Annotated in this window: 915 protein-coding genes, 19 tRNA genes, 6 pseudogenes and 1 riboswitch (1 of these 941 only partly in view); of the genes and pseudogenes, 395 read left to right on the forward strand and 545 right to left on the reverse strand. The window is 60.9% G+C overall.

What is annotated here, in order from left to right; translation table 11 throughout:
- A protein-coding gene (locus ACE3O2_RS00745) for an exonuclease domain-containing protein (RefSeq protein ID WP_374334390.1) crosses the window boundary here: on the forward strand, nt 1-131 show its final stretch. The gene continues 466 nt to the left of window position 1, outside the view; 131 of the gene's 597 nt are visible here — the last part of the coding sequence; the start codon falls outside the window, past its left edge; its stop codon occupies nt 129-131.
- Between the two features lie 48 nt (nt 132-179).
- Here ACE3O2_RS00745 and ACE3O2_RS00750 read toward each other — a convergent pair whose 3' ends face one another.
- Complete coding sequence (locus ACE3O2_RS00750; protein WP_374334391.1) at nt 180-1,247, reverse strand: haloacid dehalogenase-like hydrolase; 1,068 nt, start codon at nt 1,245-1,247, stop codon at nt 180-182.
- A gap of 227 nt (nt 1,248-1,474) precedes the next feature.
- Here ACE3O2_RS00750 and ACE3O2_RS00755 point away from each other — a divergent pair, with 227 nt between their 5' ends.
- The 4 genes from ACE3O2_RS00755 (at nt 1,475) to ACE3O2_RS00770 (ending at nt 4,745) form a co-directional block, all read left to right on the forward strand.
- Nucleotides 1,475-2,242, forward strand: coding sequence for a DeoR/GlpR family DNA-binding transcription regulator (locus ACE3O2_RS00755; RefSeq protein ID WP_374334392.1), 768 nt, complete (start codon nt 1,475-1,477; stop codon nt 2,240-2,242).
- A 430-nt stretch (nt 2,243-2,672) separates the two neighbouring features.
- Nucleotides 2,673-2,912, forward strand: coding sequence for a hypothetical protein (locus ACE3O2_RS00760; RefSeq protein ID WP_374334393.1), 240 nt, complete (start codon nt 2,673-2,675; stop codon nt 2,910-2,912).
- A 382-nt stretch (nt 2,913-3,294) separates the two neighbouring features.
- Entirely contained in the window at nt 3,295-3,531 is a 237-nt protein-coding gene (locus ACE3O2_RS00765; protein ID WP_374334394.1) for a hypothetical protein, read from the forward strand.
- Between the two features lie 62 nt (nt 3,532-3,593).
- Nucleotides 3,594-4,745: a RimK family alpha-L-glutamate ligase gene (locus ACE3O2_RS00770; RefSeq protein WP_374334395.1), complete on the forward strand. Its 1,152-nt coding sequence runs from the start codon at nt 3,594-3,596 to the stop codon at nt 4,743-4,745.
- A 43-nt stretch (nt 4,746-4,788) separates the two neighbouring features.
- On the opposite strand, the gene ACE3O2_RS00775 is transcribed toward ACE3O2_RS00770, so the two are convergent.
- Both ACE3O2_RS00775 and ACE3O2_RS00780 read right to left on the reverse strand, forming a co-directional pair.
- Entirely contained in the window at nt 4,789-5,151 is a 363-nt protein-coding gene (locus ACE3O2_RS00775; protein WP_374334396.1) for a PLP-dependent transferase, read from the reverse strand.
- 32 nt (nt 5,152-5,183) lie between these two features.
- A pseudogene (locus ACE3O2_RS00780) lies at nt 5,184-6,017 on the reverse strand (PLP-dependent aspartate aminotransferase family protein); the annotation flags it as partial.
- A 52-nt stretch (nt 6,018-6,069) separates the two neighbouring features.
- Between ACE3O2_RS00780 and ACE3O2_RS00785 the strand changes: the two are divergent.
- Entirely contained in the window at nt 6,070-6,849 is a 780-nt protein-coding gene (locus ACE3O2_RS00785) for a helix-turn-helix domain-containing protein (RefSeq protein ID WP_374334397.1), read from the forward strand.
- Between the two features lie 268 nt (nt 6,850-7,117).
- Here ACE3O2_RS00785 and ACE3O2_RS00790 read toward each other — a convergent pair whose 3' ends face one another.
- The 4 genes from ACE3O2_RS00790 to ACE3O2_RS00805 form a co-directional block, all read right to left on the reverse strand.
- Nucleotides 7,118-7,681: a hypothetical protein gene (locus ACE3O2_RS00790; protein WP_374334398.1), complete on the reverse strand. Its 564-nt coding sequence runs from the start codon at nt 7,679-7,681 to the stop codon at nt 7,118-7,120.
- Nucleotides 7,682-7,856: 175 nt separating this feature from the next.
- Nucleotides 7,857-8,591, reverse strand: a complete 735-nt coding sequence (locus ACE3O2_RS00795) for a sulfite exporter TauE/SafE family protein (protein WP_374334399.1) — start codon at nt 8,589-8,591, stop codon at nt 7,857-7,859.
- A 35-nt stretch (nt 8,592-8,626) separates the two neighbouring features.
- The gene (locus ACE3O2_RS00800; protein WP_374334400.1) at nt 8,627-9,055 is read right to left on the reverse strand and encodes a hypothetical protein; all 429 of its coding nucleotides are present in this window, start codon (nt 9,053-9,055) and stop codon (nt 8,627-8,629) included.
- A gap of 125 nt (nt 9,056-9,180) precedes the next feature.
- Nucleotides 9,181-10,884, reverse strand: a complete 1,704-nt coding sequence (locus tag ACE3O2_RS00805) for a serine hydrolase domain-containing protein (RefSeq protein WP_374334401.1) — start codon at nt 10,882-10,884, stop codon at nt 9,181-9,183.
- 265 nt (nt 10,885-11,149) lie between these two features.
- On the opposite strand from ACE3O2_RS00805, the gene ACE3O2_RS00810 reads away from it, so the two are divergent.
- The 3 genes from ACE3O2_RS00810 to ACE3O2_RS00820 all read left to right on the forward strand — a co-directional run bounded on the left by ACE3O2_RS00810 (nt 11,150) and on the right by ACE3O2_RS00820 (nt 14,331).
- Nucleotides 11,150-11,908, forward strand: coding sequence for a YoaK family protein (locus tag ACE3O2_RS00810; protein ID WP_374334402.1), 759 nt, complete (start codon nt 11,150-11,152; stop codon nt 11,906-11,908).
- A complete protein-coding gene (locus ACE3O2_RS00815) occupies nt 11,905-12,264 on the forward strand; it encodes an ankyrin repeat domain-containing protein (protein ID WP_374334403.1) in 360 nt (119 codons plus the stop codon). The genes ACE3O2_RS00810 and ACE3O2_RS00815 overlap by 4 nt, the downstream gene beginning before the upstream one ends.
- Before the next feature lie 888 nt (nt 12,265-13,152).
- Complete coding sequence (locus ACE3O2_RS00820; protein WP_374334404.1) at nt 13,153-14,331, forward strand: hypothetical protein; 1,179 nt, start codon at nt 13,153-13,155, stop codon at nt 14,329-14,331.
- 79 nt (nt 14,332-14,410) lie between these two features.
- Here ACE3O2_RS00820 and ACE3O2_RS00825 read toward each other — a convergent pair whose 3' ends face one another.
- From ACE3O2_RS00825 to ACE3O2_RS00845, 5 genes are read right to left on the reverse strand one after another with little or no spacing between them, the layout of a single operon-like run.
- Nucleotides 14,411-15,382: a dipeptidase gene (locus ACE3O2_RS00825; RefSeq protein ID WP_168875989.1), complete on the reverse strand. Its 972-nt coding sequence runs from the start codon at nt 15,380-15,382 to the stop codon at nt 14,411-14,413.
- A gap of 59 nt (nt 15,383-15,441) precedes the next feature.
- Entirely contained in the window at nt 15,442-16,077 is a 636-nt protein-coding gene (locus ACE3O2_RS00830; RefSeq protein WP_168875990.1) for a sarcosine oxidase subunit gamma, read from the reverse strand.
- On the reverse strand, nt 16,070-19,114 hold the full coding sequence (locus tag ACE3O2_RS00835; RefSeq protein WP_374334405.1) for a sarcosine oxidase subunit alpha family protein: 3,045 nt from the start codon (nt 19,112-19,114) through the stop codon (nt 16,070-16,072). The genes ACE3O2_RS00830 and ACE3O2_RS00835 overlap by 8 nt, the downstream gene beginning before the upstream one ends.
- Nucleotides 19,111-19,407, reverse strand: a complete 297-nt coding sequence (locus ACE3O2_RS00840; RefSeq protein WP_168875992.1) for a sarcosine oxidase subunit delta — start codon at nt 19,405-19,407, stop codon at nt 19,111-19,113. Before ACE3O2_RS00840 ends, ACE3O2_RS00835 begins: the two co-directional genes overlap by 4 nt.
- Before the next feature lie 11 nt (nt 19,408-19,418).
- Nucleotides 19,419-20,675 carry a sarcosine oxidase subunit beta family protein gene (locus tag ACE3O2_RS00845; RefSeq protein ID WP_168876903.1) on the reverse strand — a complete coding sequence of 419 codons (1,257 nt, stop codon included), beginning with the start codon at nt 20,673-20,675 and terminating at the stop codon, nt 19,419-19,421.
- A 454-nt stretch (nt 20,676-21,129) separates the two neighbouring features.
- Between ACE3O2_RS00845 and ACE3O2_RS00850 the strand changes: the two genes are divergently transcribed.
- Together ACE3O2_RS00850 and ACE3O2_RS00855 are read left to right on the forward strand one after the other, a co-directional pair.
- A complete protein-coding gene (locus ACE3O2_RS00850) occupies nt 21,130-21,642 on the forward strand; it encodes a hypothetical protein (RefSeq protein ID WP_374334406.1) in 513 nt (170 codons plus the stop codon).
- 80 nt (nt 21,643-21,722) lie between these two features.
- Nucleotides 21,723-22,478, forward strand: a complete 756-nt coding sequence (locus tag ACE3O2_RS00855) for a substrate-binding periplasmic protein (protein WP_374334407.1) — start codon at nt 21,723-21,725, stop codon at nt 22,476-22,478.
- A 2-nt stretch (nt 22,479-22,480) separates the two neighbouring features.
- Here the strand turns inward: ACE3O2_RS00855 and ACE3O2_RS00860 are convergent, their stop codons facing one another.
- Nucleotides 22,481-23,575 carry an HD-GYP domain-containing protein gene (locus ACE3O2_RS00860; RefSeq protein WP_374334408.1) on the reverse strand — a complete coding sequence of 365 codons (1,095 nt, stop codon included), beginning with the start codon at nt 23,573-23,575 and terminating at the stop codon, nt 22,481-22,483.
- A 28-nt stretch (nt 23,576-23,603) separates the two neighbouring features.
- Nucleotides 23,604-27,761 carry a PAS domain S-box protein gene (locus ACE3O2_RS00865; RefSeq protein ID WP_374334409.1) on the reverse strand — a complete coding sequence of 1,386 codons (4,158 nt, stop codon included), beginning with the start codon at nt 27,759-27,761 and terminating at the stop codon, nt 23,604-23,606.
- 158 nt (nt 27,762-27,919) lie between these two features.
- Here ACE3O2_RS00865 and ACE3O2_RS00870 point away from each other — a divergent pair, with 158 nt between their 5' ends.
- Complete coding sequence (locus tag ACE3O2_RS00870) at nt 27,920-28,411, forward strand: murein L,D-transpeptidase family protein (RefSeq protein ID WP_374334410.1); 492 nt, start codon at nt 27,920-27,922, stop codon at nt 28,409-28,411.
- Nucleotides 28,412-28,424: 13 nt separating this feature from the next.
- Here the strand turns inward: ACE3O2_RS00870 and ACE3O2_RS00875 are convergent, their stop codons facing one another.
- From ACE3O2_RS00875 to ACE3O2_RS00890, 4 genes are all read right to left on the reverse strand, one after another.
- Entirely contained in the window at nt 28,425-29,612 is a 1,188-nt protein-coding gene (locus ACE3O2_RS00875) for a hypothetical protein (RefSeq protein ID WP_374334411.1), read from the reverse strand.
- Nucleotides 29,613-29,709: 97 nt separating this feature from the next.
- Complete coding sequence (locus ACE3O2_RS00880) at nt 29,710-30,624, reverse strand: 2Fe-2S iron-sulfur cluster-binding protein (RefSeq protein WP_374334412.1); 915 nt, start codon at nt 30,622-30,624, stop codon at nt 29,710-29,712.
- Nucleotides 30,625-30,626: 2 nt separating this feature from the next.
- The gene (locus tag ACE3O2_RS00885; protein WP_374334413.1) at nt 30,627-31,520 is read right to left on the reverse strand and encodes a pyridoxamine 5'-phosphate oxidase family protein; all 894 of its coding nucleotides are present in this window, start codon (nt 31,518-31,520) and stop codon (nt 30,627-30,629) included.
- Nucleotides 31,521-31,565: 45 nt separating this feature from the next.
- Entirely contained in the window at nt 31,566-31,943 is a 378-nt protein-coding gene (locus ACE3O2_RS00890; protein ID WP_374334414.1) for a DsrE family protein, read from the reverse strand.
- Between the two features lie 150 nt (nt 31,944-32,093).
- Between ACE3O2_RS00890 and ACE3O2_RS00895 the strand changes: the two genes are divergently transcribed.
- Complete coding sequence (locus ACE3O2_RS00895; RefSeq protein ID WP_374334415.1) at nt 32,094-32,663, forward strand: TetR/AcrR family transcriptional regulator; 570 nt, start codon at nt 32,094-32,096, stop codon at nt 32,661-32,663.
- Here the strand turns inward: ACE3O2_RS00895 and ACE3O2_RS00900 are convergent.
- Nucleotides 32,660-33,640: a GlxA family transcriptional regulator gene (locus ACE3O2_RS00900; RefSeq protein ID WP_374334416.1), complete on the reverse strand. Its 981-nt coding sequence runs from the start codon at nt 33,638-33,640 to the stop codon at nt 32,660-32,662. The two genes, ACE3O2_RS00895 and ACE3O2_RS00900, sit on opposite strands and share 4 nt — an antisense overlap.
- A gap of 133 nt (nt 33,641-33,773) precedes the next feature.
- Here ACE3O2_RS00900 and ACE3O2_RS00905 point away from each other — a divergent pair, with 133 nt between their 5' ends.
- Nucleotides 33,774-34,397 (forward strand): cysteine hydrolase family protein, encoded by a 624-nt coding sequence (locus tag ACE3O2_RS00905; RefSeq protein WP_374334417.1) that lies wholly within the window; start codon nt 33,774-33,776, stop codon nt 34,395-34,397.
- Nucleotides 34,398-34,549: 152 nt separating this feature from the next.
- Here ACE3O2_RS00905 and ACE3O2_RS00910 read toward each other — a convergent pair whose 3' ends face one another.
- The 9 genes from ACE3O2_RS00910 to apaG all read right to left on the reverse strand — a co-directional run bounded on the left by ACE3O2_RS00910 (nt 34,550) and on the right by apaG (nt 41,395).
- Nucleotides 34,550-35,353: a MipA/OmpV family protein gene (locus ACE3O2_RS00910; RefSeq protein WP_374334418.1), complete on the reverse strand. Its 804-nt coding sequence runs from the start codon at nt 35,351-35,353 to the stop codon at nt 34,550-34,552.
- A gap of 241 nt (nt 35,354-35,594) precedes the next feature.
- Nucleotides 35,595-36,437 (reverse strand): phosphate/phosphite/phosphonate ABC transporter substrate-binding protein, encoded by an 843-nt coding sequence (locus tag ACE3O2_RS00915; RefSeq protein ID WP_374334419.1) that lies wholly within the window; start codon nt 36,435-36,437, stop codon nt 35,595-35,597.
- A 241-nt stretch (nt 36,438-36,678) separates the two neighbouring features.
- Nucleotides 36,679-36,754 (reverse strand) — tRNA-Thr (locus ACE3O2_RS00920).
- Between the two features lie 100 nt (nt 36,755-36,854).
- Entirely contained in the window at nt 36,855-37,490 is a 636-nt protein-coding gene (locus ACE3O2_RS00925) for a LysE family translocator (RefSeq protein WP_374334420.1), read from the reverse strand.
- Nucleotides 37,491-37,587: 97 nt separating this feature from the next.
- The gene (locus tag ACE3O2_RS00930) at nt 37,588-37,752 is read right to left on the reverse strand and encodes a hypothetical protein (protein ID WP_374334421.1); all 165 of its coding nucleotides are present in this window, start codon (nt 37,750-37,752) and stop codon (nt 37,588-37,590) included.
- An 18-nt stretch (nt 37,753-37,770) separates the two neighbouring features.
- Nucleotides 37,771-38,277, reverse strand: coding sequence for a hypothetical protein (locus tag ACE3O2_RS00935; protein ID WP_374334422.1), 507 nt, complete (start codon nt 38,275-38,277; stop codon nt 37,771-37,773).
- A complete protein-coding gene (locus tag ACE3O2_RS00940; RefSeq protein WP_374334423.1) occupies nt 38,274-38,924 on the reverse strand; it encodes a hypothetical protein in 651 nt (216 codons plus the stop codon). The genes ACE3O2_RS00935 and ACE3O2_RS00940 overlap by 4 nt, the downstream gene beginning before the upstream one ends.
- A 26-nt stretch (nt 38,925-38,950) precedes the next feature.
- Nucleotides 38,951-40,195 (reverse strand): hypothetical protein, encoded by a 1,245-nt coding sequence (locus ACE3O2_RS00945; RefSeq protein WP_374334424.1) that lies wholly within the window; start codon nt 40,193-40,195, stop codon nt 38,951-38,953.
- 816 nt (nt 40,196-41,011) lie between these two features.
- Nucleotides 41,012-41,395 carry a Co2+/Mg2+ efflux protein ApaG gene (apaG, locus tag ACE3O2_RS00950; RefSeq protein ID WP_374334425.1) on the reverse strand — a complete coding sequence of 128 codons (384 nt, stop codon included), beginning with the start codon at nt 41,393-41,395 and terminating at the stop codon, nt 41,012-41,014.
- A gap of 95 nt (nt 41,396-41,490) precedes the next feature.
- Here apaG and rpe point away from each other — a divergent pair, with 95 nt between their 5' ends.
- The 6 genes from rpe to ACE3O2_RS00980 all read left to right on the forward strand — a co-directional run bounded on the left by rpe (nt 41,491) and on the right by ACE3O2_RS00980 (nt 45,224).
- Entirely contained in the window at nt 41,491-42,174 is a 684-nt protein-coding gene (gene rpe / locus ACE3O2_RS00955; protein WP_374334426.1) for a ribulose-phosphate 3-epimerase, read from the forward strand.
- On the forward strand, nt 42,171-42,920 hold the full coding sequence (locus tag ACE3O2_RS00960) for an SDR family NAD(P)-dependent oxidoreductase (protein ID WP_168876012.1): 750 nt from the start codon (nt 42,171-42,173) through the stop codon (nt 42,918-42,920). Before rpe ends, ACE3O2_RS00960 begins: the two co-directional genes overlap by 4 nt.
- Complete coding sequence (locus ACE3O2_RS00965) at nt 42,917-43,591, forward strand: phosphoglycolate phosphatase (protein WP_374334427.1); 675 nt, start codon at nt 42,917-42,919, stop codon at nt 43,589-43,591. The genes ACE3O2_RS00960 and ACE3O2_RS00965 overlap by 4 nt, the downstream gene beginning before the upstream one ends.
- 91 nt (nt 43,592-43,682) lie before the next feature.
- Entirely contained in the window at nt 43,683-44,138 is a 456-nt protein-coding gene (locus tag ACE3O2_RS00970) for a contact-dependent growth inhibition system immunity protein (RefSeq protein ID WP_374334428.1), read from the forward strand.
- A 148-nt stretch (nt 44,139-44,286) separates the two neighbouring features.
- Nucleotides 44,287-44,736: a hypothetical protein gene (locus ACE3O2_RS00975; protein ID WP_374334429.1), complete on the forward strand. Its 450-nt coding sequence runs from the start codon at nt 44,287-44,289 to the stop codon at nt 44,734-44,736.
- Nucleotides 44,733-45,224, forward strand: a complete 492-nt coding sequence (locus ACE3O2_RS00980; protein WP_374334430.1) for a hypothetical protein — start codon at nt 44,733-44,735, stop codon at nt 45,222-45,224. Before ACE3O2_RS00975 ends, ACE3O2_RS00980 begins: the two co-directional genes overlap by 4 nt.
- A gap of 10 nt (nt 45,225-45,234) precedes the next feature.
- Here the strand turns inward: ACE3O2_RS00980 and ACE3O2_RS00985 are convergent, their stop codons facing one another.
- On the reverse strand, nt 45,235-45,528 hold the full coding sequence (locus tag ACE3O2_RS00985; RefSeq protein ID WP_374334431.1) for a hypothetical protein: 294 nt from the start codon (nt 45,526-45,528) through the stop codon (nt 45,235-45,237).
- Between the two features lie 149 nt (nt 45,529-45,677).
- On the opposite strand from ACE3O2_RS00985, the gene ACE3O2_RS00990 reads away from it, so the two are divergent.
- A complete protein-coding gene (locus ACE3O2_RS00990; RefSeq protein ID WP_374334432.1) occupies nt 45,678-46,442 on the forward strand; it encodes an SDR family NAD(P)-dependent oxidoreductase in 765 nt (254 codons plus the stop codon).
- 22 nt (nt 46,443-46,464) lie between these two features.
- On the forward strand, nt 46,465-46,782 hold the full coding sequence (locus ACE3O2_RS00995) for a YciI family protein (RefSeq protein WP_168876020.1): 318 nt from the start codon (nt 46,465-46,467) through the stop codon (nt 46,780-46,782).
- Nucleotides 46,783-46,871: 89 nt separating this feature from the next.
- Here ACE3O2_RS00995 and ACE3O2_RS01000 read toward each other — a convergent pair whose 3' ends face one another.
- Both ACE3O2_RS01000 and ACE3O2_RS01005 read right to left on the reverse strand, forming a co-directional pair.
- Complete coding sequence (locus ACE3O2_RS01000; RefSeq protein WP_374334433.1) at nt 46,872-47,819, reverse strand: porin; 948 nt, start codon at nt 47,817-47,819, stop codon at nt 46,872-46,874.
- Nucleotides 47,820-48,174: 355 nt separating this feature from the next.
- Nucleotides 48,175-48,648 (reverse strand): GNAT family N-acetyltransferase, encoded by a 474-nt coding sequence (locus tag ACE3O2_RS01005; RefSeq protein ID WP_374334434.1) that lies wholly within the window; start codon nt 48,646-48,648, stop codon nt 48,175-48,177.
- Nucleotides 48,649-48,750: 102 nt separating this feature from the next.
- Here ACE3O2_RS01005 and ACE3O2_RS01010 point away from each other — a divergent pair, with 102 nt between their 5' ends.
- Nucleotides 48,751-49,440, forward strand: a complete 690-nt coding sequence (locus ACE3O2_RS01010) for a hypothetical protein (RefSeq protein WP_374334435.1) — start codon at nt 48,751-48,753, stop codon at nt 49,438-49,440.
- Here the strand turns inward: ACE3O2_RS01010 and ACE3O2_RS01015 are convergent.
- The 25 genes from ACE3O2_RS01015 to ACE3O2_RS01135 form a co-directional block, all read right to left on the reverse strand.
- Nucleotides 49,437-49,886, reverse strand: a complete 450-nt coding sequence (locus tag ACE3O2_RS01015; RefSeq protein ID WP_374334436.1) for a MepB family protein — start codon at nt 49,884-49,886, stop codon at nt 49,437-49,439. The two genes, ACE3O2_RS01010 and ACE3O2_RS01015, sit on opposite strands and share 4 nt — an antisense overlap.
- A 519-nt stretch (nt 49,887-50,405) precedes the next feature.
- Nucleotides 50,406-50,630 (reverse strand): hypothetical protein, encoded by a 225-nt coding sequence (locus ACE3O2_RS01020; protein ID WP_374334437.1) that lies wholly within the window; start codon nt 50,628-50,630, stop codon nt 50,406-50,408.
- The gene (locus ACE3O2_RS01025) at nt 50,627-50,830 is read right to left on the reverse strand and encodes a hypothetical protein (RefSeq protein ID WP_374334438.1); all 204 of its coding nucleotides are present in this window, start codon (nt 50,828-50,830) and stop codon (nt 50,627-50,629) included. Before ACE3O2_RS01025 ends, ACE3O2_RS01020 begins: the two co-directional genes overlap by 4 nt.
- Before the next feature lie 34 nt (nt 50,831-50,864).
- A complete protein-coding gene (locus ACE3O2_RS01030; RefSeq protein WP_374334439.1) occupies nt 50,865-51,344 on the reverse strand; it encodes a transglycosylase SLT domain-containing protein in 480 nt (159 codons plus the stop codon).
- A complete protein-coding gene (locus ACE3O2_RS01035; RefSeq protein ID WP_374334440.1) occupies nt 51,341-51,850 on the reverse strand; it encodes a D-Ala-D-Ala carboxypeptidase family metallohydrolase in 510 nt (169 codons plus the stop codon). The genes ACE3O2_RS01030 and ACE3O2_RS01035 overlap by 4 nt, the downstream gene beginning before the upstream one ends.
- Nucleotides 51,847-52,287 carry a DUF1353 domain-containing protein gene (locus ACE3O2_RS01040; RefSeq protein ID WP_374334441.1) on the reverse strand — a complete coding sequence of 147 codons (441 nt, stop codon included), beginning with the start codon at nt 52,285-52,287 and terminating at the stop codon, nt 51,847-51,849. The genes ACE3O2_RS01035 and ACE3O2_RS01040 overlap by 4 nt, the downstream gene beginning before the upstream one ends.
- An 11-nt stretch (nt 52,288-52,298) precedes the next feature.
- Nucleotides 52,299-52,823, reverse strand: coding sequence for a DUF4376 domain-containing protein (locus tag ACE3O2_RS01045; protein WP_374334442.1), 525 nt, complete (start codon nt 52,821-52,823; stop codon nt 52,299-52,301).
- Between the two features lie 7 nt (nt 52,824-52,830).
- Complete coding sequence (locus tag ACE3O2_RS01050; RefSeq protein ID WP_374334443.1) at nt 52,831-54,264, reverse strand: hypothetical protein; 1,434 nt, start codon at nt 54,262-54,264, stop codon at nt 52,831-52,833.
- Nucleotides 54,264-54,635, reverse strand: coding sequence for a hypothetical protein (locus ACE3O2_RS01055; protein WP_374334444.1), 372 nt, complete (start codon nt 54,633-54,635; stop codon nt 54,264-54,266). The genes ACE3O2_RS01050 and ACE3O2_RS01055 overlap by 1 nt, the downstream gene beginning before the upstream one ends.
- 2 nt (nt 54,636-54,637) lie before the next feature.
- Entirely contained in the window at nt 54,638-55,030 is a 393-nt protein-coding gene (locus ACE3O2_RS01060; protein ID WP_374334445.1) for a hypothetical protein, read from the reverse strand.
- Nucleotides 55,027-55,422 (reverse strand): hypothetical protein, encoded by a 396-nt coding sequence (locus tag ACE3O2_RS01065; RefSeq protein ID WP_374334446.1) that lies wholly within the window; start codon nt 55,420-55,422, stop codon nt 55,027-55,029. The genes ACE3O2_RS01060 and ACE3O2_RS01065 overlap by 4 nt, the downstream gene beginning before the upstream one ends.
- 59 nt (nt 55,423-55,481) lie before the next feature.
- Nucleotides 55,482-56,129: a hypothetical protein gene (locus tag ACE3O2_RS01070; RefSeq protein ID WP_374334447.1), complete on the reverse strand. Its 648-nt coding sequence runs from the start codon at nt 56,127-56,129 to the stop codon at nt 55,482-55,484.
- 53 nt (nt 56,130-56,182) lie between these two features.
- Nucleotides 56,183-56,785, reverse strand: coding sequence for a hypothetical protein (locus tag ACE3O2_RS01075; RefSeq protein WP_374334448.1), 603 nt, complete (start codon nt 56,783-56,785; stop codon nt 56,183-56,185).
- 3 nt (nt 56,786-56,788) lie between these two features.
- Nucleotides 56,789-57,235 (reverse strand): hypothetical protein, encoded by a 447-nt coding sequence (locus ACE3O2_RS01080; protein ID WP_374334449.1) that lies wholly within the window; start codon nt 57,233-57,235, stop codon nt 56,789-56,791.
- Nucleotides 57,236-57,244: 9 nt separating this feature from the next.
- Nucleotides 57,245-57,943 (reverse strand): hypothetical protein, encoded by a 699-nt coding sequence (locus ACE3O2_RS01085; protein WP_374334450.1) that lies wholly within the window; start codon nt 57,941-57,943, stop codon nt 57,245-57,247.
- Complete coding sequence (locus tag ACE3O2_RS01090) at nt 57,940-58,674, reverse strand: hypothetical protein (protein WP_374334451.1); 735 nt, start codon at nt 58,672-58,674, stop codon at nt 57,940-57,942. The genes ACE3O2_RS01085 and ACE3O2_RS01090 overlap by 4 nt, the downstream gene beginning before the upstream one ends.
- A gap of 239 nt (nt 58,675-58,913) precedes the next feature.
- A complete protein-coding gene (locus ACE3O2_RS01095) occupies nt 58,914-59,315 on the reverse strand; it encodes a hypothetical protein (RefSeq protein WP_374334452.1) in 402 nt (133 codons plus the stop codon).
- A gap of 69 nt (nt 59,316-59,384) precedes the next feature.
- Nucleotides 59,385-59,744 (reverse strand): transglutaminase family protein, encoded by a 360-nt coding sequence (locus tag ACE3O2_RS01100; RefSeq protein ID WP_374334453.1) that lies wholly within the window; start codon nt 59,742-59,744, stop codon nt 59,385-59,387.
- Entirely contained in the window at nt 59,728-60,924 is a 1,197-nt protein-coding gene (locus tag ACE3O2_RS01105) for a hypothetical protein (protein ID WP_374334454.1), read from the reverse strand. The genes ACE3O2_RS01100 and ACE3O2_RS01105 overlap by 17 nt, the downstream gene beginning before the upstream one ends.
- A 170-nt stretch (nt 60,925-61,094) precedes the next feature.
- Complete coding sequence (locus ACE3O2_RS01110) at nt 61,095-63,089, reverse strand: replication endonuclease (protein ID WP_374334455.1); 1,995 nt, start codon at nt 63,087-63,089, stop codon at nt 61,095-61,097.
- A 60-nt stretch (nt 63,090-63,149) separates the two neighbouring features.
- On the reverse strand, nt 63,150-63,488 hold the full coding sequence (locus ACE3O2_RS01115) for a hypothetical protein (protein WP_374334456.1): 339 nt from the start codon (nt 63,486-63,488) through the stop codon (nt 63,150-63,152).
- A 293-nt stretch (nt 63,489-63,781) separates the two neighbouring features.
- Complete coding sequence (locus ACE3O2_RS01120; protein ID WP_374334457.1) at nt 63,782-63,970, reverse strand: hypothetical protein; 189 nt, start codon at nt 63,968-63,970, stop codon at nt 63,782-63,784.
- 1 nt (nt 63,971) lies between these two features.
- Nucleotides 63,972-64,328 carry a hypothetical protein gene (locus ACE3O2_RS01125; protein ID WP_374334458.1) on the reverse strand — a complete coding sequence of 119 codons (357 nt, stop codon included), beginning with the start codon at nt 64,326-64,328 and terminating at the stop codon, nt 63,972-63,974.
- A 9-nt stretch (nt 64,329-64,337) separates the two neighbouring features.
- Entirely contained in the window at nt 64,338-64,643 is a 306-nt protein-coding gene (locus ACE3O2_RS01130; RefSeq protein WP_374334459.1) for a hypothetical protein, read from the reverse strand.
- Nucleotides 64,621-64,932 carry a hypothetical protein gene (locus ACE3O2_RS01135; RefSeq protein WP_374334460.1) on the reverse strand — a complete coding sequence of 104 codons (312 nt, stop codon included), beginning with the start codon at nt 64,930-64,932 and terminating at the stop codon, nt 64,621-64,623. The genes ACE3O2_RS01130 and ACE3O2_RS01135 overlap by 23 nt, the downstream gene beginning before the upstream one ends.
- Before the next feature lie 28 nt (nt 64,933-64,960).
- Between ACE3O2_RS01135 and ACE3O2_RS01140 the strand changes: the two genes are divergently transcribed.
- From ACE3O2_RS01140 to ACE3O2_RS01160, 5 genes are all read left to right on the forward strand, one after another.
- On the forward strand, nt 64,961-65,320 hold the full coding sequence (locus ACE3O2_RS01140; RefSeq protein WP_374334461.1) for a helix-turn-helix domain-containing protein: 360 nt from the start codon (nt 64,961-64,963) through the stop codon (nt 65,318-65,320).
- Nucleotides 65,321-65,406: 86 nt separating this feature from the next.
- Entirely contained in the window at nt 65,407-65,724 is a 318-nt protein-coding gene (locus ACE3O2_RS01145; protein ID WP_374334462.1) for a hypothetical protein, read from the forward strand.
- A 24-nt stretch (nt 65,725-65,748) separates the two neighbouring features.
- Complete coding sequence (locus ACE3O2_RS01150) at nt 65,749-66,273, forward strand: hypothetical protein (protein WP_374334463.1); 525 nt, start codon at nt 65,749-65,751, stop codon at nt 66,271-66,273.
- A gap of 106 nt (nt 66,274-66,379) precedes the next feature.
- Nucleotides 66,380-67,054 carry a hypothetical protein gene (locus ACE3O2_RS01155; protein WP_374334464.1) on the forward strand — a complete coding sequence of 225 codons (675 nt, stop codon included), beginning with the start codon at nt 66,380-66,382 and terminating at the stop codon, nt 67,052-67,054.
- Between the two features lie 7 nt (nt 67,055-67,061).
- On the forward strand, nt 67,062-68,060 hold the full coding sequence (locus tag ACE3O2_RS01160) for a tyrosine-type recombinase/integrase (RefSeq protein ID WP_374334465.1): 999 nt from the start codon (nt 67,062-67,064) through the stop codon (nt 68,058-68,060).
- 69 nt (nt 68,061-68,129) lie between these two features.
- Here ACE3O2_RS01160 and ACE3O2_RS01165 read toward each other — a convergent pair.
- From ACE3O2_RS01165 to ACE3O2_RS01185, 5 genes are all read right to left on the reverse strand, one after another.
- A tRNA-Cys gene (locus ACE3O2_RS01165) sits at nt 68,130-68,203 on the reverse strand.
- A gap of 51 nt (nt 68,204-68,254) precedes the next feature.
- Nucleotides 68,255-68,330 (reverse strand) — tRNA-Gly (locus ACE3O2_RS01170).
- Nucleotides 68,331-68,348: 18 nt separating this feature from the next.
- A tRNA-Gly gene (locus tag ACE3O2_RS01175) sits at nt 68,349-68,424 on the reverse strand.
- A 27-nt stretch (nt 68,425-68,451) separates the two neighbouring features.
- Nucleotides 68,452-68,527: transfer RNA gene (locus ACE3O2_RS01180), tRNA-Gly, on the reverse strand.
- An 83-nt stretch (nt 68,528-68,610) separates the two neighbouring features.
- Nucleotides 68,611-69,840 carry an aminotransferase class I/II-fold pyridoxal phosphate-dependent enzyme gene (locus ACE3O2_RS01185; RefSeq protein ID WP_374334466.1) on the reverse strand — a complete coding sequence of 410 codons (1,230 nt, stop codon included), beginning with the start codon at nt 69,838-69,840 and terminating at the stop codon, nt 68,611-68,613.
- Nucleotides 69,841-69,926: 86 nt separating this feature from the next.
- Here ACE3O2_RS01185 and ACE3O2_RS01190 point away from each other — a divergent pair, with 86 nt between their 5' ends.
- The 5 genes from ACE3O2_RS01190 (at nt 69,927) to ACE3O2_RS01210 (ending at nt 75,204) form a co-directional block, all read left to right on the forward strand.
- Entirely contained in the window at nt 69,927-70,832 is a 906-nt protein-coding gene (locus ACE3O2_RS01190; RefSeq protein WP_374334467.1) for a LysR substrate-binding domain-containing protein, read from the forward strand.
- Nucleotides 70,833-70,990: 158 nt separating this feature from the next.
- Nucleotides 70,991-72,235 (forward strand): ABC transporter substrate-binding protein, encoded by a 1,245-nt coding sequence (locus tag ACE3O2_RS01195; RefSeq protein ID WP_374334468.1) that lies wholly within the window; start codon nt 70,991-70,993, stop codon nt 72,233-72,235.
- 73 nt (nt 72,236-72,308) lie between these two features.
- Nucleotides 72,309-73,250, forward strand: coding sequence for a carbohydrate ABC transporter permease (locus tag ACE3O2_RS01200; RefSeq protein ID WP_374334469.1), 942 nt, complete (start codon nt 72,309-72,311; stop codon nt 73,248-73,250).
- Nucleotides 73,243-74,103, forward strand: a complete 861-nt coding sequence (locus tag ACE3O2_RS01205; RefSeq protein WP_374334470.1) for a carbohydrate ABC transporter permease — start codon at nt 73,243-73,245, stop codon at nt 74,101-74,103. The genes ACE3O2_RS01200 and ACE3O2_RS01205 overlap by 8 nt, the downstream gene beginning before the upstream one ends.
- Before the next feature lie 6 nt (nt 74,104-74,109).
- Entirely contained in the window at nt 74,110-75,204 is a 1,095-nt protein-coding gene (locus ACE3O2_RS01210) for an ABC transporter ATP-binding protein (RefSeq protein ID WP_374334471.1), read from the forward strand.
- A 73-nt stretch (nt 75,205-75,277) separates the two neighbouring features.
- On the opposite strand, the gene pgsA is transcribed toward ACE3O2_RS01210, so the two are convergent.
- Together pgsA and uvrC are read right to left on the reverse strand one after the other, a co-directional pair.
- Nucleotides 75,278-75,856: a CDP-diacylglycerol--glycerol-3-phosphate 3-phosphatidyltransferase gene (pgsA, locus tag ACE3O2_RS01215; protein ID WP_374334472.1), complete on the reverse strand. Its 579-nt coding sequence runs from the start codon at nt 75,854-75,856 to the stop codon at nt 75,278-75,280.
- Nucleotides 75,853-77,679 carry an excinuclease ABC subunit UvrC gene (gene uvrC / locus ACE3O2_RS01220; RefSeq protein WP_374334473.1) on the reverse strand — a complete coding sequence of 609 codons (1,827 nt, stop codon included), beginning with the start codon at nt 77,677-77,679 and terminating at the stop codon, nt 75,853-75,855. Before uvrC ends, pgsA begins: the two co-directional genes overlap by 4 nt.
- A 120-nt stretch (nt 77,680-77,799) precedes the next feature.
- On the opposite strand from uvrC, the gene ACE3O2_RS01225 reads away from it, so the two are divergent.
- From ACE3O2_RS01225 to ACE3O2_RS01235, 3 genes are read left to right on the forward strand one after another with little or no spacing between them, the layout of a single operon-like run.
- A complete protein-coding gene (locus ACE3O2_RS01225) occupies nt 77,800-78,438 on the forward strand; it encodes a hypothetical protein (protein WP_374334474.1) in 639 nt (212 codons plus the stop codon).
- Between the two features lie 60 nt (nt 78,439-78,498).
- A complete protein-coding gene (locus tag ACE3O2_RS01230) occupies nt 78,499-79,422 on the forward strand; it encodes a recombination-associated protein RdgC (protein ID WP_374334475.1) in 924 nt (307 codons plus the stop codon).
- A 20-nt stretch (nt 79,423-79,442) separates the two neighbouring features.
- Nucleotides 79,443-80,219, forward strand: a complete 777-nt coding sequence (locus ACE3O2_RS01235) for a substrate-binding periplasmic protein (RefSeq protein ID WP_374334476.1) — start codon at nt 79,443-79,445, stop codon at nt 80,217-80,219.
- Between the two features lie 79 nt (nt 80,220-80,298).
- Here ACE3O2_RS01235 and ACE3O2_RS01240 read toward each other — a convergent pair whose 3' ends face one another.
- Nucleotides 80,299-80,637: a P-II family nitrogen regulator gene (locus ACE3O2_RS01240; protein WP_168876034.1), complete on the reverse strand. Its 339-nt coding sequence runs from the start codon at nt 80,635-80,637 to the stop codon at nt 80,299-80,301.
- Between the two features lie 33 nt (nt 80,638-80,670).
- A complete protein-coding gene (locus tag ACE3O2_RS01245; protein ID WP_374334477.1) occupies nt 80,671-80,979 on the reverse strand; it encodes a hypothetical protein in 309 nt (102 codons plus the stop codon).
- A gap of 67 nt (nt 80,980-81,046) precedes the next feature.
- On the opposite strand from ACE3O2_RS01245, the gene ACE3O2_RS01250 reads away from it, so the two are divergent.
- The 3 genes from ACE3O2_RS01250 to ACE3O2_RS01260 are packed head-to-tail and all read left to right on the forward strand — an operon-like array spanning nt 81,047 to nt 84,924.
- Complete coding sequence (locus tag ACE3O2_RS01250) at nt 81,047-81,994, forward strand: AAA family ATPase (protein WP_374334478.1); 948 nt, start codon at nt 81,047-81,049, stop codon at nt 81,992-81,994.
- A gap of 6 nt (nt 81,995-82,000) precedes the next feature.
- On the forward strand, nt 82,001-82,975 hold the full coding sequence (locus ACE3O2_RS01255; RefSeq protein WP_374334479.1) for a DUF58 domain-containing protein: 975 nt from the start codon (nt 82,001-82,003) through the stop codon (nt 82,973-82,975).
- On the forward strand, nt 82,972-84,924 hold the full coding sequence (locus ACE3O2_RS01260) for a DUF3488 and DUF4129 domain-containing transglutaminase family protein (protein ID WP_374334480.1): 1,953 nt from the start codon (nt 82,972-82,974) through the stop codon (nt 84,922-84,924). Before ACE3O2_RS01255 ends, ACE3O2_RS01260 begins: the two co-directional genes overlap by 4 nt.
- Before the next feature lie 177 nt (nt 84,925-85,101).
- Here ACE3O2_RS01260 and ACE3O2_RS01265 read toward each other — a convergent pair whose 3' ends face one another.
- Together ACE3O2_RS01265 and ACE3O2_RS01270 are read right to left on the reverse strand one after the other, a co-directional pair.
- Complete coding sequence (locus tag ACE3O2_RS01265; protein ID WP_374334481.1) at nt 85,102-86,028, reverse strand: DUF3800 domain-containing protein; 927 nt, start codon at nt 86,026-86,028, stop codon at nt 85,102-85,104.
- Between the two features lie 290 nt (nt 86,029-86,318).
- Nucleotides 86,319-87,533: a glycoside hydrolase family 18 protein gene (locus tag ACE3O2_RS01270; protein ID WP_374334482.1), complete on the reverse strand. Its 1,215-nt coding sequence runs from the start codon at nt 87,531-87,533 to the stop codon at nt 86,319-86,321.
- A 383-nt stretch (nt 87,534-87,916) separates the two neighbouring features.
- Here ACE3O2_RS01270 and ACE3O2_RS01275 point away from each other — a divergent pair, with 383 nt between their 5' ends.
- Complete coding sequence (locus ACE3O2_RS01275) at nt 87,917-88,834, forward strand: LysR family transcriptional regulator (RefSeq protein WP_374334483.1); 918 nt, start codon at nt 87,917-87,919, stop codon at nt 88,832-88,834.
- Between the two features lie 77 nt (nt 88,835-88,911).
- Nucleotides 88,912-90,153 carry an MFS transporter gene (locus ACE3O2_RS01280; RefSeq protein ID WP_374334484.1) on the forward strand — a complete coding sequence of 414 codons (1,242 nt, stop codon included), beginning with the start codon at nt 88,912-88,914 and terminating at the stop codon, nt 90,151-90,153.
- Here the strand turns inward: ACE3O2_RS01280 and ACE3O2_RS01285 are convergent.
- Nucleotides 90,127-90,612, reverse strand: a complete 486-nt coding sequence (locus tag ACE3O2_RS01285) for an Lrp/AsnC family transcriptional regulator (RefSeq protein WP_168876045.1) — start codon at nt 90,610-90,612, stop codon at nt 90,127-90,129. The genes ACE3O2_RS01280 and ACE3O2_RS01285 overlap by 27 nt on opposite strands.
- Nucleotides 90,613-90,740: 128 nt before the next feature.
- Between ACE3O2_RS01285 and kynB the strand changes: the two genes are divergently transcribed.
- Genes kynB through ACE3O2_RS01305 form a run of 4 tightly spaced genes read left to right on the forward strand, consistent with a single transcriptional unit; the run spans nt 90,741 to nt 94,164 of the window.
- Complete coding sequence (kynB, locus tag ACE3O2_RS01290; RefSeq protein ID WP_374334485.1) at nt 90,741-91,367, forward strand: arylformamidase; 627 nt, start codon at nt 90,741-90,743, stop codon at nt 91,365-91,367.
- Between the two features lie 20 nt (nt 91,368-91,387).
- On the forward strand, nt 91,388-92,653 hold the full coding sequence (kynU, locus tag ACE3O2_RS01295) for a kynureninase (protein ID WP_374334486.1): 1,266 nt from the start codon (nt 91,388-91,390) through the stop codon (nt 92,651-92,653).
- 13 nt (nt 92,654-92,666) lie between these two features.
- On the forward strand, nt 92,667-93,506 hold the full coding sequence (gene kynA / locus ACE3O2_RS01300) for a tryptophan 2,3-dioxygenase (protein ID WP_374334487.1): 840 nt from the start codon (nt 92,667-92,669) through the stop codon (nt 93,504-93,506).
- A gap of 25 nt (nt 93,507-93,531) precedes the next feature.
- Nucleotides 93,532-94,164 carry a glutathione S-transferase family protein gene (locus ACE3O2_RS01305; RefSeq protein ID WP_374334488.1) on the forward strand — a complete coding sequence of 211 codons (633 nt, stop codon included), beginning with the start codon at nt 93,532-93,534 and terminating at the stop codon, nt 94,162-94,164.
- A 38-nt stretch (nt 94,165-94,202) separates the two neighbouring features.
- On the opposite strand, the gene ACE3O2_RS01310 is transcribed toward ACE3O2_RS01305, so the two are convergent.
- From ACE3O2_RS01310 to ACE3O2_RS01380, 15 genes are all read right to left on the reverse strand, one after another.
- On the reverse strand, nt 94,203-94,976 hold the full coding sequence (locus ACE3O2_RS01310) for an enoyl-CoA hydratase/isomerase family protein (protein WP_374334489.1): 774 nt from the start codon (nt 94,974-94,976) through the stop codon (nt 94,203-94,205).
- Nucleotides 94,977-95,064: 88 nt separating this feature from the next.
- Nucleotides 95,065-95,973: a diiron oxygenase gene (locus ACE3O2_RS01315; protein WP_374334490.1), complete on the reverse strand. Its 909-nt coding sequence runs from the start codon at nt 95,971-95,973 to the stop codon at nt 95,065-95,067.
- Nucleotides 95,974-96,158: 185 nt separating this feature from the next.
- Nucleotides 96,159-97,862: a long-chain-fatty-acid--CoA ligase gene (locus ACE3O2_RS01320; RefSeq protein ID WP_374334491.1), complete on the reverse strand. Its 1,704-nt coding sequence runs from the start codon at nt 97,860-97,862 to the stop codon at nt 96,159-96,161.
- Nucleotides 97,863-98,048: 186 nt separating this feature from the next.
- On the reverse strand, nt 98,049-98,543 hold the full coding sequence (locus ACE3O2_RS01325; protein ID WP_374334492.1) for a winged helix-turn-helix transcriptional regulator: 495 nt from the start codon (nt 98,541-98,543) through the stop codon (nt 98,049-98,051).
- A 168-nt stretch (nt 98,544-98,711) separates the two neighbouring features.
- Complete coding sequence (gene pabC, locus ACE3O2_RS01330; protein ID WP_374334493.1) at nt 98,712-99,521, reverse strand: aminodeoxychorismate lyase; 810 nt, start codon at nt 99,519-99,521, stop codon at nt 98,712-98,714.
- Nucleotides 99,518-100,870 (reverse strand): aminodeoxychorismate synthase component I, encoded by a 1,353-nt coding sequence (locus ACE3O2_RS01335; RefSeq protein WP_374334494.1) that lies wholly within the window; start codon nt 100,868-100,870, stop codon nt 99,518-99,520. Before ACE3O2_RS01335 ends, pabC begins: the two co-directional genes overlap by 4 nt.
- Before the next feature lie 104 nt (nt 100,871-100,974).
- Nucleotides 100,975-102,213, reverse strand: coding sequence for a beta-ketoacyl-ACP synthase II (fabF, locus tag ACE3O2_RS01340; protein WP_374334495.1), 1,239 nt, complete (start codon nt 102,211-102,213; stop codon nt 100,975-100,977).
- Nucleotides 102,214-102,322: 109 nt separating this feature from the next.
- Nucleotides 102,323-102,562 (reverse strand): acyl carrier protein, encoded by a 240-nt coding sequence (gene acpP, locus ACE3O2_RS01345; RefSeq protein ID WP_168876057.1) that lies wholly within the window; start codon nt 102,560-102,562, stop codon nt 102,323-102,325.
- Between the two features lie 189 nt (nt 102,563-102,751).
- Nucleotides 102,752-103,492 carry a 3-oxoacyl-ACP reductase FabG gene (fabG, locus tag ACE3O2_RS01350; protein ID WP_168876058.1) on the reverse strand — a complete coding sequence of 247 codons (741 nt, stop codon included), beginning with the start codon at nt 103,490-103,492 and terminating at the stop codon, nt 102,752-102,754.
- Nucleotides 103,493-103,526: 34 nt separating this feature from the next.
- Nucleotides 103,527-104,444 carry an ACP S-malonyltransferase gene (fabD, locus tag ACE3O2_RS01355; RefSeq protein WP_374334496.1) on the reverse strand — a complete coding sequence of 306 codons (918 nt, stop codon included), beginning with the start codon at nt 104,442-104,444 and terminating at the stop codon, nt 103,527-103,529.
- 19 nt (nt 104,445-104,463) lie between these two features.
- Nucleotides 104,464-104,901 (reverse strand): DUF3617 domain-containing protein, encoded by a 438-nt coding sequence (locus tag ACE3O2_RS01360; RefSeq protein WP_374334497.1) that lies wholly within the window; start codon nt 104,899-104,901, stop codon nt 104,464-104,466.
- A 17-nt stretch (nt 104,902-104,918) separates the two neighbouring features.
- Nucleotides 104,919-105,878 carry a beta-ketoacyl-ACP synthase III gene (locus ACE3O2_RS01365; protein ID WP_374335505.1) on the reverse strand — a complete coding sequence of 320 codons (960 nt, stop codon included), beginning with the start codon at nt 105,876-105,878 and terminating at the stop codon, nt 104,919-104,921.
- Nucleotides 105,875-106,918, reverse strand: a complete 1,044-nt coding sequence (gene plsX, locus ACE3O2_RS01370) for a phosphate acyltransferase PlsX (protein WP_374334498.1) — start codon at nt 106,916-106,918, stop codon at nt 105,875-105,877. The genes ACE3O2_RS01365 and plsX overlap by 4 nt, the downstream gene beginning before the upstream one ends.
- A gap of 126 nt (nt 106,919-107,044) precedes the next feature.
- The gene (gene rpmF, locus ACE3O2_RS01375; protein WP_168876063.1) at nt 107,045-107,224 is read right to left on the reverse strand and encodes a 50S ribosomal protein L32; all 180 of its coding nucleotides are present in this window, start codon (nt 107,222-107,224) and stop codon (nt 107,045-107,047) included.
- Between the two features lie 66 nt (nt 107,225-107,290).
- Entirely contained in the window at nt 107,291-107,788 is a 498-nt protein-coding gene (locus ACE3O2_RS01380; protein ID WP_168876064.1) for a DUF177 domain-containing protein, read from the reverse strand.
- A 58-nt stretch (nt 107,789-107,846) separates the two neighbouring features.
- Here ACE3O2_RS01380 and ACE3O2_RS01385 point away from each other — a divergent pair, with 58 nt between their 5' ends.
- Together ACE3O2_RS01385 and ACE3O2_RS01390 are read left to right on the forward strand one after the other, a co-directional pair.
- The gene (locus ACE3O2_RS01385) at nt 107,847-108,437 is read left to right on the forward strand and encodes a Maf family nucleotide pyrophosphatase (protein ID WP_374334499.1); all 591 of its coding nucleotides are present in this window, start codon (nt 107,847-107,849) and stop codon (nt 108,435-108,437) included.
- Nucleotides 108,434-109,147: an SAM-dependent methyltransferase gene (locus tag ACE3O2_RS01390; RefSeq protein WP_374334500.1), complete on the forward strand. Its 714-nt coding sequence runs from the start codon at nt 108,434-108,436 to the stop codon at nt 109,145-109,147. Before ACE3O2_RS01385 ends, ACE3O2_RS01390 begins: the two co-directional genes overlap by 4 nt.
- A 13-nt stretch (nt 109,148-109,160) precedes the next feature.
- Here ACE3O2_RS01390 and ACE3O2_RS01395 read toward each other — a convergent pair whose 3' ends face one another.
- From ACE3O2_RS01395 to ACE3O2_RS01405, 3 genes are read right to left on the reverse strand one after another with little or no spacing between them, the layout of a single operon-like run.
- Nucleotides 109,161-109,907, reverse strand: coding sequence for a hypothetical protein (locus ACE3O2_RS01395; protein WP_374334501.1), 747 nt, complete (start codon nt 109,905-109,907; stop codon nt 109,161-109,163).
- A gap of 52 nt (nt 109,908-109,959) precedes the next feature.
- A complete protein-coding gene (locus ACE3O2_RS01400) occupies nt 109,960-110,349 on the reverse strand; it encodes a group II truncated hemoglobin (protein ID WP_374334502.1) in 390 nt (129 codons plus the stop codon).
- 15 nt (nt 110,350-110,364) lie between these two features.
- The gene (locus ACE3O2_RS01405) at nt 110,365-110,757 is read right to left on the reverse strand and encodes a SirB2 family protein (RefSeq protein WP_168876069.1); all 393 of its coding nucleotides are present in this window, start codon (nt 110,755-110,757) and stop codon (nt 110,365-110,367) included.
- Between the two features lie 219 nt (nt 110,758-110,976).
- Here ACE3O2_RS01405 and ACE3O2_RS01410 point away from each other — a divergent pair, with 219 nt between their 5' ends.
- The 3 genes from ACE3O2_RS01410 to ACE3O2_RS01420 all read left to right on the forward strand — a co-directional run bounded on the left by ACE3O2_RS01410 (nt 110,977) and on the right by ACE3O2_RS01420 (nt 116,090).
- The gene (locus tag ACE3O2_RS01410) at nt 110,977-112,260 is read left to right on the forward strand and encodes an HD-GYP domain-containing protein (RefSeq protein ID WP_374334503.1); all 1,284 of its coding nucleotides are present in this window, start codon (nt 110,977-110,979) and stop codon (nt 112,258-112,260) included.
- Nucleotides 112,257-114,662, forward strand: coding sequence for an EAL domain-containing protein (locus ACE3O2_RS01415; protein WP_374334504.1), 2,406 nt, complete (start codon nt 112,257-112,259; stop codon nt 114,660-114,662). The genes ACE3O2_RS01410 and ACE3O2_RS01415 overlap by 4 nt, the downstream gene beginning before the upstream one ends.
- 123 nt (nt 114,663-114,785) lie before the next feature.
- Nucleotides 114,786-116,090, forward strand: coding sequence for a DUF3422 family protein (locus tag ACE3O2_RS01420; protein WP_374334505.1), 1,305 nt, complete (start codon nt 114,786-114,788; stop codon nt 116,088-116,090).
- A gap of 6 nt (nt 116,091-116,096) precedes the next feature.
- Here the strand turns inward: ACE3O2_RS01420 and ACE3O2_RS01425 are convergent, their stop codons facing one another.
- The 4 genes from ACE3O2_RS01425 to ACE3O2_RS01440 form a co-directional block, all read right to left on the reverse strand.
- On the reverse strand, nt 116,097-116,696 hold the full coding sequence (locus ACE3O2_RS01425; RefSeq protein WP_374334506.1) for a DUF4189 domain-containing protein: 600 nt from the start codon (nt 116,694-116,696) through the stop codon (nt 116,097-116,099).
- A gap of 48 nt (nt 116,697-116,744) precedes the next feature.
- Entirely contained in the window at nt 116,745-117,626 is an 882-nt protein-coding gene (gene rarD, locus ACE3O2_RS01430) for an EamA family transporter RarD (RefSeq protein ID WP_374334507.1), read from the reverse strand.
- Nucleotides 117,627-117,805: 179 nt separating this feature from the next.
- Nucleotides 117,806-119,062: an MFS transporter gene (locus tag ACE3O2_RS01435; protein ID WP_374334508.1), complete on the reverse strand. Its 1,257-nt coding sequence runs from the start codon at nt 119,060-119,062 to the stop codon at nt 117,806-117,808.
- The gene (locus tag ACE3O2_RS01440) at nt 119,059-120,321 is read right to left on the reverse strand and encodes an MFS transporter (RefSeq protein ID WP_168876077.1); all 1,263 of its coding nucleotides are present in this window, start codon (nt 120,319-120,321) and stop codon (nt 119,059-119,061) included. Before ACE3O2_RS01440 ends, ACE3O2_RS01435 begins: the two co-directional genes overlap by 4 nt.
- A gap of 330 nt (nt 120,322-120,651) precedes the next feature.
- On the opposite strand from ACE3O2_RS01440, the gene ACE3O2_RS01445 reads away from it, so the two are divergent.
- Both ACE3O2_RS01445 and ACE3O2_RS01450 read left to right on the forward strand, forming a co-directional pair.
- Nucleotides 120,652-121,353 (forward strand): hypothetical protein, encoded by a 702-nt coding sequence (locus tag ACE3O2_RS01445; RefSeq protein WP_374334509.1) that lies wholly within the window; start codon nt 120,652-120,654, stop codon nt 121,351-121,353.
- Between the two features lie 282 nt (nt 121,354-121,635).
- Nucleotides 121,636-122,520 (forward strand): OmpA family protein, encoded by an 885-nt coding sequence (locus ACE3O2_RS01450; RefSeq protein WP_374334510.1) that lies wholly within the window; start codon nt 121,636-121,638, stop codon nt 122,518-122,520.
- Nucleotides 122,521-122,575: 55 nt separating this feature from the next.
- Here ACE3O2_RS01450 and ACE3O2_RS01455 read toward each other — a convergent pair whose 3' ends face one another.
- The gene (locus tag ACE3O2_RS01455; protein ID WP_374334511.1) at nt 122,576-123,418 is read right to left on the reverse strand and encodes a 2OG-Fe(II) oxygenase family protein; all 843 of its coding nucleotides are present in this window, start codon (nt 123,416-123,418) and stop codon (nt 122,576-122,578) included.
- A 188-nt stretch (nt 123,419-123,606) separates the two neighbouring features.
- Between ACE3O2_RS01455 and ACE3O2_RS01460 the strand changes: the two genes are divergently transcribed.
- Nucleotides 123,607-124,404 (forward strand): MOSC domain-containing protein, encoded by a 798-nt coding sequence (locus ACE3O2_RS01460; RefSeq protein ID WP_374334512.1) that lies wholly within the window; start codon nt 123,607-123,609, stop codon nt 124,402-124,404.
- Between the two features lie 6 nt (nt 124,405-124,410).
- Here the strand turns inward: ACE3O2_RS01460 and ACE3O2_RS01465 are convergent, their stop codons facing one another.
- Nucleotides 124,411-125,313 carry a DMT family transporter gene (locus ACE3O2_RS01465; protein WP_374334513.1) on the reverse strand — a complete coding sequence of 301 codons (903 nt, stop codon included), beginning with the start codon at nt 125,311-125,313 and terminating at the stop codon, nt 124,411-124,413.
- A 93-nt stretch (nt 125,314-125,406) separates the two neighbouring features.
- Here ACE3O2_RS01465 and ACE3O2_RS01470 point away from each other — a divergent pair, with 93 nt between their 5' ends.
- Complete coding sequence (locus ACE3O2_RS01470) at nt 125,407-126,306, forward strand: LysR family transcriptional regulator (RefSeq protein ID WP_374334514.1); 900 nt, start codon at nt 125,407-125,409, stop codon at nt 126,304-126,306.
- Here the strand turns inward: ACE3O2_RS01470 and ACE3O2_RS01475 are convergent.
- Entirely contained in the window at nt 126,303-127,568 is a 1,266-nt protein-coding gene (locus tag ACE3O2_RS01475; protein ID WP_374334515.1) for a diguanylate cyclase, read from the reverse strand. The two genes, ACE3O2_RS01470 and ACE3O2_RS01475, sit on opposite strands and share 4 nt — an antisense overlap.
- 226 nt (nt 127,569-127,794) lie before the next feature.
- Between ACE3O2_RS01475 and ACE3O2_RS01480 the strand changes: the two genes are divergently transcribed.
- Nucleotides 127,795-129,666: a methyl-accepting chemotaxis protein gene (locus ACE3O2_RS01480; RefSeq protein ID WP_374334516.1), complete on the forward strand. Its 1,872-nt coding sequence runs from the start codon at nt 127,795-127,797 to the stop codon at nt 129,664-129,666.
- Between the two features lie 66 nt (nt 129,667-129,732).
- On the opposite strand, the gene ACE3O2_RS01485 is transcribed toward ACE3O2_RS01480, so the two are convergent.
- Nucleotides 129,733-130,602, reverse strand: coding sequence for a DUF4743 domain-containing protein (locus ACE3O2_RS01485; RefSeq protein WP_374334517.1), 870 nt, complete (start codon nt 130,600-130,602; stop codon nt 129,733-129,735).
- A 90-nt stretch (nt 130,603-130,692) separates the two neighbouring features.
- Between ACE3O2_RS01485 and ACE3O2_RS01490 the strand changes: the two genes are divergently transcribed.
- From ACE3O2_RS01490 to ACE3O2_RS01500, 3 genes are all read left to right on the forward strand, one after another.
- Complete coding sequence (locus ACE3O2_RS01490) at nt 130,693-132,069, forward strand: sigma-54 interaction domain-containing protein (protein ID WP_374334518.1); 1,377 nt, start codon at nt 130,693-130,695, stop codon at nt 132,067-132,069.
- Nucleotides 132,070-132,146: 77 nt separating this feature from the next.
- Nucleotides 132,147-132,605: a GyrI-like domain-containing protein gene (locus ACE3O2_RS01495; RefSeq protein WP_374334519.1), complete on the forward strand. Its 459-nt coding sequence runs from the start codon at nt 132,147-132,149 to the stop codon at nt 132,603-132,605.
- Nucleotides 132,589-133,500 carry a GyrI-like domain-containing protein gene (locus ACE3O2_RS01500; protein WP_374334520.1) on the forward strand — a complete coding sequence of 304 codons (912 nt, stop codon included), beginning with the start codon at nt 132,589-132,591 and terminating at the stop codon, nt 133,498-133,500. Before ACE3O2_RS01495 ends, ACE3O2_RS01500 begins: the two co-directional genes overlap by 17 nt.
- A 16-nt stretch (nt 133,501-133,516) precedes the next feature.
- Here the strand turns inward: ACE3O2_RS01500 and ACE3O2_RS01505 are convergent, their stop codons facing one another.
- Nucleotides 133,517-134,563, reverse strand: a complete 1,047-nt coding sequence (locus tag ACE3O2_RS01505) for a P63C domain-containing protein (RefSeq protein WP_374334521.1) — start codon at nt 134,561-134,563, stop codon at nt 133,517-133,519.
- A 241-nt stretch (nt 134,564-134,804) separates the two neighbouring features.
- On the opposite strand from ACE3O2_RS01505, the gene ACE3O2_RS01510 reads away from it, so the two are divergent.
- Both ACE3O2_RS01510 and ACE3O2_RS01515 read left to right on the forward strand, forming a co-directional pair.
- Nucleotides 134,805-135,392 (forward strand): hypothetical protein, encoded by a 588-nt coding sequence (locus tag ACE3O2_RS01510; protein ID WP_374334522.1) that lies wholly within the window; start codon nt 134,805-134,807, stop codon nt 135,390-135,392.
- Entirely contained in the window at nt 135,376-136,272 is an 897-nt protein-coding gene (locus ACE3O2_RS01515; protein WP_374334523.1) for a sigma-70 family RNA polymerase sigma factor, read from the forward strand. Before ACE3O2_RS01510 ends, ACE3O2_RS01515 begins: the two co-directional genes overlap by 17 nt.
- An 85-nt stretch (nt 136,273-136,357) precedes the next feature.
- On the opposite strand, the gene ACE3O2_RS01520 is transcribed toward ACE3O2_RS01515, so the two are convergent.
- The 3 genes from ACE3O2_RS01520 to nth form a co-directional block, all read right to left on the reverse strand.
- A complete protein-coding gene (locus tag ACE3O2_RS01520; RefSeq protein ID WP_374334524.1) occupies nt 136,358-137,983 on the reverse strand; it encodes an acyl-CoA synthetase in 1,626 nt (541 codons plus the stop codon).
- Between the two features lie 287 nt (nt 137,984-138,270).
- Entirely contained in the window at nt 138,271-138,693 is a 423-nt protein-coding gene (locus ACE3O2_RS01525; RefSeq protein ID WP_168876097.1) for a DUF1841 family protein, read from the reverse strand.
- A 2-nt stretch (nt 138,694-138,695) separates the two neighbouring features.
- Nucleotides 138,696-139,340: an endonuclease III gene (gene nth, locus ACE3O2_RS01530; protein ID WP_168876098.1), complete on the reverse strand. Its 645-nt coding sequence runs from the start codon at nt 139,338-139,340 to the stop codon at nt 138,696-138,698.
- Nucleotides 139,341-139,615: 275 nt separating this feature from the next.
- Between nth and ACE3O2_RS01535 the strand changes: the two genes are divergently transcribed.
- Complete coding sequence (locus ACE3O2_RS01535; RefSeq protein ID WP_374334525.1) at nt 139,616-140,032, forward strand: GNAT family N-acetyltransferase; 417 nt, start codon at nt 139,616-139,618, stop codon at nt 140,030-140,032.
- Here ACE3O2_RS01535 and ACE3O2_RS01540 read toward each other — a convergent pair.
- From ACE3O2_RS01540 to ACE3O2_RS01605, 14 genes are all read right to left on the reverse strand, one after another.
- Entirely contained in the window at nt 140,029-140,355 is a 327-nt protein-coding gene (locus ACE3O2_RS01540; RefSeq protein ID WP_374334526.1) for a hypothetical protein, read from the reverse strand. The two genes, ACE3O2_RS01535 and ACE3O2_RS01540, sit on opposite strands and share 4 nt — an antisense overlap.
- Nucleotides 140,356-140,357: 2 nt before the next feature.
- Nucleotides 140,358-141,050: a hypothetical protein gene (locus tag ACE3O2_RS01545; protein ID WP_374334527.1), complete on the reverse strand. Its 693-nt coding sequence runs from the start codon at nt 141,048-141,050 to the stop codon at nt 140,358-140,360.
- A 147-nt stretch (nt 141,051-141,197) separates the two neighbouring features.
- Complete coding sequence (locus ACE3O2_RS01550) at nt 141,198-141,890, reverse strand: hypothetical protein (protein WP_374334528.1); 693 nt, start codon at nt 141,888-141,890, stop codon at nt 141,198-141,200.
- A gap of 62 nt (nt 141,891-141,952) precedes the next feature.
- Nucleotides 141,953-142,399 (reverse strand): hypothetical protein, encoded by a 447-nt coding sequence (locus ACE3O2_RS01555; protein ID WP_374334529.1) that lies wholly within the window; start codon nt 142,397-142,399, stop codon nt 141,953-141,955.
- Between the two features lie 104 nt (nt 142,400-142,503).
- Nucleotides 142,504-142,839, reverse strand: a complete 336-nt coding sequence (locus ACE3O2_RS01560; protein WP_374334530.1) for a hypothetical protein — start codon at nt 142,837-142,839, stop codon at nt 142,504-142,506.
- A 138-nt stretch (nt 142,840-142,977) separates the two neighbouring features.
- Nucleotides 142,978-143,445 carry a thiol-disulfide oxidoreductase DCC family protein gene (locus ACE3O2_RS01565; protein ID WP_374334531.1) on the reverse strand — a complete coding sequence of 156 codons (468 nt, stop codon included), beginning with the start codon at nt 143,443-143,445 and terminating at the stop codon, nt 142,978-142,980.
- 23 nt (nt 143,446-143,468) lie between these two features.
- The gene (locus ACE3O2_RS01570; RefSeq protein WP_374334532.1) at nt 143,469-143,798 is read right to left on the reverse strand and encodes a peptidyl-tRNA hydrolase; all 330 of its coding nucleotides are present in this window, start codon (nt 143,796-143,798) and stop codon (nt 143,469-143,471) included.
- Nucleotides 143,799-143,866: 68 nt separating this feature from the next.
- Entirely contained in the window at nt 143,867-145,216 is a 1,350-nt protein-coding gene (locus ACE3O2_RS01575) for an NAD(P)/FAD-dependent oxidoreductase (protein WP_374334533.1), read from the reverse strand.
- Between the two features lie 153 nt (nt 145,217-145,369).
- Nucleotides 145,370-145,954, reverse strand: coding sequence for an Imm42 family immunity protein (locus ACE3O2_RS01580; RefSeq protein ID WP_374334534.1), 585 nt, complete (start codon nt 145,952-145,954; stop codon nt 145,370-145,372).
- A 160-nt stretch (nt 145,955-146,114) separates the two neighbouring features.
- Nucleotides 146,115-146,432, reverse strand: coding sequence for a hypothetical protein (locus ACE3O2_RS01585; protein WP_374334535.1), 318 nt, complete (start codon nt 146,430-146,432; stop codon nt 146,115-146,117).
- 248 nt (nt 146,433-146,680) lie between these two features.
- Entirely contained in the window at nt 146,681-147,265 is a 585-nt protein-coding gene (locus ACE3O2_RS01590; RefSeq protein WP_374334536.1) for a hypothetical protein, read from the reverse strand.
- A gap of 96 nt (nt 147,266-147,361) precedes the next feature.
- On the reverse strand, nt 147,362-148,321 hold the full coding sequence (locus ACE3O2_RS01595) for a hypothetical protein (RefSeq protein ID WP_374334537.1): 960 nt from the start codon (nt 148,319-148,321) through the stop codon (nt 147,362-147,364).
- Nucleotides 148,322-148,427: 106 nt separating this feature from the next.
- The gene (locus tag ACE3O2_RS01600; protein ID WP_374334538.1) at nt 148,428-148,904 is read right to left on the reverse strand and encodes an N-acetyltransferase family protein; all 477 of its coding nucleotides are present in this window, start codon (nt 148,902-148,904) and stop codon (nt 148,428-148,430) included.
- Between the two features lie 12 nt (nt 148,905-148,916).
- Nucleotides 148,917-149,222, reverse strand: coding sequence for a hypothetical protein (locus tag ACE3O2_RS01605; protein ID WP_374334539.1), 306 nt, complete (start codon nt 149,220-149,222; stop codon nt 148,917-148,919).
- A gap of 117 nt (nt 149,223-149,339) precedes the next feature.
- Between ACE3O2_RS01605 and ACE3O2_RS01610 the strand changes: the two genes are divergently transcribed.
- Both ACE3O2_RS01610 and ACE3O2_RS01615 read left to right on the forward strand, forming a co-directional pair.
- Nucleotides 149,340-149,729 carry a hypothetical protein gene (locus ACE3O2_RS01610; RefSeq protein WP_374334540.1) on the forward strand — a complete coding sequence of 130 codons (390 nt, stop codon included), beginning with the start codon at nt 149,340-149,342 and terminating at the stop codon, nt 149,727-149,729.
- 48 nt (nt 149,730-149,777) lie between these two features.
- Entirely contained in the window at nt 149,778-150,443 is a 666-nt protein-coding gene (locus ACE3O2_RS01615; protein ID WP_374334541.1) for an SOS response-associated peptidase, read from the forward strand.
- Nucleotides 150,444-150,511: 68 nt separating this feature from the next.
- Here the strand turns inward: ACE3O2_RS01615 and ACE3O2_RS01620 are convergent, their stop codons facing one another.
- Nucleotides 150,512-151,102: a tetratricopeptide repeat protein gene (locus tag ACE3O2_RS01620; protein ID WP_374334542.1), complete on the reverse strand. Its 591-nt coding sequence runs from the start codon at nt 151,100-151,102 to the stop codon at nt 150,512-150,514.
- A 400-nt stretch (nt 151,103-151,502) separates the two neighbouring features.
- Complete coding sequence (locus ACE3O2_RS01625; RefSeq protein WP_374334543.1) at nt 151,503-152,603, reverse strand: agmatine/peptidylarginine deiminase; 1,101 nt, start codon at nt 152,601-152,603, stop codon at nt 151,503-151,505.
- Between the two features lie 247 nt (nt 152,604-152,850).
- Here ACE3O2_RS01625 and ACE3O2_RS01630 point away from each other — a divergent pair, with 247 nt between their 5' ends.
- Together ACE3O2_RS01630 and ACE3O2_RS01635 are read left to right on the forward strand one after the other, a co-directional pair.
- Nucleotides 152,851-153,330, forward strand: coding sequence for a hypothetical protein (locus ACE3O2_RS01630; RefSeq protein WP_374334544.1), 480 nt, complete (start codon nt 152,851-152,853; stop codon nt 153,328-153,330).
- 18 nt (nt 153,331-153,348) lie between these two features.
- The gene (locus ACE3O2_RS01635) at nt 153,349-153,825 is read left to right on the forward strand and encodes a GNAT family N-acetyltransferase (protein WP_374334545.1); all 477 of its coding nucleotides are present in this window, start codon (nt 153,349-153,351) and stop codon (nt 153,823-153,825) included.
- 67 nt (nt 153,826-153,892) lie between these two features.
- Here the strand turns inward: ACE3O2_RS01635 and ACE3O2_RS01640 are convergent, their stop codons facing one another.
- Nucleotides 153,893-154,495, reverse strand: coding sequence for a metal-dependent hydrolase (locus tag ACE3O2_RS01640; protein ID WP_374335553.1), 603 nt, complete (start codon nt 154,493-154,495; stop codon nt 153,893-153,895).
- Nucleotides 154,377-155,996 carry a 2OG-Fe(II) oxygenase gene (locus ACE3O2_RS01645; protein WP_374334546.1) on the reverse strand — a complete coding sequence of 540 codons (1,620 nt, stop codon included), beginning with the start codon at nt 155,994-155,996 and terminating at the stop codon, nt 154,377-154,379. The genes ACE3O2_RS01640 and ACE3O2_RS01645 overlap by 119 nt, the downstream gene beginning before the upstream one ends.
- Nucleotides 155,997-156,055: 59 nt before the next feature.
- Here ACE3O2_RS01645 and ACE3O2_RS01650 point away from each other — a divergent pair, with 59 nt between their 5' ends.
- The 3 genes from ACE3O2_RS01650 (at nt 156,056) to ACE3O2_RS01660 (ending at nt 157,705) form a co-directional block, all read left to right on the forward strand.
- Complete coding sequence (locus ACE3O2_RS01650; protein ID WP_374334547.1) at nt 156,056-156,685, forward strand: TetR/AcrR family transcriptional regulator; 630 nt, start codon at nt 156,056-156,058, stop codon at nt 156,683-156,685.
- A 90-nt stretch (nt 156,686-156,775) separates the two neighbouring features.
- Nucleotides 156,776-157,084: a hypothetical protein gene (locus ACE3O2_RS01655; protein WP_374334548.1), complete on the forward strand. Its 309-nt coding sequence runs from the start codon at nt 156,776-156,778 to the stop codon at nt 157,082-157,084.
- 114 nt (nt 157,085-157,198) lie between these two features.
- The gene (locus ACE3O2_RS01660; RefSeq protein ID WP_374334549.1) at nt 157,199-157,705 is read left to right on the forward strand and encodes a hypothetical protein; all 507 of its coding nucleotides are present in this window, start codon (nt 157,199-157,201) and stop codon (nt 157,703-157,705) included.
- 7 nt (nt 157,706-157,712) lie between these two features.
- Here ACE3O2_RS01660 and ACE3O2_RS01665 read toward each other — a convergent pair whose 3' ends face one another.
- From ACE3O2_RS01665 to modA, 5 genes are all read right to left on the reverse strand, one after another.
- Nucleotides 157,713-158,465 (reverse strand): substrate-binding periplasmic protein, encoded by a 753-nt coding sequence (locus ACE3O2_RS01665; protein WP_374334550.1) that lies wholly within the window; start codon nt 158,463-158,465, stop codon nt 157,713-157,715.
- Between the two features lie 83 nt (nt 158,466-158,548).
- Nucleotides 158,549-159,352, reverse strand: a complete 804-nt coding sequence (locus tag ACE3O2_RS01670) for a TOBE domain-containing protein (protein ID WP_374334551.1) — start codon at nt 159,350-159,352, stop codon at nt 158,549-158,551.
- A complete protein-coding gene (locus ACE3O2_RS01675; RefSeq protein WP_374334552.1) occupies nt 159,342-160,031 on the reverse strand; it encodes an ATP-binding cassette domain-containing protein in 690 nt (229 codons plus the stop codon). Before ACE3O2_RS01675 ends, ACE3O2_RS01670 begins: the two co-directional genes overlap by 11 nt.
- A complete protein-coding gene (modB, locus tag ACE3O2_RS01680) occupies nt 160,028-160,699 on the reverse strand; it encodes a molybdate ABC transporter permease subunit (RefSeq protein WP_374334553.1) in 672 nt (223 codons plus the stop codon). Before modB ends, ACE3O2_RS01675 begins: the two co-directional genes overlap by 4 nt.
- A gap of 6 nt (nt 160,700-160,705) precedes the next feature.
- Nucleotides 160,706-161,446, reverse strand: coding sequence for a molybdate ABC transporter substrate-binding protein (gene modA / locus ACE3O2_RS01685; RefSeq protein WP_374334554.1), 741 nt, complete (start codon nt 161,444-161,446; stop codon nt 160,706-160,708).
- 114 nt (nt 161,447-161,560) lie between these two features.
- Here modA and ACE3O2_RS01690 point away from each other — a divergent pair, with 114 nt between their 5' ends.
- The 3 genes from ACE3O2_RS01690 to ACE3O2_RS01700 all read left to right on the forward strand — a co-directional run bounded on the left by ACE3O2_RS01690 (nt 161,561) and on the right by ACE3O2_RS01700 (nt 163,572).
- Nucleotides 161,561-162,169 (forward strand): MarR family winged helix-turn-helix transcriptional regulator, encoded by a 609-nt coding sequence (locus ACE3O2_RS01690; RefSeq protein ID WP_374334555.1) that lies wholly within the window; start codon nt 161,561-161,563, stop codon nt 162,167-162,169.
- Between the two features lie 77 nt (nt 162,170-162,246).
- On the forward strand, nt 162,247-162,981 hold the full coding sequence (locus tag ACE3O2_RS01695; protein ID WP_374334556.1) for a hypothetical protein: 735 nt from the start codon (nt 162,247-162,249) through the stop codon (nt 162,979-162,981).
- A 42-nt stretch (nt 162,982-163,023) separates the two neighbouring features.
- Nucleotides 163,024-163,572 carry a redoxin family protein gene (locus ACE3O2_RS01700; protein WP_374334557.1) on the forward strand — a complete coding sequence of 183 codons (549 nt, stop codon included), beginning with the start codon at nt 163,024-163,026 and terminating at the stop codon, nt 163,570-163,572.
- A gap of 48 nt (nt 163,573-163,620) precedes the next feature.
- Here ACE3O2_RS01700 and ppk2 read toward each other — a convergent pair whose 3' ends face one another.
- Nucleotides 163,621-164,751 carry a polyphosphate kinase 2 gene (ppk2, locus tag ACE3O2_RS01705; protein WP_374334558.1) on the reverse strand — a complete coding sequence of 377 codons (1,131 nt, stop codon included), beginning with the start codon at nt 164,749-164,751 and terminating at the stop codon, nt 163,621-163,623.
- 138 nt (nt 164,752-164,889) lie between these two features.
- Between ppk2 and ACE3O2_RS01710 the strand changes: the two genes are divergently transcribed.
- The 5 genes from ACE3O2_RS01710 (at nt 164,890) to ACE3O2_RS01730 (ending at nt 167,750) form a co-directional block, all read left to right on the forward strand.
- Nucleotides 164,890-165,336 (forward strand): zinc-ribbon domain containing protein, encoded by a 447-nt coding sequence (locus ACE3O2_RS01710; RefSeq protein WP_374334559.1) that lies wholly within the window; start codon nt 164,890-164,892, stop codon nt 165,334-165,336.
- 390 nt (nt 165,337-165,726) lie between these two features.
- The gene (locus tag ACE3O2_RS01715) at nt 165,727-166,092 is read left to right on the forward strand and encodes a VOC family protein (protein WP_374334560.1); all 366 of its coding nucleotides are present in this window, start codon (nt 165,727-165,729) and stop codon (nt 166,090-166,092) included.
- 100 nt (nt 166,093-166,192) lie between these two features.
- Complete coding sequence (locus ACE3O2_RS01720; RefSeq protein ID WP_374334561.1) at nt 166,193-166,726, forward strand: YcxB family protein; 534 nt, start codon at nt 166,193-166,195, stop codon at nt 166,724-166,726.
- Entirely contained in the window at nt 166,726-167,151 is a 426-nt protein-coding gene (locus ACE3O2_RS01725) for a hypothetical protein (protein WP_374334562.1), read from the forward strand. Before ACE3O2_RS01720 ends, ACE3O2_RS01725 begins: the two co-directional genes overlap by 1 nt.
- Nucleotides 167,152-167,156: 5 nt before the next feature.
- The gene (locus ACE3O2_RS01730) at nt 167,157-167,750 is read left to right on the forward strand and encodes a hypothetical protein (protein ID WP_374334563.1); all 594 of its coding nucleotides are present in this window, start codon (nt 167,157-167,159) and stop codon (nt 167,748-167,750) included.
- Nucleotides 167,751-167,836: 86 nt separating this feature from the next.
- Here ACE3O2_RS01730 and trpE read toward each other — a convergent pair whose 3' ends face one another.
- Nucleotides 167,837-169,330 (reverse strand): anthranilate synthase component I, encoded by a 1,494-nt coding sequence (gene trpE, locus ACE3O2_RS01735; RefSeq protein ID WP_374334564.1) that lies wholly within the window; start codon nt 169,328-169,330, stop codon nt 167,837-167,839.
- A 378-nt stretch (nt 169,331-169,708) separates the two neighbouring features.
- On the opposite strand from trpE, the gene ACE3O2_RS01740 reads away from it, so the two are divergent.
- The 4 genes from ACE3O2_RS01740 (at nt 169,709) to ACE3O2_RS01755 (ending at nt 174,963) form a co-directional block, all read left to right on the forward strand.
- A complete protein-coding gene (locus ACE3O2_RS01740) occupies nt 169,709-170,452 on the forward strand; it encodes a hypothetical protein (RefSeq protein ID WP_374334565.1) in 744 nt (247 codons plus the stop codon).
- 56 nt (nt 170,453-170,508) lie between these two features.
- Entirely contained in the window at nt 170,509-172,050 is a 1,542-nt protein-coding gene (locus tag ACE3O2_RS01745) for a DUF945 family protein (RefSeq protein ID WP_374334566.1), read from the forward strand.
- Nucleotides 172,051-172,218: 168 nt separating this feature from the next.
- Complete coding sequence (locus ACE3O2_RS01750) at nt 172,219-172,977, forward strand: EI24 domain-containing protein (RefSeq protein WP_374334567.1); 759 nt, start codon at nt 172,219-172,221, stop codon at nt 172,975-172,977.
- 276 nt (nt 172,978-173,253) lie between these two features.
- Nucleotides 173,254-174,963 (forward strand): ATP-binding cassette domain-containing protein, encoded by a 1,710-nt coding sequence (locus ACE3O2_RS01755; protein WP_374334568.1) that lies wholly within the window; start codon nt 173,254-173,256, stop codon nt 174,961-174,963.
- Nucleotides 174,964-174,999: 36 nt separating this feature from the next.
- Here ACE3O2_RS01755 and ACE3O2_RS01760 read toward each other — a convergent pair whose 3' ends face one another.
- From ACE3O2_RS01760 to ACE3O2_RS01855, 20 genes are all read right to left on the reverse strand, one after another.
- Nucleotides 175,000-175,428 (reverse strand): organic hydroperoxide resistance protein, encoded by a 429-nt coding sequence (locus ACE3O2_RS01760; protein ID WP_374334569.1) that lies wholly within the window; start codon nt 175,426-175,428, stop codon nt 175,000-175,002.
- An 87-nt stretch (nt 175,429-175,515) separates the two neighbouring features.
- The gene (locus ACE3O2_RS01765; RefSeq protein WP_374334570.1) at nt 175,516-175,968 is read right to left on the reverse strand and encodes a MarR family winged helix-turn-helix transcriptional regulator; all 453 of its coding nucleotides are present in this window, start codon (nt 175,966-175,968) and stop codon (nt 175,516-175,518) included.
- Nucleotides 175,969-176,136: 168 nt separating this feature from the next.
- Complete coding sequence (locus ACE3O2_RS01770; protein ID WP_374334571.1) at nt 176,137-176,643, reverse strand: hypothetical protein; 507 nt, start codon at nt 176,641-176,643, stop codon at nt 176,137-176,139.
- Nucleotides 176,644-176,772: 129 nt separating this feature from the next.
- Nucleotides 176,773-177,258, reverse strand: a complete 486-nt coding sequence (locus ACE3O2_RS01775) for a GNAT family N-acetyltransferase (protein ID WP_374334572.1) — start codon at nt 177,256-177,258, stop codon at nt 176,773-176,775.
- A gap of 14 nt (nt 177,259-177,272) precedes the next feature.
- Nucleotides 177,273-178,889, reverse strand: a complete 1,617-nt coding sequence (locus tag ACE3O2_RS01780) for a methyl-accepting chemotaxis protein (protein ID WP_374334573.1) — start codon at nt 178,887-178,889, stop codon at nt 177,273-177,275.
- 200 nt (nt 178,890-179,089) lie between these two features.
- Entirely contained in the window at nt 179,090-179,575 is a 486-nt protein-coding gene (locus tag ACE3O2_RS01785; RefSeq protein ID WP_374334574.1) for a hypothetical protein, read from the reverse strand.
- A 330-nt stretch (nt 179,576-179,905) separates the two neighbouring features.
- Nucleotides 179,906-181,822 carry a bifunctional 2',3'-cyclic-nucleotide 2'-phosphodiesterase/3'-nucleotidase gene (locus ACE3O2_RS01790; protein ID WP_374334575.1) on the reverse strand — a complete coding sequence of 639 codons (1,917 nt, stop codon included), beginning with the start codon at nt 181,820-181,822 and terminating at the stop codon, nt 179,906-179,908.
- A 143-nt stretch (nt 181,823-181,965) separates the two neighbouring features.
- A complete protein-coding gene (gene recX, locus ACE3O2_RS01795) occupies nt 181,966-182,430 on the reverse strand; it encodes a recombination regulator RecX (RefSeq protein WP_374334576.1) in 465 nt (154 codons plus the stop codon).
- 15 nt (nt 182,431-182,445) lie between these two features.
- Nucleotides 182,446-183,501, reverse strand: a complete 1,056-nt coding sequence (gene recA / locus ACE3O2_RS01800) for a recombinase RecA (RefSeq protein ID WP_374334577.1) — start codon at nt 183,499-183,501, stop codon at nt 182,446-182,448.
- A gap of 100 nt (nt 183,502-183,601) precedes the next feature.
- Entirely contained in the window at nt 183,602-184,945 is a 1,344-nt protein-coding gene (gene astB / locus ACE3O2_RS01805) for an N-succinylarginine dihydrolase (RefSeq protein ID WP_374334578.1), read from the reverse strand.
- 18 nt (nt 184,946-184,963) lie between these two features.
- On the reverse strand, nt 184,964-186,439 hold the full coding sequence (astD, locus tag ACE3O2_RS01810) for a succinylglutamate-semialdehyde dehydrogenase (RefSeq protein ID WP_374334579.1): 1,476 nt from the start codon (nt 186,437-186,439) through the stop codon (nt 184,964-184,966).
- Nucleotides 186,439-187,467, reverse strand: a complete 1,029-nt coding sequence (gene astA, locus ACE3O2_RS01815; protein ID WP_374334580.1) for an arginine N-succinyltransferase — start codon at nt 187,465-187,467, stop codon at nt 186,439-186,441. The genes astD and astA overlap by 1 nt, the downstream gene beginning before the upstream one ends.
- A gap of 28 nt (nt 187,468-187,495) precedes the next feature.
- Nucleotides 187,496-188,512: an arginine N-succinyltransferase gene (locus ACE3O2_RS01820; RefSeq protein ID WP_168876147.1), complete on the reverse strand. Its 1,017-nt coding sequence runs from the start codon at nt 188,510-188,512 to the stop codon at nt 187,496-187,498.
- Between the two features lie 4 nt (nt 188,513-188,516).
- Nucleotides 188,517-189,731 (reverse strand): aspartate aminotransferase family protein, encoded by a 1,215-nt coding sequence (locus ACE3O2_RS01825; RefSeq protein ID WP_374334581.1) that lies wholly within the window; start codon nt 189,729-189,731, stop codon nt 188,517-188,519.
- A 106-nt stretch (nt 189,732-189,837) separates the two neighbouring features.
- Nucleotides 189,838-190,854, reverse strand: coding sequence for a GlxA family transcriptional regulator (locus ACE3O2_RS01830; RefSeq protein ID WP_374334582.1), 1,017 nt, complete (start codon nt 190,852-190,854; stop codon nt 189,838-189,840).
- 44 nt (nt 190,855-190,898) lie between these two features.
- Complete coding sequence (locus ACE3O2_RS01835) at nt 190,899-191,663, reverse strand: ABC transporter ATP-binding protein (protein ID WP_168876150.1); 765 nt, start codon at nt 191,661-191,663, stop codon at nt 190,899-190,901.
- 43 nt (nt 191,664-191,706) lie between these two features.
- Complete coding sequence (locus tag ACE3O2_RS01840) at nt 191,707-192,825, reverse strand: succinylglutamate desuccinylase/aspartoacylase family protein (protein WP_374334583.1); 1,119 nt, start codon at nt 192,823-192,825, stop codon at nt 191,707-191,709.
- 2 nt (nt 192,826-192,827) lie between these two features.
- Complete coding sequence (locus ACE3O2_RS01845; RefSeq protein ID WP_374334584.1) at nt 192,828-193,544, reverse strand: ABC transporter permease; 717 nt, start codon at nt 193,542-193,544, stop codon at nt 192,828-192,830.
- The gene (locus tag ACE3O2_RS01850; RefSeq protein ID WP_374334585.1) at nt 193,541-194,227 is read right to left on the reverse strand and encodes an ABC transporter permease; all 687 of its coding nucleotides are present in this window, start codon (nt 194,225-194,227) and stop codon (nt 193,541-193,543) included. The genes ACE3O2_RS01845 and ACE3O2_RS01850 overlap by 4 nt, the downstream gene beginning before the upstream one ends.
- 223 nt (nt 194,228-194,450) lie before the next feature.
- Nucleotides 194,451-195,248, reverse strand: coding sequence for an ABC transporter substrate-binding protein (locus ACE3O2_RS01855; protein ID WP_374334586.1), 798 nt, complete (start codon nt 195,246-195,248; stop codon nt 194,451-194,453).
- 489 nt (nt 195,249-195,737) lie between these two features.
- Between ACE3O2_RS01855 and ACE3O2_RS01860 the strand changes: the two genes are divergently transcribed.
- Nucleotides 195,738-200,558: an NAD-glutamate dehydrogenase gene (locus tag ACE3O2_RS01860; RefSeq protein WP_374334587.1), complete on the forward strand. Its 4,821-nt coding sequence runs from the start codon at nt 195,738-195,740 to the stop codon at nt 200,556-200,558.
- A 102-nt stretch (nt 200,559-200,660) separates the two neighbouring features.
- Here the strand turns inward: ACE3O2_RS01860 and ACE3O2_RS01865 are convergent, their stop codons facing one another.
- The 3 genes from ACE3O2_RS01865 to ACE3O2_RS01875 form a co-directional block, all read right to left on the reverse strand.
- A complete protein-coding gene (locus ACE3O2_RS01865) occupies nt 200,661-201,473 on the reverse strand; it encodes a hypothetical protein (RefSeq protein ID WP_374334588.1) in 813 nt (270 codons plus the stop codon).
- 112 nt (nt 201,474-201,585) lie between these two features.
- Nucleotides 201,586-202,551 (reverse strand): LysR family transcriptional regulator, encoded by a 966-nt coding sequence (locus ACE3O2_RS01870; RefSeq protein ID WP_374334589.1) that lies wholly within the window; start codon nt 202,549-202,551, stop codon nt 201,586-201,588.
- A 69-nt stretch (nt 202,552-202,620) separates the two neighbouring features.
- On the reverse strand, nt 202,621-203,544 hold the full coding sequence (locus tag ACE3O2_RS01875; protein WP_168876158.1) for a LysR substrate-binding domain-containing protein: 924 nt from the start codon (nt 203,542-203,544) through the stop codon (nt 202,621-202,623).
- Nucleotides 203,545-203,633: 89 nt separating this feature from the next.
- Here ACE3O2_RS01875 and ACE3O2_RS01880 point away from each other — a divergent pair, with 89 nt between their 5' ends.
- From ACE3O2_RS01880 to ACE3O2_RS01900, 5 genes are all read left to right on the forward strand, one after another.
- Complete coding sequence (locus ACE3O2_RS01880) at nt 203,634-204,566, forward strand: DMT family transporter (RefSeq protein ID WP_374334590.1); 933 nt, start codon at nt 203,634-203,636, stop codon at nt 204,564-204,566.
- A gap of 52 nt (nt 204,567-204,618) precedes the next feature.
- A complete protein-coding gene (locus tag ACE3O2_RS01885; RefSeq protein WP_374334591.1) occupies nt 204,619-205,104 on the forward strand; it encodes a hypothetical protein in 486 nt (161 codons plus the stop codon).
- 14 nt (nt 205,105-205,118) lie between these two features.
- Complete coding sequence (locus ACE3O2_RS01890) at nt 205,119-205,574, forward strand: hypothetical protein (RefSeq protein WP_374334592.1); 456 nt, start codon at nt 205,119-205,121, stop codon at nt 205,572-205,574.
- Between the two features lie 88 nt (nt 205,575-205,662).
- Entirely contained in the window at nt 205,663-205,953 is a 291-nt protein-coding gene (locus ACE3O2_RS01895) for a hypothetical protein (RefSeq protein ID WP_374334593.1), read from the forward strand.
- 3 nt (nt 205,954-205,956) lie between these two features.
- Nucleotides 205,957-206,202, forward strand: coding sequence for a recombinase RecA (locus ACE3O2_RS01900; protein ID WP_374334594.1), 246 nt, complete (start codon nt 205,957-205,959; stop codon nt 206,200-206,202).
- A 14-nt stretch (nt 206,203-206,216) separates the two neighbouring features.
- Here ACE3O2_RS01900 and ACE3O2_RS01905 read toward each other — a convergent pair whose 3' ends face one another.
- The 3 genes from ACE3O2_RS01905 to ACE3O2_RS01915 form a co-directional block, all read right to left on the reverse strand.
- Entirely contained in the window at nt 206,217-206,831 is a 615-nt protein-coding gene (locus tag ACE3O2_RS01905; RefSeq protein ID WP_374334595.1) for a hypothetical protein, read from the reverse strand.
- 171 nt (nt 206,832-207,002) lie between these two features.
- Nucleotides 207,003-207,473: a 2TM domain-containing protein gene (locus ACE3O2_RS01910; RefSeq protein ID WP_374334596.1), complete on the reverse strand. Its 471-nt coding sequence runs from the start codon at nt 207,471-207,473 to the stop codon at nt 207,003-207,005.
- A gap of 119 nt (nt 207,474-207,592) precedes the next feature.
- Nucleotides 207,593-207,979 (reverse strand): hypothetical protein, encoded by a 387-nt coding sequence (locus ACE3O2_RS01915; RefSeq protein WP_374334597.1) that lies wholly within the window; start codon nt 207,977-207,979, stop codon nt 207,593-207,595.
- Nucleotides 207,980-208,167: 188 nt separating this feature from the next.
- On the opposite strand from ACE3O2_RS01915, the gene ACE3O2_RS01920 reads away from it, so the two are divergent.
- The 4 genes from ACE3O2_RS01920 to ACE3O2_RS01935 all read left to right on the forward strand — a co-directional run bounded on the left by ACE3O2_RS01920 (nt 208,168) and on the right by ACE3O2_RS01935 (nt 211,716).
- Nucleotides 208,168-208,887: a (Fe-S)-binding protein gene (locus tag ACE3O2_RS01920; RefSeq protein WP_374334598.1), complete on the forward strand. Its 720-nt coding sequence runs from the start codon at nt 208,168-208,170 to the stop codon at nt 208,885-208,887.
- Nucleotides 208,887-210,314: a LutB/LldF family L-lactate oxidation iron-sulfur protein gene (locus tag ACE3O2_RS01925; protein ID WP_374334599.1), complete on the forward strand. Its 1,428-nt coding sequence runs from the start codon at nt 208,887-208,889 to the stop codon at nt 210,312-210,314. The genes ACE3O2_RS01920 and ACE3O2_RS01925 overlap by 1 nt, the downstream gene beginning before the upstream one ends.
- Entirely contained in the window at nt 210,311-210,952 is a 642-nt protein-coding gene (locus ACE3O2_RS01930; protein ID WP_374334600.1) for a lactate utilization protein C, read from the forward strand. Before ACE3O2_RS01925 ends, ACE3O2_RS01930 begins: the two co-directional genes overlap by 4 nt.
- 74 nt (nt 210,953-211,026) lie before the next feature.
- A complete protein-coding gene (locus ACE3O2_RS01935) occupies nt 211,027-211,716 on the forward strand; it encodes a lysozyme inhibitor LprI family protein (RefSeq protein WP_374334601.1) in 690 nt (229 codons plus the stop codon).
- Between the two features lie 8 nt (nt 211,717-211,724).
- Here the strand turns inward: ACE3O2_RS01935 and bla are convergent, their stop codons facing one another.
- Nucleotides 211,725-212,612: a class A beta-lactamase gene (gene bla, locus ACE3O2_RS01940; RefSeq protein WP_374334602.1), complete on the reverse strand. Its 888-nt coding sequence runs from the start codon at nt 212,610-212,612 to the stop codon at nt 211,725-211,727.
- Between the two features lie 130 nt (nt 212,613-212,742).
- Here bla and ACE3O2_RS01945 point away from each other — a divergent pair, with 130 nt between their 5' ends.
- From ACE3O2_RS01945 to ACE3O2_RS01965, 5 genes are all read left to right on the forward strand, one after another.
- Nucleotides 212,743-213,618, forward strand: coding sequence for a LysR family transcriptional regulator (locus ACE3O2_RS01945; RefSeq protein ID WP_374334603.1), 876 nt, complete (start codon nt 212,743-212,745; stop codon nt 213,616-213,618).
- 92 nt (nt 213,619-213,710) lie between these two features.
- Entirely contained in the window at nt 213,711-214,415 is a 705-nt protein-coding gene (locus ACE3O2_RS01950; protein WP_374334604.1) for a BPL-N domain-containing protein, read from the forward strand.
- A gap of 92 nt (nt 214,416-214,507) precedes the next feature.
- On the forward strand, nt 214,508-215,197 hold the full coding sequence (locus ACE3O2_RS01955) for a helix-turn-helix transcriptional regulator (RefSeq protein ID WP_374334605.1): 690 nt from the start codon (nt 214,508-214,510) through the stop codon (nt 215,195-215,197).
- Between the two features lie 174 nt (nt 215,198-215,371).
- Nucleotides 215,372-216,790, forward strand: coding sequence for an AAA family ATPase (locus ACE3O2_RS01960; protein WP_374334606.1), 1,419 nt, complete (start codon nt 215,372-215,374; stop codon nt 216,788-216,790).
- The gene (locus ACE3O2_RS01965; protein WP_374334607.1) at nt 216,790-217,389 is read left to right on the forward strand and encodes a hypothetical protein; all 600 of its coding nucleotides are present in this window, start codon (nt 216,790-216,792) and stop codon (nt 217,387-217,389) included. The genes ACE3O2_RS01960 and ACE3O2_RS01965 overlap by 1 nt, the downstream gene beginning before the upstream one ends.
- Here ACE3O2_RS01965 and ACE3O2_RS01970 read toward each other — a convergent pair.
- The 10 genes from ACE3O2_RS01970 to betB form a co-directional block, all read right to left on the reverse strand.
- Nucleotides 217,371-218,282: an SPFH domain-containing protein gene (locus tag ACE3O2_RS01970; RefSeq protein ID WP_374334608.1), complete on the reverse strand. Its 912-nt coding sequence runs from the start codon at nt 218,280-218,282 to the stop codon at nt 217,371-217,373. The genes ACE3O2_RS01965 and ACE3O2_RS01970 overlap by 19 nt on opposite strands.
- A gap of 71 nt (nt 218,283-218,353) precedes the next feature.
- Nucleotides 218,354-218,566, reverse strand: coding sequence for a formate dehydrogenase subunit delta (locus ACE3O2_RS01975; RefSeq protein ID WP_168876175.1), 213 nt, complete (start codon nt 218,564-218,566; stop codon nt 218,354-218,356).
- A 4-nt stretch (nt 218,567-218,570) separates the two neighbouring features.
- Nucleotides 218,571-219,374, reverse strand: a complete 804-nt coding sequence (fdhD, locus tag ACE3O2_RS01980; protein WP_374334609.1) for a formate dehydrogenase accessory sulfurtransferase FdhD — start codon at nt 219,372-219,374, stop codon at nt 218,571-218,573.
- A 22-nt stretch (nt 219,375-219,396) separates the two neighbouring features.
- On the reverse strand, nt 219,397-222,258 hold the full coding sequence (gene fdhF / locus ACE3O2_RS01985; RefSeq protein ID WP_374334610.1) for a formate dehydrogenase subunit alpha: 2,862 nt from the start codon (nt 222,256-222,258) through the stop codon (nt 219,397-219,399).
- A complete protein-coding gene (locus tag ACE3O2_RS01990) occupies nt 222,255-223,808 on the reverse strand; it encodes an NADH-ubiquinone oxidoreductase-F iron-sulfur binding region domain-containing protein (RefSeq protein ID WP_374334611.1) in 1,554 nt (517 codons plus the stop codon). The genes fdhF and ACE3O2_RS01990 overlap by 4 nt, the downstream gene beginning before the upstream one ends.
- Complete coding sequence (locus ACE3O2_RS01995) at nt 223,805-224,272, reverse strand: NAD(P)H-dependent oxidoreductase subunit E (RefSeq protein ID WP_374334612.1); 468 nt, start codon at nt 224,270-224,272, stop codon at nt 223,805-223,807. The genes ACE3O2_RS01990 and ACE3O2_RS01995 overlap by 4 nt, the downstream gene beginning before the upstream one ends.
- Nucleotides 224,273-224,483: 211 nt before the next feature.
- Nucleotides 224,484-225,008: a hypothetical protein gene (locus tag ACE3O2_RS02000; RefSeq protein WP_374334613.1), complete on the reverse strand. Its 525-nt coding sequence runs from the start codon at nt 225,006-225,008 to the stop codon at nt 224,484-224,486.
- Between the two features lie 93 nt (nt 225,009-225,101).
- Nucleotides 225,102-225,437, reverse strand: a complete 336-nt coding sequence (locus tag ACE3O2_RS02005) for a cupin domain-containing protein (RefSeq protein WP_374334614.1) — start codon at nt 225,435-225,437, stop codon at nt 225,102-225,104.
- Between the two features lie 137 nt (nt 225,438-225,574).
- The gene (gene betA, locus ACE3O2_RS02010) at nt 225,575-227,236 is read right to left on the reverse strand and encodes a choline dehydrogenase (protein WP_374334615.1); all 1,662 of its coding nucleotides are present in this window, start codon (nt 227,234-227,236) and stop codon (nt 225,575-225,577) included.
- A 62-nt stretch (nt 227,237-227,298) separates the two neighbouring features.
- Nucleotides 227,299-228,759, reverse strand: a complete 1,461-nt coding sequence (betB, locus tag ACE3O2_RS02015; protein WP_374334616.1) for a betaine-aldehyde dehydrogenase — start codon at nt 228,757-228,759, stop codon at nt 227,299-227,301.
- Nucleotides 228,760-228,986: 227 nt separating this feature from the next.
- Here betB and ACE3O2_RS02020 point away from each other — a divergent pair.
- Nucleotides 228,987-229,073, forward strand: a tRNA-Leu gene (locus tag ACE3O2_RS02020).
- A 67-nt stretch (nt 229,074-229,140) separates the two neighbouring features.
- Nucleotides 229,141-229,902 carry a metallophosphoesterase gene (locus ACE3O2_RS02025; RefSeq protein ID WP_374334617.1) on the forward strand — a complete coding sequence of 254 codons (762 nt, stop codon included), beginning with the start codon at nt 229,141-229,143 and terminating at the stop codon, nt 229,900-229,902.
- 77 nt (nt 229,903-229,979) lie between these two features.
- Here ACE3O2_RS02025 and ACE3O2_RS02030 read toward each other — a convergent pair whose 3' ends face one another.
- Together ACE3O2_RS02030 and ACE3O2_RS02035 are read right to left on the reverse strand one after the other, a co-directional pair.
- Complete coding sequence (locus ACE3O2_RS02030; RefSeq protein WP_374334618.1) at nt 229,980-230,627, reverse strand: hypothetical protein; 648 nt, start codon at nt 230,625-230,627, stop codon at nt 229,980-229,982.
- Between the two features lie 79 nt (nt 230,628-230,706).
- Entirely contained in the window at nt 230,707-231,537 is an 831-nt protein-coding gene (locus tag ACE3O2_RS02035) for a DMT family transporter (protein ID WP_374335507.1), read from the reverse strand.
- Nucleotides 231,538-231,801: 264 nt separating this feature from the next.
- On the opposite strand from ACE3O2_RS02035, the gene dapD reads away from it, so the two are divergent.
- The 7 genes from dapD (at nt 231,802) to ACE3O2_RS02070 (ending at nt 236,168) form a co-directional block, all read left to right on the forward strand.
- Nucleotides 231,802-232,656 carry a 2,3,4,5-tetrahydropyridine-2,6-dicarboxylate N-succinyltransferase gene (dapD, locus tag ACE3O2_RS02040; RefSeq protein ID WP_374334619.1) on the forward strand — a complete coding sequence of 285 codons (855 nt, stop codon included), beginning with the start codon at nt 231,802-231,804 and terminating at the stop codon, nt 232,654-232,656.
- A 15-nt stretch (nt 232,657-232,671) separates the two neighbouring features.
- Complete coding sequence (locus ACE3O2_RS02045; RefSeq protein ID WP_374334620.1) at nt 232,672-233,304, forward strand: glutathione S-transferase family protein; 633 nt, start codon at nt 232,672-232,674, stop codon at nt 233,302-233,304.
- Nucleotides 233,305-233,317: 13 nt separating this feature from the next.
- Complete coding sequence (locus tag ACE3O2_RS02050; RefSeq protein ID WP_168876216.1) at nt 233,318-233,878, forward strand: septation protein A; 561 nt, start codon at nt 233,318-233,320, stop codon at nt 233,876-233,878.
- Nucleotides 233,879-233,882: 4 nt separating this feature from the next.
- Nucleotides 233,883-234,182, forward strand: coding sequence for a YciI family protein (locus ACE3O2_RS02055; protein WP_374334621.1), 300 nt, complete (start codon nt 233,883-233,885; stop codon nt 234,180-234,182).
- On the forward strand, nt 234,179-234,442 hold the full coding sequence (locus ACE3O2_RS02060) for a BolA family protein (RefSeq protein WP_374334622.1): 264 nt from the start codon (nt 234,179-234,181) through the stop codon (nt 234,440-234,442). The genes ACE3O2_RS02055 and ACE3O2_RS02060 overlap by 4 nt, the downstream gene beginning before the upstream one ends.
- Nucleotides 234,443-234,520: 78 nt before the next feature.
- Complete coding sequence (locus ACE3O2_RS02065; RefSeq protein ID WP_374334623.1) at nt 234,521-235,309, forward strand: peptidylprolyl isomerase; 789 nt, start codon at nt 234,521-234,523, stop codon at nt 235,307-235,309.
- A gap of 64 nt (nt 235,310-235,373) precedes the next feature.
- Complete coding sequence (locus tag ACE3O2_RS02070; protein WP_374334624.1) at nt 235,374-236,168, forward strand: peptidylprolyl isomerase; 795 nt, start codon at nt 235,374-235,376, stop codon at nt 236,166-236,168.
- Nucleotides 236,169-236,227: 59 nt separating this feature from the next.
- On the opposite strand, the gene ACE3O2_RS02075 is transcribed toward ACE3O2_RS02070, so the two are convergent.
- Nucleotides 236,228-236,716 (reverse strand): winged helix-turn-helix transcriptional regulator, encoded by a 489-nt coding sequence (locus ACE3O2_RS02075; RefSeq protein ID WP_374334625.1) that lies wholly within the window; start codon nt 236,714-236,716, stop codon nt 236,228-236,230.
- 149 nt (nt 236,717-236,865) lie between these two features.
- On the opposite strand from ACE3O2_RS02075, the pseudogene ACE3O2_RS02080 reads away from it, so the two are divergent.
- The 3 genes and pseudogenes from ACE3O2_RS02080 to ACE3O2_RS02090 form a co-directional block, all read left to right on the forward strand.
- Nucleotides 236,866-238,176: pseudogene (locus tag ACE3O2_RS02080) on the forward strand (D-amino acid dehydrogenase); the annotation flags it as partial.
- 67 nt (nt 238,177-238,243) lie between these two features.
- Complete coding sequence (alr, locus tag ACE3O2_RS02085; RefSeq protein WP_374334626.1) at nt 238,244-239,326, forward strand: alanine racemase; 1,083 nt, start codon at nt 238,244-238,246, stop codon at nt 239,324-239,326.
- Nucleotides 239,327-239,452: 126 nt separating this feature from the next.
- Nucleotides 239,453-240,214, forward strand: coding sequence for a transporter substrate-binding domain-containing protein (locus ACE3O2_RS02090; protein ID WP_168876222.1), 762 nt, complete (start codon nt 239,453-239,455; stop codon nt 240,212-240,214).
- A 79-nt stretch (nt 240,215-240,293) separates the two neighbouring features.
- Here ACE3O2_RS02090 and rpsT read toward each other — a convergent pair whose 3' ends face one another.
- Nucleotides 240,294-240,566, reverse strand: coding sequence for a 30S ribosomal protein S20 (rpsT, locus tag ACE3O2_RS02095; protein WP_168876223.1), 273 nt, complete (start codon nt 240,564-240,566; stop codon nt 240,294-240,296).
- 212 nt (nt 240,567-240,778) lie between these two features.
- Between rpsT and murJ the strand changes: the two genes are divergently transcribed.
- Nucleotides 240,779-242,326, forward strand: coding sequence for a murein biosynthesis integral membrane protein MurJ (murJ, locus tag ACE3O2_RS02100; RefSeq protein ID WP_374335509.1), 1,548 nt, complete (start codon nt 240,779-240,781; stop codon nt 242,324-242,326).
- Nucleotides 242,327-242,383: 57 nt separating this feature from the next.
- Here murJ and ACE3O2_RS02105 read toward each other — a convergent pair whose 3' ends face one another.
- From ACE3O2_RS02105 to ACE3O2_RS02115, 3 genes are all read right to left on the reverse strand, one after another.
- Nucleotides 242,384-244,069, reverse strand: a complete 1,686-nt coding sequence (locus ACE3O2_RS02105) for a hypothetical protein (RefSeq protein WP_374334627.1) — start codon at nt 244,067-244,069, stop codon at nt 242,384-242,386.
- Between the two features lie 18 nt (nt 244,070-244,087).
- Complete coding sequence (locus tag ACE3O2_RS02110) at nt 244,088-244,450, reverse strand: STAS/SEC14 domain-containing protein (RefSeq protein WP_168876225.1); 363 nt, start codon at nt 244,448-244,450, stop codon at nt 244,088-244,090.
- 131 nt (nt 244,451-244,581) lie between these two features.
- Nucleotides 244,582-245,463, reverse strand: a complete 882-nt coding sequence (locus ACE3O2_RS02115) for a DMT family transporter (protein WP_374334628.1) — start codon at nt 245,461-245,463, stop codon at nt 244,582-244,584.
- 201 nt (nt 245,464-245,664) lie between these two features.
- Between ACE3O2_RS02115 and ACE3O2_RS02120 the strand changes: the two genes are divergently transcribed.
- Nucleotides 245,665-245,925, forward strand: coding sequence for a hypothetical protein (locus ACE3O2_RS02120; protein WP_374334629.1), 261 nt, complete (start codon nt 245,665-245,667; stop codon nt 245,923-245,925).
- A gap of 148 nt (nt 245,926-246,073) precedes the next feature.
- On the opposite strand, the gene ACE3O2_RS02125 is transcribed toward ACE3O2_RS02120, so the two are convergent.
- Nucleotides 246,074-246,694 carry a hypothetical protein gene (locus tag ACE3O2_RS02125; protein WP_374334630.1) on the reverse strand — a complete coding sequence of 207 codons (621 nt, stop codon included), beginning with the start codon at nt 246,692-246,694 and terminating at the stop codon, nt 246,074-246,076.
- Nucleotides 246,695-247,016: 322 nt separating this feature from the next.
- On the opposite strand from ACE3O2_RS02125, the gene ACE3O2_RS02130 reads away from it, so the two are divergent.
- The gene (locus ACE3O2_RS02130) at nt 247,017-247,460 is read left to right on the forward strand and encodes a hypothetical protein (RefSeq protein ID WP_374334631.1); all 444 of its coding nucleotides are present in this window, start codon (nt 247,017-247,019) and stop codon (nt 247,458-247,460) included.
- A 33-nt stretch (nt 247,461-247,493) separates the two neighbouring features.
- Here the strand turns inward: ACE3O2_RS02130 and ACE3O2_RS02135 are convergent, their stop codons facing one another.
- The 14 genes from ACE3O2_RS02135 to ald form a co-directional block, all read right to left on the reverse strand.
- Entirely contained in the window at nt 247,494-247,898 is a 405-nt protein-coding gene (locus ACE3O2_RS02135) for a DoxX family protein (RefSeq protein ID WP_374334632.1), read from the reverse strand.
- Between the two features lie 20 nt (nt 247,899-247,918).
- On the reverse strand, nt 247,919-249,682 hold the full coding sequence (locus ACE3O2_RS02140) for an amidohydrolase (protein WP_374334633.1): 1,764 nt from the start codon (nt 249,680-249,682) through the stop codon (nt 247,919-247,921).
- Between the two features lie 44 nt (nt 249,683-249,726).
- A complete protein-coding gene (locus ACE3O2_RS02145) occupies nt 249,727-250,605 on the reverse strand; it encodes a GyrI-like domain-containing protein (protein ID WP_374334634.1) in 879 nt (292 codons plus the stop codon).
- Nucleotides 250,606-250,754: 149 nt separating this feature from the next.
- Nucleotides 250,755-251,858, reverse strand: a complete 1,104-nt coding sequence (locus ACE3O2_RS02150) for an aromatic ring-hydroxylating dioxygenase subunit alpha (protein ID WP_374334635.1) — start codon at nt 251,856-251,858, stop codon at nt 250,755-250,757.
- A gap of 230 nt (nt 251,859-252,088) precedes the next feature.
- The gene (locus ACE3O2_RS02155; RefSeq protein WP_374334636.1) at nt 252,089-253,390 is read right to left on the reverse strand and encodes an NAD(P)/FAD-dependent oxidoreductase; all 1,302 of its coding nucleotides are present in this window, start codon (nt 253,388-253,390) and stop codon (nt 252,089-252,091) included.
- Between the two features lie 86 nt (nt 253,391-253,476).
- Nucleotides 253,477-254,334 (reverse strand): ABC transporter permease subunit, encoded by an 858-nt coding sequence (locus tag ACE3O2_RS02160; RefSeq protein WP_374334637.1) that lies wholly within the window; start codon nt 254,332-254,334, stop codon nt 253,477-253,479.
- Nucleotides 254,334-255,287 (reverse strand): ABC transporter permease, encoded by a 954-nt coding sequence (locus ACE3O2_RS02165; RefSeq protein ID WP_374334638.1) that lies wholly within the window; start codon nt 255,285-255,287, stop codon nt 254,334-254,336. Before ACE3O2_RS02165 ends, ACE3O2_RS02160 begins: the two co-directional genes overlap by 1 nt.
- Complete coding sequence (locus tag ACE3O2_RS02170; RefSeq protein ID WP_374334639.1) at nt 255,284-256,402, reverse strand: ABC transporter ATP-binding protein; 1,119 nt, start codon at nt 256,400-256,402, stop codon at nt 255,284-255,286. The genes ACE3O2_RS02165 and ACE3O2_RS02170 overlap by 4 nt, the downstream gene beginning before the upstream one ends.
- A gap of 100 nt (nt 256,403-256,502) precedes the next feature.
- Nucleotides 256,503-257,597 carry a polyamine ABC transporter substrate-binding protein gene (locus tag ACE3O2_RS02175; protein ID WP_374334640.1) on the reverse strand — a complete coding sequence of 365 codons (1,095 nt, stop codon included), beginning with the start codon at nt 257,595-257,597 and terminating at the stop codon, nt 256,503-256,505.
- Nucleotides 257,598-257,694: 97 nt separating this feature from the next.
- Entirely contained in the window at nt 257,695-258,795 is a 1,101-nt protein-coding gene (locus ACE3O2_RS02180) for a polyamine ABC transporter substrate-binding protein (RefSeq protein ID WP_374334641.1), read from the reverse strand.
- A 194-nt stretch (nt 258,796-258,989) separates the two neighbouring features.
- Nucleotides 258,990-260,411, reverse strand: a complete 1,422-nt coding sequence (locus ACE3O2_RS02185; protein WP_374334642.1) for an aspartate aminotransferase family protein — start codon at nt 260,409-260,411, stop codon at nt 258,990-258,992.
- Nucleotides 260,412-260,470: 59 nt separating this feature from the next.
- Complete coding sequence (locus ACE3O2_RS02190; RefSeq protein ID WP_374334643.1) at nt 260,471-261,799, reverse strand: glutamine synthetase family protein; 1,329 nt, start codon at nt 261,797-261,799, stop codon at nt 260,471-260,473.
- 137 nt (nt 261,800-261,936) lie between these two features.
- Nucleotides 261,937-262,689, reverse strand: coding sequence for a gamma-glutamyl-gamma-aminobutyrate hydrolase family protein (locus tag ACE3O2_RS02195; RefSeq protein ID WP_168876236.1), 753 nt, complete (start codon nt 262,687-262,689; stop codon nt 261,937-261,939).
- Between the two features lie 134 nt (nt 262,690-262,823).
- Complete coding sequence (gene ald / locus ACE3O2_RS02200; RefSeq protein ID WP_374334644.1) at nt 262,824-263,939, reverse strand: alanine dehydrogenase; 1,116 nt, start codon at nt 263,937-263,939, stop codon at nt 262,824-262,826.
- Between the two features lie 488 nt (nt 263,940-264,427).
- On the opposite strand from ald, the gene ACE3O2_RS02205 reads away from it, so the two are divergent.
- From ACE3O2_RS02205 to ACE3O2_RS02245, 9 genes are all read left to right on the forward strand, one after another.
- The gene (locus ACE3O2_RS02205) at nt 264,428-264,973 is read left to right on the forward strand and encodes a cupin domain-containing protein (RefSeq protein WP_374335511.1); all 546 of its coding nucleotides are present in this window, start codon (nt 264,428-264,430) and stop codon (nt 264,971-264,973) included.
- Nucleotides 264,974-265,026: 53 nt separating this feature from the next.
- A complete protein-coding gene (locus tag ACE3O2_RS02210) occupies nt 265,027-266,520 on the forward strand; it encodes an aldehyde dehydrogenase (protein WP_374334645.1) in 1,494 nt (497 codons plus the stop codon).
- A 153-nt stretch (nt 266,521-266,673) separates the two neighbouring features.
- Nucleotides 266,674-267,318 (forward strand): FMN-binding negative transcriptional regulator, encoded by a 645-nt coding sequence (locus ACE3O2_RS02215; protein ID WP_374334646.1) that lies wholly within the window; start codon nt 266,674-266,676, stop codon nt 267,316-267,318.
- Between the two features lie 39 nt (nt 267,319-267,357).
- Nucleotides 267,358-268,563: a VWA domain-containing protein gene (locus ACE3O2_RS02220; RefSeq protein ID WP_374334647.1), complete on the forward strand. Its 1,206-nt coding sequence runs from the start codon at nt 267,358-267,360 to the stop codon at nt 268,561-268,563.
- A 65-nt stretch (nt 268,564-268,628) separates the two neighbouring features.
- Nucleotides 268,629-269,066 carry a type II toxin-antitoxin system RatA family toxin gene (locus tag ACE3O2_RS02225; protein ID WP_374334648.1) on the forward strand — a complete coding sequence of 146 codons (438 nt, stop codon included), beginning with the start codon at nt 268,629-268,631 and terminating at the stop codon, nt 269,064-269,066.
- Complete coding sequence (locus ACE3O2_RS02230; RefSeq protein WP_374334649.1) at nt 269,053-269,367, forward strand: RnfH family protein; 315 nt, start codon at nt 269,053-269,055, stop codon at nt 269,365-269,367. The genes ACE3O2_RS02225 and ACE3O2_RS02230 overlap by 14 nt, the downstream gene beginning before the upstream one ends.
- Nucleotides 269,364-270,044, forward strand: coding sequence for a flagellar basal body P-ring formation chaperone FlgA (flgA, locus tag ACE3O2_RS02235; protein ID WP_374334650.1), 681 nt, complete (start codon nt 269,364-269,366; stop codon nt 270,042-270,044). The genes ACE3O2_RS02230 and flgA overlap by 4 nt, the downstream gene beginning before the upstream one ends.
- Nucleotides 270,045-270,171: 127 nt before the next feature.
- The gene (gene flgM, locus ACE3O2_RS02240) at nt 270,172-270,480 is read left to right on the forward strand and encodes a flagellar biosynthesis anti-sigma factor FlgM (RefSeq protein ID WP_374334651.1); all 309 of its coding nucleotides are present in this window, start codon (nt 270,172-270,174) and stop codon (nt 270,478-270,480) included.
- The gene (locus ACE3O2_RS02245; protein ID WP_374334652.1) at nt 270,480-270,953 is read left to right on the forward strand and encodes a flagella synthesis protein FlgN; all 474 of its coding nucleotides are present in this window, start codon (nt 270,480-270,482) and stop codon (nt 270,951-270,953) included. The genes flgM and ACE3O2_RS02245 overlap by 1 nt, the downstream gene beginning before the upstream one ends.
- Nucleotides 270,954-270,959: 6 nt before the next feature.
- On the opposite strand, the gene motD is transcribed toward ACE3O2_RS02245, so the two are convergent.
- The gene (motD, locus tag ACE3O2_RS02250) at nt 270,960-271,736 is read right to left on the reverse strand and encodes a flagellar motor protein MotD (protein WP_374334653.1); all 777 of its coding nucleotides are present in this window, start codon (nt 271,734-271,736) and stop codon (nt 270,960-270,962) included.
- A 230-nt stretch (nt 271,737-271,966) separates the two neighbouring features.
- Between motD and trxB the strand changes: the two genes are divergently transcribed.
- A complete protein-coding gene (trxB, locus tag ACE3O2_RS02255) occupies nt 271,967-272,920 on the forward strand; it encodes a thioredoxin-disulfide reductase (RefSeq protein ID WP_374334654.1) in 954 nt (317 codons plus the stop codon).
- Nucleotides 272,921-272,925: 5 nt separating this feature from the next.
- Nucleotides 272,926-273,489, forward strand: coding sequence for a Smr/MutS family protein (locus ACE3O2_RS02260; protein WP_168876249.1), 564 nt, complete (start codon nt 272,926-272,928; stop codon nt 273,487-273,489).
- Here the strand turns inward: ACE3O2_RS02260 and ACE3O2_RS02265 are convergent.
- The gene (locus ACE3O2_RS02265) at nt 273,464-273,916 is read right to left on the reverse strand and encodes a protein YgfX (RefSeq protein WP_374334655.1); all 453 of its coding nucleotides are present in this window, start codon (nt 273,914-273,916) and stop codon (nt 273,464-273,466) included. The two genes, ACE3O2_RS02260 and ACE3O2_RS02265, sit on opposite strands and share 26 nt — an antisense overlap.
- A gap of 70 nt (nt 273,917-273,986) precedes the next feature.
- Between ACE3O2_RS02265 and ACE3O2_RS02270 the strand changes: the two genes are divergently transcribed.
- Complete coding sequence (locus tag ACE3O2_RS02270; RefSeq protein WP_374334656.1) at nt 273,987-274,985, forward strand: folate-binding protein YgfZ; 999 nt, start codon at nt 273,987-273,989, stop codon at nt 274,983-274,985.
- Entirely contained in the window at nt 274,982-275,266 is a 285-nt protein-coding gene (locus tag ACE3O2_RS02275) for a DUF4936 family protein (protein WP_374334657.1), read from the forward strand. Before ACE3O2_RS02270 ends, ACE3O2_RS02275 begins: the two co-directional genes overlap by 4 nt.
- Here the strand turns inward: ACE3O2_RS02275 and ACE3O2_RS02280 are convergent.
- The 6 genes from ACE3O2_RS02280 to rluC all read right to left on the reverse strand — a co-directional run bounded on the left by ACE3O2_RS02280 (nt 275,254) and on the right by rluC (nt 279,908).
- Nucleotides 275,254-276,456, reverse strand: coding sequence for an MFS transporter (locus ACE3O2_RS02280; protein WP_374334658.1), 1,203 nt, complete (start codon nt 276,454-276,456; stop codon nt 275,254-275,256). The genes ACE3O2_RS02275 and ACE3O2_RS02280 overlap by 13 nt on opposite strands.
- A gap of 151 nt (nt 276,457-276,607) precedes the next feature.
- Nucleotides 276,608-276,787: a YjfB family protein gene (locus ACE3O2_RS02285; protein WP_168876254.1), complete on the reverse strand. Its 180-nt coding sequence runs from the start codon at nt 276,785-276,787 to the stop codon at nt 276,608-276,610.
- A 125-nt stretch (nt 276,788-276,912) separates the two neighbouring features.
- Nucleotides 276,913-277,884: a S49 family peptidase gene (locus tag ACE3O2_RS02290; RefSeq protein WP_168876255.1), complete on the reverse strand. Its 972-nt coding sequence runs from the start codon at nt 277,882-277,884 to the stop codon at nt 276,913-276,915.
- A gap of 33 nt (nt 277,885-277,917) precedes the next feature.
- Nucleotides 277,918-278,283 (reverse strand): Rieske (2Fe-2S) protein, encoded by a 366-nt coding sequence (locus ACE3O2_RS02295; RefSeq protein WP_374334659.1) that lies wholly within the window; start codon nt 278,281-278,283, stop codon nt 277,918-277,920.
- Between the two features lies 1 nt (nt 278,284).
- A complete protein-coding gene (locus tag ACE3O2_RS02300; RefSeq protein ID WP_374334660.1) occupies nt 278,285-278,947 on the reverse strand; it encodes an HAD-IA family hydrolase in 663 nt (220 codons plus the stop codon).
- Nucleotides 278,934-279,908 carry a 23S rRNA pseudouridine(955/2504/2580) synthase RluC gene (gene rluC, locus ACE3O2_RS02305; protein WP_374334661.1) on the reverse strand — a complete coding sequence of 325 codons (975 nt, stop codon included), beginning with the start codon at nt 279,906-279,908 and terminating at the stop codon, nt 278,934-278,936. Before rluC ends, ACE3O2_RS02300 begins: the two co-directional genes overlap by 14 nt.
- 848 nt (nt 279,909-280,756) lie before the next feature.
- Here rluC and ACE3O2_RS02310 point away from each other — a divergent pair.
- Entirely contained in the window at nt 280,757-283,699 is a 2,943-nt protein-coding gene (locus ACE3O2_RS02310) for an Rne/Rng family ribonuclease (RefSeq protein ID WP_374334662.1), read from the forward strand.
- 96 nt (nt 283,700-283,795) lie between these two features.
- Here the strand turns inward: ACE3O2_RS02310 and ACE3O2_RS02315 are convergent, their stop codons facing one another.
- The 28 genes from ACE3O2_RS02315 to ACE3O2_RS02450 form a co-directional block, all read right to left on the reverse strand.
- A complete protein-coding gene (locus tag ACE3O2_RS02315) occupies nt 283,796-284,581 on the reverse strand; it encodes a TrmH family RNA methyltransferase (protein ID WP_374334663.1) in 786 nt (261 codons plus the stop codon).
- Nucleotides 284,582-284,600: 19 nt separating this feature from the next.
- Nucleotides 284,601-286,055 carry an HDOD domain-containing protein gene (locus ACE3O2_RS02320; RefSeq protein ID WP_374334664.1) on the reverse strand — a complete coding sequence of 485 codons (1,455 nt, stop codon included), beginning with the start codon at nt 286,053-286,055 and terminating at the stop codon, nt 284,601-284,603.
- 24 nt (nt 286,056-286,079) lie between these two features.
- Nucleotides 286,080-286,883 carry a trans-aconitate 2-methyltransferase gene (locus tag ACE3O2_RS02325; protein ID WP_374334665.1) on the reverse strand — a complete coding sequence of 268 codons (804 nt, stop codon included), beginning with the start codon at nt 286,881-286,883 and terminating at the stop codon, nt 286,080-286,082.
- A complete protein-coding gene (motB, locus tag ACE3O2_RS02330; RefSeq protein ID WP_374334666.1) occupies nt 286,864-287,775 on the reverse strand; it encodes a flagellar motor protein MotB in 912 nt (303 codons plus the stop codon). The genes ACE3O2_RS02325 and motB overlap by 20 nt, the downstream gene beginning before the upstream one ends.
- Nucleotides 287,776-287,802: 27 nt before the next feature.
- The gene (gene motA / locus ACE3O2_RS02335) at nt 287,803-288,657 is read right to left on the reverse strand and encodes a flagellar motor stator protein MotA (RefSeq protein WP_168876262.1); all 855 of its coding nucleotides are present in this window, start codon (nt 288,655-288,657) and stop codon (nt 287,803-287,805) included.
- A 187-nt stretch (nt 288,658-288,844) separates the two neighbouring features.
- Nucleotides 288,845-289,441, reverse strand: a complete 597-nt coding sequence (gene rnhB, locus ACE3O2_RS02340; RefSeq protein ID WP_374334667.1) for a ribonuclease HII — start codon at nt 289,439-289,441, stop codon at nt 288,845-288,847.
- A complete protein-coding gene (gene lpxB / locus ACE3O2_RS02345; protein WP_374334668.1) occupies nt 289,438-290,598 on the reverse strand; it encodes a lipid-A-disaccharide synthase in 1,161 nt (386 codons plus the stop codon). Before lpxB ends, rnhB begins: the two co-directional genes overlap by 4 nt.
- A 54-nt stretch (nt 290,599-290,652) precedes the next feature.
- Nucleotides 290,653-291,429, reverse strand: a complete 777-nt coding sequence (gene lpxA / locus ACE3O2_RS02350; RefSeq protein WP_374334669.1) for an acyl-ACP--UDP-N-acetylglucosamine O-acyltransferase — start codon at nt 291,427-291,429, stop codon at nt 290,653-290,655.
- Between the two features lie 2 nt (nt 291,430-291,431).
- Nucleotides 291,432-291,884 carry a 3-hydroxyacyl-ACP dehydratase FabZ gene (gene fabZ / locus ACE3O2_RS02355; protein WP_374335513.1) on the reverse strand — a complete coding sequence of 151 codons (453 nt, stop codon included), beginning with the start codon at nt 291,882-291,884 and terminating at the stop codon, nt 291,432-291,434.
- A gap of 5 nt (nt 291,885-291,889) precedes the next feature.
- Nucleotides 291,890-292,912: a UDP-3-O-(3-hydroxymyristoyl)glucosamine N-acyltransferase gene (gene lpxD / locus ACE3O2_RS02360; RefSeq protein WP_374334670.1), complete on the reverse strand. Its 1,023-nt coding sequence runs from the start codon at nt 292,910-292,912 to the stop codon at nt 291,890-291,892.
- Nucleotides 292,913-293,002: 90 nt separating this feature from the next.
- Nucleotides 293,003-293,503, reverse strand: coding sequence for an OmpH family outer membrane protein (locus ACE3O2_RS02365; protein WP_374334671.1), 501 nt, complete (start codon nt 293,501-293,503; stop codon nt 293,003-293,005).
- Between the two features lie 47 nt (nt 293,504-293,550).
- A complete protein-coding gene (bamA, locus tag ACE3O2_RS02370) occupies nt 293,551-295,851 on the reverse strand; it encodes an outer membrane protein assembly factor BamA (protein ID WP_374334672.1) in 2,301 nt (766 codons plus the stop codon).
- Nucleotides 295,848-297,194 (reverse strand): RIP metalloprotease RseP, encoded by a 1,347-nt coding sequence (rseP, locus tag ACE3O2_RS02375; RefSeq protein ID WP_374334673.1) that lies wholly within the window; start codon nt 297,192-297,194, stop codon nt 295,848-295,850. The genes bamA and rseP overlap by 4 nt, the downstream gene beginning before the upstream one ends.
- Complete coding sequence (ispC, locus tag ACE3O2_RS02380; RefSeq protein ID WP_374334674.1) at nt 297,188-298,384, reverse strand: 1-deoxy-D-xylulose-5-phosphate reductoisomerase; 1,197 nt, start codon at nt 298,382-298,384, stop codon at nt 297,188-297,190. The genes rseP and ispC overlap by 7 nt, the downstream gene beginning before the upstream one ends.
- Entirely contained in the window at nt 298,384-299,244 is an 861-nt protein-coding gene (locus tag ACE3O2_RS02385; RefSeq protein WP_374334675.1) for a phosphatidate cytidylyltransferase, read from the reverse strand. The genes ispC and ACE3O2_RS02385 overlap by 1 nt, the downstream gene beginning before the upstream one ends.
- Nucleotides 299,238-299,996 (reverse strand): polyprenyl diphosphate synthase, encoded by a 759-nt coding sequence (gene uppS, locus ACE3O2_RS02390; protein WP_374334676.1) that lies wholly within the window; start codon nt 299,994-299,996, stop codon nt 299,238-299,240. The genes ACE3O2_RS02385 and uppS overlap by 7 nt, the downstream gene beginning before the upstream one ends.
- Before the next feature lie 111 nt (nt 299,997-300,107).
- Nucleotides 300,108-300,665 (reverse strand): ribosome recycling factor, encoded by a 558-nt coding sequence (frr, locus tag ACE3O2_RS02395; protein WP_374334677.1) that lies wholly within the window; start codon nt 300,663-300,665, stop codon nt 300,108-300,110.
- A gap of 35 nt (nt 300,666-300,700) precedes the next feature.
- Nucleotides 300,701-301,420 carry a UMP kinase gene (gene pyrH, locus ACE3O2_RS02400; protein ID WP_168876273.1) on the reverse strand — a complete coding sequence of 240 codons (720 nt, stop codon included), beginning with the start codon at nt 301,418-301,420 and terminating at the stop codon, nt 300,701-300,703.
- A 92-nt stretch (nt 301,421-301,512) separates the two neighbouring features.
- Nucleotides 301,513-302,391, reverse strand: a complete 879-nt coding sequence (gene tsf / locus ACE3O2_RS02405) for a translation elongation factor Ts (RefSeq protein ID WP_168876274.1) — start codon at nt 302,389-302,391, stop codon at nt 301,513-301,515.
- A 148-nt stretch (nt 302,392-302,539) separates the two neighbouring features.
- Nucleotides 302,540-303,280, reverse strand: coding sequence for a 30S ribosomal protein S2 (rpsB, locus tag ACE3O2_RS02410; RefSeq protein ID WP_168876275.1), 741 nt, complete (start codon nt 303,278-303,280; stop codon nt 302,540-302,542).
- Nucleotides 303,281-303,489: 209 nt separating this feature from the next.
- Nucleotides 303,490-304,374, reverse strand: coding sequence for an NAD(P)-dependent oxidoreductase (locus tag ACE3O2_RS02415; protein ID WP_374334678.1), 885 nt, complete (start codon nt 304,372-304,374; stop codon nt 303,490-303,492).
- Nucleotides 304,375-304,419: 45 nt separating this feature from the next.
- On the reverse strand, nt 304,420-305,214 hold the full coding sequence (locus ACE3O2_RS02420; protein ID WP_374334679.1) for a transporter substrate-binding domain-containing protein: 795 nt from the start codon (nt 305,212-305,214) through the stop codon (nt 304,420-304,422).
- A 73-nt stretch (nt 305,215-305,287) separates the two neighbouring features.
- Nucleotides 305,288-305,872 carry a D-sedoheptulose 7-phosphate isomerase gene (gene lpcA, locus ACE3O2_RS02425; protein WP_374334680.1) on the reverse strand — a complete coding sequence of 195 codons (585 nt, stop codon included), beginning with the start codon at nt 305,870-305,872 and terminating at the stop codon, nt 305,288-305,290.
- 27 nt (nt 305,873-305,899) lie between these two features.
- Nucleotides 305,900-306,949, reverse strand: a complete 1,050-nt coding sequence (ltaE, locus tag ACE3O2_RS02430) for a low-specificity L-threonine aldolase (protein ID WP_374334681.1) — start codon at nt 306,947-306,949, stop codon at nt 305,900-305,902.
- Between the two features lie 65 nt (nt 306,950-307,014).
- Nucleotides 307,015-307,461, reverse strand: a complete 447-nt coding sequence (locus ACE3O2_RS02435) for a GNAT family N-acetyltransferase (RefSeq protein ID WP_168876279.1) — start codon at nt 307,459-307,461, stop codon at nt 307,015-307,017.
- A gap of 7 nt (nt 307,462-307,468) precedes the next feature.
- A complete protein-coding gene (locus tag ACE3O2_RS02440; RefSeq protein WP_374334682.1) occupies nt 307,469-307,798 on the reverse strand; it encodes a DHCW motif cupin fold protein in 330 nt (109 codons plus the stop codon).
- 40 nt (nt 307,799-307,838) lie between these two features.
- Nucleotides 307,839-308,726 (reverse strand): DMT family transporter, encoded by an 888-nt coding sequence (locus ACE3O2_RS02445; RefSeq protein ID WP_374334683.1) that lies wholly within the window; start codon nt 308,724-308,726, stop codon nt 307,839-307,841.
- A complete protein-coding gene (locus ACE3O2_RS02450; RefSeq protein WP_374334684.1) occupies nt 308,723-309,637 on the reverse strand; it encodes a PhzF family phenazine biosynthesis protein in 915 nt (304 codons plus the stop codon). Before ACE3O2_RS02450 ends, ACE3O2_RS02445 begins: the two co-directional genes overlap by 4 nt.
- 113 nt (nt 309,638-309,750) lie before the next feature.
- Here ACE3O2_RS02450 and ACE3O2_RS02455 point away from each other — a divergent pair, with 113 nt between their 5' ends.
- Together ACE3O2_RS02455 and ACE3O2_RS02460 are read left to right on the forward strand one after the other, a co-directional pair.
- Entirely contained in the window at nt 309,751-311,208 is a 1,458-nt protein-coding gene (locus ACE3O2_RS02455) for a PLP-dependent aminotransferase family protein (protein ID WP_168876283.1), read from the forward strand.
- Nucleotides 311,209-311,219: 11 nt separating this feature from the next.
- On the forward strand, nt 311,220-311,690 hold the full coding sequence (locus tag ACE3O2_RS02460; protein WP_374334685.1) for a hypothetical protein: 471 nt from the start codon (nt 311,220-311,222) through the stop codon (nt 311,688-311,690).
- Nucleotides 311,691-311,711: 21 nt separating this feature from the next.
- Here ACE3O2_RS02460 and alr (ACE3O2_RS02465) read toward each other — a convergent pair whose 3' ends face one another.
- A complete protein-coding gene (gene alr / locus ACE3O2_RS02465) occupies nt 311,712-312,776 on the reverse strand; it encodes an alanine racemase (protein ID WP_374334686.1) in 1,065 nt (354 codons plus the stop codon).
- Between the two features lie 99 nt (nt 312,777-312,875).
- Between alr (ACE3O2_RS02465) and ACE3O2_RS02470 the strand changes: the two genes are divergently transcribed.
- On the forward strand, nt 312,876-313,535 hold the full coding sequence (locus ACE3O2_RS02470; RefSeq protein ID WP_374334687.1) for a DedA family protein: 660 nt from the start codon (nt 312,876-312,878) through the stop codon (nt 313,533-313,535).
- Nucleotides 313,536-313,741: 206 nt separating this feature from the next.
- On the opposite strand, the gene ACE3O2_RS02475 is transcribed toward ACE3O2_RS02470, so the two are convergent.
- The 6 genes from ACE3O2_RS02475 to ACE3O2_RS02500 all read right to left on the reverse strand — a co-directional run bounded on the left by ACE3O2_RS02475 (nt 313,742) and on the right by ACE3O2_RS02500 (nt 319,201).
- Entirely contained in the window at nt 313,742-314,155 is a 414-nt protein-coding gene (locus ACE3O2_RS02475; RefSeq protein WP_374334688.1) for a hypothetical protein, read from the reverse strand.
- 5 nt (nt 314,156-314,160) lie between these two features.
- Nucleotides 314,161-315,591: a DNA recombination protein RmuC gene (gene rmuC, locus ACE3O2_RS02480; protein ID WP_374334689.1), complete on the reverse strand. Its 1,431-nt coding sequence runs from the start codon at nt 315,589-315,591 to the stop codon at nt 314,161-314,163.
- A 60-nt stretch (nt 315,592-315,651) separates the two neighbouring features.
- Nucleotides 315,652-317,247: a hypothetical protein gene (locus tag ACE3O2_RS02485; RefSeq protein ID WP_374334690.1), complete on the reverse strand. Its 1,596-nt coding sequence runs from the start codon at nt 317,245-317,247 to the stop codon at nt 315,652-315,654.
- Between the two features lie 227 nt (nt 317,248-317,474).
- Nucleotides 317,475-318,044: a YceI family protein gene (locus ACE3O2_RS02490; protein ID WP_240947060.1), complete on the reverse strand. Its 570-nt coding sequence runs from the start codon at nt 318,042-318,044 to the stop codon at nt 317,475-317,477.
- A 65-nt stretch (nt 318,045-318,109) separates the two neighbouring features.
- Nucleotides 318,110-318,658 (reverse strand): YceI family protein, encoded by a 549-nt coding sequence (locus tag ACE3O2_RS02495; protein ID WP_374334691.1) that lies wholly within the window; start codon nt 318,656-318,658, stop codon nt 318,110-318,112.
- 3 nt (nt 318,659-318,661) lie between these two features.
- On the reverse strand, nt 318,662-319,201 hold the full coding sequence (locus tag ACE3O2_RS02500; RefSeq protein ID WP_374334692.1) for a cytochrome b: 540 nt from the start codon (nt 319,199-319,201) through the stop codon (nt 318,662-318,664).
- 383 nt (nt 319,202-319,584) lie between these two features.
- Here ACE3O2_RS02500 and astE point away from each other — a divergent pair, with 383 nt between their 5' ends.
- Nucleotides 319,585-320,610, forward strand: a complete 1,026-nt coding sequence (gene astE / locus ACE3O2_RS02505; protein ID WP_374334693.1) for a succinylglutamate desuccinylase — start codon at nt 319,585-319,587, stop codon at nt 320,608-320,610.
- 15 nt (nt 320,611-320,625) lie between these two features.
- Here astE and fliR read toward each other — a convergent pair whose 3' ends face one another.
- The 7 genes from fliR to fliL are packed head-to-tail and all read right to left on the reverse strand — an operon-like array spanning nt 320,626 to nt 324,919.
- On the reverse strand, nt 320,626-321,414 hold the full coding sequence (fliR, locus tag ACE3O2_RS02510; protein ID WP_374334694.1) for a flagellar biosynthetic protein FliR: 789 nt from the start codon (nt 321,412-321,414) through the stop codon (nt 320,626-320,628).
- 10 nt (nt 321,415-321,424) lie between these two features.
- Nucleotides 321,425-321,694, reverse strand: coding sequence for a flagellar biosynthesis protein FliQ (gene fliQ / locus ACE3O2_RS02515; RefSeq protein WP_374334695.1), 270 nt, complete (start codon nt 321,692-321,694; stop codon nt 321,425-321,427).
- A gap of 9 nt (nt 321,695-321,703) precedes the next feature.
- Nucleotides 321,704-322,471: a flagellar type III secretion system pore protein FliP gene (gene fliP / locus ACE3O2_RS02520; protein WP_168876295.1), complete on the reverse strand. Its 768-nt coding sequence runs from the start codon at nt 322,469-322,471 to the stop codon at nt 321,704-321,706.
- Complete coding sequence (gene fliO, locus ACE3O2_RS02525) at nt 322,452-322,889, reverse strand: flagellar biosynthetic protein FliO (RefSeq protein ID WP_374334696.1); 438 nt, start codon at nt 322,887-322,889, stop codon at nt 322,452-322,454. The genes fliP and fliO overlap by 20 nt, the downstream gene beginning before the upstream one ends.
- On the reverse strand, nt 322,886-323,332 hold the full coding sequence (gene fliN / locus ACE3O2_RS02530) for a flagellar motor switch protein FliN (RefSeq protein WP_168876297.1): 447 nt from the start codon (nt 323,330-323,332) through the stop codon (nt 322,886-322,888). The genes fliO and fliN overlap by 4 nt, the downstream gene beginning before the upstream one ends.
- Entirely contained in the window at nt 323,325-324,326 is a 1,002-nt protein-coding gene (gene fliM, locus ACE3O2_RS02535) for a flagellar motor switch protein FliM (protein ID WP_374334697.1), read from the reverse strand. The genes fliN and fliM overlap by 8 nt, the downstream gene beginning before the upstream one ends.
- Nucleotides 324,327-324,361: 35 nt before the next feature.
- Nucleotides 324,362-324,919 carry a flagellar basal body-associated protein FliL gene (fliL, locus tag ACE3O2_RS02540; RefSeq protein WP_168876299.1) on the reverse strand — a complete coding sequence of 186 codons (558 nt, stop codon included), beginning with the start codon at nt 324,917-324,919 and terminating at the stop codon, nt 324,362-324,364.
- 285 nt (nt 324,920-325,204) lie between these two features.
- Here fliL and ACE3O2_RS02545 point away from each other — a divergent pair, with 285 nt between their 5' ends.
- From ACE3O2_RS02545 to ispH, 4 genes are all read left to right on the forward strand, one after another.
- A complete protein-coding gene (locus ACE3O2_RS02545; protein WP_374334698.1) occupies nt 325,205-326,179 on the forward strand; it encodes a bifunctional riboflavin kinase/FAD synthetase in 975 nt (324 codons plus the stop codon).
- A 77-nt stretch (nt 326,180-326,256) separates the two neighbouring features.
- On the forward strand, nt 326,257-329,070 hold the full coding sequence (ileS, locus tag ACE3O2_RS02550) for an isoleucine--tRNA ligase (RefSeq protein ID WP_374334699.1): 2,814 nt from the start codon (nt 326,257-326,259) through the stop codon (nt 329,068-329,070).
- Nucleotides 329,063-329,560, forward strand: a complete 498-nt coding sequence (lspA, locus tag ACE3O2_RS02555) for a signal peptidase II (protein ID WP_374335515.1) — start codon at nt 329,063-329,065, stop codon at nt 329,558-329,560. The genes ileS and lspA overlap by 8 nt, the downstream gene beginning before the upstream one ends.
- The gene (gene ispH, locus ACE3O2_RS02560; protein ID WP_374334700.1) at nt 329,557-330,486 is read left to right on the forward strand and encodes a 4-hydroxy-3-methylbut-2-enyl diphosphate reductase; all 930 of its coding nucleotides are present in this window, start codon (nt 329,557-329,559) and stop codon (nt 330,484-330,486) included. Before lspA ends, ispH begins: the two co-directional genes overlap by 4 nt.
- 67 nt (nt 330,487-330,553) lie before the next feature.
- Here ispH and ACE3O2_RS02565 read toward each other — a convergent pair whose 3' ends face one another.
- The 7 genes from ACE3O2_RS02565 to acs form a co-directional block, all read right to left on the reverse strand.
- Entirely contained in the window at nt 330,554-330,952 is a 399-nt protein-coding gene (locus tag ACE3O2_RS02565) for a type IV pilin protein (RefSeq protein WP_374334701.1), read from the reverse strand.
- A 22-nt stretch (nt 330,953-330,974) separates the two neighbouring features.
- A complete protein-coding gene (locus tag ACE3O2_RS02570) occupies nt 330,975-331,454 on the reverse strand; it encodes a hypothetical protein (RefSeq protein ID WP_374334702.1) in 480 nt (159 codons plus the stop codon).
- 47 nt (nt 331,455-331,501) lie between these two features.
- Nucleotides 331,502-332,272: a PilW family protein gene (locus ACE3O2_RS02575; RefSeq protein WP_374334703.1), complete on the reverse strand. Its 771-nt coding sequence runs from the start codon at nt 332,270-332,272 to the stop codon at nt 331,502-331,504.
- 11 nt (nt 332,273-332,283) lie between these two features.
- Nucleotides 332,284-332,748, reverse strand: a complete 465-nt coding sequence (pilV, locus tag ACE3O2_RS02580; RefSeq protein WP_374334704.1) for a type IV pilus modification protein PilV — start codon at nt 332,746-332,748, stop codon at nt 332,284-332,286.
- Nucleotides 332,742-333,221: a GspH/FimT family pseudopilin gene (locus tag ACE3O2_RS02585; RefSeq protein ID WP_374334705.1), complete on the reverse strand. Its 480-nt coding sequence runs from the start codon at nt 333,219-333,221 to the stop codon at nt 332,742-332,744. Before ACE3O2_RS02585 ends, pilV begins: the two co-directional genes overlap by 7 nt.
- Nucleotides 333,222-333,232: 11 nt before the next feature.
- Nucleotides 333,233-336,490, reverse strand: a complete 3,258-nt coding sequence (locus tag ACE3O2_RS02590; protein WP_374334706.1) for a pilus assembly protein — start codon at nt 336,488-336,490, stop codon at nt 333,233-333,235.
- 225 nt (nt 336,491-336,715) lie between these two features.
- A complete protein-coding gene (gene acs, locus ACE3O2_RS02595) occupies nt 336,716-338,683 on the reverse strand; it encodes an acetate--CoA ligase (RefSeq protein ID WP_374334707.1) in 1,968 nt (655 codons plus the stop codon).
- Between the two features lie 241 nt (nt 338,684-338,924).
- Here acs and ACE3O2_RS02600 point away from each other — a divergent pair, with 241 nt between their 5' ends.
- A complete protein-coding gene (locus tag ACE3O2_RS02600) occupies nt 338,925-339,806 on the forward strand; it encodes a LysR family transcriptional regulator (protein ID WP_374334708.1) in 882 nt (293 codons plus the stop codon).
- Between the two features lie 20 nt (nt 339,807-339,826).
- Here ACE3O2_RS02600 and ACE3O2_RS02605 read toward each other — a convergent pair whose 3' ends face one another.
- Nucleotides 339,827-341,821: a methyl-accepting chemotaxis protein gene (locus ACE3O2_RS02605; RefSeq protein ID WP_374334709.1), complete on the reverse strand. Its 1,995-nt coding sequence runs from the start codon at nt 341,819-341,821 to the stop codon at nt 339,827-339,829.
- Nucleotides 341,822-342,053: 232 nt separating this feature from the next.
- Here ACE3O2_RS02605 and ACE3O2_RS02610 point away from each other — a divergent pair, with 232 nt between their 5' ends.
- From ACE3O2_RS02610 to ACE3O2_RS02630, 5 genes are all read left to right on the forward strand, one after another.
- Complete coding sequence (locus ACE3O2_RS02610) at nt 342,054-342,893, forward strand: alpha/beta hydrolase (protein ID WP_374334710.1); 840 nt, start codon at nt 342,054-342,056, stop codon at nt 342,891-342,893.
- Nucleotides 342,894-342,960: 67 nt separating this feature from the next.
- Nucleotides 342,961-343,227 carry a PepSY domain-containing protein gene (locus tag ACE3O2_RS02615; RefSeq protein WP_168876311.1) on the forward strand — a complete coding sequence of 89 codons (267 nt, stop codon included), beginning with the start codon at nt 342,961-342,963 and terminating at the stop codon, nt 343,225-343,227.
- Nucleotides 343,228-343,270: 43 nt separating this feature from the next.
- Nucleotides 343,271-343,792, forward strand: a complete 522-nt coding sequence (locus tag ACE3O2_RS02620; RefSeq protein ID WP_374334711.1) for a cytochrome b/b6 domain-containing protein — start codon at nt 343,271-343,273, stop codon at nt 343,790-343,792.
- A gap of 28 nt (nt 343,793-343,820) precedes the next feature.
- Nucleotides 343,821-344,483, forward strand: coding sequence for a response regulator (locus ACE3O2_RS02625; protein WP_374334712.1), 663 nt, complete (start codon nt 343,821-343,823; stop codon nt 344,481-344,483).
- Complete coding sequence (locus ACE3O2_RS02630; RefSeq protein ID WP_374334713.1) at nt 344,480-345,811, forward strand: ATP-binding protein; 1,332 nt, start codon at nt 344,480-344,482, stop codon at nt 345,809-345,811. The genes ACE3O2_RS02625 and ACE3O2_RS02630 overlap by 4 nt, the downstream gene beginning before the upstream one ends.
- A 9-nt stretch (nt 345,812-345,820) precedes the next feature.
- Here the strand turns inward: ACE3O2_RS02630 and ACE3O2_RS02635 are convergent, their stop codons facing one another.
- Both ACE3O2_RS02635 and ACE3O2_RS02640 read right to left on the reverse strand, forming a co-directional pair.
- Nucleotides 345,821-346,261: a PaaI family thioesterase gene (locus ACE3O2_RS02635; RefSeq protein WP_374334714.1), complete on the reverse strand. Its 441-nt coding sequence runs from the start codon at nt 346,259-346,261 to the stop codon at nt 345,821-345,823.
- A gap of 19 nt (nt 346,262-346,280) precedes the next feature.
- Nucleotides 346,281-346,730, reverse strand: coding sequence for a PaaI family thioesterase (locus tag ACE3O2_RS02640; protein ID WP_374334715.1), 450 nt, complete (start codon nt 346,728-346,730; stop codon nt 346,281-346,283).
- 231 nt (nt 346,731-346,961) lie between these two features.
- On the opposite strand from ACE3O2_RS02640, the gene ACE3O2_RS02645 reads away from it, so the two are divergent.
- The 11 genes from ACE3O2_RS02645 to ACE3O2_RS02695 all read left to right on the forward strand — a co-directional run bounded on the left by ACE3O2_RS02645 (nt 346,962) and on the right by ACE3O2_RS02695 (nt 359,317).
- The gene (locus ACE3O2_RS02645; RefSeq protein WP_374334716.1) at nt 346,962-347,825 is read left to right on the forward strand and encodes a BadF/BadG/BcrA/BcrD ATPase family protein; all 864 of its coding nucleotides are present in this window, start codon (nt 346,962-346,964) and stop codon (nt 347,823-347,825) included.
- Complete coding sequence (locus tag ACE3O2_RS02650; protein ID WP_168876317.1) at nt 347,825-348,565, forward strand: GntR family transcriptional regulator; 741 nt, start codon at nt 347,825-347,827, stop codon at nt 348,563-348,565. Before ACE3O2_RS02645 ends, ACE3O2_RS02650 begins: the two co-directional genes overlap by 1 nt.
- Nucleotides 348,566-348,572: 7 nt before the next feature.
- On the forward strand, nt 348,573-349,676 hold the full coding sequence (nagA, locus tag ACE3O2_RS02655) for an N-acetylglucosamine-6-phosphate deacetylase (RefSeq protein ID WP_374334717.1): 1,104 nt from the start codon (nt 348,573-348,575) through the stop codon (nt 349,674-349,676).
- Nucleotides 349,657-350,679, forward strand: coding sequence for an SIS domain-containing protein (locus ACE3O2_RS02660; RefSeq protein WP_240947064.1), 1,023 nt, complete (start codon nt 349,657-349,659; stop codon nt 350,677-350,679). The genes nagA and ACE3O2_RS02660 overlap by 20 nt, the downstream gene beginning before the upstream one ends.
- 205 nt (nt 350,680-350,884) lie before the next feature.
- Nucleotides 350,885-352,150: an ABC transporter substrate-binding protein gene (locus ACE3O2_RS02665; protein ID WP_374334718.1), complete on the forward strand. Its 1,266-nt coding sequence runs from the start codon at nt 350,885-350,887 to the stop codon at nt 352,148-352,150.
- 91 nt (nt 352,151-352,241) lie between these two features.
- Nucleotides 352,242-353,504, forward strand: coding sequence for an extracellular solute-binding protein (locus ACE3O2_RS02670; protein WP_374334719.1), 1,263 nt, complete (start codon nt 352,242-352,244; stop codon nt 353,502-353,504).
- Nucleotides 353,505-353,563: 59 nt separating this feature from the next.
- Entirely contained in the window at nt 353,564-354,433 is an 870-nt protein-coding gene (locus ACE3O2_RS02675; protein ID WP_168876321.1) for a carbohydrate ABC transporter permease, read from the forward strand.
- Between the two features lie 21 nt (nt 354,434-354,454).
- Complete coding sequence (locus ACE3O2_RS02680; protein WP_374334720.1) at nt 354,455-355,351, forward strand: carbohydrate ABC transporter permease; 897 nt, start codon at nt 354,455-354,457, stop codon at nt 355,349-355,351.
- 132 nt (nt 355,352-355,483) lie between these two features.
- The gene (gene nagZ / locus ACE3O2_RS02685) at nt 355,484-356,971 is read left to right on the forward strand and encodes a beta-N-acetylhexosaminidase (RefSeq protein WP_374334721.1); all 1,488 of its coding nucleotides are present in this window, start codon (nt 355,484-355,486) and stop codon (nt 356,969-356,971) included.
- A gap of 25 nt (nt 356,972-356,996) precedes the next feature.
- A complete protein-coding gene (locus tag ACE3O2_RS02690; RefSeq protein ID WP_374334722.1) occupies nt 356,997-358,091 on the forward strand; it encodes an ABC transporter ATP-binding protein in 1,095 nt (364 codons plus the stop codon).
- A 197-nt stretch (nt 358,092-358,288) separates the two neighbouring features.
- Nucleotides 358,289-359,317 (forward strand): porin, encoded by a 1,029-nt coding sequence (locus tag ACE3O2_RS02695; RefSeq protein ID WP_374334723.1) that lies wholly within the window; start codon nt 358,289-358,291, stop codon nt 359,315-359,317.
- 149 nt (nt 359,318-359,466) lie between these two features.
- Here ACE3O2_RS02695 and metE read toward each other — a convergent pair whose 3' ends face one another.
- On the reverse strand, nt 359,467-361,737 hold the full coding sequence (gene metE, locus ACE3O2_RS02700) for a 5-methyltetrahydropteroyltriglutamate--homocysteine S-methyltransferase (protein ID WP_374334724.1): 2,271 nt from the start codon (nt 361,735-361,737) through the stop codon (nt 359,467-359,469).
- A 171-nt stretch (nt 361,738-361,908) separates the two neighbouring features.
- Here metE and ACE3O2_RS02705 point away from each other — a divergent pair, with 171 nt between their 5' ends.
- The 3 genes from ACE3O2_RS02705 (at nt 361,909) to ACE3O2_RS02715 (ending at nt 364,045) form a co-directional block, all read left to right on the forward strand.
- The gene (locus tag ACE3O2_RS02705; protein ID WP_374334725.1) at nt 361,909-362,826 is read left to right on the forward strand and encodes a LysR family transcriptional regulator; all 918 of its coding nucleotides are present in this window, start codon (nt 361,909-361,911) and stop codon (nt 362,824-362,826) included.
- A 154-nt stretch (nt 362,827-362,980) separates the two neighbouring features.
- On the forward strand, nt 362,981-363,481 hold the full coding sequence (locus tag ACE3O2_RS02710; protein WP_374334726.1) for a dihydrofolate reductase: 501 nt from the start codon (nt 362,981-362,983) through the stop codon (nt 363,479-363,481).
- Nucleotides 363,482-363,484: 3 nt separating this feature from the next.
- The gene (locus ACE3O2_RS02715; RefSeq protein WP_374334727.1) at nt 363,485-364,045 is read left to right on the forward strand and encodes a hypothetical protein; all 561 of its coding nucleotides are present in this window, start codon (nt 363,485-363,487) and stop codon (nt 364,043-364,045) included.
- Here the strand turns inward: ACE3O2_RS02715 and ACE3O2_RS02720 are convergent.
- The 4 genes from ACE3O2_RS02720 to ACE3O2_RS02735 all read right to left on the reverse strand — a co-directional run bounded on the left by ACE3O2_RS02720 (nt 364,010) and on the right by ACE3O2_RS02735 (nt 368,064).
- On the reverse strand, nt 364,010-364,720 hold the full coding sequence (locus ACE3O2_RS02720) for a phosphatase PAP2 family protein (protein WP_374334728.1): 711 nt from the start codon (nt 364,718-364,720) through the stop codon (nt 364,010-364,012). The genes ACE3O2_RS02715 and ACE3O2_RS02720 overlap by 36 nt on opposite strands.
- Complete coding sequence (locus ACE3O2_RS02725; protein ID WP_374334729.1) at nt 364,717-366,657, reverse strand: LTA synthase family protein; 1,941 nt, start codon at nt 366,655-366,657, stop codon at nt 364,717-364,719. Before ACE3O2_RS02725 ends, ACE3O2_RS02720 begins: the two co-directional genes overlap by 4 nt.
- 349 nt (nt 366,658-367,006) lie before the next feature.
- Nucleotides 367,007-367,435: a hypothetical protein gene (locus tag ACE3O2_RS02730; protein ID WP_374334730.1), complete on the reverse strand. Its 429-nt coding sequence runs from the start codon at nt 367,433-367,435 to the stop codon at nt 367,007-367,009.
- A complete protein-coding gene (locus ACE3O2_RS02735; RefSeq protein WP_374334731.1) occupies nt 367,432-368,064 on the reverse strand; it encodes a TetR/AcrR family transcriptional regulator in 633 nt (210 codons plus the stop codon). The genes ACE3O2_RS02730 and ACE3O2_RS02735 overlap by 4 nt, the downstream gene beginning before the upstream one ends.
- Before the next feature lie 115 nt (nt 368,065-368,179).
- Between ACE3O2_RS02735 and mnmC the strand changes: the two genes are divergently transcribed.
- Nucleotides 368,180-370,150 (forward strand): bifunctional tRNA (5-methylaminomethyl-2-thiouridine)(34)-methyltransferase MnmD/FAD-dependent 5-carboxymethylaminomethyl-2-thiouridine(34) oxidoreductase MnmC, encoded by a 1,971-nt coding sequence (mnmC, locus tag ACE3O2_RS02740; RefSeq protein ID WP_374334732.1) that lies wholly within the window; start codon nt 368,180-368,182, stop codon nt 370,148-370,150.
- Between the two features lie 3 nt (nt 370,151-370,153).
- Nucleotides 370,154-370,729, forward strand: a complete 576-nt coding sequence (locus tag ACE3O2_RS02745) for a GNAT family N-acetyltransferase (RefSeq protein ID WP_374334733.1) — start codon at nt 370,154-370,156, stop codon at nt 370,727-370,729.
- Between the two features lie 44 nt (nt 370,730-370,773).
- On the opposite strand, the gene ACE3O2_RS02750 is transcribed toward ACE3O2_RS02745, so the two are convergent.
- From ACE3O2_RS02750 to ACE3O2_RS02770, 5 genes are all read right to left on the reverse strand, one after another.
- Nucleotides 370,774-372,045: an O-acetylhomoserine aminocarboxypropyltransferase/cysteine synthase family protein gene (locus ACE3O2_RS02750; RefSeq protein WP_374334734.1), complete on the reverse strand. Its 1,272-nt coding sequence runs from the start codon at nt 372,043-372,045 to the stop codon at nt 370,774-370,776.
- Between the two features lie 240 nt (nt 372,046-372,285).
- Nucleotides 372,286-372,465, reverse strand: coding sequence for a hypothetical protein (locus tag ACE3O2_RS02755; RefSeq protein WP_168876338.1), 180 nt, complete (start codon nt 372,463-372,465; stop codon nt 372,286-372,288).
- Nucleotides 372,466-372,568: 103 nt separating this feature from the next.
- Complete coding sequence (locus ACE3O2_RS02760) at nt 372,569-372,883, reverse strand: metal-sensitive transcriptional regulator (protein WP_374334735.1); 315 nt, start codon at nt 372,881-372,883, stop codon at nt 372,569-372,571.
- Nucleotides 372,870-373,076: a heavy-metal-associated domain-containing protein gene (locus tag ACE3O2_RS02765; RefSeq protein WP_168876340.1), complete on the reverse strand. Its 207-nt coding sequence runs from the start codon at nt 373,074-373,076 to the stop codon at nt 372,870-372,872. The genes ACE3O2_RS02760 and ACE3O2_RS02765 overlap by 14 nt, the downstream gene beginning before the upstream one ends.
- Before the next feature lie 24 nt (nt 373,077-373,100).
- Nucleotides 373,101-375,464, reverse strand: a complete 2,364-nt coding sequence (locus ACE3O2_RS02770; RefSeq protein ID WP_374334736.1) for a heavy metal translocating P-type ATPase — start codon at nt 375,462-375,464, stop codon at nt 373,101-373,103.
- 261 nt (nt 375,465-375,725) lie between these two features.
- On the opposite strand from ACE3O2_RS02770, the gene ACE3O2_RS02775 reads away from it, so the two are divergent.
- From ACE3O2_RS02775 to ACE3O2_RS02790, 4 genes are all read left to right on the forward strand, one after another.
- Nucleotides 375,726-377,648 carry a PrkA family serine protein kinase gene (locus ACE3O2_RS02775; protein ID WP_168876342.1) on the forward strand — a complete coding sequence of 641 codons (1,923 nt, stop codon included), beginning with the start codon at nt 375,726-375,728 and terminating at the stop codon, nt 377,646-377,648.
- Between the two features lie 72 nt (nt 377,649-377,720).
- Nucleotides 377,721-379,007, forward strand: coding sequence for a YeaH/YhbH family protein (locus ACE3O2_RS02780; protein WP_168876343.1), 1,287 nt, complete (start codon nt 377,721-377,723; stop codon nt 379,005-379,007).
- A 12-nt stretch (nt 379,008-379,019) separates the two neighbouring features.
- On the forward strand, nt 379,020-380,525 hold the full coding sequence (locus ACE3O2_RS02785; RefSeq protein ID WP_374334737.1) for a SpoVR family protein: 1,506 nt from the start codon (nt 379,020-379,022) through the stop codon (nt 380,523-380,525).
- A gap of 58 nt (nt 380,526-380,583) precedes the next feature.
- The gene (locus ACE3O2_RS02790) at nt 380,584-381,204 is read left to right on the forward strand and encodes a tetratricopeptide repeat protein (protein WP_374334738.1); all 621 of its coding nucleotides are present in this window, start codon (nt 380,584-380,586) and stop codon (nt 381,202-381,204) included.
- A 6-nt stretch (nt 381,205-381,210) separates the two neighbouring features.
- On the opposite strand, the gene ACE3O2_RS02795 is transcribed toward ACE3O2_RS02790, so the two are convergent.
- From ACE3O2_RS02795 to ACE3O2_RS02810, 4 genes are all read right to left on the reverse strand, one after another.
- Nucleotides 381,211-382,200: a TIGR01777 family oxidoreductase gene (locus tag ACE3O2_RS02795; protein WP_374334739.1), complete on the reverse strand. Its 990-nt coding sequence runs from the start codon at nt 382,198-382,200 to the stop codon at nt 381,211-381,213.
- 79 nt (nt 382,201-382,279) lie between these two features.
- Nucleotides 382,280-383,560: a TRAP transporter large permease gene (locus ACE3O2_RS02800; protein ID WP_168876347.1), complete on the reverse strand. Its 1,281-nt coding sequence runs from the start codon at nt 383,558-383,560 to the stop codon at nt 382,280-382,282.
- Nucleotides 383,557-384,180, reverse strand: coding sequence for a TRAP transporter small permease (locus tag ACE3O2_RS02805; RefSeq protein ID WP_374334740.1), 624 nt, complete (start codon nt 384,178-384,180; stop codon nt 383,557-383,559). Before ACE3O2_RS02805 ends, ACE3O2_RS02800 begins: the two co-directional genes overlap by 4 nt.
- A gap of 115 nt (nt 384,181-384,295) precedes the next feature.
- Complete coding sequence (locus ACE3O2_RS02810) at nt 384,296-385,303, reverse strand: TRAP transporter substrate-binding protein (RefSeq protein WP_374334741.1); 1,008 nt, start codon at nt 385,301-385,303, stop codon at nt 384,296-384,298.
- Between the two features lie 180 nt (nt 385,304-385,483).
- On the opposite strand from ACE3O2_RS02810, the gene ACE3O2_RS02815 reads away from it, so the two are divergent.
- The 3 genes from ACE3O2_RS02815 (at nt 385,484) to ACE3O2_RS02825 (ending at nt 389,598) form a co-directional block, all read left to right on the forward strand.
- Nucleotides 385,484-387,775 (forward strand): ATP-binding protein, encoded by a 2,292-nt coding sequence (locus ACE3O2_RS02815; RefSeq protein ID WP_374334742.1) that lies wholly within the window; start codon nt 385,484-385,486, stop codon nt 387,773-387,775.
- Nucleotides 387,759-388,370 carry a response regulator transcription factor gene (locus tag ACE3O2_RS02820; RefSeq protein WP_374334743.1) on the forward strand — a complete coding sequence of 204 codons (612 nt, stop codon included), beginning with the start codon at nt 387,759-387,761 and terminating at the stop codon, nt 388,368-388,370. Before ACE3O2_RS02815 ends, ACE3O2_RS02820 begins: the two co-directional genes overlap by 17 nt.
- Nucleotides 388,371-388,440: 70 nt before the next feature.
- Nucleotides 388,441-389,598, forward strand: a complete 1,158-nt coding sequence (locus tag ACE3O2_RS02825) for an ROK family protein (protein ID WP_168876351.1) — start codon at nt 388,441-388,443, stop codon at nt 389,596-389,598.
- Between the two features lie 183 nt (nt 389,599-389,781).
- Here the strand turns inward: ACE3O2_RS02825 and oppF are convergent, their stop codons facing one another.
- The 14 genes and pseudogenes from oppF to ACE3O2_RS02895 all read right to left on the reverse strand — a co-directional run.
- The gene (gene oppF, locus ACE3O2_RS02830) at nt 389,782-390,786 is read right to left on the reverse strand and encodes a murein tripeptide/oligopeptide ABC transporter ATP binding protein OppF (protein WP_168876352.1); all 1,005 of its coding nucleotides are present in this window, start codon (nt 390,784-390,786) and stop codon (nt 389,782-389,784) included.
- The gene (locus ACE3O2_RS02835; protein WP_205881918.1) at nt 390,779-391,783 is read right to left on the reverse strand and encodes an oligopeptide/dipeptide ABC transporter ATP-binding protein; all 1,005 of its coding nucleotides are present in this window, start codon (nt 391,781-391,783) and stop codon (nt 390,779-390,781) included. Before ACE3O2_RS02835 ends, oppF begins: the two co-directional genes overlap by 8 nt.
- Nucleotides 391,784-391,793: 10 nt before the next feature.
- Entirely contained in the window at nt 391,794-392,732 is a 939-nt protein-coding gene (locus ACE3O2_RS02840; RefSeq protein ID WP_168876354.1) for an ABC transporter permease, read from the reverse strand.
- A gap of 8 nt (nt 392,733-392,740) precedes the next feature.
- Nucleotides 392,741-393,661: an oligopeptide ABC transporter permease OppB gene (gene oppB, locus ACE3O2_RS02845; protein WP_168876355.1), complete on the reverse strand. Its 921-nt coding sequence runs from the start codon at nt 393,659-393,661 to the stop codon at nt 392,741-392,743.
- A 208-nt stretch (nt 393,662-393,869) separates the two neighbouring features.
- Nucleotides 393,870-395,483 (reverse strand): peptide ABC transporter substrate-binding protein, encoded by a 1,614-nt coding sequence (locus ACE3O2_RS02850; RefSeq protein WP_168876356.1) that lies wholly within the window; start codon nt 395,481-395,483, stop codon nt 393,870-393,872.
- Nucleotides 395,484-395,775: 292 nt separating this feature from the next.
- The gene (tsaA, locus tag ACE3O2_RS02855; protein ID WP_374334744.1) at nt 395,776-396,489 is read right to left on the reverse strand and encodes a tRNA (N6-threonylcarbamoyladenosine(37)-N6)-methyltransferase TrmO; all 714 of its coding nucleotides are present in this window, start codon (nt 396,487-396,489) and stop codon (nt 395,776-395,778) included.
- On the reverse strand, nt 396,489-396,839 hold the full coding sequence (locus tag ACE3O2_RS02860; RefSeq protein WP_374334745.1) for a YggL family protein: 351 nt from the start codon (nt 396,837-396,839) through the stop codon (nt 396,489-396,491). Before ACE3O2_RS02860 ends, tsaA begins: the two co-directional genes overlap by 1 nt.
- 88 nt (nt 396,840-396,927) lie before the next feature.
- Nucleotides 396,928-397,659, reverse strand: coding sequence for a UPF0149 family protein (locus ACE3O2_RS02865; RefSeq protein ID WP_168876940.1), 732 nt, complete (start codon nt 397,657-397,659; stop codon nt 396,928-396,930).
- Nucleotides 397,656-399,437, reverse strand: a complete 1,782-nt coding sequence (gene aceK / locus ACE3O2_RS02870) for a bifunctional isocitrate dehydrogenase kinase/phosphatase (RefSeq protein ID WP_374334746.1) — start codon at nt 399,435-399,437, stop codon at nt 397,656-397,658. The genes ACE3O2_RS02865 and aceK overlap by 4 nt, the downstream gene beginning before the upstream one ends.
- A gap of 69 nt (nt 399,438-399,506) precedes the next feature.
- On the reverse strand, nt 399,507-399,929 hold the full coding sequence (locus tag ACE3O2_RS02875) for a hypothetical protein (RefSeq protein ID WP_374334747.1): 423 nt from the start codon (nt 399,927-399,929) through the stop codon (nt 399,507-399,509).
- A 61-nt stretch (nt 399,930-399,990) separates the two neighbouring features.
- The gene (gene mnmA, locus ACE3O2_RS02880; RefSeq protein ID WP_374334748.1) at nt 399,991-401,064 is read right to left on the reverse strand and encodes a tRNA 2-thiouridine(34) synthase MnmA; all 1,074 of its coding nucleotides are present in this window, start codon (nt 401,062-401,064) and stop codon (nt 399,991-399,993) included.
- A gap of 55 nt (nt 401,065-401,119) precedes the next feature.
- Nucleotides 401,120-401,869: a hypothetical protein gene (locus ACE3O2_RS02885; RefSeq protein ID WP_374334749.1), complete on the reverse strand. Its 750-nt coding sequence runs from the start codon at nt 401,867-401,869 to the stop codon at nt 401,120-401,122.
- A complete protein-coding gene (locus tag ACE3O2_RS02890; protein ID WP_374334750.1) occupies nt 401,869-402,291 on the reverse strand; it encodes an NUDIX hydrolase in 423 nt (140 codons plus the stop codon). The genes ACE3O2_RS02885 and ACE3O2_RS02890 overlap by 1 nt, the downstream gene beginning before the upstream one ends.
- A gap of 91 nt (nt 402,292-402,382) precedes the next feature.
- A pseudogene (locus ACE3O2_RS02895) lies at nt 402,383-402,907 on the reverse strand (pseudouridine synthase); the annotation flags it as partial.
- A gap of 254 nt (nt 402,908-403,161) precedes the next feature.
- Between ACE3O2_RS02895 and icd the strand changes: the two are divergent.
- On the forward strand, nt 403,162-404,409 hold the full coding sequence (icd, locus tag ACE3O2_RS02900) for an NADP-dependent isocitrate dehydrogenase (protein ID WP_168876364.1): 1,248 nt from the start codon (nt 403,162-403,164) through the stop codon (nt 404,407-404,409).
- 61 nt (nt 404,410-404,470) lie between these two features.
- Here the strand turns inward: icd and ACE3O2_RS02905 are convergent, their stop codons facing one another.
- From ACE3O2_RS02905 to ACE3O2_RS02920, 4 genes are all read right to left on the reverse strand, one after another.
- Entirely contained in the window at nt 404,471-405,586 is a 1,116-nt protein-coding gene (locus ACE3O2_RS02905; RefSeq protein ID WP_374334751.1) for a PA0069 family radical SAM protein, read from the reverse strand.
- Nucleotides 405,587-405,664: 78 nt separating this feature from the next.
- The gene (locus ACE3O2_RS02910) at nt 405,665-407,254 is read right to left on the reverse strand and encodes a DUF3369 domain-containing protein (RefSeq protein WP_374334752.1); all 1,590 of its coding nucleotides are present in this window, start codon (nt 407,252-407,254) and stop codon (nt 405,665-405,667) included.
- A gap of 1 nt (nt 407,255) precedes the next feature.
- Nucleotides 407,256-409,304: a sensor histidine kinase gene (locus tag ACE3O2_RS02915; protein ID WP_374334753.1), complete on the reverse strand. Its 2,049-nt coding sequence runs from the start codon at nt 409,302-409,304 to the stop codon at nt 407,256-407,258.
- A 63-nt stretch (nt 409,305-409,367) separates the two neighbouring features.
- Entirely contained in the window at nt 409,368-410,141 is a 774-nt protein-coding gene (locus ACE3O2_RS02920; RefSeq protein WP_374334754.1) for a class I SAM-dependent methyltransferase, read from the reverse strand.
- A 25-nt stretch (nt 410,142-410,166) separates the two neighbouring features.
- Between ACE3O2_RS02920 and ACE3O2_RS02925 the strand changes: the two genes are divergently transcribed.
- Nucleotides 410,167-412,449, forward strand: coding sequence for a DNA internalization-related competence protein ComEC/Rec2 (locus tag ACE3O2_RS02925; RefSeq protein WP_374334755.1), 2,283 nt, complete (start codon nt 410,167-410,169; stop codon nt 412,447-412,449).
- On the opposite strand, the gene ACE3O2_RS02930 is transcribed toward ACE3O2_RS02925, so the two are convergent.
- Both ACE3O2_RS02930 and ACE3O2_RS02935 read right to left on the reverse strand, forming a co-directional pair.
- On the reverse strand, nt 412,414-413,373 hold the full coding sequence (locus ACE3O2_RS02930) for a hypothetical protein (RefSeq protein WP_374334756.1): 960 nt from the start codon (nt 413,371-413,373) through the stop codon (nt 412,414-412,416). The genes ACE3O2_RS02925 and ACE3O2_RS02930 overlap by 36 nt on opposite strands.
- Nucleotides 413,374-413,597: 224 nt before the next feature.
- The gene (locus ACE3O2_RS02935; RefSeq protein WP_374334757.1) at nt 413,598-414,374 is read right to left on the reverse strand and encodes a ParA family protein; all 777 of its coding nucleotides are present in this window, start codon (nt 414,372-414,374) and stop codon (nt 413,598-413,600) included.
- A 125-nt stretch (nt 414,375-414,499) separates the two neighbouring features.
- On the opposite strand from ACE3O2_RS02935, the gene ACE3O2_RS02940 reads away from it, so the two are divergent.
- Both ACE3O2_RS02940 and ACE3O2_RS02945 read left to right on the forward strand, forming a co-directional pair.
- Nucleotides 414,500-415,408, forward strand: a complete 909-nt coding sequence (locus ACE3O2_RS02940) for a cation diffusion facilitator family transporter (RefSeq protein WP_168876371.1) — start codon at nt 414,500-414,502, stop codon at nt 415,406-415,408.
- Between the two features lie 24 nt (nt 415,409-415,432).
- Nucleotides 415,433-417,664 (forward strand): bifunctional (p)ppGpp synthetase/guanosine-3',5'-bis(diphosphate) 3'-pyrophosphohydrolase, encoded by a 2,232-nt coding sequence (locus ACE3O2_RS02945; RefSeq protein WP_374334758.1) that lies wholly within the window; start codon nt 415,433-415,435, stop codon nt 417,662-417,664.
- Between the two features lie 33 nt (nt 417,665-417,697).
- On the opposite strand, the gene ACE3O2_RS02950 is transcribed toward ACE3O2_RS02945, so the two are convergent.
- From ACE3O2_RS02950 to ACE3O2_RS02960, 3 genes are all read right to left on the reverse strand, one after another.
- Nucleotides 417,698-418,450, reverse strand: a complete 753-nt coding sequence (locus tag ACE3O2_RS02950; protein ID WP_374334759.1) for a copper homeostasis protein CutC — start codon at nt 418,448-418,450, stop codon at nt 417,698-417,700.
- A gap of 177 nt (nt 418,451-418,627) precedes the next feature.
- Complete coding sequence (locus ACE3O2_RS02955) at nt 418,628-419,761, reverse strand: branched-chain amino acid ABC transporter substrate-binding protein (protein ID WP_374334760.1); 1,134 nt, start codon at nt 419,759-419,761, stop codon at nt 418,628-418,630.
- Nucleotides 419,762-419,803: 42 nt separating this feature from the next.
- Nucleotides 419,804-420,574, reverse strand: coding sequence for a gamma-glutamyl-gamma-aminobutyrate hydrolase family protein (locus ACE3O2_RS02960; RefSeq protein ID WP_374334761.1), 771 nt, complete (start codon nt 420,572-420,574; stop codon nt 419,804-419,806).
- A gap of 102 nt (nt 420,575-420,676) precedes the next feature.
- Between ACE3O2_RS02960 and ACE3O2_RS02965 the strand changes: the two genes are divergently transcribed.
- The 9 genes from ACE3O2_RS02965 (at nt 420,677) to ACE3O2_RS03005 (ending at nt 430,540) form a co-directional block, all read left to right on the forward strand.
- Nucleotides 420,677-421,582, forward strand: coding sequence for a LysR family transcriptional regulator (locus ACE3O2_RS02965; RefSeq protein WP_374334762.1), 906 nt, complete (start codon nt 420,677-420,679; stop codon nt 421,580-421,582).
- 158 nt (nt 421,583-421,740) lie between these two features.
- The gene (locus ACE3O2_RS02970; protein WP_374334763.1) at nt 421,741-423,030 is read left to right on the forward strand and encodes a DEAD/DEAH box helicase; all 1,290 of its coding nucleotides are present in this window, start codon (nt 421,741-421,743) and stop codon (nt 423,028-423,030) included.
- A gap of 5 nt (nt 423,031-423,035) precedes the next feature.
- Nucleotides 423,036-423,353 carry a YiiD C-terminal domain-containing protein gene (locus tag ACE3O2_RS02975; RefSeq protein ID WP_374334764.1) on the forward strand — a complete coding sequence of 106 codons (318 nt, stop codon included), beginning with the start codon at nt 423,036-423,038 and terminating at the stop codon, nt 423,351-423,353.
- Nucleotides 423,354-423,623: 270 nt separating this feature from the next.
- Nucleotides 423,624-425,519 carry an ATP-binding protein gene (locus tag ACE3O2_RS02980; RefSeq protein WP_374334765.1) on the forward strand — a complete coding sequence of 632 codons (1,896 nt, stop codon included), beginning with the start codon at nt 423,624-423,626 and terminating at the stop codon, nt 425,517-425,519.
- 11 nt (nt 425,520-425,530) lie between these two features.
- Nucleotides 425,531-425,980 carry a response regulator gene (locus ACE3O2_RS02985; RefSeq protein WP_374334766.1) on the forward strand — a complete coding sequence of 150 codons (450 nt, stop codon included), beginning with the start codon at nt 425,531-425,533 and terminating at the stop codon, nt 425,978-425,980.
- The gene (locus tag ACE3O2_RS02990; RefSeq protein ID WP_374334767.1) at nt 425,977-427,683 is read left to right on the forward strand and encodes a putative bifunctional diguanylate cyclase/phosphodiesterase; all 1,707 of its coding nucleotides are present in this window, start codon (nt 425,977-425,979) and stop codon (nt 427,681-427,683) included. Before ACE3O2_RS02985 ends, ACE3O2_RS02990 begins: the two co-directional genes overlap by 4 nt.
- 55 nt (nt 427,684-427,738) lie before the next feature.
- Nucleotides 427,739-428,737, forward strand: coding sequence for an NAD(P)H-quinone oxidoreductase (locus ACE3O2_RS02995; protein WP_374334768.1), 999 nt, complete (start codon nt 427,739-427,741; stop codon nt 428,735-428,737).
- Nucleotides 428,738-428,773: 36 nt separating this feature from the next.
- Nucleotides 428,774-429,661, forward strand: coding sequence for an HDOD domain-containing protein (locus tag ACE3O2_RS03000; protein ID WP_374334769.1), 888 nt, complete (start codon nt 428,774-428,776; stop codon nt 429,659-429,661).
- Between the two features lie 102 nt (nt 429,662-429,763).
- A complete protein-coding gene (locus tag ACE3O2_RS03005; RefSeq protein ID WP_374334770.1) occupies nt 429,764-430,540 on the forward strand; it encodes an MBL fold metallo-hydrolase in 777 nt (258 codons plus the stop codon).
- A gap of 79 nt (nt 430,541-430,619) precedes the next feature.
- On the opposite strand, the gene rplQ is transcribed toward ACE3O2_RS03005, so the two are convergent.
- The 46 genes from rplQ to ACE3O2_RS03235 all read right to left on the reverse strand — a co-directional run bounded on the left by rplQ (nt 430,620) and on the right by ACE3O2_RS03235 (nt 462,412).
- Nucleotides 430,620-431,015, reverse strand: coding sequence for a 50S ribosomal protein L17 (gene rplQ, locus ACE3O2_RS03010; RefSeq protein ID WP_168876385.1), 396 nt, complete (start codon nt 431,013-431,015; stop codon nt 430,620-430,622).
- 12 nt (nt 431,016-431,027) lie between these two features.
- Nucleotides 431,028-432,011, reverse strand: coding sequence for a DNA-directed RNA polymerase subunit alpha (locus tag ACE3O2_RS03015; RefSeq protein ID WP_168876386.1), 984 nt, complete (start codon nt 432,009-432,011; stop codon nt 431,028-431,030).
- Nucleotides 432,012-432,038: 27 nt separating this feature from the next.
- Nucleotides 432,039-432,662, reverse strand: a complete 624-nt coding sequence (gene rpsD / locus ACE3O2_RS03020; RefSeq protein WP_168876387.1) for a 30S ribosomal protein S4 — start codon at nt 432,660-432,662, stop codon at nt 432,039-432,041.
- Nucleotides 432,663-432,686: 24 nt separating this feature from the next.
- A complete protein-coding gene (gene rpsK, locus ACE3O2_RS03025) occupies nt 432,687-433,079 on the reverse strand; it encodes a 30S ribosomal protein S11 (RefSeq protein ID WP_168876388.1) in 393 nt (130 codons plus the stop codon).
- 14 nt (nt 433,080-433,093) lie between these two features.
- Nucleotides 433,094-433,456: a 30S ribosomal protein S13 gene (gene rpsM / locus ACE3O2_RS03030; RefSeq protein WP_168876389.1), complete on the reverse strand. Its 363-nt coding sequence runs from the start codon at nt 433,454-433,456 to the stop codon at nt 433,094-433,096.
- Nucleotides 433,457-433,510: 54 nt separating this feature from the next.
- Complete coding sequence (gene rpmJ, locus ACE3O2_RS03035; RefSeq protein ID WP_168876390.1) at nt 433,511-433,624, reverse strand: 50S ribosomal protein L36; 114 nt, start codon at nt 433,622-433,624, stop codon at nt 433,511-433,513.
- A 27-nt stretch (nt 433,625-433,651) separates the two neighbouring features.
- On the reverse strand, nt 433,652-433,870 hold the full coding sequence (gene infA, locus ACE3O2_RS03040) for a translation initiation factor IF-1 (RefSeq protein ID WP_168876391.1): 219 nt from the start codon (nt 433,868-433,870) through the stop codon (nt 433,652-433,654).
- 14 nt (nt 433,871-433,884) lie between these two features.
- Entirely contained in the window at nt 433,885-435,201 is a 1,317-nt protein-coding gene (secY, locus tag ACE3O2_RS03045) for a preprotein translocase subunit SecY (RefSeq protein ID WP_168876392.1), read from the reverse strand.
- Between the two features lie 8 nt (nt 435,202-435,209).
- The gene (gene rplO / locus ACE3O2_RS03050; RefSeq protein WP_168876393.1) at nt 435,210-435,644 is read right to left on the reverse strand and encodes a 50S ribosomal protein L15; all 435 of its coding nucleotides are present in this window, start codon (nt 435,642-435,644) and stop codon (nt 435,210-435,212) included.
- Nucleotide 435,645: 1 nt separating this feature from the next.
- A complete protein-coding gene (gene rpmD / locus ACE3O2_RS03055) occupies nt 435,646-435,831 on the reverse strand; it encodes a 50S ribosomal protein L30 (protein ID WP_168876394.1) in 186 nt (61 codons plus the stop codon).
- A 4-nt stretch (nt 435,832-435,835) separates the two neighbouring features.
- A complete protein-coding gene (gene rpsE, locus ACE3O2_RS03060) occupies nt 435,836-436,342 on the reverse strand; it encodes a 30S ribosomal protein S5 (protein ID WP_168876395.1) in 507 nt (168 codons plus the stop codon).
- An 11-nt stretch (nt 436,343-436,353) separates the two neighbouring features.
- The gene (rplR, locus tag ACE3O2_RS03065) at nt 436,354-436,707 is read right to left on the reverse strand and encodes a 50S ribosomal protein L18 (RefSeq protein WP_168876396.1); all 354 of its coding nucleotides are present in this window, start codon (nt 436,705-436,707) and stop codon (nt 436,354-436,356) included.
- Nucleotides 436,708-436,720: 13 nt separating this feature from the next.
- Nucleotides 436,721-437,254, reverse strand: coding sequence for a 50S ribosomal protein L6 (rplF, locus tag ACE3O2_RS03070; RefSeq protein ID WP_168876397.1), 534 nt, complete (start codon nt 437,252-437,254; stop codon nt 436,721-436,723).
- Between the two features lie 12 nt (nt 437,255-437,266).
- Nucleotides 437,267-437,665 carry a 30S ribosomal protein S8 gene (gene rpsH, locus ACE3O2_RS03075; protein ID WP_168876398.1) on the reverse strand — a complete coding sequence of 133 codons (399 nt, stop codon included), beginning with the start codon at nt 437,663-437,665 and terminating at the stop codon, nt 437,267-437,269.
- Nucleotides 437,666-437,680: 15 nt separating this feature from the next.
- Nucleotides 437,681-437,986, reverse strand: a complete 306-nt coding sequence (gene rpsN / locus ACE3O2_RS03080; RefSeq protein ID WP_168876399.1) for a 30S ribosomal protein S14 — start codon at nt 437,984-437,986, stop codon at nt 437,681-437,683.
- Nucleotides 437,987-437,993: 7 nt separating this feature from the next.
- Nucleotides 437,994-438,533: a 50S ribosomal protein L5 gene (rplE, locus tag ACE3O2_RS03085; protein ID WP_168876400.1), complete on the reverse strand. Its 540-nt coding sequence runs from the start codon at nt 438,531-438,533 to the stop codon at nt 437,994-437,996.
- A 2-nt stretch (nt 438,534-438,535) separates the two neighbouring features.
- Nucleotides 438,536-438,853 carry a 50S ribosomal protein L24 gene (gene rplX, locus ACE3O2_RS03090; protein ID WP_374334773.1) on the reverse strand — a complete coding sequence of 106 codons (318 nt, stop codon included), beginning with the start codon at nt 438,851-438,853 and terminating at the stop codon, nt 438,536-438,538.
- A gap of 9 nt (nt 438,854-438,862) precedes the next feature.
- Entirely contained in the window at nt 438,863-439,231 is a 369-nt protein-coding gene (gene rplN, locus ACE3O2_RS03095; RefSeq protein ID WP_168876402.1) for a 50S ribosomal protein L14, read from the reverse strand.
- Nucleotides 439,232-439,373: 142 nt separating this feature from the next.
- A complete protein-coding gene (rpsQ, locus tag ACE3O2_RS03100) occupies nt 439,374-439,631 on the reverse strand; it encodes a 30S ribosomal protein S17 (RefSeq protein WP_168876403.1) in 258 nt (85 codons plus the stop codon).
- Between the two features lies 1 nt (nt 439,632).
- Nucleotides 439,633-439,821, reverse strand: coding sequence for a 50S ribosomal protein L29 (rpmC, locus tag ACE3O2_RS03105; RefSeq protein WP_168876404.1), 189 nt, complete (start codon nt 439,819-439,821; stop codon nt 439,633-439,635).
- On the reverse strand, nt 439,818-440,237 hold the full coding sequence (gene rplP, locus ACE3O2_RS03110; RefSeq protein WP_168876405.1) for a 50S ribosomal protein L16: 420 nt from the start codon (nt 440,235-440,237) through the stop codon (nt 439,818-439,820). Before rplP ends, rpmC begins: the two co-directional genes overlap by 4 nt.
- Nucleotides 440,221-440,928: a 30S ribosomal protein S3 gene (rpsC, locus tag ACE3O2_RS03115; protein ID WP_168876406.1), complete on the reverse strand. Its 708-nt coding sequence runs from the start codon at nt 440,926-440,928 to the stop codon at nt 440,221-440,223. Before rpsC ends, rplP begins: the two co-directional genes overlap by 17 nt.
- A 9-nt stretch (nt 440,929-440,937) precedes the next feature.
- Nucleotides 440,938-441,267: a 50S ribosomal protein L22 gene (gene rplV / locus ACE3O2_RS03120; protein WP_168876407.1), complete on the reverse strand. Its 330-nt coding sequence runs from the start codon at nt 441,265-441,267 to the stop codon at nt 440,938-440,940.
- A gap of 9 nt (nt 441,268-441,276) precedes the next feature.
- Complete coding sequence (rpsS, locus tag ACE3O2_RS03125; RefSeq protein WP_168876408.1) at nt 441,277-441,552, reverse strand: 30S ribosomal protein S19; 276 nt, start codon at nt 441,550-441,552, stop codon at nt 441,277-441,279.
- 5 nt (nt 441,553-441,557) lie between these two features.
- Nucleotides 441,558-442,391, reverse strand: coding sequence for a 50S ribosomal protein L2 (rplB, locus tag ACE3O2_RS03130; RefSeq protein WP_374334774.1), 834 nt, complete (start codon nt 442,389-442,391; stop codon nt 441,558-441,560).
- A 10-nt stretch (nt 442,392-442,401) separates the two neighbouring features.
- Nucleotides 442,402-442,704 carry a 50S ribosomal protein L23 gene (gene rplW / locus ACE3O2_RS03135; RefSeq protein ID WP_168876410.1) on the reverse strand — a complete coding sequence of 101 codons (303 nt, stop codon included), beginning with the start codon at nt 442,702-442,704 and terminating at the stop codon, nt 442,402-442,404.
- On the reverse strand, nt 442,701-443,321 hold the full coding sequence (gene rplD / locus ACE3O2_RS03140; protein ID WP_168876411.1) for a 50S ribosomal protein L4: 621 nt from the start codon (nt 443,319-443,321) through the stop codon (nt 442,701-442,703). Before rplD ends, rplW begins: the two co-directional genes overlap by 4 nt.
- The gene (rplC, locus tag ACE3O2_RS03145) at nt 443,321-443,965 is read right to left on the reverse strand and encodes a 50S ribosomal protein L3 (RefSeq protein WP_374334775.1); all 645 of its coding nucleotides are present in this window, start codon (nt 443,963-443,965) and stop codon (nt 443,321-443,323) included. Before rplC ends, rplD begins: the two co-directional genes overlap by 1 nt.
- Nucleotides 443,966-444,059: 94 nt before the next feature.
- Nucleotides 444,060-444,371 carry a 30S ribosomal protein S10 gene (rpsJ, locus tag ACE3O2_RS03150; protein WP_168876413.1) on the reverse strand — a complete coding sequence of 104 codons (312 nt, stop codon included), beginning with the start codon at nt 444,369-444,371 and terminating at the stop codon, nt 444,060-444,062.
- Nucleotides 444,372-444,386: 15 nt separating this feature from the next.
- Nucleotides 444,387-445,577, reverse strand: coding sequence for an elongation factor Tu (gene tuf / locus ACE3O2_RS03155; protein ID WP_168876414.1), 1,191 nt, complete (start codon nt 445,575-445,577; stop codon nt 444,387-444,389).
- A gap of 35 nt (nt 445,578-445,612) precedes the next feature.
- On the reverse strand, nt 445,613-447,709 hold the full coding sequence (gene fusA / locus ACE3O2_RS03160; RefSeq protein ID WP_168876415.1) for an elongation factor G: 2,097 nt from the start codon (nt 447,707-447,709) through the stop codon (nt 445,613-445,615).
- Nucleotides 447,710-447,765: 56 nt separating this feature from the next.
- Nucleotides 447,766-448,236 carry a 30S ribosomal protein S7 gene (gene rpsG / locus ACE3O2_RS03165; RefSeq protein WP_374334776.1) on the reverse strand — a complete coding sequence of 157 codons (471 nt, stop codon included), beginning with the start codon at nt 448,234-448,236 and terminating at the stop codon, nt 447,766-447,768.
- A gap of 102 nt (nt 448,237-448,338) precedes the next feature.
- Complete coding sequence (gene rpsL / locus ACE3O2_RS03170; RefSeq protein ID WP_168876942.1) at nt 448,339-448,713, reverse strand: 30S ribosomal protein S12; 375 nt, start codon at nt 448,711-448,713, stop codon at nt 448,339-448,341.
- A gap of 116 nt (nt 448,714-448,829) precedes the next feature.
- Nucleotides 448,830-453,029 carry a DNA-directed RNA polymerase subunit beta' gene (gene rpoC, locus ACE3O2_RS03175; protein WP_168876417.1) on the reverse strand — a complete coding sequence of 1,400 codons (4,200 nt, stop codon included), beginning with the start codon at nt 453,027-453,029 and terminating at the stop codon, nt 448,830-448,832.
- 48 nt (nt 453,030-453,077) lie between these two features.
- Nucleotides 453,078-457,187, reverse strand: a complete 4,110-nt coding sequence (gene rpoB, locus ACE3O2_RS03180; protein WP_374334777.1) for a DNA-directed RNA polymerase subunit beta — start codon at nt 457,185-457,187, stop codon at nt 453,078-453,080.
- A gap of 177 nt (nt 457,188-457,364) precedes the next feature.
- Nucleotides 457,365-457,739: a 50S ribosomal protein L7/L12 gene (gene rplL, locus ACE3O2_RS03185; protein WP_168876419.1), complete on the reverse strand. Its 375-nt coding sequence runs from the start codon at nt 457,737-457,739 to the stop codon at nt 457,365-457,367.
- Between the two features lie 60 nt (nt 457,740-457,799).
- A complete protein-coding gene (gene rplJ / locus ACE3O2_RS03190) occupies nt 457,800-458,300 on the reverse strand; it encodes a 50S ribosomal protein L10 (protein WP_168876420.1) in 501 nt (166 codons plus the stop codon).
- 248 nt (nt 458,301-458,548) lie between these two features.
- Entirely contained in the window at nt 458,549-459,247 is a 699-nt protein-coding gene (rplA, locus tag ACE3O2_RS03195) for a 50S ribosomal protein L1 (RefSeq protein WP_374334778.1), read from the reverse strand.
- A 2-nt stretch (nt 459,248-459,249) separates the two neighbouring features.
- On the reverse strand, nt 459,250-459,678 hold the full coding sequence (gene rplK, locus ACE3O2_RS03200; protein WP_168876422.1) for a 50S ribosomal protein L11: 429 nt from the start codon (nt 459,676-459,678) through the stop codon (nt 459,250-459,252).
- A 105-nt stretch (nt 459,679-459,783) separates the two neighbouring features.
- Nucleotides 459,784-460,317, reverse strand: a complete 534-nt coding sequence (gene nusG / locus ACE3O2_RS03205; protein ID WP_168876423.1) for a transcription termination/antitermination protein NusG — start codon at nt 460,315-460,317, stop codon at nt 459,784-459,786.
- A gap of 9 nt (nt 460,318-460,326) precedes the next feature.
- Complete coding sequence (secE, locus tag ACE3O2_RS03210; protein ID WP_374334779.1) at nt 460,327-460,752, reverse strand: preprotein translocase subunit SecE; 426 nt, start codon at nt 460,750-460,752, stop codon at nt 460,327-460,329.
- Nucleotides 460,723-460,798, reverse strand: a tRNA-Trp gene (locus tag ACE3O2_RS03215). The genes secE and ACE3O2_RS03215 overlap by 30 nt, the downstream gene beginning before the upstream one ends.
- A gap of 45 nt (nt 460,799-460,843) precedes the next feature.
- The gene (gene tuf / locus ACE3O2_RS03220) at nt 460,844-462,034 is read right to left on the reverse strand and encodes an elongation factor Tu (protein ID WP_168876414.1); all 1,191 of its coding nucleotides are present in this window, start codon (nt 462,032-462,034) and stop codon (nt 460,844-460,846) included.
- 54 nt (nt 462,035-462,088) lie between these two features.
- Nucleotides 462,089-462,163, reverse strand: a tRNA-Thr gene (locus ACE3O2_RS03225).
- 15 nt (nt 462,164-462,178) lie between these two features.
- Nucleotides 462,179-462,252 (reverse strand) — tRNA-Gly (locus ACE3O2_RS03230).
- Between the two features lie 74 nt (nt 462,253-462,326).
- Nucleotides 462,327-462,412: transfer RNA gene (locus ACE3O2_RS03235), tRNA-Tyr, on the reverse strand.
- 327 nt (nt 462,413-462,739) lie between these two features.
- Between ACE3O2_RS03235 and ACE3O2_RS03240 the strand changes: the two genes are divergently transcribed.
- The 4 genes from ACE3O2_RS03240 (at nt 462,740) to ACE3O2_RS03255 (ending at nt 464,900) form a co-directional block, all read left to right on the forward strand.
- A tRNA-Phe gene (locus tag ACE3O2_RS03240) sits at nt 462,740-462,815 on the forward strand.
- Between the two features lie 43 nt (nt 462,816-462,858).
- Nucleotides 462,859-462,935: transfer RNA gene (locus tag ACE3O2_RS03245), tRNA-Pro, on the forward strand.
- A 120-nt stretch (nt 462,936-463,055) separates the two neighbouring features.
- A complete protein-coding gene (locus ACE3O2_RS03250) occupies nt 463,056-464,270 on the forward strand; it encodes a diguanylate cyclase domain-containing protein (protein WP_374334780.1) in 1,215 nt (404 codons plus the stop codon).
- Nucleotides 464,271-464,321: 51 nt separating this feature from the next.
- Nucleotides 464,322-464,900, forward strand: coding sequence for a flavin reductase family protein (locus tag ACE3O2_RS03255; RefSeq protein ID WP_374334781.1), 579 nt, complete (start codon nt 464,322-464,324; stop codon nt 464,898-464,900).
- 394 nt (nt 464,901-465,294) lie between these two features.
- Here ACE3O2_RS03255 and ACE3O2_RS03260 read toward each other — a convergent pair whose 3' ends face one another.
- Nucleotides 465,295-465,567 (reverse strand): hypothetical protein, encoded by a 273-nt coding sequence (locus ACE3O2_RS03260; RefSeq protein WP_374334782.1) that lies wholly within the window; start codon nt 465,565-465,567, stop codon nt 465,295-465,297.
- On the opposite strand from ACE3O2_RS03260, the gene ACE3O2_RS03265 reads away from it, so the two are divergent.
- The 5 genes from ACE3O2_RS03265 (at nt 465,551) to ACE3O2_RS03285 (ending at nt 470,233) form a co-directional block, all read left to right on the forward strand.
- Nucleotides 465,551-466,648: an ABC transporter substrate-binding protein gene (locus ACE3O2_RS03265; RefSeq protein ID WP_168876428.1), complete on the forward strand. Its 1,098-nt coding sequence runs from the start codon at nt 465,551-465,553 to the stop codon at nt 466,646-466,648. The genes ACE3O2_RS03260 and ACE3O2_RS03265 overlap by 17 nt on opposite strands.
- Nucleotides 466,649-466,735: 87 nt before the next feature.
- Complete coding sequence (locus ACE3O2_RS03270) at nt 466,736-467,626, forward strand: ABC transporter permease subunit (RefSeq protein WP_168876429.1); 891 nt, start codon at nt 466,736-466,738, stop codon at nt 467,624-467,626.
- A complete protein-coding gene (locus tag ACE3O2_RS03275; RefSeq protein WP_168876430.1) occupies nt 467,623-468,423 on the forward strand; it encodes an ABC transporter permease in 801 nt (266 codons plus the stop codon). Before ACE3O2_RS03270 ends, ACE3O2_RS03275 begins: the two co-directional genes overlap by 4 nt.
- A gap of 30 nt (nt 468,424-468,453) precedes the next feature.
- Nucleotides 468,454-469,521 carry an ABC transporter ATP-binding protein gene (locus ACE3O2_RS03280; RefSeq protein ID WP_168876431.1) on the forward strand — a complete coding sequence of 356 codons (1,068 nt, stop codon included), beginning with the start codon at nt 468,454-468,456 and terminating at the stop codon, nt 469,519-469,521.
- A 37-nt stretch (nt 469,522-469,558) separates the two neighbouring features.
- Nucleotides 469,559-470,233, forward strand: a complete 675-nt coding sequence (locus ACE3O2_RS03285) for an HAD family hydrolase (RefSeq protein WP_374334783.1) — start codon at nt 469,559-469,561, stop codon at nt 470,231-470,233.
- Nucleotides 470,234-470,245: 12 nt separating this feature from the next.
- On the opposite strand, the gene ACE3O2_RS03290 is transcribed toward ACE3O2_RS03285, so the two are convergent.
- Together ACE3O2_RS03290 and ACE3O2_RS03295 are read right to left on the reverse strand one after the other, a co-directional pair.
- On the reverse strand, nt 470,246-470,929 hold the full coding sequence (locus ACE3O2_RS03290; RefSeq protein ID WP_168876433.1) for a hypothetical protein: 684 nt from the start codon (nt 470,927-470,929) through the stop codon (nt 470,246-470,248).
- On the reverse strand, nt 470,920-471,843 hold the full coding sequence (locus ACE3O2_RS03295; RefSeq protein WP_374334784.1) for a LysR substrate-binding domain-containing protein: 924 nt from the start codon (nt 471,841-471,843) through the stop codon (nt 470,920-470,922). The genes ACE3O2_RS03290 and ACE3O2_RS03295 overlap by 10 nt, the downstream gene beginning before the upstream one ends.
- A 105-nt stretch (nt 471,844-471,948) precedes the next feature.
- Here ACE3O2_RS03295 and ACE3O2_RS03300 point away from each other — a divergent pair, with 105 nt between their 5' ends.
- The 3 genes from ACE3O2_RS03300 to ACE3O2_RS03310 all read left to right on the forward strand — a co-directional run bounded on the left by ACE3O2_RS03300 (nt 471,949) and on the right by ACE3O2_RS03310 (nt 475,311).
- A complete protein-coding gene (locus ACE3O2_RS03300) occupies nt 471,949-472,833 on the forward strand; it encodes a DMT family transporter (RefSeq protein ID WP_374334785.1) in 885 nt (294 codons plus the stop codon).
- 29 nt (nt 472,834-472,862) lie between these two features.
- Nucleotides 472,863-473,492, forward strand: coding sequence for a hypothetical protein (locus tag ACE3O2_RS03305; protein WP_374334786.1), 630 nt, complete (start codon nt 472,863-472,865; stop codon nt 473,490-473,492).
- A gap of 148 nt (nt 473,493-473,640) precedes the next feature.
- Complete coding sequence (locus ACE3O2_RS03310) at nt 473,641-475,311, forward strand: electron transfer flavoprotein-ubiquinone oxidoreductase (protein ID WP_374334787.1); 1,671 nt, start codon at nt 473,641-473,643, stop codon at nt 475,309-475,311.
- Between the two features lie 50 nt (nt 475,312-475,361).
- Here the strand turns inward: ACE3O2_RS03310 and ACE3O2_RS03315 are convergent, their stop codons facing one another.
- The 7 genes from ACE3O2_RS03315 to ACE3O2_RS03345 form a co-directional block, all read right to left on the reverse strand.
- Nucleotides 475,362-476,399 (reverse strand): histone deacetylase family protein, encoded by a 1,038-nt coding sequence (locus ACE3O2_RS03315; RefSeq protein WP_374334788.1) that lies wholly within the window; start codon nt 476,397-476,399, stop codon nt 475,362-475,364.
- Nucleotides 476,400-476,486: 87 nt separating this feature from the next.
- Entirely contained in the window at nt 476,487-477,521 is a 1,035-nt protein-coding gene (locus ACE3O2_RS03320; protein ID WP_168876439.1) for an extracellular solute-binding protein, read from the reverse strand.
- Between the two features lie 29 nt (nt 477,522-477,550).
- Nucleotides 477,551-478,339: an ABC transporter permease gene (locus ACE3O2_RS03325; protein ID WP_374334789.1), complete on the reverse strand. Its 789-nt coding sequence runs from the start codon at nt 478,337-478,339 to the stop codon at nt 477,551-477,553.
- Nucleotides 478,336-479,220, reverse strand: a complete 885-nt coding sequence (locus tag ACE3O2_RS03330) for an ABC transporter permease (RefSeq protein WP_374334790.1) — start codon at nt 479,218-479,220, stop codon at nt 478,336-478,338. Before ACE3O2_RS03330 ends, ACE3O2_RS03325 begins: the two co-directional genes overlap by 4 nt.
- 2 nt (nt 479,221-479,222) lie before the next feature.
- Nucleotides 479,223-480,281 carry an ABC transporter ATP-binding protein gene (locus ACE3O2_RS03335; RefSeq protein ID WP_374334791.1) on the reverse strand — a complete coding sequence of 353 codons (1,059 nt, stop codon included), beginning with the start codon at nt 480,279-480,281 and terminating at the stop codon, nt 479,223-479,225.
- A 46-nt stretch (nt 480,282-480,327) separates the two neighbouring features.
- A complete protein-coding gene (gene aguB, locus ACE3O2_RS03340) occupies nt 480,328-481,215 on the reverse strand; it encodes an N-carbamoylputrescine amidase (protein WP_374334792.1) in 888 nt (295 codons plus the stop codon).
- Nucleotides 481,216-481,312: 97 nt separating this feature from the next.
- Entirely contained in the window at nt 481,313-482,365 is a 1,053-nt protein-coding gene (locus ACE3O2_RS03345) for an AraC family transcriptional regulator (RefSeq protein WP_374334793.1), read from the reverse strand.
- A gap of 118 nt (nt 482,366-482,483) precedes the next feature.
- On the opposite strand from ACE3O2_RS03345, the gene rdgB reads away from it, so the two are divergent.
- From rdgB to ACE3O2_RS03390, 9 genes are all read left to right on the forward strand, one after another.
- A complete protein-coding gene (gene rdgB / locus ACE3O2_RS03350; protein ID WP_374335518.1) occupies nt 482,484-483,071 on the forward strand; it encodes an RdgB/HAM1 family non-canonical purine NTP pyrophosphatase in 588 nt (195 codons plus the stop codon).
- Nucleotides 483,065-483,289 carry a hypothetical protein gene (locus ACE3O2_RS03355; RefSeq protein ID WP_374334794.1) on the forward strand — a complete coding sequence of 75 codons (225 nt, stop codon included), beginning with the start codon at nt 483,065-483,067 and terminating at the stop codon, nt 483,287-483,289. The genes rdgB and ACE3O2_RS03355 overlap by 7 nt, the downstream gene beginning before the upstream one ends.
- 8 nt (nt 483,290-483,297) lie before the next feature.
- Nucleotides 483,298-484,482: a radical SAM family heme chaperone HemW gene (gene hemW / locus ACE3O2_RS03360; RefSeq protein WP_374335520.1), complete on the forward strand. Its 1,185-nt coding sequence runs from the start codon at nt 483,298-483,300 to the stop codon at nt 484,480-484,482.
- On the forward strand, nt 484,479-485,654 hold the full coding sequence (locus ACE3O2_RS03365) for an NYN domain-containing protein (protein WP_374334795.1): 1,176 nt from the start codon (nt 484,479-484,481) through the stop codon (nt 485,652-485,654). The genes hemW and ACE3O2_RS03365 overlap by 4 nt, the downstream gene beginning before the upstream one ends.
- A gap of 25 nt (nt 485,655-485,679) precedes the next feature.
- Nucleotides 485,680-486,060, forward strand: coding sequence for a RidA family protein (locus ACE3O2_RS03370; RefSeq protein ID WP_168876448.1), 381 nt, complete (start codon nt 485,680-485,682; stop codon nt 486,058-486,060).
- A gap of 191 nt (nt 486,061-486,251) precedes the next feature.
- Nucleotides 486,252-486,758, forward strand: coding sequence for a DUF2147 domain-containing protein (locus ACE3O2_RS03375; protein WP_374335522.1), 507 nt, complete (start codon nt 486,252-486,254; stop codon nt 486,756-486,758).
- Nucleotides 486,759-486,821: 63 nt separating this feature from the next.
- Entirely contained in the window at nt 486,822-487,256 is a 435-nt protein-coding gene (locus ACE3O2_RS03380) for a hotdog fold thioesterase (protein WP_374334796.1), read from the forward strand.
- Nucleotides 487,257-487,260: 4 nt separating this feature from the next.
- A complete protein-coding gene (gene recG, locus ACE3O2_RS03385; RefSeq protein WP_374334797.1) occupies nt 487,261-489,321 on the forward strand; it encodes an ATP-dependent DNA helicase RecG in 2,061 nt (686 codons plus the stop codon).
- A 67-nt stretch (nt 489,322-489,388) separates the two neighbouring features.
- A complete protein-coding gene (locus tag ACE3O2_RS03390) occupies nt 489,389-489,994 on the forward strand; it encodes a YiiX family permuted papain-like enzyme (RefSeq protein WP_374334798.1) in 606 nt (201 codons plus the stop codon).
- A 22-nt stretch (nt 489,995-490,016) separates the two neighbouring features.
- Here the strand turns inward: ACE3O2_RS03390 and ACE3O2_RS03395 are convergent, their stop codons facing one another.
- The 6 genes from ACE3O2_RS03395 to ACE3O2_RS03420 all read right to left on the reverse strand — a co-directional run bounded on the left by ACE3O2_RS03395 (nt 490,017) and on the right by ACE3O2_RS03420 (nt 498,268).
- Nucleotides 490,017-491,090 carry a glycosyltransferase family 4 protein gene (locus ACE3O2_RS03395; RefSeq protein WP_374334799.1) on the reverse strand — a complete coding sequence of 358 codons (1,074 nt, stop codon included), beginning with the start codon at nt 491,088-491,090 and terminating at the stop codon, nt 490,017-490,019.
- The gene (locus tag ACE3O2_RS03400) at nt 491,078-491,941 is read right to left on the reverse strand and encodes a UDP-2,3-diacylglucosamine diphosphatase (protein ID WP_308418705.1); all 864 of its coding nucleotides are present in this window, start codon (nt 491,939-491,941) and stop codon (nt 491,078-491,080) included. Before ACE3O2_RS03400 ends, ACE3O2_RS03395 begins: the two co-directional genes overlap by 13 nt.
- An 85-nt stretch (nt 491,942-492,026) precedes the next feature.
- The gene (locus ACE3O2_RS03405) at nt 492,027-495,524 is read right to left on the reverse strand and encodes a GMC oxidoreductase (RefSeq protein WP_374334800.1); all 3,498 of its coding nucleotides are present in this window, start codon (nt 495,522-495,524) and stop codon (nt 492,027-492,029) included.
- 21 nt (nt 495,525-495,545) lie between these two features.
- Complete coding sequence (locus ACE3O2_RS03410) at nt 495,546-496,655, reverse strand: DUF6765 family protein (RefSeq protein WP_374334801.1); 1,110 nt, start codon at nt 496,653-496,655, stop codon at nt 495,546-495,548.
- A gap of 117 nt (nt 496,656-496,772) precedes the next feature.
- Nucleotides 496,773-497,312 (reverse strand): CNP1-like family protein, encoded by a 540-nt coding sequence (locus ACE3O2_RS03415; protein ID WP_374334802.1) that lies wholly within the window; start codon nt 497,310-497,312, stop codon nt 496,773-496,775.
- 17 nt (nt 497,313-497,329) lie between these two features.
- Nucleotides 497,330-498,268: a threonine/serine dehydratase gene (locus ACE3O2_RS03420; protein WP_374334803.1), complete on the reverse strand. Its 939-nt coding sequence runs from the start codon at nt 498,266-498,268 to the stop codon at nt 497,330-497,332.
- A 113-nt stretch (nt 498,269-498,381) separates the two neighbouring features.
- Between ACE3O2_RS03420 and ACE3O2_RS03425 the strand changes: the two genes are divergently transcribed.
- Entirely contained in the window at nt 498,382-499,035 is a 654-nt protein-coding gene (locus ACE3O2_RS03425; protein WP_374334804.1) for a DUF2238 domain-containing protein, read from the forward strand.
- On the opposite strand, the gene ACE3O2_RS03430 is transcribed toward ACE3O2_RS03425, so the two are convergent.
- Together ACE3O2_RS03430 and ACE3O2_RS03435 are read right to left on the reverse strand one after the other, a co-directional pair.
- Nucleotides 498,990-499,370: an antibiotic biosynthesis monooxygenase gene (locus tag ACE3O2_RS03430; protein ID WP_374334805.1), complete on the reverse strand. Its 381-nt coding sequence runs from the start codon at nt 499,368-499,370 to the stop codon at nt 498,990-498,992. The two genes, ACE3O2_RS03425 and ACE3O2_RS03430, sit on opposite strands and share 46 nt — an antisense overlap.
- A complete protein-coding gene (locus ACE3O2_RS03435) occupies nt 499,367-500,527 on the reverse strand; it encodes a cytochrome P450 (RefSeq protein ID WP_374334806.1) in 1,161 nt (386 codons plus the stop codon). Before ACE3O2_RS03435 ends, ACE3O2_RS03430 begins: the two co-directional genes overlap by 4 nt.
- Before the next feature lie 72 nt (nt 500,528-500,599).
- On the opposite strand from ACE3O2_RS03435, the gene ACE3O2_RS03440 reads away from it, so the two are divergent.
- On the forward strand, nt 500,600-501,289 hold the full coding sequence (locus ACE3O2_RS03440; protein ID WP_374334807.1) for an ArsR/SmtB family transcription factor: 690 nt from the start codon (nt 500,600-500,602) through the stop codon (nt 501,287-501,289).
- Between the two features lie 6 nt (nt 501,290-501,295).
- On the opposite strand, the gene ACE3O2_RS03445 is transcribed toward ACE3O2_RS03440, so the two are convergent.
- Nucleotides 501,296-501,880, reverse strand: a complete 585-nt coding sequence (locus ACE3O2_RS03445) for a hypothetical protein (RefSeq protein WP_374334808.1) — start codon at nt 501,878-501,880, stop codon at nt 501,296-501,298.
- A 111-nt stretch (nt 501,881-501,991) separates the two neighbouring features.
- Between ACE3O2_RS03445 and ACE3O2_RS03450 the strand changes: the two genes are divergently transcribed.
- A complete protein-coding gene (locus ACE3O2_RS03450) occupies nt 501,992-502,489 on the forward strand; it encodes a DUF1003 domain-containing protein (RefSeq protein WP_374334809.1) in 498 nt (165 codons plus the stop codon).
- A 5-nt stretch (nt 502,490-502,494) separates the two neighbouring features.
- On the opposite strand, the gene ACE3O2_RS03455 is transcribed toward ACE3O2_RS03450, so the two are convergent.
- The 9 genes from ACE3O2_RS03455 to ACE3O2_RS03495 form a co-directional block, all read right to left on the reverse strand.
- The gene (locus ACE3O2_RS03455) at nt 502,495-503,145 is read right to left on the reverse strand and encodes an aquaporin (protein WP_374334810.1); all 651 of its coding nucleotides are present in this window, start codon (nt 503,143-503,145) and stop codon (nt 502,495-502,497) included.
- Between the two features lie 17 nt (nt 503,146-503,162).
- Nucleotides 503,163-503,663 carry an arsenate reductase ArsC gene (locus ACE3O2_RS03460; protein WP_374334811.1) on the reverse strand — a complete coding sequence of 167 codons (501 nt, stop codon included), beginning with the start codon at nt 503,661-503,663 and terminating at the stop codon, nt 503,163-503,165.
- 37 nt (nt 503,664-503,700) lie between these two features.
- Nucleotides 503,701-504,036, reverse strand: a complete 336-nt coding sequence (locus ACE3O2_RS03465; protein ID WP_374334812.1) for an ArsR/SmtB family transcription factor — start codon at nt 504,034-504,036, stop codon at nt 503,701-503,703.
- A 143-nt stretch (nt 504,037-504,179) separates the two neighbouring features.
- Nucleotides 504,180-504,255 (reverse strand) — tRNA-Lys (locus ACE3O2_RS03470).
- 48 nt (nt 504,256-504,303) lie between these two features.
- A tRNA-Lys gene (locus tag ACE3O2_RS03475) sits at nt 504,304-504,379 on the reverse strand.
- Nucleotides 504,380-504,455: 76 nt separating this feature from the next.
- The gene (locus ACE3O2_RS03480) at nt 504,456-505,067 is read right to left on the reverse strand and encodes a hypothetical protein (protein WP_374334813.1); all 612 of its coding nucleotides are present in this window, start codon (nt 505,065-505,067) and stop codon (nt 504,456-504,458) included.
- A 2-nt stretch (nt 505,068-505,069) separates the two neighbouring features.
- Entirely contained in the window at nt 505,070-506,656 is a 1,587-nt protein-coding gene (locus tag ACE3O2_RS03485; protein ID WP_374335524.1) for a substrate-binding domain-containing protein, read from the reverse strand.
- A complete protein-coding gene (locus ACE3O2_RS03490; protein ID WP_374334814.1) occupies nt 506,656-507,876 on the reverse strand; it encodes a toxic anion resistance protein in 1,221 nt (406 codons plus the stop codon). Before ACE3O2_RS03490 ends, ACE3O2_RS03485 begins: the two co-directional genes overlap by 1 nt.
- Nucleotides 507,877-507,905: 29 nt before the next feature.
- Nucleotides 507,906-509,057 (reverse strand): hypothetical protein, encoded by a 1,152-nt coding sequence (locus ACE3O2_RS03495; protein ID WP_374334815.1) that lies wholly within the window; start codon nt 509,055-509,057, stop codon nt 507,906-507,908.
- A 46-nt stretch (nt 509,058-509,103) separates the two neighbouring features.
- On the opposite strand from ACE3O2_RS03495, the gene ACE3O2_RS03500 reads away from it, so the two are divergent.
- Entirely contained in the window at nt 509,104-509,934 is an 831-nt protein-coding gene (locus tag ACE3O2_RS03500; protein ID WP_374334816.1) for a hypothetical protein, read from the forward strand.
- Between the two features lie 6 nt (nt 509,935-509,940).
- Here the strand turns inward: ACE3O2_RS03500 and ACE3O2_RS03505 are convergent, their stop codons facing one another.
- Nucleotides 509,941-510,831 (reverse strand): LysR family transcriptional regulator, encoded by an 891-nt coding sequence (locus ACE3O2_RS03505; RefSeq protein ID WP_374334817.1) that lies wholly within the window; start codon nt 510,829-510,831, stop codon nt 509,941-509,943.
- A gap of 116 nt (nt 510,832-510,947) precedes the next feature.
- On the opposite strand from ACE3O2_RS03505, the gene ACE3O2_RS03510 reads away from it, so the two are divergent.
- Both ACE3O2_RS03510 and ACE3O2_RS03515 read left to right on the forward strand, forming a co-directional pair.
- On the forward strand, nt 510,948-511,808 hold the full coding sequence (locus ACE3O2_RS03510) for an MBL fold metallo-hydrolase (protein ID WP_374334818.1): 861 nt from the start codon (nt 510,948-510,950) through the stop codon (nt 511,806-511,808).
- A 47-nt stretch (nt 511,809-511,855) separates the two neighbouring features.
- Nucleotides 511,856-512,539: a DsbA family protein gene (locus ACE3O2_RS03515; RefSeq protein WP_374334819.1), complete on the forward strand. Its 684-nt coding sequence runs from the start codon at nt 511,856-511,858 to the stop codon at nt 512,537-512,539.
- A gap of 13 nt (nt 512,540-512,552) precedes the next feature.
- On the opposite strand, the gene ACE3O2_RS03520 is transcribed toward ACE3O2_RS03515, so the two are convergent.
- The 6 genes and pseudogenes from ACE3O2_RS03520 to gltB all read right to left on the reverse strand — a co-directional run bounded on the left by ACE3O2_RS03520 (nt 512,553) and on the right by gltB (nt 520,899).
- On the reverse strand, nt 512,553-512,969 hold the full coding sequence (locus tag ACE3O2_RS03520; protein WP_168876472.1) for a hypothetical protein: 417 nt from the start codon (nt 512,967-512,969) through the stop codon (nt 512,553-512,555).
- 83 nt (nt 512,970-513,052) lie between these two features.
- Nucleotides 513,053-513,334, reverse strand: a pseudogene (locus ACE3O2_RS03525) (MarR family winged helix-turn-helix transcriptional regulator); the annotation flags it as partial.
- A gap of 36 nt (nt 513,335-513,370) precedes the next feature.
- On the reverse strand, nt 513,371-514,087 hold the full coding sequence (locus ACE3O2_RS03530; protein WP_374334820.1) for an SDR family oxidoreductase: 717 nt from the start codon (nt 514,085-514,087) through the stop codon (nt 513,371-513,373).
- A gap of 302 nt (nt 514,088-514,389) precedes the next feature.
- Nucleotides 514,390-514,815 (reverse strand): hypothetical protein, encoded by a 426-nt coding sequence (locus ACE3O2_RS03535; RefSeq protein WP_374334821.1) that lies wholly within the window; start codon nt 514,813-514,815, stop codon nt 514,390-514,392.
- Between the two features lie 126 nt (nt 514,816-514,941).
- Nucleotides 514,942-516,351, reverse strand: coding sequence for an FAD-dependent oxidoreductase (locus tag ACE3O2_RS03540; protein WP_374334822.1), 1,410 nt, complete (start codon nt 516,349-516,351; stop codon nt 514,942-514,944).
- A 99-nt stretch (nt 516,352-516,450) separates the two neighbouring features.
- A complete protein-coding gene (gene gltB / locus ACE3O2_RS03545; RefSeq protein WP_374334823.1) occupies nt 516,451-520,899 on the reverse strand; it encodes a glutamate synthase large subunit in 4,449 nt (1,482 codons plus the stop codon).
- A gap of 458 nt (nt 520,900-521,357) precedes the next feature.
- Here gltB and ACE3O2_RS03550 point away from each other — a divergent pair, with 458 nt between their 5' ends.
- The 8 genes from ACE3O2_RS03550 to ACE3O2_RS03585 all read left to right on the forward strand — a co-directional run bounded on the left by ACE3O2_RS03550 (nt 521,358) and on the right by ACE3O2_RS03585 (nt 528,451).
- A complete protein-coding gene (locus ACE3O2_RS03550; protein WP_374334824.1) occupies nt 521,358-521,744 on the forward strand; it encodes a hypothetical protein in 387 nt (128 codons plus the stop codon).
- Nucleotides 521,745-521,858: 114 nt separating this feature from the next.
- Entirely contained in the window at nt 521,859-522,473 is a 615-nt protein-coding gene (gene gmk / locus ACE3O2_RS03555) for a guanylate kinase (RefSeq protein ID WP_374335526.1), read from the forward strand.
- A gap of 92 nt (nt 522,474-522,565) precedes the next feature.
- Nucleotides 522,566-522,772 carry a DNA-directed RNA polymerase subunit omega gene (rpoZ, locus tag ACE3O2_RS03560; RefSeq protein ID WP_168876479.1) on the forward strand — a complete coding sequence of 69 codons (207 nt, stop codon included), beginning with the start codon at nt 522,566-522,568 and terminating at the stop codon, nt 522,770-522,772.
- Nucleotides 522,773-522,847: 75 nt separating this feature from the next.
- Nucleotides 522,848-524,989 carry a bifunctional (p)ppGpp synthetase/guanosine-3',5'-bis(diphosphate) 3'-pyrophosphohydrolase gene (locus ACE3O2_RS03565; protein ID WP_168876948.1) on the forward strand — a complete coding sequence of 714 codons (2,142 nt, stop codon included), beginning with the start codon at nt 522,848-522,850 and terminating at the stop codon, nt 524,987-524,989.
- Nucleotides 524,990-524,996: 7 nt separating this feature from the next.
- Nucleotides 524,997-525,761 (forward strand): TatD family hydrolase, encoded by a 765-nt coding sequence (locus ACE3O2_RS03570; RefSeq protein WP_374334825.1) that lies wholly within the window; start codon nt 524,997-524,999, stop codon nt 525,759-525,761.
- 69 nt (nt 525,762-525,830) lie between these two features.
- Entirely contained in the window at nt 525,831-526,736 is a 906-nt protein-coding gene (hemF, locus tag ACE3O2_RS03575) for an oxygen-dependent coproporphyrinogen oxidase (protein ID WP_374335528.1), read from the forward strand.
- Nucleotides 526,737-526,820: 84 nt separating this feature from the next.
- Entirely contained in the window at nt 526,821-527,702 is an 882-nt protein-coding gene (locus tag ACE3O2_RS03580) for a DUF2167 domain-containing protein (protein WP_374334826.1), read from the forward strand.
- Complete coding sequence (locus ACE3O2_RS03585) at nt 527,699-528,451, forward strand: hypothetical protein (protein ID WP_374334827.1); 753 nt, start codon at nt 527,699-527,701, stop codon at nt 528,449-528,451. Before ACE3O2_RS03580 ends, ACE3O2_RS03585 begins: the two co-directional genes overlap by 4 nt.
- Before the next feature lie 9 nt (nt 528,452-528,460).
- Here ACE3O2_RS03585 and ACE3O2_RS03590 read toward each other — a convergent pair whose 3' ends face one another.
- The 3 genes from ACE3O2_RS03590 to ychF form a co-directional block, all read right to left on the reverse strand.
- Nucleotides 528,461-528,955, reverse strand: coding sequence for a hypothetical protein (locus tag ACE3O2_RS03590; RefSeq protein ID WP_374334828.1), 495 nt, complete (start codon nt 528,953-528,955; stop codon nt 528,461-528,463).
- A 53-nt stretch (nt 528,956-529,008) separates the two neighbouring features.
- Nucleotides 529,009-529,464: a MarR family winged helix-turn-helix transcriptional regulator gene (locus ACE3O2_RS03595; RefSeq protein ID WP_374334829.1), complete on the reverse strand. Its 456-nt coding sequence runs from the start codon at nt 529,462-529,464 to the stop codon at nt 529,009-529,011.
- A gap of 128 nt (nt 529,465-529,592) precedes the next feature.
- Nucleotides 529,593-530,684 (reverse strand): redox-regulated ATPase YchF, encoded by a 1,092-nt coding sequence (gene ychF, locus ACE3O2_RS03600; RefSeq protein ID WP_168876485.1) that lies wholly within the window; start codon nt 530,682-530,684, stop codon nt 529,593-529,595.
- Between the two features lie 151 nt (nt 530,685-530,835).
- Here ychF and ACE3O2_RS03605 point away from each other — a divergent pair, with 151 nt between their 5' ends.
- Nucleotides 530,836-531,867, forward strand: a complete 1,032-nt coding sequence (locus tag ACE3O2_RS03605) for an oxidoreductase (protein ID WP_374334830.1) — start codon at nt 530,836-530,838, stop codon at nt 531,865-531,867.
- Here ACE3O2_RS03605 and ACE3O2_RS03610 read toward each other — a convergent pair.
- From ACE3O2_RS03610 to ACE3O2_RS03705, 20 genes are all read right to left on the reverse strand, one after another.
- Complete coding sequence (locus ACE3O2_RS03610; RefSeq protein ID WP_374335530.1) at nt 531,864-533,129, reverse strand: DUF3365 domain-containing protein; 1,266 nt, start codon at nt 533,127-533,129, stop codon at nt 531,864-531,866. The two genes, ACE3O2_RS03605 and ACE3O2_RS03610, sit on opposite strands and share 4 nt — an antisense overlap.
- 184 nt (nt 533,130-533,313) lie before the next feature.
- On the reverse strand, nt 533,314-533,517 hold the full coding sequence (locus ACE3O2_RS03615; RefSeq protein WP_168876488.1) for a cold-shock protein: 204 nt from the start codon (nt 533,515-533,517) through the stop codon (nt 533,314-533,316).
- A gap of 236 nt (nt 533,518-533,753) precedes the next feature.
- Nucleotides 533,754-533,948 carry a Fe-S cluster assembly protein IscX gene (gene iscX / locus ACE3O2_RS03620; RefSeq protein ID WP_168876489.1) on the reverse strand — a complete coding sequence of 65 codons (195 nt, stop codon included), beginning with the start codon at nt 533,946-533,948 and terminating at the stop codon, nt 533,754-533,756.
- Between the two features lie 10 nt (nt 533,949-533,958).
- A complete protein-coding gene (gene fdx / locus ACE3O2_RS03625; protein WP_168876490.1) occupies nt 533,959-534,297 on the reverse strand; it encodes an ISC system 2Fe-2S type ferredoxin in 339 nt (112 codons plus the stop codon).
- Between the two features lie 13 nt (nt 534,298-534,310).
- Nucleotides 534,311-536,182: a Fe-S protein assembly chaperone HscA gene (hscA, locus tag ACE3O2_RS03630; protein WP_374335532.1), complete on the reverse strand. Its 1,872-nt coding sequence runs from the start codon at nt 536,180-536,182 to the stop codon at nt 534,311-534,313.
- A gap of 43 nt (nt 536,183-536,225) precedes the next feature.
- Complete coding sequence (gene hscB / locus ACE3O2_RS03635) at nt 536,226-536,747, reverse strand: Fe-S protein assembly co-chaperone HscB (RefSeq protein ID WP_374334831.1); 522 nt, start codon at nt 536,745-536,747, stop codon at nt 536,226-536,228.
- A gap of 18 nt (nt 536,748-536,765) precedes the next feature.
- Nucleotides 536,766-537,089, reverse strand: a complete 324-nt coding sequence (gene iscA, locus ACE3O2_RS03640) for an iron-sulfur cluster assembly protein IscA (RefSeq protein ID WP_168876492.1) — start codon at nt 537,087-537,089, stop codon at nt 536,766-536,768.
- 13 nt (nt 537,090-537,102) lie between these two features.
- Complete coding sequence (iscU, locus tag ACE3O2_RS03645; protein WP_168876493.1) at nt 537,103-537,486, reverse strand: Fe-S cluster assembly scaffold IscU; 384 nt, start codon at nt 537,484-537,486, stop codon at nt 537,103-537,105.
- A 45-nt stretch (nt 537,487-537,531) separates the two neighbouring features.
- The gene (locus ACE3O2_RS03650) at nt 537,532-538,743 is read right to left on the reverse strand and encodes an IscS subfamily cysteine desulfurase (protein WP_374334832.1); all 1,212 of its coding nucleotides are present in this window, start codon (nt 538,741-538,743) and stop codon (nt 537,532-537,534) included.
- A gap of 23 nt (nt 538,744-538,766) precedes the next feature.
- Nucleotides 538,767-539,237 carry a Fe-S cluster assembly transcriptional regulator IscR gene (gene iscR / locus ACE3O2_RS03655; protein WP_374334833.1) on the reverse strand — a complete coding sequence of 157 codons (471 nt, stop codon included), beginning with the start codon at nt 539,235-539,237 and terminating at the stop codon, nt 538,767-538,769.
- 92 nt (nt 539,238-539,329) lie between these two features.
- Nucleotides 539,330-539,971 carry a DedA family protein gene (locus tag ACE3O2_RS03660; protein WP_374334834.1) on the reverse strand — a complete coding sequence of 214 codons (642 nt, stop codon included), beginning with the start codon at nt 539,969-539,971 and terminating at the stop codon, nt 539,330-539,332.
- An 8-nt stretch (nt 539,972-539,979) separates the two neighbouring features.
- Nucleotides 539,980-540,984, reverse strand: coding sequence for a protein translocase subunit SecF (gene secF, locus ACE3O2_RS03665; RefSeq protein ID WP_374334835.1), 1,005 nt, complete (start codon nt 540,982-540,984; stop codon nt 539,980-539,982).
- A 24-nt stretch (nt 540,985-541,008) separates the two neighbouring features.
- The gene (gene secD / locus ACE3O2_RS03670) at nt 541,009-542,841 is read right to left on the reverse strand and encodes a protein translocase subunit SecD (protein WP_374334836.1); all 1,833 of its coding nucleotides are present in this window, start codon (nt 542,839-542,841) and stop codon (nt 541,009-541,011) included.
- A gap of 56 nt (nt 542,842-542,897) precedes the next feature.
- Nucleotides 542,898-543,218, reverse strand: coding sequence for a preprotein translocase subunit YajC (yajC, locus tag ACE3O2_RS03675; RefSeq protein WP_168876499.1), 321 nt, complete (start codon nt 543,216-543,218; stop codon nt 542,898-542,900).
- A gap of 118 nt (nt 543,219-543,336) precedes the next feature.
- Nucleotides 543,337-545,337, reverse strand: a complete 2,001-nt coding sequence (locus tag ACE3O2_RS03680) for a site-specific recombinase (protein ID WP_374334837.1) — start codon at nt 545,335-545,337, stop codon at nt 543,337-543,339.
- Between the two features lie 85 nt (nt 545,338-545,422).
- On the reverse strand, nt 545,423-548,227 hold the full coding sequence (locus ACE3O2_RS03685) for a M16 family metallopeptidase (RefSeq protein WP_374335534.1): 2,805 nt from the start codon (nt 548,225-548,227) through the stop codon (nt 545,423-545,425).
- Nucleotides 548,228-548,253: 26 nt separating this feature from the next.
- Complete coding sequence (tgt, locus tag ACE3O2_RS03690) at nt 548,254-549,372, reverse strand: tRNA guanosine(34) transglycosylase Tgt (protein ID WP_205881924.1); 1,119 nt, start codon at nt 549,370-549,372, stop codon at nt 548,254-548,256.
- Between the two features lie 129 nt (nt 549,373-549,501).
- The gene (locus ACE3O2_RS03695; protein ID WP_374334838.1) at nt 549,502-550,236 is read right to left on the reverse strand and encodes a helix-turn-helix domain-containing protein; all 735 of its coding nucleotides are present in this window, start codon (nt 550,234-550,236) and stop codon (nt 549,502-549,504) included.
- A gap of 62 nt (nt 550,237-550,298) precedes the next feature.
- Nucleotides 550,299-550,940: a 2OG-Fe(II) oxygenase gene (locus tag ACE3O2_RS03700; protein WP_374334839.1), complete on the reverse strand. Its 642-nt coding sequence runs from the start codon at nt 550,938-550,940 to the stop codon at nt 550,299-550,301.
- Nucleotides 550,937-551,668 carry a pseudouridine synthase gene (locus ACE3O2_RS03705; RefSeq protein ID WP_374334840.1) on the reverse strand — a complete coding sequence of 244 codons (732 nt, stop codon included), beginning with the start codon at nt 551,666-551,668 and terminating at the stop codon, nt 550,937-550,939. Before ACE3O2_RS03705 ends, ACE3O2_RS03700 begins: the two co-directional genes overlap by 4 nt.
- A 153-nt stretch (nt 551,669-551,821) precedes the next feature.
- Between ACE3O2_RS03705 and ACE3O2_RS03710 the strand changes: the two genes are divergently transcribed.
- Nucleotides 551,822-552,574, forward strand: coding sequence for a DJ-1/PfpI family protein (locus ACE3O2_RS03710; RefSeq protein WP_374334841.1), 753 nt, complete (start codon nt 551,822-551,824; stop codon nt 552,572-552,574).
- On the opposite strand, the gene ACE3O2_RS03715 is transcribed toward ACE3O2_RS03710, so the two are convergent.
- The 3 genes from ACE3O2_RS03715 to ACE3O2_RS03725 form a co-directional block, all read right to left on the reverse strand.
- On the reverse strand, nt 552,575-552,937 hold the full coding sequence (locus tag ACE3O2_RS03715) for a cupin domain-containing protein (RefSeq protein WP_168876505.1): 363 nt from the start codon (nt 552,935-552,937) through the stop codon (nt 552,575-552,577).
- A 29-nt stretch (nt 552,938-552,966) separates the two neighbouring features.
- Nucleotides 552,967-553,581: a MarC family protein gene (locus tag ACE3O2_RS03720; protein WP_168876506.1), complete on the reverse strand. Its 615-nt coding sequence runs from the start codon at nt 553,579-553,581 to the stop codon at nt 552,967-552,969.
- A gap of 101 nt (nt 553,582-553,682) precedes the next feature.
- Nucleotides 553,683-554,297 (reverse strand): NUDIX domain-containing protein, encoded by a 615-nt coding sequence (locus ACE3O2_RS03725; protein ID WP_374334842.1) that lies wholly within the window; start codon nt 554,295-554,297, stop codon nt 553,683-553,685.
- Nucleotides 554,298-554,368: 71 nt separating this feature from the next.
- Between ACE3O2_RS03725 and ACE3O2_RS03730 the strand changes: the two genes are divergently transcribed.
- Nucleotides 554,369-555,157, forward strand: a complete 789-nt coding sequence (locus ACE3O2_RS03730; protein WP_374334843.1) for a DeoR/GlpR family DNA-binding transcription regulator — start codon at nt 554,369-554,371, stop codon at nt 555,155-555,157.
- 70 nt (nt 555,158-555,227) lie between these two features.
- Here the strand turns inward: ACE3O2_RS03730 and ribB are convergent, their stop codons facing one another.
- The 5 genes from ribB to ACE3O2_RS03755 all read right to left on the reverse strand — a co-directional run bounded on the left by ribB (nt 555,228) and on the right by ACE3O2_RS03755 (nt 561,304).
- On the reverse strand, nt 555,228-555,872 hold the full coding sequence (gene ribB, locus ACE3O2_RS03735; protein ID WP_374334844.1) for a 3,4-dihydroxy-2-butanone-4-phosphate synthase: 645 nt from the start codon (nt 555,870-555,872) through the stop codon (nt 555,228-555,230).
- Between the two features lie 110 nt (nt 555,873-555,982).
- Nucleotides 555,983-556,126, reverse strand: a riboswitch (FMN riboswitch).
- Between the two features lie 69 nt (nt 556,127-556,195).
- Complete coding sequence (locus ACE3O2_RS03740) at nt 556,196-558,547, reverse strand: HDOD domain-containing protein (RefSeq protein ID WP_374334845.1); 2,352 nt, start codon at nt 558,545-558,547, stop codon at nt 556,196-556,198.
- A 63-nt stretch (nt 558,548-558,610) separates the two neighbouring features.
- Nucleotides 558,611-559,297 (reverse strand): lipoprotein-releasing ABC transporter ATP-binding protein LolD, encoded by a 687-nt coding sequence (gene lolD, locus ACE3O2_RS03745; RefSeq protein ID WP_374334846.1) that lies wholly within the window; start codon nt 559,295-559,297, stop codon nt 558,611-558,613.
- Complete coding sequence (locus tag ACE3O2_RS03750) at nt 559,290-560,531, reverse strand: lipoprotein-releasing ABC transporter permease subunit (RefSeq protein ID WP_374334847.1); 1,242 nt, start codon at nt 560,529-560,531, stop codon at nt 559,290-559,292. Before ACE3O2_RS03750 ends, lolD begins: the two co-directional genes overlap by 8 nt.
- 53 nt (nt 560,532-560,584) lie before the next feature.
- Complete coding sequence (locus tag ACE3O2_RS03755) at nt 560,585-561,304, reverse strand: DUF1223 domain-containing protein (RefSeq protein WP_374334848.1); 720 nt, start codon at nt 561,302-561,304, stop codon at nt 560,585-560,587.
- Between the two features lie 81 nt (nt 561,305-561,385).
- Here ACE3O2_RS03755 and ACE3O2_RS03760 point away from each other — a divergent pair, with 81 nt between their 5' ends.
- Nucleotides 561,386-562,453 carry a hypothetical protein gene (locus ACE3O2_RS03760; RefSeq protein ID WP_374334849.1) on the forward strand — a complete coding sequence of 356 codons (1,068 nt, stop codon included), beginning with the start codon at nt 561,386-561,388 and terminating at the stop codon, nt 562,451-562,453.
- Between the two features lie 72 nt (nt 562,454-562,525).
- The gene (locus tag ACE3O2_RS03765) at nt 562,526-563,230 is read left to right on the forward strand and encodes a GNAT family N-acetyltransferase (protein ID WP_374334850.1); all 705 of its coding nucleotides are present in this window, start codon (nt 562,526-562,528) and stop codon (nt 563,228-563,230) included.
- On the opposite strand, the gene ACE3O2_RS03770 is transcribed toward ACE3O2_RS03765, so the two are convergent.
- The 5 genes from ACE3O2_RS03770 to ACE3O2_RS03790 form a co-directional block, all read right to left on the reverse strand.
- On the reverse strand, nt 563,219-565,063 hold the full coding sequence (locus ACE3O2_RS03770; protein ID WP_374334851.1) for a GGDEF domain-containing protein: 1,845 nt from the start codon (nt 565,061-565,063) through the stop codon (nt 563,219-563,221). The genes ACE3O2_RS03765 and ACE3O2_RS03770 overlap by 12 nt on opposite strands.
- A gap of 465 nt (nt 565,064-565,528) precedes the next feature.
- A complete protein-coding gene (locus tag ACE3O2_RS03775; protein WP_374334852.1) occupies nt 565,529-565,993 on the reverse strand; it encodes a DoxX family protein in 465 nt (154 codons plus the stop codon).
- Nucleotides 565,990-566,757 (reverse strand): putative DNA-binding domain-containing protein, encoded by a 768-nt coding sequence (locus ACE3O2_RS03780; protein ID WP_374334853.1) that lies wholly within the window; start codon nt 566,755-566,757, stop codon nt 565,990-565,992. The genes ACE3O2_RS03775 and ACE3O2_RS03780 overlap by 4 nt, the downstream gene beginning before the upstream one ends.
- Nucleotides 566,744-567,601, reverse strand: a complete 858-nt coding sequence (locus tag ACE3O2_RS03785; RefSeq protein WP_374334854.1) for a DUF692 domain-containing protein — start codon at nt 567,599-567,601, stop codon at nt 566,744-566,746. Before ACE3O2_RS03785 ends, ACE3O2_RS03780 begins: the two co-directional genes overlap by 14 nt.
- 102 nt (nt 567,602-567,703) lie before the next feature.
- Complete coding sequence (locus ACE3O2_RS03790) at nt 567,704-567,964, reverse strand: DUF2282 domain-containing protein (RefSeq protein WP_374334855.1); 261 nt, start codon at nt 567,962-567,964, stop codon at nt 567,704-567,706.
- A gap of 238 nt (nt 567,965-568,202) precedes the next feature.
- Here ACE3O2_RS03790 and greB point away from each other — a divergent pair, with 238 nt between their 5' ends.
- Both greB and nudC read left to right on the forward strand, forming a co-directional pair.
- The gene (greB, locus tag ACE3O2_RS03795; protein ID WP_168876524.1) at nt 568,203-568,757 is read left to right on the forward strand and encodes a transcription elongation factor GreB; all 555 of its coding nucleotides are present in this window, start codon (nt 568,203-568,205) and stop codon (nt 568,755-568,757) included.
- Nucleotides 568,758-569,567: an NAD(+) diphosphatase gene (gene nudC, locus ACE3O2_RS03800; RefSeq protein ID WP_374334856.1), complete on the forward strand. Its 810-nt coding sequence runs from the start codon at nt 568,758-568,760 to the stop codon at nt 569,565-569,567. It abuts the gene before it with no gap.
- Nucleotides 569,568-569,571: 4 nt separating this feature from the next.
- Here nudC and ACE3O2_RS03805 read toward each other — a convergent pair whose 3' ends face one another.
- On the reverse strand, nt 569,572-569,877 hold the full coding sequence (locus ACE3O2_RS03805) for a hypothetical protein (protein ID WP_374334857.1): 306 nt from the start codon (nt 569,875-569,877) through the stop codon (nt 569,572-569,574).
- Between the two features lie 46 nt (nt 569,878-569,923).
- Nucleotides 569,924-570,514, reverse strand: a complete 591-nt coding sequence (locus tag ACE3O2_RS03810) for an arylesterase (RefSeq protein ID WP_374334858.1) — start codon at nt 570,512-570,514, stop codon at nt 569,924-569,926.
- A gap of 15 nt (nt 570,515-570,529) precedes the next feature.
- Here ACE3O2_RS03810 and ACE3O2_RS03815 point away from each other — a divergent pair, with 15 nt between their 5' ends.
- Nucleotides 570,530-571,231 (forward strand): ABC transporter ATP-binding protein, encoded by a 702-nt coding sequence (locus ACE3O2_RS03815; protein WP_374334859.1) that lies wholly within the window; start codon nt 570,530-570,532, stop codon nt 571,229-571,231.
- Here ACE3O2_RS03815 and dusA read toward each other — a convergent pair.
- On the reverse strand, nt 571,195-572,193 hold the full coding sequence (gene dusA, locus ACE3O2_RS03820) for a tRNA dihydrouridine(20/20a) synthase DusA (protein WP_374334860.1): 999 nt from the start codon (nt 572,191-572,193) through the stop codon (nt 571,195-571,197). The genes ACE3O2_RS03815 and dusA overlap by 37 nt on opposite strands.
- A 130-nt stretch (nt 572,194-572,323) precedes the next feature.
- Between dusA and ACE3O2_RS03825 the strand changes: the two genes are divergently transcribed.
- Nucleotides 572,324-573,007 (forward strand): DUF4336 domain-containing protein, encoded by a 684-nt coding sequence (locus ACE3O2_RS03825; protein WP_374334861.1) that lies wholly within the window; start codon nt 572,324-572,326, stop codon nt 573,005-573,007.
- 41 nt (nt 573,008-573,048) lie between these two features.
- Nucleotides 573,049-573,276 carry a sulfurtransferase TusA family protein gene (locus ACE3O2_RS03830; RefSeq protein WP_374334862.1) on the forward strand — a complete coding sequence of 76 codons (228 nt, stop codon included), beginning with the start codon at nt 573,049-573,051 and terminating at the stop codon, nt 573,274-573,276.
- 3 nt (nt 573,277-573,279) lie between these two features.
- Here the strand turns inward: ACE3O2_RS03830 and ACE3O2_RS03835 are convergent, their stop codons facing one another.
- Nucleotides 573,280-574,200, reverse strand: a complete 921-nt coding sequence (locus tag ACE3O2_RS03835) for an NAD-dependent epimerase/dehydratase family protein (protein ID WP_374334864.1) — start codon at nt 574,198-574,200, stop codon at nt 573,280-573,282.
- A gap of 54 nt (nt 574,201-574,254) precedes the next feature.
- Here ACE3O2_RS03835 and ACE3O2_RS03840 point away from each other — a divergent pair, with 54 nt between their 5' ends.
- The 4 genes from ACE3O2_RS03840 to ACE3O2_RS03855 all read left to right on the forward strand — a co-directional run bounded on the left by ACE3O2_RS03840 (nt 574,255) and on the right by ACE3O2_RS03855 (nt 577,410).
- Complete coding sequence (locus ACE3O2_RS03840) at nt 574,255-575,286, forward strand: CDP-6-deoxy-delta-3,4-glucoseen reductase (RefSeq protein ID WP_168876532.1); 1,032 nt, start codon at nt 574,255-574,257, stop codon at nt 575,284-575,286.
- Between the two features lie 133 nt (nt 575,287-575,419).
- Nucleotides 575,420-576,127 carry a substrate-binding periplasmic protein gene (locus ACE3O2_RS03845; RefSeq protein ID WP_374334866.1) on the forward strand — a complete coding sequence of 236 codons (708 nt, stop codon included), beginning with the start codon at nt 575,420-575,422 and terminating at the stop codon, nt 576,125-576,127.
- 88 nt (nt 576,128-576,215) lie between these two features.
- Nucleotides 576,216-577,013 (forward strand): substrate-binding periplasmic protein, encoded by a 798-nt coding sequence (locus ACE3O2_RS03850; RefSeq protein WP_374334868.1) that lies wholly within the window; start codon nt 576,216-576,218, stop codon nt 577,011-577,013.
- 124 nt (nt 577,014-577,137) lie between these two features.
- Nucleotides 577,138-577,410 carry a hypothetical protein gene (locus ACE3O2_RS03855; RefSeq protein ID WP_168876535.1) on the forward strand — a complete coding sequence of 91 codons (273 nt, stop codon included), beginning with the start codon at nt 577,138-577,140 and terminating at the stop codon, nt 577,408-577,410.
- A gap of 62 nt (nt 577,411-577,472) precedes the next feature.
- Here the strand turns inward: ACE3O2_RS03855 and ACE3O2_RS03860 are convergent, their stop codons facing one another.
- Genes ACE3O2_RS03860 through ACE3O2_RS03880 form a run of 5 tightly spaced genes read right to left on the reverse strand, consistent with a single transcriptional unit; the run spans nt 577,473 to nt 581,254 of the window.
- Complete coding sequence (locus tag ACE3O2_RS03860; RefSeq protein WP_374334870.1) at nt 577,473-578,051, reverse strand: SCO family protein; 579 nt, start codon at nt 578,049-578,051, stop codon at nt 577,473-577,475.
- A 9-nt stretch (nt 578,052-578,060) separates the two neighbouring features.
- The gene (cyoE, locus tag ACE3O2_RS03865; protein WP_374334872.1) at nt 578,061-578,966 is read right to left on the reverse strand and encodes a heme o synthase; all 906 of its coding nucleotides are present in this window, start codon (nt 578,964-578,966) and stop codon (nt 578,061-578,063) included.
- 16 nt (nt 578,967-578,982) lie between these two features.
- Nucleotides 578,983-579,978 (reverse strand): heme A synthase, encoded by a 996-nt coding sequence (locus ACE3O2_RS03870; RefSeq protein ID WP_374334874.1) that lies wholly within the window; start codon nt 579,976-579,978, stop codon nt 578,983-578,985.
- A gap of 4 nt (nt 579,979-579,982) precedes the next feature.
- A complete protein-coding gene (locus ACE3O2_RS03875) occupies nt 579,983-580,552 on the reverse strand; it encodes an SCO family protein (protein WP_374334876.1) in 570 nt (189 codons plus the stop codon).
- Nucleotides 580,553-581,254 carry an SURF1 family protein gene (locus tag ACE3O2_RS03880; RefSeq protein ID WP_374334878.1) on the reverse strand — a complete coding sequence of 234 codons (702 nt, stop codon included), beginning with the start codon at nt 581,252-581,254 and terminating at the stop codon, nt 580,553-580,555.
- A gap of 78 nt (nt 581,255-581,332) precedes the next feature.
- Between ACE3O2_RS03880 and ACE3O2_RS03885 the strand changes: the two genes are divergently transcribed.
- A complete protein-coding gene (locus ACE3O2_RS03885) occupies nt 581,333-581,533 on the forward strand; it encodes a twin transmembrane helix small protein (protein WP_168876540.1) in 201 nt (66 codons plus the stop codon).
- Between the two features lie 40 nt (nt 581,534-581,573).
- Here ACE3O2_RS03885 and ACE3O2_RS03890 read toward each other — a convergent pair whose 3' ends face one another.
- From ACE3O2_RS03890 to bioB, 11 genes are all read right to left on the reverse strand, one after another.
- On the reverse strand, nt 581,574-582,431 hold the full coding sequence (locus tag ACE3O2_RS03890) for a cytochrome c oxidase subunit 3 (protein WP_374334880.1): 858 nt from the start codon (nt 582,429-582,431) through the stop codon (nt 581,574-581,576).
- Nucleotides 582,432-582,450: 19 nt separating this feature from the next.
- Nucleotides 582,451-582,660 (reverse strand): DUF2970 domain-containing protein, encoded by a 210-nt coding sequence (locus tag ACE3O2_RS03895; protein WP_374334882.1) that lies wholly within the window; start codon nt 582,658-582,660, stop codon nt 582,451-582,453.
- Nucleotides 582,657-583,187 (reverse strand): cytochrome c oxidase assembly protein, encoded by a 531-nt coding sequence (locus ACE3O2_RS03900; protein WP_374334884.1) that lies wholly within the window; start codon nt 583,185-583,187, stop codon nt 582,657-582,659. Before ACE3O2_RS03900 ends, ACE3O2_RS03895 begins: the two co-directional genes overlap by 4 nt.
- A 12-nt stretch (nt 583,188-583,199) precedes the next feature.
- A complete protein-coding gene (locus tag ACE3O2_RS03905; protein WP_374334886.1) occupies nt 583,200-583,319 on the reverse strand; it encodes a cytochrome oxidase small assembly protein in 120 nt (39 codons plus the stop codon).
- Between the two features lie 42 nt (nt 583,320-583,361).
- On the reverse strand, nt 583,362-584,972 hold the full coding sequence (ctaD, locus tag ACE3O2_RS03910) for a cytochrome c oxidase subunit I (RefSeq protein ID WP_374334888.1): 1,611 nt from the start codon (nt 584,970-584,972) through the stop codon (nt 583,362-583,364).
- Nucleotides 584,973-585,005: 33 nt separating this feature from the next.
- Entirely contained in the window at nt 585,006-586,175 is a 1,170-nt protein-coding gene (gene coxB / locus ACE3O2_RS03915) for a cytochrome c oxidase subunit II (protein ID WP_240947077.1), read from the reverse strand.
- A 430-nt stretch (nt 586,176-586,605) separates the two neighbouring features.
- Nucleotides 586,606-587,289, reverse strand: a complete 684-nt coding sequence (bioD, locus tag ACE3O2_RS03920) for a dethiobiotin synthase (protein ID WP_374334891.1) — start codon at nt 587,287-587,289, stop codon at nt 586,606-586,608.
- A complete protein-coding gene (gene bioC / locus ACE3O2_RS03925; RefSeq protein ID WP_374334893.1) occupies nt 587,286-588,170 on the reverse strand; it encodes a malonyl-ACP O-methyltransferase BioC in 885 nt (294 codons plus the stop codon). Before bioC ends, bioD begins: the two co-directional genes overlap by 4 nt.
- Entirely contained in the window at nt 588,163-588,924 is a 762-nt protein-coding gene (gene bioH / locus ACE3O2_RS03930) for a pimeloyl-ACP methyl ester esterase BioH (protein WP_374334895.1), read from the reverse strand. Before bioH ends, bioC begins: the two co-directional genes overlap by 8 nt.
- Nucleotides 588,924-590,099 carry an 8-amino-7-oxononanoate synthase gene (gene bioF / locus ACE3O2_RS03935; protein ID WP_374334897.1) on the reverse strand — a complete coding sequence of 392 codons (1,176 nt, stop codon included), beginning with the start codon at nt 590,097-590,099 and terminating at the stop codon, nt 588,924-588,926. Before bioF ends, bioH begins: the two co-directional genes overlap by 1 nt.
- Nucleotides 590,086-591,159, reverse strand: a complete 1,074-nt coding sequence (gene bioB / locus ACE3O2_RS03940) for a biotin synthase BioB (RefSeq protein WP_374334899.1) — start codon at nt 591,157-591,159, stop codon at nt 590,086-590,088. Before bioB ends, bioF begins: the two co-directional genes overlap by 14 nt.
- Nucleotides 591,160-591,195: 36 nt before the next feature.
- Here bioB and ACE3O2_RS03945 point away from each other — a divergent pair.
- From ACE3O2_RS03945 to ACE3O2_RS03960, 4 genes and pseudogenes are all read left to right on the forward strand, one after another.
- Nucleotides 591,196-591,402, forward strand: a pseudogene (locus ACE3O2_RS03945) (double zinc ribbon domain-containing protein); the annotation flags it as partial.
- Between the two features lie 75 nt (nt 591,403-591,477).
- Nucleotides 591,478-591,918, forward strand: coding sequence for a ComF family protein (locus ACE3O2_RS03950; RefSeq protein WP_374335536.1), 441 nt, complete (start codon nt 591,478-591,480; stop codon nt 591,916-591,918).
- A 74-nt stretch (nt 591,919-591,992) separates the two neighbouring features.
- On the forward strand, nt 591,993-592,493 hold the full coding sequence (locus tag ACE3O2_RS03955; RefSeq protein WP_374334901.1) for a cupin domain-containing protein: 501 nt from the start codon (nt 591,993-591,995) through the stop codon (nt 592,491-592,493).
- 3 nt (nt 592,494-592,496) lie between these two features.
- On the forward strand, nt 592,497-592,961 hold the full coding sequence (locus ACE3O2_RS03960) for a tRNA (cytidine(34)-2'-O)-methyltransferase (protein WP_374334903.1): 465 nt from the start codon (nt 592,497-592,499) through the stop codon (nt 592,959-592,961).
- A gap of 69 nt (nt 592,962-593,030) precedes the next feature.
- Here the strand turns inward: ACE3O2_RS03960 and ushA are convergent, their stop codons facing one another.
- The 6 genes from ushA to grxC all read right to left on the reverse strand — a co-directional run bounded on the left by ushA (nt 593,031) and on the right by grxC (nt 597,561).
- Complete coding sequence (ushA, locus tag ACE3O2_RS03965; RefSeq protein ID WP_374334905.1) at nt 593,031-594,656, reverse strand: bifunctional UDP-sugar hydrolase/5'-nucleotidase UshA; 1,626 nt, start codon at nt 594,654-594,656, stop codon at nt 593,031-593,033.
- 158 nt (nt 594,657-594,814) lie between these two features.
- On the reverse strand, nt 594,815-595,222 hold the full coding sequence (gene cdd, locus ACE3O2_RS03970; protein WP_374334907.1) for a cytidine deaminase: 408 nt from the start codon (nt 595,220-595,222) through the stop codon (nt 594,815-594,817).
- A gap of 75 nt (nt 595,223-595,297) precedes the next feature.
- Nucleotides 595,298-596,311, reverse strand: coding sequence for an NAD(P)H-dependent glycerol-3-phosphate dehydrogenase (locus ACE3O2_RS03975; protein ID WP_374334910.1), 1,014 nt, complete (start codon nt 596,309-596,311; stop codon nt 595,298-595,300).
- On the reverse strand, nt 596,311-596,760 hold the full coding sequence (locus ACE3O2_RS03980) for an SH3 domain-containing protein (protein ID WP_374334912.1): 450 nt from the start codon (nt 596,758-596,760) through the stop codon (nt 596,311-596,313). Before ACE3O2_RS03980 ends, ACE3O2_RS03975 begins: the two co-directional genes overlap by 1 nt.
- Complete coding sequence (secB, locus tag ACE3O2_RS03985; RefSeq protein ID WP_374334914.1) at nt 596,753-597,214, reverse strand: protein-export chaperone SecB; 462 nt, start codon at nt 597,212-597,214, stop codon at nt 596,753-596,755. Before secB ends, ACE3O2_RS03980 begins: the two co-directional genes overlap by 8 nt.
- Nucleotides 597,215-597,306: 92 nt before the next feature.
- On the reverse strand, nt 597,307-597,561 hold the full coding sequence (gene grxC / locus ACE3O2_RS03990; protein ID WP_168876555.1) for a glutaredoxin 3: 255 nt from the start codon (nt 597,559-597,561) through the stop codon (nt 597,307-597,309).
- A 243-nt stretch (nt 597,562-597,804) separates the two neighbouring features.
- On the opposite strand from grxC, the gene gpmI reads away from it, so the two are divergent.
- The 6 genes from gpmI to ACE3O2_RS04020 all read left to right on the forward strand — a co-directional run bounded on the left by gpmI (nt 597,805) and on the right by ACE3O2_RS04020 (nt 604,499).
- Nucleotides 597,805-599,349 (forward strand): 2,3-bisphosphoglycerate-independent phosphoglycerate mutase, encoded by a 1,545-nt coding sequence (gene gpmI, locus ACE3O2_RS03995; protein ID WP_374334917.1) that lies wholly within the window; start codon nt 597,805-597,807, stop codon nt 599,347-599,349.
- The gene (locus ACE3O2_RS04000; RefSeq protein WP_374334919.1) at nt 599,340-600,692 is read left to right on the forward strand and encodes a murein hydrolase activator EnvC; all 1,353 of its coding nucleotides are present in this window, start codon (nt 599,340-599,342) and stop codon (nt 600,690-600,692) included. The genes gpmI and ACE3O2_RS04000 overlap by 10 nt, the downstream gene beginning before the upstream one ends.
- Nucleotides 600,693-600,818: 126 nt before the next feature.
- Complete coding sequence (locus tag ACE3O2_RS04005; protein WP_374334921.1) at nt 600,819-602,222, forward strand: S41 family peptidase; 1,404 nt, start codon at nt 600,819-600,821, stop codon at nt 602,220-602,222.
- 94 nt (nt 602,223-602,316) lie between these two features.
- Nucleotides 602,317-603,090 (forward strand): type IV pili methyl-accepting chemotaxis transducer N-terminal domain-containing protein, encoded by a 774-nt coding sequence (locus tag ACE3O2_RS04010; RefSeq protein WP_374334923.1) that lies wholly within the window; start codon nt 602,317-602,319, stop codon nt 603,088-603,090.
- Nucleotides 603,091-603,153: 63 nt separating this feature from the next.
- Complete coding sequence (gene ampD / locus ACE3O2_RS04015) at nt 603,154-603,708, forward strand: 1,6-anhydro-N-acetylmuramyl-L-alanine amidase AmpD (protein ID WP_374334925.1); 555 nt, start codon at nt 603,154-603,156, stop codon at nt 603,706-603,708.
- Complete coding sequence (locus tag ACE3O2_RS04020) at nt 603,705-604,499, forward strand: ThiF family adenylyltransferase (protein ID WP_374334927.1); 795 nt, start codon at nt 603,705-603,707, stop codon at nt 604,497-604,499. Before ampD ends, ACE3O2_RS04020 begins: the two co-directional genes overlap by 4 nt.
- Before the next feature lie 147 nt (nt 604,500-604,646).
- Here ACE3O2_RS04020 and queC read toward each other — a convergent pair whose 3' ends face one another.
- The 12 genes from queC to queA all read right to left on the reverse strand — a co-directional run bounded on the left by queC (nt 604,647) and on the right by queA (nt 613,927).
- Nucleotides 604,647-605,342 carry a 7-cyano-7-deazaguanine synthase QueC gene (gene queC / locus ACE3O2_RS04025; RefSeq protein ID WP_374334930.1) on the reverse strand — a complete coding sequence of 232 codons (696 nt, stop codon included), beginning with the start codon at nt 605,340-605,342 and terminating at the stop codon, nt 604,647-604,649.
- Between the two features lie 27 nt (nt 605,343-605,369).
- Entirely contained in the window at nt 605,370-606,020 is a 651-nt protein-coding gene (queE, locus tag ACE3O2_RS04030) for a 7-carboxy-7-deazaguanine synthase QueE (RefSeq protein ID WP_374334932.1), read from the reverse strand.
- 150 nt (nt 606,021-606,170) lie between these two features.
- Nucleotides 606,171-606,965 carry a tol-pal system protein YbgF gene (ybgF, locus tag ACE3O2_RS04035; protein WP_374334934.1) on the reverse strand — a complete coding sequence of 265 codons (795 nt, stop codon included), beginning with the start codon at nt 606,963-606,965 and terminating at the stop codon, nt 606,171-606,173.
- Nucleotides 606,966-606,968: 3 nt separating this feature from the next.
- Complete coding sequence (pal, locus tag ACE3O2_RS04040; protein ID WP_374334936.1) at nt 606,969-607,499, reverse strand: peptidoglycan-associated lipoprotein Pal; 531 nt, start codon at nt 607,497-607,499, stop codon at nt 606,969-606,971.
- A 54-nt stretch (nt 607,500-607,553) separates the two neighbouring features.
- The gene (tolB, locus tag ACE3O2_RS04045; RefSeq protein ID WP_374334938.1) at nt 607,554-608,837 is read right to left on the reverse strand and encodes a Tol-Pal system beta propeller repeat protein TolB; all 1,284 of its coding nucleotides are present in this window, start codon (nt 608,835-608,837) and stop codon (nt 607,554-607,556) included.
- A 28-nt stretch (nt 608,838-608,865) separates the two neighbouring features.
- Nucleotides 608,866-609,660 carry a TonB C-terminal domain-containing protein gene (locus ACE3O2_RS04050; RefSeq protein ID WP_374334940.1) on the reverse strand — a complete coding sequence of 265 codons (795 nt, stop codon included), beginning with the start codon at nt 609,658-609,660 and terminating at the stop codon, nt 608,866-608,868.
- Nucleotides 609,657-610,100: a biopolymer transporter ExbD gene (locus ACE3O2_RS04055; protein ID WP_374334942.1), complete on the reverse strand. Its 444-nt coding sequence runs from the start codon at nt 610,098-610,100 to the stop codon at nt 609,657-609,659. The genes ACE3O2_RS04050 and ACE3O2_RS04055 overlap by 4 nt, the downstream gene beginning before the upstream one ends.
- On the reverse strand, nt 610,100-610,762 hold the full coding sequence (tolQ, locus tag ACE3O2_RS04060; RefSeq protein ID WP_374335539.1) for a protein TolQ: 663 nt from the start codon (nt 610,760-610,762) through the stop codon (nt 610,100-610,102). Before tolQ ends, ACE3O2_RS04055 begins: the two co-directional genes overlap by 1 nt.
- A 14-nt stretch (nt 610,763-610,776) precedes the next feature.
- Nucleotides 610,777-611,205 carry a tol-pal system-associated acyl-CoA thioesterase gene (ybgC, locus tag ACE3O2_RS04065; RefSeq protein WP_168876566.1) on the reverse strand — a complete coding sequence of 143 codons (429 nt, stop codon included), beginning with the start codon at nt 611,203-611,205 and terminating at the stop codon, nt 610,777-610,779.
- An 85-nt stretch (nt 611,206-611,290) separates the two neighbouring features.
- Complete coding sequence (locus tag ACE3O2_RS04070; RefSeq protein WP_168876567.1) at nt 611,291-611,818, reverse strand: DUF2569 domain-containing protein; 528 nt, start codon at nt 611,816-611,818, stop codon at nt 611,291-611,293.
- Nucleotides 611,819-611,824: 6 nt separating this feature from the next.
- A complete protein-coding gene (gene ruvB, locus ACE3O2_RS04075; RefSeq protein ID WP_374334945.1) occupies nt 611,825-612,862 on the reverse strand; it encodes a Holliday junction branch migration DNA helicase RuvB in 1,038 nt (345 codons plus the stop codon).
- A gap of 30 nt (nt 612,863-612,892) precedes the next feature.
- Nucleotides 612,893-613,927 carry a tRNA preQ1(34) S-adenosylmethionine ribosyltransferase-isomerase QueA gene (queA, locus tag ACE3O2_RS04080; RefSeq protein ID WP_374334947.1) on the reverse strand — a complete coding sequence of 345 codons (1,035 nt, stop codon included), beginning with the start codon at nt 613,925-613,927 and terminating at the stop codon, nt 612,893-612,895.
- 123 nt (nt 613,928-614,050) lie between these two features.
- Between queA and ACE3O2_RS04085 the strand changes: the two genes are divergently transcribed.
- The 22 genes from ACE3O2_RS04085 (at nt 614,051) to wecB (ending at nt 636,431) form a co-directional block, all read left to right on the forward strand.
- Nucleotides 614,051-614,126 (forward strand) — tRNA-Ala (locus tag ACE3O2_RS04085).
- Between the two features lie 197 nt (nt 614,127-614,323).
- On the forward strand, nt 614,324-614,596 hold the full coding sequence (locus ACE3O2_RS04090; protein WP_374334949.1) for a hypothetical protein: 273 nt from the start codon (nt 614,324-614,326) through the stop codon (nt 614,594-614,596).
- Nucleotides 614,593-616,041 (forward strand): mannose-1-phosphate guanylyltransferase/mannose-6-phosphate isomerase, encoded by a 1,449-nt coding sequence (locus ACE3O2_RS04095; protein ID WP_374334951.1) that lies wholly within the window; start codon nt 614,593-614,595, stop codon nt 616,039-616,041. The genes ACE3O2_RS04090 and ACE3O2_RS04095 overlap by 4 nt, the downstream gene beginning before the upstream one ends.
- On the forward strand, nt 616,038-617,120 hold the full coding sequence (gene gmd / locus ACE3O2_RS04100) for a GDP-mannose 4,6-dehydratase (protein WP_374334953.1): 1,083 nt from the start codon (nt 616,038-616,040) through the stop codon (nt 617,118-617,120). Before ACE3O2_RS04095 ends, gmd begins: the two co-directional genes overlap by 4 nt.
- A 12-nt stretch (nt 617,121-617,132) precedes the next feature.
- Entirely contained in the window at nt 617,133-618,065 is a 933-nt protein-coding gene (locus ACE3O2_RS04105) for a GDP-L-fucose synthase family protein (protein ID WP_374334955.1), read from the forward strand.
- Nucleotides 618,062-619,228 (forward strand): DegT/DnrJ/EryC1/StrS family aminotransferase, encoded by a 1,167-nt coding sequence (locus tag ACE3O2_RS04110; protein WP_374334957.1) that lies wholly within the window; start codon nt 618,062-618,064, stop codon nt 619,226-619,228. Before ACE3O2_RS04105 ends, ACE3O2_RS04110 begins: the two co-directional genes overlap by 4 nt.
- Nucleotides 619,229-619,238: 10 nt before the next feature.
- A complete protein-coding gene (gene rfbF / locus ACE3O2_RS04115) occupies nt 619,239-620,009 on the forward strand; it encodes a glucose-1-phosphate cytidylyltransferase (protein ID WP_374334959.1) in 771 nt (256 codons plus the stop codon).
- Nucleotides 620,009-621,088, forward strand: coding sequence for a CDP-glucose 4,6-dehydratase (gene rfbG, locus ACE3O2_RS04120; protein ID WP_374334962.1), 1,080 nt, complete (start codon nt 620,009-620,011; stop codon nt 621,086-621,088). The genes rfbF and rfbG overlap by 1 nt, the downstream gene beginning before the upstream one ends.
- A 7-nt stretch (nt 621,089-621,095) precedes the next feature.
- Complete coding sequence (rfbH, locus tag ACE3O2_RS04125; protein ID WP_374334964.1) at nt 621,096-622,418, forward strand: lipopolysaccharide biosynthesis protein RfbH; 1,323 nt, start codon at nt 621,096-621,098, stop codon at nt 622,416-622,418.
- Between the two features lie 10 nt (nt 622,419-622,428).
- Nucleotides 622,429-623,250: a transketolase gene (locus tag ACE3O2_RS04130; protein WP_374334966.1), complete on the forward strand. Its 822-nt coding sequence runs from the start codon at nt 622,429-622,431 to the stop codon at nt 623,248-623,250.
- Entirely contained in the window at nt 623,250-624,170 is a 921-nt protein-coding gene (locus ACE3O2_RS04135) for a transketolase family protein (RefSeq protein WP_374334968.1), read from the forward strand. The genes ACE3O2_RS04130 and ACE3O2_RS04135 overlap by 1 nt, the downstream gene beginning before the upstream one ends.
- Before the next feature lie 5 nt (nt 624,171-624,175).
- A complete protein-coding gene (locus ACE3O2_RS04140; protein ID WP_374334970.1) occupies nt 624,176-625,105 on the forward strand; it encodes an NAD-dependent epimerase/dehydratase family protein in 930 nt (309 codons plus the stop codon).
- Nucleotides 625,106-625,122: 17 nt separating this feature from the next.
- Nucleotides 625,123-626,556 (forward strand): lipopolysaccharide biosynthesis protein, encoded by a 1,434-nt coding sequence (locus tag ACE3O2_RS04145; protein WP_374334972.1) that lies wholly within the window; start codon nt 625,123-625,125, stop codon nt 626,554-626,556.
- A 51-nt stretch (nt 626,557-626,607) separates the two neighbouring features.
- Complete coding sequence (locus ACE3O2_RS04150; protein WP_374334974.1) at nt 626,608-627,585, forward strand: glycosyltransferase; 978 nt, start codon at nt 626,608-626,610, stop codon at nt 627,583-627,585.
- The gene (locus tag ACE3O2_RS04155) at nt 627,578-628,621 is read left to right on the forward strand and encodes a glycosyltransferase family 2 protein (protein ID WP_374334976.1); all 1,044 of its coding nucleotides are present in this window, start codon (nt 627,578-627,580) and stop codon (nt 628,619-628,621) included. The genes ACE3O2_RS04150 and ACE3O2_RS04155 overlap by 8 nt, the downstream gene beginning before the upstream one ends.
- 10 nt (nt 628,622-628,631) lie before the next feature.
- Nucleotides 628,632-629,654: a glycosyltransferase family 10 domain-containing protein gene (locus ACE3O2_RS04160; RefSeq protein WP_374334978.1), complete on the forward strand. Its 1,023-nt coding sequence runs from the start codon at nt 628,632-628,634 to the stop codon at nt 629,652-629,654.
- Between the two features lie 47 nt (nt 629,655-629,701).
- Nucleotides 629,702-631,162, forward strand: a complete 1,461-nt coding sequence (locus ACE3O2_RS04165) for a hypothetical protein (protein ID WP_374334980.1) — start codon at nt 629,702-629,704, stop codon at nt 631,160-631,162.
- Nucleotides 631,163-631,165: 3 nt separating this feature from the next.
- Nucleotides 631,166-632,230 carry a glycosyltransferase gene (locus ACE3O2_RS04170; RefSeq protein ID WP_374334982.1) on the forward strand — a complete coding sequence of 355 codons (1,065 nt, stop codon included), beginning with the start codon at nt 631,166-631,168 and terminating at the stop codon, nt 632,228-632,230.
- Nucleotides 632,187-633,437, forward strand: a complete 1,251-nt coding sequence (locus ACE3O2_RS04175; protein WP_374334984.1) for a glycosyltransferase family 4 protein — start codon at nt 632,187-632,189, stop codon at nt 633,435-633,437. The genes ACE3O2_RS04170 and ACE3O2_RS04175 overlap by 44 nt, the downstream gene beginning before the upstream one ends.
- A complete protein-coding gene (locus ACE3O2_RS04180; protein ID WP_374334986.1) occupies nt 633,434-634,297 on the forward strand; it encodes a dTDP-4-dehydrorhamnose reductase family protein in 864 nt (287 codons plus the stop codon). Before ACE3O2_RS04175 ends, ACE3O2_RS04180 begins: the two co-directional genes overlap by 4 nt.
- A complete protein-coding gene (locus ACE3O2_RS04185) occupies nt 634,298-635,308 on the forward strand; it encodes a polysaccharide biosynthesis protein (protein ID WP_374334988.1) in 1,011 nt (336 codons plus the stop codon).
- The gene (gene wecB, locus ACE3O2_RS04190; protein ID WP_374334990.1) at nt 635,301-636,431 is read left to right on the forward strand and encodes a non-hydrolyzing UDP-N-acetylglucosamine 2-epimerase; all 1,131 of its coding nucleotides are present in this window, start codon (nt 635,301-635,303) and stop codon (nt 636,429-636,431) included. Before ACE3O2_RS04185 ends, wecB begins: the two co-directional genes overlap by 8 nt.
- Nucleotides 636,432-636,554: 123 nt before the next feature.
- On the opposite strand, the gene ACE3O2_RS04195 is transcribed toward wecB, so the two are convergent.
- The 3 genes from ACE3O2_RS04195 to tal all read right to left on the reverse strand — a co-directional run bounded on the left by ACE3O2_RS04195 (nt 636,555) and on the right by tal (nt 639,147).
- Nucleotides 636,555-637,079 carry an NADH-quinone oxidoreductase subunit B family protein gene (locus ACE3O2_RS04195; RefSeq protein WP_374334992.1) on the reverse strand — a complete coding sequence of 175 codons (525 nt, stop codon included), beginning with the start codon at nt 637,077-637,079 and terminating at the stop codon, nt 636,555-636,557.
- An 80-nt stretch (nt 637,080-637,159) separates the two neighbouring features.
- On the reverse strand, nt 637,160-638,080 hold the full coding sequence (locus ACE3O2_RS04200) for a helix-turn-helix domain-containing protein (RefSeq protein ID WP_374334994.1): 921 nt from the start codon (nt 638,078-638,080) through the stop codon (nt 637,160-637,162).
- Nucleotides 638,080-639,147: a transaldolase gene (gene tal, locus ACE3O2_RS04205; protein WP_374334996.1), complete on the reverse strand. Its 1,068-nt coding sequence runs from the start codon at nt 639,145-639,147 to the stop codon at nt 638,080-638,082. The genes ACE3O2_RS04200 and tal overlap by 1 nt, the downstream gene beginning before the upstream one ends.
- A 124-nt stretch (nt 639,148-639,271) precedes the next feature.
- Here tal and ACE3O2_RS04210 point away from each other — a divergent pair, with 124 nt between their 5' ends.
- Entirely contained in the window at nt 639,272-640,711 is a 1,440-nt protein-coding gene (locus ACE3O2_RS04210) for a M48 family metalloprotease (RefSeq protein WP_374334998.1), read from the forward strand.
- Nucleotides 640,712-640,717: 6 nt separating this feature from the next.
- Here ACE3O2_RS04210 and ACE3O2_RS04215 read toward each other — a convergent pair whose 3' ends face one another.
- Genes ACE3O2_RS04215 through tsaE form a run of 6 tightly spaced genes read right to left on the reverse strand, consistent with a single transcriptional unit; the run spans nt 640,718 to nt 646,414 of the window.
- Entirely contained in the window at nt 640,718-641,482 is a 765-nt protein-coding gene (locus ACE3O2_RS04215; protein WP_374335000.1) for a ThiF family adenylyltransferase, read from the reverse strand.
- The gene (locus ACE3O2_RS04220) at nt 641,469-642,836 is read right to left on the reverse strand and encodes a sigma-54-dependent transcriptional regulator (protein WP_374335002.1); all 1,368 of its coding nucleotides are present in this window, start codon (nt 642,834-642,836) and stop codon (nt 641,469-641,471) included. Before ACE3O2_RS04220 ends, ACE3O2_RS04215 begins: the two co-directional genes overlap by 14 nt.
- A gap of 6 nt (nt 642,837-642,842) precedes the next feature.
- Nucleotides 642,843-644,393 (reverse strand): nitrogen regulation protein NR(II), encoded by a 1,551-nt coding sequence (locus ACE3O2_RS04225; protein WP_374335004.1) that lies wholly within the window; start codon nt 644,391-644,393, stop codon nt 642,843-642,845.
- A gap of 3 nt (nt 644,394-644,396) precedes the next feature.
- Nucleotides 644,397-644,633: a PP0621 family protein gene (locus ACE3O2_RS04230; RefSeq protein WP_374335006.1), complete on the reverse strand. Its 237-nt coding sequence runs from the start codon at nt 644,631-644,633 to the stop codon at nt 644,397-644,399.
- A 24-nt stretch (nt 644,634-644,657) separates the two neighbouring features.
- Nucleotides 644,658-645,968, reverse strand: a complete 1,311-nt coding sequence (locus ACE3O2_RS04235) for an N-acetylmuramoyl-L-alanine amidase (protein WP_374335008.1) — start codon at nt 645,966-645,968, stop codon at nt 644,658-644,660.
- Nucleotides 645,938-646,414 carry a tRNA (adenosine(37)-N6)-threonylcarbamoyltransferase complex ATPase subunit type 1 TsaE gene (tsaE, locus tag ACE3O2_RS04240; protein ID WP_374335542.1) on the reverse strand — a complete coding sequence of 159 codons (477 nt, stop codon included), beginning with the start codon at nt 646,412-646,414 and terminating at the stop codon, nt 645,938-645,940. The genes ACE3O2_RS04235 and tsaE overlap by 31 nt, the downstream gene beginning before the upstream one ends.
- Here tsaE and queG point away from each other — a divergent pair, their 5' ends adjacent.
- Nucleotides 646,415-647,518 carry a tRNA epoxyqueuosine(34) reductase QueG gene (gene queG, locus ACE3O2_RS04245; RefSeq protein ID WP_374335010.1) on the forward strand — a complete coding sequence of 368 codons (1,104 nt, stop codon included), beginning with the start codon at nt 646,415-646,417 and terminating at the stop codon, nt 647,516-647,518. It begins immediately after the preceding gene.
- Nucleotides 647,519-647,550: 32 nt separating this feature from the next.
- On the opposite strand, the gene ACE3O2_RS04250 is transcribed toward queG, so the two are convergent.
- From ACE3O2_RS04250 to ACE3O2_RS04260, 3 genes are all read right to left on the reverse strand, one after another.
- Complete coding sequence (locus ACE3O2_RS04250) at nt 647,551-647,907, reverse strand: DUF4870 domain-containing protein (protein WP_374335012.1); 357 nt, start codon at nt 647,905-647,907, stop codon at nt 647,551-647,553.
- A 151-nt stretch (nt 647,908-648,058) separates the two neighbouring features.
- Nucleotides 648,059-650,791 carry a preprotein translocase subunit SecA gene (secA, locus tag ACE3O2_RS04255; RefSeq protein WP_374335014.1) on the reverse strand — a complete coding sequence of 911 codons (2,733 nt, stop codon included), beginning with the start codon at nt 650,789-650,791 and terminating at the stop codon, nt 648,059-648,061.
- Between the two features lie 137 nt (nt 650,792-650,928).
- The gene (locus ACE3O2_RS04260) at nt 650,929-651,825 is read right to left on the reverse strand and encodes a M23 family metallopeptidase (RefSeq protein ID WP_374335016.1); all 897 of its coding nucleotides are present in this window, start codon (nt 651,823-651,825) and stop codon (nt 650,929-650,931) included.
- A gap of 64 nt (nt 651,826-651,889) precedes the next feature.
- On the opposite strand from ACE3O2_RS04260, the gene ACE3O2_RS04265 reads away from it, so the two are divergent.
- Complete coding sequence (locus tag ACE3O2_RS04265; protein WP_374335018.1) at nt 651,890-652,336, forward strand: DciA family protein; 447 nt, start codon at nt 651,890-651,892, stop codon at nt 652,334-652,336.
- 12 nt (nt 652,337-652,348) lie between these two features.
- On the opposite strand, the gene lpxC is transcribed toward ACE3O2_RS04265, so the two are convergent.
- The 15 genes from lpxC to mraZ all read right to left on the reverse strand — a co-directional run bounded on the left by lpxC (nt 652,349) and on the right by mraZ (nt 670,116).
- Nucleotides 652,349-653,269, reverse strand: a complete 921-nt coding sequence (gene lpxC / locus ACE3O2_RS04270) for a UDP-3-O-acyl-N-acetylglucosamine deacetylase (protein WP_374335020.1) — start codon at nt 653,267-653,269, stop codon at nt 652,349-652,351.
- A 91-nt stretch (nt 653,270-653,360) separates the two neighbouring features.
- On the reverse strand, nt 653,361-654,518 hold the full coding sequence (gene ftsZ, locus ACE3O2_RS04275; RefSeq protein WP_168876965.1) for a cell division protein FtsZ: 1,158 nt from the start codon (nt 654,516-654,518) through the stop codon (nt 653,361-653,363).
- A 79-nt stretch (nt 654,519-654,597) separates the two neighbouring features.
- Nucleotides 654,598-655,830, reverse strand: coding sequence for a cell division protein FtsA (gene ftsA / locus ACE3O2_RS04280; RefSeq protein WP_168876603.1), 1,233 nt, complete (start codon nt 655,828-655,830; stop codon nt 654,598-654,600).
- A 16-nt stretch (nt 655,831-655,846) separates the two neighbouring features.
- The gene (locus tag ACE3O2_RS04285) at nt 655,847-656,710 is read right to left on the reverse strand and encodes a cell division protein FtsQ/DivIB (RefSeq protein ID WP_374335023.1); all 864 of its coding nucleotides are present in this window, start codon (nt 656,708-656,710) and stop codon (nt 655,847-655,849) included.
- A 43-nt stretch (nt 656,711-656,753) separates the two neighbouring features.
- Nucleotides 656,754-657,686 carry a D-alanine--D-alanine ligase gene (locus ACE3O2_RS04290; protein ID WP_374335025.1) on the reverse strand — a complete coding sequence of 311 codons (933 nt, stop codon included), beginning with the start codon at nt 657,684-657,686 and terminating at the stop codon, nt 656,754-656,756.
- A gap of 8 nt (nt 657,687-657,694) precedes the next feature.
- The gene (gene murC, locus ACE3O2_RS04295) at nt 657,695-659,086 is read right to left on the reverse strand and encodes a UDP-N-acetylmuramate--L-alanine ligase (RefSeq protein WP_374335027.1); all 1,392 of its coding nucleotides are present in this window, start codon (nt 659,084-659,086) and stop codon (nt 657,695-657,697) included.
- Entirely contained in the window at nt 659,083-660,153 is a 1,071-nt protein-coding gene (gene murG / locus ACE3O2_RS04300) for an undecaprenyldiphospho-muramoylpentapeptide beta-N-acetylglucosaminyltransferase (RefSeq protein WP_374335029.1), read from the reverse strand. The genes murC and murG overlap by 4 nt, the downstream gene beginning before the upstream one ends.
- Nucleotides 660,150-661,319 carry a putative lipid II flippase FtsW gene (gene ftsW / locus ACE3O2_RS04305; protein WP_374335031.1) on the reverse strand — a complete coding sequence of 390 codons (1,170 nt, stop codon included), beginning with the start codon at nt 661,317-661,319 and terminating at the stop codon, nt 660,150-660,152. Before ftsW ends, murG begins: the two co-directional genes overlap by 4 nt.
- On the reverse strand, nt 661,312-662,706 hold the full coding sequence (murD, locus tag ACE3O2_RS04310) for a UDP-N-acetylmuramoyl-L-alanine--D-glutamate ligase (RefSeq protein ID WP_374335033.1): 1,395 nt from the start codon (nt 662,704-662,706) through the stop codon (nt 661,312-661,314). Before murD ends, ftsW begins: the two co-directional genes overlap by 8 nt.
- 8 nt (nt 662,707-662,714) lie before the next feature.
- Nucleotides 662,715-663,833, reverse strand: a complete 1,119-nt coding sequence (gene mraY, locus ACE3O2_RS04315) for a phospho-N-acetylmuramoyl-pentapeptide-transferase (protein WP_374335035.1) — start codon at nt 663,831-663,833, stop codon at nt 662,715-662,717.
- Between the two features lie 2 nt (nt 663,834-663,835).
- A complete protein-coding gene (murF, locus tag ACE3O2_RS04320) occupies nt 663,836-666,643 on the reverse strand; it encodes a bifunctional UDP-N-acetylmuramoyl-L-alanyl-D-glutamate--2,6-diaminopimelate ligase MurE/UDP-N-acetylmuramoyl-tripeptide--D-alanyl-D-alanine ligase MurF (RefSeq protein WP_374335037.1) in 2,808 nt (935 codons plus the stop codon).
- A complete protein-coding gene (locus tag ACE3O2_RS04325) occupies nt 666,640-668,382 on the reverse strand; it encodes a penicillin-binding protein 2 (RefSeq protein WP_308418708.1) in 1,743 nt (580 codons plus the stop codon). Before ACE3O2_RS04325 ends, murF begins: the two co-directional genes overlap by 4 nt.
- Nucleotides 668,383-668,385: 3 nt before the next feature.
- Nucleotides 668,386-668,685, reverse strand: a complete 300-nt coding sequence (gene ftsL / locus ACE3O2_RS04330) for a cell division protein FtsL (protein ID WP_168876610.1) — start codon at nt 668,683-668,685, stop codon at nt 668,386-668,388.
- Nucleotides 668,678-669,619 (reverse strand): 16S rRNA (cytosine(1402)-N(4))-methyltransferase RsmH, encoded by a 942-nt coding sequence (rsmH, locus tag ACE3O2_RS04335; protein ID WP_374335039.1) that lies wholly within the window; start codon nt 669,617-669,619, stop codon nt 668,678-668,680. The genes ftsL and rsmH overlap by 8 nt, the downstream gene beginning before the upstream one ends.
- Nucleotides 669,619-670,116 (reverse strand): division/cell wall cluster transcriptional repressor MraZ, encoded by a 498-nt coding sequence (gene mraZ / locus ACE3O2_RS04340; protein ID WP_374335041.1) that lies wholly within the window; start codon nt 670,114-670,116, stop codon nt 669,619-669,621. Before mraZ ends, rsmH begins: the two co-directional genes overlap by 1 nt.
- 277 nt (nt 670,117-670,393) lie before the next feature.
- Here mraZ and ACE3O2_RS04345 point away from each other — a divergent pair, with 277 nt between their 5' ends.
- The 3 genes from ACE3O2_RS04345 to ACE3O2_RS04355 all read left to right on the forward strand — a co-directional run bounded on the left by ACE3O2_RS04345 (nt 670,394) and on the right by ACE3O2_RS04355 (nt 672,598).
- A complete protein-coding gene (locus ACE3O2_RS04345) occupies nt 670,394-670,744 on the forward strand; it encodes a hypothetical protein (RefSeq protein WP_374335043.1) in 351 nt (116 codons plus the stop codon).
- Nucleotides 670,745-670,859: 115 nt separating this feature from the next.
- Entirely contained in the window at nt 670,860-672,143 is a 1,284-nt protein-coding gene (locus tag ACE3O2_RS04350; RefSeq protein WP_374335045.1) for an HD-GYP domain-containing protein, read from the forward strand.
- Nucleotides 672,140-672,598 (forward strand): flavodoxin family protein, encoded by a 459-nt coding sequence (locus ACE3O2_RS04355; RefSeq protein WP_374335047.1) that lies wholly within the window; start codon nt 672,140-672,142, stop codon nt 672,596-672,598. Before ACE3O2_RS04350 ends, ACE3O2_RS04355 begins: the two co-directional genes overlap by 4 nt.
- A gap of 22 nt (nt 672,599-672,620) precedes the next feature.
- On the opposite strand, the gene cysS is transcribed toward ACE3O2_RS04355, so the two are convergent.
- The 3 genes from cysS to ACE3O2_RS04370 all read right to left on the reverse strand — a co-directional run bounded on the left by cysS (nt 672,621) and on the right by ACE3O2_RS04370 (nt 676,275).
- The gene (gene cysS / locus ACE3O2_RS04360) at nt 672,621-673,994 is read right to left on the reverse strand and encodes a cysteine--tRNA ligase (RefSeq protein ID WP_374335049.1); all 1,374 of its coding nucleotides are present in this window, start codon (nt 673,992-673,994) and stop codon (nt 672,621-672,623) included.
- Nucleotides 673,995-674,115: 121 nt separating this feature from the next.
- Entirely contained in the window at nt 674,116-674,565 is a 450-nt protein-coding gene (locus tag ACE3O2_RS04365; protein ID WP_374335051.1) for a DUF4124 domain-containing protein, read from the reverse strand.
- 15 nt (nt 674,566-674,580) lie between these two features.
- Nucleotides 674,581-676,275 carry a glutamine--tRNA ligase/YqeY domain fusion protein gene (locus tag ACE3O2_RS04370; RefSeq protein ID WP_374335053.1) on the reverse strand — a complete coding sequence of 565 codons (1,695 nt, stop codon included), beginning with the start codon at nt 676,273-676,275 and terminating at the stop codon, nt 674,581-674,583.
- A gap of 357 nt (nt 676,276-676,632) precedes the next feature.
- Between ACE3O2_RS04370 and ACE3O2_RS04375 the strand changes: the two genes are divergently transcribed.
- The 6 genes from ACE3O2_RS04375 (at nt 676,633) to ACE3O2_RS04400 (ending at nt 681,667) form a co-directional block, all read left to right on the forward strand.
- Entirely contained in the window at nt 676,633-677,721 is a 1,089-nt protein-coding gene (locus tag ACE3O2_RS04375; RefSeq protein WP_374335055.1) for a tetratricopeptide repeat protein, read from the forward strand.
- 23 nt (nt 677,722-677,744) lie between these two features.
- Nucleotides 677,745-679,001 (forward strand): murein L,D-transpeptidase family protein, encoded by a 1,257-nt coding sequence (locus ACE3O2_RS04380; protein ID WP_374335057.1) that lies wholly within the window; start codon nt 677,745-677,747, stop codon nt 678,999-679,001.
- A gap of 11 nt (nt 679,002-679,012) precedes the next feature.
- Entirely contained in the window at nt 679,013-679,642 is a 630-nt protein-coding gene (locus tag ACE3O2_RS04385) for a peptidylprolyl isomerase (protein ID WP_374335059.1), read from the forward strand.
- Nucleotides 679,643-679,673: 31 nt separating this feature from the next.
- Nucleotides 679,674-680,183: a peptidylprolyl isomerase gene (locus tag ACE3O2_RS04390; protein WP_374335061.1), complete on the forward strand. Its 510-nt coding sequence runs from the start codon at nt 679,674-679,676 to the stop codon at nt 680,181-680,183.
- A gap of 32 nt (nt 680,184-680,215) precedes the next feature.
- Nucleotides 680,216-680,950, forward strand: coding sequence for a UDP-2,3-diacylglucosamine diphosphatase (locus ACE3O2_RS04395; protein ID WP_374335063.1), 735 nt, complete (start codon nt 680,216-680,218; stop codon nt 680,948-680,950).
- Between the two features lie 195 nt (nt 680,951-681,145).
- The gene (locus ACE3O2_RS04400) at nt 681,146-681,667 is read left to right on the forward strand and encodes a hypothetical protein (RefSeq protein ID WP_374335065.1); all 522 of its coding nucleotides are present in this window, start codon (nt 681,146-681,148) and stop codon (nt 681,665-681,667) included.
- A gap of 43 nt (nt 681,668-681,710) precedes the next feature.
- Here ACE3O2_RS04400 and ACE3O2_RS04405 read toward each other — a convergent pair whose 3' ends face one another.
- Both ACE3O2_RS04405 and ACE3O2_RS04410 read right to left on the reverse strand, forming a co-directional pair.
- Entirely contained in the window at nt 681,711-682,556 is an 846-nt protein-coding gene (locus tag ACE3O2_RS04405; RefSeq protein ID WP_374335067.1) for a sulfurtransferase, read from the reverse strand.
- A complete protein-coding gene (locus tag ACE3O2_RS04410; protein WP_374335069.1) occupies nt 682,537-683,739 on the reverse strand; it encodes a class I SAM-dependent RNA methyltransferase in 1,203 nt (400 codons plus the stop codon). Before ACE3O2_RS04410 ends, ACE3O2_RS04405 begins: the two co-directional genes overlap by 20 nt.
- Nucleotides 683,740-683,890: 151 nt before the next feature.
- On the opposite strand from ACE3O2_RS04410, the gene hemB reads away from it, so the two are divergent.
- Complete coding sequence (gene hemB, locus ACE3O2_RS04415) at nt 683,891-684,898, forward strand: porphobilinogen synthase (protein ID WP_374335071.1); 1,008 nt, start codon at nt 683,891-683,893, stop codon at nt 684,896-684,898.
- A 5-nt stretch (nt 684,899-684,903) separates the two neighbouring features.
- Here hemB and ACE3O2_RS04420 read toward each other — a convergent pair whose 3' ends face one another.
- The gene (locus ACE3O2_RS04420) at nt 684,904-685,491 is read right to left on the reverse strand and encodes a hypothetical protein (protein WP_374335073.1); all 588 of its coding nucleotides are present in this window, start codon (nt 685,489-685,491) and stop codon (nt 684,904-684,906) included.
- Between the two features lie 73 nt (nt 685,492-685,564).
- Nucleotides 685,565-687,910 (reverse strand): penicillin-binding protein 1A, encoded by a 2,346-nt coding sequence (locus tag ACE3O2_RS04425; RefSeq protein WP_374335075.1) that lies wholly within the window; start codon nt 687,908-687,910, stop codon nt 685,565-685,567.
- Between the two features lie 177 nt (nt 687,911-688,087).
- Between ACE3O2_RS04425 and ACE3O2_RS04430 the strand changes: the two genes are divergently transcribed.
- Genes ACE3O2_RS04430 through aroB form a run of 7 tightly spaced genes read left to right on the forward strand, consistent with a single transcriptional unit; the run spans nt 688,088 to nt 694,580 of the window.
- Nucleotides 688,088-689,170, forward strand: a complete 1,083-nt coding sequence (locus ACE3O2_RS04430) for a pilus assembly protein PilM (RefSeq protein ID WP_240947082.1) — start codon at nt 688,088-688,090, stop codon at nt 689,168-689,170.
- Nucleotides 689,167-689,742, forward strand: coding sequence for a PilN domain-containing protein (locus tag ACE3O2_RS04435; protein WP_168876629.1), 576 nt, complete (start codon nt 689,167-689,169; stop codon nt 689,740-689,742). Before ACE3O2_RS04430 ends, ACE3O2_RS04435 begins: the two co-directional genes overlap by 4 nt.
- A 3-nt stretch (nt 689,743-689,745) precedes the next feature.
- Nucleotides 689,746-690,375, forward strand: coding sequence for a type 4a pilus biogenesis protein PilO (locus ACE3O2_RS04440; RefSeq protein ID WP_168876630.1), 630 nt, complete (start codon nt 689,746-689,748; stop codon nt 690,373-690,375).
- Nucleotides 690,372-690,890, forward strand: coding sequence for a pilus assembly protein PilP (locus tag ACE3O2_RS04445; RefSeq protein ID WP_374335079.1), 519 nt, complete (start codon nt 690,372-690,374; stop codon nt 690,888-690,890). The genes ACE3O2_RS04440 and ACE3O2_RS04445 overlap by 4 nt, the downstream gene beginning before the upstream one ends.
- An 8-nt stretch (nt 690,891-690,898) precedes the next feature.
- A complete protein-coding gene (gene pilQ, locus ACE3O2_RS04450; RefSeq protein ID WP_374335082.1) occupies nt 690,899-692,941 on the forward strand; it encodes a type IV pilus secretin PilQ in 2,043 nt (680 codons plus the stop codon).
- A gap of 21 nt (nt 692,942-692,962) precedes the next feature.
- A complete protein-coding gene (locus tag ACE3O2_RS04455) occupies nt 692,963-693,505 on the forward strand; it encodes a shikimate kinase (protein ID WP_374335085.1) in 543 nt (180 codons plus the stop codon).
- Nucleotides 693,498-694,580: a 3-dehydroquinate synthase gene (gene aroB, locus ACE3O2_RS04460; RefSeq protein ID WP_374335087.1), complete on the forward strand. Its 1,083-nt coding sequence runs from the start codon at nt 693,498-693,500 to the stop codon at nt 694,578-694,580. Before ACE3O2_RS04455 ends, aroB begins: the two co-directional genes overlap by 8 nt.
- A 63-nt stretch (nt 694,581-694,643) precedes the next feature.
- Here the strand turns inward: aroB and ACE3O2_RS04465 are convergent, their stop codons facing one another.
- Both ACE3O2_RS04465 and ACE3O2_RS04470 read right to left on the reverse strand, forming a co-directional pair.
- Nucleotides 694,644-695,837 (reverse strand): fatty acid desaturase, encoded by a 1,194-nt coding sequence (locus ACE3O2_RS04465; RefSeq protein WP_374335089.1) that lies wholly within the window; start codon nt 695,835-695,837, stop codon nt 694,644-694,646.
- A 107-nt stretch (nt 695,838-695,944) separates the two neighbouring features.
- Complete coding sequence (locus ACE3O2_RS04470) at nt 695,945-697,189, reverse strand: mechanosensitive ion channel family protein (protein WP_374335092.1); 1,245 nt, start codon at nt 697,187-697,189, stop codon at nt 695,945-695,947.
- A 158-nt stretch (nt 697,190-697,347) separates the two neighbouring features.
- Here ACE3O2_RS04470 and ACE3O2_RS04475 point away from each other — a divergent pair, with 158 nt between their 5' ends.
- Nucleotides 697,348-698,841: a YdgA family protein gene (locus ACE3O2_RS04475; RefSeq protein ID WP_374335094.1), complete on the forward strand. Its 1,494-nt coding sequence runs from the start codon at nt 697,348-697,350 to the stop codon at nt 698,839-698,841.
- Nucleotides 698,842-698,935: 94 nt separating this feature from the next.
- Here ACE3O2_RS04475 and ACE3O2_RS04480 read toward each other — a convergent pair whose 3' ends face one another.
- Genes ACE3O2_RS04480 through purM form a run of 4 tightly spaced genes read right to left on the reverse strand, consistent with a single transcriptional unit; the run spans nt 698,936 to nt 703,016 of the window.
- A complete protein-coding gene (locus ACE3O2_RS04480; protein ID WP_374335096.1) occupies nt 698,936-700,177 on the reverse strand; it encodes an RsmB/NOP family class I SAM-dependent RNA methyltransferase in 1,242 nt (413 codons plus the stop codon).
- Nucleotides 700,178-700,214: 37 nt separating this feature from the next.
- Nucleotides 700,215-701,378 carry a DUF3108 domain-containing protein gene (locus ACE3O2_RS04485; RefSeq protein ID WP_374335098.1) on the reverse strand — a complete coding sequence of 388 codons (1,164 nt, stop codon included), beginning with the start codon at nt 701,376-701,378 and terminating at the stop codon, nt 700,215-700,217.
- 4 nt (nt 701,379-701,382) lie between these two features.
- Nucleotides 701,383-701,979, reverse strand: coding sequence for a phosphoribosylglycinamide formyltransferase (gene purN / locus ACE3O2_RS04490; RefSeq protein WP_374335100.1), 597 nt, complete (start codon nt 701,977-701,979; stop codon nt 701,383-701,385).
- Nucleotides 701,980-701,984: 5 nt separating this feature from the next.
- Nucleotides 701,985-703,016: a phosphoribosylformylglycinamidine cyclo-ligase gene (purM, locus tag ACE3O2_RS04495; RefSeq protein ID WP_168876641.1), complete on the reverse strand. Its 1,032-nt coding sequence runs from the start codon at nt 703,014-703,016 to the stop codon at nt 701,985-701,987.
- Nucleotides 703,017-703,195: 179 nt separating this feature from the next.
- Between purM and ACE3O2_RS04500 the strand changes: the two genes are divergently transcribed.
- From ACE3O2_RS04500 to ACE3O2_RS04510, 3 genes are read left to right on the forward strand one after another with little or no spacing between them, the layout of a single operon-like run.
- The gene (locus ACE3O2_RS04500) at nt 703,196-704,263 is read left to right on the forward strand and encodes an AI-2E family transporter (protein WP_205881937.1); all 1,068 of its coding nucleotides are present in this window, start codon (nt 703,196-703,198) and stop codon (nt 704,261-704,263) included.
- A 3-nt stretch (nt 704,264-704,266) separates the two neighbouring features.
- Complete coding sequence (gene hda, locus ACE3O2_RS04505; protein ID WP_374335102.1) at nt 704,267-704,959, forward strand: DnaA regulatory inactivator Hda; 693 nt, start codon at nt 704,267-704,269, stop codon at nt 704,957-704,959.
- A 17-nt stretch (nt 704,960-704,976) separates the two neighbouring features.
- The gene (locus ACE3O2_RS04510) at nt 704,977-705,639 is read left to right on the forward strand and encodes an HAD family phosphatase (RefSeq protein WP_168876643.1); all 663 of its coding nucleotides are present in this window, start codon (nt 704,977-704,979) and stop codon (nt 705,637-705,639) included.
- A 31-nt stretch (nt 705,640-705,670) separates the two neighbouring features.
- On the opposite strand, the gene ACE3O2_RS04515 is transcribed toward ACE3O2_RS04510, so the two are convergent.
- From ACE3O2_RS04515 to ACE3O2_RS04560, 10 genes are all read right to left on the reverse strand, one after another.
- On the reverse strand, nt 705,671-707,287 hold the full coding sequence (locus ACE3O2_RS04515; protein ID WP_374335105.1) for a hypothetical protein: 1,617 nt from the start codon (nt 707,285-707,287) through the stop codon (nt 705,671-705,673).
- 4 nt (nt 707,288-707,291) lie between these two features.
- Nucleotides 707,292-707,732 (reverse strand): HIT family protein, encoded by a 441-nt coding sequence (locus ACE3O2_RS04520; protein ID WP_374335107.1) that lies wholly within the window; start codon nt 707,730-707,732, stop codon nt 707,292-707,294.
- A 110-nt stretch (nt 707,733-707,842) separates the two neighbouring features.
- Nucleotides 707,843-711,694, reverse strand: a complete 3,852-nt coding sequence (locus tag ACE3O2_RS04525) for a DUF3683 domain-containing protein (RefSeq protein ID WP_374335109.1) — start codon at nt 711,692-711,694, stop codon at nt 707,843-707,845.
- A 130-nt stretch (nt 711,695-711,824) separates the two neighbouring features.
- Nucleotides 711,825-712,250, reverse strand: coding sequence for a YqaA family protein (locus ACE3O2_RS04530; RefSeq protein WP_374335111.1), 426 nt, complete (start codon nt 712,248-712,250; stop codon nt 711,825-711,827).
- A gap of 75 nt (nt 712,251-712,325) precedes the next feature.
- Nucleotides 712,326-712,931 carry a peroxiredoxin gene (locus tag ACE3O2_RS04535; protein WP_374335113.1) on the reverse strand — a complete coding sequence of 202 codons (606 nt, stop codon included), beginning with the start codon at nt 712,929-712,931 and terminating at the stop codon, nt 712,326-712,328.
- A gap of 206 nt (nt 712,932-713,137) precedes the next feature.
- Nucleotides 713,138-713,650 (reverse strand): RNA pyrophosphohydrolase, encoded by a 513-nt coding sequence (locus tag ACE3O2_RS04540; RefSeq protein ID WP_168876648.1) that lies wholly within the window; start codon nt 713,648-713,650, stop codon nt 713,138-713,140.
- A gap of 78 nt (nt 713,651-713,728) precedes the next feature.
- Nucleotides 713,729-714,511: a hypothetical protein gene (locus ACE3O2_RS04545; RefSeq protein ID WP_374335116.1), complete on the reverse strand. Its 783-nt coding sequence runs from the start codon at nt 714,509-714,511 to the stop codon at nt 713,729-713,731.
- Nucleotides 714,508-714,876 (reverse strand): dihydroneopterin aldolase, encoded by a 369-nt coding sequence (locus tag ACE3O2_RS04550; RefSeq protein WP_374335118.1) that lies wholly within the window; start codon nt 714,874-714,876, stop codon nt 714,508-714,510. The genes ACE3O2_RS04545 and ACE3O2_RS04550 overlap by 4 nt, the downstream gene beginning before the upstream one ends.
- 48 nt (nt 714,877-714,924) lie before the next feature.
- Nucleotides 714,925-715,683 (reverse strand): pteridine reductase, encoded by a 759-nt coding sequence (locus tag ACE3O2_RS04555; protein ID WP_374335120.1) that lies wholly within the window; start codon nt 715,681-715,683, stop codon nt 714,925-714,927.
- Nucleotides 715,673-716,392, reverse strand: a complete 720-nt coding sequence (locus tag ACE3O2_RS04560; RefSeq protein ID WP_374335122.1) for an SDR family oxidoreductase — start codon at nt 716,390-716,392, stop codon at nt 715,673-715,675. Before ACE3O2_RS04560 ends, ACE3O2_RS04555 begins: the two co-directional genes overlap by 11 nt.
- An 86-nt stretch (nt 716,393-716,478) precedes the next feature.
- Between ACE3O2_RS04560 and ACE3O2_RS04565 the strand changes: the two genes are divergently transcribed.
- From ACE3O2_RS04565 to ACE3O2_RS04630, 14 genes are all read left to right on the forward strand, one after another.
- Nucleotides 716,479-717,648 carry a class I SAM-dependent methyltransferase gene (locus ACE3O2_RS04565; protein ID WP_374335124.1) on the forward strand — a complete coding sequence of 390 codons (1,170 nt, stop codon included), beginning with the start codon at nt 716,479-716,481 and terminating at the stop codon, nt 717,646-717,648.
- Between the two features lie 53 nt (nt 717,649-717,701).
- Nucleotides 717,702-717,905, forward strand: coding sequence for a DUF1737 domain-containing protein (locus ACE3O2_RS04570; protein ID WP_374335126.1), 204 nt, complete (start codon nt 717,702-717,704; stop codon nt 717,903-717,905).
- Complete coding sequence (locus ACE3O2_RS04575) at nt 717,898-718,200, forward strand: DUF1330 domain-containing protein (RefSeq protein WP_374335128.1); 303 nt, start codon at nt 717,898-717,900, stop codon at nt 718,198-718,200. The genes ACE3O2_RS04570 and ACE3O2_RS04575 overlap by 8 nt, the downstream gene beginning before the upstream one ends.
- 40 nt (nt 718,201-718,240) lie before the next feature.
- Nucleotides 718,241-718,317 (forward strand) — tRNA-Met (locus ACE3O2_RS04580).
- 195 nt (nt 718,318-718,512) lie between these two features.
- Nucleotides 718,513-719,241 (forward strand): phosphonate metabolism transcriptional regulator PhnF, encoded by a 729-nt coding sequence (gene phnF / locus ACE3O2_RS04585; protein WP_374335130.1) that lies wholly within the window; start codon nt 718,513-718,515, stop codon nt 719,239-719,241.
- Between the two features lie 100 nt (nt 719,242-719,341).
- Nucleotides 719,342-720,355 carry a putative 2-aminoethylphosphonate ABC transporter substrate-binding protein gene (locus tag ACE3O2_RS04590; protein WP_374335132.1) on the forward strand — a complete coding sequence of 338 codons (1,014 nt, stop codon included), beginning with the start codon at nt 719,342-719,344 and terminating at the stop codon, nt 720,353-720,355.
- 52 nt (nt 720,356-720,407) lie between these two features.
- Nucleotides 720,408-720,974, forward strand: coding sequence for a phosphonate degradation HD-domain oxygenase (locus tag ACE3O2_RS04595; RefSeq protein ID WP_374335134.1), 567 nt, complete (start codon nt 720,408-720,410; stop codon nt 720,972-720,974).
- Nucleotides 720,971-722,086, forward strand: coding sequence for a putative 2-aminoethylphosphonate ABC transporter ATP-binding protein (locus ACE3O2_RS04600; RefSeq protein ID WP_374335136.1), 1,116 nt, complete (start codon nt 720,971-720,973; stop codon nt 722,084-722,086). The genes ACE3O2_RS04595 and ACE3O2_RS04600 overlap by 4 nt, the downstream gene beginning before the upstream one ends.
- Nucleotides 722,080-723,780 (forward strand): putative 2-aminoethylphosphonate ABC transporter permease subunit, encoded by a 1,701-nt coding sequence (locus tag ACE3O2_RS04605; protein WP_374335138.1) that lies wholly within the window; start codon nt 722,080-722,082, stop codon nt 723,778-723,780. Before ACE3O2_RS04600 ends, ACE3O2_RS04605 begins: the two co-directional genes overlap by 7 nt.
- A gap of 71 nt (nt 723,781-723,851) precedes the next feature.
- Nucleotides 723,852-724,952, forward strand: a complete 1,101-nt coding sequence (locus ACE3O2_RS04610) for a 2-aminoethylphosphonate--pyruvate transaminase (protein WP_374335140.1) — start codon at nt 723,852-723,854, stop codon at nt 724,950-724,952.
- A gap of 11 nt (nt 724,953-724,963) precedes the next feature.
- Complete coding sequence (gene phnX, locus ACE3O2_RS04615; RefSeq protein ID WP_374335142.1) at nt 724,964-725,776, forward strand: phosphonoacetaldehyde hydrolase; 813 nt, start codon at nt 724,964-724,966, stop codon at nt 725,774-725,776.
- Nucleotides 725,773-727,173: an FAD-dependent oxidoreductase gene (locus ACE3O2_RS04620; protein ID WP_374335144.1), complete on the forward strand. Its 1,401-nt coding sequence runs from the start codon at nt 725,773-725,775 to the stop codon at nt 727,171-727,173. Before phnX ends, ACE3O2_RS04620 begins: the two co-directional genes overlap by 4 nt.
- A 72-nt stretch (nt 727,174-727,245) precedes the next feature.
- Entirely contained in the window at nt 727,246-727,800 is a 555-nt protein-coding gene (locus ACE3O2_RS04625; RefSeq protein WP_374335146.1) for a hypothetical protein, read from the forward strand.
- 98 nt (nt 727,801-727,898) lie between these two features.
- Nucleotides 727,899-728,357 (forward strand): N-acetyltransferase family protein, encoded by a 459-nt coding sequence (locus tag ACE3O2_RS04630; protein WP_374335148.1) that lies wholly within the window; start codon nt 727,899-727,901, stop codon nt 728,355-728,357.
- A gap of 30 nt (nt 728,358-728,387) precedes the next feature.
- Here the strand turns inward: ACE3O2_RS04630 and mutS are convergent, their stop codons facing one another.
- Nucleotides 728,388-730,958, reverse strand: coding sequence for a DNA mismatch repair protein MutS (mutS, locus tag ACE3O2_RS04635; RefSeq protein WP_374335150.1), 2,571 nt, complete (start codon nt 730,956-730,958; stop codon nt 728,388-728,390).
- 226 nt (nt 730,959-731,184) lie between these two features.
- On the opposite strand from mutS, the gene ACE3O2_RS04640 reads away from it, so the two are divergent.
- The 4 genes from ACE3O2_RS04640 (at nt 731,185) to ACE3O2_RS04655 (ending at nt 734,488) form a co-directional block, all read left to right on the forward strand.
- A complete protein-coding gene (locus ACE3O2_RS04640; protein ID WP_374335152.1) occupies nt 731,185-732,327 on the forward strand; it encodes a hypothetical protein in 1,143 nt (380 codons plus the stop codon).
- A gap of 109 nt (nt 732,328-732,436) precedes the next feature.
- A complete protein-coding gene (locus ACE3O2_RS04645; protein WP_374335154.1) occupies nt 732,437-733,282 on the forward strand; it encodes a 23S rRNA (adenine(2030)-N(6))-methyltransferase RlmJ in 846 nt (281 codons plus the stop codon).
- A gap of 88 nt (nt 733,283-733,370) precedes the next feature.
- Nucleotides 733,371-734,231, forward strand: coding sequence for a M949_RS01915 family surface polysaccharide biosynthesis protein (locus tag ACE3O2_RS04650; protein WP_374335156.1), 861 nt, complete (start codon nt 733,371-733,373; stop codon nt 734,229-734,231).
- Between the two features lie 5 nt (nt 734,232-734,236).
- Complete coding sequence (locus ACE3O2_RS04655) at nt 734,237-734,488, forward strand: DUF3820 family protein (protein WP_374335158.1); 252 nt, start codon at nt 734,237-734,239, stop codon at nt 734,486-734,488.
- Here the strand turns inward: ACE3O2_RS04655 and guaD are convergent.
- From guaD to ACE3O2_RS04725, 14 genes are all read right to left on the reverse strand, one after another.
- A complete protein-coding gene (guaD, locus tag ACE3O2_RS04660) occupies nt 734,452-735,753 on the reverse strand; it encodes a guanine deaminase (RefSeq protein ID WP_374335160.1) in 1,302 nt (433 codons plus the stop codon). The two genes, ACE3O2_RS04655 and guaD, sit on opposite strands and share 37 nt — an antisense overlap.
- A 197-nt stretch (nt 735,754-735,950) precedes the next feature.
- Entirely contained in the window at nt 735,951-736,874 is a 924-nt protein-coding gene (locus ACE3O2_RS04665; RefSeq protein WP_374335162.1) for an ABC transporter permease, read from the reverse strand.
- 1 nt (nt 736,875) lies between these two features.
- Nucleotides 736,876-737,979, reverse strand: a complete 1,104-nt coding sequence (locus ACE3O2_RS04670; protein WP_374335165.1) for an ABC transporter permease — start codon at nt 737,977-737,979, stop codon at nt 736,876-736,878.
- Complete coding sequence (locus ACE3O2_RS04675) at nt 737,976-738,470, reverse strand: hypothetical protein (protein WP_374335167.1); 495 nt, start codon at nt 738,468-738,470, stop codon at nt 737,976-737,978. Before ACE3O2_RS04675 ends, ACE3O2_RS04670 begins: the two co-directional genes overlap by 4 nt.
- A gap of 101 nt (nt 738,471-738,571) precedes the next feature.
- Nucleotides 738,572-740,113 (reverse strand): ABC transporter ATP-binding protein, encoded by a 1,542-nt coding sequence (locus ACE3O2_RS04680; protein ID WP_374335169.1) that lies wholly within the window; start codon nt 740,111-740,113, stop codon nt 738,572-738,574.
- Nucleotides 740,110-741,138, reverse strand: coding sequence for an adenosine deaminase (locus ACE3O2_RS04685; RefSeq protein WP_374335171.1), 1,029 nt, complete (start codon nt 741,136-741,138; stop codon nt 740,110-740,112). The genes ACE3O2_RS04680 and ACE3O2_RS04685 overlap by 4 nt, the downstream gene beginning before the upstream one ends.
- 55 nt (nt 741,139-741,193) lie before the next feature.
- Nucleotides 741,194-742,201, reverse strand: coding sequence for a xanthine dehydrogenase accessory protein XdhC (xdhC, locus tag ACE3O2_RS04690; protein WP_374335173.1), 1,008 nt, complete (start codon nt 742,199-742,201; stop codon nt 741,194-741,196).
- Nucleotides 742,202-742,203: 2 nt separating this feature from the next.
- Entirely contained in the window at nt 742,204-744,519 is a 2,316-nt protein-coding gene (gene xdhB / locus ACE3O2_RS04695; RefSeq protein ID WP_374335175.1) for a xanthine dehydrogenase molybdopterin binding subunit, read from the reverse strand.
- On the reverse strand, nt 744,516-745,973 hold the full coding sequence (xdhA, locus tag ACE3O2_RS04700; RefSeq protein WP_374335177.1) for a xanthine dehydrogenase small subunit: 1,458 nt from the start codon (nt 745,971-745,973) through the stop codon (nt 744,516-744,518). Before xdhA ends, xdhB begins: the two co-directional genes overlap by 4 nt.
- 287 nt (nt 745,974-746,260) lie before the next feature.
- A complete protein-coding gene (locus tag ACE3O2_RS04705) occupies nt 746,261-746,791 on the reverse strand; it encodes an ureidoglycolate lyase (protein WP_374335545.1) in 531 nt (176 codons plus the stop codon).
- 8 nt (nt 746,792-746,799) lie between these two features.
- Nucleotides 746,800-747,813 carry an allantoicase gene (gene alc, locus ACE3O2_RS04710; protein WP_374335179.1) on the reverse strand — a complete coding sequence of 338 codons (1,014 nt, stop codon included), beginning with the start codon at nt 747,811-747,813 and terminating at the stop codon, nt 746,800-746,802.
- 2 nt (nt 747,814-747,815) lie between these two features.
- Nucleotides 747,816-748,334 (reverse strand): 2-oxo-4-hydroxy-4-carboxy-5-ureidoimidazoline decarboxylase, encoded by a 519-nt coding sequence (gene uraD / locus ACE3O2_RS04715; RefSeq protein ID WP_374335181.1) that lies wholly within the window; start codon nt 748,332-748,334, stop codon nt 747,816-747,818.
- On the reverse strand, nt 748,331-749,251 hold the full coding sequence (gene puuE / locus ACE3O2_RS04720; protein WP_374335183.1) for an allantoinase PuuE: 921 nt from the start codon (nt 749,249-749,251) through the stop codon (nt 748,331-748,333). Before puuE ends, uraD begins: the two co-directional genes overlap by 4 nt.
- Before the next feature lie 19 nt (nt 749,252-749,270).
- On the reverse strand, nt 749,271-749,954 hold the full coding sequence (locus ACE3O2_RS04725) for a GntR family transcriptional regulator (RefSeq protein ID WP_374335185.1): 684 nt from the start codon (nt 749,952-749,954) through the stop codon (nt 749,271-749,273).
- A 211-nt stretch (nt 749,955-750,165) separates the two neighbouring features.
- Here ACE3O2_RS04725 and uraH point away from each other — a divergent pair, with 211 nt between their 5' ends.
- The 5 genes from uraH to ACE3O2_RS04750 all read left to right on the forward strand — a co-directional run bounded on the left by uraH (nt 750,166) and on the right by ACE3O2_RS04750 (nt 754,484).
- On the forward strand, nt 750,166-750,519 hold the full coding sequence (uraH, locus tag ACE3O2_RS04730; RefSeq protein ID WP_374335187.1) for a hydroxyisourate hydrolase: 354 nt from the start codon (nt 750,166-750,168) through the stop codon (nt 750,517-750,519).
- Nucleotides 750,519-751,727: a urate hydroxylase PuuD gene (locus tag ACE3O2_RS04735; RefSeq protein WP_374335189.1), complete on the forward strand. Its 1,209-nt coding sequence runs from the start codon at nt 750,519-750,521 to the stop codon at nt 751,725-751,727. The genes uraH and ACE3O2_RS04735 overlap by 1 nt, the downstream gene beginning before the upstream one ends.
- A gap of 116 nt (nt 751,728-751,843) precedes the next feature.
- The gene (locus ACE3O2_RS04740) at nt 751,844-752,938 is read left to right on the forward strand and encodes a carbohydrate kinase (RefSeq protein ID WP_374335191.1); all 1,095 of its coding nucleotides are present in this window, start codon (nt 751,844-751,846) and stop codon (nt 752,936-752,938) included.
- Nucleotides 752,939-752,968: 30 nt separating this feature from the next.
- Nucleotides 752,969-753,880: a pseudouridine-5'-phosphate glycosidase gene (locus tag ACE3O2_RS04745; protein ID WP_374335193.1), complete on the forward strand. Its 912-nt coding sequence runs from the start codon at nt 752,969-752,971 to the stop codon at nt 753,878-753,880.
- 82 nt (nt 753,881-753,962) lie between these two features.
- On the forward strand, nt 753,963-754,484 hold the full coding sequence (locus ACE3O2_RS04750; protein ID WP_168876687.1) for a hypothetical protein: 522 nt from the start codon (nt 753,963-753,965) through the stop codon (nt 754,482-754,484).
- A gap of 61 nt (nt 754,485-754,545) precedes the next feature.
- Here the strand turns inward: ACE3O2_RS04750 and ACE3O2_RS04755 are convergent, their stop codons facing one another.
- Nucleotides 754,546-755,370, reverse strand: coding sequence for an inositol monophosphatase family protein (locus ACE3O2_RS04755; protein ID WP_374335195.1), 825 nt, complete (start codon nt 755,368-755,370; stop codon nt 754,546-754,548).
- 235 nt (nt 755,371-755,605) lie between these two features.
- Between ACE3O2_RS04755 and ACE3O2_RS04760 the strand changes: the two genes are divergently transcribed.
- Nucleotides 755,606-756,382, forward strand: a complete 777-nt coding sequence (locus ACE3O2_RS04760; protein WP_374335197.1) for an RNA methyltransferase — start codon at nt 755,606-755,608, stop codon at nt 756,380-756,382.
- Nucleotides 756,366-758,150 carry an ABC transporter ATP-binding protein/permease gene (locus ACE3O2_RS04765; protein WP_374335199.1) on the forward strand — a complete coding sequence of 595 codons (1,785 nt, stop codon included), beginning with the start codon at nt 756,366-756,368 and terminating at the stop codon, nt 758,148-758,150. Before ACE3O2_RS04760 ends, ACE3O2_RS04765 begins: the two co-directional genes overlap by 17 nt.
- Nucleotides 758,151-758,195: 45 nt before the next feature.
- Here the strand turns inward: ACE3O2_RS04765 and ACE3O2_RS04770 are convergent, their stop codons facing one another.
- Both ACE3O2_RS04770 and putA read right to left on the reverse strand, forming a co-directional pair.
- A complete protein-coding gene (locus tag ACE3O2_RS04770; protein ID WP_374335201.1) occupies nt 758,196-758,735 on the reverse strand; it encodes a hypothetical protein in 540 nt (179 codons plus the stop codon).
- Between the two features lie 130 nt (nt 758,736-758,865).
- Nucleotides 758,866-762,000 carry a bifunctional proline dehydrogenase/L-glutamate gamma-semialdehyde dehydrogenase PutA gene (gene putA / locus ACE3O2_RS04775; RefSeq protein ID WP_374335203.1) on the reverse strand — a complete coding sequence of 1,045 codons (3,135 nt, stop codon included), beginning with the start codon at nt 761,998-762,000 and terminating at the stop codon, nt 758,866-758,868.
- Nucleotides 762,001-762,331: 331 nt separating this feature from the next.
- On the opposite strand from putA, the gene ACE3O2_RS04780 reads away from it, so the two are divergent.
- From ACE3O2_RS04780 to ACE3O2_RS04805, 6 genes are all read left to right on the forward strand, one after another.
- Nucleotides 762,332-762,793, forward strand: a complete 462-nt coding sequence (locus tag ACE3O2_RS04780; RefSeq protein ID WP_168876693.1) for an Lrp/AsnC ligand binding domain-containing protein — start codon at nt 762,332-762,334, stop codon at nt 762,791-762,793.
- A gap of 88 nt (nt 762,794-762,881) precedes the next feature.
- Nucleotides 762,882-764,504 carry a methyl-accepting chemotaxis protein gene (locus tag ACE3O2_RS04785; RefSeq protein WP_374335206.1) on the forward strand — a complete coding sequence of 541 codons (1,623 nt, stop codon included), beginning with the start codon at nt 762,882-762,884 and terminating at the stop codon, nt 764,502-764,504.
- Between the two features lie 188 nt (nt 764,505-764,692).
- Entirely contained in the window at nt 764,693-765,946 is a 1,254-nt protein-coding gene (gene glyA / locus ACE3O2_RS04790; protein WP_374335208.1) for a serine hydroxymethyltransferase, read from the forward strand.
- An 18-nt stretch (nt 765,947-765,964) separates the two neighbouring features.
- A complete protein-coding gene (locus ACE3O2_RS04795; RefSeq protein WP_374335211.1) occupies nt 765,965-767,365 on the forward strand; it encodes an L-serine ammonia-lyase in 1,401 nt (466 codons plus the stop codon).
- Nucleotides 767,366-767,392: 27 nt separating this feature from the next.
- Complete coding sequence (gcvT, locus tag ACE3O2_RS04800; RefSeq protein WP_374335213.1) at nt 767,393-768,517, forward strand: glycine cleavage system aminomethyltransferase GcvT; 1,125 nt, start codon at nt 767,393-767,395, stop codon at nt 768,515-768,517.
- A 99-nt stretch (nt 768,518-768,616) separates the two neighbouring features.
- Nucleotides 768,617-769,900, forward strand: coding sequence for a tol-pal system YbgF family protein (locus tag ACE3O2_RS04805; protein WP_374335215.1), 1,284 nt, complete (start codon nt 768,617-768,619; stop codon nt 769,898-769,900).
- Between the two features lie 10 nt (nt 769,901-769,910).
- Here ACE3O2_RS04805 and rtcA read toward each other — a convergent pair whose 3' ends face one another.
- The 3 genes from rtcA to ACE3O2_RS04820 all read right to left on the reverse strand — a co-directional run bounded on the left by rtcA (nt 769,911) and on the right by ACE3O2_RS04820 (nt 772,794).
- Nucleotides 769,911-770,954, reverse strand: coding sequence for an RNA 3'-terminal phosphate cyclase (gene rtcA, locus ACE3O2_RS04810; protein ID WP_374335217.1), 1,044 nt, complete (start codon nt 770,952-770,954; stop codon nt 769,911-769,913).
- Between the two features lie 271 nt (nt 770,955-771,225).
- Nucleotides 771,226-771,528 (reverse strand): hypothetical protein, encoded by a 303-nt coding sequence (locus ACE3O2_RS04815; protein WP_374335220.1) that lies wholly within the window; start codon nt 771,526-771,528, stop codon nt 771,226-771,228.
- A 42-nt stretch (nt 771,529-771,570) separates the two neighbouring features.
- On the reverse strand, nt 771,571-772,794 hold the full coding sequence (locus ACE3O2_RS04820; protein ID WP_374335222.1) for an RtcB family protein: 1,224 nt from the start codon (nt 772,792-772,794) through the stop codon (nt 771,571-771,573).
- Between the two features lie 275 nt (nt 772,795-773,069).
- On the opposite strand from ACE3O2_RS04820, the gene rtcR reads away from it, so the two are divergent.
- The gene (rtcR, locus tag ACE3O2_RS04825; protein WP_374335224.1) at nt 773,070-774,677 is read left to right on the forward strand and encodes an RNA repair transcriptional activator RtcR; all 1,608 of its coding nucleotides are present in this window, start codon (nt 773,070-773,072) and stop codon (nt 774,675-774,677) included.
- 420 nt (nt 774,678-775,097) lie between these two features.
- Entirely contained in the window at nt 775,098-776,531 is a 1,434-nt protein-coding gene (locus ACE3O2_RS04830) for a M1 family aminopeptidase (protein WP_374335226.1), read from the forward strand.
- A 130-nt stretch (nt 776,532-776,661) separates the two neighbouring features.
- Here the strand turns inward: ACE3O2_RS04830 and ACE3O2_RS04835 are convergent, their stop codons facing one another.
- Entirely contained in the window at nt 776,662-777,414 is a 753-nt protein-coding gene (locus ACE3O2_RS04835; RefSeq protein WP_374335228.1) for a hypothetical protein, read from the reverse strand.
- Between the two features lie 214 nt (nt 777,415-777,628).
- Complete coding sequence (locus tag ACE3O2_RS04840; RefSeq protein WP_374335230.1) at nt 777,629-778,489, reverse strand: MBL fold metallo-hydrolase; 861 nt, start codon at nt 778,487-778,489, stop codon at nt 777,629-777,631.
- Between the two features lie 73 nt (nt 778,490-778,562).
- Between ACE3O2_RS04840 and ACE3O2_RS04845 the strand changes: the two genes are divergently transcribed.
- From ACE3O2_RS04845 to ACE3O2_RS04900, 12 genes are all read left to right on the forward strand, one after another.
- Complete coding sequence (locus tag ACE3O2_RS04845) at nt 778,563-778,877, forward strand: ArsR/SmtB family transcription factor (RefSeq protein WP_374335232.1); 315 nt, start codon at nt 778,563-778,565, stop codon at nt 778,875-778,877.
- The gene (locus ACE3O2_RS04850; RefSeq protein WP_374335234.1) at nt 778,874-779,302 is read left to right on the forward strand and encodes a YeeE/YedE family protein; all 429 of its coding nucleotides are present in this window, start codon (nt 778,874-778,876) and stop codon (nt 779,300-779,302) included. The genes ACE3O2_RS04845 and ACE3O2_RS04850 overlap by 4 nt, the downstream gene beginning before the upstream one ends.
- Nucleotides 779,303-779,311: 9 nt before the next feature.
- A complete protein-coding gene (locus ACE3O2_RS04855) occupies nt 779,312-779,728 on the forward strand; it encodes a DUF6691 family protein (protein WP_374335236.1) in 417 nt (138 codons plus the stop codon).
- Nucleotides 779,725-780,522: a sulfite exporter TauE/SafE family protein gene (locus ACE3O2_RS04860; protein WP_374335238.1), complete on the forward strand. Its 798-nt coding sequence runs from the start codon at nt 779,725-779,727 to the stop codon at nt 780,520-780,522. Before ACE3O2_RS04855 ends, ACE3O2_RS04860 begins: the two co-directional genes overlap by 4 nt.
- Before the next feature lie 378 nt (nt 780,523-780,900).
- Nucleotides 780,901-782,025 (forward strand): Re/Si-specific NAD(P)(+) transhydrogenase subunit alpha, encoded by a 1,125-nt coding sequence (locus ACE3O2_RS04865; protein ID WP_374335240.1) that lies wholly within the window; start codon nt 780,901-780,903, stop codon nt 782,023-782,025.
- Between the two features lie 10 nt (nt 782,026-782,035).
- Nucleotides 782,036-782,347: a proton-translocating transhydrogenase family protein gene (locus ACE3O2_RS04870; RefSeq protein ID WP_168876710.1), complete on the forward strand. Its 312-nt coding sequence runs from the start codon at nt 782,036-782,038 to the stop codon at nt 782,345-782,347.
- Nucleotides 782,344-783,714: an NAD(P)(+) transhydrogenase (Re/Si-specific) subunit beta gene (locus ACE3O2_RS04875; RefSeq protein ID WP_374335243.1), complete on the forward strand. Its 1,371-nt coding sequence runs from the start codon at nt 782,344-782,346 to the stop codon at nt 783,712-783,714. The genes ACE3O2_RS04870 and ACE3O2_RS04875 overlap by 4 nt, the downstream gene beginning before the upstream one ends.
- 93 nt (nt 783,715-783,807) lie before the next feature.
- Nucleotides 783,808-784,803 carry an AI-2E family transporter gene (locus tag ACE3O2_RS04880; RefSeq protein ID WP_168876711.1) on the forward strand — a complete coding sequence of 332 codons (996 nt, stop codon included), beginning with the start codon at nt 783,808-783,810 and terminating at the stop codon, nt 784,801-784,803.
- A gap of 61 nt (nt 784,804-784,864) precedes the next feature.
- Nucleotides 784,865-785,485, forward strand: coding sequence for a LysE family translocator (locus ACE3O2_RS04885; protein WP_374335246.1), 621 nt, complete (start codon nt 784,865-784,867; stop codon nt 785,483-785,485).
- Nucleotides 785,486-785,497: 12 nt separating this feature from the next.
- Nucleotides 785,498-786,118: a LysE family translocator gene (locus tag ACE3O2_RS04890; protein WP_374335248.1), complete on the forward strand. Its 621-nt coding sequence runs from the start codon at nt 785,498-785,500 to the stop codon at nt 786,116-786,118.
- Nucleotides 786,115-787,377, forward strand: a complete 1,263-nt coding sequence (locus ACE3O2_RS04895; protein ID WP_374335250.1) for a surface-adhesin E family protein — start codon at nt 786,115-786,117, stop codon at nt 787,375-787,377. The genes ACE3O2_RS04890 and ACE3O2_RS04895 overlap by 4 nt, the downstream gene beginning before the upstream one ends.
- Nucleotides 787,378-787,491: 114 nt before the next feature.
- The gene (locus ACE3O2_RS04900) at nt 787,492-788,391 is read left to right on the forward strand and encodes a DMT family transporter (RefSeq protein ID WP_374335252.1); all 900 of its coding nucleotides are present in this window, start codon (nt 787,492-787,494) and stop codon (nt 788,389-788,391) included.
- Nucleotides 788,392-788,448: 57 nt separating this feature from the next.
- Here the strand turns inward: ACE3O2_RS04900 and ACE3O2_RS04905 are convergent, their stop codons facing one another.
- The 3 genes from ACE3O2_RS04905 to ACE3O2_RS04915 all read right to left on the reverse strand — a co-directional run bounded on the left by ACE3O2_RS04905 (nt 788,449) and on the right by ACE3O2_RS04915 (nt 790,489).
- Nucleotides 788,449-789,450: an inorganic phosphate transporter gene (locus tag ACE3O2_RS04905; RefSeq protein WP_168876716.1), complete on the reverse strand. Its 1,002-nt coding sequence runs from the start codon at nt 789,448-789,450 to the stop codon at nt 788,449-788,451.
- Nucleotides 789,451-789,460: 10 nt separating this feature from the next.
- Entirely contained in the window at nt 789,461-790,111 is a 651-nt protein-coding gene (locus tag ACE3O2_RS04910; RefSeq protein ID WP_168876717.1) for a DUF47 domain-containing protein, read from the reverse strand.
- A gap of 293 nt (nt 790,112-790,404) precedes the next feature.
- Nucleotides 790,405-790,489, reverse strand: a tRNA-Leu gene (locus tag ACE3O2_RS04915).
- 116 nt (nt 790,490-790,605) lie between these two features.
- On the opposite strand from ACE3O2_RS04915, the gene ACE3O2_RS04920 reads away from it, so the two are divergent.
- The 16 genes from ACE3O2_RS04920 to ACE3O2_RS04995 all read left to right on the forward strand — a co-directional run bounded on the left by ACE3O2_RS04920 (nt 790,606) and on the right by ACE3O2_RS04995 (nt 805,924).
- Nucleotides 790,606-791,868, forward strand: coding sequence for a glutamate-5-semialdehyde dehydrogenase (locus ACE3O2_RS04920; protein WP_374335255.1), 1,263 nt, complete (start codon nt 790,606-790,608; stop codon nt 791,866-791,868).
- Nucleotides 791,869-791,876: 8 nt separating this feature from the next.
- Nucleotides 791,877-792,548, forward strand: coding sequence for a nicotinate-nucleotide adenylyltransferase (nadD, locus tag ACE3O2_RS04925; protein ID WP_374335257.1), 672 nt, complete (start codon nt 791,877-791,879; stop codon nt 792,546-792,548).
- Nucleotide 792,549: 1 nt separating this feature from the next.
- The gene (gene rsfS / locus ACE3O2_RS04930) at nt 792,550-792,903 is read left to right on the forward strand and encodes a ribosome silencing factor (RefSeq protein ID WP_168876720.1); all 354 of its coding nucleotides are present in this window, start codon (nt 792,550-792,552) and stop codon (nt 792,901-792,903) included.
- A 31-nt stretch (nt 792,904-792,934) separates the two neighbouring features.
- Nucleotides 792,935-793,444: a phosphoribosyltransferase gene (locus ACE3O2_RS04935; RefSeq protein WP_168876721.1), complete on the forward strand. Its 510-nt coding sequence runs from the start codon at nt 792,935-792,937 to the stop codon at nt 793,442-793,444.
- Nucleotides 793,445-793,456: 12 nt separating this feature from the next.
- Nucleotides 793,457-793,927, forward strand: a complete 471-nt coding sequence (gene rlmH / locus ACE3O2_RS04940) for a 23S rRNA (pseudouridine(1915)-N(3))-methyltransferase RlmH (protein WP_168876722.1) — start codon at nt 793,457-793,459, stop codon at nt 793,925-793,927.
- Between the two features lie 49 nt (nt 793,928-793,976).
- On the forward strand, nt 793,977-794,582 hold the full coding sequence (locus ACE3O2_RS04945; protein ID WP_374335260.1) for a nucleoside triphosphate pyrophosphatase: 606 nt from the start codon (nt 793,977-793,979) through the stop codon (nt 794,580-794,582).
- Between the two features lie 12 nt (nt 794,583-794,594).
- Nucleotides 794,595-796,049: a ribonuclease G gene (rng, locus tag ACE3O2_RS04950; protein ID WP_168876724.1), complete on the forward strand. Its 1,455-nt coding sequence runs from the start codon at nt 794,595-794,597 to the stop codon at nt 796,047-796,049.
- Entirely contained in the window at nt 796,046-796,420 is a 375-nt protein-coding gene (locus ACE3O2_RS04955) for a diacylglycerol kinase (protein ID WP_374335263.1), read from the forward strand. The genes rng and ACE3O2_RS04955 overlap by 4 nt, the downstream gene beginning before the upstream one ends.
- A 111-nt stretch (nt 796,421-796,531) precedes the next feature.
- Nucleotides 796,532-796,996 (forward strand): glycine zipper 2TM domain-containing protein, encoded by a 465-nt coding sequence (locus ACE3O2_RS04960; protein ID WP_374335265.1) that lies wholly within the window; start codon nt 796,532-796,534, stop codon nt 796,994-796,996.
- 186 nt (nt 796,997-797,182) lie between these two features.
- Complete coding sequence (locus ACE3O2_RS04965) at nt 797,183-797,677, forward strand: ANTAR domain-containing response regulator (protein WP_374335547.1); 495 nt, start codon at nt 797,183-797,185, stop codon at nt 797,675-797,677.
- Nucleotides 797,678-797,966: 289 nt separating this feature from the next.
- A complete protein-coding gene (locus tag ACE3O2_RS04970) occupies nt 797,967-799,169 on the forward strand; it encodes a nitrate/nitrite transporter (protein WP_374335267.1) in 1,203 nt (400 codons plus the stop codon).
- A 17-nt stretch (nt 799,170-799,186) separates the two neighbouring features.
- Nucleotides 799,187-801,637, forward strand: a complete 2,451-nt coding sequence (gene nirB, locus ACE3O2_RS04975; protein ID WP_374335269.1) for a nitrite reductase large subunit NirB — start codon at nt 799,187-799,189, stop codon at nt 801,635-801,637.
- 7 nt (nt 801,638-801,644) lie between these two features.
- Nucleotides 801,645-801,968, forward strand: coding sequence for a nitrite reductase small subunit NirD (gene nirD / locus ACE3O2_RS04980; protein ID WP_374335271.1), 324 nt, complete (start codon nt 801,645-801,647; stop codon nt 801,966-801,968).
- Nucleotides 801,969-801,993: 25 nt separating this feature from the next.
- Complete coding sequence (locus ACE3O2_RS04985; protein ID WP_374335273.1) at nt 801,994-804,699, forward strand: molybdopterin-dependent oxidoreductase; 2,706 nt, start codon at nt 801,994-801,996, stop codon at nt 804,697-804,699.
- Between the two features lie 18 nt (nt 804,700-804,717).
- Entirely contained in the window at nt 804,718-805,500 is a 783-nt protein-coding gene (gene cobA, locus ACE3O2_RS04990; RefSeq protein ID WP_374335275.1) for a uroporphyrinogen-III C-methyltransferase, read from the forward strand.
- 133 nt (nt 805,501-805,633) lie between these two features.
- Entirely contained in the window at nt 805,634-805,924 is a 291-nt protein-coding gene (locus tag ACE3O2_RS04995) for a YciI family protein (RefSeq protein WP_374335277.1), read from the forward strand.
- A gap of 67 nt (nt 805,925-805,991) precedes the next feature.
- On the opposite strand, the gene ACE3O2_RS05000 is transcribed toward ACE3O2_RS04995, so the two are convergent.
- From ACE3O2_RS05000 to arsC, 3 genes are all read right to left on the reverse strand, one after another.
- Nucleotides 805,992-806,219, reverse strand: a complete 228-nt coding sequence (locus ACE3O2_RS05000; RefSeq protein WP_168876728.1) for a hypothetical protein — start codon at nt 806,217-806,219, stop codon at nt 805,992-805,994.
- 102 nt (nt 806,220-806,321) lie between these two features.
- A complete protein-coding gene (locus tag ACE3O2_RS05005) occupies nt 806,322-807,026 on the reverse strand; it encodes a pseudouridine synthase (protein WP_374335279.1) in 705 nt (234 codons plus the stop codon).
- A complete protein-coding gene (arsC, locus tag ACE3O2_RS05010; RefSeq protein ID WP_374335281.1) occupies nt 807,023-807,400 on the reverse strand; it encodes an arsenate reductase (glutaredoxin) in 378 nt (125 codons plus the stop codon). The genes ACE3O2_RS05005 and arsC overlap by 4 nt, the downstream gene beginning before the upstream one ends.
- Before the next feature lie 74 nt (nt 807,401-807,474).
- Between arsC and ACE3O2_RS05015 the strand changes: the two genes are divergently transcribed.
- Entirely contained in the window at nt 807,475-807,675 is a 201-nt protein-coding gene (locus ACE3O2_RS05015; protein ID WP_168876731.1) for a SlyX family protein, read from the forward strand.
- 6 nt (nt 807,676-807,681) lie between these two features.
- Here ACE3O2_RS05015 and ACE3O2_RS05020 read toward each other — a convergent pair whose 3' ends face one another.
- From ACE3O2_RS05020 to ACE3O2_RS05040, 5 genes are all read right to left on the reverse strand, one after another.
- Nucleotides 807,682-808,977: a sugar ABC transporter substrate-binding protein gene (locus tag ACE3O2_RS05020; protein WP_374335284.1), complete on the reverse strand. Its 1,296-nt coding sequence runs from the start codon at nt 808,975-808,977 to the stop codon at nt 807,682-807,684.
- Between the two features lie 51 nt (nt 808,978-809,028).
- Nucleotides 809,029-809,856, reverse strand: coding sequence for a carbohydrate ABC transporter permease (locus ACE3O2_RS05025; protein ID WP_374335286.1), 828 nt, complete (start codon nt 809,854-809,856; stop codon nt 809,029-809,031).
- 3 nt (nt 809,857-809,859) lie between these two features.
- Complete coding sequence (locus ACE3O2_RS05030; RefSeq protein ID WP_374335288.1) at nt 809,860-810,777, reverse strand: carbohydrate ABC transporter permease; 918 nt, start codon at nt 810,775-810,777, stop codon at nt 809,860-809,862.
- Nucleotides 810,778-810,961: 184 nt separating this feature from the next.
- Nucleotides 810,962-812,764 (reverse strand): GspE/PulE family protein, encoded by a 1,803-nt coding sequence (locus tag ACE3O2_RS05035; protein ID WP_374335290.1) that lies wholly within the window; start codon nt 812,762-812,764, stop codon nt 810,962-810,964.
- Nucleotides 812,765-812,843: 79 nt separating this feature from the next.
- The gene (locus ACE3O2_RS05040) at nt 812,844-813,752 is read right to left on the reverse strand and encodes a LysR substrate-binding domain-containing protein (RefSeq protein WP_374335293.1); all 909 of its coding nucleotides are present in this window, start codon (nt 813,750-813,752) and stop codon (nt 812,844-812,846) included.
- Between the two features lie 102 nt (nt 813,753-813,854).
- Between ACE3O2_RS05040 and yfcF the strand changes: the two genes are divergently transcribed.
- From yfcF to ACE3O2_RS05125, 17 genes are all read left to right on the forward strand, one after another.
- Entirely contained in the window at nt 813,855-814,493 is a 639-nt protein-coding gene (yfcF, locus tag ACE3O2_RS05045; RefSeq protein WP_374335295.1) for a glutathione transferase, read from the forward strand.
- A 74-nt stretch (nt 814,494-814,567) separates the two neighbouring features.
- Entirely contained in the window at nt 814,568-815,005 is a 438-nt protein-coding gene (locus ACE3O2_RS05050) for a hemerythrin domain-containing protein (RefSeq protein WP_168876735.1), read from the forward strand.
- Complete coding sequence (locus tag ACE3O2_RS05055; protein WP_168876736.1) at nt 814,992-815,207, forward strand: DUF2249 domain-containing protein; 216 nt, start codon at nt 814,992-814,994, stop codon at nt 815,205-815,207. The genes ACE3O2_RS05050 and ACE3O2_RS05055 overlap by 14 nt, the downstream gene beginning before the upstream one ends.
- Nucleotides 815,204-816,472 carry a hypothetical protein gene (locus tag ACE3O2_RS05060; RefSeq protein ID WP_374335298.1) on the forward strand — a complete coding sequence of 423 codons (1,269 nt, stop codon included), beginning with the start codon at nt 815,204-815,206 and terminating at the stop codon, nt 816,470-816,472. Before ACE3O2_RS05055 ends, ACE3O2_RS05060 begins: the two co-directional genes overlap by 4 nt.
- A 129-nt stretch (nt 816,473-816,601) precedes the next feature.
- Nucleotides 816,602-817,027, forward strand: a complete 426-nt coding sequence (locus ACE3O2_RS05065; RefSeq protein ID WP_374335300.1) for a cytochrome c — start codon at nt 816,602-816,604, stop codon at nt 817,025-817,027.
- 46 nt (nt 817,028-817,073) lie between these two features.
- The gene (locus ACE3O2_RS05070; protein WP_374335302.1) at nt 817,074-818,513 is read left to right on the forward strand and encodes a cbb3-type cytochrome c oxidase subunit I; all 1,440 of its coding nucleotides are present in this window, start codon (nt 817,074-817,076) and stop codon (nt 818,511-818,513) included.
- Nucleotides 818,514-818,658: 145 nt separating this feature from the next.
- Nucleotides 818,659-819,462, forward strand: coding sequence for a CbbQ/NirQ/NorQ/GpvN family protein (locus tag ACE3O2_RS05075; protein ID WP_374335304.1), 804 nt, complete (start codon nt 818,659-818,661; stop codon nt 819,460-819,462).
- A gap of 1 nt (nt 819,463) precedes the next feature.
- A complete protein-coding gene (locus ACE3O2_RS05080) occupies nt 819,464-821,293 on the forward strand; it encodes a nitric oxide reductase activation protein NorD (protein ID WP_374335306.1) in 1,830 nt (609 codons plus the stop codon).
- Between the two features lie 142 nt (nt 821,294-821,435).
- Nucleotides 821,436-823,166, forward strand: a complete 1,731-nt coding sequence (locus ACE3O2_RS05085; protein WP_374335308.1) for a cytochrome D1 domain-containing protein — start codon at nt 821,436-821,438, stop codon at nt 823,164-823,166.
- Between the two features lie 48 nt (nt 823,167-823,214).
- Nucleotides 823,215-823,517 carry a c-type cytochrome gene (locus ACE3O2_RS05090; RefSeq protein WP_374335310.1) on the forward strand — a complete coding sequence of 101 codons (303 nt, stop codon included), beginning with the start codon at nt 823,215-823,217 and terminating at the stop codon, nt 823,515-823,517.
- A gap of 214 nt (nt 823,518-823,731) precedes the next feature.
- Nucleotides 823,732-824,043 carry a cytochrome c gene (locus ACE3O2_RS05095; protein ID WP_168876744.1) on the forward strand — a complete coding sequence of 104 codons (312 nt, stop codon included), beginning with the start codon at nt 823,732-823,734 and terminating at the stop codon, nt 824,041-824,043.
- On the forward strand, nt 824,040-825,224 hold the full coding sequence (locus ACE3O2_RS05100) for a cytochrome D1 domain-containing protein (RefSeq protein ID WP_374335313.1): 1,185 nt from the start codon (nt 824,040-824,042) through the stop codon (nt 825,222-825,224). Before ACE3O2_RS05095 ends, ACE3O2_RS05100 begins: the two co-directional genes overlap by 4 nt.
- Entirely contained in the window at nt 825,224-826,195 is a 972-nt protein-coding gene (locus ACE3O2_RS05105) for an Lrp/AsnC family transcriptional regulator (protein ID WP_374335315.1), read from the forward strand. Before ACE3O2_RS05100 ends, ACE3O2_RS05105 begins: the two co-directional genes overlap by 1 nt.
- Nucleotides 826,192-827,187: an Lrp/AsnC family transcriptional regulator gene (locus ACE3O2_RS05110; RefSeq protein WP_374335317.1), complete on the forward strand. Its 996-nt coding sequence runs from the start codon at nt 826,192-826,194 to the stop codon at nt 827,185-827,187. Before ACE3O2_RS05105 ends, ACE3O2_RS05110 begins: the two co-directional genes overlap by 4 nt.
- A 112-nt stretch (nt 827,188-827,299) precedes the next feature.
- Nucleotides 827,300-828,514, forward strand: a complete 1,215-nt coding sequence (gene nirJ / locus ACE3O2_RS05115; RefSeq protein WP_374335319.1) for a heme d1 biosynthesis radical SAM protein NirJ — start codon at nt 827,300-827,302, stop codon at nt 828,512-828,514.
- Nucleotides 828,511-830,052, forward strand: a complete 1,542-nt coding sequence (locus ACE3O2_RS05120; RefSeq protein ID WP_374335321.1) for a cytochrome D1 domain-containing protein — start codon at nt 828,511-828,513, stop codon at nt 830,050-830,052. The genes nirJ and ACE3O2_RS05120 overlap by 4 nt, the downstream gene beginning before the upstream one ends.
- Before the next feature lie 85 nt (nt 830,053-830,137).
- The gene (locus ACE3O2_RS05125; RefSeq protein WP_374335323.1) at nt 830,138-830,818 is read left to right on the forward strand and encodes a Crp/Fnr family transcriptional regulator; all 681 of its coding nucleotides are present in this window, start codon (nt 830,138-830,140) and stop codon (nt 830,816-830,818) included.
- Here ACE3O2_RS05125 and msrB read toward each other — a convergent pair.
- Nucleotides 830,806-831,213 carry a peptide-methionine (R)-S-oxide reductase MsrB gene (gene msrB / locus ACE3O2_RS05130; RefSeq protein WP_168876749.1) on the reverse strand — a complete coding sequence of 136 codons (408 nt, stop codon included), beginning with the start codon at nt 831,211-831,213 and terminating at the stop codon, nt 830,806-830,808. The two genes, ACE3O2_RS05125 and msrB, sit on opposite strands and share 13 nt — an antisense overlap.
- A gap of 144 nt (nt 831,214-831,357) precedes the next feature.
- Here msrB and ACE3O2_RS05135 point away from each other — a divergent pair, with 144 nt between their 5' ends.
- Entirely contained in the window at nt 831,358-831,687 is a 330-nt protein-coding gene (locus ACE3O2_RS05135; protein ID WP_374335326.1) for a hypothetical protein, read from the forward strand.
- 10 nt (nt 831,688-831,697) lie between these two features.
- Here ACE3O2_RS05135 and ACE3O2_RS05140 read toward each other — a convergent pair whose 3' ends face one another.
- Both ACE3O2_RS05140 and ACE3O2_RS05145 read right to left on the reverse strand, forming a co-directional pair.
- Nucleotides 831,698-833,044, reverse strand: a complete 1,347-nt coding sequence (locus tag ACE3O2_RS05140) for a deoxyguanosinetriphosphate triphosphohydrolase (protein ID WP_374335549.1) — start codon at nt 833,042-833,044, stop codon at nt 831,698-831,700.
- 81 nt (nt 833,045-833,125) lie between these two features.
- Nucleotides 833,126-833,779, reverse strand: coding sequence for a histidine phosphatase family protein (locus ACE3O2_RS05145; RefSeq protein ID WP_374335328.1), 654 nt, complete (start codon nt 833,777-833,779; stop codon nt 833,126-833,128).
- Between the two features lie 120 nt (nt 833,780-833,899).
- On the opposite strand from ACE3O2_RS05145, the gene ACE3O2_RS05150 reads away from it, so the two are divergent.
- Nucleotides 833,900-835,111, forward strand: coding sequence for an MFS transporter (locus tag ACE3O2_RS05150; RefSeq protein WP_374335330.1), 1,212 nt, complete (start codon nt 833,900-833,902; stop codon nt 835,109-835,111).
- Nucleotides 835,112-835,114: 3 nt separating this feature from the next.
- Entirely contained in the window at nt 835,115-835,744 is a 630-nt protein-coding gene (locus ACE3O2_RS05155; RefSeq protein ID WP_374335332.1) for a helix-turn-helix transcriptional regulator, read from the forward strand.
- Nucleotides 835,745-835,759: 15 nt separating this feature from the next.
- Here the strand turns inward: ACE3O2_RS05155 and ACE3O2_RS05160 are convergent, their stop codons facing one another.
- Both ACE3O2_RS05160 and ACE3O2_RS05165 read right to left on the reverse strand, forming a co-directional pair.
- Nucleotides 835,760-836,878 carry a type III PLP-dependent enzyme gene (locus tag ACE3O2_RS05160; protein WP_374335334.1) on the reverse strand — a complete coding sequence of 373 codons (1,119 nt, stop codon included), beginning with the start codon at nt 836,876-836,878 and terminating at the stop codon, nt 835,760-835,762.
- A 9-nt stretch (nt 836,879-836,887) separates the two neighbouring features.
- Nucleotides 836,888-838,177, reverse strand: a complete 1,290-nt coding sequence (locus ACE3O2_RS05165; protein WP_374335336.1) for an NAD(P)/FAD-dependent oxidoreductase — start codon at nt 838,175-838,177, stop codon at nt 836,888-836,890.
- 452 nt (nt 838,178-838,629) lie between these two features.
- On the opposite strand from ACE3O2_RS05165, the gene ACE3O2_RS05170 reads away from it, so the two are divergent.
- Together ACE3O2_RS05170 and ACE3O2_RS05175 are read left to right on the forward strand one after the other, a co-directional pair.
- A complete protein-coding gene (locus tag ACE3O2_RS05170; protein WP_374335338.1) occupies nt 838,630-839,121 on the forward strand; it encodes an SRPBCC family protein in 492 nt (163 codons plus the stop codon).
- 75 nt (nt 839,122-839,196) lie between these two features.
- A complete protein-coding gene (locus tag ACE3O2_RS05175) occupies nt 839,197-840,423 on the forward strand; it encodes a winged helix-turn-helix domain-containing protein (RefSeq protein WP_374335340.1) in 1,227 nt (408 codons plus the stop codon).
- Here the strand turns inward: ACE3O2_RS05175 and ACE3O2_RS05180 are convergent.
- Genes ACE3O2_RS05180 through ACE3O2_RS05190 form a run of 3 tightly spaced genes read right to left on the reverse strand, consistent with a single transcriptional unit; the run spans nt 840,420 to nt 841,986 of the window.
- Nucleotides 840,420-840,761 (reverse strand): FKBP-type peptidyl-prolyl cis-trans isomerase, encoded by a 342-nt coding sequence (locus ACE3O2_RS05180; protein ID WP_374335342.1) that lies wholly within the window; start codon nt 840,759-840,761, stop codon nt 840,420-840,422. The two genes, ACE3O2_RS05175 and ACE3O2_RS05180, sit on opposite strands and share 4 nt — an antisense overlap.
- A complete protein-coding gene (locus tag ACE3O2_RS05185; protein ID WP_374335344.1) occupies nt 840,754-841,167 on the reverse strand; it encodes a GFA family protein in 414 nt (137 codons plus the stop codon). The genes ACE3O2_RS05180 and ACE3O2_RS05185 overlap by 8 nt, the downstream gene beginning before the upstream one ends.
- A gap of 48 nt (nt 841,168-841,215) precedes the next feature.
- Nucleotides 841,216-841,986, reverse strand: coding sequence for an enoyl-CoA hydratase (locus ACE3O2_RS05190; RefSeq protein WP_374335346.1), 771 nt, complete (start codon nt 841,984-841,986; stop codon nt 841,216-841,218).
- Between the two features lie 156 nt (nt 841,987-842,142).
- Between ACE3O2_RS05190 and ACE3O2_RS05195 the strand changes: the two genes are divergently transcribed.
- The 13 genes from ACE3O2_RS05195 to ACE3O2_RS05255 all read left to right on the forward strand — a co-directional run bounded on the left by ACE3O2_RS05195 (nt 842,143) and on the right by ACE3O2_RS05255 (nt 861,395).
- The gene (locus ACE3O2_RS05195) at nt 842,143-842,685 is read left to right on the forward strand and encodes a hydrolase (RefSeq protein WP_374335348.1); all 543 of its coding nucleotides are present in this window, start codon (nt 842,143-842,145) and stop codon (nt 842,683-842,685) included.
- A gap of 174 nt (nt 842,686-842,859) precedes the next feature.
- Nucleotides 842,860-843,531, forward strand: a complete 672-nt coding sequence (locus ACE3O2_RS05200) for a TetR/AcrR family transcriptional regulator (protein WP_374335351.1) — start codon at nt 842,860-842,862, stop codon at nt 843,529-843,531.
- A complete protein-coding gene (locus tag ACE3O2_RS05205; protein ID WP_374335353.1) occupies nt 843,524-844,618 on the forward strand; it encodes an efflux RND transporter periplasmic adaptor subunit in 1,095 nt (364 codons plus the stop codon). Before ACE3O2_RS05200 ends, ACE3O2_RS05205 begins: the two co-directional genes overlap by 8 nt.
- Nucleotides 844,619-844,621: 3 nt before the next feature.
- Nucleotides 844,622-847,681, forward strand: coding sequence for an efflux RND transporter permease subunit (locus ACE3O2_RS05210; RefSeq protein ID WP_374335355.1), 3,060 nt, complete (start codon nt 844,622-844,624; stop codon nt 847,679-847,681).
- A 45-nt stretch (nt 847,682-847,726) separates the two neighbouring features.
- On the forward strand, nt 847,727-849,034 hold the full coding sequence (locus tag ACE3O2_RS05215; protein WP_168876765.1) for a TolC family outer membrane protein: 1,308 nt from the start codon (nt 847,727-847,729) through the stop codon (nt 849,032-849,034).
- Nucleotides 849,035-849,231: 197 nt separating this feature from the next.
- Nucleotides 849,232-851,811, forward strand: coding sequence for a CHASE2 domain-containing serine/threonine-protein kinase (locus tag ACE3O2_RS05220; RefSeq protein ID WP_374335358.1), 2,580 nt, complete (start codon nt 849,232-849,234; stop codon nt 851,809-851,811).
- Entirely contained in the window at nt 851,804-852,634 is an 831-nt protein-coding gene (locus ACE3O2_RS05225) for a Stp1/IreP family PP2C-type Ser/Thr phosphatase (protein ID WP_374335360.1), read from the forward strand. Before ACE3O2_RS05220 ends, ACE3O2_RS05225 begins: the two co-directional genes overlap by 8 nt.
- 51 nt (nt 852,635-852,685) lie before the next feature.
- Complete coding sequence (locus ACE3O2_RS05230) at nt 852,686-853,360, forward strand: FHA domain-containing protein (protein ID WP_374335362.1); 675 nt, start codon at nt 852,686-852,688, stop codon at nt 853,358-853,360.
- An 8-nt stretch (nt 853,361-853,368) separates the two neighbouring features.
- Entirely contained in the window at nt 853,369-855,600 is a 2,232-nt protein-coding gene (locus tag ACE3O2_RS05235) for a CHASE2 domain-containing protein (protein ID WP_374335364.1), read from the forward strand.
- Nucleotides 855,597-856,367 (forward strand): MBL fold metallo-hydrolase, encoded by a 771-nt coding sequence (locus ACE3O2_RS05240; RefSeq protein ID WP_374335366.1) that lies wholly within the window; start codon nt 855,597-855,599, stop codon nt 856,365-856,367. The genes ACE3O2_RS05235 and ACE3O2_RS05240 overlap by 4 nt, the downstream gene beginning before the upstream one ends.
- 12 nt (nt 856,368-856,379) lie before the next feature.
- Nucleotides 856,380-857,417, forward strand: coding sequence for a cyclic nucleotide-binding domain-containing protein (locus tag ACE3O2_RS05245; protein WP_374335368.1), 1,038 nt, complete (start codon nt 856,380-856,382; stop codon nt 857,415-857,417).
- Nucleotides 857,414-859,780 carry an ATPase, T2SS/T4P/T4SS family gene (locus ACE3O2_RS05250; RefSeq protein ID WP_374335370.1) on the forward strand — a complete coding sequence of 789 codons (2,367 nt, stop codon included), beginning with the start codon at nt 857,414-857,416 and terminating at the stop codon, nt 859,778-859,780. Before ACE3O2_RS05245 ends, ACE3O2_RS05250 begins: the two co-directional genes overlap by 4 nt.
- A 25-nt stretch (nt 859,781-859,805) precedes the next feature.
- Nucleotides 859,806-861,395, forward strand: a complete 1,590-nt coding sequence (locus ACE3O2_RS05255) for an HD domain-containing phosphohydrolase (protein ID WP_374335373.1) — start codon at nt 859,806-859,808, stop codon at nt 861,393-861,395.
- Between the two features lie 19 nt (nt 861,396-861,414).
- Here ACE3O2_RS05255 and pth read toward each other — a convergent pair whose 3' ends face one another.
- The 7 genes from pth to ACE3O2_RS05290 form a co-directional block, all read right to left on the reverse strand.
- Nucleotides 861,415-861,990: an aminoacyl-tRNA hydrolase gene (pth, locus tag ACE3O2_RS05260; protein WP_374335376.1), complete on the reverse strand. Its 576-nt coding sequence runs from the start codon at nt 861,988-861,990 to the stop codon at nt 861,415-861,417.
- Nucleotides 861,991-862,071: 81 nt separating this feature from the next.
- Nucleotides 862,072-862,659 (reverse strand): 50S ribosomal protein L25/general stress protein Ctc, encoded by a 588-nt coding sequence (locus ACE3O2_RS05265; protein ID WP_374335378.1) that lies wholly within the window; start codon nt 862,657-862,659, stop codon nt 862,072-862,074.
- A gap of 97 nt (nt 862,660-862,756) precedes the next feature.
- Nucleotides 862,757-863,707: a ribose-phosphate pyrophosphokinase gene (locus ACE3O2_RS05270; RefSeq protein ID WP_168876775.1), complete on the reverse strand. Its 951-nt coding sequence runs from the start codon at nt 863,705-863,707 to the stop codon at nt 862,757-862,759.
- A gap of 96 nt (nt 863,708-863,803) precedes the next feature.
- Nucleotides 863,804-863,880, reverse strand: a tRNA-Gln gene (locus tag ACE3O2_RS05275).
- A gap of 20 nt (nt 863,881-863,900) precedes the next feature.
- Entirely contained in the window at nt 863,901-864,785 is an 885-nt protein-coding gene (ispE, locus tag ACE3O2_RS05280; protein WP_374335380.1) for a 4-(cytidine 5'-diphospho)-2-C-methyl-D-erythritol kinase, read from the reverse strand.
- Entirely contained in the window at nt 864,749-865,336 is a 588-nt protein-coding gene (gene lolB, locus ACE3O2_RS05285; RefSeq protein WP_374335382.1) for a lipoprotein insertase outer membrane protein LolB, read from the reverse strand. The genes ispE and lolB overlap by 37 nt, the downstream gene beginning before the upstream one ends.
- A 4-nt stretch (nt 865,337-865,340) precedes the next feature.
- Nucleotides 865,341-867,008, reverse strand: coding sequence for a tetratricopeptide repeat protein (locus ACE3O2_RS05290; protein ID WP_374335384.1), 1,668 nt, complete (start codon nt 867,006-867,008; stop codon nt 865,341-865,343).
- Between the two features lie 183 nt (nt 867,009-867,191).
- On the opposite strand from ACE3O2_RS05290, the gene mutM reads away from it, so the two are divergent.
- The 4 genes from mutM (at nt 867,192) to ACE3O2_RS05310 (ending at nt 871,903) form a co-directional block, all read left to right on the forward strand.
- Nucleotides 867,192-868,049 carry a bifunctional DNA-formamidopyrimidine glycosylase/DNA-(apurinic or apyrimidinic site) lyase gene (gene mutM / locus ACE3O2_RS05295; RefSeq protein ID WP_374335386.1) on the forward strand — a complete coding sequence of 286 codons (858 nt, stop codon included), beginning with the start codon at nt 867,192-867,194 and terminating at the stop codon, nt 868,047-868,049.
- Between the two features lie 77 nt (nt 868,050-868,126).
- Nucleotides 868,127-870,085 (forward strand): dynamin family protein, encoded by a 1,959-nt coding sequence (locus ACE3O2_RS05300; RefSeq protein WP_374335389.1) that lies wholly within the window; start codon nt 868,127-868,129, stop codon nt 870,083-870,085.
- Nucleotides 870,086-870,282: 197 nt separating this feature from the next.
- On the forward strand, nt 870,283-871,047 hold the full coding sequence (locus ACE3O2_RS05305; RefSeq protein WP_374335391.1) for a GNAT family N-acetyltransferase: 765 nt from the start codon (nt 870,283-870,285) through the stop codon (nt 871,045-871,047).
- A 163-nt stretch (nt 871,048-871,210) separates the two neighbouring features.
- Entirely contained in the window at nt 871,211-871,903 is a 693-nt protein-coding gene (locus tag ACE3O2_RS05310) for a lysophospholipid acyltransferase family protein (protein ID WP_374335393.1), read from the forward strand.
- 24 nt (nt 871,904-871,927) lie between these two features.
- On the opposite strand, the gene ACE3O2_RS05315 is transcribed toward ACE3O2_RS05310, so the two are convergent.
- A complete protein-coding gene (locus ACE3O2_RS05315; RefSeq protein WP_374335395.1) occupies nt 871,928-872,761 on the reverse strand; it encodes a symmetrical bis(5'-nucleosyl)-tetraphosphatase in 834 nt (277 codons plus the stop codon).
- 92 nt (nt 872,762-872,853) lie between these two features.
- On the opposite strand from ACE3O2_RS05315, the gene ACE3O2_RS05320 reads away from it, so the two are divergent.
- The gene (locus ACE3O2_RS05320) at nt 872,854-874,869 is read left to right on the forward strand and encodes a UvrD-helicase domain-containing protein (RefSeq protein WP_374335398.1); all 2,016 of its coding nucleotides are present in this window, start codon (nt 872,854-872,856) and stop codon (nt 874,867-874,869) included.
- A 9-nt stretch (nt 874,870-874,878) separates the two neighbouring features.
- On the opposite strand, the gene ACE3O2_RS05325 is transcribed toward ACE3O2_RS05320, so the two are convergent.
- Together ACE3O2_RS05325 and ACE3O2_RS05330 are read right to left on the reverse strand one after the other, a co-directional pair.
- The gene (locus ACE3O2_RS05325; RefSeq protein ID WP_374335400.1) at nt 874,879-875,295 is read right to left on the reverse strand and encodes a hypothetical protein; all 417 of its coding nucleotides are present in this window, start codon (nt 875,293-875,295) and stop codon (nt 874,879-874,881) included.
- 56 nt (nt 875,296-875,351) lie between these two features.
- Nucleotides 875,352-876,143, reverse strand: a complete 792-nt coding sequence (locus ACE3O2_RS05330; protein WP_374335402.1) for a cytochrome c5 family protein — start codon at nt 876,141-876,143, stop codon at nt 875,352-875,354.
- Between the two features lie 144 nt (nt 876,144-876,287).
- Here ACE3O2_RS05330 and ACE3O2_RS05335 point away from each other — a divergent pair.
- The 3 genes from ACE3O2_RS05335 (at nt 876,288) to ACE3O2_RS05345 (ending at nt 878,919) form a co-directional block, all read left to right on the forward strand.
- A tRNA-Arg gene (locus tag ACE3O2_RS05335) sits at nt 876,288-876,364 on the forward strand.
- A 157-nt stretch (nt 876,365-876,521) separates the two neighbouring features.
- The gene (locus tag ACE3O2_RS05340; RefSeq protein WP_374335404.1) at nt 876,522-878,141 is read left to right on the forward strand and encodes a methyl-accepting chemotaxis protein; all 1,620 of its coding nucleotides are present in this window, start codon (nt 876,522-876,524) and stop codon (nt 878,139-878,141) included.
- Nucleotide 878,142: 1 nt separating this feature from the next.
- Complete coding sequence (locus ACE3O2_RS05345) at nt 878,143-878,919, forward strand: substrate-binding periplasmic protein (protein WP_374335406.1); 777 nt, start codon at nt 878,143-878,145, stop codon at nt 878,917-878,919.
- A 209-nt stretch (nt 878,920-879,128) separates the two neighbouring features.
- On the opposite strand, the gene ACE3O2_RS05350 is transcribed toward ACE3O2_RS05345, so the two are convergent.
- From ACE3O2_RS05350 to wrbA, 3 genes are all read right to left on the reverse strand, one after another.
- The gene (locus ACE3O2_RS05350) at nt 879,129-879,914 is read right to left on the reverse strand and encodes a serine hydrolase domain-containing protein (RefSeq protein WP_374335551.1); all 786 of its coding nucleotides are present in this window, start codon (nt 879,912-879,914) and stop codon (nt 879,129-879,131) included.
- Nucleotides 879,915-880,303: 389 nt separating this feature from the next.
- Entirely contained in the window at nt 880,304-880,657 is a 354-nt protein-coding gene (locus tag ACE3O2_RS05355) for a DUF2069 domain-containing protein (protein WP_374335408.1), read from the reverse strand.
- A gap of 1 nt (nt 880,658) precedes the next feature.
- Nucleotides 880,659-881,252: an NAD(P)H:quinone oxidoreductase gene (gene wrbA, locus ACE3O2_RS05360; RefSeq protein ID WP_374335410.1), complete on the reverse strand. Its 594-nt coding sequence runs from the start codon at nt 881,250-881,252 to the stop codon at nt 880,659-880,661.
- Nucleotides 881,253-881,319: 67 nt separating this feature from the next.
- Between wrbA and ACE3O2_RS05365 the strand changes: the two genes are divergently transcribed.
- Nucleotides 881,320-882,597, forward strand: coding sequence for a YihY family inner membrane protein (locus tag ACE3O2_RS05365; RefSeq protein WP_168876791.1), 1,278 nt, complete (start codon nt 881,320-881,322; stop codon nt 882,595-882,597).
- Nucleotides 882,598-882,683: 86 nt separating this feature from the next.
- Here ACE3O2_RS05365 and ACE3O2_RS05370 read toward each other — a convergent pair whose 3' ends face one another.
- The 5 genes from ACE3O2_RS05370 to ACE3O2_RS05390 all read right to left on the reverse strand — a co-directional run bounded on the left by ACE3O2_RS05370 (nt 882,684) and on the right by ACE3O2_RS05390 (nt 888,920).
- Complete coding sequence (locus ACE3O2_RS05370) at nt 882,684-885,494, reverse strand: valine--tRNA ligase (RefSeq protein ID WP_374335413.1); 2,811 nt, start codon at nt 885,492-885,494, stop codon at nt 882,684-882,686.
- Between the two features lie 89 nt (nt 885,495-885,583).
- Complete coding sequence (locus tag ACE3O2_RS05375) at nt 885,584-886,729, reverse strand: hypothetical protein (protein WP_374335415.1); 1,146 nt, start codon at nt 886,727-886,729, stop codon at nt 885,584-885,586.
- On the reverse strand, nt 886,726-887,163 hold the full coding sequence (locus tag ACE3O2_RS05380; RefSeq protein WP_374335417.1) for a DNA polymerase III subunit chi: 438 nt from the start codon (nt 887,161-887,163) through the stop codon (nt 886,726-886,728). The genes ACE3O2_RS05375 and ACE3O2_RS05380 overlap by 4 nt, the downstream gene beginning before the upstream one ends.
- Complete coding sequence (locus tag ACE3O2_RS05385) at nt 887,160-887,423, reverse strand: hypothetical protein (protein ID WP_168876795.1); 264 nt, start codon at nt 887,421-887,423, stop codon at nt 887,160-887,162. Before ACE3O2_RS05385 ends, ACE3O2_RS05380 begins: the two co-directional genes overlap by 4 nt.
- Nucleotides 887,424-888,920, reverse strand: a complete 1,497-nt coding sequence (locus tag ACE3O2_RS05390; protein ID WP_168876796.1) for a leucyl aminopeptidase — start codon at nt 888,918-888,920, stop codon at nt 887,424-887,426. It lies immediately after the preceding gene.
- A 184-nt stretch (nt 888,921-889,104) separates the two neighbouring features.
- Between ACE3O2_RS05390 and lptF the strand changes: the two genes are divergently transcribed.
- Together lptF and lptG are read left to right on the forward strand one after the other, a co-directional pair.
- Entirely contained in the window at nt 889,105-890,199 is a 1,095-nt protein-coding gene (lptF, locus tag ACE3O2_RS05395; RefSeq protein WP_374335420.1) for an LPS export ABC transporter permease LptF, read from the forward strand.
- Nucleotides 890,196-891,287, forward strand: coding sequence for an LPS export ABC transporter permease LptG (gene lptG / locus ACE3O2_RS05400; protein ID WP_374335422.1), 1,092 nt, complete (start codon nt 890,196-890,198; stop codon nt 891,285-891,287). The genes lptF and lptG overlap by 4 nt, the downstream gene beginning before the upstream one ends.
- 22 nt (nt 891,288-891,309) lie before the next feature.
- On the opposite strand, the gene ACE3O2_RS05405 is transcribed toward lptG, so the two are convergent.
- Nucleotides 891,310-891,762 (reverse strand): RDD family protein, encoded by a 453-nt coding sequence (locus ACE3O2_RS05405; protein ID WP_374335425.1) that lies wholly within the window; start codon nt 891,760-891,762, stop codon nt 891,310-891,312.
- Between the two features lie 406 nt (nt 891,763-892,168).
- Here ACE3O2_RS05405 and ACE3O2_RS05410 point away from each other — a divergent pair, with 406 nt between their 5' ends.
- The 7 genes and pseudogenes from ACE3O2_RS05410 (at nt 892,169) to ACE3O2_RS05440 (ending at nt 898,827) form a co-directional block, all read left to right on the forward strand.
- On the forward strand, nt 892,169-893,923 hold the full coding sequence (locus ACE3O2_RS05410) for an acetolactate synthase 3 catalytic subunit (protein WP_374335427.1): 1,755 nt from the start codon (nt 892,169-892,171) through the stop codon (nt 893,921-893,923).
- A 15-nt stretch (nt 893,924-893,938) separates the two neighbouring features.
- The gene (gene ilvN / locus ACE3O2_RS05415; protein ID WP_168876801.1) at nt 893,939-894,430 is read left to right on the forward strand and encodes an acetolactate synthase small subunit; all 492 of its coding nucleotides are present in this window, start codon (nt 893,939-893,941) and stop codon (nt 894,428-894,430) included.
- Nucleotides 894,431-894,509: 79 nt separating this feature from the next.
- Nucleotides 894,510-895,526: a ketol-acid reductoisomerase gene (gene ilvC, locus ACE3O2_RS05420; protein ID WP_374335430.1), complete on the forward strand. Its 1,017-nt coding sequence runs from the start codon at nt 894,510-894,512 to the stop codon at nt 895,524-895,526.
- Between the two features lie 114 nt (nt 895,527-895,640).
- Nucleotides 895,641-896,279 (forward strand): annotated as a pseudogene (locus ACE3O2_RS05425) (phosphatidylserine decarboxylase); the annotation flags it as partial.
- Between the two features lie 30 nt (nt 896,280-896,309).
- On the forward strand, nt 896,310-897,080 hold the full coding sequence (gene pssA / locus ACE3O2_RS05430; RefSeq protein WP_374335432.1) for a CDP-diacylglycerol--serine O-phosphatidyltransferase: 771 nt from the start codon (nt 896,310-896,312) through the stop codon (nt 897,078-897,080).
- Nucleotides 897,055-898,200, forward strand: a complete 1,146-nt coding sequence (locus tag ACE3O2_RS05435) for a cation diffusion facilitator family transporter (protein ID WP_374335434.1) — start codon at nt 897,055-897,057, stop codon at nt 898,198-898,200. Before pssA ends, ACE3O2_RS05435 begins: the two co-directional genes overlap by 26 nt.
- Before the next feature lie 12 nt (nt 898,201-898,212).
- Nucleotides 898,213-898,827 carry a LysE family translocator gene (locus tag ACE3O2_RS05440; RefSeq protein WP_374335437.1) on the forward strand — a complete coding sequence of 205 codons (615 nt, stop codon included), beginning with the start codon at nt 898,213-898,215 and terminating at the stop codon, nt 898,825-898,827.
- Nucleotides 898,828-898,862 lie beyond the last annotated feature (35 nt).

The raw sequence follows: 898,862 nt of genomic DNA on the forward strand, positions 1-898,862 counted from the left end.
TAGAACTAGCCGGGCTGACCTTCATTGGCACCCACCACCGCGGCATCGACGATGCCCGCAACATCGCCCAGCTGCTGCCGTATATCTTTGGTGCGGCACGGGTACCACAGCAAGGTGGTCAGTCCAGATAAACAACGGCGGGCCGCAGCCCGCCGTTCTACCTTGACTGCCACACCGGCTTACTGAATCTCTTCCGGTTTCACCACCACCCAGTTCTTGTCTGCCGTCACGGCCTGGCCCAGGGCTTGCTGGCGCTTGGCGGATTCTTCCCACCATTTCTGCATTTGCGGCATGTATTTGGCCTTGCGATTCACCCACACGCGCATGCCGCCCTTTTCCACGTCCACGCCGTTGAGCAGCATGTAGCCGTCGGAGATGGGGGTATCGCCGCCCACCAGGATCGGCTTCTTCCACTGGTCGATCCAGCCGAGGATGGTGCCCATCTTGCCTTCGTACCAGGTCATCGGATTCATCAGGTAGGGGGTCAGGGTCAGGTCGAGGTTACGCGCCTGATCGTACTTGCCTTTCTTGATCTGCAGGCGGGAGGTGGTGAGCTCGCCGGTCTTGTTGTCCTTCAGCAGCAGGTTCACGCCGATCACGTTTTGCGGCTTGGCGTTGTAGCCATACTTCGGGTCGGCCACCACCATGCGTACCAGCTCTTCGCTGGCGGCGGTCATCACGTAGACCTCAATGCCGTTTTCCTGCAGCTTGTTGTACAGCTCCTGCATGCCACTGTAGATTTTGGGCGGGTTGACTGTGCCTTCCACCACCTTGCCTTCGCTGTAGTACTTGATGGGGATGGGCTTGTTGTAGGCCATCAGCTCATCCACATAGCCTTTGAGTTCTTTCAGCGTCAGGCCGGAGAACACTTGCGCCACCCAGGGATAGCACACCAGATCGTCCACCTCGCACATGCGGTAGTAGTAGGAATTGAGGCTTTCCTTGAACTCCGGCGTGTCCTTGAAGGGCAGCAGCTTCAGCGAGGGGTCCAGCTTGTCGCGGGTGAGCACGCCCTTCATCTCCAGAAAGGGCAGTAGCGATTCTTCCAGGTCGTAGCGGTAGCTGGTGTTGTCCATGTCGAACACCGCATAGGCCCCTTTGTTGGCATTGCTCGCAATCAGGGCATTCAGCTTGGCCGCCGCTTCCGGTGGCCAGTGTTTCAGTTCGGTGGCTCCAGCCAGGCCGGTGGCTCCGGTGGTGAGCGCGGCCAGTACGGCAGCCTGCATCCAGCGTTTGATCCCCTTCATTGCGGCACTCCTTGTAGTGTCGACCTTCACACAGGTCGGTTCAGCGGCGGTGTCCTTGTGCATTTGCATTTCATAAAATACACAAAAATACAATATTGCACATATAAGCACAAAAACAACACCAAAGCGACGCTTACCCTATCCAAACCCGACCTCGCTTGCACCACGATACCACCCGCCCCACAATGGATCTGCACACAGAACACCGCAGGCACGAGGAGAGGCTTATGTGGCATCAGGAACGGCACCAGCGCATCCGCGCGCTGCTGGCAACCCAGCAGCGGGTGAGTACCGACCGTATCGTGGCGGAGCTGGGGGTCTCGCGTGAAACCGTGCGGCGCGATCTGCTGGAGATGGAGGCGGCAGGCAGCTTGAAACGGGTACACGGTGGCGCCATCCGGGTAGAGGACGAGGCCCCGATTGCCGAGCGCGCACAGAGCAAGGTGCAAGCCAAGCGGGCGCTGGCGCGCGCTGCCGTCGGCCTGCTCAGCGAGGGACAAACTGTGTTCATCGACGCGGGCACCACCACCGCGCTGCTGGCAGAAGAGCTGGCACGGCTGGCTAACCTCACCATCATCACCAATGCCATCGACGTGGCGCTGGCGCTACGGGGCAGTGAAGGCCAGCTGCCCCGCCATGAGGTGATCCTGCTCGGCGGCCAGCCCAACCCGCGCGCCCCGGCCACCATTGGTGCGCAGACGGTGGCTGAGATCGCCCGCTACCGTGCCGACCTCGCCCTGCTCTCCCCGGTGGGTATCGAAGTCGAATTCGGTGCCAGCAGCTATGACGCACAAGAGGCCGCCGTCGCCCGCGCCATGGCCGAGCACGCCCAGCAGCGCATCCTGCTTGCCGACTACAGCAAGATCGGCCTGCGCAGCCGCATCAGCTGGTGCCGCAGTGCCGACATCCACTGCCTGATCACCAACCAGCGCGCCGAGCTGGAGACCAGCTTCAGCCAGCTGCAGCAGGCGGTACAGCGGGTGATCCGGGTCTAGCGACAGCGTACCTTTCGTGTAGAGTGGAAGGCAATATAAACCGCCCCGATTCCGTCATGTCGCACGGATGGCCTCACAAGAGCGGGTCGCCCCCCCCCTCTACCCCAGCACACCCTGCCTTAGTCCCTTCCTTCGCATGGGTTATCCAGTGCGCTATTCACATGTAACAGCGTGACCTATCACGCTGTCTTTTGTCTTGTTTTTACCACAGCAAAAAGAATGTGGGCATGCCTTTATTGCCGCATCAATACACGATTTCATAAATTGATATCTTTTGTTTAACAAATTTTAATAATTTAGTCAGTGAAATTGCTTGAATAGCAAAGACGCGCGCATGACGATAGACACGGGACCACCCGGCTGAGGCTATCCAAAGCCGGATATGGTCCTGTCGTACAAAGCCCATTACTACAAAACCTGGAGGCAACACATGACTGCATCAACAAGCCGTACGCTGGCCCATCAACTCGCACAGAACCTGAGCGCGCAAGAACTGGAACAAGTCGCAGGTGGCTTCAACCCCAACGGGCATTACTTCTCGCCAGGCTGGAACGAGCGCACGCTGACCAATCCATTTGAGTTCAGCTGGCAGTGGAACGAAACCACCCACAGTTATCAGGCACAGGTTACTTCCGTTCCAAGCAGCATCGACAATATTGTGCATGGCTAAAGGACACTGCCCCCTCGCAGGAGGGGGCAGTTTTTCAAGAAACAATACTAAACAAACCGCACCCAGGCAGGGTGGCACGCATCCGGAGCCGGGCTCGCCTCTTGTCAGGCTTGAGCCCTTTTCTGACACCGCCAGGGGCAACGCAGGTGCAAGCGCAAGCCGCCTGCAGGCGGCCAGTCGGCCGGGAAATCAGTCAGCGATTCATTCAGCACTGAGGCGCACAGATTCTGGCTACTGTATTCAATATTTTTCAATACCCTGACGTCCGCAGCAGCTTGCCAAGGGGGTAGTCGAAAGGCAGGATCAGCACGGGTCATTTTTTGGTTATACCAAAACAACATGAACCCGATTTGTTTTTTACTAAACAATAAAGGAAACACACATGACTGAACTGCAAAGTCGCACCCTCGCCCATCGGCTCTCACAAGAGTTGAGCATGGAAGAAACCCACCAGGTAGCGGGAGGGCTAAAGCCAAACCCTCCTGCTCAGCCTTGGCAGGAACCCACCATGACCAGCCCCTACGAGCAAGGCTGGCGTTGGAATTCGGAAGATCATTACTACGAGTCCTACACCACCATCATCGCTAGCCGCCAGGACGCCATCTTTCACAATGCGTAAGCCCTGACGTTAGTCCCCCTCTTCGGAGGGGGCTTCTTTCCCCCGGACACAGGACACCAGATATGGGTTTACTCATCATCGCCCCGCTGCGCGACGACCATGCCCTTGCCGTAATGTGGTCGCTACGCCGGGCCGGGCTGGATAGCTGGTTGTGGGATCCCACAGCCTTCCCCAGCCAGGGCACCATCAGCCTCAACCCCACCGAGCTGCAGACACACCGGCTGGAAGTCCACACCCTGAAAGGGGAGCGTGTGGATTTGCCGCTGCAGCATGTCAAGGCCGTCTGGTGTCGCCGCATGATGCGCGCAGCCCCGTATCTGGACTTCAGCCACATCCACCCTGCCGACCTGGGATTTGTGATCGAGCAAGCCAGCGGCATGATCCGCAATGTCTGGGACTGGCTGGCAACCGTACTGGCCGATGTCCCCTGGGTGAACCCGCTGAATGCACACGTCGAGAGCAACAGCAAAGGCAAGCAACTACTGATGGCACAGCGTGCCGGGTTTGCCATCCCGCCGACCCTGATCAGCAATCATCCGCAGCAGGTGCGCGCTTTCTGCGAGCAACATCAGGACGACCTGATCTACAAGACCTTCACCCCCGCCAGCTGGCAGGACGAACCTGCCCGCAGCCTGCCCACCAGCCGGGTCTGCCTCAAGGACCTGCAGGACGATCAAGCCATCCAGTCCAGCCCCGGCATCTATCAGGCACGCATCGAGAAAGCGCATGAGCTGCGGGTGCTGGTTTGCGGCACCCATATCCTGGCGGCCCGCATCCACTCGCAAGAGCAAGCAGCCTCCAGCACGGACTGGCGAACCCAGCAGGGCCAGTTAAGGATGGAGCCCTGCGAGCTCAAGGCGGATGATCGCGCCCGCATCCGCAGCTTCATGCAAGGCATGGGTCTGGCTTTTGGCAGCCTGGATCTGGTGGTCACCCCGCAGGACGAGCTGGTTTTTCTCGAAGTCAACGAGCAAGGCCAGTTCCTGTTTCTGGAAAGCCACTGCCCAGCGCTACCGGCACTGGCCACCGTCAGCAGCTTCTTTGCCGAACAGCTCGGCCTGCGTCGGCCACACCCTTGGCCGGATTTCGCCAGCTGCAAAGCCGATGCCCAACTGGCCGAGTGGCGCAACCAGCACCACCGGCACCGCCCGACCCCGACACGCAGCATCGCCTACCGCTTTATCGAACCACCCCAGCCATCGGGTCAGGGCTGAAACCATCCACCAGCGCGGAGCGCAGCAAGCATGCCCGCGCTGGTTAGCCCGCACCGCCCTGCAAGAGCGGCAGAGCCGCGGCCAGGTCCCGGCACAAATCGTCCGGCGATTCCAGCCCGATATGCAAGCGCAGCAGCCGCCCGGCATCCGGCTGCACCGGCAAGCCGCGCAGGTGGTGCGGGATGGCAGGCATGACCAGGCTCTCGAAGCCGCCCCAGCTGGTGCCGAGGCCAAACCACTGCAGCGACTCGATGAAGCGGGTAAACGCCGGTTCGCTGCAGGGGGCCAGCTCCACAGTAAACGGCCCCGGTGCGCCGGTGAAATAACGCTGCCACAAGGCATGGCCGGGGTCGGTGGGCAGCGCCGGGAACAGCACCCCTCGATCTGCGGCTGTTGCGCCAGCCACTGTGCCACCTGCAAGGCGCTGGCATGGTGGCGCGGCATGCGCAGATGCAAGGTGCGCAGGCCGCGCAGGGCCAGCCAGCAGGCATCTGCAGACACGTGGCTTCCCGTGCGGTCGCACCCGTTGCGGGTCGCCTCCAGCGCGGCATACGACCCGGTGATCAAGCCGAGCATCACGTCCGAGTGCCCGTTGAGGTATTTGGTGGCGGCATGAATGGCGATATCGACACCATGTCGGTGGGCATCAAAGAACAGCGGTGTACCCCAAGTGGCATCACAGGCCACCGGCACCCCTTGCGCCGCTGCTAGCGCACACACCGCGCCCACGTCGACCATCTGCATGGTGAGCGAACCGGGCACTTCGATGAACACCAGGGAGCTGGCAGCCGTCAGCTTGCCTGCCAGCTCTTCCGCACTGCAGAAGGTTTCCACCCGGCACTGCAGCGGTGCCAGCACCTGATCACACAGCGTGCGTGTGGGCCCATATACGCCTTCTTGCAGCAGAATCAGCCCGCCGGGCCGCGCATGCGCACCGAGCACGGCAGAGATCGCGCTCAAACCGGAAGGGGTGGCGATGCAGCTTTCCGCCCCGCTCAACCGGGCCATTGCCTGCTGCAATTCAAACTGAGTGCTGGTGCCGGAGCGGCCATAGCGAGGCGACTCAAACACACAGCCGCCGTTGCTGGCCTTGAAATCAGCCAACGTCGGGAACAATAAAGTCGAGGCGCGCACCAGCGGGGGATTCACCGCGTGGCTGGCGGCTGCCGAGTCACGGCCCAGGTGGACGAGCGCGGTTTCCAGCGAAGCGGGTTGATCAGGTCGGGCGGTCAGGGTGCAGGCAGGTGTCGTCATGCCACCCAGTGTAGGCATGCTACACTCGTCTGTATCACGTCAATCAGACAGAATATGTCGCCAATCGGCCATGCCTACCGCTACCCCACGCAAACGGCTGGACTTCCAGCACCTCACCTCGCCACTGATTGCGCTGGACAACCACTGGCCCAGCGGCAGCAGCACCGGGTGGCACACCCATCCACGCGGGCAGCTGCTCTACGCCATCCACGGGGTAATGAAAGTGGAAACCGAAGCCGGCAGCTATGTCATCCCCCCCAGCCGGGCGCTGTGGATGCGGCCTGGATTGCGGCATAACGTCACCATGGCGGGTACCGTCGAGATGCGCACAGTCTATCTGGACACCACGCTGATGCCCGAGCTGCCCGCCCGCAGCGGGGTGGTGCATGTCTCCCCCTTGCTGCGTGAATTGCTGCTGGCTGCGGTGCAGCTGCCGCACGCGACCCCGGAGACCGACCGCGCACGCTGCATCCGGCAACTGCTGGTCGACGAACTGCACAGCGCCAGCACCCTGCCCTTGCACCTGCCCCTGCCACACCACCCCGTCTTGCAGCGGCTATGCCAGACGCTGTGCGACCACCCCGCCGACCCACGCAACGCCACCGCCTGGGCCCGCGAACTGGACATGAGCGAACGCAGCCTGCATCGCCTGTTCACGCGGGAGACCGGTCTACCTTTCACCCGCTGGCGGGACCAGGCCCGCCTGTTTGCGGCACTAACCGCCTTGGCCGAGGGCCGGAAAGGGCTGGATGCCGCGTTTCATTGTGGCTTTAGCAGCCAGAGCGCCTTCGTCGCCTGGTTCCGCCGCCAGACCGGCGACACCCCTGCAGCATACTATCGGGAAGGGTGAGGGCCTTATAAGGTTTTGCGAGTGCCTGCTTGACCAAGCGACACGACGGAGAGAGCGGCGTTTACTCAGTGCGAATGCTCATCCCGAGGCTGGCTTAACCCCGCATCGCCTGCTGCAATACCCTGCCAAGAGCAGGTGTCAGGTAGCGGTCTTCCGTGCACCGTACAGCCTCACTCGCCCGCCCCATGTAAAGGCATCGACACCGAGCGGAGCCATATACCCCCTCTCAGTACTCACTCCAGACTAAGACTCTACACCATGCCCCCTATCAAGGATTTGGCGTGGCCTGCGTCCGACACTGCGGAGGCCGGATTTTCACTTTCTCTGCAACGGTGAGGCCGCCTTCGCCTTCCTTGATTTTCAACACATGATACCAACAGTACTTCTCGTCCCTGCTGAATGTCGTCTCATAGCTGGCATTCGGCTCAGCATCAAATGTCAGGCTAAGAAAGCAATAACCAGGCGAGAGATAATGCAAGGTCATGGGCTTGCCAGCAGGTATATAGACTTCACCCTCCGCATAACTACCTTCGCTGCGGAACTTCTGCGTTGGCATTGATGGTGCGGGCATGGGCAATGGTGTGAATTTTGGATCGGCAAAGCCACCGTGGGTAATCGCAATCACTCCAGAACCTGCCTGATCCCAATCCAGACAGTCTCTTCCCGGCACGCCCCGCACCATGCCCTCTCGTACTGAAACCCGCAACTGCGCCCGCTCGCCCACCGCCGGCCCCTGATACTCCCGACTGAAAGACCTGACATTTTTGAGGGTTCCACATCCTGACAAAAGCACTGCCCAAGTCAGTGCCCCGATGAGTGACATCCAACGCATGATTTCTAAACAATCCATTCATAAAGAAGACCTAGACTATATCAAAAAGGCATATGACGCATCACTGTACCGAGGTACAACCCCACTACCCCCACTACCCCCACTACCCCCACTACCCCCACTACCCCCACTACCCCCACTACCCCCACTACCCCCACTACCCCCACGCCCGCCACTACCCCCACGCCCGCCACAAGGTCAGCCCGCCTGCGGCGATGACCAGTAGCAGCACGATGGACTGGAACTGCTGCTCGGAGAGGATGCCGACGATTTTCTTGCCAAGCCAGGTGCCGACGACACTCACCCCCAGCAGCAGCGGGATCAGGTAGAGGTCGTCGCGGTGTACGAAGCCGCTGGCGGCGTACACCACGCTGCGGCTGGCGTCGATGCCGAAGTCGATGATGGCAGAAGTCGCGATGAACACCTGCGCGGGCAAACCATACGCCGCCAGTACCACCCCGCGCACCGCGCCACCGGTGCCGAGCAGGCCGGAGAGGAAGCCGGACACCAGCCCGCCCAGCACCGCATTGGCGGCAACCGGGCGCAGGCGAAACTGACGAAACAGCAGCAACAGCCCACCCAGCCCGATCAGGAAGCCTGCCAGCAGCAGGGTCAGCAGTGCAGACGGCAGCAGCCCGCTCATCAGCGCCCCGGCGATGGCCGCCAGCACCGAAGGCAGGCCCATCTGCAGGATCAGCTTGCGGTCAAACCCTGCGCGGAAGAAATAAATTTTGGCGGCATTGCTGCTCAGGTGATACAGCGCCGCCACCCCCAGCACCGAGTGGTAATCCAGAAAATACCCGGCCAGCGGCACAAACAGCAAAGACGAACCGAAGCCGCCCACGGTACCGACCACCTCGGCCAGCAGGGCCAGCAGCATGAAGTACAGCAGCAGGTCGGGCGGGAGCATGGCTTAGCCACCTGCCTTAGCCAAGACGGGCATGCTCAATCAAAAAGCAGCTTGATATTGTCGTTCCAGGAGAAGCTGTTGAGCACCCAGCCACTTGGCGACCTGTAGAAGATAAAGCGCCAGGGCAAGGCATGCTCCTCGGTTTTCTCGATGTATATATACTGCATCACCGATTCGCCCGCCTTTTTGAGGCTGATGAATTCAAAACCGACCGGCTTGCCATACCGTCCACCAACTTGATCACGCAAGGCCTTGGTTTGCAACTCCAGACTCTGCAGCTCCGCAACCGGCACCACCGCGTAGGGTTTCACGCTGGCAAAGGCGCCGGGCAAGTCCCCCTTGCCGACTTGCGCCATCACCTTGTCCGCAAACGCCCGCACTTCGGCATCTGATTTCAAGGTCGCTGCCGTGGCAGCAGCGCTGAGAAACAACATCAGCAGGGAAGCAAACAGTTTTTGCAGCATGATGGGGCGGGTTCCTTTGGCCGGTGTGAGAAGGCCATTGTGCCACACCCTGGCCGCATACGACCTCAGCCCACATCAACATCAGGGCCAAACCACGCCGAGGCAGCAGCCTTGCCGCTCTGGCATCACGGTGCCACGACGGCTGCCGAGAGGTTCACCTTGTTGAACTGCACATTGCTGGCGCGGTCTTCATTGATGGTAAAGCCGCTGCAGCCTTTGGCGGGGGTGCAGGCAAACTGGACCATCCCGAATGGCCACGGGCCGACCAGGCGATCCCCTTCCAGCGGTACCAAGGCCACTTCTCCGCGTGGGTGGCGCAGCAGTGGCTGGCCATTCTGGATGCGCACGGTGTAGAGCACCTGCAGCTCCTTGCTGTAATACTCACCGGCCAAGCGGCTCAACTCCTGCTCTGGGACAGTGGCCATGCGCTTGCCGCGCACCGAGCGCGTATTGCGCAGCCAGGTGCCACTCTCCACCACACCCGCTGCATTGGGTGGATCAAAGCGGAAGCTGGCGTTGACCAGCTTGGAGAAGAACTCGCGCTCGCTCTTGGGGTAGAACGGCATCGGGTCATCGCCCACCGTCCAGCCCACCAGATGGCCGTTCTCCTTGCGGAAGGTAATGGCCGAGCCGTTTTCCAGCCGGTAGCTGCCCAGCAGGGCATCCAGCCGCGCCGGGTCCAGCGCTACACGGGTACTGCCGGAGTAATCCGGCACCGGCTGTGGCAAAGGCTTAAGCTGGCCCTCCAGCACAATATCGGCAATCCGCTGGCCCAGCCGCGCCGCCTGCACGTCCGCACCGTTGCCCAGCACGATGATGCTCAGCTTCTGCTCCGGAAAGCGCGCGATATTGCTGCGGAAACCCGCATCCGAGCCGCTATGGCCGATCTTGCGCACCCCACGGTAGGCATCCAGTTCCAGGCCACCGCCATAATCGGTGGCATTGCCGTCGTTCAGGGTCGCAGAGGTCTGCATCTGGGCGATCAGCGCCTTGCCGCCCACGCGAGCATCGTCGAAATTACGGTTCCACAAGGCCAGACCGTCAATGGTGGTCAGCAGATTGGTCGGGCCCACCGTGGAAAACGACAGCGGCACCCCCTCATAACCCTGATCCGGCGCAGGCTGGTAAGACAGCGCACGCCCGGCCACCAAGGCGCTGTATTGCTCGCGAAAGGACGTATTGCGCATGCCGAGCGGATCGAAAATGCGCGCCTTGGCAAACGCGGCCAGCGATTGGCCGGAGACCTTCTGCACAATCGCCCCCAGCAGCAGATAGCCGGTATTGTTGTAGGCAAAATCACTGCCCGGCGCGAAATTCAGTGCCTGCTGGTGCCGCACCAGCTGCATCACGTCGTCCGCCGTGATGACATCTTCCATGCGCCAGCCCGCCAGCGCCAGCAGGTTCAGGTCATCACGCAGGCCGCTGCTATGGGTCAGCAGATGGCGGATGCGAATGGGCTGGCCAAAGTGGGGCACCTCAGGCAGATACTGCCGCACATCATCATCCAGCGACAGCTTGCCCTCCTGCGCCAGCAGCAAGACCGAAAACGCAGTGAACTGCTTGGCGAGCGAAGCCACATGGAAGCGGGTAGTCGGCGTAATGGCCCGCCCCTGCTCAATATCCGCCATGCCGAAGGCTTTGCGGTAGACCACCTGCCCGTCTCTCAGCACCGCCACCGCCGCACCGGGCGTATCCGCATGGTTCCAGGCCGCAAACAAACCATCCAGCTGCTGCTCGGTTGCCGCAGGCAGTGCCGCGCCATCCTGCGCGAAGGAAGCCAAGGGGAACGCCGTCAGCATCAGTGCCAGCATCAAAGAAGGTATACGCATGCCTGCCCGTCTCTCCAGTAGATGAAAGGCATGCGACATACCCCGGTATGCCATGCGGCCCCAAGCCCCATTACGCCCGAAGCGCATGGTAGGCAGATGCCGTGCGTCGTGACAAGTGGCCGAGTAGTCAGTTTAATCTACCCATCCTCTTGCTCTCTCATTATCCCCACAGGCTGCCTAGACGCCCTTTGCGCCAAGCATCAAGCCCACCACGATGCTACACTGCACTCAGTGACTGCATGATGGCTGCTGGGGCTTTCTGAACATGCCAATAAATTATTCAAGGCGGCTGGCCGGGAAAGACCGTAGTACCCCATACAATCGGCAGCTGGGCACCATTCTGGCGTTTGTAGCGGGCGCCACAAATGCAGGCGGCTTTCTGGCTGTTCACCAGTATGTATCGCACATGACGGGCATTGTCTCGTCGATCGCTGACCAGCTTGCCCTAGGCTGGTTTGGCGCCGCACTATCTGGCCTGGGCATACTCTGCTCATTCCTGCTCGGCGCGATCTGCTCCAGCCTGATGATCAACTATTCACGGCGGCATGCCCTGCATGGCGAATATGCACTCCCATTACTGCTGGAAGCCCTATTGCTGTTATGCTTTGGTCTGGCAGGTGCCCGGCTGAATCATGTGGATGGCGAGTTTGTCTCATTCACCATTCTGCTGCTCAGCTTCATCATGGGGCTGCAAAATGCGGTCATCACCAAGCTGTCCATGTCTGAAATACGCACCACGCATGTCACCGGCATTGTGACCGACATCGGCATCGAAATCAGCCGCATGCTGTACTGGAACAAAGCTCACCTTGAGCATATGCCGGATGTCGCAGCAAACCTGCCCAGGCTAAAGGTACTCACCTCTCTATTACTGTCATTTACCGTCGGCGGCATCATAGGCGCCCTGGGTTTCAAGCATGTCGGCTACTTCTCGACTGTGCCGCTGGCCCTCACTTTGATGCTCCTCGTCATCGCCCCTATTGCTGACGACTTCCAGCGCTTGCTTGGAAAGCGGACCTCATGAAAGCAAAGGCCATCCTGGAGCAATACCAAAATCACCCCGATTTTCTGGGCATCGAGCTTACGCACGTCAATCAAAAAGGGGCCGTAGACGATACACCCTTGCATATCGCCAGCCGGTGTGGCTCGGAACAGGATGTCCTGGACTTGCTCGACCTCGGTGCAGACATCCATTCTGTGGGGGACCTGGGCTATACATCGCTGCACTTTGCCACTCTGGCAAACAGAAGCCCCATCGTGGCACTTTTGCTGCGCAAAGGGGCGAACCCATCGATTCCAAATGAATTTGGCGATACCGCAAAAGACACCGCTGAACGACACGGCTATACCGACATCGCAAGAATGCTAAAGCGTGTTTAATCGACAGCGCACAGCATAGTAGGGCGCAATAACCGCAGGGCATTGCACCACGCTCACCATGACGCCATCACGCATTCCCATGTCACCATGCACGGATGGTTCCAGAGTGACAGCGCACGCAGGGAAAACGGCCTGGGTAGTGCGGCGCAATGCCCTGCAGTTATTGCGCCCTACGCGGGCCACTTCTCAGCGGGCTGGTTTTGGGGAGGATTACCGGGGCTTCTGCAAATTAATCGACCACCCTCAGAGTCAGAAAATAACAAGCCGCCCTTTTGGGAAATTACCATCCCAGCCACAAGGAAAATGGCCTTTAGCGTACCAATAGGCTTGACTTGCAAAAAATCCAGGAGGGTAGACATCGGAAAACTCTGCTTCCAAGCAAAGATGCAATACATCCCACTGAACAACATCCACAAAAATTGTAGGAAGGTTATTATCTTTAACAACCTTCGCTGTTTTTTTATAACAAAAGGAATTGCCACCTTCTTCACTTCTTTAGCTATTGCATTCCAATACAAAAATCTATCTTTATTTCTTTCGGCGAGCCTTGAAGCGTATTGATTCGCAGCTTCTTGACATAGCCTCTCCCAACCCTCACTGGAACAACTCTCCACTGCACTATCCCATGTCTCAAGAATCAATGGGTAGTCAGAGTCTTTTTTTCCTACATTGCAAAACCATTCGACTGCATCAAGTTCTTGCAATGTTATTATCGATCTACTTAACATTATCCCTTACCCGCTTGGTAAATTCTACGAGGAATCCTAGCCCGTGCAGGCACCCGCAACACCACCGGAGGGCACGCTCAACCAGATGATGGATTTCAGTAGCCCCCAGCCCGCCCCTCAGCACAGCCGCACCGAGCGTATTCGGGTGCTATGATACGGCATGGCTACCACACACACTATTGGCCCTCTGCACTTCGAAGACTTGGACCCAAAGAGGTTCGAAGATCTTGTACGACAGCTTGTGTACGATTTCAAACCATGGAGGAAACTCGAAGCAACTGGGCGTGCTGGTAGCGACGATGGATTTGATGCACGTGGCTATGAGATTGTCAAAATGGAGGCTCAGGATGCCGTCGAGCATGACAGCGATGCTTCCGATGAACTGTCCACTCTGGACGAGGGTATTGATGACAGACTCTGGCTTATTCAATGCAAGCGTGAACGGGAAATTGGCCCAAAACCGCTAATCAACTACTTGAACGACACAGTGCTGGGCCCGGCTGAAAAGCTTCATGGCCTCGTGTTTGCGGCGGCTTGTGACTTTTCCAAGAAGTCTCGCGATGCTTTCGCCCAAAAATGTATAGCAATGGGCTTGGCCGAGTGGCACTTATGGGGCAGAGCAGAGCTTGAGGACCGACTATTTCGTCCCGAAAATGACCATTTGCTATTCGCTTACTTCGGTATTTCGCTGACCATACGCCGCCGCACCCAGCGGGCCAACCTGCGAGCCAAGCTCGCTATGAAGCGGAAGGTCCACCGAATCCTGCAATCACAATCTCATCCATCCGTATTGCTGCGATCGCCCAATGCTACCGAGTACCCTCATATTCGAGACCTTGCCGAGTTCAAGAGCAATCCGCAGTGGGGGGTAAGGCAGTACCTAGGTATGTCTCACGCTGGACTTGAATTCAGCCTAAAACGCTACAAGGCTTACCTATCAGATGATGGCCAATCGTGGGATGCTGCGATGGTCATTGATTATGCCAAGTTTGACATGGAAAACACTCCTTGGCGAGACATCGAACAGCGAACTGCGCTGGAAAGAGAAGTCACTAAGTTCTGGCTTGATATCCCGGATAGAAACAAAGCATGGCTCGAGAAAGTTGGCGTGATTTTGTTCGAGGATATCATGGACATTGACGAGCTTGGTGACGAGTATGTACAAGCCCCGCACATATATACAATCTCAGCCTCGGGCAAACCATACACACATTTATACGACGTCATACGATCCATCGATCTTTGGGAAAAGCGCGTCTATCGCCCCACCGCTGCAACCGATGGCCGTACCATTTACTTTCCTGCCGAGTTCCGTGAATCTCCCAACGATAGCAAATAGTCGCAATCCATTTATGCGATAAAAAAACCGCCCTTTCGGGCGGTTTTTCTCATGCAGGAGCGTGCTCATCAGCAGCGGCTCAACTCCCCCACACGTCCTTGAACACGCGCAGCCAGTTGTCGCCCAGCACTTTGCGGATGCGGCTCTCGGACCAGCCGGCTTTTTCCATGGCGGCGGTGAGGTTGGGGGTTTCGCCGATGGTGCGGATGCCCAGCGGGTTGAGCACGGTGCCGAAGTTGGTGAGGCGGCGGTGGCGGCCTTTGTCGTGGGTGATCCAGTCGAAGAAGCCTTTGTCGTAGCCTTGGGTGAAATCAGTGCCGAAGCCCACGCAGTCTTCACCGGCGATGTTGATCACGTAGTCAATGGCTTCCACGTAGTCGTCCACCGTGGCTTCGATGCCGCGCTTGAGGAAGGGCGGGAACATGGTCACGCCGATGAAGCCGCCGTGGTCGGCGATGAATTTCAGCTCTTCGTCGCTCTTGTTGCGCGGGTGTTCCTTGAGGCCGGAGGGCAGGCAGTGCGAGTAGCACACCGGCTTTTTCGATTCGAGGATGGCTTCCATCGAGGTGTTGCCGCCCACGTGGGAGAGGTCCACCATGATGCCGACGCGGTTCATCTCGTTGATCACTTCGCGGCCAAAGCCGGAGAGGCCGCCATCGCGCTCGTAGCAGCCGGTGCCGATCAGGTTTTGCGTGTTGTAGCAGAGCTGCACCACGCGCACGCCCATGTCCCAGAAGGCTTCGATGTAGCCGAGGTTGTCTTCAAAGGCGTGGGCGTTCTGGAAGCCGAGGATGATGCCGGTTTTGTTGCTGTGCTTGGATTCGCGGATGTCGTCGGTACTGCGCACCAGGGTGAGTAGGTCGGCGTTGTCGCGGATCAGCTTTTTCATGTCGGCGATATTGGCCACGGTGTCCTGGAAGCCTTCCCAGACCGACACGGTACAGTTGGCCGCAGTGAGGCCGCCCTTGCGCATGTCTTCAAACACGGCGCGTTCCCACTTGGCGATGATGAGACCGTCGATGACGATCGAGCTTTCATGAATTCCGGACATGCTGTTTCCCCTGTGCGGCAGCGGCGCCCGCCGCTGCGGATATCAACGTGATGATGTGCTCAACCGGCAAGGCCAAACCCGGCGGGCAGACTGCAGATGCCCAGGCCGTAAGGCGTGGCGGCGCGTTCGATCAGTCGCCACACGTAGTCGGCAAAGCTACGGCGGAACACCAGGTGCAGGCCGCCCTCTTCCAGCCGGTAGACGGTGACATTGGCCTTGGTCAGCATGGTGCTCACCGCGCGGCCTACTGTGACCTGCTCAAAGTCGTATACACCGAGGTGGCGCAGCAGCGTCACTGCGTGGCGACCGGTGAGGTAGACCTGGGTATAGCCACCGGAATTGTCCACCACCTGAACGTGCTGGCCCTTGAGCGCGCTCTCCAGCGCCGGGATCAGCGATTTGACGGTGCTGCGCTCGCCGCTGAGCAGCCATTCGTCCGGCGAGATCCACAGCAGGGTGCCGCTGGGGCCGTGGCTGTAGCTGCTGGGCTGGGTGGGCAGGGGCTGGCCGAGTACGTTGGCCACTGCATCGCGGAAGGCGGCATCGCTGCCCTGCCCGCGCAGGGTGAGGTAGCCGCGCAGCGGCAGCTCATTGGTCCAGACCCCGTGGCGATCATCCTGCGCGACCGCCCGCGAGGGCAGGTCGAACGCGTGCAGCGGGGACTGCATATAAGGCTGGAAGCGGAGATCAGACACTTTGACGTTCTCCTTGCGGATCAACAAACACGCTGGATGCAATCTTGGCGGCGTGTACCTTGCCCCCGGCCCAGACATGAACGGTATCGCCCTCGCGGTGCGCCCCGCCCTTGACCAGGGCCATGGCAATGGAGCGGCCCATGAAGGCACTGTGGTAGCTGGAGGTGACATGGCCCAGCATCGGCACCGGCGGCATGCCCTCGCCCGGCGCGCTGGCAGGCTGATTCAGCACTTGCGCGCCTTCCACCAGCACCACACTCGGGTCTTCGGTGAGCAGACCCACCAGCTGCTTGCGGTCCTTGCGCGCGGTGTCGCTGCGGGTGAGCGAGCGGCGGCCAAGGAAGCTGAACGGCTTTTTCATGCCCACGGCCCAGCCCATGCCGAGGTCGATGGGGCTGACCGAGCCGTCGGTATCCTGCCCGACGATGATGAAGCCCTTTTCGGCCCGCAGTACGTGCATGGTTTCCGTACCGTAGGGGGTGATGTCGAATTCGGCACCCGCCTTCATCACTTCTTCCCACAGGTAGTGGCCGTAGCTGGCGTCCACGTTGATTTCATAGGCCAGCTCGCCGGAGAAGCTGATGCGGAACACCCGCGCCGGCAGCCCGGCCATGGTACCTTCGCGGCCATCCATGAACTTGAAGGCGTCCTTGTCGAAGTCGATGTCGCCACACAGCTTTTGCAGTACCTTGCGGCTGTTGGGGCCGACCACGGCAACGGTGCTCCAGTGGTCGGTGACCGAGCTGAACCAGACTTTCAGCTCCGGCCATTCGGTCTGGTGCCAGCGTTCCAGCCAGTTCATCACCCGTGCGGCGCCACCGGTGGTGGTGGTCATGTGGAAGTGATCATCAGCCAGGCAGGCGGTCACACCGTCGTCCATCACCATGCCGTTTTCGTCCAGCATCAGGCCGTAGCGGCACTTGCCGGGGTCGAGCCTGCTCCAGGCATTGGAGTAGACGCGGTTGAGGAATTCACGCGCATCCGGGCCGCGCACGTCGATCTTGCCCAGCGTCGAGGCATCCATCACCCCCACACTGAGGCGGGTGGCTTTGTCCTCACGGTTCACCGCCGCATGGATGTCCTCGCCGCCCTTGGGGAAGTACCACGGCCGCATCCACTGCCCCACCACTTCAAACTCGGCACCGCGTGCCACGTGGGCGCTGTGGATCGGCGTATAGCGGCGCGGCTCCCAGGTATCGCCCTGCACATGGCCCGCCAGCGCGCCAAACGTCACTGGAGTGTAGGCCGGGCGGTAGGTGGTGGTGCCAACCTCAGCCACCGATTTGCCCAGCGCCTCAGCGGCGATGGCAAAGCCGTTGACGTTGGAGAGCTTGCCCTGGTCGGTACCGAAGCCCAGTGCGGTGTAGCGCTTGATGTGCTCGATATTGCGGTAATTTTCCTTCACCGCGGTGTAGATCGATGCTGAATCGACGTCGTTCTGGAAGTCGATGAAGGCCTTGGCACCCTTGCCTTCCGGCTTGCCATCCGGCACGCGGAAGATACGGCGCGAGCGCACCAGCCCCGGGTCGTCCACCTGCGGCAGCTCGCTGCTCACGCTGCGGTCAAACGCGGCCAGCACGCCCGCCATCGCGGTCTGCGTCTGAGTCAGCGCGGCGCCCAGCTGAAATTGCCCGGTGATAGAGCCGACGCAGGCAATGCCGCTGCGCCCGGTTTCCGGCACCACAAAGGCCAGCCGCGATTCGTCCCACAGCGGACGGCCGCCGTTATGGCAGAACAGGTGCACGGTCGGCGACAGGCCGCCGCTGGACAGCAGCGCGTCGCACGACAAGGTGGGGCCGCTGCCGTTCACCTGATTGCTGTGTGCATCCAGCCGCACCAGCCGTGCGCCAGTGACCTGACGGCCCCCCAGTGCCTTGGCAATGCCATAGCCCTTGTACAGCTGCACCCCGGCAGCTTCCACCGCCTGCTGGCGATGGCGCGCCGCGCCCTGGGCACGGGTGTCGATCAGGTGGACACGCGCCCCGGCTTCGGCCAGGTCACGCGCGGCATCGTAGCTGTAGTCGTTGTTGGTCATCAACGCCACCTCGTGCCCCACGCGCACGGCGTAGCGGTTGAGGTAGCTGTGGCCTGCGGCGGCGGTCAGCGTGCCCGGCAGGTCGTTGTAGCCAAACACCAGCGGGCGCTCGATGGCACCACAGGCCAGCACCAGCTGGTGCGCGCGAATCTTGTGCAGACGCTGGCGCGGCTGGGTGGCGATGCGGGCGGCAATCGGCATATGGTCTTGCTGCTGTTCCAGCGCCTGTACCAGATTGCCATCGTGTACGGCAAAGGCGGTGGTACGCGGCAGCAGCTGCACATTCGGCAGGCTGGCCAGCTCGGCCTGTACCGACTGCAGCCAGGCAGCAGCGGCCTGACCGCCAATCTGCTGCGCCGGATCGGACAGCAACCAGCCACCCAGTTCAGGCTGTTCGTCCACCAGGATGGTCTTCAGCCCGGCGCGACCCGCCAGCAGTGCGGACCACAGCCCGGCGGCACCACCACCGACCACCAGCACGTCCACGTGGTGGTGCAGGTGATCGTAGAATTCCGGGTCGGCCTCGCGCGGGGCCTCGGCATAGCCCGCTGCATTGCGGATGATGCGCTCGAACATCGGCCACAGGCTGGGGAAGCCCATGAAGGTCTTGTAGTAGAAGCCTGGCGGCATGAAGCGGCCCAGCTTGCCCATCATGCCCTTGAGGTCAAAGCCCAGCGTCGGCCAGCCGGTGGTGCTGCCTGCAATCAGGCCCTGATACAACTCGATCTGCGTGGCCTTGGCATCCGGTACGGTATACGCCCCGGTTTCCAGCTGGAACAGCGCATTCGGCTCTTCGGCACCCACGCCATAGATGCCGCGCGGACGGCCCAGCTTGAAGCTGCGGCCAATCATGCGCACGCCATTGGCCAGCAGGGCGGAGGCCAGCGTATCGCCGGCATAGCCGTGCATCTGCTGACCGTCAAAACGGAATTCGAGCGGCTGCGACCGGTCAATGCGGGCGCTGCTGCGTTCGACGCGATGGGTATTACGAACCGTACTCACGCCTCATTCTCCTGCAGGTAAAGCGGCTTGGCTTCCGCGAGGGTCCAGCAACCGGCGATTTCATGGGTGATGGTGCTGCGCTTGACGGCAAACACCTTGCGGCAGCCGCCGGTGTGCTGCCACTGCTCCCAGTGCCAGCCTTTCGGGTTCTTGCGCATGAACACGTAATCGCCCCAGGTGGCATCGTCCACCGCTTCCGGCTCGGCCGGGCGCACGATGTAGGCTTCACCGGCGTAGCTGAACTCTTCTTCCTCGCGCACTTCTTCGCAGAACGGACAACGAAATTGCAGCATGGGTCTGCTCCTCAGTGGGCCACGGCAGCGGCGCCGTGCTCGTCAATCAGGTGGCCGCTGTGGAAGCGGTCCAGCGCGAAGGCGGCGTTCAGCGGGTGCGGTGCGTCGTAGGCGATGGTATGGGCAAACACATGGCCGGAACCCGGCGTGGCCTTGAAGCCACCGGTACCCCAGCCACAGTTGAAGTACAGGCCCTTGACCGGCGTTTTCGAGATGATCGGGCAGGCATCGGGCGACACATCCACAATCCCGCCCCACTGCCGGTTCAGCCGCACGCGGGAGAACATCGGGAACAGCTCGATGATGGCAGCGGCGGTATGTTCGATCACATGCGGGCTGCCGCGCTGGGCATAGCTCAGGTAGCTGTCGATCCCAGCACCGATCACCAGCTCGCCCTTGTCGGACTGGCTGACGTAACCGTGCACCGCGCCAGACATCACCACCGTGTCCAGACAGGGCTTCATGGATTCAGACACAAACGCCTGCAGTGGGTGGCTCTCCAGCGGCAGACGGATACCGGCCAGCTTGGCCAGCACCGAGCTGTGACCGGCGGCTACGCAGCCCACCCGCTCGGTACGGATATAGCCCTGCGAGGTCTGCAAGCCCTTGATGCGGCCATTGTCGATGTCCATGCCGGTGACTTCGCACTGCTGGATGATGTCCACGCCAAGATCACTGGCAGCACGGGCAAAGCCCCAGGCCACCGCATCATGCCGCGCCACCCCGCCACGCGGCTGGAAGCTGGCCCCCAGCACCGGGTAGCGGGCACGCTTGCTGCAATCCAGCAGCGGGATGCGAGCCTGTACTTCGTCGGCGGTGAGCACCATGGCGTCCACCCCGTTCAGCACGTTGGCGTTCACCCGGCGCTCGATGTCGCGCATGTCCTGCAGGGTATGGCCGAGGTTGAACACCCCGCGCTGGCTGAACATGGTGTTGTAGTTCAGATCCTGCGACAGCCCTTCCCACAGCTTGAGCGCATGCTCATACAGCTGGGCGGCTTCGTCCCACAGGTAGTTGGAGCGCACGATGGTGGTGTTGCGCGCGGTATTGCCGCCGCCCAGATAGCCCCGCTCCAGCACGGCAATATTCTTCACACCGTGGTTCTTGGCCAAGTAATAGGCAGTGGCCAGCCCGTGGCCGCCGCCACCGACAATCACCACATCGTAAGAAGACTTCAGCTGCGGGCTACGCCACGCCGGGTCCCACTGCTGATTGTGCTTGAGCCCGTGCTTGAACAGGCTCCACAGCGAATAACGGTTGGATGGCATCATCTATCCTGTCTGGTGCGCTGCGCGAACATGGAAAAGCCCTGAAAACGAGGCTTCCCGGATGGCGTTCATTGTTCAAATTCGCCACTCTGTGCGATTGACCGGATCGGACGATGATTTGTTGATTTACGACAAGCCCCCTACCCGGCCTTTATGCCAGCCCGGCTTGACGCCCCCGGCCAGCCCGCACACAGTAGCACAGACTCCCCACCCGCAACGGCGACCAGCACCTCCTCCTGCGCCGCCGGACCACCCCCGGTCAGCCGGTGGGGAGTCGCCAGTGGCGGGCTACAGCGGGTAGACTCGCGGTATAATCTGCCGCAACGTCACCTTGTGTTCATACCAGACAACCCGGCCCCGCACTGTACAGTAGCTGCGCTGTGCATGGACAATGGGTACGACCCTTGACGTACCTCACCACCTGACAACCGAACCTTACCGGTTCCAGCCAACCATGCAACTCTTGCACCGCCATTACGCCCTGTACTTCACTGCTGAGGAGAATGAACACGGCGCCGTGCTGACCTGCCACGCCCAGCACTTCCTGAGCAAAGCTCATCAGCACATCACGCTGAGTGCCACCATCAGCCTGCCAGCAGCCATGGCTGCCTTGACTCGTCAAATGGAGGCAATAGAAGTCACCCAGTCCATCAGCATCAGGCAAAGCATTGCCTGGCACTATGAGGTCAATGCCAATGTCTGCTATGGCTATACGGCAGATTGCGACTTTGCCCATACCACGTGGACTCAGGGCATGGCAAAAGCCTACAGCACCCGCTTCAACATCGAGATGCTGGCCTTGCTGGACGCCCTGTCGCCTGAGGACCAGCATTTTATCCTGCACTTTTCCGAGCAGGACTGTAGCGACCCATTCTACGACTGTTACTACAGCGAGCTTAGCCATGCCCGCGACGGCTACCAGACTTTTCGGGCCCTGCGTGCGCAGTGGCAAACGTACCGCCATTAGCTGCCTGACTCCCGCTTGAATTGGGAGGTGGGTTTGCTATACCGAAGTCAGACCATAACACACTGAACAAGGGTAAGCGGATGCGGACCGTGCTGCTGGTGGCGTGCCTGCTGTTTTCGGCGATTCACGCCTGGGCGGGCGAGACATTGAAAATCGCTGCGGGGCTGTGGCTGGAGCCTTACGTGATTCAGGGTAAGCCACCCCGGGGCATGGAGCTGGATATCGTGCGTGAGGCTCTGCAGCATGCTGGCTTTCAGGTGACATTCATCCTGCAGCCTTTCCACCGGAGCAAGCTGCTGTTTACCACGGGTGAGGTGGATGGCGTGATGACCATTCAGGAAAGCTTCCCGGAGGCCAAGGCGGCCTATCTTTCCGAGCGGTATATCGCTTACCGGAATCAGGCCATTTCCTTGCAAACCCGACAGCTCCAGATCTACAGCATGGCAGACTTGCAGGGGTTTTCTGTTGAGGCCTTCCAGCAGGCCCAGTTTGCACTGGGAGAGGAATTTGCGGCAGTAGTACGCAAGCATCCGTCTTACAGTGAGACTGCGGATCAGCGTACGCAGGTCTTGAAACTGCTGGCAGGCCGGACGGATGTGGCGGTGATGGACGAACGGATTTTCCGCTATCAGCAGGCCCGCCTGCAAAAACAGCCCCCTGTCAACGTGCCCCCTTACCTGTTGCGGGGTACCGTTGAGATGCATAACCTGTTTCCCGCCACCTGGTATCGCATCGCGTTCAGAAAGCCCGCGCTGCGGGATGCATTCGACCGGGGCCTGGCCTTCCTGCGTACCAGCCACCGCTATCAGCAGATCGTGGATCAATACTTGCAGTAAGCCTACTCCTCATCCCGATAGCGCTCGGCAATCTCGCGGAATTCGGCTTCGATCTGCAGGAAGGCATCGAGAATGTCGGGGTCGAAGTGGCGAGCGCGGCCTTCGCGCAGGATGCGCACCGCTTCTTCGTGCGGGAAGGGGGGCTTGTAGACGCGGCGGGAGATGAGGGCATCGTAGACGTCGGCCACCGCCATCAGCCGGGCGGAGAGCGGGATGGCGTCGCCCGCCAGCCCTTCCGGGTAGCCGCTGCCGTCCCATTTTTCCTGATGGTAGTGCGCAATCTCGCGGGCAAAGGTGAGGAAGCTGTTGCTGCCGCCCAGCTCGCGCTCAACACTGAGGATGGTGTCCCGCCCGTAGAGGGTGTGCTTTTTCATTTCTTCAAATTCTTCTGCATCCAGCCGCCCCGGCTTGAGAAGAATACGATCGGGCACCCCCACCTTGCCGATGTCGTGCAATGGGGCGGATTTGTACAGCAGGGTAATGTTTTCCTCGGTGAGGGTATCGGCAAAGCGCGGGTGCTGGCGCAGGGTGCGGGCGAGCGCGGCGACGTAGTGTTGGGTGCGGCGGATGTGGTTGCCGGTCTCGTTGTCGCGGGTTTCTGCCATCGAGGCCATGGCGGTGATCAACGCATCCTGCAGGCGGCTGAGTTCGGCGGTGCGCTGCTGCACCAGGTGTTCCAGCAGCTGATTCTCCCCCTTCAGCCAGCGGCTGGCCTGACGCAGGCGCAGGTGGGTAGCGACACGGGCATAAAGGATGGGCGGGCTGATCGGCTTGGTGAGGTAATCCACCGCGCCGAGGCTGAGACCATACTCTTCGTCTTCATCCTGGCTGCGGGCGGTGAGGAAAATCACCGGAATGTCGGCGGTATCCGGGTTGGCCTTGAGCTGGCGGCAAACGCTGTAGCCGTCCATCTCCGGCATCATCACGTCGAGCAGGATCAGGTCGCAGCTGGGGGCCAGCTGCAGGGCCAGCGCGCCATTGACGGCAAGCCTGGTCCGGTAGTGGTCTTTCAGCAACCCGGCCATCAGGCTGAGGTTGTCTGGCGTGTCGTCCACCACCAGCAGGGTTAGCGGGCTGTTGCTCAGCGGCTCGGCCATGGGTGTGCTCCGCAATGATCCGACGGATTCAGGTCTTCCCTTCTTCCTTCAGTATTGCGGATGCCGCCGGGAAATCAAACCGGGACAGGGCCTGATTCAGCTTTAGCAGACCAGCGGCACCTAAACGGGCGCGGAGGAGGTCTTGCATGCCGGCGGCCATCTCACAGGCCTGTGCATCACACTCCCCCAGCAAGGTCAGTAACTGCTGTAGCGCCGTCTCCGGAGGTACGTCTGTGGCTTCGGCCTCATCGCCCTGCTGCGCCAGCCATGCGGCGGCATGGTGCAGGATGGATTTCAGCTCGGCGGCCAGCGTGTGCAGGGCGTCGGCAACACGCGCTTGCTGGTCGGCATGCAGGGCCTGCTCCAGTGTATTGGCGGCTTCGGCCAGCGCGTCTGCACCGAGGGTGGCGGCCACGCCACGCAAGGTGTGGGCACGACGTTCCGCATCGGCCATCTGGCCCGATTCCAGTTCGGACTGCAGCGCAAACAGGCAGTCGCGCTGGCCTTCGACAAAGCGAGCCAGCATGCGACGGAAAAAGGCGATGTCCCCTCGCATGCGGTGAACGGCGGCGTCCATGTCCAGCCCGGGAATGGGAATCCCCACCTGTGGCACCGGTGCGGGTGGCGGGGATGTGGCCGGACGGGCGATCTGACCGCGCCCCGCCCACTGTGACAGGGTGGTGTAGAACGCCGCCGGATCAATCGGTTTGGTGATGTGGTCGTTCATCCCCGCGCGCAGGCAGCGCTCGCGCTCGCTTTTCATAGCATGTGCGGTCATGGCCAGCACTGGCAAGCGAGCCAGCGCGGGGTCTTCACGCAGCAGCCGGGTGGCGGTCAGGCCATCCATATCCGGCATCTGGATATCCATCAAGACCAGGTCTACCGGGTGGTCGCCATGCAAGGCGGCTTGCAGCAGCTGCAGCGCCTCTTCGCCATTGTTGGCGACGCTAACCTGCGCCCCGGTGCCTTGCAGCAGCTCCAGTGCAATCTGCTGGTTGACATCGTTATCCTCGGCCAGCAGGACATGCAAGCCGGAGAAATCCGGCGGTACATCCACCGGGCGGGTCGGGATCAGGGCGGTGGGTTGATACAGGGCCATCACCCGCTGCTGCAAGGTGGAGAGGAGCAAAGGCACCGGCAGCGTTCCCTCCACCGAGCTGCCCTCGACCTCACGGCGTGCGGGCTCGTCACTGGCCGGGTAGAGCAGCAAGACCTTGGGCGGGGGCTCCGGTAGCAGGGACAGTAATGAAACCCCTACCCCATCCGCCGGGTCCAGCAGCAGCAACTGGCATGCATGCTGTTGCAAGGCATGCTGCGCCTGCGCCCCATCCGCGACCGCTTCAACGGTCAATGGCATGGTACGCAATGCAGACAGCAACCACTCACGCCAGGGGTCATCTCGTGCAACCAGCAAACAGCGCTGCCCGGTCAATGCGGCAGGCCAGTGGGTGGCCGGGGCGGGGCGTAACCTCAGCTGTGCCGTGAAATATACACGGGTCCCCTCGCCTTCCGTGCTGTCGATGCCGATATGACCTTGCATCAGCTCTACGATCGCCTTGGCGATGCTGAGCCCCAGCCCGGAGCCGCCAAAGCGGCGGGTAGTCGAATCATCCGCCTGGCTGAAGGCATGGAACAGCCGCTCAACCTGGGCTGCGCTGAGCCCGATGCCGGTATCCCGTACCTCAAAGGTCAACTCATGACATTCATCATCCAGCACCCGCGTACTGCAGGTCAGCGTCACCTCGCCAGCCTCGGTGAACTTGATGGCGTTGTTCAGCAGATTGATCAGCACTTGCCCCAGCCGCAGTGCATCGCCCAGCCAAAAGCGTGGCACTGCAGGGGGCACCAGCACCTGGTAGCGCAAGCCCTTCTCATGGGCTTTGCCACAGGTGACCGAGATCACATGCTCCAGCACCCGGTCCAGATCAAATTCCACCGGCTCCAGGTGCAGTTTGCCCGCCTCGATACGGGAGAAATCCAGAATGTCATTGATGATGCCCAGCAGCGCCACCCCGGCACGGTGGATTTTCTCGACATAATCGCGCTGTTGTGGCGACAGGGCCGTGCGCAAGGCCAGGTGCGCCATGCCGATGATGGCATTCATCGGCGTGCGGATCTCGTGGCTCATGTTGGCGAGGAACATGGATTTGGCGTGGGTGGTTTCCTCTGCCAGCTGGCGGGCCAGCTCGGCCTCCTGCAGCTCCAGCTGGAACTGGCGTAGCTGCAGCTGCTCCCGCTCTGCCGTGCTTTGCAGCAAACGCTCTTCGAGCTGCTTGCGCTCAGTGATGTCAGAGATGAAGGACAGGGTGGCGGGCTCGCCATTCCAGTCGATGCTCACTGCCGACAACTCGACCCATTGCACCCGGTCCTCCACGAGGTTGACGGTGCGGAAGCAGTAGTGAGGGGGAACGGGCTCACCACGCAAACGCCGCAAGTGATTCTCCAGTACCAGTGGCCGGTCCTCCGGATGCACCGCCGTCAGGAAAGGCTGGCTGAACAGAGTTTCCCGATCCAGCCCGGTCAGGGTCAACACGCGTGGATTGGCATACACAATATGCCCGTTGGCCACCGCCAGAATGCCTTCGGTGACATTGTCCAGCACCAGCCGGTGCTGCTCTTCCGAGCGGTTGAGCGCAGCCTGCAGCTGATGGCGTCGGTCCACATCCAGAATGGCCCACACCGAGCCACACAAGGGGTCCAGCCGATCAATCAGCTGCCCCGACAGCAGCGCCCAGAACACCGTGCCATCAGCACGGCGCAGAGGCCGTTCTTCCTCATGGGCACTGCCCGCCTGCATCTGCTGCATGGCTGCGGCCATCCACGGTGAAAAAACCGTGTCTTCGGCAAAGTAATCCACCAGCCGACAGCCTGCCAGACTATCGGCAGACACCCCCAGCAAATGCCCCAATGCCGGGTTACCCCACTGCACCCGGCCATCGCCCGTCAATTGCAGCATGCCAATCAGGGTATTGCCGAGAATGGTCTCCCGCTCCTGCAAGGAGCGCTGCAGCTGGGCCTCCATCTGCTGCCGCTCGCGCACCATCTGCTCGGCATGATGCTGGCGCAGTTCGGCGTCTTTCAGTGCTTGCTTCATGTGTAGCGATTGCAGCCGTACCCGGGTCGCAATGCCCTGAGCCTTTTGTGCCACCTGCTGGTGCTGGCGCAAGGTGGCGCAGGCCTGTTGCCACTGTCCCAGCTTGCCCTGAACCTCAGCCAGCTCGTTGAGTGCACTCAGGGTCATCAGCACGTAACCCATGTCGCCGACATCCGACAGCGCATGCTGGAATGCCCGCACCGCCTCCTCCAGTCGTCCCCGCCGGTGGTGGATATGCCCCACCGCCCACCAGCCATAGGGCTTCAACTGGCGATCTTCGAAATCGTGCACCCGATCCGCCGCCATCTTGGCATACAGTTCGGCTTCATCCAGCCGCCCTAGCTGTGCCCAGACATAGGATGCCACGGAGAGGCAGAAATACCAGGTCGACAAGTCCATGCCGTCTTCCTGCGCCGTATCCTTCATGGCCGGCCCCAGGACCTTCGCTGCCTGCTCAAAATCCTGCTTGGAGACATGGCACAAGGCCAATACCGTGCGAACAAAATACCCCAGCCAATGCTCGCGCACGGTGGGCAACAACTGCAATGCCTCATTCAGCACGATACTGGCGTCATCGGTGTTGCCACTGGTGTAAAACAACTCGCCGATATTGGTGAGGATATGCACCGTACGCTCGGGCATCTGCAAAGTACGCGCCATCTCCAGTGCAGTCTGGAAGTGGGTGATGGCTTCATCCGACAGGCCCCGGTCCTGCTCGGAAATGGCACAAGCATTCAGTGCAAACACACCGGCCGGGCTGGGGGTAGACATGAGCAGCGGTAGCACTTGCTCCCGAGCACAACGCAAGGCCTCATCCAGCTTTCCGATCCGGCGCAGCCGCGCTTGCGCCGCTGCACGCACCCATAGCAGCAACTCGGCATCCGGCACCCGCGTCAGGTCACCCTCCAGCTGACCTAGCGCGACCTGCAGCCGATCGAAATCTCCGCTGAAGTAGTACTGAAACGCCAGCGCCACCCTCGCACCGAGTTCAGCCCGAACGTCCCCCGCACTGGCCGCCTGTTGCAGCAAAGTCTGCGCCTGCTGCACCCCCGCCGTTGGATTATCGCGCATGCGGTCAATGGCTTCTGCCATGCAAGACCGCCAACGCGTCAGCTCCACCTCTTCCCCCATACCGACTCCATCCAGTCAGTTCAGATTGATTATATGCCGTGAATGGTGGCTTTGCTGGCAAGCGGGGAACCCATGACAAGGGAATGCGTCTGAGCCACATCGTTTGTGGAGAAACCGTCATGTACCCACGCTGCCTGGCAGCGCTTTGCGCATTGCTGCTCTGCCTCCCGCTCGCCGCAGCGCCGCTGCAAGCCGACCGGGTGGTGGTGGACAAATCTGCCCGGCAACTGACCCTCTATCGGCAGGGAAAAATCCTGTTGCAGCTACCCATGGTGCTGGGCGGCGTTCCCCGTGGCCACAAGCAGCAGCAGGGTGACCGGCGAACGCCGGAAGGGCGCTATCTGCTGGACTGGAAAAACCCGGACAGCCGCTACTTCCGTTCCATCCGCATCAGCTACCCCAATGCGGAGGACCGAGCGCGGGCAGCGTCTCGTGGCGTGAATCCCGGTGGCGACATTTTCATCCACGGGCAGCCTAACCAGAGCCGCTGGCCGGAAAGTGTGCTGCAGGAAGTCGATTGGACCGATGGCTGCATCGCACTACGCAATGCAGACATGCAAGCGGTGTGGGATCGGATCACCGTGCCGGTGAGTATCGAGATCCGCCCGTAGCCAAGGGGCAAGATCAGGCGGCGACCGCCAGAGCAGGTACACTGCGCCCGGCACTGAGCGCCTGCTTGCAGCGGCGCATCAAGGCCTTGTCCCCTTTGGCCTTCAGCCAGTCGCGGATGGCAGACAAATGCTGCTTGGCCAGCTTGCGCTCACCCAGCGCCAGCAAGGCCAGTGCATAATGCGCCCGCATGTCCAGCAGCAGCCCGCACATGGGGGGCGAATCCAGCTGGCGACAGGCCTGCTGCATGGCCAGCTCCAGGTGCGGCAACGCCAGCCTCGGATGCCCTGTATTGAGGGCAATCAGACCTCGGCTGTAATGCAGGCACAGGCTGGCCATGCCTTCCAGCCGGGATTCATCCACCTCGTCCAGCAACTTGCGCGCCGCCTGCGGGTTCTGTCCCCAGCGGACCTGCACCAGTGCCAGATCCAGCCGGCTGTGCGATGTGGGTGCCAGAATATGGGCCTCATGCAGGCGCAGCAACATGCCGCGGTAGTCGCCCGCAGCATGATGAATGGTCGCCACCCGCGCCAGATAACGGGCCGGGCCCAGCGCTGCATCGCGGGCATAGTGGTCGATCTGGTCCAGCGCCTGTTGCAGTCGCCCCTGCCCGGCTTCCGCCATGGCCAGCCGGAAATCCAGCTCCTGCCGGGGCAATGGGGTACTCAGCCAGCCGCGCGGCAGGCGCATCAGCCGTCGCAGCCAGCGACCCGATGCGCTCCAGTCGCCCCACTCCGCCGAGAACAAGGCCAGACGATACAGCGCCTCTGGCAAGGACGACCACAGAAACCACACGGCGTAGCCCAGCAAGGCGATGGCGGGTACGCCATGCGCCCAATCCAGTGGATGGCGAAACAGCAAAGCCAGCAGCAACCACCCTGCCAGCGGCCCCCACCAGGCCACCTGCCGCAGGCTTACACGGCCCAGCTGCATCCACAGACCGGAGGCGGGGTGCAAGCGGGCCTCTTCGGTAGCGGTCAGGTTAAACTGCGGGCGGCTGAAACGCTCGTGCACCACAGGGGCCGTATCGGTGGACTCATGCAGCTCAATCTCCAGATAACCACGCTGTGCCAGCGTCGCCCGTGCCGCCGCATCGTCACTGGCGGTCACTTGACCGCTCAATGCACGCCCTTCCGGCGTCCGCGCCCGATAGGTGAAATGAAACACCGCCCGTACCCACCCCATGATGAATGTCGAGAGCATGCGCGGGCCGGGCCAGGCTGGTCAAGCCACGGCGGCGTGGACGGCAGCACGGGCCGGATGAGCGGTGCAACATGGCGATTCTCGCCGGGCAGGACAGCTACAGGTCCAGCTGCAATGCCGTGCCTGTGGCCCAGGACACGCAAGGGCACATGCCTTTGGCGCGTTGCGCCGGGGTCAGGCACACGTCGCGGTGGTCAACCTCGCCGCCGGTCACTTCGGCGTAGCAGGCACCACATTCGCCCCGCAGGCATTCATACGATGTCCAGGCTCCCGCCCGTTGTGCCACTTCCAGCAGCGTCTCTCCCGGTTGTGCCAGCACCGTGACGCCGGTACGGGTCAAGGTCAGCGCTACGGGCTGGTCCTGCGGGCGACGTACCGCACCGAAGCTTTCCATATGCAACGCGGCAGCAGGCAAGCCCAGTTGCGCGGCTCGGGCCTTCACCGCCTCCAGCATGCGGTGGGGGCCGCATACATAAAAGGCGCTCCCAGCGGGCGCTTGCTGTAGCAGCGACTCCAAATCCAGCCGTTCACCGTGTGCTTTGACATAGGTGTGCCGATGCGGCCCCAGCTGATCCGGCAACAGCAATCGGTCGACAGACTGTACGGCGTAATGCACCTCAAACGAGCGTCCGGCCTGGCTGAGCGCATCCACCATGCCGAAGAACGGCGTCACCCCGATGCCGCCCGCCAGCAAGACGGTATGGGGCGCATCCGGTTGCAAGGGGAAGGCGTTGTAGGGGCCGCTGGCAGTGACCTCATCGCCCACCTGCAGTTGCGTGTGTATCCAGTCCGAGCCGCCCCGGCCCGGCTGGGCACGCTGGACACAAATCTGGTAGTGCTCGCGTGTTGTCGGCAAGGAAGTCAGGCTGTAGCGGCGCTCGCCAACCGGCGAGTGCAGGGTCAGGTGTGCCCCGGCGGTAAAGCCGGGCAAGGGGCTGGCATCCGCAGCCACCAGGGTCAGCTGCACCACATCGGTGGCGAGTAGGGTTTTACGCTGTACGATGAGTTTCATGATCAAGGATTAAACGGTGAGTAATCAACAAAGTCCCAGTTAACGCGGCTATCCAGCGGGGCAATGCGCCACTGCTCGGGCTGCACCCGCCACCAGCGATTGGTGCCCCCGGTGGCCTGCTCGGTACCCGGCACCGCCAGCTCGATCGCGGCGGGGCCGCTCAACAGCAGTTGCTGGTGACGGCTAAAATTGAGCAAGCACAAGCCCGCCTGCGGATACACCTGGATATTGCCCAGGGTGCCAAACATGGCATTGCCGGCGTAGTCCGGTATGCGCAAGGTGTCCCCCTCGCGCAGCACAAAGCCTGCCGGGCCACCCCGATGCGAGCAGTCCAGCCCATGCGCCGGGTGGACACTGGCCACAAACAGCGTATCCGTTTCCGCCAGCCACGCATCCAGGGTGTCCGGCACGCCCTGCCCTGTCATGACATCAGACGTTGGCGCAGGCGCGGCCTCGCCCCATTGAGGAATACGGCGCTGGATGTACTTCGGGCAATTGGGGTAGGCCTGCTCTACCGCCACCCGCAACAGCGGTCCCTCCTGCTGACTGACCCGTCCATTCGCCCGCAAGCGGCGACGGCTGCTGAGCTCAATGAACAGCAGGCCAAGCGCTTGCCCCAGCTGCAGGTCTACGGCCGCATCATCCGGTAAACGGAGCTCGACTTCGTCGCCCCCTGATGAAACCTGGGCAAAGCCTGCCTGCCCCTCCAGCCAGCGCACCCAAGGCTTCCCGGCGGGGTCTTGCCAGGCCAGCGCAAACCCCGTTTGCAATGCGACGAAGGGCCGCGCCAGCACCGGTACCAGCCGGGTGATGGCGTGGCCATTCAGCAACGCCTTGTGTCGCTCGCCGGTGGCTTCCTGGATGGCCACTTCACCTTCATGAAACAGATCGTCCATGCGGATTCTCCGGTCAGGCAGCCCGTTGCCGGGCTGCCAGCATGATCAGAACGTCAACAGGCGGTAACCATCGTCCAGATACTTGGACAGGTCGATGATGCCGGAGGTACCCGGGATGGCCTTTTCACGGATCAGCTGGGCACCGGCTTCCGTCGCTTCCTCAGTGGCGCCGAATACATCAGCACAACCACCGCAGACCCCGACCACGCTGGGCTGGATGGCCTTGTACAGGGTATTGGCCGGATGCTCGGGCTTGATTAGCTCGCTGGCCCAGCGCACGCCTGCGCCCTGAAAGATCACCGCGACGGTTTGCTTCTTTTCCTGCAACTCGTAGGCGACGAACAGCGCGTTGAACAAGCGGCCCAGCGCTTCTTCCGAACCCGATTTGGCATCTGCAAAAATCACAATGGCGGTCTTGGACATGTTGAACTCCTGAGGGTGTTGATATGGTTAAAATTTATTACCGATCGTTCGGTAAATAAATGCTACAGATAAACTCGTCGACATGTCAATAGATATTTTACTGATCGTTCGGTATACTATCTGAACTGTAACCATGCCAATGAGTACACCGTGGGAAGAAAAAGCACCGTGCAGGATGCTGACCTGCTCCAGCGCATCTGTGATGCCTTTCGCGCCGCAGGCTATGAAGGCGCTACGCTCGCCACCCTGTCACTGGCCACCGGCCTGCAGAAGGCCAGCCTTTACCACCGTTTTCCGGGTGGCAAAGAACAAATGGCCGCCGAAGTACTGAACATGACCGGAGAATGGCTGGGCAAGGAAGTGCTGCAGCCGCTACAAGGCAGTGGTACGCCACGCGCCCGGCTGGAGGGCATGGTGGCCCGGCTGGACCAGTTCTATGAAGGTGGCCGCAAGGCGTGCCTGCTGAACCTGATGTCGCTGGGCCAGCCGTGTGGAGGCCCGTTTGATGCCACCATCCACAGCCTGATGACCGCCTGGGTGGATGCCCTCTCCCGGCTGCTGATCGAGACCGGGATTGAGCCCGACCTCGCCCGAGGTCGCGCCGAGCAGGCCTTGATCAGCCTGCAGGGCAGCCTGATTGTGTCACGCGGCATGGGCACGCAGCGGCCGTTTCAGGACTTTCTGGCCAATCTGCCGGATACCATGCTCGGCACGCCTTAACCCCCGTCACGCAGACTAACGGGGCGGTACAGCTTGCGCCAGGCGGCGGGGGTGATGCCGAGGTGGCGCTGGAAGTGCTGTCGCAGCGAGAGCGCCGTCGCAAAACCCACTGCCTGGGCCACCCGTTCCACCGGCCAGTCACCGCCTTCGAGCAACTGGCAAGCGACACGCACCCGCTCTTGCGCCAGCCATTGCTGCACGGTCTGGCCGGTGGCGTCGACAAAGCGGCGCTGGAAGGTGCGGCGGCTCATCAGGGCACGCGCTGCCAGTTGATCCACCTCCAGCGGGTGGTCCAGCCGTTCGCGCGCCCAGTCCAGCGTAGCGGCAATGCGCTCGTCGCCAGCCCGAACCGGCACCGGCTGCTCGATATACTGCGCCTGCCCGCCTTGCCGCTGCGGTGGCATCACCAGCCGCCGTGCCACCCGGTTGGCCGCCTGTACGCCTTGCTGCTGCCGCAGCAGGTGCAGGCAGCCGTCGATGGCGGCCACCGTTCCGGCGGAGGTCATTACCGCGCCGTCATCCAGATACAGCACATCGGCGTGCACCCGCGCCTGCGGGAAGCGCCCGGCCAGCTGCGCGCACCAGCCCCAGTGGGTGGTGACATCGCGACCGTCCAGCAAACCGGCATCGCCCAGCACAAACGCCCCCAGGCATAGCCCCACCATGCGCGCGCCCCGCTGCGCGGCCTGCTGCAGGGCATCAACCAGCACCGGGCTGGCGGGTATTGCCGGATCCCCCCAGGACGGGATGATGATCAGGTCGGCCTCCGCCAGCACCGCAAGATCATGCGCGACCTGCACCGGCAGGCCATTGGCGGTGGGCAGCAGGCCCGGCTGCTCGGCGCAGACCTGATAGTGCAAGCGGGGCAAGCCAAGTCGGCTCCAGTCCTCGCCAAACAGCAGGTCCGGCACCGAGAGGTGGAACAGGCTGATGCCGGGAAAGGCCAGTACGGCGACACGGGGTTGGATGGGCGACATGGGGCAGCACCAGGCCAATGCGGTTGGCACAATCATAATCATTTATGTCATTCATGCCAATGTTGGCGATGCGCCCTGCCCGGCACAATGCCGACATGCCTGCACGACAGGTGTCTATTTCAAGGAGAACCGCATGTCCCGCCGCGCCCTGTTGGTCATCGACGTCCAGAACGACTATATCGACGGCCCTTTTCGCATCACGTACCCCGCCGTCAATGATTCGCTGCCGAAGATCGCCGCCGCGATGGATGCCGCCACCGCGCACGGTATCCCGGTGGTGGTGGTGCAGCACAGCAGCAGTGCCGACTCACCGATTTTCCGGCCTGGTAGCCATGGCTGGGAGAACCACCCGACGGTGGCGTCACGCCCCGCCCAGTTGCAGATCGAGAAGAAGCTGGCTAGCGCGCTGGCCGGTACCGGACTGGATGACTGGCTGCGGGAACGCGAGATCGACACGCTGACCCTGGTCGGCTACATGACGCACAACTGCATCGACAGCACCGCCCGTGACGCGGCCCACCGTGGCTATCAGGTAGAAGTGCTGAGCGATGCCACCGGCTCGCTGCCCTACGCGCATGAGCGGGGTCAGGCCGATGGCCAGACCCTGCACCAGACCACGCTGACCGTGCTGCACACCGCTTTTGCGCTGGTGTTGCCACAGGCCGAGTGGCAAGCGGCGCTGGAAGGTGCGCCGCTGCCGGCCCGCAGCAATGTGTTCAGCGCCAACCAAGCGGCGCTGGCGCTACAGCTGGCCTGAGAACCTGTTTATAGCCTGCTGCGCGACGGCGATACGGCGTTGAAAACCACTTCGGAATGCTCATTTACACCCAGTAAACTCCGCTTCCTCAGTCGTTTTCGCCTTGTCTCACCCTCGCTCGCGAGACCATAAGCAGGTTCTGAGGCTCAAGATCAGAAGGTGTAAGCCGCACCAAAGAAGGCGCTGACACTGCGGGATTTCTGGGTGATCGGACTGCGCGCTGCATCACCGCGCAGCTTCGATACCCCGACCCGCCCCAGCAGGGACCAGTGCTTGTCCAGCTGGTGCTTGCCTTCGATGAACAGCTCTACGTCACGCAACCCGCCCTTGGCCTCAAAGCTGCGCAAGCCGGACTGGCTGGCCTGCCGGGCATTCACGCCAAAGAAGGTTTCGGCGTAAGCCTTGTTCATGTGGGTGGCCGACAGCCCCACGCTGACTTCGGTCTGCTGAGTCTGCACCACGGCGTAGCTGCCTTCGATGCTGGTGAGCATGCCGCCCTTGCGCCCGGTTTGCCCTGGCAAATCATCCTTGCCCATGCGGCGGCTCAGCGACACCCCCAGCTTCCAGCGGTCTTTTTCCCATTCGGCGCCCAGATTGAAAGTGGCACGCGCCTTGATGTCCCCCAGTCCTTTGAGGCGGTTATCGTCCTTTTCTTTGCGTTCGTCCCCGGCGGCGATCGACGCATATGCACTCCAATGTTCACTCACCGGGTACTGCACGCCCAGCCCGCGCATGCTGTCCAGAAAGAACATGTCCCGGTACGTCACATTGACGATCGGCATCAAGCCCGTTTCGCGCTTGCTGGCGCCCGGATACTTGGGCCCACTCACCACGCCCGCTCCCAGGGTGACCGACCAGTTGCTGTCCTTGTTATCCGGGGCGGTTGCCTCCTCGGCACGCACCTGCGCCCCGGCTGCCAGCACCATCATCCCGACCCACCATCCCAGCTGTTTCATGACTTCACTCCTGCGGTTGCACAAGCCGCACGGGGCGGCGACCGGTGCACTGTAAAGTCGGCGACCCTCAGGCACGCCAAAGGTAGGGCCACTGAAACCTAATACTGGCCGAAGTCCAATGCGGGTGCGGTTTACAGCGGTATACTGGCTTCAATGCGGAGAAACACACGGCATGAAAAACGGGGGCACCTGGCCCCCGTTGTTCATGCAACCCGGTGACACCGGGTGTGATCTGCAACGCTTACGCGCCGCCGTAGCGGTTGTAGGTGTCCAGATAGGGTTTGGCATCAATCTCGCGGATATTGGTCACCCGCAAGCCTTGCCACAGGGCTTTCTGCTCCGGGTTGGACATCATGGCCAGCAGTGCCTGGCGCAGTTGTGCCAGCTTTTCCGGCCCCAGCTGCTTGCTGCCCAGAATCACCCACGGCGGCAAGGCCTCGCTCTCCAGCACCGGCACCATGGCCGCGTTGCCCTTCATCTTGGCAAACACCGAGGCATCGCTCTTCACCGCGGCCAGATCGGCCATCTTGTTTTCCAGCGCGAACGGCATGGTGCCTTGCTGGCGCACCGAGTACACCGTGACCTCGTCCAGATTCACGCGTTGCGCCTTGAGCATGCTGGTGGCCACCTGATAGGTTTCACCACCGGTAATCGGCAAGGCCAGCTTCAGGCCGCGCAGGCCGGCCGGGGTCTTCAGCCGTTCACGCATGGTCGGGCTGCCCATCAACACCACCTTGCGCGGTGCCGGGCCATTGTCCAGTGCCACCAGCGGGGTGTAATCCAGCTTCTGGATCGCCCAGCCTGCCACCGTGCCCGGGCGTACCAGCACCACCTGATAGCGCTTGAAGCTTTCTGCATCAAACTGCCGATACGGCGACAAGCCATTTGCATTGACAGGCTGCTTCAGCACCTCGCTGAGCGCGGCGGCCAGCGGCTGATACTTGTTGCTGCTGTAATCGGCTTCCCCGCTGCTGCCGGAGCCTTCCTGAATACCGAAGGTCAGCGCCTGTGCGGGCATCGCCAGCCATGCCAGCCCGGCCACCACGCCGGAAACCAGGGAACGCCACCGTTTGATCTGCTGCATATCCATCACCTAACTTAGTACACACAAATGAATGTGCTAATAATTTTTAACCGATTTGTAACAATCGAAACAAAATGACTAAATAGTCATGTCAATGTTTTATGACAATGAATCAGACAAAAAAACAAGCCCAAACGGGCTCAAACATCCAGACTGCCAGAGGGAGAATACGGTCAACCACGCACACAGCGCAGAAAACAGACAGGCTGCCAAACAGCCTCATTCGACACAGCAGGGGATGTGGTGCCGGTAATAGGAGTCGAACCTACGACCTTCGCATTACGAATGCGCTGCTCTACCAACTGAGCTATACCGGCGTCCACGATTGGCGGGTCTGCCAATCAGAGGGCGCGATTCTAGCAGCATTTGGCCGTTTGGGGAAGCCCGCAGCGACTTCCCCACCCTGCCCTCACACCATCAGGGCTTGATGGCGCTGCTGACCAGGCGCACGCCAAGCGCCATCATCACGGCACCCGCAGCCCGATCCAGCGCCGTCTTGAAGCGCAGATAGGTGCGGCGCGGGGCCGGAGCCGACAGCAGCAAGGCCACCGTGGCATACCAGCCAACTTCAATCATCCAGCCCCCCAGCAGCACCAGCAAGGCGAGCAGCAGGGACACCTTCCCGGGCAGGAAGGTGGCGAACACACTGGCGTAAACGATGGCGGTTTTGGGGTTGCTGATCTGGGTCGTAAACGCCATCCAGAAGGAACGGGATGCCGAGTGGGCCTGCAGGGCACCACCCCCAGCATCCGCCAGTGCGGCAGAAGCACCGTGAAAGATACGGTAGCCCAGATAACACAGATACAAGCCACCGACCACTTTCAGCACCAGATAGAGCAGCGGCACCGCCAGCAACACCATCGTCAAACCCAGCATGGCCGCAGAGGACATGAGCAGCCCGCCCAAGCCCATCCCGAAGGCGGCGGCCAGGCCATTACCGCGTGATACGGAGACAGACTCGCGTGCCACCATCACAAAGCTGGGGCCGGGGCTGACGGCGCCAATCGCCAAAGCAGCCAGAATACCCGCCAATACGTACAGGTCTTGCATCATGGAGACACTCCAGTCGGTCGAGGAAAGGATGCCGCATCGTGCACGCCATCCCGCCCCGTCGACAAGGGCCGATACGGACAGATTCACGGACCGCCGATCAACGGTCAAAGGGCACGCCCCGCTCCGCGTAGCGGACCACCATCCCGCGGGCTACATAGCCGCCTGACGACAGGCCCACCGCCACACTGCGCGCCGGCAAATCTGTGGCAATCTGCTGAGCGATGGCTGGGGTGAACTCACCGCCCGTCAAGGCGGCATGCACGCACGGTCATGCGCGGGATCAGAGGCCCGCCCCTTCATTGACGCAGCGCAAGCCCTGAACGGGAATGGACTCAAACCGGCCTGTGGTCAGGTTAGCCCGGTACGCCACACGCACCCGCGTGTACCACTCTTTGCTGGTGGCCTGAACCACTGCAACGGTAGTCTCCGCGACCTGGCCATCCCGCTGGCAAGGTACGATCACCACCTGATAGCCCTTGGGCGCGGGTGGAGAGGCCATCTGGTCGCTGACTTGCCATTGGGGCTTGTCGGCCTGGGGGCCCGCCACGGCCCGCCCTATGTACAACCAACGCTGATTGCCCTTCCACAAGGTGCCCAGGCTGAATGCGCACACTTGTTCGACGCCCAGACTGCTGGCAATGCACATGCCACCATCCTTACGCCAGCCAGCTGGCAGCGGTGGAATGGTGGTCCCGATCAACTCGCGGCTGTCTCCCGCGCTCAGCACGGGCGAGGACAACAGCAGCGCCAGCAGGGCAAGTGCGCCGATACGTGGCATGGGCTTCATTTGATGGTTTTATCCTTCAGCGGGTTCTTGTCATAGAAGGGCTTGCCCGCCAGACACTTCTTCAGCTCCTCGCGAGCCTTGATCGCGGAATGCCACTCGATATCCCCCAGGGTTTTGCCTTCGTACTCCAGATGAAAGCTGAGCTTGTCATCCATACCCGCCATGGCCGCGTCAATACTGGGCACGGCAAAGGTGATCACCGGCGTCTCGCCTATTTGCTGGCTAAAGGCATTCAGGGTGGCGGGCGCTTCATCACCCTGCTTCAAGGTCACCCGGATCTTGCCGGAGGCAGAATAAGGAAACGGCGCGCTGGCATCCAGCGAGGCAAACATCATCAGTGCGCCTTTGTAGTTCCCGCCCGGCCCCATGATGGAGACCTGCAATTGCTCCCGCGAGAACATGGCGGTGCAATACTCGCCCTTGGCGGCGTTGGACTTGCCTTGAAAGTACTGCCAGTACCCTTCCTTGTACAGCCTGCCGTACTTGGATTTCGCAAAATCCTGCTTGCCCTTCTCCACCGCCTGCTTCGCGTTCAGCTCCTTCTTGCTGCCATCCATCACGCTGGCCAGCACGTCAAAGCTCTCCTCGCCAGCGGCAAAGGCCGTACCCTTGCACAGCAGCAACATCACGATCGCCATCTTTTTCATATGCATCCTATGCGTCCCTCATCCCTTTAGCGCGTTGCCTGAGCGGCAAGGTCCTGGCACATCCGCTTGCCACCTTCTGCGCCTACGTTTCCTTCTTCATCCGCCCGCACCAGAATATCCGCCACGCGCCACTCACCGTCCTCACCCTGCCGGGTGGTGAACTCCACAAAGCAAGAGGCATAGCCCCCCATGCTGGAGGAGATCGGCTGGCCGTATACGTTGTAGGACGTCGAGCCGGGTTGCTCCCACCACTTGGTGTAGCGCAAGTACCGGCTGCCGCCCGCCTGATCAAACTCCGGGTTACCCATCGTCGCCACCACTTCGCCCTCGCTCCGCCCCTTCCACAGGGTCAGCAAGTTGGCTTCAATCTGCGGGCGCTTTTTACCATCCGCACTCACCCCCGCATCTGCCCGGCTCGCCATCGCAGCCTGACTTTTCTTGATGCCCTCCAGCAGGTTCTTGCGGGCGGCGTCGATTTCAGGCTGAGCCTGCTTGCGTATGGCCTCCAGCTTTTTGATGGCGGCTTCCTTTTCGGCCTTGGTCAGCCGCCGCGCCCATTTACCACTGGGGTCCGGGCGTTCACCGGCAAAATACCGCTCCCACCACAGGAATTGCCAGGCAAAATCCAGAAATTCGGAAGGCAGCACCTGCCCGATCAACATCGTATCGGCAGGCAGGCCAAGCTGGCTGAGCTGCTTGCCAAAGCCCTCAAAGTCGAAATCGTTACCCCGGATCGCCGTATGCAGGGCCCTGTCGACCTCAATATGATTACAGGCGATGGCACCCGCCTTGGAGAGCATGGGCGTACTGGCGGTTTTCCAGTCGCTGACGGCAATCGGCTCCGACTGCAAATCGGACCGGCGCAGCTTGTAGCTGCCCGGCCCAATGCGGAACCTGACCGCATCCCCGGCCCTGACCTTCTTGTTGCTCGCCACCAGCGTCAGCCTGGCCATGTCCATCGAAAAAGCCGAGGGGCATTCAAACTGCAGCTTCATGTGCACGAACTCGGGCTTGCCCGGATTCTCGTAAACGGCCGTGGTGTCGATCTCCAGAATCTCAGAAGGCCCCAGCACCTGAGTAGGCGGAGTACGATTGCTGATGGTCCGGATGTCAGCAAAATACGCCTCACGATCCCCCTCTTCACCCTGATAGTGCAGGATAAGCCCAAACCCGAATGTCTCTACGGGCAGCACGGTGGCCGCCGCCACTGCAAGCAACAAACGACGAACCTTCATGGTTTCCTTCCAGAACAGCAGGCGAACACGGGTCATCCCGGCCCATCGCGCCGCTCAACAAAGCGTGCTCAGGCGCACGGGCAAGCCATCAGGACGCACCGCGCCGGATGCTGGCACACGCGCACGGTATCAAAGGTAGCCACTGTAAAAGCCACCCACCGCCGCAGCAAGGGATGTGAAGCATGTTGAACAGGTGTGAGGGAGTCTTCCGGGGGGATTTAACCGGGGCAATGCGCTACGCCCCTTCATGTGGCCGGACATTACGCAAACCAGCAGCCAGAGCAGCAGCTACGTTGCCAACTTTCGCAACAACGTCTGGTGAAGTACGTTGTCGGGGGAATCGATGCGCATCGCATCAAGATCACCAAGGCGTTTATTCGCCATCACCTTTTGTAGGCGCTTATGAGGTTATTCTCTAAAGCCACACACCAGCTGGACTCATACTGAACTCAGGGAGAGGTCACATCTCTTTATTCTTTGTGACCCTGACAAGCCCCTCTCCGACTCTCTTAAAACCTTCCTGAATGAAGAAAGTTTCCCCCACACACACCATATTGCTGTAATGCTCCCACCCTAAGATTTTGATATGGACTAAGGTCTTTGTCCCTGGGGTGGCCTTCCCTGTTTCTGGATATACATGAACCCCGCCAATCAGATGCTCTGAGCAAGCGAATCTATGCAAGGGGAAGTACCCACTCGCCACGCCATGCTGTGCAGCAGACTCTACTTCTCCGTAAAATTCAATCACGGCCTCAATATCATAGTCCGCACTCAAACACATGCTTGTCATCCAGGTTCAAATTGACCGGTCTCCTGAAGGCATTGAAGAGCCTCACAACGATATATGAAACCTCAATGCAAAGTACGCGGAATACTCACGGTGAAGCTGGCGATTTCGGCTTCGAAGTGGGTGCCGTCGTCGGCGAGCATCTGGTAGCTGCCGTGCATGGTGCCGACCGGGGTGGCCAGCGCGCAGCCGCTGTTGTATTCAAAGCTCTGGCCGGGGTCGAGGTGGGGTTGCTCGCCCACCACGCCTGCACCGCGCACTTCTTCCACCTTCATGTGGCCGTCTGTGATTACCCAGTGGCGGGAGATCAGCTTGGCGCCGACGCTGCCGACATTGCGGATGGTGATGTAGTAGGCGAAGAGGTAGCGGTCCTGCGCGGGGTCGGACTGGTCTTCCAGGTATTCCGGGCGGACTGTGACTTCGATGGCGTAGCTGGAATCGTCGGCCATGGACGGTTTCCTCGTGACGAAGCGGTCATTATGCCACAGCACCGCGGGACGGGATAAAATAGACTTCATCCTGTTGACCGTCTGCCGAGCACACCATGACCGACTTCCGCATCGCCCCCAGCATCCTCTCTGCCAACCTGGCCCGTCTGGGCGAGGAAGTGGTCAACGTGGTGGAGGCAGGCGCCGACCTGATCCACTTTGATGTGATGGATCATCACTATGTGCCGAACCTGACCTTCGGCCCGGTGGTGTGTGAGGCCATCCGCCCGCTGACCACGGCGCTGATCGACGTGCACCTGATGGTGAAGCCGGTGGATGCAATGATCCCGGCCTTTGCCAAAGCGGGGGCCAACATCATTACCTTTCACCCGGAGGCGAGCGAGCATATCGACCGCACGCTGGCGCTGATCCGCGATCACGGCTGTCAGGCCGGGCTGGTGTTCAACCCGGCCACCCCGCTGCACTATCTGGATCATGTGATGGACCGGCTGGACATGGTGCTGCTGATGAGCGTGAACCCCGGCTTTGGCGGGCAATCCTTCATTCCGGAAACGCTGAACAAGCTGCGGCAGGCGCGCGCCCGCATTGACCGCTGGCGCGAGCAGACCGGCCGCAATATCTGGCTGGAGATCGACGGCGGCGTGAAGATCGACAATATCGCCGAGATTGCCGCCGCCGGGGCCGATACCTTTGTGGCCGGGTCGGCCATCTATGGCACCAGCGATTACCGCGCCACCATTGCCGCCATGCGGGCCGAGCTGGCCAAGGTGGCGGCATGAAGCGCTTTATCATCACCGGCCACAGCAGCGGGCTGGGCGAGGCGCTGGCCCGCCGCCTGCTGGCCCCGGAGCATGAGGTGATTGGCCTCGCCCGGCGGCGCAATGCGGCGCTGGACGATGTCTCCCGTGCCGCGGCGCTACCCCTGCAGCAGCATGAGCTGGACCTGAGCGAGGTGAGCACGCTGGACGAGTGCTTTACCGACCTGCTGGCCGGGCTGGAGTGGGACGGCATCACCGATGTCTATCTGGTCAACAACGCCGGCACCGTACAGCCGATTGCCGTACCGGGCCGTCAGGACCCGGATGAGGTGGTGGCCGCGCTGCAGCTGAACCTGATCGCCCCGGTGCTGCTGAGCAATGCCCTGCTGCGCCATACCGAAGCGCTGCCGGTACAGCGCCACATCCTGCACATCTCGTCTGGCGCCGGGCGCAAGCCCTACTCCGGCTGGAGTGTCTACTGCGCAGGCAAAAGCGGGCTGGACCACTACACCCGCAGCGTGGGGCAGGACCAGCCCGCGCGGCTGCAGATGGCTTCGCTCGCCCCCGGCATCATCGACACTGACATGCAGCAACAGATTCGGGATAGCGACCCGGACGACTTTCCGCTGCGCCCGCAATTCCTGCACTACTACCACCACGGCGAGCTGAGCAGTGCCGACAGCGTGGCGGTGCGCATTGCCGATTTTCTGCTCTCCGGCAGCATGGGCTGTGGCGACATCCTCGACCTGCGGGACATGGAGCCATGATACGTGCCGTAGCCTTTGATCTGGACGGCACGCTGATCGACTCCCTGCAAGACCTCGCTGCGGCTGCCAACCAGATGCGCAGCCAGCTGGGCCTGCCCGCCCTGCCCGCCGAGCGGGTAGGCAGCTATGTGGGCGACGGTGCCGCCGTGCTGGTGGCCCGCACCCTACAGGACAACCCCGCAGCCCAGCCAGACGACAGCCCACGGCAAGCCACCGCCCGCGCTGCCTTTCACCAGGCCTATCTGGCGGGGCTCAGCCAGCACACCCGTTGCTACCCCGGCATCCGCGCGCTGCTGGACCACCTGCAGCAACAAGGCCACCCGCTGGCACTGGTCACCAACAAACCACTCGCCTTCACCACCCCGCTGCTGCACGTGCTGGATCTCCACTGCTACTTCACGCTGGTGCTGGGGGGCGACTCGCTGCCCGAGAAAAAGCCCTCTGCGCTGCCGCTGCTGCACGTCGCCCAAGCACTGGACTGCCCACCCGCCCAACTGCTGATGGTCGGCGACTCCCGCAACGACCTGCTGGCCGCCCGCGCCGCCAGCTGCCCCATGCTCTGGGTCGACTGGGGCTACGGCGACCCGGCAGACGCGGCAGAGGCCAGTGGCGTGGTGTCGACGGCGGAGGAGATTGGGGCGTGGGTGGCGGAGCGGGTTGGTTTGGCGTGATATAAGCTGAAACTCGCACCACAGAAAACCTTTCGGCATGTGGCTGCTGAGTTGCCCTCTGTCGTTTATCCAGCCCTTGAGAGACACTGATTTGCCTAACCCCAATCACAAGCGGCAGAAACGACTTACGCAGACCCTGACCCAGCTCGAGAAGCAGGACTGGGGGACGGCTCAGTCAGGCTCCAATCTGGCCGTCGCCTGCCATCAGCTACGCCACAAGCCAGTGGGGCAGATGACGGTGGAAGACCTGCGGATATTGATCGGGCAGGACATCGGGCTGCCTTACCTGATGCCGCTGGCGCTGGACATCCTCCAGCATGACCCAATGGCCAAAGGGCAGCACTACCCGGGCGACCTGCTGTGTGCGGCACTCCGTGCATCCTCAGCGTTTTACCATCACTATCCGGCTTATCGCTTCGCGGTACGCGATCTGGCAGCTCTGGCATGTCATGCGGTGCAATGGCTGGAGGAGTGGGAGCAATCCTCCACGCAAAAAGCGCTGAACGAGGCGCTCAGTGCGTTTGATGCCTCCGGCCAAGCGATATGAGGCGTTAACACAGGGGTGGTACCAGCAGTTCACTTGAGCCCCCCCCGGAAGACACCCTCACGCCTCCCCCTCCTTCTTCACATCACTTGCCGTTGCGATCCCCCTGCCGCTACAGTGCGCTATCTTCCTCCTGCTTCGGTGTACCACCATGCGTGTGACCTTCTGCCTGCTGTCCTTGACCAGCCTGTTGCTCAGTCCGTTTGTCCATGCCGGGGAGTGTGCGGCGGGTGGCAAGCTGCTGTTTCAATGCACCACCAGCAAGGGCAAGCAGATTTTGCTGTGCGATAGCGGCAAGACCATTGATTACAGCTTTGGCCCGCGTGGCAAGCCGGAGATTGTGGTGCGGGCCAAGCGTGATGAGGCGTCCACCACCCAGTGGCGAGGCATGGGCCGCTATATGAATTACTCGGTGGATGTGCCGAACCGTGATGTCAGCTACAGCGTATATTGGGGAGTGGATAGGCTGGACGAACAGCATCCGGTGGAGGCCGGGGTGTATGTCATGCAAGGGGAAACCGAGCTGGCCAATGTGAAGTGTGATGGCCGCAAGCCGATTGCGCAGCGCATGGAAGGGGTGGCGCTGCGGGAAGTGGAATGAGTACGTTCCCCCCTCGACTGGGGCGCAGGCTGACGCTGCTTGCGCTGGGCTTGCTGCTGCACGTGGGCAGTGTACTGGCTCATGCCTGGCTGACGTTTGCGGATGTGCTGGCTTCTGGCGAATCGAGCTGGCCTGATGATCCCGCACGGTCCGAAATCATGCTGGGTGGCGCGCTCTGTGCGCTGGTCACTGCGGTGATGTTTGCCCTGCTGCTCTGGCCTGCCCGGCGCTGGCTCTCGCCCAGCTTGGCGCGGTGGCTATTGCCGCCTGCCTATCTGCTGCTGTGGCTGCTCTCCGCCTATTGGGTAACGGATGCTTACGTGGTGTTGCTGGGCAATACCTGGCTGCCGGTTGAAGTGCTGGCACTGATACTCAGTACCGGCCATGCCACCCTGCCCGCACTGCTGATCAATGGCTTGCTGCTCTACCGCTGGCTGTCGCAGCCCAGGAGCGGGGGCCAGCGCGCGAGTGGCGTCCAGACCGGGTAACGCAGCCGCCCTACCGCTGCAGCTTGCGCCGCGCCACCTGAAACAAGCCAGCCAGTATGCACAAGTAGAGGCATTGCAGCGGGATATCCAGAAAGCGGTCGGCCAGCCATGTACCCCAAGGCGTCCAGGACAGCGCCAGTGGCGGGTAGAGCAGCAGCCCGATGGCCCGCTCCGGCATGGCGGAGGCCACCCCATAGCCCAGAGTATCCACTCCCAGCCGCAGCAACAGCGCCACCCCCAGCACCTGAATGGTGCGGGCAATCACGGTGAGCAGTCGGGCGTGTGCGTCTTCTTGAAGCGGCATAACGTTATCCTGGGGAAACCGGCCCATGGGGCCGGTGTACTGATATGTTGCAGTATCGCCCTTGCCACGCCCGGCAGCAAGCCGCTACGCTGGCAATCGCGGAACATGGATGGCTCGGCCACACTTTGATCATGAATGGACAGCATGCAATGACAGCAGTTCTGGCAGGAAAAGTAGCGGTGGTGATGGGCGGTACCTCCGGCATTGGCTTGGCCACCGCGCAGCGCTTGATCGCCGCTGGTGCGCAGGTGGTGATCACCGGGCGGGATGCTGCCAAGGGAGCACAAGCCCAGGCCGGGCTGGGGCCAATGGCCGCTTATTTGCCCTGCGATGTGTCGCAGGCGCAGTCTGTGACCGCCTGTTTTCAGACACTGGCGTCGCGCTATGGTCGACTGGATTGTGCGGTGAATGTGGCGGCCATTCCGTTCAACCCGGCCCTGCTGCACCACACATCAGATGCAGATGCCCGCGCCCTGCTGGCCAACGACGTGCTGGGCCCCTACCTGTGCATGAAGCAGGAAATTGCGCTGATGCTGGCAGGGGGCGGCGGCACCATTGTCAATGTATCTTCTATTAACGGCCTGTCTGGCGTGGCCTCTGCCGCGCTCTACAGCGCGGGGCGGCATGCGATTCTGGGGCTGACCCGCTCGGCAGCGCTGGAATACATCGGCCAGCAGATTCGCATCAACGCGGTCTGCCCCGGTGCGGTGGATACGCCGAGGCGGCAGCAACGGGTGGCGCACCTGTCGCCCGCCGCCCAGGCCGAGGCAGCAGCACAGACGGCGCAAGCCATCCCGATCGGGCGCGTGGCGGAGGCTGCCGAGGTGGCGGAGGCCATTTACTGGCTGTGTTCCCCTGCATCATCCTATGTGGTGGGGCAGGCACTGGCGGTAGATGGTGGCTTGTCCGCCTGATGTGGCGCAAGGAGGAGGCGACATGCCGCAATTTCTCTACCAAGTCCGCCCGACACGGCTGGCGATGCTGACCGAGGGGCCAACCGAGCAAGAGTCCGCCATTCTGGGACGACACTTTGCTTATCTGGAACAGCTGCTGGCGCAAGGCGTGCTGCTGATGGCCGGGCGCACCCTCACCGAAGATGCACGCACCTTTGGCATCGCCATTCTTGAAGCCGAGTCCGAAGCCGCTGCCCTGCGCTGGATGCAGGATGACCCTGCAGTAGCGGAGGGGGTGATGCGGGCGGAGCTGTTCCCCTATCGTGTAGCCCTGTGGGCTGATGCGGGGCCACCGCGCTGACAGGATGAAGTCGGCTGGTAATCCTCAAAAAAAGGCCGACCCCGAGAGGTCGGCCAACCATGAGGAGGACCTACTGCGAAATCAACACGTTAGAAGCTGTGCGACAGACCAATGAACAGGTCACGCGAGGCTTCGCTGTTGGTGTTGATCTTTTCACGCTTGTATTCGGCAAAGAAAGCCGTGCGCTTGGAGAGGTCATAGCTCATGCCCAGCCCCCACACGCGGTTGTTTCTGCCGTCCACATTGCTGTGGTTTTTGGTACGGATCACCAGGCCACGGAAGTGCAGGCGGCCCGTTTGATAGTCGGCATACAGGCCAAAGCTCTTCTGCTTGACGCTGCTGCCCGCCAGGCGGCCCAGGTTGTACTCGGCACCGATGGTGAAGTTGTCCACCGGGGTGATCTTGGCGGCGAGGTTGGTATTGCTGTTGCGGCCTGAGCTGGCGTTCTTCTGGGCGTTGTAGCCGAAATGCACGCCCCAGTTGCTGCCTGCATAGTTGGCGCTCATGGCCCAGGCATCGGTCGCCCGCGCGGTGGAGGTCTTGTCCTCACCTGCCGCCCAGCTCAGGGCGGCGGTGAAGCCCCCCATCGCCGGAAACTCATACTTCACTGCGCCCTTGTTGCTGCCGGAAGACACACTGTCGTAGTCCAGACCACGGTCGTACACATACCAGCCACCCTTGAAGTAACCGTCACCAAAGGCATTGATGCCCTTGCCGATCTTCAGCGCGCCAAAGTTACCGGCCAGCCCGACGAAGGTATCCCCTGAGGCCAGGGTACCAGCGCCGGAGGAGCCATCAATGCGCAGGTCGCTGTTCACCTGCCAGATGGCCTTCATGCCATTGCCCAGGTCTTCGCTGCCGCTGAAGTTGAGCTCGGAGCCGGCATCGTCGATCTTGTTCTGAGTAACACCACCCACAGCATGCTCAATGTGCAAGCCACCTTCTACCTTGCCGGAGATGGTGACATTGCCCGAGTCCGCCAAGGCACCCACCGATGCCAGGCTCATGATCACTGCACTGAGGTACGTATTCTTCATGCTCTCTCTACCCTTTTTCCATTTGTTGTTTGCGTGTTGTTTGACCCCTTTGAGGTCAGGGCCTATTGAACGCGCAAGGGCAGATGTAGCCAATTTGTTGCCAGACTATCGCAGATAAATCATTGAAATCAATGTATTAACTACACCACAGCAACAAAGCCGCCGTGCGGTGCAGCAAGGCATCACCACACCTGTAAGCATGACGAAAGATTGGTGTAACATTGACGTATGGTATTGCGTTGCTGCATGACAACATGCGCTGAACGCAATGAGATGTAGTCGACTGCACGGCAAGTGGTCACATTTTTTGGCAATACCTGTAACAAATGGGCCGCTTGCTGTAGTCAGCCCCCGGTCACTCCGCCAAAGGAAGCGGCAGGCATAACACTGGCAGCTGCCGGGCCTCACCCAACACCGGCCGCGCAACCCGGTGACTGAACCGGGCACCCAGCTTGCGGTAAAACGCCTCAGCATGAGGGTCCGACTCAATCCACAGCTGTGTCACCCCCCGTTGCTGCGCCCGCTGGCACAGGGCCTGCACCAGCCGATGCCCCAAGCCCCGCCCCTGCCAGTCCGGCTCTACCCAGCAATGCTCCAGCGACCATCCCTCTGCCTCAGGCGCAATCCCGCCGCATGCCCGTATTGCACCAGTCTCGTCCTCCAGCACGATATAGTGCCCCTGCTCCAGCATTTCCGCCGTAAAGGTCAGGCCTGCTGCCCATGCGGCCAACCAGGCAGGCGGATACCCCCAGGATGCCTTGGCCCGCATGGCCAGCGCACCCATTGCCTCCCTGTCTGCCAGTTCAGCGCGCCTCAAGGCAAGTGACATGTCCCCTCCGCATAACGGTCCAGAAAGGCTTATGCTAGGTCATGCATCGCCCCCTTTGCTACACTGACGGGCCAGCGACCGCCCCGTACCCGTCCCATACCCATGCTAAAACGATCCATTGTCATTGGGCTAAGCACCCTGCTGCTGGCCCAAACCTCGATCTCCGCCCCCTACCCGGCGCACGACCTTAGCGCGTTACTGCAAGCCCCCAAGGCGGGTCAGCCCGCCCACTTTGACCTTGCCCGCTTTGATGCCATCTTCTCGGACCTGTACCCCCACGCGCAGAACTACCCGCCCAGCTTTGACAGCCCCGAGGATCTGGCCCGTGCCAGACAGGAATACCAGCAGCTGAGCCAGATGCTGGATACCCTGCTGCAACACCCTGCCCGCGATTTACTGCAACGTAGCGCCCTGTTGCACAATATGGGGGCCATCATGGATGTGCCCGGCGCGGCACAACGCGCCCTGCAGCGTTACCCGCAGTGGATCGCCGCAGATGCAGCCAATCCGCTGGCGCACTACAGTTATGGCCGCTTTCTGGCCGACATCGGGCAAGCGGATCAAGCCCGGCCCGTACTGGAGAAGGCCAAAACACTGGGCAGCGAGCATGCCCCCTTCACCCTGGGGCTGGTCTACCAGCAACTGGGCAACACACCACAAGCGCTCACTAACTTAAAAGCCTGGCAAGCTCGTCACCCGAACGACAAGCAGGTAAAGCAGATCATCGACGCCATTGAGAAAGGCACCCTGACCTTTCACTTCAAGCCCAGCGCCTCAGCCACTACCCCCTAAGGCAACGCCAGGCGTAAACGTGTCAGCACCGGGTCTGCTCGTCCATGCGCATCCAGCGGCAAGAAGTGCTGTAATTGCCAGTGCTGGCTGCGCACTGCGGCCCGGGCCTGTGGCTGGCTCCACGGCGGGTACAGCCGGAAGGCCCGCTTGCCTTCCCGACCTGCGCCGGAGAGGATGCCGCGCGCCAGCAGGGTGACCTTGCTGAAAATGAAGTGCCCCTGCCGCCCACCTTCTGCAGCCAGCACGATGGCCACATCCAGCGGATCATGCTCAGCAAAAGGCGCAATCTCCGCCCCCGGATGCGGGCGTTGCCAAAGGGTGACGAACTGCCCGATTTTGGTCGGCGTGGTTTTGGCCACCCGGTAATGAATGGCGAGGCCATTCAGCCCAAAACGACATGCACCATACTCCTCCCCTTCGACCTCCGGCTGCAGCGGACTGCTCATTACAAAGCCGGCAGGTTCATAGACTTGCTGGAGAGCAGCTTCAAGGGCAACGCGGTGGTGGGGTAGCATGGATCATCCGGTTGGCTGTGGGCGCAGTCTAACAACAGACCGCTTAAGCGCCCATGATCCAGCAGGGTGATGACAAGAGGTGTCAGCAGAATGCCAACACTCACGCCGCAGACATATGCACCTTGGGCCATTCGCCCAGGCAGGCGGTCACTATCGTGATAAGCGGCTGATCGCGGTTGGAACAATTTTGCGGAGCACGACAATAATTGCGGAGCAAAGCAAAACGGCCTGCATCGCTGCAGGCCGCTTGTCGATTTGGAGGCGGGTACCGGAGTCGAACCGATCTCAACGGATTTGCAATCCTATTCGACATCCAACATTGCTGCACTATGCTATGAATTTTCAAGCACTGTAGCGGGATTCAGCCGGGTTGCTGATCCTTTGATGCTCATAGTCTGACTATAGCGTTGACACTATGTTGACACTGACAACGCGGGTTGCCCCGCGCTGTCAGCAGTTTGAACCTGCTTGAATTGCTGTGCCGTTCCTGATCCGCAGCTCAGTCTCGATTGCGGCTAAACGGCTTTCGATGCTGCGGAGCAAGCGTTCATCAATCGTGCTGCGATCAATGCTTGTTTCCGCTGCAGTGATGCGGCGCTCCAGCCTTAGAACGTACCACAGGACTGGCAGATAGCCCGCAATGAGCGTGAGCACGGTGGACAGGTTCACTGTCATTGTGCAGCGCCTTTCTCGCGCCGGAAGATAGCGGCGATCCCTGCCAGTGCCGACAGACCAGCCAGAATAGACCCAGTCTTGCTTCCCGCACCAAATACCTGGGCCGCAGTGGCTAGCGTGCCAGAAACCCCCGCCAGAGAGCTGGCTTCGGTGACGCGATCAGTAATCGTGCCGTTTGCATTGCTTTGCAGCTTCTTCATGACTTCCCCCTGTTGTGGTGATGCTTTGCTGACGTTAAACCTTGATTGCCGCCGTGTGGTCCAGACTCTGACCAATTGCCGCCCGCATGTGGCTGAGGTATCCAGCTGTCTCCCGGCTGGCTGGCCTTCCCGTACTCATGAAGATACGGCCACCCCTGTTGCCTCCGTTGTATCCCGCGATCAATTCCGCCCAGGTGGGTTGCCGTCCTACAATGGCCCGCAGCTGGCGCTGGCGCACTGCCAGCATGACAGCTGCCCCGCAGATTGCTTGCACCGGGTCATCAGGATTCACACGCAGCCCGGCTGACTTGCGAATCTCCACCAGTGAAATCGGCATCAACTGCATCAGCCCGCGCGCGCCTGCGGGGCTGGTTTTTCCGGTGTATTGCCCGGTTTCCGGGTTGTAACTGTTTTCCTTGACAGCGATGGCCACAAGGAAACCGTCAGGTGCGCCAAGCCACTGCTCATAGTGGCTGAACACCCCGGCCAGCTTTTTGGGATCAGCTCTCTTCATGGGTTGAATATCCTGCTTCCAGATTTAGGGGCTACGCGCTGCAGGTGGACCCATCCGCGCGTATGGTCCGGGTTTTCCAGCCACAGGCCGCACTCTGCCAAGGCCGATGTATGCAGACGGCACCACTGACCAAGCTTGCCAGTGGGGTCTGCAAGGTCAACCGCGTTGCCGGTGCGATGGTTCGAGTTTGGCGCGCCCCCGGCGCGAGCATTGACCGCTGCCGGACGCCAACCGCTAGTGACGCGGGTACCGATACCCGCTATTGCCAGCAGCTTATTCACCGCTACCACCAAGGCCCGTCCATTGCTGGCAATCACCTGGCTAAACTCTGCCGGGTATTGCTTATCACGGCCCATCAACCACTGTTCAAAGGTAATCACTTTCTTCCCCGGTATCAGTCGCCTGTCCTGTTCAAATCCATCGCTTGCGGGCGCAGGCTTCGATGGTTGCCTCTGCATCCACCACCACACCACAGCCACCCCAGCGACCAACAGCAAGCGCTTCATACATGGGTCCAACCGAACAGGCGGACCCCCAACCAATACAGGCGGGCGAAGGGGAACCTAGCTTCACGCAGCAGGCGATAGAAAATGCCGTCACACTGCGCGCGCGTGTAAGGAAAGTCGCGGTTCTTGATGAACTGGTACAGCGCGTCATGAACGCAGCTTGCGTAGTACGTGATTGGCTTGCCGGTGGCCGGGTCGGTCGCACCGTCCGGCGCACTCGAACAACCGTCCCACGAGTAGCCGGCACGCACAAAGATGGTCCCGCGCACGATGCGCAGCCATTCCCGGCCCCGCTCATCGCAAAAGACGAACACCCCCCCAGCATCCGGCGCACCCGCCCACTCAAAATCATGTGCCAGCGTGTAGCAGTAGTCTTCCGCCCTGGCGCTGACTGCTGGCTTGAATGCTTCATCAATGATGCGGTCCCGATCATTCATTGCTTAACCCCTCAAACCGGCCATCCGGCCTCAATGTTGTATGCCTGAACCGCTTCAGCAGTCGTCAATGCACCAATGGCTTGCTTATGCCCGCGCGCCGCGTTATGAATGGCTGCACCATGCGCGGCCAGTGCTGCATTCATCGCCAGCATGGCATCAGCATTCAGCGGCATTTCGGAGTTATCCGCACACGTCCAGCTGACAGCAAACGGCACCCCGGCAACTTTGGCGGCAATTGCTGCCTGTACTGCCACATTGATGCGCAGCACTGCATTACCGTGGCTGTCTATCCACTTCCCCGAGAACGGGAAGCCTGAGAGCTGCAGCGCGTCACGCTTTGCGTTGACTGCAGCGCATCGGTCATTCTTTACCCCAATCAGCGGATCATGCGCAGCCACCACAGCCAGCACTGCATCACGCTGTACAGGCGTGAGTGCTGACAATTCCAGCTCGCCCTGTGGCGACCATGTGAATGGCAGGCCCAACAAACCCGCTGCCTTTAACTCAGTCGCAAAATTGGAAGAAATCGGCTTCATGGGGCACCTATCCTGAAATTGAACCCGTACCAGAAACGGTCACGGTAACAGTTGCCGCATTGACTGCAATCAACGGCACAATGTAGTGGTACCCTTCACTAGCATCGAAATCTCCAGCAATTGACACAGGTTCCAACCAGCCAACCCCCATTGATGCTGCTTGCACTACATACATTGACGAAGCATTGTCCATACCTACCCCGCAATATGTGGTCGCCGACCCGCTGAAACTGTGCGTTACCTGCCCCACTAGCTGCTGCGATACAACCTCGCCAGCCCAATTCAGAAATTCATTGCGATCTGCGCTACTGGTCTCCACCAAAACAGTGCTCGCTGTACTCCTTGAAACCCCCGGCAAGCCCAACCGCTTGCGGCGACGGTTGAACCAACTAAGCACAAAGCGCTGCTGAAGTGAGTCAACCCACTGTCCCGATGCGTTCCCTCTAGCCATGCCAACCAGCGTGCGGGATGTATCACCTGTTTTGGTGTACACCCCATTGGTGTGCCTGGAGTAGCCTGTAGCGTTTATCTCTAGTGCCAACGTACCTGCGTTGTCATAGAGATATACGTAATAGGTAGTGTTTGCTGTCGGGGCGGTTGTCCATTCAATGCCGCTCGCAGGAATCGTGCGGACCACACCATTGACAATGATGTTGTTTCCGTTAAACGGCAGAAGAATGATGCCGCCTGCCGACTTCTCTAATCGGCACTGCCCATGCGGACTACCCGCCAGCTGACTGGGCAATTGGCTGGCAGACACCTTGCCGCCTGCATCCAGTGTTGCTACGCCATTGGCCGCACCTTTTTCAGCTGCTGCCACGGCCCCCACATCCGCCGCCACCAGTGATAGCTGCGCCTTTGGCACCTTGCCGCTTGCATCCAGCGTCGCCACGCCACTGGCCGCGCCTTTTTCCGCTAAGGCCACTGCGCCAACGTCAGCCGCACTATGGACATGCGCGGATGGCGGAAAAGTAGATGGCTTGCTGGCGATGTTCCCCCACTCAACAGACACAGAAGCACCGGGTAGCTGACTGGCAGGCACTTTGCCGCTTGCATCCAGTGTTGCCACGCCATTGGCCGCGCCTTTCTCAGCTACAGCCACAGCCCCCACATCCGCCGCGACGTGCACATGTGCGGATGGCGGGAAAGTGACGGGCTTCCCCGTCACCTGTGACCATGAGAGGCTAATAGTTGGCAGTTGCGCTGCTGTCAGCTTGCCGCTTGCATCCAGCGTCGCTACGCCATTGCCTACTCCCAGCTCAGCCGTGGAAATGGCACCGACCTCTGCAGCAGTGTGCGAGTGCGGAAACAGGCCTGTCGGAATCGTCGGCAGGTAGCTTGCAGGCAGCTTGCCGCTTGCATCCAAAGGCGCAACGCCGCCCGGCGCACCCTTTTGCGCCGGATTGATCCCACCCCCGCCGCCCCCTGCCGCCTTGAGCATCAGACACCTTCCCCTTCCGTGATATACACATCACCCCCAAGAGGGCAGGTGATACTCATATGCGTTGCGCTGCCACGTCCAATCACCTGTGCGCTGCCTGGCAGTAACGGCATAGCGGTTTCGTCCACCGCCACGCCAGCACCACCCAGCTTGATAAACGCAATGTTTCCGCCTGCATTAGTCAGTAACAGGTGCGAGGCTTCACCCAGCGGTACACGTTTCAGCGTGTTGTTTGCCTGTACTTTCAGCGTACTTTCAGCTGGGCAGAATGCAGCAACCGCCGCCAGTAGCCCTGCACGGCCCCCTACGCTGGTTTGCTGCAACGGCCCTGCATCACCGTGCATGATTGCCCGTATCCATCGAATCAGCATTGCTATACCCACTCACGCAAGATGCGAACAGACGCAACCATAGCCACCGGCAACACGCTGCCGTCCACAGTCTCAGCCACCACCTCAATCAATCCATCTTTGGGCACTTCTATTTCCAGTGCGTCTGCCTGCATGACAGACCCCACGCCTTCAAACTGGACCACATCATTGACGCGCACCCGCAACTTCACCCCACGCGCAGCCTGGCTGGCCGGACTGTCATAGCGCTTTCCATCTTTGGTGATGGATACATGCATGTCTGCGGACTTGATAACAGCCCGCTCGTTTGGCTTCAGGTGCCATGACAGCGCCAGCTTGTCACCAGCCACGGCAGGCGCAGTCTCGCCTTCCAGTAACACCGATTGCCGTGGAGACTGGGTGGCAGCCGGGTTCATTTCTGAACCTTCACACCAATGAACGCCAGATTCAGGCGGTAGGACTCGGTGCCTTGGTTTTGCAGTTCAACCTGCAACGTGCCACCGGCTTGCACCAGCTGCGCAACCGGTAGCTTGCGATGGTTGTTTGCAGTGCCAAACAGCGCGGAGACATGCACCATGCCGTCCGAGAAATTCTTACCGGTGGACCCTTCGCTGATCTGGGCCACACAGTCAGGCACTACCAGCCCCGCATGCGTTGTTCCCGTCGCCCCGCTTACCACTGACGCGAACATGGACAACTCAGACAGCATGAAAATTGCCGATTGGTCCATGTTGATTGCGACAGTCGTTCTTGCACCTGGTGCGAGGTCTACCCGCTTGGTGAAGGTGAAATTTTCATGCTTGTTCATGCTCGCCCTTTGCGTGTTTCAAGTCTGGTCATGGCGGGCCAGATGGCCCGCCAGCGTGCTTACTGCTTAGGCCGCAGCATGTAGCCCTTGAGGCGGCAAATCACGCGGCCACCTTGACCAGACGGCAACGCCACCCGGTCCTTCCAGCTCAGGTCAACCTTGAAGTTGACACCGGGTACCAGCAGGTGCGGAATGCTGAGGCGGCACGGGTCACCAGCGGCGCGCGTCGCGTCAATGACAATTTTGGTGGCGGCTGCGTTTGCCGCTTCCAAGAACGTGGTCGGGGGGAATTCTTTCAGCGGGCCATTCTGCACAAAGACTTTCGCACCAATGGACAGCTCCAGCAGGCCCGACTGATAGAAGCTCGCTACATCATTGGCACGCGCCTTGAATGCGTCTTCGTCGGTTGCAGGCTTGCGGGCAATATCGACACCCGGAATGAAGTCCACCTCAATGCCTTCAATCAGGAAGCGTTGCGGCGCAGGCAACTGACCCGACATGACCATATTGCTGTCATGCTTGGTGCGCCCGTCCTGGGCATTGGTTTTCTGGAAGAAGGTCAGCAGTGCTTCACCCGTCGAGCTGTATGGCAGCGTGTCGAACAGGTCCAGCTCGGTGACTTCCGAATTTGCCAAATCCTGTTGATTGACGCCGAACATCCGGGCCAGACTCAGCATAGTGCGCTGCGCATGAACAATGGTTTTCATCGTGTTTATCCTTGTCTTTCAAATTGATCGCGTGTCCGCTACTGCTCAGCGGATTAAAGGGACGGCATCAGGTTGTGGCCGTAGAGGCCACCCATTCCTTCATCCACCCCGTTGATGTATTCCGTCTCGCCCATGCCGTCATCCCAGCCGTCAACGTCGCCCATGCCATCATCCCAGCCGTCAACGTCGCCAAGGGTCATCCCGGCCTTGGCACCCAGCGCCTTGATGGTTTCATGCAGCTGCACCGTCAGTGCGCCACGAGTGATAGCCACTGCGCTATCAGCCCCCATGAAGCGGTTAGCCAGATAACCGGCACCGACCGCCAAACCTGCCTTCACCAGCCCGCCCAAGGCACCCGATTTCATATTCGACGGCAGCGGCAGCTTTGCAGCCAGCGTGTTGACGGCGGTTGCACCCAGCGCACCCTTGAGCGCATCGGTGCTGATGGTCTTCACGTCGAAGCGACCCGAAGGATTGCGGCGCAGTCGACGCAGTGCGGCACGCGCCTTGTCGAGCGATTGATTGGCCTTCGACAGCGCCACACTACGGCGCTTGCCGCTCTTGCGCGCATGCGAAACGACATGCTTGGCTACTGCTGCAGTCGTCTTGCGCTTGGCCGGCCGCTTGGCCGGATTTACCAACATGAGTTGCCCCATGATTTACCCCTTATCGTTAATCCCGGTTTCACCGACCTTGTACCGCCCGCCCAGCACAAGTAACTGTTTACCGTCGGGTGAAACGCACAGCAGGGGACGGCAGTTCTCTTTGAATTCGTGGTAATACTCTTCGCGTTGTCCGTCGCGGACGGCGGCATATGAAACGCCGATCATTTCGCCCAGCGGCCACACCACATCAGGAATGACCGGCTTTTCCATCTTGCCGATGACCTCAGCTTGATGGCCGGTGAACGCGGTAAACGCCTTCGCTGCCTGGGCCACGCTGGAGCGTGGCACCGGGTTGCGGCGAGGGGCGCGCTTCGCCTTAGGCTTGGCCTGCAAGTCAGCCAATTTGCGTTTCAAGTCAGCCACTTCTGCCCGCAACGCCGCAGCAGTAGGGGCTTTCTTCTTCACTGTGGCACGCTTGCTTGCCCCGGTTTGCTTCGTCATGGTGTAACCTCAGTTCGCTTGGCGAGGGCGGTTGCTCAGCAGTGCATAGACCACCAGCGCGACCCCACCCCAAATTGCTACGGTTTTCAGGTTGCCAAACAGGCCCGAGCTTTCTCGCTCATCTGCCCTGTTTTGCTCCGCCTGCTCACCCCGCTCAATGACCTGGGTGGCTTGTTCGTGCGTCAGCCCCTTGTCCCGCAGCTTGTAGTACGATTCAACACGGGCGTTGAATGAACGCCCCTCTGCCAACCAGTCACGCATCAGATAGAGCGCCGCCAGCACCCCGACAGCAGCGATGCCCGCCACAACTGGAGCAACACCCAACTCACCCAAACCCACGGCATCAGCAATTGCACCCCGTGCTGCAGCCATCAAGTCAGCCGCTTTTTTGCCAGTCCCGCGCACAAAGTCTTTGATGGCTTCGGCCTGAGCCGCAGCCCACCGCGCTCCGTCTGCACCCCACTGCATGACCCGGAGCACCCACTTTTTGACAGTGCCCCCCTTGGCTTCCAGTCGCTGCCACTCAGCCCACAGCTTTGGATCACGCTTGGCCGCTGCCTTGTTCTTTTGCAGCCGTGCAAATTCAGCCTCAAACTGCTTGGCCGCTACCTTGGCCTCTGCAAGCTTCCGCTCAAAGAAACCCGGCCCCTCATTGAGCTTGTGCATTACCACCTTGCGCTGTGGCTTTGCGCTGGCGGCCAGCATCATGCCGCCCTCACTTGGCGACTTGGGCGGGTCATCAGATACAGGCCACCCAGCACCGCACCGCCAATCGCTAAGGCTTTCAGCCCGGAGGACAGGCCGCTGCCAATCGTCTTGCCAGCCGTTTCGATAAGCTCAGGCTCAGCATCGACCCGCACCTTCACTTGCGGAGCCACCATTTCAGGCGGGATCAGCTCTTTACCATTCATGGCAAGGTCTTTTTGCGCGCGCAGCAGGTCGCGCTGCTGCCGGTATGCCAGCAGTGCAGCGGCAACGTCCGGAATCTTGTCTTGCCAGCCCCCCCCCGAGCTAACCGGCTTTGCAGCGGTTGCTGTGCTGGCGGGCTTGACCACTCGCTTGACGGGACGCTTGACCTTGCGCTTTTTGACGGCATCCAGCCCGAACAGGGACTCATCATCAAAACCGGTCGCGTCATCAATGCCTACGGGCTCCCAGTTGCCGGAGCCGTCATCGTAGAAACCGTCATCGACGCTGCTTGTCATTTCTTGCAGCAAGCTCAGGTCAATTGCTCCCGGTTGCCACAGTTGATCCGTACTCCCACCCGAAACCGGGTAAGCAGTCGGCATCAAAGACGGATAGGGCACCGCTTGTTGAGGGTAGGCAGCAGGCATCAAAGACGGGTACGCCGATGGCATGGCTGATGCTGCCGGATAGTCCGGATAGCTCACCGGCAAGGTTTGGGCCGTCAACAGCGGGTAATCCTCCGCTGCAATCATCGGTGAGAACTGCCCCCCTGCAGCAGGTGCAGACCCGTAGTCATGCCCGTTTTCGTCACGCGGAGGGCGTGGGGAACCTGGACCACCCCACCCGGAACCGTCCGGCAATGCTTCACCAATGGCACGTACGGCACCCCATGCCGGACCACCAAACGTGCTGCCAATGACATCAACAATCTTTCCGAACGTGCTATCCCAAAACCCCCCATTGACAGCTATCTGCTTTGCCTGCTGCGGAGTCACTGCCCCGGCCTTAACTTGGTTTTGCAGTTGTTGCTGCTTACTTTGCTTGCTTGCTGCCTTGCCTTTTGTTCCAGCAGCGCGCCCGGACTTTTTCCCAGCAGCGCCACCCGCGCCCCCGGCACGGCCACCACGACCACCGGAGCTACCGCCACGGCCACCGGAGCTACCGCCACGACCACCTGAGCTACCGCCACGGCCACCGGAGCTACCACCACGACCACCGGAGCTACCGCCACGACCACCGGAGCTACCGCCACGACCACCGGAGCTACCGCCACGACCACCGGAGCCGCCGCCACGACCACCGGTGCCGCCACCGCCTTTACCACCACGGCCACCACCGCCGCCACCACCGCCCTTGCCACCACGGCCACCACGGTCGCCACCGCGACCGCCATTCTTCCCGGCCAGTTCGCCCAGCTCTTCCATCCCTGCCAATGCATCCGCCATGTACATAGCGCGTTCCCTCAGTTGTGAATCACCATCCGGCTTTTCACGCCGGGTGGATACCATCCCATGTCAACAGGCTCTGTGGTTTCCATCGGGCACCAGCGCGCGCCGATGCGGGCTTCTGTCAATACGTGGCTTAAGCGCCCTGGCTCAAACCCCACCGCAGCGAACCGGGTTTTATGCCCGATGGATTCCAACAAACACGCTAACAACGTCGCCTTATCGTCACAGTCGCCTTGTCCAAGCTGGAGCAATGCCAGTGGCGTGTGCAACGTCTCAACCCCCCGCACATCCCGTACATAGCGGATGCGATCCCGCACAAAACGGTGCAGCACCCGCGCCTCTTGCACATAGCCCTTATCAGGCAGGCTTGCCACCAGCCCGAGTGCCAGCTGCCTTACGCGGCTTTCCGTCTTGAACGACCGGACCAGATTCCGCATTGCCTTGAGCGTTTGCCTCACCCCCGGCTTTCCTTCCGGCAGTGCTGACAGGCTCGACGGTAGCGGTTGCGGTAGCTGCAGGTACATCGTCGTCTAATTCTTCCTCTGCATTGACCAATAACAGCACTTCAATTCGCAGGCTTTCCAACCATGCGCGATATTGCAGCGCTTCGGGCACCAATCGCCCGATTTCGTCAATCAATTCCCCATGCGTGAAAATTTCTATCATGCGGATAGGTAAATGCGGTAGTAAATTATTAGCCCACATTTGGACGCTTTCGCCATTTCTTGCCGCCTCAATAAGCACCTTGGCATATTGTTTGATTAGGGTCTGTTCGATAAAGTTAAACATAGTGCTTTCAGTTTCATTGGCTTGATGGATAACAGGAAGTGCCGTTTGCACTTGTGCAGGTGCATGCGTTTTTGCAACAGGGACAACCCGCTGCACAGGTTGCTGCTGTGCGAGCGCTGAACCGATAGCCGGTGCCAGACTGCGCACTGTCTCCAGCAGCAGCGACAAGCCATCCGCTTTTGCAGGCTTGGCGTCAGAATCCACAGACCTGGCAAACTCGATGCCCTGCTGAATCAGGCCTAGCGCATCAAGACCTTGTGTCTGAGCAGGGGAAGGCGGGGCGAACAGTTCACGCATGCGCGCCAGCCGCTCAATTGCACGGTCTTCGGCTTCCATCGGGTCAGGCGCAGGCTTTTGCTGCAATGCCTGGGTGACAATCTTGCCCAGCTCGGTAATCTGCTGCTGCATACCCTGCTGCAGGGTGGTGAGCAGTTGCGACACGTCCGGCTGATTGCGGACCTCAGGCATGCTGTGCTTGCGCGGTGGCTCAGCAATATTGACCTGCACTTGCTTGTGATAGCGACCACGCAGCATCACCCGCAGCGTGTACAGACCGCCGCCAAATTCACTTTGGAATTCATTCAGGTCGAAGCCTGCCGCTGCAATTTCCCTTACAAACTGAGGTTTAAGCTCACCCCGAGCATGTCGGTAAACCCGGACGCTGCCGCCCGACAGCGCCATTTCATCCAACCCATCCAGTACATCAAACGCGACATCATCAAATCCCTGCACTGACTGTTGATTCAATTCATCAGCGGTAAACATGTGATTTCCTTTGCTTGCATGTGAATAATCCCGGCAGAAATTCCGCTGGAATTGCGTAAGCAACTCCGCCAGTAATCCCGCCAGAAACCCAGCGTATTACAGCAGCAAAGGAAATGGAGATACAGAAATATATCGGGTCAATTACGAACGCAATTGACTAGAATTGAACGCTATTGAATAAATGGAACGGCACGCGGCTTTGCTGTTCGCCATGCTGAGTCATGCCACCCTTTGAGCCTGCCCACTTCTGGCAGTGCGTCAGGGTCAGCTTCATGGCTTGGCGGTATAGTCGGCTTTATCGGTTTCATCCACCGCACCCGAAGCTCACTCAACCTGGCCTTTCGCCCGCTGGTTTCTGCAGCCTCTTTTACCGCCGTTGCCACAGATTGCTTTGTCACCGTACAGTTATTGATACCAGTCCAAGGGGAAGCGGCGCTATCGCGCCGCTCGATAGCCTCACCAAGCTGCCGCTTGGCTTCGTCTATCATGTCCACATCGCCCAGTGTGGCTGCACGTCTCAACTTGGCACGCTGTCTCTCAACCCCTACCGCTTGCCGGTTGTACTCTGATATTTCCCGCGCAGCCGAAAACCCCGCCCGCAGCACGCGCGATACCCGCTTTGCACGACCACGCGGCATGATTTCCCAGCACCGCGTGCGGGTTTCCAGCGTGCGACCCTCACACTCAACGCCAATAGCCACCCAGCCACGCGGCTCACGGTAGCGGTTTGGCTGGTCTGACCATGCACGCGCCATGCGAGCCTGAAGGTCGCGCCGACCGATGAACGCACCCCCCAGCAACTTGACGAACTGCCACCACTCACCGGCTTGTGATGCCTGGCGCAAGGCTTCGGCACGCTCCACCAGCATCGGACGCTCCACCTTGCGCAGCTCTCGCCACAGTGTCACCGGGTGGCATCCTATCTGCTGGAATTGCCGCACCGACCAGCGCGAAGCCCACGCCGTGACCCGCGCAGCCGCCTCAACGCCAGACAGCCCGGATTCATGGTCCACGTCCACATGCGCGCCGTTGATGTTCTTCCCGATGTACTTTGCGATATACCCCGCCGCGCTACCTTCGGCCATGTTGATAAGCTTCACCACATAGCGGGGCGACTTGAACAGTTCATCCTTTGCAAGATGCTGGTGTGGCAGTCCCCTTAGCTCTTTGCTGTCTTCCCTGTACCAGTAATGCCCGATCACTTCCCACAGGTCCGCTACCCGGCTTGGCTCGCAAAACAGCAGCGCATGCCAGTGAGGGGTGCCATCATGATGCGCTTCCGCGACCCGCAGGCCGTAGCAGTGGATACCGCGGCGGGCGAGTGCAGCGCGAGCAAGCGACCACACCTTGCACAGCCACTTCTGCGCATCGCGCGGGGTAGGCTCCCCTGCCAGTTCATGCTTGATATTGCGCCGCCCGTCATGGTGCCACGCATGAAAGCGGCTGGGGGCGGTCATGGTCAGGAACAGCGCCGCGTGCCCATGTTCACGCGCCACCCACTCATAACCTGCTGCACGGGTCATCATCTCAGCACGCCGCAATTCAGGGTTGCTGACGGTCTTGCTTGCTATCTCTTCCAGCGTCATGCAGTCGCCAATATCTGACACGGCGGCAAGACCCTGCAGCATGGCCGCCAGCCTTCGCTTCTGCCCGATATAGCGGGACATTGAATCGTCCGACAGGTATACCCCGGCCTTTGTGTTGACCATACCCGCCCGTATTTCTTCGGTTTCCAGCAACCTGGAGAATTGTCGCCTCAGGCGCATGCGCCAGAATCGTGCATCAGTCAGGCGAGCGACGATCCCGGCGACCTCTGTTTGCTCATCAAAGGTAATGCCGTAGCGTGCGGCACGCTCCAGCACCTTGCCAAAGGGGGCCGCACTCCTTGACTGCCTTTGACACCATTCCGCTTGCCGCTCAGCGGCGATGCACAATTCATCATCCGTAGCCGCAAGCGACAACGGCAGCGCCCGCACCCTGTCGCCCAGTTGGCGAAGCCATGCGTTTGCATGCGGCAGTGCCTCATGGTGCCGACGACTGCGCGCCACGTACTCAGCCGATATGCGATCCCGCAGACGCCCCGGAAACAGGCCAAGCTGCTGCGATAGCCAGCCTTCATGCTGGCGTGCTGCAAGGTCAGTAAACCGGCTGTAGCGTGGTGTCATAGGGCTGTCATTAGGCGCAAAAAATGGCCGGGCATACCCGGCCAGAAGGGAGTGAAGGGTTTAGCGTCCGCTTCCGGTCATCAGCAAGCTGCTAATATGCACACCGACCACAGTAGTGATTGCGTGCCGGATGGATGCAATAGGCACCGGCCAGCCACTGAATGCCTGCTCGCAATCAGCCAGCGTGCTATCCATGTCTACGAGCATGCCGCGCAGGTCCGCCAAGGCTTCCAGCTGAGCAGGTGACATGTAGCGCCTTTGTGGCTCAACCAGCTGCAATGCTTCCTGCTTTGGCTCAGCGGCCACAGGTTGCCGTCTGGCACGGCTGAGCATGTCATAGCATGCCAGCAGGTTGACGGTAGCGGGCTTTGATAGTGAAGGATCATCGGCCAGATTCATTGACGCCCCCTATGCGGCCCAGCGGTCCGCAAAGTCAAAATCACCAAACTGCCGCGCCGATCCATCGGCGCGATGGTGGCAATACTTCGACCCTTGCCGGTGCGGGAACCAGTAACCACCACACCAGCACCTGATTTGCTTGCGCGTGTTCATCCAGGCATCACGCCGCCAGTTACGGGCACCGCACACCCTGCATTTCGGCTGGCGGATGTAGCGATCCGGTGAACGGCGCAGCACTTGCCGTGCTTCGCATTCCCTGCAACGGCAATGGGTCTTCTGGAAGAAGCCACGCCTCACGCTGCCACCCGCTCAGCAAACTGCATGCGCCGCCGCAGCTTGCGCGCCGACTCTTCCACGATGCTGGCCGCATCCATCACCTCCAGCGCGCGGGACTTGTCCACACCCTGCAGGCTGAACGCCAACTCGCCCAGGCGCATGGCGTTTGCTTCCAGTGCTTCTGCTGCCTTGCGTAGTTCGTCCATGTCAGGCCACCGCCTGCTGTTCAGCTGCAGATGCTGCCTTTTCACGCTTCTTGTCAGCGCTATGGGCAACTGACCACGCGAGCATCGCGTCAATGCCCTTTTTGATGCAGACCGTTGGACACCCATCAGAGTCAATGACAAGGTCAAAGACGAAATCACCGAACGTATAGACCCCATCAGCACCGCCACTCAAAACAGACAGCTGTTCAGCAATCCTCTTCGCTATCAGCCCACGCTCCTTGCGTGTCTCCTCCCACTTTTTGAACGCCTCTTCTCCCTCAGCCTCATTGCATCGTAAATCATGCACCTCATCCCAAAGTGCCAGCGCTGCCCGTTGCCGTTCTTTCAGTTCGTCCATGTCCACCCCTCAGTGTTTGCACACGTCTGCATCCAGCGCGCGCCGATGCAGGACTGCCAGATTGATGAGGCAACGCTTGCCGATTTTCATGGTCGGCACGTAGCCCTTGTTTACCCAACCCAGCACCACGCCCTGTTCAACACCCATGAGCGCCGCGAAGCGTTCAGCCGTGACCAGTGGCACCAGCACTGTCATGCCGGGTAGCAAACTGGCCTCGCCTTCTTGAAAGGCGGACAGCTCAGCCACTTTGCTGTCAGCGCTTGGCATGACCTTGCCTGTACTTTCGTTCAGGCTATGCGAGGTACGCGCCGTCATGGATGACCCCCTCCACAATGCCCAGCCGGATTGCACAGATGCGAGATTTGCCCCGCAGGCACTTGCTGCTGCCATGCAGAACATGCTTCACAACGGATTCCCCCAAACCCAGCTCTTGCGCGACCTGGCGGACTGTGACCCCCTTGCTCGCCATGTCTGCCCGCACCTCTTCCGGCGTGCGGATTGCCCGCTGACTGAACGGCGCATGAATGGGCATATCACCTTGCTGAACCTCTTGCGCGGCCCCCGCTCTTACTCGCGCAACGCTTGCACTTGCTTGCATAGACATATCCCCCAATGACGTGGAATGCCCTAAAATGGTCGAACTTGCCGAGTTACGAACAATTCAGGACTTGAGGGTAATTATTGGTACTAATAGTTACCCCTGTCAAGGGGTATTTGTGGAAGTCAACGAAAGATTTCGCGCTATACGCGAGTTCAAGGGATGGACGCGCGCCGAGTTGGCGCAGCTGTCTGGCTTACCACAAGACAGCTGGCGCAACATGGAGCAAGGGAAGGTCCGCGCGAATGAGGACCATTTTCAAGCCATCGGCAAGCTGTGCCCTGAGTTCGTTTTCTGGCTTGTCACAGGGATGACCGACGCCAAGAACGGCCAGATCAGCCCTGCGCTACTGGAAGAAGCAACAAAGCCGGACACGCAGGCAAAGCGGGCCTAAGAGCAGCCGAACGCTGAATGACCCGGAGTCTAAAGTAGTTCCTTTGCCTGCGTTTTTTACTTTGAGTAAATATGCAAGGGGTTGGCATGCGTAATTTTATCATTGCAATAATTCTGGCTGTTCCACTTGCAGCGATGGCTGCAACCAAGCCTGTTAGCCTTCGTAGCCTTACGCCTGAGCAAGAAGAAGTAGTTCAAGACCTCTTGAAAGCGTTCCGTCACATGGCACTGTGTGCAAGTATTTATTACACAGCTCTTGATTCGGCCACTCTTCCCAGCATGAGTGAAGATCAGCAGAAGGAGTTGCTGATCCGCGCCACAAATAATCGCTTGACGTGTGAAAAGCCAGCCTTTGAAGAGATGGGTAAAATCGAGCGTAGGGCAAAGTCTGTTGGGTTGGAGTGAAGATTCATTCACCCAGCTTTGCAGATGATGCTAGTTTTTATTCTTGCCAAATTAGCAGAGTTTCCTTTAATGCGACTTCTTATTGTTACTTCATTCTTGACAGTCTCGCTTACCGCAATGGCTGCTCAACCTGGTGAAAACGTGGTTTATCTGGATGCGTCCATCAAGCATCCGAAGACCCTCATTCCTATGAGTGAGAGTATGACGGCGGATCAGGCGCAGAAGGTGCAGGCTATCGGGATCTACAACGACACAGGAGAAGACATTGTAGAAGTGTCTCTTGGCCCTGACGGCGCCCCCGATGAGGACTTTTCACCGGACATGCTGCAAGACCGAAAATTCCCGAAGGACACGCAACTGGCCTTTGCCTTTCTGCCAGCCTCACAAAAGCGCTGCAGCTGGACCCTATACATCGAAACAGCAGGTGGTGCGCACCAAAGCTTTCGCAAAGTCATCAATGCATGCGACTATCAAAATGCATCGCTTTTCAGGGTGTCCAAGGATGGTGAGGGCTACTTGATAATTGAGTCCAAAAAGAAACCTCGCTAATGGATTATTAGCCTTTGTTGTCTGGATGGGGATATCAATGCTTTCAAACAACTCAAAACCAACAAGTGAGCAGCTCCTCGAGCAGGTTAACGGATTATTGAGGACCATGCCAACACATGACGAGCTATTTAAGCGCAGGGACCAATTTGATGAATGGTTTGGTAGGGCGCTGGCAATCATTCATGAGTGGAGTCTTGCAGAAAGCCATGGTTTTCGTAGAGCTGTTCATGAAATAATGCATATTGACACTTCTGATGCTACAGGTAGGGGTATGCTGATTGCCAGCTTAAGAAGTGTTAAGTTAATACTTAATAAGGCAAGGCATACGCTCATGCTGTATGTCAACCCATTAAATATCCATATTGATAATGGGGGTGTATTTGAATATTTTGATGAAATTAGAAAAATAATTGAATCAGCTAATACTGACCTGCTTTTTATCGATCCATACATAGATGCGGAATTTGTTTCTTGCTATATGCCGCATATAAATTTAGATGTTACTGTCCGAATTCTGACCAAGAAAAAATTGCAGTCTTTAACTCCTGCTGCCATGATGTTCACGCGACAGCACGGGTTAAAGATTAAGGTGAGGGAAGGCGAAGGCATTCATGATAGATATGTCATTATTGACAATTCAGTTTGCTATCAGTCTGGCTCCTCCTTTAAAGATGGTGCAAAAAAAGCGCCAACCAGCATTATTCAAGTAATAGACATTTTCTCTCAGGTGCATGCAGAATATGAGTCTAGGTGGGATAACTCGGTAGTGCATATAGAGTAGTTTTTATATGTCCATCGAAAAGACCCCATCCGGCTGGCGTGTTGACGCCCAGCCCGGCGGGCGGGGGGCCAAGCGCTATCGCAAGACCTTCAAAACCAAAGCCGATGCACTGGCATGGCTTGCCTGGCTGACAACACAGGTCAACACCGACCCGGATTGGAAGCCAAAGAAGAAGGACGCCCGCAGGCTGTCAGATCTTGTGTCGCTATGGCACACCCACCACGGCATGAACTTGCGGGCAGGCGAAGACACTCACGCCCGTTTGCAGGCCATGTGCATTGCGATGGATGACCCCCCAGCCGATAGCTTCACCGCCGAAATGTTCGCCGAGTATCGCGCCAAGCGGCAGAAGGAAGGCATCAGCGCAGGAGGCGTAAACCGTGAACACGCCTATATGAGAGCGGTGTTCAATGAGCTGCGCAGGCTTGGCCTATGGAAGAAAGAAAACCCGCTGTCCAGCGTGCGCCAGATCAAGCAGGTAGAGAGGGAGCTATCCTTTCTGACGCTTGACCAGATCAACACTTTGCTTGCCCATCTCTCTTGCAGTCATGACGCGCTATTGATTTCCAAGGTTTGCTTAGCTACAGGATCGCGCTGGAGCGAAGCCGAGGGCTTGAGCACCACTCAGGTGCGTAACGGTGCGCTGCACTTCAGCGGCACTAAAAGCGGTCGTAATCGAAGTGTGCCAATCACCCCCGAGTTAGAGACTGCCCTTTTGGCCCACGCCCAGACACGCGGTGAACATCGCCTGTTCGTGGAGAGCTACCACACATTCCGCAAGGCAGTTTCCGCTGCAAACCTTGAATTGCCAGACGGCCAGCTGACGCACGTTCTCCGGCACACCTTTGCCTCACACTTCATGATGAACGGCGGCAATATTCTGACGCTCCAGCGCATCCTTGGGCATGCCTCATTGACCATGACCATGCGCTACGCGCACCTGGCCCCGGAGCACCTACAGGAAGCCCGTGTACTGAATCCGCTTACGCGGCTTGAATCGCGTTGACACTTGGTTGACACCAGAATGAAAAAGGGGTTACGTTTTCACGTAACCCCTTGTTTTTGCTGCATATACTGGAGGCGGGTACCGGAGTCGAACCGATCTCAACGGATTTGCAATCCGCTGCATAACCGCTTTGCTAACCCGCCGTATCTGGTCCGGTGCCACCGGGGGTGCCGCTGTGCGACACCATCAAATTCTGGAGCGGGAAAAGAGTCTCGAACTCTCGACCTCAACCTTGGCAAGGTTGCGCTCTACCAACTGAGCTATTCCCGCATTGTGATGCGCTGTATGTGGAGCGGGCGAAGAGTCTCGAACTCTCGACCTCAACCTTGGCAAGGTTGCGCTCTACCAACTGAGCTACGCCCGCATTCCGGCTTACAGCAGACCTTGTTACTGGAGCGGGCGAAGAGTCTCGAACTCTCGACCTCAACCTTGGCAAGGTTGCGCTCTACCAACTGAGCTACGCCCGCGTCGTTCACAAGAGACGGCAATTATAGGGGCTTCAGGATTTCTGTCAACTGCTTTTGCCCCTGTCTTGCCAAATTTCAGGGTTTTACAATCTGGCCTGCTCAAAGGCTTGAGCCAGATCCTGCCACAGGTCTTCGGCGTGCTCGAGGCCCACGTGAAGGCGTACCAGATTGGTGGGTACATCGAAGTCAATCAGGGCATTGGCCACGCTGGCGGCCTGGGCGAGGCTGACGATGGAGGGGATGACCAGACTCTCGTAGCCGCCCCAGCTGACGCCAAGCTTGAACAGGCGCAAGGCATTGCAAAACTTGCGCGGGTCGATATGGGGCTGCAGGGCAATGGTAAAGGGGCTGCCACCTTCTTCTGCCGGGGTGCGGCTGTCACTGCCGAGCGTGGGGTGCAGCACGCTGGCCACAGCGGGGTGCTCGCGCAGGCGGCGACTGAGCACCCCCACCGAGCGACGCTGGGCAGAGAGGCGTTGCGGCAATGTGCGCATGCCCCGCAGCAGTAGCCAGGCCTCCCACGGTGACAGTTTGGCCCCCAGGTAGGGGTAGGTCAGGTCGTTGATGGCATCAATCCGGGCCTGACTGCCGACCACAATGCCAGCGACGGTATCGCTGTGGCCGGAGAGGTATTTGGAGGCCGAGTGCACCACCAGATCAATCCCGGCTTTCAGCGGTTGCTGATAGAGGGGCGTGGCCCAGCTGTTGTCACACAAGGTGACTACCCCGCGCTGGCGGGCGGCGGTGGCCAGCCGGTGCAGGTCCTGTGTGCGCATGGTCCAGCTGGTGGGGCTTTCCAGGTACAGTACGGCAGCCCCTTCCAGCCGCGCGATCACGGCATCGGTATCGCTGCCATCCACATACTCTACCGTCACATTGAGGCGGCTGAGCAGCTTTTGCATGAAGCGGTAAGCGTCGGGGTAGACATCGCGTACGCAGACCATGCGGTCGCCTGACTTGACCAGCGAGAGGATGGCCGCACTGATGGCCCCCATGCCGCTGGAGAAGGCACGTGCCGCTTCGCCGCCTTCCAGCTCTGCTACTTTCTGTTCAAACAGCTGTACCGTCGGATTGTCACCCCGGCTGTAGATGGGCTGGCTGCCATGACCGGCAAAGCGCTGCTCCATGTCCTCCACCGTGGCGAAGGTGAACAGCGAGGATTGAACAATGGGCGGCGTGACGGACATCCAGGGGTTCGGTTCGTCATGGGCCAGCAGGGTCATCGGGTGCAGGGTCACGGTGCAGGTACTCCGGTGGCTGGAGAGGAAGGTGCCGTCAATGGGCAAACCGGCCCTCTCGCGGCAGGTTGTCATTGGCTGGCATTTCACATTGCCAGCCGCCCCCCCGGCAAGCGACAATATCTATCCATTGGCATTAGTTTTTCTAAACGAGCCCCCGCATGCAAAACCGTCTGCCCCCGCTCAACGCCCTGCGCGCCTTTGAAGTGGCCGCCCGCCACCTCAGCTTTGCTGCCGCGGCACGCGAACTGCATGTCACCAATGCGGCGATCAGCCACCAGATCAAGTCGCTGGAAGAGGCCCTCGGGGTGCAGCTGTTCATGCGGCAGAACAACCACATCCTGCTCACGGTCGCCGGTGAAACCTACCTGCCCAAGGTGCGGGAGGCCTTCCGTACCCTGCGCGAAAGCACCCATCAATTGCTGGGCATCCATTCGGTCACCTTGCGGCTGGCGGTACGCTCTGCGTTTTGCCTGATGTGGCTGTTGCCACGCCTGCCCCGTTTCTATGAGGCCTACCCCGGCATCCACCTCGATATCGAAAACGAAGTGGACCGCAATTACCTGCAATACGACCTGACCATCGACTACCGCCCGACCGGGGTGCCGGATTACAGCGTGCAGCAATTGCTTTCCACCCCGCTCTATCCGGTCTGCAGCCCGCAGTGGCGCGAGCAGTTGCAGCAGCCGGAAGACCTGATGCGGGTACCGGTGCTGCACGATCGCCCCTTGCAGGGCATGCCGGAGTATCCGGACTGGCAGCGCTGGCTGGCCGCCGCTGGCTGCCCGACCAACCTCAACCCGCAAGGGGTGACCTTTGCCACCGCCTTGATGTGCCAGCAAGCCGCAGTCGCGGGTCTGGGTGTCGCGCTGGGGCAACATGCGCTGGTAGAGAGCGAGCTGGAAAGCGGGCGCCTAGTGCGAGCTTTGCCCGAATTGCAAGCCCCCATCCACCTGCCGTATTACCTGATTTCGCCAGTCACGGCAGAGGAGAACCCGGGCATGGCGCCCTTCATGCGCTGGCTGACCGCCGAGGCAGCGCGTAGCCAGACCAGCCTGCCGGGCTGAGTTAGTTTTTCTAACTGATGGTATCTATTTTTCTCGTTTGACGCCCCTCCCCCCTCTACGGTCTGATAGTCCCCAGCCAAACCAAGATTGGCCGCACCAGAGGCAGGTCAGCCGCTACAGCCGACGGCCTCTCCATTCGCAGAAAAAAGGGGACCAAGATGACATTCAAGCCGGGAAAACTGCAGTGCCTGGTTGGGGCCGTGCTGGCCACCATGGCCTGCAGCGCTTTTGCCGAAGACGTGGAAGTGATGCACTGGTGGGTGACCGGCGGGGAAGGCGCAGCCGTTGCCAAGTTCAAAGAAGGCCTGAAAGCCAAAGGCTTTGACTGGAAGGACATGGCAGTAGGGGCTTCGGACGCCCAGCGTCTGTTGCTGAAGACCCGCATCCAGCAAGGCAACCCGCCGGAAGCCGCCCAGGTGCAGGAAGACATCTACGCCCACGCCCGCGAACCGGACAAGCTGGCTAACCTGGATGAGGTCGCCAAAAAGGAAAACTGGGACAAGGTACTGCCGCCGGTGGTACAGCGCTACGCCAAGGCAGGTACTGGCCACTATGTGGTGGTTCCGGCCACCATCCACCGCGAAAACGTGATGTGGATCAGCGTGGCCGCGCTGAAAAAGCTGGGTGCCAGTGCCGCACCGAAGACCTGGGACGAGTACTTTGCGCTGGCCGAGAAAGCCAAGAAGGCAGGCATCATGCCGGTGGCCGGTGCCCGCACCTGGGCGCTGGACCTGACCTTCCACCAGATTGCTTTCGGTACCATGGGTGGCGCGCAGTACAGCAAGGCCTTCTATGATGGCGACGATGCCGCCATGACCAGCCCGCAGATGATCAAGGCCTTCGAGATCTTCCGCAAGCTGAGCACCTACGCCGACAAGGGCACCGAGACCCGCCGCTGGAACGAGGCCACCTCGCTGGTGATTCAGGACAAGGCGCTGATGCTGATCATGGGCGACTGGGCCAAGGGCGAATTTGCCCAGGCCAAGAAGGCTCCGAACAAGGATTACCTGTGTGCCGCCGTGCCGGGTACCGAGAACGGCCACTACTTCCTGACCGACGCCTTCATTTTCTACAAGACCAACAAGAAGGATCTGACTGGCCAGATGGCGCTGGCGCAAACCATCCTGGACAAGAACGTGCAGGTGGGCTTCAGCGCCGCCAAGGGTTCGGTGCCGCCGCGTACCGACGCCGATGTGAGCAGCCTGGATGAGTGCGCACAGGACTCCTACGCCGACTACCTCGCCGGTGCCAAGAGCGGCAAGCTGGTAGGCTCACCCGACCTGTTCGTCCCGGCCGGTCGCTCCAATGCCTGGAACGATGTGATCCGTGCCTTCTGGGCCAACCCGGACATGAGCGCACAAGACGCGGTGAAGAAGATGGCGCAAGCCAGCAAGGCCAGCTGAGCCTGACTCACGCCCGGTGGTCTGCAGGCAGACCCCGGGCGTTTTTGTTTTTGCACTCAGGAGTTTTCCCTACATGTCGCCACCCTTATCCGGTGAGGTGGAAGCGCGTCCGCTGACTGACGCGCCGAATCCATCCGCCTGGAAACACCAGCTGGAAAAGTGGCTGCCGCAGATTGCCATCTCGCCGGCGCTCACCTTGTGCATTATTTTCTTCTACGGCCTGGCCGTCTGGGTCGGGATGATTTCCTTTACCGATTCCGCCGGCATGCCCAGCTACAATTGGGTGGGCTTCGACAAATATGTCGCCCTGTGGAACGACGACTACTGGTGGGAGGCCGTCAAGCACCTGCTGGTGTTTGCGCCGCTGGCCGTGGGGCTGCCGCTGCTGCTCGGTGCCATTCTTGCCATCTTCCTGGATCAGAAGATCCGCTTCGAGGGCGGCTTTCGTACCATCTACCTCTACCCGCTGGCGCTGTCCTCGGTGGTAACCGGCACCATCTGGCGCTGGATGCTGGCACCGGATACCGGCATTGAAGCCTGGCTGCACAGCATCGGCATGCAGAACGCTTCATTCGCCTGGCTGGTTGAATCCGACAAAGTGCTGTTTGCCCTGGCGATTGTGGCCATCTGGCAGTCCACCGGCTTTGTGATGGCGATGTTTGTGGCCGGGCTGCGCGGTATCGATGATTCCATCTTCAAGGCTGCCATGCTCGATGGCGCATCGCTACCTCGTGTGTACTGGCGCATCATTCTGCCTATCCTGCGCCCGACCCTGTTCAGCGCCTTGCTGCTGTTGCTGCCTGCCGCGCTGAAATCCGCCGAGCTGGTGATCGTGATGACCCAGGGTGGACCGGGCCAGTCCAGCACCCTGCCCGCCTACTATATGTATGACCGCTTCTTCACCCGCGCGCAGATGGGGCTGGGCTCAGCTTCCGGCATGATCATCATGATGATCTGCATTTCCATTGCCGTGCCGTATGTGATGATGGAGCTGAAACGGAGCCGCCATGAATAAGCCCCGTCTGACCGTCAGTCGCGTCTGTATCTACGCCTTCCTGGTACTGAGCGCACTGTTCTTTGCGCTGCCCACCTGGTTTGCCTTCATGGCCTCGTTCAAGACCTTGCCGGACCTGCAATCCGGCAATCTGTTCGGACTGCCCAACGGCTGGACCATCGCGCCGTGGAAGCGGGCCTGGCAGGAAGTCTGTACCGGCATCCAGGGCTGTACCGGCATGATGCCGTACTTCAGGAACTCGCTGATCGTGGTGATTCCGTCCACCCTGATTTCTACGGTGTGGGCCGGGTTCAACGGCTATGTGATCAGCAAATGGAAATTCCGTGGCAGTGAGTTCGTGTTCTTCCTGCTGCTGTTCGGCCTGTTCCTGCCGACGGTGATGTTCCTGTTCCCGCTGTCGCTGATTCTGCACAGGCTGGGCATGTCTAGCTCGCTGCTGTCACTGGTGCTGGTTCACATCATCTACAGCCTGCCGCTGGCCCTGTACTTCCGCAACTACTTCAGCAGCTTCCCCGGAGAGCTGATCAAGGCGGCCCGTATTGACGGTGCCGGTCTGTTCACCATCTTCTGGCGCATCCTGCTACCGTCGACCAAACCGATCTTCGTGGTGGTGCTGATCATGCAGTTCACCTCGATCTGGAACGAGTTCCTGTTTGCGCTGATCCTGGCCCCGTATGACCAGCAACTGGTCACCGTCGGCCTGACCAACCTCACCGGCTCGCAAATCGGCACCCCGGAAACCAATGTCTATATGGCCGCTGCACTGATGGTCGCCCTGCCGACCGTGCTGATCTATGTGGTGGCCGGCAAGTATTTTGTCCGCGGCCTTACCGCCGGGGCAGTAAAAGGATAATTCAACATGTCTGGACTGCAAATTCGTGATGTTCGCAAAGCCTACGGCAAAAACGACATCCTCAAGGGCATCAACCTCACCGTCAACCACGGCGAGTTTGTCATCCTGGTCGGCTCCTCCGGCTGCGGCAAGTCCACCCTGCTCAACATGATCGCCGGTCTGGAGGACATCGAGCACGGCGAGATCCACATCGGCAGCCGCCGGGTCAACGACCTGAGCCCGAAAGACCGGGACATCGCCATGGTGTTCCAGTCCTATGCCCTCTACCCCGGCATGACGGTGCAAAAGAACATCGAGTTTGCGCTGGAAATGCGCAAGGTGCCGAAAGAAGAACGGGAAGCGGTGGTCAAACGGGTGGCCAAGACCCTGCAGATTGACCATCTGCTCGACCGCCGCCCCTCGCAACTCTCCGGCGGTCAGCGGCAGCGGGTGGCAATGGGGCGTGCGCTGGCACGTAACCCGGCCATCTTCCTGTTCGACGAGCCACTGTCCAATCTGGACGCCAAGCTACGCGTGGAGATGCGCAGCGAGATCAAGCAGCTGCACCAGCGCGTCGGTGCCACCATCGTCTACGTCACGCACGATCAGGTGGAAGCGATGACACTGGGCGACCGTATTGCGGTGATGCGGGAAGGCCGCGTGCTGCAATACGGTACGCCGGAAGAAATCTACAACCAGCCCAGCACCCTCTACGTAGCCGGTTTCATTGGCTCGCCGTCAATGAACTTCATCCCGGTCACCCTGCAGGAGATTGACGGACAGTGGACCTGCGATTTCGTGACCTCAGTCGGCGACCGCAAGCTGGTGGTCGGCCCGGTGCGGGACCGTCAATGGGACGGCAAGCAGGTGATTCTGGGCATCCGCCCGGAACACTTTCATGAGGCACGCAGCCTCAGCGAAGACCATCTGCCCTTGCCGATTGACCGGGTAGAGCCGACCGGGGCCGACACCTACATTTATGGCAGTGTCAACGGCGCCACCGTTGCCGCTCGCTTGTTGCCGCGCCAGATGAAGCACGGCACATCACGGCTCTCTCTACAGTTCGATTTGCCATCGCTCTCGTTTTTTGATCCGCAAACCGAACTGCGCATCACCCCTTAAGCCCAGGGGGACTTGACAGGCCACCCCTCGGGGTGGCCTTTTTTACATGTAAACCACGACAGCCCGACCCCGCTCAGCGCCCGGCACGCCCCGAGAGCAGCGGCCACGCCTGACGCAGGTAGTAGACCATCGACCACAGGGTAAGCACCACCGCGATCACCAGCAGCCATTCACCGGCCAGGCGGGTTGCCAGCCCCGGGATCAGCGGTAGGTCGTACAGCAAGGCGGTGATGGCGGCCATTTGCGCTGCGGTTTTCAGTTTGCCGACATAGGACACTGCCACGCTCTTGCGGGCACCCAGCTCGGCCATCCACTCGCGCAGGGCGGAGATGGTGATTTCACGGCCAATGATGATGGCAGCCAGTGCCGGGTCGGCGCGGTCCAGCTGCACCAGCATCACCAGTGCCGCAGCCACCATCAGCTTGTCGGCCACCGGGTCGAGGAAAGCGCCAAAGGCGGAGGTCTGGTTCAGCGCTCGCGCCAGGTAGCCATCCAGCCAGTCGGTGACGGCGGCCAGCACGAAGAAACCGGTGGCCAGCAGGTTCTTGTCCGGCATGGAGAGCATGGTCAGCGGCAGGTAGTAGATGCCCATGAACAGCGGGATCAGGATGATGCGCAGCCAGGTCAGCAGGGTAGGCAGGTTCAGGGTCATGGGTGTAGTTGCCGGTAAATGCGTTCAGCCAGTGCGGCACCAATGCCGGGCACGGCGGCGATATCATCCTCGCTGGCGGCCAGCAAACCCTGCAGGCCACCAAACTGGGTCAGTAAACGTTGCCGGCGCTTGGCGCCGACCCCTTCAATCTCTTGCAATGAGGACTGGGTGCGTGCCTTGCCGCGCCGCGCCCGGTGTCCGGTAATGGCAAAACGATGGGCCTCATCACGAATCTGCTGGATCAGGTGCAGCGCCGGTGCATCGGTCGCCAGATTCAAGGTTAGGCCTTGTTGCGGCACAATCAAGGTCTCCAGACCCGGTTTGCGCTCCACTCCCTTGGCGACCCCGACAATATCGAGGTCCGGCAGGCCCACTTCGTTCAGCACTTCCAGCGCCACATTCACCTGCCCCAGCCCGCCATCAATCAGCAGCAAGTCCGGCAGCCGGGCCTCTTCACCCGCCGCCTTGGCTGCTGCCAGTTTGCCATAACGGCGGGTCAGTGCCTGCCGCATGGCGGCGAAATCATCCCCCGGCGTGATGTCGGTGATATTAAAGCGACGGTATTCGCCCGGCTGCATCGCCAGGCGGTCGTATACCACGCAGGACGCCACGGTGGCCTCGCCCTGGGTATGGCTGATGTCAAAGCATTCGATGCGCGCCACCGCCCCCAGGTTCAGCGCCTCGGTCAGGGCGGACAGCCGCTGGTCCTGCGCCGCGCGCGACAGCAACCGTTGCTGCAGCGCCAGGCGGGCGTTCTTTTCCGCCATCTGCAGCCAGACCCGCCGCTCGCCATTCGGGTTGCTGTTGAGTTTGACCTTGCGTCCGGCCTGCTGCGACAGCAGGTCGGCCAGCCCTTCATCTTCCATCGGCTGGCTGAGCACAATCAGCGCCGGAGGGGGCAGCTCCAGATAGTGCTGCAGTACAAAGGCCTCCAGCACTTCGGCCTCGGTGGTGCCGTCGGACAGCGCGCCGGGGAACATCGCCTTGTCGCCCAGTTGCCGCCCACCGCGCACCATCACCAGATTGACGCAGGCCATACCCTGCTCCACCACCACCGCGATGATATCGGTGTCGAGCTGGCTGGCGTTGCTGGAGACAAACTGCTTTTCCTGTACCGCCTGCAGCTGCTGGATCTGGTCACGCAGCACCGCCGCCTGTTCGTATTCAAAGGCTTCGGCGTGTGCCTGCATCTGCTGGGTGAGGCGCTCCACCACATCGCGCTGCTTGCCTTCCAGCAGCAGCCGCGCTGCATTCACATCGGTGGCGTAGTCTTCTTCGCTGATCAGGCCGACACACGGCCCGGAGCAGCGCTTGATCTGATACAGCAGGCAGGGCCGCGAACGGTTGCTGAATACACTGTCCTCACAGGTGCGCAGCCGGAAAATGCGTTGCAACAGGTGCACGCTTTCCCGCACCGCCCAAGCATTGGGGAACGGCCCGAAATACTGGTGCTGCTTGTCCACCCCGCCGCGATAGGACGAGATGCGCGGGTAGGCATGGCCGCTGACCCGGATATACGGGTAGCTTTTGTCATCCCGAAACAGGATGTTGTATTTGGGGCGCAAGCCCTTGATCAGGTTGTTTTCCAGCAGCAGCGCTTCGGCTTCGCTGCGGGTCACCGTCACCTCGATGCGCACCACCTGCGCCACCATCAGCCGGATGCGCGGCGAATGGTCGGTTTTCTGGAAGTACGAGGTCACCCGCCGCCGCAAGGCCTTGGCCTTGCCGACGTACAGCACGCTTCCATCTGCCGCCAGCATGCGGTAGACCCCCGGCAGCAGCGGCAGGGTTTTCAGGAAGGACGGGATGTCAAAAGGTTCCATCAGGGCAGTTTGCGAAGTCGTGGGCGGATTCTATTACAAGATGGCGACGCCGCCTGAACAAGCTGCAACTTTTCCATGCATGATGACGTCTGAATGCCACGTCTGCACCACGGAACCCTCATGCTGCGTTACAGCCTGCTGTTGCTTTGCCTTGCCATGCCACTGCAATCCGCCACCCTGCCCGTACAGCGGCTGGATCAGCATGCGGCCTCTGGCCGGGTGCGTGCCGAAATGGTAGAGACCGCGCAAGGCTGCACTACGGTCACCCTGCGTTACCGCCAACAGGTACTGCACAGCCAGGGCTGCTATGTGCTGTCCGGGCCAGACGCCTACTGGGCTGACCTGGATTTTGACCACCATGCTGATCTGTGGCTGCGGGGCTGCACCGATGGCCAATGCCGCAGCATCCGCTCCGAGGTCTGGCGCTTCCAGCCCAGCCGCCAGCGCTTGCAGTACGACGCCGCCCTTTCCGCCCTGCCCAATCTGCGACTGGCACAGAACGAACATCGGCTGGAGTCCGGTATCGACAATGCCGGTTGCGCCGGGCAGGCTTTCCACTATGAACGTTACTGGCTGCCCAACGGGATATTGCGGCCCCTCTCCCGCCGGATACAGGAATGTCTGGCAGACGGTCGCATCCGCTATCAGGAGCACGCCTGGCAGGATGGCCGCTGGGTCACCACGCTCAGCCGCGAGGGTGCCCCCAGCGAGGCAGAGGAAGCCGCCCGCCGCAGCGGGGGCCTGCACACCCTGCCCTGAGCCCTCCGTCGCAGTGTAAAATGCCAGCCCGGTATCACCCTCATCAGGAAACAACAGCCCATGTGGTTCAAGAATCTGCAGCTCTACCGTCTCTCCACCCCGTTCACCCTCAGCGCGGAAGCCCTGGCCGAACAGATGGCTGCCCGTGCCTTCAGCGGCTGCACCCGGCTGGACCGCAGCCATAGCGGCTGGGCTGAACCTTACGGACTGGATGAGCTGGTGGTGGCTGGCGGTGGCGCGCTGTGGTTCTCGCTGAAGAATGAGGACAAGCTGCTGCCGTCCAGCGTGGTCAATCAGACTTTGGCGGACAAGATGGCGCATATCGAAGCCACCGAGGCACGCCGAGTCGGCCGCAAGGAAAAGCAGACGCTGAAGGAGCAGATCGAGGACGAGCTGCTGCCGCGCGCCTTCAGCCGCTTCAGCCGCACCCACGCGGTGCTGGACCCGGAGAGTGGCTGGCTGCTGGTCGACGCCGCCAACGCGGGCAAGGCTGAAGGGGTGATCAGCGCCCTGTTGCAGGCGGTAGAAGGGGTAAGGCTGGAACGACCGGATGCCGCGCAATCCCCGGCCAGCAAGATGGCCGACCTGCTGCTCACCCCTGCCGAAGAGCAGGAGCTGCAATTATTCCAGCTGGACAGTGATTGCGAGCTGAAAGGCGCGGGGGACACACAGAGCGTGGTGCGCTTTGCCCGCCACAACCTGTCGCTGCCGGAAGTGGCCGCGCACCTGGCCACCGGCAAGCAGCCGGTCAAGCTGGGCTTGCAATGGCAGAACCGGGTGAGCTTTGTACTGACCGAGGATTGGCAGGTGCGCCGCATCAAGTTCCTCGATCTGGTGCAGGATCAGGTGACCGACAGCCATGCCGACGACCAGCGCGCGCTGATCGAGGCCACCCTCACCATCCAGATCGCCGAGCTGCGCGGCCTGCTGACTGACCTGATGGCCTGGCTGGGAGAGGCCGCAGAAACAGCTGCAAGCGCCTGATTCTGGACTATACTGGCCCCATGGAACCACCCACCCTCCCCATCCGGCGAACCCTGCTGTTGCTGGCGGGTTTGCTGCTTGCTGGTATAGCCCATGCTGATCGGCCTGTGCTGAAAGTGCTGTTCGGCGTGCACAAACCGCCTTACATTCATGAGCCCAACCGCTCGGGCCTGGATTACGAGATCGTCAACCAGGCGGTGCAGCTGATGGGCTACCAGCTGCAGGCGGACTTCACCCCGCCTGCGCGAGGCGTGCTGCTGTTCAAAAATGCGGACATTGATGCGCTGGCCACCATGCGGGAGAGCAGCGGGCTGGAGGGGGCGTACTCCGACGCTTACATCAGCTATCAGAATGTCGCCACCGTGTTGGCCAAGCGGGGTATCGTCCTCAACAACATTGAAGATCTGGCGGGCTACAGTGTGGCCGCCTTCCAGAATGCCAAGCTCAATCTGGGCGAGCGCTACCGCAACGCGGTGGACAAATCCCCCTCCTATCAGGAGGTCTCCCCCCAGGTAATCCAGAACAAGCTGCTCTACAGTGGTCGGGTAGACGTGGTGATTGGTGACCGGCTGATCTTCCGTTACTTCAACCAGGAAGCCGCCAGCCTGGTGGATGTCAAACAGCCTATCCAGCAATTTGCCCTGTTTCCGCCCACCGAATACAAGGTCCTGTTCCGCGACCCGGCCATGCGGGACCGCTTCAACAATGCCTTGCGTGCCCTCAAGGCACGCGGCACCTACCGTGAGATCGAGCAAAAATACCTGGATAATCAGAGCAGCGGCACCGCCCCGCAATAAGCAGTGCTGTCGCACCTGAAGCGGGTCTGACGGGCCTTGAGGCTTGGGGTGCGTCAACGCCCCGCCAGCAGTCTGTCCCTTAAACCGCGTCTTCGTTCTGCTCACCGGTGCGGATGCGCACCACCTGCTCCACCGGCATCACGAAAATCTTGCCATCTCCAATCTTGCCGGTGCGTGCCGCCTTGGTGATGGCATCAATGGCAGCGTCCACTAGTTCGTCTGCAATCACCATCTCCAGCTTCACCTTGGGCAGGAAATCCACCACATATTCGGCACCGCGATACAGCTCGGTATGCCCTTTCTGCCGGCCAAAGCCCTTGACCTCGCTCACCGTCATGCCGGTGATGCCGACTTCGGACAGCGCCTCGCGCACTTCGTCCAGTTTGAACGGCTTGATGATGGCGTCAATCTTCTTCATGTGTACTCCCGTTTCAGGTCATTTGCATTCGGTTTACCAGCCGAGGCGGCGACGCCAGGCGGACAGCAAGGGTAACTGCGGCCACGGCACCGGCTCACCCGGCGCACGTTGCTGCAGGCGGCGGCGCTCCAGCCCCAGCCGCAGCATGTTCAGCAAGGCACAGCCCACCAGTGCCAGCGCCGGGATCGCCACCGCATGCGCCAGCCAGGCCGGCAGCCAGCCCTGTTGCCGCAGCCCTTGCGCCAGCCAGGCGCAGAACAGGCCCAGCGTCAACCGCGCCAGCAGTCCGCCAGACACCCGCCGGATCAGTTCTTCGAGCAGGGGCTCCGCCTCACTACGCATGTCATTGCCATGATTTATTTTAGGCATGGTCACCACAGTTTGCCGTGCGGCAGCTAGAATAAACAGCATGTTCACCTCACATCATAGCAAGAGCGCGGCAGTGGCTACAGCCCCCGCGCATCCGGTCCTGCAACAGGCACTCACCCAGCTCGGGCAGCAGCTGCTCGGCAAGCCGCAGCAGATTCGTCTGGCGCTGGCCTGTTTACTGGCGCGCGGCCACCTGCTGCTGGAGGACGTACCCGGTGTCGGCAAGACCACGCTGGCGCACGCGCTGGCACAAACGCTGGGCCTTGGTTATCAGCGGGTGCAATTCACCAGCGACCTGTTGCCCGCCGACCTGATCGGTATTTCCATCTATGTGCGGGAAACCGGCCAGTTCGAGTTTCACCGTGGGCCGCTGTTCAGCCAGCTGGTGCTGGCGGACGAGATCAATCGCGCCAGTCCCAAGGCGCAGAGCGCCTTGCTGGAAGCGATGGCCGAGCGGCAGGTGACGCATGATGGCACCACCTATGCGCTGCCCGACCCCTTCTTCGTGATCGCCACGCAAAACCCGCTGACCCAGATCGGCACCCATCCGCTGCCCGAATCGCAGCTGGACCGCTTCACCCTGCGCCTGTCGCTGGGCTACCCGGACGCCCGCTTCGAGAAGGCCCTCTACCAGGGCCAGCGCATGGCTGAGGTGCAACAGGCGCTGCGCATCGAGCAGGTGCGCGCCTTGCAGGCAGACGCCAGCGCGGTGCATGCCGCCGATCCGTTGATCGACTACGTGATGGCCCTGATACACGCCACCCGTGACCCGCAGCGCTTCCAGTATGGCCTCTCGCCCCGCGCTGGCCTCGCCCTGCTGGCGGTCGCGCGCAGCTGGGCCTTGCTGGCCGGGCGGGACATGGTGTTGCCGGAGGATGTGCAGGCCGTATTCCCGCATGTGGCAGCGCACCGCCTGCAAGCAGCCAGCGGCGCAGGCGCCAGCCTGCAGCAGGTTTCGCAGCTGCTGCTCGACATCCCCTTGCCCTGAGTCGGCATGTCCGCCGTTTCTGCCTCCAGCCTGACCCCGCTGGGCCGTATCCGCCAGTGGCTGAGCCGCCCGCACCTGCCGGTCAACGGGGTGCTGCAGCTGGACCGCCGCCGCCTGTACATCCTGCCCACCCTGCACGGTCTGGCCTTTGCCGTGCTGCTGTTGACCATGCTGCTGACTGCGCTCAACTACATGCTCAACCTCGGCTTGCTGCTTACCTTTGCGCTGACCGGGCTGGGCTTTGCCGTGATGTGGCATGCCTACCGCAATCTGCTGGCGGTAGCGTTGCGCGCCGGGGAAGCCGAGCCGGTATTTCTGGGGCAAACCGCCTGGCTGCCGGTCGAGCTCAGCATCCCGGCAGGGTACGCCCGCTTCGGGCTGGAACTGCACTGCCACGACCAGCACGCCCAGGCAGTGGACCTGCCTACTGGTGGCAGTGTCCACTGCCTGCTGCCGTGGCAACCCGTGCGCCGGGGGTGGATTACCTTGCCCCGGCAGACCATCACCAGCCGCTTTCCACTCGCCCTGTTTCGTTGCTGGAGCTATAGCGACCTGCCGCTACGGGTACTGGTCTATCCACAGCCAGAAGCCGATGCGCCTGCCGCCCCGGCCAGCACCCAGCCCGATGAGCAATCCAGCGCCTCCCGGCTGGACGACGACCACCCGGACCAGTTGCGCCCGTACCGCCCCGGCGACCCGCTGCGCAGCATAGCCTGGAAACACAGCGCGCGGCTGGACAGCTGGCTGACCCGCGTCGGCCAGCAAGGCGAGCGGCTGGAGCGCTGGCTGGACTGGCACACCCTGCCCGCCGGCTTGTCGGACGAAGCCCGCCTGTCGCGGCTGACCCGCTGGGTACTGCGGGCCGAGCAGGAAGAAATCGACTACGGCCTGCGGCTGCCGGGACAGGAAGTACCGCTGGGTCACGGCCCGGCACAGCTGCGGCAGTGTCTGGAAGCGCTGGCCACCTGGGGGCAGCCTTGAGCCGCCCGTTGACCGCGCTAGAGCAGCGGCGTCTGCTCAGCCAGCTGCTGCTGGTGTTGCTGCCGCATGGCTGGAACCTGCCCGTGTGGCTGAGTGCGCTGGTGGGGCTGGCGCTCGGCTGGCAGGCACTGCGCTTGTGGCGGCGCTGGCCACCGCCGCCCCGGCTGCTGCTGTCGGTGATCAGTATTGCTGCCCTGCTGCTGGTGATCGTGCTGAACCTGCGCGACGGCAATGGTTTCAACCGTGAACTGGCGGTATCCATCCTGGTGCTGTTTGGTGCGCTCAAGCTGCTGGAAAGCCGCCAGCTGCGCGATGCACAGTTCTGTTTCCTGCTTGCCTTTTTCCTGCTGCTGACCTTGTTCCTGTATGGACAGCCGTTCTGGCTGGCGGCTTATGTGTTGGTCAGCGCGATCTTTGTCCTGCGCAACGGACTCTACCTCTGCCACCCGTCGATCGAGGGGCAGCTGTCGGCGTGGCGTTTCCTTGGACGGCTGCAACTGTATGGCCTGCCCTGGCTGGTGGTGCTGTTCGTGCTGTTCCCCCGGCTGGACCGCCCGCTCTGGCAATTGCAGCATGACCCGGGCCGAGGCATCACCGGGGTCAGCGACCTGATGAGCCCGGGCAATATCGGCCAACTGATCCGCTCGACCGAGGTCGCCTTCCGCGCTGAGTTCAGCGGGGCTCGACCCTCGCCAGACGAGCTGTACTGGCGAGGGCTGGTGCTGTGGGATTATGACGGCCGCAGCTGGCTCCCGAGCCCGGAGCGCCGAGCATTCGCACGCGACATTCCGGCAGCGTCGATCCGTTACCGCTATCGCGTCACCCTGGAGCCGCACCAGCAACGCTGGCTCTACCTGCTGGACCGCGGTCAGCAGGTGCTCGACAATGATCGGGGCAATTTCACGGTGGATGGCGAGTACTTCCGCCAGAGCACCGTCGACAGCCGCATGATGTACCGGGCAACTGCCGTAGCGGAAGACCCGGAAGTGATGGACACGCCCACCTTGCAGCAAGCCTTGTACCTGCCACCGGGCAACCCGCGAGCCCGGGCGCTGGCTGCACGCTGGGCCAGCCTGCCCACGCCGCAGCAGCGGGTCAACGCTGCACTGGCCTTGTTCCGGCAAGCCCCATTTGGCTATACCCTGGAGCCGCCGCCGCTGGGTGAGCAGGCGGTAGATGACTTCCTGTTCCGCACCCGGCTGGGGTTTTGCGAGCACTACAGCTCCAGCTTTGTGTTCCTGATGCGTGCCTCCGGCGTACCGGCACGGGTAGTAGTGGGTTATCTGGGCGGGGAATACAACACCCTCAGCAATTACTACATCGTTCGCCAGGCCGACGCCCACGCTTGGGCCGAAGTCTGGCTGCCCGGGCGCGGCTGGGTACGGGTGGACCCGACTGCGGCCGTGTCGCCTGACCGGGTTGACCAGGGCATTGCTGCCGCCATCAACGATGCCGGGGCGCAGGATATCCGCGCCTTGCGCACGCCGGACTGGATGCGTTCGCTGCGCTGGGGGGTGGATGGTCTGGTCAACGGCTGGAACAAGTGGATTCTGAGCTACGACAGCCGCGAGCAACTGGGCATGCTGGAACGGCTGGGGCTGGAGAGCAACGCCATGGCGCTGGCGCGCCTGCTGGGGCTGGTACTGGCCAGCCTGCTGTTGCTGGCCACCCTGCCCCTGCTGCGCCAGCGCGGGCCGAAGCTGAGCCCGCTGCAAGCCGCCTATCAGCAGCTGTGCCAGCAGTTGGCCAAGGCAGGCTGCCCGCGTCAGCCGCAGGAGGGGCCGCTGGATTACGCCACCCGACTCAGCCAGGCCTTCCCGCACGCCGCGCGCGAGCTGCAATCCCTGCTGACAAGCTACGCCCGCCTCTATTACGGCGCGGCGGTGAGCGAACAGGCCATGCAAGCCTGGGCACAACGTGCCCGCCGCTACCGCTTGCCGCGGCATTAAGTCCGCCCAGCGCTGGGTAGCATCCGGCACCCCCACAGCCCCGCGCACCTGTGTTGCAGCAGGCTTACCTTGAAGAAGTTGGTAGTGGCCTGAGGCTATTCACGGCAACGCTCCATATTGTGCGTCGGGCGAGTGTGGTCATGTAGAGCAAAAGAAAATAATAATCCAGTTTTAAACTTACTCAAACAATCTTACAGCACGGAAACCATTCAAAGGGTCGGAAAGAGATATACCACCGCCCAATCCTTGATGTCTTTCATACTGATACTGAAGCCGCCGCAATTTTTCGCCATACCTTGTCCGTAAAGTTGCATGTTGCGCGTGACAGTGCGTTGTATCCTGCATGTGTATAAGGCAACAAAGCTCTGCAACGATGGGAAAAAGGAGCGCGGAGCACACCATGTCAGTCAATTGCAAACCCGCGTGGTTATCACTGTGACCGAATGTTGGCGCTTCGACTAATTTGCTGTATGGATTCCCTTGTACTCTATACATCTGCGTAAAAACAGAGTGGGAAATGTTGGCGTTCTTCGCCTTGTTTCTACTATCTGCAATTATTATGCCAAAATCATTCACACCTTCCAGAAAGTGTGAGAAATCAGCACAAATTCTCTGAACACTGCGGCTGTATACAGAAGTTCCATCAAAGTCCCCGCCAATCGGCTTCACAAAAACCCGCCCAACGATTTTTGCTTGATGGTCAGTGAGAATAGATAGCGTTTCTTGAATAACCCCGTAAGCGAATCTTCGGTCGTTTCTGACTGTACTGCGAGCCATCCTCCGAATATCGGCACCCTTAATCTCAAGCTTAATCCAATCAAGGTGCCGACTGGTTTGAGGCAACCTATTGGGAAAGAAGCGCTGCTTTAACGCAATAAACGCTCGTGTGACACTGGATATTTGGTCTGCTGGTAAAAAAATCCCAGCAATAATAAAAACTGGCTGCACCGATGAACTAGCAGACGGCAAGGCCCCGGTACACCCGGCCTCATCCACATAGCAAACGTACATATCCCCTCCAGAAACAACTAAAGCCACCGAGGTGGCTTTAGGATTTGCCGCCAACGGAGCAAACCGTGTTCGGCTTCGGACTTTCATCCGCATGGTGATTATAGCAAAAACATCGAGCTAACGTCTACCACTTCGTTCTACAGTTCGCAACTATCTGCACGGAGGAAATCTATCCTACCGTTGCATAGCACGACTGACACAGCATGCTAGTCGAAATTTCTGAGTGATGAAGTCTTCACCAACTCAACGTCAAATCAAGCGATGCCCCCGTTAAGGGGTACATTGCCTGAACCTATACACCCTCTAGGATGAGCAAAGTTTGCATGTAATCCCCAAACCGTAGAACACTGCGCCTTATCCTTCTCCCTGCAGCTTCAACCCGGCTACGGCGCCAGCCCCTGATTGATGGCTTCAAACAGGCTGCCATCCAGGTTATGGCCGTACTCCCACACCATGATGCCGGCCAGCCCTTGTTGTTTGGCCCACGCGGCCTTGGCGCGGGCGCTTTCGGCGTCTTCGTAGCTGATCATCTCGTCGCCGTTATATAGCCAGGGGGCTTTGGCCACATCGTCCCAGTAGCGGGTATAGCCTTTGGCCAGCAGGTTCTGGATGTCGCCCCAGGAGACTCCATCCGGGTAGGCGGGAGCGGCAAAAGGTTGGAACAGGCCGTGGTTTTCGTTTTTCACGCCCTTCCAGGCCACACCGTAGAAGGCGGTACCCAGCAGCAGCTTGCTGGCCGGAACGCCTGCATTCAGGTACAGCTCCATGCTCTGCTTGGCGCTCCAGCCACCCCAGGCCGGGTCATCCGGGCGCTGGAACAAGTTGGTATGGTGCCCGGTCTGCTTGCTCCAGCCACCGTAGATGTCGTACGCCATCACCTTGAGGTAATCCACGCTGCGGGTGATGCGCGGTACATCATTTTTCTGGGTGTACCAGATGTTGGCGGGCACGGCTACCGAGAGGCCATAACGCTGCCCGGTGCGTTGGCCCAGCTGGTCCAGCGCCGCACGCAGGGCTTCGAGCAGGGCCGGGAAGTTGTCGCGGTCCTGCGGACGGGTTTTGATCGGCAGGCCCCAGTCCGGCCCGACCGGGTATTCCCAGTCGATGTCGACCCCAGCCAGCCGGTGCTGTTCCACCAGCTTCAGCACATTGTTAATGAAGGCCTGCCGCAAGGCTGGGTCTGCGGCCATGTCGGAAAAACCATCCGCGCCCCAGCCGCCAATCGACAGGTTCACCTTGAGATGCGGGTAGCGCTGCTGCAGCGTCGCCACCTCATCCCACAGGGTGTTGAACGGTGCAATGGTGCCTTGTTTGGTCGAGTCCGGGCGGGGTTCAAGGTCCGGCAGGTAGACCTCACTGCCATTGCGCAGCAGGGCAAAGCTGATATTGAGCATGGTCAGCTGGTCGCCGCGTATCTGCAACGCACGCCAGTGCACGCCCTTATCCTGCTCCGCCGCACGGGAGCCTAGCGGCCAGGTGCGCAGGTAAGCCACCACTTGTTTGCCGTGGGCGAGCGGCGCCGGTTCAGCCTGCACAGCGGGCAGGCCGCAGCCCAGTCCGATCGCCAGCGCGATGGACAGACGTTGCAGCAGTTTCATTGACAGGTTCTCCAAGGTAGCGAATCCGGGGATGCGCTGTATTTTTATACCCGTAGCCGGGTTTGTGGGTCGGATCTATGCCCGGACCTCGCCTTCATCTAGCCACAAGCCGGGAGCTGATGCAAGCCATGTCCGGCAAGGATTTTTGCTGCATCGCGGGTGGTGAGGCATCGGTCTGCTCGTGGGCAAAACCACTTGCAAACCATCCGCCCAAACAGCCGCCTCCCCACTGGCCGCCCAGGGCAGCGGGCAGATTTGGTAACGATACCAGTCGCCGCTTCAGCATTTGTTGCATTCTGTGGACAGTTCCCCGTCGTTTCCCGTATTGCGAAAACTGCGGCGTACGGCTAGGCTTGGAGGAGTTTATTGCGATGTGAGCAACAATGCTGACCCTGCAAGCCTTGCAACTGTTTGTCCATGTCGCCGAACATGGCAGTTTTGCCTCTGCCGCCAGCCGCTTTGGTCTGACTCCGTCGACCGTAACCCGCCAGATCCAGCAGCTGGAGCAACAGTTGGACAGCCGCCTGCTGCACCGCTCGACCCGCAGCGTGGCGCTCACCGAGGCCGGACGCCACTTCCTGCCCCATGCACTGGCGATGCTGGACGCCTTTGAGAGCGGCTCCGCCGTGCTCAACCGCTTTGCCCAGCAGCCCAGCGGCATCCTGCGCCTGACGGCACCGCACACCCTGACCAATCTGTATCTGGCCCCGGCCTTGCCCTCCTTTCTGGAGCGTTACCCGCAGGTCAAGCTCGACCTGCAGCAGACCGATGACTACATCAACCTGATCGAAGCCGGGTTTGACCTGGGCATCCGTCAAGGGACGCTGCACGACAGCACGGTGGTGGCCCGCCCACTCTTTCACTTCGAGCGTATTCTGTGTGCCAGCCCACAATACCTGGCCCGACACGGCCAGCCGCGTCAGCCTGCCGATCTCGAGCAGCACAACTGCATCCCCTACAACCGGGGTAACCGCGACATGGTGTGGCAATTTCAGAAAGGGCAACGCCGCGAACGGATCACGCCGAGCGGCAATATGCAGAGCAACTGCACCGAAACCCTGCGCTCCATGACGCTGGCGGGCATGGGTATCTGCCGCTTTGTCGAGCGGCTGGTGGCGGCCGACCTCGGTGCCGGGCGGCTGGTGCGGGTGTTACCAGACTGGCAGTCGGTGGTGGATGACCAACTGGACACCCTGTTTGCGGTTTACCCGCAGCGCCGCATGCTGTCGTCCAAGGTCGCCGCCTTCCTCGACCACCTGCAGCAGTGGCTGCAAACCCATACCACCAGTGGCAGTGCCTGATCTGGCCGGATAGGTCCTGTCGCTGGCGGCCATCCCCCCGTATACTGCAACCATGCCCTGAAAGCCATGGTCCCACCGTGTATCACCCTGCGCGTATCCTGCTGCCGTTTGCCCTTGGTTATTTCTTCTCTTACCTGCTGCGTACCGTCAATGCGGTGATTGCGCCGTGGCTAACCCATGAAATGGGGCTGAGCAAGGCCGAGCTGGGGGCGCTGACCTCGGCTTACTTCTTTACCTTTGCACTGGCGCAGTTGCCGCTGGGTATCCTGATGGACCGGCTGGGTCCGCGCCGTTTGAATGCGGCGCTGTTGCTGGTCGCCGCAGCGGGCTGCGCCGTGTTCGGGCTGGCCAACAGTAGCACGGGACTGATGCTGGGGCGGGCACTGATCGGTCTGGGCGTCTCCGGCTGTCTGATGTGTGCCATCAAGGCCAATACCGAGTGGTTCCCGCTGCACCGCTTGCCAGCGCTGAACAGCTGGATCCTGTTTGCCGGGCTGGCCGGTTCCATCGTCGCCACCCTGCCGGTGGCCTGGCTCCTGAGTCAGCTGGGCTTTCAGGGCCTGTTCATGCTGCTGGTCGGGGTGGGCGTGCTCGCCGCCTTCATCCAGTGGCGGGTGGTGCCGGAACCCGCACAGGCGAGGCCGCAGGAATCGCTGCGCGACAGCATGCAGGCCGTAGGGCAACTGTTCCGCCAGCGCCGTTTCTGGTCGCTGGCCCCGCTCGGGGCGCTGGTGATGGGCCTGCACATGGCGATGCAGGGCTTGTGGCTGGCGCAGTGGCTGCGGGATGTACGGCAGCTGCCGGGGGCGACTGTCGATCATCTGCTGTTCCAGCTGGCGCTGGTGGCCACTTGCGGCGCCTTGCTGTGGGGGCAGGTGGCGTCGCGCCTGCAAAAGCGTGGCATCGCTCCGCTCACCCTGCTGTGCGGCGTGGCTGCCTTGAACGGAAGCGCCTTGCTGCTGCTGGCTTGGAACCCGGACTGGCCTGCCTTGCTGCTGATCGGCAGCTACAGCTTTACCGCCATGGCGGGCAATCTGGCGTACGCGGTGATGACCGCGCGCTTTGACCCGCAACTGGCGGGCCGCGCCAATACTGCCCTCAATCTGGTCAACTTCGTGATCGCCTTCCTCACCCAGTCCGGCTTTGGCTATGCGCTGGAAGCGCTGCAGCCGCGCATGCCACTGCTACAGGCCTATCCGGCCTTGCTCACCACCATGGCGGCGCTGGTGATACTGAGTGTGCTGCTGGCGTGGCGGGGGCGGCGTGCGCATGGGATGCCTCCTCCACCGACCTCAGCGCCGCAGCAAGTCCATCGGTAGGCGCCCCTCACTGTCCTTGATCCGCTGCATCACGATATTGCTGCGAATGTCCATCACCCCCCGGGTCTTGTACAGGCGATTGATGGCGAACTCGGAGTACTCCTGCAGATTGCGTGCTCGCACCCGCAGGATGTAGTTGCTGTCACCGGTCACGATATAGGCTGCCACCACCTCCGGCCACTGCTGCACCGCGTCCAGAAAGGACTCGTGCCAGCCTTCCATGTCCTGCCGCATCGACACCTGCACGATGGCCTCCAGCTCCAGCCCCAGCCGCCTTGCATCGAGGATCGCCTGATAGCCAGCGATCGCGCCCGCTTCTTCCAGCAGACGCACCCGCCGCAAGCAGGCCGAAGGCGACAAGGCCACCCGCTCCGCCAGGGTCTGGTTACTGATGCGCCCGTCCTGCTGCAGCAGGCTCAGAATGCGCAGGTCCAACGCATCCAGCGAAAGACTTTGCATGATCCACCATTAATTCCAATTTTGTTCGCAGGATATTCTACTTTATAAGCTCAACAAGCAATGTTTCGCAAGCACATTGCGCACTGAATTGCCTATGATGAGCAGCAGAAACCGCACAGGAGCACAGCATGCGCATATGGGACATCAGCCCGCCGCTCAGCCGGCACACCCCGGTCTGGCCCGGCGATACCGCTTTTCACAGTGAGCGGGTGTGGCAACTGGATGAGCACTGCCCGGTTAATGTCGGACGGCTGACGCTCTCCCCGCATACCGGCGCGCATGCCGATGCGCCCTTGCACTACAGCCCGGACGGTGCGGCGATCGGTGCGGTTTCGCTGGAGCCTTATCTGGGGCCGTGCCGGGTGATTCACTGTCTGGATCGACGCCCGCTGGTGGAGCCCGCTGATGTCGCCCCCTGGCTGACAGACTGCCCACCGCGCATCTTGCTGCGTACCTACCGGCAGGCCCCGCTGACAGCGTGGGACAGCCAGTTTTGCGCGATTGCGCCAGCCACCCTTGACCTGCTGGCCGCACAAGGGGTGAAGCTGATTGGCATCGACACCCCGTCGCTGGACCCGGAAAGCTCCAAGACGATGGACAGTCACCAGCGGGTGCGCCAGTACGGCATGGCGATTCTGGAAGGCCTGGTACTGGATGAGATTACCGCAGGCGATTACGAGCTGATCGCCCTGCCGCTAAAACTGATGGACCTGGATGCCAGCCCGGTGCGTGCCGTGCTGCGCGAATTAGCGTGACAACGGAAAGGAAGCGAAGCATGGTACAACACCGGGAAGACTGCCTGCGACTGGACGCGAGTGATCCACTGGCGCCGCTGCGGGAGCAGTTTGCATTGCCGGAAGGGGTGATTTACCTCGATGGCAATTCATTGGGCGCCCGCCCCAAGGCCTCACTGGCTCGCGCCCAGCAAGTGGTGAGCCAGGAATGGGGCGAGCAGCTGATCCGCAGCTGGAACGATGCTGGCTGGTTTGCGCTGCCGCGCACGCTGGGAAACCGTGTCGCCCGACTGATTGGCGCCGCAGACGACGAGGTGGTGGTGACCGATTCCACCTCGATCAACCTGTTCAAGGTGCTGGCGGCCGCCCTGCGCCAGCAGCAACAAGACGCACCGGGTCGCCGGGTGATTGTGTCCGAGCGCAGCAATTTTCCCACCGACCTGTATATGGCAGAAGGGCTAACCCGTTTGCTGGGTGACTTCGGCAGTGCGGGCTGGACCCTGCGGCTGATCGACGACCCCGCGCAGCTGGCCAGCGCGCTGGACGATCAGGTGGCGGTGGTGATGCTGACCCATGTGCATTACCAGACCGGCCACCTTTACGACATGCCGGCGGTGACCGCGCAGGTGCACCAGCACGGCGCGCTGATGGTGTGGGATCTGGCGCACTCCGCCGGTGCCGTGCCGGTCGACCTGAACGGGGCCAATGCGGACTATGCGATCGGCTGTACCTACAAATACCTGAATGGCGGCCCGGGCTCACCGGCTTTCCTGTGGGTACCCAAGCGCCTGCAAGGCCGCTTCGAGCAGCCGCTGTCTGGTTGGTGGGGCCATGCCCGGCCGTTTGCCATGGAGCCTGGCTATCAGCCGAGTGGCGATGTCGGCCGCTTCCTGTGCGGTACCCAGGGTATCGTGTCGATGTCGCTGGTGGGCTGCGGTCTGGACATCTTTGAGCAGACCAGCATGGCGGCACTGCGACAAAAGTCGCTGGCACTGACCTCGCTGTTTATCAATCTGGTGGAAACCCGCTGTGCGGGCTACCCGCTACAACTGATCACCCCGCGCGATCCCGCCCGGCGCGGCAGCCAGGTCAGCTTCACTCATCCGCACGGTTTTGCCGTGATGCAGGCACTGATCGAGCGCGGCGTGATTGGTGACTACCGCGAACCGCAGATCATGCGTTTTGGCTTTACCCCGCTGTACACCCGTTACCAGGACGTGTGGGACGCAGTCAGCATCCTGCTCGACCTGCTGCAAACCCAAGGCTGGAATCAGGAACGTTTCCACCGCCGTGGCGCGGTAACTTGACCGGAGAATCCGAATGACGACCCCAAACCAAGCCGATGGCTGGCACGGCGCCCAGCTGGACTTTGCCAAGAGCATGAGCTACGGCGACTATCTGGCGCTGGAGCAGATCCTGAATGCACAGCATCCGCTGTCGCCCGACCATAACGAGATGCTGTTCATCGTACAGCACCAGACCAGCGAGCTGTGGATGAAGCTGATGCTGCACGAGCTCCATGCCGCCCGCAAGGCGGTGCGCGATGAACATCTGCCGGAAGCATTCAAGATGCTGGCGCGGGTATCCCGCATCATGGAGCAGCTGGTACAGGCCTGGAATGTCCTGGCCACCATGACGCCGCCAGAATACACCGCGATGCGCCCCTATCTGGGGCAATCCTCCGGCTTCCAGTCCTACCAGTACCGCGAGATCGAGTTCATCCTCGGCAACAAGAACGCGGCCATGCTCAAGCCGCACGCCCACCGTGCCGAGATTCTGGCTGAGGTCGAAGCCGAACTGAAGGCCCCTTCGCTGTACGACGAGGCCATCCAGTTGCTGGCACGCCACGGTTTCAGCATTGCCCCAGACCGCCTGCAGCGCGACTGGCAGCAACCCACCACCCACGATGAGTCGGTGGAAGCCGCCTGGCTGCAGGTGTACCAGAACCCGCAACAGCACTGGAATTTCTACCAGCTGGCGGAAAAACTGGTCGATCTGGAAGACGCCTTCCGCCTGTGGCGCTTCCGCCACCTGACCACAGTAGAGCGCATCATCGGCTTCAAACGGGGTACCGGCGGCACCGAAGGCGCCAGCTATCTGCGCCGCATGCTGGATGTGGTACTGTTCCCGGAGCTATGGCGTCTGCGTACGGTACTGTAAGCAGCAGCGCCCCGGAGGAGCACGCATGCAGCTGTACATGAACCCCATGTCCACCTACTCACAGAAAGCCCTGATCGCCTTGTACGAGAAAGGGCTGCCGGTGACGCTGCAGGTGCTCAATCTGCGCGACCGGGCGGTACGCCAGCGCTATGAGGCACACTACCCGCTCGGTCGCATCCCGATGCTGGAAACGGACGACGGCCAGCAGATACCGGAATCCAGCATCATCATCGAGTATCTGCAAGATCACTACCCCAGCCACGGCCCCTGCCTGATTCCGGCAGAACGCGAGGCAGCACGGCAGGTCCGCCTGCTGGACCGCCTGTTTGACCAGTGCCTGAATGATGCCGCGCTCACCCTGCTGCACCTACAGCTGGGTATTCGCCAGGCGGATGAGCGTGCAGAACGCAAGGCCCATAAATGGCTGGCAACGGCCTACCCCATGCTGGAGCAGGCCCTGTCTCCCGGCCCGTGGCTGGCAGGCGCCTTCTCCATGGCCGACTGCGCTGCACTGCCCGGTTTGTACTACGCCCGGCAGTTCCTCCCCTTTGACGAGCGGCCATTGATCGCAGACTACTGGCAGCGCGCCAATACACGCCCCTCGGTAGCAGCCACCTTTGCGCTGGCCGACCAAGCCTGGCGCGAGCAAAGCGCTTAAACCCATGCCCGGTTGCTGCAGACCGGGCATGGTGCGGCTCAGGCCGCGACCCGCTTCCCTTGGCTGGACAGGCTCAGCAAAGTTTGCCGCAGCAAAGCCTGGGTAGTTGGGGCCAGGAAACCTTCCACGAATTCGTCCACCGGCAATTGGTTGATGTCCGCAAATGCTTCTCGCAAAGAGGCCCGAGCCGCCTGGCGCATGGTCTGGAAGCTGTGGCTCGGCAGGCGTGACAACTGTTCTAGCTGACGCAGCGCCTGTGCCACCTCCTGCCCCGGAGGCACCAGCTCATCCACCAGACCCAGTTGCAGCGCGCGCGCCGGGTCGCAGCTCTCGCCCCAGGCCAGCAGGCGCTCAGCATGGCGGGCGCCCACCACCCGTTCCACAGCCAAACGGAAACAGGGGGGCAGGCAGACGCCTACGCATACCTCGCTGAAGCCGATGCGCCCCTCGCCCACGCTCATCACGCGATAGTCAGCAAACACGGCCAGCAAAGCCCCGGCGGCCAGCGCATGTCCAGTGAGGGCAGCGCAGACCGGCAATGGGCTGTGCGCCAGCTCCGCCGCCAGCAGAAACACTTGTTGCCAGTAAGCACGCACCTGCTCACGGTCCGCCGTTAGCAAGGAAGGCAGGTCAATCCCTGCCGAAAACACGCCCGGCTGGCCTGACAGCACAATGCCTTGCTGCCCCTGCCGCTCAGCTTCGCTCAGGGCATGCCGCAGCTGCAGCAGCATGGCGCGGTCGATCAGGTTATAGGGTGGGCGCTGCAATCGGATTTCGACCCGCTGCCCCGGGTGTTGAATGATGTCCAGCATGGTATGGCTCCTGCCTGTATCGGCCTGATGCTGCATGAAGGGGGCATCCGCCGCCCTTTAATCAGGCAGCGGCGGATGGTGGACGTACTCAGTCGACGATGCCGTACTGGCGACACCAGTCGGTGATCTCGGCAAAACGCGCCGCATTCAGCTTCTGGTTATGCTCCGAGTAGCGCACCTTGCGGATCGCCTCGTGGTCGCCCGGCTGAATCGGGTAATCAAAGCTGGCGAAGCGGGCGATCTCCGGCATATAGGTGTATTCCTCCAGCAGGAAGACATAGCCCTTGCGGAAAAACTCGCTCAGCCTGGCGGTATCGGCCGCCGGGGCCTGCCGGTAGTAGTTTTCGACCACGTTCTTGGCGAAGGCGATATGCCGCACTTCTTCCAGATGGTGCTCACGGAACATGGTGCGGGTCAGCGGGTCGATCACATCGTGCTGGGTTTGATAGATGGAGTTCATCTCGGCAAACCATTCGATCAGGAAGTTCCACAGAATGCCGTACACCGGGTGCAGGTCCGGCAACTGCCGCTCAAAGCTGGAAAACTGCGGGATGTTTTCCGGATGGCTCCACATCTCCAGATTGGCCGCTTTCAGGTAGCGACGGAACATCAGGGTGTGCATGATTTCTTCCCGCGAGAAGATCATCAGATACTCCCGCACATCCGGCTCCAGCTGGGCATGGAATTTGTTGACATAGCCCACATACAGCTCGGGCAGTGCCTGTTCCAGCCAGATGAAGTAAGACACGTCACGCGCCGTTTCCAGCCAGAGGGATTCCGTGCGCTGTTCGGGCGTCATGCGCTCCCAGTATTCGGTGCCGTACAGCCAGCCGGTTTCTTCCAGCTTGGGCGGCTTGCTGAAATCAATGCCTTGCTCCCAGTCCACCACCTTCTCGAGCTGCAGCAGCTTGCGATGTGACGCATTGATCAGCGTCTGCACCATCTTGTGGCTTTTGTCATCGAGGATGATCGGGTTTTCCAGTGTCGTGCTGTCCATCATTCGCGTCCTTGTGGGGGTCAAAAAAGGGGCTGTCGCCTTAAGGGGTTCCTGCAGAAACCTTCCTCAAACCACGCGGTCCGGCTGAGCACCGCCCTGCCGCCGGTCTGGCAGCATGTCAGGCCCTGCGGGCAGGGTTTCAGGAAGGATTCCGGCGGGCCGGGCTATCGCAGCCCGGCCCGGGCTCAGGCGGCGATCCGCTCCGGTTGAGGTTCCACCGGACGTTCCTCGCGCAGCTTGCGGCGCAGGATCTTGCCCACATTGGTCTTGGGCAATTCGTCCCGGAATTCGATATGCCTTGGTCGTTTGTAGCCGGTGAGCTGCTCCCGGCAATAGGCCATCAGCAGCTCCTCGGTCAGCTCCGGGTCACGCCGCACCACATAGAGTTTGACCGCCTCCCCGGAGTGCGGGTCTGGCACGCCAACGCAGGCGCACTCCAGCACGCCCGGGTGTTGGGCCACCACACCCTCCACTTCATTGGGGTACACATTGAAGCCCGAGACCAGGATCATGTCCTTCTTGCGGTCCACCACGCGGACGAAGCCCTGCTCGTCCATCACCCCGATGTCGCCGGAGCGGAAGAAGCCATCTGCCGTCATCACCAGCGCCGTTTCATCAGGCCGGTTCCAATAGCCCTGCATCACCTGCGGGCCACGGATGGCAATCTCCCCCGGCTCCCCCAGCGGCAAGGTACGACCATCGTCATCCAGGATGCGGACTTCGGTGGAGGGGATCGGCAAGCCAATCGTGCCAGAGAACGTTTTGAGAAACGGTGGATTGAGGGTGACCGTCGGTGCCGTTTCCGACAAGCCATAGCCCTCGAGGATCGGGCAACCGGTGACCTGCTGCCAGCGTTCACTCACTGCCTGCTGCACCGCCATGCCACCGCCGAGGGTAATGCGCAGGCTGGAGAAATCCAGCTTGGCAAAGTCCGGATGGTTGAGCATGGCGTTGAACAGGGTATTCACCCCAGGCAGAAAATGGAAACGATGCTTGCGCAAGGTGGCGATAAAACCGGGAATATCGCGCGGGTTCGGGATCAGGATGTTCATGGCCCCCCAGCGCATGCCCATCAGCAGGCAGGCGGTCAGTGCCAGAATGTGGTACAGCGGTAGCGCGCACACGGTATGCAGCCGCTCCACGCCGGGCGCACGCAGCACCGGGCCGGCCCAGCTGTCGTTCTGCAGCACGTTGGCAATGACATTACGGTGGGTCAGTATTGCGCCCTTGGACAGACCGGTGGTGCCTCCGGTGTACTGCAGGAAGGCAATGTCATCATGACCCAGACTGGGCGCGGCAAAGGGCAAATGCGCCCCTTTCCGGATCGCCTGCATGAACGGGATGGCGCCCGGCAGTGACCACCCCGGCACCATTTTCTTCACATGGCGGACCACCCAGTTGACCACCGGCCCTTTCACCAGACCTTGCATGTCGCCCAGCGTGGCCACCAGCACATGCTTCACCGGGGTCTGTGCCACCACCGCCTGCAGGGTGTGCGCAAAATGCTCCAGCAGAATGATGGCCTCAGCACCGGAATCCTCCAGCTGGTGTGCCAGCTCACGCGGGGTATACAGCGGGTTGACGTTCACCACCGTATAACCAGCGCGCAGGATGGCGGCTACCGCAATCGGGTAATGCAGCAGATTGGGCAGCATCACCGCCACCCGGGATCCACGATGCAGGCCGCGTGACTGTAGCCAGGCCGCCAGCTGGCGGGAATACTGCTCCAGCTCGCGATAGCTGAGGTAGTGGCCCATGCAGACACAGGCGGCCTGGTCGGCATAGCGGGCGAAAGACTCCTCCATCAGGTGAACCAGGGAGGGATAGCAGGAGGGGTCGATGCTTGCCGGAATCCCTTCCGGATAGGACTTGAGCCAGATGTGATCCATGGTCTTCCTCTGTTGCGGCTGCATTATGGTTATGGAAGGCGCGTCATCTCTGGCGGGTAGCCATAAACGACGGCCAGGCATCGGTCGATGCCGCCAGCGGCCCGGTAGGCCACTGTGTGCAGGATGGCCCCGCCGTTGGGCAGGGCAAGCAACAGGGGAGGCTCCCTGGGAAGCCGTGAAGCAGGTTCAGCGGCGCGTGCGGGCCGCTTCAGCCAGCGCCCGTGCAGACGCATCTGCTGCCGGGCCTGGCTCAAAATCCAGTTCAGTGGCCGCCAGCGGCACACCGGCCTGTGAGAAGATCTGCACAGGGCGTACCACTTGGCGGCTCTGCCGCTCAATCAAACGTATCCGGCGACCTGCCGGGTGAGGCATCCATGCCTCTCCCCAGTCCACCATGGCCGCCAGCAAGGGGGCCAGCGCCTGGCCTTTTTCCGTCAAACGGTAGTGCCATGCTCGCCCGTCCTGCGGGTCGGCCTCACGCTGGACGATCTGCAGCGTGGTCAGCCGCTTCAGGCGGGCTGCCAGAATATTGCTGCTGATCCCCAGATGCTGCTGCAGGGCATCAAAGCGACTCATGCCGCAAAACAGGTTGCGAACGATCAGCAGGGACCACCATTCCCCCACCTGCTCCAGCGTCTGGGCGATCGGGCAATGCTGCCCGCCAAGGTCAGCCTTGTGCATGCGGTCCACCGACCGTTTTGTTTAGTAAATGTATATTCACGATCGAGTATAGGGAGATTACTTTCATGATGCAAGCTTTAACCAGAAAACCATAGAACTTCTAAATCCAGCATTCATGCGGGTTACGGGATGGAGAACGGTCATACCTGTCCCTAGGGACAGGGGTGCTCAGGGGTAGTTTAACGCTTCCACCGCAAACTGCTTGACCTGTTGTGTGAGGTGCAATTCCCGTACTGGCATCACCCCGATCAGGCTGTTGCATAGCCACATGCGATCTGCCGCCAGCACCATCTCCAGCGTGAGATCGGCACATTTCAAAGGCTGGCGACTGTTGCGCGACGCCTCAATCCAGCGATCGCGGGTCAGCCCGGCGACCCCGCAGCGTCGCAAGGCCGGGGTCAGCAGTTCACCATCCAGTCGCACAATCAGGTTGCTCTGGATGCCTTCCACCACCCAGCCCTCCTGATCCAGCAGAATGCCCTCAAAAAAACGTTCGGTCGGCAGGGCCTGGCGGGCCAGCACATTGTCCAGCCGGTTCAGGTGTTTGATCCCGGCCAGTTGCGGCTGGTGGCCCAGCCGCAGCGCGCTCAGCTGAACGTCCACACCCTGCTGATAGTGGCTTTCCGGATAGTGGGGCAAGGGGCTGAGCTGCAGCAGGCGGTTGGGCTGAATGCCATCCGGCGGGCGATAGCCACGCGGGCCGCAACCCCGGGTCAGCGTCAGCTTGACCACCGCGTCTGCCTCGCCCCAGGCAGCCAGTGCAGCCTGCAGGTCTGCCTGCCACACACTGGCTTCCGGCATGCTGATGCCGAGCACCTCGGCATCGCGGTGCAGCTTGTCGAGGTGCGCATCCCACAGCGGTACCTCGCCCGTCACCCGCCGCAAGGTGCGGAACACACCATCGCCATAAAGGAAGCCACGGTCATCCAGCGGAATGCTGCTGGCTGTGGCACCATTGAGCCAGCTGAGCGTGGTCATTGCTGGATACCCAGCGCACGCAGCAAACCGCGTACCTTGGCGCGGGTTTCGTTCAGTTCGCGCTCGGGGTCAGAGTCCGCCACAATGCCGCCGCCCGCGCGAAACAATAGCGCCCCATCCGCACGGTGGGGCGCATACATGAAGCTGCGGATCAGGATGTTCATGTCCAGCGAGCCGTCCCGGTTCACAAATCCCATACTGCCGGTATAGGCGTAACGTGGCGAAGTTTCCAGTTCACGCACGATCTGCATGGTACGTACCTTGGGGCAGCCGGTGATGGTGCCACCAGGGAACAGCGCCCGGATGGCCTGCGCCGGGCTGATGTCGTCACGCAGATTGCCATGCACATTGGATTCGATATGGTGCACAAAGGCGTAGCTGGCCACCGCCATCAGCTCATCCACCTTCACGCTGCCCGGCTTGCACACCCGCCCGAGGTCATTGCGCTCCAGATCAACCAGCATGATGTGCTCGGCGCGCTCCTTGCGGCTGGCCAGCAGGCGGGCCTTCAGCGCGGCATCCTCATCCGGATCGGTCGAACGGGGGTGGGTACCGGCAATCGGCCGCGTTTCGGCACGGCGCTCGCCTGCCTGGTGCGAGACGCGCAGCAAACGCTCCGGCGAAGCCGACACCACCCAGGCCTGCCCTTCCCCATCCGGCAGGCAAGCAAGCCCGGAGAACGGGGCCGGGTTCACCTCACGCAACTGACGGTACAAGGCTCGCGGGTCAAAGCTGTCAGTCACCTCAGCGGCCCAGCGGCGTGACAGGTTGACCTGAAAGACATCACCATCATGGATGTATTGCTTCACCCGCTGGATATTGCGCAGATACACCGCCGGGTCTTCCTCGTTCAAGGCGTTCACGCGGGCGGGCGGCCACTGTGGCAAGGGCGATGCATCGTGGCAGGCAGCCAGCAACTGCGGCAGCAGGTGGGCGGCGTCATCCTCCAGCAGCAGCATGGACTGGTTGCGGTCGCGCCGGTGCAGGATGGCGGCGGGCACCCGCAGCAGGCATGCCTGTGGGAAATCCGGCGTGGCGGGGAAGCGTGGCACGGTCGGTTCAATCTCGTGCAGCAGCTCGTAGCCACAGTAGACAAACCAGCCACCACGGAACGGTAACTCGGCCAGGTCCGGGTCCACCGGCAGCTGCTCGGCACGCCACGCTGCATCCAGCGCGGTGAACAGCGCATCCGGGCTGCTCAGTGCAACCGGCTGCGGGCAGGCCAGCAGGATATCCCAGCCTTCCGGGCCGCTGGATTGCAGCAGTACCGGGAACTGCGCCGGATTGCGGGCGGTCAGCTGGAACAGGTCGGGGACGATATCAAGGGGGTGGATGCGTGTGCGGCTCATGGACGCCATTCTGCCTCAAGGCGGGGGTGCTGACGAGCGCCCCACAAAACAAAACCGGCAAGGCGCTGAACGCCTTGCCGGCTGTACGGCTGGACCCTGCAGCGTCAAACGCGGCGGAACACCAGGGTACCGTTGGTACCGCCAAAGCCAAAGGAATTGGACAGTGCCACGTCGATCTTCATCTCACGCGCCTCGTTCGGCACGTAGTCGAGATCACACTCCGGATCCTGATCATGCAGATTGATGGTCGGCGGGCTCACCTGATGATGCAAGGCCAGGGTAGAGTACACCGCTTCAATCCCGCCCGCGCCACCCAGCAGGTGACCGGTCATCGACTTGGTGGAGTTCACCGCCAGCTTGGCCGCATGATCGCCAAAACAGCGCTTGATGGCGATGGTTTCGGCAATGTCACCCAGCGGGGTGGAGGTGCCGTGGGCATTCAGGTAGTTCACTTCATCGATATTGATGCCCGCATCGCGCAGTGCATTCTGCATGCCGCGCGCCGCACCTTCGCCGTCTTCACATGGTGCCGTCATGTGGTGCGCATCCGAGCTCATGCCAAAACCGGCCAGCTCGGCGTAAATACGGGCACCACGCTTCTTGGCGTGCTCGTACTCTTCCAGAATCAGGACACCCGCGCCCTCACCCATCACAAAGCCATCACGGCCGATATCCCATGGGCGGGAAGCCGTTTCCGGATCATCATTGCGGGTGGAGAGTGCACGGGCGGCAGCAAAGCCGGCCATGCCAAGGCGAGTCACCGCTGCTTCGGTCCCACCCGCCACCATCACATCCGCATCGCCATAGGCGATGATGCGTGCCGAATCGCCGATGCAGTGTGCGCCAGTGGTACAGGCCGATACGATGCCGTAGCTCGGGCCTTTGTAACCCTTCATGATCGACACCTGACCAGACACCATATTGATGATGGAGCCGGGGATGAAGAACGGCGATACCTTGCGCGGACCTTGTTCACGCAGCAAGCCATCGGTTTCTTCGATCAGGGTCAGACCGCCGATCCCGGAGCCGATATTGACACCGATACGGGTCGGGTCAATGCCAGCGTCGTCCAGCCCGGCGTCATTCACCGCCTGCAGGGCGGCAGCAATGCCATACTGGATGAACAAGTCCATCCGGCGCGCATCCTTGGCCGAGATGTACTGGGTCGGGTCGAAATTCTTGACTTCACCGGCAATCTGGCAGGCCAGATCACTGGTTTCAAAACGGGAAATACGGGCAATGCCGCTCTTGCCTGCCAGGATATTGGCCCAGCCGGTTGCGACATCATTGCCGTTCGGGGCCAGCAAACCCAGCCCGGTAACTACCACTCTGCGCTTGGACAACGGTTTCTCCGTGCTTGTTTTCAGATCCTGCTACAGATATGCAGCACGATCCCGGAAAGCGGTCCGGTAAAGCAACGGGCGCCCGGGGCGCCCGTTCTTTGAATCCAGCTTACTTGGCCACGTTGGCGTTAACGTAGTCGATCGCCTGTTGCACGGTGGTGATCTTTTCAGCCTGATCGTCCGGGATTTCGCACTCGAACTCTTCTTCGAGGGCCATCACCAGCTCGACGGTGTCCAGCGAGTCCGCGCCGAGATCGTCGACGAAGGAGGATTCGTTCTTGACTTCCGCTTCGCTCACGCCGAGTTGTTCAGCAACGATCTTTTTAACACGCGCTTCGATGTTTTCCATTTTTACTCAACCATTCCTTTCAACAGGATTCAATAAAGCGCAGGCATTGTAGCAAATTTGCGGGAAAACCCAAACCGCCTGCCTGCAACAAAAAAATCATTCAAAAACAAAACGTTAAAACTGAACATGCATTCAAGGTCGCCCCGCGCGCGGCGAGCCCGCCCAGAATATCACGCCCTTGGGCCAGCTTCAGCCCATATACATGCCACCATTCACGTGCAAGGTTTGTCCGGTCACATAGCCTGCTGCCGGGCTGGCCAGGTAGGCCACTGCGGCTGCAATCTCTTCCGGCTGGCCAAGGCGACCCAGCGCGATCTGTCCCAGCAGGGCTTCGCGCTGCGCTTCTGGCAGATCCTTGGTCATGTCGGTTTCAATGAAACCAGGTGCCACACAGTTCACCGTGATGTTGCGGCTGCCCACTTCACGCGCCAGCGACTTGCTGAAGCCCATCAGACCGGCCTTGGCAGCGGAATAGTTGGTCTGCCCCGGGTTGCCGGTGGCACCCACCACCGAGGCGATATTGATGATACGGCCCCAGCGGGCCTTCATCATGCCGCGCATCACCAGCCGCGACAGCTGGAACACCGGCTTGAGGTTGGTGTTCATGATGTCGTCCCACTCGCTGTCCTTCATCCGCATCAGCAGATTGTCGCGGGTGATACCGGCGTTGTTGACCAGAATGGTGATGGCACCATGCTGGCTCTCGATGGCCGCCACAATGGCGTCCAGCTGGGCAGCATCGCTCACGTTCAGCACGCGGCCCTCTCCGGTTACACCGGCTTCTTTCAGATAGTCCGAAATGGCGGCTGCGCCACTTTCGCTGGTCGCGGTGCCGATCACGGTGGCGCCCATGCGCCCCAGTTCCAGTGCAATTGCACGTCCGATCCCGCGTGATGCGCCGGTGACCAGCGCAATCTTGTCTTTCAGCATTGCCACTCCTTGCGGATGGTTAAAGGGTTGAGGCTCAGGCCAGCTCGGCAAAAGCCGCCGGTTCGACCAGCGCCACATGGCGCGCGTCCGGCGCACCCCGTTTGTTGAGACCCACCAGCACCTTGCCGGGGCCACACTCAGCAATCACGCTTACCGGACGGGCGGCCAGCGCCGCCACGGTTTCCACCCAGCGCACCGGGCTGTACAGCTGCGCCACCAGCGCGGCCTTGATGGCGGCCGCATCGCTGTGGCTGCACACGTCGACATTGTGCAGCACCGGAATCGCCGGGGTATTGATCTGAATCTGTTCCAGTGCAGCCGCCAGGCGGTCTGCGGCCGGTTTCATCAGCGCGCAGTGCGAGGGTACCGACACCGGCAGCAGCAGGGCACGCTTGGCCCCCTTGGCCTTGGCCAGCTCGCAGGCACGTTCGACCGCAGCCTTGTTGCCGGCGATCACGGTCTGGCCTGCCGAATTGAAGTTGACCGGGGCCACCACCTCGCCTTGTGCCGCTTCGTCACAGGCGGCTTGCAGCACGGTGTCGTCCAGCCCGAGGATGGCGGCCATCGCGCCGGTGCCTTCCGGCACCGCAGCCTGCATGGCTTCTGCGCGCAGCCGTACCAGTTTCAGCGCGTCGGCAAATGCCAGGCTGCCCGCCGCTACCAGTGCGGCGTATTCGCCCAGACTGTGCCCGGCCACCACGCTGGGTGCCGCGCCGCCTTGGGCCAGCCAAGCGCGGTATACCGCCACATCGGCGGTCAGCATCAGCGGCTGGGTATTGATGGTGGCATCCAGCTGCTCCTTGGGGCCATCGGCCACCAGTTGCCAGACGTCAAAACCGAGCACGGCGGAGGCTTCTGCAAAGGTGTCACGCACCACGGCCACATCAGCAAAGGCATTCATCATGCCCACCGACTGGGAGCCTTGACCGGGAAACACAAACGCCAAAGACATGCTTTACTCCTTGAATACGTCAGGGCGCAGGGCAGTCACCCAGCCGCTGCGCGGTAAATACCGAGAGAAAGGTACCCGGTGGCCAGCCATTGAGGCTCTGCGCCGTGGCTTCACCGTGGTAATGGGTAGGGTCATCAAACACCAGCCAGGCAGCGCCTTTGGCTGGTATCTTGCCCTCGCAGCGCGCCTGCCAGCTGGCACGGTTGCCTTCCTGCTTGAACTGGCTGGTTTCACACTGCTGCTTCTGGTCACCCAGCAAACGATGCAGATCACTGCGCCACTGCTGCAGCTGGGCTTCTTCCAGACAGCGTTGCACCGATTTAGGCCGCTTGCCGATCAGGCTGTGGCTGGTCACGGTCGAGATTTCCCACAGGCCCGCCTGCAGTGGCGCGGCGGTGTCCTCGGCCCAAGCCAGAGCGGGCAACAGCCCGAGCAGGATGAGGAGCGTTCGCAACATGATCCGGCCCGCGCGCTTTACCAGCGCAGCAGAACCGCGCCCCAGGCAAAGCCGCCGCCGATGCCTTCCAGCATCACCAGATCACCGGCTTGCAGGCGACCATCACGCGCGGCTTCGTCCATCGCCAGCGGAATAGACGCTGCCGAGGTGTTGCCATGGCGATCGACTGTAGTCACCACCTGCGACATCGGCAGGCCCAGCTTTTTGGCGGTGGCTTCCAGAATACGGATATTGGCCTGGTGCGGGATCAGCCACTTGAGATCGGCTGCCGTCAGGTTCTGCTCGCGCAGCACCTGGTCGGCCATCTCACCCAGCGACTTCACCGCAAACTTGAACACGCCCTGCCCGTCCATACGGACAAAAGGATGGCCGTTGATCTGACCATTGCTGGCCTGGCCCGGCACTTCCAACAGGTGCTTGTGGCGGCCATCGGCCTTCAGCTGCGAGCTGAGGATGCCCGGCGTCTCGCTGGCTTCCAGCACCACGGCACCAGCACCATCGCCGAACAGCACGCAGGTGGTGCGGTCCGTCCAGTCGATGATGCGGGAAAAGGTATCGGCTCCGACCACCAAAGCTTTTTTCGAGCTGCCACTACGGATGAACTTCTCGGCAGTTGCAACCGCATAGACAAAACCGGCACAGACCGCCTGAATGTCAAAAGCGACCCCGCCAAAAGCACCCAGCCGGTTTTGCAAGATGGTGGCCACACTGGGGAAAATCTGGTCTGGTGTGGTGGTGGCCACCACGATCAGATCAATCTCTTCCGCTGCGACACCCGCCGATTCCAGCGCACGCAGGCAGGCTTCATAGGCCAGATCACTGGTCAGCTCACCTTCGGCGGCAATGTGACGCTGACGGATACCGGAGCGGGTGACAATCCACTCATCGCTGGTATCCACCATCTTTTCCAGATCTGCGTTGTACAGCACTTTGGTCGGCAGATAGCTGCCGGTACCGGTAATCTTGGCGTACATCAGGAGGCCTCACTGGCTGCCGCGTCACCGCTGGCAGTCGGTTGAAATTCTGCCATTTTGCCAGAAATGTGGGCGATGACGTTATGTTCCACTTCCAGCAACGCCTGCTCCAGCGCATAGCGGAACGCCAAAGCGTCTGCACCACCGTGGCTTTTCACCACCGTGCCGCGCAGACCGATCAGGCTGGCGCCGTTGTAACGACGCGGGTCCATACGGCGGCGGAAGGAAGATAGCGCAGGCAGCGCCAAGAGGCCCAGCAGCTTGGTCAGCCAGTTACGGTTGAACGACTCTTTCAAGGCCGCGGCTATCATTTTGGCCACCCCTTCCGACGTCTTCAGCGAGATATTGCCGGCAAAGCCATCGGTGACCACCACATCGGTGGTGCCTTTGAAGATGTCATCACCTTCCACGTAACCATGGAAATTCAGGCCACTGTCACGCAGCAGCGCAGCCGCTTCCTTGATGGTGGCCGTGCCCTTGATGTCCTCGGTGCCCACATTGAGCAGGCCCACCGTCGGCTCGGGCTTGTTCAGCAAGGCGGAGGCCAGCATGGCCCCCATCACGCCGAACTGCAGCAGGTGCAGGGGCTCGGAATCAATATTGGCACCCAGATCCAGCACCACACTGTTGCCCTGCATATTGGGCATCAGCTTGGCGATGGCCGGTCGATCCACCCCCGGCAGCATCTTCAGCACAAAGCGGCTGGTAGCCATCAGCGCGCCGGTATTACCGGCAGAAACACAGGCCTGGGCGCGCCCTTCCTTCACCATATTGATGGCGATGCGCATCGAGGACTGCTTCTTGTTCTTCAGCGCAGACTGTGGCGATTCGTCCATGCCCACCACTTCGGTGGCGGGTTCCAGCATCAGGCGGTCGGTCGGCACATCCTTGTGACGGCGCAATTCAGCCGACATGGCGTCCGGCATGCCTACCAGAATCACGTGGATAGCAGGATGTTGCTGCAGAAAGCGCAGAACTGCGGCGATCGTAACCCGACAACCGTGATCGCCACCCATGGCGTCAACGGCAATGGTGATATTCATCGAGCAGAGGCAGGCGAGAAATGAGAGGGAGGGAACTGCGGGCGGGTCGTGCCTTGGGGACCGTTACCGGTCCGGGCATGACACCGCCGCCACAGCGGGCCGCGCAAAGCGGCAGGACCAGCAGGCTTACTCGCCCTTGGTCTTCAGGACCTTGCGGCCACGGTAGTAGCCGTTCGGGCTGACGTGGTGACGCAGGTGCACTTCACCGGACACCGGCTCAACAGCCAGCGGCGGGGTGGTCAGAAAGTCGTGGGCGCGGTGCATGCCACGCTTGGACGGGGATTTTTTGTTCTGTTGAACGGCCATGATGACTCCTTAGACTAAATCGGCTGCGATTGCAGTTACCGCCCGCAACCGGCGCCAGCGACCGGCTCAGTGCCGGGTTTTCAATTTCGCCAGCACCGCAAACGGATTCGGCTTTTCTTTTTCTGCGACCGCACCCGCTGCCGCAGCAATGTCGACACACTGTTCGTGCCTGGGGGCAAACGAGAGGTTAAGCAGCACCTCATCTTCCACCCAGGTCAATACGTCAAAAGCTGCCTCGACCAGCACAGCATCTTCGTCATCGCTGTCGTACTCTTCCACCTGCTCCTGCGTCTTCACCACCACCAGACGGTTTTGGCTCGACACCGCATGGGTGAACGGTTGCAGACAGCGCTGGCATACCTGGCATACATCGGTTTCCACCGAGATGTCCAGCACCGGCAAGCGCAAGGCGTTGACACCACCCTGCACCACAAACCTGACTTCGCCGTCGGTACGTGACAAACTGGCGGCCAGCCGTGGCAGCTGCTGGAGCGGCACGCGGCCTTCCAGACGTTGCTTGCCCTCGGCAAAGGCGAGGTTATGGATGACGAACTGTTCTGACATAAACGCGGCATGATATAATCAGCGCCCTTGATTGTCAAAGCCTTTCACGCCCCGCCCCATGTCTCCCACGCTGGTTCTGGCCTCTACCTCCACCTACCGCCGCGAGCTGCTGGCACGGCTGCAGTTGCCGTTTGACGTTGCCCGCCCGGATGTCGATGAAACCCCGTTGCCTGGCGAGCGCGCCGAGCAGACGGCACTGCGCCTGGCAGAAGCCAAGGCCCGCGCTGTAGCGCCGCGCTTTCCCGGCAGCCTGATCATCGGCTCCGACCAGGTCGCCTTGCTGGACGGCGAGCAGCTGGGCAAGCCCGGCCACCACGCGGCTGCCGTGGCCCAGCTGCAGAAGATGCGAGGCCGCCGGGTGGTGTTTCATACCGCACTGGCCTTGCTCGACAGTCGCAGCGGCATAGCCGAGGTGGTGGATGTGCCGTATGAGGTGCAGCTGCGCACCTATTCAGATCAGCTGATCGAGCGCTATCTGCGCGCGGAGCAGCCGTATGACTGCGCCGGCAGCGCCAAGACCGAAGGACTGGGTGTCGCCCTGATCGAGTGGATGCGAGGGGACGACCCTTCCGCGCTGGTCGGTCTCCCCTTGATGGCGCTGACCACCCTGCTGCAACGCGCCGGGCTGCCACCGCTGGGGGTGATATGAGCTACGGCACCCTGTATCTGATCCCGACCCCGCTGGGCGAAGGCGCACCACCGGAAGCGGTATTGCCCGCCAGTGCGCTGGCCATCACCCGCCAGCTGCAGCACTTTGTGGTGGAGCATCCGAAAACCGCTCGCGCCTGCCTCAAGCTGATGGGCACCGCCCTGCCCCTGCAGCAACTCAGCATGCAGACGCTGAATGAGCATACTGCTGCCAAGGACGTGGAGCCCTTGCTGGCCCCGCTGCTGGCGGGCCAGGATGTGGGCCTGCTGTCGGAGGCCGGTTGCCCGGCGGTGGCGGACCCCGGTGCGCAACTGGTGGCACTGGCCCATCAGCGGCAGATCCCGGTGCGACCGCTGGTGGGCCCGTCTTCGCTGTTGCTGGCCTTGATGGCCAGCGGCCTGAACGGCCAGCGCTTCTCGTTCCAAGGCTATCTGCCCGCCCAGCCTGCCGAGCGTCAGCAACGCCTGCAACAACTGGAGCAGCACTCGCGCCGTCAGCAGGAAACCATCCTGTTCATCGAGACCCCATACCGCAATGCGGCGATGCTGGAGAGCCTGCTGCAAACCCTGCAGTCGGACACCCGCCTGTGCGTGGCCACCGACCTGACCCTGCCCAGTGAGCAGGTTGTCACCCGCCGGGTGGCCGACTGGCGGTCGCTGCCCCGCCCGGAGCTGAACAAGCGACCCAGCATTTTCCTGTTTTTGGCCTGATGCTGTATTGCTCTTACTGCGCACTGAGCGGCGGCAAGGCACTGTCCAGCTGAGTCATGACCGCATCAGGCACCTGCTTGCTGCACATCAGATAGCGCAGATTGCCTGGTGGCATATCCGAAAAGGTCAGCCGGGCCAATGCCACTTTGGGCGCATTGGCCTGCGGGCTGACACGCAACACGTGTTGATAATAGTCCAGCTCTTCCGGGTTAAGCGGAACCAGCTCTACCCGTTGGAACTGCAGCTTGCGCAAAGCCTGTAGCACATCACTGGAGCGATCCACGTCCGCCCCCATCCCCTGCAGTAGTGCATCCAGCGGCGCACCATAAACAAAGCCATCAACCACCCCGATCCGTGGCGGTGCCGGTCGGGTCAGCAGCTCGCTGACCCGTGTGATGCCCCGCCAGTGCGCCACATGCTCCGGCAGGCTGGCAAACACGATCGGTTGATCCCGATGCAGCGGATGGCTGAAGCGGGCAAAGCCACGCCGTTCATCATTCATGAACCAGCCGATGGAGCAGACCGGGTAAGCATTGACTCGAATTTCTTCGAGCGCACGCCGCGCCGGGCGCGCCACATAAATGGCAGACAGCCCGCCCTTGGATAGCGCTTGCCGCACCCGTTGCAACAAAAAACCCGCAGGCAGGCCACGCTCGTCCGTATAGTAGTAAGGTGGTTTTTCGATGTAGGTAATGGTCAAAGGCTCCGCCGCCCATGCCATCGGGCTGATCGCCAGCAGCAGCAATGCCTGTTTGAACATTTGCACCCTCCTGCCACTGAGTATGGTTCAGAAGGGGGCGTTTTCCCAGTGATCAGACGTCCTGATTGCGCATGAAATCTGCTGTACGGAACAAGGCCTCCTCCAGGTGGCTGCGCAGGGCATCCTCCATCGGTACCTCGTTCATGGCTTTGAGCATGCAGTACATCCACTGATCGCGCCCGCTGCTGTCAATGGCAAACGGCAGGTGGCGGGCGCGCAGCATGGGATGGCCAAAACGCTCAATGTACAAATTCGGCCCGCCCAGCCAGCCCGACAGGAACATGAACAGCTTGTCGGCAGAATGGGTCAGGTCTGCCGGGTGCATGTCACGCACGGTTTTCGCTACCGGATCGGTATCCATGATGGCGTAAAAGCGGTCTACCAGCTGGCGCAGAACGGCTTCGCCACCCAGCAGTTGATAAGGCGATAATTCAGTCGACATCCATCACACCCGGGCCTAAGCCATCAAACGCGAGAAATCCGGTACGGGTGACTTGCTTAACGCTACCAGCACCATGTAGAAGAACACACAGACCGCCAGCACCCAGCACACCAGACGCTGCGCATGCGTCTTGCCACGCTTGAGCGCAAAGGTGCCCAGGCCAATGTAGGCCAGCAGGGCAAAAAACTTGGCGGTCAGCCAGGGCTGCATGAACGGATACATGCCGCTCAGCACCATCAGCGCAATCGCTGCAGACAGCAACACAGTGTCGATCACATGCGGCACAATGCGCACCCAGCGGTAAGCCAGCCGGGGGGATTCCTGCAGCATCCAGACGCCCCGCAGCAGGAACAGGCTGCCGGACAAGGCAACCGCCAGCAGATGAAGATGTTTGATGGCTGAGTACATGGCCCCTCCACTCGGTCGATAAACAGCGGGCACTGTACCATTTTGCATCACATTCCGACCAGCAGATCAGCTATCGCCTGCCGGAGCATTGGACAGCTGCTTACATCTGGCTTTACCATTTCTGACCAGAAAGCCAGCTAATTTTTTGCAAACAGCATAAATGTCTGCTATGACCTTAAAGTACTACCGTGGCCTGTACATGAGGTTCACCTACTGATCATGCCCGACAGCGAAGCACAGTTCGTTGACATTGCCCGACTACGGATCGGCCTGTACATCCACCTCGACCTCGGCTGGATGGCGCACCCGTTTTCGCTCAACAGCTTCAAGATTCGCACCGATGAGCAGATCGAGATCATCCGCAACCTGGGTCTGGAACGTATCCGCTATGACCCGGCCCGCAGTGATGCCGCTCCCTTGACGGCAGCCGAGAGCGAAAACCCACCGCCACCATCAGCAGCGCTCACGCCAGCGGCTGAAAGCCCGGAGATACAGGCCAAACGTGCCCGCCGTGAGCGTCTGGACCAGCAGCGTGCCAGCCTGGCAGCCTGTGAGCGGCAATTTGGTGAAGCCGGCAAACAGTTCAAGCAGATCAGCAAGCAGGCCAATACCTCGCCCGAGCAGGCACGGCAGCTCTCCGAACAGATGATTGGCAGTTTTGTTGATGACCTGACGGGGGATCAGGAGGCGGCCATCCGGTTACTGTCCGAGAAAACCGGTGAAGAGGGCACCTTGCATGCCCTTAACGTGACCATCCTCTCCCTGTTGCTGGGCAAAGCCTGCGGGCTGGAGCGGCAAGCCATGACCGACCTCGGCATGGGCGCCCTGCTGCATGACATCGGCAAGATTGAATTACCCGACCGGGTACGCCATCTGGACGATCACTTTAACCACGCCGAGCGTGAGCTCTACCAGACCCATGTCAGCCAGGGCATTGCGCTGGGGCGCCGCATGGGCCTGTCCGCCCCGGCCTTGCTCACGCTGGCCCAGCATCATGAGCATGCCGATGGCAGCGGCTTTCCGCAGCGGGCGAAGAATGAGAAGATCAGCCCGGCGGCCCGCATCGTGGCGCTGGTCAACCGCTACGACAATCTGTGCAACCCGGCCAACCCGGCACAGGCACTGACCCCGCATGAAGTGTTGCGCAGCCTGTTTGCACAGCAGCGCAATCACTTCGACGCCACCATTCTCAACAGTTTCATCCGCATGATGGGTGTCTACCCGCCAGGCTCGGTGGTGCAGCTGGAAGATGAGCGTTATGCACTGGTGGTATCGGTCAACGCCGCTCGGCCGCTCAAACCCCATATTGTGGTGCATGATCGTGATGTACCACGCGAGGACTGCATTGTGCTGGATCTGGAAAATGAGCCCGACTTGTCGATCAAGCGCAGCTTGAAGCCCACGCAGTTGCCGCGTCCGGTGTTTGATTACCTCTCGCCCCGCAAGCGCATGTGTTACTTCTTTGAGCGCGGTCGTGAGGCGGCCTCAGGGACACCACCATGAAGCTCAATCGCTGGCAACCCCTGATCGACGGCCTGATGGAGGCGGTCTGGCTGGTCGACCCGATCAGTCTGCAAGTGGTCGCCGCCAATGCCGCCACCGAGCGTATGCTGCGCATGCCGGTCACCGCCTTGCTGGGACGTTCGGTCGCCGAGCTGGCGTCCACCCCGGAAGACCTGTACTTCTGGGAAGACGTTGCTGCAGGCCGCAGCCAGCATATCAATTCGGAAACCGTCATGCGCCGTGGCGACGGCGGCCTGATCACGGTGGAGCGCTGTGTCAGCCTGGTCAAGCTCGGCAACGAATCCATGTTCATGGCCAGCTTCATCGACCACAGCGCCCAGCTCCAGGCCGAGCAGGAGCTGGAAACCCTGATCGCCGAGTTACGTGCCACGCTGGAGTCGTGCGCGGATGGCATTCTGGTGGTCAACCGGCATGGCAGCATTCGGGGCTACAATCAGCGATTTGCCCAGCAATGGGGCCTGCCTGAGTCCTTGCAGACCCGTCGCGACGATCCCGCCGTGTTTCAGTGGCTATTGCAAGCCGTGCAACACCCCGATGACTATCAGCGTCGCTTGCAGCAACTGGAGCAATCTCCGCTGCTGGAAGCCACCGACACCCTCTATCTGCGCAGTGGCCTGGTGCTGGAGCGGGTATCGCTGCCCCAGTTTGCGCGGGGCCGCGCCATTGGCCGGGTCTATGCCTTCCGTGACATTACCCGGCGGCTGCAGGATGAGGCCCAGCTGCAAGTAGCGGCCAAGGTGCTGGATGCCAGCCTGGACGCCATTTTCATTACGGATCAGCAAGGGCGGATCGTGACCGCCAACCCGCGCTTTGCCACCCTGACCGGGCAAAGCATCACCAGCCTGCAGGGGACCGATCCCTCCCGCTTCCTGAGCCACCCGGATGGCAAGCGCTTTCTGCATAACCTGCAACTGGAGCTGGCACAGCATCTGTTGTGGGAAGGTGAGATTCAGTTGCAGCAGGCCCATGGTGGAACCATACCCTGCTTGCTGTCACTGGTAAGGATGCTGGATAGCCAGGGCATGCGCAGCCACGATGTCGGCTTCCTGAAAGACCTGACGGAAGCCAAGGCGGCCAAGCGCCGCATTGAAGACCTCGCCTATAACGATACGCTGACCGGCCTGCCCAACCGCCTGCTGCTGGCCGAGCGTGTCCAGATGGCCATTCAGTCCGCCGAACGCAACCGGAGCCAGTTCGCCGTGCTGTTTCTGGACCTGGACCGCTTCAAGCACATCAACGATTCACTGGGACATCTGGCCGGGGATGCCGTGCTGATGGATGTCGCGCAGCGGCTGCAGGATTGCCTGCGGCAGCAGGACACAGCAGCCCGACTGGGCGGCGACGAATTCATCCTGGTGCTCAACGGCGTGAATGAACAGGGGGCGGAAAACTCGGCGCGCCGCATCATTGATGCCCTGTCGCAACCCTTCCACTTTGCCGATCTGACGTTCTCGGTCACCTGCAGCATTGGCATCGCGCTCTACCCCGATGATGGTCGCAGCATGGATGACCTGATCAAGAACGCCGACAGTGCCATGTATCACGTCAAGGAGCGGGGCCGCGCCGACTTCCGCTTCTACCAGCGGCAGATGAACCTGGGCCTGCTGACCCGCATGAAGCTGGATCACGCCATGCGTGAAGGGCTGCGCGAGCAGCGTTTCCATCTGCACTACCAGCCGCAGGTGGACCTCAGCAGTGGTACCCTGCTCGGGGTGGAAGCCCTGATTCGCTGGAGTGATCCTGAACTCGGTGACATCTCCCCTGCCCAGTTCATCCCGATTGCCGAGGAAACCGGGCTGATCATCGCCATTGGCAACTGGGTACTGGACCGCGCCGCAGCCCAGGCCAGCCAGTGGCGTCGCGATGGCTACCGCTTCACCACCGCCGTCAATGTGTCAGCCTACCAGTTTCAGCAGGCCGATTTTGTCGAGCGGGTAGCGGACACCCTGCAGCGTCATCAACTGCCGGGCGAGGCACTGGAGCTGGAGCTCACCGAAACCTTCCTGATCCGCGATGCCACCGAGGCGCTGCGCAAGCTGGATGCCCTGTCTGCGCTCAAGGTGCGGATGGCCATTGATGACTTTGGCACCGGCTACTCCAGCCTCAGCTATCTGAAGCGCTTCCCCATCCACAAGCTGAAGATCGACCGCTCCTTCATCCACGATGTACCGGGCGACGAAGGTGCAGAAGGTATCGTGCAAGCCATCATCAACATGGCACAGGCTCTGCACCTGCAGGTAACGGCTGAAGGGGTAGAGACCGAAGCCCAGCGCGCCTTCCTCAGTCGCGCGGGTTGTACGCAGTACCAGGGATACCTGTTTGCCCGCCCCACCGCCGCTAGCGACCTCGCGCCGATGCTGCCCTCCCCCGCTCAGCGCTAGGCCTTGTCGTCGCGCTGTCATCCTGTGCTGCTATAAGTACATGACCAGATGGTCTGAGGCCCGGCTTTACCCAAAGCCAGGCCTGCCTTAGCATGATGCCCATCGCCTGTGTCTGGAGCCTGCATGACTGCCCCGCTGCTGCAAGAGCACCCGCTGCGCCAATCGCTGAACGACGAAGCCCATGCCCGCCCCTCGGTACCGGTGCACACCGGTAGCCGGCTCAGCGCACTGGTCTTGTTTGGCGGCGATACCACTGAACACCGTGCCGCCTTGCTGGCATTGACGCGACAGCTAGGCCTGCCGGAGCCGGACAGTCACCCGCACTATGTCGGCGAACACGCCGGGCTGACCCTGCGCTGGGACAGCCATACCGAATTTACCCGCTACTCGCTGCTGCTGCCGGATGGTCCGGAAGATCCTTTCGCCGACTCCCCGCTGGACCGTTTGCCTGCGGGCTGGCTGAGTACCTTGCCAGGTCAATTGCTGGTCGCCATTCACGCTGCCGTGGTGCCACGACAGGATGAGCCCGTCGACCTCACCCGGGTGGCTGAACGGCATTTTGCCGGACACGACTTGATCGGCTCCGAGCTGGGCGATGGTCGCGGTCTGGCCCTGACCGACCTGCAGCTGCACCCGGACCGCCACCTGCCCTCCGGCGCCAGCCGCCTGCTGCTGCTCGATGGGGCGATGAGTGAACGCCAGTGCGGCCGCATGCTGCAGCGCCTGCTGGAAATCGAAACCTATCGCATGCTGGCCTTGCTCGGGCTGCCAGTTGCCAAGGCCTTGTTGCCACAGCTGGCCGACATGGAAGCCCGCCTGAGCCGACTGACCCGAGCCATCCGTCAGCCAGAAAGTGACGATCGGCAACTGCTGGACGAAATGACCGAGCTGGCCGCTGAACTGGAAGGCAGCCTGGCCGCCAGCAGCTACCGATTCAGCGCCGCCAGTGCCTACTATGCCATCATCGAGCGACGGATTGCCGAACTGCGCGAAAGCCGCCTGAGCGGCCTGCAGCCCTTTCGTGAATTCGTGGAGCGACGTCTCGCCCCCGCCATTGACACCTGCCAGTCGGTCAGCAGGCGGCAAGAGCAGCTTTCGCTGCGGCTACAACGCAGCACCGCCCTGCTGCGCACCCGGGTTGATGTCAGCAGCGAAGCCCAGCGCCACGTCCTGCTCGCCTCCATGAACCGCCGCGCCGCGCTGCAACTACGCCTGCAACAAACGGTGGAAGGGCTCTCCGTGGCCGTCCTCACCTACTACATCGTCAGCCTGATCGGCTACGCCGCCAAAGCCCTGCACGCCCTCGGCCTGCATGTCACCCCTGAACTGGTCACCGGCGGCGCCATCCCGCTGGTCGCCGCCACCGTCGCATTTGGCCTGCACCGCTTCCAGGCCCGCCAGGAAGAACCCAAACCACCGACCTCATGAAGACAACTATTGCGGCACCCCCGGCACCACCCAGCGGGCTGCGATGCCGCGCAGGAATTCCAGTTTGCAGGGTTGCTGGTATTCCTGCTGGCAGCGTTTGAGGACGTCCTGTTTCACCTCGTGCGCCTCGGCGGCTGAGCCGCCGCTGAGGCCACCGTTGGGTGCGCGGGCGATGGCGACAAAACCGTTGTAGAAGCCAAAGCCAATCCGGCATTCCTTGAGCTGGGCCTCATTGCAGGCCGCCATGGCTTCGCGTTCAGCCTCTTCCTGGCTGGACCAGTCCAGCCCGTAGGCATAGCTGGGTACGCCTTTGGCATCACGCGCCCAGGCAATGGCGCTGTAGCGGCGTTGCCAGTAGCCGGTCGGGCCAGACGGTGGCGCGGCTTGCGGGGCATTGCCTTGCTGCCCTGCCCCGTTGACCCGGGCATTCCATTCTGGCGTGCCGGGCACATTACCTTGCGGATCATAAATCGGGGCGCAGGCAATGAAACCCGCGTTGGGTCCGCCGATGGTGTGTTGGCCCTGCGGGCAAAAAGCCCGGGCGGACGGTATGTATAGCAAGCCCGCCAGAATCAGCAGGGTGGCAGGGGGGAAGAGTCGGGGCATGGCGGCATTCCTCGTGCATCACGGACGCTATGACCCGAGCATGTCAGACTAGTTCCGCCGCTGCCAGAAGCCCTCTGCAGTGAATACCAGCAGCGCCAGCCAGATCAGGCCAAAGCCGATCAGGCGCACCTGATCAAAAGGCTCATGATACAGCAGCGCACCGATCAGCAATTGCAGCGTGGGCGAGAGGTATTGCAGCAGGCCCAGTGTACTGAGCGGCAAGCGCCGTGCACCGGCGCCAAACATCAGCAAGGGGATGACCGTGACAATGCCGGTACCCATCAGCAGCAGGGTTCTGCCGCTGTCGATATGGCCGAAGTGGCCTTGCCCCTGCCACGACAGCCAAAGCAGATAGCCCAGCGCGGGCAGGAACAGCAGGATGGCCTCCATGGACAAGCCTTCCAGTGACCCCAGCGCGGCGGTCTTGCGCAGGAAGCCATAGAAGCCAAAGCTGAAGGCGAGCACCAGCGCCACCCACGGCAAGGTACCCAGTTGCCAGCCTAGCCAGGCCACCCCGGCGGCTGCCAGCGCGACCGATAGCCATTGCCCGGGCCGCAGCCGCTCGTGCAGCAGTACACTGCCCAGCAGCACATTGACCAGCGGGTTGATGAAGTAGCCGAGGCTGGCTTCCAGCACCTTGCCCTGGTTGACTGCCCAGATATACACGCCCCAGTTACAACCCAGCAACAGGGCGGAGCAAAGGAAGAGGCGGCTACTGCGCCATTGACGCAGTGCGGCCAGTACCTGACGCCAGTCTCCTTGCCAGGCCAGCAGTACGATCAGCACCGGTAGCGACCATACCATGCGGTGCGCCAGAATCTCCGTGGCCGGCAGGGCGTGCAGCGGTCGCCAGTACAGCGGGAACAGGCCCCAGCAGAAATAAGCCCCGAGGCCATACCAGATGCCCTGGCGAATCTGTGCCGCGCTCATGGCTGTGCCTCCGGGGCATTGCCGTGTGTGTGATGTGTGTTGTGCTGGCGAGCAGGTTTGACCTGCATAGGATTCCTTGCGTGGCCAGAGTGGCCTGACTTCAAAGTCAGCACTATACGCGGACACACGACACACTGTCCCAGTACAGCCAGAGGGCACTGCACCATGACAGTGCCCGATCAACCTGCCTCAGCAGCAGCACTCCCCGGGCTTTCTTCACGCTGGATGCGCTGGCTGGTTCGCCACAGCAGCGGCATTGCCAGCACACAGCACAGGGCGTTGACATACCACATGCGCTCCGCGCCAAAGTAGCGGATCAGCTGGCTGGAGCAGACGGGTGACAATAGACTAGCCACGCTCCAGGCCACCGTATAGATGCCCAGATAATGCCCGGTGCGCCGCCCTTCTGCCCGCTGCATCACCACGCCAATGACCGTGGGCATGATCACCATCTCCGCCACCGTCCACACCACCGTGGAAAAGGACAGCCACACCACGCCCTGCCCCAGCGGCAGCATGGCACTGGCCAGGCCCATCAGCAGCGCGCCGGCCAGCATCAACACCGGCGGCTGGGCGTTGCGACTGCACCAGCTGGTCAGCGGTATCTGTACGGCGACGATCAGCAGGCCATTGAGCGCAATCTGCCAGCCAAACCCTTCCGGCCCCAGCCGGTAATGCGACACCGTATAGTTGCCCAGCTGCGAATAGATGGCCTCCAGCACCAGCCGCAAGATCAGGCTGCCAAACATGAAGGCAAGCAAAGGCCCATCCTGATAAGGGCCCTGCAGATGGCGCTCGCCCGTGGTATCCCGCGTGACGGCAGCCTGCGCCTGCCCGGCATGCCGCCGCAACGCCCACCATAGCCACAAGGCTGCCAGCGCGGAGGTGAGGCTGTCGAGGATGAACACGATGCGGTAGTCGTGGCTGGCCGCCAGCCCGCCCATGACACCCGCTACCGAGACTGCCAGATTGATCGACACCCGGTTGAGCGACTGCGCCACCACCCGACTTTCTGCCGAGCAGGTTTCCATGATCAGCCGGTGGATCTGCGGCCGAAAACCGGTATCCATGAAGCCACTGGCCATCATCACCAGCGCCAGCAAGATCGGCTGCTCAACACACAGGTAGAGCAAGAAGCAGCCCGCCGAGCCGCACAGCATGATCAACGCCAGCCGGCGGGCAGGCCAGTGGTCATTCATCAGGCCGCCACCGTAGGCCCCGGCCAGCATGCCCAGCCCATTGCAGGCCAGCAGCCAGCCCACCATCTCGATCGGCAAGTGCAAAGCCTGGTGCAGGTACAGCGGCATGAAGATGCGCACCGCACCGCCCATGCGGTTGATCAGCTGCGCCCCCGCCAGCACCCAGGCCATCGTGGGCAAGCTGCGCAGCGACGGTCCCAGCCAGCGCCGCCAGTCCGCAGGGGCCGCTTTACTCATGCACGCCCCCCGGCCTCAGCCGGTTTGGCAGCAGCATGCTGATCCTGCATGACACGCCCAGTGCGCAAAAGCAGCGGCAACACCAGCACACAGGCCAGACCGCTGAGGTACCAGACACTGTCCGCCCCGCCATGGTGAATCAACTGGCTGGACCATACCGGCGCCAGCAGCCCGGCAATACTCCACGCCATGGAGTACACCCCCAGATAATGCCCGGTACGACGCCCCTCCGCCCGCTGCATCACCAGCAGCACCAGGGTTGGCATCCATAGCATCTCGGCCACCGTCCACACCACGGTGGTGAACGACACCCAGCCAAAGCTCTGCCCCAGCGGCACCAATGCCGCACCCAGTGCCATCAGCGCACCGCCACTGAGTACCAGCGCCGTAGGCGGGTAGCGGCGGTTGCCCCAGGCGGTGAGGGGAATTTGTACCACGGTAATCAGCAAGCCATTGATGGCCATCTGCCAGCCAAAGGCTGACGGCCCCAGCCGATAATGCGCCCCCATATAATTGCCCAGCTGGATGTTGATGGTCTCAAACACCATCTGCAGCACCAGCGCACCACCCACAAACCAGAGAAAGGGCGGGTCCTGATACGGGGTTTGCCCCTCCTGCGGTGCTTTGGCAGTACCGGTCTGCGCTGCAGGTGCGGCCTCAGGTGCAAAGCGGCGCAACGCCCACCACAACCAGACACCCGCCAGGGCCGAGGTGAGGCTATCGAACAGGAACACAATCCGGTAATCCATGCTGGCAGCAATCCCGCCCAGCACCCCGGCCAGCGCCACCGCCAGATTGATCGACACCCGGTTGAGCGACTGCGCCGTCGCCCGGGTCTCCGGCGGACAGGCCTCCATGATCAGGCGGTGGATTTGCGGCCGCAGCGCCACATCGGTAAAGCCGGTCACCAAGAGCAGTGGCGCCAGCCACCAGATTGAGTCGAGGAACAAATACAGCAGGAATATCAGCGCCGCGCTGAACAACATACCCACCGCCAGCCGTCGTGCCGGCCAATGGTCGGTCATCACGCCACCCAGCCAGGACCCCGCCAGCATGCCCACCCCATTACAGGCCAGCAACCAGCCCACCTGATCCATCGGCAAGTGCAGCGCCTGATGCAGATACAGTGGCATGAACATGCGCACCGCGCCACCCATGCGATTGATCAACTGTGTCGCCGCCAGCACCCAGGACATCACCGGCAATTGCGACACCGCCTCACCAAACATACGTTTCCACACCGCAGGCGCAGCAGACATCAAACCTCCTGAACGACGGGGCTGCTTGTGGCAGCACACCGAAAGCAGCGCCACCAAACGGCAACGCCAGAGAAAGGGGGGATGCGCTTACTGTACGGTAATGTCATCGGTTTGAAACGATACAGATGATGCAAAAAACAGCAGACAGTGTTACACCCTGTGCAAACGAGCGGGAGAGCTTGACTTGGGTGGGGGGTGCAGCTGGAATGACCGAGGTCTGGGTATGGAGTCAGTTATCTCTCCTTGGACTTACATGCACCTGTTGGCAGCACTTATGCAAATCGACTATTCAGGTGTATATTGTCACACACCCCTTTTCTGGTACGCCCCATGACACGATCACGTGGTTTAGCTTGCGCCCTGTTTCTGTCCGCCATCACGCTGAGCACCCACAGCACGGCGGCTCAACCCGTGTTTGAGCTATCCAGCAAATTTTACGAGGCGGATTTCAACCGCGCCCCCGCCTGGGATGGCACCCATCGCTTCGAGAATGTGTTTTGCCTGAGCTTTCCGCGCAGCCAGGAGGCGCAGGGGCTGGCCTACGCGCTGTACAACAGCAATACCCTGTACTTTAGCCGGGTGGCCTACCCCGACCTGACCGCCCTCTACGTGGTGACGTCAACCGTACCGGCAGGCCGCACCACAGAAGCGGAGATCGACAATCTGGCCGCGCAAAACCAGCGCAGCGTGGAGGCCTACCCCAGCTATTTCAAGCAGACCCGCACCACGGGCGTACTCGGCCCCTCACTGACCCTGACCGTGCGGAATGCGCGAGAAGGCGGCAAAGAAGCGCCCTTCCCTTTTGTACGCAGCGTAGCCAATCGACCGGATGGGCAGCTGGCCTCGCTCTCGGTGCATCGCCTGTTCGTGCACGGGCAAGATCGAATTGAAGTGGCCGGGCTGCGTTACTTCCAAGCCCCCATCAGCGCCGACCGCGAAGCTGAGGCCGTCTCAGGCTTGGCTGCCCTGGTCGAAGCCGCAGCCGACTCCTTGCAAAGCTGCACGGCGAAACTGCCACCCCGTGCGCCATAGCGCCAAGTGAATGCCGGGATAGGCTGGGGTGTCCACCCCGGCCAGGCACCATGCCGCCCGAACGCCTGTAAGCTGATATTCGCTACCCTGTTTCATTCTTCTTTTAACTAAACCATCATGAAAAAAATCAGCCTCGCCTTATGTCTGCTGGTCACACTCAGTGCATGTCACAAGAAAACCGACACCGAACAAACGTCGGCCCCAGCAGAAGCCAGCCCCGCTGCCGCAAACCCTGTCGCAGCCGCAAGTACAGCAACAGCCGCCCCGGCTGCAGACAACAAAGTGGAAGCCTTCGACATCCAGTCTGTACCCGTGTCGAATGTGGCCTTGCCCGAGTATCCCTATCTGGATTACCCGGAAAAGCTGGACCAGGGCTATCGCTCTGATAAAAAGCCTCAGTTCGATGAGGTCTATCTGATTGCGGGTAAGGCGTTACGCCGGGTGGAAGGCAAACTGCTGGTGCGTCATTTTCCGCACACCACGGTGAACATGTCGGCCCTCGAGTCGCAGCGCAATTATGAAAACTTGCTCAAGTCCCTGGGGGCGGTCAAGGTCAATCAGCTGATGCCTGCTGATGCAGCGTTCAAACGCCTCTACCCGGAAAGCGATGAGGTGCTGGAAAAGAAAATGCGCATCATGGGCGTCAACAATGGCGGCAAAAACTACCAGGTTTACCTGCTGCGTACGCCACAGAAAAATATCTGGTTTGGCCTGGGCATCTTCGACAATGACAACAATACCTGGCTACTTACCCTCGAGGAAAAGCCCTTTGAACAGGTGGTGAAGCTGACCAAGGCGGAGGAGATGGCCGCGGGCCTGCAAAAGTCGGGCGAAGTGGCCTTGTACCTGGCCTTTGATACCGACAGCGCGATGATCAAGGAGGAAAGCAAGCCCGAGGTTGCTGAAATCGCCAAGCTGCTCAAAATGGATCAAAGCTTGCGCCTGAAGGTAGAGGGGCATACCGACAATCAAGGCTCGGCGGAACACAACAAAACCTTGTCTGAATCCCGTGCGCAAGCGGTGGTGCAGGCGCTGACGGCGCAAGGTATTGACGCCAAGCGCCTGCAAGCCGCCGGCTATGGCCAGGACAAACCCATCGCCGATAATGGCAATGAGGACGGTCGTGCCAAAAATCGCCGCGTGATGCTGGTTAAGGTGGCTTCCTGAGCCGATACGCCATCAAGTGGTAGCGCACCTATGGCGCGCTACCCTCAGACCAGCATTACATCTTCACGCCCAGTTCTCGCAGGCGCTCTTCGAGGTAGGAGAGCGCGGTGTAGCGCTCAGACAGGACCACTTCGTCGCGCGGGTGCAGGAAGAGCGGCAGCGAGACGCGGGATTTGAAGCGGCCTTCGCCGGTGGGGTTGATCACGCGGTGGGTGGTGGAGGGGAAGTAGCCGCCGGAGGCTTCCTGCAACATGTCACCGATATTGATCACCAGGGTGCCGAAATCACAGGGGACGTCGTACCACGCGTCGTCCATGCCTTTGACCTGCAGGCCAGGTTCGTTGGCGGCGGGCAGCACGGTGAGCAGGTTGATGTCTTCGTGAGCGGCGGCGCGGATGGCGCCGGGCTCTTCGTCACCGGTCAGCGGTGGGTAGCGCAGGACGCGCAGCAGGGTTTTGGCACTGCCTTCGATCATGTCGGGCAGCGGCATGGAGAAGCGGGCGCGCACGTCTGCCGGGCTGTTGTCCTGCACCCAGCCGAGCAGTTCTTGTGCGAGGCGGTTGGCCACATCGTAGTAGCGGCGGGCGGTATCCGGTACTTCAGCCGGGTAGCGGCCCCACGGGTAGAGGTGGTAGTACTCTTTGATGTCTTTCTTGCTGTGACCTTTGGCGGTTTCAGAAATGGCAGTGGAGAAAAAGCCATCCTGTTTGTCGCGGTCAAAGGCGTATCGGGTTTTGGCGTCGGTATCAAAGAAGGCCAGCCATTCGCGGTAGATGGCTTCCACCATGTCTTGCGGGATGGGGTGGTTCTTGAGTACGCCAAAACCGGTCTGGCGCAGCGATTCGGTAAAGCGGGCGGGCGCGTCCGGGTCGCGGTAGTCTACAACCTGTACTTGCATGGTATTGAGTGCCTTTGCGAGTTCGTTCTGTTTCAACACGAACCGGGGGGGATACCTATTGTATGCCCTTACGGTCTGAGGGTCGAGCCAGCGGGTCGACTGTACTGGTGGCCGCCGGAGTAGCTGTACCTGCTGGCTCGCCTGCCCTCGCCCTACAATGAGCTACCTTCCTCGCCGGAGTTTTCTGCATGCACCTCGCTGCCCTACATCATTACCCGGTCAAATCCTGCGCCGGGCAGCCCCTGTCTGAAGCGGATGTGTCCCCCTTGGGCTTGCCGTTTGACCGCCACTGGATGCTGGCGCTGCCGGATGGACAATTCATCACGGGCCGCGATTATCCGCTGCTGGTGCGGGTAACGGTGGTGGCGAATGCGGCAGGTCTGCAGCTCTCCGCGCCCGGCATGCCGCCCTTGCAAGTCAGCCCAGCAGATTGCACCACACCGGTGCAGACCGGGGTGTGGCGTTACCAGTTCTCGGCCTGGGGTGGATGCCAGGTGGCCAACACCTGGTTCAGTGAATATCTGCAGACGGCGTGCCAGTTGTTATACATCGGCGCGGAAACCCAGCGCTGGCACGACCGCATGGAAGCGGTACCGCTGTCGTTTGCCGATGGTTACCCGCTGCTCTTGATCGGGCAAGGCTCGCTGGATGACCTGAACAGCCGACTGGCACAGCCGGTGGGGATGGCAAACTTCCGCCCCAATCTGGTGATTGCGGAAAGCAACGCCTATGAAGAGGATTACTGGCAACGCATTCGCATCGGTGAGGTGGAGTTTTTCAACCCCAAGCCTTGCTCACGCTGCATCTTCACCACGGTGGACCCCGCCACGGGGGAGAAGGCCGCCAGCGGCGAACCGCTGGCCACCCTCAGCCAGTACCGGATGATCGAGCCGCACGGGGTGTGCTTCGGAATAAATCTGGTGGTCAGCAAGCCCGGCACCTTGCGGATTGGCGATCCGCTGGAGGTGCTGGACTGGGATTTCTGACCCGGCTTAGCGCGCCAGGGCCAGCTTGCGTGCGGGCGCTGGCGCCGGGCGGCTGGAGAGCAGCACCCCGCCGATCACCAGCAGCATGCCCAGCCATTGGGCACCGGTGACCACTTGACCCAGTAGCAAGCCCATCAGGCAGGTCAGCACCGGGACCAGATTGATGAAAATGGTGGCGCGTGCCGTCCCCAGGGTTTTGATGCCCTGGTTCCACCAGACGTAGGTCAAGCCTACGCCGAGCACGCCCATCACAACCAGCGCAGCAAACAGGGGGAGCGTGGGCAGATGCAGGCCCTGTGCTGGCATGCTGAAGCCCATCAAGCCCAAGGCCCCAGCGATGATGGTGACAGTGGTCATCTGCAGGGTAGTCATGCCGCGCACAAAACCGCGCCCAATGACTCCGTAACTCACCCAGCCCAGTACAGCAAGCATGATCAGGCCATCGGCAGGGGACAGGTTCAGATGTTGCAACACCTGCCAGCTGCCGCGGCTGACAACAGTAACCACGCCGGCAAACGCCAGCCCTGCACCCAGCCACTGCTGCACATTCAACCGCTCACGCAGCAGGAGTGCCGACATGACCGCCGTCAGGGCTGGGGTGGTCGCCATCAGCAGGGAAGCATTAACCGGTGAACTGCCCCCCAGGCCACCATAGAGTGCCAGATTGAAGCCCACCACCCCCAGCAGCACCATCATCAGCAAGGGGCGCGCATTCTTTCGGATGGCTTGCCAGTCGTAGCCCTCGGACAGCCATACCCAGATACCCAGGGTCAATGCAGCCAGCAGCATCCGCCAGGTGGTCAGGGCCAGCACCGGCAGCTGCTGCAGTACCCATTTGCCAAGGTGGAACATGGCTGCCCAGCACAGCGCGGTAATGATCAACTGGATGACTGCCCTGCGGTAACTCATATTGCCCTCACTTGCTTTGACTCATTGAGCTTGCAGTTTAATTTTCCTAAACTGATAATTGAATAGCGATAAATCGAAATTCATTTTCCACTTATGCAAAATAAGCCTTCACTGGACTGGAACCATCTCAAGTATTTTCTGGCAGTCGCCCGCCACGGTGGGTTGACGCCCGCCGCCCAGCATCTGGGCAGTAGTCCCTCTACCGTGATGCGGCACGTAGATGCCATGGAAGCCGAACTGGGCATCACCTTGTTTCTGCGGCAGCAGCAAGGCTACCGGTTGACCGACCAGGGCGAGAGCCTGCTCTCCCACATGCTGGAAGCCGAGCAGGCCATGCTGGCGCTGGAGCGCCACGGTAGCCAGCTGGCGCAGCGCGATCAGGCCATGGGCACCATCCGGCTGGCGACGGCGGAAACGCTGGGCAGTACGTTGGTGGCCCCCAATCTGCACCGTTTTTTCCAGCAGTATCCACTGGTGCAGGTGGAGTTGATCATTGGCCGCCAGCTGAGCGACCTGTCGCGCCGGGAGGCGGATCTGGCCCTGCGCTCCATGAACCCGGAACACTGGGATTGGTACCAGGACTATGTGCTGCAGGAAGTCGGCCTGCTCAGCTACCGCCTGTATGGCACGCCGGAGCGTTGTGAGCAAGCACGCCGCGAGGGCTGGCAACGCACGCCGCTGATTGGCTGGGACGAGGCCTGGCTGAAGGACGCGCGCGGGCATTGGCTGACCCGGTTTCCAACCGAGAGTACGGTATTCCGCTGCAACAGCCTGCAGGGGCAGTTCGCTGCGGCCTGCAATGGCATCGGGCTGGTGCTGCTACCCGACTTTCTGGGCAAGCAGGATGCACGGTTGCAAGCGGTGGAGGAAGGCGAGATCTATCAACGACAACTGATGCTGGTCTGGCATCGGGATCTGCGCGCCAGCCAGCGGGTGCTGGCGATGCGGGATTTTCTGGTCAAGCTGTTGCGGGAGTACATCCCGCAAGCCTAACCTTCGCCGCACACCTGATTACGCCCGCCCTGCTTGGCGCGGTACAGCGCCTGATCCGCAGCCAGGCTCAGCTCACTGGCCGTCATGCCGGGTTTCCAGGCAGCCACCCCGGCGCTGAAGGTCGAATTGAACACCACCTCCCCTGCCGTGTGCTGTAGCTGCATATACGCTTGCCGCAAGGCGTCGATCCGCTGCATGGCAACTTCCAGCGACGTTTCCGGCAAGAGGACGGCAAACTCCTCGCCCCCGTAGCGGCCCAGCTGGCCAAAGCGGCGCAGCCGCATCTGCAGCATGCGTGAGAGGCTGCGGATCACCCGGTCACCGACCGGGTGCCCGTAGCTGTCATTGATACGCTTGAAATGGTCGATGTCGAGCATTGCCAGCGCCAGCGCCTGCGGTTCGCGCTGGTTACGCGCCACTTCCCGCAGCAGCTGCTCGCCAAAGTGGCTGTGGGTCAGCAGACCGGTCAGGCCATCGTGGCACATCAGGCGGCGCAACGTCCGGTAGCGCTCGGCGGTGATGGTGACCGACTCCACCAGCACCTGCGGCTGGATAGGCTTGGTCAGGAAGTCATCGCCGCCCTTGCGGCGTGCCAGCAATTGCTTGCTGATGTCGGTTTCACCGGACAGAAACACAATGGGCAGGCTCGCCATATTGTCTTGCTGCCGGATGACCTTGGCCGCTTCGTCGCCCGTACACTCCGGCATATACATGTCAACCAGCAGCAGCTCGGGCTCGAACTCTTCAATGGCTTGCAGCAGGATCAAGGGGTCGGTTTCCACCCGCGTCACCATACCCGCCTGCCGCAACACCTTGCCGGTATGCTCGGCAATGCTGTGAGAGTCATCCACAATCAAGACGCGGTAGGGCTCAAACGGCAGGTTGTCGGTCTGTCGGTCCAGCCGATCCACCAGCTGGGTCAGGTCATAGGGGTGAATCAGCAGCTCGGCACAGCCGGCGCGGACGATCTGAACCTGGTCTTCAAAAGGCAGCGGGTCGCAGATGCCCAGAATCGGAATCCGCTCCGGCAGGCTGGCACGCAAACGGGTGACTTCATCTGCCAGCCGCGCCACCTCTTCGCCTCGGCCTTCCAGCAGCACCGCCGACGGCATTTGCACCTTCATGGCCGTTGCCAGCTCTTCGGTCGAGCCGAAATGCAACAGGACATAGCCAAAGTGGGTCAGCTGCAGACCCAATTCATTCAGGTCATGTGCCTGGCTTGAATATGCAAACAGGGTTTCGTATCGCAGGGAGGCATCCATACTGCCAACTACCCATCCGGGAAGGTGTATGCAGTATGGTTTATTCCATGTGGTTTTGCCAAGAAACATGATGATCGCCCGCTTCAGCGCAGCTTGATGGGATAACAGTGTTTCACTTTGCGAAAGCCCATTCCTCATCTATAACCAGTGCAGGGCATGTCTACACGTACCCATTCTTGTGTTGCCCGGTCATTCTTCATGAGTGCCCACTGTCAGGAGGACGATCATGTCGTCATTGCGCAGCAAGCTGGTCAGCTTTGTGCTGATCCTGATCCTGTTCCTGTCCATGTTGTTGTGCGGGGTGGCCTACTGGCAATCCCGCTCTGCGCTGGAAACGGAAATCAAGGCTGAAATCAGCCAGTCGGCCAGCAACAAGGTCAGCTTTGTTACCGAATGGGTCAGCTCCCGCCAGAAGGTGGTAGCAGCCATCCTGCCCCGTTTCGGACAGGGCGAGCTCAAGCTGGTACTGGATCAGGCCAAGGCCTCGGGCGGACTGGATGAAGCCTATGTCGGCCAGCCTGACAAAACCATGACCATGACCACCAATGCGCCGAAGCTGCCGGACGGCTATGACCCGACCGGCCGCCCCTGGTACAAGGCCGCCGCAGCGACCGATGGACCAATCGCCTCCCCACCCTATATTGATGCCGGTACCAATCAGCCCATCATCTCCTTTGCGCAGGCGCGCAAGGATAATGGTCAGGTGGTGGCGGTGGCCGGTGGTGATGTCACCCTCAAGCGCGTGGTAGAGGAAATTGTCGCGACCAAGCTCCCCGGCAATGGCTATGCCTTCCTGATGACACAGGAGGGTGAAATCATTGCCCACCCGAAAAAGGATTCGGGCCTGAAGAAAGTGGCCGAGGTCATCTCGGGTTATAACCTGACCGCGCAAAGCAAGAATGGCCAGATCAGCGAATCCAGCCTCGATGGCAAAACCGTGTGGACCGCACTCTACCCGGTTGGCGATACCGGCTGGCTGCTGGGGGTGGTGGTACCGGTAGCGGAAGCCACCGCACCGGTGAACACCCTGCTCTATCTGATGCTGGGGTTGCTGGTGGTCGGGGTTGCGATTGGCGGAGCCATCACCTATGTCGGTGTCAGCCGCTTGATGCACGGTCTGATCATGATGCGTGACGCCATGCGTAATATCGCCAGCGGTGGCGGAGACCTGACGGTTCACCTGACTGTAGACAGCCAGGACGAGGTCGGCCAGAGCAAGGATGCCTTCAACCGCTTCCTTGGCGCGCTGCGCGGCATGATTGCCGATACCAAGTCCAACGCAGGTGACCTGCTGCAAGGCTTCCACCATGTGGCGGAAGAAACCGACCGCATCAGCAGCAGCTCGCAACAGCAGGCCATGTCCGCCAATGCCACCGCCGCGGCGATTGAAGAGATGTCGGTGAGCGTCAGCCACATTGCCGACTCCGCCAAAACTGCCGAGCAATTGGCCCGCACGGCCGGGCAGGCCTCCCGCGATGTGGCGCAGGATGTACGGGAAACCGCCGCCGAGATCTCGCGGATTGCCGATACCGTGCGCCAGCTGTCCCAGGTACTCAACGGACTGGATGCCCGCTCCAGCCAGATCAGCACCATTGTCGGCGTGATCAAGGAAATTGCCGATCAGACCAACCTGCTGGCCCTGAATGCGGCCATCGAAGCCGCGCGGGCCGGTGAGCAAGGCCGTGGCTTTGCAGTGGTGGCGGATGAAGTCCGCAAGCTGGCAGAGCGCACCGGCAGCTCAACCGTCGAAATTGGCAACATGATCACCCTGATTCAGGAGGAGACCTCCAGGGCGGTACAGAGCATGCAGACGGCGGTGAGCCAGGTGCAAAGCGGGGTAGAGAAATCCAGCTCGGTGGCCGAATCCATCCAGCGTATTGAACACAGCTCGCTGGAAGTGGTAAGCACGCTGGGTGACATTGCAGCGGCCACCGCAGAGCAATCCAGCGCCAGCCAGGACATTGCGCGCAATATCGAGCGCATCAATGAAATGACGGAGAACACCGACTTTGCCATCCAGCAGGCGCAGCAGACAACCAGCCGCTTGCGGCAGGTGGCCGAAGGCTTGCGCGCGATGATGGACAAGTTTCAGGTGTAAATCCGAGGCCACCCACAAAACAAACGGGCTGCCGATGGCAGCCCGTTTGTTTTGTGCCCGCCGTCATCACGGGTGATACAGCGCCCTCGCCAGCAAGGCCCCGGCATCCCCAAAATAGTGCCGCCGCAATAAACCATCCAGGATGACCCGCGCCGAATCAGGCGTAAACGCACCATCGCGTATCCACTCCAGCACCATCGGTACCGAGAGCAACGCATGTTCAGCCACTTCACCGTCCTGGTTTTGCGGTACGAAATCCGCAGGCAGTGTCAGGTCATAGACAAACAGCCATTCGCGATGCAGGCCATCCGGGCGCAGATGGCAGGACAGCACCCGATTGCCGATACGGGCATGCTGCGCACCCTCCGGCGGAATACCCGCCTCCTCCCAGCACTCGCGCAGCATCGCCTGCTGCAGCGATTCACCATGCGCCACGCCGCCGCCCATCAGATTATCCCAGCGACCCGGGTCTATGGCTTTTTGCATGCTGCGCCGCGCAGCCCACAGCCACAGGTCCTCGCCATCGCGCACCCAGCCGTTCAAGTGTACCGCCCGACTGGTCAGACCTAACAAACGGAATGCCCCACGCTCCAGCAGGCCCAGCCCGGCGCTGTCCTGCTCATAGTCCTCGTCCGGCTGGCGCACCGGGTACAGCTCATCACGCCACTCCGGAAAGCCCCCTTGCTGGTGTACCTGCTGCACCCATTGCTGCACAGCAGACGGCTGGCCCTGCAGCAGGGTATCACTGCCCAGCAGCAGCCCCTGCTCCACCGGCTGGAACAAGCCACTGGCCTGCCCCCATTGCAACCACGCGGCCTCCGAGATCCAGCCCATGCCCTGCCCTGCCACCGACCAATGCCGCCCCTGCTGCCAGGGGATGGGGGGCTGGGACTGCAACCAGCGGCACAAACCTTGCACGATATGTGATGGGCTCATTGTGTCCTCCTGGCCTGACGGCCTGACATTCCACCCGCACCCGGCGGCGCTGGCTTGCTACAATGCGGCATCCTGTTCGTGATGCAGACCATGTTGCCTGTTGCTACCGAGCCGCCTCATGCCAGCCTGGCCGCCGCCCTTCTGGAGGCCCTGGGTCACTTGCCCGGCGCCATCGTGGTCGATGCGCAGGCCCGCATCCGCTGGCTGAGCCCCGCTTACGCGCAACTGCTAGGCGTGGCGGACCCGGACTCCGTCATCGGCTGGCCGGTCGAGCAACTGATCCCGCACAGCAAGCTGCGCGACGTCGCCCACAGTGGACACGCCACTCCGCTGGATTTTCTGCAGCACGAGGGGCGGGATTATGTGGTCACCCGTCTGCCCCTGTGGAATCAGGATACACCAGCTGGCGCCATTGGTCTGTTACTGTACGAGGAATGGCAAACCCTCAGCCCACTGGTCGCCCGTTTTCAGCGCCTGCAGCGCGAGCTGGACGATGCCCGCCGCCAGCTCTCCAGCCAGCGTCCGGCCCGCTACCAGCTCAGCGACCTGATCGGACAGGGTAACGCTGCCACCCGGCTGCGGCAACTGGCCGAACGCGCGGCCCAGCTGGACACCACCGTACTGCTGCAAGGCGAAACCGGCACCGGCAAGGAGCTGCTGGCCCAAGCCATCCATCATGCCTCACAACGCCAGCACGCGGCCTTTGTCGGCCTCAACATCGCCGCGCTGCCGGATAGCCTGCTGGAAGCCGAGCTGTTTGGTGCCGCACCCGGCGCCTATACCGGCGCCGACCGCAAAGGCCGCGAGGGTAAATTCCAGCAAGCACAGGGCGGCACCCTGTTTCTCGACGAAATCGGCGATCTGGCGCTGCCGCTGCAGGCCAAGCTGCTACGGGTGCTGCAAGAACAGGAAATCGAACCGCTGGGTGCCAATCGTCTGGTCAAGCTGGATGTACGCATCATCGCAGCCACCAGCCGCGACCTGCCCGCCATGGTGCAGCAAGGTCAGTTCCGCGCCGACCTTTACTATCGGCTCAATATCCTGCCGATCACCCTGCAGCCCTTGCGAGAGCGCAGCGAAGACATCCCCTTGCTGGTGCGCCACCTGCTGTTGCGACAAGCCGAACGTACCGGTCTGTCCTGTCGGCAACTCAGCACCGACGCGCTCTACCGGCTCACCACCCACGCCTGGCCGGGCAATATCCGCGAGCTGCGCAATGTGCTGGAGCAAGCCTGCCTCTACCAGCCCGAAGGCATACTGGATGCCCGTAGCCTGCACATGCTGCCCAACCCTGCCCCCACCGCACGCCCCTGCACGCCGCTGGCCGACCTGCTCGCCGCCACCGAGCGGCAAGCCCTGCTCGACGCACTGGCCGCCTGCCAGCAAAATCGTAGCCAGGCGGCACAGCGCCTGGGCATTAGCCGGGCCACCCTCTATGAAAAACTGGCCCGCCACGGTATCCGCTAAGCCGGAAAGTCCGCAAAAAATGATAAGTCGGTCTCCCTACAATGGGGGTGCGTTTAACCCACCACCCGGAGACAGACATGAACTACCATACGCTGCAACAGCCCCAGCGCATCATCGGCATGGCCTTTCGCACCAGCAATGACACCGCCGACCAGGACATCCCCGCCTACTGGCAACAGGTGATGGGCGGGCAAAAGCTCGATGGCATCCGTGGACGGCTGGACGACGCCGTCTACGCGGTGTATACGGAATTCAGCCACCCCGGTGTCGACAATGTCGGCCCTTACACCTATGTGATCGGCGTGGCGGTGTCGGACGATGCACCGGTGCCGGACGGCCTGCAGGCCTTCACGCTGCCCGCCGCCCGCTATGCCGTGTTTGACGTACCCAGCGGCCGCCCCGAGCATGTCGGCGAACGCTGGCGCGATATCTGGAACTGGAACGATGCCCGCAAAGCCTACCGCTGCGACTTTGAACGCTACCGCCAGCAAGCCGATGGACGCTGCGACATCGCGATCCATGTCGGCCTTCATTGAGGCTCCGGCCAGTGGCCCGGCACAGCGCTATGTGCAGCGCATGTGCCGGGTGATCGACCATGTCTACGACCACCTCGACAGCACGCTGGACCTCGACGTGCTGGCCGAGGTGGCCTGCATGTCACCCCACCACTGGCACCGCATCTACCAGTCCATGTACGGTGAAACCTTGGCCCGCACCGTGCGGCGGCTGCGCCTGCACCGCGCTGCGGCCGAGCTGGCTTACAGCGCGCTGCCACTCACCCGCATCGCCCGCCGTGCCGCCTACCCCAGCCTGCCTTCGTTCAGCCGCACCTTCAAGGCCGCCTACGGTGTGCCCCCGGCCCGTTACCGTGCCCTCGGCCAGCACCGCAGCTTTACCCTACAGCAACCGCAGCCGCCCGGCGAGGCGCTGCAAGTCAGCATCGAGCCCTTGCCCGCCATGCATCTGCTGGGTATCGCTCATCAAGGCAGCTATATGCTGATTGGACGCGCCTTTGACCGCCTGTTTGCCCACACCGCCGCCAGCGGCCTGCTGCAACACGGCCCACGCTGCTTTGGCCTGTATCTGGACGACCCCAGCCGGGTGCCAGAACGCCTGCGCCGTTCCGTCGCCGCCATCGGCCCGTTTGCCACCCCCCCGAGCCTGCCCCACGCCGAGCTGCAGCCCTACACCACCCACGCCGGCCCCTACGCCACCCTGCTGCACCGAGGCCCCTACGATGGCATGCACGCCAGCTACCGCTGGCTGCTGGGCCAATGGCTGCCGCATTCCGACTACGACGCCGCCGACGGCCCGCTGATCGAGGAATACCTCAACAACCCGCGCGACACCGCCCCCTCCGACCTACTGACACGAATACACCTGCCGCTACGGGTAGATGGGGACACCTTACCACTACATGCTTCAGCATAACCCAAACTACTAATCATTAAAAAAGTTGTAATGTGTCACCGAATTTTGGAAGTGCTCGATTCAACAATCTTTCAAACTCGTCAGAAGTTGATGATGCATCCATCAAAGCCATGGCCTTTGACAAATGTTCCCTTAATTCAGGCACACCATGATCATCAGTAAGAAATTGATGATTTTTATACCTCCTATTCCCTTTTTCAGTTCTAGGATTTAATGCCTTTAGGCGTGCCCTTACCCCAGGGGCCAGTCTTTCATAAACAATGTCGTTAACCCAATGGCCAACGAAAGAGGGGCGCTGCAGTCCAATGTAGCTCTCATACCCTTTTACACGGAGAAGCTTAGTCCAGAAAATATCTGGAAATACCTTTGCCCACTTCTTTGCGTAGTCCATCAAATATTTATTAACAATCTTCTGGATTTCATCCTTCTCCCTTACCTCTTGAAAACCAGTTACCTCATCAATCGCCGAGATAATTCCAGCCTTCGCAAAGCTTAAAGTTATCAATTGCGCTTGAAGCGCTAAAGGAATCCACGCCCTACGAAAACCCGGGTTATCTTTTGCCTTTAAGATGGTATGACATAAGTCAATTAGGAGTGTGGCTTCAAATGCAAGGGCAGGTACCCCCCCTCTGCCGGGGCGTATAAATCTAACTGGATTGTTGATTGCCATCGCAAGTTCAGCATCAACATATGGCTTAATGGTTGTCAACGACAAAAACTCTCGAAGCTTACCGCCATGCGTCCTTGCCTCACCACCTAAGCCTATCGCCTGCTGCATGCCCCGACCTGAAAGTACGCGTGTCTTATCATCTAGCACATAGCATTCGACATATATATCCCCAATTTTTAGCATTTTCTCAGGCTCACCCCAAATTGCTTTACGGATGTCTTGAGATTGCTTTTCCTGGTCACCCCAGCGTGTATCTGCCGCCAACTTTGCAATGCGGCTTCTCTCCTCCGGAGGCAGTGCCATGGCACGTGCAACCCCTCCTGCTCGCTTTCCTGTTGCTGACATAACCATCTCCTCGGCCAGATACTTGCATAATGGACTGATAATCGACATATTGCAAGCATGAAGTTATTTTATGCTTGCAAATTTACACAAATAATTAGAGTGTGTCGTCATGCTTTCATCATGCTATGTCCGTAAGGTAACCACCCCGTTCCCAAGCACGCAATCACCAACATGACCACCCATAAGGTGGCCAGCGCTGCTAAGGTAGCGGCAAAGCCATGTTCATGCAGCCTGTCACATTTCGTATCGCTCCGCCGTCATGGTGTGATCAGGTCAAGCAGGAGGCATCATGAGGGGGTGGCATCGTTTCGGGGCGGGGGTGTTGGGGGTGTTTTTGCTGCTGCATCTGGGCAATCACCTGCTGTTGTTCGTGGGCTTTGAGGCGCACCGGGCGGTGATGCACAGCCTGCGGCAGCTGTATCGCTGGCCGCCATTGGAGGCGGTGTTGCTGCTGGCGATCTGCACGCAGCTGATGAGTGGCGTGATGCTGGCGTGGCGTAGCCGACGTGGCAGTTTGCCCGCACTACGCTGGCAGCGCTGGAGTGGTCTGGCCTTGCTGCTCTTTCTGCTGATCCATGTCAGCGCGGTCCTGCTGGGGCGGCTGGCCGGGCTGGATACCGATGTACACTTTGCCGCCGCAGGCTTGCACCACCACCCCGCCTGGCTGTTTTTTGCGCCGTATTACACGCTGGCGGTAGGCGCGCTCGGTCTGCATCTGGGCGCCCGGCTGGCGCGGCGCTGGCCCCAGCAAGCAGGGCGCTGTCTGTGCGGTGGTGCAATGCTGGGCCTGCTGCTGGGAGCGAGCTGGGTGATGGCAATGGCCGGGTGGCTGTACCCGGTGGCGATTCCAGCGGTGTACCATGCAGCTTTCCTGTGATGGCCTGATGATGGCAGATGCTTTTCTCGCGCAACGTGCTCACCTGCAGCGGGTGGCCTACCGCATGCTGGGGGACCGGCATGCGGCGGAGGACGTACTGCAGGAGGCTTGGCTGCGCTGGCAGGCACAAGCCAGCCTGCCGGGGGTCCCCGCAGCCTGGCTGCATACGGTGGTATCCCGCCTGTGCCTGGACCAATTGCGGCTCCGGCGGCAGGCGCAGCACCACTATGCGGGCAGCTGGTTGCCCGCGCCGTGGCAGGACGAGGCTGACGAGCAGGCCGATCCGCTGGCACAGCTGGGGCAGCGTGCCGAACTGGGGCAGGCGCTGATGCTGCTGCTGGAGCGGCTGAGTCCGGACGAGCGGGTGGCCTGGGTGATGTACGACAGTTTTGACCATGACCACCGGCAGATTGCCACGGTGCTGGGCCGCAGTGAGGCCGCCTGCCGCCAACTGGTCAGCCGCGCGCGCAAGCGGCTGCAACAGGGAGAGCGACGCTTTGCCTGTCCGCCGGAGCAGCGGCAACAAGTGCTGTTGCAGTTTCTGACGGCCTTGGGGAGTGGTGACCTGAGCGGCCTGCTGGCGACACTGGCGCCAGCGGTGCAGCTACACTCCGATGGCGGCGGCAAGGTGCTGGCCGCCAGCCGACCGGTGCATGGCCCGCGTGCCGTCAGCCGTTTGCTGTTGGGGGTACGGAAGCTACAGCCGGCAGAGCAGTCCATCCAGCTGGCCAGCCGGGGCGGTGAAACGGTATTGCTGGGTTTTACCGGGGGCACAGTGTACTTCCAGATGAGCTTTGCAGTCGGGGCACAGGGGATTCAGGGTCTCTACCTGCAGTTGAACCCGGACAAGCTGGATCGCCCGGCCCTTTCTCCCGTATAAAAAAACGCGCGATGTTGCCATCGCGCGCCAAGCCCACCTGTGGGCATGGATACCCACGGTTGAAAAAACGGTATGTCAGGCGGGTTCAGGCCACCATCTGGCGAGCCCGATCACGCAGCACAAACTTCTGTACCTTGCCGGTACTGGTCTTGGGCAGCTCGCCCAGCAGCACCCGCTTCGGTACCTTGTAGTGCGCCAGATGCTCGCGGCACCACTGCAGCAGTTCGGCTTCTGCCGGGGCCTCAACCCCGCTGCGCAGGGCGACAAAGGCATAGGGCACCTCGCCCCACTTCTCGTCCGGGCACGCCACCACCGCCGCCTCCAGTACCGCCGGGTGTTGATAAAGCGCGGCCTCTACTTCGATGGAGGCGATGTTCTCGCCACCGGAGATGATGATGTCCTTGGCGCGGTCTTTCAGTTCGATATAGCCATCCGGGTGCAACACGCCGAGGTCACCGGAGTGGAACCAGCCCCCGGCAAACGCTTCCTCGGTTGCACTCGGGTTTTTCAGGTAGCCTTTCATCACGATGTTGCCGCGGAACATCACTTCGCCCAGCGACTGCCCATCGGCGGGCACCGGGGTCATCGTATCCGGGTTCATCACCGTCACCGCTTCCAGCATTGGGTAACGTACCCCCTGCCGCCGCAGGAAATCCGCCTGTCCGGCTTCGTCCATTTGCTCAAAGGAGGGCTGCCACTGGCACAGTGTGGCCGGGCCGTAGGTTTCGGTCAGCCCGTAAAGGTGCAGCACCTTGAAGCCGATGGCTTCCGCCGCACGGATGATCGGCACCGGCACGGGCGCCGCTGCGGCATTGAACTGCACGGTGCGCGGGAAGGTGCGGCGCTGCTCGGGCGGTGCATTGAGGAACAGGCCCAGCACCACCGCTGCCCCGCACATCACGTTGACCTGATGCTCGGCAATCAGCCGGTACATGCTGGCGGCCTCTACCCGCCGCAGGCAGACCGAGGTGGCCCCGAGCGCGGCCAGCGTCCAGATAAAGCACCAGCCATTGCAGTGGAACATCGGCAAGGACCACAGGTAGACGGTATCTTGCGTCATCTGGCTGGAGAGGATGTTGCTCACCGCGTTCAGGTACGCGCCCCGATGGTGGTAGACCACACCTTTCGGGTTACCGGTGGTGCCGGAGGTGTAATTGAGGCTGATCGCCTGCCATTCATCCACCAGCGCGGGCGCCTGCCAGTGCGGATCACCTTCTTCCAGCAGGGTGGTGTAGTCCAGCGCACCAATCCGCTCGCCGCTGTCGTACTCGCTGTCGATGATGTCCACCAGCAGGGGCGGATGGCTGCACAGCGCCACGGCGGCACGAGCCAGCCCGGCAAACTCGCTGTCCACCAGCAGCACTTTGGCCTCGCCGTGGTCCAGCTGAAACGCCAGCGTGCGGGCATCGAGCCGATAGTTGAGGGTATTCAGTACCGCCCCGCATAGCGGCACCGCAAAGTGGGCCTCGAACATTTCCGGAATATTGGGGGCGAGGATGGCGACCGTCTGCCCGGTCTGCACCCCATGCTGAACCAGCGCGGAGGCGAACCGCCGCACCCGCTCGCCCACCTCACGCCAGCGGTAGCGGCGCTGGCCGTGGATCACGGCCAGCTTGTCTGGCCATACCTGCTCGCTACGCTGCAAAAAGGTACACGGCGTCAGCGGCGTGTAGTTGGCCGGGTTGGGTGGCAGATCATCCACAGCGTGCATGCAGCGCTCCCTCTCAGGGTATTTGGGCTCCTGAGTACATAGCAAACGACGTGCCAGCTGGCCTTTCCCGCATGGCGCATCTGCTGGCATGCGGTCTGGCGAGCGATGCCACCCTGGTGGGTGGTCATGGCCGGATGAGGGCAGTGTCTGGAAAAGCAGACAGTACCGACAAAATGTCGTTACCGCTCAGGTGGCATGCAGTTTTCCAGATAACCAGACAACGTCCGGAAATTCAGACAAAGTCACTATGAGATACCATCGCCTTCACGTCCCCACAACAACAAGGCTTATTTACGGCTGAGGCAATCCAGATAGATGGCCGGGTCCGGCATGGTCTGGTAGCGCTGGGCGTGCCACAGCATCTCGCCAAAGCAGTCGAGGAAGGCATGCACCGCCTCATGCTCGCTGCCCAGCTTGAGGCACAGGCGATGAAAGTGGGCGCGCACGCCGGGTGGCTGGTCGATGCTGAGCTGCTCGCGGATCGACAGGTGCATCATCAGATGCAGGAAGGGGTTGGGCTCGCCCTGCTCCGCCGGATAATCCCGCGTCAGGTAACGATCCGGGTCGGACAGGATGGCGTGGTATTCCGGATGCTCACCGATCACGTCCAGCGCCATGGCCTCCAGCGGGGTCAAGGGCAGGCCATCGTGGTGCTTGCGCCAGGTATCAAACAGGAACTGGCGGGCCTGGTCGCGGCTGGGATCGAACATGCTTACTCACTCACCGGAACAGTACGGCCCGGAAATTCACACAGATCGGCAATGATACACGACTCACAATGCGGCTTGCGCGCCGTACAGGTATAGCGGCCATGCAAAATCAGCCAGTGATGGGCGTCCAGCAGGTACTCCGCAGGGATCACCTTCAGCAACTTGTCCTCCACCGCTCGCACGTCCTTGCCTGGAGCCAGCCGCGTGCGATTGGAAAGGCGGAAGATATGGGTGTCCACCGCCATGGTTGGCTGGCGGAAAATGGTGTTGAGGATCACATTGGCTGTCTTGCGGCCCACCCCCGGCAAGGCCTCCAGCGCTGCGCGCTCCGCCGGCACCTCGCCGTCGTGCCGCTCCAGCAACAGCTGACAGGTTTCAATCACATGCTTGGCCTTGCTGCGGTAGAGGCCAATGCGATTGATGAAACCCTCCAGCCTCTCCTGCCCCAGCGCCAGAATCGCCGCCGGGGTATTGGCTACCGGATACAGCTCACGGGTACACAGGTTCACGCTCTTGTCGGTGGCCTGCGCGGAGAGCATCACCGCCACCAGCAGTTCGAACGGCGTGCGGTATTCCAGCTCGGTGGTCGGTTCCGGATTGGCGGCAGCCAGCCGGGCGAAAATCTGTCGGCGCTTGTCGGCGTTCATCGGGGTTGGGCTCCAAAAACGGCATTATGCCTGAGCCGAGGGTGTCCGGCAGCCCCTTGCCCGGCGCTGCGGGCCGCTTGCGATACCTCAATGAATCATGCCAGCATGCGGCCTCAGAACCTGTTTATAGTCTGCTGCGCGACGGCGATACGGCGTTGAAAACAACTTCGGAATGCTCATTTACCACCGAGTAAACTCCGCTTCCTCAGCCGTTTTCGCCTTGTCTCACCCTCGCTCGCGAGACCATAAACAGGTTCTCAGAACAAGGAGGCCACATGCCCGAGATCATTCTGGACGAAAACCCCGCTGACACTGACATCCAGATACTGGAAGACGGCGTCACCCGCTACGGGCGCAGCCTGTCGCAAGGTGATGCGCGACCGCTGGCCTGCTGGATACGGCAGGATGGGCAATTGCGGGGTGGGGTGTGTGGCCGTACCGAGTTGGGCCGCCTGTTCATCCAGTACCTGTGGGTGGATGAGGGACAGCGCGGGCAAGGCTGGGCCAGCGACTTGCTAACCCAGATCGAAGCAGCGGCCCGTGAGCGCGGCTGCCGCGATGCCTTGATCGAGACCCTGCTCGACCCGGTGGCCGAGCTGTACCAGCGACGCGGCTATCAGGTACTGGCTTGCATTCCGGACTGGGTGGGCCGCTTCAGCCGCACCATCCTGTGCAAACCCTTGCAGGATTAATGGCGCTGCGGGATGGCGCTACGGATGCGAATCCGCCTGTACAGCCCATAGAAGGCACCCAGCATAAAGCAGACCCCCACCGCGATAATCGCCCCGACCACTGCCATGCGGCCTTGCTGCATGGTATCAAAGGCCTTGTAGAGCGCAACCAGGGTACGGTCCATGGTCACCGACGCCACATCACCCTGCTCCAGCTCCAGCAACTCCTTGTTCTGGAACCAGGCCCACACCAGAAACACCGCACCAAACAGGTTCAAACCCCAGAAGCCCTTGAAGATGCTGCGATCCGACCGGCCATGGTACATATTGGGAGAAACACTCATGCTCAGGGCCTCCTCGCTTCAGCCACAAAGAAATGCAGTTCTGCTCCGTTTTCATCCGTCCCATTCAGCGAGAAACGCTCCGGTAGCTCGGCACGGCTCAGGCGGAAATGTTGCTGCGTTTGCAGGTCGCTCTCGGGCGGTACTGAGCAGCTATTGGTTTCACAGCCACCGGCATAAGGCATCACGGTCACATCCTTGTCCGTCACCTGCGCCACCTTCAACCAACGGAAACGCGGATGCGGCTGCTCAGTGGTGTTGTAGGCAATCTGCATCCCCAGCATCAGGTCGCCCACCTTGGGATCGCGGCTGACCAGATTGCGGCCTTGCTCTCCGGTGATCGTGCTGTAAATCCATACCCCAATACCGATGAACAGCAACAGCAGCAATGCAAGAAACAGCTTGAATCCCCACTTGAGGCGGAATGTCTTGGGCTGCAATACCGCCTGCTTCTGCTCCGCCAGATAGGCTTCTTCCAGCAGATCATCCCACCCTAGCGGATGCAGCTCGTTATGACAGGAGGGGCAAGACACCAGACCAGCCACCTTCTTGGTCATCTTCATGTAACCACGGGTTTCCATGCGCAGCTGGAAGTAATCCGCCTGCAAGGTACCTTGACCGCAATAGGGGCAGGCCCGCGACAGGCTGGCCTGATGGATCGGGACATAGGTGGTGGTAATGGACTGGACAATGATCATGGGTGAGTCCGCTCAAAAACGGCAGGCCGCTACAGGACCGGGCATTATGCCATCGGGATGGGTCGGGTGCCAGTCCAGCCATGCCAGGCTTTGGCTTTGCTTAAGCTGTTCGATCACCCCCCTGCGTTGATCACCGGCAAAGCGACATCAGGGCCGCTCGAAATCCACAACGAAATAGTGCTGCTCAGCCCCGCGAGCATCCTGCCCATTCAGGTTATTACCGGTCTTGCGGAAATCTTCGCGGCTGGCCTGAAAGCGCAGCCCCGGCTGCAGCGCAGATTCTGACGGTTTGGGGCAATCGTCCCGGGTGGTGCAGCTCCCGGCATAGGGAATCAGGCTGAACTCAAGGTCCCCCACCTGTTCCACCTTCAACCAGAGATAGGTGGACTTGGGCTCCGGGTCAGTATCCGTCGCAATTGGCATGGCCAGCAGCCTATCCCCCGGCTGGGGCTGCAGGCTGATGGCCGTACGCAGTTGATGATCCGTCCAGGCCGAAATCGCCCAGATCAGCAGTGGCACAACCAGCAGCAGCATCGCCATCAGGAGCTTGGCAGGTGTCTTCCAGCGGAAGCTGGTGGGCAGACGCACAGCCTGTTGCTCACCGGCCTGGCAGGCCTCGGTCAGCGCCTTATCCCAAGTGGCGGGAGCGCACTCACGCTGGCAGGCCGTGCAGGACACCCGCCTGCTCAGCTGATCCGTCAGTCTCAGGGTCCATCGGGTTTCCCGCTGCAGCTGAAAGTAGTGCCCGGTGAGCGCCTGTGCACCGCAGTGCGGGCACTGCCCGGGCAGGCTGAGCTGATGAATGTGCCGGTAAGTGGTGCTCATCGACAGAGTTGCCATGCTGTGCTGCGCTCCTTGTGCTCCCGTTCCTGCAGGCCCCCGCCTGCAGCCACCATGCCAGTTTACTGCGGGCACGCCACCGGCTGCGGCTTGCCGCTGCTCACTACCTGCAGCAATTGCGCCGTGTCATAGACATCGGACTGCTCGGTATTGACCACATAGTGGCCGATCCGCAACGTGGCCGTCCCCTTGAAGCCGCACTGGCCTTTGGCAGGCTTGGCGGGCAGCTTCAGCATCGACCGCGCCTTGGTCTGTGGATCAAAGCAGAACCAGGCACTGCGGGTATCCCCCTTTTCACGCGGGATCAGGCCTGCGGTGGCTTTATCCGGGGTGAAACACAGCGTATTCCCCAGCAGCTCATCGCTGCTGTCCTGCAGGTATTGCCCGCTCACCACCACTTCGCCGCTGTAATACACCAGCGCATCCTTCTGGTGGTGACGCTGCAATGCCGGTGCGGCTTGCGCGCCCAGTGCCAGCGCACACAAAGCAGCCCAATACATCCGTTTCATGGTGTTCCTCCTGTTGATCGTGTGGCGATTATATGCATATTGAATGATCTGGACACCCTGCCTGAACGAGCACCACGCCATCGTAGGGTCGCGCCTGGCAAACTTCATTGCCCCATCTGCTGCAACCAGGGAATACTGGCGGCCAGCATCACGGTGGTCAGCCCCTGGCCCAGCACCCGTGCGGTGACCGGCTCAGGGGAGCTTTTCTCGGCGGATTGCAGCAGCGGGGCCAGCAAGGCCAGGCTCAACAGCAACACCGGCACCAGCCAGGCCAGGCGGGGCATGCACGCCAGCGCCAGCACACCCAGCAGCAAGCAGGCCCCGACATACAGCAGCACCAGCTCGGCCTGGCGGCGCAACCTGGCCTCTGCGGTGAGTACCAGATAGCCACACACCCCGATGCCCACCGGCACACACGCCACCCACAGCATGCTGTCCATCCCCAGCCCCCTCGCTCTTGATGGAAGGCATGGTAGCAAGTCACGGATTTTATTGATGAAATGAATGTTTAGTATCAGAAAGCGATACCTGGCAGGTCACCCATGCGGCGCTGATACTACGGCAAGGCGGGCAAACGGCTACACCATACCTTGCCTGTTGCGCTGTACAGGCTCAGCGGCGGTCTGCGCCACCTCTGGCTGCCAAATGTGCTCACCCATTGCAGCTGAGGGCACCATGCAGTAGTCACGCCGTCCAAACCAGTGAAAACGATGGCGAGCCACGGTCCGGTACAGGGCATCGCGCAAAGGGCGCGGTACCAGCCACAGCAGGAGCCCCAGCACTTTCATCGGCAGACTCAAACGCCACAGGATACGGATGCAGGCGGTCGAGTGCGTATAGGCACGTGAGCCTTCCAGCAGCACAAAGCTCTCCGGATCATCTGGCGACATGCCGAGTTGCTGTAACACCTGCTGCCCCGCCAGGCTCTGGATGGTACCCAGCCTGAAACGAGTGCGACGATCCAGCCGCATCAGCAAGTGCGCACTGGCACAACACAGCACGCAAACCCCATCGAACAGGACAACGCGTTGACCAGTGGATGTCATTACCCTGCAGAGCCCGTCTGGAGTTACACCACAGCAGGCACCACCGGTGCCTCTTTGTACAGCCGCAGGAATTTAAACATCTTGGGCCACTCATCCCTTGGCTTGAAGACGATCGCCACCTCCTGCTGCCCCAAGGCCGATTCGGTCAGAATCAGATGATCCGCGACCGCTTTGGCATTCTCGAACTCCTTGGCATTGACCTTGCAAACCGCTTTGTAGAAGGGCCCAGCCAACCAGGCCGCAACCTCGGGGCTATCCTTGAACTTCAGATACCCCGCCAGAGAAGCATGCGCAACCGCCACCATGGCGAACCCCAGCGGGATATCGTCCCGCACCAGAATGTACATCTTCATCCGTTATCGCTTTCATGTTTGCCGGTACCCATTGCTATGGTGCACCACATTTTCCCGCGCTCCCGTCTTCACGCCGAACGGGCATCCAGTCGAGCATAGCGGGCGTAAGCCAGCCGCAGCCCCAGCTTTTGCAGCATGCGCAGCGGTGGCAATCGGCCCGGCAAGCCTGCGTAGACCGGGCAACGCTCGCTGCGGCTCAGCGGCACGCCGGCCAGCTGTCGCGCCAGGGTGCGACCGATCCATGGCATGGTGTTGACGCCATTGCCATAACAACCAAAACCGTAGAATACGCTGGGGTCATCCGGTAGCGCGCCGAACGAAGGCGCCAGCTTGCGGGTGACCGATACCATGCCACGCCAGAAGTAGTCGATCTCCACATCGGCCCAGGCTGGGAACTTGCGGGCAATGGCCATTTGTAACGCCGCTTTCATCTTTACGCCATCGGCCTCACTGCCGCTGAGGTCCCCGCGCGCCCCAAACAGCAACCGACCATCCGGCAGGCGGCGGTAGTAGTTCAGCAAATGGCGGGCATCGCAGGCTGGAGCCAGCGTCTGATACTGGTGCTGCGCCCATTGCGCCTCGCTCAGCGGTGCCGTCACCACAATATTGGAGATCACCGGCAAAAGCCGGTGGCGCAGCACGGCCGGGCCCATCTGCAGCGGGTAGCCATTGGTCGCCACGATCACCCGCCTGGCCCGAACCTCCCCGCCGGGAGTGTGCAGCAGATGATGGCCACCATTCCGCACCCAGCTCAGCACCGGGCTGTGTGCATACAGCTGCGCGCCATGGCGGCTGGCCGCCCCGGCCAGACCTTGCGCGTAAGCCAGCGGGTTCAGCCCGCCACCCGCTTCGATCCACATGGCGCCGTACTGCTCGCTGCCACCGTGCCCGCAGGCCGCAAAAGCCTCCGCATCCAGCATGCGTACCGGCAGCCCTGCCTCGCGCTGCCACAGCAGGGCTTCATCCTGCAGCTCCTGCCAGGCGGCCTTGCTGTGGGCAACGATATAGCTGCCCTCGCCGCACGCCTCCAGCGTAAAACCTTCCTGCTGTGCCAGCTCCGACGCCAGCGCCATGCCTTCGCGCTGCGAGGCGTAGAAATCCACCGTCGCCTCCCGCCCCCAGCGCTGCTGCATGTCCAGCCAGCCCAGCTTGGTGGCCGCCAGCGTATTGAACCCGGCATTGCGGCAAGAAGCGCCCCAGGCCATCTCCCCCGCCTCCAGCACCAGTGGCGCCACACCATAATCCCGCGCCAGATGCAAAGCAGCAGACAGCCCGGTGAAGCCACCACCGATGATCGCCACATCCACCGTATGTCCCCCCGCCAGCACGGGGTAGGCCTGCGGCGTAAGGCGCGTACGCCAATAAGTTGGCGCAGGCTCGGTGAAGCGGTACATGGCAGGGTCGTATAAATGTGGCATGGTCAGCTCCCGGACAGGCAGATGACACCATGCCGCAGTGAGGGAGTCAGGGCAAGGGGGTATGCGTTGCTGTGGCTCAATGCGTAATGAGAGGCAAGCCTATAAGGAGATCATGCACATTTGCATGCAATTCTTGACAACGTCATCGATGGGTCACACCGCCAAATGACGGTTACTCTGGTATGCATCATTGAACCCTGTTACCCATCCACGTAGAACACCATAAAACTCATCTGCGTCGATGACAAGTTCTTCCAAAGAACTTGAAATTACCGCTTCGTCATCAGAATTAACAAACGCAACCAACCTGACCATCTCGCCAACATCAAAAATCAGAACATGCGATCCATCATCAAACGCCCGATCCCCATCCGGAGCCCAAACACATCCAATTTTATATAAATCATCATCAAGTCTCTTCAGAAAATCACCACCCCAATCATTCCTCCCATAAGGAATTGCATATACACTCCAGACAAAGCAACTCACGATATCCGATGAACTCATATCCTCCACATAAGGAACACAGTGTCGACGTCGGTTAGCAACTATTTCTTTTATCACATTGTATGAGCAAGCCAGATAGGTTGCATCTGGCTCATCCACCCCATACTTTCGTCCATTTATATATATCAATAATTTTCCGACCGCCATCAATCCATCGCTAATGCAATAGCAGTCAATTGAAAGTTCAACTCCAAATTTATTTTTATCACCAAATATCATTACAGCTTTCATTCAAGGAAAGGCCAGAAAAAAATTTTCGCGCCCATGTTTCGGAGGCTGGTGCTTACATGCCATAGAAAGACCGACGCAGCGAAAGACAATCCTTTTGATCTGAGCAAGGTAGATGGAAGTGTACGGCCAGCAGCGCGTCCGCGAATAGCGTGGCCATGCCTCAGCTCACGAAGACGCCGACAATAGCAAACGCAACCGTGCCGCCACCGATCACCAGAAGTGTGCCAAGCAGGCCTTTTTTCCAGCCAGGCAATGCTGCCCATGTGGCTTCTAGCATGGTAATAGGCTTTCCGGTAAGCAACTCGGTGACCCCGACGATGGCCAGCATCCCGGGTACGCCAATCAAGATTGCGGCAACGGGACCGGTTGGGTAGTAAGAAAGCGGGTATGCACCAGGATGGGAACTCCAGAATGCCAGTAGCCCGAACACGCACGCGCCGATGACTGCCTCAACAAGACCTCTCAATCTAATGCTCATCCACTGGCTCCTGTCGTCACGCAATACGTTTTTGGCAGAGTAACATTTGCTAGTCTGCATTGCGTCAGAAAGCTAAACGCTTTTTGCCTGTACAACAAGCGCGAAGGAGTGCTGATGCCTGAAGGCACTCCGCAAAAAATAGCTTCCCCAACTCTGCCTGAATTAAATCAAGGTCTTTACACCTCCGCAGAGATGCTTTACTGCCGAGTTCAGCAAATGGTAGCGTGGTTAATTTTCAACAACGTCGCTTACTGCCATTTTTCGAACTTGTGCAGCCTTAACTGCGAGGGTTTAATGGATGCTTCGTAGGTCTCAGCCTCCTTTAATACCCTCTCAACTTCACCACGCTCTGTGTACCAACAGTTATCCGCAGGGTATGCGAAAACGCCATCAGTCAATTCAGCCAGTATCGCCGCGGAAAGCGTTGCCATCCGTAGCTCAAGGGTATCAGCAGAGCCCCAAACGCAAGAAATGACCTTTTTGCAAGAAATAAGGCGCGCATCAATTTCACGTGATGCAAAGTACACAGGCTCCGCTTTTTTCCCTTTCAAGCGATCAAGAATCGACAGTCTTGGCGTGATCGCATCAACTTCCTTTTTCAGGTCAAAATCGCTTAGATAAAATTCGAAGCCAGTAAGATATTCATTGCCAAGCATCTTTTCATGCTTCGGTTTTTTCAATACAACCTTGAAAGGTAAAAAACCCGTATGCGTTGCGAACGAAAATTCAGGATGAATCTCACACGTCATCTCAAGCGAGTTGAGTCGCTCCACCCACTTTTGAATGAGTAAATCATCAACGGTCGGAACAAAGACTTGCATTTCAAGGCTCAAGCTGAACTCCTTACGACCTAAGATAAAACACCACACAACGGCTGAAGCAGCGACATCAAGGCACCGGTCTGCTCTGGCCACACTTGGCCCCCAAAACTACCCACCCACCCCCAGCTGCCGCAAGGTCTCTACCACCTCGTCAACACTGAGCGCGCGTTCCACCGTCAGGTTGGCTGGCAGGACGTCCAGATGCGGGCCGAAGAAGCCGCTGTCCCAGCTGCGCTGGATGGTCATGGGCCAGAGCAGGATCAGGGCTTCGCCGTTCACCTGAGGCAGGTGGCGGGTGAGCCCTTCGCCCCAGATCGGAAACAGGGGCTCGGGCGTGGTGTGTTGCGGCCAGCCGTAGTGCCACCAGCCGTGGTCGGACACTTGCCCGTCACTGCCCAGAGCTGCGGCCAGTACAGCTTCATCCGGCGCCTGGCCGCCCGGCAGCAGGGTGCCGAGGCGGCATTGCAGCAGGCTAAACAGGTGGAAGCAATTGGCAACATTGTGGTAATGCACGCGGTAGCCTTGGCGGCTTTCCACATGCAGCACGGTGAGCGGGGCGCTGTGGCGCTGGATGGCTTCGCGCACCCAGCTGAAGGCGTAGCTGTAGCCTTCCAGCTGTTCCAGCCGGGTCATGCGGGATTCGGTGGTGGCCCAGTCTTCACGCCGGTCCGGCAGGCGTGCCAGATGGCTGACCAGCGCGCGCGCCAGATTGGGGATGGCATCCAGCCAGATTTGCTGTGCTTCATCCAGCGGCGGATAGTCTTCATCGTCGTCGCTGATCTCGGGAAAGCGCGCCAGCAGGTGTTCGAAGAACTCCAGCAGGCACGGTCCACTGGGGTCGGCCGGGTGGCCGTTTTCGACCAGCACACCAAGGCTGACCGCCACCCAGCCCGCACCATGCGGCGGCAGGTTGCCGACTTGGGCGGCGACAGCGCCCATCCAGTCCGGGTGGTCACGCAGGGTGCGTTGCAGGTTCTGAATGCCCAGGCGCACATCCGGGCCGGGCTCAGCTTTGTGGCAGCGCTGGAATGGGGCCAGCAGGATTTCCAGGGTTTCGTAAGGGACCATCGAAAACGATCGTAGTGTAGGTTCAGGACTGTCGCAGTTGCGGCGAGCTGGCGTGCTCCATTTTAGCAGCCTGCATTAGTTTGCGTCCGCACGCGTCATGCAACACTCAGAGCCGCGCCCGCATCAGGTAAAAGCCTTCCCGCATTTCCAACTCTTCGAAACCGCAGCGGGCATAGAGCTGCCGCGCCGGGTTCTGCGGGTGGACGGTGAGGGAGACTTGGCGATAACCCGCCTGGCGGGCCGCTTCCAGCGCGGCGCGCATCATCTTGCTACCATGGCCTTGGTGCTGGTGGGCCGCGTCCAGCGAGATGCCCAGCTGCGGGGTCTGGTTATCCACCCAGGCGAGGCCAACTCGGTCTTTCAGCATCCGCATCCAGCAAGCGCCGATGTCCACACCGTCGAGTACCGCCACCACACCCACATCTCCGGGCCGCCCCCAGTCGTGTGCATAAATGCTGACTTCAGGGTGATCCAGCACGCTGCGCGGGCGCAAGCCCGCGGGTGGCGGATCCCACAGGGCGACGTGCAGCCAGTTCCACAACGCGGGTTGATCTTCCGATAGCAGGGGACGAAAGCTAAGCATAGGCAACCTTTGTCATGGCGCATTGGCCTTCATGGTTTCCAGCTCCTGCTGGCACTGGGCCTTGTTGTGGTAAATGATGTACTCGCTGCGGGACGATGCCTTGCAGCTGGCCACCGGCTTCGGCCCACTGCCAAAACCGGGTGAGGCCTCACACTGGCGCAGCTTGGTGAGCAATGCTGGCGTGACCACCACACAGCGGGCTTGCTCGCCCTTGAGCCAGTCAAAGCCATACTGCCCGGCAGTCGGAACAGGGGACGACGCTTGTGCTACAGGCAACAGCAAGAGGCTTGGCAACCCGAGCCACAGAAAACGCCGCATAATCCCGCTCCATTACACTGAAGGATGGCAGTATAGCGCAACGTCATGACCGGCTGACAAGCGGGAACTGTCCTGCAACCTGCATGCTCCAACCATGCACGACCAAGGAGCACGCACATGAGCGAAACGCCTTTACCAAGCATTGCCGACAAATTTGATACCGATAGCGCCGAGCAACTGGTGGCGCTGGGCTACCCGGCCAATGCGGACGCGCTGGACGAGCTGATTTTCTGGTCCTGCTTTCCCAACGACCCGGTCTGCCACGTGACCCACCCTTATATCCAGAGTCTGCCCAATGAGGCGCTGGTGGCGCCGCTGCTGGATTTTCTGCAATACAACCTGGAAGTGGGTCAAACCGATCTGGTGGTGGATGCCTTCTGGCTGTTCATCAACCCGCGTGGCGAAGCGTTTCGCCAGCAGATCAAGCAGGCCACGGCAGACGAAGCGATCCGCGCGCTGTTTGACGATCCCGAGTACGCACCCGACCCGGACGACACCGCAGACTGAGCTCAATGAGGGTGCTACACTGCCCACCTTGCCTGCTCGCTCACCACCATGTGCGTTAACTACCTGCCCGTCTCTGCCGATCAGCTGACCCGCCACTTTGAAATGGCGCTGGAGGAAGAATGGGCGGACGAAGTGTGGCAGGACCATGCCGCCCCCATCATCCTGCGTGCGCCGCAAGGCATCGTCGCCACCCTGGCAGGCTATGGCATGGTGCCGCGCCGCCACCAGCCAGCCGGTCAGCGCGCCTACAGTACGCAGAACGCCCGGCTGGAAACCGTGGCGGAGCGCCCCAGCTATCGCGGGCCGTGGCAATACGCCCAGTTCTGCCTGGTGCCGATGCTGGGCTTCTTTGAACCGCGCTACGATGCACGCGGCCGCAGTGAGCGCTGGCTGATCCGCCGCACCGACCACGCCCCATTTGCCGTCGCCGGGCTATGGCGCTCCTGGCGCGAAGCGGATGGCCGCACCAGCCACGCCTTCACCCAACTCACCCTGAATGCCGACCAGCACCCGCTGATGCAGCAGTTTCACCCGCCCGAAGATGAAAAGCGCTCTCTGGTGATTGTGCCGCCCAGCCACTACAGTGCCTGGCTGCACTGCCGCCAGCCCGAGGGCGCCCTGCCGCTGCTGCAACCGTTCGACCCCAGCGACTGGACCGCCGAGCCGCGCCCCCGGCCCAATGCCAAGGCGGCGCGGATGCAGAGCCTGTTTTGAGCTAAAACCCTTGCACTGAACTGTACGGCAATGTCAGAAGATGGGGTGAAGCGGACTTTCTGTAGGGACTAATCTTTTCCACTAATGCCATTAATATAATCGCATGCCGGAAAGAAACTCAAAGACGCCGCTCTTTTTATAAAGTCCATCCCCATTTTCTTATCCCCGTCATCACCATCGCAGTATATCAAGCCAACTTCATACAACGCCTCAGGGCAATTATTTTCAGCCGCATTGAAAAGCCATAGCAGCCGCTCATCCTGATTTTTCTTTAGCCCACACCAACCATGTGCATAAAGCCCTGACAAATGATACTGCGCTTTGGCATGGTTATGCTTCACACATGTCACAAGTATTTTTACGGCCTTCTTTTCATCCTTCTTAACACCGTCCCCAAACTGATAGGCAAGCGCAACTCTGAATCCTGCCTCATAATTTCCATTTTTGAAATCAGCTTCCATCGCATGGAAATAAAGGTCGTAATAATATTTTGCCTTTTCAAGGTTGACTTCAACCCCATCCCCTCCGGACTTATATATGTAGCCCAAGTGAAGGAATGACTCACTTACCTTCCTACTTGCAAGCACCTCCAGCATCGGTAAGGCGACAGAAAAGCGTAAATCATCTATAGCCTCCTGCGCTGACTGCAGCAATTCCATCACATCACGACTCCATGCACACATCTTCTGAGGCCCCTCCCTGCAGCCTAATTAACACTCTGTCGAAAGAATAAACCATCATGGCATTTAGAGTAACAGGCCTTTAAGGCACTCGATTACAATCACCTTACCCAGCCATAACACATCCAGTCCACCACAAGCGTCCACAACTTTTAAACCGCTCGCCACCACGCTGTGGCGGCCGACTGATTCCTGTACCGAACGGCAAGATTATTACGGTCTCGCAGGGGTTAGAGATACGCAAGCCGATGTCGTGCGCTACACCCAGCCCCCGCCCCAGTGCCAAGGCGGCGCGGATGCAGAGCCTGTTTTGAGTCGTTACGGGGTATGGTGCACCACGCCAGATACGCCACCACGGCCTGCTTGTCGGCAAGCGAAGTCAGCCTCTGGGTTCTTGCTGCGTTGTGCAGTGAACCCCGCCTCCGCCTGCGGCAATACCGTCAATATTGATCTGGACCACCTTGCGCCCGGGAAACACCTTCTGCAACGCCTGCCTGGCGGCTGCATCAGCTTTGGCATCGCCAAACTCAGGGGCAATCACTGCACCATTGCAGACATAGAAATTGACATACCCCGCAGCGAATGTATCGCTCTCGAACGCCTCCCGCACGCGGGACGGGGCCTCCAGCACCACGACCGACAGCTTGCGCCCTTGCGCATCCTGTGCAGCACGCAGGAGCTCCAGATGCCGCTTTGTCACCGCATGGTCAAATGATGCGGGGTCAGGGTCATACCCCGCAATCACGACTCCCGGTCGGGCAAAGCGTGCATAGAAGTCGGTATGTCCATCGGTAATGTCCCTTCCCCGAATGCCAGGCAACCAGATGATCTTCTCCAGCCCCAGCAAGGATTTCAGTATTTGCTCACAGTGTGACTTGCTCACACCGGGGTTACGGTTTGCATTGAGCACACAGCTCTCGGTGATGATGGCCGTACCGTGTCCATCCACTTCGATGCCACCGCCCTCCAGCGTCAATTCCGTCTGAAGGTGAGGCACCCCCACCCGCTGCGTTACAAACCCGGCGACCTTGGCATCCGCGTCAAAGCGCTGCTTCTCGCCCCAGCCATTGAAATTGAAGTCCAGCGCTGCCTTGCCACCTTTCGAATTCACTACGAAGACCGGGCCAGTATCCCGCATCCAAAGGTCATCGTGTGGACAAACCACCAGTTCAACCGTAGCCCCCATCAATTGCCGCGCCAGCGGCAGATCGGCTTGATTGACCAGCATCGAGACAGGCTCATGGCGGGCGATGGTTAAGGCGATAGTGGCCAGATCACGCTGCACCCTCGGCAGCAACTGTTCTCCCCAAATGTCCTGACCGCCCGCAAACGCCATCCATGTCCGCTGATGGGGCTCACTCTCATCAGGCATGTACCAGCCATCGCGTGCCGATGCCGCCAGCGCCGCCTTCGAACCACCGAGTAAAGCAGCAGCAGACATCAGGCCCATGGCTTGCGTCACCTTACGTCTACTCGGCATGATGCGCACCTCGTGTCACCCAGCCACCATTATGGTGGATTTCCCAACAGTGTGCTGACACCCCGCGCGAAGTACGCCGTGAATATCCCCTGCCCCCTTGCGCTGCCGAAGCACCCACCCCACCACAAGGCTTAATCGCAGCCAAATTCCGCAATTCCTGTACGCATGCTTGCTTGTCATATCACGCTTGCCCGGTAGACTATGGCTGATACCGCAAACCATCATGCCATGACATAGAAGGGTATACATGTTCGGCTTGACCCCTGCCACGCTGGAAGATCCTGCCTTGGGTCTGCTCAAGCGAGACCGCTGGCGCAGCCTGTGGCGTGGCACGGTTACGCTGGACGGGCAGCAGGTGCCTCTGATTCTGGCAGGCAACCGGCGTGCGCCCAGTCCAGCCGCCTTGCGCGCTGCCCACACCATGCAAAGCCAGTACACCAGCTGGCAGCCGTGCATCGCCCAAGCCTTGTACACACACTGCGCGCCTTATGTGGAAGCGATTGCGGCTGGCGAGCTGCCCGCCCCGGCCTCAACTCTGCCCCCGCTCGCACAGCCAGATCAGGTCTGGCCGCATGTGTCTCTGGTATTTGCATCAGTGCTGCCGCTGGGCGTGGCCCTGACTGTGGAGCTGGCCTATGCCACGGCTTGGGATGAGGAACACCTTGTCGCCGCGCGCTTTCTGGAAGGACGCTTCCTTGAGCTGTGTGGTAGTGTCATCGCCCCCTAACCTGCCTATGGAGTCTTGATGTCATTGAAACTGGAACCGCTCGCCCGATACCCGCAACACCACGCTGTAGTGGCCGACTGGTTTAGTACTGAATGGCCAGACTATTATGGCCCTGGCGGAGAGGGCGATGCGCAAGCCGATGTAGCGCGCTACGCCCAGCCTGCAGACACCGCCCCCTACGGACTGCTGGCATTGCAGGATGACCAGCCTTGCGGCTTTGCCGCGCTGAAAACGGAAACCTTCCCCAGCCATCCGGAATTGGGGCCGTGGCTGGGAGCCGCCTACGTACCGCCCCCGTTACGACGAGGTGGCATCGGCGCAGCCCTGATTACCGTACTGGAAGTCGCAGCTCGCCAGATGGGCTACCCGAAACTCTACTGCGCCACGGCCACCGCCGACAGCTTGATGCTGCGCTGCCACTGGACCCTGCTGGACACCGTGCAGCACCAAGGGCACGCGATACGGGTGTATGAAAAACGACTGTTGGACACATAGTCCGCCCCCGTCCAGAGCATGCCCATAAGGCGCACAGGCAGGGTCAGCAACCAGCCATATCGCTTGCCTACTGCCCCCACCAATGCTGAAGGTTACGCCGTGCCGCCTGCTCCAAAGCCCCCGCAGACGGTGTATGGTATATACGGGGAGCCACCAGCCAGCGTTGCATAAGTCCCCTGCGGGTCTGCTGATATACCTCCTCTGCTACCCACGCATATTCTGCGCGAACTTGTCGCTCATACTCGGCAAAAGCTACTGGCTCAGCCCCGAGGATCGCCAAATCCACATCCAGCAGCAAGGCGGTATCACCATTGGCGGGTGCATGCTGGTGGCAGGTGGCCAGAATCAGGTTGGCTACCCGGCTCAACAGGGTGTCATCCAGTCGACCGGCCAGCATGTGTTGTAACAGCTGCACACTCTGCACTTCATTGTCGTGCCGTACAGGGTCGTAGACCGCATCATGAAACCACAAGGCCAATGCCACCTCCTGTGGATGCGTGGCTTCCGCCGACCACCGCCGCAAATCCAGCAGACAGGCTTGCAGATGTCGCTCAGTGTGGTAGTGACGATGCGGCTCTGCATAGGCCTGCAACAGCTGGGGCAGGCCGCCCAGCGGGGGCCTGGCCCCCAGTTGCTGCCACAAGTTTGCCCATTCCGCAGACCAATCCATTATTGCCCCCCTCATGCACCCGCAGGCCACCATCGTACGCGCTGCTGAGCAGCGCGCCTGAGCGGAGCGGCAACAGGTCGGTGGCGAAATTGGGGAGTAACGCCTGATGGCTTGGCACAACCGCCAGCCCTTTCCATACCGCCAGCTGACCATCCTCCCCGACACTCCCCATCCAGCCGGGAGCCAGCGCACGCAGGCGGCGCACCGCTGCCCGATGTGCCTTGTGGCGAAAACAGACACACCAACGGTCCCCTTCCGGCCGCCAGGCCTGAATCTGCCCCATCACATCGCCACTCCATAGCAGTCCATCCGCCCACAGCAGGGTGCGCAATGGTTGATCACCGGCGAGTACCTGCAGGCAAGTTCCATCGGCAGACCATATCCGCAGACTGCCATCTTCCGAGGCACTGGCCAGCCGCCCTGCAGGCAGCACCGCCAGTTGCCATACCCAGCCCTGATGCCCCGTCAAGGTGCGCTGCCGCTGCCCCGTTGCATCAAACAGATGGATCAGCCCATCTGCTCCGGCGGTTGCAATGCACGCTTCAGACAACACCTGAACATCCAGAATCGCAGCAGCATGCGCCTGCACGGTACGCAGACATTCGCCACTCGGCCAGTGCCACCAGCGCAGGCTGCGATCACGCGATACTGAGAGCAGTGTCTGCGCCGTCAGCGCCGCCAGCCCCAGCACAGACTGCGTATGGCCTTGCAAAACCGTGATCGGCGTACCATCGTCCCGCCACACGCGGATATGGCTGTCACGCCCTCCGCTGGCCAGCACACCGGGGGCCAACCGGGCTAATGTCCAGACATAGCCTTGATGCCCCGGCATGAAAGGCGAATGCGCCGCGGTCATGGCTGCTGATGTGCTGCGATAGAGGACATCACTGCGCAGCACATGTTTGCGGCCAGCCACCAGCACCGCCCCGGCGTGCCAGATGGCATGGTCAAACAGGATCAGACTGCCCGCACGGGGCCTGACTCGCCCGATCTCCTGCGCCGGACGACCATCTTCATGCCCGCCGGGACCGGCGGAATAGAACACCGTATCGCCGCCTTCAAAAGCATCACCATCCGTCAGGTAGATCATGAATGTGAGTCCGGAGCGGATAGCCGGTCCGCGCCAGTGGACGCCATCCTGATGCAACTGAAACTGCTGGCCTGGTTCATAGCGGCAGCAGCGAAAGCGCGGATTGATGCCTTCAAACTGCCATGGCTGAACCTGCCCTGCTGCATCCGGCAAGGACAAGCAGGCAGGTGCCAGGGTTTGCAACGCAGCGGCTAACGTCTGTGCGAGTGCTTCGTTGTCCCACACCTGGCGCATATTGTTGCGATAGGACGGCGGGTAGTCATGACCGGCATCGGCGAAAGGCTGCGCCTCTCGCTCGGCGATCAATGCCAGGCAGGCTTCCGCCGTCAAAAACCCGGGAAATACGCGGCAAAACCCGGCGGATGCGGGCAGCGGATCATACGCCGAGAGCGATGTGGCACAGGTGTTCATGCTTCACCCATATAATTTGGTTGACCAACCTATAAATAATATATCCCTGCAGGCTGCCGATGGCAACTACAATATTGGTCAATCAACCTGTTTACCCTGCCATGGCCCGCCCCAGCAATACCGAAACCCGCCGCAGTGAAATTGTCCAGGCCTTGCTCACGGTCATGGCACGCCATGGCTATGAAAAAGCCACCATCCAGCTGATCGCCCGTGAAGCCCGGCTCAGCCCAGGACTGCTGCATTATCACTTCAAGCACAAGCAAGAAATTCTGGTCGCCTTGGTGGAAGCCTTGGCAGACTATGCCGAGCACCGATTCGCTCGCTTATGTGACGGGCAGTCACAGCCCCGGCAGCAACTGGAAGCTTATTTGCATGCCTGGCTCAGCCTGGGAGAAGGTGCCTCGCCCGAGCGAGTCGCGGCTTGGGTCATGATCGGGGCGGAAGCGGTGCGACAACCCGAGGTACGTACAGTCTATCAGCGCGTGATTGAGGCAGAATTGTCACGGCTGCGCGGCCTGATCCAGCAGGTGCAGCCCCACAAGCCCGAGCCCTTCGCCAGCACACTGGCGGCCAGCCTGCTGGCCATGATTACCGGCAGCGCCCAGCTGGCCTGTGCCACCCGTGACATCATGCCGAGCGCTTATGCGGCACAGGCCGCCATCGACTACCTGCGGCAAGCTCTGGCCTGATCCATCCTGTCCTGCAGTAACACTTTGGACATCCCGCTGTCTCATTCCGGGCATGACAGCACATGCCAAGTCACCACCAAGGTACACCACATGTTTGCCCAGAGCCCCTGCCCACGCTGCCATACTCCGGTACGGATTGCTTGGCTGGCCCGTTTGCAGTGCACCGCCTGCCAGAGCAAGCTGGGCTATGACGACTCCATTTACAAGGTGGTGATTGTCGTCGTGATGGCGCTGCTCAGCCCGCTGACGCTGGGGCTCAGTGTCGGATTGACGATGCTGTGGCCAACCATACCACTGGATGGGCCTTTCTGTTTTCTACTGCTCAACCTGCTGATTCATGGCCTGGGCACCGTGGTAGCATTCCGCCGGGGGTGGCTGCGCTTGTATTGCAAGGGATGAGAGCGGATACAGCTCCCTTCCCCACCGCCCGGTAAAGGATACAGCCTCATGATGAGTGCTCATGCGCTAGTCCAGAGATGGTTGCCCGTGTCGCATTTCAGGGAGCGACATTCCGTGGCCATGGCAGGTGATCCGGCGGCCATTCTGGATATTCTGACGCAGCTGGAGGTCGAGGGCGACAGGGTCATCCGTACCCTGCTGCGCCTGCGGGAAGCCCCATCGCGGCTATGGGCCGCCCTTGGGGGACACTCAGGGCTGCGTCAGCGCCCCGGCTTTAGCTTGGCGGATTTCATCTTGCTGGAGCGCAACGAGGCCGGGTTGGCGTATGGTCTGGTGGGGCGCTTCTGGCGGCACGACTTTGGCTTGTATCCAGTGTCATCCCCTGAGGATTTCCGTCACGCAGCGGCACCGGGCTGCGCGCGCCTGGTGATGGTCTATGCCGTGGAACAAGACACGCCAGGCCAGCAAAAGCTGACGACTGAAACCCATGTGTTTTGCCCGGATCGACGCAGCCGGCTGTTGTTCAGTGTGTACTGGGTGATGATCCGGCTGGGCAGTGGTTTCATCCGGCGGCGCATTCTGGCCCGCGTTCGCCGACGCTTGCTCGAAACCCGTGCCTGAGCCGGCCTTACTCAGCCTCCAGATGAGGCTTGAGCAGACGCTTTAACTCACCCTGCTGACGCAGGCGCTGGATGCCACGATCCAGCGTTTGCAGCAAATCCGCCGCATACGGCAGATTCCGGCTGACCAGAAAAGAGGCGCTCAAGGTCGGCAGACCTTGCAACGATGCTTTGCGCAACTGTGGGTCACTCAGTGCCGCATGCAGCAGCTTGCGAAAACCCGAAACGACTTCGGTATTTTCGACGAATACTTCGCAACGGCCAGCGCGCAACTTGGCAATGAGGGACGCGTAATCAGTAGCGCCCGTATCCAGCTGCGCCGGGTCCAGCCCAAGGTGGCTGTAGTTGAACCCCAGCAGACCACACACCTTCACGCCGACCAGATCATCCCGCTCGTGGATACGGGCTCCCGCCGGATAGCGGTCTGCCAGATAATAGACTTGGGGGTTGAGCTCCAGATAGGGCAGGCTGATGGCGTATTGTGCTTCCCGCTCTGGCGAGCGCGTCGCCCCCATTACGATATGCATCCCGGCCCCACTTTTGGCCAAGGCAAGACAACGCGCCCACGGCAGCAAAATCACATTCAGCTGGTAATCACTGCCCTTGAGGGCGGCGCGCAAGACATCGGGCGAGTAGCCCACCACCCGTTCCGGCTGCTGCCGGTCATAATAGGAAGAAGGCGGCCACTCGTTTTCTCCGCCGCACGCCGTGATGCGTTCGGCACGTGCAAGCGTAGACAGTAACCCCAACAGTATGAGCAAGACAGCACGCACCGGGTCAGGCTCCCATGGACATGTCCACAGTATAGGCTAGACTGCCGGGTCAGGTCGTTTAACGTTCCCGCCTACCCCAGTACCCCGATAATCACACTGGACGCCTGAAACAAGGCGGTCACTGCTTGGCCTGGCTGCACAGTCAGCGCATCCATGCTGGCCTGGGCGATCAGGGTATGGCCACTGGCCAGCGTCAGGCTGACTTCGGCGTTGACCGCGCCGGGCCGCACTTGCGCCACCGTGGCGGGCAGCACATTGCGGGTGGCAAAGCGTGCCTGCCCGGCCTCGCTGACCAGCAGCACCGAGCTGGCCTTGATCAGGGCAAAGGCTGTCATGCCGGGCTGTAGTGCCAACGCTTCGCTGCTATCGCGGGTAATGGTGGCCACCAGCTGAAAACCGTTGGCCACGTCCAGCACCACCTCGTCGTTGACCGCACCACGCTGCAGGGTCTGGATGGTGCCGGCAAACTGGTTTCGCGCGCTGGTCCGCATGGTCATTCTCCGCAACAGCTGATAATCCTCCGGCAGGCCATCGGCCAACCCAGCCAGACGTGTCAGGAAACGTTGGTGTTCCAGCTCAATCCGGCGGAAGTTGGCCACCAGTTGCTGTCCGCGTGGGGTCAGCCGGGTCCCCCCGCCGCCCTTGCCCCCTGCCAGCCGCTCGACCAGTGGCGTCTCCGCCAGGCTGTTCATATGATTGATGGCGTCCCACGCCGCCTTGTAACTGAGCCCAACCGTCTGTGCTGCCTTGGTGATGGAGCCACAGTCATCCAGCTGCGCCAGCAGCGCCATATGCAGGCTGCTGCCCAGCTTCTGCGCACCGCTTTGCAGCCAGATGCTGCCCTGTACATCCCACTCGCCCGCCTCAGCCTGCATCACTGCCCTCCGCCACCTGCCCTTGCTGCAACACCAGCCGGGCATCGGCAAAGCGTTCAACGTCTTCCGGATCGTGGCTGATCAGCACCATCGGCAACTGCAGTTGCTGCTGCCAACGGTCCAGCTCATCACGCATCTTTTGCCGCAACAGGGTATCCAGCGCCGCAAACGGCTCATCCAGCAGCAGTACGCTGGGCCGTGCCGCCAGCGTACGCGCCAGCGCCACCCGCTGCCGTTGCCCGCCGGACAGGTCTGCCGGACGCTGCCGTGCCACCTCGTCCAGCTCGAACGCCAGCAACCAGTCGTCCACCTCGCGCCCGCCTGCCTCATGGCGAGGATTGCGCCAGCCTTGGGTCAGCCCAAAGGCAATGTTCTGCCGCACCGTCAGGTGAGGAAACAGCGCATAGTCCTGAAACAAGAGCCCGGCGCGCCGCTGCTCGGGAGGCAGATTGAGGCCACGCTCGGTATCCAGCCAATCACGATCGGCCAGTCGTATCCGCCCCTGCTGCGGGGTGACCAGACCCGCCAGCAAGCGCAGGGTTTGACTCTTGCCGGAACCAGAGGGGCCAAACACCACCAGCCGTTGCCGGGCGGTGGTAAACGCAATATCCAGCGCAAAGCGTCGTCCAGCGGATTGCAAGACGTGGCGAAACGCAAAGGTCAGTTGGGGTGCCGTCATGTTCGCCGTCCTTGGCCGGGTGCCAGCCAGCCGGCCAGCAGCAGGACCACGATACAGACCACCGAGGTGATCAGTACCAAGGTTTGCGCCAGTCCGTCTTGCCCGGCCTGCACCGCATCGTGCACCGCCGTGGCTAGGGTCTGGGTACGGCCCGGAATGCTGCCCGCCAGCATCAAGGTGGCGCCAAACTCGCCCATGGAGCGGGCGAAGGCCAGCAACACCCCTGCCAGCAGCCCGCGCCAGGCCAGCGGCAGGGTCACCCGCCAGAACACCGCCCAAGGCGACAAGCCCAGTACCCGGGCGGCCTGCTCCAGCTGCACGTCCACGGCTTCAAACGCGGCACGGGCCGGCTTGAGTACCAGCGGGAAAGCCACCACCGCAGCCGCCACCGCAGCCCCCTGCCAGCTGAAGACCAAGCGGATGCCAAGGCTGTGTTCCAGCCACTGGCCGAATACACTCTGCCGCCCCAGCAGCACCAGCAGGTAGTAGCCCAGCACGGTGGGGGGCAGCACCATCGGCAAGGTCAGCAGGCTATCCAGCAGCTCGCGCCCCGGAAAGCGGCAGCGTGCCAGCAGGAAACCGGCCAGCCCGCCGCTCAGCAAGGCCAGCAGCGTGGCCCAACTGGCCACCTTCAGCGACAGCAGTAGCGGGGTCCAAGCCTCGCTCATGAGCAATCAGGGCTGCTGAAAACCATGACGGCGCAGGATGGCCTGCCCGTCTGCGGACAGGACAAAGCGGACAAAACGCTGTGCCTCTGCCGGATGGCTACTGGCGGCCAGTGCCGCCAGCGGGTAACGCACCGGCTTCGCCAGCGGCACGGTAAACGCCACCTTCACCTTGTCCTTGAATTGCAGCGCGTCGGTCTGGTAGACAAACCCGGCATCCACCTCGCCCCGCGCCACATAATCCAGCGCCTGCCGTACATTCTGCGCCGGGATCAGCCGTGGCTGCAGTATGGACCACAAATTGGCCTGCTGCAGTGCCTGCTGGGCATAGCGCCCGGCGGGTACGCTATCCGGATTGCCCAGCGCCAGCTTCTGAATGGTGGCCCCGTTCAGGTCTGTCAGCTGCTTCGGCATGACCTTGGCCGCAGGCGGCACCACCAGCACCAGCAGGTTGCTGGCAAAATCCTTGGCTTCGCCCGCCTTGACCAGCCCCTGGCTGATGGCCAGCTGCATGGTCTGCTCGTCCGCCGAGGCAAATACGTCTACCGGCGCGCCCTTGGCCATCTGCTGCAGCAAGGCGCCCGACGCCGCAAAGTTGAGCAACACCTTGTCACCAGGGGTGCGTGCCTCGTAGGCGGTGGCGACTTCCTTGAACGCTTCACTGAGGCTGGATGCGGCCGACACCGTCAGCTCCCCGGCTTGGGCCAGCGGGCATAACAAGGCTAGCACCCATACTGATTTCCGCAACATCCTTCGGCTCCCTGCCAACTGATTGATTAACCGCAATATACCACACTACATAACGAATCAATCAATTAATAAGGACTCCTTTACAAATGAATTGACGGCGGCTAAGATGCCAGCATGAAACCTGAACAGCCTTGGCAGGAAACGCCCCCCCTCAGCGCACGCACCCTCAGTGCGCTGACCCGCATCGCCAGTGTGCTGCGGGCGGGTGAGTGGCAGTTTGCCAGCCGCGCCGGGCTGAACCCGACCCAGCTGGATATCCTGCAGCTGCTCTCGCCTCGCCCGGAGGGCATGCGGCTGAGCTGGCTGGCGGAGCAACTGGGGGTGACGGCAGCCAGCGCCAGTGATTCGGCCTCCTCGCTGGTCAGCAAAGGCTGGCTGGAGAAAACCCGTGCGGTGGATGATGGCCGCGCCATTGCACTGCGCCTGACCCCGGCGGGCCACGACCTGGCCGAGCATATCCCGGAAGCCAGCCAGTTTGCCGAGGACGCACTGAGCCGATTGCCGCCGGGCCAACAGGAAGCCCTGTATGACAGCCTGCTGGCGCTGATCCGCCAGCTGCAGCAGGCCGAGCGCTTTCCGGAATTACGCGCCTGTATCGCTTGCCGTCATTTTCAGGCACAGCGACATACCGATCCGACCGCCCCCCACCACTGTGCCCTGGTGGATGCCCCTTTGCCCGCGGCGCTGCTACGGCTGGATTGCCCCGAGTTCGAATCACGTTGATGGAGGTTTTCCCCTGAAGTGCGCTGTGTTTTTGTTGCGTTATTTTATTTAGGATTCCTAATATTAAGGAGATGAACATGAAAGCCAAATTGATGCTATCCACCTTGACCGCTGCCCTGTTCAGCCTGACTAGCCAGGCGCACGATGGCGGCATCCATACCGCCCCTCAAAGCTCGGTAGCGCCTGCATTCGACATCGTCCACACCCGCATCCGCAGTGAAGGCAATCAGCTGGTGTTCCACATGATGACCCAGGGCAGCCCCGGCAGCCAGACGCCCAGCGTCAACGGCAAGCTGGCAGGCAGTACCGTCTTCTCCTATGTTTGGCCCACCAGCCTTGACCCCGCAACCGTGGGCTTTGCCGCCCAGAGCGGGGTGCTGGCTTTTGCCGTCACCCATCATCCGGACTTCGACGACACCCCGCTGTTTGATGAAAACGCCGATGGCGACCCCGCCAACGACGGCGCACGCTGGCATTCGCACTGGGTGGTACTGGCGCCGGATGCTGCTTGCGGCAAGGATACGCTGAAGGTGGTGGACATTCCGGAGGGTAGCCATCCGCCCTTGCCGAAAACCTGGCCCGGCCTGCCACTGCTGATCGACAGCCCCGGCTGGAGCCCGCAGTTCAAGGGCGATACCGTCGAGGTACGCGTGCCCTTTGAGAACATCGGCGCGGTCAAGCAAGCCAGCTACGATGGCGTAACGGCTGCCTTGCGGGTGAACGAGAGCATTCACGCGCCGCTGCTGTGCGTGAGCAATGTATTCAAAGTAGCCTCGGGCAACCTCAGCCTGCCCGGCAAGGTCGATCAATAAACATCCCGGCCCGCTGCGGCGGGCCACCACCGGAGACTCGCCATGCCCTCCTTCCACCCGATGCTGCCCCCGCTGCAGGTACAGCAATGGTTCAACACCACCCCGCTCACTCTGGCCGACTTGCGTGGCCGTGTGATTTTGCTGCATGTCTTCCAGATACTGTGCCCAGCCTGTGTCAGCCACGGCATTCCGCAGGCCAAACAGGTGCGGCGGTTGTTCCCGGCGGATCAAGTCGCGGTGATCGGCCTGCACAGCGTGTTCGAGCATCACGCCGCCATGCAGCCCGACGCGCTGTCTGCCTTCCTGCACGAATACCGGATCGACTGGCCCGTCGCCGTGGACCAACCCAACCCGCACGGTCCGATCCCGCTCAGCATGCAGGCCCTGCACCTGCAAGGCACCCCCTCCACCCTGCTGATCGACCGTCACGGCCGCCTGCGCCTGCACCATTTCGGCCATCTGGACGACCTGCAACTGGGCGCGCAGCTGGGATACTTGCTGCAGGAAGCCAACATGCAGCAAACCGCCGACGCAACGGATGCACACGGTCATACAGAAGGATGTACGCCCACCGGATGTAAGGCACCATGAAAAAGGCCGCCTCGGTCAGGCGGCCTTTTCAGCACACGGTACAGCCCCCTACAAAATCGCCCCGGGCTTTTCGCCACGCTCGTACACCACGTGGGCGCGGCCGACAATGAGGGGGTCGAGTTTGCCGACTGCCTCTACCGTCTTGGTGTTGTACGGCAGTTTGTGCAGCACATAGCGCATGGCGTTCAGGCGTGCGCGCTTCTTGCAGTCGCTCTTGATCACCGTCCAGGGGGAATCCGCGGTATCGGTCTCGAAGAACATGGCTTCCTTGGCGCGGGTGTAGTCGTCCCACTTGTCCAGCGAGGCGAGGTCGATCGGGCTCAGCTTCCACTGCTTGAGCGGGTGAACCTCCCGCTCCTTGAAGCGGCGGCGCTGCTCGGCGCGACTGACGCTGAACCAGAATTTGATCAGGTAAACCCCGCTGCGGGCCAGATGACGCTCGAACTCCGGCACTTGCCGCATGAATTCGTTGTACTCCGCCGGGGAGCAAAAGCCCATCACCCGCTCTACACCTGCCCGGTTATACCAGCTGCGGTCAAACATGACGATTTCGCCCCGCGTGGGCAGATGCTGGATGTAGCGCTGGAAATACCATTGCCCCTGCTCGGCATCGCTGGGCTTTTCCAGCGCCACCACCCGCGCACCACGCGGGTTAAGGTGTTCCATGAAGCGCTTGATGGTACCGCCCTTGCCAGCGGCGTCGCGCCCTTCAAACAGGATCACCACCCGTTGCCCGGTTTCTTTCACCCAGGCCTGCAGCTTGAGCAGCTCCACCTGCAGGCGAAACTTTTCCTTCTCATAGGTGCTGCGGCGCAGCAGGTTACGGTAGGGGTAGCCGCCATCGCGCCAGTCCTCCGCCAGCTCCAGATCCGGATTGCGGCCGGACTTCTTGTCGCGGCCTTCGTCGTCCCCCATCAGCAGGCGGCGCAGTACGCGCCGGTCGTCCTCGGCAGCGCCTTCCACCAGTGCACGCAGCGCCTGTGCCCGCTCATGCACGGGAGTCTGCTCGTCTTCCAGCAGGTCTGCGGCCACCTCCAGCAAGGGTTGCCGGGCTGCCGCAGCGGCATTGCCCGCCACCCAGTTCTCCAGCTGCTCTGGCTGTGCCACCGGGGCGGTATCTCCGCCAGTTACCGGCCGATTGCGACCCGCACGGCTACTGCGTTTGACTTTGCTGTCCATCACGATCCTCCTGCCACAATGTCATGACAATCTCAAGACAGCATAGCCGGAATCGCGCGGGAGGCATCGGGGTTAGATCAAATAATTGTGCATGCGGCAGGCTTGTCAGCCGGCTTGCCCTGCTGCAACATGTCCGGCATGCCACGCACCAAGCCTCTCTCCACGGTACCTGCCAACCCTGCCAACTGGTGTGAGACCAGTCAGCGCTCGGTCTCCGCCGCCTGGACCCGGCACTACACCGACCGGCCGTACACATGCTGGCGCTGCAAAGTAGCCTGTGTGTTTACCGCTGCAGATCAGCGCTATACCTATGAAGTCAAAAAAGCCAGCATTGACCAGCACCGCCTGCTCTGCCGCCCTTGCTGGCAGCGTCGCAATGCCATTCTTCTGGCGCTGGGTGAGTGTCAGGCCAGGTGGAACGCCCAGCGTACCTCACTGCGGCAAGACCCGGCCTTTCTGAGCACCTGGCTGGCTCTGCTGGATGAGAAAGACCAGTACATCCCCTACCGGCGCGATACCGCCAAAAAAAACATGCTGCGCAAGCTGCTCAACCCGCCTCGCCATACACCTCTCCCACCTGACTAAGCCCCCCGCAGCTCAGGCGGGGTGCCATCGCGGGCGACAGCAGTCATGGTTAATGGTGGGGACCTGGAAGGATGGATTGGTATGCCTGCCATCCAGTGCAAAGTGTTGCCACACTGCGTAATCCCACTCTACCGGCTGCTGAACATTCGGCAAACCCTGCATTGCCCGGCGGGGTAGCCGTGTAACTGGAAGCCTCATCGCATGAGGCGCATCACCGTGAGTGGTAATGAATATTGCTTCTACATTGAGAATGATAACCGTTATTGAAAATATCAAATTGCCTGTGCTACATTCCCCCAATCGCTGGTGCAGCCAATCGGCCCAGCCCACAGCTTGCCGCCAGCGGTCACAACCAACAGACAAAGTCCAATCCTTGACAGGAGTTTATCCATGGCAGACATGATCGCCAGCCGTATTGTATTGGCCGTGCAGGACCTTGAGCGCTCGGTGACGTTCTATCGCGACCGCTTGGGATTTGTGGAGGACTTTGCAACCGGAGGCTGGAGCTTCCTCTCACGCGGCAGCTGCCGCCTGATGATCGGGCATTGCCCGGACACCCCGCCCGCCAGCACCCTGGGCGACCACAACTACATCGCCTACGTGCAGGTGACGGATATTGACGACCTGCACCAGGAATTCAGCCAGCGCGGCCTGACCCCGCTACACATACCGGAAACCAAACCGTGGGGCATCCGTGAAATGGCGGTGGTGACACCTGACGGGCATCGGATGATGTTTGGGGAGGAGATGGCGTAATCGGAGTATCACTAACCAGCAGGTATGCTGCATACCAGTGTGGTGCGCTCAGCTCATTCGAGTCAAAATGCCATCTGCCCACTTTTCTCGAGAATCGCGTATGACGCTACAAACGCCTGTGATCGAACAGCCTGAACAGACTGGGTTTCAGCGTCAGATATCAGGCCACATTACTGCCGACGACTATATCCTGGCCACGCATTTGTTCTACAAACGCCAACGCCAGTCACAGTACTTGTGCTTTTCGCTGATATTGGCAATTGGCTTGGGTCTTTGCCTGCTGGACTTCACCACATTGAGGACTCAAATCGCAACCTTTGGCTTCATCATGACATTCAGCATCATCGCCTATCATCGCCATGTCGTTCCTGACCGCATCCGCCGACTGCATCAGCAGCGGAAAGCCTTTGCCGACTTGATCACTTTTTCTTGGGATACCTCCAGTTTCACGGCAAGTAGCGTGCAAGGGCATGGCAGCATGCCATGGGCAGACTTTGTCCGCTATAAAGAAGACCAGGCTGTCATCTTGCTGTACCACGATGACAGCCTGTACACCCTGGTGCCAAAGCGCTGGTTTCAGGACACCGCCCAGCTGAACGATTTTCGCCAGCAGCTCCAGCAGGTGAGCCGCTGATGGGGCCATTCTCCTCTGGTTGGACCGAAGCCGATGTAGAAGCGGTCATCGCCCGGGGTGACCCGGAAGAGCTGCTGTATGTACCGATCGTCATTGGCATGAATGCGGACGACTGCGATCGGGACTGGGTAGAGCGCATCCTGATCGATTTGTCCTCACACCCGCACTTCAATGTCCGCAGCAATGCCATCCTGGGTTTTGGCCATACCGCCCGTACTTACCGTACGCTGTCGCTAGACAAGGTGCTCCCCATCATCAGCGGGGCCCTCACCGATCCGCATCAGGATGTCCGCGATCAGGCCAATGACACCGCCAATGACCTGCTCATCTATCTGGGCGTGGTCGTGCCTGGCTATGATGTCCGTCACACAGAGGCCTTTTTTGACGCAGTAGCCGCCTTCAAGCGTCAGCACCATCTGGAGTAAACCCCATGCTTCATCGTGTCAGCCTCTTGCTACGCCCCTTGCTATGGCTGGGTTTGCTCATCATTGCGCGCCCCTTGTGGGCGTCCGGCATCCTGTTGGACCCCATCAATCTGAGCATTCCAGAGCAGGTCAGCCACTGGCGCTTTACGGAAGCCTACACCTACCCCAGCCCGGAGCTAGGGATCAGCCTGACCTACAAGCAGGACAACATGGTGTTGACGCTCTACGCATACGATGGCGGCCGCAAGCATGTTACGACTGGCCATCGCAGTGCAGAGGTGCGCCAGCAGGTCGCGCAGGCTCATGGGGACGTACTGGCCCTGTGGGAGCATGGGCAAGTTGACCGGGTGGAGTGGATCAAGACCGCCAAGGCAGAAACTGCAACGGATCAGTGCGGACCTCAGTTCGCTCACCGCCAGTATCACCTCGTGCAAGGGCAAGCCCGGATACTGGACTCCCACCTGTATCTGACCGGCAGCCACAACCACTTCATCAAGCTGCGCATCAGCTATCCACTGGGTACGGATCAGGCGGAAGCCGAGGTGGATGCCTTTGTGACCATGCTGAGCAAGTTACTGGGCGGCTGCAGCAGTGTCTGAGCGGTCGCTGTGGTCAACAGGCGCATGACAAAGGGGCGGTTACACCGCCCCTTCATGATTCACACGACTGCAGATTTCAGCAGGGCTTAGCCTCGCCCCCACAGGTTCACCCGTTCCTTGTCCAGCCCTTGCTGCACCATTTCGGCGGCGCGCAGGACGGCGCGGGCCTTGTTGTGGGTTTCTTGCCATTCGGCCTGCGGGTCGGAATCGGCAACGATGCCGGCACCGGCCTGTACATAGAGGGTCTGGTCCTTGATCACGGCGGTACGCAACGCAATCGCCAGGTCCATGTCGCCGGAGAAGCCGAGGTAGCCCACCGCGCCGGAGTAGATGCCGCGTGCAGTGGGTTCCAGCTCATTGATGATTTCCAGCGCGCGCACTTTCGGCGCGCCGGAGACGGTACCCGCCGGGAAGGTGGCGCGCAGCACGTCCATATTGCCTACACCGGGCTTGAGCGTGCCTTCTACGCTGGAGACGATGTGCATCACGTGGGAGTAGCGCTCGATCACCATCTTGTCGGTCAGCTTCACGCTGCCGGTATCGGCAATGCGGCCCACATCGTTGCGGCCCAGGTCGATCAGCATCAGGTGTTCGGCGCATTCCTTCGGGTCGGCCAGCAGTTCCTGCTCCAGCTGCACATCTTCTTCGTGGTTGGCGCCGCGTGGGCGGGTGCCGGCAATCGGCCGTACCAGCACACTGTCGCCCTCACGGCGCACCAGAATCTCCGGTGAGGCACCCACGATGTGGAAGTCGCCCATATCGTAGTAGAACATATAGGGCGAGGGGTTCACCGAGCGCAGGGCACGGTAGAGGCTGAGCGGGTTTTCGGCAAACGGCATGCGCATGCGCTGGCTGAGTACCACCTGCATGGCGTCGCCATCAAAGATGTAGCGCTTGGCAGCGTCCACCGCCTGCTTGAACGGGGCCTCGCCAAACTCGGACACGGCAGCCTGCACGCTGGTGGCCGGTTGCAGCGGCAGCTTGCCGGTTTCCCGCAATTGCAGGCACAGCTCGGTGAGGCGCACCAGCGCCATATCGTAGCTGTTAGGGATATTCGGGTCGGCATACACCACCAGATGCAACTTGCCGGTGAGGTTATCCACCACCGCCAGCTGCTCGCTTTGCAGCAGCAGGATGTCCGGCGTACCCAAGTGGCCGGGCTTGTCGACATTGGCCAGCCGCTTTTCGCAGTAGCGGATGGTTTCGTAGCCAAAGTACCCTACCAGCCCGCCGTTGAAGCGGGGCAGCTCCGGCAGCGGTGCGGGTTTGAAGCGGGCCTGATAGCTCTGGATGAAGTCGAGCGGGTCGCCTTCATGCGATTCGATCACGTCCACACCACGCCGCACCTGCACCTGCTGGCCGCGTACTTCCAGCCGGGTTTCGCACGGCAGGCCAATGAAGGAGTAACGGCCAAACCGTTCGCCACCCACCACCGACTCCAGCAGATAGGAAAACGGCTTGTTGGCCAGCTTGAGGTAAACGGACAGCGGGGTATCGAGGTCGGCCAGCAGTTCTACGGTGACCGGAATGCGGTTATAGCCTTGGCGGGCGAGCGCTTGGAATGCGTCACGGGACAACATGGGTATCTACTCCAGACAAAATGGGGGCAAAAAGAGGGCTAAAAGGAATCGCTTAACCGCGACGCCATCGCCACATCCGCCACGCCTTGCCGGAGAACCACACCATGATGCAGGCACACCCTGTCGAATTCAATGAATGGCTGCCATTCTTGCCGATTTTGCTGCCAGGCACAAGAGCCCGCTGCCGAGAGGCTGATGCGGATCAAGCCCATCGCGGCTTCCGCCACCCTGTCTGGCTGGACAGTTGCCAGGTCAGGTTGAACGCGGCAACGTGCCCTGCGGCCCACTCAACAAATCCCCAATATTCATTTAGAATAGTCCATTTGAATCAAGTGCATGCAGCCGTGTTTGGCATGTACAGCAAAAACTGGAAGACATATGTCAGGAAACAGCAAGTGGCTCGCAGTGGTGCTGGTCGCCGTGATCAGCGCAGGGGGCTCCGGCTATTACAGCTACCACAAACAACAGGAACGGCGACAAGCCGAGCAGCGCCTGATGCAAGACATGCAGCGCGCGCAGCAGCAAATGGATCAGGCCAATTCGGGCCAGGCCGTCGTCCAGAAGCTGGACGAAACCACCCAGGCCACCGGCCAGACCGGGCGCACCGAGCTGGCCATGCGACAGATCATCAACCAGGTGATCGAGGTGCGTAATGGCTACACCCAGGAAATTGCAGCCTTGCAGCTGGACAAACTGCTGGAAGCCAGCAACCTGCAAGCCGATCCTGATCTGAGCCAGTCGCTGGCACGGCTGGACAAGGCAGCTGCCGTGGTCGAACGCTACCGGCTGAAAAGCAAGGATCTACTGGATCATGCCCACGACCAGCTGGCCGCCAAAGGCGTCGGTGCGGCCGACTTGAACAGCTTTGATGCCGGTTTACGCAAAAACCGCAGCGCCAGCGATGAAACCTGGACGCTGGAAGCCAGGATTGTGGTGGAAATGCGTAGCGTGATGGAGCTGCTGCGGCAACACCCCAAGCATTGGACCTTGCAAGGCGGGCAGTTAACGTTCAACAATCCGTCCAGCCTGAATCAATATCAGCAACATATTCGCACGATTCAGGAACTGGTGGCACGTGAGCAGAGTCTGCAACAGCAGATGAGCCTCAATCACCAGTCATAATAAGCAATAGCGACACGCGAACCTTCTACCTGACCCGCTTTTTCATTGGACCTTTGATGAACAAACTCAAACTCAGCCTGATCACTGTCGGCGTGCTGGCTGTTGCCGCAGGCGGTACCACCTTCTATGCCGCGCACAAGGCAGAAACCGACCTGCGTGCCGCCTACGTCTGGTTCAACAAGGAGATCGGTGAGGGCTGGCTGGACCAGAAGCTGCAGCTGAAGAATGCCCAGTACCACAAGGGCGTGTTCAATTCTGAAGCACAGTTTGATCTGACCATTCCGGGCACCCCGGACAAGCTGACCATCCTGCAGCACATCCACAATGGCCCCCTGCTGAAGACGGCAGATGGCTGGAAGCTGGGCTGGTATGCCGTGGATTTTGAGGTGGACCCCAAGATACTGGCCAAACTGGATGCCAAGACCAAAGCCTGGCTGGAGCAGCACAAGAATCTGCTGGCGGTGGGTTACCATGTCGGCCTCGACAATACCCGCCATGCCTTCTTCAAACAAGGCGAGGTCCGCTTTGAGGACAATGGCGAGCAGTTTGTCTCAGCCGCCACCACCCACACGCTGGATTTTGATTCTGCACTGAGCCACATCCGCTACCGCTTTGCCCTGCCGCAGCTATCCTTTACCGGCAAAGACAAAAAAACCGGTGGTGCGCTGAAAGACATGGTGCTGGAAGGCGAGATCCGCGCCACTGACGGCAAGCTGGACATCAACAATGCACAGCACCAGTTCAGCCTGGGCAGTATGTCATTTACGGAACAGAAACGGGACTATGCCGCCGAGGAGCTGGCCGCAGAGATGCCCGCCAGCGAGGCCAGCGCTGGAGAGGCCGCCGCCAGCGACGCGGTAGCCGAGCCCCCGGTGAAGATGAAAACGCAGCAGGTCACGATCAAGGACATCCAGGTCAGCGGCAACGGCGAGCTGAAGGATGGTTTCTACAATCAAAGTGTGTCCTACAAGCTGGGCGACATTCAGGGTAATGCGGATGGTCTGGCACTGGGCAAGGATCCGATCCGCAGTCTGGAGTTCGGTTTCAGCCTGAAGCATATCCATGCTGAATCCTTGCGCGGCCTGACGGATAGCATGGTGGTCATGTATCGTAATCTGCTCCGGCAGAACCTGAATGGTAATTACCAGGACATGGAGAAGCAGCTGGGTTCTGCGGCCTTTGGCATGGGTGCAGTGATGATTGCCAACTGGACCACCATCGCCAAGCATGACCCGACCATCAGCATCGACAAATTTGTCATGAAAACGGCGGCGAACCGCAGCATACAGGGTGATCTGAGCGTCACCCTGAAGGGTCTGACCGATGCCGACATTGGCGGCTTCAACTGGGCCGCCATCCAGAACAAGCTGCTCATTGAAGGCAAGGGCAGTGTGTCCGAAGCCCTGCTCAAGGCGATGGAGTCCAATTACCAGGCAGACAGAATGGAGCGTTTGGTCAAGGCTCAGCTGATCCGCCGTGACGGTGATACCCTGTCCACGGAGTTCAAGGTGGCAGCCGGCCAGATCACGGTGCTGAAGCGGGTGTTCCCGAGCTTGCAAGCATTCGAAGCCGAAACCCGCAAACTGACGGACGAGTAATCCCTTCGCAAGATCAGTGAACCGTCGCCATCCGCTGGGGCGGTTCACGCAGACCAGAGGGAGACCCCCTCCGTCCTTGAACCATGACGAATGGTCCGGGCCTTCGGCATGCACGCTGTTCAGACGGCCCGGCCATCTCACCCGCACAGACCGGAGCCGCACTCCACCATGAGCAATCCACCGCCCGCCTATGTCGGCCGCAGCTTCCTGCTGGGGCTGCGTGATGGTTTCAATCCCCTGCTGGCCTTGATCTCCCTCTGCATCACCGTGTTCAGCAGCGTACTGTGGCTGTTCATTTTTGTGTTCTGGGGCCATGAAATCATGCAGGCGCTGCTGCAGGGCTCAGCCTGGCTGGCGCATACCGTGATGGGCTGGTTCGGGGTGAACTACACCCTGACACCCGATATCGCCGACCCGCGCTGGTGGGTCCGCCTCGGCAGCTGGATGCTGGGTTGGGCACTGACCTCCCTGTGCTACACACTGGCCGTTCTGCTTACCATCCGGCTGGTGGTGGAGTTGTTTTTCATTCGCCTGGTGCAGCAGCATTGCCTCAAGCGATACCCGCATCTGCGCACCGACGTGAAGCGCTCGCTGCCCAGTGTGATCCTCACCATCATCCGGGGCTGGAGCCTCTTCCTGCTGCTGGCGCTGGTCTGCCTGGCCTTGCCGGTGATCGGCGGCGCCTTGCTGTTTGTGCTGGTGAGCTATTTCAATGTGCGCAGCCTGGCCAATGATGCCATGGACGGGCTGGCCGATGAACCGACGGTACGGCAGCTGCTGCGCCGCAACCGGCTGCGCATGACCGGGCTCGGTATCCTGCTCTCGCTGTTTGCGCTGGTACCCTTGATCGGCCTGTTCCTGCCGGCCATCATTGCCGCCGCCAGCTGCCATCTGTTCATGCAACAATTGCCCGCAGCAGAGACTTGACCACCCCGAGGACGGATTGGCAATATACTCGCCTGTTTCCACACCTCAGACCAGAAAGGAGGTAAATCGGATGTTTCAGACCAACGTGTTCAAGCTCAATAACGCACAGTTGCGCTACTTTGGTATAGCTGTCTGCGCTTTCCCGCTTCCCGTCGCACTGCGATGAGCGGGTCGGAGCGCCCTCAATTCCCCTTTCATTGAGCCATTCCGGCTACCGTCATCGCCAGTGCATCTGTCGAAACGGGCGAGTTCGCCCTTTATTCTGGCAAAAGCACGATGACTACCCTACTTTCTGCACTTGATCTTCATCTGGACACGGTGGATGGCCCCCTGTTCAGCAACCTGAACTTTACCCTGCGCCTCGGCGACCGTATTGGCTTGATCGGCCACAATGGCTGCGGCAAAAGCACCCTGCTCGCCTTGCTGGCGGGCGAACTCAGCCCGGATCGCGGCCAGTTGCAACGCGCCCATCAGTGCCGCCTGCAGCGGGTGGAGCAATACTTGCCTGAGCACCTGGCACCACGCAGCTGCTGGGCGGTGCTGCTCGATGCCCTGCCGGACCCCGATGCCCACTGGCTGGCGGAGCAGCAACTGGCCCGGCTGGGGCTGCAGGACCAGCGGGATGTCCCGGCCATGGACCTCAGCGGTGGACAGCATACCCGGCTGCTGCTGGGCCGCGCGCTGCTGCAGGAGCCCAATCTGTTGCTACTGGATGAACCCAGCAACCATCTCGACCTGCCCGCCCAGCTCTGGCTGGAGCAATGCCTGTTGGATTGGAAAGGTGCCCTGCTGCTGGTCTCGCACGATGCCCGTCTGCTGGATAACGTCACCCGGCAGAGCTGGATCCTGCGTGATCAGCAGTTGTACAGCTTTGAGCTGCCCTGCAGCGCCGCGCGACAAGCCTTGCAAACGGCGGATGACGCTGCCCGGGTACGGCACGCAGCAGAGCAGGACGAAATCGACCGGCTGAATGCCAGCAGCAAGCGGATGGCCATCTGGGGACGCGACTTTGATAACGAGAAACTGAGCCGACGCGCCAGAGTCATGGCACAGCGCGCCGAACAACTGCGCGAAGAACAAACCTTCGTCAGTCGGGGCGCACCCTGGGTATTGCAACTCTCTGGTGAAGCCTTACCGGGACGGCAACTGCTGATGCTGGACCAAGTGGCCGTTCGTGCCGCTCCGGCGTTGCCTGTGCTGTTTCGCAGTGCAGAGCACTACGTGCGCAGCGGCGACCGCATTGCCTTGCTGGGTGCCAACGGCTGCGGTAAGTCCAGCCTGCTGCGGCTGCTGTGGCAGCAACTGCAGCAGCCGACTGAGGACAGCACCATTCGTACCCACCCCGCCGCGCGAGTAGGCTATTACGACCAAAGCCAGCAGCAGCTGAGGGATGATGCCAGCCTGAGCGATGCCCTGCGCCCTTACTGCAGCTTGCAGGATGCCGAACGGCGGCAAGCGCTGATCCGCGCCGGCTTTGCCTACCCACGGCATGGACAGCAGGTGGACACCCTCAGCGGGGGGGAGCGGGCACGGCTGATGTTCCTTGCCTTGTCGTTGGGCAGCCACCACCTGCTGCTGCTGGACGAGCCCAGCAACCACCTTGATCTGGAGGGCAAGGAGGCGTTGGCCGAGCAGCTGAACCAGTTTAGCGGAGCACTGCTGCTGGTCTCACACGACCGCGCGCTGATCGAAGCCAGCTGCAACCGTTTCTGGCTGATTCATCAAGGCCAGCTGGTTGAATGGTCCAGCGCTGAGCAAGCTTGGTTGCAGCTGGGGCAGCATAAGTCGGCTTCCCTGGGTTCATCTTCTGCTGCAGCGAGCCACGCGTCCGGGGAGGAGGAGGAGGCACTCTTGCAAACGCTGCTGACGCTGGAAGCACGGCTAGAAGCTGATCTGGCACGCAAGCCCAAGCAGCAGAAACCCCAGCAACAGCAAGCATGGCGTGCCGAGATCGCACGCCTGCAGCAGCTGCTGGGGCTGGTGTAAGGTCAGGTCCGGTGGGCGTGCCCGCCGGACCCTCCCTCAGTCTTGCAGCAGCAGGGTTACATCAATATTGCCACGGGTAGCATTGGAGTACGGGCAAACCTGATGCGCTTGCTCGATCAACTGTTGGGCCTGTTCGCGCGGCATGCCGGGCAGGCTGATGCGCAGCTCCACTTCAATGCCGAAGGCTGCACCCACCGGGCCAATGCCTACCGTACCGTCAATGCTGGTATCGGCTGGCAGCGCCACCTTGTTACGCCCGGCCACCACCTTCATCGCACCCATAAAGCAGGCGCTATAGCCCGCAGCAAACAGCTGCTCCGGGTTGGTACCTGCTCCGCCTGCGCCGCCGAGCTCACGCGGAGTGGTCAGTTTCAGGTCCAGCTGGGCATCGCTGGAGGTCGCGCGGCCATCACGGCCACCGGTAACATGAGCAGAAGCACGGTACAACACTTTATCGAGAGACATGATGACACCTTCCCTGGGTTAAAATTAATTTACTATAATATAGCTTGCTATATTTAAAGCATGACACAACACCCGCCTGACCCTACCTCAACGACTGGCAAACAGCCGCTCCCGCAGCTGTACCAATTGCTCACGCAAGCCAACCAGCTCATCGACTGAGCATTGCGTCGCCTGCATCACACAATGAGGCACCGCTTCCGCCGGCTCACGCAAGGCGCGGCCTGCTTCGGTCAAGCTCACCACCACCCTGCGCTCATCTTGCTCACTGCGCTGGCGCAGCACCAGGCCTTGCGCTTCCATCCGCTTCAGCAGCGGCGTCAGCGTGGCGGTATCCAGGTACAGGCGTTGGCAGATATCGGTGACAATCAACTGATCCTGCTGCCACAGCACCAGCATCACCAGATACTGCGGGTAAGTCAGCCCCAGCGCTTTCAGCTGTTTGCGATACACCTTGTTCATGCCCAGCATCGCCGAATACAGGGCAAAGCAGAGCTGGATGTCCAGGTTCAGCAGGCTGGGGGGGCGTTGTTGTGTGTCCATGCGTGCATTATACATAGCACACTACAATATTGCAAACACCTACACTTGCCTCACCGCTTGCAGTAATAAATCCAGCCGACTATAGCCAAGCCGCTCTACACCTGCCTAGAAATCCAGTCAGCGCACCCTGGGGATCTACTCAGGGTACCTCCACTGATTGCGAACCATTCAAAATCTCACATGTTTATCCTGTGCCAGCCGTTTCAACGCAGCCAGCTCCGCTTCCATCCGCTTTCTGACCTCAGCCGCCCGATACTTGATCTGTGTTAGCCCCTCTCTTACAGCGGCTTCATCCTGCTTACCATGCACCAATTCCTGCGCCAAAACGGCTGCCTGTTTGTTAACGGCTGCTGCTTCATCCATCGTTGCTACCAGGCGAATAAAATGCCCCCGCACCTCATCTGTTTGAGGCTGAAATGCCTTTAGCCGGTCTGTGCGTCGTCTGATGCGCTCGGCGAATTGCTGCTGCGCCGTCAGTACATCTGCCTCAGACTTGGCCGCCTTCATCTGGGCATCTAGGTCCGCTTTCAATTGCGGTACCTCCCCCAAGCTCTCTTTCAGTACGGGAGCCAATCGCCACAAGTCAGCCGCTACCGGGTCGCTCGGCGGCAAATACTGCCAGATCACCAACAAAGGCACTAATAGGGCAACAAAAATGTACCAGCGCTTCGACATTGAAAATCCTTACTCTGTATGCACACCAAGTGCATACAATCACATCCCTGCACCATCATGCAGACATAACAGTACTCAGTATGCGACTACCCGGAAGAACCTGCCCAGTCACCTCTGGTGTGTCGCAGCTCAGCACAACGCCCGAACCATCTGCTGCAGCACAATCTCGGGCTGGTGTTCCAGTGGCTGAAACACATCTTGCCAGACAAAACCATTCCGCAGGTAAAGGCGGCTGGCAGCTTGATTATCCGGTGACACCAGCAGATGCACGTGTTCCGCCCCTGCTGCTTTCGCATGCTGCAACACCTGCGCAATCAGTGGGTCCGCTACCCCCTTGCCGCGCGCATCCGGATGAACCCACATGGCAATCAGCTCTGGATGCTGCTGGACCCATACCATGCCAATCAAGCCGATCACTCGGCCATCTTGCCAGGCGAGCCAATAACGTGCCGGGGTCTGGCCTGCCGCGCGAGCTTGCCAGTCCGCATCACTCAACTTGACCTGATCAGCATGGCGCAGGCCAAACGCCAAAGGGCTATCCAGCAAGGCTGCCAGCCGGATGACTTTCAATTCTGCCCAATCAGCAGCCCCACATAGGGTAATTTCCAGTGACATGACGTGGTTTATCCTTAGTGCCGGAAGACAGCGATGGCGGCCGATACATATTCGGCACGATCACGTACCCCGTTGGCGGCTTGTGTCACCTGGTGGGTGGATTGCTCATTGCCCTCGGTCATGCTGGCAATCACTTCCACTTTACTGGCAATATCCTGCATGGCACGCTGCTGCTCTGCCAGCGCGTCGGCAATCGACTGGATGCTCTGGTTGATCTGCCCGGCATTTTGGCGAATCTGGCCAATGGCCTCGGTCGCGGTCGTGGTCTGCACCACACCCTGACCCGAGGCGGCTACACTGGCCTGCATCAACTGCACCACCTGCTCCATGCCCTGCCGGATGCGCGTAATCTGCTGGCCGATTTCCACCGTGGCCCCTCCCGTCCGTTCAGCCAGCTTGCGCACCTCGTCCGCCACCACGGCAAAGCCCCGCCCGGACTCACCGGCGCGGGCCGCTTCAATGGCTGCATTGAGCGCCAGCAGATTGGTCTGGTCGGCAATGCCGTGAATGGTATTGGTGATCTGTGCAATCGCCTCAGTCTGGCCGTCCAGCTGATGGATGGCCTGCGCTGCTTCGCTGATCTGACTGGAGATCAAGCGAATGCCGTCGGCGGCTTCAGCAATGACCGTCTCGCCCTGACTGATGGACTGATCCACCGAATGGGCTTCGCGGCTGACTTCCTCGGCACGCTCACCCAGCTGCGTCATGCTCTGGAACATCTCCTCCAGCGCGGCGGCGATACTGCGGGTGGCATCCCCTTGCTGCGTGACGCCAGACTCCATGCGTTGTGCAGTATGCGTCAGCTGTTGAGCGTCCTCGGTCAGCTGGCCGGACAAGGTTCGAATCTGCCCCGACAGGTTACGCAGCTGCTGCTGCATGCCGCCCAGCTCACCTAACAAGCTGCTGGCGGGCGCCATAATGGATTGGCTCAGGTCCCCCGCCGCCACCGCACGCGTGACCGATACGGCCAGCGCAGGCTCCCCCCCCAGGGCTTCAAACAAGCGGCGGTACAGCACCAGCCCCGCCACCACCACCAGCCCCAGCACCAGAACACCCAGCCCGACAATCAGGTTGCGCAGCTGCACCGCCTGCGCAGTGCTGAGCTGCACGGCTGCGGTAGTCAGCTGTTGTGCATGGCGTGTCAGTTGGTCCAGCTTGTTCGTCAGCGCCTCGGCACGGTCATCAAAACCGGTTTGCGGCTGCTTCATCAGCGCATTGCCCGCCTCACGGCCCTGCTGCTGATAGCGCTTCGCCATCTCCTTGCCCACCCCGTAAAAGGCGTTGCTCAGCGCGGTGACCTGGCTGGCCTCGTCGGTCAACTCGGGGGCTAACCGGGCCGCCTGCTGCAAGGATTGCTGCAGGGCCTGATAGTGCTCTTCCGCATCCGTGAAACCATCACCATCGCCTGTGGCACTGACATCGGTGAGGAACTGCTGGATCTGTACCACATGAAACCGGGCATCATGGATGGCAGCTGGCAGTACTTGGGTCTGCTGCAGATCAGACTGCACCTGGTTGGCATTCTGCACCAGCCGGACGGCCGCGGTTATCACCAGCAACACCAGCATGCCGATAATGGCGAGATTGAAACCCACCAGCAGCTTTCTGAGTTTGATCGTTCTGCCTGCCATGTGCCCCCCTGTTATTTGATTTTGACCAAGCAGGGTATACCGCCGACACTGGACTGACAAGACACCTTCAACCGTGCCGAGGAAGGAAGTGCAACCCCTCAAGGTCAGCCCCGCCGCGACAGGCATGAAAAAAGCCGGGAAACCCGGCTTTTTTCATGCTCCGCGTGTACAGACACGGAGGTGTGCGTGGCATCACGCCATTACTGAGTCTTCCACTCCACGCCCTTCTCCTTGGCCAGCTTGGACAGCTCACCCACGGCACCCATGGCTTTTTGCTGGCCTTCCATCACTTGCTTCATGCCGGTGTTGAGGGCATCCTGGCCTTGGGCCGGGTTCTTCATCGCCCCCTCCAGGGTTTTGAGACCTGCCATCATGTCGTCAAAGCCACCAATGATCTTGTCGGTTTGTGCCTTCACTTCCGGCGACTTGGCTTCAAAGGTCTTCAGCTTGGCGATCCGTGCCTCAAACTTGCCGATGACCTCGTGAAATACGGCAGCCTTGCCTTCCATGGTCGGGGCTGCCTGCATCTTGGCGTTCATGTCGGTCTGGATCTGCTGCATGTCACCAAACGCTTCCTTGCCCAGAGCATCAAAGGCTTTCAGGTCTTCTACGATCGGGTCCTTCTGGCAGGCCAGCAGCAACATGGACAGCATCAGTACCGCAAACCAGCGCATCGACTTCAACATCTTCTTCTCCCTTGGTGATCAATCACATCAAAACAGCATCATACTGGCATCAACCAGGTATGACAAAATCATCGCCCGGCACTAACAGCGACATGCACAACCAGGCTGGACACCCCAGCTGCCGCTACGCGGCAAGGCCAAAATCCCGTCCATCTCAGGCAGGACGCGGCATGGCGCCGCAACCTGGCCGCACGGGCGACGGATGCCATCCAGAAGCCAGGTAAGCTGACAAGCCTCGCAACGGTCTCAAGCCCGGAATCTCTCTTCACAGACCGGGTTTTATATTTCCGGGGCAGGCACACTCTCTCCTGCCCCTCCCGCCCGGTTTTTTCAGTTCACCAACTCATACAGCGCGGAACCATCGCCATTGTCCTTGACCTGACGGATGCCGGGGTGATTGGACAGATACTTGCTGGCCGCGGTTGCGGACAGGAAGCGCAGCTTCACACCGGCCACCGGCAGAATGCGCCAGTTCTTGTCCGCGCTCGGATTGAGCTTGGGAATGCTGGTCAGATACTGCACGACGGCTTCGCGGTTCTCGTCCGGCGAATCCACCACCACCTTGCTACCGTTCACGCCGGGAAAGTTGCCCCCGCCAAAGGCGCGGTAGTTGTTGGTCGCCACCAGAAAGCGCGCCTGCTCGTCGATCGGCTTGCCATTGAAGCTGAGGTTGCGGATACGGTGTGCCTCTGCATTTTGCAGCTTGCCATCCAGCGCGTAACGGGCAGGCTGGGTCACGTCGATGTCGTAGCTCACGCCGTCGATGGTATCGAAGTTATACGAGCGGAAGTTGTCGTTGATCAGCGATTGTTCGGCAGCGCCCTTGGGGTCGATCTGGTTGAACTGGCCGGCCGACATTTCCAGCCACTCGCGCACTTCTGCACCGTTCAACAATACAGCCTTCAGGGTATTCGGGTAGATGTAGAGGTCCGCCACGTTCTTGATGGCGATATTGCCTGCCGGGATATCGGTGTAGTACGACCAGCCCTGACGACCACCGGCCTTGAACGGGGCGGCGGCAGACAGGATCGGATACTTCTCGTAAGCCGTACCTTGCACGGCGGTGCGGACAAAGGCGATCTGCGCATTGGACACCACCTGCACCGAGGAATCATCCGCCACCTGTGCGAAATAGCTGTAGATCGGGGCGCTGCTTTCGCTCACTTTGCCACGTACATAGCTGAGGGTATCGGCATGCTCTTGGCCAATCAGCTGGGCGACCGCAGGGTCGGCATCGACCAGCGGCTTTTTGTTGGCACGGTCAAAGATCGGGCGGATGCTGGCTTTGCTGTCCACCACTTTCCATTGTCCGCTCTGATTATCCAGCTTGAGGTCGATGACGCCCAGATGGTCGCCCCAGCGGCCTGGCATCACCGACGGGATGCCATTGATGGTGCCTTGCTCCAGATTGACTTTGGGGTGGCTGGCAAAGGACTTGCTGGGGAATTCAGCGTGGGCATGACCAAACAGAATGGCATCCACCCCCGGCACATTGGCGAGACCGGCTACGGCATTCTCGGCTAGGTCGCCCAGCTCGCCCTTCTCAAACCCGGAGTGCGGAATGGCGATGACCAGCTGCGCGCCCTTGGCCCGCATCTCCGGCACATAGCGCTGCGCGGTCTTGATGATGTCCTTGGCCACCACCTTGCCTTCCAGATTGGCCTTGTCCCAGCTCATGATCTGCGGCGGTACAAAACCAATCACGCCGACCTTGAGGGTGTGGCTTTGCCCGGTCTCGTCCACCACCTTGCGATCCAGCAGCAGATAGGGGGTGAACGCGTGGCGTTCGTTCTTGCCGTCCTTGTCGTCCAGATAGACGTTGGCATTGACATAGGGGAAGCGGGCGGTCGCCAGTGACTGCTTGAGGAACGGCAACCCGTAGTTGAATTCATGGTTGCCAATATTGCCCGCGTCGTACTGCAGGGTGTTCATCACCTTGTAGGCGGGGTGCGTCTCACCGGCTTTGAGCGGCTTGATCTTCGCCACCAGGTCACCCAGCGGGTTGCCCTGCAGCAGGTCACCATTGTCGAACAGCAGACTGTTCTTGCTCTCGTTACGCGCGGCCTTGATCAGGCTGATGGTCTTGGCCAGGCCATACTCGTCGGTACTACGATCCTGGTAATAATCGTAGTTGAGCAGGTTCATGTGAATGTCGGTGGTTTCCAGAATGCGCAGGCGCACTTCGGCAGCATGGCTGTTACCAACCAGCGCCACACTCACGGCAAAGGCCAACAGGGTTTTCTGCATGACGTCTCTCTTTCACTGGCGGGCGTGGCTCGCCCTTTTTTTGTCAACAAAGGGTGTAGTTTTCGCCAACAATATTACAACGTCAAGACAGATGACTGCGTTTACAGCAAGAAAAGACCAAGGTGTGGCATGGATGTGAATAGCTATTCATCATCTGGCAGCAGCTCATCCACGCCGTTCAGCACCTGGCGGATCAGGCCCAGCGGAAAACCACGGCTGGCCAGGAAGCGAATCTGCCGGGCCTGCTCAGCGGGCGTGCTGGCGGCTTGCGGGAATTTCTTGCGCCAAGCGGCGCGAGCCCGTTCGAGCTCGCTATCGGCCACACTGGCCAGCGCTTCATCCAGCGCTTCGCCACGGATGCCGCGCTCTTGCAGAGTGTGCTTCAGGTAGCGGCTGCCGTACTGGGCAGATTTGCTGCTGACCCATTGTTCGGCAAAGCGGCTGTCCGATTGCCAACGCCGCTCGGCCAGGCGGTCCAGCAGGGCGTCGAGTTGCTCGACACTTTCAGCATGGGGCGCCAGCTTGCGCTGCAGCTCCAGCCGGGAATACTCCCGGCGTGAGAGCAGCTGGATGGCCCGGGCTTCCAGGCTCAGTTTGGTCGGGGCCATCCGCAATCAGCGGGCTCAGCCGAGTTCCGGCTCCGCGTCCGCATCCGCCAGCTCTTCAGCGGTCGGGGTGAACTGCGGGGCCGCCACACCCACGGCGGCACGGACCTTGGTTTCGATCTCCTGCGCCATCGCCGGATGGTCTTTCAGGAATTCGCGCACATTGTCCTTGCCCTGGCCGATCTTGCTGCCGTTGTAGGCATACCAGGCGCCGGACTTTTCGATGATCTTGTGCAGCACGCCCAGCTCGATGATTTCGCCTTCGCGGGAGATGCCTTCGCCGTAGAGGATGTCAAACAGCGCCTCGCGGAACGGCGGCGACACCTTGTTCTTCACCACCTTGACGCGGGTTTCATTACCCACCACTTCTTCGCCCTTCTTGATCGAGCCGATGCGGCGGATATCCATCCGCACCGAGGCGTAGAACTTGAGGGCATTGCCGCCGGTGGTGGTTTCCGGGCTACCAAACATCACCCCGATTTTCATGCGGATCTGGTTGATGAAGATGACCAGGGTATTGGTGCGCTTGATGTTGGCCGTCAGCTTGCGCAGGGCCTGGCTCATCAGGCGGGCCTGCAGGCCCACGTGGCTGTCGCCCATCTCGCCTTCGATTTCAGCCTTCGGCGTCAGTGCCGCTACCGAGTCGACCACGATGATGTCGACGCCGCCGGAGCGAACCAACATGTCGGCAATTTCCAGCGCCTGCTCACCGGTATCCGGCTGGGAGATCAGCATCTCGCCCACCTGCACGCCCAGCTTCTGGGCGTAGGTCGGGTCCAGCGCGTTTTCCGCGTCAATATAGGCTGCCACGCCGCCCTGCTTCTGCACCTCGGCCACCACCTGCAGACACAGCGTGGTCTTGCCAGACGATTCCGGGCCATAGATTTCCACCACACGGCCACGCGGCAAGCCGCCCACGCCCAGTGCGATATCAAGCCCCAGCGAACCGGTGGACACCACTTGCAGGTCTTTCTCAATCTGGCCTTCGCCCATCTTCATGATGGAGCCTTTGCCAAACTGCTTTTCGATCTGCGCCAGTGCAGCAGCCAGTGCCTTGCTCTTGTTATCGTCCATGCGGTGAAGTCCTCGTCAGCGATGTCAGGGGTCGATACAGCGAATGCACGCATTATAGAACGAACGTTCCATGCTTGTACAACCCCCGACCGGGATTTTTTTACAGCTGGAACGGGTAAACCGAACCCAGCCGCAGGATCTGCGTCAGCTGGTCGAGCGCGGTACGGCATTCCTGCAGCAGCGCGGGATCGGCCAGATCGGCCTCGCTCAGCTGATCGCGGTAATGCTTGTCTACCCACTGATTGAGCTGGCGGAACAGCTCATCATTCATCAGCACCGCCGGGTTGACCGCGCCCAGCTCGGTTTCGGTCAGCGCCACACGCAAGCGCAGGCACGCCGGGCCGCCGCCGTTGCGCATGCTTTGCTTGAGATCAAATACCTTGTAAGCGTCAATCGGGCCGCCACTCTGCACCAGCGTATCCAGATACGCCGCCACACGCGGATTGTCGCGGCACTCTTCCGGCACCACGATCATCATGCGGCCATCCGCTTTGGTCAGCAACTGGCTGTTGAACAGGTAGGACTGGATGGCATCTTCCACCGAGACCGCGGCTTCCGGTACTTCGATCGCCTTGAACTCCACCCCTTTGGCCGCCAGCTTGCGCTGCAGCTCGTCCAGCACCCGCTGCTGATCGAGGAAACTGCGCTGGTGGTGAAACAGCACATTCTGGTTGCCGACCGAAATCACATCGTTATGGAACACACCCATGTCGATCACGTCCGGATCCTGCTGGGCATACACCACGCCGTCATCCGTCAGACCATGCAGACGGGCAACGGCCTGGCTGGCTTCCAGCGTTTGCCGTGCAGGAAAACGGCGTGGCTCCGGCTGGCCCTGCGCAAAGGCGGCACGGCCATAGACGAAGAACTCGACCCCCGGCTTGCCATAATCACCACAGAAGCGGGTATGGTTGGCCGCCCCTTCATCCCCAAACGCTGCCACCGGCGGCAGGGCCGCGTGATGGGCAAAGTAATACTCATCGGCGAACATGGCTTTCAGCACCCGGCTGGTGGTCGGGTGTTCAATGGCGCGGTGGAATTTATTGTTGAGGTTGGCGGCGGTGAAATGGACACAGCCGTCCTCGGTATCCGCCGACGGGCTGACGGTGGCCGCATTGGCCGTCCACATGGAAGACGCCGAACTGCAGGCGGCGAGGATGGCCGGGGCCTGCTGCGCCGCCTGCCGGATTACCTCGTGGTCCTTGCCGCTAAACCCCAGCTTGCGCAAGGTGGCCACGCTGGGGCGCTCCTGCGGTGCCAGCACGCCTTGCTTGAAGCCCATGTCGGCCAGCGCCTTCATTTTCTGCAACCCTTGCCTGGCCGCCAGCTTCGGGTTGGAATACTGCTTCAGGTTACTGGTGGACGCCACATTGCCGAACGACAGCCCGCTGTAGTTGTGGGTAGGGCCAACCAGGCCGTCAAAATTGACTTCAAAGGCACGCATGGGGGGTGAACTCCTGTTTTACAGTACCAGACCCGGACTGAGGCTGTCCGGCATCTGCAGCGCATCACTTTCCAGCGAGGCCATCGGCCACGCACAATAATCGGCGGCATAGTAGGCGCTGGGCTTGTGGTTGCCCGAGCAGCCGATGCCGCCAAAGGGCGCCGCGCTGCTGGCACCGGTCAAGGGCTTGTTCCAGTTGACGATACCGGCACGGATTTCCAGCAACACGCGGTCATACAGATCACGTCGATCGGACAGCAGCCCGGCAGCCAGGCCAAAGCGGGTGGCGTTGGCCAGTCGCAATGCCTCATCAAAGTCGTTATAGCGTTGTACCTGCAACAAGGGGCCAAAATACTCTTCGTCCGGCAGCTCGGCCACCGTTGTCACATCCAGAATGCCCGGTGTCAGCAACGCCGAGCCCGTATCCGGCTGGGTCAATTGCAGCAGCGGACGCGCACCCAGTGCCAACAGGCGCGCCTGGGCCTGCACCAGCGCCTGTGCCGCCTGCAGGGAAATCACCGCCCCCATGAAGGGCTGCTCTGTATCATCATAGGCACCAACCTTAAGCCGTGCCGTGGCCTCGCACAATTGCTGCAGGAAGGCATCACCCGCCTCGCCATACGGCACCAGCAGACGGCGCGAGCAGGTGCAGCGTTGCCCCGCCGATATGAAGGCGGACTGGATGGTGTGGTGTACCGCAGCGCGGACATCCGACACATCCTGCACGATCAGCGGATTGTTGCCGCCCATTTCAAGGGCCAGGATCTTTTCCGGCTGACCACTGAACTGCTGGTGCAGCAGGTGACCGGTCTGCGAGCTGCCGGTAAAGAACAGGCCATCCAGCCCGGGGTGGGCGGCCAGCGCCATGCCGGTTTCACGCCCACCTTGCAACAGGGCGATCACCCCGGCAGGCAAACCGGCCTCGTGCCACAGCTTGACGGTTTCTTCTGCCACCCACGGCGTCAGCTCGCTGGGCTTGAACAGCACGCAGTTGCCCGCCAGCAGCGCCGGGACAATATGGCCATTCGGCAAATGGCCGGGGAAGTTATAGGGGCCAAACACCGCCACCACACCATGCGGACGGTGGCGCAACACGGCGCGAGCGTCGCCCTGCTGGCCATGCTTCTCACCGGTGCGCTCTTCATACGCCTTGATGGAGATATCCACCTTGTTGATCATGGTGGCCACTTCGGTCAGTGCCTCCCAGCGCGGCTTGCCGGTTTCGGCACCGATCACCTCCGCCAGCCGGGCCTTGTGTTCACCGAGCAACACTGCAAAGCGCTTGAGGATGTCGATGCGTGTACTTAGCGGCTGGCGGGCCCAGGTGGGGAAGGCCGCACGCGCCACAGCCACCGCCGCATCCACATCTACCGGACTGGCGGCCGAAGCCTGCCACAAGGCGGCTTGCGTGATCGGGTGCAGCGATTCCAGCACACTGCCGTGCCCGGTACGCCATTGCCCACCCCAATACAGGGCTGGATGCAAAATCGACATTACATATTCTCCTTCGGAATCAGCGGTACAGCACGCAGCAGGTCGCCCGGCGCGACGTCCAGCGCGGCGGCCTCTTCGGCGCTGAGCGGGAAGACTTCGCCCAGCTGGCTGGCTCGCGCCAGAATGCTGCGATAGTGGTCATAGCGGGTGTTGGACACCAGATAAACCTCCCCCTCCCCCGCTTCCGGCTGCACCGAAGCATGGTAGAGGCGGCTGTCCTTCACGGCGCGGATATCGCGTACATAGGCTTCCAGCGTCGGGCCCGCGTCGAAAATATCAACATAGCCTTCATAGCGCAGGCCTTCTGCCGTCAGCATGGCGCGTGCCGGTTCGGTCTGCGGGTGGACCGCGCCGATCACCGCCTGGGCTTCATCGGTCAGGAAGGTAACGTAGAGCGGGTGTTTGGGCATCAGCTCGGCCACAAACGACTTCTGCCCGATGCCGGTCAGGTAATCCGCGCGTGAGAAGTCGATCGAGAAGAAGTGCCTTCCCAGGCTTTCCCAGAAGGGCGAGCGGCCTTGCTCGTCCGACACACCGCGCATCTCGGCCACCAGCTTTTCGGCAAACCGGTCCTGGAATTCGGCCAGAAACAGGAAGCGCGATTTGGAGAGCAGCGAGCCATTGCGGCTGTGGCGATAGTCGGGGTCGAGGAACAGCGAGCACAGCTCGCTGTAGCCGGTATGGTCATTACTGAGGAACAGCGTAGGCATCTGGGTGTAGACATCCAGCTCCTTGCTGGCGTGCACCAGGGTGCCCACGCGGTAGTTGTACCATGGCTCGGACAGGCCCACCGCCACCTCAATGGCGCAGATACCCACTACCCGCCGCTCGCTCAAGTCTTCCAGCGCGAACACATAGCTTTGCTCTTCGCGGCTGGCTTCGCCGCGCCAGGTGCGTACCGCACGGTCGATCTTGGCAGCCAGACGTTCTTCATTCTGCGGCAAGGTGGTCACGCCAATGCCGGCCTTGCTGGCCAGTTGCATCAGCGCAGACACGTCATCGCTGCGGATCGGGCGAACGATCATCATGGGGAGGGGCTTTCAGAAAACAGTTTGCTTACAAGCGGGTCAGGCGGACTTCATCGCCGTCGTCGAGTTCCAGGGCATCCGCCACTTGCTGCGCCAGCAGCAGCTCATCCGGCAGGGTCTCTGGCAACTGCAGCAGCATGGCGCGGAATCGCATCACAGCCGTGCTGGCCACCAGATACCACACCTGCCCGGCAGGCTGTTTGCCTCGCCTTACCGGGCGCAGCTGGCTTTCACGCACGCTGCGCAAGGCGTCACGGCGGGCCCGGACCACCGGGCCACCGTCGAAAATCTCGATGTAGTTGTCCGCTTCAAAACCTTCACTGAGCAGGATGTTGAAGGGCAACATGGAACCGCTGTGCACTTGCCCCATGGCCTGCTGGGCGGCGTCGGACAAGAGCGGGACATAGATCGGATAGTGCGGCATCAACTCGGCGATAAAGGTCTTGTCCTTCACCCCGGAGAAATATTCGGCCTGGTTGTAGTCGATACCGAAGAATTTGCGGCCAACACTTTCCCAGAACGGTGCCTTGCCCTGCGCATCACACACCCCCGGCAAAAACGCCATCAGATTGCTGGCAAAGCGCTGCGGGTGCTGGGCGATGAACAGCAACCGGGCACGCGACAGCAGGCGCGGGTAGTGGGTGCCGGCCAGCTCGGGGTCGATGTAGAACGAGCAGAGCTGGGTATCGCCGGTGAGGTCATGGCTGAGCGTCAGCGCGTGGATGCGGTTATGCACCTTGAGCTGACGGGAAGCATGCACAATGATGTCATTGCGGTAGACGTAGAACGGCTCGGAGTAGCCCGCATAGGCCACCAGTGCCGAGGTGCCGTGCAGTTGCCCGGTGGCCACATTCTCCAGCACGAAGAAGTAGCTCTCCTCACCGTAGACCTCGACCTCGCTCTCCATCGAGTGCGAGGACGCCTTGATCTTCTCGAACAGGCGGTCACGATGTGCGGGCAGCGTATGCACCGCCGGACCGCTGGCCGTGGCCATGCGCTCGATCTGCGCAAGGTCTGCCAGCCGGCTCGGGCGAACGATCAGCACGACATCAGCCCTTCACCACACGGGCGACAGCTCGCTCGAAGCGGGCCAGCCCTTCGGTGACATCCGCCTCCGGAATGTTGAGCGCGGGCGCAAAGCGCACCACGTTCGGCCCGGCAATCAGCGAGATCAGGCCTTCAGCTTCGCCCGCACGGGTGAAGTCTTTGGCACGACCGGCATAATCACTGTGCAGTTCGCAGCCAATCAGCAGACCGCTACCGCGGATGGCGCTGAAAATGCCGTGACGACGGTTGATGGCGTTCAGCCCTTCGATAAACAGCTGATGCCGCCACTTGACGCCATCCAGAACTTCCGGCGTGTTGATGATTTCCAGCGCCTTGCCGGCCACCGCCGCGGCCAGCGGGTTACCACCGTAGGTGGTGCCGTGGCTGCCCACCGAGAAGCTCGCCGCCACCTTGTCGGTGGTCAGCATCGCGCCGACCGGGAAGCCACCACCGAGTGCCTTGGCACTGGTCATGATGTCCGGCGTCACGTTGTGGTTCATATAGGCATACAGCGCGCCGGTGCGGCCCACGCCGGTCTGCACTTCATCAAACACCAGCAGGGCGTTGTGCTTGTCGCACAGTGCGCGCAGACCTTCGAGGAAACCAGGCGCAGCGGGGATCACGCCGCCCTCGCCTTGCACCGGCTCCACCATGACGGCGCAGGTCTTGTCAGAAATCAGCGCTTCTGCGGCGGCCAGATCGTTATACGGCGCATGGTGGATACCCCCCGGCAGCGGGCCGAAATCGGCGGAATACTTGGGCTGCCCCCCTACAGACACTGCAAACAGGGTACGACCATGGAATGCATTGCTGAACGCCACAATTTCATGCTTTTCCGGGCTGAAATGGTCACGCGCATACTTGCGGGCCAGCTTCAATGCGGCTTCGTTGGCCTCTGAACCGGAATTGCAGACGAACACACGATCCGCAAAGGTCGCGTCCACCAGCTGCTGTGCCAGCCGCAGCACCGGTTCATTGGTAAAGGCATTGCTGATGTGCCACAGCTTTTGTGCCTGCTCATGCAGGGCGGCGACCAGGTCCGGATGCGCATGACCCAGACCATTGACGGCGATCCCGGCGGCAAAATCCACGTACTCGCGACCGTCCTGATCCCAGACACGGGAACCGGCCCCACGCACCGGTACAAAGGCAGCCGGTGCAAACATCGGCACCATCACTTCATCAAAGGTCTGGCGGGTAACAGCACGTTGTGACATGGTTTCCTCAAGCATCAAATGACCCGGCATCATCCGGGGAATGTAGTGAATTGTAACGAAATCACCATCGGCGTCATTTCTTCGATGCGACGCTGATGTATATCTGTCAGCCCCCTGCCCCCTCGCGACCCTCTTCCCCACCGACGGCACCCAGCCCGGCCCGCTGGCTGCGCTCTTCGCGCGGCGTCAGCCCGAAGTGACCCCGGTAGGTGCTGGAGAAATGCGGCCCGCTGGAAAACCCGCAGGACAGGCCAATCTGCACGATAGACTTGCTGGTATTGATCAGCAACTGCCGCGCCCGATTCAGGCGCAATTCCAGATAATACTTGGAGGGGACACTGTTCAGATACTGTTTGAACAAGCGCTCCAGCTGCCGGCGTGACAAACCGACATAACCGGAGATGTCGTCGGTGGTCAGTGGCTCTTCGATATTGGCTTCCATCAGCATCACCGCTTCGGACAGCTTGGGCTGGCTACCCCCGATGCGCGCCACCAAGGGTACCCGCTGCCGGTCGTTGGGGGTGCGCACCCGCTCCAGGCACAGCAACTCGGACAGATCAGAGGCCAGCTCCATGCCTTGCCGCTCGCCAATCAGGTGCAGCATCAGGTCCAGCGTGGCGGCTCCACCGGCACAGCTGATGCGGTCGCGGTCCACCTCAAACACATTGCTGCTGACGATCACGCCTTCAAAGCTTTCGCTCAAGCGGGATTGCACCTGCCAGTGAATGGTGGCCCGATAGCCGTTGAGCACCCCGGCACGCGCCAGCCACCAGCTCCCCGCACCGATCCCGCCCAGCACCACCCGCTGTTGCCCCAGGTGGGCCAGATGCTGCAACAGCGCGTCCCCATCCTTCACCGGCTGGATATCGTCCGCCACCACCAGCAGCATGTCGAGGCTGGGCGCGTGCGACACCGCCAGGTCCACCGGCCACTGTCCGCCGCCAAACAAAGGCACTGGCTTGCCATCCATCGACAAGGTCAGGTAGTCATAGGCCCGGGTACCCAGGGTGCGGTTGACCCAGCCCAGCGGGTCCAGCACGGCGGCAATGCCCAGCGCACTGCAAGGCGGCAGCAAAAGTACGCCGACACGTAACGGGGGTTGGACAGGTGAGGCAGGGGTCATGGCGGGATCAGGCCCGGCGGAGAGCGCCGGGCCGGGGTCAAACCTTACTTGAGGGCGCCCGACAGGAACTGCTTAAGCCGTTCACTGCGGGTATTGCCAAACACTTCGCTGGGGTGGCCTTGCTCCTCAATCTGCCCCTGATGCAGGAAAATCACGTGGTTGGACACTTCACGGGCGAAGGCCATTTCATGGGTTACCACAATCATGGTGCGTCCTTCTTCCGCCAGTTTTTGCATCACCTTCAGCACTTCACCCACCAGCTCCGGGTCCAGCGCCGAGGTCGGCTCGTCGAACAGCATCACTTCCGGCTCCATCGCCAGCGCGCGGGCAATCGCCACCCGTTGCTGCTGGCCGCCCGACATATGCGAAGGGTATTTGTCTTCCACCCCTTTGAGGCCCACCTTTTCCAGATACTTACGGGCGCGAGCAATGGCTTCATCCTTGGGTACACCCAGCACATGTACCGGGCCCTCAATGATGTTTTCCAGCGCCGTCATGTGCGCCCACAGGTTGAAATGCTGAAACACCATCGACAGCTTGGTACGCATGCGTTGCAACTGTTTCTGGTCTACTACCCGCAGGCGACCTTGCTTGTCGCTCTCGGTGCGGATCTCTTCACCATTGAGTGAGATGCTGCCCGCATTGGGTTGCTCAAGGAAGTTGATACAACGCAAGAAGGTACTCTTGCCGGAGCCGCTGGAGCCGATGATGCTGATCACGTCCCCGGCATTGGCAGAGAGGGACACCCCTTTCAGCACTTCGTGGTTACCATATTTTTTATGCAGGTCTTTGACGGCTAAGGTGGTCATGGGATGAATTCCTGGTATGCGTTCAATTCGGGTTCACGGCGCTTTACTGGCTGAGCAGGTTGCCGCTGCGGATCGGCGTCGATCCGGCGATACGGGCAAGGCTCGCGCCACACGTGGCAAAGCGCAGAAAATGGCGGGCATACAGCACGCCTTCAATACTGGCATGGAGGGTGGTAACGCGGTCGCTGAGCGGATCCACCACGTCGACCACCGGGTCGCCAGGGCGCAGCCATGCGCCGGGCTCGGCACGGTAAACCACCACCCCGCTGTGCGGAGCCTGCAGCGACTCCGTACCACTCAAGGGCGTGGCATCGTGCAGCAGTGGCGGCAGAGCCGGGGGCGGCAGGTCCACATAGCCCTGGTGCGCCAGATAGCCGAGCAAGGCATCGGCATCGTGCTCGGCATTCGCCCAGCTGACTTCACTCTGCCCGCGCAGCTCCAGCGTGGCCGCTACGCTGCCATTCGGGATCGGATAATCCGGAAAGCGCCCGCGCAACTGCCACCAGATCTGACTGTTGGCTTCGTCAAAGCAGAAGCTGTCGCCAGACACCGTGGCCAGCAGTGAGGCATGCGCCCCCAGCAGTTGTGCCAGTGGTTTCAGCGTCTCCCACAGCGGGTCGGCGGTATACAGGTGGAATACCGCTTCCCAGTCGCAATGCAGGTCCAGCACCAGATCGGCATCGACCGACAGTGACAGCAAAGCCAGACGCATGGCCTCCAGCTCGGTACCGGGCTGCAGCGTCGCCAGTGCCTGCTTGACCCGCTCGCGGATGACGCACTGGTTGTGCAGCGGGTCCTGCGTCAGCACCTCAGCCAGCCCCTCCACGATCAGCGCCGCCAGATCGGGGTAGCTGCGGTTGAAGTTCTCTCCGGTCAGCTGCTCAAAGCGGCCGGTATGGCTGCCTTGCACATGCTGGTTAAGGCCGATGGGGTTGGCCACCGGCACCAGCACGATCTCGGCACGCAGCTTGCCTTCCGCCTCCAGCTGCGCCAGCCGTTGCTTCAGCACATGGTTGACCAGCATGCCGGGCAGCTCATCCGCATGCAGCGAGGACTGCAGATAAGCCTTGCGGCCGCTGTCTTGCGGGCCGTAGTGGAAACTGACTATCGCCCGTTCGGTGCCCAGCGACTGGGCCAGCAGTGGGATACGTCGGGTTTCCATGATCAGTGCTTCCGTGGCGCGAGGTAAGCCAGCCAGCGCTTCTCGGCCAGACGGAACAGGCCCAGCAGCAGGAAGGTGAGGATCAGGTAGATCACCCCGGCGGCGATGAAGCCCTCAAACGGTGCGTAGTACTTGGAGTAGACATTGCGGCCTGCCCCGGTCAGATCCACCAGCGTCACCGCACTGGCAATCGAGCTGCCTTGCAGCATGAAGATCACTTCATTGCTGTACGCCGGAATGGAACGACGCAGCGCAGACGGCAGTACGATGCGGCGGATCATGGTAAACCAGCTCATGCCGATGGCCCGCGCCGCTTCAATCTCGCCATAGGCAATGTTTTTCATCGCCCCGGCGAAGATCTCGGTGGTATAGGCCGCCGTATTGAGGGTAAAGGTGAACAGCGCGCAGAAGTAAGGCTCACGGAAGGGCAGGATCAGCGGATTTTCCGCCGCCCACTGCTCCTGCACCCACTCCAGCCCGGCGAAGCCGTTGTACACAATGAACAGCTGGATCAGCATCGGCGTGCCGCGCATATAGTAGGTGAAGGCCCATACCGGCTTTGAGACCCACGGATTGCGCGAGCAGCGCAGCAAGGCCAGACCGATGGCCAGCACCACCCCAAGGATCAGACAAGTACCCACCAGTTTGAGGGTCAGCAACAGGCCGTACAGATATTCCATTCGGCTGTCGTAAATGATCTGCAGGTTGAAATCGTTCATAGCTCACCTGCCCTGACGCCCAAGGAGTAGCGTCGTTCCAGATAACGGAAACCCGCCGAAGAAATGGCGGTCAATCCCAGATAGATGAAGCTGGCAGCCAGCAGGAACTGCATCGGCTTGCCTGCGCTGCGACCGGCGGTATCCGCAACGTACAGCAGCTCGGCCAGACCGGTCATGGAAATCACGGCTGTACTTTTGAGCAAGACCAGCCAGTTGTTGCTGATGCTCGGCAGCGCATAACGCACCATTTGCGGGAACATCACGCGGTGGAACACCTGCATCGAGGTCATGCCGTAGGCAGCACCGGCTTCCAGCTGCCCTTTTTGCACCGCCATGAAGGCGCCACGGAAGGATTCGGTAAAGTAGGCGCCGTAGATGAAGCCCAGCGTCAGGATGCCCACCACAAACTGATTGAAGTCGATATGCGGCAGGTTGTGCGATTCGACAAAGTTGTTGAACAGGATTTGGCCACCAAAGAACAGCAGCAGCATCCAGACCAGATCCGGCACACCGCGGATCACTGTCGTATAGAGGGTTGCCATCCATCGCAGCGGGGGAACGGTTGACAGCTTGCAGGCAGCACCGATCAACCCCAGCACACAGGCAAGGATGACCGACAGCACACCTACCCTGACGGTCACCCAGGTGCCGTCAAGCAATTGGCTTGCGTATTCAGACCACATTTTTGTGTTGTTTTCCTGACAGGTGGCAGAGGCTCATTATTGTGTCGTCCGGGCCCAATCCCCGGCCTCGTGCCTGTTGTACACCCATGACCGCCCGGTGCGGGCGGGCCAGCAACATGACTACCTCAGGGCGAGGGCACCCTGAATGACAACGCCCCGACCAGGCAGGTACTGCATGTTTCGTGCCGGTCGGGGCGCCATCGGGGTTCAGCCTGTTTAAGACTTAGCCGCCGTAAACGTCAAACTTGAAGTATTTGCCGTTGATCTTGCCATACTTGCCACTCTTGCGAATGGAGTCGATGGCTTTGTTGAAGGCGTCGCGCAGGTCTTTGTCTTCCTTGCGCACTGCGACACCAGCGCCTTCGCCCAGCACGGCCTTCTCTTCCGGGGTCTTGCCAAACATGGGCTCGCCTACAAACTTGAAGTCCTTGCCTTCCGGCTTCTTCAGGAAGCCTTCCGAAGCTTCTACCGAATCCTGGAAGGAGGCATCCACGCGGCCTGCCTTCAGGTCCATGTACACTTCATCCTGCTTGGCGTAACGCACCACCTTGGCACCCTTCGGCTCCCAGAACTTGGAAACGAACTGGTCGGCAATGGTACCGCGCTGCACGCCAATCTTGACGTCCTTCAGGTGCTCAGGCTTGGCATCCTTGATCTTGGTGTTGTTCTTGGCCACCAAGCGTTGCGGGGTGTTGTAGTACTTCTTGCTGAAGTCCACCTTCTGCTTGCGCTCTTCGTTGATGGACATGGAAGCGATGATGGCGTCGAACTTCTTGGCTTGCAGCGCCGGGATCATGCCGTCCCAGTCTTGCTTCACCAGCGTGCACTTGGCCTTCATTTCTTCGCACAGCGCCATGGCGATATCAATATCGAAGCCGACAATGGAGCCATCCGGCTTGGTTTCGGAGAACGGGGGGTATGCACCCTCCACGCCGATGCGGATTTCTTTCCAGTCCTTGGCGAATGCACCCATCGATGCGACAGATGCAGCCAGCGTCAGCGCGGCAATAGCCTTCTTCATGCAACCTTCTCCTCTGGTTTGTCGGGCCGGGCGATACATCGTCGATCCCGGTCCCTGCGGGTCTTGCGGGCGCGCTCCCCGTTTCGTGTCTGAAAACCGGGCCAGCACCTGCTTCAGGTCCATCACCTTCCGGCTCAAACCGTCCGGAAGTGGGTGACGGCAATAATGTCATGAATATTTATAGGCTACAATGTAAAACGCCTGCCCCGATCCGCACCAGCCTAGTACAGCAACATATTCAGGCACCAGGAATCAGCAGACAAAACGTTTAATATCATTGACTTGAGCTATATTGTTACCCATTAAAGCGGGGTGAATGACGATTTACTTAAACGCCATTCTGTAACTTGGTGTCGCATTCCGGAAATATCCCCCCTGTCCGCAGGTCTAGAATGCGCCTGAGCCGTGGTGGCCCCCCTCTCAGGTGATCCCTGAACTGCCACCCGCCCTGCTGGCCGCCAGTCAGCCCCGACAAGAGAGACAACAACAATGACGCAAACCCCGATGTCCGACCTGCAAGCCCTGATCGAGCAGGTACAGACCATGGCTCGTGAAAAACTGCCCGCAGCCCAGGTCAAGAAGATGTTGCCCTACCTGCAGGCCTACTTTGATGATGCCAACGTCGATGATCTGAGCACCCTGCCGGCAGTGGACCTGCTGGGTGCGGCCAGCAGCCATTTGCAGCTGGCGCAGCAACGTGTGGCCGGTGAACCCAACATCCGCATCTACAATCCGGAATTTGACATTCACGGTTGGCAATCCACCCACACCATCATCGAGATGGTGAACGACGACATGCCTTTCCTGGTAGATTCGGTCACCATGGCACTGTACCGCCGTGGCCTGTCGCTGCATGTGTTGCTGCACCCGGTGCTCTCGGTGAGCCGGGACAGCAAAGGCAAGCTGACGAGCGTGGCCGAGGCCAGCGATGAAACCCCGGTGCGGGAATCCTTCATCCATATCCAGATCGACCGCCAGACCGACAAGGCGACACTGGCTGCGCTGCAGGGAGACCTGCAGCAGGTGCTGACGGACATTCGCGCCGCCGTCTGCGACGAAGCCACCATGCGCAAGCACCTGCAAGAAGCGATTGCCTCGCTGGCCAGCGCACCAGCTCAGGCCGGAGATACGGCAGAATTTGCTGAATTCCTCGGCTGGATCGAGCGCAACAATTTTGTGCTGCTGGGCTATGCCGACTATCAAGCCAAGAGCGGCAAGGCCACCGAGATCACGCTGGTGGAAGGCTCGGGCCTCGGCATCCTGCGCGATACCGACCATCCGGTCTACGCCCAGTGCCTGAAAGGCATCCCCGGCGAGCTGGTGGAACTGAAAAAGCGGCCGGAAGCCCTGACGCTGGTAAAGGCGGATGCCCACTCCACCATCCACCGCCCGGGTCACCTGGACTTTATCGGCGTCAAACGCTATGACAGCAAGGGCAATGTGGTAGGGGACCGCTGCTTTGTTGGTCTGTACACCGCCACGGCTTACCACGCCTCCCCCAGTGACATCCCGGTGCTGCGCAAGAAAGTGGCTTTCGTACGGCAGGCTTGCGACTACATCGAAAACAGTCACCGCGAAAAAACCCTGCTCAACGTGCTGGAAACCTATCCGCGTGACGAGCTGATCGAAATGCCTGCCGACACCCTGCTGAAATTTGCACAGGGTATCGTCGGCCTGCAAGAACGCCCGCGCGTACGGGTGTTTGTGCGGGACGACCGCTTTGGCCGCTATGTCTCGGCACTGGTCTACCTGCCGCGGGATGCTTTCAATACCGAAGTGCGGCTGAAGATGAACCAGATCCTGCTGCAGGCCTTTGGTGGTGAAAGCAGTGAATTCAATGTGATGCTGTCCGAAAGCAATCTGGCACGCATCCAGTTCAATATCCGCACCCCGATTGGACAGCTGCCGGACTTCAGCGAGCAGCAGATCGAAGCTGACATTGCGCGCGCCGTGCGCGGCTGGAAAGACGAATTGCTGCAGTCGCTGCTGGAACAGCATGGCGAAGAGCGTGGCAACAACCTGTTCCGCCGCTATGGCGAAGGTTTCCCGGCTGCTTACCGCGAAGAATTCCTGCCACGCAGCGCCGTGAGCGATCTGGACAAGATGGAGTCGCTGTCCGCCGATTGCACGCTGGCGATGAAACTGTACGCACCGCAGCGCGACGATGGCAGCCACCAACACTTCAAGCTGTTCCGCCTCAACCAGTCGATTGGCCTCTCCAATGCCTTGCCGATGCTGGAAAACCTGGGCGTGACGGTGCTGGACGAACATCCCTACCGCATCGAACTGGAAGACGGTAGCCAGGTGTCCATCAGCGATTACGGCCTGCAGCTGGGTAGCGAGAGTGCACGGGATACCTTGCAGAACGATGCCAAGGTGCGTGAAGCGTTCCAGGAACTGTTCGCCAAGGTGTTCCACAAGCAATGCGAGAACGATGGCTTCAACCGCCTGACCCTGCTGGCCGGGCTGAACTGGCGTCAGGTCAGCGTGGTGCGTGCCTACGCCAAGTATCTGCGCCAGGCGGGCCTCACCTTCAGCCAGAGCTATGTCGAGCAATGTCTGGCCAACTATCCGCAGCTGGTGCGCCTGATGCTGGCGCTGTTCGAAGCCCGCCTGTCCCCCACCGCACACGATGCTGCACAGGCCGAGCAACTGACGGCGGATATCCGCGCCGGGCTGGATGATGTCGCCAATCTGGACGAAGACCGCATCCTCAATGGTTTCCTGACCCTGATCCTGGCCACCCGCCGCACCAACTTCTGGCAGCTGGATGCGCACGGCCAGCCCAAGCCTTACCTGTCGTTCAAACTGGAAAGCGGGCAGATCCCCTTCCTGCCGGATCCAAAACCGCTGTTCGAAATCTGGGTGTACAGCCCACGGGTAGAGGGCGTGCACCTGCGTGGCGCCAAGGTGGCGCGTGGCGGCCTGCGCTGGTCGGACCGCATGGAAGACTTCCGCACCGAGGTACTGGGCTTGGTCAAGGCGCAGATGGTGAAGAACGCGGTGATCGTGCCGATGGGCTCCAAAGGCGGCTTTGTCGGCAAGCAGCTGCCACCAGTCAGCGACCGTGATGCCTGGCTGGCAGAAGGCATTGCCTGCTACAAGATGTTCATTTCCGGCCTGCTGGACATCACCGACAACATCGTCAGCGGCAAGATCGTACCCCCGGCCAATGTGCACCGTCTGGACCCGGATGACCCCTATCTGGTCGTAGCGGCCGACAAGGGCACGGCCACCTTCTCCGACATCGCCAATGGCATTTCTGCCGAATACGGCTTCTGGCTGGCGGATGCGTTCGCGTCAGGCGGTTCTGCCGGTTACGACCATAAGGGCATGGGCATTACCGCCAAGGGCGCGTGGGAGTCGGTCAAGCGCAGCTTCCGCCATCTGGGCATCGACACCCAGACCACCGACTTCACGGTGATCGGTATTGGTGACATGTCGGGCGACGTGTTTGGTAACGGCATGCTGCTGTCGCAGCATATCCGCCTGCTGGCGGCATTCGACCACCGTCACATCTTCCTTGATCCGAACCCGGATGCCGCCCGCAGTTTTGCGGAGCGCCAGCGCCTGTTCGCCCTGCCCCGCTCCAGCTGGGCCGATTACGACAGCGCGCTGATCTCGGAAGGCGGCGGCATTCACCCGCGTAATGCCAAGTCGATTGCGCTGACCGCACCGGTGAAAGCCTGGCTGGGAGTGAGCGTAGACAGCATGACGCCGACCGAGCTGATCCACCACATCCTGAAAGCCCCGGCCGACCTGCTGTACAACGGCGGCATTGGCACCTATGTGAAAGCCAGCACGCAAAGCCATGCCGAGGCCAACGACCGTTCCTGCGATCCGATCCGGGTCAACGGCAATGATCTGCGGGTGAAGGTACTAGCCGAAGGCGGCAACCTCGGCTGCACCCAGCTGGGTCGTATCGAGTTCGCCCTCAACGGCGGCCGCATCTGCACCGACGCCATCGACAACTCGGCAGGCGTGGACTGCTCCGACCATGAGGTGAACATCAAGATCCTGCTCGGCCAGATCGTGGCCGGTGGCGACATGACCCTGAAGCAGCGCAATGTGCTGCTGGCAGAGATGACCGATGAAGTCGGTCAGCTGGTGCTGGCCAACAACTATGCGCAAACCCAGGTAATTGCCGTCGGCCAGCAGATTGCGCCGTCGATGCTCAACACCCATGCCCGCTTTATCCAGCATCTGGAAAACACCGGGCAGATGAACCGCAAGCTGGAGTTCCTGCCGGACGAAGCCCGCTTCAACGAGCGCCGTCTGGCCAAGCGTGGCTTGACCCCGCCGGAAGTCGCCGTACTGATCGCCTACAGCAAGATCGAGCTGTACCAGAACCTGCTGCAAAGCGATTTGCCGGATCAGCCCGACTTTGAAGACATGCTGGTGGAGTACTTCCCGCTGCCGCTGCAGCAGAAGTTCCGCGAGGCGATGGGCAGCCACGTGCTGCGCCGCGAGATCATTGCCAACCAGATGGCCAATGAAATCGTCAACCGCATGGGCAGCACCTTCGTGTTCCGCCTGCAGGAAGAAAGCGCAGTGCCTGCAGCGGATATTGCCCGTGCCTGGCAAGCCGCCAGCCGCATTCTGGACGCCCGCGCGTTGTACCGTCAGATCGAGGCGCTGGACAATGTGGCTCCCGCTGCCGTGCAGGCAGACATGATGCTGCAGGTTCGCACCCTGGTGGAGCGTGCCTGCCGCTGGTTGATGCGCAATCGCCGCCCGATCACCCCGGTGAACGAGATCATCGCGGCTTTCCGCCCCTCGGTGGAGAAGCTGCTGGGCGACGTCAGCAAGCTGATCCCGTCTGCCGGTTATGCGCAGATTGCCAAGCGCGAAAGCCAGTTGATCGAGCAGAACGTACCCGCCGCACTGGCCGCCACGGTGGCACGGATGGACGAGCTGGTCTCCGTGTTTGACATCATCGAGGTGGCACACGGCAACCAGCTGGCGCTCGATGTGGTAGCGGCCAACTGGTTTGCCTTGGGTCGCGCGCTGGAGCTGGACTGGCTGCGGCAGGTCATCACCCGTCTGCCGCGTGACAACCGCTGGCAGTCACTGGCGCGTACCGCCTTGCGTGACGACCTGCATCGCCAGCAGCGGGCCTTGCTCAGCCGGGCGCTGACCGAGAGCAAGGATTGCGCTACCGACCTGCAGGTGACCGACTGGCTGGTGAAGCATGAGCATGCCGTCCATGTGTGCCAGCAGATGTTTGCCGAGCTGCAATCCTACGATCAGCTGGACCTGGCCATGCTGTCCGCCGGCATGCGTGAGCTACACAATCACCTGATGGTGTAAGCGCAAGGGCTGCTCTGGTTTATCCGGGGCAGCCCGCCTTTTCAGGCACGGGGGATCATCAGCAGAGCTCGCAAACCCGCCTGAGGCACAGGTGGCCGCGACTCAGTTGAGTGGGGAATACCAGAGCGAAGGGTCGTTCAAGGGGGTTTCAGCAGGCAGGTTAGGATTCTCCAGCCTCAGTACCCGCCGCCCTTGCAGTTTGAGGCCTTTGAGTAACTCCGTTTGATACGTCTGGAACAGCTGTTCAAAACGCCCGTTCTGCCGCATCCGTTGCAGCCCCGCCTCTATGCGTTGCCCCAGTTTCTCCCCTTCCAAGGTCCGGCCTGTAAAAAAGTAGCGCGGCAACGGCAGGTAGATTAATAGGCTTTGTTCAATTTTCAGGCTGGGCAATTTTTCATGATGGCTCTGCCATTCCGGCATGATTTCATCCACCCCCCGCAGGAAGTAATCAAACCGTCCATAGGCCAACATGGAAAACAAGGGCTCGTACTCACTACTGGTCAATACCTTGAACCCGGCCTGCCGCCATACATCCGTAATGGTCCAGTTCTCCTGCAAGCCTGCACGCAGCTGCCGAAGTTGATCCAGACTGCGGATACTGTCAAAGCGAGCCTGATCTTTGTCGCGGATCAGCAGCAGGCGATATCCCAACAGGCCTTTGTCAATCGGAATGCGGATGGGGCGCAGGGCTTGCTCATAACTCACCGAGGTCGGCACATTGATGACGTTAACCTCACCATTTGCATCATTCAATGCCAATACACTGCGCAAGCGATTGATCACGCCACTGCTGCGAACCAGTACATAATCACCGTAATCCTTGCGGGTATGCTCCAGCGCCTCCTGCAGCAAGTCAAACGCATAGCGATCCCGCACATCAATATCGGTTTCAGGGCGGGGAAAGACCACCCGCATGGGTGCCGCCCATAGAGCCACACTCACAAAACCGCTTAGCAGTAATGTCAACCAAGCACGCATATTGTCCCCCGCACGATCTCAGTATAGTGCGGTTTTCGCCGTACGCATGTCACCCTTCGTCACCCAGCCGGATGGCATTGGCCAGCCACGGTACGTACTGCTGCAGCAACGGCAGGTAGCGCTGCCGCAAGACCTGGATGATGTCTTGCGACAATTGTGCCGGCAGACTGCCCAACTCCTCCTGCCGTGCCACCAGCGTCAGTTCGCGGTGGAACTCGCCCTCCGGAATCGGCAGGCACTCCACCTCCCCGGTGAGCAAACCACTTTGTAACAGGCATAGCGGGGTGGTGATGGTCCAGCCCACCCCGGCCTTGACCATGCCCAGAATGGCGGAAGAATTGTCCAGCTGCATGCGCAGGGGCGGCGCCAACCCCCAGTGCTGCAACTGGGCCTCAATCGAGCGGCCAATCACCGTGCCGTGGCTGTAGCGCACAAAATCCCCCGCCGCGGACAACGCCCGCAAACTGTTGCGCGGCCCGGCAAAGTCCTTCGGCAGCACCAGCACAAAGGGCTCGCGGATGATGCGCTGACGGAACAGCTCGGGATGGTTGGCCACCGCATCGTCCGAGATGATGATGTCCACCTTGCGCGCCAGCAGGCTCTCGGCGTGCTGGTGCGACTGTCCGGTGACCAGCGACCAGTGCGCACTGCGCAGCTTGACCACATCAAGCAATTCTCGCCCCACGCTGGTCGCCAGCGAATCCACCGAGGCAATGCGCACATGCTTGAGGGTAGCCTTTTCCTTGCGGCGAAAGTCCAGGCTCACCTGCCGCGCCGAATCGAGCAGGCGTACGCTGCGTTCATAGAACTGCCGCCCCAGCGGGGTCAGCATCGGGGGGCGCTGCGAGCGGTCCAGCAACTGAACGTGCAGCGACTGCTCCAGATTGGCCAGACTTTGCGAGACCGAAGACTGGGTCATGCCCAGCCGCTGCCCGGCCGCCGTCATGCCGCCTGCCTCCACAATGGCTGCAAACACCTCAAGGGATTTCAGATCAAAACCGATCTGCGATGCCATACCGATCTCCTTCCAGCCTGTACGCTACCTGCTGCGCGCCAGATTGGCAATCCGTGGCGGTGCGGAGCCTCAATCGGTCAGCCAGCGCGCCAGCTGCATCAGCAGACTGTCCGACAGCAATTGCTCCGGTAAACAGAGCTGCAGCTGACGCGTGGCCCAGCCATCTTCCAGCTCCACCACGGCAATCGGGTGGCTTTCCCGATAGGCCAGCGCCACATCCACCGGCAGAAAACCAATCCCCAACTGCGCCACCACCAACTGCACCAGGGCGTAAAAGCCGGGGGCGCGGGCGCGGTATACCGGCTGTACCGCAACATGGCGCGCCATTTTCTCGATAAAACCTTGCAAAGCCCTCTCCTCCGGCAGCCCCACCAAGGGCTGCTGCAAGGCTTCGCTGAAGCGGCAGCTCAGTTTTTGCGCGAGGGGGTGACCGGCTGCCGTCACCACCACCAGCCGGTATTGCCGGTATGGCAGGATCAGCAGGCCTTCCGGATGATAGTCACCGTCGATCACCCCCAGATCGGTCTGTCCGGCCGCGACAGCGCGCCAGACGTCGCGGCTGCTGCCCTCCTCCAGCGTCAGGTCCAGCTCCGGGTGCCGCTGCAGAAAGGCGCCCAGTTGTGCAGGCAATTGCGAGTGTGACGCCGTGGTATTAGCCTGCACCCGCAGATGCTGCCGTGCCGGGGTGCGCTGGCGAGTGGCGGCTTCCTGCGCCTCACTGGCGGCCTGCAGCGTGCGGCGGGCATGCTGCACCCACAGCAGCCCAGCCTCCGTCAACGCCATGCCATGCGCCTTGCGTTGCAGCAGCTGCACGCCAAGTCGGGACTCCAGCCCACGCAAGCGTGCGCTCGCAGCGGATAGCGCCAGCGGCAGACGAGCAGCCGCCTCGCTCAAGCTGCCGCACTCAGCCACCGCCAGCAACAGGCGTAAATCCGGCAGATCAAAGTACACCGGCCGCAGCAGGCGCCGCAATTCGGTTTCTGATTTCGTCATGCACGAAATCATACTCCAGAAATCAGGCATGGTCTTGTCTGAAAGGCAAGCGCACAATGACAAAACTGTTTATCCAATGAAGCACTTTCATGTCCAGCACCGCAGAGCACACCTTCGCCAACCACGAATCAGGCCGCCTTCACTGGTGGCAGGATGGCCGCATTCTGGCCCTGCTGTCTGCCACCTGTTTTTCGCTCAAGGCTATTTTCATTAAGCTGGCGTATGCCGCCGGGCCGGTGGACGCCATTACCCTGCTCGCCATGCGCATGGGCCTGGCTCTGCCGGCCTTCATCCTGCTGGCCCGCTGGGGTGGTGGCAGTACCCTGAGCCGCCGCGAGTGGTTTCACCTGTTTTTGCTCGGCGTCACCGGCTACTACCTGTCCAGCCTGTTTGACTTCATCGGCCTGAAGTACATTACCGCCGGGCTGGAGCGGCTGATCCTGTTTACCTACCCCGGCTTTGTGCTGCTGGCCGACGCGCTGATCCACGGCAAGCGGGTACGCCTGGCCACCTGGGGCGCACTGGCGATCAGCTATCTGGGGCTGGTGCTGGCATTCTGGCATGACCTCATGCTGGTCAACGTGAGCCAGCAAGTCTGGATCGGCAGCGCCTGGGTACTGGCCAGCTGCCTGACCTATGCGCTGTACTACCTGGGCAGCGGTGTCATGGTGAAGCGGGTGGGCTCCTCCCGGCTGGCCGGTTATGCCGGGGCCTTCTCCAGCGGGCTGGTACTCAGTCAGTTCATGCTCACCCGCTCACCGGCCATCCTGCTGGACTTGTCCCTGCCGATCTGGGGCTACGCCATCGCCATGGCGCTGATCTCTACTGTATTGCCCATCTGGCTGGCGGCGCGTGCAGTGGCCCGACTGGGCGCGGGGCAGACCGCAGCACTCGGCACCATTGGCCCGGCGCTGACCATTTTCTTTGGCTGGATCATCCTGAGTGAGCCCTTCTCTTGGGTACAGCTGCTGGGTCTGGTATTGGTGGTATACGGGATCAGCCGATTGCAGAAAAAGTCATGAATCCAGGCGGGGCTTGTGGCATGATGTTTTTTTATGAATTAGCGTTCTCATCATGCTGCAACGCCTGTCGGGCGCACTGTTGCTTGCCCTGTTGTTCCCTACCTTACTGACTGCCGCCCCAGCCCCAGCGCCGATTACTGTACCGGATCAGGCTTTGGGGCTGTTCAGCCGGAAATTCCGCTCCTGCACCGGTGGCACCACGACCCATCCCCCTGAGTGTGTCAACAAGGCAGACTGGTTGCTGATCACTCCAGAGGGGGGCGATACCGTCAAGGTCCGCTTTGAGCTGACTTTTGCCAATGGCCACCTCTGCTCTGCCGGCAACCAGTTCAATGAGACTGCTGTAGGCCGCTGGGAAAAACAGCAGCTGAGCGTACAGATCAGTACTAGCCTGGGCGATCGCTGCAGCATGCAGATGCGCTTCACCCCGCGCGGCGTCACCTTCAGTGACCCCGGCTATAAATGTACCCCGCTGGTGTGTGGTGCCCGCGGCCTCCTGAATGATTTCAGCCTGCCGCGACGCGGCGCTTTCTGGTAGGCCCTCAGACCATCATGACACGCTACTTCTGCTTGATCTTGAGTCTGTGGCTCCTCACACCCCTGCTGGCCCATGCAGATACTCCACCCAACGCCACCATGGGCCTGTACAGTCAGAGAGTGCGGCTTTGCCCTGATGGCAACTCGGCCGTTGCTGCCTGCACCGATGTGGTGAGCTGGCTGCTGGTCACGCCAGAGAGCGTCCATTTCCAGCTCCGGCTGCCACAGGGTCAAACCTGCGCCAATCCTTATGAGGGAGCGTATTGGGGTGGTTTTGCCAGCCCCTCAGGCCGCATGCAGAAGGTGGTGTTTGATGACCCCTACCTGAAGCAGAAATGCACCCTGCAGCTGCACTTCAGCAAAGGACAGGTCACCCTGTCCGACCCCAAAGGTGAATGCACCAAGCTGCTGTGCAGCACCGGTGGCAAGCTGGATGGCCAGCGCCTGCCACGGCGCAGCGGCATCTGGTAGGCACAGCATACACACCGCTCACTTCTGACACTACGCTGTCAGGCAGGGCAAGCATCATGCAAGTTTTAGCCCACCTCGTGAGGTCATGATGTCTGCAAGCGTACTGGAAATCATCCAATGGCAAGCCCAGCCCGGCGTCACCGATGCCGCCATGGTGGCGGCCATGCAGGCCCTGCTGCCGGACTTGCAGCAACTGGAGGGCTTTATCAGCAAGACGATGTACCGCAACGCGGACCTCTGGTGCGAGCTCTACCAGTGGCAGAGCGAAGCAGATGCACAGCAGTCCAATGTGCGGATGGCAGACCAAGCTAGCCTGCAGGCCTTGCTTGCCTTGGTGCAGCCCGATACGATCTCGATACAGATCATGCGTCAGGTGTAAAACATGGGGTTTCCGGCAGCAGAACGCGAAGCCATGCGCGCCCTCAAAGGAGTCGGCGATACGGTCATCCATCGGTTGGAGCAGATCGGCTTCAGTACGCTGGCCCAGCTGGCCGGACAAGACCCGTTGGTGATTACCCGGCAGATTTCGCAGATGATGGGGTCAAGCTGCTGGCACAACAGTCCGCTGGCGCGGGGTGCGATCACCGCCATTATCCAGCTTGCCGAGCGTCAAGCCTCACCTGGCTGAGCACGACCCTCCCACTAAGACACCAGCAACATCAGCAGATTTGGCACCGGCCCGAACAGCGGCGCTGCCGAGTGGCGCAGCGACAGGTCAATGCCCAGCAGCAGTAACCAGCACGCCAGCAGCAGCCAGATGGGTGAGCGCAACGGCCAGCCCATGCGCCGCCACCCCCACACCAGCAGACCGCTCAAGCCGGCCAGCAGCAATACAAACAAAGACAGCAGCACGCCATTGAGTGCGATCATCAACAGCACCGACAGCGGCTGCAGCAGCACGCCCCGCAGATGGATATTCCCCAGCGTCAATTCCATCGCGGCTGCGGCCAGCAGCCCCGTCCACAGCTGCAGAACGGGTACCGCCTGCAAGGCCGCCACCCCCAGCGCCGAGCCACGCAGCAGCATTCGTGTATGCTGCCCCCAGCGCTGCGCCAACCTGGTCTCCAGCCCGTTCCAACCTGCCGTGAACATCAGCCAGGCCGGCAACAGCAAGCCCACCTGCCACACGCCCTTGAAGAAGTTGCTTCCCCAGGCATAGGCCAGGCAGACCGGCATGTTGATGAGCACCAGTCCTGCCCAAATCCAGCCACTCCGGCTGACGATCGCCGCCGTTGACGCTCGGGACTGCTGTGGCATGGTGGATGCTCCTGTGGATGATGGCGCGGTCTGGCAACGCTGTGCATCATAGCGAAACCCGCCCGCTTTGCGGGGCACCTCCCCCACACGGTTGCAGGAGGGGGCCAGCCCGGTTTGTTCCCGTACGTGTAGAAACGGGAACCCCCATCGAGATCAAAGTGATGATGCCCCCTATTCCAGCTTGCGCCCCAACCGCTTTTCCACCTGCTTGCGCTCCCATTCCGCACCGAGGAACGGTATCCAGTCAAAGACGGAGGATGCATGCACCAGAATGCCAATGCCCCAGCCAAGTGCAGGCCAGTAAAACCACAGATGCCGGGGGCTGGACAGCAGGTTGATCAGGCACAGCGCCGAGATGACCACCAGATACTGAATCAGGTGGATATAAAAGCGCTTGAGCTTGCGGACTCTGGACAGGGCCAGTTGTTCATCACGGTCAAGGGTATCACTCACAGGCATGGCTTGCTCACTGGACAAGGTGGAGAAGTCGATCTCAAAGACCGACGCCAGTGATTTCAAGGACTCCGCGCTGGCCGGCTGGCCATTTTCAATCCGCTGAATCGTACGGGTACTCAATCCACTGAGCTCCGCCAATTGCTGCTGGGACCAGCCTCGCTGCAATCTGAGTTTTTGTACTTGCATGACCACTCCTTGAAATCACGTCACCAAGGCTAAACGCGACACTGCATGACACACCACGACGCGGACACGACAAGCAGACGACATGCCTACGACACCTGCTGTGCCAACACAGTCAGCGGCTAAGCCCATGCCCGACGGCCTCGCCACAGTAGCAGTGCCAGTGCGGGGAGCACCAACGCACACAGACTCAGTAACGCACCAGTCAGGGTCATCATCGCGAACAGGTGCAGCAGGCCAGGTAATGCATTCGTCGGCTGAGGGCCCAACATGCCCTCCGCGACCATGCCCGCAAACAGTTGCAATACCGGGGTGATCTGGGAAGCGGCCAGCATCAACACGGCCGTTCGTAACAGATAGACCGCCGCATCCCCTGCCCAGGACAAAGCCCATCCTTCCAGCCGGCTCCAGAACAAGGTAAACATCATCCAGCACGGTAACAGCAGGCTGAACTGCCAGCCGTGCTGAATATGGTGCTCCTGCCAGGCTTCCATAATGCACACAGGCATATTGAGCAGTACCAACACAGCCCAGACCCACCTGGCATGGTAGGGCGACTTTGCATCCGGAGTATTCACACACAGTCCTTTATAATGGGTTCATACCGCACCTTCACCCCCTGATCGGGTAAGCCCGCATTGACGCCCTCTCCCGCTGCTGGCAGCATCCGTCCCATCTGCTCTGGAGGACATCCTGCATGCGCGTTGGTCTGTTTGTCACCTGTCTGGCTGACCTCAATCGCCCCTCCGTTGCCCTGGCTACCCTCACGCTGCTGGAACAAGGCGGGCATGAGGTGGTGGTACCTGCGCAGCAAACCTGTTGCGGGCAACCGGCCCTCAATGGCGGTCACCGGGCGCTGGCACGGCAACTGGCGCAAAAACTGATGGCAGAATTTGCCGATTGCGACTGTGTGGTACTGCCCTCCGGCTCCTGTGCCGCCACCTTGCGCCTGCATTATGCCGAGCTGTTTGAGCAGGCGGAAGAACAGGCACGCGCTCGCCAGTTTGGCAGCCGGGTGTATGAGCTATCGCAATTTCTCACTGAAGTGGCGCCACAGCCCGTCACCGTTCAGCGCGCCCTGCGCATCACCTATCATGATTCCTGTTCCGGCCTGCGCGAGCTGGGCATCCAGCAACAACCCCGCGCCCTGCTGCAGCAGGTGGCCGGGCTGGAACTGCAGGAGATGCACGAGGCGGAACAATGCTGTGGCTTTGGCGGTACCTTTGCCCTCAAGTATGGTGAGCTGTCGTGCAAGATCACCGATCGCAAATGCAGCAACATCGAAGCCAGCGGGGCAGACATGGTGGTGGGGGGCGACCTCGGCTGCCTGATGAATATGGAGGGCCGCCTGCGCGCCCGTGGCAGTCGCGTACAGGTGCGGCACTTTGCCGAATTGCTGGTGGACGGGGAGGACTGATGGAATCCAGCGCACACCAGTTTAGCGGTAACGTCCGGCGGCAGTTGAACAATGAACCACTGCAGCAAGCGCTGACCCGCATTCCGCTCAAGTTTGTCACCAAGCGCAGCCTGGCCGTCAACGCGGTTGGCAATTTTGCCGAGCTGCGCGAAGCGGGTGCAGCGATTCGGCAGCAAACGCTGGATGATCTGGCGCACTGGCTGTGCCAGTTTGAGACCGCCGCCCAGGCGCGTGGCGTATTTGTACACTGGGCCGAAGATGCCGCCCAGGTGCAGCAGATTGTGCGTGACATTGCACTCAGCAACGGCGTGCAGAAGGTGGTGAAATCCAAGTCGATGGTCAGCGAGGAGTGTGACCTGAACACGGCGCTGGAAGCGGCGGGCATCACCGTGGTGGAAACCGACCTGGGCGAGTATGTGCTGCAACTGGCCAAGGAACCGCCTTCCCACATCATTGCCCCCATCGTGCACAAGCACAAGGAAGAGGTCGCCACCCTGTTTGAGCAACACCACCCGCGCGAACGCGAGCCGGGCTGGGCTGACGATATCGCCGGGCTGTGCCGAGAGGCACGCGAGGTGTTGCGCCCGCACTTCCTCAGCGCGGACATGGGTATCTCCGGTGGCAATTTCCTGGTGGCGGAGACCGGCTCGGTCGCCTTGGTCACCAACGAAGGCAATGGCCGTTTCTGCACCACCCTGCCCCGTATCCATGTGGCGATTACCGGCATCGAGAAAGTGGTGCCCACGCTGGAAGACCTGAGCACCCTGCTGCGGCTGCTGCCCCGCTCGGCAACCGGGCAAGGCATCTCCAACTATGTGTCGGTGCTGACCGGCCCCAAGGATGCCGGAGCCAGCGATGGCCCGGAGCAGATGCACGTGGTACTGCTCGACAATGGCCGCAGCCAGCTGCACAGCAGCACCCTCGCCCCCATCCTGCGCTGCATCCGCTGTGGTGCCTGCATGAACCATTGCCCGGTGTATCAGGCGGTCGGCGGCCACGCCTATGGCTGGGTCTACCCCGGCCCGATGGGTTCGGTATGGACCCCCAGCCTGATCGGGCTGGAGCACAGTCTGGACTTGCCGCATGCCAGTACCGGCTGCAACCAGTGTTCCGTCGCCTGCCCGGTGAAGATTCCCTTGCCAGACCTGATGCGCGAGTTGCGCACCCGTCAGGTCGAGCAACAGCTACGCCCCTGGCGTGAGCAACTGGCTTACCGCCTGTGGGGCTGGCTGGCACTGCACCCGCGCAGCTACGCGCTAACTACCCGTATCGCCAGCCGAGTGCTGCGCTGGCTGGGGGGGCGCCAGGGGCAAATCCGCCGACTGCCTCTTGGCCAAGGCTGGACTCAAGGGCGTACCTTCCCCGCCGGACAAGGCCGCACCTTCCGCGAGCTGTACCGTGCTCGCCAGCAAGGACAATCCTCATGAACAGCGCCCGCGAACGTATCCTTGCCCGCCTGCAGGCACAACAGCCGGATCGGCCCGCCAGCGAGCGGATCACGCAACGGCTGCAACAGCCGCCCCTCGGCCCACTGCCACCCGGTGCACAAGTCGAGGATCTGGTGACGCGCTTTACCGAGCAGGCGCTGGCCCTGTCCAGCACGCTGGAAGCCCTCCCCGATCTGGCAGCGGTACCCGCCGCCGTAGCGCGCTATCTGCAGCAGCATGCGCTGCCATCCCGCGCCATCTGCTGGCCGCAATGGCAAGGGCTGGACTGGACTGGCAGCGGCTTGTGGGTGGAGGCGCGCCCGGCCCACGGCGACGATCTGGTCGGCATCACCGGCTGCTTCTGCGCCATAGCCGAAACCGGCACCCTGCTGCTGACCTCGGGCAGCAAAACCCCGGCCGCCAGCAGCTTGCTGCCGGAAACACATATTGCCATCGTACCGCGCCAGCGCCTGTTGCCACACATGGAAGCGGCCTGGGCCTTGCTGCGGGAAGAGCAAGGCCCGCTGCCACGCGCCTGCAACTTCGTCTCCGGCCCCTCGCGCACCGGCGACATCGAACAAACCATCACCCTCGGTGCCCACGGCCCCTATCGGGTGCATATCCTGCTGGTAGGGTAAACGACCATCACACTTGGTTTCTGCCTCAGGTTTGCATTACCATGCCATGACATCATTCTGCCGGGGCGTGCATCATGAAGCGGTTCTGCTTGTGGTTGCTGGCGAGTATGCTGAGCCTGCCCGTGCTGGCGGCCAGTTTTGATTGCAGCAAGGCCAAAGCCGAAGATGAGCGCGCCATCTGCAAGACCCCTGAGCTGTCCACGCTGGATGAAACCATGGCAGCGCATTACAAGCACACAGCACAACTGCTCGCCAGCTACCCGGCCCGCCTGAAGGCGTTTCGTCAGAACCAGCAAGAATGGGTCAAAGAACGGGCGAGCTGTGGCGACACCGTCGCCTGCCTCAAGCAAGCGTACCTCATGCGCAACGGCTGGCTGGCGCAGCCGCTGCACTTTTACTCCGGTACTTGGGCCAATGCCCGCTACAGCATGACGGTGCTGGTGCAGGCGGGCAGCAACCGCCCGCTGGTCCGGCTCTACCTGGCGCCGCGCAAGGCAGACAAACTGTTGCTAATGGAATTGCAGGCGCGCTTCGTCGATGCCGCACACAACAGCCAGGAAGGGCAGGATGCGGTACAGCTTACTCCGGCGTTCAGCAAAGCCTACCAACAGTATGAGGGCCTGTGCTCAGCGGTCAGCCTCAACTTTACTCGTGATGATGAAGCCTACCTCACCAGTAATGAAAACTGCCCGCTGTTCCGCGATGCCGGGGACGAGACGCTGCGCTTTATCGCACCGGCATACGATTACAGCCCACCGCCCTGACACATCTGTTACAGCCAGGCCCTCGCCAGCTCGCCGACCCGGGCAATGACCGCCTCTTGCTGCTCGCGGCTTTGCTTCGCCTGGGTCAGGTACACCGCGACCAGCAGTGGCTTGCCCTGCGGGCTGACATAGAGGCCGACATCCGCCGCAGTGCCGTTATCCCCCGTACCGGTCTTGTCTGCCAGCGTCCAGCCCTTGGGCAACTGATGACGCAAACGCTGGCCACTGGTCTCTGTCGCCCGCATCCAGCGCAGCAGCTGAGCGCGTGATGCCGGTTTGAGCGCATCGGCCAACAGCAGGCGTTGCAGATCGGCCACCATCGCAGCAGAGGTTGTGGTGTCCCGTTCATCGTTGACGATGGCACTGTTCAGCTCCGGCTCCCACCGGTCCAGCCGGGTGACCTTGTCTCCCAGCCCCCGCACGAACTCGGTCCACATTGACGGGCCGCCCAGCTGCCGCAGCAGCAGGTTAGCCGCAGGGTTGTCACTGGTGGTCACCGTCGCCTCGCACAGCCCGCCAATGGTCATGCCATCCGCCACATGCTGCTCGGTAATGGGCGACCACGGCAGCAACTCCTCCTTGCCATAGTGGATGCGCTTTTGCAGCGACAGCTTACCTTCATCCACCCGCCGCAGGATGGCCGCCGCCAGCAGCCACTTGAAGCTGCTGCACATCGGGAAGCGCTGCTCCGCCTGAAAGGCCAGCGTCCGCTTGCCCTGCACATCCTGCACGCTCACCCCCAGCCGACCGCCCAGCGATTGCTGCAGCGCCTGCAATTGCTGCAGGAAGATCGCATCGCTCACTTTACCCAAGTCAGACTTGGGGTTGCTGGCGTGCGCGAAGCTGGGCAACAACAGGGCCGCAACACTGCCCAACATGAAGGTTCTGCGCTGCATGGGCTACTCCTTGAACAAGACAGGGGGCATGATAATTTGCTGCGCCACCCTGCAACAAACGCATATCCCCATGGCCAGACCCAAGTAAAACTTATGCCATAACCACCTGTCCTGTGGCATGCTTCGCCGCATGAATATCCCCTTGCATGCCTTGCGGGCCTTTGCGGCCGCCGCCCGCCACCTGAGTTTTACCCGGGCAGCGGAAGAGCTTTACCTGAGCCAGCCCGCCATCAGTCAGCAGGTCAAACAACTGGAGGAGCGGCTGGGGGTAGCATTGTTCCGGCGTTTACCGCGCGGACTGGTGCTGACCGATGAAGGCGCGGCCCTGCTGCCCGTGGTCAACGACAGCTTTGCCCGGCTGGCGGGCACGCTGAACCATCTGCAAGGCGGCCGCCCCAGCGAGGTACTGAACCTGGGCGTGGTCAACAGCTTTGCCGTGGGCTGGCTCTTGCCACGGCTGGCCAACTTCCAGCGCACCCACCCACAGATCGATCTGCGGCTGTTTACCCACAACAATGCGGTGGATCTGCTGGGCGAAGGGCTGGACATGGCCATCCGCTTTGGCAGCGGTCATTGGCACGGCACCGCCGCCACCGAGCTGCTGCATGCCCCGCTGACGCCAATGTGCAGCCCGCAATTGGCCCTGTCGCTCAAACAGCCTGCCGACCTGCTGCAGCAGCCGCTGCTGCGCTCGTATCGGCAAGATGAGTGGCCACGCTGGTTTGACGCCGCCGGCCTGCCCGCCCCGATGATACGCGGGCTGGTGTTCGACACCTCGCTTGCCATGGCCGAAGCCGCCGCCCAGGGTCTGGGTGTGGCCCTGCTGCCAGCCCTATTGTTCCAGCGCGACCTGAGCCAGGGGCGTCTGGTACAGTTGTTCCCCATTGCGCTGCACGGCGGCAGCTACTGGCTGACCTGGCTGCAGGGCCGCCCGGTCAGCCGCGCCATGCTGGAGTTCCAGCAATGGCTAGGCAACAGCAGCCGTGCAGGGGGCCTGCAGCCTTAACATCGCCTGCAGCTTTGGCAACCCTTAGGCTTGCGCAGGAACCCGCGCACTCGCCGCACCCTCTCAGCGCTTCCTGACCCCGAAAGATCATCATGCTGAAACCTGCTTTGTTGTTGACCACCCTGCTGGCCACCACCCCGGTAATGAGCCAGACCATTGCCATCTTCAATGGCGCCGGTACCTGCGACGGCTGCGCCGAAGCCGTTGGCGAACGCTATCTGGACCGGAACGACAAGGTGATTTACGTCAACGAGCGCACCCTTGGGCCGGATGTGCTGGGCCTCGCCGATGTCTACGTACAACCCGGCGGCTCCGACGACATCGACGAAACGTTGAGGGCGCTGAAGCCCGAACAAGTCCAGGCCATCCGCGATTTTGTGAAAGACGGCGGTCACTACCTTGGCATTTGCGCCGGCGCCTATCTGGCCGCCCAGTACAGCGACAAGGCGAATAACCACAAAGCGTACGGGCTGGTGGCGCTGGATGAGCTCAGCTCAGAGGTACCCTATGCCAAGCCCTCGCTGCTGAAAATGAAATGGGGGACCCAGACCCGCATGGTCTACAACCAGAGCGGCCCGCACATGGGCAAGCGCGCCCCGGCCGACAGTACCATACTGGCCACCTACAGCGGCAGTGGCCGCATTGCCGCCCTGCTCAGCCACTACGGCAAGGGCAAGGTGCTGTTGATCGGCCCCCATCTGGAAGCCGACCAGAGCTGGTATGAGGATGCCAAACTGGATACCCGCCACGGCTACAATCTGGACCTGTTCCGCACGGCCCTCACTTACCTGAAGTAAGCACGGCCGTATCGGGGTGAGTGCACCCATGGTGACATAAAATGTCACCATGGGTGGTACACTGCAGGCCTGACCTCATCCAATACGCCGCCATGTCCCGCGCCCAGCGCCTGCTCGACCTGATGCAACTGCTCCGCCGCTACCGCTACCCGGTTGCCGGCAGTGAGCTGGCCAGCAAGCTCGGCATCAGCCTGCGCACCCTCTACCGCGACATCGCCACCCTGCAAGCACAAGGCGCACACATCGACGGTGAAGCCGGTATCGGCTACCTGCTACGCCCCGGCTTCATGCTGCCACCGCTGATGTTCACTGAAGACGAGCTGGAAGCACTGGCGCTCGGTAGCCGCTGGGTAGCCGACCGGGGCGATGCCCGGCTGGGGGATGCCGCCCGGCAAGCCATCAGCAAGATTGCCGCCGTGCTGCCGGATGATCTCCGTTTTCGGCTGGACAGCGCCGCCCTCATCGTCGGCCCCGCCCAGAAAGCAGAAGGCGACCCGGAACAATTGCTGCCGATACGGCTGGCCATCCGCCGCGAAACCAAGCTGGTGCTGCACTACCGCGACCAGCACGGTCAAGCCAGCGAGCGAGTGATCTGGCCATTTGCGCTGGCCTTTTTCGACCGCACTCAGGTGGTGGTCGGCTGGTGCGAGTTGCGTCAGGGCTTCCGCCACTTCCGCACCGACCGCATCATCAGCCTGCACGAAACCGGCGAACGCTACCCGCAACGCCGCCAGGCCCTGCTCAAAGCCTGGCAGGCCGAGGAAGGCGTGCCACCGCAGTAGGGGTAGCCAAGCTATGTAATCTAGCTTAATCTAGAAACAATCAAAATCTCAAAGCATTTTCAAAAGTCTTTTTCATTACACAACCACTCGACAAACAGTTGAGCCGCAACCATATCAGCAATTTATATAATTCACATGTCACCGCCACAATAATGACATAGTAAGAGGCCAGAAATGAAATTTCACTTAAAGAAAATTGGCATAATCGACAAAGCCGATTTAGAGCTATCAAACCTTACAATTATTTGCGGAGAAAACAATACAGGAAAGACCTATATTACATATGCCATTTACGGTTTCTTGGCTCTGTGGCGAGACATTGTTTCCGATACACTTCGAGACGATGTGCAGAAATTATTAGAAAAAGAAAATTTTACGCAAATTGACCTAAGTGAAATTTTCAAAAATGGAATAAATACTCACCTCGAAGAATTAGGCAAACGATACCAGCATAAGCTTCAGCGCGTTTTCTCAAAAGAAACAACTTCACAGGATAGTGCTACATTCGCTCCATCCACCGAAATTGAAACCAAATTAATCGAAATAAAATTTGAATCATCCATTTATCACGCCTCAAACGGGGATGTATATGCCAAGGTAAAAAAAGACGCCGGAAGTGTAAAAGTTGATGTTTTCACAGTAGATCCAGATGCCATTAAGTCACCAAATCGTTTCTTAGTTGGTTTTATTTCAGAGACCATTGCCCACGCGGTTCTTTCCCAGCATCTTCCACCAGTACATATTTCTAGTGCCGAAAGGACCGGGGCGGCGCTTTTTCGCAGTGAACTCGACCTAGCTCGCACTCGAATATTAAAAGCAATAGCTGAGACAGATGCTCGGGAATTGCAAAGAAACCCATACAAACTAATAAAGCAGGTCACTTCAAAATACGCATTACCTGTTGAAGATAATGTTGATTTTGTACGTGAAATTGAGAATATTAGTAAAAATAAAAGCGAGCTATCACAGAAACACCCCGACATACTAGAGGCATTTGAAGGCATCGTCGGAGGGGAATACAAAGTTGTAAGGAATCAACTTGTATTTTTACCGAAAGGTCTGACAAAAAGCCAACGCTTCACGATGGGTGAAGCATCAAGCAGTGTACGGGCCCTGCTTGACATCGGCTACTACTTGCGATGCGAGGCAAAAATAGGAGATTTATTGATTATAGACGAGCCTGAATTAAATCTTCACCCCAAGAGCCAACGTGCCTTCGCAAGATTACTGGCCAGACTAGTCAATGCAGGAATTAAAGTTCTTATCACTACCCACAGTGACTATATAGTCAAAGAACTCAATACTCTCATTATGCTAAATCAAAAAACCCCTCACACAAAGTCCATCCAAAATCAGTATCATTACGATGACAAAGAGTTACTAAACCCAGAAAACACTCGCCTATACATAACTTGCGACTCGCCAAAGTCACCACCAGGCCCTGGCAGACCAGCGAAAACACCATCAACATGGAAAACACTAAAAAAAGCAGCAATAAATTCATCAGTCGGAATTGAAGTTGATACCTTTGATAGCACTATTGATGTCATGAACGAAATTCAGAGTCATATACTATATGGCGAGGAGTTCTAATGTCACTAAGCGAACCAATGGAGAAATTGCTTAGCACCTTTTATGACTTTACAGCGCGATCTGATCAACATACGCACATCAATATAAAGGAAAAACAAGATAATGCAAAACTTCGAAACGTTACCTTAGTCGCAAAAGATTTCCAGAATTGGTTTAGTTTCACGCCAGAAACGGGAGAAGGAGTTATGTCCCCTCTCTTGGCAAAAGGAAAGGAGCACAAGCATCACTGTTCTTGCGACTGCGTGATATTTGTAAATTTTTCAGACAGGCTAGGAGTAATTTATATAGATTTAAAATCCAAATCACCAAACGGAGCCGCCAGCCAGTTTAAGAGCACAAGGCAATTCATAAAGTATGTATTAGAATTACTAAATGAATTTCATGGCATTCGCTTTCCAGCAATGACAGAAGGCTACCTCGTCCTCTATGGTGGGAGCCACTCAATTAATAAAGCCCCCACAGTGCCAAAATGGCCAAAGGGAGGGATTTCAACACCTGACTCCCCCATAACAATCTCCATTCCGGACAATTTCGCTCTGTCTCTAAAAACAATATTAGGCTATATATCACAGGAATTCTATCAGCACCCCGCCACATGACTCCCGGTATTGATGATCGGCTGGGTTTCGCGGTCGGAGCAGAGCACCACCAGCAGGTTGCTGACTAGGGCGGCCTTGCGTTCGGTATCGAGGTCGACGATGCCACGGTTTGAGAGGCTGTGCAGTGCTTCTTCAACCATGCTCACCGCCCCTTGTACGATCTTCTGCCGGGCGCTGATGATGGCCTCGGCTTGCTGGCGGCGCAGCATCACCTGAGCGATTTCCGGGGCGTAAGCAAGGTGGGTGAGCTTGGCGTCGACTGCTTCGACTCCTGCCGGGGCAAAGCGGGCTTGCAGTTCGCGCTGCAGCGCGTGGGCAACATCATCAATATTGCCACGCAGGGTGACGGCCTTGGCATCGCCTTCGTCCCCTTCGTCGTAGTTGTAGAGGGAGGCGAGGTGACGTAGCGCGGCCTCAGCCTGCACCGAGACATAGTTCTCGAAGCTGTCCACTTCAAATACCGCCTGTGCGGTGTCCTCTACGCGCCAGACGATGGCCGCGCCGATCTCGATCGGGTTACCCCGGCGGTCGTTCACTTTCAGGGTGGGGGTGTTGAGGTTGCGGGCACGCAGCGAGAGCGGGCGGCGGCGGTAGAAGGGGAGCGCCCAACGCGGGCCTTCGCTACGGTCGGTACCCGCGTACTGGCCAAATAGCGTCAGCACATAGCTGCTGTTGGGCTGCAACATGTAGAGGCCGGAGAAACAAAACCAGGCCACCACCACCATCGCCGCCCCCACCAGAATCTGAAACAGGCTGGGGGTGCCGAACTGCTGCTGGACAATGTTGTAACCCATCCAGCCGAGGAGGCCAAGCAGCAGCACCCCGAACAGGGCCACTACATAGCCATTGAAAGAGTAAAACTCGCGTTCCTGATGCGGACCATTCTGACTCACGGGACACCTGCAGCACAGTTAATGATGTCGTCATGCTGGGGGAGCCCTGTGCGGCTGTCAAGCCAGCTGCTTTAGCCGAGCTTGTGCACCGCCTGCTGCACTCTGGGCAGCAACTCCCCTGCTTCGCCTTGAGCCAGCGCAGCCTTGAGCTGCTGCCGCATGCGGGGTGCCCAGAACTTGCTGAGGTGGTTGTGGATTTCCTGCACCGCCAGGGTGTCGTCCGGCTCCACATCGAAGAACTGGCCGATCTGGTTGGCCATCTTGACCAGCTGTTGCAAATTCATGACATTATCCTTGTTTGACCCGCTGCGGGTGGCTGTACAGCGCCACCCCATGGCGCGGATGCCAGCGCAGCAGGGTTTGCCCGGCCTGCTCGGCCAGCCGCACGGCCAGTGCGGTGGGCGCAGAGAGGCTGACCACGATCTCGATTCCGGCCTGCGCGGCCTTGTACAGCATTTCATAGCTGGCACGGCTGCTGAGCAGCAGGCAGCCTGCCGTCAGCTCGGCACGGCGGCTGCGGGCGCCGATCAGCTTGTCCAGCGCGTTATGCCGCCCGACATCTTCACGCACCAGCGCCAACTGTCCATCTGCCGTCCACCAGCCAGCGGCATGGCTGGCGCCGGTGCTGGCGAACAAGGGCTGCTGCTGTTGCAGGGCGGTGAAGGCCTCCGCCAGCGCCGCCACCTGCAAGGTTTGCTTGTGGCTGACAGCGGGCGGCTGCAACGGTAACTGCGCCAGCGCTTCCACCCCGCAGACGCCACAGCCGGTACGCCCGGCCAGCTGGCGACGCCGTTGCTGCAGCGCCTGCTGGCAGGCGCTGGCGATGTCCAGCCGCAGCTCCAGCCCCTCTGCCGCCACCACGATCTCCACATCATAGAGCTGATCAGGGCGCTGAATGATGCCTTCACTGAGGCTGAAACCCAGCGCAAAGTCCGCCAGGTCGGCGGGCGTGGCCATCATCACCGCATGGCTGATGCCGTTGTAGACCAGCGCCACCGGGCATTCTTCGGCCACGGTGTCCGGCTGCGCCTGCCAGCCGCCCTCCCCCGCTCGCCAGACCGGCAGGCTGCAGGAGGGGGGTGGGGGTTTCATCGGCTCGCGTCCGTCGGCCACATCAGCGCCCAGGCTCGGTGACCACCTTGCGCCGCCCTTTCAGCAGCGCCTGCTGCTGCTGGGTAAAGCTGCGGTGGCGCTGCTGCCATTCCGACGGTTGGGTGACTTTCACCACCTGCACCGCCGTGACCTTGTATTCCGGGCAGTTGGTGGCCCAATCGGAGTTATCGGTGGTGATGACGTTGGCGCCGGATTCCGGGAAATGGAAGGTGGTGTACACCACCCCCGGCTGCACCCGCTCGGTGAGCGTGGCACGCAGCACGGTTTCCCCGGCGCGGCTGTGGATGCCCACCCAGTCACCCTCGGCAATGCCGCGGTCCTCGGCATCGCTCGGGTGCAGCTCCAGCCGGTCTTCATCGTGCCAGGCCACATTGGCGGTGCGCCGCGTCTGCGCGCCGACGTTGTACTGGCTGAGGATACGCCCGGTGGTCAGCAACAGCGGAAAGCGGCTGTTGACCTTCTCGTCGGTCGCCACGTAGCGGGTGAGCATGAAGCGGCCCTTGCCACGCACGAACTGGTTCAGGTGCATGGTTGGCGTGCCATCCGGGGCGTCGTCATTGCACGGCCACTGCAGCGAGCCCTTCTCTTCCAGCCGGGCGTAGGACACGCCGTGGAAAGTGGGCGTCAGCCGGGCGATCTCGTCCATGATCTCGGACGGATGGCGGTAATCCATGCGGTAACCCAGCGCCTCGGCCAGGGCAATGGTCACTTCCCAGTCCGCCTTGCCAGCCAGCGGTGGCATCACCTTGCGCACGCGGGAGATGCGCCGCTCCGCATTGGTGAAGGTGCCGTCCTTCTCAAGGAAGGAGCTGCCGGGCAGGAACACATGGGCGTACTGCGCGGTTTCATTGAGGAAGATGTCCTGCACCACCACGCATTCCATGGCCGAGAGCGCAGCCGCGACGTGCTGGGTATTCGGGTCGCTCTGCGCGATGTCCTCGCCCTGGCAGTACAGGCCCTTGAAGCTGCCATCCAGCGCGGCTTCAAACATGTTCGGGATGCGCAGGCCGGGTTCATTTTGCAGCGACACGCCCCAGGCAGATTCAAACAGATTGCGGGTGGCATCGTCCGATACATGGCGGTAACCCGGCAGCTCGTGCGGGAAGGAGCCCATATCGCAGGAGCCCTGCACATTGTTCTGCCCGCGCAACGGGTTCACGCCCACGCCCTCGCGCCCGATATTGCCGGTGGCCATCGCCAGGTTGGCAATCGCCATCACCGCGGTCGAGCCTTGGCTGTGCTCAGTCACCCCCAGCCCGTAATAGATGGCACCATTGCCTTCCGTGGCGTACAGCCGGGCGGCGGCACGCACGTCTGCCGCCGGGACGCCGGTTACCGCTTCCATCACTTCCGGTGAGCACTCGGCCTGGGCCACAAAATCACGCCACTTGCTGAATGCTGCATCGTCGCAACGCTCGGCAATGAAGGATTCCGCCAGCAGGTTTTCGCTGACGATGACGTGCGCCAAGGCATTGAGCATCGCCACATTGGTGCCGGGGCGCAGCGGCAAATGATGTACCGCGCGGGCGTGGGGTGAATCCACCAGATCAATCCGGCGCGGGTCGATCACGATCAGCTTGGCCCCTTGCCGCAGGCGGCGCTTCAGCCGCGAGGCAAATACCGGATGGCCGTCGGTCGGGTTGGCACCGATCACGATCACCACGTCGGTGTGCATCACCGAGTCGAAATTCTGGGTGCCCGCCGATTCACCCAGCGTCTGCTTCAGACCATAACCGGTGGGGGAATGGCACACACGGGCGCAGGTATCGACGTTATTGTTGCCAAAGGCCGCACGGATCAGCTTTTGCACCAGGTAGGTTTCTTCGTTGGTGCAACGGCTGGAGGTAATGCCGCCAATGGCATCCCGCCCGTACTGTGTCTGCAGGCGGCGGAATTCGGAAGCAGCGTACTGCAGCGCCTCCTCCCAGCTCACTTCCTGCCACGGGTCGGTGATCTTCTTGCGGATCATCGGCTTGGTGATGCGGTCCGGGTGAGTGGCATAGCCCCAGGCAAACCGGCCCTTGACGCAGGCATGGCCGCGGTTGGCCGGGCCTTCCTTGGCCGGCACCATGCGCACCACCTTGTTGCCCTTCATTTCGGCACGGAAGGAGCAGCCTACGCCGCAATAGGCGCAGGTGGTGGTTACCGAGCGCTCCGGCTGGCCCCACTGGATCACGCTCTTCTCGGTCAGCGTTGCAGTCGGGCAGGCTTGTACACAGGCCCCGCAGGAGACGCACTCGGAATCGAGAAAATCCTTGCCGCCCGCAGCCGCCACCCGCGATTCAAACCCGCGCCCCTCAATGGTCAGCGCAAAGGTGCCCTGCACTTCTTCGCAAGCCCGCACGCAGCGGTTGCAGACAATGCACTTGGCCGGGTCGTAATCAAAGTAGGGGTTGGAGGTGTCTTTCTGGTCCTGCAGGTGGTTGGCGCCGTCCAGCCCGTAGCGCACTTCGCGCAGACCAACCTGACCGGCCACGTCCTGCAGCTCGCAGTTGCCGTTAGACGCACAGGTGAGGCAATCCAGCGGGTGATCGGAAATGTACAGCTCCATCACCCCACGCCGCAGGTCCGCCAGTTTGTCGCTCTGCGTGCGCACCACCATACCGGCCTCGACCGGCGTGGTACAGGAAGCCGGGTAGCCGCGCCGCCCCTCGATCTCCACCAGACACATGCGGCAGGAGCCAAACGACTGCAGGCTGTCGGTCGCACACAGCTTGGGGATGCTGCCGCCCGCCTCGCTGGCCGCCCGCATGATGGAGGTGCCTGCTGGTACGGTAATCGCCTGGCCGTCGATGGTCAGCGTCACCTGCTGGTCGGACTGCACCGCCGGGGTGCCGAAATCGGTTTCAAACTTTGAAGTCATGGCTGAGCCTCCTCCGGCGTCAGGCCGAAATCCTGCGGGAAATGGCGCAAGGCGCTCTGCACCGGGTACGGGGTCATCCCGCCCAGTGCGCACAGCGAGCCGTGCAGCAAGGTGTCGCACAGGTCATGCAACAAGGCCACATTGGCGTGGGTATCCTGCTTGTGCAGGATACGGTCGATCACTTCCACGCCACGGGTCGAGCCAATACGACAGGGTGTGCACTTGCCACAGGATTCTTCGGCACAGAAGGCCATGGCAAAGCGGGCCATCTGGCCGAGGTTGACGCTATCGTCCGCCACCACCACGCCACCGTGCCCCAGCATGGCTTGCCGTGCGGCAAAGGCCTCATAATCCAGCGGCAGGTCAAAATCGCTGAGCGGCACCCACGCCCCCAGCGGACCGCCCACCTGCGCGGCCTTGACCGGGCGACCGCTGCGGGTCCCCCCGCCCAGCTCGTTGACCAGCTCATGCAGCGTCGGCCCAAAAGCCAACTCATACAAACCGCCAAAGCGCACATTGCCTGCCAGCTGAAACGGCAGGGTGCCACGTGAGCGGCCCATGCCCATCGCCTGGTATGAGGCTGCACCATCGGCCAGAATACCCGGCACCGCTGCAAAGCTCAGGACATTGTGCACCAGGGTCGGCTGACCAAACAGGCCGGCCAGCGCCGGGATCGGCGGCTTGGCCCGTACCGTGCCCCGCTTGCCTTCGATCGACTCCAGCATGGCGGTTTCTTCGCCACAGATATAGGCACCGGCCCCGACCCGCACTTCCAGGTGGAAGGTCTGCCCGCTGGCGTTCTCTCCCAGCCAGCCAGCGGCTTCTGCGGCGGCAATCGCTGCGCGCAAGGTCGCCACCGCCTGCGGGTACTCAGAGCGGACGTAGATGTAGCCCTGCGTGGCACCCACCGCCAGTGCCGCGATCTTCATACCCTCGATCAGCAGTAGCGGATCACCTTCCATCACCATGCGGTCGGCAAAGGTGCCGGAGTCGCCTTCGTCGGCATTGCAGACCACATACTTGCTGGCCGACTGCGCCTGCTGCACGGTGCGCCACTTGATGCCCGCCGGGAAGGCCGCACCACCCCGCCCGCGCAGGCCGGATTGCAGCACCTCTTCCACCACCGCAGCCGCGCTCAGGGTACGAGCGCGTTGTAGACCACGGCCACCACCATGGGTTTGGTAATCGTCCAGCGACACAGGGCGGGTGAGGCCCGCACGGGCAAAAATCTGCCGCTGCTGCCGTTTGAGCTGGGGGATCTCTGCCACCGGGCCGATGGCCTTGGGGTGCGTAGGCGCGCCCGCTGCCAGCAGCGCGGTCAACACACTATCCGCGTCTGCAGCCTGCACCGCAGCCAAGCCGTGCCGTACGCCAGCCACCTCCACTTCCAGCAAGGGCTCCAGCCAGAACAGCCCACGCGAACTGGTACGCCGCAGCTCCAGTGCAACACCACGCGTCGCAGCCGCAACCTGCAGGGCGTCCGCCACCGCATCTGCGCCCATCGCGACCACCACAGAATCCTGTGGCAGGTACAGGGTGAGTGCGCTCATACACCCTCCCGACTGCTTGCCAGCAGTTGTGTCAGCCGCTCTGCTGTCACCTGCACATGCAATTGCCCGTCCAGTTGCAATGCCGGTGAACAGGCGCATGCCCCCAGACAATACACCGGGCGCACCTGCCATTGTCCGTCCGCCGTTTCGCCTTCGCGGGTACCCAGTTGCTGCCCGGCAAGCGCTGACAGTGCCTCAGCCCCCGCCACCTGACAGGATTCCGCCATGCACACCCGCAAGCGGTGTGCCGCAGGCGGCTGGGTGCGGAAATCATGGTAGAAGCTGATCACCCCGACCACCTCGGCACGGCTCAGATTGAGTGCCTGCGACAGCTGCGGCACCACATCCTCGGGTACCCAGCCCAGTGCATCCTGAATGGCATGCAGTAATGGCAGCAAGGCGCCCGGCTGATGTTGCCAGATCGCCAGCAGCTCTGCCACGACCTGCTGTTGTTGCTCGTTCATGTGTCATCCTGCAAGGAATGAGAAAGCTGCCGCTATGGCAGCATCATGCTGCACTGTGGCATTGCGCACGGTACAGAAGTTGACTGTGGCCGACAAACGCTGGCGCAAATCAGACATGCCGCGCGAATGCTCACATTGTAGGCTTAAGGGCAGCCAAAGTGCAGTCCGCTCACACCGCAGCAGGTCGCTCGGCTGGTCGTTGCAAACCGGATCAGCGCGGGCGGAGCCAGGTGGCGAGCTGCCGCACGCGGCGCAGCAGCCCCTTCCAGAGACGGACTTCCAGCCACAGCAGCTTGGCCAGCCCCGGCGGCAAATCATACTGCTGCAGTGTCTGGCGCGCAGCCTGCTCATCGGGCTGGCGGAACAGCAGCCTGTAGAGCCCTAGCAGCAACGTCAGCTCTACCACAAACAGGCCGACCTCCAGCACGATGAACAGCAGCTCCCCGACCACCCCCGCCGGGGTCAAGGCGCGCAGCAAGTCCCGCTCGGCCGCCGGTATCAGCAGGAAGGCCAGCCAGAAGCCCAGCATACTCCACGCGGCCAGCCGCAAGCCCCCCAAGCGCCCTTTGGGGTGATAGCAAGCGTAATACGCGAGCGGCAGCAGCAACATCAGGTCCACCAGTACCGCCAGCTCCAGCCAGCGGTCCACCGGGCCGCTACGTATTGCCCACCACTCCAGCGCCAGCAGCAACAATACGCCGGGCCAGAACCAATGCTGACGGAGAACGGTGTACATGATCCCTCCCCTGTGTGCGTGGCTCGCCGGGTTTACCCCGGCGCATCACTGCAGCAGCCCCATACGCCGCCATCCGTCTCCGGTTCACCCGCGTCAAATGGCTGTGGTGCCTTGTTCCGCCGTCAGCGGCGGCTCCATCAGCAGGAAATACGCTTCCTCGCCCTCGGCTACCACCGGACGATGTTCCACCCCGCGCGGAATCACGTACAGGTCCCCTGCTTCCAGCGCAACCTGCTGATCACGCATCTCCAGCACCAGCCGACCCTTCAGCACCAAAAACAGATCATCAGTATGCTCGTGCTTATGCCAAGGATACGAACCCTCCCCCTTGCCCACCATCACTTCCAGCCCGTTGTAACGCGCTGCCAGCACCGGTTGCCACGGTGCGGTACAGCCGGCAAACAAGGCAGCAAGATTAACCGCTGACATCAGCAGACTCCAATCATGAATGGATCAAAGAGATTGCCGTCTTTTGCCTTAAGGCAGGCCAAATATCGACATGTAAAACGAAAAAGCCTGCCAGACCCTAGGGCCGTGGCAGGCTAAACACGCAGACTACCGCAAACTCAGCGCTGCTGCGTCTGCCAGTGGGGGTGGACCCACACCGGGGCGTCGCTGGCGGGGAGTGGGGTGCGGCCGCGGATCAGGTCGGCCATTTTCTCGGCCATCATGATGGTGGGGGCGTTGAGGTTGCCGCTGACCACGTCCGGCATGATGGAGGCGTCCACCACCCGCAGGTTTTGCAGGCCGTGCACTCGGCCGTAGCCGTCCACCACCGCCATTTCGTCGTTACCCATCGCGCAGGTGCAGGAGGGGTGCAGCGCGCTCTCGGCTTTTTCCCGCACGAAGGCGTCGATCTCATCGTCGGTTTGCGCGGCTTTGCCGGGGGCCAGCTCTTCGCTGCGGAAGGGGTCAAACGCGCGCTGAGCCATGATCTCGCGGGTCAGGCGGATGCCGTTGCGCATTTCCTTGCGGTCCTGTTCAGTCTGCATGTAGTTGAACAGGATGCGCGGCTTGTCACGCGGGTCTGCCGTCTTCAGCTTCACATAGCCACGGCTGGTCGGGCGCATCGGGCCGATGTGGGCCTGATAGCCATGCTGGGTGGCCGCGCTCTTGCCATCATAACTCACCGCCATCGGCAAGAAGTGATACTGCAGGTCCGGATGCAGCACGCCAGGCTCAGAACGGATGAAGCCACCTGATTCAAAGTGGTTGGTGCCGCCGAGGCCGCCACCGGTCAGCAGCCATTGCACGCCAATCTTCAGCATGGCCAGCGGATTCTGCGCGCTGTACAGGGTGATGGGTTGTTTGCAGGCGTACTGCACATAGGCTTCGATGTGGTCCTGCAGGTTGTTGCCCACGCCCGGCAGGTCGTGCACCACCGGAATACCCAGCTTTTTCAAGTCCTCTGCCGGGCCGACGCCGGACAGCAGCAACGTTTGCGGCGAATTGATGGCGCCACCGCTGAGGATCACCTCACGCTCGGCGTGAACGCGATGCAGTGTGCCGCCCTGGCTGTACTCCACGCCAATGGCACGCTTGCCGTCAAACAGGATACGCGTCACCAGTGCTCGTGATTCCACCTGCAACTGCTGCGGGCGCTGCTTGAGTGCAGGCCGCAGGTAGGCCATGGCGGTGCTCCAGCGACGGCCTTTGTGCACGGTCATGTCCATCGGTCCCAGCCCTTCCTGCTGGTAGCCGTTCATGTCTGCCGTATAGGGGTAACCTGCCTGCTTGCCCGCCTCGATGAAGGCGTTGTACAACGGATTGGTACACGGCCCGGTACTGACGTTGAGCGGACCACTGTCACCCCGGTAAGCGTCGCCGCCCTTTTGCCGGGTTTCGGCCTTGCGGAAATACGGCAGGCAGTGGGCGTAAGACCAGTGTTCCAGGCCGGGCCGCTTGGCCCAGCCGTCATAGTCAAAGGCATGACCACGGATATAGACCATGCCGTTGATCGAGGAGGAACCGCCCAGCACGCGCCCGCGCGGGCAGTACATGCGGCGGTTGTCCATCCACGGCTCGGGTTCGGACTCGTAGTACCAGTTGTACTTGTCATCCTTCAGCGGCCAGGCAAAGGCCGACGGCATGTGAATGAAGATGCTGTAATCACGCGGGCCGGCTTCCAGCAGCAGCACGCGTACATCGGCATCCTCGGTCAACCGGTTGGCCAGCACACAGCCAGCCGAGCCTGCGCCGACGATGATGTAGTCAAACCCCTTGCCCATGTTTCCCCCTGTCATTCAATCAGCCGCCCCTGGCCTGCGTTTCTCGGAACCTGCTGCGCAGCTCACTCGTAGGGGCAGTACACTTCACCCATTTCGACGTACACCGTCTTGAGCTGGGTGTAATAGTCCATCGCCACCAGCCCGTTTTCGTGGCCGATACCGGATTCCTTGAAGCCGCCAAACGGTACTTCAACCGGGGTGATGTTGTAGTTGTTGATCCAGCACACCCCGGCCTGCAGCTGGCCGATCACCCGATGTGCCCGCGCCAGGTCACGGGTGAACACGCCACCAGCCAGCGCCATGCGGGTATCGTTGGCCCGGGCAATCACCTCGGCTTCGTCACGGAAACTGAGCACCGACATCACCGGCCCGAAGATTTCCTCGCGCACAATGCTCATGTCGTCGCGGCAATCGGCAAACACGGCGGGCTCCACAAAGGTGCCACCGGGGCAACCGGCCACCTCGACCCGACGCCCCCCGATCAGCAGCGAGGCGCCCTCCTGCTGGCCACGTTCAACCCAGTTCAGCACCGAATCGGCATGCTGGCGCGAAATCAGCGCGCCCACTTGCGTATCCGGGTGCATCGGGTCACCAATCTTCAGCTTGCGGGTGCGCTCCACCAGCTGGGCGAGGAAAGCCTCGCGAATGTCCTCATGTACAAACACCCGGGTACCGTTGGTGCAAATCTCGCCCTGGGTATAGAAATTGGCCAGCATGGCAGCGGACACCGCTTGTCGCAGGTCTGCATCCGGGAAAATGATCAGCGGCGACTTGCCGCCCAGCTCCATGGTGACCCGCTTCAGCGTGCGCGCCGCATCCGCCATGATGGCCTTGCCGGTTTCCACCGAACCGGTGAGCGATACCTTGGCGATGTCCGGGCTGGCAATCAGTTTGCGTGCCACGTCCGACGTACCCTGCATCACGTTGAACACCCCGTCCGGCACCCCCGCCTCGGAGTAGATTTCCGCCAGCTTGGCGGCGGACATCGGCGTCAGGCTCGCCGGTTTGTAGATCATGGCATTGCCTGCCGCCAGCGCCGGGGCTGATTTCCAGCAGGCAATCTGGATCGGGTAATTCCACGCGCCAATGCCCAGGCACACCCCCAGCGGCTCGCGACGGGTATAGGCAAACGCGTTTTTCAGCTGATGGTGATGGCCATGCAGGCTAGCGGCCAGGCCAGCAAAGTATTCCACGCAATCGGCACCCGAGAGCACATCCACCGCAATCGCTTCCTGAATCGGCTTGCCATTGTCGCGCACTTCCAGCTCGGCCAGCTCCTGATTGCGCTCGCGCAGCAGGCGTGCCGCCTTGTTGAGGATGCGGCCACGCTCGGTACCCGTCATGGCCGACCATTCGGCAAAACCTTGCTTGGCGGTTTGCAACGCCAGAGCCACCTCGGCATCGCCCGCCTTCTCGACGCGGCACAGCAGCTCGCCCGTTGCCGGATTCAGGTTATCAGACAGTACCGGGTTGGCACTCTCCACATAACGCCCCCCGATGTAACTCCGCAAAATCGCATCCACAAGCACTTCCTTTCCAGTTTACGAGCAGCTTCACGCCAGCCCCCGCAGCGTGCCTCATTTGAAAGCAGCCACTGCAAAACCGGCTGCACGTTTGCGACACAAAGCATGCTGCGGACGACATGCTCAAACCCTCATTATAAGAGGCTCACCGCCAGATGACGCCCCCGCCCGCCTCTGCTACAATCCGCCCTCTGCCTCGCAGGCCTGTACAGCCGCCTGCCCTCGCCGCCCGGATGGTGAAACTGGTAGACACAAGGGACTTAAAATCCCTCGACCGAAAGGTTGTGCCGGTTCGATTCCGGCTCCGGGCACCAGTCTCTCCCCACCACGCGATTACCATGCCTATAATGGCCAGTCTGACCTACACCGCAGACAGTCCGCATGCGCATCCAGTTTTTCTCCGACCTGCATACCGAGTTTGGCCCGGTACACTTGCGCCCTCATCAAGCGGATGTGGTGGTGCTGGCAGGGGATATTGGGGCGGGGGGCAAGGTGCTGCGCTGGATTGAGCAGCAATTCCCGGATATCCCGGTCGTCTACGTGCTGGGCAACCATGAATTCTACGGCAGCAGCGTGGAGGCCACCTGGGAGCAGATGCGGGCGTGCTGCCCTGCCCATGTCCACTTACTGGAAAATCAGTCCGTCGTGCTGGACGGCGTGCGCTTTCTGGGCTGCACCCTGTGGACCGACTTCGCTCTGTTTGGCCCCTACACCCAGCTGGGTGCCATGCAGGAAGCCGAGCAGCAGATGAATGACTACGGGCAGATCTCCATCCGCACTGCAGACGGCAAGCGCAAGCTGCAGCCCGCCGATGTATTGACCACTCATGTTCGTAGCCGCCGCTGGTTACAAGCGGAACTGGCACAGCCGTTTTCCGGCCCCACCGTCGTTGTCACCCACCATGCCCCGCACCGCGACAGCGTGCCAGAAGCTCACCACCGCGATCTCCTCAGCGCAGCCTATGCCAGCGACCTGACCGCACTGACTGGCCAAGCCCAGCTGTGGATACACGGCCACACCCATAACAGCCGAGACTACACCCACAACGGCACCCGCATTGTCTGCAACCCGCGTGGCTACCCGAACTGGCGAGGAGAGCAGGATAATGAGGTGTTCAGGGAGGATTGGGTAGTCGCGGTGTAACAGCAGTCCCTTGCCTGCACGCTTTTAGCCAAGAGTCCGCTTGCCCTTTGTGCAATGCCTCCAAGCGCAGGGCAACTCTAGCGCGATTCTTGAGCAGACTTCGTCAGTACGTGCAGGGCGACAGCCAACTCACTCGGGTCGGGGTTCGTTCCTGGCTCAAGGCGCGTGAGTGCTTCACATAACTGGACCAACGCAGTGCTAGTGCACTCATGGTCAGACAGGTACAGACCGCAGCATAAAATCATCTCAGCATTTTTTGCATCTCTCCACGCTTGGCCCACCCTGCTGAACTCCATGGGCTCAAAGCCCTGCAAAAGCTTTAACGCCACCGGGAAATTTTTCTTGTCGAAATGGTAATGCGCCAAATAAAGCTGAGCGAATTTTTGGTGTGGATTGATGCGTAACGCTTCGGTCAAATGCGACTGCACTTTCTCGTCACGCAAAGCACACTCAGCAGGATGCTGATACCAGGCGTAGCCTATTACATACTGCACCTCTGCAGACGCCAGATCCCCTTTTGAGGTCAGGTGCATTATCGCAGCATCCAGCAGCCGGGCCCGTTCCTGCAGGTCTGTTGTACATTCCGCTGCTTCAATTGCGGCATACGGATCAAATGCTTCAGCCATCATTGAGTCCATGATCACATGCATCCACGAAAGTGCACTTTGACCTCCGGGCCCATCAACATGACGATGCCCCCGTGTTGACATGGTGATGCCATCCATGCTTTGTAACAGACAACGCCGCCACACCTGCCTGACTATCACCTCGCCCACTTGCCTACCTTCAGTCCGGCAAGCCACTTCACACTACAGGCGCAGCCGCTTTCTGCTCAGACATGTGACCGGAAAACAGGGTGGCCAGCGCAATCATGGCCGCTCCGGCCCATTCGCTGGGCAGCAAGGTTTCATCGGTGAGCAGGCTGGCGCTGAAGGTCGCCACCACCAGCTCAAACAGCATGATCACCACCGCCTGGGTGGCGCCAAAGTGTTGCAGGCCCATCTGCATGCCCAGGCTCGCCAGCACCAGCATCAGCCCCATGCCCACCAGAACCATCCAGGCCGAAGCGGAAGCCTGCCTCAGCGGTGTCAGGTCAGTCTGTAGCAGCAACAGCGCGACCACGGACACGGCCAGGCAACCCAGCCAGATCGAGAAGGCCCGAACCGCCAGATCCACCTCGCGTGCTTGCCGGGCCAGCACATTGTTGAGCGCAAAGCAGATGCCACCGGATAGCGCAATCCACTCGTAGCGGTCACGTGGCCACGGTATGCCCAGCTCGGGCCGCCACAGGATGGTTACCGCCCCCGCCATGGACAGCAGGAAGACCAGCCAGCCGCTGCGGCTGAACCGTGCACCTAGCAGCCAGCGATCCATCAGCAAGGTCCACAGCGGTGCCAGATAAAACAGCAGGGTGATGCGTACCACCTCGCCCTTGATCACCGCAAACACGTAGCCGATATTGGCCCAGCCCGCACTGAGCCCCAGTATCCACACCGCCCAGCTCGTACTCCAGGGACGGCGCATCACGCCAAACACCAGCAGGCCGCCCAGGCAGCAGGCCACCACATAGTTGGCCATTTGCGCCAGATCGGCGCCAATCTGCAAGCCTGCCAGCCAGCGGTAGGGATACCACATCAAGCCCCAGGTCATTGAGGCCAACAACAGGCCCGGTGTGGCCAACCAACGGCCTGTAGCTGCATGAACCAATCTTCTACTCCCAGGTCTTGGATACAGTTGTAACAAAAATCGCCCAGCCCAGCGCCGGCCCCGTATAATTTCCGCTTGATCTGCCGCGCCGACGGGGTTTGACCGGATTGCTTTCTTTGGGCAATGCGCTATCGTGGCAGATTATGCCATTCATGGCCCCATTTTCTTGATTGCCACGCCACAGGAGTTGTCATGTCTGTTGAAGTCCGCATCACGCCTGCCCACGAACATCCGCTGCAAGCGCTGATCGAATCTGCCTTTGAAGACCGCGCCAACCTGACCCCGTCCACCACGCCTGCTGACCTGAAAGCCGCGATTGGCCAGGTGGTGGGTGAGCTGGACCGTGGTACCTTGCGGGTGGCCGAGAAAATCAATGGCGACTGGCATACGCACCAATGGCTGAAGAAAGCGGTGCTGCTCTCTTTCCGCATTCGTGACAATGAAGTGCTGGCTGACGGCTACAACCGCTATTTCGACAAGGTTGATACCAAGTTTGCCGACTTCTCGACCCATGATTTCCAGCAAGGCGGCTACCGCGTGGTGCCACCTGCCGTCGCGCGAAAAGGTGCTTTCATTGCCCGCAATGTGGTGCTGATGCCGTCTTACGTCAACATCGGTGCTTATGTGGATGAAGGCACCATGGTGGACACCTGGGCTACGGTAGGCAGCTGCGCCCAGATCGGCAAGAATGTACATCTGTCCGGCGGGGTGGGTATCGGTGGCGTGCTGGAGCCGCTGCAGGCCAACCCGACCATCATCGAGGACAACTGCTTTATTGGCGCCCGCTCCGAAGTGGTGGAAGGGGTGATCGTGGAAGAAGGTTCGGTGATCTCGATGGGCGTTTACATCGGCCAGTCCACCCGTATCTATGACCGCGAAACCGGTGAAGTGAGTTACGGCCGTATCCCGGCTGGCTCGGTGGTAGTGAGCGGTAATCTGCCCTCAAGCGATGGCAAGTACAGCCTGTATTGTGCCGTGATCGTCAAGAAAGTGGATGCCAAGACCCGCAGCAAGGTCGGCATCAACGAACTGCTGCGCGGTATCTAAAGCCCGGAGAAGCTCGTGCTGACCCTGTACATTGGCAACAAAAACTATTCGTCGTGGTCGCTGCGCCCCTGGCTGGTGCTTCGCCACTTTGACATTCCTTTCGAGGAAGTGCTGTGGCCGCTGTACACGCCGGAAGGCACCGCGCTCCTCAAGGCAAACTCCCCCAACGGCAAAGTGCCGCTGTTGCAGGATGATGCCCTGAAAGTGTGGGACTCGCTGGCCATTATCGAGTACCTGGCGGACCGTCACCCCGGTCACGCCATCTGGCCGCGCGACCGTGCCATCCGGGCGCATGCCCGTGCCATCAGTGCCGAGATGCATTCCGGCTTTGCCGGGGTACGTGGCAGCATGCCGATGGATGTACGCAGCCGTCTCCCGCAGCCGGTATTCAGCGAGGCGGTACAGCTTGAAATCCAGCGCATCATCGCCATCTGGGAAGACTGCCGCGCCCGCTACGCGGCATCCGGCCCTTGGCTATTTGGCGAATTCAGCGCGGCGGACGCCATGTTTGCTCCGGTGGTGTGGCGATTCCGCAGCTACGGCATTGCGCTGCCGGAAGCCTCGGCCGCCTGGTCCAGCGCCATGCAGCAGCATCTGGCCATGCGGCACTGGGAGCTGGAAGCCATCGCCGAACCGTGGACCTTGTAATTGAGAGTCGTACATGAAGCTGTTGTTTGATCTGTTCCCCGTCATCCTGTTCTTTGTCAGCTACAAGCTGAGCAGCGGGAACATCTTTCTGGCAACCGGTGTCACCATTGCGGCATCGGTTGCGCAGATCATCTGGCTGAAAGCCCGCCACAAGCCGGTAGAACCCATGCTGTGGTTCAGCACGGCACTGGTCACCATCATGGGCAGTGCCACCCTCTATTTCCACAATCAAGCCTTCATCATGTGGAAGCCAACCTTGCTGTACTGGGGGTTTGCGCTGGCCTTGCTACTCAGTCAGGCCATCTGGCGCAAGAACCTGATCCGCAAGGTGCTTGAACAACAAATGACACTGCCGGAGCCGGTCTGGCTGAAGCTGAACCGGGCCTGGGCCGCCTTCTTTGTGTTCATGGGCGCGCTCAACCTGCTGGTGGCCTACCGGTTCAGCGAATCGATTTGGGTCAATTTCAAGCTGTTCGGTGGCATGGGGCTGATGTTGCTGTTTGTCATCGTGCAAGGCATGGTCCTGTCCCGCTACTTGCCGGATCAAACGGATACCCCTCCTTCTGCGGAGTAACACCATGTTGTATTGCCTGTTTGGCGAAGACCGCCCCGATGCCCTCGCCACCCGCCTGCAAGTTCGACCTGCCCACCTGGCGCGACTGGAGGCGCTGCGGGATGCGGGGCGTTTGGTTCTCGCCGGCCCCTGCCCGGCGATCGACAGCCCCGACCCCGGCCCTGCCGGATTCAGTGGCAGCCTGATCGTGGCCGAATTCCCCAGTCTGACAGAAGCCGAAGCCTGGCTTGCAGCCGACCCCTATGTCACCGAGGGGGTATTTGCCCGTACTGAAGTACGTCCGTTCAAGAAAGTTCTGCCTTGAGCGATATCGAGGCCCTGTTTGCCGAGCGACTGGCGCCGCTGCAGCCCAGCCATGTCGAGCTGGTGGATGAAAGTGGTGAGCACATCGGCCATGCCGGCAATACCGGTGGCGGGCACTATTGGCTCACCGTGGTGTCAGAGTCGTTTCGCGGGCAGAGCCGGCTGGCTCGACATCGGTTGGTACTCGCCCAGTTCAGTGATCTGATCCCGGGTACCATTCATGCCCTCAGCATTGCAGCCTATGCCCCGGATGAGTTATAAGGGCGGTTTGTCCTGACGGTTACACCCCCGTATCGGGTGCGGAAAACATTCTGGATTTGTTAGATGGAGAGCAAGCTCATGCGTAAAACTGTTCTGGCACTGGCCCTGGCCGCTGGTGTCGCCACCTTGGCGCACGCCGCCGGTTTCAAGGTCAATGGCGTCATGGTGCCGGAAGCCCGGATGGAAGCCATGGTCAAGGAAATGGTCAAGCGTGGCCAGCCTGACACCCCGGAATTGCGCGCACAAGTGAAGGACAACCTGATCCTGGTAGAAGCCATGGCCCAGCGCGGCGCAGCCGCTGGCCTGGACAAGGATGCCAACTACCAGACCCAGGTGGAACTGACCCGCCTGAACCTGCTGGCCAATGCCTATGTCACCGACTACATGGCCAAGAACCCGGTGTCGGATGCCGTGCTCAAGGCCGAGTACGACAAGATCAAGCCGGATCTGGACAAGGAGGCAGCCGCTGCAGGCGCGCAATACAAGGCTCGCCACATTCTGGTGAAGGATGAGAAAACCGCCAAGAGCCTGCTGGCTGAACTGAAAAAGGGCGGCAACTTTGCCGAGCTGGCCAAGAAGAATTCCATTGATACCGGTAGCGCTCAAAACGGCGGTCTGCTGGACTATGCGGCACCGGGCAACTACGTCAAGCCGTTTGCCGACGCGCTGGTCAAACTGAAAAAAGGCCAGTACAGCCAGGAGCCGGTCAAGACCCAGTACGGCTTCCACCTGATCCTGGTGGAAGACATCCAGGCCGCCAAGGCACCGACGCTGGAAGAAGTCAAACCGCAACTGCAACAGCAGCTGCAACAGCAGCAACTGCAGAACCTGCTGGATGAAGTCAAGAAATCGGCCAAGGTCGAGTAATACAACAGGCGGGGCGCGCCCCGGCGATGGGGCTGCGCCTTGCTTGCAAGGGAGAACAACACGAATGCGCAAGCTCGCACTGGCCTTGGCCCTGTCACTGGGCGGCTTTACCGCTCTGCAGGCAGAAACCCTGAAGGTTAACGGTTATACCGTGTCCGAGTCGCTGTTCAATGCCACGTTGCAGCAAATGATCGAAAGCGGTCAGGAAGACAGCCCGGCTTTGCGCAAGCAAGTCCGCGAACGCCTGATCCTGTCGGTGGTACTGGCCCAGCGTGCGCAAGCCGCCCAGCTGGACAAGCAGGCTGACCTCCAGCAGCAACTGGTACTGGTCGAGCGCATGCAGCTGTCCGATGCCTATCTGCGCAACTATATCGCCACGCTGACCATTGACCAGAAGTCACTGCAAGCGGAGTACAACGCGCAGAAGCCTGCGCTCGCCAAAATGATGTCCAGCATGCCGGCCCAATGGAAGCTGCGCCACATCATGGTGGATAACGCCAAGGATGCGGGCGATCTGCTGCAAAGGCTGCGCAAGGGTGCCAACTTTGCCGAGCTGGCCAAGCTGTATTCCAGGGCACCGGAGGCCAAGAGCGGCGGGCTACTGGTGAATCAGCCGGAAGCGTTTGCCGAGTTGTTTGGCAAGGACGGCATGGCTGCACTGAGCAAGCTGCCCAAGGGCAAGGTGTACGACAAGCCCCTGAAAACCCAGTATGGCTACCATGTGGTGCTGATGGAAGACATCAGCGCTGCCCGTACCCCAACCCTGCAGGATTTCCGCCCACAGCTGGAAGCCCGGCTGAAGCAGAAGCGCATTGAGCAACTGCTGGACGACATCCACAAGCACACCAAGGTCGAGTAAGCACGGTAGCAAGACCCCCCACATGCCCGGCCTTGGCCGGGCATGTGCATTGCAGCGGCTTAGTCGACAATCGGTAGTGCCAGACTCTCCTTGACCTCCTCCATCACCACATAGCTCTTTGACTCGGTTGCCCCCGGCAGCTTGAGCAGAATGTCACCCAGCAGCTTGCGGTATTGCGTCATCTCGCCGATGCGCGCCTTGATCAGGTAATCAAAGTCGCCCGATACGAGGTGGCATTCCATCACCTGTGGCAATTTCAGCACTTCGCGGCGAAACTCCTCAAACAGATCACCCGATTTGGCGGCCAGCCGTATCTCCACAAACACCAGCAAGCTCCCCCCCAGCGCCTTGGGGTTCAGCCGTGCATAGTAGCCGGTAATCACCCCTTCCCGCTCCATGCGGCGTACCCGCTCGGCACACGGCGTGGTGGAGAGCCCCACCTGCTCGGCCAATTCCGTCATGGCAATGCGCCCGTTCTGTTGCAGGATGCGCAAGATCTTGCGGTCCAGCTTGTCCAGCTCGCGTATGGTTTGCTGCCTTGTTCGCATGGCACACTGCCTTATCTGTATTTGCCTTATATTTTAACTACAAAATAGAAAAACTACAGTGAATAAAACTGCAATCAATTCACTATACTGCGCAAAATTCGTGACCTCCATCAAGGAGGCATGGGCGGCCCTGGTGCCGCACGCTCAGTGATCAGGAGACAGCAATGCGGGTTGTGGTTTTGGGCAGTGGCATCATCGGCGTCAGTACCGCCTACTATCTGGCGCGCAATGGCATGGAAGTGACCGTGGTGGACCGCCAGAGCGGCCCGGCACTGGAAACCAGCTTTGCCAACGCCGGCCAGATTTCGCCGGGCTATGCCGCACCGTGGGCCGCGCCTGGCGTGCCGCTCAAGGCGCTGAAGTGGCTGTTCCAGAAGCACGCCCCGCTGTCGATCCGCCCGGATGGCAGCCTGTGGCAATGGCAATGGCTGGCGCGCATGCTGGCCAACTGCACGGCTGCACGCTATGACATCAACAAGGAACGCATGATGCGGCTGGCCGAGTACAGCCGCGACGTGATTCGCCAGCTGCGGCAAGATACCGGCATCGCTTATGAAGGTCGCAGCCAGGGCACGCTGCAGGTGTTCCGTAGCCAGGCTCAGCTGGATGCTGTCGGCAAGGATATTGCTGTGCTGGAACGTTGTGGCGTACCTTATGAATTGCTGGACCGTGATGGCTGCGTGCGCGCCGAACCGGCACTGGACCGCAACCAGATTGTGGGCGGCCTGCGCCTGCCGAACGATGAAACCGGCGACTGCGCGCTGTTCACGCTGGAGCTGGCCAAGGCCGCCGAAGCGCTGGGGGTCACCTTCCGCTATAACCAGCCGATCGACCGCCTGCTGGTGGATGGTGAGCGCATTACCGGCGTGCAACTGGGGCAGGAACGCCTGCAAGCTGATCACTATGTGGTGGCGCTGGGCAGCTATTCGACCCCTTTCCTGCAACAGGTTGACCTGCCGATTCCGGTCTACCCGGTCAAGGGTTACTCGCTGACCATCCCGATCACCGATGCCAGCCGCGCCCCAACCTCCACCGTGCTGGATGAAACCTTCAAGGTAGCGGTCACCCGCTTTGACAACCGCATCCGCGTGGGCGGCATGGCGGAACTGGCCGGTTTCGACCTGAGCCTGAACCCGCGCCGCCGTGCCACGCTGGAAATGGTGGTGGACAGCCTCTACCCCGGTAGCGGTGACCTGCCCGCAGCCACCTTCTGGACCGGCCTGCGTCCGATGACCCCGGACGGCACCCCGATCATTGGCGGCACCCGCTACCGCAACCTGTCGCTGAACACCGGCCACGGTACGCTGGGCTGGACCATGGGCTGTGGCTCGGGCAAGTTGCTGGCCGATGTATTGGCCCAGCGCCAGCCGGACATCCGCACCGACGGCCTGTCAATCGCCCGCTATGGCGCGCCGGTACAATCTGCACACTGGCAAGCGGAACCCGCCGTCGCCCGCTGAGTCCAAGCCACCCGATGTTTTCCTTATCCGGCACACCCTTTGGGTGTGCCCAGCCGGACCTTTGCCGATGAGCCGCCCTGCTATTGCCGACATCCATCTGGACCACCTGCGCCACAACTATCAACTGGCGCGCCGCGTACACGGTCACCGCGTATTGGCCGCGCTCAAGGCCAATGCCTATGGCCATGGTGCGGTGCCCTGCGCACAGGCCCTGAGCGAACTGGCCGATGGCTTTGGCGTCGCCGCCATTGAAGAAGCGCTGGAACTGCGTGCCGCTGGCATCACCGCCCCCATCCTGTTGCTGGAAGGCTTCTTTGATGCCAGCGAGCTACCACTGATTGCACAGCATAACCTGTGGCTGACCGTGCACCACCGCTGGCAAGTGGACGCCCTGCTGGCGGCAGAACTCAGCCAACCGTTACACGTTTGGTTGAAGCTGGACAGCGGCATGCACCGCGTCGGGCTGGACCCGCAAGAATACCGTGCCGCCCATGCGGCGCTGCTGGCTTCCGGCAAGGTATCCGACATGGTGCTGATGAGTCACTTTGCCCGCGCCGATGAGCTGGATGCCGAAGCCACCCGCCAGCAACTGGCGCTATTCCTGCAGTGTACCGAGGGCCTGAGCGGCGCGCGCAGCCTGGCCAATTCACCCGGCCTGATGGGCTGGCCCGCCGCACACAGCGACTGGGGACGCGCGGGCATCATGTTGTATGGCAGCACCCCCTTCCCGCAACCCCACCCGATCGCCAACGACCTCAAGCCCGTGATGCGGCTCAGCAGCAAGGTGATTGGCGTGCGCGAACTGGCTGCCAATGAGCCCATTGGCTATGGTGGGGCTACCCTGACCAGCCGCCCCTCTCGTATCGGCGTGGTGGCGCTTGGTTATGCGGATGGCTACCCGCGCATTGCCCGCAACGGTACCCCTGTCGCCATTGATGGCCAGCACTCGCAATTACTGGGCCGCGTCTCCATGGACATGCTCACCGTGGACCTGACCGATCTGCCTGCTTGCGGGCCGGGGAGTGAGGTGGAGCTGTGGGGGCCGACAGTTCGCGTTGAACAGGTCGCAGCCTCTGCCCAGACCATTTCCTATGAAATCCTCTGCAATGTGAAACGGGCACACTTCCGTTATCACGGCGGGAAGGCCTGAGCTGCCTGCTTCTCCGCGTCATACCACGATGATGTTTCGCATGTGTGACGGGCATGAACTACAATACCGGCTACAGGCATTGACCTGTCGGCCACGTAGCCGCCCAAAGACACATAGGACTGACACATGCAAAAACTCACCCCCCTGCTGCTCACCTGTCTGCTGCTACCCCTGACAGGCCAGGCCCGTGACCTGAAGGTCGGCCTGCAAGGTGATTACCCCCCGTTTGACTATGAAGTGAAAGGTCAACTGACGGGCTTTAATGTGGATATTGCCAATGCCGTTTGCCGCGAGCTGAAAGCCCGCTGCGTGTTTGTCAAAACGACATGGGCCGATCTGATTCCCGGTATTGAATCCGGCAAGCTGGATGCAGTCATCGCCTCGATGTCGATCACCGAGGAGCGCAAAAAGCGGGTCGCCTTCTCCGACAAGTACAGCCAGATCCCCGGCAGCTTTGTCAGCCGCAAGAAGCGCATCCTCAGCACCTATATCACCCCGCAAGATCTGGCGGGCATGAAGATTGGCGTGCAAGCCAAGACCACCTTTGCCAACCTGATTCAGGCCCGCTTTGCCGCCAGCAACAAGGTGACGGAGTTTGAAGGCACCAAGGAAATGTATGAGGCCATGCGGGCAGGCGAAGTCGACGTGGTGCTGGACGATATGGTGGCCGCCTATGAGGGTTTCCTGAAGAAACCGGAAGGTGCGAGCTATGAGCTGGTGGGCTCGCCGATTCGCGACCGCAAGTATCTGGGCGTCGGGGAAGGGGTGGCGGTCAACCTGAAAAACACCGCGCTACTGGCGGAAGTCAATGCCGCGCTGAAGAACATTCAGAGCAGTGGCGAATACCAGCAGATCATGAAAAAGTACTTCCAGTTCAATATCTATTGATCACAGACCGCCCTTCCGGGCGGGCTGCACAATAAAAAAGCCACCGCATGCGGTGGCTTTTTTCGGAGCAGTAACCTGCTCAGGCAGCAACTGCCATTGCCTTGATGGCAGCGGACAGGCGGCTCTTGTAACGGGATGCCGTGTTCTTGTGGACAATGTTCTTGTCCGCAATACGGTCGATCACGCTCATCGAAGCCTGGAACACACCTTGAGCAGCAGCCTTGTCACCTGCGTCGATGGCCTTGCGCACCTTCTTCACGGCCGTGCGCAGCATGGAACGCTGGCTTGCATTGTGCTGGCGAGCTTGTTCGGCCTGACGCGCACGCTTACGGGCCTGGGCGCTATTTGCCATGGAAACTCCTTAAAATTCGCTTGTAGTAAGTGGTACGGAACAATTGGGGGACTATACGGTTTTCTCGCCCAAAAAGCAAGTTTCGCGTATGATTTGCTGCCAACGAACCTCCACCGGGCGCAGCGAGAATACAACACCTGCTCCAAGGTGTGTTCCCGCCCCTGAATGCCAACGCCCCAGCCTCGGTCTGCTGACTCATGTCCAATAAATCCTTGAACCTGTTGCGTACCGTTTTTACCGTCAGTGGCATGACCCTGATCTCCCGCATCCTGGGCTTGGTCCGTGATGCGGCCATTGCCCGTATTTTTGGCGTCAGCGCCGCAACCGATGCGTTCTGGACCGCATTCAAGATTCCCAACCTGCTGCGCCGCACCTTTGCCGAAGGTGCCTTCTCGCAAGCTTTTGTCCCGGTACTGGCCGAATACCGCCGCAACCGCAGTGAAGCGGAAACCCGTACCCTGCTCGATCATGTCACCGGCGTGCTGGGGCTGACCTTGCTGATCGTCACCGTGCTGGGCGTACTGGCCGCCCCCTGGGTGGTGTGGCTGACGGCCTCCGGCTTTACCGCTACGCCAGACCGCTTTGAGCTGACCGTCACCCTGCTGCGCTGGCTGTTTCCCTATATTCTGCTGATCTCGCTGACCTCACTGGCCAGCAGCATCCTCAACGCCTACAACCAGTTTTCCATTCCGGCCTTCACCCCTACCCTGCTGAATGTAGCGATGATTGTGGCCACCGTGTTTGTCGCTCCCTACATCAGCAAACCCATTCTAGCGCTGGCGATAGGCGTACTGCTTGGCGGTATACTGCAGCTGGGTTTTCAGCTGCCCTGGCTGATGAAGCTAGGCATGTTGCCGCGTCCGATCCCCTCCTGGAAAGACCCCGCAGTCCGCCGTATCCTCAAACTGATGGGCCCCGCCATCTTCGGCGTGTCCATTGCCCAGATCAGCCTGCTGATCAATACCCTGTTTGCGTCCTACCTGCCCAGTGGCAGCGTCACCTGGATGTTTAACGCCGAGCGGCTGATGGAGTTGCCCAATGGCCTGCTGGGCGTCGCCCTGGGGACCGTCTTGCTGCCTTCGCTGTCGCGCCATGCCGCAGGCAAGGATGAAACCGCATACAGCGCCCTGCTGGACTGGGGCTTGCGCCTGTCGCTGCTGCTGGCGCTCCCCGCCGCAGTGGGTCTCACCTTGCTGGCAGCCCCGCTGCTGGGCACCTTGTACTTGGGCGGACGCTACACCTGGCACGATGTGATGATGACCGAACCGGCGCTGATGGCTTACGCCTTTGGCATCATTGGCTTCATCATGGTCAAGGTACTCGCTCCCGGTTTCTATGCCCGGCAAAATATCAAGACGCCGGTCAAGATTGGCATTGCCGTGCTGGTCACCACCCAGCTACTCAATCTGGGCCTAATGTTGCCCTTCGCCCGCTGGGGCTATGGCCATGTCGGGCTGGCGATTGCACTGAGCCTGGGCTCCTGCATGAATGCAGGCCTCTTGCTGTACTACCTGCTGCGCGGCGGCAGCTATCAGCCCGCAGCGGGCTGGCTGCGTTTTCTGCTGAAACTGGTATGTGCCTGCGTGGTCATGGCAGGCGTGCTATGGGTGCTGCGCGGGTCTCATGATATCTGGCGCCATGGTCACACCCTGACCAAGGCCGGGCATTTGCTGCTGCTGGTGTGTGCGGGTGGCCTCAGCTACTTTGCCACCCTGTTCGCGCTCGGTTTCCGCCTGCGCGATTTCCGCCGCCGCGAGTAAGCCCCAATAACGAGGGCGGCACGCAGCCGCCCTTGTCGATCCCGATCTTGGCTGCGTTCAGCCACCTATGGCAGAGCGCACCTCTGCCCACACCCAATCCAGCCCCTTTTCGATCACCCGAAGCAGGGTCACCGGGTAAGTTTTGCCTTCCAGATGCAGGTCCAGCTGCTTGCCCACGGCAAAATCCTCGGCTTGCAGAATCAGGCTGCGGGTGGGTTGCCCGTCAATGCCGATATCGACATAAATCACCGGTTTGGGGGCACGCACATCAACGGCGATCACCCCTTCGCGCCCGGCATGCGGGACATGATGGGCATGATCTTCCCGATAAGTCGCCACCAGCGGATCCAGCCCCAGCACCTGAATACCGACGTAGAACTGCTTGTTCTCACGCAGCTGCACCCGCCGCAACAGGGCAACGTGCCAGTTATCGTCATCATCAATCCGCACCGCCAACAGACCGCCCGGTCGCAGGTCATCACCTTCACGGGTGAACGGCAGCACGGCACCAAAGCCGCCCGCACTTTCGTTTTGCACCAGCCACGATTCAAACGGAATGTCTTCCTTGGCGGCTTCAACGCTCAGCCGGGTTGCCGCCGCCTGCTTCTCGCGGGTGCGCTGCGACACAAAGCCATACAAACGCATGTCCAGCATCTCGTCGTAGTCCACATCGACGGTCTGCGGCCCACCTTGCTGGGCAATATTGTCCGACTTGATCAGCGCAGCCACCCGCTTGAAGCCCAGCGCCACATCCAGCAGCTTGTTGACCTGCTTGCGCTCGGTATCACGCTTCTTGGCGGCAACGGTATTGGCCCAGTAGCCATAGAGCTGGTTCAGCAACTCCTGGGCACCCGGCAAACGGATGCTGTCCGGCATGTCGGCACGCGCGGTTTCGCCGTTGCGCAAGGCCTGCCGCACGGCATCGACCTGCTGCAGCAGCTCGCGACTGTCGATATAGCGAACGCTGCTGCTCTCCTGCGCCTCCGCAATCCGCTCCGCACCCTCCGACTTGCCCAGATCCACCGCATAGTGATGCCGCTCGGCGACAAAGCGCCGGTCCAGACCAATGCCCTTGCTCCACACATGCAGCCACTGGTCGACCATGTCCAGCTGGCGCACACCAAAACCACTGGCACTGACGGTGCCCAGCAGCAGCAGTTGCAGGTATTCATCGGTGCAGGAGCTGACATCGGGGGCCACATTCGGATACAGCGTCACCGGCAGGGCTTCAATATCGGCCATCTCAGCCAAGCGCTGCATCTGGTGAGCGGTCAGCCAATGCGGTGCCGGTAAGGGTTCAAAGCGGAAATAGCGCCATTTGGCGAGTACCGCCACATAGCGCAACACTAGCACCAGCAGCAAGGCACGCGAAGTCGGTGTCTGCTCCTCATAGCGCTCAGCCTGGATCAGCCGCAACAGTACCCGGATTTGTGTTTCAGCAAAGCGATGAATGGCATTCCACGCTGCCTCTTCCATCGGCTTTGGCATGCGCGGGTTCTGCACATAGTGCTCACGCACAAAGCGGAAGGCGGGTGAGAGCTGCTCATCCAGCCACAGGATGGCGGCCTCATGACCCGCATCCACCTCCGGCAAGGGCTGGTCCGGGGCGACCAAGGCCACATAGCGCGCCAGCCGTGCCGGGGCATCCACCTCCACCAGCCCTTTGAACCAGGAGGCGGCACCTGCAGCCGAGGTCAGCGGCCCGCCGCCTCCGCCCAACAAGGATTTCAGTTTTCCCAGCATGTCATCCGGTTCCTGGGGTCAGACCAGCTCATCGTCACTGCTGGTCACCCATGCTTTGGCTTCATCATAATCGGAAAAGATGGCCAGATTGGTTGGCACCAGCAAGCTTTGCATGCCTGCCAGCCAATTGAGCCACTGGTTGTCGCTGACCATGGCAATCCGGCCAAAATTCGGGGCATTCTCGCGGGTGAAGCGTAATTCTTCCCAAACCACATCCACGCTGTAGCCCAGCATGTCGCGAAAATCGAACAGCAGGTTGGCCACCCCTTTGAACTTCACACTGTAGCGGACGTGATCTTCAAACTGCTTGTAATCGTCCAGCGTAAACTGGCCGAGCACGGCAGCGACTACCAAGTCATCTTCTTGCTGGATGGAGATCATAGCAGCCTCCTTTGGGCGGTTATCCACGCCTCGGCGCGTGTCAGTTTAACTGTAGCAGAGCCTGAATGGCACACCGTCAACAGAATGTTACATTTCACCGGCGATTTGCCCTGCCATGCGCGCCCTGCCCTTCAGTCCTCCCGCGAACCCAGTACGCTGAGCACCCCGCTCCCTACCACCAGCAGCATGCCCAGGCCCGACCACAGGTCCAGCCCATTACCCCAGATGCACCAGCCCAGCAGGGCTGAGAACAACACCGTTGCGTAGGAGAGGCTCGCCACCACCAGCGTCTTGCCCTGCCGATAGGCGTGTGTCAGCCCCGTTTGCCCGAGGGTGCCTGTCACCCCCAGGCCCAGCAAGATCAGTGCCCCTCGGGTATCAATGGCATGGAAACGGTCAAACAGCATCAGCCCGCCTGCGGCCAGCGTGGCAGTCAGGGTGAAATAGAACACCACCCGCCAGCCGGGCTCTCCCAGTTTGCCCAACGTCTTCACATTCACATACGCCAGTGCCGCCAGCAAACCGGACAGCAGCCCCACCAGCGCGGCAGACAGGTTCTGGCTGGAGAAGGTGGGTTTGAGCAGGCTGACCACCCCGAGGAAACCCAGCCCGATGGCCAGCAGCACCGGCAGCGGTGGCCGCTTGCGGTACACCACAACGGTGAGCAGGGCCAGAAACAGAGCCGAGGTGTATTGCAAGGTGCTGGCGGTGGCCAGCGGCAGGCGGGACAGGGTATAGAACGAGGTCATCAGTGCAGCAGTCCCGGCCAGCGAGCGCTGCACATGGGTGCGCACATACTGGGTGCGCAGGCTCTGCTTGCGCCACACAATCAGCGCGTACACCATCAACAAGCTCAGCAAGGAACGGTAGAACACCAGCTCCGCCGCCGAGAAGTGATGCTCACTGCCCAGCTTGACCAACGCCCCCATACCAGCGAACCCCAACGACGCCAGCAACATCCAGAGCGCCCCGCGCTGCGTAGCCCCCAAATCCAACCATGAACGGTGCTGCACGTGAATGACCTTGTTGGCAGAAAGCGAATCATTATAGGCTGGCCAGCGTAGGCGCTCCCGGTACAGTCTGGCACAATGTAGACCATGACAGCGCAAACAGTGCAGGCCTGAGCTGGATGGTTCGGGCAGAACAGCGCGGAGTGGAACCCTTGGAGGACCGCACAGTCTGAACCCACACACCAGACCGTGACAGGCTACCCGATGAAACGTATCAGCTTCCTGCTGGGTGCCGTAGCTGGCATCCTGTTTGCACTCTGGAATGCACTGGTCAGCTGGGCCGATACGGCCGAGCTGGATGCCCATGTCGGCCTCACCAGCCTCAGCTGGCCCGCCCTCAGCCTCACCGCAGCCGTCTATGCCATCCTGGGGGGAGGGGCAGCCCTGCTGGCCACCCTGCTACTACGGCAGCTCCGCTCGCGCTGGGGCAAGCGCAGGCCAGTGAATCCATCCGGCCTGCACTAGCAGGGGGCGATGTAATGCCTTTCGGGTATTGCGACCCTTCGCGGGCTGTCAGGCGCATTGAAGCACCTCCAACCATCTCGAAGGGCGAGGCAGTGTACGGCGCAATGCCCTTCGATTATTGCGCCCCACGCGGGCTATTTCTTATGTATTAACGATCATTTAAAAAACTACTTTTAGGCTGGAGGGCAAAACTTTGCCACCAAACAACGTCCCCACAATTAGATTGTTTAGCATAAAATGCCACTTTTGCCTTGTAATCTTTTTTTAACTCTCTAAAATTAACCCAATATTCAATTCGCACATAGCCACCTTCCCCAGCTAGCAGTTTTTCATAGAAGTATGCCTCACCAGCCCTACCAAAACCCTCCAGGTAGGGACCGCTTTTAAAAACACAACAGTCAGGGTTCTCCATTAAGAACTGGCTTACATCTTTGTACGAAATGAGGTACGTTGGCACTCGACTCCTCCACCGCCCAACTGATGAGTCCGCAAATTTATCCATCAAAATGCTGTCCGGCGGGATAATTTGCCAGTTACCACCTCTGTCCATGTTTGAAGAAAATTCAACCACCACCTCTGGAGGGGGAAGTTTTAATAAATATTCTATTGATCTACGTACTTTATCTTGGCGGCTTATCTTTCGACCCTCAGCCAAACAGACCCCTTTGTAATTCATATAGCCACGATATGAAAAGACGGCACCTGAGCAGACAAGCAATATCATTATAAAGACAAAGATCAATCGCCTCCTATTTAGAAGAATTGGCATGGATTTACCCCGTACAAGTGACATTACGATTATTTACGGCGCAACTCATACGTTTTTCTAGCATAATCCATATGCATCACATCCTGCCCCATATCTGTCAGCCCGCGTAGGGCGCAATAACCGAAGGGCATTGCGCCATATGTTGTAAACCATGTGCGCCAAGCCCGACAGGTTCGGCACAATGGTGGGAGGGAAGCACCTCTACATAAAACACTAGGTATTGGATCTCGGATGAGTATCAGCTAAAAAGCAAGTCACCGCTACTGGTCGGTCGTGAACTTCTCACCACCTTCATGGCACAATGGATGAACCGGGACACACCATGCTGACACCACACCGTATTCCCCGCCCAGACTGGGCGCGTGACGCTGAACCCGATCGCCATGATGCTTTCCCCACTGAAGCCTATCTATGTATCCTGCAACAACGGGATGCCATTTTGCAAGCGGTGGATATGGCGGTGGCAAGCTACCTGAACGACGCGGACCTCACCGTCGCTCACGAAGCAGATGGCTTTCCGGCACGCTCACGCCTGACGGGTGCGTATTACCTGAGTGAAGAGCATTACTGGGTCAGCGGTGCGCCGTGGTTTGCCAGGCAAGGCCAGACGCGCAGCCTTTGCTTCAGCATCATGGTGCACTGCCTGGAGCACCCTTGGCACCCCGGGCAGGTCGATACCGATTATCTGGGGTTGGAAATCCATTTCCAGTGGGATGAAGCTTCTGACGCCTTCCAGCAAGATGGGGTGGACAGCAGCAGCATCTAAACCCGATGCCCACCCCCATCTGGCTATCTGCCGTCATGCCACTTTTTGCGCCCGCCCGGAGGGCATAAAAAACAATGCTACCGATGCCGCGATCAGGAAAGCTGGATACTCCCAGCCTCCCCCAGGGTTGCTGAATGCCCAGCCGCTGGCCGCATGCACCAGTACAATGCTACCCAGCAGGATCGGCGTCAGCAGCAGGGCTACCTCGCGAATCAGGAAACCGGACAGCAACAAGACCCCGCCAGCCAGCTCTGCCAGAATGGTCAGGTAGGCTACCCCGGCTGGCAGCCCCAGGCTGGCCATGAAGTCGGCAAAGCCTTGCGGGCTGTAGACGATGACTTTCATCAGCCCGTGTGACAAGTACATCATTCCTAGCGCAAGGCGGATGATTAGTGTTGCCCATTCTGGTCTTTCAAATCGTGAGCCTAATGTAAACATGATGGTTTTCCTCGTATGGTTTATGGTTGGGTGCGGCGAATTTGTCCGCGCTGGTAAATCTGTTGCCCGTCCAGCATGGTCCACAGCATGGTAGTGCGCCGTAGCTGTTCCGGGCTGACGGTCAGCGGGTTACGATCCAGCAAGACAAAATCGGCTCGCTTGCCAAGCGCAATACTCCCGATGTCTTGCTGCATGCCCATGAGCGTAGCGGCGTTGATGGTGTAAGCCTTCAGTGCATCATCGCGGCTGATCCGCTCGCTGGCTGGCTCCAGCACGCCAAGTGGCCCTCTGCGGGTCACGGCGGTATAGATTGCCTCAAACGGGTTCGGCGACGTCACCGGCCAGTCACTTCCTCCCGCCAGCAGCACACCATGTCGCAGCATACTGCCTGCAGGGTAGAGGCGCGCCTTGAGCGCAGGATCGACCTCCTTGAGCAAACTGGTTGTGGTCGGATCTTTGCCTGCCCATAGCAGCTGCATGGAGGCTGCGACCCCAAGCTTGCCCATGTACGCCATCTGGGCATCATTGACCACCTCGAGATGCGCCAGGCTGTGCACGACAGGGGCGGTTGCCTGCCCGCCATTCTGTTGACGGGCAGCCGCGATGGCTTCCAGTGCCTCCGTGACGGCCCGGTCACCAATGACATGAAAGTGAGCAAGCAGGCGTTGCTTGTCAGCCTCTGCGATCAAGGCATTGAAGCGGGGCTGATCCAGATCCGTGCTACCGCTGTAGCTGCCCTCTCCCTGATACGGTTTGCTGAGCTTGGCGGTGTGCGAGGGGGATTCGATCACACCGTCTTGCAGGATCTTGATCCCGGCCAGCCGAAAATTGCCACCGGAATAGCGTGCCTGTAACGCCAGCACATCTGCAATGATGCCTGGCTCGGAATGTATTCCCACCAGCGCCAGCCCACTCACCCGGCCAGTCAGCCGGCCCTCGCGAGCCAACTGGGCGTAGACGGGTATCAAGCCGGTATCCTCGCGTGTTGGGGCCCGGCTGAAGATAGGAGCCCGTGGCCGGATGTTGCTGATGGGATCCAGCCATGCTGTCACGCCAAACTGGTTCAGGGTTTGCGCCCCCAGCTGAATGGCTTGTTTCATCTTGTCATCACTCACCGGAGGAAGCGCCCCCAGCAAGCGATCCCACGCCCCCTCAGACGTAAAGCCATTGGGGGTGCCATCTGGCCGCCTGGCAAATTGACCTGCGGTGGTCGCATCCAGGCTTTGCAGCGCAGCATCATCCAGCCCGGCATAACGCAGCATGGCCTGATTGACCCAGCCGGTATGGGCATCCATCCCGGCCAGCAGTACGGGCTGGTCCTTGAAAGCCGGTGCATTGAAGAACTGGTCCAGAAGCGTCAAGTTATCCCAGTAATCCAGGCTGACATCGCTGAACACCACCACCTTGTCTTGACGCAAGCGGGGTGAGGTTTTGACCTTGTTCCAAAAACCCTGCAGCGCCGCGGTTGACTTCAGACCCGGCGGCAATGACTCCACCAGCTGCTGAAACCCGGCGAAACCTGTGTGTACATGGGTATCAACCATGCCCGGCATCAGGAAATGCCCGCCCAAATGAACCCGCCGCGCCTCCGCACCCATGGTCTGGCTGACTTGCTGGTAACTTCCCATTGCAACAATACGGCCCTGGCTGATTCCAACAGCCGTCACCGGTTGACCCTGTGCGGCGGCGGTATAGATCGTGCCACCGTACAGGATGGCTTTGTCAGATCCGGCAAAGCACGCAAGCGGCAGCAAGGCAGCAGCCACAAAAGAAGCAAGACGCATTCTCTTTCTCATGACAACACTCCAACTAGGACAATGCTACCGTTTCAACGGATCGGGAGATAAATCGCTACCCGATAATATTCACTGTCCAGCTCGGTGCCAGCCTGATAAAGCTCATAGGCAGGCTGATCTGCCAATTTGTGTTGCCGTTCCTGCAGCCAGTCCACAGCGTACTGCCATGCAAAAGCAAATTGTTCCTGACCATGGATCTCACAGTCAAAAACGGCATAACGCCCTCCCGGCACTTGCTGGCTGGGGCAGGACGGATGCGCCTTTACCAGCCGCTCGTCAACCTCAATACAAAGGTCAGTACGGCAGTGCACCGCATCCGTTATCAAAGGATGGTCCCAGTACAGGGCCACCACCTGATGGCTCGCAAAATCCGGCTTGAACCCCAGCTGCGTACAGAGTGCGGCATAAGCGCGTGCACAGGCATCCTTGCCATACGCAGCCAGTTCTCTGGCATACAGCACGGTCCGTGCAGGCACTTCCCGCACACTGACCGCCGGGAGCGGGACAGTGAGGGCAGTATAGGGAGCAGCGTCCTGACTGGCGTTTCCATTCTTGCTGATTGGCGCATGATGCCGGAGTCGGTAGGCCGAGGGCGTTTCGCCATAGAACTGCCGGAAAGCTTTGGCGAAATTCTGGGAACTGGAAAAGCCACACTTGATGGCAATCACTGTGACGCTACGTTTGCCAAACAGCAAGTGCTTGCGCGCCCGCTCCATTTGCAGGCGTCGGGTAAAGGTAAGCAAGGTTTCGCCGGTCAGCTGCCGAAACAGACGATGCAGGTGGTAAGGCGAGGTGGCGCTTTCCTGGGCGACCGTCTCAAGTGGTGGCGGCGTTTCAATATGCCGACTGATGAAATTCATGGCGCGGAACACGCGCGAGCGGTTCCGGAGGTCGGCTCGTTTCTGGCTCATGCCACGTAGCTGATCCGGGGAGATATGATTGCTTAGCTTGCCAGTCTGGCAGTGAATTGTCCCTCCGTACCGCTGCGGACTCGCCTGTGATCAACGCATGAAAAACGCCCGGACCTGCCGGGCGTTTCCTGCTTTTATACCTCGAAAACTTACACCTTACCCATCTGCCGCCGCAGCCATTCGTGGAAATGGCGCATGCCGTCTTCCATTGGTGACTGGTAGGGGCCGACTTCATTGTCGCCACGCAGGTAGAGGGCGCGGCGGCCTTCGTGCATGCGCTCGCAGATGTCGTCGTCCTCTTTGGCGGTCTCAAAGTAGGCGGCTTGCTCGGCAGCCATCAACTCGGGCTCGAACAGCACCACTTCTTCCGGATAGTAGAACTCGGTGAGCACAGTGCAGTGCTCCGGGCCTTTCGGCAGCACGGCACTGACTACCAGGGTGTGCGGGTACCACTCGATCATCAGATTGGGGTAGTAGGTCAGCCAGATGGCACCGTACTTCGGGGTTTGCCCCTGATTGAAGCCCAGCGCCTGCTCGTGCCAGGCGCGGTATACCGCTGAGCCGGGCCGGGCGAGGTCGTTCTTTGGCCCCACCGTCTGCACACTGTAGTGCTCGCCAAATTCCCAGCGCAGGTCGGCACAGTTGACGAACTGCCCGAGGCCAGGATGGAAAGGGTCGACGTGGTAGTCTTCCAGATAGACCTCGATGAAGGTCTTCCAGTTGAAGGCGTACTCGGTGGTTTCAACCCGCGCCAGATGAAAATCGCTCAGGTCCAGATCGGCCTTGCAGCCCAGTCGCGCCAGATCATCTGCCACCGCACGGTTCTGCCCGAACAGCAGGCCATTCCACTCCTGCAGCTCGGTCTTGCCGAGGTGCAGGCAGGGGTTGCCGGGAAAGTGGGGTGCACCCAGCAGCTGGCCATCGTGGTCGTAGGTCCAGCGATGCAGCGGGCAGACCACGTTCGGGCTGTTGCCGCGCCCGCGCAGCATCAGCGCCTGGCGGTGTCGGCAGACATTGGAAAGCAGGTGAATGCCGCCTTCCGGGCGGTGCACCAGCATCTTGCCATGGTCCATCCAGCCCAGCGTGTAGTAATCGCCGGGGTTGGCCACCATGCTGCGGTGACCATAGTACTGGGGACCATTCTGAAACAGGTGCTGTTGCTCCTGCTCGTAGAACGTGGCATCAAAATAGGTATAAACAGGAAGTTGCGAGCCAAATGCTTGCAGCTGCGCAGCATGCGCCAAGTCGGACATAAACCAAGACCCCCAGAGTTCGAAGGACCAGCCGTGTCTCGCCAGCGAGAGAGGGCGGAAGTGTTAATGAGCAAATAAATAAAAGAGGGCGGATTGTGGCCCAAATCCGCCCCCGGGGCAAGCCCTTTTATCAATCAAATAAGGGACTTAGCCTGTACGATTGACCTTGCTCAAGCCGGGTGGGCGGCCGGGGGCATGAGGATGCCCTCCCCCGCCCCGGCTATCCCGCCTCACAGGTAATCCTTGAGGCGGTAATACATCATGGCCAGCACCAGTGCCGGGGTGCGCAACAGCTTGCCGCCGGGGAAATCATGGTGCTTGAGCTTGCCGTAAAGATCAAAGCGCTCGGACTGCCCGGCAATCGCTTCCGCCATCAGTTCCCCGGCCAGCCCGGTGATGTTGACCCCGTGTCCGGAGAAGCCCTGCGCAAAGTACACGGTGGGCGTCAGGCGGCCAAAGTGTGGGGCCCGGCTCATGGTGATGTCGACAAAGCCGCCCCAGGCATGGGTCACCTTCACGTCTGCCAGCTGCGGGAACACCTTGAGCATGTCGGCCCGCATGGCTTCCGCCAGATTGTACGGCTGGAAGGTGGAGTAGCTGACCTTGCCGCCCCACAGCATGCGGTGATCCGAAGTACGGCGGAAATAATCCAGCACGAAGCGGCTGTCGCAAATCGCCACATTGGAGGGGATCAGCGCCTGGGCACGTTCCTCACCCAGCGGTTCGGTGGCGATCACATAGGTGCCGACCGGCATGATCTTGGCCCGCAGCTTTGGCGCCAGCTTGTCCAGATAGGCATTGCAGGCCAGTACCACGTGCCCGGCATCGACTTCGCCCTCTGCGGTCTTGACTGTGTGGCGGCCACTGGCCTGGGGCGACAAGGTGAGACCCGTTACCATGCTGTGCTCAAACAGCTGCGCACCAGCGGCTTCCGCCGCGCGTGCCAGACCCAGCGTGTAGTTGAGCGGGTGCAGGTGGCCGCTGTCCGGGTCGTACAGGCCCCCCACATAGCGGCTGGACTGGATATGCTCGCCCATCTGCCCGGCTTCGACATAACGAAAATCGTGGTAACCATAGCGGTCCGCCGCTTCCTGCTGCCAGTCTTTCAGCTCCGCTACATGGCGAGGCTTGTTGGCGGCGGTGAGGTAGCCCAAGGTCAGGTCACAGTCGATCTGGTGCCGTGCGACCCGCTGCTTGATGATCTCCAGCGAGTACTGCCCCATTTGCCACATGCGCTGCACATCAGCATCCGGCATGTCCTTGGCGAAGGTATCCATGCCGCAGGCAAAACCATAGATCATCTGGCCGCCATTACGACCACTGGCGGCCCAGCCAACCCGAGCGGCTTCCAGTACCACCACCGAGTAGCCTCGCTCGGCGAGGTTGAGTGCAGTTGAGATCCCGGTCAGCCCGGCACCAATCACACAGACATCGGCCTTGAGCTTTCCCTGCAGACGCGGACGGGTCTGCCGGTCGTTGGCCGTGGCTGCGTACCAGGAGTCAATATGCTCCTGATTGGCAATGTCAAACATGAGCGCCCCCTTCCCTGCCAGTCTACTGCAGGGTGACGGTATACAAGATGGAAGTTCGGCCCCCGCGGGTCAGCGGGGGCTTCAGGTCAGTGAGACTGGCCGCTTGCGGCCATGGCTGCAGCAATCGCCTGCTCGCGGCGCTTCTGCGCGCGCCACATCACCCGGTTGGCCACAATCACCGCAATCGACACCAGCACCACGATTACGGTGGCCAGCGCATTGATTTCCGGTTTCAGGCCGTGGTGCAGGCGGGCAAACACCAGCACCGGCAAGGTGGTGGCGCCCGGATCACTCAGCATGGAGGACAGCACGAAGTCATCCATCGACAGGGTGAAGGACAGCAACCAGCCGGACACCAGCGCCGGGGCAATCACCGGGATGGTGATCAGGAAGAACACCTTGAACGGGTGACACCCCAGATCCATCGCCGCATCTTCCAGCGAGCGGTCCATCTCCCGCAGACGGGACTGCACCAGCACTGCCACATAGGCGGTACACAGGGTGGTGTGTGCGGCCCAGATGGCGGTCACCCCGCGCCCGGCCAGCCACGGCAGCAAGTCGTTCATGGTCTGGTTGGTAAACAGCAGCACCAGCGACAGGCCCACAATCACCTCCGGCATCACCATCGGTGCCGTGGTCATGCCGGCAAAGAAGCCGCTACCGGCATAGCGCTTGAAGCGTGCCAGTACCAGACCCGACAAGGTACCCAGCACCACCGCAGCCGAAGCTGCCGCGATACCAATCTTCAGAGACAGTTTGACCGCCGACTGGATTTCGTCGTCATTCCACAGCTCGACGTACCAGCGGGTGGAGAAGCCAGCGAACTGGGTGGTGATCTCGCCACCGGTGAACGAGAACACCATCAGGCAGAGGATGGGCAGATAGAGGAAGGCAAAGCCGAACAGCAAGTAGCTGCGGGCGCCCCAAGTCATGCGGTTACTCATCACTTGCCCTCCATTTCACGCTGCTCGTACTTGTGGAAGATCATGATGGGCACAATCAGCAGCAGCACCATCACCACCGCCACAGCAGACGCCATCGGCCAATCCTGGTTCGGACCAAAGTCTTCCCAGATTTTCTTGCCGATCATCAGCACATCACCGCCCCCCAGCAGATCCGGGATCACGAACTCACCCACCGCCGGGATGAACACCATCATCGAACCGGCAATGATTCCCCCCATCGACAAGGGCAGCGTGATGGCCATAAAGGTCTTCCACGGTTTGGCACCCAGATCGCTGGCGGCTTCCAGCAAGCGGCCATCCAGCTTCACCAGGTGTGAGAACAGCGGCAACACCATGAAGGGTAGATAGCTGTACACCATGCCAACCAGCACCGCCCACTCGTTGTAGAGCAGTTGCAGCGGCTCGTCGATCAGGTGCAGCCCCAGCAGCAGCTGGTTGATCAGCCCCACTTCGCTGCTGTCCAGCAAGCCCATCCAGGCAAACACCCGTAACAGGAATGAGGTCCAGAACGGTAACATCACCAACATCAGCAAGGTATTGCGCGTGGCCTCGCCGGAACGGGCAATGTGATAGGCAAAGGGATAGCCGATCAGCAGGCAGAGAATGGTAGTCATCCCGGCCAGCTTGAGCGAGTTCCAGTACGCACGCAGGTACTGCGGATCGCTGTCCTCCTGCCCCAGGGTCTTCACCTCGGTGATCATGCGATCAAAACTGCTGGTGTCGGCCTTGAAGCTGACGTGCTTCTCCTCCCAGCTGCCCTGCACCGCCGATTTGTACGGTGGAATGCTGAGGTCCGAGGTGGAAAAGCTGACGTTGAGAATCAGCAAAAACGGTAACAGGAAAAAGAACAGCATCCACAACCACGGTATGCTGCCCACCCAGAAGGCGCCGCGCAGGAAAAACAGCGGCTTTTTGGCGGCTTTGGTTTTCATTGCGTCAGCACCACTCCGGCTTCATCGCTCCACGACACCCAGACGGTGTCGCCCCAGGTCGGCGGTGCGCTGTCCTTCCAATACGAGGACGGCACGGTCGCGGTAACCACCCGGCCCGACGCCAGCTTGACGTGGAAGATCGAGAAACTGCCGAGGTAGGCAATTTCACTGACCGTTCCTTGCGCCAGGTTATGGTTCTGGCCAGGCTGCTCGCGCGTCAGGTGCACCCGCTCCGGCCGCACCGATACCCAGGCCTCCATCCCCATCGGCCCGGTGATACCGTGGCCGATGTGCAGGTTTTGCGGCAGGTCTGCGGACTTGATTTCGCAGAAGGACGGCTCGTCCACCACCAGATTGCCCTTGAACAGGTTGGTCTCGCCAATGAACTCGGCGGTGAACCGGCAATTCGGGTGTTCGTAGATCTCGGTGGGTGAACCCACTTGCAACAGCTCCCCCTCCGACATCACGCCGATACGCCCGGCCATGGTCATCGCCTCCTCCTGATCGTGCGTTACCATGATGCAGGTGACGCCCACTTGCTCGATCAGGTTGACCAGTTCCAGCTGGGTCTGCTGGCGAATTTTCTTGTCCAGCGCACCCAGCGGCTCATCCAGCAACAGCAGCTTCGGCTGCTTGGCCAGGCTGCGCGCCAGTGCCACCCGCTGCTGCTGGCCTCCGGAAAGCTGGTGCGGCTTGCGATTGGCGTATTTGCGCATCTGCACCAGGTCCAGCATCTTGCTGACACGATCATTGATCTCGTCACGGCTGGGCTTGGGGTTGTCCTGCTTCAGGCCAAAGGCAATGTTCTGCTCCACCGTCATGTGCGGGAACAGGGCATAGGACTGGAACATCATGTTGATCGGACGACGGTAGGCCGGTACGCCCGTCATGTCCATGCCATCCAGGATGATGCGCCCTTCTGTCGGCTGCTCAAAGCCCGCCAGCATGCGCAGCAAGGTGGACTTGCCACACCCCGAGCTGCCCAGCAGGGCAAAAATCTCGTTTTGCCGAATGTTCAGGTTAACGTTGCTGACTGCGGTCGTCGGGCCGAAGCGCTTGACCACCCCCTCAATACGCAAGTAGTCGGGCTTGACTTGTTTTTGTTCAGTCACCATCTGCTCCTTCTCTGGCCAGCTTCTCTGGCTGGCACATTCCCGGCATGCCGGGCATCACGCGGTTACGGGCAGGGCACCCTGCCCACGACTTCTGGTTGAATTATTTGGCGGTCTTGAAGCGGTTGAAGCCCAGATTAAGCCGACGCTGCTCTTCCTTGGGGATCACCTGCTTGGGCACCAGCTTGGCTTTGACATCATCCGGAATGTTGAGGGCCGGATCACTCATCAGCGCTTTGTCGGTCACAGCGAGCGCTGCCTTGTTGGCACTCAGGTAAAAGGTTTCTCCGGAAATCTGCGCGATCACCTTCGGGTCCATCATGCTGTTCAGCCACAGATTAGCCCCTTCCGGGTGCTTGCCATCCTTGGGCAGTGCCATGGTATCAATCCACATGACGGTGCCCTTCTTCGGAATCAGGTATTGCACCTTGGCACCGGTCTTGGCGGCTTCCGCCCGCTTTTTGGCCTGATAGGCATCCCCACTGAACATCACCGCCACGCACAGCGAACCCTTGGCCATCTGGTCGATCGGGGAACTGTTGAAGGTGCGTACGTTCTTGCGCACCTTGCTCAGCATCGCCACGGCGGCGTTGACGCTCTCATCATCATACTTGTTGGCATCCCGCCCCAGGTCGATCAGCGCCATCGGCACCAGATCGCTCGGCGAGTCCATGAAGGAAATGCCGCAATCCTTCAGCTTGCTGGTCACTTCAGGGTTGAACACCAGATCCCAAGTGTTGTCCGGCAATTTACCGCCCAGTGCTTTCATCACCTTGTCGGTGTTGATGGCTACCGCAGTGGTACCCCACATATAGGGGATCAGGTACTGGTTACCCGGATCGGCCTTTTCCATGGCCTTAAGGATCAACGGGTCAATATTCTTCAGGTTCGGCAGCTTGCTCTTGTCCAGCGGACGGTAGATGCCGGCCTGGATCTGCTTGCCTGCAAACTCGACACTCGGGTACACCACATCGTAGCCACTGTTACCGGTGAACAGTTTGGCTTGCAGGGTTTCATTGGCGTCGTACAGATCGTATTTCAGTTTGTAGCCGGTCGCCTTTTCAAAATCAGCGATGGTGTTCTTGGCAACGTAGTCGTTCCAGTTGTAGACGTTCAGCTTCTTTTCTTCTGCTGCCTGTGCAGACAATGCCAGCAGCAGGCCAAGCCCGGTCAGCGCACGGCTCAGTGTGTATTGCATGGTGCGGTCTCCTGTTGTCTCTTCTTCCGATGGTTTTACCAGCCGACCCTGACCTGTTCGTACCGCGGGCCACCGAAGTGGCCCGCGGGCGCTGCCTTTACTTGGCGGTCTTGAACTGGTTGAAAGCGGTGCTCATGTCACGCTGCACTTCCTTTGACAGCACGGGTTTGGCGCGCAACTTCTGCTTCATGGCGTCCGGCACATTGATGGTCGGATCGTCCGTCAGCTTCTTGTCCATCAGCGGCAGGGCCTGCTTGTTGGCGCTGATGTAGAAGGTTTCGTTGGAGATGACGGACACCACTTTCGGGTCCATCATGGCGTTGATCCAGGCATGGGCATTGCCCGGATGACCGGCATCCTTCGGGATGGCCAGCACATCGATCGACATCATGGCACCGACCTTCGGGATGATGTACTTGATGTTGGCGCCGGACTTGGACTCTTGCGCCTTGTTCATGGCAATGTGGGCATCGCCGGAGAACATCATCGCCGCGCACAGCGAGCCCTTGGCCATCAGGTCAATCGGCGAGCTGTTGAAGGTGCGGATGCTCTTGCGTGCAGGCTTGATCTTGTCGATGGCGGCTTTGATGTCCGCCGGGGCCATCTTGGCAGTATCCTTGCCGGCGTAGACCATGGCGGCCGGTACCACGTCGCTGGCTTCATCCATCAGCGACACGCCGCAGCTGCTCAGCTTGGACACCACTTCCGGGTTGAACAACAGGTCCCACTCATTGTCCGGCAGCTTGCCCCCCAGGGCTTTCTGCACCTTGTCGACATTGATGGCCACACCGGTGGTGAACCACATGTACGGGATCGCAAACTTGTTGCCCGGATCCGCCGTTTCCATGGCCTTCAGGATCAGCGGGTCGATATTCTTCAGGTTCGGGAGCTTGCTCTTGTCCAGCGGCTGGAAGATGCCCGCCTGGATCTGCTTGCCAGCGTACTCCAGGCTCGGGTACACCACATCGTAGCCGGACTTGCCAGTCAGCAGCTTGGCCTGCAGGGTGGCATTGCTGTCATACAGGTCGTACTTCACCTTGTTGCCCGTTGCCTTCTCGAAGTTGGCAATGGTGTCTTTGGCGATGTAGTCGTTCCAGTTGTAGACGTTCAGTTTCTTTTCTTCAGCAGCATGTGCCATCACACCTGCTGCCATTGCAACGGCAACCAGCACCCGCTTCGGCGTAAACACCCGTTTCATACCACCCTCCAGTAAATAAAAGACGGATCGGGCACCGACAAACCGCTGGCCCTCGCTCACGCAAGCAGCCAGGGGTTTGGCGGCGCCCCGTTGGCCCGCGCCAGTAGCGGACCAACGGGGGATTGTCGCTCGCTCCTTGTTGGAAGTCAAAGCAGTGAACTGACATTCAAGATCACTGCTGCTGCATCACAACATCAGAGCAGACCCAGATCCTTGGCGGTCAGGTCCAGACACAGCCTGGCCTTGCCAACCAGCTCGTCGATTTCCGTCTTGCTGATCACCAGCGGCGGCGACAGCAGCATGCGGTCACCGGTGGCGCGCATGATCAGGTTGTTGCGGAAGCAGTGGTCACGACATTGCAGGCCGATGTCACCACCATTGGCAAAGCGCTTACGCGTCTTGGCGTCTTCGGTAAGCTGCATGCCCGCCACCAGACCCGCACCGGCAATCTCGCCGATCAGCGGATGGCCATCCAGCGCCTGGCGCAGTGTGTCCTGGAAGTACGGGCCGGTCACATGCTTGACCTGATCAATCACCCCGCCCTCACGCAGCACACGGATGTTGGCCACAGCAACGGCGGCCGCCACCGGGTGACCGGAGTAGGTCAGACCGTGGTTGAAATCCCCACCTGCGATCAGCGCATCGGCAATACGGCGGTTGATGGCCACGGCCCCCATCGGCACATAACCGGAGGTCAGCCCCTTGGCCAGGGTCATGGTATCCGGCTCAAAGCCGAAGTGCTGATGGGCAAACCATTCACCAGTACGGCCAAAGCCACCGATCACTTCGTCGGCACACAGCAGCACATCGTACTTGCGGCAGATACGCTGGATTTCCGGCCAGTAGGTGGACGGCGGGAAGATCACGCCGCCTGCGCCCTGGAACGGCTCGCCAATGAAGGCTGCCACATTCTCGGCACCCAGCTCCAGAATCTTGGCTTCCAGTTCCTGGGCACGCTGCAGGCCGAACTGCTCCGGCGTCATGTCGCCACCCTCACCGAACCAGTAAGGCTGGTTGATGTGGACGATGTGCGAGACTTGCGACGGCATTTGCTCGTGCATGTAGCCCATGCCACCCAGCGAGGCACCGGCGATGGTGGAGCCGTGGTAGCCGTTCTTGCGGGAGATCACATATTTCTTGCCCGGCTTGCCGACCGATGCCCAGTACTGGTGCACCACGCGCAGCACGGTGTCGTTGCCTTCCGAGCCAGAGTTGCAGTAGAAGAAGTGCTCGAAACCGGCCGGGGTCACTTCCGCCAGCAGTTGCGACAGCTCGATCACCGGCGGGTGAGTGGTCTTGAAGAAGGTGTTGTAGTACGGCAGCTCCAGCATCTGCTGGTAAGCCGCTTCGGCCAGGTCCTTGCGCCCGTAGCCGACGTTGACACACCACAGGCCGGCCATGCCGTCGATGATCTTGTTACCGTCCGAATCCCACAGGTAAACCCCTTCCGCCTTGGTAATCACCCGGCTGCCCGCTTTGTTCAGCGAGCCCATGTCGGAGAACGGGTGGATGTGATGGGCAGCGTCCAGTTGCTGCCAGTCACGGGTGGCGCGTACAGCGCGGGCTTGGGATGCCACAGCGTGGGTAGCCGGGCGGGGATCGAAAACGTTACTCATAACAAACGCTCCATCAGGGGGAAGGAGGCCGTCGTGCGGCCCCCACGACAAAAGCAGTCTTAAACGTGCAGCAACAGGTGACGGCGCTCCCACGAGCTGATCACGCGGAAGAAGGTCTCGTATTCGAGTTCCTTGGTCTGCAGGTAGGCATTCACAAACGGGCGGCCCAGCACATCGGCAATCGGCTCACACACCTGCATGCGGGTCATCGCTTCTTCCAGGTTACGCGGCAGCTCGTACGGCAGGTCGTAGCCATCGGTGGTCAGCGGCTCGGTCGGGATCAACCCTTCAGTCATGCCGAGGTAACCGCAGGCCAGCGTGGCCGCCATCGCCAGGTAGGGGTTGCAATCCACCCCGGCCACCCGGTTCTCGACCCGACGTGCAGCCGGGCTGGAGCTCGGCACGCGGATGCCCACGGTCCGGTTGTCGATGCCCCACTGCACATTGATCGGTGCAGCGGTAAAACGCGACAGGCGGCGGTAGGAGTTCACGAACGGGGCGAAGATCGGCATCATCGACGGCATATAAGCTTGCAGACCAGCAATGTAATTGCGGAACAGCGGGGTTTCCTTGCCATCTTCGCCGGTAAAGATGTTCTTGCCGGTCTTCTCATCCACAATGCTCTGGTGCATGTGCATGGCGCTGCCCGGCTCATGCTCCATCGGCTTGGCCATGAAGGTGGCGTACATATTGTGGCGCAGCGCCGCTTCACGCACGGTGCGCTTGAACATGAACACACGATCAGCCAGATCCAGCGCGTCACCATGCAGGAAGTTGATCTCCATCTGCGCGGCGCCCACTTCGTGGATCAGCGTATCAACTTCCAGCTCTTGCAGGTCGCAGTATTCGTAGATGTCTTCAAACAGCGGATCAAACTCGTTCACCGCTTCGATCGAGTAAGCCTGGCGACCGATCTCCGGGCGGCCAGTACGCCCCACCGGCGGCTGCAGCGGCAGGTCCGGATCTTTGTTCATGTCGACCAGGTAGAACTCCAGCTCCGGTGCAATCACCGGCTTCCAGCCCTTTTCCTTGTACAGGCTCAGGATGCGGCGCAGTACATAGCGTGGCGAAATTTCCACCGGCGAGCCATCAAAATGCACGCAGTCATGAATCACCTGCGCGGTCGGGTCGACAGCCCACGGTACCAGCCGGATGGTATCCGGGTCCGGGACGCAGATCATGTCCGGGTCGGTCGGGGCGGTGGCATCTTCCGGATATTCCCCGGTCACCGTCTGCACCAGCACCGCTTGCGGCAGGCGCATATTTTCACCGGCTTCGAACTTGCTGCGCGGAATGATCTTGCCGCGTGCAATGCCGGTGGTGTCCGGAACGGTACACTCCACCTCGGTGATGCGATGCTCTCGCAGGAATTCGGTAATGCGGTCCATGTCTCTTCTCTCTTGGTTAGAGGTGTCCGATGCGGCGCTTGCTTTCACACCGTCCGGCATGCGGCAGCCTGGGCTGCCGGGACTGCATTACCCAATCAGCCGTTGCCACTGCTGATTGGGTAATGCCATGCCTCGGATCACCGTTGCTGCTGTCGTTGCCGGCACGCCTCACCGAACGCGCTGAAAATCGCGGTCGACAAGGGATTGCTGGCATGCTTCCACTCCGGGTGCCATTGCACCGCGAAGGCAAAACTGCGGGCGTTTGTCACGCTGAAGGCTTCCACCAGACCATCGGGTGCGGTGGCTTCCACGGTCAGGCCCTCACCCAGCCGGTCCACCCCTTGACTATGGATGGAGTTCACCATGGCCTCGTCCTGACCAAACCAGCGATGCAGCTGGCCACCGGGCGCAATGCGGATCGGGTGTGCCGGGCCATATTGCACGTCCAGCGTGTCCTCATCGCGTTCACGGTGATCCATGCGCCCCGGTTGCTCGTGCACCTTCTGATACAGCGAGCCCCCGAACACCACATTCATTTCCTGAAAGCCACGGCAAATGCCCAGTACCGGCACCCCGGCCTCGAATGCGGCACGGATCAGCGGCAGCGTCGTGGCATCCCGGTGCGGATCGTGCAGCGTACCCGGCGCGCTCGGCTCGCCGGCATAGTGGTGCGGCTCAACGTTCGACGGGCTGCCGGTGAACAGCAGACCATCCACCATCGCCAGCGTCTGCTCAATCGACTGCGCATCGCCCAGCGAAGGCAGCAACACAGCAAACGCATGCGCACCTTCGATCACCGCGGTGATGTACTTCTCACCGATGGCGTGAAACGGATGCTTGCCGAGAACTTTGCGATCGGCACAGATGCCGACAACGGGTTTGCGCTGCATGGTCAGGTCATTTCTGGGTACTGTGGAACACGTGCCTAGCGTAAGCCAAAGCGGCGAATGCGGGGAGGGGGTAAGCGGGAATGGACTATTGCAATCCAGCGAATAATTCCACGCCCCTTACCCCAGCCTCATGCTCAGGCAATCACACTTTCTGCGGCCACATAAGCATAGCCCAGATCGCGGGCCACGGCTTCGTAGGTCACCTTGCCTTCGGCCACGTTCAGGCCGTTGCGCAAGTGTTTGTCGTCACGCAGCGCCTGCTTCCAGCCCTTGTTGGCCAGCGCAACAGCGTAGCCCAGCGTGGCATTGGTCAGCGCCTGGGTGGAGGTCCGTGCCACACCGCCCGGCATGTTGGCCACGCAATAATGGATGATGCCATCCACCACGTAAGTCGGCTCCTGGTGGGTGGTCGCCTTGGAAGTCTCGAAGCAACCGCCCTGGTCAATCGCCACATCCACCAGCACCGAGCCCGGCTTCATCAGTTTGAGCATGTCGCGGGTAACCAGCTTCGGTGCGGCCGCGCCCGGAATCAGCACGGCACCGATCACGGCATCCGCCTCTTTCAGTTCACGCTCGATGGCATCCTGGGTGGAGAACAGGGTCTTGATGCGACCACCGAAATCGCTGTCGATTTCCTTCAGGCGCGGCAGCGAGCGATCCAGAATGGTCACCTCTGCCCCGAGGCCCGCCGCCATGCGTGCGGCGTGCAAACCCACCACCCCACCGCCGATGACGGTCACCTTGCCCGGCGCCACGCCCGGCACGCCACCCAGCAGCACGCCGGAGCCGCCCGCCGACTTTTCCAGTGCCCTCGCAGCAGCCTGGATAGACATCCGACCAGCCACTTCAGACATCGGCGCCAGCAGCGGCAGGCCGCCACGGTCGTCGGTCACGGTTTCATAGGCAATGGCAATGCAGCCACTGGCCACCAGCGCCTTGGTCTGCTCCGGATCTGGAGCCAGATGCAGGTAGGTATAGAGGATCTGGCCCGGACGCAGCATCTGGCATTCCACCGGCTGCGGCTCCTTGACCTTGATGATCATGTCGGCCTTGGCAAAAATCTCGGCAGCAGTCGGGATGATCTGCGCACCCGCGGCCACATACTGGTCATCGGCAAAGCCGATGGCGGTACCCGCATGCTGCTGCACCATCACCTGATGGCCATTGCGGATCAGTTCCTTGGTACCTGCGGGGGTCAGGCCCACGCGGTATTCGTGATTTTTGATTTCCTTGGGTACGCCAATCAACATCGCTGTTATCTCCGTATTGTCGTTTCAGGCTGCGCACTCTTGGGTTGCAGTCCTGCGGCGCGCCATGCGCCCGTTGGTGACCGATCATCTGGCCATGGCGCGGGGGTACACGCCCTGACCAAACGCCCTCTCGCGAGGGAAACACCTGCCACCCTCTGCCCGTCAGGCAGACCATCCACCGGATGGTATTCCGTGCGGGAGGCCGCCCAAGCAGGCGGCCCGCCCTATTGTGTGATGCATCACGCACGCACCGCCCTGATCCAGATCAGTCCATGCGCACTCAACCGTTTAACTTTATCAACAAGCGATTGTTGATATGTCGTGACATGATGATGAAATTACACAACATTCAATACACTTGCTGCAACGCAACAACTTATTTTTAAAGCACTTTTTGCTTTATTTCGACTCATTCTAGTTTAAAAAAATAGACTTTGGCAAGGCTATTGTTTATTATATTTTACACACTGAATGAGGTAGCCATGTCTATTGAGGTTAGCACGCGATTGCGCATCGTCCGGGAAAAGTACGGCCTGTCCCAGCGCGAACTGGCCAAACGGGCGGGCGTCACCAATGGCACCATCTCGCTGATTGAGCAAAACCGGGTCAGCCCCTCGGTGTCCTCCCTGAAAAAGGTACTGGAAGGCTTGCCCATGTCGCTGGCCGAGTTTTTTACCTTTGAGCTAACCGAGAGCAAGCCCTCCCCGTTTTTTGAGGGTGACAGTCTGCCCAATCTGGGCAATGAAAAAATCGAATTCTGCCTGGTCGGTTCCGGCGTCAAGGAGCGCAATATGTGCATCATGCGCGAACGCTACCAGCCGCACTCGGATACCGGCGTGGAAATGCTGCGCCATGAAGGCCAGGAAGGCGGTGTGGTGGTGCGTGGCGAGCTGGAGCTGACCGTAGGCGAAGAAACCCGCGTATTGAAAGCTGGTGACGCCTATTACTTCGACAGCAGCCTGCCGCACCGTTTCCGCAACCTGAGCGACGACATCTGCGAGGTGGTTTCGGCCAACTCGCCACCGACATTCTGATCCGAACCATGATGCCGGGCCGCACCCGGCCCAACTGAAGAGGAACACCCAGCATGGCAAGCAAAACCCTCAACGACTGGCAGCAACGGGCGCAATCGCTGAAGATTGAAGGCCGGGCGTTTATTGATGGCGCTTATGTGAATGCCGCCAGCGGCCAGACCTTTGATTGCATCAGCCCGATTGATGGCCGCCTGCTGACGCCGGTCGCCGAATGTGGTGAAGCGGACATCAACGCTGCCGTGGCGGCCGCCCGTCGCGCCTTTAACCAGGGCGTCTGGGCCGGGCTCAACCCGCGTGCGCGCAAGGCGGTGATGCACAAGTTTGCCGACCTGTTGCGGGCCAACCTGGACGAGCTGGCCCTGCTGGAAACGCTGGACATGGGCAAACCGATTGGCGATTCCACCACGGTGGACATCCCCGGTGCCGCCTACTGCGTGCAATGGTATGGCGAAGCCATCGACAAGATCGGCGGCGAGATTGCCCCAGCCGATCACCATCTGGTGGGTTTGGTGGATCGGGTGCCGGTCGGTGTGGTCGCCGCCGTGGTGCCGTGGAATTTCCCGATCCTGATGGCCTCATGGAAGTTTGCCCCCGCCCTGGCCGCGGGTAACAGCGTGGTGCTGAAGCCATCGGAAAAGTCCCCGCTCACTGCCATCCGCGTCGCCGCCCTGGCCAAGGAAGCCGGCATTCCGGACGGGGTATTCAACGTGGTGCCCGGTGGCGGTGCTGCTGGCAAACTGCTGGCGCTGCACATGGATGTGGATTGCCTGGCCTTTACCGGCTCCACCGGAGTCGGCAAGCAGATCATGCAATGCGCTGGCCAATCCAACCTGAAGCGGGTGTGGCTGGAGCTGGGCGGCAAGTCCGCCAATATCGTGCTGCCGGATTGCCCGGACATGGAGCGCGCCGCACGCAGCGCCGCCGGTGCCATCTTCTTCAATATGGGCGAAATGTGTACTGCGGGCTCACGCCTGCTGGTTCATCGCAGCATCAAGGATGCATTCCTGGAGAAAGTACGCGAAGCTGCCAAGGCCTACACCCCCGGCCATCCGCTGGATCCGTCCACCAATATGGGCGCCATTGTTGATGGCATCCAGCTGGAGCGCGTGCTGTCCTATATTGCGATCGGCAAGGGCGAAGCCAAGCTGCTGACTGGTGGCGAACGTGCCGAGCCGGTCAGCGGCGGCCACTACGTCCAGCCCACCATGTTCGACTGCCCAACCGGCAAGGAGCGCGTGGCGTGCGAGGAAATCTTTGGCCCGGTGCTGTCGGTGATCACCTTTGACACCGTGGAAGAAGCCATCCGCATTGCCAATGACAGTGATTACGGTCTGGCCGCTGCCGTATGGACTAGCGACCTCACCTGCGCCCACGACACCGCCCGCCAGTTGCGCGCCGGGACCGTGTGGGTGAATTGCTACGACGAAGGCGGCGACATGAATTTCCCGTTCGGCGGCTTCAAGCAATCCGGCAATGGCCGCGACAAATCGCTGCATGCGCTGGAAAAGTACACTGAACTGCGTTCCACCCTGGTGCGCCTGCGCTAAGCACCCCACCAGATTTCCGTCACCCGTTTCCTCATGCCGCCCACCGCAAGGTGGGCTCTTTTTTGGCCTGTCGCTCTCTCAAAAAGTGGCTCCATGCCACTTCATCCATGTGCGCTATGCTGGGTACCTGATTCAACGAGCCGGATGCGCATCATGCCTATTTATCTGCCCCGCCACTTTGAAGGTGACCTGAGTGCCGCTCGCCAGCTGATGTGTGAGCGCCCCTTTGCCACCCTGATCACTGCAGACGGTGATGACCCGTGGATCTCCCATGTCCCGGTGCTCTATCAGCCGGGCGAACAGGAGGACGAGCTGGGTAGCCTGCTATTCCATCTTGCACGCCCCAATCCGCACAATGCGGTATTGCTGCAGGGCGAGAGCACCCTGGTCTTCCATGGTCCCGACGCGTACATCTCGCCCAACGACTACGCCGAGCCCCAGCAGCATGTTCCCACCTGGAATTTTGCCACGGTGCACGCACGGGTACGGGCCATACCGCTGGAAGGAGAGGAGGCACTGGTTGCCATGCGACAGCAAGTCAAAGCCTTTGAGGAAAATGCCACGCAGCCTTGGCAGCTGGATGAGTCTGACGCAAGACTGATGGGCATGTTCCGTGGCATCTCGGTGTACCGGCTGCAAATCACTCGCCTCACCACCAAATTCAAGCTCAGCCAGAACCGTAGCGCGGAAGACCAGCGCCGGGTCCGCCTGAAAACCACACCGCCCGCGCCCTGGGGTCGGACCTGTGGGGAATGGATGCAGCACCTGCAAATTGGTACCAGTCACCCAGCGGATTGACCCCCGCTCACGGCCCGGGGGTCGGTGTACAATGGCAGCATGACCGATCCCCGCGCCCTGCCCGTGTTGCTGGACTTCCTGCTAACCTTGCGTCAAGCCGGGGTACCGGCTTCACTGCGCGAGCACTTGACCTTGCTGGAGGGCATGCAGCGTCGGCTGGTCGAGCCTGGCCTTGAGTCTTTCTACCACTGGGCTCGTCTGTGCTATGTCAAGGATGAGCAACACTACGACCGCTACGACCGTGCCTTCGGCCAGTTCTTCCACGGCAAGGAAGGATTGTTGAGCGACCTGCAGCGCGAGCTGCCTGAGGACTGGCTGCGCCATGAGCTCACCCGCCTGCTGAGTGAAGAGGACAAGGCCCGGCTGCAGGCCATGGACTGGCAGCAACTGATGGACACCCTCCAGCAACGGCTGGCGGAACAGCATGAGCGGCACGCAGGCGGCAACAAGTGGATCGGTACCGGCGGTACCTCACCGTTTGGCGCGCAGGGCTACAACCCGGCCGGGGTGCGAATCGGTCAGGCGGAGTCTCGCCACCGCAAGGCGGTCAAGGTGTGGGATCAGCGCCTGTTCCGCAATCTGGATGACCAGGTCGAGCTGGACACCCGCAATCTGAAAGTGGCGCTACGCAAGTTGCGCCGCTTTGCCCGACAAGGCGCGGCGGAGCTGCTGGACCTGCCAGCCACCTTGCGCTCAACCGCCCGGCAAGGCGGCCTGCTGGACCTGCAGTGGATGCCTGAGCGCCACAACACCATCAAGGTGTTGCTGCTGCTCGATATCGGTGGCTCCATGGACGACCACATCCGCCTGTGTGAAAAGCTGTTCTCCGCTGCCCGCAGCGAATTCAAGCATCTGGAAACCTGGTACTTCCATAATTGTGTGTACGAGCGGGTCTGGCGTGACAACCAGCGCCGCTGGACCGAGCACACTCCGACCGATCAGCTGCTGCACACCTATGACCGCAGCTACAAGCTGATCGTGGTGGGCGATGCCAGCATGAGCCCCTACGAGCTGCTCTACCCCGGCGGCAGTGTGGAGCACAATAATCCCGAATCCGGCCTGACCTGGCTGGGCCGACTCTATCAGGCCTATCCGGATCATGTCTGGCTCAATCCGGTGGCAGAAAACCATTGGGACTATACCGAGTCCAATCACTTGATCCGCGAGCAGCTGGGCGACCGCATGTTCCCGTTGACGCTGGACGGACTGGACCGCGCCATCCGTCGCCTACTGCGCAAGGGCTGACGCAGCGCGGCAGCGAAAACTGTTAAAATGGGCCTGCAGCTGCTCGAAAAAGGACGTTGTTTCACATGGTTCAGGTTGAACAGTCGGTACTGGTGGAATACACCCCGGCCCAGATGTACGCGCTGGTGGAGCGCATTGAAGATTACGCCAGCTTCCTGCCCTGGTGTCAGGCCAGTGAAGTGAGCGAACGGGACGATGTGCAGACGGTGGGCACCTTGCACCTCAACTACCACGGCGTCAAAAGCCAGTTCACCACCCGCAACCAGAAAACCCCGGACCGCGAAATGCACATGACGCTGGTCGATGGCCCCTTCCGTGCGCTGGCCGGTTACTGGCGCTTTACCCCGCTGGGCGAACACGCCTGCAAGGTGGAGCTGCAACTGCAGTATCAATTTTCCAGCAGCGTGCTGGAAAAGCTGATCGGCCCGGTGTTTCACCGGGTGTCGCATACCTTGGTGGAAGCCTTCGTCCATCGTGCCGGACAGGTGTATGGCAGCGTCTGACCCCATTCCGGTCGAGGTGGTGTACGCTGCGCCACTGCAGCAACAGGTCTACCGCCTGCTGCTGCCTGCAGGCACCACAGCGCAGCAGGCGGTCGAGCTATCCGGGGTGTTGCAAGCCTACCCGGAACTGCAGGCGCAGCCGCTGACCCTGGGCATCTATGGCAAGGCGGTCAAGGCTGAACAGCCATTGCGCGCGCGCGACCGTGTGGAAATCTATCGCCCTTTGCTGGGCGATCCGAAGGAAATTCGCCGACGGCGTGCTGCCGAAGCGCAGCAGCGCCGTACACAAGGAACATCATGACATTTCGCTGGCTGCTCTGCCTGCTGCTCCCCGGCCTGCTGCACGCCGCCACGCAAGACCCTCAGGCACTGCGCGAAGCGGTCGCCGACTTTGCCTATCAGCAATTGCGCAGCATGCCGGGCGAAGTCACGGTCAGCGTGGGCAGCCCGGACCCGCGCCAGAAGCTGCCCGCCTGCCGCAAGCTGGACCCTTATCTGCCTGCAGGTGCGTTGCTGCGTGGTCGCACGCAATTGGGCGTCCGCTGCCTGGACGGCGCCAACTGGTCGCTCACGCTGCAGGCAAAAATCTCCATCGTTACCGACGTGGTGTTCAGCAGCCGCCCACTGACCGCAGGCACCCCGCTGGTTGCGGGTGATCTGCAGCTGCAGCGCCGTGATCTGGCCGACCTGCCTACCAGTGTGCTGACGGACCCTGGCCAAGCAGTGGGGCGCAGCCTGCTCACCTCGGTTGCGGGAGGGCAGCCGCTGCGCAGTGAGCTGTTTCGAGCTCCGTTTGCGGTGTTGCAGAATCAGCAGGTGCGGCTGGTCGCGCAAAGCGACGCCTTCCGCATCGAGACCATCGGCAAGGCACTGAGCAATGCACAGGTGGGTCAGGTGGTGGGCGTGCGCACTGACAGCGGACAGGTGGTACAAGGTGTGGTGCAAGGCCCCGGCGTGGTGCTGGTCACTGTAGAATAAGGCCTGCAAGCCCGGTCAATCCTGGTGCTTTGCTTTTCTGCAGATTTTGGTTAAAGTTTTCTGCGGAACCGTCGATAATGGCTATAGGCGGCCGTGTATAGTTGCGCCGCATGCCGGGAGAAGTACCATGAAAGTCGACAACCAGGGTCGCCCACTGACCACGCAGCCCACGACAGCCGCTCCGGCCCGTGCGCGGGTGGACAATCAGGGCAGCGCGCCTCGTGCCGCACAGCAGGATACCGTCAGCCTGTCCGCCTCGTCACAGCTGCAGGCCGCAGAAAAAGCACTGGGCAATGTGCCGGTTGCCAATGCCGACAAAGTACGCGAAATCAAGGAAGCCATTGCCCAGGGCAAATTCAGCATCAATGCCGAAGCGATTGCCGACGGTCTGATCGACAGTGTGAAAGACCTGCTGGCTGACCGCAAGGCGCGCTGATGACCGCATTGCCCGATACCCTGTTGAGCCTGCTGGGTGAGCAAACCCGCAGGCTCAATACATTTTCCAGCCTGCTGGAGCAGGAAACCCTGGCCCTGCAACAGGCCGATATTGAGGCGATGAGCCGCTTGAACCCGGACAAGCTGCAGCACGCCGAACAATTGCAGTGGCTGGCACGTGAATTACGTCAACTGTTGGCCCCGCTGGCCGGACAGGATGATGTCACCCTGCAGCGGGACTGGCTGCACCAGCAGCTAAGCGCGCATCACCCCGCCTTGCTGCAGCAATGGGAGGCAGCCGCCCAGGCTTGCCGCGTGCAGAATGAACGCAATGGCCAGATGATCGAGCAGCAGCTGCGCTTCAACCAGCAGGCGCTGCACACGCTGCTGCCCACCCCTGATCCCTTGTACGGCATTGACGGCCGCATGGGTGACGACAGCAACAACGCCCGCCGCGACTACGGCAAGGCGTAACCCCTCTTACAACGCAGGCAAGCTGGCGGCTTCGTCGGAAGACTCCGCCAGGATCGTGACTTGCACCCGCCGGTTCTTGGAACGCCCACCTTCATCCGCGTTGCTGGCCTTGGCACGATTCTCGGCGTAACCGATGGCCGACAGCCGGTCCGGCTTCACCCCGCGCTCGACAAACAGCCGGATCACACTGCTCGCCCGCGCCGAAGACAGCTCCCAGTTGGAGGGATACTGCGGCGTGCTGATTGGGGTGTTGTCGGTATAGCCTTCCACCTGAATAGCGTTCTCTTCCCGCGCCAGCAAATCTGCCACCGCCGACAACACTTTCACCGAATCCGGATTCAACCGCGCGTCCGCCGGTGCAAACAGCACACTGGCGCTGATCTCCAGCGAAATCCCCCGCTTGGTCTGGCTCACCTTCACCTGACCTTCATTGATCATCGGCTGCATGACTTTGAGCAGGTCGGAGCCCAGGGTCTTCATGCGCTGGGTGGTCTGCTGGGCCTCCGGGTCAGGTTGCACCAGTGGCGGGATCCGGGTGGGGCGGCTGGGTAATTGTGGGGCCGTCTGCGGGTCCGGCAAGGTCACCAGCTGGCTATTGGGTGCCCCCTGGGCCTGGAACGCCTGCACCAGGGAATCAGACAGCACCCGGTATTTGCCCTCGTTGACCTGTGAAATGGCATACATCACCACAAAAAAAGCAAACAGCAGGGTAATGAAGTCCGCGTAGGACACCAGCCAGCGCTCGTGATTTTCGTGTTCTTCTTCGTGCTTGTGGCGCCGCATGCGCTCCTCCTGCCAAAGGACAGCTGGCCTCATTATAGCCGAGCGACCACCGGTCCTACCATAAAGCCAGACTATCATGGACTTAGCGAGAATTCATTGCAGGCGGCCCGCGGGCAGACTATGCTGGCGACCAACTCGCCGCCTTGGCCGCGGCCTTGCTAAAATACGCTTGAACCCCATCTTATCGGGAGGGGCAACCAGCCCTACCCCACTCAGACAAGGCAAACATCATGTCCAGTACACACGCCAAACTGCTGATTCTTGGTTCCGGTCCAGCCGGCTACACCGCAGCCGTCTATGCCGCTCGCGCCAACCTGAAACCGGTGATGATCACCGGCATGGCCCAGGGCGGCCAGCTGATGACCACTACAGAGGTGGACAACTGGCCGGCTGACGCCGACGGTGTGCAAGGCCCGGAGCTGATGCAGCGCTTCATGCAGCATGCCGAGCGTTTTGGCACGGAGATGATTTTCGACCAGATCCACACCACCCACCTGAACGAGAAACCGATCCGTCTGGTCGGCGACAACGGCGAGTACACCTGCGATGCCCTGATCATTGCCACCGGTGCCTCCGCCCAATATCTGGGCCTGCCGTCCGAGCAGGACTTCATGGGGCGTGGCGTGTCCGGCTGCGCCACCTGCGATGGCTTCTTCTACCGGGGTCAGGCCGTTGCCGTGGTTGGTGGCGGCAACACTGCCGTGGAAGAGGCGCTGTATCTGTCCAACATCGCCAGCCATGTGACACTGATCCACCGCCGCGACAGCTTCCGCGCCGAGCGCATCATGATCGACCACCTGATGGAGAAGGTGAAGGAAGGCAAGATCAGCCTGCAGCTCAACAGCGTGCTGGATGAAGTGCTGGGCGACGACAGTGGCGTGACCGGTGTGCGCGTGAAGGTCAACGACGGTTCGCAGAAAGACATCACGGTCAGCGGCTGCTTCATCGCCATCGGCCACAAGCCGAACACCGACATCTTCAGCGGCCAGCTGGAAATGGATGGCGGCTACATCGTCACCCAGGGTGGCCGTAACGGTAATGCCACCGCCACCAGCGTGCCGGGCGTGTTTGCTGCCGGTGACGTGCAGGATCACATCTACCGTCAGGCCGTAACCAGTGCCGCCAGCGGCTGCCAGGCAGCGCTGGACGCCGACCGCTACCTGCAAAGCCTCGGCAAGCTGTAAGCGGCGTGGCCAAGCCACGACACCTGCCCCTGCCCGCCCGCCGCGCACTCAGCGTGGAGGAGCGGGCCTTGTTTCAAGCCGTGGTGGGGGATGTCACACCGCTCAGCGTGCCGGAACGACGCAGCCTGCAGCCGCGCCGCCTGACGCCGCTACCCGCGCCCGCTCGCCCTGTTGCGCACGCCCCGCTGGCGGTGAGCGCGCCGGAGTGGATCGAGCTGCACGCCCACGGCGAGCTGCTGCATTACCGCGACCACAGCGTCAGTCATCGCCTGCTGCACGAGCTGCGACGTGGCCACTGGCCCATCGGCGCCGAGATCGACCTGCACGGCGTCACCCGAGAAGAAGCGCTGCACCTGCTGGGCGCGTTTCTGGGCGAAGTCCGCCAGCGCGGCATCCGCTGCGTGCGCATCATCCATGGCAAGGGGTATCGCTCGCCGGGCGGTCAGTCCGCCCTCAAGGGACTGGTACGGCACTGGCTGACCCAGCTGCCACAAGTGCTGGCCTTCAGCGAAACCCGCCCGCAGGAAGGCGGCAGTGGTGCCGTCAAGGTGCTGTTGCGTCAGGCTTAGTCCGCTCCGGCCCCAGCTGGCGCAGCCCCCGCTGCAGCGCCGCCCAGTCATCCGCGGGCAACTGGTCGCGCAACAACAGGCATCGTCTCACCCGGCCTTGCTCATCCCGCAGCGACAGGCTCAGCAAGGCTTGCCACAGCACGCTCCGTGCCGGGTCCAGCTGCCACAGCGTTGTAGCCTCGCCCGCCGTTTGCCCAAGCCAAACCCCGTCGGCATTCACCCCGATGGCACGCGGGGTTTGTCGTCGAAGGCTGGCCACGACACGTGGCCACCACAGCAGCGCCAGCAGCAGCACGATTGCGCTGCTGATACCCCGCCAGGGTCCGAGTGGCAACTGCCACGGCACGATCGCCAGCAGCAGGCTTTGCAGAAGCAGCAAGCGGGGCAAACGCCGCGAGGGCTGGAGCGGGTACAAAATGGCGGTCATGCGGTACAATATCCGAGTGTTTTGATCGGGAATAAAGGAAGGCACGATGCAGGCAGCATGGCAGACATTTTTGACAGGTCTTGGCGCCGTTGTCGAGCAAGACCGTGTGCAACACTTTGGTGACGCGCAGCAGGCACTGGACGCCGTTGACCAAGGTACAGTGCTCTGTGACCTGTCGCACTGGGGCTTGCTGCCGTTTGCCGGTGACGAAGTCAAAAGCTTCCTCAACGGCCAGCTGTCCAGCGATGTGCTGCAGCTGGCGGACGATCAAAACCAGTACAGCTGCCACTCCACCCCCAAAGGCCGGATGCTGGGCAACTTCCTGCTGTGGCAGCAGGATGGCCGGGTGGTGCTGCAAGTGTCGCCGGACCTGAAAGAGGCGCTGCAGAAGCGCCTGTCCATGTACATCCTGCGCGCCAAGGTCAAGCTGACGCCGTGGGAAGAAGCCCCCGTGATGCTGGGTCTGGCAGGTCCGGGCGCCGCCGCCCTGCTGCACACTACGCTGGCGGCTCCGGCGCTGGCTGAGCACGGCACCTGGTCGCACGACGGCGTCACCCTGCTGCGTAGCCGCGGTGAACGCTATCAATTGCTGTGCAGCGTGGCGCAGGCCATGGCCCTGTGGCCACAGCTGGCAGCTGGCGCCACCCCGGCGGGAGCCGATGCCTGGCTGCTGGGCGAAATCCGTGCCGGCATTCCCTGGATTACCGCCGCCACCCAGGATGCCTTTGTCGCGCAAATGGTCAATCTGGAGCTGCTGGGGGGTGTCAGCTTCCGCAAGGGCTGCTATACCGGGCAAGAGATCATTGCGCGTACCCAGCATCTGGGCAAGGTGAAGCAGCGCCTGTTCCGGGTAGCCTTCGAGGTTCCCGCCCAGGCAGGCGACGCACTGTACAGCCCGGATCTGAATGGCCAGGCCAGCGGTACATTGCTGAATGTGGTACAGACCGCCCACGGTCACTTTGAAGCGCTGGCCGTCCTGCGGCTGGGTAGCATGGAACACGGCATGCACCTGCAAGCCATGGATGGCCCGGCCATCCGCGTGCTCGATCTGCCCTACCCGCTGGAATGAGTCTCTCACTGTACGTCTACTACAAGGTCGCGCCCACCGAGCAGGCCGCGCTATGGCCTGCGGTGCAGCAACTACAAGCCCGCCTGGCGACGCTCTGTCAGCGGCTAGAGCTGCAGCGCCGCTGTGACGATGCCCATACCTGGATGGAATGCTACCTGGGCATCACCGACCGTGCTGCGTTTCAGCAGCACATGCAAGCGGCGCTGCAGGCCATACCGCAGCCTTGGCCAGTCCGCCATGAGGAGTGGTTTACGCCACTAGACTTTCCTCAGCAACGCTGACTGGCCGGGTTGACCCTGCCTTGCCGCCGTCCCCAGAAACTCAGCACCCCCACCGCCCCCATGAACAGGGCCATGCCCAGCAGCAGGGAGCGCGTCTGTGCCATGCTGTGTACCAGCCCGACCGAGGCCCCTGCCAACGGTTGCGACAGGTTGTTGAACAGGATCATGGCCCCGGTCACCTTGCCGAAGTCCCCGGCGGGAATCACCTGCTGGCGCTCACTGCGCATATAGATCGAATACGATTTATCGAAGCCGGTAATCAGCAGATAACCCAGCCAGTAACCGAGGTACGTCGGGCTCAGCGCGACCAGCAAGCCACCTGCCATGATGCTGAAATAGCTGAGGATACCCAGCAAGCGCTGTGGCACGCTGACACGGGCAATCAGCAGCAAGGTCATGACGGTGACCGCCGCCGCCCACGCCTGCAGCGTGGCATAGCTGGCTTCGCTGCGCAGGTAGAACCCGGTGACCAGCGCCGCGCTGGTTGCCAGCACGCCCCCCAGCAGCAGGTTGATGGCCGCAGCTTGCCCCACCAGCCGCGGCAAGCCCGGCAAACGCCATACCAGCACAAACGCCCGCAGCAGTGCCTGCCCCCAGGGCTCACGCTCATTCGGCTGCCACCCGCTCATCTGACTGTAGCGCAGCCAATGCCCGGCACCGAAATCTGCCAGCAGAAAAATGGCGGACGCCACCATGAATCCGCCTTGCCAGCTCCACCATTTCAGCAATCCGGCGGCCAGCAGCGGCCCCAAAACCATCCCCAGCTGGTCTGCCAGCTGGGCCGATGAGGCCACCTGCTGATAGGGCTGCTCCGGAAACGCCTGCGGCAGCACCACTTCACGTGCGACGAAACCCAGCCCGGTCAGCACGCCGCATACAGCGGACAAGCCGATCAGCCAGCCCAAGCCGCCCCACACCATGAAGCAGGCAATGCTCACCAGGCTGATGATGGCCCGGCTGCGCTGGCTGATGCGCAGTAGTTTGACGGGCGACACCCGGTCACACAGGATGCCGAACAGCGGGAACATCAAATAGCGCGGCAAGGTTTCCAGCATGAAGGCTAGGCCGGACCAGCCCACATTGCGCGTCTGCTGGTAGACCACCAGCGGCACCAGAATCAGCAGCACCTGATCGGCCAGCCGGGCCAGAAACAGTGAGCCAAAGAATGAGCTTGCACCTCGGGATGCCATGACGTTCTCCACATGGAGTTGCTACTTTCACGTCAACCAGCATACCCTTGGTTTATTTGAATAAACAGTCAGTTACCAAAAGGAAACTGCTGAAACCGGCGCAAAAAAACCGGCCTTGGCCGGTTTTTTTGCTGTCCATGCTGCAAAGTGCTCAGGCTTTGACATCCACATTCTGCCCCAGGTTGGGCGGATTGTTATAGCTGGGCTTCTGCGGCTCCGGCAGCGACTGCAGCAGGGTACTCACCTCATTACGCTTGGACTCCTGCGCCTTTTTCAGGGCGTAGATCTGGGCCTTGCTGCTTACATCTGCAATCTGGCTGCTGCCGTCCATGGTGAACTCCTGCTGCGCCGAAGGGCGCGGTTTATGCTTGAGCTTACAGCCTAGCGCAAGCCCCGCGAAAATGCAAAGCCGGGCAAGCAGCTGTCAGACCAGATGCCCACCCAGCCGACCAACGGTCAGCGCAAGCGCACCGACTCGGTCTGTCCGGTCACGCCCTCGCTGAAGCTGGTGCCCAGTCGCTTGGCTACGCGGTCGGCCAGACTTTCAGTCAGGGTGTAATCCACCAACTGATCCGCCTTGATCACCTCGCGTGCCACACTGTCGGTGGTGCCAAGCGCGTCGGTCAGGCCCAGCTCAATACTCTTGGCACCGTGCCAGACCAGCCCGGAGAACATATCGGGCGTTTCCTTCAGACGGGCGCCGCGACCTTTGCGCACCACGTCGATAAACTGCTGGTGGATGTCAGCCAGCATCTGGGTAACGTAGGCTTTCTGCTTGTCGTTCATCGGCGAGAAGGGGTCGAGGAAGCCCTTGTTCTCTCCGGCGGTAAACAGGCGGCGCTCCACCCCCAGCTTTTCCATGGCTCCGGTAAAGCCAAAGCCATCCATCAGCACCCCGATCGAGCCCACCAGACTGGCCTTGTCGACATAGATGCGGTCTGCCGCCACGGCCACATAGTAGCCCCCGGAGGCACACAGGTCCTCGACCACCGCATACAGCGGCGTGCCGGGGTGCAGCTTGCGCAGACGACGGATCTCGTCATGGATGATGCCCGCCTGCACCGGGCTGCCGCCCGGGCTGTTGATCAACAGCACCACTCCCTTGGTGTTCGGATCCTCAAACGCCCGGCGCAGTGCGGCATTGATGTTGTCCGCGCTGGCCACGCTCCCCGGTGCAATCACCCCCTCCAGACGCACCACCGCCGTATGCGGCGTCGTGCGGCCTGCCATCTGGCTACCGGCCAGCCCCAGTACCAGCAGCAGCGGCACCAGCAGGTAGGCAAATCCCAGCAACTTGAAGAAAATGCCCCAACGGCGCTTGGCACGCTGTTCCTTGACCACATCGCGCACCAGACTCTCGAGAATCTTGCGCTCCCACGGCTGGCTGCCATCCTGCGGCAGGGTTGTCTGCTCCGGCTTGTTTTCCATACAGTCCTTCCAGGTTAATCGCTTGTCGTACCCTCAGGGTAACTGGATCGAGTCTGCTTCGATCGGCCAGCCGCAGTATACGCCATCGGCTTGCTCTGTCAGCGGCACCGCCTGCAGGTAAGCCCCCCGGCAGGGTCCGCCCAGGCATGCACCGGTATCCGGGGCATACCAGGCCCCATGCATGCTGCAGATCAGGTACTGGCGGGACAAATCAAAGAAGTCGCCGGTTTGCCAGTCCATCATCACCGGCACATGAGCGCAACTGTTCTGGTAGGCATAGACCTGCCCTCGCCAGCGTATGGCAAAGGCCGGCTCAGGTCCGCGTGCAGTCATGACCCGAAAGCAGACGGCCTTGCCGGACTCCTGCAAATCGCTACCTGCACACAGATACTGCGCCATGTCATGCCTCCAGCCAGTCCGCCAACTCCACCAGGTTGGCCAGCATCACCCGATGCGGCACCTGCCTCAATTGTGCTGCATCATGTGCACCCTGGGTCAAGGCCACGGCATCCACCCCAGCATTGACTGCCATCTGCAGGTCATGGGTGGTGTCGCCCACCATCAAGGCACGGTCAGCGGGATGAAACAGCTCGTCCAGCAGTTCCAGCAGCATCGCCGGGTGCGGCTTGGAGAAGCTTTCTTCTGCACAACGGGTAGCGGCAAAGAAAGGCCGCAAGCCGGTCTGATCCAATGCCTGTTCCAGCCCGCGCCGCGACATACCCGTGGCCACAGCCAAGGTATAGCCTGCCTGCTGCAGCGCCTTCAGCAATGCGTGCGCGCCTTCATACAAAGCCGCCTGCTGACCATACAAGGGCCATGCCGCACGAAATGACTGCCCCAGCGGAATGCGCTCATCTACCGGCAACTGCGGTGCCAGCTGCTGCAAGGCTTCATCCATACCCAGCCCGATCACTTGCCGTACGGCACTGCGCTCTGGTTGCTGCAGGCCATGCTCACGGAAGGCATGCTGCATGGACAGCACGATCCCGGCGGTACTGTCCATCAAGGTGCCGTCCCAATCGAACACGATCAGGTCATAGCGGCGGGCATCAGGCATTGGCATGCGCGGCTCCCGATGTTTGATCCAGCACGCTGAGGTAATGGCTCAGCTCCGGAGGCAGCGGTGCTTCCAGCTGCAAGGGGGCCCCGGTCAGCGGATGGGTGAGCCGCATGCGGCAGGCGTGCAGGAACATCCGCTTCAACCCTTCACGCGCCAATTGTTTGTTGCGCGGGAAATCGCCGTATTTGTCATCCCCGGCAATCGGGTGCCCCAAGTGCTGCAAATGCACTCGAATCTGATGGGTACGCCCGGTTTTCAGCTCGGCCTCGACCAGCGCGCAATCTGCCCATTTCTTCTGCAAGCGGAATACCGTGTGCGAGGGCTGGCCTCCAGCCTCCACCCGCACCCGGCGCTCGCCATCCGGCAGCAAGAATTTATGCAGCGGCGCTTTCACTGCCTGCACCGGCTTGCCCCAATCCCCCAGCGCCAGCGCGAAATAGCGCTTGTCGGTCTGCCCCTGGCGAATCTGCTCGTGCAGTTTGACCAGGGCCGAGCGCTTCTTGGCCACCAACAGGATGCCGGAGGTCTCGCGGTCCAGCCGGTGTACCAGCTCCAGGAATTTGGCCTGCGGGCGTTGATGGCGCAATTGCTCGATCACCCCGCGCGAAATGCCGCTGCCACCGTGTACGGCAAGGCCCGCAGGTTTGTTGATCGCCAGCAGTGCATCATCTTCAAACAGAATATCAAACACCACCGTCGGCCCGGCGCCACTGCCAGGCTTGGGCGCCTCTTCGGCCACCCGTACCGGCGGGATGCGTACCTCATCATCCGCCTGCAGGTGGTAACTGACATCCGTGCGCTTGCCGTTGATGCGGACTTCACCGGCGCGGATGATGCGATAGATGCGGCTCTTCGGCACCCCTTTCAGGATGCGCATCAAAAAATTGTCCAGTCGCTGACCGGCCTCTTCGGCATCGATGCGACGTTTGGTGACAGTAAGGTTTTCTTTGCGTGACAAGTCCATATTGCTTATACTAGCCCTTGCAGTCCATTCGGGCTGTCCGGCGTGTTGTCTGGCCGGCTCTGCACTGCTCCCGCTCTTTATTCAATGCTGGCTGCTGATTTACGGTTGATGAATGTGATCGGCCCGTCTGGCACGTTGATGGCAGCACTTTATGCCTTGCTGCCCTCCCGGTGTAGCCCCTGTCGGGCTCGAATCCGAATACGCCCTGCGCCCCGCTCCATTCCAGCCCGTTCAGTAGCCATGCTCTGGCTTGGTTCCAGCTTGCCCGACTGCTGCAGTCATGGGCAGCGGCCAGTTCCCTGGATTTTTTCGGGACCTGCTGCCGCCGGAAGCCCGCCCCGACAGAACGGGGCATGAGGTTTTCAACGCATGCAGGGTTAACGTCGCTCACCCTTGAAAGCAGCGATAGTAATAGATTTGCGCGCTAAACGCACCCGCGAGAGATTGCGCAGCTGCCCGTCCGGTTGAAGAGCCGGGCAGGTATGGTGTGGTTTGACTGAGGCCTGTGCCGCCCAAGCATGGCCGCCGCCTCAGCCACCACCGCCCGCCCCGCTACCAGGAGGGGGCAGCTGCTGGACCGGGCAATATTCAACCTGTACCCCGGTCACGTGAAGAATTCGTTGCTGCCCTGTGCAGTATCTGGCAATACCCCGGCTGACGGCGAGCCCCGCCGGGGAGTGTGTTCGCCAGGTGGGTTGCAGCCCGGATTCATGGATGGATCAAGCTACCCCGCCCTCAGCTTGCCTGACGGCGGACCTCACTGGTTGTTCGGATGTGCCGGTTGCCACTGCAACGGCCAAGGAGAGGTGTGATCCGCCCGCCCGTGCATTAGCGCGCGGGGACTGTACATGAAACGCATGTTGTTCAATGCAACGCAGGCTGAAGAGCTGCGCGTTGCCATTGTAGATGGTCAGAAACTGATCGATCTGGATATTGAAACCGTTGGCAAGGAACAGCGGAAAAGCAATATCTACAAGGGAGTCATCACCCGTATCGAGCCCAGCCTCGAAGCCGCTTTCGTCGATTACGGCGAAGAGCGCCATGGCTTCCTGCCCTTCAAGGAAGTATCCCGCAGCTATTTCCTGCCCGGCACCGACGGTCGCGCCCGCATTCAGGACGCGCTGAAGGAAGGCATGGAAGTCATTGTCCAGGTGGACAAGGACGAGCGTGGCAATAAAGGCGCTGCGCTGACCACCTTCATCAGCCTGGCGGGCCGTTATCTGGTGCTGATGCCGAACAACCCGCGCGGTGGTGGTGTTTCCCGCCGGATTGAGGGCGAAGAGCGCAACGAACTGCGCGCCCAGCTGGACCAGCTGGATGCACCGAGCGGCATGAGCGTGATCGGCCGCACCGCCGCGATTGGCCGCACGCTGGAAGAGCTGCAGTGGGACCTGCGCTACCTGCTGCAACTGTGGTCGGCCATTGATGGCGCGGCCCGTCAGCAAAACGGCGCGTTCCTGATCTATCAGGAATCCAGTCTGGTGATCCGCGCCATCCGCGATTACTTCCAGCCGGACATCGGCGAAGTCCTGATCGACACCGAGAGCCTGTTCGAGCAAGCACGCCAGTTCATGGACCACGTGATGCCGGGCAACGTCAACCGCATCAAGCTGTACAAGGATGACGTTCCGCTGTTCTCGCGCTTCCAGATCGAGCACCAGATTGAAACGGCGTTCCGCCGTGAAGTGCCGCTGCCCTCGGGCGGCGCCATCGTGATCGACCACACCGAAGCGCTGGTGTCGGTGGACGTCAACTCGGCTCGCGCCACCCGTGGCGGCGACATCGAAACCACCGCCTTCAACACCAACCTGGAAGCGGCGGACGAAGTGGCCCGCCAGCTGCGCCTGCGCGACCTGGGCGGCTTGATCGTGATCGACTTCATCGACATGGAAAGCCAGAAAAACCAGCGCGAGGTGGAAAACCGCCTGAAGGATGCGCTGCACCACGACCGTGCCCGCGTACAGATGGGCAAGATTTCGCGCTTCGGTCTGCTGGAGCTGTCGCGTCAGCGCCTGCAGCCGAGCCTGGGTGAAACCGCCCACATGCCCTGCCCGCGTTGCCATGGCACCGGCTTTATCCGTGGTACCGAATCGTCGGCCCTGCACATCCTGCGCATCTTGCAGGAAGAGGCGATGAAGGAAAACACGGGTGCCGTCCATGCCCAGCTCCCGGTCGATGTCGCCACCTTCCTGCTCAACGAGAAGCGCGCCGACATCTACGCCATTGAGGCCCGCCTCAAGGTCAACGTGGTACTGGTACCGAATGTGCACCTGGAAACGCCGAATTACAGCGTGACCCGCCTGCGTCATGACGACCTTAACCACGCCGACGAAGACCTGCCGAGCTACAAGCGGGTGGAACAGCAGGCCGAAGACGAGCACAACCACAAGCCGGGCCAGCGCAGCAAGCCGGAAGTACGCCAGCAGGCTGCCGTCAAGGGCATCACGCCGGAGCAACCAGCGCCGGTAGTCGCACCAGCCAGCAAGCCTGCCAGCAGCGAAAACAAGCCGGGCCTGTTGAGCCGCTTCCTCAACTGGCTGAAGGGCGAACCCGAAGTGGCCGCACCTGCCGCCCAACCGGCTGCACGTCAGCAAGAACGTCAGTCCGGCCAGCGCCAGCAACGCAATGGCCGTGACCGTAACCGCAATGGCGAGCGCGGCAACCGCGAGGGCGAACGTCAGGAACGGGGCAACCGCGAGGGTCAGCGTGAGCAGCAGGCGCAAGGCGGCCAGAACCGCGAGCGTGATGCCCAGCGTGGCAACCGTCAGGAGCGTGTTGAACGCAATGAGCAGCGCGGTGAAGAGCGTCGCAATGGCCGCAACCGTCAGGACGACAGCCGCAAGGACGACAACAAGCCGGAAGAAACCCGCAATGAGCGCCCGCAGCGTCAGCCGCGCCAGGAAGGCGAGGCACGTGAAGGCGGTCGCGGTCGCAACCGTGCCGAGCGTGAGCCGAAGCCGGAAGTACCGGTCAGTGAGGTTGTCGAAGCGGTGGTGACCGACACCGCCGTGGAAGCCGTGGCGGCAGAGGGCCAGGCCAGCAGCGGTGAAGGCCGTCGTCGCCGCCGCCGTCGTGGTGGCCGGGACCGTCAGGGTGAAGCGGCAGCGACCCCGGGCAGCGATGTACAAGCCGAGTCGTCTGAAGACAGCCAGGATGCAGTGGCAACCAGCAGCGCTCCGGTCGTAGCCGAAGCTGCGCCTGAGGTGGTCACGGCAGCGCCGACTGCTGTAGCCGAAGTGGCGCCGGTCGTGGCAGAAGTTGCAGCAGCCCCTGTCGCCCCAGCTCCTGTGGTCGCGGAGGCACCGGCAGAGGTCATCGCCCCTACCGTCGCCGAAGTGCCTGTAGTTGCCCCGGTGGTGGTCACTGCTGCTGAAGCGGTCGAGACGGTTGACGTTGCACCGCAAGCGGTGGAAGTCATCGCTCCGGTCGCTGAAGTAGCGGCTCCGGTAGCGCCGGCTCAGGAAGCCGCTCCGGTTGAAGCGGTAGCTGCTGCACCTGCGGAAGGGGTCGCTGAGGTCGTCACCGCAGCGGTAGAAACTCATCCAGTCGAAGCGGCAGCAGAGGTGGTAGAAGCCGCCACGGCCCGCAGCAGCAACCGCCGTCGCCGCCCCGCCCGCGAAAAAGTGGCTGAGGAGCCGTTGCAGATGGTGGAAACCAGCGATGTCGTGGCCCCCGCTCAGCCTGAAGTTGTGGTGGCCAGCGTACCGCGCCCCAGCCGTCCACGCAGCCGTCGCAAGGCGGAAGACGCTCAGGTCGAAGCCCTGCAGCAGGTGGAAACCCAAGGCGAGTAATCCACCAAGCGCCGCATCCGGGTGCGCCCGGATGCAACAAAGCCCTGAAGTCCGGCAACACCGGGCATTCAGGGCTTTGTTATTTGCAGCAGGCCGTCAGGGGTGCAGATTTTGCCGCAGTTGCTCGAACAGGCAGATGGCCGCTGCAGCCGCCACGTTAAGGGACTCTACCTTGCCCGGCATGGGAATACGTACCCGCGTGGTACAGCGGGCTTGCAGGGCAGGCCGCACCCCCTGCCCTTCTGCGCCAAACAGCCAGGCCAGCGACCCCCTTAGATCGGTCTGGTAGACGTTGGCAGGCGCATCCAGTGTCGTGCCCACCACGTTGCCCTTGAAGTGATCCAGGCAGGCCAGCAAATCGGCTTGCGCCACCACCCGCACGGCAAAATGCGCCCCCATCCCGGCGCGCAGGGTTTTCGGCGACCAGGGATCGGCACAATCGGCGGACAGTAATACCGCATCAACTCCGGCTGCTGCTGCCGTACGCAAGATGGAGCCGACATTGCCGGGGTCTTGCACGCCATCAAGCAAAACAATGCGTTGCTCATGGGGCTGGGGCAGCGCGTGTGCGGCAGGTAGCGAGCAGAGTGCCAGAATGCCCGTTGCTGACGGCAGCTCGCTCAATTGCCCAAACAAGGCCTCGCTGAGCAACAATGTCTCCACCCCGGACAGACGGGCCAGCAAAGGCCGGATTTCCGCATGCTCCAGTGCAGGCTCACTGAGCACCACCGTCTGCGGTGTACTGCCACAATCCAGCAGGCTTTGCAGCAGGTGCACACCATCGAGTACCATCAGGCGAGCTTCCTGCCGGCTGCGGTTATGACTGCACAGTTTTTTCAGGGTTTTGAACCGCGCGTTGGCGGCAGAGCTGATCAACAACACCAGTTTTTCCAGTCAGAGGTCAGGCCGGGCCGCCTTTGCCTTCCAGCGCAGCCAGCGCGGTCAGCATCACGGCCTTAAAGTGCGGATAATTGTCGGCATCCAGTTGCGGATGTGTGCTGCCGCCATCGGCGTAGAGCAAGCCCAGCGGGTTGGCGCGTACCCACAGCGACATCGCCACCCAGTCCCGCTCCGGCTCAGGCCGCAAGGGCGCGGGCAGGTAGGCTTGCAGATTACGCCGGTTGCTGTCACCGTAGAACAGACTTTGGGTCTTGCCCATCAGTCGGGTAAACAGGTGCGGTGTACTCAAACCGATAGCCTGATGCCGCAGCGGATGATCGTCGGCAAAACCAATCGCAAACCGCAGCTTGAGCTGGTTCGTCGCTTTGTCCTGCGTCAGCAGCGCAACCCGCATCAGGCCTAGGCCCAGCCGCAATCCTTTGAACAGCAGGGTCATGATCTGGCCAACATCGGCTTTACGCTCACCGGCCAGTTTCAGCTGGGTGGTCACCTGTTCCAGTATCTTCAGATCCAGTTGCATGCTGGCCGGCTTGGCCACCGGCGGCTCCGCCCAATCACCCGGCTGCATGGGAAGCCACATGGCGGGCAAGGTGATGTCCGGGAACGCATTCCACCGGGCGTGCTGCAGCAGGAGTGCCTGCTGCCGGGCCGACCATTCCGCGATGGACAGCTTGAGAAACTCCGCCAGCAGCTGGGCAGCCTCTTCATACTCCGCACGCCACCAGCCCAGCAGGCTGGCACGGGCAGCCTGAACGGCCAGCTGCACGCTGTAATTTCGTGGTTTGTCCAGTTGCTGATCGCACATCAGGCCGGCCAGCAGATAGGGCATGCCTATTTGGCCGACATAGTGCTGCAGCAGGGCCTGATAGCTCAAACCCAGCAATTGCTGCTGCAACGCCGGGTCTGACAGCATGAGGTTAGCATGGCTGTGCCAGTGGATCGGCGCGACACGCTGCGGATGGGTCAGCAGCAACAAGGGTTCAATCACATCATGCAGCAAAGCCCCCAGAAACACCTCTTCAGCCTTGCTGTCCAGCCTTACCCGAGCCACCTCCCGTGCCAGCTGCCCCGCCAGCAGGCATTGCGACAACCGCCCCTGCAACAGCCGCAACCGTGCAGGATCTTTATCCAGCAGGCGCTCCAACACGGGCCGCCGGCTGAAGCGGTCATAGAACTGCTCTACGCCGAGCAACATCAACGCATGCTCGAGGCTGGTGATATCGCTGGCAAAACTGCCACGCGGGATGGTGTTGACGTAAGACAGAACTTGCAACGTCAGAAACGGATCGCGTGCCACAATGGCCGCCAGCGCCCCCGGCGAGGACGCCGAGGTACTGACTTGTGCGCTGCGCAGGGCATCTTGCGTCACCTGTAGCATCGGCAGGTTAGCGGGCTGCCAGGCCGTGAGGTAGGGCTCGGCCGCCTTGAGGGTATCCGGAGGTTCTGCTGTGGTCATGCGTGCAGTATAGCGCCTGATGGCTTATTCGGGGACGGCGGCAGCACGCTGGCTTTGCTGCCAGCCATACAATACCGGCTGCAGGGCGTGCCCGGTCTCGCGCTGGAGGTCGGGAGCCTGCTCCGGTATGGCAAAGCTGTTGCTGATCAGCCAGCTGCCGGGCCGCAGCTCCGCTTGTGCCTTTTGCCACACCGCTGGCATGACCAGTGGTGACAGAAAGACGTAGAGCACATCAAAAGCCTGCCAGTCCATGCGCCAGAAGTCTTCGCGCAGCACCCGCACTTGCGGATAGTGGCGCAGCCGCCAGCGGCTCATCAGCCAGGGCAGCCAGGCCACTTCCACGGCCACGTAGTGATGCTGCGGCCAGCGCTGCACCATGGCCGCCACCACGCGGCCCGTGCCACAGCCTAGCTCAGCAATCCGCAAGGATGCCTCCGACCTGGGCATCAAATCCGGTATGGCCTCCAGCACCGGTGATGCGGACAGAAACAAGGGAACACGCCCCCGCCAGGCCGCACCCAGCAGCAGGAACAGTACCACCCCCGCCAGCAGAAACCACCAGGGAGAACCTTGCCACCATTGCATCAGCAGCAGCATGGGGTACAGCAGCAGGGCCGCAATCTGCCAGACGCCCGGCAAGCCCAGCACGCGTCCAGGTAGCACGGTCAAGCCCGCCCACAGCAGCAGGGCCAGCCACAGGCGAGGCAGTGCTAATGGGGGAATCTGCTGCAGCAGCCAGGACAGCAGCAGCCAGGCACTCAGTACCAGCAGGGTGAAGCGCCACAAGGCCTGCAGAAAGCGGCCTTGCTCAGGGCGCGCTGCTGGCACCTTGCGCCTGATCCAGCAACTGCTGGGCGGCGGGATCCGACTTGCCGCTGTTTTTCATGATGGCCGTAGTCGTCTCTTCATTCAGCACAATGATGCTGATACGGCGGTTGATCGGCGCATCCGGATGCTCGTCATCCAGCGGCACCGCTGAGCCCAGCCCGACTACGCGCAACACCTTGCCATCTTGCAGGCCGCCAGCAATCATCTCGCGCCGCGAGGTGTTGGCCCGCTCCGCAGACAGCTCCCAGTTGCTGTAACCCCGATCACCACTGCTGTATTGCACGGCATCGGTATGCCCGGATAGGCTGATCCGGTTCGGTACCTCATTCAGCAGCTTGCCGAGGTCACGTAGCAGCTGCACGGTGTAGGGTTGCAGCTTGGCACTGCCACTATCGAACATGGGGCGGTTTTGCTCGTCCACCAGCTGAATACGCAGGCCTTCCGGTGTCATGTCGATCAGCAGTTGATCCTTGAACTTGGCCAGTTCAGGATTTTGCTCAATGGCCGCCTGTACCTTCTCGCGCAGCTTGTCGAACATCATCTTCTCGGCCGCCTGCTTGGCCTTCTTGCTGTCATCGTTGGCGGAATCCTGCCCGCGGGACACCTCACCCGAAATGCGCTGCAGATCCTGCCCGCCCCCCGGGATGATGCTGGTGGCGTTGCCGGTACTGTCGCCACCTTGCAGCGCTACTTTCAGCGGGGTATTGAAATAATCAGAGATACCGGACAGCTTGCCCTTGGACACGGACCCCAAAAGCCACATGAGCAGAAAGAACGCCATCATGGCGGTCACGAAGTCAGCATAGGCAATCTTCCACGCGCCGCCATGATGGCCGCCGTGACCCTTGTTGATCTTCTTGACGATTATGGGGCGCTGGGAGTCGTCGCTCATCGCCGCTATCCTTGCCGCTCAGGCGGGTTATTTCTTCTGCTTGACGTGCTCTTCCAGCTCCTTGAAGCTGGGGCGCTCGGTGGAGTACAGCACCTTGCGGCCAAACTCCACCGCCACTTGTGGCGCGTAGCCATTGAGACTGGCGAGCAGGGTGACCTTGACGGTCTGGTACACCTTGGTGGACTCATCGCCCTTGAATTCCAGCACCGTGGACAAAGGGCCGACGATGCCGTAAGCCAGCAAAATACCCAGGAAGGTCCCGACCAGGGCGGCGCCAATCAACCCCCCCAGTTCAGGCGGCGGCAGGTGCAGCGACCCCATGGTGTGCACCACCCCCATCACGGCAGCCACAATACCAAACGCCGGCAGTGCATCGCCCAGCTTGGCAATGGCGGCGGCGGGTACGGCCCCTTCGTGGTGATGGGTTTCGATTTCGTTGTCCATCAGGTTTTCGATTTCAAAGGCATTCAGGTTGCCGCCGACCATCAGCCGCAGGTAATCCGTGATGAAATCGACCAGATGATGGTCATGCAGGATTTTGTCGTACTTGCTGAAGATGGGGCTTTTCTCAGGCTCCTCCACATCCGCCTCAATCGACATCAGGCCTTCCTTGCGTACCTTGCCCAGAATCTCGTAGAGCAAGGCAAACAGGTCCATGTAGAAGGCTTTGGTGTAGGCACTGCCCTTGAAAACCGAGGGCAAGGCTTTGAGCGTCGCCTTGAGTGGCTTGCCCCCATAGCCGACGACCAGCGCTCCCAGACCACCGCCAAAAATCATTACCACTTCAGATGGCTGCCACAAGCCACCCAGGTGTCCACCATGCGCAGCATAGGCCCCGAAAATGCAGCCCAGCATGATCACATACCCGATGAGTACAAACATCCGCCTCTTCCCCTCTGTCTGACGTACGAGCGGGCCACACCTGACGGTGGCACCTGCTCAACACCGCGTACATCAGTATCTAGCCTAGCCGATTATGCCATGATTGCCAGCGTAAACCGTGTGACAGCCCCTGCAATAAATGACATTGTGGTCACTGTTGTGGCATGGATGCCGGTTCACCCACCACTCAAAACTCGAACGCCGCCTGTCCCTTTCCATGCATCAATACCTCTCGCACCGGCGCAAAGCTGCGGCGGTGTTCGCGCAAGACGCCGTGCTCGCGAATCGCGGCCAGGTGTTCAGCAGTCGGGTAACCTTTATGTGCAGCAAAACCATATTGCGGGTAGCACTGGTGCAAGGCGCACAGCTCGGCGTCACGCGCTGTCTTGGCCAGAATGGAGGCCGCCGAAATCGCAGGCTCCAGCGCATCCCCCTTGACGATGGCCGTCGCTGGAATCGCCAATTTGGGGACACGGTTACCGTCGATCAGGGCATGGCTGGCCGCAGGCTGCAGCTGCGCCACCGCCCGGCTCATGGCCAACAGGCTGGCGTGCAGAATGTTCAGCTGGTCAATCTCCGCCACGCTGGATGAGGCAATGGCCCAGGCCAATGCCCGCTCACGAATCAGTACCGCCAGATGTTCGCGCCGGGTGGCGGTCAATTTTTTGGAATCCGCCAAGCCCTCGATTGGGCGGGCGGGATCCAGAATCACCGCCGCCGCAAACACGGCTCCGGCCAGCGGCCCTCGCCCCGCTTCGTCGACACCGCACACCCACTGCGTCATGCGCGGCTATCCAGTACGGTAGCCACCGCATCGGCAGCACGCTCAGAGGTGTTCTGCCGCAGCAGCTGATGCAGGGCGGTGAACCGCTCGACCAGCGCCTCGCGGAAGGTTTTGTCGCGATACTGCCGCAGCAGCTCGGTGGCCAGCCGCTCCGGTGTCGCCTCTTTCTGCAGCAGCTCCGGCACCACAAACTCCTTGCACAGGATATTGGGCAGCCCCACATATGGCAGGTACATCTTTCGGGTCATCAGCCACCAGGAGAGACGCGACAGCTTGTAGGTAATCACCATGGGGCGCTTGAGCAAGGCCGCCTCCAGCGTGGCGGTGCCACTCGCCACCAAGACCACGTCCGCCGCAATCATGGCGTCATGCGCATGACCGTACATCAGCTGGATGTCCCGATCCGCGGCACCGCACTTGTAGACGGCCTGCTCAAACCGCTGGCGGGTTTCCCGTGTCGCCAGCGGCACCAGAAACAGGGCTTCCGGAATGTCGTCGGCAATCCGCTTGGCGGTTTCAACAAACAGATCGGCATGCAGCGCCACTTCGCTCTGCCGACTGCCCGGCAGCAGGGCAAAGACCGGGCGGTTGGGCCCAATGCGCATTTGCTCCCGCATCTCGCCTTGTTTGGGCTGCAGGGGCAGCACATCGGCAAGCGGGTGGCCGACGTAGGTTACCGGTACCTGCTCAGCCTGATACAAGGCAGGCTCAAATGGGAACAGGGCCAGCATGTGGCTGACCGCCCGCTTGATTTTGTGAATGCGCTTGCCACGCCAGGCCCAGATCGAGGGGCTGACGTAGTGAATGGTGGGGATGCCCCGCTTCTTCAGCGCCAGCTCTAGGTCCAGGTTGAAGTCCGGCGCGTCAATGCCGATGAACACATCCGGCGGCTCGCGCAGCAAGCGCTGGCGCAGGGCCTTGCGGATGCCAACGATTTCGCGGTAGTGCTTCAGCACTTCTACATAGCCGCGCACCGCCAGTTTTTCCTGTGGCCACCAGCTTTCCATGCCTTGGCTGATCATGCGTGGCCCGCCAATGCCCACAAAGCGGGCCTGCGGAAACCGCTCCTTCAGCGCCGCCAGCAGGTGACCGCCGAGCAGGTCACCCGAAGCTTCACCCGCCACCAGTGCAATGGTAAAAGGCCGTGTGTCGACCATTTACCCCTCCCTTGGTATTTTTGTTCTGTTATCCCGCATACCGCGACAAGGCGGTCAGCGGATGATGCCGCGTGTCGCCCGTAGCAGTGAGTCTGCCAGCACTTGCAATGCCGGCTCGGTTGCCGCTTGCCGCACGATCTCGTCGCGTGCTTCAGCAAAGGTCAGCCCAGCTTTGTACAGGGTTTTGTACGCGCGCCGGATGGCTTGCACCTGCTCCGCACTAAAACCGCGGCGCTTCAGCCCTTCGGCATTGATGCCGTGCGGCTGCGACGGGTTACCGGAGGCCGTGACATAGGCAGGCACATCCTGCAGCAGGATGGTGCCCATGGCTGTCATGCAGTGCGCACCGATCTGGACAAACTGATGTACCACGGTAAAGCCGCCCAGAATGGCGTAATCGCCCACCACCACATGCCCGGCCAGCTGGGCATTGTTGGCAAATGTGGTGCGGTTACCCACCTGGCAATCATGCGCCAGGTGCACATAGGCCATGATCCAGTTATGGTCGCCCATGCGGGTGACGCCACCATCTTGCGCTGTGCCGCAGTTGAAAGTGCAGAACTCACGAATAGTATTGTCGTTGCCGATTTCCAGCCGGGTCGGCTCCCCCGCGTACTTCTTGTCTTGCGGGATGGCACCGATTGAGCTGAACTGGAAAATACGGTTACGTTCGCCAATGCGGGTATGCCCCTCGACCACCACATGCGAGCCTATCCAGCTACCGGCACCGATTTCAACATGTTCACCGATCAGGCTGTACGCGCCGACTTCGACATCCTCCGCCAGTCGGGCGGCCGGATGGACGATGGCGGTGGGATGGATGCGCGCCAAGGTCAGGCCTCCGCTGTGGCTGGCAGGTCACGCTGGGCACACATCAGGTCCGCCTCGGTAACCACCTGACCATCCACCCGGGCCTCGGCCTTGTATTTCCAGACGCCGCGCTTGTGCGCCTGCACGGTGACGTGCAGGTCCAGACGGTCGCCTGCTGACACCGGCTTCTTGAAGCGGGCCGCGTCAATGCCCACAAAGTAATACACCGAGTCATCGGTCGGCAGCGTACCCAGGGTCTTGAAGCTGAGGATGGCCGCTGCCTGGGCCAGTGCTTCCAGAATCAGCACCCCCGGCATCACCGGGTGATGCGGGAAGTGCCCCGGAAAGAAGGGCTCATTGATGGTCACATTCTTGTAGGCGTGAATGTGTTTGCCGGCCTCCACATCCAGTACCCGGTCCACCAGCAGGAAGGGGTAGCGGTGTGGCAGGTACTTGAGGATCTGATGAATGTCCATGGTGTTCATGCGTCGTTATCTCCGGGTTGCATCTGCTGCTCCAGCGCTTTCAGGCGGCTGCTCAGCTTGTCGTATTGTTTCAGCTGCGCAGCATGTCGCAGCCAGTCTTCATGGGATTCAAACGGGTAGGCACCCGTATAGGTACCTGGTTGCCGTATGGATTTGGTAATCAGCGTTGCAGCCGAGACGTGAACATGGTCTGCCAAACTAAGGTGGCCCAAAATGATGGCACCGCCCCCCACCGTACAGTGGGCACCGATTTGGGCGCTGCCCGCCACCCCCACGCATCCCGCCATTGCAGTATGGTCGCCCACCTGCACGTTGTGTCCAATCTGGATCTGGTTGTCCAGCTTGACGCCGTTACCGATCACCGTGTCGGCCATGGTCCCCCGGTCGATGGTGGTATTGGCGCCGATCTCGACATCATCACCTATCCGTACAATGCCGATCTGTGGGATCTTCTCCCAACGTCCGCCATCATTGGCCACACCAAAGCCATCAGCACCAATCACCGCCCCACTGTGAACCAGGCCCCGCGCCCCGATGATACAGCCATGCTGGATCACCACGCGCGCCATCAGCCGGGTATTCGCACCAATGCTGGCCCCTTCACCGACGTAACACTGGGGGCCAATAAGAGCATGCGCCCCAACCACCGCATTGGCACCAATGTACGCCAGTGCTCCCACTTCAGCGGTGGGATCCACCACCGCCCCTGCTTGCACTACGGCTGTGGGATGAATGCCAGGACGTATTGGCGGTATCGGATTCAACTGCTGGGAAACCCGGGCAAAATACAGATAGGGGTTGCTCGCAACGATGCACGGACCCGCATGACCCGCTGCCAGATCCTCAGGCAGGATCACGGCTGCCGCCTGAGTCGTGGTCAACTGGCGGGCATATTTGCGATTGGCCAGGAAACTGATCTGCCCGGCACCGGCGAGTTCGAGCGGCGCCACCTGGATGACGTCAACATCCTCGCCTTGCAAACGCCCACCCAGCAGGCTTACCAGTTGGCTTAATCGCATGCTTATCCTGTAAACACGGAATGCCCCAGCGGGGCATTCCTCATTTCACCGGACCGACCACAGACAGGTCCGTATGCTGTTGGTGTGGACTTACTTGGCGCCCAGCATCTTCAGCAGTTTATCGGTGACATCCACTTGTGGCCCGTAATACGGCAACTCATCACCTTGCACAATCAGGTCATACTTTTCCGTACTGGCCAGCTGCTTGATGGCCTTGCGCAGCAACTCACCGGTACGGCTTTCGTCTTCGGCCTGCTTGGCACTGACATCTTCACGAAACTCACGCAGTTTGCGCTGGAACTGGGTGCTCAAATCACGCAAGGCTTTTTGCTTCTTGGTCTTGTCGGCCTCCGACATGGTGGCCTCGTTCTTTTCCAGATCAGCCTGCATGTCCTTGGCTTGAGACTCCATCTTCTGGAGTTCTGCCTGGCGCCGGGCAAACTCTTCCTTGATCTTCTTGTCATCCTTCTGGTTCGACACCGCCTGAACGATGCGCTCCAGACTGAACACCCCGATCTTGGTCTCCGCCGCTGCACCGGTCGCCACCGCCAGAGCCAACAGGCCGCCCATTACCTTGGAAAACTTGCTCAACTTGTACTCTCCATCACATCAGTCGCCAGTGCCAGACTGGCTGGAAATCAAAACACGCTACCAATCTGGAACTGGAAGCGCTGCTTGCGGTCGCCACTCTTCTTGCGAATCGGCTGCGCCATGCTGAACTTCAAGGGCCCCAGCGGGGAAATCCACGACAAACCGACCCCGACAGACGCACGCAGCTCGCCCAGACTGAATTTGTTGCTTGCCAACCCACTGACATCATTCGGGCCAAAAACGTTCCCGGCATCCAGGAAAGCACTCAGTCGCAGCGTCCGGTCATGCTTCATGCCCGGGAAAGGGAAGAACATTTCGGCATTCAGCACCAGACGCTTGTCACCACCAATGCTGGAGCCGGTACTGTCACGCGGACCCAGTGAGCTGCCGTCAAAGCCGCGCACCGAGCCAACTCCACCCGCAAAGTAGTTGCGGTAGAACGGCAGGTCCTTGCCACCGGTCGCCTTACCCATGGCGATTTCACCGTTTAACATCAGCGTCACTTCGCGCGACAGTGGGAAGAACTGTTGGTACTGATAACCCAGTTTGTAGTACGGCACCTTGGTACCGACACCCGTTTCAAAGGTCGCACTCTGGTAACGACCCTCATTCGGTGCCACTGCACTATCCCGGGTATCGCTGGCCCAGCTGGCGCTACCAATCACAGTGCGAATCCGGTTTCCATTTTGCTTGATAAAGGCATTGGCAATCGGTGAGCCGGATACTGGGTCACTGGTCAGCTTGGTCTGATCAAAGGTTAGCCCGAAGTTGATCACATCCTCTTCCGAAATCGGCATGCCCAGACGGGCGCCGATACCGGCAGTCGCCATCACGTACTTGCCAGTGTCAATTTTTTCCGGCTTGGCGTTATTCACATACAGGTCGTAGCCCAGACTCAGGCCATCCACCGTGAAATACGGATCGGTATAGGACAGGTTAAAGCCACGCTGGCTCTTGCTGGTATTGATCGACGCCGACACGTACTTGCCGGTACCAAAGATATTGCTCTGTGTGATCCCGGCCTGAATCACCACCCCTTCGGTCTGGCCATAGCCGACGCCAAACTGGATGTTGCCGCTCGGCTTTTCCTTGACCTTGACCTCCACATCCACCTGGTCAGTGGTACCGGGTACTGCTGGCGTATCCAGCCCCACCTCGGTGAAGTAACCCAAGTTATCCACCCGGTTACGCGAACGCTTGACCTTGTCACCATCGTACGAGGCATTTTCCATCTGCCGCATTTCACGGCGGATCACCTCATCTTTGGTACGGGTATTGCCGCTGATGTTGATACGGCGTACATACACCTTGCGGCCCGGATCCACATAGAAGGTGAACGAAGCGGTCTGCTTGTCGCGATCCAGCTGCGGTACCGCATTGACATTGGCAAAGGCATAGCCATCGTTAGACAGCCGGTCCGCCATGGCGCTGTTGCTGCTCACCAGCTTGTCACGGTTAAACACATCGCCGGGCGCCAGTTGAATCAGCTTGCGCAGTTCTTCTTCCGGCACCAGCAATTCACCGGCCAGCTTCAGTTCGCCCACCTTGTACTGCTTGCCCTCGGTAACATTGACGGTAATGTAAATGTCTTCCTTGTCCGGCGAAATATTGACCTGGGTGGAGTCCACATTGAACTCCAGATAGCCCTGGTTCTGATAGTAGGAGCGCAGGGTTTCCAGATCCGCTTCCAGTTTCTGCTTGGAGTACTGGTCTGCCTTGGACAGCCAAGTCATCCAGCCGCTGGTCGACAGTCGCATCTCGTCGATCAGATCGTCTTCCGAAAAAGCCTGGTTACCGACAATGCTGATGCGCTTGATCCGTGCCACCACGCCTTCGGAGATATCGAAGTTGACGGCAACCCGATTACGCTCCAGCGGCGTCACCGAGGTTTTGATGTCCACACTGTACTTGCCACGGTTGAAGTACTGACGCTTCAACTCCTGCTCAGCCTGATCCAGCAAGGATTTGTCGAAGATCAGCGACTCAGCCAGACCTGCCCCCTTCATCGCCTTCTTCAGCTGATCCGCATTGAATTCCTTGGCGCCGGTGATGTTGATCTGGGCAATGGAGGGACGCTCGACCAGCGTCACCACCAGCACATTGTCTTCCACTTCCAGACGCACATCCTTGAAGAAGCCTGTGCCATAGAGTGCCTTGACGGCGGCACTGGCCTTACTGTCATCAAAGGTCTCACCCACCTTGACCGGCAGGTAAGTAAAGATGGTACCGACCTCGGTTCGCTGCAGGCCCTCGACCCGGATGTCCTTCACCACGAAAGGCTCCAGCGCCCAGGCTGGAGCCGCAAAGGCGGCGAGTAACGCAACCGCGAGGGTTTTTTGTTTGATCATGCGTGTAGAAACAGTCGTTGAACGTCGTTATACAAGGCGATGGACATCAGCATCAGCAGGACGGCAACGCCGACATACTGGCCAATCTCCTGTGCGCGCACAGATACCGGGCTGCCCTTGATCAGCTCGGCGACATAATACATGAAATGCCCACCATCCAACATCGGCACCGGCAACAAGTTAAGCACACCCAAGCCGATGCTGACAAACGCAATGGTCAACAGATAGGGCACCCAGCCAATGGCGGCCGCCTCACCCGACACTTTGGCAACCGAACCCGGCCCACCCAGATTCTCCACACCCACCCGCCCGGTCAGCATCTTGCCCAGCATTTGCAAGGACAAACTCGCTGTGATGCGGGTACGCACCATGGCGTGTTGCAGCGCTTGCCACGGCCCGAGCTGCAGCACCATGGCCTGCTTGCGGGTGGCTTCGGCATCCCAGCCCAAGGATACCCCCAGCTTGCCGATTCGCTGACCATTCTCTTGCACGGTATCAGGGGTCGCCTGTAGTGTCAGCACCTGCCCCTGACGCCGTACCTCCAACGTGATGAGCTGCCCGGCGGCATGCTGAATCCGGTCGATCAGCACCCCACCATCCGCCACCGGCAGTCCATTGATCGACAGGATACGGTCCCCTTCCTTCAAACCAGCTTTAAGCGCAGCCCCCTTAGGCTCTTTGCCCACCACCGTTGATCTGAACTCAGGAATCAATCCCAACCGGTCCACCAACGCAACATCGATCTTTTCTTGCCTGGCAGAGAAATCCAGCACCCGCGTGGCATGCGTCCCGCCGGTAGTCAGCACCTCCAGCTCTACGCGCTCATCGCCCAGCGCCGCACCAAACAGACGCAGACGAAAATCTTCCCACGACAGGATGTCGGTACCATTCATGGTCAGGATACGATCCCCCCCCTGAAACCCGGCCTGAGCCGCCGGGGTGGATGGGAGCACCGAACCCAAACGCGGCTGGAAATCCGCCATGCCCACCAGCAGCATGCCGCTGTAAATCAGAATTGCCAGCAGAAAATTGGCAAACGGACCGGCCAGCACCACCAGCATGCGCATCCAGACCGGTCGGCGGTTGAAGGCGCGGTGCACCTCATGCGGCTCGACCGGGGCCTCGCGCTCATCCAGCATGCGCACATAGCCGCCCAAGGGCAGTATGCAGATGGCGAACTCGGTCTGGTCCTGACCAAAACGGCGCAGCCAGATCGGTTTGCCAAAGCCCAGCGCAAAGCGTAACACCTTCACGCCGCAACGCCGCGCCACCCAGTAGTGGCCGAACTCATGAATGGTCACCAGCACCGAGATCAGCCCGAGAAAGGCAAACAGGGTCAGCATGCTAGCACCTTCATCTGTACCATTGCCTGACGACGCGCCTCAGCGTCCACCGCCAGCGTACTCTCCATATCGTTCGGAGCAGCCGGCTGGTAATGCTCCAGCGTGGTTTCCACCAGCCGCGCGATGTCGGTAAAGCGGATACGGCACGACAGGAACGCCTCCACAGCCACCTCGTTGGCGGCATTGAGCACCGCTGGCATTGCCCCTGCCGCACGCAGGGCATCAAACGCCAGTCGCAGGCAGGGAAAACGCTGCAGGTCGGGCGGGTAGAAATTCAGTGCACCAAACTTGCCAAACTCCAGCGGGCTGACACCGGCTTCAATCCGCTGCGGGTAATCCAGGGCGTAAGCAATCGGCGTACGCATGTCCGGGCTACCCAGCTGGGCCAGGATCGAGCCATCCAGGTACTCCACCATCGAATGCACAATGCTCTGTGGATGAATCACCACATCAATCAGTTCCACCGGCGTCGAGAACAGCCAATGCGCTTCGATGACTTCGAGGCCCTTGTTCATCATGGTGGCGGAATCGACCGAAATCTTGCGCCCCATCGACCAGTTGGGATGCGCGCAGGCTTGCTCCGGCGTCACCTCGTGCAAGGTGGCCGGGTCACGGTCACGGAAGGGGCCTCCGGATGCTGTCAGCAGGATCCGCCGGATGCCATGGCTGCGCGGATGTTCCCGCACCAGCGCATTGCGATAGTCACGTGGCAGGGTCTGGAAAATGGCGTTATGTTCGGAATCAATCGGCAGCAACTGTGCACCCGATGCCTGCACGGCATCCATGAACAGCTTGCCCGCCAGCACCAGGGTTTCCTTATTCGCCAGCAGCACCCGCTTGCCGACCTGCGCGGCAGCAAAGCTGGATGGCAAACCCGCCGCGCCGACGATGGCTGCCATCACGGTGTCGACGTCCGGATGCGAAGCCACTGCCACCAACCCCGCCTCGCCCGCCAGCACTTCGGTGCTCAAGCCGTGCTCGCGCAACTGCTGCTGCAGCTGGGCCGCCAGTGCTTCGTCCCCCAGCACCGCATAGCGGGGATGAAACTGCAGACATTGCTCACGCAACTTGTCCAGCTGGCGGTGCGCGGTCAGCGCAAACACCTGAAAGCGTTCCGGATGACGCGCCACCACATCCAGCGTGGATACGCCGATCGAACCGGTCGCCCCCAGTACGGTAATCTGCCGCATTACAACCCTTTCACCAGCAACAACAGGGCGAAGCTCACCGGCAACACCGCCAGCAAGGCATCCACCCGATCCAGCACGCCGCCATGCCCTGGCAGCAGCTGGCTACTGTCCTTGATCCCGGCACAGCGCTTCAGCCAGGACTCATACAAATCGCCCATGATCGACAAGGGGGTCAGCAGCACGGCCGCCAATATCGCCTGCCCCAGGCTCAGGTGCAATAGTGACAGCCAGCCCCAGTGCCAGGCCAGTGCGGCGTACAGCGTGGTACCGGCAAACGCGCCGGCTACCCCTTCCCAGGTCTTGCCCGGGCTGATGGCGGGCGCTAGCTTGTGCTTGCCGAACGCGCGGCCCGCAAAATAGGCAGCCGAATCCGCCACCCACACCAATGCCATCACCGCCAGCGTCAGCTCCGCGCCAGCCCGGCCACTCGCCAATCCGAAACGCCAGCTGACCAGTGACCAGGCAAAGGGCAGCAGCGCCAGCAAACCGGCCAGCCACAAAAACCATGTTTGCTGGATTTTCAGCTGGCGCGCCAGCCACAGCGGCACGATCAACAGCCAGAACCCCAGCACCGACACCACCAGCAGCGACTGCACCAGACCCGGCCGAATCCCCACATGCATCCACCACAGTGGCGACTGCAGGCTGAGCCAATACCAGCCCCCCGCCAGCGCGAGGCAGCTGAGAATGAACAGACTATGCTGCAGACGCCCCATCCGCGCCAACCGCCCCCACTCCCAGGCGGCCAGCCCCAGTATCCCGGCAATCGCCAATTGCCAGACGGTCATGCTGGCTTCAAACAAGCCCAGCAGTACCAGCGGAATCAGGACCAGCGCGGTCAGGATACGGGTTTTCAGCATGGGGAGTCCGCCTGTTGCACTTGCTCACTGGTGCGGCCAAACCGTCGCTCGCGCTCTTGATAGGAGGCGATGGCCTCCATCAGTGATGCACGGTGAAAATCCGGCCACAGGGTCGGCGTAAAGTAAAACTCGCTGTAAGCCAGCTGCCACAACAGGAAGTTGCTGATGCGCTCCTCGCCACCGGTACGGATGAACAGGTCTGGCTCCGGCGCATAGCTCATGGAGAGGTAGGGGGTGAAATCAGCCTCGGTAAAATCCTGCGCCTTGTCGGGCTGCTCCGCCAGCAGGCGGCGCATGGCGTTGAGGATGTCCCAGCGGCCGCCATAGTTGGCGGCAATGGTCAGTGTCAACTTCGGGTTGTCTGCCGTCAGTGCTTCGGCACGCTGAATCAACTGCTGCAGGTTGGGGGCAAAACGGCTGAGGTCACCCACCACTTTCAGGCGCACGCCATGTTTATGCAGCTTGGCCACCTCGCCTTCCAGCGCGTGGACAAACAACTGCATCAATAACGACACCTCATCCGCAGGGCGGCGCCAGTTTTCGCTGGAGAAGGCAAACAGGGTCAGGTACTCCACCCCCTCTGCCACACAGGCTTTCACCATCTCGCGAACCGACTCCACCCCCTTGCGGTGGCCTGCCACCCTGGGCAGGAAGCGCTTTTTGGCCCAGCGACCATTGCCATCCATGATGATGGCGATATGACGTGGCACCCGGCGGCTGCCGGGGATAGCCTGGGTTGAACTTTCAAACATGCAGGGGCCTGTCTCTCTGCTTCCGGCTGAAACAGCCAGAAACGAAACCGCCGCTGTCAGCGAGGCCAACAGCGGCGTCTTGCAAGGGTCAGAAGGAAAACATCAGACCGCTCAAACGGCCATCAGTTCCGCTTCCTTGGCCTGCAGCAGCTTGTCTGCTTCGGCGATGTGCTTGTCGGTCAGCTTCTGCACATCGTCCTGCGCACGGCGCTCTTCATCTTCCGAGATCACCTTGTCCTTCAGGGCGCGCTTGAGCTGGTCGTTGGCATCACGACGCACATTGCGGATAGCCACACGCGCGTTTTCCGCCTCAGCCCGCACCACCTTGGTCAGGTCGCGGCGACGCTCTTCGGTCAGGGCCGGCATCGGCACCCGGATCAGCTCACCACTGGACACCGGGTTCAGACCAAGGTCGGAATCCCGAATCGCCTTTTCTACTGCAGCGGCCATTTTCTTTTCATACGGGGCCACACCGATGGTACGCGCATCCACCAGTGTGATGTTGGCAACCTGGTTGATGGCCGTCGGCGAACCGTAGTAATCCACCATCACATGGTCCAGCAGACCGGTATGCGCACGCCCGGTACGCACCTTGCTGAAATCCGATTTCAGGGTTTCCAGCGTCTTCAGCATCTTCTGTTCGGCGTTCTTTTTGACATCCGCAATCATGCTTCTTGCTCCTGACAACAGCTCAGCGCCCGTCCTCAGACGTGCACCAGGGTTCCTTCGTTTTCACCCATCACCACGCGTTTCAATGCACCCGCCTTGAAAATGCTGAATACCGAAATCGGCATTTTCTGGTCGCGGCACAGGGTCAGCGCAGTCGCATCCATCACCTTCAGGTTCTTGGCAATCGCCTCATCAAAGGTGATGGTCTGGTAACGCTCGGCATCCGGGTTGGTTTTCGGATCATCAGTATACACGCCATCCACCTTGGTGGCTTTCAATACGATGTTGGCCCCGATTTCCATGCCGCGCAGTGCGGCGGCAGTATCGGTAGTGAAGAAGGGGTTGCCGGTACCAGCAGCGAAAATCACAACCTTACCTTCTTCCAGATAGCGCATGGCCTTGCCCCGGATGTACGGTTCGGCGACTTGCTGCATGGTCAGCGCCGATTGCACCCGGCTGACCACACCAATATGCTTCAGGGCGTCCTGCAGGGCCAGGGCGTTCATCACGGTGGCCAGCATGCCCATATAGTCGGCAGTGGCGCGGTCCATCCCGGCCGCGGCCGGTGCCACACCACGGAAAATATTGCCGCCGCCAATCACCACGGCGACTTGCACGCCCAGATCAACCACGTCTTTGACCTCGCGCACCATCTGCTCGATGGTGGCACGGTTGATCCCGTAGCTGTCATTACCCATCAGGGCTTCACCGGAAAGTTTCAGCAGGATGCGGGTGTAAGCAGGGTTTGTGCTCATGACTGGGCCTCTCTCGGGTTAACGGGCAATTCGGTACAGCAGGTACGACACCGCCCCCGACCAGCGGGGGCGGCTTGACGGTTGCAGCAGGATCAGACCTTGGCAGCAGCAGCCACTTCAGCGGCGTAATCCACCACCTTCTTCTCGATACCTTCGCCCACCACGTACAGGGTGAATGCGTTCACCTTGGCGCTGTTGGCCTTCAGCAATTGCTCGATGGACTGCTTGTCGTCCTTGACGAAGGGCTGGCTCAGCAGCGTCACTTCCTTCAGGAACTTCTGCACGGTACCTTCGGCAATCTTTTCCAGCATGGCTTCCGGCTTGCCGGCTTCCTTGGCACGCTCGATGGCCACGCGGCGCTCGGTTTCGATCAGCTCGGCGTCCACGCCGGATGCGTCCAGCGACTTCGGCTTGGAAGCAGCAATGTGCATGGCAATATCCTTGCCCAGCACGTCGTCACCACCGGTCAGGTCCACCATCACGCCAATACGGGCACCGTGCAGGTAAGCGGCCAGCTTGCCTTCGGTGGTGTAGCGTACGAAGCGACGGATGGTCATGTTTTCGCCCAGCTTGGCGATGGCGGCCTTGCGCACTTCTTCCACGGTTTCACCGCTGGCGGTCTTCACGTCAGACAGTGCAGCCACGTCGGCCGGGTTGGCGTTGGCAACAGCTTCAGCAGCTTGCTTGGCCAGTGCCACGAAGGTCGGGTCCTTGGCCACAAAGTCGGTTTCGCAGTTCACTTCCACCAGTGCGCCCAGCTTGCCGTCGGCACTGATGAAGTGGCCCACGATGCCTTCAGCGGCCACGCGATCAGCCATCTTGCCAGCCTTGTTGCCCGCCTTGATGCGCAGCAGTTCTTCGGCCTTCTTCAGGTCGCCAGCGGTTTCCACCAGCGCCTTCTTGCATTCCATCATGCCCAGCCCGGTCATCTCACGCAGCTCGGACACCATCTTTGCGGTAATTTCTGCCATGGTTCTCTTCCTGAAGTTTTCTGTAGATCATTGGCGCATGCCCGCCACCCGGCGTTCATGCTACATCCTGCATATTGCAAATTGCCCCACCCGAGGCGGCAGATACGACAAGGGGGCTTACGCCCCCTTGTGTGTTCTGGCGTCCGCTTTATTCGGCGTCTGCGGCAACTTCCACCAGTTCTTCCTGGCTGGAGACCAGCTCCTTGATCACCTGGTTGCGGCCTTCGAGGATGGCATCGGCCACGCCACGGGCGTACAGGCGAATCGCACGGCTGGAATCGTCGTTACCCGGGATCACGTAGTTCACGCCTTCCGGGGAGTTGTTGGAGTCAACCACACCGATCACCGGGATGCCCAGCTTGTTGGCTTCCACGATGGTGCCCTTCTGGTAGCCCACGTCCACCACGAAAATGGCGTCCGGCAGGCCACCCATTTCCTTGATGCCGCCCAGGCTCTTTTCCAGCTTTTCCTGCTCGCGACGCATGTCCAGCAGTTCTTTCTTGCCGTACTTTTCAGATGCTTCGCTGCTCAGCATGGCTTCCATGTCTTGCAGGCGCTTGATGGATTGCTTGACGGTCTTGAAGTTGGTCAGCATGCCACCCAGCCAACGCTGGTCCACGAACGGGGCGCCAGCGCGTGCTGCTTCTTCAGCCACGATCTCGCGGGCTTGACGCTTGGTACCCACGAACAGCACCTTGCCACCGTTTGCCGACAGGGTACGCACGAACTTCAGTGCGTCCTCGAACATCGGCAGGGTCTTTTCCAGGTTGATGATGTGAATCTTGTTGCGGTGACCGAAAATGAACGGGGCCATTTTCGGGTTCCAGAAACGGGTCTGGTGGCCGAAGTGGACACCGGCTTCCAGCATATCGCGCATGGTAACGGACATTGTAATACTCCAATGGGGTCAGGGTTAAATACCGCCATCCGCGGGACTTACACGCGCAGCCGAAGCTGGCGCACCCTTGTTCATCGCGGATGTGAGGATTCGCTGATCGCGTCTGGCGGGATGGCCAACAAAAACACGATCAAGCTAACCGAAGATTCTAGCATGGGTTCGCCCCTTCACTCAAGTCAGAATGAACCCGCGCACGCAGATCAGGAGGCAGGTTTCGAGAAACGGTCCACCAGATGGTAGATGGCCGATGAATCCAGCTCCCCCTCCCCGCTGCCCACCAGCGCATTGAGGTATTGCAGTACCTGGGCTGACAACGGCAGGCCCAGATTCAGGGCCAACGCCTCGGCCATCACGATGTTCATGTCCTTCTGATGCAGATGCCCTTTGAAGCCGGGCTTGAAGTTATCGTCCAGCATGCGCTGGCCATGCACCTCCAGCACCTTGCTCTGGGCAAAGCCCCCCAGCAGCGCTTCGCGTACCTTGGCCGCATCCACGCCTTGCCGCTTGGCAAAGGTCATGGCCTCCGCCACCGCCAGCACTGTGCCGCCAATCACGATCTGATTGCAGGCTTTGGCCACCTGGCCGGCCCCACTGCCCCCCACGTGGGTGATGGTCTTGCCCATGTGCTGGAACAGCGGCAACGCCCGCGCAAAGGCCTCTGCCTCGCCGCCCACCATGATGGTCAGGGTGCCATTGATGGCGCCGACCTCGCCCCCGGACACGGGCGCGTCCAGCAGCTGCACCCCTTGCTGAGCCAGTCGGGCCGCAAAAGCCTGCGTGTGCGACGGGGAGCTGGTGCCCATGTCTACCACCACCAGCCCGGGGCGGGCACCCTGGCTGATACCCTGATCGCCAAACAGCACCTGCTCGACATCCGGCGTATCCGAGACATTGATGAACAGCACATCCACACACGCTGCGAGGGCTGCAGGTGAGGGTGCCACCCCGGCCCCGGCCGCCTGAAGGGGCGCAGCAGCTTCCGGGCGACGGGCATACACCGTGACCGGCACCCCGGCTTTCAACAGATTGAGGGCCATGGGTCGCCCCATGATGCCCAGTCCTACGCACCCTGCTTGCACATGCATGTCCAGCCCTTTCCAGGTTTTGTCGGGGCTGGACTTTGGCCAGCCTCAGTTACGAATGGTAAAGAAGCGCATCATCGGCATGCTGGAGTTCGGGCCAAACCAGCGATCAAAGATCCGCTTGGCTTCGCCCGTATTCTCCATGTCCAGCAAGGCGTCGTTGACGGCTTTCAGCAGCTTTTTCTCACCTTTGCGCATGCCGACGCCGTACGACTCAAACGTAATCGCGGTCGACATGATCTCAAACTTGCTGCGGTTGCTCATCTTGCCCAGCAAACCAGCAAGAATCGGCTCATCGGTCGAGATGGCATCCAGCTGACCGGCTTGCAGCATGCGCACCATTTCCGGGTAATCTTCATTCGGCATCACCTGCGCTTCCGGCATCTGCTTGCGCAAGGTCTTTTCCGAAGTCGAGGCATTCACCACCCCGATGCGCGCCCGGTTCAGCTCTTCCACACGCTGATACTTGCCTGCGGGCACCAGAAACTTCTGCCCGGTGACGAAGTAGCCCAGACTGAACTCCAGCAAGCGCTCCCGCTCCGGCGATTTGGTAAAGGTGGCAATCACCAGATCCACTTTGCGCTCTTGCAGGAATGGGATGCGATCGTCCGGGTTCACCGTCCGGAACACCGGCTTGACTCCCAGCCGCTTGGCGACACCCAGCGCGAAGTCAATGTCGTAACCGCTGACGGTGCCCTTGGCCTTGTCGTACACCCCAAATGGTGGCGAGGCGTCTTTCACGCCAATCACCACCTCCTGCTTCTGCAAGATGGTATCCAGATCATCGGCCCGTGCAGCCAGCCCCAGGCACAGCAGCAAAACCGCCCACAAACGCATTTTCATGGCAAACCCCCTGTCGGTGTGTTGCAGCAACCACACCTTCCCACCCCTGAGGGATTACCGGTGCAGCTGTCTGCTATTGACTATAGTCCATACCGTGCTCAACCCAGTCGATCAGACTGTGAATGACCTTGATATGGATCTCCTGGGTGCGATCCGCATAGCCAAAGTGCGGCACGATGACCTCCACATCGCAACGCCCCTTCAGCTTGCCGCCATCCTTGCCCAGCAGGCTGATTACCCGCATCCCGCGGGCCTGCGCGGCCTCCACCGCCCGCAGCACATTGGCTGAATTGCCGCTGGTGGTGATCGCCAGCAGCACATCCCCCGCGCGGCCAAATGCCTCGACATGTCGCGAAAAAATGTGCTCAAAGCCGTAATCATTGCCCACGCAGGTGATGTGCGACACATCCGATATCGCCATGGCGGGCAGGCCTGGTCGATTATCCCGGTAGCGCCCGCTCAGCTCTTCGGCAAAGTGCATGGCATCACAATGCGAGCCGCCGTTACCGCAGGCAATCACCTTGCCACCGGCGCGGAAACAGTCCACCAGCAGGTCGCCCGCCTGCTCCACCGAACGGATGAAGGCGGGGTCTTCCAGCACCTGGGTCAATAGCGCATGCGCCTCGGTCAGGTGGGTCACAATACGGGATGCAGTCATCAAACAACCTCAACAAACGATTCAGGCTCAGGCCCGGGATTCAAAAAACTGGCGGGCAATGCGAATGGCCGCATCCACCTGGCTGCGGTTCACATCCAGATGGGTCACCCAGCGTTGCAAGGTGGTACCGGTAATCAGGATGCCATGCTGCAGCAGATGAGAGGCAAACGCTTCAGCCACTGCCGGAGGCACCCGCACGAAGACAATATTGGTTTGCGGTGGCGTCACCTGCAGGCCAGACAGGCTGCCCAAGCCTTCGGCCAGCCGCTCGGCGTGGTAGTGATCCTCACTCAGGCGTTCGACATGGTGTCGCAGTACATATTCACCCGCCGCAGCCAGAATACCCGCTTGCCGCATGCCACCGCCCAGCATCTTGCGCCAGCGACGGGCCTCGCCAATAAAGTCGCGCGAGCCCAGCAGCAGGGAGCCCACCGGTGCCCCCAGACCTTTGGAGAGACAGATCGACACCGAGTCAAAATGCCCGGCAATCTGCGCAGCAGGCACACCCAGCTTCACCGATGCGTTGAACAGGCGCGCGCCATCCAGATGCAGGGACAGGCGACGTTGCCGCGCCAGCGCCTCCACCTCGGCCAGATAAGACATCGGCAACACCCGCCCGCCGATGGTGTTTTCCAGTGCCAGCAGGCGGCTGCGGGCAAAGTGGTAATCATCCGGCTTGATGGCGGCCGCGATGTCTGCCAGCGCCAGCGTGCCATCCGGTTGATTGAGAATGGGCTGCGGCTGGATGCTGCCCAGCACCGCAGCGCCACCGCCTTCGTAACGATAGGTGTGCGCTTCCTGCCCCACCAGATACTCGTCGCCGCGCTGGCAGTGTGTCAGCAGGCCGATCAGGTTGGTTTGCGTTCCCGAGGGGGCAAACAGGGCCGACTCAAAGCCCAGCATGTCGGCAGCAAACGCCTCCAGCCGGTTGACAGCGGGATCATCGTGGAAGACATCATCCCCCACCTCCGCATCGTGCATGACCTTGCGCAAAGTCGCTCCGGGCCGGGTGACGGTATCACTGCGGAAATCGGCCACGATGGCATGTTGGGAAGCGGTATTGGACTGCGGGTACATGCAAGGCTCCTGATCAGATGCGGCATGGAAGGATCAATTGTACGGCAAGCGGGCAGCGTTATTGATCACGCTTGTCGATAAAGGCTCAGGTCACGCTTTTCCATGACATTGGCGGGTGCGGCTGTCGCCTCAAAACCAAAGCGCCGATACAGCGTGTGCGCATCGCGTGTGACCAACATCATGCGGCGTAGCTGTTGCAGCCGTGGATGGGCCAGAACCCCCTGCATCATCCATTGCCCAAGCCCTTGCCCTCGACACTCGGCCCTCACCACCACGTCGGCCAGGTAGGCAAAGGTGGCGTAATCGGTAACTGCACGGGCAAAGCCCAGCTGCACACCATTGCGATACAGGCCAAAGCAGAGCGAGTGCTGCAGCATGCTGTCAAACCGTTCAGCAGGCAGCCCCGGTGACCAGTAAGCCTCTTCGGACAATTCATGGAAGAGCCAGGCCCGGTCAAGCTGCGCGGGGTCTGTACTCAGCAACAAGCCATCTTGCTCGACAACATAGTGCATATGGGGCTCAATCCACAATAAACAAGGCCGCACCCACCGCCGTACTGGAGCGGTGCGCTTCTGCCTGGTCGGCCACCTGATAGCTCATGCCGGGGCGCAGCACAAACCGGCGGCCGTCCTCCAGCTCGGTTTCCAGCTCGCCCTGCAGACACAGCAGGATATGCCCCTTGCTGCACCAGTGGTCGGCCAGATAGCCGGGGGTATAGCGCACCATGCGCACCCGGATCTCACCGAAGCGGCAGGTTTTCCACCAGGCCTCGCCTTGCTCGCCCGGATGCCGGGTTTCCTCGATAGCGGACCAGTCTGTTACACCAAACGGAATATCATGCATCTGCATCCGTACTCTCCCAAGCCTTGTGTGACAACCCCACACCCCGTCAGGCGGAGCGGCGCCCCAGCGCCACACACACCACTACCGCCAGCGCCACCAGCCACATCACCGGCGGCACATGCTCCCTTAACATCAACGCCGCCAGCAGCAAGCTGAAGAAAGGCTGTAACAACTGTACCTGCCCCACCCGGGCAATGCCCCCTACCGCCAAACCACGATACCAGGCAAAGAAACCGAGGAACATGCTGATCAGGCTGACATAGGCGAAACCGCCCCACGCCACGGCAGACACCATGTGCTGCGGGCGAGTGTGCCACACTGGCCACAGCAGCAAGGGTAAGGACATCACCAGCGCCCAACAAATGGTTTGCCAGCTCCCCAGTGTGCGTGCCACCCGGCCACCCGCCACATAGCCCAGCGCACCGATGCCGACGGCCAGCAGCATCAGGCCATCCCCCCAGCTCAAGCGCCAGCCCGCTCCACTGTGCGCGCTGCGCCACAGGGCAAAGCCGACCACCAGCCCACTGCCCAGTATTGACCATAGCCAGAACGCCCAGCGCGGACGCTCCCCTGCTAAGCCGGCCGCCAGCACCGCCGTCGCCAACGGCAAGGTGCCATTGATCACCGAAGCCTGCGAGGAGGTCACATATTGCAGCGCCAGTGTAGAGAACACCGGAAAACCCAGCACCACACCGATCACCACTCCGGCCAGCCATCCCCATTCGCGGCCCTGTGGCCAGCGGCTGCGATGCCACAGCAGCAACAGGATGGACAGCACCGCAGCGACCAGCGCACGTCCGAGACTGATGAACCACGGATTCAGGTCCACCACCGCCAGTTTGGTCATCGGCAAGGAACCGGCAAAGCCGATCACCCCCAGCAGGCCCCAGCCCATGCCACCCCAGCCTTGAGTGGATTGTTGTTGTGCACTCATCGTAATTGCCCCTGCATGACGGGTACGGCACCGCCACCTACCATCGGCGGCAACACCCTGCCCTGTTGTTTCCGGCCGATCAGGTGCAGCACACTGAAGCGGCCCATGTCCTCGCCCTGATGCAAGGTCCAGCGCCACTCACCGTTCGCAGCCTCTTGCTGGCTGGACAGCCAGCCGGCCAGGCTGGACGCAGCCCCACCGGTGGCGGGGTCTTCCATGGGCACATCCCGTTCCATCCACATCATTCGTGCCGCGTAGACCCCGTCCTGCTGCGGGACATAGCCCAGCACCCCATCCGGCGCAAACGCAAACAGCTTGCGCCATGCCGGGTCGTAATACCGATGCCAGGCATCGGCCTGCAAGCGCAGGCGTGACAAGGCCTCGCGGCTGTTCAAAGCTACCAGCAGATAAGGCATGCCACAGGACACCATGACCGGTGCTACACCCGGCGGGAAATCCCCCTCATCCAGTGCCAGCAGTTCAGCCAATTGTGCGGGTGTCAGCGAGACCGGCAGCACCGTCGGCACCTCGGGTGCCGTCAGCCTTGCTGACTGCACCTGTCCGTCCTGAACGGAAAACTGTACCGGTACAGGGCCTGCCACCGTATGCAAGGCCCGGGTCGCCCCGTCCTCCAATGTACCGAGCAGCCCTTGCCAGGCCAAGTGCAAGGCTGCCCCGATGGTGGGGTGTCCGGCAAAACGCATTTCCAGGCTGGGGGTGAAGATGCGCAAACGCCAGGCGCAGCCCGCTTCCGTGGCGGCTTGCAAGAACACTGTTTCCGAGTAATTGAACTCACGGGCAATCTGCTGCATGGTGGCCTCATCCAGCCCGTCGGCAGCAGACACCACCGCCAGCGGATTGCCGCCAAAACGCCGGTCGGTAAACACATCGTAAGTATGAAACGTCTGCATGGCGCCTGCCTTCGAGGTACATTTGGCTTCATGGTAGGTGAAAGCAACTTGACGGTGTCAGGTACAGTTGGCCTACAATCAAGGTTAACTGTACCGGTAAAGTGACCCTGCCAATGTTTGCCCTGCCTGAAGTCAGCTCCGAGCGTGATACGCCTCTGGTCGAGCAGATCGTGGACCAGATCACCCGCAATATTGACCAGAAGACCTGGCATGCCGGCATGCGGCTGCCGTCGATCCGGCAACTGGCGCAATCGCTGACAGTGAGCAAATTCACCGTGGTCGAGGCCTACGACCGGCTGGTGGCACGCGGCTATCTGGATTCTCGCCGTGGCGCAGGGTTTTTTGTGGCTCACCGCAGCAAGCCGGTGCAGCAGCCGGAGGCCGAATCTCCGGTAGAACGTGCAGTGGATACCGTGTGGCTGATGCGGCAGATGTTGCTGTCCGATAACGACATGCTGAAAGCGGGCTGCGGCTGGCTGCCAACCGACTGGCTGATGACCGAAGACATCCGCCGCGCACTGCGCACCTTGTCACGCACGCCGATGCTGCGCCCCACCTGCTACGGCCTGCCTGCAGGCTATTTGCCGCTGCGGCAGCAATTGCAGCAGAAGCTGGCCGACATCAATATCGACGCCCGCCCCTCGCAGATTCTGCTCACCGCAGGCGCGATGCCAGCCATCGACCTGATCCTGCGCTACTTTCTGCGCCCCGGCGATACGGCACTGCTGGACGACCCCAGCTACTTCAATTTCCGTGGCAACCTCAAACTGCACGGCGTGACCTTGCTGCCGGTACCGCGCACCCCGCAAGGGCCGGACCTGCAGGTATTGGAGCGTCTGGTGCTGGAGCACCGCCCGCGTATTTACCTGACCAACAGTGTACTGCAAAACCCGATGGGGACCAATATCAGCCCCGGCGTCGCGTTCAAGCTGCTGAATCTGGCGCATGCGCATGATTTCTACATCATCGAAGACGATATCTACGCCGACCTGCTCAATGAGCCCAGCTCGCGGCTGGCCGCGCTGGACCAGCTGCAACGGGTCATTTACGTTGGCAGCTTCTCCAAAACGTTGTCGGCTAATTTCCGGGTCGGTTTCATCACCGCCCAGCGTGACCTGATCCAGGAGCTGGCCGACCTCAAGCTGCTGACTGGCATCACCAGTTCGGAAGGCGTCGAGCAGGTGGTCTACCAATTGTTGACCGAAGGCTTCTACCGCAAGCATGTGGACCGGGTGCGCGGCAAGCTGGCGCAGGCGATGTCGCGGGTACGGCCTGCGCTGGCACGGCTGGGCTGTGAGGCCGTGGCCGAGCCCGCAGGCGGCATGTTCATCTGGGCCAGCCTGCCGCCGGGGGTGAATGCCTGCGATCTGGCGGCCAGCGCGCTGCAATCCCACATCGTACTGGCGCCGGGTAACCTGATGAGTGTGGCCAGCAATGCCAATCGCTTCATGCGCTTTAACATTGCCCACTGCAATGACATGGTGTTTGACCGGCTGGGACGGCTGCTGGAGGGCTGCACCACCCCGCAGCCGGTGCTGCACGGTGCTACAATGCAGGCAGTCCTTGCCTGAACGGAGTTGCCATGCGCCTGCCAGCCCTGTTGCTGATGCTCACCAGCCTGCCCACGCTGGCCGTAGACCTGCGCAACAATCTGATCGACCTGCCGCCCAAGAGCAAGCTGGTGCTGACCCTGCCGGTGGAGATCAAGGCGGACCTCGCCTTCACCATTCTGGGGCGCAACGAAAACAACAATTGCTATCTCGGCACGGCCCCCGAGCGCCCGGTTGCCGGACAGGCGCCGCGTTTTCAGGCCAGCAGCAGCGACCGTAAATTCAAGGTCGGCAGCAAGTTCACGGTGCGCAAGGTCAGCGGCTTTCGCTCTGGCAAGTCCTACCAAGGCTACACCGTCACCCTGGGCAACACCAAGAGCGACGGGGTAATGGTGTTGTATCTGGAGCAGACCGGGCCATCGGTTGGTTTTACCTCCATCCAGAGCATGCTGCGTGAGTGTGGCAACAAGCTCACGGTAGAAGACCCGGCACCCGGGCAGTAAGGTTCAAGCAGGAACGCACCCCTAGACCGGGCTGCGCGGCACCCGGGCAGACACCGCGGTGAGCAACTCATAACCCAGGGTGCCTGCCGCCACCGCCACCTCATCCACCGGCAACTGCGCCCCCCACAGCTCCACCTCGGTGCCTACATCGGCGTCCGGGCAGCCGCTCAGGTCCACCGTCAGCATGTCCATCGACACCCGGCCCACCAATTGGCAGCGACGCCCCCCCACCAGTACCGGCGTACCGGTGGGGGCATGACGCGGGTAGCCATCGGCATAGCCGCACGCCACCACACCAATGCGCATCGGGTACTCCGCCACCACGGTTGCGCCATAGCCAATGCTGCCGCCGGGCTCAACATGCTGCACGGCAATCAGCCGACTGAGCAGGCTCATCACTGGCCGCAAGCCCTGGCTGGCCGCAGAAGCAGCTCCGGAGCGTGCGCCATACAGCATGATGCCGGGCCGTACCCAGTCTGCATGGGTGTCCGGATGTGCAAGGATGGCGGCTGAATTGGCCAGACTCACCGGTAGCTGCATGCCCTCGGTTTCCATCAGGAAGGTCACCAGTTGTGCCGCCACCCCATCCGCTTCGTCCGCCGTTGCAAAATGGCTCATCAGCGTGACCCGGCCCACCTGCGGCCAGCGGGACAACTGCTGCACCACCTCACGGTATGACCCCGGCGGCAACCCGAGCCGGTTCATGCCGGAGTTCAGCTTCACCCACACATCCAGCCGCAGCGGCAACCAGGCCTGCTGCAGCCAGGCCAGCTGCTGTGTACTGTGAATCACCGGCGTCAGCTGGTGTTCAGCCAGCAGGGGCAGTTCATCTTCGGTGAAGTACCCTTCCATCAGCACGATAGGGCGGCGCTCCCCCGCCGCCCGCAAAGCCTGCGCCTGCTCCAGCTCCAGCACCCCCAGCGCATCGGCCTCTTGCAATGCGCTTGCCACGGTCTGCACGCCATGGCCATAGGCATCGGCCTTCAACACCGCCAGCACCTTGCTGGCTGGCGCCAGCGCGCGCACCTGCCGCAGGTTGTGCTGCAAGGCAGCGGTATCAATCCGGGCAAACAGGGGACGGTACATCAACAGGTTTCCTCAAAAAACAGCGCTGTCATACGGCTGTGCTATTATACGCCGACCTGTGACCGCAGCCGGAATCAACTGTTCCGGCATGACCCTTGAATGGATATTCTGCAAACCCTGCTGGACCTGTTTTCTGGCGTCAGCTCTCACCCTTACTTTGCTTATATCGCGGTGTTTTCCGTGCTGCTGCTGTGCGGCTTCGGAGTGCCGATCCCGGAAGACATCTCGCTGGTTGCCGGTGGGGTGATGGCCGGTTTGGGCATGGCCAATGTGCACATCATGTTTCTGGTCGGGCTGGCTGGCGTACTGGCAGGTGACACCATCATGTTCGTGGTCGGCCGCATCTATGGCGAACGCGTGCGCCGCTTCCGCATCGTGGCCCGCTATCTGACACCGGAACGCTACGAGGCCGTACAGGACAAATTCCACAAGTATGGCAACCGGGTGATGTTTGTCGCCCGCTTCCTGCCGGGCTTGCGCTCCCCCATCTTCCTCACCGCCGGCATGACCCGCCGCATCTCCTTCTGGCGCTTTATTGCGGCAGACGGCTTTGCCGCGCTCATCAGCGTGCCGATCTGGGTCTACCTCGGCTACTACGGCGCCGACAACCGCGCCTGGCTGATGGAGCAAGTCCATGCCGGGCAGCGCGGCATCCTGCTGGTTCTCGCCGTACTGCTGGTGGTGGTCGCTTGCCTGTGGTGGCGCAAACGCAGCAAAGCACGCGCCACCCTGCCCGATGGTACAGCCGGTACCGACTAAGCCGTATTTCTGCCTTGCATTCCCATACCGGGGGAGCTATACCCAAACCTGAGTAGGCTTGTGTCTCCTCATTCCCCCTGAAACCCGCCGCCAAGGCGGGTCTTTTTTGGATGATCGGTTTCACTCGCAAAACACCTTGGCGTTCGTCACGTCCGCCGATGAGCCTTACCTGCAGCAGCGGCATGGTGGTTTGGAGCCCTGCCCGCTCACTTCAGGCTTTCAGCAGCAATAAAGAACACCATCTTGCCCGATGGCCCAACCCCTCTGAGCCCAAAGTCTTCGACCAGCACTCGGACATTGGACTTGTTTTTTGTTCGAAGCAGGACCAGCCGCCATCCGCCCGCAACGTCATCCTTAACATAGAGGTAAAAGTCGAGCCAAACCACGCCCGAAGCACGATCTACCAAGACATAGTAGTAATCATGCCCATACGCATGGAATGTATCCTCATACTCAATCACACCAAAACCGCAGTTTTGGAAATGGGGGGTACCCACGGGTAACGTATCCAGGTGAGTGCAGGACTCGGCTTGCGCTGGCACCATCAACAGAAAGCATGGCCCCAGCAAACGCCAGCTGAGCCATCGCCGTAACCCTGATATTACATTTTGGGTTGCCATGCCCTCTACTCCTCCAGCTCCGGCAGCCCATCCCCCTCCAGCTGGACATGCTCGATGGCGGCGAAGCGTTTGCTGATTTTCTGGCTGGTGATGTGCACTTCCTGTACATCACGATGCGCCTGCCCAATGTGGGTGGCGAGGTTTTGCATGCGTTTGTCGAAGCGGCCAAATTCTTCGGCCAGTTTTACCAGCTCATGCTGCATCACGTGCAGCTGTTCGCGCATCTGGGCATCGCGCAGCACGGCGCGGGCGGTATTGAGCACCGCCATCAAGGTGGTGGGGGAGACAATCCATACCCGCTTTTGCTGGGCGTAGGCCACCACGTCGTCGTGGTAGGCGTGCACTTCGGCAAACACGGCTTCGGCGGGCACAAACATCACCGCACCATCGGCGGTTTCACCGGGCAGGATGTATTTGCTGGCAATGTCGTCGATGTGCTTTTTCACATCACGGACAAACTGGCTGCGGGCCAGCTTGCGCTCGCCTTCTTCGGCGGCGTCGAACATGCGGCGGTAGTTTTCCAGCGGGAACTTGGCATCCACCGCCACTCGACCGGTCGGTGGCGGCAGCTCCAGCACGCAGTCGGCACGCACGCCTGAAGAGAGGGTGACCTGGAAGCCAAACACCGCTTCCGGCAATACATTGCGCACCAGATGCTCCAGCTGCACTTCGCCAAACGCGCCGCGTGAGCGCTTGTCCCCCAGCAGCTCCTGCAGGCTGACCACATTGCTGGCGAGGCCGTCGATCTTCTTTTGCGCTTCGTCGATGGTAGCGAGGCGTGCCATCACGTTGACAAAGGTTTCATTGGTTTTCTTGAAGCCTTCGTCCAGCCGCTCGCTAACCTTGCCGGAAATCTGCTCCAGCCGTTCACCCACGGTCTGATTGAGCTTGTCGATGGTCTGGGTGAGGGACTGGCTGACGTGCTGTAACGTCGCCAGCAAGGTGTCCTGTGCCTGCTTGCCTTGTCCGCTGAGGGTGGTGCTGACTTTTTCCAGCAGCTCGGTACGCAGGGCATCCAGCCGCTGCTGCAGGTTGACGGTAAGCTGGCCCAGCTCACGCTGCAGCATTTCCTGGTTCTGCCCCAGTCGTTCTTGTTGGTTGTGCTGCAGTTGGGTGAGGGCCTGCCGGGTTTGCAGCAGCTCGGTCGATACCACCTGGCGCAGGGTTTCACCGCTGCCCGCCACCATTTGCCGCAGGCGCTCACCAGTATCGAGCAACGCACGCTGCTGGCGTTCGCTGGCATCTTGCAGGGCATGCGCCGTACGCTCGGCTTGCTGCTGCAGGCCTTGATGCAGGTCACGCAGCATGTCGCGGTGGCGCTGCTCGAGTTGCTCCGGGGTAATGGCCTGCTGTTGCGAGCGCAACAGGCGGGTGAGCTGCCAGCCCAAGCCAGCCATCCCCAGCAGCAATGCCCCTACCAGCACCCAGTCCAGCATGCCCGCCTCCTTGTCTGCAAAGCCTGATTGTAGCGCGGCTGCAGGCGGGGCGGGGCTGAATCAGGCGGCCTTCTGCTCCACCACCGAGAAGGGAAACAGGTTGCCACCGCTGTAAAAGCGGACATCAGCCGACAAGGTGACCTGATACTCACGACCCTTGTAGAGCAGGGTGTAAGGGTCCGGGCGCGGCTCGAACTGGCTGGGCAGCAGCAAGGTACGGAAGCGCTGGCCTTCATCCTGCCCGACGGCAAAGATGGCCTCCAGCGTGACGCCGCTGACGCTGCGCAGCTGCACCATTTGCGGCTCTTCGGCCACGATCTCGACGCCGATGTACTGGCGGCCATCTTCCATGGCGACACGCCGCACCACGCCGATGCGCAGCTTGTGCTGATAGCGGACGGCCAGCAGGTCGTTGATCGCCGGGCGTTTGGCGACGGTATTATGCTGACGCAGGCCGATGCCCTGGCTGCTGATGTCTTCCAGCAGCCACATGCTGGAGGATGCGGTATCCGACAGCATACTCTCATCCACCATCACCGTACTGACACCGGCGCGGCTGTGGACACGGGTGCTGAACGAGGCCTGACTCTGGCTGGGCTCTGGCGGCGACTTGATGGTTTCCAGAATGGTAGGCACGCCTTGGTACAGCAGCACCAGCTCGGGTGTGGCTTGCCGTTCGTCCCGGCGTTTCGGATAGTGGCTGCGTGACCAGCAGCGGCTGACGCGATCAAACATGGCCAGTGCATCGCGCGGGGTCATGGCGGTGGGCAAGGACAATGCCTTGCAATCCTGCCCCTGCTGCAGCTGCTTGACCATGTTCTGAGCACGGGCAATCAGCGGGCGGGTATTCAGGTAGCGCTTGTCTGCGCCCTCTTCACGCTTCTTGAGCTGGGTGGGTGGACGGAAGCCTTCCAGCCCCAGCACAAAGCTTTGTGCCTCTGGTGCCAGCTCCATGTCCACCTGCATCACGGTCAGGTTACGTTGCAGCCAGTCATTCAGGGTGGCAATCTGCAGTGGGGTCAGGCATTCCGGCTGGGACAGGTAGAGCAGCTGCATGCGCAGGAATTCCTGCTCAATGCTCCGCTCGCCTTCTTTGCCACCATAAGGGGCAACAGCAACGCGCTGCAGCCCTAATTGCTCCGCTTGGGCGTAGAGTCGATTGACCTGCCCCCACTGTGCGGTTTCCAGCGCCTCGTAACGCAGCATGCGCACCATGGCTGAATCCGCAATCAGCGCCAGGGTGCGGCAGAAAATCTGCGGGGCGACGCCCTTGCCCAGCGAACGCTCCAGCGCACTATCTGCGCTCAGCAGCGACTGATAACAGGTGATCAAGGCATCCTGATAGCCCAGCACCATATGATAGAGGTTATGTGCAGACAGCTCCTGCCGCTCCAGCAGGCGAACCAGCTGAGCCAGCAACTGGTGATAGTAACGGCGGGAGGTATCCTCGGCATACAAGAAGGCCTTGGCCCGCTTTTTCGGGTTGCTGCGCTCTTGATTGTCGATCTGGCGCAGTGCCTGCACCATCGTGGCGAAAGCCGCGTTGAAATCTTTGGCGGCATAGCCCGCCAGCATGGTGGTTGCGCCTTCCAGCGCCTCCAGCTCTTTGCGCGACTTGCCGCCACCCAGCAAACGCGACACCAACAAATCCAGCATGCCCTGCACCTTCCCCGGTATCAGCGACGGCCCGCATGGCACCGTCAGCCCCGACCCTTATTCAGCGTTGATTGTATCCAGACTTCACTTATAACTCGTCTCTGCGTGTAACACAATCCAAATAAAAGCGGGGAAACAAGAATTTGCATATCATGCCCCGAATGGAAAAACCCACCTCTGGCCATGGCCTCAGGTGGGTTCATCCGGGTCTGTACGGTGTGCAGCGCTTACGACTTGCTGGCTTCCACCTGCACCATGATCTTCACTTCATCGCCAATGGCAGGCAGGAAGGTGGTCATGCCGAAATCCGAGCGCTTGATGGTGGTGCGCACTTCGGCACCACACATCGCCTTCTTGCTCATCGGGTGAGCACCGCACTTGAAGTTGCTGACATCCAGCTTCACCGGCTTGGTCACGCCCAGCAGGGTCAGCGTCCCTTCCGCAGCCACCACGGCATCGCCGTCAAACACGAACTTGCTGGCTTTCACCGTCATGGTCGGGAATTTTTCAACGTTGAAAAAATCCGGGCTCTTCACGTGGGCATCACGCTTGTCAAAACCGGTGTTCAACGATGCGGTCTGAATGGTGGCCTCCAGGCTGCCGGTGCGGGCGGCCATGTCCAGCATGATCTTGCCTTCGGTTTTGTCAAAACGACCACGGGTAATGGAATAACCCAGGTGATTGATTTCAAAGCTGGGGTAGGTGTGGGTCGAATCCAGCACATAGGTATCCGCTGCAAAGCTGCTTGCAGCCACGCCCAAGGCCAGTGCGGCCACCATCAGTTTGGTTTTCATCATGCTATGCTCTCCTGCCTCTATGTTGTTGCGGGCAACATGCCCGGTCTACAGGGTCTTGCCTGTCTTTATGGGTTCACCAACAGCTTGAACTGCACCTGAACCGCATCCGCCACCGAATCGGTATCTGCCCAGACACCATCGCCTACCGCAAATGCCAGCCGGTTGACCGTCGTGCTGCCAGTCAACAGCAGGCCCTTGCCTTCCGGCTTGCTGGTAAAGGTCACGGTCACCGGCAAAGTCTTGCCTTTGAGGCTCAGCTTGCCGGGCGCCTGAAATTTGCCGCCACCCAGCGCCTTGAAGCCACTGGCGCTGAATTTGGCTTGCGGGAAGTGGGCACTGTCGAACCAGCTTTTCTTGCCCAGCTCACCGGTCGCATCCGGGCTGCCCCCATCCACGGAGGAGAGCTCAACACTGACGTCCGCCTTGCCGGCCTCCGGCTTGGCCGGGTCAAAGCTGACCTGCGCCGCAAACTTGCGGAATTGCCCTTCTACCGGCACTTCTTCCTGCTTGAAAGTGAACTTCAGCTGGCTCTTCGCCAGATCCACCGTTTGCGCCTGAGCCGCCAGCCCCGCACTCAACAGCAGGCCAGCCAGGCCATAACGTAATGCACCCATTGCTTACTCCTCTACCTTGGCGAACGGCAGCATGCGACGCAGCACCGTATCGCGATTCACAAAATGATGTTTCAGGGCGGCCAGCACATGCACCACGATCAAGGCGACCATCAGCCAGGCCAGTGTTTCGTGCACTTCCGCCAATTGCTCACCCAGCGCCTTGTCGGGCCCGATCAAATCGGGCAGGCGCACCAGCTTGAAGTAGACCACCGGCACCCCTTTGGCGGAGCTCATCAGCCATCCCACCAGCGGCACACCGATCATCAGCAGATACAGGCCCAGATGCCCGAGGTGGGCCGCCAGCTTTTCCCACGGCTTCATGCTGTCCGGCATGGCGGGCACCCCTTTGAGCAGACGCCAAAGCAGACGCAATGCCACCAGCGCCAGTACAGTGATGCCGATCCATTTGTGGTAACTGAATTGCGCCAGCACCTTGGGCGACAGCGGCGCATCGGCCATGGCGAGGCCAATACCGAAAGCGACCAGGATCAGTGCAGCCATCAGCCAGTGCAGTAGCTTCGACAATGGGTGGTAACGGTTCATCTCTACATGCTCCTTGCATTGCACGACGGCACAATCGCCCCTTGTGAGTATGCCGACCGATCATTGGTTCCCGAAAAAATCAAAAAAACTGAATTAATTTTGCGAGGAGCTTTCAAGCATCAGCCCGCCGATCCATCCATTCAAGCCCATGGAAATGCTTCAACAGCGCACCAAAGATAGACAAGGCTCAATGCACGCATTACAAGGTCCTCATTTTGACAGAGAGAACAAGAATGATTACTAAAATAACCTGAACTATTAATCAAAAAAAATGAACATGCAGACAACTGCGCCATCATTGGTCGAACATGCGGCATGCCGGCTGCACGTTGTAACGACGAACACTACAATGTCTTCAAGTTCACCTGTATTCACCATACCTCATGACCAGCCCTTTTGCGCCTGACCTTCTGACCCGGGATTTTCTTAATGCGCTGCTACAGCAGCAAACGCACCAGCCGCAACGCTGGGCGGGGCACGGCGGCCACTGGCAGTGGCTGGGCGAAGGCGCGCTGCAATGGGAGCCTGCAGATCTGGCACATCGGCACGCCGACCTGGTACTCTCCTGCGGCATCCATGGCGATGAGACGGCACCGGTAGAGGTCTGTAATCATCTGATACGGGATCTGGCCGCCGGCCACTTGTCGTGCCGCGCCCGCGTGCTGTTCCTGTTTGGCAACCCGGAAGCCTTGCGCCAGCACCGTCGCTATCTGGACGATGACCTCAACCGGATGTTTGATGGCCGCCACCAGCAGCACCCCGGCAGCCGTGAGGCCGCCCGCGCCGCCCAGCTGGAGCGCTGGCTCAGCGCCTTTTTCATGGCGGCCCCTGCGGCTGCCCATGCGGTGCCGCTTCTGCACTACGACCTGCACACCGCCATCCGCGGCTCCCGCTTCGAGCGTTTTGCCCTCTACCCCTACCGGGCGGATCTGCAGTGGAACGAGCAACAGATGGCCTGGCTGCAACGCTGTGGGGTGGATGCCGTCCTGCTGAACGAAAAACCGGCTGGCACCTTCTCCTATTTCAGCAGCAGCCGCTTCGGGGCTGATGCGTTTACGCTGGAGCTGGGCAAGGTCCGACGCTTTGGTGAAAACGATCTCAGTCGCTTCAGTGGCATGGATCAAGGTCTGCGCGCCTTGCTGGCGGCCCCGGCGGACAGCACCACTACCCCGCTACCGCGACGTTTCCGGGTGGCCGGTGAGATCGTCCGCCAGAGCGAGGCGGGTTTTCAATTGCATATCCCGGATGACGTGGAGAATTTCACGGCGTTTCCACGGGGGACGGTGCTCGCAACGGATGGTGACTACCGCTATGTGGTGGCGCAGGATGAAGAGTGCATCGTATTCCCCAACCCCAAGGTCAAACTTGGCCTGCGGGCCGGGTTGCTGGTAGTGGAGATCAAGCCCTGACCGCAGGGCATGGGCTCAGACAGGACGCAAAGCGCGCAGCAGATCCAGCATCATGTGCACCTGCATGTCGAATACCCGCGACAGCACGCCTTGCATGGAAGGCAGCGAAAAATACAAGGCCGCCAGGCCAATCACCAGTGTAATGGGGAAGCCCACTGCAAACAGGTTCATCTGGGGCGAGGCGCGCGCCACCACACCGATGACCAGGTTGGTCAACAACAAACTGGCCACCACCGGCAGCGATAACCACAAGCCGATACTGAAAATGCGCGCGCCAAACAGGGCGATGTCTTTCATGCCTGCCAGCTGCAAGGGCTGTGCGCCGACCGGCAGCAGGTGAAAACTCTCCACCAACACCGACAGCATCAGCAAATGGCCATTGAGGGCCAGAAACAGCAAGGTGGCAAACAAACTCATCCACTGTGCCACCACCGGCGTCTGTGAGCCATGCACTGGATCCACCTGCGCAGCAAAAGACAACCCCATCTGCAAACCCGCCAAGCTGCCCGCCATCTCAATGGCGGTGAACACCAGCCGGGCCACAAAACCCATACCCACACCAATCAAGATCTGCTGCACCAGTAGCAACATGGCAATCGGCCCGCTGGGCAGGCTGGTGGGGGTCGTTTCCAGCAGTGGGACCACCACCACCGTCAAGGCGAGCCCCAGTCCCAACCGGACCCGGCGCGGCACCGCCCGCACCGACAGCAGGGGCTCCACCGCCATGAAGGCCAGAATCCGGGCCAGCGGCCAGAAATAGAGGTTGATCAGGTGGTAGAGCTGCTCCTGCGTGATGTGGATCACCGCAGCATCCTTAGCCGATCAGCCCCGGAATGTCGTTGAACAGCCGGACGGTGTAATCGGTAATGACCGACAGCATCCACGGCCCAGCCAGCACAATCACCAGAAAGGTAACGATCAGCTTGGGGATGAAGGTCAGCGTCATCTCGTTGATTTGGGTGGCCGCCTGGAAAATGGACACGATCAGGCCAGTAATCAGCCCTGCCAGCAGCATGGGGGCAGCGACCATGATCAGTACCAGCAATGCGCGCTCGATGATGGTAATCACCATTTCTGGCGTCATGGCAGCCCCCTAGACATAAAAACTCTTCACCAGCGCGCCAATCAGCAGCGGCCAGCCATCTACCAGCACAAACAGCATCAGCTTGAACGGCAGCGAGATCACCACCGGCGAGATCATCATCATCCCCATCGACATCAGCACCGAAGCCACCACCATGTCGATGATCAGGAAAGGAATATAGATCAGAAAGCCGATCTGGAACGCCGTCTTCAGCTCGCTGGTGACATAGGCGGGGACCAGCGCCTTGAAGCCGACATCTTCCGGCCCATTGGGGCGCGCGCTGCCGGACAGCTCAATGAACAGTGCCAGGTCTTTCTCGCGGGTGTGCTTGAGCATGAAGGCCTTGAGCGGCTTGCCCCCCGCCTCCAAGGCCTGATTAAAATTGATCTGGTCCTGCGAGAATGGCACGTAGGCGTCGGTATACACCTTCTCCAGTGTCGGTGCCATCACGAACAAGGTCAGGAACAGGCTCATGCCGACAATCACCTGATTGGGCGGTGACTGGATGGTACCCATCGCCTGCCGCAGCAGCGACAGCACGATCACGATACGGGTAAACGCCGTCATCATCAGCAAGATGGCGGGCAGGAAGGTCAGCGAGGTGAGCAGCAGCAGGGTCTGGATCGACAGGCTGTACTCGGTGCCGCCATCCGGTGTAGGCTGGCTGGTAAACGCTGGCAGGGTATTGGCCGCCAAGGCCAGCCCGCCCGTCAGGGCCAGTGCCACCGGCAGCCCCCAGCGCCGTATCCGGCCCCAGTCAAGCAGACGGTGGCGCATGGTGCTCCTTGTTGCGATTGAGGGCGCGCTGCAGCCATTGCTGAAACGGTGGCGCCGATTCCGCCTGGGATGGCACGCCTTCCGGGCGCGGCTGCTCGGTCAACAGCTGAACCGACTGGGCAGTGACGCCCAGCACCAGCCAGCGATCCCCAAGCTCCACCACCACCACCCGCTCACGGGTGCCCAAAGCCAGCCCGCCGACCATTTTCAATGGGGACAGTCGCCCCGGCATGCCATGCGAGAAGCGCTTCATCAGCAGCAAGGTACCGAACAGCAGCGCCAATACCAGCACCAGACTGATCAGCACCTGGAAGAAATAGCCAAAGGACAACGGTGCAGCCGAGCCCGGTGCAGCCATCACCATGACAGGCATGGTGAGACCCAGCGCCGCCCAGCGGCGCAGCACGCTGGCGGTCATTTGTGCAACCGGCGGATGCGCTCGGCGGGGGTGATGATATCGGTCAGGCGGATACCAAACTTGTCGTTCACCACCACCACTTCACCCTGCGCAATCAGGCAACCATTCACCAGTACGTCCATCGGCTCACCTGCCAGGCCATCCAGCTCCACCACCGAGCCCTGCGCCAGTTGCAACAGGCTACGAATCGCAATCTTGGTCCGCCCCAGTTCCACCGTCAGCGCAACCGGGATGTCCAGGATCATGTCCAGATTGCTGGGCGCACCCGCCGGCGGCGCACCCTCACCAAACTGCTGGAAAATCTGTGCCGCTGCGGCAGGCGCTGCGGCCAGCGCATCCCCCCCGTCCGAGGGCTGTTGTGCCGCATCGAAGGCTTCCTGCTCGGCCAGCGCCGCCGCCCAGTCGTCGAGACCGGTTTCTTCGCTGTCGTTTGCTTCAGCCATGTTCATCCCCTGCACCCAGCATCTGATCCGCGCCGGCTAAAATCTTGTCCACTTTCAAGGCATACTGCCCGTTCAGGATACCATACTGGCATTCCAGCACCGGAACACCATCCACTTCGGCGACAATGGCCTCCGGAATGTCGAGCGAAATCACATCGCCAACTTTCAGGTTGAGAATCTCTCCCAGCGTTACTGGCGCCGACCCCAGATTCGCCACCAGATCCACTTCCGCCACCTGAATCTGCTTGGACAGCAGCTTCACCCAGCGGTCATCGGCCTCAGCCCGGTCGGCCTGCATCGAACTGTACAGCACATCCCGAATCGGCTCGATCATGGAATACGGCAGGCAGACGTGGAAATCACCGCCGCCGGAACCCAGCTCAATCTTGAAGGTCACCGCCACCACCACCTCGGTCGGCGTGGCGATGTTGGCAAACTGGGTATTCATCTCCGAGCGCACATACTCGAATTCCACCGGGAACACGGGCGTCCAGGCACGCTGGTATTCCTCAAACACCACTTCCAGCATGCGGTGGATCACCCGCTGTTCGGTCGAGGTGAAGTCACGCCCTTCCACCCGCATGTGGAAACGGCCATCCCCGCCGAACAGGTTATCGACCACCAGAAACACCAGATCGGGGTCGAAGATGAACAGCCCGGTACCGCGCAGAGGCTTCACATGCACCAGGTTCAGGTTGGTTGGCACCACCAGGTTACGAATGAACTCGCTGTACTTCAGCACCCGCACCGGCCCGACCGAGATTTCAGCATTGCGGCGCAGGAAGTTGAAAATGCCAATGCGGAAATAACGGGCAAAGCGCTCGTTGAGGATTTCGTAGGTCGGCATGCGGCCACGGACGATCCGCTCCTGACGACCAATGTCGTAGGAGCGAACGCCCGCGCCGTCGCCACCCTCCTCCGGCGCGTCCTCTTCTCCGGTCACCCCGCGCAGTAGCGCGTCGACCTCTTCCTGGGAGAGGATATCGTCTGCCATGTCCGCTTGCCGGGCACCCGCCTATTGGCCGGCGCTCAGCGCTCCTCCAGAATCAGGGAGGTAAAGGCAATGCTCTTTACCCCTTTTTTCGCCGATTTGACACCAATCACTTCGTTCACCTTGTCCTGCAGAGCCTTCTGCAGCTTCTTCTTGCCTTCCGGCGTGGACAGTTCGTCAAACTTCTGACTGCCCAGCATCAGAATGATTTCACTCTGAATCTTGGGCTTGTAGGCATTGAGCGTTTCCTTGGCGTGCGGGTCACCCAATTCAGCCTGGATTTCCACCGACATCACGCCACGCTTTTCCGGATTGCCATCCACATTGACGACAAAGCGATCAATCTTTTCAAACACAGGCGGCTTCTTGTGCTCTTCGTCGGCAGCTTCCTCTTCCTCAGCAGGGGCTTCTTCGCCACCATGCGCTTCGCCACCGCCCTCTTCACCGGCATCCGCCTCTTCACTGGCCGCATGCTGTTCAGTTTTGGGCTTGCCCTTGGTCGGCTTGTGCTTGGAAGACAAGTAGAACCAGACCCCGCCGCCAACGCCACCCAGCAGCAATACCACGGCAACCACAATGATGATGATTTTTTTCATGCGCCCTCGCCCGCCTGGAATGCAGACACCCTTTTTGCCTCTAATAATCGAATTCTAATTAAAAAACAAATGTTTTCAAAAATTTGTTGATGTCATTTATCAGGATTGTGGCGGGGATACATCGAAACCCCTCTGCTTACGCCACAAGTGGGGTACCACATCTGCTGAAGCCAACTATACAGCAAGCCTGCATTGAATCCTAAGCCCACTCATGCGTTGCCAGACTGCATGCCTGCTGGACCGGCTGCCTGCCGCCCGTTAAAATGACTGTTTTTTGAACTGCTTATGCGCGTTTTCAGAGGCCTGACCACCCGCCTGCCTGACCCAGCGGCCATCACCATCGGCAATTTTGATGGTGTACACCAGGGGCATCAGGCGCTGCTTGCCCGCCTGATGCAACAGGCCGGGGCACGCGGTCTGCCATCCACCGTGGTGACGTTTGAGCCGCACCCCCGCGAGTTTTTCACCCCGCAAGCTGCGCCCGTCCGCCTGACCAGCCTGCGTGAAAAGCTGGAGCTGCTGGCAGCCTGTGGTGTGGCACAGACCGTGGTGCTGCCTTTCAATCACACGCTGGCAAGCCAGACCGCTGAGCAGTTCATGTATGACACGCTGCGTGATCAGCTGCAGTGCCGCTATCTGTTGATCGGCGATGATTTCCGCTTCGGCCAGCGCCGCAGTGGTGATTTTCAGACCCTGCAACAGCATGCCGCGCAGCTGGGGCTGGCGCTGGAGGCTATGACCACCATCGAGCACGCGGGCCTGCGCGCCTCCAGTACCGCCGTGCGCGCAGCGCTGGCTCAAGGTGAGTTGGCCAGCGCCACTGCCCTGCTGGGCAGGCCGTACCGCATCAGCGGGCGGGTAATGCATGGCAACAAGCTGGGCCGTACCATTGGCTACCCAACCGCCAACGTGCAAATCAAACACAATCGCCCGCCCCTCTCCGGCATCTTTGCCGTCAGTGTGGATGGACTGGGCGACCGCCCATGGCCGGGTGCGGCCAGCCTGGGGGTACGCCCTACGGTGACGAATGACGGGCTGGTCACGCTGGAAGTGTATCTGTTCAACTTTGACCGGCAGATCTATGGCCAACACCTCGGTGTTCGCTTTCATCACAAGCTGCGCGACGAAGCCCGCTTCCCCGATCTGCCCACGCTGGTGGAACGCATCGGGCAGGATGTGATCGAGGCCCAAGCCTACTTCGCACAACACCCCGCACTGCTGCAGCCAGAAGCCCTCGCACTGGCCCAGCCACTGATTTGACCACCGGATTGCATTTTTCGATTAAAGTTAAGGGTTTACAGGCCCCGCGCCTGCCCCGTCAGCCAACAGGATAGACCATGAGCACCACCCCACCTGGCGACAAGCCGGACTACAAGCCCACCCTGAACCTGCTGGACACCCCCTTTCCAATGCGGGGCGATCTGGCCAAGCGGGAGCCGGGCATGCTGCAGCAGTGGCTGGAGCGGCAGACCTATCAGCGCATCCGCAAGGTCGCAGCGGGTCGCCCCAAGTTCATCCTGCACGATGGCCCGCCGTACGCCAATGGTGAAATCCATATGGGTCATGCCGTCAACAAGGTGTTGAAGGACATGATCGTCAAGTCCAAGACCCTGGCTGGCTTTGATGCCCCCTACGTGCCGGGCTGGGATTGCCACGGCCTGCCGATCGAGCACAAGGTAGAAAAAGAGCACGGCAAGCTGGCGGACAAGGCGGCTTTCCGCGCGCTGTGCCGCAGCTATGCCGAATCGCAGATCGAGCTGCAAAAACGGGATTTCGTGCGACTGGGCATCCTAGGCGATTGGGGCAACCCCTACAAGACCATGAATTTTGCCACCGAGGCGGCCATCATCCGCACGCTGGGCAAGATCTATCAAAACGGCTATCTGGTCGCAGGCAAGAAGCCGGTGCACTGGTGTGTGGACTGCGGTTCGTCACTGGCAGACGCCGAGGTGGAATATGAAGACCGCACCTCACCGGCCATCGACGTGGCGTTCCGCGTGGTGGACGAGGACCGTGCCAAACTGGCCGCGGCCTTTGGTACATCGCTGGGTGACGAAGCAGCCTATGCCGTGATCTGGACCACCACGCCGTGGACCCTGCCCGCCAACCAGGCGGTGAGTGTGCACCCGGAACTGACCTATGACCTGATTGCCACCCCGGCTGGCCTGCTGATCCTGGTACGAGAACTGGCTGAAGCCGCCATCAAGCGTTACGGCTTTGAATCGGTGGAAGTGGTGGGGCAAGCCAAGGGGCAGGCGCTGGAGCTCATCCGCCTGCAGCACCCCTTCCTCGATCGTACCGTACCGCTGATCCTGGGGGATCACGTTACCACCGACGCCGGTACCGGTCTGGTACACACTGCACCCGCGCATGGTCAGGAGGACTACGTGGTGGGTCTGCGCTACCAGTTGCCGATCGACAACCCGGTGGGCGGCGATGGCCGCTTCCTGGACGGCACCTGGCTGGTGGAGGGCCGCAGCGTAATGGAGGCCAACCCGCTGATCGTGGATGTGCTGAGCGAGAAGCAGGCGCTGCTGTGCCACGCCAAGCTGCGCCATAGCTACCCGCATTGCTGGCGGCACAAGACACCGATCATCTTCCGCGCCACCAACCAGTGGTTCATTGCCATGGACAAGCCGGTAGCCGATGGCAAGACCTTGCGCGACAAGGCGCTGGCCGCCGTGGACGAAACCGAGTTCTTCCCCGGCTGGGGCCGTGCCCGACTGGAGGCGATGCAGAAGAATCGCCCGGACTGGTGTGTATCCCGCCAGCGCTTCTGGGGCGTGCCAATGGCCATGTTTGCCCACAAGCAGACCGGCGAGCTGCACCCACGCACCCCGGAGCTGCTGGAACAAGTCGCACAGCGGGTGGAACAACAAGGCATCGAGGCCTGGTGGGCGCTGGACCCGGTGGAGCTGCTGGGCAGCGATGCCGAGCACTACAGCCGTCTGCCAGACACACTGGATGTGTGGTTTGACTCCGGCTCGACCCATGCGGCCGTGTTGCGCACTCGCCCGGAGCTGCAACGCAGCGAACGCCACCCGGCGGATCTCTATCTGGAAGGCTCCGACCAGCATCGTGGCTGGTTCATGTCGTCGATGCTGACCGGCTGCGCCACCGATGGCCACGCCCCTTATCGCCAGCTGTTGACCCACGGCTTTCTGGTGGACGGGCAAGGCCGCAAGATGTCCAAATCACTGGGCAACGGTATCCTGCCGCAGGAAGTGTTTGATACGCTGGGTGCCGACGTGCTGCGGCTGTGGATTGCCTCTACCGACTATTCGGGCGAGATGTCGCTGTCGAACGAGATCCTGAAGCGGGTGACGGAAACCTACCGCCGCCTGCGCAACACCCTGCGTTTCCTGCTGGCCAACCTGACGGACTTTGACGCCAGCCAGCACAGCGTGCCAGTGGCGCAGATGCTGGAGATCGACCGCTATGCGCTGGCGCTGGCCGAGCGCTTCCAGAATCAGCAGATCCTGCCGGATTATGACCGCTATGTGTTCCATCATGCTGTATCATCCATCTCGGTATGGTGCTCGGAGGACCTCGGCGGCTTCTATCTGGACATCCTGAAAGACCGGCTGTACACCAGCGCGCCGACGTCGCTGGCACGCCGCTCTGCGCAGACCGTACTGTGGCATCTGGCACATAGCCTCACCAAGCTGCTGGCACCGATCACCAGCTTCACCAGCGAAGAAGTGTGGCAATCGCTAGGCTACCGCGACAGCGTGTTCGAACACCTGCACCACACCTTCCCGGCGGTTGCCGATGCGGATGTCCTGCTGCAGCGCTGGGAACGGGTGCGCCAGGTTCGCAGTCAGGTCAGCAAGGAGCTGGAGCAGCTGCGCATGGATGGCAAGATCGGCGCATCCTTGCAGGCCGAGGTGACCTTGCATGCCAGTGGTGACACCTACGCCGCTCTGGCGGCACTGGGCGACGACCTGCGCTTTGTGCTGATCACCTCCAGCGCGCAAGTCGTGCAGGCCGAGGGTGAGCTGCGCATTGAGGCGCACGCCACCCGCGAGCACAAGTGCGAGCGGTGCTGGCATTACCGCAAGGATGTCGGCCAGCAGGCCGCCCATCCACACCTGTGCGGGCGTTGCTTCAGCAATCTGTACGGTCAGGGAGAAACCCGTGAGCATGCCTAAACCACGCCGCTTTGTGGCCTGGCTGGCATTGTCCCTGCTGGTCATCGTGCTGGACCGCTGGAGCAAAAGTGCCATCTTGGCCCACTTTGTCGATTATGAGCGGGTGACTTATACCTCGTTCTTCAATCTGCACCTGATGCATAACCCGGGTGCGGCCTTTGGTTTGCTGGACGATGCCGGCGGCTGGCAAGTGATCTTTTTCAGCGTACTGGCACTGGCGGCGGCAGGCCTGATCCTGTGGCAGCTGTGGCTGCATGCCGACCGCTTCCGCTACAGTCTGGCCTTGGCCTGGATCATGGGTGGTGCGCTGGGCAACGCCTACGACCGGGTGACCCGGGGGCAGGTGGTGGACTTTCTGGAGTTCCATTGGGGCCCGCACTTCTGGCCAGCGTTCAATATTGCTGACTGCGCCATTGTCGGCGGCGCAGGGCTGCTGATCCTGGACAGTTTTCTGCACAAGCCCGCCAAGGCACAAGGGGCGTCTTCATGAGTGAAGCCCGACAGATCATCCTGGCCAACCCGCGAGGCTTCTGTGCCGGGGTGGATCGCGCCATCAGCATTGTGGAGCGGGCGCTGGAAAAGTTCGGCGCACCCATCTATGTCAAGCATGAGGTGGTACACAACCGCTTTGTGGTGGATGGCTTGCGGGCCAAGGGTGCCATTTTTATTGAGGAGCTGGATGATGTGCCGCCCGGCAGCACGCTGATTTACAGCGCGCACGGGGTGTCGCAGCAGGTGCGCCGCGATGCTGAGGCACGCGGGTTGACCATTTTTGATGCCACCTGCCCGCTGGTCACCAAGGTGCATCTGGAAGTCCGCCGCCTGCGTGAGCAAGGCTTTGAGATTGTGATGATCGGCCACGCCGGCCACCCTGAAGTGGAAGGTACCATGGGCCAAAGCCAAGGCGGCATGTATCTGGTGGAAACTCAGGCGGATGTGGCACAGCTGCAGGTGGGCACCCCCGACAAGCTGGCTTATGTCACCCAGACCACCCTCTCGGTAGACGACGCCCGCATCATGGTACAAGCCCTGACCGCACGCTTCCCTGGCATCGTTGGCCCCAAGAAGGACGACATCTGCTATGCCACGCAGAACCGGCAGGATGCCGTCAAACAATTGGCCAGCCAGAGTGACCTGATCATCGTGATCGGCTCCCGCACCAGCTCCAACTCCAACCGGCTGCGTGAAGTGGCGGTGCAACTCGGCGTACCCGCTTATATGGTCGACAACGCCACGGAGTTGCAAGCCGAGTGGCTAGCGGGCAAGGCTCGCATTGGCGTGACGGCTGGCGCATCGGCACCGGAAGTGCTGGTCGAAGGCGTGGTTACCCGCTTGCAGGCGCTGGGGGCGAATCAGGTCGAGACCTTGCGCACGGTGGAAGAGAATGTAGTGTTCAACCTACCGAAGGGTTTGTAGGTCCAAATGGCTATTCGCAATAAAAAACGCGGGCTTTTGCCCGCGTTTTTTATTGGTGACATGGCTATCAGTTAGCCCAATTACCACTGTTCACCGAGCCACCTTTAGTACCAGTATTGTTTAACGTGAGCGTACCATCGCTGCTCTGGGACAAAGTCGCAACCGGCGTGGCCGTCACAGTGTAACTTGCCGGGCTTGTAGCATCAGCGGCGCATGCAACCGTGTAATAAGAAGCCGATGGCGCAGATACTCCGCAGTTAGCGCCATTCTTGTAGGTTCCATTCACGGAATAGAATCGTTCCATATTGGCCGCATAGTCCAGCAACAGCCGCTGTGCATCTGTCCGGCGACTCTTCACAACGTGCCGTGTATAAGCAGGATACGCCACCGCAGCCAGGATGCCGATAATGGCCACTACAATCATCAGCTCCACCAGGGTAAATCCGGACTGACGTACTTTTTGCATAGGGATCAACTCCTGTTGCCTGTTAGGTGACGGGGCACACAATGACTTGGCTTTGTACCACGGCCCCTTCATTGGCGTCCAGCGTGCCGGCTGACGCATTGAGAGAACTGTATGCCTTGGCGGTTACTGCCCAACGATAGCACGAAGTACTGGGAAAGCGCCCCGAAGCCGTGAACGAACCGATGGGCTCTACCACATACCGCCCTGCATTGGTGACCGCCACCGGTGTGACCCCAGAGGTGACAGACCATGCGGTCACAGGGCTGCTTACCGGTCCAGTAAGCACATTCAACCCTTGGGCATTGGTCAAACAGTTCCATGATGTGGCGCAGCCTGTCTGGCGCAGCGCCATTTCTCCTTGTCGCAGTGCCTGCTCAGCACGCTGAATGGTCTGGCTACGCTCCCGGTAATCTCCGGATGCGCGCTCACCGACGACGACACCACGCATGCTGCCCATAACCAGCAAAGTCACCACCAGCAGCATGATCAGGGTCACCGCCATGGTAAAACCCTGTGACGCACGTAACTGTATAGGACGGTTCTTCATGCTCAGCTCCGGTTACGCATGGCCACGGTAGTACGGAAGATCCGGTACACCTTGCGGTCTGAGGTCGAGGCGGCAATATTGCCTCCGGTACAATTTGTAAATGCTGTCGGGCGTGACACCGCCATCGCAGTTTGCTCACTGCGCAATACGGTACAAACACGTACCGCAACAATGCGAGCCCCTGCAGTGGGAGTCGAGGTATAACTGTCTGGTATGCAGTCTGCCGCAGTTGCACACTGATACGAAGAGGCAGCACCGGTATTGTTGCCTGTATCCACACCGTACTGCAGGTTGAAATCAACCACTTCAACACCACGGCTAGTACCCGAGGCAGCTGCCACTACCCAGTTGGTAGTGGCTGCCGTACCATTGTTGTAGGTGCAATTCAGACCCGTCGAACTTTGGGCAATAGTCACACTGCGGTTAGTGCCACTCGCGGCCTCAACGGTACCGTTGCACCCAATCTGGTTTACCGCATCCGTATCAAAAGTGAATGTAACTGAACTTGCCGTAGAAACCGATGCGTTGATCGACTGGAACGGTGTCCCATAGACGGGGCTACTTCGATATCCTGCCTGCAAGAGCAAACGACTGCTGATACCCATCACAAACCGGCCATCCTCTGCCAGACGGGATTGCATTTCCTGCACCCGACGGCTCGCACTGGTGGAGCTGTAGATCTGACCCAGTGCCAGGATAACTAATGACCCCAAGGTCAAGGACACCATCAGCTCTACCAGTGAGAAGCCACGCTGCATCAAAACTTGCTTCATAGCCGCCCCTCTCATTCCACCACCGCCACATAGGTTTGTGCACCCATGCTGTTGGTCCAGGTTACTGTCACGGTATAACGCCGGTAATTGTCGCCTGTAGCCGCATTGGTTATCGAAATGTTGGCAGCGGGTAACTGGCTCTGGGCATCACCCAATGCCGTTGTATAATCCGAATACGCCACAGTACCGGATGCAATAGGTGTGGTGTAATTTGGCAATGTCGGCCCCGTCGATACGCCGGATTGGGCGACAATCGGTGAGCGGTTGGCGCGGATACTGTCAGCCAGGCTGTTGACCACGTCCGCTGCAATGCCCTGCTCATAGGCATTGCGGGCACTGTTCAGCGCACGAGTCTGCGCCCCTGCCAAGCCAAGAATACCCACCGCCAGAATCAGGATCGATACCATCACTTCCAGAATGGTAACACCCGACTGCCGGGATACCGGGGTACGGCGTAAATGACGTGCACTCAGCATGCGGCACCTCCTGTCGAGCGCGTCACCCTACCCGTTGTCAGGACAATGACGCGACGAATCTCGGTTCCCTTTGAAAAGCAAAGCGTCGTTGCATTGCTGGTTCCCCCTAAAACGGGGGAATACACCACCGATCCCGTGGTTCCTACCATGGTCAACCCCTGATTGGCCGTGTGGCGGGATACCACCCCAGTTGAATTGAGCACAATCCAACCGCCGCCCCAGCCGTTGGCATTATTGCTGCAAGCAGTAGCTGTGTTCGGACTGGACGCCGCGCATACGGTGTACTGACGACGGTAACGGATGGCATCCAGCCGGGCTGCGACCAGATCATTGGTCAGCACCTCGGCAGTAGATGACACCCGTGAGCCATTGATGAGGCCGATCATGCTGGGCACAGCGATGGCAGCGATAATCGCCGCCACCGCCAGCACAATCAGCAGTTCGACCAGACTGAAACCGGTCTGACGTTTCATGCCCTATCCTTTTACTGAATCAGTTCCCGCCAGGTCACACGCTCGACCGAAACATTGCTCGGCGGCGTGCCCGGGCGTGGAGGTGCACTAACACATGTCCCGACTGTACAACCTGTCACCAGGCTACCACCGCTACCACCGGGGACGCCGTACGGTACAGAGTTGCCGCGGCTGACCCCACTTGCTGCAGCCCCCGTTCCCAAGCCTGCAAAGATCCCTGAGATATTGCTGTCACGCATCGCAACTGAAGAGCCGGCATTACCCAATGTACTGCCTGATCCATTCAGACCATCTACATTCTTGATCAGGCTCTTGGCATCCACCTTGGTAATCTCACCCGGATAATAGCCCAAGTGAGTAGCGCTGACATAGCGGCTGTTAGGCGTGAGAGAGCTGAAGCTTAATTTGTCATCCACGTTGGCATAGCCATCCTTCTTGATCTCAAGAAAGCCCGCCTTGGGTTTGCCGCTGGCTGGATCGACACCATACATATACCCATCGCCCCCCGCCGCGCATTGCGAGCTGGACACCGGCAAACCGGAGCCAAAGATGGCCACATCAAATTCACCATCATAATACGGTGCCCCTGCCAAACGTTCTCCGGTACCCGGCAGATCGATATACCAGCCCTTCTTGGGGCTTGATCCGGTCAACGGCACGGCAGTATCCGTGCTGGTTTTATACTCACCGGGTACACGTGTCGTGTCTGATACGGGTACGGTGACCACCTGTGAATACATGCTCTGCTGTTGCAGATTCGCTCGAGTGATGGTTGTAGAAGCATTCAGGGTAGACATGTCATCCAGCACACCGTAGAGCGTCTGCACCGTGTTATCAGTCTTGTCTCCGGGGTACACAAAACGTCCCGTACCAAACGAGATCATATTGCCAATCGGATTACTGGTATCTGGTGCACCGTTGACATCCACACCAAATACCGGGCTAATGATGGGCCGGTGCATGATGACCTGATCCTGACTAGACCCATTCTGCGCCTTGAAAAACGGCACATCATCGGTTTTCCAGTTGCTGTTGACGTCGCTGCTCAGGTTAAAACGCCACAAGTTACCCTTATTGTCACCCGCATAAATAAAATCAACCACACCATCGTTGAACAGATCCAGCCCTGCCGGCGCACCCAGTGTCAGGTTTTTGCTGTAATCCGTAGGGCTGCTTGGCAAGGTGATCTTGCGGATTAGTGCTCCAGTGGTCAGATTGACCACATACAATGCCGCCGAGTTATTGCTGTCTACGCGAGCAGTTTGCTGCGAGGAATCATTGCTGTTGTTATCCAGCCCCGAAGTAAAGATGGCTGCCGGTACTGCTTTATCCGTAGTATTGGTCCGTACAGTGGTAATCAGTGGGCGCGCAAACTGATAACCCATTGAAATATCATGCCGGTCGGTAAACTCCCATTTCACGGTAGTAGACGGGCTGGATTCGGAGAACTGGCTCATGCTGGTCACGTCCAGCGCAAACATGCCCTGACCACCCTGCCCCATGCCGCCCAGCATGTAAGTGCGCCAATTGCCGGCAGAAATGCGGACGTCCGAGATCTGCAGTTGACCATTGACAAAGTAAGTATGCGGGTGAGCACTGGCCACCTGCCCGTAGGTAGTCTCTTTTAATTCGCCCAGATTATAGTACGATTTGGAAGGGACATAGGCCATGACCTCATCCATCGGCGTCACCGTGCCTGAGTTCACCGTGCCGCCATAAAAACCATGCAGCATGCCGTCGTTAGCGCCTACAAATACCATCCGGCGGTTGGCTTGTGCCGTCTTGAATGCCGTATAGTCAGTCTCATTGGTCTGCCCATCCGGATTGGCCACTTGCGCCGGGACGTTATCAATAATATCCCCCAGCAACTTGATGGTAGTACCGTCGGTGCGGGAGCGGAAGCCAGAAATGCCCTCTTTGCCACGGACAAAATCGACGACATTGCCACGAATGGTGTCATTCGCCCCCAAGGCTCCCCAGTATTGCTCGCTCAAGGTAGACGATGTACTTTGGACGTTAGAGGAACGGAAGGCCAGCGGTGTGGTCGCTGCCGTGCCATCATTGCCATTCACCATGCTGCTCAACACCACCCGTCCACTGCTCCACCAGGTGTTTCCGGCCGCCTTGGCACTCAATTTGGCCGATGCACTGACCCCAGCAAGGCCTGTTCTCAGGTCTGAAATACTTTGCAGCAGCACATCCCCTGTCCAGCGGCTTGGGCCATCCGGCGACGGGTTATACAGCGGGCGGTAGGCAATGCCAATATTCGGGTCGGCGCTGGAAGCCCCGCCCGCCACACCACGTGCATTGGAGACCTGACGACTAATGTCATTCACCGCATTGGACAAAGCCGCCGTCAACTCGGCTTGCGACTGGGCAGAATACACCTTGCCCCCCGCATCCAGCGCGGCCTTCTCCAGCCGCTTGTAAGCAGTAGAACTGGTATTACTGAAATCGACACCAAAACCGACGGTATAAGTCACCAGATTCTGTTTCAAATAATTCGGATCGTTAAAGGACACCCCATCGGCGTCCGTCGCCGTGGTATTAAGAATATCCTCGGTGTACATCATCTTGCTGTAGTCATACAGCTCATTACCGGGATAGCTGGTCTTCAAGCTGTCCTGAACAGCGGTTGGGAAGGTAGCATCCTGAGTTGGCTCACCATCAGTCAGAACAATCGTGAAATTCTTCTGGCAGCGAAGGGTGATCGGGCGGGTATACGGCATGATGGGGGTAATGCTGGTAGCCGGCGTCCCTCCTGTCCAGTAGAAGGTGTTCATGCCCCGCCAGTAGCGAGTCATTTCATAGTAGGCTTCAGCCAGCGGCGTCCAGGTGTCTGGATTCAAACCGTCGATAGAATTGTTGATCGCCGTCTGATCAGCGGCCACCGAGCGCGATTTTATAACCTGCCGGATCACACCCGCCGTCGTGTTATTGTTCGGGTTAAATGCAGCCAGACCCCAGTTGAGGGCCTTGTTATTGTTGATCAGGTCTTTGGCCACCGTTTTTGCCACCGACATCCGAGTCCCCGTCCCCCCACTGGATAGTGGAATATCCTTTGTGCCCATACTCCCGGAGTTATCGATAAACAGCAGAATATTCGGCGTCACATTGGTCGACGAGTACTGTGGCAGGCTGGGGTACGGCGTAGGTGCCAGTGCGGCGTGGCTGGCGGTGCCCAGTGCAGTCAGAAGGACGGCGGTCACACAGCGGGACAGCACGGTAGGCTGGAAGCGGGCAGGGAAAGTGGCGTGGACGGCTTTCATCTCGGGCCTCATCGGTCTGGAGGGGTCGGCAGATAGTGTCTGGACTATCCCGGTTTTCTCATGACCTGCAGCTTAACCGAAAGCCGAGCTCATGACACCTGATTACCGACAAGCGTACCGTTCATCAGAATGAGCGGTAAAGTGTTCCGCTCATCGCTCACACCTGCATGAAAAAGCCCTGCGGACACTCGGCGCGCAGGGCTTCTGGTCTGACGCGTGAACCGCTCAGACGCTTTCTTGCAATTGCTGCAAGATGGCCGGGTTTTCCAGTGTGGACACGTCCTGGGTAATCTCCTCGCCTTTGGCAATGGCACGCAGCAGGCGCCGCATGATCTTGCCGGAGCGGGTCTTCGGCAGGTTGTCGCCAAAGCGGATCTCGTCCGGCTTGGCCAGCGCGCCGATTTCACTGCCTACCCACTCGCGCAGGTTGGCAATGATCTGCCGTGCTTCGTCTCCACTGGGGCGCGGGCCCTTCAGCACCACAAAGGCCACAATGGATTCACCCTTGATCTCGTGTGGCTTGCCCACCACCGCCGCCTCGGCGACCAGCGGATTGGCAACCAGCGCCGACTCAATCTCCATGGTGCCCAGCCGGTGGCCGGAGACATTGAGCACATCGTCAATCCGGCCCATGATCCAGAAGTAGCCCTGCTCGTCACGGTGCGCCGAGTCGCCCGCCAGATAGTACTTGCCGTTGTACTCTTCCGGGAAATAGGCTTTCTTGAAGCGCTCCGGGTCGTTCCACAGGGTGCGCACCTGCGACGGGAACGGACGCTTGATGACGAGGAAGCCACCTTTGCCGTTCTCCACCGGGAAACCGGCTTCATCGACAATATCCGCCTGGATGCCCGGCAGTGGCAAGGTGCAGGAGCCCGGCTTGGTCGCCACCGCGCCCGGCAGCGGGGTGATCATGTGGCTGCCGGTCTCGGTCTGCCACCAGGTGTCCACAATCGGGCAACGGCCACCACCCACTTTTTCGTGGTACCACACCCAGGCTTCCGGGTTGATCGGCTCGCCGACGGTACCCAGCAGGCGCAAGCTGCTGAGGTCGTATTGCGCCGGCAAATCGCCACCCAGTTTGATCAGTGAGCGGATGGCGGTCGGTGCCGTGTAGAAGGTGGTGACCTTGTGTTGCTCGATCATCTGCCAGAAGCGCCCCGCATCCGGATAGGTCGGCACCCCTTCAAAGATCAGCTGGGTCGCCCCGACCGCCAGCGGGCCGTACGCCACGTAGCTGTGGCCAGTAATCCAGCCCACATCCGCCGTACACCAGAAGATGTCTGCCGGTTTGTAGTCGAAGGTCCAGCGCATGGTGTTGATCGCACCGAGCAGGTAGCCCGCACTGCTGTGTTGCACGCCCTTCGGTTTGCCGGTGGAGCCGGAGGTATACAGGATGAACAGCGGGTCTTCTGCATTCACCCAGGTCGGCTCGCAGTGCTCCGGCTTGCCTTTCACCAGATCATGCCACCAGATGTCTCGGCCAATCTGCCACGGACCATCTTCATGCACTGCACGCTTGTAGACAACCACGCGCTCCACGCTGTCGCAGCCGCCTGCCGCCAGTGCCTCGTCCACCGTCGCCTTAAGCGGTACCAGTTTGCCGCCCCGTACGCCTTCGTTGGCCGTCACCACCAGCCGCGCCTTGGCGTCGATGATGCGTTCCTGCAGGCTCTTGCTGGAGAAGCCACCGAACACCACCGAGTGGATGGCACCGATACGGGCGCAGCCCTGCATCGCCACCACCGCTTCAATGCTCATCGGCATGTAGATCACCACACGGTCGCCCTTGGTGATACCGAGCGACTTCAGGCCATTGGCAAACTGGCAGACCCGGCGATACAGCTCGGCATAGGTGACACGGGTCACCGTACCGTTATCGGATTCAAAAATGATGGCCAGCTTGTTGGCCAGCAAAGGCAGATGCCGGTCCAGACAGTTGTAGGACACATTCAGCTCGCCATCGCCAAACCAGCGATAAAACGGCGGGTTACGCTCATCCAGCACCTGGGTGAACAGCTTGTGCCAGCTCAGCTGCTCACGCGCGAGCTGGCCCCAGAAGCCTTCGTAATCGTTGTTGGCCTGCTCGCACAGGGTATGGTAAGCCTCCAGCCCGGAGACATTGGCTTGCAGGCGGAAGGCGTCCGATGGCGGAAAGACGCGGGTTTCAGTCAGGACAGAATCAATGCTGCTCATTACCGTGCAACTCCCAGGTCAGAAGGATAGGAAAGCGAATCAGTGGCATGAAACTGGTGCTATTGCATTGTGCGCATGCAGCCCATGTGCTGCAATCGGATTTCATGATGACCGACTGTGGGTCACATTGATAAGCGTGCAGCATGGCCGCCTGCGGCTTGGTTGGGCGGGCTCGGGCTTCCAGCAAAGCCGCTTCGCCTGCTAAGATGGTCGCTTACACACCTTTTGCGTCCTGCCCGCCGTGGAGCTATACCAGTTACGCACCTTTGTAACCGTTGCCCGCCATGGCCATCTGACCAAGGCGGCGGAAGCACTGCATCTGTCGCAACCCGCCGTCACCGCCCAGATCAAGGCGCTGGAGGAGGAATGGGGCAGCCCCTTGTTTGCCCGTACCTCCACAGGCGTGGTGCTGACCGCGGCAGGCAAGGTACTGCTGCCGGATGCCGAACAGCTGCTACAAGCCGCCCATCTGCTGCGCAGCAAGGCCCGGCAGTTGTGCCACGAAACCGCCGTGACCTTGCGCATCGGCGTCCCCCTGCCCCCCGCCCAGTTACAGCTGGGTCTGTTGCTGCAGCTATTACGTCAGCAGCAACCGCTGCTGGAAATCCAGGTCAAGCAGCTACCGGCTGGGCTGATCCTGAACCAGGTCAGAAAGAAAGAGCTGGAATGCGGCTTCTATTTGGGTGAGAACCCCTACAGCTCCCTGCATGTGCTGCCCTTGGCCAGCATCGCCATGAGCGTGATTGCCCCTGCGGATACGTTGCAACACTCCTGGGGGCAATTACGTGATGTGCCTGCAGACCGCTGGATTGGCTATGGGCCATTCAGCGGCTATGACATGCTGCTGCAGCAATGCTGCCGTCAGCACAATCTGACACCCCACCCCAGGCTGGAGGTGGACCATGAGGCCGCCGCGCTGGAGCTGGTGATGGCAGGAGAAGGCGTGGCGCTGGTCCAGCATGCGCTGGCCGAACAAGCCGCACAGGCGGGTCAGGCGCGTCTGCTAAAGGCGCAGGCTACGGAAGCGCCTTTGCAGTTCATCTATCCGGCAGAGCTGGAGCACAGTCCACTGAACATCCGCCTGTGTCACATCCTGCGGCAACACTGGCCACCTTCGGCTTGACCGAAAGTGGCCAACGTAGCTTATACCTTGAAACGACCTACCAGCCCTTGCAGCTGATCCGCCATCCCTTGCAGATTGGACACCGCGCCGACGCTGTCCTGCACCGATACATCATTTTCCTGTGCCATGCTGCTGATGTGCTCCAGACTACGCGCAATATCATTGCCAGCCGCCTTCTGCTCTTCGGCTGCGTGAGCGATCTCACCAATTTGCGCCACCAGACGACGAGACGCCTGCTGAATGCCATCAATAGAGGCAGCCGCTTCTTGTGACAGACTCACCCCGCGATCGACCTGCTCGACGGCACGGTCCACGCCACCCACCGCCTGTGCGGTTTCCTGCTGGATGGCGGTCAGCTTCTCACTGATCTCGATGGTGGCTTGCGTGGTGCGCTCAGCCAGCTTGCGCACCTCATCCGCCACCACCGCAAAGCCCCGCCCCTGTTCACCGGCTCGCGCGGCTTCAATGGCGGCATTCAGGGCCAGCAGGTTGGTTTGACCGGCAATTTCCTTGATCACATTGGCAATCGAGCTGATGTCGCGAGCACGACCATCCAGCTTCTCAACCAGCTGCGCCACCAGTTGCATGCCTTCATTAATCCGGCTGATTTCATGCACGGTATCGCCAAGCTGACGGTGTGCGGTTTGCGTCAAGCGATCCGCCTCATCCACAGCGGAGCGGGCCTCACCGGCACTTTCTGCCACATGAGCGATGCTGACGGCGATTTCTTCCATGGCCGCAGCGGTCGCGGTAGACGCATCAGACTGTTGGTGCGAGCGTTGCGCCACCTCCCGGCTACTGCCCGCCAGCCCGCCAGCCGCACTGTCCAGTTGGCTGCTCTGGCTGGCCACCTCACTCACCAGATCACGCAGCTTGCGCATGAAGGCGTTGAATGCACTGGAAATCTGCCCAATTTCGTCGCCGGAGGTCACCGGCAGCTGGCGGGTCAGATCGCCCTGCCCTTCCGCCAGCTCACGCATGGTGTGGGTCAGCGATACGATCGGTTGTGTCATCCGGCGCAGCAGCGGCAGCAGGATCACGGCCAGGATGGCAATACTGGCCAAGGCCAGCACCACCGACACCCACATGATCTGGTTGGCCCCCCCCATCACGGCAGACAGCGGAAAGCTGACTTTCAGCGACCAGAAACTGTCGGACGTGCCAATCCGCACCGGCTGGAACACATGCACCATACCCGCATCATCAATATACTGCGCTGGCTTGCCTTGCTTGATCTGTGCCAGGATATCTGCGGACACATCCTTGGCCGGCTTGTTCATCATTGCAGCCTGCGGGTGGCTGGCATAGGCCCCGCCCGCGCTGATCAGTGCAGCATAACCACTGCCATAAGGCTTCACCTTGCTGAGGATGTCCTGCAGGGTCGCCAGCGGATAGTCTGCCCCGGACACCCCAACGAACTTGCCATCCTTCAGGATGGGGGCCATCAGGGAGGCCATCAGCACGTCCTTGCCCCCCACCGAGAAGGCGTAAGGTTCCGTGACATAGAATTGTCCGGTCTTGCGTGGCACGTAGTACCACTCGTTGCCCTCTTCTTTCTCGTAGCCCTTGACCACCTCCACCGCCAGCTGGCCCGCGCCACGGTTCCAGTAGGTCATGAAACGGCCAGAAGCATCGTGTGCAGGCTTATTGGCCCATTCGCTATCCTTGCCATCAAAACCATTGGGCTCCCAGTAGCTGGAGAGACCAATCAGCTGGGTATTCTGCTCCAGCATGCCTTTGGCCACCTCCTGCGCCAGCATGCGGTCAGTTTGGCCACCTTTCATCATGGCTTCCAGAGAGCGCGACAGCCCATTGACGGTGGAGTACGTTTGCATGAAACCAGTTTCCACATCATTGGCGTAACTACGCGCCATATCCTGCGCCGCCAGCAGCGCCGAGCTTTTGGCCTGATCCCGTGCCAACCAGGAAATCAGCGAAAATGCGATCACAAAGGTAATGGCAGCAACCCCAATGGCTGTGCCGGATATCTTGGTTCGAAGCGAAGTGTGTCGCATTAAAACTCTCCACGCGGTTTCTTGTCTTTTTGAATGTATCAGCGGCATGCCCGCCCCGACTCTAACGGGTCGTAGCAACCCCGGGAAGCCCATCCCGAGACCTTGCCTCAGCACACTCCATGCTTGCCACCCACCTCGGCTACACGCACAATCCCCAAGCCGGTGACAGTCCTGCTCACTTACAACTTTAGGCGTTGGCCGGCAACCCTGCAAACCTGATTTCGTCTGCCTCATGCCTGCCTACGACCCACACGAAGCCGATTCCGACCTGGAACTCCTGCACCAACCCGCAACAGATGCATCGGAAACGCCACCCTTGCTGTTCATTCATGGTGCCTACACCTCGGCCGCCTGCTGGCAGCCCCACCTGCTGCCGTGGCTGTCGAACCACGGGCATGACTGCTGGGCACTCAGCTTGCCAGGGCATGGCGATAGCCCGGACAAGGCACGCCTGCATCAATACAGCCTGGAAGACTATGTCTCCGCGGTGGAAGCCACCTTGCCACGCCTGCCTGCGCCCCCCATCCTGATTGGCCACTCCCTGGGAGGCACCGTCGTACTGCGCCTGCGGGAACGGATCAGCGTTCCGGGTGTTGCACTACTGGCACCGGTACCGCCGCAAGGAGTGGTGCCTTCCGCCAGTCGCCTGCTCTGGCAGCGCCCACCCTTGCTGCAGGCGCTGGGTCATGTGGTGCAGGGGCAGCTGCAAGCGGCAGATGCACCCCAACTGGGGGCCGCGTTGTTCAGTCCCAGGCATCCGCCGCCTGCACTGGCCGAGATGGCGACGCTGTTCCAGCCCGAATCCATGCGGGCGTTGTTCGACCTGAGCTGGCAAGGCTGGCGCAGCACACCAACCTTGCCACAGCTGCCCGCGCTGGTCTTGGCGGCGGAGGATGACGCCCTGTTTACGGTGGAAGAAGTCGATGCCTGCGCCCGTTTGCTGCACACCCGCGCCCACGTCCTGCCGGGGCTGGGACACGCGATGATGCTGGATCATGACTGGCTATTGCTGGCACAAGCGCTGCATACCTGGTTGCAGACACACTTTCCAAGCACGGTAAGCGTGCGGTAAGCCAGACGCGGTTGAATACCCCCATGCCAGCAGCTGCTGGCACATTCAACCTCAAGGAGCTTTCACCATGCGTACCGTTCTGTCCCTGCTGGCCTTGCTGACCGTGACCTCTCTTGCCCACGCCGACCCCAAGTGCCCGACCCACCCCAAGTCCCAATGGATGCCGCAAGACACCTTGCGCAAGCAACTGGAAGGCCAGGGCTACCAGATCAAGACCTTCAAGGTTTCCGGACAGTGCTATGAAATCTATGGCAAGGACAAGGCCGGCAAGAAAGTGGAAATTTACTTTGACACCGTCAGCGGCCAGCCGGTCAAGAGCAAGGTAGAAAGCTGAGCCGGTAGTACGGCGGGTTTCATCCGGGAAGGAGGATCGAATCATGAATGCGTCCCCGATCACTTGGGACCGGCTGGTCCGGACGGCACACTGGTGTCTGGTCAGCTGCGTGGCCGCCAACCTGTTTCTGCTGGAAGAGGGCGACCCTCCGCATCGCTGGGCAGGTTATCTGGCAAGCGGCATTGTGCTGGTGCGCTTGCTGTGGGGGTTCATCGGCAGCGCTCATGCCCGCTTCAGCGACTTCTTCCCGACCCCTTCCCGTCTGTTGCAACAGTGGCAAGCCTGGCGTAAGGGAGACTTTACACCGCACGCGGGCCACAACCCCTTCGGCGCGGTGATGATGCTCAGTCTGCTAACGCTGGTGCTGGCGCTGGGCTTGACCGGCTGGCTGATGGGTACCGACCGTTTCTGGGGCGAAGAATGGCTGGAGGAACTGCACGAAGGCCTTGCCAATCTGCTGATGGGTCTGGTCGGGCTGCACGCGCTGGCGGCCATCATCATGAGTCGGCTGGAACGGGTTCGTTTGATCCGTGCCATGTTCACCGGCAGGAAAGAGCCGCTATAGTGCAAGCATCTCTTGTCAGGCTTGAGCCATGCGCATCCTGTTGATCGAAGATGACCCGCTGATCGGGGACGGCCTGCATGTTGGGCTCAGCCAGCTGGGCTTCTCGGTGGACTGGTTTCAGGAGGGCCATACCGGGCAGGCTGCGCTGGCACAAGCCCCGTTCGACGCGGTGGTACTGGACCTGAACCTGCCCGACGAAGACGGCATCGCCATTCTCAAAGGCTGGCGGGAGCAGGGACTGGACACGCCGGTACTGATCCTGACCGCGCGCGATACGCTGGCACAGCGGGTCAGCGGTCTGCATGTCGGTGCCGACGATTACCTGGGCAAGCCCTTCGCCCTGGCCGAAGTGGCCGCCCGGCTTCATGCCTTGATCCGTCGCCGCAACGGTTACACCCGGGCCACCCTGCAGCATGGCGCATTACGGATGGACCCGGTTGGCAGACAGGTCTGGCTGGGTGAGCACACCATTACCCTGAGTGCCCGTGAATTCAGCCTGCTGGAACTCTTTCTGCAAAACCGGCAGCGCTGGTGGACCCGTGAGCAGCTGGAAGAAAAGCTCTATAGCTGGGACAGCGATGTGGAGAGCAATGCGGTGGAAGTACACGTCCACCGGCTGCGCCGCAAACTGGGGAGCGACATCATCGTGACCCAGCGCGGGCTGGGCTATCAGCTGGGCAAGGCCCCATGAGCATTCAGCGGCGCCTGTTGCTGTCTGCCTTGCTGGCCACCCTGCTGGTGTGGGGATTGGCTGTCCTTGCGGCCTGGTCCCAAGCCCGTCGCGAGGCCGATGAGCTGTTTGATGCGGAGCAGATCCAATTTGCCCATCAATTGCTGGATGCCTATGCCCGCCTGCCGGTATCACAGATTCAACCCGCCCCTCAGGCCGGGTCGGCACAGCGACAGCATGGCAAGGAACACGACGGACTGGGCTTTGCCTTATGGAATGCACAGCAACAGCTGATCCTGAGCGATGGCCAGGACGGCGCGTTTCCCTTTCCCGCCCACGAGGGCTTCCGCAATGTAACCCTGCACGGTGAGCAATGGCGACTGTACACTGCGCGGGACCAGCGTAGCGGCCTCCGTGTCACCGTTGCGCAAGAGCATGAATTCCGGCTGGAGGTCGCCGGTGAATTGACTGGCAGCATGCAGCTGGCCTGGCTGCTGGCCCTGCCGCTGCTGTTATTGGCCCTCATCTGGGCCATCCGCACCGGCCTGCGCCCCCTGCGCGACCTGACCTTGCTATTACAGCGACGACAACCCGAAGACACTGCCCCCCTGCCCGACGACGCGCCTCAGGAGGTGCAACCGTTGGTGCAAGCCCTCAATCAGTTATTGAACCGCTATCAGGATCTGCTCGACCGCGAGCGCCGCTTTATCGGGGATGCTGCCCATGAACTGAAAACCCCTTTGGCGGCGCTGCGGGTACAGGCTGAAGTGGCCAGTCTGGCGCAGGAGCCAGCGGTACAGCTGCGCGCCCTGCAACAGCTGGTGCGCGGCGTGGTGCGGAGCGAGCGTTTGTTGCAGCAACTGCTGTTGCTGTCACAGCTGGACCCGATGTCGCAGGTACCCGATGCCCAAGCCATTTACTGGCCCGAACTGCTGGAAACCATGCTGGAAGACTGGGGGCTGACACACCCGGCAGACGATTTTCCCATTCAGGTCATCTGGTCTGATGCCCAGCCGCTTCCGCTACAGGGCAACGCCATGTTACTGAGCCTGCTGCTGCGAAACCTGCTGGAGAATGCCCGCCTCTATGCGGCAAGTGAAGCCGGTGTCAGGCTGACCCTGGCCAAGGATGGCCTCACCGTCAGCGACCACGGCCCCGGCATGACGGCAGAACACCTCGCCCGTCTTGGTGAACGCTTTTACCGCCCGGCAGGACAAGCTCAGCACGGCAGTGGGCTCGGGGTATCAATTGCGATGCGGATTGCCCAGTTGCATGGCCTGCAACTGGACTTCCACAACCGCCCGGAAGGCGGGCTGGAGGTCCGTCTGCACCGGTCTGCAGCAGCGTAAACAGGCCTGTCAGGTCAGCAGGCAGTGTGCCCGTGCCACCGCGATCGGCTTGCTGCGATCCTCCTGCCAGGCCTCGATAGTGATGTGGGCCACTCGCTTACCCTGTCGGGTCAGATGGCAAGCGGCATACGTGTCCTGCGCGCGGCCTGAGCGCAAATAGTCAATGGCAAAATCCACCGTCAGCGGGATGGCTTCGCTTTCCTGCCGCCACAGGATGTAGAGCTGCGCACAGCACTCCATGAAGCCGCCAATCACGCCGCCATGCAGGGCGGGCAGCAGCATATTGCCCACATGCCGCTCCTGATAAGGCAAGGTAAACCACAGCTCGCCCGCCGCTTCGGTCACCTGCATGCCGAGCCCTGCCGCATAGGGTACGCTATCCAGCACCCGCTGATATTGATGATCCTGCCGGGATTGTGCCAAGGCGACAAACACCGGATGGCGTTCCATATCCTGTTCCATGTAGGCCTCAGCTGCTTTGACGCATGAAGGTCGCCACGGCCGTGGCGATGGGTTGTTGCGGGTCATCGTGATAGATGCAGCCCCGCACGAAAGCGATCTGGCGGGTCATGCGATAGCACTCGGCACTGGCCGTCAGCGCCAGGCCGGGCGTGGCCCGCTTGAGGAAATCCACCCGCAAGTCCAACGTGGCAATCATTTCCCACTCGGACAAGGCACAGAACACCGCAATACCACAGGTACTGTCCAGCAGAGCGGTCAACACCCCGCCATGCACCGTCCCGCTGACCGGGTCACCCACCAGTTGCGGCTGGTAAGGCACACGCAAGGTCGCACAGCGGCGAGCCATGCTGACGAACTGATACTGGTAAGCCAAGCCATGCGGCATGCGTCCGAAAAACTGTTTGATGGCGATGTCTTCAAACTCTGGCAAATCCACCAGATACGTGGTGTGGGGCAATGTCGCCTCCTTGTTCAAGCACTTGCTTGATTTTATACAGTCACCCGAGCAAAAGCGAGCCAATCGGACAGGGTACAATACCACCCGGCAACATCCCCCGGGCTGAGTGAGCAGCGTCCCGACGCACGACTCTGATCAGTGCTTGACTTCAACTTTCATTGGTATTACATTGGCCTCATGTATCTAACTGGTATCAATTCAACCTCCAACCCGAATGGAGACAGAATGCGTATGGCGTTGCGTTATCTAATTGGTGTGGACGGTGGCGGCAGTGGTACCCGTCTGTGCCTGGCAGACACGCAAGGCCACATCCTGACCACCCAGACCGGTGGTCCTTCTGCGCTGGGCCAAGGCATTGAAGCCGCTTGGCAGACCATTACCGGCCTGTGCCAACAAGCCTTCAACCAGCAGCATCTGACCTTCAACCCTGCTGAATGTGGTATTGGGCTCGGTCTGTCCGGCGTACACAATCCGCAGTGGGCGCACGCCTTCCAGGTTCGCGCCCCCGGCTTTGGCCATCTGCAGCTGGATACCGATGCCTTTACCACCCTGCTGGGCGCACATACCGGTGCCCCCGGTGCCGTGGTGGCCATCGGTACCGGCAGCGTGGGTGAGGCCCTGTACGCGGACGGCAGTCGACGCGGTGTCGGCGGCTGGGGCTGGACCAGTGGCGATGAAGCCAGTGGTGCCTGGCTGGGCAAACATGCCGCAGCCCGCACCCAGAAAGCACTGGATGGCCGCCTGCCGGATGGTCCGCTGGCTGCGGCTGTGATCCAGCATTGCGGTGGCAGTGCCGATCACTTCATGGCCTGGCTGGGAGAAGCCGACCAGAACGCCTATGCCCAACTGGCGCCGCTGGTCTTGCAGCACAGTGACGACGATGTCCACGCCCGCCCCTTGCTGCAGCAGGCGGGCCAGGAAGTCGCCTTGCTGGCGCAGGCGCTGGACCCGGAAGGGGCGCTGCCGCTGGCCTTGTGCGGTGGACTGGCCCAGGCCCTGACCCCCTGGCTACCGGAAGCCCTGCGTCAACGCATTCGTCCCGCAGAGGGCGATTCGATGCAAGGTGCCCTCATTTTGATTCAGAAAGCGTGCTGATGGACTATCAGGACAAATTGCTGGCCTTGCGCCCCGACGAGGACAACGCCACCCCGCTCTACCTGCAGTTCAGCCAGAAGCTGGCTGCGGCCATCAATGCCGGGGTCTGGCAGGCGGATGAAGCGCTCCCCTCCGAGCGGACTTTCTGTGAGGCACTGGGTATCTCCCGCGTCACTGCGCGCAAAGCCATGGACCTGCTGCTGGAACAGGGCCTGATCGACCGGCGGCAAGGCTCTGGCACCTATATCACCCCCAAGCTGGAGCAACCGCTGTCCCGGCTCTCCAGTTTCTCCGAGGAGCTGCGGCAGCGGGGTTTCAAACCGGCCTCGCGCTGGTTGTCCCGCGAAGTGGCACACGCCACGCAGGAAGAGGTATTGAAGCTGGGGCTGTCACCCAACAGCAATGTGGCCCGCCTGCGTCGCTTGCGGACGGCGGACGACGTAGTGATGGCGATTGAAACCAGTACCTTGCCTCTGAGCAGCATGCCCGACCCCAAGCAGGTGGGCGACTCACTGTATGCCTGGCTGGATCAGGCGGGCACACCGATTGTACGCGCCCTGCAGCACATCAAGGCCATCAACGCCAGCGAAGAGCAGGCCCGGCTAGCCGGGGTCAAAGTGGGCACCGCCATGCTGCTGATCACCCGGATTGGCTATCTGGAAAACAATATTCCCATCGAGCTGACGCATACCTATTGCCGCAGCGATTATTACGATTTTGTCGCAGAACTGCGGCGGTGAGGTAGCAGTGCTGAACGGAAACATCCTGACCCCGGACGGCTGGTATCACGGCACCCTGCATTTTGCAGAGCGCGTGGCCCGCATTGAGGGACAGCCACAGTCACCCGACAGCAATGGGGATGACTACCTGTTGCCGGGCTTCATTGACCTGCACGTCCACGGCGGCGGCGGGCGTGACGTGATGCAGGGTCAAGGGGCCATTGAGGTGATTACCCGGCAGCATGCCCGGCATGGCACCACCTCCCTGCTGGCCACCACCATGACCGCACCGCGCGAGCACATTGAAGCGGCACTGCGTGATCTGGGTGCCAGCATGCAGCAGCGCAGCCCGCACGCTGCCCGGGTGCTGGGGGTGCATCTGGAGGGACCGTTCATCAACTCCGGCAAGCTGGGTGCACAGCCCAACTTTGCCCGCACCGCCTTGTGGGACGAGCTGCAGGCCTACCACGAACTGGCCCCGATTCGGGTACTGACGGTCGCACCAGAGATTTCCGGCCATCTGGAGCTGATCCAGAAGGTGGTGGCGCAAGGCATTCGTGTGCAGCTGGGCCACACCCTTGGCAGCTATGAAGATGGCGTGGCCGCACTGCAGCACGGCGCCACCGGTTTCACCCACCTCTACAACGCCATGAGCCCGCTGCACCACCGTGAGCCCGGCATCGTGGGCGCTGCGCTGGCACACGCTGAATTCTCCGAGTTGATTCCGGACCTGCTGCATGTCCATCCCGGCGCCATTCGCGCCGCCATGCGCGCTATTCCCAAGCTGTTCTGCGTTACCGATTCCACAGCCGCCGCCGGCATGCCGGATGGTGACTACCAGCTGGGCAGCCATACCGTCACCAAATGCCTGGGTGGGGTACGCCTGCCGGATGGCACGCTGGCCGGGAGCACGCTGACCATGGACGTGGCACTGCGTAACCTGGTGCTGATCGGCCTGAGCCTGAGCGACGCCAGCGACCGCCTGTCGCGCAATCCGGCTGATTTTCTGGGCCTGTCTGACCGGGGCCGTCTGGCCCCCGGCAGCTGGGCCGACATTCTGGTTGTAGACCGTCATTTGCGGCTGCGTGCCGTGTACGTGGAAGGAGAACGGATTGACCTCGCGGATGCTTGAAGAGGCGTGCAGCACGTCTGAAATGATCAGCCTGCAGTTGCAGCAGGATGAGGCACGCTATCTGGCACTGGGTGAAGCGCTGCGCGCGGCACCACCCCAGAATGTGGTGACGGTGGCGCGCGGCAGCTCCGACCATGCAGCGGGCTATCTGGCTTACTTGCTGATGTCTCGCATCGGCAAGCTGGTGACCTCGCTGCCAATGTCGCTGGTCACCCTGCACAAGGCGCCGCTGGATACCCGCCAGGCACTGGCGGTCGCCATCTCGCAATCCGGGCAAAGTCCGGATGTGATCGAGCCGATCCGTTTCTTCCGCGATGGTGGTGCCAATACCGTCGCGCTGGTCAACGACGTGCGCTCACCGCTGGCAGAAAGCGCGGAATGGACCTTTGGCCTGTGCGCGGGTCCGGAGTTGAGCGTAGCGGCCACCAAAAGCTTTATTGCCAGTCTGGTCGCCGGTGCCCGTCTGGTGGCACACTGGCAGAACGATCAGCCGTTCCTGAAAGCCATCGCCACCCTGCCGGAATCGCTGCTGCTGGCCTGCAAGCAGGACTGGAGTGCCGCGCTGGATGTGCTGGCCCCGGCCAGCCGCATCATGGTGGTCGGCCGTGGCATCAGCTTCCCGATCGCGCTGGAAGCCGCGCTGAAGTGCAAGGAAACGTCGGCCATCCAGGCTGAGGCTTTCTCCGGCGCCGAGATCAAGCATGGCCCGATGGCGCTGATTGATGAAGGCTACCCGCTGCTGATTTTTGCCACCCGTGGCCCGGCACTGGAAGGGCTGCGCAAGCTGGCCGCCGAGATGCGTGGCCGGGGTGCACGGGTGCTGCTGGTGGCCCCGCACGATGTGCCGGAGCGCGACCTGACGCTGCCCGGCGCCGTGCTGCCGGAGCTGGACCCGATTGTCGCCATCCAGGCTTTCTATGTGATGGCGGCGCAACTGGCCGAGGCCCGCGGCATGGACCCGGACCAGCCACGACATTTGAGCAAGGTCACCCGGACCGAATAAAACGGAGCGGGGTTCGCCCTGTTGCAGCAAAGAAAACAATACGGAGCGGCCACAGGCTGCCCAATACAAGTGATCGGCAATGCACTGATCGCAGGCAGGCAACTGCCATTGTGTTTCCGTCAGCCCGGACCACCGGGCGGCGGCACGACCGTCCAGAAAACAGCTGAATCGGGCGGCGGTAATTCACTAACCTTGGAGATGCATCATGCAATTGAAGAAGCTGGCAAGCAGTCTGGCATTGATCGGTTTTGCTGTCGCAGGCAGCGCACACGCCGACAAGGTCAAGGTTGAATACTGGACCATGAGCCTGGCACCGAAGTTCAATGCCTACTTTGACATGGTGGAAAAGAAGTTCGAAGCGCAGAACCCGGACATTGACGTGGTCTGGGTGGACCTGCCGTGGGACGTGATCCAGGCCAAGCTGACCGCTGCCATTGCAGCCGGTCAGCCCCCGGCCCTGGTCAACCTGAACGTGCCTTGGGCCTATGACTACGCACAAGACGGCGTGATCCAGCCGGTAGATGGCCTGCTGGGTGGCGACAAAGCCGTCTACGCTTCCGGCGCGCTGGCCGATGTGACCTTCAAGGGCAAGGTTTACGGCTTCCCGTGGTACAACGGTGCCAACATCCTCGCCTACAACACCAGCCTGTTCCAGAAAGCCGGTCTGGCGGGCAAGACCCCGAAGTCGCTGGATGAAGAGCTGGTGATGGCCAAGCAGATTGCGGCCAAGACCGGTGTTCCGGGTTTTGCCCCTGCGCTGGGCAAGATCATCGGCATCTTCCAAGCCGAAGGTCTGGACATCGTGGTGGGTGGCAAAGCGGCCTTCAACAGCCCGGCACACGTCGCGCTGCTGAAGAAGTTCCAGGATGCCTACAAGTCCGGCGCGCTGGCCAAAGACAACCTGTTCGCTGAAGACAACTTCCAGACCTCGATTGCCCTGTACAACGCCGGCAAGCTGGGCATGCTGGAAAGCACCCCGTCCACGCTGGACCGCACCAAGTCTGACGCCAAGGATATCTACGCCCTGACCGAAGTGGCACCGGCGCCGATGGGGCCGACCAAGGTGGTCAAAGGCGGCTGGTTGATGCACTTTGCCGTACCCAAGGGCGTCAACGCCAAGGTTCTGCCTGCCACCGCCAAGTTCGCCAAGTTCCTGACCGGCGACGAAATGCAGCTGGCTTTCTCCAAGGCCACTGGCGGCACCTACCCGTCCACCATCAAGGCGGGTGACGATGCCTTCTTCCAGTCCCTGCCGGCAGGCTCGGGGGCCCTGGAAAAAGCGCGCGCGGTCGGCGGCAAGAACATCGACAACATCCGTACCTTGTGGGGCGTGCCGGGTCTGCCGGACTTCGAAGCCCTCAACAAGCGCCTGCAGGACGCAGTGGAAGCAGGGGTGACCGGCAAGAAGGACATCAAGGAAGCGCTTGATGACGCCGCCACCTTCTGGAACGAGAAGCTGGCCAAGAAGTAAACCCAGCTGAAGGTTGACTGCCCGGGCACACCCGGGCAGTCGGCGCACGCCCCTATTCCGCATTTGCTGTTCCAAGCAAAGGATATGTCACATGAAGCTGAACCGATGGGTAAGCAGTGGCCTGCTTGCGCTCGCCGCCACCTCCGCGATGGCCGACAAGATCAAGCTGGAATTCTGGACCAACAGCCTGCATCCAAAGTTTGATGGCTACTTCAAGGCGCTGGAGCAAACCTACGAAGCACAGAACCCGAATGTTGATCTGGTCTGGGTAGACATTGACTGGGACAATTTCGAGCCGAAACTGGCCGCGGCGCTAGCCGCCGGCAATGCGCCAGCTGTGGTCAATCTGGATGTTCCGCAAACCTTCCGCTTTGCTCAGCAGCGGATGATTCTGCCGCTGGATGAGCAGATGGGCGCAGACCGCTCACATTATGTGCGTGGCGCGCTGGATGATGTGACCTTCAAGGGCAAGCTGTATGGTTTCCCCTGGTACAACAACGCCAACGTACTGGCGCTGAATGCCGACCTGCTGAAGAAAGCCGGTCTGGATGCCAACAAGCCTCCCCGCACGCTGGACGAGCAACTGGCTTTTGCCAAGCAGATCCGCGCCAAAACCGGCCAGCCGGGCTTGTTGCCCCAGCTGGGCAAGATGTCTGGTGTGTTCCAGGGCGAAGGTCTGGCCTTGGTCAAGGATGGCAAGGCCGTCTTCAACTCACCGCAGCATGTGGCACTGGTACGCAAGCTGGCCGACGCCTACAGAAGTGGGGCTTTGGCCAAGGACAGCCTGTTCTCGGAAGACAACTTCCAGGACTCCATCAAGCTCTACAACGCCGGCAAGCTCGGCATGATGGAAGCGGCCCCGTCCGCCCTGTCCCGCACCCGGGATGATGCCAAGCAAGTGTACGCCAGCACGGTTGTTCAGCCCGCACCGCTGGGTGGGGGCAGGATCGCCAAGGGGGGCTATCTGTTCACCTTTGCCATCCCGGTCACCACCGACAAGGCCAAACTGCCCGAGGCCGTGAAGTTTGCCAAGTTCATTACCAATGACGTCAACCAGCTGGCCTTCTCCAAGGCCACCGGTGGTACGTACCCGTCTACGGTAGGGGCGCTGGCCGATCCCTTCTTCACCCAGCTGCCCAAGAACCCGGGCGCACTGGATGTCGCACGGGCAACCGCCGCGCGGGTGGCTCCAAATGTACGGACGCTGGAGCTGGTCGGGGTACCGAACGTCACCACCCTGTCCAAGAAGCTGCAAACCGCCATTGAGGCTGCAGTCACCGGGCAGAAAGACCCCAAGCTGGCGCTGGATGAAGCTGCCGAGTTCTGGAATGAACGCCTGAAAGCCACACCGTAACTGTCGCACCCGGGCCGGTTTACCGGCCCGGCCAAGCACCACCTGAGAGAGAGTACACCGTGAAACCTGACCGCTTCCGGACCTTGCAGGGTTACCTGTTTCTGGCCCCTACCCTGCTGCTGTTGCTGGCCTTCACCCTGATCCCGGTGTTGTTCAACACAGCCTTGTCCTTCTATGACTATTTTCCCTCGGTCCGGGCGGACTGGGTGGGTCTGGAGAACTTCAAATACCTGTGGGAGGACGACCTGTTCCACATGGCACTGAAGAATTCGTTGACCTATTTGCTGATCGTGCCGCTGATCCAGCTGGCCGCCATTGTGCTGGCCGTCCTGGTCAACAACAAACTACCGGGCATCCGCCTGTTCCGCGCAGCCTACTACACCCCGGTGGTGACCATGGTGGCGGTGATCGGCATTGTCTGGACCATGATGTACCGTGAAGACGGGCTGATTAATCAGACCTTGCAGTTCCTGCATGCCATCAATGCACCCATCGGCTTTCTGACCGACGACAGCATTGCCTTGTTTGCGGTGATGTTTGTTACCTTCTGGCGCGGTCTGGGCTACTACATGGTGATCTATCTGGCCGGGCTGCAGGCCATCCCGCAGGAAATGCAGGAAGCCGCCACGCTGGATGGTGCCAACGCCTGGCAGCGCTTCTGGCGCATCACCCTACCGATGCTGAAGCCCTCCATCCTGATCTGTTCGGTGCTGTCTACCACCGCAGCGCTGAAGTGTGTGGAAGAGCCTTGGGTGATCACCAAAGGCGGCCCGCTGAATGCCACCTATACCGGCTTGTTCTATGTCTACCAGATGGGCTTCCGCAGCAGTGAATGGGGCCGTGCCGCCGCCGCTGGCGTGGTACTGGCGGTGCTGTGCCTGCTGGTGGCGTGGCTGAACTTCCGCTTCATCCGCCCCAGCCATCGTTAAACCAGGTCATCAGGACGCATCATGGATTTGAGAACCCGTAAAACCCTGCAGCGTACTGGCAACAAGGTGCTGCATTACAGCATCCTGCTGGCACTGGCGCTGTTCACCTGCTACCCCTTCCTCTGGCTGCTCAACACGGCACTGGGGACTGAAGGGGGGGTCTTCGACTTTCCGCCGCCGCTGCTGCCACGCGGCCTGACCCTGGAGCACTTCCGCCAGGTCTTCGAGCAATTCAGCATCGGTACCTTCTTCAAGAACTCGGTGTGGATCTCGGTCTGGACCATCTTCTGGACCCTGTTCCTGTCCAGCACCGCCGCCTATGCGCTGTCGCGCATGCGTTTTCCGGGCCGCAATCTGGTGTTCACCATCATTGTGGTCAGCATGATGCTGCCGGCTGAGGTCAACTTTCTGCCCAACTACGTGATCATGGCCAAGCTGAACCAGCTGATGATGTGGCTGGCGGACAGCACCGGCTGGGAAGCGCTGGCCAACATCAAGTTTGCCGATGGGCACCTGGGCGTGATCCTGCCTACCGTCGCCACCGGCTTCGGCATCTTTCTGATGAAGCAGGCCTTTGAGGAAATCCCGCAGGACCTGATCGACGCCGCCCGTATCGACGGTGCCAGTGAATTTGCCATCTTCTATAAGGTGGTGCTGCCGCTGACCCGCCCGCATCTGGCCGCGCTTGCCATCTTCACCCTGGTCAGCAGCTGGAACAACTTCATGTGGCCCAGCATCGTGCTGACCAGCCCGGATCAGTACCCGATGGCGACTGGCGTGCTGCAGCTGTTCGGCGCCTTCCAGTCCTCATTCCGGTTAACCGCTGCCGGATGCGTGATTGCCATCGTGCCCATCCTGCTGGTGTTTGTATTTACCCAACGCTACTTCATGCGCGGGATGGAGGGTGCGGTGAAGTAAGCCTGGACACACTGACCGGTTGGCTGCCCCGACCCCGCCTTCAGACCCTGCCCAAGCATGGCATGGGGTTTGGCAGGCCGCTAACCGAAACAGGCCGCCCACGCAGCCTGGCCTTACCTTGGAGAGACAGAAATGACGTACCCGCTTCGCGCTGGCGAGCACATGATGATTGAAATCTGGGGCCATGAGCTGGACCCGGTGACAGAAGACCTGATCCGCCGCAACGGCATCCGTGCCGTATGCCTGTTTCGCAAGAATATCGACAGCTTTGCCCAGACCCAGGCGCTGGTGCAGAAGCTGCGTGACATCATGGGTGAGCACGCCCTGATTGCCATCGACCAGGAAGGTGGCGCAGCCGTGCGTGCCTGGTTCCTGCCACTGGGTCCTTCTGCCATGTGCCTGGGCGCTGCCGATGATGAGCAGCTGGCCGAGCGGGTGGGCGAAGCCACCGCGCATGGTCTGGCCGCACTAGGCATCAACTGGAACTTTGCACCGGTACTCGACCTGAACAACAACCCGCGCAACCCTATCGTCGGCGAGCGCTCCTTCGGCGCGGATCCGGTACGGGCCACCCAGTTGGCGCTGGCCTGGCAGCGCGGCAGCCTGCGTGGTGGCGTGGCCTGCGCCCTCAAGCATTTCCCCGGGCACGGCGATACCGATGTCGACTCCCATCTGGCACTGCCCATCGTCGACAAGCCGCGTGCTGCACTGGAGCAGTACGAGCTGGCCCCGTTCGCGCTGGCGCTGCCGGAATCACCGTCGCTGATGACAGCCCATATCGTCTACCCGGCCTTCGATGCCGAACGCCCGGCCACGCTGGCGCCGTCCATCCTCACCGGCCTGCTGCGTGAGGAGTGGGGCTACCAAGGGGTGGTGATCAGCGATGCACTGAACATGAAAGCGATCCGCGATGTCTACGGTCAGCCCGCCGGAGCGGTCATGTCCCTGCAGGCCGGAGCGGACATGGTGCTGGTGATGGCCGACGCCGCAGAAACCCAAGCCACAGTCGATGCCGTGCAAACCGCCATCGAGCAAGGGGCACTGGATGCCGCCGCGCTCCGCACCAGTCGGCAGCGCCTGCAGGAGATGGCCGCACGCTTCCCCAGCCAGCCGCACGCCTATACCCCGAGTCAGGACGCACGTGACCGCGCCGTCATGCTGCAGGGCTGGTTGCGCGGGCTGACCCTGCATGGCAATGCGCAACGCCCCCACCCGGGCCAGAAAATCCGCTTGCTGGTGGCACGCGAAGTACCTGGCGATGGTGTGTCGGAAGCCGGTATTCGCGGGCAGGAACTGATCGAGGCGCTGACCCCACACTTCCCGCTGGACGTGGTGCAATATGAGCACATCAGCGACCTGAACTGGCAACAACTGCCGCAGGATGGCCTGTTTACCGTACTGGCCAGTACCGGGCGTGAACGCTACAGCGCCAGCCAGCAGCATTGGCAACCCGATCTGCATCTGGTGTTATGGAACCCTTACCAGGCCAACGATATTGATGCCCCGGCCCTGATCAGCTATGGCTTCCACCCGGAAGCGCTGCAAGCCTGCATCAGCTGGCTGAAAGGCGACTGCGAAGCCCCTGGCCGCATGCCCGCCCCGCTGGCTGCCGCAGCCTGACCGACTGAACTTTGAGAGTACACACATGGCGCACCTCCGTTTACGCAATATCCAGAAAACCTACGATAACCAGCAGGCCGTGATTCACGGGGTGGATCTCGACATCGCCGATGGTGAATTCGTGGTGTTCGTTGGCCCCTCCGGCTGTGGCAAATCCACCCTGCTGCGCATGATTGCCGGGCTGGAAGAGATCAGCGGTGGCGAGCTGTTCATCGGCGAGCAACTGGCCAACGACATTGCCCCGGCCAAACGAGGCGTGGCGATGGTCTTCCAGAGCTACGCGCTCTATCCGCACATGAGCGTCTACGACAATATGGCGTTCAGCCTCAAGCTGGCCGGTACACCCAAAGCCGATGTCGAGCGCATGGTGAAGCGGGCGGCCGAGATCCTGCAAATTACCCACCTGCTGGACCGTAAGCCGAAGGCGCTGTCCGGTGGCCAGCGGCAACGGGTGGCCATTGGTCGCGCCATCGTGCGCAAGCCACAGGTGTTCCTGTTTGACGAGCCGCTGTCCAATCTGGACGCTGCCTTGCGGGTGCAGATGCGGATTGAGCTCTCTCGCCTGCATCAAGAGCTGGGCACCACCATGATCTACGTGACGCACGATCAGGTGGAGGCCATGACGCTGGGCGACCGCATCGTGGTGTTCAATGGTGGCCATATCGAGCAGATTGGCACCCCGCTGGAGCTGTACGACCACCCGGCCAATCTGTTTGTGGCCGGCTTCCTGGGCTCCCCCAAGATGAACTTCATTCCGGTCACCCTGCAAGGGCAGCAGGATGGCGTGCTGAAGCTGGCCCTGCCGGATGGCCAGACAGTCCAGCTCAGCGGGCGTCACATCGACGGGCTAAACCCTGGCAGCGCACTGACCCTGGGCATCCGCCCCGAGCACCTCAGCCCCTCCGAAGCAGGCATCCTGCAGGTGCGCATTGACCTGGTAGAGCATCTGGGGGACTCCATGGTGGCCTATGTCGAGCTGCCCGGTGTCAACGACATTCTGGCGGTCAAACTGCCTGGCGACCGCAGCAATCTCAAGGCTGGCGACCTGATGCGGCTACATGTTGCAGAAACGCATCTCCACCTGTTCGATGCTGCAGGAAAAGCTTTGCCTCGTCTCTGATTTGTTTTACATTGGACTCATATTGGTATTTAAGCCATACCCACGCAAAAGACAGTGGGGTGGTAAAAAAATAGCCGATCAAACAAAGATTTGACGGTAAAACCATTCAGCTTGGCCGCAGTCGGAGATCACACACTGGCGCGGGCAGGCTGAACACAAGCAGCAAGCAACTATAATACCACCTTGGAGAAACTAGCATGAAACGCGCACTCGCTTTGGCGGTGGCATCTGCCTTCGCCGTTCACACCGCCTACGCCGATTCCGGCAACGTCAACATCAGTGGCTGGATTGAGTCCGACGTGTATGTCGACCACAACGGTGACTACAACGAAGGTCTCAAGATCGATATCGACGGTCGCCTGAACTTCACCGGCACCGAAGACCTCGGCAATGGCCTGTCCACCATCTGGCAGATCGGCAGCAAGGTCAGCGAAGGCGGCCAGCAGATCGGCACCAACGATACCTTTATCGGTCTGAAAGGCAGCTTTGGTCAGGTTCGCCTGGGCAAGATGCTGACCCCGTACTATGAAATCGTGGACTGGCCGCTGTCCGCCGGTGGCATGGGCAAGATCATGGACAACGGTGATCCGCTGAAGCAAGCCGCAGCCGTCCCAGGTAACGACGGATACAAATCATGGCAAAATGGTGATCGCGTCAACAACAGCATTCGCTACGACTCGCCGGACTTTGGCGGTTTCAGTGCCTCGGCCATGTACTACACCGCTGAAAACAAGAACAACACTGGCTTGAACAGCCAGTCGTTCTCCGGCCGTGTGGCTTACGCAAGCGGCAACTTCAATACCCAGCTGGGCTATCAGTATCAGGGCGACAATGGCGGTACCGATGGCAACAAGCTGCGCTCACTGGTCTGGCAGATCGGCTACAGCTTCGGCAACTTCGGTATCTATGGCGGCGTGAAGCAGACCAAGCTGAGCGGCAATGGCCTGGGTGAGAAGCGGAACTACTGGGAAATTGGCGGCACCTACTCTGCCTCTGACAAGCTGTCGTTCCGTGCGGCTTTCGGCAAGGCCGGTGACCAGAAGGGCAATTTCGGCAGCGATGACGGTGCCAAAGAGTTTGCCTTCCAGGCCAACTACTCGCTGTCCAAGCGCACCAGCGTCCACCTCCGCTACAACCAGATCAAGAACGATCCGGGCCGTGGCTGGTTCGGCAACGCCGGCAAAACGGGCCGTCGCTACATGTTCATTCTGGCGCACAGCTTCTGATGTGTTGTACCCCGGCTGCGGCCGGGGCGTAGTCCTCTCTTCACTCCATATGTTGATGCGCTGCCCATGGGGCAGCGCTTTTTTTTGTGGTTCGCGACAAGCAATAAAAAACCCCGCCACAAGGGCGGGGCTGGATGGTCAAGCCCAACTCAGGCTGTAGCCGTTTCCCGCAACTGCCGTGCCGCTTGCACCATATGGCGCAGGGCCGCTTCGGTTTCATGCCAGCCACGGGTCTTCAGGCCGCAGTCCGGGTTCACCCATAGACGTTCCGCCGGGATCACCTGCCGTGCTTTCTCCAGCAGGCGCACCATCTCGTCGACCGCAGGGATGCGTGGCGAGTGGATGTCGTACACACCGGGGCCGATGTCGTTCGGGTAGTTGAAGGCCGCAAAGGCGTCCAGCAGCTCCATGTCCGAGCGTGAGGTCTCGATGGTGATCACATCCGCATCCATCGCGGCAATGCTCGGCAGGATGTCGTTGAACTCCGAGTAGCACATATGGGTGTGAATCTGCGTTTCATTCTGTACGCCGCTGGCTGACAGGCGGAATGCTTCCACCGCCCATTGCAGGTAGGCATCCCAGTCGGCACGGCGCAACGGCAAGCCTTCACGAATGGCCGGTTCGTCAATCTGGATGACACGGATACCAGCCGCTTCCAGATCACACACCTCATCGCGCAGGGCCAGCGCAATTTGCCGAGCCGTCAGCGCGCGGGGCTGATCGTCTCGAACAAAGGACCACTGCAACATGGTGACCGGGCCGGTCAGCATGCCCTTCATCGGGCGAGCCGTCAGGGTCTGGGCAAAGCGGCTCCACGCCACCGTCATCGCTTGCGGGCGGGACACATCACCAAAAATCAGTGGTGGCTTCACGCAGCGGCTGCCATAGCTCTGCACCCAGCCGTTCTGGCTGAAGGCATAGCCCGACAGCTGCTCGCCAAAGTACTCGACCATGTCATTGCGCTCGGCTTCGCCATGCACCAGCACATCCAGCCCCAGCTCTTCCTGCTTGGCAACGGCCAGGCGGATGGCGCTCTTCATGGCGGCCAGATAACCGGCCTCATCCAGTTCGCCTCGCTTGAACGCGGCACGGGCACTGCGGATGTCCTGCGTTTGCGGGAAGGAACCGATGGTGGTGGTGGGGAAAGCCGGCAGGTTCAGGTGGGCCTGCTGGCTGACTTGTCGCACCGCAAACGGTGCGTCGCGCTCGGCATCTGCTGCCGTCAAGGCCGCCAGGCGGGCTGCCACAGCGGCATTGTGAATGCGGGTCGAGCTGCGGCGGGAGGCAGCAGCCTGGTCACTGTCCGCCAGAATGGCAGACACCACAGACTCACCCTGGTTCAGGGCGTGCGACAAGGCCGCCACTTCATCCAGCTTCTGCCGCGCAAACGCCAGCCATGATTTCAGCTCGGCATCCAGCTTCTGCTCAGCCGCCAGATCCACCGGCACATGCAGCAAGGAGCAGCTTGGCGCCAGCCACAGTTGCTCGCCACGATCGGCAACTCCGCTCAGTTGAGCCAGTTTCTGCCGCAGATCGGCACGCCAGACATTACGCCCATCCACAATGCCGACCGACAGTACCCGGTCTTGCGGCCACTGTGCGGCAAACGCGGGCAACTGCTCCGGCGCCCGCACCACATCAATATGCACCCCGGCCAGCGGCAAGCGGGTCAGCAAGGGCAAGTGCCGGGACACATCGCCAAAGTAGCTGGCCAGCAGAATCGGGATGCCCTGCTCTGCCAGCAGCGGGTAAGCCTGCTGGAAAGCCGCCAGCCAAGGCTCATCCAGGTCCAGCGCCAGAATCGGTTCGTCCAGCTGTATCCATTGCACACCCAGGCCGTGCAGACGCAGCAAGAGGCTGGCATAGGCCTTCAACAAGCGGGGTAGCAGGTTCAGGCGGTCAAACCCCGCCTGCTTGCTCTTGCCAAGGAAGAGATAGGACACGGGCCCGAGCAGCACCACCTTGGCTGGGATCGACTGGGCCTGGGCTTCCTGTACTTCGTCAAACAGCGCATGGGAGGACAGTTCAAACCGGCTGTCTGCGGTGAACTCCGGGACGATATAATGGTAGTTGGTGTCAAACCACTTGGTCATTTCCATGGCCGGGGCGGAGGCCGTACCACGCGCCATGGCAAAATAGGTATCCAGACCCACTTCACCACCGCTAAAACCATAACGCGCCGGGACGTTGCCCAACAGGGCGGTCAGGTTCAGCACCTGATCGTACAAGGCAAAGTCACCTACCGGCACCCAGTCCAGTCCGGCGTCACATTGCCACTGCCAGTGTTGGGCACGCAAAGTGGCGGCGGTATCCTGCAGCTGTGCGGCGCTCAGCTCGCCACGCCAGAATTGTTCCTGCGCAAACTTCAATTGGCGTTCCCGGCCAATGCGGGGAAAACCGAGGTTGTGTGTCTTGCTCATGAGGATGGCTCCCATTGTTCACTCATCAATCGGGATGCTGCACATACCGCACCCAATGCGGCAGGCAGGGGTAACGGCCCTCCGTTACCTGGTAGCCATGGTAAGCGCACTCTGTAAATTAGAAAAACGAATAATATTTGCTATAATCAATAAAAAATCTCATACAAAGACATGATCGACCACAAGCATTTGCGCCTGTTGCACGCACTGGCCCGCACCGGCACCTTGTCCGCCGCGGCCAAGACCTTGTTCCTGACCCAATCGGCCCTGTCGCACCAGATTCTGGCGCTGGAGGAGCATTACGGCCTCAAGCTGTTCGAGCGCAAGAGCCAGCCGATCAAGTTCACCCCAGCCGGGCTGCGCCTGCTGCAACTGGCGGAACAGGTACTGGACCTGACTCAGACCGCAGAACGGGATCTGGCCCGGCTGGCCAGTGGTGATGCCGGGGACTTGCGCATAGCGGTGGAGTGCCATACCTGTTTTGACTGGCTAATGCCCGCCATGGACCAGCTGCGCGAGCACTGGCCGGAGATTGAGCAGGACATCCTCTCCGGCTTCCACACCGACCCGGTCAACCTGCTGGTCGATGGCAAAGCCGACCTGGCGATTGTGACCGAAACCCCTGCCCGCCCCGGCATTCACTACCATCCCTTGTTCCGCTTCGAGATTGTCGGATTGGTGGGGCGACGGCATGCGCTGGCGGGCACCGAGCGTTTGCAGGGCAGTGACTTCGCCGCGGATACCCTGATTACCTATGCGGTACCGGAAGAGCTGATCGACCTGATCCAGCAGGTACTGAAGCCCGCTGGTTTGCATGCGCAGCGCCGCACCACCGAATCCACAGTCGCCATCTTGCAACTGGTGGCCAGCCGACGCGGGCTGGCAGCGCTGCCCAACTGGAGCGTGCAGCCCTATGTGGACCGGGGTTATGTGCTGGCCAAGCGGATTGGCGAACATGGCCTCTGGCGTACCTTGTATGCCGCCACGTGGCATAGCTTTGGCGAACAGGCCTATGTCCAGGACTTCCTGCGCATCATCCGCGATCACAGCTTGAGCACCTTGCCCGGCATTGAGCTGGTCGATCATTAAGTGTCAGGAAACGGACGAAGGTATCCCCATTCACCACTGTACGCTGCCGGGTTGGCACCGCCACAGGAAAAAAGGCAGACGATATACGCACTTGCCTTGAGGAGTACCCATGATTCCAGTAAGCTGCCGCGGTTGATTGCTGGATGGAGAAGTCATGGCGCGCCCTGCCGAGCTGGTATTGATTGCTGCTGTCGCCCGCAACCGGGTGATCGGGCTGGATAACAAGATGCCATGGCATTTGCCGGAAGATTTGCGCTACTTCAAGGCCCAGACCGAAGGCCATACGGTGCTGATGGGGCGCAAAACCTTTGAATCACTGGGCCGCCCCTTGCCCAAGCGACGCAACATTGTCATCACCCGGCAGTCAGACTGGCAAGCTGAAGGCGTGGAGGTGGCGCACAGCCTGCATGAAGCCTATGCGGCCTGCGTGCCGGAGGGGCGGGTGTTCGTCATCGGTGGTGCGGAGTTGTACCGGCAGGCACTGCCAGATGCCGATACCCTGCTGCTGACCGAGATGGATATTACCCCTGAGGGCGACACCTTTTTCCCCGAATTTGATGCGGCGCAGTTTCGAGAAGCAGCGCGTGATCCCCACCAAAGTGCGCAAGGCATGCACTATGCCTTTGTGCGCTACAGCCGCCAGCAGCCGGAATAAGCCATGAATGGGGAGCGCGCACCGTTTTTTGCGGTGTCTACCTACAAGCTGCTGTGCATGACGCTAGGCAGCCTGGGCTTCTACATCCCCTTCTGGTTTTACATGCACTGGTCCCGCATTGAGGAACGCGAGCATCGCTCGCTGCTGCCGCTGCTGCGCGCCATTTTTGCGATCCCGTTTGTCTACTTTCTGTTTCGGCGCTTTGCTGACGCGCAACGCGAACACCATGCGGGTGAACCTCTGGCGGCCGGACTGTGGGCCATCGTCCTGATTGTGCTCAACCTGCTGGCCAGTACCCTGATGATGCAGGCCGGTGCCTGGCCGCTACTGGGCATCCTGCTCTCCCTGCTGGAGGTGGTGCCCTTGCTGGTGGCCCAGGCCGCCATCAACCAGCACAACCAGCTGCTGGTACCGGGGCACGACCGCAACGACCGCCTGACACCGGCCAATCGCCTGGTCTTGCTCATCGGAGGAGTGTTCTGGCTAATGATGGCCTGGTCCCTGCTCAGCGGCCAGCTGCCGGTCAGCTCACTCGGGCAAAGTGGCTTCGCTGGGCTGAAGTGAAACCGCCTTGCGCCCATAGCACAGGGCATGCAGCGCCACGATGACCGCCCAGCACACCCAGGCCGACCACAGGTTGTGCGAAAGAAAATGCGCGCCACGTGCCACCTGGCTCCATCCCATCAGCAGGCCCAGCAACAGCGCGCCGCTCCATAACAGGGCAGCACGACGGCTTGAATGCTGCCGCCCCCAGAACCAGAACACCAAGAGCCCAAAGCCACCGGACGCATGGCCGCCCGGGAAGCAGTGCCCGGGCTTGAGTCCCGCCGGCAAGCTTTGCCACAGCGGCAGATGAGGCAGGCTGCCGCCATACTCCAGCGTATCCCACGGGCAAGGTCGGTCGCTGATGGCTTTCAGCAGGCTGACCACCGTGGGGGCCAGCAGCATGCCCGCCACCAGAAACAGGTAAAAACGCCGCTCACTCCCGCGGGTGCGCCACGCTTGCACACCCAGGCCAACGGCCAAGGTCAGCAGCGCGTACTTCACCCATTTGTGTACCACGGTTTCCAGAAACCAGGCATTCTGCAGCGGGAACGTCCGGCTGGCGGCATCGTAGAACGCATTGCTGATCCAGTAGTCCAGCCGGGTCAGCTCAAACAGCAGCAACAGCAGACAGGCGCTCGCCAGCAGCCATAGGCTCTGGCGACGATAAAAACCGACAGCGGGTTGGGTGATCACGGTAACGGTGGCAGGCGCGAAGTCTTGTTTCGGAACAGGTAGGACGCCCCCTGATACCAAGCGATGGCGTCATCCCGCAGCGCTGGATCATCCGGCAAGCCTACTGCACTGCCATCACTGAAGTTGGGCAGCACGGTTTTGACCTGCTTGCGTGGCGACAGGATAGCCAGTTTGCCATCCTTGAGGTAACCAATATCCTGGTAGGTGGCGATGAAAATCCGCTCCCGGCCCGGCTCCAGCGTGGCGATATCGTAACCGAAGAAGTGGCTGGTGTAACTGAAATTCAGCAAGCCCAGCAGAGTCGGTGCCAGATCCACCTGCGCCATCAGGCGTGGCATCACGCCGGGCTGGATCACCTTGGGGGCATACACCATCAGCGGAATATGGTAGCGATCCACTGGCAGATCGGTCTTGCCCGCGCTGGAAGCACAATGGTCGGCGGTGATTACAAACAAGGTGTTGTCGAACCAGGGCTTCTTCTGCGCCCGGCGAATGAAGTCGCCAATGGCCCAGTCGGTGTATTTGACGCCACCTTCGCGGCTCTTGCTGTCCGGCGGAATGTCGATACGCCCGGTCGGGTAGGTGAAGGGCCGGTGGTTACTGGTAGTCATGATGTGGCTGAAGAAAGGCTTACCACCGGCGACGCTCTGATCCATCTGCCGCAGCGCCAGGGTGAACAGGTCTTCGTCAGCCACCCCCCACACATTCTCAAAGTGAACGTCTTTGTCGCTCAGCGCAGTACGGTCCACCACCCGGTAGCTGTTGCTGCCAAAGAAGTGGTTCATATTGTCGAAGTAGCCATAGCCACCGTACAGAAACTGACTGTCGTATCCCTTGCTGCGGAACACGTAACCCAGCGAGAACAGGTTTTCGTTATCCGGACGGCGGACAATGCTCTGCCCGGGGGTCGGCGGCAGCGCCAGCGACAAGGCTTCCAGACCACGCACGGTACGGGTACCAGACGCATAGAGGTTGGTATACATCAGGCTTTGCTTGGCCAGGGCATCCAGCTGCGGCGTAATGCCTTGCGTGTTGCCAAAGCTGGCCATGAAATCGGCGGACAAGCTCTCCACCGAGATCAACACCACATTCATCCGCTTTTCCGGATCGGGGTAGCGAACGGTACGCGCCAGCTGGCGGGGATCTTCGCTGATGAAGGTGGATTCTGGGGTCTTCAGCAGGGTGCGCAGACGGCGCAGCACTTTTTCATCCGGCTCGCTGGCGTAGAAGGTGGCGTAATCCAGCTCATTATTGCGGTTGGCGGCAAAGAATTCATAAATGCCATTGCCAGACAACTGGTTGACCACGGTGTTGCTGCTTAGGTCTTTCTGCTTGTAATCCACCAGCCAGTAGGACAACACCGGCAACAGCAGCAGGAGCGCCGCCACACCCGTGCGGGCTTGCCAGCGGCTGGCTTGCTGCCAGGATGGCCGTAGTGCCGGGCGGCACAGCCAGATCAGCACCAGCGCCACCAGCAGCAGGCCGGACAGGATGGCGCCGACTGGGTAAGATTCCTGGATATTGCGGACCACTTCCTGCGTATACAGCAGATAATCCACAGCGATGAAGTTGAACCGGGAGCCAAACTCGCCCCAGAACACCCACTCACCGGCTGCGGTGAACAACAGCAGGAACACCAGCCCGACAAAGCTGAGCTGCAGCCACCAGGTCTGAATGCGATGGCGATACCAGCGGTCCGGCATCAGCCACAGGTAGACCACCAGCGGAATCATGAAGTAACTGAGCGCCACCAGATCAAAGAACAGGCCTACCCCGAACACCCGCAGCAGGTTGAGCGGGCTCCAGTCCATATTGGCATGCGCCAGCACCAGCAGCGCAATGCGGGTCAGCAAGGACAAGCCCAGCAATAGCGCCGCCAGCACCACCAACGGGCCAAACCGGTTCGCCAGCAGGCGTGATTGCTTCTCTTTCAACATTGTCAGGTCCTGTATCCGCCACCGCACCCCAAGGGCCGGTCGCATCTTACGCCAACGGGCCGTGACTGTCTTGTTTAACCACCATCATGCATTCAAAAGGGGCAAATGTGCCGGGGAACCGTGGCCCCGTGCATACTGCCAGGCGGGCTGCCTCTGAGACACATTCACGTGTGAACGGTTCCCGCCGGCAACGTGTCAGGCGGCTGCCCCTGTCGGAGTGTGCATACAATAGCGGCTGCCGCTTATCCCGACCTTAAGGGGAGATGGAGTGCGGGCGGCTGAACGCCCGCACGGTAGAGAGGGTGTCAACGCCTGCGCGATTGGCAAAGCCAGGTCTGGCCTGATGTGCTTACGCGGCAAGGCCAGAGGTCGCACTCCGCTGTTCCGGATGGTGTGTACCCTGCAACCAGCCATACCCTAGCAACACCACGGGCAGAAACAATATCCACTGTGGCATCCGCCACAGGCCTGCCCAGCCCGCCTGCCGCAGGGCAATCGCCCAGAAGACGAGGGTGCCCGCCGCCCACCAGACCAGCACCAGTTGTACCCGGCCCCGCCGCTGGGCGTCTGTGGGGTGCCGAATGCCAGACCACAATGCCCAGGCGGAGGCCAGCAACATCACGCTCACCAGATGCCAGCAGGCATACAGGATCAATTGCAGCTCCAGCGGCATGGGCACCTTCAGGAAGGGGGTGACCACGTCCATACCCCCACCCACCAGATGCAGCCCGGCGGTAAAGCTTGCTATGCTGGCGGCTGCCATACCCATCCATTTCATGATGCACTCCTTGAGGACAATAATCCATTCAACAGCAGGTCGATCATCTGGCCGATGCGCGCCTCGACCGCCTGCCAGGCCACCCAATCATCGTGACGCAGCGCCAACTCAAGTGACACCACGCCATGTATCCCCGCCCACAAGCTTTGCGTTGCCAGCTCCAGCGCCGGGGTGGCTTCGCCCGGGATGCCCTGGGCTTCTGCCAGCGCCAGCCGCAAGGCGGCATAGCCATCACGACCCGGTTTGTCCTTGCGCTCGGCAAAGTGCTGTGACGCTACCGGCAAGGGCTGCATGAACATCAGCCGGTAGGCATGCGGATGACGCAGCCCAAAGCGGGCGTAGACCAGCAGCATCTCGCGCAAGCGCTTCACCGGGTCCGACAGCGGCAGCAAGGCGGCCATCTCGGCGGACAGTTCACTGAAATCATCCAGCACCAGCCGGTACAGCAGCGCATCCTTGTCGGCAAAGTAGCTGTACACCGTGGCCGGGGCGTAGCCAATCACGGACGCCAGCTTGCGCAGCGTCATGCCCTCCACCCCGTACTCGACCAGCAGCTGGCGAGCGGCTTGCAAGATGGTGTGTTCCAGTGCCGCGCGTTCAGCCGCACGGCGTTGTTGGCTCAAACTCATGTCATCAATCAAAAATCGAACATCGTTCAAATAATAAACATTGTTTATATCAAAGACAAGACTCGCCACGGACTGGCATGATGACTATCATCCCTGCCCATTCCGGGAAAAGCCCATGAGTCGATCTCCACTTGAATGGCACGATGGCCAGCCCTATTCCAGCCAGTATGGCGACGTGTACTTCTCGCGTAACAGCGGGCTGGAGGAGACACGCCATGTGTTTCTGCAACATAACCAGCTGGCGGAGCGCTGGTCGCAACTGGCGTCAGATGCCCACTTCGTGATCGGGGAAACCGGCTTTGGCACCGGCCTCAACCTGCTGGCGGCGTGGCAACTGTGGCGGCAAGTCGCCCCGACTGATGCCCATCTGCATTTTGTCAGCGGCGAGGCGTGGCCGCTGAGCCTGGCGGAACTACAGCAGGCGCATGCGGCCTGGCCCGAGCTGGCCGAACTGGCAGCCGCCTTGCACGCGGTGTGGCATGACCTCGCTCCCGGCTTCCACCGCTTGCATCTGGATGCCCGCGTCAGCCTCACCCTGCTGATCGGCGACATCAACCAGACCTTGCCGGAGCTGGAAGCGCAAGTCGATGCCTGGTTTCTGGACGGCTTCTCCCCCGCACGTAACCCGGAGATGTGGAACCCGGCCCTCTATGCCCAGCTGGCCCGGCTGGCTGCGCCGGCGTGCACGCTGGCCACCTTTACCAGCGCGGGGCATGTCCGCCGGGGGTTGCAGGAGGCTGGCTTTGAGGTGGCGCGAGTGCCGGGGCATGGCCGCAAGCGCGAAATGCTGGCCGGGCGCCTGCTACAGCCCACCCTCCTGCATGCCTTGCAGCACTATCGACCGGTATCCGGCACGCTCCGCGAGGCTATTGTGCTGGGTGGCGGCATGGCAGGCTGTGCGGCGGCCTGGAGCCTGGCGCGGCGCGGCTGGAGGGTGACCCTGCTGGAGCGGCACCCCGGCCTGGCGCAGGAAGCCTCCGGCAATGCCGCTGGCGTGCTGTATGCGCGACTGGCTCCCAAGATGGGGCCGCTGGCCCAGCTGATTCTTGCCGGGCTGCAGTACAGCCAGCGCAGCATGGGGCCCCTGCTGGGCTGGGATGGTGAACGTGCCAGCCGCTGTGGTGTGCTGCAGCTGGCGTTTGACGCCGATGAAGCCGAGCGCATACAACAACTGGCAGCGCTGGACCTACCCACATCACTACTACAGCCCGTAGATGCCGCCACCGCCAGCACCCTGGCCGGGGTGAGCATGGCACAAGGTGGGCTGTTTTTCCCGCAAGCCGGCTGGGTACATCCGCCTGCGCTGTGTCAGGCACTGACCACGCATCCGCTGATCAGCGTGCACTGCAGCCAGAGCATTACGCAGTTGCAACAACATGAGCAAGGCTGGCAGGTACACTCCGCCAGTGGCGAGCAGTGGCAGGCACCGGTATTGGTGCTGGCCAATGCCCACCACGCCCGGCAGTGGCAGCCGCGCTTGCCGATCCGCACCCTGAAAGGGCAGGTCAGCTACCTGCCCGCAACCGTGACCAGCCAGTCACTGCGCACCGTGGTGTGCGCCGAAGGCTATGTGGCACCGGCACGGCAAGGCCTGCATGCGTTGGGCGCCACCTTTGAGCCGCATGCCAACGATACCGAAGTTACTCACGCCGGACATCTGGATAATCTGCATACCCTGCGGCAACTGCACCCCGGCCTGCATGCGGCGCTGGACGGCCCGGATTGGCAAGCGCGACTGGAGGGCGGGCAAAGCCTGGCGGGGCTGGGCGGACGCGCGGCGTTCCGCGCCGTGTGCCCGGACTACAGCCCGCTGATTGGCCCGCTGGCGGATCTGGATGCCGTCATCACGCCACGTCGGCTGGGGCAACCCTTGCTGCAACCTGGCGAAGCCGCTCTGCCCTCCTTGCCGGGCCTGTTTGCCACGCTGGCGCACGGCACCCGTGGCCTGATCACTGCCCCGCTGGCCGGTGAAGTGCTGGCGGCATATCTGAATCACGAACCGTCACCGCTGCCGCGCGCGCAACGGTTAACAGTGCACCCGGCCCGCTTCCCGATTCCACCGCAACCCATCCGCAAGAAAGGATAGCTCATGCCCTCCCCTGACCACCCGGAATTGCATGGCAGCCGGATCAGCTTGCGTATTCCGAGGCCGAGTGATGCCGCAGCGGTGCTGGACTATTACCAACGCAACGCTGACTTTTTTCGTCGCTTTGATCCCCCATACCCGGAGGGTTTTTATACCCTGGCTTGGCACCAGCAGCGCATCGAGAAGGCCAACAAGGATGTGGCTGAGGATCGGGAATACCGCTTTGTACTGTTCAAGCCAGAACAGCCAGACCACATTATCGGCAATGCCAATCTGAGCGCCATCCAGCGCGGCCCTTTTCAGGCCTGTAACCTCGGCTACGGGCTGGATGAGCAGGCCCAGGGGCAAGGGATGATGACCGAGGCTTTGCGTCTGCTGATTGATCATGCGTTCAACGCACTAAAGCTGCACCGCATTCAGGCCAACCACTTGCCGGACAATCTGCGCAGTGCCGGTGTGCTGCAACGACTGGGCTTTGTACGCGAAGGCTATGCCCCGGCCTACCTGTATATCAACGGGGCCTGGCGTGACCACGTGCTGAATGCGCTGAGCAATCCGCACGGGCCGGAGATGGGCTAGACAGAACACCGGCAGCACCCGCACAGGCGCTGCCGGGCAGAACATCAGGCTGCAGCCAGCGCCTGATCGAGGTCGGCCAGAATGTCGTCGATGTGCTCGATGCCGATCGACAGGCGCACCATGTCTTCGCTGACACCTGCCTTTTTCAGCTCGTCCGGGTTCAGCTGACGGTGGGTGGTGGAGGCCGGATGGCACGCCAGCGATTTGGCATCGCCAATATTCACCAGTCGGGTGATCAGCTGCAGCGCATCCTGGAAGCGGCCACCCGCCTCACGCCCGCCTTTCACACCGAAGGTCAGCAGACCAGAAGCACGGCCACCGAAGTACTTGTCCACCAAGCCGCGCGACTCATGCCCGGCCAGCCCGGCGTAGTTGACCCACTCCACCTTGGCATGACCTTGCAGGAACTCGGCCACCCTGGTGGCGTTTTCGACATGGCGGTCCATGCGCAGGGCCAAGGTTTCGATACCTTGCAAGATCAAGAAGCTGTTGAACGGCGAAATGGCTGCACCCATATTGCGCAGCGGCACCACTCGTGCTCGGGCAATATAGGCCGCCGCGCCCAGCGCTTCGGTGTACACCACGCCGTGATAGGACACATCCGGCTCATTCAGGCGGCGGAAGCGGGCCTTGTGTTCCGCCCACGGGAACTTGCCGCTATCCACAATTGCGCCGCCAATGCTGGTGCCATGACCGCCCAGGTATTTGGTCAGCGAATGCACCACGATGTCGGCACCGTGTTCGAATGGCCGGGTCAGGTACGGCGTGGGCACCGTATTGTCCACGATCAGTGGCAAACCATTGGCGTGCGCCACCTGCGCAAAGGCACCAAAGTCCACCACATTGCCCAGCGGATTGCCGATCGACTCCACATACACTGCCTTGGTGCGCTCATCGACCAGCGCAGCAACCTGGCCCGGCTCGCGGTAATCGACAAAGCGTACCTCGATGCCATACTGCGGCAGGGTGTGGGCAAACAGGTTGTACGTCCCACCGTACAGGGTGCTGGTAGCAATAATGTTGTCGCCCGCTTCCGCAATGGTCTGGATCGCGTAGGTGATGGCCGCCTGCCCGGAAGCCAGCGCCAGCGCGCCGATCCCCCCTTCCAGCTCGGTCAGCCGCTGCTCCAGCACCGAGGTGGTCGGGTTCATGATGCGGGTGTAGATATTGCCCTGCACCTTGAGGTCGAACAGATCTGCCCCGTGCTGGGTGCTGTCGAAGGCGTAGCTGGTGGTCTGGTAGATCGGTACGGCCACCGCGCGGGTGGTGGGATCGGGGCTGTAGCCACCGTGCACGGCCAAGGTTTCGAACTTCATGCGCACCTCTTTGCAATCGGGTTGGGAAGACAATCAGCACAATCTAGCACAGTGCCACCTCACCCCAAAGCAGGAAGATTCACTTGGTTATTCCGCAATGGTGCAAACGGGTCAGTTACCCGGAGGGGCCAGCCACAGCCGGAAATGAAAAGAGCGAGCCTTGGCTCGCTCTTTGACCGACCTCAGGTCGGCTGGCCCATGCCGGGCCTTTGCACCGGAAGATCCGGTCTTGGTGTGAAATCAGTGCAGATCGCTCACCCGACGCCCACGTGACTGCCGACGCTCATTGCCATTGAGTAGCAGGTTGGCAAGCTGCCAGTCACGATCCTCAGCCTGCGGGATTTGCCGACGTTCACTGTGGCGGCGATCTTCCAGAATGGCTGCCTGGATACCTTCATCAACTGCATGCTGTTCGGTCAAATGTGTCCTCCACGGCAGTGACTTGGGATCATTTATACGCCCATGCCCCCACCCTGCCAAGCACCGTTTGTCAGCTGAGCAGCCAGTCAATTGTCATGACGACTCAGCGACTAAAGCGCCCCACCACATGCAGCAATTCCTCAATGGCCCGCTCGCCGTCCCCGCTCTGCAAGGCATGGCGCACACAGCCACGGGTGTGGTCTTCCAGCAGTTGTAGCGCCACCGCGTCGAGCGCCGAGCGGATGGCGCTGATCTGGGTGAGGATGTCGATGCAATAGCGGTCGCCCTCCACCATGCCAGCCACACCACGCACCTGCCCTTCCACCCGGCGCAAGCGGCGCAGCAGCGCGTCCTTGTGCGGCTGCACTGTCTGGCGGTCGTCCGGCGCGCAGTGAGCGTGGTCGTCAGCGGACGTCATAACCGGCTTCCTCAATCGCCTTGACCAGCTGGGGTCGCCCGGTCTGGGCCGGGTCAAACTGTATTTCGGCCTGCTGCGGACTGAGGCTAACCGTGGCCGACTGCACGCCCGCCTGGCTGCTCAGTATCTTTTGCACGCTGGCCACGCAGCCGCCGCAGCTCATGCCATCCAGTTCCAGAATCAGGGTTTCCATCACACACACCTTTTCGATAAGCGGTCACAGCGGCGGGCGCCAGCGCTTGAGCAGCAAGGCATTACTGACCACAGACACCGAACTGAGTGCCATGGCCGCCCCGGCGATGACCGGATTGAGCTGGCCCAGCATGGCCAGCGGGATGCCCAGTGCGTTGTAGCACAGGGCAAAAAACAGGTTCTGTCGGATTTTGCGCCCGGTCGCCCGTGAAAGGTCAATCGCTGCGACCACATCGGTCAAGCGCCCATGCAGCAGGGTAACATCAGCCTGGGCGCGCGCCACGTCCGACCCCGAAGCCACCGCCAGCCCCACATCCGCCACCGTCAGCGCGGGCGCATCATTGATGCCATCGCCCACCATGGCGACCGGCCCCAAGGCTTTCAACTGTTGAATACGCTCGGCCTTGCCCTGGGGCGACAAACCCGCATGCACCGCCTCCAGCCCAAGCTGGCGCGCCACCGCTTCCGCCGTACGCGGCTGGTCGCCGGTCAACATATGCGGGGTGATGCCCTCAGCCCGTAGCCATTGCAAGGCTTCGCGTCCGCCTGGTCGTAATGGATCGGCCAGCGCCAGCGCACCCAGTGCGGTTTTCCCCTCGGCCAGTACCACCACCGTGGCCCCCTCCTCCTGCCAGCCCGCCACTTGCTGTGCTGCCGCTGCGGACAGGGTCACATGGGCTGCCGCCAGGAGTTGCAAGGCCCGCCATTGCCCCTCGACTTCAAGCTCGGCACGGACCCCTTCCCCGACCACTTGCTGGAACGCACGGAGCGGCAAACTTTCTACCGCTCCAGCTGCCCGGCAGATGGCGGCTGCCAGCGGGTGGTTGGCCTCACGCTCCAGGCAGGCACTCCAGTGCAAAATTGTCTCGGCACTGAGTCCGGGTTGCCAGCTGACCCTGCCATGCAGCACCGGATGGCCCTCGGTCAGCGTACCGGTCTTGTCCAGCGCCAGCTGGCGGGTGCGTGCCAGCCGCTCCAGCCCGGCGGCATGGCGGAACAGGATGCCGTGTCGCGCGCCTTGACCGACCCCGACCATGATCACCGTCGGGGTCGCCAGGCCCAGCGCACAGGGGCAGGCAATCACCAGCACCGCAATCGCCGGGGGGATGGCTTGCGACAAGCTGCCACCATAGCCCCACCAGCCCAGCAAGGTCAGTATTGCCAAACCCAACACGGCTGGCACAAACCAGGCCGCGACCTGATCAGCAAAGCGCTGGATCGGCGCTCGCGACGACTGCGCTTCCTGCACCAGACGGATGATCTGCCCCAATTGGGTCGCCTCACCCACTGCGCTCGCCTCACAGACCAGACGCCCGGCCTGCAGAACCGTCCCGGCAAACACCGTGGCCCCTACCTGCTTGCCCACCGGCAGACTCTCGCCGGTCAGCATGGCCTCGTCCAGTATGCCCTCGCCCTCTCTCACTTGGCCATCCACCGGTACCGCATCGCCAACCCGAAGCAGAAACCGGTCCCCGGCTTGCAACTGACGGGTGGGTACGGACAGCCAGTCCTGCGCTTCGTCTGACCAGCGCAAGGCCTGCTGAGGGCGCAACTGTGCCAGTGCCATCAGCGCCGCCTGGGTTTGCCGCCGCGCCCGGCTTTCCAGTGCCTTGCCCAGCATGACCAGCGTCAAGATGGCACTGCTGGCCTCAAAATACAGATGGGGCGATCCTTCACCCAGCCACAGCCAGAGCGAGTAACCGTACGCCGCGCTGGTACCCAGCGCCACCAGCACGTCCATATTGGCCGCACCGGCCCGCACCGCCCGCCAGGCTGAGCGATAGAAAGGCGCCCCCAGCCAGCATTGCAGCGGCGTGGCCAGCAGCCATTGCCACACCGGTGGCAGCATGCCGTACATACTGCCCAGCAACATGCTGACCATGCCGGGCAAGAAAGGGAGGGTCAGCAGTATGGCCAGCAACAGACGGCCATGCTGCTGCCAAAAGCCCGGCGCTGGAGCCTCGGTCTGCCCCTCGACGAGTGACGCGACAAAACCCGCCTTGCCCAGTGCTGCGACCAGGGTGGCCTCCTGCAACAGCCCCGGCAAAAAGCTGAGTTGCACCGTTTCATCGGCCAGATTCAGTTGCCAATGCTGCAGCGGCAGGCGCTGCAGCTGTTGCTGCAGCGGGCCAGTTTGCCCGGCGGAGGCCAGCCCCGGCACCGACCAGACCTGTACATTAGGTCTAATCCCATACCCGGTATGGGTAATTTTTTCATACAGCGACGCCAGCGTGTGCTGCTGATCGTCAAACTGCAAACGGGCCGTTTCATTGGCGAAGCTGACCTCGGCCTCGACGCCGGGAATACGGGACAGCACCCGCTCAATACGGCTGGCACACGCGGCGCAGGTCATGCCGCTGATGGGGACATCAATGCTGTAGTGGCTCATGGACTTGCCTGCATGCAGGCTTCCAGCTGAAAGGTGTCCACATCATACACCGTTAGCGCAGCTTATTTCAAATACCCCAATGGGGTATATATTTATACGGTAATTTTCATGTTGCGCTTCGGGGGGTGTGCTATACCCAAAGTGAGCACAACGGAACCACGGCGCCCAAGGAAAGAAAAGAGGATGGCTCCGGGAATTCTGCCAACAGAATGACGCCTAAGTCTTTAGGGCTGCCCGCATACCGCACAAGGAGATTGGCGCATGGACATCTTCAGCAACTTTGCCAGCCGTTATGACCGTACCCGCGAGGAAGAATACTCGCTGGAAGAATACCTGCAACTCTGCAAGACCGACCCCATGGCCTATGCCACCGCATCCGAGCGGATGCTGAAAGCCATTGGCGAGCCGGAGCTGCTTGACACTCGCAATGACCCGCGGCTGTCGCGCCTGTTCACCAACAAGACCATCAAGATCTACCCGGCTTTCGCTGAATTCTACGGCGCAGAAGAGGTGATCGAGCAAGTGGTGGCCTTCTTCCGTCACGCCGCGCAGGGGCTGGAAGAGCGCAAGCAGATCCTCTATCTGCTGGGCCCGGTGGGCGGTGGCAAGAGCTCAATTGCCGAAAAGCTGAAGCAGCTGATGGAAGTGGTGCCCTTCTATGCCATCAAGGATTCCCCGGTCAACGAATCGCCTCTCGGCCTGTTCAGCGCCACGGAAGACGGCAAGATTCTAGAGGACGACTACGGTATTCCGCGCCGCTATCTGAACAAGGTGCTCTCGCCGTGGGCGGTAAAACGGCTGGAGGAGTATGGCGGCGACATCCGTCAGTTCCGCGTGGTCAAGCGCTACCCCTCCGTGCTGCGGCAGATCGCAGTGAGCAAAACCGAGCCGGGTGATGAAAACAATCAGGACATCAGCGCCCTGGTCGGCAAGGTGGACATCCGCCAGCTGGAGCTGTATGCGCAGGATGACCCCGATGCCTACAGCTACTCCGGTGGTCTGTGTCTGGCCAACCAGGGGCTGCTGGAGTTCGTGGAAATGTTCAAGGCACCGATCAAGGTGCTGCACCCCTTGCTGACCGCCACCCAGGAGGGCAACTTCAAGGGCACGGAAGGCTTCGGTGCCATCCCCTTTGACGGCATCGTACTGGCGCACTCGAATGAATCCGAGTGGAAGATGTTCAAGAACAACAAGAACAACGAAGCCTTCCTCGACCGCATCTACATTGTCAAGGTGCCGTACTGCCTGCGGGTGGCAGACGAAGTGAAGATTTACGAAAAGCTGGTGCGCACCTCATCGTTGTGCGAAGCCCCCTGCGCGCCTGGTACGCTGAAAATGATGGCCCAGTTCTCGGTGCTGACCCGACTGAAAGAGCCGGAAAACTCCAGCGTATACAGCAAGATGCAGGTCTACGATGGCGACAACCTGAAAGACACCGACCCCAAGGCCAAGTCGATTCAGGAATACCGCGATTACGCGGGCGTGGACGAAGGCATGACCGGTATCTCGACCCGCTGGGCGTTCAAGGTGCTGTCCAAGGTGTTCAACTTCGACAATACCGAAGTGGCCGCCAATCCGGTGCACCTGCTCTATGTGCTGGAACAGCAGATCGAGCGTGAGCAGTTCCAGCCGGAGCTGGAGCAGAAGTATCTGGCCTATGTGAAGGAATATCTGGCCTCACGCTATGTCGAGTTCATCGGCAAAGAGATCCAGACCGCGTATCTGGAGAGCTACTCCGAATACGGCCAGAACATCTTTGACCGCTATGTGACCTTTGCCGATTACTGGATTCAGGACCAGGAATACCGTGATCCGGATACCGGCGAGAGCTTTGACCGTGCCTCGCTCAACAATGAACTGGAGAAGATCGAAAAACCCGCCGGCATCAGCAACCCCAAGGACTTCCGCAACGAGATCGTCAACTTCGTGCTGCGGGCGCGTGCCAGCAATGCGGGCAACAACCCGCTGTGGACCAGCTACGAAAAGCTGCGCATGGTGATCGAGAAGAAGATGTTCTCCAACACCGAAGAACTGCTGCCAGTGATTTCCTTCAACGCCAAGGCCAGTGCCGAAGACCAGCGAAAACATGAGAACTTCGTCAATCGCATGGTGGACAAGGGCTACACCCCGAAGCAGGTCCGGCTGCTGTGCGAGTGGTACCTGCGGGTACGCAAGTCGTCCTGAGGTCCGGCGCCGACGCGATGTCGGCCCCGCCCGGCCACGCCCGACGTGGCCGGGTACATGCGGGAGAAGCACATGTACCAGCTGATTGACCGGCGTCTCAATGGCAAGCACAAGAGTGCCATCAACCGGGAGCGCTTCCTGCGCCGCTACCGCAATCAGGTCAAACAGGCCGTGACCAAGGCGGTCAAGGGCCGCAGCATTACCGATATGGAAGGCGGCGAGCAAGTCTCCATCCCCTCGCGCGACATCAGCGAGCCGGTGTTCGGCCACGGCCAAGGTGGCGTATGGGAAGGAGTGCATCCCGGCAATGAGGAGTACAGCCGGGGTGACAAGATCAATCGGCCGCGCGGCGGCGGGGGAAGCGGCAGTGGCAGCGGCCAGGCCAGCAATGAGGGCGAAGGCGAAGATGATTTCGTGTTCCAGCTCTCCCGCGAGGAATTTCTGCAGTATTTCTTTGAAGACCTCGAACTGCCCAATCTGGTGAAAACCTACCTCAGCGCGTCGCAGGAAATGAAAACCGTACGCGCCGGCTATACGGCTGAGGGCACGCCAAACAACATTCATGTGGTGCGCTCGCTGAAAGGCGCGCTCGGCCGCCGCATTGCACTCTCCAAACCGTTACAGACCCGTCTGAAGGGCATGGAAGATTATCTGGCGGGCCTGCTGGAAGAGGACAATGACGAAAAGGATCGCCGCGAGATCACCATGTTGCGGGACAAGATTCATGTGCTGAAGGGGCGCATCCTCGGCATCCCCTTCATTGACCCGTTTGACCTCAAGTACACCAATCGGGTGAAGCAACCCCGCCCGACCAATCAGGCAGTGATGTTTTGCCTGATGGATGTCTCCGGCTCCATGGATGAGTCACGCAAGGATATTGCCAAACGTTTCTTCATCCTGCTCTATCTCTTCCTCAACCGCGCCTACGAGAAGATCGAGGTGGTCTTCATCCGTCACCACACCCAGGCAACCGAAGTGGATGAGGAAGGTTTTTTCCACTCCCGCGAAAGTGGTGGCACGGTGGTGTCCAGCGCCCTGAAGCTGATGCTGGAAGTGATTGAAGCCCGCTACTCGCCCACCGAGTGGAACATCTACGGTGCACAGGCGTCCGACGGCGATAACTGGGACAATGACTCCCCTCTGTGCAAGTCCTTGCTGTCAGACAAGATCATGCCGCTGGTGCAGTACTTCGCCTATATCGAGATCACCGACGGCCCAGAGCAGAACCTGTGGCATGAATATGTCCATGTGAAGGAGTTCCATCGCTACTTTGCCATGCAGAAGATCCGCACCCCGGCGGACATCTACCCGGTGTTCCGCGAATTGTTCAAGAAACAGTCTCCCACCGCAGCAGCCTGACGGAGCATCGCCATGTCACGCCAGCCCCTGCCCGCCCCGTCCGAATGGACGTTTGAGCTGATCGAGCGCTACCACGGAGAAATTGCCCGCGTGGCCGCTGGATATAAACTGGATACCTACCCGAACCAGCTGGAAATCATCACCTCTGAGCAGATGATGGATGCCTATGCATCTGTGGGCATGCCGGTGCTGTACCACCACTGGTCCTATGGCAAACACTTCCTGTCGACCGAGAAATCTTATCGTCGTGGCCAGATGGGGCTGGCGTACGAGATCGTCATCAACTCCAACCCCTGCATCTCCTACCTGATGGAAGAGAACACCATGCCGATGCAGGCACTGGTGATCGCCCATGCCGCCTACGGGCACAACTCCTTCTTCAAGGGCAATTACCTGTTCCGCACCTGGACGGATGCTTCTTCCATCATTGACTATCTGGTGTATGCGCGGAACTACATTGCCGATTGCGAGCAGCGCCATGGCATCGACACCGTGGAAGACTTGCTGGACTCCTGCCATGCCTTGATGAACTACGGGGTGGACCGCTACAAGCGGCCACAGCGTTTGTCACTGGCGCAGGAGGCTGCTCGCAGGCGTGACCGTGAGGATTACCTGCAATCGCAGGTGAACGAGTTGTGGCGTACCCTGCCCCGCCAGTCGGTGCAGGAACAGGATGCCGAGCCACGCCGCTTTCCGGATGAACCACAGGAAAACCTGCTCTATTTCATCGAAAAACACGCCCCGCTGCTGGAACCCTGGCAGCGTGAAGTGGTGCGCATTGTGCGCAAGGTAGCGCAGTATTTCTATCCGCAGCGGCAAACGCAGGTGATGAACGAGGGCTGGGCGACTTTCTGGCACTACACCATCCTCAACACCCTGTTTGATGAGGGTCTGGTGACTGACGCCTTCATCATGGAATTCCTGCAATCCCACACCAATGTGGTGTACCAGCCCCCGGTGAGCAGCCGCTGGTACAGCGGGATCAACCCCTATGCACTGGGCTTTGCCATGTACCGCGACCTGCGGCGCATCTGCGAAAACCCGGATGACGAAGACCGTGAGTGGTTCCCCGATCTGGCGGGCAGCCCGTGGCTGGAAACACTGGACTTTGCCATGCGCAACTTCAAGGATGAGAGTTTTATCTCGCAGTACCTGTCGCCGCGCCTGATGCGGGAGCTACGGCTGTTTTGCGTGCTGGATGACGATAGTCGCGACAAGCTGGAAGTGAGCGCCATCCATGATGACCAGGGGTATCGCCATATCCGGCAAACGTTATCCGAGCACTACAACCTGTCGCAGCGCGAACCCAACATCCAGGTGTGGAATGTCAATGTGCGTGGTGACCGCAGTCTGACCCTGCGCCACTTCCAGCACCAGCGCCGCCCGCTGAACGGCAATACCACCGAGGTGCTGAAACACGTGGCGCGCCTGTGGGGGTTCAATGTGCATCTGGAGAGTGTGGACAACGACGGCACCGTGACCCAGACTTGGGATTGCCTGCACGAAAAGCGAACCTGAACCGACAGAACGCGCGCAGGCCGCCGACCAAGCCAGCAAGCCCTGACTGGAGTACACCATGCGCCGATTCTTCCTGTTGCTGTTCTGCCTGCCTTACCTGAGCTGGGCGGGCTCCGGCAATGATGCCTTCAACCATGGCCAGTCCAGGCTGGCCTTGCAGCGCTATCTGCAAGAGGCCAAGGCCGGCAATCCCACCTCCCAGTACAACTACGGCGCCATGCTGGTGAATGGCGATGGAACCCGAGCCAACCCGAAAACCGGCGGCCAATGGATACGCAAGGCTGCAGAACAGGGTTTTGCCGAAGCCCAGTATCGGCTGGGCTGGATGCTGGAGCGTGGGCTGGGCATGAAGAAAGACCTGCCGCAGGCCATCGACTGGTATCGCAAGGCGGCCGAGCAGAATCAGGTGGACGCCCAAATGGAGCTGGCCAACCGCTACTTCAGTGGCGCGGCCTTGCCACGTGATGATGTGCAGGCGGCCCACTGGTATCGGGAAGCCGCACGACGCGGTGACATTGCCGCCCAGTATGTGCTGGGCAGCCTGTACGAGAAAGGTTATGGGGTGGAGGCTGACCTGCAGGAAGCGCTGAACTGGTATCAGGAAGCCGCCAATCAGGGCGACATTGCCGCCGTCAGCAAGGTACGAGAACTGAGCGAACGCCTCAAACTGACCCGCTGACCTCCATCAGGGCTGCGGCGGCTCCTGGTCCCGCAACAAATGCTCCAGCGCCGCCCGCAGCGCCGGATACCGGAAACGGTATCCCATGCTTTGCATGCGTCGTGGCAGCACCCGCTGCCCGGTGAGCAGCAAATCGGCCATCTCGCCCAATGCCAGCTTCAGCGGCCAAGCCGGCAGCGGTAGCCAGGCAGGCCGTCCCAGGACTTGTCCGGCGGTGCGGGCGAACTCGGCATTGATCACCGGCTCCGGCGCGGTCAGATTGTAAGGCCCGCTGGCCTCGGGCGTGGCCAGCAGCGTCTCGACGATGCCCAGCCAGTCTTCCAGATGGATCCACGACAGCCACTGCCGGCCGCTGCCCGTGCGCCCGCCGATGCCGAAGCGGAATGGTTTCAGCATGGCTGGCAAGGCCCCCCCTGCATTGCCCAGCACCAGCCCGGTCCGCAGCAGCGCCAGACGGACGCCCAAACGGGTAGCTTTCTCGGCACTACGCTCCCAGTCCTGGCACAGGGTAGACATGAAGATATCCTGCCCCGGCTGCTGCTCATCCAGTTCCTCATCGCCATGCACACCGTAGAAACCGATGGCGGAACCGGACAGCAGGACTTCGGGACGCTGCGTCCGGCGGGACAGCCAGGCCAGCAGGGTATCGGTCAGCGCTATCCGGCTGTCACGCAGCAGTTGTTGCCGGGCCGGGCTCCAGCGGCCTCCGGCAATAGGCGCACCGGCCAGATTGATGATGCCATGCAAGGGCACCGTATCCGGCAGATCGTCCAGGGTGCGAAATACGGATACCCGCCCCCCGAACAGCCGCTCGGTCCCAGCAGGGTTACGACTCCAGACACTGACCTGTTGCTCGGCATCCAGCAGGCGGTGCACCAGTGCTTGGCCGAGAAAACCCGACCCACCGGTCAACAACCAATGGCATGACTGGGTGAAGAATTGTTGCCGACGCAGCTCCAGCGCATCGAACCGCCCACTGCCTGCCTGTTGATCCACCCTGCCCCCGGCTCAGAAACACACTGCCCCCATGATGACATCAAGGGGGCAGTGTGTACAACCGACCAGACGGGTGCGACTACATGCCCAGCCAGTGCGGCAGGAACAGCGACACCTGCGGTACATAAGTCACCAACAGCAGGAAGCCAATCATGGTCAACAGCCAAGGCAATACCGCTACCGTCAGTTCGGAAATCCCCATCCGGGTAATGCCAGACGCCACATAGAGGTTGAGCCCTACCGGCGGGTGGCACATGCCCACCTCCATGTTCACCACGATCAGGATGCCGAAGTGCACCGGGTCGATGCCCAGTTTCATCGCCACCGGGAACAGGATGGGGGCAAAGATCAGCACGATGGAAGACGGCTCCATCAGGTTCCCGGCCAGCAGCAACAGCACATTAACGAACAGCAGGAAGGCAATCGGGCCCAAACCTTGACCGATCAGCCAGTTGGCCATGTTCTGCGGGATGTTTTCCGAGGTCATCAGGTAAGAGAACAGGGCCGCATTGGTGATGATGTACAGCAACATGGCACTCATGCTGGCCGAATCCAGCAGCACCTTGAACACCCGGCGCAACGGCATGTCACGGTACACGAACACTGCAATCACAAAGGCGTACACCGCACTCATGGCCGCCGCTTCGGTGGGGGTGAACTTGCCGCTGTAAATGCCGCCCAGCACCACCACAATCAGCATCAAGCCCCAGATGCTTTTGTAAAAAGCCCGGCCACGTGCGGCCCAGCTGGCTTTGGGCAAACGCGGGTAGTTGTTTTTCCAGGCCAAGTACCAGGTGGTCAAGCCCAGCAGAAAGGCCAGCAACAGCCCCGGCACCACGCCTGCCATAAACAGCTGGCCGACCGAGGTATTGGTCGCCACCGAGTACATCACCATCACGATGGAAGGCGGGATCAGGATGCCGAGCGCACCGCTGGTGGTGATCACCCCGGCACCAAAGCGGCTGGGGAAGCCTTGCTTGACCATCGCCGGCAGGATGATGCTGCCAATCGCCACTACTGTCGCCGGGCTGGAGCCGGACACCGCTGCAAACAGCGCGCAGGCCATGACCCCGGCCAAGCCCAGCCCGCCGTGCCAGTGCCCGACCATGCTGGAGGCAAAGTCGATCATGCGCTTGGCCACCCCTCCATGGGTGAGGAAATTACCGGCCAGAATAAAGAAGGGGATCGCCATGATTTCGAACTTCTCGATCCCGGTAAACAGCTTTTGCGCCACCACGGTCACCGGCGCATCGGTAAAGGTGAAGAAGAAGGTCAGTACCGTGAGGCCAAGGGAGATGGAGATCGGCATGCCGGTCAGCATCAGCACGATCAGCAGGGTCAGAATGATCAGCGCACTCATGCTTGCGGTCCTTTGCGTTGATTCAGGTCTTGCGGGACCAGATTGGCGTCGTCCAGCACATCTTCCATGCCATCCACGTGGCTATGGTCATGCTTGGGCAAGGCACCGGTGCGGGCGAAGGACAGCAGCACCTGCAGAAAACGGAAGCACATCAGTGCCGACCCCAGCGGGATGGCGAGATAGACAATCCATTGCGGCCACTCCAGCACTTCGGTGGTGGAACCATACTCATGCACTTCGCGCACCAGACCATAGCCCATCCAGCCAATGGTGCCGGTAAACAAGGCACCGCAGGCCAGCCCAAACAGGATGAAGCCGTAGCGATAACGGTCGGACAAACGATTGATCAGCACATCAACGCCGACGTGGATGCCGGTGCGCACGCCGTAAGCCGCACCGAACTTGGCCATCCACACGAACATGTAGATGCACAGCTCCTGTGCCCAGCTGACATTGAGCTGAATCATGAAGTCCTGAATGCCAAAGGCCGTGATCCCGGACAGGTAGCGCTGCACTACCGCCATGAAGATCACCAGTGTGGCACCCGCCATCAGGAACGCAATCAGCGTTTCCTCCAGCCGGTTCAGCAGCCTGGACAACAGTTTAAAAAGGGGTTTCATGGATAGCCTCCAGCCTGTTTCAGGCGCAAACGAAGGGCATCCCCCCGGCCAAAGCCGGTTGGTGCATCATCAGACAGGGAAAGGGGGCCGCCCTGTCGGACGGCCCGTTCAGGATTTACAGTTTCGCGGGATCGAAACCGGTTTCCTTGTAGATTTTCTTCACCAGCTCGAGGCCAACCCGGTCGTCCATCTGGTCGTGCACCTTGACCAGAGCCTTTTTCATTTCATTACGCTCGGCCACCGTCGGCTCGTACACCACGGTCTTGCCAGAGGCTTTCACCTTGGCCAGCGCCTCTTCGTTTTCCTTCTGGGCGATGGTGTTGGCGTACTGGGTGGCGTTGAACATGGACTGGTTCAACGCGGTGCGGACATCTTCCGGCAGACCGTCCCAGAACTTCTTGTTCACGATCACCGCATAGCCCAGATAGCCATGGTTGGTGAGGGTGACGTGCTTTTGCACTTCGTGCATCTTTTGGGTGTAGAAGTTGGACATCGGGTTTTCCGTGCCATCCACCACCCCGGTCTGCAATGCCTGATACACCTCGGAGAAGGCCATCACCTGCGGATTGCTACCCAGCGCGCGCATTTGCGCATCCAGCACCTTGGAGGCCTGGATGCGCATCTTCAGTCCCTTGTAATCCGCCACGCCATGCAGCGGCTTGTTGGCACTCATTTGCTTGAAGCCGTTGTCCCAGAAAGCCAGTCCAGTGATGCCCTTGCTTTCCAGTTTCTGCAGCATGCCCTGACCAATCGCACCGTAAGTCACCTTGTGCAATTCCTGGTAGTTGTCAAACAGGAAAGGCAGGTCAAATACCTCGAACTCCTTCACCCCCAGCGGGCCAAATTTGGCCAGACTGGGCGCCAGCATCTGCACAGAGCCGAGTTGCAAGGCCTCCAGCTCTTCTTTGTCCTTGAACAGCTGACTATTCGGATAAATCTCAATCTTCACCCGGCCTTTCAGGCGCTCTTCAGCCAGTTTCTTGAAGTATTCTGCCGCCTTGCCTTTCGGGGTATCGGCCGCCACCACGTGGCTGAACTTGATCACAATCGGATCAGCCTGTGCTGCCAGCCCCGGTAAAGTCAGCGCCGCCGCCAAAGCCAGGGTTTTCCATTGCAGTTTCATCTTCGTATCTCCATGCAGTGCAGATGGGAACAGGCCTGTTATTCATCAGGCCCTTTATGTTGTGCGGGCAGTATCCCGCTTGTTGCCCTCGTCCACCATTGGGGAAAGCCATGATCAGGGAATTCCCGCATCAACCGGCCAAACCATCGCCAGCCGCAGCTGAACGCGGTACGCTAGGGCATGGCATTCCGTTTCCACACCCGCTGGCTCTGGGCCATGCCCAATCTGGTACTGCTGCTGTTCCTGCTGGCAGCAGGGGGCTTTGTTTATCTACTGCAGCACAATGAACTGGGCGAGCGGCGCGACGCCTTGATCGTGGATGCGCTGTGGCAGGAGCAGACGTTGCGGCTGCATCTGGAAAGCCAGCGCAACCAGCTGATCGAACTGGCGCATGCCACCCAAAGCGAGGGGCTGGATGAGGACCAGTTGTCTGCACGCAGCTTGTTTCTGCTGTCAGAAAACCCGGAAATCATGGGCATGGTGCGGCAAGACAGTCTGGACCGCTCTTTATGGGTGTATCCACCACTTGCCAATGCCGCGCTCGACAGCATTTTAAGCACCCCGGAAGCACGGCAGGCGCTGCGCCAAGCCCACCTTACCGGTCGTCCGGCCTACAGCACCGCCATATTCAGCCCCACCCGGGAATACGTTTTTGTTCTCTACGCGCCAATCAGTGATGGCAAGCGCTATGCCGGTGCGCTGGCCAGTGTGCACTCGCTGAAAGGCCTGCTGGAGCAACAAGTGCCGTGGTGGATTGCCAACAAATACCAGATCAGCATTGTGGATCTGGACGGCAAGGGCTTGGCCGCCAAATTCGACCAGCGCATCCCCGGCAGTGACCTCAGCCACGAGCTGGCCTTTGACCCGCCCGGTGGTGGCCTGCGCATGCGCGCCACCAGCTACCAGCAGGCCTCCCCCATTCTGCAGCGTGCCCTGCTATGGGTGCTGATCGGGCTGGCTGGCGTCATGCTGTGGTCGATGTGGGCCTTGCGGCGCCACATTCGGCAACGGCTGGAGGCCGAGCGCGCCCTGCGGCAAGAGATGTCCTTGCGGCGGGCGATGGAAGACTCGCTGGTCAGCGGCATGCGCGCCATGGACATGCATGGCAAGCTGATCTACGTCAATCGTGCGTTCTGCGAGATGGTAGGGCTCAGCAGCGAGCAGTTGCTTGACCAACAGACCCCCATGCCCTACTGGGCGCCTGAGGCACGGGATGATTGTGCCGCCATCTACCAGTCCATCCTCGCCGGGCAGTGCCCCCCCAATGGCTATACCGCCCGCTTCATGCGGCAGGACGGTGAGCGGTTTGATGTCCGGATCTATGCCTCGCCGCTGATTGACAGTCAGGGCAAGCAGAGTGGCTGGATGAGCTCCCTGTACGACATCACCGAGCTGAAGCGGGAGCGGGAGGCGCTGAAAGCTTCACATGAGCGCTTCATGACGGTACTGGACGGGCTGGATGCCATGGTCACGGTGGTCGATCCGGATAGCCACGAGGTGCTGTTCAGCAATCAGCGGGTACGTACCTGGCTCAGGCTGGCCTCCGACAGTGCTTACTGTATCATTCCCTTGCTGCCCCTGCCCTATCAGCACGACGACGGCGAAGCCTGGGATGCCATCGGCCAGCGCTGGTACCATATCCAGCGCCGCTTGCTACTGTGGGTAGATGGTCGCCCGGCCTGGCTGTCCATCGCCACAGACCTGACGGTGCTGCGCAGCATGCAAGAGCGTGAGCAGCAGCAGGCGCAGCAGCTGCAGCACACCGCACGCCTGATCAGCATGGGCGAGATGGCTTCCAGCCTGGCGCATGAGCTGAACCAGCCACTGGCGGCCATCTCCAGCTACAGCACGGGTTGCCAGAACTTGCTGGAGCAAGGCACCACCAGTCCGGAGGCGCTTCGCCTCGCCTTGGGCAAGATCAGCGAGCAGGCCAGACGTGCAGGCGGCATCATCCGTGGCATCAGGGAATTCGTGCAGCGCCGCGAGCCCAAACTGGGCGCCTGTCAGCTCAATGACATGATCGACAACGTGCTCTCCCTACTCAGTGCGGAGCTGCGCCATACTGGCACCCAGGTACGCTACCGGCTGGTTTCACTGCCCGATATTCAGGCTGATCGTGTGATGCTGGAGCAAGTGCTGTTCAACCTGGTCAAAAATGCCATTGAAGCCATGGCCAACCGCCCGGCTTATCAACGCAAGCTGACCCTGATCAGCAAGCAGCTGGACCATCATGTCTGCATCACGGTTGCAGACCGTGGGCCTGGCCTCAGCGAAGCGGAGAAGCAGCAGCTGTTCACGGCCTTCTACACCACCAAAGCGCAAGGCATGGGCATGGGGCTCAACATCTGCCGCAGCATTGTGGAGTATCATCAGGGGCGCCTGTGGGTTGAAGACAATCCCGGCGGAGGCTGCCGATTCAGCTTTACCCTGCCATTGCCACCAAGGGAGGTGGACCATGTCGAAACTGCCTGAGCTACCCCAGTTGATCGCCCTGGTGGACGATGATGATGCCATCCGCGATGCACTGAGCTGGCTGTTTGCCTCGCGCCAGCTGAGCATCGAAACCTTTGCCGACCCGGCGGCCTTTCTGTGCAGCTACGACCCGCACCGCTACGGTTGCCTGTTGCTGGATGTACGCATGCCGCAACTCAGCGGCATTGAGCTGTTCGAGAAACTGAAAGCCACCGCCTATTGCCCGCCCACCCTGTTTCTCACCGGCCACGGCGATGTGCCTTTGGCGGTGCAGGCCCTGAAGCTGGGGGCAGAGGATTTCATCGAAAAACCCTTTGATGACAACGATTTGATCCAGCGTGCCCAGCTCTGCCTGCAAAAAGATGGACAGCTGCGCATGACATGGCATAATGAGCGGGAACATGAGCGGCGTCTGGCAAGCCTGACGCAACGCGAGCGCGAGGTGATGCAATTGATTCTGCTGGGTCGCCTGAACAAGGTCATCGCAGACCAGCTGGGCATCAGCATGAAAACGGTTGAAGTTCACCGCGCGCGCGTGCTGGAGAAAATGGGTGTACGTTCTGCAGTCGAACTGGCAGCCATGCTGAAACCGTAGAGGTATCATTGACTTTTGCAGGGCGAGAACCTAAGCTGGCACCATATATTTCGTTCTCAGAATAAAATATATGTCCACTGAACCTAGAACCGCCCTGACAACCGTCTTGCAAGCCATACGGGAAACCAACCCGGTGAGCCGCGCGACCTTGACACGCCTGACCGGCCTGTCGGCGTCGGTGGTGTCGACCAGCACCAAATTGTTGCTGGAGCGGGGTTTGCTGCAGGAGCATGGTACGCATCAGGATAGCCTGGGGCGTCCTCAGGTGCTACTGCGGATCAACCCCGGCTATGCGCTGGCGGTCGGGATGGCCCTGTCGTGGAGTGGCCTGCACGCGGTGTTGACGGACCTGGAAGGCAATGTACTGGCGCGGGATACGGTGCAGCTGACCAGTAACCAGCCAGAGCAGATCATCTCCAGTTGCGCCAGCCTGCTGGGTAGCCTGCGCAATCAGCGCCGCTTCCGCAACAAGGAGGTGGTGGGTGTAGGGCTGGCCCTGCCCGGCTGGATCGACAATGCCACGGGGACCTGCCTGAAGTCCACGGTGCACGGCTGGCAAGGCGTGCAGTTTGGCGCCCGGCTGGAGGATGCGCTGGACCTGCCGGTGTTCATGGAAAACGACGCCAACGCCTTGGCGGTGGGTGAGAAGTGGTTTGGGCTGGCGCGTGGTTTCGATAACTACGCGGTGGTCACCCTGGTGGGCGGGATTGGTGCCGGGATTTACACCGGGAATCAGCTGTACCGGGGATCGCGCGGTGCGACGGGTGAAATTGGCCATGTCAGCATTGTACCAGGCGGTGCACTCTGCACCTGCGGCAAGCGCGGCTGCCTGGAGGCTTTGGCTTCCATCCCGGCGCTGTTGCAGCAGTCGCACCGGCTGGGCTTGGGGGAAACGCTGGATGAGCTGGTGCACGCGGCCGAAACCGGTCAGCGCGAGGCCCAGATCCTGTTCAGCGAGGCAGGACGATATGTGGGGCATGCGCTCTCGATGCTGACCCACTTGCTGGATCTGCAGGCAGTGATTGTGACAGCACCGGTGGCGTACCTGAACCACTATCTGCGTTCCGCACTGGAACACAGTTACGCTGAGAACAGCGTGCTGTTTGCCGACACCGGCTTGCAGCTGCTGTATCAGGAGGAAGATTCGGACATTTGGGCCATGGGTGCCGCCAGTCTGGCCATCCAGTCCTTTTTTGAACGTGGCGGGGTTTCGGCACAAGCCAGCTGACACCGCAATGAATTCAGTCTGCGTGTGCAGACGTACCAGCTCCAAGGTAGCGGTGATTTACCGCACGCCGGCATGCTCTGCATGACCGGCGATTTTTTTGCCTATTCCAGCCCGATTCCACCTGCCCGGCCCAAACAAAAACACCCCGCCAGGCGGGGTGTTTGGGTCAGCACAGCAGTCCTGTCAGGCAAACAGGCATGCCGCCTTGGTTTCGCTGGCCACCTGCCGCAGCTCGGGCACATCCTTGCTGCAACGTTCCTTGGCCTGCGGGCAGCGGGTACGGAACACGCAGCCAGACGGCGGGTTGATGGGCGAAGGCAGGTCGCCACTCAGCAGCTGAATCACCTTCTTGCGCTCCACTTCCGGGTCCGGAATCGGGATCGCCGACAGCAAGGCGCGGGTGTATGGATGGGTTGGCGTATCGTACAGCGCGTGCTTCTCCGCCAGCTCCATCTCCTTGCCCAGGTACATCACCAGGATGCGATCGCTGATGTGCTTCACCACCGCCAGATCATGCGCGATGAAGATCAGTGCCAGGCCCATTTCCCGCTGCAGTTCACGCAGCAGGTTGATGATCTGCGCCTGGATCGACACATCCAGCGCGGACACCGGCTCGTCACAGATCACCACCTTGGGCTTGAGGATCAGCGCACGGGCAATGCCGATACGCTGGCACTGACCACCGGAGAACTCATGCGGATAGCGGTTGATCTGCTGCTCGGTCAGGCCGACCCGCTTCATCATCTCCTTGACCCGAACCATCACCTCATCGGACGACAGTTCTGGCATATGGGTGCGCAGCGGCTCACCGATAATCTGCGCAATGGTCATGCGCGGATTCAGTGAGGCCAGCGGGTCCTGGAAAATCATCTGGATCTCACGGCGTACCGGCAGCCAGTCCCGCGCAGCCGCACCATGCATCTCCTTGCCCATCCATACGATACTGCCTGAAGTCTCGGCACCTTCGTGCAGATTCAGTACCGCACGTGCCAGAGTGGACTTGCCGCAGCCGGATTCGCCCACCACACCGAGGGTTTCCCCGGCGTACAGGTCAAACGACACGCCGCTGACGGCCTGCAGCTTGCGCTTGGGTGACCACGGCCACTGCTTGTCGCTCTTGACCGTGAAGCGGACACGGATGTCGCGCACCGACAGAATGGGCTTCTCGCCCGGTTTGCGTTCAGCCATGAACCACCTCCTTCTGCTGCATCACCTTGATTTCAGTTTCCGGGCGATGACAGGCTCGCAGCTGAGTAGCGTCCCGCACAGACGGCTGCAGCGCCGGCAACACGGAAGCACACTGCTCGCTGGCCAGCGTACAGCGCTCACTGAACGGGCAGCCCTTGGGCAAGTTGGCCATATTGGGCGGATTGCCCGGAATGGACACCAGTTCATCCCCTTCGTGGTCCAGGCGCGGCAAGGCGCCCAGCAGACCCACGGTATAGGGGTGGGTTGGATGGTAGAAAATCTGCTGGGCATTGCCGTGTTCCATCACCCGGCCACCATACATCACCATCACGTCATCACACAGACCCGCCACCACGCCCAGATCATGGGTAATCATGATGATGGCCGTGCCAAAGTCGCGCTGCAGCTCTTTCAGCAGGGTGAGGATCTGCGCCTGCACCGTCACGTCCAGCGCCGTAGTCGGCTCGTCGGCAATCAGCAATTCCGGCTCACACAGCAGCGCCATGGCAATCATCACCCGCTGGCGCATGCCGCCGGAAAACTCGTGCGGATACATGGTGACCCGGCGTGCGGCTTCCGGAATCTTGACGGCATCCAGCAATTCGACCGAACGCTTGCGGGCGTCCTTGCGGCTCATGCCCTTGTGCAACTCCAGCACCTCGGTCATCTGCCGCTCGACCGTCAGGTACGGATTCAACGCCGTCATCGGGTCCTGGAAGATCATCGAAATGCGATCGCCACGGATCCGGTTCAACTGCTTGGGCGACATGGCCAGCAGGTCCTGCCCTTCGTACAGGGCCTGACCGGTGGTACGACCATTCTTGGCCAAGAGGCCCATGGTCGCCAGCACCGTCTGGCTCTTGCCGGAACCGGATTCACCGACGATACCGAGGGTCTGCCCCCGGTCCAGTTCAAAATTGACCCCGTTCACGGCATAGACCAAACCGTCGTTGGTCTTGAACTGCACGCCGAGGTTTTTCACCTGTAACAGACTCATGATGGTTTCCTCAGCGGTCTTTCGGGTCCAGCGCATCGCGCAGACCGTCACCGATGTAGTTGAAGCAGTACAGCGTGATCGTCAGCAAGGTGGCCGGTACCAGCAGGATGTAAGGAGCCAGCTCCAGCTTCTGGATGCCGTTACCGATCATTGAACCCCAGCTACTGTCCGGGAACTGTACCCCCAGCCCCAGCACCGACAGCACCGATTCGGTCAGGATCACACCCGGAATGGTGATCGAGGTATAGATCACCACCACACCGAGCAGGTTCGGCACAATGTGACGCATCACGATCTTCCAGGTCGGCACCCCAATGGCGCGCGCCGCCTCGATAAACTCCTTGGACTTGATCGACAGGGTCTGACCACGGACCACACGCGCCATGTCCATCCAGGAGAATACCGTAATGGCAATCACCACCAGACCAAACTGGTTGCCAAAGATCTCGCTGAAGCGAACCCCGAACAGGGTCACAAACAGGATGGCAATCAGCAAATAAGGGATGGCGTACATCATATCGACAATACGCATCATCACCGAATCCACCCGGCCGCCGACAAAGCCGGCCACTGACCCCCAGATCACCCCTACCACAACCGAGGTGAGGGTCGCCAGCAAGCCGATGAGGATGGACACCCGGCCACCGTGCATGGACATCACCAGCAAGTCGCGGCCTTCGTCGTCCACGCCAAAGTAATGCCAGTTCTGCAGGGTCGGTGGCGTACTCATTGCACCCCAGTCCGAATCAATCAGTTTGTGCGGAGACAGGCTGGGCACCACCATACAGGCCAGCACAATCACCGCCAGCACAAACACACTCAGCACCGCAGCCTTGTTGCGCCAGAAACGGATATAAGCATCCCGCCACGGGCTGCGCCCCTTTACACTGCTGGTCATGCTGCTCTGAGCCATTTCCACCAGCGCATTCCGTTGTTCTTGTTTAACCATGATGCACCTCAATAACGGATGCGCGGGTCAAGCCACGCGTACAGCAAGTCCACCAGCAGGTTGACCAGCACCGCCAGCACCGTCACCAGCACGACCAAACCCAGAATCAGGGTGTAGTCACGGTTGGATGCAGCCGTTGTAATCAGCTTGCCGAGGCCCGGCAGGGAGAACACGTGCTCAGTCACCACCGCAGCGGTGATCGACGAAATCGCCATCGGCCCAATCGCAGAAGCCACCGGGATCAGTGCGGGCTTCAGCGCATGCCGCAACACGATGGTTCGGGTTGAGAGGCCTTTGGCACGGGCAGTCCGGATGAAGTTACTGTTGAGCACTTCAATCAGGCTACCCCGCATGACTCGCCCGGTAGTGGCCATATTGATAATGGTCAGCAGCGCAATCGGCAGCACCATGTATTTTGCGCCGAAATCGTTCCAGCCACCGGCCGGCAGCATCGTCCACCAGATGGCAAAAAACAGGATCAGTATCGGGCCAATCACAAAAGAAGGGACCGTACTACCCACGCTGATCTTGAACATCAGCAGGTAATCCACCCAGCTATTCTGACGCAGTGCCGCCACAATACCGGCCGAAACACCCAGCAACAGCGCAAGCAGAATGGAAATGCCACCAATGGTCAACGACACCGGCAAGGCATTGGCCACCAGGTCATTGACCGACCAGTCTGCAAAGCGGAAGGATGCCCCCAAATCGCCATGCAGCAAATTGTTCAGATAACTGAAGTATTGTTTGTACCAAGGCCAATCCAGATGGTATTTGGCCTGCAGATTGGCCAGCACTGCTGCGGACAGCTTGCGCTCACCATCAAAAGGACCACCGGGGGTGATGCGGACCAGCACATAGCAGACCGTCACCGCAACCCACAAGGTGGGAATCGCCGACAGGATACGGCGAAGGGTATAAGACCACATTTTCAGGACTCTCCAAAACGCGCAAGCGGTCAACGCATGGTCTGCTCACGGGGAACAGGTGTGACAACATACCGGGCAGCAATCATGCTGCCCGGTATGGTCAAGCGTCATACAGGCTTGCGTTACAGCAACCGGCACGCACGGCTTGCGCCGTGCGTGGCGTCCGGCGGTACAGCTTTGCACTGTACCCGACCCTTACATCAACCGCTTAGTGCTTGATGATGTACAGGTCTTTGCTGCGGAAACGGTCCATCGGGTTCATGGTGGAGTAGCCGCCAACATACGGCTTCACCAGACGCGGCAGGGTGTACTGCAGCAGCGGGATCATCGGGTAATCCTGCATGATCATCGCAGCGGCTTGGGTGAACAGCTTCTTGCGCTCAGCCGGGTTCAGCGACTGGTTGCCCTTCAGGATCAGCTCGTCGGCCTTCTTGTTGCAGTTCTTGTTGTCGTTCTGGTCAGAACCACACTGCACCAGGGTCAGGAAGGTGGTCGCGTCGTTGTAGTCAGCCACCCAGCCGTTACGGGCAATCTGGAATTCACCGTCATGGCGCTTTTTCAGCAGCGCCTTGAATTCCATGGCTTCCATGTCCATTTCAACGCCCAGCTTGGTGCGCCACTCGGAGGCCACGAACACGGCCATCTTCTTGTGGTATTCGCTGTTGTTGTAGCTGAACTTGATCTTGGTGCCCGGTTGCACGCCGGCTGCGGCCATCAGCTTCTTGGCTTCAGCTACGCGCTTGTCCATCGGCCAGGTCGACCAGTCGTACACACCGGCATCGGCACCGGCCACACCCTTCACGATCACGCTGTAAGCCGGAGCTTGGCCATCAGCGGTAATCTTTTGCCCCAGGATGTCACGGTCGATCACCATCGACAGTGCCTTGCGCACGCGCACATCCTTCAGCAGCGGGTCGGTGTTGTTGTAAGAATAGTAACGCAGGCCCAGCATGGTGCCGTTCTTGATTTCCTTCGGCAGTTCGGTCTTGAACTTGTCGAAAGTGCCCGGCGGCAGCTGGTACACCCAGTCGTTTTCACCCGACTGATACAGCTTCACGTCAGCATTGCCGTCTTCGATCGGCAGGTAGGTCACCTTGGTCAGCTGAACGTTGGCCTTGTCCCAGTACTGCGGGTTCTTTTCCAGCACAACCTTGTTGTTGACTTGCCAGTCTTTCAGCACGAAAGCACCGTTGCTGACCATATTGCCCGGCTTGGTCCATTCCTTGCCGAACTTCTCAACGGTCGCCTTGTGGATCGGGCCCAGGTTCAGGTTGGACATCAGGTCCGGCATGAAGCCCACCGGGTACGGAGTCTTGATTTCCAGGGTGTACTGATCAATGGCCTTCACGCCCAGCTCGGACGGAGCCTTCTTGCCATCAACGATTTCCTGGCCGTTGGCGATGAAAATGCCGTAGGTCGATGCATAGGGGGAGGCGGTCTTCGGATCAACGAAACGCTGCATGCCGTAAACGAAGTCACCGGCAACCACGTTGTCACCGTTGGACCACTTGGCGTTCTTGCGCAGCTTGAACACCCAGGTGGTCGGATCCACTTGCTTCCAGCTCTCAGCCACGCCCGGCACCACTTTACCAACGCTGTCGGTCGCGGTCAGGCCTTCAAACAGGTCACGGGTCAGGTTGTTGGCACCCACCGACTCGGCCACAGCCGGGTCCAGGGTTTCCGGCTCGGAGCCGTTGTTACGTACCAGTTCCTGCTTGGCGTGCAGTTGGGTACCGGCCGGCACCTTGGCTGCCCACACGCTGCCAGCAGCGAAGCACAGTGCCACTGCACCCGCCATCATCTTGATCGACATGTTTTTCATCGCTCTCGGTCTCCTTGCTTGACTGCCACCATCTGGGCGGTGGACAGCGTCACGTGATTGAGAATTACGCTGCCCGAAACCAGTCGGGCCTGGCCTGCGCAATTTATGCACAAAACGGCGGCATTATGCCCCCGCGTCTGGAGACCGGCAAGCGGTGGCCGTCAATTTTTTTTACCTTGCAATCCGTGCGATTACGGAAGCATATCGGGAAAATTACGTAGATCTAGGCTGGGTGCGCCTTAGCAGAGAATTTTGACCGGCGTATGACAGGCCGGCGCAGAGGAGTGCCCGTTCATTCTCCAACAAGCCGAGTGATGCTGACAACCACTTTTTGCTGCCCGTGTTGCTCCCACGCGACGTCCAGATCATAGAGCGCGACACCGTAGCGGCGTCCTTCCGCTTGATGGTAAGCCGGGCGGGGATCATAGCCCAGCGCGGCGGCAATCACGTTCGGCAGTTCCGGCCAGCGCTGCCGGTGCTCAAGCAGCTGCGCTTGCGCAGCCTCACTGTAGGTGATGGGCGACTGTTCGGGCGGCGCATCCACATAGCCACCGCGGGCATCCGGTATGGCATCCGCAAAGGGAATATAGGGCTTGATATCCAGTATCGGCGTGCCATCCAGCAGGTCTGCGCCACTGACCTGCAACACCACGCCCACCTCCAGGCGAACCTGGTGCAGGGCGACCACCGACAAGCCAATCGGATTGGGCCGATGGGTGCTGCGGCTGGCAAACACGCCAACTCGCCGGTTCCCCCCCAGCCGCGGAGGCCGTACAGTCGGCTTCCAGCCGCGATCCAGATTGGCATGGAAGGCGAACAACAGCCACAGATGCGAAAAGCCCTCCAGCCCCTGCACGGTCTGCGCGATATCATAGGGGGGCAGCAACACCACTTCACTGCTGATGCCCACCGTCAGACCGGACTGGCGAGGGATACCAAACTTCTCGCGAAACGGTGAGCGCACCACCGCCACCGGCTGCATGGCGAGGGCGGCGGGGCTTTGCATCAGGCGTACCAAGCGTCCGTTAGCGCTTCTACTTCCACTTCGGCCACGTCCTTGCGTGCCTGCAGCCATTGCTGCACAGCGGCGCGTTGCGCTTCCGTGACCGAGCCACGACGCGCGTCCAGCATCACATAGCCTTCCAGCACTTCAGCGGTCGGCTCGTGGAAGCCACCACCAAAGATCAGGTTTTGTCCTTCAATGGCATCAGTCAGAAAGTCATCCAGCAGGTACATGCGCGCATCGCTATCCAGCCCGGCTTGCAGGCGGATGCTGACACCGAAGCCCAGCTCCTGCCATTGTCCCAGGCGCAGCTTCTTCAATTGACGGGGTTTATAACGGGAAAGACGAGACATTCAATTACACTCCATAAAAGCAATTCATGCTGCGCAGGCAACACATCGGCTGCGCAGTCTGGCGCAAGGTCTGACGATGGTCAACCGGTCATCCGTTGGCGCCGCAGCACTTCTTGTACTTTTTGCCGCTGCCGCAGGAACAGGGATCATTGCGCCCCGGCGCCTCGGCAGCGCGCAAAGGCTGATTGGACAGCACCGCCCCCAGCTCCGCAGCCAGCTGCAGCTGGCCATCGGCATCGGTACGCCAGTAGCGGTACAGGGTCAGCAGCAAGGCGGGCAGCTGGTCAATCCGCCGCTGCCGTGCCTTGGCCGACACCGGTTCCAGATCCTCATTGCCTGCCAGCTCGATCACCGGCATCAGCAAAGGCTCCAGCATGTCCTCACGCTCCGGCTCGCCGAACCAGGCCTGCTCGCAATACTCCAGCCCGACCAGAAAACCTGCCGCCCACCACTCGCCATTGAGCGGCACATCCTCGTCCTTGCTGATTTCCCATTCATCCACCAGCGGCTGGTACGGGGTTGCCGACTGGGTCACGGCTTGCTCCAACTGCACGGCTACCGTGGCAAAATGCCGCCGCAGCAAGCTGGTGACACGCTCGCGCTCCGCCTCATCAGCAAATTTCGGTTCCTCACCTTCACCCCACACCACCGGCAACCAGTCTTCCGCCGCCACCAGCTGCGGGCCGGTCACCAGCGCACAGAACAGGCCATCGACCGCCTCCAGCGGCAAGCAATCGTCACCCGTGGCATCCGACTGCAGGAAATCGGACAGAAATTGCAGTTCATCCCCGCTCAGCGAGGTCAGTTTGTCATTCATCATGGGCTTTCATGTGCAACCGTCGTCCCATTTGCGCTCCCAAACAGGTTCGCAAAGCGCAGGGACGCCGGGTAAGGAAAAAAGTCGTCAATCTGCCCAGCCCGGATGCGGCGCTGCTTTTCACGCCAGAATGCCGGGTCAAGCAAATCACGGTGGTGTTTGAGGAAAACCTGCCGCACTTCGGCATTATTCAGCAAAAAGCGACCAAACTCCTCCGGAAACACATCATTACGGGCTACCGGGTACCACGGCTCGCTGGCCATTTCCATTTCCGGTGTCGGTGCCTCCGGAATATCGCGGAACTGGCAATCGGTCATGTACTCGATTTCATCATAGTCATAAAAAATCACCCGGCTGTAGCGGGTCACACCAAAGTTCTTGTACAGCATGTCGCCGGGGAAGATATTGGCGGTGGCCAGATCCTTGATGGCATTGCCGTATTCAATGATCGCCTGCTCGCGTTGCTCCGCTGTTGCGCTGTTCAGGTAGAGGTTGAGCGGTACCAGCCGCCGTTCGATATAGAGGTGTTTGATCACCACCGTATCGCCCTCTTCTTCGGTCACCAGCGCCGCATGCTGGCGCAGCTCCTGCAGCAGCTCATCGGTGAAGCGCGCGCGAGGCAGCGCCACATCGGAAAACTCCAGCGTATCCGCCATGCGCCCCACCCGGTCATGCTGCTTCACCAACAGGTATTTGGCCTTGACCGTGGCCCGATCAATATCCTTGGGTGGGGCAAAACTGTCCTTGATGATCTTGAACACATAGGGATAAGACGGCAAGGTGAACACCAGCATCACCATCCCCTTGATGCCGGGCGCGATGATGAAGTCATCCTGCGAATGGCGCAAGTGGGTCATCAGATCGCGGTAGAACATGGTCTTGCCCTGCTTGGCCAGCCCCAACATGGTGTACAGCTCGGCACGCGATTTGTTGGGCAGCATGCCGCGCAGGAACTGGACATAACCGCTGGGCACCGCCATATCGACCATGAAGTAGGCCCGCGACAGGCTGAACAACACCGAAATGCGCCAGATGTCCATCAGGATGCAATCGAGGTACAGCTTGCCTTCCGCGTCATGCAATACCGGAATCGCAAACGGATATTCCTGATTGCCATTCACCCCTTTGCCGATGATGTAAGCGGCCTTGTTGCGGTAGAAGGCGGAATACAGCACCTGAATCTGCAGATTCGCCTCGGCATGCGGCCAGCCACCCAGCTGCGCCTTCATTGTGCGCATGACGTAGTCGATGTCACGGTCCAGATTGGCAAACGGTCGTTGCCAGCCAAAATCCTGCACCACTTGCATCAAGGTTCGTCGCAGGCCATTTCGCTGCGGGTAGTAACTGGTATAGGTCGGGGGATCGCTGTGCAGGTACTCGGTACTGACCGCAGGCCGGACAAAGATGAAATCGTTGTGAAAGTAGGTGCGGTGCAGAATCTTGCAGAACACGGAGTTGAAAAAGGTTTCCGCCAGTTCCGGTTGCTTGTGATCGACCAGCAGACCGATGAAATACAGCTTGGCTTGCGCCCAGCAGCCATCATCCAGGGTCTCGGCATCAAACTCGCGGTGCAGGCGCTCTACCGTTTCCAGCACCCGATCATCGTAGAAGGCGATCCGGTCGCGGTTGGCGCCTTGCACCGCCACCCAGTCCGCCGCTTCAAACCGGGCTTTGGCTCCAGCAGCCAACTCACGAAACAGGTGATAGTGACGATTGAATCCTTCCACCAGCACCCGTGCAATCTCGGCGGCCACACCGCCCTGCCCTGCATAGTCTGCCATGCTCATCTCCCTGCCCAATTACAGGGAGATGATACCTGATGCACGCGCCGCTTGCTGCGAAGCAACAATTCAGGATAGCGGCGTCACCGTGTAGTCAGGCCATCCGGCTTGCAAGCGCGATGCGGGCGGGGCTTCGGCGGTTCCCCAGTATTCTTCCATATGCTCAATCAAACCCTCCGCCGTCACGGTAAACAGAGTATTGGCAAAGAAGATGGTGCTGCCGTGCTCCACCCGGATGATGCTGTGCACCCGGCCATCCAGCAGCACATTGACAGCCAGCAAGTGTAGCGTCCAGCCCTCCGGGTATTCACGATTGGCACGGATAATGGTGTCCGCCGAGGCGAGGCGCTCGCCACTGGCCACCCAGTCGCAGCAGGCCCGGTCGACCAGCAGCGCACGCGCGCGCGCCCAGTCGCGCGCCTGAAAACTGTGCCAGAGTTGGCACACCACGGATGCCGCCAGATTGGAATGCACAGGTGAAGACAGGGACATGATGACCTCCGGGTTAAACAGGACGTCACTTTAACAGAACGATTGTTCTATATCAAGCCTATCAGCAGATCACGCCGCCGCCCAGGCACTCCTCGCCCCGATACAACACCACCGACTGCCCCGGCGTCACCGCCCACTGCGGCCCATCAAAGCGCACCTGCATGCGGCCATCCGCCAGCGCAGTCACTTCACATGCCGCATCCTGTTGCCGGTAACGGGTCTTGGCCGCCAGCCGTTCCCCCACCGCAGGCGGTGCCACGGTCCAGCTCAGATCGGTGGCTTCCAGCTCCGGCTTCAGCAGCAGCGGGTGATCGTGACCTTGTACCACGATCAGCACATTGCGCTGCATATCCTTGGCGGCGACAAACCACGGCGTACCCTCACCCTCCGCACTGCCACCGATACCCAGCCCTTTGCGCTGGCCCAGCGTGTAGTACATCAGCCCGATGTGCTCACCCACCCGCTTGCCTTCCGGAGTTTGCATCTCACCCGGCTGGCGCGGCAGGTAGCGGTTGAGGAAGTCACGGAACGGGCGCTCGCCAATGAAGCAGATACCGGTGCTGTCCTTCTTGCTGGCATTCGGCAGGCCAATCTCGGCAGCAATGCGGCGGACTTCCGTCTTGTGGATGCCACCCAGCGGCATCAAGGCGCGTGCCAGCTGATGTTGCTGCAAACGATAGAGGAAATAGCTCTGGTCCTTGCCGGGGTCCACCCCTTTCAGCAGGCGCGATGGACCGTCACCATGCAGCACCTGCGCGTAATGGCCGGTAGCAATATAGTCAGCCCCCCGAGCCATGGCGTGATCCAGAAAGGCCTTGAACTTGATCTCGGCGTTGCACAGCACATCCGGGTTCGGCGTGCGGCCTGCGGCATACTCGGCCAGAAAATAGGCGAACACCCGGTCCTTGTACTCGGTGGCGAAATTGACCAGATCAATGTCGATGCCCACCAGATCGGCCACGGCAATCGCATCGTTGGCATCTTCCTTGATCGAGCAGTACTGGTCGTCGTTATCGTCTTCCCAGTTCTGCATGAAGATGCCATGCACCTCATGCCCTTGCTGCTTGAGTTGCCAGGCGGTGACCGATGAGTCCACGCCGCCAGAGAGGCCGACGACGATGCGTTGCTGCGTCATGCTGTGTTCATTCCTTCAGGATTACCCACACAAATGGGGGCAACACCACGGTCCTTCAAGGCTGCAGCTCATATACCCGCCAACGGGCGTAAGGATCCGTCGTCGCAGGTGCTGCTGTACGCGGCGCATCACTGAGGACCGTCTTGCCGGGTGTGGATGTGACGGCCGCAACCAGCACCGGCCGCTCACCGCCAAGGCTATCCGGCAACAGCTCGTTCACCGCCAGCACTTGCCCTTCCGGCAGATCGTCGGGCCAGGCACCGGCCAGCCACTCCGACAAGCCGAACACCACCGCCGGATGGCCATTGTCAAAAAACCAGTTATCGACCACATACTCAGCCGCACTGCCCCGCTCGATGAGGTGCGCGCTGCGGTGGTAGTTGAAAATCAACGGCGCGCGCTCAACAAAGTGGCCGACATCATGAAAACGCAACCAGCCCTGGCGTGACATTAGTTGCAGGTAACTGGTAGTGGTCGCGGCATGGTCGTAACAATCCATGCGCCCTTCGACGCCGGACTCCATGCCGCCGTTATCACCCCTGTCGTTATGAATGGGGGTGTCACGACCTATCAGCCTGGCCAGTTCGCCCACAGCCAGCGCCACGGCGCGCCGCTCACTGCGTGCGTCGGCCACTTTGGCGAAATAGCGGCCTACCTGCTGCAACTGCCCGTTCGACAAGGACACCGATTGCTGCACCTTGCAGCCGTAGTTATAACAAATATCGACCGCCTCAGCGACGGCCTGCCCACTGCTCATCAGGCCCAGCAGCAGCGCACTGGCCGCCACGCCACTCCGCCACCCCATTACGCCCCCTCCACCAGCACCGACAGCGGGAAGCGCTGCCCGGCCAGATAATCTTCCACACAGCGCAGCACCAGCGGGCTACGCAAGCGCGCCGGCTGGGCACGCAATTCATCAGCCGTCAGCCAGACGGTTCGCAGGATGCCCTCATCCAGCGTCAGCGCAGGGTCAGCCTCACCCACGCTGCCGATCACCGCCACCCGCAGGTAGGTCAAGGTCGGCAGGGGCAGCCGGTAAATGCCGAGCATTGCCTGCGGCGTGAAAGCACGGCAGGTTTCTTCGCGGGTTTCGCGCACCACGGCCGCCAGCAAAGACTCGCCCTCCTCCAGGTGCCCGGCAGGCTGATTAAGACGAACGCCGTCGGCGGTGGTTTCCTCCACCAGCAGGAAGTGGCCCTGCTGCTCGATGACGGCGGCTACCGTCACGTTCGGTTTCCACACCATGGCGTGCGGTCCTTGCTCCGGGTTTGACAACAGCGGCAGATTGTACCACTGGCGGCGCACTCACCTGCAGCACCCGCTGCTCGCCGGGCTGCAGGCCATCCAGCGCCCACTCGCCAATCCTGACCCGGATCAGGCGCAGGGTCGGCAGCCCTACCTTGGCCGTCATGCGGCGTACCTGGCGGTTCTTGCCCTCATGGATGGTCAGCTCCAGCCAGCTGTCCGGGATATGCTTGCGCACCCGGATGGGGGGCTGGCGCGGCCAGACATCCGGTGATGCTAGCCGCCGCACCTCGGCAGGCAGCGTGACGAAATCACCCAGATTCACCCCCTCACGCAGTGCCTGTAGCTGCAGCTCATCTGGCTCGCCTTCCACCTGCACCCAGTAGGTCTTGGGCAGTTTGTGGCGCGGATCGGTAATGCGATGATTCAGCCCACCATGGTCAGTGAGCAGCAACAAGCCCTCGCTGTCGGTGTCCAGCCGACCTGCCGCATAAAAACCGGGGCGATCAATCAGGCTGGACAGGGTGGGATGCGTCGGGTGGCCGGAAAACTGGCAAATCACGCCATAAGGTTTGTTGAGCAGGATCAAGTCTGGCATGGTCACCGGGCCTTGCTGCCACGCCGTTCATACCATCAACGGGGCAACTGGTTTGATTGCGAAGTATTTTTACGGGATAATGCCAAGGTTAACCCGCTGGCAAATACACCCTGCCAGAAAGACGGGCCAACCCTTTTCCTGCCAGCGTGGATGACTATATTACACCCGTGGCAACGACGGTGCGTGCAACACGCGCTGTCACCGCCCACCGCGCAGGCAGCAGTGTCCCTGACCAACCTCACGATGGAGTAGGCATGAGCATCCAATCGCACATCACCGTTCCGGCCGGCGGCCAGAAAATCATTCCCGGCCAGCCGATGCCGAACAACCCGATCATTCCGTTCATCGAAGGTGACGGCATTGGCGTGGACATCACCCCGGTGATGAAAAAGGTGGTGGATGCCGCCGTAGCCAAGGCCTATGGCGGTCAGAAGCAGATTCACTGGATGGAAATCTACGCCGGAGAGAAATCCACCCGCGTGTACGGCAGCGATGTCTGGCTGCCGGAAGAAACCATGGCTGCCCTGAAGGACTACGTGGTGTCCATCAAGGGCCCGATGACCACCCCGGTGGGCGGTGGCATCCGCTCGCTGAACGTGGCCCTGCGCCAGGAGCTGGACCTGTATGTCTGCCTGCGCCCGGTACGTTACTTCCAGGGTGTACCGTCGCCGCTGAAGCAGCCGGAACTGACCGACATGGTGATCTTCCGTGAAAACACCGAAGACATTTACGCCGGCATCGAGTGGGCTGCGGAATCCGACAACGCCAAGAAGGTGATCGCCTTCCTGCAAAATGAAATGGGCGTGAAGAAGATCCGCTTCCCGGAAACCTCCGGCATCGGCATCAAGCCGGTCTCGAAGGAAGGTACCCGCCGTCTGGTGCGCAAGGCCATCCAGTACGCCATCGACAATGACCGCAAGAGCGTGACCATTGTCCACAAGGGCAACATCATGAAGTTCACCGAAGGTGGCTTCCGTGACTGGGCTTATGAACTGGCCAAAACCGAATTCGGTGCCGAGCTGATCGACGCTGGCCCGTGGTGCAAATTCAAGAACCCGAAGACCGGCCGTGAGATCATCGTCAAGGACGCCATTGCGGACGCCTTCCTGCAGCAGATTCTGCTGCGCCCGGCAGACTACGATGTGGTGGCCACGTTGAACCTGAACGGCGACTACGTCTCCGACGCGCTGGCCGCACAGGTGGGGGGTATCGGTATCGCCCCGGGCGCCAACCTGTCCGACAGCGTGGCGATGTTCGAAGCCACCCACGGCACCGCACCGAAGTACGCCGGTCAGGACAAGGTCAACCCCGGTTCGCTGATCCTCTCTGCCGAGATGATGCTGCGCCACATGGGCTGGACCGAAGCCGCCGACCTGATCATCAAGTCGATGGAAGCCGCCATTGCGGCCAAGCAAGTCACCTATGACTTTGCCCGCCTGATGGACGGCGCCAACGAAGTGAGCTGCTCGGCCTTCGGCGACGCCATGATTGCGCGCATGTAAGCAGTACTGCTGCTGCACCTCCAACAGGCCATCTTCGGGTGGCCTGTTGTTTTTCATGTGCTCAAAACAGGCTCAGCTGCCCGTTCGCCGGTAGTGGTGGCTGGAACACGTCGCAGCGCACATCCAGACTACGACGCACGAGGCCTAGGCGGCGGCAGTGCAGGGCAAACTGCTGTCGCAGCATGTCAGCATAGGGGCCGCGTCCTTTCATGCGTTCACCGTAGGCGGACTGGTAATCCTGCCCGCCGCGCATCTGTTGCAGCACACTCATCACGTGCTCGGCCCGCTGCGGGTAGTGTTGCTGCAGCCACTCGACAAACAGGTCACGAATCTCCAGCGGCAGGCGCAGGATCACATAGCTGGCGCTGCCCGCCCCGGCTTCTGCAGCCGCCTGCAGCACGGAGAATACCCCGGCATCCGTCAGTGCCGGGATGATGGGGGCCACCAGCACGCCAACCGGCACTCTGGCTTCCCTTAGCGCCCGAATCGCTTGCAAGCGCCGTAGCGGCGTGGCGGCGCGCGGTTCCAGTCGTCTGGCCAGCTCGGCATCCAGCGTGGTGACCGACAGATAGGTTTGGACCAGCCCCTGTGCGGCCAGGGCTTGCAGCAGGTCCAGATCTCGCTCGATCAAGGCCGACTTGGTGATGATGCCAACCGGATGACGGCACTCCAGCAACACTTGCAACAGCTGGCGGGTGATTTGCCATTGCCGGTCGATCGGCTGATAGGGGTCGGTATTGGCCCCCAGCATGATCGGGCTGGCCTGATAGCCCGGCTTCGCCAGTTCCTTGCGTAGCAAGTCGGCTGCGTCGGGTTTGGCAAACAGCCGGGTCTCAAAATCCAGCCCGGGCGACAGGTCATGCCAGGCATGGCTGGGTCGCGCATAGCAGTAAATGCAGCCGTGCTCGCAGCCTTGGTAGGAATTGATGGACTGGCGGAACGGGATGTCCGGGGACTGGTTATGGCTGATGATCTGCCGTGAGCGCACCACCTGCACCACGGTAGCGACGCGCTCAGGCACGCCCTCCTGCAGCCGCTGCTGCTCCAGCTGTTCAGCATCCGCTTCGCGCGTCGCCTGCAGATAACGACCGACACGGTTACTCGCCGCACCACGCCCGCGCAGCCCGCCTTGCAGGGCAACGGCATCCGTCGGGCGCGGTACGTCAAGCGGCTTCATGCCCATCCCCCCACCTCAATATAGAACGATCGTACTATATTGAGGTGGGGGGATCAATCGCCGTGCATCGGGCTGCGCTTACACGCCCGGCGCAAGGATCAGGCTCGGGAAGCGATCGTGGATGACCCGCAGGAAGGCTTCCACCACCTTGGGGTCGAACTGGCTGCCTGCGCGTGCCTGTATGTATTGCACGGCGGCCTCCAGCGTCCAGGGCTCTTTGTAGGGCCGCTTGTGCATCAGCGCATCAAACACATCGGACACCGCCGCGATACGCGCAGAAAGGGGGATCGCCTCACCCTGCAAGTGCTGCGGGTAACCACTGCCATCCCAATGCTCATGATGATTGCCCGCAATCTCGCACGCCAGCGACAGGTAGCTGACCCCGTCGACCATGTCGCTGGCCTTGCCCAGAATGGAGCCACCGGTGGACGCATGCTGCTGCATCACGCCCCGTTCCTGCTCATCATGCTTGCCCGGCTTGAACAGGATATGATCCGGAGTCCCCACTTTGCCGACATCGTGCAGGATGCTGGCCATGCCGACCTGTTCGACAAAGGCCAGCGTCAGCTGCTCGCTGTAGTACCCAAGCGCCTGCAGCTCGGCCACAATGGCATCGGTCATGCCCTGCACCCGCAGCACATGCTCTCCGGTATCGGTATCGCGGAACTCGGCCAGATCCGCCAACGCCACCACCGTCGCCGTCTGTGCCCGCTTGAGTTGCTCATACAGGTAGAGATTGTCGAACGCTGCCGAGATACGGTCACAGAACACCCGCAACAGTTGCTGCTCCAGCATGGCCAGTGGCCAGGGTGGTGCAAAGCAGATCACATATTCGCGCTGATTCTCGGTGGCGATGTACAAGGCCACCCAGTCCTCTGCAAACTGGTGAGCCTGCTGCTGCAAGGCTGTCTGGATCAAGGCTTCGGCATCTTCACGGATATGCGGGTCAGGCGTATCCAGCAGCGTCTCGAAGGCTTCTGTTGCCGCCACCACACTGAGCGGCTGATGCTTGCCGGGTATCGGCGGGGGCACCGAAACACACAGCACCCCATCGGCGCCAAAGCCAAGAATGCCACTGATCTGGCGCAGCACCCCGGAGGCAAACTCCCGCAGTGAGTGCTTTTGGTACAGATTCGCCGAGGCATCCAGAATCTTGCCCAAGCCCTGGCGGCTGCGCTCAATGGACAGCAGACTCTCATACGCGCGCAAGGAGGCAATCACGGTGGTGAACAGCTTCTGGCTGGTCAACTCGGTTTTGGCTTTGTAATCGTTGATGTCGTAGTCGGTGATGACCTGCTGCTCTGGTGCCTGACCGGGCTGCCCCGTGCGCAGCACAATGCGCACCAGCGCATTCTGCAGCTCTTCACGGATACGCCGCACCAGTCGCAGACCGGCATCGTCGGTTTCCATCACCACATCAAGCAGCACCAGCGCCACATCGTCCCGACTGGAAAGTACCTCGAAGCCCTCGGCCCCCGAGTAAGCACTGATGAACTGCAGATTGCGCCGCTTGTAGCTGACCCCCTGCATGGCCAGCCGTGTCACGCTGTGCACGTCCGGCTCATCATCCACAATCAGGATCACCCAGGGCAATGAGGACGGCCCGAGCAGCGTGGTACCGGGCTCCTCATCCTCAATCAGCCAGTCGTCCTCATCCGGCATACTCATGTTACTCCCCTTGCCCCGCCACCCTTGGTAACAGCATGGTGAAGCGGCAGCCTTGTCCAGGCGTACTGTCCACCTCGATACTGCCCCCCAGGCGACGACGTACCAGGTTATACACAATATTCAGGCCCAACCCGCTGCCCCCGCTGCCACGACGCGTGGTAAAGAACGGGTCAAACAGGTGGCCGACATGTTCAGGTGCTACGCCTTTGCCATTGTCCATGAACTGGAGGCGTATCCTTTCCTCATCCGGAAGCGTGACCCGGATCAGGATGGCGCCATCCTGCTCGGGCTCAAACGCATGAATCAGTGCATTCATCACCAGATTGGTCAGCACTTGTGCAATGGCCCCCGGGTAGCTGTCCATCTCGCAGCCTTCCGGGCAGTCCAGCGTGATGTGCACCGGGCGCCGCTTGTAGTGTGGTCGCAAACTGTCCAGCACCTCTTCAATATAGTCGTGCAAATCAAATTTGCGCCGGACTTCGCTGGTCTGATCAACCGCAATCTCCTTGAAGCCCCGGATCAAATCTGCCGCACGCAAGCTGTTGCTGGAGATCAGCGATGCGGTATCTTCCACCTGCTGCATGAACTGCGTGAGATCCGACTTTCGCACCGCGCCCTGATCTACCAACTCTCGCATCCGGCGGACGGTTTCACTCAGGTGCGATGCCGCCGTCAAAGCCACCCCCACCGGGGTATTGATCTCGTGCGCCACGCCTGCCACCAAACCGCCCAGTGAAGCCAGCCTTTCCGATTCCAACAAACTATCCTGTGCCTCGCGTAGTTGCTGCACCGCGCTTTCGGCCTGCACCTTTTCCTGCTGCAGGCTGGCCTCCATTGTCCGTCGTCGTGCGTTCTCCTCGGTCAGCGAATAGGCGAACTCCAGAAAGGCGGCACTCACCCGCGACAACTCATCCCGGCTGGTCAACCGAAAATCGGCTGCATTGACACCGCCGCCGCCCCCGGATGCCAGCAAGCGGGCGGTGGCCTCTTCCAGCTGGTGAATGTCACGCATGGTGCAGAGGTAAAAGGCCAGAAACAGGTAGGCCGCCAGCGCCAGGGAAAACGCCACCAGCCCCAGCAGCGCCCATTGCTGTTGACGCTCACTGTGTAGTGCACTCTGCAGATGCGTCTCCAGCGTGCGCACAGAGCGTTGCCACGCCTCATCGGCAATCCGCCACATGCTGTTCAAGACAGGCTGCATGCCGCGCAGCAACACTCGATCCGTCAAACGGTCCTCATTGCGCAGGCGCTGCAAGACCTCTCGCAACAATTGCACCTGGGCGGCCATACGCCGGTCATCCCGGTCCATGCGATCCCGGTCTGCTTCATCGGTGCTACGCTCATAACTGTTGCTCAAGATCGGCAGGCTATCGGCCCAGCGGTCCAGCAGATCTTGCATGGCGCCCAGCTCTTCAATGGTCAGCTCATGCTCGGGGATGGCTTTGGAGAGGGGGCGCAAACGGTAGGCCACGGCACGCAGCTGTGTCTGATAATAAGGATGCAGCACAACCATTTGCTGGCCCAGCGAGAAGCGGAGCATGCTGTTTTCCAGCACCAGGCCCGATCGCTCATAGATATCGGCACGAATCGCCTGGATGGCAGGTGGGGTACTGTTGACGCGATACTCGGCCGTCTCCAGCTGCTGTCCCAGCAAATCCTGCCGGAATGCATCCAGGGTCTGCAGCTCTCCGCGCGCAGCGGCAATGTAGCGGTCGCGCCCCACTTGATCCAGCGCCTTGTTCCACAGCGCCAAGGCGGACTGAAGCGGCAGGAAACGCTCACGTTGCCGGGTGGCGGGAACGCCGGGCAAGGTCAGCAAGGCCAGACCGCTCAAATTGCTCTCGATCTGGCTCAGCGGCTTCAACAAGGCGACGCCTTGCTGTTCCTGAATCAGGGTATTGCTGCGTTCGACCGAAGACTGCCAAAGCTGCCACGTCAGCAGCAGCATGGGCAGCAGCATGCAGGCCATCACCGTCAGAAACTTGACGGGATAGCGCACCTGCTGCATCAGCCAGATACCTGGCCGCATCAGCCCTACATGACCGCCCACCCTGCTCTCCCCGGAACGCTGCTGTACTTTTACCTTAGCAGACCGGATCGGGCTGTGCTGGGGTCAGGCGGGCAATGCAGGGTAGAGGTCGAACCGGGTGCTGTCACCACCAATGGCACCCGAAGGGGCTTTGTCGGCCAGCCAGGGTGCCCCCTTGGGACGCTTGACCACCACACGCCGGCGCGCCACCCGGCACGCCTCCTGCAGCAAGCCATCGGCGTCCGGATCACCGGACAGCAGTTGCTGAAACACCTGCATGCCCTTGCGGGCACGTGCTGTCCCTCGCTTCTCCGGGAACATCGGATCGAGGAACACCACATCAAAGGCAGCATCCGGCTGTTCGCGCAGCAGCTGCAGTGCATCACCATATTGCAGCTGCATGCGGGCTACAATGTCCCCGACCTCTGGATCTTCTGCCGCACGCAACAGGCCATCCTCTAGCAGTGCAGCCACCACCGCCACGCGCTCAAACATCTGCACTTCGCAGCCGAGGCTGGCCAGCACAAAGGCGTCCCCCCCCAAGCCTGCCGTCGCATCCAGTACCCGGCAGGTCTGCGTGCCTTTTAATCCAATGGCCTTGACCACCGCCTGGCCTCGTCCACCGCCAAACTTGCGACGATGTGCCGCCGCCCCCGCGACAAAATCGACCCGCAGCGGGCCGGGGGCCTGCGGTCCGTGGCAGAGCAAGGCCAGCCCCTGCGCATCCAGCCACAAGCTATGCGCCTCATCCCGTCGGGGGCGGCAGACAAAGCCATAGCGTTCCGCCAGCAGGGCCGCAGCCGAAAGCTGTTCAGAGGCCGCCTCAAGCGGCAGGCTTGCGTTAACATCGTGATTCATCACACTCTTCCAACAAGGAACCTTCATGCGGGTGGGGGTATTGGCCTGGCTGATCGGCGTGGTCTGTCTGCAGCAACGGGCTGCGCTGCCCAGCCTCAGCCTGTTGCTCTGCCTGCTGGCTCTCGCCCTGCCCGGCTTGTGCCTGTGGCGACGGTATCCCGTCTGCGGCTATCTGGGTTGCCTGCTGGCGGGCTTCGCCATCAGTGGCCTTTGGGCACTGCCTCGTTCTGCCGCCCAATCCGCCTGGCCAGCGACCGCACAGCATTACCCGGTATGCGGCACCGTGCTGGATTTGCCCGAGCTGCACCAGCAAACCCTGTGGTTCACCCTGCAACCCGACGCCCGGCTTCCCCTGCCAGACCACGCGCCCTTGCGCATCGGCTGGTACCTGGGCGGCAGTACCCTTCAGCCGGCCACACCCCATGCCGCAGAGTATTGGTGCTTCGATGCCCGCCTGCGCCCGGTACACGGTCAGTATAACCCGGGTGGCAGCGATCTGGCGGCCCACTACTGGGCGAATGGTCTCTACCGCAGCGGCTATCTGGACCCGAAGACGGCCCAGCGCCGGACATCAGCCTCGACACCGCCGCTCCGCGCGCAACTGAATGCCTGGCGTGAGGCCTTGCGCCAGCGCCTGCTGGATCAACTGGGTGACCACCCGCAACGCGGTTTGATTGTGGCGCTGTCACTGGGGGATCAGAGCCTGATTCCGGCAGACCAGTGGATGGTATATCGGCAAACCGGGGTCACCCACCTGGTCTCGATATCCGGTCTGCACATCACCTTGTTTGCGTGGCTGGCCAGCCTGCTGGGCGGCGCCGTATGGCGACGCATGCCAGCTGCCGCTGCCCGCCTGCCAGCGCAGCAGGTTGGTCTGTGGCTGGGCTTGATGGCTGCCACGGTCTATACCGCTCTCTCCGGCCTGGCCATACCGGCAGAGCGCACCTGGCTGATGCTGCTGGTGGCTTGCTGGATGCTGTCCCGCGGCAGGCGCTACCATGTATCCGACACGCTGGCGGTGGCCTTGTGGGTCATCCTGATCACCGATCCCTGGGCCGTGCTCTCCAGTGGTTTCTGGCTGTCATTTGGCGCAGTGGCCTTGCTGGTCTGGCATGGCAGCGGTCGTCAGCCAGGGCGGTGGTACGGCGCCTTGCGTAGCCAATGGGCCATGTTTGCCGGCATGCTGCCACTGCTGGTGTACGGGTTTGGGCTGCTTTCCCTGATCGCACCGGTCGCCAATGCGGTGGCCATCCCCTGGGTCAGCCTGTTACTGGCCCCGATCTCGATTGCCAGCCTGCTGCTTCCCGGGCTGGGCGAGGGTACCGCCATGTTGGCACAGGGCCTGTTCCACGTCCTGGCAGTGCTGGCGCAATGGCCGCTGGCGACGCTGAGCCTCGCGGCCCCCGGAGTGCTGACCACGCTGCTGGCTGGTGCGGGGGGGCTGTTGCTGCTGGCACCACGTGGCTGGCCGGGACGCGGCATGGGCTTCCTGGTACTGCTGCCGCTATTCTGGTCCGATCAGCTGCGTCCGGCTGCTGGCGCCATCCACCTCAGCGTGCTGGATGTGGGGCAAGGGCTGGCCGTACACCTGCAAACGGCCACGCATGACCTGCTGTACGATACCGGTGCACGTGGCAACGGTGAGCGGGTGCTGTTGCCCTATTTCCGTTCACAGGCCGTCAGTCGACTGGACCTGTTAATGCTCAGCCATGATGACAACGACCATACCGGCGCCAGCCGTGAACTGCTGCAAGGCCTGCCGACCATGGGCTTGCTGGCCAGCATGGCGTCACCACCGGATGTCGCAGGGGCACGCCCGTTTCGCCGTTGCCAGGCAGGCCAGCACTGGCAGTGGGACGGCGTAGATTTCGCCATCCTGTGGCCGCCCGCCCATTCTTCGCCAGAATGGACCGACAACCAGCGTAGTTGTGTACTGCGGGTCACAGGGGCTTTTGGCTCGGTGCTGTTGACCGGAGACCTGGAGCAGAACGGGGAAACGGCACTGATTGCCTCAGGCGTGCCGTTACACAGCACCGTGCTGGTGGCCAGCCATCATGGCAGCAAACGCTCTTCCAGTACGGACTGGATTCAGGCCGTGGCCCCTGCGGCTGTTATCTTCAGTGCAGGCTATGGCAATGCTTTCCACCATCCTCACCCGGACACCCTGGCCCGTTTCCATCAACAAAGCGTGCCAAGCTGGCGCACCGATCTGCAGGGGGCCATTCAACTGAAGCTGGATGGTCAGGACTTGCAACCTCAGGGCTGGCTGGACTCACACCGCCGATACTGGCATGCGGTTGACCACTAGGCAGCCATTGCAGTATTGATCGGCCCGCACCTCGAACGATGCGCGATGCAGGGTAGACAGCGTGACCGGCGGCTTGCCGGGCCGCACCAAGGTCACAATGCAATTGGCCAGTTTGGTATGCAGACAGGTATGGGGATGGCCGGCCACCGGGTAGCTGAAGCGGGCAAACAGCGGCAGCTGGGCCTGTATCTGACCGTGTATGCGCACACCGGACTGGCGGACGTCAAAACTCCAGACCACCAGCCCGGAATGGCTGTCTTCACGGATGCCATCTGCCAGCACATTGATCACATATACGGCTTCGGCATAGTGCAAGGTGAACACACTCATCCACGGCGCCCAATCCTTGCCCAGGGCCAGCTTCTGCGTGGAACACTCCAGATAAGCATGGTTGCTGTTGTCAAAGCCCACCACCTGCGCCCAGGCCTGCCGCTCAAACATCTTCAGCCCCTGGTCATCCAGGCGACTGCCGAGCCAACCTTTGACTTCAACTGGCTCGTTATCCAGCCACAGCATGCCGTTGAACAGCAAGTGCGGCGGGCTATAACTGCTGCCATCCGGCAGCGCCGCTGGTGCAGGCAATTGATCGGCCAGCGGGTGACTGCTAAGCTCCCAGGACAGTTGATAGCCTACACCGGGCGCAGCCCCGCTCAGGTGATCCGGCCCCAGTACCGCGCGATCCATCTGCAGGCGCTCCTGCTCATAGTCGATCGCGCACAAGTCCGCCGCTACCGGCAAACGCCCCCGCCACACCGAGTTGCGCTCTCCGTCAAAGAAGGCCACAGAAAGCTCGCCATCCGCCGAGCTTCCGGGCTTGGGCAAGGAGTAAGACAACCACAATGCCAGTGGCCGCGTCGGATGATTGGCACGGATGATGTGCCCTGTCAGGGTTCGGGCACCTCGTTCAGGTGCAGCGGAGGGCATGGATACGTTCTCTTGCAATCAATAACGATTTGTATTCTGCATCATCTCGCACATCGTCCACCCTTCATGAGGACGAGGTTACGGATAGCTCCACGCCACAAATTCCATATGAAAACAACGGCATAAAATGGTCACCACAAGGCATCCGGTGTACCAGCCGAATCAAAAAGCGGGCGAATTCCAGTATAGGCGGCTCTGGAAAATCTGCAACTGCCGAATCAGGATCAGCGCGGGTTTTGTATCAAACCTTGATACAGTTCCAGATAGCTCTGGCTGAGCTTGTGCTGTGGCTGCAGGTTGATCAGGGGGCATGACAGCTGATGCGACTCACGTACCACTACCGAGCTACCCAGCCGCACTGGCAATACCGGCAAGCCCTCCGCCTGCAGGGCTTCCACCAGCTGACGAGGCAAGCTGGCGCGAGGCTGGTACTGATTGACCACAATGCCTTCCACTTGCAAATCCGGATTATGGTCATCCCGCAGCTCAGCCACATTGTCAAGCAACTGGTACAAGGCCTGCCGGGAGAAGGCGTCACAATCAAATGGAATCAGACAACGGTCTGCCGCAATGAGCGCCGAGCGGGTGTAAAAATTCAGGGCCGGCGGGGTGTCCATATAGACTTGTGCAAACGTATCGGACAGCGACGCCAGCGCATCACGCAGTTTATAGATTTTGTAGCGGGCTTCGAGCTTGTCTTCCAGCTCAGCCAGCCGACGATGTGCCGGCAGCACGAACAGATTTGGGAAGGGCGTGGGGTGGACGTACGCCTGCGCCGGTTTCTGGAACAGGCTGACATTGAGCACCTGCTCAAACAGCTCGGCCAGACCGGGCAGTGCCGTCGCGGCGGCTTCGCCCAACAGATAGTGGCTGGCATTGGCCTGCGGGTCCAGATCCACCACCAGCGTCGGGATGCCTTGCGACGCAGCAATCGCTGCCAGATTGCAGGTGATGGTGGATTTGCCGACGCCACCTTTCTGGTTGAAAATCACACGCCGCATGTTCATGTCCCGAAGTTGGTTAGAATACGGGGAAACGGTACACCACTGTTTATGCTGCAGTGCATTATCCGGCAGGACCGCGTACCCTGCAATGATTCCACCCTGACCTAAAGCAAAGGCCCTCCATGTCGCACCAGGCTGATTCCGTCAAATCCATCATCTATGCGCTGACCGCCAATCTGGCGATTGCCGTTGCCAAGCTGGTAGGCGCCGTCATCACCCGCTCCGGGTCGATGCTGGCCGAGGCCATCCACTCGTTTGCCGACTGTGCCAACCAAGGGCTACTGCTATGGGGGCTGAAAGCAGCCAAGCGCCCGCCCACTTCGGATCACCCCTTGGGCTATGGTAAGGCCATCTACTTCTGGTCTTTCATCGTGGCCTTGATGCTGTTCAGCGTCGGCGGCATGTTTTCGATCTATGAAGGCTGGCACAAGCTGCACAGCACGGAGCCACTGTCCTGGCCATGGGTGGCCATCGGCATCCTGACCTTCAGCATCATTGCCGAAGCGTTGTCGCTGGCGGGCTGCCTGAAAGAGATCAACAAGGCACGCGGTCGCCGCTCTCTCTGGCGCTGGGCGCGTGAATCCCGGCAAAGTGAGCTGATTGTGGTGCTGGGAGAAGACGTCGCAGCACTATTTGGCCTGGTTTTTGCGCTCATCGCCATCGTGTTGACCCTGCTAACCGGCAATCCGGTCTATGATGCACTGGGCAGCATCATGATTGGCGTGCTGCTGATTGCGGTGGCAGTGTTCATCGGGGTGGAAATCAAGGGTCTGTTGATTGGTCAGAGTATTGAAGACCGTGAACAGGAAGACATTCGCCAGTGGCTCAAGGCGCGTGGCGAGATCAAGCAGGTGCTGAACCTGATCAGCCTGCAGCTGGGCAACCGCTGCATGCTGGCCATCAAGGCTGAAATGGCCGAATTCACGGACCAGCATGCCATGATCCGCGCCATCAACACGGTAGAAGCGGAGCTGCGGCAGGCGTTCCCGCAAGTACAATGGCTGTTTTTCGAGCCGGATGACCGGCACTGAACCTGATATCTGAAGCTGGCAAACATGGTTTCTGTTGCACACCCTTTAGCCCATTCCGAGCAGCCACTATCGGCGGCCCTGGCAGAGCGCCTGGCGGCGCTGGAGGAGCGCTTCACCCCGGCGGAGCGTGCCACCATTGAAGCCGCGGCGCAGGTGGCGGAAACCCTGTACCGCGACCATCTGCACCCGGTCACCACCCTGCCCCTGCTGCAGCATGCGGTGGCCACCGCCATGATGGTGGCCGACCTGCGGCTGGACCACGAAGCCATTGCCGCAGCCCTGCTGTTTGCGGCGCCGGACTATCTGGTCAACTGGGAAGTGACGCTGGCGGATTTTGGCCCCGATGTGCACAAGCTGATCGACGGGCTGAGCAAGGTGCGCCAACTCCCCCTGCTGGCCGAGAGCAACCGCAGCGACCCCCGCCTGGCCGGTCAGCAGATCGAAGTCATGCGCAAGATGATGCTGGCGATGGTGGAGGATGTGCGGGTGGTGCTGGTCAAGCTGGCCTGGCGTACCCAGACCATGCACGGCCTGAAGTATGCCGACCCGGAACAACAGGTTCACATTGCCCGCGAGACCATGGACCTGTTTGCCCCGCTGGCCAACCGGCTGGGTATCTGGCAGGTGAAGTGGGAACTGGAAGACCTCTCTTTCCGCTATCTGGAGCCCGCCCGTTACAAGAGGATTGCCCAGCTGCTGGATGAAAAACGCCTGCAGCGGGAAGCCTACATCACCGATGTGCTCAACCAGCTACGGCATGAGCTGGCGCAAGCGGGCATTGAAGGTGATGTTGCCGGGCGGCCCAAGCACATCTACAGTATCTGGAAAAAGATGCAGAAGAAGCGGCTGGAATTCCACGAGCTGTACGACATCCGTGCCGTGCGCATTCTGGTACCGACCATCCGCGACTGCTACACCATTCTCGGCATCGTCCATCACCTGTGGCGACCGATTCCGGGGCAGTTCGACGACTACATCTCGCACCCCAAGGGCAACTTCTACCGCTCCTTGCATACCGCTGTCATCGGGCCGCAGGAAAAAGGCATGGAAGTGCAGATTCGCACCTTCGACATGCACCAGCATGCCGAGATGGGTGTGGCGGCCCACTGGCGATACAAGGAAGGCGGGCGTGGGGACGCCGGTTACGAAGAAAAGATCGCCTGGCTACGGCAACTGCTGGCGTGGCGCGATGAAATCGGCCATGAGGATGAAAGCAGCGATGAAGGCCCGCCCGAGCTGGTGGAGCAGTTCAAGAACGAGCTGTTCCGCGACACCGTTTACGTGCTGACTCCGCAAGGCCGGGTGATCGACCTGCCCGGCGGGGCCAGCCCCATCGACTTTGCCTACGCGCTGCATACCGACCTTGGCCACCGCTGCCGAGGCGCCAAGGTCAACGGTCATATCGTGCCGCTGACCTACGCACTGCAGAATGGCGACCGCGTGGAGATTCTGGCCGCCAAGGAGGGTGGCCCCAGCCTCGACTGGCTGCGCCACGGCTTGCTGAAGTCCAGCAAGGCCAATGCCAAGGTGCGGCAATGGCTGAAGCAGCAACATCTGGACGTGCTGATCGAGCAAGGTCGGCAGCTGTACGAGAAGGTTCGCCTCAAGCACCATAGCCATCTGGAACTGGAAACCCTGGCTGGCCGCTTGGGATTTCGCAAGCCGGAAGACCTGTTTGCCGCCATCGGGCGCGGCGAGCTGGGGCCCAAGGCGCTGGGCGATGCCATCCAGACCCTTCCGGTCACCAGCAGCGAGCCAGAAGAGGCCACCGTTACGGTGGAAGACCTGATCCGCCGCAGCAAGGCGGGTGACAATGCCCAGGGCATCCTGATCGAAGGTGTCGATAACCTGATGACGGTACTGGCTAAGTGCTGCAAACCGGTGATGGGGGACGAAGTGGTGGGTTATGTCACGCGAGGGCGCGGCATCTCCATTCACCGCAAAGGTTGCAAGGCGCTGGAACGGCTCGTCGCCAGCTGCCCGGAGCGGATGATCGCCGCCAACTGGGGCCAGCTGCGCGACGCACGCTTCCCGGTAGACGTGGTGGTGGAGGCGCAGGACCGCAATGGCTTGCTGCGTGACGTGTCAGAAGCGTTTAGCCGGGACAAGACCCATATTACAGCGGCACAGACCCTGTCCCACCAAGGCGGCGCCACCCTGCGCTTTACCGTGGAGATCCTGAGCCTGGAGCAACTGCGCCACCTGCTGGCGCAGCTCTCCAGCGTGCCGGGCGTCATCCGCGCCAGCCGTCGTTAACGCCGGGGCGCGTTGTGACGCGCCCCGCACTGCTCAGCGCAGGGCCTCCCGCAAGGCCAGCAAGGAAGCCGCACTGGTTTCCGGGCGGCCATACTCCGGCGGGCGCAAGCTGCCGCCCATGAATACACGCGGATTACGGTATTGCATCGGGCTGTCGCACCAGCCCATGGCGGCTACGTGGATTTCGCTGATGCCTGCGCCATAGCCGGTCAGCAGCGGTAACAGCCGCGGCGCACTGCGCTCTACACCCCCGCCCGGCATGATGCTGATGCGCCCAGCCGCCCGCACCAGCAGCTGCTGCAGCAAGGGTGCGCCTTCAAAGGCACTGGCTTCCTGCCCGGAGGTCAGCACGCGGGATACCCCAAGCTCGATCAAATCATCCAGCGCCGCAAATGGGTCGCGGCACATGTCGAAGGCGCGATGAAACGTCACCGGCAAGCCGCCAGCCTGTTCAATAAGGGTTCGACAGCGCGCCACATCCACATCGCCTTCCGGTGTCAGGATACCGAACACCACCCCGTTCGCCCCGGCCTGCCGTGCGGCTTCCACATCCAGGCACATGGCACGGAACTCATCCTCGCTGTAGCAGAAATCACCGCCGCGTGGCCGGATCATCACCATCAGGCCCAGCTCAACGGCTTCACGCACCGCCCGGATCATGCCCAGTGAGGGGGTCGTTCCCCCTTCCAGCAGGTTGTCGCACAGCTCCACCCGCTGCGCGCCCCCGGCCGCAGCGGCCCGGGCCGACGCCACGGAATCCAGACAGACTTCGATTTGCAATGTCATGCACCCTGCTCCTGTATCTTTGCCATTCGCAAAGGCCACAGTCTGCGCCAGACCGCAGGCCCACCTGAACTGAATTCACGGCCCGTCGTACGGCGTGTTGCAACAGGGCGACACTGGTCTCAAACGCCCGCCTGCTGCAGGCGACCATGCCGTTGCCAGCACGACCGCCTGCGCTGCTTAGCGCACCACCGATACCGGCTTCCACTGTCCGGACTGGTATTGCTTGACGGTGACTGCAGCGTGTTTGATATCCCCGTTCGGGTCAAACTCCACCGGGCCGATCACACCACTCATCTTCAGCTTGGCCAGGAAAGGCAGATAACGTGCAGGCTCCGTGGAATCTGCCGCCTTCATGGCGTGTGCCAGTGCCATGACCGCATCGTAGGCATACGGCGCATAAATATTGACCTCCACGCCGAAACGGGCCTTGAAGCGCTTGTAGAAATCCGCGCCTTTGCTCATCTTGTCCGCCGGCAGCCCAGCCTCGGTACAGTACACCCGGTTGTCCAGCACATTGCCGGACAGCTCGATCATGTCGCTGGAGCAGGCACCATCCCCCAGCACCAGATTGGCCTTCATCCCCAGGCGGCGCATTTGCTGCAGCAAGGGTGCCGCCGTCGCATCCATGCCACCGTAGACGATGACATCCGGGTTCTTGCTGCGGATGGCGGTTAATACAGCCATCCAGTCTGTCGTCTTTTCCGTGCCATACTCCCGTGCCACCACGCTGGCAGGCGAACCTTGCAGCGACTTCTCCACCTCGGCCACCAGACCCTGCCCATAGGCAGAACGGTCGTCAATCAAGGCAAAGCGTTTGCCCTTGAGCGTCTGGAACGAAAAACGCCCCATCGCGCCACCCTGCTGCTCATCATTGGCGACCAGACGGAAGGTGGTTTTGAAACCTTGCCGGGTGTACTTGGGGTTGGTGGCGGAGGGGCTGATCTGCGGAATGCCAGCATCCGAATAGATGCGGGATGCCGGAATGCTGGCGCCAGAGGTTTCGTGCCCGACGACCCCATTCACCTTCATGTCGACCAGCTTTTGCGCCACGATGGTGGCGGTGCGCGGGTCGGCCACATCGTCCTCCGACACCAGCTCCCAGCGTACCGGCTGCCCGCCAATACGCCACCCCATCTTGTTGAGGTCTTCAATCGCCAGGCGGGCACCATTGTCGATGTCTTTGCCTGCCCGTGAAATCGGGCCGGTCAAGGGCGAGGCCTGGCCAATCCGGACCAGGGTATCTGCGCTGACGGCCGACATTCCGGCCAGCAACAGTACGCCCAAAGCCATCTGCGTGATCTTGCGGTTCATGTGTGTCTCCTTCTCCGTGGTTTACAGGTTGATCCTGCTTGTTTATGCGACTGCGGTCCGCTGCTGCTGCCGTACACGGCAAGCCGCGCCAAACGTGGTAAAGATGTGGGTGGACAAGGCATCCTGGCCCACCAGGGCTTCCGGGTGCCATTGCACCGCCAGATTGAAACCGGGGGCCAAGGCATCACAAAACGCCTCAATCAGCCCATCCGGTGCCACCGCTTCCACCGTCAGCCCAGCTCCCAGCACGGCCACACCCTGTTCATGCAAGGAGTTCACGCGGACCTCGTCCACAGCACACCCGCGCTGCAATATTCCGCCTTGCCGCAAGCGCACCGGGTGGCTGAGGGCATACCAGTCGGCCAACGGTTGGCTGTGATCCCCCTCGCGGTGGTCCAGCGCGCCCGGCTGCTCATGCACCGCCGGATGCAGCGTGCCACCATAGGCCACATTCATCTCCTGAAAGCCGCGGCAAATGGCCAGCAGCGGGATGCCGCGCGCAATGATGCGGGGAATCAGCCGCAATACCGCCTGATCCCGCTCCTCATCCTCCAGGGTGCCAGCCGGGGCGGGGGCCGCACCATAACAAGCAGGGGCCACGTTTGAGGCACTGCCGGTCAGCACCACGCCGTCCACCTCTTCGAGCAGGCACGCATCCAGCCCTTCCGGCATGCCAACCGGCCACAGCCAGGGCAAGCCTTCGGCAAACTGCTGCACCGCACGCACATAGCTGTGCGACACCGAGTTGGCGGCATGGTGGCGATAGACGATCCGGTCGCTGCAAATGGCAATGCGGGGCAAGGCGGTGGACATGGACAAACTCAACGGGTGTTTGGATGGTGTAATGAAAACAGTCCGCGGCATTTGCGGAAAGCCATTACAATCGAAAGCTGCTTTTGCACAGGGCGCAAAACCATGGATCAGATCGTTGCACTTCGCAGCCTGCTGCAAGTGGTACAGCATGGCAGTTTCTCGGCGGCGGCCCGGTCGCTGTCGGTCGCAGTATCCTCCCTCACCCGGCAGATTGACGGCCTGGAGCGGGGGTTGGGGACGCGCTTGCTGATCCGCTCCACCCACGGCTTGCATTTGACGGAAGCCGGCGAGTGGCTGCTGCAGAAATCACGGCTGCCGCTGATGGACGTAGAAGCCGCCCTGCAGCAGGTGAGCGCTCTGGATCAGGCTTTGCAGGGCCGCATCAAGCTGACGGCCCCACTCAATTTCGGGCGTCGCCTGCTGCCGCCGCTGCTGGTCAGCTTTCTGCAGCAGCATCCTGCCGTCGAGATTGACCTCAGGCTGTCCGATCACTACCAACGGATCGCGCTGGAAGGCTTTGACATGGGCATCCGTGTGGGACAACAGCACGACCCGGATCTGCTGGTGTTCCCGGCTACCGCCCACCGCCCCATCCTGTGCGCCAGCCCCGACTACCTATCGCACCACGGTACCCCAGCGGAGGCCCGTGACCTGCACCAGCATGCTTGCCTGCCGCAGATCGTGCTCGACCAGCCTGCCAGCTGGACCCTGCTGGTGAACGGAGAAGCCTGGAAGTTTGTACCCCGTGGCCCGCTGCAGTCGGATCGCTCCGAGGTCTTGTATGAGGCCGCGTGTGCCGGCCTTGGCATCGCGGACATGCCGTACTGGCTGGCGAGTGAGGCTTTGCAGCAAAGTCGGCTCGTGCAAGTATTGCCCCAGCATCCTTTGTTATCCCCACTCGGCGATCAGGTTTACATCGTGATCCCGCCGCACCGTCGGCAGTCTCCCCGGGTGCGTGCACTGCGTGATCATGTGCTGCTGCATCTGGCCAAGGTGGATGATGCCTGAGCTCGCTCACCGACCACGCCGGATCGGATTGTCGCTACGTCCGCAACAACTGACTGGTAGATCAGGTTTTTTTCCTGCTTTTTCTGGTTGAAGCTGTTGCAACTGCGCTACAATCCGGCACGATGCATTTTTCAGAACTTGGTTTAAGCGAAGAGATCATGCGTGCAGTGGCCGATCAAGGCTACGACGCACCGACTCCTATTCAGGCGGCGGCCATTCCGGCCGTCATGGGCGGTCGCGACCTGTTGGCCGCGGCACAGACCGGGACCGGCAAGACCGCAGCGTTCACGCTGCCGATGCTCAACCGGCTTCGGCCCTACGGCAACACCAGCCCCTCGCCTGCCCGTCACCCCCTGCGCGCACTGATCCTGACGCCCACCCGTGAGTTGGCCGATCAGGTGTTTGCCAACGTACAGAGCTACAGCAAATACCTGCCGCTGCGCTGCACAGTGGCATTCGGTGGCGTTGCCATGCCGCCGCAGACCACCGCGCTGCGCAATGGCGTCGAGATCCTGGTGGCCACCCCAGGCCGTTTGCTGGACCATATCCAGCAGAAGAACGTGCAGCTCAACCAGGTCGAGTTCCTGGTACTGGATGAAGCCGACCGCATGCTGGACATGGGCTTCATTGACGACATCAAGCGCCTGATGGGCATGCTGCCTGCCAAGCGCCAGAATCTGCTGTTCTCGGCCACCTTCTCGCCGGAAATCAAGGCGCTGGCTGATCAGCTGCTGGATAACCCGCAAGTGGTGGAAGTGGCACGCCGCAACGCCACCAATGCCAATGTGACCCAGCTGCTGTACAAGATGAAAGAGGAGCAGCGCTATCCGCTGCTGCTCAAACTGCTCAAGCATCACGACATCCAGCAGGTGCTGATTTTTGCCCGCACCAAGCAGACCACCGAGCGACTGGCCCGCCAGTTGCAACGGGACCGGGTGTCGGCCGTCTCCATCCATGGTGACAAGACCCAGCAGGCCCGTCTCGAATCGCTAGCCGCCTTCAAGGAAGGTCGCGCACTGGTGATGGTGGCCACCGACGTGGCCGCACGCGGGCTGGACATTGACCTGTTGCCCTTCGTCATCAACTACGAGCTGCCCAACACACCGGAAGACTATGTACACCGCATTGGTCGTACCGGTCGGGCGGGGGCGCTGGGTACCGCCATCTCGCTGTCTGGTCCGGACGATGAACGGTCGCTGGCCAATATCGAAAAGCTGATCAAGCAGCCCTTGTCGCAGCAGGACAGCGACAGCCTGCTGGCACCACCGCCCCGCCCGGTTCGGGAAGTGGTCAGTGAAGGCCGCCGCGAGCGCAGTCGGGACAGCGATGGTCCGCCCGAGCTCAGCAACTGGCCCACCACGCCGCGTCGCAACCGTGCGCCGCAGATTGCCGCCCTGTTCCTGCCCCCCCAACGGGTGACCAGCCCGGATACGGGCGACACCGCCTGATCTGCATGTCCAGCGTGGACCCTGCGCTATTGGCACAGCTGCAGCAGATTCCCCTGCTGCAGGCCATGCAGTTGCAGGTGGTCCAGGCGGACATGGACGGCATCCACTTCAGCGCGCCGCTGGCAGCCAACCGCAATGACAAAGGCACCGCATTTGCCGGTAGCCTGGCCAGCCTGCTGACCCTGTCCGGCTGGGCCATGACCACACTACAGGCCCGGCACGCCGGCTTTGATCTGGCGGTGGCGGTCAGCCATAGCGAACTGCGCTATCTCCTGCCGGTCACCGATAGCCTGCAGATCGTCTGCCCGCCCCCCCACTCCTGAAGCCCTGCATCACTTCCTGCACGCCCTGCAACACAAAGGGCGAGGCCGCCTGCCGCTGGAAAGCCAGGCGCTGACGGCAGACCACCGCGTGGCGGCCTGCCACCTTGGTCAGTTTGCGGCCTTCCCTCGCCCACACGCCTGAGCCTTCCCTGTCCGGAATGACAGGTCCCTACGGCTAGCGCTTTTCGCCACGCTGCCGACGGATTATTGTTAGGAAGCAGTCGCCCGGTGTGGCGCGGTTAACGGCTTAGGGATGCAACACGATTTTTCATGAGTGCAGAATGTGTGCTGTTTGCGCCGCATCCGGCGCGCCATGCCTTGATCCGGTCCTACTGGCCGGACAGTCTGGCCGCGCCCTGCACCCTCTCCCTTTTGCCTGAAGCGCCCCTCCCCGCCTGCCTGCTTTATGATCTGCATGACAGCCCCATGGCAGACCTGCAACGGCTGCTTGACTGGCGTCAGCATCATCCGGACGTACCACTCATCCTGCTGGGAGCCGACTTGCAGCACGAGGCGGTATTGCGCCTGCTGCAGGGTGGCGCGGGCGACATCCTGCAAGATCCGCTGTTACCGGCACTGCCGCACTACCTGCACCGTATTTTGCAGCAGGCACAACTGGATGCAGCGATCGACACGCTGCTGCTCGAGACGGCAGGCTTGCAGGGGGCCGACTTTCTGCAGGCCCTGGTCGAAGCACTGGCCCGGCTGCTGCAGGTCGATCAGGCGTATGCATCCACCCATGACCCAGTGCAACCCGAGTGGCTGTGCACCGTCGCAGGCTGGCGTCGGGGGCAACCGGTCCCCCCGGTGCGCTACCCGCTGAGCGGCTCTCCCTGCGAACAGGTACTGCGGCAGGGCAAGCTGTGCTGTTACCCGAATGATGTGCAGACCTGCTTCCCGGAAGATCTGATGCTGCAGGAAGATGGGCTGGTTGGCTACATCGGCTACCCCTTGCGGGACCGGCAAGGCCAGGTCATTGGTCTGGTCAATGTTCTGCACCAGCACCCGCTGCATCCGTCGGCGCAATTGCGCACCATCCTGCGCCTGTTTGCTGCCCGTGCCGGCACCGAGCTGGAGCGCTTGCGCACGGCCGACCAGCTACAGGACACCCAGGGGCTGTTGCAGCATGTGTACGCCCACGCGCCCATCCTGCTCTGCCAGCTGGATCCGGCAGGACATGTACAGCAGGCTAACCCGGCACTGGAGCAGGCGCTGGGTAGTGCACTGCCTTTTCTGCATGGGCAACCGTGGCATGTCCTGTTCCAGCAGCCCGCCATAGCAGACTGGCAGCAGCCCCCGCAGCAGCTGGAAACCAGCCTGCCGGCAGCCAGCGGCAAACAGACCTACAGTTGGGTGTTCGCCCCTCGGCGCACCGCAGAGGGCTCGATCCGCGACATTCTGGCGATTGGCACCGACATCACGCAGCGCAAGCAAACCGAGCAGGCGCTGCGCGACAAGGCGACCGCACTGGAAGCCACCAACCGTGAACTGGAAGACTTTGCCTTTGTGGCCTCACATGACCTGCAGGAACCCTTGCGCAAAATCCTGGCGTATAGCGACTTGCTGCAGCAAGAATGTGCAGCCTACCTGCCCGATACCGGGCAACAGTACCTGCAGCTGATGAACAAAGCCACCCAGCGCCTGCAACAGCTGATCCGGGATTTGCTGCAGTTGTCACGGGTCACCCGTAGTCAGCGCCGCTTTGAAGCGGTGTCACTGGCGGAGGTGCTGGAGCAGGTGCAACAGGATCTGGAGATCCCTTTGCGGGACACCCAGGCCCGCCTGCAGATCGAGGGTAGCCTGCCCACCCTGACCGGCGATCCGGTGCAGCTGCAGCAAGTGTTCCTCAACCTGCTCAGCAATGCCCTGAAGTACACCCGCCCAGACGTACCACCCGAAATCCGGATTCATGCGGAGCCTTACCGCCTGCCCCACCGCAAACCGCAGTGGCGCATTCTGATCTGCGACAACGGCATTGGCTTTGAGCAGCAATATGCTGAGCGGATCTTCAAGGTTTTTCAGCGCCTGCATGGGCGTGAGCAATACGAGGGGACGGGCATTGGCCTGGCCATCTGCAAGAAAATCGTTGAGCGGCACCGTGGCCAGATCACCGCCGAAGGCCGCCCCGGCGCCGGGGCGACGTTTATCCTGGATTTGCCGGCTTAAGGACATCCGCCATGCCTGATCTGATGCGCCCGATTTCCCTGCTGATTGCGGATGATGACCAGGAGGATTGCCTGCTGACCCGCAAGGCACTGGAAGCTGCCCGCCTGCACAACCAGCTGGAGTTTGTGGCAGATGGTGTCTACCTGATGCAACGACTGCAACAGTCACTGCAGAACCCGGAGATGGCACTCCCTGACCTGATCCTGCTGGACCTCAACATGCCGCGCATGGATGGCCGCAGTGCCTTGCAGGCCATACGCAACCACCCGCAGCTACGCCATTTGCCCGTGGTGGTGTTGACCACTTCGCGTGAGGAGGAAGATGTCTTCCGCAGCTACGACCTGGGCGCCAACTCCTTCATCACCAAGCCGGTGCTGTTCGATAACCTGGTCGCAGCCATGCAGTCATTGGGCCACTACTGGCTGAGCATCGTGCAGCTGCCCAAACACCCGGTGACATGATGCGCACACCGCTGATCAAGGTCTTGCTGATTGATGATGATCCGGAGGAGCGGCTGCTGATCCAGCCTTTGCTGCGTGCGGAGGAACAGGTCCGCTACCAGCTGGAGCAGGTAGCGGACTACGACACAGCACGCAAGCGCATCCTGCAAGGCCACGATGACGTCTATCTGGTGGACTACCATCTGGGCGCCCATGACGGTATCGGGCTGATCGAGGAAATGACCGCGCTGGGCTGCACGCGCCCCTTGTTGCTGTTGACACATCAGGATAGCCTCAGCATCGACCAGCAGGCCATGCTGAAAGGGGCCGCCGACTACCTGCCCAAGGGTGAGCTCAGTGCACCGTTGCTGACCCGGGCCATTCAGCACGCGCTGGAGCGCAAGCGGCATGAGCGCCTGCTGCGCACCATGGCCATGCACGATGCCCTCACCGGCTTGCTGAACCGGACGGGTGTCTACGACTACCTGGAGCATGCACTGGCCCGCTGCCAGCGCGATGACCGTCAGCTGGCGGTGATGTTCATCGACCTGGACCGCTTCAAGGAGATCAATGACACGCTAGGTCACCGGGTGGGCGATGCCTTGCTCATCGGTATTGCCCATCGCTTGAAATGTGCCCTGCGGGTGCAGGACATGGTGGCCCGCATCGGTGGTGATGAGTTCCTGGTCGTGGCCGAAGGCTATCAGCGCAAGCAGACCCCTGCGCACATTGCCGAGAAAATCTTGATGGCACTGCGCGAGCCATTCCCGCTGGAAGGCAAGCCCTACTTTGTTACCTGTTCCATCGGCATTGCCACCTATCCGGATGGCCCAGCCGAAGCGGAAACCCTGATCCGGGATGCCGACACGGCCCTCTACAGCGCCAAAGACAGTGGCAAAAACACCTATCACTTCTTTACAGAGGCCATGCAGCAAAGCATCCGCGAGCGCCGGGATATCCATAATCATCTGTTGCAGGCCATGCAGCAAGATGAGTTCGAGCTGTACTACCAGCCGCAATTTGCGCTGGGCACGGGTGAGGTGGTGGCGCTGGAAGTCATGCTGCGCTGGCGACACCCACAGCAGGGCTTGCTGCAGCCGGAAGCATTCCTGGGTCACGCCGAAGAGCTGGGGTTGATGCAGCCTTTGCTGGAGTGGACGTTACAGTCACTGGCGCAATTCCAGGCACAGCTACCCAAGTCGCTGCAAACATCACTCCGCTACGGCATCAATCTGAGTGGGCGCCTGCTGTTGCGCGACCCCTTGGTCGAATTGTTGCAGCAATGGTGCGACCGGAGTGGCATTCTTCCGCAACAGCTGGAACTGGAAATCAGTGAGGAAGCCTTGCTTGAGCTGCACCGTAAGCAGGATCGCCGCCCCTTGCGCTTGCAACAGGCAGGATTTGGCCTGGTGCTGGATCACTTTGGTACCGGCTATGCCTCCTTTGGGCAGCTCCAGCACTACCCCATTTGTGGCATCAAGGTAGACCGTGAGTGCACGCGGCAGTTGCTGGATAATGAAGTAGTTCGTGCCGTGGTGGAAGCCACCCGACACGTCGCCCACTCCTTGCAACTGCACGCGGCAGCCTGTGGCGTGGAAACCCCGGCCCAATTGATGCTGCTGCGTGAGCTGGGGTTTGACCGTGTGCAAGGTCAGCTCCCCCACCCTCCCCGGCCTGCAGCTCACATGCAGGAACAATTGCAGCACACCTTGCGCCTGCGCTGAAGGCATGGGCAACGGCATGCTATGCTGTGATCATCCGCCCTGAACGAGACCCGTCATGCCCTCCATGCTGACCATGCATGCCATCATCGTTGATAACCGCAGCCCGGAACGGAATCTGCGCTGGCAGGAAATTGCCCGCCCTCATCCTGCCCCCCACCAAGTCCTGATCAAGGTCACCGCTTGCGGGGTCAACCGCATGGATCACCTGCAACGCATGGGGCATTACCCGGTTCCCGATGGGGCCTCACCGCTGTTGGGAGTGGAAGTCTCCGGTGAAGTGGTGGCGTGTGGCACCCACGTCAGCCAGTGGCAGGTGGGCGATCACGTCTGCGCATTACTGGATGGCGGTGGCTACGCCGAATACGTTGTGGCCGATGCCCGACTCTGTATGCCGATCCCGGCAGGCTGGACGCTGGAAGACGCGGCCTCCTTGCCCGAGGCTTTGTTCACGGTACAAAACACCTTGTATGACCATGCCCATTTGCAGCCCGGAGAATCAGTATTGATCCATGGCGGCAGCAGCGGCATCGGCGTCTACGCTTTGCAATGGCTGGCTGCAGCGGGCCACCCGCTCTATACAACGGCCGGCAACGACGAGAAGTGTGCCGCCTGCCTGCAGCTGGGGGCGAAGCAGGCTATCAATTACCAGCAGCATGATTTCACCCCTTTTATCGAGTTGGCCGGCGGGGTGGACGTGGTGATGGACATGGTCGGTGGTGACTATACCCTCTCCCATCAGCGCTTGTGCCACACCGGTGGACGCATTGCCATCATTGCCTTCCAGGGGGGGCGCCATAGTGAGGTGGACCTGGGTTTGATGCTGGCCAAGCGTTTACAGCTGTTTGGCGTGACCCTGCGGGCGCAGTCCACCGAGCGCAAGATTCGCATGGCGCAGCAGATACGCCAAACGGTATGGCCCATGCTGGAAGATGGCCGGATCAAACCCATGGTGCATGCACGCTATCCGATGGCCGACGCCGAACAGGCGCATCATGCGCTGCTGCAACATCGGCATGTGGGTAAACTGCTGTTGCTGAGCAAAGGCGCGGCCTAAGCACTATACTGAAGATTACTTCCGCGGGAATCTGTCATGCTGACTGCCGCCTTACCCAATCTGCACGCCTGGGCGCTTTATCTGGAGCGTGCACCACTGCCCGTGCTCCAGCGCACCGTGGATGAGCTGGCGGCACTCCATCAGCGGCTGGACCAGATTACGGGCCGGGATTTGTCACGTGTCATCCTGCACGATCCGATGATGACCTTGCGGGTTTTACGCTATCTGCAATCGCACCGTGCGCCCAGCCAGCAAACTGAAGTCACCACCATCGCCCATGCCATCATGATGATGGGGCTCGGGCCCTTCTTCCGCGCGTTTCAGGACTTGCCCACACTGGAAACCCATCTGCAGCCCTATCCCGATGCCCTGCATGGCGTGCTACGGGTCATGAGCCGCGCGCGACACGCAGCCTTGTTTGCTGAGGACTGGTCCCGGCTGCGGCATGATCTGGAATCGGACGAAGTGACCATTGCCGCCCTGCTGCACGATGCCGGCGAGATGTTGCTGTGGTGCTTTGCGCCCTCACTGGCCAGCCAGATCCGCCAGCTGCAGCAGGACAATCCGGGCATGCGCAGTGCACAGGCACAAAAGCAGGTGCTAGGCTTTCCGCTCCCCGAACTGCAGCAGGAGCTGGCCCGACAATGGCATTTACCCGCTTTGCTGCAAGCGCTGATGGATGACCAGCAAGACCAGCGCTCACCCCGCGTTCACAATGTTGTCCTTGCCGTTTCGCTGGCACGCCATGCCGCCAATGGCCTGCACGATGCCGCGCTGCCGGATGACTACAAGGCCGCACAACAATTCCTTGGCCTAAGCCCGGAACAGACCTGGGACCATATCCGGCGCATGATCCTGAAGGCAGGGCGCGAGTGGGACTGGTATGGCGTCTCACCCGTGGCGGCCTGGCTGCCGCAACAATAAATACCTGACCAGAAGTATAGTTACGGCACAAAACCTTGACTTGCGTCTAACGTTTGCCAATCTCTTCATGCTTCAATGCGCACTTGCGCAAGGAAGATGAAAATGGCAATTGAACTCTATAACGATGGTGAACATGCCTGCCTGATGTTTGCCGACCTGGTAGACGACCCCAACGATCACGCCGTACAAGCCAACCAGTTCCTGATTGTTGACAGCGGCCACGGCGCGCTGATCGACCCCGGTGGCAACATGACCTATAACGCATTGCGCATGGCCATGCACGCCCGCTTCCCCCCCAATGGGCTGGATTATGTACTGGCCTCGCATGCCGACCCGGACATCGTCGCCTCGCTCAACAAATGGCTGGTGCACACCGAGTGCAAGGTGATGGTGTCGCAAGTGTGGGCACGCTTCGTTCCACACTTCTGCTCAATTGGCAGCACCGACAACCGCATCATCCCGATCCCCGATCCCGGTATGCACATCCGCCTGGGCAAAAGCAAGATTCTGGCCGTGCCGGCGCACTTCCTGCACTCGGAAGGCAATTTCCAGTTCTATGACCCGAAGGCCAAGATCCTGTTCTCCGGCGATATGGGGGCCTCGATGGTGGACCACGATGATGCCATGCAGCCGGTCAAGGACTTTGACGCCCACCTGCGCAGCATGCGTGGCTTCCACCAGCGCTATATGTGCGGCCAGAAAGTGACACGCTATTGGGCAGACATGGTGCGCGAACTGGATCTGGAATGGCTGGTGCCGCAGCACGGCAAGCCGTTCAAGGGCAGGGCCATGATTCACGCCTTCCTCGACTGGATCAGCGATCTACCCTGCGGCATCGACCTGATGACGCCGAGCCATTATCGGCTGCCTGCGTCGTGACCCGTACGCTCCTGCGTCAGCAGCGCAGTAAACAAAAAAGCCCTGCAAGTGCAGGGCTTTTTTGCGCAGGCTTGAAGACTCAAGCCTCAGCAGCTTCCTCAGCCACCACGTCCACATCCGGACGATCCACCAGCTCGACCAACGCCATCGGCGCATTGTCACCCTGGCGGAAGCCGAACTTCAGCACGCGCAGGTAACCGCCGTTGCGGTTCTGGTAGCGCGGGCCCAGTTCGTCAAACAGCTTGCTGACGATGTCGCGATCGCGAGTGCGGGCAAATGCCAGACGGCGGTTAGCCAGCGAGGGCTTCTTGCCCAGCGTGATCAGGGGCTCAGCCACCCGGCGCAGTTCCTTCGCCTTCGGCAGCGTGGTCTTGATGACTTCGTGCTTCAGCAGGGCATTGGCCAGGTTGCGCAGCATCGCCTGACGGTGGCTGGAAGTACGGTTCAGTTTCCGATTGCCATTACCATGACGCATGATTCAACCTTTTTAAGCTTTTTCCAGATTGGCAGGCGGCCAGTTTTCCAGCTTCACACCCAGCACCAGACCCTTGGAGGCAAGCACTTCCTTGATTTCATTCAAGGATTTGCGGCCCAAGTTCGGGGTCTTCAACAGCTCGGTCTCGGTACGCTGAATCAGGTCACCAATGTAGTAAATATTTTCTGCCTTCAGGCAGTTGGCCGAACGAACGGTCAATTCCAGATCGTCCACCGGACGCAGCAGGATCGGGTCAAACTGCGGCGCTTCCGGCTGAGCCACTTCTGCAGTGGTCCCTTCCAGATCAGCAAACACCGACAGTTGATCCATCAGGACACGTGCAGCATAGCGCACGGCCTCTTCCGGATCGATCGAGCCGTTGGTCTCGATGTCCATCACCAGCTTGTCCAGGTCCGTCCGCTGTTCCACACGGGCGCTTTCCACCGCGTAGCTGACACGACGTACCGGGCTGAACGAAGCGTCCAGCAGCAAGGTACCCAAGGCACGACCTTCGTCGTTCTTGGCACGTACGTGCGACGGCTGATAGCCGCGACCGGCTTCCACCCGCAGTTCCATCGACAACTTGCCGTTAGCGGTCAGGTTGGCGATCACGTGATCCGGGTTCACCAGCTCAACATCATGGCTCAGCTGGATATCACCGGCCACCACCGGGCCCGGGCCTTCCTTCTTCAGGTTCAGCACCACGGAAGAACGGTTGTGCAGCTTGAACACGATACCCTTCAGGTTCAGCAGCAGGTCGACAACGTCTTCCTGCACACCATCCAGCGAAGAATATTCATGCACCACGCCGTCAATCTTGACTTCCGTTACGGCATAGCCCGGCATCGAGGACAGCAGGATGCGGCGCAGCGAGTTGCCCAGCGTGTGACCGTAGCCGCGCTCAAACGGCTCCATCACCACCTTGGCGTGCTCAGCGGTGAGGTTCTCGACCTCGATCACACGGGGTTTCAGAAATTCATGTGCACTGCTATGCATAGTCGATTCCCAGTAATGGCAGACGGATTACTTGGAGTAGTATTCGACGACCAGTTGTTCGTTGATGTCGCTCGACAGTTCCGAACGTTCCGGTGCGCTCTTGTACGTACCTTCCATCTTCTTCGGGTCGACCGAAACCCAGCTCGGGAAGCCGATGGACTCAGCCAGTGCCAGTGCTTCAACGATACGGGTTTGCTTCTTCGACTTCTCACGAACGGACACCACATCGCTGGCCTTCACTTGGTAGGAAGCGATGTTGACGCTCTGGCCGTTCACCAGGATCGCGCAGTGGCTCACCAGCTGGCGTGCTTCTGCACGCGTGGAGCCAAAGCCCATGCGATAAACGACGTTGTCCAGGCGGCTTTCCAGCAGCTTCAACAGGTTTTCACCGGTCGAACCCTTGCGGCGGGCGGCCTCTTCAAAGTAGCGGCGGAACTGACGCTCCAGCACGCCATAAATACGGCGGATCTTCTGCTTTTCACGCAGCTGAACAGCGAAATCGGACTGACGCTGACCGCTCTTGGCACCATGCTGGCCCGGAGCGACATCAATCTTGCACTTGGAATCAATCGAGCGACGAGCGCTCTTCAAAAACAGGTCAGTGCCTTCCCGGCGGGACAGTTTGCACTTTGGACCAATATACCTTGCCACGAATGTTCTCCAATCGTTGGATGATTAGATGCGACGCTTCTTCGGCGGACGGCACCCGTTGTGCGGGACCGGCGTCACGTCGGAAATGCTGGTGATCTTGAAGCCGAGTGCGTTCAGAGCACGCACAGCGGATTCGCGACCCGGGCCCGGGCCCTTGATACGCACTTCCAGGTTTTTGACTCCATACTCCTGAGCCACTTTGCCAGCTTGCTCAGCAGCCACCTGCGCAGCAAACGGGGTACTCTTGCGAGAACCCTTGAAGCCAGCGCCACCCGCCGTCGCCCACGACAGAGCGTTGCCCTGACGGTCGGTGATGGTGATGATGGTGTTGTTGAAAGAAGCGTGTACGTGGACGATGCCTTCCGCAACACTCTTCTTGACCTTCTTGCGCACGCGCGCAGCAGTAGCCTTAGCCATGAGTGATCCTTAGATTACTTCTTGTTGGAAACGACCTTGACCGGACCCTTGCGAGTGCGCGCATTGGTGCGGGTACGCTGGCCGCGCACCGGCAAACCACGGCGATGACGCATGCCACGGTAGCAGCCCAGATCCATCAGTCGCTTGATGCTCATCGTCACTTCACGGCGCAGGTCACCTTCAACGGTGAACTTTGCGACTTCGTCACGCAGCTTTTCCATGTCAGCGTCGCTGACGTCCTTCATCTTGGTGCTGTAACCAACACCAGCCTTGTCACAAATCACCCGCGCACGAGTGCGGCCGATACCATAAATGGCGGTCAGCGCGATCTCAGCATGCTGATGATTCGGAATATTTACGCCTGCAATACGGGCCATGAAACACCCCTAAAAAATCAGTGATTATAATCAAACAAACTTGTCAAGGTCAAATCAGCCTTGACGCTGCTTGTGCCGAGGGTCGCTGCAGATGACTCGCACAACGCGGTTGCGACGAATCACTTTGCACTTGCGGCAAATTGGCTTAACAGAAGCTTGTACACGCATGATGAATTCCTACTCTATATTGCCCGGTTACTTCGCCCGGAAAATGATCCGAGCTTTGCTCAGGTCATAAGGGGTCAGTTCAACGGTTACCTTGTCGCCCGGCAGGATCTTGATGTAGTGCATACGCATCTTGCCGGAAATATGTCCCAGAATGACATGGCCGTTTTCGAGCTTCACCCGGAACGTTGCATTGGGTAGGTTCTCAAGAACCTCGCCCTGCATCTGGATTGTTTCTTCCTTTGCCATTCAACCAACCCGTCTTAATTGGCGCCCTTGAAGTTGGCTTTCTTCAAGAGACTTTCGTATTGCTGGGACATCATCTGCGCCTGGACCTGAGCCATGAAGTCCATCGACACGACGACAACGATCAGGATCGACGTTCCCCCAAACAGGATCTGGGTATTCAGGGCACTGGACAGGAAGTCGGGAATCAAACACACCGCTACCATGTACAACGCACCCGTCAACGTCAACCGCAACACCACCGCCTCAATGTAACGCCCGGTTTGCTCACCTGGACGCACACCTGGCAGTACGGCACCACTCTTCTTCAGGTTATCTGCCATGTCCTTCGGGTTGAAGGTCAGGGCGGTATAGAAGTAGCTGAAGAAAATGATCGCAGCGGCAAACAACACCATATGCAACGGGCTACCCACCTGCATCATGCTGGAAATGTCTTTCAACGCCAGCATCACCGGGTTTTCACTGTTACCCGCAAAACCGGTAATGGTCGTCGGGATCAACAGCAAGGTCGAGCCAAAGATGGCGGGCATCACACCCGACATGTTGACCTTCAGCGGCATGTGGCTGGACTGCGCCTGCATCACCTTGTTGCCCACCTGACGGCGCTGGTAGTTCACGATCAGCTTGCGCTGACCCCGCTCTACAAACACCACCGCAGCGACAACCAGCAAGGCAAACACCAGCAGCAGGATCGACCCCAGAATCCAGCGGGAATCGCTGGCAGCCAAGGTCAACACATGGCTGATGGCACCCGGGAGGCCCGACACAATACCCGCGGTGATCAACACCGAGATACCATTACCCAGACCCCGTTCCGTAATCTGCTCACCCAGCCACATCAGGAACATCGAACCCGCAACCAGGCTCACCATGGTGGTCAGCACAAACTCTGCCGGGCTGACATTAGGCAAGCGCAGCGCCATTTGCGAGCGCGCCATGAAGAAGGCCCAGAACAGCGCCAGCACCAACGTCGCATAACGGGTGTACTGCGTAACCTTGCGGCGGCCTGCCTCACCATCTTTCTTCAGCTCCTTCAGCGACGGCAGCATTTCTGCAGCCAGTTGCATCAGGATCGAAGCGGTGATGTAAGGCGAAATGCCCAACACGAACACCGACGCACGCTGTACCGCGCCGCCGGAGAACATGTTGAACAAGCCAGCCAAACCGTTCTGGTTATCCGAGAACAGCTTGGCCAATTGCGCCGGATCGATGCCCGGAATCGGGATATAGGTCCCGATCCGGTACACAATCAAGGCCAGCAGCAAAAACCACAGCCGCTGCTTCAGGTCACCAAACTTGCCCGCAACAGCGGCCAACGGGTTTGCATTAGCCATGGTTGGTCTTATTCACCCACCGAGCCACCAGCAGCAACGATGGCTGCTGCTGCACCCTTGGTTGCCAGGACGCCGGACAGCTTGTAAGCGCGGTCAACCGTACCAGACAGAACCAGCTTGGCACCCTTGGCACGGCCGGAAACCACACCGGCTTGCTTCAGGACCAGCAGATCCACATCGGTCACCGGCAGCTTGGCCAGCTCGGACAGACGCACTTCCACCACATCGCCACGGGTCAGGGAGTTGAAACCGCGCTTCGGCAGGCGGCGTTGCAGCGGCATTTGACCGCCTTCAAAGCCCACCTTGTGGAAACCGCCGGAACGGGACTTCTGACCTTTGTGACCACGGCCAGCAGTCTTGCCTAGGCCGCTGCCGATACCGCGACCGACGCGACGCTTGGCGTGCTTGCTGCCTTCAGCCGGCTGAATCGTGTTCAAAAACATGTTAACCCTCGCACTTCAGCAGGTAATGAACCTTGTTGATCATGCCGCGGTTTTCCGGGGTATCCAGCACCACAGCGCTGCTGCCGACCCGGCGCAGACCGAGGCCACGCACGCAGGCGCGGTGGGATTCCAGACGACCGATCAGGCTCTTGACCAAGGTCACCTTGATGGTTTTCTTGTCAGACATGGCCTTACCCCAGAATTTCTTCAACGGTCTTGCCGCGCTTGGCAGCAATGTCCGCAGCGGTCGACATGGCCAGCAGGCCATTGATCGTCGCACGAACCACGTTGTACGGATTGGTCGAACCGTGGCACTTGGCGGACACGTTGTGCACGCCCATCACCTCGAATACGGCACGCATCGCGCCACCAGCCTTGATACCGGTACCATCGGGTGCCGGCTGGATCATCACGGTAGTAGCACCATGACGGCCCACAGCGGTGTGGTGGAAGGTACCATTCTTCATCGGCACCTTAGCCATCTTGCGACGTGCTTCTTCCATTGCCTTTTGCACGGCAACCGGCACTTCTTTCGACTTGCCCTTGCCCATGCCGATGCCACCGTCTCCGTCACCCACCACGGTCAGTGCAGCGAAGCCCAGAATACGGCCACCCTTCACTACCTTGGTCACACGGTTGACGGAGACCATCTTTTCGCGCAAACCCTCGTTGCGATCGTCCATCTCAACTTTGGCCATGATTACCTCGATTAGAACTCAAGACCGTTGGCGCGGGCTGCATCAGCCAGTGCCTTGATACGGCCGTGGTATTGGAAGCCAGAGCGGTCGAACGCAACCTGAGTGACGCCGGCAGCCTTCGCCTTTTCAGCGATACGCTGGCCGATCAGCTCTGCCGCTTTGATGTTGCCGCCATTGCTCAGCGACGTGCGCACATCCTTATCCAGCGAAGAGGCAGCAGCCAGCACTTCCGAGCCGTTAGCCGCAATGATCTGCGCGTAGATATGGGTGTTGCTACGGTACACCGTCAGGCGAACTTGCTTCTGCTCTGCAATGCGTGCACGGGTTTTGCGTGCGCGGCGCAGACGAGACTGTTTCTTATCCATGACCTGGCCCTAATTATTTCTTCTTGGTTTCTTTGATCACCACCACCTCATCGGCGTAGCGGATCCCCTTGCCCTTGTAAGGCTCAGGAGAACGGTACGCGCGAATTTCGGCAGCAGTCTGACCAACACGCTGTTTGTCCGCACCCTTCAGCACAATTTCAGTCTGCGTCGGGGTTTCGGCCTTCACACCTTCCGGCAGCTTGTGAGCCACAGGGTGGGAGAAGCCCAGCGTCAGGTTCACCACGTCGCCGGCAGCAGCGGCACGGTAACCCACGCCAACCAGCTGCAGCTTGCGCTCGAAGCCCACGCTCACGCCCTTGACCATATTGGCCACCAGCGCGCGCAGCGTACCGGACATGGCACGTGCGTGACGGGTTTCTTCAGCCGCGGAAAACACCAGGTCATTACCGGTTTGTTCCACCTTGACGGCACCCGTCAGCGCCTGGCTCAGCGAACCGAGCGGGCCCTTGACGGTAATGTCGCCAGCGGTGATGGTTGCGCTCACGCCGCTAGGCAGGGCAACTGGATTCTTAGCTACTCGAGACATTCGCTTACCCCCTTATGCCACGACGCACAGCAGTTCGCCGCCGACGCCTTGTGCACGGGCCTTGCGATCGGTCATCACACCACGCGAGGTGGAAACGATGGCCACGCCCAGACCGTTCATCACGGTCGGCATGTCGTCACGGCCCTTGTAAATCCGCAGACCAGGACGGGAAACGCGCTCGAGGCGCTCAATGACCGGACGACCCGCGTAGTAACGCAGTTCGATGGTCAGGGTTTTCTTGTTACCCGCTTCATCAGCCACGGAGAACGCATCCACATAGCCTTCGTCCTTCAGCACGGCGGCAATAGCCACCTTCAGGGAGGACGACGGCATTGCCACAGACGACTTGCCAGCCTGCTGGGCATTCCGGATGCGAGTCAGCATATCCGCAATCGGATCACTCATGCTCATTTGTACTTACCTCGCTTACCAGCTTGCTTTGGTCATGCCCGGCACTTCGCCGCGGAAAGCTGCATCACGCAACTTGCTGCGACCCAGACCGAACTTGCGGAACACGCCACGCGCACGACCGGTGAGCTGGCAACGATTACGCAGACGCACCGGGCTGGAATTGCGCGGCAGCGCTTGCAGCTTGACGCGTGCGGCGAAACGTTCTTCTTCGCTCAGCGACTGGTTGTTGATGATGGCAATCAGCGCTTCACGCTTGGCGGCAAACTTGGCCACCAGCTTTTCACGCTTTTCTTCACGGTTGATCAACGCCAACTTAGCCATGACGCCCTCAGTTCTTGAACGGGAAGCGGAACGCAGCCAGCAGAGCGCGAGCCTCGTCGTCCGTCTTCGCAGTAGTGGTAATGGTGATGTTCATGCCACGCAGTGCGTCGACCTTGTCGTAGTCGATTTCCGGGAACATGATCTGTTCCTTGACACCCATATTGTAGTTGCCACGGCCATCAAAGGACTTGGCAGACACACCACGGAAGTCGCGGATACGCGGCATGGCGATGGTCACCAGGCGATCCAGGAATTCATACATCCGCTCGCGGCGCAAGGTAACCTTGCAGCCCACCGGATAGTTGTCACGAATCTTGAAGCCGGCAATCGACTTCTTCGACAAGGTCACCACCGGTTTCTGGCCAGCCAGCTTCTGCATGTCGGCCACGGCGAATTCCATCACCTTCTTGTCGGCAACCGCTTCACCCACACCCATGTTCAGGGTGATCTTTTCGATCCGCGGCACTTCCATGATCGACTTGTAGCCGAACTGTTTAATCAGTTCCGGCACCACCGTCGACTTGTAGTAATCGTACAGACGCGCCATCTTTACGCCCCAACCTGTTCGCCATTGGACTTGAAGACACGCACTTTCTTGCCGTCTTCAAGCAGCTTGAAGCCGACGCGGTCGGCCTTCTGCGTTGCCGGGTTGAACAGCGCCACGTTCGAAGCGTGCAGCGGCTTTTCAACAGCAACAATCCCGCCAGCCACACCCTTAACCGGGTTCGGCTTGACGTGTTTCTTGGCAACGTTCACACCTTCGACGACGATATAGCCATCGGCCTGAACCACCTTCACGATGCCACGCTTGCCCTTGTCTTTACCGACGATCACGATGACATCGTCGCCTTTGCGAATTTTCTGCATGGTGACCTCTTAGATAACTTCCGGCGCCAGCGAAACAATCTTCATGAAGCGCTCGGTACGCAGCTCACGCGTCACCGGCCCGAAAATCCGGGTGCCGATCGGCTCGAGCTTGTTGTTCAGCAGCACAGCGGCGTTGCTGTCGAACTTCACCAGGGAACCGTCTGCACGACGAACGCCCTTGGCAGTACGCACCACCACAGCACTGTAAACATCGCCCTTCTTGACACGACCACGCGGCGCCGCATCCTTGATCGACACCTTGATGATGTCGCCAATGGTTGCATAACGACGCTTGGAGCCGCCGAGCACCTTGATGCACATTACAGAGCGTGCACCGGTGTTATCCGCGACATCGAGTCGGGTTTGCATTTGAATCATGGTATTTAAACTCCAACTTATTCCGTTTGCGACAATCGCAGCCGGCCAGTTTTGGACCCCGTAGAAAGGGGTGTGGCGCGGATAGCCGCGCCACAAAGAACCGGCATTCTAAAGCAAACGGAATCGGTTTGCAATAGAAATATCAGCGAGCTTTCTCAACCAGCTGCTTCACGGTCCATGCTTTGGTCCGGGAGATCGGGCGGCACTCTTCAATCACCACCACGTCACCAATACCATACTCGTTGTTTTCGTCATGTGCGTGATACTTCTTCGACAGACGAATCACCTTGCCATACAGCGGGTGCTTCACGCGACGTTCGACCAGGACCGTAACGGTCTTGTTCATCTTGTCGCTGACAACACGACCGGTCAGCGAGCGGTTAACTTTCACATCAGTCATGTTATTCCGCCTTTTCACGCAGAAGGGTACGAACGCGAGCGATGTCGCGGCGTACGTTCTTCAGTTCGCTGGTCTTGGCCAGTTGCTGAGTGGCATGCTGCATACGCAGGCCAAATTGCGCCTTCAGCAGCGACAGCAGTTCTTCCTGCAGCTCTGCCGGGCTTTTTGCACGCAGTTCAGAGGCTTTCATTGTTGACCCACCATTCTGACCACAAAGGTCGTCAGGAACGGCAGCTTGGCTGCCGCCAGACGGAAGGCTTCGCGGGCAACTTCTTCGCTCACGCCGTCCATCTCATACAACACCTTGCCCGGCTGGATTTCTGCAACCCAGTATTCCGGACTACCCTTACCGTTACCCATCCGCACTTCAGCCGGCTTGGAGGAGATCGGCTTGTCCGGGAACACACGGATCCAGATACGGCCACCGCGCTTGATGTAACGGGTCATCGCACGACGGGCAGCTTCGATCTGACGCGCGGTCAGACGGCCACGGCCGGTCGCCTTCAGGCCGAATTCGCCAAAGTTGACGTTCGTGCCACGGGTCGCGATACCCTTGTTGCGACCCTTCTGTTGCTTGCGGAACTTAGTCCTAGTTGGCTGCAGCATGTTTAGCCCCCGGCTTGCGAGATTTCTTTTCCGGCTCGGCAGGTGCAGCCACTTGAACCGGCTGGCTACCCATTTCGCCCTTGTAAACCCAAACCTTGATACCGATGATGCCGTAAGTGGTCTTGGCTTCAGACACGGCATAGTCGATGTCGGCACGCAGGGTGTGCAGCGGCACACGGCCTTCGCGGTACCATTCGGTACGGGCAATTTCGATACCGTTCAGACGGCCAGCGCTCATGATCTTGATGCCCTGGGCACCCAGACGCATGGCGTTTTGCATGGCACGCTTCATGGCACGACGGAACATCACGCGCTTTTCCAGCTGCGCAGCGATGTTGTCAGCAATCAGCTGAGCATCGGTTTCCGGCTTGCGGACTTCTTCGATGTTGACGTGCACCGGCACGCCCAGCATCTTTTGCAGTGCGCTGCGCAGACCTTCGATGTCCTCGCCCTTCTTGCCGATCACCACGCCCGGACGGGCGCTGAAAATGGTGATCTTGGCGTTCTTGGCAGGACGCTCGATGACAACGCGGCTCACGGCTGCGTGGCTGAGCTTCTTCTTCAGGTACTCACGCACCTGCAGGTCCTCGTTCAGCATCTTGCCGAAGTTACGGCTGCTGGCGTACCACTTGGAAGCCCAGTTTTTGGTAACGGCCAGCCGGAACCCGGTCGGATGAATTTTCTGTCCCATGGCTATTCCTTATTCACCAACAGTCAGCGTAACGTGACACGTCTGCTTCTCGATGCGGTTCCCACGGCCCTTTGCACGGGCGGAGAAACGCTTCAGGGAAGGACCCTTGTCCACGTAGATCGTGGTGATCTTCAACGTGTCAATGTCAGCGCCTTCGTTATGCTCGGCGTTGGCAATCGCGGATTCCAGCAGCGCGCGAATCAGGGTGGCACCCTTCTTCGGCGAGAACTGCAGGATGTTCAAAGCCTGGTCCACGGACTTGCCACGGACCAGATCAGCCACCAGACGGCATTTTTGCGCCGAGAGGCGAGCATTCTTCAATACAGCAGAAACTTGCATGACGCCCCCTTAGCGCTTTGCCTTCTTGTCGGCAGCGTGACCCTTGAACGTACGGGTCAGCGCGAATTCGCCGAGCTTGTGGCCAACCATGTTTTCGTTCACGTACACCGGAACGTGCTGACGACCGTTATGAACGGCGATGGTCAGGCCCACGAAATCCGGCAGAACGGTGGAACGACGAGACCAGGTCTTGATCGGGCGCTTGTCGTTGGTCGCGCGCACGGTCTCGACTTTCTTGAGCAGGTGACCGTCAACAAACGGGCCCTTTTTAATGGAACGTGCCATGTTGATTACCCTTTATTCGAGAAGCGGCGACGTACGATCATGCCGGTAGTCCGCTTGTTGCTGCGGGTACGCAGGCCCTTGGTCTTCTGACCCCACGGGCTGACCGGATGACGACCAGCGGAGGTACGACCTTCACCACCACCATGCGGGTGGTCGATCGGGTTCATCGCCACACCGCGAACGGTCGGGCGAATACCACGCCAACGGATGGCGCCGGCCTTGCCGTAGGAGCGCAGGCTGTGCTCTTCGTGACCCACTTCACCGATGGTCGCGCGGCAGTCCACGTGCACCTTGCGGATTTCGCCAGAGCGCAGACGCAGCTGAGCGTACAGGCCTTCGCGAGCCAGCAGCTGTACCGAAGTACCTGCGGAGCGAGCCAGCTGGGCACCCTTGCCCGGACGCATTTCCACCAGACAAATGGTGGTACCCACCGGGATGTTGCGCAGCGGCAGGGCGTTACCTACCTTGATCGGGGCTTCAGAGCCGCTGACCAGCTGCGCACCCACCTTCAGGCCCTTGTTGGCCACCACGTAGCGACGTTCGCCGTCGGCGTAGCACACCAGAGCAATGTGGGCGGTACGGTTAGGATCGTACTCGATGCGTTCCACGGTTGCCGGGATGCCATCCTTGTTGCGACGGAAGTCGATCACGCGGTAATGGTGCTTGTGACCACCGCCACGATGACGGGTGGTGATGTGACCGTTGTTGTTACGGCCGGACTTCTGCGACTGGCTTTCCAGCAGCGCAGCGTGTGGGCGACCCTTGTGCAGACCCGGGGTCACGACCTTGACGACGGCACGGCGACCAGCGGAAGTCGGTTTTACTTTAACGATAGCCATTATGGACTCCTTATTCGCCAGCCGCGAAGTTGATTTCCTGGCCCGGCTTCAGGCACACGAAGGCCTTCTTCCAGTCCTTGCGGCGACCCATGACCTTGCCGAAGCGCTTTTGCTTGCCCTTCATGTTGGCCACTTGCACCGATTCAACCTGCACCTTGAACAGCAGTTCGACTGCCGCCTTGATTTCCGGCTTGGTAGCATCCTTCACCACCTTGAACACCACTTGCTCGAACTTGTCGGCCAAGCGGGTGCTCTTTTCGGAAATCTGCGGAGCCAGCAGCACTTGCATCAGACGTTCTTGATTAAAGCTCATGCCAGCCACTCCTCAAACTGCTTCACCGCTTCACGGGTCAGCACAACCTTGTCAAAGCGCACCAGGCTCACCGGATCTGCTTCGGGCACTTCCAGCACCAGGGCGGACACCACGTTGCGAGAAGCCAGGAACAGGTTTTCGGTGATTTCGTGCGACACCAGCAGGACGTTTTCCAGACCCATGGCTTTCAGCTTGCCCACGAATTCCTTGGTCTTCGGCGCATCGATTGCCAGCGCATCCAGAACCAGCAGGCGGTCTTCACGCACCAGCTGCGACAGGATGGCGGCCACACCGGCGCGGTACATCTTGCGGTTCACCTTCTGGGTGAAGTTTTCTTCCGGCAGGTTCGGGAAAATCTTGCCACCGCCACGCCAGATCGGGCTGGAAGCACGACCGGCACGAGCGCGGCCCGTACCCTTCTGGCGCCAGGGTTTGCGATTGGACTTGGCCACTTCGCTGCGACCCTTTTGCGCACGGTTACCGCTACGGCCATTGGCACGGTAAGCGGTCACCAGCTGGTGCACCAGATCTTCATTGTAATCACGGCCAAACAGGGCGTCGGAAGCTGTCAGCGACCCCACCACTGCACCGGTATCATTGATAACTTTCAGTTCCATTACGCACCCGCCTTCACACTGGGACGTACCACCACGCTGCCACCCTTGGAGCCTGGCACCGCACCCTTCACCAGCAGCAATTGACGCTCAGCGTCAACCCGCACCACTTCCAGGCACTGCACGGTACGCTTCACGTTACCGTACTGACCGGCCATTTTCTTGCCCGGCAGCACGCGACCCGGATCCTGCGCCTGGCCGATGGAGCCCGGCGTATTGTGGGAGCGGGAGTTACCGTGGGAAGCACGGTTGGAAGAGAAGTTGTGACGCTTGATCACACCGGAGAAGCCCTTACCTTGGGTGGTACCGGTCACATCGACCAGCTGACCCGCAGCAAACAGCTCAACCGACAGGGCCTGACCCGGCTGGAAAGAAGCCAGCGCGTCAGCGGCCACGCGGAACTCGGCCAGTTCCTGCGCTGCTTCAACCCCGGCCTTGGCCAGATGACCAGCCAATGCCTTGTTGATACGGCTGGCTTTTTGCTCGCCCACTGCAATCTGCAGGGCGGCATAGCCATCCACATCCGGGGTCTTGATTTGCGCAATACGGTTGTGCGACAGATCCAGCACCGTTACCGGGATGGTGGCACCATCATCGGTAAAAATGCGGGTCATGCCGACCTTGCGACCGACAAGTCCTAAACTCATAATAATTTCCTTTTCAGGCTCGGTTACGATTGACCGAAAAATGAAAAACGGGCTCGCAATAGAGCGAGCCCGCGATTCTAACAGCAGTTGCAGATTATTGCAACTTGATCTCTACGTCGACCCCAGCCGGCAGGTCCAGCTTCATCAACGCGTCAACCGTCTTGTCCGTCGGGTCCACGATGTCCATCAGGCGCAGGTGGGTACGGATTTCGAACTGGTCACGAGACGTCTTGTTCACGTGCGGCGAACGCAGCACGTCAAAACGTTCGATCTTGGTCGGCAGCGGAACCGGACCCTTGACCACAGCGCCAGTGCGCTTGGCAGTGTCAACGATTTCCTGGGCCGAGCGGTCGATCAGTTGATAATCGAATGCCTTGAGGCGGATGCGGATCTTTTGGTTCTGCATGATAGTCGCCTTTGATTATTCGATGATCTTGGCAACCACACCGGCGCCAACCGTGCGACCACCTTCGCGAATCGCGAAGCGCAGACCGTCTTCCATCGCGATCGGGGCGATCAGGGCTACCTTGATCGACACGTTGTCGCCCGGCATCACCATTTCGGTGCCTTCCGGCAGTTCAACCGCACCGGTCACGTCGGTGGTACGGAAGTAGAACTGCGGACGGTAGCCGTTGAAGAACGGGGTGTGACGGCCGCCTTCATCCTTGCTCAGCACGTAGATCTCGGCGCTGAACTTGGTGTGCGGGGTGATCGAACCCGGCTTGGCCAGCACTTGGCCACGCTCGACTTCTTCACGCTTGGTGCCGCGCAGCAGCACGCCAACGTTGTCACCCGCTTGACCTTGGTCCAGCAGCTTGCGGAACATTTCCACGCCGGTGCAGGTGGTCTTGATGGTGGCCTTCAGACCAACGATTTCCACTTCTTCGCCGACCTTGATGATGCCGCGTTCAACACGACCGGTCACCACGGTACCACGACCGGAGATGGAGAATACGTCTTCTACCGGCATCAGGAAGGTGCCGTCGATGGCGCGTTCCGGCTCCGGGATGTAGCTGTCCAGTGCAGCGGCCAGCTTGAAGATGGACGGTTCGCCGTATTCGGACTGGTCACCTTCCAGCGCCAGCTTGGCGGAGCCGGTCACGATCGGGGTGTCGTCACCCGGGAAATCGTACTTGGACAGCAGCTCGCGCACTTCCATTTCCACCAGTTCCAGCAGTTCGGCGTCGTCCACCAAGTCTGCCTTGTTCAGGTAGACGATGATGTACGGCACGCCAACCTGGCGGGCCAGCAGGATGTGCTCGCGGGTTTGCGGCATCGGGCCGTCAGCTGCGGAGCACACCAGGATGGCGCCGTCCATCTGGGCGGCACCGGTAATCATGTTCTTCACGTAGTCGGCGTGACCCGGGCAGTCCACGTGTGCGTAGTGGCGGCCTTCGGTTTCGTACTCGACGTGTGCGGTGTTGATGGTAATACCGCGGGCCTTTTCTTCCGGCGCGCTGTCGATCTGGTCGTAGCCCTTGGCTTCGCCACCGAACTTCTTCGACAGAATGGTGGTGATCGCTGCGGTCAGGGTGGTCTTGCCGTGGTCAACGTGACCAATGGTACCTACGTTGACGTGCGGCTTGGTCCGCGTGAATTTTTCCTTAGCCATCTTGATTCTCTTCCTTAGCTATAGAGTGAATATGCTTACTTCTTGCTGTTGATCACGGCGTCGGCCACTTGGCGCGGCGCTTCAGCGTAGTGCTTGAATTCCATCGAGTAGGTTGCACGACCTTGCGACATGGAGCGCAGCGTGGTCGAGTAACCGAACATGGCGGCCAGCGGAACTTCAGCCTTCAGCATCTTGCCACCTGCCGGGTTGTCATCCATACCCTGGATGATGCCGCGGCAAGAAGACAGATGACCCATGATGTCACCCATGTACTCTTCCGGGGTTTCGATTTCCACCGCCATCATCGGCTCCAGCAGCACCGGCTGAGCCTTGCGCATGCCGTCCTTGAACGCCATGGAGGCGGCCAGTTCGAACGCCAGCTGCGAGGAGTCCACATCGTGGTAGGAACCGAAGATCAGGCGAACGCGAACGTCCACCACCGGGAAGCCGGCCAGAATACCGCTCTTCAGGGTGTTCTGGATGCCCTTGTCGCAAGACGGGATGAATTCGCGCGGAATCACGCCACCCTTGATCTCATCGACAAACTCGTAGCCACCGCCTTCGCCCATAGGCTCCAGCTTGATCACCACGTGACCATACTGACCCTTACCACCGGACTGCTTGACGTGCTTGGCTTCTTGCTCAACCGAAGCACGGATGGTTTCACGGTAAGCCACTTGCGGTGCGCCAACGTTGGCTTCAACGCCGAATTCACGCTTCATGCGGTCAACCAGAATTTCCAGGTGCAGCTCGCCCATACCGGAAATGATGGTCTGACCCGATTCTTCATCGGTACGCACGCGGAACGACGGATCTTCCTTGGCCAGACGACCCAGTGCCAGACCCATCTTTTCCTGGTCAGCCTTGGTCTTCGGCTCAACGGCAACGTGAATCACCGGCTCCGGGAATTCCATGCGTTCCAGCACGATCACATTGTTCGGATCGCACAGGGTTTCACCGGTGGTCACATCTTTCAGGCCGATGGCCGCAGCGATGTCACCAGCGCGCACTTCGTCAATTTCCTTGCGGTCAGCCGCGTGCATCTGCACGATACGGCCAATACGCTCTTTCTTGTCCTTGACCGAGTTCAGCACGGTATCACCGGAGTTCACCACACCGGAGTACACGCGGAAGAAGGTCAGCTGGCCGACGTACGGGTCGTTCATCAGCTTGAAGGCCAAAGAAGAGAACGCAGCGGAGTCATCCGCAGCACGCGAAGCCGGAGCACCGCTTTCGTCGGTACCTGCAACCGGCGGAATGTCGGTCGGCGCCGGCAGGTAGTCGATCACCGCATCCAGCATGGCCTGCACGCCCTTGTTCTTGAAGGCGGTGCCACACATCATCGGCACGATCTCGCTGGCGATGGTACGCGCACGCAGACCGTGCTTCACATCTTCAACGGACAAGTCACCTTCTTCCAGGTACTTGTTCATCATGTCTTCGGAGCATTCGGCGGCGGCTTCAACCATCTTCTCACGCCATTCCTGGGCAGTTGCCTGCAGGTTGGCCGGGATGTCGCGCAGCTCGAACTTCATGCCTTGCGAAGCTTCATCCCAGTAGATGGCCTTCATGGTGACCAAGTCGATCACACCCTCGAAGGTGTCTTCAGCGCCGATCGGGATCTGAATGGCAACAGGGTTGGCCTTCAGGCGCAGCTTCATCTGGTCAAAGACGCGGAAGAAGTTGGCACCCTGACGGTCCATCTTGTTGACAAAGGCGAGCCGGGGCACACCGTACTTGTTGGCTTGACGCCATACGGTTTCCGACTGCGGCTGCACGCCACCTACCGCACAGTACACCATGCAGGCACCATCCAGTACACGCATGGAGCGTTCCACCTCAATGGTGAAGTCCACGTGACCCGGGGTGTCGATGATGTTGATGCGGTGCTCGGGGTACTTGCCATCCATGCCACGCCAGAAGCAGGTCGTCGCAGCGGAGGTAATGGTAATACCCCGTTCCTGCTCTTGCTCCATCCAGTCCATGGTGGCTGCACCGTCGTGCACTTCACCGATTTTGTGCGACACACCGGTGTAGAACAGAATGCGTTCGGTGGTCGTAGTCTTGCCGGCATCAATGTGCGCACTGATGCCGATATTGCGATATCGTTCGATAGGTGTCTTGCGTGCCACAGCTCACTACCTTGTCAACAAGTTGATAAAGAACATCGGGTTCACAAACCCACCGCTTAGAAGCGGTAGTGAGCAAACGCGCGGTTGGCTTCAGCCATGCGGTGCACTTCGTCACGCTTCTTCATGGCGCCGCCGCGGCCTTCCGCTGCGTCAATCAGTTCACCAGCCAGACGCTGGTCCATCGATTTTTCGCCACGCTTGCGAGCCGCTTCGCGAATCCAGCGCATCGCCAATGCCATACGACGAGCCGGACGCACTTCCACGGGAACCTGATAGTTCGCGCCACCAACACGACGGCTCTTCACTTCAACCATCGGCTTGGCGTTCGACAGTGCCTGGGTGAACACTTCCAGCGCGTCCTTGCCGGACTTCTTGCTGATTTGTTCCAGAGCACCGTACACGATACGCTCGGCGACGGACTTCTTGCCGTCCTCCATGATCGTGTTCATGAACTTTGTCAGGTCTTTGTTACCAAATTTCGGGTCCGGCAAGACTTCACGCTTGGGAACCTCACGACGACGTGGCATGTTACTTCCTTTACTAACGGTTCAGTTGAGTGGCTTGGCCACTCGCGACCATCCATCAGATGATCACTTACTCGACGGACGGGCCGCCGCGAAAAAATCCAATCAGGCCTTCGGGCGCTTTGCACCGTACTTGGAACGAGCCTGCTTACGGTCCTTAACACCTGCGGTGTCCAGGCTACCGCGCACGGTGTGATAACGCACACCCGGCAAATCCTTCACACGACCACCTCGGATCAGCACCACCGAGTGTTCCTGCAGGTTGTGGCCTTCACCACCGATGTAGGAAATCACTTCGAAGCCGTTGACCAGACGCACCTTGCAAACCTTACGCAGTGCGGAGTTCGGCTTTTTCGGAGTGGTGGTGTACACGCGGGTGCACACGCCACGCTTTTGCGGGCAGGAATTCAGTGCCGGCACCTTGCTTTTTGCCGGAGCACTTTGGCGCGGTTTACGCACCAGTTGGTTAATAGTTGGCATTGTTTCTTCCTGACAAATGAACAGGCGACGCACGAACGCCGCCCACCGTAAAGACCGCGGATTCTACGCTCTGGAATAGCGGCTTGTCAAGCAAGCCGCTGATTCTCCGGCAAATTTCAGACCAGCTGTTCAGCTTGCCCGTCCACGCCCTCACCTTCTGCTGGCACAAACTGCTCTTCCGCCAGCAGCTCGCCGCTTTCCTTGCGGCGGCGTGCCGTGTGGTACGCCAGGCCGGTACCGGCCGGAATCAGGCGACCCACGATCACGTTTTCCTTCAAACCACGCAGGTCGTCCTTCTTGCCCATGATGGCGGCTTCGGTCAGCACGCGCGTGGTTTCCTGGAACGATGCAGCCGAAATGAAGGAGTCGGTCGACAGCGATGCCTTGGTAATACCCAGCAACACATTGTCAAATTCGGCCGGCTGCTTGCCTTCTGCCACCATGCGTTCGTTTTCGGTCAGCACTTCAGCACGCTCGACTTGCTCGCCTTGCAGGAAGGCGGTGTCGCCGGCGCTGGAGATCACCACGCGACGCAGCATCTGACGCACGATCACTTCAATGTGCTTGTCGTTGATCTTCACACCCTGCAAGCGATACACCTCTTGCACTTCTTCGGTGATGTAGCGCGACAGGGCTTCGATACCTTGCAGACGCAGGATGTCGTGCGGATCCACCGGACCGTCGACGATCACTTCGCCCTTGTTCACCACCTGACCATCGTGGACCAGCACGTGCTTGTCCTTCGGAATCAGGTATTCGTGTGCCACGCCATCCAGATCGGTCAGCACCAGGCGTTGCTTGCCCTTGGTGTCCTTACCGAACGACACGGTACCGGTGATTTCCGCCAGCATGCCGGCGTCCTTCGGCGAACGGGCTTCGAACAGCTCGGCCACGCGCGGCAGACCCCCGGTAATGTCGCGGGTCTTGGAGCTTTCTTGCGGGATACGTGCCAGCACGTCACCCACGTTCACATCCTGACCATCCTTCACCGAGATAATGCAGCCCACCTGGAAGGTGATGTTCACCGAGGTGTCGGTGCCGCTCAGCTTCACTTCGTTGCCGTTGGCGTCCAGCAGCTTCACCTGCGGGCGCACGCCCTTGGTAGAACCGGCACGACGCTTCGGATCAATCACCACCAGCGTGGACAGACCGGTCACATCGTCGATCTGCTTGGCAACGGTCACACCCTCTTCGACGTTCTCGAACTTCACCTGACCGGCGTATTCGGTAATGATCGGGCGGGTATGCGGGTCCCAGGTGGCCAGCACTTGACCTGCCTTCACCGGTGCACCATCGGTCACTTGCAGCATGGCGCCATATGGCACCTTGTGACGTTCGCGCTCACGGCCATTTTCTTCCTGAATCACCACTTCGCCGGAGCGGGAGATGGCAATCAGTTCATTCTTCACAGTGGTCACATAACGCATTGCGCCGGAGAAGCGGGCAATACCGTTGGACTTGGTTTCCACCTGGCTGGCCACTGCTGCACGCGACGCCGCACCACCGATGTGGAAGGTACGCATGGTCAGCTGGGTACCCGGCTCACCGATCGACTGTGCGGCCACCACACCCACCGCCTCACCCACGTTCACCATGTGACCACGGCCCAGATCGCGGCCATAGCACTTGGCACACAGGCCGTAGCGGGTGTCGCAGGTCAGCGCAGTACGCACCTTCACTTCGTCGATGCCCAGCGCTTCGATGCGTTCGACTTCATCTTCGCCCAGCAGGGTACCGGCTTCGTAGACGGTTTCGCCGCTTTCCGGGTTTACCACGTCCACTGCTGCCACACGGCCCAGAATCCGCTCACGCAGGGCTTCCAGCACGTCACCGCCCTGCACCACGGCCTTCATGGCCACGCCGTTCTTGGTGCCGCAATCCTGCTCCACCACCACCAGATCCTGGGTCACGTCGACCAGACGACGGGTCAGGTAACCGGAGTTGGCGGTCTTCAACGCGGTATCGGCCAGACCCTTACGGGCACCGTGCGTCGAGATGAAGTACTGCAACACGTTCAGGCCTTCACGGAAGTTCGACGTGATCGGCGTTTCAATAATCGAGCCATCCGGCTTGGCCATCAGGCCCCGCATACCGGCCAGCTGACGAATCTGCGCTGCAGAACCCCGGGCACCGGAGTCGGCCATCATGTAAATGGCGTTGAAGGACTCCTGATCCACCGTCTTGCCTTCACGGTCGACCACTTTCTCGGTCTTCAGCGCGTTCATCATGGCGGTGGCCACACGGTCACCGGCACGGCCCCAGATATCCACCACCTTGTTGTAGCGCTCACCCTGGGTCACCAGACCGGAGGTGTACTGTGCCTGGATCTCGTTGACTTCCTTCTCGGCTTCGGCCAGCAGGGCCAGCTTTTCCGCCGGGATCAGCATGTCGTCGATACAGATCGAGATGCCGGCGCGCGTAGCGTAGGTGAAACCGGTGTACATCAACTGGTCGGCGAAGATCACGGTGTCACGCAAGCCGCAACGACGGAACGAGGCGTTGATCAGCTTGGAGACTTCCTTCTTCTTCAGCGCCTTGTTGACAAAGCTGAACGGCATGCCCTTCGGCAGAATCTCCGACAGGATGGCACGACCCACCGTAGTCTCATAGCGGGTCAGCTTGTTGACCAGCTCACCCTCTTCGTTACGCTCCCATTCACGGATACGCACGCTGATACGGGTGTTGAGCTCGATCACCTTGTTTTCGTAAGCGCGCAGGGCTTCGGCCACATCGACAAAGGCCATGCCCTCACCACGCCCGTTGATCTTGTCACGGGTGATGTAGTACAGGCCCAGCACGATATCCTGCGACGGCACGATGATCGGATCACCGTTACTCGGCGACAGCACATTGTTGGAGGCCAGCATCAGGGTGCGGGCTTCCATCTGCGCTTCCAGCGACAGCGGCACATGAACGGCCATCTGGTCACCGTCAAAGTCGGCGTTGAACGCGGAGCAGACCAGCGGGTGCAGCTGGATGGCCTTGCCTTCGATCAGCACCGGCTCGAATGCCTGGATGCCCAGACGGTGCAGCGTCGGCGCACGGTTCAGCAGAATCGGGTGCTCGCGGATCACATCTTCCAGGATGTCCCACACCACCGGGGTTTCCTGCTCGACTTCACGCTTGGCCGCCTTGATGGTGGTGGCAATGCCCATAGCTTCCAGCTTGTGGAAGATGAAGGGCTTGAACAGTTCCAGTGCCATCTTTTTCGGCAGGCCGCACTGGTGCAGACGCAGCTGCGGGCCCACCACGATCACCGAACGGCCGGAGTAGTCCACGCGCTTGCCCAGCAGGTTCTGACGGAAACGACCGCCCTTACCCTTGATCATGTCGGCCAGCGACTTCAACGGACGCTTGTTGGCACCGGTCATGGCCTTGCCACGACGACCGTTATCCAGCAGCGAATCCACCGCTTCCTGCAGCATGCGCTTTTCGTTGCGCACGATGATTTCCGGTGCCTTCAGCTCCAGCAGGCGCTTCAGACGGTTGTTCCGGTTGATCACGCGGCGGTACAGGTCATTCAGGTCGGAGGTTGCAAAGCGGCCACCATCCAGCGCCACCAGCGGGCGCAGGTCCGGCGGCAGCACCGGCAGCACTTCCATCACCATCCATTCCGGCTTGATTCCGGAACGCTGGAAGGCCTCCAGCACCTTCAGGCGCTTGGCGATCTTCTTGATCTTGGTTTCCGAACCGGTGGCATCCAGCTCGCGATGCAGACGCTCCACCTCGGAGGTGAGGTCGATGGCACGCAGCAGGGCACCGATCCCTTCCGCGCCCATTTCGGCACGGAATTCGTCACCGTACTCTTCTACCTTGTCGAGGTAGTCTTCTTCGGTCAGCAACTGCGCCTTGTTCAGCGGGGTCAGACCGGGATCGATCACCACATAGGCTTCGAAGTACAGCACGCGCTCGATGTCGCGCAGCGTCATGTCCAGCACCATGCCCAGACGCGACGGCAGCGACTTCAGGAACCAGATGTGGGCGGTCGGCGAAGCCAGTTCGATGTGACCCATGCGGTCACGACGCACCTTGGCCAGCGTCACTTCCACGCCGCACTTCTCGCAGATCACACCGCGATGCTTCAGGCGCTTGTACTTGCCGCACAAGCATTCGTAATCTTTGGTCGGGCCAAAGATACGGGCGCAAAACAGGCCGTCGCGTTCCGGCTTGAACGTACGGTAGTTGATGGTCTCCGGCTTCTTCACTTCACCGAACGACCAGGAGCGGATCTTCTCCGGCGACGCCAGACCGATCTTGATCGCGTCAAATTCGTCGTCCTGCGTGACCTGTTTGAAGAGATCGAGCAAACCTTTCATATATCCTCCAAGTCGCAGAGGGCCGCAGCCCTCCACTGGCGTTCGGTGTTATTGGCGTTCCAGATCCATGTCGATACCCAGCGAGCGGATTTCCTTCACCAGCACATTGAAGGATTCCGGCATGCCTGCATCGATCTTGTGATCGCCCTTGACGATATTTTCGTAGACCTTGGTCCGACCGGTAATATCGTCCGACTTCACCGTCAACATTTCCTGCAGCGTGTACGCCGCACCGTAAGCTTCCAGCGCCCACACTTCCATCTCACCGAAGCGCTGACCACCGAACTGGGCCTTACCACCCAGCGGCTGTTGCGTCACCAGCGAGTACGGACCGGTAGAACGGGCGTGCATCTTGTCATCCACCAAGTGGTGCAGCTTCAGCACGTGCATGTAACCCACGGTCACCGGGCGCTCAAACTGCTCGCCGGTGCGGCCGTCATACAGGCGCAGCTGGGTCTTGGTCGGAGTGAAGCCCAGTACGGCGGTACGCGGGTCGCTGTCCGGGAAGGCCAGGTCCAGCATCGCCTTGATTTCGGACTCCTTGGCACCGTCGAACACCGGGGTGGCAAACGGCACACCGCCACGCAGGTTATGCGCCAGTTCCAGCACTTCCTGATCGGTCAGGCCCTGGATGTCTTCCTGCTTGCCGCTGCTGTTGTACATATTGTCGAGGAAGCCACGCACTTCGCTGACATTGCGCTCCTGACGCAGCATTTCGTCGATGCGGCGGCCCAGACCCTTGGCAGCCCAACCGAGGTGGGTTTCCAGAATCTGACCCACGTTCATCCGGGACGGCACGCCCAGCGGGTTCAGCACGATGTCCATCGGCGTACCATCGGCCATGTGCGGCATGTCTTCCACCGGCACGATGCGCGATACCACACCCTTGTTACCGTGACGACCGGCCATCTTGTCACCCGGCTGCAGGCGACGTTTCACCGCCAGATACACCTTGACCATCTTCTGCACGCCCGGCGACAGCTCGTCACCTTGCGTCAGCTTGCGCTTCTTCTCTTCGAACAGCTGATCGAAGTCCAAACGCTTCTGCGCCAGGATGTCCTTCTGCTGCTCCAGCTGACGGGCTGCATCTTCATCGGCCAGACGGATGTCGAACCAGTCGTGCGAAGCCATGCCTTCCAGGTACTCGGCGCTCAGCGCGGTGCCCTTGGCCAGCTTCTTCGGACCGCCGTTGGCCACCTTGCCGATCAGCATCTTCTTGATACGGGCAAACGCATCGCCTTCCAGAATACGCAGCTGGTCAGCGAGGTCGATCTTGAAGCGCTTCAGTTCATCGTCAATGATGGACTGGGCACGTGCGTCACGCGGAATGCCTTCGCGGGTAAACACCGACACGCCGATCACGGTACCGCTCATGCCGGTCGGCACGCGCAGCGAGGTGTCCTTCACATCAGACGCCTTCTCACCGAAGATGGCCCGCAGCAGCTTCTCTTCCGGGGTCAGCTGGGTTTCGCCCTTCGGCGTCACCTTGCCCACCAGCACATCACCGGCTTCCACTTCGGCGCCGATGTGCACGATACCGCTCTCATCCAGACGGCCCAGCATGCGCTCGGACAGGTTGGAGATGTCGCGGGTGATTTCTTCCGGCCCCAGCTTGGTATCGCGCGCCACCACCGACAGTTCTTCGATGTGGATGGTGGTGTAGCGGTCATCGGCCACCACGCGCTCGGAGATCAGGATCGAATCTTCGAAGTTGTAGCCGTTCCACGGCATGAAGGCCACCAGCAGGTTTTGGCCCAGTGCCAGCTCGCCCAAGTCGGTCGAGGCGCCATCGGCGATCACGTCGTTGCGGCCAACCTTGTCGCCCACCTTCACGATCGGGCGCTGGTTGATGTTGGTGTTCTGGTTGGAACGGGTGTACTTCACCAGATTGTAGATGTCGACACCCACTTCACCGGCGCTGGTTTCATCGTCGTTCACGCGGATCACGATACGGCCCGCGTCGACATAATCCACCACACCGCCACGGTCTGCCTTCACTGCCGTACCGGCATCCACCGCCACGGTGCGCTCAATACCGGTACCCACCAGCGACTTTTCAGGACGCAGGCAAGGCACAGCCTGACGCTGCATGTTGGCACCCATCAAGGCACGGTTGGCATCATCGTGCTCCAGGAACGGGATCAGCGAAGCAGCCACCGACACAATCTGGCTCGGTGCCACGTCCATGTACTGCACACGGTCCGACGTTTCCAGGATGGTTTCACCCTTTTCACGGCAGGTGATCAGCTCATCGGCCAGGCGACCTTCTTCGTCCAGTGCCGAGTTGGCCTGGGCGATCACATAGCGGCCTTCTTCAATGGCGGACAGGTATTCGATCTGGTCGGTCACCTTGCCATCCACCACCTTGCGGTAGGCGGTTTCCAGGAAGCCGTACTCGTTGGTACGCGCATAGATGGCCAGCGAGTTGATCAGACCGATGTTCGGGCCTTCCGGTGTTTCAATTGGGCACACACGGCCATAGTGGGTCGGGTGCACGTCACGCACTTCAAAGCCAGCGCGTTCGCGGGTCAAACCGCCCGGGCCCAGTGCGGACACACGGCGCTTGTGGGTGATTTCCGACAGCGGGTTGGTCTGGTCCATGAACTGCGACAGCTGGCTGGAACCAAAGAATTCCTTGATGGCGGCACTGACCGGCTTGGCGTTGATCAGGTCATGCGGCATCAGGTTTTCAGATTCGGCCTGCGACAGACGCTCCTTCACGGCACGCTCAACGCGCACCAGACCGGCGCGGAACTGGTTCTCGGCCAGCTCGCCCACCGAGCGCACGCGACGGTTACCCAGGTGGTCGATATCGTCGACTTCACCACGGCCATTGCGCAGCTCAACCAGAATCTTGATCACGGCGACGATGTCTTCGTTCGACAGCGTACCGGTGCCGAGGATTTCCTCGCGGCCGATACGACGGTTGAACTTCATGCGACCCACCTTGGACAGGTCGTAGGTTTCGTCGGCGAAGAACAGGCGCTGGAACAGCATTTCGACCGCATCTTCGGTCGGCGGCTCGCCCGGACGCATCATGCGGTAGATGGAGATGCGCGCGGCATTGCGGTCCGCGGTTTCATCCAGACGCATGGTCTGCGAAATGAAGGCACCAAAGTCGAGGTCGTTGGTGTAAATCACTTCCAGACGGGCGATACCGGCGATCTGCATCTTGTTCAGCAGCGACTCGGTAATCTCTTCGTTGGCCACGGCCAGGATCTCACCGGTGGCCGGATCAATCACATTCTTGGCCAGCACACGGCCCACGGCCATTTCATCCGGCACGCTCAGGCTGGTCAGACCCGCCGCAGCGATATCCTTGATGTGCTTGGCGGTGATGCGCTTGTCCTTGGCAACGATGACCTTGCCCGAAGCATCCTTGATGTCGAACTTGGCCACTTCGCCCTTCAGGCGTTCCGGCACCAGTTCCAGACGCACTTCTTCACGACCCAGATGGATGGTGTCGAAGGAGAAGAACTCCGCCAGGATGTCTTCGTTGCTGTAGCCCAGCGCGCGCAGCAGGATGGTCACCGGCATCTTGCGACGGCGGTCAATCCGGAAGTACAGCAGGTCTTTGGCATCGAACTCGAAGTCCAGCCACGAGCCACGGTAGGGGATGATACGTGCGGAGAACAGCAGCTTGCCGGAGCTGTGGGTCTTGCCTTTGTCGTGCTCAAAGAATACGCCCGGCGAACGGTGCAGCTGGGACACAATCACCCGCTCGGTACCGTTGATGATGAAGGAACCGGCTTTGGTCATGAGCGGAATTTCGCCCATGTACACTTCCTGCTCTTTCACTTCCTTGATGGTCGGCTTGCTGGCATCCCGGTCCATGATGGTCAGGCGCACGCGTGCACGCAGCGGGGCAGCAAAGGTAATGCCGCGCTGCTGACACTCGGTCATGTCAAACGGAGGGGTACCCAGCATGTAGCTGACAAACTCCAGACGGGCATTGCCCGAGTGGCTGGAGATCGGGAAGATGGAGTTGAACGCAGCCTGCAACCCTTGGCTTTCGCGGGATTCCGGCGCACAATCCGCCTGCAGGAATGCTGCGTAAGATTCAATCTGGGTTGCCAGCAAGAACGGAACGTCAAGCACACTCTCACGCTTGGCGAAACTCTTGCGGATGCGTTTCTTCTCTGTAAAAGAGTAACTCATAGAGACTCCATGGAGGTAAATGCCGCAGAAAGCAAAGAACAGCTCACTTGCACGGCCAACAAATCGGCTGTTGTTTGCACTCTGTGAAAGGCCGATTCAGGTCTTGCGGCCCGAACCGGCACAAAGCAAACAAGGCCGGCGGTCTCCCGCCAGCCTGGTTTGCCGCAATCAAGACAATTACTTGATTTCTGCCTTGGCGCCGGCTTCTTCCAGTTGCTTCTTCATGGCTTCTGCGTCGGCCTTGCTTGCGCCTTCCTTCACGGTCTTCGGAGCACCGTCCACCAGGTCCTTGGCTTCCTTCAGGCCCAGGCCGGTCAGCGCGCGAACAACCTTGATGACGTTAACCTTGTTGTCGCCAGCAGCGGCCAGGATCACGTCGAACTCGGTCTTCTCTTCAGCAGCGGCAGCAGCGCCACCAGCAGCCGGAGCAGCCACAGCCATAGCGGCAGCGGACACGCCGAACTTCTCTTCGAACGCCTTCACCAGGTCGTTCAGGTCCATCACGGTCATCGCGCCAACGGCTTCGAGGATGTCTTCTTTGCTAATTGCCATTTTCAAATCACTCCTGCAATCTTTAAATCGTATCTAGTCGGATTCACCCACACGGATGAATCAAGCGGCTTCGGTTTCGCCCTTTTGAGCAGCCAGTGCAGCCATGGCGCGAGCAAAGCCCGACACCGGTGCCTGCATGACACCCAGCAAGCGAGCCAGCAGCTCATCACGGCTCGGAATGGAAGCCAGCGCTTGCACGCCTGCCTTGTCCAGTACCTTGCCTGCGAAGCTACCAGCGGTCAGAACCAGCTTGTCGTTTGCCTTGGCAAACTCGTTCAGCACTTTGGCGGCAGCCACCGGATCTTCGGAAAAACCGTAGATCAGCGGGCCGGACATTTGCTCAGCGAGGCCGGCAAAAGGCGTACCTTCCACAGCACGGCGCACCAGGGTGTTTTTCAACACGCGCAGGTAAACACCGGACTGACGGGCATTGGCACGCAATTGCGTCAGCTGACTGACCTTGACACCACGATATTCAGCCAGAACAATGGTCTGAGCCTTGGCAACTTCTGCCGCAACTTCAGCCACAACGGCCTTTTTATCTTCGAGATTGAGACTCAAGGTCTATCCTCCTATCAAACCCGAAGTCGGTCAGAAACCGACTTCACCTCGGCGACCTTGGCTCAGGAATGATTCGTACTGCATGAATTCGTATCCTTTACCCGGGATCACCATCTGCGCAGGCAGGCATTCCAACAGCGAATGCCAATTACGGCGAACCACCTGCGGTCTTTGACGATCTGCATCACTCATACGGCAGTGAGACAGCCCAAAGTACGGCCAGCCCGAAGGCCGGCCGTGTTACTGCATTACTGTGCGGCCAGGCTGGCGGTGTCGACGCGAACGCCGATGCCCATGGTGCTGCTCACCGCAACCTTGCGCAGATAAACACCCTTGCTGGAAGCCGGCTTGGCTTTCTGCAGGGCTTCGATCAGCGCATTCAGGTTTTCACGCAGGGCAGCAGCTTCGAAGGAAGCGCGGCCCAGGGTGCAGTGAATGATACCGGCCTTGTCGGTACGGTATTGCACTTGACCTGCCTTGGCGTTCTTCACGGCGGTAGCGGCGTCCGGGGTCACGGTACCGACCTTCGGGTTCGGCATCAGACCGCGCGGGCCGAGGATCTGGCCCAGCTGACCAACGATACGCATGGCGTCCGGGGTAGCGATCACGATATCGAAATCGAGCATGCCGCCCTTGATCTGTTCAGCCAGATCGTCGAAACCCACCACGTCCGCACCGGCGGCCTTGGCGGCTTCAGCGTTGGCACCCTGTGCGAACACGGCGACGCGAACGGTCTTGCCGGTACCACGCGGCAGCACCACGGAGCCACGAACCACTTGGTCCGACTTACGAGCGTCCACACCCAGGTTCACCGAAACGTCTACCGACTCGTCGAACTTGGCGGTCGCGGTTTCCTTGATCAGGGCCAGTGCCTCATCAACCGGGTACAGCTTGGTGGAATCCACCTTGGCACGCAGTGCCTTTGCGCGCTTGGAAATCTTCGCCATGATCAGCCCTCCATTTCCACGCCCATGGAACGGGCGCTGCCAGCGATACAACGAACCGCTGCGTCCAGATCGGCAGCAGTCAGGTCCGGCATTTTGGTCTTGGCGATTTCTTCAGCCTGAGCACGGGTCAGCTTGCCCACCTTGTCGGTATGCGGCTTAGAGCTGCCCTTTTGCAAGCCAATGGCCTTCTTGATCAGGGTGGTGGCCGGCGGCGTCTTCATGATGAACGTGAAGGACTTGTCCGCGTAGGCGGTAATCACCACCGGAATCGGCAGACCCGGTTCCAGCTTCTGCGTAGCGGCGTTAAAGGCCTTGCAGAATTCCATGATGTTCAGACCACGCTGACCCAGCGCCGGACCGATTGGCGGCGAGGGGTTTGCTTTACCAGCGGGCACTTGCAGCTTGATCAAGCCAACAATTTTTTTTGCCACGTTAATACTCCTGAATGTGGGTCAAGCGCAGGCGATCAACCTGCTCCCCGTTGATGCAACAACACCCCGCACCAGGCGGGGTATCGCTTTACGCTGTCCAGAAGATCAGATCTTCTCGACTTGCGTGAAATCCAGCTCCACCGGAGTAGCACGACCAAAAATGGTCACCGATACCCGCAGCTTGCTCTTGTCGTAATTCACTTCTTCCACCGAACCATTGAAATCGGTGAACGGGCCTTCGGTCACCCGAACCGCCTCACCCACTTCAAACAGGATCTTCGGCTTCGGTTTTTCCACGCCTTCCTGCATCTGATGCAGGATTTCGTCCACTTCCTTCTGGCTGATCGGGGCCGGGCGCGTCGCCGTGCCACCCACAAAGCCGGTCACCTTCGGCGTGCTCTTCACCAAGTGCCAAGTTTGGTCGCTCATTTCCATTTCGACCAGCACATAGCCCGGGAAAAACTTGCGCTCGGTGATGCTCTTGTGGCCGCCCTTGACTTCCACCACTTCTTCCACCGGCACCAGAATGCGACCAAACTGGTCTTGCAACTCGCTGCGGGAAATCTTGTCCTGCAGAGCGCGCTGCACACTCTTCTCAAAACCGGAATAGGCGTGCACGACATACCAGCGCATTGCCATGTTCTACCCTTACCTGTTCAACAAATAGCTATAAACGATCTTGGACAAACCCCAGTCCACCACTGACAGGAACACCGCCAGCAGCAACACGAAAACCAGCACCACGCCAGTCATCTGCAGGGTTTCCTTACGGGTCGGCCACTGAACGCGCTTGGCTTCCTTGTACGAATCATGAGCATACGCACGGAAGCGCCCACCCAGATCGCTGGTTGCCATCAGGCCCAGTGCCGCAAGCACCGTCACCAAAACAATAGCCCCGCGCGCCACGCCAGGGAGGCTGTGCAGGGTGTAAAACGCAACAAGGCCAGCCGCAACCAACAGCAGGGATGCGGCCAGCTTGGCTTTGTCAGTCGAAGTCATTATGGCTTGAAAGCTCTTGTCAGCACCCCGTAAGGCTAGGGTGTATGGCAGGCCAGGAGGGTTTCGAACCCCCAACCCTCGGTTTTGGAGACCGATACTCTACCAATTGAGCTACTGGCCTGAAGTGGGTGCAGTAAGGTACTGCACCCGTAACGCTTTGTCAAACTTATTCGATGATCTTGGCAACCACACCGGCGCCAACCGTGCGACCACCTTCGCGAATCGCGAAGCGCAGACCGTCTTCCATCGCGATCGGGGCGATCAGGGCTACCTTGATCGACACGTTGTCGCCCGGCATCACCATTTCGGTGCCTTCCGGCAGTTCAACCGCACCGGTCACGTCGGTGGTACGGAAGTAGAACTGCGGACGGTAGCCGTTGAAGAACGGGGTGTGACGGCCGCCTTCATCCTTGCTCAGCACGTAGATCTCGGCGCTGAACTTGGTGTGCGGGGTGATCGAACCCGGCTTGGCCAGCACTTGGCCACGCTCGACTTCTTCACGCTTGGTGCCGCGCAGCAGCACGCCAACGTTGTCACCCGCTTGACCTTGGTCCAGCAGCTTGCGGAACATTTCCACGCCGGTGCAGGTGGTCTTGATGGTGGCCTTCAGACCAACGATTTCCACTTCTTCGCCGACCTTGATGATGCCGCGTTCAACACGACCGGTCACCACGGTACCACGACCGGAGATGGAGAATACGTCTTCTACCGGCATCAGGAAGGTGCCGTCGATGGCGCGTTCCGGCTCCGGGATGTAGCTGTCCAGTGCAGCGGCCAGCTTGAAGATGGACGGTTCGCCGTATTCGGACTGGTCACCTTCCAGCGCCAGCTTGGCGGAGCCGGTCACGATCGGGGTGTCGTCACCCGGGAAATCGTACTTGGACAGCAGCTCGCGCACTTCCATTTCCACCAGTTCCAGCAGTTCGGCGTCGTCCACCAAGTCTGCCTTGTTCAGGTAGACGATGATGTACGGCACGCCAACCTGGCGGGCCAGCAGGATGTGCTCGCGGGTTTGCGGCATCGGGCCGTCAGCTGCGGAGCACACCAGGATGGCGCCGTCCATCTGGGCGGCACCGGTAATCATGTTCTTCACGTAGTCGGCGTGACCCGGGCAGTCCACGTGTGCGTAGTGGCGGCCTTCGGTTTCGTACTCGACGTGTGCGGTGTTGATGGTAATACCGCGGGCCTTTTCTTCCGGCGCGCTGTCGATCTGGTCGTAGCCCTTGGCTTCGCCACCGAACTTCTTCGACAGAATGGTGGTGATCGCTGCGGTCAGGGTGGTCTTGCCGTGGTCAACGTGACCAATGGTGCCTACGTTGACGTGCGGCTTGGTCCGCGTGAATTTTTCCTTAGCCATTGCGCAAATCCTCTAAGTCTCTGAATTCGAATGCGACAACCGCATGACATCGGTTGGTGCCCATGGCCAGAATTGAACTGGCGACCTCTCCCTTACCAAGGGAGTGCTCTACCCCTGAGCTACATGGGCGCTCACAGAAATCGTTGGAGCGGGTGAAGGGAATCGAACCCTCGTCGTAAGCTTGGAAGGCTTCTGCTCTACCATTGAGCTACACCCGCCTAACTGCCAAGTCGAGGTCCTGATGCTTTGCAGCCAAAATTCACCACACCGCCGACCGCTACTGCAATCCTTCTGGTGGAGAGGGCTGGATTCGAACCAGCGTACTCGTAAGAGGACAGATTTACAGTCTGTTGCCTTTAACCACTCGGCCACCTCTCCAGAAGAGACGCGCATTATGAGGAAACCACCCCACCCTGTCAACACCCCCTCATGCATTTTTCTCAGGTTTTTTCACACCCGTAGTGAGACTCATAAAATGGCATATATATCACGCGCGCGTAGGGTCGACAGGCCGTTTGACGTGGCCTGCACGACGCAAGCACGTCTGGGTGGATTGGCTTCGTTCCATCCACACCACCTGCCCTAGCCTAGCCTGCACCCTGGCGCCGGTACGTTGAAACGCCGCTTTGGATGTTTTTTTCAAAAAAGGGTTGACGCGGGGTCGGATATCCGATTTAATGCGCGTCTCTTGTCGCTGACGAGAACGGCCAAGTAGCTCAGTTGGTAGAGCAGCGGATTGAAAATCCGCGTGTCGGTGGTTCGATTCCGCCCTTGGCCACCACAATTCATCATGACCTGATCCTTCTCTGTGATCACGGCAAATTCGGGGTGTAGCTTAGCCTGGTAGAGCGCTACGTTCGGGACGTAGAGGCCGGAGGTTCGAATCCTCTCACCCCGACCAAATTTCACAGCTGTTCTATACTCGAATTCACACTCTTTCACTTTTTGCTCTTGGTGCGAAGCGGTATGATCCCGTTTTTATCCGATTGTCATTCTTGCTGCAGCGAGAATGGATGCTTGCATGCTGGCTGATTCCGACCTCCGCAACAATCCTTACGCCGAGCAGCGTCGCAAAGGATTCCGCTGGCTACGTTTTGATGCGCCGCTGGAAGACGCTTACCTTGCCTACCTGCTACAGCGGCATCAGCTGCCACGTCGCATTGGTGGCATGATCCTGACCGGGGTCTTGCTGTGCTTTCTCGGCATGGACATCCATTTTGCGATGTCGCACTACCTCCCTCTGATCAGCCCGACGCTAATTGGGCTGCGCTTGCTGTGCATCGTATTTGTGCAGGTTTGCGCGTGGAATGGCGAGCACCAGACCCGCGCGGCCTCCGCTCAGATCTGGATCATCAACGGACTGGCTTTTCTGAGCGTGTTCACCCTGCTGTCCACCTTGTTGTATTTGCCGGTGCTGGGCAGTCTGGGAACACCGGTAGCACTGGACACCAACTTTCTGCTGCTGATTGCCATCTTCTTTCCCATTGGCTATAGCTACTGGAACTCGGTCAAGCTGGCGGCGATTACCTGCCTGAGCAGCTGGACGCTGATCCCCTTGTATCTGCCGTCAGCCGATCTACCCGCCTTCCTGCACCTGCTGGTTTATCAGGTTGCAGCGTTTCTGGGGTTGGTCGGCATGCGTTACTCACATGATCACGCCACCCGTGCCCAATTCCTGACACGCGGTATTCTCAATCATCTGGCAGGCACCGATGCCCTCACCGGCCTGCTCAATCGTCGCGCCTTTGAAATGCGTGCCGAGCAATCACTGCAACTGGCACAGCGCGAACAAAAGCCCGTCGCTTTGCTATTGATTGATGTGGACCACTTCAAAGCCTACAACGATCTGTACGGTCACCCAGCGGGTGACCGTGCCTTGCATCAGATCGGCCAGCTACTGCAACAACAGCTGCAGCGCGGCTCGGATCTCGCTGCACGTCTGGGGGGTGAGGAATTTGCCATCCTGCTGCATGATTGCAGCGCCCAGCATGCACAACAGGTTGCGCGACGTATCATTCATGAAGCCGAGCATCGCCTGGCCATTCCGCATGCCCACTCCAATACGGCGAGCCATGTCACCCTCAGCTTGGGCTATGGTCTGGCCGAACCTGGCGAAACCCTGGCGGAACTGTACCAGCGCACGGACTTTGCCTTGTACCGTGCCAAATCCAGCGGTCGCAATCGCGTCGATGCGGCCACACCCGGCTCGCAGATCCCTTTCCCTTTCAGTGAGTGAATACCTGCCTGGCCCGTTGTGCCACAATGCGCACTTTTGCGGAAGCACACCATGGATCAAGCTGCGCGCGTCACCATTCCACTGGATAAATCCTGGCGACTGCTGAATCACGGCCCTACAGTGCTGGTCAGCTCCGCCAGCGGCAACCGCCGCAATGTGATGTCCGCCGCATGGTCGATGCCGCTGGATTTCTCGCCACCCAAGATTGCCATCGTCATCGACAAGGCCACGCTGACACGAGAGCTGGTCGAAGCATCCGGCGAGTTTGCGCTTTGCATCCCGCCTCGCACCCTGGCCACCTCGGTGGTCTGGGCAGGACAGCACAGTGGCCGGGACGTGCAAGGTGACAAGTTTGCACAAGCCGGTCTACGCACCTTCCCTGCCACCCAGATTGACGCCCCCTTGATTGAGGATTGCCTGGGCTGGCTGGAATGCAAGGTCATCCGCGAGCCTGACGTGCAAGGCAAATACGATCTGTTTCTGGCCGAGGTCGTCGCCGCCCAGGCCGATGCGCGCATCTTCCAGGATGGCCACTGGCAGCAAGATGCCATGAGCCCTCGCAGCATTCATTACATCGCTGGCGGGCTATTCTTCGAGACCGGCGAGATGTTTGACACGACACAGCGCTAAGCCCTACCTCTCCTCCACCTGTAATTTTTTCTGTCAGCCCGCCACAATGTAGTAACCTGATTGTAATGTGAACACAGCCTCACGCGACCTGACGCTGCAGTCGCCTGAGGGTACCCGTTTCGCGCAGTCATGCCCGTGGCGCATGGCCAGTGGCCTGCAGCGGGTGCGGCAAGGGCTAAAGTTCGTTCCCGAAAATTCATTTGACGTACTTGTTTGTGTCGCACCGCGGCCACGGCCGCCGTTTTGAGCGTCTGGATTTGACCATTTTGCGTCGTGTGCAGACAGAATTCGCCCTCTGGATTTTTGGCATCATCGCCAGCGCTTATGCAGCACCATAAGCTGACGTGATAATGTGTGATTTCGCACCTGAAATTTTGTTAAAACAACATCGCTGTCACAAATCTGTCGCAAAACTTGGCAACAATGGACGCTTTCGCGTCATGCCCATCATGCTGCGCGTGTCTGCTTTTGCATAACACGCGGATGGCATGCCAGGTTGATCGAAAAGAAACAGGTACTCACCCAATGCAGCCTCAGGGTTGCGGGTTGATGGCACTGCCGGCGCACTCCGGTGGAGCGAACTCAGAATCACAGGTTGCAGTTGCAGTCGGGTCTGTTTTTCGTGAAAAACTAAAGAGAGGATCAGGAACATGAGCAAGATGGGCATCAAGGTCACGCTGCTGGCAGCAGCCATCGGGGCAATCGGCGCCGCACAGGCTGAGGCACCTGCCAAGCTGGTGGCAGCGGCCAAGGCAGAAGGTGAACTCACCGTGATCGCACTGCCGCACGACTGGTGTGGCTATGGCGAAGTGATCAGCAGCTTCAAGGCCAAGTATGGCCTGAAGGTGAACGAACTGAACCCGGACGCAGGCTCCGGCGATGAAATCGAAGCCATCAAGGCGAACAAGGACAACAAGGGTCCGCAAGCACCGGACGTGATCGACGTGGGTCTGTCCTTCGGCCCGCAAGCCAAGGCTGCCGGCCTGATTCAACCGTACAAGGTCAGCACCTGGAACAGCATCCCGGCTTCCGCCAAGGATGCCGACGGCTTCTGGTATGGCGACTACTACGGCGTGCTGGCTTTCCAAGTGAACACCGACATCATCAAGAACGTGCCGAAAGACTGGTCCGACCTGCTGAAGCCGGAATACAAGAATGCCGTGGCACTGGCGGGTGATCCGCGTACCGCCAACCAGGCCATCCAGGGCGTGTTCGCTGCAGGCCTGTCGCAAGCCAAGGGGGACGTGAGCAAGGCTGGCGATGCCGGTCTGAAGTTCTTTGCCCAACTGAACAAGAACGGCAACTTCGTACCGGTGATCGGCAAGGCCGCCTCGCTGGCCCAAGGCACCACCCCGATCATCATCCGCTGGGACTACAACGCCCTGGCTGACCGCGACACCCTGAAGGGCAACCCGAAGGTCGCCGTGGTGATCCCGAAGACCGGCGTGGTAGCAGGCGTGTACGTACAGGCCATCAGCGCCTATGCACCGCACCCGAACGCCGCCAAGCTGTGGATGGAGCATCTGTATTCGGATGAAGGCCAGGTTGCATGGCTGAAGGGCTACTGCCACCCGATCCGCTTCAACGATCTGGCTGCCCGCAAGAAGATCCCGGCTGACCTGCTGGCCAAGCTGCCACCGGCTGCTGCTTACAAGGGTGCGCTGTTCCCGACGCTGGAACAGCAGGAAGCCTACAAGGCCGCCATCACCAAGCAGTGGGATCAAGTGGTCGGCGCTGCCGTCAAGTAACATCCTGCCTTGCAGTGCCTCCCTGCCGCCCACCCGGGTGGCAGGGGGTGCTGTCTGTGTATCACCGCCTCACACAAGGCTGACATCATGGCCGATACCTCTCGGGTTGCTGGTCCCGCTGCGTCTGTTGCAGACCGCAGCTGGCTGAACTGGCTGGGCGTTGCGCCCTTCCTGCTGTTTGCCCTGCTGTTCCTGATCTTGCCCACCAGTTTGCTGCTGGTCGGCGCCTTTCAGGATGCCCAGGGTCACTTTACGCTGCAAAACATGCGCAACCTGTTTCAGGAAAACATCCTGAATGCTTATTGGTTGAGCATCCAGATCAGTGCGGCATCCGCCTTCTTTGGCGGCATCATCGGCGTGCTGATGGCCTGGGCGGCCATTCAGGGCCGTTTGCCAGGCTGGATTCGCCCCACGTTGATGACCTTCAGTGGCGTGGCGTCCAATTTTGCCGGGGTGCCGCTGGCATTTGCCTTCCTCGCCACCCTGGGACGCATGGGTCTGGTGACGGTGCTGGCGCGCGACTATCTGGATTTTGACCTGTATGGTACCGGTTTCAGCATTCTCAGCTTCACCGGGCTGACGCTGACCTACCTGTACTTCCAGATTCCGCTGATGGTGCTGATCATCAGCCCGGCCATCGAAGGCCTGCGCAAGGAATGGCGCGAAGCCTGTGACAGCCTGGGGGGCTCCAGTTTCCATTACTGGCGCTACATCGGCCTGCCGGTGCTGTGGCCCAGCATCATGGGCTCTACCCTGCTGCTGTTCGCCAATGCCTTTGGCGCCATTGCCACCGCTTATGCGCTGACCGGCAGTTCGCTCAACATCATCACCATCCAGCTGTATGCACAGATTCGTGGCGACGTGCTGCATGACCCCAACCTGGGTTACGCGCTAGCCATGGGCATGGTGATCATCACCGGCCTGTCGAACGCCGGCTACATCTGGCTACGCTCGCGCTCTGAGAGGGGTCGCAAATGAAACAGAACCGTATCGGCGCCTGGATCGCCATCATCATCGGCACCCTGTATTTCTTTGTGCCCCTGCTGGCGACCTTCATCTTCAGCCTGAAGATGCGACGCGATGAGTACAGCTTTGATGCCTATGTGGCGGTATTTACCGATCCACAGTTCCAGGCCACCTTTGGCTACTCTACCCTGCTGGCCTTGCTGACCATCGTGGTCGGCGTGCTGCTGGTAGTGCCCACCGCCTACTGGGTGACCTTGCGTCTGCCCAAGGCGCGTCCGGTGGTGGAGTTCATCACCCTGCTGCCGCTGGTGATCCCGGCCATCGTGATCGTGTTTGGCTATCTGCGCATGTACAACAGCAGCTCCATCCTGCCGATGACCAGCAGCGAGCGCGCCACCGACATCCTGTTGCTGTGCAGTTACGTCACCCTGTCGCTGCCCTATATGTACCGCTCGATCGACACCGGTCTACGGGCCATTGACGTGCGCTCGCTGACGGAAGCGGCAGAGAGTCTGGGTGCAGGCTGGACCACCATCCTGTTCCGGGTGATTTTCCCCAACATCAAGTCGGCCATCCTGTCCGGTGCCTTCCTGACCTTTGCCGTTGTCATCGGGGAGTTCACCATGGCCAGCCTGCTGAGCCGCCCGGCCTTTGGCCCTTACCTGCAGCTGATCGGCGCCAACCGCGCCTATGAGCCGTCGGCGCTGGCCATCATCGCCTTCATGATTACCTGGGCCTCGATGGGGCTGATCCAGGTGTTTTCACGCAACGCTGGCGCCCTGCGCAGCAAGGCAGAACAAGGCCACTGAGCCAACACACACTGAGAGTGGAATACTGACATGGCCTTTCTCGAAATCAATCACCTGAAAAAAGCGTTCGGCACCCACACCGTGGTGCACGATTTCAACATGAACATTGAGCAAGGTGAGTTTGTCACCTTTCTCGGGCCGTCCGGTTGCGGCAAGACCACCATCCTGCGCATGGTAGCGGGCTTTGAGACCCCCAGCAGCGGCCAGATCTGCATGAATGATCTGGACGTGACCCGCTTGCGCCCCAATCAGCGCGACATCGGCATGGTGTTCCAGGCCTACGCCCTGTTCCCCAACATGACGGTGCGTGAAAACATCGGCTTCAGCCTGAAGATCGCCAAGAAATCGGCAGCGGACATCCGCCAGCGGGTGGACGAAATGCTGCAGCTGATCAAGCTGCCGCAGCTGGCGGATCGCTACCCCTGGCAGCTCTCCGGCGGACAGCAACAGCGGGTAGCGCTGGCGCGCGCGCTGGCGGGTGAACCCAAGCTGCTGCTGCTGGATGAGCCGCTGTCCGCGCTGGATGCCAAGATTCGCGTGTCCCTGCGTGACGAAATTCGCTCGCTGCAGCGCAAGCTGGGCATCACCTCCATTTTCGTGACGCACGATCAGGAAGAAGCCCTCTCCATCTCCGACCGTATCGTGGTGATGAACGAAGGCCGCGCCGAGCAGATCGGCACCCCATTCGACATTTACAACTACCCCCGCACCCGTTTCGTCGCTTCTTTTGTGGGTACCCTGAACCAGTGGGCGGGGCAACTGGTGGATGCCAGCACCGGTAAAGTGCAGCTGGATGGGGTGACACTGACCACCAGTCGCCTGCCCAAATCTGCGGCATCCGCCCTGACCCTGGCACTGCGTCCGGAATCGGTTCGTCTGGGCGAAGGTGGCGATGGCCGCAATACGCTGGCAGCAACAGTAGAAGACGTCAACTTCCTGGGCGCTGTGGTGCGTATTCGTGCTCGTATCGCTAGCCAGACCGTCAGCTTTGACCTGTTCAATGATCCGCATCAGCCGCTGCCGCGGCCGGGCGATGCCATCAAGCTGAATTTCTCTTACGACAACCTGCTGGTGCTGGAAGACGCACCCGCTGCCTGACAGCCCCCCGCCACATGGCGGGGTAGCGAGAGATGCCATGACTGAACTTGCTTTGTTTGACCTTGACCATACGCTGATCCCGTTTGACAGTTCCCAGGAATGGGGCCGTTACATGATGCAGCAAGATATGGCGCCAGAAGGGTTTGCGGCCCGACTGGACCAGTTTCAGGAAGACTATGTAGCCGGTACGCTGGACATGGATGCCTACCTGCGCTATTTCGCCGCCCCGCTGGCCAACTACAGCCGCACTGAACTGGACCAGTGGCATGAACGCTTCATGGATGCCGTGGTGCGCCCGCAAATCACCGCAGAAGCACGCCAGCTGGTACAGCAGCATCTGGACGCGGGACACCTGTGTGGCATCGTCACCGCCACCATTGACTTCGTCACCCGCCCGATTGCACGTGAATTCGGCGTGGAACACCTGCTGGCGATCACACTGGAAACCGCCAATGGGCAGGAAGATGGCGCGTATACCGGGGGCTGGGTTGGCATCCCGACCTTCCGCGAAGGCAAGGTCACCCGCAGCGAAATGTGGCTGCAAGACATGGGGCTAAACTGGGACAGCTTTGCAGCGATTCACTTCTACAGTGATTCGATGAACGACCTGCCCCTGCTACGTCATGCCAGCCATCCGGTTGCCACCAACCCGGATGCACGCCTGAAAGTGCTGGCCGAGCAAGAAGGCTGGCCGATCATTCAGTTGTTCTAAGCCGTCTTTGGGTTAGCCGGGGTGTCCGGCGCTGGCCAGCGGTGCCAGCGCCTGGCACCATCCGGCCAGCATCGCCGCAAAGTCCACCTCGGTCACCACGTCCTTGGGCGCACACGCCGCGTAGCGAGCCGCCACTTGCTGCAACCAGCCATACAATTGCTGATCCGCCTGCAGCAAGGCTTGCCATTGCTCGATCGAAGGTAACGGTTCGCCAGTCAGCCAGCGCTGCCATTGGCTCAGCCAGCGATAGCGCAAGGTCTCCAGCACCACCCACATGAAGTGGCTGCTCCCCACCGGCCCGGCCTGCCAGCCTGGTCGGGTCATTCCGCAGCGCTGCAAACCCGCCTCCAGCTGCCGCACTTGCGCGGTGGGCCCACCCCAGGCCAGCGGCCAGCCTGCCCACAGGGGATCGGGAGGCAACTGGCTGAGATAAGCCACCCCCGCCTCCGTAAACGCTGCCGCATCGTGGATCACCTGTTCAAACCAGCAGTGACGCGCATCAACCACCATGCAGGACTGCAAGGCCAGACTGGGCTGCAACCAGTCCTCATCACCCAGGCGAACAATGATGCCCTGACGGGATTGTGCCAGCCAGTGCTGCAGCGCCACTGCATCATTGCAGGGCAAAGCCGTGATCGCGGTGGTCTCAAACCACGCCTGCTGTGCTGCGCCGGAACGGGTGACGGCTACCCGCATAGCCCCTCCTGGATGGCTGGTGGTGTCTGGCAGGCCCTGGCCTGCTGGCGCAGCCAGTCGCACACCGCCTGTACCGCCGGACGGTGTGCCACCTCCTTGCGCCACAACAAATGATAGGCGTAGGGGCCGCACAGGGCAGGATACGGCAAAGCCTGTAGTCGCCCTGATTGCAGATCATCCAGTAAATGCGGCAGCGGCGCAATGGCTACGCCTTGCCCATGCCGCGCTGCCTCCAGCGTCAGATAGGTATGCGAGAAGGTCGAACCCAGCCGCCGCCCTTCCGGCAGTTGCTGCAGGGCAAACCAGCGCGGCCAGTCCAGCTGCTCAGGCAGCCTGGATTCAAAGCGGTCAAACAGCAAGGGCCAGCTCTCGGTCTGCTGCAATGACAAGCTGCGCAGCAAGGCCGGGGTGGCCACCGCCAGATACCACTCCGGCATCAGCGGTTCATGGGCAAGCGCAGGCCAAGGACCTGTACCGAGCCGAATTGCGATGTCGATCCCCTCTCGCTGCAAGTCTTCCGATGGAATGCTGGCCAGCAGGTTCAGCTCGATCCTCGGGTGCTGCCGTCGGAAATCCTCCAGCCGGGGCATCAGCCAGCTGCTGGCCAGTGAGGGCACCAGCGTCAACGACACCTGATGCGACGCCCCTTGCTGCTCGCGGTGCTGGTGGGCCAGCCCTTCCAGCTGTGACAACAAGGGGCGCCACTGGCTGGCCAGCTGGCTGCCCGCTTCGGTCAGCATCACGCCACGCGGCAAGCGTTCAAACAGGGCACTTCCCAGCCAAAGTTCCAGCTGCCGGACCTGATGCGCCACCGCTCCAGCGGACAAATGCAATTGCCGCCCCGCCTGCTGGAAACCTCCCGACTCCGCAGCGACAACAAATACCCGGATCGCGGTTAATGGCGGTCCCTGCACATAGCCCCCAAATTTTAATGCCTGAGCGCACAAACTATCGCTTTGCGATACCGCTGGCAAGCCCGCTAGACTGCAGCCCATCCTGATCACTGCCATCACACTGCCATGCCGAATCGCCATACACCCGCCTTTGGCCTGTTGCTGATCCTGATTTCTTCCGCAGGCTTTGGCTGCATTCCGTTGCTGGCCCACCTCGCCTATCAGGACGGGGTTAACGCCACCAGCCTGCTGGCGCTACGCTTTCTGGTGGCCATTATTCTGTTACTGCCTTGGGTTTACCGCAAACGCGCGCAATGGCCAGACCGGCGGCAGGCGCTGGTATACATGCTCATGGGTGGCGTGTTGTATACCCTGCAGGCACAAAGCTATTTCACCGCCTTGCAGCATGCCAGCAGCGGGCTGGTGGCCTTGTTGCTTTATGTTTACCCCATTCTGGTGGTGCTGTTCTCCGCCATGCTGCGCTGGGAGCCGCTCAGCTGGCAGCGCGGTCTCCTGCTGATCCCGGCATTCGGTGGCACCCTGCTGATGCTGTCGGGTCCAGTGCAAGGCTCGACGCTGGGCGTGGCGCTGGGGCTGGCTTCGGCACTGTGCTATGCCGTGTATATCCTGTGTGGCAGCCGCTTGCGGGGCGATGCGCTACTGTCTGGCTGGCTGATCCTGTGTGGGGCTGCCATCAGCAACACACTGCTGGCCACGCTGCAAGGCTGGCAGTGGCCCAGTCACGCCTCGGGCTGGCTGGGCATTCTGGGGCTGGCTGTGTTTGGCACCGTGCTGGCCATCACCCTGTTCCTGGCGGGCATGGCACGGGCCGGGGCAGGCCCCTCGGCGATTGTGTCCACGTTCGAGCCGGTAGTCACCATTGCGCTCGGCTATCTGCTGCTGGGCGAGCGACTACAGCCCATGCAGTGGCTGGGGGGCGCACTGGTGCTACTGGCGGTGGTGCTGCTGGCGCGGCAAACCATGTCAGCAAAAGCGCTGGCGAACGACTAAACTGGCAGGAGACTTCGCTGGAGCCTGTTATGTCTGTTGCCTCGCCATATCGCCGCCGTTATCTGCAGTGGGGTAGCGCTGCCACCCTGCTTGCAGTCTTGCCGCAGTTGTCCCTGGCCGCCAGTACCGACAGCGTGCGACGTCAGCAAGGCCAGCTGTGGATCAACGATCAGCCTGCCCAGCTGGGCAGCCCGGTCAAGGTGGGCGATGTCTTGCGTACCGGTGCCGACAGTTCCGCACAGGTGGTGCTCGGCAAGGATGCCTACCTGCTGCGTGCCAATACCCGCCTGCAGCTGACCCCAGCCAGCGATGACGGATTGGTGGTCGGCGTGCTGCGCCTGTTCAGTGGCGGCGTGCTCGCCTCGTTCGGGCGCGGTAACAAAACCTTGCGCACCCCGACCCTGACCGCCGGCATACGTGGCACCGGCATCTATATGGAAACCCAACCGGGTGGCACCTATTTCTGCACCTGCTACGGGCAAGTGGAACTGACCGACCTGCAAGGCAACCGCCGCTGGATCAGTTCTGCCCATCACCAATCCGTGCTGTCTGACCAACAGATGCAAGATGCTGCTCTGCTGAACCACACGGATCACGAGCTGATCGAGCTCGATGCCCTGCAAGGGCGTACCCCTCCCTTTGTTGCCAAGCCCAGCTGACCTTCATCCGGTGCTGCAGGGCAACATTATTTCCGTGAAGTGACTAGCAAGCGCTCGAAAAAGCGGTAAACTTGCGATACACTTCCGCCAATTGTGAACTATAGTTTACTATTCATGACACCGGGACCGCGACAGCGCCCGGGCAAGGGTGAAAAGGGACCGAGACATGGAACGCGAATACATGGATTACGACGTCGTGATCGTCGGCGGTGGGCCTGCAGGCCTGTCGGCGGCGATCCGGCTCAAGCAACTGGCCAATGAAGCAGGCCGCGAGCTATCAGTAGTGGTGCTGGAAAAAGGCTCCGAAATCGGCGCGCACACCCTGTCTGGTGCGGTAATGGATCCGCAAGCGCTGACCGAGCTGATTCCGGACTGGAAAGCCCAGGGCGCCCCCCTGAATGTGCCAGTCACCGAAGACCGCTTTCTCTTCCTCAGCGAAACCGGCGCCACCCGTGCCCCCAACTGGCTGCTGCCCAAAACCCTGCACAATGAAGGCAATTACATCGTCAGCCTGGGCAATGTCAGCCGCTGGCTGGCGCAGCAAGCCGAAGCGCTGGGCGTGGAAATTTTCCCCGGCTTTACCGCCTCACAGGTGCTGTGGGACGAAGAGCGCCAGATCGTGCGCGGGGTGATTACCGGTGACATGGGCGTGGCGCGTGATGGCAGCCAGAAGGGTGAATACACCCCGGGCATGGAGCTGCGCGGCAAGTACACCCTGTTTGCCGAAGGCTGTCGTGGCCACCTCGGCAAGCAGCTGATCCAGCACTACCAGCTGGACGATGGCCGCGATGCGCAGAGCTACAGCATCGGCATCAAGGAGCTGTGGGACATCGACCCGACCAAGCACAAGCCCGGTCTGGTGGTACACACTGCGGGCTGGCCGCTGAACAGCGACACCTATGGCGGCAGCTTCCTCTATCACGCCGAGAACAATCAGGTGGTGGTGGGGCTGGTGGTGGGGCTGGGTTACAGCAATCCTTATCTGAGCCCGTTTGAAGAGTTCCAGCGCTACAAGCATCACCCGGAAATCCGCCAGTTCCTCGAAGGGGGGCGCCGTATTTCCTATGGTGCCCGTGCCATCGTCACCGGTGGCTTGCAGGCGCTGCCGAAGCTGACCTTCCCCGGCGGTGCGCTGGTGGGTGACAATGCCGGTTTCCTGAATGTGCCACGCATCAAGGGCAGCCACGCCGCGATCAAGAGTGGCATGCTGGCCGCAGAAGCCGCATTTGAAGCCTTGGGAGCCGACCGCGCACATGACGAACTGAGCGCTTACACCACCCGCTTTGAGGGTAGCTGGCTGCACGATGAACTGCACCGCGCCCGTAACTTCAAGCCGTGGATGAGCAAGGGCGGCTTGTGGCTAGGGACACTGATGGCCGGAATGGACCTGAAGCTGTTTGGTGGCAAGGCCCCGTGGACGCTGCACAACAGCACACCAGACCATGCCAAGCTGAAAAGCAAGGATGAGTGCGAACCGATTGCCTACCCGAAACCGGATGGCAAGCTGTCTTTCGACCGCCTCTCCTCCGTCTTCCTCTCCAACACCAATCACGAGGAAGACCAGCCCTGTCACCTGACGCTGAAAGACGCATCCGTCCCCATCAGCATCAATCTGGCCCGTTATGATGCGCCGGAACAGCGCTATTGCCCGGCGGGGGTGTACGAAATCGTACGCGCCGACGATGGCAGTAACCCGCGTCTGCAAATCAACGCGCAGAACTGCGTGCACTGCAAGACCTGTGACATCAAGGATCCCACCCAGAACATCAACTGGGTAGTGCCGGAAGGTGGCGGCGGCCCGAACTACCCCAATATGTAAACGGCCCGTCCTGCCCTGCATACACCCCGCCCTGGCGGGGTGTATGCTTTTCAGGCTTGCGCAGACTCAAAGCCTTGCAGCACATTCACCGCATTGATGCCGATTTCTTCCACGGCATACCCGCCCTCCATCACGAACAGGGTCGGGCAACCCAGTCCGCCGATGAGCTCCCCCATCCGCAGGTAGTCCGGCGAGCTCAGCTTGAACTGGCTGATCGGGTCCTCCTGATAAGTATCCACCCCCAGTGACACCACCAGGGCATCTGGTGCAAACTGGCGAACACGCTCACACGCTGCTTGCAGCGCCTGCTGGTAAGCGGCCCAGACGGTGCCGTGCGGCAAGGGGAAATTGGCGTTGTAGCCCTCGCCCTCCCCCGCGCCGATTTCATCGGCATAGCCCAGAAAGTAGGGATACTCCACCCGTGGGTCGCCATGAATCGAGGCCACCAGCACATCGTTGCGGCAGTAGAAGATATCCTGGGTGCCGTTGCCGTGGTGATAATCCACATCCAGCACCGCCACCCGCTCCGCCCCCTGATCGCGTAACATCTGCACCGCGATGGCGGCGTTGTTGAGATAGCAGTAGCCGCCCATATAGTCACGGGCAGCATGGTGCCCGGGCGGGCGGCACAGGGCAAAGGCAGCCCGCTCACCCTGTTGCAGCAGCTGTGCGCCGGTCATGGCGACTTGCGCACTCTGCCACACTGCCTCCCAGGTACCTGCGGTGATCGGTACCCCGGCATCCATTGCATAGTAACCCAGCAAACCGTCGATATCCTGCGGGATCCGATCGGTACGCAAGCGGCGTACCGGCCACACCAGTGGCAAGGCATCATGGCTGCGACCTGCCGCAGACCAGCGCTGCCAGGCCGATTGCAGGAATTGCACAAAGCCCGCGTCGTGCACCCGCAACACGGGCTCCAGACCAAACGCTTGCGGCGCACGCACCTCACCCAGCCCGACCGCCTGCACCCGCGCCAACACCATGTCGGCACGGCTAGGCATCTCAAAGCAGGGCTTCATCTCTCCATCAATCAACTCAGCCTGGCCGTGATGCAGGCGATGGCTGTCACTGTAAATCGTCAACATGGCTAAAACTCCGGCAAAACAAGGGGCCGCCCCCTGTCTTGTGCGGGGGCAGCAGCCCGGATATCCGGGCGTCAGGAAGGTGTCACCTTACTTCTTCAGCTTGGTCCACACCTTGTCGCGCAGGGCCATGGCCTTGGTAGAACACAGCTTGTTGGGCACAAAGCGACTACGGTAAGCCGCGGGCGTGTTCACAGCCGGGTCATCACGCAGGGCCGGCAGCAGGAATTTGTCCGAGCCCTGGATGGCATTGTTGTAGCCGGTAAAGTTGGAAGCCAGCGCAATGTTTTCCGGGGCCATCATCCAGTTGATGAACTTGAGCGCGTTGTCCTTGTTCTTGGCCCCAACCGGAATGGCGAAGTTATCGTTCCAGAACGACATCCCTTCCTTCGGGTAGACGAACACGGCCGACTTCAGCTTTTCCTTGGTGCGGTGCGCCGCGCCGTTCCATTGATGGTGCAGGATCACTTCCTTGGCCTGCATGCGCTCGATGGTGCCGTCCGAGTTGTACATCGCCAGCATTGGCTTCTGTTTCAGCAACAAGTCCAGCACCTTCTGTGCTTCCTTGGGGTCTTCGGTACACTGGTCGACCTTGAGGTACAGCGAAGCGGCAACGAACAGCTCATTGACATCATTGAGGGCCACCATCTGCCCCTTCATGGCAGCGGGCGGTTCAAAGAAGCTCTTCCAGCTGTCCTCCAGTTTGCCGCCTGGCACCCGGGTGGAATCGTAGGTAAAGCCGGTGACCCCCCACATATAGGGCGCGGTATAGCTGCGGCTTGGGTCAAAGACGGGCTTGTTCAGGGGTGCCGTCACATTCTTGAAGTTCGGCATCTTGTTGACGTCGATCTTCTCCAGCAGCTTCTCGGTGATCATGATCTTCACCATATAGTCGCTGGGCACAATCACGTCGTAGCCCTTGGCACCGGCCTTGAGCTTGGCGAGCAGGGTTTCATTGCTGTCATACACATCCAGGTTGACCTTGATGCCGGTATCCTTCTCGAACTTCTTCAGCAGATCGAGCGGAATGTAGTCCGACCAGTTGTACAGGTTCAGCTCCCCACCTGCTCGGGCCACACCGCTCATGCCCAATGCCACCACCAAAGCCAGATGACGCCACTTCATGCTTGCTCTCCTTGATGTGATGCAAAGTCTCAGGGTTTCTTGCGCCCCAGCCACCAGGACAACACCACAAACCCCATGGATACCAGCAACATCAGTGCTGACAGCGCATTCACCTCCGGTGAAATGCCCCGTCGCACCATGCCATAGATATGTACCGGCAGCGTGGTGCTGCCCGCCCCCGCCACAAACGAGGTAATCACGTAATCGTCCAGCGACACAATGAAGGCCAGCATCGCGCCGGAAAGAATGCCCGGCAGCAACAGCGGAAACGTCACCCGCCAGAACGTACGTTGCGGCGTGGCATACAGGTCTGCCGCCGCCTCGAACAAGCGCGGGTCCATGCCTTCCAGCCGGGCGCGGATCGGCAGGTAGGCAAACGGGATGCAGAACACGGTATGCGCTATCAGCACGGTGAGCATGCCCAGCTCCAGCCCCAGCGCCAGAAACAACAGCAGGGACGCGACCGCAGTGACGATTTCCGGCGCCAGCATCGGCAAGCCCAACATGGCCTGCACCAGTCCCTGCCCACGGAAGCGGCCCGACGACATCGCCAGCGCCGCCAGGGTGGCAAAGGAGGTGGCAATCAGGGTGGCGCCGGTGGCAATCAGAAAGGAATTACGTGCTGCGCGCAGGATGTTGGGGTCATCAAACACCACGCCATACCATTGCCAGGAGAAGCCGGTCCAGATCGTCGCCACCCGATTGGCGTTGAAAGACAGTGCAATCAGCACCACGATCGGCAGGTACAGATACACCAGCGTCAACCAGGCCATGCTGCGCACGCCACGGAAACGCCAGAGCGGGTTATGCGGGTTCATGCGGCCTCCGTGCTGCGGCGGAAGCGCCACTGATACGCCAGCATGGCCAGCAATACCATCAGCAGCAGGGTAAAGGACAAGGCGGCACCGAATGGCCAGTTTCGCGCTGTACCAAACTGGTTCTGGATCAGGTTACCAATCATCAGTTGCTTGCCCCCCCCCACCAGCTCTGGAATGTAGTACGAACCAATGGCGGGGATGAACACCAGCATGCAGCCTGCCACGATGCCCGGCATGGCCAGTGGCAGGATCACCCGACGGAACGCCAGCCAGCGGTTGGCACCCAGGTCAAATGCCGCCTCCACCAGTCGCCAGTCCATCTTTTCCAGGCTGGTATAAATCGGCAGGATCATGAAGGGCAGGAAGGCATAGACCATCACGATGCCTACCGCCGTCGGCGTATACAGCACCCCCAGCACCCCGTCAGGCAGCCCCAGCAGCGGGCGCAGACCGTCAATCAGCCCGCCGTTGCGCAACAGCAGCATCCAGGCAAAGGCCCGAACCAGCAGATTGGTCCAGAACGGGATCGAGATCAGAAAGATCAGCCGGTTACGCGCCCGCTCTTCCTGCAGCGCGATATACAGCGCCGTGGGCAGGCCAATCAGCAGGGTCGCCAGGGTCGCCAGTCCAGCCAGCAGGAAGCTGCGCAGGAAAATCTGCAGGTAATCCCCGTTCAATACCAGCTGGTCGTCCAGATCGCGTTCGTACAGAAACTGAACGTAACCTTCGGCACTGTATTGTCCCCATTTCACGCCGCCAAACGTGTCGGGCGCCATGATGGACATCCACGCCATCAGCCCCATCGGCAGCACCATGAACACAAACAGGGTGAGTACCGTCGGGGACAACAGCAAGGGGCGCGACCAACGTGAGGTACGCATGCTCAATCCTCCAGCACTTGCACGGCGGTCGGATCCAGCACCAGCCCGACACGGTCGCCACGTTGCCAGCGCTGCTGTGCGCCCCGGTCGTTCTGCATCCGCACCTGACAGGGATGCCCGCCTTCCAGCGTCAGCTGATACAGCGTATCGGTACCCAAGTAGACCACCTCCTGCACCGTGGCGGCCAGGCCATCACCGGGTGCATTCACCCGCATCCGCTCCGGGCGCACCGCCAGCGTCACCACTTGGCCAACGGGGTGGGTGGGCGCGGCAGGCAGCCCTACACCTTCACCCAGCTGGTAGCCGTCGGAGGTCACCGTCGCGGGCAGCAGATTGATGTCGCCAATGAAACGGGCCACGAACCGGTTGGCCGGGTGATCATAGATCTCGATCGGGCTGCCCACCTGCTGCACCTTGCCGCCGCTCATTACCGCAATGCGGTCTGACATGGTCAGCGCCTCTTCCTGATCGTGAGTAACAAACAGGAAAGTAATGCCGGTTTCACGTTGCAAACGCTTGAGCTCAACCTGCATCTCCTTGCGCAGCTTGAGGTCAAGCGCAGAGAGGGACTCATCCAGCAACAGCACCTTGGGGCGGTTGGCCAGTGCGCGTGCCAGTGCGACCCGCTGCTGCTGCCCGCCCGAAAGCTGCGCCGGTTTGCGCGACGCCATGCCTTCGAGCTTGACCAGCGCCAGCATCTCCGCCACCGTCTGCTGAATCACTGCAGTGGATTGGCGCTGCATCTCCAGCCCGAAGGCCACGTTCTGTGCCACCGTCAGATGCGGGAACAGCGCATAGCTTTGAAACACGGTATTGATGGGGCGCTTGAACGGCAAGGTACCCACCAGTGAGGTGCCATGAAGCCGAATGTCGCCCGAAGTCGGTTGCTCGAAGCCCGCAATCAGCCGCAGCAAGGTGGTTTTGCCACAGCCGGAGGGGCCCAGCAGGGTAAAGAACTCGTTCTCGCGTATGCCCAGAGAAACCTTGTCCAGCGCCAGCGCGCCTTGGGCAAAGGCCATGCAGACCTGGTCAATGTCAATCGCCGTCCGGGTAGCGGTCATGCACATATCCTGTGAGGTAGCAGGGTTCAGTGTAGCGTGCGCCAGCTCAGCGTGCATGCTCAATCTCCCGCATGCCATCACTGCTGAGGATGCCGCCATAACATTGTGGCCGGCGATCACGGAACAGGCCCCAGGCATGGCGGCGGCGTTCAATGGCACGCAGGTCGTAGGTTTGCAGCAGCACCCGTTCATCTTCCTGCCCGGCACTGACCAGCAGCGCGCCTGTCTCATCGGTCAGGAAAGATGAGCCATAGTAGCGCTGTGAAAAGCGCTGGCCCTGTTCCACGCCAATGCGGTTGGCGGCGATGACCGGTATCACGTTGGCGGCTGCATGGCCCTGCATCACCCGCTGCCAATGTGCGGAAGAGTCCAGCGCCGGGTCTTGTGGCTCGCTGCCAATGGCGGTCGGATACAGCAACAGCTCAGCCCCTTGCAAGGCCATGATGCGTGCGGCTTCCGGAAACCATTGGTCCCAGCAGATACCGACCCCAATACGGCCATAGCGGGTATGCCATACCTTGAAACCGGTATCGCCCGGCGTGAAGTAGAATTTTTCGTTGTAGCCCGGCCCATCCGGGATATGGGTTTTGCGATAGACACCGAGGACCTGTCCATCGGCATCCAGCATGGCAATGCTGTTGTAGTAGACCTGCCCTGCCCGCTCAAAGAAACTGATGGGCATCACCAGCTGCAATTCTGCCGCCAGCCTGGAGAAGCGCTGAAGGGTGGGGTGACCCGCCATGGGCTGCGCCAGCCGCAGATGGGCCGCATCCTGGTCGGTACAAAAGTAGGGTAACTCAAACAGCTCCGGCAACAGCACCACCTGTGCGCCTTGGGCGGCGGCCTGTCGCACCAGTCGTTCAGCGGTAGCAATATTGTCTATGGATTGCCATGAAGCAGCGGCCATCTGGATTGCGGCTACGGTACAGTCCATCCTCCACCTCCCCCTTGTGTGACGCTATTGTGAACCGTGACCGTGCGCTGACTGTCAGCGTGAATGCGGTCAGCCAGGGGATCATTCCGGCCAACCGTTACTGCGTTGCAGCATGCGCAGGCGGCGCAGACCGCCAGTCACTCGGGCAGCGTCCGGTCCAGCGGCGGAAGGCATGGCGAAAGCTGGCGGTCTCACTATAGCCCAGCCGCTCGGCCACTTCGGCAATCGGTAAACGGGTTCGCTCCAGATAGTCCACTGCCATCTGACAGCGTACCCGGTCCAGCACCTGCTGGAAATGCACCCCTTCGGCCAGTAGCCGCCGCCGCAAGGTACGCTCGGACATGCACAAAGATTTGGCCAGTACATCCAGCTGGCCATAATGCGCCGGGTTACTGCGCAGCAAGTGCAGCACGCGCGCCAGCAAGCGGCTGCCTTGCGTTTGCTGCCACTCCTGTTGCAAGCGCTCGCACTGCTGCACCGCCATGTAATGGCTGACCGGCTCCGCCAGCGGCAAGGGCTGTGACAGCCATTCACGCGGGAACCACACCGCATCGCACGCCGCCTCAAAGACGGGCATGACACCAAAGCAGGGTATGTAGGCCGAAGCATGCTCCGGTCTGGGGAAGCGCAAGCTCACCGCACTGGCCACCGTGGCGCGCCCCAGCACATCACCAATAATGGCCCACAACGAGGCCAGACACATGTCCGCGTTAAGGGGGTAGAGCGCGGCGCGCGCATGGTGCGGGCCCGCCACCAGCGCAGCAAGCTCTCCGTCCTCATGCAGGTTCAGTTCAAAGAAACTGCCCAGCAGGCCGGGAAAATCCAGGGCACAGCGCAAGGCATCGCGCAGCGTCGGGCTGACCAGCATGGCATAGCCGAGCGCCCCGTAGCTCGACACATGCATGTTGCGGCCAATGCGCAAACCGATGGCGGTATCCTGACTCAAGCGCAAGGCATTGGCGAAAATGGTCAGCTCCTGCCCTTGCGTGATCATGGCGGCTGGCGTTTGCAGGTCCGACTCACTCACCCGGCTGCCCGTGAGCAAGGCCGATACTGCAATCCCCTGCGCCTGCAGCAGCTTGGCCGTCAATGACACGGTATGCAGCGTCATCGGGCGTTGATCGTAGTCGTCGGCAAAGGCGGGGTCCATGGCCGTAATTGTGCGCCTCCACCGTCAATCGTCAAGAGCAGCCAGCCGCGACACAAGCAGGTAGAATGGCAGCTCTATTTCACCCCATGATGCAAGGTAGACCGTGTCTGAACGTCCGATGCTGGTGCTGGCCAGCGACAACGCGGGCAAGCTGGCCGAATTCCGGCAATTGCTGGCTCCGCTTGACCTGCAGATCGTCCCGCAAGGAGAGCTGGGCATTCCGGGGGCGGATGAGCCCCACGCCACGTTTGTGGAAAATGCGCTGGCCAAAGCGCGCCACGCCAGCCAGCTGAGCGGCAAGCCCGCGCTGGCGGACGACTCCGGCCTGTGCGTACAGGCCCTGGGCAATGCGCCCGGCGTCTGGTCAGCGCGTTATGCCGGGGACCCCAAGTCAGACGCCCGCAACAATGCCCGACTGCTGGAGGCGTTGAACGGCGTCAGTGACCGCCGTGCGTATTTCTACTGCATCCTGGCCCTGGTAAGCCACGCCAACGACCCCCGCCCCATCCTGTGCGAGGGCATCTGGCGCGGCGAGATTGCCCAGGCGGCAGACGGTGAACACGGCTTTGGCTATGACCCGCTGTTCTGGCTGCCGGGTCTGGGCTGCACCTCGGCGCGCCTGAGCCGTGAGCAGAAAAATCAGCATTCGCACCGTGGTCAGGCGCTACGGTCATTGTTGCAACACTTGCAGGAAGAAGCATGGTGAGCTTTACCCCCCCGATCTGGCACAAGGCGGACGGTAGTCCGGTATCCTGTGTCGAGAAAATCAAGGTGCTGAACGAGAACCTGGAAGAATTGCGCCAAATGGCGCAAGACGCGCTGGAAGATGCCGTACTGCTGGAGTGCACGGAAGCCCAGATTCGGCAGGCACTGCATACGCTGATCGACAGCCTGCACAACCCCTATCAGGAAGCCGGTCAGTGAGTGCACCGGTGGCCCTGCCGGTGGGGCGCAGCAACTGGTCCTTGCAGAGCCTGCCGCCGCTCTCCCTGTACGTGCATATCCCGTGGTGCATCCGCAAGTGCCCATACTGCGATTTCAACTCGCACGAAAAGCGCGGTGAGCTGCCGGAGAAGGCTTACCTCGACGCGCTGGTGCGCGATCTGGAGCTGGCCTTGCCGCTGGTATGGGGGCGGCGGATTGTCTCCATCTTCTTCGGTGGCGGCACCCCCAGCCTGCTGTCGGCCCAGGGGCTGAGCCGCCTGCTGGATGACCTGCGTGCGCGGCTGCCCCTGCTGCATGAAGCCGAGGTCACACTCGAAGCCAACCCCGGCACCTTCGAGATCGAGAAATTCCGTGATTACCGCGCGGCGGGCATCAACCGGCTATCTATTGGCATCCAGAGCTTCAACCCGCGCCACCTGCAGGCGCTGGGCCGGGTGCACGATACTGATGAAGCACGCCGGGCCGTCGACATCGCCGCTCAGCTGTTCGACACCTTCAATCTGGATCTGATGTACGCGCTACCCGGCCAGACGCTGGATGAAGCGCTGGCCGATCTGGACACCGCGCTGGGCTGGCAACCGCCGCATCTTTCCTGCTACCACCTGACGCTGGAACCGAATACCCTGTTCTACCGCAACCCGCCTGACTTGCCGGACGATGACCTGTCGGCAGACATGCAGGAAGCCATCGAGCGGCGGCTTGAAATTGCAGGCTATCAGCACTATGAGACCTCCGCCTTTGCCCGCCCCGGCCACCCTTGCCAGCACAATCTGAACTACTGGCAGTTTGGCGACTATCTGGGCATTGGCGCAGGCGCGCACAGCAAGCTGAGCTTTCCGGACCGCATTATCCGGCAGGCCCGCTACAAGCAACCGGCAGCCTACCAGCAACAGGTCGCCGCCGGTACACCGGTGCAGGAAGAGCGGCAGGTCACGCTGGACGAACTGCCGTTTGAATTCATGATGAATGCGCTGCGCCTGACCGCGGGCGTACCCACTGAGCTGTTTGCCCGCCATACCGGCCTGCCCTTGTCGCGCATCGAGCGCACCTTGCAGCTGGCCGAACAGGACGGCTTGCTGTACCGTGATCTTCAATCCTTGGCGCCCACCTTGCGTGGACAGCGCTTCCTCAACAGCCTGTTGCAACGCTTCTTGCCGGAATCCCGCCCATGAAAGATGACGCCCCGCGCCTTGCCATACTGATCGATGCTGATAACGTCAAGATCAGCACCATTACCCCGCTTTTGTCAGAAATTGCCCAGTATGGCCGCATCACTACCCGGCGCATCTATGGTGATTTCACCTCCAACAACCTGGCAGGCTGGCGCGCCGTGATTGCCGAGCATGCCATTCAGCCCATCCAGCAATACCGCAACACCATCGGCAAAAATGCCAGCGACAGCGCGCTGATCATTGATGCGATGGACATGCTGCACTCGCGGCGCTTCGACGGCTTCTGCATCGTCAGCAGCGACAGTGACTTCACCCGCCTCGCCGCCCGCATCCGCGAAGACGGCCTGATGGTGTACGGCTTTGGCGAGCGCAAGACACCCAAATCCTTTGTGTCAGCCTGCGACAAATTCATCTACGTGGAAATCCTCAGCACCACCAGCGAGATCAAGCCGGGTAGCAGCAAGAAAAAACCGAAGTCGCCACAGCAAAAACAGGTCGACCCGATTCGCGATGTGCTGGCCCGTGCCGCACAAAGTGCAGCCGGTGAAGATGGCTGGGCGCAGCTCGGCAAGGTCGGTCAGCTGGTCAGCGCCAGCCAGCCCGACTTTGACCCGCGCAACTATGGCTTTGGCAAGCTGCGGCAACTGATCGAATCGTTTGGTGACTTCCAGCTGGAAACGCGGGCGCATGGTGCCGGGCAAAGCCTGTTCATCCGCCTGCGCGACAGCAGTGGCCCGAGCACACCTGTGACGCCAGCCGCAAGCAGTGCCCCAAATGCGACACCCGCCGCAGCCTCCAATGGCGAGCGCCGCGATGAGCGCAAGCGCCGCAAGGGTCGTAACCGGCGCGACGAAGCCGCGTCCTCCCTCATGGCCACCGCTGCGCCAGCCGAGGAGGCCCCTTCAGCGCCTGCAGTCGAAGCACCGGCTGCTGCGCCCGCCTCTCGCCCGCTGCAACAGGAGTTGCATGACCTGCTACAGCACGCGGTACAGCAATCGCTCAGTGCCGATGGCGCCGCCCTGCTCGGCAGCATTGGCCAGCAATTGCGCAAGCTAAAGCCGGATTTCAACATCCGCAGCTATGACTATGCCACGCTGACCCAGGCGCTGGCAGACAGTGGCTTATTCTCGCTCAGCGGCAAAGGGGCTGCTTTGCGAGTCCGTTTGAAGTAACCCTGACACCCCCCAAGGAGACAACATGGCTAAGACCATCATTCATACCGACAACGCCCCCAAAGCTATCGGTACCTATTCGCAAGCGGTGAAAGTGGGTGACACCGTGTACCTGAGCGGGCAGATTCCGCTGGATCCGGCCTCCATGCAGCTGGTGGAAGGCATCGAAGCGCAAATTCATCAGATGTTCAAGAATCTGGCTGCGGTGGCGGAAGCAGCAGGCGGCTCGCTAGGTAACCTGGTCAAACTCAATGTGTTCATGACCGACCTCTCCAACTTCGCCAAGGTCAACGAGATCATGGCGCAGTACGTGCCGGAGCCCTTCCCGGCCCGCGCTGCGGTGCAAGTGTCGGCGCTGCCGCGCGGTGCGCTGATCGAAGCCGACGGCGTGCTGGTTCTGGGTTGATGCCCTGCCTGAACCGGCAGGCCAACTTGCCGGTTCAGCCTCGATTCAGCAATGGTGATTCATCATTCACAAAACGCTTGAGCCCATGCGCCGCTCGCGATAAGCTAGCAGCATGCAAGCCAGAAGCCCGCGACACTGGACGACGGGCCGGAACCCTTGACACTGCACATGCAAGAGGAGAACCTCCCGTGATGATTCGCCGCCTGTCGCTGGCCTTGGCCAGCCTCTCCCTGCTGACGGTTGCCACCGTCGGCCATACTGCCACCCCGACTGCGCCTGCCACACCTGCCGCACCCGCGCCCAAGGTTGCAGTTGACCTGAATTCACCGATCGGCCTGTGGGAAACCATTGACGACGAAACCAAGAAACCGAAATCCATTGTGCGACTCTATGACCAGGGTGGCGTGATTTCCGGCAAGGTCGAGAAGCTGCTCAACCGCGCGGCTGGCGATGAAAACCCGCTGTGTACCGAATGCTCGGATGAGCGCAAGGACAAACCCATCCTCGGCATGGTCATCATGTGGGGCATGAAGAAGAGCGAAGACGGCTGGGAAGACGGCAAGATCTTCGACCCCAAGAAGGGCAAAACCTACTCCTGCCAGTTCAAGCTGGCCGAAGGTGGCAAGAAGCTGGAAGTGCGGGGTTATATCGGGGTGGTGGCGCTAGGCCGCACCCAGACCTGGAACCGGGTACAGTAAGCGCTCCGGCCTCGCAAAGGCGTGCTGCGGCACGCCTTTTTCATTTCATCTACGGAGAGAGACATGTCTGCCATCTGGTTTGCCCCGCTGTCGCTGGATACTTTTCATGCCGTGAGCCAAAACACGCTGGCCGAACATCTGGGGATCCGCTTCACTGAAATTGGCGACGATTATCTGGTTGCCACCCTGCCGGTTGACACCCGCACCATGCAGCCGATGGGCCTGCTGCATGGTGGTGCCAGTGTGGTGCTGGCCGAAACCATGGGCAGCCTCGCCAGCTTCTGTGTCATCAACCCGGCCGAGTCAGTCTGCGTTGGCATCGAAGTGAATGCCAATCACGTCCGCGCGGCGCGCAGCGGCTTGGTCACTGGCATTTGTACGCCCTTACATCTTGGCCGCCAGCTCCATGTATGGGATATTCGCATCAGCGACGACGCTGGCAAGCTGGTGTGCGTGTCGCGACTGACCACTTCCATCCAGCCGAAAAGCCGATTGTGACCCGTTGAGCACCGCCGACCCGTTCCTCAAACTGCCCGGATTCACCGCCAGTGTGCGGGACAAGCTGGCCAAGCTGAACCTGCTGCGGCTCGCCGACCTCACCTTGCATTTGCCGCTGCGCTACGAAGACGAAACGCAGTGCTACCCCATCCATGATGCCCCGCACGACCGGGTGGTGGTGGTGGAAGGCGTGATCCGCAAGAGCGAAGTACAGATTCGCCAGCGGCGGCAACTGGTGGCCGAAGTACGTGACGACAGTGGCCGCCTGATTGTCCGCTTTCTCAATTTCTACCCGGCGCAGCAGAAGCAGTGGCAGATCGGCAAGCGGGTTCGGCTAACCGGCGAGGTGCGCACCGGATTCTATGGCCCGGAGATGGTGCATCCCAAGGCCCGCTTTGTCGAAGCAGGCGCACCGCTGCCGGAAGGCTATACCCCGGTCTACCCGACTACGCAGGGGCTGGGCCAGGATACCCTCAAGCGTCTGGTCGAACTTGCGCTCAAGCACAGCCCGCTGACCGACACGCTGCCCGCCAGTCTGCTGCAGCCCCTGCAGCTCCCTGCACTGGAAACCAGCCTGCGCCTGCTGCACCAGCCGCCCCCCGGCACCGATTTGCGCCCCTTGCTGCAACGTCACCATCCTGCCTGGCAACGGTTGAAGTTTGACGAGCTGCTGGCGCAGCAGCTGACCCTGTTGACCAACCGTGCCCGCCGCCGCGCCGTCCCCGCGCCGATTCTACCCAGCCAGGGACGGCTCAGCGGGCCCTTGCTGGCGCGGCTGCCGTTCCAGCTGACGGGCGCTCAACAGCGTGCGGTGGACGTCATCAGTCAGGACCTGCAGCGTCCGGTGCCCATGCAGCGGCTGCTGCAAGGCGACGTCGGCAGCGGCAAGACCATCGTTGCAGCGCTCGCCGCCTTGCAGGCCGTCGAAAATGGCATGCAAGTCGCTTTCATGGCCCCGACCGAACTGCTGGCCGAGCAGCACTATCGCAAACTGGATGAATGGCTGACGCCGCTGGGTGTCCGCATCGGCTGGCTGACCGGCAGCCAGAAGAAGAAAGTGCGTGAGGCGATGCAGGCCGAGATCGCCAGCGGCGAGATTCAGATTGCCGTGGGTACCCACGCGCTGTTTCAGGACAGCGTGCAGTTTGTCAATCTGGCGCTGCTGCTGGTCGACGAGCAGCATCGCTTTGGCGTGGCGCAGCGGCTGCAGTTGCGCAGCAAAGGCGTCGCCAGCAGCGGTGCGCCGCATCAGCTGATGATGTCAGCCACTCCGATTCCGCGTACGCTGGCGATGAGCTATTTTGCCGATCTGGATGTATCGGTGATCGATGAGCTGCCGCCCGGCCGCACCCCCATCGTCACCACCTTGCTGGATAACCGCAAGCGGGAAGCACTGGTAGCACGCGTGGGTGAGGCCTGCCGTAGCCAACAGGCACAAGCCTACTGGGTGTGCCCCTTGATTGAGGAATCCGAGGCGTTGCAGTTGCAGACAGCAGTGGCCACGCACCAGGAACTCTCCACGGTTCTGCCCGACCTCCGCATCGGGCTGGTGCACGGCAAGCTGTCCGCTGCCGACAAGCAGGCCGTGATGCTGGCCTTCAAGGAACACCAGCTGGATATTCTGGTGGCGACCACCGTGATCGAGGTGGGGGTGGATGTGCCGAACGCCAGCCTGATGGTGATTGACCACGCCGAGCGCATGGGGCTGGCACAGCTGCACCAGCTGCGCGGGCGGGTCGGGCGCGGCAGCAAGGCCAGCTACTGTACCTTGCTGTATCAGGCCCCACTGGGCGAGCTGGCCAGCGCCCGGCTGGACCTGATGCGCCGCAGTACCGATGGCTTTGAGATTGCGCGTGAGGACTTGCGCCTGCGCGGCCCCGGCGAGCTGCTGGGCAGCCGGCAAAGTGGCGTGCCGCTGCTGCGCTTCGCCGACCTGGAGCAGGACATGGACCTGCTGGAAGCCGCCCGCAACCTCGCCCCGCGCCTGCTGCGCGAACTGCCCGATATCGCCGCCGACCATCTGGAGCGCTGGCTGGGCTCACGCAGCGGGCTGCTGGATGCCTGAGGGAACGTCGTCCAGCAGCTGGACTCTGAGAGACAAGATCCTTCTGCACGCTGGAGAGCCCACATTCATGCGCTTATTGACCCTGGCCCGGCAAGGGCTTCTGCTACTGTGTGGCATACCCCTGTTTGCATGGGCGACCTCTTGGCAGGATGGCGACCTGATTTTCCAGACTTCACGCTCCAGTCAGAGTAGCGCCGTGCAGATCGCCACGGGTTCCCGCTATTCCCACATGGGCATGCTGGTGCAACAGCGGGGAGAATGGCAGGTGCTGGAAGCGGCGGCCACCGTACGCTATACCCCGCTCGCAGACTGGCTGGCGCGCGGCGTGGGTGGACATGCGGTCATCAAGCGGCTGCGTACACCGTTAACGCCCGCACAGCAGGCAAGCTTGCGCGCCGCGATCCCGGCCTATCTGGGTAAACCCTATGACCTGACTTTCCGCTGGTCCGACCACCGCATCTACTGCTCCGAGCTGGTCTGGAAGCTGTACCAACGCACATTGGGTATCCGGATCGGTCCGCTGCAAAAGGTGCGGGACTTCCGCTTGGCCGACCCGCGCATCCAGGCACAACTGCGCGCCCGCTATGGCGAACAGCTGCCGCTGGACGAGCCGGTGGTATCGCCCGGCGCCATGTTTGACGACGCTCAGCTGCAAACCGTAATGAAGCGCTGATCAGCCCTGCAGCGCCCCCACATCAGGATTCCGACGTTTGCTGGCGCTCCAGGCTACGTGGGTTCAGTTCGGCCCACTGCGCCAGATCGAGCTCGGTGCCATGCGGGCGCAAGTGGGAGAGGAACTGGCGGCTGGCGTGCTCCCAGCCAAACTGTTCGGCATGCTGGCGTGGCAGGCGGCGGTCGATCTCCAGCGCTTGCAGGCAAGCCGTCTTCAGGTCTTCGTGCATCACGCCGGCAGGTGAATCGCCGATCACATCCAGTGGCCCGGTGACCGGGTAGGCGGCAACCGGGCAGCCACAGGCCATGGCTTCGAGCATCACCAGCCCAAAGGTATCGGTCTTGCTGGGGAACACGAAGACCGATGCACTGCGGTAGACCTCGGCCAATTGTTGCGAATCCAGCACGCCCAGCCAGTTAACGCCGGGAAAACGTCGCGCCAGCTGCTCACGCTGGGGCCCCACCCCAGCGACCCACTTGCTGCCGGGCAAGTCCAGCTCCAGAAACGCGGCCAGATTTTTTTCCACCGCCACCCGCCCCACGTAGAGGAAGACCGGGGGTTCAGTGGCCAGCGCATCCGCTCGCCCATCCGGGTGAAAGGTGTTCAGGTCTACTCCGTGCGACCAGGAGGCCACATTGTTGAAGCCGCGTGCCTCCAGATCGCGCCGCACCACTGGCGTCGGCACCATCACCGCCTCGGCAGCACCGTGGAAACGCCGCAGCCAGGCATAGCTCACCGACAGCGGTAAACCGGTGCGCAACTGCACATACTCAGGGAAGCGCGAGTGATAGGCTGTCGTGAACGGAAAGCCATTGTTGAGGCACCAGCGCCGTGCCGCCATGCCAAGCGGGCCTTCGGTGGCGATATGAATCGCATCCGGGTTGTACTCGACAATCCGGCGGCTGACCTTGCGGTAGGGGAACAGCGACAGGCGGATGTCCGGATAGGTGGGCATCGGCATGGTGCGAAAACCTTCCGGGGTCAGAAATTCGACCTGATGGCCCCAGGTTTGCAAGTCTGCTGCGGTGTATTGCAGCGTACGAACCACACCGTTGACTTGCGGCAGCCAGGCATCGGTCACGATCAGGATGCGCATGCGGTGCTCTCCTTGCTCTGAAAAGGTAATTCATACTGTTGCGGCAGGAAGGCTCCGCCCGGCGTCTGCCAGCTGAGGATGCGCAGCTCGCCATTCTCCAGCTCCACCAGCGCAGTCAGGCTTTCCACCCAGTCGCCATCGTTGGCGTACAACACGCCGTTGATGTCGCGCAGTTCCGCCTTGTGGATATGGCCACACACCACACCGTCGAGCCCGCGACGGCGTGCTTCGGCAGCCACCGCCTCTTCAAACTGGCTGACAAAATTGACGGCCTTCTTGACCTTGTGCTTGAGGTATTGCGACAGAGACCAGTAGCCCAGCCCCAGCCGCGCACGCAGCAGGTTGAGCCAGCGGTTGAGCTTGAGGGTAAATTCGTAGGCACGGTCGCCGACAAAGGCCAGCCATTTGGCGCACTGGATGACGCCGTCGAACAAATCGCCATGCAGCACCAGCATGCGCCGACCGTCGGCCAGGGTATGCACCACTTCGTCGGCAATATGGATGTCACCGAAGGACAAGCCGATGAACTGGCGGATAGCCTCGTCATGGTTGCCGGGAATGAAGGTGACCTGGGTGCCTTTACGCGCCTTGCGTAGCAGCTTCTGCACCACGTCGTTATGGCTCTGTTTCCAGAACCATTGCCGTCGCAGCGCCCAGCCATCGACGATATCGCCGACCAGAAACAGGTAGTCCGATTCGGTATGCTTGAGGAAATCCAGCAGGTAGTCCGCTTGGCATCCGGCAGTACCCAGATGGATATCCGAGATGAAAATGCTGCGGAAACGGTGTCGCTGGCCGGTGTGCTCCGGTTCCTGATCAAGCCAGTCTGGGCGGGGGGCAGGGGCATTCACGCCCCTGATCTTGCCCGCACCGGGTTACATCACCATGACACCAACATGACAGCCGTGTGTCAGGCACTGGCCGGTGGTACAGCCGCTAGCCCGCCGTACTCCGCTGCAAATGGGCCAGGATGTGTGGATAGACGTCCTGCGCCGCCTGCTTGCCAAAGATGCAGTCGATATGGCCGTAACCGTCGATCACCGTGCGCTGGTAGAGGCTGCTGCCAAAAGTTTCACACAGCATGTCGTAAGTCAGTGCCGTACTTTCCGGCAAGAAGCAGGCATTTTCGCTACCGTGAATGAAACTGACAGGTTTGTGGAAATGCTGCAGCACCCTGGCTCGCGCCTCGGCCTCTTCCGGCAAGTACACATCCTCACCATCAGCGGCCACCACCTTGCCCTCCCGCACCATTCGTGCGAGGTGGGCAATACTTTCGATGTTGGCAATACCAAACCATTCGCCTAGCGTATCGTGGGTCAACTCATTCAGTTGCGCATGCTCATACAGCAGGGCATACATGAAGCTGATTCGATGGCACACCGCACTATGGCAGCCCTCGTCACGCGGAATGGCCGGATTCAGTGTCAAGGCCATGTCATACAGGCGGCTGAACCAGCCCGGGTCCTTGTCGACAAAGGCATCCAGGGTATCCACCCCGAGCACCTCCAGCGCTTCCGGCAAGTGCAAGCCTGCCCGCAAGCGGTTGGAGAACGGTGCCTTCACATGTCCGGCCACCTGTGAGAACAGGGCGGAACGCACGCCAGGCATGCCTGCCGCCATCGCCATGAACAGCGTACTGGCCCCAAAGCAGTGGCCGATGACATGAATGCTGTCCTGTCCGGTCAAGGCACACACCTTGGCGACCGCCGCCGGCCAGTCGCGTCGCGCCACATCATCACCGGTAAAGGGGGTACGACAGGATGGCAGGGCAATGCTGGCGCGGAAATCCAGCAGCCAGACGTCGTAGCCATGCGCATACAGATATTCCAGCAGGTTGGTGTCGATGGTATCGAGCGAGAAAATGGTACTGGCGACCCCCAGCCCGTGTCCCAGCAACACCGTCCCCTTGTCGCCCCCCCGGTAGCGACTCAGCCGCAGAGTGACGCCATCATCGGTCTGTACCGGGTAAAGCTGGGGCAGCGGGACTCGCAGCGCCCGCTTCTTGCGCAAACGGGTATCGTCCACCTCGCTGCTGCCAAAAGGATAATGGGTCAAGCCGCCCAGGTAGCTGTCCACCAGCTTGCCCGCGAAGAAGCGTCCAAAGCGGGCCATGGCAGACAAGCGCTCACTGACGCTGCTGGCATGCAATACCTGCAGGGTTTGCATCTGTTTGAGGAAGTCCAGCGGCTGGATATGCAGGATACCCACCCCCAGCACCGGCGCTTGCGCGTCCAGCCCTTCGTGCACGCTGACATACAGGGTGGTGGTATCGGCCCACATGTCAAACAGCGGATCATCGCGGATGATTTTCTCACCCGAGAAAAACCAGCTGCGCCCATCCGGCGCATGCAGCTGCATCTGGTAGCGCATATTGCGGGTATCCACCTGCTCGGCATTATCCGTCAGCAGCTGGAAACGGCCATGGCTGGTGGTCAAGGGCTCTGCACACAGGGCGGGGGCCTGTACGGTACCGATCAGGCCTGCCCGATGCGCGGGCTCATCCAGCAGTTGCGTCAGGTCATCGCTCTCGATGGTCAAGGTAAAGGACAGCGGCGAAGCTGCGGCCTCACCCTGCAGGTAACCCTGCTGAAAACCGGCGGCATCCGCCTGCTTCACCGCAGTCGAAAAATAGCCCTTCATGGTTTCCGTAAAGCGGATACCCACCGGCGGCGGCGCAAGCGGTGTGGCCGGATGGGAAGGCAGGCTGACATCCAGCGTCCAGCCTTGCTGAGTAGCCCACAGCATCAGGCTGCGTTCCGCCAGCGCCGTGATGGTGAACAAGGGGTTCACCCCCAGCGAGGTCGGCATGATGGCCCCATCCAGTACAAACAGCCCCGGGTGGACGCTGTCGCCCTGCTCGCCGGCAAACACCTGCCCCAGATGGTTGACCACCCCCTGCTCTGCCCGCTCCCCCATGCCACACCCGCCCAGCGGATGCACGGTGATCAGCTCTTTGTCCAGCAACGACGTCCACATCGGGTTCCGCACGAACTCGCCACCCTCGGCAAAACTGAGGTCACGCAGCACCGCATTATCGCGCTGGAATACCGGCAGCTCACCCACCTGTGGCCACACTACCTGCACCCGGTCTTCCGCATCCAGCGCCAGGCGGCCTCCCGCGCCATCGTGGCTCATCACCAGATAGGTCTGGGTATGCTGAACCGCACCATGGTAGGCACCCAGAATCACGCTTTCTGTTTCGCGCAGCTGGCGGCGGGCAGCAGCCAGCATGCCATCATCCGGGCTCTCCGCCAGGGTAGCGTCAGCAGCGGCAAATGCCGCGGGCAACAGGCTGGCCATGGCGCCGGGCAGGCTACCCTCTTCAATCACGTAGCCCTCCTGCACCTGACTGCTGCCACGCTGGTCAATCAAGCCGGTAATGCAAGGCCCCACCGGATCCGCCAGATCCGGCGCACGGGTACCGTCACCGATACCATTGACGCGTTGCTCCAAGTTATAGGCAAACGCCAGCACGTCACCATTACCCGTGAAGTGCTGACCCAGCTGCGCAGACAAGGGCAAGCCCTGCTGGCGCGAGCGCAACAGGATCTCGGTAGACCCCAGGCTGCCCGCACCCAGTACCACCTGACTGGCGGTAAGACACAGCAGTTCGTCACCAAACCGGTCACGCCCAGTATCCAGCAACTGATAGTAGACCTGCCAACGCTGCTGCGCGGCATCCCAGGCCAGGTGATGGACCTGCACCTCACAATAGATTTCCGCACCGTGGTTGCGGGCATCCGGCAGGTAGTTCATCAGTGTGGTATTTTTGGCCGATACATTACAGCCGGACACACAATCGCCACAGCCGGTACAGGGTTGCTGCATCACGCCCACATGATTGGGGCCATCCACCGTGAAATTGACATTGATCGGTGGTCGCGTACAGCTGGCGGGCAGGCTGTCGGCCATCTGCTGCAGCACCTGCAGTTTGGCGGGTGTGGGCCGGTCTGCCGGATAAGGCTGCGGCTTCAGCATGTCGCGTGCACGCTGATACCCTGCCTTGCGTCCTGACTCATCCTGCCGCAAGACGGCAGGCCAGCGAGGATGGTCAAACACGCGGGGGTCCGCTTCCAGCGACACGTTGGCGTTCACCAGCGAGGTGCCGCCCAGGCCACAGCCCAGAAACACGTGCATGTCGTCATGCAGGCGCAGGTCATACAGTGCGGTTGACCGACCGCCCGAGAGCCCGCCCTTGCGCCACTGGAACTGCCCTGCTGCTTCTCCGACTGTATCCGGATACTCGCCGGGTTGCAGCTCTGCGCCCCGCTCCAGCACGCACACGCTCAACGCACTGCCATCGCTACGGCGCATGCGCGCCAGACGCGATGCCGCCACCCCGCCACCATAGCCGCTACCGACCACCACAGCATCATAATGGGCTTGCAGGCGATCAATGGGCAGTGACAAACGAATCAGGCCAGATTGCGACATGGTATTCCCTTTCTTGAACGATCAGGCTGCCAACAGGCCATAGCCCGGCAGCAGCTCCAGCAGCACATATTGCCGGTGCCGTAACAATGCATCATGAAAGCGTTTCCAGTGGCTGTGCTGGAAAGCCGGGGTCCACGGATAAACCTGCCCTTTCGGCTGCACCTCTGCCAGCTCGCCCAAGGCCTGCGCCTTCCACGAGCCTGGCCCCTTGGCCAGATAGGTCAGTCTTTCCTTGATTGGTTCACCGCTGGCATCATGGAAACGGCCGTGCGCAATGGCATCCAGCCAGACCTGATGGCGGACCTCACCGTCTTCATCCTGCGTCTGCCACAACAGCTGGTCCAGTGCGCTGAAATCCGGCAGCGTCACCGCCAGATCCGGATCACCTGCGCGATAACGGCAACAGGCCACATACAGCGCCCGTGCGGCCGCAGCAAAGTCCTGGGCATTATTGCGCTCGACCGCCTCCCCCCAGCCATTGTGATAACGCCAGTGCAGCCAGGGCAAGTCCGGCCAGGACAAGGCCGCACCATGCCCCAGTGGCAACACCGCCCCGACCAGCTCCCCGGTCAAGGCTTCGACCTGCTCCCGAAAGTACTCGGATAAGCGCTTGATCAGGCTGAGTGGGGAATGGCCATGCTCATCCTGCAGTTTGGTGGCCCGGTTGACCGCATGCTGCAGGCCGCAAAATCCCTGATGCGCCCAGGTATCCGCGTACACATGCAGCACAATCCCCAGCCGATGCAAATCCGGCGTCTGCCCGCGCTGCCGGATCAGGTCCGCCACCATGCGGCGGGCGGGCGGACTATCAGGGCGACAGATCATGCGGCGAATGAAGCTGTGCTCATCCGTTGTCGTCAGCGGGGTATCCAGCCCGTCATTGCCCGGCAGAAAATGAAACGGGATCCACGCATAGTGATCCGCCAGCTCGTCAAAGTTGCGGTAGTCCAGCATTTTGTGTGCGGAAGCAATCCGCTCGTACAGCATACGGTTATCAAAGTGGATCAGGCCCTGGTTGGTGGCATCGTCCACATACTGCGCACTGTGGGCAATGATACCGGCCTCCTCAGACGAGAAGCCTGCCATTCGGGCCACCACCCAGGTCACACCATGGTGAAAATCGATCTGCATGCCTTGCTCCCCGCGTACTGATCTGTCGTTATAGGCAAAAACCTGATGGCAAACCAGCCTTCGCCAAAGAAAAACCCCGCCGCAGCGGGGTAAGACTGGCCATCCGGACAGGGCGCCTCAGTCCGACTTGTGCGAGCCGCTCAGCAGACTTTCAATAGGCCGGTCACGCCGCAAGGCCTCCACCGCATCACTCACCTTGCGCACGGCGATGCGGTCCGGGCAGAAGAAATCGTCATACAGCACGTTCAGCTGACGATTGATCGCCCACTTGCGGAAAAACTGCCAGCTGGGGTTGCGCGGTTCACGCCAGGTACGGGTCCTGTCGTCACCGATGGCGTACAGTTTCTGCTCGTGCGAGGCACAGCGCATGCCTTCACGGGTAATGTTGACCGCCCCGTTTTCGCTCAACACCTTCAGCGTATAGCGCACCACCCCATCCGACGTGACATGCAGGCTGCCGACATCAATGAAGAACTGGTTGGTGGTACCCGAAGTGACGGTAAAGCGCACCCAATCCGGCTTGTCCGGAAACGGTGGCAAAGCAGCTTTCACTTCCACCCACGGCTGCTCGGTATCATCAATCAGGTCGGTTTCTTCAGCCTGCGCAGTTATCGCCAGCCCGGTCAACACCAGCGCGGCCATCCAACGGAATGTCATGTCTACCTTACTCCTGTTTACATCAATGTCGCGGGATCGGTATTGGCCCCGCACAGCAGCACCCCGACCCGCTCACCCGGCTGCGGCTGGTATTGCCCGCTGAGCAAGGCCGCCAGTGCGGTCGCCCCGCCGGTCTCCACCAGCAAGCGACATTGCTGCCACAGTGCACGGCGTGCCGACAGAATGGCTTCATCATCCACCTGCACCACCGCCGCCACATGCTGCTGGGTGACCGGAAACGCCAGCTCACCAATCCGGCGCGATCCCAGCGAATCCGCCGCAACCCCGCCTACCGCCACATCCACCGGTTGCCCGGCCTGACGTGCGGCAAACAAGGTCGGCGCCGTAAAGGGCTCCACCGCCACCACTTTGACCCGCCCCGCATACCAGGCTGCCATCCCGCCGATCAAGCCGCCTCCGCCCACCGCCACCAGCACGGTATCCAGCTGGGATTGCTGCTCCCACTCCTGCGCCAGCGTACCCTGCCCGGCCAGCACAGATTCCTGATCGTAAGCATGCACGGTCAACGCGCCGGTCTCCGCCGCACGTTGCTGGCTGGCGGCCAGCGCTTCGGCGTAGTTGGCACCATGCAGGTGCACCGTCGCACCGAGACCGCGCAGCCGTTCCACCTTGGCAGCAGGCGCAGCGGCAGGCACAAAGATTTCCGCCTGTGCCCCCAGACGCTGCGCGGCCAGCGCCACCGCAATGCCATGGTTACCCCCGGAGGCGGCAATCACGCCGACCGCCGGTACGGGTTGCGACAGCAGGGTATTAAACGCCCCCCGCGCCTTGAACGAACCACCATGCTGCAGGTGCTCCAGTTTGAGCGTCAATTCCAAATCCAGCCCAAAGCAGCCCAATCCTGGGCGCAACACCGGGGTTTCACGGACAAAGCCGCGGATACGGGCGGCTGCTTCACGAATCAGATCGGGGGTCACTGGCAGAGGTGCGGGCACGGGGTCGTCCTGTTCTGCGCCGCGACAGCGGCAATGTGCCGATTCTACCCTGTCTGCCACAGCCTTGCAGGGCAGACTGCTATACTGCGCGTTTTCTCGATGCGGGGGCTTGCATGTCGATTTTGCGTCCATGGTTTGCCAGCCGCTGGCATGCGGTCTGGAGTAGCCTGTTTCTGCTGGTGCTGCTGGCCAGCTGGTGGCAACCGATCTGGCCGTATGAGCAAGCCCTGCACAACAGCCTGACGCTGGTTGGCCTGTTGTGGCTGACCTGGCTGCAGCGCCGCTACCCGCTCAGCGCCACCGAGCTCGGCGGCATCCTGCTGTTCCTGATGCTGCACAGCGTGGCCGCCCGCTGGCTGTACAGCAACGTGCCCTACCTGCAGTGGTGGCAGATGCTGACCGGCAGCACCCTGCCCGACATGCTGGGCGGCCAGCGCAACCACTTCGATCGCTTGGTACATTTTATGTACGGAGCTTGCCTCACCCCGGCCCTGAGCCGGGTGTTGAGCGCCGGGCGGCAGCGGGTCAGCCGCCAAGGCTTCTGGCGCGCCGTGCAGCTGATTGTGGTCAGCAGCGTCGCCTATGAGTGGTTTGAGTGGCTGATCGCCATCAGCCTCTCACCCCACGATGCCGAAGCCTACAATGGCCAGCAGGGCGATATGTGGGATGCCCACAAGGACATGCTGCTGGCCACCCTCGGTAGCCTGCTGTGGGGGTTGCGTTATGCCCGTGCGCCACGTGAATCAGGGGCGGTCATACCATCGTGATGTTGCAGGCTGTCCGCCGGGGCCTCTGCCCGCTGGTTCAGCCCATAATCCCGGCTCACACTGGCCACCCGCAAGCGGTAATCACGAAACACCCCTGCCCGCCCAGCCGCTTGCGTCTGCCGGTGCGAGAGGTGATTGCGCCAACGCACGACCGCCGCCTCGTCCTCCCAGAAGGACAATGAGAGTAATTTGTCTGGGGACACTAGGCTGGCAAAACGCTCCACCGAGATAAACCCGGCTTGCTGCTGCAAGTGCGCGGCCAGTTCAGCCGCCAGCTGCAGATAGTGGGGACGCTCGGCTTCATCCAGCCAGACTTCAAAAATGACGGCAATCATTGGGATACCTCTTGGCGCAGGTCAGGAATACGCCCATTCAGTGAGCGCAGGTAAGAAACAGATTGGGGCAGTGCGGGCATGGGCAGTGGCACGGCTTCACGCAACAGGTTGCTGGCCAGCGTAAACGCCAGTGCCTGGCCTGGGCAGGTATGCGCGCCATGCCCAAAGCCAAACAAACGGGGTGCAGGCCGCTCCGGCCAAAAGCGGTCCGGCTCCGGGTTGGCCGCCGGATCACGCTGGGCTGCAGCCAGCAATACCAGAATCACCGCCCCGGCAGGCAGCCGCTGCCCGGCAACCTCGGCATCTTCCACCACAAAGCGGCGGGTGTTTTGTACCGGACCATAGCAGCGTGCGCTTTCCACCACCCAGCTCATCCAGTCTCGCGCGGGATCATGCAAGGGCACGCCTGCTTGCCGGCAAGCCAGTGCGGCATGGCCAATCAGGGCTGCGGTGGCTTCGTAGGTTTGTGACAGCAAGCCCAGCAGATTGGCATGGCGTGCTGCATCCGGCAGCCCCGGCACAGCACGCATCGCCTGCTGCAAGGCTGCGAGCGGCGTACCTTCGGCCAGCGGCTGCTGCATCAGCCCGTCCATTGCCAGGCTCAGCTGCGTGGCAGCATCGCTGGCCTGCTGTAACTGTGTAGTCGTACTCAATGGCGACAGACAAGCCACAAAGGCCGCGATCCATGCGGGCAGGCAAGCCGCCTGGGATGGGGCAAACCCCAGCAGCTCGCCTACCAGCTGCACCGGCAGGTGAAATGCCAGACGCTGCCAGCCCGCGGCACCCTGCAGCAGCACCCGCTGATCACGCACCCGCGCCTGGCATAGCGCCGCCACCTGCTGCAGGTCCAGCCGCGCCAGATGCTGTTGCAGCAGCGGTTTGAGCTCCGGGTGAGGGGTGGCATCGTTCATGCGCACCAGCCAGCGAAACACCTCACCTGCCGGACTTCCGGCAATAGTGGCAGGCACCGGCTCCTGTGCCGGGCGTACCCGGCACGCCGGATGGGTCAGTACCGCAGTCACATCCTCAGCACGGCTGGCGATCCACAGACCGCGCTGCGGATCATGCTGCAAACCGCCCTGCGCCCTCAGCTGGGTGTAATGGGGCCAGGGATCGGCCAAGGTTGGCAGGTCAAGCAATTCAGGGATCGGCATCATTCAGGCTTTCTTTGCGAACACCGACGTATTGTGTATGCTGGCCCATCGGCTTGATTCGATGGAGATCGAAACATGAATGATGAGAGTGCAGATGCCCGTCTGGCACGAGTCGCCGCTGCGCTGGCCGAGCCTGCCCGTGCCCGCATGCTGTGCAGCTTGCTCGATGGCCGCGCACGCACGGCCACCGAGCTCGCCACGGTGGCCGAGGTGGCCCCCTCTACTGCCAGCAGCCATCTGGCACGCTTGCAGCAGGAGCACTGGATAGACTGTCTGGTGCAAGGCCGTCACCGCTACTATCGCCTCAGCGCCGGGCCGGCAGCAGGGGCCCTGGAGGCCCTGCTCAATGTCGCCGGGCACACAGCTGCCCCCTTTCAGCCCAGTACACCGCACCATCTGCTGGACTTGCGTACGTGCTATGACCACATGGCCGGACGCGTGGCAGTGGCCCTGCACGACCGCCTGTTTGAACTGGGCTGGCTCAGCAACCCGGAGACTTATCAGCTACAAACCACCGGCCAGCATGCCTTGCAGGCACTGGGGCTGGACTGGGCGGCGGTGAACAAGCCTCGGCGCAAACCGGCTTGCGCCTGCCTGGACTGGAGTGAGCGCCGCCCGCATCTGGGCGGGGTACTGGGCGCCGCGCTGCTGCAACTGGCCCGTCAGCGCCAGTGGGTACAGCAAGACCTCGACAGCCGCCGCCTGCAGCTCACCCGCCAAGGCCAGCACGCCTTGCAACAGCATTTTGGCCTGACGCTGCACTGATCCCGGTCAGGTCAGCACCGCCCCGTCCATCCACAGCTGCAATGCCCCCTCGCTGGAAAAGTGCAGCAGGGGCATGCCCTGCAGCAGCGCGGGGAGCAAGGCATCATACTTCCCCTTTCCGGCCTCTGCGCCGCTACGCAGGCCGCCCGCCTGCTCCAGCCCGGCCAGATGGGAGGCCAGTGCAGCCGTGGTATGCAGACTCCAGTCCAGCTCCCGATTCTGTGCGAGCATCGCCTTGAAGGCATCCTTGAAAGGGTAGTTCTCCGGCAGCATCAGCTTGCCTTCCTGATCAAAGCTCAAGGCCTCTGGCGCATAGGGGATGTTGTGTGCTGCCAGCGCAGTCTTCATTTGCCCCTCTGATCGTTGACGCATGGTCTCGACATTACTGGCACTGGGCAGCAACAGGCTATCTGCTACCTCATGAATGGATTTCACACCCGACTCCGCAGCCAGCCGTGCCTGGGCCTCGGTCGAAATATGGGTCACGCTGGCAGGGTTTGCCGCCGGGGTGGCAACCGTTGCCGCCGCACGCGAAGCGGGTTTGCTGTAAGCCGTACTGAACAGGCTGGACAAGGCCGAGAGCGGATTCATGACGGGCTCGCTTTCAGGGTTGAGGCGAGACTGACCAGCAACCTCCGTGCCAGGCTTGCCCTGCACCGCCCGCCGGACTAGAGTGGTGTGGCCCTGCCACTGGAGCCCACCATGGAACCACAAGAGCACCCTCTACGCTTTCATCATGAGCACGCCCACCTGAACCCAACCTTCGGCAGTGACCGCTTTGGCCAGCGTGCCGAAGCCTTCGCCCGCTTCTTTGGTACACCGCTATTTCTCGGCGTGCAGACTCTCGGCGTGGTGCTGTGGATCATTGCCAATGCGATAGGCTGGGTGCACTATGACCCCTACCCCTTTATCCTGCTCAACCTGGCTTTCAGCGTGCAGGCTGCTTATGCCGCACCGCTGATCCTGCTGGCGCAAACCCGACAAGCCGAACGCGACAAGGCGCACGCCACCGCCGATGCGCGCCACCGCGAAGCATTGGCGCTGGAGGCAGCCCGCCATTCATCGCAGATGATGGAATTGCTGAAGCTGAATACTGAGCTGACCCAAGCCACCCGGCAAATGACCGAACGCATTGATCACCTGACCGAAGAGCTGCACCGCCATATCCTGCGCAGTACCGCGACGCCTGATCCCTCTTGAAGGCCTCAGCTGCGCGGAGGCTGAGGCTCACTCAGTAACCAGCGGAACAACCCTGCCGCCGCCGCTGCGCCAAGCAGCTGCGACAGGATGAAGCCCGGCACATCCTGCGGGCGGATGCCGGCAAAAGTATCGCTGAGCGCCCGTGCCAGCGTTACCGCCGGGTTGGCAAAGGAGGTGGACGAGGTAAACCAGTAGGCCGCCGTGATGTACGCCGCCACCGCAAACGGGGTGATGCCCGGTCGGTGCCGCGAGCAGCTAAGAATCACCCCCATCAGGCCAAAGGTGGCCACGCCTTCGCTCCAGCATTGCGCCAGGCCACTGCGGGCGTGCAGGGAAGCTGAGAACAGCGGCTCGCCAAACATCAGATGGGCGGCCGCCACGCCAGTCAAGGCTCCCAGTACCTGCACCAGCACATAGCCCGGTAATTCGGCCCCACGCAGTTGTCCTTGCCACGCCGCTACCAGGCTCACCACCGGGTTGAAATGCGCGCCGGACACCGGTCCGAAGGTCAGGATCAGGGCAAGCAGCCCTGCCCCCGTCGCCAGCGTATTGGCCAGCAATGCCAACCCCACGCTGCCACTGGCCAGCCGCTCGCCCATGATGCCGGACCCCACCACCACCGCCAGCAGGAATGCGGTCCCGAGGGCCTCCGCCACCAGTCTCCGGCCCAGCGTCATACTGACATCTCGCCAATCGCCCGCATCTCGCGCAATACAGTGTCCCGTTCCATGCTGGACACCGGCAGGTCCACAAAGCGCTGTACCTTGGCACGAATCTGCGCAAATACCTTGCTGAACGCCGCACGCCGCTCCTCATCACTGCCAGCTACGGCTGCCGGGTCCTCAAACCCCCAGTGCGCCGAAATCGGCTGCCCCGGCCACACCGGGCACACTTCGCCTGCCGCGTTATCACACACCGTCACAATGAAATCCATGCGCGGCGCATCTGGTCCGGCGAACTCATCCCAGCTTTTACTGCGCAAGGCATCGGTCGGGTAGCCGATTGCGGCCACCTGCTCCACCGCAAACGGGTTCACCTTCCCGGTGGGAAAGCTGCCGGCACTCCAGGCACGAAAACGGCCTTGGCCCAAGGTGGTGATCAGGGCTTCCGCCATGATGCTGCGGGCCGAGTTGCCGGTGCACAGCACCAGCACATGCATGGGATGGTCGATCATGATGAGTACACTCAGGTTTAAAGAAAAACAGAAGGGATCACGGCTGCCCCGGCTCGGCGCAACCCGGCGCACCCACAGGCGCACAGCAGCTCGCACCACTGCAGCAGTTCTCGGTGAGGTAGGCCAGCAGGGCATTCATGGTGGCAAAGTTGGCGGCATAGATGACAAAGCGTCCTTCCTGCCGCGAGCTCACCATCTGCGCCAGCGTCAATTCCTTCATATGGAACGACACCGAAGAAGGCGGCATGCCCACCAGCTCACCGATTTTCCCGGCAGCCAGCCCCGCAGGCCCGGCCTGCACTAAGGCACGAAAAATGGCGAGGCGGGCTTCGTGTGCCAGCGCCGACAAAGCAGCAACGATCGGACTTTTCATGATATTTCTATAATAATTGAAATATTGTTTAACGTAAAGGGTTTTGCCTCAGCCCAATCGGGCTCATCGAGAATAAAACACGCAGGAATGATTTGATCAGCACAAAAGAAAACGGCCCACATTGCTGTGGGCCGCTTGAATACTGGTGGGTGATGAGTGGCTCGAACACTCGACCTACGGATTAAGAGTCCGCTGCTCTACCAACTGAGCTAATCACCCAAATTGTCGTGGCCATTGCTGATCGACCCCGACATATTACCCTGTTTTTGGTGGGTCGTGCGGGACTCGAACCTGCGACCAACGGATTAAAAGTCCGCTGCTCTACCGACTGAGCTAACGACCCTCAAACAAGAGAAGCGAGATGATACGGTCGCTTTAGCTTCTTGTCAACAGGCCGCCACCTACTTTGTGTCGGCGGCTCAGAAGGTCAGCTTTTCCCCGAACTGCTGCTCCAGCAGGCGGCTTTGTACCTGCATCTGCTGCAGGTCGCCAGCATAGAGCTTGTCCTCCAGTTCATCCATGGCGTTGTGCATCAGCTCAAAGTGCTGCAACAGCAGGTCATGCGGAGACTTGCCCTGCTTTTTCATGCGGGCGTACATCGGCGGCAGCCGCAGATAGCTCTCGATCGAAGTCGGCAGATGCTTGAGCAGGGTCTGCTTGATCAGATGACGGGCCTCTGGGGCAACATCCCCCGCCACTTCCAGCTCCTTGATCCGTGGCAGCATCTGCTGGGCTTTGTCGAGGATATGCTGCAGCGCAGGCTGGGTGTCCGGCGGCAGGCGTGGCAGGGCATGCTCGCGCAGCCACTCCAGCGCCTGCTGGGTTTTCAGGTTTTCCGGCAGGGTCATCGGTGGCGGCGGTGTCAGCGTCACCACCAGCACCAGCGTGCCGATATAGGCCCCTGCCACCATGCCCCACACCATCCAGTTCGGGGCCCGCAGAATACCCGCCAGGTACAAGCCCAGTACCGCAATCGCTGCCAGCAACCCCAGCAGATTGGCGGTAGAATAAAAGAAACGTCGCCAGCCCATGGTTACTGATTGGCCCTTATCTTCTTGAACACTTTGGAGAGTGGCGTCTTGCGCGCATCAAAGGTCTGTCCGCCGGTCAGGCTTGCCAGCTGGCTCATCTCACCCTCATCGGATTCGCCAAACAGGATCGGGTAAACCGGCACCTTGCCCCCACCCCACTGCTGCAACTTTTGCTGGAAGTCGCTGAACTCACTGCCATCTGCATTCTCTCCGTCTGTGAGCAGGATGATGGCGACATTGCGCTCACCCGATTTGGCCAGCTTCAGCGCTTCCGGATAAGCCTTGAGCAAGGTGTCGTAGATGGCGGTACCGCCACCGGCCTGCAGGTAATCCACGTTATAAGCAAACTGTTGCATGATGACTCGGTTGGCGTCCCTGTCCTTACCCATCTCGAAGGACAGCATGGGGTCGATCACGTGGCTGAAGGGCAACAGGAACAGCTGCTCACGTTCGCGCAAGGTGGCAAAGCGGCCTGTCACGGTATTGTCGTCCTGCACCAGCGTCAGCAAGGCTTTGCGGGCGATGCCGATGCGATCATCCCGGCTCATCGAGCCCGACTGGTCAAACAGGATGAAGGTACTGACCGGTCGTGAGTAGTTATCCAGATAGCCACGCAGGATGGCATCCACCACCGCACGTGACCCCGGGAAGGGCAATTCGTTGACCACCACGTCGCCATCATCCCCGCCGGTGAGCGGGGTACGCTGGGTGGTCGCCGCAATCTGCTTCTGGATTTCCGCGCTACGCAGCCAGGTCAGCAGCGCTTTGTAGGTAGTCGCTTGTTTGGAGGATTTCAGCAGCATCAGGGGATAGTCCGCCGTGATCACCCCTTCCTTCGGCAACAGTACCTGCAGCGGCACACCACGCGCCGCCATGCCCTTGATGACGGATTCGTAGTTGACCATGCCATCGGCCGCCGCCGGTGTGGCTGCCAGCTTCTCGGCGAGCAGACCACTGGAGCCACTGGCGAGCGACTGCCCCTTGAACAGGGCTTTCAGTTGCTCAGACGGCACATCACTCACCTGCAGGGCATCGGCCTTGCCGGACAGCTCCGTCGCCAGCCCCACCAGCGCGACAAAGCCGGTATTGGACGAGGTCGGGTTGCTCATGGCGAAGCGGAACTTGCCTTGCTCAGACGCTGCAATCACGTCCCGCCAGCCCACTTGACCGGACTTCCAGCCAAGCTTCGCCGCCACTTCCGGCTTCACCCCCAGCACCACGCGGGAGTACATGGTTTTTTCCGATTGGGCGATCAGCTGCCGCGCTTCCGGAATCAGCTGCATGTACTTGCCATGCGACACCCAGACGGCATCATAGCGATCCGGTTGCTCCTGCAGCTGGTCCACCGCATCCAGCGTACCGCTGTATTCGAGCTGGATGTTGACCTTGTTCTGCTGCCCGAACTGCTGCAGCAAGGGCACCATGTCCTTCAGCTCCGAGCCCGCCAGAATGCGAAATACCGGCCAGGAGGCATCTGGCGCAGCGGCATCTTGCGAGGCGTCGGGTGACGAAGTCTTGTCGCACGCCAGCAGACTGGCTGCCAGCACGGCCAGCAGCCCCCATTGCAGATACCGCCACGCCCGGCGCATCACAGCGTAATGCCCTGCTCGGCTTGCGCACCCGGCTTGTTCGGGTCCATATCCAGCCGTTTACGCGCCGTGTCGATCTGCGCCTTGATCAGACGGTTGTTCTCCGCCATGGTGGCGAGCGCCTGGGTACGATAGTTGTCCATGGTGTCCATTGCCTTGAAGGTCTGGTCAAACATGGTTTGCAGGGTTTTCACCCCCAGCGCCGGGTCCTGGGCAAAGCGGGTGGTCATGTTGACGTGCTCGTTCAGGGCCACCCCGGTATGCACGATCAAGTCTTCAATGGTCTTCTGGGTAGCCTGCACCATCTCCATGGTCTTCTGCTGGCGATCGGTCGCACGCGCCAGCGTCACCGCTACAGTGAGTGCAGCACGGCCAATGGTCGCCATGCGGTCGCAAGCATTCACCACCTCACGCCCGGTCTTCTTCAGCTCACCCAATACCGCGTAGGCATTGATGGACAGCGCTTGCGAGGTTTGCACATCCGCCAGGTTCTGGCGGATATAGAACAGCACTTCCTGCTCCAGCACCTTGGCGCGGTCGGCGTCATTCGGCTTGATGCGGTCGATCTCGGCGCTCATCCGCTCGTCCAGCGAGCGGATGAAGAAAGCCACCCCTTCCAGCTTTTCCAGCGCCGCCCACATTTGCTGGCGCGCCACATCCAGCTCGGCAATGTCTCCCCGGATGGCATCCTTGGCCTCCAGCAACTGCTCGGTCAACTTGGTGATCTGCTCACCTGCCCCCTGATAACGGCGCAGATAGGCATTCAGCTTCTTGGCAAACGGAATCGGGATGCCGAGGAAACGGGTCGGGGCGAACAGGTCACCCTGGCGGGCCGGGTTCAGGTCATCAAACAAGCCGCGCAATTCCAGCAGCGCCTTGGAGGCGGGATCGTCTTCCAGACCGATCAGGTTACGCTCGGTGAAACTGTTGCTCAGCGTGGTGGCGGTTTCGATCTCCTTGCGCCCGACCGAGAATGCCTTGTCCAGCTGGCTCTGGAATTCCGGGGTTTTCGGGTCGCCACTCAGCAGCGCCTGCATGAAGCCATCCAGCTGCTCCTTGATGCGCGCCTGCATCTCGTCCGGCAGCTTCACGGCACCCGGTATCTGCTCCGGCTTGACCGGCTGGATCACTTCTGGCGGCTCCAGCTGCAAGGTGGGCAGGTTGAATTCCGGAATGGCCTGGATAACGGGCGCGGCAGCGGTCTGGGTCTCAACAGTCACGGGGGTGATCCTTTCCTGGTCAGCACTACTCATTCAAATCGGGCTACGATAGCGTCCTGCATGGCATCCAGCACGTGGGTCGCCGGCATGTCGGCCAGTTCAATCAGCTCGGGCGCAGGCAGCTTGATGGATTGCATGGCCGCCTCAAACACCTTGGGGTCGTTGGTGCGGAAACCATACTCTGCCGCAATCTTCTGCAGGTCCGGATCGGTGGCCAGCAGCTGGCCCACCCGCTGGCCAGCGTTGCTGCGGGACACCCAGATGTGCTTGAGCACCAGGCTGGGGCGCGGGTAGATCAGCACATGCTTGTCGCGCAGCTTGCCCTGCCGCTTGGCTTCAACAAACTGGGATTCGTAGATCAGCACCAGCGGTGCCTTGCCCATGCCCTGACCAATGTAGTCTTCAAACGGCCCGGCCAGCGTGCCTTCCTGAAAACCTTGCCGGGTCATCAACGGTGCCAGCTCGTTCGCCAGCTTCACCGCCGCCTCACTATTGGCGGGGACTTCGCCGTGATTGCGCACCCAGGCCAGCAGGGCAATGTACAGCATGCCGGTATTGGATTTGCGCAGATCGGGGGTATTGACCAGGATGCCCTTGTTGACCGGGAATACGGCATTATTCTGCAGCTGGTTCCAACGCTTGCCTTCCAGCATCAGCGGCAGGGTCTTGTCCAGCAGCAGATTGGGCACATCGTCACGGGTTTCCAGCAGACCGTTGGACGACAGCACAGGCAACAGCGGGGACCAGCTGGCCATCACCAGCGGGGTGGAGAATACGGGCTGCGCCGTCACCCCCGGCTGCCCCTTCAGGCCTTGCTGCACGTCCAGCGCGGCATTGGCGCCAGCGGGCCAGATGGCGTCAAAATTACTGAGCTTGGGCAGATCATCCTTGAAGCTGCCACTCTTGGTGAGCTGCAGGCACAGGTTTTCTTTCTGCAGCCGCGCAATCACCCGCGCATCCTGCAGGTAGGCAAACTTGGCAGAGCCGGTCAGCACGGATACCGTATTGCAGTTGGCAGGGACTTGTGCGGTGGTGGCCATGGCGCCAGCAGGCACCGAAGCGGGCACCATCGAGGCTTCATCGCCAGCACCCGCCGCACCCCGCGTGGATTTCCAGATCCCGGCTGCTACCGCCAGCAGCAGTGCCAGCGAGAGAATGACCCCGAGTATCTTGCGTCCCATGCCGTCCCATCCCTTTCCATGTAGAAGCCATTAGCGCACAAGCCGGTTGCGCAGCCATGACGGCACAACAATAGCAGAAAGACTGACCGCTGCGTGCAGGCTGAAACATTGCCTGATCAGATGGGGGAGTCTGGCCTTGTTTTCAAGCCACCGCATCCATAGACTGCAAGCCTGCCCCACTCATCACGCATCTAACCCTATGCTGAACATGCTGTTCACGATCCTGCGCTGGGCCTTCCGCGCTTTTTTGCTACTACTGGCCTTGCTGGTTATGCTGCTGATCTACAAAAGCTTCAGCCGCACAGACAGCTTTCATATTGAGCATGCCCAACTGGTGGATCGGGATGGCCTCCACCATCTGGAGGCACGATTAGCCCAGCAAAGCGCTTTATACACCGCCTCACCACCGGTCAAATATCAGGAGTGGTTTGGCTTTATGCTGCACCACATCCAGCCGGGGCAAGGTGCGATCCTGGCTTACCGCAAGTTCGACCCGGGTGGTGTGCTGACGCATGATGATGAAAGCTATGCCAAGCTCACTGTTTGGTTACCCGATGGGCTGCCGACCAAGCCGCTCAAAGTCACACTCACGCCACAATCCCGCATCCAAGCAGTCTTCTCAAACGGTGGCTCAGCCTGGCCTCGGCACGACTGCACCGTAGCGCTCACCCAGGGTATTTTGCAGATTACGCCAACGGGTAGTCACTATGCCGTGGACTATCTGGGAAACATCGCCCTGCAGCCGCAGGTCAATCCAGAGTGTGAGGGACTTTCAAATGTGCGACAGGAATTCACCACCTCCGCCCTCAGCCTGTCCGAGCTGACGCCTTGGTTGGGCAAGCCGGGTGAGCATCCTTATGATGAAACCTACCGCTAAGTAAGGTTAAAGCACCCGCCCTGCCATATCCGCCGCCAGAAAGTCCAGCAGCAGGCGCAAACTGAGCGGCTGGTGTTGCCGGTTCAGGTAGAGGGCGTAAACGCCTAAGGTAGCAGGCGACCATTCGGGCAGGACGGCCTGCAGACGACCTTGCTGCAAATCGGTTTGCACCAGATACATGGGCAGTTGTGCGATACCGGCCCCCGCCAGGGCCGCGCGGCGGGTAATCAGCGTTTCATTGCTGTGTAGCCGCCCGCCAACCGGCACCCGCACGCTGTCCTGCCCCCGGTACAGCAGGTACTCACTGCGGCCGACGTATGCGTGTGTAATGCACTGATGCAGCTGTAACTGTTGCGGCATCTCGAGCGGCGCATGCCGGGCCAGATAGTCGGGTGAAGCGCACAGCACCGAGTGACACCGCCCCAGCAAGCGAGCGTGCTGCTGCTCATCCAGCTGGTTGGTGATGCGCAAGGCAAGGTCCACCCGCTCCTCCACCAGATTCACCGCCCGCTCCAATACCAGCAATTCAATATGAATACCGGGGTAGTGTTGCAGGAAGCGCGCCATCGCCTCGGTGAGATAGGCATCAGCCAGTGAGGCGCTGGTGGTCAGTCGCAAGCGCCCCTGCGGGGTTTGCCGCAACGCCCCGGCCACCCCCTGCACCTGCGCCTCCAGCGCCAGCATGCTGCGGCAGTGCTGCAAAGCCTCCGCCCCGGCTTCGGTCAAACTCAGGCGGCGGGTGGTCCGGTGCAGCAAGCGCAGTTGCAACCACCCCTCCAGATCAGCCAGATAGCGTGACACCATGGCCCGCGACAGCGACAGCCGCTCCGCTGCCAGCGTGATGCTACCGCTATCCACAATCTCCACAAACACCCGCATGGCAGTGAGGCGGTCCATTGATTTACTCGAATTAGTAAACAGTCCATTCATTATATCGCTGTTTATTGCAATTTAATTCACAAATAAAGTAACGCCATACGGTCGCTGACCGCCTTACTGCGAAAGGAAACACCATGAAACCCCGTCTGTTGTTCACCGCCACCCTGCTGGCCCTGTCTGCCACCCTGCACGCTGCGCCGCTGCAGATCAAGGTGTACAGTGCCGACGACAACAGCTTCAACGCCAACTCCACCCTGGTTTATGGCGACCATGAAGCCATGGTGATCGACGCCGGGTTTACCCGCGCCGACGCCCTGCGCATTGCCGCCAACGTGCTCGACAGTGGCCGTACCCTGAAAACCATTCTGGTGAGCCAGGCCGATCCGGACTACTACTTTGGCGTGGAAGTGCTGCACGCCCAGTTTCCGCAAGCGGAAGTGGTAGCCACACCGGCCGTGCTGGAGGTGATCCGCAGCAAACTGAAGTACAAGCTGGAATTCTGGGGCCCGAAGATGGGCAAGAATGCGCCACAGCAGCCAGTATTGCCCAAGGTGCTGAACAGCAACCGCCTGACGCTGGATGGTGAAGCCATTGAAATCCGTGGCACCACGGGCCCGCTGGCACATCGCCCCTATGTGTGGATTCCGTCGATCCGTACCCTTGCGGGCAATGTGGCCGTATTCAACCAGTGGCATGTATGGACTGCCGACACTGCCACCCCGGCGCTGCGCTCCGCCTGGCGTGCCCAGCTGGACGAGATGCAGGCCTTGCAACCACAATCTGTCGTACCGGGCCACATGAAGCCGGGCAGTGCACTGGACGCCAGCGCCATCCGCTTCACCCGCGACTATCTGCAAAGCTATGAAACCGCGCTGCAGGAAGGCAAAGACGGTGCTACCGTCATCCAGCGCATGAAGCAGCAATGGCCTGCGGCCACCGGCATGCTGTCGCTGGAAATCGGTGCCAAGGTCAACAAGGGCGAAATGCCCTGGTAAGACAAAGGGGCAGCGGCCTGCCGCTGCCCCCAGACAAGGACTACACCATGGCAACCCTGCACTACTTTCTGGACCCCTTCTGTGGCTGGTGCTACGGTGCCGCGCCACTGATCAAGGCCGCACGCCAGCACCTGCCGATGGTGCTGCACGCGGGCGGCATGATGATGGGCGCACAGCGACAGCCGGTTACCCCGGCTTTGCGTGACTTTGTGCTGTCACACGATGACCGCATCGCCGCACTGACCGGTCAGCCCTTCAGTGCCGCCTATCGGGATGGCCTGCTGCAAGACCCGCACGCCGTATTTGATTCCGAGCCCCCCACCACCGCCCTGCTGGCGGCAGACAGCCTGGGCGGACGCGGGCTGGACTTGCTGGCGCAGCTGCAATATGCCCACTTTGTCGAAGGCCGCCGTATTGCCGACCCCGAGGTGCTGCGCGAGCAAGCGGTGCAGATCGGTTTGCTGGAAGCCGACTTCGTGCACGCCTGGCAGGCGCAATCCGGCGATCCAACGCTGAGCCATGTTGCGGCCAGCCGCCAGCAGCTGGCCCGCGCAGGTGGTCGCGGTTTCCCGACGCTGGTGCTGGAGCAGGAGGGTCAGTGGCAACGCATCGAGCTGTCGCCCTTCATGGGAAAGGGGGACGCCTGGTCCGCCTGGCTGGCAGAGCGCTTTCCGCTGCCCGCTGGCGAGCCCGGCTTGCTGTGTGACGCCGATCAGTGCCTGCCGCGATGAGCCTGTGGGAGGGTCAGGCCGGGTCCGGTTTGTAAAATTCAAACTCCGGCAGGGCCACACCATCCTTGCGCCAGGTCAGCATGATCACGGTGTTGTTGTTGACCGCCACCAGTGACAGCGGCCAGCCACCGTTGGCCTTGCGCAGGGATTCGTACAATGGCCAGAAGTAGTCCCCGGTCTGCCCTTGCGGGTCATACGGCACATCGACATAAAACACCGGGTACTTGCGCTCGTTGCACAGCTGCACCCGATAGAGTTTGACGCGATTGTGCTCAAATACACCTTTGACCGGGTGCTTCCAGCCTTGCAGCGACACCTCTTCACAGCCCTTGGCCAGCCGGGTGTACAGCAGGGTCTGCGGCAGGGGCTTCGGGTCTACGTTATAGCCTGAAGCCAGCACCACACCACTCATCAGTAGCGACATCAACATCGGTAACCCTACCCCTGTTCAAGACCCCCAGCACTGTAACACAGGACAAGGGCATACCCCGTGCCGGCCCCGTTACACATTCTTCACAGTGCCCCACCCGTCAGCAGGCTGCGGATCAGCCGCTTCCAGTCCGCCAGCTGTCCGGCATCCAGCCGTGAAAAGAAGGCTTCGTCCGTTCGCTCCACCGCCAGGATGGCCGCATGAATCAGCTGCCTGCCAGACTCGGTAAAGCCAACCTCAACCGCCCGGGTATCAGAGGCAGACGGTACCCGCGCCACCAGCCCCATGTCTTCCAGTTTGCGGATGGCCTTGGACAGCGTCATCTTGTCGATACGGGTATGCGCCACCAGCCGGGCCTGGGTTGGCGGCTCCTGCTGCTACTCGAACCAGCGCAAGAATGGCTAGCTGCGGCTTAACACCCGCCTTGCCACGGTGGGCAACCAGCGCACCAGCAGGCGGGCCAGCCGGGCTTTGCCGATATGAATCTGCCACTGGTCCCGCTGCCAGCCATGCCAGAATGCGGCTGCCACCTGCTCCGGGCTGAGCTTGCCCTGTCCCCGCCCCTGGGTCATGGCGGTATCCACCAGCGGTGGCACCAGCTCGAATACCCGAATCGAGCTCCCCGCCAACTGCGCACGCAGCCCCTGGCTGAAGTTGAGCAAGCCCGCCTTGCTGGCGCAGTAGCTCACGGCAGAAGGCTTCGGCACCCAGCCCAATACCGAGCAGACATTCACCACCGCCGCCACCGGCTGCTGCCGCAGCTGCGGCAGCCAAGCTTGCGTCAACAGCATGGGGGCCAGCAGATTGGTTTGCAGTTCATCGCATAGCGCCTGTGGCGTGAGGTCATCCAGCGCGCCGGCACATTGCACCCCGGCGTTATTGACCAGTACCTGCACATCCGGAAAGCGCGCCACCAGTTGCAGGCAGTCCGCCATCCGGCTCAGGTCAGCGCAGGCATACTGCGCGCCCGGCAGGCTGGCCACCGCCTGCTGCAGCGCCGCCTCATCCCGCCCGACCAGCACCACCGGATTACCGGCCTGATGAAACTGCCGCGCCAGCGCCAGACCAATGCCCCGGCTGGCCCCCGTCACCACGACCCGCAATCCGGAAGTCTGCATCACCGCCCTGCCCTGCTCTGGAAAGCACACAGCATGGCGGATGAGGCTGTTGTGGGATTGTAAAAACCCGCCACGAGGGCGGGTCAGTCCGGAACCAACCCATCATGGGCATTGCTTTGCGGGTCCACATAAGGAAAATCCGTGGTTACACTCAACCCCACGAAGCAAAGAACCAGTACCAGGTGATTGCCATCTCAGCACAACATGAGAACAGGCAACTTCCAGCGCAATCCGGTATGTCATTTGTGCTCCAGGCGGTTGATGTAAGCCCGCACTGACCGCAGTGTTTCGTTATCACTGCTTCAAATGGCTTTATATCTGCGCAGTGCCTCTCTGCAGTAACCTAAGGCCAGTGGTGATTGTTCGTCTGCATACACGTGACATAGGTGAAACGTGGCTTCTTCGTGCCCAGCTTTGTGGGCAGGACGCCAAAACTCATCAACCGCACGATTCCTATCGGCTTTGACACCAAGCCCCATATAGTAGAGGTATCCCACATTGTTCATGGCGTCATAACGCAAAGGCTCAAATTCAACAGGAAAATGGCGATCTTTCAAAATGGCTTGCCACTGTATGGATGCTTCAGAAAAGCGTTGCTCGCGATACAAGCGAGTTCCTCGGAAAAATCGACACATGGGGTTGTCAAATCGATAGTATCCAAGCGCAGGCTCTTTGCACCACGCAGCATAGGCCTCTACAGAAAAGGTCATGAAGAGCAGTAAGGTCATGCGTAGGAGCATTTTTAAGTTCCAGACAGGTCCCTGATGACCAGCGTTAACATATTAGCGTATTCAGAATGAAGCAAAACCCGCCGCAGGTCACCCCACGGCGGGTTGGTGTGCGGCAGGTACAGCTTACCAGACGCCGAGGTAGGCCAGCATGCCTTCGGCGGCCTGGCGGCCCTCAAACACGGCACGCACCACCAGATCGGCCCCGCGCACCTGGTCGCCACCGGCAAAGATCTTCGGGTTACTGGTCTGGTGCTTGAAGGGCTGGCTGGCCGGGGCGACAGTGCGGCCACGGTCGTCAGTCTGGATGCCTTGCGCGGCAAACCAGCCCTCCGGTTCAACCTGAAAACCAAACGCCACGATCACCACGTCCGCAGGCAGGATTTCCTCGGAGCCGGGGATCACTTCCGGCGCGCGGCGGCCCTTGGCATCCGGCGCACCCAGCTGGGTGGTGACCAGCTTGACGCCAAGATGGCCATCCAGCTGCACCACGCCAACCGGCTGGCGGTTCCACAAAAACTCCACACCCTCTTCCTTGGCGTTGGCCACTTCGCGGCGTGAACCTGGCATATTGGCTTCGTCACGGCGGTAGGCGCAGGTCACGCTGGCGGCACCCTGGCGGATCGAGGTGCGGTTGCAGTCCATGGCGGTATCGCCACCGCCCAGCACCACCACCCGTTGGCCCGCCACGCTCTGGAACACCTCGCCATCCTTGAGGGTGCCCAGGTTGTTACGCACATTGGAGATCAGGAAAGGCAGCGCTTCCTGCACGCCGGGCAGGTCTTCACCTTCAAAGCCGCCCTTCATGTATTTGTACGCCCCCATGCCCATGAACACCGCGTCGTAGTTGCGCAGCAGTTCGTCGATCATGATGTCGCGGCCGATATCGGTATTGAGGCGGAATTCCACGCCCATTTCCTCCATCATTTGCCGCCGACGTTGCAGCACGTCCTTTTCCAGCTTGAATTCGGGGATGCCAAAGGTGAGCAGGCCGCCGATTTCTTCATAGCGGTCAAACACCACCGGCTTCACCCCATTGCGCACCAGCACATCGGCGCACGCCAGCCCCGCCGGGCCGGCACCGATCACCGCCACCTTCTTGCTGGTCCACACCACGTCCGACATATCGGGCCGCCAACCGGCTTTCCACGCTTCGTCGGTAATGTATTTTTCGATGGAGCCGATGCTGACTGCGCCGAAATCCGCATTCAGGGTACAGGCACCTTCGCACAACCGGTCTTGCGGGCACACCCGGCCACAGACTTCGGGCAGGGAGTTGGTCTTGTGCGACATCTCGGCAGCTTCAAACAACTTGCCTTCCCGCACCAGCTTCAGCCAGTTGGGGATGAAATTGTGTACCGGGCACTCCCATTCGCAATAGGGGTTGCCACAGCCCAGGCAGCGGCTGGCCTGCTCCATGGCCTGCTCCCGCCCCAACGGCTGGTAGATTTCCTTGAACTCGATTTTCCGCACGCTGGCGGGTTTCTTCTCGCCGGGGTTACGCGGCAGATTCAAAAACTGGAATACGTCGCCCATGCTTACGCCTCAATCCTGTAGGGCGGGAACCTCCCGCCGTGTCCGCCTGCGGGCTGCCCCGCTGGCCTGACTGCCGTGGCCGCTGCCACGGCGCGCGCATCAATCCTTCAGCAAGCTTTCCAGCTTGGCCGCCTTCGGCTTGACCAGCCAGAACTTGCCGACCGCCTCGCTGAAATCGTCGAGGATGTCACGGCCCCGCTCGGAGCCGGTGTATTCGACATGCTCTTCGATCCGCTCACGCAGGAACTGCCGGATGTGGCCGTAGGCCTCGCCGGTGATCAGCTGGATGTCCACCAGTTCATTGTTGTAGCGGCGAACGATCTTGTCGTGCTCGTCGTACACCATGGCAAAGCCCCCGGTCATGCCCGCGCCGAAGTTGCCACCGGTTTCCCCCAGCACGATCACGCAACCACCGGTCATGTACTCGCAGCCATGCTCGCCGACCCCTTCCACCACCGCCAGCGCACCGGAGTTACGCACCGCAAACCGCTCGCCCGCCAGACCCGCCGCGTACAGACGGCCACCCGTTGCGCCATACAGGCAGGTGTTGCCGATGATCACCGACTCATAGCCCTTGTAAGCGGCCTTGGGCGGCGGCGCGATGACAATACGTCCACCGTTCATGCCCTTGCCGACATAATCGTTAGCATCGCCTTCCAGTGTCAGGTTCAAGCCACGGGCGTTCCACACGCCAAAGCTCTGCCCGGCGCTGCCCTTGAAGCGGACATGCAGCGAGCCCTCTGGCAAGCCTTCCACCCCCCAGCGACGGGCAATCTCGCCCGACAGGCGCGCCCCGATGGAGCGCTGGGTATTCTGGATCGGGTAATACAGCTCTTGCATGCTGCGGTGCTGCAGTGCCAGCTGCGCATCCTGCACCATCTGCTCGGCCAGCTCGCCTTTGTCAAACGAGGGGTTGCTGGCCTCTACGCAGAAGCGCGGCTCGCTGGCGGGAATATCGCCTTGCCCCAGCAGCGACTGCATCTGCAAGCGTTGCTGACGCGGCGACTGGCCTTCCAGCAGCTGCAGCAAGTCCATGCGCCCAATCAGCTCGTCCAGCCGGGAGACGCCCAGCTTGGCCATCCACTCCCGGGTTTCCTGCGCGATGAAGGTGAAGTAATTGATCACCATCTCCGGCAGGCCGATGAAATGCTTGCTGCGCAGTTTGATCTCTTGCGTCGCCACCCCGGTGGCGCAGTTGTTCAGGTGGCAGATACGCAGGTATTTGCAACCCAGCGCCACCATCGGGCCGGTACCGAAGCCAAAGCTCTCGGCGCCCAGGATAGCGGCCTTGACCACGTCCAGACCGGTTTTCAGGCCACCGTCGGTCTGCACCCGCACCCGGCCACGCAGGCCGTTGGCGCGCAGTACCTGCTGTGCCTCGGCCAGCCCCAGCTCCCACGGCGTACCGGCGTACTTGACCGAGGTGAGCGGCGAGGCTCCGGTACCACCGTCGTAGCCGGAAATGGTGATCAGGTCGGCATACGCCTTGGCTACACCCGCCGCCACCGTGCCCACCCCCGGCTCCGCCACCAGCTTGACCGATACCAGCGCACTGGGGTTGACCTGCTTCAGGTCAAAAATCAGCTGTGCCAGATCTTCAATGGAATAAATATCGTGGTGCGGCGGCGGCGAAATCAGCGGAATGCCCGGCTTGGAGCAGCGCAGGCGGGCAATCAGCGGCGACACCTTGTCGCCCGGCAGCTGACCGCCCTCGCCCGGCTTGGCGCCTTGCGCGATCTTGATCTGCAGCACTTCGGCGTTGACCAGATAATGCGGCGTCACCCCGAAGCGGCCAGTCGCCACCTGCTTGATCTTGGAATTCTTGATGGTGCCGTAGCGGGCCGGATCTTCGCCACCCTCACCCGAATTGGAACGGCCACCGATGCGGTTCATTGCCTCAGCCAGCGCCTCGTGCGCTTCCGGGCTGAGCGCGCCGAGCGACATGCCCGCCGAGTCGAAACGCTTGCGGATGTCTTCGACCGGCTCCACGTCTTCCAGTGCGATGCCGTCGCCCGTCTTCAGCTGCAGCAGATCGCGGAACATCGCCACCGGACGCTGGTTCACCAAGTCGGCATACTTGCGGTAGGCTTGATAGTCGCCCTGTTGCACCGCTTTTTGCAGCCAGGTCACCACATCCGGGTTATAGGCGTGGTATTCCTCGCCAAACACGTATTTGAGCAGACCACCCTGACCGATGGGCCGCATCGGGTTCCATGCCTGGCGCGCCAGCGCCTGCATGTCTTCTTCAAAGTCGGCAAAGTTGGCACCGGACAGGCGGCTCACCGTACTCGGCATGCACAGCTGCATCACCTCGTCGTGCACGCCGACGGCTTCAAACAGCCCCGCGCCACGATAGCTGGCGATGGTGGAGATGCCCATCTTCGACAGCACCTTGAGCAGGCCCTTGTTGATGCCCTTGCGGTAGTGCGCCAGCAGGTCATTGGTCTCGCCACTGATCTGCCCGCCCTCGCGCAGCTCGTGCACCGTCTGATACGCCAGATACGGGTAGACCGCCGAAGCGCCCACCCCGATCAGGCAGGCAAAGTGGTGCGGATCACGCGCGGTTGCGGTTTCCACCACCAGGTTGGTCTTGGTGCGCAGGCCAGCGTTGATCAGCGCGGTATGTACGGCACCGGTGGCGAACAGCGCATGCATCGGCAGCCGGTCCTTGCGGATCGAACGATCCGACAGCACCAGTATCACCCCGCCGCTGCGTGCCGCCGCCAGCACCTCTTCGCTCAGGTCGCTCAGCGCCTGCTGCAGGCTCTTTTCCTGCGGGTTGTAACACAGCTCGAAGCGTACCGCGCGGTAGTTCGGGTCCGACTGGCTGGTCAGCCGCACATACTTCTCGTGTGACAGCACCGGCGAGCGAATCTCCAGCCGCTTGGCGTGATCCGGGCTTTGTTCGAAAATATTGCGCTCCGGGCCAAACACCGTGTTGAGCGACATCACGATGGCTTCACGGATCGGGTCGATGGGCGGGTTGGTCACCTGGGCAAACTGCTGGCGCAGGTAATCGAAGGGGGAGCGGATTTTCTGTGACAACACCGCCATCGGCGTATCGTCGCCCATCGAGCCGACCGCTTCCTGCGCGTCCTCCGCCAGCACGCGAATCACCTGATCGCGCTCTTCAAAGGTGAGCTGGAACTGCTTCTGGTACGCCTGCAGTTCCTTCTTTTCCATCACCGGGCCCAGACCATCCTCGTCCAGCGCGGTTTCAATATAGCGGGCGTTGTCGCGCACCCATTGGCGGAACGGGGCGGACTCCTTGATGTGGCTGTCGATGTCGAGCGAGGTCATTAGCTCGCCGGTGGTCAGGTCTGCCGCAAAGATCTGGCCCGGCTTGACGCGCCCCTTGCTGACCACGTCTTCCGGCTGATATGGCCAGACACCAATTTCTGAAGAAATGGTCAGGTGGCGGTCGCGCGTCACCACATAGCGAGCCGGGCGCAGGCCATTGCGGTCCAGCATGCAGGCGGCCACCTTGCCATCGGTCAACACGATGCCCGCCGGGCCGTCCCACGGCTCCATCTGCATCGAAGTGTATTCATAGTAGGCGCGCAGGTCGCGGTCCATGCTGTCGACGTTCTGCCAAGCTGGTGGCACCATCAGCCGCAACGCACGGAACAGCGGAATGCCGCCCATCACCAGCGCTTCCAGCATATTGTCCATCGACATGGAATCCGAGCCATCGGTGCTGACGATGGGGCGGATGTCATCCATGTTCGGGATCAGCGGCGAGGCCATCACTTGCTCGCGCGAACGTGCCCAGGAGCGGTTACCCTGCACCGTGTTGATTTCACCGTTGTGCGCCAGCAGGCGGAACGGCTGTGCCAGCCGCCACTCCGGCCAGGTGTTGGTAGAGAAGCGCTGGTGGAAAACCGCAAGGGACGACAGGAAGCGCGGATCTTTCAGGTCCGGGAAGAACACCGGCAGGTTGGCCGGCGTCACCAGCCCCTTGTAGCTGATCACCCGACAGGACAAGGTCGGTACATAAAAGGAGGCATCACCCGCTCCGGCAGCCTTTTCGGCACGGCGACGGGCAATATACAGATTACGCTCGAACGCATCGGCATCCATGGTGGCCGGGCAGTTGACGAACACCTGCTCGATGATCGGCAAGGTTTGCCGGGCGTAGTCACCCAAGGCTTCCGGGTTGGTCGGCACCGGGCGGAAACCGGCCACCTGCAGGCCTTGCTTGGTCAGCTCGCTGCGCAGGATGGCGCGCGAATCATTGGCAATAGTGCTATCCGCATTGAGGAACACCAGACCAGCGGCGTAATTGTCTGCCAGAGGGAAACCACAGGCCCCTGCCACTTCACGCAGAAAGGCGCTCGGCTTCTTGAACAGCAGGCCACAACCATCACCCGATTTGCCATCCGCCGCCACCGCGCCCCGGTGGGTCAAGCGGGCCAGCGAATCAATAGCGGTCTGCACCAGCCAGTGGCTCGGTTTGTCATCCAGGTTGGCGATCAAGCCAAAACCGCAACTATCCTGCTCAAAGTGACGGCGATACAGCGTACCGTCCAGCCATTGCTGTCTGCTCATCTGCAATTCTTTCCACAGCAGCGGGGGCAATCAGCTGACCCATGATCGCACCCCCGGTTATTCACGGGTTACCAGTCTGGCAAAGTCCTTCGCTCGCTTGCCCCACTTGGCACGACCCGTCTGGCTTGTGGCCCGACCTGTCGCACTGCGGGGAGCTGATCCGGGTAATGCGCGAACACTTGCGGTATCTGCCTTCTCCGCATCAGCAGAGAGGGAAATTGATTGTATGTAAGATGGACTGTCGATGCAATCGCTTTTTTGCAATGCAATAGTTGTTTAATTTCAAATACTTAAGCAATTCATCGCAAACAAAATACGCAAAAATACGTACTTTTCCTACCAAAAAACTACAATTCTGCGACATTCATTGTCGAAAAAGTGACGTATTTTTGATCGACTACCGCGTAATCAGGCATCATTCCCACCGCCGCAATCGACCCCACCCACGACGAGTCCTCATGAAGATCAATCTCCCGCACTGGCGAGCCATGCTCAAGGCCATCCTGATCCGCCTGCTCAAAGGGCTGCTGATCTGCCAGCTGGCGGCCATCATCATCACTGCTCTTCTCTGCTATTGGCGGCATTACACCAATCTGACCGATATCAGAGATGCCGCCCGGCTCGCAGGTTTGATTATCATTGGAATAGGTGGTCTGACCGTAAAAGGGAGCCGCAAACAAACCGGTGGCGAAGAATGGATGGGCGTGACCGCATTAAGTAAATCCGCGCGCGAGTCCTACATGCATCAGCAGTATTTCTCTGCCTTGAACTTCTCGGTACTCCTCATTTTGGGAGGGATACTATGGCTTGCTGTGGTTGCCCTGCTCAACCTCCTTCTGAACTAAAGCGAGGTCGATGAAGGTTTCACCGCAAGACGTCTTAACGTCAGCCAGCCCTTGTGATACCCTCAATTCATGAAAGACTACGTGCGCAACCGCGCCAAGGCAGTGCAGGCTCCCATGCAAACCGGCAATATCTTTATCGTGGCCGCCCCTTCCGGTGCTGGCAAAACCACCCTGGTATCAGCCTTGCTGGCCGCAGACAGCAATGTGCGCCTGTCGGTGTCATACACCACGCGCGCACCGCGTGAAGGCGAGCGGCATGGTACCGACTATCATTTTGTTCCGCGCGACGAATTCGTCGCCATGATTGGTCGTGGCGAATTCCTGGAGCACGCTGAGGTGTACGGTAATTTTTACGGTACCTCAGAGCGCTGGATACGCGAGCAACTGGCCAAGGGGCAGGACATCCTGCTGGAAATCGACTGGCAAGGCGCGCAGCAAGTCCGCAAGCTGTTCCCGCAGGCGATCTCGGTGTTTGTGCTGCCGCCGTCACTGGAAACGCTGGAGCGTCGCCTGCGTGGCCGCGCCAAGGATAGCGAAGACGCCATCCAGCGTCGCATGCAGTCGGCACAGGAAGAAATCCGCCACGTAGACGAATACGATTACGTGATCGTGAATGAGTATATTGATGAAGCCGTGCGCGACATCATCAGCCTGGTGCGTGCCGCACGTCTACGCATTGCCAGCCAGATGGAACGTCACACCACGCTGATTGCTGAACTCAAAGGCTAAGGCTGAAGGCTGGCCGTTTGGCCAGCAAGCCGGTAAAATAGCCGCCCTTTGCGGTACGCCGCTGTTTTTTAATGTATTTTGAAGAGTGAACCATGGCCCGCATTACCATTGATGATTGCCTGAAGCGCATGTCCAACCGTTACAACCTGACCCTGGCCGCCACCACGCGCGCACGTCAGATTGCCAACGGCTCCACCCCGCTGGTGGAACAGGGCCGCGACAAGCCCACTGTGGTGGCCTTGAAGGAGCTGGCGCAGGGCAAGCTGGCCGATGACATTGTGAACCGTTATCGCGACTGATCGTCTCACCGCATGAATCCTCCTCCGGCCCCCCTCACTGCCGGTCAAGGCGTGCGCGTGGCAGTTGCCGTGCCCATGCAGGGTGGCCCGATGGACAAGGACGTCTCCGACTTTTTTGACAAGCTGGCGGCCTACCTCGATAGTGAAGAGGTCGCCCAGCTGGATGCTGCCTATCGTTTTGGCGAAGTGGCCCATGAGGGCCAGTTTCGCAAGAGCGGCGAGCCTTACATCTCCCACCCTTTGGCCGTCGCCAGCATTCTGGCCGACTGGCGGATGGACCCTCAGGCGCTGACCGCCGCCCTGCTGCACGATGTGGTGGAAGACACCCCCGTCACCAAGCAGGAATTGCAGGAGCTGTTTGGCAAGGCGGTGGCCGACCTGGTCGATGGCCTCTCCAAGCTGGAGCGCATCGAGCTGCAAAGCCAGGAAGAAGCGCAGGCGGAGAATTTCCGCAAAATGTTGCTGGCGATGGCCCGCGACATCCGCATCATCCTGATCAAGATTGCCGACCGGCTGCACAATATGCGCACGCTGGGTGCCATGCACCCGGACAAGCAGAAGCGCATCGCCCGCGAGACGATGGACATTTACGCCCCGATTGCCAACCGCATCGGGCTGAATGCCGTCTATCAGGAACTGGAGGACCTCAGCTTCCGCTATCTGCACCCCAATCGCTATCAGGTGCTGGCCAAGGCGGTGAAGGCCGCCCGAGGCAACCGGCGGCAGCTGGTGGACAAGATTCTGGGGGCGATCCAGCAACGCCTGCAGGATGCCCGCCTGCAGGCGCAGGTGAGTGGCCGCGAAAAGCATCTGTACAGCATCTACAAGAAGATGCAGGAGAAACACCTCTCCTTCTCCGAGGTGCTGGATATCTATGGCTTTCGGGTGATCGTGAACGACATCCCGTCATGCTATCTGGCGCTCGGTGCCCTGCATGCGCTGTACAAGCCCATCCCCGGCAAGTTCAAGGACTACATCGCCATTGCCAAAGCCAATGGCTATCAGTCGCTGCACACCACGCTGTTTGGCCCATACGGCACGCCGATTGAAGTGCAGATCCGCTCCAGCGAAATGCACCAGACGGCGGAAGATGGTCTGGCTTCGCACTGGATGTACAAGAGCGCGGAGGGCAACCTCAACGACGTGCAGCAACGCACCCACAAATGGTTGCAGCGCCTGCTGGATATTCAGTCGGAGAGCGGCGACGCTGCCGAATTCCTCGAGCACATCAAGGTCGATCTGTTCCCTGACGAAGTGTACGTGTTCACCCCCAAGGGGCGCATTCTGGCGCTGCCACAAGGGGCCACCGCCATCGACTTCGCCTACGCCGTGCATACCGACATTGGCACCCACTGCGTAGCCGCCCGGGTCAATTTCGAGCTGGCCCCGCTGCGCACCCGCCTGCGCAGTGGCGACCGCGTCGAGATCGTGACCGACCCCAACGCTTACCCCAATCCGTCGTGGCTGTCTTTTGTCGCCACCGGCAAGGCACGCTCGCACATCCGGCACTATCTGAAAACCATGCAGTTTGGTGAATCGGTACGCCTGGGTGAGCGCCTGCTGCAGCAAGCGCTGCAGGTGTTCTCGCCCCGTCATGGCGCGGTGTCGGACCATGTGTGGGAGCACTATCTGCGTGAGAACGGGCTGCCGGACAAAGCCGATCTGCTGGCCGACATTGGCCTCGGCAAGCGCCTCTCCATGGTGGTGGCGCGCGGTTTGCTGATGGCCGAAGGCATCGAGCCCAACGAAGCCAGCAACCTCTCTGCCATCCCGATCCGCGGCTGGGAAAACATGGCCTTGCAGTTCGCCAAGTGCTGCTACCCGATCCCGGGCGACAACATCGTCGGCTTCATCAACAAAGGCCAAGGCCTGGTGATTCATACCGCCGATTGCCCGGTGATCCACCGCAGCGATGTCGATCAGGACAAGCTGGTAGACGTGGAATGGGATCCGGTGGCGGGCCGCCTGTTCGAAGTGGGTGTGGACATCATCGCCAGCAATGACCGTGGCGTCCTGGCGCAGATCGCCGCCGTGATCTCGGAGCAGAACTCCAATATCGTCAATGTGCATCTGGAAGAGTTTGAAGAGCGGCCCAACTTCACCTCCATCCGCTTCCTGATCCAGGTGGAGCACCGCCAGCACCTCGCCACCGTGCTGCGCCACCTGCGCGCCCTGCCGGTAGTAGAGCGCCTTCAGCGCCGTCGCAATCACCACTGAGCCCGCTGTGTGGATCGACACCCATTGCCATCTCGATGCGCCGGAGTTCGAGTCCGACCGTGAGCAGGTGGTGCACGCCGCCTTGCAGGCTGAGGTCAGCGCCATGGTGCTGCCTGCGGTCTTCATCGACAATTGCCGCAGCCTACCCTCCACCCCATGGTCCTGCTGTCGGGTCGCGCTCGGCCTGCACCCGATCTATATCGACAGCCACCATCAACCGGAACACCTCGACGAACTGGCGCAGCTGGTGCAGCAACACCGCCCCATTGCCATCGGTGAGATCGGGCTGGACTTCTTTGTTGACGGTCTTTCCCAGCAAAAGCAGATTGATTTCTTTGTAGCCCAGCTCAAGCTGGCTCAGCGCTTTGATCTGCCCGTGATCCTGCATGTGCGCCGTGCGCAGGATCAGGTACTGAAATACCTGCGCCGCCATCCGGTGCGCGGGGGTATCGCGCATGCCTTCAATGGCAGCCCGCAGCAGGCCGCCGCCTTTATTGAGCTGGGCTTCAAGCTGGGCTTTGGCGGGGTGATGACCTTCCCGCGCGCGCGCCGGGTACGCGAACTGGCAGGCAGCCTGCCCCTCTCGGCCTTGGTGCTGGAAACCGACGCACCGGACATCCCGCCGGAGTGGGACCACCATGGCCGTAATCAGCCCGCCTGGCTGCCGCGTATCGCCCAGGTACTGGCCGAGCTGCGTGGCGGCATGCCGCTGGCCGAACTGGCGCAGGCACTGCGCCACAACAGTGAAGCGGTATTCGGCCCCCTGCCCTGATCGACCATTGCCGCCAGCCGGACAAACCCGGACAATGCAATGTTTTCCGCACCAGATCTTTGGACCCGTATGGACCTGCCCGCCGTCAAACACTACCTGCAGGACTTGCAGCAGCGCATCGTCACCGCGCTGGAGCAAGTCGATGGTCATTCTTTCCAGCGCGATAGCTGGGTGCGTCCACAAGGCGGCGGCGGCCTCTCCTGCCTGACGGAAGACAGCACGGTACTGGAGCGCGGCGGCGTCTTGTTCTCGCATGTGCTGGGTGACCAGTTACCGCCCTCGGCCTCGGCGCATCGTCCCGAGCTGGCTGGTCGCCACTGGGAGGCGATGGGCGTGTCGCTGGTGCTGCACCCGCGTAACCCTTATGCGCCCACCGTACACCTCAATGTACGCTGCTTCTGCGCGCTGGCCGAAGGCCAAGAGCCCGTGTGGTGGTTTGGTGGCGGCATGGACCTGACGCCCTACTATGGCTTTGAAGCCGATGCCATCCACTTTCACCAAACCTGCCATGACGCGCTGGCCCCGTTTGGCGAGCAGTACTACCCGCAGATGAAAGCCGCCTGCGACCGCTACTTCCACCTCAAGCACCGGCAGGAACCGCGCGGCATTGGCGGCATTTTCTTTGATGACTTCAACCAGCCCGGCTTTGAGCAAAGCTTTGCACTGACCCGTGCCGTCGGCGATGCCTTCCTCACCGCCTACCTGCCCATCCTGCAGCAACGACGGGATACGCCCTATGGCGAGCGCGAGCGAGATTTCCAGCTCTACCGCCGTGGCCGCTACGTGGAATTCAACCTGGTATGGGATCGAGGCACCCTGTTTGGCCTGCAATCCGGTGGCCGCACTGAATCCATCCTGCTCTCCATGCCACCACACGCCAGCTGGCGCTACGACTGGCAGCCCGAACCAGGCAGCCCGGAAGCCCGCCTGTATAGCGACTTCCTGACCGAGCGGGACTGGCTGAAGCAACAGTAATCGCAAAGCCGCAGCACATTGCGCATGATAGAATGCCTCAAAATCCATTCATCATATAACCAGAACATCACAGGGAGCCTGCCCATGCTGTCCAGCCTGCGAAAACTCAGCCTGCTCTTGCCCGTCCTCTTGCTTCAACCCAGCTGGGCGGAAGAGGCGGCATCCGGGACCGTCAGTACCGCGAATGCCGAAGCAGATGCCGAGGCCGCGTTCTTCAAATCGCTCAATTTCGTCAACGGCCCCAGCCAGGTGCAGGTGGGCAGTTACGGCACCTTCAAGCTGCCCAAGGACTATGAGTACCTGCAGGATGCCGACACCCGCCGCCTGATGGCACACTGGGAAAACCTGGATACCGGCAAGCCTGAATACTACTTTGCCCCCAAGGGCGGCAAGTGGTTCGCTGTGTTCAGCTACGAAGATACCGGGCATGTGAAGGATGACGAGAAGATTGACGCCGCCGAGCTGCTGCAAAGCATGAAGGACGGTGCCATTGCTGGCAATGCCGAGCGTGCCAAATTGGGCTGGGCCCCCATGACGGTACAAGGCTGGCATCAGGAACCCTTCTACGATCCGGACTCAAAACGCCTGACCTGGTCGATCAACTACCTGAGCGGCGGCCAGGCGGTGGTGAACTACAACACCCGCGTGCTGGGCCGTACTGGCGTGACCGAAGTGACGCTGGTAGCCGAACCGCAAGACCTTGAAGCGGCCATCAAGGAATTCAAGGAGGCCATCAAGGGCTACGACTACGTGGCCGGTCAGCGCTACGCGGAATATCAGGATGGTGACAAGACCGCCGAGTACGGCCTCGCCGCGCTGATTGCCGGTGGTGCCGCTGCTGTGGCTACCAAAAAGGGCTTCTGGGCCGCCATTGTGTCCTTCTTTGCCGCAGGTTGGAAAATCATTGCCGGGGTGTTTGTCGCACTGGGTGGCTGGGTGGCCTCCCTCTTCCGCAAGAAGGAATGATGCTGCACCTGCCTCCGTTTGAGGTGCTGCTGGTGCTGGGGGTGGTCGGCTTTTATCTGGTCGACTCCGCCCAGCTGCTGTATCGCAATGAACTGCTGCTACACAGCACCGGCTCCACTTGGCACGCCAGCGCGCCAAGTGGACTGCCCCTGCGCGGGCGCTACTTGCATGTCCCCAACCCCTTTGCGCCCGGCCAGCTGCTGCTCAGGCTGAACTGGTATACCAGCGCACCCGCACTGGATCGCCAGGCCCTGCTTGAGCTGCAGCGCACGCTACAACCCTTGCGCTACCTGTGTGGCCTGCTGGCCATTCAGCTGCTGCTGGGCTTGCCGCTGGTGCTGCTGCTGTTCCGTCCGGGTGCGGTTTGGCTCACGCAGATGGCCGCCATCTACCTGATCCTGCTGACTCAGGCGGTCTACCTGTGGCAGCAGCGCGCCGCACTGGGGCTCAGTCGCAAGGCCGCGCTGATGCTGGCGTTTGAAGTCATCACCTGCCCGCCCTTCGGGCTCAACCTGCTGCGCCGCCTCAGCCTGATGCACCCCCTGCATGGTGACAGCCTGCCGCTGTTGCAACAGCTGCTGCCTGCCACGGCGCAAACCGCCCTGTTCACCACCCTGCAGCAGCAGCTGGAGGAAGACCTGCTGCTGGAAGCCGACGACAGCCCGGAGCGCACCACCTTGCTGGCGTTACAGGCGCGGCTGGCTCAGCTCAACCCTGCGCCCGCAGCGACAGCCGACACCCCGGACTGAGTATCCCCCTCAGGCGGGGCATGCTGCTGCAGGCCGCTGGGGCGGGCGCACACCCACACGCCAGACTCCCACGGCAGCGGCCAGCAATGTCAGCAGCACATTCACGGCACCACAGATGGATTCCCGCAGATACGCCGCCTGATAGTCCGCGCTCAAGTGCCCTGCCGCCAGCGATTGTATCGCCAGCGCCGTCGCCCGCCCGACAGCCGGCATCACCAGCAGGTGCGCATTGAGCACAATCAGCAGCATGATCAGCGCCTTGACCTGCACAAACCGCACACGCACGCCATAGCGCTTGAACGCCATCAGCAGCCCGCTAATGGCCATCAGCCACATCCCCGGCAGGGTCAACGCCTGCGTACCGGCACTGATGATGCGGCGACCAAACACCACCCACTCCAGCGCCGCCCCCTCCATCAGCGTGGACACCAGAATGAACGACAGGATACTGCCCAGAAACAGTATCAGCCCAATAAAGTGCAGCAGCTTCATGATGCGAAACATAGGATGCTCCTGTGATGAATGAGGGTTAAACAGCATCTAGTCCTGACGGCAGGTCAGGCGGGTGTGCCGAGGCTTAACTGCTGCAATAGCTTGTGCAGGGTCGCCGTCGCCTGGTCTGCCTCAACCGCCGGCACGGCACGGGCCAGCTTGCTCACCTCGGCCTCCCACAAAGCCTTGGCCCCCAGATAGCGCTCGGTGCCCTGCGGGGTCAACCCATACTGGGGTGAGCGTTTGTGGGCAGGGTTGGCCTGCGCCGCCACCCACCCCAGCTCCAGCAGCACATTGAGCTGCTTCTGCGCCCCTTGTCGCGTCATCCCCATCACCTCGGCAATCTGAGGCGCGGTCAGCGGCTGATCGGCCATGGCCATCGCACCCAGAGTCTGCCAGCGCGCACTGGTCAGCCCCAATGGCGCCACCAGCTCATCCCCCCAAGCCAGCAGCTGCCCGTTCAAGCGAAACACCATCAAGGTCAGCTGACTGATGGCGTCCATATCCTGCGCAGTCTTCATGCAGTCCCCCCTTTATATTGACAACCAGTTTCCATTATTGGTAACCAGTTGTCAATATAAAGGCTATAAAAAAGCCCGCATTAGCGGGCCTTTTTTGGCGTACTTCACAGGCCCTTGGCCTGTGTCGGTTAGACGTTGAACAGGAAGTTCATCACATCCCCATCCTTCACCACGTACTCCTTGCCTTCGGCGCGCATCTTGCCCGCTTCCTTGGCGCCTTGCTCGCCTTTGCAGGCGACGAAGTCTTCGAAGCCGATGGTCTGGGCGCGGATGAAGCCGCGCTCGAAGTCGGTGTGGATCACACCGGCGGCTTGCGGGGCGGTGTCGCCTTTGTGGATGGTCCAGGCGCGTACTTCCTTGACCCCGGCGGTGAAGTAGGTTTGCAGGCCTAGCAGGTCGTAACCGGCGCGGATCAGGCGGTTGAGGCCCGGCTCTTCCAGGCCCAGCTCGGCGAGGAAATCGGCCTTGTCGGCGTCGTCCAGCTCGGCAATGTCGGATTCGATGGCGGCACAGACAGCGACCACCGGTGCGCCTTCGGCGGCGGCGTAGGCCTGCACGCGCTCCAGCAGCGGGTTGTTCTGGAAGCCGTCTTCCGCCACGTTGGCGACGTACATGGCGGGTTTGATGGTAAGCAAGCAGAAGGGCTTGATCAGCAGTTTTTCGTCATCCGACAGGCCGAGCGAGCGGGCGGGCTTGCCTTCGTTCAGGTGCGGTACCAGCTTTTCCAGCACGGCCACCAGCTTTTGCGCTTCCTTGTCGCCCGATTTGGCTTTCTTGCCATCGCGGATGATGGCTTTTTCCACCGTGGTCAGGTCGGCCAGCGCCAGCTCAGTGAGGATCACTTCGATGTCGGACAGCGGGTCAACCTTGCCGGCGACGTGGACGATGTTTTCATCTTCAAAACAGCGCACCACATTGACGATGGCGTCGGTCTCGCGGATGTTGGCGAGGAACTGGTTGCCCAGGCCTTCGCCCTTGCTGGCCCCGGCGACCAGACCGGCAATGTCGACAAACTCGACAATAGCGGGCAGCACGCGCTGTGGCTTAACGATGTCGGACAGCGCCTGCAGGCGGGCATCCGGCACCTCGACCACCCCGACGTTCGGCTCGATGGTGCAGAACGGGTAGTTGGCGGCTTCAATGCCCGCCTTGGTCAGCGCGTTGAACAGGGTGGACTTGCCGACGTTGGGCAGGCCAACGATGCCGCATTTCAGACTCATGCCTTCAAACCTTTGCGATAATGGCCCAGGGCCGTAAGCTATTTAATCCGCTATTGTACACCGTCAGCCCCGGCTGCCGGAATGCCCGTTGATGCAAGCACTTGTTTGTGCGTCATAATTCTGCCTCATCGGCATGACCTGGAGACTCCGTATGACTGCCCCCCTGCGCGTTGGACTGATCGGCTATGGCTATGCTGGCCAAACGTTTCATGCGCCGCTGCTGGGCAGCACGGACGGTATGGTGCTCAACCGCATCTGCTCCAGCAAACCGGAGCTCGTGCAGCGAGACTGGCCGGGCTGCATGGTGGATGCCTACCCGATGCAGACCCTGCAGCATCCGGAAGTGGATCTGGTGGTGATTGCCACGCCGAACGATAGCCACGCGCCACTGGCAGCTGCGGCTTTGCGGGCTGGCAAGCATGTGGTGGTCGACAAGCCGTTTACGCTGACGGTCACAGAAGCCGAAGCACTGCTGGCGCTGGCGGAGCAGCAGCAGCGCGTCCTGTCGGTGTTCCACAATCGGCGCTGGGATGCGGATTTCCTCACCCTGCAGCAATTGCTGGCGGACGGGGTGCTGGGGCAGGTCTGCCATGTGGAATCCCGCTTTGATCGCTTCCGCCCGCAGGTACGGGAGCGCTGGCGCGAGCGTGCCGAGCTGGGCGGGGGCTTGTGGTATGACCTCGGCCCGCATTTACTGGACCAGGCGGTGTGCCTGTTCGGCCTGCCGCAACGCCTGCAGGCGCAGCTGCATACAGTGCGGCCCGGTGGTAGCCGTGATGACTGGGCGCATGTGCTGCTGGACTACGGCAGCTTGCAGGTAGAGCTGCGAGCTTCCATGCTGGTGGGCGGCGGCTTGCCCCGCTTCGCAGTGCATGGCACCCAGGGCAGCTGGATCAAGCACGGGCTGGATGTACAGGAACAGCAGTTACAGCAAGGCATCCGCCCCGGCCATGCGGACTGGGGGCTGGACCCGGTGCCCGGCCTGCTGCTGCCAGAAAGGGATCATGCACAGCCCGCGTCACCGCGAGGCAACTACCCGGCCTACTATGCAGGCATCCGCGACTGTATTACACAGGGGCAACCCAATCCGGTGAGCGCCACGTCGGCACTGCACGTGATGCGCCTGCTGGAACGGGCGCAACAGTCGGCAGCGGAGGGGCGCAGCCTGCCAGTCAGCGCCTAGCTGTGTCCCGCCGGCTCGGTCAGGTCGGGCATGTGGTCGTCTTCACCCCAGACGTAGAGGCAGTTCCGGCCGTTTCGCTTGGCATGATAGAGGCTGATATCGGCCCGGTGCATGAATTCGCTGGCCGTCTCGCCATACCGCCATTCGGCCAGACCAAAGCTGGCCGTCACCCGGGGCACAGGGTCAAAACTGCCCAGCATCACGGCCACCCGCAGCTGCTCTGCCAGCACTCGTGCGCCGCTTTCTGCGGTTTCCGGTAGCAGCAGGCCAAACTCTTCGCCTCCCAAGCGCCCCAGGCAATCCCGCTGCTTGATCATCTGCTGCAGGGTATACACCAGCTGGTGCAACACATGATCGCCCACATTATGACCAAACTGGTCGTTGATGGCCTTGAAATGATCCAGGTCGATCATCACCAGACAAAGGGGACGCTCATCAAAGGTGGCTTGTGCGATCGCGTCATCCAGCGCCCGCAGGAAGGCGCGACGGCTGATGGCACCGGTCAGGGCATCCTGTCCCGCTTCCTGCGTCAGCAGTGCATTGGCCCGGTTCAAGGGCTTCAAGACCAGCACGCTCAGCAGCAGGTTCAGCACCACAAACAGCAAGCTGTAGATACCGGCCAGCAGCCACAGATAGCGGGTAAACGTATCTTCCATTCGCTGCATGGGCACTTGTGCCGGTACGGACACTATCTGCGCTCCGACAATGTCACCCATACGCCAGCCGAAGCCGTTTTTGCGCCCGTACAGGCTCACCAGTGCTTCAGGGGCCCGGTCCGGGCTGGAGTGGCAGTACAAACACGCTTTGTCCGAGATGCGAATGGGGCGGGCCAGATTGAAACGGCTACTGTCAGGCGTCTGCACCAGCTCCGTGACCGCCCCCTTCAGATGCTCGCTCTGGTAGCGCTGGATCAAGGCCACTTCCCAGCCTTGGGCCACATTCTTGGGGTTCATCGGGTTCAGTGCAGCTTCGCGGTAGGACTGCCCCGGATAATGCTCATGAAACAAGGCCATGACTTCGCGTGCCGCAAACGCAGGCACCGCTTGCTTGCGAAATGCAAACGCCGGGTCTGCGTCCAGAATCGGCTTGATCTGCAGGGAGGTGTAGCGCCGTACCGCGATGGCCGCTTCCATGGTGGCTTCTGCGTTACGATGCAGTTCCTGCATCATTTCCTGCTTCAGGTTGTCATGCAAATACCACGCACTGACTGCCATGCCAAGCATGCAGGTCAACAACAACACCAGATTGAACTTCGCGCGCATCAGCACGGCGCACTCCAGCGGGATTGGTCCCGTCCTAGCCCCATACCATCACTATATGTGATGCGCAGCAGATTTGCTGACTGAAGCGAATCGTTGCTTCATCCCGCCTCATCATGGACACCCATGGCGGGCCCATAAAGAAAAACAGCCCGGCAAGCCGGGCTGTTCTATCGTAAGCGGAAGCTTACAGCGGCTTGATGTTGGCCGCTTGCTTGCCCTTCGGGCCAGTGGTCACGTCGAAGCTGACCTTCTGGTTTTCCTGCAGGGACTTGAAACCATTCGATTGAATGGCGGAGAAGTGCGCGAACAGATCTTCGCCACCATCATCCGGAGTAATGAAACCAAAGCCTTTAGCGTCGTTGAACCACTTGACGGTACCGGTTGCCATGAATCTATTTCCTTGAAAAAAATTGGATGTATCGGGCGGATGCCCATTTTTTGCAAGCAGGGTCGACACCGGGAATGACAAACTGATACGCCGTGAAGCATTAACGACAGCTGACGAAAACCGTACTACCTTGAAACCTGCATGCGCAGTGTGCACTTGCCCGCTGGTGCCGTCAAGCATGCGGGCACATTTATTTCCACTCTGCCCAGCCGTACCGTGGTTGTCCTGCCACAGCGTCAGCTGATTTCGTCAATCCAGCATTGCTGGATGGCTTCCAGAATGCGCTCACCACAGTGCGCCGGATCGTCGTCAAAATCCGGCAGCGCCAGCACCCATTGCATCAGGTCGGTAAAGCGCAGCTGACGCGGGTCAATGTCGGGGTGCGCCTCGGAGAGCTCGATGGCAATCTCCAGTGAATCGGTCCATTTCATGGCATTGCCCTCAGTGGTTTTCCTTGGCGTGGTTGATGCTGTATTTGGGGATTTCCACCACCAAAGGCACCGAGCCCACCTTGGCCTGACAAGACAGCCGGGATTGCGCGGTCAGCCCCCAGGCGCGGTCCAGCATGTCGTCTTCGTCTTCATCGGATGCAGACAGGCTGTCAAAGCCCTCGCGCACCACCACATGGCAGGTGGTACAGGCACAGACCTGGCCACAGGCGTGGTCAATCTCAATGTCGTGCTCCAGCAAGGCGTCGCAAATGCTTTGCCCTGGCGTGGCCTCGATCTCTGCGCCACTCGGGCAAATTTCATCATGCGGCAGCAAGGTGATGCGGGTCATGTCAACTCCACGATTAGTCCAGACTGGTCAATCGCTGACCAGCCAATGCCCGCTTGATGCTGGCGTCCATGCGGCGTGCGGCAAATTCATCGGTGGCCTGGCTGGTCTCACGTGTAACGTCCCGCAGCTTCGTCACATCATCACCGGCCAGTACCTGTTCGAGTCGGTGCAGAGCTTGCCCCAACTGTTGCTGTTCCTGCTCACTCAGCAAGTGGGCATCCTCTGTCAGCGCAGCGCGGGTAGCATCCAGCAAGCGCTGCGCGTCCACCTGCGCCTCGGCCCACTGGCGAGCAGCCATGTCTTCTTGCGCATGGGTAATGCTGGCTTGCAGCATGCGGCTGATCTCGTCATCGCTCAGGCCATAGGAGGGCTTGACGGTGACGCTGGCGCGAACACCTGTGGTTTTCTCGCTGGCTGAGACCGATAACAAGCCATCTGCGTCTACCTGAAAGGTCACCTGAATCCGGGCCGCACCCGCCGCCATCGGCGGGATGCCGCGCAGTTCAAAACGGGCCAGCGAGCGGCAATCCACCACGCGCTCACGCTCGCCTTGCAGCACGTGGATCAGCATCGCCGTCTGGCCATCCTTGAAGGTGGTGAATTCCTGAGCGCGTGCGGTGGGGATGGTCGAATTACGCGGGATGACCTTTTCCACCAGCCCCCCCATGGTTTCCAGCCCCAGCGACAACGGCGTCACGTCCAGCAACAGCCAGTCCTCCCCGGCTTTGTTACCCGCCAACACATTCGCCTGAATGGCAGCCCCCAGCGCGACCACCTTGTCCGGGTCCAGATTGTTCAGCGGCGCACGACCAAAGTAGTCGGCCACCGCCTGCTGCACATGCGGCATGCGCGTGGCGCCCCCGACCATCACGACACCATCCACGTCATCCACTTGCAGACCGGCATCACGCATGGCTTTGCGCAGCGGCAGCAAGGTTTTGTCGACCAGGTGGCGGGTCAGCTGGTGAAAAGTGGCCTGATCCAATGTCAGGTCAACGGTATCGCCCTGCTCCAGAATGGCGGCGATGTTGGCGCTCAGGTTATCGGTGAGCGCTTCTTTGGCCAGGCGGGCCTTCTGCTGCAGCAGCTGGGTATCACGCGGACCCAGCAGGGAGAGGCCGGCCTGCTCCAGCATCCAGCAGTACACCCGGTGATCAAAGTCATCGCCTCCCAGTGCGGAATCACCACTGGTGGCCACCACTTCGAACACGCCACGGCTCAATCGCAGGATGGAGACATCAAAGGTGCCGCCACCGAGGTCATACACCACGTAGGTGCCTTCGGCGTGGTTATCCAGCCCATAGGCGATGGCGGCAGCGGTCGGCTCATTGAGCAGACGCAAAACATTCAGCCCGGCCAGTTGCGCAGCATCCTTGGTGGCTTGTCGTTGCGCATCGTCAAAATAGGCGGGTACCGTAATCACCGCACCGACCAGATCGCCACTGCCGGCGGTCACCAGCGAGGCTTCGGCGCGTGCTTTCAGGCTGCGCAGGATGTCGGCGGAGACTTCCACCGGGCTTTTCTGGCCGCAACGCAACTTAAGCTGCACCATGCCGGGCGCGTCGATAAAGCGGTAAGGCAGGTGCTCACTGGCGATGTCTTTCAGACCACGGCCCATGAAGCGCTTGACCGATACGATGGTATCTTGTGGCTCGCGCATCAGCCACGGCAAGGCGTCGTAGCCTACTTGCGGCTCGCCGTCTGCCGGATAGTGTACGACGGAGGGCAGCAAGCCCCGCCCTTGGGTATCCGGCAGCACGGTGGGCAAGCTGCTGCGCACAGTTGCCACCAGCGAATGGGTGGTCCCCAGGTCAATGCCGATAGCCAGACGGTGCTGGTGGGGAGCGGCGCTCATGCCGGGTTCGGAAATTTGCAGCAGCATCAGTGTGTTCTTATCGGTTTGATGATACCGGGTGCTTGCTGACAAGCTAGCCCAGCAGCCGCTCCAGCGCGGATTCCACTTCTTCGTCCAGCTTTTCCACAAAGCGCAGCTTGCGTACGGTACCGGCCGCGGCAACATCGTCTCGCTGCACATCCAGCCAGTTCACCAGCGCAGCCTGCAAGGTACGCTGCTCTTGTCGCAGCGCCTGGGACAAGCCTTCCAGCGCGGCAGCATCACGTTGTCGGGCTGCATCCTCCAGCTGCTCACGCCATTCCATCTGCTGCATCAGGAAATCACGCGGCATCGCGGTGTTAGACTCCAGCTCCGGGTCCACCCCGCGCAAGGACAGCAGGTAAATGGCCCGGCTCAGCGGATGCTTGAGGATGTGATAGCCCTGGTTCGCCAGCGTGGCCCACTCCAGCGCACGACGCTTCTCGGCGTCGGTTGCCAGTGCATGCCGGTCCGGGTGCACCTGCGCCTGCACCGCACGATAGGCCTGCTCCAGCGGCGCCAGGTTCAGCTGCTGCTGTTCGGGCAAGCCGAACAGGGCAAAATGGGTTTGCTGCACGCTCAGGCCATCCTGCGGTCAAACATTGAAGCTCTCGCCACAGCCACAGGCATCCTTGACGTTTGGATTGTTGAACTTGAAGCCTTCGTTCAACCCTTCCTTGACGAAGTCGAGCTCGGTACCGTCGAGGTAGACCAGACTTTTCGGGTCAACCAGCACGGTGACACCGTGTGACTCAAAAGTCAGGTCTTCATCCTGTACCGCGTCAGCAAATTCCAGCTTGTAGGCCATGCCAGAACAGCCCGAGGTTTTCACCCCCAGCCGCAGGCCCACGCCCTTGCCGCGCTTTTGCAGGAAATTGGCCACATGGGTGGCGGCTGCTTCAGACAGTGTCACTGCCATGATCGACTCCTGCTCAAGCGTCGTGCTTGGCTTTGTAATCGGCCACCGCGGCCTTGATGGCATCTTCGGCCAGGATGGAGCAATGCACCTTGACGGGCGGCAAGGCCAGCTCTTCGGCGATTTGCGTGTTCTTGATGGACAGCGCCTCATCCAGCGTCTTGCCCTTCACCCACTCGGTCACCAGTGAGCTCGACGCAATCGCCGAACCACAGCCGTAGGTCTTGAAGCGGGCATCTTCAATCACCCCTTCTTCATTGACCTTGATCTGCAGCTTCATCACGTCGCCACAGGCCGGTGCCCCCACCATGCCGGTGCCCACACTGTCGTCACCCTTTTCGAAGGCGCCCACATTGCGCGGATTTTCGTAATGATCAATAACCTTGTCTGAGTATGCCATGCTGTTTCCCCTTGGCCGGCCTGCTGCCTGACCTTACAAACTGTATCAGTGTGCCGCCCATTGCACGGTGCTCAAATCCACACCGTCCTTGAACATTTCCCACAATGGCGACAATTCGCGCAACTTGCCGATCTTTTCCTGGATCAGTTGTACCGCGAAATCGATTTCCGCTTCGGTGGTGAAGCGACCCAAAGTAAAACGGATTGAACTGTGCGCCAGCTCATCCGAACGCCCCAGGGCACGCAACACATAAGAAGGCTCCAGGCTGGCCGAGGTACAGGCCGAACCGCTGGATACTGCCAGTGCCTTCAGCGCCATGATCAACGATTCGCCTTCCACGAAATTGAAGCTGACGTTCAGGTTGTGCGGCACACGGGCGTCCATATCCCCGTTCAGATGCACTTCCTCGATCTGGCTCAGGCCGCGCCACAGCCGGTCACGCAGCATGCGGATGCGCTCGTTCTCGCTCGCCATGTCTTCCCTGGCGATGCGGTAGGCCTCCCCCATGCCGATGATCTGGTGCGTTGCCAGCGTGCCGGAACGCATGCCGCGCTCGTGGCCCCCACCATGAATCTGCGCTTCCAGGCGCACCCGAGGCTTGCGTCGCACATACAGGGCACCGACACCCTTGGGGCCATAGCTCTTGTGGGCGGACAGGCTCATCAGGTCCACCTTGAGTACCGCTAGGTCAATAACCACCTTGCCGGTCGCCTGCGCGGCGTCGACATGGAACAGCACGCCACGGCTGCGGCACAACTCACCAATCTCGGCAATCGGCTGGATCACGCCAATCTCGTTGTTCACCATCATGATGGACACCAGAATGGTATCCGGGCGAATGGTGGCCGCCAGTTCATCCATATCCACCAGGCCGTTGGGCTTGGGGCTCAGGTAAGTCACCTCGAACCCCTGACGCTCCATCTCGCGCATGGTATCCAGCACGGCCTTGTGCTCGGTTTTCAGGGTAATCAGGTGCTTGCCCTTGCTGCTGTAGAAATGGGCAGCGCCTTTGATGGCGAGGTTGTCAGATTCGGTCGCGCCGGAAGTCCAGACAATTTCCTTGGGGTCAGCATTGAGCAAATCTGCAACCTGTTTGCGCGCCAGCTCCACCGCCTCTTCCGCCTCCCAGCCATAGGCATGGGAGCGGCTCGCCGGGTTGCCGAAATGCTCAGTCAGCCAGGGAATCATTTTCTCGGCCACACGTGGATCAATCGGTGTGGTGGCAGAGTAATCCAGGTAAATCGGCTTGGTGCTCATAGGTCGTCCAGTCAGAGGCAGAATTACATTACGGCAGACAAGCGCTTGTCCAGCACCACCGGGTGCTCGGACCCCGTGCACTGCTCACGCTCGCGCTGCTTGGCGACCAGCTCCGCCAGCGATACCGACGCCAGGTAGCGGAAAATGGTCAGATTCAGGTTGGTCCACAGATCGTGGGTCATGCAGCGGTGCTCGTCGAGACAGTTTTCCTTGCCGCCGCACTGGGTCGCATCAATCGGCTCGTCAACTGCCATGATGATGTCGGCCACCGAGATGCTGAGCTCGGGACGGGCCAGGCAGTAGCCGCCCCCCGGCCCGCGCACGCTGTCCACCAGCTCGGCGCGCCGCAGCTTGCCAAACAGCTGTTCCAGGTACGAGAGGGAAATCTTCTGCCGCTCGCTGATGCCAGCCAGCGTCACCGGGCCACACTGGTGGCGCAGCGCAAGGTCCACCATGGCGGTGACCGCAAAACGACCTTTGGTAGTAAGACGCATGACGGGCTCTTTCGGCCTGTAGAAGCCAATGACCCGATTTTAAAATACCCGATTAAATTGGTCAACAATTCAACCGTGATACTTGCCCTGGGTCAAGTGCGTGCCAGCCGCTGCCGGACAAACGCAACCACCACCGGCAGCACCGACAGCGCGATGATCCCCAGCACCAGCAGCGAGAAATTGGCGCGCACAAAGGGCTGGTTGCCAAAGAAATGCCCCAGATAGACCAGCAACAGCACCCAGCTCAGCGCGCCCAACACGGAATACAACAGGAACTGACGATACGGCATGTGGCCCGCACCTGCGGTGAACGGGATATAGGTCCGCACGATCGGGATGAAACGCGCCAGGATGATGGCACGGCCACCATGCCGCTCAAAGAAGGCATGGGTGCGCTCCAGATATTCACGCCGGAACAGGCGCGAATCCGGCTTGGCAAACAAGCGCTGCCCCAGCCACCGACCCAGCGCGTAGTTGACGTTGTCACCCAGCAAGGCGGCCACAATCAGGCTTGCCGCCAGCAGATGCGGGCTCAGCGTGGTACCCACCGTCAAGGCGCCTGCAGCAAACAGCAGTGAATCACCGGGCAGGAAGGGGGTGACCACCAGCCCGGTTTCACAGAACACGATCAGGAACAGGATGCCATACACCCATACCCCGTGCTGATTGAACAGCTCGCGCAGATGGGTATCGACATGCAGGATGAAATCAATCAGTAGCCAGATCGTGTCCATGGCAGGGCTCAGGGCAAGGCGTGTTCGACTTCGGTTTTCTTCGGCTTGACGAAGTCTTCCCGCTTGACGCCCAGCATCAGCAACAGCGGCGAGGCCACCAGCACCGAGGAATAGATGCCGAACAGAATGCCGATGGTCAACGCCAGCGCGAAGTTGTGCAGGATTTCACCACCGAGGAACAGCATGGAGGTCACCATCAGCTGCGTCGACAAGTGGGTGAGGATGGTCCGGCTCATGGTGGCGGTAATGGCGTTGTCGATGATTTCCGTCACCGTCTTGTTGCGCAGCTTGCGGAAGTTTTCGCGGATCCGGTCAAACACCACCACCGATTCGTTCACCGAATACCCCAGCACTGCCAGCACTGCCGCCAGCACCGTGAGGTTGAACTCCCAGCCAAACGCGGCGAAGCAGCCCAGAATGATCACCACATCGTGCATGTTGGCAACGATGGCCGACACCGCAAACTTCCATTCAAAGCGAATGGCCAGATAGACGATGATGCCCAAGCACACCAGCGCAATCGCCGTCAGACCACCGGTGACCAGTTCCTTGCCCACCTGCGGGCCCACAAACTCAATGCGTTTCATCACCACCGCAGGCTTGGCTGCCACCTGACACACCCGCTGCGCCTGTTGGCCTGGCTGACCCGGCACCGCCACCAGCTGCCCCTGCTCGGCAGTACACAGCGCGGCATACACCCGGCTGGCGGTCTCGGCAGACGACCGGCTCTTTTCCAGCGGCAGGCGAATCATCACATCATGGCTGGTGCCATAGTTCTGCACGGCCACATCGGTATAGCCCAGCTTGCTGATGGCACCACGCACCCGCTCCAGATTGGCGTTCTGGGTGTACTGCAGCTCCACCACCGTACCCCCGGTGAAATCCACGCCAAAGTGCAAACCCTTGGCAATCAGGAAGTACACCGCAGCCAGGAAAGTGACCAGCGAAATGAAGGTGGTCAGCTTCCCGTAGCTCATGAACGGGATGTCTTTTTTAGGATGGAAGATTTCCATATTGCGTTTTCCTTGTTGGCCCGCTCAGATCGACAGCGTCTTCAGCTTCTTGCGGCCGCCATAGACCAGGTTGACCAGCCCACGCGACACCAGCACGGCACTGAACATGGAGGTCAGGATGCCCAGACAGTGCACCACGGCAAAACCACGCACCGGACCACTACCGAAGATCATCAGCATCAGGCCGACGATCAGCGTGGTCACGTTGGAGTCAATGATGGTGGCCCAGGCATGCTTGTAGCCTTCCGAGATGGCCATCTGCGGTGACATGCCCGCACGCAGCTCTTCGCGGATGCGCTCATTGATCAGCACGTTGGAGTCAATGGCCATGCCCAGCGCCAGCGCGATGGCGGCAATACCCGGCAAGGTCAGCGTGGCATGGATCAGCGACAGCAAGGACACCAGCAGGAACACATTGACCGCCAGCGACACAATGGAGATCACCCCGAACACCCGGTAATAGACCAGCATCAGCACTGCCACCAGTGCAAAGCCCACCCAGGTGGAGTGGAAGCCACGCTCAATGTTTTCCTTGCCGGCAGACGGCCCCACCGTACGTTCTTCCACCACCTTCATCGGTGCAGCCAGCGAGCCAGAGCGCAGCAGCAGCGCCGTCTTGATGGTTTCAGCTGTAGTGAATGAACCGGAGATGAGGACGTTGCCACCGCCAATTTCTTCCTTCACCGATGGTGCCGTCACCACTTCCGACTTGCCATTCTCCACCAGCACCATGGCAATGCGCGAACCGGGCGCTTTCAAGGCCAGCTCACGGGTCAGGTTCTTGAAGATGTCCGCCCCTTCGCCATCCAGATTGATGGAGACGGCAGGTCGACCATCGCGGTCATTGGAGGTCTGGGCATTGGTGATGTTCTCACCGGTCAGCTCCACTTCCGTGCGCAGCAGGATCGGCTGGGTCTCGCCCTTGAAGCGTTCCTGCATCAGCACGGTACCGGCCGGTACCGCGCCAGACAGGGCACTGGACAGGGCTTGTGGGTCATCCACCACCCGACGCACTTCCAGCGTCGCGGTGCGACCAATGATGTCTTTCACCTTGGTGGTGTCCTGCACGCCAGGCAGCTGCACCACAATGCGATCCGCCCCTTGCTGCTGCACCACCGGCTCGGCCACGCCCATGGCGTTGACGCGCTTGCGCAGGGTGGCGATGTTCTGCTCCACCGCAGATTTACGGATCTCGGTCAGCGCGTTCGGTGCCAGGCTGCCTTCCACACGGAATTCACCGTCTGCTACCTGCTTTTGCAGACTGACACTGACCAGCCGCGCCTTTAGCCCTGGCAGGGAGGCATCCAGACTGGCTTCATCGCGGAACTTCAGGGTCAGGCGATCCGCACGGCGGATCACCGTCGCACGCACCTTCTTCTCGCGCAGCACATTGCGGGCATCACGGGCAAAGCCTTCCATGGCCTTGTCTTCCGCCGCACGCATGTCCAGCTCCAGCATGAAGTGCACGCCGCCACGCAGATCCAGCCCCAGCACCATGGGGTTGGCCCCAAGGTCACGCAGCCAGTTCGGCGTATTCGGCACCAGGTTCAGCGCCACCAGATAGTCGTCGCCCAGCGCTTTTTGCAGAATGTCTTTGGCACGCAGCTGCGTCTCGGTATCCGCAAAGCGCAGTTTGACGCCATTCTGGTCCAGCTCCGAGGCGGTCACCGTCAGGCCCGCTTTGCGGACAGCGGCTTGCGCCTGATCCAGCAGTTGAGGCGTGACAGTAATGGTGGCCTTGTTGGGCGCAATCTGCACGGCTGGCGCTTCGCCAAACAGGTTAGGCAAGGCATACAGCACACCCGCCAGCAGCACGAAGGCGGTCAGCAGCTTTTTCCAGAGAGGAAAACGATTCATGGTTCAGACATCCGTGAGACACGGGGTGGCGCACCCACCCCGCTGAGTGGCACCGCTTACAGCGACAGGGTGCCCTTGGGCAGCACGGCTGCAATGGCAGCACGCTGAATCAGCAGCTGGGTATTCCCTGCCGTTTCGATGGTGATGTAATCATCGGCCAGTTTGTTGATACGGCCAGCCACGCCACCGTTGGTCAGGACTTCATCGCCCTTTTTCAGCTGGCTCAGCTGTTCGCGCAGTGCCTTGGCCTTCTTTTGCTGCGGGCGGATCAGGAAGAAATAAAACGCCACAAAAATGACCACCATCGGCAGAAACTGTTCGATCATGGACGGGGCAGCTGCGGCTGCAGGTGCGGCGTGAGCGGGACTAATCCACATGGCAGGATATCCTGAAAATATTCGATAACAAGTTATTGATCATGCTTGGCCGGGTGCATGCCTTGACTGGCACACACCCATTGCCAACCTTAGATGATACCGTAAAACCGGAACAACGCTAAGCCGCCCCCTTTTCCGCGACCGTGTCACGCGGCGGAAAAAAGAACGGGCCGGGTTGCCGAATGAAACGCCGCCCCAATGCGGCCAGCAAGCTGCGCCCTTGACCGAAACTGACGCGCCGTGCACGCAAGGCCACCAGCAGCGCCAGACTGAAACTCACCACCAGATTAACCATGCCAATCAGCGCCACCCCCAGCAAGGAAACACTCCACACCTGCCATGGCAGCTGGAAATCACTGCCCACCAGCGCAAACACAAAGTTGGCGCTGGAGAAGGTGATATGGCGAATGTCGATCGGCAAACCGAAGATAAAACCCAGCGTGCCGATACTGCCCAGCATCAACCCAAAGAAGAAGTTGCCTGCCAGCGCCCCCAGGTTATCCCCCACATAGCGGGCCACACGCTGCAAGCGTTGCGGCCCGAGCAGGCGACGCAGCCAGCCCAGTTGTTGCAACCGCTCCGGAATCTGGTTGTAACTGGCCTTGTTGTCGTAGTAGCCGGAGATCAAGCCCGACAGGAACAGACATACCCCGGCAATGGCAGCATGGGGCAACGCCAGGCTCTGCCAGGGATGCAGGTCGTGCAGCAGGTGTGCCACCTTGTCCGGATTGGCCAGATGCTGCCCGCTCGCCCACTGCCAGAACAAGGCGATCACCAGCGCGGTGGGCATGGCGACCAGCACATTGCCCATGATGGCGCTGAATTGCGAGCGCGCCACCTGCACACACAGTTCCGCCAGCTCTTCCAGCTGCGCCTTGCCTCGGCTCACTGCCGCATCAATGCTGGCCGCCAGTTTACTGGCGGTCATCGCCGGTTGTTTGGTAGCGATGGTGAAATGCAGCACATGCACCAGCATGAAACCCAGCGAGTAATTCAGGCTATACAGGAAGGCATAGCCAAACGGTGCCAGCACCAGCTTGCCTGCCAGCACTTTAAGCAAGGCCATGAAACCGACAATCCCGCCGGCTCCCATGGCGGAGCGCAGCATGGAGACCCAGCCGGCGCGGTCGGTGGTCACATAATGCTCGCCCACTTGCCCGGCACGCTCGGTCACCTGCAGAGCCAGTAACTCGGTATTGCTGTGAAACACTTCCCGCAGGCTGTACTGGTGCCGGCTCGCTCGCATCAACTGCTGAAACAGGCTAACCGCCTGGCGTCGCAATGCAAGGTCCCAGCGCGAGGACAGCAAGTCCAGCAACAGCTCCAGCCGTGCCATGCTGGCTTCCAGCCGCAGCAGCAGCCGGGTCAGGCTGACACTGACCCCTTGTTGCGCCGCACTCTTGCGAATCCGGGACACGATCTCGGCACATTGTGCCAGCAACACCTGCATATGGCGGGCATCCAGCCGGGGTACGCGCCCCTCACCCAGTGCCTGCTGACACGCAGCCACTTCTTCCATCAGTTCCGTGTTCTGCCGAAGGAAGGGTGATTCAAACCGCTCGATTGCCGGATAATTGCGCACCAGCTCCGGCTCCAGACCAATGGCCGTCATGCGATAGGACAACACCTGGGCCGCTTCCAGTGCTTCCTGCAACCAGTAGCGGCGCAGTACCGCGTCACGTCGCCGCCACCCCATGGCGTGGAGCAATGCCAGCCAGGTATCGGGCGCAACGGCCATCAACCACGGCGCATCCCGCTTGAGGTCGAACACCTGCAGCAACACATCCTTCAGATAGCGGTCGTTGCAGGCAGGCGGCAGCCAGCGGGCATTGAAACGCCGCCACAACGCACTCCAGAAGCCTTCGTTGGCGGGAATACCGGTATCGGTCAGCAGGTGTACCAGCTTGCGACTGAGGATCACTCGCTCCAGATAGGCTCGCAAGCCTTGCTGGTACGCCACATTCTGCTGCAGCAGAAAAGCCAGGGCGCGCACATTCTGGGTCGCCTGCTCGCCGTCATCCGGACGTGCGGGACGCAGGCAGGAGATCAATTGCTGCAAGGGCTGGATCTCATCCGAGCCATGCGTCTGCAATTGTTGCAAAACCACATCCATACTCATGCCATTCCTCCTTTCCAGAAAGAAAGACCCCGCATGGAGGGCAACAGTTCCCTCCGGCCCACGGAGGGAACTGCCTCAACACCCATCAGGAACGTGGATTAAGCTGGGCGACCGACATGCCTTCCGCCGCCAGCCACGCCTTCAGCCGCTGGTTCAGCTGCTCGAGCGTAATGGCCTTGATCTGCGCTTCCAGTGCTGCACGGTTACGCAACGGCCAGCCCATCAACCAGCGTCCCAAGGCCCGGCTGCGCAAGCTGGCATTATCCTGCTGCTCTTCGGCCAGCTGCCGCAGCAAGCGCAAGCGCCCCTCTTCCAGCTCAGTGGCCGTCACCCCCTGGGTGCGCAGATCGGCAATCACCCGCTCCGCTTCGCGCAATGCTTCCGCCACATGGCTGGCCTCGCCGGAAAAATGCGCTTCGGCAAAGAAACCTTCGTACTGCTTGAGCGAACTGTCCACCCACACCGAATACGTCAGCGCCTTGTCTTCACGGATGGCCTTGGTTAACCGTCGATCCAGCACATCATCCACCAGGCGGCGCAACCACAGGTTTTCCTCACTAACTTCCGCCCGTGCAGTCAGGTACAGCGTGGTATCGCTCTTGCGGGCCGACACCTGCTTTTGCGAGTCGCTGCTGTGCTGGCGAATTTCACGGAATCCGCCTTTGGCCACCAGCATGTCTGGCGTTTCCGGCTTGAACCAGTTATCCGGCTGTGGCAAACCGCCAATCCAGGTCGCCAGCAAGGGCTTGATGGCTTCCGGGTCCATATCCGCCACAAACACAAACCGTAAAGCCGCCGGGTTGCCCCACAAACGGCGGGCAACAAACTTGAAGTCATCCTCTCCAGTCTGCCGTACCGTACCGGGCGAAGGCATCAGCTTGCGATAGTGCCCACCCCAGATCTTGTCCATCATGTCTTCCTGCAATTGCAGGTCGCTGCGTGAAGACAATTCCCGGTTTCGTCCAATCCACATCCCCAGCCAGCCCCAGGTTTCGTCTTCCTCAAAGCGAGGCTGGGTCAGCCGCAGGTGAATCAACGACAAGAGGTTGGTCAGGTCTTGTATTTGCGCCTGCCCCTGCATGCCATGATCGTACGGATTGACGTAATACTTCAGCCGCGCAGTCTGGGTCGCCAGCACCCAGTCCAGCTCGCCTTGCCGGAATGCACCGGCACCACTGTCGTTCAAGGCGCGGTCGATGATGGTCGCCGGGGCATACAGGGTGCGCGGCACAGCGGCCTCGCCGCCAAACATGCCAGCGGCAAAACTCACCTGTTTGCCTTGGTCACGCGTGCGGTAAAACAGCGCCTCGGCACCGTTGCTGAAACGCCAGCGCACCCAGGTCCCCTCCGGGTCGGCCTCTTCCGCCACCACGGTCCCAGGCTTGGCAGGGGGGGCAGACAATGGCCGCTCGGGGGCAGGCTCAAAGGGGGACAGGCGTTCCTGCGCCATACGGGCATCAATACGCAGCAACCTTTCCGCATCAGGCGCCTTGTAGCGCTCATTGCTACCGAGCCGGATCCAGTGGATGGCTTGTTGTTGCGACAAGCGCTTGGCCAAGGCATTGATTTCCGGCAGCAGGTCTTGCTGCAGCAAGGCATTCACTCGGGCCTGCTCATCCGCGGGAGATAGTGTCGTGCGGTCGCCCTCCCAATCATTCAGCAAACGCTCCACGACGACCGACGACTCCAGATGCTCATCGTCATCGAGTTGCGATTGCAGAATCACACGGGACTCTGCCTTGGCGCGCGCCCATTCCTGCACTGTGAAACCATGCTGACGAATACGCTCCACCTCGGTTCGCATCGCCTCCCAGGCTCCGCCCAGGTCATAGCTGGTGGGCCAGGCCCAGATATTACGTCTCACCTTGCCATCCAGCGTCGGATCGGTATCCCCGCGCACGCCCTGAAATGCCTGGTTGGGCCGCAAACCAACGGCACGCAGCCGGTTACGCAGCATGTGATAGTGCAAGTAGTTGAGCAGATTGCTGCGGTATTCCGCCGCCGTGCGCTCAGGCGAATGCGGCTCTACCCAACTGAAACCGACGTAGTAGCTGTCCTGGTCCACTTTCATGACCACAGCGCGGGTTTTGTCCGCGTCCGGGATCGGTTCGGCCACAAATGGCTTTTGCTCCAGCGAGCGGGGAATGGCCTGCATCAATGGGCGCAGCTGCGCCTCCAGCTCGACCGGGTCAATGTCGCCAACCGCCACGACCTTCATCCGCTCCGGGCGATACCATTGCTGGTAGAACGCTTGCAGCTGCGTCACATCCGCCTTGGCTACCCACTCCATTTTGCCGATCGGTTTGCGCTGCAGATACGCGCTGCCGGCCAGCTCCAGATTTTCAAACGGTGCCAGCTGTGCATCACGGTGCTCGCGCAGCCGCCACTCCTCGGTCACGATGGCCGCTTCCTTGCGGGCATCTTCCGGATCGAACTGGATACCTCCGGCCCAATCCGCCAGTAATTGCAGCCCCTGCTTGAAACGGGCAGGCTGAGTGGTGGGCAAGGACAGCTCATAGCTGGTTTCATTAAAACTGGTATGGGCATTGGTGTCGGGGCCAATGCGCATGCCGAGGGACTCGATGAAACTGGCGACATCCTGCTGCTGAAAATGGCGGGTATGGCGGAAAGCCAGGTGCTCCAGCAAGTGCGCGTAGCCTTGCTGCTGCTCGGTTTCCTGCATGGAGCCAGACTGCACAATCAGGCGGAGTTCAACCTTGTTACGGGGTACCAGGTTTCGCCGGATCATGTAACGCATGCCATTCGACCAGGTGCCTTGCACAATGCGGCTGTCTGCCACCAGCGGCGTGCTGGCAGCATCTGCCCACGCGACACAGGAAGCCACCAGCAACGCAGCGCCCAGCAAGGGTTTCCACAACGCGATCTTCATCTTCAAGCGCTTAGTTCCCAATATGATTAGTCCGTACCCCGCGCCCGCTCTTCGGCAAACTGACGGGTAAATTCTGCAAAGCGGCCGGCATCCAGCGCGCCACGCATGTCGCGCATCAGTTGCTGGTAATAATGCAGGTTATGAATGGTGTTCAACCGCGCCCCGAGGATTTCCCCGGTGCGGTGCAGGTGGTGCAGATAGGCCCTGCTGAAGTTGCGGCAGGCATAGCAATCGCAGGTTTCATCCAGCGGGCGGGTATCCAGCCGGTGCTTGGCGTTCTTGATCTTGATGTCGCCAAACCGGGTAAAGATCCAGCCATTGCGCGCATTGCGAGTGGGCATCACACAGTCGAACATGTCCACGCCGTGGCTGACGGCATACACCAAATCCTCCGGCGTACCCACACCCATCAGATAGCGCGGGCTCTCCTTGGGCAGCTTTGGCGCCGTAAACGCTACCATGCGGTGAAACTCCGGCTTGGGCTCGCCCACCGACAGCCCCCCGATGGCATAGCCGTGAAAGCCAATGTCGGTCAACCCGGCCAGCGATTCCTCACGCAGGTTTTCGTGCATGCCACCTTGTACAATGCCGAACAGCGCATTCGGGTTCTGCTGCTCGCCAAAGGCTGCCTTGGAGCGCTTGGCCCAGCGCAGGCTCAGGCGCATCGAGTCCGCCGCCTGCTTCAGGTCCGCCGGATAGGGCGTGCATTCATCGAAGATCATCACGATGTCCGAGTTCAGCACCGTCTGGATGCGCATCGACTCTTCCGGGGTCAGGAAACACTTGTCCCCATTGACCGGGCTTTGAAAGCGCACGCCTTCTTCGGTGATCTTGCGTAACGCCCCCAGGCTGAACACCTGAAAACCGCCGGAATCTGTGAGGATGGGCCGGTGCCAGTTCATGAAGCGGTGCAGACCACCATGCGCCGCGATCACATCCAGCCCAGGACGCAGCCACAGGTGAAAGGTGTTGCCCAGCACAATGTGCGCGCCGATGGTTTCGATCTCATCCGGCGACATCGCCTTGACCGAACCATAGGTACCGACCGGCATGAACGCGGGGGTTTCCACCTCGCCGTGATTGAGGGTCACCGTACCACGACGGGCTTCGCCCTCGGTACGATGCAAACGGAATTGCAATGCCATGCTGCTCTCCTGCCAGTGGGCAAGACAGGCCCACGGCGTGACCGGACACCACACCCTGCGGGCCGGTTGAATCCAAACAAAAACGGGGCCGACACCCGGCCCCGCGCTCTACTGAAAATTATAGCGTTTTCATGCGGAGGTGTTAACTGGCCGCCGCATCGCAGTAAAGGTAGGGTGTTCCCACTCCCGGAACACCACCATCAGGCCACTGCCATGGCGTCCGCTCAGTGGCAGATGGTCGCTGGCCTGGTGTGCATCGGCAAACGCCTGCTTGAGCGACAGCAAGCGCTGGCGCAATTGTCCATGTGCAGCATCACTCAGCATGCCATGCAGGAACCACAGCTCCTGATCGCTGGCACCATTGACGAAATCCTGCTGTCCGGTATGGCGGAAAAACTGGCGGATGGGTCCACCCGGCAACCAGTCGAAATCACGCGCCACCTTGAGCTTGACCCGATTGCCCGGGTGCAGATCGATCAGGCCCATGCGGTCGAGCTGGGCCAGGTGGCGCACGCACAACGGCAGGTCTACGTCATACACCTGGATGATCTCATCCACCGTCCAGCTGTTGACCACGCACACCGCAACCAACAGCAGTGAAGGATCCGCCACCAGCGCCGCCTCCTGTGCCTGGCTCAGATGCGACAGGCGCGGCTCGTCTGCCAGCGCCACCAGATCAGCGAGCGACAACTCCAGCATGCGGCTCACCTGTTCCAGCCGCTCCAGGGTGAAGCGTTCACTGGAAAACAACCGTTTCACGCTGGCTTCGGACAAATCCAGTACCTCGGCCACCTGCTTATAGGTCAGGCCGCGCTGGCGCAGTTGCTGTTTGATGGTATGAATCAGCCGGGCACCCTGTGACACATCGCCTCCGGTATCGTTTTTCGCTACCGAACAGCTTAAAGGATGCCACCGCTGGCGACAAGTCAGCCGCGCAGCCGGAACCACCCCGTCAGGCTGACCCGCTCACGCTGCGCAGGTTGGACGGCATGCCAGAAACGCTCGGCCAGGAAAAACACTGCAGTTCCGGCTTGCGGCAGGATGTCGTGGTATGGACCGGCTTCGTCACTATCCAGCCACAGCCGCAGTGCGCCACCGTCGTCCATCTGCCAGTCCGGGTTCAGGTAGTAAACGCAGCTCAACACCCGACTGCGCTGCCCCTGAAACGCATCCAGATGGCGTCCATAGAAAGCCCCGGCCGCATAGCGGGCAAAGTGACACTCATACTCCGCCAGCCCCATGAACAGAGCGCGATTGACCGCCTGCCGCACCGACTCCAGCCGCTGCAGGTAGGCTTGCTGTGCAGCGTCTGCCGTTGCCGGGTCCAGCCACATCACCTCGTCCGAGCGAATGCCCTCCCGCACTGCAAACTGGCTGGCGCGGCCGGTACCGGCCAGATGAAAGCCGCCCGCGGCATGCGCTTGCAGGCAAGAAGAACGCAACTGCTGCACCGTTGCAGGTGGGAGCAAGCCCTCGGTCACCACCCAACCCGGCCCGGCCAGTGCATCCACCAAACGGTCCAGTCCGTCCGGCTGGCTCAGGTCCAGCCGCATCCCCTCAGCCGTCAAAACTGCTCATCCTCGCGCAGATAGCGCCACTGCCCTTGCGGCAGATCGCCCAGCATCACGCGGCCAATGCGCACCCGCTTGAGGCCGACCACGCGCAAACCCACCAGCTCGCACATGCGGCGAATCTGCCGTTTCTTGCCTTCTTGCAGGATAAAGCGCAGCTGATCCTGGTTCTGCCACCACACCCGTGCCGGTTGCAGCGCCTCGCCATCGAGTGACAGACCGTGGTTCAGCAAGCGCAGGCCCTGCTCGGACAAGCGCCCCTGCACCCGCACCAGATACTCTTTTTCTATAGTGGAATGCTCGCCAATCAGCCGCTTGGCCACCCGACCATCCTGCGTCAGTACCAGCAGGCCCACCGAGTCAATGTCCAGCCGGCCGGCCGGGGCCAGCTCTCGCAAATGCGCCGGGTCGAAGGCGATGTTGCTGCGGTCGCCATTGAAATGGGTCTCCTGCGTCACCAGGCTGGCTGCGGGTTTGTAACCTTTTTCGGCCTGGCCGGAGACATAGCCCACCGGCTTGTTCAGCAAGATGGTCACCCGTGCCGCCTGCCGGGCGGTCGCCTGCCGCATCAGCTCGATACGCTGGCTGGGCAGCACCTTGCTGCCGAGTTCGCTCACCACCACGCCGTCCACCTTCACCCAGCCCCGGGCAATGTAGTCGTCCGCCTCGCGGCGTGAACACAGCCCCAATTCGGCCATGCGTTTACTCAAACGTAGCGGTTCCATCGACAACTCCTGACAATCAACCGGCTATTGTAGCGGCTTCCCGCGCCCGCGCCGAGCCGGAGCGGTCAAACGGTCAAGTCACTCGTTCCGGGGCTGGACTTCTGACAGCAAGTCACTACCATAGGGACATCTTACTGACTGGCAGGACACTCCATGGCCAAAGTGCTGATGCTGTTGCCCGAACGAGACTACGATCCCACCGAGGCCGCAGTCCCTTGGGCAGCACTGCGCAAGGCCGGGCACGAGGTGATCTTTGCCACACCGGGCGGTCAACCCGCCTTTGCCGACCCACGCATGGTCAAGCACGGCTTTGGCCTGCTCAATCCGCTGCTGATGACACGCCCTGATGGTCTGGCGGCCTACCGTGACATGTGCAGTGACCCACCTTTTGCTCACCCCATTCGCCATCAGGACTGGGCCAGCGTGGAGCATGACGCCCTGCTGGTGCCGGGAGGCCATGCCCAAGGCGTGAAAACCCTGCTGGAAAGCGAGGCCGCGCAGCAATGTGTGGTGGCCAGCTTTGCGGCCAATCTGCCGGTGGCCGCCATTTGTCACGGCCCGGTCCTGCTGGCGCGCAGCCGCATGGTCGATGGCCGCTCGGTACTGCATGGCCGCAAGACGGCGGCGCTGACCTGCGCGCTGGAATACAGCGGCTGGCTGATGACCTGCTTTTGGCTGGGCCGTTACTATCGCACGTATCCAACCACCGTACAGGCCGAGGTCAGCGCCGCGCTGGCCTCCGCGGACGATTTCGTGAGCGGGCCCCTGCCGTTGCGGCGTGACCGCCGCGACCACCCGGAGCATGGTTTCGTTGTACGCGACGGCCAGTATGTGTCCGCCCGCTGGCCGGGAGACAGCCATGCCTTTGCCGCGGCGTTTGTCTCCCTGCTGGCCGAGCAGCGCTAACTAGCGCTTTGACTCGAAGATCACATACAGCTTGCTGGCAGGCTGCAGCACCTGCCATACCCCGACAAAGCCCGCCGGAATCACAAAGCTGTCGCCCGCACGCACGGTAATGCTCTCCCCCGTCGCGTCGGTGATTTTGACCTCGCCCGTCAGCATGTGGCAGAACTCGTGCTCGGTGTAGCGCACCCGCCAGGTTGCCACCTCTCCCCGCCACACGCCGGCGTGGAATTGGTCGCTTTCATCCGAGTACACATTGCGCACCGCCTGCCGACCGTCACCCGCCAGCAGCTTTTCCGCATCCACCACGTAGTTGTCCTCCACCGCAGCAGCAGTGGCAAACAGGACGATATCGGCAACATTCATACAGGCTCCTGCCGCAAGGCGGCGCATGATCAATGCGGTAGCTGCTGCAGCTCCCGCACAAACTTTTCAATACCGGACAGCAACATCTCAATGGCAATGGCGGTGAGGATCAGCCCCATCAGGCGTTCAAACGCCATGGTCACCTTCTCGCCCAGGAAATCCGCAATGCGCTCGGCGAAGCCCAGCACCACGGCGGACACCAGCATGGCAATGGTCAGCGCCAGAATCCACGATCCCAGCCGGTCTGGCTGGTTGGACACCAGCAGCAGCACGGTCGCAATCGCCGACGGCCCGGCAATGAACGGTATGGCCAAGGGCACGATAAAGGGTTCCCCGTGCATTTGGTGGCCAAAGATGCCTTCCGGATGCGGGAAGATCATGCGCAGTGCGATCAGGAACAGGATCACGCCGCCGGCAATACCCAGTGATTTGTCGGACAGGTGCATCAAGTCCAGCAGGCTGCGACCAAAGAAGACGAAGAACAGCAGGATCAAGAAGGCAAACAACACTTCCCGGATGATGATGCGGCGGCGACGCTTGGGATCGACCTGCTTGAGCAGGCCGATGAACAAGGGGATGTTCCCGAGCGGGTCGGTCACCAGAATCAGCAGGATGGTGGCGGATACAACAGATGAAGCTTCCATGACTCAAAACGGCAAGGTTATTAAAAACCTATTATAGCGGTTCGGCTGCATCCTGAAGGGTTCCACATACAGCAAGTACCGATATCATGGCCTCACTGGGGTCAGCCAGCAGCAGTCTGGTCATCAGCCCCCTTGCCAAACAGCTGCAAGGCTGCGTACTGCAACAACATGATGGTCTTGGCATCACAGATCTCGCCACTCGCCACCTTCTGCATGGCATCCGTAAAAGGCATGAGCACCACCTCGATGTCCTCACCCTCTGCCTCCAGCCCGCCACCTTGCCCGCTACGCTGGCCGGGGTCAAAAGGTGCCACAAAGAAGTGCAGACGTTCGGTCACCGAACCGGGGCTCATGAAGGCCTCAAATACTTTCTGCACATCCCCTACCTGGTAGCCCGTCTCTTCCTCAACCTCCTCACGGATGCGATGTTCCGGATCTGCCGCATCCAGCAGCCCTGCTGGGGCCTCCAGCAAGAAGCCATCGTGCCCGGTGACATACGCGGGATAACGAAACTGCCGCACCAGCACCACTTCCTGCGTCTGCGGGTGGTAGAGCAGGATGACCGCACCATGACCACGGTCGTAAGTCTCGCGGCTCAACGTCTGCCAGCGGCCATCCCTCCGCAGAAAGTCAAAGGTCGTGGTTTTCAGCACATACCAGTTGTCCGACAGCAAGGTAACGGTCTTCACCCTGACGCGCTGCGTTTCTTCTGCCATGACACACCCTTGTTTCGATCACCCACACAGTGTATCGTGCAATTTCATGCAAAAACAAGAAATTTCGTGCAATGCTAACTCAGCAACGACGCCAGTACATTCTTGATCTGTTACAGCAAGAGGGTGAAGTGGTCGCCAAAGTGCTGGCACAACAGTGGTCGATCTCGGAAGACACCATCCGGCGCGATTTGCGCGAGATGGACAAGCAGGGTTTATTGCAGCGGGTACATGGCGGCGCCCTGCCCCGCTCTCCCGCGCTGGCCGATCTGGCAACCCGCGCCATGCTGTGCAGCGAGGAAAAGCAGCTAATTGCTCGGCACGCGCTGACCCTGATCCAGCCGGGGGACATGGTGGTACTGGATGGTGGCACCACCACCCTGGCGCTGTGCCAGCAGATTCCAGCCAGCCTGCGTGCCACCTTTGTCACCCACAGCCCGCCGATTGCCATGGCACTGGCACAGCACCCGCTACTCGACGTCGTATTGCTGGGCGGACGCTTGTACCGTCACTCGATGGTGGCGGTGGGTGGCATGACGCTGGAAACCGTTCAGCAGCTGCAACCGGACCTCTATTTCATGGGCGCCAGCAGCATCAATTGCGAACAGGGTGCCAGCACAGGCGACCCGGAAGAGGCGCTGATCAAGCGTGCTCTGGCTCGGCAGGCACGCACCTGCTGGTTGCTGGCCTCCAGCGAGAAGTTCGACACGCACTCACCCTGCCAGATCCTGCCCGCATCACAGCTGCCCGGCCTGATCGTCAGCCCGCAACTGTCCGTCATCGTGCGTGAACGTTTGCAGCAGCTAGGCTGCCGGATACAGGTCGCAGGTCAGGGACTCCTCACCGCAAAACCATCCCGCTGATTGTCCGTCGGCCCGGCAGCCCGGGGTATGCCGCATTACTCGGCCATACCCCGGGCCTGTCAATGTGCGCTTACAAGCCGCTACGCTGACGGTAGCGCACCAGCTCGTCGATGGTCAGGCTGGGCAACTGGTGCTGGCGAGCATAAGCCTCGATCTGCTCGCCGCGTGCCATGCTGCCGTCCGGATTCATCAGCTCACACAGTACCGCGGCGGGCGAGAGCCCGGCCATCCGCGCCAGATCCACCGAGCCTTCGGTATGCCCGCGCCGCACCAGCACGCCACCGGTCTCGGCACGCAGCGGGAAGACATGCCCGGGGCTGACCAGATCCTCCGGCTGGGCCTGTGCTGCCGTCGCCGCACGGATGGTGGTTACGCGGTCCGCCGCAGAGACGCCGGTGCTGACACCATGCCGTGCCTCGATGGACACGGTGAAGGCCGTGCCATAGCGGCTCTGGTTGTCACTGACCATGGGCGGCAGTTGCAACTTTTGCAAGGCTTCATCCGGCATGCACAGGCAGACAATGCCGCTGCAATCCCGAATCAGCATGGCCATGTTCTCCACGGTCAGCCGGTCGGCAGCGACGATCAGGTCGGCCTCGTTTTCACGGTCATCGTCATCCAGCAACAGCACAGGACGACCCTCCCGCATGGCCTGCAATGCCGCAGCCATACGGCTTTCCAGTACCGGATCAACAAGATGGGACAAATTGGACATTTGAAACGCTCCTCGTAATGATACAAACGAAAAACGTTTCAGGGCGATGCCGCCAGCGATCTGGCGGACAGACAGGCGAACACCGACGGCCACGGCTGTGGCATCGGGGTTCACGTCTTCTCTCATCCGGACTGTAACCGTCGGCTCTGGCATCTCACCAGATCTGCTGACCCTGCCGATATGGCAGGCGCTCGCGGGCTCGGCTTTTCGGCCATACCGCCGGTGGGGACTTTCACCCCGCCCTGAAGACGTACTTAAATGTGCACAGCCCTTGCCATGCACCGTCGCATTCTGCCAAGCCCTTGCCCACAAGGCAAGCAGGTTCAGGCCTGCTTCTGCCGAATGGCCAGTACCGCCTGGTTACGCAACGTCTTGAGCAGGGTCAGCTCTTTGCTGCCCAGCCGCAACGTATTTGCCAGCGCCTGGTCGGCATAGAACATGCCCACCAGCCGCTTGTCCACCTGCAAGGGTAGGATCAGGAAAGCCTCTGCGCCAACGATACGGCGGAACCATGCGGGTACCCGCTCGGCAATATTGGGAGCCGATGCATCGTCAATCTGCACGTCGAGGTTTTTGGCCAGCGCCAGCTGAAACACATCCTGCGCACCATCCAGTGGCAGCACAAATTGCTGCTGCATGCGTGCCAGATCCGCCCCATAGCCAAAGCGGGCCTGCAGCCGGGGGGCGCGCGCATCCCGCGCACAGAACAGCACGCGCTGAAATCCCATGCCGCGGTACATGGTTTCCAGGATCATGTTGATCAGGTCGTTCAATTTGAAATCACTCACCAGACTATTGGTGATGTCCTGAATCCCTGCCGACAGGATCGCCTGCGCATCCGGGCGCTCGGTGGTCATATCACTCACCGCCGCTTGTCGCGCCTGCTGATGGGCCACCTCCAGCAGTTCGCCGGGGTTGCCCACTGCAGAAGGCATGACCGCGCCACTCAGGCCGGTCCAGTCCTGCATGCGTTGCAGGAAGTCGCCTCCCCCCGCATCCAGCCCGAAATAATGCGCATCTCGCGCCAGATCGGCCAGCGCCGTTTGCAGCAGTTGCAACTGTTCTCGTGCACGCATGCCGGTTGCAGCGCCATAGCGCTCCGCCAGCTGCACCATTAGCTTGTCCCGCTCAGCCACTGCGCTGGAGCTGGCCAATTGGGTCAGCTCACCCGCCAGATTGGCTGAGAGTCGTAAACGATCCGTATCTGCATGAGGGGCAGGTACCCGACCATCGCTGTAGACATATAGCGCTTGCACCAGTCGGTCCGGGAAATTCCACTCCCTTGCAATCCCGACGCCCAGCTCTGCATAGCTCAGTCCCAATACTTGCACCACCGCCGCCGCCTCACTGCTACCTTGTTGCTGTCTGCGCTCAATTTCCTGGTATTCGTCATGCAGGTAATAAGCGGTCAGCAGCTTGCCGATCTGGTAGAACATGCCGCCAATAAAGCTCTCTTCCGAACTGCGCAATCCCACCTTACGCGCCACGCCTTTGGCCAGCAGACCCGAGAGAAAGGTGGACAGCATCAGCTCGCGTAAATGGCTGGCCTGACTGCGGTTCTGCAAATGTTCAAACAGCACCAGCCCGATGGCCAAGTTGCGCACCGCCTCAAAACCGAGAATCATCACCGCCCGCGAAATGGTGCTGATGGTGCCGCCAAACTGGCCATAGGTCGCGGAATTGACCATGCGCAGCAGCTTGTTGGTCAGCGAGAAGTCTCGCAGGATGGTTTCTGCCAGCCGGTGAATGCTCTCGGCGTCCGCCGCGACCAGCTTGTTGATGGCAGAAATGGAGCGCGATAGCGCCGGGAAGTCTTGCGCATGCTGCAAACGGCGCAGCAGAAAGTCCAGCGTGGTCTGCCCGGTGCCACTCCCCTCTGCTTGCAATGGGGGCGCCAGAAAAGCCTCCAGTGCAGCCAGCATGTCACTCGCCTGTGAGTAGCGCTCGCCCGCCTCCTTGTTCAGTGCCACCAGCAGCACATGCTCCAGTGCAGGTGGAATCTCCGGCTGCAGTTGCGAGGGTGGGGTGATCGGGACATGGGCAATCCGGTGAAACACCGCAAACAGATTGTCACCAGCAAAGGGGCTGTTGCCGGTCATCATCTCGTAGCCCAGCACGCCCACCGAGAACACATCTGCCGCCAGCCCCAAGGTACTGCCATGTACCGCTTCAGGCGGCATGTATTGCGGGCTACCGGATACCGTATCGCCCGACACCCCGACCGGGGCGGCAACCCCGAAGTCCATCAGCCGGGCCTGGTCATTCAGGTCCAGAATCACATTGGCGGGCTTGATGTCCCGGTGCAACAATCCCTGCGCATGGGCAACGGCGAGACCGGACAACACGTCGCGCAGGATACGGGCCGCCCGATAGGGCTCCAGCCGCCCGGAAAACCGCAAGTGATCCGCCAGGCTGACGCCATCGACATACTCGAACACCAGCACCGGTGCATCATCCTGCGTCAGCACATCGTAGAGCTGCACAATATGGGGATGCTGCAGACGGCTGACGGCCCGGGCCTCGTCCAGCAAGTCTGCTTGCTGCGCCACGTTCTTGTCATGCCAGACCTTCAGCGCAACCTGTCGGCCCAGTACCGGGTCCCGCGCCAGCCAGACCGTCCCCTGCGCCCCTTTGCCCAAGGTGCGGATCAGCTCAAAACGACCGATTGCCGCCATGCGGCCTCACCCCAAATGCAGATACACATTTGCAGTGTAGACCGTGCGTCCCGCGCTTGCCGCTCAGCTTTCCGCGTTCAAGCGTCCATCTCGCAGGCGGTAACGCTGCTGCATGCGTCCGGCGAGTTCCAGGTCGTGGGTCACCAGCACCAGGGCCGTGCCCAACTGCTGGTTCAGCTCCAGCATGCAGTCAAACGCTTGGCGGGCGTTGTCACTATCCAGATTACCGGTGGGTTCATCCGCCAGCAGGCAGGCCGGACGGGTGACCAGCGCGCGGGCAATGGCGGTACGCTGGCGTTCCCCGCCGGACAACTCACCGGGTTTGTGCGCGGCCCGAGTCGCCAGGCCCACTTGCTCCAGCAGGGCCAAGGCTTGCTTGCGGGCTTCAGCGGCAGGCTGCCGCCGGATCAGCAGCGGCAAAGCCACGTTTTCCAGCGCCGTCAGCTCCGGCAACAGATGGTGAAACTGATAGACAAAACCCAGCGACTGATTACGGACCGCACTGCGCCGTGCCTCGCTCATGCTGGAGAAGGCTTGCCCGTTCAGACGAACTTCACCCTTGGCCGGCTTGTCCAGCCCGCCCAGCAGATGCAACAAGGTACTCTTGCCGGAACCGGACGCGCCGATGATGGCCACCCGGTCGCCCGCGGCAATCTCCAGCTGGACCTCGCGCAATACATCAACCGCGGTGACCCCTTTACCGTACTGTTTGCTCAGCGACACGGCCTGCAGGATAGGCGTTTTACTCATAGCGCAGGGCCTCCGCCGGTTGCACACGTGACGCACGCCAGCTCGGATACAGGGTCGCTACAAAAGACAAGCTCAGGGAAATGGCGGCAATCCAGCCCACTTCATTCCAGTGCAGGTCAGACGGCAAGGTGGACATCATGTAGACCTCGGGCGGCACCAGCTGCATGCCCAGCACCCGCTCCAGCCACGGAATCAACACATCAATATTCAACGACAAGGCCACCCCGCCCACCACGCCAAGCGCAGTACCGATCAGGCCGGTAATCATGCCCTGCACGATGAAAATGGCGAGGATACTGCCGGGTTTGGCGCCCAGCGTGCGCAGGATGGCAATGTCCGCCTGCTTGTCGGTCACCAGCATCACCAGGGTGGAGACCAGATTGAAGGCTGCTACCATGATGATCAGGGTGAGGATGATGGTCAGCATCACCTTCTCGGTCTGCACTGCACGGAAATAGCTGGCGTTCTGCAAGGACCAGTCGGTGGCGTAGGTATCACGCGGCAATTGCGCCAGCAGCTGCAGCCGCAAGGTGGGCGCACGGTCGGGGTCGTCCAGCCGCACCCGCACCCCGCTCACCGCATCACCCAGCCGGTAGAGCTTTTGCGCATCCCGCAGATGAATCAGTGCCACATTGGCATCCACGATGTTGTAATCCATGTGGAAAATGCCGCTCACCGTAAACTGCTTCATACGTGGGATCACGCCGGCGGGGGTGACCTGGCCATCGGGCGCCATCAGCACCACCTTGTCGCCCACATAGACGCCCAGCTCACGCGCGAGCTGGGAGCCCAGCACGATGTTGAACGCGCCGCCCTGGAGGGCATCCAGCCGACCCTGCCGCATATGCCCGGCAAAATCAACCACCTGCCCTTCCAGTGCCGGGTCCACGCCACGAATCAGCGCCCCCTTGACGTTGGATTCCCACGACAGCAAGCCTTGCGACTCCACGTAGGGGGCCGCACCCAGCACATGCGGCTGCTGGCGTGCCAGTGCCCGCACCGCAGGCCAGTCCTGCAGCTGCGGCATGCCCTGCACTTCCAGATGCGCGGTGGTGCCAAACATCTTGGCCCGAATTTCCTTCTGAAAGCCATTGACCACCGACAGCACGGTAATCAGCGCCAGTACCCCCAGCGCAATGCCGAGCATGGACGCCAGCGAGATGAAGGAAATGAAACTGTTGCGACGCTTGGCCCGCGTATAGCGCAAGCCCAGCATCAATTCAAAATGGCGCACCGCGCACCCCAGTCAGCAAGAAGTCGGCAGTGTGCCACAGCCACCGGCTGCCGTCAGCCCGGCACCGAGACACAGCGGTTCAAGGGCAGTGACACACTCTGCCAGACCTGGGGCGCATTCGGCGCATCGGCCCAAGCCACCAGTCGCGCCGCCTCGGCCACGGCAGGCAGCCGGATGGTCTGTCCATCGCCGGTCACCTCGGCCGACCACAACACCGCATGCTGATGGCTCAGGGTTCGACCGGCATTTTCCCCCCGGGCGATGGCGTGCGAGAACGGCGCACGCGTCAAGGCCAGCTGGTAGCGTACCGGCACGCCCTCAGCCTTGCCCTGCAGTGCCACCTGCAGGCCTTGCGCATCCTGTGACAACACCTGCAGTTGCAGGCTCACCCGCGCACGCGCCTGCCGGGCTGTCTGCACACGGATGCCCTCCCAGGCTTCCAGTGAGCGGCCATTGAGCATCACCTGCGGGGTATAGACCACATTACCGCCTTCACGCTGGACCATCTGTCGCTGTCGACGCGACCAGGCGGCTTGGCTCAGGGTGTCGGTCCAGCCCAGTCCGTTCCAGTAATCCACATGCCAAGCCAATGCATTGACCTCCGGCGGCAGCCGGCCCAGCCAGGCGTCTGCCGGCGGGCAGCTGCTACAGCCTTCCGAGGTATACAGCTCCACCAGCGGCAGCGGGTAGGCCGGGCTGCTCACCTGACACAAGGGTGCGGCTGCAAGCGGCAGCCAGCAGGCACTCAACCATCCCATCCAGCGATACACCATGATGCTTGCTCCTGTCGCCACGATATCCGCTTGGTCGCACACCACCGCCGACGGCTTACAGTGCTGCGCTACAATGGACGCATGAAACTGAACCTCTACCTGCCCGGCTTGTGCTGGACTGACGCCGACCCCGCGCTGTACCAGCAATTGCCCACCCCGGCGCTAGACCTGCTGTTCCGCCGTGCCCGCCACCGCCCCTTGGGCCTCGACGGGCTGACGGTCCTGGCCGACCGCCTGGGCCTGCCTCTCCCCTTGCCGCACGCTGCGCTGAGCGCACTGGGGTTGGGATTGAACGCAGAGGAAGGGTACTGGCTGCACGCCGACCCAGTGAGCCTGCAACCCTCTCGCGGCGAACTGATCCTGCTCGACAGCAGCCAGTTCACGCTGGCTAGCGACGAGAGTGACGCCCTGCTGGCGGCGCTGAACACGCATTTTGCTGACGATGGCTTGCAGTTTGTCGCCGCCGATGCCACCCACTGGTTCCTGCGCCTGCCTTCTGCTCCGTCGATGCACACTACGCCGCTGCTGCAAGTGTTGGGGCGGGATATCCACCCGCGTCTGCCCCAGGGCGAGCAAGCCATGCACTGGCACCGTCTGCTCAATGAGCTGCAGATGTTGCTCTACCAGCATCCCGTCAACGATGTACGCGACCGGCAGGGTGATCCGCTGGTCCACAGTGTCTGGCCGTGGGGTGAAGGCGCGCTCCCCCCGACACAACCCAGCAAACACCCCCTGCAGCTGTGGGCCGATGCACCACTGTGGCAAGGCATTGCCCGCTGGCAACAGCGTCCCATCCAGCCTTTGCCCACGGATGGCACGCGCTGGCTGGCCTCCACCCCCACCGGCGAGCACCTACTGGTGCTGCCCCAGCTGCAGGCGGCCACGGCCTGGCAGGATGGCTGGCAGTGGCGCGAGGGGCTGCTGCAGCTGGAGCAGCGCTGGTTTGCCCCGCTGTGGCAAGCACTGTGCAAGGGCCAAGTTCAGCAATTGAACCTGCTGTGGGAGGGGCCACAAGGTCTGGTCGGCAGTAGCTTGACTCCGGCCGTGCGCGGGCGCTTCTGGCAGCGCAGCCGTCCCTGGCATCAGCTGCGCATCACACTGGAACACGCCACCGCATTGGCCCCTGCACTAGCGCTGGATTGGCACTAAACACTCTACCCAGTCATGGTTAAGCTAGGAGCCACTGTTTTTTAATCCTTATCCGATACTGGAGTGTTCATCATGTCACGAGATCCTGTCATCAACCCGTTTGGGCAAGCCATTGGCTATCCGGTGGCGAACTGGCAAGCGCTGAGCGGTCCGGAGCATATGGTGATGACAGGCCGTTACTGTCGACTGGAGCCCTTGTCCGGCGCCCACTTTGATGGCCTGTGGCAGTGCCTGATGAGCGATGAGGCGCAGGATACCTGGACCTACCTGATGGATCGCCCGGCCAGCCGTGCCGAGTTCGATGCCTGGCTGAGCAAGCGGGTCGACAGCAGCGACCCGCTGTTTTTCGCCATCCTTGATCAACAAACCGGTGCGGTACTGGGCCAAGCCAGCTATTTGCGCATCGACCGCAAGGAAGGCGCGGTCGAAGTCGGCTGGTTGCACTATAGCCCAGCACTGCAACGCAGCCGGATCGCCACCGAAGCGATGTATCTGATGATGAAGCAGGCGTTTGCCTGGGGCTACCGCCGCTACGAATGGAAGTGCAACAGCCTCAACGCACCGTCTTGCCGCGCCGCGGTGCGCCTGGGCTTCACCTTTGAAGGCATTCACCGTCAGGTGCGGGTCGACCGTGGCCATAACCGTGACACCGCCTGGTACAGCATTCTTGACCATGAGTGGCCCCGTATCTCGGTGGAGCTGGAGCGCTGGCTGTCGCCGGACAACTTTGCGCCGGATGGTCAGCAGCGCAGCCGCCTGGACCTGTCAGCAGCCTGAGACGGGTTGCCCGGCCGGGCCACGGGTGACCACCAGGATCACCGGCTCCTGACCGGGCTCTACCACGGCCAGTGTGCTGCCGGGGCACTGCTTGGCGCGCTTTTTCATCAGGGCCGCCTGCTCTGCCAGTGCATGATGGGTCATGCTGCCCTGCCCGGACACCACCACGGCGCCCAGGGAAAGACTGGTCAGCGGGAACTGCCCCTCCTGCCCGGTACGGTCTGTGGCATGCAGTCGCCCCTGGCGTCGATGCTCAGGATCAAACAGGTGCGCGGCCTCTTCGTCAAAGCGAAACAGGGCATGCCGACAGCGTGATTCCCAATCGGCGCTGCGCATCAGCAGCATGAAGTCATCGCCGCCAATATGGCCAATGAAGTCCAGCTCGGCATGGCAGGCGTCCACCAGGATGCGTCCGGTCAGGCGAATCAGGTCGTCCCCTTGCCGGTAGCCATACAGATCATTGAACGGCTTGAAATGGTCCAGATCGGCATAGCAGGCAACAAACGGCGTGGCCTCCGCCAACAGCCGGTCGACCTGTTCGTCGATCGGCACATTCCCTGGCAACTGGGTCAGGGGGTTGGCATAGCGGGCGGCGGTCAGCTGCTGCGCTGTAATGGCCCGCATCAGGTCAAAGGCGCTGCCAACGCCCTGATACAGCCCGCCATCGGTAATGACAAAGCCCTTGCCCAGTTGCGCGCGCCCACCCTCCAGCACCTGCTGGCTCAGGTGTGTCAACGCGGTATTGGCTTCTACCACCAGCGCATCTGCATCCATCAGTACCCGGCAGGGGCGACGGCCATACAGGTCGCGCTTGAACGGGCCGGCAAACAGCTCCAGCAAGGTCTGCCGGTCCAGCATGCCCAGCGGACGGCCATGATCGACCACCGGCAGTGCCACCAGATCCGGCTCACGGGCAAAGCGCTGGTAGACCGCCTCGCAATGCACATCCGGCGCGACCGGCTCAACCCGGTGCAGCAGGGAGTGCGCCACCACTTGCCCCGGGCGGGCATTGCGCTGCTGGTGGGCACGGCGAGCCTCGCTCTGAATGGTGGCGACCACATCCTGATCCAGCGGCGTTACCGCTTCTGGCTGTGGCTTGCCCAAGAAGTAGCCTTGACCGTAGCTGACCCCGAGTTCTTGCAGCACCCGCAGTTCACGATGGCTTTCAATGCCTTCGGCGATCAGCAAGGCACCGGACAGGGTGCACAGCTGCTGAATGGTCTGGGTAAAGTGCCGCTTCATCGGCTCCGCGTCGATTTCCTGCACAAAGTGCATGTCCATCTTCACGTAAGCGGGCTTGAGCTCATGCCAGCGACGCAGGCTGGAATAACCCGCGCCGAGGTCATCCAGTGCCAGCGCAAAACCGGCCTGACGATAGGGGTCCAGACTGCGCAGCAGTTGCGTCAAACTGGCGACCGGGCGTTCCTCGGTCAGCTCCAGCACCAGTTGTGAGGGGCGCATGTCCAGGTCTGCCAGCTGTTGCTGCAACTGCTCGCTGGAAAAACCGGGACTAAAGAAACAATCGGCAGAGGTATTGAGAAACAGCTGACCCGGCAAGCCCTGTTCGGCAAACGCCCGCAGGATCACCTTGCGGCAGCAGGCCTCCAGCTGCAGCAGCAGGCCGTGCCGTGAGGCCACTTCAAACAGCGCCAGCGGCGTTGCCAGCACGCTGCCTTGCGGACCACGGATCAAGCCCTCAAAACCGAGGACGCGCCCCTGTCGCAGGTCCACAATGGGCTGAAAGCAGGCATGCAAGGCCTGCTCGTGCAGTAATTGCACCAGCAGACCCAGCGTTTCATCCCGCTCAGTCCGGCTCAAGACGTGTAAGGACACCTCATCCCGCCTGTCAGTTTTGCAGGTCCATAATGCGGACAAGCTTACGGCGGGTGTATTACTGGGCCATGACAGGCCGGCCGGGGAACAGTCCGTACTTCATGCACACAGAACATGTGCCGGCGTGTGGGGCAGCTGTGGATAAGCCCCGCAACACCCTGTTGTTGTGGCACTTTTACTGCTTGCCCAAAAAACAGGCAACCCCTACCCTCAGGCCTCGTCAGGGCTTTGATTCAGCCCACCCACCGCACTCATGCACAGCGAAGTTGAACCGGGCTGAGGGCAAGCTGTGGATGGGTGGGGTAAGCCCCTGTTCACAAAACATTTTTATGGATTGTGCAAAAAATGGTCAGCGCCAGATTTTACCCACGCACAGCCTGAATGCAAACGGGGACAGCCTGTGGAAAACCATGCTAAGCCCATGAGCGGGCAACGGTTTTTGGCGTTGCCCAAAAAACAGTCAACTCAAACGGCTGCAGCAACCTTGCTGCGCCATAAAGACCAGCGGCCGCTACCCTGCGCCACCAGCACCAGAATCAGCAAGCCCCACTCCAGATGGTCCAGCGCCGCCGCATGGGCATTGGGCAGCAACAGCACATGCCGGTAGGACACAAAGGCCATCAGGTTGATCATGAACAGGCTGGCTGCGGCAAAGCGGCCAAAAATCCCCAGCAGCAGCAATACCGGCATCACCAGCTCGCCAAAGGTACCCATTACCGCCGCGAGTTCCGGCGGCAGCAGGGGGACGTGATACTCCTCGCTGAACAGCAACAGCGTGGTATCCCAGTCGCGCAGCTTGGTCAGCCCTGAGAGGAAAAACACACGAAACAGGTACAGTCTTAACAGCAACAACACCAAAGGATTCAGCCAGGCGGCCAGTGTTTCTCCGGCCTGGTGCCATTGGCAAAGCCGCGCTAATGTCTTGTTCATTCCTCGTCACTCCAGTGTACTTCACACAGGATCGCCCTGTGCATCCAGTCTTGCAGCAAAGGCCCTGGCTCGAACCCCGCATCACAGTGCAGCGCCGTATTCAGCGCCTCGGCAAACGGCTGCTGCTGCATCACCGCCAGCATGAAGGCTGCTTCTGCCGCCGTGATCGATTCGACGTGCAGCTGCAGCCCCTCCCGCCAGACGCGTACCGCCCCGCCCCCTTGCCCCAGATCGACCTCCGGCACCTCATCCAGCCCCGGCTGGTGTGCCGCCCAGATGGCGGTCAGCGGCCAGGGTGAATCCAGCAAGGCCACCGCTGGGTGCAAGACAAAGCGCAGCTGTGCAATCTGCGGCGGCGGACACGCCGCCAATACCGCGGGGCTCAGCCCCGCCCGGTCTGCGGCGTAATACGCCCGGTGCAATTGCCACTCCAGGCGGGCCACATCCGGCAGATAGGGATAGTCCGCCACCGGCGGGAATATCTGCAGGAAATCAGCCAGCCCTGAACCATAGTCGTGCAGGTTGCCACTTTCTGACAGATGATCACGCACAAAGCGCTGGGCGAGCGCCTGGAAGAAGTCCTCACCCAGCAGCTGCTGCAAGATGGGGTAAGCACCCTTGAGTGCCTCCACCCGGTTGCCCACATGGTTGTTCCGGTAAGCGGCAATCCGCGCCGGGCTGCTGGCGTCAAACAAGGCGGCAGGCACATCTTCACCCAGCAAAACGGCGGCCATGCCTGCCAGCTGTTGCTCAAGCGAGGGCATGGTTCACCTCCGTGCGGGACCGGTGCTGCTGCAGGCGACGGCTGACTTCTTGGTATTCAATCAGCAGTTCGGTCAACGGCGGGATATTGCCGTCCCGCTCCAGCAAGGTCGGCTGCGGCCCAAAACGCTGCCATGCTTGCTCCAGCAACGCCCATACCGGCTCGATCACGGCGGCGTCGTGGGTATCAAGCAGGAAACCATCGCCCTGGCTGTGCCCGGCAATATGGATCTCCTGCACGGCGTCACACGGCAAGGCGGCCAGGAAGGCCTGCGGGTCCAGCCCGAGGTTGATCTGGTTGACGTAGACGTTGTTGACATCGAGCAGGATGCCGCAGCCGGTACGGCGATGCAGCTCGGCCAGCAGCGCGGCCTCGTCGGTGTCGGCCCCAGCAAAATGCACATAGGCCGAGACATTCTCGATCAGCACCGTACGCCCCAGCGCATCCTGCAACTGGTTCACCTTGTCCGCCACATGCAGCAGGGCGTCCTGGCGGTAAGGCAAGGGCAGCAGGTCATTGAACACAGTGTCGCCCACCCGGTTCCAGCTCAGGTGCTCAGACACGCTATGCGGCTCAATCTCGCGCACCAGGTGCTGCAAGGCCGTCAGGTGATGCGGGTCCAGCGGGCCGGGATTGCCCAGCCCCATGCCCACGCCGTGCAAGCTGATCGGGTAGTCGGCACGCACCCGCCGCAGCGCGTCGAGATTACGGCCGCCGCCAAAATAGTTTTCGCTGTGTACTTCCCACCATGCCACATCCGGGCGTTGCTGCACCACGTCGCGCACATGTGGACTGCGCAAGCCCAAACCCGCTGCCAGCGGCAAACCTTGCTTGACCGATACCACGGCCCTCTCCTGTCAGATCCTGCAAACACAACGGGCCGCCGATCCCGAAGGACACGGCGGCCCGCATGGGCAGGCAATTGCCGCCCAAACAACCGTTCAGACTCAGCTGGCGGGCTTCAGCTTGCCGCCCATTTTCACGCAGCTGCCTGCCGCCACGTACTTCCACTCGTTCGGGTCATTGTTGGTGGTGGATTGACCAGCGCAGCTGTGCGAGCCATTGGCCGAAGCGCAGTCATTCTGGCCCGCCTTGGTGATACCGTAGCACTTTTCCTTGGCGCCATCGGCCTGGGCCACGCCGCTGGTCAAGCTGAGCGCCAGCAAACCGGAAACGGCGCCGAGCATCAGTGCGTGTTTCTTGTCCATGAAATTACTCCTTGTTGAGTTGGGCTACCCTGCCGGCAGCGTAAGGGAAAACATAAGCGATTGCAGATGAATGAATCCTGAACTACGTCGGACCTTTTCCTTCGGGTTCTGTTCCCGCGGCTTCAACTGCAACCTTCCTGCTGCTTGGTCAGGCGTGACCCCGTTATTCTTACAGGCATTTGGAAAAAAATCTGCCTGCAGGTAGCATAGTTCACCAGCAGCCATCACACCATGCCCCATGAGCAAAGCCTTTACCCGCGAAAACGATCAGGACGACGATGATGATCTGGGCGGTGCCCCGCCTGTTCCGTCCGGCAGCAAGAACTACATGACCCCCAAAGGGCACCGTCGCATGCAGGATGAGCTGCGGCAATTGGTCACCACCACCCGCCCGGAGCTGGTGCAGGTGGTCAGCTGGGCCGCCAGCAATGGTGATCGCTCGGAAAATGGCGATTATCTGTATGGCAAGAAGCGGCTGCGCGAAATCGACCGTCGCATCCGCTTCCTCACCAAGCGGCTGGAACAGGCGGAGGTGGTGCCGACCACCCGCACCGATACCGACCAGGCGTTTTTTGGTGCCACTGTCTGCTATAGCCATGCCGACGGGGTGGAGCGGACCGTGTCCATTGTCGGGCTGGACGAAATCGACCCAGCGCGTGGCTATGTCAGCTGGATTTCACCGATTGCCCGCGCGCTGAACAAAGCCCGCGCTGGCGATGTGGTGCGCCTACAAACCCCGAATGGCTGGGAAGAACTGGACGTGCTCGACGTCCGCTACGAGGATCTGGATTGAATGTTGCCCTCTCGCTTTGAACCGGCCTTAACCCCGCCAGCTGACAGCCCGGCAGCGCCACTCTACTTTGTGTTCCGTAACGGTGAGCTGCTGCTGCAAGGTGAACCGCCACAACTGGCGCCGCTTCCGGCCCAGACCGACGGGCTGCATTATCTGGGCCAGCTGGAAGACACCCCTTGCTACACCGCCCACTACCCGCATGACGATACGCCGGAAGGCTGCCAGTGGGTGGGCCTGCGGGCCAGCCACGCGCTGATCGGCAATGAGCTGTTCCAGATTGCCGGGCGTGCCAGCCAGATTCTGGAATGGGACCGCAGCCATCGCTTCTGCGGTGTCTGCGGTAACCCGACCCGGATCAAGCCGGGTGAGCGGGCGCGTGAGTGCACCGCCTGCGGGCATCAGGTCTGGCCGCGTATCAGCCCGGCCATGATGGTGCTGGTTCGCCGTGGCAAACAGCTGCTGATGGCACGCGGCCCACACTTCCCGCCGGGGGTCTACAGCGCGCTGGCGGGCTTTGTCGAAGCCGGGGAGTCGCTGGAACAGACCGTACACCGCGAGGTACGTGAAGAGGTCGGCGTACGCATCCACAACCTGCGCTACTTCCACAGCCAGAGCTGGCCGTTTCCGCACTCGCTGATGCTGGCCTTTACTGCAGACTATCTGGAGGGTGAGCTCAGCCCGGATCAGTACGAGATCGAGGACGCGCGCTGGTTTGACATCGACGATCTGCCAAACTGGCCGTTCAAGGCCAGTATTGCGCACCAGCTATTGAGCCACGTGGTGGCGCAGATCCGTCAGGAAGAAGGCTGAACCCTCAGGCGGCGGGAGTTTCTTCCGCTTCTGGCGCCACCTCCTCCGCCTTGGCTTCCAGCTCGGCGGCCTCCTTTGGGTGACGCCGCCGCCAGTGCAACCAGTGCAGCACATCGTGCAGCACCTGCTTGCCACTCTTGACGCCTTGCATGCCCAGCCAGACCGTCCACCACAGTACGATCACCAGCAGCGGCCCCCATGATGGGGACTGCAGCAGCACGTGCAGCACCAGCCCGAGCAAAGCCGCCCCACCAGCCAGGCAAAGGCCTCCGAACAGTAAGTCGAGCAGAGAGAGGGGACGAGGGGGCATATCGGCCATTATAGCCGGGTGGCTGCGCAAGAAACAGCCAGCACCTTTATTTCAGCAGCGGCTTGAGATAGGGCCAGATCGCCTCCAGCAGCAAGGGCTGTGCGGCGGCCACCGGATGGATACCATCCGCTTGGAACGCCTCGCGCTTGCCCGCCAATGGGGCCAGGAACAAGGGCATCAGGCGAACTTGTCGCTGCTCGGACACCTGACGGTACACCGCACTGAACTTCTCGTTGTAGGCCTTGCCATAGTTGGCAGGCATCTGCATGCCCACCAGCAGCACCTTGGCGCCAGCCTGCTGGCTCAGCTGCACAATGGCAGACAGGTTGTCCGTGGTGGTATTGAGCGGCAGTCCGCGCAGGGCATCGTTGCCACCCAGCTCGACGATGATAATGCCCGGCCGGTGCTGCTGCAGCAAGGCCGCCACGCGGCTTCGGCCGCCAGCACTGGTTTCACCCGATACACTGGCATTGACCACCTGATGCTGACCCGCTACCTTCTTGCTCAGCAGGTCCACCCAGCCTTGGTCACGTTGCAAACCATAACCGGCGGACAGACTGTCCCCCAGCACCAGAATGGTAGCCGCATGGGCCATGCCGACCAGCAGGCCTGACAATCCGAATACGATACGACGCAAGGTATACTTCCCTCCATGACTGATACAACGGCCATCCTGCAAGCCACCCGTCTCGGGCGCACGGTTCAAGTCCACGATCAGGCCCTGCCCTTGCTGCAGGACATCCACCTGACGGTTCACGCCGGTGAAACCCTGGCGGTGGTGGGCCGCTCCGGTTCGGGCAAATCCACATTGCTGGCCTTGCTGGCCGGACTGGACCAGTTTGACCACGGCGACGTGCAGTTGTTCGGCCAATCACTGGCCGGGCTGGATGAGGATGGCCGAGCCCGTTTGCGTGCAGGCCGGGTCGGCTTTGTGTTTCAGAACTTCCAGCTGTTGCCCACGCTGAGCGCACTGGAGAATGTGCGTTTGCCATTGGAGCTGGCTGGCGACCGTGAAGCCGATGCCCGTGCGCGAGACATGTTACAGCAAGTGGGTCTGGCCGAGCGCATCGAGCACATGCCGGCACAGTTATCCGGTGGTGAGCAGCAGCGGGTGGCGCTGGCGCGCGCCTTTGTCATCCGCCCGCAGCTGCTGTTTGCCGATGAGCCGACGGGCAACCTCGATGCCCATACTGGCGAGCAAATCAGTGATCTACTGTTTGACCTCAATCAGCGCTTCGGCACCACACTGGTACTGATTACCCATGATGAGGAGCTGGCACGCCGCTGCCAGCGTCGGCTTACCTTGTCGGGGGGGCGTCAGCTGACGGAAACGATGGAATCGTCCACCACCTGAGCCAGGGCTTCCAGCAGCAGTTGCGGGTCATTGGCCTTGAGGCGACTGGCGTCAGACAGCATGCGCCGCCACACCCGCGCACCAAAGCAGCCCTGGAACAGACCCAGAATGTGGCGCGTCATGAACTTGAGGGGCACCCCGGCCTGCAGCTCCCGTTCCACAAAGGGCAGAAACGCCTGCAGCACTTCCGTACGGGTCGGCAAGGGGTGATCGTCACCGTACAGCCGGGCATCCGCCTGCACCAGTGCGTAAGGGTTATGGTAGGCCTCGCGCCCGATCATCACACCGTCGACATGCTGCAAATGCGCTTCCGCCTGCTCCAGCGTGGTGATGCCGCCGTTGATGAGGATTTCCAGCTCAGGAAATTCGGCTTTCAGCTGATAGACATAAGGGTATTTCAGCGGCGGAATTTCCCGGTTTTCCTTGGGGGACAAGCCCTTGAGGATGGCATTGCGGGCGTGCACGATGAACACCGTGGTCTGGCTGTGCCGTGCGACTGCCTCCACAAAGTGGCGCAGATAGTCGTAATGCTCCACCTCATTGATGCCGATGCGGTGCTTCACCGTCACCGGGATCGACACCTGGTCCTGCATCGCCTGCAGACATTCCGCCACCAGCGCGGGCTCAGCCATCAGACAGGCACCAAACGAGCCGGATTGCACCCGCTCGCTGGGGCAGCCGACATTGAGGTTCACCTCATTGTAGCCCCATTGCTCCGCCAGTTTGGCACAGCGTGCCAGGTCGGCCGGATCGCTGCCTCCCAGTTGCAGCGCCACCGGTTGCTCCAGCGGGTCAAAGCGCAGAAAGCGCTCACGGTCACCATGCAAGATGGCGCCGGTGTTGACCATTTCGGTATACAGCCAGGCATGGCGGCTGATCTGGCGGAAGAAATAGCGGTAAAAGCGGTCGGTCCAGTCCAGCATTGGCGCAATCGCCAGACGCCGGGTCGGCAGGGCAGTCATGTCAGGTAGAGGTCGTGCAAAAGGATGGCATGCTACCTGAAGGCTCTGCCGCACGGCAAAGTTTCCGACAGGCGTTGCTGCTGGGCAGCAAGACCGTTAGAGTAAGCTTTTCCTGCTGACGAGCCCGACCATGACCTTGCACGCCCTGGCCCCCAATCTGTGGCACGCCCAACATCAGTTCAGCGTTTTTGGCATCCAGGCCAGTTCGCGCATGACGGTGGTCCGCTTTGCCAATGGGCAACTGTGGCTGCATTCACCGATCCGGCTGACCCCGGAGCTGCAAGCCGCGGTCAGCAATTTGGGAGAGGTGGCCTGGCTGGTGGCCCCCAGCAAGATGCATCACCTGTTTGTGGGAGACTGGCAGCGGGCCTTCCCTCAGGCCAAACTGTACGGGCCACGCGGTCTGGCACGCAAACGTCCGGACTTGACCACCCTGCAGCCGCTCCCCGAGCAAGCCTTGCCGGAATGGGCGGATGAGCTGTTGCAACTGCCCATCCGGGGCATTCCGGCGATGGGCGAATCGGTCTGGCTGCACCGCGCCAGCGAAACCCTGATCCTCACCGATCTGTGCATGTGGATCATGGGTGACGTCCCCGCCAGCAGCCGCGCTTACGCCAGCCTAATGGGCGTGCGCAAGGCACCCAACGTGTCGCGACTGGTGCGTTTCGTCACCCGCGACAAGCCCGCCGCGCGAGACAGCATCCGGCAGATGCTGCAATGGCCGATCTCGCGGGTAATCCTCGGCCACAATACGGTGCTGGAGCAGGATGCCAAGGCCACCTTGCTGCAAGCACTCAACTGGTTTGAACGCTGAGCCCGCTGTGCGACAATAAGACCCTCAGCTGGAATGGCATCATGCACATCGACCTCGACATTGACCTCAAAGGGCTGAACTGCCCGCTGCCCATTTTGCGTACCAAGAAGGCACTGGCCGACATGAGCAGCGGCCAGACGCTACAGGTGTGGGCCACCGACCCCGGCACCCCGACCGACTTCGCCCAGTTTTGCCGCCAGACCGGGCATCAACTGCTGCTGTCCGAGCAGGTCGACGGGGCTTTCCACTTTGTGCTGCAGCGCAAGTAAGACCTACGCCCCGCGTGTCAGCCCCAGCTCACGCAAGCCCTCAGCCACCGTCGGGTAGCGCAAGCGATAGCGCAATTCCCGCTTCAGCCGCTGGTTCTCCAGCTGGCGTGACTCATTGAGGAAAGACAACAAACCGGGTGACAGCTGCTGTTGCGCTTCAGCGCGGCTGATACGCGGCGGGCGCGGCAGGTGCAGGGCATCGGCCACGGCATCGAAGTAGTCTCCCATCTTTTGCCGGGAATCATCGCAGGCGTGGTACACCCGCTGCGGCCTGCCCCGAAACAATGCTGCCGCTATGATTCCGGCAAGGTCATCAGCATGGATGTGATTGGTACAGCTGTCCTCTGCTCCGTGCAGCGCCGCTGTACCGGCGCGCAACCGTGCTTCCGGCAAGCGCGCTGCGGCATAAATGCCGGGTACCCGCAGGATGCTCAGCCGCCGCCGGGCAGAACGACCCCAATGCCGCAGGCGCTGCTCTGCTTCGACCCGACGCAAGGCACGCGGATTGCGCGCCGCCAAGGGCCGGGTTTCCGGCACCGCTGCCCCGCCACAATCACCATAGACACCGCTGGTACTGATGTAGACCATGGCTTGTGGTAAACTGTTGAATTTGCTTGAGTCTGCGCGGGATAGCATTGCCAGCAGGCGGCGTCCACGAGGGTCATCCCGCCCGTCCGGGTCCGGTGGTGCCAGCATCACCACATGGCGAACGAAACCGAGCCGACGGGTGGAAACCGGCCAGCGGTCGAGATCCCCCGGCAAGATGTGTGCGCCTTGCGCACGCCAGCGCTCGGCGCGCTCCGGATTGCGCAGCAGTGCGTACACGCGAAACCGGGGCAGCAGCCACGGCAGCAGACGCCAGGCAATATCGCCGCACCCCACCAGCAGCAGGGCGGGTTTACGACGATGCAAGGGTATTTTCATGGGCAGGATCCTCGGACACGCACCGGTATCCGCACAACAGGGAACGTTAACGTCATGTCTCGCCAAGTCACTTTGCAACCCAGCGGCCACCAGTTTACCGCAAATGAGGGTGAAACCATCCTGGACGCCGCCATGCGCGCTGGATACAACCTGCCCTACAGCTGCCGCAATGGCGCGTGTGGCTCGTGCAAAGGCAATGTACTGGAAGGCACGGTTGATTATGGCAACCATTCTGCCAATGCCCTGAGTGAGACTGACAAAGCGGCGGGCAAGGCGCTGTTCTGCTGCGCCGTACCGCAGGGTGATGTGACACTGGAAGTGCGTGAAGTGGCCGGCGCCAAGGACATTGTGGCCCGTACCCTGCCGTGCCGGGTACAGTCGATCGACAAACCGGCAGACGATGTCGCGGTGCTGTCGCTGAAGCTACCGACCAACGAGCGCCTGCAATTCATGGCGGGGCAGTACATTGACATCCTGATGAAGGATGGCAAACGTCGCAGCTTTTCGCTGGCCAATGCCCCGCATGATGACGAATTCCTGCAACTGCATATCCGGCACGTGGCGGGGGGCAGCTTCTCCGACTATGTGTTCAATGGCATGAAAGAGCGCGAAATCATGCGCTTCAACGGCCCGCATGGCAGCTTTTTCCTGCGTGAAGACAGCGACAAACCGATGATTCTGCTGGCCAGCGGCACCGGTTTTGCGCCGATCAAAGGGATAGTCGAGCATATGCTGCACGAACAGTGCGACCGCCCGGTGGTGTTCTACTGGGGCGCGCGCCGTCCCAAAGACTTGTACATGTTTGAGCTGGCCGCAAGCTGGCAGACCCTGCACCCCAACTTCAGCTTCATTCCGGTGGTCTCGGATGCACTGCCGGAAGACCAGTGGCAGGGCCGTACTGGCTTTGTGCACCAGGCGGTACTGGACGATTTTGCCGATCTGTCCGGTTATCAGGTATACGCTTGCGGTGCCCCCATCGTGGTGGAGGCCGCCCACAATGCCTTTACACGTGAGCGGGGTCTGCCCGAAGACGAGTTCTTCTCGGATGCCTTCTTCTTGTCCAAGGACATGAAGCCCAACGGTTGAAGCAGCAGCGGCAACCTCTCGTCTGCCAAACCATATTGATGTTTGGCGGGCTGACTATAGTACAGGCATGATGCCCAAACGCCCTCTCCTTTTGCTGTGGCTCTTCCTGCTGGCCTGCCGGCCGGCAGGTGCCTTGCAACTGTTCACGGAAGAGTGGCCCCCCATCACATTCAGCCGTGAGGGCAAACCCGCCGGGCTGGCGGTGGAAGTGGTACAGGCCATCCAGAAGCGGCTGGGCCAACAGCAGGATATCCAGGTGGTGCCTTGGGCGCGAGGCTATCGTATGGCCACCGCCCTGCCCGATGTCATGCTGTTTACCACCACCCGTACGGCTGAGCGTGAGCAGCTGTTCACCCTGGTGGGCCCGGTTGCACTGGGTATCAATAACCTGTATGTGCGGCAAGCGGATACCCTCCAACTGCGGGCGCTGGATGATGCCAAGCTGCATGGTCTGATAGGCGTTTACAAGGATACGGTGTTCCAGCAATTCCTGGAGCGACAGGGCTTTGACAACCTCGATATTTCACCGGACCCGCAAAGCGCTGCACGCAAGCTGCTGGCCGGGCGAGTCCGCTTCTGGTTTGACTCCAACCTGACCGCGCCAGCCATTCTGAAAGGGCTCCACGTCCCCACTACGGCCATACGCAGCGTAATGGCTGTCGAAGAAAACAACCTTTATCTGGCCTTCTCCAAAGGCACCCCAGCGGCTACCATCGAGAGCTGGCGTACCAGCCTGCAGGCGCTCAAGCAAAGCGGGGAATTTGCCCGCATCTACCAGCGCTGGCTCCCGGGCGAGCAGCCCCCCATGAGAGTGGAAGTGATCGGCATTCTGCCCCATTGATGGCTGGATTGCCGTCCATCCTGCTTTTTGTGCAGACCGTCTCTGTTTGTCTATAGTGCAAACAGAGACGGGAACTGTGGGAGGCATAATGAAGATGCCACGGCTGAAAGCAATACTGCTGTTCTCCTTTTTGTTGTCGATCCTCGCCAGCATGGCCGCCTCAGCCTTGCAGGTTTTTACCGAAGAATGGCCACCAATTACCTTCAGTGAGGCTGACAAACCCACTGGTCTGGCGGTGGAGGTGGTGCAGGCCATGCAGAGGAGAATCGGCCAGCAGCAGGCGATCCAGGTGGTGCCGTGGGCCCGTGGCTATCGCATGGCCACCACCTTGCCGGATGTGATGCTGTTCACCACCACCCGTACGGCGGAACGCGAGCAACTGTTCACCATGCTGGGGCCGGTGGCCTTGGGGGTAAACCATCTGTATGTGCGCCGCAATGACAACGTGCAGCTGCGTACGCTGGAAGAAGCCAAGACCATGGGCTTGGTCGGTGTATACAAGGATTCCGTCTGGCAGCAGCAGCTGGAGCGACAGGGCTTTGACACCCTGGATATCTCGCCCGATCCGCAAAGTGCTGCACGCAAACTGTTGGCCGGGCGGGTACGCTTCTGGTACGACTCCAACCTCACCGCCCCCGCCATCCTGAAAGAGCTGCGCGAGCCTACCACTGCCATCCGCAGTGTCATGGCGGTAGAAGAAAATGCCCTGTACCTGGCGTTTTCCAAAGGTACACCGGCCAGTACCATTGAAAGCTGGCGTCAGGCGCTGCAGGCGGTCAAGGACAGTGGTGAGTTTGCGCGTATCTACCAGCATTGGTTACCTGGCGAGAAGGTTCCCATGCGGGTGGAGGTGATCGGCGTACCCCCCGGCACCCCTACCCGCTGATCCGCTTTGGCTTGCGCAGGCCTGTGGCTTGCTGCATGATGAAATAACTTGAATTTCAGGAGTAGAGACCGATATATCCAGTAACAGACATCACGACCGTTCACCCGCCAGAAGGAGGTGCAGCATGCGTAACCCGAACACCGATATCCTGCATGTACTGGAACGCTCCGACATGATCCAGTTCAATGGTGAATACGCCCGGCCGGATTTTCTGTACGTGCCTGCCGAAGATGAACCCAGCCACCCCGACGATGTGGTCTTGGAAATCAGCGTGGCTGATGATGAAGTGGACTTTACCCTGTCCGAACTGGAAAACGCCAAACCCTTGGGTGAAGGCTCCTATCTGCTGGAAGACCGTGGCCTGCTGCGCTGCCTGAGCTCAGCCATCCTGCACTGAACCGCAGGATGTGGCATCAAACGAAAAAACGGCCCGCAAGGGCCGTTTTGTTTTCGGGTGGCCTACTCGGCCAGTAGCAGCTTGAGGTCGTGCACCCAGTTTTCCGTGCCATGACCCAGCGGCACCATCAGCCTGGCCCTGCCCTGCCGGTCCAGCACAAAGGAAGCGGCGGAATGGTCTACGGCATAATTGCCGTTGGCGTCCGGTTTTTGCGCCTCCCCGACCAGTTTGTAATTTGCTTTAAACTGGGCCAATGCTGCACCTTCGGCACGTAGCCCGAGGAAATCAGGCGAGAAATAGGTCACGTACTGCCGTAGCACGGCTGCAGTGTCGCGTGCCGGATCGGCGCTAACAAACAGTACCTGCACATCGCGGAAATCCTCACCCATCCGCTTACGCACAGTGGCGAGTTCTCCCAGTGTCACCGGACAGACATCCGGACAGTGGGTATAGCCAAAAAACAGCACCACCAGCTTGCCCTTGAAGTCGGCCAGCTTGCGGGCTTTGCCATTGAAATCCACCAGCGAGAAATCCCCGCCGATGGCGGAGCCGGTAATGTCGGTGGCTACAAAAGGCTCCGGCTGCTTGCAGCCCTGCAGACCCAGCAACAGCACAACCATCCATAGCCAGCGCCACATCATCCATGCCCCTTAAACGGTGACCGGCCAGTGCCAGTAATGATCCAGCAGCAACGCGGCGAACAAGAGGGACAAGTATAGGATGGAATAGCGGAAGGTATGCTGTGACAAAGCGTCGCTATAGTGACGGTGAATGCGAATGGCCAGCCACAGGAAGTAGGCCCCCAGCACCACCGCACTCGCCAAGTAGATCCAGCCCGACATGCGGATGGCCACCGGCAGCAAGGTGGCTGCGAACAGGATCACGGTGTAGAGCAGGATATGCAGCCGGGTAAACTGTGGGCCATGGGTCACCGGCAGCATCGGCAGCCCCGCCTTGGCGTATTCATCTTTGCGGTACAGGGCAAGTGCCCAGAAGTGTGGTGGCGTCCAGGTAAAGATGATCAGGAACAGCACCCAGGCTTCCGCTGGCACCTGCCCGGTAACGGCGGCCCAGCCCAGTACCGGCGGCATGGCACCACTGGCGCCGCCAATCACAATGTTCTGCGGCGTCGAGGGCTTGAGCAACAGGGTGTAGATGATGGCGTAGCCGACAAAGGTTGCCAGGGTCAGCCACATGGTCAGCGGGTTGACCCACAGCCAGAGCAGCACCATGCCGCCGCCGCCCAGCAGCACGGCCCACTGCAGCACCTCGCGCTCGGACACCTGCCCTTTGGGCAAGGGTCGGCCCTTGGTACGCGCCATCACCGCATCAATGCGCTGCTCCACCAGGCAATTGATGGCGGCGGCAGCGCCCGCCACTGCAGCAATCCCCACGGTACCCGCCAGCAGCACCGGCCAGGGCACCATCCCTGGCGTGGAGAGCAGCATGCCGATCACCGCGCAGAATACGATCAGCGACACCACACGTGGCTTGGTCAAGGCCATGAATTCCTGCCAGCGCAGGCGGGTGGAAGCAGGGGGGGTACTGATTGTCATGCCCATATCGCCCTCATCATGCACTACGGATACGCCCGGTCCAGACGCGATAATTCAGTGTCACCACACTGCACAGCAGCAAGGCTGCCACCAGATTATGCGCCACCGCCACCGCCAGTGGCAGCTGCAGCAGAATATTGCCAATCCCCAGCGACACCTGCAGCAACAGCAACGCCAGCACGATGCGGGCATGCCGGGTGAGACCATAGGCGTGCTGCGCCCGCCAGGCAAACGCGCCCACCACCAGCAAGGTCAGCAGCGCACCCAGCCGGTGCACCATATGGATGGCGGTGAGATTGGCTTGGGTCAGCATTTGCCCGTCAGGGGTTTCTCCCAGCTCGCGCAGGACATGGAAGGCATGGCGGAAATCCGTCTGCGGCCACCATTGGCCCTGGCAGGTCGGGAAATCCGAGCACACCGTTGCCGCATAGTTGGTGCTGACCCAGCCGCCCAGAATGATCTGGCAGGCCAGCACCAGCAAAGCCAGCAAGGCCAGGCCACGCAGATGTCGATATTCGCTGCCGGATGCAGCGTGCTTAGTGAAGACCTGCCGCATTGCCAGCCAGCTAAGTAGCCCCAGCAGGGTCATGCCGCCGATCAAGTGCGAGGTGACAATGGCGGGCTTGAGCAGCAAGGTGACCGTCCACATGCCCAGCAGACCCTGGAAAATCACCAGCGGCAACAACACGCTGGCCAGTAGCGGCGACTGCTGCAGGCGTTCACGCTGCCGCCAGGCCATGACCGTGATGGCAATGATCAGCAAGCCTACACCGCTGGCCACAAAGCGGTGAATCATCTCTTTCCATGCTTTGCCCATCGACACCGGACCGGTGGGATGGGCTTGCTGGGCCGCGCTAATTTCCTCCGCCGCATGAGCCGGGCTCAGCTTGCCATAGCAGCCCGGCCAGTCCGGACAGCCGAGGCCCGCATCCGACAGGCGGACATAGGCACCCAGCGCCAGCAGCAGCGCGGTAATGAGGGTGGTCCAGATCACCAGTTTGCGGTATGCCATGGTGTCAGCCCAGCCCCTGATTGTTTTTCAACAGCTTGGCAAACTCCTGAATAACGGAGTGCGGCACCGCATCGGGGGCATAGCGAAACACCAGGTTGCCATGCGGATCCATAATGAAGATGGCGTGCTCCGGCGCACCAAACGACTGCAATTGCTTGAGCAAAGCCTCACCGCCACGAGCAACCAGCAGGCCTTCGCGATCCATCGCTGGCAGCGATGCCAGCGGCGCAGTACCCGTCGCCAGCCACACCCGCTCTACCCGCCCCATATCCTTGCCTTGAGCCAGGCGGATCTGCCGCAAGGCATGCACCTGCTGCAGGCACGGTGCGGTGCACTCTGCCGCACCCACGGTCAGCAGCCACCATTTACCGGCAAAGCGCTCTGTGGTGAGGGCTTTGCCTTCCACCGTCTGCAAACCTTCCAGCCGGGCGGGCGCAACCGGTTGCATCAAGGTGCCGTAACTGCGTACCGTGGTGGGTTTGAAGAAAAAATAGGCCACGGTCGCCGCCATGATGGGAACCGCACTTAGCAGAGCCAGCAAGTACAGGGTCCTGCGGTTGTTTGCCAGACTCAATCACGCCTCCTGCTTTTTCAGATTGACCACCACGAACAGTACCACCATCAGCACCGCAATCAACAACCACTGCCCGGCATAGCTGACATTGCGCAGGCGTCCATCGTCCACCTCAGGCCAGTCGTGGGCCAACCCGGCTTCCACGGCACCGGTTTGCCGCACCAGCCACGGCAACACCGCTTGCCGGTAGTGCTCCTGATAGCGCTGCGGGTTCAGGTTTTGCCAGAGCATACCCTGCTGCACATCCTTGCTCAATTCCATGGGCAAGGGTCCCAGCCAGACCACCTCACCATGCACCCTGTCCGTCCGCGCCAGCTCGGCAAGTGAGACTTGCGCCTTGCCCACGCGTGACACCCAGCCGCGGTTGACCAGCAGCCAGCGCGATTCACCACTCAGCTTCAGCGGCATCCACAGCTCGTAGCCCGCCACACCGTTTTGCACCCGATTATCCAGCCAGACTGCGCCTTGCGGCTGCCAGCTGCCCTGCAATTGCACCGGTTGCCAGGGCTGTGGCGGCTGTTTCAGCATCGCTGCCGCGTCCAGCGCCGGGGACTGCTGCATGAGTGTGAGCTGCGCCCGCTGGGCCGCCTTATGCCCAGCCTTGCTCCACTGCCACCAGCCCAGCCGCAGCGCCAGCAGCACTCCCACCAGCAACATCAGCCAAGCCCACCAGCGGGGTTGAAAACGGCGCGTGCTCATCATCAAGCGGCCCTGCCGGTCTGTTCAAGCCTGAAGTACAATACGGGGATTGTGCTGCGGACATCAAGAGAGGGGAACACCATGCGGGTTGTGGTCATCGTCATGCTGCTGGCCATCGTCGCCAGCATGGGTTCTGCGGTTTACTATTTGCTGAGCCGGAAAAGCCAGTCTTCCGAGCGACTGGTGCGGGCGCTGACTTTCCGCATTGGCTTGTCCGTCTGCCTGTTTCTGTTACTGATGGCGGGCTTGTATTTCCACATCCTGCCAAACCAGCATTTGTAATCGGGTGTGCCAGCCGGGCTGGCACACCCGATGATTCAACTTACAGCCAGTAGACGAAGACAAACAGGCCCAGCCACACCACATCCACAAAGTGCCAGTACCAGGCTGCGGCTTCAAAGGCAAAGTGGCTATCCGGCTTGAAGTGGCCCTTGATTGAGCGCACCAGCATCACCAGCAACATGATGGTACCCAGCGTCACATGCGCGCCGTGGAAGCCGGTCAGCATGTAGAAGGTAGAGCCATACACACCCGAGGCCAGTGTCAGGTTGCCATGGGCAATGGCATGACCATATTCCTCCACCTGAAAGTAGAGGAAGAGTGCACCCAGGCCCACCGTCGCCGCCAGGCCCCAGATCAGCTGGGCACGGTTATTCTTGATCAGCCCCCAGTGAGCAATGGTCACCGTGATGCCGGACGTCAGCAGGATCAGGGTGTTGATGGCCGGCAAGCCCCAGGCAGCCACCGGGGTGAAGTGCTCCGGTGCCACCGGCGCGACCTGTGCAGGCCACATGGCAGTGAAGTCCGGCCACAGCAGCTTGTGGGTCATATTGCCCAGCTCGGGTACCGAAATCACCCGAATGTAGTACAGCGCACCGAAAAAGGCGGCAAAGAACATCACTTCGGAGAAAATGAACCAGCTCATGCTCCAGCGGAAGGACATGTCCACCTTCTTGCTGTACAGGCCGCTCTCACTTTCACCGACAACCTGGCCAAACCAGCCAAACAGCATGTACAGCAGGATGGCAAAGCCGATGCCCAGTGCATAGTGCCCCATCTCCATGTGATTCATGGTGAAGGCAGCGCCCAGTCCCAGGAAGAACATGGCGGTTGAGCCCACCAGGGGCCACTTCGATGGCTGAGGTACAAAGTAATGCGGCTGATGCTGCGTACTGGCCATGATGTCTTCCCTCTCTCCTTTAGTGACCGCTGGTAGCGATCAGGTATTTGACTGCGCCCAGTACAGTCAGCACAAACAGCACGCCACCGATAATCCCGGTGATGATCAGCTGCTTCGCCGTCAGGCGATGCGCATCCTGCTGGTAATCCTGGTTACTGCGAACCCCAAGAAAGCTCCACAATACCGCCACAATCGGCGATCGCTTGTTGCGGGGCTGGGGTTCACTCACGACTGATTCCCTTCAACTTCAAAAAACGTGTACGACAAGGTGACGGTACCGATGTCCTTGGGCAGCGCACTGTCCACCAGAAACACCACCGGCATCACCCGTCGTTCACCCGGCGCAAACTTCTGCTGGCGGAAGCAAAAACACTCCAGCTTCTTGAAGTGGCTGCCCGCCTGCATCGGCGCGTAGCTCGGCACCGCCTGGATGACGACCGTCCGGTTGGTCCGGTTGACCACCTCATACGCCACCTGCTGCACCTGTCCCGGGTGGATACTCACTTTGCTCATCTTGGGCCGAAACTGCCACGGGCTGCTGCCGCGTTCATTGCTGTCCAGCTCCACCACCACCTGCCGTGTCGCATCCACCTGCGTGTTGGCCGGGCTTTCTGCTTGCAGCAGGCTGTTCAGGCCGAGCGCCTCGCACAGGTGCTTGTAAAACGGCACCATGCCGTAGCTGACTGCGAACATCAGCAAGGCCACAATAGTCAGCTTGAACAACAGCTTGCGGTTCAACACCGGCAGGTACAACACAGCATCACCCCGTCAAATGTGGCCAAACAACCACTGCTTGATCATGACGCCGACAAACACGGTCAACACAATCGACAGCAAAATCCACAGCAGGCGGCGGTTTTTCTGCTGCACTTCCGGTGAGGTACTCATCCATACTCCTCGCAGGCGGGTGACCGGCACCCGCCCCCATGCTTACTTGACGGTCGGCGGCACATCCCAGCTGTGATACGGTGCCGGGCTCGGCAGCGTCCACTCCAGACCTTCCGCACCATCCCAAGGCTTGGCCGCTGCAGGTGCACCCTTCTTCAGGAAAGTGACCTTGATCACAATCCACAGGAACAGCAGCTGGGTCAGGCCAAATCCGAACGCACCAATCGAGGCGATCTCATTAAAGCTGGAGAACTGCAGCGCATAGTCCGGAATCCGGCGCGGCATACCCGCGAGCCCCAAGAAATGCATCGGGAAGAAGGTGATGTTGAAGAAGATGGTCGACAGCCAGAAGTGGGTCTTGCCCAGCTTCTCGTCGTACATGCGGCCCGTCCACTTCGGCAACCAGTAGTACACCCCGGCAATGATGGAGAACAAGGCACCTGAAACCAGCACATAGTGGAAGTGCGCCACCACGTAGTAGGTATCGTGCAGGTTGATGTCCACCGCTGCCATCGCCAATACCAGTCCGGAGAAGCCGCCGAAGGTGAACTGGGAAACGAAGCCAATGGCAAACAGCATCGGGGTTTCAAAGCTCAGCGAGCCGCGCCACATGGTGGCCACCCAGTTGAACACCTTCACCCCGGTCGGCACCGAAATCAGCATGGTGGCAAACATGAAGAACAGCTGCGCGGTCACCGGCATGCCCACCGTGAACATGTGGTGCGCCCATACCATGAAGGACAGGATGGCGATGGAGGCGGTGGCATACACCATCGAGCCGTAGCCAAACAGTTTCTTGCGGCTGAAGGCGGGGATGATCTCGGACACCACGCCGAAGGCGGGCAAGATCATGATGTACACCTCAGGGTGCCCGAAGAACCAGAACACATGCTGGAACAGTACCGGATCACCGCCACCTGCCGCATTGAAGAAGCTGGTGCCAAAGTGACGGTCCGTCAACAGCATGGTCACCGCACCGGCCAGCACCGGCATCACGGCGATCAGCAGGTAGGCGGTAATCAGCCAGGTCCAGCAGAACATCGGCAATTTCATCATCGTCATGCCCGGCGCGCGCATGTTGAGGATGGTGACGATGATATTGATCGAGCCCATGATCGAGCTCATGCCCAGAATGTGCACGGCGAAAATGGTCAGGTCCATGCCGATGCCGAACTGGGTAGCCAGCGGCGGGTACAGGGTCCAGCCCCCGGCGGCGGCACCACCCGGCATAAAGAAGGAGATCACCAGCAGCAAGGCGGCTGGCGGCATCAGCCAGAAGCTCCAGTTGTTCATGCGGGCAAACGCCATGTCCTGCGCGCCAATCTGCAGCGGGATCATGATGTTGGCCAGGCCCACAAAGGCCGGCATGATGGCACCAAACACCATCACCAGTGCATGTACCGTGGTCAGCTGGTTGAAGAACTCCGGCTTCCAGAATTGCAGGCCCGGCTGCCACAGCTCAGCACGAATGCCCAGTGCCAGCAAACCGCCGAAAAACAGCATGAAGAATGAGAACCACAGATACAGCGCACCAATATCCTTGTGGTTGGTGGCCATGAACCAGCGCTGGAAGAACGCCGGTTTGTGATCGTGATGATCGTCGTGGCCGTGCCCAGCATCGTGACCGAGCGCGGCGTCTTGTGCATGCGACATGGTAAGTCTCCTGATACGTGCGGTTCGGTCGGGTTACTGGCGAGCAGCCTTCACCTGGGCAGGCTGCAACAGGTCACCCTTGTTGTTGCCCCAGGCATTGCGCTCATACGTCACCACCGCCGCAATATCGGTATCGGACAGTTGCTTCCAGGCTGACATGGCCGTACCCGCCTTGCCTTTCAGCACGATTCCCAGATGGTCTGCGATCGGGCCGGTAGCCACCTTGGAGCCTGCCAGTGCCGGGAAGCTACCCGGCACGCCCTGGCCACTGGCCTGATGGCAAGCTGCACAATTGGCTTCGTATACACCCTTGCCCCGTGCCACCAGATCCGGCAAGGCCCATACCTTGTTCGGGTCATCCTTGGCCAAGGCCAGACGCGCCTTGGTGTCCGCCTTCCATTTGTCGTAATCCGCTTGCGGCAAGGCACGCACCACGATCGGCATGAAGCCATGATCCTTGCCACAGAGCTCAGCACACTGACCGCGGTAGATCCCCGGCGCATCCGCCTTGAACCAAGCATCACGGATGAAGCCCGGGATGGCATCCTGCTTCACGCCCAGTTGCGGCACCCACCAAGCGTGAATCACGTCGTTGGCGGTCAGCAGCAGGCGCACCTTCTTGCCAACCGGCACCACCAGCTCCGTACCCGGTTCCACTTCCAGCAGGTAATGGGCATTCTTGGCAGCGCTCTTGCCGTCGTAGTTATCAATCTGGTCACGCGGGGTCGCCAGCGCCGAGACATACTCGATGCCATCGTCGAGGTAGTTGTAACCCCACTTCCACTGATACCCCGTGACCTTGACCGTCACCGCCGCGTTGCTGCTGTCCTTCTGCGCGATCACGGTTTTGGCTGCGGGAATGCACAGTGCGATGAGAATCACAAACGGAATCACCGTCCAGATCACTTCAACCACATGGTTTTCGTGGAAATGCGCGGCTTGCGCGCCTTTGGACTTGCGGTGGGCGTAGATGGAATAGAACATCACGCCAAACACCACAAAGAAAATCGCGAGACAGACCACCAGCATCATGCTGTGCAGGTTGAAAATCTGCTCGGCAATGCCGGATTTCGGCGCTTGCAGGTTAAGCGGATAATTGCCGGGCTGATTGCCCTCGGGCAGTGTGTCCGCAGCCCACGCCAGCGGCGACATCAACGCCAGCGATAACGTACAGGCCACTCTTTGCTTCATGGTTTCAAACATGCAACCCCCATACGGAAATGCCCTTGCTCGTATACCCACTACTTCGGTGCCAGTCACGTTCCTCGGCTCAAAATGGATGAGGAGGCCGCCACTGTGTCAAATTGTCGCGGTCGATGTTAGCAAATGCGCAGCAACACGGGCAAGCCAGCCTTGATCTTGATCTAAGTCATAATTTGTGCAGGTAGTTGCCGCGCTGCAACATGTTTTTGTCCAAAAACCGCCTACATCCACGTCTGCAGGCCAAAAAATGCCCATTGGTGGCCTGAATTTGGTTTATTGCAGTGCATGATGAAAAAAACCAACACTGCCAGCACGATTCAGCATGGACAGCCCGCCACGGTTGCGCAAGCGCCCAAGGGGACAGGTTACTCAGGGTATCGGCAGCAAGGTACCCGAACCTTGGCAGGGTCCGGGCTTCGGCAAATGGCGCCTAATCTTGCAGTAGTGCCTGCAGTAACGGCTGCAGTTGCAAAGGAGAAGCGGGGGGCGCCTGCCACGGTAGTACGCCCAGGCAAGGGGCAGGGATGTGCTGGCGCAAGGTGGCCAGGTTGGCCTCGGCATGGCGCATGACAGGGTCCAGCTGATTGGCGACCCAGCCCAATAGCGGTGCGCCACTGGCACGAATGGATTCAAACGACAGCAGCGCATGGTTCAGACAGCCCAGCCGCATGCCGACCACCAGCACCACCGGCAACTGTAGCTGCAGCGCGAGATCACGCATGAACAAGGTATCGGTGAGGGGGGCCAGCCAGCCGCCCGCGCCTTCCACCAGCACCACATCCGCCTGCTGGCGCAATTGCTGCAGGTGGTCCGCCAGCAAAGCCAGATCAATCTCGACGCCCGCCTCGTGTGCCGCCAGATGCGGCGAAATCGGTGGATCAAACAGATAAGGGTTGACCCACGACATCGGCTGCACGGAACTTGCGGCCTCTGCCAGCGCGCGGGCGTCTTCACTGTAGCGCCCCTCACCATCGACCAGTGCGCCACTGGCCACCGGCTTCATACCCAGCACCTGCAGGCCATGCGCGCGCAAGCCATGCATCAGTCGCACCGAGCTGAAGGTCTTGCCGACTTCGGTATCGGTGCCGGTCACGAAAAAGGCAGCACCTTTCATCCGCGTGACCCGCGCGGGTGGAAGTCAATCACCTGCCGCCCATCGGGCAGCTGTCTGGCAGGTCGGGGCTGCGGCTTCCAGGCATGCCCATACACCACTTCGTAGGTGGCGGGCAGCTTGCCATCCTGCCGCAGCTGCTCGTAATTACGCAGCACCTGCTGCCAGCGCTGCTTACCCATCAGGCCCTGTGGGCGCCCGTGGGTCACATTGTGGGCGCCAATGGCCTTGAGGTCCTGCATCACCGCACGCACATCATCGTAGGTGAGCGTCAGATACTCCATGTCCATCACCGGCGTGGCAAAGCCATTGCGGACCAGGCCGTCGCCGATATCGTGCATGTCGATAAAACGGTTGACGTGGGTATGCCCGTCCAGCCCGGCAAAGGCTTGTCGCAACTCACGCAGGGTGTCCGGCCCCAGCGTGGAAAACATCAGCAAGCCTTCTGGCCGCAATACCCGGTGAAACTCGGCAAACGCCTGGTCCAGGTCCGTCACCCACTGGATGGCGAGGTTGGACCAGATCATGTCCACGCTGTCCGCCTGCAGCGGCAGGCGCTCAATGTCGGCACACAGGGCGGGCGATGGCGCCAGCCAGCGCTTCAGCAAGCCTTGCTTGCGACGTGCCGCCAGCAACATGCTGTGCGCAATGTCCAGCTCCAGCACCTGCGCCTTGGGATAGGTGGTGCGCAGCAGGCCGCTGCCATAGCCGGTGCCGGAACCGGCATCCAGCACCCGGTGCGGCTGATGCTTGATGTAATCCAGCCGCTCGGCCATACGGTCACACACCTCCCGCTGCAATACTGCGGCGGCGTCATAGCTACCCGCCGCACGCTCAAAAGCACGCCGCATCAGGCGTTTTTCAGGCTGGAACACTTCAGGCATACAACACTTCACGAATCAATGCCGCACACTCACGGCCATGGGTCAAAAACGGCGCATGCGCCGACTGGGGCAGCAGCAGGCTGCGTGCCTGCGGCAACTGTGTCTGCAGCCAGTGCGCCGCCCCGATCGGCACCAGCGTATCGCGCTCACCGTACAGCAGGACAGTGGGCTGCTTCACGGCAGGCAGCAGCGGGCGCAAATCGCTGTCGCGCAGCAGTTGCAAACCCGCTGCCAACGCCTCGGCACTCGCCAGGGGCCGCTCATGCAGGCTGTGGCGCAGCTGCTGTACCTGGCGGCGTGCCTCCGGGCTACCCAGCGCCTGCAAGGCCAGAAACTGCTGCACAGTGGCAGCAATATCCGCCTGCAGCCGGTCCACGAACTGCTGCAGCACCACCTCCGGCATGGCACACGGCCAATCGGGCTGCTGCATGAAGCACGGCGAACTGGCCATCAGGCCCAGGCGGGTTACCCGCTGTGGCCGGGTAGCCGCCGCCTGCAAGGCCAACATGCCTCCCAGCGACCAGCCCAGCCACATCGCCTGTTCCGGCACGGCATCCAGAATCGCTTCCGTCAGACTCACCACCGTGTAGGGGGTGCACAAGGCAGAATGACCATGCCCCGGCAAATCCACCACATGCACGCGGGCAAACGCACTCAACCGGGATACGAACTCACCCCATACCCCGCCGTGCATGCCCCAGCCGTGCAACAGCACCAGATCGGGACCCGCGCCGTGGCTCTCCACCCGCACCATCAGGCCCACTCCCGGGCGCAGGCATGCAGCCCTTCCAGCAGCAGGCGAATATCGTCTTCGGTATGCGCCGCGCTGAGCGAAATACGTAAGCGCCCCTGCCCCACCGGGACCGTAGGCGGACGAATGCCGGGCACCCATAGTCCGCGTTGCCACAGGCGATCTGCCAGCTTCTGCGTATCGTCGTTACTGCCCACCCGTAACGGCTGAATCGCCGTTTCCGATGGCAGCAAGGTCCACGGCAGGTCTGCACAGCCTTCCCGCAGCTGTCGAATGTGGGCGCGCAAGGTCTCTCGCCGCTGCTGGCCACCTTCGATCAGGTCCAGGCTTACGCACAGCGCGGCAGCCAGCGCCGGTGGCGATGCCGTGGTGTAGATGTAGCTGCGGCAACGGTTCAGCAACCAGTCGATCAGCAGGGCATCACCGCAGACCGCCGCCCCTTGCACCCCTGCCGCCTTGCCAAAGGTCAGCAACTGGATCAAGCGCGGGTGATGCAGGCCCCAGTATTCCGCGCAACCTCGCCCGTGCTCGCCCAGTACCCCCAGGCCGTGGGCATCGTCCACATACAGCCAGGCATCATATTGCTCGGCCAGAGCTAGCAACTCTGGTAGCGGAGCCAGATCGCCATCCATGCTGTAGACGCCATCGACCACAATCAGCCGTCGCCGGGCGGGTGTGGTGGCCAGCAGGGTGGCCAGCTGGTTCAGGTCCTGATGGACAAAGCGGCGAAAGGTGGCGCGGGACAGCAGGCAGCCGTCGTTCAGCGAGGCATGGTTGAGGCGATCGGCAAAGATGGCGTCCTCACGCCCGACCAGCGCCGGGATGATGCCGACATTGGCCGCATAGCCGGTCGCAAAACTGAGCGCGGGCCAACCGGTAAACGCCTGTAGCCGCTGCTCCAGGCGGGCATGCTGCAAGTGATGGCCGCTGACCAGATGTGAGGCCGCGCCGCCCAAGCCGGATTCGTCCAGAGCCTGCTTGGCGGCGTCGATCAGCAAGGGGTGGTGTGCCAGCCCCAGGTAGTCATTGCTGCAGAACGACAGTACCGCCCGACCATCCGCCACGATGTGGGTATCGGCCGGGGTGGTGCGGGTGCGGCGCTGACGGCGCAGCTGCTGCGCCGACAATTCATCCAGCTCCGCCGCAAATGCGGCGAACGGTGACTCAGCGGTGGCCATGGCCACAGCCACAGCCGCCGGTCGGTGAGGTCTGGTCGTCCTCGTCGTCGTGGCAGTGGCTCATCTCAAACTGTTGCGGGCGCATGTTCAGCTTGGTCAGCAGTGCCTGGTCGCGACTGACTTCCGGGTTTCCGGTGGTCAGCAGCTTGTCACCATAGAAAATCGAGTTGGCCCCCGCCATGAAGCACAGCGCCTGCATGGCCTCCGGCATGGCCTGCCGCCCCGCAGACAGGCGGACATGGCTGCGCGGCATCAGGATGCGCGCCACCGCGATGGTACGCACAAACTCGGTCCAGTCCAGTGCATCGGTACCGTGCAACGGGGTGCCTTCCACCTGCACCAGATTGTTGATCGGCACCGATTCCGGCTGTGGCTCCAGATTGGCCAGCTGTGCCAGCAGCCCGGCCCGTTCCAGCCGGGTTTCGCCCATGCCGACGATGCCGCCACTACAGACGTTGATGCCGGCCTGACGCACCTTGTTGAGGGTATCCAGCCGGTCTTCATAGTCGCGGCTGCTGATGATGTCGCCGTACTTTTCCGGCGCGGTATCCAGATTGTGGTTGTAATAGTCGAGCCCCGCATCCCGCAGCTGCTCGGCCTGGCCTTTTTGCAGCATGCCGAGCGTGGCACAGGTTTCCAGCCCCAGCGCCTTTACCGCCTTGACCATTTCGATCACCGGCGTCAGCTCTTCCTGGCCCGGCCCGCGCCAGGCCGCGCCCATGCAGAAGCGCCCGGCCCCGGCGGCTTTGGCAGCTTTGGCGGCGCTCAATACCTCGTCCAGCTGCAACATCGGCTGATTGTCCACCCCCGCGTCGTGCATGGCTGACTGCGGACAGTAGCTGCAATCTTCAGAGCAGCCACCGGTCTTGATCGACAGCAGGGTGGACAGCTGTACCACATTGGGGTCAAAGTGCTGGCGATGCACGGTCTGCGCCTGAAACAGCAGGTCGTTGAAGGGCAGGTCAAGCAGTGCCTGCACGTCTTCGGCAGTGAAACGGGCCACCTCCGGATGTGCTTGCAACGGGGTCAGGGTCTGAAAATGCAGGGTATGCTGGCTCATGGCAGGTACAGGTCATTACGTTGCCGCGAGGGTAGGATGAACCGCGAGGATTGTCAAATTTTAGCCCGTCAGTTTTTGGACAATTGCATACAATTTGCGCAAATCCTGCTGCCGGGCCGTTGTGCTCTGTGTGACTGCAGCGGTAGCCATCCCTTGTGCTCGGCCTGCTGGAAAGCCCTGCCCCGGCTGGGCCCAACCCGCTGCCGAGGCTGCGCCCGACCTTTATCGCAGCCAGGTCTGTGTGGCCCCTGCCTGCGTCGGCCCCTGAGCCTTCAGCAAATCCATGCCAGCTATCATTTTGACGCACCGCTGAGTGCCTTGATCCATCGCTTCAAATACCGCCAGCGCTGGGCGGATGCCCGCCTGTTGGCCCGGTTGATGCTGGAGGACGTACCGGACTGGCCTGCGGGTACCCTGCTGTTGCCCATCCCGCTGCATCCACACCGTTTGCGCGAGCGAGGCTATAATCAGGCCGCCCTGCTCACGCGCCATCTGGCGCGTACCATGCAGCTGCCCAGTAGCTTGACCGCCTTGCAACGGGAACACGACACGCCACAGCAGCAAGGCTTGTCACGCCAGGAGCGGCAACGTAACCTCAAAGGGGCTTTTCGCGTGGACAGCAGCCAAGTGGCCGGGCGCTGTGTGGTATTGGTCGACGACGTGATGACCACTGGCAGCACGCTGGACACCGCCAGCCGGGCACTACTGCGTGCAGGCGCACGTCAGGTCGAGGGCTGGGTACTGGCCCGCGCCTTGTAAGCACCCCCAGCATGATTTCCAGGCGGATGCCACGATGGCAGGCCGCTGCTTTGACTGATTCAGGAGTACCGCACATGAGCCACCCCGCCATCATCCAGCCCGACACGATTCGCGATGCGGATGACAGCAGCTATCCCGGCAGCCGCGAGCTGCATGGCATTGGCGCCAACTTCGGCCAGCATTTCGGCCTGCAGCGGCTGGGCATCCATCACGAGCTGCTGCCGCCCGGCCGTCGTACCTCACGACCGCACGCCGAGGCTGATGAGGAAGAATTCGTTTATGTGCTGAGCGGCACGCCCGATGTCTGGCTGGATGGCGAGCTGTACCGGCTGCAGCCGGGCGAGGCGGTGGGCTTCCCGGCGGGCACCGGGCTGGCACACACGTTCATTAACAACACCGACGAGATGGTGACGCTGCTGGTAGTCGGCGAAAAAGTACCTGGCTGTCGGGTGCATTACCCGCTACACCCGGACTACAACCAGACCATTGGCGAGCGCCACTGGACGCCCCCCGCCCGTCCGCAGGGCCCCCACGATGGGCTGCCGGATGCCCTGCGCGCCAACCCGGTGGATTAAGGCATGTTCCATATTGTCCTGTTCAACCCTGAAATTCCACCGAATACCGGCAATGTGATCCGGCTGGCCGCCAATACCGGCTGTCAGCTGCATCTGGTCGAGCCGCTGGGTTTCCCGCTGGAAGACGCCAAGCTACGCCGTGCCGGGCTGGACTACCATGAATACGCCCGCATGCAGGTGCACCCGAACTGGGCGAGCTGCAAGGCGGCATTAGGCGAGCGGCGGTGCTTTGCCTTCACCACCAAGGGCAGTCATTGCTTCAGTGAAGTCGCGTTCCAGCCGGAAGATGTATTCGTGTTCGGCCCGGAAACCCGTGGCCTGCCTGCCGAACTGCTGCAGGAGTTTGCCCCGGCTGAGCGCCTGCGCTTGCCGATGCTGCCGACCAGCCGCAGCATGAACCTGTCCAACACCGTGGCGATCACGGTGTTCGAGGCTTGGCGGCAGCACGATTTCGGCGGTCACCGCTGATCCGTCCCAACGTGCAGGCAACAAAAAAGCAGGCACCCGGCCTGCTTTTTTGTTTGCTACTGCATGGTCTTACTTACGGGTCACCGCGTCACCCGGCGCATATTGCGCGGTTTTCACCGGTTTTTGTGCCGCCACAAACTCGCGCAGCACGTCCGCATCCACATACCCGGTATTGACATAGCCCGGATGGGTGCTCAGCTTCGGATAACCATCGCCACCCGCGGCGGTGAAGTTGTTCAGCGCCATGCGGTAGGTCTTGGCCGGGTCCAACGGCTTGCCACCGATACTGGCCGACTTGACTGCACCGCCTTCAATCTCCAGACGGATACCAGCAAACTGCGGGAAGGCACCGGAACCTGCGGTCATCTTGGCGGCCGCGTTCAGGTAGTCCAGCACTTCCTTGCCGGTGAGATCCACATAGACCAGCATGTTGCCGAACGGATGCACCTTCAGCACATCTTTGTAGGTCAGCTTGCCTGCCGGCATGGAATCACGAATACCCCCGGCGTTCATCAGTGCAAAGTCAGCCTTCGATTTTTGCATCATGGCGGTAGCAATGAACACGCCCAGATTGGTCGGCTCCTTGCGCACCACGTTGCGGTCGCCTTCCAGCTTGCCGTCGGACTCACCGACCAGCACATCCAGCGCGACACGGCCCTTTTCCTGATACGGAGTCAGGAACTTGAGCATGTCGGCATCTTCCTTGATCTCGCTGGTGTAGAAGACCTTTTTGTCCTTGCCGTCGTCGCCCTTGACCGTCTTCTTCAGGTTGATCGGCACCAGGGTGTATTTGACCAGCTTCATCTCACCATTGCGGTATTCGAAGTCCGCCCGGCCCACATACTTGCCCCATTCGTGGGCCTGCACGATCCAGGCGCCATTCTGACGGTCCGGCGCACACTCGGTGCCCGGTACATAGGCATCGTTACGCACATTTTCCGCCTTCATGCACACCGGATTCTGGCTGTGGCCACCCACGATCAGGTCAAAACCCTTGACCTGACGTGCCATCTCCACGTCACCCTCGGCATTCACGCCACGTGCGCCATTGGTGTAATGGCCCATGTGGGTGGCTGCAATCACGATATTGGCCTGGCCACGCAGCTCCGGCATCAGCGCCGCCGCTTCCTCGGCGGGTTTGCGGAAGGTAACACCCTGCACATTGGCCGGGTCCACCATCTTGGCGGTATCGTCCGTCGTCAGGCCCACCACGGCCACCTTGAGGCCATCCAGGTTGAAGACCTGATAGGGCTTGAACAGGCGCTGGCCATCCTTGTAGATGTTGGCGGACAGCATTGGGAAGTTGATCCAGTCACGCTGCTTGCTCAGCACCGACCACGGATTGTCGAACTCGTGGTTACCGACAGCCATGGCGTCATAGCCCAGTTTGGCCATGCCTTTGAAATCTGGCTCGGCGTCCTGCATGTCGGATTCCGGTACGCCGGTGTTGACATCGCCCCCGTCCAGCAGCAGCGAGTAACCGCCTTGCGCCTTCACATCGGCGCGGATCTGGTCGATCACGGTCTTGCGGGCCGCCATGCCGTACTCGCCATCACCGTTTTTCCAGAAACGGCCATGGTGGTCATTGGTATGCAGGATGGTCAGACGATAGGTTTTCTCCGGCTGGTAGTTGGCAGCACAACCGGACAGCAGTGCGCCAATCAGCATCGGCAGCAGCAAAGGCTTCAAAGACATGGTGATTCCTCTCTCTTACGCGGCATATGGGGTGCATCAGGCCTCGATGGCCTCGCTCGCGGTGTCATGGCACCGCATTGTTATGGTGACCCCGACAGGGGTAGCACTGCACAATGTCAACAAAGAAACTTTATTTTGTCAACAAAGGCAGTCAAACATCACACCACGCCCAGATCACGCCCGGAGAAGCCAAATGGCAACAGCTCACCCACGGTGGTGACCAGACGGGCATCCCCCAGATTGGCCAGGATCACCGGCGTATCCGGTGCGCACAGCTCCAGCATCACCTGACGGCAGGCGCCGCACGGTGAGATCGGCCCTTCGGTATCGCCGATCACCGCCAGCTCGGCCACTTCACCCGGACGCATGCCCGCTGCGATGGCGCTGAACAAGGCGGTACGCTCTGCACAATTGCACAAGGGGTAGGATGCATTCTCGATGTTACAACCGGTAAACACCCGCCCATCATGGGTGCGCAACGCAGCCCCCACCTGGAAACGGGAATACGGTACATAGGCCCCTTCACGGGCCAGACGGGCAGCTTCTACCAGTGCCTGGCGGTCCATAGTGCTCTCCTCGCAGCGTCACGCTGCATCCAACAGATTACGGGGGGTAATGTTTTTCAGCTTATGTGGGGCGACTCAGCCCTGGGCGGGTGGCAATTCCAGCACCGGCTCGCGCGCCAGCAGGCGAAGCAAGGCATCTTGCGCGGTGACTTCACCTCGCAGCAGTTGCCCCACGGCCGCGGTAATCGGCATCGACACCTGCAGGGCAGCAGCCAGCCGTTCGGTCTCAAAGGTGGTCGGCACCCCTTCGGCAACATGCCCCAGTGCCTGCAACACATCCGGCAAGGACTGGCCTTGCGCCAGCATCAAGCCTACGCGGCGGTTGCGGGACAAATCACCGGTGCAGGTCAGCACCAGGTCGCCCAGACCACCCAGGCCCATCAGGGTCTCGGGACGTCCGCCCATGCGGGTCGCCAGCCGGGCCATCTCGGCCAGGCCACGGGTAATCAGCGCAGCCCGGGCGTTATGTCCCAGCTGTAAACCATCGGCGACGCCTGCGGCAATCGCCATCACATTCTTCACCGCCGCCCCGACCTCCACGCCCACCACGTCATCAGTGGCGTACAGGCGCAGGCGCTGGCTATTGAGTTTTTGCGTCCAGTGCACCGCCAGCTCGCTGTCGGCGCAGGCCAGCGTGATGGCGGTCGGCTGACCGGCAGCCACTTCCTTGGCAAAACTGGGGCCGGACAGCGCACCGGCCGGATGCTCACCCAGCAACTCGGCCACCACCCGATGCGGTAGCTGGCGAGAAGTGGCTTCAAAACCTTTACACGCCCAGAACAGGGGCGGCAAGGGTAGCGACAGGGCCTTCAAGGCTTGCAGCGTCGGGCGCAAACCGGCGATCGGGGTCACCAGCAGCAGCAGATCTTGCCGGGCGACCGCAGCGGCCAGCGCATCCGTGACGCTCAGTGTGTCGGGAAACGCGGCGTCCGGCAGATAGCGGGCATTGCTGCGGCTCGCCTGCATCACCGCAACCTGCTGGGCATCCCGCGCCCAGAGGGTGACCTGATGCCCATCCCGGGCATAGGCGATGGCCAGCGCCGTGCCCCAGGCGCCTGCGCCGAGCACACCCATCTGTAAACGGCTCATCAGGCGCCCCAGACGTCAGCCAGGCGCACCCAGCCGGTCACACCATCGCGATGGCGCACCTGCAACCAGCCTGGCTGGGCTTCTTTACCCATGGGCAGCAGCTCCAGCACCACATCCCGGCTAACCCGCGCCACGACACTGGCGGCGGCCTCAGGCTTGCTGCGCATGTCGAGCTGGGCCACATTGACCAGCACCGTACGTTTGCTGCCCCATTCCGACTTTTGTCCCCAGGCCAGGCTGCCGCTGCGATCCCGCAGTTTCACCCAATCGCCCTGCGTAATCAGCACTTCAGCCGGGTAACCTTGATTGACCACATAGAGCTTGCGGGCGCTGGCGTTCGGGGCATCGTACAGCACCGCCGCCCGGCTGGACGCCGAGCGGTATTCGGTGGCCGATGCCACACTGGCCCACAGCAGCAGGCCCAGTGCGAGCAGACGGCGATCAGGCATTGCCCTGTGCCTCGGCCAGCTCTTGCATGCGCTGCACGAACAGGGCTTCGAAGTTGACCGGCTGCAGAATCACCGGCGAGAAGCCCGCGCGGTTGGTCAGGTCGGAGATCACTTCACGCACATACGGGAACAGGATGGTCGGGCAGTGAATGCCGATCACGCCCGGCATGTCGTCGTCGGGGATGTTCAGGATGTGGAAAATGCCAGCCTGAGCCACTTCGGCCAGAAACACCGTCTTTTCACCAATCTTGTTGGTCACGGTGACCGTCAGCACCACTTCAAAGAAGCCTTCGCCGATTTGCTGAGCTTCGTTGTGCAGCTGGATACCGATCTCGTTCTCGCCCTCTTCCAGAAAAATCTGCGGGGCATTCGGCACTTCCAGCGATGCATCCTTCACATACAGCTTCTGGATGTTGAATACTGGGTTCTGGTCGGCAGCCTGTTGTTCGCTCATGGTGTTCTCGTCAAAGTGAAAAAAACCCGGCCCGGCAACACGCTCGGTCCGGGTATGTGCGTCCCGCGCAGGGTCCGCAACATGCCAGCTGCCTATTTTAACAGCGGATCCAGTTTACCGGCACGGTCCAGTGCCGACAAATCGTCAAAACCACCGACATGCTGCTCGCCAATATAGATTTGCGGCACCGTACGGCGGCCTGTACGTGCCATCATCGCCTCGCGCACCTGCGGGTCCTGGTCGACACGGATTTCTTCAATGGCCGTGACGCCCTTGCTGGCCAGCAGCCGCTTGGCCATCTGGCAGTAGGGGCACACGGCGGTGGTATACATGGTAACGGCAGCCATATGACAACTTTCTTGCAAAACGGTGAATGATGAGATGCTGCCACAGCAGCGGCCCGAGCTCCAGCATGACATGCATGGAGAGGGCCTATTACATCCCGGCTACGAATTAGATAAAAACTATCACAAATAAGTTCCACCCGCCAGTAAAACTATGAAGCCATGCGCAAATGGCGTAAAATCAACCTTCTAGTCTGCCACCTTCGCCGCGCCACGGCGTTCGCACCCGCTTGCCAGGAGAGCCTGATGTCTGCCCTTACCCCTGTTGCCCTGTTGATTCTGGATGGCTTTGGTTATCGCACCGAGGGGGAGGACAATGCCATCCTGCACGCCAACAAACCTCACTGGGACCGCCTGTGGGCGCAATATCCGCACAGCACGCTGGATGCCTCCGAACATGCGGTGGGCCTGCCCAATGGCCAGTTTGGCAATTCGGAAGTGGGGCATCTGAACATCGGCGCCGGTCGCATTGTGCGGCAGGACATTACCCGCATCGACGTCGACATCGAAGCGGGTACACTGGGACAGAACCCTGCTCTGGCCGAGGCCATTCAGCTCGCCGCACGTCAGCAAAGCACGCTGCACCTGATGGGCCTGGCTTCCGACGGTGGTGTGCACAGCCACGAAACCCATCTGTTTGCCCTGATCGACGCAGCCCATCAGGCCGGCGTCAACCGGATTGCCATCCACGCCTTTCTGGATGGCCGGGATACCCCGCCACGCAGCGCAGAAACCTATCTGGCACGGCTGGAAGACGCATGCAGCCGTACCGCTGGCCATGCCCGCATTGCCTCGGTGGTAGGGCGCTACTATGCGATGGACCGCGACCAGCGCTGGGACCGCGTTGAAGCCGCTTACCGCATGCTGACCGAAGGCGTGGCCCCCTTTGAGGCCAGCAATACCCAGGCTGCGCTGGCTGCCGCCTACGCCCGCAATGAGAACGACGAGTTCGTGCAAGCCACCGTGATCCGGGACGGCAATGGCGAGGCCAGTGTGATGCGTGATGGTGATGTGGTGATTTTTGCCAACTTCCGCGCCGACCGCGCCCGCCAGCTGACCATGGCCTTGCACTGGCCCGATTTCAGTGGGTTTGCCCGCAAGGTCTGGCCCAGACTGGCCAGCTACACCAGCATGACCCGCTACGGTGAGGCTTTCAGCAACCCCTGCGCCTACCCGCCGGTGCGGCTGAGCAATACGCTGGGCGAATACCTGTCCTCGCTGGAGCTGCGTCAGCTGCGCATCGCGGAAACCGAAAAGTACCCGCATGTGACCTATTTCTTCTCCGGTGGTGAAGAAACCCCGTTTGCGGGCGAAGACCGGGTGCTGGTGCCCTCCCCCAAGGTTGCCACCTACGACCTGCAGCCGGAAATGAGCGCCCCGGAAGTGACCGCCCGCATTGAAGAAGCGATTGCCAGCGGGCAATATCACGCCATCATTGTGAACTATGCCAATGGCGACATGGTCGGACACACAGGTAACTTTGCCGCAGCCGTCAAGGCCGTGGAAGCCCTCGACGCTTGCGTGGCCCGTGTGGTGGCCGCCATGCAGCAAGCCGGTGGCGAAGTCCTGATTACCGCTGACCATGGCAATTGTGAAGACATGTTTGACGAAGCCAGCCATCAACAACATACCCAGCACACCCTGAACAAGGTGCCCCTGCTCTACATCGGCCGCCCGGCTGAGGTACGTGAAGGCGGGGCCTTGCAGGATATCGCGCCGACCCTGCTGCACATGATGGGGGTGGCGGTGCCGGCTGAGATGACCGGGAAAAGTCTGCTCACATGGCGTTGAAACGGGCACTGACCACCCTGCTGTGTGTGGCCGCCCTGGGCAGCATGGCGGCGCCAGTAGCGCCATCGCGCAATGTCAAAGGCCAGCTGAACGATACCCAGGGCGAGCTGGACGCGCTGCATCAGAAAATTGAGGCCTTGCAACGTAGCGTCAGCGCCTCGGAACAATCCCGCAAGGACGCCAGCGACGCGCTGCAACAGTCGGAACAGGCCATCAGTCAGACCAATCGCACCCTGGCTGACCTGCAAGATGAGCAGGACCAGCTGGAGGATCAGCTGAAACAGCTGGGACAGCAACAGCAGCAATTGAGCAAGCGGGTGCAGCAACAAAAGCAGGCGCTGGCTCAGAAGCTGCGTGCGCAATACCGCCACAGCAACAGTGATACCCTGCAGTTGCTACTCAATGCGGACGACCCCAATACCGCCAGCCGCGATCTGGCCTACCTGCGCTATATCGCCAAGGCGCATCAACAGCAGATCAGCATACTGAAAGCTGATCTGCAGACCCTGGCGGTCACCCGCAGCCAGATCGAGCAAAATCAGCAACGCCTGCAAGCCATTGCCAGCCAGCGCATTCAGGAAAAACAAGCACTGGAAAACCAGCGCACTCAGCGCAAGCATGTGCTGAACCAGCTCGACAATCAGTTGCTGGCCCAACGTCAGCAAATGGAGAAATGGCAGCGCGATGAAAACCGCTTGGGCAATCTGGTGGAACAGCTCAACCGCATCGTTGCCGAGCAGGAGCGGCAGCGCCAGGCCCGCCTGAAGGCCGAAGCCGAAGCTGCCCAGCGCGCACGGCTGCTGGCACAGCAAAAGGCAAACCGGGGCAAGCCAGCTACCAACGGTAAACCGGCCCCGGTCAAACCCGGCAAACCGGAAACATCAACCCCGGTGGAGACGAACAACAACCGGGTTACCCTGCCGGTGGACAGCGCCCAGGTCAGCGGTAATGCGCAGAATCTGAAAGGCCGTCTGCTAACGCCGGTATCCGGCAGTCCGTCAAACCGCTTTGGTGCACCCCGGGCCGACAGTGGCGTCGCCTGGCGCGGCTGGTTTTACCCGGCGGCCGAAGGCAGCGATATCCGCAGCGTGGCGGCGGGCCAGGTGGTCTACGCCGACTGGCTACGCGGCTTTGGCAATATGGTGATTGTGGATCATGGTGGCGGCCTGATGAGCATTTATGGCTCCACCGAGTCGGTGCTGCGCCGGGTTGGCGACCGGGTCGATGCCGGGCAGGTGATTGCCCGCACCGGCAATTCGGGTGGCAGCGACAAGAGTGGCCTGTATTTTGAGCTGCGCTTCCGGGGCAAAGCTTTCGACCCGAGTGGCTGGTTACGCGGCTAAGATTGCGTCATACTGAACAACTGGTTCCAGCCGTACGGCAGGTACGGCCTGATTGTGTCAGCATACACAGCGCGGATACCCGGTGGTATCCAACATCAGGCGCACAGCGCCACAGGAATTGCGGGCATGCCCAAACAAACCATCAAGAAACTCAGTCTGGTCCTCTTGGGGGCCGGTATCGGCATTACAGCCAGCGTCAGCCTCCACCTCTACGCCGACAAGGCGGCCACCCCGCCTGCCAAGCCGGGCAATGTACTGCCAGTGGCCGAGCTGCAGGAGTTCGTTCAGGTCTATAGCCGGATCAAGGATGTCTACGTTGAGCCGGTAGAAGACAAGAAGCTGATCCGCGAGGCCATCAACGGCATGCTGACCGGGCTGGACCCGCACTCGACCTATCTGGACGAAACCGGCTTCAAGGAACTGACCGAGGACACCAAGGGTGAATTCGGCGGCCTCGGGCTGGAAGTCGGGATGGAGGACGGGCTGGTCCGCGTGACCTCCCCGATCGACGATACGCCTGCCGCCCGCGCTGGCATCAAGGCGGGGGATTTCATCGTCAAGATCGACGATACCCCGGTCAAGGGCCTGACGCTGGACGACGCAGTCAAGCGCATGCGTGGCAAGCCGGATACCAGCATCACGCTGACCATCTTCCGCAAGACCGAGACCAAGCCACTGGTGCTGACACTAAAGCGCGCCGTGATCAAGGTGGCCAGCGTCAAATCCCGCTTGCTGGAAGCAGGCTATGGCTATGTGCGCCTGACCCAGTTCAAGGAGCGCAGCACCGAAGACGTCGCCAAGGCCATCGACAGCCTGTACAAGGAAAACAAGGCACCGCTGAAAGGCCTGGTGCTGGACCTGCGCAATGATCCGGGTGGCCTGCTGACCAGCGCCGTCGGCGTGTCGGCGCTGTTCCTGCCGGAGAAGGCACTGGTGGTGTACACCGATGGCCGCGCGCAGGATTCCAAGTTCAAGTACTACGCCAGCCGTGAGTTCTACGCACCGCGCGCCACGCTGGCCAGCGGTGACCCGGTCAAGCTGGCACCGAAGGAAGTCAAGGACGTTCCGCTGGTGGTGCTGGTCAACGGCGGCACCGCTTCAGCCTCCGAAATCGTGTCGGGTGCACTGCAGGATCACAAGCGTGCGGTTGTCGTCGGTACCCAGACCTTCGGTAAAGGCTCGGTGCAGACCGTGCTGCAGCTGAGCCCGACCACCGCCATCAAGCTGACCACCGCGCGTTACTTCACGCCGAATGGCCGCTCGATCCAGGCCCAAGGTATCAAGCCGGATGTCGAGGCAGAAGAGGCCACGGTCAGCAGTGCGGAGAACAATGCCTTGCGCATTCGTGAAGCCGATCTGGAGCACCATCTGGATAACCCGAATGGCGCACGCGCCGACCCTGCAACCAAGCCGGTCGACCCCGCTGAAGCCAGCAAGGCAAAAGATGCTGCACAGGAAACCCGCAAGGACTACCAGCTGACGCAAGCCTTGAACGTGCTGAAGGTACAGCAGATTCTGCTGAAGAAATAAGCAGATATCACAGCAATATGCCGCCAGGTTACACGCGCGTGTAACCTGGCGCGTGCATACTGCGGTGCATCATTTGATTGCACCGGAGTATGCCATGCCCCGCCTCGCCTTGTACCGCCCCTTTTCCCTGCTGATGGCGCTGGTGTTGACCATCGTCGCCAGCGTACATGCCGAAGCTACCCTGCAAGCCGGTACCAGTGACCTCAACAAAGCCGGGCAGTTGCGCATGCTGTCGCAGCGCGTCGCCAAGCTGGCTCTGCAACAGCGCCTCAATATCCTGCCAGACCGTACCCGGCTGGAAATGGCGCAGAGCATCAGCCAGTTCGACAGCCTGCTGGCCGACCTGAACCGCCTGAATACCCTGCCCCGCCTGGTGCGCCCGCTCGCCGGGGTCAGCCGCCGCTGGAGCGAGCTGAAGCCGCAGCTCGGTCTGGCCGACCCGGATACCCTGCACGTGTTCAGCGAAGACCTGACGCTGGCCATCTCGCAAATCACCAATATCCTGGAAGACGAAACCGGCACCCAGAGTGGCCGCCTGGTCGATCTGGCGCAGCGCCAGACCATGCTGTCGCAACGCATGGCCAAGCTCTACCTGTTGAACCAGCTGGGGCGCAATACGTCGGTGGACTTGCAGATCACCCGCTCAGAATTTCTCACCGCCTTGAACGAACTCAACGGCGCGCAGCAAAATACCCAGCGCATCCGCGGCCAGCTGGAACTGGCCAAGGGGCAATGGTTCTTCTACGAGAAGGCCATTGCCGTGCCGCGCAGCACGGACCTCTCCCGGCTGGAAAACGTTGCCACCACGTCCGAGCGCATCAGCCAGGTGATGCAGGAAATCGTTGGCGATTACCGCAAGCTGTACTAAGCCCCGCACCCGTACCGACCGGCAGCGTTCCCCCGCTGCCGGTTTGGCGTTATCATCGCGGGCATGACCGCGCTGTTCGATTCTGAGGGCTGGTACCGGCCCGCCACACACCACCCGTCGCCCAATTGCAATGATCGTCCGGATGGCGAGCTGCCATCGCTGATCGTGCTGCACAACATCAGCTTGCCGCCCAACCAGTATGGTGGCCCGGGCATCCTGCAGCTGTTCAGTAACCAGCTGAACCCGGATGAGCACCCCTACTACGCCACCATCCATACCCTGCGGGTGTCCGCGCATTTCCTGATCCGCCGTGATGGTCAGTTGCTGCAATTCGTGCCGGTCCTCAAACGCGCCTGGCATGCCGGTGCCTCCCTCTGGCGAGGGCGGGAGCAATGCAATGATTTTTCAGTGGGCATTGAGCTGGAAGGCTGCGATACCGAAGCCTTTACCCCACAGCAATATCAGCAGCTGAATCACCTGCTGGCGGCCCTGCAACAGCAATGGCCCAGCCTGCAGGCCGTGACCGGCCATAGTGACATCGCGCCAGGCCGAAAAACCGACCCCGGCCCCTGCTTTGACTGGCAGCAACTGAACATGCCGCATCAGGCCGCACAATGAGCAGCGTAGACACCGTGGATCAAGACCTGCATCAGCTGACACGCCGCTTTGGCGGTGTCGGTCGGCTCTATGGACAGGCCGCACAGCAGGCCTTTGCCAGCGCCCACATTGCCATCATCGGTATTGGCGGGGTGGGTAGCTGGGTGGCGGAGGCACTGGCGCGTAGCGGCGTCGGCCAGCTGACGCTGATCGACCTCGATAACGTGGCCATCTCCAATACCAACCGGCAGGTTCACGCGCTGGAGGGCAGCTTCGGCCAAGCCAAGGTGGATGCCATGGCGGCACGCATTCACGCCATTCACCCGGCTTGCCGGGTGCACGCGTTGGAAGACTTCTTGAGTCCGGACAATCTGGCCGCGCTGCTGCTGGATGGCCCCGGTGGGCGCCCCCAGCTGGTGATCGACGCCATGGACCAGGTGCGCACCAAGGCGGCGCTGGTGGCCTGGTGCCGACAGCAGCGCTTGCCCTTGCTGGTATCAGGCGGTGCCGGTGGGAAACAGGATCCGGCACTGATCACCCACGGCGATCTGGCCGACACCCGGCAAGATCCGCTGCTGGCCAAACTGCGTACCCTGCTGCGGCGTGAGCACGGCTATGCCAAAGGGGGTGCTGGCCGCATGGGCGTGATGTGTGTCTACTCCACCGAACCGCTGCAGCAGGCCACTGAATGTGAGGTGGATGGGAGCGCAGGGCTCAATTGTGCAGGCTATGGTTCCGCTGTGGTGGTGACGGCCACAGTTGGCCTGCGGCTGGCTGCGCTGGCCCTGCAACGCCTGCAGGGCAAACGCTAAGAACCTGTTCATGGTTCTGCTGCACGACTGCGATTCGACGTTGAAAACCACTTCGGAATGCTCATGTACACCCAGTAAACGCCGCTTCCTCAGTCGTCTTCGCCTTGTCTCACCCTCGCTCGCGAGACCATAAACAGCTTCTAAGGCTCAGCTTGCGGCCGGGGTCACCCCGGCCTGATAGCGGGTGGGGTCGGCCACGCCAGCCGCCACAAAGCCCGCATGGCGAATGCGGCAGCTGTCGCACACGCCGCAGGCTGCGCCCGCCGTATCTGCCTGATAGCACGATACGGTGAGGCTGTAATCCACCCCCAGCGCCACACCTTGCCGGATGATGTCGGATTTCGGCAGATCAATCAGCGGGGTCAGCAGCTGGAGGCGCTCACCTTCCACCCCGGTCTTGGTCGCCAGATTGGCCATCGTCTCATAGGCGGCGATGTATTCCGGACGGCAATCCGGGTAGCCGGAGTAGTCCACCGCATTGACCCCGATACCGATGGCCCCGGCGTACAGCACTTCCGCCCACGCCAGCGCGACCGACAGCAAAACGGTATTGCGTGCCGGTACATAGGTCACCGGAATGCCGCTGCTGCCCTCGGTCGGCACGGCGATGCTGGTGTCGGTCAAGGCCGAACCGCCGAACAGGGAGAGGTCCAGCTTGACGACCCGGTGATCCGCCGCACCCAGTGCGCGCGCAACCTTGGCCGCCGCGTCCAGCTCGGCGCGGTGGCGCTGGCCGTAATCAAAACTGAGCGCATACACCTCAAAGCCTTGCGCTTTGACCATCGCCAGCACTGTGGCGGAATCCAGCCCGCCCGACAATAACACCACCGCTTTACGGTTCATCCTGCATCCTTTCCAGACGAGACGCACTCAAACGCCCGGCTTCTCGCCCCATAAAATCTTGTGCAATTGCACCTGCATGCGCACCGGCAAGCCATCACGCACAATCCAGCCCGCCAGGTCGGTGGGCGACACACCCTGCCAGACCGGCGAGAACAGCACCGGGCAACGCTCAGCCAGCTGATGCTGCTCCACCTGCTGCCGCGCCCACTGGTAGTCAGCTTCGCTGGTCAGCACAAATTTCAGTTCATCCTGCGCTGTCAGCAGGGGCAGGTTATCCCAGCAGTTTTTGTCCACTTCGCCGGAGCCTGGCGTTTTCAGATCGACAATGCGCGACACGCGCGGGTCGACCTCACCAATCGGCATGGCACCACTGGTTTCCAGCGACACCGAGTAACCGGCATCACACAGTGTGGTGAGCAACGGCAGGCAGTTGCGCTGCGCCAGCGGCTCACCGCCCGTCACACACACGGTACGGGTCGGGTGCTTGGCCACCTCGTCCAGAATACGGTCAAAATGCCAGGTTTCGCCACCGTAGAAGGCGTACTCGCTGTCGCAATAGCCGCAACGCAATGGGCAGCCCGTCAAACGGATAAAGACCGTGGGCAGGCCTACCCGGCTGGATTCCCCTTGCAGGGAGAAGAAAATTTCGGTCAGCCGTACGGAATCCGGACGCGCCATAGTGCACCTCTTGCCACGGCGGCATCCCCTTGCCACTCGCAGCCCCAAAAGACAACGGCAGACCACCTCGTGGTCTGCCGGGGAAACAAATTATCGCAAAAACAGGCGCTTGGGAAAAGCCCCACCCGCCAAGCGGACTCAGTCTGGCCCTTACTTCAGACCGGTCAGCCGTTTCTTGCCCTGCTCGGCGGCACTGCTGAGCGGGTACTTGGCCACCAGGGTTTCCAGCGTACGCCGTGCCGCTGCCGTATCCCCCATCTCCTGCTGGGCAGTCGCCATGTTCAGCATGGCATCCGGCACCTTGCCACTGTCAGGCCAAGTGCTGATCAGCTTTTGCTGCTCTGCCACCGCACGCTTGTAATCACGCTGCGCCGAGTAGGCATTGCCAATCCAGTACTGCGCATTGGGGGCCAGCTTGCTGCCGGGATAGTTCCTCAGGAAAGCGGAGAACAGATTGATTGAGCCCGGATAATCCCCGACACGGAATTTGGCAAAACCCGCATCATAGGCTGCATTTTCCTGAGCAGGGTCCGCACTCACCGTCACCGGTTGCGGCGCTGTCGTTGCCGCGGGCGTGGTGGTAACGGGGGCAACCCCGCCCTGCTCCAGCTTGCGCAAGCGGGTATCGGTATCCAGATACAGGTCCTTCTGCCGCTTTTCACCCTCCGCCAGCAGATGGGCTTGCTCTTCCAGCTTGCCGCTCAGCTTGGCCACTTCGCTGTTCAGCTGTTCAATGCGCGCCGCCAGCTCCAGCAGCTTCTGGTTATTCAGCAAGCTCTCCAGCTTGGCGACGCGGTCGCTCAACTGCTGGATCACCACCTTCTGTTCGGCAATCTGCTTGCGGGCCTCATCATCGTCAAACAGACCCGCCTGGCCAGGCAATGCCCATGCCAGCAGCAACAGGCCCGGCAGCACACGCCGGGCATAGCTTGGCCATGCAATCATGGTTTACTGTCCTTGGTAGACGAAGTCTGCACGGCGATTCTGGCCGTAGCATTCTTCGGTTTTTTCTTCACAACGCGGCTTTTCTTCACCCAGACTGACGGCCTCAACGCGGCTGCCATCTGCGCCCAGCAGTTCCAGCGCTTCCTTCACCGCATTGGCCCGCTTCTGCCCCAATGACAGGTTGTACTCCCGGCTGCCACGCTCATCGGCATTGCCTTGCACCAGCAGCTTGAGCACGCCATTTTTCTTCAGAAAGGCAGCATGTGCCTCAATCAGCTCCTTGAATTCGTCCTTGACCGAATACTGGTCATAGTCGAAGAACACGCTGCCAGCGGGTGCGCCCATCTTGTCGCCGTTCTGGTTGTCCAGGTTCACCTGGGCCATCTTGCCATCATCCACTTTGCCGGTAGTGTCCGATGCGTTGCCATTGCGGTTTTCCACCGGGGCACCGCCATTGGACGGCGCATTGCTGCTGGAACACGCCACCAGCAAGCTGGCCAGCAAGACACTGCCTGCGAATTTCATGATCTGCATTACGTTGCTCCTGTCAGTTCGGGCAAGCTGCTGCCCGGGGTCTGGGCGTCATCCTTAGCGGATGTACGGCCCCCATGCCGGTTCACGTACATCCCCAGCCAGTTCGGTCAACTTCATTTTGACGCGGCCATCAATCGACACCGCCGCCAGTACACCTCGCCCCCCCTGCTGGGTGGCGTAGAGAATCATCTTGCTGTTGGGCGCAAAGGTGGGTGACTCATCATGCCCGGTATCGCTCAGCAGCAGGGTCTGCCGTGTGGCCAGATCCATCAGCGCCACCCGGAACCGCCCGCCGCTATTCTGGATGAAGGTCATGCTTTTGCCGTCCGGGCTGATATCGGGCGATACATTGTAGCCGCCTTCAAACGTCACCCGCCCTACCCCGCTGCCATCCGCCCCCATGCGGTAAATCTGCGGGCTACCGCCCCGGTCGGAGGTGAAATAGATGCTGCCATCCGGCGCATAGGTCGGCTCAGTATCAATGCCGTTGCTGCGGCTCAGCCGCCTAGCCTCACCGCCTTGCACCGGCACACTGTAGACCTGCGACAGGCCGGACTGGGTCAAGACCACCGCCAGCGTACTGCCGTCCGGCGACCACGCCGGGGCGCTGTTGCTGCCCTTGAAGTTGGCCACCGCCGTCTGATTACCGGTGGAGAGCGACTGTACGTACACCACCGGCTTCTTGGCCTGGAAAGACACATAGGCAATGCGGCTGCCATCCGCCGACCAGCTGGGCGAAATGATCGGTTCACTGCTGGACACCACCGATTGCGGGTTGTAGCCATCGGCATCCGCCACCTGCAAGTGGTAGCGCTTGCCTTGCCGCAGCACATAGGCGATGCGGGTGGAGAATACGCCACGGTCGCCGGTCAGCTTTTCGTAGATATTGTCAGCAATGCGGTGCGCCATGTTGCGCAGCCGGTTACTGCCCTGGCTCAGCGCCAGACCCGACAGCTGCTCGCGGCGTGCCACATCCACCAGCCGGTACTTGATGGTGACGCTGCCATTGGCCTGCGGTTCAACCACCCCGATCGCCAGCGCCTGCACGCCCAGCCGGGACAGCTCATCAAACGACACCTGGCCCAGCTCGGTCGGTGGTACCGCCGGGTTGTAATCCACCACCTTGAACAGGCCACTGCGCTGCAGATCGGCCTTGATCACCGGGGTGACCAGCTGTACATAGGTCGATTCCTGCGCGAACGGCGCGATGGCAACCGGAATCTGGCTGGCGCCCCCGCCCACCACTTCAAAATCCAGCGCCTGGGCCGTGTTGAATGACAACAGCAGCCCCAGCCCCATCAAACCAGCGTGCGCCCAACGGGCAAGGGTACGAATCATGTGCGCCTTTCCTGTGTGCTCGCCTGTTCTACTCAGGCCAGCGGAAGGTGATGGTCTGGGTTTTGCCAATCAGCTCGTTACGCAAACTGTCCGGCGGCGCCTCAAACCGGTTTTGCAATTTTAGGGCGGTTTCCACCGCCTTGTCATACTCGTCGTTACCGCTCGACTGTACCAGCCGAATCGCCACCACATCCAGGCTCGGTAGCAGCCGGAATTCAAAGCGTGCCGCCAGCTTGGGCCAGTCATCCTTGCGCACGATGCGCTGTTTGATCAACTGTTCCATCCGCCCCAAGTAGGCATCGCGGTCACGCTTCAGGCCCGCGGCTTGCGCCGCAGCCTGATCGGCCCGCGCTTTGGCCTCCGCTTCAGCCTTGGCCCGCTCCTTGGCCTCGGCTTCAGCCTGCCGTTGCGCCTCGTCCACCATCTGCTGATGCTGACGATCCGGTTTCTGTGGTTTCTCCGGCTTGGGCTGTGCCGGTTTCTCCACGGGCTTCTCCACCGGCTTGCGCGGTTTGGGCTCGCTGGCCGCCTGCTCCGGTTTGGGCAGGTTCACCTGCGCTCGCGGTTTCGGAGTGGGCGTCTGTGCCTGCGGCTCCGGCGCCTCCACCGGTTTGGGCTCAGGCTTGGGGGTCGGTTTGACCTCCGCCGGCACCGGCTTGCTGCTCGGCGGCGGAGGCGGCGGTAAACCACGCCACAACTGCGCTTCCACCACCTTGGGCGGCGGCGACTTCCAGTCCACCCCCAGCCACAGCACCACCAGCAGTACGGCGTGCACCAACACGGCCAGCAACAGCCCGCTAGGGCGCAGCCCGGCCTGACTCATTGGCTGGCCTTGTTCTGTACCAGCAAGCCGACCTGATCGATCCCGGCCCCTTGCAGTACGTCCATCACCTGCACCACCGATTCGTAGCGCACTTCACGATCGGCACTGATCACCACCGCAAAGCGGGCGCTGTCCGCCGGGTTGGCATCGTGCATCGCCACAACGCGCTCAACCAGGTCCCCCAGCCGCAAGGTTTCTTCTGGCTGGCCGGGTGCCCGCAAGCGGTATTGCACATCCTCACCATCTGCGATCACCTGCACCTGTACCGGCTGCGTTGCCATGGCGCTGGCGTGACTGACCGAGGGCAGCTTGACCTGTCCGGTCTGCATCATCGGTGCCGCCACCATGAACACGATCAACAGCACCAGCACCACGTCGATGAACGGGACGACGTTGATTTCACTCTTCAGCGCCCGCCGCTGACGACGACGCAGCGCCATCAGCGCGCCGCCTGCCGTTGCAGGATGTTGGAAAACTCCTCCATGAAGCTTTCCAGCTTGATCGACAGCCGATCAATATCGTGCAGGTAACGGTTGTAAGCCACCACCGCCGGGATAGCGGCGAACAGGCCAATCGCGGTGGCAATCAGCGCTTCAGCAATGCCGGGCGCAACTTGCGCCAGGGTAGCTTGCCCAACGTTGGCGAGCCCACGGAAGGCATTCATGATCCCCCACACCGTACCAAACAGGCCAATATAGGGTGATACCGAACCAGTGGTGGCCAGAAAGGCGAGGTGTGACTCCAGCCGGTCGATCTCGCGCTGGTATTCGGCACGCATGGCCCGCTGCACGCTGTCCATCATGTCACGCGGGTCCAGGCCATTGCCCGGCTTTTTCAGCTTGAGGAACTCACGGAAGCCGGCCACGAAGATACGCTCCATGCCCTGGCTTTCTTCATGCGGACTGATCTGCTGATGCAACTGGTTGAGGTCTTGTCCGCTCCAGAAATTGCGCTCGAACACATCGCTGTGCCGCACCGCCTGCCGGATGGCCACCCACTTGGAGAAAATATAAGACCAGGACAACAGTGACATCAGCAGCAACACCACCATCACCAGCTGTACCACCAGACTGGCTTCCGTCACCAGGTGGACAAAGGACAGATCGCTGGCGGCGTTCATGCTGGAATCTCCAGTGCGTGCCGAATATCGGCGGGTAACTCGACAGACTTGCCGGCCTTGATGTCGACACAGACCACATTCACCTGACCATGCACCAGCACGGTGTCACCCCGCATCACATACTGCGACACATGCACCCGGCTACGGCCAAACTCGGTCACTTCGGCGGTAATGGTGATCAAATCGTCGAGCAAGGCGGGGGCCAGGTAATCCAGCTTGACCGAGCGCACCAGAAAGCCGATCCCCAGCGTGCGCGCCAGTTTGACCGATTCGAAACCCACGCTGCGCAACCATTCGGCACGCGCCCGTTCCATGAAAGCCAGATAGTTGGCGTGGTAGACAATGCCTGCAGCATCGGTATCGGCATAGTACACACGGGCCTCCATGCGGAAGGCACCCGAATTGGGTTTAAGGTCGTGACTCATCAATCCGTTCAATCAGTCCATGGTATAAAAATGGCAAACCCCTTGGAGCAGGCCTGCCGCTGATTCGTTCCCCACTCGGTCAGCCTCACAGGACAAAGGTGTGCTCGACTCGCTCAGAACGCAGTACGTAATTGCCCCAGATCAGGCCGTACACCAGAGATTGCCAGACCAGTTTCAAACTCTCGCCTTGATCATCGAGCAGCTCCGCGGGCAGCAGGGCCTGCCCCAGGAAATGATCCATTGTGTAGAAGCAGAATGATACCGTCAGCAAAATCAGTAACACCCGCTTGAACCGGGCACGCCGCTTGAAAAAAAGTAATGTTGCCCACAGGGTCAGCGACCAGATCAGTAGGTTGATCAGCAATTCAGTCACAATCAGCGCACGTAGCCCCGTCGCGTTCGGCAACGCTCCGAGCCGCTCCCAGCCACCCTCTTGCATCACGAAGGGGGAGAACAGGCCCCATATCCCAAAGGGCAACACTGCCGCGCGAACAATCAAACCGAACCCCAGCAGATATAGCCAGCCGCCAATGCGCCATGGCCCATCGTCTGGCAGCGTTACATCTGCAACCGAAGCACTGGGTGCCTGATAAGGGTTGTGTGATTCACTCATGCCCGTTTATTCCCCTTGTGTGGAAGGCTGCGGCAAACCAAAGTGCTGGTAAGCCAGCCCGGTGGCCAATCGTCCGCGCGGCGTTCGCTGCAAATAGCCTTGCTGGATCAGGTAGGGCTCCAGCACATCCTCAATGGTATCGCGCGCCTCGCCGATGGCCGCCGCCAGGTTATCCACCCCCACCGGCCCACCGCCAAACTTCTCCAGTACCGCGCCCAGCAGCTTGCGGTCCATCACGTCCAGACCCGCCGCATCCACGTCCAGCATCCGCAGCGCATCGTCCGCCACCTCGCGGCTGACCACACCATCGGCCCGCACTTCAGCATAGTCGCGCACCCGGCGCAGCAGGCGGTTGGCAATCCGGGGGGTTCCGCGCGAGCGGCGGGCAATCTCCAGTGCGCCCTCGTCCACCATCTGCATGTTGAGCAGGCCCGCCGAGCGGGTAACGATGCGCTGTAGCTCGGCCGGGGTATAAAACTCCAGCCGAGCGACGATACCAAAGCGGTCACGCAAGGGGTTGGTCAGCATGCCCGCCCGGGTGGTGGCACCCACCAGGGTAAACGGCGGCAGGTCCAGCTTGACCGAGCGCGCAGCCGGGCCTTCCCCGATCATGATGTCGATCTGGAAATCCTCCAGCGCCGGGTAGAGGATTTCCTCCACCACCGGGCTCAGACGATGGATTTCGTCGATAAACAGCACATCGTTCGGTTCCAGATTGGTCAGCAAAGCCGCCAGATCCCCCGCCCGCTCCAGCACCGGGCCACTGGTCTGCCGCAGGCTGACGCCCATTTCGCGTGCAATGATATGCGCCAGCGTCGTCTTGCCCAGCCCCGGCGGGCCGAACAGCAGCACATGATCCAGCGCTTCGCTGCGCTTGCGGGCAGCCTCGATGAATATCGACAGCTGCCCGCGCGCCTTTTCCTGCCCGACGTATTCGTCCAGCTGCTTGGGGCGCAGCGCCCGCTCAAGCGCCTCCTCCTGCGCGCTGCCACGGGCAGGCGAAATCAGGCGGTCTTCTGGCGCAAACGAGTCGGTTTCAATCATGGCAGGTACCGGGCAAACAATCGCAACATCTTACCACGCTGTGACAGTGTCATCCCGGCTGAGCAGCATGGCATCCCCATAGCTGAAGAAGCGGTAGCGCTCGGTGATGGCGTGCTGATACAAAGCACGCATGCGCTCATAGCCGGTAAAGGCCGACACCAGCATCAGCAGGGTGGATTTGGGTAAATGAAAGTTGGTCAACAGCAGGTCGACCAGCTGGAAGCGGTAACCCGGCGTGATGAACAGGTCCGTTTCTTGCCACCCCGCCGCCAGCACGCCGTTGCGCGCCGCCGACTCCAGCGCCCGCAGCGAGGTGGTGCCCACCGCAATCACCCGCCCCCCCTTGGCGCGGGTGGCCTCAATGGCCGCCACGGTTGCTACCGGGATGTCGTAGCGCTCACTGTGCATCTGGTGCTCGGACAAATCTTCCACCCGCACCGGCTGGAAGGTGCCTGCCCCCACATGCAGGGTCACAAAGGCTTGCCCCACGCCCATGGCTGCGAGCTCCGCCAGCAAGGCATCCGTGAAATGTAGCCCGGCAGTGGGCGCAGCTACGGCACCGTCCTGCCGGGCGTAAACCGTCTGGTAGCGCTGTTCATCGTCATCGGTCGGGGTATGCACGATATACGGCGGCAGCGGCAAGCGGCCACTTTGCGCCAACACCGCCAGCGCCGGTTCTTCTTCAAAGCGCAAATGAAAGAATTCGCCCTGCCGCCCCAGCACTGTGGCTGTCCAGCGGTCTGCCAAAATCAACTGGCTGTCTGTGGGCGGCGACTTGCTGGCCCGCACATGCGCCAGCACCTCGTACTCGGACAACACCCGCTCAACCAGCACCTCTACCTTGCCGCCCGAGCGCTTGCGCCCAAACAGGCGCGCCTTGAGTACGCGGGTATCGTTGAATACCAGCAAGTCGTTCGGCCGCAACAACTGCGGCAAGGCCTGTACCGTGCGATCCTGCACAAGCTCGCTACTGGCATCCAGCAAGCGGCTCTGCCCCCGCACCTCTGGCGGGAACTGGGCAATCAGTTCTTCGGGCAGCTGATAATCAAAATCGGACAAGCGCATACGGTTTCAGACCACAGGGGAAACTCACGAACCGCCCAGTATACGGCATGCCCGTGACAGGCAAAACCGCACCCTTTGTCCGCTTGGCAAAGCCATGGGCTTGTCTTAAGATGGACATCGCATGGGGGGGTAGCTCAGTTGGGAGAGCGTCGCGTTCGCAATGCGAAGGTCGGGAGTTCGATCCTCCTCCTCTCCACCAGCTCTTCAATAAAGTCTTGGCCAATGTCGTAATTTTTGACCCTGGTTCATTGTTCGTTGCGCGTGCGAGCTCGCCAAGCCCCCCTCGACCGTAACGGATGGTCCCGGGTGTTCCTTATCTCATGCCCATGTGGCAAAATACGCAGTCATCCTTTCAGGGCAACGGGTGACGCAGCGCCTGAGAACCCCAAGGAAGGCTTGTTGATCGTGTCGGCGCAGGCCTATTTTTACCTGGTGGCGGCCAATTTGAATCAGACCCCAACCCCAATGACCGCTTTTCTGACTGGCTGTACGGATCATGTCATCAGCCGCACGGCAGCTTTATCTTTGCAGCCTGACAATCCGCTTCATGGCCATACTGCCTTCGCTGCGCCCTTCGCCAGCTTCGAGAACGCTTGCCTTGACGTGAAGGCGTGTTGCGCCAGCACGCGGCCGCTTATGCTCTGGAAGAAGCCGGGGGCCAAATCATGACCCCGCCAATCCAAGTGCAACCCGTCATCCTGTGCGGAGGATCCGGCACACGCCTGTGGCCCCTGTCACGGGCAGGTTTCCCAAAGCAGTTTCTTTGTCTGACGGGAGCAGAAAGCCTTTTCCAGCAAGCGATCAAGCGCTTGATGGCCTTAGCCGCAGCAGAAATGCAGGTTATACCTCCCCTGGTGGTGACTGGCGAAGATCATCGTTTTCTGGCGCTGGAACAGCTGCGTGAGATAGAACAATCAGCCAGCACTGTCTTGCTGGAGCCTGTTGCCCGCAACACGGCGCCTGCATTGACACTGGCAGCACTGGCGGCAGTCGAGGATGGAAGTGACCCAATACTGGTCGTCACGCCCTCCGATCAAACCATTGCGGATGCGCATGCCTTCACCTTGGCCGTGCAGGCTGCCATACGGCAGGCCAATGATGGCGCGATCGTGATTCTGGGCGTGACGCCAGATCGCCCGGAAACCGGCTACGGTTACATCAAGACCGTGATTGCACCCTCATCCCTCCACAGCGTCGAACGTTTTGTCGAAAAGCCAGATGAAGTGACTGCCAGGCAGTACCTTGATGAAGGCACGTATTACTGGAATGCGGGCATGTTCGTGCTCAAGGCATCTGTCTGGTTGCAGGCCATAGCGCAATTCCGGCCCGACATCGCTGAGGCCTCCAAGGCCGCCTGGCGGCAGCGTAGCGCCGATGCCACCTTTGTCCGCCCCGGACCGGCAGCGTTCGCCGCCATTGCCAGTGAGTCTGTTGACTACGCGGTGATGGAGCATTGCCCTGGCAGCGCAATACCGATTCAGATGATTCCGCTCAATGCAGGCTGGAATGATCTGGGTGCTTGGGATGCGGTATGGGGGGTCCTGCCCAAGGATGCCAGTGGCAATGCCCACGTGGGTGACGTTTTGGCTACCGATTGCCGTAATACCTTGGTGCATGCCTCCGGACGTTTGGTCAGTCTGGTCGGCGTACAGGATCTGGTGGTAGTGGAAACGCCGGATGCTGTGCTGGTAGCGGACAAGTCACACAGTCAGAACGTCAAGCACATCGTCAATGCCCTGCAACAACAAAAACGGGAAGAGCAGGTACTGCATCGCAAGGTACATCGCCCCTGGGGCTGGTACGACAGCATTGATGAGGGGGGGCGTTTCAAGGTCAAGCGCATTCAGGTCAAGCCGGGGGCCAGCCTCAGCCTGCAAAAACACCACCACCGTGCTGAGCATTGGGTAGTGGTCTCCGGAACAGCAGAGGTCACCTGCGGAGACAAAACGCTGCTACTGACTGAAAATCAGTCCACTTACATTCCGCTGGGCGAAGTACATCGTCTGGCCAATCCCGGCACCATCCCGCTGGAGATCATCGAGGTGCAGTCGGGCAGTTATCTGGGCGAGGACGATATTGTTCGTTTTGCCGATCATTACGGAAGAAGCCAATGAAAACAGCATTGATTACCGGCGTTACCGGCCAGGATGGCGCCTACCTTGCGGAGTTCCTGCTGGCAAAGGGGTATGCCGTTCATGGTATCAAGCGACGCAGCTCGCTGTTCAATACTGCCCGCATCGATCATCTTTTTCATGATACCCACGAGCAGGGGTTGCCGTTCTATCTGCATCATGGAGACATGACGGATTCGTCCAGCCTCACGCACATCATTCAGAAAGTACAGCCGGACGAGATCTACAACCTTGCCGCGCAAAGTCACGTGGCGGTCTCCTTCGAGGAGCCGGAGTACACTGCAAACTCCGATGCACTGGGGGCACTGCGCATTCTTGAAGCCATCCGCATCCTCGGTTTGACCAAGAAGACCCGCTTTTATCAGGCATCCACCTCAGAGCTGTATGGCTTGGTGCAGGAGATTCCACAGAAAGAGACCACGCCCTTCTATCCGCGTAGCCCGTACGCGGTAGCCAAGCTTTATGCGTACTGGATCACCGTTAACTACCGTGAGGCTTATGGTATCTATGCCTGCAATGGCATTTTGTTCAACCATGAGTCGCCCATCCGTGGCGAAACCTTTGTCACGCGCAAGATCACCCGCGCCTTGGCGCGGATCAAGCTGGGTCTGCAAGAATGTCTCTACCTCGGCAATATGAATGCCTTGCGTGACTGGGGCCATGCCAAAGATTATGTCGAAATGCAATGGCTGATGCTGCAGCAGAATGCGCCGGAAGACTTTGTGATTGCGACCGGGGTGCAGTACAGCGTGCGTGATTTTGTGAATGCGGCCGCCAACGAACTGGGCATGTCCATTACCTGGCGCGGCGAGGGTGTGGACGAGAAAGGTTACGACGCTTCCGGCAAGTGCATTGTGGCGGTCGATCCGCGTTATTTCCGCCCGACAGAGGTGGAAACCCTTTTAGGCGACCCGAGCAAGGCCAAGTCCAAGCTGGGCTGGGTACCGAAGATCAGCTTCAATGAACTGGTGTCCGAGATGGTGCGCGAAGACTTCAAGAGCGCGCAGCGTGACGAGCTGGTCAAGACACACGGCTATGCGGCCTTTACCCCGCATGAATAAAGGTCGGTTTGCATGAGCAAGTTGCGTATCCTGTTAACAGGTGGCCGGGGCATGGTAGGGCAGAATCTGCTCGAGCACCCCGGCATTGCTGAGTTTGACGTGTTAGCCCCTGCGAGCAGCGAGCTTGACCTCTGCAGCCATGATGCGGTGGCCGCCTACCTGGACAAGCACCGTCCTGACTTGGTGGTTCATGCCGCCGGCAAAGTGGGTGGCATCCAGGCCAATATGCGTGAGCCGGTGGGTTTTCTGCTACAGAACCTCGACATGGGACGCAACATCGTCTGGGCCGCACGCCAGGCTGGGGTCAAGCGGCTGCTTAATCTTGGCAGTTCCTGCATGTACCCACGCAACCACAGCGAACCCTTGCGTGAAGAGCAGGTGCTCAAAGGGGAGCTCGAGCCTACCAATGAAGGCTATGCCTTGGCAAAGGTGGTCACTGCCCGCTTGTGTGAATATATCACCCGCGAAGACCCGTCTTATCAGTACAAAACGCTGATTCCTTGCAACCTGTACGGCCGCCATGACAAATTTGACCCTGCACACTCTCACCTGATTCCGGCAATCATCCACAAGCTGCATCAGGCCAGACAGGGTCATTTACCTACGGTGGAAATCTGGGGTGATGGCTCTGCCCGTCGTGAATTCATGTATGCCGGGGATATGGCAGATGCCGTTGTACATGCAATCAACGCCTTTGACACCTTGCCCCCCATGATGAATATCGGGCTCGGGCATGATTACACCATCAACGAATACTACCAGGCCGCAGCCCAGGTCATGGGCTATACCGGCAGCTTTGTACATGACCTCAGTAAACCGGTTGGCATGGCGCGCAAGCTGGTCAGTGTTGAGCGCCAGCAGGCCTGGGGGTGGCAGTCGCAGAGCAGTTTGCACGCAGGCATTGAAAAAACCTACCATTTCTACCTGAAAGAATTTCTGCAATGAATTACCGATTTCCACTGGCAACAGCGTCATGGGGCAAAGAAGAAATCGATGCGATGCAACGCGTCATCGCGTCAGGCATGTTCACCATGGGGCCGCAGGTACAAGCATTTGAGCGCGACTTTGCGCAGTATGTTGGCAGCAAGCACTGCGTCATGGTGAACTCTGGCTCCTCCTCCAACCTGCTCATGGTTGCGGCGCTGTTCTATACCAAGAACCTGAAACTGAAGCTCAAGCGCGGTGACGAGGTGATTGTGCCTGCGGTTTCGTGGAGCACCACCTACTATCCTCTCCACCAGTACGGCCTGAAAATCAAGTTTGTTGACATTGACCTCAACACCTTGAACTACGATCTGGAGCAGCTAGAAGCTGCGGTCACCGACAAGACCCGCATGATCATGGCGGTGAACTTGCTGGGTAACCCCAATGACTTCAATCGCATTCAGCAGATCATTGGTGAACGCGATATTGTTCTGATGGAAGACAACTGTGAGTCCATGGGCGCCACCTTTAACGGCAAGCACACGGGTACCTTTGGGGTCATGGGCAGCTACAGCTCTTTCTTCAGCCACCACATCTCCACCATGGAGGGTGGGCTGATCGTTACAAATGATGAAGAGCTATACCACATTCTGCTTTCGCTGCGTGCCCATGGCTGGACACGCAATTTGCCGAAGCAAAACCATGTGTGCAGTGACAAGAGCGATGATCCGTTTGAAGAGTCATTCCGCTTTGTATTGCCGGGTTTCAATGTGCGCCCGCTGGAGCTGGAAGGCGCATTGGGGGTAGAGCAAGTGAAGCGCCTGCCGACTCTGGTGCAGGAGCGGCGCAAAAATGGCAAGCTGCTGCAGGAGGCCTTGCAGAATCACCCTGACATCCTCATTCAGCACGAAATTGGTGAAAGCAGCTGGTTCGGTTTCAGCCTGGTCATTCGCCCAGGCAGCGCATGGACCCGCAAATCATTGCTGGCTCGTCTGAATGAGCTGGGCTTTGAGTGCCGCCCCATCGTGGCCGGTAATTTCGCCAAAAATGAAGTGGTGAAGTACTTCGACTCGGAAGTGCATGGCGTACTGCGCAATGCAGACCATATTGATCAGAATGGTCTATTCGTTGGCAATCATCACTATCCGATTCCGGACGCATTCGCCGCCTTGGCGCAACTGTAAGGATTTGAGCATGAAGGCAGTCATTCTGGCAGGGGGGCTGGGAACACGGATCAGTGAGGAAACCTCTATCCGCCCCAAGCCGATGGTCGAGATTGGCGGCAAGCCCATCCTGTGGCACATCATGAAGATCTACTCCGCGCACGGCGTGAATGATTTTGTGATCTGTTGCGGCTACAAGGGCTACGTGATCAAGGAGTACTTTGCCAACTATTTTCTACACATGTCGGACGTTACTTTCGACATGAAGAACAATAAGATGGAAGTTCATCAGCGCTATGCTGAACCGTGGAAGGTCACCCTGGTAGATACCGGGGAAAGCACCATGACCGGTGGGCGGTTGAAGCGTGTGGCCGAATATGTGAAAGATGAAGAGGCATTTTGCTTCACCTACGGCGATGGGGTGAGTAACGTCAACATCACCGAATTGATAGCCTTCCACAAGGCGCAGGGTGTTAAGGCCACCCTCACCGCCACGATCCCACCTGGTCGTTTTGGTGCTCTGGATATCAGTGGCAACCGGGTCAACAGCTTCCGCGAGAAGCCCAAGGGTGATGGTGCCATGATCAACGGTGGTTTTTTTGTATTGTCACCGTCTGTCATCGACTATATTGCTGACGATACCACCACTTGGGAGAAGGAGCCGCTAGAAAACCTGGCCTGCCAGTCCCAGCTGGCTGTGTTCCCGCATGCTGGTTTCTGGCAGCCCATGGATACCTTGCGCGACAAAACCTACCTTGAAGAGCTGTGGAGCAGTGGAAACGCACCTTGGAGAGTGTGGTAATGACCCCCTCCTTCTGGAGCGGCAAGCGCGTTTTCCTCACCGGGCATACCGGCTTCAAGGGAAGCTGGATGTCGCTGTGGCTGCAACAGCTGGGCGCCGAACTCACCGGCTTTGCCTTGACACCACCAACCACGCCCAACCTGTTTGAAGAGGCGCGTGTTGCTGAAGGCATGCATTCCGTCTTGGGAGATATCCGGGATTTCGATGCATTGAAGCAGTCCATGATGGCAGCGCAACCCGACATCGTCATTCACATGGCCGCACAGCCCTTGGTGCTGTACTCCTACCAGAATCCCGTCGAAACCTATGCCACCAATGTCATGGGGACGGTGCACCTGCTGGAAGCCGTGCGGCAGGTGGCTGGAATACGCGCTGTGGTGAACATTACCACCGACAAGTGTTATGAAAACCGGGAGTGGGTCTGGGGTTATCGTGAAAATGAGCCCATGGGCGGCCACGACCCTTACAGTAATAGCAAAGGCTGTGCCGAGCTGGTGACATCGGCGTACCGGTCCTCCTTTTTTCAGGCGGCCACCGATTCCAGCAGCTCTTGTGCCATCGCCAGTGCTCGTGCTGGCAACGTCATTGGCGGTGGGGATTGGGCGTCTGACCGTTTGATCCCCGATATCCTGCGTGCTTTTGAGACGAGACAAACCGTGCAGATTCGCAATCCGCACGCAACACGCCCCTGGCAGCATGTGCTTGAACCTCTGCGGGGTTATTGCACACTGGCAGAACGGCTCTACCAGCAAGGTGCCGCCTATGCGGAAGGCTGGAATTTTGGCCCACGAGCGGAAGATGCGCAGCCTGTCGGCTGGATTGTTCAGCATATGGCCGAACTGTGGGGGCCAACGGCCCAATGGGTGGTCACGGAAAACCAGCCGCGACAACACGAAGCCAATAGCCTTAAGCTGGACATCGCCAAAGCGCGCAGTCGTCTTGGCTGGAACCCTTCCCTCGATCTGACACAAGCCTTGCGACTTACGGTTGACTGGGCGCGCCAACGTCAGGCTGGCAAGGATGTCCGACAGACCACGTTAGCGCAGATTGCGGCTTACCAAACTTTGAATCACGGATAATACAACCATGCAGGACGACAAGAAACAGGCTCTCCGCGCTCAGATCAATCAACTCGTCGCGGAGTATGCGTCTATTGCGCTGGCACCCCAGCCGTTCTTCCCCGGTGCAACTCAGGTGCCCCCCTCGGGCAAGCTGCTGGATGCCGCAGAGCTGCAGATGATGGTGGAAGCCTCTCTGGATGGATGGCTGACCACCGGCCGCTTCAACGCCGAGTTCGAGCGGAAACTGGCCGCTTTCATCGGGGTAAAGCATTTGATTACGGTGAACTCCGGTTCCTCGGCCAATCTGGTGGCTTTCAGTACGCTGACCTCACCCAAGCTGGGCGACCGTGCCATCCGCAAGGGCGATGAAGTGATTGGTGTCGCGGCCGGGTTCCCCACTACCGTTAATCCCATTATCCAGTTTGGCGCGATCCCGGTATTGGTGGACGTGGACCGCTATACCCATAACATTGACGCAAGCAAGATCGAGGCCGCCATCACGCCCAAGACCAAGGCGATCATGCTCGCGCACAGCCTCGGCAATCCGTTCAACCTGGATGTGGTCACCGCCTTGTGCAAGAAGTACAACCTCTGGCTGGTGGAGGACTGCTGTGATGCACTGGGCAGTACCTACCGAGGTCAGATGGTGGGTACCTTCGGCGATATTGCCACGCTGAGTTTTTACCCAGCCCATCACATCACCATGGGCGAAGGTGGCGCGGTCTTTACCAATAATGACGAACTGAAACTGATCGCAGAAAGCTTCCGTGACTGGGGGCGCGACTGCTACTGCCCTCCCGGCAAAGACAATACCTGTGGCAAGCGCTTCTGCTGGAAGCTGGGTGACCTGCCTGAAGGCTACGATCACAAATACACATACAGCCACCTGGGCTACAATCTGAAAATTACCGATATGCAGGCAGCCTGTGGGCTGGCCCAGCTGGAGAAGGCCCCTGCGTTCATTCAGGCACGGAAAGACAATTTTGCCTTCCTCAAGTCGCGCCTGGCAGACTGCGAAGAGTTCCTGCACCTGCCACAAGCCACAGAGCATGCCGACCCGTCATGGTTTGGTTTTCCGATCACGCTCAAGGAAAACTGCCCGGTCAGCCGACTGGACCTGCTGACCTATCTGGATCAAAACAAGGTAGGCACACGTCTACTGTTTGCCGGGAACCTCACCCGCCAGCCCTATATGCAAGGTCAGAACTACCGTATCAGCGGGGAGCTGACCAACACTGACAACGTGATGAACAACACCTTCTGGATCGGGGTGCAACCCTCGCTGACCAGCGAGATGCTGGAATACGCCGCCCGAAAAATTGAAGTCTATCTGGGTGTTAACTTCTGATTGAGCAGACGTGAATACACTGACCCTCACCTTTAATTCAAGCCACTTGCGCAAGACGGTGCTTGAGATGGCCTATGCAGGCTCTACTGTTCATATTGGCTGTGCTTTTTCGATCATTGAATTGCTAGCGGTGCTTTACCGCAACCACCTACGCTACCCCGGCAATGACCCTGAAGCATCTGACCGTGACTACCTGATCTTGAGCAAAGGACACGGTGTGATGGCGCAATATGCTTGCATGCGCGAGTTGGGCTGGCTGCCGGAACAAGCGTTTAGTTCATACTTCGCCAATGGCAGTGGCCTCAAAGGTTTGTCCGATTCTCGCATCCGCGGCCTTGAAGTGACTTCGGGCTCGTTGGGTCATGGTTTTTCTGTCGGTGTTGGTATGGCCTTGGGTGCCAAAATCCGGGGGACAGACCAGAAAACTTACGCCCTTGTGGGAGATGGTGAACTCAATGAAGGCCCTATTTGGGAGGGGATGCTGTTCGCAAGCCACCACCGTTTGAAAAACCTGATGGTCATCGTGGATGAGAACGGGTTTCAGGCCATGGGCAAGACTGCGGATGTGCTGGAGCTGGGATCGATTCAGGCAAAATTTGAGAGCTTTGGTTTTATTGCGCGTACGATTGATGGGCACAATGAAGCCGAGATAGATCAGGCGATTAATGAGCTCTGGGCTAGTCCATCTGATCAACCCAAGGCGTTGATTGCCAAGACGGTCAAAGGTAAAGGCGTGCCTTTCATGGAGCACGACAATATCTGGCATTACACGCGGCTTACTCCTGAGACATATAGCCGTGCCATGGCTGCTGTGGCCGAAGGTACCGACTGATGAGAGACGCATTTTCGAGAACGCTTGTCGAACTGGCGAGAGCGGACCGCAATGTACTGCTCTTGACCGGGGATCATGGTTACGCTCTTTTTGATGAATTCCGCCGGGCGTGCCCTGATCAGTACATCAATGCGGGCATTGCGGAACAAAATATGGTCGGGATGGCTGCAGGCTTGGCTCGCGCTGGCTTCCGCCCGATTGTGTATGGACTTAGTGCCTTTATACCGGTTCGGGTACTTGAGCAAATCAAACTGGATGTGGCGCATGACAAGCTGCCGGTGATTTTTATCGGGGATGGTGCCGGATTTGTATACAGCCATCTGGGAACCAGTCATCAATCCACTGAAGACATTGCGTGCACACGAGCGGTGCCGGATTTACAGGTTTATTCTCCAGCTGATGCCTTTGAAATGACCATGTGCCTCAGGGCGGCCTATCAGGGACGCACCTCGGTATATCTGCGGATGGGCAAGTCCGACCGAGGCACAGTCCATGAGAATATGCCAGAGGTACCCGTTGGTAGATTGCTTGGCCTGAGAGCAGGCTCTGAAGGGGGCGTAGCCTTTATTGCTACGGGCTCCTTGGTACGGAGTGCAATGGATATTGCGCAGTCCACCTACCCCGAAGCCTCAGTTTGGACAGCGCCGTACATCAAACCTATCGATGTTGCCCAGGTGGTAGACATCTGCCGAAGCAGTCGTGCGGTGGTGACGTTCGAAGAGCACTCCATCCATGGTGGCCTTGGCTCGATGGTCGCTGAAGTCGCGAGCGAGCATGCACCTGTCCGCATTCTGCGTGTCGGGGTCAGAGATCGTTTTTCAGAGCACTGCGGCAGTTATGATTACCTCCTCCATGAGCATGGGCTGGATCAGGTGTCGATTAAGCGACAGTTGACAGCATACCTGTCCATATCGGCCTGACTCTGATGAAAATAGCGATTCTTGGGGCGACCAGCCAACTGGCGCGCGATTTTGTTGCGGCCGCGGGGCGGTCCGGCCAATTCCGGTTCAGTCTCTATGCGCGTCGGCCCCATGTGGTGCAGCAATGGATCAAACAGCGGGATGTTCAGGGCATTGACCAGATTGGTGAGTTTAGTCAATTCGGCAAGCACACTCATTTTGATGCCTTGATGAATTTTGTCGGTGTGGGTGACCCAGCGACAGCACAGCGGATGGGGGCATCCATCCTTGATACGACTTACACATTTGACACACTGGCACTTGACTACCTGAGCGCCCATCCGCAAACACGCTATATCTTCATCAGCAGCGGTGCCGCCTACGGTTCGGATTTCACGCATGCGGCTACTGAAGAAACAGTGGCACAATTCAAGCTCAATAGTTTAAATGCCCAGGACTGGTATGGTACGGCCAAGTTTTATGCGGAGTGCCGTCATCGTGCCCTTGCTGACTTGCCAATTGTAGATATCCGTGTATTTAGCTACTTCAGCCATACTCAGGATATATCCGCAAGATTTCTGGTGACCGATATGTTGCGTGCTGTACGTGACAAAGCCATCTTGCAGACTTCGCCCGATAACCTGGTGCGAGATTTCCTGCATCCTGCAGATTTCTTCAACCTGACTAAAGCCTTGCTTGCCGCACCAGCTGCCAATACTGCAGTGGATTGCTATACCCAAGCACCAGTGGATAAATTCACGCTACTGTCAGCGATGCAGCGTCACCTTGGTCTGCAATTTGAAGTGGTCGACTCCTATACCGGAGTGAACGCTACCGGCAGCAAGTCCAACTACTACTCACTCAATAAGCGCGCAGCAGGGTTTGGCTATCAGCCGAGCCGAACTTCGCTGGACGGGGTGTTGCAGGAGGCCGCGACCCTCCTTGCAGGTGCATAAGTGCTGCGGGGCTTATCTTGATCGCCATCACGATTGGTAGAGCCGCGCAATTTCTGCTAGCGCTGGTGATGCTGCGCCTGGCAACAACCTTGCTGTCGCCCGAAGAAATGGGCAAGGTATCGTTGACCTTAACCTCGGCAGCTTTCTTTGCCATGTTCCTGATCAACCCAGTCGGGATGTTCATCAATCGTCGTCTGCATGCATGGCAAAACAATGGGCGAGCACGCCCGTATCTTGTGCGCTATACCGGTTATTTATTACTCGTCGCACTAACCGCAGCCATCAGCATACCGCTCATTGCCCTGTACGGCCATGTCAACTTCGGAATGGCAACTGGCTGGGTAGTGACGTTAGTGTGCTGTTCTTTACTATTTAACACCATTAACCAGACCTCCATTCCGGCAATCAACTTACTGGGTGAACACCGCTGGTTTGTGATTCTGACCGTCGCAACTCTCGCTTGCAGCCTGCTATTTGCCCTTATCCTGGTGGAACTGTTTCAGCCACAGGCCCAGTACTGGTTGTTGGGGGTCATGCTAGGCCAGATGCTGCTGGGTATTGCAGGTACAGGGGTGCTTTTTGCCATGTTGCGTCAGGGAGGGGCTTCGGTTGCTACGTCGCCGGTGACCGTTCAGCGGCAGCATCTGACCGAGTTGTTTAAATTTGCATGGCCTGTCGTCATTGCAGCCGGGCTTGCTTGGGTGCAGGGCCAGAGTTATCGCTACATACTGGAAAATGGGCTAGGGCTTGCGCAGGTAGGCCTGTTCGTAGCGGGTTACGGTGTCAGTGCCGGTATCATTGCGGGCGCAGAGTCGGTGCTGACCGCCTATTTTCAGCCTCGCCTGTATCGTGACGCGAATACCAGTGATGTCCTGCGGCAAGGGCTAGCATGGCGTCGCTATGCCGCGGCAGTAATACCCTCCCTGATGTTGACGGTCTCCTTGCTCATCAGCCTGGCCCCTGAATTGACGCGGGTGCTGCTGGGGGCCAAGTTTCAGTCAGCGTCAGACTATCTGATTTGGGGGGCGCTCGCAGAGGGCGCGCGGGTGCTGGCAGGGGCGTACTCCTTGATCGCGCATGTTTTCATGCGTACCAAGTGGTTGATTGTGCCAAATATGGTGGGCGCGGCGCTATCGGTCATGCTCTGTTTCGCTTTGCTACCCATGCTGGGCGCGCATGGAGCAGGGCTCGCACTGGCTTGCTCGGGGCTGGCTACTGTCATACTGATGCACCTTGCACTGGCCAGACGAGTCCAGGCCAGAAGTCCGGTACGTTCCATCCTGCTAACGCTGTCAGCCGCATTGGGATTATGGGGACTGGCATGGTTAAGCCGCGTAACCTTGCACGCCGTCATCTGGGTTGAGGTGTTGGGCACACTTTCACTGACTGGCCTGGCGTTCCTGACGACACAATACCTGCTGCTGCGCCGCCATCTTGGCGATGTTCAATAGCGGATAACAAGCGAGATTGGTGAGGCCCCATTGAGGATTCTTCTGTGTTGCATGCTGCATAGCTACGGTGACCCACGTCGAGAGTATTCATACGAGTACTTCAATTTTTTTCTAACCCTGCAAGCGATGGGCCATGAAGTTGAGCTCTTCGACTACATGGGGGAAATCCGTGCGACAGGCAAGGAGGCGATGAATCACAAACTTCTGGAAAAGGTAAAACAATGGCAACCGGATGTATCGATCTTTTCCCTTTACACAGACCAGTTTGACCCTGCGACGATTGAATCACTTAAGCAGCACAGCAAAACATTCTGCTTTTTTCATGATGACACATGGCGGGTTGAGTACTCGCAATATTGGGCAGGCAAGTTTGACTTTTTTTCGTCGCCTGATTTGCATGCAGCGACCAAGTACCGTGAGTTGGGATTGGAAAACTGCATCTATTTCCCGTTTGGATGCAACAAAGATGTTTTCAAGAAAACGGCAACCGAAAAGAAATATGATGTTTCGTTCGTCGGTGGCTGGCATTCCTATCGTGACTGGCTGATTCGCAAGCTGCGCCGCGCAGGGATAAAGGTGCACGCCTTTGGGCATGGCTGGCCTGCTGGGGAGGTTGCGCAGGACAAGATGGTCGACATCTTCAATGCAAGCCGGATTAACCTCAACTTGTCCAACTCCGTATCGTGGGACCTTCGCTATCTGGCGTCCTCCCCCAGAGCACTGGTCAACCGGCTGCGCAGCAAGAAGAGTATTGAACAAATGAAGGCACGCATATTTGAGGTGAATGGCTGCGGGAGCTTTCAACTGTCCTACTTTGTTGAGGGTCTTGCCTGCTGCTACGAGATTGACCAAGAGATTGGCGTGTATGCCGATGCAGATGACCTGGTGGAGAAGGTACGGTTTTATCTTGCGCAGGAAGAGCTTCGCGAGTCGATCGCGGCAGCAGGCTACGCCCGTACCTTACGTGATCATACGTATGAGCGCAGGTTCCAAACTGTATTCCGGAAGATGGGGCTCGTGAATGACTAGCCTCTTGCCGTCCAGTGAACTGCCAGCAGTTTGCATATGCGTTCCAGCCTATAACGCGGAAAAGACCATTCGGGAAACACTGGTTTCGCTGCTGGCCCAGACTTATGCAAATCTGAAGATCCTGGTGGTGGATAACGCGTCGACCGATGGAACTGTGTCGATTGTTGAAGCCCTTTCAGATGCCCGCATTCAGCTTCATCGTAATGCTGAGAATCTGGGGGGTGAGGGTAATTTCAATCGATGCATTCAACTGGCGGATGGCAAGTACACCGCCATCTTTCATGCTGACGACATATATGAACCGGAGATGGTTGCCCAACAAGTGGCTTTTCTGGAGGCACACCCTTCGGCTGGAGCGGTATTCACTGAGGCAAGCCTGATTGATGCCAGTGGGAAAGTCTTTGGCGGAATCCAGTTTCCGAGCACCTTGCGTGCCGCTGGAGCATTACTCGATTTCACAACCCTGTTCAAGGCCGTGCTAAAGCACTCCAACTTCCTTGTATGCCCCAGTGTCATGGTGCGCACCACGGTTTATCAGCAGGAGATTAAGTCGTGGCGTGGCGAGCTTTACAAGTCGTCAGCTGATCTGGATGTCTGGTTGCGCATTGCACAACACCATAAGGTGGGGTTGCTGCCCGCCGCACTGATGCGTTATCGCATCAGTGCGGATCAATTCTCTGCGAAAGTGCGCCTGCAGGTTGAGCGACCAGACTTTTTCCTGGTAATGGACAGCTATCTAGCCAATACGCCTGTCAGCCAGTTGCTCGACGAGCAGGACTTGGATAATTATGCCAAGCTGGACCGCCGGGACAAGGTTATGCGAGCCGTTAACGCCGTGGTGGCGGGCCAAGCCAGTATGGCCAAGCCCCTACTCACCGGCGTATTTTCATGGGCAGCCCTCAAGGCGGCGTTACAGACAAAAAAAGGGCTGGCCGTGCTGCTTGCAGCCCTCTACCTGAAATTATTGCTGGCGTTACGGCAAGAGAGACTGGCCCAGCTTAGTCTCGGCTATTGCAAGCGTGTGCTGAAGAGGTAAAAGAACGATCATGCAAATGATTTACATTGATCCCGCCTATCGTGCCTATTACAAAGATCGCCTTTTTGACGAGCACGATCCTGTACTCAATCGTGACGATACGCTGGTCCCATTCATCCGCATGCAGGCGGCACTGTCAGCACAAGGAGTAACCGTCCACACGGCGGATTTTCTGTTTGAAGGAGCAGCAGCACACAGAGGGCCTGCTGATTACTACTCGTTTGGCATGCTTGAGAACTATGCATCTCTGGCGACCCGTGCAGACATTAAGCTGCGTGCGTTTGTCATTTTTGAGCCGCCAGTTGTCGCTCCTGCCTTGTACCGGGAATTGCCTGCGCTAACTGCAGCTTTTGAACGGGTCTATGTCCATAATGTCGTGGGGGATGGCTACTCGCTTGAAGGGGTAAACCAACAGAAGCTGCGTAAGCTGTACTGGCCGCAACCTAAAACGGATGTTCTGGCTGAGATCTGGCAGCAAGGCAGCCGGCTACGCCGCATGGTTGTCATCAATGGCAACCACAAACCAGTCTCCCATGCAGGCGAGTTGTATAGCAAACGCATCGAAGTCATGGCGCAACTAGCTGATATCAATGTAGTGGACTTGTATGGCCGGGGCTGGGAACGTTGGTGGTCTCGTAACGCCATGTGGCTACCCTATTGGCGCCACAGAAAAACGCTCATGTCCATTTACAAAGGCGCGTGCGAATCCAAGTATACGGTACTGGGTGGGTATGATTTTGCACTTTGCTTCGAGAACATGACGATGCAAGGGTATGTCACAGAAAAAATCTTTGACTGCCTTTATGCCGGAACGATACCTGTCTATCTGGGCGCATCGGATATTGCATCCCTCATCCCTGAGGCCTGCTATGTTGATTACCGGAATTATAGCTCCCCACAGGAGATGTGGCGGCATCTGCAAGAGATGCCGGTCAGTGAAGTAGCAATCATGCGAGAGGCAGGCAGGGAATTTATTCAAAGTATAGATTACCATAAGTATTTTAACTTTGTTCAAGGTATTGTGATAGTTTGAAAATGTATTCATCGGTAAATGACAGTAATCGCACCTCGATTAGCTTTGTGCGTATCATCTTGTTGGCAGTTTGGTGTGCCCTATATACTGTGGGCTTGATTAAATATCCAGGCTCTGCATGGTCATATACACTTTTTTCTGTGGCCTATTTAGTCGTCCTGCTGAGTGGATTCATCAAACAAGCAGGTTACGGCTACATGTTTATGGCGGTCATGCTTTGGTTGGGATTTTGGTTGAAACTGACTATTCATCTAAGCTTGGGCTACCCTTTTTCCGAACCTGTTGGTATATTCAAGTCATCAATAGACGCCTGGGACGGGGTGCTGACGGCGGCAACATTAGGTGGTTTTGGGGTGTTGGCAGGACGCTTGCTTTATACCGTATTTCGCCAACCCTCTACGATTAGGACGGCCAAATTAGAGTTCAATCCGCCCGTATGGTACTCGGAAAAACGGCGAGCTTTTTGGGCATTGCTCCTTATCTGCGCTGTTTTCATTGCCGCTGCAAATGGAATTTATGGTATACAACAAGCTGGGCTAGTTCCAAGGACGGTTTTGCCATGGCCTCTTAATGCAGTTATATACTGGCTGCTCAGTTACGGCTTTGCGATAGCTGTGGCAACACTGCTATGGTGGGATATTTGCTTGGGGAGAAAAATAAATTGGGTTATTTATGTCGTTTTGATTGAAGGGGTTTTGTCTGCCATTTCTTTACTGAGCAGAGCGTCATATATCTTCCATGTTTTTCCTCAGCTGTTGGTTTTTTTAAAAAACAAAGTCAAATTTCGTGAATTTTCCCGTAAACATATTGTGCTGTTGTTATTTTCCGCGATTGTGTTGTTGATGATTTCATTGCGCGGCGTGAATGCGCTGCGTGCTTACTACTATAGTGGGGCACCTATAGCCTTTTTTGAGGCTGAAGATAAAGGGGCCTCGCAAGGGATGGGTGTGTTATATGGGAAATACTTCTCCAGAATGGGGTTGTTTATACTGCAGACGTCACAGTTCGCAATTGATCGGTGGGTTGGAGTGGAGGGGGTTATGGCTGTGCACTCTTATCCGGAGAAAAGCTGGAGTCTTTTTTCAAGACAATTAACCGAAAAATCGGAAATAGGGCGATCCTCTATTTATCAAGAAATATGCATGGCACACTATAGATTTATGAATCTGGCCAAGTATCAATTTAGCAGTTTGCCTGGACCTATTGCTTTTTTGTATTCTTCAGGTTTCTTGTGGATGGTGTTTGTTGGCATTGCAGCACTGACTCTATTTGTTCTTGCAAGTGAGAACTTGGTTTTCTATTTGACGACCAACCCTTTTATGTCGGCACTATGGGGTGGGGCGGCAGCGAATGCTGTGATGCAAATGGGCGTGGCCCCGATTGGGCTGCTCAAATTTTTCCTAATAATGCTATTGGGGATTGTTACTGTTCGTGTGATTCAATCAAATTGGCTCTCCAAGTGTCTATGTGGAGTAAAATGCTTGCGTATATCTCGAGTGCGTGACTAATTCATGTCAACCAGGCTGTTCATCCATGCCACCAACGTTCACCAGGGCGGTGGGAAGGCTTTGTTGCTATCCCTGATCAAAGCTACAGAGGGTCGTTGGGAGACGATCTTTTGTCTGGATGAACGCATGGAATTGCCCTCAGATTTCCCTTTTAACCAAGTTCATCGCGTCAAACCTAGTGTGGTGCAGCGTTTCCGTGCTGAGCTGTGGTTGAAGCGGAATGTCAAGGCTGGGGATATGGTGCTCTGCTTTGGTAATTTACCCCCCTTGTTCCGTCTGCCTTGCCATGTCACCGTTTTCCTGCAGAACCGCTATCTGGTTGATAATGTAGATTTGGGTTCGTTTCCATTAAAAACGCGATTGCGGTTGCAGGCGGAACGTCACTGGTTTGCAAGCAAGATGTCGAATGCTGATGAGTTCATTGTGCAGACGCCGTCAATGCAGCGCTTGCTGAAGGCACGTACCAGGGCAGATGTACAGGTACGACCATTCATGGAACAACACGAGACGTATCGTCGGGCACAGCTTGAGCCAGATACCAGTCAGAAAACGGCGTTTGATTTTCTGTATGTGGCTTCCGGGGAGCCGCACAAGAATCACCGGACCTTAATAGAGGCATGGTGCTTACTGGCACAGCAAGGCTTGTTTCCATCGCTGAGACTGACTTTGGATACGTCGGATTTCCCTCAGCTCTGCAACTGGCTGGAGGCCAAAGTCGCCAAGCATGGACTGAATATTGAAATGCTGGGCAAGTTATCCCACGAAAAAGTGCTGGAATGTTATGGAGAAGTGGGTGCGTTAATCTTCCCCTCCACCTTTGAGTCATTTGGTCTACCTCTGATTGAGGCTCGGCAGGCTGGCCTGCCCATTCTGGCATCTGAACTGGATTATGTCAGGGATGTGGTCGACCCGGAGCAAACATTTGATCCGCTGTCTGCCATCTCAATCGCACGCGCGGTGAAGCGCCATCTGCGACAGGAAGAAAACCCGCTTCCCTTGCTGAGTGCTACCGCATTCCTTGATCATGTTGTTGAAAGAGCAGGAAAAAGTGCGCATTCTGATTGTTAGCCAACACTTCTGGCCGGAGGGGTTTCACATCAACGATGTCGCCCGCTCGCTGGTGGCGCAGGGCCACACGGTGGACGTGCTGACGGCCAAGCCCAACTACCCTGAGGGGCGAATCTTTACCGGATACCGTGCCTGGGGATGCCAACAAGAGGATTACCATGGGGCCACCATTCGTCGCATGCCTCTGTTCCCGCGAGGCAAGGACAGCAAGGTACGTCTGGCGCTCAATTACCTGTCGTTCATTTTCAGTGGCTATGCATTCGGCCCTTGGCTGACGCGTGGGCAAAAGTATGATGTGATTTTCGTCTATGGGGTGTCCCCAATCCTGCAAGCCCTGCCTGCACTGTTTCTGGGATGGCTGAAGAAAAGCCCGGTTGTGATCTGGGTGCAGGACCTGTGGCCGGAAAGCCTCTCTGCCACAGGCTATGTCAAAAATCGTTTCATTCTTAAAGCTGTAGAGAAGGTGGTGCGGTTTATCTATCACCACACGGACCTCTTGCTGGTACAATCTCGCGCCTTTATTGCGCCAGTACGCAAATTGGCACCGAGGACGCCCATCCAATATCATCCGAACTCGGTGGACGAAAGCTTTGCCAAGCCAGCCATGCCGGCAAGCCATCCGGGCGTGCCCGCACTGGATGCGCCTTTTACGGTCATGTTTGCGGGCAATATCGGGGCAGCACAAGCTGTGGATGTGATCGTGGAGGCCGCTGTGTTGCTGAAGGCCCACTCGGATATCCACTTCATCGTGCTGGGCGATGGCAGTCGACGGGAATGGATGCTTCAACAAGTCAGGCAGCAAGGCTTGGCAAATTTGCACTTGCCTGGGCGTTTTCCGGTGGAAACCATGCCAGGTTTCATGCAAAAGGCTTCTGTACTGCTGGTAACGCTGGCGGATCGTGAAATCTTTGCTGCAACCGTGCCCAACAAGGTACAAGCGTATATGGCTGCCGGCCGCCCCATCATTGCCAGCATGAATGGTGAAGGGGCACGGCTGGTGATAGAGGCAGGAGCAGGCTTGTCGGCACCGGCTGAGAATGGCCCGGCCTTGGCAGAAGCCATCTTGGCCTTGTATCGCCAGCCAGCCTCAGCGCGCCAAACCATGGCGGAGAATGCACGTGCTTATTACAACGCGCATTTCACCCACGAGAAGCTGGTTTCTGAATTGATTGAGCACTTTAAAGCAGTAGGGAGGAACAAGTCATGAGGGTGTTGGTGCTTGGGGCCAGCGGGATGATCGGCAGCGCCATGTTGCAGACCTTGTGCAGCAGCAATGATTGGGAGGTCATCGGGTCAGTTCGTGCCCCCATGGCACCAGCATCGCTGGGAGGTGAGCGCACGCACTGGGTCTGCGGGGTAGATTTGACCAGCACGGACCATATGGCCAGACTGTTCCAAGAGGCCAAACCGGATGTGGTGGTCAATTGTGCGGGCCTGACCAAGCATTTGCCCGGTGGCAATGACCCTATACCTGCATTGACCCTGAACGCCCTGCTGCCGCATCGTCTGGCGATGTTGTGTGGTCTGGCTGGTGCCCGATTGATCCACGTCAGTACCGACTGCGTTTTCTCTGGCAAGAAGGGCAATTATTCCGAGAATGAGCAGCCGGATGCTTTGGACGTCTATGGTAAAACCAAGCACATGGGCGAGGTTGCAGGGCCCGGCCTGGTGACATTGCGCACATCAACCATCGGGCATGAACGGGGAAGCCGGTTTGGGTTGCTGGAATGGTTTCTGGCTCAGCAACAATGCAAGGGCTACCGGAAAGCCATTTTTTCGGGTTTACCCACGCTGGAGTTTGCGCGAGTCGTGCGTGATCTGGTCATCCCGAACACCACACTCGAGGGGCTATATCATGTGGGCGCGGAAGCCATCGACAAGGACACCCTGCTGCGCCTGATCGCCAAGGTTTACCACAAGCAGGTCGAAATCGAGACCGATGATCTGGTCAACATTGATCGCAGCCTCGACTCCACGCGGTTCACCGACGCAACCGGCTATCGCGCCCCCGCTTGGCCTGACCTGATTGAGGCCATGCATCAAGGGCGGCCCAAGGAGAATCAATAGATGTTTGATGGCAGTGTTCTGATGATCACAGGCGGGACCGGCTCATTTGGGCAGACGGTCCTGAATCGTTTTCTGGATACCGGCGTGAAGGAAATCCGGATCTTCAGCCGCGATGAAAAGAAGCAGGAAGACCTGCGGATTGCGTTCAACAACACCAAACTTCGGTTTTACATTGGGGATGTACGCGACCCTGCCAGCGTCAATCGTGCGATGAAGGGGGTGGACTATGTGTTTCATGCCGCCGCCCTGAAGCAGGTACCCTCCTGTGAGTTTTACCCCATGGAGGCGGTACTGACCAATGTAATTGGTACCGAAAATGTGCTGAATGCGGCAACAGAAAACGGGGTTCGCCGTGTCGTGGTGCTCAGTACCGACAAAGCCGTGTATCCGATCAATGCCATGGGTATCTCCAAGGCCATGGCGGAAAAGATCGTGGTGGCGAAGGCACGCATGCAGCGCCAAGGTGAGACGGTTTTCTGCGCAACACGCTATGGCAACGTAATGGCCTCGCGCGGATCCGTGATCCCGCTGTTTGTCTCGCAGCTGAAAGCAGGCAAACCGATCACCGTAACGGACCCGAACATGACCCGGTTCCTGATGTCGTTAGAAGATTCGGTGGATCTGGTGTTGTATGCTTTCACGCATGGTCAGCAGGGTGATATTTTTGTTCAGAAAGCACCGGCATCGACAGTGGGTGACCTGGGACAAGCACTCAAGGAACTGTTTGCCTCAGAGGCCCCAACCCATGTGATTGGTACCCGCCACGGCGAGAAATTGTATGAGTCATTGATTTCCCGGGAAGAAATGGCACATGCGCAAGACATGGGCGGCTACTACCGCATTCCGGCGGACAACCGCGATCTGAACTACGCCAAGTATTTCAGTGAGGGTGAGGAGAGCATTTCCCTGCTTGACGACTACACCTCACACAATACCCATCGCCTCAACGTGGAGCAGATCAAGACGCTGCTGTTGAAGCTGGATTACATCAAGGAAGAATTAAATGATTAAGGTCATGACCATTGTGGGCACACGCCCGGAATTGATCAAAATGAGCCGTGTGATTTCCGAGTTTGATCAGCACACAAAGCATGTGCTGGTGCATACCGGCCAGAATTACGACTATGAGCTCAACCAGATCTTTTTTGAAGACTTGGGGATTCGCAAGCCGGACCATTTCCTGCAGGCGGTAGGGGACAATGCTGCGCAAACCATTGCCCGCGTGATCGAAAAGGCTGACGAGGTGATGGAGGCTGAAAAGCCTGATGCCGTGATGCTCTATGGCGATACGAACTCCTGCCTGGCGGTCATCGCTGCCAAGCGTCGCAAGATTCCGGTCTTCCATATGGAAGCAGGCAACCGCTGTTTTGATCAGCGCGTCCCTGAAGAGCTGAATCGCAAGGTACTGGACCATCTGAGCGACATCAATCTGGTCCTGACCGAACACGCACGCCGCTATCTGATTGCAGAAGGCATCCGGCCCGAAACCATCATCAAGACCGGCTCGCATATGCGTGAAGTGCTGGATCACTATATGCCGAAGATTCAGGCGTCCGACGTACTGGCACGCATGAACCTGCAAAGCGGCAACTTCTTCATTGTCAGCACGCACCGTGAGGAGAATGTAGATTCTCCGCAGAATCTGCGTGACCTGATGGAAACACTGAATGCACTGGCCCAGGCTTATGACGTACCGGTGATCGTCTCCACTCATCCACGTACCCAAAAGCGACTGGATGCCTTGGGTGCAGGGCAAATGGACGCACGTATCCAGTTTCTAAAACCGTTTGGCTTCTGTGACTATGTGAAGCTGCAGATGGAAGCCCTGTGCGTGGTGTCCGATAGCGGCACGATTACCGAAGAAGGTTCCCTGCTCAACCTGCCGGCCATCACGATCCGCAATGCCCACGAACGCCCCGAAGGCATGGACGTCGGCACCCTGATCATGGCGGGTCTGAAGCAAGAGCGCGTGCTTGATGCCGTACGGGTGATCGTCAGCCAGCATGACCGCAGTCAGCGCGTGATGGAACCCGTCGCTGATTACGAAGCACTTGCCGTTTCCAAGCAAATTTTGCGGGTGGTGCTCAGCTATACCGATTACATCAACCGTACGGTATGGCATAAAACACTGTAAAGCCCCAGCCTGCCATGCGGCAGGCTGGTCACCTCCTCACGCTTGCCCACCGTCGAGACGCCGAGACACGATCTCTATTGTGGGCAGGTGCGCATCGCATCATGCCGCAAGCTGCCCTCCCCTTCAGCGCGCAATCACACTTTGTCGTGCACCGCCAGCAAGTGGGGTGTACCCCGGTTGACCGGCCTCCCTACGGCGGATCTTGTTTTGCAGTTGCATCAGGCCGTAGAGCAATGCTTCGGCGGTGGGGGGGCAGCCGGGGACGTAGATGTCGACCGGGACGATGCGGTCGGCACCGCGCACCACAGAGTAGGAATAGTGGTAGTAGCCGCCCCCATTGGCACAGGAGCCCATGGAGAGCACATAACGCGGCTCGGCCATCTGGTCATACAGCCTGCGCAGCGCCGGGGCCATCTTGTTGGTGAGGGTGCCTGCGATGATCATCAGATCTGACTGGCGTGGCGTAGCGCGCGGGATCATGCCGAAGCGGTCCATGTCGTAGCGCGCTGCCGCTGCGTGCATCATCTCTACTCCACAGCATGCCAGACCAAAGGTGAGGTACCACAGCGAGTGTTTGTTGGCGAGGTCGAACACCTGCTTGGTGGTGGTCAGCAGGTAGCCCTCTTTGAGGAACTGCTCGTCTTGCATGGTCATGCTCCGGTGTGTTGATCACCGAGCAGCATAAACAGCACTCAATTCACCGTCTTGAATCAAAACGCCATCGCATATCAGGCTTGATGACGATGGAAACGCACCCGATTCATGATGTCCTGCGTCTGAGTGGAGGGCATGCGAAATGCCCAGAATGCGGGGTCTTGTGCCAATTGCTGCCGAAACCGGCCCGGCGTTGTGCCGCAAAACTGGTTAAAGTCACGGGTAAAATGCGCCTGATCGGCGTAACCTGCCGCATGGGCCAGCTGCGCCAATGTGGGGCCACTTCCACGTTGCTGCATCAGCACCCCCACCACGCGGGTGAATCGGGCCAGCTGACGGTAACGCTCCGGCGCGAGACCAAACTGCTGTTGAAAACGACGTTCAAATTGACGCAAGCTCCACCCACAGTCTCGTGCCAGCTGTGGCAAAGGCAGACTCAGCGCTCCCGCGCTGAGTTGGTCCAGAGGGGACTGGCGCTGGCAAGCAAAGCGAAGCTCCAGCTGCCTGATCAACCGCTCCTGCAGCACCAGCAACCGCTCCAGTGCACCTTCCGCATCATGGATGGCCTCCAACCATAACGCTGTCTGCACAGGGCCCAGCACATCCTCCAGCGGCACCAGCTGGTCAGTCAGCAGATCGGTTTGCACATCAAACAAACGCGAGAGCTGGCCGGCATGAAATGCGGCCGCCACCATCCAGCCGGGTTGAATGGACTGCGAACGCCGACTGCGCAGGGTTGGGCCACTCAGCATGGCCTGCGGCAGAAAAGGCCCCAGACCGTCTTCCTGATAACGGATACCATGCGGCTGCCCGTGAAAAAACAACATCGGGAAAGGGGATGCGGGCAGCTGGTTGCCGTGCGCTTGCAGGTCAACCAGTACAAAGTACGCTACATAGGGGGCCAGCGCCGGGCCGGGCGGCACATACAGAGGCAGCGTCAAAGCCGCCCCAGCGGTGAGGGACGGCGCTGCGAGCAGCAAACCGTCCTCTGGCATCAGGCCACCAGCACCAGCAATTTGTCGAAGGCTTCATCAAACAGCTTAAGGCCCTCCTGCTGCAGTTGCTCGCCCAGCACATTCAGGTCCAGACCCGCCGCCTGCAAGGCTGCCAGTTGCTTCCGCGCCTCGGTCAGACCCTCGCCCAGGCTGCTGCGGGCTTCGCCATGATCTGCAAAAGCGGCCAGCGTGGCATCGGGTACGGTATTGACCGTCTCGGCACCGATCAGCTCTTCCACATACAGCACGTCCCGGTATGCCGGGTTTTTGGTGCCGGTACTGGCCCACAGTGGCGTTTGCGGGTGGGCACCCTTGGCACGCAGGGCAGCAAAGCCCGTGCCGTGGAAGCGATCTTGCCAGACAGCATAGGCGTCCTTGGCGGCGGCAATAGCGATCTTGCCTTGCAGGGCTGCAGCATCGGCAGGCAGTGATTTGTCCACCAGGGTGTCCACCCGGCTGATGAACACGCTGGCCACCGAGCGGATGTGGTCTACCGGCAGCCTGGCGTCCATGCGACGCTGCAGGCCGCGCTGATAGGCAGAGAACACATCCTCGACATGCTTGGGCGAGAACATCAGGGTGACGTTGACGTTGATACCATCGGCAATGGCATCTTCAAACGCCTGCACCCCGGCAGCGGTCGCCGGAATCTTGATCATGGCGTTCGGCTGGCCGATTTCAGCCCACAGACGACGTGCCGCAGCCAACGTGCCAGCCGCATCGTGCGACAGGCGCGGTGACACTTCGAAACTGACATAGCCCATCTCGCCCTTGCTGGCATCATACAGCGGACGCAACATCTGGCAGGCGGCCACCACATCCGGCAGTACCAGCAATTCAAAGCGGCGCTCGGCGTCCGGCTCAGTCTGTTTCAGACGGGCCAAGTCCGCCTGATAACCGGCATCCTTGCTGATGGCGTTATAGAAAATGGCCGGATTGGAGGTCACCCCCGCCACACCATCTTCATTGATCCAGCGGGCCAACTGGCCACTGGCCAGCAACTCACGCGACAGATTATCCAGCCACACCTGCTGGCCCAGTTCTCGAATTCGGGCAATACGGCTCATTTCCACACTCCGGTAGCACTCGTCACACACATTACGGCAATGTTCAGCACATTGCCCACTTCAGAACAGCCTGCACCGGGGGCCATGCATGGGAACTGTCTGGCAAAAAGGTTATCATATCAGAATGAAACCACTGATTACTGCCCTTGTGGCCTGCTCGCTGCTGAGCGCACCGATCACCGCCCCGGTACACGCCAGTGGGGTACCCGATCTGGGGGATTCCGCACAGCAGGTTTTGTCACGCAAGGCAGAGCAAGCGCTGGGCGACAGCATCATGGCCGAGATCCGCATGGACAGTGCGGTGATTGATGATGTCGAAGCCCGCGACTATCTGAACCGGTTAGGCAACCGGCTGGCCAGTGTCAGCAACGATAGGCACCAGCGCTTTGAATTCTTTGTGGTCAACGACGCGACCCTGAATGCCTTTGCCCTGCCGGGTGGCTATATCGGCGTACATACCGGCCTGATTGCCACCACACAAAGCGAATCCGAGCTGGCGGCCGTGCTGAGCCACGAAATCGCCCACGTCACACAACGGCATATCTCCCGCTTTCTGGAAAAAGACCAGAATATGGGGATGGCCAGCCTCGCCTTGCTGGCCATCGGCATCCTGGCCGCCAGCAAAGGGGGGCCAGTGCCTGAGGCCGTCATCGCCACCTCCCAGGCGCTGCAGATTCAAGGCAAGATCAATTTTACCCGTACCCATGAAACCGAGGCCGACAGTGTGGGCATGCAGTACCTGGCCGCCGCCGGGTTTGACCCACATGCGATGCCTGCCTTCTTTGGCCGCATGGAGAAGGCCGCCCGCGTTTATGGCGAGGGTGCGCCGGTGTATCTGCGCACCCACCCGCTGGAATCCACGCGCCTGGCAGAATCGGCCAACCGGGCTGATCAGTATCCATACAAGCAGGTGGCGGAGTCGATCGAATTTCATCTGGTCCGCGAACGGCTGCGCGCACTGAATGGCTCGGAGAGTACGCAGATCAGCTACTTTGAGAATGCACTCAAAGAGCGCCGCTTCAATCTGGAAGCGGCCAGCCAATACGGTCTGGCCGTCGCCTTGCTACGAAATGGTCAGGCGGCTCGTGCCCAGCAGGCGCTGGACCAAGCGCGCAAGCAGCTGAAACACCCGATGCTGGAAAGTCTGGCCGCCGAGATCCTGATCAAGCAAGGCAAGCTGGACGCGGCGGGAAAAGTCTATGAAACTGCCTTGTCCAATACCCCCAACCATGTGGGGCTAAACTACGGGCTGATCCGCTGCCGTCTGTTGCAAAAGCGGGCGGTCGATGCCGAGCATCTGGCCAGTGCACAGATTGAAGCACGCAGCAGCAATGGCCCCTTCTACGCGCTGCTGGCCGAAGCCTACACTCAGCAGGGCAACGAGGCCGCCGCGCGGCAAGCACAAGCTGAGTTCTATTACCGCCAGGGACAATTGAAAGAAGCCATCGTGCAGTTGCAGCTGGCTTTGCAGGTCAAGGGGCTGGATTTTTACCGACAGGCTGGCGTAGAGGCGCGGCTGAAAGAATGGCAGGCCGAGCAAGAGCTGATCAAGGCCAAGAGCTAAACGGATCTATCGGGCATGGCATACCGTGCAGGCCGGATCACGTGGCACCCGTATGCTGCGCCAGTCACCGCGCAGACTGTCATACATCAGCAATCGCCCAATCGCCTCCGGGTCCAGCCCGCACAGACGCTTGATCGCCTCAGTAGCCTGCAGGGCGCCGATCACCCCCACCAGCGGAGACAGCACCCCAAAGGTGGCACACCGCTGTTCGCCAGTTTCGGCTCCGGCCGGAAACAGGCAGTGGTAGCAGGGACTGTTGGCCTGCCGTACATCAAACACCACCAGCTGGCCCGCGAACCCCAGGGCCGAACCGGAGACCAAGGGCTTGGCCGCTGCGACACAGGCTTGGTTGACCGCTTGCCGGGTAGCAAAGCGGTCACTGCAATCCAGTACCAGATCCACCGCAGAGATTGCTGCTGCCAGGCTATTCTCACCCAGATCCTGCGGCAACAGCTGCAATGTCAGCGCCGGGTTCAGTTGCTGCAGGTAGACTGCGGCTGACTGCGCCTTGTTCATGCCCACGCGGCTTTCCTGATGCACGATCTGCCGCTGCAGATTGGTCAGGTCAACCTGGTCACCGTCTGCCAGATGCAGGGCGCCAATGCCACCGGCCGCCAGATAGGGCGTCGCTGCTGAACCCAGCCCGCCCATTCCCACCACCAGTACCTTGGCTGCCAGCAGCTGCTGCTGGCCCTCAATACCCAGCTCCTCGAGCAGAATGTGGCGAGAATAGCGCAGCAGCTGGCTATCGCTCAGCTCATTGGACGTCATCGTTCAATCCCAGACGTTCCATCCGGTAGCGCATGGCCCGGAAGGTAATCCCCAGCAGTTTGGCCGCTGCGGTACGATTAAAGCGGGTACGCTGCAGCGCTTCAAGAATGGCTTCTTTCTCGACGCGGTCGAGATAATCCTGTAACGGCCACTTGTCGCCCGCGCTGACGGGTGCTGCCTCAGCAGACACGGCAGGGGACAACTGCAGGTCCTGCTCCAGTATCTGCTCACCGTCGCACAAGGCCAGTGCACGCTCGAGGATATTCTCCAGCTCGCGCACATTGCCGGGGAAATCATAATGTACCAGCGCCTTGAGGGCGGCCTTGTCCAGACGGGGCTGCGGCATGCCGCTGGCACTGGCCAACCGCTCAAGCACCCTCAGGGTGATGGTTTCGATATCGTCACGCATGTCGCGCAAGGCCGGCATGCGCAGTGCGATCACGTTCAGGCGGTAATACAAGTCCTGCCGGAAACGACCGGCCTCCACACAATCTGCCAGGTTCTGGTGGGTGGCGCAGATGATGCGCACATCCACGCCCTCTTCCTGCGTGTTCCCCAGCTTGCGCACCTTCTTTTCCTGAATCACCCGCAACAGCTTGACCTGCATGGCCAGCGGCAAATCCGCCACTTCGTCGAGAAACAGGGTGCCGCCCTGGGCGGCATGGAAGAAACCGTCCCGGTCATCGTTGGCGCCGGTAAACGCGCCCTTGCGATAACCAAAGAACTCACTCTCCATCAGGTTCTCGGGAATGGCACCACAGTTCACCGCGATGAACGGTTTGTCACCGCGCGGACCCTGCTCGTGAATCATGCGCGCCGCCCGCTCCTTGCCGCTACCGGACTCGCCGCTGATGTAGACCGGTGCCAGGCTGCGGGCCACCTTGTCGATCAACTGCCGTACTTGCTGAATGGCGGGCGAATCACCGAGCAAACCCTTGCTGACCTCACCGCCCTTGATCACCTTGACCCGCGCGCCCTCCAGATTCAGCGCCGACTTGACCAAGGTGCGCAACTGCTCCAGAGATACTGGCTTGGAGAGGTAGTCAAACGCCCCGGCCTTCAGGGCCGCCACCGCATTCTCGGTGCTGCCATAGGCGGTAATGACTGCCACCGGCACATCCCAGCCCTGCTCGGCAATCGCTTGCACAATCTGCAGGCCCTCGCCATCGGGCAGGCGCATATCGGTGAGGCACAGATCAAAGCGCTGACTGGACAAGGCGTTCAACGCCTCGGCAACACTGCCAGCCCGACTGACCTGGATACCCATGCGCATCAGGGTCAGGTCCAGCAGCTCCAGCAGGTCCGGTTCATCATCAATGATCAAGGCGTGAAAGGTATGCTTGCTTACAGCCATCGTGTTTTATCCATGGGTGGGCCCGGACAGTTCGAAAGTGACCCCCTGCTCAGCAGCCACATAGCGCAGTGCCGCGCCATTGGCCGCGCACAGCTCGCGTGCAATATAGAGGCCCAGCCCGGTACCGGTCGATCGTGTTGTGAAAAAGGGCTCAAACAGCTGCGATTGCAACTCAGGCGGAATCGGTGGTCCATCATTCCACAATGCCAGCCGCCAGACACCATCCACCTGCCCGATCTTCAGCTGAATGCAGCCTGGTTGCTGCGTGCAGTAGCGGATGGCGTTGCGACACAGGTTCCACAGGATCTGGTGCAAATGCTCACGGTCAAACGGCACCGTCAGCGCCTCTCCGGGCGGACAAGTAAACCAGTCCGCAGCAATACCCTCTACCTGCACAAACTGCTGCACAAACTCAGCCACAAACCGGTCCAGCGCCACCGGGTCCGGCTTCATGCGATCGCGCCGGTTCAATTGCAGCACGTCCTGCACGATCCGCTCCAGCCGGAACACATTGTCTGACACGATGCGATGCAAGCGGTGCCGGGTCGCCTCGTCATTGTCTTCACTCAGCAATTCGTTGGCATGGCCAATGGCCGACAGCGGATTACGGATTTCGTGGGCAATATTGGCGGTGAGCCGCCCCAGCGCGGCCAGCTTCATCTGCTGTGCCAGATGCTGCTGCTCGCGCGTGTCCTGCACATAAATCAAGGCACCCGATACGCGATCGCCTGTCAGCGGCTTGATGCGCAAAGACACCAGCAGCTCCGAGGCCGGCACCGATACGGTCGCCTCCGTGGTGCCAAACTCCCGCCAGCGCTGCAGGGCCTCCACCAGAAAGGGCCACTCTTCCAGCGGGCGGCCGCTGATCGAATCCGGAACCCCCAGCAGGCGTAGCGCCTGCTGATTGTGGCTGAGCACCTGCCCTTCGGCCCCCACCACCAGCACGCCATCGTGCATGTCGCGGATGATGAGGCGATTGATATCTTCCTGTTTTGCCAAGGCCGTTGCGCGAACTTCAGCCAACAGCTCTTTCTCACGGGCATAGACGGCCAATCGGTGCGCCAGCCAGGCCACCGCAAAACAGGCGACCGACAGCATGGCCGCCTGAGCCAGGCTATCCATGCTGTCGGTCATCATCCCGCGCAGTGTTTCACCAGACAGTAAAACCAGACTGGCGATCGAGGCATAGAAAAAACTCATGCGCCCACGGCTGATCAACGCGGCAGCGGCCAGATACGGCAACAGCAGCATGCCAAGGCCACTGCGCATGCCACCCGCCAGCCAAGTCAGCAGCCCAATGAAAAAGATGTCGCCCAGCACCTGCCCGGTCAGCACGTATTCAAAACGGGCCAGGCGCTGACGCGCCGCCAGCCCGGCAGCAACCGCAAACAGGGCATAGCCCAGCAGGGACCCCAGATAGCCCGGGGGGGCCAGTCGGGGCGAGTTGGCACTCAACGCGGAGGCCATCATCGCGAGGATGGCGATGATCAGCAGCCGGTAAAGGGAGAAATAGCCCAGCGAACGCCAGTGGCCCGGCGTGATGGCGGCAGACGACATGTCTCAGCGTTCCGCAGTCGACCCCGACGGGCGGTGCTGGTCGCAGTAGTACTGGCCGTTGGCATACAGCGCCTCACGACGGGGTACATGCACGCCACAGGTGGTACAGCGCACCGTCTCGATGGTCTGCTCGGGAGGCGGTACCGGGTGCTTCAGGGTGGGTGCGCCGGATTGCAGCAAACGCCGCACCAGCAGGTAGCCAATCACCCCCAGCATGGCAAACAACAGTAAACGACCCATATCCTGCTCCCGCAACAGTCAGGGCTACAGTTTAGCCATTTTCGTGCGTGCCGTCGGCGGGTTTTTGACAAAGTAGCGGCGAATACCATTCACGATGGCCCGCGCCAGCTTGTCCTGATAGTCCTCATCGGTCAGCTTGGCCTCCTCCTCCGGGTTGGAGATGAAAGCCGTCTCGACCAGGATGGACGGAATATCCGGTGCCTTCAATACGGCAAAACCCGCCTGCTCGACACTGCCCTTGTGCAGCCGGTTGATGCCACCGATCTCACCCAGCACCGCCTTGCCCAGCTTCAAGCTGTCGTTGATGGTCGCCGTCTGTGTGAGGTCAAACAGCGTGCGCTTGAGATAGGGGTCATCCACATTCATGCTCACCCCGCCGATCAAGTCCGCTGCGTTCTCTTTCTTGGCCAGCCACTTGGCTGCGGTTGAGGTGGCGCTGGTATCCGAGAGGGCGAACACCGACGAACCCCGTGCTGATGGGGTCAGGAACGCATCGGCATGGATGGAGATGAACAGGTCTGCATCAATGCGCCTGGCCTTGTGTACCCGCTCCGCCAGCGGCACAAAGAAGTCATCATCACGGGTCAGCGCCGCCCTCATATTGGGCTGCTCGTTGATCAGCTGGCGCAGCCGGCGACCAATCGCCAGCGTCACCCGCTTCTCCTGCGTACCGCGGCTGCCAATTGCCCCCGGGTCTTCCCCGCCATGACCGGGGTCAATCATGATGGTCACCACCCGGCCCTTCAGCGGTGGCGGGTCATCCGCGCGGGTGGGTTCATTGGGGCGGGTATCCGGCTTGGTTTGCTGGACCGCAGCTTCATCCCGCTGCTTCTCCTGCAGCAGGGCCAGCAGCGGATCTGCCGGGTTCTCCGGGTACAGGTCCACCACCAGGCGGTTGCCATATTCACCCACCGGGGCCAGCGTAAAGACCTGTGGCTTGACCGGCACCTTCAGTTCAAAGACCAGTCGCACCGTACCGGGCTTGTTGTTACCGGCACGCAGCAGCTTGATATAGGGGTCACTGTCATTGACCTTGCCTGCCAGCTGCTGCAGAGGCCCACTCAGGTCGACCCCGTTGATGTCGAGCACCAGACGTTCCGGGTCCTTGACACTGAATGACTTGTAATCCAGCGGCTGTGAGGATTCCAGCGTGACCCGGGTATAGTCGCCAGCAGGCCAGACCCGCACCGACAGCAGGGCCGTTGTCGCCGCCTGGCTGGGTCGCAAGGCCAGCAGCAAGGCCGCGCCACTCCCCAACTGCAACAAACGGCGACGCGCTTGCCGTGCTTGCGGCAAGCGTTCAGTCAGCCAGCGAGAGGGAACCGGTTTAAACATGCTGCTCCTGCGGGGCTCAGCGCGCGTACCTGCAACTCACGCCCTTCACCCGACCAATTCAGCCGCAGGGCCAGATCCGGCTCGGGCAAGCTGCCCGCCGCCTTTTCCGGCCATTCGACCAGGCAAATGCTGTCTGCATGGAAGTATTCGCGGAATCCGCTTTCCTGCCATTCCTCAGCATCTTCAAATCTATAAAAATCAAAGTGATACAAGTATAAGTTAGAAACCACGTAAGGTTCAACCAGAGAATAGCTGGGGCTCTTGATCCGCCCGGCAACACCCAGCGCACGCAGCAAACCCCGGCTGAAGGTGGTCTTGCCTGCCCCCAGGTCGCCTTGCAACGTCAGCACCAGCCCGGGCTGCAGGCAGCCTGCCAAGGCGGCACCCGCCGCCAGTGTGGCGGCCTCGTCCGGCAGAAAACAGACAGTCGGGGTATCATTCAGCACATGCAACACACATCTCCATCTGCCAGCGCGGCCCTGTCCGATGAACAAGGCCTGATGCTGGCGCAGCTGATCCGGCAATGGGGTCAGGAGCTGGGTCTGGCGCAGATCGGTATCACCGATACCGATTTGTCTGATGCAGAACCCGAGCTGCTGGCCTGGCTCGACCGTGGTTACCACGGCGAGATGGATTATATGGCAAAGCACGGTACGAAACGTTCCCGGCCCACTGAACTGGTACCGGGCACTCTGCGCATCCTGTCTGCCCGCATGAATTACCTGGCCGAAACACCTGCGCAAACCCGTGCGCGCATGCACACACCCGGTCTGGCCATGATTTCGCGCTATGCGCTGGGGCGTGACTACCACAAAGTGGTCAAGCAGCGCCTGGAGCAACTGGCCCGCCGCATGCAGGACTGGCTGGCGCAGCAGGGGCTGGACCACCAGTATCGCGTATTTACCGACAGCGCGCCGGTACTGGAGGTCCAGCTGGCACGCAAAGCCGGTTTGGGCTGGCGCGGCAAACATACCCTGCTGTTAAACCGGGAGGCGGGTTCCTACTTTTTCCTCGGCGAGATCTTCACCACCCTGCCGCTACCGGTAGATGCCCCGATACGCAACCATTGCGGGCAATGCCAGGCTTGCATGGAGGTGTGCCCTACCCAAGCAATCGTGGCGCCCTATCAGGTGGACGCACGACGCTGCATCTCCTACCTGACCATCGAGCTGCATGGCGCCATTCCGGAGCCGCTACGCCCGCTGATCGGCAACCGGGTTTACGGTTGTGACGATTGCCAGCTGTTCTGTCCCTGGAACCGGTTTGCCCAGCTCAGCACTGAACCGGACTTCCAGATTCGCCATGGGCTGGACCACGCCAGCCTGTGCGAGCTGTTCAGCTGGGACGAAGCCACCTTCCTGCAACGGATGGCCGGTAGCGCCATCTACCGTATCGGCCATGAGCGCTGGCTGCGCAATCTGGCCGTGGGCCTTGGCAACGCCGCACGCAGCGCAGAAGTGATCTCAGCCCTGCAGCAACGCCTGGACCACCCCAGCGCACTGGTCCGTGAGCACGTCATCTGGGCGCTGAAACAACACGGGGCGCTGTAAGCGCCCCGTGTCATCATGCGTAAACCAACTGATTACTTGATCAGGCGGATCGGCAGCGGGAACGGCACGCGATAAGCACGGCCTTCATTGACGGCAATGGCACCCATGATGCACAGCACCAGGATGGCCAGACCAAACAACATGCCAGCAATACTGAAAATGAAGCCCACACCCGGGATGATGCCGGCCAGAATGCTCAGCACGATGGACACGCCACCCGCCGGGATCACCAGATTCAGCGCTTCTTTAGCCTGATCCTGTGCGAACTCGCTGTCTTTCTTGGTCAGGTAAATCACCAAGGCGACAATGAACCACGTAAAGATGGTACCCACCCAGATAATCAAACCCAGGGTCTTGTCATCCTGACTTGGAGCGCTAACATTGCTCATGCGGATCAACCTTTCATGCCATGATTCAGTTCAATGAACAGTTGGCGCACCTTGTGGTCGCGCCAACTCAGCCCGATAGCATATCACAACATCATTTCACTGCAAGACGTTTTGTGCGCCGTGCAGACCGCATCATGGCAAGGTCAGGTGCTCAGGTCAATCGACCATGGCACTGCTTGTATTTGCGACCTGAGCCACACGGGCAAGGGTCATTCCGCCCCACCTTGTCACCCGCCCGCACATAGGTTTGCGCATCCGGGTCCGCAGCGGCAGCGGCCTGGGCTGCCGCCATGGCTTCATCATGGTCTGCATGATGGTACTGTACTTGTGATGGCTCGTGCTGGCTTACTTCTTCGGCGGCCTCGGTCGCCTCTTCCGCACTGCGAATCTGCACGGTAATCAGCAAACGGGTGACATCCAGCTTGATGGAGTCCAGCATGTTGGAGAACAACTCAAACGCTTCGCGCTTGTATTCCTGCTTCGGGTTTTTCTGTGCGTAGCCGCGCAGATGAATGCCCTGGCGCAAGTGATCCAGCGCGGTCAGGTGCTCACGCCATTGCTGGTCAATATGATGCAGCATGATGCTGCGCTCGAACTGCTGCATCGGTTCTACACCAGCCAGCGCCACCTTGGCCGCATACACTTCATCCGCGGCCGCTACCACTTTCTCGACCAGCCCTTCGGGGTCCAGGCTGTCATCGGCTTTCAGCCACTCGCGCAGAGGCAGGTCCAGCAGGTATTCACTGGCAAGGGCGCGCTCCGCGCCTTCCACATCCCACTGCTCTTCCACGGTTTCCGGCGGAATGTACTGGCTGACTGTGGCCGCAATCACATCTGCACGCATCGCCGCGATGGTGTCCGAGATGTGGCTGGCTTCCAGCAGCTCGTTGCGCTGCTGGTAGATCACCTTGCGCTGATCGTTGGCCACATCGTCAAATTCCAGCAGCTGCTTGCGCATGTCAAAGTTGCGCGATTCCACCTTGCGCTGTGCCCCTTCCAGCGCACGGGTCACCATTTTCTCTTCGATCGGCTCACCTTCCGGCATCTTCAGGAAGGCCATGATCTTGGCAATGCGGTCGCCTGCAAAAATCCGCAGCAGCGGATCTTCCAGACTCAAATAGAAACGGCTGGAGCCCGGGTCACCCTGTCGACCGGAACGGCCACGCAGCTGGTTGTCGATACGGCGGGATTCGTGGCGCTCCGTACCGATGATGTGCAAACCACCGGACGCCAGAATGGCATCGTGGCGCTGCTGCCAGTCTGCTTTCATCTGGCTCAGTTTCTGCTCGCGCTGGCTCTCGCTCAGACTCTCGTCCTGCTCGATCGCCTGCCGTTCTTTCTCGATATTGCCACCCAGCACGATATCGGTACCACGGCCGGCCATATTGGTCGCCACCGTCACCCGCCCGGCCATACCGGCCTGGGCAATGATCTCGGCCTCACGCGCGTGTTGCTTGGCGTTCAGCACTTCATGCGGGACGCCTGCTTTTTGCAGCATGGCGGACAGCAGTTCGGAGTTTTCCACCGAAGTGGTCCCGACCAGCACCGGTTGCTGGCGCTCACGGCAGGCTTCAATATCCTTAACGATGGCCCGGTACTTCTCTTCTGCGGTGCGATAGACCTGATCCAGATGGTCCTTGCGCTGAATGGTCCGGTGCGTCGGGATGACCACGGTTTCCAGCCCGTAAATGGACTGGAATTCGAACGCCTCGGTATCGGCCGTACCGGTCATACCGGCCAGCTTGCGATACAAGCGGAAATAGTTCTGGAAGGTGATCGAGGCCAGCGTCTGGCTCTCGCGCTGCACCGGCACCCCTTCCTTGGCTTCCACCGCCTGGTGCAGACCATCCGACCAACGGCGGCCCACCATCAGGCGGCCGGTATTTTCGTCGATGATCACCACTTCACCATCGCGAATCATGTACTGGGTATCGCGCTTGAACAGGTGATGCGCCTTGAGCGCAGCCGTCAGGTGGTGCATCAGCACGATATTGCCCGGCTCGTACAGGCTGCGGCCTACCGGCAGCAGGCCACGTTGCGCCAGGATCTGCTCGGCATGCTCATGCCCGGCCTCAGACATGACAATATTGTGGCCTTTTTCATCGACCCAGAAATCACCCTCGCCATCTTCCTTGTCCTGACGCACCAGCAGCGGCACCACCTCATTCATGCGGTAGTACATCTCGGTGTTGTCATCCGCCTGGCCGGAGATGATCAACGGCGTACGCGCCTCGTCAATCAGGATGGAGTCCACCTCATCGACAATGGCAAAGTTGAGGCCACGCTGCACGCGCTGGGAAGTTTCCTGCACCATGTTGTCGCGCAGGTAGTCAAAACCGTATTCGTTATTGGTGCCGTAGGTGATGTCGGCAGCGTAGGCAGCTTGCTTGTCGTCATGCGACATCTGGCTGAGGTTAACGCCCACCGTCAGGCCCAGGAAGTTGTATAGCTTGGCCATCCAGGCCGCATCACGGCTGGCCAGATAGTCGTTTACCGTCACCACGTGCACACCCTTGCCGGTGAGCGCATTCAGGTACACCGGCAGCGTGGCCACCAGCGTCTTTCCTTCACCGGTGCGCATTTCGGCAATCTTGTTATTGTGCAGCACCATGCCGCCAATCAGCTGCACATCGAAATGGCGCATGCCCAAGGCACGACGGCTACCTTCACGACAGACCGCAAACGCTTCCGGCAGCAAGGCATCCAGCGTCTCCCCCCCGGCCAGCCGCTCACGGAACTGTACCGTCTTGTTCCGCAAAGCGTCATCGGACAGCGCTTGCAGCTCCTGTTCCAGGGCATTGATCTTGCGCACGACCTGGCTGTACTGCTTGATCAGGCGATCATTACGGCTACCGAAAACTTTTCTGAGCAGGGAGGCAATCATGGGGTCAACAATCTCGGCAGCGGTGAGGCTGCAAAATAGAACGATAAACGCGCCACTTTAACCGCAATGTGACGGCGAAGCAATCCAGCACCATGGCATGGCGCTGGCATGGCAGGTGGGGACTACCCCGGAGTTTTTCAACCCGCACTGCCCGGAATGAATCGGCTGGGGTTTTGCGCGACACCATCAAAGCGGACTTCAAAGTGCAAATGCGAGCCGGTAGAGCGCCCGGTACTGCCCACCTTGGCGATTTCGTCACCGGTCTGCACATGATCCCCCATCTGTACCAGCAGCCTGGAGGCATGGGCATAACGACTCGTAATGCCATGCCCATGGTCGATTTCCACCATATAGCCATAGTCATGGTGATAACCGGCATAGATTACCGTTCCTGCCCCGGCCGCCTGGATGGACGTCCCCACCGGTGCCGCAAAGTCGATGCCTTCGTGCATCGCCTGCCTGCGGCTGAAGGGGTCGCTGCGTGGGCCAAAGTTGGAGGTAAACTCGCCGATATTGACCGGCATCAGCTCCGGCAGCTGATACTGCTGACGGGTTTGCATGGCGGTCCAGCTTTGCAGTAACTGCTGGTCGGACTGGGCGCGGGCCACCGCTTCTTCCAGTTTGCCAAGCTGTTGTTGCAGCATGGCAGGGGTGAGCGGTACTTCGGGACCGCCAACGGCAGGCGGGACCGCCGCTGGCCGGGTCAGGCTGAGCCCTTGCTGCTGCGCCAGCGCTTGCTGCTGCAGCTGCACCACTTTCAGCTCTCCTTCCATCTGCCCCATGCGACGCACCAGCGCCTCCATGGGATCGGTATGGCGGCTGTCCTCACGCTGTGCAACCGTACTGGCATTGAGCAGCGGCAGCAGGATGGCTTCACTCGCCCCCGGCACCAGCCAGATCACCATCCAGATGGCCGCCAGCACCGCCACCACCCCGGAAAGAATCAAGGCCGGGATACCCCACCATAATTGCCAGCGCCGCAGCCGCAGCTGGCGCACGCGGCCGGTGGTGGACGCCATCAGGATGATTTCCATGCTTACCTCTCTCACAGGGGCGGACGGGCCATGCAGCCCTCGCCACTTCGCGTACAATGCAGGTGTGAAACGTCCACTGACCTTTGCCAGCGAACAGGCCGGGCTGCAGCGCCTGCTTCGGGTGGCTGACCATCTGCAACAATGGGAGCGCCTGTTGGGCAAACTGCTGCCCAAGGGGCTGGCGGGCTGCTGCCATGTTGCCGCAGTGGAACAACGTACCCTGGTCATTGCTGCCGAGCACGGCACTGCCGCAGCACGACTGCGCCAGTATCAGCCGGCACTGCTCCGGCTGATTCAGCAACAGGGGCAAGGCAACGGGGTGGCTGGCGGCGAGATTAGCGCAATCCGGGTAGTGGTGCAAACCCGCGCCCAGGTGGTGCCGAGCCGTCGGCCCAAACCGGGTCTGTCCGGCAAGGCCTTGCAGGCGGTAGAAGCGCAAGTCGCCCAGCTCCCTGCTGGCTCGCTACAGCAGGCCATGAGCCGCTTGCTGCAGCATCACCGCAAAGGCTGAATCCGGGCGAGGTCAAACCGCCAGATTGGCGGTCTGCAAACGGTGAAACGCGTTGGGGGCCTCATCCGCGCTACGGAAACTCACCACCTCGTAGGCGGCTTCATCTGCCAGCAGCTTGCGCAGCAGCTGGTTGTTCAGCGCGTGACCCGATTTGAAACCACGGAACTCCCCGATCAGCGGGAAACCCAGCAGGTAGAGGTCGCCAATGGCATCCAGCACCTTGTGGCGTACAAATTCATTTTCGTAGCGCAAGCCATCGCTATTAAGTACCCGGTACTCATCGAGCACCACGGCGTTATCGAGGCTGCCGCCCAGGGCCAGACCCTGGCTGCGCATCCACTCCACCTCATGCATGAAGCCAAAGGTACGGGCGCGGCTGATTTCCTCGATGAATGAGGCATTGGCAAAATCAATATGGACCGTCTGGTCCGACTTCTGAATGGCCGGGTGGCGGAACTCGATGGTGAGGCTGACACGATAGCCATCGTGCGGCAGCAACTCCACCCACTTGTCCCCCACCTCCACCCGTACCGGCTGCTTGATACGGACAAAACGCTTGTGGCCAGCCTGCTCGACAATACCGGCCTGCTGCATCAGGAAGATGAACGGGGCGGCGGACCCGTCCATCAAGGGCACTTCCTGATCGGACAGCTCGACCAGCAGATTGTCGATACCCAGACCGGCCAGGGCAGACATCAGATGTTCAACGGTTCCCACCCGCACCTCACCATCGACCAGCGTCGATGACAGCCGCGTATCGTTCACGAACTCGGGCTTCGCCTGGATACACGGTTGGCCCGGCAGATCTATCCGCCGGAACACAATGCCATGGTCCACCGGGGCAGGATGCAACCACATTTCGACTTTGACGCCGGAATGCAGTCCCAGTCCTGTGGCCCGTACCGGGGCTTTCAGGGTGCGTTGCTTGATCATCCGTCTACATCATTGAGCAAAGTGCATAGTGTACCACCCAGCCCCATAGCCGGTGTTTGTACTTCTGCATGTCTGCCATAGCGCTCCGCTATCAGTCAGCCTGTTTGCGCAGGAAAGCCGGGATGTCCAGCGTATCCAGTGCCGAGAAGCTGCTGTCCACATTACGGCTGGACAAGCGCTCACGCGGGCTGCGCATCACTGCCGGCTTCTCGAAGGCATCGTAATCAATCTCGGTCGCCATGTTGTCGGTACCGGTCTTGATCAACGTCATCGGCTTTTGCTCTTTGCGCACGGCGGACATGCCGAGACCCGTTGCCACCAGCGTCACCCGCATGCTGTCGCCCATGCTCTCGTCGAACACGTTACCGTAGATGATTTCGGCATCTTCGGCGGCATAAGCACGGATCACTTCCAGCGCATCGTTCAGCTCGCGCATCTTCATGTTGCTGCTGGCCGAAATATTGACCAGGATGCCGCGTGCACCGCGCAGGTCCACATTGTCCAGCAGCGGGCTGGCCACAGCCTGCTCGGCAGCAATGCGGGCACGATCGACACCGCTAGCGGTAGCCGAACCCATCATCGCCATGCCCATCTCGCTCATCACGGTGCGTACGTCGGCAAAGTCGACGTTCACCAGACCCGGGCAATTGATGATCTCGGCAATACCGGCCACGGCACCATGCAGCACACCATTGGCAGCACGGTAAGCATCCGGCACCGGCATGTCATCACCCAGCACCTGCATCAGCTTGTCGTTCGGGATGATGATCAGCGAATCCACCGTCTTTTGCAGCTCTTCCACCCCAGCCATGGCGGCGCGCTGGCGCTTGCCTTCAAAGCTGAACGGCTTGGTGACCACTGCCACGGTCAGGATGCCCATTTCCTTGGCCACTTGCGCCACCACCGGTGCCGCACCGGTACCGGTACCACCACCCATGCCAGCGGTGATGAACAGCATATTGGCGCCCTCGATCACTTGCGCAATGCGCTCTCGATCTTCTTCCGCAGCGGCACGACCCACCTCCGGGCGTGCACCGGCACCCAGACCCTTGGTCAGGCTGACGCCCAGCTGCAGCTGCACATGGGCAGAGCTGCGCTTCAAGGCCTGAACGTCGGTATTGGCGCAGATGAATTCCACGCCTTGCACACCGGATTCAATCATGTGTTCGATGGCATTGCCACCGCAACCACCCACCCCGATCACCTTGATCACGGCTTCCGGCTGTACGTCTTCCATCAGCTCAAACATCATTTGTTCTCCTTCTTTGCCCGAGTAAAGTACTGCTTGCACATCCGCCGCTGCGCCGCGCAGCGGTCAGAAATCCTGTTTAGAAATTGCCCTGGAACCAGCTCTTCATCCGCGAAAACAGTTGCCCCATGGAGGCGCCTTGCAAGCGCTGGATCTGGTGCCGCTGCGCCTGCTGCTTGCCAAACATCAGCAGGCCCACGCCGGTGGAGTAGCGCGGGTTGCGCACCACCTCGGCAAAGCCCAGCACGTTCTGCGGCAGGCCAATGCGCACCGGCATATGGAACACCTCCTCGCCCAGCTCCACCATGCCTGGCATCAGGCTGGAGCCCCCAGTGATCACGATGCCAGAGGACAGCAGGTCCTCAAACCCGCTGCGCCGCAGCTCGGCTTGCACCAGGGTGTACAACTCTTCCACGCGTGGCTCGATCACCTCGGCCAGCGTCGCACGCGACAGCTGGCGCGGCCCGCGCTCGCCTACCCCCGGCACTTCCACCATCTGGTTGGCATCCGCCAGCTGGCGCAGTGCGCAACCGTGGGCCAGCTTGATGTCTTCCGCCTCTTTGGTCGGGGTACGCAGGGCCATGGCGATGTCGCTGGTGATCTGGTCACCGGCAATCGGGATCACCGCGGTATGGCGAATGGCCCCCTCGGTGAACACTGCGATGTCCGTGGTGCCACCGCCAATGTCGATCAGGCAGACGCCGAGATCCTTTTCGTCTTCAGAGAGTACGGCGTGGGCCGACGCCAGCGGTTGCAGGATCAGGTCGGTCACTTCCAGCCCGCAGCGGCGCACACACTTCATGATGTTTTGCGCAGCAGACACGGCGCCGGTGACGATATGCACCTTCACCTCCAGCCGCACCCCGCTCATGCCGAGCGGCTCTTTCACATCTTCCTGCCCGTCGATGATGAATTCCTGCTCCAGAATGTGCAGGATCTGCTGATCGGTCGGGATGTTCACTGCGCGCGCCGTCTCGATCACCCGGTCCACGTCGGTCTGGCTGACCTCCTTGTCCTTGATCGCCACCATGCCGTGCGAGTTGAAGCTCTTGATGTGGCTGCCCGCGATGCCGGTATACACCTCGCGAATCTTGCAGTCCGCCATCAATTCCGCCTCCTCCAGCGCGCGCTGGATGGCATTCACGGTGGATTCGATATTGACCACCACGCCCTTTTTCAGGCCGCGGGAGGGGTGACTGCCCATGCCGATGATTTCCAGCTGGCCATCCACCTTGAGCTCCGCCACGATGGCCACGATCTTGCTGGTGCCAATGTCGAGCCCGACGATCAGGTTTTTGCTGTCCTTGCTCACCCTGTGTTCTCCTGCTTTAAACCTGTTGTCTGTTGATGACCGGACGGCCCGGTCGGGTTGTCTGTGCTGCGGGCTTGGCCGGCTTGTTCGGCACCGCCTGACCCGTACTTCCCGGCTTGCTGCCATTACCGGGCTTGCTTGCAGCCGGTTTGTTCACTGGCTTCGCTTCTGCATCCGCGGGCAAGGCACTGGCGGGCAAGCGGATCGCCACCCCGTTGCTGTAACGCAAGTCCACCACGCCGATGGTGTTGCGCCCGGCCAAGGCCCGGTCATAAATGCCAATGAATCGCTTCAGGCGGTCATCCACATCATCGCGCCCCACCAGTACCTGCATGCCGTTCGACAGCTGCATGCGCCAGGCACGCCGGGGGGACAGCTCCAGCTTCACCGCCTGCAAGTGCTTGCTGCCCAGCACACTGCTGAACTTGCGGTAAGCGGCCACCACATCCTGGCTACTGCCTTCCGGCCCGTTGAACTGCGGCAGCTCGTCTTCGCTATTGGCCTCAAACACTTCACCGCGGGTGTTGACCAGCGAGGCTTCGCCCCAGCGCGCCAGCGCCTGATGCTCTTCAATACTGACCACCAGCACCCCCGGCCAGCGCCGGCGGATGCTCACCTGCCGCACCCAGGGCAACTTCTCGAAGGCGTGCCGGGTTTCATCAATATCCAGCGTGAAGAAATTGCCTTGCATCACATTCTTCGAGATGTAGTGCACCTGATCACGGCTGATGTGTGACAACTGCCCTTCCACCTTGATCTGCCGCAGCGGAAAGGCACGTGAATTCACCAGCAGGTACACCCCGCTATACAGCACCGCCGCTGCGAACAGGCCATACAACAGGTTGGCGAGCGCATTCAGCACCTGTGGCTTATCCCACATGTGTGCGCTCCTTTCTGTCGTGCAGCCTGATCAGCATGTTCTATTACGCCCCTTGCAAGGTGGTATCCAGAATCCGCAACACCAGGTCGGGATAGTCCATCCCGGCCTGCCGAGCCCCCATCGGCACCAGGCTGTGGCTGGTCATGCCCGGCGCGGTATTGGCTTCCAACAAATACGGCTGGCCTGCGGCATCGGTCATGAAGTCGATCCGGGCCCAGCCGCGACCGCCGATCGCCCAGAAGGCCTTTTTCACCAGCTCACCGATGGTGGCTTCCTGCTCGGCGGACAAACCGCACGGGCAGCGGTACACCGTGTCGTCACGGAAATACTTGGCCTGGTAATCGTAAAACTCGGTCGCCGGTTCAATCTTGATGGCGGGCAGCGTGACAAAGCCACTGACCTCATCGCCCAGGATCGGCATGCTGTACTCGCCACCATCCAGAAAACGCTCCGCCAGCACCACGCGGTCATAGCGCCGTGCTTCGGCAAAGGCCGCAGGCAGATCAGCCGCCTGCTTCACCTTGCTGATGCCGATGCTGGAGCCTTCGATATTCGGTTTGACGAAGATCGGCAGGCCCAGCTTGGCAACGACGGCATCCCAGTCGCTGTGCTCATCCAGCAGCTCAAACTGCGGCACCGGCAAACCCAGTGCTTGCCACAGCAGACGGCTGCGCAGCTTGTCCATGCCGATGGCCGACGCCATCACGCCACAGCCGGTATACGGCAGGCCCATCACTTCCAGCGCACCCTGTACCGTGCCATCCTCACCGAAGGGGCCATGCAGGATCAGGAAAGCACGATCAAAACCCTCGGCTTTCAGATCTGCCAGCAGACGCTCCGCCGGATCAAACGCATGCGCATCCACGCCCCGGCTGCGCAAGGCATCCAGCACACCGTTACCGCTCATCAGCGAGACTTCGCGCTCGGCGGACGGGCCACCCATCACTACCGCCACCTTGCCGTACTTCTGCTTCATGTCCATGCTCATTGTCCTGCCACCAATTTGCCCGGCACCGCCCCGATGGAGCCTGCCCCCATGGTCATCACCACGTCACCCGGCTGCGCCACCCGCAGGATGGCCTCCGGCATGTCCGCAATCTCGGCCACAAACACCGGCTCGACCCGGCCTTGCACCCGCACGGCACGCGCCAGGGCACGGCCATCTGCCGCCACGATCGGCTGCTCACCTGCTGGATACACCTCGGCCAGCAACAGACCATCCACGGTGGACAAGACCTGGGCGAAATCTTCAAACAAGTCGCGGGTGCGGCTATAACGGTGCGGCTGGAACGCCAGCAGCAGACGGCGATCCGGAAACGCGCCACGCGCCGCTGCCAGCGTTGCCACCATCTCCACCGGGTGATGCCCGTAATCATCCACCAGCGTGAAGCTGCCACCTTGCGGCAACGGCACTTCGCCATAACGCTGGAACCGTCGGCCCACGCCGCCAAACTCGGCCAGCGCGCTTTGAATCGCCTCTTCCGACGCGCCCACTTCCAGCGACACCGCGATGGCGGACAGCGCATTCAGCACATTGTGGTGGCCCGGCGTATTGAGCGTGATGGGCAAACGGTGCTCAGTACCGTTCTGCCATACCGCGTCGAACTGCATCTGGCCATGGTTGGCGACGATGTTCTCGGCGCGAATGTGCGCGTCTTCACTCACGCCATAGGTGGTGACCGGCTTGCTGATGCGCGGCAGGATGGAGCGCACGTGCGGATCATCCACACACAGTACGGCACGGCCATAGAACGGCAGGCGTTGCAGGAAATCGACAAACGCGCCCTTCAGCTTTTCAAAGTCATGGCCATAGGTATCCATATGATCGGCGTCGATATTGGTCACGATCGCCATCACCGGGCTCAGCATCAGGAAGGACGCATCCGATTCGTCTGCTTCCGCCACCAGAAAATCACCCTTACCCAGCTTGGCATTACTGCCCGCTGCGTTGAGCCGCCCACCGATCACATAGGTCGGGTCCAGCCCGGCCTTGCCGAGAATGGAAGCCACCAGACTGGTGGTGGTGGTCTTGCCGTGGGTACCCGCCACCGCAATGCCTTGCCGCAGCCGCATCAACTCGGACAGCATCATGGCGCGCGGCACCACCGGAATGCCCAGTTCACGGGCTTCCTGCACTTCCGGGTTATCTGCCTGTACGGCGGTAGACGTGACCACCACGTCAGCACCGTGCAGCAAACCTTTGCCATGCCCCTGATGGATGCTGGCACCCGCCTTGGCCAGCCGTTGCGTAGTGGCATTGCTGGCCAGATCACTGCCGCTGACCTCGAAACCGAGGTTGAGCAAGACCTCGGCAATGCCGGACATGCCTACACCGCCAATGCCGACAAAATGAATCCGTTTGACCTTGTGTTTCATCGCGCCACCTCTTCACATGCCGCAACCACCTGCTGGGTGGCCTGCGGCATGCCTTTTTGCCGCGCCTTTTCGGCACGAGCTTGCAATTCCTGACGGTCCAGCCCGGCCAGCAAACGCGCCAGCGACGCCACCGTCATCTCTTTTTGCGGCAACAGCCAGCCGGCACCCGCGTCCGTCAGGAAGCGGGCATTGGCCGTCTGGTGGTCGTCAACTGCCGTGGGCAGCGGTACATAGATACCGGCTACACCGGCTGCAGCCAGCTCGCTCACCGTCAGGGCACCGGCACGACACAGCACCACATCGGCCCGCTGCAAGGCTGCGGCCATGTCTTCAATAAAAGGCACAGCTTCTGCCGCCACCCCGGCTTGAGCGTAGTGCTCACGCAGGGCCGCAATCTGCTTTTCACCTGATTGATGCACCACTTGTGGCCGCTGCGCTTCCGGCATGCTGGCCAGTGCAGCAGGCACCGTCTGGTTAAGTGCCATGGCACCCTGGCTACCGCCGACTACCAGCAATTGCAGCGGCCCATGCCGGTCGGCATAGCGGACAGCCGGTTCCGGCATCGCCACAATGCTGTCGCGCACCGGGTTCCCCACCGTTGCCAGCTTGGGCTGCAGCGGGAACACATTCGGAAACGCCTGTAGCACCCGCTTGGCCAGCCTGGCACTGACACGGTTGGTCAGCCCCGCCACCGCGTTCTGCTCGTGGATCAGCAGTGGCACCCCGGACAACCAAGCCGCAACTGCCCCCGGGAAACCCACATAGCCGCCAAAACCCACCACCACTGCCGGACGATGCTGGCGGATGGCCTTGCGGGCTTGCCAGATGGCTCGCAGCAACATGAAGGGGGTCTTCAGCTTGCGCAGCAGACCATTGCCACGCACGCCTTGCATCTGCAGTTGCACTATCGGGTAGCCATACGGTGCCACCAGGCGATTCTCCATGCCGTGGGTGGTACCCAGCCAGACGGGCTTCCAGCCTTTGGCCTGCAGCGCCTGTGCCACGGCCAGCGCCGGGAAAATGTGCCCACCGGTCCCGGCAGCCATGATCAGGGCGGTCTTGCTCATACCTGAAACCCCCGCATCATTTGCCGTGACTCCCAATCAATCCGTAATACCAGACCCAGCGCCATCAGGTTGGCCACCGTGCCGGAACCACCAAAGCTCATCAGCGGCAGGGTCAGGCCCTTGGTGGGCAACCAGCCGACGTTCACGCCGATATTGATCAGCGCCTGTCCACCAATCCAGATGGCCACACCATAGGCGGCCAGTGCCGACCAGTAGCGCTCCAGCTTCAGGGCTTGCTTGCCCACCGCAAAGATGCGCCAGACCAGCAGCAGGAACAGGCCGAGCACCGCTGCAACGCCAACGAAGCCCAGCTCCTCGGCCACAATCGCCAGCAAGAAGTCGGTATGCGCTTCCGGCAGGTAGTGCAGTTTTTCGACCGAACCGCCCAGACCGACCCCCAATACTTCACCACGGCCGAAGGCAATCAGTGAGTGGGTCAGCTGGTAACCTTTGCCGAGCGGATCAGCAAACGGGTTCAGGAAGCCCAGCACGCGCTTGTAGCGATACTCGGAAGTGGTCACCAGCAGCACAAAGCCGATACCCAGCGTCAGCACCAGGCCGACAAACAGCCGCCAGTTCATGCCCCCCAGGAACAGGGTTCCCATGGCAATCGCGGTGATCACTGCAAAAGCGCCGAAGTCGGGCTCCGCCAGCAGCAAGCCACCGGTGATCAGCATCACAAAGAACATCGGCACAAAGCCCTTGATCAGGCTGTGCATGTAAGCGGCCTTGCGCACCGTATAATCAGCGGCATACAGCACCACAAACAGCTTCATCAGTTCAGACGGCTGCAGGTTGATCACCACCAGACCCAGCCAGCGACGGCTACCATTGATCTCGCGGCCTACATGCGGGATCAGCACCATCACCAGCAGGGTCAGCCCGAACAGGAAGGCATAAGGCGCATACTGTTGCCAGATGCGGGTCGGGATCTGGTATGCCACCACTGCCGCTACCAGCCCAACCCCAATGAACACTGCCTGACGGGTCAGGTAATAGGTGATGCGGTAGTTGGTGTCCTTGTCAGTCGCGGCATAGGCGATGGACGCCGAATACACCATAACCAGACCGATGGCCAGCAGCAGCAGGGTGGACCATACCAGCACCGCATCCACGCCACTGGGTTGCGGACGGTTACGCAGCTGGCGGAAGGACAGGCTAACCATGCGCCCCTCCCACTCGTGCAGCGATTGCGTTGGCCGCAGCAATGAACACCTCAGCGCGGTGTGCATAGTTGCGGAACATGTCGAGGCTGGCGCAGGCCGGGCTGAGCAGGATCACTTCGCCATCCTGCGCATCGGCCCAGGCGGCTTCCACTGCTGCCGGCAGGTCCGCACAGTGCTGTACCGGCACGCCACTGCCTTGCAGGGCGGCTTCAATCTGCACTGCATCACGCCCAATCAGGTAGACCGCGCGGGTAGAGCGCTGCACAGCGTGCTGCAGCGGGCTGAAATCCTGCCCCTTGCCATCGCCCCCGGCAATCAGACGCACGCCCCGGTCAAAGCCCAGCAAGGCGGCTTCTGTCGCGCCGACATTGGTACCTTTGGAATCGTCGATAAAAGTCACGCCACTCAGCGTCAGCACCGGCTCCACCCGGTGCGGCAAGCCACGGAAGCTGGCCACATGCGGCAGCAGCGTGTCCAGCGGCAGTCCGGCAGCGTCCAGCAAGGCCAGTGCAGAAAGCACGTTGGCGGCATTGTGCAAGCCGGGCAGCGGTACCGACAGTACGGGCAGCAAGGCCTGATCCCCCCGCGCCAGCATCAGGCCATCCGCCCGGTCCAGCAGACCATACTCGCTGGCGGACTGCGGCGTAGCCAGCGCAAAGCTGCGCAGCGGCAAACGCGCGTCGCGCATCGCCCAGCTGCGGGCATCATCACGGTTCAGTACCTGTGCCTTGGCATTCAGGAAAATGCGCTGCTTGGCGGCGGCATAGCCATTCATGCCCTCGTAGCGATCCAGATGGTCTTCCGACAGATTGAGTACCGTCGCACTGTCGCAGCGCAGGCTATTCGTGGTTTCCAGCTGGAAGCTCGACAGCTCCAGCACAAACACGTCCGGATATGCCGCGCCATCTGCACGGTCTTCTTCGCAGGCTTCCAGCGCATCCAGCACCGGCAGGCCGATATTACCTGCCACCATGGTTTTCAGACCCGCCTGCTGGCACAGATGCCCCACCAGGCTGGTGACCGTACTCTTGCCATTGGAGCCGGTGATGGCAATCACCTTGCTGGGCCAGTCACGAATCCAGCGTGCGAACAACTCCACATCGCCCAGCATCGGCACGCCTCGAGCCTGGGCGCGGGCAATCGCCGGTTCCGCCAGCGCAATGCCGGGGCTGACCACGGCATAGTCAATACCGCCAAACAGCATGTCGTCAAACGGCCCCAGATGGATGGAGACCTGCGGCAAATCCTGCTGGAAACGGGCAAGCTGAGGCGGCGCACTGCGGCTGTCTGCCACCGTGACCTGCGCGCCATGCGCACACAGCCAGCGGCAGGCCGACAGCCCGCTGTCGCCCATCCCCAGAACCAGTACCCGTTGGTTGCCGTACATGCTTTGGATTACCTCAGCTTCAGGGTGGCCAGACCGGCCAGCACCAGCATCATAGTGATGATCCAGAAGCGGACCACCACCTGCGTTTCCTTCCAGCCCTTCTTCTCGTAGTGGTGATGCAAAGGCGCCATCAGGAAGATGCGCTTGCCACCGCTGTACTTGAAGTAGGCCACTTGCAGCATCACCGACACCGCTTCCACCACGAACACGCCACCCATGATGGCGAACACGATTTCCTGCCGCACGATCACCGCCACCGTACCCAGACCGGCACCAATCGCCAGCGCACCCACATCACCCATGAACACTTCAGCCGGGTAGGCGTTGAACCACAGGAAGCCGAGACCTGCCCCGACCAGGGCGCCGCAATAGATCACCACCTCGCCGGTACCCGGCAGGAAAGGGAAGCCCAGGTGCCGTGCGTGCAGCATATTGCCCGCCACGTAGGCAAACACCGCCAGGCCACCTGCCACCATGACGGAGGGCATGATGGCGAGGCCATCCAGCCCGTCGGTCAGGTTGACGGCATTGCTGCTGCCGACAATCACCAGATAGGTCAGCACCATGAAGCCCACCAGCCCAAACGGGATGGCCACCGTTTTGAAGAAGGGCACCAGCAACGTGGTCTGCGCAGCGGTTTCCTTGAAGTCGGACAGTGCGAAGCTGCCATGGGTCGCCAGCCAGTAACCGGCGATCAGCGCAATGGCGCTCTGGCCGATCATCTTGGCGCGGGCAGACAGGCCTTTCGGGTTTTTGTGCACCACTTTCTTGTAGTCATCAATGAAGCCGATCGCCCCGGTACCCAGCGTCACCAGCAGCAGCAGCCAGACGTAGTGGTTGCGCAAGTCGGCCCACAGCAGAGTCGTCACCGCCAGCGACAGCAGGATCAGGGTCCCGCCCATGGTCGGCGTACCAGCCTTGCTCAGATGGGTTTGTGGACCATCATCACGGATCGGTTGGCCCACTTTCAGCGAGGTCAGCTTGCGGATGACCGATGGCCCCAGCCACAGCGAGACAAACAACGCGGTCAGCATCGCCAGCACGCCACGCAAGGTGACGTAGTTGAACACATTGAAGGCCCGAATCTCGGTGTGGGCCGCCAGCCATTGTGCCAGTAGCAACAGCATGCTCAGGCCTCCCTCATGAAATGTTCCACCACCCGCTCCATGCGCATGGCACGGGAGCCTTTGACCAGTACCGAACAATCGGCGTCCAGCAAGGTTTCCAGCGCCTGCAGCAGGGCATCGAACTCGGTAAAGTGCTGTGCCGTCGGGCCAAATGCAGCACACGCCTGTGCGGTGTCGCCACCCCAGGCCAGCATGCAATCGGTGCGTCCTTGAGCGTAGGCACCCACTTCGGCGTGCAGGTCACAGCTTTGCTCGCCCAGCTCGCCCATGCCGCCCATCACGAATACCCGTTTGCCCGGCATCGCTTGCAGTACATCCAGCGCGGCGCGCATGCTGGCTGGTTGGGCGTTGTAGGTGTCGTCAATCAGACGGCCACCGAAACGGGCGGGCTTCTGCTGCAAGCGGCCCTTGCTGCCCTGGTATTGGGCCAGCCCGGCCGCCACTGCCTTGGGAGAAATGCCCAAAGCCAGTGCAGCCGCAGTAGCCGCCTGCGCATTGCGCACATTGTGTTGCCCCGGCACCTGCAGGCAGGTTTGAATCTCACCCGACAGGGTGTGCAGCAACAGCTCAGTACCGCGTGCGCTGCTGCTGGCTTCGGCGTGCACATCCGCCTGCGCCGTACCGAAGGTCACCTTGCGACGCCCGGGATTGAGGCCACTCCAGTAGTCCGCATACGGGTCTGCCGCGTTGATGACGGCGATGCCGCTGGCGGCAAGACCCCTGAAAATTTCGCCCTTGGCCGCGGCGACGCCATCCAGCGTGCCACCCACACCCGGCAGATGAATCGGTGCAGCATTGTTGATCAAGGCCACATCCGGACGGGTCAGCCCTGTCAGGTAGGCAATCTCGCCGGTGTGGTTCATGCCCATTTCGATCACGGCGAAGCGGTGCTGAGGACGCAGGCGCAACAGGGTAAGCGGCAAGCCGGTATGGTTGTTGAAGCTGCCCTCGGTGGCCAATACCTGTTCCGCACCGACTTCGGCCGCACAAATCGCCGCCAGCATTTCCTTGACTGTGGTCTTGCCGACCGAACCCGTGACACCGGCCACCGGGATACGGAAACGCCCACGCCACCAGGCTGCCAGCTTGCCCAGCGCCAGATCTACATCGGCCACCTGCAACACCGGGCAGGCATAAGCGGCTGCGGGTACTTCACTGACCAGCGCGGCCACGGCACCTGCCGCCAGCGCATCCGGAATCAGGGCATGGCCATCCAGCGACGCGCCCTTGCGTGCCACGTACAGGCTGCCCTGCTGAACGGTGCGGGTATCGTGGGTGACGTGGCGGAAGGCCACATCGTTGCCGATCAGCTGCGCGCCAATGGCTTCAGCGGCCATGCTGAGCGTGGTCATCGCAGCTTCATCCGCACCCACCAGCGCCAGTCGTGCTTCTTCCACATCGTCAAAGTGGTGCTTGGTCTTGCCGATGATCTGGTAATCCTCGTTGCCCTTGCCGGCGATCAATACGATGTCACCGGCTTGGGCAGCCGCAATAGCATGGCGAATGGCAGCACGGCGATCGACCTCGACATGGTGCGCGCCCACCACACCCGCCGCCACCTGCGCGACGATGCTGTGCGGGTCTTCGGTGCGCGGATTGTCGCTGGTCACCACAGCCACATCAGCCAGCCGACCGGCAATTTCACCCATAATGGGGCGCTTGCCCGCGTCACGGTCACCGCCGCAACCGAACACGCAGTAGAGCTTGCCCCCTGCAGGCAGGACATCGCGCAGCGTTTGCAATGCGTTTTCCAGCGCGTCCGGCGTGTGCGAGTAGTCCACCACCACCGAAGGCTGAACACCACCGCCAACCCGCTGCATGCGACCCGCTACACTGCGAATCCTGCCCAGCACACGGCCAGCCTCGGCCAGCGACACCCCTTCGCACAACAGCACACCCAGCACGCCCAGCAGGTTAGCGACATTGAAGCGCCCCAGCAGCGTGCTGTTGACAGAAACGTCCCCGTACGGGGTGACCAGCTCCAGCTGCAAGCCCTCCAAGCCCATCTGCAACTGGCGACAATGCAGGTCACCTTGCGACAGGCCATAGCTCAGCACCTGCACGCCCTGCGCCCGGGCCAGCGCCACCAGTTCGGGTCCAAACGGGTCGTCGATATTGATCACGGCATGCTGCAGGCCGGGCCAGCAGAACAGGCGGGCCTTGGCAGCGCCATAGGCTGCCATGGTGCCGTGATAATCCAGATGATCGCGGGTCAGGTTGGTAAACAGGGCGGTACGATAACGTGCACCGTTGACGCGGCCTTGTTCCAGCGCATGCGAGGACACTTCCATCGCCACCGCCCGCGCGCCCTGTTTCAGCAAGTCCGCCAAGGTGGCGTGCAAGGTCACGGCATCCGGCGTGGTGTTGGCGGCCTCCACCAGCTGCCCGGCAAAGCCGTTGCCTGCCGTACCGATGACGGCAGTCTTGCGACCCAGCGCATCCAGCGCCTGCATCAGCCAGTGGGTGCAGGAGGTTTTACCATTGGTTCCGGTAATACCAATCAGGCTCAGCTGCTGACTGGGTGCGCCATACCATTGGTCAGAAATCTGGCCCAGTTGGTCGCGCAAGCCAGTCACCGCGCAATGCGGCACTTGCAGCGCAGCGGGCCACTCATAGCCTTCTGCCTCATGGATCACCGCGCTGGCACCGGCGGCCACCGCCTGCTCAATATAACGACGGCCATCCTGGGCGCTGCCCGGCATGGCGACAAATACCCGCCCCGGACCAGCCATGCGGCTATCCAGCGTCAGATCGGTGACCGATGGCGGCAGTTGCCGCAGAAATGCCATCACATCCATGTTCATACTCATAGTCCGGTCTCCGCTTCCGGCTCATCAAAGCCTGGGATCACCGTGGTCTGTACCGGCGCATCATGCGGCACCTTCATCTTGCGCATGATGTCGGACACAATCTTGCTGAATACCGGCGCGGCGACCTGACCACCGTAATGGCGGGTCGGATCCGGCTCATCGATCATCACGGCCACGATGATCCGAGGGTTGGAGATGGGCGCGACCCCGACGAAGGAGGCCACATACTTGCTCTTGTCGTAGCCCCGGCCACTGACCTTGTATGCTGTGCCGGTCTTGCCGCCGACCCGGTAGCCCACCACCTGCGCCAGTTGCGCGGTCCCACCGGGCTGAGTCACCATCTCCAGCATTTTCAGCACTTGCTGGGCGGTTTGCGGCTTCAGCACCTGGGTGGCGGGCCCCGGCGCATCCAGCTTGAGGATGCTCACCGGGCGAATGGCACCGTTATTGGCAAACACCATGTAGGCGCGAGCAATCTGCATCAGGCTGACCGACAGGCCATAGCCGTAAGACATGGTGGCCTGCTCTACCGTCTGCCAGGTCTTGGGGGACCGCAGCTTGCCACGTGCCTCGCCGGGGAAACCAGTGCCTGGCACCTTGCCCAAGCCGACGCGATCGAACAGGCTCCACAAGGTTTCGGCCGGCATTCTCAGGGCGATGGTGGCGGTGCCGATGTTGCTCGACTTCTGCACCACGCCCTCTACCGTCAGCGAGCCATAGTTATGGGTATCGGTGATGGTACGGCCGCCGATCTGGGTGCTGCCGCTGGTCGGGATCAGGGTGGTGGGCTGCACGATCCCGGCGTCCAGCGCCGTGGCGATCGACAGCGGCTTCATCATGGAACCGGGCTCGAACTGATCGGTCAGCACACGGTTACGCATGCGGCTGGGGTCGATCTTGCTGCGGTTGTTCGGGTTGTAGGTCGGCAGGTTGGCCAGAGCGAGGATCTCGCCGGTATGGGCATCCAGTACCACCACGCCACCAGCCTTGGCCTTGGCCGCAGCCACCCCCGCCACCAGTTCGTGATAAGCCCAGTACTGAATATCGCTGTCAATGGACAGGGTGACCGTCTCGCCGTCCTTCGGCAGCACCTTGGTGCCAACGTCTTCCACCACATAACCACGGCGATCGCGGATCACCTTCCAGCGGCCATCCTGTCCGGCCAGCAGACTGTTACGTGCCCGCTCGATACCTTCCTGCCCCTTCTCGTCGTTGTCGGTAAAGCCAACGATATGGGCCATCATCTCGTGCGCGGGATACAGGCGGACATACTCAGGCTGCTGGTACACCCCAGGCACTTTCAGGTCCAGAATGGTTTTGGCCAGCTCCGGGTTGATGCGGCGCTTGAGGTAGACGAACTCACGGTCCTTGCTGGCAAAACGAGCCCGCAGCTCGGTTTCAGGCACTTTCAGCAGGTCGGACAACTGGCGAAATTGCTCCAAAGTCACCAGCCCGGCCGCCTCTTTGGCATTGACCCAAATACTGGCCGCCTGTGCGCTGCGTGCGAGGGTATTGCCCTCACGGTCGGTAATCACACCGCGTTTGGCCTTGAGCGGGATCACCCGGTTGTAGCGGATCTCCCCTTCTTTGCGCAGGAAATCATCCTGCTGCACCTGCAGGTAGAGCGCACGACCCGCCAGCGCCACAATGCCCAAACCGAGCATGCCAAAGACCAGTGCCGACCGCCAGGCCGGCAACTTCAGGGCAAGTTCAGGATTGGCATAGCGCGCGCGTGCCACGTTTTACTCTTCCTTCGGTGGCACCACCACCACCGATTCACCATTGGCCGTCACCACCCGCGTACGCTGTGGGTCCGGCGTTTTCATCTTCAGCGTCCCGGTTGCCTCACGCTCAATACGCGAGTGCATGCCCTGGGTGCTCTGTTCCAGCAACAGCTTGTCGTACTCCTCTTTGTACTGCTTGGCCTGCGCATCCTCATGTTGCAGCTCGGCAAAGATGCGGCGTGACTTGTGCTGTGAAGTCACCACCGACAAGGCAGACAGCACCGCCACGATCAGCAGCAGGGCATTGAGCTTATGCACGCCCACCCCCGGTGCGCTCAGCCACACGCAGCACAGCGCTGCGTGAGCGCGGGTTTTGCCGGACCTCTTCTGCACTCGGCTTGATGGCCTTGCCGATCAGCGTCACCGGCGCCTGCGGCATGTCTGCGGCGCGCACTGGTACCCGGCTGGGCAAACGATCCACCGTCGCCGCGTCACGCAGCGTCTGCTTGACCATGCGGTCTTCCAGCGAGTGAAAGCTAATCACCGCCAGACGCCCGCCTGGCTTCAGGCAGGCAATGGCCGCCGGCAGGACTAGCGAAAGTTCTTCGAGTTCGCGATTGAGGTAAATCCGTACAGCCTGAAAGGTGCGTGTCGCGGGGTCCTGGCCCGGCTCGCGAGTGCGGACGGCCTTCGCCACGATCGCGGCAAGCTGCCGGGTTGTGACGATGGGCTCTTGGCCGCGCGCAGCAACAATCGCGCTTGCAACCTGTTTAGCAAACCGCTCTTCACCATAATCCCTGACCACCCTTGCGATATCCGCTTCTGCAGCGGCGTTGAGCCAATCCGCAGCGGTAAGGCCACGGCTGTTGTCCATGCGCATGTCCAGTGGCGCATCAAAACGGAAACTGAAACCACGCTCGGCCTCATCCAGCTGCGGGGAGGACACGCCCAGATCCAGCAAGATGCCGTCCACCTGGGCGATGCCCTGCTGCGCCAGCACATCGGCGAGCTCGGCGAAAGCGGTATGCACAATGGTGAAGCGCGGGTCGTCGATACTGGCCGCCGCGGCGATGGCCTGCGGGTCACGGTCGAGCGCGATCAGGCGACCCTGCGGCCCCAGCTGCTGCAGGATGCGTCGGCTATGTCCCCCTCGACCAAAGGTGCCATCCACATAGATGCCGTCCGGATGCACGGAGAGTGCCGTCACCGCTTCCTCGAGCAACACGGTGACGTGTGGGCTGGAGGTGGACATTAGAGCGAGAACCCTTCGAGTTCGGCAGGCATGCCATCACTGCTGTACTGCAGCGCCACATCACACTGGCGCTGCCATCCGAGCTCATCCCAGATCTCGAATTTCTTGCCTTGACCGATCATGACCACCCGTTTGTCGAGCCCGGCGAAGGCACGCAGCTCAGGAGAGAGTAAAATGCGCCCCGCCGAGTCCATCTCCACGTCCTCGGCGTAACCCACCACCACCCGCTGATAGGCGCGCAGTTGCGGATTGAAACTGGACACACTGTTGAGTTTTTCTTCAATCGGGCCCCATTCCGGCGCCGGATACAGCAGCAGACACTTGCTTGGGTCCGCCGTGATGACCAGACGGCCATCGGCCTGCTCGGCGAGCGCATCCCGATAGCGTGCCGGGACCGCCATGCGCCCCTTGCTATCCAGATTCAGAATCGCGCTACCCCGAAAGCCCACTGTGTCCTCGCGCTGCTGGTTTGGGTCAAAAAACCCACAAAAACCCACTTTTTCCCACTTGTCGCCACTATAGTTAAAAAAAAATGGCAGGTCAAGGCGGTAAATCGCGATTTTTCCTTTTGCGACAAGGACTTACGGTATTTTCATCGAAAAGACAATTTCCTTTAAAATGAATGGGATAGCGCTCAAACAGAAAGTAACCTCTGAGGATTAACCTCACCCGCGGGTCAGTACGACGTCATGTGCAGGCCCACCATCCCACTTCAGGCTGGACAGTACCTACAGCGCACCTTACCCTTGTCGGCATCATCAACCGGAGATCACCATGACGCGCCATGGCCTGCCCCTGCTGCTGGGTCTGCTCTGCTGTGCCTGCACCCAACTGAAGCCGACTGCGCTCTGGGTGGCGGACCAGCATGGCCTGGACGCCGGAGTTGATACGCTGGAGCTGGGAAACCAGCGTTGGCAGATTCGGGTAGAAACCAGCACCCTGCTGATGACCGGCAATATCCAGCAACGCCTGCAAGATGCCGTCCACGTGCATTGCCGCAAGCAAGGACGGCCCATCCCGGTGATCGAACGTGAAGAGAGCGGCCTGCTCAACAGCCTGACCGGTGGCCGCCGCTACGCCACCGCCATCATTCACTGCGACCCGGCAGCGGCGGCGGCACCCTGAACTGTCCCATTGATCATGCCTTTCATCCCGCTCAAGGTTTAACTGCAACCTCGACAATGCTAGGATTAAGCTGACTGCCCTGCTCCGGGCAGCGATCACGGGAAGCCATGCCGACATGAGTTTCGAGATCGTCAACAACCAGTTTCTACAGCAGCTGGCAGCAGCGGGCGCGTCACACGACATCCTCGCCTGCGAAGACATTTATTCCGAGAGCGGGGTCAAGCTGCTCGCCAATGGCAGCACGCTGGGTGACGATATTCAGTCACGGCTCTTGCACCACAAACTGCGTCGCCCGCTGGAGCACAGCATCCGTGTGGCGGATGCCCCCAACAACCGCACCCTGCTGGACACGTTCAACCACATTCTGGATCAAGAGCCCATCCTGGCCCATTGGGCCAGCCACAGCGGCATTACCCTGGAGCTGCAGGAGGCCCTGCAACGTCTTAACCTGCCCGAGTGCGCCTGGAGCGCACTGGCGATTGCGCGGCATAGCGACCCCAGGTTTATCGAGCATGGGCTTCGGGTCGCCCTGATCGCCATTTCCACAGCACAGACCGCTGGGCAGGCGTGGCGTCATTTGCTGCCTGCGGCGCTGCTTCACGATATTGGCTACCTGTACCTTAATCCAGCACTGTGGAAGGCTCAGCACCCCATTGGCCCCGGCGAATGGAAGCAACTGTCGGCGCACCCGATCATTGGCCAGATGTGGGCGCAAAACGTCGCCGGACTGGGGGGCGAAGTGGCGGCCTTGATTGCCTGCCATCACGAACGTGCCGATGGAAGCGGTTACCCACGCCAGATTGGTGGCGAGCGCCTCGGTCCCGTTGCAGAAATCCTGGCTTTGGCAGAAATGGTCAGTGGCATGCTGGAGCATCGCAGCTACCCGCTGGGGCAACTGCGGGTAGCCTTCAAGTTGTTACCGGGCCAGTTCACCCGGCAGACCCGACAGGCAGCGCTGAGCGGCACCCAGGACTTGCCGGTGGGGGATGCACCGGCCATCGCGACAGACAAGATTGAAGAAGCCCTGCATCAGCTACTGTTACGCTTTGGCCAAGCGCTGGAAGTGCTGGAGCAACTGGACTGGCATTGCACCAGTCATGTTGGTCGACAGCTCAAACAACGGCTCGCCGACCGGCTCAATGTCATCCAGCGCGCCTTTACCAGCGCAGGGCTGGATGTCTGGCTGCCGGAAAGCCAGCGCGAATCTGTCCCCAATGGCGACACCTTCTGGAACGAGCTGGCGTGGATCATCCGCGAAACCAACTGGCACACCCGCCATCTGGCGCGCGACCTGACCCGGCAGTCCCTACTGCTGCCGCAAAGTGAAGCCCACGCTTTCGAGCCCTTGGCCGCCCTGTTCCTTGCCTTGTCCGATGAGTTGACCCGGGCCGGGCTGTGAAACGCATCCTGCTGGTCTGGCATAGCCAAGGTGGACGCACCGGGCGGCTGGCTGAAGCCGTCGCTGCCGGACTCGCCCAAGCGGCTGATGAGGTCACCATCTATAACCGGCAAGCGCTGCAGGCCACCACTACGGAATTGCTGGAAGCCGATGGCATCCTGATCGGCACCGCCGAGCAGTTTGGTTATATGTCCGGTGCCATCAAGGATTTCTTTGACCGCACCTACTACCCGGCGGAAGGCAAAATGCAGGGGCGACCCTACGGCTTGTTTGTCTGCGCAGGCAACGACGGTCTGGGTGCCATTGTCAATGTGGAGCGCATTGCTGCGGGCTATGGCTGGAAACGCGCACTGCCACCCATGCTGGTCAAAGGGGAACCCACCCCCGAGCAGCTGAACGCTGCAGAGGAGTGGGGTGCCACCTTTGCGGCCGGGCTCAGTATCGGCCTGTTCTGATCCTGAACCTGATCAGCCGCGCTTACTGCCGACGCCAGGTGGTGCCTTGCGGGCCATCTTCCAGCACAATGCCCGCTGCCAGCAAAGCATCACGGATGCGGTCGCTTTCGGCAAAGTCCTTTGCCTTGCGCGCCGCTTGCCGCGCGGCAATCTGGGCTTCAATCGCGGTGGCATCCAGCCCGTCTGCGCCCGCCTCACCTTGCAGGAAGGCTTGCGGATCACGCTCGAGCAGGCCCAGCACATTGGCCAGTGCCTTCAGCTGTGCCGCCAGCTGCGGATCGCGGCTGCGGTTGACTTCACCAGCCAGATCAAACAGCACCGCCACGGCTTCCGAGGTGCCAAAGTCATCATCCATCGCCTCACGGAAGCGGGCGGCATACGGGTTCTGCCAGTCCAGCGTCACGCCATCAGCAGGCGGGGTTTGCCGTAGCGCGGTGTACAGCCGCTCCAGCCCTTGCTTGGCATCGCGCAGCAGCTCTTCCGAGTAGTTGATCGGGCTGCGGTAATGCGCCCGCACCAGCAGAAAGCGTACCACTTCACCGTCGAACTGTTGCAGCACATCGCGGATGGTGAAGAAATTGCCCAGTGATTTGGACATCTTCTCGCCATTGAGTTGCAGAAAACCGTTGTGCAGCCAGTAATTGACGTAAGTATGGTTATGGCAGCCTTCGCTTTGCGCGATCTCGTTCTCGTGGTGCGGGAACTGCAGGTCCTCGCCACCGCCGTGAATGTCAAAGTGCACGCCAAAATGATGCTTGGACATCACCGAGCACTCAATATGCCACCCCGGACGCCCCGGCCCCCAGGGCGATGCCCAGTGTGGCTCACCGGGTTTGGCGGCTTTCCACAGCACAAAGTCAAACGGGTCACGCTTGTACGGATCCACCTCCACCCGCTCGCCGGCCCGCAGGTTGGCCAGCGTTTTACCGGAGAGTTTGCCGTAGCCCTCAAAGCTGCGTACCGCGTAGTACACATCACCGTTGTCCGCCGGATAGGCGCGACCATTGGCAATCAGCTGTTCGATCATCTGCACCATGCCCTCCACGTGCTGGGTGGCACGCGGCTGCAGGGTGGGCGGCAACAGGTTCAGGTGAGCCAGATCATCGTCCATGGCGGCGACATTCTCATCCACCAGCTGCATTGGGGTAATGCCACGCTCCACTGCCCGCTTGATGATCTTGTCTTCAATGTCGGTGATGTTGCGCACATAGCTCACCTCGTACCCCGAGGCCCGCAGCCAGCGATAGATGGTATCGAACGCAGCCAGCATGCGGGCATGCCCGACATGGCAAAGGTCGTACACCGTCATGCCACAGACGTACATATTGACCTTGCCGGGCTGGATCGGGGTAAACACTTCTTTCTGGCGGGACAGGGTATTGTACAGTTTCAGCATCTGGGCTCTCACTCAAGGTACCCGGCCTCAGGCCGGGCCAAACCGGTGCTTTCCGGCCACCGGCAACAAAAACGCCGCCCGAAGGCGGCGTACCGGGCAGGCGCAGGCCTCCCCGGCGGGATCAACTACAGTACTTGGCAATATCCGCTTCCAGCGAGCGGATGGCTTGCTCCGATGCTTTCGGGTCCATGAAGACACGCTCACCGTTCTCGTTCACCTGATAAATCCCGCTCGCCGACTTCATCCTCGACAGATGGTCCCGCGCCTCAGCGCAACGCTGGCGCTGGGTCGCGTCTTTGGCGGCCTGGGCATCGGCCTTGGACTGCTGGTCTTTCTTGTCCATCTGCCGCTTGTTGAAGTCTGTCTGCTGGCTCTGCCAGTCGCCACTGCTACTGGCCTTGCCGCCACCTGAGGCCGACTTGGGCGCAACGGTCTGCGTCTGGGTGCCCGCAGGAGGCGGCGTCTGCGAGTAGTGGGTCACGCCCTGGGCATCGACCCATTTATACATTTGCGCCTGGGCGCCCAGCGCCAGCAGCAATAACAGCCCACCCAACGTTTTCGACATCTGCATCACCCTGCTCCTGCCTTAGCCTGCTTCCTTGCTCCAGGAATCCTTCAACGTCACCGTCCGGTTGAACACCGGCTTGCCCCCCGCCTGATGCGCCACGCGATCCGTGCAGAAATAGCCCAGCCGCTCGAACTGGTAACGGGTCTCCGGGGCCGCGTCCTGCACTGCTGCCTCCACCCAGGCCTCCACCACCTGCAAGGAGTGCGGGTTGAGGAACTGCATGAAGTCCACGTACTGGCCATCGTCACCCCGCACCGCATCCGGACGCGGCTCGGTAAACAGGCGGTCATACAGGCGAACTTCTGCTGCGATGGCGTGTTCGGCAGACAACCAGTGAATCACGCCCTTGACCTTGCGGCCCACCGGGTTCTGCCCCAATGTAGCGTGATCAATCGAGCATTTCAACTCGACGACCTCGCCTGATGCGTCCTTCACCACCTCATCGCAGCGAATCACATAGGAGTAGCGCAAGCGCACTTCCATGCCCGGTGCCAGTCGCTGCCAGCCTGCGGGCGGCACTTCGGCAAAGTCATCGCGTTCGACGTACAAGGTAGCGGCGATCGGTACTTCACGCTCACCGAACTCCGGGTGATGCGGATGGAACGGTGCGCTGCGCTGGCCGGTGACCCCGGCTTCAAAATTGGTCAGCGTCACCTTCAAGGGGTTGAGCACGGCCATCACGCGGGGTGCCTCGGCTTCCAGCGTCTCGCGCACAGCGCCTTCCAGCACCGAGTAATCAATTACGTTCTCGCTCTTGGAGATGCCGCAGCGCTGGGCAAACAGGCGAATCCCGGCCGGGCTGTAACCCCGGCGACGCATGCCGGAGACGGTGGGCATGCGTGGATCGTCCCAGCCACTGACCACCTTTTCGTTGACCAGCTGGTTCAGCTTGCGCTTGGAGGTCAGCGCGTACAACAGCTCCAGCCGCGAGAACTCGTACTGCCGTGGGTGACAGTCAATGCTGATATTGTCCAGCACCCAGTCATACAAGGGCCGGTGGTCTTCAAACTCCAGCGTGCACAGCGAATGGGTGATGCCTTCTAGCGCATCCGAGATGCAATGGGTGTAGTCGTACATCGGGTAGATGCACCAAGCATCGCCGGTGCGAATATGATGCAGGCGGCGAATGCGGTAGATGACCGGGTCACGCAGGTTGATGTTGCCGGACGCCATGTCGATCTTCAGCCGCAGGGTACGGCTACCGTCGGCAAACTCGCCGGCGCGCATGCGGGTGAACAGGTCGAGGTTTTCTTCCACACTGCGGTCACGCCACGGGCTCGGCTTGCCCGGCTCGGTCAGGGTGCCGCGGTAGGCACGCATCTGCTCGGCATCGAGGTCATCCACATAGGCCAGACCTTTCTGGATCAGCTCGACAGCATAGCCGTACAACTGTTCGAAGTAATCCGAGGCATAGCGCACTTCGCCTTGCCATTGAAACCCCAGCCAGCGCACGTCTTCCATGATGGCGCGCACATACTCTTCGGATTCTTTTTCCGGATTGGTATCGTCAAAGCGCAAGTTGCAGGCACCGGCATAGGCCTGCTCGCCCTGCACCAGCCCGAAGTTCAGGCAGATCGACTTGGCGTGCCCTACGTGCAGGTAGCCATTGGGCTCCGGCGGGAAACGGGTCTGGATGGCCGCATGCCGCCCATCCTTCAGGTCGTTGTCAATGATGGTGCGGATGAAATGGGCAACTACAGGTGCATCACTCATGGTGTACGGGAACGATCCATTGCGTCGGAAAAATAATCAGGTCTTGATCTTACCTGAAAAGACAGAATCCCGCAGGTAGCCCCCCGCATCGCACCATGGGCAGAAACCATCTGTGCCGGTCCGGCACATGCCTCCCGACCTTGTACCAAGGGGCAGTATTGCGGATGCGACACTGACCCTAACATGCACCGCCTGGACGCCAGACCGATCAGCTGTCACCCGCAGCACAGGGCGCTGGGCAATCCCGACAGGTCGTCGCATGATAAACAATTGCAACAATGATGACGTGCTGAATTGTGGTACAGGACTGCTTCTTGTTAGAATCCGCCAGATCAAACCGCTTTGACAAAGTCCAATATGCCCAATCGCCCGCTGCGCCTCATTCCGCTTTGCCTGGTACTGGCACTGACCACCGCCCGTGCTGACGAAGCCCAGGACATCAGCGCGCTGATCAAGCAAGGTCAAAGTACGCAAGCCCTGGAGCGGGCCAATCAGTATCTGGTCAAAGACCCCAAGAATGCCAAAGTCCGCTTTGCCAAAGGCCTGGCGCTGGTTGACCTTAACAAGCCCGCGGATGCCATCAAGGTCTTCCAGGGGCTGACGGAAGACTATCCGGAGCTGCCGGAGCCGTATAACAATCTGGCGGTGCTGTACGCCCAGCAGAAACAGTTCGACAAAGCGCGCCAGGCGCTAGAAATGTCGATCCAGACCCACCCCAGCTATGCCACCGCACACGAGAACCTGGGGGACATTTATGCGCAGATGGCAAGCCAGGCCTACAGCCGTGCGCTGCAGCTGGACAAGAACAATGCCAACGCGCAAACCAAGCTGACGCTGATTCGAGACCTCTTCACCAAGCCTGGCGCACCGCTGGCCACCGTGAAGCCAACCGCACCGGTGGTGGTCGCCACCGCCAAGCCGGAACCGGTGAAGCCTGAGCCGGTGAAGACTGAACCCGCCAAACCGGCCGCTACCGTCACCACGCCTGCCACACCCACTACCAAACCGGTGAAACCGGATGCTTCCACGCCAGCAGTGAAGGTGGAACCCAGCAAACCGGAACCGGTCAAGCCCGAGCCGACCAAACCGGCCGCCAGCAGCCGTGATGACAAGCCAGTGCTGCAGGCCACCGAGGCTTGGGCGCAGGCCTGGTCCAGGCAGAAGGTGGGGGCTTACCTGTCCGCGTACGGCAGCAGCTTCAAGCCGCCACGCGGCATGAGCCGCTCGGCGTGGGAAGCCGAACGTCGCGAGCGCCTTACCGCATCCAGCTCCATCAGCGTCAGCATTGGCGCACCCAAAGTCAGTTTCATTGATGACAACACGGCACGTGTGACATTCACCCAGTCATACAAGTCGGATACACTGAAGACTTCCACCGGCAAAACGCTGATCATGACGAGGAATGGCGACCGATGGTTGATTACCGAGGAACGGGTAGGCCGTTGAACCGTTCAAAGCGTAGTGGATTGATGTCTCCCCGCCCTGGGCGGTTGCGACGAGTACTGGCACTGGTGCTGGTCAGTCTGCCCGCGGCGTCAGTGAACTCCATGGGTTCGTTCGCCACACCGGACCCGGTTCCCCTGCCGCTGGCGCAAGCCAGCCCCGGCAAGCCCATTGACGTGACGCATCGTCGCCCCGAGCAGGAATTGATGCGGGTGCTGGATGCCATGCAGCGCGGACAGTTTGGCACCGCCCAGTCCACGCTGGACCAGCTGCTGCGCGATTACCCCAACTACCGTCTGGCACACCTGATTCAGGGAGACCTGCTGAAGGCGCGCGGCCGTCCGCTCAAAACCATGGGCGATGTCTCCGAGGTCAGCCCCGAAGTGCTGAATGACCTGCGGCTGGAAGCCCAGGTCCGCCTGAAGCGCTATACCGAAGATGCGCCGGTCGACAAAGTGCCGGGCAATATCCTGCAACTGTCCAGCGCCCAGCGCTATCTGCTGGCGGTCGATGTCAGCCGCTCCCGCCTGTATGTGTACCAGAACGACAATGGTACCCCGCGCCGGGTGGATGATTTCTACATCACCATCGGCAAGAATGGTTACGACAAGCGGATCGAAGGCGATCAACGCACCCCGCTGGGCGTGTACTTTGTACTGTCACAGCTCCCCAAGGCCTCGCTGCCTGATCTGTACGGGGCTGCTGCTTTCCCGCTGAGCTACCCCAATGAGTGGGACCGGCTGCAAAAGCGGACCGGCCACGGTATCTGGCTGCACGGCAGCCCGTCTGACACCTATAGCCGGCCACCGTTATCCAGCAATGGCTGCGTGGCGCTGACCAACCAGGATTTGATGGCGCTCAGCAAGTACCTGCAGATCGGCGTCACTCCGGTGATCATCAGCCGGGACTTTGACTGGGTCAATGCCGAACAAACCCAGCAGGACCGGGATAGCCTGTTGCAAAGCCTGGAGCACTGGCGTCAGGACTGGGAAAGCCGCGACACCCGCCGTTATCTGGAGCACTACTCGGCCAATTTCCGCAGTGGCAGCCAGGATCTGACGGCTTGGTCGGCACAGAAAACCGCAGTCAATGCCAGCAAGAAATGGATCAAGGTCGGCTTGAGCAATGTCAGCCTGTTCCGCTATCCGGATAACCCGGACATGGTAGTGGCAACCTTCGAGCAGGATTACCGCAGCGACAACCTGAGCAGCAAGGGTGGCAAGCGGCAATACTGGCAACGTGAAGGCAGTGGCTGGAAAATCATTTACGAAGATGTCAGTTGATGGACACCCGCATGAAACCTGTTACCCGTCTGTTTACCCTCAGCGCCCTGCTGTTCAGCCTGCCCTTGCTGGCCCGCCCCATGGTGGAGATTCGCACCAACCGGGGTGTGATGGTCGCAGAGTTGTATAGCGACAAAGCGCCGAATACGGTGCGCAATTTCCTGCAGTACGTCGGTGAAGGCTTCTACAGCCAGACCACTTTCCATCGCGTGATCCCTGGCTTCATGATCCAGGGCGGTGGCTTGACGGCCAGCATGGAACCCAAAGCCACGCACGCCCCGATTGCCAGCGAGTCCAACAATGGCCTGAAAAACCAGCTCGGCACCCTGGCCATGGCGCGCAGCCACGACCCGGACTCGGCCACCAGCCAGTTCTTCATCAATCTGAGTGACAACAAGCACCTGAACTATTACAAGCCCACGCCGGACTACATGGGCTATACCGTGTTTGGCAAGCTGGTCAAAGGCGGGGACGTGGCGGAAGCCCTCTCCAAGCAAACCACGCAGACCATTGGCGACTTTACCGATGTGCCGGTAGAAGCCATTACCATCGAAGCCATCGTTCGCCTGCCGGACAGCCCGGACGCACCGGTTGCCAGCAAACCCACCAGCAAGAAACCTGCCCGCAAACGCAGCAAGTAAGCTGCGCTACGCCTACTGAAGGAAACAGATCATGAGCGACATCGTCACCCTCTACACCAGCATGGGCAACATCACGCTGGAACTGAACGCCGACAAGGCCCCGAAGACGGTGGCCAACTTTCTGGCCTATCTGGATGCGGGCCACTACAACGGCACCGTATTTCACCGTGTGATCGACGGTTTCATGATTCAGGGCGGTGGCTTTGAACCGGGCATGAAGCAAAAACCGGCACCGACGACCGTCGAGAATGAAGCCGCCAATGGTCTGAGGAACGACACCTACACGGTGGCGATGGCACGTACGCCGGATCCACACTCGGCCAGCGCCCAGTTCTTCATCAACGTGGCCGACAATGCTTTCCTCAACTATCGCGACCCCAGCCAGCAAGGCTTTGGCTACTGCGTGTTCGGCAAGGTGATTGCCGGTCAAGAGGTGGTGGACCAGATTCGCAAGGTCAAGACTGGCAACGCAGGCTTCTTCCAGGACGTGCCGGTGCAGGATGTGCTGATCGAGCGCGCCGAGCGCGGCGAAGCCGCCTGAGCCTGGCGGGCCACAGCCCCGTGGCCTGACGCATGTCCAAGCTGTACTTTATCGCCGACCTGCACCTGTCTGCCGACACGGTGCAGGAATACCGCCGCTTTGCAGACTGGCTTCCAAGCCTGCAAAGCGGTGACCGCCTCTATATCCTGGGCGACTTCCTCGAGGTCTGGGTCGGGGATGACGATCTGGATGATCCCTTTGCCCGGCAATTGACAGCCCTGTTGCACCACACGGCGGCACGGGGTGTCTCACTGTTCCTGCAGCATGGCAACCGGGATTTTCTGCTGGGCGAACGCTTTGCCCAGGCCGCCGGGCTGACGTTGCTGCCCGACCCTTGTTATCTGCCCAGCGAGCAACTGCTGCTCAGCCATGGTGACCAGCTGTGTCTGGATGACCACGACTATCAGCGCTTCCGTGCCGAAGTGCGCCAGCCGCAGTGGCAGCAGGCTTTTCTGGCGCGTCCACTCAGCGAGCGCAAGGCTTTTGCCCGCCAGCTGCGCGAGCAAAGCGAGGCTCAGAAGCGGAGCAAGCCGCTCCCCATCATGGATGTGTCTGACGGTGCGGTGCAGGACTGGCTGACCTGCTGGCCTGACGCCACCCTGATTCACGGCCACACGCACCGTCCGGCCCGGCACGACTACCTCACGCCCACCGGCCAGCGCCAGCGCTGGGTGCTACCAGATTGGCATGCCGAGCGTTGGGGCTTTCTGCAGTGGCAACACCATCAGCTGCAGGAACATTACACCCCGCGCCTGACGACACCCTGACCGGTTTGTTGCAATGCCGCAACAGCAAGATTTCAATACCATCCTTACCAAAACCGCGCCCTGATTTGATTCAAGGCATCAGCATATTTAGCACCCCTGACATTCCACACCATCCCTCTTGCATTGCAGCAGCAAAGGCATAGACTTCGCGCAACTGCCCTAAAGTAGGGCGTCGCCACGAAGGAAATGCACCAAATGGTTACATTGGCTGATTTGCACGCCTGTCTGCAAAGCTGTAATGATCTGGCCCAACAAGCCAGCCACGCTTGGCTGTGCGGGATGGAAGATGCGCTACAAGCGCAGCTGGATGGCTGCCGTGCCCTGCTGGAGGACTGGCAGGCGCAGCCTTTGCTGCCGGCCGGTGGCCCCGAGCAGCAATTACGCCAGCAACAGCAGCGGCTCTCCCATCAGCTGGAGCTGGGCATGACTGCGGCACGCAATATCTACCTGAGCAATATGCGTACGCAAACCGAATGGTTGCAGCTCAGTGAAAAATGGGTTGCCACCTGCAGCGCAGCCCTGCTGGACCAGCTCCCCACCCCGCCGGGCTCGCCCGCCCCTGCCGTAGAAGCCATGCGCTCCGCCGTAGAGATTGGCGGCTGCGCCTTTGACTCGCTGTCCAAAGCCACCCGCCAGGTAAGCCATTTTGCCGGTACCAACATGACCGCCGCCACCCTGAAGGCACTCAATGTGGCCCGTGAGAAGCTGAACGGCTAAGCCACAGGCTGGCCTCGCCAGCCCCATACAAGCGGCAGTCAGCTCACGCTTCTGTGCCGGTTGCCACCGGCCGTGATGCGTCGCTGCACCATTCACTCCACGAGCCAGCATACAGGCGACTGCCCGTTAGCCCGGCATGGCTCATCGCCAGCAGATTATGGCAAGCGGTCACACCGGAGCCACACTGGTGCACCAGCTCGCCGGGGGCCACACCCGCCAGTACCTGCTCAAACTGCTGGCGCAGCACATCCGCCGGTTTGAAACGTCCATCGGCCTGCAGGTTGTTCTGGAAAAAGAAATTACGTGCCCCGGGAATATGGCCGCCAACCGGGTCCATGGTCTCCCCCTCCCCGGCAAAACGGCCTGGCGCCCGTGCGTCCAGCACCACAAAGGTGGGGTGCTGCAGGTTAGTCAGCACGGCCTCTACCCGCACCGGCTCGTCCGCCGGTTGCATCGGATAGGGCGCCGCAGGAACCACCTGTGGCAGCTCGGTGGTCAATGCCCCACCCGCAGCCTGCCAGGCGGCCACACCGCCATCCAGCACCGCCACCGCCTGATGCCCGAGCCAGCGCAGCATCCACCATAGCCGCGCCGCGTACATGCCACCCGCCGAGTCATACGCCACCACCTGCGTCTGCGGAGTAATGCCCCAGCGCGCTACGGTCTCAGCAAAGTGGGCACGCTCCGGCAAGGGGTGCCGCCCATTGCGCCCGGTCTTGGCTGCGGACAGGTCATCCTCCAGGCTGGCAAACTGCGCCCCCGGCAAATGCCCTGCCGCGTACTGGCCACGCCCCCAGCTCAGGTCGGTCAGTTGATGGCTGCAATCGAGCAGGCACACCTGGCCTTGCAGTGCCTGCAGGCTGGCCGCGTCAATCAGCGTCTGGTACATGAGGTGCTCCTTGTGGGTCCGGTCGGCGATTGCTGCCCGCCACCATCTTGAATTCCAGCAGGCGGCATTCCAGCGCGCCATTGAACAGGACCGTACGCTTGCTGGCCGACAAGCGGATGGTTTTGGCCAGCTCCGGATCGGCACTCAGCAGGTATGCGCGCCAGCCGCTGAAGTGCTGCTTGAGCCAGTGTCCCAGCTGCGGGTACCACGCTTTCAGCGCTTCCAGCTCCCCCAGCCGCACGCCGTAGGGCGGGTTACTGACGATCACACCCTCGCTGGCCGGTGGCCGGCAATCCAGCAGGTCACACTGTTTGAGCTCGATCACATCGCCCAAGCCAGCGGCTTCAATATTGGCCTGCGCCCGTTTCAGCACATCGCCGTATTTGTCGCTGCCAAAAATCGGCAAACGGCGGCGAACCGGTGCCTGCTGCTCTCGTTCGGCCAACCAGGCTTGCCACTCCGCCTGCGGAAAGCTGCGATTGCGCTCAAAGGCAAACCGCCGCCCGGAGCCCGCATCGATGCCCAGGGCCATCTGCGCCGCTTCCATCAGGATGGTGCCGCTACCGCACATTGGGTCCAGCAGCGGCTGGCACAGGCCATCCTCGGTATGCGTTTGCCAGCCGCTGAGCATCAGCATGCCTGCCGCCAGATTCTCGCGCAGCGGCGCTTCGCCCTGCACCTGACGCAAGCCCCGCTTGAACAGCGGCTCACCGCTGGTGTCCAGATACAGGGTCAGTACCCGTGCATCCAGAAACGCATAGATGCGCTGATCGGGTGCTTCGGTATTGACGCTGGGGCGGCTGCCGGTACGCTCGCGGAAATGATCGCAAATGGCGTCCTTGATGCGCAGGGTCAGGAAGTCCAGACTGGGTAGCGGGCACTTTTGTGCCGACACGCTGACCTTGATGGTCTGTGACGGGTCAAACCACTGCCCCCACGGCAGCGCCTGGGCTGCACGGTAGACGTCCTGCTCGGTGCGGTAAGGGGTCTGCCGCAGGCGCCACAGAATGCGGCTGGCCAGACGGCTGCATCGGTTGGCACGCGCCGCGCACAACCAGTCGCCCTTGAAATGCACGCCCCCTGCTACCGCCTTGACCTGCTCACCGCCCAGTGCTGTCAGCTCCTCAGCCAGCAAAGCCTCCAGCCCGCGAGGACTGGTCGCAAAAAAATCATGCATGGTCATCAAAACTGCTCCTGCCTGGGGCCACTTGCGGTGACGTGTTCGTTTACAATAGCACTGGCCCGCGCGTACCGCGGGCCACTGTACAGCGGATGGCGCAGCTTACCACAGCCCCGCTCCGCTTGCCCTGATCCCTCTGCCGATGGAAACCTGCATGCATACCAATCGCTCCTTCCCACTGACCCGTCTGCGCCGCCTGCGCCGTCATGCTTTTTCCCGTGATCTGGTGCGTGAGCATCAGCTAACCGTCAAAGACCTGATCTACCCGGTATTCGTGATTGACGGCGAGGACAAGATCGAGCCCGTTGCCTCCATGCCGGGCGTGGCGCGCATGACACTGGACCACCTGCTGAAGGAAGCCGGACGCTGCGTGGCACTGGGCATTCCGGCGCTGGCCTTGTTCCCGGTGGTGGGCAGCAGCCTGAAATCCCTGCAGGCAGAAGAAGCCTGCAATCCGGACGGTCTGGCGGCACGGGCGGTACGGGCGCTGAAGCAGCATTACCCGGAGCTGGGCGTGATCGTGGACATCGCGCTGGACCCCTACACCAGCCACGGCCAGGACGGGGTCATCGACGACCAGGGCTATGTGCTCAATGAAGTCACGGTCGACATCCTGTGCCAGCAATCAGTTTGCCTGGCACAAGCCGGGGCTGACGTGGTGGCCCCCTCCGACATGATGGATGGCCGCATCGGCAGCATCCGTCAGGCGCTGGATGCCGCCGGTTTTGAGCTGGTGCAGATCATGGCCTACTCGGCCAAGTACGCCTCCAGCTTCTACGGCCCCTTCCGCGATGCGGTGGGTTCGGCAGGCAATCTGGGCAAAGGCAACAAGTACACTTACCAGATGGACCCGGCCAATGGTGACGAGGCGCTGCATGAAGTGGCGCTGGACTTGCAGGAGGGTGCCGACATGGTGATGGTCAAGCCCGGCATGCCGTATCTGGATGTGGTGCAGCGGGTCAAAACCGAATTCAAGGTGCCGACCTTTGTGTATCAGGTCAGCGGTGAGTATGCGATGCTGAAGGCCGCAGCCCAGCAAGGCTGGCTCGACGAACGAGCCTGCGTACTGGAAAGCCTGCTGGCCTTCAAACGCGCCGGGGCCGATGGCATCCTGACATATTTCGCCCCGCAGGTCGCCAGCTGGTTGCAGGAAACTGCCTGATCACCTCAGGCCGCGCTGACTTCCTCGAGCAGCGCGGCAAGCTGGCTGCTGGACGCCGTCAATCGCTGCCCATGCTCATTACGCCGCTGCGACGCCTTGAGCCACTCTCCGCGCGGTAGCAGGGTCAGGTGAAATTGCTGACCATAAGCTTCAAACGCCAGCGACAGGAAGCGCCCGCCTTGCCTCCATTCAAAAGGCAAGCCCAGGTTGGTGAGCAGAATGGCGGCCCGTTTTTCGTCTTCCGCCTCTGCCAGCAATTCAATGCAGGCATGCTCACCCGCCACCCCGCTGAGCACCTCCCCCGACAGCAGCGGGGACAAGCCCTGCAGTTGTCCCATCATGGCCAGCGCTGCCTGCCGTAGCTCCTGCAGGCGTTGCGGGTGCTCGTCGTCGAACAGCGCACGGTACTGTGACAGCGCCTGCTCCAGCAAGGCCTGATCCGGCCAGCTGGAAGGATCATGGTTGCCCAGTTGCAAGGCCGCCTTGCGGCAGGCCACTGCCAGCTCCTGCTCGCTGCCTTCCGCCAGCAGGCGGGCAGCCCGGTCTGCAATCTGCCATTGGGCATGCCGGTTACGGGTTGAACGTGAACGCATGTCGACCTCCTTCACCCCTAGCCCGAACTTACGCTAGCAAACCCGTGTGACAATCCAGTGACGTCACCTGCCCTTAGAATAGCAGGTCGCGCACCGTCTCCACATTGGTGCCCGCCTCTTCACCGCCGTCACCGCCGCCCTCACCGCTGGCGGGGCGCGCCGAGGAACTGTTATCCAGCCCCAGTCCCGGCGCGGTAGAGGTCCGCTCGGCGTAATAGTATTCACTGCCTTGCTTGACCACGCCCTTTGGCATCGGCAGGGGCCGCTCAGGAATACCCTTCAGTACTTTGCCCATATAAGTCATCCAGATCGGCAAAGCGGCGTGACCACCGGTTTCCGAGCCACCCAGTGGCTTGGGCTGGTCATAGCCGACCCAGACCACGCCCACCAGATTGCGCTGCGAGAAGCCGGCAAACCAGGCATCCATCACGTCGTTGGTGGTACCGGTCTTGCCCGCAAGGTCTTTCCGGCCTAGCGACATGGCACGCGCTGCGGTACCGTAACGCACCACGTCGCCCATCACACTGGTCATGATGAAGGCGTTGCGCGGGTCGATGGCCTCCGGCGCATTCTGCCCCACCACATAGGGCTTGCTCTGGAACACCACTTTGCCCTTCGGGTCTTCAATGCGCTCAATAAAATAGGACTGCACCTTGTAGCCACCGTTGGCAAACACACTGTAAGCCGCTGACATCTGGTACGGCGTCACAGACCCCGCTCCCAGCGCCATGGTGAGGTAAGGGGGGTGTTTGTCTGGCGTGAAGCCGAACTTCTGCATGTACTCCTGTGCATATTGCGGCGTAATCGCCTGCAGGATACGGATCGATACCAGGTTCTTGGACTTGGTCAGTGCCTGCCGCAGACTCATTGGCCCGGAGAAGCGGCCATCCGAGTTTTTCGGCTCCCAGCGCTGCCCGCCTTGCTCAATCACCAGCGGGGCATCATTGATAATGGTGGATGCCGTAAACCCCTTTTCCAGCGCCGCAGAATAGATGATGGGCTTGAAGCTGGAGCCCGGCTGCCGCCAGGCTTGCGTGGCATGGTTGAAGTTGTTGCGGTTGAAGTCAAAGCCGCCCACCAGCGCCTTCATCGCCCCCGTATTCGGGTCCATCGACACGAAGGCGGACTCGATCTGCGGCAGTTGTGAAATCTCCCACAGACCCTTACTGTTCTGGAACACACGGATCACCGCACCCGGGCGAATCCGCACCGCTTCGTTGGCCTTGGGACCAATCATGCGCTGGGCAAACTGCAGACCCGCACCAGTCAGCTCCAGGGTTTCCCCCCCCTTGCGATAGGCCACCACCTTTTTCGGGCTGGCTTCCAGTACCACGGCCGGGTAAATATCGCCACTGTCCTTCACTTCCTGCAACATCTGGTCGAGGTAATCCTCGCGCTGCTCGACTGGGCCCTCGGCATAATTGCTGATGTCTATGTAAGACTCGGCACCACGGTAGCCATGGCGCTTGTCAAAATCCAGCATGCCATGCCGTACGGCCAGATGCGCCGTCTCCTGGTGATCGGCCAGAATGGTGGTATACACCTTGTAGCCTTGGGTATAGGCCGCATCCTTATACTGGTCCACCATAAACTGGCGCACCATTTCGGCCACGTACTCCCCGCGCACCGTAAAGTCGGCCTGTGACTTCAACACGTGCAGCTCTTCGACTTGAGCAGCTAACCATTCCGCATCTGTAATGAAACCCAGCTCATGCATGCGGCGCAGCACATACAACTGGCGGGTTTTGGCCCGCTCCGGGTTGACCACCGGATTGAACTTGCTGGGTGCCTTGGGCAAGCCGGCCAGCATGGCATACTGGGCAATGCTCAACTCATTGATGGGTTTGCCGTAGTAGATCTTGGCGGCCGCGCCAAAGCCATAGGCACGCTGACCCAGATTGATCTGATTCATGTACAGCTCAAGGATCTGGTCCTTGCTGAAATTCTGCTCAATCTTGAACGCCAGCAAGGCTTCCTTGAACTTGCGCTCCATGGTCTGCTCGGGCGTCAGGAAGAAATTTTTAGCCACTTGCTGGGTGATGGTACTGGCACCGGAAACCGTCTTGCCTTTGGTAAAATTGGAGAGCAGCGCACGGGCGACACTGATGTAGTCCACGCCCCCATGCTGATAGAAGCGCTCGTCTTCCGCCGCCATCAAGGCCTGCTTCATCTTCTCCGGCACATCAGCAATCTTGAGGAAGTCTCGCCGCTCCTGGCCGAACTCCCCAATCTGTACACCGTCTGCGGTATAGACCCGCAGCGGAATGGCGGGTCGGTAATCCTGCAGCACTTTGACATCGGGCAAGCGGGGATACACGATCATGACGGCGATGGCCAGGATGGCAATCCCGATCAGGCCAAGGCTTACCATGAACAACAACGGATAGGTAATCCACTTGCGTGACGGTCTCAAGTTCATGTCTGTTTTGTAGAGGGTCTATAGTTAAACGAGGGCTACTGTAGGCGAAAACGCGACAATATGCGAGCATTCATGATAAAAGCATGATTGCTTTACTTGACAGCTTTACGCTGCTAGCATTTCATGTAGTTTCACACATAATGCATGTAACCTGCTTAATGTTCAAAGGAATTTGCCTTGAAATCCAGCTTTAACATGGACTTTCTGAAGCCGAAAGCGCCACCGCTGGTTGGGGTCGATATCAGCTCGCACGCCGTCAAGATGGTCGAGCTGAGCAAAGCGGGCAAAACCCTCAACATCGAGCGGTATGCCATCGAACCCCTACCCAAAGACGCGGTTGCAGACGGCAATATCGCCAACCATGAGGCCGTGGCAGACGCCATCAAGCGCGCTTGGCGCAAGCTGGGCGCACGCACCAAGAACGTCGCGCTGGCCCTGCCTGCTGCCGCAGTCATCACCAAAAAGATCACGGTACCCGCAGGTCAAAGCGAGCGGGACCTCGAACTACAAGTCGAATCCGAGGCAAACCAGTATATCCCGTTTGCCCTGGAAGAGGTGAATCTGGATTTTCAGATCATTGGTCCGTCCCCTGCTACGGCCGACGAGGTTGAGGTGCTGATCGCCGCATCCAAAAAGGAAAAGGTGGAAGACCGGGTCGCCGCTGCGGGTGAGGCCGGTCTGAAAACACTGGTAATGGATGTGGAGTCTTACGCCACCCAGGCGGCGTTCGAGCTGATCCAGAAGCAACTGCCCGGTGAGGGCCGCGACCAGACCATTGCCATCGCTGACATCGGCGCGACCATGATGCACATCATGGTGGTGCGCAACGGACAGCAGATCTTCCTGCGCGAGCAGGCGTTCGGTGGCAACCAGCTGACGCAAGACATCCAGCGCCGCTTTAATCTGAGCCAGGATGAAGCAGAAACTGCCAAACGCAATGGCGGGCTGCCAGAGAACTATGAACCGGAGGTGCTCAAGCCCTTCATGGAGACACTGGCACAGGAAGTGATGCGTTCCTTGCAGTTCTTCTTTGCCTCCACCCAGTACAGCCATGTGGACTACATTCTGCTCGGCGGTGGCTGCAGCAGCATTCCTGGGCTGGATGAAGTGGTGGCCAACCGCACCCAGGTCAGTACCTTGATTGCCAACCCCTTTCTTGGCATGTCTCCACCCAGCCGGATCAAGCCGAAGCAGTTGCTACAGGACGCCCCGTCACTGCTGATCGCCTGCGGTCTCGCCCTTCGCAAGTTTGAGCCATGATTAGATTAAACCTGTTACCTCACCGCGAGCTGCGCAAGGCCGCCCAGACCCGTCAGTTCTACATTTTGACGGCCTTTACCCTGCTCGCTGCCTTGGGCGGTGCTTTTGCCGTCTACCAATACCTGGTGGATCAGGTCACCTACCAAGAGGCGCGCAATGGCTACTATCGCCAGGAAAATGACAAGCTGTCCAAGCAGATAGTAGAAATTGACAAGCTGAAGGAAGAGCGGGAAACCCTGCTCAGCCGCAAGAAAGTGGTTGAGGACCTCCAGGTCAGCCGCTCGGAAGTGGTGCAGCTGCTCGATTCACTGGCCAAGCTGACCCCGGAAGGCATCATGCTGACCAGTATCAAGCAGACCGACACCACGGTGGACCTGACCGGCAACACCATTTCCAATGCGCGGATCGCAACGTTCATGCAGAACATCCAGAGCTCCAGCATGCTGGCCAATCCGACCCTGATCCAGATCACCGGGGGCGATGCTGGCAAGCCGAGCACGTTCAGCATGCAGATTCAGATCAAGCGCGGCGCACCGGCTGATGCGGCCGCTTCCGCTGCACCCAAGGGTTAAGTCATGGCCTCCCTAGACGAATATCGCAACCTGAACATCAACGAGATTGGCACATGGCCATGGCCGGCACGGCTGGGCATCCTGTTGCTGATCGTTATCCTGATCAACGTGGCCGCCTACTTCCTGTTCTGGGAAGAAGAAATCACCAACCACGACAACAAGGCTGCAGAGGAAACCCAACTGCAGGAAAAATACAAGGAACTGAAGCAAAAGGCCGTTAACCTGGATGCTTACAAGCTGCAGCTGAAGGAAATCCGCCAGTCGCTGAGCGAGCTGCTGAAGCAGCTGCCGAAACGCTCTGAAATGGACGCCTTGCTGACCGACATCAACCAGGCTGGCGTGGGTCAAGGTTTGGTCTTTGTCGAGTTCAAGCCGCAAGCTGAAACCAAAACCAATGAAATGGCAGAACTGCCCATCAACCTGAGCATGAAGGGTAATTACCACAGCTTTGCCCGCTTTGCCAACGACATCGCCAAGCTGCCCCGTATCGTCAACCTGAACAACATTCAGATGACCGCAGCCGCCGATGGCAACATCAGTATCCAGACGGTTGCCAAGACCTTCCGCTATCTGGATGACAATGAGCTGGAAGCCATGCGCAACAACCAGAACAAGGGGGCGAACAAACCATGAAGCGCCCACTGACCCTAGTCAGCCTCTTGCTCGGCAGCGTATTGCTGAGTGCCTGCGGCAAAAGTGACTTCAAAGACATTGACGACTGGATGGCCAACGAGTCCAAGGATTATCGTGCCCGGATTGAACCCGTGCCCGAACTCAAACCCTATGTCCCGTTTGACTATCAGGCTCAGGACCAGCTGGAGCCCTTCTCCAGCGCCAAGATCCAGGCCAAGAAAGGGGCTGGCAACGGCACCCCGGCCAACTGGAAAAAGGAACCCCTGGAAGAGTTTGATCTCGACAAGATCACGATGGTGGGCACGCTGAACAACAAGGCAGAAGGTCGCATCGCCTTGGTCAAGGTATCCACCGGGGAAATCTTCCGGGTCAAGGTCAGCAATCACATCGGACGCAATTTCGGCGTGATCACGGCCATTACCGATAGCAGCGTCGAGATCAAGGAAATGATCGAAGACAGCAGTGGCGACTGGTCAGAGCGCAGCGCCAGCCTCAAACTATCTGAGCAGGAGTAACCATAATTATGAAGACCGTCACGCTGTCCGACTGCAAAGCGGTCCGCTGGGTATCAGGGCTGTTGGCAAGCGTCTTGCTGAGTGCCTCGGCCTGGGCGGCCAACAGTATTGAAAGTGTCGATGTTTCGGCACTGCCGGGCGACCAGGCCTTGATCAAGGTCAAAATGAGCGGCCCTGCCGTCACCCCGACTGGCTTTACGGTTGCCACGCCCCCACGCATAGCGCTGGATTTCCCCAATGTCAGCAGTCATCTGAGCTCGCCCAACATCTCGGCCAACCAGGGTAACCTGCGTGCAGTCAATGTGGTAGAAGCCAATGGCCGTACCCGTCTGGTGGTCAGCCTGCTGCAAACGGCACCCTACGAAGTCAGCACCCAAGGCAATGAAGTCTGGGTCAAGCTGGGTACGGTGATGACCGGTGCCAATGCCGGCACATCCAACACACAGTTTGCGACCAGCAAGCCCGCTGCAAGCCGCGACTCCATTCGTGATATCGAATTCCGCAAAGGCCGCCAGGGTGAAGGTCGTGTGGTGATTGATCTCAATAACGGCAATGCCGGCATCGACATTCGCCAGCAAGGCAAGCTGCTGCTGGTGGACATCAGCAAGGCGACACTGCCGATCAACCTGCAACGCCGCATGGACGTGACCGACTTTGGCACGCCGGTGCAATTCATCGACGCCAAAGGCAAGGGTGAATCGACTCAGCTGGTGATTGAGCCCAAGGGCCTGTGGGAATACTCGGCGTACCAGACCGATGGGCAGCTGGTGATCGAAGTCAAGGAACAGGTACGTGACCCGAACCGTCTCAATCAAGCCAAAACCTATACGGGCGAAAAACTGTCGCTGAACTTCCAGAACGTGGAAGTGCGGTCTGTGATCGCCGTACTGGCAGACTTCACCGGCCTCAACATCATCACCAGCGATACCGTCACCGGTAACCTGACCCTGCGCCTGAAGGACGTGCCGTGGGACCAGGCCTTTGACATCGTGCTGCAAGCCAAGGGGCTGGACTCCCGCCGTAAAGGTAATGTGATCCTGGTGGCCCCGCGTGAAGAGTTGGCGACCAAAGAAAAGCTGGCGCTGGAAAACGAGCAGAACATCGCCGACCTGGAAGCCACCCGCACCGAAACCTTCCAGCTGAACTATCAGAAAGCCAAGGTGGTATTCGACTTCCTCAAGGATGAGAAGAACCGCTTCCTGACCAAGCGTGGCAGTGTCATCGTTGATGAGCGCACCAACCAGTTGTTTGTCAGCGACATTCCGACCAAGCTGGACGAGATTCGTGATTTGCTGCGCAAGATCGACGTGTCCTCCAAGCAAGTCATGATTGAGGCACGGGTGGTGATTGCCGAGGAAAGCTTCGGCCGCCAGCTGGGCGGACGACTGACCTTCAACCAGACCAAATCATTCTTCGGCTCGACCAGCACCAGTGCCCGAGGCACTGCCATCGCAGGCAGTGTAACGCCCGCCCTCTCGACCGCGCTGGACGGATCATTCGGCTTGCGCCTGACGCACAATCCTACCGGTGCAATTTTGGGTCTGGAACTGTTGGCACTGGAACTGGACAAGCGTGGTCGAGTGGTATCCAGCCCACGTCTGGTCACCAGTGATCAACAACAAGCCACCATCAAGCAGGGTGTGGAGATTCCGTACAGTGCGTGTACCATTTCAAACGGCAACACCACGTGTACCATTTCCTTCAAGGAAGCCGTGCTGCAGCTGGAAGTCACTCCGCAAATCACGCCGGATAGCCGGGTCGCCATGAAACTGAAAGTGACCAAGGACGCCAAGGGTGAAACGACGATTGCTGGCCCAGCCATCAACAAGCGTGAAGTCAATACCAATGTTACGGTTGCCAACGGTGAAACCACGGTAATCGGCGGCGTGTTTGAAGAAGAAACCCATGTTGATCTTGAAAAGACCCCGCTGTTGGGTGACATCCCTCTCTTGGGCTGGTTCTTCAAGAACAAGACAGATCGGGTAGAAAAGCGTGAGCTGATGATTTTCGTCACCCCGCGTATTCTGGATGATCGTCTGGCGGTACGCTAAGCAGCTGTAAAATCCGCTACAATGCCCGTCATGGCACTCGACATGACGGGCAATTTCTTTTTGGTGGGTTTGATGGGCGCAGGCAAGACCACGGTGGGTCGCGCCCTGTCTCGCCGCTTCAACAAGGCCTTCTTCGACTCAGACCATGAAGTAGAGGCCCGCACAGGTGTGCGCATCGCTACCATTTTCGATATCGAAGGCGAGGCTGGTTTTCGAGAGCGCGAACGCGAGATGATTGCCGAGCTGTGCCAGCGCCAGAATGTGGTACTTGCCACCGGCGGTGGGGCGGTGCTGGACCCTCGCAACCGTGAGCAGCTGGCACATCATGGCCTGGTCATTTATCTGCGCGCCACGCCGGAAGAACTGTATCACCGCACCAAACTGGACCGTAACCGCCCCCTGCTGCAAACCGCAGATCCGCTGGCCCGCCTGCAAACCTTGTATACCCAGCGCGACCCCTTGTACCGTGAGGTCGCCGATGTCATCTTTGATACCAGCCGCCAGACGGTGCAGAGCCTGCTGACGCAACTGGAACCGCAACTGCAAAAACTGAGCCATGCCTGATTACCAGACCCTGACCCTCGACCTGGGGGCGCGCAGTTATCCCATCTTCATTGGTGAAGACCTGCTATCTTCGGCAGAACACACTTTGCGGCCCTGGCTGGGTAAAGGCAAAGTGGTACTCGTCAGCAATACCACGGTCGCCCCGCTCTACCTGGCACGCTGGCAGGCCTGTCTGGAGCGCTGGGGGGTTGCACACCATCATGTCATTCTGCCGGATGGCGAGCAGTACAAGGATGCCCAGCACCTGGACCAGATCTACAGCGCTTTGCTGGCCGCGCACTGCGACCGTAAAACCACCCTGCTGGCCTTGGGTGGTGGCGTGATCGGCGACATGACCGGTTTTGCCGCGGCCTGCTATATGCGCGGTATAGCCTTCATCCAGATCCCGACCACTTTGCTGGCTCAAGTGGATTCGTCCGTGGGGGGCAAGACCGGTATCAACCACCCTTTGGGCAAAAACATGATTGGCGCGTTCTATCAGCCCCGCGCCGTACTCGCCGAGATCGGCAGTTTACGCACCCTGCCCGCGCGTGAGCTGGCCGCCGGGCTGGCAGAGGTCATCAAATATGGCTTGATTGATGATGTACCCTTCTTTGACTGGCTGGAGCAGCACATGCCCGCCCTGCTGGCGCGCGACGGTGCGGCACTGGCTGAAGCCGTCGCCTGGAGCTGCCGCAACAAGGCACGCATCGTCGCCGCCGACGAAACCGAAAGCGGTGTACGCGCGCTACTGAACCTGGGGCATACTTTTGGTCATGCCATTGAAGCCGGACTGGGATATGGCCAGTGGCTACATGGCGAAGCGGTAGCAGCCGGCATGGTGATGGCCGCGACCGCATCCCATTTGGCCGGATGGCTGTCTGCGCCCGAATTGCAGCGCATTCGGCGGTTGATTGAAGCAGCAGGCCTGCCAGCCGAAGCGCCGCCCTTGGGTGCTGAACGCTATCTGCAACTGATGCAGGTCGACAAGAAAAATGAGGGTGGCCGCATCCGCTTTGTCATGCTACGTGGCATCGGGCAAGCCTTTCTGACCGATGCCTTGCCCACTGCAGCACTAAACGCTGTCTTGCGTTAAGCAGCGCGCACCGCCAATAAAAAGGCCCGCATCAGCGGGCCTTTTTATTCAGTCAGGATGTCCTCACGCCGCGGCAGGCACAGCCATCCGCTGCAGCTGACGTGCAAACTGCTGTAGCGATGGAATGCCGCTCAATTCGGCACGTTGGCACCAGTCACGCAAGCGGTTCAGCAGTTGCTCGGAGTTCATGGCCGAACGCTCCCACAACGTCGTCAGCTCTTGCCGCATCTGGTACACGGTTTCCAGCACCCGGCTTTGCTGCAGGATCGTCTGCAGCGTCGCGCGCTCGCCTTCCGGTGTGTCTTTAGCATCCTGCTTCAGCCAGCGCTTCATCTGCCCCCAGCTGAGGCCCGATGGCAGCTTGGCAGCACCGGCCAGCTTTTCCAGCTCAGCCGCGCAGGTTTCACGCAGCGTACGCGCGTATCGTGAGGCAATGATGTAGCGGTTGGCAATCAGCGCCTGCAAGGTGGCATGGTCGGCTTCGAGTTTGGTGGGGACATCCACCATCTTCGGCTGGGTACGGCGCACCGTCGCCAGCCCCAGCAGCGACAGGATGCGGATATACATCCAGCCGATGTCAAACTCAAACCACTTGTAAGACAGCTTGGCGGATGTCCCAAAGGTGTGGTGGTTGTTGTGCAGTTCTTCCCCCGCAATCAGGATGCCCCACGGGAAAATATTGGTGCTCTTGTCCTCGCACTCAAAATTGCGATAACCCCACCAGTGCGCCAGGCCATTGATGACCCCTGCTGCAAAAAACGGGGTCCACACCATGGCCACCGCCCACATCCAGATACCATTCGGGCCAAACAGCAGGATAGCCAATACCAGCAGCATGCTGATGCCACCCGCGCTGTAGCGGGTGTAGACATTGCGCTCCATCCAGTCATCCGGCGTACCGTGACCGAACTTGTCCATGGTTTCCTGGTTCTTGGCCTCTTTACGGTAAAGCTCGGCGCCTTGCAACAGCACCGTACGGATACCATAGGTCCACGGGCTATGCGGGTCTTCCGGGGTCTCGCAGCGAGCATGGTGCTTGCGGTGGATCGCCGCCCACTGTTTGGTCACCATGCCGGTGCCCATCCACAGCCAGAAGCGGAAAAAGTGGCTGACCACCGGGTGCAGGTCCAGCGCACGGTGCGCTTGATGCCGGTGCAGAAAAATCGTCACTGCTGCCATGGTGACATGGGTAAAGCCCAACACCACCAGGATATAGCCCCACCAGGGCAGATCAATCAAACCATTAAGCCATTGCATGAGTCCATTCCATCCATCTTGATCATGGTTATTGTCACCGCATTATACCCGCGTCCATACGGTCTACACTGCACCGGCTGTCCAGATTCCAGGCGAGTTGCCCCACATCAGGTGCTGGCCAGCACAATCTGGCGCTCGCGGAACAATTGCCAGGCACGCGCCAGAATGGCTGAAGACAGTTCACCACTGCCCTTTTCAGGGTCTGCAATCCAGAAGCCCAGTTCCAGCTGTACACCGTTGGCGGCGAACGCCTTGACGATCACGCCGGGTGCCGGATCCTGCAGAATGCGCTGCTGCCCCTGCGCCGCCTCCAGCAAGGTGGCACAGGCCAGCGGTAAATCCGAATCAAAGGTGATGATCGCCTGCAGGGCGATACGGGTGCGCCGATCCGAGTAAGAATGATTGGTCACCACCGAAGTAATCAGCGTGTCGTTCGGCACAATGGCTTCATTGCCTTCCGGATTGCGCAGCACCATATAGCGTGCCGTCAGCCGGGTCACTTCGCCGAAGCGGCCATCCACCGTCAGCAGGTCGCCCAGCCGGATAGAGTGATCCAGCAAGATGATGAAACCACTGACGTAATTGCTGGCAATCTTTTGCAGGCCGAAACCCAGCCCCACCCCCAGCGCCCCGCCAAACACGGAGAGCAGGGTCAAGTCGATACCGGCGACGCTGAGCGCAATCATCACGCCAGAGACCAGCAGCAACGCACGCCCCAGCTTGGACAACATCACCCTGTAGCTGCTGTTCAGTCCCTCGGCACGCAGCAGGCGACGCTCCAGCGCCCGTGACAGAGACAGCGTGATCAGCAGGGTCAGGGTCACCGTCAACAATCCATTCAGCACCATCAACAATGATACTGAATGCTTGCCTACCGATATGACCACACTGTCGAGCAGCAGCAGAAAATCTTCCCAGTCACCGGTCAAATGCAGGGTGACCACCAGCCAGATGACGATGGCCATACCCCGCTCGGACACCCGCAACCAGCGCGCCTGAGGAAATACACTGCGCAGCAGGTAAATGCCCAGCCGGATCAGCAGCCACGCCAGCACCAGTACATTGATCAGCCATAACAGCCAGACCGGCTGGTAATGCTGCAGGCTCCACTTCCCGAAGCTGATGAACACCACGGCCAGCAAGGGAAACAGCACCCGCTGCAAGCCACCTGCACCATATTGCCAGGTCGTCTCTTCTGCCTTGAGTACCGGCCGCCAGCGACGACTCAAGCCCCAAGCCAGCAACATGGCCACGGCCAGCACCAGCCACTCTTTCCACGAGGCCTGCCAGCTCAACAATTCGCGTAATGAAGCGTCCAGGTAACGTTGCTTCAGCATCACGTTCCAGTTCATGCACGTGTCCGATGCAAAATCATAGCGCGCACCCAGCCATTCGACCAGCGCAGCTTTGGCAAGTACATGGTTTCAAACATGAAAATGACATGTTGACTGCAAGGAAATTTGTTATCATCAGGCTTCTTTAATCATCTTCAACCGGATTTCACGCGACCATGAGCAAGAAAATCGTCCTCCCAGTAGCTATCGTAGCTGTACTGGGCGTCGGCTACACCGGCACATCCTGGTGGTTTGGCAAGCAGGCACAGACCCAGCACCAGCACTTTGTAGAACGGCTCAGCAAGGTCGCTCCTTATCTGAAGGTGACGGAACTGGAAAGTTCCAGTGGCATCTTCTCCTCCAGCCGAACCATCAAGTATACCGTGGCTGGCAGTGTCGGGTGTGATCTGGCCGAGAGCATGCAGCGCGTGGGCAAAGACATGGGCCCGCTGGAATTCACTGTCAAGGAAACCATCCACCATGGCCCGTTCACCTTCGGTGGTGGTCACACCGGGTTTGCCCGTGCGGTGGTGAACACCGAGCTGGTGCTGAGCGCAGACACCCGCAAGAAGCTGGAAGAAGTATTCGGCAAAGTACCGCCTGCCAGCCTGCGCACCGTGGTCAGCATGGGCGGTGACAGCGAACTGACCCTGGATGTGCCAGAACTGACCTCCAGCCTGAAGGATGGCTCCAAACTGCAATGGACCGGCCTGACCGCCTCGGTCAGCTACCCTGCCGATTACAGCAGCTACGTTACCAAGATGAGCAGCAATGGCCTGACCATCACGGGCGCATCGGGCGAGCAAGTGCAGATCGGCAAGATCAGCATGGACAGCAACAGCAAGACCGAATTTGATGTGCTGTCGGTTGGCGATGCCAGCTTCAACATCGACAGCATGTCGTTCAAGAATGCCGCGCTGCCCATGCTGAACACGGAAGTCTCCAAGATCAGCTACACCGCCACCAGCAAGAAGAATGGCGACTTCCTCGACATGTCGCTCAAGCTGGGCGTGGACAAAGTCAACACCATGGGCAAGAGCTATGGCCCGGCCCACTATGATGTCAGCCTGAACCACTTGCACGGCAGCACCTTGGGCAAGCTGGTACAGGAAGTCAACAGCATGTCCGGCCAGTGCAGCGACCAAGCGACCCGCCAGATGCAGCTGATGAGTGCGCTAGGCAAGCATGGTATTGCCCTGATGCAACAAACGCCGGAATTCATTCTGGACCGCATCAGTCTGAACATGCCGGAAGGTGAAGCCGTGATCAAGGCCAATGCCAAGATCAACAACTTTGCTGCCAGCGATGTCCAGCAACCTGCAGGTCTGCTGCAAAAGCTGGAGGCAGGTCTGGATATCAACTTCCCGGAAGCCATCGCCAAGATGCTGGCTGCGCAAATGATGGCCAAGGAAGGCATGGATCCAGCAACGGCAGAGGCCATGCTGACCCAGCAACTGGAAGGTGCTTTGGCCCAAGGCCTGCTGGCCCGTAATGGCAAGCAGCTGGTGACCAAGCTCAGCTGGAAGGCCGGCAAGCTGCAGATCAACGGCAAGGAATTCCCGCTGCCGATGTTGGGTGCCCTGATGGGCGGCGCCCCGGCCGCACCGGAAGGCGGCATGCCTGAAGGTGACATGCCGGAAGGTGAAGCCAGCGACGCCATGCCACAGTAAGCGGTAACCGTACAAACAACAACGGGACACAATGTGTCCCGTTGTTGTTTGTACCCCTGGCTATCTGATCAGAGACCGCTGGGGGAAGAAGACCTTAGCCTGGCACCCGCTCCAGCACTGCCGCAAAGAACCCGTCTGTCGCGTGCACATGCGGATACAGCTGCAAGTAATCCCCTTGCTGCGGCACTTGCGACAGCAGGCCGGACACTGGCACCACGCGGAAAGCCGGATGGCTTTGCAGGAAGCGGGCGATCTGTAGCTGGTTTTCGTCCGGCAAGATACTGCAGGTCGCGTACACCAGACGGCCACCGGGCTTGACCAGCCGGGCCGCGCTTTCCAGAATCGAAGCCTGGCGCTGCAGCAAGTCCTGCAGCGAGGCTTCACTTTGCCGCCACTTCAGGTCCGGGTTACGTCGTAGCGTGCCCAGGCCACTACAGGGCGCATCCACCAGCACCTTGTCGATCTTGCCCTGCAGACGCTTGATACGACTGTCGTTCTCATGCGCGATCAACTGCGGATGGACGTTGGACAGGCCAGAGCGTTTCAGCCGTGGCTTGAGGTTGTTGATGCGCTTTTCTGACACGTCAAAGGCATACACCCGGCCTTGTGACGCCATCAATGCCCCCAGCAGCAGCGTTTTGCCACCAGCTCCGGCGCAAAAATCCACCACCATGTCGTGGCGCTTCGGCGCCAGCAACAAGCCCAGCAGCTGGCTGCCTTCATCCTGTACTTCCACCCCGCCTTCGAGAAACAGCGGGTGGCGGTTGATGGCGGGTTTACCCGGCATGCGGATACCCAGCGGCGAATAAGGGGTCGGCTCGGCCTGCCAGCCCGCTTGTTGCAGCGCAGCCAGCGCCTGCTCACGCGTGCTTTTCAGCGTGTTGACACGCAAGTCCAGCGGCGCTGGCTCACGCAACCCCCGCCCCAAGGCCACAATGTCAGCTTCCGACATGTCCTTGAGGTGCGGCAACACCCAGTCTGGCAGTTCGGCACGCGCAATCAAAGGCTGCTCGGCGGGGGCTGCCGCCAGCAAGGCGGTCAACCATGCGGTATCGGCTTCCGACAGCATTGGAGCCAGCTCCCGCTGCGGCAGGCTGCGCACCAGACGCATATAGGCCAGCAGCAACTGACGCGGTGTCGCGTCCGGCGCACGCCATTCCAGCCACAGCCGATGGCGCAGCACCCCGAACACACTTTCTGCTATGAAGTTGCGATCCTGCGCGCCCAAAGCCGGATGATTACGGAAGTAATGGCTCAGCGACACATCTGCCGGATAGGTTAGCGGCAGAATGGCTTGCAAAGCCTGATGGGCCTGTTCAAATTGAAACGGGGTCATGGTGTGTTCTCATCAACGCAGCCGAAACCGCATCGGATTATTTGTTGTCCCGGCCGGTTTCCAGCATGGCACGGTATTGATATACCACTTGATCGCCGAATTTCAAACCCAGCAAGACCAAATCTACGGGCTGCCCTTCATCATTGGTACCGACAATCCGCACCGGATAATTAAAGTGGTCCAGATCGAGCCAGACATCAAAGCGCCTGCTGCCGCCCACCACCTGACCACGAACGTGGGCTGTACGGATTTTCCCTGCAGGCACTTCAATCACTTCTTCCCGGTCTGCCACAAAGCGAACCGGATAAACCTTGTTGCGGAATACCAGTTGAAGGTCAAATGATTGCCCTGGCTCCAGCTGAGCGGCCAATTGATACCCCCAGGTTAACAAATCCTGGGTATCACTCTCCAGCGCCACCTCTTTCGGGTCATCCGGTGAACCATAGTGAATGACTTTTTGCGCATAGTCGATGGCCGCCGCGTACTTTGGCTCGGTCTTTTCATCCCGATACTCGGCAAACTTGTCAGGCAAGATGCCATCCTTGCCGATCCGGCCACGGCTTTCCCAGCGGATGCTCTTGTTGAACAGGGAGCCCCCCATCACGATGCGGTAGCCCTCGCCGGTAATCTCCCAGCGCTGGGTCATTTCCGGCCCCTTCAACATCTGATACTTCGCTGTGCCCGCCCGTGGGAAACTGTCACCATAATTGGCCAGCTTGCCATTACTTGGCTTATCCGCAGGCTTGTCAGCCGGCTTGTCCGGCTTGCTACTCGGCTGCGAGGCCGAAGCTTCCGGTTTGATCTTGGGTACTTCCGTCGACGCACCACGCGCCAACGCGCCGATGGAAGCCGCGTGCTCATTCCCCAGCGATGCAGCTTGCTGGTCGCGCGCCGGGCGGTTATTACGATGGCTGGCGTGCTGTGTCCTGGCGATATCTGAGGCTGCCCGCTCTGAAGCGGCCGGTTCCGAGGCAGCCATCCCCTCCGCAGGGTCGGGCTTGATCGCCAGCTGTGCCGCCACTTTGACCGGATCACTCTGCAACAGCTTGGCCTTGTTGGCTTTGGTCAGCAGCTTGGTCTGCAGCACCTTGGTTTCCGGTGTGCTCCAGTCCGGCAAGGTGATGATGTTGGCTGCCAGCAGGACAACATGGATCAACAGGGAGAGGGTCAGTGGCAGCCACCACCGCTTGAATGCCGACATGGGTTTAACCTGCCACCCGCACCCGGCCATCGGCTTCCATCTGTAGCCGGTTTTCTACGAACAGGCGTACCGCCTCCGGGTAGAGGCGGTGCTCTTCAACCAGCACACGCGCCGCCAGGCTGGATTCGTCATCCTCCGCCAGCACCGGCACCGCCGCTTGCGACACAATCGGGCCGTGATCCAGCTCTGCGGTGACAAAATGCACCGTGCAACCGTGCAGCTTGACCCCCGCCTGCAAGGCTTGCTGATGGGTATGCAAGCCCTTGAAGGCAGGCAGCAGTGAAGGATGGATGTTTAGCATCCGCCCTTCATAATGGCGGGTAAAGCCTGCAGTGAGGATGCGCATGAAACCGGCCAGCACCACCAGATCCGGCTGATAGCGGTCAATCAGGCCCATCAGCGCCGTGTCGTAATCCTCGCGGCTGGCGAAATCGCGGTGCGACAGCACTGCGGTCTCGATGCCGTGTTCGCGCGCAAACGCCAGGCCTGCGGCATCCGGCTGATTGCTGATCACCGCCGCAATCCGGCACGGCAGCTGCGCCTTGACCAGCGCCTGCATATTGCTGCCGCGACCCGAAATCAGGATGACAATCTGCTTCATGACCCTCACACCACCAGCGTCTGCGCTTCGCCCACCAGCTGCGGGCGGATACGGCCAATGCGGTACACCGTCTCACCGGCCTCGGTCAGGATGCGGGTCGCCGCTTCGGCATCTTGCGCCGACAGCACCAGCACCATGCCGATACCACAGTTGAACACGCGGTACATCTCGCCCATCGCCACATTGCCCGCATCACGCAGCCACTCGAACAGCTTGGGCAGCTGCCAGCTGCCAGCCTGTAGTTCGGCGGTCAGCCCTTCCGGCAGCACGCGCGGAATATTGTCCAGCAAACCACCACCAGTAATGTGTGCCATACCCTTGACGGTGATGCTCTCCATCAATTTCAGCACGGGTTTCACGTAGATGCGGGTCGGCGCCATGATGGCAGCCGCCAGCGTGCGGCCATAGAAGTCTGCATTCAGATCAGCCTGGCTGTGCTCAATGATCTTGCGCACCAACGAGTAGCCATTGGAATGGGTGCCATTGGAGGCCAGGCCCAGCACCACATCGCCTTCGGCAATGGTCTTGCCGGTGATGATCTTCGACTTTTCCACCACACCCACGGCAAAACCCGCCAGATCGTATTCACCGGCCGGATACATGCCCGGCATTTCAGCGGTTTCACCCCCAATCAGCGCACAACCGGCCTGCTCACACCCCTGGGCGATGCCTTTGACCACATCGGTGGCTTGGGCCACGTCCAGCTTGCCGCAGGCAAAGTAGTCGAGAAAGAACAGCGGCTCGGCGCCCTGCACCAGAATGTCGTTGACACTCATGGCCACCAGGTCAATGCCCACCGTGTCATGGCGGCCCAGCTCAAACGCCAGGCGCAGCTTGGTACCCACCCCGTCGGTCCCGGACACCAGCACCGGTTCCTGGTACTTTTTGCTGATTTCCACCAGCGCGCCAAAGCCGCCAATGCCCGTCAACACTTCCGGGCGCATGGTGCGTTTGGCAAAAGGCTTGATGTTCTCAACCAGCTGGTCACCTGCGTCGATGTCCACGCCAGCGTCACGGTAGGTGAGGGAGGTGCTCAATTCGTACTCTCTTTCCGGGGGCAGTCAACGGTACGTTTTGCAACGCGCCGGGCCGGTGTGACTCACACGGGCCGATCAAACAAAAGATTCTTCTGGGCTTCACCCAAGCGCAGGCAACTGTGGAATAATCGTCAGTTCCTTCGCTTAAGCCAGTGATTTCGCTGCGGATTGTACCCGAAATGCGCGCTGCCCGCCCTCTTTTGCCATCATCGGTCTGGATCGGCCTTGCCGTTGTCAGCGGCCTGGCCCTGCTGTGGCTGCTGCGTTCGGTACTGACACCCTTTCTGGTCGCGGCCATCCTCGCCTACATCCTCTATCCCTGGGTCGAAGCGCTGACCCGCCGCAAGGTACCGCCCACTGCAGCCTCCCTGCTGGTGCTCAGCGTGGTCGGGATCATCTTCCTGGTTCTGCTGATGTTGATCATCCCGCTGTTTTACCGGCAATTTGCCGCGCTGATCGAGCGCATGCCAGCCTTGACGGCCTGGCTGGAAACCCAGGTGGCCCCCACCCTCTCTGCCTGGTTCGGCACGGAGATCACACTCGATGGCAGCCGCCTGCAGGCTTTGCTGTCCGGCAATCTGGGCAAGATCAATCAGCTGTTGCTGTCCCTGTTGCCGTCCTTGCGCAGCAGTACCCTGTCCGTGATGGGCACCCTGGCCAATCTGGCGCTGATCCCGCTGGTGATGTTCTACTTCTTGCGGGATTGGCCCCGTCTGACCCACAGTGCCGAGAACATGCTGCCGCGCCGCTTTGCCGCCCGTACTTCGGGTTTGGCCCGGGAAATCGACCGGGTGCTGGGCGAATTCCTGCGCGGCCAGCTCTCGGTCATGCTGGTCATGTCCATTTACTATAGTCTGGTCCTGAAGCTGGTGGGGCTGCAGTTTGCGTTTTCGGTCGGGATCATTACCGGCCTGCTCGTGTTCATCCCCTATGTCGGCATGGCCACCGGCCTGCTGCTGGCGACCATGGCGGGCATGCTGCAGTTCGACAGCATGGCACCCTTACTGATGGTGTGGCTGGTGTTTGCCATTGGTCAGGCACTGGAAGGCTTTGTAGTGACCCCCTGGCTGGTCGGCGATCGCATTGGCCTGCACCCGGTGGCCGTCTTGTTTGCCCTGATGGCGTTTGGCCAGCTGTTCGGCTTTACCGGGGTGCTGCTGGCCCTGCCATTGGCCGCCTGCCTGCTGGTCGCGCTACGCGAGGCCCGCACCCGCTACTTGAACAGCGCCTTCTATCAGCAGAACTGAATCTTGCAGCAACTGATCCTTGATCTGGCCCCACCGCCCGCCCCGCGTCTGGACAATTTCGTCGGTACCGGCAATCGCGAATTGCTGAGCGCCCTGTCCGCCTGGGCGACGCAGCGCGAGAGCGAGCCCTTTATTTACCTCTGGGGCGAGCCCGGCAGCGGCAAAACCCATTTGCTGCAGGCAGCGCTGGCAGATGCACGCGAAATGGGCCACATGGCCTTCCTGCTGCAAAATGACCTGTTGCTGGAAGTAGAAGCCGCGGCCATTCCAGGGGACGCCCATGTGGCCGTTGATGATGTCAACTGCCTGAACCCGGCGCAACAAATTGCGGTATTTGCCCTGTTCAATCGCCTCAAGGAAGGCGGGGGGGCCATGCTGTCTGCCGGGCCGCAGCCGCCGATACAGCTGGAGCTGCGCGATGACCTGACCACCCGGCTGGGCTGGGGGCTCACCTACCGTGTCAATGCCTTGAGTGACAGCGACAAGGCCACGGCGTTGCAACGGCATGCCCGCAACCGTGGCATCGTGCTGGCACCCGAGGTATGTGATTACCTGCTGCGCCACTATCGGCGCGACCTGCCTTCGCTAATGAACCTGCTGGACCTGCTGGACCGGGAGTCGCTGGCCTTGAAGCGCCCGATCACCCTGCCGCTGGTCCGTAACCTGCTGCTGGCCTCTGCGCCTTCCCAGCCCTGATGCAAGGATGTACTGCCATGAAACTGGTGATGTTCGATCTCGACAATACCCTGCTGGCCGGTGACAGCGATGTCAGCTGGACCCGCTTCCTGATCGACCAGGGTCTGGTGGACCGTGAGCAATACCACACCGCCAATGAGCGCTTCTATGCGGATTACTCGGCGGGCAAGCTCGACATGCAGGCCTATCTGGAATTCGCCCTGGCGCCGTTGACCCGCTTTTCGCTAGAGGAGTTGAACCGGCTGCACCAGCAGTTCATGCAAGGCTACATTGAGCCGATGATGACCCCGCGCGCGCGCGCCGAAGTCGCCCGCCACAAGGCTGAAGGCGCCATCGTGCTCATCATTACCGCCACCAATCGCTTTGTGACGGCCCCGATCGCGGAAGCCTTTGGGGTAGCACACCTGATTGCGACAGAAGCGGAACTGAAGGACGGCCGTTATACCGGCAAATCGTTTGGTACGCCCTGCTTCCAGGCGGGCAAGATCATCCGACTGGAGCAGTGGCTCGCGGAGCAAGGTAAGCAATGGCAGGATTTCAGCGAGACCTGGTTCTATAGCGACTCCCGCAACGACCTGCCCTTGCTGCAAAAGGTCAGCCACCCGGTGGTCGTCAACCCCGATCCGGTGCTGAAAGCCCACGCCGACAACGCCGGCTGGCCTACCCTGCTCTGGCATTAAGCCGCGAGGGGCAGCACGGCCCCTCCCAGCATCAAACCCAGCTGAAGCGGTAACTCTCGTAGTTGCTGCCACGCTCTTGCAGTGCCTGCAGCTTGAAGCGGCGTACTCCATCGGGCAGCTGCGCTTCCAGCACCCGCTCGACCTGAAACACACCAACCGGTACCATCACGGTCGCCAGCTGCAACAGCGAAGGCACATCCGGCAAGAACACCGCCGGTTGCGGCTGAATGGTCAGCGACTGTACGCCAGTAGCGGACACCACCGCAGCCGTGGGTTGCCCCGCCAGCAATTGCACCCCCAGCTCAACCTCATTGATGCCCGCCAGCTGCAGACGGCGGACAATCCCCAAGGTATCCGGCACCCGGGCACGCCGGATCATCACCAGCTGGTGTTGCAGCCACTGCTGCCCGGTCTGCTCAGCCTGCAGGCGCAGGCCACTGGCACTCTCATCCTGCAGTGACCAGCCTTCCAGTGCTGGCAAGTGCAGGGTGTGGTCGCCCCCTTCACGGAAGGTTTCACTGGCCCGCCGACCAAACAGCTGGAAATCCGCCATACCGCTGGCGCGAATTTCCTTGGTCTCTTTCGGCACTTCAAACAGACGCCCGCTCAGCTGTGCGTAGATGCGCGGCCAGTCACCACCGATTTCCACTTCTTCGGTGGCTTGGCGACGCGGAAACACGCGGTCGCCCTTCTCGCTCCACAGCCGGTAAAGCTGGCTGAGCAACTGCACCCCTCCGGCTGCAACCAGGTCATCCCCCAGATCCGCCACATCCCAGTCGCTGCCATCGCGCAGCATCTTGATGCGCTTGGCGAGGCTGGCCACGACCGGGTCACGGTCGATGTAGCGCGGCTGCGCCGCATCATGCAAGGGCAGGCTGCGTGCCGGCGAACCACCGGCCAAATCAACCTGTAGCGGTGGCAACCGCGCTTCCGGAGCCGCTGCCGTGACGTTCAGTTTGAGCGACCAGCGTGACAACAGGCCATCCACAAAGCGGAATTGCCGCACCGTCATCTGGCTGGGGTTGGACAACTCCACCATCAGCACATGGCAATAAGCCGCCATCGGCGTGGTATAGGGCAGCCCTTCCTGCAGCGTGTCCTTCAAGCGCTTGCCCGCCCAGCCGCGTGCTTCAATCTCTCGATAAATCTCGTGCAGGGTATGCCAACCCGAGGGTGGTACTTGCCGGTACGTGGCGTGAAACTCACTGAACCACCGCCCCAGGTTGTACAAAGCACGCTGACCGGCAAACGGGCCGTACTCCAGCGCTTCCAGGTCACCCTGCAAGGCCGCTTGCAGCACCAGCCGGTAGCCCGCCTGCATGGCGCGCCACAGCTCGCATACCAGCTCCCATTGCTGCAGGTGTTCCTCATGAAACGGCAAAGGCCGATTCAGGTATTTCTTGGCCAGCTCCTCCTGCACCATGGCTACCGGCTCGCGCAGCATTTCAAGGATTTTCAGCCGCTCGCGCGGCACCAGCTCGGAGTCATTCTGCTGGCGCAGCAAGGACAGCAGCTGCAGCTGGGCAGGCGCCACATTGATCAGGGAAATGCTGGAGAGCCACTGCTTGCAGGCCTTGGCATCTTGCACTGGACATTCGGGATTGGCCTGCGGCTGGGGCAGCAGGAACTGGGCGTGATAGTGATCCATCGTCTCAAGACCCCGGCTGGAGGATCCGTTGCAATGCGGCCTGCAGTCGGCCAGGCAACGACGGATCGTCCTGTTTTTCAGTCACGCGCACCGCACTGCCCCAGATCGGATTGGGGAAGTGCCGGTCACGGCGGAAACGGGGAATCACATGCCAGTGCACATGTGGTGTCATGTTGCCCAGGCTGGCCAGATTGACCTTGTCCGGTTGCAGCACGTCACGCAGCACTTGCTCGGTGGCAAACACCACCGTCATCAGCTGTTGGCGCTCTGGCAGTGGCAGATCGGTCATCTCGGGCAGATGGCGATTGAGTATCACCCGGCAAAAACCCAGATAATCCTCATCCTCCACCAGCACCACGCGACAACACTCGTCTTGCCACAACACCAGACCACCCATGGTCTGGCACAGCTCACAGCCTGCGTTAGTGCTCTGCGTGGCAGACATGCGACCCCCATTGGTAATGCCGGACTATAATTGAGTTATCATTCACCCGTCAAGACAATGGCATACCTGCCTGCCAATAACCGACAGAGGGTCGATCCTGACCGACAGGCTTACAGCAGGATGCGTTCAATTCCGCCTTGCCGGGCTTTCTCCACATACTGGGGCAGCCAGTCCTCACCCAGCAGATGACGTGCCATCTCCACCACAATATAGTCTGCCGTGGTGCCGGCGTCATCATTATAGCGGGACAGCCCTTGCAGACAGGAGGGGCAGGACGTCAGCACCTTGACGGCGACTTCGGCATCCCCTGCGCGCAACTGCGCCGCATCGCGTCGCATTTCCTCTTCCTTGCGGAAGCGGACCTGAGTGGCAATGTCCGGCCGGCTGACGGCAAAGGTACCGGATTCACCGCAACAGCGTGCATTCTGCACCACCGGCACCCCCATCAGCTCGTTGGCAACTTTCAGCGGCGCATGGGTCTTCATCGGGCTGTGGCAGGGGTCATGGTACATATACTGCACCCCGTTCACCCCCTCCAGACGCACCCCTTTTTCCAGCAGGTACTCGTGGATGTCCAACAAACGGCAGCCGGGGAAAATCTGCTCGAACTGATACTTTTGCAGCTGATCCATGCAGGTGCCACAGGACACGATCACCGTCTTGATGTCCAGGTAATTCAGGGTATTGGCCACCCGGTGGAACAGCACCCGGTTTTCGGTGGTAATGGCGTCGCCCTTGTCCTTGAAACCGGCCGAGGTCTGCGGATAGCCGCAGCACAGATAGCCGGGCGGTAACACCGTTTGCGCCCCCACATGGTAGAGCATGGCCTGTGTCGCCAGCCCCACCTGCGAGAACAGCCGCTCGGAGCCACAGCCGGGGAAGTAGAACACCGCTTCGCTATCCTCCGCCGCCCGCGCCGGGTTACGGATCACCGGCACGATGCTGGGGTCTTCAATATCCAGCAAGGCCCGCGAGGTTTTCTTCGGCAGCTTGCCCGGCATCGGTTTGTTGATGAAATGGATCACCTGCGCCTTGACCGTCGGCTTGCCGAGTGAGGCTGGCGGCGTGCTGGTCTGGGTTTTCAGCAAGCCAAAACGCTTGCCGAGCTGATGCCCCATGCGTTGCAGCCGGTAGCCCCAGCCGATCATGCTGCTACGGATCAGCTTGATGGTGGCTGGGTCCTTCACCGTGAGGAAGGTCATGGCCGCCGCCGTACCGGGGTTGAATTTCTTTTTACCCTCGGCGCGCAGGAAGTTGCGCATCGCCATGCTGACATTGCCAAAGTCGATCTTCACCGGGCAGGGATTCACGCACTTGTGGCACACCGTGCAGTGATCCGCCACGTCGGAGAGCTCGTCAAAGTGTCGCAACGACACCCCGCGCCGGGTCTGCTCTTCGTAGAGGAAGGCTTCGGTCAATAGCCCGGTAGCCAGAATCTTGTTGCGCGGCGAGTACAGCAGGTTGGCGCGCGGTACGTGGGTGGCACACACCGGCTTGCACTTGCCGCAACGCAGGCAGTCTTTCACCATGTCGGAAATGCCGCCGATCTCGCTCTGCTCCAGAATCAGCGACTCTGCCCCCAACAGGTTGAAGGAGGGCGTATAGGCATTGCGCAGGTCGGCACCGGGCAACAGCTTGCCCTTGTTGAAGTGGCCATGAGGGTCGATGCGCTGTTTGTAGTCGACAAAGGGCTGCAGCTCTTCCGCACGCAGGAATTCCAGCTTGGTGATGCCAATGCCGTGTTCGCCGGAAATCACCCCGCCGAGGTCGCGCGCCAGTGCCATGATACGTGCCACTGCCTGGTGCGCGGTCTGCAGCATGGCGTAGTTATCCGAGTTCACCGGGATATTGGTATGCACATTGCCATCACCGGCATGCATGTGCAGCGCCACGAACACCCGGCCGCGCAGCACCTGCTGGTGCAGGCGATCCACCGCCGCCATCACCGGCGCATCGGTACGCCCGGCAAACAGGCCTTGCAGATCCGCCAGCAGCTCCTGCTTCCAGCTGACACGCAGGATGGAATCGCGCAAGGCGTGGAACACGCTTTGTGGCATTTCATCCGCTTCGGGCTGCCGTTCCAGCGGCGCATCCGGCCAGCGCGCACGGTACAGCTCGAAAGCGACGTCCAGATGGTCCAGCTGCCACTGCCAGCGTTGGGCGACGGCCTCAATCTGCGCCAAGGCGGCATCACGGCGGTCACCAATCAGCTCTTCATGGCTGAGCTGGGCATCGCCCTCGTCCAGTGGCAGATTGCCGCTGTGGAAGAACTCTGCTAGCCTGGCCAGCAGCTCCAGCTTGTTGCGGATCGACAGCTCGATATTGATGCGCTCGATCCCGTCCGAATAGTCGCCCAGCCGGTGCAGCGGAATCACCACGTCTTCGTTGATCTTGAAGGCATTGGTATGGCGGGCAATGGCCGCAGTGCGGGCGCGGTCCAGCCAGAATTTCTTGCGGGTTTCCGCGCTCACTGCAATGAAACCCTCGCCGCCACGCGCGTTGGCCAGCCGCACCACCTGCGAGCAGGCTTCGCTGACCGCAATTTCATCGTCCGACACCAGATCCGCCAGCAACACCATCTTCGGGCGACCCCGGCTCTTGGCCTTGGTGGCATAGCCCACCGCCCGCACATAGCGCCAGTCCAGATGCTCCAGACCGGCCAACTGCACCAGCGGGTGCTGGTCCAGGTAATCCTTGATCTCGACAATGGCCGGGGTGGCGCGGCTCACCTCGCCAAAAAACTCCAGACAGACGGTGCGCACATGACTGGGCATGCGGTGCAGGATGAAGCGGGCGGCGGTAATCAGGCCATCGCAGCCTTCCTTCTGCACGCCGGGCAGCCCGGCGAGGAATTTGTCGGTGACATCCTTGCCGAGCCCGACTTTGCGGAAGGCCGCGCCCGGAATCGTCAGCACCTCTTCGGAGGCGACAGTACGGTCATCGTCTGCAAAGCGGATGACGCGAAAGCGCGCCAGCGCCGCATCATGAATCTTGCCGCGGTTATGGTCCAGCCGGGTCACTTCCATCCAGCGACCATTCACGTCCACCATGCGCCACCAGGCGAGGTTATCCAGCGCGGTACCCCACAGTACCGCCTTCTTGCCACCCGCGTTCATGGCGACGTTGCCGCCGATACAGGAGGCGTCGATCGAGGTCGGGTCCACCGCAAACACCAGCCCGCTGGCGTCTGCGGCGTCGGCCACCCGACGGGTCACCACCCCGGCACCGGCGCGGATGGTGGCCGTCGGGCTATCGTGGCCCGGCAGCACCAGCGGTTCGACCTGGCCCAGCACGTCCAGCTTTTCAGTGTTGATCACCGCGCTCAGCCGGGTCAGCGGCACGGCACCACCGGTGTAGCCGGTACCGCCGCCGCGCGGGATGATGGTCAATCCCAGCTCGATACAGGCGCGCACCAGCGGAGCCACTTCGTCTTCGCTATCCGGCGTCAGCACCACAAAGGGGTACTCCACCCGCCAGTCGGTGGCATCCGTGACATGGGATACCCGTGCCAGACCGTCAAAGCAGATGCTGTCGCGCCGGGTCAGCCCGGACAGGCGACGCAGGATGCGCTTGCGCAGCGCCTTGGTTTCCGCAAAGCCATCGGCAAAGCGCTTCACCGCCTCGCGCGCAGCCGCCAGCATCTGACCAACGCGTGCCTGCTGCTCGCCCTCGCCCTCACTTTTGCGCTTCTCGATCTCGTTCAACCGATGGTAGAGCGCTTCGATCAGGGCTTGCTGACGCTTGGGGTTGTCCAGCAGATCGTCTTGCAGATAGGGGTTACGCTCTACGACCCAGATATCCCCCAGTACCTCGAACAGCATGCGGGCCGAACGCCCGGTTTTGCGCTCCTGCCGCAGACCTTCCAGCATGTGCCACATCGGCTCGCCCAACAAGCGACTGACGATTTCATGGTCGGAAAACGAGGTGTAGTTGTAGGGGATTTCGCGCAAGCGTGCGGTCATGACGGCGTACCGGGGGCGGATTTAGAATATTAATAGTCGTATTTTGCAACTTAATATTAACTTTGCCTAGCCTTGACAAGCGTCAAAAGCTGCGCTGCAACAAAGAAAAATCACCCTGTATTTCATAGGGTTATAAGCTCATAACCCAATCCAGCAACCACAGCAGCACCGCATAGCGCGCAGCCTTGCCGCATAGCATCCATAGCGTGCAGGGCAGCCACGGTAGGCGCAGCCAGCCCGCTGCCAGGCACAGGCCATCCCCCACCAGCGGCACCCAGGAGAACAGCAGACTGGCTGGCCCCAGCCACTGCAACCGTTGCTGCCAGCGCCCCATGGCGGGTGGCGGCGCGCGACGCCCCAGCCACAGCGAGGTCATGCCACCCAGGGTATTGCCGAGGCTGGCCAGCAGCCAGGCGGTCCCCGCCCAGTCTGGCCAGTGCTTGACCAGCGCCAGCAACACCACTTCCGAGCTGCCCGGCAGCAGGGTGGCCGACAGGAAACTGCTGCCAAACAGGCCCGCCAACGCCCAGACCAAAGGACTCAGCCCATCCGCCACAACATCTCCTTACTATCGCAGCCCAAAAAAAACGGCGCACAAACGTGCGCCGTCTTCCCAGGTACGTGCCTTGGCTTACAGCTTGTCCGCATTGCTGGACAGGTAAGACGCCACGCCTTGCGGGTTGGCTTGCATGCCGGTGTCGCCCTTGTTCCAGCCTGCCGGGCACACTTCGCCGTGCTCGTCGGTAAACTGTACGGCGTCGACCAGACGCAGGATTTCATCCACGCTGCGGCCGATCGGCAGGTCGTTCACCAGTGCCACGCGCACGGTGCCGGTCTTGTCGATCACGAAGGTACCACGGTAGGCGACGGTGCCGTCCGGGGTTTCCACACCGTAGGCCTTGGCAATGCTGTGTGCCATATCAGCGGCCAGGGTGTACTTGACCGGGCCGATACCACCCTGGTTGATCGGGGTGTTGCGCCAGGCGTTGTGGGTGAAGTGGGAGTCGATGGACACGCCGACCACTTCCACGCCACGGGCCTTGAACTGTTCCATGCGGTGATCGAAGGCGATCAGCTCGGACGGGCAGACGAAGGTGAAATCCAGCGGGTAGAAGAACAGCACAGCGTACTTGCCGGCGATGGTTTGCGAGAAGCTGAAGTTCTCAACGATCTCGCCATTGCCCAGTACGGCGGGAACGGTAAAGTCTGGGGCCTTGTGGCCAACGAGTGTGCTCATGGTGTTCTCCAATCAGTCAACTAGCAGAAAGGCGGTGGCAGCCCAGCGGACAAGCCGCAATCAGACTACCGCCGTCGTGTGACAGTTCGCATCATGCCCCGCAAGCGGGGAGTGCCGATGTGGCGACAAGGATAACCAGCTACGCCGCTTTGCTCAATCGGGAATGGCTATCAGTGCGATAGCCCTGCCCTATCAGTCAGGGGCGTTCACTGCCCACCCAGGCGCGCGGCCTCCACCCGGCGCTGCACATGCGCCAGAAAACGGGCCAGCTCATTGAGCGCACGCTCGTAGACATCCCGTTTGAACTCGATGACACTGTCCACCGGGTCCCAGTAGTCACTCCAGCGCCAGGCATCAAACTCAGGATGTGTGCTGGCGCGCAAGGACACGTCGCAATCGCGCCCGGTCAGCCGCAACAGGAACCAGATCTGCTTCTGTCCCTTGTAGCTGCCGCGCCATTCACGGCGCACCCAGTGGGTCGGCACCTCATAGCGCAGCCAGTCACGCGTGCGCCCAAGGATCTGTACATGACAGGCCTTGAGCCCGACCTCTTCTTCCAGCTCGCGGTACATCGCCTGCTCGGGGGTCTCCCCGTGCTTGATGCCACCTTGCGGGAACTGCCAGGAATGTTCCCGGATCCGTTTGCCCCAAAAGACCTGATTTTTGTGATTACACAGAATAATGCCGACATTGGGGCGATAACCGTCGCGATCAAGCATCGTTATCACCTGCAAGAAACTATTGAACTGGCTTCATTTTTTCACATTTCAGGCAGATTGAACAGGTCAGCACCGGGTTCAGATCAGCAGGGCGCGCTCCGTATGCAGATTTTCATGACGCAAACGGGCCGTCATGTCCTGCATTGGCAAGCCAAAGCTGTCCTCCAGCGTTTCTGCCAGCTCATACAGCGCCTTCCAGCCAGGGTCATTCTGACCACGGCGGAAAGCCAGCACGATGGTATTGCCATGCTTGAAGTCCGGCAGCAGCAGGATGCGGCGGTCGAAAATCACATTGATGCGCTCCACCAGCATCTGGAACTGCGGCGAGGCACGCCACAGGTTGACCACCATGATGCCGTTGGCAGTCAGCGCACGATATGCCGCCTGATAGAACGCTTCGCTGCACAGGTTTTCCGCCAGTTGATGGCTGCCGAAGCCATCCACCATGATCACGTCGCTGTGGTTCTCCAGCCCGGCAACAAAAGCGCCGCCATCGCCCACATGCACCGGCAGGCGCTCGGCATCCAGCGGCAGCATGAACTGGCTGTGCGCCACCGCTACCACTTCCGGGTGCAGCTCGACATTCTCGATCACCGTATCCGGCAGGTGCTTGTACATGAACTTGGGCAGCGAAGCGCCGCCCAGCCCGAGTACCGTCACCCGCTTGGGGCGATCGTTGAACAGCAGGAAAGACATCATGCAGTGGGTGTACGGCAGCTCCAGCGCAAACGGGTCACTCAGCCGCATGGCGCTCTGCACGGTTTCCGAGCCCAGATGCAGGTAGCGGACACCGCCTTTTTCGCTGACATTGATGGCCACTTCGTCCTGGCCACCCCGCTGCCGACGCTTGAACCAGCTCATGCGCCCCCCTGCCACTCGGCACGGCTGGTGCGAATCTCGACGCCAACCGCTTCCACATCCGAGTAGGCCTCGAGCTTGGCGCTGGACACACAGACCGCGCGCACCTCTGGCCGGGTAAAGCACAGGTCGACAATGCTTTCCACCAGGGATTCCTGCAGGTTGAAGTGGCGGCTCTTCACCAGTGCCACCACGCCGTCGCGCAGGTAGTCATAATCCAGCGAGTACTGCACGTCATCTGCGGGCAAGCGCTGGTCGTCCAGCTCCACCTCCAGATTGATATGCACGGTCTGCCGCCGCAGCCGCTCGTGCTGGTAAAAACCGATGGATGCCATCAGCCGCAGGTTGCGAAAGAACAGTTTGCGCACAGTTGCCCCGTTACTTGTACAAGAATAAATGGACCACCAGCTGGGTGGTCAGATGAATACGCTGCGGCCACCATCCACGTTCAGAACATGACCCGTCACATACGGTGCGTCCAGCAACAGGAAGGCCACCGCCCCGGCCAGATCAGCAGGCTGCCCCGAACGCCGCAAGAAGGTGTGAGCCAGAATCTGCTCACGCGCCTGCTCATCAAAGCCGTCATGGTGCTCCGGCCACAGGTTGACGCCCGGTGCCACCGCGTTAACCCGCACCGCAGGGGCCAGCTCGCCGGCCAGCCCCTTGGTCAGGGCCACCAGCCCGGCCTTGGCCAGCGAGTAAATCAAGTGCCCCGGCATCGGCCGTTCGGCGTGAATATCGACAATATTGACGATGGCACCGCCCAGCCGGATCAACCACGGCGCAGCGGCCTGCGACAAAAACAGCGGTGCCTTCAGATTGGCCCCCACCAGCTCGTGCCAGGCGGCTTCATCACACTGCCCCAGCGGCGTGGCATAAAAGCTCGACGCATTGTTGACCAGCATATCCAGCCGGCCAAAGCGGGCCACCACCCGCTCGACCAGTGCCGGTAATTGGGCGACTTCCAGCAAGTCTGCCGCAAAGCAGGCGCAGGAGTCTGGCCGGTGTGCATTGAGCTGTGCAGCCAGCTGCTCCGCTTCCTGCTGCGATCCGCGATAGTGAATCGCCACATTGAGACCGCGCTGGTGCAAGGTACGGGCGATCTCAGCACCCACCCGACGCGCCGCGCCGGTGACCAGCGCCACCCGTGGGGAGGTGTGAGACTCAGCCAACACTGCCTCCTCCATCTACCGGCAACAGGTGGCCGGTCACAAAATCAGCCTGCAACAGATAGTGCATGGCCTGCACCAGATCCGCTTCGCGCAGCGGGCGTTTCATCGCCACCTTCTGCACCATGCGCTTGTGCGCCAGCTCGTTCAGCTCCCCCTCCCGCAATTGCGCAGCAGGGTACTGGATGGCATTCAACCGCACATCGGGTGCCAGCTCAGCCGCCAAGGCCCGCAAGGTGGCGGGCAAGGCCGCCTGCACGGCGCCGTCCAGCCAGTGGCTGCGGCTCACTGCCTGATCCAGCCACCACAGCACCACCCCCTGTTGCTCACGCAGCAGGGGAACCGCCGCCTGGGTCAGCGCCAGCAAGGGCCCCAGCCGCTGCGCCAGCTCCAGCTCCACCGCTTCCGGCAGCGGCAGGCCGGGCCGTTGTGGCGGCTGCAGCAACAGCACATCCAGCCGCCCCCACAATTGCTGCACTTCGCGCAGCAGCGCCTGGGCAGTGGCCTCGGAATGCACATCGGCCTGCACCCGGCAGACCCGGCTGGCGGGGGCCGCTGCCAAGGCAGGCGGCAGCGGCAAGGGACTGTGCCACACCAGGCGATAGCCTGCCTGCAGCAGGGCCTCGGCCAGCGCAGGCCACGGCGACGCAGCGCCGGACAGCAGCGCCACCGGCATCGTCTCGTCTGGAGTCGCAGAGCGTGTAGGGTTCATCATGGCGATTGTAGCAGTCCGCCCTCAAAAACCGTAGCCACTTGCCCGGCATGGTAAGCTAGCGGCTTTGTATACTCTGCTGTTGTATCGTGCATATTTCTGGACACACCCCCTCCCTGCCGGAGCCGTCGGCGGACGCGCTGGCGCTGTCGCAACGTCTGCTGGCCCATATCCGTGACGCCATTGCGGCGGCGGGCGGCTGGCTGCCTTTTGTCGAGTATGAAGCGCTGGCGCTGTACGCGCCGGGCATGGGCTACTACAGCAACGGCAGCGTGAAGCTGGGGCAGGCGGGTGACTTCACCACCGCACCGGAGCTGTCTACCCTGTTCGGACAGACCCTGGCACGGCAAGTGGCTGAGATCCTGCCGCATACCGGCCGCCAGATCATTGAGTGCGGCCCCGGCTCCGGCAAGCTGGCGCTGGACCTTCTGCGGGAGCTGGAGCGGCTGGACTGCCTGCCGGAGAGCTATGCACTGTTGGAAGTGAGTGGCGACCTGCGCGAACGCCAGCAGCAGCGCTTTGCAGAACAAGCCCCGCAGCTGCTGCCGCGCCTGCGCTGGCTGGACCAGTTGCCGGAGCAGATCGACGGTGTAGTGCTGGGCAATGAGGTGCTGGACGCCATCCCCACCCATTTGCTGCGCTGGGGGGAAGACGGCGTACATCAACTGGGCGTCGTCTGGCAGGACGACGCCTTGCAGCTGGCTGCTCGCCCGCTGACCGACGCTGACTTGCTGGCCCAGGCGGAAGCGCTGCCGGTTGACGCCCCTTACCAGAGCGAAGTGCAGTGGCAGGCCGCGGGCTTTGTCCGCACGCTGGCGGAGCGGCTGCAGCGCGGCGTGATCGTGCTGATCGACTACGGCTTCCCGCAGCGCGAGTACTACCACCCGCAGCGCGTCAGCGGCACCCTGATGTGCCATTACCGCCACCATGCCCACCCGGACCCGCTATGGCTGCCCGGCCTGCAGGACATCACCACCCACGTTGATTTCACGGCGATGGCGCTGGCAGGTGTCGAGCAAGGGCTGGAACTGGCCGGCTATACCAGCCAGGCATTGTTTCTCGCCAATGCGGGCATCACCGAATTGCTGCAGGAAGCGGACCAGTCCGATCTGCCGCGCTGGCTGCCGCTGGCCAATCAGGCGCAGCGACTAATGAGCCCGGCGGAGATGGGCGAGCTGTTCAAAGTACTGGCGCTCAGCCGCCACTACCCGCATCCGCTGCGGGGCTTTGCCATGGGCGACCGCAGCCATACACTGTAGCCCCCGCGCGGACGACTGCTGGTGTTGTTTAACCCTGACCTTGAGGATCTGCCATGACGACGCTACCACCGGATAACCTGCCCAGCTACCGCTTGCTGACCGGGCCAGACGACGCGCAATTCTGCCATCGGGTCAGCGAGGCCCTGGCCTTGGGTTACGTGCTGTACGGCTCGCCCGCCGTCACCTTCAATGGTGAGCGGGTGATTGCCGCCCAGGCGGTCATCTGGCCGCATAGCGTGGCAGCACCCCATGCTTGAAACGACCGGCGTGCTGGTGATGGGTCAGGTAACCGTGCACGATGAGGCACTCTGGGCAAGCTACCGGCAGCAGGTACCCGCCACGCTAGCCCCGTGGCAAGGCCGGGTGCTTGCACGAGGTACCTTGGGGCCGGCGCTGTGCGGGCAACCACAAGGTGAGCAGGGGGTCATCCTGCATTTCCCCAGTCAGGCACATGCCGAAGGCTGGTACGGCTCACCGGCTTATCAGGCTTTACTGCCCTTGCGACAGGCCGCCGCTGACATGAGCTTGATGCTGATGCACAGCAACACTTGACAGTCCCCATATTCCTGTGGATAATGCGCGACTCTCGTGTGGCGAATTAGCTCAGTCGGTTAGAGCAACGGAATCATAATCCGCAGGTCCCCCGTTCGAGTCGGGGATTCGCCACCAGCCATTCCAAAAATGGCCCGCAAGTATGCGGGCCATTTTTCATTTGTACTGCCCTAATCCGGCCATGGGTCCTTTCGCCCTGGGCCTCTTCAGAGAAAACACCTTGTTGCCGCATGCTGTAACAAGGCTGCGCTTACATCCCGCCCCTGCTTCGTGCTATGTTGATGCGCTTGAGTGCTCATCCTTCACGCCGCCATGTCCACCACCCCTTTGCCCGTTGGTAGCCCCTTGTGGCTGCAGATTGCCACCACCCTCAGCCAGGAAATCCTCGAGCGTCAGCTGACAGGCCGCCTGCCCAATGAGCAGACACTGGCCAGCCGGTTCACGGTCAACCGGCATACGGTACGTCAGGCCATCCAGCATCTGCAGGCGCGAGGTCTGGTGCGGATCGAACGTGGGCGAGGCACCTTTGTGCAGGAAGACATGATTGCCTACCGGCTGGGCCGCAACAGCCGCTTTTCGCACAGCCTGGATGTACAGCATCTGGTGGGCTCGGTAGCGATCCAGTCTCATCAGCGCGAACCGGCCAGTGATGCCGTTTGTGGCTTGCTGCGCCTGGACGCAGGCAGCGAGGTATTGCGGGTGGAGTCACACGATCTTGCCAGTGGCGAAGTAGTCAGCGTCTGCACCCAGTATTTCCCCCTGCCGCGCTTTATGGACTTCATGGCGGTTTACCGCAACAGCAGCAGCACCAGCGCGGCTTTCCAGCAGCTGGGCATTACCCGTTTCAACCGGGTACTCAGCCGGGTCAGCGCCCGCATGCCGCGACTGGAGGTGGCGCAAGCGCTGCAGATGGGCCGCCAGCAACCGGTGCTGTATGTTGAGAGCGTTTACGCCGATGAAGCCGGCCAGCCCATCGAGTATGGCATCACCCGGTTTCCGGGTGACCGGGTACAGATCGAGGTCACACCGGACAGCCTGTAATTTTTTTCAATAAAGACATCTAGACATCCAGATGTAAACAAGGTGTCATATTGCCTCGGTACAGTGGCGCCGTTCTCACTCACCACCGGAAGGCAACATCATGCGTACCACCCCTACCCTGCTGGCCGCCATTCTGGCGCTGACCGGCCTGACTGCCGCTGCGGAAACCACGCTCACTGTCTACACCGCACTGGAAGCTGACCAGCTGAAGGCCTATCAGCAGAAGTTCGAGCAGGAAAACCCGGACATCAAGCTGCGCTGGGTGCGCGACTCCACCGGCATCATCACCGCCAAGCTGCTGGCCGAAAAAGCCAGCCCGCAGGCCGATGTGGTGATGGGTGTGGCGGCTTCGTCGCTGCTGGTGCTGGAAAAGGAAGGCATGCTGCAGGGCTATGCGCCGAAGAATCTGGCCAAGATCAGCAAGAGCTATGTGGATGATGGCAACACCCCGAGCTGGGTGGGCATGGATGTATGGGGCGCCACCATCTGCTTCAACACCGTCGAGGCTGCCAAGCTGGGCCTGAAAAAGCCGGAGAGCTGGAAGGACCTGCTGAAGCCAGAGTACAAGGGCAAGATCGTGATGCCGAACCCGGCCTCCTCCGGCACCGGTTATTTTGACGTCACCGCCTGGCTGACGATTTTTGGTGAAAAAGACGGCTGGGCTTACATGGACCAGCTGCACCAGAACATCGCCCAGTACACCCACTCCGGCTCCAAGCCTTGCAAGCAGGCAGCAGCCGGTGAATTCCCGATCGGCATCTCGTTTGAATACCGTGCCGCCAAACTGAAAGAAGGTGGCGCACCGCTGGACCTGGTGTTCCCGAAGGAAGGTCTGGGCTGGGACGTGGAAGCCACTGCCATCATGAAGGGCACCAGCAAGCTGGACGCCGCCCGCAAGCTGGCCGACTGGTCCGCCTCGGTATCGGCCAACGAGCTGTATGAAAAGAACTTCGCCATCGTCGCCATCCCCGGCATTGCCAAGCCGAATGCCTTTATCCCGGCGGATTACGAAAAACGTCTGGTAAAGCAAGACCTGCGCTGGTCGGCCAACAACCGTGACCGCATTCTGGCCGAGTGGATCAAGCGCTACGACGCCAAGTCAGAACCCAAGTAATCCCATCGACCAGGGGGCCGTCTTTGGCGGCTCCCGCACCTGGAGTCGCACCATGCGCCTGGCCCCGCTCACCCATCTGGATGCACTGGAAACCCTGCTGCTGAAAGGTGGCCATGACCTGTACAGTGGTGAAGCGGTCAGCCAGCTGGAGCATGCCCTGCAGGCCGCCGCCGCAGCCGAGCAGGCAGGGTCGGGCGCGGCACTGATCACCGCAGCACTGCTGCACGATGTCGGCCATCTGGCCAGCCGCCAGCAAGCCTCCGACCTTGCTGCCGGCATCGACGACCACCATGAAGCGCTGGCCGTACAACTGCTGCACGATCTGTTCGACCACGACGTGCTGCAACCCATTGCCCTGCATGTCGCGGCCAAGCGCTATCTGGCAAGCACAGAACCTGGCTATCTGGGCAACCTTTCCCCCGCATCCACCTGCTCGCTGGCCTTGCAGGGTGGCCCGATGAGCGAGGAAGAAGCCGCGCGCTTCTGCCTGCGTCCCAACGCGGCGCAGGCCATTGCCTTGCGACGCTTTGATGAACTGGCCAAAGTGCCCAACCTGCCGACACCACCGCTGAGCCATTATCTGGCCATCGCCGCCACCGTGATGAAAGCCTGCCCATGAAAACCGACCCCGTTCACCGCCTGCTGGATGCCCCTTACCCCTACCGGGACGCCGAACCTTGCCTGCAATTGCACGGCCTGAGTAAACGCTTCGGCAACCAGACGGTGCTGCAGCAGATCGACCTCACCGTGCACAAGGGCGAATTCATCAGCCTGCTCGGCCCCTCCGGTTGCGGCAAGACTACCCTGCTGCGCTTGATCGCCGGGCTGGATCAGCCCGATCAGGGGCGGATCGAGCTTCATGGGCTGGACGTCACCCGCCTGCCCCCGGCCCGCCGCGATTACGGCATCGTGTTCCAGTCCTACGCGCTGTTCCCCAACCTCAATGTGGCCGACAACATCGCATACGGCCTGCGCGGCAACAAGGAAGCCCGCCGCAAGCGGGTTACCGAGCTGCTGGCACTGATCGGGCTCGACGCCTACGCCACCCACTACCCGGCCCAGCTCTCTGGCGGCCAGCAGCAGAGGGTGGCGCTGGCGCGGGCACTGGCCACCTCACCCAGCCTGCTGCTGCTGGACGAACCCCTCTCGGCACTGGATGCCCGCGTGCGTGAGCACCTGCGCCGCGAGATCCGCCAGCTGCAGCAGCAACTGGGCATCACCACCGTGATGGTGACCCACGATCAGGAAGAAGCCTTGACCATGGCCGACCGGGTGGTGGTCATGCATCGTGGCGGGATTGAACAATCCGGCACCCCACACCAGATCTACCGCCAACCCGCCAGCCCGTTTGTTGCCAGCTTCGTTGGGCAGGGTAATTTCCTGCCTGTGCAGATTTGCGACGATGGCCGGGTACAGCTCGGCGAACACCACTATGCGATCCCGCATACGCTAGCAGTCGGACAGGCAGCCAGCCTGTTTATCCGTCCGGAAGACTTGCGGCTGCACCCGGAAGGCGAGCTGCCGGATCACGCTGTCTGGGCCGAACGCGACAAGCAGGAGCTGCTGGGCGCGCTATACCGCATTACCTTGCGGGTGCCGGCCTGGGGGCAGCATACCGTGCAGGTAGACCTCGGCCATGAGGCCCTGTCCCGGCTCGGCCAGGCACAGCGGGTGGCACTCAGCCTGCCGCTGAACCGCGTGCATCTGTTCCCGCTGGAGGCCACATGCTGAGCCTCAGCCTCTCCAGCCCCCGCAGCCAGCGGTCCACCCCGGACGAACACACTGCCCGCCTGCTCGGCTGGCTGCTGCTGGCCCTGCTCGCGCTGATGGTGCTGGGCCCGCTGGTGGCCATTCTGGGGCAAGCCGTGCTCAGCCCGCAGGGGCAATGGCAAGGGTTGCAGGTCTTGCAGCAAACACTGACCCAACCCGGCACATTGGCCGCCACGCTGGGCAGCTTGAAAGTAGCCCTGGCCACCACGGCCCTGGTCGTACCGCTGGCGTACGCCTACGCCATGGCGCTGACCCGGGTCGCTCTGCCGGGCAGGGCATTGTTCCGCCTGCTGGCGCTGCTACCCATACTGGCACCTTCGCTATTGCCTGGCATCTCGCTGGTTTATCTGTTCGGTAACCAGGGTCTGCTGAAAAGCGTGTTCCCGGACGGTGGCATTTATGGCTTTGCCGGCATCCTGATTGGCGAAGTCTTCTATGCCTTCCCGCATGCGCTGATGATCCTGCTGACAGCACTGGCGGTAGATGATGCCCGCTTGTACGAGGCCGCGCGCACTTTGGGGGCAGGGCCATTGCGTCGCTTCTTCACCCTCACCCTGCCTGCTACCCGCTATGGCCTGGTGTCAGCCACACTGGTGGTGTTCACCCTGGTGGTCACCGACTTTGGTGTCGCCAAGGTGGTGGGGGGGCAGTATCCCGTACTGGCCATCGAGGCTTACAAGCAGGTGATAGGCCAGCAGAATTTCCCGCGTGGAGCAGCCATCGGCCTGCTGCTGTTGCTGCCTGCTGTGTTGTCGTTCGGGGTAGACCGCTGGCTGCAGCGGCATCAACGCAATATGGTCAGCAGCCGGGCCCAGCCACTGCAAATGGTGAACACCCCACTGACCCGTACAATCGCTACGCTGGTGTGCAGCGTGATTGGCGGTGCCTTGTTGCTGTTGCTGGGGACCGCCATCACCGCTGCTTTCATTCGTCAGTGGCCTTATCAGCTGGACCTGACGCTGGCGCACTTTGATTTCGACATGGTAGATGGTGGCGGCTGGCTGGCCTTTGCCAACAGCCTCAAGCTGGCACTGGCTACCGCCGTTCTGGGCAGCCTGTTGGTATTCGCCGGCGCCTGGTGCAGCAGCCGGGTGCGCGCGGCACGGCGGCCTGGCCAGTTACTGCATGCGCTGGCCATGTTACCGATGGCGGTGCCCGGCATGGTGCTGGGGCTGGGTTACATCTTCTTCTTTAACCACCCAGAAAACCCGCTGCACGGCCTCTACGGCAGCATGACCCTGCTGGTACTGTGCTCAGTCGCACACTTCTACACCACCGCCCACCTGACCGCACTGACTTCGCTCAAGCAGCAAGACCCGGATTTCGAACCGGTGGCCGCGTCGCTCAAGGTATCACTGTGGACCACCTTGTGGCGGGTCACCCTGCCCGCCAACCTGCCCGCCATGCTGGAGACGGCACGTTATTTCTTTGTGTCGGCGATGACCACGGTTTCCGCAGTGATCTTCCTCTACACGCCGGACACCGTGCTGGCCTCGGTCGCGGTGCTGAACATGGACGACGCCGGTGACACCGCCGCCGCTGCGGCGATGGCCAGCCTGATCGTGTTCAGCTCAGCCATCGCCTGCCTGCTGTTTGCCCTGCTGTCCCACGGCCTGCTGCGGCGCAGCCAGCGCTGGCGACAGCCTCGCGCCTGACACTGTGACCGGGTTGCGGCCCGGTCTTTTTTGAACCCGTAAAGACATCTAGATCACTGGAGTAGCACACCATGCGCGAACCCATCCTGCTTACCCCCGGCCCGCTGACCACCAGCCTCACCACCAAAACCGCCATGCTCACCGACTGGGGCTCCTGGGACGATCGCTTCAACACCCTCACCGCCAGCGTCTGCCGCGACCTGCTGCAGATCGTACAGGGTGAAGCCGAGCACGTGTGCGTGCCGCTGCAGGGCTCCGGCACCTTTGCTGTCGAAGCCGCCATTGGCAATCTGCTGCCGCGCACTGGCAAGCTGCTGGTGCTGGCCAACGGCGCTTACGGTCGCCGTATGGCGCAGATTGCTGCCGCGCTGGGGCGCGAACATCAGGTCTACGAAACCGCCGACGATACCCCGCCCAGCGCCGAGCAGGTGGCACGTCTGCTTCAAGCCGATCCGGCCATCAGCCACGTTGGCGTGATTCACTGTGAAACCAGCACCGGCATCCTCAATCCGCTGGCCGATATTGCCCGCGTGGTACAGCAGGCCGGTCGCCGCTTGATTGTGGATGCCATGTCCAGCTTCGGCGCCTTGCCGCTGGACCTGCGCAGCCTGCCGCTGGACGCACTGATTGCCTCGAGCAACAAATGCCTGGAAGGCGTGCCGGGCATGGGCTTTGTCATCGCCCGCCGTGACAGCCTGCAGGCCAGCCGGGGCAACAGCCACTCACTGGCGATGGACTTGCTGGCACAGTATGAATACATGCAGCAGACCGGGCAGTGGCGCTATACGCCGCCCACCCATGTCGTCGCCGCCCTGCGCGCGGCGCTGGACCAGTACCTGACTGCAGGTGGTCAGCCCGCCCGGCTGGCGCGCTACCAAGCCAACGCCGAACTGCTGATCGAGCGGCTCTCCGCCACCGGGCTCAAGCTGTTCCTGCCGCCAGCACTGCAAGCGCCGATCATCCTCACCTTCCACGCACCGGACCATCCCGGCTACCGCTTTGTTGATTTTTACCAGGCGGTACGTGAGCGCGGCTTTGTGCTGTATCCGGGCAAGCTCACCCATCAGGAAACCTTCCGCGTTGGCTGCATCGGTGCCATCGACCACGCAGAAATCGAACAAGCCTGCGCCGCCATCGCGCAGACCCTCTCCCACTTTGGCTGGAATCATTAAGGAGTTATCCCATGTTGTTTCATCGTCTGGAAGCCCTGATACTGGATTGGGCCGGTACCGTGGTGGACTTTGGTTCGTTTGCCCCCACCCAGGTGCTGATTGATGTGTTCCGCAGCGAAGGCATCGCGGTCAGCATGGCTGAGGCGCGGGTACCGATGGGTCTGGCCAAATGGGACCATATCCAGGCGCTGGGCAGACTGCCCGGCGTCGCCGCCCGCTGGCAGGCTCGTTTCGGTAGCCCGATGACGGATGCCGACGTTGATCGTCTCTATCAGCAGTTCATGCCCTTGCAGATTGCGCGGGTGGCCGAATACTCCGCCCCCATCCCTGGTGCGCTGGACACGCTGAACGCGCTGCGCGCACGCGGCCTGAAGATTGGCAGTTGCTCCGGCTACCCCCGGGTGGTGATGAACCGCCTGCAGCCGCACGCTGCCGCCTGCGGCTATACCCCGGACCATACCGTCGCGACTGATGACCTGCCCGCCGGGGGCCGCCCCGGCCCGTGGATGGCACTGGCTAATGTGCTGGCACTGGGCATTGGCGACGTGCGCCACTGTGTGAAGGTGGACGACACCGCCCCCGGCATCCATGAAGGCCTGCGTGCCGGGATGTGGACAGTGGGCCTCTCCGCCAGCGGCAACGCGGTGGGCCTGAGCGCGGACGACTGGTTCGCCCTCACCCCGGCGCAACAGGCCGAGTATCGCACCCCGGCGGAAGCACTGCTGCGCGAGGCCGGGGCCCATTATGTGGTGGATACGCTCTCTGCGCTGCCCGCCGTACTGGACGACATCGAGCGTCGCCTGCTGGCCGGTGAACGGCCTTGAGCCCGCAACCGTTCTGGTTTGCCGATGCGCTGGCGCAGGAAGGCAGCGCGGCGCTGCCGCCACTGCAGGGCGAGCACACGGCGGATGTCTGCATCGTCGGTGGCGGCTTTACCGGCTTGTGGACCGCCATCCAGACCCGCTTGAAACGACCGGACTGGCGCATTGTGCTGCTGGAAAAAGGGCGCTGCGGTGGCGGCGCCTCCGGTCGCAATGGCGGCTGCATGCTGACCTGGTCCACCAAATACGCCAGCCTGTGCCATTACTTTGGCGAGCAGGAAGCCGCCTGGCTGCTGCGCGCCTCGGAACAGGCGGTGTTCGACATCGCCACCTTCTGCCAGCAGCACGGCATCGACGCTGACCTGCGGCTGGGGGGCGCCGTCTATGCCGCCAGCAATCGCGCCCAGCAGGGCCGCCTGCAGCCGGTACTGCAACAACTGGAACAAGCAGGGCTCAACCGCTGGCAAGCGCTGGACGACGCCGCCACCCAGGCACGCAGTGGCAGTGCGCTGATGCGCGATGGTGCCTGGACCGACGCCGCAGGCAGTGTTCACCCCGGTAAGCTGGTGCGCGGCCTGCTGCGGGTGGCGCGTGCGCTCGGTGTCGAGGTTCATGAGCTGAGCCCGGTGCAGGCGGTAGGTGGCAGCCTGCCGGTACGGGTGAGCACGGACCAGGGCATCTTGCACGCACCGAGGGTGGTGCTGGCGCTGAACGCAGAAACCCCGGCGCTGCTGCCGCAGTTCGCCAGCCATCTGCTGCTGGTCTCCTCCGACATGATCATCACCGAGCCCGCCCCTGCGCAGATTGCGGCACTCGGGCTGGACCAAGGGCAGGCCGTGTGCGACCTGCGCACCTTTGTCCACTACTGGCGCAGCACGCCGGATGGCCGCCTGATGCTGGGCAAGGGCGGCAATCTGCTGCCCTTTGGCAATCGCCTGCATCCGGCCTTTGATGCCCCCAGTCGTTACCAGCCCATGCTGCATCACGCCCTGCGCCGCTTCTTCCCCAGCCTCGCCTCCGTACCGCTGGCGCGCAGCTGGACAGGCGCCTCGGAGCGCTCAGCCAGCGGTTTGCCCTGCTTTGGCGAGTTACCCCGGCAGCGTGGTGTGTACTACGGCTTTGGTTATTCCGGCAATGGCGTGGTACAGAGCCATCTGGGTGGCCAGATCCTCAGCAGCCTGCTGCTGGATGAAGACAATATCTGGACCCGCAGCGGGCTGGCCCAAGGCCCGCAAGCCAGTTTCCCTCCCGAGCCGGTGCGCTGGCTGGGCGCTCAGCTGGTGCGCGGTGCCATCCGCCGGGTGGAGACCGCTGAAGACCGGGCGCAGCCCAGCCGCTGGCTGGACCGTAAGCTGGCCCGCCTCGCCAGCATGGCGGGCAAAGCCGACGCCCGGTCTTGAAGGTGGGACAACCGGCTTGTGAGGGCGCACAACCAACACCTATACTGGTCAGACTTTGCCATGGAGTCTGCCATGTTCGGGTGGTCAAACCGGGTTTTCCCCCTGCTGCTATTGGGGCTGGCTTTGCCCAGCATGGCCTTGTATCTGCCCCGCCCTCAGTTGCCGGCGCACACCCGCCACTGGACCCTGCACGCCAATGGCTATGGTCCCATCCGGATCGGCATGACGGTTGCGGAAGCCGAAAAGTGGCTGCGCCTGCCGCTGCTCGCCGATGGCCCTACTGACAGCGACTGCTACCACGTCAGCCCCGGTGCGCCGGAACCGGCACTGACCTTCATGGTTCGGGCGCAACGCATCAGCCGCGTCAGTCTGTTTGGCCAAAGCAGCATCCACACGGACAGCGGCTTGCAGGTCGGGGACCGTGAGCTGCAAGTGTGGAAACGGCTCGGGCGTAGTGTCAAAGCCAGCCCGCATACCTATGGGGGTGAGGATGACCATTATCTGACCTGGTGGCGTAGCGACAAGCTCGGCCACTATCGAGGCATCCGCTTTGAAACCACTAACGGTAAAATAGCGGTGATCCATGCAGGTGATGACAGTATTGAACTGGTTGAAGGCTGTTCCTGAGCGGCATGGTGGCCCACCCCAAACCACCCGATTGGCCCTAGCAACCACACCTTTTCTTTTACACACTGCAGACACTTCTTCCCATCCAAGGTGTCTGCATGTCCTTACTGATCCGCCCGATTACCGAACACGATTTTGAGCAGTGGCTACCCTTGTGGCTGGGCTATAACGCATTTTATGGCCGCTCCGGCGCCACCGCCCTGCCGGAGGACATTACGCAACTCAGCTGGCAGCGCTTCCTCAGCGAGAGCGAACCAATGTATGCCCTGGTGGCCGAGCGGGATGGCAAACTGGTGGGCTTGACGCACTATCTGTACCACCGCAGCACCATCCTGCGCGGGCCAAGCTGTTATCTGCAGGACCTGTTCACCGACCCCAGCTGCCGGGGGCAAGGTGTGGGTCGCCAGCTGATCGAGGCGGTGGCTGCACGCGCCTTTGCCAGCGGTGCCGAACGGCTGTACTGGGGCACCTATCAGGACAATGCCACGGCACGCCGACTGTACGACACCGTAGCCAAGCACACCGGTGGCATCATCTACACCTATACCCGCCCCTGAGCCACCGGCGCAGGCAGATGCCCGGGCCGCTTACTCCGCCTGCATGAGCTGCTGCAGGCGGTAGAGCTGTTCCAGCGCTTCGCGTGGGGTCAGAGCGTCCGGGTCCAGCTGTTGCAGCGCTTGCATGGCCAGGTGCGGCTCTGCCGCGAGCGGCTCGTCAGTGGGTGGCAGCGTGGCAAACAGATCGGCCTGCGGACCACCGGCGCCGATGCTCATGGCTTCCAACTGTTGCAGGTGCCGCCGCGCCACGCGAATCACACTGCCGGGCACCCCGGCCAGCTGCGCCACCGCCAGACCATAGCTCTGGCTGGCCGGGCCTTCCTTCACGCTGTGCAGAAACACCACCGTGTCCTTGTGTTCTACCGCGTCCAGATGCACATTGGCGAGTTGCGGGTAATCTTGCGACAGGCGGGTGAGCTCGAAGTAGTGCGTGGCAAACAGGGTGTAGCTGCGGTTCTTCTCCACCAGTTGCCGCACGATGGCGTAGGCCAAGGCCAGGCCGTCAAAGGTGGAGGTACCACGCCCGACTTCGTCCATCAGCACCAGGCTGTGCTCGCTGGCGTTGTGCAGGATGTTGGCGGTTTCGGTCATCTCCACCATGAAGGTGGAGCGGCCTCCGGCCAGATCGTCCGACGCGCCGATACGGGTAAAGATGCGGTCAATCGGCCCCAGCCGTACCTGCTGCGCCGGCACAAAACTGCCGACATGGGCCAGCAGCACGATCAGCGCCGTTTGCCGCATATAGGTGGACTTACCACCCATGTTCGGGCCGGTGATCAGCAGCAGCTTGCGGGTGAGCGACAGGCCGGTATCGTTGGCGATGAAGTCATCCACCTGCGCTTCGACCACCGGGTGACGCCCTTGCTGGATGTCGATCACCGGCTCGTCGACAAACTGCGGTGCATGCCAGTCCAGCAACGCCGCCTGGGCGGCAAAGGTGGTCAGCACATCCAGCGCGGACACCGCCTGCGCCAGCAATTGCAGCGGGGCGAGGCTGTGCATCAGCTCGTCCAGCAGCGCCTCGTACAGCCGCTTTTCCAGTGCCAGCGCACGCTCCTGTGCCGAGAGCGCCTTGTCCTCAAAGGTTTTCAGCTCGGGGGTGATATAGCGCTCGGCATTTTTTAGCGTCTGGCGGCGGCGGTAGTCGTCCGGCACCTTGTCACCCTGCGCCTTGCTGACTTCGATATAGAAGCCGTGCACCCGGTTGAATTCCACCTTGAGGTTGGGAATGCCGGTGCGCTCCCTCTCCCGCGCTTCCAGCGCCAGCAGGTACTGGTCGCAGTTGGTCTGGATGCCGCGCAGCTCGTCCAGCTCGGCGTGATAGCCATCGTTGATCACGCCGCCATCGCGCAGCAGGCTGGCCGGTTCCGGCAGGATGGCCGCCTGCAGGGTGGGCAGTACCGCGTCCGGTGCAGTGAGGTGCTGTTGCAACTGTTGCAGCAGCGGTGCTTCCATGCGCGCCAGTTGCATCTGGATCGTGGGCAGCGCGGCCAGGCTGTCACGCAGGCTGGAGAGATCACGCGGGCGGGCGCTTTTCAAGGCAATGCGGCTGGCAATGCGCTCAATATCGGCAATCGGCCGCAGCGCCTGCTGTAGTACGGGTAAGGCGCTATGCTCGCGCAGCTCGGCCACCGCGCCCAGCCGGGCCAGCAGCTTGCTGCGGTCGCGCAACGGGTGGTGCAGCCAGTGCCGTAGCAGGCGGCTGCCCATGCTGGTCATGCACTGGTCCAGCACCGAGGCGAGTGTCGGCGACGGTTCGCCACGAATGGTCTCGGTCAGCTCCAGATTGCGACGGGTAGCGGCGTCCAGCTCGATATACTGGCCGCGTGCCTCCACCGAGAGGCCCTGTACGTGCGCGAGCTCGGTACCTTGCGTGGCGCGTGCATACTGCAGCAGTGCACCGGCTGCGCCCACCGCCAGCGACATATTCTCCACACCAAAGCCGACCAGATCGTGGGTACCAAAGTGCTTGCACAGCAGGCGATTGGCGGCTTCCACGTCAAAATGCCATAGGGGCAGACGCTTGACCGGACGGGATTGCTGGCCGAGCAGGGCCAGATCGTGGTCATCCGCCAGCAAAATCTCGGCGGGGCGCAGCCGCTCCAGCTCCGAGGGCAGCGCGTCCGACTTGCCTTCCCACAGGGCAAAGCGGCCTGAAGCCAATGACAGCCAGGCCAGCCCCAGCCGACCGCGCGACAGGGATAGTGCCAGCAGCAAGTTATCTGACTTTTCGTCCAGCAATGCGGCATCGGTCAGGGTGCCGGGTGTCACCACCCGCATCACCTTGCGCTCTACCGGCCCCTTGCTGGTGGCGGGATCACCCACCTGCTCGCAGATCGCCACCGACTCACCCAGCTTCACCAGCCGCGCCAGATACTGCTCGGCGGCATGGAAGGGAATGCCCGCCATCGGAATCGGCTGCCCGGCACTTTGCCCCCGCGCGGTCAGGGTGATGTCCATCAGCCGCGCTGCCCGCTGTGCGTCTTCATAGAACAGCTCGTAGAAATCCCCCATTCGGTAGAACAGCAGCTTGTCCGGGTGCTCGGCTTTCAGCGCCAGGTACTGCTGCATCATCGGGGTATGGCTTGCGGGCGTACTCATCTTGGGGTTGGTCTCGGGCTGCTTGCAGCACACCGGGCTGCAAAAACGTCGATTCTACCTGAGGCCATGCGGCAGGTCAGTGGCCTTGTCACCCCTGTACTTTTGTACCTGTCAATCCGCAATGCACATGGCATTCATGCTTCGTTCAGCTTGCGGGAAATATGATATCGTGCTGCCAAACTGAACGAATGCCCATTCACTTCTCACCCTACAGGTTGATCCCTTCATGCAAAAACTGCTACTCAGCACCCTGGTACTGGCCTTGGCCGGTTGCCAGGTCACAGTCAAGTCCCAGGATGGCACCGCCACCACCTACGGACTGGGCCCGACCAAAACCAGCAGCACACCTGCCCCTGAAGCCAGCCCTGCCCCTGCTGCTGCACCCGCGAGCGCCATCAGCCCGGCCACCAGCAACCAGGCGATTCCCTCTGGTCTGTACAGCGCCCAATTGCAGACCCAGCACAAGGACGGCAAGGGCAAACTGCAAAATGAAGTCAGCAAATTCAGTTATCTGGTGGAAGACCTCGGTGGGGGGCGCGCGCTGGTAAAATTCATCGGTGAAGGTAGTGCGGCCGACCCCGGCGGTTTTGGTGGCTTGATGAGTGGTGAAACACAAGCCATCGGCTTTGCGGTCTACAACAAGGGTGTGTGGCAGTTCAGTGGCAAGAGTGAGGACGGTCCCTGCGAGGCACGCTTTACCAGCGACAACAACACGCTCAAGCACCTGTCTGGCCGCTGTTCTGGCGCGGGTAACTGGGGTGATCTGGCTTGGCCGCGTGCCAATACACCGCTCAAGTTTGTGCGAGCCTTGCAGGCCAGCGAGCGCAGCATGCTGCAAACCGGTGGCGGCATGGTCCCCAAGGCAGCCAGCACCCCCGCCAGCAGCGGCAGTGCCCATCCCTATCTGGGCTTGATTGGAAAAACCTTCCCCAGCATGCAGCTGCCTTACCAGGCATTTGGCTTTGATGGCTACAACAGCAAGCTCGAAGCCACCGCCTTTGCAGAAATGCCGGAAGGCAAGGTGGTGATCTACCCGGTACGCAAAGGCAGCGCCCGCTATGTGCTGATTGCAGGCCACACGAACGGCAACATCGACCGGGTACTGGACGTGCGGCCGGTCGCCGCCAGTGCAGGCAAGCGCTTTATCGCAGCCAGTGAAGAGGGGGATGCCGTGACCACCTGCACCCTGAATGGCAAGCGCGTTTCCCAGGTCTTTGCCTACACGCAACCCGGCAAGGCCGGCAGCCATTTCGCCACCGCCAGCAGCAAAGGCGAAAGCGTCTGGCTGGTACAACCCGGCGGCACCCAGGTGATCGCCCTGCGACAAGGTGAGAAGCTGGCCTGCACTCAGGTTGTCATGGGCGGCTAAGCGCTGGTGGGTCATTGCGGCCCGTGATCTGGCTGTTTCACCCGATTGGCATGGTGGGCGGCGTCCTGATCCCGTACAATCGCGGCATTCGATTCAGGACCCCCCAGCCATGCTCAGTTACCGCCATGCCTTTCATGCGGGCAACCACGCCGATGTGCTCAAGCACCTGGTGCTGGACCAATTGCTGATCTATCTGAACCAGAAGGACAAGCCTTACTGGTACATCGACACCCACGCCGGTGCCGGGGTCTATGCGCTCACCGAAGGCTATGCCACCAAGAATGCCGAGTTTGCCACGGGTGTCGCACGCCTGTGGCAGCGCAATGCGCTGCCAGAGCCGGTCGCCAGCTATCTGCAACATGTACTGGCGCTGAATCCGGACGGCGCACTGCGCTATTACCCCGGCTCGCCGCAGCTGGCAGCGCAGCGGGTGCGCCCGGATGACCGCCTGCGCCTGTATGAGCTGCACAGCAGCGACTTCACCTTGTTGCAGGAAAACATGTCGCCGCTGGGCAAGCGGGTACTGGTTGACAAAAGTGATGGCTTCGCCGGGCTGAAAGCCCTGTTGCCGCCCCCCCCCCGGCGTGCGCTGGTGCTGATCGACCCGCCGTATGAAGACAAGAAGGACTATTCGCGCGTCACCAAAGCGCTGGAGGACGCGCTGCGCCGCTTTGCCACCGGCATCTATGCGGTGTGGTATCCGCAATTGCAGCGGGTGGAGTGGCAATTGATGCTGGAGCAGTTGAAGCGCTTGCCGGTCAAAGGCTGGCTAAACGTCTCGCTGCAAGTGGAACCGCCACACCCGGATGGCTTTGGCATGTACGGCAGTGGCATGTTCATCCTCAATCCACCCTACACCTTGTACCCGCTGCTGGAGCAATTGATGCCGTGGTTGGTGCAGACCCTGGGCCAGGGTGCTGGCAGCCGCTTCGTGCTGGAGCAGCAGGCTGCATAATTCATGACAACGGCAAGCAGGCTGCTATAATCAGGCCCTGCTTGCCGTGCAGCCCGCATGGCCTCCTGCATCACGGAATCTGCACACCATGCCCCATGCCCTGCAACGCCTGCCGCTGCTGCTGCTGCTCGCCACCACCTTGCTGTTGACGGCCTGCCCGGCCCGCCAAGAGGTGAGCGATAGTGCGGCCCCGGCAAGTGACACCCGCTCGCAACCCGCAGCCAGTCAAGCCGCGGCAGCTGTCATCCCAGCCAGCGCTCCGATCACGGCAGCCGTCAGCCTGGTCGACCTCAAGACCCTGCCCGCAGGCGTCAAGCTGCCGGGCAAGCTGTTGCAGGCCTGGCACTGGACTGACGCTGACGGCGAGCAGTGGCTGCTACGCAGCCATAGCAAGCGTAACTATACTTTTGAAGAGATGGATGCCACGGAAAGCCTGCTGCATGTTGCCCAATTCCGGGTCAAGGACGGCAAGATGGAGCGCCTGTGGCTACTGCAGGATGGGGTTAAGGATTGCCCGTTTGACAGCGTCGCCCGCTTCTATCCGGATGGGGTGAGCATCACCGATCTGGATCAGGATGGCGTCCATGAAGTGACCATGGCGTACCACACCACCTGCACCAGCGATGTCAGCCCGCAAGACATGAAAGTGATCCTGCGCGAGCGTGAGGGCAAGTGGGGTTTGCGTGGCAGCACCTGGCTGCCAGACGAGGCCATGCAGGGCAAAACCCCGCCGCCGGTACCACAAGCCGCCGCCTGCCCGCCCGGCACAGACCTCAGCAAGATGGACCCGCAGCACTGGCATACCGGCTGCTACCAGTCCGAGCAGGATTTTGCCAGTGCCCCGCCCGCTTTCCTGCAGCATGCCAAGGCGCGCTGGCGCGCCGCCCTGCTGGCCTCCGCGCCAGGGGGCCAGCCTGATCTGAGCGCTGTGGACGAAGGCGAAGACTAAGCCCAATGGACCCGGCAGACCTGCACAAGCTGTGGCACACCACCATGCCCTTCGGCAAGTATCAGGGGCGGGCGCTGGCGGAGCTGCCGGGGCATTACCTCAACTGGTTTGCCCGCAGTGGCTTTCCACCGGGCACGCTGGGGCGACTGCTGGCGCTGATGCAGGAAATCGACCATAACGGCCTGCGCCCCTTGCTCACCCCGCTGCGCCCGGCCCATCATCAGCAGGCAGGTAAACGTGGTTCACCCAGCACATAGGTCTGCGCCACCACCCGGTCGCCACCCAGCAGCATCAGTGCAAACAACCGCTCGTCCAGCGACTGCGCCGCCTGCATGCGGCGTTCCAGCAGCGGCGTGGCGGCCCAGTCCAGCACCACGAAATCGGCCTCCTTGCCGGGCAGGAAGTTGCCGATGCGGTCTTCCAGATACAGCGCCTCCGCCCCGGCCAGTGTCGCCAGATAGAAGCCACGCCAGGCGTTGAGCTTTTGCCCGCCCAGCTGCAACACCTTGTAAGCCTCGTTCAGCGTTTGCAGCATGGAGAAACTGGTACCGCCGCCCACATCCGTCGCCAGCCCCACCCGCACCCCCAGCTCGCGGGCGCGGTTCAGGTCAAACAAGCCGCTGCCAAGGAACAAATTAGAGGTCGGGCAGAAGGACATGGCGGTACCGGTCGCCGCCATGCGCTCGCGATCCGCACGGTCCAGATGGATGCAATGGGCGTAGACACCACGCTCGCCGAGCAGGCCATAGCGGTCGTACACGTCCAGATAGCTGCGGGCATCCGGGAACAGGTCGGCCACCCAGCGCACTTCGTCCACGTTCTCGGCCACATGCGTCTGCAGCCACAAGCCCTCGTATTCGGCAAACAGCCGCCCGGTCATCGCCAGCTGCTCCGGAGTAGAGGTCGGCGCAAAGCGCGGGGTCAGCGCATAACCGGCACGGCCATGACCATGCCAGCGTTCGATCAGCTCGCGGCTGTCTGCTTCAGCGCTCGCCACATTATCCTGCAGGAAATCCGGGCAATGGCGGTCCATCATGATCTTGCCGCATACCATGCGCATCTGCCGCTGCTCTGCGGCGCTAAAGAAGGCATCCACCGAGGCCTTGTGTACCGTCGGGTAGACCGCAGCGGTGGTGGTACCGTTGCGCAGCAGCTCGTCGAGGAAAAACTGCGCCACGTTGTCGGCGTGCACGCGGTCGGCAAAGCGCCGCTCGGCCGGGAAGGTATAGGTATTGAGCCAGTCCAGCAATTGCGCGCCGTAGCTGGCGATGATGTCCGTCTGCGCGAAGTGGATGTGGGTATCGACAAACCCCGGCAGCAGCAGCTTGCCGCGGTGATCCACCACCTTGGCCTGGGGGTACTGCGTCAGCAGCGCGGCCTCCGGGCCACAGACCACCACGCGGCCAGATTCGACCACCAGTGCGCCGTCCTCCCAATACTGCCAGGCGCGCTCGTCGGCAGCTTCGCCGGGATCGCGCAGAAAATGCAGAATGGACGCCCGGAACAGGGTCAGCTCAGACATGTGTACAACTCCTTTAACCAGTCTGGGGGGCTGGCCTGAAGCGCCGCACGCAGCGACTCAGGGCAACCTCCGTTGGACATATGGAGGCCCCGCTTCTGAATCATAGGCCCCCATGAAAAAGGGCGCGCCTTTCGGCGCGCCCTTTTTTGTCCACCGGCACCCTTCCGTGCCTGCGACAAGCGTATTGTACATCAGTTTCAGCCCCCGCCAAGGAAGGGCTTGCCCAGCGAAGCCGGGGCATGCAGGCGGATCATCTGGCTGTTGCGCGAGATCAGTACCAGCACCACGATGGTGGCTAGATACGGCAACATCGACAGCAGTTGCGACGGAATCGCCACCCCCAGCCCCTGCGCGTGGAATTGCAGGATGGTGACACCACCAAACAGGTAGGCCCCCAGCAGCACCCGCAGTGGTCGCCAGGTGGCAAACACGGTCAGCGCCAGCGCAATCCAGCCCGCACCCGCCGTCATGTTCTCCACCCACATCGGGGTATAGGCCAAGGCCAGATAGGCACCAGCCACCCCGCAGCAAGCGCCGCCAAACAGGGTCGCCATATAGCGGATGCGGATGACCGCATAGCCAATCGCGTGAGCCGATTCCGGGCTTTCACCCACCGCCCGCAGCACCAATCCGGCCTTGCTGCGGTAGAGCAGCCAGCTGATGGCGGCAAACAGCAGGAAGGCCAGGTAGACCATGGGCGTCTGCTTGAACAGTACGGGTCCCAGCAACGGGATGGCACTCAGCCCGGGCAAACTCACCGGTTGAAAGCCCTGAATGGCAGTCCCCAGCCAGGCTTTGCCGACAAAGGCAGAGAGGCCAATGCCAAAGATGGACAGCGCCAGCCCGCTGGCGTACTGGTTGGCCTGCAGGCTGAGCGCCAGCACGGCAAAGATCAGCGCCATGCCCATGCCGGCCACCGCACCCGCCGCCACCCCGGCCCACAGGCTACCGCCACTGGCCACCGTGGCAAAGGCAGCAATCGCCCCCACCAGCATCATGCCTTCCACCCCGAGGTTGACCACCCCGGATTTCTCGGTGACCAGCTCCCCCAGCGCGGCAAACACCAGCGGGGTGCCTGCGCTCAGGGTCAGGGCCAACAATGCCGCAGTATGATCGAGCATCTCAGGCCTCCACCTTGGCCGCTGCCGTGCTGGACGCACGGACCGTGGGTTGACGGCGGCGCAGCCGGTAATTCACCAGCAGGTCACAGCCCAGCAGGAAAAACAGCAGCATGCCCTGGAACAGGCCAGTGATGGCATTCGGTAGCTGCAAGCTCATCTGCGCCGACTCGCCACCCAGGTACAGCAGCGACATCAGCAAGCTGGCCAGTACGATGCCCACCGGGTGCAAACGCCCCAGAAACGCCACAATGATGGCGGCAAAGCCATAGCCCGGCGACGCCGAGGGCTGCAGCTGGCCCAGCGGCCCGGCCACCTCCCCCACCCCGGCCAGCCCGGCGGCGGCACCGCTGATCAGCAGCCCCAGCCAGATGGAGCGGGATTCGGAAAACCCGGCGTAGCGGGCTGCGGCCGGTGCCTGACCGCCCACCTGCATCTGGTAACCGGCAAAGCTCTTGCTGAGGAACAGCCAGGCCAGCGGCACCGCCAGCACCGTCAGCAGCGCCGACGCGTTCAGCCGGGTCCCCTCCACCAGCATCGGGAACAGGGCGGCATCGCCAAACATGATGGACTGCGGGAAATTCTGCCCGTTCGGGTCTTTCAACGGCCCATCCACCAGATAGCCGAGCAGCAGCTTGGCGATATAGGTCAGCATCAGGGTGACCAGAATCTCGTTGGCGTTGAAGCGGGTTCGCAGCAGCGCGGCAATCGCCGCCCACAGCGCGCCACCCAGCATCCCGGCCAGCACCATGCCGGGCAACAGCCAGGGGCTGCTGCTGCCGTCAAACCAGATCGCCAGCGTGCCACCAAAGATGGCCCCCAGCGTCAACTGACCTTCTGCGCCGATATTCCACACATTGGCGCGAAACCCGATAGCCAGCCCCAGCGCAATCAAACACAGTGGCGAGGCTTTCAGCAGCAGCTCGGTCACCCCGTTCAGGTCTTGCACCGGCGAGATGAAGAACACCTCGAATGCCTCCAGCGGTGCCCGCCCGAGCGCAGCAAACAACACCATGCCACAGATCAGGGTCAGCAGCGCCGCCAGCACCGGCGACAGGTAACGCATCCAGACCGACGGTACGGGCCGGGCTTCCAGCTTGAACATCATGCAGAGGCCTCCTTGGCGGGCATCTCATTCACATCACGAACACAGTGTATCGCGTCCTTAGGGTCAAACCAGTGCTGACCATACCGCGTTATCAGGTCGGGTAATTGCCTGGCTGGAACATTAAGCTGAACCCCACCATTGCGATCCGTCTTCCCGGCAACCTGCCCTTGCCGAACCACGCGATGCAGGTTTTTAAAATCACTGGCCATCACCATCCAGAAGCCTTCCCCCTCCCAGGCGCCACCCAGCAACAGCCACTGTGGTGTGCTGGGCGGTTTGTTGGCTCGCACAAAAAACAGCAGACGCTGGTCTAGCCTGGACATCGTGACCCGATAGTGTTCCGGTTTGCCGCCTTGATCGTCGGACACGATGACCGTCCCGGAAGGTTGAACATCCAGCCAGCCAGATTCTTCCTTTGCCTCTGCTTGTCCGGCAGGCTGCGGCACCTGTTTACCTAACTGAGGGTTAATACAACGCCAGCGCCCCAGCAACTGTTGCTGCAGCGCAGGGTCTGACGGCATCGGCTCACGTACGGTCAGCGTCGTACAGCCCCCCAGACCCAACAGCACAATACAGAGCAGCCTGTGGCGTATCACGCCGCCACCTGTTCCGCTGGGCCGCCTTCAAACATGCCAGCCATCCACAGGCCGATCTCTTCGCTGTTGGTCTCCGCTACGGCTTTAGAAACAGACAGGCGGCCACCGGCAATCACGCTGATCCGGTCGCAAATCTGGAACAACTCTTCCAGTTCTTCCGAGATCACCAGCACGGCCACCCCCTGGGCGGCAAAATCCAGCAACTGCTGGCGAATGAAGGCCGCTGCACCGACATCCACCCCCCAGGTGGGCTGCGCCACAATCAGCACCTTGGGTTGCTGCCGCATTTCACGGCCCACGATGAATTTCTGCAGATTGCCGCCAGAAAGGCTGCGTGCCGGGGCATCTGGCCCACCGCACTTGACGCCAAAATCCCGAATACAGGCTTCGGCAAACTCACGTACCTTGCGGCTGGCGATCAGCCCTTTGCGGACCAAGCCTTGCCGGTGTGCGGTGAGCAAGGCGTTATCGGTCAGCGACATCGCCGGTACCGCACCGCGCCCCAGCCGCTCCTCCGGCACAAAGGCGAGGCCGCGGTCACGCCGCCGACCCGGCCCCATGCGCCCGACCGCTTCGTCGCACAGGCGCACCGCTGCCGCATCCTTAATGCGCTGCTCGCCCGACAGCACCGACAGCAATTCGGCCTGACCATTACCAGACACCCCGGCAATGCCGAGAATTTCCCCGGCATGCACTTGCAGATTGATACCGCTGAGCGAGACGCCGAACGGGTCCCGCGTCGGCAGATTAAGCTGCTGCAACTGCAGCCGGGTATCACCGGTGTGGTGGGCGCGCCGTTCCGGGTGCGGCAGCGCGCGGCCAATCATCAGTTGCGCCAGCGATTCGGCGGTTTCTTCACGCGGGATCGCCATGCCACTGACCTTGCCGCCACGCAACACGGTGGCGCGATCACACAGCTGCTGGATTTCATCCAGCTTGTGCGAGATATAGAGGATGGCACAGCCTTCTGCCGCCAGCTGGCGCAGGGTGACAAACAGGCGGATCACCGCTTGTGGCGTCAGCACCGAGGTGGGCTCATCCATGATCAGCAGGCGCGGGTTCTGCAGCAGGCAGCGCACAATCTCCACCCGTTGCCGCTCGCCGACGGAGAGGGTGTGTACCAGCCGCTCCGGCTCCACCGCCAGCCCATAGCGCTCGGAGACTTCGCGGATGCGCACAGAAAGGGCCGCCAGATCAAAGCGGGTATCCAGCGCCAGTGCGATGTTCTCCGCGACCGTCAGGGTCTCGAACAGCGAGAAATGCTGGAACACCATGCCGATGCCCAGCTGGCGTGCGGCTGCCGGATTGGCAACCTTGACCGGGTGGCCATCCCACAGCATCTCGCCCTGGTCGGCATGTACCGCGCCGTAGATGATCTTCATCAGGGTACTTTTACCGGCACCATTCTCGCCCAGCACGGCGTGGATTTCCCCCGGCATCACACTGAGGCTGACATTGTCGTTGGCGCACACCGAGGGGTAGCGCTTGGTGATGCCGCGCAGCTCCAGGCGGGGTTGCGTACTGAATTGAATGGTCATGCAGGCCTCACGGGGGAATCGGCGGTGTCATTCCAATATTGCTCCAGTATGGCCAGCCAGCGCGCTTTCTCGACTTCGGGCAGGAAGCTGGCGACAAAACCGTTGCGGGCGATGTTGTACAGGTTTTCACGCAACAAGCCAAGTGCCGCCGCCACCGCACGGTAGTTCTCCAGCACATAGCCATCAAAATAGGCGGGGTCGTCCGAATTCACCGTCACGCACAGACCCGCATCCAGCAGGCGCTTGAGGTTGTGCTGGCGGAGGTCCTCCACTCCCTTGAGCTTGAGGTTGGACAACGGGCAGACGGTGAGCGGTATCTGCTCCTGCTGCAGACGATGCATCAGCTGTGGATCTTCCTCCGCCCGCACACCGTGATCAATGCGCGCCACCCGCAGCAGGTCGAGCGCCTGCCAGATGTATTCCGGCGGCCCTTCTTCGCCGGCATGGGCCACCCGCTGCAAGCCCTCCAGCCGGGCTTGCTCGAATACCGCCTCGAAACGCTCCGGCGGGTTGCCCACCTCGCTGGAGTCCAGCCCGACCCCGACAAAGTGCTGGCGATAGGGCAAGGCATCCAGCAAGGTCTGCATTGCCGACTCGGCAGAGAGATGCCGCAGGAAGCAAAGGATGTAATACACCGAGAGGCCGGATTCGGCACGGATGGCCTCGGCAGCACGGGCCAGACCCCGGATCACCGTGCCGATGTCGATACCCCGGTCGGTATGGGTTTGCGGGTCGAAGAAGACCTCGCAGTGTTTGACACCGTCTGCCACCGCGCGCCGGAAGTAGGCCATGGCCAGCTGAAAGAAGTCGGCCTCGGTTTGCAGCACACTGGCCCCGGCGTAGTAGAGGTCGAGAAAGCTCTGCAGATTGTGAAAACGGTAGGCGGCCCGTACACCTTCGACATCCACCCACGGCAGGGAGACGCCGTTGCGCTGCGCCAGCTCGAACATCAACTCCGGTTCGAGTGTGCCCTCAATGTGCACGTGCAATTCGGTTTTGGGGAGTGCTGCCAGCCATTGATCCATGCCTGTCCTACCTCCATTGCAGCCCCCCTCTGTGCGAGGGGGCCATCGTGCTGTTTTACGCCTGTACCTGCACCCGTTTCTGTTGCTGTACTTGTCTTGCTTCATAACGCTGCAGCAGCTCTGCCGCCACCGCAATCGCGATCGCGGCAGGTTGCTTGCTGTGAATGCCGGCCACACCAATCGGGCAGGTCAGCGCCTGCCACTGCGCATCACTGACCCCCCGCCGCAACAGGCGCTGGCGAAACTGCTGCCGCTTGCTGCGCGAGCCAATCAGCCCGCAGTATGCAGCATCCCCTCGTCGCAAGATGTGCTCCACCAGCCGCTGGTCTTCCGCGTGGCTGTGCGTCATCACCAGATAAAAGCTGCCAGGCGCTGCCTCGGCCACCCGCTGCACGGGATCATCCAGCCATTCGGTATCCACATTATCAGGCACGCACTGAGGCAGCATCTCCTCGCGGCTGTCCACCCAGTGGACTTGGCAAGGCAGGCTCGCCAGCAGTGGCAGCAAGGCACGTGCCACATGGCCTGCACCAAACAGCTCAATGCGGAAATCACAGGCCGGGAAGCGCTCCAGCAGCCACTGCTGCTCCCCTTGCTGCAGCCATTGGCAACGAGGGGCGTCGGTCTGATCCAGGGCCGTGTGCAAGGCCGCGGGCAGCAGTGGCCGCAAACTGGCAACCTCTCCCCATGCTGACTCCGCTGCATCGGCGTGCAGGGCCTGCAGGCGAAACACCGTGTGCTCGCCCCGCAGCGCCTGCTGCATCTGGCCACACTGGGCAGCATCCCAGCGCTCAAACAGCAGCCACACCACGCCTCCACAGCACTGGCCAAGTGATGCGCCCAGTGCAAAGCGTTCGATATGCCGGGTGACCCCTTGCTGCAGCAGTGCGCGCGCGCGCGCAATGGCCTGAAACTCCAGATGGCCGCCACCAATCGTGTCAAAGCAGGCATCGGGTTGCACCGCCATGCGGGCACCCGGCTCGCGCGGTGCGGAGCCCGATACCGCCAGCACCGTCACCCACAGGGTGACGTCCGGCTGGTGGAGGGCGTCGCGCCAGCGCATGCTCAGCCCCGCAACGCGGTCACGGCCTGCAACACCGCTTCCGGTGTGGCGGGCATGTTAAGCGCCGGATTGCGCTGGTAGTCATCCACGCTGGCTACCGCGTCACGAATGGCGTGAAATACCGAGAAAGCCAGCATCAACGGCGGTTCACCCACCGCCTTGGAGCGGTGGATGCTGTCTTCCACGTTGGCATTGTCAAACAGCGCCACCCGCAGGTCGGCCGGGACATCGCTGGCGGCCGGAATCTTGTAGGTGCTGGGGGCGTGCGTCATCAGCTTGCCCGCCGCATTCCAGTACAGTTCTTCGGTGGTCAGCCAGCCCATGCCCTGCACAAAGCCGCCTTCAATCTGGCCAATGTCCAGCGCCGGATTGATGGAGCGCCCGACATCATGCAGGATGTCGGCGCGCAGCAGCTTGCTCTCGCCGGTGAGGGTGTCGATGATCACTTCCGCCACCGCCGCGCCATAGGCGAAGTAGTAGAACGGCCGCCCGGTCAGCGTCTTGCTGTCGTAGTGGATTTTCGGCGTTTTGTAGAATCCGCTGGCCGACAGCGATACGCGGGCCAGATAGGCTTGCTTCACCACCTCGGCAAAGCGGAAGGTCTGCTCGCCCACCCGTACCTGCCCCTCAGCAAAGTGGACTTGCTCCGCAGCAAGCTGATACCGCTCAGCGAGGAAGGTGACCAACCGCGCCTTGATCTGCTGCGCGGCGTGCTGGGCGGCCTTGCCATTGAGATCGGTTCCGCTGGAGGCTGCGGTCGCCGAGGTATTGGGTACCTTGCTGGTGTCGGTAGCGGTCACCCGCACTTGCGACAAGGCCAGCCCCAGCTCGTGCGCCACCACCTGCGCCACCTTGGTATTCAGGCCCTGGCCCATTTCGGTGCCGCCGTGGTTGAGCAGCACCGAGCCATCGGTATACACATGCAACAGCGCGCCAGCCTGATTGAAGAAGGTGGCGGTAAACGAAATGCCAAACTTGACCGGGGTGAGCGCAATGCCGCGCTTGAGCACCGGGCTGCTGGCGTTAAACGCGCGGATGGCCTCGCGGCGAGCACGGTAATCGCTGCTGGCTTCCAGCTCCGGCAGCAGGCGCGGCAGGCAATTATCCTCCACCTCCATGCCGTAGTGGGTGGATAAGCGGGTGTGGTCCTGCCCGTCCGGGCCACCGTAGAGGTTGATATAGCGAACGTCCAGCGGGTCGCGCCCCAGTGTGCGGGCGATGTCGTCCACGATGTACTCAATGGCAGCCACGCCCTGCGGCCCGCCAAAACCCCGGAAGGCAGTGTTGGACTGCGTGTTGGTGCGGCCCCGCAGCGAGCGGATGGCTACCGCATCCAGATAGTAAGCGTTGTCGAGGTGGAAGACGGCGCGGTCGTTCACCGGGCCGGACAGGTCGGCACTCCAGCCACAGCGCGAGGCTAGCGTGGTTTTCAGGCCAAGGATGCGGCCCTCATCGTCAAACCCGACATCGTAGTCCACCACGAAGTCGTGGCGTTTGCCGGTGAGCATGAAGTCATCGTCGCGGTCGGCACGCAGCTTGACCGGTCGGCCACTGGCTTGCGCCAGCAGCGCCGCCGCACAGGCAAACAACGCCGACTGCGATTCCTTGCCACCAAAGCCCCCGCCCATGCGGCGACATTCGACGGTCACATCGTGGCTGAGCCAGCCGAGCGCGTGCGCCACCATATGCTGCATCTCGGTCGGATGCTGGGTGGAACTGTACAGCAGCAGGCTGTGCTGCTCCTTGGGCAGCGCGTAGGCAATTTGCCCTTCCAGATAGAACTGTTCTTGCCCACCCACCTGACATTGCCCTTGCAGCCGATGCGGCGCGGCAGCCAGTGCGGCCTCTGCCTCACCGCGTCGCAGTTCCACCGGCGGCAACACCCAGGACTCGGCCTCGACCGCCTGCTGCGTGGTCAGAATGGCTGGCAACGGTTCATAACTCACCTGCGCCAGCCGCGCGGCGCGGCGTGCCTGCTCACGCGTCTCCGCCGCCACCGCAAACAGCGCCTGCCCGAGGAAATGCACGGTATCGGTCGCCAGAATCGGCTCGTCCGGCAGCACCGGGCCGCACAGATTGGCCCCGGGAATGTCGGCGGCAGTAATCACGCAGCGCACGCCCGGCGCTTGCCGTACCGCATCCAGGTTCATGCTGAGGATGCGGGCATGGGCCTGGCTGGAGAGGCCCAGCGCAGCGTGCAGGGTACCTTTCAGTTCCGGCAGATCGTCGGTATACGGTGCGCGACCGCTGACATGCAGACGGGCGCTTTCGTGCTCGACACTGTGGCCGACGATGCCTGGCAAGTGGGTGGCGCTCATGCGGAGGCCTCCTGTTGCTTGACCCAGGCCAGCACGCTGACTGGCGCACTGCCACTGCTCTCCAGCCAGAAGCGATACAGCAGGTTCTGCGCCGCTTGCAGGCGGTAGTCGGCACTGGCGCGCATGTCACTTAGCGGCTGAAAATCGGTCGCCAGCGCCTGCATGGCGCGGCGGACGCTATCCTCACTCCAGCGCTGGCCGACCAAGGCCTGCTCGGCGGCCTGTGCCCGTTTCGGTGTGGCGGCCATGCCACCAAAGGCCAGCCGCGCCGCCTGTACCACGCCGTCCCGCAATTGCAGTGCAAGGCCGCACATGACGGCTGAAATGTCCTGATCGAAGCGCTTGGAGAGTTTATAGGCCCGGAACAGGCGGGCATCCGGCAAGGGGATGCGCAGTGCCTGCACAAATTCGCCTGGCTGCATGGCATTCTTCTGGTAGGCCAGATAGAGGTCTTCCAGTGGCAAACTGCGCGTGTGGTCACCACCGCGCAACACGATCTCAGTGGACAGCGCGATCAGCGCGGGCATGGCATCGCCGATCGGCGAGCCATTGGCGACGTTGCCGCCCAGCGTACCGGCATTACGAATCGGGGTGGACGCAAAGCGCTGGTGCAATTCCTGCAGTTGCGGATAGTGCCGTACCAGCGCGGCGAACGCGTCATTCAGGCTGACCGCCGCGCCAATCTGCAGCACGCCATCCTGCTCGCAGACCGTGTGCAGCTCGGCCACCCGGCCCAGATAGAGGATGTCGCCCAGCTCGCGGAATTGCTTGGTCACCCACAGGCCAACGTCGGTGCCACCGGCCAGCATGCGGGCTTGTGGCTTGGCCTGCCGCAAAGCGGCCAGTTCGTCCAGGCTGATCGGGGCGTGGAAATGCTGGCCATCGCGTTCAATGTGCAGCGACTCACCGGCGGACAGCTGATCCAGCTGCTGGCGCAGTGCGCGCCGGTCCAGCGTCTCACGCGGTAGCTGGTACATGCGCTGGGCGGCGTCGAAAATCGGGCGGTAGCCGGTGCAACGACACAGGTTGCCGGACAGGCAATCCGCCACCTCGCTGCGCTCGGCCTGAGGCTGGTTCTGGTAGAGGGCAAACAGCGACATCACAAAGCCCGGCGTGCAGAAGCCGCACTGCGAAGCATGGCTATCCACCATCGCCTGCTGCACCGGATGCAGCGGGCCATTGGCGTCGCTCAGCGCCTCGACGGTATACAGGGCTTTGCCATGCAGGGTAGGTAGAAACTGGATACAGGCGTTAATGGCCTTGAGGGACACACTGTCCCCGTCCGGCTCGGCCAGCACCACGGTACAGGCGCCGCAATCGCCTTCGGCGCAGCCTTCCTTGGTGCCGGTACAGCCGGCCTCTTCACGCAGGTACTGCAGAACGGTACGGGTGGGTTGCGGTGCCTGCAGCGTGTGCGCCACCCCGTTCAGCAGAAAGCGGACTTCGCCTTCCATCAGCCTCTCCTCCAGCCATCCGGTGGTCCGGATTGTTGCGCCGTGCGCCGTCGCCAGAGGTTCCGGGCGCTGCGCCGGTCTTCAGGGTCCATCTTGCGCCGTCCGCCCGCAGGCGGCGACGCAGTTTGTCAGGTTCCCGGCATACGCCGGGATGCCAACCAGCAGCCCATTCGCCATACCCCCCGGTGTTTTGAATGGTCTGCTGGTCGTGCTCGGTGTGCACCCTATTGGGTGCAATAACTGACCAGGGTGTGACGCCATACCCCCCGGTGTTGTGCCACGCCCGGTCAGTTTTGCTCGGTTTGCGCCGCGCGCACCGCTTGCAGCATGGACAGATCAATCTGCCACGGCTCAGCCAGCGCGACTTCGTCGCAGTTATGTCCTTGGCCACCCCGGTCAACGACGATGAAGTCGGACGTGTGGTGCAAGGCCAGCAGCGGGTGATGCCATACCCCCCGGTGATAGTTCACCCCCTGCCAGCCTGTGCTCAGGAAGGCGCGCACCGCCGCGGGATCCAGCTCACCCGGCGGTGCCACCACAATCAGATACTCCGTTTTGCCCAGCGGCAGGAAAGCCTGGCTGCCAAGCGGGTGCCGTTCCATCATGCTGATGGTGATCGGCAGGTCGCGGGCCTGCCCGCGAAACACATTGATTAACGGTCGGCCACCCTGCTCGGCGACATCGACCTGCGCCAGATCATGGTAGCGCTCGCAGCTGCCACCATTGATCGGGTAATGCCGTGCGCCAGCCAGCTCGATCACGTCGCCAAACGGCGCAAACGCCGCGCGGCTGAGCGGTTCAACCCGGAGGGGGCGCACGTGGTCCATCAGCGCACCGCCAGCTTGCCGTGCAGGCGCAGGCGGCTCACCCCGCCATCGGGGATGATATTGAGCCGCACATGCGTCACCGGCCCCAGCTTGGCAATTTCGCTGCTGAAGTAATGCTGCGCGTCCATGCTCAGCTTCTGCTCCGGCAGCAGTACTGGCCAGAACATGCTTTGTGTAATCAGCGAACTCTCGGTACCACCAGTGATGTAGCCGGCCTGGATGCTGCAGCGGTCCGGGTAGTTGCCCTTGAAGTAGCAGGTGTCCACTTCAATCTGTTCGATCACGCCGGGGTGACCCAGCGCGATGATGCACCAGTCGTTGCCCGGCTCGCGGCGGCGGCGGGTTTCCCAGCCGTCGCCCATGTTCTCGCCACGCCCCGGCATCAGCAGGTTATGCGGTGCGCCAAAGTGGGCATCGTTCCACGCCACCGGACGGCCACCGTTTTCTGCGGCCACCAGATCGTACAGCGCGCTGCGATCACGCCCGGCCCAGTCACAGGCAGGTTCACCATACACCCGCAGGCGAGCCACGCCGCCATCCGGGTAAATGTTCAGCCGCAGATGGGTCCACGCCTCGCGGCTGGCTACCGCCAGGTAGTGATGGCTATTGCCCTGCAGATTGGTCGACGGCAGGATTTCCTGCCACACCGTGCTGTCGTCCGGCGTACCTTCGCAGCGGCAGGCGTCGATCGACGCGGCGGGTGGGTAGTTGCCAGTGAAGTGGCTGGTGTCGATGTCCACACCGTGAATCACCCCCGGCAGGCCAAGCTGGACGATGGCCCAGTCGTGACCATTGCTGCGCTTGCGACGGGTTTCCCAGCCATCCATCCACTTGCCGTGGTCATCGTACTTGCCGGGAATGAACTGCGCCGGCTCCGGGTTCAGCATGCGCGACAGCGGCGCAAAGAACTCATCGGTGGCAAACAGCCCGGCCGCGCCCAGCTTGGGGTGCGCCAGATTGATGAATTGCCGGACGAAGGCAGGGGCATTCGGATCAAACTGTACAGCGGCCATGTTTATTCCTTCACCAGATCACTGAGGCGGAATTGCGCAATACGGGCAATCTGCCGCAGGCATTCTGCAAATTCCTGTTCCTCATCCTGCGCCAGCCGCGCAGCAAACTGCTCAATAATCTCCGCCCGCTGCCAGCCCTTCACCGCCAGGATGAAGGGGAAGCCAAACTTGTCGCGGTAAGCCTGATTCAGGTCCTGCAGGCGGGCGTATTCTTCCGGGCTGCACTGGGTCAGCCCGGCGCCGGACTGCTCCTTGGTTGAATCCGCAGTAAGCTCGCCACGGATGGCGGCCTTGCCCGCCAGCTCCGGGTGGGCGCAGATGAGCGCGCGTTGGCGGGCCGGATCAGCCGACCACATCACCTCGCACATTTTCTGGTGCAGGTCGTCCACGCTGACGAACGGTCGCCGGTGCCAGGCGCCTTCGGCCACCCACGGAGAATGCTCAAACACACCGCCCAGCAGCGAGACAAACGCGCCAAGGTCAGCATGGTTCAGTGCGGTCAGGCTATACGGTGGGTTCATGCCAGCTCCGGAGCCGGGTGCCGGGCGATCCAGTGCCGGGCAATATCGACCCGGCGGCAGATCCACACCCGGTCGTGCGACTGTACATAGTCCAGAAAACGCTGCAGCGCGCGAAAACGGGCCGGACGACCCAGCAAGCGGCAGTGCATGCCGATGGACAGCATTTTCGGCGCGGTTTCACCTTCGGCATACAGCACGTCAAAGGCATCTTTCAGATACTGGTAGAACTGCTCGCCACTGTTGAAGCCTTGCGCGGCGGCAAAGCGCATGTCATTGCTGTCCAGCGTATACGGCACCACCAGATGCGGCTGACCTGCCACCTGTACCCAGTATGGCAGATCGTCAGCGTAGGAATCGGCGTCGTAGAGGAAGCCACCGTGCTCAACCACCAGCTGGCGGGTCTGCGGGCTGTCGCGCCCGGTGTACCAGCCCAACGGCGCGTCGCCGGTCAGCTGGCGGATGATCTCTACCGCCTCTTGCATGTGGGCGCGCTCGGTTTCCACGTCCACATTCTGATAGCTGATCCAGCGCAGGCCGTGACAGGCAATCTCGTGACCGCCTTCAACGAAGGCGCGGGTCAGCTCCGGATGCCGTGCCAGCGCCATCGACACACCAAAGATGGTCAGCGGCAGGCCGCGTCGCTCAAATTCATTGAGGATGCGCCACACCCCGGCACGCGAGCCGTACTCGTAGATCGACTCCATGCTCATATGACGGTTGCTGAAAGCGGCCGCACCAATGATCTCGGACAGGAAGGTCTCGGACGCCGGGTCGCCATGCAGCACACAGTTCTCGCCGCCCTCCTCATAGTTGAGGACGAACTGCAGCGCCACCCGTGCCTGGCCAGGCCAATCGGCCTGAGGCACCGATCGGCCATAGCCGATCAGGTCGCGCGGGTAGTTCGGGTCGATCTGCATGTCGTTTCCGCTCTCGGTCTCAGTCTGGCTGGGTCTGCACGGTGCGGCTGCGGAACACATGTTCCAGCGACACGGCAGGCTCGGCCCCCATCAGGTTCAACTTGTGCTCCACCATGCCGAGGTGCGAGGTCATGCACTGCACCGCCAGCGTAGCATTGCCGCTCTCGATGGCATCGAGAATGGCATCGTGTTCATCAAACGAGCAGCAGTTACTGCTGCGCGGGTCGTACAGCGCCGAAATCAGCGGGTAGCGCAGGACCAGGTTCTGCACGTATTCCACCATCACCTGGTTACCCGACAATTCCACCAGGCGGTTATGAAAATCCAGCGAGCGGCGTACCCAGCCCGGGTAGTCTTTGTCGTGGAAGCATTGCCGCTCTTCCTTGACCAGATTCCGCAGTGTGCCCAGTTGCGGCTTGGGCGATTGCCCGGCCATCTTGGCCACTACGGCGGTTTCCAGCACCCGGCGCACTTCAAACGTGTCGCGCGCCTCATCCACTGTGGGCGTCGCGACAAATGCGCCGCGGTTGAAATGCAGCTCCACCATCTTCTTGCTGGCCAGTTGCGACAGCACCTTGCGCAGCGCATTGCGCTTGACGCCGAAGATCTCGCACAGTGTCACCTCGGTCAGCTTGGTGCCGGGGGGTAACTGGCGCGACATGATCGCGTCAAATATCTCTTGGTACAGTTCTTCTTCACTCATGTGTTTGTCCGGGGGAGAAGGTGCAACACATTTTCGGCTTTGATTGTTGACAATTATTGGGCCACGGTTTCATGATTGTCAACAATCCACTCAAAATCGTCGAAAATATGCTGATGTCAAGTCAGTAAAACAGGCGGCCGTGTCACTGCTATCCTGAAGGCAGAACGGTGCACTGCGGGTTGGACCGGAGAACAGCACAGAGGAGAGACAGATGGGTCGCCTGACCACGCACATACTGGATACCGCCGCCGGGCTACCGGGCAAGGCTATCCGCATCGAACTCTACACCATAAGCGGTACAACGCGTCGCCTGCTGCGCGAAACCCGCAGCAACGACGATGGCCGCTGCGATGGCCCGCTGCTGGAAGGCGAGGCGTTCCAGACCGGAGTTTACGAACTGGTGTTTCACGCGGGCGACTACTTTGCAGCCCGCGGCACCCCGCTGCCGGAGCCACGCTTTGTCGATCAGGTGGTGCTGCGCTTTGGCATCGCCGACACTGACAGTCACTACCACGTCCCGCTGCTGGTCAGCCCGTGGAGCTACTCAACCTACAGGGGAAGCTGATGGAAGGCTATCTGCTGGAATGGGCCAACCTGCTGCTGCGCTGGCTGCACCTGATTGTGGGCATCGCCTGGATCGGCTCGTCCTTTTACTTTGTCTGGCTGGACAACAGCCTGCGCCCACCCAAGGATGCGGACCTGAAAGCACGCGGGGTCGATGGTGAGCTGTGGGCGGTGCACGGCGGCGGCTTCTACAACCCGCAGAAGTATCTGCTGGCACCCAAGCACCTGCCGGACGAGCTGCACTGGTTCAAATGGGAAAGCTACAGCACCTGGCTGACCGGCTTCCTGCTGATTTCGGTCTTGTACTATCTGCAGGCCGGTACCTATATGGTGGACCAGAACGTGGCCGACCTCAGTCCGCAGCAGGCGGTGCTGATTGGGCTCGGCACGCTGGCTGGGGGTTGGCTGGTGTACGACACGCTGTGCCGGCTGTTCTTCAACCGCAGCCAGTTGCTGTTTGGCGTGGTGTATTACGCCTTTGTGGTGTTCATGGCCTGGCTGCTGACCCACCTGCTGTCGGGCCGCGCCGCCTTCATCCATGTGGGCGCCATGATCGCCACCACCATGACCGCCAATGTGTTCTTCTGGATCATTCCCGGTCAGAAGAAGGTGGTGGCCATGCTCAAGCGGGGTGAGCAGCCCGACCCGGTATACGGCAAGCGCGGCAAGCAGCGCTCAGTACACAATAATTACCTGACGCTGCCGGTGCTGTTCTGCATGATCAGCAACCACTACGCTTTCACCTACAACCATCCGCAGGCGTGGCTGGTTCTGGCGCTAATCTTCCTCGCCGCCGTGCTGATCCGCCACTTCTTCAATCTGCGCCACAAGGGCGTGGTGGCTTGGCACTACCCGCTGGCGGGCATCGCCATTCTGTTGGGGGTGCTGCTGTGGCTGCGCCCGACGCCTGTGGTGGCCGTGTCTGCAGCCCCTGCTGCCGCTGCAGGCCCGACCTACGCCGAGGTTCGCCAGATCCTGCAACATCGCTGCGCCAGCTGCCATGCCGCTGCCCCCACCCAGCCCGGCTTTGCCAGCGCGCCTGCTGGCGTGAAGCTGGATAACGACGCCGACATCCAGCGCAATCTGGCGCGTATCCAGCAGCAGGCCGTGGTGCTGAAAGCGATGCCGCTGGGCAACCTAACTGGCATGACCGATGCCGAGCGCACCCTGCTGAAAACCTGGTTTGCCGCAGGCGCCAAGATGCAGTGAGCGCAGCAGCAGCACCCCTTTGACGCCACCTTCGGGTGGCGTTTTTCATGCTGGACTTGCCATTAATAAAACATTTGTTTATTGTTATAGACATATGTTTTATTAACGGGTACGCCATGAGTGACCTCTCACCGCGGCAACGCATCCTGCAGTTGATCCAGCACAACCCCTATCTGTCGCAGCAGGAGCTGGCCGAGCAGACCGGGCTGTCGCGCTCAGCGGTGGCCGGACATATCGCCAGCCTGACCCGTGAGCGGCGCATCCTCGGTCGCGCCTATGTGCTACCGGAGCAGCGCCCGGTGGTGTGCATTGGCGGCGCCAATATCGACCGCAAGGTGCGCACGCTGGGACCGCTGCAGATGGGCACCTCTAATCCGGTTGAGGTAGAAGAAACCTTTGGTGGGGTCGGGCGCAATGTGGCTGAAAACCTGGCGCGACTGGGCGCCCCCACCCACCTGATCACGGCGGTCGGGCAGGACCCGGCAGGTGAAGCTCTGCTCAGCCACCTGCACGCGCTGGGCGTGGACACGCGTGGCAGCCTGCAGCAAGCCCATGCCAGCAGCGGTACTTACACGGCCGTGCTGGATGACCATGGTGAGATGGTGCTGGCGCTGGCGCATATGCAGCTGTGCGATGCGCTGACCCCGACGCTGCTGCAACAGTGCAGCGCCCAGCGCGCCGCCGCCGCGCTGACCGTGCTGGACCTCAACCTGCCAGCCGACAGCGTGGCCAGCCTGCTGCATGCTGCACGGGAAGATGCGGTGCCGCTGGTGGTGGTGGCTGTTTCCATTCCCAAAATGGCACGCCTGCCGGCCGACCTGCGCGGTATCCGCCTGCTGATCCTCAACCGGGGCGAGCTGGAAAGCCGCGTCGGGCGTCCATTACCCGATCTGGCCGCACTGGAAGCCGCCTGCCAGCAGGTACAACAGCAAGGCGTGCAGGACCTGATCGTGACCCTCGGTGCGGCCGGTGTAGTGCATACCCACAGCCAAGGCCTGGTCCACCTGCCGGCACCACAGGTGCCGGTGCGCGATGTCACCGGTGCGGGGGATGCCTTTTCGGCAGCCGTCTGCTGGTCGCTGCATCAGCAACCGGACGACCTCACCCTCGCCTGCCGCCGTGGGCTGACACTGTCTGCGCTGACCGTGCAATGCAACAGCACGGTCTACCCCGATCTGACCCCCGCCAGCTTGATGGACTTGCTGGCCTGAACCCGACACCCAACCTTGAAGGACACCCACATGCAGGATTATCTGGTTTTCTCAGCCGAAGTCGCCGCCGCCCGCGCCAGCGGCAAGCCGGTGGTGGCACTGGAATCCACCATCATTTCGCACGGCATGCCCTACCCTCAAAACGTACAGACCGCGCGTGAAGTCGAGCAGATCATTCGCGACCACGGCGCAGTACCGGCGACCATTGCCATCATCGACGGCAAGATCCGCATTGGCCTCTCCGACGACGAGCTGGAGCAGTTCGGCAATACCCCCGGCGTGCTGAAAGTGAGCCGCCGTGACCTGCCTTATGTGCTGACCAGCGGCAAACTGGGCGCAACCACGGTGGCCGCCACCATGATTTGCGCGGCACTGGCCGGCATCGAAGTGTTCGTGACCGGCGGCATCGGTGGCGTTCACCGTGGTGCAGAAACCAGCTTTGACATCTCGGCGGACCTGCAAGAGCTGGCGCAGACCTCGGTGGCCGTGGTGTGTGCCGGGGCCAAGTCCATTCTGGACTTGCCGCTGACGCTGGAATACCTGGAGACCCACGGCGTGCCGGTGATCAGCGTGGGGCAGGATGCCTTCCCTGCTTTCTATACCCGCGACAGTGGACTGAAAGCCGACTTCCGCCTCGACAGCGCAGTCGAGCAGGCCGCCTTCATCCGTGCCAAGTGGCAGCTGGGGCTGTGTGGTGGCGTGGTGGTCAGCAACCCGGTGCCGGAGGCAGAGGCGATGCCCAAGGCCGAGATTGATGCCATCACCCAGCAGGCATTGTCTGAAGCCGCCCAGCAAGGCATCAGCGGCAAGGCGGTGACGCCCTTCCTGCTGGCTCGCATCAAGGAGCTGACCGGTGGCCGCAGCCTCGCCACCAATATTGCACTGGTCAAGCACAATGCGGTGGTGGGTAGTCAGCTGGCGGTTGCCTTGCATAAAGGTTAAAGGTGGTTACAGCGCATGGACGATAGCGGGTGGGTTTGCTAATGTCATGTCATCACCCTTTTAGATGAACAGGAGACTCACCATGCTGAAATTACGCCATGCGCTACCCCTGGCCCTGCTGCTGGCTGCCAGCAGCAGCTTTGCGCTGGAATCCTTTACCCGTCCGATCATCGGCAGCCTGAGCGCTACCCCAAATCCGGCCAAGCCCGGTGACACCGTTACCTTCCGTGTCGACCCCTCGCAAAATGGCAAGATCGACTGTGGTCTGCTGGTGACCTATGGCAATGGGCAACAAGAACAGATTGCCGTGAAACAGGGCTTTCCCAAAGAATTCACCCATGTCTTCGATGCCCCCGGCAAATTCACGGTGAAGGTCGAAGGCAAGGAGTTCGACGGCATGAACAACTGCAAGGGTGAGGCCACCACCACCGTCGCCGTACAAGGCGTGGTCGCACCCAGCTGCCCGACCGGCTGGGAGCTGATCAAGGGCTCCACCAAGAAAAACGGCGCATTCAGCTGCCGCGCCGCACAGCCCGCTGAACTGCCACGTTGTTCCAGCGGCCTGAAGGGCTACTATCAGAATGGCGTGATCGGCTGCAAGTAAGCAGGCATCCTGCACATGAAAAAAGCCGGGCTAACCCGGCTTTTTTCATGCAGCGTATCGCTCAGTTGCCTGCGGCAAAGCTGTCCGGGTCTACCGGCTTCGGCAGATGCGGGGTAATCACCTGCATCATCTGACCAAACACGCGCGGGGTACCCGCCACCACATTACCCGACTGCAAATACTCTTCACCACCGTGGAAATCGGCCACCAGGCCACCGGCTTCCTGTACCAGCAACACACCGGCGGCAATATCCCACGGCGACAAGCCGTATTCCCAGAAGCCATCAAACCAGCCTGCGGCAACATGGGCAAGGTCCAGCGCGGCCGAGCCCGGGCGGCGAATCGCGCGCGCCTTGGTGGTGAAATCCTTCAGCATGGCGAAGTAACTGTCCAGATTGCTGAAGTCACGGTAGGGGAAGCCGGTGGTCAGCAAGGCCTCGTTCAGCTGCAGGCGACGCGAAACGCGGATACGGCGGTTGTCCAGATAGGCACCGGAACCACGGCTAGCAGTAAACAGGTGGTTACGGTTGGGATCGTACACCACGGCCTGGGTGATCTGGCCCTTGTGTTGCAGGGCGATGGAGATGCAGTAGTGCGGGAAACCGTGCAGGAAGTTGGTAGTACCATCGAGCGGGTCGATGATCCACTGGTAGTCCGACTCCCCAGTGACGCCGCTTTCCTCCGCCAGAATGGCGTGGTGCGGGTAAGCATCCAGAATGGTCTCAATGATGGCAGCTTCGGCAGCACGATCCACTTCACTGACCAGATCATTCGGCTGCTTGTGTTGCACCGTCAGGGTATCCAGATTGCGGCTGGCGCGGGTGATGATGCCAGCAGCGCGACGGGCGGCCTTCACCGCCGTATTGAGCATGGGATGCGATTGCATGAGTCGGACCTGTTTTTAAAAGAAGCAAGCCCACTGCCCGGGGACAGCAGGTCGAAAAGAGCACAAGGCCAGCCCAAAGCTGGCGTAACGGCATGATTATAAACAAAAAGCCCATTTCATGCAAAACCCGGCGTGCACCCGCAGGATCAAGGCGGGGGCAGGATGCCATGCTGACTGCTACAATCCGGCCCACATATGAATAACCCGGCTGCCCACCGCAGCACACTGCGACCTCATGAAATCCATCATCGCCGACCTTGACCTGCAACCCGATGCGGCCCTGACGCCCATCCGCGTCGTCCTCTCCCACACCTCCCATCCCGGTAATATCGGCGCGACCGCCCGTGCCATGAAAAACATGGGGCTAAGCCAGCTGGTGCTGGTCAACCCCAGGCATTTTCCCGATGATGAAGCCACCGCCCGTGCCAGCGGTGCGGTGGATGTGCTGGAACAGGCGCAAGTGGTGGATAGCCTGCAAGCAGGTTTGCAAGGGGCAACGGTTGTCGCCGCGCTCACCAGCCGCCGCCGCGAACTGGGGCCGGAGCTGGTGGACGCCCGCGAAGCCGCGCAGCGCTTGACCGCTGCCAGCCGCCGTGGCGAGACGGTGGCGTTGGTTTTTGGCAACGAAACCAACGGCCTGAGCATTGACGAGCTGCAGCAATGTAACCTGCTGGTGACGATTCCGACCAATCCGCATTATTCTTCGCTGAACCTGGCACAGGCGGTGCAAGTATTGACCTATGAGTGCCGGATGGCGGTGAACCGTTCGCTGGCCAATGTGGAAGAGCACCACCCACTGGCCAGCCATGAGGCGGTGGAGCAGTTTTATCAGCATCTGGAAGCCGCATTGATCGACATCGGCTTCCTCAACCCGAAACACCCCAAACGGCTGATGCCGCGATTGCGGCGGCTGTTTGGGCGCAAGCAACTGGAAAAAGAAGAAGTCGACATCCTGCGCGGCATTGTCCGCGCCATGCGCGAGGGAAGGGGTTCGGATGGACTGGAGCAATGAGGTCGTCAACAGCCTGGACTGGCTGGGCAAGGCGTTTGCGTATAGCCTGGTGGCCGTGCTGGGGGTCGGGAGCATTTTGATCCACACCACGCGCTGGGGGCAGCAGTTTTGGCGGCTAACCGGCGCATACTTCTTGCAATGGGGTCCTAAAAGCCCTGTCTGGCCGCTGCTATTGATCCTCCTGATTACCCTGTTTGGCGTTCGGCTGGATGTACTGTTCTCCAGCTGGAACAACCAGATGTACACCTCCTTGCAGAAGCTCGATTTTGCTGCCTTCTGGTTTGCCATGATTGTGTTCTGCATTCTGGCCACAATTCATGTGGCGCGAGTGCTGTACGTCACCTATCTGCAACAAGCATTCTCCATCCACTGGAGGCAATGGCTGAATAATCGCCTGGTCGGCGACTGGTTAGATGGTAACGCCTACTACAAGGCGGGTTTTCTACCAGATGCTTCTGACAACCCGGATCAGCGTATCCAGCAAGACATCACCGCATTTGCCACCAGCTCCTTGTCGCTGCTGATGGGCATTATTGATGCAGTTGTTTCGATGGTTGAATTTACCATTATCCTTTGGGGGTTGGCCGGTACACTGAGACTGGCGGGTCTGGAGATACCGCACGGCTTGGTCTACGTCGCTTACGCATATGTCGTCACGGCTACCGTATTTGCGTATTACATCGGCAGACCGTTGATCTCGCTGAATTTCATCTCTGAGCAAGTAGCCGCTACCTATCGCTACGCGCTGGTCCGGCTCAAGGAGTACAGTGAAAGCATCGCTTTCTTTCGTGGCAATACGCTGGAACGTGCGATCCTTGACAATCGCTTCCTGGCATCCATCGCCAATGCGTGGCAGCTGCTGTGGCGCAATCTGTTTCTGGATGGCTACAACCTGATCATTTCGCAAATTGCGGTCGTATTTCCACTGATCCTGCAAGCCCAGCGCTTCTTCTCCAAAGAGATTACCTTGGGTGACTTGATGCAAACCAGCCAGGCCTTTGGGCAGCTGCAAGGCAATCTTTCCTTCTTCCGTCGCAGCTTTGCAGATTTCGCTGGCTACAAAGCCACACTGGACCGGCTTACCGGCTTTGTAGACTCCAACATGGACGCACGAGCTTTGCCTATGCCCAGCATTGAAGCTCGTGCTGAACAACTGCACATCCAAAACCTGAACCTGCAATCGCCCCACCACCACCCCCTGCTCAACCAGCTCAACCTCAACCTCACCCAAGGCCAGCGCTTGTTGATCCGGGGCCGCTCCGGCAGTGGCAAGACCACCTTGCTGCGGGCGCTGGCCGGTTTGTGGCCGTATGCGGAGGGTGAGATTGTGCGGCCCGAGGGGAGTGCCACGCTATTCCTCTCACAAAAACCTTACCTGCCGATTGGTACGCTGCGCACGGCTTTGTATTACCCCGGTGAGGCGGTGGAAGGCCCGGATGCGGTCAAAGTACTGGAGCAAGTGCAGCTGGGGCATCTGGCCGGGCGGCTGGATGAAGAGGCGGACTGGAGCCGTATCCTGTCGCTGGGTGAGCAGCAGCGGCTGGCGTTTGGCCGGGCGCTGCTGGCACAACCCGCCCTGCTGTTCCTCGATGAGGCCACCTCAGCCATGGATGAAGGGCTGGAGTATGCCATGTACCAGCTGCTGCGAGAACGCTTGCCGCAGTGCATTCTGGTCAGCGTGGGCCACCGCAGTACGCTGCGGCCTTTCCACCAGCAGGAGCTGGAGTTGACCGGCGAAGGTGGCTGGCAACTGCACGCGCTGCAATAAATCTGCCGCCACAACACAACGGCCCGCTTGCGGGCCGTTGTCGTTTCAGGCGGTCAGGACATGGCGCCGGTACAATAGCTGACCGTCCAGCACCCGTTCGTCCTGTGCCGGTTGCTGGCCTTTGCCGAGCACGCCTTCAAAGTCAAACTGTTCCCCGGCATGGCGTATCCAGGCGGGAATCGGCTGACCATCAAACTGGCCGACGCTGTCTGCCGCCAGCTCCACTTCGCTGCGCTGCAGGCGTTGCAGGTCAACTGTCGCAGCAGCGGAGGCGGGGGCTTGCGGCGCAGGTGCCGAGGTGGTGGCCAGCAAGTACCACATCAACAGTGTGTTTGGCAGGTGCAGCCGCATCACCTGTTTGTCCTGGGTGATCAGGCAGGTGACCGGGAACTCATGGCTGCACTTGGGGCAACGCGCCTTGGCGGCCACCATGGCGCGGTCGGGCAACACCCGTACCGCACCCGACATATTGGGCAATTCCACCACCTGCCCACAGCGCACGCACTGTTTGGCAAAGCGGGTGACCTGGGCCTGGTTGGCAAAGCGCAACGGGAAGTAATGAGAGAGGGGATCTGGACGGCGCATACCGGTATTGTACCTGCTTGGCGCGCCGAAAAAAAATGCCGGGCAAAAGCCCGGCAAAGTCCTCAACGTAGAGAAGAGCAGTGTTACACGGTTGGGCAGGCTGCCCGGCAGCCCGCCGTATGAGCTTGCCTCAGCCTTCGCCGCCCATCGCCAGCAGGCTGGCGTTGCCGCCCGCAGCGGTGGTATTGACGGAAATGGCGCGTTCGACCGAGAAGCGCAGCAGATAGTGCGGGCCGCCAGCCTTGAAGCCCGTACCAGACAGGCCTTCGCCGCCAAACGGCTGAGTACCGACCACCGCGCCGATCTGGTTGCGGTTGACGTAGATATTGCCGATCTTGGCGTTCTGCTTCACCCAGTCGATATGCGCATCAATGCGGCTGTGGATGCCCAGCGTGAGGCCATAGCCGGTGGCATGGATCGCAGCCAGCACCTTGGGCAGGTCGCCCGCCTTCCAGCGGATCACATGCAGGATGGGGCCGAACACTTCACGCTCCGGCAGCTGCTGCAGGCTGATCTCGAAAGCGACCGGCTGCACAAAGTTGCCACGGCCTTCCGGTGGCAGCGGTGCTGCCGCCACTTCACGCGCGGTCTGGCGCATGGTGGCAATGTAGCGGTCCAGCTCCAGCTTGGCGTTGACGTCGATCGCCGGGCCGATGTCGGTGGTAATGGAAGCCGGGTCACCCAGCTTCAGCTCAGCCATGGCGCCCTTGAGCAGGCTGATGATGTTGTCGGCAATGTCGTCTTGCACGAACAGCAGACGCAGGGCGGAGCAACGCTGACCAGCACTATTGAAGGCTGACACGATCACATCAGAAACTACCTGCTCCGGCAGGGCCGAGCTGTCCACGATCATGGCGTTCATGCCACCGGTTTCCGCGATCAGCGGCAGGATGGCACCCTCACGATTGGCCAGGCCGCGAAACAATTGCTGCGCCACTTCGGTCGAGCCGGTGAACACCACGCCGTCGATGCGCGGATCACCAATCACCTTGCGGCCGATCTTGGAGCCGGAGCCCGGCAGGAAGTTGAGCACACCGCCCGGCACACCCGCTTCCAGCAGCAGCTCAACCGCACGGAAGGCCACCAGCGGCGTTTGCCCGGCTGGCTTGGCGATCACGGCGTTACCGGCGGCGATGGCAGCAGTCAGCTGACCGATGAAGATGGCCAGCGGGAAATTCCACGGGCTAACGCAGAAGAACACGCCACGGCCAGACAGCAGCAACTGGTTGTCTTCACCCGTCACGGCCGGCAGCTGGATCGGCTGGCCCATCAGGCGCTTGGCTTCATTGGCATAGTAGCGGCAGAAATCCACCGCTTCGCGCACTTCACCCAGTGCATCACCCATGGTCTTGCCGGCTTCACGCACCAGCATGGCAATCAGCTCTGCCTGATGTTCTTCCATCAGGTTGGCGGCACGATACAAGGCCGCCGCACGGGTGGTAACCGGGGTCTGGTTCCAGCCTTCAGCAGCAGCATGTGCCACCTGCAGGGCCCGCTCCATCTGCTCGTCACTGGCGTTGGTCACACTGCCGATCACTTCGGCGATGTTGGCCGGGTTGAAAGCAGCCACATTGTCGCCATGCAGGCGTTCGCCGCCAATCAGCGGGCAGGCATGCCAGCTTTGGTTCAGATATTGCTGCATTTCAGTCTGCAGACGGGTCAGCACGTCGAGGTCGGCCATGTTCAATCCCTTGGAATTCGGTCGTTCATCGCCAAAAATGGCGAGCGGCAGTGCAATCTTGCTGTGGCCGCTGAGGTCAGTTGCGGCCACTTTGGCCACGGGGTCGGCAATCACGTCTTCAATCGGCAGGTTGGCATCGCCCAGCCGGTTGACGAAGGAGCTGTTGGCGCCATTTTCCAGCAGGCGGCGCACCAGATACGGCAGCAGGGTGTGGAAGGAACCCACCGGGGCGTAGACCCGTACCGGCACCTTGCAGCGATCCATCTGCGCCCGGTGCAGCATTTCGCCCATGCCATGCAGGCGCTGGAATTCAAACTGGGCACCGGCAAACTCGGCGTGCGTGCCACGGGTCAATTCCAGGAAATAGGCCACGGTGTGGGCATTATGCGTAGCGAACTGTGGGTAGAAGGCGCTACCGTGCGACAGGATGCGGCGACCGCAGGCCATATAGGACACATCGGTGTGCGATTTTTTGGTGTAGACCGGGAAGCCTTCCAGCCCGCCCAGCTGAGCGCGCTTGATTTCGGCATCCCAGTACGCACCCTTCACCAGCCGGATCGGGATGGTCTTGCCATGCTGGCGCGCCTGCTCAGCCAGCCAGTCGATCACCAGCGGTGCACGCTTCTGGTAAGCCTGGACCGCCAGACCCAGCCCGTTCCAGCCCTTGAGGCTCGGTGCCGCCAGCAGCGCGGCGAATAGTTCCAGCGACAGCTCCAGCCGGTCTGCCTCTTCCGCATCCAGCGTCAGCAGAATGTTGGCGTCACGCGCCTGCTCACACAATTGCAGCACCAGCGGCACCATCTCGGCCAGTACCCGCTCGCGTTTGGTGTAGTCGTAGCGCGGGTGCAATGCTGAGAGCTTGACCGAAATGCTGTTGCGGCCATTGAAATCATCTTGCGGGGCGCAGGCCAGCGCCTTGATGGCGTGCTGGTAATCCCGGAAGTAGCGCTTGGCATCTTCTGCGGTAAAGGCCGCTTCGCCCAGCATGTCAAAGGAATAGCGGAATTCTGGCTGCGCTTGGGATTCCTTCAGCGCATCTTCGATGGTCTCACCAATCACGAATTCCTTGGCGAGGATACCCATCGCGGCTTTCACCCCCTGCCGCAGGGTGACATCACCCAGCTTGGAGGTCAGTCGCGATACGATCTGCTTGGGCTCGCTGGTCCAGTTCAGGATCTTGCCGGACAGCATCAGCCCCCAGGTGGAGGCATTCACCAGCCACGAGGTGCTGCTGCCCATGTGCTTGTCCCACTCACCCTTGGCCAACAGGCCCCGGATCAGCTGGTCGGCCGTCTCATTATCCGGGATGCGCAGCAAGGCTTCGGCCAGACACATCAGGATCACGCCTTCTTGCGTATCCAGACCGTATTCTTGCAAGAAGGCATCCAGCTTGGTCAGCTTGCGGGTGCGTACCGTCGACACCAGCTGCTGTGCCGTGGCCTGCACCTGCGCGCGCACTTCTGGCGACAAGGTGGCCGCTTCCAGCAAGGGTCGCAGGGCACTCGCCTCGTCCATCAAGAAACGGGGGCGGAGGTTGGCGAGGCCCGCAGCGACGGGGGGGGTTGGGGAGGGTAAGGTCGCCATTCGGTATTCCGTTTATACTTTCTACACTACCCGGCAAGCATGTCAGCTGACACGCGTTACCATCTTTAAAGGGGAGAACATGCAGCCCATGGTCTTGCCGTATATCCCGCACCGTCAGAGGTGAAACCGTCACCTCACCAGACCTTGGGTTGCCCCTGCATTCAGACCCACTGTTTCATCAAAAACCATGTTGGTCCGCGCCGTTTTCACTGTCGGCGTTTTTTATTCATGATATTAGGCTTGATGACAGACAGGGTTTTGAATAATGCTCACCCGGCAGAATATGGTTTGCTAAAATCCACACTCAACCGAATCATGCACGGAATTCATCATGGCAAACCTGGACCGAACGGATCGCACCATCCTGAAACTGCTGCAGCAGGATGGCCGCATGACCAATGTAGAGCTGGCCAAACGCATCCACCTCTCCCCGGCGGCCTGCCTGGAGCGTACCAAACGCCTGCAGCAGGCGGGTTACATCCGTAAATACATGGCGGTGCTGGACCCTAATCTGCTGGGGGTGGGACTCTTGGTGTTTGTTGAAGTGGCGCTGGACCGCACCACGCCAGAGTCTTTCGCCAGCTTTAAGAGTACCGCGCAGAAAATGCCGCAGATCATGGAATGCCACATGGTCGCCGGTGGCTTTGACTATCTGATCAAGGCCCGCGTGAAGGACATGACGGAATACCGCGCTTTTCTGGATGAATTTCTCGGCTCGGTGAAAGGCGTGCGGGAAACCCATACCTATGCCGTGATGGAAGAGGTCAAGAACACGCTGATGCTGCCGCTCTAGGCCTGTCCGCTTTGTCACTGGCATTTTCCGCAGTCCCGTCTACGCTGCAGGGATATCCCCCCTGTTACATGGGACTCAGGAGGTCAGCGTGCAACGGCTCTCTATCCGCGTTCAACTCATCACTCTGGCCGTGACCGGCATCCTGGTTACAGTGCTGCTCGGCGGACTCAGCATGATGGGAAGCGGCAACCTTCACAGTCTGCTGGGCGAACTGCTGGGCGGCCAGTCCATGGTCCGTCAGCAAATGGAAGCCGACATGATGCACGATGCGCTGCGGGGCGACGTGCTCAAGCTGCAACTGGATGTGGCCAGCCAGAACGCGGCGGGCATCAAGGAAGGCCAGGACGCGCTGGCCGAACATGCCCAGCACTTCCGCGAGATGATGACCGCCAACGGCAAGCTGATCACCGATCCGGACACCCGTGCCCAGTTCAATCGTACTCTGCCCTTGGTCGAACGCTACCTCAGCACCGGGGCCAGCGTGGCCAGCAAGGCTGGACAGGGGACTGCAGCTATCCAAGGTGACCTGCCCGGCTTCTACAAGGACTTCGAGACGCTGGAAGAGGAGATGGGCAAGCTGTCCGATGCCATCCAGAATGACGCATCTCGTATTGAAAAAGCGTCGGACCGGACAGTCAATCAGATGCGGCTATGGGTGGGCCTGATTACCCTGGCCGCAGTCATCGGCCTGAGTGGCCTCGCTTGGCGGGTGGTGCGAACAGTCACCCTCCCGTTGTCACAGCTCACCACCGTGGCACGCCAGGTAGAACGCAGTGGCAACCTGCAGCTGCGCGTAGATTACAGCCAGCCCAATGAGCTGGGGGCGGCCATTACCGCGTTCAATCACCTGCTGGGCTCTCTGCAAATGCTGGTACAGCAGACCCGGGACGCCAGCAATGCCATCCGGCACAACACCGACACCTTCAGCAGCGCCGCGGTGCAGGTCAACAGCAACGCCGAGGCGCAATCCGAAGCGGCTCAGCGCATGGACGCCGTGATCGACCACCTGAGCCTGTCCCTCAGCCAGATGGCGGAGGAGGCACACCATACCCTGGAGCAAGCCCGGCAAGCTGGCACTCTGGCAGAGCAAGGTGGCGGTGCCGTACATCGGGTTGCCCATGAAGTCGAGCAACTGGCCTTTGCCATGCGGGATACCTCCGCCACCATGGGCTCACTGGAGGGTGACGCACGGGAAATCGGCAACATCGTCGGCATCATCAAGGAAATCGCCGACCAGACCAATCTGCTGGCGCTCAATGCCGCCATTGAAGCGGCGCGTGCCGGGGAGCAAGGGCGCGGCTTTGCCGTGGTGGCCGACGAGGTGCGAAAACTGGCTGAGCGCACGGCCAACTCGACTCACGAAATCGTCAGCGTCATCCAGAAAATTCAGCACACCATTGAACAAGCGGTGAGCAGCATCAACCATGGCGTGCATCAAGTCACGCTCAGTACCGAGCTGACCCGTGATGCGGGCAACACGGTGAGCGGCATTCAGCAGCAAAGCAGCACCACCGAAGCCCGCATGCAACACTTGAACAGTGCGCTGCAGACGGAAAGCCAGAATAGCCAGCAGCTGGCACAACAAGTGGATCATGTGTCGCGCATGGCGGATGAAACGCGTCAGGCGGCCAACCTGACCGAACACAGTGCTCGGGAACTGGTGCAGCTGTCCAATCAGCTGGAAGCCGCATTACAGCGTTTCCAGACTTGAGGTGCGGGCCAACTTGCCCGGCCCCGCTTCATTTGCACAACAAATCAAAACATAACAACTATCAATTTCACAAATCCAGTTCCACCCCCTACCATGCGATCAGACTGGCCGCCCCCATATACCTCACGGCCAGTGAGACCAACACTCACAGGTTGGCATTGATTCCATAACAAGAACTGGATGAGACCATGTGGAACCCCGCAACGGTAGCGGACTTTGACCCGGAGCTGTGGTCAGCGGTCAGCGCTGAGACCACCCGGCAAGAAGACCATATCGAACTGATTGCCTCCGAGAACTACACCAGTCCGCGCGTGATGGCCATGCAAGGTACGGTGCTGACCAACAAGTACGCGGAAGGCTACCCCGGCAAGCGTTACTACGGCGGCTGCGAGCATGTCGATGTGGTGGAGACACTGGCCACCCTTCGCGCCAGGCAACTGTTCGGAGCCGACTACGCCAATGTGCAGCCGCACTCCGGCTCACAGGCCAATGCCGCCGTCTACATGGCACTGCTGAACCCCGGCGACACCATTCTGGGCATGAGCCTGGCCCACGGCGGTCACCTGACCCACGGCGCCAAGGTCAACTTCTCCGGCAAGATATACAACGCCGTGCAGTACGGGCTGGACCCGCAGACCGGTGAAATCGACTATGCACAGGTGGCGGCACTGGCAGAGGAGCATCGCCCGAAGATGATCGTGGCCGGTTTCTCGGCCTACTCTCGTGTGGTGGACTGGGCACGCTTCCGCCAGATTGCCGATAGCGTGGGTGCGCTGTTGTTTGTGGACATGGCCCATGTGGCCGGACTGGTAGCAGCAGGGGTCTATCCGAACCCGGTACCGCATGCGGACATCGTCACCACCACCACCCACAAGACCCTGCGTGGTCCGCGCGGTGGCCTGATTCTGGCCCGCAGCAACCCCGATCTGGAGAAAAAGCTGCAGTCCATGGTGTTCCCCGGCATTCAAGGCGGCCCGCTGATGCACGTGATTGCTGCCAAAGCGGTTGCCTTCAAGGAGGCGCTGGATCCTGAGTTTCGCAGCTATCAGGAACAAGTGGTAGCGAATGCCCGTGCAATGGCGCACACTTTCATTCAGCGTGGCTATGAGGTGGTGTCCGGCGGCACCGACAATCACCTGTTCCTGGTCAGCCTGATCAAGCAAGGCCTGACTGGCAAGGCTGCCGATGCAGCCTTTGGTGCGGCCCACATCACCGTGAACAAGAACGCGGTGCCGAATGATCCACAGTCGCCTTTCGTCACCAGCGGCGTCCGCATCGGCACCCCGGCACTGACCACCCGTGGCATGAAAACGTCGGAATCCGAACAGCTGGCCCACTGGATGTGCGACATTCTGGACGATCTGGACAATCCCGCCGTGATCGACCGTGTTCGCCAGCAGGTGCAGCAACTCTGCGCCCGGTTCCCGGTCTATCTCGGCTGACCTTACACGGAGTGCGTCATGGCCATCAGCGTATTTGACCTGTTCAAGATCGGCATCGGTCCCAGTTCTTCCCACACCGTCGGCCCGATGCGGGCGGCGTGGCGCTTTGTCAGCGTATTGCAGGAAGACGGTCTGCTGGACACCGTGCACAGCATCAAGGCCGAGCTGTACGGTTCGCTGGGTGCCACCGGCAAGGGTCACGGCTCCGATACCGCCGTGCTGCTCGGGCTGGAAGGCGACCTGCCAGACCAGGTGGATGTGGAGAGCATTCCTGCCAAGCTGGACCGCATCCGCAGCGAAGACACCGTGAAGCTGATGGGGACGCACACCATCCGCTTTGTGGAAAAGGAACACCTGATCCTCTACAAGCGGCAAAGCCTGCCCTACCACCCGAACGGCATGCGCTTTGCAGCGTATGACGCTGCTGGTGAACTGATTCGCGCCAAGATCTACTACTCGGTGGGTGGCGGTTTCGTGGTCAACGAGGAAAACGCGGGCAAGGACTTGCTGAAAGCCGACGACACCCGCCTGCCCTACCCGTTCAAGTCCGGCGACGAGCTGCTGCAACTGTGTCGAACCCATGGCTTGCGCATCTCCGACATCATGCTGGCCAATGAGCAGGTCTGGCGCAGCGAAGCCGAAGTGCGCAGTGGCCTGCTGCAAATCTGGAATGTGATGCAGGAGTGCGTACGCCGCGGCTGTGAAACCGAGGGCATCCTGCCCGGTGGCATGAAGGTGAAGCGCCGCGCAGCCGACCTGAAACGCCAGCTCTGCAACAAGCCAGAGCAGGCGATGCAGGACCCGCTGACGGTGATGGACTGGGTGAACCTGTACGCGCTGGCGGTCAACGAGGAAAATGCGGCCGGTGGTCGTGTGGTCACGGCACCGACCAATGGCGCAGCCGGGATCATCCCGGCGGTGATGCATTACTATCACCGCTTTGTGCCGGGCGCCAACGACGACGGCATTGTCCGCTTCCTGCTCACCGCCGGGGCCATCGGCATTCTGTACAAGGAGAATGCCTCCATCTCTGGCGCCGAAGTGGGCTGCCAGGGCGAAGTTGGCTCAGCCTGCTCGATGGCAGCGGGTGCGCTGGCCGAGGTGCTGGGCGGCACGCCGGAACAAGCCGAGAACGCGGCCGAGATCGGCATGGAGCACAACCTGGGCCTGACCTGTGACCCGGTGGGTGGTCTGGTACAAGTGCCGTGCATCGAGCGCAACGCCATGGCCTCGATCAAGGCCATCAACGCCGCCCGCATGGCTTTGCGCGGTGACGGCAAGCATTTTGTATCGCTGGACCGCGTGATCAAGACCATGCGCGATACCGGCGCCGACATGAAACTGAAATACAAGGAAACCGCCCGCGGCGGCCTCGCCATCAACGTCATCGAAGTGCCGGTGAACGTGATCGAGTGCTGACGGGCCTCGCTACCCCAAGGAGCCATGATGAGTGACACCCCCCTGCTGACCACTGCCCTCAACGACCTGCATCTGGAGCTCGGCGCCAAGATGGTGCCGTTTGCCGGTTATGCCATGCCGGTGCAGTACCCGATGGGCGTGCTGAAAGAGCACCTGCACACCCGTGAGCAAGCCGGTCTGTTTGACGTGTCGCACATGGGCCAGCTGAAGCTGTTTGGTGCGGACGCAGCGGCCGCGCTGGAAACGCTGGTGCCGGTGGACGTGATCGACCTGCAGCCGGGCCAACAGCGCTATGCCCTGTTCACCGATGAGCAAGGTGGCATTCTGGACGACCTGATGATCACCAACGCCGGAGATCATCTGTACGTGGTGGTGAACGCGGGCTGCAAGGTGCAGGATACCGCCCACCTGCGTGAACGCATCGGCTCGCGTTGCGACATCGTGGAACTGTCCGAGCACGCGCTGCTGGCGCTGCAGGGCCCGCAGGCCGCGACTGCGCTGGCCCGCCTGCTGCCGGAAGTAGACTTCAAGAGCTGGGTGTTCATGACCGCCCGCAGCATCACGCTGGCCGGTGTGGAGTGCTTCGCCACCCGCTCCGGTTACACCGGTGAAGACGGCTTTGAAATCTCGGTGCCGAATGCCAAGGCGGTCGAGGTGGCCCGCCTGCTGCTGGCACAGCCGGAAGTGGCCCCGATCGGGCTGGGTGCACGCGATTCGCTGCGTCTGGAAGCCGGTCTGTGCCTGTACGGTCACGACATCGACACCCAGACCACGCCGGTAGAAGGCAGCCTGCTGTGGGCGATGCAGAAGGTGCGCCGCGCCGGTGGTGCCCGTTCCGGTGGCTTCCCCGGTGCTGATCGCATCCTGCAGCAAATCGAGCAAGGTGCCAGCAAGAAGCGCGTAGGTCTGCTGGGCCTGGAAAAAACCCCGGTGCGCGAAGGTGCCGAACTGGTGGACGCGGGAGGCCGCGTGATCGGCAAGGTGACTTCCGGTGGCTTCGGCCCCTCACTGGGCGGCGTGATGGCGCTGGCCTACGTGGACACCGCGTTTGCTGCTGCGGACACCCCGGTGTTTGCGCTGGTACGCGGCAAACAAGTGCCGATGAAGGTCGCCAAGACCCCGTTCGTACCGCAGCGCTACTATCGCGGCTAAGTACCCTGCCCGCCGTGGCATGCCACGGCGGGTCTTGCTGTTCATTCCCCTGCATTCCCGCTACCATCAGGGCAGTTCATCTGTATTTGTGCTGGCCCCATGTCCCGTATCCTGAGCGCACGCATCACTCCCTTCTGGCAGCGCATGCCGCGATTCTTCCTGTTTCCGCTGCAGGGTTGGTCGCTACTGGTGATTGGCGCGTTTGCGCTGGCGATGCTGCTGATCCCCTTGTTGCCCAACCTGATTGTGCTGCTGGGGGTGCTGACAGGGTTGGTGGTGTTTATCCGCTATGCCTTTGAGGTGCTGGAGCAGACGGCCATGGGTCGCCTCACTGTGGACCAGTTCGACATCACCAATGGCCATGGTGAAAAAAACCGGCCTTATCAGCTGGCAGGCATTCTGTTGCTGGATGGTATTTTGAGCGGACTGGCGTACAACTTTAATCCTTTTGTCGGCTTTATTGTCACCACCTTGCTGCAGGTGGCCCTGCCCGCCAGCATGCTGATTCTGGCTATCAATGGTCGCTTTTCCCGCGCCATCCATCCACGTGACCTGTGGTTTGTGGCCAACCGCATTGGCATGCCGTACCTGGGGCTGTGGGGGTTGCTGACCCTGCTGTCCTCCAGCTGCATGGCGGCTGCCAACCTGCTGAGCGGTATCCGCAGCCCGTGGCTGCTGCTGGCACTGGCCACCTTTATCCTGCTGTATTTCACGCTGGTGATGTTCAACCTGATTGGCTATGTGGCCTATCAGTATCACCGCGAGCTGGGCATGGAAGTCGAGGTCAGCTTTGACGACGCACAGGATGGCAGCGCCCGCCAAGCCGCAGACGCCGCCGAGCAAAAGCGCGCGGCGATAGGCGAACGGGTCGCCTTGGGGGACTGGCCTGCCGCGCTGGACAAGGCCGCCGCTCTGGTGGCGGAGCAGCCCGCACACACCGGCCATCGCTTGCGCTGGTTAAAGCTGCTGTGGCTGGCCCAGCCGAAGGAAGCGCCACACGATATGCGGCCGGTGATGCGGCAATGGCTGGAGCAAGGACAGGGTGCGGCTGCGATGGACCTATTTCGCTTTGTCCGCCAGCTGCATGCCGACTGGCAGCCGGATGAAGTCGGCCAGGTGGTGCCGCTGGCGCAAGCGGCCTGGAACCAGAAAGAGCCGGAACTGGCCATGGGCTTACTGGCGCACTTCGACAAACGCCACCCCGCCCATCCGGATGTCCCGGCCAGCTTCTGGCTGGCGGCACAGATTGCCAGCGAGCACTACCGCAAGGACGACCTGGCCCGCGCCTTCCTCACCACCCTGCTGCAGCGCTTCCCCACCTCACCGCTGTGCGAGGATGCTCGGCGCTATCAGGCGGTGCTGGACAAGCTGAAGCCCGCCTGACCTCGCCTGCTCAGGTCAGCACGCTGACCTGCACCGCAGTGTCATCCCCCGCCAGCGGCGACAGCTCAAACGTCACTGGCAGAAATTTCTCGATCACCTGCATATTGGTACGCAGGTGTTCCGAGGCAGCACTGGCCACAAAAGCACCACCGCCCGCCAGCGCCATCGGCAAGATCAGCTGATCGGCCAGATGCTCATCGACCACACCACGGCCTCGCTGGTACGCCAACACCTCCCGCGCCAGCCGTTCGGCCACCCGCTCTGATGACACCCCTTTTTCACCGAGGGTCACAAACAGCGCGGTGATATGATCGTGGCACAATGCCACTTGCAGCACATTGCCCGCACCAAACCGGGCCGGCAGCTGGCGGCTATGGCAGTGCAAGGGCTGCTGCAGGCTGGACAACGCCTGTGACAAGGCGCTCAGCTCACGCTGCGCCACCTCCAGCGGCACATCCGCCACCCGCGCCTCCAGCTCGACTTGCAGCAAGGCACCGCGTTGCAACAGCTGCAAGCGCCCCTGCGGTCGGCCCGGTGTCACCTGCGCCCGCACCTCACCGCCGCCAGCCGGGTAGAAGCCGTGGCTGATCAGTTCGATCTCGGTCTGCACACCCAATTGCCGCATCAAGGGCAGCCAGCTGCGTATCAAGTAATCGGCAGGCGGTGCCATCGGATTATGGGTGCCCCCGCTCACCGTGATCCGGCTGTCTTCCGGGGCAAACCACAAGGCAGGCAGCACGGTTTGCAGCACCAGCGTACAGCTGCCCGCCGTACCAATGGCAAAACGATACTCCCCACCCTGCACTGGTCCCGGCTCAAAACGTAGTCGGGACGAACCCAGCTCCGCCCCCTGTACGGTTGCCCCGCATACCTGCTGCGCCGCCTGCACCGCCGTAAGGTGCTGGCGCAGCAGGCCCGGTTTCTTGCGCCGGGCACGGATGCGCTCGATCACGAACGGGATGCCGGTAATCATCGACAGGCTCAGGGCGCTGCGCAGAATCTGACCGCCGCCTTCACCGGCGGCGCCATCCAGCATGAGGGTAGGATGTTGCACTGTATTCTCTCTTGCTCTTAAGTGTATCCGGCGTACCGTATTTTTCTGCTACACAATATGTAAACGCAGAAACGCTGCTCACATGCCACAAAAAATTTAGTCACTCACACCGAAGTGCAAAAAATAGACGTGATCACGATTAGCCATGGCAAAGTCTTGCCAAGAGGCCTCATACCAAAAAGGAGGGTCAACAAACACCTCATGAATTTCATTGGCGCCAACCAGGCCTATTATCGCATTTGCCAGCTCATCAACGATGTTATCCCGGACCTTATCCCCCCCCCGGCAAAGTTGGTGAATAAGGCATATGAAAACACCACTTATTAATTTTGCTTTTAAGAACCAGGGCGGCATCCACATCAAGGCGCTGCGTCGCCACCTGCCAATCCTCAGTGGAATATGGCTTTTTATCCATATAGCGAATGCCTGCAGGAAAAACGACCTCCAGGGTTTTCAACAAATCACCTTGATAAGGTATCTCCTGCAATGAAAAGGTACACTCTGTATTCGGCCCACAATTCGCCATAGCCAGTAATTCAAGTTGCCCGTTTATGCGGGCCAAATCATTCGTCATCTTGGCTACCACTTTCTAACTTGATTAGTCATTGTCACGACGCTATCCTTTCACACACACCACCTGACGCAGGGTATGCACCACTTCCACCAGGTTGCGCTGGGCGTGCATCACGGCGTCGATGTCCTTGTAGGCCATCGGAATTTCGTCGATCACGTCCTCGTCCTTACGACATTCCACGTGGGCGGTCGCCTCGATCTGGTCCGCCACGGTAAAGCGCTTCTTGGCCTGGGTACGGCTCATGGTTCGACCCGCGCCGTGGCTGCAGGAGCAGAAGGCTTCTTCGTTACCCAATCCGCGCACGATGAAGCTCTTGGCCCCCATCGAGCCCGGGATGATCCCCAGTTGCCCCTTCTGCGCCGATACCGCCCCTTTTCGCGTCACCAGAATCTCGCTCCCGAAGTGGGTTTCTTTCTGCACATAGTTGTGGTGGCAATTCACCGCCTCCACTTCCGCGCTGAAAGGCTTGGTAATGACCGCACGGGCGGCGGCAATCACGTTCTGCATCATCACCATACGGTTACGGCGCGCGTAATCCTGCGCCCACCCCACCGCTTCCACATAATCCTCAAAGTGCTGGCTACCCTCGGTGAAGTAGGCCAGATCGCGGTGTGGCAGGTTCACCATGTGCTGACGCATATCGGCCTGGGCCAGCTCGATGAACAGGTTACCAATGGCATTCCCCACCCCGCGCGATCCGCTATGCAGCATGAACCACACCCGGTCAGCCTCATCCAGACACACTTCAATGAAGTGGTTACCGGTTCCCAGCGTTCCCAGATGCTTGTGGTTATTGGTGTTCTTCAAACGCGGATACTTTTCGGTGATCCGGCTGAAGCCCGGCAGCAAGGACGCCCACATGGCATCCACCGTCTCCGGTGGCGTATTCCAGGACCCCTTATCACGTGCTCCTGGCGTCCGGCCATGCGGCACCGCCTGTTCAATGGCGCTACGCAGTGGCCCCAGCTGCTCGGGCAGGTCGGACGCGGTCAGGCTGGTACGTACCGCCATCATCCCGCAACCGATATCCACCCCCACGGCGGCCGGGATAATGGCGCCCTGGGTCGGGATCACGCTACCGATGGTGGAACCCTTACCCAGGTGCACGTCCGGCATCACCGCCATATGGCGGAAGATGAACGGCATCTGTGCCGTCATTTGAAGCTGCTCACGCGCTTCCGGCTCCACCGGTACGCCGACCGTCCACATCTTCACCGGCTTGCCGTTGGCGACTTCCAGCAGTTGTACATCGTTTTGCATCGTCATGTTTTCTCTCTTCTTTGACATCAGGTGTCGGGCCTCCCGGCCCCACCCCCGCTGCCCGTCTGGCAGCGGGGGTCAACACGGTAACCACAGTGTGGTGGATGCCCATCTTATTGCAAAGCCCGTGCCAGCCTTGGCACCAACAGAAAGATATTCATTTAAATCCATATAAATCAATACACTACAAGCATCATCACATTGATCATCAAGATTTTCCCTGTTTACAAAACCTTATCAATGCTATCTTTATATATCGCTATTTATATTTTTATATCATCATGAAACGCTTGGTGGTCATCGGTTTTCTGGGGACGGTGCTGGATAACGGCGGCAAGGGCAGCTCGCGCTGGGAACGCTGGCGGCCCACCGTCTCGCTGTGCCAGCACCCGGAGCTGCTGGTGCACCGGATGGAGCTGCTGCACAGCACACGCGATCGTGGCTTGGCCTCGCGCCTGATCAACGACATCGCCACCGTTTCGCCGGAAACCGAGGTACGCCGCACGGAAATTAACCTGCGCGACCCGTGGGACTTTGAAGAGGTGTACACCACGCTACACGACTTCGCCCGCCACTATCCCTTCGACACCGAGCAGGAAGACTATCTGGTCCACATCACCACCGGCACCCACGTGGCTCAGATCTGCTGGTTCCTGCTCACCGAGGCCCGCTACCTGCCTGCACAACTGGTGCAGACTTCACCGCCCGGCAAGGCTGACGAGCTGCGTGGCGGCATGGCGGCATCCTCGCCGGGCAGATACAGCCTCATCGACCTCGATCTCAGCCGCTACAACCAGATCGCCAGCCGTTTCCAGCGCGAGCAGGCCGAGACGGTCTCCTTCCTCAAAGCCGGCATTGCCACCCGCAACGCCGCCTTCAACCGGGTGATCGAACAACTGGAACGGGTGGCGGTACGCTCCACCGCACCCATCCTGTTGATTGGCCCCACCGGTGCAGGCAAATCCTTTCTGGCGCGTCGGGTCTACGAGCTGAAACGCAACCGCCACCAGCTGCAGGGGCGCTTTGTCGAGGTCAACTGTGCCACCCTGCGTGGCGACAGCGCCATGTCCACCCTGTTCGGTCACGTCAAAGGCGCGTTTACCGGTGCGCAACAAGAACGCGCTGGCCTGCTGCGGGCTGCCGATGGTGGGCTGCTGTTTCTGGATGAGATTGGCGAACTGGGCCTGGACGAGCAGGCCATGCTGCTCAAGGCCATTGAGGAAAAGCGCTTCTTTCCGCTCGGCGGTGACCGCGAAGTGTCCAGTGATTTCCAGCTGATTGCCGGCACCCACCGCGACCTGCGCCAGCGGGTCGTCAACGGGCAATTCCGCGAGGACTTGTTCGCCCGCATCAATCTGTGGACCTGGCCACTGCCCGGCCTGCGTGACCGCCGCGAGGACATCGAACCCAACCTCGAGTTTGAACTGGCACGTCTGGCCGACGAAACCGGGCATCAGGTGCGCTTCAACAGCGAAGCGCGCCAGCACTACCTGCGCTTCGCCTGCAGCAGCGAGGCGCTGTGGCCGGGTAATTTCCGTGAGCTCTCTGCCTCCCTCACCCGCATGGCTACGCTCGCCGAATCCGGGCGGATCACGCTGGATGTGGTTGAAGATGAGCTGGCACGGCTGCGCTTCATGTGGGGCGGCGTACAGGCGCAGGACCGGGCCCACGCCCTGCTGGGCGACGCGGCGGATCTGCTCGACCTGTTCGACCGGCTACAGCTGAACAGTGTGCTGGACATCTGCCAGCGTAGCCGCAGCCTGTCCGACGCCGGGCGGCAACTGTTCGCCCAGTCGCGCCAGGACAAAAAGAGCAGCAATGACGCCGACCGTCTGCGCAAATACCTGGCGCGCTTTGACCTGCAGTGGGGGGATGTGGCGGGCAAATGATATCGCCCGCCCTTCTTCACACAGACACGCCCACTCGGCCGGCACAGCATGCCCAAGCCCACCCCAATATCATGCGTTGATACACGCCTTCCCTAAAGGCAGCCAAAGCGCCTGAGGCTATCAGCGAGTCCCTGCATGTGAAAGCGACATGCCTGTACTGGGATGTGACACCTTGCTTGTTACTGACCATGCCGTTTGCTTCCATGGCATGACCCGTGCCTGCCTGGTTTTTGCGCAACCCGTCCTCGCTACCAGCCATGCAATAGTCTGGTCTGAAGGGTGAGATGCCACAGGCCGTCAAGGGTGCGTAACGAAGCGTGCAACAGACTACGCGTCAAACAACAAGAAGGAATGGATCAAAAAGCCATCCAGGCTGCAGTCCCCCTGCAGCACATCTCCATGAGACGAGGAGCACCACAATTGAAGCTTCATCACCGCATCACCATGCCAGGGTTCGCCTTGGCAGCGCTGCTGGGGGCACCCCCTTTGCAGGCCCAGACCGACAGCACCCGCTATGACATTGAGGCGACCGTGGATTACAAAGCCGCCACCGTCACGGTCAAAGAGAACGTGCATTACACCAATCGCACCAAGCAACCACTCAGCACGGTGGCCTTCACTGTGGTGGCCGCTGCAGAGCCCTATCGCGCATTCAAACTGTCGGAAGCCCGTGTCAACGGCCAGACCAGCCGCGCGACCCTCGGCAAAGGCCAACAGGATGGCGGGCTGGATGTAGCGCTACCCAAAGCCCTCAAGCCAGGCGAGAGCGTCGAGGTACAGCTCAACTATGCGCTGGCCCTGCAGGACAAGGTGGACCTGCGCCTGGGGCGCAACCAGCACATTCTGCACCTTGGCAACTGGCTACCCACGGTCAAGCACGCCACAGAGACAGGCTGGCCGCAAGACCGCTACATTGATACGGGTGATGCCTTCTTCATGGAGGCATCGGATTACCAGATCAAGCTCACCGTCAACCACACCTCAAGCGCATTGAAAGTGGCCAGCAGTGGCATGCAATCTGCGCGCACCGAGCAGGGCTCAAGTGTCAATCTGACCCTGCAAGGCAAGCGCATGCGCGAATTTGCCATCCTGATGTCAGAAGACTATCAGGTCAGCAGTCGCAAGCTCGGCCCTACCACGATCTTCTCTTACTACCTGCCCCAGCAGAAAGCCGAAGCAGAGGAAGTCCTCAAGACCACTGTCGATGCACTGGCGTGGGGCAACGCCCATCTTGGCGCCTACCCCTACCCTGTACTGACCATTGCCGAAGGCTGGGATCCGGAAGGAGGTGGGCAGGAATATTCCTCTCTGTTTGTGATTGCCAGCGGTGACTACAGCCTCAAGGATCTGCAGTACTTCAAGTACCTGATCGCCCACGAAACCTACCACATGTGGTTTTACTGGCTGGTTGGTAATGACCAGATCAACGAAGCCTGGCTGGATGAATCACTGGCCACCTATATGGGCTACCAGTATGTCAAATCCATCATGCCGGGTCCGTTTCCTGCCATCTGGCAAAAGAAGGTGAACGATTACTTCGAGGAAGGCCGTAAGCAATACGGTTACCTGCCGCTGGATTCGACCCTCTATGCCTATAAGGATGATGAACACAGCTACTCCGTCCTCTACCGCCAGGGCGCGCTGTTCCACGACGAGCTAAAACAGCAAATGGGCGAGCAAGCCTACTACGCAGCGATCAAGCGCCATGTCGCAGCACAGTCCGGCCAGATCTCACACACCCTCCCCTTCCTCAGGCAAGTCATCCGTGACCTGCCGGGAACCCGCGCCAGCAAACAGGCGTTCATCCGCAAGTATTTCTCAGCCAAAGTCACTGAGGCTGCCTTCGCCCCTTGAAGTCGGCCACTTCCCTCTGGCTGTGCACCCATGCGGGTGCGCAGCCAGAGGGGCTCACCGACCGCTCGGCCCCAGCATGCCTATCCGCCGCGGTTGGATTTGCAGCGCTGGGTATCGCGTGGTGATGTCTCTATTGGCTTAAAACCGCGCAGAATTTCACACACTCCCGGGACATCAACTGTTGCCGGAATCTGTCGAGTGGTGGCCTGACCATGGGGTCCACCTTGCTATACGTCATATCCAGGCTATTCAGCAAGCGCTTGCGCTGCCCAGGCCGCATTGCCCCCAGCACACTGGGGCCGGCCTCCACCAAGGCCTCAGCCATCCTGTACTGGTTTGTCTTGCCATGCAAATCCGCGGTGACCTCTAAAGCGGATATCAAGAGCAATACAAAGTCGTTACTTCCATTATCGGCGCGCGTCCAATCCTTGTCGGAAAGGCTGTCTGCCGAGTTGCGTCGCAATTCTGCATCATGATAGTCCTGCACCTTGGCAAGAATCCGCACACCGTTCGCACTTAGCCTGCCTAATGGATCACTCAACTTGCGGGTATTGCCCATGACATCCGGCTTGCCATTCGCCTGCACCGGTTTGAAATGGATAAGCTGCCGCGCCAACGCTACCAGCTGTATTTGCCGTTCCAACAGCAGCAATGTCTCATCAGCCGTGTTACCAAACGCTTGCAGTTGCCGACGATCCGTCAATGCATCGATTTTCTGGATCGCATCCGCTGTCAGCAACATCTCCGGCGAGTTAGCAGCTTCAGCGCGCCGCACCAGCGCCTTGTAGTCATTCACCAGTCGCTGAAAATCCTCATCGGCTGCACTGGCGCTCAGCCCGCACAGCAAGCCCAGACCCAATACCCACCCTCGCCATCCGTACATCGCACGCTCCCTGTTGTTATTGGCTCGCCTATCATGACGGCCTCAAGCTGAACCAGACCACAACAGGACACCATACCTTGCACCCAGCTGAAGCCATCTTTGCTGCCCCTGCTCAGGCACATGAGCACAACGGTTTGCGGCAACCACTTCAGGACAGAAGAAGCCGCAGCGATGTCACCTGTCGGCGTAAATGGAGCTGATGCGCTAGCACACGCTACACCCCGCTGATTGGCAGCTTCAGGTAGTGGCGGCCATTGTCATCCGCTGGGGGCAGGTGTCCGGCGCGGATGTTGACTTGAATGGAGGGCAGCAGCAGATTGGGGGGCTGCAGGGTGGCGTCACGGGCCTGGCGGCGGGCGACAAAGGTGGCTTCGTCCACGCCGTTGCCAATGTGCAGGTTGTACTGCCGCTGTGCGGCCACCGTACTTTCCCACGCCGCAGCGCGATCAGTGGGCGGGTAGTCATGGCACATGAATAGCCGGGTGGTATCCGGCAAGGCCAGCAGTTTGTGGATGGAGTGGTAGAGCTGGTGGGCGTCACCACCGGGGAAATCACAGCGTGCGGTGCCGACATCCGGCATGAACAGGGTGTCCCCCACGAAGACGGCATCACCGATGCGGTAAGCGACATCTGCCGGGGTATGACCCGGCACCGCCAGCACCTCGACCTGCAGCCCGCCAGCAGCCAGGACTTCCCCATCCTGCAACAGGGCGTCGAAGGGGCTGCCGTCAGCGGGGAACGAAGCGCCCAGATTGAACACCGGCTTGAACAGCGCCTGGACGGTACGAATGTGCTCACCAATCGCCACCTTGCCGCCAAAGCGCTGCTTCAGCCATTGTGCTGCAGAAAGGTGATCAGCATGGGCATGCGTTTCCAGAATCCAGACCAGTTGCAGGTGCTGCTGGCTCAAGAAATCACCTACTGCTTGCACATTGTCGGTCCGGATGCGTGCGCCGGGCGGGTCAAAATCCAGCACCGGGTCGATCACCACCGCATGGCCGCCCGGCTGGTCGTACACCACATAGCTGATGGTGCCGGTTACCGCATCATGAAAGGGCTCAATTCGAGGATTCATGGTAGTTTACTCCTTGTATATTGATTTAAATTATACATTTTTATATAATGTTTTAAAGCAAATTGTAAACACCATGGATATTGCTCTACTGCAGCATGCCGCACAGGAAGCCGGTCAACTGTTGCGTGCTCTGGCTAACGATGACCGTTTGTTACTGCTGTGCCAGCTTAGCCAAGGCGAACGCTCGGTCAGCGAACTGGAAGCCCTGACAGGAATTCGCCAGCCCACTTTGTCGCAACAGCTGGGCATCCTGCGGCAAAAGGGACTGGTACAGACTCGCCGCGAGGGCAAGCGCATCTACTATCAGGTGGTGGATGAAACCGCGCTGGCTATCCTGCAGGTACTGTACCAGCGCTATTGCCCGGCCCCACAAGGAGATTCAACATGAGTATAGACTGGCCACACTTCACGCCGTGGAGCGCCTTGATGGGCGGGCTGTTGATTGGCCTGGCAGCCGCCATGCTGCTGCTGTCACTCGGCCGTATCGCAGGCATCAGCGGCATCATCGCCGGCCTGCTATTGCCCCAGCGTGGAGAATGGCCGTGGCGGCTGGCGTTTACCGCCAGCTTGCTGATGTCACCGGTGCTTTGGCAATGGTACTCACCACTGTCCCCCATCCCGCTCGGCACCAGCAAGGCCGTGCTGCTGATCGCCGGGCTCTTGGTGGGGGTGGGCACCCGCATGGGCTCTGGCTGCACCAGTGGTCATGCCGTATGTGGTTTGTCACGCCTATCCCCTCGCTCGCTGGCAGCCACCCTCACCTTCATGGCTGCCGGTTTCCTGACAGCCTTTCTTCTGCGCCATCTGCTCTAGGAACATCACATGTTGCGACTGTTACTTGCAGCCCTGAGCGGCCTGATCTTTGGCCTGGGCCTGATTCTGGCCGACCTGGCCAATCCGGCCAAGGTGCTGGCCTTCCTGGATCTGGCCGGGCTTTGGGACCCTTCACTGATCCTGGTGATGATCAGCGCCATCGGTGTCTCCGCCGTGGGCTATCTGTGGGTGCGCCGCCGCGGACGTACACTGCTGGGCGACCCTGCCCAGCTCCCCACGGCACGGCAGATTGATCGCCCTTTGCTGCTGGGAGCCGTATTGTTCGGCATAGGCTGGGGGCTGACCGGTATTTGTCCTGGCCCGGCCGTGGTATTGCTCGGCAGCGGTGCAAGCGACGCGCTGTGGTTTGTCGCCGCCATGCTGGCAGGCATGCTGCTGCATGATCTGTGGCGGCGTCGCGCATGAGTACTGCGCTGCTGCTGGGCCTGATGATCGGGGCCATCCTCGGCCTGACCGGGGCTGGCGGCGGCATCCTGGCGGTACCCGCCCTGATGGCCAGCATGGGCTGGAGCCTGCCACAGGCCGCTCCGATTGCGCTGATTGCGGTTGCCAGCGGTGCCAGTGTAGGCACCCTGGAAGGGTTGCGACAAGGTTTGGTGCGCTACCGCGCCGCCTTGCTGATGGCCGTGTGTGGTGCACCGTTCACCCCCGTAGGACAGCACTGGGCCAGCCTGCTGCCTGCCCGACTGCTGACCGGGCTGTTTGCTGCCATCATGCTGCTGGTGGCCCTGCGCATGATGCTGCGCCGCCAGCAGGATCACGCTGACGACCTGTGGCTGCCCGGTGTGGGCTGCATTCGTCAGGGTACAGGTCGCTTTGTCTGGACTGGACCAACCGCCTTCATGCTGGGCTCCGTAGGTGCACTGACAGGCTTTCTGTCTGGCTTGCTGGGGGTGGGCGGTGGCTTCATCATGGTGCCCCTGCTGCAGCGCCTCACCGAGCTCTCGCTGCGCGGTGTCATTGCCACCTCCTTGATGGTGGTTGCCCTGATCAGCAGTAGCGGCGCGCTGGTGGCCTGGTGGCATGGCCGGGTTGAATGGACGCCGTTTGTGGCTGCATTTGCCGGTAGTGTGGTCATCGGCATGGTATTGGGCCGTGTCTTGTCACGCTATCTGCCGGTTCGCAGCGTGCAGCTGTCCTTTGCCGGCGTACTGTTGCTGGTCGCCAGCCGCATGCTCTATCTCAGCCTGCACGGCTGACCCTTCCCCCTGTCACAAAAAAGCCCTTTTCAAGCTGCACAATTTGTTGCAATATCGTGCAACGCAACAAATTCAAGCAAACGCTTGAGCAAATAACTGCCCATCATCCCTTGGGCAGTCACGCAAGCAACATGGTAAGACCGCAGCGCGTGTCACCCATGCGCCGCCGCCCGCCATGCGGAATTTCCTTTCATTTTCATCAAGTTGTATTAAACCCACGTTCACCACAACAGGTCGGTCGGACGGGTAACAGCAGCAGACGACTGTGTCATAGTGTGGTCTGTTCAAGGGGCAAGATGCAGTTGCGGTTCACTGCATCAGGCAGTGCCGGAGACATGAGTAGCCGGCATCGGGTCAACACGCATGCAGAGGGGAATCATGCGCATCGGCATCATCAAGGAGACCGCGCTGTCCGAACCGCGGGTCGCCGCCACACCGGAAACGGTAAAGAAACTGGTGGCCGCCGGACAGCAACTGATCATCGAACGGGGCGCAGGCCGCGCTTCCAGCATTCTGGACGACGACTATGCCCAGGCGGGTGCCGAGCTGCTGGACGACAGCAGCAGCGTGCTGCGTCAGGCGCAGATCCTGCTCAAGGTGCAAGCACCGAGCGCGGATGAGCTTACTCAGCTCAATCCGGGCTGCGCCGTTCTCAGCATCGTGCATCCGCACAAGAATCCCTTGTTGCCGGACTACGCCCGGGCCGGGCTCTCGGTGCTGGCCATGGAGCTGATGCCGCGCATTACCCGCGCACAAAGCATGGATGTGCTATCCAGTCAGGCCAATATTGCCGGTTATCGCGCAGTGCTGCTGGCCAGCCAGTATTACGGTCGCTTCATCCCAATGTTGATGACCGCTGCCGGTACGGTCAAGGCCGCCCGTGTGCTGGTACTTGGTGCCGGGGTGGCTGGCCTGCAGGCTATTGCTACCGCCAAGCGGCTGGGCGCTGTGGTGGAAGCGTTTGACGTGCGCCGCGCCGCCAAGGAGCAGGTGGAATCCCTTGGCGCACGCTTTGTGGAAGTACCGGTGGAAGAATCCGGCGATGCCGCCGGTGGCTATGCCCGCGAGATGTCCGACGAATACAAGGCGCGGCAGGCCGAACTGATCCACGAGCGCGCCTGCCAGGCAGATATGGTAATCAGCACGGCATTGATTCCGGGGCGCCCGGCGCCGGTGCTGATCAAGGCCGCGACCGTCGCTGCCATGAAGTCCGGCGCGGTGCTGGTCGATCTGGCGGCTGAGAGCGGCGGCAATATCGAGGGTACGGTCGACGGTGAGGTGGTGACCACCGAGCGTGGCGTCACCCTGATCGGCACCCGCAACATTGCCGGTCTGGTGGCGGCGGACGCTTCGGCGCTGTACGCCCGCAACCTGCTCAATTTCCTGCTGCCGATGCTGGACAAGGAGCACGGTCTGCAACTCAACCCTGATGATGAACTGGTCAAGGCCACGCTGGTGGTCGCCGACGGGCAGGTGCGGTTTGGCCAGCCTGCTGCCCAATAAAGGAACTGACATGGATCCGCTGATTGTCAATCTGACCATCTTCGTGCTGGCTGTGTTTGTCGGCTACCACGTGGTCTGGAACGTGACCCCCGCCCTGCATACGCCGCTGATGGCGGTGACCAATGCCATTTCCGGCATCATCGTGGTCGGGGCCTTGCTGCAGGTGGTGGACATCAATGGTGAACAACTCACCGTGACCTCGGTGCTGGGGGCGCTGGCAGTGCTGCTGGCCTCCATCAATATCTTCGGGGGCTTCATGGTCACCCAGCGCATGCTGGACATGTTCAAGAAGAAAGACCGCAAAAAGCAGGGAGGGGCATGATGCAGAACCTGATTGCACTGGCCTATCTGGCCGCGTCCATCCTGTTCATTCTGGCCCTGAAGGGTCTGGCTTCACCGGACTCGGCCCGGCGTGGCAATGTCTATGGCGTGCTGGGCATGCTGATTGCGGTGATTGCCACCCTGCTGCTGATGCACAAGCCGGTGTGGGCCTTGCTGGCGGGTGCCATGCTGGTGGGCGCGACCGTTGGCGGCACGTTGGCCAAACGGGTGCAGATGACGCAAATGCCCGAGCTCGTGGCTGCCATGCACTCACTGGTGGGTCTGGCCGCCGTGCTGATTGCGGTGGCTGCCATTTACCATACCGGCGAGCACCATACCCCGGCACAGCGGGTGGAGCTGTTCATCGGCGCCTTCATCGGGGCGATTACCTTTACCGCTTCGGTGGTGGCCTATGGCAAGCTGTCTGGCCGCTTCGGTGCCAAACCGCTGGCATTTGGTGGCCAGCATCTGCTCAACCTGCTGTTGGCGCTGGGCATGGTGGGCTTTGGCGTGGTGTATTTTGCCAACGAAAGCCAGGCCGCCTTCCTGATGATGCTGGCGATTGCACTGGTGTTGGGCGTGCTGCTGATCGTGCCGATCGGCGGTGCCGACATGCCGGTGGTGGTGTCGATGCTGAACAGCTACTCTGGCTGGGCTGCTGCCGGTATCGGTTTCACGCTGGGTAACCCGGTGCTGATCATTGCCGGTGCCTGCGTTGGTTCCAGCGGTGCAATTCTCTCCTACATCATGTGCAGGGCGATGAACCGCTCCATCCTCTCGGTGCTGCTGGGTGGTTTTGGTGCGGAAACCGCGGCAGGACCTGCAGGTAACAGCGGGCCGAAGAATTACAAGTCTGGCAGCGCCGACGACGCCCTGTTCCTGATGAAGAATGCCGACAGCGTGGTGATCGTGCCGGGCTATGGTCTGGCAGTGGCACGCGCTCAGCACGCACTGCAGGAGCTGGCGGAGAAGCTGATGCACGACGGCGTCAATGTGCGTTACGCCATCCACCCGGTAGCGGGCCGCATGCCCGGCCACATGAACGTGCTGCTGGCTGAAGCCGAAGTGCCCTACGAGCAGGTGCTGGAAATGGAGGAGATCAACAACGACTTCTCCAGTACCGACGTGGTGTTGGTGATCGGGGCCAATGATGTGGTCAACCCGGCAGCCAAGACCGATCCGGCCAGTCCGATCTACGGCATGCCGATTCTGGAAGCGCACAAGGCCCGTACCATTCTGGTGGTGAAGCGCTCCATGGCAGCAGGCTACGCCGGGCTCGACAATGACCTGTTCTACCTCGACAAGAGCATGATGGTGTTTGGCGACGCCAAGAAGGTGGTCGAAGACATGGTCAAAGCCTACGGCTGATCCCCCCTGGCCGGGCAGGTTCAGCGCCCGGCCACCCTCGCCAGCGTGTCAGGCTCGCGGTAGACTGGCTGTACCCCGTCTCCGGAGCCTGCCGTGAATCGTCCGCAATACTTGGCCAGCCTGCTGCTGGCCGCCGCGCTGCTGATCCTGATTCCCAAAACCCACTTGCTGCCAGCCATGCTGGCCGGATTGCTGGTACACGAGCTGGTGGCCGTGCTGGCCCCGCGTGTGCTGCGCGGCGCGCAGCAGGCGGAGCGGGCACGCTTGCTGGTGGTGGCCGGCATTGCGGCAACCGTATTACTGATTCTAGTCTTGCTGGTCATCGGCGGCCTGTTCCTGCTGCGCAGTGGCAACCCCACGGCGCTGCTGCAGAAAATGGCCGATATCCTGGCCGATACCCGCAGCATGCTGCCAGAAGCGTTTCGCAGCTACCTGCCGGTGGGCACCGACAGTCTGAAGCAGGCTGCGATAGACTGGCTGCGCGAGCACGCCAGCGAGCTGCAGAGCGTCGGCAAGGAAACCGGGCTGATGGTCGCCCACCTGCTGATCGGCATGGTGGTCGGGGCCCTGGTCTCGTTGCGGCAGGTGCGCAGCCACCGCCATGTCGGGCCACTGGCGCAGGCGCTGCAGGAGCGGGCGTTCCGCTTTGCCAATGCCTTCCGCGACGTGGTCTTTGCCCAAGTGACGATTGCGGCCATCAATGCCGTGTTCACCGCCCTCTATCTGGCGGCGGTGCTGCCCCTGTTTGGCATTCACCTGCCGCTGACCAAAACCATGATCCTGCTCACTTTCCTGTTTGGTTTGATCCCGGTACTGGGTAATCTGGCCTCCAATACGGTGATCTTTGTGGTCAGCCTCAGCCATTCCCCACAGGTGGCTGTCGCCTCCTTGCTGTACCTGGTGGTGATCCACAAGCTGGAGTATTTCCTCAACGCCCGCATTGTCGGTGCCCGCATCCAGGCCGCCGCCTGGGAGCTGCTGCTGGCCATGCTGTTGATGGATGCCCTGTTTGGCATCCCTGGCGTGATCCTGGCCCCGATCTACTACGCTTACCTGAAACGGGAGCTGTCCGCCGCCGGGCAAATCTGACGCTGGCGAGCCAGGGTTTTCCACTGGCATAATGGATACCATCCTGTCAGGAGCAATCCGAATGAGCATGCAGCAGTGGTGGCTCTATCTGGTTACGGTGTTCGCCATTTCGGCTACACCGGGGCCAAACATGCTGTTGGTGATGCACAGCGGCATGCGCCATGGCCTGCGCGGTGCACTGGATACCATGGCGGGCTGCATGACCGCCCTGATGGTACTGATGGGCCTGTCAGCCGCCGGGCTGGGCCTGCTGCTGTCCACCTCGGCCCATCTGTTTACTGCGTTGCGCTGGCTGGGTGCCGCCTATCTGATCTGGCTGGGCATCCAGTGCTGGCGCCACGCCACCCCCAGGGACAGTGCGCAGCCCAGTACGCCACAACGCCCGGCACAGCGGTTCCGGCAAGGTTTTCTGGTGGCCATCAGCAACCCCAAGGCCATCCTGTTCTTCGGGGCACTGTTTCCGCAGTTCATTCAGCATGATGCGCCGCAAACACCGCAGCTGCTGGTGATGTGCCTGACCTTCCTGATCGTGGAATTTGGCTGGCAGCTCGCCTATGCTTCGGGTGGAGTACGCATTGCGCCGTGGCTGGAAACCCCACGTATCCAGCGTCGTTTCAATCAAACCACCGGTGGGGTGTTCATCGGTTTCGGTGCCTTGATGGCACTGGTACAACAAAAATAGGAAGCCGCCACCGTGCCCCTGCATACCTGGTTACTGTATATCGTCACCGTCAGTGTCGTCATCATGACGCCGGGCCCCGGCATGCTGCTGGTCATGAACCATGCACTGCGTTATGGTACCCGCCCTGCACTGGCGACCATCGCCGGCAATGCCTGCGGCGTACTGTGCCTGATGCTGGTCACCGCAGCCGGGCTGGGCGCCTTGCTGGCGGCTTCCGCCACCGCCTTTCTGGTGCTCAAGCTGGCGGGCGCCGCTTATCTGGTTTACCTGGGCATCCGGGTCTGGCGCGCACCCGCCACGCCGTTTCAGGTTGAGGCCGGCGTGACGGCGCGACCGTTGACCACCCTGTTTCGTGATGGCTTGCTGATGGCGCTGAGCAACCCGAAGATCCTGTTGTTCTTCGCGGCCTTGTTCCCACAGTTCATCGACCCGCATGCCTCCCAGGCCTTGCAACTGGGCATTCTGGCCAGCACCCATCTCAGCATTGAGCTGATTTGCTCCTCACTGTACCTGCTGGGCAGCCGCAAGTTGGCCCCGCTGCTGGCCGAAGCCCGGCGAGTGCGACTGTTCAACCGGACGACCGGGGGCATGTTTGTCGGCTTTGGTTGCCTGCTGGGGCTGTCACAGCGATGACACGCTTCGTCGCCCTGCTCGCCCTGCTGTGCTGTCTGCCAGCCAGCGCCGCCTGGCGCACGGTGTACAGCAATAGCTCGGTTGCAGTGTCCATGGACGAGAGTACCTGGCAGCTCAAGGGCATGCAGGCCACCCTGTGGACACGGGACCGCTATGTGCAGGCCGCACAAGCGGATCCCGGCGACTTCTACTTCAAAAGCATGAACCAGCAGGCGCAATATGCCTGTGACCGCCACACCATCACCCCGCTGCTGACGGTGTACTACGATCTGGCCGATCAGGAAATCAAGCGCCTGAACGGGGATGGCAAAGCGATCCCGGTGGTGCCCGGCTCGCTGGAGGAGCGCAAGTTCAATCTGGCCTGCAAGGTGACCCCGGTCGGGCTGGTCAAGGAGAACACGCCGCCGCCACCCGGCAAACCGGCAGCGGTCCCGGCAGGCAAACTGGCTACCGGCAAGCCCGCGGACAAGGGCAAACCCGGTGACAAGGCAAACGGGAAAAAGCCGGAAACCAAACCCGGCAGCAAGCCCGAGGCCAAGCCGGAAGCCGCCCTGACCGCCGCCAGCGGCCCGGTCGCCATTGAGCCGCCACAGGGCGAAAGCACGCTGTCTGAAGCTGCGCAAATTCGCAATCTGCTGCAAAACCTGCGCGAGGACAACGATCGCTATCGCAAAGCACGCAATGAGGCTTACTTCAAACCAATCCGTGATGGGCAGTTCCCGCGTGCCACCGTGGTGACCTGTGCGGACTCCCGGGTACAAACCCCGGTGTTCGACCAGAACCCGGAAGGGGACCTGTTCATGGTGCGCAACATCGGCAACCAGCTGGTGAACAGTGAGGGCTCGGTCGAGTATGGGGTACGTCACCTGAAAACCCCGGTGCTGATTTTTGTCGGCCACGTCGCCTGCGGCGCGGTGAAGGCTGCAATGGGCGATTTCAGCGAGGAATCCCGCCCGATCCGCAAGGAGCTGGACAACCTGCGGCTGGACAAGAAGCTGAACCTGACCGATAACGTGATTCGCAACGTTCACCTGCAAGTCCGGGCGGGCATGATCAAGTTCGAGCCGGAGGTGAAGGCCGGCAAGCTGGCGGTCATCGGTGCCGTGTATGACTTCCGTAATGACCTCAAGCAGGGCTATGGCAAGCTGGTGCTTGTCGATTACAACGGCGAAACCAGTGCCGCCAAGATCGCCAAACTGATTGGCAGTAGCGACAGCAAGCCCTCAGCCCCTGCCAAACCCGTCAAGAAGAAACCTTGACCCCTTCCCCCGGCACAACGCATCGTGCTGCCGAGGGAAATAGCTGCAATTTCGTTCAATCCATCCGCGCCCGGCTACGGCACACTGAGCGCCTTTCACGGATGGAGCAGCACCATGGTTTACCCACACCCCGACTGGCGGGGGCACCTGCAAGTTGCGCTGGCCATGGCAATGGTCGGCAGTTTTGTGGTGGTCGGCAAGCTGCTGGATGCCGCACTGCCGATCGGCGTACTGTCCTGGCTGCGTTTCAGTGTCGCCTTGCTGGTACTCTGGCCCTGGGTGTACTGGAAAAAACTGCCGCAACCGCAAGGTCGAGAATGGGGGCAACTGGCGCTCGCTGCTTTCTGCGGGGTGTTCGGCTTTTCGCTGTGCACCTTGTATGGGGTGCGCGATCTGCCCGGCATTGAGGCGGGCATTCTGCTTGGCACCCTGCCCGCTTGCGTGGCCCTGGTCGCGTGGGGCCTCCTCAAGCAGCGCCCCGATCGCCGTGCCACCATCGCCATTGTGCTGGCCTGCCTCGCCACCGTGCTGCTGCAAACTCCGGCACAGAGCGTGGTCGGCGGGCACGCCCTGCGCGGCAGCGTACTGATCATTCTGGCCTTGCTGGGCGAGGGGGTGTTCGCCGCCATGGGCCAGACACTGGGCCAACGCCTGTCGCCCCTGGTGGTCACCACCTGGGTCAGCACCTTTGCCTGGCTGATGTTCCTGCCGCTGGCGGTCTGGGAAGCCCCTCGGGTCGTCTGGTCACAGCTGGGCTGGCCGCACCTGGCCACCGTGCTTTATCTGGGGCTGGGCATCACCGTGCTGTGCTTTGTCTTGTTCTTCCATGGCGTACGCCAGATCAGCAGTGCCGCAACCGGCGTACTGACCACGGTACTACCGCTGTCGGCCACCTTGTTCAGCGCCCTCATCTTGCACGAGCCATTGCAGCTGCAGCATGCGGCCGCCCTGGGCCTGGTGGTTGCCGCGGTACTGGTGGTGGTACGCCCTGCGGCCACGGTTCAGCCTGCTTGAACGCCCATAAAAAAACGGCAGCCGCAGCTGCCGTTTGATCTGCCCGATGTCTGCGGCTTACATGAACTGGGTACCCAGCTTCCAGCACAAGGCAGACACCAGCGCCGCCGCCGGAATGGTCAACACCCAGGCCCATACAATGCGGCCTGCCAAGCCCCAGCGCACGGCCGAGAAGCGACGTGAAGCGCCCACCCCGACAATGGCGCCGGTGATGGTGTGGGTGGTCGATACCGGCACCCCCAGCGAGGTGGCGAGGAACAGGGTGATCGCCCCGGAGGTTTCGGCGCAGAAGCCGCCCATCGGCTTGAGCTTGGTAATGCCCATGCCCATGGTCTTGACGATACGCCAGCCACCGAACAAGGTGCCCAGGCCCATCGCCACCTGACACGACAGCACCACCCACATCGGCAAACCGGCATGGCTATCCAGCAGGCCATTGGAGATCAGCAACAGCATGATGATGCCCATGGTCTTCTGCGCATCATTGCCACCGTGGCCCAAGCTGTACAGCGCAGCCGACACAAACTGCAGCTTGCGGAAACGCATGTCGACCCCCACCGGCGTGGAGCGGACGCACAGCCAGGTCACGATCACCGACAGGGTGATGGCCAGCAGCATGCCCAGCAAGGGTGACAGCACAATCGCCACCGCGGTCTTGATGAAACCACCGCCGATCAGCGCCGTTGGACCTGCCTTGGCCACCGCGGCCCCGGCCAGACCGCCGACCAGTGCGTGTGAAGAACTGGACGGGATGCCAAAGAACCAGGTAATGATATTCCAGGTCAGCGCGCCTACCAGTGCGCCGAAGATCACCGCGTTATCCACGATCTCCGGGTGCACGGTCCCCTTGCCGATGGTGGCCGCCACCGTGTGGTCAAACACCAGGAAGGCGATAAAGTTGAAAAAGGCCGCCCACGCCACCGCCAGCTGTGGTGAGAGCACCTGGGTCGACACGATGGTGGCAATCGAGTTGGCCGCATCGTGAAACCCGTTCATGAAGTCGAATGCCAGTGCGAGCAGCACCAGCAAGCCGACCATCAGCATCAGATGAGTCGTCATGGCGCGGGCCTCAGATCCGTTCCAGCACCACGCTGTGGATCACGTCCGCCGCGTCTTCGCAACGATCCACCGCGGCTTCGTACAGCTCGTACAATTCCTTGGTGGCCAGCAGGACGCGGGCTTCAGTCTCCTCGGCAAACAGGCGGGAGATGCCGTTGCGCATCACGCGGTCGGCGTCGTCTTCGATCACCGTGACGTCATGGCAGGCCTTGATGATGCGATCGGCATGGTTCATGTCGTTCAGCATCGCCACCGCTTCTTTCAGCTTCTCGGTTGCACGCAGCACGATCTGACCCAGCGCAGCCATTTCCGGCGTGAAGCGGGTCAGCCCGTACATGGAGGCGCGCACCGGAATCTGTTCGATGATGTCGATCACGTCGTCCAGCGCAGTCGCCAGATCCTTGATCTCACCCCGGTCAAACGGCGTCACAAAAGTGCGGTGCAGTGCCAGCAGGATTTCCCGCGACACATCATCCGCCTGACGCTCCAGACCTTCGATGGCTTCAAAATGCCCTTTGAAGGAATGGTCCTGCTCGGCGCTCATGGCCGCCAGATGCTTGGCAGCATTGACGACCAGGTCGGCATGCTGGTTGAACCAGTCAAAAAACTTCTCTTCACGCGGAGAGACCTTGGCGATCAATGTGGTCAGAAAATTGGACATGACGTGCCCTCCCTTTACAGGCATGCAATGCAACAACTTGATTTTTGGAAACAAAATGGATTCATGCAAGCGGGTCTCTCATCCTTGCGGATGCTGCCCCGCTCAATTCGGCGCGAATTGTGACAGAAAGATGAAAAAGAAGCACGGCCATCTATCCTGAGTGGTGCGCCAATGCGACACCATAGCCGACATCCGGCGGCATAAAAGCGACACAGGGCGCTGTCTTGGCCACAAAACAAAAACCCCGCGGACCTGAGGTCTGGCGGGGTTTTGCGGCACAAAGCCGGAATTCGTGGTGCCCGGGGTCGGAATCGAACCGACACTCCTTGCGGAACCGGATTTTGAGTCCGGCGCGTCTACCAATTTCACCACCCGGGCGAGCGGAAGGCGAATTATCCATAACTTTCCCCTTCACTGCAAGTCTGCCCCGCTGACAGCCCCCAGCGGGCTGTGTAGAATCAGTTGTATTACCTGAACATGCCGGACCTTTTCACATGTCAACCGATCTCCACGCCTATATGCAAGGGCTAGGCCAACAAGCTCGAGCCGCCTCGCGTTTGATGGCCCGTGCTGAAACCGCGCAAAAGAATGCCGCGCTGCTGGCCATCGCCGAGGCGATCGAATCCCGTCGCAGCGAGCTGGTGGCGGCCAACCAGTCCGATCTGGACGCCGCGCGCTCCGCCGGGCTGGATAGCGCGCTGGTTGATCGGCTGGCCCTGTCGGACAAGGCGATTGCCACCATGATCGAGGGGCTGCAGCAGATTGCCGCGCTGGCCGACCCGATTGGCGAAATCACCGAGCTTAAATATCGCCCAACCGGCATTCAGGTGGGCAAGATGCGGGTGCCGCTGGGGGTGATTGGCATCATCTATGAGGCTCGGCCCAATGTGACCATCGACGCGGCCGCCTTGTGCCTGAAATCCGGCAATGCCACCATTCTGCGCGGCGGCTCAGAAGCCATCCGCGCCAACCAGGTCCTGGCCCGTTGCATTCGTGACGGGCTGGAGCAGGCCGGTTTGCCTGCTGAAGCGGTACAAGTGGTCGACACCACCGACCGCGCCGCTGTAGGCCTCTTGATTACCATGCCGGAATACGTGGACGTGATCGTGCCACGCGGTGGCAAGGGGCTGATCGAGCGTATCAGCCGTGATGCACGGGTACCGGTGATCAAGCATCTGGACGGCATCTGCCATGTCTACATCGACAACGATGCCGATGTAGGCAAAGCCATCCGGGTGGCCGACAACGCCAAGACCCAGCGCTACGCACCGTGCAACACCATGGAAACCCTGCTGGTGCATCAGGATATCGCCGCCACGGTGCTGCCACCGCTGGCAGACATTTACCGGCGCAAGGAGGTCGAGCTGCGTGGCTGCCCGGCTACCCAGGCCCTGCTGCCCGGCATCAAGGCCGCCACCGAGGAAGACTGGGTGACGGAATACCTGGCACCGATCCTGTCGATCCGCATCGTGACGGATCTGGATGCGGCCATCGAACACATCAACCACTATGGCTCGCACCACACCGACAGCATCATCACCGAGCATTACAGCAAGGCGCGACGTTTCCTGCGCGAGGTGGACTCCAGCTCGGTGATGATCAATGCCTCCACCCGTTTTGCCGATGGTTTCGAGTACGGGCTGGGCGCCGAGATCGGCATCTCTACCGACAAGCTGCATGCACGCGGCCCGGTGGGGCTGGATGGGCTGACCAGCCAGAAGTATGTGGTATTCGGCAATGGGGAAATCCGCCAGTAAGGCCAGGCATGGGCGAGCATCCCGTACACGCCCTGTTTGGCGGCACCTTTGACCCGATCCATAACGGCCATCTGCACATCGCACGCGCCCTGCGTGATGAGCTGCAGCTGACCCGGCCCGGTGACCAGGTTCGCCTGCTGCCCACTGGCCAGCCGCCGCACCGTGATACCGCCCAGGCCAGCCCGGCTGAGCGGCTGGCCATGTGCCAGCTGGCGGTGGCGGGCGAAACCGGCCTCGCGGTAGACGCGCGCGAGGTGTTTCGCACCACGCCGTGCTATACCATAGACACGCTGGCGGACATTCGGCAGGAGGTCGGCAGTGAGGCCCCGGTGGTGTTTCTGATTGGCGGCGACTCGCTGCAGCAGCTGCACCGCTGGCGTGACTGGCAGGGCATTGTGCGGCTGGCCCATCTGGCGGTGGCGCAGCGTCCCGGCAGTGATTTACAGGCGGGTCTGCACCCCGATGTGGCGGACTGGGTCAGCAAAAATCAGCTACCCCCTAGCCGTCCAAGGCTAAGTCACGGTAAAATATACGTTTTATCTGCGCCGCCCGTCACCGTCTCGGCAACCGATCTGCGTCAGCGCCTCGCCTTGGGCGAGCCGACAGCAGGTTTGCTGCCCGACGCTGTGCGGCGCTTTATCTTTGATAACGGGCTCTATCATGGAGCCGGCAGGAACTGATATGGAACTCGCTGCAATCAAGGCCGCAGTGGTGGATGCACTGGAAGACGTCAAGGCCAAGGACATCGTGGTGCTGGACGTCGGCCACCTCACCCCGTTGTGGGACGCCTTGATCGTCGCCAGCGGTGACAGTAATCGTCAGGTCAAGGCCCTGGCCAATAATGTAGCTGTCAAGATGAAAGAGCAAGGCGTGCCGGTGCTCTCCGTTGAAGGCGAGCAGTACGGCGAATGGGTGCTGGTAGACCTTGGCAATGTGGTGGTCCACGTCATGCAGCCCGCCGTGCGTCAGTATTACAGCCTGGAGCAGTTGTGGGGCGGGCAGAAGCCGACTCCGATGCCCCGGCAGGGCGAATGAGCAGCCCCTCCCAAAATAAGGAAAACAGAGCATGGCGGATCTTCACGTCAATTGGGACGATTATCACAGTCTGATCGAAGACCTGGGTCACCGCATCCAAGTATCGGGCTGGCAGTTCAATCAGGTGGTGTGCATTGCCCGTGGTGGCTTGCGGGTGGGCGATGTACTGGCGCGCATTTTTGATGTGCCACTGGCCATCATGTTCACCTCTTCCTATCGCGAAGAAGGGGGCCGTGTACAAAACCGGCTGGTGATTTCCGAACATCTGACCATGGCGACGGAAACGCTGGGCGACCGCGTGCTGCTGGTGGACGATCTGGTGGATTCCGGCGTCACCCTGCGTCGGGTGGTGGAAGAGCTGAAGCAGCGCTATCCGCAGATCCAGGACATTCGTACCGGCGTGCTGTGGCAGAAGGAATGCTCGGTATTCGTGCCGGACTATACCGCCCGCTACCTGGCCGACAATCCGTGGATCCATCAGCCGATGGAGAAATACGACGACATGAAGCCGGCCGATCTGGCCCGCCCGGTGCGGCTGTAAGCCTGCCCTACCATGAAGCTGTGGCTGATCATTGTCGGGCAGAAACAGCCGGACTGGATCGAGGCGGGCTACGCCGAGTACGCCCGCCGCATGCCGCGCGAGCTGACCATTCAGCTGGTCGAGCTCAAACCGGAAAAACGCGGCGGTGGTAAAACTGCCGAGCAGATCATGGCCGCCGAGAAGGGGCGCATTCTGGATGCCTTGCCGCGTGACTGCCACCTGATCGCGCTGGACGAACGGGGTGCGCGCTGGAGCACCATGGAGCTCAGCCAGCAACTCAGGCAGTGGCAGCAGGATGGCCGCGATGTGGCGCTGGTGATCGGTGGCGCGGACGGGCTGGACCCGGAAATCAAGCAGCGTGCACGCCAGCTGCTATCACTGTCACCGATGACCTTGCCGCACGGCCTGGCCCGCGTGCTGCTGGCCGAACAGCTCTACCGCGCCCACACCATCTTGCAAAACCACCCTTATCACCGCGAATAGGCATTCTACCGGTACAATGCGGATTGCATCCCAACCACAGCGCAACCGCATGCAGACCTTGCCCATATTCCTGGCTTCAAACAGTCCGCGTCGCCGCGAACTGCTGACACAAATTGGTGTCAGCTTTGATGTGGTGATCCCCGATATCGACGAAACCCCACTGCCTTCTGAGCACGCGGCCGACTATGTCTGCCGCATGGCCAAGGAAAAGGCCAGTGCGGCCTGGCAACGGCTACCGGATATTGAAAAGCAAGGCCGCCTGCTGCTCGCAGCCGACACCTGTGTGGTACTGGATGATCAGGTACTGGGCAAGCCGCAGGATGGTGCCGATGCCGCCCAGATGCTGTCTCGCTATTCAGGCCGTAGCCATGAGGTGATGACCGCCGTCGCCGTGACCGATGGCCGCACGCTGCGGGTGGACAATGTGGTCACGACCGTGCAGTTCCGCCCGCTCAGTCACGCCGAGATCGCGGCCTATGTTGAAACCGGGGAACCGATGGACAAGGCCGGTGCCTATGGCATCCAGGGGCTGGCCGCCTTGTTCGTGACCCATCTGGAAGGCAGCTATACCGGCGTGATGGGCTTGCCCCTGTATGAAACCGGGCAGCTGTTAAGCCAGTTTGGCTATGATGTACTGCCGCGAACCTTGGACTGAGCCGGATACCCCATGAATCAGGACATCCTCATCAATGTCACCCCGCAGGAAACCCGTGTAGCGGTGATGGAAGACGGTGTGGTGCAGGAGCTGCACATCGAACGTGAAGCGCAGCGCGGGCTGGTCGGCAACATTTACCTCGGCCAGGTGCGGCGGGTGCTGCCCGGCATGCAGTCTGCCTTCATTGAGATCGGGCTGGAACGTGCTGCCTTCCTGCACATTGCCGATCTGTTCGAGCAGCGTCACCACCCGAACCCGGACCTGCGCATCGAGAAGCTGCTGCACGAGGGGCAGACGGTGGTGGTGCAGGTGATCAAGGACCCGATCGGCACCAAGGGTGCGCGCCTGTCTACCCAGATTTCGCTGGCCGGGCGTTTTCTGGTGCTGCTGCCACAGGAACACCATATCGGCATCTCACAGCGTATTGGCAATGACAGCGAACGTGAAGCCTTGAAGGAGCGCCTCACCCGCCTGCTGCCAGCGGACAATCAGCACGGTTACATCCTGCGCACCAGTGCGGAAACCGCTCAAGACGACGAACTGCGTGCCGATATCGACTATCTGCAAAAAATCTGGCGCAGCATTCAGGATGCCGCCAAGCGGGAACCGGCACAGAGTCTGCTGTTTCAGGACCTGTCCATGCCCTTGCGTGTGCTGCGTGATTTCGTCAACCCGGAAACCAAGCGCATTCTGGTGGACTCGCGTGAGACCTTCCAGAAGATGCAGCATTTTGCTGAGCAGTATGTCGCCGGTGTGCTGGAGCGGGTGGTGTACTACACCGGTGAGCGGCCGCTGTTTGAAACCCATGCGGTGGAAGGCGAGATCGAAAAGGCGCTGTCGCGACGGGTTAACCTCAAATTTGGTGGTTACCTGATCATCGACCAGACTGAGGCGATGACCACCATCGACGTCAATACCGGCGGCTTTGTTGGTACCCGCAACTTTGACGACACCATCTTCAAGACCAATCTGGAAGCCACCCAAGCCATTGCCCGCCAGCTGCGCCTGCGCAACCTCGGCGGCATGATCCTGATCGACTTCATCGACATGGACAACCCGGAGCACCGGCAGACGGTACTGCAGGAGCTCAGCAAGGCGATGGCGCGCGACCGCACCCGGGTGACGGTGAACGGCTTCACCAATCTGGGGCTGGTGGAGCTGACCCGCAAGCGCACCCGCGAGAGCCTGGCGCATATCCTGTGCGAACCCTGCCCGACCTGTCAGGGACGAGGCGAAATCAAGACCGCACAGACCATGTGTTACGAGATCCTGCGCGAGATCCTGCGCGAAGCGCGCCAGTTCAATGCGCGGGAATACCGCATCCTTGCCTCGCAAGGCGTAATCGACCTGTTTCTGGATGAGGAATCACAAAGCCTTGCCCAGCTGGCCGATTTCATCGGCAAGCCGATCCGCCTGCAGGTCGAGAGTCAATACAATCAGGAACAATACGACGTGGTGCTGGCATGAAACCCGGAAAAACCGGACTGACCCGACTGATACACGCTTTTGGTTACTCCATCGACGGCTTCAAGGCGGGTTGGCGGCGCGAGTCGGCCATCCGTCAGGAGATGGTGGCGATTGTGCTGCTGCTGCCCCTCGGCCTGTGGCTACCAGTCAGCATTCCGCTGAAGCTGGGCCTGCTGGCCACCACCCTCTCGGTACTGGTCATCGAGCTGCTCAACTCCGCCATTGAGGCAGTGGTTGACCTCGCTTCGCCCGAGCGGCACGACCTCGCCAAGCTGGCCAAAGACCTTGGCAGTGCCGCCGTACTGGTGGCGCTGGTGATCTGCCTCGCCTGCTGGAGCTACGCGCTGTGGCTTGCGTTTGGCCATCGCTAAGCCTATAGTGGGACCATGGTCGTAGCCGCTGTGCCACGGCCATGCGTGGCCTGCCGGGCACTTTCTGCCCGCTGAGCGGTCCCAGCCTTTGACCCTCATCCGGAGTTCGCCATGAACCTTACCACTCCCCGTTTGCTCTTGGCACTGCTGCTCAGCAGTGGCCTGTTGCTTGGCTGTGCCTCCAGCAAATCAGGCAATGTCTACAGCGCTGGCAGTGCGCGTACCGCGCAGACTGTGGAATTCGGCGTGGTGCAAAATGTGCGCCAGGTGGTCATTGAGGGCAGCAATAGCGGCGTGGGTGCCGCTGGGGGAGCAGTGATCGGTGGTATTGCGGGCAGCCATGTCGGCAAGGGCAGTGGCCAGACCGTCGGTGCCGTGGTCGGTGGCATTCTGGGTGGCCTTGCCGGGAGTGCTGCGGAGCGTGCTGCGACCAAGCGGGACGGCCTCGAGATCACGGTAAAGCTCGACAGCGGCCGCATGATTGCCATTGTGCAGGAAGCCGATCAGGCCTTCCGGATTGGCGACAAGGTGCAAGTCCTCAGCGGGGGCGGCGAAGCCCGCGTGACCCCACGCTAGACACACCAGCGTCCTTTGCATCATCGCTGGTAACGCGGGTGGCATGCGAATTGCAGTAACAGGGCTCCACCAGTCCCTGGATGTGCCATGCCCCCCTCACCAATCCGGGTCCTGCTGACCCACGACAGTGACCATCCACGGCCAGACTTACAAGCTGCACTGGAAGTCATGGGGTATACCGTGCAAATGCTGGCCAGCCCTGAGTCCAGCCTGCTGGAGCACGTCAGCCGCAATCAACCCGACCTTCTTCTCATCGTCAGCAGTCATCCCTCTACACTGCTCTTGTCGCAACTGGAGCAGGTGACGCGTGACCACCCCCTCCCGGTACTGCTTTTGGCGCAACGTGGTGATTCCCACTGTATGCGCACAGCAGTGCATGCCGGGGTTGCGCTATATGCACTTGAGCAGGATAAACCATCCGGCCTGGCACCCTTGCTGGAGATGGCATGTGTATCGTTCGAGTTCACGCAGCAGCTCAAGGATCGCCTGAGCGGGCTCGAGCAGCAATTGGCAGATCGCAAAATCATTGAGAAGGCCAAAGGCCTGCTCATGATGCGTCGCGGCCTTCAGGAAGCCGAGGCGTACGCCCTGTTGCGCACAGAAGCCATGCGCTGTGGGCTGCGCTTGGTCGAGCTCTCCCGGCAGTTACTCCAAAGTTCAGCTCTGCTTGGGGATTCTTAAACGCAGTGGTCTCAATTCCTCATGATACAAAATAGTGCATCATCGCACTGCTGCGGTGCACAAATCATGCACTACGTGACACTCACGTCACCTTCTGTGCGGTTTTCAGCACTGGCACACCCCTTGCTATATCTCCATCAGACAGCGCAACGGCGCGCAGTCAAAAACTGATGCACCGGGGACCAAAGGCGGTCCTCGGCACACGGACAACGGCGTCCTCACCCGTTCCACACGGGGAGGACGCCGTTTTTTTGTACTGACCGGGGGAATTACCCCATGGAGAATACCAATGGACAGGACATTCTGGCGCGCCGGGCACACGCCCACTTTGTTTTCGGCTTTTCTGTATTTCGATCTGAGCTTCATGGTGTGGTATCTGCTGGGTCCGCTACAGGTACCCATCGCACAAAGCTTGCACCTCAATACCCAGCAGCGAGGCCTGATGGTCGCCACCCCCATTCTGGCTGGAGCCTTGTTACGCCTGCTTATGGGCGTCATCGTCGATCATCTGGGTGCCAAGCGCACCGGCACCATTGCCCAGCTACTGGTCATCCTGTCCCTGGCTGGTGCATGGACAGTCGGCATCACGTCCTATGCCCACATCCTGCTGCTGGGCGTACTGCTGGGGATTGCGGGTGCATCCTTCGCAGTGGCGCTGCCTCTGGCATCCCGCTGGTATCCACCACAACACCAGGGCACCGCCATGGGCATCGCTGGAGCAGGTAACTCCGGCACGGTGTTGGCCGCCCTGTTTGCACCTGCGGTAGCGGCTAGCTTTGGCTGGAATGCGGTGTTTGGACTGGCTTGTCTTCCCCTGCTGCTGGTACTTGCCCTGTACGTGTTGCTGGCCAAAGATGCCCCTGGCCCTCGCACCACCAAACGGTTATCAGACTATCTGGCTGTGCTCAAGGAAAAGGATGCCTGGTGGTTCATGTTCTTCTACGCCATGACCTTTGGTGGCTTCTCGGGCTTTGCGAGTGCACTACCCGGGTATTTTCATGACCAGTTCGGCTTTGAAGCCAAGACGGCCGGTCTGTATACCGCTGCCTGCGTGCTGGCCGGATCCATCATGCGTCCGTTGGGTGGCTTGCTGGCCGACAAAATGGGCGGCACGCGCTCCTTACTGGGGGTATACGGCGCCTGCAGCATCCTGATTGCTGCCGCCGGCTTCAACCAAGGGGGGGCCAGCCTGTCTCTGCTGCTGTTCATCCTGGCCATGTTATGCCTGGGCGCAGGTAATGGCGCAGTCTTTCAGCTGGTTCCACAGCGCTTTGCCAAGGAAATCGGGGTCATGACGGGATTGATCGGGATGGCCGGCGGTGTCGGTGGCTTTGCGTTGGCGGCCAGTCTGGGCTTCATCAAGCAGTCCACGGGTGGCTATGCAGCGGGCCTGTGGCTATTTGCAGCCTTATGTGCCGCGGCCTGGTTAAGTCTGGCAGGCGTCAAGCAACGTTGGCGGTCCAACTGGTCCGTCGCCACGGCCCGCGTGTAAAGGAGCGCATGATGAGCATGACTGCTGTTGCTTCTGCCGCTAAACCCCGGCTGGTGCTGGTCGGAAACGGCATGGCAGGCATCCGTACCCTGGAAGAGCTGCTAAAGCTTGCACCCGACATGTACAACATTACGGTATTTGGGGCCGAGCCACACCCCAACTACAACCGTATCCTGCTCTCGCCTGTGCTCGCAGGCGAGCAGGAGTTCAAGGATATCATTCTCAATCCGCGAGAGTGGTACACCGAGCATGGCATCAAGCTGCATACGGGCAAAGCCATTGTCCGTATAGACCGTGTCCGGCGCCAGGTTTTGACCGAGGATGGCCTCAGCACGCCTTATGACCGACTGCTGCTGGCCACCGGCTCTACTCCGTTCATCCTGCCAGTACCTGGCAAGAACCTGAATGGGGTCATCAGTTACCGTGACATCCACGACACCGAGCGCATGATGGAGGCCGCCCTTACCCGCAAGCATGCGGTGGTCATCGGCGGGGGGCTGCTTGGGCTTGAGGCCGCCAACGGCCTGAAACTGCGTGGCATGGAAGTCACGGTAGTGCATTTGTCCGACTGGTTGCTGGACCGGCAACTGGATCCAACCGCAGGACTGATGCTGCGTGAAGAGCTGGAGCGGCGTGATATCCGCTTCCTGATGGGGCACCAGACCGAAGCGTTGCTGGGGGACGCGCACGGCGCGGTCCGCGCGATCCGTTTTCAGAATGGTACAGAGATCCCGGCAGAGCTGGTGGTCATGGCGGTCGGTATTCGCCCCAATACTCAGCTGGCCGAGTCAGCGGGCTTACATTGTCAACGCGGCATTGTGGTCAGCGATGCCATGCAGACCTATGACCCGCGCATCTATGCGGTAGGCGAGTGTGTCAGTCACCGCGGGGTGGCCTATGGCCTGGTTGCACCCTTGTTTGAGCAAGCCAAAGTGTGTGCCAACCATCTGGCGCAGTTTGGCATCAGCCGCTACCAGGGCTCCGTGCTATCCACCAAGCTGAAAGTGACCGGCATTGATCTGTTTTCCGCGGGTGACTTCATGGGCAGCAGCGAAACCGAGTGCATCGCTTTGTCCGATCCAGCCAGCGGAATCTACAAGAAGCTGGTCCTCAAGGATGACAAGCTGGTGGGCGTCTGCCTGTATGGAGATACCGCTGACGGCGCCTGGTACTTCAAACTGTTGCGTGAAGGACGCCCGATAGCGGATTTGCGTGACAACTTGATCTTTGGGGAAACCGCTATTGGCGATGTCGGCGTGCAGGGTCAGAACCGGGCCGCCAGCATGCAAGACAGTGACGAGGTTTGCGGCTGCAATGGCGTCTGCAAGGGCACCATCGTCAAGGCCATTAAGGAGAAAGGGCTGTTTACCCTGGATGAGGTCAAACAGCACACCAAGGCCGCCAGCTCCTGTGGCTCCTGTGCCGGGCTGGCCGAGCAGATCCTGATGAGTGTCGTCGGTACCGGTTTTCAGGAAACCCCCAAGAACAAGGCGGTGTGTGCCTGCACCTCGTACAGTCATAGTGAACTTCGCAAAGCGATCCGTGAGCAACATCTGCTGACCCATGCCCAGGTGTTTGCCTTTCTGGAATGGCGCTCTCCCAATGGCTGCGCCACCTGCCGTCCGGCCGTCAATTACTACCTGCTGTCGACCTGGCCTCATGAAGCGGTGGACGATCCGCAAAGTCGATTCATCAATGAGCGGGCCCATGCCAACATCCAGAAAGACGGCACCTTCTCGGTGATCCCGCAGATGAAAGGTGGCGTTACCAATGCCAGCGAACTGCGGCGGATTGCCGATGTGGCTGACAAGTATCAGATCCGCATGCTGAAAGTCACTGGTGGTCAGCGCATCGACCTGCTGGGCGTACGCAAGGAAGATCTGGTGTCTGTCTGGAAAGACCTGGGCATGCCATCGGGCCACGCTTATGGCAAATCCATCCGTACGGTCAAAACCTGTGTCGGCAGCGAATTCTGCCGGTTTGGTACCCAGGACAGTACCCGGATGGGGATCGAACTGGAAACCATGCTGGCCAATATGTGGTCGCCACACAAGGTCAAGCTGGCGGTTTCGGGCTGTCCACGTAACTGTGCCGAAGCCGGCATCAAGGATGTCGGCGTGATTGCCGTGGACTCGGGCTGGGAACTGTATGTAGGGGGCAACGGCGGCATCAAGACCGAAGTCGCCCAGTTCCTGTGCAAGGTGAAAACAGCGGAAGAGGTTAAAGAGTACACCGGTGCGTTTCTGCAGCTCTACCGGGAGGAAGCCTTCTACCTGGACAGGACCGTGCACTACCTCGAGCGGGTCGGGCTGGATTACATCAAATCCAGAGTCGTCAATGACGTGGCCAGCCGTGAGGCCTTGCACCAGCGCTTGCTGTTCTCATTGCAAGGCTTGCCCGACCCGTGGGCTGCCCGCATTGCCGGGGTGCAGAAAAACGAGTTCATCCCCATTACCTTGCAATCGTGAGGCCATCATGCAACCAACCCTTTCCGAGCAGTGGATCACCGTGTGTGCCCTGGACGACATCCCGCGCCAAGGCAGCCGGGTGGTGACGCGAGCCAGCGGCAATGTCGCGGTATTTCGTAGCCATGATGATCAGGTGTTTGCCCTGCTGGACCATTGCCCTCACAAAGGCGGGCCACTCAGCCAGGGCATGGTTCATGGGCATACCGTGACCTGCCCCTTGCACAGTTGGCATATCGATCTGACCACCGGCGAGGCCAGGGCACCTGACAAGGGTTGTGCCCGTCATTTCCCGGTGAGGGTCGAGGCCGGGTGGGTCATGTTGGGCCTGTAAATCCCCTGGGGATTGGAGAAACATCATGAGTCAAACCGAAATACGCTCAACCTGCTGCTACTGCGGCGTCGGCTGCGGCGTACTGATCCAGAGCGAGGCCGGCCGGATCATCTCGGTTCGCGGTGATCCGGAACATCCGGCCAATTATGGCCGGATGTGCAGCAAGGGGCTCAACCTGGCGGCTACTACTGCATCAGATTCCGGGCGGGCACTGGTGCCCTCCATGCGGCTGACGCGGGACAGTGCGCCACAAACCGTGTCCTGGGACGAAGCGCTGGACAGCACGGCCGACGGGCTGGCCCGCATCATCCGCCTGCATGGGCCGGACGCCGTGGCGCTGTACGTTTCAGGTCAGCTGCTGACTGAGGAGTATTACCAGTTCAACAAACTGGCCAAGGGGCTGATCGGAACCAACAATATCGATACCAACTCCCGGCTGTGCATGTCGAGCGCCGTCACCGCCTACAAGCAAGCCTTAGGCGCCGATGCTCCGCCTGGCTGTTACGAGGATCTGGAACTGGCGGACTGTGTATTGATGGCGGGCAGCAATATGGCTTACGCGCACCCTGTGCTGTTTCGCCGACTAGAGGCCGCCAAGGCAGCACGGCCAGACACCCGCTGGATCGTGGTCGACCCACGCCGTACCGATACGGCCGCCATGGCTGACCTGCACCTGGCCATCCAGCCCGGTACGGATGTGGCCTTGTTTCATGGCATGCTGCATCACCTGATCTGGGAAGGGTTGCTCGACCGCGCCTTCATTGATGCTCACACCGAGAGGTTCGACGCATTAAAGGAAAAGCTGCGGGACTACACCCCACGCATGGCTGCTGACCTGTGTGGCATTGCCGAGCAGGACCTGCGTCTGGCCGCCGAATGGTTTGGCCGCGCCCCTGCGGCAATGTCGCTGTACTGTATGGGCCTGAACCAGTCCAGCCATGGCACCGACAAAAATCTGGCCCTGATCAATCTGCATCTGGCGACCGGTCAGATTGGCCGACCGGGGACGGGCCCTTTTTCCTTGACCGGGCAGCCCAATGCCATGGGTGGCCGCGAAGTGGGCGGGATGGCGACCATGCTGGCCGCACACCGCGAGATTCATGATGCCGGACACCGGCAAGTTGTGGCCGATCACTGGCAGATACCGGTTGAACGCTTGTCTGCCCGCCCCGGCCTGACCGCAGTGGAGCTGTTTAACGCCTTGCACGAAGGCAAAGTGAAGGCCGTGTGGATTGTTTGCACCAATCCGGCACATTCCATGCCGGATCTCACCATGGTGCATGAGGCATTGCAGGCTGCTGAACTGGTGATTGTGCAAGATGCCTTCGCCGCCACCGAGACCACCGTGTTTGCCGATATCCTGCTGCCCGCCGCCAGCTGGGGGGAGAAAGACGGCACGGTCAGCAACTCAGAGCGCCGCATCAGCCGGGTACGTGCCGCTGTGCCGCCTCCCGGCCAGGCCCGCGCGGATGGCTGGATTGTGCGCGAAGTGGCACAACGGCTGGAAACCTTGCTCTACCCAGGGCAGCCAACCCTGTTTGGCGCGAGTACCGCCGCAGCGGTATTTGACGAACATTGCCAACTGACCGCCGGGCGCAGCCTGGATTACAGCGGACTCAGCTATGCCTTGCTCGAAACGGAAGGGCCACAACAATGGCCCTTGCCCAAGGGACAGCGTACCGGGCAGGCCCGCCGCTATACCGATGGCCATTTTGCCACCGCCAATGGTCGCGCCCGCTTTCATGCACCGGAATACCAGACTACGGCAGAATCCACCACCGCACATTACCCGTTCCATCTGATCAGCGGACGCCTGCGCGATCAATGGCATGGCATGAGTCGCTCAGGGCGGGTGGCACAGCTGTTTTCTCATCACCCTGAGCCCATGGTGCAGATGCATCCGGAAGATGCCAGCCGTCGCACACTGAATGAGGGGGATCTGGTGCGGCTGACCAGCAAGCGGGGCAAGCTGGTGCTACCCGTGCAGCTGTCTGTGGATGTCCCCCCTGGCTGTGTGTTCGTACCCATGCACTGGGGCAGCCAGTTTACCAATAGTCCGGGCGTCAACGTCTTGACCCTGCCGACAGTCGATGCCGCCTCGCGCCAGCCGGAGCTCAAGCATGCGGCCATCCGGCTCGAGAAGGTCACATTACCCTGGCGAGTGGTCATCGCACTGCGGGTACCCGATCTGACCGCCAGCCGCATCATGCTTGGCAACGCGCTGAAGCATTGGCCTTATGCGGCTCTCTCACTGGCCAGTACTGATGTTCTGCTGCTCAAAGCCGCTGGTGAGCGTAGTCATTCTGGATGTCTGTCAGAGCTGATGCAGTCTCTCAACCTGATGCCTGGGCCTGATGTGCTGGTCTATCAGGACGACAGGCGAGGCGTCATCAAGCGCGTGGCCTGGCAAGGGAGCAGGATCACAGGCCTGGTCTGGGCCAGCCCTTTGCCCACCGATTGGAATCAGGCCAGCCAGGTCGTAGCGCGCCTCCTGGAGGATCGGGACTGGGAGGGGCCACGGCTGGCGGTCTTTGCTCCGACAGGGCAGGTGCCCAGCGTGCGCGAGCACATGGTCTGCCAGTGCCAGCAGGTCAGCGAGCGTGCCATTCGGCAGCTGATGACGCAAGGGGCAACCCTGCCTGACATCCAGCAAAGGCTCGGTTGCGGCACTGTGTGTGGCTCTTGCCTGCCTGAACTCAAGCGCATCGTTCTCCAGCCACAACTGGCCTAACACCAGAAAGGAAATAGCATGCTGCAAGTCAACCCCTCAGGGCAGGTGGTGCTACTCAGTGCTGGACCGGGTGATCTGGAGCTCCTGACGCTTAAAGCGATACGTCATTTGGCCAGGGCGGATGTGCTGCTGCTGGATGATCTGGTGAACCCGGACATCGTTACACTAGCCCCGCATGCGCGGGTGTTGCATGTTGGCAAGCGGGGAGGCTGTCGCTCCACGCCACAGGCCTTCATCCTGCGCTTGATGAAACGCTACGCCCAGCGTGGCGCACGGGTAGTGCGCGTCAAAGGAGGCGAAGTGTTGTTGTTTGGCCGTGCCGGTGAGGAAATACAGTATCTGCGTCAGCACGGTATCGCGGTGGAGATCGTCAATGGCGTCTCCGCCGCGCTGGCTGCCGCTGCCAGCCTGCAGGTCTCACTCACCCATCGCGCCTGGGCTGCGGGAGTGACGCTGGTTACTGCTCACCGGCAGGACGGCAGTGAGCCCGACTGGGCCGCCCTGGCACGAGGCGGCACCACCCTCGCAATCTATATGGGAATATCCCGTCTGGCCAAGGTCGTTCAGGCCTTGTCCTGCCACTTACCACCAGGGACGCCGATTGCCTTGGTCGAAGCCGCCAGTACCGCTCAGGAACGCAGCCTGCTATCAACGCTTGGACAGGTCATGGATGAAGCAAGACCGTTTCAGCCCCGCAGCCCGACCATGATTCTGGTAGGCGCAGCGCTCCATGCTGCAACCGAGGCGCGAGGTAAGAGGCCAATGCGCTACTGCGACAATGTGTCTGCTTTTACAGCATGACGGACGCCTCATGCACGATAAGGCCAGCCTTTGGTTTGGCCTTGGAAAGGATACGACACCGCTTTAAGCCACAAATATTGTTTGCGATAAAGTGATAAACTACCATTACATTTTACAGTTACCCCCTGACACCATGTACTTCATCTCCCTGCATTACATTGCGCCGCTGGAACAGGTAGATGCCTTGATTCCTGAGCATGTGGAATGGCTGAACGCGGCTTATGCCGAGGGCTGCTTTCTGGCGTCCGGGCGCAAGGTACCACGCACGGGTGGGGCGATTCTGGCGGTAAACATGCCCCGTGAGCGGCTGGATGCCCTACTGGCCACCGACCCGTTTTACACCGGCGGGGTCGCCGAGTATCAGGTGACCGAATTCAGCCCCGGCATGGCCCACCCGGACCTGCAACACTGGATCGGTCAGTAAGCCGCATGGTACATACCAATGACAACGGGCCCCGCAGGGCCCGTGTTCGTCAGCCAGGTCATGCCGCTCAGGCGGCGACCTGATAGGCCGATTTGATACTGGCCAGCCGTCGCTGGGCAGCCAGCAGGTGATGGGTGGTCATGGTGGCTTCGTGCCCACAATCACAGCGTAACACGGTATCCGGCGCCGTACTTTTCAGATGTCTTCGCATTTCATGTCCGCACGCGGTGCATGCTACCACCAGCGTAGCGTTCAGGTGTTTGTCGAGGTCAAGATCAAAGGACAACGGCTTCATTGTGGCTACCTCTCGGTTACGAAGACAGCCCGTCTTTGCCAACGGGAATTTTCATTTTAGACAGCGTAGCTGCCCGTGAGAGGTGCCGTTCGTCGGCGTGTTTCAGGGTGTCAGTGTGGCCATCAAGACCTCTTCTGCGCTGAGATAGCGCCAGGCCCCCAAGGGTAGCTCACCCAGAGCCAGACACCCAATCTGCGCCCGGTGCAGTCCTTCCACCCGATTGCCCGCCGCAGCCACCATGCGTTTCACTTGATGGTATTTGCCCTGCTCGATGGTCAGCGACAGGCTCCGCTCCGACACCCGCTGTGCATCTTGCGCGGCCAGCGGCACGGACTCGCCATGCAACAGCACACCACTCTGCAAGCTGTGCAGCTGCTCATCATCCAGCGGGTGTTTGAGCTGGGCCAGATAGCGTTTGGGGACATGGCGTCGTGGATGCATCAGTGCATGCAGCCACGGTCCATCGTCGGACAGCAATAACAAGCCGGTGGTGTCCTGATCCAGCCGCCCGGCAGGTTGCACCCCACGCAGGCGCAGGGGCTCCGGCAACAGGGCGAACACACTGGCGTGATGTTGCGGCTGCTGCGAACACTCGTAACCTGCCGGCTTGTGCAGCATCAGGTACACCTGTGCCCGGTACCGCCATTCGGCCTCATCGACGTGGAAGCAGGTGTCCTGCCAGTCCTGCTCGTAACGCCAGTCCAAACAGGGCTCACCATCCAACATCACCCGCCCCGCCTCGATCAGCGCCCGGCACTGCTTGCGGCTGCCAAAACCCTGGCTGTGCAGCATGCGCTCCAGATTCACGCGGCAGACACCCCGGCCAGCGCATCCAGCCACGGATCCAGCCGCTCGCTGGGCCGCGCCAGCAGCGCCTGTTCACCGCACACCACAATGGGACGTTCAATCAGCCGAGGGTGGGCCACCATGGCCGCCAGCAAATGCTGGCGACTGAGCGTAGCGTCTGCCAGCCCCAGCTCGCTATACTCGGCTTCCTGCTGTCGCATCAACTGGCGCGGATCATCCATGCCCAGCCGCTGCAACAGGCGATCCAGCTCCTCTACTGACGGCGGCTGTTGCAAGTAGGCGACCAGTTCCACCTCTATGCCGCGAGCCTGCAGGGCAGCCAACCCTTGTCGTGATTTGGAGCAAGCCGGATTATGATAGTACTGCACCCGCACGGTGCCCTCCCGGTGACAATCGTCATGCAAAGGCGCTATTGTAGCGCCCCGGCACCCGCTTCAGGAAAACACACATGGAAGAGCGCATCACCAATCTGGAAATCAAATTCAGCCTGCAGGATGACCTGCTGGACAGCCTGAACCAGCTGGTGGCCAAGCAGCAACAGCAGATCGACCGCCTGCAGTATGAACTGGTACAGATGGCACAGCAGCTGCGGGCGCTGGAGCACAGCCGCCCGCTGAACGCGGCGGATGACATCCCGCCGCATTACTGAGCGGCCTCAGGAGCCGATCTTCAGCCCGGTAGACTGGGCAATCTGCTTGGCAGCTTCATCCAGCGCCTGCTGGGCATCCGGGTATTTGCCTTGCAGGAAATCGTTCTGCACCTTGACCACCACTTGTGAGGCAGCCGACATGAACGGCGTGCTGCGCACACTGACAATCTGTTGCTGGGTGGCCAGTATGGTCGGCCAGATCTTTTGCCCGCCCCAGTAGGGCTGAGCGGCTTCCACATCCGGGCTGTGCAGCGCGGGCAGGTAAGATGGCACCAGGCCATTTTTCAGGAAGATGCCCTGGCTGTCCTTGGTGGCCAGTGCAAACTTGACGAAGGCCCAGGCAGCGTCCTGCGATTTGCTGGTACCCGAAATCGCCAGCGCCGAGCCACCATTATTGGCTGCTCGCAGCCCGCCCTTGTTGAACGCCGGCATCAGATAGACGCCCCATTTGCCGCTCTGCTCCGGCATGGTGTCGCGGATGGAACCTTCATACCAGGCACCGTCCACCGCCGAGGCAGCCTTGTTGGCCTTGAGCGCCTGCAGGCGTCCATCCCAGTCGCCGGTGCCAATGATGCCGGACGAGACCAGATCCTTCAGCTTGGACATCGCCTTCACGCAAGTGGGCTGGTTGATGGTAATGCGGATGTCGTTGCCACTCTGGGTAAAGTAGGAGCAGCGGTTCTGGTTGGCCAGCATCGAAAACCAGCTGTCACCGGTCAGGTGGTTGGACATCGCCATCTTCACCTGCCCGTTGGTGGCTTTGGACAGCTTGAGGCCTGCTGCCTTGAAATCATCCCAGGTTTCAATCTTGCTGGCGTCGATACCCGCCTGCTGGTAAAGGTCGCGCCGGTAGAACACCGCCACCGGGCCGGAATCCCATGGCAGCGCATAGGTGTGCCCTCCCGCCTGCAGCTCAGCCCATTTGAAGGCCGGGAAATCCTTGTTCAGCTGCTGCACACCGAAACGCTCCAGCGTGGCAAAGCACTGCGGGAACTGTTTCCAGTATTTCTCGGCGGCGCTGTTCTCCAGCATCACCACATCGGCCAGCCCCTGCCCTTTGGCTGCACAAGCGGCCAGCGCCTGTTCATAAACCTGATCGGTCGACAGCTCCTTGACCACCACCTTGACGCCGGGATACTGCTTGTTGAACGCTGGCGTCACCTTGCGCAGGGCATCGGCGGCAATATCCCAGGCCCAGACGGTAATCTCGCCACTGGGGGCTGCGTGCAGCGTTGGCGCCGCAATCAAAAGCGTATAGAGAGCAGCTTTGGCAATACGGGACGGCTGACGGACAAACGGCATTTCATGTCTCCCACTCTGTTGGTCTGGTGTCTCGGGGGCAGTTGCACCCTGTTATTTGACGGCGCCCGCCGTCATGCCTGCCACAATCTGCCGCTGCAAGAACAGGAACAGCAGCACAAATGGCAGCGTCATTACCAGCACACCGGCCATCACGCCCCCCCAGTGCACCCGGAATCCATTCACCAGCCGCCCGATCGCGACCGGTGCAGTCATCATGTTGTCGTCACTCAACACCAGCATCGGCCACAGATAGTCGGTCCAGGCCGACAGGAACAGCAAAATGCCCAGTGCCGCCAGCCCTGGCTTGACCATCGGCAGTGCCACCCGCCAGAACGCCTGCCATTCGCCCGCGCCATCCATACGGGCGGCATCCAGTACCTCCTGCGGCAGGCTGAGAAAAATCTGCCGCATGAAGAACACCCCAAGCGCATTGGCCATATAGGGCAGCAGCACACCGAAGCGGTTGTTGGCCAGCCCCAGGTCGCGGGCAATCAGCAGGTATTGCGGAATCAGCACGGCACTGAGCGGAATGGTGAGGGTGAACATCACCAGCGAAAAGGTCAGCTTCTGTCCGGCAAAGCGGAAACGGGCAAAAGCATAGCCCGCCATGGCGGATACCAGCAGCCCGACCACGGTGTAAGCACTGGACAGCAGCGCACTGTTCGCCAGCGATGTGAAGAACGGGGCACGCTCCTGCAATACAGACAGGTTGTTTAACAGCTCCCCGCCGGGCAACCACGGCAAGGGCGTCTGGTACAGCGCGGCATCATCATGGCTGGCAAACACCAGCATCAGCCACAGTGGCAATAACCACAGCAGGGACAACAGCAGCATGCTGCCGTTGAACAGCAGTGCGGTGAAGGGGCGCAGTTTCTGCATGACTCAGTCCTCCCGCCCGACCAGCTTGAACTGGATCAGTGCTCCCAGCACCGCCAGCAGCACAATCAGCCAGGCCACCATGGCGGAATAGCCAAAATCGAACATGCGGAAGCCTTGCCGGTACATATAGAGCGACAAGGTCAATGTGGCATCTCCGGGGCCACCGGAGGTGATCAGCGCAGGCTCGGTATACAGCTGCAGCGTGCCAATCAGCGACAGCACCATGCAGAACAACAGCACATTCTTCAACCGTGGCAGGGTAATGAACCAGAACTGCTGCCAGCGCGATGCCCCATCCAGCCGGGCGGCCTCGTATAGGTCCGCCGGAATCTGCTGCACCCCGGCCAGCAGCAGGATGGCGTTATAGCCTGTCCAACGCCAGGTCAGTGCGATGGCGATCACTGCCGTGGCGCCATGGGGCGAGTTCAGCCATTCCACCGGCCCGACGCCCAAGCTGGTCAACCACTGGTTCACCGCACCAAACTGGTCATTGAACAGCAAACGAAATAGCGCCGCGTAGGCCACTTCCCCCACCACCACTGGTACGAACAAGGCAAAGCGATGCAAGGCGCGCCAGCGCAGGTTGGGTGAAGCCAGCGCCACCGCCAGTGCGGTGGCCAGCAGCAGCATGAATGGCACTTGCAGCAGGATGATCAGCAGGGTGTTGCGCAATGCGGTCCACAGCATCGGGTCGGACCACAGGCGGCTCAGGTTGCTGAGCGGTGCCCACAGCGCAGGTTGCTGCCGGGTGTCGTGCAGCATCAGCCAGAGGGCATCGGTAATCGGGTACAACCAGAACAGCCCAAACAGCAGCAGGTAGGGGGCCAGAAAGCCCCAGGCCACACCATTCTGCGCCCAACGGATGCGGGCCCGTACCGGGTGGCCGACGCCCGGCGCGGTCAAGCTCATACTGTCAGTCATGTCATCCCCCGAGACAGGACCTGACCCTGAACAGGGCCTGAGGTCGCGGCTGGCTTGGTACCAGCTCTGTGTGTCGAGGGTCATTCTGTTGCACCGGTCAAGTCCGGCACAACCGATCAATTCTCATGGAATGAATAAAGAGAACTAATGCATGAGCGGTGTACGCTACCCGACTGGGGTGACATTAACTGCGTTCGCTGGGCACCACTTTCATGACTTCTTCTACGGTGGTGAGCCCGGCGGCCACTTTCTGCGCCCCGGCCAGACGCAGGGTGCGCATGCCCTCCTGCACCGCCTCGGCGCGCAGGGCATCCAGCTCCACCCCGGTGGCAATCTTGTGGCGCAAGCCGGTACTGATACTCATCATCTCATACAGACCGATGCGGCCCCGAAAGCCGGTCATCCGGCATTCAAGACAACCCTTGGCCCGGTAGGCCCCAGTGGGCAAGGGGCCACGGCGCGGAGCCAGCAGCTCGTTCCACAGTGCCTCATCCGGTGCGCCCGGCTCCTTGCAGTGCGGGCACAGGGTACGCACCAGCCGCTGCGCCATCACCCCGACCACGGTCGAGCTGATCAGATACGGCGGTACCCCCAGCTCACGCAGACGGATGATGGCCGAAGGGGCATCATTGGTGTGCAGGGTGGATAGCACCAGATGCCCGGTCAGCGCCGCTTGTACCGCCATGTCCGCCGTATCGCGGTCGCGGATTTCGCCCACCATGATGATGTCCGGGTCCTGCCGCAGCAGCGCCCGCACACTGGCGGCAAAGTCGAGGTCGATCTGCGGCTGCACCTGCATCTGGTTGAATGCGGGCTCGACCATTTCAATCGGGTCTTCCACCGTGCAGACATTCACCTCATCGTTCGCCAGTTGCTTGAGGGTGGTGTACAAGGTGGTGGTCTTGCCGGAGCCCGTCGGCCCGGTAACCAGCACGATGCCGTGCGGCTGGTTCACATAGCCCTGCCAGCGCTGGCTGTCGTCCCGACTGAAGCCCAGCTCGGCGAAGTTGCGAATCAGCACCTGCGGGTCGAAGATGCGCATCACCAGCTTCTCACCAAAGGCGGTGGGCAAGGTGGACAGGCGCAGCTCGATTTCACGGCCATCCGGCGACTTGGTCTTGATGCGACCATCCTGTGGTCGTCGCTTCTCGGCCAGATCCATCCGCCCCAGCACCTTGATGCGGGCGACAATGGCATTCATCACCGTGGCGGGCACCTGATACACCGGGTGCAGCACGCCGTCGATACGGAAGCGCACGTTGCCACTCTCGCGGCGCGGCTCGACATGAATGTCCGACGCACGCTGCTCATAGGCATACTGGAACAGCCAGTCGACCAGTGCCACCACATGGTGGTCGTTGGCATCGACATCGCCGCGTCGCCCCAGTTGCACCAGCTGCTCGAAATTGGCCAGCTGCGGCTGCTGCCCACCCTGTGCCACGGTCTGCTTGACGAAGCGGGACAGGTTATTGAATTCCGGCAGGTAACGAGCGATGTCTTGCGGATTGGCCAGCACCCGCTTGATCTTCAAGCCGAGAATCTGCGTCAGCTCCTCTTCCCAGGCACGGGCAAAAGGCTCGGCGGTTGCCACCGTCACGCTGTTGCGATCCACCGCCACCGGCAAGATGCCATGACGGCTGGCATAGGCCTGGGTCAACACCCCACCCACACTGGCCACGTCAATCTTCAGCGGATCAATCACCAGATAGGGCAAACCCACCCGCCCAGCCAGCCAGTGTCCCAGCCAGTCCATGTCCACCAACGCGTGCGGCGGCTTGGCGCTGTGCCAGTTCTGCGCAGCAATCAGGGTAAACGGGTGTACATCACCATGCACCGAGGTTCGCGCCGGAATCAGGAAGTCCGCAATCTCCGCCTCCCTCAGCACGCCTTCCAGCAACAGGCAATTCAACACCTCCCGTGTCGACAGGCGCGGGTCTGCCTTGCTGCGGATCGGCGAAAACGACATGTGCGACGTTGCGGCAGTCATGAAGCAGTCCTGTAGGCAATAGTCCTGCCGATTATAGCGCTGGCCAACGCACAATACCGCAGCCATCCTCAACAGGGTTTCAACCCTGCAGCGACTCCCCCTGCCCCGACAGCGCAAGCCAGTCTTGCACCTGACAACGTAGCCAGCTTGTAAAATCCTGCTGCTTGCGACTTGCCGACTCCCGCAGCGGCCACAGCAACCAGTGTGCGGAAGGGTGCGGCACCCCATGGGGAGACAAGGCCACCAGCGCGCCTTGCTGCAATAAAGGCCAGATCACGCTCAAGCGCAACAAGGCCACCCCCAGCCCCTGCTGGACTGCCGCCAGCACCAGATTGGTATCATTGATCCAGAGGGGATACTGTTCAGGCTCGGCCACACCGTGTGCCTGACACCAGGGCAGCCAGGACTCCAGCGAGCCGATGACCGGGCTGGCCACAATCTGCTGTGGTGTGTTCGGCCACTGCCCGTCATTGAAATCGGGGGAGGCGACAGCCAGCAAGACATCATCAAACAAATGTTGCTGTTGCACACCCTCCCAGCCACCTCTGCCCATACGGATCGCGACATCGACCAGTCCATTCTGCAGATCCTGGACCTCCAGATTGGCCCGCAAGGTAATCCGGTAATGCGGAAAGTGCCGTTGAAAGTCCGGTAGCCGAGGTAATAACCAGTGTTGCCCGAAGGAAGGCAGGGTCGCAATCACCAGCTCATCTTCACGGGGACGGCTACGGACCAGCCGGGTCGCCTCCTGCAGACCGCCCAACGCAATGCGAACCTGCAAGGCATACTGCCGCCCTGCCTCCGTCAAACTGACGCCCCGCCCCTCCCGTTGCAGCAGCGTCACCCCCAGCAACTGTTCCAGCACCCGGATCTGCTGGCTGACGGCTGAATGGGTGACACACAGCCATTCTGCCGCCTGACTGACACTCCCCAAGCGTGCCACCGCCTCAAAACTGCGTAGGGCTGGCAAAGGGGGTAGTGCATTCATGTTAGTTTTCCTTACATTTTCAGGTAAATAAATTCAATTTTTCTTGCTTTAAATACAGCATACATTACACGTCATTCATCACCTGAACATGCAAGGATCATCATGTCGTACCAGCTGTATGTAGATCATGATTTTTATAGCCCCTGGGCCATGGCCGCCTTTGTCACGCTGACCGAGAAAAACTTGCCCTTTACCCTGCATCCGATCAACCTGGATCAGGGTGCACAGCACCTGCCTGGCTATCAGGCCCTGTCGCCCATGCAGCGGGTACCCCTGCTGGTCGACGGCGATTATCGGCTGGCGGAATCTACCGCCATCTGTGAGTATCTGGAAGACCGCCATCCTGATCGCGAAGCGGTATATCCAAGCGAGCCCGCACAGCGTGCGCTGGCCAGACAGGTGCAAGCCTGGTTACGCAGTGACCTGCTGGCACTGCGCCAGCAACGCACCACCGTCGTGGTGTTCTCCCGTCCCGAGCCCACTCCCCTGAACCCGGCTGGCCAGCAGGCGGCAGACAAACTTCGACTAACCGCCGAGACTTTGCTGGCCCATCAGGGCGAGAACCTGTTTGGAAACTGGTGCATTGCGGACGCTGACCTGGCCCTGATGCTGATGCGCTTGCTGAAAAATGGTGAGCCCCTGTCCACTCGCTTGACCAACTACGCGCAGCTGCAATGGGCTCGCCCCTCACTGCAGGCTTGGCGCCGCTTGCAGCAGCAAACCCCGCAGCAGGCAGAATAATCATTCCTTGATGCGCATCATTCAGAACCGTCCGGACAAGGGGGACACTGGACCCCTGTTCCGGAAGGATGCGCATGATGTCGCTCACCACTACCCTCACCCTTGAACACCGCCAGTGTGACGAGTTGTACACCACACTGGAAAACACCCTGCGCAACAGCGACTGGCTGCAAGCCGAGCGGCTGTTTGCCCGCTTCAGCGGCAGCCTGCTGCAGCATTTTGTCGATGAAGAGCAACTGCTGTTCCCTGCCTTTGAGGCGGTCACCGGCAATCGCAGCGGGCCGACCCAGGTCATGCGCTTTGAGCACCAGCAGATACGGGATGAACTGGATGCGCTGCAGCATGGCATACAGCAACGTGACCGCTCGGCGGCCATTGGTCATGCCGACACCCTGCTGATCCTGATCCAGCAACACAATGTGAAAGAAGAAAACATTCTCTACCCGATGTGCGAGCAGCGCATTCCGGATATCGCGCAACGCTGGCAGGAGCGGCATCATGTCGCCGCGTGACCTGCGCGGCATGGTGCCGCCCGAACCCATGGAAATCATCCTGGATGCGGTAGACACGGCAGCGGCGGGTAGCCAGCTGCAATACCTGCTGCCGCATTTCCCGCAACCGCTGCTGCCCTACCTGCAACAGCGCGGGGTGTTTTACGACAGCGAGATGCTGCCAGACTATAGCGGTGTGGTGCTGACCCTGACCCTGCCGTGACTGCAGCCCTGCCTCAGCTGGATCAGGCACCGCCACTGACGCTGCCACTGCGCTTTTTCATCGCGGGGCTGCTCTGGCTGCTGCCCGCCTTGCTGGCGCTGGGCTGGAGCGAGGGGGCCTACCCCTCGCTCTCACTGCTGATTCCGCTGCACCTGCTTACACTGGGCGTGCTCGGTAACATCATGCTCGGTGCCCTGCTGCAGCTGCTGGCGGTGCTCTCCGGCTGGCGCTGCAGTCAGCCCGGCTGGTGGACGATCGGCCTGTGGGGCGGCTGGCAACTGGGCACCCTCAGCCTGATCACGGCATTCCTGCAGCAATTTTCCCCATTCTGGTTACAGCTGACCAGTGTGCTGTTCGCTGTGGTCGCCCTGCATCTGGCCACCTTGCTGTGGCAGGTGTGGCGCTTGCCGACACGGGATGGCAGCAGCCGCAGTCTGCGTATGGCACTGCTGTGCCTGCTGCTGACCCTGCTGCTGGGCGGCGGCATGCTGCAGGTGCTGACTGGTCAGCTGCCGCTGCCACTGGCCCGCCTGCTGGTATGGCACCGCCTGCTGGCGCAAGGCTGGGTACTGTTGCTGATCATGGCGGTGGCGCAGAGTGTAGCGCCCTTGTTCCTGATGACGCCACCGTACCCGCCCGCCTGGCAGCGTCATGCCTGGTGGGGCTGGCCCGCCTGCCTGTTGCTGGCCGCGATGAGCATGGCCCGCTGGCCAGATCAGGGCGGCAGCTTATGGGCCTGGTTCCCGGCGCTATGTTTTTGCGGGCTGACCTGGCAGCGGCTGCAACAGACCCGACGCCATAGCGAGTGGCTGCTGCCCTACTGGCGACTGGCACTGGGGTGGCTTTCCGTGCTGCTGTTGCTGTGGCCGCTGTTCAGCTGGCGCATGATGCCCGACTGGCTGGGCCGCCTGCTGGGCTGGGGCTGGCTGTGCGGGCTGGCGCTGACGCTGACCCTCGGCATGCTGCACCGTATCGTGCCTTTCCTGTTGTGGCTGGACCTGAAGAATCTGGCCCCGCCGCGTTACAAGCTTCCCAGCCTGCAGGATTTCATCAGCGAGCAGCACGCCCGGCGCAACCTGCAGTTATGGCTGGGTGTCCAGACCTGCGCCTTGTGCTGGATTGCCTACCCGCTGTGGGGGCGCTGGCTGCTGGCGGCCAGCCTGTTGCTGCTGTGGGGCACCTTGCTGCACCTGGGGCGCCAAGCCTGGCAACGTTACCACCAGATCCGCCACCAGTTACCCGTATCCGACCCGACACCCGCTTGACCGCACGCCGGTGCAAAGCACATGCGCCCGGGATTGATTGATACGCATCAATGCCCCGGCAAGCCCGCAAAACGTACAGTCCCCCCTGACCAGCCGGCATTCCGGCCAAATCTAGAAAGGGAGGTCGCAATGAGCGCCAGCTTTACCAAATCGGCCGCGCGCAACATGTTCTATGGTGGGGGAATGTTCTTCTTCCTGTTGTTTGTTGCCCTGACATTCAACACCGTGCAGTCTTCGCCCAAGCGGGACAACAGCCGGAACCTGACCGAGCAAGTGGTGCGTGGCAAACGCCTGTGGGAAGTCAACAACTGCATCGGCTGTCACACCCTGCTGGGTGAGGGCGCTTACTTTGCACCGGAACTGGGCAACGTCTACGTGCGCCGGGGGCCCGAGTTCATCAAGGCCTGGATCAAGGCACAGCCTACCGGTGCGCCGGGTCGCCGCCAAATGCCGAACTTCCACCTGAGCGACAGCGAGCTGGACGATCTGGTGGCCTTCCTCAAGTACACCAGCGAGATCGACACCAGCAAGTGGCCCCCCAACAAGGAAGGCTGATCCGGATGTCCGCCTCTGACTTTTCCAGCATTGCAAGGAGCTTTGCATGACCACCTCCGCGACGGCCACCCTGCCGCCCGCAAGCGCAGGGAACAAAGCACCCGCGAACGCGCAGCTGAAATATGCTTCGCAAGCGGTTGCCAAACCTTACTTTATTGCCGCCATTGGCCTGTTTGTCGGCCAGATCATCTTTGGTCTGCTGATGGGCCTGCAGTACGTGATCGGGGACTTTCTGTTCCCGGCCATTCCCTTCAACGTAGCGCGGATGGTGCATACCAATCTGCTGATCGTCTGGCTGCTGTTCGGCTTCATGGGGGCAGGCTACTACCTGATCCCGGAAGAGTCCGAGCGGGAGCTGCACAGCCCGAAACTGGCCATCCTCACCTTCTGGGTATTCCTGGTGGCCGGGGCGCTGACCATTGTCGGCTATCTCTCGGTTCCCTATGCCACGCTGGCCAAGATGACCGGTAACGACATCCTGCCAACCATGGGCCGGGAATTCCTGGAGCAACCCACGCTGACCAAAATCGGCATCGTACTGGTGGCCTTGTCCTTCCTGTTCAACCTGAGCATGACGGTACTCAAGGGCCGCAAGACCAGCATCACTCTGGTGATGATGCTCGGCCTGTGGGGGCTGGCGGTATTCTTCCTGTTCTCCTTCTACAATCCGCACAACCTGGTACTGGACAAGTACTTCTGGTGGTGGGTGGTTCACCTGTGGGTGGAAGGTGTGTGGGAACTGATCATGGGTGCCATGCTGGCCTTCGTGCTGATCAAGGTCACCGGCATTGACCGCGAAGTGGTGGAGAAGTGGCTGTATGTGATCATCGCCATGACCCTGATCTCCGGCATTATCGGCACCGGCCACCATTACTTCTGGATCGGTACGCCGACCTACTGGCAGCCGCTGGGTTCCATCTTCTCCGCGATTGAACCCATCCCCTTCTTCATGATGACGCTGTTTGCCTTCAACGCGGTGAACAAGCGCCGCCGTGAGCACCCGAACAAGGCCGCCGTGCTGTGGGCGCTGGGTACCGGGGTGATGTCCTTCCTCGGTGCCGGGGTGTGGGGTTTCCTGCATACGCTGGCCCCGATCAACTACCTGACCCACGGTACACAGATCACCGCCAGCCACGGTCACATGGCCTTCTATGGTGCTTACGCCATGGTGGTGATGACCATGATCTCCTACAGCATGCCGCTGATGCGGGGTCGTGAAGCCAACAGCAATGCCTCGCAAGTGGCAGAAATGTGGTCGTTCTGGCTGATGACGGTGGCGATGGTGTTCATCACCCTGTTCCTCACTGCGGCGGGCATCCTGCAGGTGTGGATGCAACGCATGGGCGACCAGCCGCTGTCTTTCATGGCCACCCAGGACAAGATTGCCTTCTTCTACTGGCTGCGTGAAGGCGCCGGGGTGGTCTTCATGATTGGCCTGGTGGTCTATATCGCCAGCTTCTTCATCAAGGGTCGCGAAGACGCCTGAGCCTCACCCGGACTGAAGGCGCCCTGCGGGGCGCCTTTTTTGTGGCCCGTCACACCTTCATCCCGGTCTGCCTTCCCTTGTTATCCATCAAGGCAGCCTGATCATCCTCGGCGCATGCTGGCAGCAACCTGCTTTGGAGCCCGAGATGAACGCCCCTGCCCTGCCCAGCACCCACATCCCTTTCTATCAACCGGTGGCCGACGAATGTGCCGTATTCGAGCAGGCCTGGCGCCAGCAGCTGCCCATCCTGATCAAGGGACCGACCGGTTGTGGCAAGACCCGCTTTGTCAGCCATATGGCTGCCGTGCTGGGGCTGCCGCTGTTTACCGTATCCTGCCATGATGATCTGAGCGCGGCGGATCTGGTGGGCCGCCATCTGATTGCCGATGGTGACACCCGCTGGTGCGACGGCCCCTTGACCCGTGCGGTACGCAGTGGGGGCATCTGCTATCTGGACGAGGTGGTGGAAGCGCGCAAGGACACCACGGTGGTACTGCACCCCTTGACCGATGACCGCCGCATCCTGCCGATTGAGCGCACCGGTGAAGAATTACAGGCGCCACCGGGCTTCATGCTGGTGGTGTCGTACAACCCCGGCTACCAGCATGTGCTGAAGACCCTGAAACCGTCGACCCGGCAACGCTTTGTCGCGCTCAGCTTTGATTTTCCGGCACCGGCCGTCGAGCTGGCCGTCATCCAGCAGGAAAGCGGGCTGGATGCCCCCCGTGCCCAGCAACTGGTGACGCTGGCCGGTCAATTGCGGCGACTGGGCGGCTACGACCTCGACGAAGCGGTCAGCACCCGCTTGCTGGTCTACTGCGGCAAATTGATGATGAGCGGCATGTCCCCGCTGACCGCCTGCCGGGTCGCGCTGGTCGAACCGCTGAGTGACGATGCGGACACCTTGGCCGCCCTGCAACAGGTGGTGCTCACCCAGTTCGGAGCCTGAGATGGAAGACTGGGTAGGTGGCTTGTGGGACAAGCTGATCCGGCGCAGTGCCTACCGGGGCTACCCGCAGGCCGCCGTCAGCCTGTCCAGCCTGGAGCGAAGCGCACCGCTGTTCTTTCATGCCATGGGCGGCGACCCCGGACTGACGCTGCGCACCGCAGTGGGCACGGCGCATGGCGCGCGACGCCGCTGGCTGGAACGGGTAGCGGGCATTGGCCAGCAGGTCGAGCTGGCCTGGCGTGATGGCCAGTCGCTCTACCTGCCGGAGCAGATCGACCTGTACCCGGACCCGCAGCTTAACCGCGACCTGTATTTCTGGCTGATGGCGCTGGCCGCACAGGCCGACACCGCATCCGGCCTGGGTTGGCTGGAGCGCAACCGGCAAGCCACGCTGCATTGCCTGCAGCAGATGCCGGGACTGGCGGCCCTCTACCGACGGCTGGTCGAAGCATTGCTGCCACTGCGGGACACCCCGGCGGACGCCGCTGCCCGCGCACAGGAAATGGTGATCCAGGCCACTCTGCTCAATCCGGAGCAGGCCTTGCCCCTGCCCGCCAGCGCCCGCCCACCGCAACCCGTGCTGTTGTGGCTGCACCCTTCGCCCCCCGTTCAACACGCTGCGGCCAAACGGCCGGGCGATGCCCCCGCCGAGGGGGAGGGAGAATCCCGCGACAGCAAGAAACGGCGGCGCTACCGGGCGCGCCGCGACACCCCGGATGAGCGCAAGAATGGCATGCTGCTGGTGTTTCGCGCCGAGAGCCTGTTCACCTGGGATGAGTACGTGCGGGTGAACCGCAATACCGATGATGACGACGAGGACAACGCGGCAGCGGCGGAGGACATGGACACCCTCACCGTCAGCCACGATACCCAGCGCCGTGCCAGCCGCCTGAAATTTGACCTTGACCTGCCCGCGGCCGCTTACGATGACACCCCGCTGGGCGAGGGTATCCTGCAACCAGAATGGGACTATCGGCGCCAACAGTTGATCCCGGCGCATTGTCGGGTGCAGCCGATGCTGCCGCGTGATGCCTTGCCCGCCACGCTGCCGGAGCGCCTGCATGCCGAGGCCCGCCGCCTGCGGCGGCAGTTCCAGGCGCTGGCACCCGAGCGCAGTCGCCGCTATGGGGAAAACAGCGGCCCAGACATCGACATCGACCGCCTGATCCGCTTTCTGGCCGAAAAGCGCAGCGGCCACGCCATCAGCGAGCCACCGCTTTATCAAGCCTGGCCACCGGGCGAGCGCAGCATGGCCTGCCTGCTGCTGGCAGACCTGTCCCTCTCGACCGAAAGCTGGTTGGGTGAAGCCGGGCAAGTGATTCAGGTGATCCGCGACAGCCTGCTGCTGTTTGCCGAGGCTCTGGCGGCGACGGGTGATCCTTTCGGGCTGTACGGCTTTTCCTCCTTGCGGCGCGAGGAAGTGCGCTTCCTGATGCTGAAGGACTTTGGCGAACGGCATAGCGACCTGATTCGGGGCCGCATCCAGGCCATCCGCCCCGGTTACTACACCCGTATTGGCGCGGCCTTGCGCCAGTCCACCCAGATCCTGCTGCAGCAACCGGCGCGGCAACGGCTGCTGCTGCTGCTATCCGACGGCAAACCGAATGACCTCGATCACTACGAAGGTCGCTACGGGGTGGAGGACACCCGCCAGGCGGTACTGGAAGCCCGCCGGGCCGGACTGATTCCCTTCTGCGTTACCGTCGACCGTGAGGCCGGGGAATACCTGCCCCATCTGTTTGGACGCCACGGCTATGTGGTGGTGCAGGATGCCCGCCGCCTGCCGCAGGTGCTGACCCGCTTGTACGCTACCCTCTCTCGCCCGGGTTAAGCCCGGAATCACGCTCCCTTTGCGCAAACGCAAAAGATGCAGGTCCACAGCCCCGATCGGGTTGATTCGCATCAAGGAGCCCAGCCCAAGCCGAGGAGGATCATGAGCGCATGATTTCCTTGATAGTGAGTTGGTGATAACCATGAAAACAATGAGCATGCGTACCCTCTCCCACGCCGTGGCGCTGGCCACGCTGTCACTGGCAGCGCCGTTTGCGCTGGCCGATGGCCCGGCCAAGCAGGTCACCCAGCCGGAGGTCAGCTACCAGGCTGGTGGCTCGCCGCTGGCGAAGGAGGAGATGCACCAGAACATCAACCCCAAAGCACCGCCGATGACCAAGGCGGAGTTTGATCGCGCCAAGCAGATCTACTTTGAACGTTGTGCCGGCTGTCATGGCGTGCTGCGCAAAGGCGCAACCGGCAAGCCACTGACCCCGGACATCACGCTAGGCAAAGGTACCGACTACCTGAAGGTCTTCATCGCCTACGGCAGCCCGGGCGGCATGCCGAACTGGCAGACCTCCGGCGAAATGAGCGAGCAGGATGTCGACCTGATGGCCCGTTACATCCAGCAAGAGCCGCCGACCCCGCCGGAATACTCGCTGGCGGACATCGAGAAGTCGCGCAAGGTGTTGATCCCGGTGGAGCAGCGCCCGAAGCAGAAGATGAACAAGTACAACCTCGACAATGTGTTCTCGGTCACCCTGCGTGATTCGGGCGAGGTGGCGCTGATCGACGGGGATACCAAGCAGATCATCAACATCGTCAAGACCGGCTACGCCGTGCACATCTCGCGGCTGTCCAGTTCGGGGCGTTATCTGTACGTGATTGGGCGGGACGCCAAGATCAACCTGATCGACTTGTGGATGGACAAACCGGACACCGTGGCCGAAATCAAGGTTGGCCTGGAAGCCCGCTCGGTGGAAACCTCCAAGTTCAAGGGCTGGGAAGACAAGGTGGCGGTTGCCGGTACCTACTGGCCGCCACAGTACGTAATCATGGATGGCGACACCCTGAAGCCGCGCAAGGTGGTGTCCACCCGTGGCATGACAGTGGACAACGAGTACCACCCGGAGCCGCGTGTGGCCTCCATCGTGGCCAGCCACTTCAAACCGGAGTTTGTGATCAATGCCAAGGAAACCGGCAAGATCATGATGGTGGATTACTCTGACCTGACCAACCTGAAGACCACGACCATTGATTCTGCCAAGTTCCTGCACGATGGCGGCTTTGACAGTACCGGTCGTTACTTCCTGGTGGCGGCCAATGCCTCCAACAAGATTGCGGTGGTGGATACCAAGGAAGACAAACTGGCGGCGCTGGTGGATGTCGGCAAGATCCCGCACCCGGGCCGTGGCGCCAACTTTGTGCACCCGAAATTCGGCCCGGTATGGAGTACCTCGCATCTGGGTACGGAAGACGTCACCCTGATCGGTACCGACCCGGTAAAACATCCGCAGTATGCCTGGAAGGTGGTCGGCGTGTTCAAGGGGCAAGGTGGCGGCTCGCTGTTCATCAAGACCCATCCGAAGTCGAAGAACCTGTGGGTGGATACCCCGCTGAACCCGGATGCCAAGGTCAGCCAGAGTGTGGCGGTATACGACATCAATAATCTGGACAAGGGCCCGGAGATCGTCGACATCGCTGGCTGCGCCAAGCTGAATGATGATGGTGCCAAGCGCGTGGTGCAGCCGGAGTTCAACAAGAACGGTGACGAGGTCTGGTTCTCGGTGTGGAGTGCCAAAAACAAGGAATCGGCCATCGTGGTGGTGGATGACAAGACCCGAAAATGCAAAACCGTGATCAAGGACAAACGTTTGATTACGCCAACGGGTAAATTCAACGTCCACAATACCCAGCACGACGTGTATTGATTTTTTGACAAGCAACGCGGGCCCAGCGGCCCGCACAAGGAGAACATCATGAAACCTTTGCTGACTTCCCTGTTACTGGCTGCCGCCATGCTGGCAGGCCAGGCTCATGCTTCGGCTGAGCTGGCGCAGAAGAGTAACTGCATGGCCTGTCACAGTGTAGACAAGAAAGTGGTTGGCCCATCCTTCAAGGACATCGCCGCCAAGTACAAAGGCCAGAACGTGCAGGCCAAGCTGGAAGAGAAAGTGAAAAAGGGCGGTTCCGGCAGCTTTGGCCCGGTACCGATGCCACCGAATCCGCAAGTATCGGATGCCGATCTGAAAACGCTGGTAAAGTGGATCCTGAGCCAATGATGCCGCTATGAGAACCTGTTCAACGTCTTGCGCGCGAGGGCGCGGCATGGTGAGAACAGTTGAGGAGCGGCGTTGACTCGGTGTCAATGCGCATTCCAAAGCTGTTTTCAACGCTGCACCGATGCCGCGCAGCAGACTATTGAACAGGTTCTGACCTGGTAGCCGGTCAGGCGAATACCTGCTGACCGGCTGCCATTTTTTGCGGATACCGCCCATGCGAAACCTGATCCTCTTGCTTGCCAGCCTGCCCCTGATCGCCACCGCTGCAACACCGACGCCGGAGCGGCAAGCCGCCTTGCTGCACCTGTTGAAGCAAGACTGCGGTTCCTGTCACGGCATGACCCTGCAAGGCGGGCTCGGCAGCCCCTTGACCTCGCAGGCGCTGGAGGACCGCCCACCGGAGTCGCTGGTGCAAACCATCCTGCAGGGACGCCCCGGTACCGCCATGCCACCGTGGAACACCTTCATCAGTGAAGATGAAGCACGCTGGCTGGTAGAAATGCTGCAACAAGGAAAAATCCCATGATGGCACGCTGGACCCGCCCGCTGATGACCCTGCTGCTCACCCTGACTCTCGCCGCATGCGGCAGCGTTCCTGCCCTGCGCGGCAGTGGCGATCTTGGCGTAGTAATCGAGCGCGCCAGTGGCAGCGTGCAGGTGGTGGACAACAGCCACCGGCAGGCGCTGTATCGTATCCGGGGGCTGGGCGACCTGTCACATGCCTCACTGGTCTACAGCCGGGATGCCCGTTACGTCTATGTGTTTGGCCGGGACGGCGGCCTCAGCAAGGTGGATATCCTGCAAGGCCAGCAGGTCGCTCGGGTGATGCAGGCCGGTAACAGCATCGGTGGCGCCATTTCCAGTGACGGCCGCATCATCGCGGCGCAGAATTACACCCCTGGCGGCGTCAAACTGTTTGACGCCGAAACCCTCGTCCTGCTGGCCGACATCCCCGCCGTGGATGCCCACGGTCAAGTCTCGAAAGTGGTCGGGCTGGCCGATCTGCCAGGCAACCGCTTTGCGTTCAGCCTGTTTGAGGCCGGTGAAATCTGGGTGGTGGACGCCAACCAGCCGCGCCAGCCAACGATTCGTAAGTACCCGGCCATCGGCAAGAATCCCTACGATGGTCTGGCCAGCAGCGATGGCCGCTATTACATCGCCGGACTGTTCGGGGAGGACGGGCTGGCCTTGCTGGATACCTGGCAACCCGACGCCGGTGTGCGCCGCATCCTGCCTGGCTACCGCAAGGATGATCCGGCGCTGCCGGTCTACAAGATGCCGCACCTGCGCGGCTGGTCACTGGCCGGGGATTACGCCTTCCTGCCCGCCATAGGCCAGCACAGTGTACTGATGGCCGACAGCCGCAGCTGGCAGCCCGTGGCGCAGATCCCGGTTTACGGCCAGCCGGTCTTTGTGATGGCCGACCCCAGCGGCCGCCGGGTGTGGGTCAATTTTGCCTTCCCGCACAATGACACCGTGCAGGTGATCGACGTGCCCAGTCGCACGGTGATCCAGACCCTCAAGCCCGGCAAGGCCATCCTGCACATGGAATTTACCGGCCGGGGTGATCAGGTCTGGCTGTCCAGCCGCGACGACAACAAGCTGGTGGTGATCGACCCGCACACCTTTGCCACGCTGACGGAGCTGCCCGCAGACAGCCCCTCTGGCATTTTCTTCAGCTGGCGCGCGCACCGCTCGGGGATGTGATGAACGCCCCGGCACTGCTCCCGCTGCTGGACCGCTATCAACGCGGCTTTCCGCTGCAGCCCCGCCCTTTCGCAGCGCTGGCGCAAGACGCAGGGTTGGATGAGGCCGCCTTGCTGCAGCAACTAACCCAGCACCAGCAGGCCGGGCTACTCAGCCGGGTGGGGGCGGTGTTTGCGCCCAACACGGTCGGCTGCAGCACGCTGGCGGCACTGGCACTGCCCCCCGCACAACGGGATACCGTCGCGCAGTGGATCAGCCAGCTGCCCGAGGTCAATCACAACTATGCCCGCGAGCACCACTACAATCTGTGGTTCGTACTGACCGCCCGCGACCGGGCGGCGCTGGACCGCACCCTGCTGGCCATCGCGCAGCATTGCGGGCAAGCCCCACTGGACCTGCCGCTGGAGCGTGAATACCACATCGACCTTGGCTTTGCGCTGGGAGAGCACGGCCCGGCCCGCCGCCGCACTGTCACTCCGACCCCACCGCAGCTCGACGCGGCAGACCACCGCCTGCTGACGGCCTTGCAAGACGGCCTGCCACTGGACACCCAACCCTTTCTGAGCCTGGCCCAGCGCTGTGGCTGGGAAGAAGCCTCCCTGCTGCAGCGCCTGCAAGCATGGCAGGACAGCGGGGTGATCCGGCGCTTCGGCTTTATCCTGCGCCACCATGAGCTGGGCTACCGCGCCAATGCCATGTGTGTGTGGCAGGTGCCGGATGCACAGCGGGACACCATCGGGCAGCAGCTGGCCGACGATGCTGCTGTCAACCTGTGTTATGGCCGCCCCGCCCGTTTGCCGCACTGGCCCTACAACCTGTTCTGCATGCTGCACGCGGCAGACCCTGCAACCGCCCAAGCGGCGGCCCTCGCGCTGTCACAACGGCACGGCCTGGAAGCTGTGCCGCAAGCGGTGCTGGTTTCCACCCGTCGCTACACCCAGCGCGGCGCTCGTTACGGACACACCTCATGAATGCCCCGCTACAGCACGCTGTAGTCCTGACCGACTTGCAGCAACGCATCATCAACCAGCTGCAAGGCGAGTTTCCACTGCATCCGCGTCCTTATGCCGAGGCCGCACAGCGGCTAGGCTGCGATGAGGCCACCTTGCTGCAACAGCTGCGGCAATTGCTGCGCGACGGCGTGCTGACCCGCTTTGGCCCCCTGTTTCAGGTGGAGCGCATGGGGGGCGCTTTCGTACTGGCGGCGTTGAAAGTGCCGGAAGCGGATTACGCCCGCGTCAGCGCCCTGGTGAATGCCCTGCCTGCGGTGGCTCACAATTACCGGCGCGAGCATGCCCTCAATATGTGGTTTGTACTCGCTACCGCCCAGCCACAGGGAATTGCCACCGCCATTGCGCAGATCGAGCAGGATACCGGCCTGACCGTGCATGCCTTTCCCAAGCTACGCGAATACTATGTCGGCATGCAGTTTGCCGTAGGCGGTCAGGCACCGGTTGGCCAGCGACCCGGCAACACCCCGCTGCGCGATGTGATACTGGACGCGCAGGACCATCAACTGGTCAAACGCAGCCAGGGCGGGCTGGCGCTGCAACCCCACCCCTATGCCGAGCTGGCGGCCGCACTGGGCTGCAGTGAAGATGCCGTGTTGCAGCGCTTGCAGCGCATGCTGGAGAGTGGCGTGGTGCGCCGTATCGGCGCCGTACCCAACCATTACGCCATCGGCTACCGCGCCAATGGCATGGTGGTGTTCGATGTGGCGGACACGCAGGTAGACACGCTGGGCGAGCAGGTGGGGCAACAGGCCTTTGTCAGCCACTGCTACCGCCGCCCGCGTCACCTGCCGGACTGGCCTTACAACCTGTTTGCCATGTGCCACGGTGCCGATCACGCCGCGGTCGAGCAGCAGGCCCAGCAACTGCGCCGCCTGCTGGGCGCGGCCTGTACGCAACACGCGGTACTGTTCTCCAGCCGTATCCTGAAAAAGAGCGGCTTGCGCCTGTAGGACCACGCGGCCTGTTTTGCCCGGCAGACGCACTCGGCTTGATACCTGTCAATGAGCGGAGCGCCACTTCGCAGGACCATGTCGGCATGGACATTCTTGCTGGGCGATTCCCATGCTGCGCCTGACCCCGTATCTGCAATCCCTGCTACACCCGGCACCGCTGCCGCCTGCGCGCAAACCGGCCGGGCCGGTGGTGATCTGGAACCTGATCCGCCGCTGCAACCTGACCTGCCAACACTGCTACTCCATCTCTGCTGACAAGGACTTTGCCGGTGAGTTGAGTACCGATGAGGTGTTTGCCGTCATGGACGACCTGCGTGCCTTTGGCGTGCCAGTCCTGATCCTGTCCGGCGGCGAGCCACTGCTGCGGCCCGATCTGCTGCAGATAGGCAAGCGCGCCAAGGCGCTGGGATTTTATGTCGGGCTGTCCAGCAATGGCACCCTGATCACGCCGGACCGGGTGGCCGGCATTGCCGATGTCGGCTTTGATTATGTAGGCATCAGTCTGGACGGTATCGGTGCCACCCACGACCGCTTCCGGCGGCTACAAGGTGGTTTTGACCTCGCCTTGCAGGGTATCCGCCTGTGTCGCGATGCGGGCATGAAGGTGGGCGTGCGTTACACCATGACCGAGGACAACGCCGACGACCTGCCCGCCCTGCTGCAGCTGGTCGACGATGAAGGCATCGACAAGTTTTATTTCTCGCACCTCAACTATGCCGGGCGCGGCAACAAGCACCGCGATACCGACGCCCGTCACCAGCGCACCCGCTGGGCAATGGACCTGCTGATTGCCGAATGCCTGCGCTATCTGCAGGCGGGCCGCCCCAAGGATTTCGTCACCGGCAACAACGATGCCGATGGCGTCTACCTGCTGCACTGGGCCGAACAGCATTATCCACAACACGCCGCGCAGCTCCGCCAGCGCTTGCAGCAATGGGGGGGCAATGCCAGCGGGGTGAATGTGGCCAATATCGACAATCTGGGCAACGTACACCCGGACACCATGTGGTGGAAGGTGACACTGGGCAATGTGCGCGAGCGACCGTTCTCGTCCATCTGGCCGGACACCGGCCACCCGCTGATGGCCGGGCTCAAGCAGCAGCCCCGCCCGGTACAGGGACGCTGCGGTGCCTGTCAGCATCTGGCGATTTGCAACGGCAACACCCGCGTGCGCGCCTGGGAGCTGACCGGTGATTACTGGGCGGCCGACCCGGCCTGTTATCTGAGTGATCAGGAAGTCGGCGTGGCGGATGGGGCGTTCCCGCTGGCCCCGCTGACCCGCTGGCAGCGTATCCCGCTGGTCAGCATGGAGACCCAGCCATGATGCTGCCCAAACTGTCTGCCGCTATCCTGTTGCTGCTCAGCCTGCAGAGCCTGGCCGCCGACCCCGCCACCCTGTATCAGCAGCATTGCCTGACTTGTCATGGTAACCAGCGCATGGGCAGCATGGCCCCCGCCCTATTGCCACAGAGCCTGGAGCGCCTGAAACCGGGCGAGATTCTCAGTGTGATCCGCCAGGGGCGCCCCGCCACCCAGATGCAGGGCTTTGCCGACCGGCTGAGCGCGGAAGACATCCAGTTACTGGCCAGCTGGTTGCGCCAGGCACCCAGTGAAGTGCCACAGTGGCGCGAGCAGGACATAAGCGCCTCGCGCGTGCAGTACCTCGATCCGGCCACGCTGCCCGCCCGCCCGGGCTACCGCGCCGACCCGCACAACCTGTTTGTGGTGGTGGAAGCAGGGGATCACCATGTGAGCGTACTCGATGGTGATCGTTTTGAGCCGATCGCCCGTTTTCAGAGCCGCTTTGCGCTGCATGGCGGCCCCAAGTTCTCGCCGGATGGCCGCTTTGTCTACTTTGCCAGCCGTGATGGCTGGGTCAGCCAGTACGATCTCTACACCCTGCAGATGGTGGCCGAAATTCGTGTTGGCCTGAATACCCGCAATCTGGCGGTGTCATCGGATGGTCGCTGGGTACTGGCGGGCAATACCTTGCCGGAAACCCTGGTGCTGCTTGACGCCCATGGCCTCAAACCGGTCAAGACCATCCCGGTCAAGGACCGTAGTGGCAAATTGTCCCGCGTATCGGCCGTCTACGATGCCGCACCGCGTCGCAGCTTTGTGGTGGCGCTCAAGGACGCCAGCGAGCTGTGGGAGATTTCCTACCGCGAAGATGCCGAGCCGATCTACCCCGGCTATGTGCACGACTACAAGATGGGTGAAGGTTTGGCCATTCCCGGCTACCTCAACCCGCGCGTCACGCCACTGGACATGGTGCTGGATGACTTTTTCTTTGACACCCGCTACCAGCACGTGATGGCGGCCTCGCGCGATGGCAGTGCGCAGGTGATCAATCTGGACAGCCGCAGCAAGGTGGCCACCCTGCCGCTGGATGGCATGCCGCACCTGGGCTCCGGCATCACCTTCGAGCAGGATGGCCACCACCTGATGGCGAGCCCCAACCTGAACAGCGGTCGCGTCACGGTCATCGACATGGACCGCTGGCAGGTGGTCAAGCAGATCACGACCCCCGGCCCCGGTTTTTTCCTGCGCAGCCATGAGCAGACACCCTACGCCTGGGTGGATGCGATGATGTCGCCGCGCAAGGACACCCTGTTCATCATCGACAAGCGCACCCTGCAAGTGGTGCGTGAGCTGACGCTGCGCCCCGGCAAGACCAATGCCCACGTTGAATTTACCCGGGATGGCCGTTATGCCCTGGTCAGCATCATGGAAAGCCCGGGCGAACTGATCGTGGTCGATGCGCGCACCTTGCAAGAGGTCAAGTCGCTGCCGATGATGAAGCCGATCGGAAAATACAACGTCTACAACAAGGTGAACCGCTCGGAGGGCACCAGCCATTGACGAGGAGAACTAGTTCTTGTGATGGATGGTTTCTACTGGTCAAACCCCTTATCCTTCGTCAACCTGACCGAAGGAAGGTTTCCCCATGCTGTCGATCAATATCCGCGAATTCCTGAAGCACCAGCCGCTGTTCCAGCAATTATCGGATGAGCAGCGCGAGCTGCTGGTGCCGGGCACTCGCGAGGTGCGTGGTGAAAAAGGCCAAATCATCTTCCAGAAGGGCGACCCCTGTGATGGCATGTATCTGGTGGTGTACGGCAAGGTCAAACTGTCACTGATCGCGTCCAGCGGCAGCGAAAAGGTGATGGAAATCTTCCATCCCGGCCAGAGCTTTGCCGAAGCAGTGATGTTCCTGCAGCGCCCCTACCCCTTGCTCGGCCAGTTTGTGGAGGATGGCATGCTGCTGCATGTGAGCGCCGAAGTCATCCACCAGGCCATCCGCAACGACCCCGGCTTTGCCTTGCACATGCTGGCCGGGCTCTCCCTGCGTTTGCACGCACTGGTACGCGATGTCGAGCGTTACTCGGTGGAAAACGCCACCCAGCGGGTGGTGAACTACCTGCTGCAGGTGTGCAAGCCGCATCAGCAGGGGGCCAATGTCCACTTGCCAGTCAATAAAAACCTGATAGCCTCGCGGCTCAACCTGACGCCAGAGACCTTTTCCCGCGTGCTGCACCAGCTGAGCGAGGAAGGGCTGATCGAGGTCAATGGCCGCGACATTCTCATCCGGCAATTGCCGGAGCTGGAGCAGTATCAGCCCGGTTGATCTTTGCCTGCAAAGGTCAAGGCCACCGAGTTGATGCAGTAGCGCTCGCCAGTGGGCTCCGGCCCATCGGGGAAGACATGCCCCAGGTGGGCATCGCAACGGCTACAACGCACCTCCACGCGGATCATGCCGTGGCTGGCATCTCGCAGACGGGTGATGCTGCCCGGTACCGCCTCCTCCCAGAAGCTGGGCCAGCCACAGCCAGCATCAAACTTGGTATCAGCGTGAAACAGTAGCGCACCACAGCAGACACAGTGGTAATCTCCCGCGGCATCGTGCCGGTAAAACACGCCGCTATACGGGCGCTCGGTACCGGCTTGCCGGGTGACCCGGTATTGTTCGGCGGTCAGTTGTTCGCGCCATTCGGCATCAGACTTGATCAGCTTGTCCGTCATGTCAGCACTCCGGTTCAGGTCAGGGCATGTTGTTTGGTCGGCGCCCAGCCACGATTCTGTCAGTTGTACTTCAGTACACTGGCGCCTCATGTCCGGCTGGCGCAAGATGAATCATACTGCAGTGTATCGCCCAGGGAGGGAACGATGCCGTATATCAAACGTGACAATCATGGCCAGATCGTCGCGCTTCTGAAAGAGGCCTCCGACGCAGCCGACAGCTTTCTGCCTGCCGATCATCCGGAAGTGGTCGTCTTTCTGGGCGAAGGTGAAGGTACCGGCGGCAGCTTCGATGTGCTGGACCGTGAACTGGTGCGGGTGCTGGAAGATCTGGTGGATACCCTGATCCAGAAAAACATCCTGCGCATTACCGACCTGCCACCGGAAGCCCAGCACAAGCTGCTCAGCCGCAAGCGGCTGCGCTCCCAGCTCAATCCCTCGCTGGGTTTTCTGGGCCGGGCCGACGATCTGATCTGAGGGTACACCGCTACAGGATGCCCACCCCGGAGATCTCGCGCGCCAGATTGGCCGCCGCGTTATCGGTCATATTGCCCACGAAATCGAGCACACTCATATAGCAGGCGTACAGCCCATCCCGCACCGGTAGCGGGCGCTCCAGCAGGGAGAGCTGGATGCGCTCACGGGTGGAGAGCGCTGCTTCGCCCTGGGTCACCAAGGTATGCACGCCCGGGATCAACACAGCCAGGATGGTGGCCATACAGGGGTAGGCCGCCACTTCGGTCACCACTTTGCTGCGGTGACGGTAGACTTTGCGGCTGGCCAGCTCCTTGGCCCCTTGCAAGGCGTCGCCAATGTCTTGCGGGCAGACGGCCAGCAAGTCCTTGCCGGTGAACTGGCCCGCCATCAGGTCGTGATAATGTGCCATGAAGCGGTCTGCCAGTGCCGCCACACATTTGCCCACCACCGTACCGCGCACCAGCGCACATTTCTGCCGTGGGTCCTGGCTGGTCAGCGCACGCTCATCCAGCCCCGCCAGTGGCAGCAGCAGGTGCTCGAACTCCTGCACGTCGAGAATGCCGATCTCGACCGCATCTTCCAGATCGAGAATGGCGTAGCACACGTCGTCCGCCGCCTCCATCAGGTAAGACAGCGGGTGGCGCGCCCAACGATTGGCGCTGACTTCCGGCAGCCCCAAAGCCGCCGCCACGGCGCGAAAGTACGGCAACTCAGACTGGTACAGGTTGAACTTGCCCGGCTTGGGCGACACATCCACCGCCCACGGGTATTTCATCAGGCTGCCCAGCGCCGCTGCGGTCAGCCGCATGCCGCCTTCGCCCGCATACATCTCCAGATTGGAGACCATGCGAAAGCCATGGGCATTGCCTTCGTAGGTTTGGACATCCAGCGCTTCTGCCATGCTTAGCCCAGCCAGCAGGTGCTGCCGCGCCGGGTCGCGGAACCAGACACGCAAGGCATCCTCACCGGTGTGACCAAACGGTGGATTACCGATGTCGTGGGCGAGGCAGGCCACCTGTACGATGGCACCGATGTCAAACGGGGTATAACCGGCAGGCAGCTCGCCATGCTCGGCCAATGCCGCACCAACCCGGTTGCCCAGCGAACGGCCCACCGAGGACACCTCCACACTGTGTGTCAGCCGGTTGTGGGTGTGGTCATGGCTGGCCAGCGGGTGCACCTGGGTCTTGCGGCCCAGACGGCGAAAGGCGCTGGAGAACACCACCCGGTCATGGTCGATGTGAAAGTCGGTACGCAGCCCGATGGCGCTGTCAGCAGCGGCCCCGGCCACGGTGGTCTGCACCTGCCCATCCACTACCTTGAAGCGGGTGGTCGACAGCAACTGGTTCCAGTTCATGCGGGAAGAAGAGCGCACGGCAGGGCCTTCGGGGTGGAAAGCCGCATGATAAAGCAGGCAGCGAGGCTTGTCGCCCCGCGTTCAGGTCAGCTCGTCGAGGGCCGCTGCCAGATGATCCTGCACCGCCCAGCGTTCTACCTGCCAGCGCCCCTGATGCCAGCTCACCCAGTTGAAGGCCGCATTGGGAATCTCCACCTGCCGCAGCGCGGAGAGCGGGTATGCGTGTGCATGTCGCCACAGCATGTCCAGCACACCGCCATGGGTCACCACCACCAGGGTTTGCCCACAGTGCTGCATGGCCATGGTATCGAACGCCTGCGTCACCCGGTCGTAAAAACGCTGGATGGACTCGCCTTGCGGAATGTCCCATTGCGGGTCTCGCGCCCGGTAGCGGGCATATAGCTCCGGCTGCTGCTCCGCCATCTCGGCGTAGGTATACCCCTGGAAGACCCCAAAGTGCTGCTCGCGCAGTGCTGGGCTGAGCCTCTGCGGGCACGCCAGTCGGGCCAGCAAGGGCGCCGCCGTTTGCCGGGCGCGCTGCAGGTCGCTGCAATACAGTGCATCCACCGCAATCGCCGGAAAGCCACGCGCCAGTGCTTCGGCCTGCGCCAAACCGGTCGTGTTCAGCGGGATGTCGGTCTGCCCTTGCAGGCGGCGCGCCAGGTTCCAGTCAGTTTCACCATGGCGGATCAGGCACAGGCGGGTGGCATCAGCGGGCAGGATCGGGAAGTTCATGCTCACGATCATAGCGGCAAGCCCAGTCACAGGGAAAGCCTCATGTATTTTACAAACAATAAAGTTTGCTAATTGCAATTGGGGGCGCTAAACTCATCCCGTCATCGCCGGAGCCTTAACATGTCCAATCGCCACCCCATGCTTGCCTTATTGATCCTGTGCGCCATTGCGCTGATCAGTACGGTCGGCGCTTCCTTGCCCTACCCGATCCTGGCGCCGCTGTTTGTGGATACCGCACCAGACCGTTTCAATCATTTCCTCGGTCTGCCGCCCAAGTTGTTGCTGGGCATCACTCTGGCGCTGAACCCGCTCGGCTGCCTGCTCGGCAGTATGGTACTGGGGCCGCTGGCCGACCGTTTCGGTCAGCGGAAGGTGCTGGCCTGGAGCCTGGGGGTGGCGGTGCTGCTGCATGCACTCACCGCGCTGGCCCTGCAGGCCCGCTTGTTGCCGCTGTTCATGCTGGGACGCTTTGCAGTGGGTCTGGTAGAAGGCAATACGGCAATTGCCCGCGCCATCTCGGTGAGCATTCCCGGGCTAGACCGTAATCGTGGTTTGTCTCTGATCAACTCGGCGCTGTACGCGGGCTGGCTGGTCGGCCCCATGCTGGGCGGGGCCACCGTGGGCTGGGGCTACAGTGTGCCGTTCTGGATCGCCAGCGCCGCCGTGCTATGCTGCCTGATCGGCTGTTGGCTGGCACTGCCCGGCGATACCCCCTCCCATGCCAACGACCACACACTGTGGCAGACCATACGCCACCGCAATGTGCTGTCCTTGCTGCGGGACCCGGCCATCCGCCAGCTGGCGTTGCTGCAGATGGGTGTCGCCATCGGCATCTCGGGTTTCTATGAGTTTTACCCGCTGTGGCTGGTGGAGTATCACCGTTTTGACAGTCAGCAGATCTCTTGGGTTACCGCTGTGCTGTGCATTGTGATGACCGGCATCAGCAGCATTCCCCTGTACAAGGGCACAGAAGGTGCCTTGCCACAAGCCGGGCGCTATGCCCTGCTGCTGGCCGCTGCAATCGCCCTGCAGGCATTGTGGACATCGTGGGCAGGGATTGTCGTGATCGTATTGGTAGGCCTGCCCATCTCGCTCTACAACACCCGGATGCCCATTTACTGGTCAGAGCGTTTTGCCAGTCAGGGGCAAGGCAGCGTGATGGGCTTGCTGGCCAGCATCTTTTTCCTGTCGAACATGCTGATCGCCGTGATCGGCGGGGGGCTGACGCTGCTGGACACCCGCCTGGTACTGCTGCTGGGTGCAGGCTGCTGTGCCTGGGGTGCCTGGGGCATTTTGCGCTTGGCCCGGCAAAGCCATTTGCGGGAGGCCTGAGCCATGAGCAATGCAGAACAGATGCTCTATCTGCTGAAAACCCGAGGCGCACAAACGGCACAGACGCTGGCCGATGCGCTGGACCTGACCCCTATGGGGGCGCGCAAGCACCTGCTGGCGCTGGAAGCCAAAGGATTGCTGCAGTCCGAAGAGCGCGCTGAAGGCGTAGGTCGCCCAGGCCGCTACTGGATGCTGACCGACGCCGGGCACGCCCGCTTCCCCGACCGGCACAGCGACCTCACCCTGCAACTGATTGATCAGGTCCGCAGTCTGTTCGGCGAGGCCGGGCTGGATCAGCTGATTGCCGCCCGCGAACAACAGGCCCGGCAGCACTATCAGGCGTCACTGGCCAGCCAGCCCGACCTGGCCAGCAAGGTCACCACGCTGGCGCGCCTGCGCAGTGAAGAGGGCTATATGGCTGAAGCACAACGCGACGAGGACGGCCACTGGCTGCTGCTGGAAAACCATTGCCCGATCTGTGCTGCAGCACGTCAGTGCCAAGGTTTTTGCCGCGCGGAGCTGACCCTGTTCCAGCACAGCCTGGGGCCGGCTTTCAAGGTCGAACGCAGCGAACACCTGCTGGCGGGCGCCCGCCGTTGCACTTATCGCATCCAGTGGCTGAAACCCGCCTGAGCCCAGACGCGCCCCTCAGCCGATCAGGCGTACCGGCAGCAGCGGAAAGCCATTGAAACGGCTGGCGCAGGCATTGCTGTAGGCGCCCGCCGTATGTACCCACAGACGGTCCCCTTCCTGCAGGGTCACAGGCAATGGCTGAGCCTCAGCGCAGATGTCCATCGAATCACAGGTGGGGCCTGCCATGGTCCATGCTGCACGCGGCCCTTCCCGTGAGGTGTCGATGGCGTAGCTGAAGCCGGTGATCGACTCCAGCAGACCATTGAACACCCCGACATCCAGATACGCCCAGCGCTGTCCACCTCGTCGGGTGGTGCCGATCACTTGGCACAGCAACCCTCCGGCTTCCGCCACCAGATAGCGCCCCGGCTCTGCCATGATGCGTACCGAGGCGGGCATCCCCTGCAAGGCCTCATGGATCGCCTGCCCCAAGGTCTCGATACTGGGGACCGCTCTGTCGTATTCCGCCGGGAAACCACCGCCGAGGTTAAGCAGCCGCGGCGTCAGGCCTCGCTCCAGTATACGCTGGAACCACTTCTTGGCGGCAGCAATACCGGACAGCCAGTTCTCCAATCGGCAACATTGTGACCCGGCATGAAAAGTAATGCCCGCCAGATCGGCGCCACAGGCCAGCGCCGCCTGCAACACCGCCTCGGCCTCCGCCTCACCTGCGCCAAACTTGCCGGACAGCGCCACTTGCGAGCCCTGATTGTCGGTATGCAGCCGCAGGTAGAACGAGGCTTGCGGATAGAGGGCATGCACTTTGTGCAATTCCTCGACACAGTCCACCACATACCATTGCACCCCGGCGACTACCGCCTGGGCTATCGCCTCGCGGGACTTGACCGGATTGCTATAGTAGAGCTCGGCAGCCGGTACCCCCAGCTCCAGCATCAATTTCAGTTCATCCGGCGAAGCAATCTCAAAACCGGCTCCCGCCTCATGCAGGCACTGCAGCACCTGCGGGTCTGGATTGCATTTCACCGCAAAGTGCGGGTACACCGCAGGCAGGGCGCGACGAAAGCGCAGCACCCGGTCGCGCAATACCGCGCGATCCATCCACAGTTGTGGACCGGTATAGGGTGCGGCCAGCAGCTGGCTACGCAGCGAGGCATTGAACATGGGGCGATTCATATCCACTCCTCACAGATAATCACGAAGACGATACCAGGCCATACCCGCAGCCTGCAGTGGCACCCGCAGCCAGTCGCCGCCAGGGAAAGCCGGGTTGGGCAGCGCGCGGAACAGGTTCAGTAGTTGCTCATCACCCAGGATGGCCGATGCCAGCACCCGGCCGGCCACGCGGGTCGGAATCAAGCCGTGACCGGAGAAGCCTTGCGCCCAATACAGATCCTGCTCCCCCCCAAAATCCGGGGTGCGGTGCACGGTAATGTCGATGTGCCCGCCCCAACAGTGGCTGATCGCCACATCACGCAGTTGCGGGAACACCCGCAGCATGTCGGCCCGCATCCGCTCTGCCAGATTGGCCGGGGTGCGCCCGGAATAGGTGCACTTGCCGCCAAACAACAGGCGTCGATCCGCGGACAGCCGGAAGTAATCGAGTACAAACTGGTTATCGGACACCGCATGGTTTTGCGGCAGGATCTCGCGCGCCAGTACTTCCGGCAACGGCTCGGTGGCGATCATATAGGTGCCGACCGGTAGTACCCGCGCTGACAGGTGCGGAGCCAGCCGGTCCAGATAGGCATTGCAGGCCAGCACCAGCTTGCGACAGCGCAGTGTGGCCTGCTCCGTACGTACCCGGTAGCCATCACCTTCGCGTTGGTAGTCCAGCACCCGGCTTTGCTCATGCAGAATCACACCGGCCGCTTCACAGGCGTCAGCCAGCCCCAGCGCATACTTCAAGGGATGCAGATGGCCGCCTTCGCTGTCGAGCAGCCCGGCCACATAGCGCGGCGAGCCCACATACTCCGGCAGCTCGGCTTGCGGGATGAACTGCAGGTGCGGGTAATCCCAGTGGCGGGCGGCCTCTTCCTGCCAATCGGTCAGGATCTTGATCCGGCGGGGCATGACCGCGGTCCAGACATGGCCGCTGGCTAGCTCACAGTCGATCTGGTGACGCTGGATACGCTGGCGGATATCTGCTGCGGCCGCTCTCACCAGTTGCCAGATGGTTTTGGCCCGCTGCGTACCGAGCGCGGCCTCAAACGGCGGCATGTCACAGGAAAAACCGAGGATGAGCTGGCCCCCATTGCGCCCGGAGGCCGCCCATGCCACCCGGCTGGCCTCCAGCACACGGACGGACAATCCGGCCTCGGCCAGCTCCAGTGCGGTATACAAACCGGTGAAGCCCGCGCCGACCACACAGACATCCACATCCACGTCGTCCTGCAAGGGCAGTCGCGATCGCTGCCGATCCAGGCTAGACGCGGCATACCAGCTGTCCGGATACTGCGCTGAGGACTCAAACATCAGGCCGACCTCCACTGAAGCGGCAGATGCCGCACGTGCAGGGTAACGCAGACAACAAAAAAGCCGCAACGGCATCCCGTGCGGCTTTTTACCGGCATGCGCCGATTTATCGCTTGAAGATAAACAGAGCCCAGCCCATGATTTGCTCCTTTGTTTCTGGCATCACGTCCTTGTGGGACGATTAGCTGTACGCGGGCGGTTGCAACCCTTGCCTTGCTTGACGACAACCACCGGCCACGGACGATACAGCCCAACTTGCCCGTTCCGGCCCATACCCTCCCTTGAGGGCATGCTTTGATTACCGAGTAAGGTAACGCCTTAATATTACACGATTATTGCATCGCAGCAAAGCACTTTATAGACTAACCACTTTTGCCTGCCGACCGTCAGCATGGCCAAACCCGCACCGGATCAGGCAAACTGACAAGAGACACGCCCACAGGACGCCCTGCATGCATTTTGAGCATCTGATCGAAATCAATGACCGCGACAACGCCCTCTCAGTCCAGTTGACACACGCCCAGTTATGGGCTGGACTGGTCCGCCGTGCAACCGACCCGCAGCATTTCATGCCACAGCTGGATGCGGCCCACATCCTGTCGCGCAGCGAGCAGGGCCTGCGCCGCGAACTGCACTTTGGCAGCCTGGTTGTACGTGATGAGGTCCGCTTTGAGTCCCGGCAAGCCGTGCATTATCTGACCGAGGCCAGCGAACAGCACGGCGGAGGCAGCCTCACCATGCGCATCGAGAGCCCGGATGGGGAGAGCCTGTTCGTCCGCTTCACCTACGACACACCATTGCAAGACGACAGCGGCGAGACCGGTGAAGCCGTCAAAGTGGCCAGCTATGTCAAGGCCGCCTACCGTGAGGCGGATATCGACACCATTCGGCTGATCCGCGAGCTGGTGGAGGACCAGAAGCTGGAATCCGGTGATCTGCACTGAACATGCGCCACATGAATACAGAACAACTGTTCTATATGTGCTAGATTAAAGGCCTCCCATGCCTTGGCCCCACCCATGACCGCCCTTAGCCTGCCTGCCGCCCGCGCCCTGCACCTCGCCGCCCAGGGGCTGCTGACTGCGCCACGCCGCAAGGCACGCCCGGCCGATGTGCTGGCCACCATTCGCCGCATGGCCTTGCTGCAGATTGACACCATCAGTGTGGTGGCACGCAGCCCCTATCTGGTGCTGTGGAGCCGCCTGGGCGACTATCAGCAGCAATGGCTGGATGACGCCCTGGCCGAGGGGCAGCTGTTTGAATACTGGGCACATGAAGCCTGCTTCCTGCCAATCGAAGACTATGGCCTGCTGCGGCACCGCATGGTCGACCCTGAGCAACTGGGCTGGAAATCAGCCACCCAATGGCGACGTGAGCACCCGGGGGTAGTTGAGCGGGTGCTGCAGCATATCCAGCAGCAGGGGGCCATGCGCTCCGCCGACTTCGAGCAGCCAGAGGGGCATCAGGCTGGCTGGTGGAACTGGAAGCCGGAAAAGCGGGCGCTGGAAGTGTTGTTTGCCAGCGGTGAGCTGATGGTAGCGCGTCGGCAAGGTTTCCAGCGGGTGTATGACCTGCGCGAGCGGGTGCTGCCCGACTGGCAAGATGCACAGCATCTGCAGCCGGTACAGGACTGCAAGCGGCAACTGGTATTGCAGGCGGTGAAGGCACTGGGCGTTGCCCACCCCGGCTGGGTGGCCGACTATTACCGTATGGGGCGGCTGGAAGCAGAATTGCAACCCGCCACGCTGGCCAGCCAAGGATTATTACTGCAGGCCACCCTCACAGAGAGTGGTGACACCGTCTACATCCACCCGGACCATGCCGAGCTGCTGGATGCTGCGCTGGCGGGAACATTGCAGGCCCGTGGCACCCGCATCCTCTCGCCGTTTGATCCGGTGGTATGGGACCGGAAACGCGCCAATGCCTTGTTCCAGTTCGATTATCGTCTGGAGTGCTACACCCCGGCGCCCAAGCGGCAATACGGCTACTTTGTGCTGCCCATCCTGCGCAACGGCGCGCTGATTGGCCGCATGGATGCCAAGGCACACCGTCAACAGGGGCGGATGGAGGTCAAAGCGCTGCATCTGGAGGCAGGTGTACGTGCCAGTCAGGGGCTGGCACGTGATCTGGTGCGTACCATGCTCGAGTTTGCCCGCTGGCACGCCACGCCGGAAGTGCAGCTGAGCGGCGCCCTGCCCGACCGGCTGGCCCCCTTGCTGCATGCCGAGCTGGCGAGCCAAGCCTAGTCGTCGCGGGTCAGCACTTCCAGCAGCTCGATTTCGAACAGCAGATTGGAATGCGGCTTGATCAAGGCGCCCACCTGCCGTTCGCCGTAGGCCAGGTGCGCCGGAACCGCCAGGCGGCGTGTGCCACCCACCCGCATGCCCATCAGGCCTTGGTCCCACCCTTTGATGACCCGCCCGGTGCCAATCACGCACTGAAAGGGTTTGCCTCGCTGGTGGGAGGAATCAAACTCAGTGCCATCTTCCAGCCAGCCCCGATAGTGGGTGGTGATCAATGCGCCCTTGACCACCGCCTTGCCTTCGCCCACCACCAGGTCGCGAATATCCAGTTCATCACTCATGGGCACCGGTACTCCTGGCGAATTGTGGCCAGTGGTCGGTAATTTCAAACCACGGCGCTTTGGAATCGACAAAGATGTGCATATGCTGCTCTGGCTGCCACGCCGTCTCCAGCGCCCCCAGAGGGAAGGCCAGCCAGCCGCTGCCCGGCTCGTGCCATAGCAGCGGCGAGCCACAGCGGGTACAAAAACAGCGCTCTACAGTGGGAGAGGAGGCGTAGCGCCCGATGTGCGCTTCCCCTTGGGTGAAGCGATGCTGGGCAGCACGCACGGTGCCATACGTCGCGAACGCAGCACCATGCCCTTTACGGCACATGCTGCAATGGCAGTGGGACACCCGCTCGACCGGCCCTTGCACCTCAAACGCAACCGCGCCGCACAGGCAGCGCCCTTCCAGTATCTCGCTCATGCTGCCCCCTGATGGCTCAAGCGCATCATTATAGGGGCAGACCGGCGCTTAGCTGAACCGGGAAAAGTCCGGCGCCCGTTTCTGCATGAAGGCCATCATCGCTTCCATCGCCTCTTCACCCCGCAACATATGGGTGAACTGCTCGGCTTCGGCGCGCATGGTGTCTTCTACCAGCGCGCGATGGGCACGGCGCATCAGGGCTTTGGAGGTGTACAGGGCCTGCGGCGGCAGCGCAGCCAGCTTGCGGGCTTGCGCCAAGGCAAGCGCCTCCACTTCATCATCCGCCACCACCTGATTGGCGATACCGTATTGCAAGGCTGTGGTGGACGACAAGGGCTCACCCAGCAACAGCATTTCACTGGCCTTGGCGTACCCCACGCGTTGCGTTAGCAAGAAGCTGGAGCCTGCCTCCGGGCATAAGCCCAGTTTGGTAAACGGGAATTGCAGGGTGGCACCCTGCGCCATGTAGACCAGCTCGCAATGCAGCAGCAGGGTACTGCCCACCCCCACCGCCAAGCCGGTGACGGCGGCAATCAGCGGCTTTTTGCTATGGCTGATGGTGTGCAGGAAGCGCAGTACCGGGCTGTTTTCATCCTGCGGTGGATTTTGCAGGAAATCATTGATGTCGTTGCCACTGGTAAAGCAGCCCGGCGTGGCGGTAATCAGCACTGCACGCACCGACGGGTTGGCATCAGCGGCGTCAATGCCATCGCACAGCGCCGTATACATGGCCTGCGTCAGTGCATTTTTCTTCTCTGGCCGGTTGATCCGCAGGATGGCCACACCATCCTGAATGTCACTGCTGATCGCATCGCTCATGCCCCTGCGCTCCCTGATCTGATTGGTGCGCCTAGCCTATACCGTGTTTTTTGCAAAATCAAGCAACTGCTTGCTTGACATAAGTGAATTTTTGCAATGGCCTTTGCAGCACGCCCCAAGCCGCCTACAATCGACCCATCACTCCGGAGCCCCGCCATGCTGCTGCATCGTGACCAATCCCTGCTGTTGGTAGTCGATGTCCAGGAAAAGCTGCTGCCCGCCATAGATCAGGCCGAGCAGCTGCTACAGCATTGTCACTGGCTGATGGGTGTCGCACTCCATCTGGGTGTGCCCATCCTCTTTTCCGAGCAATACCCGAAGGGGCTGGGCCCCACCCACCCGCAATTGCGCGCACTGGCACCTGATGCCCCCGTGGTCGACAAGACCCACTTCTCCTGTGTGGCGGCCGCTTGCCTGCCTGTCGAGCTGCTGCAGCAACGGCGTCAGGTGGTGATTTGTGGCATGGAAAGCCATGTCTGTGTGCTGCAAACCGCCTGGGACCTGCACGCCAGCGGGCTGGATGTGTTTGTGGTGGCCGATGCCATCGGTAGCCGCAACCCCCTGGATCATCAACTGGCCTTGCAGCGCCTGCAAGCCCTTGGGCTTTCCATCGTCAGCCGCGAGATGTGCCTGTTTGAATGGGCACATCAAGCCGCCACCCCCGAGTTCAAACAGCTCAGTCAACAGTTCCTCCGCTAAGCCCAACACCTGTCGATCCGCTGCAGGGTGGGTCACACCTTGATCACTGCAGCCGTGGTGCCAGCACGCACTGCCTTATGCCCTTTTTTGACTAAATAACTGTTCAGTAACTTATTGACACAAAGCATGGACCGTCTTACCATGCACACTAAATAACTGTTCAGTAATTTACTCATGCAATCGACGCCCGAGAACCATCAACCCGGATGTCGCTGGCTGCGCCGCAAGGAAGCACGCCCAGGCGAGATCATGGATGCCGCGCTGGCGGTGTTCATCGAGAAGGGTTACGCCGGTACCAAAATGGAAGACATCGCCCGACAGGCTGGTGTCACCAAGGGCACGCCCTACTTGTACTTCCAGAACAAGGAAGAGCTGTTTCGCGAGATCATCAAGTCCGCCATCCAGCCACGGCTGGATGAAGTGCAATCCTATATCGACGCTTCTGCAGACCATTCGCTGCAGCAGCAGCTGCAAAATATTGCCGACCACTGGCGGCAAACCGTGCTGGAAACCCCGCGCTCCGGCATCCTGAAGCTGATGATGGCCGAAGCGGGCAATTTCCCGGATGTGGCCGCCTACTACGACACCCATGTCATTCAGCGCTTCCACCAGCAGCTGATCCACCTGCTGGAAACCGGCATGGCACGCGACGAGATTCGTCGGCTGGACCCGGTTTACGCTGCCCATATCATCATTGCGCCCATGCTCTACAGCGTGATGCACAAGCACTGCTTCGCCCAGCAAAACCAGCAGACCCGGCTGGACAGCCAGTTGCTGTTCCAGCAGGCGCTTGACATCCTCTTCAACGGCCTGCGCGCCACCGACATTCAGACTCACCATGGATAACACCCACATGCCATCCCGCCTGCCCCGCTACTTGCCCATACTGGCCCTGCCCTTGCTGCTGGCTGCTTGCAACAAGCCTGCGGAAGCGCCGTACGAAGACATCCGCCAGGTCAAGCTGATGACCGTGAGCACCACGGCCGCTGCCGACCCGCAACAACTGGCCGGGGAAGTACGCCCGCGCCATGAGGTGCGGCTCTCCTTCCGGGTGGCGGGCAAGGTCACGGCACGGCTGGTCAATGTCGGGGATACCGTCAAGAATGGTCAGGTACTGGCTCGTCTGGACGCGACCGACTACCAGCTGGGTAGCGCCGCGGCCCGTGCCCAGCAGGATGCCGCCAGTGTCGAACGCCAACAGAACGACCGTGACCTCGCCCGCTTTCGCCAGCTGCGTGATCAGGGTTTTATCAGCCAAGCTGAATTTGAGCGTCGCAAAGCCGCACTCGACAGCAGCAATGCCCGCCTGAAACAGACGGAAGCCCAGGCACAAAGCTCCGGCAATCAGGCCCGTTACACCGAGCTGCGTGCCGAACAGGATGGCGTGATCAGCCAGCTGGACCTGGAAGCCGGTCAGGTGGTCGCGGCCGGACAGGTGATCGGCAAACTGTCTGCCGGGCAGGAGCTGGAGCTGGTGGTGGCGGTGCCCGAATCCCAACGACAACAGCTGGCCAGCAGCAATGGGCTGACGGTCAGCCTGTGGGCCAATCCGGGCAAAGCCTACCTGGCTCGCCTGCGCGAACTGTCGCCGGAAGCAGATGCCGTCACCCGCACCTTTACTGCCCGTGTCACCATCGTCGATGCTGACAGTCAGGTCCACGCCGGCATGAGCGGCCAGCTGCGACTGCCGCAAACTGCCGCCACCGGTGTAGCCCTGCCGATCAGTGCCCTCTACAGCCAGGGGAACCGCAGCGGGGTGTGGGTGTACGACAGCAAGTCCGGCAAGGTCCATTTGCAAGCGGTGCGACATGGCGCCTTGCAGGGTAATCTGGTCCGCATCCAGCAAGGCATTCAACCCGGCCAGCAAGTGGTGGCCGCCGGTGCCAACCTGCTGCGGGAAGGACAGAAAGTCCGCCCGGTCGAGGGGCTGTAAACCATGAAATCCCTCAACCTCTCGGCGCTCGCGCTCAAGCACCGTACCCTGGTGCTGTACTTCATGCTGGTGTTCATGCTGGCCGGCTTCATCACCTATGGCAAGCTGGGCCAGAAAGAAGACCCAGAGTTCACCTTCCGGCTGATGCTGGTGAAGACCCTGTGGCCGGGCGCCACCGCACAGGAAATGCAGGACCAGGTACTCGACAAGGTCGAGAAAAAACTGCAGGAAACACCGTACCTGAAGTACATCCGTTCCTACGCCAAGCCGGGCGAGGCGGTCACCTTCATCGAAGTGCGTGGCGACACCCCGCCCAAAGACATTCCGGATATCTGGTACAAAGTGCGCCGCAATATCGGTGACATCCGCCAGAACTTGCCACAAGGCGTACTCGGCCCCTTCTTCAATGACGAATTCGGTGACACCTATGGCTCCATCTACGCGTTGACCGGCAACGGCTACAGCATGGCGGAACTGCGCAAGCTGTCCGACCGCGCCCGCCAGTCGCTATTGCGGGTGGAGAACGTCAAGAAGGTCGAACTGCTGGGGGTTCAGGCAGAAAAGGTATACGTCAACTTCTCGACCACCAAGCTGGCTGCAATGGGGGTCGATCCCCTCACCATCATTGGCACCCTCAGCCAGCAAAACGGGCTGGAGCCCTCCGGCTTTGTGGAGGCAGGTGGCAACCGGCTCTATATCCGCACGTCGGGCGAGTTCAATTCGGTACAAAGCATTGCCAATACCCCGGTGCGGGCGGCAGGCCGCACGTTCAAGCTGTCTGATGTAGCCGACGTTTACGCCGGTTATCAGAACCCGCAGAGTTTTGCCTTCCACCATCAGGGCAAGCCTGGCATTGCGCTGGCCATCTCGATGGCCAAAGGAGGCGATGTCATCAAGCTGGGACAGGACCTGACCGCCACCATTGAACAGTTGAAACACGAGCTGCCGCTGGGCGTGAATATCGAGCCGGTGTCTGACCAGCCCAAAGTGGTGAAGAACGCCGTCAACGAGTTCATGCATTCATTGCTGGAAGCGGTGGCCATTGTGCTGGCGGTCAGCTTTGTCTCGCTGGGCCTGCGCGTGGGGGTGGTGGTAGCGCTGTCCATCCCGCTGGTACTGGCGATGACCTTCATTGCCATGTACCTGTTCAACCTCGACCTGCAGCGCATTTCGCTCGGCGCACTGATCATCGCGCTCGGCCTGTTGGTGGACGATGCCATCATCGCCGTGGAAATGATGGCGCTGAAACTGGAACAAGGCTGGGACCGTGTACGTGCGGCCACCTACGCCTACACTGCCACCGCCTTCCCGATGCTGACCGGCACCCTGATCACCGTCGCCGGTTTTCTGCCGGTGGGCCTGGCCAAGTCAGCAGCGGGGGAGTACACCTTCAGCATCTTTGCGGTGGTGGCCATTGCCCTGGTGCTGTCGTGGATCGTGGCGGTGACGTTTACCCCTTACCTAGGCTATAAACTGCTGCCCGAGCTGGCGCATCATGGCGAAGAAATCGACGTTTACCAGAAGCCATTCTACCGTCGTTTCCGCGCGCTGGTAGACTGGTGTCTGCGCCACCGCAAGCTGGTGATTGTGTTGACCCTGCTGGCCTTCCTCGCTTCGGTCTTCAGCTTCAAGTTTGTGCAGAAGCAATTCTTCCCCACTTCCAACCGGGTGGAAGTGCTGGTGGACCTGTGGTTGCCGCAGGGCAGCAGCTGGTCGAACACCCGTGCTGAAGCCGAAAAGCTGGAGCGCAAGCTGCAAGGCAACCCGCATCTGGACAGCGTGACCACCTATATCGGTCAGGGCAGTCCGCGCTTCTACCTGCCCCTGAACCAGGAACAGGAAAACGCCAACTACGCCCAGCTGATGATCATGACCAAGAGTCTGGACGACCGGGAGGCGCTGCTCAAGCAGCTCAATACCTGGTTCAGTACCGACTTCCCGAACGTGCGCGGTCGTGCTGTGCGGCTGGAGAACGGCCCACCCGTCGGCTACCCGGTGCAGTTCCGTGTAATGGGCCCCGACCAGAAGCGGGTGCGGGAGCTGGCAGATCGGGTGACGGCCATCATGCGGGCCAACCCGAACACCCGTAACGTCAACCAGGACACGCTGGAACAGGCACGCATCCTCAAGCTGGATGTGGATCAGGACAAGGCACGCGCACTGGGCGTCTCCACCCAGAGCCTGTCGCGCACCCTCAACCTGATGCTGGTGGGCGCACCGATGACCCAGTACCGCGATGGCGACCAGACCATCGACGTGGTGGCGCGGCTGGACCCGCAAAACACGCCCTCGCTGCAAACGCTGGGTGATCTGCCGGTCAGCACGGCCAGTGGCAAAACGGTACCGCTGTCGCAAATCGCCACCGTCCGGATGGCATTTGAAGACAATCTGTTGTGGCACCGCAACCGTACCCCGGTGATTACCGTGCGGGCGGATATTGCCGAAGGCTGGCAGGCACCGGACGTGTCCGATCAGATCGAGCCTGAGTTGCGCAAGCTGGAGAAAGCGCAACCACCGGGCTACCACATCGAACTGGGTGGCAGCAAGGAAGGCTCTAGCGAATCACAGGCATCTATTGCCGCGGTGATGCCACTGATGTTGTTTGTGGTCATGACCTTGCTGATGCTGCAGCTGCACAGCTTTGCGCGCACCTTCATGGTCCTGCTGACCGCCCCGCTGGGCCTGATTGGTGTGGCCATCGCCTTGCTGCTGTTCAACCAGCCCATGGGCTTTGTCGCCAACCTCGGCATCATTGCACTGGCCGGCATGATCATGCGCAACTCGGTGATCCTGATTGACCAGATCGAGCACGATATCCGCGAAGGGGCTCACGCCTGGCAAGCCATTGTCGAAGCCACCGTGCGGCGCTTCCGCCCGATCATGCTCACCGCCCTGGCCGCCATTCTCGCCATGATCCCGCTGTCCCGCAGTATTTTCTGGGGACCGATGGCCTTCGCCATCATGGGCGGGCTGCTGGTGGCCACGGTTCTGACCCTGCTGTTCCTGCCGGCACTGTACGCGGCCTGGTTCCGGGTCAAACCCCAACCCCAGCCGGAAGCCTGAAAATACATGCATACTTCTGATCACGCACCCAAACAAGGATGGACCATGAAACTGCGTCGCCACCTGCTGCTGCTGACCCTGCTGGGAGGGAGCGCCCATGCCACCGACCTGATGGAGCTGTATCGTCAGGCACTGCAGAGTGACCCCAGCTATGCCGCCGCCCTGGCCAGCCATGATGCCACCATTGAGCGCTACCCGCAGGCAAGGGCGCTGCTGCTGCCGCAAATCAACCTCAGCGCCAATACCACCTGGAATGAGGTCGATACCGAGCTGCGCAGCAATGGCCGGGACGTTCATAGCCATTACAACAGCAACGGCATTGTGATCCAGGCCAAGCAGGCCATCTACAACGGTCAATCGCTGGCACAGGTCGAGCAAGGCAAACTGCAGGTCGAGCTGGCGGAAGTGCAGCGCCGGGCTGCCGAGCAAGACCTGATCCTGCGGGTGGCCCAGGCCTATTTTGATGTTCTGTCTGCCGAAGACCGGGTGCAGCTGACCGTGGCGCAGAAAGAAGCGACGACTCAGCAACTGGCGCTGGCCAAAAAGAGCTTTGAAGTGGGTACCGCCACCATCACCGATACCCATGAAGCCCAGGCCCGCTTTGACCAGATCGTAGCGGCGGAAATCGCCGCTCGTAACGACCTGAATGTCAAACAAGCGGCCTTGACGCAGCTGACCGGTAAACCCGTCAGCCATCTGGCCCGGCTTGACGGCAAACTGCCGGTATCCGCCCCGGCGCAAAGTAGCGAAGCATGGCAATCCAGAGCCGAGCAAGGCAGCCTGGATGTGGCAGCCAAGCAGCTGCTGAAAGAGGTGGCCAGCCGGGAAATCGACAGGGCCCGTGCCGCCCACTACCCTACGCTGGATCTGGTGGCCACCGCTGCGCACAACCGTACCGGCGGCGGCAGCTCTCCGACCAACACCACCAGCGGCAGCATCGCCTTGCAGCTGAACATCCCGCTGTACGCGGGCGGTGCGCTGAGCTCCAAATCGCGTGAGGCGGTGGCCAAAGAGGAACAGGCCCGGGATGAGCTGGAAGTGGCGCGTCGCAAAGCCGTGCAGGATGCCAACAGCGCCTATCTGGGCATCTCCAGCGGTGCGGCGCAGATTCGAGCACTGGAACAGGCCCTGGTGTCTTCGGAAAGCGCACTGAAATCGACCCGTCTGGGGCAGGAAGTCGGCGTGCGAACCAACCTGGATGTGCTCAATGCCCAGCAGAACTGGTATTCCACCCAGCGTGACCTGTCTGCAGCCCGCTACAGCTACCTGCTGACAGCACTGCGCCTGAAAGCCACCAGTGGACAACTGACCGAAAGCGACCTGCAAGAAGTCAACAGCCGTCTCAAGCCCTGAAACACTCCCTGCCGGTCAGCTCGCGCGACTGTCCGGCAGCACCATTCTTCGGCGTTCGTCTGCCGTCCGGCATGACAAGACGATGCAAACGCCACCTTTAACCGCAAAATGACATAGAATGAAGCCAGACGGTTCAACGGCCCCCGGTGGGGCCGTGTTCCCCCTTGCACGTTAAAGGCTCAGGGAGATGGCGGTACATGTCCAAACGCACATTCTGGCAGCGGGATTGGGTGTTTGCCTTGCTGGTAGTCCTCTTGTTACTGCCAGCCCTGTTCTACACCTCCGTGGTGGATGTCCTGGATGGCAAAGCCTACGACTACGGCATGTCGCGGGTAGAGCGTACCCCCAGCAGCCAGATCGCCATCATTGCCATTGACGACAAAAGCATCCAGACCATCGGCCGCTGGCCCTGGCCACGCGATATCGGCGCCAAGGTCATCGACAAGCTGGGTGAGGCGCAAGCGCGTACCGTGGTCAACAGCGTCTACTATCTGGAGCCGCAGATCGACCCGGGCATGGCCTACTTTGACAAACTGAGTGCGCTGACCACCAAGGCCCTGCAGAACCAGAACCGGGCGGCCGCCAGCATGCCAGAGCAAGCCGCCAGTGACGCGCCCCCTGCGCCGCCCGCGCCCGCCGTGGCCGACCTCAAAGCGATTCAACAGGTGCTGCGTGACGCTGAGAAGGCACTGAATGTCGACAAGACCATGTCGGACTCACTGGCCAAAGCCAAAAATACGGTGCTGATTGCAGGCACCGAGCTGGCCTTGCCCGGAGAGTCGCTGGGTAACCCGCCACCGCAACCGGAGTGGGCGCAGCGGCAAAGTATCGGCCAGGTGATTGATCGCGGCAAGGGTGTCGGGGTACTGCAATTGCGCAGCATGGTGTGGCCCATCGACAGCTATGGCCGTTTTGCCAGCGGCATCGGCCACAGCACCTACCTGCCGGATCCGGATGGCCTGGTGCGCCGGGAGGCGCTGTACCTGAAGTATGGCGAAGCCATCTACCCCTCGCTGTCGCTGATTGCAGCCACCCGCCAGCTCAACCTGTCCGCCGGACAAATTCAAGTAGAGCTGGGCAATAACCTGCAATTGGGGAACCAGACCCTGCAGAGCGATACCGAAGGGGGGTTCCGCCCGCTGTTCTACGCCAATACCAGCTTCCCGGTCGACTCCTTCATTGATGTCTATAACGGCATCATCCCGGCGGAAAAGTATCGCGGTAAGATCGTCCTGATCGGCCCTACCGCAGCGGGGCTGGGTGACTCCCTGTCCACCCCTTCCGGTACCATGCCGCCCGTACTGGCACTGGCCCACTCGGTGTCCAGCCTGCTGCAAGGGGATGTGGTACGTGAACCGGAGTGGGCGCAATGGGCGCCCCTGGTCGGACTGCTGATCATTGCCGTCTTCCTGGTGGCCGTGCTGCCGCATTTGGGCGCAGCGGTGGGGGCGATCCTGACCCTGCTGCTGCTGGCGGGTCTGGTCGGCGGCGAACTCTATTTGATGCAGAGCCAGCTGCAGTGGGTCAAGCTGATGGCTCCAGTCTGCCTGCTGGTACCCGGTTACCTGCTGATCAGCACCCGCCGTTTCCTGTTCTCCGAGCGCGGCAAGGCACAGGCCGACGCCGAATCGGCAGAAAGCAACCGCATGCTGGGCCTCGCCTTCCAGGGGCAGGGCCAGCTGGATCTGGCCTTCGACAAATTCCGCAAGTGCCCGATCGACGACACCATGATGGACACCTTGTATACCCTGGCACTGGATTTTGAACGCAAGCGGCAATTCAACAAGTCGCTCGCCGTGTTCCAGTACATGTCCGGCTACAACGCCAAGTACAAGGATTTGCCACAGCGGCTTGCCCGCGCGCAGCAAATGTCGGAGACGGTGATCCTTGGCGGCTCCGGCAGCCATGGCGCAGCCGGGACACTGATCACCGCTGGTGCGGAAAAACCGATGCTGGGCCGCTACCAGGTAGAGAAGGAGCTAGGCAAGGGTGCCATGGGGGTGGTGTATTTCGGCCGCGACCCGAAGATTGGCCGCACGGTGGCGATCAAGACCATGGCCCTGTCGCAGGAGTTTGAGGCCGAGGAGCTGGATGAAGCCCGCGCCCGCTTCTTCCGCGAAGCCGAGACGGCCGGACGACTGAACCACCCGAACATCGTCACCATTTATGACGCCGGTGAAGAGCACGACCTGGCCTATATCGCCATGGAGTTCCTCAAGGGCAAGGACCTGGCCGACCAGATCAAGCCGGATCACCTGCTGCCGATGCCCACCGTGATGCAGATCATCGCCAAGGTGGCGGACGCGCTGAACTATGCCCACAGCCAGAGTGTGGTACACCGCGACATCAAGCCCGCCAACATCATGTACGAGCCGGACCAGCACACGGTCAAGGTGACTGACTTTGGCATCGCCCGCATCACCGACTCCAGCCGTACCAAAACCGGCATGGTGCTGGGCACGCCCAGCTACATGTCACCGGAACAGCTCTCCGGCAAGAAGATCGACGGCCGGTCGGACCTGTTCTCGCTGGGGGTCACCCTGTACCAGATGCTGTGTGGGCACTTGCCCTTCCATGGCGACTCCATGGCCGAGCTGATGTTCCGCATTGCCAATGACCCGCCGCGCGACATTACCCAGTTCAACAATGCCTTGCCCCTGTGCGTACTCACCATCCTGAACAAGGCATTGCAGAAGGATGTCGAGCGTCGCTACCAGAGCGGCGCCGAACTCGCGGCTGCCCTGCAGCAATGCCTGGCGGAGTGCGGCCATGCGTAATGCCGATCTGCGTACTGCACTCGAGATGGTTGCCCTGTCAGACCCGGGCATGGTGCGTGAACACAATGAGGATGCTGTCGCCATCGACAACAGCATGGGCATGGCCATCCTCGCCGACGGCATGGGCGGCTACAACGCGGGAGAGGTAGCCAGCGGCATGGCCATTGCCTGCATCAGTACCGAGCTGAAACTGCGCATGCCCGGCGTCGAACTACACAAGCGCGATCCGGAAAGCGGCCGTCCGCAGGCCCACCGCCTGCTGCTGGACGCCATTGCCAATGCCAACCGGGAAATCTTCCAGACCGCACGGAATCAACCGCAATGTGCCGGCATGGGCACCACCCTGGTGGTCACCCTGTTTTACGACAACCGTTTGAGCGTGGCGCATATTGGCGACTCCCGGCTCTACCGTCTGCGTGATGACCGGCTGGAGGTCCTGACCCGCGACCACTCGCTGCTGCAGGAGCAGATTGACAGTGGCTTGCTGACCGAAGAGCAGGCGCGTCACGCGCACTACCGCAATCTGGTGACCCGTGCGCTGGGCATTGATGATGCCGTTGAGGCGGACATCAACGATTATGAGGTGGAGGAAGGCGATCTGTATCTGCTGTGCTCGGACGGGCTCAATGACATGCTGACTGACGACGAGATTTCCGAAGCCATGCAGATGCTGGGCAGCAACCTGCCGCTGGCCTCGCAACAGCTGGTACAAATGGCCAATGATGCCGGCGGCAAGGATAACGTCTCGGTCATTCTGGCCCAGGTCAAAGGCTCCTTCAAGACACGCCGCAGCCGCTTCAGCTGGCTGCTGCCCTGGCTGTGAACGCGCTGAGGGGCGCACTGGACATACGATAAAAGATAGAAGGACTTCACCATGCCCAAACTGATCATGAGCCTGGACGGTGCCGAGCTACGGGAATTCACGCTGAGCGGCAGCCGGATGACCATAGGCCGCAAGCCGCATAACGACATCCAGATCGAGAATCTGGCGGTCAGTGGTGAGCACGCGGCCTTGCACAGCATCCAGGGTGAGTACTATGTGGAAGACCTGAAAAGTACCAACGGTACCCTGGTCAACGGCAGCCCGATCGAGAAGCACTTTCTCAAGCACAACGATGAGATCGAGATCGGCAAATTCCGTCTGCGCTATGTCGCCGAAGGGGCCGCTGCGCCCGTCGACAGTGGCAGCTTTGATCGCACCATGGTGTTGCGGCCGGGCATCAAGCCTGCCGATCTGCCCCCGCCGCCGCCCCCACCGCAAGCGGCCCCGGCGCCCTCACCGGCCTTGCCGAGCGGTCGGATCAGCGTCCTCAATGGCAGCAACGCCGGACGCGAGCTGGAGCTGAACAAGAACCTGGTAACGTTGGGCAAGCCCGGTGTACAGGTGGCCGTAATCAGCCGACGCCCGCAGGGGTTCTTCCTGACCCACGTCGAAGGTGCCAGTTTCCCGCAGGTGAACGGTGCTGCCATTGGCAGCCAGCCGCATCCACTGCAGCCCGGTGACGTGATCGAACTGGCTGGCGTACAAATGCGCTTCCAGCAGCCCTGACGCCCACCATGCTGGAGGCGCTGAAACGCTACCGCTGGCCCTTGCTGCTCAGTATTCTGGTGCAGGTGGCGCTGCTGTTGCATGTGGTCGGCATCTGGCACAGCGAGCCCTTGACCCGGCTGGAGTACCAGCTCTACGACATGCGTCTCAACCTGACGCGGCAGGACAAGGTCGATCCGCGCATCGTCATCCTCGACATTGACGAGAAGAGCCTGGCCGAGGTCGGACGCTGGCCGTGGTCCCGCCATCGACTGGCAGAGCTGATGGACGTGCTGTTCCAGCACTATCACATCAAACTGGTGGGCTTTGACGTGGTGTTTGCCGAGCCCGACCACAGCTCGGGTTTGCCCGCGCTGCAACAGCTGGCGAAAGGTACGCTGGCCAACAATCCGGACTATCAGGCCGCCCTGCAGCAGCTGACCCCGACACTGGACTATGATGCCCGCTTTGCCCGCAGCCTGTCCGGTCGCCCTACCGTGCTGGGCTATTACCTGAGCGGCGACAGCGAACAGCAAAGTGGCCAGTTGCCCCCGCCAGTGATGGATGCTGGGCAACTGCCCCCCTCCAACTTGCAAGGCGCCCAGCAGGCCATCGGCTTTGGTGCCAATCTACCCATCCTGCAGAAGGCGGCACGCAGTGCCGGGCATTTCAACCCGATACCGGACCTGGATGGCGTCACCCGCCGGGTGGCCATGCTGTCTGGCTTCAATGGGCACTATTACGAGCCGCTGTCTCTGGCCATGTATCGCAGCCTCAACGGTCAACCCCCGGTGCTACTGGAAAAACCCGCCGGGGTGGGTAGTGACAACTATGCGGCCATTGATTACCTGCGGGTGGGTGATGCCCGCATTCCGATTGATACCGAATTGGCAGCCCGCGTGCCCTATCGGGGACCCGCCGGTAGCTTTCCTTACCTGTCGATCAGCGATGTGCTGGCCAAGCGCGTGCCGCTTTCCGCGCTGCAGGGACGCATCGTGCTGGTCGGCACCACCGCGCCAGGCCTGATGGACTTGCGCTCCACCCCGTTCAGCGCCGTCTACCCCGGTGTGGAAGTCCACGCCAACCTGCTGGCAGGCATGCTCGACAATCGTTTCCCGGCCCATCCCACTTATCTGCTGGGCGCCGAAGTCTTACTGTTGCTGATACTCGGCATCGTATTGCTGTTGATCCTGATCCGGGCCAAGCCGTTGAAGGCCGCGCTGACCTGTCTGCTGGCGGTCTTGCTGGTGCTGGGTGGCAATCTGTGGCTGTGGCGACAGGAATATGTGGACATGCCGCTGGCAGCCAGTCTGGCCCTGATCGCGGCCTTCTTCATCATCCACATGACCTACGGTTACTTCTTTGAATCCCGCAGCAAGCGCCAGCTGGCCGGTGTCTTCGGCCAGTATGTGCCGCCCGAGCTGGTGGAAAAGATGAGTGCCGATCCGGAAAAGTACACCATGGAAGGCGATAGTCGTGAGCTAACCGTGTTGTTCTCCGATGTGCAGGGCTTTACCAGCATTGCCGAGCAGTTGGACCCGCAGCAGCTCACCAGCCTGATCAACGAGTTTCTGACCGAGCTGTCTACCGTCATCCGCCAGCAGCACCTGGGTACCATCGACAAGTATATGGGTGACTGCATCATGGCCTTCTGGGGGGCCCCGGTGGCCGACCCGGACCATGCCCGCAGCGCCATCTTGTCGGCACTGGACATGCAGAAGGTGATGCGACAGCTGGCCCCGCGTTTTGCCGAGCGCGGCCTGCCCGAATTGGTCATCGGCATCGGCATCAATTCCGGCCGCATGACGGTGGGCGACATGGGATCACAGTACCGCAAGGCGTATACCGTGATGGGGGATGCGGTCAACACGGCCGCCCGGCTGGAAAGCCTGACCCGCCTGTATGGGGTGGACATCATTGTCGGTGAGCTGACCCGCAATGCGACCCGCAAAGAATTCCTCTACCGCGAGCTGGATCATGTGCGGGTCAAAGGCAAGGATGAGCCGGTTACCATTTACCAGCCGGTATGCCTGGCCAGCGAAGCCAGCACGGAGCAAACCCGCGCGGTGCAGCTCTTCCAGCAGGCGCTGCGGCACTACCGTGAACAGAACTGGGACATGGCCGAGCTGCAATTGCTGAGCCTGCAGCAAGCGGAGCCCGACAGTACCCTGTATGCCTTGTTTCTGCAGCGCATTGCACATTACCGCAAACAGCCCCCCGCACCCGACTGGGACGGGGTCAGCCAGATGGACAGCAAATGACGGAAATCCGTGTCCTCGGTTGCAGCGGCGGCATTGGTGGCCCGCTACGCACCACTTCTTTTCTGGTCGACCAACATGTGCTGATCGACGCCGGGACCGGCGTGGCCGACCTCAGCCTGGCAGAGCTGGCCCTGGTGGACCGGGTCTTCCTCACCCACAGCCACCTTGACCATATCGCCATGCTGCCGCTGATGCTGGACTCGGTCGGCGCCATGCGCAACCAGCCGCTGGAAGTGCTGGCGACCACCGAGACCATTGCCATCCTGCAGCAGCACATCTTTAACTGGCAGGTGTGGCCGGATTTCAGCCAGATACCCGACCCGCAACACCCTTTCCTACGCTTTACGCCGATCCAGCTGGGGCAAACCATCGCCTTGGGACGGCATGCCCGGTTGCAAGTCTTGCCCGCCGAACATACGGTGCCGGCTGTCGCCTACGCCCTCCGCTGCAGCAAAGGCAGCTGGGTCTTCAGCGGTGACACGGTAGGCGGGGAGGCATTCTGGCGTGCGGTCAATACCTTGCCAGACCTCCGATACCTGATCATGGAAACCGCATTTTGTGTACGCGAGGCGGAGTTGGCCCGCTTGTCGAAACACCTGAGTCCGGATACGCTGGCTGAACAACTGGCCTGCCTGCAACTTCCGGTTGAGCTCTACATCACCCATTTGAAGCCAGGCGAGCTGGAACTGACCATGCAGGAAATTCATGCGCTGGCAGCCCGCTGGCAGCCGCGCATGCTGCAGGCCGGCCATGTGTTCAGCCTGTAACGGACCCTTGCCATGAGTACGCCTACTACTGCCTTGCTGCAGCGCCTGCACCCGGTGGCCTCGCTGTCGCCGGAACGCCTGGAAGAGCTGCGCGGTTTCTGCTTTGTCGAGCGCATCCCGCCCGGGCATGACCCTTTCCGCATGGATGATACCCGCCAGAAAACGGTCTGGCTGCTGGGTGGACGACTGTCGATCAGCTTTGGCGATGGTCATACGCAGGTGTTCAGCCCGGCTGAGGATGGGGCGATCCCGACCCTGCCGCTCAAGGCTCCCATTCTGCGCGCCACCGCCATTGACGAGATTGCGCTGCTGCGTATCGACAGTGATTTGCTCGACATCCTGCTGACCTGGGACCAACTCACCCAAGACGAAGCATTACAATCGGACCCGCACCACATGGTCAGCGCCGACAGCCTGCGCTTTGGCGCGCTGGCGGCCCTGAAACCTGCACAGTATCGCAGCCTGCTGGCGCACCTGCAGCGAATTGAGTGTGCAGCGGGTACCGTGCTGATCCGGGAAGGTGATGCCGGGGACTATTACTACTTGCTGGAGCAGGGTGCCGCCACCATCACCCGCCAGGTGGGTGGCACCCAGCAGAAGCTGGCCGAAGTGGGCCCTGGTGCAGCCTTTGGCGAAGAGGCGCTGGTGTCGGATAATCCGCGCAACGCCACGGTCACCCTGACGCGTCACAGCATTCTGCACCGCTTGTCCAAGCAGGATTTCAGCACCTTGCTCAAACAGCCACTGCTGAATGAGGTGGATGCCACTACCGCGCAACAGGCCGCGCAACAAGGCGCCACCTGGCTGGACGTGCGCTTCCCCTCCGAGTATCAGCACAACCGGCTGGACGGCGCCTTCAATATACCGCTCAACGAGATTCGCAACGCGGTCGATGTGCTGTCCCGTGAACGCCGCTACCTGTGCTATTGCGATAGCGGCCGCCGTGCTGCGGCAGCAGCCTTCTTGCTGGCACAGAATGGCTATCAGGTCAGCGCGCTGCGCGGTGGTCTGCAAGCCTTGTCCGCCCTACCGGAACCCACCCAATCATGAATCCAAACAGCACCGAGGGTTTGACCCAGATGGTCGACGTGCGCGACCGCCTGACCTTCCATCGCAATCTGCAACATGTCATCAACCGCATCCACGCCACGCAGAATATCGACGAGCTGATGCTGGAGCTGTCCGGTGAGATTTGCAGTCAGTTTGAGGCCGACCGGCTGACCATTTATGTGATCAGCGAAGACAAATCCTCCATCGTGTCCAAGGTCAAGACCGGGCTGAACTCCTTCCGCGACATCCGCTTGCCGATTACCGAGCAAAGCGTGGCGGGCTACTGCGCCCTGCACAAGCAAAGGCTCAACATTGCCGATGTCTACAATCAGGAAGAGCTGGCCCGCTACAGTGCCGAGCTGCGTTTCCTGGCCGAAGTAGACAAGCGCACCGGCTACCGGACCAAGCAAGTACTGGTCTGCCCGATTCTGGATGAGCGTGACAACAACCTGATTGGTGTGCTGCAACTGATCAATCAGCGCGATGATCAGCCCTTCTCGCTTCTGGTGCTGGAGGGGGCCATCGAGCTGTGCAAGACACTGGCCATTGCGCTGCGGCAGCGCCAGTCTGGTGCACCGTTCATTCCACGCTCACGCTACGACCACCTGGTGGTGGATGGCATTCTGTCCGCTCCGGAGCTGGAGCTGGCCGGGCGCTCAGCCCGCCGCAAGAACCTGGATTTGGAAAGCGTGCTGCTGAGCGAGTTTCAGGTCAAGGTAGATGCCTTGGGGCAGGCGCTGTCCCGCTTCTATCAGGTGCCTTATGTCGGCTTCAAGGCAGACCGGCTCAAGCCCATTGAGCTGTTGCGCAACCTGAAGCAGGAGTTCGTTGAAGAAAAGGGCTGGTTGCCGCTGGAGGACAGTAAGGAAGGCCTGCTGATCCTGACCATGGACCCGGAGCAGGTGAAGGCCGGTCGGCTGGCGCAAGAGCTGTTCAGTCAGTACAAACTGCAGTATGCCGTCACCACCCACCTTGAGTTCAACCAGACGGTACAGGCTTTTTACGGCAGTGGCAGCGGCTCGATCAGTGACATCCTGTCGGATATGGAAGACGAGCCGGTCCACGACAGCGGCCCGACCGCCGAGGAGCTGAGCGCCGCGCAGGACAACGAGCTGGTCAAGCTGGTGAACAAGATCATCATGGACGCCTACCAGCAAGGTGCCAGTGACATTCACATTGAGCCCTACCCCGGCAAGAACAAGACCGAAGTCCGCTTCCGCCGTGACGGCACCTTGGTACCGTATATTGAAGTCCCCTCCAGCTACCGTGATCCGCTGGTCACCCGCATCAAGATCATGTGCGACCTCGACATCTCCGAGAAGCGCAAGCCACAGGATGGCAAGATCAAGTTCAAGAAATATGGCCCGCTGGATATCGAATTGCGGGTCGCCACCGTACCTACAGCGGGTGGGCTGGAAGATGTGGTGATGCGGATTCTGGCCGCCGGGGAGCCGATTCCGCTCGACAAGCTGGGCCTCTCGCCCTACAACCGCAGCCAGCTGGAAAACGTGGTCAGCAAGCCTTATGGCCTGTTCTTTGTCTGCGGCCCCACCGGCTCGGGCAAAACCACCACCCTGCACTCGGTGCTGAAGTTTCTCAATACCTCAGAAACCAAAATCTGGACCGCAGAAGATCCGGTGGAAATCACGCAGAAGGGCCTGCGGCAGGTGCAGATGAATCCCAAGGCCGGGCTCAATTTTGCCTCGGCGATGAAATCCTTCCTCCGTGCCGACCCGGACGTGATCATGGTGGGCGAAATGCGCGACCGCGACACCACCGCCATCGGCATTGAAGCGTCACTCACTGGCCATCTGGTGCTGTCCACCCTGCATACCAACAGTGCACCGGAATCCATCATCCGTCTGCTCGACATGGGCATGGACCCCTTCAATTTTGCCGATGCCCTGCTCGGTATTCTGGCGCAACGGCTGGCCAAACGTCTATGCTCTAAGTGCAAGGAAGCCTACACCCCCGGCAAGGAAGAGATTTCCCGCCTGCTCAATGAGTACTGCGAGGAATTGAAAGCCACCGTGCAGTGGCAGCGTGACCCGAAGGCCGCCTTTGAAGGTATTTACCGGGATTGGGTCAAGCGCTTTGCCAATGCCAAGGGTGAGTTCACCCTGTATCGCGCCAAGGGCTGTGACCACTGCCTGGACAGCGGCTACAAGGGGCGGCTGGGCTTGCACGAGCTGCTGGTAGGCAGCGATGCCAGCAAGAAAGCCATTCAGGAACACGCCCGGGTGGCCGAATTGCTGGCCATTGCCCTGAATGAAGGCATGCGCACGCTGAAACAGGACGGTATCGAGAAAGTGCTACAAGGAGATACTGACATGCTGCAAGTACGGGCAGTCTGCATCAAATGAATGGCGATACGTCAGGGGCGTGGCCATGAGTCCCGCCCTCGACATTCTGGCCCGGCTGGACAAGCTGAACGCGATAGGCCGTGCCTTGTCCGCCGAGACCGATTTACCCCGCCTGCTGGAGGCCATCCTGCTGGCCGCCAAAGACTTTGCCCATGCGGATGGTGGCACCCTGTACCGCATGGTCAATGGGGCATTGCAGTTCGAAGCACTGCGCAACGACAGTCTCGGTTTTGCCATGGGGGGAACTACCGGCACTGCCATCCCCTTCCCACCGATTCCCTTGCAGCTGGCCGATGGTCGCCCCAACCAGCATATGGTGGTCGCCCATGCGGCCCTGAGCGGGCAGACCGTCAACATCGCCGATGCCTACAGTGCCGAAGGCTTTGATTTCTCCGGTACCCGTGCCTTTGATGCCCGCACTGGTTACCGCTCACAGTCCTTCCTCACCGTGCCGATGAAAAGCCACGATGGCAGCATCATCGGTGTGTTGCAATTGATCAATGCGCAGGATGAGACCGGACAGATACGCAGCTTTACCCCTGAAGACCAGCAACTGGTGGAGTCCCTGGCGTCCCAGGCCGCGATTGCCCTGAACAACCGGCTGCTGATCCAGCAGCTGGAGCAGCTGTTTGAAGCCTTGATCAACCTGATCAACGCCGCCATTGACGAAAAGTCACCCTATACCGGGGGGCATTGTGAGCGGGTCCCCTTGTTGACCATGATGTTGGCCGACGCGGCCCACCAGGTCAACAGTGGCCCGCTGGCCGACTTCCGTATGAGCGAGCAGGATCGCTACGAGCTGAAGATTGCCGGGCTGTTGCACGACTGTGGCAAGATCACCACCCCGGTGCATGTGGTGGACAAAGCCACCAAGCTGGAGACCATATTCGACCGCATCGCCTTGGTCGATACCCGCTTTGAGGTGCTATTCCGCGATGCCGAGATCGCCCGTCTGAAAGGGGAGATGGACGAGGCCGCTTACACTGCGCGCATTCATCAGCTGGAAAACGACCGGGAGCTGCTGCGAGCCACGAATATCGGCGGCGAATACATGGATGAGGCCCATCTGCGCGCCGTTGAGACCATTGCCGCCATGCCGTGGCGTGACCATGATGGCAAGGAACAGACCTTCCTCAGCTCGGACGAACTGACAAACCTGTCGGTACGCCGTGGCACGTTGAATGAGGCGGAACGCAACATCATCAACCACCACATCGTGATGACCATCCGCTTGCTGGAGGCCTTGCCGTGGCCTGCGCATCTGGCGCGGGTACCAGAATATGCAGGCGGTCACCATGAGCGGATGGATGGGCGCGGCTACCCGCGCGGGCTGACCCGTGAGCAGATGAGTGTTCAGGCTCGCATCATGGGCATTGCCGATATTTTTGAGGCGCTCACCGCGCGGGATCGTCCCTATAAACCCGGCAAGCCCTTGTCCGAGTCGCTGACCATTCTGGGCCGCATGGCACGGGACCAGCATATCGACAATGATTTGTTCGATGTCTTCATGCGTGAGCGGGTGTACCTGCGCTACGCGGAGCAGTTTCTGGAGCCCAGCCAGCTAGACCATGTCGACCCGGCCAGCATACCCGGCTGGTCCGGCAGTCGCTGCTAGGCAGCGGCCTGCCCTAGTATCAGCGCGGCTTGGTGTGCAGCGCCAGCATCGCCGCTTCCATCTTGCCCGCCCTGAGCTCATCCAGCCGCTGCAGGCTCTGGTCGATACTGCGGTCAATCTCAATCTGCTCGTTCAGGGTAGGTGCTTTCAGTACAAAGTTCACCACCTCTGCCCGCTCACCGGGGTGACCAATACCCAGCCGCAGCCTCCAGAAATCGGGCGTGCCCAGATGGGCGATGATGTCCCGCAGCCCGTTATGCCCGCCATGGCCGCCCCCTCGCTTGAGTTTGACACCGCCGGGCGGCAGGTCCAGCTCATCATGGATCACCAGGATCTCGGCAGGCTCGATCTTGTAGAAGCGTGCCAGCGCCGCCACCGACTGACCGCTACGGTTCATGAAGGTTTGCGGCAGCAACAGCCAGCACTCCGGCTGGCCCGAGGCACGCCCGGCATAGCCATGGAACTTGCCTTCCAGCCGCAGATTGACCCCCCATTGCCGCGCCACCCGCTCCACCCACCAGAAACCGGCATTGTGCCGGGTGGTCTCATACTCAGCGCCGGGGTTACCCAGCCCCACCATCAAGCGGATTGTCATTTAGACCCTCTGCAAAAGAAAAACCCGCCCGTCAGCCATGCCGAGGGGCGGGTGAGGCGACGGGGATACCGTCAGCCGGTATTACTCGGCGCTACCGCCGCCGCGTACAGCGGCAATGGCGGCCACAGCCAGGTCTTCACCACGGCCCAGGGATACCAGCTCCACGCCCTTCGGCAGCTTCAGCTCGGACAAGTGCACTGCAGCGCCTGCGGCCAGCTTGGACAGGTCCACTTCGATGAATTCCGGCAGATCGCCCGGCAGGCAGGACACGTCCACTTCGGTCAGGATGTGGTTGACGATACCGCCGCCCAGCTTCACGCCCGGGGCAATTTCGCCGTTAACGAAGTGCAGCGGCACCTTCATGTGCAGCTTCTGGTCAGCGGCCACACGCTGGAAGTCCACATGCTGGATTTGTTGCTTGTATGCGTGCCATTGGGTTGCGCGCAGCAGCACTTTCTCTGCCTTGCCATCCACCACCAGATCCAGGATGGAGGAGTGGAATGCCTCGTTACGCATGGCGTGGAACAGGTTGTTGTGATCCAGCTCGATCACCAACGGGGCCACATTGCCACCATAAACGATACCCGGCACCTTGCCAGCGTGACGCAGGCGGCGGCTCGCACCCGAACCTTGCTTCGCACGGCTTTGTGCAATAACTTCGATTTTCATGATCAACCTTTCTGGTTAAAAACAAAAACCGCCACCCCTCCGCGACCAGACGGGTGACGGGTGGGGGCCTAGGCCCCCGCTATCCGTCCGCTAATGCTTATTCAGCAAACAGCGAACTGACGGAATCTTCGTTGCTGATCCGCTTGATGGTCTTGGCCATCAGCTTGGCAATCGACAAGGTGCGAATCTTGCCACAGGCCAGCGCTTGCGGGGACAGCGGGATGGTGTTGGTCACCACCAGTTCATCGAGTGCGCTCTGCGCAATCCGCTCCACCGCCGGGCCGGACAGCACCGGGTGGGTAGCGTAGGCCAGCACCTTGTCCGCACCTTGCTGCTTCAGCGCTTCCGCTGCCTTGCACAGGGTGTTGGCGGTATCGACCATGTCATCCATGATCACGCAGGTACGGCCTTCCACATCACCGATGATGTTCATCACCTCGGCCACATTGGCCTTGGGGCGACGCTTGTCGATGATGGCCAAGTCCGAATTCAGCAGCTTGGCCATGGCACGAGCACGCAACACGCCACCCACATCCGGCGACACCACCATCAGGTTCGGATAGTTCTTTTGCAGCAGGTCTTCCAGCAGCACCGGGGTGGCGTAGATATTGTCCACAGGGATGTCAAAGAAGCCCTGGATCTGATCGGCATGCAGGTCAACGGTCAGCACCCGGTCCACCCCTGCCGAAATCAGCATGTTGGCGACCACCTTGGCCGAAATCGGCACGCGCACCGAGCGCGGGCGGCGATCCTGCCGGGCGTAGCCAAAATAAGGGATGGCAGCGGTAATGCGCCCGGCAGATGCGCGCTTGAGCGCGTCTACCATCAGCAGCACTTCCATCAGGTTGTCGTTGGTGGGCTCGCAGGTGGATTGCAGCACGAACACATCACGCCCGCGCACATTCTCCAGCAATTCAACGGTCACCTCACCGTCGGAAAACCGACCTACCGTGGCGTGCCCCATCGGGATATCGAGATGGTGAACGACTTCTTCCGCCAATGCCGGATTGGCATTGCCCGTAAACACCATGAGATTGTTGTAGGCCATCTTCATCGCTCCGCCGATCGCAGCTGTGGGGGCTACCCGGACAAACAAAAAGCGTGCACCTTCAGGGTGCACGCTTTCATTCTAGCTCTAAATTCGTGGCTGAGGAGGTAGGATTCGAACCTACGCATGCCGGAATCAAAATCCGGTGCCTTAACCAACTTGGCGACTCCCCAATTGCCTTACTTTGCACTACTCAGTTCAGCTTGCGTAGCGGGTGCACATTATAGCCACGCACTACCCAAGCTTGCAATCCTTGCGGCGTTTTTTTCCGGACTGCTTCAGCAGCTTCCTTGCTGCCAAACCGGGCAAACACACACGCTCCCGACCCGGTCATCATGGCTTCTGCGTACTGCTGCAGAAAATCCAGCGCCGTCGCCACCTGCGGATACAGCCGACAGGCTACACTTTGCAGGTCGTTACTCAGACCGCGCCGTGTGGCGTCATCTCGAAAGACCGGCATTGTGATGGGTTTGGTGTTGCGTGTCAAGTCTTGGGCCGAAAAAATTTCAGCGGTAGGCACCTGCACTGGCGGGCGCAGCAGCACATACCAGTCTTCGGGGACCTCAATTGCTTGCAGCACCTCACCCACCCCCTCGGCAAAGGCGCTGTGCCCGAACACAAACACCGGCACGTCCGCCCCCAGCTGCAAACCCAGCGCCTGCAGTGCCGGGCGGTCCAGCCTGCATTGCCACAGGTGGTTGAGCGCCAGCAGCACGGTCGCCGCATCCGAACTCCCGCCACCCAGCCCGCCGCCCATCGGAATCTGCTTGTCCACCCGGAGGTCCGCGCCCAGCGGACACCCGGTGGCCTGTTGCAGCAGGCGGGCCGCCCGCACCACCAGATCGGCCTCGGGTGGCACCTCCGCCAGCTCACTCACCCGCCGGATCTGGCCGTCTGCCCTCACCCGGATTGATATGGTGTCGCACAGGTCGATGAAGGTAAACGCCGTCTGCAGCAGGTGGTAGCCATCTGGTCGGCGACCTGTTACATGCAGGAACAAGTTGAGCTTGGCCGGTGCCGGAAAATCTTGCCAGTCGTTCATCATGGTGTCAGGGTCGTGCCATCTGGCAAGGTCCATTGATCGACCACCAGACGCAGTTCCAGTCCGTCTCGCTGCAGGCTCAGTTTGCGTGGCAGCGCCCCGGCGGTCGGGTGATCCGGAAAATAACTGCTGACCCGGATCAGCCAGTCCTGCTGTTGCAGCTGTTGCAGCCGCCCCTGCTCGTCACGCTCGGGCTCCCCGCCCTGCATCGGGTCCAGTTTGCCCTGCACCCAGTAGCTCAAGCCTTGCAGCGGCAGGCGCCAGCCCAGCACTTTCTCGGTCAGGCTTTCCGGATCGGGCGCCACGTAGCGGCCCTCGGTGGTTTGCAGCTCAACCTGGCTGGCGGTGCGTGACAGGGAGGCCACGGTTTGCCCCAGCGGGCCTTCCAGCGTCATCCAGTCCCCGGTGCTGCCGTGTTGCCAGTTCAGTTGCGCCTGCTGGCTGTCACCCTGCCAGCGCACGCCCAGCCGTCCTTGCAGGGTGAATTGTGTTTGCCCCAACTCAGGCGGACCGCTGCTGTCCACACTGCTGCAACCTGCGAGCCCAATACCCAGGATCAGGCTCAATCCTGCCAGCCAACGCATCATCTGCTCACTTCACCTGCAAACGCTTCATCACGTCCAGCAATACCGCCTCGTCCGGATGCTTCTTCAAGGCGTCCTGCAACAGCGCACGCGCCTCCGCTTGCTTGCCGGTCAGCCACAGCACTTCGCCCAAATGGGCGGCAACATCCGGCTCCTGCAGTTTGCTGTAGGCCGTGCGCAGGTAATCTGTCGCCTCGGCCAGCTGCCCCAGCTTGAATTTCACCCAGCCCATGCTGTCCAGAATGGCCGGATTGTCCGGCTCCTTCTCCAGCGCCTTGCTGATCAACGTCAGCGCCTCGGTATGGCGATCGGTGCGATCGGTCAAGGTGTAGCCCAGCGCATTGAGTGCGGTGGCATTGTCGGGCTGCCGCTTCAGAATGATCCGCAGGTCTTGCTCCAACCAGTCCAACCGGTTCATTTTCTCGGCGACAAAAGAGCGCTGCAGCCGTAAGTCCGCATCACTCTCTTCATCTGCCCCCTGCAGGGCCTCAGTCAGCACATCGTAGGCTTGCTGGTGCTGCCCTGCAAGGCTAAGCACTTGTGCGTCTATGCTCAGAAAATCACGACGCGCAGCAGGCTGCTGGGCAATGGCTTCGCTGACGCGGGAGCGCGCCTCGGCCAGTCGACCTTTACGCGCCAGCAGTTCAGCCGCCTGGCGTTGTGCGCTCAGAAACGCGCCGCCTTCAACCTCGTCCCAAGCCCGCAAGGCTGCATCCACATCGCCTCGTTCTGCTGCCAGTCGCCCCAGTAGCAGGTATACCGTGTCTGTATCCCGATAGCGCAGGCGAATCGCGTCTTGCAAGGCACCTTCAGCGGCCTTGCCCTGCCCCATGCCGGCCAGCTGTCGACCCAGCTGGTAAGCCACCTCAGCGCTTTCCGGAGCCTCCTTGCGTAGCGCCTGCAGCATCGCAAGCGCCTCCTGCCCCCGCTTGAGATCGGCCAGAGAGAGGGCGAGCATGAGGCGCGCCCGCATGGCTTTGGGATGGCTGCTGACGTAAGCCTGCAATTGCTTGCTGGCTTCCGCCAACTCATTACGGGCACGCAGCTGCGCACGCAGCACTGCGGCATCTTCAAAGTTGTCGTTCAATCGCAGCGCCTGCTCCAACGCATCCAGCGCCTCATCCTTCCGATTGACCTGGGCCGCCGCGTTGGCACGCACCCACCAGGCACCAGCCTCGGTCTTGTAGGGTTCGGTCAGGTCACGGGTCAAGGGGTAAACGGCCGTCGGGCTGCCCGCTTCCGGCAATTGCTCTGCGTAATATCGCCACAAGGCGTCACGCCGGCTGCCGGCATCCGTCAACACCTGTTGCAGCGGAATACGGGAACGCTCCGGATCAGGGCTACGCAGGGCCAAGGCCACCAGCCATTCCGCCGCCTCGGGCGACTTGCTGTTGTTGTACCAGCGCGCGGTCAGCCGCAGGGCATCGCCGAAGCGATTGTTGGCAATGGCCAGCTGCGCGGCCCGCCGCCCCAGCACCGGGTCAGCACTTTCCTCGGTCAGCAGGTCAAACAGTTCGACCGCTGCGCCGCCCTGGCCTCGCTGTTGCGCAATCTCCCCCAGCAAGAAGCGATAGAGGATTTGCGGGGTCAGGCCCTGCGGCTCCGCCGCCTCTTCTGCCGCCACCGGCTGCAAGCCGATCGTGGCCAGGGAAAGGCTCAGCAGCAAACGTTTCATGGCAATGGCCATTGTGTCTTCCGGGTTGGGTTGCGACCGGGATGTCTCCGGCCTGTAGTGGCAGCTTGGGCAACCTGGCGCTGCAATGGTTCAGCGCTTGCTGATGTGCCCAGTGATAACGCATATTAGGCGAGGAAGGGGCTGCTGCGCCAGCCCACCCTTTGCAAAACCTGGAATCCCTACATGCCTGAACTACCGGAAGTCGAAACCACCCGCCGCGGCATTGAGCCTTTGCTGACAGGGCGGCAATTCAGCAAGGTCATCATCCGCGAACATCGCCTGCGCTGGCCGGTACCTGACCATTTGCCCAGCCTGCTGCCAGGACTGACCTTGCGCGGCATTCAGCGTCGCGCCAAATACCTGCTGTTTGACGCGGGGCAGGGCTGGCTACTCGGTCATTTGGGCATGTCCGGCTCATTTCGGGTGCTGACCGACCCGCAGCCGGTGCGCAAGCACGATCATCTGGACCTGGAGCTGGACGGTGGGGCGGATAGCGGCGGGGTTACCCTGCGCTACCATGATCCACGGCGCTTTGGCTGCCTGCTGTGGGTACCGGATGACTGGCAACAACACCCCTTGATTCGCGATCTGGGGCCGGAACCCTTATCAGAAGCGTTTCACGCGGACTATCTGCTGCAGGCGCTGCAAAGGCGCAGCAGCGCCATCAAGCTGGCGTTGATGGATAATCATGTGGTGGTTGGCGTCGGCAATATCTATGCTTCAGAAGCACTGTTCCTGGCGGGGATTCATCCGCAAACCCCGGCGCAGGAGCTGAGTATTGTCGCGCTGCAGCGTCTGGTGTTGGCCGTTCAGCAGGTTCTGACCGCCGCACTGGCCTCTGGCGGCAGTACCTTGCGCGACTATGTGAACGCCCGTGGCGACACCGGCTATTTTCAGCTCACGCTGAATGTTTATGATCGGGCCGGCGAACCGTGCCGGCAGTGCGGCACGCCCATCAGCAAGTTACTGCTGGGTCAGCGCAGCAGTTTTTTCTGCGCACAGTGTCAATCCATGCGTCAAACGGCGCACAATGGGGGATGACTGGTGTTTACAGCCGATGGTCGGCTATGCAAACATCAACAATTGTCAAAAAAGCCTTACACGCGCGGAGAGTGACCGTGACCCAGGACGCCCTGATTGCCGATATTCACGCTTATAGTGAATGGCGAGAACAGATTGCCAAGTCCATTCTGCAGTTTCAACGCTGGTTAATGGGCCAGGAGTTGCATGACGCCCAGATGGCCTTGCGGATTGACCAGCTGCTGGGCCGCTTGCGCGATGACAAACTGAATATCGCCTTTGTGGCCGAGTTCTCGCGCGGCAAATCCGAGCTGATCAACGCCATCTTCTTTGCCGGCTATGGCCAGCGCATCCTGCCCTCATCCGCAGGCCGCACCACCATGTGCCCGACCGAGCTGATGTATGACCCGGCACGCCCGGTGGCCATTCAGCTGCTGCCCATCGAAACCCGTGGCACCAATACCAATACCGCAGAGTACAAGCGTTACCCGGACGAGTGGCGCACCATTCCGTTGGACCTGGCCTCTCCGGAAAGCATGATGTCGGCCTTCCAGCGCGTGGGCGAAACCAAGCGCGTTCCGCTGGATGTCGCCAAGCGCTTCGGCCTGTTCAACGAAGAGGATGAGGACAATCTGCTGACGGTACACGCTGACGGTACCACCGATATCCCGTGCTGGCGCCACGCCATCATCAATTTCCCGCATCCGCTGCTGGAGCAGGGGGTGGTGATTCTGGATACGCCTGGGCTGAATGCCATCGGTGCCGAACCGGAGCTGACGCTGTCCTTGCTGCCCTCCGCCCATGCGGTGGTGTTCATCCTGGGTGCGGATACCGGTGTCACCAAATCTGACCTCGACATCTGGAAGGAGTACCTGTCCGGCGGGGCGCACCATACCGGACGTATTGTGGTGTTGAACAAGATCGACGGCCTGTGGGATTCGCTAAAGAGCGACAGTGAAATCGAAGGCGAAATCAACAAGCAGGTGAAGGACTCCGCCGCTCTGCTGGGGCTGAAAACCCAGCAAGTGTTCCCGATTTCAGCCCAGAAAGGCCTAGTCGCCAAAATCAACGACGACGCCCCGCTGCTGGCCAAAAGCCGCCTGCAGGCGCTGGAACGTGCCATCGCTGATGGCCTGATCCCGTCCAAGCAGGACATCGTGCGTGATACCACTCAGGGCGAGATCGAGAGCATGGTACTGGATGTGCGCCATATCCTGCATGCGCGCCGCTCCGGCATTGATGAGCAACTGGGTGAGCTGGGCGAACTCAAAGGCAAGAACCGCGAAACCATCCTGCAGATGCTGGACAAGATCGCGGCCGAGAAAGCCCGCTTCGAGAAAGGTCTGGCTCAGTTCCAGGCCCTGCGCAGTGTCTTCTCGCAGCAGACCAATGTGCTGTTTGGGCACCTGGGCAAGGACAGCCTGAAAAAGGAAATCCGCAAGGTGCGGGAAGCCATGCAAAGCAGCATGCTGTCGTCCGGCCTGGCCAATGCCATGAATCAGCTGTTCCGCTCCATCAACGAGCGGGTCACCCGTGCCGGTGAGCAGGTCACCGAGATTCAGGCCATGATGGGCGGCATGTACCAGAAATTCAGCCAGGAACACGGCTTGGCCAAGGTAACCCCGCCGCCGTTCTCGACCTTGAAGTATCACAAGGAAATCCATCGGCTAGAAAAGGTGTATCGCGCCCACTTCTCCGGGCTCGGCACCATGCTGACCACCCACAAAGCCACGCTGACGCAGAAGTTCTTTGAAACCATTGCCAACAACGTGGTGTATGTATTCGATATCGCCAACCGTGATGTGGAAAACTGGCTGAAGGCCATCATGGCACCGATGGAGACCCAGGTACGGGAACATCAGCTGCAACTGCGTCGCCGCCTGGAGAACGTCAAGCGCATTCATCAGGCTACCGATACCCTGGAAGCCCGTATCGGCGAACTGAACGAGGTGGAGAGCAGCATCCAACAACAGCTGGCTGAGCTGGACCGCCAGTCACGCGAGATTTATCAGACCATCAGCCAGGATGCCAGCGAGCGCGTCGGTCGCGCGGCCTGACCCTGCACATTGACAAGCCGCAGGTGCACCCCACCTGTGGCTTGCTACTTTTCGGTTTCAGCCTGTCTTTGGCTTGTCGGCCGCATACTCGTTCAGCGCCCGCGTGAATGAATCTTCACCCCTGTCACATGTCCATTCACACAATTGTCATATACAATCGCTAACTTGTAAGCCATACCGCCATCAGGAGACGTGCCATGTTTGGAGCAGCAGATCCCCGTAGCGCTGCCACCGCAGGCAAGCAAGCGTTGCGGTTGTGCTTTGCCGACAGCGAAGATGATGTCCGCGAAGCGCAGCGCCTGCGCTTTGAAGTGTTCGTAGAGGAAATGGGCGCCCATGTGCCGAACGCCGCCAGCGGCCTCGACCAGGATCTGTTCGACCCCTACTGTGACCACCTGATGGTGCGCGCGGGTCCGGAAGACCGTGTCGTCGGTACCTACCGCATCCTGCGCCCGGAAGCCGCCAAGCAGATTGGCAGCTACTACTCGGAAACCGAATTCGACCTGACCCGTCTGCACCACATTCGTGGACAGCTGGTAGAACTGGGCCGCTCCTGCGTGCACGCCGATTTCCGTTCCGGTGGGGTCATCACCCTGCTGTGGGCGGGGCTGGCTGACTATATGGCGCGCCACCGTTACGAATACCTGATGGGCTGTGCCAGCATGAGCATGGCCGATGGTGGCCATATGGCCGCCAACATCTACGCCTCCTTGAGTGAGAGCCATCTGGCCCCGGTGGAATGGCGTGTTACCCCGCGCTGCCCGCTGCCGCTGGAAGCACTGCGTGAGCCACTGCCGCTGGAGATTCCGCCGCTGCTCAAGGGCTATATGCGCGCTGGTGCCTACATCTGTGGCGATCCGGCCTGGGACCCGGACTTCAACACGGCAGATCTGCCGCTGCTGTTGCCGATGTCACGCCTGAACCCGCGTTACGCCCGCCATTTCATGGCCGCTGCCGCCTGAGGCGACAAGGACGGGCATGCCGTTTGACAGCCACAACACTGGTCAAGCGGCAAGCCCGGCCCGTATACTCTCGGGGATGAGTTTCCTGCACCCTGCGGCCCGGACCTTCTGGCCGGTCCGGATCTGGCGTTTATTCCGATTGCTGTGCCATCTGCTGAGCGGCATGCTGGAGATCCGTCGCCATTTCGCCCACGCCAGCCCACAGGAGCGCCAGCAGCGCATCCAGCGCTGGTCGCGTGAGATGCTGCAAGTCATGGGCATCCGCCTGCGCATCAAGGGTACGCCGCCGCTGTCACCGCCTCCCAATACCCTGTGGGTCTGCAATCACATTTCCTGGCTGGATATTTTCATCATCAACGCGATGGTGCCCTGCCGCTTTGTGGCCAAGGCCGATGTCGAAGGCTGGCCGTTGGTGGGCTGGCTGTGCAAGCATGCAGGCACGCTGTTCATCAAGCGGGGTGACCGCCGTGACATGATGCGGATGAATGAGGACATGACTCGCCTGTTGCAGGACGGTGAAACCTTGGGCTTCTTCCCGGAGGGGACCACCAGCGACGGTACGTCCGTGCTGCCGTTTACCGCGTCACTGCTCAATGCCGTTACCCTGAGCGAGGGCGATCTGCGACCGGTGGCCTTGCGGTACCGCACCGAGGATGATCAGCCGAGCGCGGCCGCCACCTATATTGGCGAAACGTCTCTGCTGCAATCCATGTGGCAACTGGCTTCTGCCAAAGTGCTGGTGGCCGAGCTGACCTTGTTGCCTTCCATGAACGCGGCCCATGTGAACCGCCGCGAGCTGGCGAGCCAGGCCCATCAGCAGATTCGTGACGTGATCGAGCGGGACCCCGCCACCTAGTCGGCCCCCCCGGCAGGCGATGCTTCAATCCTGCGCCACAGGCCGGGCATCGGGAAAGTCGGCGCCGGACTGCTGAAACACCATGCGGTCTGGCAGCCGCAATGCGGTGAGCATGCCGCCCCACACGCAGCCACTGTCCAGCGCCAGCACATCGGGCCGCAACATCAGGCCCAATGCCGACCAATGCCCGCACACGATAGTCTCGCCTGCACTGCGTCGCCCCGGCACCTCAAACCAGGATTGCAATCCGGCCGGTGCGCCTTCACGCTCGCCTTTGTACTTGAAGTCAATGTCCCCCGCTGCGGTCACAAACCGCAGCCGGGTCATGCCATTGACGATCACCCGCAAGCGATCCATGCCTTGCAGGTGATCGTCCCAGTGGCCGGGCTTGTTGCCCCATAGCGCCCCGAGGAACGACCGCCAGTCCGGGCCTTGCAATGCAGCCTCCACTTCGGCGGACAGCTCTACCGCCTGCCGGGTGCTCCAGGCGGGCAGCAAACCGGCATGCACCACCAGCGCCTCCCCTTCGCGCCTTGCCAGCGGCTGATGGCGCAACCAGTGCAGCAACTCATCCCGGTCCGGCGCGGCCAGTACTGCGTCCAGCGTATCGTCGGCCTTGGCGCGGACAAAGCCTTCGGCCAGTGCCAGCAGGAAGAGATCGTGGTTGCCCAGTACCACCCGTGCCCGCTCACCCAGCCCTTTGATGAAGCGCAGGGTTTCCAGTGAGCCCAGCCCCCGGTTGACCAGATCGCCGACAAACACCAGCTCGTCCTGCGCCGGGTCGAATGCCAGCTGCTCCAGCAGTTTCCGCAGGGCCGCGTAGCAGCCCTGTACATCGCCAATTGCATAACACGCCATGCTGTCTTTTACTCCATCTCCGACGCGCGGCAAGCATAGCAGGCCGAAGCCCATTACAATAGCGGCTCGCTGGTTTTTCCGTCTGGTTCCCCATGCAGTTGTCCCACCTCAATCCGCCGCAACGTGAGGCCGTCAAATATCTGGATGGCCCGCTGCTGGTCCTTGCCGGTGCCGGTAGTGGCAAGACGCGGGTGATCACGCAGAAGATCGCCTACCTGATCGAAGAATGCGGCATGCAGGGCCGCAATATCGCCGCCATCACCTTTACCAACAAAGCAGCGCGGGAAATGCAGGAGCGAGTGGCACAGCTGGTCTCCGGCAAGAGCGCACGCGGCCTGATCATCAGCACCTTCCACTCACTGGGCCTGCAATTGCTCAGACAGGAATCGCGCCATATCGGCTATAAGCCCAACTTCTCCATTCTGGATGCAGCAGATGCGGGCAAGATCATCTCGGATGCGCTCGGCACCACCGACAAGCAACTGATCCGCAGCACACAGAGCCTGATCTCCAACTGGAAGAACGCCCTCACCGACCCGGACCATGCCATCCTGCAGGCGACCGTCGATGCCGGGGTGCACGCTGCCAAGGTGTACCGTGCCTACCAGGACACCTTGCAAGCCTATCAGGCGCTGGATTTTGATGACCTGATCCGCCTGCCAGTCGAACTGTTCCGCCAGCGTCCGGACATCGCATCACAATGGCAGGATCGCCTGCGCTACCTGCTGGTCGACGAGTATCAGGATACCAATGCCTGCCAGTACACCCTGCTCAAGCAGCTGACGGGCAGCCGCGGCCAGTTCACCGCGGTGGGCGACGATGACCAGGCCATCTACGCCTGGCGTGGCGCCGACATTGAAAACCTGAAAAACCTGCAGCGCGACTTCCCCAAGCTGCATGTGATCAAGCTGGAGCAGAACTACCGCTCCTCGGTGCGCATCCTCAAGGCCGCCAATACCCTGATCGCCAACAACCCCAAGCTGTTCGAGAAAACCTTGTGGAGTGAGCATGGTCTGGGCGAGCAAATCCAGATCGTGTCGACCAAGGACGAAGAGCACGAGGCGGAAACCGTCGCCACCCGGCTGCAGGCACACAAATTCGAGGCCCGCACCCGCTTTGCCGACTATGCCATCCTGTACCGCGGCAACCATCAGGCCCGTATTCTGGAGCAGGCGCTGCGCAACCACCGCATCCCCTATGTGATGAGTGGCGGACAGAGTTTTTTTGACCGCGCCGAGATCAAGGACATCCTCAGCTACCTGCGACTATTGGCCAACCCGGACGATGATCCGGCCTTCATCCGCGCCGCCACCACGCCCAAGCGGGGGATTGGCAACCAGACGCTGGAAAAGCTGGGCAGCTATGCGGCAGAGCGCCACCTCAGCCTGTTTGCTGCCGTGTTTGAAACCGGCATGGAGCAGCAGCTGGCGAGCAAGCAGTACGATACGCTGCACCTGTTCGGCGACTTTATCAACCGCCTGCAATGGCGTGCCGAGCGCGAGCCCGCCTCGGTGGTTCTACAAGACCTGCTGACCGCCATTGACTACGAAACCTGGCTGTTTGACTCTGAAGAGCAGCGCGCTGCCGAGCAGAAGTGGAAAAACGTGCAGGATTTCGTCGGCTGGATCAACCGCAAGAGCGATGATCCGGAGCTGGACAAACCGCCGACGCTGGTTGAGCTGACCCAAAAGATCGCACTCATTACCATGCTCGAAGGCCGCGAGGATGAAGAACCAGATGCGGTGAAACTCTCTACCCTGCACGCCAGCAAGGGGCTGGAGTACCCGCATGTGTTTCTGGTGGGGGTGGAAGAAGACATTCTGCCCCATCGTGAAAGCGTGGACACCGGCAAGATCGAGGAAGAACGCCGCCTGATGTATGTCGGCATCACCCGCGCCCAGCGCAGCCTGACCCTGACCTATGCACTCAAGCGCAAGCGTGCCGGGGAATGGCAGGTGATCCAGCCCTCCCGTTTCATCAACGAAATGGGCAGTGACGACCTGTGGTTTGCAGGCCGTCCCGTCACCGACAAGGCCGCCGCCAAGGCACGCGGCACCGAGCGGCTGGCCGGGCTGATGGCGATGTTGAAAAAACCGGATGCCGAATGAAGAGCCGGGCTAGGCCCGCCCGGACCAGAGCCGTCGCAGCCCGTGCGTCAGCATCAACCCGCTCACGTAGAGAATCAGTAGCACCGCGGGCCACGGCCCCAGCCACTCGGTCAGCCAGAGCAGCCACTGGCCTCGGTGGCTTCCGGTCAAGGTCGCCTGCCCGGTTGCCAGCGCCCAGGCAAAATAAGCTGCCCATCCGCCCGGCAAAGTCATGAGCGCTCCGATCAGGCGTTGGCTCACCGGTTTGCCTGATCGTCGCTGTTCGGCATGGGCGCGTAACAGAAACGTCATCAGGAAAAGATAAGCGAAGAAACTGCTCATCCCCAGGAAGGGCAGCAGCTGAAAGGGCGAATGAAAAAGGGCTGGTAAAACCAGCCCATAGAGGAGCGCAATCAAGGCCAGTAGCAAGATACTGATGACGCGCATCACTTAGCCTTGAGCCAACCCCGCCTTCGTGTATCCGGACGGGGTGGCACTACCACTTACTGTGCTTGCGACAGCATGTAATCCACAGCGGCCTTGACTTCTTCGTCCTTCAGGCCAGCATTGCCGCCCTTGGCCGGCATGGCATTGAAGCCTGCCAGTGCGTGCTGGTACAGCGTATCCTTGCCTTGCTTGGCGCGCGGTGCCCAGGCAGCCTTGTCACCCAGCTTGGGGGCATTGGGCATGGCGCCACTGTGGCACGCGGTACAGGTGGTCGAGAAAATGGCCTTGCCGTCCACTGCGGCGGCAGCCGGGGCTGCAGCAGGCGCGGTTGACGCTGCGGCGGCCGGAGCAGAGGCTGCTGCACCGGAGGCCGGGGCTTCCGCACCCTTGACGCCCGGCTCAGTAAACTTGCCACCCGCAGCATTGCCCATATAGGCCACAGCACGGCGGATTTCATCGTCCGTCAGGTCGGCTGCGCCGCCCTTGGCCGGCATACCCTTGAAGCCCTTGATGGCATGATCGGACAGAACATCAAAGCCTTGCGCAATGCGCGGCGCCCAAGCAGCAGCATCACCAAACTTGGGCGAGCCCGCCAGGCCATCCTTGTGACAGGAGAAGCAAATGCTCTCCGTTACCTGCTTGCCCGTGTGCATGCCCGGCGCCACGATTTCACCGGCGTTGACCTCACCTGCCGGACGCACGCGTGCGGCAACCGCTTCCTTGGTCATGGTGGCCGGGTCAGGCTGGCTTTCGTTGATACTGGTACTCAACTTGGCAATCAGAATGCCCGCAATGATCGGCACGGCGAAACCTGCCGCCACCAGACCCACCAGTTGCTTCGGACTCATTGAATTATTATCTGCACTCATGCTTGCCCAACCCTGTTCAAACATAAAAATTAGCGGCGATTATACGGCATTTGCCCCTGTCCGCGACAAAAAACGTGGACGGATGATCAGAAAATCGCTATTCTAGCGCCCTCTGCTGTCCATGCACCCGTAGCTCAGTTGGATAGAGTGTCAGTTTCCGAAGCTGAAGGTCACAGGTTCGATTCCTGTCGGGTGCGCCACCACATTCCAGTAATATTGCTACGCCAGTATAGCCCGATCCCCTTAGCTTGCCAGTGATACGGCTTGGGGAGTGCTTGCATATGACTACGGATCTGCTTTAATCCGAATGTCACCCCTTCGCCGCACACCGCCTCACCTTACATCAAGGAGCGGACCATGAAACTCTCTCACCGCCTGTTACTATTGACCCTGTTTAGCCTGCTGGGCTTGCTGCTGCTGGGGGCAGTTTCGCTCTATCTAAGCCGCCAGGGCCTGCTTGCAGAAAAACATGCTCAGATTGAGCAACTGCTGCAGATTGCAGAGAGCGTAGTCAGCCAGCAGGCGCAACTGGCAGCAGAAGGAAAGATACCTGAAGCCGAGGCCAAAAAGCAGGCTCTGCTGGCCCTGGCCAGTGCCCATGCCAAAGACGGTTACTACTTTGTGCGGGACAGTGGCAACTTCATGCTGTACCACCCGGACACCAAGCGCATCGGCAAGTATGATGACGGCGGCAAACGGCCCGATGGCAAAACCTCTGTAGAGGTTTATGCCGAAGCGCTGGCCACCGAGCACTATGCCAAGGTGGTGGTCACCGCCAGCCGCAAGGGCAGCAAAGAAGAGTATCCCAAACTCAATGGCGTGGTCCGGGTCCAGCCCTGGGGATGGGTCATCGGTACCGGGTTTTTCATTGATGACATTGACGCCACTTTTTGGCGTCAGGCCAGCCTGCTGCTGGGATTGATCCTCTTCGGCATGCTGGCAGTCGGCGGGCTGGCCTGGCGGCTCTCCCGCAGCATCCTTCACTCGCTCGGCGGTGATCCCGCCCACGCTGCGCACGTGGTCAAAGCCATCGCCGAAGGGGACTTGACCCAGCACATTGCCGCAGACGTCCCTGCTGACAGCCTACTGGGGAGCATGCGCAGCATGCTGCAAAACCTGCTCACCATGGTCAGCGACATTCGCGCCAGCAGCCTCGAGATTGAGCACAACGGCAACACCCTCCAGCAGCACATGGTGCAACTGAAGCAGCGCTCCCAACAAGCCAGTGCGGCAACCACATCCGCCGCCACAGCCATCGAGGAACTTTCCGCCAGTATTGACCATGTCTCGAGCAATGCCCGCGCCACGGAGTCCGATGCGCATACGACGTCGGAAGAAGCGGCCAGTGGCAGCAAACTGACCGAGGAAGCCCGCCACAGCATTACACAGATTGCCAGCCAGATCACCTCCGTCAACCAGCACATGCAGTCCCTGACAGAGCGCACCCGCAATATCAGCGGCATCGCTGGCACGATCCGCGAAATCGCCAACCAGACCAACCTGCTGGCCCTCAATGCCGCGATTGAAGCGGCACGCGCCGGTGAAACCGGCCGTGGCTTTGCCGTCGTGGCCGATGAAGTGCGCAAGCTGGCAGAGCGCACCGCCGTGGCCACCGATGAAATCGCCACCATCGTGCAGGCCGTCGTGCAAGATACCAGTACGGTCTCCGACCAGGTTCAGGCCATTGGCCCCACCGTGTCCGATGGCGTCACCCGCATCCACGATGCCTCCCAGTCGCTGCAAGCCATCAACGCTCGAGCACATGCATCACTGGATCGCTTCCGTGCCGTTGCCCAAGCCATGGACGAGCAAAGCAAAGCCGGGGGGCACCTGGCGGGTAATGTGGAAGAAGTGGTCAGTGTCGTGGAAAGTGCCCAAGCCTCCGCCGAGCACGCCATGCTGCAGGCCCAAGCCATACATCAGTGTGCCGTCAAATTGCAGGCCAGTGTCAACCGCTTCCGGACCCGCGAGAACTAACATGGCCGTATCACGCCGCCTGATGGCAGCAGGTCTGGCATTGGCTTTCAGCACCTGCGCCGGGGCCAGTGCACTGCGCACCGCGGCCCAGGAAGAATCCTTCCCCAAGTTCCAGCAGCAGGGCGAGCGATGGATCGGCTATTGCGTAGACCTGTTCCGCGCACTGGAACGGGTCACACCGGGCCTGACAATTGTAGGTGACCAGCAGCCCTTGCCGCTCAAGCGCATCATCCTCGAAGTTGCCTCCGGGCAACTTGACCTGGCTTGTGGTCTGCTGGATACCGCCGAACGGCGGGCCATGCTGCGCTATGCCCAGCCGGCGCTATATGAAGTCCGTTACTATCTGGCCGTCCGCAAAGACGATCGGGTATCGGTCCGTCATTGGAAGGACGTCCTGGCGCTGGGCCAAGACAATATCATCCTGGTCAACTATGGCAGTGGCGCGGTAGATCGCCTGAAACAAATCCCCAACTTGCAGCTTGATACACTGGCGGGCAGCACGGAAAACAATCTGCTCAAGCTGTTGGCCAAGCGGGGCCGCTTCTTTTACTACCGGGAACCTGGGCTGTCCCAAGCGCTGAAAGCCACGAAACTGGACAAGCGCATCCGTGTTTTGCCGAACACCATGGACATCACGACGTTCCATCTGGTGCTCAACCCCAATCTGCCACCGGAGCAAATTCGGCAGCTGGAGGAGGGACTGACCCGACTCAAACAGGATGGCACCCTGAACAAGCTGGACCTGCAGTGGAACCAGCTCACCCAGACAAGACACTGACCCAGCGCAGCAAAACGGCAAGACAACGGGCTGGCGCACATTCCCTCCAGTGGAGTATGCAAGCCATAGCCATTCTCTTGCCCTTCCCCCGGAAGCGTATCGGTTCAAGGCCGCCTCTGCGACACGGCTACCTCCTACTGTGACATCGTCAGTCAGCCAGATTTGCAGGCATTGAATACGATCAGCAGAAAAACCACTCCGCGACGGACTCAGTACTGAAGAAGGCTGCGCGCCAGCAAGGCGGCGGTGGCCTCAGCAGAACCCTCACCCGCCAGCACAACCGCAATCCAAACTTGTTGCTCCGGTATCCAGGCTACCAGGGCTTGGGCGCCGGGGGTGCCACCACTATGCCCGAGCCAGGTCTGCACCCGTCCTGCGCCCAGCGGGGCCTCATAGCGCATGACACCGCGGCCATAGAACAGACGGGGCTCAAACATGGGGTGCATGCGCTCAAACAGGCGTGACGCTGGGAAGTGCTTCCAGAAGCGTTGCTGCAGAATGGCTTGCCACAGCTTGAGCATATCATCCGGGCTGCCGACCAGCGCCCCGGCCCCTTGCGGCCAGCCTGGCTGGATGACCGGACCGGACGCCGACAGCAAGGGTGCCACATCCGGTGGCAATTCGTCTGGCTGCAACACCTGCAAGCTGCTTGGCCCCAAAACCTTTTGTAGCTCAGCGTTGGCATAGTGGGCATAGGATTCACCACTCATGTGCTCCAGCAAAGCACTCAACTGCTGGTAGCCGGTATTGGAGTAGTACCAGCCGGAGCCCGGGCAAAATTGCCGACCTCGCTGCAATGCACGCTGCAACACCAGCTCAGGACGTACTGCGCCGGGATGCTGGCGATAATCCGGGTCTTCGTTATAGCTGGTCAGGCCGGACACATGTCGCAGCAGGTGATCCACCGTTACGTCGGGCAGCGAAAACGCGGGCATCAGCTGCTGTACCGGGGTTTCCAGCGGCAGCTGGTTCGCTTCCAGTTGCCGGATGACCAGCGCGGCTGGTCAGCATTTTGCCAACGCTCGCCCAGTAGTAACGCGGGTAGGTCAGTTCTCCATTCCGTATCCGGCTGGACGACCAGTGCGCCGCCCCCTGCAGGACACTCACACGAATAGAACGGGCCTGAAGATGCGCCCAAGCCGTATCCAGCGCCTGCTCCAGTTGCACCACGGTCTTTGCAGGGAACGGGCTTGTCCCATGCACGACCTGCGGCACGTCGGGCAGGGCATAGCGGGTGGCGGGTTGTCCGTCAGCGACCACAGCAGGGCAATCCAGCGCGGCTGCCTGGGCCCAGCCCCACATCAACACCATCAGGCACACCCAGCGCATATCCCCTCCCGGCAGCGTGAGCCACGCAGACTACAACGCCAAGCTGAAGACCCGCTTAAACCCCTTGGGGAGTACCGGCTGCGCGCGTACGCCGCACAAACAGGATGGCCGAGACATACAGCCCGCAAGACAGCACCACTTCCAGCAGGGCCAGCTGTTGTGACAGACCACGGTCACCCCAGCCGCGCATCACCCCTTCGATGAAGTACAGCAGGACAAACATGGTCATCCATTTGTAGGTATACATCCGCCCGCGCAGGATGCCGAACAGCGGCACCAGCAGCGGCAATACCTTCAGCACCAGCCAGGAACCACCGGGGCGCAGCGGGGCCAGCCACAGCTCCCAGGCCAGGCTCAGGGCGATCAAGCCCAGCAGGCAGACATTGCATGTCCAGTACGCAGCTCGCATGTCACGCCCCCAGCTTCAAGGCGGTTTCCGCCAGACGGCGACCCAAGGCTTGTGCCAGCTGCTGTTCGTGGACTGAGAGCGCCGTCTGGTTATCCAGCCCGGTGACATGGCTGGCACCATAGGGGGTGCCGCCATCGCGGGTGGCGCTGAGCGCCGCCTCGGTGAAGGGCACGCCCAGCAGCAGCATGCCATGATGCAGCAGCGGCAACATCATAGACAGCAAGGTCGATTCCTGCCCGCCATGCTGGGTGGTGCTGCTGGTAAATACCGCCGCCGGCTTGCCCACCAGCGCGCCGTTTTGCCACAGTGCACTGCTGCTGTCGAGGAAGTACTTGACCGGTGCAGCCATATTGCCAAAGCGGGTAGGGCTCCCCAGCGCCAAACCATCGCAGTGCCGCAAATCGTCCAGCGTCACATAGGGTGCGCCTTGTTCCGGCACGGCAGGTTCCACCGCCTCACACACCGTCGATACCCGTGGCACGGTGCGCAGTTTGGCCCGCGCACCCGGCACGCTGTCCACGCCGCGTGCAATCTGTTGCGCCAAAGCCCGTACTGAGCCATGCACGCTGTAATACAGCACCAGAATTTCCGCCACCGTGGTACCCCTGATCGTCACAATGGGGGTTATTATAGCGGACCCTCCCGTGTTACCGGATGCCGTCATGCCTTTGCGCGACCTGATTCCAGCCCGAGTCATCAGCCTGCTCAGCTTCACCCGCTTTCTCGGTCAGCGGGTGGTGGAGGGTCGCTGCCTGCAGGTGGCGGGTAGCCTCAGCTTTACCACTTTGCTGGCGCTGGTCCCCTTTGTCACCATCGCCCTGGCCTTGCTGGCACCGTTTGAGGTATTTGAGCGGGTCAGCACCCAGTTCAAGACCTTCCTGCTGACCAATCTGGTGCCGGATACCGCCGGGCGCATCATTACCGTTTACATGCGGCAGTTTACCGACAATGCCGAGCGTTTGACGGTGATGGGCATCATCGTGCTGGCGATCACCGCCATCATGCTGATCTCGACCATCGACCGGGCCTTTACCGCCATCTGGCAAACCGCACACCGCCGCCCCTTCTGGCAGCGATTGATGCTGTACTGGACCATCCTGACGCTGGCACCGATCCTGATTGGCCTGTCGCTGTCCCTGGTCGACCAGCTGTTTGCCTTGCTGCCGGACTTCAAGCGCTCGCTGAACTGGCTGGAGAATCTGCTCAAGCTGGGGCTACGCACCACGCTGGGCGTGATGACCTTTGCCCTGCTGTTCCACTTTGCCCCCAACCGGCAAGTGCCGTGGCGGCATGCTGTGCTCGGCGGCCTGTTCACCGGTATTTCGTTTGAGCTGCTGCGCTCCGGCTTTGCCATCTACGTCAAGAAACTGGCCGGTTACAAGCTGGTGTATGGTGCCTTCGCCGCCTTGCCGATTTTTCTGGTCTGGCTCTATCTGCTGTGGAGTCTGGTGCTGGTCGGTGCCACGCTGACCGCCAGCCTGAGCTACTGGCGTGCCGGCGCCTGGCGCACCCGCCGCGGTATTGGCCGTGAATTCCAGGAGGCGTTGCGCATCTTGCAGCTGCTGCATCAGGCACACGGCAAGGGCGTACCACAAACCACGGAGCAGATTCGACATCACCTCGGCAATGGCATGGGTGACGTATCGCAGCTGATGATCCGCCTGGAGCGCAAAGGTTGGGTGTTGCGCCTGGCAAACCACCGCTGGGTATTGGGGCAGGAGCTGGACCAGATCAGCTTGCTGCAGCTCTACCGCGCCTTGATCTGGGATACCGGCCAGGCCGGGCGGCTGGCCCAAAAGGATGACGCCGTGAATCTGGCGCTGCGCCCCCTGTTGCAACACCTCGACCAGCAGCTAGAGCTTAGCGTGGCTGATTTGTTGCAGCAGGGAGGAGAAGCACTGGACAAGCTGCCTGCACCGGAAACCGCTGCAACCCCCTGAACCGGCATACGCGGCCTTGGGCTGCGGCAGAGCGGACCCAGCATCAGCTGATGATCCCGCCCTGCCGCCTCTGACTAAAACAGGTCTTAGCCGAGCTTGACCAATTGAGCCTGCAATTGCGTCAGCGTATGGTTGAATGCCGCCAGGCGCTCCTGCTCCTGCGCCACAACCGCCGCCGGAGCGCGCTCCACAAAGGAGGCATTGCCCAGCTTGGCATTGGCCTTGGCCACTTCACCTTGCAAGCGGTCAATCTCCTTGCCCAGCCGTGCCTTCTCTGCCTCACGGTCGATCTCGACCTTCAGCATCAGCCGTGCGCCGCCGGCCACCTGCACCGGAGCATCCGCTTCCGGCAACGCGTCGACCCGCTGCACCTCAGACAATTTACCCAGCAGCGCCAGATAAGGCACCAAAACATCCAGCTGAGCGTCGCCTTCCAGATAGAGGGGCACACGAACCGCATCACTCATGCCCATGCTGATACGCAGACTGCGGCAGGCATTTACCTGCGCCTTCAAGTCATCCATCTTTGCCATGCAGGTGGCGTCGACCTTGCTCAGGTCAGCGACCGGCCACGGTGCCAGCATCAGTGAGGCTGCGTGTGGCTCTCCGCGCAGCGGCACCACCTTCTGCCACAGCTCTTCGGTAATGAAGGGCATGATCGGGTGCAGCAGGCGCAGTGTCACTTCCAGCACGCGCAGCAGGGTGCGGCGGGTGGCACGTTGCGCTGCCTCATCCCCTTTCAGCTGTACCTTGGCCAGTTCCAGATACCAGTCGCAGTACTCATACCAGACAAAGTCGTACAGCGCCTGTGCCGCCAGATCGAAGCGATAGGTATCAAACGCCTCGGTTACCGCCTGCTCCACCTGCTGCAGGCGACCGATGATCCAGTGGTCGACAAAGCTGTACTGCAGCGGCAGGCTGCTGTCCGCACCGCAGTCCTTGCCTTCGGTGTTCATCAGCACGAAGCGGGTGGCATTCCACAGCTTGTTGCAGAAATTGCGGTACCCTTCGGCACGCTTGAAGTCAAAATTGATATTGCGACCCAGCGTGGCATAGCTGGCCATGGTAAAGCGCAGCGCATCCGCACCGTAAGCCGGGATGCCCTCCGGGAAATCCTTGCGGGTTTTAGCGGCCACCTCCGGCGCGGTTTCCGGGCGACGCAGACCGGTGGTGCGCTTCTCCAGCAACGGCTCCAGTGCGATGCCCTGAATCAGGTCCACCGGATCGATCACGTTGCCTTCGGACTTCGACATCTTGCGGCCATCGCTGTCGCGCACCATGCCGTGGATGTAAACGTCGCGGAACGGTACCTTGCCGGTGAAGTGGGTGGTGAACATGATCATCCGCGCCACCCAGAAGAAGATGATCTCGTAACCGGTCACCAGTACCGAGGATGGCAGGAACTGCTGCAGCTGCGGTGTTGCCTCCGGCCAGCCCAGCGTCGAGAACGGCAGCATGCCGGCACTGAACCAGGTATCCAGCACGTCCGGATCGCGGCGCAAGGCCTGGCCACCGGCTTGTTGGCGGGCTTCTTCCTCACTGCGGGCGACATAGATGTTGCCCGCCTCGTCGAACCACGCCGGAATCTGGTGTCCCCACCACAGCTGGCGGGACAGGGTCCAGTCCTGGATATTGTTCATCCACTGGTTGTAGGTGTTCACCCAGTTTTCCGGGATGAAACGCACCTGGCCGCTTTCCACCGCATCGCGCGCCTTTTGCGCAATGCTCTTGCCGGTGGGGTCATCCTTGGCCACCGCATTCATTGCCATGAACCACTGGTCGGTCAGCATCGGCTCAATCACCGAGCCGGTACGGTCACCGCGTGGCACCATTAGTTTGTGCGGCTTGATTTCAACCAGGGCACCGCAGTCTTTCAGGTCGGCCACGATGCGTTTGCGTGCCTCAGCACGGTCCAGCCCGGCGTAAGCCGCCGGCAAGGGGTCACGACGCAGCAGCTGACCGTCAAAGCTGTAGACTTCGGCCTCGGCCAGCATCACCGCGTGCAGGTCCATCACGCTGACCAGCTCGGTCTGATGCCGCTTGCCCAGCTGATAATCGTTGAAATCGTGGGCCGGGGTGATCTTCACGCAGCCCGTACCGAAGCTGGCGTCGGCATAATCATCGGCCAGCACCGGAATCTGCCGCCCCACCAGCGGCAGGGTCAGCATCTTGCCGATCAGGTGCCGGTAGCGCTCGTCTTCCGGGTTCACCGCTACCGCCACGTCGCCCAGCATGGTTTCCGGACGGGTGGTGGCCACCACCAGCGCTTCATCGCTGCCAGTCACCGGGTAGCGGATCAGCCACATATGGCCATCCTCTTCCTCGCTGACCACTTCGAGGTCAGACACGGCGGTGAGCAGCTTCGGGTCCCAGTTCACCAGGCGCTTGCCACGGTAGATCAGACCTTGCTCATACAGGCGGACAAAGGCCTCGGTCACCAGACGGGAGCGGGTCTCGTCCATGGTGAAGTATTCCTGCGACCAGTCTACCGAGCAGCCGACACGGCGCATCTGTTCGGTAATGGTGCCGCCGGACTGCGCCTTCCACTCCCACACCTTGTCGATGAAGGCATCCCGGCCCAGGTCATGGCGGGACACGCCTTGCACGCCCAGCTGGCGCTCCACCACAATCTGGGTGGCAATGCCCGCGTGGTCGGTACCCGGCACCCACAGGGTATTGTCGCCCTTCATACGGTGGTAGCGGGTCAGGCCATCCATGATGGTCTGGTTGAACGCATGGCCCATGTGCAGGGTACCGGTGACGTTCGGCGGCGGCAGCTGGATGCAGAATGACGGTGTGTCGGCCTGCATGCCCGGGCGGAAATAATCCTGCTGCGCCCAGTGGGCGTACCAACGGCGTTCGATGTCGCCCGGTTCAAAGCTTTTGGCGAGTTCCATAGGAATTGGCGTTCAATATCAATGACGAATGCGCCATTATACCTGAAGCCCATGCCCGGTAGCGCCAGCCGCACGCGGTCCGCGCAGGCTTACGATCCGGAAGCAGGATCGTGTGGTGTGGATTGGGCAGCCAGCCGCTGTTCTACCTTGTGCTGCAGCTCGTCACGCCAGTCCGCCAGCAGCTGATCGGACACCTTGTCGGTCACGGTTTTCATCAGCCCACCGATTTGCAAGCCCAGCTGCGCCCGGACCAGGGCCGCAATGCGTGGTGCCAGCCCGGCCATCACTTCATCCACCAGTTCGGCCACCCATTGCTCACGCTCATGCGCGGGCGGCAGGGGTGTATCCGCCTCGTCATGCTCGATCATCAACTCCGTCAGCACCGGGATGTCGACAATCGGTGCTGGCGCAGGCTCGGGAGGCTCCGCCATGATCGGCTCGCTGTCCCTTGCCAAGTCCTCGGCAACCACAACGGGCGCCGCTGCCTCTGCCAGCACATCCTCCAGCTCCAGCTCCCACACCGGCTCAACCTCAGGCGCAGCCTCCAGAGCCAACACGGGTTCCACCGGCGACTCATCCACACCATCAGTGGCGGGCAGTGCTTCCGGAGGCGCCTCTTCGACGTGCGCCAATTCCGGGGGCGGAGCACTTTCAACCGGCAACAGGTCGGGGGCCGCTGCCACAGGGGTCGGCGGGGCCGTCACCGGAGTGACCACCGGGGCAGATACCCATTCCTCAGGGATATCCAGCTCCAGCGGTTGCAAATGCAGCTCGGCATCTTCCCACTGCAGCTCCAGCACCGTGGTCGCCTCAAGATCCACCCGGGAGGGCAATACCGGTGGCGTCACCACGGGTGCCACGCTGACCGGCGCCATCGGCTCGGCCTGAGCTAAGCTGGTCGCCTTTGGCGCCTCGGCACTGAGCACCGGCACATCCAGATCCAGCATCACCTCCAGTTCTGGCGGGCGCTCTGGCAACAGCAGGCGCTGGCGGTCACTGACCGGCGGTGCATCCGGGTCCAGCAGCGAGGGGAAATCACGCGATTTCGGGCGAATCACCGGCTTGGGGAGCGGGCGGGTCTCCGCCGGTGGCGCAACCGGCTCCACCGGCTCCGTCAGCACCGGAAAAGGCGCGCGCGTGGGCCGGTGCCGGCTGAGCAGGGCATCCATCTTGTCCAGCACTGGCGGGCGGCTAGGCTCACCGTTGGGCAAGTCGGGATCAGGTGGTTCTATCATGCATCACTCCCCAGCACATGATGCTGCAAGGGGTAGCCATGCTCCCGATAGTAACGGAAGCGGGTACGGCAGCGTAGCTGGTCGGCCTCATCTTCACCGACCATTTCTACCAGCCGGGCAAAACGGGCAAACGGCAGCGGGGTGTCCTGGCTGAAATTTACCAATACGTCATAATGCGGCAAATCCCCGTCCTGCGACAAGCCCGCATAAGCCAGCAACAGTGGAGAATCTGCCGCCGCAGGCTCGTCCACACGACTGTGCGCCACAAAACTGGTCGGTTGGCGGGTCCACAGCTGGTGGCTGCAGTGTTGCAACGCCACCACGTCGTCGAACCAGAACATTACCCGCCATTGTCGGGTGTAGGCTTTCTGGCACAAGCGCAAGGCAAACCCCAGTTTGTCCGCCACCGGGGAATAAAAATCCACCTGCGTCATGCCAGCGCCTGCAAGTCCTGCCACATTTCGCGCAGCATGGTCGAGCGTGCCCGTTCGCCATCGTGCAGCATGATGTAATCGACCTGACCATCCTGTTCACGACGTTGCAGGCAGAATACGCTATGGCGGCGGCGGAAATGCAAAGTGACCATCTGGTCGCGCCGCTCGGTACGAACCAGATGGAACAGGCGCTGTTCAGCGATGGCGGCGTACAACGCCGCCAGCCGCTCCTGCACCTGTGAAGGGGTGGGTGTACTCATTCAGCCTTTCTTGCTCTTGGTCTGGGCACGCTGGCGCAGGAAGTTCACCAGCAGCGGCACCGGGCGACCGGTTGCACCCTTGGCCGGGCCACTCTTCCAGGCGGTACCGGCAATATCCAGGTGCGCCCATTTGTACGCCTTGGTATAGCGGTTGAGGAACATGGCTGCCGTCACACTGCCACCGGCACGGCTGCCCACGTTGGCCATATCGGCAAAATTGCTCTTCAGCGCGTCGTCGTATTCCGCCTGCACCGGCATGCGCCAGGCCCAGTCGCGGGTGGCACTGGCGGATGCCAGCAACTCATTGGCCAGATCATCGTCATTGGCAAACAGGCCGGTATTGATGTGGCCCAGCGCAATCACGCAGGCACCGGTCAGGGTGGCGATGTCGATCACCGCGGCCGGATCAAAACGCTCCACATACGTCAGTGCGTCGCACAGAATCAGGCGACCTTCGGCATCCGTATTCAGGATTTCGATGGTCTGGCCAGACATGGAGGTGACGATGTCACTCGGCTTGCTGGCATTGCCGGCCGGCATGTTTTCCGCCGCCACCACCACGCCGATCACATTGATCGGCAGCTGGGCTTCGCTCACCGCTTTCATCACCCCCAGCACCGTGCCGGCACCGCACATGTCGTACTTCATTTCGTCCATGCCTTCGCCTGGCTTCAGAGAAATACCGCCAGAGTCAAAGGTGATACCCTTGCCCACCAGCACCACCGGCTTGTCTTTCTTGCCGCCACCGCTGTACTTCAGCACTACCAGACGCGGCGGCACCACGCTGCCCTTGGCAACGGACAACAGCGAGCCCATGCCCAGCTTTTCCATGTCGGCGGTTTCCAACACTTCAACCGACAGACTGTACTGCTGCGCCAGCTCTTGTGCCACACCCGCCAGATAGGACGGGGTGCACACATTCGGCGGCATATTGCCCAGATCCTTGGTCAGGTTGACGCCGGCCGACACAGCCTGACCCAGACGCAGCCCTTGTTCCGCGGCAGCTACGTCCTTCTTGCCGACAAAGAAATGCAGGGCGTGCAGGTTCTGGCGGTTTTCCGCCGGCTTGCTCTTGAACTGGTCAAAGCGATAGCGTGCGCTGGCCAGCAACAGCATGGCTTGCTGCAGGGCCATGCCTGCGTCCGCCGCTTCTTCGCTGAGGAACACCGCCGCGTCACGACTGCCGGATTCCAGCAGCGCAGCGAAGGCCGCGCTCAGTCCGTCCAGCAGATCCTTGTCGGACACTTGCTTGCTGTCCTTGCCCAGCCCAACCAGCAGCACGCGGGTCGCAGCCACATTGGCCAGGCCCCGCAGCAGCAGGCTGCTACCGGCCTTGCCGCTGATATCGCCATCAGCCAGCGCTGCCTTCAGCGCACCGCCACTGGCCGTGTCCACCGCCTTGGCAGCCGCACTCAGCTTGCCGTCTTCAAACACCCCCACCACCACGCAACCCACGGCCTGTTTATCCGCTGCACCGGTTTTTATGCTAAATTCCATTGCCTTTGTCCTCGATTGGTCAGAGTTACGGGAGGTCCTGCAGATCAGTGCGGGTGTATCATGCCACCCGCCGGGTCCGGCCCTGCCCTTTATTATGCGTGCCGTTGTTGCCCAGGGCACGTCGTGCCATCCGGCAAGATGCCGCTGATTATCCACAGAGACCCCTGCCGAAGTCAAAACAACCATGCTTTATCGCCGCGCGCTCTACCGCGAACTGACGCAGAACGCCCTCGGCGTGATGACGGCCTTGCTCGCCATCGTGCTGACCGTGCAGTTCGTGCGTCTGCTCGGTCTGGCGGCCGTGGGCAAACTGGCCTCGGATGCCGTGTTCATCACCATGGCCTTCCAGCTGGTGCAGACGCTGCCGGTCTTCCTGACCATTACCCTGTTCGTCGCCATCCTGATGAGCTTTCTGCGCGGCTGGCGTGATCAGGAAATGCCGGTGTGGGCGGCGGCGGGTATGTCGCCACTCGACTGGCTGCGCCCGGTACTGACCTTTTCCCTGCCGGTGGTGATCGTTATCGGCTTGTTGACCTTGCTGGTATCTCCACGGGCCTTGCAGCTATCCGAAACCTACGAGGCGCAGCTGGAAAGCCGCGACGATCGCAGCCAGATTGCTGCGGGCACGTTCCGCGAGAGCGGTGGCGGCAAAGCCGTGTTTTTTGTAGAGAACTACTCGCTGCTGGGGGACAAGGCCTCCAGAATCTTTATCCGTACCCGAGATGGTCAGGCACATGGCGTGACCGTCTCCGCGCTGGGCTTTCAGCACCAGGCCAGCAACGGCGACCGTTTCCTCACCTTGAGCAAAGGGCAGCGTTTCGAAACCCTGGCCGACAATGCAGGGTCCCAGCTGCTGAAGTTCGACAGCTACTCCGTTCGCATGCGCACCAAGGAAGCCGCACGACCGGAGCACACCTTGCGTGGCATGACTACCCGCGCGCTGCTGCAGGAGTCCTCCCGCCAGCATCAGGCCGAGCTGCAGTGGCGCCTGAGTGTCCCGCTGTCCGCGCTGGTACTGGCCCTTCTGGCCGTACCTCTGGCCAGTTACAACCCGCGTAGTGGTCGCGGCTGGAATGTATTGATCGCCTTGTTGATCTATCTGCTGTACGTCAATGTGCTGTCGGTGGCGTTGACCTTGGTGGTGCAGGGCAAGTGGGCACTGTGGCCCGGCCTGTGGGGCATTCACCTGGTTGCGCTACTGGTCTGGGCCTGGCTGATCATCAAACAATATGGCGGCGTGAGCGCTCTGCAAGCCCGGCTCCGCAAGGAGACCGCATGAGGCTGCTGCATCGCTATTTCCGGCGCAACATCAGCCGCGCCACCCTGACCGCCTGCCTGGCTTTGCTGGGCTTGTTTGCGGTTATCGACCTGTTGCTGGAGCTGAGCAATGGCGGCAGCAACCCCAATCAGCTGAAAGAAGCTTTACAGTACGCAGCATTGCGCATCCCGGCCAACCTCTACCAGCTCCTGCCCATTTGCGTGATGCTGGGCGGACTGTTTTCATTGGCACAACTGGTCAACGACTCGGAATACCCGGTGATTCGTACTGCCGGGGTATCGCTGGCCCGGGTCGCCCTCAGCTTGTTGCGTATCGGCTTCCTGTTTGCGCTGCTCACCCTGCTCGTCAGCGAGGTCTTGATGCCGCTGGCCGATCGTGAGGCACGTAGCCTGCGCCTGAAAATTGCCTCCACTGCGACGGTGAATAACCTGCAAAGCGGCTACTGGATGCGCGACCATGAGCGTTTCGTTAATTTTGACGAGGTCGACGCCAACCAGACCGTCAAGCAGCTCAGTCTGTATGAGCTCGATGCGCAGCAGAACATCAAGAGCATCAGTACCGCCCGTGAAGCCCGCTATGTTGAAGGCCAAGGCTGGGTGTTGCAGGATGTCACCCGGGTTCAGACCCAGCCCGGGCAGGTGGTGACCGAGCATCTGCCGCAGATGATCTGGTCCACCGGGCTGACGCCACAACTGGTGACCATGCTGGCGGTCACCCCCGAGAAAATGTCAGCCTGGCAGCTGTACCAGTACACCAGGCATTTGCTGGAAAACCGGCAGGATGCCGCCCGCTATGAGCTGGCATTCTGGGCACGACTGGGCTATCCGCTCAGTTGCCTGTCCTTGCTGCTGCTGGCCTTGCCCTTCGCCCAGTTCCAGAAACGCAGCGGCGGCGCCGGGCTGCGTCTGCTGTCCGGCCTGCTGCTTGGCCTGCTGTTCTACGTGTTGAGCCGGCTGGTCAGCCACATGGCGCTGATCTACGACTGGCCACCGATCGGTGCCGCGCTGACACCTTCGCTGGTCATCCTGCTGCTCGCCAGCTTCATCCTGTGGTGGCAGGAATACGGCCGCGTCCGCTTCCGCAGCTGATTACGCCTGTCGCGCCCTCGCCTCAGGCTTTGGGCAGCTCCACCAGCTCGGTCCCGCTCAAACGGTCGTGCAAGGGGCTGCCGTCGCGGTCAAACAGCATCCACACATAGGTCACGCCAAAAAAGGCGGTACCGATCAGCGCCAGACCAAAGCGCAGCAGCGCTTGCGGCCAACTTGGCAAGCGCCGCTGCACCGCCCGCACCTGCAGGCGCCAGGTTTTCAGGGCCAGGGTCTGGCCGGTGCGGGTCCAGCAATAGCCAAAGTACCAGGCCGACACCAGCACCATGCAGGCAAACAGCCCATAGCGCCATACAGGCGACGCGCCCTTGGCGGTCAGCTCGCGCGGCGCCCCCATCTGCTCCACCACCAGCAAGTAGAGCGCCCCGACCAGCAGCAAAATCCCGACCAGCAATATCGTCTCATAGATGAAGGCGATCACGCGGCGGAACAGGGTGGGCGATTCAGCAGGCAGCATCAGTTCTGGCTTTCCGGGCAGCCTGCCAACATGCATGCAGGCTCTCCCTGAGGTTTCGTTGGAAATTCAAGGTTTAAGCCGGACAGTTTACCTGATCAGAATGACTTGACCAAAGCAGAAGCCTCGGTTATGTTGCCAGTTCGCATTGCGTACGCGAGTCTTCGCGTCCCCCCGGCGGGTCACCGCCTGGGAGAGGGACGCACCCTGGCGATACCGCTGCTTCGGAAGCCTCACCCCCGCTACACCCCGCGAACTTCGCGGATCCGCTACCCCTGGGTCCCGACCGACGCCCCGAAGCCACCGTCAGACAACTTTTCGGCAACCCCGAAACCGCGCGACCGGCGGCGAACGGTCACTGCGTAAACGCAATTTCAGCGAACGTGTTCATCTTCTCAGGTGCAAAATCATGGAACTGACAGGCGCAGAAATCATTACGCGTTGTCTGCAGGACGAAGGGGTAGAGTATGTCTTCGGCTACCCCGGAGGCGCCGTCCTGGAGATTTACGATGCCATTTTCCGGCAGGATAAATTCCGCCACGTGCTGGTAAGGCACGAGCAGGCTGCAGTACACGCGGCCGATGCTTACTCCCGCTCATCGAGCAAGATCGGTGTTGCGCTGGTCACCTCTGGCCCCGGTGCCACCAATGCCATTACCGGCATTGCCACCGCCTACATGGATTCGATCCCGATGGTGGTGCTGTCCGGCCAGGTGCCGACCCCGGCCATCGGTCTGGATGCCTTCCAGGAAGTCGACATGGTGGGGATTACCCGCCCGTGCGTGAAGCACAACTTCCTGGTCAAGGACATCAGCCAGCTGGCCGAAACCATCAAGAAAGCGTTTTACATCGCCAGCACTGGCCGTCCCGGCCCGGTGGTGGTGGACATCCCCAAGGATGTCACCCAGCGCAAGCATACATATCACTACCCGGCGAGCGTCAACATGCGCTCCTACAACCCGATCATCAAGGGGCACCCGGGCCAGATCAAGAAAGCGGTTCAGCTGCTGCTGGACGCCAAGCGCCCGCTAATCTACGTGGGCGGCGGCGCCGTACAGGGCAATGCCTCGGACGAAGTAGTGGCACTGGCCCGCATGCTGGGAGTGCCGGTCACCAATACGCTGATGGGCCTCGGCGCCTACCCGGGGAACGACCCGCAGTGCGTGGGCATGCTCGGCATGCACGGCACCTACGAAGCCAATATGACCATGCAGAACTGCGATGTGCTGCTGGCCGTGGGCGCCCGTTTTGATGACCGCGTGATTTCGGTGCCGCAGAATTTCCTGTCCAGCCCGAAGAAGATCATCCACGTCGACATCGACCCCTCGTCGATCGCCAAACGGGTGAAGGTGGATATTCCCATCGTCGGTAACGTCAAGGACGTGCTGGGCGAGATGTTGTCCATCCTGCGCCAGAGCGACGCTCAAGCCCCGGAAATCAGTGCCTGGTGGAAACAGATCGAAGCCTGGCGTGCACCGAACTCGCTAGCGTTCGAGAACAGCACGGAGATCATCAAGCCACAGTATGTGGTGCAAACCCTGTGGGAACTGACTGGCGGCGAGGCGTTTGTCACCTCCGACGTGGGCCAGCACCAGATGTGGGCGGCCCAGTACTACAAATTCCCGAAGCCCAAGCGCTGGATCAATTCCGGCGGTCTCGGCACCATGGGTTTTGGCCTGCCGGCCGCCATGGGCGTGAAGCTGGCGCATCCGGATGCGGATGTCTGCTGCATTACCGGTGAAGCCTCCATCCAGATGAACATCCAGGAGCTCTCCACCTGCAAGCAGTACCACCTGCCGGTGAAGATCATCAGCCTGAACAACCGCTATCTGGGCATGGTGCGCCAGTGGCAGGAGTTCTTCTATGGCAACCGTTACTCGGAATCCTATATGGATGCCCTGCCGGATTTCGTGAAGCTGGCCGAAGCCTACGGGCATGTGGGCCTGCGCATCGAAAAACCAGCGGATGTTGAAGGGGCCTTGCGCGAAGCGCTGTCCCTGAAAGACCGCACGGTGTTCCTCGACTTCCTCACGGATCAGTCGGAAAACGTGTTCCCGATGGTGCAGAACGGCAAGGGCCTGTCACAGATGGACCTGCCGCCGCACATGCGCAATCTGCAAGTCGTGCCGCCGCAAGTGCAGCGCGATTATGGCAACCTTTGCTGATCGGGGGCAGACACCATGCGACACATCCTGTCCATCTTGCTGGAAAACGAAGCCGGCGCGCTGTCGCGCGTTGCCGGGCTGTTCTCGGCCCGTGCTTACAATATTGAATCCCTGACGGTGGCCCCGACCGAGGACAACACCCTGTCCCGCATGACCATCGTGACCTCTGGCTCGGATGACATCATCGAGCAGATCACCAAGCAGCTCAACAAGCTGATTGATGTGGTCAAGGTCATCGACCTGAACGAGGCCGATCATATCGAACGTGAACTGATGCTGATCAAGGTCCGCGCCACCGGCAAGGACCGCGAGGAAATGAAGCGGATGGCTGACATTTTCCGTGGTCGCATCATCGACGTCACCGAGAAAACCTATACGCTGGAGCTGACCGGCACCGGGCAAAAACTGGATTCCTTCATCAAGGCCATCGACGAGAGCCTGATCCTGGAAACCGTACGCACCGGCGCCTCTGGCATTGGCCGTGGCGAGCGGGTACTCAAGGTCTGAGTCACGCATAGACACCCGGTGGGGCATGCCCCGCCCGCACAATGAAACATTGGTACGACCCATTTAAAGGAATGCAAGCATGAAGGTTTATTACGACAAAGACGCCGACCTCTCCCTGATCAAGGGCAAGAACGTCACCATCATCGGCTACGGCTCACAAGGCCACGCCCACGCCCAGAACCTGACCGATTCCGGCGTGAACGTGACCGTGGGCCTGCGCCCGGGTGGCGCATCGTGGAAGAAGGTGGAAGCCGCTGGCATCAAGGTGGCTCCGGTGGCCGACGCGGTGAAGAGCGCCGACGTGGTGATGATCCTGCTGCCGGACGAAAACATTGCCGAGGTCTACAAGAACGATGTGGAGCCGAACATCAAGCAAGGTGCAGCACTGGCCTTTGCCCACGGCTTCAACATTCACTACAACCAGGTGGTGCCGCGCACCGATCTGGACGTGATCATGGTGGCCCCGAAAGGCCCGGGCCACACCGTGCGCTCCGAGTACAAGCGCGGTGGTGGCGTACCGTCGCTGATCGCCGTGTATCAGGACCGCTCCGGCAAGGCGCGTGACATTGCCCTCTCCTACGCGGCAGCCAATGGCGGCACCAAGGGTGGCGTGATCGAAACCACCTTCCGTGAAGAGACCGAGACCGATCTGTTCGGCGAACAGGCCGTGTTGTGCGGTGGCGCGGTGGAACTGGTGAAGGCCGGTTTCGAGACGCTGGTGGAAGCCGGTTATGCACCGGAAATGGCGTACTTCGAGTGCCTGCACGAGCTGAAGCTGATCGTCGACCTGATGTACGAAGGCGGCATCGCCAACATGAACTACTCCATCTCCAACAACGCCGAGTACGGTGAATACGTCACCGGCCCGAAGGTGGTGACCGAAGCCACCAAGGACGCCATGCGTCAGGCGCTGAAGGACATCCAGACCGGCGAATACGCCAAGTCCTTCATCCTGGAAAACAAGGCCGGTGGCCCGACCCTGACCTCGCGTCGTCGCCTGAACGCCGAGCACCCGATCGAAGTGGTCGGTGCCAAGCTGCGCGACATGATGCCTTGGATCAAGGCCAACAAGCTGGTGGACCAAAGCAAGAACTGAGGCCCGGCCTCATTGCAGCACACGGCGGGCCTGGCCCGCCGTTTTTATTTTGCTGCCCCCAAGCGGGCACTTTCCCTGTAGTATCATCACCCTTTAGCCCATTTCGAACCGGACATGAACAACACCTACCCTCACCCCATCCTGGCCCGCGAAGGCTGGCCCTTCATTGCCCTGGCACTGGTGATTTCCGTGCTGCTGTCGTGGTTCCTGCCGTGGTTCTCCTTCATTGGCTGGGTGCTCTTCGTGTTTGTGGTGCAGTTTTTCCGCGACCCGGCCCGCCCGGTGCCGCAACAGGCCAATGCCGTGATCAGTCCGGCTGATGGCCGCATCGTGGTGGTGGAAGAAACGGACGACCCGTACCTGAACCGCCGCGCACTGAAGATCAGCGTGTTCATGAATGTGTTCAACGTGCACAGCAACAAGAGCCCGCTGGATGCCGAAATCATTGATCGCTGGTATAACCCCGGCGCTTTCGTCAACGCCGCGCTGGACAAGGCCTCGACTGAAAACGAGCGCAATGCGCTGCACCTGCGTACCGCCAATGGGCAGGACATTACCTGCGTCCAGGTGGCCGGTCTGGTGGCGCGCCGTATCCTCTGCTATGTCGAGAAGGGGGCCAAGCTGCACCGTGGCCAGCGCTATGGCTTCATCCGCTTTGGTTCGCGGGTGGACCTGTACCTGCCGCTGAGCGCCAAGCCCAAGGTTGCCGTGGGTGACAAGGTCACTGGCGTGGCCACCATTCTGGCCGAACTGGCCGACTGACCGAGCATACGAGGCCCGCGCATGTCCGAGCACAGCAAAACCCCGCTCAACGTTCGCATCCGCAAGCAGGGCATCTACCTGCTGCCCAATTCGTTCACCACGGCCGCGCTGTTCGGTGGTTTCTATGCCATCGTGCACGCCATGAACGGCAAGTTCGACTACGCGGCAGTGGCCATCTTCATCTCGATGGTGCTGGACAGCCTGGATGGTCGGGTCGCGCGCATGACGCACACCCAGAGCGACTTTGGTGCCGAGTATGACTCGCTGTCTGATATGGTGTCCTTCGGTGTGGCGCCCGCGCTGGTGATGTACCAGTGGGCGCTGCAGCCCTTGGGCAAGCTGGGCTGGATGGTGGCCTTCATTTACGCGGTGTGCGCCGCCTTGCGTCTGGCCCGTTTCAATACCCAGATTGGCGTGGCCGACAAGCGCTGGTTCACCGGCCTGCCCAGCCCGGCGGCAGCGGCGCTGGTGGCGGGCTCAGTCTGGGTAGCCATCGACAATGGCTACTCCCCCACCGCGCACCCGACCATGCGCTGGCTGGCACTGGGGGTCACCCTGTTTGCCGGGCTGACCATGGTCAGCAATGTTCGCTTCTGGAGCTTCAAGGAAGTGAACATGCGCAAGAGTGTGCCTTTCTTTGTGCTGCTGCTGCTGGTGTTGCTGATCCTGCTGGTCGCCTACAACGCGCCGGTCGCCCTGTTCAGCCTGTTCGTGCTTTACGGCCTTTCCGGCTATCTGCTGATCGCGTGGCGTTGGTGTAAACCTCGTGCCAACCGCCATGAGCGTGGCTGAGCATCTCGACCCGGCCTTTCAGGCCGAACGCCAGCGTGCCGCCTCCCGCAGCACTTGGGTCAGTGTCTGGATCAACCTCGGTCTGACCGTGGTACAGGTGGTGGTGGGCCTGCTGGCGCGCTCACAGGCGCTGGTGGCAGACGGCCTGCACTCCCTCTCTGATCTGGTGGCCGATTTTGTGGTGCTGCTGGCCAATCGCCACAGCCATCAGGCGCCGGACCATGATCATCATTATGGTCACGCCCGCTATGAAACCGTGGCCTCGTTGTGGCTGGGCCTGCTGTTGCTGCTGGTCGGTCTTGGCATGCTGTGGCGTGCGGGCGAACGGCTGACCAGTGGTGGTGCCCTGCCTGCAGTGCACATTGCTGCCCTATGGACTGCGCTGGCCACCCTGCTGGCTAAAGAGCTGTTGTTTCGCTACCTGCTGCGGGTTGCCGAGCGGGTGCGCTCCTCCATGCTGGTGGCCAATGCCTGGCATGCGCGTTCGGATGCAGCCTCTTCGCTGGTGGTTGCTGCCGGTATTGGTGGCAACCTGCTGGGTTATCATGCACTGGACAGCTTGGCAGCTGCGCTAGTGGGCTTCATGGTGGCGCACATGGGCTGGAAATTCAGCTGGCAGGCGATACGCGAGCTGACCGACGCGGCCCCGGAAGAAACGGTAGTGGCGGATATCCGCGCTACGCTCGCCAGCACCAGCGGAGTGTGCGATGTGCACGAGCTACGAGTACGCAAGATGGGCGATCTGGTGCTGGTGGATGCCCACCTGCTGGTGTCGCCGGTGATCAGTGTTTCCGAGGGCCACCGCATTGCCGAGCAGGCCCGCCAGCGGGTGCTGGAGCAGCATCTGGCGCTGGATGCGCTGATCCATATTGATCCGGAAGAAGACCAGATTGCCCGCAACAGCACCGCGCCTTCACGCGAGCAGCTACTCCCGGCACTGGCCCCCTTGTTTGATCCCCCTTTGCAGTCCGAGCAGGTGGTGCTGCATTACCTGCAAGGCTCGGTCGACGTGCTGTTGCATCTACAGCCGCAGCAAGCTCTGCTGGACCCCACCGCGCTGGCAGCGCAACAACATGCCCTGCAGCTGCGCAGCCTGCAACTGCTACGCCATCACCCCTGATCTGGAGCCACCATGCCGCATCTGGAAGCGTTTCTGAGTGCCGCCATCCTGCTGACCCTGCTGCCGGGACCAGACAACCTGTATGTGATTACCCGTGGCATTAGCCAGGGCCGCAAGGCAGCGCTGGCCGCCGCCGCCGGCTTTGCCAGCGGCTGCCTGTGGCATACCCTGCTGGCGACCCTCGGCATCGCCGCCCTGATCACCCAGAGCCCTACGGCGTTTAATCTGGTCCGCTATGCCGGTGCCGCCTATCTGGTGTATCTGGGCATCCGCACCCTGCTCGATCGCTCCGGCTTCGCCCTGCAGCAGGATGGTCAGCAACCCGATCTGTGGCAGGTGTACCGTCAAAGCGTGCTGGCCAATATGCTGAATCCCAAGGTCACGCTGTTCTTCCTGTCGTTCCTGCCACAATTCGTCAATCACGCCGAGGGCCATGTCCCGCAGCAGATGCTGGTGATGGGTGTGCTGTTCATGCTGCAAACCATGCTCATCTTTGGCCTGTTCGGCTGGTTTGCCGGGCATATCGGCCAGTGGCTGCAACGCAGCCCGGCCATTGCCCGCCGCATCCACCTGCTGGCCGGCAGCATTTTCTGCGCGCTGGGATTGCGGGTGGCGCTGGTCAAGTAACCGTTGGTCGGACCAATCCGGTGCTGCCAGGAAGG

The sequence above is a fragment of the Leeia sp. genome (assembly GCF_041909055.1).
In the GTDB taxonomy this organism is placed as follows: Bacteria; Pseudomonadota; Gammaproteobacteria; order Burkholderiales; family Leeiaceae; genus Leeia; species Leeia aquatica.

Excerpts from the sequence above, each read along its gene's own strand:
- ACE3O2_RS00750 (WP_374334391.1), bottom strand. The coding sequence starts at position 1,247 with ATGAAGGGGATCAAACGCTGGATGCAGGCTGCCGTACTGGCCGCGCTC.
- ACE3O2_RS00755 (WP_374334392.1), top strand. The coding sequence starts at position 1,475 with ATGTGGCATCAGGAACGGCACCAGCGCATCCGCGCGCTGCTGGCAACC.
- ACE3O2_RS00760 (WP_374334393.1), top strand. The coding sequence starts at position 2,673 with ATGACTGCATCAACAAGCCGTACGCTGGCCCATCAACTCGCACAGAAC.
- ACE3O2_RS00765 (WP_374334394.1), top strand. The coding sequence starts at position 3,295 with ATGACTGAACTGCAAAGTCGCACCCTCGCCCATCGGCTCTCACAAGAG.
- ACE3O2_RS00770 (WP_374334395.1), top strand. The coding sequence starts at position 3,594 with ATGGGTTTACTCATCATCGCCCCGCTGCGCGACGACCATGCCCTTGCC.
- ACE3O2_RS00785 (WP_374334397.1), top strand. The coding sequence starts at position 6,070 with ATGCCTACCGCTACCCCACGCAAACGGCTGGACTTCCAGCACCTCACC.
- ACE3O2_RS00790 (WP_374334398.1), bottom strand. The coding sequence starts at position 7,681 with ATGCGTTGGATGTCACTCATCGGGGCACTGACTTGGGCAGTGCTTTTG.
- ACE3O2_RS00795 (WP_374334399.1), bottom strand. The coding sequence starts at position 8,591 with ATGCTCCCGCCCGACCTGCTGCTGTACTTCATGCTGCTGGCCCTGCTG.
- ACE3O2_RS00800 (WP_374334400.1), bottom strand. The coding sequence starts at position 9,055 with ATGCTGCAAAAACTGTTTGCTTCCCTGCTGATGTTGTTTCTCAGCGCT.
- ACE3O2_RS00805 (WP_374334401.1), bottom strand. The coding sequence starts at position 10,884 with ATGCGTATACCTTCTTTGATGCTGGCACTGATGCTGACGGCGTTCCCC.
- ACE3O2_RS00810 (WP_374334402.1), top strand. The coding sequence starts at position 11,150 with ATGCCAATAAATTATTCAAGGCGGCTGGCCGGGAAAGACCGTAGTACC.
- ACE3O2_RS00815 (WP_374334403.1), top strand. The coding sequence starts at position 11,905 with ATGAAAGCAAAGGCCATCCTGGAGCAATACCAAAATCACCCCGATTTT.
- ACE3O2_RS00820 (WP_374334404.1), top strand. The coding sequence starts at position 13,153 with ATGGCTACCACACACACTATTGGCCCTCTGCACTTCGAAGACTTGGAC.
- ACE3O2_RS00825 (WP_168875989.1), bottom strand. The coding sequence starts at position 15,382 with ATGTCCGGAATTCATGAAAGCTCGATCGTCATCGACGGTCTCATCATC.
- ACE3O2_RS00840 (WP_168875992.1), bottom strand. The coding sequence starts at position 19,407 with ATGCTGCAATTTCGTTGTCCGTTCTGCGAAGAAGTGCGCGAGGAAGAA.
- ACE3O2_RS00845 (WP_168876903.1), bottom strand. The coding sequence starts at position 20,675 with ATGCCATCCAACCGTTATTCGCTGTGGAGCCTGTTCAAGCACGGGCTC.
- ACE3O2_RS00850 (WP_374334406.1), top strand. The coding sequence starts at position 21,130 with ATGCAACTCTTGCACCGCCATTACGCCCTGTACTTCACTGCTGAGGAG.
- ACE3O2_RS00855 (WP_374334407.1), top strand. The coding sequence starts at position 21,723 with ATGCGGACCGTGCTGCTGGTGGCGTGCCTGCTGTTTTCGGCGATTCAC.
- ACE3O2_RS00860 (WP_374334408.1), bottom strand. The coding sequence starts at position 23,575 with ATGGCCGAGCCGCTGAGCAACAGCCCGCTAACCCTGCTGGTGGTGGAC.
- ACE3O2_RS00865 (WP_374334409.1), bottom strand. The coding sequence starts at position 27,761 with ATGGCAGAAGCCATTGACCGCATGCGCGATAATCCAACGGCGGGGGTG.
- ACE3O2_RS00870 (WP_374334410.1), top strand. The coding sequence starts at position 27,920 with ATGTACCCACGCTGCCTGGCAGCGCTTTGCGCATTGCTGCTCTGCCTC.
- ACE3O2_RS00875 (WP_374334411.1), bottom strand. The coding sequence starts at position 29,612 with ATGCTCTCGACATTCATCATGGGGTGGGTACGGGCGGTGTTTCATTTC.
- ACE3O2_RS00880 (WP_374334412.1), bottom strand. The coding sequence starts at position 30,624 with ATGAAACTCATCGTACAGCGTAAAACCCTACTCGCCACCGATGTGGTG.
- ACE3O2_RS00885 (WP_374334413.1), bottom strand. The coding sequence starts at position 31,520 with ATGGACGATCTGTTTCATGAAGGTGAAGTGGCCATCCAGGAAGCCACC.
- ACE3O2_RS00890 (WP_374334414.1), bottom strand. The coding sequence starts at position 31,943 with ATGTCCAAGACCGCCATTGTGATTTTTGCAGATGCCAAATCGGGTTCG.
- ACE3O2_RS00900 (WP_374334416.1), bottom strand. The coding sequence starts at position 33,640 with ATGTCGCCCATCCAACCCCGTGTCGCCGTACTGGCCTTTCCCGGCATC.
- ACE3O2_RS00905 (WP_374334417.1), top strand. The coding sequence starts at position 33,774 with ATGTCCCGCCGCGCCCTGTTGGTCATCGACGTCCAGAACGACTATATC.
- ACE3O2_RS00910 (WP_374334418.1), bottom strand. The coding sequence starts at position 35,353 with ATGAAACAGCTGGGATGGTGGGTCGGGATGATGGTGCTGGCAGCCGGG.
- ACE3O2_RS00915 (WP_374334419.1), bottom strand. The coding sequence starts at position 36,437 with ATGCAGCAGATCAAACGGTGGCGTTCCCTGGTTTCCGGCGTGGTGGCC.
- ACE3O2_RS00925 (WP_374334420.1), bottom strand. The coding sequence starts at position 37,490 with ATGATGCAAGACCTGTACGTATTGGCGGGTATTCTGGCTGCTTTGGCG.
- ACE3O2_RS00935 (WP_374334422.1), bottom strand. The coding sequence starts at position 38,277 with ATGAAGCCCATGCCACGTATCGGCGCACTTGCCCTGCTGGCGCTGCTG.
- ACE3O2_RS00940 (WP_374334423.1), bottom strand. The coding sequence starts at position 38,924 with ATGAAAAAGATGGCGATCGTGATGTTGCTGCTGTGCAAGGGTACGGCC.
- ACE3O2_RS00945 (WP_374334424.1), bottom strand. The coding sequence starts at position 40,195 with ATGACCCGTGTTCGCCTGCTGTTCTGGAAGGAAACCATGAAGGTTCGT.
- apaG (WP_374334425.1), bottom strand. The coding sequence starts at position 41,395 with ATGGCCGACGATTCCAGCTACGCCATCGAAGTCACAGTCCGCCCGGAA.
- rpe (WP_374334426.1), top strand. The coding sequence starts at position 41,491 with ATGACCGACTTCCGCATCGCCCCCAGCATCCTCTCTGCCAACCTGGCC.
- ACE3O2_RS00960 (WP_168876012.1), top strand. The coding sequence starts at position 42,171 with ATGAAGCGCTTTATCATCACCGGCCACAGCAGCGGGCTGGGCGAGGCG.
- ACE3O2_RS00965 (WP_374334427.1), top strand. The coding sequence starts at position 42,917 with ATGATACGTGCCGTAGCCTTTGATCTGGACGGCACGCTGATCGACTCC.
- ACE3O2_RS00975 (WP_374334429.1), top strand. The coding sequence starts at position 44,287 with ATGCGTGTGACCTTCTGCCTGCTGTCCTTGACCAGCCTGTTGCTCAGT.
- ACE3O2_RS00980 (WP_374334430.1), top strand. The coding sequence starts at position 44,733 with ATGAGTACGTTCCCCCCTCGACTGGGGCGCAGGCTGACGCTGCTTGCG.
- ACE3O2_RS00985 (WP_374334431.1), bottom strand. The coding sequence starts at position 45,528 with ATGCCGCTTCAAGAAGACGCACACGCCCGACTGCTCACCGTGATTGCC.
- ACE3O2_RS00990 (WP_374334432.1), top strand. The coding sequence starts at position 45,678 with ATGACAGCAGTTCTGGCAGGAAAAGTAGCGGTGGTGATGGGCGGTACC.
- ACE3O2_RS00995 (WP_168876020.1), top strand. The coding sequence starts at position 46,465 with ATGCCGCAATTTCTCTACCAAGTCCGCCCGACACGGCTGGCGATGCTG.
- ACE3O2_RS01000 (WP_374334433.1), bottom strand. The coding sequence starts at position 47,819 with ATGAAGAATACGTACCTCAGTGCAGTGATCATGAGCCTGGCATCGGTG.
- ACE3O2_RS01005 (WP_374334434.1), bottom strand. The coding sequence starts at position 48,648 with ATGTCACTTGCCTTGAGGCGCGCTGAACTGGCAGACAGGGAGGCAATG.
- ACE3O2_RS01010 (WP_374334435.1), top strand. The coding sequence starts at position 48,751 with ATGCTAAAACGATCCATTGTCATTGGGCTAAGCACCCTGCTGCTGGCC.
- ACE3O2_RS01015 (WP_374334436.1), bottom strand. The coding sequence starts at position 49,886 with ATGAGCAGTCCGCTGCAGCCGGAGGTCGAAGGGGAGGAGTATGGTGCA.
- ACE3O2_RS01020 (WP_374334437.1), bottom strand. The coding sequence starts at position 50,630 with ATGACAGTGAACCTGTCCACCGTGCTCACGCTCATTGCGGGCTATCTG.
- ACE3O2_RS01025 (WP_374334438.1), bottom strand. The coding sequence starts at position 50,830 with ATGAAGAAGCTGCAAAGCAATGCAAACGGCACGATTACTGATCGCGTC.
- ACE3O2_RS01030 (WP_374334439.1), bottom strand. The coding sequence starts at position 51,344 with ATGAAGAGAGCTGATCCCAAAAAGCTGGCCGGGGTGTTCAGCCACTAT.
- ACE3O2_RS01035 (WP_374334440.1), bottom strand. The coding sequence starts at position 51,850 with ATGAAGCGCTTGCTGTTGGTCGCTGGGGTGGCTGTGGTGTGGTGGTGG.
- ACE3O2_RS01040 (WP_374334441.1), bottom strand. The coding sequence starts at position 52,287 with ATGAATGATCGGGACCGCATCATTGATGAAGCATTCAAGCCAGCAGTC.
- ACE3O2_RS01045 (WP_374334442.1), bottom strand. The coding sequence starts at position 52,823 with ATGAAGCCGATTTCTTCCAATTTTGCGACTGAGTTAAAGGCAGCGGGT.
- ACE3O2_RS01050 (WP_374334443.1), bottom strand. The coding sequence starts at position 54,264 with ATGCTCAAGGCGGCAGGGGGCGGCGGGGGTGGGATCAATCCGGCGCAA.
- ACE3O2_RS01055 (WP_374334444.1), bottom strand. The coding sequence starts at position 54,635 with ATGCTGATTCGATGGATACGGGCAATCATGCACGGTGATGCAGGGCCG.
- ACE3O2_RS01060 (WP_374334445.1), bottom strand. The coding sequence starts at position 55,030 with ATGAACCCGGCTGCCACCCAGTCTCCACGGCAATCGGTGTTACTGGAA.
- ACE3O2_RS01065 (WP_374334446.1), bottom strand. The coding sequence starts at position 55,422 with ATGAACAAGCATGAAAATTTCACCTTCACCAAGCGGGTAGACCTCGCA.
- ACE3O2_RS01070 (WP_374334447.1), bottom strand. The coding sequence starts at position 56,129 with ATGAAAACCATTGTTCATGCGCAGCGCACTATGCTGAGTCTGGCCCGG.
- ACE3O2_RS01075 (WP_374334448.1), bottom strand. The coding sequence starts at position 56,785 with ATGGGGCAACTCATGTTGGTAAATCCGGCCAAGCGGCCGGCCAAGCGC.
- ACE3O2_RS01080 (WP_374334449.1), bottom strand. The coding sequence starts at position 57,235 with ATGACGAAGCAAACCGGGGCAAGCAAGCGTGCCACAGTGAAGAAGAAA.
- ACE3O2_RS01085 (WP_374334450.1), bottom strand. The coding sequence starts at position 57,943 with ATGATGCTGGCCGCCAGCGCAAAGCCACAGCGCAAGGTGGTAATGCAC.
- ACE3O2_RS01090 (WP_374334451.1), bottom strand. The coding sequence starts at position 58,674 with ATGATTGCAGCGGAGGATTACCCGCTGTTGACGGCCCAAACCTTGCCG.
- ACE3O2_RS01095 (WP_374334452.1), bottom strand. The coding sequence starts at position 59,315 with ATGGCGGTCGCGGTGGCGACCGTGGTGGCCGTGGTGGCAAGGGCGGTG.
- ACE3O2_RS01105 (WP_374334454.1), bottom strand. The coding sequence starts at position 60,924 with ATGTTTACCGCTGATGAATTGAATCAACAGTCAGTGCAGGGATTTGAT.
- ACE3O2_RS01110 (WP_374334455.1), bottom strand. The coding sequence starts at position 63,089 with ATGACACCACGCTACAGCCGGTTTACTGACCTTGCAGCACGCCAGCAT.
- ACE3O2_RS01115 (WP_374334456.1), bottom strand. The coding sequence starts at position 63,488 with ATGAATCTGGCCGATGATCCTTCACTATCAAAGCCCGCTACCGTCAAC.
- ACE3O2_RS01120 (WP_374334457.1), bottom strand. The coding sequence starts at position 63,970 with ATGGACGAACTACGCAAGGCAGCAGAAGCACTGGAAGCAAACGCCATG.
- ACE3O2_RS01125 (WP_374334458.1), bottom strand. The coding sequence starts at position 64,328 with ATGGACGAACTGAAAGAACGGCAACGGGCAGCGCTGGCACTTTGGGAT.
- ACE3O2_RS01130 (WP_374334459.1), bottom strand. The coding sequence starts at position 64,643 with ATGACGGCGCGTACCTCGCATAGCCTGAACGAAAGTACAGGCAAGGTC.
- ACE3O2_RS01135 (WP_374334460.1), bottom strand. The coding sequence starts at position 64,932 with ATGTCTATGCAAGCAAGTGCAAGCGTTGCGCGAGTAAGAGCGGGGGCC.
- ACE3O2_RS01140 (WP_374334461.1), top strand. The coding sequence starts at position 64,961 with ATGGTCGAACTTGCCGAGTTACGAACAATTCAGGACTTGAGGGTAATT.
- ACE3O2_RS01145 (WP_374334462.1), top strand. The coding sequence starts at position 65,407 with ATGCGTAATTTTATCATTGCAATAATTCTGGCTGTTCCACTTGCAGCG.
- ACE3O2_RS01150 (WP_374334463.1), top strand. The coding sequence starts at position 65,749 with ATGATGCTAGTTTTTATTCTTGCCAAATTAGCAGAGTTTCCTTTAATG.
- ACE3O2_RS01155 (WP_374334464.1), top strand. The coding sequence starts at position 66,380 with ATGCCAACACATGACGAGCTATTTAAGCGCAGGGACCAATTTGATGAA.
- ACE3O2_RS01160 (WP_374334465.1), top strand. The coding sequence starts at position 67,062 with ATGTCCATCGAAAAGACCCCATCCGGCTGGCGTGTTGACGCCCAGCCC.
- ACE3O2_RS01185 (WP_374334466.1), bottom strand. The coding sequence starts at position 69,840 with ATGACAACCTGCCGCGAGAGGGCCGGTTTGCCCATTGACGGCACCTTC.
- ACE3O2_RS01190 (WP_374334467.1), top strand. The coding sequence starts at position 69,927 with ATGCAAAACCGTCTGCCCCCGCTCAACGCCCTGCGCGCCTTTGAAGTG.
- ACE3O2_RS01195 (WP_374334468.1), top strand. The coding sequence starts at position 70,991 with ATGACATTCAAGCCGGGAAAACTGCAGTGCCTGGTTGGGGCCGTGCTG.
- ACE3O2_RS01200 (WP_374334469.1), top strand. The coding sequence starts at position 72,309 with ATGTCGCCACCCTTATCCGGTGAGGTGGAAGCGCGTCCGCTGACTGAC.
- ACE3O2_RS01205 (WP_374334470.1), top strand. The coding sequence starts at position 73,243 with ATGAATAAGCCCCGTCTGACCGTCAGTCGCGTCTGTATCTACGCCTTC.
- ACE3O2_RS01210 (WP_374334471.1), top strand. The coding sequence starts at position 74,110 with ATGTCTGGACTGCAAATTCGTGATGTTCGCAAAGCCTACGGCAAAAAC.
- pgsA (WP_374334472.1), bottom strand. The coding sequence starts at position 75,856 with ATGACCCTGAACCTGCCTACCCTGCTGACCTGGCTGCGCATCATCCTG.
- uvrC (WP_374334473.1), bottom strand. The coding sequence starts at position 77,679 with ATGGAACCTTTTGACATCCCGTCCTTCCTGAAAACCCTGCCGCTGCTG.
- ACE3O2_RS01225 (WP_374334474.1), top strand. The coding sequence starts at position 77,800 with ATGCTGCGTTACAGCCTGCTGTTGCTTTGCCTTGCCATGCCACTGCAA.
- ACE3O2_RS01230 (WP_374334475.1), top strand. The coding sequence starts at position 78,499 with ATGTGGTTCAAGAATCTGCAGCTCTACCGTCTCTCCACCCCGTTCACC.
- ACE3O2_RS01235 (WP_374334476.1), top strand. The coding sequence starts at position 79,443 with ATGGAACCACCCACCCTCCCCATCCGGCGAACCCTGCTGTTGCTGGCG.
- ACE3O2_RS01240 (WP_168876034.1), bottom strand. The coding sequence starts at position 80,637 with ATGAAGAAGATTGACGCCATCATCAAGCCGTTCAAACTGGACGAAGTG.
- ACE3O2_RS01245 (WP_374334477.1), bottom strand. The coding sequence starts at position 80,979 with ATGCGTAGTGAGGCGGAGCCCCTGCTCGAAGAACTGATCCGGCGGGTG.
- ACE3O2_RS01250 (WP_374334478.1), top strand. The coding sequence starts at position 81,047 with ATGTTCACCTCACATCATAGCAAGAGCGCGGCAGTGGCTACAGCCCCC.
- ACE3O2_RS01255 (WP_374334479.1), top strand. The coding sequence starts at position 82,001 with ATGTCCGCCGTTTCTGCCTCCAGCCTGACCCCGCTGGGCCGTATCCGC.
- ACE3O2_RS01265 (WP_374334481.1), bottom strand. The coding sequence starts at position 86,028 with ATGCGGATGAAAGTCCGAAGCCGAACACGGTTTGCTCCGTTGGCGGCA.
- ACE3O2_RS01270 (WP_374334482.1), bottom strand. The coding sequence starts at position 87,533 with ATGAAACTGCTGCAACGTCTGTCCATCGCGCTGGCGATCGGACTGGGC.
- ACE3O2_RS01275 (WP_374334483.1), top strand. The coding sequence starts at position 87,917 with ATGCTGACCCTGCAAGCCTTGCAACTGTTTGTCCATGTCGCCGAACAT.
- ACE3O2_RS01285 (WP_168876045.1), bottom strand. The coding sequence starts at position 90,612 with ATGCAAAGTCTTTCGCTGGATGCGTTGGACCTGCGCATTCTGAGCCTG.
- kynB (WP_374334485.1), top strand. The coding sequence starts at position 90,741 with ATGCGCATATGGGACATCAGCCCGCCGCTCAGCCGGCACACCCCGGTC.
- kynU (WP_374334486.1), top strand. The coding sequence starts at position 91,388 with ATGGTACAACACCGGGAAGACTGCCTGCGACTGGACGCGAGTGATCCA.
- kynA (WP_374334487.1), top strand. The coding sequence starts at position 92,667 with ATGACGACCCCAAACCAAGCCGATGGCTGGCACGGCGCCCAGCTGGAC.
- ACE3O2_RS01305 (WP_374334488.1), top strand. The coding sequence starts at position 93,532 with ATGCAGCTGTACATGAACCCCATGTCCACCTACTCACAGAAAGCCCTG.
- ACE3O2_RS01310 (WP_374334489.1), bottom strand. The coding sequence starts at position 94,976 with ATGCTGGACATCATTCAACACCCGGGGCAGCGGGTCGAAATCCGATTG.
- ACE3O2_RS01315 (WP_374334490.1), bottom strand. The coding sequence starts at position 95,973 with ATGGACAGCACGACACTGGAAAACCCGATCATCCTCGATGACAAAAGC.
- ACE3O2_RS01320 (WP_374334491.1), bottom strand. The coding sequence starts at position 97,862 with ATGGATCACATCTGGCTCAAGTCCTATCCGGAAGGGATTCCGGCAAGC.
- ACE3O2_RS01325 (WP_374334492.1), bottom strand. The coding sequence starts at position 98,543 with ATGCACAAGGCTGACCTTGGCGGGCAGCATTGCCCGATCGCCCAGACG.
- pabC (WP_374334493.1), bottom strand. The coding sequence starts at position 99,521 with ATGACCACGCTCAGCTGGCTCAATGGTGCCACAGCCAGCAGCATTCCG.
- ACE3O2_RS01335 (WP_374334494.1), bottom strand. The coding sequence starts at position 100,870 with ATGAGCCGCACACGCATCCACCCCCTTGATATCGTCCCCGACCTGTTC.
- acpP (WP_168876057.1), bottom strand. The coding sequence starts at position 102,562 with ATGGAAAACATCGAAGCGCGTGTTAAAAAGATCGTTGCTGAACAACTC.
- fabG (WP_168876058.1), bottom strand. The coding sequence starts at position 103,492 with ATGCTGAAAGACAAGATTGCGCTGGTCACCGGCGCATCACGCGGGATC.
- fabD (WP_374334496.1), bottom strand. The coding sequence starts at position 104,444 with ATGTCTTTGGCGTTTGTGTTTCCCGGTCAAGGCTCCCAGTCGGTGGGC.
- ACE3O2_RS01360 (WP_374334497.1), bottom strand. The coding sequence starts at position 104,901 with ATGTTGCGAACGCTCCTCATCCTGCTCGGGCTGTTGCCCGCTCTGGCT.
- plsX (WP_374334498.1), bottom strand. The coding sequence starts at position 106,918 with ATGAATATCACCATTGCCGTTGACGCCATGGGTGGCGATCACGGTTGT.
- rpmF (WP_168876063.1), bottom strand. The coding sequence starts at position 107,224 with ATGGCCGTTCAACAGAACAAAAAATCCCCGTCCAAGCGTGGCATGCAC.
- ACE3O2_RS01380 (WP_168876064.1), bottom strand. The coding sequence starts at position 107,788 with ATGTCAGAACAGTTCGTCATCCATAACCTCGCCTTTGCCGAGGGCAAG.
- ACE3O2_RS01385 (WP_374334499.1), top strand. The coding sequence starts at position 107,847 with ATGTCTCCCACGCTGGTTCTGGCCTCTACCTCCACCTACCGCCGCGAG.
- ACE3O2_RS01390 (WP_374334500.1), top strand. The coding sequence starts at position 108,434 with ATGAGCTACGGCACCCTGTATCTGATCCCGACCCCGCTGGGCGAAGGC.
- ACE3O2_RS01395 (WP_374334501.1), bottom strand. The coding sequence starts at position 109,907 with ATGTTCAAACAGGCATTGCTGCTGCTGGCGATCAGCCCGATGGCATGG.
- ACE3O2_RS01400 (WP_374334502.1), bottom strand. The coding sequence starts at position 110,349 with ATGTCGACTGAATTATCGCCTTATCAACTGCTGGGTGGCGAAGCCGTT.
- ACE3O2_RS01405 (WP_168876069.1), bottom strand. The coding sequence starts at position 110,757 with ATGTACTCAGCCATCAAACATCTTCATCTGCTGGCGGTTGCCTTGTCC.
- ACE3O2_RS01410 (WP_374334503.1), top strand. The coding sequence starts at position 110,977 with ATGCCCGACAGCGAAGCACAGTTCGTTGACATTGCCCGACTACGGATC.
- ACE3O2_RS01415 (WP_374334504.1), top strand. The coding sequence starts at position 112,257 with ATGAAGCTCAATCGCTGGCAACCCCTGATCGACGGCCTGATGGAGGCG.
- ACE3O2_RS01420 (WP_374334505.1), top strand. The coding sequence starts at position 114,786 with ATGACTGCCCCGCTGCTGCAAGAGCACCCGCTGCGCCAATCGCTGAAC.
- ACE3O2_RS01425 (WP_374334506.1), bottom strand. The coding sequence starts at position 116,696 with ATGCCCCGACTCTTCCCCCCTGCCACCCTGCTGATTCTGGCGGGCTTG.
- rarD (WP_374334507.1), bottom strand. The coding sequence starts at position 117,626 with ATGAGCGCGGCACAGATTCGCCAGGGCATCTGGTATGGCCTCGGGGCT.
- ACE3O2_RS01435 (WP_374334508.1), bottom strand. The coding sequence starts at position 119,062 with ATGAGTAAAGCGGCCCCTGCGGACTGGCGGCGCTGGCTGGGACCGTCG.
- ACE3O2_RS01440 (WP_168876077.1), bottom strand. The coding sequence starts at position 120,321 with ATGTCTGCTGCGCCTGCGGTGTGGAAACGTATGTTTGGTGAGGCGGTG.
- ACE3O2_RS01445 (WP_374334509.1), top strand. The coding sequence starts at position 120,652 with ATGACACGATCACGTGGTTTAGCTTGCGCCCTGTTTCTGTCCGCCATC.
- ACE3O2_RS01455 (WP_374334511.1), bottom strand. The coding sequence starts at position 123,418 with ATGCAAGTACAGGTTGTAGACTACCGCGACCCGGACGCGCCCGCCCGC.
- ACE3O2_RS01460 (WP_374334512.1), top strand. The coding sequence starts at position 123,607 with ATGCACCTCGCTGCCCTACATCATTACCCGGTCAAATCCTGCGCCGGG.
- ACE3O2_RS01465 (WP_374334513.1), bottom strand. The coding sequence starts at position 125,313 with ATGAGTTACCGCAGGGCAGTCATCCAGTTGATCATTACCGCGCTGTGC.
- ACE3O2_RS01470 (WP_374334514.1), top strand. The coding sequence starts at position 125,407 with ATGCAAAATAAGCCTTCACTGGACTGGAACCATCTCAAGTATTTTCTG.
- ACE3O2_RS01475 (WP_374334515.1), bottom strand. The coding sequence starts at position 127,568 with ATGGATGCCTCCCTGCGATACGAAACCCTGTTTGCATATTCAAGCCAG.
- ACE3O2_RS01480 (WP_374334516.1), top strand. The coding sequence starts at position 127,795 with ATGTCGTCATTGCGCAGCAAGCTGGTCAGCTTTGTGCTGATCCTGATC.
- ACE3O2_RS01485 (WP_374334517.1), bottom strand. The coding sequence starts at position 130,602 with ATGAGCCCATCACATATCGTGCAAGGTTTGTGCCGCTGGTTGCAGTCC.
- ACE3O2_RS01490 (WP_374334518.1), top strand. The coding sequence starts at position 130,693 with ATGTTGCCTGTTGCTACCGAGCCGCCTCATGCCAGCCTGGCCGCCGCC.
- ACE3O2_RS01495 (WP_374334519.1), top strand. The coding sequence starts at position 132,147 with ATGAACTACCATACGCTGCAACAGCCCCAGCGCATCATCGGCATGGCC.
- ACE3O2_RS01500 (WP_374334520.1), top strand. The coding sequence starts at position 132,589 with ATGTCGGCCTTCATTGAGGCTCCGGCCAGTGGCCCGGCACAGCGCTAT.
- ACE3O2_RS01505 (WP_374334521.1), bottom strand. The coding sequence starts at position 134,563 with ATGTCGATTATCAGTCCATTATGCAAGTATCTGGCCGAGGAGATGGTT.
- ACE3O2_RS01510 (WP_374334522.1), top strand. The coding sequence starts at position 134,805 with ATGAGGGGGTGGCATCGTTTCGGGGCGGGGGTGTTGGGGGTGTTTTTG.
- ACE3O2_RS01515 (WP_374334523.1), top strand. The coding sequence starts at position 135,376 with ATGCAGCTTTCCTGTGATGGCCTGATGATGGCAGATGCTTTTCTCGCG.
- ACE3O2_RS01520 (WP_374334524.1), bottom strand. The coding sequence starts at position 137,983 with ATGCACGCTGTGGATGATCTGCCACCCAACCCGGCCAACTACACGCCG.
- ACE3O2_RS01525 (WP_168876097.1), bottom strand. The coding sequence starts at position 138,693 with ATGTTCGATCCCAGCCGCGACCAGGCCCGCCAGTTCCTGTTTGATACC.
- nth (WP_168876098.1), bottom strand. The coding sequence starts at position 139,340 with ATGAACGCCGACAAGCGCCGACAGATTTTCGCCCGGCTGGCTGCCGCC.
- ACE3O2_RS01535 (WP_374334525.1), top strand. The coding sequence starts at position 139,616 with ATGCCCGAGATCATTCTGGACGAAAACCCCGCTGACACTGACATCCAG.
- ACE3O2_RS01540 (WP_374334526.1), bottom strand. The coding sequence starts at position 140,355 with ATGAGTGTTTCTCCCAATATGTACCATGGCCGGTCGGATCGCAGCATC.
- ACE3O2_RS01545 (WP_374334527.1), bottom strand. The coding sequence starts at position 141,050 with ATGATCATTGTCCAGTCCATTACCACCACCTATGTCCCGATCCATCAG.
- ACE3O2_RS01550 (WP_374334528.1), bottom strand. The coding sequence starts at position 141,890 with ATGGCAACTCTGTCGATGAGCACCACTTACCGGCACATTCATCAGCTC.
- ACE3O2_RS01555 (WP_374334529.1), bottom strand. The coding sequence starts at position 142,399 with ATGAAACGGATGTATTGGGCTGCTTTGTGTGCGCTGGCACTGGGCGCG.
- ACE3O2_RS01560 (WP_374334530.1), bottom strand. The coding sequence starts at position 142,839 with ATGGACAGCATGCTGTGGGTGGCGTGTGTGCCGGTGGGCATCGGGGTG.
- ACE3O2_RS01565 (WP_374334531.1), bottom strand. The coding sequence starts at position 143,445 with ATGACATCCACTGGTCAACGCGTTGTCCTGTTCGATGGGGTTTGCGTG.
- ACE3O2_RS01570 (WP_374334532.1), bottom strand. The coding sequence starts at position 143,798 with ATGAAGATGTACATTCTGGTGCGGGACGATATCCCGCTGGGGTTCGCC.
- ACE3O2_RS01575 (WP_374334533.1), bottom strand. The coding sequence starts at position 145,216 with ATGCCACATTTATACGACCCTGCCATGTACCGCTTCACCGAGCCTGCG.
- ACE3O2_RS01580 (WP_374334534.1), bottom strand. The coding sequence starts at position 145,954 with ATGAAAGCTGTAATGATATTTGGTGATAAAAATAAATTTGGAGTTGAA.
- ACE3O2_RS01585 (WP_374334535.1), bottom strand. The coding sequence starts at position 146,432 with ATGAGCATTAGATTGAGAGGTCTTGTTGAGGCAGTCATCGGCGCGTGC.
- ACE3O2_RS01595 (WP_374334537.1), bottom strand. The coding sequence starts at position 148,321 with ATGGTCCCTTACGAAACCCTGGAAATCCTGCTGGCCCCATTCCAGCGC.
- ACE3O2_RS01600 (WP_374334538.1), bottom strand. The coding sequence starts at position 148,904 with ATGCTTAGCTTTCGTCCCCTGCTATCGGAAGATCAACCCGCGTTGTGG.
- ACE3O2_RS01605 (WP_374334539.1), bottom strand. The coding sequence starts at position 149,222 with ATGCGGCGTTTTCTGTGGCTCGGGTTGCCAAGCCTCTTGCTGTTGCCT.
- ACE3O2_RS01610 (WP_374334540.1), top strand. The coding sequence starts at position 149,340 with ATGAGCGAAACGCCTTTACCAAGCATTGCCGACAAATTTGATACCGAT.
- ACE3O2_RS01615 (WP_374334541.1), top strand. The coding sequence starts at position 149,778 with ATGTGCGTTAACTACCTGCCCGTCTCTGCCGATCAGCTGACCCGCCAC.
- ACE3O2_RS01620 (WP_374334542.1), bottom strand. The coding sequence starts at position 151,102 with ATGGAATTGCTGCAGTCAGCGCAGGAGGCTATAGATGATTTACGCTTT.
- ACE3O2_RS01625 (WP_374334543.1), bottom strand. The coding sequence starts at position 152,603 with ATGCCGAGTAGACGTAAGGTGACGCAAGCCATGGGCCTGATGTCTGCT.
- ACE3O2_RS01630 (WP_374334544.1), top strand. The coding sequence starts at position 152,851 with ATGTTCGGCTTGACCCCTGCCACGCTGGAAGATCCTGCCTTGGGTCTG.
- ACE3O2_RS01635 (WP_374334545.1), top strand. The coding sequence starts at position 153,349 with ATGTCATTGAAACTGGAACCGCTCGCCCGATACCCGCAACACCACGCT.
- ACE3O2_RS01640 (WP_374335553.1), bottom strand. The coding sequence starts at position 154,495 with ATGGATTGGTCTGCGGAATGGGCAAACTTGTGGCAGCAACTGGGGGCC.
- ACE3O2_RS01645 (WP_374334546.1), bottom strand. The coding sequence starts at position 155,996 with ATGAACACCTGTGCCACATCGCTCTCGGCGTATGATCCGCTGCCCGCA.
- ACE3O2_RS01650 (WP_374334547.1), top strand. The coding sequence starts at position 156,056 with ATGGCAACTACAATATTGGTCAATCAACCTGTTTACCCTGCCATGGCC.
- ACE3O2_RS01655 (WP_374334548.1), top strand. The coding sequence starts at position 156,776 with ATGTTTGCCCAGAGCCCCTGCCCACGCTGCCATACTCCGGTACGGATT.
- ACE3O2_RS01670 (WP_374334551.1), bottom strand. The coding sequence starts at position 159,352 with ATGCAGGCTGAGGCGGGCGAGTGGGATGTACAGGGCAGCATCTGGCTG.
- ACE3O2_RS01675 (WP_374334552.1), bottom strand. The coding sequence starts at position 160,031 with ATGACGGCACCCCAACTGACCTTTGCGTTTCGCCACGTCTTGCAATCC.
- modB (WP_374334553.1), bottom strand. The coding sequence starts at position 160,699 with ATGAGCGAGGCTTGGACCCCGCTACTGCTGTCGCTGAAGGTGGCCAGT.
- modA (WP_374334554.1), bottom strand. The coding sequence starts at position 161,446 with ATGTTGCGGAAATCAGTATGGGTGCTAGCCTTGTTATGCCCGCTGGCC.
- ACE3O2_RS01690 (WP_374334555.1), top strand. The coding sequence starts at position 161,561 with ATGAAACCTGAACAGCCTTGGCAGGAAACGCCCCCCCTCAGCGCACGC.
- ACE3O2_RS01695 (WP_374334556.1), top strand. The coding sequence starts at position 162,247 with ATGAAAGCCAAATTGATGCTATCCACCTTGACCGCTGCCCTGTTCAGC.
- ACE3O2_RS01700 (WP_374334557.1), top strand. The coding sequence starts at position 163,024 with ATGCCCTCCTTCCACCCGATGCTGCCCCCGCTGCAGGTACAGCAATGG.
- ppk2 (WP_374334558.1), bottom strand. The coding sequence starts at position 164,751 with ATGGACAGCAAAGTCAAACGCAGTAGCCGTGCGGGTCGCAATCGGCCG.
- ACE3O2_RS01710 (WP_374334559.1), top strand. The coding sequence starts at position 164,890 with ATGCCACGCACCAAGCCTCTCTCCACGGTACCTGCCAACCCTGCCAAC.
- ACE3O2_RS01715 (WP_374334560.1), top strand. The coding sequence starts at position 165,727 with ATGGCAGACATGATCGCCAGCCGTATTGTATTGGCCGTGCAGGACCTT.
- ACE3O2_RS01720 (WP_374334561.1), top strand. The coding sequence starts at position 166,193 with ATGACGCTACAAACGCCTGTGATCGAACAGCCTGAACAGACTGGGTTT.
- ACE3O2_RS01725 (WP_374334562.1), top strand. The coding sequence starts at position 166,726 with ATGGGGCCATTCTCCTCTGGTTGGACCGAAGCCGATGTAGAAGCGGTC.
- ACE3O2_RS01730 (WP_374334563.1), top strand. The coding sequence starts at position 167,157 with ATGCTTCATCGTGTCAGCCTCTTGCTACGCCCCTTGCTATGGCTGGGT.
- trpE (WP_374334564.1), bottom strand. The coding sequence starts at position 169,330 with ATGTTGTCCCGTGACGCATTCCAAGCGCTCGCCCGCCAAGGCTATAAC.
- ACE3O2_RS01740 (WP_374334565.1), top strand. The coding sequence starts at position 169,709 with ATGTCAGGAAACAGCAAGTGGCTCGCAGTGGTGCTGGTCGCCGTGATC.
- ACE3O2_RS01745 (WP_374334566.1), top strand. The coding sequence starts at position 170,509 with ATGAACAAACTCAAACTCAGCCTGATCACTGTCGGCGTGCTGGCTGTT.
- ACE3O2_RS01750 (WP_374334567.1), top strand. The coding sequence starts at position 172,219 with ATGAGCAATCCACCGCCCGCCTATGTCGGCCGCAGCTTCCTGCTGGGG.
- ACE3O2_RS01755 (WP_374334568.1), top strand. The coding sequence starts at position 173,254 with ATGACTACCCTACTTTCTGCACTTGATCTTCATCTGGACACGGTGGAT.
- ACE3O2_RS01760 (WP_374334569.1), bottom strand. The coding sequence starts at position 175,428 with ATGTCTCTCGATAAAGTGTTGTACCGTGCTTCTGCTCATGTTACCGGT.
- ACE3O2_RS01765 (WP_374334570.1), bottom strand. The coding sequence starts at position 175,968 with ATGGACACACAACAACGCCCCCCCAGCCTGCTGAACCTGGACATCCAG.
- ACE3O2_RS01770 (WP_374334571.1), bottom strand. The coding sequence starts at position 176,643 with ATGTCGAAGCGCTGGTACATTTTTGTTGCCCTATTAGTGCCTTTGTTG.
- ACE3O2_RS01775 (WP_374334572.1), bottom strand. The coding sequence starts at position 177,258 with ATGTCACTGGAAATTACCCTATGTGGGGCTGCTGATTGGGCAGAATTG.
- ACE3O2_RS01780 (WP_374334573.1), bottom strand. The coding sequence starts at position 178,889 with ATGGCAGGCAGAACGATCAAACTCAGAAAGCTGCTGGTGGGTTTCAAT.
- ACE3O2_RS01785 (WP_374334574.1), bottom strand. The coding sequence starts at position 179,575 with ATGTTGAAGTCGATGCGCTGGTTTGCGGTACTGATGCTGTCCATGTTG.
- ACE3O2_RS01790 (WP_374334575.1), bottom strand. The coding sequence starts at position 181,822 with ATGCAGAAAACCCTGTTGGCCTTTGCCGTGAGTGTGGCGCTGGTTGGT.
- recX (WP_374334576.1), bottom strand. The coding sequence starts at position 182,430 with ATGGCCCCGACCAAACTGAGCCTGGAAGCCCGGGCCATCCAGCTGCTC.
- recA (WP_374334577.1), bottom strand. The coding sequence starts at position 183,501 with ATGGACGATAACAAGAGCAAGGCACTGGCTGCTGCACTGGCGCAGATC.
- astB (WP_374334578.1), bottom strand. The coding sequence starts at position 184,945 with ATGCGTGCCTTTGAAGTCAATTTTGACGGCCTGGTTGGCCCTACCCAC.
- astD (WP_374334579.1), bottom strand. The coding sequence starts at position 186,439 with ATGTCGATTTTGCATCCAGCCCTGTATTGGGGTGGGCAATGGCGTACC.
- astA (WP_374334580.1), bottom strand. The coding sequence starts at position 187,467 with ATGATGATCGTTCGCCCGATCCGCAGCGATGACGTGTCTGCGCTGATG.
- ACE3O2_RS01825 (WP_374334581.1), bottom strand. The coding sequence starts at position 189,731 with ATGTCACAACGTGCTGTTACCCGCCAGACCTTTGATGAAGTGATGGTG.
- ACE3O2_RS01830 (WP_374334582.1), bottom strand. The coding sequence starts at position 190,854 with ATGACCCCTGCCTCACCTGTCCAACCCCCGTTACGTGTCGGCGTACTT.
- ACE3O2_RS01835 (WP_168876150.1), bottom strand. The coding sequence starts at position 191,663 with ATGACCACCTTAGCCGTCAAAGACCTGCATAAAAAATATGGTAACCAC.
- ACE3O2_RS01840 (WP_374334583.1), bottom strand. The coding sequence starts at position 192,825 with ATGGAAACCCGACGTATCCCACTGCTGGCCCAGTCGCTGGGCACCGAA.
- ACE3O2_RS01845 (WP_374334584.1), bottom strand. The coding sequence starts at position 193,544 with ATGAACGATTTCAACCTGCAGATCATTTACGACAGCCGAATGGAATAT.
- ACE3O2_RS01850 (WP_374334585.1), bottom strand. The coding sequence starts at position 194,227 with ATGTGGTCTGAATACGCAAGCCAATTGCTTGACGGCACCTGGGTGACC.
- ACE3O2_RS01855 (WP_374334586.1), bottom strand. The coding sequence starts at position 195,248 with ATGAAGAAGGCTATTGCCGCGCTGACGCTGGCTGCATCTGTCGCATCG.
- ACE3O2_RS01860 (WP_374334587.1), top strand. The coding sequence starts at position 195,738 with ATGACGCAAACCCCGATGTCCGACCTGCAAGCCCTGATCGAGCAGGTA.
- ACE3O2_RS01865 (WP_374334588.1), bottom strand. The coding sequence starts at position 201,473 with ATGCGGGTGGTCTTTCCCCGCCCTGAAACCGATATTGATGTGCGGGAT.
- ACE3O2_RS01870 (WP_374334589.1), bottom strand. The coding sequence starts at position 202,551 with ATGGCATCGCAGATCGGTTTTGATCTGAAATCCCTTGAGGTGTTTGCA.
- ACE3O2_RS01875 (WP_168876158.1), bottom strand. The coding sequence starts at position 203,544 with ATGACGAAATCAGAAACCGAATTGCGGCGCCTGCTGCGGCCGGTGTAC.
- ACE3O2_RS01880 (WP_374334590.1), top strand. The coding sequence starts at position 203,634 with ATGTCCAGCACCGCAGAGCACACCTTCGCCAACCACGAATCAGGCCGC.
- ACE3O2_RS01885 (WP_374334591.1), top strand. The coding sequence starts at position 204,619 with ATGCTGCAACGCCTGTCGGGCGCACTGTTGCTTGCCCTGTTGTTCCCT.
- ACE3O2_RS01890 (WP_374334592.1), top strand. The coding sequence starts at position 205,119 with ATGACACGCTACTTCTGCTTGATCTTGAGTCTGTGGCTCCTCACACCC.
- ACE3O2_RS01895 (WP_374334593.1), top strand. The coding sequence starts at position 205,663 with ATGTCTGCAAGCGTACTGGAAATCATCCAATGGCAAGCCCAGCCCGGC.
- ACE3O2_RS01900 (WP_374334594.1), top strand. The coding sequence starts at position 205,957 with ATGGGGTTTCCGGCAGCAGAACGCGAAGCCATGCGCGCCCTCAAAGGA.
- ACE3O2_RS01905 (WP_374334595.1), bottom strand. The coding sequence starts at position 206,831 with ATGCCACAGCAGTCCCGAGCGTCAACGGCGGCGATCGTCAGCCGGAGT.
- ACE3O2_RS01910 (WP_374334596.1), bottom strand. The coding sequence starts at position 207,473 with ATGCAAGTACAAAAACTCAGATTGCAGCGAGGCTGGTCCCAGCAGCAA.
- ACE3O2_RS01915 (WP_374334597.1), bottom strand. The coding sequence starts at position 207,979 with ATGCCTGTGTGCATTATGGAAGCCTGGCAGGAGCACCATATTCAGCAC.
- ACE3O2_RS01920 (WP_374334598.1), top strand. The coding sequence starts at position 208,168 with ATGCGCGTTGGTCTGTTTGTCACCTGTCTGGCTGACCTCAATCGCCCC.
- ACE3O2_RS01925 (WP_374334599.1), top strand. The coding sequence starts at position 208,887 with ATGGAATCCAGCGCACACCAGTTTAGCGGTAACGTCCGGCGGCAGTTG.
- ACE3O2_RS01930 (WP_374334600.1), top strand. The coding sequence starts at position 210,311 with ATGAACAGCGCCCGCGAACGTATCCTTGCCCGCCTGCAGGCACAACAG.
- ACE3O2_RS01935 (WP_374334601.1), top strand. The coding sequence starts at position 211,027 with ATGAAGCGGTTCTGCTTGTGGTTGCTGGCGAGTATGCTGAGCCTGCCC.
- bla (WP_374334602.1), bottom strand. The coding sequence starts at position 212,612 with ATGCAGCGCAGAACCTTCATGTTGGGCAGTGTTGCGGCCCTGTTGTTG.
- ACE3O2_RS01945 (WP_374334603.1), top strand. The coding sequence starts at position 212,743 with ATGAATATCCCCTTGCATGCCTTGCGGGCCTTTGCGGCCGCCGCCCGC.
- ACE3O2_RS01950 (WP_374334604.1), top strand. The coding sequence starts at position 213,711 with ATGCTGAAACCTGCTTTGTTGTTGACCACCCTGCTGGCCACCACCCCG.
- ACE3O2_RS01955 (WP_374334605.1), top strand. The coding sequence starts at position 214,508 with ATGTCCCGCGCCCAGCGCCTGCTCGACCTGATGCAACTGCTCCGCCGC.
- ACE3O2_RS01960 (WP_374334606.1), top strand. The coding sequence starts at position 215,372 with ATGAAATTTCACTTAAAGAAAATTGGCATAATCGACAAAGCCGATTTA.
- ACE3O2_RS01965 (WP_374334607.1), top strand. The coding sequence starts at position 216,790 with ATGTCACTAAGCGAACCAATGGAGAAATTGCTTAGCACCTTTTATGAC.
- ACE3O2_RS01975 (WP_168876175.1), bottom strand. The coding sequence starts at position 218,566 with ATGAATTTGCAACAGCTGGTCAAGATGGCCAACCAGATCGGCCAGTTC.
- fdhD (WP_374334609.1), bottom strand. The coding sequence starts at position 219,374 with ATGAAACCCCCACCCCCCTCCTGCAGCCTGCCGGTCTGGCGAGCGGGG.
- fdhF (WP_374334610.1), bottom strand. The coding sequence starts at position 222,258 with ATGACTTCAAAGTTTGAAACCGATTTCGGCACCCCGGCGGTGCAGTCC.
- ACE3O2_RS01990 (WP_374334611.1), bottom strand. The coding sequence starts at position 223,808 with ATGAGCGCACTCACCCTGTACCTGCCACAGGATTCTGTGGTGGTCGCG.
- ACE3O2_RS01995 (WP_374334612.1), bottom strand. The coding sequence starts at position 224,272 with ATGAACGAGCAACAACAGCAGGTCGTGGCAGAGCTGCTGGCGATCTGG.
- ACE3O2_RS02000 (WP_374334613.1), bottom strand. The coding sequence starts at position 225,008 with ATGTACACCGTTCTCCGTCAGCATTGGTTCTGGCCCGGCGTATTGTTG.
- ACE3O2_RS02005 (WP_374334614.1), bottom strand. The coding sequence starts at position 225,437 with ATGTCAGCGGTTAATCTTGCTGCCTTGTTTGCCGGCTGTACCGCACCG.
- betA (WP_374334615.1), bottom strand. The coding sequence starts at position 227,236 with ATGGGCAAGGGGTTTGACTACATCATCGTCGGCGCAGGCTCGGCTGGC.
- ACE3O2_RS02025 (WP_374334617.1), top strand. The coding sequence starts at position 229,141 with ATGCGCATCCAGTTTTTCTCCGACCTGCATACCGAGTTTGGCCCGGTA.
- ACE3O2_RS02030 (WP_374334618.1), bottom strand. The coding sequence starts at position 230,627 with ATGGATGGCATCACCATGTCAACACGGGGGCATCGTCATGTTGATGGG.
- ACE3O2_RS02035 (WP_374335507.1), bottom strand. The coding sequence starts at position 231,537 with ATGTGGTATCCCTACCGCTGGCTGGCAGGCTTGCAGATTGGCGCCGAT.
- dapD (WP_374334619.1), top strand. The coding sequence starts at position 231,802 with ATGTCTGTTGAAGTCCGCATCACGCCTGCCCACGAACATCCGCTGCAA.
- ACE3O2_RS02050 (WP_168876216.1), top strand. The coding sequence starts at position 233,318 with ATGAAGCTGTTGTTTGATCTGTTCCCCGTCATCCTGTTCTTTGTCAGC.
- ACE3O2_RS02055 (WP_374334621.1), top strand. The coding sequence starts at position 233,883 with ATGTTGTATTGCCTGTTTGGCGAAGACCGCCCCGATGCCCTCGCCACC.
- ACE3O2_RS02065 (WP_374334623.1), top strand. The coding sequence starts at position 234,521 with ATGCGTAAAACTGTTCTGGCACTGGCCCTGGCCGCTGGTGTCGCCACC.
- ACE3O2_RS02070 (WP_374334624.1), top strand. The coding sequence starts at position 235,374 with ATGCGCAAGCTCGCACTGGCCTTGGCCCTGTCACTGGGCGGCTTTACC.
- ACE3O2_RS02075 (WP_374334625.1), bottom strand. The coding sequence starts at position 236,716 with ATGCGAACAAGGCAGCAAACCATACGCGAGCTGGACAAGCTGGACCGC.
- alr (WP_374334626.1), top strand. The coding sequence starts at position 238,244 with ATGAGCCGCCCTGCTATTGCCGACATCCATCTGGACCACCTGCGCCAC.
- ACE3O2_RS02090 (WP_168876222.1), top strand. The coding sequence starts at position 239,453 with ATGCAAAAACTCACCCCCCTGCTGCTCACCTGTCTGCTGCTACCCCTG.
- rpsT (WP_168876223.1), bottom strand. The coding sequence starts at position 240,566 with ATGGCAAATAGCGCCCAGGCCCGTAAGCGTGCGCGTCAGGCCGAACAA.
- ACE3O2_RS02105 (WP_374334627.1), bottom strand. The coding sequence starts at position 244,069 with ATGCTGGGAAAACTGAAATCCTTGTTGGGCGGAGGCGGCGGGCCGCTG.
- ACE3O2_RS02110 (WP_168876225.1), bottom strand. The coding sequence starts at position 244,450 with ATGATCTCCATCCAGCAAGAAGATGACTTGGTAGTCGCTGCCGTGCTC.
- ACE3O2_RS02120 (WP_374334629.1), top strand. The coding sequence starts at position 245,665 with ATGAAACGTATCAGCTTCCTGCTGGGTGCCGTAGCTGGCATCCTGTTT.
- ACE3O2_RS02125 (WP_374334630.1), bottom strand. The coding sequence starts at position 246,694 with ATGCCAATTCTTCTAAATAGGAGGCGATTGATCTTTGTCTTTATAATG.
- ACE3O2_RS02130 (WP_374334631.1), top strand. The coding sequence starts at position 247,017 with ATGCTGACACCACACCGTATTCCCCGCCCAGACTGGGCGCGTGACGCT.
- ACE3O2_RS02135 (WP_374334632.1), bottom strand. The coding sequence starts at position 247,898 with ATGTTTACATTAGGCTCACGATTTGAAAGACCAGAATGGGCAACACTA.
- ACE3O2_RS02140 (WP_374334633.1), bottom strand. The coding sequence starts at position 249,682 with ATGCGTCTTGCTTCTTTTGTGGCTGCTGCCTTGCTGCCGCTTGCGTGC.
- ACE3O2_RS02145 (WP_374334634.1), bottom strand. The coding sequence starts at position 250,605 with ATGAGCCAGAAACGAGCCGACCTCCGGAACCGCTCGCGCGTGTTCCGC.
- ACE3O2_RS02150 (WP_374334635.1), bottom strand. The coding sequence starts at position 251,858 with ATGTCCGACTTGGCGCATGCTGCGCAGCTGCAAGCATTTGGCTCGCAA.
- ACE3O2_RS02155 (WP_374334636.1), bottom strand. The coding sequence starts at position 253,390 with ATGTTTGACATTGCCAATCAGGAGCATATTGACTCCTGGTACGCAGCC.
- ACE3O2_RS02160 (WP_374334637.1), bottom strand. The coding sequence starts at position 254,334 with ATGAGTAACCGCATGACTTGGGGCGCCCGCAGCTACTTGCTGTTCGGC.
- ACE3O2_RS02165 (WP_374334638.1), bottom strand. The coding sequence starts at position 255,287 with ATGAAAACCAAAGCCGCCAAAAAGCCGCTGTTTTTCCTGCGCGGCGCC.
- ACE3O2_RS02170 (WP_374334639.1), bottom strand. The coding sequence starts at position 256,402 with ATGGTGACTGAACAAAAACAAGTCAAGCCCGACTACTTGCGTATTGAG.
- ACE3O2_RS02175 (WP_374334640.1), bottom strand. The coding sequence starts at position 257,597 with ATGCAATACACACTGAGCCGTGCGCTGACCGGGCTTGGCCTGCTGCTG.
- ACE3O2_RS02180 (WP_374334641.1), bottom strand. The coding sequence starts at position 258,795 with ATGAAACGGGTGTTTACGCCGAAGCGGGTGCTGGTTGCCGTTGCAATG.
- ACE3O2_RS02185 (WP_374334642.1), bottom strand. The coding sequence starts at position 260,411 with ATGAGTAACGTTTTCGATCCCCGCCCGGCTACCCACGCTGTGGCATCC.
- ACE3O2_RS02190 (WP_374334643.1), bottom strand. The coding sequence starts at position 261,799 with ATGGACCGCATTACCGAATTCCTGCGAGAGCATCGCATCACCGAGGTG.
- ACE3O2_RS02195 (WP_168876236.1), bottom strand. The coding sequence starts at position 262,689 with ATGCAGCGCAAACCCGTTGTCGGCATCTGTGCCGATCGCAAAGTTCTC.
- ald (WP_374334644.1), bottom strand. The coding sequence starts at position 263,939 with ATGTTGATTGGCGTACCCAAGGAAATCAAAAATCACGAATACCGCGTG.
- ACE3O2_RS02210 (WP_374334645.1), top strand. The coding sequence starts at position 265,027 with ATGGCAAGCAAAACCCTCAACGACTGGCAGCAACGGGCGCAATCGCTG.
- ACE3O2_RS02215 (WP_374334646.1), top strand. The coding sequence starts at position 266,674 with ATGCCTATTTATCTGCCCCGCCACTTTGAAGGTGACCTGAGTGCCGCT.
- ACE3O2_RS02220 (WP_374334647.1), top strand. The coding sequence starts at position 267,358 with ATGACCGATCCCCGCGCCCTGCCCGTGTTGCTGGACTTCCTGCTAACC.
- ACE3O2_RS02225 (WP_374334648.1), top strand. The coding sequence starts at position 268,629 with ATGGTTCAGGTTGAACAGTCGGTACTGGTGGAATACACCCCGGCCCAG.
- ACE3O2_RS02230 (WP_374334649.1), top strand. The coding sequence starts at position 269,053 with ATGGCAGCGTCTGACCCCATTCCGGTCGAGGTGGTGTACGCTGCGCCA.
- flgA (WP_374334650.1), top strand. The coding sequence starts at position 269,364 with ATGACATTTCGCTGGCTGCTCTGCCTGCTGCTCCCCGGCCTGCTGCAC.
- flgM (WP_374334651.1), top strand. The coding sequence starts at position 270,172 with ATGAAAGTCGACAACCAGGGTCGCCCACTGACCACGCAGCCCACGACA.
- ACE3O2_RS02245 (WP_374334652.1), top strand. The coding sequence starts at position 270,480 with ATGACCGCATTGCCCGATACCCTGTTGAGCCTGCTGGGTGAGCAAACC.
- motD (WP_374334653.1), bottom strand. The coding sequence starts at position 271,736 with ATGCGGCGCCACAAGCACGAAGAAGAACACGAAAATCACGAGCGCTGG.
- trxB (WP_374334654.1), top strand. The coding sequence starts at position 271,967 with ATGTCCAGTACACACGCCAAACTGCTGATTCTTGGTTCCGGTCCAGCC.
- ACE3O2_RS02265 (WP_374334655.1), bottom strand. The coding sequence starts at position 273,916 with ATGACCGCCATTTTGTACCCGCTCCAGCCCTCGCGGCGTTTGCCCCGC.
- ACE3O2_RS02275 (WP_374334657.1), top strand. The coding sequence starts at position 274,982 with ATGAGTCTCTCACTGTACGTCTACTACAAGGTCGCGCCCACCGAGCAG.
- ACE3O2_RS02280 (WP_374334658.1), bottom strand. The coding sequence starts at position 276,456 with ATGGCATCCCGAGGTGCAAGCTCATTCTTTGGCTCACTGTTTCTGGCC.
- ACE3O2_RS02285 (WP_168876254.1), bottom strand. The coding sequence starts at position 276,787 with ATGGACGGCAGCAGCCAGATTGCAGATGTAAGCAGCAAGGCCCAGATC.
- ACE3O2_RS02290 (WP_168876255.1), bottom strand. The coding sequence starts at position 277,884 with ATGGAAAACAAGCCGGAGCAGACAACCCTGCCGCAGGATGGCAGCCAG.
- ACE3O2_RS02295 (WP_374334659.1), bottom strand. The coding sequence starts at position 278,283 with ATGGCGCAGTATCTGTGTGCAGGTAGCGATTTGCAGGAGTCCGGCAAG.
- ACE3O2_RS02300 (WP_374334660.1), bottom strand. The coding sequence starts at position 278,947 with ATGCCAATGCCTGATGCCCGCCGCTATGACCTGATCGTGTTCGATTGG.
- rluC (WP_374334661.1), bottom strand. The coding sequence starts at position 279,908 with ATGGACTTGTCACGCAAAGAAAACCTTACTGTCACCAAACGTCGCATC.
- ACE3O2_RS02310 (WP_374334662.1), top strand. The coding sequence starts at position 280,757 with ATGAAACGCATGTTGTTCAATGCAACGCAGGCTGAAGAGCTGCGCGTT.
- ACE3O2_RS02320 (WP_374334664.1), bottom strand. The coding sequence starts at position 286,055 with ATGACCACAGCAGAACCTCCGGATACCCTCAAGGCGGCCGAGCCCTAC.
- motB (WP_374334666.1), bottom strand. The coding sequence starts at position 287,775 with ATGAGCGACGACTCCCAGCGCCCCATAATCGTCAAGAAGATCAACAAG.
- motA (WP_168876262.1), bottom strand. The coding sequence starts at position 288,657 with ATGTTTGTACTCATCGGGTATGTGATCATGCTGGGCTGCATTTTCGGG.
- rnhB (WP_374334667.1), bottom strand. The coding sequence starts at position 289,441 with ATGACGCAGTGGGTGTGCGGTGTCGACGAAGCGGGGCGAGGGCCGCTG.
- lpxB (WP_374334668.1), bottom strand. The coding sequence starts at position 290,598 with ATGGTCGACACACGGCCTTTTACCATTGCACTGGTGGCGGGTGAAGCT.
- fabZ (WP_374335513.1), bottom strand. The coding sequence starts at position 291,884 with ATGGACATTCATCAGATCCTCAAGTACCTGCCACACCGCTACCCCTTC.
- lpxD (WP_374334670.1), bottom strand. The coding sequence starts at position 292,912 with ATGCGATTAAGCCAACTGGTAAGCCTGCTGGGTGGGCGTTTGCAAGGC.
- bamA (WP_374334672.1), bottom strand. The coding sequence starts at position 295,851 with ATGATCAAACAAAAAACCCTCGCGGTTGCGTTACTCGCCGCCTTTGCG.
- rseP (WP_374334673.1), bottom strand. The coding sequence starts at position 297,194 with ATGCTGACCCTGTTTGCCTTTCTCGGGCTGATCTCGGTGCTGGTGACC.
- ispC (WP_374334674.1), bottom strand. The coding sequence starts at position 298,384 with ATGCGGCAGATTACCGTACTGGGGGCGACCGGTTCGATCGGCGTATCC.
- ACE3O2_RS02385 (WP_374334675.1), bottom strand. The coding sequence starts at position 299,244 with ATGCTGAAAACCCGTATCCTGACCGCGCTGGTCCTGATTCCGCTGGTA.
- uppS (WP_374334676.1), bottom strand. The coding sequence starts at position 299,996 with ATGTTTGAAAGTTCAACCCAGGCTATCCCCGGCAGCCGCCGGGTGCCA.
- frr (WP_374334677.1), bottom strand. The coding sequence starts at position 300,665 with ATGATTGCGGATGTCAAAAAGAACGCCGAACAGAAGATGCTGAAGACG.
- pyrH (WP_168876273.1), bottom strand. The coding sequence starts at position 301,420 with ATGAGCACAAACCCTGCTTACACCCGCATCCTGCTGAAACTTTCCGGT.
- tsf (WP_168876274.1), bottom strand. The coding sequence starts at position 302,391 with ATGGCAGAAATTACCGCAAAGATGGTGTCCGAGCTGCGTGAGATGACC.
- rpsB (WP_168876275.1), bottom strand. The coding sequence starts at position 303,280 with ATGTCCGTTACCATGCGCGATATGCTGGAAGCCGGTGTCCACTTCGGC.
- ACE3O2_RS02415 (WP_374334678.1), bottom strand. The coding sequence starts at position 304,374 with ATGCATGTGCAAGCAGGGTGCGTAGGACTGGGCATCATGGGGCGACCC.
- ACE3O2_RS02420 (WP_374334679.1), bottom strand. The coding sequence starts at position 305,214 with ATGAAAATGCGTTTGTGGGCGGTTTTGCTGCTGTGCCTGGGGCTGGCT.
- lpcA (WP_374334680.1), bottom strand. The coding sequence starts at position 305,872 with ATGACTGCATCCCGTATTGTGACCCACCTGACCGAGGCGCATGCGCTA.
- ltaE (WP_374334681.1), bottom strand. The coding sequence starts at position 306,949 with ATGTACCCGCAGTCCAATACCGCTTCCCAACATGCCATCGTGGCCGAT.
- ACE3O2_RS02435 (WP_168876279.1), bottom strand. The coding sequence starts at position 307,461 with ATGCACTATGTTGTCGAGCAAGATGGCTTGTTGCTGAGTACAGACCCC.
- ACE3O2_RS02440 (WP_374334682.1), bottom strand. The coding sequence starts at position 307,798 with ATGCAGATGCATGATATTCCGTTTGGTGTAACAGACTGGTCCGCTATC.
- ACE3O2_RS02445 (WP_374334683.1), bottom strand. The coding sequence starts at position 308,726 with ATGAGTGCACAACAACAATCCACTCAAGGCTGGGGTGGCATGGGCTGG.
- ACE3O2_RS02450 (WP_374334684.1), bottom strand. The coding sequence starts at position 309,637 with ATGCAGACGTTTCATACTTACGATGTGTTTACCGACCGGCGTTTTGGC.
- ACE3O2_RS02455 (WP_168876283.1), top strand. The coding sequence starts at position 309,751 with ATGTTTGCCCTGCCTGAAGTCAGCTCCGAGCGTGATACGCCTCTGGTC.
- ACE3O2_RS02460 (WP_374334685.1), top strand. The coding sequence starts at position 311,220 with ATGCGCCTGCCAGCCCTGTTGCTGATGCTCACCAGCCTGCCCACGCTG.
- alr (WP_374334686.1), bottom strand. The coding sequence starts at position 312,776 with ATGTACCGTCCCCTGTTTGCCCGGATTGATACCGCTGCCTTGCAGCAC.
- ACE3O2_RS02470 (WP_374334687.1), top strand. The coding sequence starts at position 312,876 with ATGGATATTCTGCAAACCCTGCTGGACCTGTTTTCTGGCGTCAGCTCT.
- ACE3O2_RS02475 (WP_374334688.1), bottom strand. The coding sequence starts at position 314,155 with ATGGCAACCCAAAATGTAATATCAGGGTTACGGCGATGGCTCAGCTGG.
- rmuC (WP_374334689.1), bottom strand. The coding sequence starts at position 315,591 with ATGCTGGACTGGGTGCTGGTAGGGGCATTGCTGCTGGGGATGGCTGGC.
- ACE3O2_RS02485 (WP_374334690.1), bottom strand. The coding sequence starts at position 317,247 with ATGCTGGATTTGTTGGTGTCGCGTTTGCTGGGTGGCGGCAAGTCGCGC.
- ACE3O2_RS02490 (WP_240947060.1), bottom strand. The coding sequence starts at position 318,044 with ATGATGAAAACCAAACTGATGGTGGCCGCACTGGCCTTGGGCGTGGCT.
- ACE3O2_RS02495 (WP_374334691.1), bottom strand. The coding sequence starts at position 318,658 with ATGGGTGCATTACGTTATGGCCTGGCTGGCCTGCTGTTGAGTGCGGGG.
- ACE3O2_RS02500 (WP_374334692.1), bottom strand. The coding sequence starts at position 319,201 with ATGAACCGTTACCACCCATTGTCGAAGCTACTGCACTGGCTGATGGCT.
- astE (WP_374334693.1), top strand. The coding sequence starts at position 319,585 with ATGACCAGCCCTTTTGCGCCTGACCTTCTGACCCGGGATTTTCTTAAT.
- fliQ (WP_374334695.1), bottom strand. The coding sequence starts at position 321,694 with ATGACGCCAGAAATGGTGATTACCATCATCGAGCGCGCATTGCTGGTA.
- fliP (WP_168876295.1), bottom strand. The coding sequence starts at position 322,471 with ATGCGCCACCGTCTGCTTGACTGGGGCCGGATACGGCGCTGGGGGCTG.
- fliO (WP_374334696.1), bottom strand. The coding sequence starts at position 322,889 with ATGACCGCCAGCGTGCTGCGCCGCTGGGCGGCGCTGGGTCTCACCATG.
- fliN (WP_168876297.1), bottom strand. The coding sequence starts at position 323,332 with ATGGCTGAAGCAAACGACAGCGAAGAAACCGGTCTCGACGACTGGGCG.
- fliM (WP_374334697.1), bottom strand. The coding sequence starts at position 324,326 with ATGGCAGACGATATCCTCTCCCAGGAAGAGGTCGACGCGCTACTGCGC.
- fliL (WP_168876299.1), bottom strand. The coding sequence starts at position 324,919 with ATGAAAAAAATCATCATCATTGTGGTTGCCGTGGTATTGCTGCTGGGT.
- ACE3O2_RS02545 (WP_374334698.1), top strand. The coding sequence starts at position 325,205 with ATGCGCGTTTTCAGAGGCCTGACCACCCGCCTGCCTGACCCAGCGGCC.
- ileS (WP_374334699.1), top strand. The coding sequence starts at position 326,257 with ATGAGCACCACCCCACCTGGCGACAAGCCGGACTACAAGCCCACCCTG.
- lspA (WP_374335515.1), top strand. The coding sequence starts at position 329,063 with ATGCCTAAACCACGCCGCTTTGTGGCCTGGCTGGCATTGTCCCTGCTG.
- ispH (WP_374334700.1), top strand. The coding sequence starts at position 329,557 with ATGAGTGAAGCCCGACAGATCATCCTGGCCAACCCGCGAGGCTTCTGT.
- ACE3O2_RS02565 (WP_374334701.1), bottom strand. The coding sequence starts at position 330,952 with ATGCAAAAAGTACGTCAGTCCGGATTTACCCTGGTGGAGCTGATGATT.
- ACE3O2_RS02570 (WP_374334702.1), bottom strand. The coding sequence starts at position 331,454 with ATGGCGGTGACCCTGATCATGCTGCTGGTGGTGACTTTGCTGGTTATG.
- ACE3O2_RS02575 (WP_374334703.1), bottom strand. The coding sequence starts at position 332,272 with ATGAAGCAAGTTTTGATGCAGCGTGGCTTCTCACTGGTAGAGCTGATG.
- pilV (WP_374334704.1), bottom strand. The coding sequence starts at position 332,748 with ATGCTGAGTGCACGTCATTTACGCCGTACCCCGGTATCCCGGCAGTCG.
- ACE3O2_RS02585 (WP_374334705.1), bottom strand. The coding sequence starts at position 333,221 with ATGAAACGTCAGACCGGTTTCAGTCTGGTCGAACTGCTGATTGTGCTG.
- ACE3O2_RS02590 (WP_374334706.1), bottom strand. The coding sequence starts at position 336,490 with ATGAAAGCCGTCCACGCCACTTTCCCTGCCCGCTTCCAGCCTACCGTG.
- acs (WP_374334707.1), bottom strand. The coding sequence starts at position 338,683 with ATGAGCAGCATTGATTCTGTCCTGACTGAAACCCGCGTCTTTCCGCCA.
- ACE3O2_RS02605 (WP_374334709.1), bottom strand. The coding sequence starts at position 341,821 with ATGCGACACACTTCGCTTCGAACCAAGATATCCGGCACAGCCATTGGG.
- ACE3O2_RS02610 (WP_374334710.1), top strand. The coding sequence starts at position 342,054 with ATGCCTGCCTACGACCCACACGAAGCCGATTCCGACCTGGAACTCCTG.
- ACE3O2_RS02615 (WP_168876311.1), top strand. The coding sequence starts at position 342,961 with ATGCGTACCGTTCTGTCCCTGCTGGCCTTGCTGACCGTGACCTCTCTT.
- ACE3O2_RS02620 (WP_374334711.1), top strand. The coding sequence starts at position 343,271 with ATGAATGCGTCCCCGATCACTTGGGACCGGCTGGTCCGGACGGCACAC.
- ACE3O2_RS02625 (WP_374334712.1), top strand. The coding sequence starts at position 343,821 with ATGCGCATCCTGTTGATCGAAGATGACCCGCTGATCGGGGACGGCCTG.
- ACE3O2_RS02630 (WP_374334713.1), top strand. The coding sequence starts at position 344,480 with ATGAGCATTCAGCGGCGCCTGTTGCTGTCTGCCTTGCTGGCCACCCTG.
- ACE3O2_RS02635 (WP_374334714.1), bottom strand. The coding sequence starts at position 346,261 with ATGGAACGCCATCCGGTGTTTGTCGCCTTGGCACAATCCCGGCAGGAT.
- ACE3O2_RS02645 (WP_374334716.1), top strand. The coding sequence starts at position 346,962 with ATGGCGTTGCGTTATCTAATTGGTGTGGACGGTGGCGGCAGTGGTACC.
- ACE3O2_RS02650 (WP_168876317.1), top strand. The coding sequence starts at position 347,825 with ATGGACTATCAGGACAAATTGCTGGCCTTGCGCCCCGACGAGGACAAC.
- ACE3O2_RS02665 (WP_374334718.1), top strand. The coding sequence starts at position 350,885 with ATGCAATTGAAGAAGCTGGCAAGCAGTCTGGCATTGATCGGTTTTGCT.
- ACE3O2_RS02670 (WP_374334719.1), top strand. The coding sequence starts at position 352,242 with ATGAAGCTGAACCGATGGGTAAGCAGTGGCCTGCTTGCGCTCGCCGCC.
- ACE3O2_RS02680 (WP_374334720.1), top strand. The coding sequence starts at position 354,455 with ATGGATTTGAGAACCCGTAAAACCCTGCAGCGTACTGGCAACAAGGTG.
- nagZ (WP_374334721.1), top strand. The coding sequence starts at position 355,484 with ATGACGTACCCGCTTCGCGCTGGCGAGCACATGATGATTGAAATCTGG.
- ACE3O2_RS02690 (WP_374334722.1), top strand. The coding sequence starts at position 356,997 with ATGGCGCACCTCCGTTTACGCAATATCCAGAAAACCTACGATAACCAG.
- ACE3O2_RS02695 (WP_374334723.1), top strand. The coding sequence starts at position 358,289 with ATGAAACGCGCACTCGCTTTGGCGGTGGCATCTGCCTTCGCCGTTCAC.
- metE (WP_374334724.1), bottom strand. The coding sequence starts at position 361,737 with ATGAGCAAGACACACAACCTCGGTTTTCCCCGCATTGGCCGGGAACGC.
- ACE3O2_RS02705 (WP_374334725.1), top strand. The coding sequence starts at position 361,909 with ATGATCGACCACAAGCATTTGCGCCTGTTGCACGCACTGGCCCGCACC.
- ACE3O2_RS02710 (WP_374334726.1), top strand. The coding sequence starts at position 362,981 with ATGGCGCGCCCTGCCGAGCTGGTATTGATTGCTGCTGTCGCCCGCAAC.
- ACE3O2_RS02715 (WP_374334727.1), top strand. The coding sequence starts at position 363,485 with ATGAATGGGGAGCGCGCACCGTTTTTTGCGGTGTCTACCTACAAGCTG.
- ACE3O2_RS02725 (WP_374334729.1), bottom strand. The coding sequence starts at position 366,657 with ATGTTGAAAGAGAAGCAATCACGCCTGCTGGCGAACCGGTTTGGCCCG.
- ACE3O2_RS02730 (WP_374334730.1), bottom strand. The coding sequence starts at position 367,435 with ATGAAATGGATGGGTATGGCAGCCGCCAGCATAGCAAGCTTTACCGCC.
- ACE3O2_RS02735 (WP_374334731.1), bottom strand. The coding sequence starts at position 368,064 with ATGAGTTTGAGCCAACAACGCCGTGCGGCTGAACGCGCGGCACTGGAA.
- mnmC (WP_374334732.1), top strand. The coding sequence starts at position 368,180 with ATGAGTCGATCTCCACTTGAATGGCACGATGGCCAGCCCTATTCCAGC.
- ACE3O2_RS02745 (WP_374334733.1), top strand. The coding sequence starts at position 370,154 with ATGCCCTCCCCTGACCACCCGGAATTGCATGGCAGCCGGATCAGCTTG.
- ACE3O2_RS02750 (WP_374334734.1), bottom strand. The coding sequence starts at position 372,045 with ATGAAGTTCGAAACCTTGGCCGTGCACGGTGGCTACAGCCCCGATCCC.
- ACE3O2_RS02760 (WP_374334735.1), bottom strand. The coding sequence starts at position 372,883 with ATGACGTCCGCTGACGACCACGCTCACTGCGCGCCGGACGACCGCCAG.
- ACE3O2_RS02765 (WP_168876340.1), bottom strand. The coding sequence starts at position 373,076 with ATGGAAACCCTGATTCTGGAACTGGATGGCATGAGCTGCGGCGGCTGC.
- ACE3O2_RS02770 (WP_374334736.1), bottom strand. The coding sequence starts at position 375,464 with ATGAGCCACTACAGCATTGATGTCCCCATCAGCGGCATGACCTGCGCC.
- ACE3O2_RS02775 (WP_168876342.1), top strand. The coding sequence starts at position 375,726 with ATGGACATCTTCAGCAACTTTGCCAGCCGTTATGACCGTACCCGCGAG.
- ACE3O2_RS02780 (WP_168876343.1), top strand. The coding sequence starts at position 377,721 with ATGTACCAGCTGATTGACCGGCGTCTCAATGGCAAGCACAAGAGTGCC.
- ACE3O2_RS02785 (WP_374334737.1), top strand. The coding sequence starts at position 379,020 with ATGTCACGCCAGCCCCTGCCCGCCCCGTCCGAATGGACGTTTGAGCTG.
- ACE3O2_RS02790 (WP_374334738.1), top strand. The coding sequence starts at position 380,584 with ATGCGCCGATTCTTCCTGTTGCTGTTCTGCCTGCCTTACCTGAGCTGG.
- ACE3O2_RS02800 (WP_168876347.1), bottom strand. The coding sequence starts at position 383,560 with ATGAGTGCGCTGATCATTCTGACCCTGCTGATCGTGCTGATGCTGACC.
- ACE3O2_RS02805 (WP_374334740.1), bottom strand. The coding sequence starts at position 384,180 with ATGAAACCCCTTTTTAAACTGTTGTCCAGGCTGCTGAACCGGCTGGAG.
- ACE3O2_RS02810 (WP_374334741.1), bottom strand. The coding sequence starts at position 385,303 with ATGAAACTGCAATGGAAAACCCTGGCTTTGGCGGCGGCGCTGACTTTA.
- ACE3O2_RS02815 (WP_374334742.1), top strand. The coding sequence starts at position 385,484 with ATGGCATTCCGTTTCCACACCCGCTGGCTCTGGGCCATGCCCAATCTG.
- ACE3O2_RS02820 (WP_374334743.1), top strand. The coding sequence starts at position 387,759 with ATGTCGAAACTGCCTGAGCTACCCCAGTTGATCGCCCTGGTGGACGAT.
- ACE3O2_RS02825 (WP_168876351.1), top strand. The coding sequence starts at position 388,441 with ATGTCCACTGAACCTAGAACCGCCCTGACAACCGTCTTGCAAGCCATA.
- oppF (WP_168876352.1), bottom strand. The coding sequence starts at position 390,786 with ATGGCTGAACGCAAACCGGGCGAGAAGCCCATTCTGTCGGTGCGCGAC.
- ACE3O2_RS02835 (WP_205881918.1), bottom strand. The coding sequence starts at position 391,783 with ATGAGTCTGTTACAGGTGAAAAACCTCGGCGTGCAGTTCAAGACCAAC.
- ACE3O2_RS02840 (WP_168876354.1), bottom strand. The coding sequence starts at position 392,732 with ATGGTTAAACAAGAACAACGGAATGCGCTGGTGGAAATGGCTCAGAGC.
- oppB (WP_168876355.1), bottom strand. The coding sequence starts at position 393,661 with ATGTGGTCTTATACCCTTCGCCGTATCCTGTCGGCGATTCCCACCTTG.
- ACE3O2_RS02850 (WP_168876356.1), bottom strand. The coding sequence starts at position 395,483 with ATGAAAAACATGTCGATCAAGATGATGGCGGGTGCAGTGGCACTGTGC.
- tsaA (WP_374334744.1), bottom strand. The coding sequence starts at position 396,489 with ATGCAAAGCCCCGCCGCCCTCGCCATGCAGCCGGTGGCGGTGGTGCGC.
- ACE3O2_RS02860 (WP_374334745.1), bottom strand. The coding sequence starts at position 396,839 with ATGTCTCGTCTTTCCCGTTATAAACCCCGTCAATTGAAGAAGCTGCGC.
- ACE3O2_RS02865 (WP_168876940.1), bottom strand. The coding sequence starts at position 397,659 with ATGATGAATGACAAACTGACCTCGCTGAGCGGGGATGAACTGCAATTT.
- aceK (WP_374334746.1), bottom strand. The coding sequence starts at position 399,437 with ATGGCAGACTATGCAGGGCAGGGCGGTGTGGCCGCCGAGATTGCACGG.
- ACE3O2_RS02875 (WP_374334747.1), bottom strand. The coding sequence starts at position 399,929 with ATGTCCCTGTCTTCACCTGTGCATTCCAATCTGGCGGCATCCGTGGTG.
- mnmA (WP_374334748.1), bottom strand. The coding sequence starts at position 401,064 with ATGACGCAGCAACGCATCGTCGTCGGCCTCTCTGGCGGCGTGGACTCA.
- ACE3O2_RS02885 (WP_374334749.1), bottom strand. The coding sequence starts at position 401,869 with ATGGGGTGGCGGAGTGGCGTGGCGGCCAGTGCGCTGCTGCTGGGCCTG.
- icd (WP_168876364.1), top strand. The coding sequence starts at position 403,162 with ATGAGCATCCAATCGCACATCACCGTTCCGGCCGGCGGCCAGAAAATC.
- ACE3O2_RS02905 (WP_374334751.1), bottom strand. The coding sequence starts at position 405,586 with ATGAAGCCGCTTGACGTACCGCGCCCGACGGATGCCGTTGCCCTGCAA.
- ACE3O2_RS02910 (WP_374334752.1), bottom strand. The coding sequence starts at position 407,254 with ATGAGTATGCCGGATGAGGACGACTGGCTGATTGAGGATGAGGAGCCC.
- ACE3O2_RS02920 (WP_374334754.1), bottom strand. The coding sequence starts at position 410,141 with ATGAATCACGATGTTAACGCAAGCCTGCCGCTTGAGGCGGCCTCTGAA.
- ACE3O2_RS02925 (WP_374334755.1), top strand. The coding sequence starts at position 410,167 with ATGCGGGTGGGGGTATTGGCCTGGCTGATCGGCGTGGTCTGTCTGCAG.
- ACE3O2_RS02930 (WP_374334756.1), bottom strand. The coding sequence starts at position 413,373 with ATGCCCTCCGCTGCACCTGAACGAGGTGCCCGAACCCTGACAGGGCAC.
- ACE3O2_RS02935 (WP_374334757.1), bottom strand. The coding sequence starts at position 414,374 with ATGCGGCGTGTGATTTTCAACCAGAAAGGTGGCGTCGGCAAATCCACC.
- ACE3O2_RS02940 (WP_168876371.1), top strand. The coding sequence starts at position 414,500 with ATGTCGCACCAGGCTGATTCCGTCAAATCCATCATCTATGCGCTGACC.
- ACE3O2_RS02945 (WP_374334758.1), top strand. The coding sequence starts at position 415,433 with ATGGTTTCTGTTGCACACCCTTTAGCCCATTCCGAGCAGCCACTATCG.
- ACE3O2_RS02950 (WP_374334759.1), bottom strand. The coding sequence starts at position 418,450 with ATGACATTGCAAATCGAAGTCTGTCTGGATTCCGTGGCGTCGGCCCGG.
- ACE3O2_RS02955 (WP_374334760.1), bottom strand. The coding sequence starts at position 419,761 with ATGAACCGCAAGATCACGCAGATGGCTTTGGGCGTACTGTTGCTGGCC.
- ACE3O2_RS02960 (WP_374334761.1), bottom strand. The coding sequence starts at position 420,574 with ATGTCCACCGCCTTGCCCCGCATTGCCATTTGCAGCGACCGGATCGTC.
- ACE3O2_RS02965 (WP_374334762.1), top strand. The coding sequence starts at position 420,677 with ATGGATCAGATCGTTGCACTTCGCAGCCTGCTGCAAGTGGTACAGCAT.
- ACE3O2_RS02970 (WP_374334763.1), top strand. The coding sequence starts at position 421,741 with ATGCGTGCAGTGGCCGATCAAGGCTACGACGCACCGACTCCTATTCAG.
- ACE3O2_RS02975 (WP_374334764.1), top strand. The coding sequence starts at position 423,036 with ATGTCCAGCGTGGACCCTGCGCTATTGGCACAGCTGCAGCAGATTCCC.
- ACE3O2_RS02980 (WP_374334765.1), top strand. The coding sequence starts at position 423,624 with ATGAGTGCAGAATGTGTGCTGTTTGCGCCGCATCCGGCGCGCCATGCC.
- ACE3O2_RS02985 (WP_374334766.1), top strand. The coding sequence starts at position 425,531 with ATGCCTGATCTGATGCGCCCGATTTCCCTGCTGATTGCGGATGATGAC.
- ACE3O2_RS02990 (WP_374334767.1), top strand. The coding sequence starts at position 425,977 with ATGATGCGCACACCGCTGATCAAGGTCTTGCTGATTGATGATGATCCG.
- ACE3O2_RS02995 (WP_374334768.1), top strand. The coding sequence starts at position 427,739 with ATGCCCTCCATGCTGACCATGCATGCCATCATCGTTGATAACCGCAGC.
- ACE3O2_RS03000 (WP_374334769.1), top strand. The coding sequence starts at position 428,774 with ATGCTGACTGCCGCCTTACCCAATCTGCACGCCTGGGCGCTTTATCTG.
- ACE3O2_RS03005 (WP_374334770.1), top strand. The coding sequence starts at position 429,764 with ATGGCAATTGAACTCTATAACGATGGTGAACATGCCTGCCTGATGTTT.
- rplQ (WP_168876385.1), bottom strand. The coding sequence starts at position 431,015 with ATGCGTCATGGTAATGGCAATCGGAAACTGAACCGTACTTCCAGCCAC.
- ACE3O2_RS03015 (WP_168876386.1), bottom strand. The coding sequence starts at position 432,011 with ATGCATAGCAGTGCACATGAATTTCTGAAACCCCGTGTGATCGAGGTC.
- rpsK (WP_168876388.1), bottom strand. The coding sequence starts at position 433,079 with ATGGCTAAGGCTACTGCTGCGCGCGTGCGCAAGAAGGTCAAGAAGAGT.
- rpsM (WP_168876389.1), bottom strand. The coding sequence starts at position 433,456 with ATGGCCCGTATTGCAGGCGTAAATATTCCGAATCATCAGCATGCTGAG.
- rpmJ (WP_168876390.1), bottom strand. The coding sequence starts at position 433,624 with ATGCGTGTACAAGCTTCTGTTAAGCCAATTTGCCGCAAGTGCAAAGTG.
- infA (WP_168876391.1), bottom strand. The coding sequence starts at position 433,870 with ATGGCAAAGGAAGAAACAATCCAGATGCAGGGCGAGGTTCTTGAGAAC.
- secY (WP_168876392.1), bottom strand. The coding sequence starts at position 435,201 with ATGGCTAATGCAAACCCGTTGGCCGCTGTTGCGGGCAAGTTTGGTGAC.
- rplO (WP_168876393.1), bottom strand. The coding sequence starts at position 435,644 with ATGTTTTTGAACACGATTCAGCCGGCTGAAGGCAGCAAGCACGCCAAG.
- rpmD (WP_168876394.1), bottom strand. The coding sequence starts at position 435,831 with ATGTCTGACAAGAAAACCATCAAGGTGACCTTGGTCAAGAGCCTGATC.
- rpsE (WP_168876395.1), bottom strand. The coding sequence starts at position 436,342 with ATGGCCAAAGTTGAGATGGACGATCGCAACGAGGGTTTGCGCGAAAAG.
- rplR (WP_168876396.1), bottom strand. The coding sequence starts at position 436,707 with ATGGATAAGAAACAGTCTCGTCTGCGCCGCGCACGCAAAACCCGTGCA.
- rplF (WP_168876397.1), bottom strand. The coding sequence starts at position 437,254 with ATGTCTCGAGTAGCTAAGAATCCAGTTGCCCTGCCTAGCGGCGTGAGC.
- rpsH (WP_168876398.1), bottom strand. The coding sequence starts at position 437,665 with ATGAGCATGAGTGATCCGATTGCGGATATGCTGACTCGCATCCGGAAT.
- rpsN (WP_168876399.1), bottom strand. The coding sequence starts at position 437,986 with ATGGCTAAGTTGGCGTTGATCAACCGTGAAGAAAAGCGTGAAAAGCTG.
- rplE (WP_168876400.1), bottom strand. The coding sequence starts at position 438,533 with ATGGCGCGTCTGTACGATTACTACAAGTCGACGGTGGTGCCGGAACTG.
- rplX (WP_374334773.1), bottom strand. The coding sequence starts at position 438,853 with ATGCAGAAAATTCGCAAAGGCGACGATGTCATCGTGATCGTCGGTAAA.
- rplN (WP_168876402.1), bottom strand. The coding sequence starts at position 439,231 with ATGATTCAAATGCAAACCCGACTCGATGTCGCGGATAACACCGGTGCA.
- rpsQ (WP_168876403.1), bottom strand. The coding sequence starts at position 439,631 with ATGACTGATGTGAAAGTTAACCGCTCGCTGACCGGTCGTGTTGTCAGC.
- rpmC (WP_168876404.1), bottom strand. The coding sequence starts at position 439,821 with ATGAAAGCCTCTGAACTGCGTGCAAAAAGCCCGGCAGAGCTGCAGGAA.
- rplP (WP_168876405.1), bottom strand. The coding sequence starts at position 440,237 with ATGCTGCAGCCAACTAGGACTAAGTTCCGCAAGCAACAGAAGGGTCGC.
- rpsC (WP_168876406.1), bottom strand. The coding sequence starts at position 440,928 with ATGGGACAGAAAATTCATCCGACCGGGTTCCGGCTGGCCGTTACCAAA.
- rplV (WP_168876407.1), bottom strand. The coding sequence starts at position 441,267 with ATGCAAGTTTCTGCTGTATTGAAGAATGCTCGCCTCTCGGCGCAAAAA.
- rpsS (WP_168876408.1), bottom strand. The coding sequence starts at position 441,552 with ATGGCACGTTCCATTAAAAAGGGCCCGTTTGTTGACGGTCACCTGCTC.
- rplB (WP_374334774.1), bottom strand. The coding sequence starts at position 442,391 with ATGGCTATCGTTAAAGTAAAACCGACTTCCGCTGGTCGCCGTGCCGTC.
- rplW (WP_168876410.1), bottom strand. The coding sequence starts at position 442,704 with ATGAGCTTTAATCAAGAACGTCTGATGCAAGTGCTGCTGGCTCCGCAG.
- rplD (WP_168876411.1), bottom strand. The coding sequence starts at position 443,321 with ATGGAACTGAAAGTTATCAATGATACCGGTGCAGTGGTGGGGTCGCTG.
- rplC (WP_374334775.1), bottom strand. The coding sequence starts at position 443,965 with ATGAGTTTAGGACTTGTCGGTCGCAAGGTCGGCATGACCCGCATTTTT.
- rpsJ (WP_168876413.1), bottom strand. The coding sequence starts at position 444,371 with ATGCAGAACCAAAAGATCCGCATCCGCCTCAAGGCATTCGATTATCAA.
- tuf (WP_168876414.1), bottom strand. The coding sequence starts at position 445,577 with ATGGCTAAGGAAAAATTCACGCGGACCAAGCCGCACGTCAACGTAGGT.
- rpsG (WP_374334776.1), bottom strand. The coding sequence starts at position 448,236 with ATGCCACGTCGTCGTGAGGTTCCCAAGCGTGAAGTCTTGCCGGACCCG.
- rpsL (WP_168876942.1), bottom strand. The coding sequence starts at position 448,713 with ATGCCAACTATTAACCAACTGGTGCGTAAACCGCGCCAAAGTGCTCCG.
- rpoC (WP_168876417.1), bottom strand. The coding sequence starts at position 453,029 with ATGAAAGGTTTGCTCGATCTCTTCAAACAGGTCACGCAGGACGACGAA.
- rpoB (WP_374334777.1), bottom strand. The coding sequence starts at position 457,187 with ATGAGTTACTCTTTTACAGAGAAGAAACGCATCCGCAAGAGTTTCGCC.
- rplL (WP_168876419.1), bottom strand. The coding sequence starts at position 457,739 with ATGGCAATTAGCAAAGAAGACATCCTCGAAGCCGTTGGCGCGATGACC.
- rplA (WP_374334778.1), bottom strand. The coding sequence starts at position 459,247 with ATGGCGAAGATTTCCAAGCGCGCAAAGGCACTGCGTGCCAAGGTGGAT.
- nusG (WP_168876423.1), bottom strand. The coding sequence starts at position 460,317 with ATGGCAATGCGCTGGTATGTCGTGCACGCCTATTCCGGTTTTGAGAAG.
- tuf (WP_168876414.1), bottom strand. The coding sequence starts at position 462,034 with ATGGCTAAGGAAAAATTCACGCGGACCAAGCCGCACGTCAACGTAGGC.
- ACE3O2_RS03250 (WP_374334780.1), top strand. The coding sequence starts at position 463,056 with ATGCTGGCTGATTCCGACCTCCGCAACAATCCTTACGCCGAGCAGCGT.
- ACE3O2_RS03255 (WP_374334781.1), top strand. The coding sequence starts at position 464,322 with ATGGATCAAGCTGCGCGCGTCACCATTCCACTGGATAAATCCTGGCGA.
- ACE3O2_RS03265 (WP_168876428.1), top strand. The coding sequence starts at position 465,551 with ATGAGCAAGATGGGCATCAAGGTCACGCTGCTGGCAGCAGCCATCGGG.
- ACE3O2_RS03260 (WP_374334782.1), bottom strand. The coding sequence starts at position 465,567 with ATGCCCATCTTGCTCATGTTCCTGATCCTCTCTTTAGTTTTTCACGAA.
- ACE3O2_RS03270 (WP_168876429.1), top strand. The coding sequence starts at position 466,736 with ATGGCCGATACCTCTCGGGTTGCTGGTCCCGCTGCGTCTGTTGCAGAC.
- ACE3O2_RS03275 (WP_168876430.1), top strand. The coding sequence starts at position 467,623 with ATGAAACAGAACCGTATCGGCGCCTGGATCGCCATCATCATCGGCACC.
- ACE3O2_RS03280 (WP_168876431.1), top strand. The coding sequence starts at position 468,454 with ATGGCCTTTCTCGAAATCAATCACCTGAAAAAAGCGTTCGGCACCCAC.
- ACE3O2_RS03285 (WP_374334783.1), top strand. The coding sequence starts at position 469,559 with ATGACTGAACTTGCTTTGTTTGACCTTGACCATACGCTGATCCCGTTT.
- ACE3O2_RS03290 (WP_168876433.1), bottom strand. The coding sequence starts at position 470,929 with ATGCGGGTAGCCGTCACCCGTTCCGGCGCAGCACAGCAGGCGTGGTTT.
- ACE3O2_RS03300 (WP_374334785.1), top strand. The coding sequence starts at position 471,949 with ATGCCGAATCGCCATACACCCGCCTTTGGCCTGTTGCTGATCCTGATT.
- ACE3O2_RS03305 (WP_374334786.1), top strand. The coding sequence starts at position 472,863 with ATGTCTGTTGCCTCGCCATATCGCCGCCGTTATCTGCAGTGGGGTAGC.
- ACE3O2_RS03315 (WP_374334788.1), bottom strand. The coding sequence starts at position 476,399 with ATGTTGACGATTTACAGTGACAGCCATCGCCTGCATCACGGCCAGGCT.
- ACE3O2_RS03320 (WP_168876439.1), bottom strand. The coding sequence starts at position 477,521 with ATGAAGTGGCGTCATCTGGCTTTGGTGGTGGCATTGGGCATGAGCGGT.
- ACE3O2_RS03325 (WP_374334789.1), bottom strand. The coding sequence starts at position 478,339 with ATGAACCCGCATAACCCGCTCTGGCGTTTCCGTGGCGTGCGCAGCATG.
- ACE3O2_RS03330 (WP_374334790.1), bottom strand. The coding sequence starts at position 479,220 with ATGCGTACCTCACGTTGGTCGCGCCCCTTGCTGTTGTCCCCGACGGTA.
- ACE3O2_RS03335 (WP_374334791.1), bottom strand. The coding sequence starts at position 480,281 with ATGACCGCTACCCGGACGGCGATTGACATTGACCAGGTCTGCATGGCC.
- aguB (WP_374334792.1), bottom strand. The coding sequence starts at position 481,215 with ATGGACTGTACCGTAGCCGCAATCCAGATGGCCGCTGCTTCATGGCAA.
- ACE3O2_RS03345 (WP_374334793.1), bottom strand. The coding sequence starts at position 482,365 with ATGGACCCCGCCTTTGCCGACGACTACGATCAACGCCCGATGACGCTG.
- rdgB (WP_374335518.1), top strand. The coding sequence starts at position 482,484 with ATGCTGGTGCTGGCCAGCGACAACGCGGGCAAGCTGGCCGAATTCCGG.
- ACE3O2_RS03355 (WP_374334794.1), top strand. The coding sequence starts at position 483,065 with ATGGTGAGCTTTACCCCCCCGATCTGGCACAAGGCGGACGGTAGTCCG.
- ACE3O2_RS03365 (WP_374334795.1), top strand. The coding sequence starts at position 484,479 with ATGAAAGATGACGCCCCGCGCCTTGCCATACTGATCGATGCTGATAAC.
- ACE3O2_RS03370 (WP_168876448.1), top strand. The coding sequence starts at position 485,680 with ATGGCTAAGACCATCATTCATACCGACAACGCCCCCAAAGCTATCGGT.
- ACE3O2_RS03375 (WP_374335522.1), top strand. The coding sequence starts at position 486,252 with ATGATTCGCCGCCTGTCGCTGGCCTTGGCCAGCCTCTCCCTGCTGACG.
- ACE3O2_RS03380 (WP_374334796.1), top strand. The coding sequence starts at position 486,822 with ATGTCTGCCATCTGGTTTGCCCCGCTGTCGCTGGATACTTTTCATGCC.
- ACE3O2_RS03390 (WP_374334798.1), top strand. The coding sequence starts at position 489,389 with ATGCGCTTATTGACCCTGGCCCGGCAAGGGCTTCTGCTACTGTGTGGC.
- ACE3O2_RS03395 (WP_374334799.1), bottom strand. The coding sequence starts at position 491,090 with ATGCGCATCCTGATCGTGACCGATGCCTGGCTGCCGCAAGTCAACGGT.
- ACE3O2_RS03405 (WP_374334800.1), bottom strand. The coding sequence starts at position 495,524 with ATGTCGCAATCTGGCCTGATTCGTTTGTCACTGCCCATTGATCGCCTG.
- ACE3O2_RS03410 (WP_374334801.1), bottom strand. The coding sequence starts at position 496,655 with ATGCAGATCGATTTTCACCATGGTGTGACCTGGGTGGTGGCCCGAATG.
- ACE3O2_RS03415 (WP_374334802.1), bottom strand. The coding sequence starts at position 497,312 with ATGACATTCCGTTGGATGGCCGCGCTGGTGTTGACCGGGCTGGCGATA.
- ACE3O2_RS03425 (WP_374334804.1), top strand. The coding sequence starts at position 498,382 with ATGTCGATTTTGCGTCCATGGTTTGCCAGCCGCTGGCATGCGGTCTGG.
- ACE3O2_RS03430 (WP_374334805.1), bottom strand. The coding sequence starts at position 499,370 with ATGATTGCCGTCATTTTTGAAGTCTGGCTGGATGAAGCCGAGCGTCCC.
- ACE3O2_RS03435 (WP_374334806.1), bottom strand. The coding sequence starts at position 500,527 with ATGATGCCGATCCCTGAATTGCTTGACCTGCCAACCTTGGCCGATCCC.
- ACE3O2_RS03440 (WP_374334807.1), top strand. The coding sequence starts at position 500,600 with ATGAATGATGAGAGTGCAGATGCCCGTCTGGCACGAGTCGCCGCTGCG.
- ACE3O2_RS03445 (WP_374334808.1), bottom strand. The coding sequence starts at position 501,880 with ATGAATCCGCTCTCGGCCTTGTCCAGCCTGTTCAGTACGGCTTACAGC.
- ACE3O2_RS03450 (WP_374334809.1), top strand. The coding sequence starts at position 501,992 with ATGGAACCACAAGAGCACCCTCTACGCTTTCATCATGAGCACGCCCAC.
- ACE3O2_RS03460 (WP_374334811.1), bottom strand. The coding sequence starts at position 503,663 with ATGATCGACCATCCCATGCATGTGCTGGTGCTGTGCACCGGCAACTCG.
- ACE3O2_RS03465 (WP_374334812.1), bottom strand. The coding sequence starts at position 504,036 with ATGAAAAGTCCGATCGTTGCTGCTTTGTCGGCGCTGGCACACGAAGCC.
- ACE3O2_RS03480 (WP_374334813.1), bottom strand. The coding sequence starts at position 505,067 with ATGGGCTGGCGACGTTTCTTTTATTCTACCGCCAATCTGCTGGGGTTG.
- ACE3O2_RS03485 (WP_374335524.1), bottom strand. The coding sequence starts at position 506,656 with ATGCGCCGGGCGTGGCGGTATCTGCAATGGGGGCTGCTGGCCGTGCTG.
- ACE3O2_RS03495 (WP_374334815.1), bottom strand. The coding sequence starts at position 509,057 with ATGGGACGCAAGATACTCGGGGTCATTCTCTCGCTGGCACTGCTGCTG.
- ACE3O2_RS03505 (WP_374334817.1), bottom strand. The coding sequence starts at position 510,831 with ATGGACCGCCTCACTGCCATGCGGGTGTTTGTGGAGATTGTGGATAGC.
- ACE3O2_RS03510 (WP_374334818.1), top strand. The coding sequence starts at position 510,948 with ATGAAACCCCGTCTGTTGTTCACCGCCACCCTGCTGGCCCTGTCTGCC.
- ACE3O2_RS03515 (WP_374334819.1), top strand. The coding sequence starts at position 511,856 with ATGGCAACCCTGCACTACTTTCTGGACCCCTTCTGTGGCTGGTGCTAC.
- ACE3O2_RS03520 (WP_168876472.1), bottom strand. The coding sequence starts at position 512,969 with ATGTTGATGTCGCTACTGATGAGTGGTGTGGTGCTGGCTTCAGGCTAT.
- ACE3O2_RS03530 (WP_374334820.1), bottom strand. The coding sequence starts at position 514,087 with ATGCAGACTTCCGGATTGCGGGTCGTGGTGACGGGGGCCAGCCGGGGC.
- ACE3O2_RS03535 (WP_374334821.1), bottom strand. The coding sequence starts at position 514,815 with ATGACCTTACTGCTCTTCATGACCTTTTCTGTAGAGGCCTATGCTGCG.
- ACE3O2_RS03540 (WP_374334822.1), bottom strand. The coding sequence starts at position 516,351 with ATGGGCGACGTATTCCAGTTTTTGAATCTGCCGCGTAACCCCGGCGAG.
- gltB (WP_374334823.1), bottom strand. The coding sequence starts at position 520,899 with ATGAGCAGACAGCAATGGCTGGACGGTACGCTGTATCGCCGTCACTTT.
- ACE3O2_RS03550 (WP_374334824.1), top strand. The coding sequence starts at position 521,358 with ATGAAGATCAATCTCCCGCACTGGCGAGCCATGCTCAAGGCCATCCTG.
- gmk (WP_374335526.1), top strand. The coding sequence starts at position 521,859 with ATGCAAACCGGCAATATCTTTATCGTGGCCGCCCCTTCCGGTGCTGGC.
- rpoZ (WP_168876479.1), top strand. The coding sequence starts at position 522,566 with ATGGCCCGCATTACCATTGATGATTGCCTGAAGCGCATGTCCAACCGT.
- ACE3O2_RS03565 (WP_168876948.1), top strand. The coding sequence starts at position 522,848 with ATGCAGGGTGGCCCGATGGACAAGGACGTCTCCGACTTTTTTGACAAG.
- hemF (WP_374335528.1), top strand. The coding sequence starts at position 525,831 with ATGGACCTGCCCGCCGTCAAACACTACCTGCAGGACTTGCAGCAGCGC.
- ACE3O2_RS03580 (WP_374334826.1), top strand. The coding sequence starts at position 526,821 with ATGCTGTCCAGCCTGCGAAAACTCAGCCTGCTCTTGCCCGTCCTCTTG.
- ACE3O2_RS03585 (WP_374334827.1), top strand. The coding sequence starts at position 527,699 with ATGATGCTGCACCTGCCTCCGTTTGAGGTGCTGCTGGTGCTGGGGGTG.
- ACE3O2_RS03590 (WP_374334828.1), bottom strand. The coding sequence starts at position 528,955 with ATGTTTCGCATCATGAAGCTGCTGCACTTTATTGGGCTGATACTGTTT.
- ACE3O2_RS03595 (WP_374334829.1), bottom strand. The coding sequence starts at position 529,464 with ATGAAGACTGCGCAGGATATGGACGCCATCAGTCAGCTGACCTTGATG.
- ychF (WP_168876485.1), bottom strand. The coding sequence starts at position 530,684 with ATGAGTCTGAAATGCGGCATCGTTGGCCTGCCCAACGTCGGCAAGTCC.
- ACE3O2_RS03605 (WP_374334830.1), top strand. The coding sequence starts at position 530,836 with ATGACTGCCCCCCTGCGCGTTGGACTGATCGGCTATGGCTATGCTGGC.
- ACE3O2_RS03610 (WP_374335530.1), bottom strand. The coding sequence starts at position 533,129 with ATGCGCGCGAAGTTCAATCTGGTGTTGTTGTTGACCTGCATGCTTGGC.
- ACE3O2_RS03615 (WP_168876488.1), bottom strand. The coding sequence starts at position 533,517 with ATGGCAACCGGTACCGTCAAGTGGTTCAACGACGCTAAAGGCTTTGGT.
- iscX (WP_168876489.1), bottom strand. The coding sequence starts at position 533,948 with ATGAAATGGACCGATTCACTGGAGATTGCCATCGAGCTCTCCGAGGCG.
- fdx (WP_168876490.1), bottom strand. The coding sequence starts at position 534,297 with ATGACCCGCATCACCTTGCTGCCGCATGATGAAATTTGCCCGAGTGGC.
- iscA (WP_168876492.1), bottom strand. The coding sequence starts at position 537,089 with ATGGCAGTGACACTGTCTGAAGCAGCCGCCACCCATGTGGCCAATTTC.
- iscU (WP_168876493.1), bottom strand. The coding sequence starts at position 537,486 with ATGGCATACTCAGACAAGGTTATTGATCATTACGAAAATCCGCGCAAT.
- ACE3O2_RS03650 (WP_374334832.1), bottom strand. The coding sequence starts at position 538,743 with ATGAGCACCAAGCCGATTTACCTGGATTACTCTGCCACCACACCGATT.
- iscR (WP_374334833.1), bottom strand. The coding sequence starts at position 539,237 with ATGCGTCTTACTACCAAAGGTCGTTTTGCGGTCACCGCCATGGTGGAC.
- ACE3O2_RS03660 (WP_374334834.1), bottom strand. The coding sequence starts at position 539,971 with ATGGACACGATCTGGCTACTGATTGATTTCATCCTGCATGTCGATACC.
- secF (WP_374334835.1), bottom strand. The coding sequence starts at position 540,984 with ATGGAAATCTTCCATCCTAAAAAAGACATCCCGTTCATGAGCTACGGG.
- secD (WP_374334836.1), bottom strand. The coding sequence starts at position 542,841 with ATGAATCGTTTTCCTCTCTGGAAAAAGCTGCTGACCGCCTTCGTGCTG.
- yajC (WP_168876499.1), bottom strand. The coding sequence starts at position 543,218 with ATGTGGATTAGTCCCGCTCACGCCGCACCTGCAGCCGCAGCTGCCCCG.
- ACE3O2_RS03680 (WP_374334837.1), bottom strand. The coding sequence starts at position 545,337 with ATGAGTATGGATGTGGTTTTGCAACAATTGCAGACGCATGGCTCGGAT.
- ACE3O2_RS03685 (WP_374335534.1), bottom strand. The coding sequence starts at position 548,227 with ATGAAGATCGCGTTGTGGAAACCCTTGCTGGGCGCTGCGTTGCTGGTG.
- tgt (WP_205881924.1), bottom strand. The coding sequence starts at position 549,372 with ATGGCATTGCAATTCCGTTTGCATCGTACCGAGGGCGAAGCCCGTCGT.
- ACE3O2_RS03705 (WP_374334840.1), bottom strand. The coding sequence starts at position 551,668 with ATGGAACCGCTACGTTTGAGTAAACGCATGGCCGAATTGGGGCTGTGT.
- ACE3O2_RS03710 (WP_374334841.1), top strand. The coding sequence starts at position 551,822 with ATGGCCAAAGTGCTGATGCTGTTGCCCGAACGAGACTACGATCCCACC.
- ACE3O2_RS03715 (WP_168876505.1), bottom strand. The coding sequence starts at position 552,937 with ATGAATGTTGCCGATATCGTCCTGTTTGCCACTGCTGCTGCGGTGGAG.
- ACE3O2_RS03720 (WP_168876506.1), bottom strand. The coding sequence starts at position 553,581 with ATGGAAGCTTCATCTGTTGTATCCGCCACCATCCTGCTGATTCTGGTG.
- ACE3O2_RS03725 (WP_374334842.1), bottom strand. The coding sequence starts at position 554,297 with ATGGCAGAAGAAACGCAGCGCGTCAGGGTGAAGACCGTTACCTTGCTG.
- ACE3O2_RS03730 (WP_374334843.1), top strand. The coding sequence starts at position 554,369 with ATGCTAACTCAGCAACGACGCCAGTACATTCTTGATCTGTTACAGCAA.
- ribB (WP_374334844.1), bottom strand. The coding sequence starts at position 555,872 with ATGTCCAATTTGTCCCATCTTGTTGATCCGGTACTGGAAAGCCGTATG.
- ACE3O2_RS03740 (WP_374334845.1), bottom strand. The coding sequence starts at position 558,547 with ATGGCGGCAATCGGTCGTTTTGAGCTGATCCGCACCTTGGGCAAAGGG.
- lolD (WP_374334846.1), bottom strand. The coding sequence starts at position 559,297 with ATGAGTAAAACGCCTATCCTGCAGGCCGTGTCGCTGAGCAAACAGTAC.
- ACE3O2_RS03755 (WP_374334848.1), bottom strand. The coding sequence starts at position 561,304 with ATGGTGTATCGCTGGATGGGATGGTTGAGTGCCTGCTGGCTGCCGCTT.
- ACE3O2_RS03760 (WP_374334849.1), top strand. The coding sequence starts at position 561,386 with ATGAAACTGAACCTCTACCTGCCCGGCTTGTGCTGGACTGACGCCGAC.
- ACE3O2_RS03765 (WP_374334850.1), top strand. The coding sequence starts at position 562,526 with ATGTCACGAGATCCTGTCATCAACCCGTTTGGGCAAGCCATTGGCTAT.
- ACE3O2_RS03775 (WP_374334852.1), bottom strand. The coding sequence starts at position 565,993 with ATGAACAAGACATTAGCGCGGCTTTGCCAATGGCACCAGGCCGGAGAA.
- ACE3O2_RS03780 (WP_374334853.1), bottom strand. The coding sequence starts at position 566,757 with ATGCCCTCGCTTGAGCAACAGCTGGCAGGCATGGCCGCCGTTTTGCTG.
- ACE3O2_RS03790 (WP_374334855.1), bottom strand. The coding sequence starts at position 567,964 with ATGGACAAGAAACACGCACTGATGCTCGGCGCCGTTTCCGGTTTGCTG.
- greB (WP_168876524.1), top strand. The coding sequence starts at position 568,203 with ATGAGCAAAGCCTTTACCCGCGAAAACGATCAGGACGACGATGATGAT.
- nudC (WP_374334856.1), top strand. The coding sequence starts at position 568,758 with ATGTTGCCCTCTCGCTTTGAACCGGCCTTAACCCCGCCAGCTGACAGC.
- ACE3O2_RS03805 (WP_374334857.1), bottom strand. The coding sequence starts at position 569,877 with ATGCCCCCTCGTCCCCTCTCTCTGCTCGACTTACTGTTCGGAGGCCTT.
- ACE3O2_RS03815 (WP_374334859.1), top strand. The coding sequence starts at position 570,530 with ATGACTGATACAACGGCCATCCTGCAAGCCACCCGTCTCGGGCGCACG.
- dusA (WP_374334860.1), bottom strand. The coding sequence starts at position 572,193 with ATGACTGCCCTGCCGACCCGGCGTCTGGCGATTGCGCCAATGCTGGAC.
- ACE3O2_RS03825 (WP_374334861.1), top strand. The coding sequence starts at position 572,324 with ATGACCTTGCACGCCCTGGCCCCCAATCTGTGGCACGCCCAACATCAG.
- ACE3O2_RS03830 (WP_374334862.1), top strand. The coding sequence starts at position 573,049 with ATGCACATCGACCTCGACATTGACCTCAAAGGGCTGAACTGCCCGCTG.
- ACE3O2_RS03835 (WP_374334864.1), bottom strand. The coding sequence starts at position 574,200 with ATGAAAATACCCTTGCATCGTCGTAAACCCGCCCTGCTGCTGGTGGGG.
- ACE3O2_RS03840 (WP_168876532.1), top strand. The coding sequence starts at position 574,255 with ATGTCTCGCCAAGTCACTTTGCAACCCAGCGGCCACCAGTTTACCGCA.
- ACE3O2_RS03850 (WP_374334868.1), top strand. The coding sequence starts at position 576,216 with ATGAAGATGCCACGGCTGAAAGCAATACTGCTGTTCTCCTTTTTGTTG.
- ACE3O2_RS03855 (WP_168876535.1), top strand. The coding sequence starts at position 577,138 with ATGCGTAACCCGAACACCGATATCCTGCATGTACTGGAACGCTCCGAC.
- ACE3O2_RS03860 (WP_374334870.1), bottom strand. The coding sequence starts at position 578,051 with ATGATGTGGCGCTGGCTATGGATGGTTGTGCTGTTGCTGGGTCTGCAG.
- cyoE (WP_374334872.1), bottom strand. The coding sequence starts at position 578,966 with ATGACAATCAGTACCCCCCCTGCTTCCACCCGCCTGCGCTGGCAGGAA.
- ACE3O2_RS03870 (WP_374334874.1), bottom strand. The coding sequence starts at position 579,978 with ATGGCATACCGCAAACTGGTGATCTGGACCACCCTCATTACCGCGCTG.
- ACE3O2_RS03880 (WP_374334878.1), bottom strand. The coding sequence starts at position 581,254 with ATGATGAGCACGCGCCGTTTTCAACCCCGCTGGTGGGCTTGGCTGATG.
- ACE3O2_RS03885 (WP_168876540.1), top strand. The coding sequence starts at position 581,333 with ATGCGGGTTGTGGTCATCGTCATGCTGCTGGCCATCGTCGCCAGCATG.
- ACE3O2_RS03890 (WP_374334880.1), bottom strand. The coding sequence starts at position 582,431 with ATGGCCAGTACGCAGCATCAGCCGCATTACTTTGTACCTCAGCCATCG.
- ACE3O2_RS03905 (WP_374334886.1), bottom strand. The coding sequence starts at position 583,319 with ATGAGTACCTCACCGGAAGTGCAGCAGAAAAACCGCCGCCTGCTGTGG.
- ctaD (WP_374334888.1), bottom strand. The coding sequence starts at position 584,972 with ATGTCGCATGCACAAGACGCCGCGCTCGGTCACGATGCTGGGCACGGC.
- coxB (WP_240947077.1), bottom strand. The coding sequence starts at position 586,175 with ATGTTTGAAACCATGAAGCAAAGAGTGGCCTGTACGTTATCGCTGGCG.
- bioD (WP_374334891.1), bottom strand. The coding sequence starts at position 587,289 with ATGAAAGGTGCTGCCTTTTTCGTGACCGGCACCGATACCGAAGTCGGC.
- bioC (WP_374334893.1), bottom strand. The coding sequence starts at position 588,170 with ATGCCTGAAGTGTTCCAGCCTGAAAAACGCCTGATGCGGCGTGCTTTT.
- bioH (WP_374334895.1), bottom strand. The coding sequence starts at position 588,924 with ATGGTGCGGGTGGAGAGCCACGGCGCGGGTCCCGATCTGGTGCTGTTG.
- bioF (WP_374334897.1), bottom strand. The coding sequence starts at position 590,099 with ATGGCCACCGCTGAGTCACCGTTCGCCGCATTTGCGGCGGAGCTGGAT.
- bioB (WP_374334899.1), bottom strand. The coding sequence starts at position 591,159 with ATGAGCCAGCATACCCTGCATTTTCAGACCCTGACCCCGTTGCAAGCA.
- ACE3O2_RS03955 (WP_374334901.1), top strand. The coding sequence starts at position 591,993 with ATGAGCCACCCCGCCATCATCCAGCCCGACACGATTCGCGATGCGGAT.
- ACE3O2_RS03960 (WP_374334903.1), top strand. The coding sequence starts at position 592,497 with ATGTTCCATATTGTCCTGTTCAACCCTGAAATTCCACCGAATACCGGC.
- ushA (WP_374334905.1), bottom strand. The coding sequence starts at position 594,656 with ATGTCTTTGAAGCCTTTGCTGCTGCCGATGCTGATTGGCGCACTGCTG.
- cdd (WP_374334907.1), bottom strand. The coding sequence starts at position 595,222 with ATGGACCGCCAGGCACTGGTAGAAGCTGCCCGTCTGGCCCGTGAAGGG.
- ACE3O2_RS03975 (WP_374334910.1), bottom strand. The coding sequence starts at position 596,311 with ATGAGCCGTTTACAGATGGGTGTGCTCGGCGCAGGCGCCTGGGGCACG.
- ACE3O2_RS03980 (WP_374334912.1), bottom strand. The coding sequence starts at position 596,760 with ATGCCTGATCGCCGTCTGCTCGCACTGGGCCTGCTGCTGTGGGCCAGT.
- secB (WP_374334914.1), bottom strand. The coding sequence starts at position 597,214 with ATGAGCGAACAACAGGCTGCCGACCAGAACCCAGTATTCAACATCCAG.
- grxC (WP_168876555.1), bottom strand. The coding sequence starts at position 597,561 with ATGGCTGCCGTTACCATGTATACCACCGCCGTGTGCCCCTACTGCCAG.
- gpmI (WP_374334917.1), top strand. The coding sequence starts at position 597,805 with ATGTCTGCCCTTACCCCTGTTGCCCTGTTGATTCTGGATGGCTTTGGT.
- ACE3O2_RS04000 (WP_374334919.1), top strand. The coding sequence starts at position 599,340 with ATGGCGTTGAAACGGGCACTGACCACCCTGCTGTGTGTGGCCGCCCTG.
- ACE3O2_RS04005 (WP_374334921.1), top strand. The coding sequence starts at position 600,819 with ATGCCCAAACAAACCATCAAGAAACTCAGTCTGGTCCTCTTGGGGGCC.
- ACE3O2_RS04010 (WP_374334923.1), top strand. The coding sequence starts at position 602,317 with ATGCCCCGCCTCGCCTTGTACCGCCCCTTTTCCCTGCTGATGGCGCTG.
- ampD (WP_374334925.1), top strand. The coding sequence starts at position 603,154 with ATGACCGCGCTGTTCGATTCTGAGGGCTGGTACCGGCCCGCCACACAC.
- ACE3O2_RS04020 (WP_374334927.1), top strand. The coding sequence starts at position 603,705 with ATGAGCAGCGTAGACACCGTGGATCAAGACCTGCATCAGCTGACACGC.
- queC (WP_374334930.1), bottom strand. The coding sequence starts at position 605,342 with ATGAACCGTAAAGCGGTGGTGTTATTGTCGGGCGGGCTGGATTCCGCC.
- queE (WP_374334932.1), bottom strand. The coding sequence starts at position 606,020 with ATGGCGCGTCCGGATTCCGTACGGCTGACCGAAATTTTCTTCTCCCTG.
- ybgF (WP_374334934.1), bottom strand. The coding sequence starts at position 606,965 with ATGATTGCATGGCCAAGCTATGCCCGGCGTGTGCTGCCGGGCCTGTTG.
- pal (WP_374334936.1), bottom strand. The coding sequence starts at position 607,499 with ATGCAGATCATGAAATTCGCAGGCAGTGTCTTGCTGGCCAGCTTGCTG.
- tolB (WP_374334938.1), bottom strand. The coding sequence starts at position 608,837 with ATGATTCGTACCCTTGCCCGTTGGGCGCACGCTGGTTTGATGGGGCTG.
- ACE3O2_RS04050 (WP_374334940.1), bottom strand. The coding sequence starts at position 609,660 with ATGAGTCAGGCCGGGCTGCGCCCTAGCGGGCTGTTGCTGGCCGTGTTG.
- ACE3O2_RS04055 (WP_374334942.1), bottom strand. The coding sequence starts at position 610,100 with ATGGCGCTGCGTCGTCGTCAGCGGCGGGCGCTGAAGAGTGAAATCAAC.
- ybgC (WP_168876566.1), bottom strand. The coding sequence starts at position 611,205 with ATGAGTCACGACCTTAAACCCAATTCGGGTGCCTTCCGCATGGAGGCC.
- ACE3O2_RS04070 (WP_168876567.1), bottom strand. The coding sequence starts at position 611,818 with ATGAGTGAATCACACAACCCTTATCAGGCACCCAGTGCTTCGGTTGCA.
- ruvB (WP_374334945.1), bottom strand. The coding sequence starts at position 612,862 with ATGATTGAAACCGACTCGTTTGCGCCAGAAGACCGCCTGATTTCGCCT.
- queA (WP_374334947.1), bottom strand. The coding sequence starts at position 613,927 with ATGCGCTTGTCCGATTTTGATTATCAGCTGCCCGAAGAACTGATTGCC.
- ACE3O2_RS04095 (WP_374334951.1), top strand. The coding sequence starts at position 614,593 with ATGACCCCGCCAATCCAAGTGCAACCCGTCATCCTGTGCGGAGGATCC.
- gmd (WP_374334953.1), top strand. The coding sequence starts at position 616,038 with ATGAAAACAGCATTGATTACCGGCGTTACCGGCCAGGATGGCGCCTAC.
- ACE3O2_RS04105 (WP_374334955.1), top strand. The coding sequence starts at position 617,133 with ATGAGCAAGTTGCGTATCCTGTTAACAGGTGGCCGGGGCATGGTAGGG.
- ACE3O2_RS04110 (WP_374334957.1), top strand. The coding sequence starts at position 618,062 with ATGAATTACCGATTTCCACTGGCAACAGCGTCATGGGGCAAAGAAGAA.
- rfbF (WP_374334959.1), top strand. The coding sequence starts at position 619,239 with ATGAAGGCAGTCATTCTGGCAGGGGGGCTGGGAACACGGATCAGTGAG.
- rfbG (WP_374334962.1), top strand. The coding sequence starts at position 620,009 with ATGACCCCCTCCTTCTGGAGCGGCAAGCGCGTTTTCCTCACCGGGCAT.
- rfbH (WP_374334964.1), top strand. The coding sequence starts at position 621,096 with ATGCAGGACGACAAGAAACAGGCTCTCCGCGCTCAGATCAATCAACTC.
- ACE3O2_RS04135 (WP_374334968.1), top strand. The coding sequence starts at position 623,250 with ATGAGAGACGCATTTTCGAGAACGCTTGTCGAACTGGCGAGAGCGGAC.
- ACE3O2_RS04140 (WP_374334970.1), top strand. The coding sequence starts at position 624,176 with ATGAAAATAGCGATTCTTGGGGCGACCAGCCAACTGGCGCGCGATTTT.
- ACE3O2_RS04150 (WP_374334974.1), top strand. The coding sequence starts at position 626,608 with ATGCTGCATAGCTACGGTGACCCACGTCGAGAGTATTCATACGAGTAC.
- ACE3O2_RS04155 (WP_374334976.1), top strand. The coding sequence starts at position 627,578 with ATGACTAGCCTCTTGCCGTCCAGTGAACTGCCAGCAGTTTGCATATGC.
- ACE3O2_RS04160 (WP_374334978.1), top strand. The coding sequence starts at position 628,632 with ATGCAAATGATTTACATTGATCCCGCCTATCGTGCCTATTACAAAGAT.
- ACE3O2_RS04170 (WP_374334982.1), top strand. The coding sequence starts at position 631,166 with ATGTCAACCAGGCTGTTCATCCATGCCACCAACGTTCACCAGGGCGGT.
- ACE3O2_RS04175 (WP_374334984.1), top strand. The coding sequence starts at position 632,187 with ATGTTGTTGAAAGAGCAGGAAAAAGTGCGCATTCTGATTGTTAGCCAA.
- ACE3O2_RS04180 (WP_374334986.1), top strand. The coding sequence starts at position 633,434 with ATGAGGGTGTTGGTGCTTGGGGCCAGCGGGATGATCGGCAGCGCCATG.
- ACE3O2_RS04185 (WP_374334988.1), top strand. The coding sequence starts at position 634,298 with ATGTTTGATGGCAGTGTTCTGATGATCACAGGCGGGACCGGCTCATTT.
- wecB (WP_374334990.1), top strand. The coding sequence starts at position 635,301 with ATGATTAAGGTCATGACCATTGTGGGCACACGCCCGGAATTGATCAAA.
- ACE3O2_RS04195 (WP_374334992.1), bottom strand. The coding sequence starts at position 637,079 with ATGCAAGACGAGCAGTTCCTCAAAGAGGGCTACCTGCTGACCACCACC.
- ACE3O2_RS04200 (WP_374334994.1), bottom strand. The coding sequence starts at position 638,080 with ATGCCAGAGGACGGTTTGCTGCTCGCAGCGCCGTCCCTCACCGCTGGG.
- tal (WP_374334996.1), bottom strand. The coding sequence starts at position 639,147 with ATGAGCCGTATTGCCCGAATTCGAGAACTGGGCCAGCAGGTGTGGCTG.
- ACE3O2_RS04210 (WP_374334998.1), top strand. The coding sequence starts at position 639,272 with ATGAAACCACTGATTACTGCCCTTGTGGCCTGCTCGCTGCTGAGCGCA.
- ACE3O2_RS04215 (WP_374335000.1), bottom strand. The coding sequence starts at position 641,482 with ATGACGTCCAATGAGCTGAGCGATAGCCAGCTGCTGCGCTATTCTCGC.
- ACE3O2_RS04220 (WP_374335002.1), bottom strand. The coding sequence starts at position 642,836 with ATGGCTGTAAGCAAGCATACCTTTCACGCCTTGATCATTGATGATGAA.
- ACE3O2_RS04225 (WP_374335004.1), bottom strand. The coding sequence starts at position 644,393 with ATGTCGTCTGCCGCCATCACGCCGGGCCACTGGCGTTCGCTGGGCTAT.
- ACE3O2_RS04230 (WP_374335006.1), bottom strand. The coding sequence starts at position 644,633 with ATGGGTCGTTTACTGTTGTTTGCCATGCTGGGGGTGATTGGCTACCTG.
- ACE3O2_RS04235 (WP_374335008.1), bottom strand. The coding sequence starts at position 645,968 with ATGTTTAAACCGGTTCCCTCTCGCTGGCTGACTGAACGCTTGCCGCAA.
- queG (WP_374335010.1), top strand. The coding sequence starts at position 646,415 with ATGCAACACACATCTCCATCTGCCAGCGCGGCCCTGTCCGATGAACAA.
- ACE3O2_RS04250 (WP_374335012.1), bottom strand. The coding sequence starts at position 647,907 with ATGAGCAATGTTAGCGCTCCAAGTCAGGATGACAAGACCCTGGGTTTG.
- secA (WP_374335014.1), bottom strand. The coding sequence starts at position 650,791 with ATGATTGCCTCCCTGCTCAGAAAAGTTTTCGGTAGCCGTAATGATCGC.
- ACE3O2_RS04260 (WP_374335016.1), bottom strand. The coding sequence starts at position 651,825 with ATGGAAATCATCCTGATGGCGTCCACCACCGGCCGCGTGCGCCAGCTG.
- lpxC (WP_374335020.1), bottom strand. The coding sequence starts at position 653,269 with ATGATCAAGCAACGCACCCTGAAAGCCCCGGTACGGGCCACAGGACTG.
- ftsZ (WP_168876965.1), bottom strand. The coding sequence starts at position 654,518 with ATGTTTGAGCTGATGGAAGACGTACAGCCGGAAGCCGTGATCAAGGTG.
- ACE3O2_RS04285 (WP_374335023.1), bottom strand. The coding sequence starts at position 656,710 with ATGTGGGATAAGCCACAGGTGCTGAATGCGCTCGCCAACCTGTTGTAT.
- ACE3O2_RS04290 (WP_374335025.1), bottom strand. The coding sequence starts at position 657,686 with ATGAAGCAGAAGTACGGCAAGGTGGCGGTAGTGATGGGTGGCCCGTCC.
- murC (WP_374335027.1), bottom strand. The coding sequence starts at position 659,086 with ATGAAACACAAGGTCAAACGGATTCATTTTGTCGGCATTGGCGGTGTA.
- murG (WP_374335029.1), bottom strand. The coding sequence starts at position 660,153 with ATGAGCAAGACCGCCCTGATCATGGCTGCCGGGACCGGTGGGCACATT.
- ftsW (WP_374335031.1), bottom strand. The coding sequence starts at position 661,319 with ATGGTTAGCCTGTCCTTCCGCCAGCTGCGTAACCGTCCGCAACCCAGT.
- murD (WP_374335033.1), bottom strand. The coding sequence starts at position 662,706 with ATGTACGGCAACCAACGGGTACTGGTTCTGGGGATGGGCGACAGCGGG.
- mraY (WP_374335035.1), bottom strand. The coding sequence starts at position 663,833 with ATGCTGTTGCTACTGGCACAATGGCTGGCGGCCCACACCGAGATTCGG.
- murF (WP_374335037.1), bottom strand. The coding sequence starts at position 666,643 with ATGAGTATGAACATGGATGTGATGGCATTTCTGCGGCAACTGCCGCCA.
- rsmH (WP_374335039.1), bottom strand. The coding sequence starts at position 669,619 with ATGTCCACCTCCAGCCCACACGTCACCGTGTTGCTCGAGGAAGCGGTG.
- ACE3O2_RS04345 (WP_374335043.1), top strand. The coding sequence starts at position 670,394 with ATGACGCGCCATGGCCTGCCCCTGCTGCTGGGTCTGCTCTGCTGTGCC.
- ACE3O2_RS04350 (WP_374335045.1), top strand. The coding sequence starts at position 670,860 with ATGAGTTTCGAGATCGTCAACAACCAGTTTCTACAGCAGCTGGCAGCA.
- cysS (WP_374335049.1), bottom strand. The coding sequence starts at position 673,994 with ATGCTGAAACTGTACAATACCCTGTCCCGCCAGAAAGAAGTGTTTACC.
- ACE3O2_RS04365 (WP_374335051.1), bottom strand. The coding sequence starts at position 674,565 with ATGCAGATGTCGAAAACGTTGGGTGGGCTGTTATTGCTGCTGGCGCTG.
- ACE3O2_RS04370 (WP_374335053.1), bottom strand. The coding sequence starts at position 676,275 with ATGAGTGATGCACCTGTAGTTGCCCATTTCATCCGCACCATCATTGAC.
- ACE3O2_RS04375 (WP_374335055.1), top strand. The coding sequence starts at position 676,633 with ATGCCCAATCGCCCGCTGCGCCTCATTCCGCTTTGCCTGGTACTGGCA.
- ACE3O2_RS04380 (WP_374335057.1), top strand. The coding sequence starts at position 677,745 with ATGTCTCCCCGCCCTGGGCGGTTGCGACGAGTACTGGCACTGGTGCTG.
- ACE3O2_RS04385 (WP_374335059.1), top strand. The coding sequence starts at position 679,013 with ATGAAACCTGTTACCCGTCTGTTTACCCTCAGCGCCCTGCTGTTCAGC.
- ACE3O2_RS04390 (WP_374335061.1), top strand. The coding sequence starts at position 679,674 with ATGAGCGACATCGTCACCCTCTACACCAGCATGGGCAACATCACGCTG.
- ACE3O2_RS04395 (WP_374335063.1), top strand. The coding sequence starts at position 680,216 with ATGTCCAAGCTGTACTTTATCGCCGACCTGCACCTGTCTGCCGACACG.
- ACE3O2_RS04400 (WP_374335065.1), top strand. The coding sequence starts at position 681,146 with ATGGTTACATTGGCTGATTTGCACGCCTGTCTGCAAAGCTGTAATGAT.
- ACE3O2_RS04405 (WP_374335067.1), bottom strand. The coding sequence starts at position 682,556 with ATGTACCAGACGCTGATTGACGCGGCCAGCCTGCAGGCACTGCAAGGC.
- ACE3O2_RS04410 (WP_374335069.1), bottom strand. The coding sequence starts at position 683,739 with ATGACCATGCATGATTTTTTTGCGACCAGTCCTCGCGGGCTGGAGGCT.
- hemB (WP_374335071.1), top strand. The coding sequence starts at position 683,891 with ATGCATACCAATCGCTCCTTCCCACTGACCCGTCTGCGCCGCCTGCGC.
- ACE3O2_RS04420 (WP_374335073.1), bottom strand. The coding sequence starts at position 685,491 with ATGCGTTCACGTTCAACCCGTAACCGGCATGCCCAATGGCAGATTGCA.
- ACE3O2_RS04425 (WP_374335075.1), bottom strand. The coding sequence starts at position 687,910 with ATGAACTTGAGACCGTCACGCAAGTGGATTACCTATCCGTTGTTGTTC.
- ACE3O2_RS04435 (WP_168876629.1), top strand. The coding sequence starts at position 689,167 with ATGATTAGATTAAACCTGTTACCTCACCGCGAGCTGCGCAAGGCCGCC.
- ACE3O2_RS04440 (WP_168876630.1), top strand. The coding sequence starts at position 689,746 with ATGGCCTCCCTAGACGAATATCGCAACCTGAACATCAACGAGATTGGC.
- ACE3O2_RS04445 (WP_374335079.1), top strand. The coding sequence starts at position 690,372 with ATGAAGCGCCCACTGACCCTAGTCAGCCTCTTGCTCGGCAGCGTATTG.
- pilQ (WP_374335082.1), top strand. The coding sequence starts at position 690,899 with ATGAAGACCGTCACGCTGTCCGACTGCAAAGCGGTCCGCTGGGTATCA.
- ACE3O2_RS04455 (WP_374335085.1), top strand. The coding sequence starts at position 692,963 with ATGCCCGTCATGGCACTCGACATGACGGGCAATTTCTTTTTGGTGGGT.
- aroB (WP_374335087.1), top strand. The coding sequence starts at position 693,498 with ATGCCTGATTACCAGACCCTGACCCTCGACCTGGGGGCGCGCAGTTAT.
- ACE3O2_RS04465 (WP_374335089.1), bottom strand. The coding sequence starts at position 695,837 with ATGCAATGGCTTAATGGTTTGATTGATCTGCCCTGGTGGGGCTATATC.
- ACE3O2_RS04470 (WP_374335092.1), bottom strand. The coding sequence starts at position 697,189 with ATGAACTGGAACGTGATGCTGAAGCAACGTTACCTGGACGCTTCATTA.
- ACE3O2_RS04475 (WP_374335094.1), top strand. The coding sequence starts at position 697,348 with ATGAGCAAGAAAATCGTCCTCCCAGTAGCTATCGTAGCTGTACTGGGC.
- ACE3O2_RS04480 (WP_374335096.1), bottom strand. The coding sequence starts at position 700,177 with ATGACCCCGTTTCAATTTGAACAGGCCCATCAGGCTTTGCAAGCCATT.
- ACE3O2_RS04485 (WP_374335098.1), bottom strand. The coding sequence starts at position 701,378 with ATGTCGGCATTCAAGCGGTGGTGGCTGCCACTGACCCTCTCCCTGTTG.
- purN (WP_374335100.1), bottom strand. The coding sequence starts at position 701,979 with ATGAAGCAGATTGTCATCCTGATTTCGGGTCGCGGCAGCAATATGCAG.
- ACE3O2_RS04500 (WP_205881937.1), top strand. The coding sequence starts at position 703,196 with ATGCGCGCTGCCCGCCCTCTTTTGCCATCATCGGTCTGGATCGGCCTT.
- ACE3O2_RS04510 (WP_168876643.1), top strand. The coding sequence starts at position 704,977 with ATGAAACTGGTGATGTTCGATCTCGACAATACCCTGCTGGCCGGTGAC.
- ACE3O2_RS04515 (WP_374335105.1), bottom strand. The coding sequence starts at position 707,287 with ATGGATCACTATCACGCCCAGTTCCTGCTGCCCCAGCCGCAGGCCAAT.
- ACE3O2_RS04520 (WP_374335107.1), bottom strand. The coding sequence starts at position 707,732 with ATGTCTGCCACGCAGAGCACTAACGCAGGCTGTGAGCTGTGCCAGACC.
- ACE3O2_RS04525 (WP_374335109.1), bottom strand. The coding sequence starts at position 711,694 with ATGACCGCACGCTTGCGCGAAATCCCCTACAACTACACCTCGTTTTCC.
- ACE3O2_RS04535 (WP_374335113.1), bottom strand. The coding sequence starts at position 712,931 with ATGAGCACACTCGTTGGCCACAAGGCCCCAGACTTTACCGTTCCCGCC.
- ACE3O2_RS04540 (WP_168876648.1), bottom strand. The coding sequence starts at position 713,650 with ATGCTTGATCGCGACGGTTATCGCCCCAATGTCGGCATTATTCTGTGT.
- ACE3O2_RS04545 (WP_374335116.1), bottom strand. The coding sequence starts at position 714,511 with ATGAGCTGGTTCAAGCGTCGGCAGCGGGGTGGCCAGGACGAAGTGGCC.
- ACE3O2_RS04560 (WP_374335122.1), bottom strand. The coding sequence starts at position 716,392 with ATGATGAACCCTACACGCTCTGCGACTCCAGACGAGACGATGCCGGTG.
- ACE3O2_RS04570 (WP_374335126.1), top strand. The coding sequence starts at position 717,702 with ATGACGACGCTACCACCGGATAACCTGCCCAGCTACCGCTTGCTGACC.
- ACE3O2_RS04575 (WP_374335128.1), top strand. The coding sequence starts at position 717,898 with ATGCTTGAAACGACCGGCGTGCTGGTGATGGGTCAGGTAACCGTGCAC.
- phnF (WP_374335130.1), top strand. The coding sequence starts at position 718,513 with ATGTCCACCACCCCTTTGCCCGTTGGTAGCCCCTTGTGGCTGCAGATT.
- ACE3O2_RS04590 (WP_374335132.1), top strand. The coding sequence starts at position 719,342 with ATGCGTACCACCCCTACCCTGCTGGCCGCCATTCTGGCGCTGACCGGC.
- ACE3O2_RS04595 (WP_374335134.1), top strand. The coding sequence starts at position 720,408 with ATGCGCCTGGCCCCGCTCACCCATCTGGATGCACTGGAAACCCTGCTG.
- ACE3O2_RS04600 (WP_374335136.1), top strand. The coding sequence starts at position 720,971 with ATGAAAACCGACCCCGTTCACCGCCTGCTGGATGCCCCTTACCCCTAC.
- ACE3O2_RS04605 (WP_374335138.1), top strand. The coding sequence starts at position 722,080 with ATGCTGAGCCTCAGCCTCTCCAGCCCCCGCAGCCAGCGGTCCACCCCG.
- ACE3O2_RS04610 (WP_374335140.1), top strand. The coding sequence starts at position 723,852 with ATGCGCGAACCCATCCTGCTTACCCCCGGCCCGCTGACCACCAGCCTC.
- phnX (WP_374335142.1), top strand. The coding sequence starts at position 724,964 with ATGTTGTTTCATCGTCTGGAAGCCCTGATACTGGATTGGGCCGGTACC.
- ACE3O2_RS04625 (WP_374335146.1), top strand. The coding sequence starts at position 727,246 with ATGTTCGGGTGGTCAAACCGGGTTTTCCCCCTGCTGCTATTGGGGCTG.
- ACE3O2_RS04630 (WP_374335148.1), top strand. The coding sequence starts at position 727,899 with ATGTCCTTACTGATCCGCCCGATTACCGAACACGATTTTGAGCAGTGG.
- mutS (WP_374335150.1), bottom strand. The coding sequence starts at position 730,958 with ATGAGTACGCCCGCAAGCCATACCCCGATGATGCAGCAGTACCTGGCG.
- ACE3O2_RS04640 (WP_374335152.1), top strand. The coding sequence starts at position 731,185 with ATGCAAAAACTGCTACTCAGCACCCTGGTACTGGCCTTGGCCGGTTGC.
- ACE3O2_RS04645 (WP_374335154.1), top strand. The coding sequence starts at position 732,437 with ATGCTCAGTTACCGCCATGCCTTTCATGCGGGCAACCACGCCGATGTG.
- ACE3O2_RS04650 (WP_374335156.1), top strand. The coding sequence starts at position 733,371 with ATGCCCCATGCCCTGCAACGCCTGCCGCTGCTGCTGCTGCTCGCCACC.
- ACE3O2_RS04655 (WP_374335158.1), top strand. The coding sequence starts at position 734,237 with ATGGACCCGGCAGACCTGCACAAGCTGTGGCACACCACCATGCCCTTC.
- guaD (WP_374335160.1), bottom strand. The coding sequence starts at position 735,753 with ATGTCTGAGCTGACCCTGTTCCGGGCGTCCATTCTGCATTTTCTGCGC.
- ACE3O2_RS04665 (WP_374335162.1), bottom strand. The coding sequence starts at position 736,874 with ATGCTCGATCATACTGCGGCATTGTTGGCCCTGACCCTGAGCGCAGGC.
- ACE3O2_RS04670 (WP_374335165.1), bottom strand. The coding sequence starts at position 737,979 with ATGATGTTCAAGCTGGAAGCCCGGCCCGTACCGTCGGTCTGGATGCGT.
- ACE3O2_RS04680 (WP_374335169.1), bottom strand. The coding sequence starts at position 740,113 with ATGACCATTCAATTCAGTACGCAACCCCGCCTGGAGCTGCGCGGCATC.
- ACE3O2_RS04685 (WP_374335171.1), bottom strand. The coding sequence starts at position 741,138 with ATGGATCAATGGCTGGCAGCACTCCCCAAAACCGAATTGCACGTGCAC.
- xdhC (WP_374335173.1), bottom strand. The coding sequence starts at position 742,201 with ATGCGCTGGCGCGACGCCCTCCACCAGCCGGACGTCACCCTGTGGGTG.
- xdhB (WP_374335175.1), bottom strand. The coding sequence starts at position 744,519 with ATGAGCGCCACCCACTTGCCAGGCATCGTCGGCCACAGTGTCGAGCAC.
- xdhA (WP_374335177.1), bottom strand. The coding sequence starts at position 745,973 with ATGGAAGGCGAAGTCCGCTTTCTGCTGAACGGGGTGGCGCACACGCTG.
- alc (WP_374335179.1), bottom strand. The coding sequence starts at position 747,813 with ATGGCCGCTGTACAGTTTGATCCGAATGCCCCTGCCTTCGTCCGGCAA.
- uraD (WP_374335181.1), bottom strand. The coding sequence starts at position 748,334 with ATGAACCCACCGTATAGCCTGACCGCACTGAACCATGCTGACCTTGGC.
- puuE (WP_374335183.1), bottom strand. The coding sequence starts at position 749,251 with ATGCAGATCGACCCGAACTACCCGCGCGACCTGATCGGCTATGGCCGA.
- ACE3O2_RS04725 (WP_374335185.1), bottom strand. The coding sequence starts at position 749,954 with ATGAGTGAAGAAGAACTGTACCAAGAGATATTTGACGCGATCATGTCG.
- uraH (WP_374335187.1), top strand. The coding sequence starts at position 750,166 with ATGGGTCGCCTGACCACGCACATACTGGATACCGCCGCCGGGCTACCG.
- ACE3O2_RS04735 (WP_374335189.1), top strand. The coding sequence starts at position 750,519 with ATGGAAGGCTATCTGCTGGAATGGGCCAACCTGCTGCTGCGCTGGCTG.
- ACE3O2_RS04740 (WP_374335191.1), top strand. The coding sequence starts at position 751,844 with ATGAGTGACCTCTCACCGCGGCAACGCATCCTGCAGTTGATCCAGCAC.
- ACE3O2_RS04745 (WP_374335193.1), top strand. The coding sequence starts at position 752,969 with ATGCAGGATTATCTGGTTTTCTCAGCCGAAGTCGCCGCCGCCCGCGCC.
- ACE3O2_RS04750 (WP_168876687.1), top strand. The coding sequence starts at position 753,963 with ATGCTGAAATTACGCCATGCGCTACCCCTGGCCCTGCTGCTGGCTGCC.
- ACE3O2_RS04755 (WP_374335195.1), bottom strand. The coding sequence starts at position 755,370 with ATGCAATCGCATCCCATGCTCAATACGGCGGTGAAGGCCGCCCGTCGC.
- ACE3O2_RS04760 (WP_374335197.1), top strand. The coding sequence starts at position 755,606 with ATGAAATCCATCATCGCCGACCTTGACCTGCAACCCGATGCGGCCCTG.
- ACE3O2_RS04765 (WP_374335199.1), top strand. The coding sequence starts at position 756,366 with ATGGACTGGAGCAATGAGGTCGTCAACAGCCTGGACTGGCTGGGCAAG.
- ACE3O2_RS04770 (WP_374335201.1), bottom strand. The coding sequence starts at position 758,735 with ATGCGCCGTCCAGATCCCCTCTCTCATTACTTCCCGTTGCGCTTTGCC.
- putA (WP_374335203.1), bottom strand. The coding sequence starts at position 762,000 with ATGGCGACCTTACCCTCCCCAACCCCCCCCGTCGCTGCGGGCCTCGCC.
- ACE3O2_RS04780 (WP_168876693.1), top strand. The coding sequence starts at position 762,332 with ATGGCAAACCTGGACCGAACGGATCGCACCATCCTGAAACTGCTGCAG.
- glyA (WP_374335208.1), top strand. The coding sequence starts at position 764,693 with ATGTGGAACCCCGCAACGGTAGCGGACTTTGACCCGGAGCTGTGGTCA.
- ACE3O2_RS04795 (WP_374335211.1), top strand. The coding sequence starts at position 765,965 with ATGGCCATCAGCGTATTTGACCTGTTCAAGATCGGCATCGGTCCCAGT.
- gcvT (WP_374335213.1), top strand. The coding sequence starts at position 767,393 with ATGAGTGACACCCCCCTGCTGACCACTGCCCTCAACGACCTGCATCTG.
- ACE3O2_RS04805 (WP_374335215.1), top strand. The coding sequence starts at position 768,617 with ATGTCCCGTATCCTGAGCGCACGCATCACTCCCTTCTGGCAGCGCATG.
- ACE3O2_RS04815 (WP_374335220.1), bottom strand. The coding sequence starts at position 771,528 with ATGACGAATGATTTGGCCCGCATAAACGGGCAACTTGAATTACTGGCT.
- ACE3O2_RS04820 (WP_374335222.1), bottom strand. The coding sequence starts at position 772,794 with ATGACGATGCAAAACGATGTACAACTGCTGGAAGTCGCCAACGGCAAG.
- rtcR (WP_374335224.1), top strand. The coding sequence starts at position 773,070 with ATGAAACGCTTGGTGGTCATCGGTTTTCTGGGGACGGTGCTGGATAAC.
- ACE3O2_RS04835 (WP_374335228.1), bottom strand. The coding sequence starts at position 777,414 with ATGTACGGATGGCGAGGGTGGGTATTGGGTCTGGGCTTGCTGTGCGGG.
- ACE3O2_RS04840 (WP_374335230.1), bottom strand. The coding sequence starts at position 778,489 with ATGAATCCTCGAATTGAGCCCTTTCATGATGCGGTAACCGGCACCATC.
- ACE3O2_RS04845 (WP_374335232.1), top strand. The coding sequence starts at position 778,563 with ATGGATATTGCTCTACTGCAGCATGCCGCACAGGAAGCCGGTCAACTG.
- ACE3O2_RS04850 (WP_374335234.1), top strand. The coding sequence starts at position 778,874 with ATGAGTATAGACTGGCCACACTTCACGCCGTGGAGCGCCTTGATGGGC.
- ACE3O2_RS04855 (WP_374335236.1), top strand. The coding sequence starts at position 779,312 with ATGTTGCGACTGTTACTTGCAGCCCTGAGCGGCCTGATCTTTGGCCTG.
- ACE3O2_RS04860 (WP_374335238.1), top strand. The coding sequence starts at position 779,725 with ATGAGTACTGCGCTGCTGCTGGGCCTGATGATCGGGGCCATCCTCGGC.
- ACE3O2_RS04865 (WP_374335240.1), top strand. The coding sequence starts at position 780,901 with ATGCGCATCGGCATCATCAAGGAGACCGCGCTGTCCGAACCGCGGGTC.
- ACE3O2_RS04870 (WP_168876710.1), top strand. The coding sequence starts at position 782,036 with ATGGATCCGCTGATTGTCAATCTGACCATCTTCGTGCTGGCTGTGTTT.
- ACE3O2_RS04875 (WP_374335243.1), top strand. The coding sequence starts at position 782,344 with ATGATGCAGAACCTGATTGCACTGGCCTATCTGGCCGCGTCCATCCTG.
- ACE3O2_RS04885 (WP_374335246.1), top strand. The coding sequence starts at position 784,865 with ATGAGCATGCAGCAGTGGTGGCTCTATCTGGTTACGGTGTTCGCCATT.
- ACE3O2_RS04895 (WP_374335250.1), top strand. The coding sequence starts at position 786,115 with ATGACACGCTTCGTCGCCCTGCTCGCCCTGCTGTGCTGTCTGCCAGCC.
- ACE3O2_RS04900 (WP_374335252.1), top strand. The coding sequence starts at position 787,492 with ATGGTTTACCCACACCCCGACTGGCGGGGGCACCTGCAAGTTGCGCTG.
- ACE3O2_RS04905 (WP_168876716.1), bottom strand. The coding sequence starts at position 789,450 with ATGACGACTCATCTGATGCTGATGGTCGGCTTGCTGGTGCTGCTCGCA.
- ACE3O2_RS04910 (WP_168876717.1), bottom strand. The coding sequence starts at position 790,111 with ATGTCCAATTTTCTGACCACATTGATCGCCAAGGTCTCTCCGCGTGAA.
- ACE3O2_RS04920 (WP_374335255.1), top strand. The coding sequence starts at position 790,606 with ATGTCAACCGATCTCCACGCCTATATGCAAGGGCTAGGCCAACAAGCT.
- nadD (WP_374335257.1), top strand. The coding sequence starts at position 791,877 with ATGGGCGAGCATCCCGTACACGCCCTGTTTGGCGGCACCTTTGACCCG.
- rsfS (WP_168876720.1), top strand. The coding sequence starts at position 792,550 with ATGGAACTCGCTGCAATCAAGGCCGCAGTGGTGGATGCACTGGAAGAC.
- ACE3O2_RS04935 (WP_168876721.1), top strand. The coding sequence starts at position 792,935 with ATGGCGGATCTTCACGTCAATTGGGACGATTATCACAGTCTGATCGAA.
- rlmH (WP_168876722.1), top strand. The coding sequence starts at position 793,457 with ATGAAGCTGTGGCTGATCATTGTCGGGCAGAAACAGCCGGACTGGATC.
- ACE3O2_RS04945 (WP_374335260.1), top strand. The coding sequence starts at position 793,977 with ATGCAGACCTTGCCCATATTCCTGGCTTCAAACAGTCCGCGTCGCCGC.
- rng (WP_168876724.1), top strand. The coding sequence starts at position 794,595 with ATGAATCAGGACATCCTCATCAATGTCACCCCGCAGGAAACCCGTGTA.
- ACE3O2_RS04955 (WP_374335263.1), top strand. The coding sequence starts at position 796,046 with ATGAAACCCGGAAAAACCGGACTGACCCGACTGATACACGCTTTTGGT.
- ACE3O2_RS04960 (WP_374335265.1), top strand. The coding sequence starts at position 796,532 with ATGAACCTTACCACTCCCCGTTTGCTCTTGGCACTGCTGCTCAGCAGT.
- ACE3O2_RS04965 (WP_374335547.1), top strand. The coding sequence starts at position 797,183 with ATGCTGGCCAGCCCTGAGTCCAGCCTGCTGGAGCACGTCAGCCGCAAT.
- ACE3O2_RS04970 (WP_374335267.1), top strand. The coding sequence starts at position 797,967 with ATGGACAGGACATTCTGGCGCGCCGGGCACACGCCCACTTTGTTTTCG.
- nirB (WP_374335269.1), top strand. The coding sequence starts at position 799,187 with ATGACTGCTGTTGCTTCTGCCGCTAAACCCCGGCTGGTGCTGGTCGGA.
- nirD (WP_374335271.1), top strand. The coding sequence starts at position 801,645 with ATGCAACCAACCCTTTCCGAGCAGTGGATCACCGTGTGTGCCCTGGAC.
- ACE3O2_RS04985 (WP_374335273.1), top strand. The coding sequence starts at position 801,994 with ATGAGTCAAACCGAAATACGCTCAACCTGCTGCTACTGCGGCGTCGGC.
- cobA (WP_374335275.1), top strand. The coding sequence starts at position 804,718 with ATGCTGCAAGTCAACCCCTCAGGGCAGGTGGTGCTACTCAGTGCTGGA.
- ACE3O2_RS04995 (WP_374335277.1), top strand. The coding sequence starts at position 805,634 with ATGTACTTCATCTCCCTGCATTACATTGCGCCGCTGGAACAGGTAGAT.
- ACE3O2_RS05000 (WP_168876728.1), bottom strand. The coding sequence starts at position 806,219 with ATGAAGCCGTTGTCCTTTGATCTTGACCTCGACAAACACCTGAACGCT.
- ACE3O2_RS05015 (WP_168876731.1), top strand. The coding sequence starts at position 807,475 with ATGGAAGAGCGCATCACCAATCTGGAAATCAAATTCAGCCTGCAGGAT.
- ACE3O2_RS05020 (WP_374335284.1), bottom strand. The coding sequence starts at position 808,977 with ATGCCGTTTGTCCGTCAGCCGTCCCGTATTGCCAAAGCTGCTCTCTAT.
- ACE3O2_RS05025 (WP_374335286.1), bottom strand. The coding sequence starts at position 809,856 with ATGCAGAAACTGCGCCCCTTCACCGCACTGCTGTTCAACGGCAGCATG.
- ACE3O2_RS05030 (WP_374335288.1), bottom strand. The coding sequence starts at position 810,777 with ATGACTGACAGTATGAGCTTGACCGCGCCGGGCGTCGGCCACCCGGTA.
- ACE3O2_RS05035 (WP_374335290.1), bottom strand. The coding sequence starts at position 812,764 with ATGACTGCCGCAACGTCGCACATGTCGTTTTCGCCGATCCGCAGCAAG.
- ACE3O2_RS05040 (WP_374335293.1), bottom strand. The coding sequence starts at position 813,752 with ATGAATGCACTACCCCCTTTGCCAGCCCTACGCAGTTTTGAGGCGGTG.
- yfcF (WP_374335295.1), top strand. The coding sequence starts at position 813,855 with ATGTCGTACCAGCTGTATGTAGATCATGATTTTTATAGCCCCTGGGCC.
- ACE3O2_RS05050 (WP_168876735.1), top strand. The coding sequence starts at position 814,568 with ATGATGTCGCTCACCACTACCCTCACCCTTGAACACCGCCAGTGTGAC.
- ACE3O2_RS05055 (WP_168876736.1), top strand. The coding sequence starts at position 814,992 with ATGTCGCCGCGTGACCTGCGCGGCATGGTGCCGCCCGAACCCATGGAA.
- ACE3O2_RS05065 (WP_374335300.1), top strand. The coding sequence starts at position 816,602 with ATGAGCGCCAGCTTTACCAAATCGGCCGCGCGCAACATGTTCTATGGT.
- ACE3O2_RS05070 (WP_374335302.1), top strand. The coding sequence starts at position 817,074 with ATGACCACCTCCGCGACGGCCACCCTGCCGCCCGCAAGCGCAGGGAAC.
- ACE3O2_RS05075 (WP_374335304.1), top strand. The coding sequence starts at position 818,659 with ATGAACGCCCCTGCCCTGCCCAGCACCCACATCCCTTTCTATCAACCG.
- ACE3O2_RS05080 (WP_374335306.1), top strand. The coding sequence starts at position 819,464 with ATGGAAGACTGGGTAGGTGGCTTGTGGGACAAGCTGATCCGGCGCAGT.
- ACE3O2_RS05085 (WP_374335308.1), top strand. The coding sequence starts at position 821,436 with ATGAAAACAATGAGCATGCGTACCCTCTCCCACGCCGTGGCGCTGGCC.
- ACE3O2_RS05090 (WP_374335310.1), top strand. The coding sequence starts at position 823,215 with ATGAAACCTTTGCTGACTTCCCTGTTACTGGCTGCCGCCATGCTGGCA.
- ACE3O2_RS05095 (WP_168876744.1), top strand. The coding sequence starts at position 823,732 with ATGCGAAACCTGATCCTCTTGCTTGCCAGCCTGCCCCTGATCGCCACC.
- ACE3O2_RS05100 (WP_374335313.1), top strand. The coding sequence starts at position 824,040 with ATGATGGCACGCTGGACCCGCCCGCTGATGACCCTGCTGCTCACCCTG.
- ACE3O2_RS05105 (WP_374335315.1), top strand. The coding sequence starts at position 825,224 with ATGAACGCCCCGGCACTGCTCCCGCTGCTGGACCGCTATCAACGCGGC.
- ACE3O2_RS05110 (WP_374335317.1), top strand. The coding sequence starts at position 826,192 with ATGAATGCCCCGCTACAGCACGCTGTAGTCCTGACCGACTTGCAGCAA.
- nirJ (WP_374335319.1), top strand. The coding sequence starts at position 827,300 with ATGCTGCGCCTGACCCCGTATCTGCAATCCCTGCTACACCCGGCACCG.
- ACE3O2_RS05120 (WP_374335321.1), top strand. The coding sequence starts at position 828,511 with ATGATGCTGCCCAAACTGTCTGCCGCTATCCTGTTGCTGCTCAGCCTG.
- ACE3O2_RS05125 (WP_374335323.1), top strand. The coding sequence starts at position 830,138 with ATGCTGTCGATCAATATCCGCGAATTCCTGAAGCACCAGCCGCTGTTC.
- msrB (WP_168876749.1), bottom strand. The coding sequence starts at position 831,213 with ATGACGGACAAGCTGATCAAGTCTGATGCCGAATGGCGCGAACAACTG.
- ACE3O2_RS05135 (WP_374335326.1), top strand. The coding sequence starts at position 831,358 with ATGCCGTATATCAAACGTGACAATCATGGCCAGATCGTCGCGCTTCTG.
- ACE3O2_RS05140 (WP_374335549.1), bottom strand. The coding sequence starts at position 833,044 with ATGAACTGGAACCAGTTGCTGTCGACCACCCGCTTCAAGGTAGTGGAT.
- ACE3O2_RS05145 (WP_374335328.1), bottom strand. The coding sequence starts at position 833,779 with ATGAACTTCCCGATCCTGCCCGCTGATGCCACCCGCCTGTGCCTGATC.
- ACE3O2_RS05150 (WP_374335330.1), top strand. The coding sequence starts at position 833,900 with ATGTCCAATCGCCACCCCATGCTTGCCTTATTGATCCTGTGCGCCATT.
- ACE3O2_RS05155 (WP_374335332.1), top strand. The coding sequence starts at position 835,115 with ATGAGCAATGCAGAACAGATGCTCTATCTGCTGAAAACCCGAGGCGCA.
- ACE3O2_RS05160 (WP_374335334.1), bottom strand. The coding sequence starts at position 836,878 with ATGAATCGCCCCATGTTCAATGCCTCGCTGCGTAGCCAGCTGCTGGCC.
- ACE3O2_RS05165 (WP_374335336.1), bottom strand. The coding sequence starts at position 838,177 with ATGTTTGAGTCCTCAGCGCAGTATCCGGACAGCTGGTATGCCGCGTCT.
- ACE3O2_RS05170 (WP_374335338.1), top strand. The coding sequence starts at position 838,630 with ATGCATTTTGAGCATCTGATCGAAATCAATGACCGCGACAACGCCCTC.
- ACE3O2_RS05175 (WP_374335340.1), top strand. The coding sequence starts at position 839,197 with ATGACCGCCCTTAGCCTGCCTGCCGCCCGCGCCCTGCACCTCGCCGCC.
- ACE3O2_RS05180 (WP_374335342.1), bottom strand. The coding sequence starts at position 840,761 with ATGAGTGATGAACTGGATATTCGCGACCTGGTGGTGGGCGAAGGCAAG.
- ACE3O2_RS05185 (WP_374335344.1), bottom strand. The coding sequence starts at position 841,167 with ATGAGCGAGATACTGGAAGGGCGCTGCCTGTGCGGCGCGGTTGCGTTT.
- ACE3O2_RS05190 (WP_374335346.1), bottom strand. The coding sequence starts at position 841,986 with ATGAGCGATGCGATCAGCAGTGACATTCAGGATGGTGTGGCCATCCTG.
- ACE3O2_RS05195 (WP_374335348.1), top strand. The coding sequence starts at position 842,143 with ATGCTGCTGCATCGTGACCAATCCCTGCTGTTGGTAGTCGATGTCCAG.
- ACE3O2_RS05200 (WP_374335351.1), top strand. The coding sequence starts at position 842,860 with ATGCAATCGACGCCCGAGAACCATCAACCCGGATGTCGCTGGCTGCGC.
- ACE3O2_RS05205 (WP_374335353.1), top strand. The coding sequence starts at position 843,524 with ATGGATAACACCCACATGCCATCCCGCCTGCCCCGCTACTTGCCCATA.
- ACE3O2_RS05210 (WP_374335355.1), top strand. The coding sequence starts at position 844,622 with ATGAAATCCCTCAACCTCTCGGCGCTCGCGCTCAAGCACCGTACCCTG.
- ACE3O2_RS05215 (WP_168876765.1), top strand. The coding sequence starts at position 847,727 with ATGAAACTGCGTCGCCACCTGCTGCTGCTGACCCTGCTGGGAGGGAGC.
- ACE3O2_RS05220 (WP_374335358.1), top strand. The coding sequence starts at position 849,232 with ATGTCCAAACGCACATTCTGGCAGCGGGATTGGGTGTTTGCCTTGCTG.
- ACE3O2_RS05225 (WP_374335360.1), top strand. The coding sequence starts at position 851,804 with ATGCGTAATGCCGATCTGCGTACTGCACTCGAGATGGTTGCCCTGTCA.
- ACE3O2_RS05230 (WP_374335362.1), top strand. The coding sequence starts at position 852,686 with ATGCCCAAACTGATCATGAGCCTGGACGGTGCCGAGCTACGGGAATTC.
- ACE3O2_RS05235 (WP_374335364.1), top strand. The coding sequence starts at position 853,369 with ATGCTGGAGGCGCTGAAACGCTACCGCTGGCCCTTGCTGCTCAGTATT.
- ACE3O2_RS05240 (WP_374335366.1), top strand. The coding sequence starts at position 855,597 with ATGACGGAAATCCGTGTCCTCGGTTGCAGCGGCGGCATTGGTGGCCCG.
- ACE3O2_RS05245 (WP_374335368.1), top strand. The coding sequence starts at position 856,380 with ATGAGTACGCCTACTACTGCCTTGCTGCAGCGCCTGCACCCGGTGGCC.
- ACE3O2_RS05250 (WP_374335370.1), top strand. The coding sequence starts at position 857,414 with ATGAATCCAAACAGCACCGAGGGTTTGACCCAGATGGTCGACGTGCGC.
- ACE3O2_RS05255 (WP_374335373.1), top strand. The coding sequence starts at position 859,806 with ATGAGTCCCGCCCTCGACATTCTGGCCCGGCTGGACAAGCTGAACGCG.
- pth (WP_374335376.1), bottom strand. The coding sequence starts at position 861,990 with ATGACAATCCGCTTGATGGTGGGGCTGGGTAACCCCGGCGCTGAGTAT.
- ACE3O2_RS05265 (WP_374335378.1), bottom strand. The coding sequence starts at position 862,659 with ATGAAAATCGAAGTTATTGCACAAAGCCGTGCGAAGCAAGGTTCGGGT.
- ACE3O2_RS05270 (WP_168876775.1), bottom strand. The coding sequence starts at position 863,707 with ATGGCCTACAACAATCTCATGGTGTTTACGGGCAATGCCAATCCGGCA.
- ispE (WP_374335380.1), bottom strand. The coding sequence starts at position 864,785 with ATGGACCTTGCCAGATGGCACGACCCTGACACCATGATGAACGACTGG.
- lolB (WP_374335382.1), bottom strand. The coding sequence starts at position 865,336 with ATGATGCGTTGGCTGGCAGGATTGAGCCTGATCCTGGGTATTGGGCTC.
- ACE3O2_RS05290 (WP_374335384.1), bottom strand. The coding sequence starts at position 867,008 with ATGAAACGTTTGCTGCTGAGCCTTTCCCTGGCCACGATCGGCTTGCAG.
- mutM (WP_374335386.1), top strand. The coding sequence starts at position 867,192 with ATGCCTGAACTACCGGAAGTCGAAACCACCCGCCGCGGCATTGAGCCT.
- ACE3O2_RS05305 (WP_374335391.1), top strand. The coding sequence starts at position 870,283 with ATGTTTGGAGCAGCAGATCCCCGTAGCGCTGCCACCGCAGGCAAGCAA.
- ACE3O2_RS05310 (WP_374335393.1), top strand. The coding sequence starts at position 871,211 with ATGCTGGAGATCCGTCGCCATTTCGCCCACGCCAGCCCACAGGAGCGC.
- ACE3O2_RS05315 (WP_374335395.1), bottom strand. The coding sequence starts at position 872,761 with ATGGCGTGTTATGCAATTGGCGATGTACAGGGCTGCTACGCGGCCCTG.
- ACE3O2_RS05320 (WP_374335398.1), top strand. The coding sequence starts at position 872,854 with ATGCAGTTGTCCCACCTCAATCCGCCGCAACGTGAGGCCGTCAAATAT.
- ACE3O2_RS05325 (WP_374335400.1), bottom strand. The coding sequence starts at position 875,295 with ATGCGCGTCATCAGTATCTTGCTACTGGCCTTGATTGCGCTCCTCTAT.
- ACE3O2_RS05330 (WP_374335402.1), bottom strand. The coding sequence starts at position 876,143 with ATGAGTCCGAAGCAACTGGTGGGTCTGGTGGCGGCAGGTTTCGCCGTG.
- ACE3O2_RS05340 (WP_374335404.1), top strand. The coding sequence starts at position 876,522 with ATGAAACTCTCTCACCGCCTGTTACTATTGACCCTGTTTAGCCTGCTG.
- ACE3O2_RS05345 (WP_374335406.1), top strand. The coding sequence starts at position 878,143 with ATGGCCGTATCACGCCGCCTGATGGCAGCAGGTCTGGCATTGGCTTTC.
- ACE3O2_RS05355 (WP_374335408.1), bottom strand. The coding sequence starts at position 880,657 with ATGCGAGCTGCGTACTGGACATGCAATGTCTGCCTGCTGGGCTTGATC.
- ACE3O2_RS05365 (WP_168876791.1), top strand. The coding sequence starts at position 881,320 with ATGCCTTTGCGCGACCTGATTCCAGCCCGAGTCATCAGCCTGCTCAGC.
- ACE3O2_RS05370 (WP_374335413.1), bottom strand. The coding sequence starts at position 885,494 with ATGGAACTCGCCAAAAGCTTTGAACCGGGCGACATCGAACGCCGTTGG.
- ACE3O2_RS05375 (WP_374335415.1), bottom strand. The coding sequence starts at position 886,729 with ATGATAGAACCACCTGATCCCGACTTGCCCAACGGTGAGCCTAGCCGC.
- ACE3O2_RS05380 (WP_374335417.1), bottom strand. The coding sequence starts at position 887,163 with ATGACGCAGGTGGATTTTTATTCCCCGGTGGCGGACAAACTGGGGTTT.
- ACE3O2_RS05385 (WP_168876795.1), bottom strand. The coding sequence starts at position 887,423 with ATGAGTACACCCACCCCTTCACAGGTGCAGGAGCGGCTGGCGGCGTTG.
- ACE3O2_RS05390 (WP_168876796.1), bottom strand. The coding sequence starts at position 888,920 with ATGGAATTTAGCATAAAAACCGGTGCAGCGGATAAACAGGCCGTGGGT.
- lptF (WP_374335420.1), top strand. The coding sequence starts at position 889,105 with ATGCTTTATCGCCGCGCGCTCTACCGCGAACTGACGCAGAACGCCCTC.
- lptG (WP_374335422.1), top strand. The coding sequence starts at position 890,196 with ATGAGGCTGCTGCATCGCTATTTCCGGCGCAACATCAGCCGCGCCACC.
- ACE3O2_RS05405 (WP_374335425.1), bottom strand. The coding sequence starts at position 891,762 with ATGCTGCCTGCTGAATCGCCCACCCTGTTCCGCCGCGTGATCGCCTTC.
- ACE3O2_RS05410 (WP_374335427.1), top strand. The coding sequence starts at position 892,169 with ATGGAACTGACAGGCGCAGAAATCATTACGCGTTGTCTGCAGGACGAA.
- ilvN (WP_168876801.1), top strand. The coding sequence starts at position 893,939 with ATGCGACACATCCTGTCCATCTTGCTGGAAAACGAAGCCGGCGCGCTG.
- ilvC (WP_374335430.1), top strand. The coding sequence starts at position 894,510 with ATGAAGGTTTATTACGACAAAGACGCCGACCTCTCCCTGATCAAGGGC.
- pssA (WP_374335432.1), top strand. The coding sequence starts at position 896,310 with ATGTCCGAGCACAGCAAAACCCCGCTCAACGTTCGCATCCGCAAGCAG.
- ACE3O2_RS05440 (WP_374335437.1), top strand. The coding sequence starts at position 898,213 with ATGCCGCATCTGGAAGCGTTTCTGAGTGCCGCCATCCTGCTGACCCTG.